This is a genomic window from Planococcus alkaliphilus (assembly GCF_057031095.1).
Genome location: NZ_CM168060.1, coordinates 2,823,885 through 3,669,538, shown reverse-complemented (window position 1 = coordinate 3,669,538; position 845,654 = coordinate 2,823,885). Strand labels below are relative to the sequence as shown.

Below are 845,654 nucleotides of genomic sequence, written 5' to 3'. Positions count from 1 at the left end.
TAGCTCTTCTCCTTTATATGTAAAATATTTTTTAAGTATATCATACACAAAATCACAGCCTGTGGATAAAGTTTGCAAACAAGCTGTGAAATAACTGTCCACATCTTATGCACAGTTTGTGGATAAGTATTTTGTGAATAAAATTGTCAACAAGTGAAAACAAGTTAATGTTAACAAAAAAAATGAGACATTACAAGAAGTTCTTGAACTTATCCACATTTCTTTTCTTGTGCACACGGAAGCTATCCACATGAGGTTCCTATGTGAAGAAGTTGTAGATAAGGGGTGTGGATAAATATTTTTGAAGAAAATTTGCTGCACATGGAATTTTTCATTTTGGGAAGCGAATGTGGATAACTTCTATAGAGGGATCGAAAGGCTAATCATCCTCTTTTTTAATAAGACATTGACATTTCATACAAGAGGGCTTTATAATAGTCAAGACTGTCTTTGAGAAAAGAGTTACTTTTATTCAGGAGGTGTCACTACATGACATTACGCACATACCAACCAAATACACGTAAACACAGCAAAGTACACGGCTTCAGAGCACGTATGAGCACAAAAAACGGACGTAGAGTAATTGCTGCACGCCGTCGCAAAGGAAGAAAAGTACTATCAGCTTAAGTCCACTGACCGCATCAGTGGTCTTTTTTTCTTTTCTGCCTATTTAAGAAAAGGATTTCAGCGTTTCTGGAGTGTTCATTGCCACTCATTGGACGATCACTCCATCTTTTTCTTAACGAATGGAGCGGAAATGAACCAAAATAAGCAGGTGAAAAGATGAACAAGCAGCAACGGATCAAGAAAAACAAAGAGTTTCAGCAAATTTTTAAAAAAGGGAAGTCTTTTGCGAATCGCCAGTTTATCGTCTATGTCTTAAAAAGTGATCAACCGGAATTTCGCTTAGGCTTATCTGTCAGCAAAAAAGTAGGAAATGCAGTTACAAGAAACCGTATTAAACGTTATATCCGGCAAACTTTCTTGGAATTGAAAGATGATTTAAAGCCGAATACCGATTATGTTATCATCGCCCGGCAACAGGCGGCCGAAATGGATTTTCACGAAAGCAAGAAGAGTTTGGAGCACGTTTTAAAAATTGCGCGCGCTTTAACCAAGAAGTAGAAAGCGTTTGCGTATCGATGTTATTATAGAAGTAATCGAAAATTAGTTTGGGGGAAGAAGGTTGAATAAGCGAATAGTCATGCTTATTTCACTGATTGCAGTTGCATTGCTGCTGGCGGGTTGTACGGAATTTGATCAGCCGATCAGTGGAGATAGCGAAGGATTTTGGAATGAATTTATCGTTTGGCCCTTAGTCTCAATTATTACGTATTTTAAAGGCTTGCTGGGGACTTACGGGCTTGGAATTATTGCTGTTACGATCATTATCCGCTTAGCATTATTGCCGTTGATGGTCAAACAGACAAAAAGTTCAAAACGGATGCAGGAAGTGCAGCCGCAACTGAAAGCTTTACAAGAAAAATACAAATCCAAAGATGCAGTAACCCAACAGAAATACCAAAAAGAAATGATGGCGCTGTTCCAGGAAAAAGGCGTCAACCCAATGGCTGGATGTTTGCCGGTATTGATTCAGATGCCGATTTTAATCGGTTTTTACCACGCAATCAGCCGGATGAACAGTACACCGTCGATCGATCTCGGGACCTTCCTAATATTCCCGCTTGCTGAACCAAGCATTATCTTGGCAGTGATCGCCGGCCTTATGCAATTTGTAGTGCTTCGCACAGGTCCAGCAATGGACAATCCGCAAATGAAAATCATGATGTATTTCATGCCGATCATGATTATCGGATTTGGTATCGTATTGCCATCTGCATTAACGCTTTACTGGGTAATCGGAAATATTATTTCTCTTATCCAAAACATGTTTATTTACCGTCCGTGGGAAAAGAAAGAAGTGCAGCAACCTGTTAAAACGAAAGCAGGAGGGGCTAAAAAGTGAAACAGATCACGCAAACGGGTACAACTGTTGAAAACGCGATCTCAGAAGCATTGAAAAAACTTCAAGCCACACGTGAAGAAGTAAACATCCGCATCATCCAAGAAGAGAAAAAAGGTTTTTTTGGCTTCGGAGCAAAGCCTGCAGAGGTGGAAGTTGAAGTTAAGGAAATAGAGGCTGCTCCAGTTGAAGAGGCAGCATTTGAACAGAAATCTCCAGTAGCCGAACCGGAAGCGATTCTGGAAGAATTGGCAGAAGAAGCGCCTGCGGCAACGAATGAGCGAGCGATTCAAGAAACAAAGGATTATCTTCAAGCGATTGCCAAAGGAATGACGATTGAAGATCTGACCATCACCCATAGCCAAAAAGGCAAACAGATCCGCTTTTATTTAGAAAGCGAGAAAGTGGCCATGCTGATCGGAAAACGAGGGAATACCTTAAATTCGCTTCAGCAGCTTGCCCAGCTTGTCGCCAATAAATACTCCAACCAGTTCATGATGGTGGAATTGGATGCGGAGAATTACCGTGAACGGCGCCAGGAAACGCTTGAGCAGCTGGCAGACCGTATGGCGGATAAAGCAATCCGGACAGGAGGGCGCGTTCAATTCGAACCGATGCCTTCCTATGAACGGAAAGTCATTCACCAAGCATTATCCCGCAGAACAGATATTGATACGTATTCTGAAGGAAAAGATCCAAATCGCTATTTAGTAATTGAACCGCTGCGCTAATAAAAACGGTATGCATAAATATGCATACCGTTTTTTTACGTATTATAGCCATGAAAAAGCTCCACAAATATTATACAAAACGATACAAACCGTTATTGCAGTTATTGGTGGCTGTTCAAGGCTGCAAAGATCTTTGCAAATAAATCATTCCAGCTTAATCGGCCTAAGCTTTACACCTTTCAGATTGAAGCAATTTGTGCTATTGTAATATGTTAGAAAGTCATGTGCATTTACTGGTTGTCCACATGTGGACAACTTTTTTTAAAGCGAGAAAATAATTTCAGTTCAAGATGAACTTGTGGATAGATTTTAAGTTAGTTCATGACAAGCTGCGACGGCTGTTCTGCTTTAGACAAACAATTTAGTTTGACTTCGCAGGGTCCGTTTCTGCTTTTCAATAGAAGGAGGTAATATCATGGAGTTCGATACAATAGCGGCGATCTCTACGCCAAGCGGAGAGGGAGCGATTGCCATCGTCCGTTTAAGCGGACCGGAAGCAATCAGCATCGCAGACAAGCTATTCCAGGCGCCAAGCGGAAAGAAATTGGCTGAACAAATTTCCCATACCATCCATTATGGACATTTAGTGGATCCGTGGACGGAAGAGACAGTAGAGGAAGTCATGCTGTCGTTTATGAAAGCACCGAAAACATTTACACGCGAAGATGTCATTGAGATCAACTGCCACGGCGGCATTGTGTCAGTGAACCGCGTATTGGCTTTGGTTTTACGGGCTGGTGCAAGACTCGCTGAGCCGGGAGAATTTACAAAACGGGCATTCTTAAACGGCCGCATCGATTTATCTCAAGCAGAAGCCGTGATGGATTTGATCCGTGCGAAGACGGACCGGGCTATGGATGTGGCACTTAACCAAATGGAAGGGCGTCTGTCGAAGCTGATCGGTACTTTGCGCCAAGCATTGCTTGAATCGATTGCCCAAATGGAAGTGAATATCGATTATCCGGAATATGACGACGTGGAGGAAATGACGCGTCCGATCATGCTTGAAAAGTCGATGTGGGTGCGCAGTGAAATTGACAAGCTGCTTCAGACTTCTTCTCAAGGGAAAATTCTGCGTGAAGGTTTGTCTACGGTGATTATCGGAAGGCCGAATGTCGGGAAATCTTCCTTACTCAACAGTTTGGTCCAGGAAAATAAAGCGATCGTCACTGAAATAGCGGGAACTACCCGTGATATAATAGAGGAATACGTGAATGTCCGCGGAGTGCCGCTTCGCCTCGTGGATACTGCAGGAATTCGGGAAACAGAAGATATCGTCGAACGGATTGGCGTTGAGCGCTCTCGAAAAGTTCTCAAAGAAGCGGATTTGATCCTTTATGTGTTAAATTATTCTGAGCTGCTAACAGCAGAAGACGAACTATTATTCGAAGCGGTCAAAGATATGAATTATATCGTCGTGATCAATAAAACCGATTTGCCGCAGAAAATTGACTTGGGAAAAGTCCAAGCTTTAGCCGGCAGCCGGTTGTTGGTCACCACTTCGTTAATTGAAGAAGAAGGCATTGACCAATTGGAAGAAGCAATTGCCGATTTGTTCTTTGAAGGGGAAATTGAGGCAGGGGATATGACTTATGTATCGAACGCCCGCCACATTTCGCTGCTCCACCAAGCGCATCAGACCATCTCAGACGCCATTGAAGCGGCTGAAATGGAAGTGCCGGTGGATATGATTCAGATAGACGTCACTCGAACTTGGGAAATACTTGGGGAAATCATCGGCGATACGGCAGATGACGGACTCCTCAACCAATTATTCTCGCAGTTCTGTTTAGGGAAATAAAACTCGAAGGGAATGAACGAACATGCCACAATACGAAGCAGGCACGTTCGATGTCATCGTCGTAGGAGCAGGGCATGCAGGAGCTGAAGCTGCACTTGCTTCTGCCCGCATGGGTGCAAAAACACTTGTGTTGACGATGAATCTGGATATGATCGCGTTCATGCCATGCAATCCGTCAATCGGCGGACCGGCAAAAGGCATCGTGGTACGCGAAATCGACGCACTTGGCGGGGCCATGGGACGCGTCATCGATAAAACACATATACAAATGAGAATGCTGAATACAGCTAAAGGGCCAGCTGTCCGCGCACTTCGCGCACAAGCTGATAAAGTGCTTTACCAACAGGAAATGAAGCGCCTAATGGAAGAAGAAAAGAATTTGACGCTCCATCAAGGAATTGCTGAAAAACTGTTAGTGGAAGACGGAAAAGTCCAAGGATTGATTACGCAAGTTGGCGGAATTTACCGTGCAAACTCAGTTGTCATCACTACTGGAACGTTCTTGCGCGGAGAAATTATCATTGGCGATCTTCGCTATTCAAGCGGACCGAATAACCAGCAGCCATCGATCAAATTGGCCGAAAACCTGGAAGAACTCGGTTTTGAAACTGTGCGTTTCAAAACAGGTACGCCTCCACGGATCAACAGCAATTCGATCGATTACAGCCAAACTGAAATCCAGCCAGGCGACGACGTGCCGCGGGCATTCAGCTACGAAACTACAGAATTTATCATGGACCAGCTTCCATGCTGGCTAACCTATACAAATGAAAAAACGCATCAGATCATCGATGCCAACCTTCATTTGTCCCCGATGTATTCAGGGATGATCAAAGGGACAGGCCCGCGCTACTGCCCATCCATCGAAGATAAAGTGGTGCGTTTCAATGACAAACCGCGCCATCAGATTTTCTTGGAGCCAGAAGGCCGAAATACGCGTGAAGTTTACGTACAAGGGCTTTCAACCAGTTTGCCTGAACATGTCCAAAGACAATTGCTCGAATCGATTCCAGGGCTTGAAAAAGCGGAAATGATGCGTGCCGGATACGCCATCGAATATGATGCCATCGTACCGACGCAATTATGGCCGACACTCGAGTCGAAACAAATCGAAAACCTTTACACAGCTGGCCAGATCAACGGAACTTCCGGCTACGAAGAAGCAGCCGGCCAAGGTCTTATGGCAGGCATCAATGCAGCTGCGAAAGTGCTGGGCAAAGAAGAAGTGATTTTGAGCCGTTCTGATGCTTATATCGGTGTATTGATCGATGATTTGGTGACTAAAGGAACTAACGAACCTTATCGTTTATTGACTTCACGGGCAGAATACCGCTTATTGCTGCGCCATGACAATGCAGATATGCGTTTAACGGAATTAGGGCATCAAATCGGTATGGTCTCAGATGAACGCTATGCGAAATTCCTAGCGAAAAAAGAGCGCATCGAAGAAGAAATCAAACGCTTGAGAAACGTCATGATCAAGCCGAACGAAGCAACGCAGCAAATGATCCGCGACGCTGGCGGCAGTGAGTTGAAAGACGGCATCCGTGGGGCAGATCTATTAAAACGCCCGGAAATGGACTATGACATGATTCAGCGATTGACGGCATCAGAAATAGAATTGGAAGATGAAGTGAAAGAACAAGTCGAAATCCAGGTTAAATACGAAGGATATATCGAAAAATCACTTCAGCAAGTGGCGAAGCTTAAAAAAATGGAAGATAAAAAAATACCAGAAAACATCGATTATCACTCGATTTCTGGAATTGCAACAGAAGCACGCATGAAATTATCGGAAGTGCGTCCGCTTTCTATTGCGCAAGCTTCCCGAATTTCAGGTGTAAACCCTGCTGACATTTCCATTCTTTTGGTGTATATTGAACAAGGTAGAATCGCAAAAGTATCCGTTTAAACAGGATAAACATAAATGGGCTGGCGCTGACCAGCCCATTTTTACATAGGAGAAACTAAATAGGCTTTATAGCCGCACATAACCCAAAAGACATTGCATAAAAAAAGAGGGAGGAAGAAAAAATGAACGAACAGCAATTTAAAGAGGCCCTCAGTGAAAAAGGGATCCAGTTAACGGATACCCAATTGCAGCAGTTTCGTGTGTATTTCGAAGAACTTGTTGAGTGGAATGAAAAAATGAATTTAACGGCAATCACGGATCAGCCGGATGTCTATTTAAAGCATTTCTACGATTCGATTACGGCAGCTTTTTATTTGGACTTCAGCAAACCGTTAAAAGTTTGTGATGTCGGGGCAGGCGCTGGCTTCCCAAGCATTCCTCTGAAGATCTGCTTCCCTGAAATCAACGTGACGATTGTGGATTCACTTAACAAACGCATTCAATTCCTCACGCATCTAAGCGAAAAACTAAATCTGTCAGGTGTAGAATTTGTGCATGCGAGAGCAGAAGACTTTGGCCAATCTGCTCAACGCGAAAGCTTTGACCTTGTGACAGCACGAGCAGTAGCCCGTTTGTCGGTACTCGCAGAGTTATGCGTTCCTCTTGTTAAAAAAGGCGGGGTGTTTGCCGCGATGAAAGCAGCGTCGGCTCCGGATGAACTAAACGATGCAGAAAACGCTTTACAAAAATTGGGAGTAAAAATTGAAGATGTCCATTCCTTCAAACTGCCAGTAGAAGAAAGCGACCGCTATATTCAAGTGTTTAAAAAGTTCAAAGATACTCCGAAAAAGTATCCGAGAAAAGCAGGCATGCCAAATAAATCCCCAATCAGCTAAATTGATTCTGATGTTTCACGTGGAACATTCATCAATAAAGGTATTTTTGTATCGTGCAGCGAATAATGAACAAGTGAGCTTTTAAAAGGTGGTGCTTGAGGATGAAGAGTCCTTTTTCCCGTTTCTTCGGAGGTGGAGATAAAGAAGAACCGGTGAAGGCAGCAAATGAAGCGACAGAGAATGTCGTGAAATTGCCGATTGAAAAAATAAGCGCAAATAAATTTCAGCCTCGAACGGTTTTTGACCAAGAAAAGATCGAAGAACTGGCAAAAACGATTCATATACATGGTGTGATCCAACCGATTGTCGTTCGCACAACAGGCGACGATGGCCATTATGAAATCATCGCTGGAGAGCGTCGCTTCCGTGCAATGAGTTCACTCGGATGGGAAGAAGTTCCGGCTATTGTCCGTGATTTGAGCGATAAAGAAACCGCTTCGATCGCTTTGATTGAAAATTTGCAGCGGGAAGAACTTACGGCGATTGAAGAAGCGAATGCGTATCAGAACCTTTTGGGGATACACGGCATTACACAAGAAGCATTGGCACAGCGGCTTGGTAAAGGGCAATCGACGGTAGCGAATAAGCTGCGTCTGTTGAAACTTCCGACTGAAATCCAGGAAGCCTTGCTGAACCGATTAGTGACGGAGCGGCATGCACGGGCTTTATTGAAGATAAAAGATCCTGAACTTCAGCAAAAACTATTTAATGAAACCCTTGAACTGGGGCTTAATGTTAGCCAGTTGGAAGCGAAAGTGGCAAAGCTGTTGTCCGATGAACCGAAAAAGCCGAAACAGCGGAGAAAAACGGTGAGCCGGGATGTCCGCATTGCGATGAACACGATCAAAGAATCGCTGAACATGGTGACGAAGACGGGAATCGAATTGACAACAGAAGAAGAAGACCACGACGATTATTATCAAATCACTGTAAAAATACCAAAGAAAAAAACGTAAAAAGCTCTTTCTGCTTACAGAAAGGGCTTTTTTAATAGGAATGTAATCATAAAAAGTACAAAGGTTTGCTACAATAGATAAAGAACTATCATTATTTCTAGGTTTCTAATGGTATTAAGCGTGTTCCCGCAGTAAAATGGAAGAAGTATGAAAGAAAGTTGGTGCAAGTGTGGGTAAAATTATTGCGATCGCCAATCAAAAAGGCGGCGTAGGAAAAACAACCTCTTCAGTGAACTTGAGTGCCTGCCTTGCTTATTTAGGCCAAAAAGTTCTCTTAATAGATATCGATCCCCAAGGAAACGCGACAAGCGGAGTAGGGGTTAATAAAGGCGACGTCGACCAGTGCATTTATGAAGTGCTGATTGATGACGTTAACATCAAAGACACGATTATGGAGACAAAAGTTGAAAATCTTCATATTGTGCCTGCTACAATATCATTGGCAGGAGCAGAAATCGAGCTTGTATCGACGATTTCAAGAGAAGTTCGGCTGAAAAACGCTATAAATGAAGTAAAAGACCAATACGATTTCATCATCATCGATTGCCCGCCGTCATTAGGATTATTGACCATTAATTCACTTACAGCCTCTGATTCAATTATCATCCCCGTGCAATGCGAGTATTATGCGCTTGAAGGGTTAAGCCAACTGCTAAGCACAATCCGCTTAGTCCAGAAACACTTGAATCACGATCTCATGATTGAAGGCGTATTGCTTACGATGCTGGATGCACGGACGAATTTAGGGATACAAGTGATTGAAGAAGTGAAAAAATACTTCCAAGACAAAGTGTACCGGACGATCATTCCCCGTAATGTGCGTTTAAGCGAGGCACCGAGCCACGGCGAACCGATCATCATTTATGATCCGAAATCTAGAGGGGCAGAAGTCTATCTGGAATTAGCGAAGGAAGTGATTCGTAATGGCTAAAGGATTAGGCAAAGGAATCAATGCATTGTTTCCGGGCGAATCAGTCAGTGAATCCGAAAAAATCAATCAAATCAGCATCAGCCAATTACGGACGAATCCGTATCAACCCCGTAAAATTTTCGATGAAGCGGCATTGCAGGAGTTGTCTGAATCGATAAAAGAACACGGCATTTTACAGCCTATAGTGGTCCGGAAAGTCGGAAACCAGTTTGAATTAGTGGTAGGGGAAAGACGGTTCCGCGCAGCAAAACTTGCGAAAATGAAGGAAGTTCCAGCGATTGTAAAAGACTTAAACGACCAGCAAATGATGGAATTAGCTATATTAGAAAACCTTCAACGGGAAGATTTAACGCCGATTGAAGAAGCGGAAGCTTACCAAAAGTTGATGGAAGCCTTAAGTTTAACTCAAGAACAACTTGCTTTCAGGCTCGGAAAAAGCCGTCCGCATATTGCAAACCATGTCCGTTTATTGGCTTTGCCGGAACCTGTGCGCCAGATGATTTCGGACAAGAAATTAACAATGGGCCATGGCCGTACTTTGCTTGGATTGAGAGCGAAAAAGCTGATTTTAGAAACGGCTGAAAAAGTTGTGAAAGAAAATATGAATGTGCGCCAACTTGAGAATTTGGTGCAGCGACTGAATGAAGATGTTCCACGTGAAACAAATGAAAAGAAAAAGGATTTATTTATAGAAGAAAAGCAGTCCGAATTGAGAGACCGTTTCGGAACGAATGTGCAAATCAAGAAATCAAAAAACAAAGGCAAGATCGAAATCGAATTTTTCTCAGAAGAAGATTTGGAACGGATACTTGAACTTTTAAACTGACAAGCACCTATTTCCTGAAAAGGGAAATAGGTTCTGTTTTGTCGGAAGAAAAGCGGAGGCTCCCGTATAGGCTCGACAAGCTTAAGGCGCATGGCGTGGAAATCTCGATTTCCTAAGCCAGGTGACTTAAGACCTCGAGAGCCTGAGAGCTGCAGCTGGACAAGAAAAGCGGAGGCTCCTGTATAGGCTCGACAAGGAAAAAGAGGAAGCGATTGAAAATTACATAGCACCGGGAAGGGGAAGTAAAGCGATGGTTCTCTTAGGAACATTGGTTAATGCGATTTTGATCGTAGTGGGAACGCTGATCGGCAGGGCGCTTCGGAATATTCCCGAGAAGATGAAAGAAACGGTCATGTATGTGATTGGCTTGGCTGTAGTGGTATTAGGGCTGCAGATGGGGTTAGAGAGCCAAAACTTCATTGTCGTCATCATCAGTTTGGTGTTTGGTGCTGTAATCGGTGAATGGATGAATTTAGATAAGAAGCTAAATGATTTTGGACGCTGGATCGAAGTGAAACTGGGAGCTAAAGAAAGCAAAGACAGCATAGCCCAAGGATTTGTAACCGCTACGTTGATATTTGTAATTGGGGCTATGGGGATTATCGGGGCGCTTGAAAGCGGCTTGAGCAACGAACATGGCGTCTTGATATCAAAAGGTTTGATAGATGGCTTCACATCGATTATACTGGCGTCTACCCTTGGAATCGGTGTGCTGTTAGCAGCAATTCCGGTATTTGTTTACCAAGGATTAATCGCTTTATTTGCTACTCAAATCAGTTTGATCGTTCCGGAAGCGGCATTGGATATGTTCATTACGGAAATGACCGCAACCGGCGGCGTTATGATTGTTGCCATCGGATTGAATTTGATGGGGCTAACGAAAATGCGCGTGGCGAATTTATTGCCGGGTGTCATAGTGGTAGGGCTGATTGTCACGGTGATGTTTAAAATGAACTTAGGATAATTGTGTGCAAGGAAGGTGAAAGCGTGACTGACGATACAAAGGCTGCAGTAGGCGCAGTAAGTACATTCACAGAAAATGTGAAAGACATTTTGACCGATGAGAAAATGTGGGTAGGAGTAGGTTTTGTGGCCCTAAAAGTGATTTTGATCATCGTTGCGGCAGTGATTGTAGTGAAACTCGCCCGTCCGTTAATCCGGAAAACTTTTTCGGTGCGGATCAAAGGGCCGCTTCATTACAATGAACGCCGCCAGCAGACGTTATCGAAATTGCTTGAAAACGTGGTCGCTTATGTTGTTTATTTTATGGCTATAATTGCGGTGTTGTCCGCTTTTACAATCGATGTCACCGGACTGATTGCCGGGGCCGGGGTACTGGGTCTCGCTATCGGTTTTGGTGCACAGAACTTAGTGCGTGATGTGATCACCGGTTTTTTCATTATTTTTGAAGACCAGTTTTCAGTAGGCGATTATGTCCGAGTGGGCCAAGCGGAAGGAACCGTTGAAGAAATCGGCCTTCGGACCACAAAAGTCAAAGGATTCACTGGGGAATTGTTCATCTTTCCGAACGGCAATGTAACGGATGTGGTCAATTTCTCTATCCATAACTCCATTGCCGTTGTGGATGTGAATATTTCCTATGAGTCCGATATTGCACGAGTGGAAAAGCTGATCCAGGAATTTCTTGTTGATCTTCCGGAAAGATACGAGCAGATTATCAAACCGCCTGAATTGCTCGGCGTCCAAAACATTACGACGACAGAAATCATTATGCGAATCACAGCAGAAACTTTGCCGATGCAGCATTTTGCCGTTTCCCGCGGCATCCGGAGAGATTTGAAAGAGTATCTGGATCGAAAAGGTGTGGAAATTCCGTATCCACGGATGGTTATGGTGCAGCGTTCACCGGAAGAATCAAATCCTTCTGTTATTGCAAAAAAATAATAAAGGAGACTCCCAACGATGGAAATGAAAGAATTTGGCTTAAATGATGTGGTGGAAATGAAAAAAGGGCATCCTTGTGGGGCCAATGCTTGGAAAATTATTCGCATGGGCGCAGATATCCGCATTAAATGCGAAGGCTGCCAACATAGCGTGATGATTCCTCGAGTCGAGTTCAATAAAAAGATGAAAAAGATTTTAGTCAAAGCGGAAGTCCCGGAATAAGCGGTTCGCTTTGCAAAAGCTTTGAGGAATGGACAGATTCGTGTTTCATTCCTATAATGGAATGGTTGCATAAAAATAATTCGTTTTATATAGAGGAAAGGTCGTGAATCCTATGGCATTAACTGCAGGGATTGTAGGATTACCAAACGTGGGGAAATCCACATTATTTAACGCTATCACAAAAGCGGGGGCTGAAGCAGCCAACTATCCGTTTTGTACAATAGACCCGAACGTCGGGATCGTAGAAGTTCCAGATGAACGGTTAGACAAACTGACTGAATTGGTCGTACCGAAAAAAACCATTCCAACAGCATTCGAATTTACCGATATTGCCGGAATCGTTAAAGGCGCCAGCAAAGGTGAAGGGCTTGGAAATAAATTCCTTTCGCATATCCGTGAAGTAGATGCCATTTGCCAAGTTGTCCGTTGCTTCGCTGACGAAAACGTGACGCACGTATCCGGAAAAGTAGATCCGATTTCAGATATCGAAGTCATCAACTTGGAATTGATCCTAGCGGATATGGAAAGCATCGAAAAGCGCATTGCGCGCGCTGCGAAACTGGTAAAGCAAAAAGACAAAGATGCTGTTGCTGAAGAGCCGGTATTGATGAAACTGCGTGAAGCATTTGAAGCAGGGCATATGGCGCGTTCAATCGACTTCACAGACGATGAATTTCAAATCGCGAAGAACTTGAACTTGTTGACATTAAAGCCGATGCTTTACGTGGCTAACGTTTCTGAAGATGAAATTGCAGATGCAGAAGATAACGAATACGTTCAAAAAGTGCGTGAATACGCAGCGGAACAAAATTCTGAAGTAATCGTCGTTTGTGCGAAAATCGAAGAAGAAATGGCCGAGCTGGAAGACGAGGAAAAAGAAATGTTCCTTGAAGAGCTGGGCATCCAAGAGTCGGGGCTTGACCAATTGATCAAAGCTTCTTATAATTTGCTTGGATTGGCTACTTACTTTACTGCTGGCGTTCAAGAAGTGCGCGCATGGACCTTTAAAAAGGGAATGAAAGCTCCGCAATGTGCGGGCATCATCCACTCTGATTTCGAACGCGGATTTATCCGTGCCGAAACAGTGGCATACGAGGATTTAGTTGAGCTGGGTTCCATGGCTTCAGCGAAAGAAGCAGGGAAAGTACGTCAAGAAGGCAAAGAGTATATCGTAAAAGACGGCGACGTTATGCTGTTCAGATTCAACGTCTAAAAGTTAATTTCGACACCAATGATGAGAATATAAGGTCGCAGCAGCGATAAAAATAATAAAAACCGGATGCCTCAACCGCATCCGGCTTTTTTTCGGGGAGGCATATCAAATTGTTATTATTTGTATACGGAACATTGAAACAAGGCGGCAAGTATCATGCGTATTTGGAAGAAGCGAATCTAGTTTCTGAGCATGCATCAGCAAAAGGATCGCTTTATGACACAGGGCTTGGCTATCCAGCTTTTAGTTTGGCTGGAAGCGACGATGTCGTGGGAGAAGTTTATGATATTCCAGACGTCTTATGGCCGGCCCTCGACTTTTTAGAAGATTGTGTGGGTGACGAAAGCGATCTTTATGAGAAAAAGACCTTAACTGTCCAAACGGAAAACGGGACGCTAGAAGCGGTCGTCTATTTGGCAAGACAACAGGAGTTATTGAAAACGAAGATTTCTTCAGGCAACTGGGAAATCGTCTATGCCTAAAAAAAGCCCCGAGTGGAATCACTCGGGGCTTTTAAATTATCGAAAAACTAGGGGATTTTAACATCGTTTTTTATAGATCGCACTTCGGTGCTCTGGACAGGATTCCCGCAATAAGCCGAGAAGACCGCTCGTCTTATTGCTCCACTCTGTCCGGAACCGCACCGGTGCTAGAGAACTCTTAAAAGATACAGAGCGAAATAGCAGAGACATTATTCTTAAGCCGCACAGCTTTTAGCATCGTGCACTTCGTTGCTGTTTTACGGAATAAGGTGTTCACGAAAACAATTTAATTTTGGTTTCACTTTTTTGAATAAACTTAAAGCCCCGAGCACATTCACTCGGGGCTTTCGTTTATCGGTTTGCTGTCGTATAGGTGAAGGCGCGGAAGTTCCGGGTCGTCAAGCACCCAGATATCTTTCTTTTCTTTTAGAAGTTCACGGTACATGATGAAATCACCGGCAGCACCGGCAGCAAGCATAGCCCCGAGCAAAACAAGAACTTGGTCCTCCATCCAAAATCCGATGAGGGTAGGAAGGACAGCCGTGGTCCAAAACGGCAGCAGCAGCGCTTTTCTCATGGCCGAACTTGGCAGAGGGGTGCTGGTCGTGGCATAGGCGATGCCCAATTTTAAATTAAGTCCGTATTTTAAAGAATCGAAAGAAACTTTTCCAAAGAGCAGGAAGCCGATTAAATGGAAAAGTTCATGCAGCACAATCAATACGGTATAGCCGATGATGAAATAGAGAATAGCAGAAAAGGAAAAGCCAAAAGATAAAGGTTCCGCGAAAAAATGATAGGCAGCGGCGAAAATAACCAACAGCAAAATATTGATCCATAAAAGCTTAGGGGCAATCTCTTCCAAATTTATATCGATGACGCGAGAAGGTTCCATTTGTTCACTTCCTTTATTATTTTCTATCTCCACTATAGCTTACGGGAATGTGAAATACACTTGCAGAGGCAATGGCATTGTGATACAATACAGTGATGTGAGTAATATTATGAATTGCTTGCTCCTTGCCCGCTGGAAACAGCAGGGCCCAAGTCCATGAGGAGGTGACAACACGATGAGAGAATACGAATTAATGTATATTATTCAGCCTGCAATTGAAGAGGAAGCGAAAAAAGCTCTAGTTGAGCGTTTTAACGAAATCCTAACTTCAAACGGTGCTGAAATCATCGAGTCGAAAGAGTGGGGTAAACGTCGTTTAGCTTATGAAATCAACGATTTACGTGAAGGTTTCTACCAAATCGTAAAAGTTAATGCTGGTTCTGAAGCTATCAACGAATACACACGTCTTGCGAACATTAACGAAGACATTATCCGTCATATCGCTATCAACAAAGAAGCGTAAGCGTATAAACCTGTAAATATTGACTAAAAGGGGGTTGAATTCTGATGATTAACCGAGTTGTTTTAGTCGGAAGACTGACAAAAGATCCTGATCTTCGTTATACGCCAAGCGGAGCGGCAGTAGCACGCTTTACACTAGCTGTAAACCGGACTTTCTCCAATGCGCAAGGTGAAAAGGAAACGGATTTTATCAATTGTACGGTTTGGCGCAAGCAAGCTGAAAACACGGCGAACTTCTTGAAAAAAGGAAGCCTCGCTGGTGTAGAAGGCCGCATTCAAACTGGCAGCTACGAGGGACAAGACGGAAAACGCGTTTACACGACTGAAGTAGTAGCAGACAGTGTTCAATTCCTTGAACCTAAAAATTCTGGTGCTGGTGCAGATCGTTCACAAGGGCAGCCATCTTATCAGCAGAACCAATCGCCAAGTCAGCAAAACCATACCCGTGTAGATCAAGACCCATTCTCAAGCGGCAGCGGCCCGATCGAAGTATCGGATGACGATTTGCCATTCTAAGACAAGCTTGAACTAACGGACACAAATTTAATACAAAGGAGGTAATTCGATATGGCACCACGTCGCGGAGGCAAAAAACGCAAAAAGGTTTGTTATTTCACTTCAAACAACATTACGTACATCGACTATAAAGATACTGACCTATTGAAGAAATTCATTTCTGAAAGAGGAAAAATCTTGCCACGTCGTGTTACAGGCACAAGCGCTAAATGGCAACGTAAGTTGACAATCGCTATCAAACGCGCTCGTATCATGGCACTTCTACCGTTTGTTGCGGAAGAAAAATAAATAAGAAAAGCGGAAGCAGCTGATCAGCCAGGTGCTGGAGTCTGGACATAAACATTCTCCTTTTAAGCTATTTTCATATTATAAGAAAGGCCGGGAAACCGGTCTTTTTTTATTTGGTTTACTTAAAGAAAGCCAATCAAAAATTTTTTTATCCGTCTCATCCAAGTAAACTCTTCTTTCAGCCTTCTTCAGCTTTGCTGAAGAGGCGTTTTTTGTTCCTGCACTTCAATCATGTTACAATTACAAGGATGAAATAAACCCGAAAGAAGGGGACAAATACTCGAATGCAGAATCAACAAACAAGACAACTTACACAGGGTGCCATGATGGCCGCAGTCTTTACGGTGCTGCTGGCGATTTCCATTTATGTGCCTCTTTTACAGATTGTCAGTTCGCTATTTCTAGCGCTGCCAATCGCTTGGTATAGTGCAAAATATGGCGGCAAAGCTTCGGCTCTTTTTACAGCAGTCTGTCTGGTTTTAACCTTTATCATCGGCGGAATATTGTCGTTGCCGCTTGCGCTTATCCACATCCCGCTCGGCTTGGTCATCGGTTTGTCTATTTATAACCGGAAAAGCAAGCTTTTTATGTTCATGGGATCAAGCATTGTCATTCTGATATCTCTAGTCGTGCAATATGTAGCTTCGATCGCATTGCTCGGCATCAATGTTTTGGAAGAATTCATGACTGAGATGAAGAATTCATTTCAACAGACAAGTGCTATAATGGAAAATTTCGGCACCTTGCCGGAGGATTACACTGAAAACATGAATCAGCTATTGCTGTCCATGGAAATCTTAATGCCGACATGGCTAGTATTGGGTGTATTTATGGCCACTTGGGTCATGCTCCTTCTCTTGCTGCCAGTGTTAAAACGATTGGGGATCGAAGTTCCGGCATTCCCTCCTTTCCGGGAGATGAAATTGCCGAAATCCGTATTATGGTATTACTTGATCGTCATCGTGGTTTCCGTGTTCACTGAATTCCAGCCGGGAACCATGCCTTATATGATTTTGATGAACGCAACCCTCATGCTCCAATTCCTATTGTTCTTGCAAGGGATTTCGTTCTACCATTACTACATCAAGCAAGAAGGCTGGCCAAAATGGGTGACGGTCATCGTGACCATCCTAGCCATACCGCTGCAATCATTTACGAGCATCGTTGGAATCGTGGACCTTGGATTTGATATCCGGGGCTGGGTGAAGCGGGCACACGAGTTTAAAGGAAAATAAGGAGCTGAAGAGAATGTCGGCTTTTTTTAGGAAAAGAAAACTTCGATATCCGCTTATAGCGCTGCTAGTGTTAGGGTTAGTGGCGGCAATTCTGATTTCACTTTGGTCGGAATGGGCAGCAGGAGGTTTTGTCCTGCTTTTTGCGGCAGCATTTGCCGCTGCCTGGATGACAGAAAAAAGAGTGTACGAAGAAACGGAAAAGCATATCGAAACGCTGTCTTACCGCGTCAAAAAAGTGGGCGAAGAAGCGCTGCTAGAAATGCCGATCGGGATTTTGCTCGTCAATGAAAATTTTGATATTGAATGGGCCAATCCGTATATGACAACTGAATTGGAGTACGATACCTTAATCGGCGAATCGATTTATAGCTTATCCGATGAATTTCATACAATGATAAAATCGGAGGAAGCGAAAGAAACGATCATCACGCTTGGTGAACGGAAATACCGGGTTTATTACAAAGCGGATGACCGGTTATTCTACTTATTTGACATCACAGAGCAAGTGGAAATCGAAACGCTTTATTATGCCGATCGGACCGTCCTTGGAATTCTCTTCATCGATAACTATGATGAATTGTCTCAAGGGATGGACGACCAGACGCGAAGCAATTTGAACAGCCTGGTCACTTCGCTGATCAATGGTTGGGGCGCCGACCACGGGATATTCGTGAAGCGGATTTCATCGGACCGGTTTATGGCTGTGTTCAATGAATCCATTCTTAAAGAGCTGGAGTTGTCGAAATTTGCAATACTGGATAATATCCGGGAAGTGACATCAAAAGACAATTTGGCATTGACCTTGAGTATCGGGGTCGGTGCAGGCTCGGCTTCCTTAGTGGAGCTTGGCAGCATGGCGCAGTCCGGACTCGACCTGGTTCTTGGGCGCGGCGGCGACCAAGTGGCGATCAAACATCCAAGCGGCAAAGTGAAATTTTACGGCGGCAAGACCAATCCTGTCGAAAAACGGACACGGGTGCGTGCGCGCGTCATTTCCCACGCATTGCGCGATTTGATGCAGGAAAGCGACCAGGTCTTTGTCATGGGCCATAAAATGCCCGATATGGACGCCATCGGAGCGGCAGTCGGCGTTGCCAAAATGGCTGCGATGAATAAAGTCAACGGCCGCATCGTTCTGGATTTCAATGAGTACGACCGCAGCGTCATGCGCTTAATGCAAGAAATCGAACAAGATCCGGATTTATTCGACCGCTTTATCACACCGGAAGAAGCGCTTGCCGATATGACGGACAATTCACTGCTCGTCATTGTCGATACGCACAAACCTTCAATGGTCATTGATGAACGGCTGCTGCAGCGCATGGAACGGATCGTCCTGATCGACCACCATCGCCGCGGCGAGGAATTCATCACCAATACGATGCTCGTTTATATGGAGCCTTACGCATCTTCAACGGCGGAACTGGTGACCGAATTGATCGAGTATCAACCGAAATATGAAAAACTGACGATGCTTGAAGCGACGGCTATGCTTGCCGGCATCATCGTCGATACGAAAAGCTTCACGCTCCGCACAGGGGCAAGAACGTTCGAAGCGGCATCGTATTTGCGCTCGAATGGCGCTGATACGGTGCTGGTGCAGCGTTTACTAAAAGAAGACCTGGATACTTACGTGGAACGTGCGAAAATCGTCCAGACCGTCGAGTTTGTCGGGGACGGCATCGCCATTGCCAGAGGCGAACCGGGCCGCATTTACAGTCCGGTGCTGATTGCCCAGACGGCAGACATCCTGCTGACGATGAAAGACGTCAATGCGTCGTTCGTCGTAGCGGAAAGAGGCGAAGGCGGCATAGGCATCTCGGCACGCTCCCTTGGAGAAGTGAACGTGCAGATCGTCATGGAAAATATGGGAGGCGGCGGACATTTAACGAATGCCGCAACGCAAATCCCCGGCTCTACGATCGATGAAGCAGTCGACCGGTTAAAAGAAGTAATTACCGAACAATTTGAAGGAGGCACAACTGAATGAAAGTGATATTCTTGAAAGACGTTAAAGGAAAAGGCAAAAAAGGCGAAATCAAAAACGTGGCGGATGGCTACGCACATAACTTTTTATTGAAAAACAACTTAGCGAAAGAAGCCGATCAGGCAGCGATCAGCCAATTGGCTGGACAGAAGAAAAAAGAAGAAAAAGAAGCTGAAAAAGAATTGCAGGAAGCACAAGAGCTGAAAGCGAAGCTAGAAAACCTGACAATCGAATTAAAAGCGAAATCAGGGGAAGGCGGCCGTTTATTCGGTTCGATTACAACCAAGCAAGTGGCAACAGAACTTGAGAAAAAACATGGCATCAAAGTGGATAAGCGCAAAATGGAATTAGATGATGCAATCCGTGCACTTGGCTATACAAACGTGCCAGTCAAATTGCATCACGACGTCACAGCTACTCTTAAAGTCCATGTAACAGAAGAAGCGTAAGGTGATGACCCGATGAACGAAACACTGGATCGTGTCCCTCCGCATAACCATGAAGCCGAGCAATCGGTTATTGGGGCCATCTTTTTAGAACCGCAATCGTTAATCACCGTAGCAGAAATCGTTATGCCGGAAGATTTTTACCGCCTCGCCCATCAAAAGATTTTCCAGACCATGCTGACGCTGTCAGACCACGGAAAAGCGATTGATGTTGTGACGGTAACGGAAGAATTGTCGGTCAAAAAGGAACTTGAAGACGTTGGCGGCTTGTCGTATTTAACGGAAATCGCCAATGCCGTTCCGACGGCTGCAAACGTTGCGCATTACGCCCATATCGTGGAAGAAAAGTCGCTATTGCGGCGCTTGATACGGGTTGCGACTTCGATTGTGGAAGACGGTTTTACGCGCGAAGATGAAGTGGAAGCTTTACTTTCGGAAGCTGAGAAGAAAATGATGGAAGTGTCGAACCGCAAGAATGCAGGCGACTTCATCCATATCAAAGATGTACTTGTAAAAACCTATGATAATATCGAATTGCTCCATACCCGAAAAGGAGACGTTACAGGCATTCCTACAGGCTTCCGTGACCTGGATAAGGTAACAGCAGGGTTTCAGCGCAACGACTTGATTATCGTCGCTGCACGGCCTTCTGTCGGTAAGACAGCTTTTGCATTGAATGTCGCCCAGAACGTGGCAACAAAAACCGACGAGAATGTCGCGATTTTCAGTCTGGAGATGGGGGCCGAGCAGTTGGTTATGCGTATGCTCTGTGCAGAAGGAAACATCGATGCGCAAATCATGCGGACCGGAGCTCTTCAGAATGAGGATTGGCGCAAACTCACCATGGCAATGGGAAGCTTGTCGAACGCCGGAATCTTTATCGATGATACGCCGGGGATCCGGGTCAACGATATCCGTGCCAAATGCCGTCGCTTAAAACAGGAATACGGCCTTGGCATGATCATGATCGATTATCTTCAGTTGATCCAGGGACCTGGCCGTTCCGGGGAAAACCGGCAGCAGGAAGTATCGGATATATCCCGCTCGCTGAAAGGCCTTGCCCGTGAACTGGAAGTTCCGGTTATCGCCTTGTCCCAGTTGTCGCGTGGCGTTGAGCAGCGGCAAGATAAACGTCCGATGATGTCCGATTTGCGGGAATCCGGAAGTATTGAGCAGGATGCTGATATTGTATCCTTCCTGTACCGTGAAGATTATTACGACAAAGAGACCGAAGATCAGAACATGATTGAAATCATCATTGCCAAGCAGCGTAACGGCCCGACCGGTACGGTGAAATTGGCATTTGTGAAGGAATACAATAAATTCGTGACCATTGACTGGAGCCAGCACGAAGGCGGTCCGGATTTCTGAAAAAAACGAACGATAGATGCAGAAATGCATTTATTGTTCGTTTTTCTTTGGGATTTTATTGACGAAAGGGCATTTCACTGCTACAATAGAGACTGTTTGAGATAGGGCGCAAGCCTAACGGAGGTGCGGACAATGACATCAGTCGTAGTAGTAGGAACGCAATGGGGAGACGAAGGAAAAGGGAAAATCACAGATTTTCTATCTGAGCACGCAGAAGTGATTGCGCGTTACCAAGGCGGAAACAATGCTGGACATACCATCATTTTCGGCGGCGAAACGTATAAATTGCACTTGATTCCATCGGGGATCTTTTATAAAGACAAAATTTCAGTAATCGGCAACGGAATGGTAGTAGACCCGAAAGCGCTAGTAAAAGAGCTGAAAGCTTTGCATGAACGCGGAGTCACTACTGAGAATCTGCGCATTTCCAACCGTGCACATGTCATTCTTCCTTACCACATCAAGCAGGACGAAGTGGAAGAAGCGCGCCGCGGGGCGAATAAAATCGGAACAACGGGCAAAGGCATCGGGCCTGCTTATATGGACAAAGCAGCGCGTGTCGGTATCCGCATGGCGGATCTTTTAGACCATGTTGTGTTCGAAGAAAAACTGCGTATGAACTTGAATGAGAAAAACCGGATGTTCGAGAAATTCTACGAAACAGAAGGATTCACAGTAGAAGAAATTATGGAAGAATATTATGGATATGGCCAAGAAATCGCCAAATACGTAACCGATACGTCGAAAGTATTGAATGATGCAATCGATGATGGCCGCCGTGTCCTTTTTGAAGGCGCTCAAGGCGTTATGCTCGATATCGACCAAGGAACTTATCCTTTCGTCACTTCTTCTAACCCGGTAGCCGGTGGTGTAACGATCGGCGCTGGTGTTGGACCGACAACGATCCAGCACGTAATTGGTGTATGTAAAGCTTATACATCACGCGTTGGAGACGGCCCGTTCCCGACTGAACTTTTTGATGAAGTCGGCCAACAGATCCGCGAAGTCGGCAAAGAATACGGTACGACTACTGGCCGTCCGCGCCGCATTGGCTGGTTCGACAGTGTAGTCGTTCGCCATGCAAGACGCGTCAGCGGGTTAACGGACTTGACGGTTAACTCAATTGACGTATTGACAGGCCTTGAGACAGTGAAAATCTGTACAGCTTACCGCTACCAAGGTGAATTGATCACGGAATATCCTGCGAACTTGCGTATGCTTGCTGAGTGCGAACCGGTATACGAAGAACTGCCAGGTTGGTCAGAAGATGTAACGAAATGCAAATCCCTTGATGAACTTCCGGATAATGCCCGCCATTACTTGGAGCGCATTGCCCAATTGACAGGGGTACAGATTTCGATTTTCTCGGTCGGCCCAGACCGCAACCAAACGAATATCGTAACAAGCGTTTGGCGTTAATGTGAAAAACGAAAGTGATCAACTAACGATCGAATAGGATAAAAGAGCTGAAATGGACCTTCATTTCAGCTCTTTTTTTATGTTTTTATGTTATTTTAACAAAATGTACACATTTATTACTGTTGAAAACTCTTTCTATGTAACAACTATGACAAAAAACAATCATTTTAACAAAAATATATTAGAAAATATTGCTATTAACGCGGGAAAAGAAAGAAAAATTACATAAAAATAACCAGTAATTAGAATTTATTGCCAAAAATGCGACAGCCTGTTTACAAAAAAGCGATTGGTGTTATTTCAAAATAAGAATGTGCTAGAGTAATGGAGGCTTAGAAAAAGAGCGAAAGCAGCAGCGAAAATGCTGTCAATAAAAGCAGGGGGAAAACAATTAAAATGAAAGAAAAAAAGAAAGCGGGCCAATCGACTAAATTGAAATTGGCGGCTGCATCCATTCTGTTAGTGACAGGCTTTGGAATTAATACCGTTTCAGCAAAACCTATTGAAGAATCAAGGCTAGAGCCCATTTACCATATATACAATAACGGCGAATACTTAGGGGCCGTCAGTAATAATGAGTCGCTAAAAGCGGCAGCAGAAGAAAAAATCGACCATCCACAATCGGCTTACGAAGAGTTGAATCTCCAGGTAGACCGTCGAGTGAATGTCATCGAAGAAAAAGTCTTCGCTTCGCCTATTTCAAGGGATGGCGAAGCATTCGACCGGGTAGCGGCAGCTTTGCCGATCAAGGCAGCTGCTTTCAGGCTGGCTGCAGGCGATGAGACGGCAGTGTATGTAAAAGACCGGGAAGCCTACAATGAAACCATCAAGCAAGTGAAGCTGGCATTTGTATCGCCCGAGGAGTTGGCGGAATGGGAAGAGCGGATGGAGACAGGGAAAGCACCTGCAGAAATCGGAGTCGGCGAAAGCCGGCTAATGGATTTAGCTATTGCCGAGAAAATTTCCGGCGCTTCCCAGCAAATCGATCCTTCGGAAGTAATGACGGTGGACCAAGCCGTGAGCTACTTGCTGAAAGGCGAACGGCTCCACCAAGCGGCAAATGGGGAATCCGCCCAAATGATCGCGGAGAAATTTAATGTGACAGTAGAAGATTTGAAGGAAATGAATCCGAATCTGAATTTGGCTGCGTTTGACGCCGGCACTTCCATAAAGATTGCTGAAGAAGGGCCGAAAGTGACCGTGCACGTTCAACGCGAAGAAAAGACGGCAAAAGCCATTCCGAATAAAACCGTCACGAAGAAAGACAAGCATGTGCTGGTCGGCGAGAAAAAAGTGAAAGAAAAAGGCGCGGCCGGAGAAAAGCAATTAACGTATGCAATCCGGGAAGAAAACGGCAAGCGGACCGGGCGTACGGTGTCAGAAGAAGCCGTGGCGAAAGATCCGGTTGACCGCATTGTCCTGGAAGGCACGAAGCCATTGCCGAGTGTCGGGACCGGAAAATTTGCTTGGCCTGCTGAAGGCGGCTATATCTCAAGCGGCAGAGGCGAACGTTGGGGACGCCTGCATAACGGCATCGACATTGCCCGGCCAGACGGACTTGCGATTAAAAGTGCCGACCACGGCGTCGTAAAAGCAGCCGGGGCGGCCGGCACTTTTGGCAACCGCGTCGTTGTAGACCATAAAAACGGTTATGAAACCATTTATGCGCACCTTTCATCCATTGATGTCAAAGTGGGCGAAAAAGTCCCGAAAGGCAAAAAACTGGGCGTCATGGGCTCTACGGGACGTTCAACCGGCCTTCATTTGCATTTTGAAATTTCCTATAAAGGCGTCACCAAAAATCCGTTAAATTATATTAAATAAACTTTTGAATCGATCCATTCACGTGGATCGATTTTTGTTATTTTATTGGCGCATCGAAATTAGCGGAAATACAGCCGGCAGTATTTCCCGGGGAATAGTGGAGAGGGAGTCAGAGATGCGAAACCTCTCCAACAATGATAAAGTAAAGGGTAGAAAAGAATGTACAGCGAAGGAAATTCCATCGAAAGCTGGAATAAAAAGGGGAGAAAAACTGATGAGTAAAACGATTTTGGTTGTAGACGACGAGAAGCCGATTGCGGATATACTGCAGTTTAATTTGAAGAAGGAAGGGTTCAATGTCGTTTGTGCCTACGACGGAGATGAAGCAGTGAAGATTGCAGAAGAAATCCAGCCGGATTTGATGCTTTTGGACATTATGCTGCCAAACCGTGATGGCATGGAAGTATGCCGGGAAATCCGCAAGAAGTTCGATTTTCCGATTATCATGCTGACGGCAAAAGACTCGGAAATCGATAAAGTGCTAGGGCTTGAACTGGGAGCGGATGATTATGTAACAAAACCATTCTCTACCCGTGAATTGATTGCGCGCGTAAAAGCGAATTTGCGCCGACAGAATGTCACGCCTGCAGATGAAGAAGGGCCAAGCTCGAATGATATTGAGGTAGGTTCTTTAACCATTCAGCCAGACGCATATTTGGTCCAGAAACGCGATGAAACAATTGAATTGACTCACCGCGAGTTTGAATTGCTTCATTACCTCGGAAAACATATTGGCCAAGTGATGACCCGCGAGCATTTATTGCAGACGGTATGGGGCTATGATTATTTTGGAGATGTCCGTACAGTCGATGTAACAATTCGGCGTCTGCGTGAAAAAATTGAAGACAACCCAAGTCACCCGGCCTGGATTGTGACCCGCAGAGGAGTAGGTTATTACTTGCGGAATCCTGAACAGGAGTAGGTTGAATGCACAAGGTAGGTTTTTTTAAATCGATTCATGTGAAATTTGTGCTGATATACATCCTGCTCATTTTACTGGCGATGCAGATTATCGGCTTGTATTTTGCACAGCAACTGGAAGATTCATTGAGTAAAAACTTCAAAGATTCGATAGAGGATCGGATGAATATTGTGGAGTTCAGTGTCCGTGAAGAATTGATCAAGGACCGGACAGATGAAGATTTAACGCTTGAACAAAGCTTGTATTCCGTCCTTTACGGATTCCAATCGGAAGATATTGACGAAATTCGGGTCATCGATTCGAGCTATCGGATCCTGGCTTCTTCAGAGATTGAAAATCAATCATTGGTAGGGCAACGGTCAACCGATGAATTGGTCATGCAGTCGGTTGTCGGGGAAACACCGCTCGACCGCACGAAGATCAATCGCCAATCCGAGCGGCGTATATGGGTCCGGACGCTGCCGATCATCACATCAGGCGGTGAAGTTCTCGGTACTTTATATATGGAAGCGGATATTGAGAATGTTTATGAACAAATGAATGAAATTAACTCCATTTTAGCAGTCGGAACCGCCATTTCCATGGCAATTACCGCTATTTTAGGAGTGCTGGTGGCACAGACCATCTCAAAACCGATTTCTGATATGAGAAGGCAAGCCCAAGCGATGGCAAAAGGAAATTTCTCACGGAAAGTCCGGGTTTACGGAGAAGATGAAATTGGCCAGCTGGCAAGGGCATTTAATAATTTGACGAACCGGTTGCAGGAATCACAGCAATCGACTGAAAGTGAACGGAGAAAATTGGCATCGGTCCTGTCGAATATGACAGATGGCGTATTATCGACCGACAGAAGAGGTCGCGTCATCCTGATCAACGATCCGGCGCTCCGCCTGCTGAATGTTTCACGTGAAACGGTCATCAACCGGCCAATCACTTCGGTTCTGAACTTGGAATCCGAATATACATTTGAAGATTTGATCCACATAAAAGAAGCGATTACGCTGGACTTCAGCAATTATGAAGAAAGTACGCTGCTCCGGACAAGCTTCTCTGTCATCCAGAAAGAAACCGGCTTTGTAAACGGCGTTATCGCCGTCTTGCATGATAACACCGAGCAGGAAAAAATCGATATGGAACGCCGCGAGTTTGTGGCGAACGTGTCGCATGAATTGCGGACGCCGCTTACAACGATGAGAAGTTACTTAGAAGCTCTCGCAGACGGTGCCTGGGAAGATCCGGATTTAGCTCCGAACTTCTTGAACGTTACCCAAACCGAAACCGAGCGCATGATACGCCTCGTCAACGATTTGTTGAAACTATCGAAAATGGATTCCAATGAAACGGAATTGAACAAAGAAATGGTCGAGTTCAATGTATTCTTTAACCGCATCATTGACCGTTTTGAAATGTCGAAATCCCAGAACGTCCATTTTGAGCGCCAGTTGCCAAAAGAACAGTATTTCGTGGAGATTGATCCCGATAAACTTACCCAAGTTATCGATAATATCATTTCAAATGCATTGAAGTATTCTCCTGAAGGCGGGAAAGTCCGTTTTGATATGATGGAACAAGACGGCTTCATCATGATTCGCATCAGCGACCAAGGAATGGGGATTCCGAAAGAAAATGTCGATAAGATTTTCGACCGTTTCTACCGCGTCGATCGGGCGCGTTCTAGGGAAATGGGCGGTACGGGCCTCGGCCTGGCGATTTCAAAAGAGATGATCAATGCTCATGGCGGCGTAATCTGGGCAGAAAGCCAATACGGCCGAGGGACGACGATTTATTTCACCTTGCCTTATGAACTTGATGATGGAGATGAGTGGGAATGAAATACATTGAACAAATCAAATCCATTGCCTTAGCATTATTGATTTTTTTGAGTTTAGCTCTGACTTTTACCATTTGGACCTTTACACCGACACTTGAAACAATTGAGACGACTTCAGCAGTGGAAGTGGAATTGGGAGAAAAGAAAGTCGTGGACCAAGTGGTACAGCCGCTTAATGTGCTGTACCAATTTAGCGATGAAAACATCACGGGGACAAGCGACCAGGAACAGATTACGCTGCTGCTTAGCGAGATGGAGCAATGGCAAATCCATGACTTGGCGATTGTCGTGGAAGAAGCACCTCTTGAAACCTTGAGAGCGTATCTTCATGATACGAACCGTGCCGTCCTTTACTATCCTGCGCCTGTTCCGTTTCCCGTCTATGACGACATGATGGATATCACGGACAAGACCATTCCGGAAGCGTCTTTTGACCGGGTCGTCATCGATTGGGGCAATATAAACGGCAATAATTTTAGTCTGTATTTTGTTAACACCAAATCGAAAAGAATTTACACAGGAAGTGTATCTGCGATTCAATTGAAGCGGTTTGACTCGGCGATTGTCCAGCGGGCTTTCGAGTACGCTACTTATGTTACGAATGAAAAAATAGGGGAATTGCCGATCTACATCCAAAAAGATGCAAAAGATGTAACGACTTACCGTTACTTGCAGGAAGACATTCCGCCGCAGCGCTTTGTCGATGGGCTTTTTGAAAATCCCGGCAGCGTGCAATCAACAGGGGCAATCACCAATAAAGAATACAGCGATGAATCAGAGGCGATAATGGGCGTAGAAGATACGAATAAGAGCATCACCTATGTCCAGCCAAAAGCGGAAACATCCGATCCCGCGATTCCATCCGATTTGATCTTTAAAACGGTGGATTTCATCAATAGCCATAGCGGCTGGACAAATGACTACCGCTATTTCAATATGGTGCCCCTGAATCAGCAAATCGAATATCGCTTGTTTGTCGATGGGGCACCGGTCTTTGGGCCGCTTGCCACGGATTTAAAGCTGAATTGGGGGATTGAGTCGGAAGTGGAGCAGATTTTCCGCTACGAACGCCCATTTTACATCCTGGAATCTTGGGGAGAAACCGGCACGACGAAAATGGAAGCCGGCGAATCCGTTTTGAAAGCTTTCAATCATCTGGATGAAAAGGATCTAGCGACCATTACAGACATTGTGCCCGGCTATGAATTAAGGCGTGATGACCGAGAGCCCGAGCGGCTATTGAGCTTGGAACCGGCTTGGTACTTTAAAGCGGACGGCAAATGGCATCACCTTTCCAAAGAAATGCTGGGAGGTGGCAAATTTGGATTGGAGTAAAACAAAATCCATCTTTATCATTGTCTTTGCCATATTGAATATCTTTTTATATTCTTTGTACTTGGAACGGTATAACGCTGGGCAGCGATTGGAAGAACTGACCATTCCATCGATTGATGAAAAGTTGGATCTTGAGAATATCACTTACGAAGAGCTTCCGGAAAATATAGGGAACCAAGCCTATTTGACCGGAAAGAAGAAATTATTTGTAGCGAATGATGTTCCGGGTGTAGACTTACAGATGAACACGACGAATGAAAATGCGTTAATCGTCACATTCGACGAACCGCTGCCACTTAGCGGAGACCCGGACGAAGAAGTTCTGACCGAATTTGTGGAAGGAACCATCTACGAAGGGGAAGATTACGTCTTCTGGAGGATGGATGAAGAAGAGCAGGAAGCGATATTCTTTCAAGAGATCAACGGAAAACCACTGTTTTACAGCGACAACGGTTTATTGACGCTGCATTTTAATGAAGATGCGAAAGTCACTCATTATGAACAGAGCTTGTTCGAAAATGTGGAAGAAGCCGAATTGCAGAAAAAAGTGATTCCGCCGCTTCAAGCCATTCATACCCTATACCAGAAACAAGTATTAAAGCCGGATACCCATATCGATTCGGCAGCGCTTGGCTACACGGAATATGTCACGGTTTCCGAAAACACAGTGATGTTTTTGCCGACATGGCGCATTCGGGCTACGCTTGCAGATGGCAGCAAAGATGAATATTTCGTCAATGCCATCAAAGACGGCGTAGTGGAAGTCAAGAAAGATGAGATTGAGCTCGAAGAATAAGGAGTTTTTATTATGCGTTTTAGTGTGCTAGCAAGCGGCTCAAGCGGCAATGCTATCTATATAGAAAACGATCAGCATTCATTTCTTGTGGATGCGGGGTTGAGCGGGCGAAAAATGGAAGAGCTTTTCGCTTCGATCGGCAAAAGCATGAGCAACCTGGACGGCATCTTGGTGACGCATGAACATAGCGACCACATCAAAGGTCTCGGCATTGTCGCAAGAAAACATAAAGTGCCGATTTATGCGAACGCCAAAACATGGGAAGCCATGGACGGATTGGTTGGTGCGATTCCGGTGGAGCAGCGTTTCCATTTTGATATGGAAACGGTAAAGACGTTTGGGTCGATTGATATCGAATCGTTTGCGGTGTCCCACGATGCGGCAGACCCGATGTTCTACGTGTTCCATGAAAACGGCCGGAAGCTTGCGCTGATTACCGATACCGGCTACGTCAGCGACCGCATGAAAGGCATCATCCAGGCATCGGATGCTTTTGTTTTCGAAAGCAACCACGATGTCGGGATGCTGCAGATGGGGCGTTACCCGTGGTCCGTTAAGCGGCGCATCCTGAGTGATGTCGGGCACGTATCGAACGAAGATGCAGCCGTGGCGATGAGTGAAGTGATGGCGGAAAAACCGACGCGCATCTACTTGTCCCACTTGAGCAAAGACAATAATATGAAAGACCTCGCACGGATGAGCGTCGAACAGACTTTGCAGACAAAAGGCATCATCGTCGGTGAATATGTCGACTTGCTTCATACCGATGCGAACATCCCCACCGAATTAGTGATTGTGTAATTGATAAAGCCGGAAGCGCAGCTGCTTCCAGCTTTTTTTTAGTTTGGAGCGTATTTTTTTGGTAACAGGGCGTATTTTAAGAGTTACTGTGCATATTTACAGCGCTATAGAGCGTATTTTGAGATCAACTGAAGCATTATTAAATCCAGTTTGCTGCGGCTTGCATTGTCCGTTTCGGATTCTTAAACTAAGGTTATATAAAGAGTAGTTGAATTGAGAGAGAGGATGAATGCGATGGGATATTATAATAGCCCACAGAAGCAGAGCCGTGCAGGGACGTTCTTGGCAGGAGTAGCGGGTGTCGCGGTTGGTGCGCTTCTTGTGTGGCTTTTGTTTTATTCGGTGCCGGGTTTAGCGCCTGGCAATGAAGAAGAATCGGCGAACACGTCAGAAGCGGTAAAAACAGACAACTCCACGGATCAATCGTCAACAGCAGTGGAAATTACGACAGATGTCACGCAAGCTGTGGAAGAAGTAGCGGATGCGGTGGTCGGAATTACGAATTTACAAGCGGGGTCTGATTTCTGGTCGCAGACCCCAGGACAGGAACAAGCCGTCGGGACCGGTTCAGGTGTCATTTATAAAAATGAAGGCGGCACAGCTTACGTGGTGACGAACCATCACGTAATTGAAGGAGCCAATGGCATCGAAGTCACGCTCGCAGATGGCTCGAAAGTGGAAGCGACCCTTGTCGGAAGTGATATCTGGACCGATTTGGCGGTTCTTGAAATGGACGGTGCCAATGTGCCGGACGTAGCTGAATTCGGGGATTCGGATGTATTGAAGCAAGGCGAAACCGTTATCGCGATCGGCAATCCGCTCGGCCTTGATTTTTCGGGATCGGTTACGACCGGCGTAGTTTCTGGAACAGATCGTGCGGTTCCCGTGGATTTGGACGGAGACGGACAGGAAGATTGGCAAGCGGAAGTTCTTCAGACAGACGCAGCGATCAACCCCGGGAACAGCGGCGGCGCGCTTGTGAATTTAGCCGGCCAGCTGATTGGCATCAACTCGATGAAGATTGCGACTTCCTCTGTGGAAGGAATCGGTTTTGCCATCCCGATCAATTCAGCGATGCCAGTGATCGAATCGCTTGAAGCGAATGGTGAGATGGTACGGCCAGCGATGGGCGTCACGCTTCTCGATCTTGCTCAAGTGCCGCAGACTTATCGTGCAGAAACCTTGAATTTGCCGGAAGATGTCACAAAAGGCGTTGTAGTGAATTCAGTCGTGGCCGATTCGGCTGCAGCAAAAGCGGGAATGGAGCAATTTGACGTCATTGTTGAAATGGACGGGGAAGCAGTCGGTGACATCATCGAACTTCGCAAACATCTATACAATGAAAAAGAAATTGGCGACACGCTGGCAGTAAAAGCTTATCGCAACGGAGAACTCATGGACTTCGAATTGGAGCTTGTGGACAACTCTGCTTTATAATTTTTGAAAGAAGCTGTTCTTGCAACAGCTTCTTTTTTATATGCGGCAGGAATCTAAACCTCCATACCGAATAAAACACCATAACACATTAAAATTTTTGGAGGGATTCCATGTTTGCAAGCATTGATGATTTTTTGCGGGAATGGCAGCCGGAAGCGGAAGGCACTCAGAAGGTCTTGGATAACTTAACAGACGCTTCACTGTCGCAGCAAGTAACAGCGGATCACCGGACATTAGGACGTCTTGCTTGGCATTTGACGACCACTTTTGATGAAATGGTTGCTGGGCACACGGGACTCCAGTTTGAGGCGGCTAAATTTGGAGAGCCGGTTCCTGAAACAGCTAAGGAAATTGCGGACGCTTACCGACGGACAAACGAATCCATGATCGGAGCCATCCGCCAGCAATGGACAGACGAAACCTTAACAGAGGAACGGGATATGTACGGAGAGATGTGGACGATTGAGACGGTCCTGAAAGTGCTCTTTACCCATCAAATCCATCACCGGGGGCAGATGACCGTATTAATGCGCCAAGCGAGTTTGAAAGTTCCAGGATTATACGGGCCATCAAAAGAGGAATGGGCGGAGTTCGGGGGACAAGCGCCGGAAATTTAATAAGGGAAGTTACGCCATCTTTCATTTTGAGAATGGAAGGTGGTTTTTTAATGGGTAAAAGTTTGTAATGTTATTGTAATCTTTGTAAAGAATTTTAAAGAAAAGCGCAGCAATGTTCGTGAAAGCATAAAAATGACATGTGGATAACTTTTTTAGAAAAGCCAATCTATTCACAATCCACAGGCATTTAAAACCCCGGCTTTCAGTAACCGTTTTCTTCTGGTAAAATAGCTTGTGGATAAACGTGAACGAATTGTGTATAACTGTGTGGAATATTCGGAAATTAAAGGAGGCGAAAAAAATGGAGATCAAATCATGCAAAACCCACGTGGAGCATGCGTTAGACATGTTTGTGGCGGAGACAAAAAGTTATCCTATTCTTACAGAATTATCAGATGGCGAAAAGTTATCCACAAAATGCGACTACTGTGAAGAGGCTGCAACGTATCTTGTGGCGAACGAATGAGCGGGCACAAGATATAGAAAATACTGTGGATATGTGTATAACTTCTGTTAGTAAGTTGTTTGTAAAGATTGCGTAAAGGGGGATAAGTTGTGAATATCTCAATTATCAGTGTAGGTAAGCTAAAAGAGAAATACTTGAAATCGGGAATTGAAGAATACACGAAACGGCTGGGAAGCTACGCTAAAGTCAACGAAGTCGAAGTGGCGGATGAAAAAGCGCCGGAGCAATTAAGTGAAGCGGACATGGAAATCGTCAAAAAGAAGGAAGGCGAACGGATCCTGGCTAAAATTGCACCGGATGCCTACGTCATCGCTTTAGCCATTGACGGCAAAATGAAAACATCCGAACAGCTCGCAAAAGACATCGAATCGCTGATGACTTACGGCCGCAGCAAAATCGTCTTCGTCATTGGCGGATCGCTCGGCCTCCACGAGGAAGTGTTGAAGCGTGCGGATGAGAAGCTGTCATTTTCGAAAATGACGTTCCCGCACCAGTTGATGAAGCTGATTTTGGTGGAGCAAGTGTATCGGGCTTTCCGGATTATGAAGGGGGAACCGTATCATAAGTAAGTAATATTTATAAGAGGAAAAATTCTTCTCAGATATGCAAAGGTCCCCGAAAGTCATAATTTTTTTGTAATGGATAGCCTGTATGTCTGCCTATGTTCTCTCGGAGAAGTATGCCAAAATGCTGGCAGGCAATCAGCGCCTGAGATTTATGGGAAAGGATGATTACATGCCGAACACAGAGGACGAAATCATTTTACGCGGTCTTAAAGTGAACAACTTGAAAGATATTGATCTCACTATCAAAAAAAAGCAAATTACCGTATTTACAGGAGTTTCCGGTTCAGGAAAGAGCTCGGTTGTTTTTGATACGCTTGCGGCGGAAAGCAGGCGGCAAATGACGATGAATTATCCGATGTACGTCAGAAATCAAATGCCCCGGTACGCTCGCCCGCCAGCCGATTTGATGAAGCATTTGAGTCCGGTCGTCGTGATTGAACAACGGCCGATCAGTGGAAATGCCCGCTCGACGGTTGGTACGTATATGGGTATTGATCCGTTGATCCGACTGCTGTTTTCCCGCATCGGCGACCCACCGATTGGATCTGCCACTGACTTTTCGAGAAGCAGTTCATTCGGACATTGTCCAACGTGCAATGGATACGGGGAAATGGTTGACCCGGACATCTATAAATTGATCGATGTTGAGAAATCGTTGAGGGATTATGCGGTACAGTTCAAACCGTTGTCCCCGTCTGGCTGGCAAGGAAGATGGATGATTACGGGAGGCTTGTTCGATCCGGACATCCCGGTGAAGGACTTTTCGGAGAAAGACTATCAATTATTCGTCTATGGTCCTCCTGAAGGTGAGCGGATCTTTGCGCCGTTCCATACGAAAAATGGTCCGCAGCCCCATGAATGGGATGGATTATTGCCGAGATTTACGCGCTTGTACATTAACCGGGACGTTTCAAAGCTTGCCCAAACCTCTCTGGCTGAGGTCCTGGCGATGACTTCCCGTACGTCATGCCCGATGTGCCAGGGCTCGGGGCTGAATCCCCAAGTACTTGCATGCAACATCAACGGCTTCAATATTGCTGATTATGATGCGTTCGAGCTGACTGAGTTATTGGCAGAGCTTGAAAAAATAAAGGATTCACTCGGGTCCGCAATTGCTGGCCAGGCCATTCCTTCGATTAGACAACTCATTGATCTGGGATTGGACTATTTAAGTTTATCGCGGAAAATGGGGACACTTTCTGGGGGAGAGGCCCAGCGTGTAAAAATTGCGCGTCACTTGGGCAGCAGTCTGAATAATATTATGTATATTTTCGATGAACCTACCGCAAGTTTACACCCTGGGGAAGTGGATTTGCTCTTGCAAATGTTGAAGCGGATCAAAGAACAGCATAATACGGTCATCGTGATTGAACATGATCGATCGGTTATGAAGATTGCTGATGAAATCATTGAAATGGGTCCAAGTGCCGGTGTGCACGGCGGGGAAGTGATCTTTCAAGGGAAGCAAAGGGATTTGGAACATTCGCGTGCTGCAACAACTCTTCAGCACACACTCAAGATCAATTCGTATCCCCGTTCATTTGACGCGTCTTTTTCTATCAGACATGTGTCGATGAATAACTTGAAAAATATTGCAGTGACTATTCCGAAAAATGTCCTCGTTTCTGTTTGCGGCGTTTCGGGATCAGGAAAAAGCTCGTTAATGCTTAAAGCGTTTCCCGAAAAATACCCTGAAGCAATTATGGTGAGCCAGTCGCCGATCGGTCTTTCCAGTCGCTCGACACTTGCAACATATATGGGCATCATGGATGATATCCGGGCGATTTTTTCCCGCGAAACAGGTCAACCTGCAGGATTATTCTCTTTCAACTCGGCAGGCGCCTGTCCGGTTTGTGACGGAAAAGGAGTGACGAAGCCCGATATGGCTTTTGCCGATCCCGTAACGGTGACTTGTGAAGCATGCGGTGGGACGAGGTATTCGGAAGAAGCTCTTTCCTATACGTACAAAGGAAGAAATATTGTGAAGGTTTTGCAGCTGACGATTGAGGAAGCCAGGGACTTTTTTGATCGCCCAAAGATCATCAACCGTGTCAATACGTTAAGAGATGTCGGGCTGGAGTATTTAACTCTCGGGCAGACGACGAGTTCATTGAGCGGCGGCGAAGTGCAGCGCTTGAAGTTGGCGAGCCATCTTCAAAAAGAAGGGCAAATCTATATCTTGGATGAGCCGTCATCCGGTTTACACGCCCAGGACAACGACAAACTATTAACTTTGTTTCAACGTCTCGTGGATCATAGAAATTCGGTCATCATTATTGAGCATAACCTCGACTTTATTGCCGCGAGTGATTGGGTGATTGAACTTGGACCGGGCGGAGGAAAACGTGGCGGAGAAGTCATTTTCGAAGGAACGCCGGAGGAAATGCTGAATGCCGCCACACCGACAGCAAAGTGGTTTGAGTGAGCGGTGGATCAAGATTTCTGCTGATTAAATTCGCTGAACATTGTTTTGAATTCCGTTATTATCTTCGAATACATCCATGGCAAGCAAACTGCGCTTATCAGGATAACCGGTCAATAAACAATTGAACCGATTTTTCTTTTTTAAAAAAAGCTTTATAATGATAAAGTATGGATTTTTATTTGAGATTTTCTCTTAAGGTGTTTTTATATACTGGATTAAGAGAAAGCTTGAAGCATAGAAGGCGGGACGGAAATTAATGAAAAACATTGGATTTGATTCGGATAAATATTTGCAGGAACAATCAGCTTACATCCTGGAACGGGTGGAGCAGTACGATAAACTTTACTTGGAATTTGGCGGGAAATTGATCGGCGACAAGCACGCGAAGCGTGTCTTGCCTGGATTTGATGAAGATGCCAAAATCAAACTATTGCATACACTGAAAGAAAATGCGGAAATCATCATCTGTGTGTACGCTGGAGACATCGAACGAAATAAAGTCCGTGAAGATTATGGCATCACGTATGACCAGGATGTCTTGCGCTTAATTGATGAATACCGGGCATATGGCATTTCTGTCAACAGTGTCTTAATCACGCGCTACCAAGGGCAGCCAACAGTCAAAGTGTTTATGACAAAGCTTGAGAGAAGCGGAATTAGCGTCTGTATTCACCGCGAAATCGAAGGGTATCCGACAAACGTGGATGCGGTTCTTGGGGAAGAAGGATTTGCGACGAATCCTTACATTGAGACGACAAAGCCAATTGTGGTCGTGACGGCTCCTGGACCGGGCAGCGGAAAGCTTGCCACTTGCCTTAACCAAATGTACCACGAGAACAAACGGGGAAAAGAAACCGGCTATGCCAAGTTTGAGACGTTTCCAGTTTGGAACTTGCCGTTAAAGCATCCGGTAAACATCGCTTATGAAGCGGCTACCGTCGATTTGAAAGACGTCAATATGATTGATAATTATCATTATGAAGCATACGGCAAAGTTGCGATCAATTACAATCGTGATATTGAGACGTTTCCGGTCATCAAACGGATTATTGAAAGGATTACCGGCAAAGAGTCTGTTTACAGCTCACCGACTGATATGGGCGTTAATCGTCTGAAATCGGGCATCACCGACGATATGGTCGTGCAGGAAGCTGCCAGGCAGGAAATCATTCGGCGCAGTTTCATCGTAGAGAACGACTATAAAAAAGGGCTTGCTGATGAAGACAGTGTAAGCCACATGCAAGTGATTCTGGAAGAGACCGGTTTAAAGAAAGAGGACCGGGCACCTGTATTGCCGGCCCGGAACTATGCGAAAGCCATCCAAGCGCAAATTGACAGCACGAATTTACAAGCCGTCATTGCGCTAGAACTGCCGAATGGCGAGATAATCACCGGCCGGACCACCACTTTAATGGATGCTTCGGCAGCCGCGATTCTGAATGGGTTGAAGAAATTGACCAATATTTCCGATGAAATTAATTTGTTGTCGCCGATGATTTTACAAACGATTCAACGGTTGAAAACCGAGGACTTGAATAGCCGCGTCCCGACATTAAGCGCCAATGAAGTGCTCATTGCACTGGCAATCAGTGCGGTCACCAATCCTACTTCTGAGCTGGCTTATAAGCAATTGCCAAATTTAAAAGACACCCAAGCCCATTCCACGGTTATATTAAATCGGGAAAACGAACAGACCTTTAAAAAGCTTGGAATCGATATCACCAACGATCCGGTATATCCGACTGAGAACTTGTATTACAATTAGATTTTAGAAAATGCCTGCCTTTTTCTTCTTACAGGGAAGCAAGAGGCAGAGACTTATCATTTATAGCGTTTATTAAAAAGGTGCGGTCTTCTTTTAATGAGAAGACCGCACCTTTTTGCTTTATTGGAGTAATCAAGCGCTGCTTATGAAACACTGTAAAAATAAGTTCACTTCACCGTGTAGTTCATTTCCTCACGGTTAATTGCCTAAATACAACTGACAATAAGCTCCCCCGTCCTCGCATCGATCCCAACAACCTGCTCTTTTGTTCCTCTCAACCCTAATTTGTATTCTAAGACATCATCCGATTCCTTTTCATCGTACGTTTTAGACCATTGCAAGAAAGGCTCGATTTTCTGCAAGGTGGATTTCACCTGTTCGAAAGGTTGGATCGTTGAAACTTCAAAAGATTGAAGTTCGGCTAAGTCCATCCGCGGAGACCAGAAGATGTCAATGAATCCTGTAGTTCTGTTGACACCGACATAAAAACGTTCACCTTCTATTTGCAAACCTTGGGCTGCGTGCAGCGGGAATGTGAAAAATGCGCAATGGACTCCGTTAAAAGAGGGCTCTTCGATTTGTAATTGCAGATAAGGCAGATACTCGTCAAAATACGTGGCAATGAATGTACAAGCAATGTCACGGCAAGCTTCAAACGAAAGATCCAGCTCACCTTTACGTTCTTTAAACCACATGAATTCCTTGAGCTTCCCGGAATGCTTATCCACTTTTGCTTTTACCGTATCTTCCATACGATCAAGAAGGAGGCTCTCCATTGTTTTATCTTTTGGTGCTTGCCAGTCCTTTCCACGCCATACGGCGACGAATGTGTTTTCATCGATTTCCACTTCCCGCAGCTTGGCCATTCCTTCCGACACGCCGATTATGTCTTCAATCGTCGCCAGTTTTTCAACTGCCGCTGTGTTTGGAAAAGGGATGAACGTCCCAGGCTCTTCCGGTTCATGCTCAAAGGCAGGCTGCCCGGTCATGGCATTGAAGGAATGGTAAACGATCGGACTTTCATAAACTGGGTACAGGCCCGGCTTTGGAACCGAATAAATGTCAGTCGTTAAATATTTCAACGATAACTTCCATGGCGCTTTAAGGAGTTGCTGTAAAATTGCTTCTTCACCAGCAAGCTGCGCTGGAAATGCCGGGGGTGTTTTCGTGTACCCCCCATATTTAAAACCAATAATTTCCCCGTATTTAGAAACAGAGATTTTGGTGGTATAGCTCGCAAGAGGGGAGCCTCCTGCATATTGTCCATAAAGGAACCGGGCTTCTTCCTCTTTTTGGCTCACCTGAGACAACGATAAATAATCAAGTGCTTCCGCGTAGTGCGAGCTTAAAAACTGTTCGGCAATCGATTGCTGCTGCTCTATCGTTGCGAGCGTTCCATTTGTTGAAGGCAGTCTGGTCAATTCGATTAATTTGCCGTTTTGATCAAGGGTTACACCAATTTCACTGTCTAATTCGTCCGTCGCCCATATGAATTTTGCCTGCTCATTTGAATAATCTTCAACAAATAATTGATAGTCCTGGGGAATCGACACAAAATTCAAGGCGGCTTGGGCCAGTTGTTCTTTTAACATGTAGATCACTTCTTTCTCCGTAACCGGTAAGTTCATCTGTTGTTCGAGCTGCTTTTTTAATTGATTGCGGCCGCGATGCAAATGCATTTTGACCGTATTGATCGGCTTATCTAACAGTGGGGCAATTTCTCGTACAGGAAAATCATAAAAATAAAATAGGACAAGGACCGTTTGATAATCTTTTCGAAGCGAAGAAAGCGCCTCATGGACAAATTCATAAGTAGCGGGCTGTTCATGCTCTGTTATTTGCTGCTGAATGAGTTCAGTTTGGATAACGAGAGTTTGCTTCTTCTGCCGCAGAAAAGCATAGCATTGCCGGATTAGAATCTTGAATAGCCATGTTGAGAAATATTTAGCTTCTTTTAGTTGATGAATTGATTTATACGCCTGCAGCAAACTTTCTTGTACGATGTCTGATGCGTCTTCTTTGTTGCCGACATAGGAATAAGCTTTTGAGAGAAGCTTAGACTTCTCGGTCTCCGCTAACTGTTCAAATGCTTCTTCCTGGCCGGCGATCGCTGCTCGAACTAATTGTTCCATTGACATACCTCCTATATAGTTAGGGGAATAAATAAGGAAAAAGGTTTCACCGCAAAATATTTTATTGAAAATAATCCGACTAAGATGAAAAGCGGGTTTAGATGATGGCAATCGATTTGTCTGAATTTTTCTATTCATTCGTGATTCCTGCTGTTTTTTTATTATATAATAAAGCCAATCAGCCATAAGGTTCTGTGAGGAGCATAGGGCAAGAGGATGGAAATGCCACTGGTAAAACATTCAATTGGAGGGAACTTCTATGGAGACAAAATTCAGCCCAGCCAATGCCGTTGTTAAACTTTGCATGAGGGGGATGGCCCTGGAAGACAGCGGAAACACAACCGAGGCAGCCGAGACTTTTCAACAAGCCTGGCACGCGGCAACGGATGACTATGAACGGTTTATCGCAGCTTATCATTTAGGCCGTGTACAAAAGAGTCCTGCAGAAAAGTTGGAATGGATGGAAAAATCCTTGCAAAGTGCACGGGAAATCGAGGATGAAAATGTCAAAAGTGCGTATCCGGCCTTATATCGAAATATTGCGGCCTGCCATAAAGAATTGGGCGATGCAGAGAACGCAAAAAGAAATGAGGAACTGGCCCAATCATTTGAGGGCCCGCCAACGGATACGGGTCCATTTTATCATGGCACAAAAGCGGACCTGGCAGTCGGTGATCTATTGACCGCTGGCGGTAATTCAAATTACAGGGACGGACTCAAGATGAACCATATCTATTTTGCAGCGGGTGCCGATGGAGCGGGACTTGCAGCCGCATTAGCAGCAGGAGAAGGGAGAGACCGCGTTTACCAAGTGGAACCGACAGGCGAATTTGAAAACGATCCCAATGTGACAGACAAAAAATTCCCGGGGAACTTAACACGATCCTATCGCTCGAAAGAACCTTTGCGAATTGTCGGGGAAGAAACGGAATGGACGGCGTTGCCCCCCGCTCAACTGCAAAAAATGCGGGAGGGTTCAGCGAAGAAGACCGGTGAAATCATCAACTGAGCGGAGTGGTTGGCATACAATACGGCAAGGGGGCTCAAGAAGTGGAGAAAGAGTTGCTATTCACCTCAGAAAGATGCTGGGTCAGGCCATTTCATGCGGACGATCTGGATGATTTCATGTCCTACCGCAATAATCCGGAATGGATGAAGCATCAATATTTTAAAGGCCGCTCAAAGGAAGAATATGAAGAAGCGCTATTGAAAGAACAGTCATTGGAAAGCGGGGCGCAATTTGCGGTTGTCCGGAAAGCCGATCAGAAGCTGCTCGGGGATATCTACGTGAAAAAGGAAGTGGACACGTTCTGGATTGGCTATACGGTGAGCCCAGCCTTTAAAAGACAAGGGATTGCATATGAAATCGTCCATTCGCTGATGGTTTGGATCAGGCAGCAAGGGAATTTCAAAATAATGGCCGGAGCAGCGCCGGAGAATATGGCTTCGGCTCGGTTACTGGAGAAATTGGGGTTTTCAAAAGTAGACGCGAACAGCGTGGAAGTGGTTTATTCATGGGATTTTGAACACTTCAGCAGTTGAGCTCCAATATCTCTGTCAAGACTAAAGGAATACAGTAAAAAGAAAAGGAGCGATTCAAATGACCAACAACGAAGTAAAAGAAACCCCGCACATCAAGCCCAACGGAGTGGAAATCGCCGAAACGATTCTTTTGCCGGGAGATCCGTACCGTGCCAAATTCATTGCTGAAACCTTTCTGGAAAACCCTGTTTTGTTTAATGAAGTCAGGGGCATGCTGGGCTATACAGGAGAATACAAGGGGAAGAAAGTTTCTGTAATGGGTACCGGCATGGGGACGCCAAGCATGGCGATCTACTCTTGGGAATTGATCAACGTATTTGGTGTTAAGAATTTAATTCGTATCGGCTCTTGCGGTGCCATGCAAAAGGAAATCAAATTGTATGATCTGATATTCGCAATGGGCGCGGCAACGGATTCGGATTATGCCCATCAATGGAATCTGCCGGGGCAATTTCCGCTGACCGCCTCTTATGATCTATTGGAAAAGGCCAAAAAAGCAGCGGATGAAAAAGAGTACAAAGTCCATATCGGAAATGTCCTATCAAGTGATATTTTCTATAATGCAGATGAAACCGCCACAGAAAAATGGGCGAAGATGGGGATCCTGGCCGCGGAAATGGAAACGACAAGCCTGTATTTGAATGCTGCCAGTGCGGGCGTCAAAGCCTTAACCATTTTGACAGTGAGCGACCACATGATTACGCACGAACAGACAACGCAGGAAGAAAGGCAGACTGCCTTCACGCAGATGATGGAAATCGCTTTGGATATGATTTGAAGAGACGGGGGAAGATGCGAAAATGGTGACTGAAACGGATTTAAAACACTTGCGGCGTTGCGTGGAACTTGCAGAAACCGCTTTAGAAAAAGGGGACGAGCCATTCGGTTCCGTTTTGGTGTCAGCTGAAGGGAAAGTGTTGTTTGAAGACCATAATCACGTGGGAGGCGGCGATTACACGCAGCACCCGGAATTTGCGATTGCGAGATGGGCAGCCAACCATATGATGCCTGAAGAAAGAAGAAAGGCAACGGTTTACACGTCCGGGGAGCATTGCCCCATGTGTTCAGCAGCCCATGGAAAAGTCGGATTAGGAAAAATCTTCTATGCGACTTCATCGAAGCAATTGGCCGGCTGGCTCAGTGAGCTGGGTGTGGAGCAGGGATCTGTCTACAACCTGGCCATAGAAGAAGTGATCAGGGATGCCCAAGTGGAAGGGCCGGTTCCTGAACTGGCAGAGCAGGTCCACGAACTTCATCGCCGGCTTCATGCGGCAAAAGGGTGAAAAAATCGTTTGCGGCGCCTCGTTTTTCATCTGGCTGTTTGTTGTGGTTGAGACGCTGATTTTACAGTTTTAGCAGCTATTCAGAGCGCATGCTTCGGAGCCACGCGTGAGACTTCAACTATTGGTATAATAAGAGAGCGCCAAAAGCCGGAATTTCACTTTGGCTGCTCTTTTTTTTGCACCACACGGATTTTATTAGCCAGGGAGTTGGATTTAAAAATGAATAACAAAGATATAGCCGATATTCGCAAACGTTTTAAGCTTGATACGGATCTACTGAAAATCGCAGAGATTTACAATGTCTACATCCAGGGAGAAGCGACGGAAATTTTCCACGAGGACAGCCGTTCTTTTTCACTGCTCGACCGGGAACAGCAAGAGCTGTTTTTAGCCAATTTTAAAAAGGTATTGGGCGGGAAGCTCGATGCCAAACTGTTTGAAGTGAAGTTTCTGCCGCAGGAAGAAGGGCAGGCAGACCATACGCAGCGCTTATTGTATGAAGGGCTTGAAACGAAAGAGGCTGCGGAATGGCAGGAAAACATGCAGCGCATCGCGTTAAAAATGATTGAAGAAAAACCGTTTGAGAAGGACATGGTCATCACATTTATCCGCGGGACGTATTTCAAGACGACGAAACGCGAAGCGGATGAAACGGAAATCAACATGCGCGACGAAGTGTACACGACGCCGTTCATCCTCGGCAGCATGAACCAGACGGAATTGCCGAAAAGCTCGCTCGTGTTTGATTTTGCCGAAAAGGAATTCAAATCGAACATCTTGCTCGACCCGGTCATCAAATTGACTTCACCGGTCGGCGGTTTCCTGTTCCCGGGCTTTACCGACAATGCCGCAGACGTCAACCACATCGTCTATTCGGCGAGCAAAGCGAATAAACCCGATTTCCAGTTTATCGAAAATGTATTGAATGGCGACGAAATCATTACGGCGGAAGAAGACAAAGCGGTGTTCGAGGAAATCGTCAAAGCGGTAATCGGCGAAGAAGTGAATTCCCGGACCTTAGCCGGCCTCTACGATGAAATCAACCTCATGCTCGAAGTGGAAAAAGAAGCGGAGAAAGAAGAGGTGGAGGTCCCGGTATTGGATACGGTGGAGGTGACGCGGGTACTGAAGGCGAGCGGCGTGAAAGAAGTGAGCGCTGAAAAAGTGGAGCGCGCTTTCCAGCAGGTGGTGGAAGACAAAAACTACGAAATGAAAGCAAGCCATGTCGTGCCAAGCTATGCATCAAAATCCATCAAAATCAACACGAAAGTCGCGGAGATCAAAATCAGCCCGCAAGACTTGCGCTACGTCAAAGGCGTCAATTACAACGGCAAGCGCTGCATCCTGATCGAAGTGGAAGAAGACACGATGATCGAGGGCTTTAAGCTGCTGGAAGAAGAACAGCTGGAATAGAGAAAAATTACAACAATACAGGCCCCAAACTTCTCATTCGAGAAGTTTGGGGCCTTTTTCTGTCTAACTATCAATCAAACGCCCATTGTCATGCCACTGGCCGTACAATTTATTTTCCCGTGTGTTTTCGATAAACTTCGCCAATCGTTTATTGAACAGTTCAGGGTCGCGTTTAACGCTTTGGATCGTGTCGATGCGAATTCGTTTGTAGGCATCCGGAAAGTCGAGGAAATGCTGCCAGACTTGTGTGTCTTCTTTCAAGCGAGCTTGGATTTCCGGATCGATGACAAAGGCTTCCGGACGCATATCCGGCAAGGCGCTCCGGCCCTGGTCTGTCATTAAGCCCAGTTTCTCTAACCTGCGGACACGTTCTTTATTCAACTCTGTGAAGTTGCTCTTTTTCTGGCGCGGCGAAAGCCTTTGGGCCACTTCGGTATCCGAGATCCTTTTTTTGGTGCTGTCAATCCAGCCGAAGCATAGAGCTTCCTCTACCGCATCTAAATAAAGAAGCGTATTCGGCCGCTCTTTGACACTGACGACCACCCAGCAGCATTTTTCAGTGGCTGCGTGCTCTTTCAGCCAAGTTCGCAGTTCCTGCCGGGTTTTAACAGGGAGTAGATTTTCCATCTCCAATTTGGACAGATCCTTTCGCTTTAGAAAATTCTGTTCAGTTCCTATTGGCTTATATACTTCCTATTAAATCGATTTGAGCCCGTTAAATCAAGAACGAAAAGGACCAGCGTTTCAAGTTCTATGCACGAGATGGCGCGCGATTTTGCCGCCTTTTCCGGATCCAGTTCGGGCCGAGCTCGTTTAAAGCAATCGCGCCCAGTATAATGCCGATGCCGAACCACTGATAGAGAGCGATGAATTCAGACAAAAAGATGCTCGCTGACAGAATGGCGATGGGCAGTTCAACGGAAGTCAGGATGTTTGCTTCACCTCCGGAAACCAACGGAGCGCCGGCCGCATAAAACAATGGTGGCAGCACGGCTCCGAATAATGACACGCCAGCTGCCGAAGCAAACAAGTCTTTTTCTAACGGCAGAACCGTTGGAATTTCACCCATGAACAAAACAAGGACCAAAATGGCCGAGCCGGTAACCATGATTGAACTGCGGGTCCAGGCATCGACTCTTACGGCGACTTTGCCGCTGCAGAAAATGAAGCCGGCATAGGTGAAGGCGGAAAGAATGCCGAAAACCAATCCTTTAATCGGCAGGCCCTGAATCTCACCGCCGATAAAATTCGAAGCAAAAAAGACAAAATCGGGGTAAAACCGAAAAATGAAGCACCTAATAAAATAAACAAAATTCCTTTATTGAATTTCATCCTATGACCTCCTACATGCTGAAGCACAATTAGATTATCTTAGCATAGATAAGCGGCAGATAGGGTTTTCCGGCGCATTTGAAGCCCAAGAAATAGAGGGCGGCGACATGGTTTGGACAAATAGCGGGACACTTTCCGAAGCGCACTTCCTGTAGGTATCATTATCGCCATGCAGGCATTTTAAAAGCTGTATGGAATTAAAGAAGAGGAGAATCACATTGCATGAATCCGGTACGAATATTCGCAGAAAACACGACTATAAGAGGGGGACCAACAATGAAACAGTTCTACATCAAACAGAAAGTCTTCAGCCTGAGCGGCAAATTCACGGTAAAAGATTCAGCAGAAAACGATGTATATTATGTGGAAGGCAGCTTTATGAAAATCCCTAAAACCTTCAGCCTCATGAACCCGGCAAGAGAGGAAGTGGCGCTGATCACGAAGAAGACATTCAGCTTCCTGCCGAAGTTTTTCGTGGAAGTGAACGGGCAGGAACGGCTGACGATCCAAAAAGAGTTTTCTTTCTTGAAAGCCCGCTATAGGATTGAAGGCACAGGCATCCAGGTTCAAGGCAATTGGTGGGATATGAATTTTCAAATCCTGCAGCACGAAGTAGTGGTAGGGCAGGTCAGCAAGGAATGGTTTACTTGGGGAGACAGCTACAAAGTAGAGATTCTGGATGAAGAAATGGAAACAGTGGTGATTGCCATTGTGGTGGCCATTGACTGCGTCAAATCGGACCAGTCTGCTGCGGCTTCCGGGGGAGCGGGGTAATGGTGCGGCAGGAAAAGCTGCAAAGCATGTTTGCCCTAGGTCAGTGGGCTTAAAAAATCCGAAGCCCGCTTGCTTCACCCGGTTTGCAGGAGCACGGGAGCTCGACGCTAGAGAAAAAAATCGGAATCCATCATTATGGGAAAAATGTGCTAATTTTTTTGGAATTTCCTTCTACTTTCTATCTACTTTTACCTGAACATGTGCTACATTATAAGAAAAAATGTAAAGTTTGAAGAAGGGAATAGGATGAGTTCTCAATTAACGACCTATATTACGCTGATCTGTACATCCGGTGTATTGAATTTATATTTAGGCGCATATGTCTTTGCGAAAAGGCAGCAATACAAGAAAATCGCTAATTTTTTTATGATCTATACAGTTTCTATCACCATCTATTGCTTCGCTTCCGCTTTTAGTTTAACCGCCGATACCATTGGGCAATTGAAGCTCTGGAACATTTTGCTCTATATCGGCATGGCAGCTTCGGCGCCTTTAGGATTGCTGTTCGTCATGCATTACTTGGGAATAAAGCTGACGAAAAAACGAATTGCAGCGATGCTTGCTATACCTGCCATCAGTGTCTTGATGGTAGCAACAAATGATGTTCATCATCTTCATTACAAAGTGTTTGAAATTGACCCTTCGCTAGGCGCCCCTTTCGTTCATCAGGAAATCGGTCTCTGGTACCTTATCCACGGAATTTATACCTTCGGCTGTATGTTGGCTGCTTTCTTACTGGTGCTTTTCCGCTGGAGAGAAACGGCGAAAGCTTACCGTCCACAAATTTTTGCTTTATCAATTGGCCAATTGATTCCCATGTCCACTGCATTTATTTACTTGATCGGCTTAACGCCTGAAGGAATTGATCCGGTGCCGATGGTCATTTGCGTTTCTTCCATTCTCTATCTCTGGGTGATCAACCGCTCGCAATTATTTGCGGTTATGCCGATTGCCAAAGATGCGATATTCAATAGCATAAGCGATGGTGTTTTTGTCTTGAACGAATCACTCAATCTCATTGAATATAACCAATCGGCTGAAAAGATGTTTCCTTCGCTCGATGCATCGCTATTCGGTGTGCATTTTGAAAATGTATGGAAAGGGTTGTCTGAAACAGCATTTCCATTTGAATTAAAAGCGGCAGAGTCGCTGCAGGAAATCGAGTTGAAGAACGGACTTTTGGAACGCGTTTACCAAGTGCGTATTTCTCCGTTGCGGCATGGCAGCGAAAATAAAGGCTTGCTGATCATTTTTACGGATATTACAGAATTAAAGAGCTTGCAGCGAAAGCTTGAGCACCAAGCCTATTACGACGAACTGACCGGGATTTTCAACCGGCGGGCATTCTTCCAAATAAGCGAGCAGCAATTTGCCAAAGCCAAACGAGTGGAAGCTCCTTTCACTGTGATGCTGATTGACATCGATCATTTCAAACAAGTAAACGACACATTTGGGCATCAAGTAGGCGATCAGCTGCTGAAACATGTGGTCGACATTTGCCGAGCAGAGTTGAAAGAGAAGATGTTGTTCGCGCGCTATGGCGGCGAGGAATTTGTATTGGCGTTAGACGGTATGAATATTGAAGAAGGGGCAGCAGTGGCAGAGCGGCTGCGCCGCCACGTAGAAACCAGCTTTTTGCAGGTGGACGAGAACCGGATCTCCGTAACCATAAGCAGCGGGGTGGCTGAAGCTTCGGCGATGCCGGAAGAAACCCTCTATCAGCTCCTGAACAAAGCGGATCTCGCTTTATATGCGGCAAAACACGAAGGGCGCAACCAGGTGAAAACCTATGCGGCTGAACAGCTCCTAAAATATTAATAAAGAAATCACGGAAAGTATAAAAGCCTTCTCCTTAAAAAAATGGGAAAAGGCTTTATTTTTATGCAAATTGAAGTCTTTTTAACGGACTTTTCTCTTTAAAAGGCTTATAATAGTAATGTTTTGAATTGTAAATAACTACGAGCCAGTATGATATAGTTAATAGTAAAGCAGAAATCAGCATTCTTCGGCGGTGTTTGACACCAAGAAAGCCATGCCTTGAGTTTTCTGCAATAATCGGTTAGAAAAGGAAGGTTAGAATGGGCAACCTACAGAAGAAAACAGACGTTATTTTAATTGGTGCTGGAGTCATGAGCGCGACTTTAGGGTCAATGCTTAAAGAGGTAGCACCTGAGATGGAAATCCAAGTGTTTGAGAAGCTTCCAAGCGCAGGGGCTGAGAGCTCTAACGAATGGAATAACGCGGGTACAGGACATGCTGCATTATGCGAGCTGAACTATACTCCTGAGAACTCTGACGGATCCATTGATATCAATAAAGCGATCAAAATCAATGAACAGTTCCAGTTGTCGCGGCAATTCTGGTCCTTCCTTGTGAAAAACGGACGGATCAGCAACCCGGAAGATTTCATCAAGTCGATTCCCCATATGAGTTTAGTAGAAGGGGAAGACAATGTGAAATTCTTGAACAACCGCTTTAAAGCATTGGCTGATATTCCGTTATTCAAAGGAATGGAATACGCAGAAGATGCAGAGACATTGAAGAAATGGATTCCACTCATCATGGAAGGCCGTACATCAACTGAGCCATTGGCAGCAACTAAAATCGATACAGGTACAGATGTAAACTTCGGCGCGTTGACAAAAATGCTTTTTGAACATTTGAAAGAGCAAAATGTCGACATCAATTACAAACACAGCGTGAAAGATATTAAACGCAACAGCGAAGGCAAATGGGAAGTGAAAGTGCATGATCTTGAAAGCGACAAAATCGAGTATCATACAGCAAGCTTCGTGTTTATCGGCGGTGGAGGCGGAAGCTTGCCATTGCTGCAGAAAACAGGCATTCCGGAGTCCAAGCATATTGGCGGATTCCCAGTAAGCGGCTTGTTCCTTGTCTGCAACAAACCCGAAATCGTTGAACAGCACCATGCGAAAGTTTACGGAAAAGCAAAAGTCGGAGCTCCTCCGATGTCTGTTCCGCATCTTGACACACGCTTTATCGACAACAAAAAATCATTGCTATTCGGTCCATTTGCCGGTTTCTCTCCAAAATTCCTGAAGACCGGTTCAAATATGGATCTAATCGGTTCTGTAAAACCGAATAACGTTTTCACAATGCTTGCAGCAGGTGCTAAAGAGCTTTCTTTGACGAAGTACCTTGTGCAGCAATTGATGCTTTCCAACGAACAGCGCATCGAAGAATTGCGTGAATTCATCCCGACGGCAAAACTTGAAGACTGGGATGTTGTGGTAGCAGGACAGCGTGTTCAAGTGATCAAAGATACCGATAAAGGCAAAGGGACGCTTCAATTCGGTACGGAAATCGTAACAGCAGCTGACGGTTCGATCGCAGCATTGCTGGGCGCTTCTCCAGGTGCATCGACAGCGGTCCATGCCATGCTTGAAATCTTTGCAAAATGCTTCCCAGAACAAATCAAAGACTGGGAGCCGAAGATCAAAGAAATGGTGCCATCTTACGGCAAATCATTAAACGAACATCCGGAACTTCTAAAAGAAGTCCACACTTCAACAGCTAAAACATTGGGATTAGTGGTTGAAGAAGAAACAAAAACAGCTGTATTGACGAAGTAATTCCAAAAGGACCATTCCTCCCGTAAAAGGGAAGAATGGTTCTTTTTTTGATGGGGCCGTTATAATAAAGGCAGCATCCAAAATCGAAAAAGGGGAATCTCTGATATGAAAAAGACAAATGCGTATATTGATGCCGTATTCAACACTCAAGATGCTCTATTAGAAGAAGTCGTAGCTTCCATCGCAGAAAATGGCATGCCAGCCATTTCAGTTTCACCGTCTTCCGGAAAATTGCTGACCATGTTAGTGGCGATTTCTGGAGCGAAGAATATCTTGGAAATAGGGGCACTTGGCGGATACAGCGGAATTTGCCTGGCTCGTGGATTCGGCAGCGAAGGAAAGTTAACGTCCTTGGAGCTGGAAGAACGTTATGCAGAAGTTGCGGAGCGAAATTTGACCAAGGCCGGTTTTGAAGAACAGATTAGCTACCTGACAGGCGCGGCGCTGGAAAGTCTGGAAAAGTTGATTGCGGACAAGAACACATTCGATTTTTTCTTTATCGATGCCGATAAAGAAAACTATGAAAATTATTTGAATGGCTGTCTGCAGCTTGCAGAATCAGGTGCATTGATTCTTTCGGATAATGTATTGGCAGCGGGAAGTGTCGTTGACGATCTAGCCGAGCCAAAACGGTATACGGATATCATGAAAAAATACAATGACTTAGTAGCTAATCATCCACGATTGGAATCATTATTAATTCCAATTGGTGATGGAGTAACTGTTTCAAGAGTCATAAATTGATTGGAATGAAAAAGAGGATGCAGCAATTTCGCATCCTCTTTTTTATGTGTTTATTTGAAAAATGGGGTTTTCTTTAATGCTGCCACGACTGGAATCGCCACAGCGAGGCCAACAATATTTTGAACAAGGTTGCCTGGGATAGAAGCCAGTGGAATAATCCAACTGCTGAAGAGCACAGCTTCGCAAACATAATAGCCAGCGAGCATAAACGGCAGCGAGACAAGAGCCGCCAAAATATTAAAGCCAATGCTTCCGCCATTCCGCCCTTTTGCCCAAGAGATTTTGCCGACAATATAACCTTGCAGGCCGCGCGTCACGAGACTGAATGGCGCCCAAAGCGTCCAGCCGGAAAACAAATCGAACAATCCCATCCCCACACCGCCGGCAATGGCTCCTTTTTTAGGGCCGAAAAGGGTGGAAATGATGAAAAGCATAGCGGTTCCTAAATGGACCAATCCGCCATTTGCAGCGATAGGAAGTCGGATATTTAATAAAAGAGTAGCCACAAATACGAGAGCGATGGCCATAGAAGTTAAAATCAGATCAAAAGTGCGTGTACTCGGGTAAGTAGTTGTTTTTTGCATGGTAACCCATCCTTATCTATTGTTTCGGTCCATTGCAATACTGTAACGGACTGTTACCATACATTATCAAAGGGATGGCCTAGTGAAAAGTATCAATTCAGAAGAAAATGTAGAGGTCAGTTATAAAAAATAGAATTGATAACTGAAAAAACTAATTTTTATTTCCTATAAACGTCAATAGATAATTAGTATGAATTTTCAAAATTGGGTATTTCTATTCTATTAATATTGATAGCACATTGGTATAAATAGGAGAAAGCCTTTATTACAAATATTACTATAATATTTAAACAACTGGGAAATAAAGGCGAGAATGAACCCATTTAAGAGGAGGAATTAGTGAATGAAAATCGATTCAAAAAAATTCAAGTATTTCGCAGTAGCAGGAGCTTCGGCTGCATTAGTAGCTACTGCAGTAGTGCCAGCGGTTGCAGCTGACGAAGTGAAAACAGCAGCTTTCACTGATGTATCCGAACGGTATGCATTGCCAATTACGTATTTGGTGACAAATAATTTATCAAACGGTTTGACGAAGACTTCATTTGGCGTCAATGAAACGATCAAACGCGGTGATGCAGCTATTATTTTGGCACAAGCATTGAACTTGAAGGATCCTAAAGCTCCGGCATCTGGATTCAACGACGTACCAACTCGCGGTACCCTTGCAATCAATTCATTGAAAGCAGCTGGAATCATTAACGGGAAGACATCAAAAACTTTCGGTTTCAACGACACGATTACACGTGGAGAAGTCGCTTTAATGATGAGCAACGCTAACGCGTATAACTTTAAAGGCGATGTATCGAACATGACGTTCACCGATGTAAACAGCCGCTATAGCCAGGCAGTAGCCGGCTTGATGGCAAATGGCATCACGCAAGGGGTTTCTGCTACTAAGTTCGCTCCCGATAATTCCATCAAACGCGGAGATTTCGCTATCTTCATTTACAGAGCAGAAATGCTTGAAGTGGAAGAGTTGAGCGAAGACTTCCGAGATGCAATGAATGGATTTGCTTCTCTGGGAGCAGAATATGGCTACGATGTAGTTGTAGACGAGTCCCGAGTGAATACATTTAATATTGAGGGTTCTGGAGATCTTCCAGCGCCTGAATCAGGTACAGGATTCTTCCAATCGTTAGCAGACCAAGGAATTGAAACAGTCCTAGTTAATAACGTTTCTTATGAAATCTCTAATGGCAATGGCACAGTTGCTGCCGGTGCCCAAGATGCAAAACAAGCCATCATGGTTTCATTGGCAAGCAAAAATACGGTAGATATTACATTCAACCTTCCGTATAATGACGAATTCCGTGGCATTACTTACACATTCAATTTCTTCCCTGAATGAAGAAAGTAAGTGAACACTTATAATTTTTCCTCTTAAAGAAAAATGCTTGCAGAAGTTAGGGTTAACCTAACATCTGCAGGCAATTTTTTTGTGCAAATTTAAAAGGAGAGTTTTGAAATCCTTGAAGAGAATTCCTATGGCTTTAGAAAACAATAAATGTTTCACATGAAACAATTTATCGGCTGTTTCATCCTCAAACAAATGTTCCCGTCGCCATATATACATATTTCCTTTATCAGCAAAAAAAGATGGATTTGTTGAATTTCAAATTAGAAGAGAGTAGAATGCGAACAAGCTTAAAAATAGTGCTTTAATTAAAGCACTATTCAATCATGAATGATTACTTTAACAGCAAAGCGGAGCATACAGCCCATTGGATTGAAGAGACGATCCAACGCATACAACAAAGAAAAATTTGACTGAAAAGCTTCAGGCATGGCACTGCAATAGTGTTCATCGCCTGAAGCTTTTTCTATAGGGCAGAAGGGCAAAGAGCAAAAAGAAAGCAGAGTCGGATAGGACGTTTGAAGCAAAAAGTTTAACTTTTTGAAAGAAAGGAATGAAGAGAAGTAAGGCCTGTATAGAAAAATTCGAAAGGCGTGGATAACTTGCTGGCTCATCAAATTTTGCTGCTCTTCTTAATCGGATACATAGTTTACACAATCGATATTAAAAAGAATTACTTTCCGGTTCCTGTGGTGCTTGTGCTGATCGGAATCGGCCTTTCGTTCGTTCCGTTTTTCTCGAACCTGCACATTACCAAAGAAATTATTTTCACTATTTTTCTTCCGGCTATTCTCTTCACATCGGCCTATCAATTTCCTGTGAAGCAGCTGAAAGAAAATGCGGGCATCATTGCGGCCCTCAGTACGCTAGGATTAATGGCGACTGCCGTTCTGCTGGGACTTGGCATTTATTGGGTTGGCGGATGGTTCATCTCCATTTCCTTGACGGCCGCATTCCTTTTGGCTGCGATTCTGATTCCGACAGATCCGGTTTCTATTACATCAATTTTAAAGCAAAGCAAAGGAGAAGAGAAAATAGCAGATGTGGTGGAAGGGGAATCCATTGTCAACGACGGAACAAGTGTCGTCATTTTCACCATATTCCTTGCTATGTTCCAGACGGGGAACGGCTTTTCTGCAGGCAAGTTCATTTCTGAATTTTTGCTGGTGTCGCTCGGAGGAGTGGCAATCGGCTGGATTCTTGGTTGGCTGTCGAGCAAAATTATCCATTATACGCAAAACAGGCATTACCATGTCATGTTGACAGTCATTGTTGCCTATGGCGGTTTTTATCTGGCTGAAGGATTAGGGGTTTCGGGCGTTTTGGCTACTGTAGTTGCGGGAATCATGCTAGCCTATGAATTTGGCAAAGACCTCAAGGACAGCAGAGTTAAGGAATCATTGGATGGTTTTTGGGATATTGTCAATCCGACGCTTTTGGGTTTGCTGTTCCTGTTAATTGGCATTCAAGGGGCCCAGTACCTGGCTTTTCCGGAATGGGGTCTGGCTGTGGTGATTTTTCTCCTCTCCATCGTGGCTAGATTTATTGTCCTGGGGGGATTCATCTATGGTGTCCCGGCGTGGAGAAAGGAATTTACAAACGATTTTTCTACGACTTCGTTGATTACATGGTCCGGCATTAAAGGGGCCATGTCCGTTGCATTGCTGCTCTGGCTGGAAAATGAAGCGGGCGAAAAAGATCAGTTGCTGGTGTCTTTGGCTTTTGCGGTTATTCTCCTTTCGCTTGTAATCCAAAGCATAGGAGTCTATCCATTAACCAAGCTCATCAATAAACAAGATAAATGAGAAGTGAAAAATATTGACACAGTTTCCGCCATGCTCTATTGTTAAAGACGCGATGAGCTCGTTTGCGTAAGACGGACAAGCATTCCTTTATGGAACACGTTGTGGAGCGTGGCTTGATACGCCGCAAACTATCGAAAACCCCCTTGCCTTTTGGCATGGGGGTTTTATTTTTGCATCCGATCACTTCAAGTATCTGCGGGCTCCCGAGTAATTCTTCAAATAGACTCCGGCATTCAAGGCCTCAATTCTCACTTTAGAAGAGGCATTCGGCGCATGCAGCATTTTGCCTGAGCCGATATAGAGCCCCACATGATAGACTTTTCCTCTTCCGCCGTTATAGGCGAAAAACACCAAATCGCCAGGCTGCAAATCTTTCTTTGCTACCGCAGTGCCTTTTGTCGCTTGATAGAACGAATCGCGCGGAATCGTGATTCCGAAGTTTTTATAAACCGCATAAATGATTCCCGAACAATCAAAGCCGTAAGCGGAAGTGCCTGCCCATAAGTAAGGAAGGTCTAAGAAACTTTTCGCTTCATTGACGATGTTTGCTTGTGATGGCTTAGGAACGGATTTGTAGTTCTTATACGATTTGGCATCCGCTTTCCGCAGAAGTTTGATGCCATTAGCCGGTGTTTGGACATGGTACCATTTATTGTCTGATTTGATGACCGGCAAGATGGTCGAATAGCTGATTTCCATGAATTGTTTTTGGTCGTTAGTGTTATATAGCGGTGCAAGTTTTGCTGTAACGATGGCAATGCCGCAATCGGAATAATCTTTTGTCACTTTCGCTATATGGGATTTTGGGACCCATCCCGGGTAGCCTTCTTTTTGATAAGGTACATATTGATCGTTTGCTGCAATCTCAACCCAATTGCTGCCGGTTGTGAGCAAGCTGACTTCTTCACCGAACACCGCTTGAGTATCGGTTTTTTCAACTAGCCATTTCTTTTCATTCAAGGTCATGCCATTGATCCATTTTTTCATGTCAACGGGCTTGGACAGGGAAGGCTTGTCGACAGTCCGGGTTTTATTTGGGTTTTTCCACATATTTGTTACGGAAACATTCACTTTATAAGTGGCTGTTTTGCTTGGCTTTTCACATGAAGCTGGCGGAACAGGAGTTGGCGCCGGCGGTTTGGGATCCGCCCGGAATGCCGGATTCAGGATCCGGGCTATAAATACGGCAAAATGCGATTTCGTTAAATACGTATAAGGCTTAAATGTGTAATCGTTGTAGCCGGCCGTAATTTTATTGGCGATCAAGATTTGGATCGCTCCGTAAGCTGCTGAACTAGGGGAAACGTCTTTGAACACGGTAGTGGTTTTTCCGGATAGTTTAAAGGCTTTCACAAGGACGGTAGCCATTTGGGCGCGCGTCAGTTTTTCATAAGGATTGAACTGGCCTTTGCCATTTCCGACCATGATTTTCTCATCGACGATGGTGGCGATGAGCGGGAAATTCGGGTCGTCAGCTTTCACATCAGTGAAAACAGGGGCCGGCCTGTTCGTGGTGTCGAGCTTTAAGGCCTGGATCAAAATGCCAACCGCTTCGATGCGGGTGATTTCTTTGTCTACACCAAAATCTACCGCTGGATCTGCAGTCAAAATCCCTTGTTTCACCAAATAATCGAATTCGGCTTTAAATTTGTATGGGTCCTGGACATCTTTATAGACGGGAGCGGCAAAGGCAGTGTGAAATGGCGTCAACAGGATGAGAAATGCCAGCAAAACCATTATCATTTTTTTGTTCATGTAGTTTCCCCTTTTGAATTGTCATTTTATGCTAACTATACCTTAGAAAAACAAGGAAAGTAAGACTAAATATTTAGAAATGTGAAATTTTATAATGCCATATACTTTATTAACAAATGAAAAAAGAAGTGCAGGGCGATTGCCTCTACACTTCTTTTTTCATGATAAAACCCATATGCCGCCCGCTTTTCTTGTCTTGGCGATAAGAAAAGCCGGAAGGGTCTTGGAACGTACATGTCCGGTCAATGGTGATTTGGCTGGCCGGAATTCCAGCCAGCTCACATTGCTTTTGAACGGTCAATTGATTGTCGATATGGTATTTTTGGGTTTCGGCGTTAAAGGAAATAAACTCATCGGCATAACCCAAGCTTTTGAATTTCAAAAATACATCCTCGTCGACTTCAAATTTCTGTTGGCTGAGTGCAGCACCGATTTGTACGTGGAAATCAGTTGGGTCGCATTGTTCCTGCTGCTTCAAGTGTTCAAAGAGTTTCAAGGAAACTTCTTTGACCGTCCCTTGCCAACCGGAATGGATTGCCCCGACAACGCCGGAAACTTCGTTGTAAAAAAGGACAGGCACGCAATCAGCGGCAAAACTGCTCAAAATAAGATTCGGTTCGAATGTGTAAAGCGCATCCGTATTTTTAATCGCAGTGTCTTTTGTTTCTGCGCCGCGGCCTCTATCTTGCGCTATGACCCGGTGGAAATTTGCGCTATGGGTTTGTTCGGCAGCGACGAAATCGGTCAAAGGCCGGTCGAGTTCAGCAGCGAGTTTTCTGCGGTTTTCTACGATTGATGCCGGATTTTCACAGACATGCAGCGCCATATTATTCTGTTCAGCTTCGGCAAAGTCTTTAAACGTCATCCCTGCAATAAACTTTTCATTGTCTACATATAATTTCTTTTTCATCTGCATCACCCGCTTACAATATAGCGGAAATCATCCTGAATGTGTAGCTACACCTTTGAACTTTGCAGGTTCGGCGGAACGATGCTGTCAGCCGCAAATTTTTTCGTTTTAAAATAGCTGAAGAAATAGCACCCGCTGATGACAATGAGGCTCCCGATAATTTGGACAGCTGTCATCTTTTCGCCAAGCAGCATAAAAGCTAAAATCGCTGTGAAGACCGGATTGAAATTCAGGAAAAGGCCGGAAGTCGTTGCGCCGAGCTTTTGAACGCCCAGATTCCATAAGACAAAACAGAGCACAGTCGAAATGACGCCGGTGTAAAGGATGGAATAGACAAATGAGGCGTTGACGTCCACTACGGCAAAATCCGTGATATTGAACGGCAGCAGGAAGGCGAGCCCGAATACGCCGGAATACAAAGTCGCCATCGCAGCACTCGTATTGGCCATCGCCCATTTGCTGCAGACGGAATAGATGCCCCAAATACCGACAGCAGCGAGCATGTACAAATCACCTTTATTGAAATGAAGCGACCAAAGCAGGTGGAGCTCGCCTTTCGTCAAGACGAGCAAAACACCGAGAAAGGAAAAGCCCATCGCAGCCATCTGAAAAGAGTTGATGCGTTCTTTTAAGAAAATCGCTGAAAATAAGGCAATGGAAATCATGTTCAAGGTGGAAATCAAGCCCACGTTAGAAGCGGAAGTCTGCTCCAAAGCCAGGAATTGAAGAATATTAAAAAAAGCGACGCCTGTAATTCCCATCAAAGCTAACGGAAGAATCGCTTTTCGCGAAGGTTTGATCCTTTTTTCTGTGGCCCATACCAAAGGCAGAAGGCAGAGAACAGCGATGAGCCAGCGAAGACTGGTTAAAGTCATCGGAGAAGCATGGCCGACCAGCCATTTTCCGACGATGAAATTTCCGGCCCATAAAAAGCTGGTCAATAGCAGCAATAAGAAGTATAAATGACGCATAAGCAGACCTTCTTTCGGTTTGATAATGAATAATTTTATCATTTAAACGATATTTTCCGTATATTATTCTGTTTATTACGCTATATTTAAAATAAAATAAGAAATATAAAATAAAAACTTTTATTTATTCTGTTTAGGGATAGTTAGAGCAAGTTATTTGGAATGATTGAAAGGGGCAAAAAAATGGAATCGATCGTCAATAAAGTGTTAGACCAAACGGATGTGCAGATTTTGGATATTTTGCAAAAGGAAGCGCAGCTCAGCAATACGGAAATTGCCAAACAAGTCAATTTGTCGCCGCCGGCTGTCCATTCCCGGATTAAGCGTTTGGAATCAGAAGGCTATATCATTGGGCACGTAGCCATTCTCAATCAGGAAAAACTCGGCTTTGATTTGCTGTGCTACATTTTTATCAGCACGGATATTCATCAAGCGGAAGAATTGAACAGGCTGGAACTTGCCCTGGTGGAGATGCCGGAAGTGCTGGAATGCCAATGCTTGACCGGAGAGTATGATTATTTGCTGAAAGTGGCCAATAAGAATCGTAAAGACCTGCAGGATTTTATCCGAAAGCTCAATAAATTGGGGATTACGAAGATCCAAACAAGCCTTGCACTCCGGGAAGTCAAATATTCCACGGTGCTGCCAATCAGAGGAGCTTGAGGCGAGAAAGTCCAAATTTCCAGGGAATGGGTGTATACTTAATAGAGGAAAAATCAACTTAATTGGTCTTAAGCCAGTAAAATCAGGGGAATTCCCCGGTACTATAAAGCGTTCAGCAAGCAGAGCCTTGTGATCATGCTTTTGGAGGAAAAAATGTTCAGCAATATCCGAGTAGAAGAGTTAATGTCCGGCAATCGAAAAAACGAAATGACGCTAATTGATGTGAGATCGCCTTCTGAATACAAAAGTTTCACGATTCCAGGAAGCATTAATATTCCTTTTTTCAATGATGCGGAACGGGCAGAAATCGGTACACTCTATAAACAGGTAAGCGTCCATGCGGCAAAAGAGCGGGGCCTTGAAATCATTTCTGCAAAACTGCCGGATTTTATCCGCCAGTTCAAAGAAGTGGAAGGCGATAAAACGGTCTTTTGCTGGCGCGGAGGCATGCGCAGCAAAACGACTGCGACGCTTCTCAGCTTGATGGATGTCCACGTCAGCCGTTTAGAAGAAGGAATCCGTTCTTATCGAAAATGGACAATTGATCAGTTGGAGCATATCGAAGCTCCTAAAAAAGCGATTGTGCTAAACGGTTTGACCGGCACCGGCAAAACCCGGATCCTAAAAGCTCTTGAAAAAGAAGGCTATCCTGTTATTGATTTTGAAGGGATGGCCAATCACAAAGGATCAATATTCGGCCAGATCGGCTTGGAGCCCCACAATCAGAAAACCTTTGATGCATTATTAAATGAACGCCTGATTGAGCTCAAGGATTCACCTTATGTTATTTTTGAAGCGGAAAGCACCCGGATTGGCCGAGTCGTCATTCCACCGTTTCTCAGTGATTTGAAAAACACCAGCCTTCATCTGATCATCGACTTGCCGATGGAAGAGCGCATCAAGGAAATCATGGAAGATTACACGCCTTCAAAATACCAGGAGGAATGCTTGGAAGCTTTTCATCGCATCCAATCGCGCATCCATGTGCCGGTTGCGAAAAAAATCGAAGAAGATCTCCAAACGGGTAATTTTGAATCCGCTATTCGCCTGCTGCTGGAGTATTATTACGATTCCCGGTACAAGCATACCGGCCTGCAATACCCGGATTCCCAAAAACTGCATTTAGACGTCAAAAATCTTGAAGAAGCCATTCAGGCAGTCAAAGAGCAATTGCCAGAAACGGAAAGCAAACCGTCGATCCAGATAAATTCATAAATGTGCCCAAAGCCAGCTCTTTAAACCGAGCTGGTTTTGTTTTCTTTTACCGCCGCCGGAAATTTTGACCCTTTGTTGAGCGGGTGGTAGGGTGAAAAGACAAGAAAGTTAGCTTGATCTGAAAAGCTAGGAAAGGATGGCTGAATGAACTTTGCATTAAGTGAACAAATGATTAAAGAACTGTGCGGAATCGCCGCTTATAAAAAAGGAAAAGCATATTTCGAAGCAAATAAAGTAATATTGCATGCGGACTCCAAAGAGGAAGCAGCGATTAAAGCTACAGTAAAAGCTGGGGAAGATTTCACTGTTTTGATTCGCCAAGGCGAGCACAATCAGCTTGTCGCGGAATGCAGCTGCCCGCCTGTCGGTTTTATCAAAACCCATTGCCAGCACATTGCAGCCGTACTGCTTGCAGCAAGAGATGTTCAGGCTGTTGGCAGTCCATTGGCTGACCAGATGCTGAGTTTGTTCAGCAATCCATCCGGGCGTCCTGCCGGAAAGCAGCTCCATTTTGATACGCGCCAAACAGTAGCTGTGGAGTTTACCTGCTTTCCTTTTTTGCTGGAAAACGCGGAATATGGAATTGGCCTTCGTTTGCAGGCAGGAATCAGCGAACGGCATCCCGTCCTAAGGGTTTTAGAGTTCTTGAAGAAAGTCGAACGGAAAGAACCGGCGGAAATCACCAGTGATTTTACCTATAATCCACAATGGCATAATTTCAACCGTGAAACCGATGCGGTCCTGCAGTTCCTTATTAAGAGCTCCCGCATTCCAAGTTTGCTGACGGACCGGGAAGGCATGATCTTAGTTTCGGTGTCGGATTGGCTGCAGCTTCTGCCGCTATTGCAGCAAGCGCCCCACGTCAGCATCCAGCAAGGAGATCAATTATATAAAGGGCTGCGGTTAGCGGAGCGGCTCCCTGTCAGTTTTGAAATTGAAGAAGGGCCGTCGGGGAGTTATGTACTGGAAGCAAAAGGCCTGAATGGCATTTTGGTATTAAGTGCTTACGGCTACGCGTTTACTGGCGGAGAGCTTGTGCCGCTGCCTGAGGAAAGCTGCAGGCAGCTGGTGGAACTGAAGAACCTACTAGAGTTGGCGGGAGAACCGCGTTTAACGATTCCGGCAAGCCAGATGGAGCATTTCATGAAAACGGCCATTCCAGGACTGATGAAGCTTGGAAATGTGAAAATGGATGATGGCGTAGCCAGAAGTTTAGGCGAAGTGCCGCTTCGGGCAAAATTATATCTGGATCGCGTCAGCAACCGGCTTTTAGCAGGCCTTGAATTTCATTATGGGCAATTGATCATCAATCCGTGTGAAGAAGAGGAAGCAGGGCTTGAACATTACCCGGGGCTTCGCCGGCATATCGCGGAAGAGCAGCGCATCATGCAGATGATGCACGACAGCCTGTTCAACCAGACAGACGGCGGCTTTTATATCCATAACGAAGAGGCAGAGTACGATTTCCTTTATCACTGGATCCCGAAATTCGAGGAAGTGGTTGATGTGTATGCCACCACTTCGGTAAAGATGCGCCTTCATAACGGCTACATTGGACCGAAAATCAAAATGGATTTTGGCGAAAGGACGGACTGGCTTGAATTCCGCTTTGATTTGCAGGGGATTCCGGAGAAAGAGATTCAAAAACTCCTGAAAGCTCTTGAACATAAACGAAAATATTACCGGATTCCGAATGGCCAGCTGTTATCGCTTGAAACGCCGGATTTTCTTGCCTTCAATGATTTTATGAATGAACTGGAACTCACAGCGCAGCAATTGGATGAGCAGGAATTCCGGATTCCGCTGCTGCAGGCGATGAAAATGCTGGATGTGGTGGAAGGCGGCGAAGTGATTGAGCCGGGCGAGAATTTTGCGCGGCTTCTCAAGAGCTTGGACCATCCGCTTGACCATGCGGCGGCTGTTCCGGAGCGTCTGGAAAGCATTATGCGGGACTATCAGAAAGCGGGCTACAGATGGCTGAAGCTGCTCGCAAAATATCAATTCGGCGGCATTTTGGCGGATGATATGGGGCTTGGGAAAACCTTGCAGAGCATTGCTTATATCGTGTCGGTGCTGTCGGAAATCCGTGCGCATAAACGGCCGGTACTCGTCGTTTCACCGGCATCCCTCACCTACAATTGGCTAAATGAAATGAAAAAATTCGCACCCGAGCTGAATGTCCGCATCATCGACGGGACAAAAGCAAAAAGAAAAGCCATCTTCGAAAGTTCGGTGGATACGGATATCTTCATCACCTCTTATCCCTCACTGCGCTCGGACGCCGCTTTTTACAGCGGAAAAATTTTTCATAGCCTGTTTTTGGACGAGGCCCAAGCATTCAAAAATCCATTAACGAAAACCGCCCGGTCGCTGAAGTCGATAGAAGCGGATTATAAATTTGCATTAACGGGAACACCAATAGAAAACTCCATCGATGAATTATGGTCGATTTTCCATGTGGTCTTTCCAGAGCTGCTGCCGGGAAGAAGGGCATTCAGTGAACTCAGACGGGAAGAAATTGCGAAAAGGGTTCGTCCTTTCATTCTCCGACGCTTGAAAAAAGAGGTATTGACCGAGCTGCCAGAGAAAATAGAAACGATGCAGTATTCTAATCTGCAGAAAGAACAGAAAAAAGTCTATGCCGCCTATTTGGCTGAACTCAAACATGATGCATTGAAGCATTTAGCGAAAGGCAGCCTGAAGAAAAACAAAATCCGGATTTTAGCCGGACTCACGAGGCTTCGCCAAATCTGCTGCCACCCTGCGCTCTTTGTAGAAGGCTACACGGGAAGTTCTGCGAAATTCGAGCAGTTGTTCGAGATTATTGAAGAAAGCCGGCTATCGGGCCGCAGAGTGCTGATTTTCTCGCAGTTTACCCAAATGCTCGGACTTATCGGCCGACAGCTTGCACGCCAAGGCCAGCCGTACTTCTATTTGGATGGACAGACGCCTGCTGCAGAACGTGTAGCGCTTTGCGACCGCTTCAATGAAGGGGAAGGCAATCTCTTCTTGATTTCATTGAAAGCGGGAGGGACGGGCTTGAATCTGACAGGGGCAGATACGGTGATTTTGTATGATCTTTGGTGGAACCCTGCAGTTGAGCAGCAGGCAACAGACCGTGCCCACCGGATGGGCCAGCAAAATACGGTCCAAGTCATTCGCATGGTAGCCAAAGGGACAATCGAAGAAAAAATCAATGAACTTCAAGAGAAAAAGAAGAACCTGATTGATGAAGTCATTCAACCTGGCAGCGAAGCGCTGACGGCAATGACCGAAGAAGACATCCGGGAAATCTTGATGATTGAATGAGGTGATGGAATGGAACCGGAAAAAATACTCGAAAAGATAAAAGCACATGACCCGGCTGTCCTGGGCAGCAAGGATTTCTCGAAGTACGCCATCTTGTTGCCGCTGTTGGAGCGGAATGGAGAAATCCACATTGTTTTTGAAGTCCGGGCCCATACATTGCGGAGGCAGCCGGGTGAAATCTGCTTCCCAGGCGGCCGGATCGATGCGGGAGATACGACCCCGCAAGCTGCGGCGCTTCGGGAAACAAGAGAAGAACTTGGCATCCGTTCAGAAGAAATTTCAGCTGTCTATCCGCTCGATTACATGGTCTCGCCGTTCGGCATGATCATTTATGCTTTTGCAGGGACAATCGACGCAGAAGCGGAATTCAAACCAAATCCTTCTGAAGTCGACAGCCTTTTTAGTGTACCGTTGTCTTTTTTCTTGGAAACCCCGCCGGAAATTTACTATATGAATTTTAATATACAGCCAGAAGAAAATTTCCCGTATGACTTGATTGAAGGCGGACAAGATTACAGTTTTCAGCCAAGGCAGATGGAAGAGTACTTTTATTTATATGAAGACAAGGTCATTTGGGGGCTGACGGCCCGTATATTGGCGCATTTTATAGAGATCATTCGCTGAATGGTCTCTTTTTTATGAAAAAATGGTTCGGGTCTTTTTTCTTAATTTTCACTAAGTGGATAAAAATAAGCTTGAAATTAATTTAAGAGAATGTATAATTATTCAAATACCTGCAATTATATTGTTTAAATGAGAGGAGTGCCTCACAATGGTGAATACATATCAATTGGAAGTTGTAGAAAGCACAAATAAGAAGGACAAGCCTTTGCATGACCAAGTGCCGTTTGGCACCATCTTCACGGATCACATGTTCACGTTGGAATATGAAGAAGGAAAAGGTTGGCATGAACCGAAAATCGTTCCTTATGGCCCGATCACATTGGATCCGGCAGCAATGATTTTCCATTATGGGCAAACCGTTTTTGAAGGCATGAAAGCTTACCGCACAGAAGATGGCCGCGTCTTATTGTTCCGTCCGGAAAAGAACTTTGAACGCTTGAATTTATCAAGTGAACGTTTAAGCATTCCGACGGTAGATGAAAAAGCGATGCTTGACTATTTGACGGAGCTGATCAAACTTGAGAAAAATTGGGTACCCGCCACACAGGGCACTTCCTTATACATCCGTCCGTTCATCATTTCGACAGAAGCGAACCTTGCAGTAGCCCCGGCAAAAGCTTACAAGCTGATGATCATCCTTTCACCGGTAGGTTCGTATTTCACAGGCGGATTGACGCCTGTCATCATCCATGTTGAAGACCAGTTTACAAGAGCGGTAAAAGGCGGCACAGGAATGGCGAAAACGGCCGGGAATTACTCTTCCGGCTACCAGGCACAAGCGAATGCGAAAAAAGCTGGGAATGCCGATGTATTATGGCTTGATGGAATTGAGAAGAAATACATCGAAGAAGTCGGGAGCATGAATATTTTCTTCAAGATTAACGGAGAAATCATAACACCGGAGCTTAACGGCAGCATCTTGAATGGCATTACCCGGACATCGATCATCGAATTGCTGGGTTCATGGGGCATTTCAGTCACGCAGCGTAAAATATCGATCAACGAAATTCATGAAGCATACGAAGCGGGACAGTTGGAGGAAGTATTCGGAACTGGAACGGCTGCTGTTATTTCGCCAGTCGGCGAATTAAACTGGCAAGGGAAGAAAATGGTCGTCAACAATCACCAAATCGGTGAATTGTCTCAAAAATTATATGACACGATCACGGGCATCCAGACAGGAAAAGTGGAAGATTCGCTTGGCTGGACTGTGGAAGTGAAATAAGAAAAGAAGGTGCGCATCTGCAATGGATGTGCGCCTTTTTTTGTAAACGTGAAAGTTGGCCGTAAATGGCTGAAATAAAGGAATTACACGCAACTTGGAGAATCAATAAACGAGTGATGGTGAAAAAGGGGGAGAAAAAACAATGAATGACGTAACGGAAGGGTTTATTTCCATCAATGGTGGGAATGTCTGGTACCGCATTACGGGCAATGGACGAGGAACACCGCTCCTTCTGCTGCACGGCGGCCCTGGAGGGAAAAGCAGTGATCGAGATCCGCTGCGCTCGCTAGGACAGGAACGTCCAATTATTCAATACGACCAATTAGGCTGCGGCAATTCAGGGCATCCTCGCAATACCGAACTTTGGACAGTCGAGCGCTATGTGGAAGAACTGGAACAGGTTCGAAAAGCGCTTGAGCTGGAAGAAGTCCATATTCTTGGCCATTCGTGGGGAACGATGCTTCTAGCAGCCTTTCTTTCGAAACAGCCGAAAGGCGTAAAAAGCGTCATTTTTTCAGGGCCGGCCCTGCAAGCGCGAAGGTGGGAGCGAGACCAGCGAAATCATCTGAAAAAAATGCCTTCGGAGATGCAGGCGGCAATTGAAGAAAATGAGCGTCAGAAGACAACCGATTCCCCTGAATACCAAACGGCCATGTATGGCTTCTATCATCGTCACCTTTGCAGGCTTGATCCGTGCCGGAAGTAAGCGAGGAATTAGAGAATATGAATCAGCAAATCTATAATTTCATGTGGGGGGCTTCAGAATTTACAGTGACGGGTACATTGCAAGATTATGATGCTGCAGAATGGCTTCGAAAATTGAAGATGCCGGCCCTTTTCACTTGTGGCCGCTACGATGAAGCGACACCGGAAGCCACTGCTTATTATGCGAGTCTAGTACGGGATTCTCAATTTCATGTATTTGAAAACAGCTCCCATATGCCAAGTGTGGAAGAACCGGAAGCATACACGAAAAAAATCCAGGAATTTTTAAATTACGAGAAAACATAAGCGGATTCCGTGCCTTCATTCTCAGAATGAAGGTTTTTTGGTTGGATAAAAAAAGTCAAATAAATTCAAGCCGGAAAATTTTTATGCTACTGTATAAAGATGTATTTCAAGTCTCGAAATAAAAAGCAAGATTTCATGTTTTTATGCAGAAAGGTTGTTGCACGAATGGAAACACTGTGGTTGGCTTTAAACGTATCCGCTTCATTCTTTTATTAGGAGCTCTTACTTCTTTGATCCCCTTTACCATCGATATGTACCTGCCGTCTTTTCCAGTCCTGGCAGAGGTATTTGAAACAAATGCTTCATCTATCCAATTAAGTTTGACGGCTTGTTTGCTTGGACTTGCCGTAGGACAGCTAGTCGCAGGGGCTTTAAGTGACGTTCATGGACGGCGCATGCCTTTGGTGATTTCGCTGTTTGTCTACGCAGCAGCTTCTGCAGCTTGTGTATTTGCTCCCAACATTTATATCTTTGTCTTGCTTCGTTTTTTGCAAGGCTTTGCGGCTTCTGCCGGCCTCGTTATTTCCCGGGCAATAGTAAGGGATGTGAGCAGCGGGGCAGAATTGACGCGGCTTTTTGCCTTGTTAATGGTGGTAAATAATCTTGTGCCTCTATTGGCTCCATCTGTAGGGAGCGGCGTGTTATTGTTTGCCGACTGGAAAGGGATTTTTCTGGCCTTAATGATTTTGGGAGTGGTTCTATTGTTGATTACCGGTTTCCGCCTTCCTGAAAGCTTGCCGGTCGAAAGAAGAGTGCCAAGCAATTTAAAAGCCACATTCTCTAATTTCGCTTCAATATTAAAGGACAAACAATTTACTGGGTATGCACTGGCACAAGGCTTTTTAATCGGCGGCGTGTTCGCCTATGTTTCCGGAACACCTTTCATTTATCAAAATATCTACGGCGTGTCTCCTCAAGTATTCAGTTTGCTTTTCGGCATGAATGGCATCGGCTTGATTGCCGGCAGTTATGCGGTAGGGCGGTTCAGCCATGTATTTTCAGAAAAGAAATTTCTTGAAACCGCTCTTTACGGGGCGACTCTTGCCGGAGCTGTGCTGCTCTCCGTAGTGATTTTACAGGGGCCATTATGGGCAGTCGTAGTGCCGATTTTCTTTTTCGTTACATCGATCGGAATTGTCAGCACGGCTTCTTTCACATTGGCGATGGAGTCACAAAGCCAAGCAGCAGGGAGTGCCTCAGCGTTATTGGGGCTTTTGCCGTTTGTCTTAGGTGCGTTAAGTGCGCCGCTCGTCGGGATTGCTGGAGAAGAAACGGCGGTGCCTATGGGCTTGACCATTTTTTCCATGTGTCTGATTGCTTTAATGGCTTATTTGTTCTTAGTTAAGAAGACGGCGAAAAAAGCCGCAAGTTTATAAATAAAGCAGGAATTAATAGGAACGAAATGCAATGAGAAATTGGCTCTTTACGGGGCCAATTTTTTATATCCATAATTATAGTTGAATTATCAGATTATTATTGTTTTATTTTTCATAATAGTGTATGATGCATAGTATAAAGGTGTACGTCGTACAGTATAGCTAGGGAGGTTTAAAAATGGACAATTCCTTATTTAATAGCTTATCCACTGAACTGCGAAGAGGAACTTTGACGTTAGCCGTGTTGAGCCAGCTCCAAACTCCGCAATACGGTTATTCGCTTGTTCAGTTATTGGAAAGCAGCGGAATTTCAATGGAACAAAGCACCTTGTATCCGCTGCTACGGAGGCTGGAAAAACAGGAACTTGTCACAAGCAGTTGGGATACGACCGAAAGCCGACCGCGGAAATATTATGTTTTGAGCGATTACGGGACAGAGATTTTTGGCATGCTGAAAGAAGAATGGGAAAAGACGTCGCGTGAGCTCTACACTTTACTTAAAGGAGCGGAGACAAATGAATCTGATTGAGCTGTACATTGGAGAAGTGACGCGCAGGCTGCCTGAGAAGAACAGGGAAGACATTGCCTTGGAATTGCGATCGACCATTGAAGACATGCTGCCAGAGGATTATACGCTGCATGATGTAAAGGAAGTGCTGGCAAAGCTCGGAAATCCCGCGATTCTCGCCAGCGGCTATAAAGAACGGCCGATGCATTTAATCGGGCCGCGATTCTATGATCTTTACATCGACTTATTGAAACTGATATTGCCGATTGCCGTCCTTGTTTCACTGATCGCAGTGGGTATTACATCGATTTTCACCGCAGATGGAGGCGCTACGATCACAGAAACCATCACAGCGATTGTCGGGAGTGCCATTTCAGCGAGCGTCAATGCAGCCATTCAAGTGTTTTTCTGGCTGACAGTTGTTTTCGCGATTATCGAAAGGGCCGATCATTCCACTTCCCATGCGCCTTTAACGTCTAAATACCAGGAATGGACGCCGGATGATTTAAAGGAAACGATCCATATTCCGAAAGAAAAAAAGATCACCAAATATCAAATTGCAGGAAGTTTGATTTGGACGGCTATTTGGTCTGTGTTCTACTTTAATGCGGATGACTGGGTAGGGGTTTACCGAAACGGTGAATTGATCACGCCGACGTTCAACCAGGAAGTTCTCTTGTCCTATTGGCTGCTCGTGGCACTTGTCATCGTATTGGAGATTGCATTATCAATCTATAAATGGCGCGAAGAGCAGTGGACAGTAAGGTTGGCCGTGTTGAATGCTGCTGTCCAAGCAATTTCGACCGTTGTTTTCGTCGTCATTTTCACAGATGCGACGTTATTCAACGAGCGCTTCCTAGTTGAAATCAACGCGATATTCGGCGCAGATTTCAATATGAACTGGATGATTGGTGGTGTTTTACTGCTTGTCATCGTGACCGCTTTAATGGATATTGTGCAAGGTTTCCAAAAAGCCCGCATCCAAGAGGCGAAAAGAAAAATTTAAAAAGTCAAGAAATCGCTGGACAGTAAAGCTTCTTCTTTAGAAAAATGACTGTGCCATAATTTAGACAAATGTGATGATTCATCATGTTTAAAGAGATGCTATACTAACCGTACAACTCAATAGACTTTGACTTTATGTCAAAGGGGAGTAGCTATAGGGAAACCTATTTCACAGTCGTCATTACATGGTTCGTAGCCATCGGTTGTGATAGCAAACAATTTTGCTTAGCGAGACCTTTGCCTTTTATTAGGCAAGGGTCTTTTTTGTTGGCAAAAATTAGGAGGAGGATGAAAGATGGAAGCAATTTTATTGGAATATTTATGGGTGCTGCTCGTACTGGTAGCACTGGAAGGCTTGTTGGCGGCCGATAATGCGGTGGTCATGGCGGTCATGGTGAAGCATTTGCCGAAAGAGCAGCAGAAAAAAGCATTATTTTACGGGTTATTAGGAGCGTTCGTGTTCCGTTTTGCCGCTTTGTTCATGATCACGTTATTGGTGGATGTTTGGCAGATTCAAGCACTTGGGGCAGCGTACTTGCTATTTATCGCCTTTAAGCATATTTACGATCAGCGAAAAGGGAAAGACCACACAATTGAGCCGGAAGCGACAAAAGGCTCCGGTTTCTGGATGACAGTATTGAAAGTCGAATTGGCGGATATCGCTTTTGCGATCGATTCCATGTTGGCAGCAGTCGCTCTGGCGATTACCTTGCCGCATTTGGATTTATTCGGCGTCCGTGAAATTGGCGGCATCAACTCCGGGCAATTTGCAGTGATGCTAGCGGGTGGATTGGTCGGACTCGTCATTATGCGATTTGCTGCCCATAAATTCGTTAAACTATTGGCGAACTATCCGCAATTAGAAACGACGGCCTTTGTTATTGTCGGGTGGGTGGGCGTCAAATTGACTATCCTCACTCTGGGACATAAAGAGCTTGAGATCATCCCTTATGAATTTGCCCATTCGACAGAATGGAAACTGATTTTCTGGGGAGTCCTACTCGGAATTGTAGCAGTCGGCGCGTTGATCAGTGTGAAAAAGAAAAAACAGGAACAAGCACAATAAATAACTGTATAACAAATAAAAAGAAGGCAAAGTCTCCTGCAGACATTGCCTTCTTTTCCGTTTAAGAAACCAATTTCAACCCGACAGCTGCACCCAATACCAACGCAATGAAGAAAATACGTTTCCAGTCTTTTGATTCGTTGTAAAAAAGCATTCCGAGAATAGCGCCGCCGGATGCCCCGATGCCGGTCCAGACGGCATAAGCGGTTCCCATCAGCAAAGTTTCCATCGCGTAGGCCAAAAAGACAAAGCTTGCCCCGAAACCCAAAACAAGTAGAACAGCGGACTGCCAATTGCGGTCCTGATGCAGTTTATTGATCATTGCGACGCCGAACATTTCACAGATGCCAGCTAGTATTAGTGCTGCCCAAGCCATTACGCATCGCCTCCTTCCGGTTTTGCATCAGGGGTGACGAGCTTCAGCCCGATGACGCCAGCCAGCAAAACGCCGACCAAAATTAATTTTTCGATTTTCAGCGGTTCATTGAATAATAGAATGTCTGAGAGAACCGTCCCAACGGTGCCAAGCCCGACAAATACCGCATAAACTGTTCCAACCGGCAGTTTTCGGCCGGCCATAATCATCACGGTAAAACTGATGATGATCGCAATGACCGTAATCGTCCATTCCAAAGAATTATCCGCATGCTTTAATCCGATGACCCAAACCACCTCAAAAACAGCTGCTAGTATGACTTTTAGCCAATTTAAATTCACGATTGCTACCTCCTTTTGGATAATAAAAATAAAAAAAGCCTGGGAGAACTGTAAAAACAGTTTCTCCCAGGCTTTTGTCCTTCCGTGGCATAGCAACAAGCTATGAGTTTTCTCTCGGACCAGGCCAGCACGCAGGCTGCGGAACCCTAGAAAACATTTCCGATATGCAGTTAATTCAAAGCTTACTTTATTTAGAGCGATGTTTCAATCCAAAAGGGTTCAGTGGGCAGAAAAAGCAGCGCTCAACGTTTCTTTTCCATCACATGCGCCATTTCCTGAGATGCAGCAGGCTTTTCTTCCTGCAATTTTTGAACGATGTTCCGGTAATCTGCTTCATTGCGATTTTGACTGAGTTTATTGGCAGCTTGGATTTCGGTCACACGGATCTTGAAACCGACAATGCCTTTCAGCTCTTTATCAAGCAATTCAGGAGACAAAGTATCCCAAAGCACAGCATGTTCGCGGTGTTTCTCGTATTTATTCAAAAGCTCCGATAAGTCGTGCTCCAATTCTTGTCCGGATAGAAGCTGCGGCGTTCCGTAAATGTGGACAGACTGATAGTTCCAGGTCGGAACATTTTCCTGTTCGTACCAGGAAGAGGAGATATAGGCGTGCGGCCCTTGGAACATGGCGAGCACTTCCTCCGAATGTTCGAATGTCCGCCACTGGGGATTCCCATAAGCCATATGCCCGGTTAAATAATAGTCTTCCTGTTCTTTTGTAAACTGGAAAGGGAGGTGGGTGGCAATGGGCCGTCCTTTTCTCGTAGTAACAAGCGTTCCAAACGCGTGCTGCCGGAGAAACTCACGGACCTCATCGAAATCGTTGACTTTAAATTGCTTTGGAATGTACATAGCGTTCCGCCTTTCACGAAAGGGTTTTGGTCATGATCAAATCGATTTGCTCGTCATCTCCCATAAAGAATGAATGCGCCCCTGTCTGGACGAATCCTTTTTTCTGATAAAAGCCGATGGCATTTTCGTTATCTTCCCAGACGCCAAGCCAAATTTTCTTTTTTCCTAATTGCAGCGCCAGGTCGATCGCTTTTTGCAGCAATTGTTTGCCGAGCCCATGTTTGTGGAATTTTGTTCTGACGTAAATCCGCTCGATTTCAAGCGCATCCTCGCCCGATTCTTCTGTCTGGGCTGATCCCGTATTGATTTTCAGATAGCCGGCAATATGCTGGCCGCTGTAGACGAAAAAGAAGTGGGAGAGCGGATTCGCCAACTCTTTTTTCAATTGCTCTAAATTATAGGCTTTTTCCAGGTAAGCCTGCAAATGTTCGGGCGAATTCTGCTCCTGAAATGTATCCGTGAAGGTTTCAATACTGATTTTCTGAAGCTCCTGCAAATCTTCTAAGGTGCATTTTTGTATTATTGCTGTCATCGGGCCGCCACTCCTTTTCCATCTTAATAAATTCGTTTACGTCCTTTTTTCACGAATTCCCAATCTTTTTCTACATTTTTTCGGATACGTTGAAGCAAGGAAAACGCCATTTCCTTCTCTTCTTCTGAAAATCCATCCATGGCCATACGATCCGAATGGATATTTTCCTTTTTGATAAAAGGATAAGCTGCTTTCCCTTTTTCGGTAGGAAACAGCTTTTTCGTTTTTTTATTCTGCGGGTCTTCGCGTTTCTCGATAAAACCGTTAGCTTCCAGCTTTTGAACGGCCCGGGCTGCGGTGGAGCGGTCAACTTTAATCAGTTCCAGCAACTTTTCCTGAATGATGCCGGGATGTTCACAAATCCGGACCAGATAGAGGTATTGCCCTTTTGTCAGGTTCAATTCCTTGAATTCGATATTGCTGATGGAATCCAATGCTCTGGAAATCATTCCAATTTCCCGAAGAATTTCTTTCATGACTATCACCTTTCTCTTTATTGCAAATGCAACAAAAAATACGCTAGATTCAATTTAATTCATTTTAAGACCATTTGCAATCGAAATCGTATTTTCTATGAATTAATAATCAAGCGGAAAATCCAGTCAGTCTTCCCAATAAAAGAAAGCATCAAGTATCAAGTAATCCTTCGGCTTGCGATAAAGGGTAGGAATCCGGCTCTTAAATGGGAGGAGTTCGCCAAGCTTTTCCGCTTCCATTTCTTCGAAGCCGAATTCTTTCAATGCTTGAACTAATTGAGAGGCAAGAGGCTTTAATTTCTCCGGTACGTTTAATCGTTCTGGTCCGTCCAGAAGGGAGCCGTACGCTCCACTGATTTCTTCGCCTGTCCTTCTGTCGATGGTTCGATAACGGACATCTCCACCTAAAATGGCTGCGGGGGCCAATCGGCATATATCAATAATCAAGCCTTCTCTTTTTTCCTCACGGATCGTTGCTTTTTCTTGAATGACAGAAACATCCTCATTTCGATAACAGAAAAACTCCACAAAAGAAGCATAGCCGCTGCCGAAATGATTCCATTCGGCTTCGCACACCACATTCGGAATTCTGCAGATCCGGTGGAACAAGCGGTTAATATGGGCGCTGACTTCCTTTTCGTCCCGAGTATCGTATGGGAATTGATCGCTGATGATTCTTCCGGCGATCAATTGTTGCAAGTCGTCGTTCGAAAACATAAACAGCCTCCTTAAAAATAAGCCTTGATCCCTCGTTGGTTGCGAAAGGATTAAGGCTTCTGATTTATCCAGTTGTTTTAGTTGTTCAGTTTTCCGTTAGCACCCATCACGGTTTTGATCGCTTGCTGAACGGTCGAGAACGTCCGAAGGGAATGCTCAGGTGCTTGCATGCTGGAGATTTCGATAGCAGTCTTTGGTGTGATGCCGGTAATATACAAAGTTCCGCCCATTAGGCGAAGGACATCCTGGATCATCAAGAGGCGGACATATAAGAAGCTTTCTTCCCAGATGACGCCGGAAATATCAATAATGATATGGCGGGTCGCATTCTTTTGGACGTATTCACTCAATTTTTCGGTCAGAACAGTAAAGCGCTCTTCATTCATTTTGCCGACTAGCGAGACAGCACCTAAATTTTCATGGATGGGTAGAATCGGCAGCAGCAGACGATTGATTTCGTCCTCTTTTTCTGCAAGCAAAAGGCGCTGATATTCTTCAGTTGAAACATCTGTCTGGGTTCCGATGAAGTATAGATGGTCTTCTATAGTTATAGGTTCAATATTCAAACGGTTCCAGAAAGCTGTACCGTCTTTACGGAAGTTCTTTATGGTCACAGTAGTTTGCTCTTTGTTGGCAATGGCATCTCTTAATTGCAGAATCGCTGCTTGATCCGTTTCCGGCCCTTGCAAAAAGCGGCAATTGTGTCCGATTGACTCTTCACGGGAGTAGCCGGTCAGTTTTTCAAAAGTTTTATTCGTATAAATAATCGGGTTATCTTGCTGCTGCGGATCTGTCACAACAGTCGCTACACGACTGCCATTCAACATTGCTTCAAAAATAGCAATTTGTGTTTCAGGGGTTAAATTTTTCATGAAGATTACTCCAGTCTATTATGGATTCGCATACTGTTTTCAACTATTTCAATTTTATAGATAAATTAAATTCTACAGAATATGAGAGGTTTCAGCAAACTGGAAACAAGGGAATGTGAATGTTCATCATAAATTCACATTTATCAACAAGAAGTACTAGTTCTTTCATAGCCTTTCTTTTAAGATGAAACTTAAGAGCAAAAATTATAAATGAGAAGAGGGACAAGCCATGCTTCCTATTGAACGGCAGCAACAAATACTAGACTGGTTAGAAAAAGAAGGGGCATTAAAAGTTTCCGCCATCAGCAGTCGATTAGGCACATCAGAAATGACAGTGTACCGGGATATACAATCACTCGTCGAAGAGCAGAAAGTGGAAAAGACGTCGAACGGGGTAGCGCTAAAAACAGCGGTTTCCACTGCGGCAGATACATGTTCTTATTGTTTTAAAAAAGCAGATACGCGCTTAGCATTCCAACTGATCAAAAAGAATCATCAGGTAGAACAAGCTTGCTGCGCTCATTGCGGGCTGCTGCGTTATCGCGACATTGCTGATGAAGTGGCCTATGTCATCGGCAAAGATTATTTAACGGATATAACCTTTAATGCGAAAACAGGAACTTTTTTAATGAACGCGGAGATTAAACTCAATTGCTGTGAACCACAATTGATCCCGTTTGCAAACAGCAGCCAGGCAGACCGCTTCCAGCTTGGGTTCAGCGGTGAGAGTTATCCATTTGAAGAAGCGGTGGAACGCTTAGCCAAAGAGATGGGCGGCGGACATTGCTGCAGCAAAAAAGAGATCTAAAACGGGATTTCTTCCGTTAGATAAAGTAAAAAATCAAACTGCAGGAATTCACCGGAAATCTGTAAGTTTCTGAAATGAGGCAAACCAAATGGAAGAAAACAAAGAACAAAAGGGTATTACTGGCACAAAAAAAAGTTCGAAAAACAATCAGCTCCATAAGACCATTTGGCGTTGGCATTTTTATGCGGGCATTATTTTTGCGCCGATTCTCGTGCTATTGGCAGTAACAGGATCCATTTATCTATTCAAGGCGGAGATTGAGAATGTACTATACGCGGATTATTACCAAGTGGAGCCTCAAGGCGATAAAGTATCTGTATCGGCGCAGCTAGAGGAAGTGCAAGCTTTGCATCCAGGGGCAATTGTCACCAAATACCGTCCCGGAGAAGATGAAGCGCGATCCAACGAAGTGACGGTCAGTTCAAATGGAGAATCGCTTACGGTATTCATGGATCCTTATACGGGCAAATCAATAGGTGAATTAAAAGATGACGACCGAATCATGGATAAAATCGAAGAAATCCATGGGGAGCTGATGGCGGGTACGCTTGGCGACCGCATTGTAGAGTTAGCTGCCTGCTGGACGATTGTGCTGATGGCGACCGGCTTTTTCCTGTGGTTTCCGAAAAAGCGGAAAGGCTTCGGCAGCGTATTATTTCCCCGCTTTGGAAAAGGCAGCAAAATCCTTCGACGCGATTTACACGCCGTCCCGGCTTTTTGGTTAACGGGCGGTCTGCTGTTTCTAGTAATGACCGGCTTGCCATGGTCCGGCTTTTGGGGAAACAATTTCCAAGCCATCATCACAAATTCCGGTGAAGGCTATCCGCCGTCAGTCTGGATCGGGGATGCCCCGTCTTCAGACATCGAGACCCAGGAAATTGCAGAAGTTCCATGGGCAGCAGAAACATTGGATGTCCCGCTTTCATCTGTGCAGGGACTGATTCCCATGCCAATAGATAAAGTAGTGGAAATTGCAGATCAGCAAGGAATCTATCCGGGATATTCGATTTTCATACCGCAGGAGCAAGACGGGGTTTACACCTTATCAGTCTTCCCGCCGAAAGCACAGGATGAAGCGACGATGCATATCGATCAATACTCAGGTGCTGTTTTGGCCGATTACCGGTATGACAATTACGGAATCATCGGAAAAATAGTGGCATGGGGAATTACACTTCATAAGGGATCGCAGTTTGGATTGGTTAACCAGTTAATCAGTTTAATTATCTGCCTAGGGGTGATTTTCACCGTTTTCACCGGCATTTATCTTTGGTGGAAGCGCAAACCGAAAAAGGGGTCAGGCGCTCCTAAAGCACCGGCCATCTTCAAAACAAAACCATTCTTGGCGCTAATGATCGTATTGGGGATTCTATTCCCATTGGTCGGATTGTCGATCCTGATTGTTTGGCTTGTGGATTGGGCAATTATCCAGCGCGTGCCTGCAGTTAAACGATGGTTGAATGCTTAGAGAAAGAGGGAGATTCAGATGAAATCAATTCGTTTACTGCTGTTGCTCTTTAGCAGTTTGTGCATTCTTTCTGCTTGTTCTGCAAGCGAGGATGCGGCAGACTTATATAAAAAAGAAAAGCCGCTCCAAGTGGAAGTCGATATGCCGGAACCGCTATCGGCAGAAACCACACAGACAGTCAAAGCTGTATTAAAACAAGATGGAAAACCGGTGGAAGGCGCCGGGTTTGTCCATTTTGAAATTTGGAAACAGGATCATTCAATCCGTTATCCAATGGAAGAAGCGGCAGAAATCGGAAATGGCGTCTACCAGATGGATATCCGATTTAAAGAAGATGGCCTGTATTACCTGGAAGTCCATGCCGGCAACGAAGGTTCGCTGGTCAGCCCGGTCCGGCAATTCATTGTTGGTGAATTGTCCGAACAGGAAATGGAAAGCTTGAAACAAGGTGCTCCAACTCAGCAGGAAGTTCCGGGACACCATCATTGAGGGTACTTGGGTGCGAATTCAACAAATAATAATTCCATTTCTACGAAAGCCTGGGAAAGTCATTTTCGGGCTTTCATTATGCATTGAAAAAGAATAAATATACATAATAGGTAAATGGAAATTGTCAAAAAGCCAGAAAATAAAAGAAAAAATTCGAAATGATTTCTAGTGTAGTGTTGACTAAAAATTCAATATAACGCATAATAATGCTATTATTCATTTTCGGAAAAGTCTCGGAATACAAATGGGTGGTGTCGGTGCGTGAAAAAGAAAAGAATCGTAGTGAAAATTGGCAGCAGCTCGCTGACGAACAAAAACGGAGGCCTGTGCCTGGAAAAATTGCAGGAACATGTCGAGGCGCTTGCCCGGTTAAAAGAATTGGGCCATGATGTAATTTTAATTTCGTCTGGGGCGGTTGCGGCTGGTTTTACCGATCTTGGCTATACAACGCGTCCGGTCAGCATTGTTGGAAAACAGGCAGCAGCTGCTGTCGGCCAAGGACAATTGCTGCACGCCTATTCTCAGGAATTCAAAAAACATGAAATCGTGTCAGCCCAATTGTTATTGACGAAGCAGAACCTGCTGGCCAAAGACCTTTACCAGAATGCGACAGCGACTTTAACCGAATTATTAAAACGTAATGTGCTGCCGATCATCAATGAGAATGATTCGGTATCCGTAGACGGCCTCACATTTGGAGACAACGATATGCTGTCGGCGCTTGTCAGTGGATTGATACAAGCACAGATGCTCATCATTCTGACGGATGTAAACGGAATTTACCGGGACGACCCGCGCATGAATCCGGAAGCCGGAAAATATGAGTTTTTGTCGGAGATTCCGGATGAGCTGATCAAAGCCACGTCCAGTGAAGGTTCACTTGTGGGAACCGGCGGCATGAAATCCAAAGTCGAAGCGGCACAAACTGCTTTGGCCCTTGGATCGCAAATTTTTATCGGCACCGGTTCTGGCAGCGAAAAACTCGTGCAGATTCTTGAAGGCAATGGCGATGGCACATACATCGGCGACGACCCGCAGGCGACGGTCAAGAATTCCAAACAATGGCTGGCGCTCCATTCGATGCCAACGGGAAAAATTGAAGTGGATGACGGAGCGGCTTTGGCAATTTCAGCGCAAGGAAGAAGTTTGCTGCCGGTAGGCATTACAAGAATTGGCGGCCGCTTTAACGCGGATGATGTTGTCGAAGTCTTAAATCCAGCCGGCGAAGTAATCGGCAGAGGGCAAGTGAATTTCTCTTCGGAAGATTTAGCGGAAATTAAAGGGTTGTGCAGCGAGGAAGCCCGAGTCATTACGAAGACGGGAAAAAGGCAAGTCGTCATCCATCGAGACCAGTGGTTCAGCGCTACCCGAAAGGAGCAGTTGTGAATGAGTGGAATTCTTCAGAAAACCAATGATCTTTTAGAAAAAGCAGCGCTTGCCAAAAAAGCGGCTGCTGAAATGGCCAAACAGTCCACTGACGCAAAAAATAAAGCTTTGTTGCTGATGGCGAATCAACTGATGGAGGAACAGGATTTCCTTCTGGCTGAAAATGAAAAAGACATCGCTGCCGGTAAACTTTCAGGAATGAGCGATTCGCTGATTGACCGGCTCCGATTGGATGCCAACCGTTTAAAAGGCATGGCGGATGCGCTGGTTTTATTAACCCAATTGGAAGACCCGGTCGGAGAAGTGCTGGAATCATGGAAGCAGCCGAACGGGCTTGAGATGACCAAAATCCGTGTGCCGCTCGGTGTCATTGGCATGATTTATGAAGCGCGCCCTAACGTAACAGTCGATGCATCGAGCCTTTGCCTGAAGACCGGGAATGCTGTGGTGCTTCGCGGCAGTTCAACTGCCATCCATTCCAATAAAGCTTTGGTTGCCGTCATTCACCGGGCGCTGAAAAAGAGCGAATTGCCGGTTGAGGCGGTTCAATTGATCGAAGATACCAGCAGGGAAACCGCATCCGATATGTTCAAGCTGAATTCTCACTTGGATGTCTTGATCCCAAGAGGCGGTGCTAAATTGATCAAGACAGTGGTGGAAAACTCTACCGTTCCCGTTCTGGAAACAGGAGCGGGCAATTGCCATGTTTATATTGATAAAACGGCGAATGTGGAGATGGCTATCGACATTGCACTGAATGCGAAAACGCAGCGTCCATCCGTCTGCAATGCGTGTGAAACGATTTTAGTGGAAAAAAATTGGGCGGCTGCCCATCTTGGAAAGCTGATTGAAGCCTTGCAGAAAAAAGAAGTCGTGATTCATGGCGATTCTTTTGTGCAGCAATGGGAGCATGTGATTCCGGCAACGGAAGAAGATTGGGGGACGGAATACCTCGGTCTTGAAGCTTCGGTGAAAGTGGTAGGTACAGTGGAAGAAGCGATCCGGCACATCAATTCATACGGCACCAAGCATTCGGAAGCCATTATCTCAGAAGCCCCTGGAAATGTTGAAAAGTTCTTTATGGAAGTAGATGCAGCAGCAGTCTACCATAATGCGTCTACGCGTTTCACAGATGGCTTTGAATTTGGTTTCGGCGCAGAAATTGGCATCAGCACGCAAAAATTGCATGCACGGGGCCCCATGGGGCTGCCAGCTTTAACATCGACGAAATACTTGATTAAAGGCAATGGCCAAACAAAATAAGTGCATGAAAAAGGAGTTGTCCCAAAAGTAATTTGGGACAACTCCTTTTTGCGACGAAGCTAGCGCAGCGATGCAGGAGCAATAGTATAATCACACGCTTTATTAGAAAAGAAGGGGCTGTCCAATAAGTCTTTATTTGACTTATTGGACAGCCCCTTTTCAATTTGCCGCTTTCGTGCGATGGTGCTTCCACATCATATAGCGGTAGCGGATGGTGCAGCCGATACAATATCCCAGGAGGGCCACACCTGCTGCGGCCACGACCATGATGCTAAAAGCATAGCCTATTATAGTAAAGCCAAAAGCGAAAAATGCCAGCGAAAAGCCAAGGCAGATTGTCGCAATCCATTGGTTGAACAATTGCTGGTCTTTGTCTTCCTGAATATAAGACATGGGGGGATTTTTCAAGAATCGTTTGCTGAATCGGATGACCGGATTGGATTTGGTAGCCAAGGTATAGACGCCGACTGCAAAAGGAAGGAGCAAAATCGCCTTATGGAAAATAAGTGCTATTATGACAGTTAAAACGATAAAAGCTTGATTGGTTTGCACAAGCGGTTTTGGAATGGTCAAGAAGAGCCCTCCTTTTTTCATTATTATACCAGGTTGTTTACTCGGGATAAAAGAATTCCATCCTATTTATCTTCTCAATAGTAAAAGATTTTGCTTTAAATAAATATTTCCTGCAAATTAGGCACAAAATACTTTCTTTAATTAGGTATTTTGAAGTAGACTCAACTTATACAAGAAAGAGGAGGCTTCCTAATTTGGAATGCAATAATTGTTCCGTTAATGAACTGAAGTTTGAGATTAAAGTTGAAGGCGAATTGAATCAGTCGATTTTGCCGCAAGTCATTGAGCATTTAATGAGAAGAGATATAGAAGTAAAAGAAAAAGAGCAGGGCATCATTATCCCGGAATCCGGTGCGAAGGAATTCATGGATTTTTGTGAGCACTTCATGGTGACGGAGCAGGTCGAATTCCGTGTCAACAAAGAAGCGTGGAAGCCATTTTCTCAAATTGAAACAGTCATGGATATGCAATGGATCGACAACGTCATCAAAAAAGAATTGATTACGTGCCATTATCAGCCGATTGTGGACGCCGAAGAGAATATCTTCGCGTATGAGATGCTGTCGCGTTTCAAAAACGAAGACGGTTCGATGATTTATCCGAATGAAATTTTCCCGGCTGCGAAAAGCCGTGGCCGCTTGTACGCGCTTGACCGGGTTTGCCGGATGACCGCTGTGAAATATGCAGCTAAACTTGAAAATAAAAAAGCATTCATCAATTTCATTCCGACATCGATTTATTCTCCTGAATTTTGCTTGCGTTCTACGACGCTTTTGGCAAATCAATTGAACGTAGATCCTAAGCAGCTAGTGTTTGAAGTCGTTGAAACGGAACAAGTCGACGATTTGGACCATTTAAAGAAAATCCTTACTTACTATAAGGAAAAAGGCTTTGATTATGCGTTGGATGATGTGGGCGAAGGATTCAGCACAGCGGAAGTACTGGCCGAGCTGAGACCGAAATACATGAAGCTTGATATGCAATATGTACAAGGCGTTGCAGAGGAAACTGGCAAGCAGAAAGTCGCTTTGTCATTCTTGAAAAAAGCGCTTGCTGTAGGTTCTGTGCCACTGGCTGAAGGGGTGGAAACCGAGGAAGACTTCAATTGGCTGAAAGAAAAAGGCTATGAATTATTTCAAGGCTATTATTTCGGCAAACCGGAAGCGGAACCGAGAACGGAACTCGCATTTGCATAAAATCAAAAAAGCACTTGGGAAGCAGCCGCTTCCCAAGTGCTTTATTTTTTTAGCAATAAATACATAAAATACGGTGCACCGATCAGAGCAGCGACAATTCCAGCTGGAATGCCCGTAGGTTCTAAAACATTCCGGCCGATCGTATCTGCCAAAAGCAGCAGCCAGCCGCCGATTAAAATAGCGAGCGGCAATGCCAATTGATTGCGCGGACCGATTAATGATTTGGCAATGTGCGGTGCCATCAGTCCGATAAAAGCAATTCCGCCCGTAACCGATACAGCAGAAGCTGCTAAAGCCACAGCGGCAAGCAGCAGCACAATCCGTTCTTTCTCGATGGAAAGGCCAAGGCCGATGGCAACAGGTTCGCTAAGGCTGAGCATATTCAGCTTATTCGCTTTGTATAAAGTGAAAGGGATCAAAATGAGCAGCCAAGGCAGTAATGCCCAGATAAACGGCCAATCCGCACCCCAAATATTGCCGGCAAGCCAGCTTGCGATAAAGTCGACTTTTTCCCGCTCGGTAGAGGATATCAGGACAATCATGACACCTGACAAAGCTAGGGAAAAACCGATCCCTGTCAATACGAGGCGAACTGGCTGCAAGCCCGACTGGCGGCTATAGGAGAACACGTAAATCAGCACAGCGGTAAGCAATGCACCGCAGAAAGCGACAGCCGGCATTAAGTAAACGAAAGAACCGGCTTCTACTGGGATGAACAAAAAGAAAACCGCAATGGCAACCCCAGCTCCCGAATTGATGCCGATGATGCCGGGATCTGCTAAGTCATTCCGCGTCACTCCTTGGAGGATGGCACCAGATAAAGCAAGAGCCATACCTGCAAGCAAAGTGATGAGAATGCGCGGCAAGCGGATAGAGAATAAGATGAAATCCTCTTTGAATGTTCCGTTTCCAAGAAAAGCCGGCAACAGACGGTCAATCGGAATGGAAGAATAGCCTAAGCTTAGTCCCAGAATGATCGTAATAAGTATCATAGCCAAGAGAATAATCATAAGTATGCGTTGTTTTCGCAATAAGGCAGGTAGCATCATGAGAAAGCTCGCCCTCCTTTACGGACAATGAATAAGAAGAACGGTAAGCCGAAAATGGAAACGATGGCAGCGACCGGCGTTTCGAAAGGCGCATTGATCGTGCGTCCAAGCAAATCTGCAAAGAGCATGAAAATTGCACCGGCAATAGCAGACATCGGAATGATGAAACGATAATCGGTTCCGACAATCGCACGGACGATATGCGGGATCATCAAACCGATGAAGGCCATATTTCCGGCAAGGGCCACTGCGGCACCGGCTAAAATTGTGATGCCGAAAAACAGAACGGCTTTGATGAAGCCTGTTTTTTGTCCAAGGCCGATAGCTGTTTCTTCGCTTAAACTTAAAATCGTCAACTGTCTTGCAAGGATCATGGCGATAATCAGCCCGACGGCGATAAACGGCACGACAATCTGCAATTGACCCCAGGAAGTGCCGATTAAACCGCCTGCAGTCCACATGGAGACATCTTTTGAAATTTTAAAGTATAGGCCGATCCCTTCCGCGATAGCGGCAAGGAAAGCCGACACAGCGGCTCCGGCAAGGACAATGCGGAAAGGCGAAAAGCCGCCGCGCTTGGATGCACCAAGGCCGAAAACGATGCCGGCGCCAGCCGCTGCTCCAATAAAGCAGGCAACCGTAATCCAGAAATAATTCGCAGCAGGGATGAAGGCCAGCGTTAACGCCAATGCGGCGTTAGCACCCGCGGTAAGTCCGAGAAGTCCAGGATCCGCTAGGGGATTCCGGGTCATACCTTGCATCATGGCACCGGAAACCGCAAGGGCGGCACCGACAACAATAGCGGCTAATTCACGCGGCAGGCGAATTTCCTGGATAATGGCAATGCTGTCATTCGAAGCATTCGAGAAGAGGGCAAGCCAAACATCTTTCAGGCTGATATCTGCTGCGCCAAAGACGATGGAAGCAACGAACATGATGATGAATACAGCGAGGCTGATTATTATTTTGATTGAAAAAGACATTTTCCCGGGCATAGTCTACCATCATTTCTGTTATAGAGTGAAAAGAGGGATTCTCATAAGCAGAATCCCTCTTTTTTGTATGGTCCAGATTCTCAAATTACTTGCCTAAAAAATTCTCTAAGAAGAACTCAAGCTGATACTCTAATGAAATGGGGTCATTAAAGTAAAATTCTTTTGCATTGGCTTCAAATACTTGGCCGTTTTTAACAGCAGGCGTATTTTTGAACAAATCGGTTTCTTCAAATGAATTATCTTGCTCGCTGTCTTTGCTGAAGATCACGTAATCACCCATGTATTCAGGAAGCACTTCCTGAGATAATGCATAGAATCCATCAGCTAATGCCATTTCTTTTACTTTTTCAGGCATTTTCAATTTCATTTCCTGATAAAGGATTTCTGTACCGCGGCCCCAGTTATCCCCGAAAACGTATAATTGCTTATCAAAATTTTCGATGACCGAAACTGTAGCATCTTCACCGATTTCAGCACGGATTTCTTCGCCAGCTTCCTGTGCGCGTTTTTGGAAATCTTCAATCCAGGTTTTCGCTTCTTCTTCTTTATTCAATAGCTTGCCAATCTCTAAATGCTGATCCAGATAGCTAAGTTTGCCGTAGGTGAATGTTACGGTTGGAGCGATTTCTTCTAGTTTATCGATATTGTTGATCGTAGACAAGCCGATAATCAAATCGGGATCCAATTCGATGATTTTCTCAAGGTTCTGGTCGGTCACTTCTTCTACGCCTTCCAGATCTTTATCGAAACGAGGGTTCATCTTTGACCAAGAATCAACGCCAACTAAAGGCACGTCAAGCGCCATAACATCACCGGCGTATGTAGACAGCACGATGACACGTTGAGGATCTGCAGGTACTTCGACAGGTCCGTTTTCAGATTCAAATGTGATGGTTCCAGAATCTTCTTCCGGTTTTGCTGCCGCATTTTCATCTTTTGCTTCATCATTTCCGCATGCTGCCAGCAGCATGACAACAATAAGTAAAAATGGAAGGATTAATTTCTTTAACATGATTCAGGCCCCTTTTATTAAGTTATAAGTAATGCACATCGGTTTTTGCGTTCTCGGATCCAGGCCGATTTCTGCGTCGATTCGGAACACTTCTTTTAACACGGGTTGTGTGATGATTTCGTGGCAATTTCCTGCTTTCACCACTTGGCCGTCTTTCATCGCAATGATATGGTCGGCGAAGCGGGCAGCCTGGTTTAAATCATGGAGCACCATAACGATAGTGCGGTGCTGTTCGCGGTTCAACTTTTCCAGAAGTTCAAGGATTTCCAGCTGATGGGCCATATCCAGATAAGTGGTCGGTTCATCGAGGAAAATCATTTCCGTTTCTTGAGCGAGTGCCATCGCAATCCAAACGCGCTGGCGCTGTCCGCCCGATAAAGCATCTACCGGGTGGTATTTAAAGAATTGTGTGCCTGTGACATCCAATGCCCAATTGATGATTTCATAGTCTTTTTTCGAAAGGCGGCCGAATCCTTTTTGGTAAGGGAAGCGTCCGTAGGAGACCAGCTCTCCAACGGTCAATCCATTGGCGCTTTCCGGCGTCTGGGGAAGAATCGCCATCTTTTTCGCCAATGCTTTGGTGCCTTCCTTGGCAATATTGCCGCCATCCAGTACAACAGAACCTGATTGATGGGAAATAATGCGCGTAATCGTTTTCAGAAGCGTCGATTTGCCGCAGCCATTCGAGCCGATAATTGTTGTGATTTTTTTATCCGGAATTTCAATGCTTAAGTCTTTTACGATTAATCGCTCACCATAACTTACATTCAAATCCTCTGTAAAGAGACGAACCATAATGAAGGCCCTCCATTTCTCAAAAATTTATTAACAAATCAATTGATAATGATTATCATTTTCGGTACAATACATACTATAAGATGAAATTTTTTCAATGTCAATTGAAAATATGTGGAACGGGAGTGATCACGTGAGGGAACAAGAGGTTTTCGACGTAACGATTATTGGTGGGGGTCCGGCTGGATTGTATTCAGCTTTCTATAGCGGGTTGAGAGAGATGAAAGCGAAACTGATTGAATATCAACCGCAATTAGGCGGAAAGATTCATGTCTATCCTGAAAAAATGATTTGGGATGTTGGCGGCCAAATGCCGATTCAAGGAGCGAGGCTCATTGACCAGCTGGTTGCCCAAGGACTGACTTTCAATCCCGAAGTCGTGCTGAATGAGAAAGTTGAAATGATCTCACGCAATGAAAAAGGGCTGTTCGAATTGACAGGCTCTTCAGGTGAAATCCATCTCTCAAAAACCGTAATCGTTGCAGTCGGCGGCGGAATCTTGAACCCTCAGAAACTCGAGATCAAAGGTGCAGAACGTTTCGAGGTATCAAACTTGAATTATACAGTAAAATCCCTTGAACGGTTTAAAGATAAGGTTGTCTTAATTTCCGGCGGCGGCAATTCCGCTGTGGATTGGGCAAACGAATTGGAGCCGATTGCTGAAAAAGTTTTCGTCACATACCGAAAAGGTGAGTTGGCTGGCCACGAAGCGCAAGTTAAACAATTGATGAACAGCTCAGCCCATTGCCTCCTGAATACGACCATCACAAAACTGATCGCATCGGACGGACGGGATGCGATTGAGTTAGTGGAACTGACGAACCAGGAAAATGGTGAGGTTTCCTTATTGCCGATTGACGAAGTAATCATCAACCATGGCTATGAACGGGATGCCACCTTATTGGAAGAAAGTGATCTGGATATTGAAATTGCTGACGGCTATTACATCTCAGGCAACGCCAACAGCGAATCATCGGTTCCAGGGCTTTACGCAGCAGGCGATATTCTGCAGCATCCAGGGAAACTGAATCTCATTGCCGGCACTTTCCAAGATGCAGCGAATGCGGTCAACAAAGCGAAGAAATACATCGAACCGGATGCAAACGGCATCGCGATGGTTTCCTCGCATAACGACGTCTTCAAGAAACGCAATAGAGAACTTGTCAAACAAATGATGTCTTAATATAAAAGAGGCTCCTCGAAATGAGGAACCTCTTTTTCCTTTATTCAAAAATGGTGGTGCGGTTGGCTCTATGTTCTTTTATGCCGTGCAGGAAGTAATACAGAACGGCAACACCGAGTGCTGCGAAAGCTAGAATGACATACATGGAACTATAGCCGATCAACGGAATGATGAAGCCTAAAACATAAGGCCCAAAACCGAGGCCGGCATCCATGAAGATGAAGAAAGTCGAAGTTGCCAGCCCCATCCGATGCGGCGGCGTCAATTTAACGGCCACGGCTTGAGTCGTAGACTGCATGTTACCGAAGCCAAGACCGATTAACGCACCCGCCAACAATAACGTAACGCTATTGCCCGCGGTGCTGAGCAATAGCAAGCCGGCGGCGAAAAGGATAAAGGCCGGATACATGACATAATTAGCTCCTTTGATATCCATCAAACGCCCAGTAAAGGGACGGGAAACCAACACCGCTAATGCATAAACCACAAAGAAAAAGCTGGCGGCGTCGACCAGGTCAATTTCAATGGCATAGAAATTGATGAACGATAGAACGCTTGAATAGCAAAGGCCGACCGCTAACGTAATGACGGCAATTGGAACCGCTTTTGGTTCCAGGAAGTTCGAAAGCTTAAAGCCTTTAGAGTCGTCTCCTTTTGGCGCTTCTTCCAAAGGCGGAACTTGCACTAATAAGGAAATCAGGAAACTGATGACGCCTAAAGCAAGGCAAAGCGCAAAGATGGTTTCAAAGCTGGTGCGCTGGCTCATGAACAGCCCGATAAATGGTCCGATGGCCGTTGCCATGGTGGCGCTCATACTGAAATAACCGATCCCTTCCCCTTTGCGCGACATCGGAATGATTTGCGCGACAATTGTTCCGGCAGCTGTGCTCGCTAAACCGAGTGTCATGCCGTGCAGCAACCGGGTGACGATGAGGAACGCAGTACCGAGATACACGAAGTACAAGAGGCTGGTGGCTGTAAATAGGATGAGCCCGATGATCAAGGTCCGTTTGCGCCCGATCTTATCGATATAGCGTCCGATAGCAAGACGCCCGATTAATGTCCCGATGATGAAGATACCGGTTACGAGGCCGGCTTCACTTGTAGTGGCACCGTATTCTTTAACTGCAAAAGTGGCAATGGTGACCATCAATAGGTAGAAGATAAGAATGAGGAAGAAATTGATTCCGGAAGCGGCGATAAAGTTTTTTGTCCATAATTTAGGTTTGTTTTCGTTCATTTCGCTGACTCCTTATTGATTAAATTCATACGGATCGCTTTCATCGATTCGATGATTAGCTGTTGAGTGTCTTCAGGAATTCCTTCAAGAATTTCCTGTTCGAACTTATCGATGGTAACCCGTACTTTCTTGTAGACTTTGGTGCCTTCAGCTGTCAGCTGCATGCGTTTTTCCCTGCGGTCTTTGCCGGGGATGTGATCGACATAGCCCAATTCTTCCAAACGGCTGACTGTGCGCGTCATGGTCGGTTTCTCGACGCGTTGGTAATGCGCAAGTTCAACAAGGGTGGATGGGCCTTCATTGACCAAGTAATAAAGAATGGTCCACTGGGCTCTATGCAAGCCATGTTTGCCAAGCTCCTGGTTCAGCTGGCTTTCGAATGGGCGGTACATTAACATGTATTGCTGAAAAAATTCCTGAAACGTTTTGATCGGACTCACTCCTTTAGTTAGTTCGGCTAATGGTTAGCTTAGGTAACTAAATAACAATAACAAATTAAAATAAAGTTGTCCAATAGACAAGACCAATAAAAAAACGATCCGCCTCTTACAAAAGCAAGAGGCGGATCGTTTTTTTCGTCTTATTCAGCTGGTGCTGCTTCAATTGATGAAGCCACTTTTGTGATGACCAATTCGCTGCCAAGCATTGGAGATTCTTTTGGAGCTTCGCTGGAATCGGCTTCTGGGCGTTTATGGGATTCTTTGAAAGCGTCGCTGTTTTTCCAAGCGTCAAAGCTTTCAAGGTCTTCCCAATACATGTTCACATTCAGCTCATCGTATTCAGTCAAGTTTTGTGTAATCGTCACTTCGACTTTTACAAAACCTTTCATTTGCTGCAAAGCTCCTGGGCGAGTGAAGTTCGGCGCCATTCTTTCGGCAAAGCCGGGTTTCATTTTAATGCGGTTCGTTACGATATACATGAGGCAGATCTCCTTTAATATGATTTGTTTTCGTTTTTCTATTCGTTTCTATTATAACGAAGCGATAAATAGGAATCTATTATTTGCATGAGGCCATATACCAATAACCGGTACGTGCCTTATAATTGTAAGAATATTGTCACGGGGAGCTGCAGATATGAGAAAAGTTGAAGAACGTATCAAGTGGACAGGCAATGAATATTCTTTCGTTGATGAGCCTGATGTAACGGAGTTTAACGATCTGGTTCTTGGGCGTTTTGGCGGCAACTCGTCGGCAGGGCAGTATAAGAACGAAGACGGCTGCCTAATATGGGCAGATGGCGACAAGCAATGGGAATTCGTTCTGCTTCTGGATGCCCATAAAACAGCGGAGAGTGCAGAACTTGTTGCAAATTGGGTCCAGCAGGGCGAAACAGATTTGCATAAACTATTGAATCAAAAAATTCATACCGCCTATTTTAAGGAGTTGGAAAACTATTTCGTCTCCCTTTTTGAAGAAGCGCGATTTTTAGATGCTTGCAGGAGCGTTCAAGGAGAGACAGCATGTTTGATTGCGGTTCGAAAAGAAAAATACCTCTGGTGGTTTTCGGTCGGTGATTGCCTGCTGTATTTATTCCACCCTGAATTGATGAAGCTTGGCCAATATGCGGTAAATCAACGCCAGTTTTTTGAGTGGATCGGAGAAGCCAATACTTTCGGAAAGGCCGTTCCTTGCTACTCCAGCGGCACGCGTGAATTGCGGCAAGGGGAAAATCATGTATTCCTTACCACAGACGGTTTGGTTGAATGTCCTGGTCTTCCTTTTGCTGACCCAAAAGCGATTGCCAAAAGCTTTGAAGGGGCAACAAACGAGCAAGGTGTTGAAAAATTATTGAAAACGATACAGGAGCATGGCGTCAGAGACAGCACAACGATTGTATCCTGGAACATTCATAGAGAAGAAACAGCTGCGATGCCGAGTGATCAATAGGAGGAGAGCGAATGGACGCTGAAAAGTTTTATGGAGAAATGCCAATTATTGAAACGGAAAGACTGATATTGAGGAGTTTAAGAGAAGAGGATGCAGAGGATTTGTTTGATTATGCTTCAGAAGCAAAAGTTTCACGTTTTATGCCTTGGGAAACCCATAGAACCATTGAAGATTCCAAAGAATTCATCGCCTTTGTGTTAAATGCGTACAAGCAAAAAAATAAATTGACATGGGCAATCGAATTGAAAACGGATGAGAAAATGATTGGCACCATCGATTTTGTAAAATGGCTGCCGAAACATTCACGGGGGGAAATCGCCTATACGTTATCGCACTGGTATTGGGGAAAAGGCTTTACAGCAGAAGCTGTAAAAGCACTGCTTGAATTCGGTTTTACAGAAATGCAGCTGAATAAAATTGAAGCACCGATTGTACCGGATAATTTCCAATCGCAGCGTGTCCTTGAAAAAGCGGGAATGAAATTTGAAGGCGTAGCGAGGCAGCATTTTCGGATAAAAGGGCAACTTGTCGACTTAGCGCAGTATTCGATTTTAAAAGAGGAATTTTGAAATGGTCTGAAGAAAGCACAAACGGACAGGAAAAACGCAAAAGATGCCGATAAGATGGAAGCAAGGGGTGAACAATATGGGGTGGGTAGAATCTTTGCAGCAGGCAATCGATTACATGGAAGCGAATATAACGGAATCGATCAGCATGGAAGATATTGCACGCGAAGCGAATAGTTCGGTGTTCCACTTTCAACGGACATTCTCGATTTTGACCGATATGTCAGTAGGCGAGTATTTGCGGGGCAGGCGCTTGACTTTAGCTGCACATGAATTGGCGAGTACAGACCATAAAATCATCGATATCGCCTCTAAATATGGCTATGACACCCCCGAGGCTTTCACGAAAGCTTTTCGGCGACAGCACGGCGTCACGCCGAGCGATGCGCGAAAGCATGTAGGAAAGCTGAAATCCTATAATCGCCTGGGAATCCAGGTGAATCTGAAAGGGGCAAGTCCGATGAAGTACCGTATTGTTGAAAGGGAAAGTTTTCAGGCAGTGGGCATCAAGGAAGAGTTTTCACTGGTAGACGGAGAAAATATGCAAGGCATCCCGAAAATGTGGGAAAGAGCCAATGCCGACGGGACAAGTGATTTGTTAGCCGGCTTGAACAATGGAGAAATCAAAGGGCTGCTCGGGGTTTGCGATGGCAATGCGGATGGCCAAAAAATGGACTATTGGATTGGTGCAGAGTCGACTGAAAAAGCACCGGCTAATCTAACGGCCATTAAAATACCCGCTGCAAAATGGGCGGTATTCGAAGTGCACGGTGCCATGCCGGAAGCCATGCCTATTGTATGGAAGCAAATTTTCTCGGAATGGTTTCCGTCAAACCAGTATGAACATGCACCGTCTCCTGAGTTGGAAGTTTATCCGGCTGGCGATGCTTATCGAGATGCCTATTACTCCGAAATTTGGATTCCATTGAAAAAATAAGAAAAGAAAAGCGGCTGGAGCTTCTCCAAGCCGCTTTTGCCATTCAATTATTTATAGACCACATATGAATTTGCAATGTAATCGTGAAGTCCGCGCTTTTTTTCATTGAAAGCGACCATAATGTAGCCGAAAAATAACAGAAAGCCGGAAGGGATATAGCCTAAATAACGGACTGCTGAACGGAGAAAGCTCATGCGCTGTCCATTAGCATCTACAACTTTAATGCCCATCGCCATTTTGCCGAACGTCGCTTGTTTTTTAGACGAGGTCAGAATTCCGTAGTATAGGATACCGGCTATAGTAGTGAAAAGGAAACTGTACCATAAATAAGACGATGGAGCGGCAGCAGTATAGAGTTCATTAAACGCATTTTGCTGTGCTTGTATGGCATAGTATTTCTCTTCAGTCATGCCGGTTACTTGCTTGAAAATAAGTTTATCTGCAATGAAAATTGGAATGCCAAGAATAATTCCGTCAATTAGATTCGCAAAAAAGCGGATCCAAAATCCAGCGTAGTTTTTATTCATAAAAATACCTCATTTCGATAGGTGTCTATTAACTTTAACATAATCTCCCATTACTGATAGGACGATTTTCATTTTTTTGTTTACTTTCCATTCTGTCAAATGCTATTATTAGCAAAATCAAATGCAATGAAGAGAAGAGTAAGTGAGGAATTTCTTCAAAGAGAGCCTTGTATGCTGAAAATGGGCAAGAACCATTCACTGAACCAAAACTCTGAGCAGCGCATCGGAACTGTTTTTCGGGGATGATGCGACAGGAGCTCCTGTTATCGGGCAAGAGTATAAGCAGTGAGAACTGCCGTACTTAATGAGCTTAATATGGCGACATATTAAAGGAACTGGAGTGGCACCGCGATTTTCGAATCCCGCCTCCAAGACAAACAGGTCTTGGAGGTGGGATTTTTTGCGTTTCATGAAAATCGAAAGGGTGGGTGCACATGGCTGAAACACGATGGAGAAATCCAGTAATTTTATTGGTGAGCATTGGGATTGCGAATATCGGTGCCTGGATCTATTTAATCGCTTTAAATCTAACGGTGCTAGAAATGGCAGAGGGCTCTGCTTTCGCCGTTGTGGCATTATATGCCATTGCCCCTGCTGCGATGTTAGTGACGAACGGCTGGAGCGGCAGCGTAGTGGATCGAATAAATAAGAAGCGGCTGATGATCGGCTTGGATATTTCCCGGGCAATACTGATCGGGCTGCTGCCGTTCATTCATTCACTTGAGATGATTTATTTATTCGTATTTTTATTGGGGATATTAAACGCCATTTTCGTACCTGCATCCATGGTGTATGTCAGCATGCTGCTGGCGCCGGAACAGCGCAAACGCTTCAATTCCTTTCGGAGTCTGGTGGATTCAGGAGCCTTTTTACTAGGTCCGGCAATTGCGGGAGTATTATTCGTCATAAGCACACCGGAAATAGCGATAGAGATAAATGCGGCCGCTTTGTTGGCATCCGGTCTGCTCGTATTGGCTTTACCGAATTTGGAAGGAAAGAAAGCAAGGGGAGAAAATGCCGAATCGATCTCTTGGACTCTATTAAGGAAAGATCTTGCGATGGTCTTTGCTTTCAGCAAGTCTAACCCTAACGTTGCGAGAGTGTATTTGATCTTTAGCGGAATGATTGTAGCTGCCACTGCTTTAGATTCAATGGAAGCGGCTTTTTCCACTGAAGTCCTGCAGTTGGAAGAGGATGAATACGGATTTTTAGTCAGCATCGCGGGAGCGGGAATCATCGCCGGCTCCATTACGACAGCGATTTTTATAAAGAAGCTCGCAGTATCATTTCTTATGCAAATCGGTGCAGCGGGTACGGCTGGCGGATATTTGATTTATGCATTTTCATCGTCTTTCTGCGGTGCTGCAGCCGGTTTCTTTGTGTCGGCATTTGCCCTCGCATTTGCCAACACGGGCTTTCAGACTTTTTATCAAGAGCAGATTCCTGTAGAAGTATTGGGGAGAGTATCCAGCATCTATGGTCTTGTAGAAGCGATGGGCATTATCGTCCTGACAATGGGATTCGGTTCGGTGTCTTATTTCTTTTCCATCCGGTTGGCTGTCATTATCGGTTGTTTTGGGATAGCAGCTATTGCACTGGTTCTTTGGCGGTTGGACTTTCCAAACAGTAGGGTGCAACAGTTGAATGCAGGAACTTCTTTGAAGGAATCATAGAAGTGGAAGGGCTTGTTATTTCAAAAATCGGCCTATAAACCGTTCGTAAACATGTGTCCGAATCGGCGGACGTTCGTAAAGTATTTTGACACGTTTACGAACGCTCTTTTCGGTCATTTTCGGCCCTTTTTAAAGCGTTCGTAAAAGTGTACTTTTACGAACGGTTTATTTGTAATAAATTATAAAAAATCTTTCATATATAACTAATAGTAAAAATGGAAATGTATAGTTGAATGAATACAATAAAATTTTATGACAAGAGAATGCCTCACCAAAAAAATAGAACGAAGTAAAACTTGGAGTTAAATTCTAATCTACTAAGGTTTTAAAAAAGTTAAGAATTATTAATAAGGTAAATTCCTAGAATCTAACCTCTTTGAAAAATTATTTTCTAAAATGAATCTAATAAGCTTTGTGTTTTGTCTAATAATATAGGGGGAGGCTAATATGTGGATCATTTTAAGAAAGAAGAACTTTTAAATGAATCAATGGCACAACATGGTGATTACATTAAACGATTGATTTTTTCCTATATAAAAGATAGCCCAAAAGCAGAAGATATTGTCCAAGACGTATTCATTAAGTTTTACAAAAACTTAGATCGTTTCGAAGGGCGTTCTTCCATTAAAACTTTTCTGTACAGAATTGCGGTAAATGAATGCCAAAACTATTTAAGGAGTTGGCACTACAGAAAACTAAAGATAACAGAGAAGATAAAAAATCTGGAATATAAAAGTTCGGTTGAAGATGACTACATACAAAAAGAACAGAATGTGAGCCTTAGCGATTTAATTGGCAAAATGCAGGTTAAGTACCGGGAGGTTATTTGGCTTCATTATTATGTGGAATTGACGGTTCCTGAAATTGCTGATGTGTTAGATTGCTCTGTAAATACAGTGAAAACGCGGTTATTAAGAGGAAGAAAGGTACTGAAATTAGCGATAGAAGAGAGTGGAGGCGCGTATGGATATCAAAAATGAGTTAGAAAAGGCTAATCGAGATATTAGATTATCGGAAAAAGAAAAGAGTTCGATTCGTTCACGTGCTTTTAGGGCCAAGAAAACCAACTTCCATTTGAAACCTGCTTTTATAACAGTTTTATTTCTGTTAACGCTGATCGTACTATCGCTACCCTATCTACCTTCAGTAAATATAGGGGAGAGTGCTGCAAGTCCAGTAAGTGTATATCCAGAAAAACCAATAAGTAAGGAACAGAAAGAATCATATTATGAAGAGTATACAAAAATTGTGGAACAAGCCATGGATTTAAAGTCTGGCATCGGAATTAGCGTGCCGCCTATGCAAGAATTTAAGGAGAGTGATTGGGTTGATCCGATGGAGTATAAGGGAAATGTTGATGAAATGGTGGAAAGCCATTTAGCAACAGAAGCCAAGCTAATAGCTAAGAGAGAATCAGAAATTTACTCAGCTAAAACCGATCGTTATGGCAAAACAACTAAAAATGCTTTTATCTATGTCCCAGATGTTTTAAAAGAGTTGGAAATAACAGCTCATTTTGATACACAATATAGTTCCAGCGAGAAGCGTCAGTTATTTGAAGGAATGACTAGTATTTCATCTGATATAAAAAGTTCAACTGGCGAATGGAATCAGACTTCTTATGAAGCGAAGATAGTCGATGGGGGACAGAGATATGTCATTGAGATTGAAGGAACTTTTACATTGAATGGTTTGTCGTTCGAGAAAGCATTTGCCATTGAATTTACGTGTGATGAATTTGGGCAAATCTCCTAATTTAAAATCGATCTCTTGCGAATTTCTTTAGTAGGAGGGGATTATTCATTAATTGATTAACACCTTTTTATTCATGCTAAAATGCATAAATTAGTTGAAGCCAGAAAATTATTTGAGTTTACATATCATGGGGTTATAGGAAGTATTACAAATTAACGTTAGTAAAGGGAATATAATATTAAAAAGGCCGCTAATTAGTAAAATAATTAGCGGCCTTTATTTTGCAGGGAAAATTACCGCAATAAGACAATAAATACTCATTGCCTTTAGTATCCTCTGAAATTGTGAAGTTCTAAGCTAAGATCTTCATTGTCTTTAATAAATTTATATAAAAATTGTTCTGTTATATATTCTTGTCTTCCATCCTTGTATTTAGTAGCTAATATTTGATTATCCTGATCATCAGAGATTCCACTGTCTACTGGAGCAGTAACTTGGAAACTATGCATAATCCTATTTCTCACATTAATGATATCGCTAAATTTAGTCATTATAACTGCATTTGAATTTTTGGTTATAGTTCTTTTAACTGGTTCTAATAAGCGCCCCGATGTAAGGTCAATTAATTGGTGCCAGTTATATTGACCAGGCATATCATTAGCCAATATATTTTCGATGATAAATGCATTGTTAGCGTTAAAAACACAAACCGCAGCCCCTAGTAACTCCCTGTATTTTTTAGAAGGTAGAGGTTGTCTACTATATTCTTCGTACATGACGTATCACACTCCTTTTTGATTCGATATATTAGTTTTTATGCATTTATAAACGAATCCAATTTTAGTATAACATTGCTATATTTTGTTCGCATTACAGCTGCTATAGAGCAGCTGTAATAGAAGATAACCCTTAAACTCAAGCATACTAAGACTATTATTGAGCATCAGCTAGTTGAAGGTTGAAGAGGGTAGGGAGCCAACTATGTATACTTATTAGCTATCTATCTTCACTTTAATTGTTCGCAAAATATTAATTTAACGAATAAAAAATGCGGTAGAATAAGTAAGAGAAGAATTCATAATAAACAAAGGTTGGTGATTTAAATGTCATGGTTTTTTGAAATTACAACTCCTGGACCAGCTTCGTTTTATGCTACTTCATCTTTTTCGGAACATCTTTACGTTTATGAAGAAGAAACTCCTTCAGGTCACTCATATTTCTATCTCGGTTCACCGCATTTTAATATGATAACTGACCCCACTAGAGCAATCTATAGAGGAAGAAGTCTAATTGCCGTATTCAACTCGGTTCAAAGATTATCGTATAGCATAATCTGGCGTTACGATGAAAGTTCTGTATTTAAAGGTAATCACCGTTATGACTTATCATTAAGAAATGAAAATATTGCTTTAGAAGAACTTACTAATCCTTTTCAAGGACAAGAATTGCAAGAGAGAGCATATAATCATCAATATCATAATTACCTAAATCTAGCAGCAACAAATGATTTGATTCATAATGTACTTCTACTATTGGATGATGCTTATAAATATGCTCAATTTTTCTATATTAATCTTTACAAGATTGTTGAAACTATCAAAAACGATTGGTCTCTGGAAACAATGACCCAATACTCATTTACTACCAAAACTGCCTATGATTTTCTAAACAGTAGTAATGTAAGAGGCTATATGAATCAATACATTGCTTCGGGATTATTTTCTCGACATGGATTTACAGGTACTAGAACTGTGGCACCTAATGTATTAAATCCTCCACCGATCAGTACTGTTAAAGAAAATTTACTTTGCCTTATTAATGGATGGATTAACTATAAAATTAATTCAAATCAAATAACGTATCAATTAAAACCATAATTATTCACTTAAATTACATTTTGCGAACAATAAAAATTCTATGTAAAAAGCCGGCTCTGATGTCTAACTTTTTTGGAGGAAGAAATAAAAAAAATTGGGTTTACATATGATCGCTTATCAGAAGTTATTGGAATACAAATGGAGAAAGGGGGCCGTTTAGAGCGCCCTTTTTCTTCGTGTTGGTTTTTATAAGTGCACTTTTACGAACAGTACAAACATTAAGTGCTTTAAACTTTGTGAAGTGGTTTCGACAGGGAACTTCACAGAAGTGGAAATCAACATTAAGCAAAACCTAGCGTAGCCATCAATCAAAGCTATTTTTTAAAAAATAAACACAGCAAAATATTTTGTGAATTCCAAAATTTATGTTATCCATTATTCTGAAATTAGAACAATTTAAAAGCAAATATTGACTTTGGGGCAAGAAATGAAAAATTTACTTTTAGCTATTTCAGAGGTAATTGTGGTATGGGTAGCACTTGGCCTCTTCACAAATAAATGGGATGGAAACAGGCGTATCGCGATGGTTTTAGGAATTATATTAGGATTTAATATTTGCAAACCGACTAAAGATGAAGCCAGTTAAATGCCTTTTAACAATAGTCAACACTACATTCTATTCCTTACATCTAAAAGGCAAGTGTATCTTATATACAGGTAAATTACAGTCAGCCTTTCTTTTAATAATTGTAGAAAACCAATATATTATTATAAATATTATGTTTTTATTAACTGAATTTTGGGTAAACTATATATACTTTAACAATTCGATTGATGGAGGAGGAAGAAAATATGGCGACGGGTAGATGTGATATTTGTGGAAAACCAGCATCAGCAAGAGTCCAAGCAAACTTGAATGGGCAGTTACGAACTATGCAGTTATGTGAAGGTCATTATCAAGAAGTTTTACAACGCAATGGATTAAATATTTCTCCTATTGAATCGTTATTTGGATTACGTGGCACTATGCTCGATAACTTTTTTTCGAGCAAACTGCCATTTTTTAATGTAGATGAAGAAGTTAGTGATGAAAGTTTTTATGATGAAACCGCGAGTGAAGTGGCAAAACGTAAACGAGGTAATGCTTTAACTAGCCGTTTGAGTGAGAATGCGGAAGAAATGCTTCAAAAAGCGGGGCAATATGCATCTGAATATAACAGACCCGAAATAGATACAGAGCACTTGTTGTTGGCGTTGACAGATAGTGAGGTTGTTCAAAGTGTATTTAAGCAATTTAAAATTAAAGTGGATGATTTGAAGAGACAAATTGAAGCTGAAGCTAAACGTGGAGAGAGGTTGAATGAAGGTGATATTGGCGTGTCACCGCGAGTAAAAGACGCTTTAAGTCGTGCTTTTGCTGCTTCAAATGATTTAGGACACGCTTATGTAGGGCCTGAACACTTTTTGATAGGTTTATCTGAAGAGGGAGAGGGGCTGGCTGCAAACCTCCTTCGCAAATATGGTTTGACGCCTCAGTCTATAAGACAGCAAGTGAGTAGGGTTGTCGGGAACGGTGAAAACGAAGGGAGTCTATCCAATGTGAGTAACACCCCTGAACTGGAAAAGTTTTCGCGAGATCTTACTAAGATGGCTAAAGAAGGGAAGTTAGATCCGGTCATCGGTCGTGCTGAAGAAGTGGAAACCACAATAGAGATATTAGCTAGACGTAGAAAAAATAACCCAGTACTGATTGGTGATCCAGGGGTTGGTAAAACTGCTATTGTAGAAGGGTTAGCACAACGAATTGTTGATGGTGAAGTACCTGAAGGTTTAAAAGATAAGCGATTAGTGGAGTTAGATATTAACGCTATGGTTGCTGGATCAAAATACAGAGGAGAGTTTGAAGAACGTACTCAAAAAGTGTTGAAGGAAATTTCTGAAAATAAAGATGATTTAATTATGTTCATTGATGAAGTCCATACGATTGTAGGAGCTGGACAAGGTGGGGGGGAAGGCGGTCTAGACATAGCTAACGTTTTCAAACCAATGCTTGCTAGAGGAGAGTTGAATCTCATTGGCGCGACTACTCTGAACGAATATCAAAAGCACATTGAAACAGATGCAGCTTTAGAAAGAAGATTTCAACCGGTTATTATTCATGAGACGACTCCAGAGCAAACGATTATGATTTTAAGAGGTTTGCGCGATACTTTTGAAGCGTATCATAAGGTGACTATAACCGAAGAAGCTATTATTTCTGCAGTAGAGTTATCGGATCGATATATTCCTTCTCGTTTTTTACCTGATAAAGCCATAGACCTTCTTGATCAAGCGGCAGCTAGAGTTAAACTGATTGCCACTTCGCGACCTTCGGAAATTCAAGAAATCGAAGCTGAATTGCAGCAACTTCGAAGAGAACGAGATTACGTTGCAAATAGAAAGCAGTACGATAAAGCGGGCGAGCTTACAAAAGTGATTGAAGGAAAAGAAAGTGAGTTAAAGAAAATAACAGAAGAATGGGAAGCTGAAAGAGGCTCAGGGAGTACAGAGGTAAAACCTGAACATATTGCTCATGTGGTTTCACGTTTGACTGGCATTCCAGTGAACGAACTAACGACAGAAGAAAAAGACAAACTATTACGATTGGAAGAACAACTACATCAGCGCTTAGTAGGTCAAGAAGAGGCAGTAAGCGCTGTTTCAGATGCAGTTCGTTTGTCTCGTTCTGGATTACGTGAAGAAAATAAGCCTGTTGCTACTTTTCTTTTCTTAGGACCAACCGGGGTAGGTAAGACGGAGCTTGCAAAGGCTTTATCGGAAGTTATTTATGGAGATGAGAATGCATTATTGCGAATTGATATGTCAGAATACGGAGAACGGCATTCGGTGGCGCGTCTTGTAGGCGCTCCTCCTGGGTATGTGGGGTACGATGAAGGCGGTCAGCTCACTGAAAAAGTACGGCGTTCACCTTACAGTGTGATATTGTTAGACGAAATTGAAAAGGCTCATCCTGACGTGTACAATATCTTACTTCAAGTTTTCGATGATGGAAGACTTACTGATGGAAAAGGAAGAGTTGTTGATTTCACCAACACGATAATTATAGCTACCTCAAATTTAGGGTCAGATATTATTCGTACTCGATTAAACAGCGAAAGTACTTCTAAACAAGATTATGAAGACGTAAAAAAAGAGGTTATGACTGTATTGGGAAGTCATTTCCGTCCTGAGTTTTTAAACAGAATTGATGAAATTATTGTATTCAGTGCTTTAAGTAAGGATGAAATAAACGAGATTGTATCACTTCAACTACAACGTGTAGCGAAGAATGTGTCGAGACAAGGTATTACAATTTCTTTCGATCAAACTTTAGCTCTTCACTTTTCAGAAGAAGGATACAAACCTGAATTTGGTGCACGAGAACTCAAACGTGTAATCCGTAGTGAATTAGAAACGAAATTAGCTCGTGAAATTCTGGGGGGGTCTATTGAAAAAGGGGACAAAATCTTAGTTAAATGGGACGAACAATCCCAACAAATTGTTTTTGAACGAACAGAAACTAATGATGATAAACCAAGTTTGGAAGTATAACCTATATTTTCGAGAAGGTATAGGGAGCGCGAACGGGTTGGATTATGCGAAAATAAAAGCGCGATATTTTTTATGAATTATACCCTGTGTAATAGACATTGAAAAAAAGTCTATTGCACGGGGTTTTTGTGTACAAGGAACCGAACCATAAAGGATATTTCTCTCCATATGAAGGGAAATCAAATAGTCGAGAGTTTTGGAGTGATTTGACAGAAGGTTTTAAGCTGATAATGAAACAGAAAAACTTAGTTTTTTTATGTTTCATTGTCACTTCTTCCGGCCATCTTCGTGTATATGTATAATCTTTGCGTCACCGTCTTCGTAAAAAGCGAATTAGGCGAGGGGGCAGATGCTTTAGGAGTAATTGAAGGTGCGTATGCAACAGGCGCTTTGATGTTGGGGATAGTAATCTCTAGGTACAATAATTGGTTGAAAAATAGTTGGGCCATTCCTGTAGCGATCTTTATCATGGCAATTCCATTTATCTTGTTTAGTTTAAGCAATACCGTTCTGTTTGCAGCCATTAGTGTTTTCTTGTTAGGGGCAGCCTTTCAAATTGGTTTTACGATGTTTAATACGCTTCTACAAATTACACCACCAAAGTCTGTTGTAGGCAGGGTAACTGGATTCGCTAAAACTTTGCAAAGTCTCCTTACTTTTATATCGCTTATTTACTTCGGTAAATGGCTTGAGACACACTCGGTTCGAATACTATTCACTGGAATTTCTGTCATGTTAATAACGTTGGGATTGATGGTTTTAACAATGGTTTTTTTCTCTCAAAAACAATTGTTGAAAAACGAAAAGCATAGTACCTAGATAACTTGTTGAAAATCGCCATATGTATCCAGGTTATTATACTAATATTTAGACGAACAATGAATCTTGTCGCGTGCATAGGATAGGAGAGTGACTAAAACCCAAGAAAGATTCAATTACTTAACCTTTCAAAACGGTTCAAAAAGAAACTAGAGAGTTGATTTTTGATTAGTTTACATATGAGGGATTATCAGAAGTAAAATAAACAGCTAGATTTATGAAAAGAACCTATTACAAAGGGTGACTATTTTTTAATCGAGTTCCATTAGAGTAAGAATCTTAAAGGAGCTATTGCTTGCTGAATGTAGATACATTGTATATACTAAGTATATAAATAGTACTCTGAGGAGTTGATTCACATGCCGCAAATCAAGCAAAAAGTTAGTCACCGAGAGGCTAAACTTCAGAATTGGGGTAACAGTAAAGCAGTTCGGCTTACAAGAGATATCCTTGAGGAAGCCGGATTCAATGCAACTGATGATGCTGTATTTGATGTTGAGATTGAACCAAATCGAATTTCGTTAGTTCGAAAAAGCAAGTTAACTCCGTTTCAAAAGTTATTTGTTGGATACAATGGCGGAAAACCTGAACCTGAAGCACTTTGGGATGAAGTAGAACCAGTCGGAAAAGAAGAATGGTAAGCAGTTAATAGGCTCGAAAATCGTTTGCCTGTACTTAATCCTCAATGGAAAAGTACAGGCACTATTTAATTGGAGGAGTAGTGATGACAAGATTTTTTAAAGTTGGGGATATTATAAAGGTCGATATGTCTCCGGCAAAAGGGCATGAACAGCAAGGTTATCGTCCAGCCATCGTAGTTTCAGAAGAAAATGTACATAAAGAGACCGACTTAATTTGGGTCTTGCCAATCACAAATACGAATAAAGGATACCCCACTCATGTACCGGTAAATGGACGAACCAAGAATAACAAGAGCAGCGCAGCAAACAATCAGACAACTGGGTATGTATTGTGTGAAAAGATAAAGGCAATTGATCCATTGGCCAGAGCTGCAAGATTAACTGACGAGGCCGATCAAGAGTTGATTGAAGAATGCAAGGCTATTATCGATGCCATTACTTTTATAGGGTAAAGAAAGTAAGACCAATCGTAATGATTGGTCTTTTTGAGTACTGAAATTCATTCTTGTTCGTAAAAGTGTACTTTTGCGAACGGTTTAGTTGTCGTTTACATTTAAAAATAAAATAAGTATTGCTACTTTCTACAAATATAAACGTCTATTATGTAAAGGGGATGAAAGATATGAAAAAAAGATCGGTGTTTATAGTTATTGGAATTCTAATTATAGCTATAATTATATTTAAACCATTTCGTTTAGAACCGCCGACACCCAAAATTTCAGCAGCAGAGACGGAAATTCCTACAACACAAGGATCATATTGCTGGGATGGATTTTTATTTCCGCAGTGTGTAGACACCATTCATACTACTCCATTCGACATGACAGAATCACATACCCCAACTAGGGTATCAAAAAATGAGGAAATCGAAATTGAATTCCCTATCGGTTATCAACCCAAAACCTTGAGATTAGAACAGTGGCTTGATGAAAACAATTCAAAAGTTATTGAAATAAATAATGAAAAAATTAAAGCGCCTAATGAAAGTGGCAGTTATGTATATCATGTAATAGCTGACTGGAATCAGGGGGATGGAAATTATGCGTTCTTGATAGAGGTAGAATAAATTTAAGTTTACATATCATGAATTTATCGGAAGAAGATTGATGAGGTCAACATCTATCGCCAGAAAAAAAGGAAGCCCAAAAGCGAAATCTATCGCCGCTTGGCCTTCCTCTTTTGAGTCGGTTATTCCTCGTTCTCCAATTCTTCTATCAATCTTTTCATCTCGGCAATTTCTTCACGCTGCGTCTTGATGATCGCATCAGCCAGCTCTCTCGCTCGCGGATCTGAAATGTCTGCCCGTTCGCTGGTCAGGATGGCGATGGAATGGTGGGGAATCATCGCTTTCATCCATCCGGTGTCTTCTATTAATACCTGGCTGCGCACAAGCCATAGCGAAAGCGCGAATACCACAGCACTGCCGGCTAAAATAAAAGAATTTGCCTTTTTGTTTTTATACATCGGCCACATGAATAACATCATGACAATGGTCATCACAGAACCCATGATCAAAGCCATGTAGATTCTTGTTTCACTGAGTGTGATATGTTCGAATTGAAAAACATTTAAAAACATCAGCCAATACATCAGGAATGTAGAAGTTGCAATCATGACTCCGAATTTCACATAGTTGTTCACAAAATCCTCTCCTTCTATCATTTTAATTAACGATATCAACGATTTTTGTCTAGTTGGAATGAATGCCTTCCTTATCTGTATACCATTTGAGGTATTGAATAAACTCCATAGAAAATGCACAAAATACTATGGGAGAAAGGGTTCAAAAAACTCCCCCGCTGCTCTTTTAAGCCGGCTTATGCTCAAAGTACGAAAAAAACCGCTAATTTATAGGGGAATTAGCGGCCTTTCTTTGAACTGCCTATTCATCGATTTTATCAATACATGGAAGAACTATGGTACTGTCATTTCAAAAATTTACTCCGCTGATAATTCATCTTCAGTCACCCACTTATGATTGGTGACTTCCTCTCCTCCAGTAGTAGGGACGAAATCAACCATATAGACGGTCGTCTGTTCGGCAGAATCAATCGTAGCCGTTGCACCGTCCATTCCTTCCATATGGTCGGCGGAAATGGTCGCTTCATCGCCTGCTTCCAGTGGTTCATCTCCCGGGTTTTCCAGTTCTTCATGAATCACCCATTTGTGGTTTTCCACCGGTTCGCCGCCAGTCTCAGGCGTGTAGGTCAAGGCATAAGCGGTTGTATCGTAAGCTCCGACAATTGTTGCTTCAGCACCTTTCATGCCTTCCATGTGATCCGTTTCAATAATGGCCTGGCTTCCGACTTCAAATGTTGGATTTTGGGCTTCTTGCAAATCATCCGGCACTTCACCTGAACCGGAATGGTCCATGTTCATGTGTCCGGAATCCCCACTCATATTTTCTTCGGTTGCGTTGTCCATGTCCATCGGTTCTTCACTCGTCCTGCTATCTGTATTGCAGGCGCTTAATGTGATGGCTGCCACAAGCGACAGCATCCCCATCATCCATCTGTTTTTCGGCATTTCAATCTCCTTCTTTCTGCATTTGTCTGTAGTTACTTTACCCCTTAACTTTGCATATTGTGTGCAGGAATCATGACATTTAAATAGCCGCCCGATTGTGGCAAGTCCGTGAACCGCCGGATAAGTTCTCATTTATATAGAAGAAACTGCACAAAAAATCGAGATTTTTTCGCTAAACTGGAGGAGTACAATGATTTTTAGAAAAAGCAATTTGGAGGAATAATCAAATGACAAAAAAGAGAATATTGACAAGTATGCTGTCGGCTTTGCTTTTAGTGGCAGGCTGCAGCAACGGTACAGCAGAATCATTCGAAGTGCCGTTTGAAGGCAAAATGGATCATGTTCATGGGATGGGTTATGCAGGAAATGAGAACGGACTGTATTTTGCCTCGCATATCGGGCTGAAAATTTACCGGGAAGAGGGCTGGTTCGAAACGACGGATAATTTTCATGATTATATGGGCTTTAATGCAACAGATGAAGGATTTATTACGTCGGGTCACCCAAGTGCAGATTCGGAGTTGCCCAATCCACTGGGAATCCAGCGCATTATCGACAGCGGTGAATCCATTGAGGAGATTGCGTTTCAGGGAGAAACGGATTTTCATGCCATGGCGGTGGGATACAGCAGTAACGACATTTTCCTGATCAATCCGGCCAAGAATTCCCTACTGGAAGCCGGCGTATATAAAAGCGGTGATGAAGGCGAATCATGGGAACCTGTGAAAGCTGAAGGAATGGAAGGGGAAGTAGCTGCACTCGCCCTTCACCCGACGGATTCGAACTTTGTCGCTGCAGCTACGGAGGCAGGGATTTATTTCTCGCGGGATGCCGGAGAAACTTTTAAAGCCATTACAAACGGAAGTGAAACAGGCACAGCGGTGCATTTCACCGAAGACCAGTTGTATTTCGGAAGCTACGGGACAGCGGCGGCTCTGGTGAAGTATACTATGGAAAATGAAGAACTCGAGCCGGTGGATACACCGGATCTTCCACAAGATGCCATCGCTTTTATTGCACATAACCCGATGGATGAAATGGAACTGGCAATCTACACATTTGAAGGCAATGGCTACTTGTCGGAAGACGGATTACAGACCTGGGAAACGCTGCTGAAAGAGGGAAAAACCAAGTAGAAACCAGCTAGCCGTTTGAAAGACGAACCAAATCCGACGGCATTCGGCAGCAGTCTTTATCTTGATTGCTGCTAGCCAATCGACTTAAAGAGGGACGCCATGTTAAATCGACTTGCATTAAAAATCGGCTTGCTGTTTTTTGTGTTTATCATCATCATTGAATCGGTTCTGTTTCTAACGCTATATGTTACATTCGTCAATGAACGGGTGGATGAAGTCATGACCAATCTGCTCGCAAGAGGGAATACCCACAGTGAAGTATTGGAAGACAGTTTTGAACCAGCAACATTGAACCATGTGGCATTGATGGAATCGGCCTCCGACTTCATCGTGATTATTACAGATGCAAATGGCAACGAGTTGACCCACTCCGATCAGATTGAATCTGAAATGAGGAAAATGCTGGCACACACCGATTTTGATGAGGTTCCGCAGGGAGGGAAGGTCGTTGAAGGGCAATGGAACAAAAAAGAGTTTATTGCAACAGACAGCCCGATCACCATCGAAGGGGAACATCGAGGCCACGTGTTTATGTTTGCGGAGACGAATCATATCAAAGGGATGGTCAGTCACTTGCGTAACCAATTCCTGATTGTTGGCCTGATTGCTGTCGGATTGACCGTCATCACAATTTTTCTGTTATCCCGATTGATTACGCTGCCATTGATTCGGATGAAAGAAGCAACAGAACAGTTAAGCGGAGGGCACAACGAGGTCAGCCTGAATATTGGCCGAAACGATGAGTTGGGGGAGCTGGCGAATGCCATCACTGCGCTATCCAATGACTTGGAACATTTGAAAAATGAGCGAAATGAATTTTTGGCGAGCATTTCGCACGAATTGCGGACGCCATTGACCTATATCAAAGGATATGCCGATATCGCGAGCCGGCCGGATGCCTCCGAGGAAGAGAAAAGGGAATACATTGGCATCATCCGGGAAGAGACAGCCCATTTGACGGAATTGATCCGACAGTTGTTTGATCTGGCTCAGATGGATCATAATCAGTTCGCCATTCAGAAAGAGAAATTTTCACTGGAGATGCTTTTTGCATCCGTCGTTGCCTTGGTCCGGCCAGCTTTTGAAGAGAAACGGATTTCATTGGCTGTCCATTGTGAGCCTGAAATTATCACTTTCATTGATCCCGAACGTTTTCAGCAGGTATTGCTGAATGTCCTGGACAACGCCCGCAAGCATTCTCCTGAAGGAACGCGGGTGGTAGTACAGGGAGTCCAAGATGAAGATACCATCACTATAAGCATCCGGGATGAAGGAGAAGGCATACCGGAAAAAGATCTTCCTTTTGTCTTTGGACGATTGTATCGGGTCGATAAATCCAGATCCAGACAGTCCGGAGGAAGCGGTCTTGGCTTGGCGATTGCGAAAGAGATCGTCGAATCACACGGTGGTCTCATGACGCTTCAAAGTGAGTACAGACACGGGACAACCGTCCGGATTGAACTGAAAAGGGGGGATTCGCTTGCAGAAAGTGCTGTTGGTTGATGATGAAAAACGAATGCTGGATTTAGTGGCGTTGTATTTGAAGCCGCATCAGTTCCTCTGTAAAAAAGCCCTGGGAGCCCATGAAGCCCTCGACTATTTGGAAGCGGAACCTTTCGATCTCGTCTTACTGGATATTATGATGCCGGAAATGGATGGCTGGGAACTGTGCCGCGAAATCCGGAAATTTTCGGATGTGCCAATCATCATGCTGACGGCGCGGGAACAGCAGGGGGATATTGTGAAGGGCTTGAACCTGGGGGCTGACGATTACATCACCAAGCCGTTTAATGAAGATGAGCTGCTGGCCCGGATGGGAGCGCTGCTTCGCAGAAGAACGCCGAAAAACATCATTGAAGTTGATGGGCTGGTTTGGGACGAAGACCGGTTTGAACTCACGTACGGCAAACAGATCATCAAATTGACGCCAAAAGAATTTCTCATGGTGGGCCATCTGATGAAAAATGCCGATAAGGTATTTACGAGAGAGCAGCTGATCCAGCTGATCTGGGGATTCAACTCAGAGACGGAAGGGCGGACCATCGATTCGCATGTGCGAAATGTCCGGGAAAAAATCCGCCAGTCCGGTTTTCCGGTCGATGAACATTTCCTCACGGTGTGGGGGATCGGCTACAAATGGATTCATGAAGCAGAATGATGCTTGATAAAAGAAAAAGGTCCGTCGGAAAATATTTCCGACGGGCCTTTTTGAGTAAGGTTATGCTGCGTTACGGCAAGCTTCTGCACATCTGCGGCAAGCTTCCGCACAGCGTCTGCAATGTTCATGATGATCGGCGTGCTTCTCACATTCCTCTGCGCAAGCTTCGCAAATGGTTGCGCAAACGGCTACCAGTTTGGAAACGAACGGCGAATTGCGGGTAATGGCATGTTCCAGAAATGCGCAAATGTCCGCGCATTCCCGGTCTAATCGAATACACTTTGCCACCATCTTCACATCGTCTTCCTGCAGACAAGCGTCAAAACAATGGTTACATTCCGCCGCGCAATCGTGCAATGCCTGAATCAATTCCTGATGTTGTTCATGAGCCATGTCAAAACCTCCATTTTTTATTTTTTGCTTCAGTTACTGAATTTCCCTCTATATTCCAGACTAAACGGAAATACCGAAACTCCATAGAAACTGCACAAATCTAGTAATACAACAGCAAAATCCTTCTGAAAAACCAGAAAGCTTATGTGTCGACAACTTATTGATTCACCCAAAGCAAAGGAGTTGGGTTAGAAGGCTTGCAGTTTACAGACGGCATAAAAACAATAACAAAGTAAAAATCGAACGAGTTACTTGATATACCCTAATGGGGTATGTTACGTTTAAGGAAATCTTACTTTAGGAGGAAAAATAATGATTGAAACATTAAAAGTGCAAGGCATGTCCTGTGGCCATTGTATAAATTCGGTTGAAAATGGCGTCGGTGAAATCGAAGGGGTATCATCTGTTACAGTTGACCTTAAACAAGGTGAAGTGGCAGTAAATTATGACACCGGCAAGACATCGTTAAACGTAATCCAGGAAGCGATTGAAGAACAGGGATATAACGTCGTATAAGAGTGCTTCCACAGCACTCTTTACTTTTAAAAGCAGTATACCCCCAAGCAGTATACTGCGGCTGTTAAGAATGTAAAAAAGCTAATTGCAAGAAAGAAACTCTATTTTGAAGGAGGCGTACTCAATGGCTAAAAATGAGAAAGACCATCATCATCATGAACCGGCAGATCACAGTAAAATGGATCATTCCGAACATGTTGGTCATGCTTACCATGAAGACCAGGTGGAAGAGGGGATTCATGACGGCATCAGCCCTTCCACAACCAATAATCACCATGCCCATCATAATCATGGCGATCATGATCACAGTGAACACGAGCATCATCACCACGGGAACTTCAAGGAAATTTTTCTGAAGTCGCTGCCCTTGGGGATTGTCATTCTATTATTGTCGCCAATGATGGATATTCGGCTGCCCTTCCAGTTTACCTTCCCGTACTCGGACATTGTGGTCGCGGTATTAGCGACCATCTTGCTGATTTATGGCGGAAAACCCTTCTATCAGGGGGCAATCGCAGAATTCAAGAAAAAAGCGCCGGGCATGATGGCCCTTATTTCGTTAGGGTTGTCCGTTTCTTATTTGTATAGCATTTATGCGGTGTTGGTCCGCTATGTGACCGGCGAACATGTTATGGACTTTTTCTTTGAATTTGCTTCGTTGCTGCTGATCATGCTTCTTGGGCACTGGATTGAAATGAAAGCGGTGGGAGAAGCAGGAGATGCGCAAAAATCGCTCGCTGAATTAGTGCCGAAAGATGCGCATGTGTTATTGGACGACGATTCGATTGAGACGCGTCCCGTAACCGAGTTGAAAGTCGGAGATCTGATACGGGTTCAGGCCGGTGAAAATGTTCCGGCAGACGGCATCATCAAGAGAGGAGCCTCCCGGATCAATGAAGCTCTTTTGACGGGGGAATCTAAACCCATTGAAAAAGGAGTCGGAGACAAAGCGATCGGCGGTTCGACGAACGGTGCAGGCATCTTGTATCTTGAAGTACAGGAAACCGGTGACCAGTCGTTCCTTTCTCAAGTGCAAACCTTGATCAGCGAGGCTCAAAAGCAGCCTTCAAGAGCCGAAAATCTGGCTCAAAAAGTGGCCGGCTGGCTATTTTATATCGCCATTGCAGCAGCTGTCATCGCGTTTGTCGTTTGGCTGTTTATAGCAGATTTTCGAACCGCAGTTCTCTTTACGGTCACGACGCTGGTCATCGCTTGTCCGCACGCTCTCGGCCTCGCGATTCCGCTGGTTATTGCACGAAGCACCAGTTTGGGTGCAAGCCGTGGGTTGCTGGTGAAAGACCGGGAAGCATTGGAACTGGCAACGAAGTCCGATGTGATGATACTGGATAAAACAGGCACCTTGACTACTGGTGAATTTAAATTACTGGGCATGGAAACGCTGGATGGCCAATATACCGAAGCTGAAATCGCGGCCCTTATGGCAGGGATTGAAGGCGGATCGAGCCATCCAATCGCCCAATCGATCGTCCATTATGCTGAAAAACAGGGGATTCAGCCTGTCCGCTTTGATTCGATTGATGTCGTGTCGGGTGCCGGCGTGGAAGGAAATGCCAATGGCCGAAAGTATGAATTGATCAGTCAAAAGGCACTTGGAAGGGATGTAGCGGTGGATGTTCCGAAAGGGGCCACATTAAGTATCCTGGTTGAAGACGGGAAACCGATCGGTACGGTTGCATTAGGTGATGAATTAAAAGAAGCGAGTAAAACGCTGATACAGGCATTGAAGTATAACGGGATACAACCAATCATGGCCACGGGTGATAATGAAACGGCTGCTCAAGGGGTGGCGGAGGAACTGGGTATTGAATACAGAGCCAATCAGTCTCCACAAGATAAATATGACTTAGTGGAATCACTGAAAAACAAAGGGCAGACGGTCATCATGGTCGGTGATGGCGTAAACGACGCCCCATCTCTTGCAATTGCAGACGTCGGCATAGCAGTCGGTGCCGGAACTCAAGTCGCCATCGATTCCGCTGATGTGATTTTGACGCAATCGGATCCGGGGGATATTGAATCCTTTATCGAATTGGCCAACAAAACAACCAGTAAAATGAAGCAGAACCTCGTATGGGGAGCCGGTTATAACTTTATTGCCATTCCCATAGCGGCGGGTGTTCTAGCTTCCATTGGGATCACATTGGCTCCTGCAGCAGGCGCAGTTCTAATGTCCGTGTCCACGATTATCGTGGCAATCAATGCGATGACATTGAAACTAAGAAATCGAGGTGTCTAACATAGGGTTTACTTGTCGTACACGAAAAGTGCTGCTTCCCAAAAGTTGAATTTCCTTTAACCTTGGGGGCACAGTTTTGTATTAGGTTAAAGTCAAACGCAGGTTTGAAGACTTTGGATAATTAAATATTGTTTTATGGTTTACATATGACACCTTATCGGAAGCAGAATCAATTACTAATGAAATCGGGCGGTTCACTGAAGCTCAAAAAGAATGAGGAACTCCGGTCTTTTCGATAACTGGCTAAAGACTATAGCTTTCATGGTTTTCGACAAAAATCGCCCAACCAGTTAGCTGGTTGGGCGTTTATATTTGGATGACAGTTGGTAAAAAGTCGCTGTCGATAATTTTTTTCAAGCTATCGATGGTTTCTTCATAAGACACATCTTCAGCCAGGAACGTTTTCGTATTGCGGTTATAGTCCTGCTTATAGAAATCGGTGCTAATGATTTCATTCAATGTCTTTATCAGTTCATAGCCAGGCTGACAGGAAGCCGTGTCCCGACCATCTCTTCGAATCTCGATCACCTCAGGAATTAGTAATTTCAATCCTGCTGCATCGACGAATCCACTTCCTTCAATCATATGCAGATCGTATAGGTGCCTTGAATAGCGAGTACTTTCTTTTTTTTCGTAATAATCGCAGATGGCAAAGATTTTATCAAGAAACGTCCGGTCGATCGTCTGCACATTCGCCGCAAATGGTCTCATCTCGTATTCATCCAAAAACCGTTCTTTTTCCGCTTCGTCGCCCTCTGCAGCCATAACGAACTTCGTGATGTAATTGCTTACTCCAAGCTGTTCGAATGGAAAGGGCTTATAGGCGACATTCGTTTCCACAAGGATGTGAGGGGACATCTCATCGTCACCTTCAAATACTTTTCGATAGGCAATTTCATACTCATTGAACTCCCGGCCTGATCGAATCTGATCCGGATTAAGCAGGGAAAATCCGAGGTCCTCAATCACAAATTCGATCGCCGCTTTCAGCTTCTTTTTTTCGCTTCTCGGCAGCTTATTGTTGTCTCCAAGCGGAACGCTGAGATCTAGGTCTTCTGAAAAACGCTTGATGACATCGTAGCACTTCGAGAGGGAGGTTCCGCCCTTAAATACAACGCCAGGGAAGACGGAAACCAGCCGCTTCAGAAGCAGGGACACATAATAATCCTTTTCAATCTGGAAATTCTGCAGTCCATACGCTGCAGCCGCTGACCGGACCAACTCATTAAACAACTCGTTCTCTTCGTGCAATCGCATCTAATAACCCCAATTCATATACTCTCAGTTTTGTTTTTATCGGGTACACATCGAGATATTCCTTCACTTCCCGTTCATTCAATGACACGCCCTCTAGATAGGACAAGATTTTCTCTTTCACCACTTCAAGCGGTTTTTCACTGTACTGCTCATAATTATTCAATAGGTCGAGCACTTGAAGAAGCTTGTAGTTGGATTTATTCACGTTTACTCTTGGTTTTCGGATGATGAACCTTTTTTTGTATACATTTACTTCCCGCTTGGCGGCGGAAGCATTATTTGTCACGATGGTCGCAACCGCTGCTGTTTGGGAAGTCAGGCCCAAAGCATTGGCGAAATTGGTACCTGACTTGTAACCGATGATACGATCCCGATCCTCTAAAAATTTTTTTCGCACAATCTGGTCTGTATCTAGCACAGCTGAGCCGAACAGCGGTTTCTTTTTTGGAATGAAGTAGATGCCGTTCTGGACTTTCGCCAGCAGACCTTTGTCAGAAAGGCGCTTGATATACTGCCTGAGGGTACTTGGATTCAGCTTGAGCTCCTCTTTTAGTTGCTCCGTGAGAATAGGTTCATCGTATCCGTATTCATCTAATAGATATTGATAAAGTTCCATCGGTACTCACCTCTTTCCTATATTGTAACATATTTAAAAAATAAAATTCAAAAAACGTTACACTCGATATGGCTGAAACCCAAAGGAGAACTTCTATTTTTTTAAGTGACGGGATAGTTCGTTAATAAAATAGAGGAGAGAGATATGGCCATTTAGAGCTACATTTTCTCCTGATATGTTCGTAAAAGTGTACTTTTACGAACGCTTTGAACCAGAAGAATCTATGAAATATAAAAGACGGTTGTATCACTATGCTTGGTTAAGGTGGAGTCTATATTTTATATACGAATCAGGGATGCATTGATATACTAAAAACTAGAAGAGAAGGAGGGAATTGGGATGAGGATCTTTTCAAAAGCTTTAATAGGAGCAACTGCTACCCATGGTATTTATTTCATGACTACTTTTGCAGTAGGATATATAAAAACGGTGAATTACAAATCAGATTGGGAAGCCGCTTGGGCAAACGTAGAAAATCTGCAAAGCGAAGTTGCTTTCGGCTATGCACCTTCTCCTTTTCTGTACGTAGGTTCGTTTTTAGTGACGGTATTAGCATGTGGAATTATTTTAAGAAGGTATGAAAAATTCTCCTCCAATTCTTCTGAAACAGGGGTATCATAAACCTTTGATTATTAGCGAATCTGAATGTAACTTAAGTGCAGTTAAGTTACATTCACTTTTTGAAATTACATTAATTAAGATTTGGGAAGTCGTTGAAAGCGGGGGAAGGAAATTGTTGCGTAGATGGAATCTTTTTTTAACAGTGGTAGTTCTTATTTTCATGATATCGTGGTTCATTATTCCAGGATTTGAAGTCCCTAATTTTCTTGTATTTTTGGTAGGATCTATTTTATTTCTATCACTTGGTATAGAACACTTAAGAAATGAAATGAAAACAGTAGGGTATCTATACATATGTGTAACATTTATAGGCTTTCTGGCTGTGATTAGCGAATTGTTTTAGTAACAAGCTATTCGATTTTTTTCTTTAGTTCTGAATGTAACTTATTGTGAATTAAGTTACATTCAGAACCAGCAATAAAAATAAATCCTGCCAGGTGGATTCCATGTTAAAACTATTAATTTTTCCTATTTTATTAGCCATTTTATTCTTTTCAAATGCTTTAATTACTTCTAATTTGGTATTTCTCATAGCAGGATTCTTGATTTTCTTTTACGCAACTGAATTTTTATTAAAAGGTGATCGGGATATTTTCAAAGTTAAAAACAAAGCATTTGCTTTGGTTATTTTTACGATATTCATTGGTTCAATTTTATTTTCAGCTTATTATGTCAGCTTTAGATAAGGGATTTTGAATGTAACTTATTAGCAATTAAGTTACATTCAGATTCAGCGTTAAGGGGATTTATATGATTTTAGGTTATACTGTTTTTTTGTATTTTCGATACTTATAAATTAGCGAAATCAACATGCCTATAGTTAAGATTATCGGCAAATAAAGTTTAACGAATGAGCCACCTTCATACATGTAAGCAGCAAAATATAAAAATCCTACTGCCAATACACCTGTCCAAAGTGACCGAATAAATTTCTCCCTATCCGACAGATTCCAGTAAAAAAATTTTATGTTCATCGTCTCCTTTAAACTTTTTAAGACTGATATTATTAATATCCTGAATTATTCATACCTTCGTCAAAAGGCATGGTTCTAGCCAAAAGTCGATTAGATTTCCGTTCTTTTGAAAGAATGGTGTTTATTTTTTTCTTGGATACAGTTTTTTCAGAATTCAGTTCTGAAAATTACCCTTTTTGGGCAGACTTCTCCCTTGGAATTAACCCTGATTTTAAAAACGTGTCAAATGAGCAGGTTATTCTATCTGTAATCTTTGAATTCGGCCAAGCACCTTCCAAAAGAAGTTTTGATAGACAAAACTTGAAGATAATTTAAAGTGTAGGGATCTCCCTGACTTTACTAACTTACTTGCCACTTTAATAAGTCGTGTTCGAATAGTTTCAATTTGCATCTTCTTTTGTTCAGGTGGTAAAGCAAGGGTTCGCAGCCAATTCGTTAAGTTATAAGCTAGAAGACTCAACATCATTCTTACCTCGTTCACTTGAAAAAAATGACTATTCATTTGATCGAATTTGAAACCATTCTTGGCCTCCTTGATATAGTTCTCCATCGTCCCTCTTTTTTGGTACGCACGGACGATATCTTTTGGAGAAAAGGCAACTTCTAAATTGGTCACAAAAAATGAATGGATAAACAACAGTTCACCTGCTGGACGTATCGATTGTATAATCACTTTTCTAGGTTTAGACCATGACTTCGCTTGATAAATCGTTTCTTCAAAATAGCATTCGGTCTTTGTGACATCTGAAGGCAAAGAGGTAGGACGGTATTCTTCCGCAATCTGTTGAAGTTGAGCATTAGACTTTAGTCGAATGACGTAATAAACCGATTCTTTTTCGCACAAATCATATAAAGCAGGGACGGCAAAACCACTATCTCCGCGAACAAATAATGAAGTTTCCGGGAATTTCTCGTTGTAATGTTCAATAAGTGGTTGTATAAATTCAATTACACCGTTAGAAGTGTACACATTTCCAGAACGCAGCTTTGCCTTCAAAAAGTCGCCGGTTACACCATCAAAAGCGACTAATGGATGGAAACCAATGGTTCCATAATGAGCATTGTAAGCCGCTGACTCTTGATGCCCGTAGGTATCTGAATGAGTTGAATCCAAATCAAAGATAAGTGCTTTAGAATCTCTGAACGTATGAACTTTATCGATCAGCTCTTGATTGGCCCGTTCTAATTGTTCGATAGATGTTTGATCAAACCGTCTAAAAAAGCGAGATAAACTAGGCTGGGAAGCTAAGGCCGGTGTTCCAATGATTTGGGTGAACACAGGATCATTCGTTAGCTGGTCAGCAGCGTCATCTTCTGAATAGCCGGCAATCATTTGATAGATCTTTTGACGAAGTAAATTTTCATTTGAATGAACAAAGTAAGTTCTGGAATCTTTCAAGTTTAAGTGTTTAGCCAACGTCTTTGAGAAACCCATTTTCTCATCGAATTCTCTAAAGATGAATTCACCTGTATCAGAGGAAAGAGAACCTCCATCATTCGCTACTTTAATTTGACGATTGAAATCAAGAGTTAATTGGGGTAAAGTAGCCATTATAAGAATCCTTTCTGATGGCTATTTTATGGTGATTTAACTTTATCAGAAGTGGATTCTTTTTTCATTTTTTTAATGCATTAAATTTGAACGAGAAAGCTGATTAGATAGGCGATATTAGCCTATTTTAGAAAATCTGTGAATAATTCAGGATATAGTATACTTTTTTATACTATGTAACAATAAAGTGTGTACTTTTAAAGATGGAATGTTATGTGATATATTAATGGATGAAGTTTCTAATTTGAGGAGGAGGTAGAAAAATGGTTAATGTAGCGCTATTGGTTCGACTTGAAGCAAAACCTGGAAAAGAAGCGGAAGTTGAAAGCTTCCTACGTGGGGCCCTACCTGTGGTTCAGGAGGAGTCAGAAACGATCGCATGGTTTGCGATCCGACTTGGACCTACGACATTCGGCATCTTTGACGCATTCCCGGACGACACAGGTCGTCAAGCACACCTTTCTGGTCAAGTGGCTGCGGCATTGATGGAGAAAGCTCCTGAACTTTTCGCAGAGCCACCAGTGATTGAAAATATTGACGTACTTGCTTCCAAGCTTCCTAAATAAAGTCATATTATCGCTGCCATCGTATCTGTCCAGAGACAGTGGATGGCAGTTTTTTGATTATTAGTTTTGGCGTGAGCTATATAAAGTGGAACACCTATAGGGAGGGGAAGCGGACAAACTGCTTCTTTTTATTTATCAATTAATCCGATTAATGGAATAAAAACTAGGAGAAATCATTTACAGCTACCTATTTTATACCGTTTCAGTTAATACCCAAAGTATAAATTAAAATGATTTGGGTAAGAAGAAGTTCTCTTAATCGCAACTTTTTATGGCCTTGTACAAGTTTAGAACGATGCACGGCCTTACCGATGGATGTATATAACACAGCGCTTACAAGAGAATCTGCACCAAATTTACTCCTTATTTTATCTACTACATATCTGAGCTCTCTTTTTTTCTAGCCACCGCTCAATATGTTAAAACGATTTTCCACTAACCTGTCACGTTCGTTGACAAAATGGATGGCTGAGCGAAATCGAAACTCATTTATGAAAGAATAAATAATAGAATAGTTCTAAAATTTTAGTAGTTCTTTTTTGAAATTTTTTAGTAAAATAGTACATTTTACTCAATTCGCTATTTATCGACAAATTTATATGTGCTAATATACCTAATGGGGCAAATTTTACGAAAGTAAAAGACGCAAAGTCACGGACTTACAGCATATTCACGCCATGGTAGCCGGGCCGCCAGGATTCTCCCTGTAATTTCCCTTTCATAATTTGCCTGAATTATAGAGAAGGGTGCTATTTAATTTGAAAACAATTCTGCTTGCAGATGATTCTGTCTTTATGAGAACATTTTTAAACCTAGATTATTCATAGCACCATAATAATCAAAGAAAATCTCCTGGATTTCAAGAAATCAGCTGTTTGTAAGGAATGTATCACGTTCTTTGCTTGGACAATAGAAGAAAAATGAGATTTTTATATATGAAACGCTTCTTTGATGGCGAGTTGACCTAAAAAAGGGCAGACTTCACCCTTGTACGTGAATGAATTTCAAAATTTCAGGGGACTTTATAATGTTTTAGGTTTGGATCAACCGCAGCGTCTTAAAGAACTCTTCCTGGTAGACGAAGGATTTCGACAGTTTCAAATGAAGATAACGGCCCGATTTCGTAAGTTTCGCTCCTATTTTGATTACCAAGCTTCTAAACGTTCCCATCCGAAACGATTTAAGCGCGGCAGTAAAGAATAGATTCTTCGCAGCGATATGTAAGTTATAGGCGATGAGGGCGATCATCATTCTTGCGCAGTTGGCCGTAAAATCATGGCTGCTTGTATATTTACAGCCAAAATCATTTTTGGCTTCCTTAATAAACAGCTCCATTTCTCCTCGTTTTTTGTAAAGCCGGAAAATCATCTTTGGTTCGGAAGTCAGGCCCGTCACAATGAAAGTATGGGTAAAGAGAAGTTCGTTTGCTTGCCTTTCATATCGAACAACTACTCTTCTTGGACGATCCCAGGAACTTGCCTGATAGTCAAATTCATCATAATGAACCTCCCCATGTTCAGAAGAAGGAGAAGGGGCAGGGCTTATTTCTTCCGCCATGGAATGAAGTTTTGCGTTTGCTTTTAGCCGAATGACATAATGAACTTGTTTCGCTTCGCATGTTTTATACAAGGAAGGGATGGCAAATCCACTATCACCACGGACGAGAATATCCATATGCGGAAGCTTGTTTAAGTATCCTTCGATAATATCTGTCACCATGTCTTCCGCCCCTTTCGATGTATATTGTTCTCCAGAGCGATTAACCGCACGGAGACACATACCTGTCATACAATCGAACGCTAACAAGGGGTGAAATCCAGTTGTTTTGTAATGCACGTTAAAGGCACTTTTTTCCTGATTTCCATAGGTTTGAAAATACGTGGAATCGACATCGATCGTGAGCTGTTGTTGATCTAAACGTTGATGAACATCGATACTTGCCTGAAGGAGGAAATCATTGCTTTGGTCTATGTTTTCGGATGTGAGAACACCATATGTTCTAGAAAGGGTTAAGGGTTGGTTGACTAGCCAAGTAGTCCTTTTCTGTAACCAGAGTAAATGTGGGATCGTCCACAAGGTGTTTCGCAGCGTGATCGCGGTGATATCCCGCTAGATGTTGAAAGACAAGTTGCTCAACAACGGACGGATAGCTATGTTCATGGAAATTCCGGTTATCTTGAATATGCAGGGTGTTATGAAGAGATTGGAAATAGCCGATCTTTTGTGCGGCCTCTTTATAAAGCATAAGCCCTCCATCCGAAGTAATTCTTTCATGGGATAGACCTATTTTCAAAGTAGGGTTGAAGTTTGTTTTCATTTCGTTTAAAGTAGCCATAAGGGAACCTCCAATGTTTGGGTTTAGACACTTTGAACATAACAGAGGCTTCCCTTTTTTTGTACTCTTTTTTCACTTTTTAGGTGAGGGATAACAATAGAGAGAATGCTTGGTACATATGTGATTAGAAGTGTTTTAAAGATTTTGGTGAATAATCTAGGAATATACTGTCTGATTTCCAATTGAGTTTCATTTTTTCAAAAAAGAGGAATTTTGACGAACCGTTTATAGAGTGTTGAATGTAACTTAATTAGCATTAAGTTACATTCAACACCTTTATTTCACCGATCTTCGAAGAGCGAGAGATAAGAATGGAGTTGCTAGAAAAAATGATACATTCAAAAGGCTATTCTGTATGGATATAAATTCGCGCTTTTGAAAGAATATAAGTTTACATATCGCAAAGTTATCGGAAGTTCTTTAAAAACAAATACAAGAAAGGAAGAGGGAAGCCAACTTATCAGCTTTTTCTCTTCCTTTCATTTAAAATCACTTATGATTCAAAGCTTGATTGATAAATTGGTATAGCTCGCCATCTATTTCATATTGCAGTTCGTTCCCCGGGTTTTCGGCGTGGAAATGTTCGGCTTGCTTGCGGAAAGTCCTATCGTCTTCGGAAAAGGTATTCACGATGTCATTCCATTTTTTCGCTAAATGCTGTACTTTTTGATCGGTAGGAGAAGCGCCTTTTTCTTTTTCCAAACGAATTTCCTTGATAAGACCGTTAAATTCTTGCTCTGCCTGCTTTAAAAGTTTTTTGTCGGCATTTTCATATCTGCTTTCCATGATATCCAATTGCTGCTTCGAAAAGTATTTTTCCTTATTCATTTTCAGCGCCTCCATTAATTTTGTAAGTTCTGAAATAGACATGGTCCGATTGCTGCGTGCAGCCGATAACGCATTTTCCAACTCCGCTACTAGTTTTTGCTGAACCTCTATCTCTTTTTTGACTCGAGAAATTTGGGTTTGCAAAATCTCCGCAACGGTTTGTTCCTCCGGATTAGACAATAGAAGTTGTATTTCTTCTAATGACATTCCCATCTGCTTTAAGGACAAAATTGGCTGAAGGCGTACCAAATCTGCTTTTGTGTAAAGCCGATGCCCTGACTCCGTATACTGAGAAGGTGAAAATAAACAGATTTGATCGTAATAGCGTAAAGTTCGAATCGTTAAACCCGCCAATTCGGCAACTTCTCCGACTTTCCAATGTTCCTTCATTCGCTTAGCCTCCATTTAACAACATTTCTATTCACCAACTAAAACCGAGAAATTCGAAGTTAGAAGAGTTGCTGCATCTCCTTTTGCTCAAACGTGTAGGTTTTCCCGCAAATATGGCAAAAAGCTTCAATGTCTTCCTTTCGTTCAATGCTCCGTTTGATTTCCTCTTCACTCAATGAATAAAGCATGCCATAGAACATTTCTTTACTGCACCCGCAGAAAAATTGACAGGAGCTATGGCCGATGATTTTTGCATCTCCAAACAACTGGGTTAACGCTTCTTCGCTGTCACTCGCTTTTTCAGCGTTTAGTTTACTGAAAATATCCGGATTTGCTTTTATAATCATTTTCACTTCTGAAAGCAGTTGTGGTGGTGCACCGGGAAGTAGTTGTGCATATAGTGCATGGCTGGAAAGAAGGGAAGCTCCATTATCCAACTGAATGTCGGAATAAAGATAGGTCGGCGTCTGATCACTCTGGATAAAATAGTTGGCGATATCATCCGTGATATTTTGATTTGGCATATCGGTAATGCTGGTGAATTGATTCATCTCAGAACCCTTTATGACACGGATCATCCCAGAAGGTCCAATCAAGTCTTGCATCGACTTTTCTTCTATTTCAGAGGATCTCAAAAGTTCCTCATTCAGGTATCCTCTGACATTTCCATTTGCTTCTGCTTCCGCAAAAATTTTATGGTGAGAGTTGCTCAACGTTATCTGGAGGCTCATTCGCTGGTTCCCTTTGAGCGTACCAGAGAGTATGCTCATCGCGGATACCGTTTTGCCCAACATCAGTTTAAGAGGTCTAGGAAGTTCCTGGTTTAAAGCAAAGATATTTTGAAGCAGCTGGGTATTATCAATAAAATATAGACGAATCTGTTCTTCATTAATTAATGCCTTAACAATGAGATTTTGCATAACGATTCCCCCCTTTGCAAAAGTAAGCTAGTTTTACTATAAAACATTACCCTACGTAAGGTTCAAGAAATAAATGAAATTTTTACGATATTTATTTTTAGTTAACATATGAGCAATTATCGGAAGCCCCTTGCTTCGAAGGGACAGAAAAAGTTATGCTGCTCAAAGAGCAGGTTCTCTCCTGCTTAAACAACTACATGAATCCTTTTAGTTTGTTATTAATAAATAAACCTCCACTTTTGAACAATTTTATTATTATGGATTACAATGGATTCCTTAAGACAAGTGGTTTGCAAAAAAATTTAAACGTATATATTGTTAGTGCGTAGAAAGATTAGGAGCAGTGGGCAGGGCTTCGCTGATTGAGGGTAGAGCATATCCCAAACCTTGAGTCTTCTGTAACAATGGGGCAGGTACAATTTTGAAAAGAAATAGACCATCTCTGTAAGGGGTAGGCCCATGAAATCCCCTCTTTTTTAAGTGGCCTGAGTTTGCCGACAGATGTAAAAGTAGAAACCCCAGTAAGCTAGAAGATAGGACAAATGCGAACATCATGAAGAGGACCGGTTCAGCAAGACTGATAAAATCGCTGCTAATAAGAATAAAGCAGCGCTGTCTCCGTCTAAAAAGACACGAAAAGCAGCCATGAAGGCTGCTTTTTAGCATTCTATAGCTATGAATAAGTTGTCGGGTCATTCATTTATATATGCTTAACAACTTCTTTAAAGAATCTCCAGAAATTTTGGACGGAAGAAATAGAGAGGTTTTCCCCTGGCATATGTAAATTTTTGGATGTCGGTCCAGCTGCAATCATATCCATCGGGCGGTTTGTTTTTTTAGCAAACACACCACATTCAAGACCGGCATGCAAAATGAAGAATTCAGGTGCTTTGCCGAACATTTCCTGGTAGACCTTGTGAAAGACTTTTTTCACCTCTGAAGATGGGTTGTATTCCCATTCCGGACAATCCGCCATTATATGGACTGTCCCGCCCACACACTCAGTCAAATAGGCAATCTGATTGTAAATCTCTTTGTAAGCACTTTCCAAAGAACTTCTTGTCATCATCTGGATGACCGCAGTCTCATTCTCTAAATGAATTGTGCCCAAGTTGACCGAACTCTCAACAGCACCAGCGATTTCCGCATCCATTCGGACAATTCCGCTGTGACTGAGATAAAGAAAGTCTAAAAGTCTTTTCTTAGATAAATCAGATAGAAAATTGTCCGGGCCGTCCAGGCATTCTTGAACTGTGATTTCCATATCGGGTTCTGTCACCCTATATTCGTTTTTATAGGTTGTTCGGTAGGACAGAACTGTCTCAATTACTTTTTGTTTCTCTTGAGCATTCACGAAAATTACCGCTTCTGTTTCCCGCGGGATTGCATTATAATGAATGCCGCCGCTTATGTCTCCAAGCATGTAGTTTACTTCATGGCTGAGTGACACCAAGGTTCTCGCCATCAGCTTGTTGGAATTGACCCGTCCTCGGTGTATGTCCTCTCCGGAATGACCACCTGTCAACCCGCGGATGCTTATATTCAATACTGTCATTCCGTTTGGAACAATGGTTGTTCTCTCTAACGGGACCTCAATTCTGACGACTGGGCCTCCTGCACAGCCAACAACAAATTTCCCTTCCTCGTTGGCATCCAAGTTAATCAGCACATCGCCTTCCATCTTTGCCATGTCAAAGTGTTCGGCGCCGACGAGTCCCCTTTCTTCATCACTAGTGCATATTAATTCCACATTCGGATGCTCTGCATCTTTATCGGCCAAGAGGGCCAATGCCAGTGCAACTCCTATTCCATCGTCTGCGCCCAGCGTTGTTTCTTTTGCGATAATTCGGTCTTCCTCGATTTCGATTTTTATCGGGTCGGTGTCAAAATCGTGCACAGTCTCTTTATCCTTTTCGCACACCATATCTGTATGAGCTTGCAAGATGATAGTTGGTCTTGATTCGTATCCTTTTGTGGCAGGTTTTTTAATGACGATGTTCAGTTTTTCGTCCTTCCACCAATCAAATCCGTGTTGCTCGGCAAAACCGATCAAGTAAGCTACCACATTTTCTTCTTTTCCAGAACAACGCGGGATTCTGGTCAAGTCTTCGAAGTACCGAAAAACTTCTTTAGGTTCTATACTTTCTAATAATCTGCTGCTCATGAAATAACTCCTCCTTCTTTTAGCCAATCAAAATGGTCACTTCAACTAAAGCTATTACAATTCCGACAAAAAAGGAAGTAGTTCCAGGCAAACTCTATCCAAATGAGTAGGAGCCTTGTCTTTATTAGTTCCCTTATAAGTATGGAAATTTTTATGATGGTTAAGGATAATAAGGCAATAGATGCCCATGGGTTGCATTTTTACATTCTTCTCTTGGTATACAAACCACTGGATCATAATTCTCATAATATAGAGACGAGATAAGAACTGAATGAGAAGAATAGAAAAATCAAATTGAAAAACTGGAAACATATTTAAGCTTGATGAAGGAATTAGTGGGGAGGATGAATTCTCCGACACAGTTTAGGCAACGCTAGTCATACACTCATTTAACTAACAAATTAAATTCGTGGGATGCAAGATTTTCTCACGTGAATCGGAGCATATGCAAAAGGGTTTCGCAAAATTGCTTTTTCAAAAATAAATCCATTGAGTCCTGTTATTTTTTCAATAAAATTTTATAAGAACCTCTGTTGATAATTATGAGAAGATGATGAAGTAATATCAGGCCAAATGTGCTAATGCAATAGGGGAGGTGGAGTACATAAAGTGTTCTATTAAAAGGAATAATTAAAGAAGTTTAGACTGATACGCAGTATACATGCCATCAGTTCTTGGAAGAAAAGGGGCCATATAAGAAGTTCTTTTCTTCTTGTTCGTATAAGTATCCATTTACGATTAATAGTATTTAATTAACAATAATCAGAATGAACTGGATATATTTCACGAGAAATGATACCCTTACTTTAGATATTCTGAGAATTGAATATAAAAACACTAGGGGAGTCTTTTTAAGACTGAGATGGAGCAATCCGGACCCTTTGAACCTGATCTAGTTGAAACTAGCGTAGGGAAGTGGTTGCTATGTATTTTATCTATTCCTAAAATATGATCAAAACCACTCCATCGCTGGAGTGGTTTTTTTTACTTGCCGGGTATTTTTTATGCACTAGGGAGGGAGTTAAGGAAAAAATACATGGAAATTAAAAAGTTGCATATTATCTCTACAGGAAGGCAAGAGCCAGAGCCAGAGCAGTTAGCAGATATCAGCGGCAGGACTCATGTTGGCATCGAATTTATCCATCTTCAGAGGAATTAAAAACTCTAGTCGAAGATAAACTTCTTTTAAGGAATAGGCTAGTCTCTTTCGATTTATGGGAAAATCAACAATCATCGCTTAACGTCGATAAATGGAAGTAATCTATTTAGCAGGTGGATGTTTATGGGGAGTTCAGGCTTTTATAAAAACTATACCTGGCGTCAAGTTCACAGAAGCAGGAAGAGCCAACATCGGACAAAGCAACAGCCATAATGGCCATAAATGGCAATAGAACACCTGTGAAAAGGAAACCGGTAATCGCTGGTCCAAAGCTGCTTCCGGATTCCAAACCGAGAAGAGGGGGGAAGATCAGATTTCTAGCCCCGAAAAATAAAGAAAAAAGCATAAATCCTGCAAATACGACATTGGTTCGATTCATCATAATTCCTCCTGAATTTTAGTTGCATATTTCTAGCTGTTACAGCCTCAAAACAACTGTGACTGCTATTTTTTTACCGCCATACTCAATTTTTTGTATAAAAAAACCCGTCCCTTAAAAAAGGGACGAGTTTAGCTCGCGATACCACCCATATTCCGCAAGTTCCATACAAAAGAAACATTCCGGCGCTTAGTCGACGTACAATCATACATCTTCCCGATAACGGAGGAAATCCGGCAAATCTTACTATTTCAGCTTTGCATCTCGGAGATGATTTTCGGATAAGATCTGTCCATCGGCTTCCACCAGGCGCCGACTCTCTGAGGAACAGTCATCTTCTCTTACTCTTTCTCGTCATAGATTCTTATTTATACAACTTAACTTATCAAATGCTAATTGGAAAAGTCAATCTATTTTATTGGTTCGAGATAGATTAGTTTCTAATTTTTGGTTCTCGTATTATACTGTTGCAACTGCTTAAGCGGGAAACAAAAAGAATAGCGTACACGTCACTCGGCCAAACCATCTTTCATTGTAATGACGCTGTCGGCATACGCCAGCATCTCCTCGTCATGCGTTACCATCAACGTGGTGATGTTCAACGTTTTCGTCAAATTGCGGATCAGTTCCATGACATCCTTTGACCGTTTTGAATCCAGGCTAGCCGTCGGTTCGTCCGCAAAAAGCATCTGAGGCTTGTGGATGATGGCCCGGGCAATCGCTACCCGTTGTCGTTCACCGCCTGATAAAGACGCGGGGTACGCCGATTTCCGATGTTCCATGCCGATCAGTTTCAGGATATCGGCAATTTCCTTTTGTTGCTGCCCTTTTTTTAACGTCGTTTCCGCTACTTCGAGCATCAGAGCCAGCTGTTCTTCTACAGTAAGAAAAGGGACGAGGTGCGCTGACTGAAAGACAAAGCCAAAGTCACGAGCCCTGATTCTTCGAATTTGCTCCTGGTTCATATCCGTCATATTCTGTCCATTGAACAGGATTTTTCCGTCTGAAGCCGGCTGGAGCCCAGCGGCGATTGTCAGCAACGTGCTTTTGCCGGATCCGGAAGCACCGACAAGTGCGGTAATTTCACCTTGCTGCAGCGTCAGGTTAATCCCTTTTAATATTTCTTCTGAGACTTCTCCGGTTGTAAACGTTTTTCTGAGTTCATTGATCGTGAAAATGGTCATATTACACCTCTCCTTGTTGAATCGCTTGCAGCGGTTCGACTTTTTTGATCTGGATGCCTGACAGGGTAGCGCCGACAAAACCGATGACGAGGAATACGATGGACAATTGGACCGTGGTCACTGCGGTTAAGCTGAACGGCATGCCGTCCGGTGCGATAAAGTTGAAACTTTGGCTGAGCGCAATCGACAACGCCAGTGCAATGACGGTGATAAAGAACATCTGCGTCCACATCATTTTAAATAACGTACTTGTCTTCACGCCGATTGCTTTCAGAATTCCATACAATCCGATTTTTTGCACATTCATCATGTAGAAGAATATGGCGAATAACAATCCACTGATCACAACGAGAAACCAGACGATCATGTTGAGGGATAGCTGTTCTGCACTATAACTGGGAATCGTATTGAGGAACTCACTGTTCGAAAACGATTGCAGCCCATCGATGACTGGGGTTTCGTCTCCATCTGGAATAAATATCAATTGCATTTCATTTACCCGGTACATCTCTTTGTAGTTCTCCATATTGATGAAAGCGACTGGAGCATGGCTGTACTTTTGCTGATCGACAAATCCCTTCACAGTAAATTCGCCGCTGAATTGATTGTTGGTCAGCGTATCTCCGACTTTTAATCCTTCATCTTCCAAAGAACGGTCCAGGATAATTTCACCTGCTTGGACGTTTTCAAACAACTCCGAGTCCGTTGAAGTGACAAACGCGACACTGCGCTGTTTGTCTGCTTCGTCATTCAAGAATCCCATTTGAATGGACAGCGCAGCAGCCCCTTCTTGTTCCTTCAAGACCGCTTCTTGGGTATTAGGGTCAATCAGCGACAGATTATACGTTTCTTCCGCGTCTTTATCCATATAGAATTGGCCATCCGGCAAATCTTTGATTAATGCGGCATTGTCCTGGGACAACCCGTTCGCAAGACCCGAAATAATGAACGTCAAAAAACTGACGAGAAATACGATTGAGCCCAGAATCATAAATTTCACTTTGCTTTTTTTAATTTCTTTCCATGCCATGTTCATCTGTAAGCCTCCAATTTCTTTATTAACCTCAGTTTAAAGGGCTTAGATGAACGGAAGATGAACGTGGTGTTACATTTCGCAAAGGAATTCGTGATGGGGCAGTTGACCAGTGAAAATAAAACAAATGAAAGACAAAAAAGCCAACAGCACATTATTTTCGCGCGGTTGGCTTCTGCTTACTGTTCCACTTTTGTTTGTATCCAGAATGTTGTAAAGAAAACTGAACAGACAGTAACTGACGTATTACAAAAGAGGGAGTTTTACCTGTACGGTCGTCCCCGTTTTCGGTATGCTTTTAATTTCAATTGTGCCTTCGTGCAATTCGACAATCTCCTTTACGATGGCCAATCCCAAACCCGATCCTTTCAGTGAACGCACCCGAGCCTGATCTGCCCGGTAAAAGCGATCAAATGCAAGGGTCGCTTCGTCCGCGGTCATGCCGATCCCTTCATCCCGAATTTCCAGCGTCATCTCCTCGAGAGCAGAACTTAAACGGATTTCAATAGCGCCGCCCGGCTCGCTGTATTTGATTGCATTGGTCAATAAATTCTCCCAGACTGTTTGAAGAAGGACGGCATTTCCCTTCACCTTTACAGATGCCAATTGGGCTGAAATTCCAAGCTCTTTTTCATCAAATGCATAGCGAAGATGGGACAGGATGTCCCGCACTTGCTGGTCGATGGAAATCACTTCAGTGAGCTCCTGCACTTCTTTATCAAAAGATGCCAACGTAAGCAATTGATTGGTCAACAGGGACAAATGCGTCGTTTCTTCCTGGATAATTTCTGCATATTTCTTCTTCTCTTCTTCTCCGCTTCCGCTCTGTTGGAGAAGGGATAAATAGCTTTGAATGGTATGAAGAGGGGATTGGATGTCATGTGACACATTGTGCACGAACTCTTTGCGTTTTAATATGGATTGTTCAACTCGCATACGCATGGTAACAAACTGATCGGCCAACCGCCCAATTTCATCTTTTCGATGGATGGAAAGGGGGACGTCAAAGGTTTCCGTACCCATCTTTTCCGTTGCTTCCGTTAATTTGGTAATCGGCTGAATCAATAATTGTGCCACCAGCAGCATGCCGATAAAACTCAAGATAATGATGCCGACTGCCAAGCCGCCAAATAAGAGATGAAGTTCCTGGAACAGAAGCTTAATATCCGGCCTCAAAAAGAGTGCACGGTTTTCCCCATTCGCTTCCAACGGGACACCGATGGAATTTTCCAGCTCGTTGGCGAAAAATCCGGTGACGAAAGTTTGCCGCGGAAATTCGCGGATGCCGTTAAAGGTATCGCCTTGGAGAACGTGCTGAATGTCCGCCTCATCAATCGTTTCGTCACGGAACTCCGCACCATAGCGATTTACAGTGTTGCCATCTGTGAGATACAGCTGGTAACCCGCATCGCCTAGCATCTGAAATGTAGCTTCGATTTGATCCACCGGTACACCTTCGACGAATTCGGCAATCGAAGACGCAATAGCCAGGTTTTTGTCGTTATTCTCTGCTTTCAAGTGCTGGTGGTAATAGGTGTTCATCGCAAAAAAGGAAATGATGCTGCTAATGAGCATCGTCGCAAAAGTGAACCAAATGAATTTGACGTAAAGGCTCATGGATTCACCTCGAGTTTATAGCCGACGCCCCGTACCGTCGTAATCTGAACATCAGATGCGAAACGTTCCAAGCGACCGCGCAACCGTTTGATGTGCACATTTACAGTCTGTTCATCGCCTTGGAAATCAATGCCCCAAATTCGTTCAATTATCAGATCCCGACTCAAAACTTGTCTGGGTTTGGAGGCGAGCAGTGTGAGCAATTCGAATTCCTTCAGGGGGACGAGGAGTATTCCTTGATCTGATCGGACTTCGTAGCTTTTAAAATCAATGGTCAACGAACCGACGATCAATACATCTTCTGCAGGATGATCGTATCTCCGCAAAATGGCTTTGACCCGGTACAGCAATTCCTTTGCTTCAAAAGGTTTAACCAAATAATCGTCAGAACCGGCTAAGAATCCGCGCTCCTTGTCTTCGATATGATGACGAGCCGTAAGCAAGATAACGGGAAGATTGTAGTCTTTCCGCAATATTTGCGTGAGTTCAAATCCGTCAATGCCCGGCATCATGACATCCACCACCGCTAAATCTACGCTCGTGGATTTTAAGCAGGATAAAGCTTGTTCTCCTGAATCGGCTTCAATTACTTCATAACCAATTTGGCGAAGTTCGGCTGAAACGAAATTCAGCATATGTAAATCGTCATCTACCGCGAGTATCCGTATCATGTAAGTCCTCCTCATGCACATTCAATAAATAGACTATAAAGCTTACCAAACAAAGAGGCAATCAATGAGTGGATAAGTAACTGCCTCACCAGCATTCCAAGAAAGAATACTTTCACTTCCTTTTAGATAATATATGAGGGATTATCGGAAGGATAGCAGCTGATAGAATTAGCTTCTATCCTTTTTTTCGTTTAAGTGTACTTTTACGAACGGTTCTATTTTCGTTGTTGTATAGTTAACTAATTCTGGATTGATTATAATTAGGAGAAACGCATTGAAATGTATATAGGAAGTTAAATGCCCCATATAAAAAAACTTTTGAAAATGCAGAAGAAATTGATAGAAACTGATTATGCGTCTTAAATGAACCACCGTATGCCGAAGGGTACGCATGGTGTTGTGAGAAGCCGAGAGTAAATCACTTTTTTCTGATTAATAAGTTTATTTAAAAAGAGGAAGGGAAAGGAGACTGTAGTAAGATAAAATGGAGGGATGAAGATGAAAGCCGTAACTTTTCAAGGCGTGAAGGACATGAAAGTGAAAAACGTGAAAGATCCTGAACTTGAAAAAAAGGACGATATCATTGTAAAAATTACTTCAACCGCGATTTGTGGATCCGATTTACATATTTATCAAGGAGCTTTACCTGCCAGAAAAGATTATGTAATCGGCCATGAACCGATGGGAATCGTAGAAGAGGTAGGACCAGAAGTCACCAAGGTGAAAAAAGGCGACCGGATTGTACTGCCGTTCAATGTCAGCTGTGGGCAATGCTTCTATTGCAACCATGATCTGGAAAGCCAGTGCGACAACTCAAACGGCAACCCTCATTTTGATACGGGTGGCTACTTCGGATTTACTGAACGCTATGGTAGTTACTCGGGTGGTCAGGCAGAGTACTTGCGGGTTCCTTATGGCAACTTCATGCCGTACGTCATTCCGGAATCCTCAGAACTTGAAGACGAGTCGTTGCTTTTCTTGTCGGATGTTCTGCCAACCGCTTGGTGGAGCGTGGAGAATGCAGGAGTAAAACAGGGCGATACGGTCGTGGTACTCGGTTGTGGACCGATTGGCTTAATGACACAGAAATTTGCCTGGATGAAAGGCGCCAAACGCGTGATTGCAGTTGACGAAGTTCCATATCGCATGAATCTGGCGAAAAAGATGAATAACGTAGAGGTATTCGATTTCAACCAGTATGACAATATGGGTGCATACATTCATGAAATTACAAGCGGCGGTGCGCGTGTCGTTATTGACTGTGTAGGGATGGACGGCAAAAAATCCACGGCTGAAGCAGTCCAGCAGAAACTGAAGCTGCAAGGCGGAACACTTAGTGCCATCGATATTGCCAAAGATGCCGTCAGCAAATTCGGCGTTATCCAGCTGACCGGTATCTACGGTCTTACGTACAATATGTTCCCACTCGGCAATATGTTCGAACGCAACGTGACGATGAAGATGGGACAGGCACCGGTTATTCATTTGATGCCGATGCTGTACGAAAAAATTGAAAACGGTGAATTTGATCCGCGTGAAATCATTTCCCATATAATGCCGCTTGAAAAAGCAAGCGATGCTTATAAGATTTTCAATGACCATACGGATGATTGCACGAAAGTCATCCTAAAACCGTAACCCCATAAAAAAGTGGAGATTTTATACGAACAAACGCCCCAAATGTTTAGGGGCGTTTGTTTTTTTGCCGAATTTACCGGTTCGCTTGCTCTTGTAGGAATGCATCGAGCGAGTGCTATCATTTTAGATCTGCGGTAGTTTATCAACTTAAAAATAATCAAAATAGCATACCCTTTAGCAGATTGGTTCTTTTAGGGATTCCGCCCCTTTTAACGGTAGAATTTTTTCATAGAGTTAAAGTTTCAAACATAAAAAGATGATTTTCCTGAAGGATCCAGATTCCGGATAATTGTTTATCGACAATTAAAATCTATCGGAGAAGGCGTCAATGAGCATGGAGGCTGCAATGTATTCAAAAAAGCCCGCTGGAAAACTTTCTTTTTCCAACAGGCCTTTCAGTCTGATTACGTGATGTTCTAACAAGCTTCTACATACTTATTGTTTCTGGTTATTTTACTTGCCACTCGGTGTGGAAGAAACCTTCTTTGTCTACACGCTGGTACGTATGAGCACCAAAATAATCCCGCTGCGCCTGGATCAAGTTAGCGGGCAATGTTTCAGAGCGGTAACTGTCGTAGTAGGCCAATGCGCTTGAAAAAGCAGGAGCCGGAATTCCTTGCTGAATGGCCAGCGTCAGCACTTTTCGCAGAGAATGCTGATACTCCCCTATAATCTCCTGGAAATATGGATCAATTAATAAGTTAGGCAGTTCGGGATTGCCGTCAAATGCTTCTTTGATCTTTTGCAGGAATTGCGCCCGGATGATGCATCCTCCACGGAAGATCATGGCAACATCCCCGTAAGGAATATTCCAGCCATACTCTTCAGATGCCGCACGCATTTGGGCAAAACCTTGGGCATACGAGCAGATTTTACTCATGTATAAGGCTTTGCGGATGGCTTCAATCATTTCTTGGGAGTCGCCTGCCAGTTTTTTCGGTTCAGGGCCTTGCAGAATTTTGCTTGCCGCGACCCGTTCTTCCTTGACCGAGGAAATAAACCTTGCGAAAACGGACTCTGTGACGATTGGAAGGGAAACACCTAAATCCAACGCGTTTTGGCTTGTCCATTTCCCAGTCCCTTTCTGTCCGGCCACATCCAAAATCTGATCAACAAGCGGCTTCCCGGTATCTTCATCCCGCTTGTTCAAAATATCGGCGGTAATTTCGACAAGGTAACTGTCAAGCTCCCCTTTGTTCCAATCCGAGAATATAGTGGACATTTCTAGGACAGAAAGGCCAAGCGCGTGTTTCATGATGAAATAGGCTTCGGATATCAATTGCATATCCCCGTATTCGATGCCGTTATGGACCATTTTGACGTAATGGCCAGCTCCATCAGGACCCATATAGGCACTGCAAGGAGTGTCATCTACTTTTGCCGAAATTGCTTCCAGAATAGGTTTGACTTGTTCATATGCTTCTTTCGGTCCACCGGGCATGATGGAAGGACCGTTGCGGGCACCTTCTTCTCCGCCGGAAATTCCGGCGCCTAGAAAGTGCAAGCCTGCTTCTTGTAATTTTGCTGTTCGCCTATTCGTGTCTTCAAAAAACGAATTTCCTCCGTCTATTAGAATGTCCCCTGATTGAAGGTGGGGAAGGAGGGATTCAATGACCGAATCCGTCGTGTCTCCAGATTTCACCATCACCAAGATTTTGCGGGGGGTTTCCAATGAAAGGACAAACTCTTCAACACTGTATGCTCCCAAAATCTTTTTTCCTTGTGCTTCTTTTTCAGCTAATTCGTCGATTCGGTCTGTCCAATAATCATAGACAGATACAGAATAACCTTTACTCTCCATGTTCAGGGCTAAGTTTTTTCCCATTACCCCTAAACCGATGACTCCAATTTGCTGCTTCATTGTATTTTCACCTCATCGTTTTGTGAGTTGCCAGACGGCCACAGCCGATTTTCCAGCTTTTCTCTTTCTTTTTCAAATCCTTCTTTGCCAAGCAATGCAAACATATTGGTTTTATATGCCTCTACCCCTGGTTGGTCAAATGGATTGACACCGAGTAAAGTGCCGCTGATCGCGCAGGCTTTTTCGAAGAAATAAATCATTTCGCCAAAGGTGAATTCATTGAGTTCGTCTAGCTCAATGACCAGATTCGGCACACCTCCATCGATATGAGCAAGGGAAGTTCCAAGTGCCGCTTTTTTGTTCACTTCATCCATCGTTTTTCCTGCTAAGAAGTTCAACCCATCCATATTGGCTGGATCTTCTTGTATGACAAGATCGAGGGAAGGTTTCTTCACTTGCAAAACTGTTTCAAAGAATAGACGGCGCCCTTCCTGCACATACTGCCCCATTGAATGTAAATCAGTGGAGAAATTGACAGAAGCGGGGAAGAGTCCTTTTTCATCTTTCCCTTCACTTTCCCCGAAAAGTTGTTTCCACCATTCTGCAGTAGAAAGCAGGCCAGGCTCGTAGCTTACAAACAGTTCAATCGATTTTCCTTTATTATAAAAAATATTCCTTACTGCAGCTAATTGTAGCTTTCGTTTGTAGCGAGTACGGGATTGTTGTATTTGTGGTAAGCAGCTTTTGCCCCCTGCATCACTTGGTCGATATTAAGCCCGGCTACAGCCATCGGAAGTAAACCGACTGGAGTCAAAACGGAGTATCGTCCTCCGATATTATCAGGAATGACAAATGTTTCGTATCCTTCTTCAACTGCAAGATTCCGAAGCGCGCCTTTGCTCCGGTCGGTTGTGACATAAATTCGGCTTCCGGCTTCTTTTTTTCCATACTTTTTTTCCAGAAAGGTGCGGAATATCCGGAATGCTAAAGCGGGTTCAGTGGTCGTGCCTGACTTGGAGATCACATTGATTGAAATGTCTTTCCCTTCCAGTATCTGAAGCAAATGTGTGATATAAGCTGGGCTAATGTTATGTCCGGCAAAATAAACTTCCGTATTTCCTTTAACTTGGTTATGGAACGTATGCGATAAGGCTTCTATTGCTGCCTTGGAACCTAGATAAGAGCCGCCGATGCCAATCACAATCAGCGCATCTGACTGTTGCTGAATTCTTTCGGCAGCCAGTTTCACCTGGAGAAACTCTTCTTTATCATAGTTAATCGGCCAGTCGATCCACCCCAAGTAGTCAGAACCCGGTCCTGTCTGCTGGTGAAGTTGGTTATGCGCTTGTTTGACAAATTCGCTAATATTTTCAAACTCGCTATTCGTCATAAACGATAATACATTGGTGAAATCAAATGAAACGGGCATGTAATCTCTCTCCTTTTGAATGAACTATTTTTTACCACCACTTCGATTGATCCGTCAGCAATAACTCATTTGCCATTTCTGGACCTGTTGAACCGGCTGGATAAGAATATAGAGGCAATAACTCCTCTTGGTAAGCTTCTAATAGTGGTTGAATCCACTTCCATGATAGTTCCACTTCTCTCCAATCGGCAAAGAATGTTGAATTGCCGCACAGTGCATCATAGAGCAGAAGTTCATAAGCTTCCGGCTGATCTTTTGAGTTTGTTGTAAAATTGATCCAAGCAGGCTTGTAGCGATTGCTAGAAGGATCTTTTAAGTTAACGCGCAGCGAAATGCTTTCGTTTGGACTGATTTCAAGAATCATCAGATTTGGAGCCGTTCCTTGCTGTGCATTGGAATCCATCAGCTTGTTTTCAAATTCAATAACAATCTGTGTCGACTTCAGTTTCATCCGTTTACCTGTTCGTATATAAAAGGGAATCCCCTGCCAGGATGGATGATTGATAGATAGACGTGCCGCAAAAAAAGTATCATTCGTTGAGGAATCATTAACCCTCGGCTCCTCTTTGTAGCCAATGACAGGGTTGCCCTGAACCTCTCCCGGACCATACTGGCCGCGGACAACGCTTTGGTATGCTTTGTCTTTCCGGATGGGTTGGAGAGAGGCCATGATGTCTGTCTTTTTCACTCGCTTCTTATTTTTCATTAAGTTATCAGATAGATAAACGGCTGTCATTGTGACCAACTGAAGAAGGTGGTTTTGAACCATATCTCGGATGGCTCCTGCCTTATCATAATAATCAGCCCGGTTTTCTACACCTACAGTCTCACTTGCTGTAATTTGGACATTTGAGATTTGTTTATGATTCAACAAAGATTCCAAGATCGGATTCGCCAAGATTAAAGTTCTTAGATTTTGTACCATAGGCTTCCCGAGGTAATGATCAATTCTGTAGATTTCCTCTTCACGGAACACGTGGCTCAAATGTTCATTTAATTTTCTAGCTGTTTCCAGGTCGTTTCCAAACGGTTTTTCAACAATGAGACGTTTCCACCCTTTGTTTTGACTGAGTCCGCTCGTATTAAGGTTGGACGTAATAATATCAATTAAACTGGGGGCCACAGACAAATAAAACAGCCGGTTTTGTGGAATGCCCAATTCTTTCTCCCTGTTTTCTATAAGTTCGCGCAACTTGTGGTAAGACTCTTTTTCTGTTGCATCAAAGCTGCAGTACCGGAATTTCTCTAAGAAATCCGGCAAAGATGAAGCGTGAATGGCTCTTCTCGAATAGCTGCGAAGTGCTTTTTCCACTTTATACTGAAAGGTTTCATCCGAACAATAGTCTCTGCCGGTACTGACAACGGAGATGGTTTCAGGTAACTTCCCGTCCAGATATAGATTGTACAGAGCGGGAAATAACTTGCGCTGTGCTAAATCTCCTGTTGCTCCGAACAAGACAAATGTCATGTTTTGCAGGGGCCGTTCTTGTTTAAATTCAAATAAATCATTTTGAAAATTAAATTCTTCAAGCAGATTCTCGGTGTGCATATGTTAAAACCTCCTACTTTTAAAATCATGTGTCTCTGGCATGACTGATAATCGCAACAGGTTTTAGTATAATGACTCAAAGTTTTTTATGTAAGTACGCACTTTATAAACATATACTTACAAAAAGTATACTGTCGCAGGGGAAAGAGGAGGAAATTCACCAGGGATCTGGTTCTTAAAAACTTATCTGATATACAAAATATCTCTATCATGAAATATTTTTTAGAAGTTAAGGAATTTAGGATTTTTTGAGGGAGAAATAACAAAGGTTAAATCCCATTATCGAAAGTAATCTATTGCAAAAAAGTTACAATATCTCATTCGGATAAGAAACAAGTAATTGATTTTCAAACTGGATAAGTCGTGTTGAGTGTTTAGTGAAAAGGAAAAAGTAATTGGATTATCTTAAAGCGGTCTTAATAGAACCTTAAAGTTAATCAGATACATTAAGAAATAAATGCATATATATAAAATTAAACAGATTACCATTGTGATAGCCGCCGACAGTATACTTTTTGTCAGTATGTGAAATTAAAGTGCGTACTTCACAACAATGCTTGTAGGTTTTACACTAAGTTAGAATCAAAAATACGACAACAAGGAGAATGACACATGAAATTACAATTAGCTTTAGACTTAGTAAACATTCCACAAGCAATCGAAGTGGTTAAAGAAGTAGAGGCGTTTATCGACATCGTTGAAATCGGAACGCCAGTCATCAATAAAGAAGGTCTTAAAGCTGTCGCAGAAATAAAAGCAGCTTTCCCTAACCTGGAAGTTCTTGCAGATGTAAAAATTATGGACGCTGCGGCTTATGAAGTATCGAATGCGTCTGCTGCAGGCGCAGACATTGTGACGATTCTTGCTCAGGCAGAAGATTCATCCATCAAGGGCGCAGTTGAAGAAGCGAAAAAACAAGGCAAGAAAATCCTGGTTGACATGATTGCTGTAAAAGATATCAAAACACGTGCTGCAGAGCTTGATGAGCTTGGCGCGGATTATATCTGTGTCCACACCGGCTACGATTTGCAAGCGGAAGGAAAAGATTCTTTCGAAGATTTGCGTACAATCAAAAGCGTCGTGAAAAATGCTAAAACCGCAATTGCTGGAGGAATCAAATTGGAGACATTGCCGGAAGTCATTAAAGCACAACCGGATTTAATCATTGTCGGCGGTGGAATTACAAGCAAAGAGAACAAGGGCGCGGAAGCGGAAAAAATTCAAAAGATGATGAAAGAAAGTGTGACGGCGTAATATGAACACGGCGGGCTATACAGACGAAATACTGGCTGAATTGAAGCGGACCACTGCTCTCATTGATGATGAGGAAGCCGAAAAGGCAGTGGACGGCATCCTGCGTGCAAAGAAAATATTTGTGGCAGGCGGGGGCCGATCCGGCTTTATGGCTAAGGCATTTGTGATGCGTATGATGCACGTAGGCCTGGATGCGTATGTGGTTGGAGAAACGGTGACACCGAACCTGGAAGTCGATGATATTTTCATTGTCGGTTCTGGTTCCGGGGAGACTCAAAGCCTCGCAGCCATGACGAAGAAAGCCAAAAGCATCGGTGCAACCATAGTGGCTATTACTACAAACCCTGAGTCTACAATAGGCAAACTGGCGGATATTCGAATTGAAATACCGGCACAAGCAAAAGGGGAGGGCACTAGTGGCAAATCGATTCAACCGATGGGATCATTGTTTGAACAGTCGCTTCTTGTGTTTTATGACGCGGTGATTTTGAGATTCATGGATAAAAAGGGACTCAAATCCGATGTCATGTATGGCAGACATGCGAATTTAGAATAGAACAACGAATAAGCTTGAGTTTAAGATTTTTTAAGCTCAAGCTTATTTTTAATTGTTTATCAAGCTTGAACTTTTTTGCACCAAAGTATTTTCATTGGACAACTGTATAAATGGCATGCGAAGGTGAAGGTATCATTGAAGACAATATTAGTAATGGAAGGTTGGATTACATGAAAATGTATGATGTAACAGGGGCGATCTATGAAGGCATGACCGTTTACAAGAACAAACCGGAAAAACAGCCGAAAATCAATCAGCTGACAAACGGCTATGTTACGGAAACACGGCTGGACATGGATGTTCATACTGGCACCCACATCGATGCGCCGCTTCATATGAATGTGGATGGAGAGACATTCGAATCGCTTTCGCTGGACAGTCTTGTAGGGCCTTGTCAAGTTCTCGATTTGACGGCAGTAAAGAACGGAATTTCAAAAACGGACTTAGAAGGATTCAAGCTTCAAAAAGGAGATTTTATTTTATTAAAAACGAAAAACTCGTTTGAGGAAAAGTTTAATTTTGATTTTGTCTATCTGGCAAAAGATGGAGCAAGCTATCTTGCTGAGTTAGGGATTCGCGGGGTTGGAATAGATGCGCTTGGAATTGAAAGAAGCCAAGAAGGGCATCCGACGCATAAAACCTTATTTGCAAATGACATCATCATCATAGAGGGCCTGAGATTGAAGGAAGTGGAGCAGGGACAATACTTTATGGTTGCCGCGCCTTTGAAATTAGTAGGTACGGAGGCTTCACCTGCGCGAGTATTGTTGTTTGAAGGATTAAGTTGAATTTTTCTGTTTCAATCATTTTTCATGAAAGATAAAACATAATTGTAAGGAGAGAGCCTATGTATAAATTGGTCGCGATCGATCTCGATGGGACATTGCTCACAGACGATTTAATGATTTCACCAAATACAGTAACCGCTATTAAAAAAGCGGTGGAAGCGGGGACAATTGTTACGATTGCTACAGGCCGCATGTTTTCCTCTGCGAAGCTCATTGCCCTGCAGTTGGGTATAAATGTACCGCTCATCACTTATCAAGGTGCATTGATCAAAGATGTTAATGAAAAAGAAGTAATATATGAGCGCACTGTTCCTCCCGATATTGCACAAAAGTTAATCGAAATTTCTCGTGAGAAAAAATTACATCTACAAATATACCAAGATGATATTCTTTACAGTGCCGTAGAAAATGACAAGCTGATTGCTTATTCTGAAGCAGTTAAAGTGCCCTATAGGATAGAGCCCAATCTCATCAAGCTTGCCCAAAAAGGCGTGACAAAACTACTTTTTATCGAAGAACCAATCGTCCTCGATCACTTACAAAATGAATTGCAAACCTTATTCGGCAAGTATGCTCACATCGCAAAATCAAAAAAACACTACCTTGAAATCACCCATCCCGAGGCAAACAAAGGTAGTGCCCTATTATGCTTAGCGAAAAAACTTGGTATAGACCGTTCAGAAATAATCGGTATTGGTGACAACTATAATGACATCGAACTTATTGAGACAGCCGGTCTCGGTATAGCAATGGGAAATGCCGTAAAGGAAGTGAAAGCTATGGCTGATTATACGACCTTTACGAACAATAAAGAAGGGGTGCTTCACGTATTAGAAAAGTTTATTTTAGAGCCAGTGAATACTTCCAATTATATAGAAGAAAAAAATTCTGATTCGCTTCCGACGGCCTGATCAATTGAAGACCGTTTACTTGGAATCACTTGGATAGGACAGGCCGATTTCTTGGCGGACTTTATCCATTACGCACATGGTGGTATAGGAGTTTTCAAACGAATTAACAAGTGACTCCGTTTTCTTTTGGCTGATTAAATCGATAAACTCTTTCACTTCATAATACATAGCAGGCTGAGGTTGTTCTACTGTCACTGATTCAACAGTGCCATCGTTGTAATGAATGTCCACTTTTTCGGCTGAATGGATTTTATCGATCACGATGCTTCCTTTTTCCCCTTGGATTTCACTTGGTAAATTTGAATTTGTGATTTTCGAATAAATGACCACCGCATCTTTGTCTTCATATTTCAATACGACACTTCCTTCGCCGTCTATACCGGAATCCAGGATAAGACCAGTGGCCTTTACTTCGCTTGGCTCGCCGAATAGTGAGATGAGCGGGTATAAACAGTATGTGCCGAGATCCATCAAAGAACCGTTTGCGAATTTTGGATTAAAAGCATTTAATACGGTCCCTTTTTTGTATGTATCATAACGCGATGAGTATTGGCAATAGCTAGCAAAGTATCTGCGGATGGGGCCGATTTTATGCAAATTATCTTGAATGGCCTTAAAGTTTGGAAGCAACGTAGATTTCATCGCTTCCATAAGCAGCACTTGATTATCTTTTGCTTCTTGAATCATTTTCTTCACTTCTGCTGCATTGGCAGCCATCGGTTTTTCACATAATACATGTTTGGAGTTTTTTAAAAACAAGATAGCTTGGTCAGCATGGAATGAGTTAGGCGTGGCAATATAAACCGCATCGATTTCATCGCTGGCTGCCATTTCTTCCAAGTCGGTAAAAATGTTGGTTATCCCATATAGACTGGCAAATTCCTCAGCTCTTTCCATCGTCCGGGAATAAACGGCCGCTAATTTGAAATTGTCGACTCCTTCTGCCGCTTCAAGCAATCTTTCTGTTATCCAGTTTGTACCTACTATGCCGATTCGTATCATTTTTATCCTCTTTTCTTTTTTTATTGCGTTGCACTACACAATTGGAGCGACTTTGTTCAAATGCAGAAAAATTTACTAGCTATACTATTTCTAGTATAATTAGTAACTTACTTTAATTATAGTACTGACTTTTTTGACGCATAGTATCGAAAAGTATACGATAGAAATATAACAAGGAAGGAAGGAAAGAAAACAGATGCCTAATTTAGGAGAGAAAGTTTTTAATTGTGAAAAGGAACTAACACTTTCTATCATTGGAGGAAAGTGGAAAATGCTGGTGCTGTGGCATTTAGGAAAAGAAGGAACGAAACGCTTTGGCGAATTAAAGAGTCTTATGCCGGGGATTACCCAGCGCATGCTTGTTAATCAGCTACGTGAACTTGAAGACCATTTGATTGTCCACCGCGAAGTTTATCCAGTGGTCCCGCCAAAAGTGGAATATTCTCTTACCGAACAGGGGAAAAGTCTTATTCCCATACTTGACTCGATGTATGAATGGGGAAAAGAATATATTGATCATAACCTGGATAAGAAAACAGAAATCAACTAAGTTAGTTGGTATATAAAAATAGCTGAATAAAATAAAGCGGATTTCATTAAAATTAAAATGAAATCCGTTTTTTTAAAATGGAGTTTCTTATATAACAATTTTTATTGACACTTCATTAAATATTGGATTGACGTGTCGAATCAATGGAAGTTTTCAAGGTAGAACTTTAGAAAATACCATGGATGCGATGAAATACTGTACTCAGTACAGGAAACCGGTTTATTTAGATATGCCACTTAGAATTAATCCAGCACTGATTTCCAGGCAGATGGAACCTTACTGATATTTGGATTTGTGATTTTGTACCGGAAAATTTATAAAGAGATTTTCTCTTCAAAATCAGTTTACATATCATGAGGTTATCAGAAGCTATTCAAATACAGAGGAGAGTAAAGATGCATTGACCATTTTGTCTTTAAAAGTGTAATTTTACGAATGGTTGTGCTTAATTCTCTAAGTATATCTTAAGAAAGAGAAAGGAATTAAGATTTTAAGATACCAAGAGAGTTATGAGAAGCAACTGAAATATGAGTTTGAATATTGGTTGAAAAAACTAAACAAAAAAGACATTCTTTGCAGAATGCCCCGGCTTGCAAAAAAAATTTTTTTATAGGTTTTTAAAATATTAACTTTTATGTTTTCTTGTTTTTGAATATGATAGGAGACTCTAAGACTCAATTATGCCATCATATCGATTCTTTTAATTTCATTTAGTTTGTGAAATTGTATTAACAAGTTGGTTTAGTGATTTTTTGACTAGCAACTTACGGCCAAGAAGTTTCTCGAAATCGTTGCTTTCCACTTCTAGTGAACCGTTGCGGATGCTTTCTTGGATTCCTACAACAATCGGAATCACAAAATCGGGTAAACCTGAGCCTTTCATGATTTCTGCATATTTTTCGTCACTTACTTGTTGTACAGGTACTTCTTTACCCAGAATTTCACCAAGAGCAGCCGCTAATTCTTCTTGGGTTAGAAGAGGGCCAGAAAGTTCATACACTGTATTTTCATGGCCGTTTCCAACCAGAACCGCTGCCGCTGCATCTGCATAATCTTGTTGCAATGCCCAGCCAACTTTTCCTTCTCCCGCAGAAGTAACCCACGGAGCTCCTGCTAGGACACCTTGAATGCTTCCGATTTCGTTTTCGAAATACCAGTTGTTGCGCAAGAAAGAGTAGGGAATACCGGTCTTGATAATGGCCGCTTCTGTGGCAACATGAGGCGGCGCCATAAGATTTTTACTTTCTGTAGCGTTAGCCAAACTTGTGTAGGCAATGAATTTTACTCCTGCACGTTCAGCTGCTTGAACAGCATTAGTATGTTGGCGGATTCTTGTTTCATTGTCGCCATCCGCGGAGATGATCAATAAGCGGTCAATTCCTTCAAATGCCTTATCCAAAGTTTCTGGGTGTTCAAAATCTGCTTGACGAACTTCCACTCCACGAGCACGAAGCCCTTCTGCTTTCTCGGCGTTCCGCACACTCACCGCCAGCTCGCTTGCAGGCAGGGTTTTCAATATTGCTTCTACAACCTTCGAACCTAATTTTCCTGTTGCCCCTGTAACTAATATTTTCATTTTCCAGTCCCCCTAATTCGCTTTTGGTGTAACAATAATGATTACATGTATTCATATTAGTTACTTGTAACTGAATTGTCAACAGGAATAGCAATATTTGTTTTTTGCCTGCTATTTGATACAATAAACTTGTAACTAAATTAATTACATGATATTAGATATTGAAATAGAAATTTATAAAGGGGTGAAGGTAAATGTCCATTAGCAGCCGATTTGCTGTCGGAATTCATATATTGACTCTAATTGAATTTAATAAAGATGGAATAACATCTTCTGAATTTTTAGCTTCGAGCGTTAACACAAATCCAGCAGTGATAAGGAAACTTATGGGCATGCTTAAAAAAGCTGGTTTGATCGAAGTACACCCAGGTATTGCAGGAGCAAAACTTACAATGAAACTATCTGATATTACCTTGTTCGATGTCTATAAAGCGGTAAATGTTGTTCAAGATAAAGAATTATTCAGTATACACGAAAATCCACAGCTTAATTGTCCCGTTGGCCGGAATATCCAAAATACTATAGAACCTATATTTGCGACCGCACAAGGGGCAATGGAGAAAGTTTTAAAAAATGTAACATTAGAAGATGTGATGAATGATATTGTTGCTGGAGAAAATATTGGATAGATATGATTTCTTAAAGAAATGTTCTATACTCGTTTATTTAAGTATATTTTCATTGAAATAATCGTTTATTTTATGATGTGTAAAATTATTAGTTAACATATAAGGGATTATCGGAATTTTATATACGAAGTAAAGAACTTGAAAAGCTAGTGACCTCTTTATTTAAGGTTATTGGTCTTTCAAATTTTATGCAGATTAAATCCTGAATTGATACAATTTTTATTTAAAAGTGACATTCATATTTATACAAGCAATTATCAAACAGCTATATAAATTTCATAGAGAAAGAAAATACTCGGTAGCCAGTCGACTGGATTACCGAGTATTTTTTAAGTTACAGCCGTTTATGGGACATCGCTTCGCGCATGCTTTGAAGGGCTTTTTTGCCTTCTTCTCCGCGTGAAATCATCAAGTTCGTATAAAGGGCATCGATCAAGGTGAGCTGAGCAATGCGGGAAGAAAGTGCCTCAGAACGGAAATCCGTTTCTTCAGACGAGGTGTATAGGGCGATATCCGCGTCTTTAGACAGCGGGGACTTGCCGAAATTGGTGATGCAAATAATGGTCACACCTTTTTCTTTTAAGATGCGCAGAACATCAAGGACGTCATTGGTTGATCCGGAATGGGAAATGACAATGGCCGCGTCTCCTTGCTGAAGCTGGGAAGCAGCCATCAGCTGCATATGGGCATCAAGGTTGATGGACACTTGGAGGCCGAGCCGGATGAACTTATGGTAGCCGTCCATGGCAATAGCCGCCGAGCCGCCGTTCCCAAAAAACTCGATTCTTCGTGCGGTTATGACTGCATCGACCGCTTGCTCCATCGCAGAAGCGTCCACGATCTGCAGCGTATCTTCTATCGTCTTGATATTGGAACGGAAAACTTTTTCCGTAACGCGCTCGACGCTGTCGCCTTCTTCGATTTTTTCATGGATGTCTTTCAGCGGCGCTACTACTTCAGCGGCTAATGAAATTTTGAATGCCTGAAAACCTTTAAAGCCGATTCGCTGGCAGAAACGGAAGATGGTGGACTCCGCTAAGCCGAGTTCATCGGAAATTTGGTTGATGGTCAAATGGATAATATTTTTAGGATCGTTCAAGACATAGTCGGCGATCTTTTTTTCTTTTTCGCTGAAGTGGCGGTAACTGCCCCGGATGGCAGCCAGCGCAAATGCCTGTTCTTTCATAAATTCGCGCCTCATTTCTTTGGTGAGTTTCCTTTAAATATAGAATAACATGTTGTGTATGGAAAAATATTTGATATAATCTTTTTAATACGGAAAAATATTCTTTTATTCATAGGAGGTTTAATTATGCAAATCGGTATAATCGGTTTAGGCAAAATGGGATTGAACTTGGCCCTTAACTTGGTGGACCACGGACATAAAGTGATTGGCTACGATAGCCATGCGGCAATCGAAGAAAGCGGTTTCAAGAAAACTTCTTCGATTTCAGAGCTTGTGGAGAAATTGGAAACACCTCGCACAGTATGGCTAATGGTGCCAGCAGGGGAAATTACGGAGTCGGTGATCGCGGAACTCACACCGCTATTGGAAAAAGGCGATTCGATTATTGACGGCGGAAATTCCAATTACAAAGACACGGTGCGCCGTGCTGAGCAATTAAAGGAACAGGGCCTTTACTTTTTTGACTGCGGAACAAGCGGTGGAACAGAAGGGGCGCGCAAAGGAATTTGTTCGATGATCGGCGGAGACGCTGAGAAGTTCAAGGAAATTGAGCCTTTGTTCAAAGACATTTCGGTAGAAGACGGCTATTTGTATACGGGAGAACCGGGAAGCGGACATTTCTTGAAAATGGTGCATAACGGAATTGAGTACGGCATGATGCAATCGATTGCCGAAGGATTTGAAATTCTGAATAAAAGCAATTTCGATTTCGACTACGAGAAAGTGGCGGGCGTTTGGAACAACGGATCTATCATCCGTTCGTACTTGATGGGCTTGACGCAAAATGCATTTTCAAAAGACGAAAAATTGGATGGCATCCGCGGCGTCATGAACTCATCAGGTGAAGGCAAATGGACAGTTGAGACAGCTTTGGACTTGAATGTTCCGGCTCCGGTTATCACATTATCGCTGATGATGCGCTACCGTTCGTTGGAAGATGACACCTTCACAGGAAAAGTCGTGGCTGCGCTGCGCAATGAATTCGGCGGGCATGCAGTAGAAAAAAAGTAAGATAATAAGGCTTTACACAACGAGGAGGGACGAAGATGTCAGGTTCAACATTGATTTTGGTGGCGGTAGCCGGTATTTTTCTTTTATTGTTTTTGGTTATGCGTACGAAATTGCATGCGTTTGTGGCATTATTGCTTGTCAGTTTATTAGTCGGCATTGCGGCGGGCATGCCGCTTGGCCAAGTAATTGAATCGGTTCAAAATGGTATGGGAGGTACGCTCGGATTCGTCGCAGTCGTCGTCGGACTTGGTGCAATGTTCGGTAAAATGCTCGAAGTATCGGGTGGCGCTGAGCGCTTGGCAGGCACGTTGATCAGTAAATTCGGAGAGGAAAAATCACCTTGGGCTCTTGGGCTTACCGGATTCATCGTTGCCATTCCCGTTTTCTTTGATGTCGGTTTTATCATTTTGGTGCCGATCGTCTATGGTCTGGCCCGCAAAACCGGAAAGTCGCTTCTTCATTATGGAATTCCGCTGCTCGCGGGTCTTGCCGTTACGCATAGCTTTATCCCACCGACTCCCGGGCCGATTGCCGTTGCGCAATTAGTCAATGCGGACATGGGCTGGGTTATTTTATTCGGCGCAATTGCAGGGGTGCCCGCAATGATTTTAGCCGGGCCGCTCTTTGGCCGTTACATAGGAAAGAAAATTCACGTCGCCATTCCGGATTACATGGAATTGGAACAGAAAGAGTACGATAAGGAACTGCCGAGTTTTGGTTTGATCACTTTCCTTATTTTGATTCCGCTTATCTTGATTTTGATGAATACGGTTTCAGGTGTTGTTTTAGAAGAAGGAAATACAGTACGGGATATTTTGACATTCCTTGGCCATCCATTTGTGGCTTTGACAATTGCTACATTATTAACTTTCTATATTCTTGGAACGAAACGCGGCTACACACGCCAGGAAGTTCAGGATATCGCGACGAAATCGCTTGAGCCAGCAGGAATCATCATTCTTGTTACTGGAGCCGGCGGTGTTTTCAAGCAAGTTCTGATCGATTCAGGTGTTGGGGAAGTACTTGGAGATATGATGGCGGGTTCACCGCTGCCGCCAATCGTTCTTGCTTTCCTAATTGCCACAGCTGTGCGGGTAGCGCAAGGATCGGCAACAGTCGCTATGGTGACTGCAGCCGGATTAATTACGCCGCTTTTGGAAATGGTCAATATGACGGGGCCGGCACTCGGCTTAGTAGTTATTGCCATCGCTTCAGGTGCGACGGTTCTATCGCATGTCAACGACTCGGGGTTCTGGCTAGTAAACCGGTATTTCGGGCTTGACGTGAAGGATACACTTAAATCATGGACCATTATGGAAACGATTATCGGGTTAACCGGATTCGTGGTCGTTTTAATCATCAGTTTCTTCATTTAAACAACTTCGAAAAAGAAAAAGGGGAGATTCCTTTTTCTTTTTCTTGTATCTAAAGGAGGGCTACCATGCCTGAACAAGCATATTACTTAGGAGTCGATATCGGCACGACGTCGACAAAATCGGTTTTATTCAATAAAAAAGGAAATGTTATCGCAAGCGACACGATTCTTTATCCGCTGGATACACCAAGCCCGATTATCGCAGAGCAGGATCCGGAAGAAATTTTCCGCGCTGTCCTGGGGACGATAAGAGAAACGATTCGAAAAAGCGGCATCGGTCCGGATCAGTTGAAGTTGGTATCGTTCAGTTCGGCGATGCACAGCTTGATCGCAATCGACAGTGAAGGGGAATTGCTGACGAAAAGCATCACGTGGGCGGATACGAGAAGTTCAAGGCATGCGAAAAAAATCAAGGAACAGCACGATGGACACGAAATTTACTTGCGCACCGGAACGCCGATCCACGCAATGTCGCCGCTTGCGAAATTGGTTTGGCTGAAAGATGAAAAGCCGGAAGTTTGTGAACGGGCGGCTAAATTTATCGGCATCAAAGAATACGTCTTCTTTAAGCTTTTCGGCGAATATGTCGTCGATCATTCCATCGCTTCTGCTACCGGCTTATTTAACCTGGAAAAGTTGGACTGGGACCGGGGAGCACTCGAACTGGCAGGTATTTCACCAAACGAGTTGTCGCGTCCTGTGCCGACAACCCACCAGATGAAGGGAGTCTTGCCGGAGTATGCCGCGTTTATGGGGATTCCTGAGCAGCTGCCGTTTGTAGTAGGTGCGAGCGACGGCGTCTTAGCGAATCTCGGCGTGAACGCAATCGAACCGGGCGTCATCGCTGTCACGATCGGCACAAGCGGGGCCATCCGCACCGTTTCACCTGTTCCGAAAACAGATCCAAAAGGGCGGACGTTCTGCTATGCTTTGACGGAAGACCACTGGATTATCGGCGGTCCCGTCAATAACGGCGGCATCGTGCTGAGGTGGCTGCGGGACGAGTTCGCATCCTCTGAAGTCGAAACGGCCAAACGCTTAGGAATCGACCCTTACGACGTGCTGACCAAAATTGCATCGACTGTCAATCCGGGATCGGACGGCCTTCTGTTCCACCCGTATATGACCGGTGAACGGGCGCCGTTATGGGATGCCAATGCACGGGGATCGTTTTTCGGCCTCAGCATTCACCACCAAAAACAGCATATGATCCGTTCGGTTTTGGAAGGCATCGTCTACAATCTGTACACGGTCCTGCTTGCGGTTGAAGAATTGACGGGTGAACCATTGCGCATCCAGGCATCCGGCGGCTTTGCCCGTTCTGAAATGTGGCGCCAGCTGATGGCGGATGTGTTTGATAAACCGGTAATCGTGCCGGAAAGCTTCGAAAGTTCTTGTCTTGGGGCTGTCGTGCTTGGCATGTACGCCCTCGGTGAAATAAAAGATTTCTCCATCGTTTCGGAAATGATCGGAGAAACCCATACCCATTATCCCGAAGCTGCAACGAGTGAAATCTACCGTGAATTATTGCCGATCTACATTCGCTTGTCGCGTTTGCTGACGGAAGAATATGAAAGCATTTCTGAATTCCAGCGAAAGCATTTGGAAGGATAGGAAAAAAGCCGAAACCGGATAAAGGTTTCGGCTTTTATTGTTGATATAAGGTGGTGGGTGGAAATATTTTCTATTATTTTATTTGAAAGCTGCATTTTCTCCATGGTCATGAATTTGAGCGCGTTCAAATGAAAATGCGCGCGCTCACTGAAGTTTGCGTGCGTTCAGACAAAAATGCGCGCGTTCAAAATCATTTACGCGCGTTCGTCGTAGATTCGACCACTTTTCTTAAAAATTTTTAAAACAATAAAATAATATTCCAATATAAACCAAATCCAAAACGAAATAAATTAATCGTCATTCCTGCCTTACTACGCAATCCGATTAATTATCAGAAAATATCTATAATTTACCAATCGTTTCTGCTACGATGAAAGAAGAAAGAATAGCGGACTGCAAAGGGGATGTCGGCGTGGAATATGATGCGATTATAGTGGGGGCAGGTTTAGCCGGATTGGTGGCAGCAGCGGAAATCGCGGATGCAGGAAAAAGGGTTTTACTATTGGATCAAGAACCTGAAGCATCTTTTGGCGGCCAGGCGTGGTGGTCATTTGGCGGATTGTTTTTGGTAGATTCACCTGAACAGAAACGCATGGGAATCAAAGATTCGAAAGAGCTGGCATGGCAGGACTGGCTTGGGGCAGCCGGTTTTGACCGCGAGCAAGACGAAGATTACTGGGGAAGAAAATGGGCGGAAGCCTACGTGGATTTTGCTGCGGGTGAAAAGCGGGCGTGGCTAGCGAGTATGGACGTAAAGTTTTTTCCTGTCATCGGCTGGGCAGAACGCGGCGGCTATTTAGCGGAAGGCCATGGCAATTCCGTTCCGCGTTTCCATATTGTTTGGGGTACTGGCCCAGGGATTGTGGCACCTTTTGAACGCCGTGTACGCGCGCATATGAAAGCAGGATTGGTCGACTATAAGCCGCGCCATCAAGTGGATGGACTGGTAAAAGAAGGCCATAACGTTACGGGAGTGTTCGGTTCGGTGCTTGAGCCAAGCGAGGCGGCAAGAGGAGAAGCGAGTTCCAGAAAAGCGGTCGGGGATTTTCTGTATCACGCAGAAGCGGTCGTAGTGACAAGCGGCGGAATTGGCGGGAACCATGAATTGATTCGGAAGAATTGGCCGGAGCGGCTAGGGCCAGCACCTGAAAACATGCTGTCGGGCGTCCCTGCACATGTGGACGGACGCATGCTCGCCATCACTGAAAAAGCAGGCGGGCGGCTTGTGAACCGGGACCGGATGTGGCATTACACGGAAGGCATTAAAAATTGGAATCCGGTCTGGCACAAGCACGGCATCCGGATTTTGCCGGGGCCGTCATCGATGTGGTTCGATGCTACAGGCAAGCGTTTTCCGGCGCCGAACTTTCCGGGATTCGATACTTTAGGGACATTGGAAACGATTCAAAAGAGCGGCTTCGATTATTCGTGGTTCATTTTGACGCAGGCGATGATCGAAAAGGAATTTGCTTTGTCCGGTTCGGAACAGAATCCCGATTTAACCGGCAAAAGCATTCCGCAAGTGCTATCACGCGTGCGAAAAGGGGCGACTGCACCGGTTCAGGCGTTCATGGACAAAGGGGAAGATTTTATTGTTGCCGATTCGTTAGAAGAGCTGGTAGCCGGAATGAACCGGTTGACCGGCGAAAATCTGGTGGATGTTAAAGAAATCGAACGCCAAATCATGGCAAGAGACCGGCAAATGGACAATGCTTTTACGAAAGACCTTCAAATTACTGCGTTGCGCGGCGCCAGAAATTACCGGGGCGACCGGCTGATACGGGTAGCAGCGCCGCATAAGATGCTCGATCCGAAAAAAGGTCCGCTCATTGCGGTCCGTTTGAATATCGTCAGCCGCAAAACGCTTGGCGGTTTGCAGACAGATTTGTCAGCCCGTGTCCTTGATGAGGCCGGCCAACCGATTCCCGGGCTTTATGCTGCAGGGGAAGTCTGTGGTTTTGGCGGCGGCGGTGTCCATGGCTATCGCTCGCTTGAAGGAACGTTCCTCGGCGGCTGCCTGTTTTCAGGAAGAGTGGCAGGCCGTGCAATAGCAAACAAACAAAAATAACGCTAGAAAGGGGAAGATTGGTTTGAGTACTTATCCGAGCGGCTTGCCGCCTGAATACACCGCCCAACATACTTCGGAATTCTGGTGGAGCATGGCATTTTTCTTGATTGGGAGTGCAGTGGTGATTTTCCTTTTGAATATGCTATTAAGAAAAATGTTAGGCGTCGAGAAAAGAAAAAGATTCTCTAATAATTATGTAAATGAAAAACATCAAAGAATCGATTGGACCATTCGGATGGTCATGGTATTTGCGGTTGTCATCACTGCCATTTTTGCGTTTTATTCCATTCAGATTTACATGATATTCATCTTTGTCATCTTTGGTGCCATCCAGGAAACGGTCCGGGCCGTCATGGAGAAAAAGTATGCTGAAAATCCGAATGATTACCTTTTCACTTTGATTCAATTTCCGCTGGCGATCATCGTCATTTTCACTTTGGCTTATGCGGCGTTTCCTGAGGTTTTTGGAGAGTTGCTAAGCGCCTAGGAAGGAATGCGGAGTGAATAAAATAGTAAAGGAAGAGAAGCATGACCATCAAACAAAGCGATTTTTCAATACGTCCATATAAAGAAACCGATTTTCCAGCCATTCACCAATTAAATCAAAAAGAAGGCTGGACCAATCTGGCAGCTAAACAAGACGAAACGAAATCAGCCTGGAATCATTTCCAAATCGCTTTTGTAGCGGAGCGAGATGGAGAAGTTATCGCCTGCGTAAGAGGGTTGACTGACGAATCGATTAGTTTGTACATATGTGAACTGCTAGTCGATGAAAAAGAACGCGGCAAAGGCATGGGCCAAGCGTTGTTGGCATATGTACATAAAATTTATCCAAAAACGCGGATGGAGCTGCTCGCGAGCACGGCTTCACAAACATTCTACGAAAAACAGAAATTCCGTTCCTTCTACGGCTTTCGAAGAACAATAGAAGAATTGGAAGAAAGCCCCATTGATTCTAATGAAGCATAGGGTAATATAATTGCGCCTACCTCTGTCTTTGCGCTAGTTTCGCCACAAAAGGAGTTGTCCTGAAATTATTTGGGGCAACTCCTTTTTGTACTTTTCTAGTGAAGTGGTAAAAAATGCGTTTACAAGGGTCCGAAAAAAGGGAGATCTAAGACATTACATGACGAACAGCTCCTTTTGAAAGCTTAAGGTTAAGAAAATGGGAATTATAGCCGATAAAAAGAGGGATGAGCATGAGCCAATTTAAAATTTATCTGTTACTGGTCGCTATTATGTTTATTTGGGGCGTTAATCTTCCAGCGGTAAAATATTTAACAGCACAAATGGGGCCGGTCACCATGACTTCACTCCGGATCTTTTTAGCGGCGTTAATGGTCTTTGGCGTCCTGTTTGCATTTGGCATGGTCCGAAAGCTTACAGCTAAGGAATGGCGCTACGTAGCGATCGGATCGCTCCTCAATGTCATTATCCACCATTACTTTATTTCGGTTGGGCTTTCTTTGACTTCTGGAACAAATGCCGGATTGATTCTCGGGACCAGTCCTATCCTGACGGCTATCTTCAGTTTGGCGCTGCTTCGCATGCGGCCGTCGAAACTGCAATGGATTGGCCTGATGCTCGGGTTTATCGGCGTATCCGCGACCGTATTGTCCGGAAATAGCGAAACGAGCCGGGTATCTATAGGGGATGTATACATATTACTCGCCATTCTTGGCCAGGTGTTGAGCTTTTTAGTCATTAGCAAAGCTTCCGAAACCTTGGATCCAAGGCTGCAGACAGGCTATATGTTTCTTGTGGGCTCGGCCGGCCTGTTTATAATCAGTTTGATCCAAGAGCCCGGGGAATGGCGGATGTTCGCTGAAATGAATGCAGCATTTTGGCTATTGGTGATTGCCTCCGGTGTGATCGCGACGGCACTTGGCCATATGCTTTATAATTATTCACTGGGCCAAGTCGGGCCGCCAAAAGCGGCAGTTTTCATTAATTTAAATACATTATTCGCGTTGCTCGGTTCTGCGGTTTTTCTTGGAGAAACAATTACAGCCGTACATTTGGCAGGATTTGTCGTCATCATGTTCGGCGTGCTTTTTGGTTCAGGCGCTGCAGAAGAACTCTGGCGGATGAAAGTCCGGAATGCGAATCGAAAAAAAGCGTTATAATTGAGCAGCACAAGTTTTTTTGAATGGAGTTTGAAGAGATGAACATTCATCGCGTGAATGGAAGTTATATAAGTGAAGCTGATCGGTTGAAGGCCCGTTTCTACAGTTTAATCGGGTATGTCATCGGTTGGGGGAATATTATCGGCGGATTGGCGTTTGGGTGGTTTTTGCTCGCCGATGAACAGGGGGCGACTTTTAGCGAATATCCGGTGCCGCTCGCTATGCTTATTTTAGGCGGATTTTCGCTATGGCTTGGGAAGACTACGATTCAAGGTAGGGTTAAAGAGCATTTATATGCCATAAATTACGTGTCGATTCCGCTCATCTTGTTTTATTTTATCGATGAAGTGGCGGTTTCAATTTGGGCCGTCGTCTTTTTATATTTGATGGTGGCTTTGATCCTGCAAAGTTTTTTGCTGGTTTCCTACGTGCTGGCGGTTTCACTCGCAGTATTAATAAGCTTGGTCGTCCTCGTGCCGGAGGAGCTAATGGTCGTGATCGGCACAGACCATCATCTTTTCCGCTTGGCTTTAATGATTTTGGCTGCAGGGCTCGCCTATTGGGGGCTGAAATCGATGAACAAACGGGAAAAGATGCTTTTTCACTATATGGATCAAGCGGAAGAGATGGCTTATCAGGATCCCTTCCTGAAAATCCCGAACCGGATGGATTTTAACTTATACATAGATTACATGCTAAAAGAAAAGCATTTCATTGTCGGCAAAATTGAAATTAATCATTTTCAATCGGTTTATGATGTGCTGGGGCATCAAAAAAGCGATGAATTGCTGAACTTAGTCAAAGTTCGCTTGGAAGATAAGCTGACCGGCCATTCCTATTTGGCAAAAGCGGAAGGCAGCACATTTTTGATTGCTGTAGAAAATAATTTTGCAAAAGAAGAAGTCGTTTCCTATTTTCAAGATATTCTCCAGGTCTTGTCAGCACCTTATGAATTGAAAAATCACAATTACATGCTGACATTCAGCATTGGGACGAGCTGCTCCAAAACAGATGGCCAGACCAGCGATGAATTGATGCGCCATGCACAATTTGCGCTGGATAAAGCGAAAGACTCGGGCATCAACCGCTGGGTATATTGTTCTGAAGAAATCAAACGCGATAGCATGAACCAAGTAAGAATTTCTGAAGCTTTATACCAAGCGGATTTGGAAAAGGAATTCTGTGTTGTCTATCAGCCTCAAGTTCAATTGGAGACAAACCGCATGGTGGGAGTCGAAGCGCTAGTGCGCTGGCAGCATCCGGAAATCGGCACCATCTCTCCAGGAGTCTTTATCGAGATTGCGGAAAAGAACGGTTTCATTGTCCCATTGGGCAATTGGATTTTAGAGCGGGCATGCCGGCAAGTACAGGAGCTTACGGGTGTTTCCGAAGAGCCGCTGAAATTGGCGGTCAATGTCTCCTTTATCCAGATCCAGCAAGAGCATTTTGTCGAAGAAACGCTAGCCATCCTGAAAAAAACGGGATTCCCGCCGGAAAATCTGGAAATTGAATTGACGGAGCGGTCGCTGTTTGAAAATCGGATGGAAGATCTTCAAAAAATCGAAGAACTGAGGTCCCATGGCATCCGCATTGCCATCGACGATTTCGGAACCGGCTATTCTTCTTTCGGCATCTTAGCTAAGGTCAAAGTCGATAAAATCAAAGTGCCGCGCGAATTCATCGACCGGGTCGACAGCAACCAAAACAGTCAGCGCATCGTAGAGACCATCACCTCGATGGCAGAGCGTTTCGAGTTGACCTGCCTTGCCGAAGGCATTGAGCGGGAAGAGGAAAGCACGTTTCTCCGTCAGCTCATCTGCCAGGAAGTCCAAGGCTATTATTACGCTAAGCCCGTTGAAATCCATCAAATCAAGCAATGGAATAAACCCAAAGAAGAATTTTCGATCGAACTTCAGTAAAAATAACCATTCAAGCCGGTCCATCAAAGGACCGGCTTTTATTTATCCGAAATGAAAGTTTCATGTGGAACATGGAAGTTGGAGAATTATGATAAAGTTGAATGACAAGATGATTCTAGCAGAAATGGGGAGAAGTATGGAGAGCGAAAAAATTGTTTTGCGAAAATTGACAGAAGCGGACTTGCCGGATATTTTAGCAGTGGAAATCAAGAACAAGGACTTATTTGAACAATTTTCAGTAACGCGGAGTGCGGATTACTACACCCTAGAAGGACAGGCAGCGAGGCTGCAAAGGCAAGAAGAAAACCGCCAAAAAGACAAAGAGTATAATTTCGGGATCATCTTAAAAGACGGGACTTTGATCGGCAGCATCAACTTGGTTCAAGTGGTTCGCGGCCCTGTTCAAAGTGCCATCATGGGCTACACCGTAGACCAGGACCATAACGGCAAAGGCTATGCCACAGAAGCCGTGAAGCTGCTCGTCAACTATGCATTTGAAGAATTATTGCTGCACCGCATCGAAGCAGGGGTCAAGCCGGATCATATCGCGTCTATCCGGGTTCTGGAGAAAGCAGGCTTCCATAAAGAAGGGATCAGCCAGAAAAACGTTCAGATCAATGGCGTCTGGGAAGACCACCAAATGCTTGCCATCATCAATCCGAACGATTAACGGAAGGCGTGCAGGTCAATTTCTTTGACAGGCTAAAGGCTGCGTGATAAATTACTCTTTGCGACTTACTAAAAGTAAGTGTAAACAGAGGAGGCATTTCCATGTCAGTAAACGTAGAATCACCCTTATATAAAGTAATGAAAGAAAGAAAATCGGTGCGTATTTACGATCCGAGCTTCAAAATCGAAAAAGAAGAACTGGAAGAAATGCTGACACTTGCAACAAGTGCTCCGTCTTCTAGCAATCTTCAAGCTTGGAACTTCATCGTGATCCAAGATCAAGACGTTAAAAAAGAATTGCGCGCTATTGCGAATAACCAAGCGCAAGTCGAGCAATCATCAGCTGTTATTGCGGTACTCGGCAATATCGACGCATACAAAAACGTTGAAAAAATCTACACGCAAAATGTAGAAGCCGGACATATGGATGAGTCCATTAAAGAGCGGACTGTCGCTAATACGTATGCAATGTACCCGAACGCACCTGTTGAAGCGAGAATGAATATCGCAGCATTCGACGCTGGGCTTGTCTCCATGCAATTGATGCTGATTGCAAAAGAGCGCGGCTACGATACAATCCCAATGGGCGGTTTCGACAAAGCGAAATTTGCTGAGAGATTCGAACTGCCGGAACACCTTTTCCCGATCGTCTTGATCGCTGTCGGAAAAGCGGCGGCTCCAGCTTTCGGAACAACGCGTCTGCCGTTAGAAGAAGTAGCAAAATTCATCTAAACCAAAACCTGAACTGCCGTCTAGCAGTTCAGGTTTTTTTATTGGATCGCGGCCAATCGGCGGAGTTGGGAGTATTTATAGAGAAGTTGGGCGTATTTCAATAAAAGTTGAGAGTATTCCAGTTAAAGTTGGGAGTAAAAGAAGGAACCGCCATTTACGGGCGGAAAAAACTGCGAACTTCCGAGCGAGGCAGGGGAAACAGCCGGCTGTGGCGAAAACAGGTAGATGGATTCGTTAACTTGAGGAGGCAACCTAATGGCATTTCCTATATTTGAAACGGAACGATTGAATTTAGTACATATTACACAGCGCTACAAAGCCGAATTTTTTGATATCATGTCACGGGATGAAGTGACAAAATACTACGGAAGCGAAAGCTTAGCCGATCCGGACGAAGCAGCCCGTATCATTGATGCCTTTCAGTTTGGATATGAAAGCGGACGGGGCATGCGCTGGGGAATCATCTGGAAAGAGAGTGGACAATTTCTGGGGACGGTAGGATTGAATAATTTGAATGTCCGTGCGAAGAAAGCGGAGGTCGGCTATGAATTGCATCCGGACTTTTGGGGGCAAGGGATTACGAAAGAGGCCGTCAGTGAAATCTTGCGGTATTGCTTTGAAGAACGCGAGTTGTACCGTATCGGAGCCGTGACTTTCCCGGAAAATGAACCATCTAGCGGGCTCTTGAAGAGACTTGGGTTCAGCGAGGAAGGGCGTTTGCGCGGCTACCTCTATCAAAAAGGGGAATCGCATGATGCATTGATTTTTTCATTGTTGAAGCCGGAATGGGAGGAAAGAACATGAAGCAAATTATCGCACTTGGTGGAGGCGGGTTTTCCATGGAGCCGGATAACCCATTATTGGATCAATACATTCTTCAGCAATCTGGAAAAGCAAAGCCCAAGATTTGTTTTATCCCGACAGCAAGTGGCGATTCGGAATCTTATACGCAGCGTTTCTATGATTTTTTTGAGCAGCAGGAATGTTCGCCTTCGCACCTTTCTTTATTCAACCCGCCTGCGGGAGATCTTGAGGAATTTGTGTTGGATCAGGACATTCTCTACGTCGGAGGCGGCAACACAAAAAACCTTTTGGCTTTATGGAAAGACTGGGGATTGGACGGCATCATTCGAAAAGCTTGGGAACAAGGAACGGTACTTGCGGGAATCAGTGCTGGGTCTCTCTGCTGGTTCGAAGTTGGCATCACGGATTCTTACGGGGAACAGTTGGAGCCGATTCACTGCCTCGGTTTTTTAGCCGGAAGCAATTGCCCGCATTACGACGGGGAAGAAAATCGACGGCCGGTATATCAGCATTCTATTGCATCGGGAGCGATAAAAGGCGGAATTGCTGCAGATGATGGAGCCGCTTTGCATTATATCGGAACGGAACTCCATCAAATCGTCAGTTCAAGGCCGACTGCAAAAGCGTACCAAGTTTCTTTTCATGGGGCTTTGCAGGAAATGGAATTGCCAGTTGTATACTTGGGCAACCGGAATGACTGAGGAGAAAAAGATGAAAAACGAAGAAGATATTTTACGCGCGATCCAAGCGGACGACTGGATGATGGCTGTACTCGAGACAGCGGGGCAACTGAATCTGCCGGATTGGTGGACTTGCGCAGGCTTTGTCCGGACCAAAATCTGGGATGAATTGCATGGCTTTAACGAACGGACGCCGCTTGGGGATATTGATGTGGTTTACTTTAATCCGGAAGCGGTGGATGAAGCGGAAGAAAAGCGCTATGAAGAAAAGCTCCGTCAGCTGTTGCCGGATTTGCCATGGTCGGTGAAGAATGAAGCCAGGATGCATCACATCAATAACCTTCCGCCATACGCATCCTCTATTGATGCCATTTCGAAATTCCCGGAAACTGCAACGGCGCTTGCCGTTAAATTGGACGAGCGAGGGCAATTGGTTTTAGCAGCCCCTTGCGGAGTAAACGATGCATTGAACTTAATCGTGAAACCGACACCGCATTTTATTGAAAATAAAGAACTAAAAGCGGTTTACGAAAAACGCTTGAAGACAAAAAACTGGCTTGTAAAATGGCCGGAATTAACGATTGACCAGATGGACAAAAACAGTTAGCGAAAGGACCTTTCACCATGAAAATACAGACAGAACGATTGGATTTCCGCTTCTATCGCGACGAGGATTTCGAATTCCTTTATTCCATGCTGGCGGACCCGGATGTCGTTCGCTATATCGGCAACGGCCAGACGCGGACTCGTGAAGGCGCAATGGAATTTTTGTACTGGATTTACCGCTCGTACCGGGAAGATCCGGATTTCGGTTTGCGCGTGCTTGTCCGGAAAAGCGACGGACAGCCCATCGGACATGCGGGGCTTGTCAGACAGACAGTCGAAGGGCAGCCGGAACTTGAAATCGGTTATTGGATTGCCAAGGAATATTGGGGGCAAGGGTATGCAAAAGAAGCGGCGAATGGCCTCCGCTATTACGGCACCCATTACCTGGCCAAAAAACGCTTCATTTCCCTCATCCAGCCCGGGAATATTGCTTCGCAAAAAGTAGCCGAATCGATCGGCATGGCGTTGGAGAAAAAAATTGTCATGAATGAAAAAGAAGTATGGGTTTATGCGTTGAAAGTTTGAGAATATTTTTCTGTGAAATTATGCTAATATTTAATTAATAATGAAAGGTGGAGATTGAAATGAAACAGGCAAGACTAGGTAAAGGACAAACAAAACGAGGACAACAGCGCACCAACTGAAGAGTGGAGAATACTCTCGGTTTGGTTCAGCTAACAGGAGGAGTATTCGATGTTAAACAAACAAGGTTTTGATTTATGGGCAGGGGAGTATGACAAAACGGTTCAACTGAGCGAAGAAAATAATCAGTACCCGTTTGCCGGTTACAAGGAAATCCTAAATACAATTTATAACGAGATTAGAGAACGGGAAAATTCAGAGGTGCTGGATATCGGTTTCGGAACAGGGATACTGGCGAGCCAATTATATGAAAACGGCCACCCAATCGACGGCATCGATTTTTCATCGGAAATGATTGCCATTGCGAAAGCGAAAATGCCGGAAGCGAATTTATTGGAATGGGACATCACGGAAGGCTTGCCACACGAGCTGGCAGGCAGAAAATACGACGCGATTGTCAGCACTTACGCTTTGCATCATCTTTCAGATGAACAAAAAGTGGATTTCCTGAAGAATCTTCAGCTGCTGCTTAAGGCAGAAGGCAAAATCTATATTGGGGATATTGCTTTCCAAACCCGTGCAGACTTGGAGAAATGCCGAAAAGACAGTGAAGGTTACTGGGATGAATCAGAGCATTATTTCGTCTATGAGGAAATAAAAAACAGTCTGGAAAATTTTTTCCAGTGTGAATTTTATCCGCTTTCGCATTGCGGCGGTGTCATTGTACTAGATCCAGAGGCGACTAGATGAAAACGGTGAAAATCGGACCGTGGACAGTGAAACTCGATACGGAAAAAACACGCGATTTTTATAAAAAACACCATCGCATCACCGAAGATTGCAGCTGCCACTACTGTGAGAATTACAGTTTGGCTGTGGACTCATTTCCGGAACGAGTATGGACTCATTTTGAACGGCTCGGCATCGATCCGCAAAAAGAAGGCGAAGTTTTTGTAGGAGAAGATGACGGGAAGGATATGCTTCTTTATATGGGGTTTTACCACGTGGTCGGCGAACTAGTCGAAGGGCCAAAACAGGCAGTGGCCGAAGAAGATGGATTGAGATTCCATTTTTCAGACCAAACGGATTTAGTGCCGGAAGGATTTCCGGAACCGGTCCTGCAATGGGAATTTGAACTGGAAGTGCCGTGGCTTCTTGAGAAAGAGAAAAGGGATGCTTATGAATAAAGCGCGAATGGACGGCTTCACATCCTTCATGGACAGCCATTTTCCGGATTTGACCTTGTTGCCTGCCTTGTTTTATTCGTGGCCAATCGGCATTCGTTTTGAGCTGGGCACTCACTGGAACAAAGGTTTAGGCTATGAAGGCAGCCCTTACCTTGAAAAAGTCTATAGCCGGGCCATTCGTTTATTTGAAGCGGGGCACGGCGAACAGGATGAATTGTACATCGTTACGCATCTCCCGGATTTTGGCGACTTGAAGCGAAACTGCAAAAAGCTGCTGATGATGCGCTATGTCAAAGAGAAATCGTTGCGTTACCGCTTGATGCATCAAGAATGGCCGTACGAGATTTCGGAAGACAACGAGAGCGGACACCGGAAAACCCATCGTTTCGTATTGCCGTGCCGGCGAAGCGAGATGGATTACCCGGGTTTATTGAAGGAATGCTGCAACGAAGACATGGGATTTAAAAAGACGGTTTATCAAGAGGTCTATGTTGTCAATAAAACCCGGAAAACCGTTTTCCATGTGTACGACGACAGAGGCTGCGACTTGATCGCCGCGTCTGCCGAAGCCATCCGGCCGATGTATGAAATGTTCAACAGCTGGATATTGGATTACGACCGCCTGCAAATCGATCAAGTTTTCAATGGAGGGAATACCATGAAGCCGGTAATGAAGAGAAGCGAACTGCAAAGCAAAGAGGACATCTGGAATGCCGTAATCTCAGCCATCAGCAATGTGGATTTTCCTTCCGGAGATCCGGCCGCCGATGAACTTTCTATCCTTTTTCAGTATTATTCCGAGAATGAAAGCGGCGGGCATGAAATTTTGCTGAATTGGGGCAGTGAATCGATTGAAGAGCAGGGCATTGATGCTTATCTCGAGAAACTCACATCAATCTTGGAGAAAATTGGAGCGGGCGAATACGCAGCAATCGAGCAGCGCTACTTGAAGGGAATCTGGCAGCTCTACAAGGAGCTGGAGCAAGACGAACAAAAAGAAGACGCTTTTCTAAAAGCGGTCGAGCAGGCCGATCGAGCCTACCAAGCCCTTGGAAAGCAGTTGGAGAACAAGATGGAAGCGTATTTTGTGGATGTTTATCCCAAGTTAATTGAAATCGTCGAATGATCGATAGGAGAAAAAGGCTGATTCTTAGATGAATCAGCCTTTTTCTATGGGTTTCTTGGGTGCGGACAGTAAAACAGCGAAAACGGACAGTATTTGGGCGCGAATGGACAGTATTTTGAGGGGAACGGACAGTATTTGGCGCTTCATGGCAAGTAAGTGAAAATAATGGACGCATGAAATAAAATAAAAGAAAATTTTTCCGCAAAAAAGTCCTGGAATAAAACACATTCCAGGACCCCATCTCCCACTCCTATTCCCGCGGGCTCTTCAATTCCACCTTCACATCGCCTTTGATGCGGTTCGGATAGGCGAATAGCTCGAGACGCAACGGATTGGTATAATCGGCCGTTCCGAATTCAACCGTCCAGTGGATTTCATTTTCCGGCGTCGACATGGATTCGGAAGAAGGATGGAATTTCTTCCCGTCGGCGTCTTCAATACCTGACGTCAATCCATAATGATGCGCTTCGTCCTGAATGCCGGAAAGTACGAAAATGGCTTCCTCTTTATCGGCCTTTTCCATTGAAAAACGCCCATCTTTCGGACCGCTGAGCAATTCCCCTTTTTCCGTATCAACGACTAGATACGCTTCTTCGACCGGCAATGCCTGGACAGCGTTAAAGCGCAGGTAGAGTCTGTCCGGCTGCTCAAAATAATTGCTTTGGAGCAGGTACGAAATGCTTCCTTCTGAGAGGCTTCCGGTAGAAGTGAAGCCGTTCATAATCGATCCCCATACATTTCCGGCTTCATCTTCCAGCCGCATGTCTTCGAACTGCAGGATCTTCATCGAATTCGAAGGGTCCAATGAAATTTTGATCTCTGCGCGAAGCGGGTGGATGATAACTTCTTCAACAATAATTTTCTGTCCTTCGATTTCCGTCACTTCATCTAAATCGAACACTAGACTTGGTTTACTATTTTCAGGGACGGTGAACGGCAAATTGAAGAGCACTTCTTCGCCGGAAACGGTTGCGGACAATTCGAAACCGAATGCCAAATCCTCAAAAACCATCTGGTCTTTAAAATAAAATTCGATATGATCGGTATACCGATTTGGCGATTTCCCGTCATGGGGCCCGCCGAGAGACATGCTATAAGGCGGAATCTCTTTTGTGTTTTTCAGCCTTGCATTATTCACTTGGATGTCTTCGAGCGATTCAGAAGACTCGATTGTGTAATAGACGTTCATGCCCGACTCATCAAGAATGACGCCGTCAATTGTCAAAGTATGGTTGCCTTGTTGCTGGGACGCGCCGATTGCTTGGTAATAGCCGTTTTCGATAATGCCCCCGAGCCCTTTGTCCTGTTCAATCAATTCCACAAATTTCTCCATGCCTGGAATAGCGGCAATGGCGCTGGCAAAAGCGGGCGATATCCGGATGCTCGTCGTGAAAGCCAAAATCAGGATAGCCGCTGCAGCGATAGTCCAGATGGTGCGTTTCTTTTTAGCCTCGCTCATGCGCTTCTCGCGTTTTGCCCGCTCCATTCCTTGAAGGATAGCGGCATCTGCACGTTCCAAAGGGAGGGTTTCTGTGTCCAATCGCTTTCTGAGCGATGCCAGTTTTTCTTCTTCTTTGTCATACATGATCCATCTCTCCTTTGCCTTCGAAATGGCGGCGCAATGTCCGGAGGGTTTTATGCAGGCGTGATTTCACAGTGCCTTCCGGGACATTTTCAAATGCTGCAATGTCTTTGATTTTAATATCCTGGAAATACTTCAAGTAAATCAATTGCTGCTCTTTTTCGCTCAAGGATGCGAGGGCTTCGGCCAATTCCACTTGTTCGAAGTTGCTGGTAGTGCTCGCTTCGTTCGCGCGTCCGTCCATGACAAGCGGTTTGCTTTTCTTTAGCTGATCTTGGCAGTAATTCATCGTGATGCGAATCAGCCAGGTTTTTAAATAGGCTGGGTTTTTTACGGTATGAATTTTTTTATATGCCCGGTAAGTCGTTTCTTGAAGCGCTTCAAGCGCGTTATGTTCGTTTTTCAAAAAAGCGAATGCCGTGCGGAGCAATGCTTCTTTATGCAGCTGCATCAACGCAAGAAATGCTTCTTCGTCTCCTGCGATGGCCCGCTTGCTAATTTCAAGGCTGTCCATCAACCCGCCTCCTTTAGGCATCTTTACTATTAGACTGTACATCAGCCAAAAAGTTCAGGGGGAAAAATAAAAAATTTTACCAGAAATAGCCGTTTGTCAGACTATTGCCATTTCTGCTATAGTACGAGTAAGGGCGGTATCATTGTTGAACTGCACCTGGCTATCCCATTTTCAACAAATGAATAGTTCTGCCTTGATCTTGATATGACAGGGACGGAGAAAACCAATTAACGTAAATTTCTGTCCGTCTGTCCATTTTTGGATTAGACGGGCTTTTTTGGCGGTTTTCCTCCCGGAAGGAGAGAAAAAAATGAAGAACACCGCATCATTCAGCAAAATGAAAGCACAGGCTGAGAAAATCGCCATGCTGACAGCGTATGATTATCCATCGGCGAAATTGGCGGAAGAAGCTGGCATCGATGTCATTTTAGTAGGAGATTCGCTCGGCATGGTCGTGCTTGGCTATGATTCCACGGTGAAAGTGACAGTCGAAGACATGATCCATCACGGCAAAGCTGCACGCCGGGGCGCACCGGACACTTTCCTTGTCGTCGACATGCCGTTCGGTTCATTCCATGGCAGCTTGGACCGCACTCTTGAAAATGCTATCCGAATCTTTCAGGAGACTGGAGCAGAGGCTTTGAAACTCGAAGGTGCCGATGAAGTGATCGACGTCATCCGTTTACTGACGCGCACCGGTATCCCGGTAGTTGGGCATCTGGGCCTGCTGCCGCAGACAGCCGGCGTTCTCGGCGGTTATAAAGTGCAAGGCAAAACGGCAGATGCAGCTCAGAAATTGATCGAAGATGCCAAAGCCTGTGAAGCGGCAGGTGCTTGCATGGTCGTACTTGAATGCATCCCGTACCAATTGGCGCGTGAAGTCACGGCGGCTGTATCAATTCCCGTTATCGGGATTGGCGCCGGCGCCGAAACAGACGGCCAAGTGCTGGTCTATCATGACACGTTAAAATACGGCTCGCACCATTTGCCGAAATTCGTCCGTTCCTATGCAGAAAGCGGAGAAATCATGAAAAACGGCTTGACGGCTTATGTAGAAGAAGTGAAATCCGGGGCATTTCCTGCTGAAGAACACCGCTTCACGATGAAAGAGGAAGAACTCCAGCAATTATATGGAGCCGGAAAATAGTAAAAAGCCCTGCTTGAACATTCAAGCAGGGCTTTTGTTTGGTTTATCTGATGTATGGAGCAGGATTTACTGCATTTGAACGTGCACCGTTCCAAGATCCGATATGGATTTCAAAGTGAAGGTGAGGACCGGTTGAACGTCCTGTACTGCCGACTTCTCCCACTTTTTGCCCTTGGGAAACAGATTGGCCGACAGAAGCGCCAATCGAGCTCATGTGTCCGTAAACTGTTGCGTAAGACCGTCCGTTAATGGAGTGGGTCATGATGACAACATTGCCGTAGCCGTTCATATAGCCGGCATAAGTGACATAGCCGCTTGCTGCAGCGACAATCGGTGTGCCTGTTACATTGGCGATATCCATTCCAAGATGCGATTCCGCGCCTGCACCGATGTCGCGTCCGCCGAAGCCGGATGTAAATCTTCCTGGAGCCGGTTGGATGAAGTTTGCGCTGCCTACAGCCGGTGCGACATAAGAAGAACCGGAGCTTGCGCTTTTAGCTGCTGCCGCTTTACGGGCAGCTGCTTCTTTTTTCTTACGCTCCGCTTCCGCTTTGCGTGCAATTTCAGCTAGACGTGCTTGTTCTTTCGCGATTTTCTTTTCCAAGCTTGCGCTTAAGTTAAGGGCTTCATCGCGCTGTTTCTCTAACGTGGATTTTTCTTTAGCCAAACGGTTTTGTTCAGCTTTTAAATCTTTCTCAAGCCCAGCTTGTTCTTTTTTCTTGGCATCAAGCGAGTTTTTCAATCCGACCAATTCGGCTTTTTGCTTTTCCTGTTCGGCTAGTTTATTTTCAACTTCCGCTTTTTGCTCAGCCAAAAGTTTTTTATCATGGGCTTGTTCTTTCATGATTTGGCGGTCAGCTTCGATTAAGGTATTCACTGCTGAAAAACGGTCGATAAAATCGATGAAGCTGTTCGCTCCAAGCAATACATCGATGTAATCCACAGAGCCGCCGCTCAATTGGATAGCGCGTGCGCGGTCTTTCAATAATTCTTCGCGTTCGGCAATTTTCCGTTCCAATTCTTCGATGGATTTTTTCAGTTCGTCGATTTCAACTTTTGTTTGATCGATTTGCGCTTGGACCCCGTCGATTTTCGCTTCGGTTTCCTGGATTTGCCGATCCAATTTCTCGATTTGGCTGATGATCTTTTCAAGTTTTGTCTGATTTTCTGAAATCTCGCTCGCTTTTTGCTGGATTCCGGAATTCAATTCGTTTTTCTTTTGTTCGGCTTGCTGTTGCTTTTTCTCTAGGTCGCTTAACGCATCCGCATTCGCTGATGGCATGATAAGCGTCAAAGATAACACTGCGGCAATGGCCGTCGCAGTCCATTTCGATAATTGCTTCATGTGTTCATTTCCCTCCTGCATAACTGGTTCTCTCTATAATATATTTTACTTAGATAATAAATTCATTTAATAGCTGGTACTGAAAAACAGCAACGAACCTATTGTAACATGATTGAAAACTGTTTTTTATTACAGTTTTGTATCAAAATTATGCTGGTATATTTTGTATGAAGAGACCTAATGCTCATAAAAGAGGAAAACCCCTTCCTTTACAGGTCATGTAAAGGAAGGGGCAGTGTAACCTGTATGAAAGTTTACTTAGAGATTACGCTTCAAGGCTTTCAGGGTCCTCGGTCCGGACGACAAGTACATCACAATGGGCAGCGCGGATGATCCGTTCGGATACGCTCCCGAGAAAGATGCGTTCTGCTGCATTCAGGCCGGTAGCACCGCAAATGATCAAATCGATATTGTACTTCTTGACCAAATCGACGGGAATCAACTTTTTAGGTGAACCGTACTCGATCACGACATGGACGTTTTCTGCTCCAGCGGAAATTGCAGCTTGTTTGTAGCCTGCCATCAATTTTTCGGAAGATGCCATCGCTTCTTTCGCGATTGCTTGGCTGTAAGCCTCAACTGAACCAAAAGATTGATTGTCGATAATGTGGACAAGATACAAGTGGGATTTATTGCGGGCAGCGATTCCGATCGATTTTTTGAAGGCAAGGTCTGCTTCATTCGAACCATCCACCGCAACTAAGATATTTTGATATTGTAAGGGCATTTGAATTCCTCCTGTCTATATTGTTCTCTTTCCACATCCGTGCTGTAAATTCCTTTTTTATTTCATTATTCTTACATTAAAGTATGTCGATAAGGTGAAGAGCTGTTGAGTTTAACCCGGGAAGGGAAGAGATTTGTTTTGAGAAGCAATGTTCTATATATTGACTATAAGAGAAACTGAAGATTTGGGTGAAGATGATGGCGATGGCGGAATGGATTTTCATTGGAATTAGTGTGGTTTGGATCGGAGAATTCATTTTCTTTCGAAATCGGGGCGTCGGAGAAGGCGATCCTTACGAAAAAAAATCTTTCTATTATATTTTAGCCGCGCTCGGAGCTACGATTGCTGCGGCATTATTGCTGCAGGAGATCGGAACAGACACAGAAATTGGCCAATTTATGCGCTGGACTGGCCTCGTGCTATTTGCTATGGGTGTATTCTTGAGGTTCTGGGGAATCCTTCATTTGAAAAGCCAATTTACCCGGCATGTCACAGTCCGAGAAGGCGATGAAATCGTCAGTTCCGGCCCTTACCGGATGCTGCGGCATCCGCTGTATACGGCCTTGCTGCTGATTGGTATTGGCATGGCTTTATTTTGTACAAGCCTGATTGCGGCAATTTTGGGCGGAGCCGTCGTCATTTGGACTTTGCTAAAGCGCATCAGCTACGAAGAAGAGCTTTTGATCGGAAAATTCGGTCCGGAATATGTTCGATGGATGAAAAAAAGAGCAAGACTGGTTCCCTTCATTTATTAATAAAACAGCTGCCGTAGTTGGCAGTTTTTTTTATGGGAAATTACATTTTTTGCTTCCGAAATATGATAATCTTTACATACAGGGAACAATATTCTGAGGAGTGAGGGTTCAATTTGGAACGGACGGCAGCAACTCAAAAATTCACGATAGAAATGGACCTGCATGCGGGCATTAAAAAAATAGAGAAGTCTTACTATAAAAATAGTTATCTTTTTCGGGAAGGCGATGATGTTGAAGGAATCTACATCATCCAGTCCGGAAAAGTCCAGATCGGGAAAGTGACGCCGGATGGCCGCGAACTTACATTGAAAATTTGCGGTCCGGAACAGATTGTCGGGGAAGTCACCGTGTTTTCCGAAGCTGCGAAATACATGCTGGATGCAAAAGCGATTGAAGACGTCGTCTGTACGAAAATCGCGATAGAAGATTTGGAAGAAGGGCTTCTGAAGAATCCTCGATTATCGGCGGCTTTCATGAAATGGATGGGCATCGATCAGCAAAAGACTCAGACGAAATTCCGCGATCTTCTCCTTCACGGCAAAAAAGGAGCGCTCTACTCTACGTTAATTCGTTTGAGCAATAGCTACGGGATCCAGCAGCCTGAAGGCATTTTGATCGATATGGTCTTGACCAATCAGGAACTTGCCAACTTCTGCGGAATGACCCGTGAAGTGGTGAACCGGATGCTCAGCGACTTGAAAAAGGAAAAGATGATTTCGATGGTGGGTGGAAAAATGCTGATCCACGACCTTTCCTATTTAAAAACCCAGATCAATTGCGAAAATTGCCCGATTTCATTTTGCAAAATCGACTAGGAAAGTTAAACCAAATTATTGAATCAAAAAGGAGCTGTCCAATAAGTCGAGTAAGGACTTATTGGACAGCTCCTTTTACTTCTAATAAATCGTAGGGGAAAAATATTGCTCCTGCATCGCTTCGCTAGCTTCGTCGCAAAGGAGTTGCCCCAAATTACTTTTGGGGCAACTCCTTTTTTGTCTAAAATTCGACAGACGCCATAAAAAGGGGGCATGTGTGAGAAATATCACAATGTTCGAAGGCAGAAAAGATTACTTTAGGAGTAAGAGATTGATAGAAGAGGTGAAGGGAAATGAGCAAAAAAAATGATCATGCGAATATAGACCTCCGCGGCACCTTGATCAGTGTATTTTTTGTGGGTGTTGTGATTGTGGCCATGTGGGTCATCGTCTATTCCATGTATGTAGCAAGGTGAAAAATGAACAAAGAAAAAGGAGTAGAGGAATATGCATCTTCATAAATTCGAAAAAATTTGGCTGACCTTTGGAATTGTTGCGTTAGCAGTGTTTCTAGGCGTCGTCGGCGTGAGCGCATTTTCACAGGACCATACCCCAGCAGGCGGGATGGACACGATCGATCCGAAAAAAGTGAACGAGACAGCGCCTTTCGATAAACCGGGAGTGACGCAATTGGATGACGACACATACCAAGTGGCAATCGTCGCTATGGCTTTCGGCTATAATGCGCCGGATCTGCGGGTGCCAGCCGGAAAAGAAATCATCTTCAAAGTGACCAGCACCGATGTGGTCCACAGTTTTACGATTGATGATACAAAAGTGAATATGATGGTCGTGCCGGGGCGCATCACGACAAAATCCTATACATTCGATAAACCCGGAAAATACTTGATTCTCTGCAATGAATATTGCGGAACAGGGCATCATATGATGTTCAATGAAATAGAGGTGTATTAAACATGATTGCTGCACAAGATCGAAAAATAGCTTTATGGAATATCGGCGTTGCGTATACGGCCTTTTTAATCGGGACCTTATGCGGGCTGCTTCAAGTTTTTATCCGGAATGATGCACTTCAATTGCCGGCTTGGCTGGATTATTATCAAATTTTAACGGCACACGGTGTGCTGCTCGCACTTATATTTACGACCTTTTTCATCTTTGGATTTTTCATTACCGGCATGAGTAAAAGTTTGGGGACGTTCGGCCCGAAAGTCCGTCTGTTTTCATGGATCGGCTTCTGGGTAACTTTGCTTGGCACGGTGATGGCGACAGTCATGATCGTTTCCGGTGAAGCTTCAGTCCTTTATACATTTTACGCACCGCTTAAAGGCAGCGGCTGGTTTTACGTCGGCTTGGCATTGGTCATTGTCGGAACATGGATTAGCAGTTTCGCTTTAGTCGGCCATTATGTGGTGTGGCGCAGAAACCATAAAGGGGAACTCAGCCCTTTATTCGCTTTTATGACGATTACGACGATCATCCTTTGGATTATTGCCTGTTTAGGGGTTGTGGCAACGGTCTTATTCCAATACATCCCGTGGGCATTCGGCTGGACAGATACCATCAATGTTGAATTGAGCCGTTCCCTGTTCTGGTATTTCGGACATCCGCTTGTCTACTTCTGGCTGCTGCCTGCTTATATGGCTTGGTATGTGATCGTACCGAAAATAATTGGCGTCAAAGTCTTCAGTGACTCCTTGGCACGCTTATCGTTTGTCTTATTCATCCTATTTTCCATTCCGGTCGGGTTCCACCACCAGTTGACGGAACCGGGGATATCGAACTTCTGGAAATTTCTTCAGGTAGTTTTGACATTCATGGTCATTATTCCGTCTTTGATGACGGCATTCTCCATGTTCGCCAACTTTGAAATAGCGGGACGCAAAAAAGGAGGAACCGGTCTATTCGGCTGGTTCACAAAACTTCCGTGGAAAGATGTCCGCTTCACTTCCATCTTTATCGCCATGGCATTCTTTATTCCCGGTGGTGCCGGGGGAATTATCAATGCAAGCTTCCAGTTGAATGAAGTTGTTCACAATACCTTATGGATTGTCGGCCACTTCCATATTACGGTCGGTACACCGGTAGCGATGACTTTTATGGGGATGACGTTCTGGCTCATTCCTTACTTGACCGGCCGTAAATTTACGAAGTCGATGCAGATTCTCGGATTCGTCCAAATCATCACATGGTCGATCGGGATGCTTCTGATGTCGACAGCCCAACACGTCCTAGGGCTTCTCGGTGCGCCGAGACGGACCGCGTATTCAGGCTATAACGGGCACGAGTCCGCTCTTGAATGGTTCGATGGCATTTTAACCAATCATGTAACGATGGCAGTCGGGGGAAGCATCCTCTTCCTCTCCGCCATGATTCTCATCTATATCGTCGTCATGACGATGTTCTTGTCGCCGAAAGCTGTAAAGCCGGAAGATGTAGTCGAATTTCCGCTGGCAGACAGCGACAAAGAAAACACACCGAAATGGCTGGAGAATTGGTGGATTTGGATTGGAATCGCTGTCTTCCTGATTGTCGCAGCTTATGCGATTCCGTTAAGCCACATGATTCACCATGCACCGCCTGGATCGGAAGGATTCAAAACTTGGTAGGAGTTGAGTGAAATGTTGATCACCGCGTTATCATTAATGATTATCTTCATCGTTTTTACCGCCATGCTGATCGAAACGAGTATTTCTGACGAAGAATAGAACGAAAACTGCCTTTCCGGACAACGGAGAGGCAGTTTTTTTCTTTCCAATAAAAAAACAGACTATTCAGCAATGAGGCTTCATGCCTATAATGAATTACTGCACTAAAAACTACTTAAGTCGGAGAACGGGAAGTGGCAAGATGAAGATTTTTTTAGAACAGGCAACAGCAGAAGATGCGGCGGCACTTCATGTAATGCAGAAATTGGCTTTTCAGCCTTTGCTGGATAAGTACCAGGATTTCGAAACCAGCCCTGCCAACGAATCCATAGAACGGCTGTTGCTGAGAATCGAACATCCGGCAGGGCGCTTTTATAAAATCATAGCAGACGGAAAGTTGGCTGGAGGTATCCGGATCCATTGGAAAGACGACCGTCAATACTGGATCGGACCGTTATTCGTCGACCCTTCGTTTCAAGGATGCGGCATTGCCCAGGAAGTGATGAAGCGAGTGGAAGAAGATTTTGCACAAGCGGCTACGTGGGAATTGGCCACCATTCTGGAAGAGCGGGGCAACTGCCATTTGTACGAAAAACTGGGGTATGAACAAACAGGAAAAACCGAAAAATTGAATGGGAAAACGACGCTCGGCTATTTCAAAAAAGAAGGGGCTGCCAGAGAATGAACTACACCATTAAACCGCTTCAAGGCTTCAGCGAAAAAATCGGAGAATTGCTGTTCCAGCTTGACCACACACGTTCTCTTACCAAAGCTGAAGTTGCGGGGCTTCAGCTATGCGAATTGGATTATGTGGAAGACGCCGCCAGCAATTCAATCGGTGCGCTTCTATACCATATGGCAGCGATTGAAAAAGTCCATCAAGTGATTGCGTTTGAGAAGCGTGATTTGACAGAAGAGGAGTTGGCAGATTGGTCGGCGGCTCTTGAGTTGGGGGAAAGCGGACGAAAAGAGATTCACGGAAAATCGGTGGACTTCTATCTTCAGCTGCTTGATGACACGCGAAAAGAAACCTTGCGCCTCTTCAAAGAAAAGGAAGACCACTGGCTTTACGAAGAAGGCGTTTGGCCGAACGGTGTTTCGTTCAATCATTATTATTTATGGTTCCATGTGATGGAAGATGAAATTAGCCACCGCGGACAAATCCGGCTGCTTAAACGGAAATTGAAAGCGGAGACGACGGCCGATGTCTGAGCCGAACGAGAAAAGAATTCAGTTGCGGGAAATGGTGGAAGAAGACTGGGCAAGTGTCCATGCTTACGCTTCTTTAGAAATAGTGTCTCGCCATCAAGCCTGGGGACCAAATTCAGAAGAAGACAGCAAGGTCTATGTGCACGAGGTGTTGAAGGATGCGAAAGCCATTCCGAGAAGGCAATTTGTTTTCGCGATTGCAGTCGGAGAAACGAAAAAGATGATAGGAGCAGTTGAATTGAATATCCGGGACGAAGTGAATCGGACTGGCGAAATCGGCTATATTTTGCATCCGGATTCCTGGGGGCGGGGCATTGCGGGAGAAGCAGCTGCCCAGGTTTTGCAATTCGCATTTAACGACCAAAAACTTCATAGGGTGTTTGCGACCTGCGACCCTTGGAATACCGCTTCCTATAGGGTCCTTGAAAAATTGGGCATGACAAAGGAAGGCCGGCTCCGGGAAAATATTCGATTGCGGGACGGTTGGCGGGATTCCTTCGTCTACAGCATCTTAGAACAGGAATGGAGAGAGTCAAGGCAATGAAGAAAATCCAATTGGTGAAACACGACTTGAAATACGCGGAAGACATCCATACATATTCCTCAGCGCCTCCTGTGAAAGATGCATTAGGATTGCCGGATGGCACGGTTGAGGATACAAAAGCTTTTATTGGAAGAGTGCAGATAGAAGAGCAGGGAAAGAAAACGGTGCCTCGCGTCATTTTAAATGAAAATGGAGAACTGATTGGACTGACCGATCTGATGTTCATCGACAGAAGCAAAAAATCCTGCCATATGGGCACCTGGATTGCCCATCCGTTCTGGGGGCAAGGATACAATGAGGCTTCCAAAATCGCCATCTTGAAAATCGCATTCGAAGAGTTGGGCTTGGAGCATGTGTTTGCCGGCGCGCGGAAAGTGAACATCCGGTCGCAAAAAGCTCAAGAGAAATTGCCGTTCATCCGCCTTAACGCAGAAGCGGCGTTTCCGGAGGAACTGGCTGCCCTTGAAAAAAAGGAAAAGCAGCCTTGTGTGTTAAATGTTTTTTACCGTGAGGATTTCTTGAATTTCGTCAAGTATCGTTAATTTCCATTAAGAAAATCAAAAAACTGCCGATAATAAAGAAAAGCCGTTTTCACAAAAATGGCTTCAAAACATCATGAAGATTTGGGAGAGACGATATGACACTAAAGATGAAGACTGCGGGAACAATTGGACTCACGATGGCAGCATTTATCATTTTACTCTTCCTTTTCATGCGGCCCGTCATATTGAACGACGCCAAGTTGATGGATGAGGAATCTTTGGAAACCGACCGGAAACGTGTGGAAAGCTACATCGAGTCGGAAAAGATGGATTTGCAGCGTTTTAACCGCGATTGGGCGGTATGGGACGATTCCTACACCTTTATGCAAAATCGTAGCGAAGCGTATATTGGTTCCAATCTAATTCCAGAAACATTTGAAAACAGTGCCATTAATTTAATGGTTTTCATCAATACAAAAGACGAGGTCATCTATGCGAATGGCTACGACTTAGCAGATGGAACAGAATTGGATTTAGCCAGCAGCTTGCAGCAGGTTCCGGAAATCATCGAAGAAGCTGAAAATGGAAACGGGCTAGTGATCATAGAAGATTCCAGTTTTGGATCGGTGATGGTTGCAGTGGATGAAATTCTGAGAAGCGAAGGCCAAGGCCCGTCGGCAGGCCATTTGGCTTCAGGTATTTTCCTGAACGAATCTTTTTTTTATACGATGCGCAATACATTGGCGCTGGATGTGCAAGTAGTCAATAAAGAAGCAGGAGATCTGAAAATTCAGGAACTGGATGAAAAGACATTGAGCAGCTTGCTTGCGGTTAGTGACGGTTTGACGCTTGAATTGAAGAAAGAGCGGAAGTATTACCAGCAGAAGTCGAGCAGCATGAATGGCCTTTTCCTGGCGTTGGTTATCGCTACCATTATTTTGGTCATCCTTGTCTACTATTTAATGGACATGCTGGTCTTATCACGGATTTCGCATCTTTCCGTGCAACTGAAAGATGTGGATTTCGATAAAGCACAATCTTTGGAAGTCGAAAATTCCAGAAATGTCGAAGATGAAATAACTGATCTGGAAAATTCGATTCAAAACATGCTGAGCAGTTTGGAAAAAGCCCATGCGGATGTATCAAAGCTGGCCTTTTTTGACCAATTGACCGGCCTTCCAAACCGATTCAGCTTGTATAAAGATTTCTTAAAGCGCATCGAAAAAGAACAGGCATCTTTTTCCGTTCTGTTTTTTGACTTGGATGGTTTCAAGCGGATCAACGATTTATATGGCCATAATAGCGGCGATGAAGTATTGAAACAGATTGGCCGGCGGCTGAATGCCAAGTCTTTGCGGAAAGGAAGCCGCTTGTACCGCATCGGCGGCGATGAATTCATTTTAATTTCAGATACTGCCGAAAAGACAAAATTGACCGGTGAAATTACAGAAGTGATGGCAGCAATTCAAAAAGTGTTCAATCTGGGCAAAGTGACCACCAGCATTTCGGCAAGCATCGGAATCAGCTTTTATCCGGCGAACGCCAGAACTTTAGACGACTTGCTGCAATACGCGGATGTCGCAATGTACGCAGCAAAAAAGAATGGCAAAAACAATTACGTTTTCTACGAAGACATCACAGACAAGCATCTCTACAAATATTTGCTGAATCTTAAAAACGACTTAGTGGATGCCGTTGAAAATAATGAGTTTTTCTTGGAGTACCAGCCGATTATGGACAATAAAGGTGAGCGCATCCAAGCTGTAGAAGCGCTCATCCGCTGGAATCACCCGAAAGAAGGATTGATTGCGCCTTTGCGTTTCATTCCGCTGGCAGAAGAAACGGGAATAATGAAAGACATCGGCGATTGGGTCATTCGCAATGCGGTAAAGGATATCCAAAAATGGAACGAAGAAAATGGACAGGCGCTTTCACTGGCGATCAACGTTTCAAAAGCTCAGCTGAGATTTAAAGGCGAATTGATTGAACTGATTGACGACGTCCTGGAAGAAAACGATTTTCCGGCGCATCAGCTGCAAATCGAAATCACGGAAAGTGATACGGTAGCAGAACATGAAGAAATCGTGGCTTTCATCAATGAGTTGAAGCTGCGAAATATCCAAGTGGCCTTGGATGATTTTGGCGTCGGGACTTCCTCGCTGTACCATCTCTTGGAACTGGATGTCGATATCGTGAAAATCGACCGCAGTTTCCTTCGGCAAGTGCCTGCCAGCGAAAAAGACACGGCTTTGCTGAAGGGAATTTACAGCACCTTATATGACTTGAATATTCAATTGGTGACGGAAGGAATCGAAACGGAAGAGCAGCGCGATTTTGTTTCCGCAAAAAATGGCTCTTACCTGCAAGGCTTCTATTTCAGTAAACCGGTTCTTCTGAAAGAATTGAAGAAGATGCAGGAGAGTTGGGAAAAGACCTTATTGTAACAGGAAGCTCGTCCATATTTTTAAGAAAGATGTGAAAATGGCAAAAACCTGTTATGATAAGAGGATTCCCAGAAAGTAACGGAGTGATAACATGACTAAAAAAGCGAAAGCCAAAAGCGGCGTAGGCCAAGGGACCGGAAAAAAAGGCTGGAACCGCTGGAAAACCGGCGCCAACAAAGCGAAAAGCTTTAAGCCGTATACGAGCAAAGCCAACAAAAAATCTGATGGATCAAAATCTGATCAATCGGCTAACAACGAGCCGCCTGAATGGATCGACGGCTAAATACAGAATGATGAAGCTGCCCTTTAAAGGCAGTTTTTTTGTGGAAAATAAAAGCGGCATGAGCAGATTTGTTTACATCGTGCGCGATGCAGTTTAATATAGATCGTGTAAGATATAAAATATTGGAGGGATGAATGATGAAAGCACTTTATGAAACAACAATCATCAACACTGGCGGAAGACAAGGGGAAGTATATTCGGAAGACAATATCTTCTTCATGGATGTAGCGAAACCGAAAGCACTTGGAGGAGAAGCGACAACTGCTACGAATCCCGAACAATTATTTGCTGCAGGCTATAGCGCTTGCTTTAACAGTGCCTTAGAATTAGTACTAGAAAAAGATAAAGTGGAAGTTGAGAAAAGCGAAGTCAAAGCTACAATTTACCTGATTGGCGATAAAGAAAAAGGCGGCGTGAAGTTAGCTGCGAAGTTAGAAGTCGACATTGCCGGCATCGACCAAGAGAAAAAACAGGAATATGTGGCAAAAGCGCATGACTACTGCCCGTATTCAAAAGCGATCAAAGATTCCATTGACGTGGAAATCGTTGTCCTGTAAACCGCTCTTAGGTGCCGGTGAAATATAAAATGGGTGTGATGGAAATGGAAAGAATGACTCAACTGGATCAGCAATTATGCTTTGAAGTCTATAAAGCTTCAAGCAATTTTACGAAAATGTATGCGAGGGTCCTCGAACCGTTCAATCTGACATTCACGCAGTACTTGGTTTTGCTTGTCCTCTGGGAAGAAGACCGGCTGCTCACAAAAGATATCGGTGAGCGGCTCGGCCTTGGAACCGGAACGTTGAATCCAATCATCAGCCGGATGATTGCACAAGGCCGGCTGAACAAGGAGCAGTCAAAAGAAGATAAGCGTGCCTACATTATTTCACTGACCGAAAAAGCGAAAGCAGAACATGAACCGATTGAACAGGCAGTTGCAGAAAAGCTGATCAGCTGCAATTTCATGGATGTGAATGCCATTACGCTGATGAAGAATTTAAAAGAATTGAATGCCTTCTTCAGTGGAATGGATTTATAAAAGCGAAACGAAGCGAAGAACGGGAGTGATGTGGGATGAGTATTTATGATATGACGGTTCCAAAAGCAGATGGGGATGCCTATTCTCTCAGCGAATACAAAGGCAAGGCCATGCTCATCGTCAATACGGCGACAAAATGCGGATTGAGCGATCAATTCGACAGTTTGGAAAACCTGTATTCAACTTACAAAGACGACGGCTTGGTGGTGCTCGGTTTTCCTTCGGACCAGTTCAAGCAGGAGCTTGGAAGCGCAGAAGAAGCGGAGGAAGCGTGCCGCATGAGCTACGGGGTCACTTTTCCGATGCATGGGATTGTTAAAGTCAATGGCAAAGAAGCGCATCCGCTTTTTAACTACTTGACGTCCAACAGCAAAGGCTTCTTGTCGAAAAGCATCAAATGGAATTTCACCAAGTTTCTAGTGGATCCTGAAGGGAATTTGATTGCGCGTTATGCACCACAGGAAAAACCGGAAGCATTTGAAAAAGACATAAAAAAAGTTTTGGGCAAATAATCACCCATCCTTGCTTGGAAAGCTGCTGCAGCTTGCCAGGCTTTTTTTATTTTCAAAGGAGTTTGCGCTTCGAAAACAGAAATAACTACAGACGATGGTATTCAGGAAAGGAAGATTCGGATGGATAAAGGAAAAACGGCATTATTGATAGTCGATGTGCAGCAAGCTTTTGATGATGAATCGTGGGGAGAGCGAAACAACCCGGAAGCGGAAGCGAAGATGGCCGAGGTCCTGGCAGCATGGAGAAACAACAATGGATTCGTCCTCCACATTCAGCACCGGTCTGACAATCCGGAATCGCTGTTCTATCCCCACAAGGAAAGCTATGAGATCAAAGAGGAGCTGCAGCCAACAGGCAAGGAAACGGTCATCACGAAGAAAGTGAACAGTGCCTTCATCGGCACCAATCTGGAAGAAATCTTGCGCATGAACGGAATCACGACAGTAGTGATTGTAGGATTGACTACACCTCACTGTATTTCCACTACTGCGAGGATGAGCGGAAACTTGGGCTTCTCGACTTATGTCGTCTCGGATGCGACGGCTGCCTATGAACTAAAAGATCCGGACGGAAACCGGATAGATCCGGAGACCATCCATTCGATTTCGCTCGCAACTTTGCACGGAGAGTTTGCGCATGTCGTGACAACTGCAGAATTGATGCATGAATTTACTTCACAGCCTTCCAGAAGTGAGGAGGAGAAATGAACGAAGAACAATTTTATGAAGCGGTCGGGACAGTGAATGGCTGGGATTTCAGCCGTCTGCGGAGCCGGACGGAAGGAGAGCTCTGAGATTTCTATAAGATTGTGGCGGAAAATGCAGAAAGGTCCACCGCGCTACTGGATCTTGGAACAGGCGGCGGTGAAAAAATGCTGGAAATCGCCTCTTCCTTTTCCTCCGTGACAGCGATTGACCGGTCAAAAGCCATGATTGAAACGGCTAAGGCCAATTTGGCTAAAACCGGTTATGCACATGTGCGTTTTCTGGAAGCATCTTCTGAAACACTGCCGTTACCGGATAGTTCTTTTGATCACCTTTCGAGCCGACATGCCCCGTTTGATGCCAAAGAAGTATGGCGAGTATTGAAAAAAGGCGGGACTTTCTATACCCAACAAGTCAGTAAGGCGGATAAAGCGAATCTGAAGGCCGCATTTGGACGCGGCCAGTCGTTTGGAGAGCAGGACGGCACATTACGGGATGCTTGCGAAAGCGAACTGGCAGATGCCGGGTTTTCGAACATAGAAATTCGTGAATACGATGCAGCGGAATACTTGGAGCGCCCGGAAGATTTGCTTTTTCTTCTCATGCATACACCCATTATTCCGGGCTTCGGGGAACAAGAAGGAGATTTCGCTCGCCTTCAGGAATTCATCGAGCAAAATCAAACTGAAGAAGGAATCAAGACGAATTCAAAGCGATTTATGTTGATTGCCAAGAAGTAAGGAGATCTGAACAGAATGGAAAGCCGCTATCTATCAATTGAACCTTTAATTGAATATAAATCAGGGTTTCATATAGTGCTCTATCATGGCTGGGGTACTTCCATAGAAAGTTTTAACTCATTGGGGCGGCGGATGGCAAAAGCAGGCCACCGGGTTATCATTCCGGAAATTCTCTACCACGATTCCAGAAATCGGCTCAAAGATCCGTTTACGAAAGAAGCCATCCACCGCCACTTTTGGGAAACCATTTTTACGAGTATAGAGGAATTCAGCGATTTAGCGACGGCTGCTGATTTGCCGGTTTCGAGAACAGTCGTAATTGGCAGTTCAATGGGTGGTTTTATTGCCAACGGAGTATTTTCAAGAATGCCAAATTTAGCCGGAGCGGCCAGTATTAATGGCTCCGGTTCCTTTTTGTTCACTGAAAAACGCTTCCGGGAAATGGATGGCCGGCCAAAGCCGAATGAAAAAGAAGAGGCCAATCTTAGAGAATTCGATCCGAAGGGAAAGGGGATAGGGGCTTCTCCTATCTTACTGCTTCATGGAAGCGAAGACCGAACCATTCCGGTAGAGGGACAAAAAGATTATTACGGTTATTTGATTGAAAGAGGAAAGTCCAATGCTGAAATGAAATTATATGAAGGTATTAACCACCAATTTTCCGAAGAGATGGTCTTGGATTTAATCGATTGGTTAGCAGATTTGGGCATAGAAGAGATTATTTCCAAGAGCCTGCATCCAGACATCCGTCAACTTCTGGCCTATGCCACATCAGAGGAGCGGATAGAAGTGGAATATGCAGCCTATCAACACGATCCAAACCGGAGATTGTACGGCTTGAAAAAAGAAGGGAATTTTATAGGCTGTATTGGAGTCGAGCAAAAAGGACTCGGGCAGCTTGAAATTATCCATTTAGCTGTTTCTCCGGTAAATCGGAAAGCTGGAGCTGGAAAGGAGCTTGTGGAGTGGGTTTTCCGGACATATTATCCGAAGGTCATGATTGCCGAGACAGATAGCGAAGCTGTCGGTTTTTACAGCAAGTTGGGATTTGAGGTTCACAGCCTAGGTGAAAAATATCCAGGGGTTGAGCGTTTTCTCTGTAAACGAAGTTCGGCCAACTCTGAAGAACAAAATAAATGATTTTAATGTCTATATACTAAGAGCCCTTACTCATGGAGTAAAGGCTCTGTCTGTTTTTGAAGAAATTCTTCTTTGAACGATTCCGCGCTTTGTTCACCTTGTTTACGAGGCGGGCTCGCAAGGAAAGCGGCGAACATGCCAAGCAGCGGAAACAGCAAGATTCCCCAAAGAATTTCCCTATAGCCGCCGAACAGATCATACGCGATGCCGAGCGGCAATGGGCCGAGTGCTGAGCCGGTCACGATCATCGCCATTGAAATGCCGCTGATGCTGCCAATGTGCTTGCGCCCGAAATAATTCGGCCAGACGACAGCCATGACAATGCGTTCAACGCCCATGCTGACTCCCCAGATAAGCCCGAACACAATGGCCATTGCTAAGGTACTGGCGTTTTGAAGCAGCAGCAGAGAAACGATTTCTCCGAAAAACAGCAAGGCCAGCATATATTGCACTTTCACTTTTTCAAGCAGCATGCCCGTCAAAAAAGTCACAGGCAAACCGATCAAAGCAGTGATACTCAAAACGCTGGCAGCTGTTTCAAGAGACAATTCTTTTTCTTGGAAAATCGAAACTAAATGAAAAGTAAGGCCGGTATTAACAATGCCCGGAATGGCTGCACAAAACAGCAAAAGCCAAAACGCTTTTGTTTTGGAGGCTTCTTTCACCGTCCAGCTGATTTCTTCCACAGTCTTCTGCATCTTTCCTTGTTTTTTGGCGTCTCCATTATCAGGCAGCAAGCCCATGTCTTCCGGTTTGTTCTGAATCAGGAAAAAGGCCAGCGGGGTAAAGCAGATAATGATGATAGCGCCGAGGATCAGCCAAGAAGCGCGCCAACCAAAAGAACCGATCAGCCACACGTTCAGCAGCGGAAATGCGGCCGAACTGACCAAACCGCCGATTGCTGCGATGCTGATGGCTCGGCCTCTTTTTTTCACAAACCATTGAGGGATCAAGGAGCTTGAAATCAGCGCCATCGATCCTTGGCCCAATAAGCGGATGAAAAAGAAACCGATAAAGAGCATGACAAGGCTGGTGACAAAACTATTGAACATACAGGCAGCTGCAAGTGCCAAGGAAACAATGACGGCCATTTTGCGGGAGCCATTGCGGTCGATCAAACGGCCGATAAAGAACAGCAGAAATCCGGAAGCCAAAGTGGCCGCTGAATAGATGCCGGAAACCGTTGAACGGCTCCATCCAAATTCGTCTATGTAATAATCAATGAAAATCGAGTTGGAATAAGTTTGTCCGGGACCAGAAAAAAACTGGGACAGCGCAGCAAGCGCGATAATCACCCAGCCATAGTGAAAGGAATATCCTGTAATTTGTTTCATCGTACATCTCCACTTTTGATAGTAAACTGCTAATCTAAGGCTATTGATATATTGAAATCACAATTAATTATCATACCACCATTATTAATTAATGAAAGTCTTTTGTTCATGAAACAAAAAGAAAAAGGATTCAGAAATTAATTATTTCGAAAAAATGTATCGAAGCTGACTGCTTATGCATTTGAAAGGATTTTAAGGATTAAATGCAACAAGAAAAGGAAAAAGGTGTATGATAAATAGAGTTTCTGCATCTTTCAATAGGAAATTACCGAAACAAGTGAGTTAAGGATTCAGAGCAGCTTGACTTTAAAGGCCAGTGTCGAGTTAAATGAAAAAGACTTCTTTTTTAGCTGCTCACGACATGGAAGAGAAATTAGATAAAATAAAACGAATCGGACGATATGAACGATTTTAAGGAGAAAGAACAGAATGGGTTTGTGGGAAATTTTTGTTGCGATTGTACTGGGAATTGTGGAAGGTTTAACAGAGTTTGCGCCAGTTTCTTCAACAGGGCATATGATCATCGTTGATGACATCTGGCTAAATTCAAAAGAGCTGTTCAGTGAGCCGGTGGCGAATACATTTAAAGTTGTCATTCAGTTGGGATCGATTTTAGCGGTAGTGATCATCTTTAGAGATCGTTTTAAAGACTTGCTTGGCATAAATCGAAGCAAAACAGCTGAGAAAAAGCAGCGTTTGAGTTTGACGAAAGTAATTGTCGGGTTAATCCCGGCCGGAGTGCTCGGTTTGGCCTTCGAAGATTACATAGATGAATACCTCTTTTCGGTTGAGACCGTTATTATCGGTTTAGTGCTGGGTGCAGTGCTTATGCTAATCGCGGATTACTTTACTAAAAAGAAACCGCATATCGATACGGTTGACCAGATGACTTACAAACAAGCGCTTGGCATGGGGCTTTTCCAATGTCTTGGTTTATGGCCAGGTTTCTCCCGTTCAGGCTCGACTATTGCCGGCGGGGTTCTTTTGAAAATGAGCCATAAATCAGCAGCGGATTTCACCTTTATTATGGCAGTGCCGATCATGCTTGGAGCAAGCGGCTTGTCGTTATTGAAAAACTGGCAGTACATTACGGTGGACGCTCTTCCATTCTTTGTGGTCGGATTCATCAGTGCTTTTGTGGTAGCTTTAGTTGTTGTTAAATTCTTCTTGAAATTGATTGATAAAATCAAATTGGTGCCATTTGCGATTTATCGAATCGTACTTGCGGCCTTGATTTTTGTGATTTACCTGTAAGGGCTTGTAAAATCCAGATAGCTGGATTATAGTAAATAAATACAATAATTAGTGTTTAGATTTATTTTTGAACACTATATATAGTGTCGCCGATAATGATGGTGCCTGAAAAGGCTTAATAGGGAATCCGTGAAAATCGGAGCTGTACCCGCAACTGTAAGTGCTGACGAACTATGGAAAACCACTGTCCAATGGATGGGAAGGCCGTAGTGTAGGTGGAAGCACAAGCCAGGAGACCTGCCTCGTTATAAGTTTATGATCTTCTCCGGGAGCTGGGAGGTATAACGAAGGTACTCTGCAAGGAACAGTGGATTTCTGCTGTTTTCCGTTGGATTATTTGCGTTTATATACCCGTCTTCTCTCAGAGAAGGCGGGTTTTTTGTCTTTAAAACAAGTAATGGAGGATTGAGCTGCATTGGAAAAACAGATTTCGGCAAGCATTTCACGGACGGTGCAAACAAGACTCGTGCTGCCGCCCGACACAAATCATATGGGAACGATATTCGGCGGAACGGTACTGGCCTATATTGATGAAATTGCGGCAATTACCGCCATGAAACATAGCGGAAAAGCAGTAGTGACCGCTTCGATCGATACGGTCAACTTTTTATCTTCCGCTACAGTCGGAAATGTCCTTCTTTTGGAAGGGGTTGTAATTTCCACAGGCCGGACTTCGATGGAGGTCTACGTAAAAGCGGAATGCCAAAACATTGAAACAACTGAAAAAACCTTGACAACAACTGCGATTTTGACGATGGTGGCTGTGGATGATAAAGGCAAACCGACGCCGGTGCCGGCAGTGGTGCCGGAGAGCGAAAAAGAAAAACAATTATTCAAAAGCGCACAAGATCGGAAGCAGCAGCGCATGAAAATCAATGAATTTGCAAAGGAGCTGGTTTGAGATGAATCCCATCGTTTATTCGGAAAAAGACACAGTTGAAAAAGCCATCCACCGGGCGGAAAAAATTTATAACTTGGATGTTGCACCTCTTCTCGCGAAACTGGAAACACTTGGACATGAAGCAAAAGCCGAACAATCGCTTATATATGCACTCAACCGGATTTCCATGGCAGAACCGGATTGGACATTTGTAGCGGCTGAACTGTATTTAGAAGAATTGTATGAAAAAGCTGCAAAGAACCGGAACTATCCGGCACAAGATAAATACGGCGACTTTTATAAGTTGGTGAAGAATTTAAGTGAAGTCGGCATCTATTCGAGCGACTTGATGGAAAGTTATTCCGAGGAAGAAATCAAGGAGCTGGGCAAGGAAATCGATGCTGAGCGGGACTTGCTGTTCAATTATATCGGCCTGTTTTTATTGGCAGACCGCTATGTGGCGAAGGATTATGAAGGAAATATCCACGAATTGCCGCAGGAGCGCTTCTTGGTCATCGCGATGACTTTGATGCAAAATGAACCACGAGAAAAACGGCTAGATCTGGTAAAAGAAGCTTATTGGGCGATGAGCAACCTTTATATGACGGTGGCAACACCGACCTTATCCAATGCCGGCAAGAGCTTCGGGCAGCTGTCTTCCTGCTTTATCGACACGGTCGACGATTCGCTCGACGGCATTTACTTAAATAACTGGGATATTGCCCGCCTAAGCAAAGACGGAGGCGGCATCGGCATTTACTACGGCAAAGTCCGCGCGCTCGGATCGGACATTAAAAAATTCAAAGGCAACTCATCCGGAGTCATTCCGTGGATCCGCCTTGTCAACGACACAGCAGTCAGTGTGGATCAGCTTGGACAGCGCCAGGGTGCGGTCGCTATTTACTTGGACGTCTTCCATAAAGATATTATGAACGGTTTCCTGGATTTGAAAACGAACAACGGCGATGAGCGTCGGAAAGCGCACGATATTTTCACGGGAGTTTCGATACCTGATTTATTTATGGAAAAGTTGAATGAAAAAGATGACAACGGCCGGAGCATTGGCGAGTGGCATACCTTCTGCCCGCATCAAATTAAAAGCGTTATGGGCTGGAAAGATGAACACGGGACGGCACTTGGACTTGAGGATTTTTATGATGAAAACGATGTAAAGCATTTTACTGAAAAATACGAGGAAGCGGCAGCGAATCCGCTATTGCCGCGAAAAACTTACCGGGCGATGGATATCATGGCGCGCATCATGGTATCGCAGCTGGAAACCGGGACACCCTATATGTTCTACCGCGACGAAGTGAACCGGCAAAATCCGAACAAACATATGCGTGGAAAAGGGCGAACGTCGATTTACTGCAGTAATTTGTGTACCGAAATTGCGCAGAACATGTCAGCGACAACTATCATGAAAGAGTACACCGACGAAGACGGCAACCTGGTCATGATCCGGAAACCGGGCGACTTCGTTGTCTGCAACTTGTCGTCGATCAATTTGCCGCGTGCGGTGAAAGCGGAAGTGCTGGAGCGTCTCATTCCGATTCAGATGCGCATGCTCGATAATGTCATCGACTTGAATACGATTTCTGTCGGGCAGGCGGATGCGACGAATAAAAAATTCCGTGCTGTTGGATTAGGAACTTTCGGATGGCACCATTTGCTCGCACTTGAAGGCATCCACTGGGAATCAGAAGAAGCCGTAACGTTCGCTGATAAGTTATATGAAGAAATTGCCTACCATACGATCCGCTCTTCCATGGAACTTGCCAAGGAAAAAGGTGCTTACCGCGAGTTCAGCGGCTCGGAATGGCAGACAGGGGAGTATTTTAAACGCAAACAATACACAAGCGGCCGCTGGACCGGTCTGCAAAAAGAAATCACTGAGAACGGCGTTCGCAACGGCTGGATGATGGCAGTCGCGCCGAACTCGTCAACAGCAAAAATCGGCGGTTCAACGGACGGCATCGATCCATTGTACGCAGTCGAGTATGCAGAGGAAAAGAAAAACTTCAAATTCAAAGTGACAGCACCTGACTTGAACCACAATACGTACGATTACTACCGCCGAGCCCGCCATGTCCTGGACCAGAAATGGAGCATCCGCCAGAACGCGGCACGCCAGCGCCATATCGACCAAGGCATCAGTTTCAATTTGTATGTTCCGCATACGATCAAAGCAAAAGATTTGCTGGAAATGCATGTCGAAGCTTGGGCACAGGGGTTAAAAACGACTTATTATGTGCGCAGCACCTCGCAGGCGGAAATTGAAGAATGCGAAGCTTGCCAAAGCTAAGGAGGAACAAATATGTCCATACATGCACCTTTATCCAAAATTAAGCTGCTCAATCCGGAACATCCAAACAAGTCGACAGGCATTTTGAACGGGCAATCTTCCGGTTTATTGAACTGGAACGACATTGCCTACCCACAAATGTATGATCTTTACCAGACACTGCTATCGAATTTCTGGAAAGCCCAGGAAATCAATATGCAGGATGACATCAAACAATGGGACAGCTTAACTGCAACCGAACAGGATGTATTCTTGCGGTTGAATACCCAATTAGCATCACTCGACAGCCTGCAGACGCCGACGATGAGCCAGGTGATGGACTACGTGACCGACTCGAGCTTCAAAGCGATATTCGCTGTTATTGCCCAACAGGAAGCAGTCCATACGGAATCCTATTCTTATATCCTCAGCTCATTGGTGGCAGTGAGCGAACAAAATGAACGCTTTAATCAAGCCAAAAGCGATCCGATTGTCCGTAAGCGCAACGAACTGATCCTGGATGCTTACGAGGAATTCCGGCAAAATCCGACTGCCCAGAACTTGTTCAAGCTAAGCGTCAACTCCATCAACTTGGAAGGGATTTATTTCTACGCCGGCTTTGCTTTCTTCTATCATTTGGCGCGCCAGCAGAAAATGCTGAAGACCAGTACGATGATCAGCTACATCCAGCGCGATGAAATGCAGCACGCTTATTTCATCGCCCAATTCATCCGGATCCTATTGACGGAAAATCCGGAATTGAACACAGATGAAAATATTGCTTATGTCTATGAAGCAATCGACAAAGCAGTTCAGCTGGAAAAGGAATGGGCTCACTATATTCTAGAAGGCATTGAAGGGCTCGACCTTCAGGAGTTCGAAGGCTACGTGGAATATTTGGCGAACAAGCGCCTGCGGCAGCTCGGGCTCGATAATCTTTACGAAGAACGCAGCAATCCGATGCCGTGGATACAAGTATTCGGTGATGACATGATGAATGACACGAAATCCGACTTTTTTGAACAAAAATCCCGGACTTACTCGAAAGTGTCGCAGTCCAATGGATTCGACGAATTATAAGCCGAAAATCGCCATCGTCTATGCGTCCATTACCGGCAATACAAAAGCAAGCGCAGAAATGCTCGCGGAAATCTGCCAGGCGAATGGTTTAGAAACGGAGCTTTGGGCCATCAACGATTTCCCTTTAACTGAACTCTTACGTTGCGATATTGTCTTAGTAGGCACCTATACTTGGGGAAACGGCGAGATTCCAAAAGAGCTGTACAGCTTGTTCCATGCCTTTGAAACCTTGGAGCGGAAGCATCTCGTAACGGCAGTTTTTGGCACCGGCGACAGTTTTTTCGCAGAATTCTGCGGAGCTGTAAACCGGTTTCGGGATATGCTATTTGTCCAGACCGCTTTAGCGGCTACCTTGAAAATCGAGTTGCAGCCGCAAGAAATAGATAAAATCCGCTGTGAAAAATTCATTGAAAGTGCATTGAAAAAGCATATAGAATTAAAAACAGAAAATACATGAGAATGTAGTATGAGAACAGATCCCTTAAATTTAAGGGGTCTGTTTTTAGTTAATCCGAGTGAAATTATCGGAAAAGTCATTGAAACTGAATTGAAAAATAATTTGAAAAAATACTACCATACAAGTATGCTAATGTGGTAACATGAAATCCAAGCAAAGGAGGGATTAAGTGCTGAACATCGATTCAACTAAGAAAATCAAAAGTTTTTCTACTAAAGACTACGTTTATGAAATATTGAGAGAAAATATCATTTCATTGGCTATCGAACCTGGCCAACAAATTTCTGAAAAAGAAATTTCGGATTTGCTGCAAGTAAGCAGGACGCCAGTTCGGGAAGCATTTGTTAAATTAGCGCAGGAAGAATTACTGGAAGTTTTCCCGCAGCGCGGCACGAAAATCGCTTTAATCGATTTATATCATGTCGAAGAAGCACGCTTTATCAGAGAACATTTGGAAAGAGCTACTGTACGAGTGGCCTGTGAAGATTTCCCGGAAGAAAAGTTGAAGGACTTGGAAGCCAATCTGCAATTGCAAAAGAAATGCGTGGCTGAAAAAAACTTTACCCGGCTTTTTGAACTGGATGAAGAATTTCATAAAATCATTGCCGAAGGAAGCGGAAAAGAGCGGATTTGGGCCTTGATCCAACAGATGAACGCCCACTTGAACCGGATTCGGATGCTGAGCTTGGCAGCCAACTATAATTGGGAATTGATCCTATCGCAGCACGAAAAGATCTTTACTGCCATTAAAGAAAAAAATGCCGACCTGGGAGAAAAAGCCATGGAGGAACATTTGAAAAAGCTTCTTTTCGAGCAGGAAAAACTGAAAAGCGAATACCAGCAATATTTTAAGCAATAAGCTTTTGGGACCAAATGTAAGCGCTTTAAATGAGCGGATTTAAAATTTTGCTATCCAATAAAACCAAGGGGGATTTACGGATGAAAAAACGCAGTATTATGTCAGCATTAATGATTTCTTCAGCTTTATTACTAGGGGCTTGCGGCGGTGAAAGCGCTGCCGAAGGGGACGACAAAGTCTATACACTGAAAGTCGGGACCGCTTTAGCTGAAACAGATCCGATTTATGAAGGATTGGTGGAGTGGAAAGACAGCGTAGCTGAAAAGACGGACGATAAAGTGAATATCGAAATTTTCGGCAACGGTTCGCTTGGGGATGACAAAGATATCCTGGAACAAGCAAAAGTGGGCACGAACGTGGCAGTTATCGTAGATGCTGGGCGTCTTGCTGAAATGGAGCCTGAAATGGGCATTTTGGCTGCTCCTTACGTAGCGGACAGCTACGATGAAGCGAGCAAAATTGTCCAATCGGATCTATTCAAAGGCTGGGAAGAAGAACTTGCACAAAACCATAACCTGAAAGTGCTTTCGTTCAACTGGTACCAAGGCGACCGCCACCTGTTGACGAATAAGAAAATTGAAAAGCCGGCCGATCTTAAAGGCTTGAAATTGCGTACACCGGGAGCGGAAATCTGGACAGAAACCATTTCTGCAATGGGAGCAAGCCCTTCAGGCATGGCCTTCTCAGAAGTTTATCCGGGGATCCAACAAGGAGTTATTGATGGAGCGGAAGCGCAGCATCCGGCCACTTACGGGGCGAATCTTCAAGAAGTCGTTAAATACATTACGAAAACGAGCCACTTCCAATTGCTGACGGGCATTGTAGCAGGGGCTGACTGGATGAATGGCCTGCCGGAAGAATATCAGGACATCGTCATTGAAGAATCGTTCAAAGCGGGAGAAGAAGCTTCAGAAAATACGATCGGCATGCTTGATGAATTCGAGCAGAAGATGATTGACGCAGGCGTAGAAGTCAATGAAGTGGACATCGAGCCATTTAAGGAAGCAACCAACACAGTTTATGAAAAATTCGACGGATACACAGAACTTCGTGAAGAAATCAATAAAATCCTAGGAAAATAAGTGAGTGATGAAAATGATAAAAAAAGTAGCTGGCGGCTATGCAAAATTCGAGAATTTTATTACTAATTTATTGATGATCGGTGTTGTAGCGTTTGTCTTTATCGCCTCAATCATGAGATGGGTGGGATTCCCCCTCTCATGGTCTGTGGAGTTTGCTCAATTCTTATTTGTTTGGGTCATTTTTTTAGGTGCCAATCGCTGTCTCCGGGAAGATCGCCACATTGGAGTGGATTTTTTCGTTAAAAAGCTGAAGCCGAAAACAAAGGCTGTGCTAGAAATCATTATTAACGTATTGATTATGGCCTTCCTGGTTTTCCTGATCAATTTTGGAATCCAGTTAAGCATCGAAAACTCAGTGCGCTTAATCAGTAACCTTCCACTAAGTTATTCCTTTATCACAATGGCTGTGCCGATTGGAAGCATCTTAATGTTGATCACCCTGATTTTTAAAGTGGCACAGAAAATCAACGTTTTAAAAACAACATCTGTATAAATTGAATAAACGTTACGGATAGTCCGCTAAACTGCTTTGAAGTTATTGGCCGAATTCAATTCGGCCGATGGCTTTTCTTCGGGAAAAGCCTAAAGCAAAGAGCGATTTCCTTCGTTCAATTTTTACAGTCATTCAGAATAAGAGGTGGAAACCATGTTACTTGTCGCTGTTATATTTTTCGTTTTGCTCTTTTTGAATATGCCTGTGGCTTTTGCCATCGGTATTGCAAGTTTGTCATTCTTTATCTTGGAACCGAATTTGCCGGTTGAAATTACAACACAGCGAATGGTAGCGGGGACGCAGTCATTTCCATTGCTGGCGGTGCCTTTCTTCATTTTAGCCGGAAACTTGATGAACTCTTCTGGAATCACAAAACGGCTGATCCGTTTTTCCAATGCGTTAACTGGACATTTAGTCGGAAGCTTGGCGCATGTTTCCATCGTACTTAGTACGATCATGGGCGGTGTTTCTGGATCTGCCAATGCGGATGCAGCCATGCAAAGCCGGATCTTAGGGCATCAAATGATTGCTAGGGGCTATTCAGGCGGCTATTCGGCTGCAGTTATTGCAATCAGCTCATTGATCACCGCAACAATCCCGCCGAGTATCGGTTTGATCCTCTACGGATACGTTGGCCAAGTGTCTATCGGCAAGCTCTTTTTAGCGGGAATCATTCCCGGTATTCTCATGATGATCGTATTGATGCTAGTTTCATACCTCGTCGCTAAAAAACGCGGATATGATCAAGATGAAAATATCAAACGAGCCACATTCAAGGAAGTGGCTGTTTCTTTCAAAGACAGTATTTGGGCGTTATTATTCCCGGTCATTTTAGTCGTGGGAATTCGTTTCGGTATTTTCACTGCTTCAGAAGCAGGCGCTTTTGCCGTAGTCTATGCACTTGTAATCGGCTTCTTCGTTTACAAAGAATTGAACTGGAAGAACTTTATCGAATCCATCGAGCAATCGGTTACCGATAATGCATCCATTCTCTTGATCATTTCAACATCATCCATTTTAGGATTCTTGATTACATACGACCGTCTTCCGCAGAACGCAGCGGACTTCCTGATCGGCATTACAAGCAATGGCACATTGATGCTGCTGTTGATCTTGCTGTTCCTGGTCATCGCAGGGATGTTCATCGAGTCCACGGTGCTGGTTTTGCTGTTGACGCCGATTTTCCTGCCGATTGTCACCCAAGTGGGTGTAGACCCTGTACATTTCGGTATATTGATGATGACAATCGTTACATTTGGAGGCATGACGCCGCCGGTCGGGGTAACGATGTATACGACAACTTCCATTATGAAAGTGCCGATTGAAGAATACATCAAAGAAGCCCTTCCATTTATCGGAGGCGTGGTCGTATTGGTTCTGATCTTGGTATTCGTACCGGAAATTGTGACATTCATCCCTGATTTATTGATGTAATGCGTAAGCTTTGAATAGAGTGGAGGAGCGTTTTATGTTTTCTTTTGAAGGAAAAGTGGTTTGGGTCACAGGCAGCAGTACAGGAATTGGAAGAGCGATTGCTGAGAAGTTTGCAGAATGCGGAGCAGCTGTCGTCGTTCACGGAAATTCCAACGCGGCAGAAGCTGAAATCACATTGAAAAATGTTCAGGATAAAGGAGCGAAAGCTCACTTGGTTATCGGCGACGTGACAGACCGCAAACAAGTGGATGAAATGGTTGAAGACATCAAAACTAAATTCGGCCGAATCGACATCCTCGTCAATAACGCCGGCACGATGGTCAAGCGTGCCAAAATTGAAGACCTTGAAATCGAAGCATTGGAAAAAATCATCAATATCAATTTCACTTCCGTCTTCCATGTGACGCAAGCGGTCTTGCCGCTTATGAAGAAGAACGGGCAAGGCAATATAATTAACATGACGTCAATTGCTGCACGAAACGGCGGAGGTGGAGGTGCTGTTGCTTATGCTGCTGCTAAAGGAGCGGTCAGTACATTTACAAGAGGGCTTGCAAAAGAACTGGCTGGAGACCGTATCCGGGTGAACGGAATAGCGCCGGGAATCATTACGACGCCGTTCCACGATCGCTACTCCACACCGGAATTGAGAGCATCGATGGCACAACAAGTGCCGCTTGGCAGAGAAGGCACGCCGGAAGAAATTGCCGGTACTGCTGTTTATCTGGCTTCTGATATCGCCGGCTACATAACGGGTGAAATCATTGAAGTCAACGGCGGACTATTGACAGACTGACCATTATTCGCCAGAGGAGGATTTGTATGAAAGCATTCATGGATGAAGATTTCCTACTGGAATCCGAAACGGCTAAAACTTTGTATCACGAATTTGCAAAAGACATGCCAATTTTTGATTACCATTGCCATCTGACGGCTAAGGAAATTGCAGAAAATAAAACATTCGCCAATTTAGCGGAGATTTGGCTGGACGGAGACCATTATAAATGGCGCGCATTGCGCAGCAATGGCGTGCCGGAAGAATGGGTGACCGGGAAGGCAGACGACCGGGAGAAGTTTCAAAAATGGGCAGAAACCGTTCCTTTTACATTAGGAAACCCGCTTTACCATTGGACGCATTTGGAATTGAAGCGGTATTTCGGCATTGCTAAACCGCTCAGTCCAAAAACAGCCGATGAAATTTGGGAAACGTGCAATGCATTGCTTCAAACAGAGGAGTTTACGGCGCAGCAGCTGATCAAGCGATCGAATGTCAAAGGCCTGTGTACGACAGATGATCCGTTGGACGACTTGGCGTATCATAAGGAAATTAAAGAAGATGAGTCGTTTGATGTCCATGTCTTGCCGACATTCCGGCCGGATGGTGCGTTGAATATCGAAAGCCCATCGTTCAAGGAATGGATTTCCAGAATGGAAGAAGTCACGGGCGTAACAGTCGAAAACTTCACCGGTTTGGTGGAAGGCTTGGAAGCACGAGTCCAGTATTTCCATGAATCAGGCTGTCGTCTGTCCGACCACGGATTGGATTCGAATTTCTATCTCGAAGCAAGTGATGAAGAACTAAATCGTATCTTTGCAAAAGCTTTGGCGCAGGAAACTTTAGAAAAAGATGAAATCGTCAAATACAAAACGGCTGTCATGAAAGCTCTAGGCAAAATGTATGCTCAGCATGGCTGGGCGATGCAATTGCATATCGGAGCCCTAAGAAGCAATAACCAAAGGAAATTGGAATCTGTCGGACCGAATACCGGATTTGATTCGATTCACGATTTTATCTATGCGGAAGATTTATCGAACTTGCTGAACGCATTGGATTACGAAGGGGTATTGCCGAAGACCATCATTTACAACCTCAATCCGCGGGACAATCATATGGTTGCATCCATGATCGGCAATTTCCAGGAAGAGATTCCAGGAAAAATCCAATTCGGTACGGCGTGGTGGTTCAATGATCAGCGCGACGGCATGGAAGAGCAGATCAAAGTGTTGGCCAATCATGGCTTGCTTGCCCGGTTTGTCGGTATGCTGACGGATTCGAGAAGCTTTTTGTCCTATACAAGACATGAATATTTCAGAAGAATTCTTTGCAATATTATCGGGAAATGGGTCGAAAACGGGGAATATCCTGCGGATTTCGACATTTTGGAGATTATCATAAAAGATATTTGCTACGGCAATATCGAAACGTATTTAGCAATAGAGTCCTAGGATGATTGGGTGATAGACATGCAAATAGTATTTAGATGGTTTGGAGAAAACGATGATCATATCCCGCTTTCAAATATTAAGCAGATACCAGGCGTGACAGGCATCGTCTGGGCACTGCATGACCAAGCGGCGGGCGACAGATGGCCGCTGGATAAAATTCAAGCGATGAAAACAGAAGCTGACAATTATGGATTCAATATAGATGTAGTGGAAAGCGTGAATATCCATGAAGATATTAAGCTTGGGCTGCCTTCGCGGGAGCAGTATATTGAAAATTACAAAGCGACGATCAGAGACTTGGCCACAGTAGGAGTCAAAGTGATCTGCTATAATTTCATGCCGGTCTTTGATTGGATCCGCACGGATTTATTCGGGGAAGTGGGAGATGGCTCGACGGCTTTGTTCTATGAAAAAGCAAAAATCGATGCAATGCAGCCGGAAGAATTGGCGGCAAGCTTCCTTTCAAACGATGAATTTTCATTGCCGGGCTGGGAACCGGAACGCCTTGGTCAATTGGCGAATTTGTTTGAAGCATATAAAGATGTTTCAGAAGAAAAGCTGTGGGACAATCTTCAATATTTCCTCGAGCAGATTATTCCGGTAGCAGAAGAGAACGGCATCCAAATGGCTATTCATCCGGATGATCCGCCGTGGCCGATTTTCGGTTTGCCGAGAATCATCACTAATCAGGACAATATTAGACGGTTCCTAAGTCTAGTGGATAGCCCGTCGAACGGCTTGACGTTTTGCAGCGGCTCACTCGGCGCCAATCCCGAAAATGATTTGATCAGCATCGTTAAAGAATTTGGCGAACGAATTCCTTTCGCGCATATCCGCAACTTGAAGCATTTCGACAACGGAGATTTTATCGAATCCTCCCATAAAGCGAGCGACGGGTCTGTAGACATTGTAGGCATTGTCAAAGCCTTTCATGAAATTGGATTTACCGGCTATACAAGACCCGACCATGGCCGCCACATTTGGGGCGAAATCTGCCGTCCAGGATACGGTTTATACGACCGGGCGCTTGGCGTCATGTATTTATGGGGAATTTGGGATAGCCTGACTCAAAGCAGGAAAGTGAACTAAAACCGATTTAGCCGAAACCACTAAGGGATTTCCCCTTAGTGGTTTTCTTTTGGAAAAATATCCTATAACGCCATAAACTTCAGCCGCTTCGTGTAATATAAAGGGTAAGGATTTGTGAAGGAGTCGATTTTAACTTTATGAAACGCTATATCATGCTTATGGCATATGTTCTTATTTTTGCTGCATCGCTCCACTATTTTACAGACCAAGCAGCCGGTCCGACTGTAGAAGACCGCAGCCGTCTATTGCCGGTGAAAATGAAGGCAGTTAAAGCGGGCGACAGCCCTTCCGCTATCCAGCAGATTGTACGGGATGCGAATGCTGCAGGTGACGAGATTGCGATTGCCGGCATGCAGCATAGCCAAGGCGGCCATACGGAATACCCGGATGGAATTCTTTTGGATATGAAACCGTATAATGAAATTTTGGATTTTGATGCTGAAAAGAAAACCATCACGGTCCAGAGTGGAACTACGTGGGCGGATATTCAAGAACGGATCAATCCATACGGACTGGCCCTGAAAGTCAGCCAGTCGCAAAATATATTCACAGTCGGCGGATCCATCAGCGTGAATGCCCACGGCCTTGATATACGAAACCACGGCCTGATCGATACGATCGAATCCATGCGCCTGCTTGATGCCACAGGAACTATCCTGGAACTCAGTGCGGACCAAAACTCAGAACTTTTCAAAGCGGCCGTCGGTGGCTACGGTTTAATGGGTGTAATTTTGGACGTGACGTTAAAACTGACGGACGATGCCCTTTACCAAATCGAGTCGGAGCAGCTTCGTTACGACGAGTATAGTGATTACTTCAAAGAAAAAATTAAAAATGACCAAGTGAAAATGCACTTGGCCCGCATCTCCATTTCCCCGGAATCTTTTCTGGAAGAAATGTATGTGATGAATTACAGCGAAGTGGCACAGCAGGACCTTTTAACAGAGTCTCAGAAACTGAAAGAAGAAACACTGATTGCTGTGCCGAAATTCTTTTTAGGTCTCGCCCGGTTGAATGATGAAGGGAAAGAGGCCTTCTGGAAAACCCAGAAAACGTATGCCGAGTCGGTTGATAGGAAAAAGATTTCACGGAATAACGTCATGCGCTCGGATTCCGAGTTTATGGAGTACAGCCATCCGAAAAACACCGAAGTGCTGCAAGAATATTTTGTCCCCGTGGACAATTTTGAAGCGTATATCGATGATTTAAGAAAAACCTTAGCCGAGGAAGAGTCGTTTAATCTATTGAACATCACGATACGGTATGTCGAAGAAAATGAGAAAGCTGTGCTGTCCTATGCAAAAGAAGATATGTTTTCCCTTGTCCTCTTGATCAATCAAGGAACAGATAGCCAAAGCATAGAAGATACCGGAAGAGTCATCCGCAATATGATTGACGTCACACTCGATCACGGGGGAAGCTACTACTTGCCGTATTATGGTTATCCGACAAAAGAACAAATGGCGGAAGCCTATCCAAGAACAAAAGAATTTTTTGAGCTGAAAAGAAAATACGATCCAAAAGAGCGATTTATGAACCTTTTCTATGAGGAGTACAAGCAATGAACTACAAACGATTTATCGTCTATCAAGGCGCAATTGGCATGGCTTCAACTATGATTTTTCCATTCTATATTTTATTGATCAATAATGTCGGCAATTCGTATTCCCAGTTTGGCTGGGCGTATGGACTTTTTGCATTGACTGCTGCTATTTGCTATCCGTTTATCGGCAAACTGGCAGACAAAGTGGGTGATAAATGGCTGCTTGGCGTTTATTCGTGGGGGATGGCGCTGACGCTCTTATTCTTTCCGCTGGCCAATGAAATCTGGCACGTTTATATTCTACAAGTGATTATGGGCGTCTTCGGGGCAGTGCAAAGAAATTCAGAGAAAACGGTGCTCGCGCGGCATGTCATCAAAGAAACGGCAGGAAAAGAAATTGGCAAATACCATATCTGGACCTCCATTGCGGCAGCTGCGGCTGTCATCGGAACCGGTTACCTTGTCGACTTTTTCACCATCTCCAGCATTTTTTATATCGCTTCCGCTGTTTTTGCCTGGAGCGGATTTATTGTCATGAAAAAAGAAAAACAATTCTCCGGTTTACCCGAATAAGCGGTTCTGGACGAATTTCTTTAGATAAGAGGAGCCGATTGCCAAGAGCAGTCGGCCTTTTTAATTAAATTTGATTGCCTTACTATGTCACGTCGTGATATAGTCGTGGTGTGACATAGTAAAAGGAGAAGGAATTTCAATGAATGCAGATAAAGTGATGAAAAAATACATTCCGATGACAGAAACGGCTTACTACATCTTGCTGTCGTTGACAGAGCCGCGGCATGGCTACGGCATTGTAAAGCATGTTGAAGAGATTTCAGGCAGCAGGCTGCGCCTAGGGTCAGGGACTGTCTACGGCACATTGACGAAAATGCAGAAAGATGGTGTCATCACAGTGTTTGCCGATGAAGAAAGAAAGACCCTATATGAAATTACGGATCTTGGCAAACAATTGATCCTTGCGGAAATTGGCAGGCTGAAGGAACTTCATCAGAATGCAGTGAAATACGAGGGGGATTTTTTATGAAAAAAGCAATGAAGCCATTTTGGAGCTATGACGTTGAACAAACAGAGAATTGGCTGAAAGGTATGGCTAGGCAAGGATACATGCTGAAGAAATTAAATAGAACATCACGGACTTTCTATTTTGAGCAAGCTACGCCGCAGAATCTTTCATACCGAATCAGCTTTGATCGAAATCAGGGACCGGTACTGGCATCCAGTTTGATGGAAAACGGCTGGGAAATTGCTGCAGCGAGCGGCAAATGGCAAATCCTTAAAAACAGCTATTCCGAAAAAGACATCAAGACAGCGCCAGTCCGCCAAGGCATCATCACCCACAACCGGAATGTTTCCTTCGTTTTCTTCGGCCTTCTTTTTTATCTGCTCGGTGTGCTGCTCGCGAATGTGTCGACGCTTGCTTCTTCCTGGTTCCAAGACGGAACAATCTCAGTGGAACCAAGTCCGTTATGGGCCATTACCTATCTTTTCCTGGCTTTAACGTTTGGAGCAATTGGTTTGGCAAGCTACTCAATTGTTAAAATTAAAAAATCCAATCAGGCGATGCTGCAAGAAAAAGCGGCTGCAGCAGCTGAAAAACAGAAAAATCATCAGCCAACACCTAAAATTCCGCAGCCCTCTGGTGATTTTGTGAAAAAGGTCAAGCTTGGCTGGATGTATGCTCCTGACCGCTTGGAAAGCTGGCTCGAAAAAATGGAGCAGCAAGGCTATCAGCTGCATCACGTCGGGACGATCGGGACGGTATTTTACTTTGTGAAAGGTGAACCCCGATGCATGAGCTATCACGCTGAATACATGAGCACGGTTGAAAGCAGTTATTTCTCGATATACGAAGACGCGGGATGGCTGAAAATTTTTGAATCCGGGTCAGCTATGGAAAAATGGGTGATTTGGAGCCGGGAATATAGAGAAGGCGAAGAAAAGCCGCGTATTTATACGGAAGGAAGCAGCCATTTAAAACGTGCGCGCCGGATGGCCAGCCTCTATACAATTCTGTTTTTGCCAATGCTTTTCATTTATGCGTTGAATGCCAATAGGGAATTTCAAGAGTTTATGCATGAAGGCACTACGCTTTCTTTATTCGGCGTGCTGCCGGCAATTGCCTTTGTCTTATTCCTTAGCTTTATTTATCGAATGTGGGCGTATTATATCCGATTGAGAAAACATTACTCCGTTCTGAACAGTTAAAGGGCAAGCTGTAAAACTCGCTCTCATCCTTGAAATGCCCGTATAATGGAGCTATCAACGATTCTTGGAAAGAGGTAAGCCATGATAATTGTCATCGATAACCATGACTCCTTTACGTATAACCTGGTCCATTACCTGGAACAATTCGATCCCGAGCTTTTGGTTTTTCAAAATGAACAAGTGACGGCAAATGAAATAAAAAAACTAGTGCCTGATTTGATCGTGCTGTCTCCAGGACCAGGGCGTCCAAAACAAACTGGAGCAACAGGCGAGATCCTATCGGGACTAAGTATGGAAGTTCCCATACTTGGCGTATGCCTTGGCCATCAAACCATCATCGAATATTTCGGGGGAAAGGTCGTAAAAGGGCAGCAGCCCATGCACGGGAAATCTTCCCTTATCAACCATAACGAAACGGGAGTGTTCGAGGGGATTGCTTCGCCGACAAACGTAGCACGTTACCACTCGCTGGTGGCTGATGCAGCGGCCTTGCCGGACTGCTTGGAAGTTACAGCTAAGACAGAAGACGGCGTTGTAATGGGGGTGCGCCATCGTTCGTTGCCGGTTACGGGCATCCAGTTCCATCCGGAATCCGTGAAGACTTTGGAAGGGTTTCAAATGCTGGAAAATTGCTATGAACAGGCAGTTGCTTGGAAAAAAGAACGACAGGGAGAATCATCGAATGAATCCATATTTGCTGTATGAATTTTGCAATAGCGAGGGAAAGATAGAACCGAAAGCTTTCAAAGAACCGGTAGAAGTTTTGCAGACGGAACGTTTGGAAGACATCCCTGCAATCATGGAAGCGATAGAAGCAGCTATCGACAAGGGATTTTATGTGGCGGGCTATTTGTCTTACGAAGCAGCACCTGCATTCAATCCAGCGATGAAAGTAAAAGGTTCAACCGAAATGCCTCTTGTCTGGTTTGGAATTTTCGATCAGGTCCATATCCAAGACGAAAGGTTCCCGGAAAAACCGTATCAAGTATCCGAATGGAGAATGGCGAGTTCGAAAAGCCTTTATAAAGAAGGCATTAGCCGGATTAAAACGGCTATTGAAGAAGGGCATACGTACCAAGTGAACTACACCGAACGGCTGCATGCCGATTTTACTGGCAGCGACCGTTCTTTTTATCGTCAATTGGCCCGCAACCAGCAGGCGGATTACGGCGCTTATTTGGACTTAGGAAAGCATCGGATCCTGTCAGCATCGCCCGAACTGTTCTTCCGTATAAAAGACGGAACAATCGAGGCAAAGCCCATGAAAGGAACGGCTAAAAGAGGACGTACACTAGCAGAAGACAAAGTGAAATCCGAGGAATTGCTGGCTTCCGAAAAAGAGCAGGCTGAAAATTTGATGATTGTTGATTTGCTGCGAAATGATATGAGCCGTTTGGCGAAAAAAGGGACCGTCCACGTGTCGGACCTGTATAAAGTGGAAACATACCCTACGGTTCACCAGCTAACTTCGACGGTTAAAGCGGAACTGCAGGATGCATTGACAGTTCTTGATTGGTTCAAAGCCTTATTTCCTTGCGGATCGATAACAGGCGCACCAAAAGTCAGTACGATGGAATACATTGCAGCGCTCGAACAAACTTCCCGTGATGTGTATTGCGGGGCTATCGGGTTTATCTCACCCGAAAAAGAGGCAATATTCAATGTGCCGATCCGGACCGTTGTCATCGACACCGAAAAACAGACCGCCCGCTACGGTGTAGGCGGCGGAATTACATGGGATTCGACTTCTGAAGGCGAATATCAGGAATTGGTTGCAAAAGCGGAAGTGCTGACAGAGAGACGCCCTGAGTTTCAACTGCTCGAGTCGTTGAAATTGGAGGACGGCAAATATCCTTTGATCGACTACCATATGGAACGAATGAAAAATTCAGCTGCGTATTTTTATTTCCCGGGAAATGAAAGGGAAATTCGCAAGCAGTTGAAAGAATGTGCGAAAACACATTCGAAAGGTGTTTATAAAGTGCGCTTATTGCTCAGCAAAACCGGGGAAATAGCAGTAGAAGCGCAGAAAATCACGCCGATAAAAGAGCCAGTCCTCTGTAAATTGGCCGTCGAACCTGTAAATAGCCAAAATCCTTTTCTTTTTCATAAGACGACGCATCGGCAAGTATATAAACAGCATGAATCTGAAGTGGAAGGCGTATTTTCAGTCCTTTTATGGAATGAACACGAACAACTGACGGAGTTTGCCATTGGCAATCTTGTTGTAGAGATGAACGGCTGCCTGTATACGCCACCGGTAGAAAATGGCTTATTGGCAGGGACGTATCGGCAATTTCTTCTCGATACTGGAAAAATTGTAGAAAAAGAGATTCACAAAAACGATTTGGAAGATTGTGAAGCAGTTTGGTTTATAAATGGCGTGCGTGGATGGCTCAAAGTGAAAATTATTTAATAATCGACCAAAAAAAGCTGCAGAAGTAAAATTCTGCAGCTTTTTTATTGTTGCAGTGAATCGAATAGCCGATTCTTCAGTTGGGCAAATTTGTTATAATTTTATTATTGAGAAAATACAAGCAAGAGAAGAGGGCATCACATGACACTGGCATTTATTGATGCAGAAAAGCATAAAAACGATGCATTGGTTTTTCCTGCGTTCAATCTATCCTTAATTGCAGGAGAAGTTTTGGCAATTTATTCGAATGTGAACATTCGATCGCAGCTGATGGACCTGCTTTTAGGGAGAAGTTCTTTATCGCAAGGCGAAATTCAGCTAGCGGGACAGGCATTAGCCCAAAAATCAGTGAAAATGGGCTTTTTATTCTTGAACGATGGCGTATACAAAAGACTCACGGTTTTAGAAGCACTGCGCTTTTACAAAAACCTTCATAATTCTCCTGGTAAAGTGGACGATATCCTTCGAAAAGTCCAATTAGAGCTAAAGAAAAATACCAAGCTTGAAAAATTAACGCCCTCCGAAAAACGGCGAATCCAATTGGCAGCCCTGTATATCCAAAACCCTGACGTATGGGTGATGGAAGAGCCGGACCAAAACCTGGACATGGAATCGAAGCGGATTTTCCTTTCGCTATTAACTGAACTCCGAGCAGTCGGCAAGACCGTTTTCATCTTGTCTGGAAATCTGGAAAACGCCGTAATCGCAGCAGACCGTGTGTATCGGCTTGATGAAAATGGACTTTATCAAATTCAGACCTTAGAGGAAGAACCGGAAGTTGAAGAAAAAGTTGAAGAATCGGCGGCCGCAGAAAGCATCCAGCCCATTCGCTTTGAAAAAATACCGACCAAAGTGAACGAAAAGATTGTCCTATTTGATCCGCCGGAAATCGATTACATCGAGAGTTCCGAAGGCCAGTCTTTTTTATACATTAAAGGCGAAGCCTTCCCGAGCTATTTTACGTTGAGTGAACTTGAACAGCGATTATTGCCTTATGGATTTTTCCGCTGCCATCGTTCCTATATCGTTAACCTTCAAAAGGTGCGGGAAGTCATCACTTGGACGCGAAACAGCTATAGCCTTGTTCTTGAGGATGCAAAAAAGTCATCGATTCCGTTGTCAAAAAGCAAAATGGCGGAGTTAAAGGGAATATTGGGCATGAAATAAGCTCCATTCACCCCAGAAATGGCTCCTTTCACCTGAAATATGATGTTTCCCCTGTCTTTTCCCGTTAATCTGTAATTAGCAACAGGCAGAAGCCGAAACAGATTCAGGAGGAATGACAAATGGAAAATATCATTGAAGTGAACGCGATGGCAAAAATCTTCGCCAACCAGCCAGCAATTGAGGATTTGAGTTTTACGGTAAAACGTGGAGAGATTTTTGGTTTCCTCGGACCAAGCGGATCTGGAAAGACCACAACGATTAAAATTCTTACCGGACAATTGGAGCCGACTGTAGGAAGCGCGACTGTCTTCGGCGAATCCATTTCTAAATTGAAGAAGCCCGAATATCGCCAACGCTTTGGTGTGCTTACCGATAACAGCGGCTTGTATAAAAGAATGACCGTTTATGAAAACCTGAAGTTATATTGTGAGCTGTATGGCATGCCCCTCAGCAAGATCGATGAGGTGCTGGAATCGGTCAATCTGCAGGAAGACCGGAAGAAAAAGGTTTCTGCCTTATCGAAAGGCATGACGCAACGTGTGCTTTTGGCACGTACCTTGCTCCATGCACCGGAGCTGCTGTTTTTGGACGAACCGACGTCGGCGCTTGACCCGGTCAATACCCGCCATATTTACAAAGGGCTTCGTGCACTGAATGAAAAAGGGACGACGATTTTCCTGACCACGCATGATATGGAAGAAGCGGATACTTTATGCGACAGGGTGGCTTTCCTGAACAAAGGGAAAATCCAGTTGATGGATACACCGGATCAACTGAAGAAGCGCTATGCAGACGGCACGATGACAGTCGAATTGAAAAACGAAGAAAAAGTGGTGCTGTCTACAGGCACTGAAGATGCACAGGTGCTATATGAGTTCATGAAAAACGGACAAGTAGCAACCATCCATTCCAACGAACCGACACTCGGCGATATTTTTGTAAAAGCGACAGGGAGGGTATTAGCATGAACGAATCAATCAAACGGGTAAATGCAATTTTCCAAAAGGATTTTAAAGATTTTTCACGGAATTTAGCGGTTTCGGTCGTCCTCTTTATGCCATTATTTGTAGCGGCACTTTATGGGCGCATGGGCGTCGATACGCTTGATGCGCATTATATGATCATTAACTTGACGTTTGCCATGGTCGCGACTTTTGTCCAGTGCTGCCTGATTGCAGAAGAAAAAGAACAGAATACGCTTCGCGGTTTGATGCTTTCACCGGCCAGTACGTTCGAGATTCTGAGCGGCAAAAGTTTGCTAACGTTTGTATTGACCATTTTGGTTATAGTAGCCGGCGCCTTATTGTCCGAATATCAGCCAGCGAACCTGCTGATTGTGTCACTTGCGATTGTCTTGTCTTCGTTTTTCTATATTGCGCTTGGGACGCTGCTCGGCTTATGGGCCAAATCTGTTATGGAAGCCTCCGTCATTATCTTGCCGGTTCTTGGGATTTTCTCGTTCGGTTCATTCTTGTTGCCTTTAGCAGAAAAGTATCCTGTTTTAAAAGTGGTGGAATACCTTCCGAGCGTGCAGCTTATTGAAATTGCATCGAAAGTGGAAAACGGCGCCGGTTTTAGTGAAACGGCTATGCAATTTGGCATCATTTTCATCTGGACGATAGCTGCAGGCGCGCTAACTGCATTGATTTACAAAAAAAGAATGGTGGATTAAAAAGGTTTAAGTGAAATACATAAGAGGAAATGATAAACTAAAGGCCCCTTAACATCAAAAAAGTAATATTTAGGAAATTAAAGTATAATTTGCTGGGACTAACGGCTTTACAAACTCTAAATTTTGTATTAGTCTGAAAGCAGCTAAAAAACATCAAGTTGTTGAGGATAAACAATTGGATAAAAGGGCAGGATGGAACAGACAATAGTGCTGTAAACAACGCCGCAAAGAATTACGTCAAATTCTTTTCGGTGTTTTTTTGCGTCTTTTATTAACTAAAAGGGGCTATGCGTATGACTTATTTCATTGATCATCGAAAAAAAAGTATCCATCTCCAGAAGTTTGCCGGTGACCGTTGCGGATTTGTCGGAACCCCAGCTGCATTGAGAGAATTTACGGATTGTGTCAATTACATCAATCAGTTGATCCAAGCGAAGCGGTACAAAAAATGCTGTTATTGTGAAACGTTTCATACGAGCTTAGAAGATTAAATAAATGAATGGAGAAAAGAATCAATAGGAGCTGATGGAAATGGATCGGTTAGAGCAAATGGGCGAAAAAGTTGGAATGGTTATGAATGCAGAGATTGAATGGTTGGGCGAAGAATGCACAGTCAAAAAACAGCGGACATTAGAAATACGGGCAAGTAAGTCTTGTTTTTATTGCACATTGGACCTGGATATTTCTTTCCGCCATTTGAGAGATGACGGTTCTGCTTTCAACAAAGCGGAGATTTATCTCTTGCCAGAAGAATACCCGGCTTTTTTAAATCGATTAAGAAAGCATCAGAATCCGTTGCCGACGAATTATCGGCAGAGACTGGTTTCAAACCCGAATATTGTGTGCGTTTATATGGAATCGAAAGAGCCCCCTGAATTTTTTGCAGAGCGGCTGGCGGCAGCTTTGGAAATTATCGATCAATTGGACGGACGAGTTTACATGAATTGACCACCAACAAGATCTACGAATCGAGGATGTGCTTATGTTAGTCAGATACAAGAAATCATGTGAAAAGATTGCGATGGGTTTACTGTCGTTCATGCCTCAGGAGAAAAATTTAACTAACTTACGCCACTCCATGCTTCGCTATGAAAAAAACCCGTCATGGCAATTGTATTTACTGAAAGTAAACGAAAGTTATGTCGGGCTGATCGGGATTGAAGTCGAAGAAGATTATTTTACTGTCCACCACGTCTCGGTTCTGCCTTCGCATAGAGGAGAAGGATACGGTCTAATGATGGTGGATAAACTTCAGTAAATGATGTTGAAAAAAGAAATGAAAACCACTGAAGAAACAGATGAATTTCTTGCTAAATGCAGAAGTAAAATAGCGCATAGCGGAATTACTGGACTTGCACATACTGGATTAAACCATTCATATAAGTAAACGAAAAGACGGGTGGCAGATTGGGCCATCCGTCTTTTTATCATTTACCAGTTTATAAAATCTAAATATTCTAAATTTTATTGTATTTTAGTAAAATTCCATTTATACTTAAAAAAATTCCATACCGAAATAACCTTTCAAAATATTTACAAAAAAACTGCATGTTTAATGAAGTGTCTGATTTTGCTGGAGACGGCTTACAAGGAAAGGGGAATGACCATGGAGCGGATTGAAAGAGAGCTACTGGAAGCAATTTCTGAAAATCAACTGCAATCATTTAAGAACCAGTTTATCAAAGAAACGAGTTTTCCTGTTGCAAAAAAGGAGCTTCGCAGTTTCCAATATGCCAAAGAAGTGCTTGAAATTCTAGGCGTAGAAGCGAAATTGAGTTTCCATGATAGCTTTATCAGTTTAGCAATCCACGCCCGTTTATCCTTTCATGGCGAAGAATTTCTTTGTTCGGCACATTCGATGTCAACTTCTACGGGGGAAATCGGATTAAACGGTAAGCTTCGCTACGTTACATGCTGGCAAGAAAACATTGCACCTTCAAAAGAGATTTTCGTAATTGAAGGAATGGTATCTCCAGAAATTGTCAAGATGGCTGAAAAGGCAGGAGCCAAAGCAATTGTTTTCATTGAAGGCGAATCGGTTCGGGAAGCCTTATCTCTAAAAAGCGAAAAGGCTAAAGTCGACTTTGCCCAAAAATACTTTGCAAGCATCCCTGTTCTGGCTATGAGCGAGAAAGAAGGAGAGAAATTGAAGAACAGCTGGTCTGCAGCTCCAGAAGAAGCGTGCTGTTGGCTAATGACCGAAGTTGAAACGGGCTGGCGGGAAATTCCAACGCTGACAGCCGGAATCAGGAGCCAAGCTTCCCAGGACTTTATCCAAGTCAGCAGCACCATCGATTCTGCAGAAAGTGCTGGAACTAATGCTGTACTATTAGAAATGGCACGTGTTTTGTCATTACAGAACCTCTTCTTGGATAAATCGGTCCGTCTGCTCTTTTTATCCAAGCACTATCAGGCTTCATGGGAAGAGCAGCAAAGTGAATGCCTGTTGCATCTTCATTTGGATGCCGGACATCACGAAGGCTTCGAGCTGAGAAAAGGGGGCCTCCCTGCAACTGTGAGGGCTTCGATTCAAGCAGACCGAAGTAACCGAAAAACGGAAGCGGAAGATTTAAGAGCAGATTGTCTGCAATATATGGCCATCCTTTTCGAAGCTTGTACAAGTCAACCACCGTTTGCGATAGAAACGGACGAAGAAGGATTTAAACAAGCGAAATAATAGGGAGAGGAAGAATTTTATCATTCTTCCTCTATTTTATTGCAGCCAAACGGGTATACACCAAGAGAGTGGGTTCTAGCCGACAGGAGGAGGGGATTTGACATGAAGACTTTAGGATTGATCGGAGGCACTGGCCCCGAGTCGACCGTTGAATATTACCAGGCGATTATTTCGAAATTCCAGAAAAAATCCGGGGATTCGGAAAGTTTGCCTGAGTTTCTGATTAATAGCATCAATATGTATAAAATTTTCGAGCTGTTGGAAAATGGCAAAACGGATGAATTGATCGATTACTTAGTAGGGGCAGTGCATCAATTAGAAAAAGCAGGTGCCGACTTTGCTGTTCTCGCAGCAAATACGCCTCATATCGTTTTTGGCCAAGTTCAGGAGAAAGTGGGCATTCCGCTGATCAGCATTGTAGAAGAAACGGCAGAAAAGGTGCGTCAGCTTAATATTAAAAAAGTAGGGCTGCTTGGAACAAAGTTCACGATGGAGAATGACTTTTTCCTTCATCCTTTTGAAAAGAGCCTCATCGAAGTGCAGATGCCGAATGAAGAAGAGCAACAGTATCTCCATGAGAAAATCGTCAAGGAATTGGAGAAAGGCATTGTTAAGCCGGATACGAAAGAGCGGTTCCTGGACATTATCTCCAAGATGGAAAAGCGCAACGGGATTGAAGGGATTATTCTCGGCTGCACCGAATTGCCGATGATCATCAAGCCGGAAGATACAAAGATGCATCAGCTGAACACCACTGACATCCACGTGGACGCAATTGTTGCCGCCATTTTAGAAATGAACAAATAAAGAGGCCTGGAACTTTGAAAAACACAAAGTTCCAGGCCTCTTCGGTTGAAGAAATCCATTAAGCATCCAATGATTTGAACGTATAGCCTTGCTCGCGTATTGCTTGGATCAATTCTGGCAGCATCTGAACGGTATGCTGAAGTTCATGGAGCAGAATAATCGCACCGTCCTCTAAATTGTCAACAACAGTGTTCACTAGATTTTCGGGATTCTTTTGTAGCTCCCAGTCCATCGAAGCCACTCGCCACATAACGGTTTTTAAATTCAATTCGCGTGCGGCCTTTAAGGTACCATCATTGAATTGACCAAAAGGAGGACGGAAATAAATAGGTTTTGCTCCAGTGATTTCACTGATTTTTGATAGGCTGTTTCGGATATCGCGGTACTGTTCCTCGTAGGAAAGAGCTGCCAGGTTTTTATGCTTGACCGTATGGGTTCCAATTAAATGGCCTTCATCCAAAACTCTTTTCCACGGACGTTCCGGGTGGAGAAGGCGTGTCTGCCAAAAGAACGCAGCGGGAACATTTTCTTGTTTTAAGATATCCAGAATTTCCGGCAGCACCCGGCTCGGGCCATCGTCAAACGTGAGGGCGACCGATTTTACAGCTGGATCAGGTTTTAGGCTAGTTACAATTTCAGGGTTGGAAGAGCCGTACACGACTCTGGTATAATCCACTGCTCAAGGGCTTTTAATCATCCAAAAAACTCCTTTTGATGTCAGATTTCGGCGCCAAAGTATGCATCTGCCGATTGGGATTCGTAAGTTTCCTGGTACTCGGCTTCCTTGAAATCTTTCGGAAGCCCATCAAAAATCACTTTTCCGTCTTTTAATGCCACAATACGTGTCGCGTAGCGCTTGGCCAGTTCAATGTCGTGGACATTAATAATGGTCAACAGTCCAAGGCGTTCATGCATTTCTTTCAATAGCGTAAAGATGCGGTCAGATGTTCCAGGATCTAGACTTGCGACCGGTTCATCGCCGAGCAAAACGCGCGGCTGCTGGACAAGTGCCCGCGCAATGCCGACGCGCTGTTTTTGGCCGCCGCTTAGATTTTCAATCCGTCGAGTGGCCATTTCAGCTAATCCGACTTCGGCAATGACGCTTCTAGCCCGCTTTAATTCTTCAGCCGTAAACATGCCGAAAAGATTTTTAAAAGAATTGCGGTAGCCGAATGTTCCCGTCATGACATTTTGCAAAACGCTGAGACGGGGAATCAAATTGAAATGCTGAAAAATCATTCCCATTTCCCGGCGTATTTTCCGCAGATCTTCTTCTTTTGCATAAGTGATCGTTTTTCCGTCCAAGAGAATTTCTCCGCCGGTCGGTTTTTGCAAACCGTTGATGCAGCGGATAAAAGTCGATTTTCCGGCACCGCTTTTTCCGAGTACGCAGATAAAATCTCCTTTTTGAAGAGAAAGATTCACATCTGAAAGCGACTCTTCGGTATTTCCGGCATAAAGCACCGATAAATTCTTTATTTCAATCATGATTCTGCCTCCTTCATATAATCCGCTTCCGGATGGAGCTGGCCAAGAAGTCGATGATAATAACCATAATCATGATGATCAGCACATCAAGTGAAACGGAAGAGTATTGGAAGGTCTTGAAATCATTGAACAGCCGCTGTCCGATTCCGCCGCCGCCGATAAATCCGAGAATCAGGGAAGTGCGGATGGCAACTTCGAAGCGATAGAAAAATTGAGACAGCACATTCGGCCAAATCTGCGGTAAAATGCTGAAAAGGTTGGCTACCCAAGTTTTCGATCCGACGGCTTTCATCGCTTCTTGCGGACCGGGATCTGCCGCTTCAATCAATTCCGAAATCAGTTTGCCGAACACGCCGATGTTGTGGAACATAATCGCGATTACGGCAGGGAAGGGTCCAAGGCCTAAAGTGGTCAGCAAGATCAGTCCGAATACAATTTCCGGAATCGAGCGCACAAAGCTCAGCGCAATCCGCGAAAATTGGAAAAGAATCGGCGAAGGCGATGTATTGCGCGCAGCCAAGAAGCTGATCGGCAAGGCAATGATCAAGCCGAAGACGCTCCCGAGAAACGCCATTGCCAAAGTTTCAAGCGTATCCTGCACCATATTTGGGAGCAAGGAGAAGTCCATTGGAAACCATTGAGACAAAAAGTCGATCATATTGCGGAAATCCTTGAATTTCGACAAATCGAACTCCGTCAGCCGCATGCTGAAGAAAATAAGTACGATCAGTATAGCCAATGTAAGGAAATTGCTTTTTTTAAACCACACCCGGATCAACTCTATTCTTTAATGATTCCCTGCTGGATTGCTGCTTGTTTGATGCTTTCATAATCTTCGTTTGAAGCCTCAGTAAACCCGCTTGCTCCGAATGCACCTAAAATTTCAGGGTCTTCGATAGCTAGGAAAGTTTCCTGTAAAGTCTTGATCGTTTCGTCGTCTGTACTTTCAAGGACTGCCCAAGGGTATTGGAATAATTCCTCAGATTGCCAAATCGTTTTAAACTGTTCGCCATCCACTTTGCCGGATTCGACCAGCTGATCATAAATGGCGCTGTCAATCGCGGCTGCATCGACTTGTTTATTCTGGACAGCTAATGCTGTAGCATCGTGTGATCCTGTAAAGCGCACTGAAGCGAAATCATGCTCATCTTCTGATTTATAGACACCCTGGTCCTGCAATTCAATCATGGGGATCAATGCACCGGATGTTGAGTTCGGGTCACCAAACGCAAAATTCGTTTCCCCTGCATTTGCCACCAAATCTTCCATGGAAGTCAACGGGCTGTCTTTATGCGTAATGATGTAAGAATGGTAATAAGGTTTGCCATCAATCAGCTGGGTAATGATCGCTTTCGCATTGCTGCTCGCTTCAGCGATAACGTAAGTAAGAGGCCCTAAATAAGCCATATCGATTTGATCGTAATTCATCGCTTCTACAACGCCGTTATAGTCTGGATAGACCTCAATAGAAACTTCGCGGTCAAGCTCTTCGCTCAAAAGCGTTTGAAGCTTTGTCATGGCCGTATCCATTTCGCCTTCAGTTTGAACGGGAATAACGCCGATCGTAAAGGCGTCTTTCGCTTCTTCTTTATTGCCGGACTCTGAACTTTCATCTTCCGAGGCATTGCCGCAGGCTGACAATATCAATGCCAAAACCAATACGAATGCCAATAAATTCAACTTTTTCAACTTGCACACCTCATTTTTAGTATGGTTCCATTAAATTGGAAAACAAGGGCTCATGTAGAGCCCTTGTGGTTTAATTGGTCTGTTCCTTATAGATCTTCGAACATCAAATGACGCGGATTCTTCCGGCATTTTCGCTGGTCACTTCTCCGACAATAGAAGATTGGACGTTACGTTCCAACAAGTCTCGCTGGAGTGCATCCGCTTCATCAGCAGGCACAGAAATCAACAGGCCGCCCGAGGTAACAGCGTCGCAAAGAATCAATTGATCGAGTTTACTGATATCGCTGCTGTAATCGATGTCGTCCGCTAGCCAACTATGATTCTTGTAAGTGCCGCCAGGAATCACGTGCTTCTCAGCAAGTTCTCTTGCTTTGGACAAGACTGGAACGTCTTTATTGGAAATCGTGACACCGACGTTTCCGCCTTTTGCGATTTCCATGGTGTGTCCAAGGAGTCCAAAACCAGTAATATCGGTACAAGCGTTGACCTGGTAATTCTCCATCGCTTCTGCCGCATCCTTGTTCAAAGCAGCCATAACATTCATGACTTCTTTCAAATCTTCTTTTTCCAAAATATCCTGTTTGATAGCCGTGGTTAAGATGCCGACACCAATCGGTTTCGTCAAAATCAAACGGTCGCCCGGTTTTGCGCCCGCATTCGAACGGATGCGCTCTGGATGGATCGTGCCTGTGACTGAAAGGCCAAACTTCGGTTCCTTATCGTCGATGGAGTGGCCGCCGACCAAAGTAGCGCCGGATTCTTTCACTTTATCGGAAGCACCGGCTAAAATATCTGCCAAGATACTTTTATCCAAGGTATTGATAGGGAAAGCAACGATATTCATGACCGTCAGCGGTTTTCCGCCCATGGCATAAACGTCGCTCAATGAATTTGCGGCACCGATTTGCCCGAACATATAAGGATCGTCGACAATCGGTGTGAAAAAGTCCAAAGTCTGCACGAGTGCGACTTCGTCGTTGATTTTGTAGACACCGGCATCATCAGCTGTATCTAAGCCGACAAGCAGATTAGGGTCTTGCACATTTCTCGGTAAATGGCGCAGAACCTGCGCCAGGTCCTCAGGACCAATTTTGCAGCCTCAGCCGCCTTTAGTTGATAAAGTTGTTAAACGTACATTTTCTTTTTCAGCCATTTGTTTTCTCTCCTTTAATAAGTCAATTTAAAATCTTTTTGTAAATTTCGAGGAACTTTTCCGCCTCGTTCTGGCCAGAATGCTGTTCAGCAATCCGCTTTTTGGCATTCATCCCGACATTTTGCCTTAGTTCGCTATTTTCCATCAATCGCCTTGCATGCGCTAGAAATTCAGATTTGTTCTTGTAAAGCAAACCTGTTTCTAAATGGGACACAATGCCATTGTTGCCTTGGACGTCGGAAACCAATACAGCGCACCCATAACCCATCGCTTCTAAAATCGCAGCAGGCTGGCCTTCAGCAAGGGAAGTGTTGAGCAGAACGTCTGCCTGTCCGTAAAGGGACCCCATAGAAGAATGGGGAAGCTGGCCAAGGTAAGAAACCCAGCCGCTGTGTTTCTGTACAAGTCCCAAAACAGTTTTGCCCTCGTCCTCTTCAAGGACCGGGCCCGCAATCCATAGCCGGATCTCCGGCTTCAATTTATGAAGTTCTGCCAGCATTTCAATCGCTGCCGGTACATTTTTCACTTTGCGGATGCCTGCCGGAAGAATGAAGAGAAAAGTACCCGGCTCTTTCAATGCAGGAGCATCCGAATCCGAAAAAACACTATTGCCTTGAGCGATGACCGAAATCTTCTCGGCGATTTCAGGTAATTCTTCTACTAGTATGCCCGCAGCCTGAGCATCAAAAACATGCACAGCCGAAGCGCCTTTTAAAGAAGAAAGGACATCATTCCGCTTATCCTTATCGAATAAGTCGAGGTTCAGATCAGTTCCGGTCAAAGTGACGACATATCTTTTGGGCGGAGCTGCTAATTTCTTCATAAACTGATAAAACTGGTAGGCATGGAATCCATGCACAAGATCAGCTTCGGGAAGCGACTGTGCAGAACGGTCATCGGTTGTAGAGATGATCACTGATTCAACCCCGAGCTTCTGCAGATTATCGGAAATTCGCTGGACGGTTACCGTATTTCCACGGGGCTGAGGAAAATTAGGTGAAGCTAAAATAATTTTCATGCTTTTCAGTCCTTCATCTACTCAAATTCGAGCATGGTTGAGGAAATACAGAATAGAAATTCCTCTTCCAATTATCATGAATTCATGCTTATTTGTCACTTTTAATGCTTTAGTACACTGAAAAGGAAAAGTTTTAAGTATGCCGAGCAGATTCAAAATAAAAAATAAAAAACCGCCCGCTGGCGGTTTCCACTAACTATGTATGGCGGGATTGTGTGGGAATCGAACCCACCGAGCCTGGCACGCAGGCCCCTCAGGGTTTTGAAGACCCAGGAAGACACCAGTCACCCATCCAACCCCATAGATGAACCTGTTTCAGTTTATAACGAAAAAACGAGGAGTGCAACAAAGCGGATTTCTACGTGAATTCCTTTCCTTGAATACACACTCGCCAAAGATTAAAGTAAAGATACGAATCACTCAAAGAAAGTGTGTGAAGGCAATGGCGGAGACTTATTATACGATTGGAATGGCAGGGCATATCGATCACGGAAAAACGGCTTTGACAAAAGCTCTGACAAACGTTGATACGGACCGGTTAAAAGAAGAAAAAGAGCGGGGCATTTCCATCGAACCGGGTTATGCACCCTTAAAGACAGAAGACGGCACCCATGTTTCAATTGTTGATGTGCCGGGACATGAAAAATTCATCCGGCAAATGATTGCAGGCGTTGCAGGCATCGACTTGGTGGTTCTTGTCGTAGCGGCAGACGAAGGCGTAATGCCGCAGACGGAAGAACACCTTGAAATTCTTCAATTCCTCGGTATCGAACGCTGCATTGTAGCGATTTCAAAAATCGACCGGGTTGATGAGGTTATGCTCGAACTTGTTGAAGAGGACATTCGGGACCGGTTAACGGACACTATTTTTGATGCAGCTTCCTATGTCTTAGTCGACAGCTTGTCGGGCAGAGGCATCGAAGAATTGAAAACAGCGATGTTCAAGGAATTGAAACAAGTGCCGATTCGCGATGCCTACGGTTCTTTCCGTTTGCCGATTGACCAGGTTTTTTCGGTTCAAGGACAAGGCACTGTGGTGAGGGGAACGATTTATGAAGGGTCCGTCCAAAAAGGGAGCCAGTTGACTGTTCTGCCGAAAGGGTTAAGTGTAAAAGCGCGCCAAATTCAAATCCATAATGAAGAACAGGAATTTGCGCGAGCCGGCCAGCGCACGGCAATCAATCTTGGCGGAATTGAAAAAGAAGAAGTTTTGCGCGGAGATGTTCTCGTAACGTCCGACCATTTCCTGGTGACGGACACCATGGATATCGCATTGAAACTTGTCGATCGCCCTTTTGTTCCTTTGAAGCAGCGGACGCCGGTCAAAATTCATATCGGAACATCAGAAGTGATGGGGAAAATCGTCTTTTTCGATCGCAACGAACTGGCACAAAGCGAAAGCGAAGTGCTGTGCCAAATCCGTCTCGATGAAGAAATAGTCGTACGCCGCGGCGATCGTTTGATCTTGCGCCGCCCCACACCCGTGGAAACGCTAGGCGGAGGTTGGGTCATTCAGCCGAAAGGCGGGAAATACCGCTTCGGTGAAGAAACCATCGCGATGCTGCAGAAGATAAAAGAAGGAACACCGGAAGACCTTTTAGTGGATATGCTCCAAAAACATATTATTCTCGATTTCAAAGAGCTGCTCCAGCAGACTTCATTGGACGAGGCAGTAATGAAAGATGCAGTGAGCGAAGCGTTAAGAAAAGGAACAGTACTTGAAATTGGCGGCCAACGATACAGTTTACTTAAAACTTTTACCAAACTGGCCGATGGAATAATAGAACGGTTACAAGAGTATCATGAGGACTACCCGATGAGACAAGGATTGGGCAAAGCTGAACTTGTTCAGTCATTCAGTGCCGTATACCCAAAGCCGTTTATCGAATACACATTGGATAAAATGGCGGAAGAAAACGAGCTGAAAAAAGCGGATCAATTTATCGCTTTTGATTCTTTTGAACCGCATCTTCCAAAACAATGGAAGACCCGGATGGAACAGCTGGTCGCTGCCCTCCAGAAAGACGGACTGCAGGCAGAGAAATGGGACAGCTATTCAACTGGAACACCTATACCGAAACAAGAGCTGCTGGATTTCACATTTCACCTTCTGCAGACAGGGAAAGCGTACCGCCTGACAGAAGATGTTTTAATCCATCATACTGCTTTGGAGCGTTCTATAGCGAAGTTGAAAGAAGCGGCAGGTACCGCATTCACTTTAAAAGAAGCAAAAGACGCCCTCGGTGTCTCCAGGAAATACTTGATCCCATTTTTGGAATTGCTGGATCAATTGAAACTGACAGTCCGAACAGACGAACAGAGAAAATGGACTGAATCATAGAAAAAAAGCAAGTGGGAAATGAGGAAATAAGATGAGAGATTACCTTCGTGAAATTCCGCCTGTCCATGAATTGCAGAAAGACGCACGATTTGCTGTGTTGCTGGACGAACAACAATTGTCTGCAGGGCAGGCGACGAAATTCATCCAACAGGAAATCCATGCACTTCGTGAAAGGCTGCTTTACGGTAAATTGCCATACGAACCGGAAAATCCAGATTTTCCGGGAATGATTTTTGCAAATGCCCAGAAAAAAGCGGCAAAGTGGAATGAAGACCGCTTAATGCGCGTCATTAACGGCACAGGCACGGTCCTTCACACAAATTTAGGACGATCGAAATTGAGTGAACGCGCAGTAGAGCACGTGGCAAGAGCAGCCAGACATTATTCGAATTTAGAGTACCGGGTGGCAGATGGAAAGCGCGGGTCCCGCCATGACTTGATTGAAGAATTGATAAAGGAAGCGACCGGGGCGGAAGCGGCGATGGTCGTAAACAATAACGCGGCGGCAGTGTTTCTGGTGCTATCTGCCTTGGCAAAGGGCCGTGAAGTCATTGTTTCCCGAGGACAATTGGTCGAAATCGGCGGTTCTTTCCGTGTATCTGCCATTATGGAAGAAAGCGGCGCGCATCTGGTAGAAGTCGGCACGACGAATAAAACCCATCTTGCCGATTACGAAACCGCCTTATCAGAAGAAACCGCCATGATCATGAAAGTCCACACAAGCAATTTCAAAATGATCGGGTTTACGGAAAGCGTAGACACACAGAACCTCGTTGAACTAAAAAACAACAACGAAGGGTTAGTGTTCTATGAAGACCTGGGAAGCGGCGCTTTGTACGACTTTAAAAAGCATGGCATCGGCGACGAGCCGCTTGTCAAAGAAGTGATCGAAACGGGGGTAGACCTCGTGTCCTTCAGCGGAGACAAACTGCTTGGAGGCCCGCAGGCAGGCATCATTGCCGGGAAAAAGGAATTGATCAATCGACTCAAAAAACACCAGTTGGCTCGCGTATTAAGAGTGGATAAAATGACTTTTGCCGCTTTGGAAGAAACCTTAAAAGCCTATCTTTCCGGAGAAGGAAAGACCTTGGAGCTTCCGACCGTACGGGACATCATGAAACCTTACGAGGAAATCCAGAAGCAAACCGAAGATTTTGCGGCTGAAATGGCGCTCCAGGCAGATACCTTCCAAATCGACATTAAAGAAAGTGCTTCGCAAATAGGCGGAGGCACGATGCCCGGCGTGGAATTGCCGACTTGCATTGCGGCAATATCGCATGAACACTACTCCGCCCAGCAGCTTTCCAAGAAACTGCGGAACTGCCATCCGCCCATCATTGCCCGGATTGAAGACGAAAAGGTCTGTTTGGATTTCCGGACAATCGATTCCAGCGAGATGCTGGAAATCGTTAGTGGATTTCAAAAACTTCAGTAAGAAGGCAAATCAAAAAAGCGCAAAGCCATCCTTGGCTTGCGCTTTTTTCATGCAAAAATGGAGCGTTGCAGCAAGAGGTTTTGTTAGAAAATGCGCGAACCGTCTGGCACCAATTCATCCGGCCTCAAAAGAACCACATCTCCTTCTTCAGGAACGCCGCCGATTACCAAAACTTCAGATTTAAAACCCGCTATTCGCCTTGGCGGCAAATTCACGACGCCGACAACCTGCCGTCCGAGAAGGCCTTCTGCTGTATAGCGACGGGTGATTTGTGCGGAAGAATGCTTAATGCCGAGTTCTTCGCCAAAATCGATTTCCAATTTGACGGCAGGTTTTCGCGCTTCTGGAAAAGGGTGGGCTGCAATGACCGTGCCTACCCGCATATCCAACCTAAGAAAGTCTTCAATGTGCATCATATAAAACAACCTTTCGCCTATTTTCGTGCACATCCCTTTTCGCCGTTGTAAAAACATCAAAAAGAATGCGTAAACCCATTCTAGAAAACTTACTTGAAGTTTTCTTTGCCGAATTTAAGCTTTTCTTATCTTTTTTGAAGGATTCTGTAATGAAGAGGAGAAATTCCTTCATGGTTTCCGAACCACCTGGTAAAAGAGGAGGAATTCTCAAATCCCAATTCTTCGCTAATTTTCGTAATCGGCCAAACGGAAACCGCGAGAAGATTTTTGGCTTCCGTTAAACGCAGATCGGAAATATAGCGGGTGAAGCTTTTCCCGGTTTGTTTTTTAAACCAGGCCGAGTAATAGACAGGATGATAATGCTCAATAACTGCCAACGTTTCCAGTCCGATTGGTTCCTTAAAGTGTTGATGGATGTAATCGATGGAAGGCGGGATGGGCTTTGGCAGTTTACTGATGATGTACCGGGTCAACTCCATTAAAGAGGAGCTGGAGAAGGGAGAATGGAGTTCCTCCAGCAATAGATGCCGGATGGCAGACCATTGGGAATCGAAGGCGATGTCCACTTTGCTGCCGAGCTCAGGCAAATACTGGAGCGGGACATCCAAAATCAAAAATTCATTTCTTTCCGTAGATCGGTAATGGTGGTCCAGTTTAGGCGGGAGGTAAAGAATCTGGGTGGAATCCACCTTTATTTCCTGCTCCTTCACTTTAATTTCCACAGACCCGTGCAAAGGGAAAAGAAATTGTCCATACTCGTGCTGGTGGGAAATCAAATCTTTTTGATACGTCCTTTTTTCGCAGATGACGTGATTGAGCATTGGCATTTTTCATTCCTCATTTTCAGATGAATTTAACGTGCTATATTTTGAGAATAAAATAGAAAATTTCGTTATTATGAGAATAACATGCAGTTTCCTTGCCGGTAATATTTTCTCTAAAGAGTTGCTAAAAATTAATGAACGGAAACGTGAAGGGGAGGAAAAATATGAGCGGAATAAAATTAATCCAGGACTTTCAAAAAGATCTTTCCAAGTATTCACCGGAACAGCTGAAATACATTTCGAAAGAAGGGGTATGGTCTCTCGGCCAGATGTACGATCATATCATTTTAGTGGCGCATGAATATTTGGATAATGTAGAAGTGTGTGCCGGTTTAAAGGAAGAACAGCCGCTCGGAAAAACAGCAGCAGGAGAACGGCTTTTTAGAGCAGGCGGATTTCCTCCGGTAAAAATCAGGCTGCCGGATGAAATGAATGCACCGCCCAACAATACTGATACGAAGGGCGAACTGGAAAGCAGACTGGACGCGTTGGCAGAAAGATTGGCAAGTTGGGAACCGAAAGTGAACTCCATTCATCCAAACCTCAAAGTGGAGCATGGCGGATTTGGCTGGCTGAATGCGAAGGAATGGTACGCCTTAGTGGAAATGCATTCCCGCCATCATCTGCGCCAGCAAAAGGAATTGGAGGGCTATCTCTGAATGAAGCATTTTTCAGGGGAAAGTTCGGAAGTTACGGAAGATGGGGAAATAAATGAGTGGGAGTTGAAATCGATTGGTTGATAAAGAAACACAAATCAAAATTTTGCTTTACGGAAATGCATTCCGCTTTGCCTGTGAGACACTCGGCGTGGAAAATATGTACGATCGCCGATATTCGGAAGTTTTTACCGTCAGCAAAGAAGAGGTATTGGCATACACCGCTATCCATGGCCTCCCGCATAGTGAGAGAACAGGCAAAGAGGATCGAAACGAAGGGTTTCACTTTTATGAAGAAAACGGCGAATGGATTACTTTCTTCAGAGAACGTGGCCAAATCTATGACAAAAAGAAGTTTGAAGATAGTGAACTTGCCCATCACTATATTGTCGAAACATGGCTGAAGCTTTGCGGGACGGGATTGTATTAGCCTTTTAAAAAAACCGCTGAAATTAATTCAAGACATCCATATTTATTCAAGGCGGTAAAAAAGTTTTTCTGCAGCAATCAGCAAATCTTCTTTTTTGGGCTCACGAAATTCTCCTTTTGGTTATAGATATAACGGTCGCTCTAAAACTAATACATTTTGAGGTTCTTCACAATGAAAAGCAGGATTCCGGCTTTACGCGGAATCCCTGCTTTTTTTAGTTTGATATTCAAGAAAGAGAAGCTAGAATCAGCCCGATAGAAGCGTAGATGATGACTGTAGAGAAAATAACCATCATATGGATAAGGGAAAATAGGAACATCTTATTTGCCCAATCTTTTACTTTCATTTTTCGTGAGCCGAATAGGCTGAGGCCCAGCCAAATCAAACCTAACAGCAAGGAAACCAGAGTCAGCCCTAAACTGAGCGGCAGAAACAGGAAGCTCGATAGCACCAGCAAAACCAAATAGATATTGCTTTGCAGGAAAGTTCGTTTTGCCCCTTTTGCGACAGGAAGCATAGGGATTTTCGCAGCAGCGTAGTCATCATGTTTCCGGATGGCAATCGCGTAAAAGTGCGGCATTTGCCAAATGACCATGATCAAAAACAATGCCCAGCATGCCGGATGCCAAATGTCGGGTGCCACTGCAGCCCAGCCGATTAAAGGCGGCATTGCTCCGGAGATGCTTCCTACTTCCGTATTCCAGATCGTATGGCGCTTTGTCCACATCGTATAAGGGACGACATAGAAAAATACCCCTAAAAAGCCAAGGAAAGCGGCTAATGGAGAAGTGAAATACAATAGCGTCAAGCCGATTACAAGCAATAGGCTAGCGACGATGGCAACTTTCTTAATGGAAATGGTGCCGGTTACAGTTGGACGCCCTTTTGTGCGGGCCATCACAGCGTCGATATCCCGGTCGTATATATTATTGAAAGAACCAGAGGCACCGATGATAAGAGCCGTTCCGATAAAGGCCAGAACAATGTCGCCGATATGATCGATAAAGCTGTACTCGTATGTGTATAAAGCGAGCATCAATCCGGCCACCATTGGAATCAGATTCGATTTGATGATTCCGGTTTTCACGACTTGAGCCCATAATGTTTTCTGTGATTGCTTTTTCATTATTTACAATATCTCCTCTTATAGCTACGAAGATTACTTTAACCTAGCCGATGATGAATTTCCATCCTTTTCGCTTTTTGTCTTATAACTTTCATTATTCAAAGACAAGTTTCTGTTCAAAAAGCCACAAACAATAAAAAAAGCCATTGTTTTCCGGCCAATCGGGTGATAAAGTAATAAAAAACTTATTAAAGAAGTTTAATAAGTAGGGGGAATGGAGCGGAAAATCGAATGGGTGACTTGATGACAACACCAAAATCCATAAAGCAGGCAATTTCGACAAGCATTCGCTCAACCCTTTTGGAACTTGGAAGCGCTACGAAAGCAGAGCTGAGCGAAGCGTTGGATATCAGTTTTCCGACTATCAGCAAATTCCTTGGGCAAATGGGGAAAGAAGGCGAAGTGTTAGAACTTGGCCAAGACGATTCAAGCGGCGGGAGAAGAGCGAAGCGCTATGCTTACAATCCTGAATATAGCTTGGGACTGGCCGTTTTCTTAGAAAAGTCTGCAACGCATTATGCCCTATTTAATTGTGCCGGAGAAGTAAAAGAGCAGGGAACAGAAGCAAGCGTTCTTACAGGGAACAGCATTGAATTATTGGAAGCTCTTATCACTGGCTGTTTGGAAAAAAATCCCAAAACCAGCTCGCTTTCGATAGGGGTTCCTGGGGCAATCAACAATGGACGGGTCATTTACATACCGGATTACGGCCAGCTGCAAGACTTTGATTTGAAAACGCATCTTGAGAAGCGCTTTTCAATGCCGACAGCAGTTGAAAATGACATGAATGCAGCTGTTCTTGGCTACCATCGCCATCAAAGAATGAGCGCTGAGCAATCGCTAGTCTATATCTATTTAGGGCAGAATGGTCCGGGTGCTGGAATTATGGTGAATGGCGATGTAGTGCGAGGAAGTACATTTTTTTCAGGCGAAATTTCGTTGATTCCGCAATATGACCAAGCAAACTTCTGGCAGGCTCTGGAGCAAAAAAACCGAAATGATGCATTAGGGCGCATGGTAGCTTCGATTTCAGCCATCCTTAATCCCCATCAAATAATTTTCAGCTATGAAGACATTTCTCAAAGTGAATTAAAAGAAATTACCCAAGCCAGTTCGCAGTTTATTCCTTCCGAACATTTGCCGGAGCTTATAAGCAGTGACTGGAAACAAGATTATTTGCACGGACTCGAAAGTCTTGGGCTTCGTTTGATGCTCAACCCAAATTGAACTGTTGATAAATGGAGGGACTGCCCGTGGCTGTATTATTTCTGATCATCATCTATTTAGCATTTATCAGCCTTGGCTTGCCGGATTCACTTCTTGGAGCTGCTTGGCCTGCTATGCAGCCTGCATACGGTGCGCCGCTTGAAACTGCCGGCTTTTTGTTTATGGTCATTGCTGGAGGCACCATTCTTTCAAGCTTAATGAGCGGCAAGCTGCTGAAACGCTTCGGCACTGGAAAAGTGGCATTCGCCAGCTGTTTGATGACAGCCGCTGCACTGCTCGGCTTTTCTTTTTCGCCGTCGCTTTTCTGGCTATTCCTTTTTGCCATTCCACTTGGCTTAGGTGCAGGATCGATTGATGCAGGCTTAAACCATTACGTAGCGGAAAACTACAAAGCCCATCACATGAGCTGGCTTCATAGTTTTTGGGGAGTCGGCGCTACACTTGGCCCGATTATTCTCGCCTTTTCATTAGCGGGCGAACGGTCCTGGAGAAACGGATATTTGATCATTGCCTGCATTCAATTCGCTTTAGTGGTGATTCTGTTTCTTGCTCTTCCTTTATGGAAGAAAAACGAAAAGTCCAAACCGGTTCCGGAAGAACAGACAAAAGAGGATGCATTGCCTGTAGAAAACAAAAAGCTTAAAGAAACAAAGCCGCTTCGGGTCAAAGGCGTGAAATTCGCTTTGGCTACCTTTTTGTTTTATTGCGGGGCTGAAGCCACGATGGGCTTATGGGGCGGCAGTTTCCTCGTTGAGATGAAAGGGCTTGAAGTCGATACGGCAGCACGATGGGTTTCGTTTTACTTTGGCGGGATCACGGTAGGCCGATTCATCACCGGATTTGTGACGTTCCGTGTCAATAACCGAACGTTAATCCGAATGGGCCAATTGATTGCGCTGACAGGTGCTTTACTGCTCGTGCTGCCTTTGCCGATTGGAATTTCACTGGCTGGATTTATCCTGGTCGGTTTAGGCCTCGCGCCGATTTTTCCGTGCATGCTGCATGAAACGCCGGCACGTTTTGGCAAAGAGCATGCCCAGTCGATTATGGGGTATCAAATGGCATTCGCTTATACAGGCAGCACGTTTATCCCGCCACTTCTCGGATCGTTGGCAGCTTATACAACACTTGGCATTTTCCCGATTTTCGTGACAGTTTTGATCGCAGCAATGTTTTTAGGAGCGGAAAGGCTGAATACATTGATGAAAAACAAAAAAGAATTGCAGGGAAAATAAACTCTTCTGTAACGTGATAGTATTAATGACGATGAAAATCTAGGGGGAAAAGGATTGGAAACAGAAAAAGACACAGTTTACGTTTCAACAGGCGAACTGGCAAAACGATTAGCAGTTTCTGTCCGCACCATCCGCTATTACGATCAGATTGGGCTTGTGCAGCCGGCAAAAAAAGAAGCGGGCGGCAAGCGGTATTATTCGGATGCGGAAATTTTGGATCTGGAAAAAATCCTGCTGCTCAAATCGCTGGACTTATCGCTTGAAGACAGTCGGAAAGTTCTTTCGGAACAATCACTGTCTGCAGTATTAACTGCCCATAAAGCGTTGCTGGCAGAAGAGATGGAACGCCTTCAGCTTTCAATGGACCATACGCAATCGCTGCTGAATGTACTGGATTTGGAAGGGGCGCTTCACTGGGAAGACTTGATTGAATTGGTAGCGAAGTCTAAAAGGGACAAGGATTGGAACCGGTATTTTTCTGAAGCGCAGCAAGGACAGTTGAAACAGATGCTGCCAAAACTTGAAAACTCGGATGTATCGACAAAGAAATGGATCAACCTCATCAAACGGATTGAGCTTTGCCTGGCGAGTGGTGTTTCTCCTGAATCCGCGGAGGCGCAGCTAATTATAGAAGACATGGATATTCTTTCAGCAGAAACGTTCGGAAACGATCTTCAGTTGGCAGATGATTTCTGGGAAGTCCGAAAATCAGCTGAAGCATCCGAACAATTAGGTTTGTATCCCATTGATTCTGCAGTCATTGAGTTTTTGGAAAAGGCGGCAAAAAAATAAACCCTTCAAGGCAAGGACCATTCTTGCTTTGAAGGGTTTTACTTTTAGGCGAATGAAGTCAGGATGACAGCCAGTCCATTGAAAGCACCATGTATGATGATGCCAGGGATGACTGAACCGGTTTTTTGGAAAGCCCAAGCAAAAATAAGTCCGGAAACAAAATTCACAGGCAAGGTATTATAGGTTGGAATGTGGACAATCGTGAAAATGGTTGAACTGATTAAGAGTCCACCAATGATGCCGAAGCGGCTGCTGAAAAAGCGGTAAAGAAACCCCCGATAGAAAATCTCTTCATAAATAGGCGAGATGATTGCAGCAGAAACAAAGGCAATCACGAAATTCAGCAGCGTCATCTGTGCTTGCAGGCTTTCCGTTTTGCTGTTAGCTGTTCCAATCCCAAGGAAAGACATGCCGATGACGATTAATATACTGGCAACAATTAAAATGACAGTCCACCAAAGGATAAACTTCCAATGCTTAATCGCGAAAGATTGCACGCCGAGCGCTTTCCAAGATTGATGATTTGGCTTCAGAACGATCAAATACAGTCCGCCCAAAAAGATGAGGGACATGGCAAATCCGGTGGCAGTGCCTGCGTATAATTCATTTTCAAAAAGGCCAAGTAAGTAATGGAAGAGTCCGTATTCAATAACAATAGGTACAGCGATTAAAGTTAGAAACAATACGTACAGCAGTTCTTTCCAACTCCAGAGATTCATTTTTACATTCATTTTCATTGGTTAATTTCCCTCCAAAATTTATCTTCTTCCTCTCAGCGTAGCAGGTGACGTAAGGTCACCTGCAAGAGTTTTTTTAAAAAAATATCTGATAATTGATCAAATCACTTTACATACTATAGGGGGGTATTGTATATTAACGGTGAAGTGACTGAAGGTTCTTTAATAGCGCGGACAGCCAAACTTTCTATCTCGTTATCAAACAGCAAAGGAGACCATCATCATGAAATTTAAAAATCTTCTCACGTATGTTCTTGTATTGGCTATTGCCGCTTTATTAGCTGCCTGTTCCGGCAGCGAAGGCGGCGATCAGGCAGCGATGGACCATGATCAGAATGGACATATGGAACATTCAAGTACAGGAGAGCTGCCGGAAGATTTGGAGAAGGCTCTACATCCGAAGTATGAAGTAGGCAGCAGCGTTCTTATGGATGCCGATCATATGGAAGGAATGCAAGGCGCCGAAGCAACTGTGGCCGGTGCTTTTGATACAATCGCCTACGCCATTTCCTACACACCTGAAAATGGAGGAGAGCGAGTCGAACACCATAAATGGATCATCCATGAAGAGATTGAAAATGCCGGAGAAGAAGCCTTTCAGGCAGGTGATGCGGTGACGATCGAAGCCAGCCATATGGAAGGAATGCAAGGTGCCGAAGCCCTAATTGAATCTGTCGAAAAAACCACAATCTACATGGTGGATTTTACTCCCGCTTCAGGCGGTGAAAAAATAGAGAATCACAAATGGCTCATTGAAGATGAACTATCAGCCCAATAAAACCGTCAATCCGCTTTTTTGACATTTTTAGGGGTCCAATATATAATACGGGTATAGGGTATTATAATTCGGGAGGTTCACTATATGGAAGAGACAATTAAATCGACAGTGCAGCCAAACAAGCAACAGCTTTTGAACCGCTTGAAGCGGATCGAAGGACAAGTCCGCGGTGTCCATCAAATGGTGGAAAATGACCGTTATTGCGTAGATATTCTTCATCAAGTAAGCGCCATTCAGTCTGCGATGAACAAAGTGTCACTTGCGTTGCTGGAAGATCATACACATCACTGCGTATCAAAAGCCATCAAAGAAAACAAAGGCGAAGAAGCGATCAATGAATTGATGGATGTTATGAAGACGATGACGAAGTAATCAAAGCAAAATCATTGTATACCCTTTAGGGGTATGGTAAGTTGAAGGAAATCAATCATTAGGAGGAATATCAAATGAATGAAACATTAAAAGTTGAAGGCATGTCTTGCGCGCATTGCGTGAATGCAGTGGAGTCAAGCGTAGGAGAATTGCAAGGCGTTTCATCTGTAAAAGTGGATCTTGAAAAAGGAGAAGTGGCAGTTGCGTTCGACAACAGCCAAACTTCATTGGATAAAATCCAGGAAACAATCGAAGATCAGGGATATGACGTCGTATAAGAGTGCTTTTCAGCACTCTTTGTTTTTAACGAAAATATACCCCCTAGCAGTATAAGGGAGGAGGACTAACGATGGCAGTAGAATCAAAGCAAGCAAATTTCCAGATTACGGGTATGACATGCGCAGCTTGTGCGACCCGTATTGAAAAAGGCATTAGCCGAATGGATGGCGTTGAGAAAGCCAATGTCAATTTAGCGCTTGAAAAATCGTCTATTCAATATGATCCGTCAAAGCTTAGTGAGGCAGATTTTGAAAAGAAAATTGATGCGCTCGGCTATGGCGTCGTGAAACAGAAAGCGGAATTTGATATTACGGGCATGACGTGCGCAGCTTGTGCCACCCGCATCGAAAAAGGCATTAGCCGACTTGACGGAGTAGCATCAGCCAACGTCAACTTAGCACTTGAAAGAGCGACGATTGAATTCAATCCATCTGAACTGGCGATTGGCGATATTATTAAAAAAGTAGAGAAGTTGGGCTACGGTGCCCATCAAAAACAGGAAGACCACGAACAAATTGATTATCGCGAAAAGGCAATCCAGGACCAGAAACGGAAATTTATCATCTCAGCTATTTTATCTTTGCCTTTACTCTGGACAATGGTCGGCCATTTTTCATTTACGTCGTTTCTCTATGTTCCGGAAATTCTGATGAATCCATGGGTGCAAATGCTGCTGGCAACTCCGGTTCAGTTTATCATCGGAAAACAATTCTACGTTGGAGCTTATAAAGCCTTGCGCAATGGCAGTGCCAATATGGACGTGCTTGTGGTGCTAGGAACATCTGCAGCCTATTTCTATTCGGTCTATCAGGCAATTGTGATGGCAGGGACGCATCACGGGGCGCAATTGTATTTTGAAACAAGTGCGGTTTTAATTACATTGATTATTCTTGGAAAGCTCTTTGAAGCAAAAGCGAAAGGCCGCTCTTCAGAAGCCATCAAAAAACTGATGGGACTCCAGGCGAAAACGGCAATGGTTTTGCGCAGCGGCGAAGAACGGGAAGTTTTGTTAGAAGAAGTTGTCATCGGCGATACGATTTTCGTGAAGCCGGGAGAAAAAATTCCGGTTGACGGAGAAGTGCTGGAAGGGTCGACAGCGGTGGATGAATCGATGCTGACTGGAGAAAGCCTGCCGGTCGATAAAACCGAAGGCGACGCTTTATACGGTTCAACGATCAACAGCAATGGATCCATTAAAATGAAAGCCACTAAAGTAGGACGGGATACTGCACTCGCGCAAATCATTAAAGTGGTAGAAGATGCGCAAGGAACCAAAGCGCCGATTCAGCGCATGGCCGATAAGATTTCGGGCATTTTCGTGCCAATCGTCGTCGGCATTGCGATTCTGACTTTCCTCGTGTGGTTTATCTGGGTGGAGCCGGGCAATTTTACGCCAGCACTTGAAGTGTTGATTGCAGTGCTTGTAATCGCTTGTCCATGTGCGCTCGGACTGGCAACACCAACATCGATCATGGCAGGGTCTGGCCGGTCAGCCGAAATGGGCATCCTTTTCAAAGGCGGCGAACATTTGGAACAGACGCAAAGCATCGATACCGTCGTGGTCGATAAAACAGGCACTGTTACGCACGGGAAACCGGTACTGACGGATGTTCTCCTTGCAGATGGACAGGAACAAGAAAAGTTTCTGGCACTCATTGGAGCAGCCGAAAAACAATCCGAGCATCCGTTAGCACAAGCCATTGTCCAAGGAATTCAGGAAAAAGGGATTGAACTTGGACAAGTTCAGTATTTTGAAGCGGTGCCGGGATATGGAATTCAATCGACGGTTTCAGGGCAAGGCGTTCTCGTCGGTACCCGGAAATTGATGGAGCAATATGGAATTGACGTGTCAGCCGTGATGCCGCAAATGGAAAGTTTGGAAAGCGTCGGCAAGACAGCGATGCTAGCAGCCATTAACGGAGAATATGCAGGGCTGGTTGCTGTAGCCGATACGATTAAAGAAACATCGGAAGAGGCCATCAAACGCCTTCAGAAAATGGGCATCCGCGTCATCATGATGACTGGCGACAACGAACGGACAGCACAGGCAATCGGCAAACAAGTCGGTGTCGACGCGGTGATTGCAGAAGTGCTGCCGGAAGGAAAAGCAGACGAAGTGAAAAAGTTGCAGCAAGAAGGCAAAAAAGTGGCGATGGTCGGCGACGGCATCAATGATGCACCGGCACTGGCCACAGCCGATATCGGGATGGCGATCGGCACCGGTACGGATGTAGCAATGGAAGCGGCAGATATCACATTGATCCGCGGCGATTTGAATAGCATTGCCGAAGCGATCCTCATGAGCCGGAAGACAATGCGCAATATCAAACAAAACCTATTTTGGGCATTTGCTTATAACACAGTAGGGATTCCGATTGCTGCGATTGGCTTGCTGGCTCCTTGGGTAGCAGGCGCCGCAATGGCTTTCAGTTCCGTATCTGTCGTTTTAAATTCATTGCGCCTGCAGCGGGTGAAATTAGGCAAAAACTAAATCTTTTACGAAAAAAAGCCGAAGGCACATAAAGTGCTTTCGGCTTTTGCTTCGGATAAAAAAGTTAGTAAACCACATGATTCGGTTCTGTAAAATGTATTTCCACAGCGGCAGCGACTTTCTTCAGGATTTCTGTCTTTGTAGCGGAGGTCTTGATCTCCAGAGGCAAAACAAAGGCTTCCGGTTCTTTCGCAGGGAGATGCTCAACCAATAGGGCTTGGCAAGACTCATTGCGCGAGCCACTTGAAGATATCAGAAAAACCGAATACAAGCTGGTATCAATGATTTTAGATCTTACATCTTGTTCCTGGCTTAGAGCAAGGGCATCAATCACGCGGCTCACTTTCGTGTCATGATTTTCATCTCGTGTCGGCATAGTTATCCAGATCCTCTCTTTGTATCTGCCTTTTCTTTTATTTATAGTTTCCCTTTTCGTTTGGATAATAATCACTAGTGCAAACTATTTTTCGAAGGTCAATTCACCTATATTTTATCAAATGAAAAATCCGTGCTGGCTTTCGGCACGGATTTTTCTGTTCTATGAGTATCGTCTAAACGAATGATTAAGCAGTTATAGAAGAATAGAGCGCTAGGTGGATAACCTCTGCTGCTTCTGTAACCGATTGGTAATGTTCAATGGCACCAGTTTGCAAGTAAGTCAGTTCAAGTACTTGAGTATGCGGCACACATTTTACGAGAATATGGTCTATGTTTTCTTTTGTAAACGTTTGAGTGATCCGTACATTATTGTATTCGCAAATCGTCTCTAAAAGAGTTCGGATGCTTTCTTTTTTCATAGGGCATTCTCCTTTCGCGTCGGAAAGTGACTAAAAAAAGTCTGGAGAATCCAAGGCTATGCATTTGTTCCAAGTATAACACGTTATTTCCTTTCGATAGGCGAAATACAAAAAAGATACAATGATGAAATAATTGTCTTTATTTATCTATTGAAGCGAAATTATTACTATAATAACTTGGATGGTTTCTTAAGATTTTCTATAGTTAAATTTTTAATGATCCGCTGCTTTTAACAGCTGACGAATAAAAACGCACACCAGGAGTCCGATATGTGAAATACAAAAAAGAAGCCGGTGAAAAATAATACCTTTTCACTGGCTTCTGTCATTTCTTTACTGTGCTGCCTCTAACAATAAAAGCGGTATTCATTCCAATTCGATTTCTTCGCTTCATACAAGGCCATGTCCGCGCGTTTAATCAATTGTTTTTCAGTTGTCGCGTGGTCCGGATAGATGGCTATGCCAATGCCGGCACCAATTTGAATATCGACGCCATTATAGCCAAGTGGAGTTTCAAAAGATCGGATGATTTGTTTGGCCATTTCTTCGGCTGTTTTCGCTGAGTCAACATTCGGGAGAATAACGCCCATTTCATCTCCGCCGAGCCTTGCAGCAGTTTGGCCGGAATCCATGCAGGATTGCAGGCGCGCAGCCATTTCTTTGATGACGGCGTCTCCTGCATCATGGCCGAAGCGGTCATTGATCTCTTTGAATTTGCGTCCATCGAGCATCAAAACCGCAACTTTTTTGCCGGATTGATCGGCATCCAGGATCGCTTTTTCTAAACGATCATCGAAAGTCCGCCGATTCGGAATAGCGGTCAGGTGGTCATAAAAGGCCATTTTTGCAATTTTATCCTGCAGTTTTCGGCGCTCTGTAATGTCGCGGGCAATCGTGAAAAATTTCTTCACTTTTCCATCTTCAATAACAGGGGTTGGCGAAACTTCCATCCAGATATATTGGCCTTCCTGATTCAGGAAACGGACCTCAATCGTTGCCGGTTTTCCGCCTTCAATGACGGAAGTGACACTTTTGCGTAGGATCGCTTGGTCCTCAGGATGCACATTTGTCGCGAATGGCTTGCCGATAAAGGAGTCGTTATCAAACCCGGTAACACGTTCATAGGCAGGGGATACATATTCAATCCGCCCTGAAAGGTCGATTAAGGTGATGATATCAAACGTGCTTTCTGTGATTAATCTGTATTTTTCCTGGCTTTTTTGAAGTGCGGTCTCCGCTTTTTTCAATTCCGTCACATTTTTATAGATGATGGTGGCTCCGACGATTTCTTTGTCGGCATTCCGTACGGGCGAATAGGAAGAGATGATGTTCAGCGGTTTGCCGGACTTCGTCATGCGGATGGTGTCATGGGAATTCACGGTTTCCCCTTGTGAAATCCTTTCCACAATGTCAAATTGATCTTTACTCATATGAGCCGGGATGATCGTGCCATTCCCGCTCAGCATCTCTTCCTCCGTATAACCGAAAGTTTCTTCGAATGCTGGATTCACTCTGACAATATCCCCATTCATATCAATAAAAAAAATGGGATCAGCCGAATTATTCCAGAAGACTTCGAGATTTTTTTTCGTCTCATTCAGCGCGTTATAGGCATGTTTGACTTCTGTGATATCCGTTGCAATTCCGTGGATTCCCACCAACTTTCCGTTGACGATAATCGGAATATTCATGGCCTGCAAATCAATGAGCTGCCCGTTTTTATGGAGGAAACTTAGTTCATAGCGCTGCGGCTGCTTCGTCTTGACGGTTTTATAGAAAAGCCGCTTCACTTTATCCATTTCTAAAGGCATGAGAGCGGTTCTAAAGTCCCCATCTTTCAACTCTTGGATCGTATATCCCGTGATATTTTCAGCACCCGCATTTATACTTTCTAAAAAACCGTGGCGGTCAAAAGTGAAGATGCCATGCGGATGATTAGCATATAAAGATTTATAGCGCTGCTCACTTTCTTGCAGAAGACCCATCATTTTTTTCTGTTCGGTAATGTCCTTTGCAATTATGTAGACCCCAATCACTTCTTTGTCGACGACAATCGGAATGGTATTTACATAACAATTAACGATGGATTGATCTTTATTGTAGATGGCTGTTTCAAAATCAATGGCATGTCCTTGAAGAGCCTGGTCAAAATGGCGGAGCGTATCTTCCAGGCAAGATTCAACAACCATCGAAACGACGGATTGGCCAATCAGCTCTTCTTCCGTCAAGCCTGTGACTTCGGTGACTTTTTGATTGATGCGGAGGAACTTTTTCTGCTCATCAAACTCGAAGACGGCATTCGCATTGTTTTCAACGATGGAATCGAGCCGTTTGCGTTCAATTTCAATCTGCTTTTGGGTCGCTTGAAGGTCTTTTTTCTTGTACTCCCGTTCTGTTACATCCCGGATGATGGATAAGATATGGCGGCACTGCCCATCTGCGGAAAATATCGGGTTAAGCACAGTTTCTCCGATGAATTCCCCGTCTTTTGTATCTACTTTTTCAAGAAATTCCACGGATTCCCCGGTAGCAATCGCTTCATAGTGATGGCTGTTAATCGTCTGGCTTTGTTCTGCATCTAATACATCTTCTATTCGTTTTCCGATGAGATCCTGCGTCGGCATAAGTGCTAAAGCGGAGGGATTTACATAGAGGTAGCGAAAAGAACCGTTATCTTCTTCCATGAGGAATACGGGGTCTTTGACAACGTCAAAAAGAGCGGTAGAAGCCAAAATGTCTTGCCCCAATTTCATTGATAAATCCTTCATATAAATTACCCCTCCCTTCATTAAAACCTTCTAGCTTCATCATCCTAAAGTCGATTTTCAAAAATAAAAGGCTTACATTCTCCAAACTTTCTTTATTTTAAATGACCGTCAAAAAAAACTCACAATTGTTTGAAATAAAAAGGATATAATTACCATTGTGACTATTCTACTGGATTGCTTCCAAAGAAGATAGTACCGAATCTGGAATTTTGAATTATTTTAATTGTACATAGAATAGAAACAATATTCTCCAATTAAGCAAACACATATACTAAAGACAGTCCCATATCTGCTAAAATAGACGTACAGAATGAATTTCTGCTGAACAGCTCAGATTCAGATTCATCAGAACGAAAAATTGAAGGGGGAGTCCTGATGTTAAATTTAAAGTATTTGGATTTGCTGGCGCAAAAATACGATAGTGAAGAAAAAGTCGTCACCGAAATCATCAATCTTGAAGCCATACTTGATTTGCCAAAAGGAACGGAACATTTCGTCAGTGACTTGCATGGCGAATATCAAGCATTCCAGCACGTATTGCGCAACGGTTCCGGCAACGTGAAAGTGAAGATCCGCGACCTTTTCAAAAACGAAATGCAGGAAAAAGAGCTGAACGAGTTTGCGACTTTGGTTTATTACCCGGAAGAAAAGCTGCAAATGATCAAGAGCGCTTTCAGCAGCAAACAGGAGTTGCGGGACTGGTACATTGAAGTTATCGAGCGAATGCTGAAACTTATTTCCTATGCTTCTTCGAAGTATACCCGTTCCAAAATCCGTAAAGCCTTGCCGAAGCAATTTGTTTACATTATTGAAGAATTATTATATAAAACCGATGAATTCAAAAATAAAAAAGATTACTACGATAAGATTTTAGAGCGCATCATCACACTCGGCCAGGCGGATAAACTCATTATCGGTCTTGCCTATACGACCCAGCGGCTGGTAGTGGATCATCTTCATGTCGTAGGCGACATTTATGACCGGGGCCCCGATCCGCATAAGATTATGGATACGCTCATCGACTACCATTCCGTCGATATCCAGTGGGGGAATCATGATGCATTATGGATCGGTGCTTTTGCCGGATCGAAAGTCTGCTTGGCGAACATCATCCGCATCTGCGCGCGCTACAACAACCTCGATATTATCGAAGATGTCTACGGCATCAATTTACGGCCGCTTTTGAATCTGGCGGAGAAGTATTACGAGGACAATCCGGTATTCCGTCCGAAGCGCATCTCCGGTGAGAACTTGACCGAACAGGAACAGCTGCAGATTACCAAAATCCATCAAGCGATTTCAATCATCCAGTTTAAATTGGAAGCGCCGATCATCAAGCGCCGCCCGTGCTTTCACATGGAAGACCGTCTTCTATTAGAAAAAGTGGATTATGAGAAAAACGAAGCGACCATCCATGGAAAAACTTATCCCCTTGAAAATACATGTTTTGCGACCATCAATCCGGAAAAACCGGATGAATTATTGGAAGAAGAGCAGCAGGTGATCGACAAATTGCTGTTTTCAATCCAGCAGTCGGAGAAATTGGCGCGCCATATGAAATTCCTCATGAAAAAAGGTAGCCTGTATTTGAAATACAACGGCAATTTGCTGATTCACGGATGTATTCCATTGGATGAAGATGGCAGCATGAAAGCGATGGAAATCGAAGGCGAGACCTATGCCGGACGCGAGCTATTGGACGTATTTGAACGCTATATGCGCCAGGCATTTGCGTATCCGGAAGAAACGGATGACTTTGCGACGGACATGATTTGGTATCTGTGGACAGGCGAAAACTCCTCGCTTTTTGGAAAACGCGAAATGACAACGTTCGAACGCTATTTCATCAAGGAAAAAGAAACGCATAAAGAACGGAAAAACCCGTACTATTACCTGCGCGAAGACGAAAATGTATGCCGCCGTATGCTTGAGGAATTTGATTTGAATCCGGATCAGGGGCGCATCATCAACGGCCATACCCCGGTAAAAGAGCGGGACGGAGAAGATCCAGTCAAAGCGAACGGCAAGATGCTGGTCATCGACGGCGGATTTTCGAAAGCCTACCAGTCCACGACGGGGATTGCAGGCTATACGCTGCTCTATAATTCCTACGGCATGCAGCTCGTCGCCCATCAATTGTTCAACTCGAAAGAAGAAGTGTTATCGAAAGAGACAGATGTCTTATCAGTAAAGCGTCTCGTGGATGAAGAACTTGAACGGAAAGTGGTCCGCGAAACGAATATCGGTGAAGGATTGCTCCAGCAAATTGAAAGCTTGAACAGTTTAAGAGAACATCGGTATATGGACTGATTTACAGTGCAGCCAACGAATGAAGTCAGGAGGAAACCTCAAATTGGTTTTTTTCTGGCTTTTTTCGTTTTATATAATTGAAATAATGAGAGCATGTTTAAAAAGTAAAAGAATGAGTGGAATTAAATGGACATCGATAAAATCATTTCCAGCTAATATGATATATTGGTTTTATCTTATATGAAGTGAGAGATGGGGGATTTATTATGCAATTGACGATTCGTGCAACGGGTGAAAATGTGAAGTCGATTTCTCATCTGTTGTCTAAAAATCCAAACAATCTATATGAAAGAAATCAAAAAGGCCACTTAGTGCGCTTTTTCTATAGCAAGTTCACAGAAGATGAACTGGAGGCAACAATTTTTGTCACGCCGGACCCGATTGGACTGATTCAAAATAAAACAAATTCGTATGACATCACCCATTATATAAACGACCGGGAATTTGCAGCGAGCAGCATCTTTTTATCCTTAATCCGTTCTGCGTTGGGGACTGCTTTAAATGGCCAGCCTAAAGAAGAACAGATGGAATGGGTGGAGCATCCCTTCGCCTTTACGCTCGAACTCGGGCCAGTAAATTCAACGCTTTCAGACCACCAACTAAGAGAATTGTTCGAACCGCTGGGCTATGGAGTGGAAATTACCCAACCGGAGCTTCACTATTCCTTTCGTTTAAAAGAAAGCAGCCAAGTACGCATGATTTCTTTGGCGGGAATCCAAACTTTACAAAATTCCTTGCGTCATTTATTTGTCCTGATTCCAGTAATCGACGACTACAAACATTATTTCATTGACGAGAAGGAGATTGAAAAGCTGGAGAGGTACGGCGAAGGATGGCTGGAAAAGCACCCCCTGAGAGAAGTGATATACCGCCGAGCCCTGCGCTTTAAGGAAGTATACAGTCTCGTTGAAAATACCACTGCAGAAGCTCCGAAAGCGGAACCTGTGAAAAAATCACGGTTAAATGAATTGCGGTATGAAAAAATTGCAGAAACTGCAGAAACGCTGCATCCCAAAACGGTCGTGGACTTTGGTTCAGGCGAAGGGAAACTGGCTGTCAAATTAGGGTTAGTCAGCGGGGTCAGAGAAGTTCTTGCAGTTGAGCCCTCTGAAGTTGAAATTATCAAAGCGAAAAAACGTTTTGAAAAAGCGAAAGGCCAAGAAGCTTTCGTTGAGCCGGAAACCTTATGGGGTTCTTTGTTCTATTACGATGAACGTTTAAAAGATAAAGATTTGATGATTCTATGCGAAGTGATTGAGCATATTGATGAAATGCGGCTTCCGAAAGTATTTGATACACTTCTTCATTTATACAGCCCGAAATCCTTGATTGTCACGACTCCTAACCGTGAATACAATGAAATCTATGATATGGCCGAGCATTTCCGCCATGATGACCATCGGTTTGAATGGACACGGGCGGAATTTCGCAGCTGGTGTGCTGAACGCAATACGAAAGGAATCTATGAACTTGAATTTACAGGAATTGGCGAAGAACACCCGGAGCAGGGAGCGCCGACGCAAATGTGCCTATTTAGAAGGAAGGTGAATGCAGGATGAGAATTGGCTTGCCGCATACAGGAATCGTTTTGCTGATTGGTCCGTCCAACAGTGGAAAATCTACGTTCCTAAAAAGACAAATTGAGGAAAAGGCTGTTCTGCCATCTGAAGTGGTCAGTTCTGATGACTTCCGTATGAGGGTTGGCGATCTGGAATTCATTGACTGGAAAAACCGGCCGCAAGATGAAGCGAATGGTTTGATGGATGAATATCAGGAGCTGTCAAAAGAGGCATTTACCTTGATGGACAACGTGATTAAAGCGAGATGCCGCTTAAATAAACTGGTTTTTGTCGATGCAACGCACCTTCGTTCTGAGGACCGTAAAAGATACATTGAACTAGCGAAAGAAAATCATGTGCCCATTCAAGCAATCGTCTTTGATGTAAATGAACGCATTCTAACTGCCCGCGATGAAGTACGCGACAACCCGCGAGGAAAGCGTCGGATTAAGCAGCAGTACCAGATCTTCAGAAATGAAAAGCGTTTTATTAAAAAAGAAGGCTTTACAGCCGTTCATACACTGAAGGAAGAAGAAGTTGAATTCTTCCGGAGAACAAACCCGATTGAACTGGATATCGATAAAGGCATCGATGTGATTGGCGATATTCACGGATGCTACGAGGAGCTAATAGAGCTGTTAACCAAACTTGGGTATGAAGAAAATTCAGAAGGGTTTTACATACACCCCGAAGGCCGCCGGTTCGTTTCCGTCGGTGATGTAATGAGTCGAGGGCCTGAGTCGCTTAAGACAATGATGTTCTTTTATCAGCATGTCCAAAAAGGACTTGCGCTGATGGTTGACAGCAATCATGGCTGGAAGATTGCCCGGTGGCTGGATGGGCGTCAGGTCGTATTGAGCCATGGGGATGAAAAAGTGGAAGAAGAATTCCGTGTATACGAACAAAAAGTGGGAATTGAAAAGCTTCAGGAAATAAAACAGCAATTAAAAGACTTTCTTTTAAATGCTCCCTCCCATTACGTCTTTCAGAAAAACGGCGTACCGGTGGTGATCGTCACACATGCAGGCATAAAAGATGAATTTATCGGCAAACAATCCCAAACCATCAGTGACTTCTGCCGTTATGGAGATTCCGATGGATCCCGAGAAAATGGGCGGCCAGTCCGGAAAGACTGGACAATCGGCCATCACAAAAGTGTATTGGTTGTCTGGGGGCATGACCCGAAACCGAAGCCGCTTTTGGTCAATCAGACGATCAATATCGACCAAGGAGTTGTTTTCGGTGGTCAATTAACGGCATATCGATACCCAGAAAGGGAATTTGCAGCAGTCGAGGCAAAGCGGGATTACTCCGGACATCCTGATAATCCGCTTATAGAATGGGAAAAGAATCGATTGAATCCTCCCGATATTGCCAAATTCCTGAAAGGTTATTCAGTTTTGACGGAAGAGTTGGGGGAAGTGCGGATTCCACCAGAACTGGTGAAACCGGCAATTGATACAGTTTCGCATTTTACGGTTCCGATCGAGCAATTGGTTTACATTCCGCCAACAATGAGTCCAACACCAAATCCTTCTGCGATGGAAAACTATTTGGAGCATCCAAAAGAAGCAATCGAGTATTTCAGAGCAAATGGAATCCATACCATGATTGCAGAAAAGAAACATATGGGCAGCCGCGCTATTCTGTTTTTATTCAAAGACGAGGAAGCTTCCGAAAAGCATACCGGTATCCGTTCTTTAGGGACAATCCATACGAGAACCGGAAAGCGCTTTTTCGACCGCGAAACGGAAGCGCAATTGTTGAGACAGGTCAACGGGGATTTAAAGCGGATGAACTATTTTGAAGAGAAGGAAACTGAGTTTGTTCTGTTGGATGCCGAAATCATGCCGTGGAATTTAAAAGCCAAAGAATTAATCAGCAGCCAGTACGCGCATGTTGCAGAGAATGCTTTATTAGACCGGACGTTTTTGAGAGACAAGCTGGCTGCAGCTGCGAAAAGCAACACAGAATTGCAGCATTGGCTGGAGGAGTACGAACAAAAACTTGGAAATGCGCAAGATTTCAATGACGTTTTTCAAAAATATTGCTGGGATGTCGATTCAGTAGAGGCCATTCAAATTGCGCCTTTCCATATCCTTGCCCACAGTAACCGGACATTCTTCGACAAGCCGCATACTTGGCATATGGAAATGAACCGGTATCTGGCCAGCCATTCTAATTTGTTTGTGGAGACGGAATACAAAATGATTTCCGATGAAGCCAGTGAAGCGGAAGTGATTGACTGGTGGAAAGAAATAACGGAAGATGGCCATGAAGGCATTATTATCAAACCGGAGTTCTATATAACCAGGCAGAAAGGGAAGCTGTTGCAGCCGGCTATTAAGGTAAGGGGCAGCCGCTATTTGAAAATCATTTACGGCATGGATTATTTAGAACCGGCTAATTTAATAAGATTGAAAAACCGAAACACCGGCAAAAAGCAGAAACTAGCCTTAAAAGAATTTACTTTGGGGATAGAGGGAATCAGTCGCTATGTAAACGGGGAAACGATTGAACGGGTCCACGAATGTGTATTAGGGGCACTTGCTTTAGAATCTGATCCTGTAGACCCGAGATTATAACAAAATGGCTTAAAGAAGTAGAAAACGTTTCAAGGTCATCAAATCAATTTATTATCTATAAGTCGAAAGGAACTTCATCTCGAGGTTCCTTTTTTTCATACACTTTAAAAAAAGCGAAAAAGTGACAAGATTGATTTATAGTTGATTGTATGGAAACATAGAAGATAAAGGCTTTGGATAAAATTCAGTGAAAGCAATTTTGACGAATGGAGGATGTATGGTGATGGATCCACGCATAATGGTGTTGATTTGTGATGATAATATTGCTGTCCATGAGAGCCTCAATGCCTACTTGCAGGCTGAAGGGATGGGAAGTGTTTCCGCATATGACGGGGAACAGGCACTCCAAATCCTGGCAGAGAACCAGTTGGTACGGCCAGATCGACTTCCTCGAGATGGATGAGCAGTTTGAAGAATCAGGAATTGCACCGAAAATAGGCGAGCGAAAAGATGCCGAATCACCTGAAAGCAAATTTTTAGGCGGCAGCATTGCCGAAAAAGCGGATGCTGTCGAAAAGGCGAATCCCGAAACGTATATCACGAAAAACGATCCGGCTTTCTTAATCCAGCATGGCTCAGCAGATCCGAATGTACCCGCTCAGCAATCCATGGATTTTGCAGAAGAACTGACGAAGACATTAGGCGAAGACAAAGTGGAGTTCAACCTGTTCGAAGATGCGGTTCATGGCGGCGAACCTTTTAACGCGAAAGAAAATCTCGACGATGTTTTCACGTTCCTCGATCGTTTTTTGAAATAAAATAAAAAGTTTTAAAAAAGCGACTCCTTTTTTAAAGTCATCCGTCTATTCGGGTAACAGCTCTTTTAAAAGAAAAGAGTGAACAAGGAGGAAGAAAGATGGAGAGAAATAAAAAGGGGCTTTTGAAGAACGTACGAAATTTGATGTTACTGGTGGCAGCCTGTTTACTGGTATTAAGCGGTTTACCGAAAGGTTTCACAGAAAATGTGCAAGCTGCGGAAGTGAAGCTCGACAACCGGGCGGCCATTCAAACCGTCATTGAAAAAGAGTTCAACGGGCCGGATAAAAAGTACCGCAAGTTATGGAATGCAGCGATGAAAGAGCTATCGAAAGATTTGACGGAAGAACAGTACCAGGAGTATTTGAAATCACCGACAAACTTGAATTTATTGGCTTATACGGAAAAAACCTATGCACCTTATTTCACTGAAAAAGGCTATGATGTGTTCACTTATACAGGAGATGCGTTCATGGCGAGCATCTATCCAGGGGACTTTAGCTTAAAAGCGTCTAATATCAAGATTAAGCAGAATATGAAAAGAACAAAATCGTATAATTTCACTTTCCAAGTGACTTACACGAATCCAAATAAGAAATCCTCCGTCTTCAATTACCGAGGAAAAGCGAGTTTGCCGCAAAAGGGGAAAATCAGTGTCATCGAATTCACAGACTTGAACGGGCTGGAGAAAGAATTGAATAAACTCAACAAAAAATAAAAGCTGCCTATGGCGGCTTTTTATTTTGGGGATTTAATGGAGGGAGTCTGTTTGTGGAGCTGTAACTTTTTCCGGTTTTCTTCGTTTCATTAAACAAGAAGAATTCCGATAAAATGAGGTGAACAAATGAAGCTATTAACCAGCAAGTGGTTTGAAAAGGCATTTATGGCCGTGTCAGGGCTGCTGCTGATCTGGTTGATTTTAGGATTTCTATTGATAGGAGGCTTTATCCTTCTGCTATTTATGGAAGAGTTTCAAAAATGAGTACACTCTGTTCAGGTCAGCTGTCTTGAACGTTTTGATCGTTTGATAAAATGAAAATAAAAGGAGAGAGAATATGGAAAACTTCAATGAAATTAAACGGGTGATTAATGAATGGGATCCGATAGGCTTGCTTGCGATGGAATGTCCTGAAGACGAATACCATCCGGAAATAGCGGATATTGCCAAACGGTTAAAAGAAATCCATTCGGTTGAGGAAGCAGCACACATGATTAAACAAGTATTTCTGGAATGGTTCGGCGAAGAAGTGAAACTGGAAGAGTGTTATGCAGCAGCCATCAAAATAACGGAGCCCACTTTTTAACGGCTGCTGTTTTCAAAGCGTTTCGAAGCGAAACCGATATAAAGAAAAACAAACCCTGCGATGGAAGTTGCGATGGCATGTACGAAACCGCCTATGCTTGCGCCAATCCCGCCGCCCATTACGCTTCCCGCAAGGTTCATAAAAAGGAACCAGACAGGAATCGGCAGTAAAAATGCCGTGAGATAGCCAGCATGAATCCACCTGTGCGATTTGTTCCCGGCAAACAGTTTTACCGCAAAGCTCAATAAAGCGATAAAGACAGCTAAAATCAAAAGCTCCATCGGAATCCCTCCTCATGCATCTAACGGCCGGATTTTTTATCACGCTCATACTCCGCTAAAAATTTCTCGTCTTTCTTTTTATCGACAAGGGTCCAGATCACATAAAGAAGAACTGAAAAAGCGAGAATCAGTAAAGACGCATTAAACACAAAATCAAAATCCATTTCTGTGATGGAATAGTTTTCTCCATTGTCATTAATCACTTCAAACGTTGGGGCGCTGTAATCCCACAAAAAGAAAGACAGCACGCCGCCTATTAAGAGCCCGCCTAAAATAGAAAGCAAAAATTTCTTCATCCGCCACCTCCTAAGCTAATTCTATCGCAACGAGAGGGAAATGCTAGAAGAAATTTAACTATTCTGGATTTATTTCCAGGATAATGAAACGCTTGCCCTTTTCAATGCGTATAAGAAAGAAAACCAAAAGAGGGAATGAGCGAAATGGAAAATTCTCTGAATCACGTTTTAAAGTTGCGAAGAGAGGGCAAGCTGTTCGAATCCCACCACATTCTTAAAGATAGGATATCCGCGGATCCGGAAAATGCAATGCTGCGCTATGAGTATGCCTGGAGCTGCGACATCCTGGCGAAAGACGAGGAAGCGATTTCTTCCTATCAACAAGCGCTTGAACTCGGGCTGCCAGAACCCCAAGCCGTGAACGCATATGGACAGATCGGTTCTCTTTACCGGTTGCAAGGCGTCTTGAGGAAGCTGAACACATTTTGATGTCAGGGATGTCTAAAGTAAAAGATGACAGCCTTCTTAAAATTCACTATGCATTTACCCAATATAATTTAGGAAACTCGGAAGAAGCGATGCGTTGGATGGTCGAGGCGCTCCTAGGCTCGACGAGAAATCCGGAAATTCTCCTGAATCAGCGGGCAATCGGTTATCTTGGCAGCAACTTGGATACCCAGGATATTATGGGAAGCCTTACTGGTTTTTTAAATGAAGAAAGCAAAGCACCGGAAAAGGAGAAATCGCTTATAGAAAAAGTGGAAGATGTCCTAAAGGTTTTTGAACCCGCTTCTTTCCATGGAGGCTGGGCATTCGAATTTCATCGCTATGATCTGCATTTTGCCGACCCGGATGACCAAACCCGGCGAGCGGCATTTGCAGCATTCGCCATGATGGTTGGCATTTGGGAGACCGAAAGTGCCACTTCTTTTATGCCACAGCATGAGCGGAAATATACGGGAGGATTTCAACCGGACGAACCTTATTTTGAACTCAATGGCTATATCGCTGCTTTTTATTCAAATTACACTGCTCTCGAGCAGGAATTCCCGGTCATGACGGTTTATGCAGTGGATGCAATTAATGCCATTGATGAAAGAAGCAAACTTGGATTGGAACAAGAATTTCCCGAGATGGACCCGGTCTTATTCCAGCAATTCAGGGAAAACATTCTTATGCCATACCGGCAAGTAAAGAAAAAGCTCCCGCCATTCGAAGATTTCCTTTATGAAATTGGATGGAATTCTTCCTACAGTCCGTGGTGAAATCTGGAGCTGGATAAAGGAAGGAAAGATGTGAGAGAGGTGTTTAAGAAAAGCCGAAAAAGAGAGGCGGGAGATCATGAAGAGGACGAAGAAGGTAGTCGGTATCGCAGTTTTGGCTTTTTTAGCTTTGGGACTTGCAGCTTGTGGAAACTACGAGGGAACTGTAGCGGAAAAAGGAGATACGAGTTTCATCGTGACGATAGATGAAGAGAAATCGGAAAAAGAGGAGATCCATCTTACCGATATTACTGAGTTCAGCGGGAAAATCAGTTCGTACGAAGAACTGGAAGAAGGAGACCGGGTCAAGGTCGTGCCTGTGGACACCACTACTGAATTCCCGTATATCCTGGCTTTGGAAGTGATTGTGGAAGAATAAAAGAAAGCTGGGAAAAAAGAGGAGGAGAAAATGGAACTTGCAATCGATTTCAACTTAGATCCAGCGCTGAGACTGGATAAAAAATTACTCCATCAAAAAAACGGAAAATTGTTGATTGATGTGGATGGAGAACTGGAAATTAATATAAAAGATGCCTGTTTCTTTCGCGAACCTTCTTTTACTTTGCTGGAACTGGGAGTCAGTTTAAAAAGATGGCGTAGAAGCCAATCGGGCGGAACGGAAAGTTTTTACTTCTACACCATGGAGTATGACGAAAGAGAAGGTCCGATGCTGGCTTTTAAAAAGAAAAGTGAAAACCAATGGCAGCTGTTTTCAATTTGGCAGAATTTTGAGCATGAAGAGACATTGACCCAAGAAGCACTGGTAAAAGGCGTAGACCGCTACTTAAACGAGTTGGAAGCGGTATTGATGGACCGCTACCGCATTCGCTATGCTGATTTTATAAGGTGAAAGAACCTCTCATATCAACTTTTTCCGGGATTTGACTACCAACAAAATCAGCCGTATCAGCCCGATGATTCCGAATAAGATAAAGAAAGTGAAAACCCAATCTCCATAATTGATGTTAGCTTCTGCAATGCTGTTCATAATCATTCATCTCCTTCTTTCTTTACTATACATATTAATCGCCAATAAAGTTTCAGTTTTTCTAAAAAAAGGAAGATGAATCATCATAAATCGAATGGTAAAGTAGAGAAGACTCTACAGTTTCCTGTTATCTTTTATTCCAAAAGTAAAACCGCTAGGGAGAGCCGAAGCCTTGCAGCTTCGCTTCTCCTTTTTTTTATGCCTTCAACTGGACGGCATAAAATAATTTCAGAAACAATGTTAACTTTTTACAAGTGAAAATGTCTTATAAGCGGAAGGAGGGGAGCAATTGAATCCTCGGGAAGAGTTGATGGCGGCATTGCATGGAAAGACAGACATCATCTTCAAGTATTTGGTGAAGATCGGTGCGAGCAAAAGCGATGCGGAAGATACCGTTCAGGAAGCGGTGTACCGGCTTATGCTGTACATCGATTCAGTGGACGGGACAAAAGCCTATAGCTGGCTGTTCCGGGTAGCCGTCAATCATTATTATGATTTGTGCCGGAAACAGAAAAAAGAAATACATACGACTTTCGAGAACCTTGAATTTGTCGATGACTCGTTTTTGCCGGAAGATTTTGTCCGGCAAGGAGAGATGAGAACTGAAATTGAGCAGGTACTCGATCAATTGCCTCCTCTCCAGAAGCAATTATTGCTCATGAAATACGAAATGGAATTAAGTTATGCAGAGATTTCCGAAATGCTGGACTTGAATTTAGGGACGCTTAAAACTTATCTGTTCCGAGCGAGAAAAGCGTTTAAGGAACAGTACGAAAAGGAGATGGCAAGACATGAAAAATTCTCATAAAGAAAAAGAATTGGAACAGCTTTTTAAGCAGGATCCTTCCAATGATTCATTTGGAAAGATCATCAACAAAGCCAAAAGAAGAACGGTTTTTCGGAATGTATTAATTTCTGTTGTAGTTCTGGGTTTATTGACCATTGCTTCCGGAATTGCTTGGCTATCGATTATGAGGTGGCACGAATCCAATGCGTTGCGGGACATTGAATTATTCAGCCAGATCACCGATCCGAATATTGAAGAGATGGGGCCTCAGCAGCAAGGCAATGGCTTGTTTGAAAGCATTTTAAGATTCGAACGCTATAAAGTGATTGAAGAGATTCCGGTTGATTGGAGTGAAGAAACGATGACCTACAGCCTTTTTGGGGGCGTCAGCGGATTTACCGGCGACCATTCCTATATCACAGTGGAAGACGAAGAAAAGGGGCTGATGAACTATTATGACCGGGAAACGAAGCAGCGCGTGCTCGGTTTTTATCATCCGGAAGTGGAATACGCCGGACTCGCAGATGGACTAGGCGAATTGGAAAGTTTCCCGGAAGAAACGTCCGCCGAAATCGCCTTGTCTTTTGACCAAGCCTATACGCCCGAGGAAATCCGGGAAAGCTTGCCGGAAGACGTCACATTAAAATGGTATTGGATTGACACGTATTCCCCGGATGATCTGGAACGGATGAATCAAAAATTCGAAGGGGAATTCGTTAATTCCCCGGAACTTTCAGATCAAGTGTATGGGATTGAAGAATTTTCTTTTGACGAAGACATCTTTACCGAAGAAGAACAGCCGACAAGCGAAGAGGGGTTTGTGGATAGAATCCAAGACGGGATGACGCTTGAAAATGGTAAATATTACAGCGAATACAAACGGATCCATGACCTATTGAAAGGGGACGATGAGCGCTTAACGACCGATGATGTGCAAGTCGTCGGTGCAGTCGTAACGGGAACGAAAGAGAACCTGCAAACTTTAGAAGACATGCCGATGGTGCGGGCATCGGCCTTAGGCGTCACAGTGAATCCTTATCAATGAAGTCCTGCATTTACAGAAATAAAAGCATTCTCTAAAAAAGAACGGCTAAAAGGATTATTCCTTAAGCCGTTCTTTTTTCATTTTCTTCTCCAGCCTTGGAATTCCGCTGCCTTGAAATTATAGAGCGGTTTTAGAATGGACTGGATTTCGATGGTTTCTTTCGTGTTTTGGATAATTTCATCCATCGGTTTATATGCGAATGGCGACTCGTCAAGGGTGTCCTGATTCACGCTTGTCGTATAGACGCCCTTCATCGTATCGGTGAAATCATCCAATTGCAGCAGCGCTTTGGCTTTCGTCCGGGACAGAATGCGGCCAGCGCCATGCGGTCCGGACTGGTTCCAGTCGTCGTTGCCTTTGCCTTTAGCAAGAAGGGAGCCATCGCGCATATTGATGGGAATCAGCACAAGTTCATCTTTTCTTGCTGAAATAGCGCCTTTTCGCAAAATCATATGGTCCAAGTCAATATAATTATGGACGGTATCGATGCGCCCGGCTTCTTCAAAATTCATCGCTTCCAACAACACCTGCATCATCGCTGCCCGGTTCCATTTGGCGTAACTCTGGGCAATCTTTAAATCGTTGAAATAATCTTCCATGAGGAAACCCTGTAGATAAGCAAGATCATTCGGAATGATCGGCTTCGCAGATTTATAAGATTTCATCGCGGCTTGAATTTCCCGCTCTCGTCCTTCAGCTTTTAGCTGGGCAATCATTTCATTTAATCCTTCTTTATCGCTTGTCAGGCTTTCAATGGCTTTTTTCTGGTGGTAATTCGCAACGCGTACACCTAAATGACGGCTGCCGCTATGGATGACCATAAACAGGCGGCCATCTTCTGTTTGGTTCATTTCAATGAAATGATTGCCTCCGCCAAGCGTGCCGAGTGAAAGAGCGGCTGCTTCTTTTGAAAAGTTGGCCAACACTTTCTCAAGGTCGATGTGGCTAATATATTCATGAGCGGTTTGTCGAATCGATTGGCCGGAAGGAACGAGCGTCTGGACAGCTGCATCCAGTTTCGCAAAATCAACATCGGCCCTTTTAATTTCCACACACAGCATTCCACAGCCAATGTCGCATCTAATCTTTAGTTTCCTAAAGGAGGGACTATACCTTCTCTATGGTCAACGGAGTATGCAGCTCCTCTCATAGGCTCGCCGTATTAATCAATCACGTGATCCATAAAGTTTTTATTAGTATGCCAATGATACAGACGATGGCAATTCGAACAAAGGATTTCACATTTTTCTGCTTCTGCTGTTACCTTTTCTTTACTGTAGCGATTAATAAAATTCAAGTTAACATTGAAAATTTTTGTGCTCGGATCTTTGTGGTGAAAATCAAAAACCGGAGTATTTTGGCCATCATGGATTAGTCCGCAATGGAAACATCTATTTCCTAATTTTTCTAGCAAAGCTATTCTTATCTGATAGGCTCTGTGCGCTCGATAAGCATGACGCTGTTCTCGATTACGATGATTCCATTCTCTTTTGTACTGATTCTTTATTTCGTACTTCCTATTGTTGTGACCGTTAACGAATTTTATATCTCTTGCATATTTATCTTTGGACTTAATTTTTTCTTTACAACCGCAAGCACATTCAATTATTGAAGCATTTTCATAAACTTTCTTAAAATATCTTTGTTTGGGTGTTAAGCCATCATCATAAGCATTTTTAAGAGACATAAAGACTCCCCCTTATATAATTATGGACATAGAATGATTCTGCGTATAAATCTGCAACTAGTACGCAAGTCTCTGAACCATTTGATTGTGTCGCCACAACCTCTGGCTGCTGATTGCCCTCGGCTTTACGTTAGGGGTTCCAGCAATTGAGCGAGTTTTTTTATGTTGGAGCCGATTTCAATTAACCCCAACCAAATTTGGAACGACACGGTCAATTACTTTCATGGTTGTACCAATAACCGCTCCTTTTCCAGCATGGCAATCCGGCATGATCCGCACATTCGCTTCCTTTGTTAGTTCTACATTCAAAAAACCTGCTATTTGAGACACCGTCACTTCATCAATATTATCTGTAAAAACTTTGGCGTCACTATAAGCGCCTTTAATAATTTTCATGTTGCTCTCCTTTCTGAATTGCGATTCCAACTAATAGAACCTCTAAACTATTATTTTAAACGAAAAGGAATTAAAATAAAGAAAATTCTGAAAAAAACTGATAATCTTCTGTTTAATAAAATATAAGGAGGAAGCAGGATGGCAAAAGTCTGTTTTGGAATGATTCATGTCGCTTCATGGTTTTGTGAACGACCGGAACGGAGGAATGGACAAACTGTATGCCAGCTTTGAACCGAACAAAGAAATCAATGACATAATGGCAAGAACGGGATCGGTCATTCTTGGTCGCCGGACATTCGATTTAGGCGAACCGGATGCCTACGCAGACAATTATGAGTTTCAAGTGCCAATCTTCGTAATGACACATCATCCACCGGTAACGCACCCGAAAGAAAACGGCCAATTAAAGTTTACCTTTGTCTCCGATGGGATTGAAAGCGCAGTCCAGCAGGCAAAAGCGGCAGCAGGAGAAAAAGATGTGCTCATTCTCGGTGCGGATGTTTTCCGGCAAGCGCTGAAAGCCGGACTTGTCGAGGAACTGCAAATCGCAATCGCGCCGATCCTTCTTGGAAAAGGGCTGCGGCTTTTTGAGCAGTTGGAAGAGCTTGAAATCAACTTAGAGAAAATCCGGACCATTGAAACCAGCCGGCAAGTGGAAATTTGGTATAAAGTGATTCAGTAATCTATGAGAAAAAGAGCAGAAAGTCAGGCTCTTTTTTCTTTTACACCATGTGGCTAAATATTTTTCGTCTCCGACTTCCCTATATCTTAGTCAAGGATGAACTAGTATTCCTCTTCGGCAATACGTATAGTTAATGAAGAAGATACATAATTTAGATAATAGAAAAATGGATGAGGAAAATCGAAATCATTCGTAAAAGGCAGGGGGAAATCCAATGTTCAATCAAAAAAGAATCCGCGATTACGGCGTGGAAATCGGCCGCCTCAAAACAGGGGCGCGAAATGCGATTACCGATGTAGAAGGCGTTACAGTCGGGCATGTGACGCTCAGCGGTGCAAATATGCAGACAGGGGTCACAGCCATTATGCCGCATCAGGGAAATCTTTTTAAAGAAAAACTGATTGCTTCAAGCCATGTGATCAACGGTTTTGGAAAAACGATGGGTACAATCCAGATGGCGGAACTTGGAACTTTGGAAACGCCGATCCTGTTGACGAACACACTGGGCATCGGGACGGCAGCGGATACACTGATCGATTACATAATGGAGCAAAATCCGGAAATTGGACGGACCACAGGAACGGTCAATCCGGTAATCGGGGAATGCAACGATATGTTCTTAAATGACATCCGGGCGAAACACGTAAAGCCGGAACATGTACGCGAAGCGCTGGAAAAGACATCAGCTGAATTTGAAGAAGGCGCCGTTGGAGCGGGAAGAGGGATGCTTTGCTATTCGCTGAAAGGCGGCATCGGTTCCGCTTCCCGCATCATGGAAATGGCAAACGGAAATTACACAATCGGTGTTTTGGTGTTGTCGAACTTCGGCATTTTAAGCGATCTGTTGGTCAAAGGCAAAGCAGTAGGCGAAGAATTGAAAAAAGCGATGCTTGATTCCCATAAGGAAGAAGACAAAGGCTCCGTTATGATTATCGTGGCGACCGATCTCCCGGTATCGGAACGGCAACTGAACCGGATTCTCAAGCGTTCAGTGGCCGGCTTGTCGCGAACCGGTTCGATCATCACGAACGGCAGCGGGGAAATCGTCCTCGGCTTTTCCACAGCGGTGAAAATCCCGCATGATAAACCTGCGCAGCTTTTGGAAATTAAACAAATCCACGAAGAAGAAATGGACATCGCTTTTCGGGCAGTAGGCGAAGCGGTGGAAGAAGCCGTCTTGAACTCACTTGTGACTGCAGAAGCGGTCGTTGGACGCGATGGAAACTCTCGCCCCGCGTTTAAAGATTTAATTGAAGAATTCGGCATATCTCTTATTTAAAAAGAAGTCCGCAAAGCAGGAGTGAAAAGATGAATAGGAAAAAGGACGAAGCAAAGAAAGGGTTAGGAAGCTATAAAGGAGGCGCACTCTTATCAGGGGGGCTTCTCATAGTGTTAATCCTTCTAAACGACCAACTCTACAGTAACGTCATGAATCTGAGTCTGCCAGTTACGCTGATTGTCTTGCACATTCTCATTTTTAAGTACCTGATACCACAAAAACGATATGTGGCGTATTCTGCTTTCCTGCTTATACTGGTTCTGGCCATTTACTTGGCGCTTCCAGCACTCACGCAACAGGAGGCTCAGCATAAGGCGGCTGGGCTCTATCAGCTGGAGCAAGTGAAGGCGACGACTGTGCCTACTCTTCTGGCTAACTCCTGGAATCCTTTTGAAGCGGATAGTGCCTACTTTTTCACGGGGCAATCGCCAGCCGGCGAACAAATTTATTTACTGGTGAACCCGGCGAATGGAAAAGTGGTTATGAGTGAACCGTATGAAGGATTTGGAAAGGATAAAAGAGATGGTGCATAACATGAGCTTTAAAAACAAAAAAGAAATCGGCTTTAAGCTGATTTCTTTTTTGTTTGGTGATGAGATCAAGCAGAATCTGCTGGTCTTCAAAAAATTCGACAACCTTTTCAGTCGGGACAAAAGAAGGGATCATGAACTTTTTTTCGCTGCCGTCGTTCAAATAGAAGCGAAGGGTTCCGGTAGCCGTTCCGACCGTATGGAAAGTGGACTTGGTCTTTAATTCAACCTTATTGATGGCCGTGAGATGAAGATCAAAATTGTTTTTTGCTGAAAGCAGGGTTTGCGGATTCTCGCTCATTTGGCGATCGACGGCAGCTTCCCGCTTCTCGATGCGTTTGGTTAAAATGAGCTTTCGAAAAGCCATAAAGGCAATGCCCGCAACGAGCGGCAGGTTGTCGTCGCTTGCTTTATCATAAAACTGGCCGCCGACTTTTGCGAAAACGAGAGAAGATTTGGTTGGATAAACTTTATAATAATGATCCAGCGCCAATGTGCTTGGTGCAAGTAAATGGATGGTCGAATTCATTGATTTTCCCCTTTAACTATTCATTTCTTTCCTAGTATGCGTGATGAAAGAAAGAAAATAAATGAGAAGCTGCCGGAGGGTGGCTTTTTTAGCATAAAAAAAAGGCGGCTGTTATACATCCGCCTGTCTTACGTTTATAATTTGTTTTCTGACAGACACCACAATCCAGCAAAAAACCAGCGAGACTGCAGGCAGTATCAGATTCCAAGGTGAATAGTAGATGCCTCCACTAAAGCCGTAGCTGCTGAAATACCAGGTTTCATAGGCCAGATTCAATAGCAGTGTCACCAATGGGCCAATAAAAATCTTTCCGGTGATAAGAGATACGGCGATGCCGATGCCAATCACGACAATGGGAAGAAGGACAAGTTGAAAGAGAAATGGGTCGATTGAGTTGGTAAATTCCATAAGTAGCCTCCGCTTCAGTTGATCGAAATCTATTGTATCAAATATTTCCTTGGGATTTAACTGTTTAATTGGTACAAAGGGGAGGGAAATTAATTGATAAGAAAACGCATTCGCGATTTTTTCTTGTGGAGTTGATGGCTGGTGGTCAGCAACTGAACTTCCGGATCAACAATGGGCAGTTTGGAATGATGAAGGACAGCCCCCGTACCCTTTTAAAATTTTTAATCGATGGGAAGAAGCGATTGCCTTTCTTTGTGAAGAATTGAAAAAGAGGAAATCGATGAAGAAAATTGGTGTCCAGAAGGATTTGCCGAAGGGAAAAATGTATTCGAAAAGAAACCGGATAGGTCCATTAAATGAAGAGGTAAAAAGACAAGCTATTATTGCTAATTGTTTTTAGAATACATTTTGGGCGCTATCAAATTAGTACGCTTTGTCACTGCCGGTGATAAAATGATTCTTCCGCAATTTTGATGAAGCCTCTTTTCGGGAATTACAGCAGTAACGATTCTTTCAGCAAGAAATATGCATTTGTTTTTTGAAGTCTTTTATTCACACCAGCGCACCGCAAGTTCAATTAGTAAAAGGTTCTCGGAGTGGTGGGAAGCAGACCTTGTAAAAAGAACCAAAATTGAAGTAGATCATTACAACCGGAAGTATTATTATAAGCTGTCCAAAAGGGGCTATTGGTTTTTGGAATAGGACAGGTACCTGACTGCAAAACAAATAGAAATTCGTTTGAAGTATCAAGCCGCCATTAAAGTACCGTACGCTCACAAATATGTATTGGCATGGATTGAGTATTTTTGAGAAAGCTAATCGGATTTTCCCATCTACTTAGTATTCTTTAATAGGTTGGGCCAGACATGGGGAAAGAATAGTTTCAATTTTTATGGATAGGAAGGAAGAGGTAGTATGCAATTTCCAACACGAATAGGCGTTGATCCGGCTGGATATATCTTAAATCAAACATCAACACAGAAAATCCATCCAGTATATCGGGAACTGCTGAATCAGATCCTTGCGATGTTAAAAAGATGCGCAGGAGCTAAGGTACATAGCGTCTATATCTACGGCAGTGTAGGAAGAGGGGAGACGGTCCAAGGAACTTCAGATATTGATTTGACGGTACTATTGACATCCCCGCTGCTCGCGCAAGAAAAGGCCCTTTTGGATCGTGAGACAGCGGCGCTTGTTCGCTTGAATCCGCTTGTACCAAAAGTAGATTATGATATGGGAGTCGTAGCCGAAGTCCTAAAACAAGAGAACCAATTTTATTGGGGATTTTGGTTGAAGCACGTCTGCAGCTGCATTTATGGAGAGGATCTATCCGTGAAATGGTCCCGAATGAAACCCGATATTCGAATCTGTCAGGCCATGAACCAAGATCTAATGGAGACACTGGCCGGCTATCGAAAGGCGATTTTGACGAAAGAGGCCGATGCGTATAAGCTGCAGTCCATTTTAAAACGGATTGTCCGAGGGGCTTATTGCTATGTAGCGGTGAGCGATGAAAGCTGGTCCACCGATATCCGGGAAAATCTCCAAATTCTCCAGCATTATTTTCCGAATGAAGCGTATTTCGAGGAAATTGAAGCAGTGTTTCTTCTCCAGAAGCCCCTCAACAGAGATGATGTCCTAAGTTGTTTGGATTACTTCATTACTTGGTTTAGCGAACACTCGATCGAAGGAAAAGAATAAGGATTGCAAGAATAGAAATCGTTTATTTTTTCTGTATTCAAGTCATTGGGGTTAGACGCATCCAGAAAGTAGGATGATTGCCATTTTTTCCCCTGGGACGAAGAAGGTCTAAGAATATGAAATAGAAAAAAGGAGACCGGTAGTGCACCCCGAAAGTTAGAGTTCTAATCTGATTTTGGGACGCACCACCTTCTCGACTGCGATCATAGAGGCTGATAAAGTCTTATACCAATTTTTACTGTTTTTCATTTCTTGCTCCTTATAGTGTTTTAAGTTGTGCGAGTCCAATAAACATTTGTTCAACTTATATAGAAAAGTAAATGTGAGTGAACAGAGCGGAGGAAAAATATGTGCAGCCAAGGCGTCCCGGCAATCCGGAATCTGAAGGATCTGGTGAAAGTATTAAAAACTGATCATGAAAGAATTATCTTTTTAGAGACGCGCCTCTCCCGAGTGGAAAGTACAGTTACATTTGCTAAGAAGCATGGCAAAGAAGCGCTAATGCCTGTCGATTTTATTACAGGGTCTTAAAATTGATGAGTTTGGTTTAGGGTACTTGCTTAATAATGTAAAAGTCGACGGAGTTATTTCCACGCGGGCAAATGTCATTGCATCTGCAAAAAAATGAAGCATTATAGGGAGTCACAGATGGTTTGCTCTGGATTGTCATGCACTCGCCCATAATATGGATATATATCGGGAAATCCAACCGGAATTTACTGAAATACTTCCAGGCATAATTCCAAGTATTATTAAAGAGATTCAAAATGGGATACCAGTAATAACCGGAGGCTTGACCGAACAAAAGGGCATATGGCTATCAAATCCGGGGCTTACGCTGTAATTGCATCTAATGTAAATTTATGCGAAAGACCGTTAGGAATAAGAAACGAATTTATAATAATTAGAAAAATCAATGCGGTTGAATTGACAACGTTTTCATAAACTATTATACTAGGTATAAGTTAACAGCTCGTGACGAGATTAAGAGACACATTGAGTACTTTGGGCAAACCCCGAAGGTATTTGATGTGTCTTTTTGTGTGTGATGAGTATGAGAATAGGAGGAGTCGAGGGAGAGTTCACATATCAAAATTACATTGATTTACAAGTAATAACTTTGTGAAACAAGGGGGATCATCATGAAAAATGTAAAAAGACCATTAATTTTATTGATTGTCGCACTATTACTTATTGGTATCGGCAGTGCAGTTGCTGCTAGCTTTAACAGTGCCGGCGGGGATGTAGATGTGTCCCGTATTTATTTTGACACTGAGCGGGGAGAGCTGTCGGGTTTGCTTTATAAGCCAGAAGGGGCAGACGAAGAGGCAAGGCCGACAATCATCGCCACGCACGGGTATTTGAACTCTGGTGAAATGCAGGATGCCCAAGCCATCGAAATATCTAAGCGGGGTTATGTAGTCCTGGCGCTGGATATGTATGATCATGGACATTCTACTGGAACGATGGAGAAACCGATTCCGTTCTTCTCCTTCTGGCCGCATGCTATGTATGATGCGGTCCAATACATGTATGAACAGGATTATGTATTGAAAGATGGCGAAGGAAATGGGATTATCGCTGTTTCCGGGCACTCCATGGGTGGCTTCTCTTCAACGCACGCAGTGATGTTGGATGAGGTTGATTTCCAGGAATCAGGTATCCGTAAAATTCAAAGTTCCTTGACGATGGGTTCTGATTATCAGTGGTTGAAAACACTTGGCTATACAGACGAACAAATCAACGCTTCCTATGGGCCGCGTCCTTCAGGGAAAATTGCTGGCGTTTACGATGAATTTTTCTTTAATGCAGAAGCAGCTGCGGCAGGTCAGCCTGTCGTTAAGAAAGACTACGTCAGTACAGCCGAAGGCCTTGGGTTTTTAGGCGGACTGGAATCAGCGCAAGCGGGTGAATTTTATGAAGTGGATGGCGGTCAACGGATTATTTACCAGCCTAACGAAACACATCCATGGAATCATTTTTCACAGCAGTCTACTGAATATGCAATCGACTTCTATGACACAGCTTTTTCGGATTACGGTAATTTAGTGGAAATCGGTGAAGATGGACAAACATGGATGTGGAAAGAGTGGTTTTCATTTATAGCTTTGATAGGTTTCTTCCTCCTTTTCATTCCAGTTATCAGCTTGTTGACGAAACTCCCATTCTTCAATTGGGTTTACACAGAGCGTCCGGCGGCGCTTTCTGCACCAAAATCAGATGGTGCGAAACTTGCTGGTTATATACTGCTTATTGTGGGAGCGCTTTATCCGGCCCTTTTCTTTACGGCATTATACAGCGCTAATGAAACAGGGATGACCTTGCTGCGTCAAATCAGCATGATCGCCATTGGATTATCTGGGCTGATATTATTGTTCAGCTTTGTAAAAAATTCGGCCAAGTCAGTAAAAATGGGCTCGGGGCTAATTCTTGGCTTAAGCATCGTACAATATATTTTCCTCCGTCAGCAGGAACGATTTTTTGCGACTACAGAATGGTTTGGCGGAGCTACTGTCAATCCAATTCTCTTCTGGGCTATCAATGTTGCGATAGTGACGCTGATGATTTTGGTTGGTTATCACTTTGTTTCGAAAAAAGCAGAAGGAGCACGTTTCGCGAATTATGGATTACGTGCTAACATCAAAACGATCGTCTCAACTTTTGTTACCGCTATACTTGCTGTCATTATCGGATATGCTGTCCTCTATTTAGTGGATGCAATTTTCCAAGTCGATTTCCGTCTATGGACCGTAGCAGTAAAAACATTTGAAGAACAGCATGTATGGGCTCTTTTACGCTATGCGCCATTATTCTTCATCTACTATTTCATCATCGGAATATCAGTCAATGTCAATACAGCCAGCAGTTTTTATGATGGATGGAAAGGTTATGGCATATCCATTCTCCACTTTATCGGTGGATTGATCCTATATTTGATCTATCATTATGGCTTGTTGTTCATTACAGGGACGGGCGGCTATCCTGCAGAGTCATTATCATCGATTATTGTAATCGGTCTTGTGCCGATCCTTTTGGTAGCAGCAGTTTACAATCGTTACTTTTTCAGAAAAACTGGAAATGTCTATGTTGGGGCATTTCTGAATACAATTCTATTAACGATGATTACTTTGGCAAACACAGTTCTTTATACAATACTCTAGTGATTTAAAGAATGAAGGAGAAGGGGGAAGGGATAAATGAACCGCACCCCAAATGGGTCACTTTTTTAAAGTGTCTACCATTTGGGGTGCGGTTCAGTCATGTTACAAGCTCATTTTTTATTAATAATAGAGGATTATTTTATTTAAACCGTTTTTATGAATAAAAAAATAGACAAATAAGGCCTTTTCTTTTATGTACTTTATAACGCTCTGTGAGAAACTGATATTGATATTTCCAAAAGGAAAAGCACCATCAATGTAGGATGGCGCTGTAAAGTGTAAGCATCAACTAAGGGGGATTGATTAGCTGATTCCACATATCAAGGCATTCCTCCTGGAGGAGAATGTCCCAATCATGCTTGACGCGTTTCGGGATTTCGAATGATTTGAAATCCTCTTGGAAAATTTCTGCTTGTTTGAAAATCTCAAGCAAAAAAACACCAATCAAAGATGTGGCTGAAAAATGAAATGTTTCCCGAGCCGCCATTTATCGTTGTTTGGAAAAACAGTAAATTGGAAAGGTTGCTGCTTATGCAGAATGTACCACTTCCTTTAACTGGCTCTTCAGAAGAACATTGTAAGAATCCGAGAAATCGATCAACTTTGTTAGACTACACTAGAAGTGGTTGAAGCTGATCGCGACAATTTAGTTATCGGTATTAAATAAACATAAAGCTATCTTCCTTAAAAAAGGAAAGATAGCTTTTATGCCAAGTAAGACTTGAACTAGGTGCAAAATAGCACTTAGAGTGCCTGAATACGCAATTGACTATTTTCCCAATAGACTGTAAAATCAATAGTCCTGCCAACTGTGTGTTGGCGTCCAGGGAACTGTGAAAAGTTCATTCTTCTATGAAAAGGATGGAGATTATGAATAAAGAACAATTGATGGAAAGCGCTCGCGGGATGAAAGAAAAAGCCTACATCCCCTATTCGAAATTTCCGGTAGGAGCCGCTTTATTGATGAAAGATGGAACCGTTATCAACGGCGTAAACGTGGAGAACGTGTCTTTAGGCGCCACAAATTGTGCTGAGAGAACCGCTATTTTCACAGCCGTAGCGCAAGGATACAAAAAAGGAGATTTCCAGGCGATTGCAGTAGCGGGGAACACGGAAGACTACCTTCCGCCTTGCAGCATTTGCAGACAGGTTATGGCGGAGTTCTTCTCGCCTGAAATGCCGGTTTATTTAACGAATGAGAAGAAAGAAATATTGGAATTAAAGCTAAAAGAGTTATTGCCATATGCTTTCTTAGATTTAGAAATGTAAGATCTGGACCATCAAATGAATTAGAGAAAAGGAGTAATCCCAAGAGTGATTTGGGATTACTCCTTTTCTTTTTGGGCTAGGGTATACAAAACATTTTTAAAACTTTATTCTAGAGAAATCGTTGAAATGATAGAAGGAAAATTAATTTTAAAATAATTGTAACGAAATAGAAGGCCAAGGTATTAATACTAAGAACAGGGAAAGTGAGGGCCGCCATGAACCAGCTTGAAAAGGAGTATGAAGAAATCCAACCGAAAATCTATGCATTCTTTTACGCCAAAACAGGCAATCGGGCAACCTCACAGGATCTCTGCCACGATACGTTTTACGAGGCGTGCAAAAATATTGCGTCATTCAATGGCGAGTCCACTTTGTCGACATGGATGTTCGCCATTGCGAACAACCTCTTGAAAAAGTTTTACCGCAAAAACAAATATCAGCAAAATTTGATGGAAAAGCTAGCAGCGATTCCGGAAGCGGACATCCACTCGGTCGAAGAGTTAACGGAAATCAATGAAGATGCAAAAATGCTGCTGCATCATATCTCGAAACTCGATGATGCGGCGAGGGAAATTTTACTTCTGCGGATATACGGAGAATTGAGCTTTGCAGAAATTAGCGTGCTGATCGGCAAATCCGAAAACTACGCACGCGTTACTTTTCACCGGTTGAAATTGAGGATTCAAAAAATGATGGAGGTGACTTTATGAACAAGGATTGTGCAATCGTACAAGATTTGCTGCCTTTATACGAAGAGGAATTGCTTCAAGAGGAAACGAAAAAATTTGTGGAAGAGCATTTGCAAAGCTGTGAAGAATGCCGCCGAATTGCGGGGCAGTCGCAAATTCCGTTGCCTGCACACGTAAAACCTGGAGCTTCTTCAAAGAAAATGATCCGGAAAATAACCATGCGTTTAACAACAATCCAAATTTTCTTCGTGGCCATCGCCTTTATACTTGCGATGAGCACGACCATCATCAATGACAACAAAACTTTTATCCTGACCTATGCCATTTTAGGAGCGGTGACTTACCTGTTTTATCGTTCGGTGCTTGTTGCCGTTTTGCTTGCAGGCGTCCCAAATTTCATTTGGAATTGCTTGCTTTACATGACGGACTGGTTCGGCGAATTTTATGTGGAAAGCTTTTCGGAAGCACTTCAATTATCGCTGTTTTCTTTAGCTGTCCATCTCGTATTTACGTTTATCGGAATCGCCATCGGCTTTTGCATTCTTAAAATAAGAGAGGAATATTGATCATGAAAAAGAAACTACTATACGGTGGAATTGCGGTTTTATTGATTGGCGCCGTGATTTTTGCTTACATTCAGATGAGCGGAAATCCCATCGAAAAAAACAAGGCGAAGGAAAGCTTGGAAGCGTATTTGGAAGAAAACTATCCGGACATGGACTATAAGATCAAGCAGTCGGGAGACTATGGTTGGAGCGATGCTACATTCCGCTTTACAGTAGTCGAGCAGGATTCCGCCGCGGTTGAAACCACTTATAAAATCTATGTTTCCGCTATGGAGCCGTACGAAATACTGGGAGATACCATTCATTTTTCCAAGATCGACAAAGAGGCATCAGAAAAGTTAAATGCACAGGCAGAGGAGCACATTCTGACGCTTCTCCAGAAAAAAGTTCCAGAAGTTGAAAGTGTATCTACAGATGTAGAAGTTTATCACGACGGAGCCGACAAATGGACACCGGAGCTCGAAACGCCAAAGCCGATGCTGATCATGCTGGAAATTGATAAAGGCGAATTGACGAAAGATCAAATGCTGCAGCAAAGCAAAACCATCCAACAAGAGCTAAACGGCGAGTCCATCAATTACCACACAGCTGAAGTAGGTTATCGCAATGTGGTGGACGGGGAAGAAATATACGAATACGTGAGCATTTCGCCAGAACAAGAACTGACGATAGAGGAAGTTAATTAAAACCGCTCAAACAAAAGACGTTTATCCCCAACCTTGCCTGGTAGGGGATAGACGTCTTTTTCACAACTTCTTCGCTTGCGAAGAACCATGCTCATTTATTATTTTCCCTTCTTTTCCAAGGGAGCGTGCTCTAAAGCGGCAAGCAGCTGCGCTTCCTGTTTCTCTTTCAACTTTAAATGAGCATTTGCATAGGCAGGATTGATTGTACCGCTGCCTAAGCCTTCATTAATCATCCGGTCCACTGCATTAAAGCGGTCTAAAGCAGCTTGATGTTGCTTTCTCATTTTATTTCCTCCTCGATTTGTCATTTATACCTAAAAGGTGTAATAAGATCCGTTCAGTTACAGGCGGCTGCCTCTTTCTTTATTATATCATAATTTCAAAATATTCTGATAAATATGGTATGATTAAGGTACTTCAAACCAAAGAAGGAGTGGATTTGTTGTGGGTGAAGGAGCGAAAACAGTCATATTCGAGATTGAACGCCGTAATGCGCCCGAAGGAAAAATCTACTGGGAGAAATTCGAATTGCCGTATCGCCTGAATATGAATGTGATTTCTGCCTTAATGGAAATTCGGCGCAACCCGGTAAATATGGAAGGGGAAAAAACCACACCAGTCGCATGGGAAATGAGCTGCCTGGAGGAAGTATGTGGAGCCTGCTCGATGGTCATCAATGGCTATGCACGCCAATCCTGTACCGCGTTAGTCGATCAGCTGGAACAACCTATTCGGCTGCAGCCAATGAAAAAATTCCCGGTCATTCGTGATTTGATAGTCAATCGGAACACGATGTTCGACACCTTAAAAAAACTGAAGGCGTGGATTCCCATTGATGGAACCTATGAGCTTGGTGAAGGTCCGCGCATGCCGGAACGCAAACGCCAATGGGCTTACGAATTATCCAAATGCATGACATGCGGGGTCTGTTTGGAGGCGTGCCCAAATGTCAACGATAAATCCGACTATATTGGGGCAGCCCCGATCTCCCAAGTACGCTTGATGAACGCGCATCCAACGGGTGCCTTGAATAAAGATGAGCGATTGAATTTACTGATGGGGCCAGGGGGTATACAGGAATGCGGCATGGCACAAAACTGTGTGGAAGTCTGTCCTAAAGGCATCCCTTTAACAACTTCCATCGCATCGATGAACCGCGATACAACCATCCAAATGTTCCGCAATTTCTTTGGAAGCGACAGTATGGTTTAAAGGGAATAAAGCAAGAATTGTTGCAGGAAAAAAGCTTATTCGAATTTTTCGAATAAGCTTTTTCTCTATGGGGTCAACTCATCTTCGCAAATGCGACAAGCTCCCCGCTGTCACATGACTGAAATCCGTTCTTTTCATAAAAATGACGGACGTCCGGTGCTTCGTCGGTTAGCAGCACCTTTTGACGGACCGCTTTAAACTTATCCAGTACCCGTGTCATCAAATGGGTGGCAATTCCTTGATTCTGATGGCTTTTGAGTACGAGGATATCCTGGATGTAGATAATTGTGAGGCCATCGCCGACCACTCTCACCAATCCTGCGAGTTCCGAGCCGTCCCAAGCGGATAATACGTAAAGTGAATGGGTCAAGGCCGCTTCCAATAGTGCTAAATCCTGCGTATAGGCAAACCATTCCGCATCCTCATAAAGCACTTTTAACTCATTTTTATCCATCCGTTTTTTTTCACTGAAGCTAATTTCCATTTTTTCTCCTCCTCAAATTTTAATTTGAAGAGATTCGGCGCAATTTTTCCACTGTCTTATGCCTCCTTTCCGACAATTTCCCAAAGCTTTTCCATAACTATATCTAAACATTCTATTTATTTCCACATATTCAAGTTAGAATAAAAGAAAGGAAAGAGAAATTTAGGCTACTGCTGATTTTTCAACAAGAAGGGGCTAAAAGAATGAAAATCGAAACACAGCGACTGGACATTATTCCATGCAAAAAGGAACACCTTCAAATGCTGGAAGAACAATATTATGAAAACGGTCCTGAAATCATGGTCTATTTGAAAGCATTGGAAGAAGATCCTGAGCTTTTGGCTTGGGGCCATTGGCTCGTTATCGATAAAATGACGGGGCAGGTGATTGGCGATGCCGGCTTTAAAGGAAAGCCGGATGCCAATCAGGAAATTGAAATCGGCTACGGTCTGCTTGAACGCTATTGGAATAAAGGCTACGCGACCGAAACGGTGAAAGGTCTTATCGAGTGGGCTTTTGAAACCGGAAAAGTAGAGAAAGTGCTCGCCGAAACAGAAAAGGATAACACCGGTTCCATCCGAGTGCTGGAAAAAGCGGGCATGCGCCAAACAAAGAAAACAGGTGAAATGATTTCCTGGGAAATAAAAAAGAGCAGCGTCGTATGAAATTCTATATCGCGTCGAGCTTTCGGAATATCGAGACTGTAAGAATGGCAGCGGAGCGGCTGATAAGCAATGGATTCGTCCTTACCTATGATTGGACCCATGGCGCTGCGACATCCATTGGAGAACTTGAAACGATCGGCAAAAGTGAAAAACAAGCAGTGATGGAAGCGGATGTGGTGATTATCATGTTGCCAGCCGGAAAAGGAAGCCATGTGGAGATGGGCATCGCTTTAGGGACGGGCAAGCAAGTTTTTCTGTACTCACCCGACGAAACGGTGAATGACTTGGCGCTCACCAGCACGTTCTATCATTTGCCGGAAGTTTTTAAAGTCATTGGAACGATTGAGGAATTGATAGCAGAGGTTTGTTCAAAAGCAGCTTTCTACTAAAAATGCTGAGTTGGAGGGCGGACATGGAAAAGTGGAAAACTTTAAAGTCGGAATACCTTTATCAAACACCATTCGGTAACTTACGGAAAGACAGTTGCCGATTGCCGAACGGATTGATTATCGATGATTATTACGTCAACGAATTTGCAGACTGGGTAAACGCTATCGTCGTAACGAAAGAACAACAGATTTTATTGATTGAACAGTACAGATATGCAGGACAAGGCGTTTATCTGGAAATTCCAGCAGAGAAAATCGAAAAGGGTGAAAGCGATGAAGACGGCATTCTCCGTGAGATTCGGGAAGAAACGGGCTATGCTTCCTTGGAAAAACCGGTTCTCTTAGGCGAATTCATGGTCAATCCGGCAACGCAAACCAATAAAATCAAAACTTTCCTTGTGAAAGAGGCGTACCAAGCGGGGGACCAGGAGTTGGATGCAACCGAAGACATTAATGTAAAACTCTATGATTTTAAGGAATTCGGGCATATGATTCAAACTCAATCCATTCAGACGCAGCTTTTCACAGTCAGTGCCTACTATATGGCAAAAGCTATTTTAGAAGAGGAATGCTAAGTGGATGAAAAGTAACCGTTCAATGATGCCATCGACCATCTGTAGAAAATCGAATGCGATCCGAGCATCCGTAAGCTAAAAAGCATGCCGCGGTTATGGTGGGGCAGTTCTTATATGCGGAACTAATCAACAAAAGGAGTTGGCCACATGGGTTTAGCACATGATTTTCTTTTAGTGCCGAAAAAAACTGCACATGATCAGTTATGGGGAAGAGGTAAAGAAAAGGAACTTATACTGGAATCGCTTGAAGTGCCGGACGATTTTATCCAGTACATTCTGGATTCGCTGCAATGGATTCCGAGCAGGAACCCGGCGAAGCGGAAGCTTATAGAACAGACAGGTTTGAATTATTATGGAATCACGCTATTTACTGGTGATTCAACTGTGAAGATGGAGAACATTTTATCTTCGTGGCATCATCTGTTTTCGAATGCTCCAGAAGCGGTGGAGTTGACGGGTTCTTTTCATTTACCTTCTGAAAAAAGCGAGTCAGCCGAACTGGAACGAATGGTTTTCGACAAGATGGAACTTCTTTCGTGGTTGGAAAAATTGATTCACATGACTAAAAGAATGAAAGAAGAAAATCTGTACCTTTATCATTTAGGCGTTTAAAAAGGGCCACAAAGGAGTTGGAAAAATGAGTAAATATTATTTTTATCATTTTTTAATTATGACGTTATTCATGGCAGGCTTTATATATGATTTGTACCAAAATGGCTATATCTTAACGGTAACTGCAGCCATTGTTTGTTCGATATTAATCATCATCAACAGCAAAAAGAACCGGAAACCGAAAACGACGGCCTGAAGGGAGGGAAAGAAATGCATTATCTGTTTCTTGGGCTTGCGATTGTCGGGGAGTTGATTGGGTCGTCCTTGTTGAAGGCGTCGGAAGGCTTTACCAAAATTTTTCCGACCATCGGCTTGCTGTTTGCTTTCGCCGCTTCATTTTTCTTTTTATCGTTGGCATTGAAAGTCATTCCCTTGAATGCGGCTTACGCCATCTGGTCGGGTCTCGGCATGGTCGCCACCACGATTATCTCCGTATTGATCTGGAAAGAAAAGATTAACGGGGCGAGTGTAGCCGGCATTCTGCTAATTCTTGCGGGAGTGGTGATTTTAAATTTGTTTGGACCTGGCCATGGAGAATCTCGGCAAAGCGATACGTCAGTTATTGAAGAAGCAGAATCGAAATAAAAGAGAAGCATCAATGAAAGGAGAATGACATGAATAAAAAAACAAAACTACTCATCATCTTCGCTTTTGGAATACTTGCGGGTTTTCTCATTTCAGCGATTTTCAGGTAAGTTCTTGCTCGGAACGAATGGCAGCAAGACCGCATTCAGCCATGTCAGGAGAGGGATTGCCAGCAATGGCATAAAGGCTTTTTCGAGGCCGACGCCGAAAGACTGCATTTCATGGTCCAAGCTATAAATGAGTGAAACAGTTCCGCCGATAATGACTGTATTGATGAGAAGCGCTGAAACGATGATTCTTATTTTTCGCAGCTGTTTGCGGATCATCAAGCCGGACACGAACATCGAACTCATAAAAGAAAAGACGATTAATAAAAGATTCAATGGGATGCTCCTTTCGTAAAAAGGTGACTACTCCTTAGACTTTATTGGACAGAAGAAGTTCCATTCAAATTAAATCGTTTTTTTGGTGTTTATTTACAATTGATGGAAACTTTTTGGCAGCTTTAACCGTATATAAAAGAACAGGCAGTTTAAGTTCAGTTATTCGGTGAAAGGAGCGGATGGTGTTTATGGGCAGGGGCAGAAAGAACGGATTCAAACCCGAGGAATTTGGAGAACGTTTTTTAGCGGAAGATTTTACTGCGATTTACCGTCAGTGCATCAAGGAGTTTAGGGAGACGATTGCCCTTCGGGATTTTATCGAATTGGCGAAGTCCTTCAATAGAGGCGTGAAAGGCTATCATTTGGCCTTTGAGACCACCATGCCCGGATTTAAGCAGCATATCTGGCTGGATGACCGAAAAGAAAAAGCGATCAATGTTTCTTTTGACGGCAACGAGATTCAAGGAATGTACATAAAGCCTTACGTAACGTATCCGAAAAGCGACAACCAAGTTACCAAGACAGAATTCATCATGCCGATTGAAGATGACTGGTTTGTGTTTTGGGGCGGGAAAAACGAGTTCATCAATTACCATTACGCGTACGAGCAGCAGCGCTACGCTTACGATTTGGTCGTCATGAAAGCTGGACAGACCTACCGAAACCAAGGGTTGCGCAATGAAGACTATTACGCTTTCGGCAAAGGAGTAGTAGCTCCTGCGGGTGGGAAAGTCATCGAAGTGGTTGATGGAATTCGGGACAATCCGCTTGGTGAGATGAATGAGTCAGATCCTGCAGGCAATTTTATCGTTCTGGAGCATGGACAGGGCGAATACAGTTTGCTGGCGCATTTTAAGAAAGGAACGATTCGAGTGAAGAGTGGGGATTCCGTAGAACAAGGCCAACTGCTTGGTCTATGCGGCAATTCCGGGAATTCGTCGGAAGCGCATATCCACTTTCAAGTGATGGATTCACCAGAAATGGAACAGAGCAGCTCGCTGAATATCCGCTTCAAAGGTGGGATTGAACCGATTCAAGGTGATACGGTCCATCCTGCTGCATTCGAAAAGAACAAACAGGAATTCGACACTTTCGATAAGGCGGAAACCGCTTTTTCCTTGGCTGGTTTTTTCCAATTCATTCCGCGCCTCATTGGATACTTTTTCAAATAGCGAAATTGCTCGGCAGCAAGGAGGATGAAAGATGATTTACCGGTACACTATGATTTTCTTTCTGTATTTCGCCTTGACATTCTTATTGGATATCGATTTTTCGAATGGGTATTGGCGCGTCTTGTTTGCTTTATTCGGAGTTGGCGTCATTTTGCTCGTGCAGGCGCCCAGGAAGAAAGAATCGGGTTAACTGTAACCGGCTTGTTGTTGGTGCGTCTAATAAGAACAGCGGAATGTGAGGGGGAAGTATGAAAAAGATCATGTTACTGATTATACTGGCCGTATGTCTTGCGGCATGCGGCGCTAACGAATCCCCATCTGCTTCTCAGGAAAAGAAACAAGAGGAAGCTGTAAATGCCAAGCCGCAAATCCAGGAAGAAGGACCGGAAGCGATTTTGGATTGGGTTGATTTCATCCAATGGGACGGGAACTATTACATAGCGTTAGACTCTGCTGTTCTGGCTGACCCGGAAAAGATTGGCGAAAAAGCAGGTGAAGTAGCATTCAGGGTAAGCGACAATATCAATTCCACCCAGTACAAAGTGAAAAACGGCGATGCGGCGTTCTGGGAGCCTGGCACTGAACTCTATTACGTGGAAGGGCTGCCGGATTTGTTAGCAGCGAAAGACCCTGCAGAAATCAATGGGTACAGCCTCTACGTGAATGAGTCAAAAAGCGGGGGCTACCCGCAGCATTTCAAAGACCTCAAATTGGAGGGGGTAGCGAAGATCGAGATTTACGATTTGTTCCTCTATGATAATTTCAGTTCGCCGGAGCTGCTCAACACGCTGGAAGACGAGCAAGATGTACAAGCGTTTTTGAAGATACTTAAAGGAAAACACAGCCCGCAAGATCCGGAGCTGATCAGAAATCCGCCAGATCCTGAAATTTATGCAGCTGTTTTACATAATGGCGAGGATATCGCAAGAAAGTTCCATATTTATAAAGAAGGCAAGCAATGGCTGTGGTATCCGTGGGACCGTGAATTCCTGCCGGCTGAAACGGGTTCTTTTATAAAGAAGTAATGGCGATTAAATAAAAACGGAAATCAAAAGGAGCTTGAATCAATTGATCCAAGCTCATTTTGGCGTCTCGGCTAAAACATGCCTTGATTGTCGCTTCGTCCCGCGTGCCGGCGGGCATCTGCTTCAGCTGCATCCTGGTTTTGCGTCTTCGCCGGTTTGCTTAATTTGTATTTTCCTTTCGTCACCACATCGACAAGAAAAGCAATTAAGAATATCGCTACAAGAGATCCCCAAAAAACCCACATCATCCAATGCATATCCAACTCCTCCTTCATTGATTTAACGTCCCACAATTTCGGTTTATAGTTAATATACGGCTAGATTTGTAAAAAGTTTCAATAATTAATTTATTCAGCGTAGTTCTGCTGAAGTATGTGGCAAAGTGGAAAAAGACAACCGGAGATGAATCTCTGGCTGTCTTTTTGTTAACGGTTTGGCAATTCGCGGCCTTCCGCAAATGCTTTGAGATTGGCAAGGCTCAGCTCAAATCCGTCCATATTAATATGCACGCGTGTACCGGACTCTTCCGGTACGAGGTCAAAGACGAACTTCAGTCCATCCATATCGGAAGAATAGGAAAAACGGCGATTCAAAATGACTTCTTCAATCGTAAAAATCATTTCGACATGTTCGCCTTCCTCCAATTGGTTGTGTTCATTCGGCATTAAGGTGAAAACGGCTTTTTCTCCGGCTTCCAGACGTGGAATTGTCCATAAGGAACCCGGTGCGTACCAAGTGGAAAAACTCCCTTCAATCGTCAGGGCTTTCCAGACGGTATCCAAATCGGCATCGATAAAGACAGAACGTTGATCAACACTCATCGGAAGGACCTCCCATTTCTTTACATCGTATCGAATCCGTCCAATTATTTCAACTTTCAGCCAAAAGCATTGTCAGTGTGCGGGGAAAGTGAAAGAATAGAGGAAATAGAAATTCAGGGGGAATGAAAGATGAAGGTGGAAGAGAAAGTGATCGGGACAGTGGAAGGCGAAGCGGTGAAGGCATTTACCGTCAGCAATTCAAATGGCATGGAAGCGACATTCCTTGAATGGGGCTGTGCTATTCAGGAAATCCGTGTGCCGAACCGTGGAGGTAAAGTGGAAAATGTGGTTCTAGGCTACGAAACCTTGGATGAGTATGTGAACGACCAAGCGTTTTTAGGGGTGGTTGTCGGCCGGGTTGCGGGGCGCATTCAACAAGCTGTGCTTACTATAGACGGGGAATCTTTGAAATTGCCGGTAAACGACGGAAATAATACGCTGCACGGAGGACCGGAAGGATTTCACCGGAAAGTGTGGAATGGGCAGGCGGAAGTGGACGACAAAGAAGTTCGCGTCCGGTTCACTTATATCAGCGAAGACGGGGAAGAAGGCTTTCCTGGACGCCTTGAAACCGAAGTCATCTACACATTGAATGAACAAAACGAACTCGCAATCAGCTACCGGGCGGTGTCTGATAAAAAGACTGTCGTCAATTTGACGAACCATTCGTATTTCAATTTAAGCGGTGAATTGAAACGCAATGCTTTAGACCATGTGCTGACAATGGAAAGTGGACAATTTGTTGAACTGGATTCTTCCCTTATCCCCACAGGCAATGCACTTAATGTGGAGGATTCAGTATTTGATTTTCGGAATGGCCGTACCATTGGAGAAGGAATTGAATCGAAACATCCACAAATTGAATTGGTCGGCGGCGGATATGACCATCCCTTTCTTTTGAACGGAGAAGGAATGTCAAAATTGAAACTTGAAGATCCGGAGAGCGGACGGATTATGGAAGTGGAAACGGACCGCCCGGCAGTAATTTTCTTTTCGGGCAATAATTTAGATGGGGATATCCAGTTGAAAGAACGCAAGTCCGAACGGCATCTTGGCATCTGTTTGGAAACGCAGGTGGCACCTGGCAATCTGGCGGCGGTCTTGCTTGATGCAGGAGAAGTATTTGAAGCGAAAACGGTATTCCGCTTTAAAAACTAAAAAAGGGAAAATTTTGAAACTATTTTTAGTTTGGATCGTAAGTAATAGTAAGAAGAATTAGAGAAAACAGGAGGGGAAAATCATGCCGACATGCCAAAACTGCGGACAGCAATGGAGTTGGAAGAAATCATTTAAGAAGTACATGAAATTCAACCATGGAATGGAATGTCCGCATTGCGGCGAAATCCAATACGTGACGTCCAAGAGCCGGAAGCAATCGAGCATCTACAGTTTTCTCCCGCTTGCCATTCTGATTTTCAGCGATTTATTTTTTGATTTGAGCATCCCGGTCTATATCTTGCTGGCTGTTGTTCTTTTTGGAATTTCGTTAATGCTCTATCCATTCAAGATGGAGCTGACAAGCAAAGACGAACCGTTGTGGTAAGAGAAATGGTGAAATGGTGGAGATAGGAGTGAAAACGAATGGAGCTGCAATCTTTTTTCAGCTTAGTCGGATTACTGGCAATTATGTGGTGGATGCTTTCGATTAAGAGAAGCTTGAGTGAACAGGTACGGCAAAATCAAGAATTAATTGCGCTATTAAAAGAGCAGCAAAATCATTCAGCCAGCAAGAAATGACTTGAAAGCAGGGAGGAATCCAAATGAAGCCAAAAGTTTTTATTGCGAGACCGGTGTCGCCTGAAGTGGAAAATTACATAGCGAAGCATTGCGACTATAAAATCTGGAAGAATCCAGAGAAGATTCCGAACCATATTCTGCTCGAGGAAGCAAAGAAGGTAGACGGATTGCTTGTGCAGAATGCAGCTGTGACGCGCGACTTTCTCTCGCAGCTGCCGAATTTGAAAATCATCAGCAATACTGCCGTCGGCTACGATTCGTTTGACCTGGAAGCCATGAGGGAGTTTGGCGTCATCGGCACCCATACGCCGTTTGTTCTGGATGAAACGGTTGCTGATCTTGTATTTGCATTGATTTTATCAGCTGCGAGAAGAGTGCCAGAGCTGAATAATTACGTAAAACAAGGGCTTTGGAGCAAAGACACAAAAGCGGAGGAGCTTTTCGGCACGGATGTGCATCATGCAACTCTTGGAATTGTCGGAATGGGGCGCATCGGTGAAAAAATTGCGCGGAGAGCAGTCTTCGGTTTTGAGATGAACGTCCGTTACTACGCAACAACGCCTAAGCCCGACCTCGACGAAAAATATGGCATGCAGTACAGCGGGCTGGACGAGCTCTTGGAGAAATCCGATTTTGTCGTTTTGATCGTTCCGCTCACCGATTCGACCCGTCACATGATGGGCATGGAACAATTCAAACGCATGAAAGCTTCCGCCTACCTGATCAACGCCGCAAGAGGGGCAGTAGTCGATGAACAGGCGTTGATCGAAGCGCTGACATCCGGTGAAATTGCGGGAGCTGCACTCGATGTCTTCGAAAAAGAACCGGTCGATCCGGATAACCCATTACTGAAGATGAAACAAGTCACTGCGCTTCCGCATATGGGCTCAGCGACAGCTAAAACCCGTGAAGCGATGGTCATGAAAGCTGCCGAGAATTTAGTGGCGGGCGTAACGGGGGAAGTTCCGGAGAATGTAATGAAAGAATTAAAGACTCAAAATTAAAGTAAAAGCCAGCTGCAGGGATCAAAATCCTCTTGCAGCTGGCTTTTTTAATGCATGTAAATAATGGCTAGACTTTCATCACCATGCCATCCAATCGTTTTTCCATCTGTTCTTCCATCCAAAGTGCGGTTTCAACCAATTTTTGAAGGTCTGTACCGGTTTCAACACCCATGCCGGCAAACATATTGACCATGTCTTCCGTACAAACGTTCCCGACCGCTTTCGGAGCGAAAGGACAGCCTCCGAGCCCCGCGATAGAGGAGTCGAAGCGGCGGATTCCAGCCTGGTAGCCTGCTAGGACATTTGCGAGCCCGAGCCCTCTTGTGTTATGGAAATGGAGGCCGAGTTTGATGTCGTCTCGGTAATGGCGTTGGAAGCGATTGACGACTTCTGCGACCTGAACGGGATTGGCAAGCCCTGTCGTATCCGCCAGAACAATTTCGGAAGCGCCAGCTTTCACGAAAGCTTCAGAAATTTCGAGTACACGGTCGACTGGCACTTCTCCTGAATAGGGGCAGCCAAATGCTGTTCCGAGAACACCGGTGACAGGCTTTTTCGCAGCGACTGATTCCTGGATCACTGTAATATGCTCGGCGACATTTTGATCGACGGTTTTCCGGGCGTTCTTCAAATTGAACGCGTCGCTCGTAGTGGTGACGATATGAAAGATGTCTACATCGGTTTTCATTGCCCGTTCCATACCGGAATAATTGAGAATCAAGCCTGCATACTTCACGCCATCTACACGAGGCACCAGTTTCATCACTTCTTCAGCATCTGCCATTTGCGGAACGACTTTCGGATTCACAAAAGACACAGCTTCGATTTTCTTGATGCCCGCGTCAACCAGGCGTGTAATCATTTCTACTTTCTGGTCGGTGCTGATGGGCTTTTTTTCATTTTGCAGACCATCTCGCGGCCCGACTTCGCAGATTTCAATCATTTATTGCTTCCCCTTCCCATAGATGGATTTGCGGTTTGTTCATTTGGATCAAAACGTCATCGCGTCCTTGGTAAATGTGTTCCTGCATCGCGATTTTCGCGCGGTCCGGCTCCTGATTTTCAATGGCTTTTAAGATCGTTTTATGGACTTCCAACGAACGCAATAATTGCCGCTCGTTATACCAGTAAAAAGAACGGAAGATGAGAGGCACGACTACAAGCTTGGCAATATGGGCTCTCAAATGTTCATTATTAGCCGCTTTGAAGATTTCTTCGTGGAAATCCTGATTCGCTTGCTGGATATTCTTAATGGTTTCAATATCGGATCGCTCGAGTTTGGCGATGGCTTGTTCATAAGCTGTATTTTTTTCGCGCATCCGTTCAAGCTCCTCGTCGGTGCGATTCATCGCAGCTTCGCTGGCCCCATGGCTTTCAAGCAAGGCACGGAGATTGTAGATTTGACGAATGTCTTTAATGGAAAATTCTTTAACGATATAGCCTCTTCGTTTATAAGGGATGATCAAGCCGTCGGATTCCAATTGTTTAATGGCGTCACGGATCGGGGTGCGGCTCACTTGAAGTGATTCGGCTAGAGCTTCTTCTGTCAACCGTGTCCCAGGCTCATATTCACCAATGATAATGGCGTTCTTGATTGCATTATATGGATTCATAATTCCTTCACCTCGAGTTTATTGTATACAATAGAATATTTTAAATCAAATAAATTATTTTAATTTTTTTAAATAAGCTGTATATTCAATGAAATAAGATGAATTTTTAATAAATATCAGAAAACATGTTGACTCAATGTATACAGTATGATATTTTTTTATCAATTGCTAATTGTTTGAAAAGTTAAACTTCTAATATTGGTGACACACAGAAGGACTAAGCAATTAAGAAATGTTCTGCTTTCCAAACCTTTGAGAAAGCGTTTCCAACTAGTGAAATAAACCTGGAGGTGCAATAGATGAAAATTGAAAATGAAAAATCAGCCTATGAAAACGCAAATTTAGGGACTGCCACTTTGGATGAGCAGCAAGAAAGGGCGCCGCTTGAAGGGATTCGTGTACTTGAACTCGGGACGCTACTAGCTGGCCCGTTTACCGGCAGGATGCTCGGGGATTTCGGCGCTGAGGTCATCAAGATTGAAGCGCCTGATAAAGCGGATCCGATGAGGCAATGGGGCCAGCAAAAAGATGGAGAAGGCCTGTGGTGGCCGATTCAATCACGTAACAAGAAATCGGTGACTTTAAACCTCCGAACCGAAGAAGGCCAGGAAATCTTCAAGGAACTGGTTAAGGAAGCGGATATCATCATTGAGAACTTTCGACCGGGAACGATGGAGAAATGGAATCTTTCTTATGAAGAACTTTCTGAGATCAATCCGCAAATTATCATGACGCGAACTTCAGGCTATGGTCAGACAGGTCCGTATCATAAGCGTGCAGGCTTCGGCAGCGTCGGCGAAGCGATGGGTGGTATCCGCCATGTGACCGGCTTCCCGGACCGCGCGCCTTCAAGAATCGGCGTTTCAATTGGCGATACTCTTGCTGCATTGTTTGCCACGATTGGAACATTGACTGCATTGAATGAACGCCACTTCTCCGGGAAAGGGCAAATGGTCGATACGGCCATTTACGAATCGGTTTTCTCAGTCATGGAAAGTACGGTGCCGGATTACCTTCTAGCGGGTTATGTGCGTGAACGCATGGGCAATATTTTACCGGGAGTTGCCCCTTCAAATATCTATTTGACGAAAGAAGGCACTTATATCGTAATCGGCGCCAATGCAGACGGCGTCTTTAAGCGGCTATGTGAAGCGATGGGGCGCCCGGAGTTATTCGAAGATCCGCGCTACCGCACGCATCATGCCCGAAGTGAACATATGACGGAACTGGATCAGTTGATTGAAGATTGGACAAAAACGCAGGAGACGGTGGAAGTGCTGGAACTGCTTGGAGAAAAAGGTGTGCCATCTGGCCGTATTTATTCCGCTAAAGACATTGTCGAAGATCCGCATTACGCAGCACGGGACATGATCATCAAGACGGAGCATCCGGTACTCGGTGAATTCCCGATGCCAGGAGTTGTGCCGAAGCTCAGCCGAACACCAGGAAAAGTCCAGCATGTCGGAGCGGAGACAATCGGCAAGGATAATGCAGCAGTCTACGGAAAGCTGCTGAATTTCGATGAAGATAAGTTGAAGGAATTAAAAGATAGCCAAATCATTTAAGTGAAAGAAGGGAGCCGTTATGGCCAAGACGCTTTATGAGAAAATCTGGGACCGCCATATCGTAGTGGAGCAGGAAGATCAGCCGGATGTCATTTACATCGATCTTCATCTGATTCATGAAGTGACATCGCCGCAGGCTTTTGATGGCTTACGGCTCGCAAACCGCAAAGTGCGCCGGCCCGACCGGACGCTTGCGACAATGGACCATGCAATTCCGACGACAGACCGCAGTCTTCCGTTCGAAGATGAAATTGCCGAGAAGCAAGTAGAAGCATTGCGGAAAAACTGCGAGGATTTCGGCATTGAGCTCTTTGACCTCTTCAGTACAAAGCAAGGAATTGTCCACATCATTGCGCCGGAGCTGGGATTGACGCAGCCAGGACAGACAATCGTCTGTGGAGACAGCCATACTGCGACCCACGGCGCATTCGGGACGCTTGCTTTTGGAATTGGGACGAGCGAAGTGGAGCATGTGCTTGCGACTCAGACCTTGAAGCAATACAAATCGAAGACGATGGCGGTCAATTTTAATGGGGAATTGCCAATCGGAGTGACAGCGAAAGATTTGATCCTCGCATTGATTGGGCAGTACGGACACGATTTTGCTACGGGTTATGTGCTGGAATACCGAGGAGAAGCGATCCGCAACTTAACGATGGAAGAACGGATGACCGTCTGCAATATGTCCATTGAAATCGGGGCCAGAGCCGGGCTGATTGCGCCGGATGACACTACTTTCAAATACTTGGAAGGAAAAGAATACGCGCCTAAAGGTAAAGAATGGCAGGCAGCCCTGGAAGACTGGCGGGAACTCAAGAGCGACGAAGACGCTCAGTTTGACCGGATAGTCGACTTCGATTGTTCGGTGATTGAGCCGCAAGTCACTTGGGGGACCAATCCTGGACTTGTAGCCAGCGTAAATGCAGCAGTTCCGGGACCGGAGGATGTACCGAAAGAAAAGCGCCAGATGGTGGAAAGCGCCCTTGCTTATATGGAGTTGACGCCAGGGACGGCGATTAAAGAGATCGAAATCAATACGGTCTTTATCGGCTCCTGCACGAACGGCCGGATTCAGGATCTCAGGGAAGCGGCGAAAGTGGTGAATGGCTATCAAGTGGCTGAAGGGGTACGCGCGCTGGTGGTTCCCGGATCCCAGTCTGTTAAACAGCAGGCAGAAGCGGAAGGGCTTGCGAAGGTCTTTACAGATGCCGGGTTTGAATGGCGCGAAGCAGGATGCAGCATGTGCCTTGGGATGAATCCGGATATTGCAAAGCCTGGCGACCGCGTCGCATCGACATCGAACCGTAATTTCGAAGGGCGGCAAGGAAGAGATTCAAAATCGCATTTGGTCAGTCCGTCCATGGCGGCAGCTGCGGCCATCGAAGGCCGCTTTGTAGATGTCCGGCAATGGCCGCTCAAAATCGGAGAGGGAGTGTAACCCATGGAAGCTTTTAAAACCCATCAAGGCATAGTGGCTCCGCTTGATCGCGCCAATATCGATACCGATGCAATCATTCCGAAGCAATTCCTGAAACGCATTGAAAGAAGCGGCTATGGAGAATTCCTGTTTTATGACTGGCGCTATACGGAAGAAGAGCAAGAAAATCCCGGATTTCTATTGAACCAGGAACCCTATCGTAACGCGAGTGTTCTGCTGACACGTGAAAACTTTGGCTGCGGCTCTTCCCGTGAACATGCCCCGTGGGCGATCGAGGATTTTGGTTTCCGGGTGATTATTGCGCCGTCATTTGCAGATATCTTCTATAACAATTGCTTTAAGAATGGGATTCTTCCGCTGCAGCTGCCAGCAGAAGAGGTAGAAGGGCTTTTCAGCAAGACAGCTGAAAATCCAGGCTATCAGCTGACCATAAATCTGGAGCAGCAGCGGATCATGGACAGCCAAGGCTATGAGAGAGAATTCGAAGTGGATGAATATAGGCGTGAAATGCTATTGAAAGGTTTGGACGAAATCTCAGCGACTATCCAATTTGAAGCCCAAATCGCTGATTTTGAACGCACTCATAAAATTTATTATTCAAGGTGACAAGCGGCCGGTCTACTGAGCAGCAAAATAACAGCATTCACAAAAAGGAGCTTTTAAATGGACAATAAATCAATCAAAGAACCGATCCGCAAAAAGTGGATATGGATTGTATTGGTCTTGATCGTGCTTGGCAATGTCCCTTGGTACATGCCGGCTGGATCGTATGAACCCTTGATTTTAGGGATTCCGTACTGGGCATGGATCATTATTGGATTTTCACTGCTTTTATGCGGCTACTTGAGCTGGGCGACACTGAAGCAGTGGAATATTGTGGAAGACGCCGAAGAGGCAGAGAAAAGGGGGGAGCTGAATGACTGATTTAACCTTTGCGGGCATAGATGGAGTTCTGATTTTATCTGCCTATGCCGTCATTATGCTGGTCATCGGGTATTTCTCCGGCCGAGGCGATAAGACGCTTCATGACAGCATGAGCAATTATTACCTGGCTGGGAAAAATCTTGGGTTCGTTGCATTGTTCTTCACTTTGTACGCAACGCAATATAGCGGAAATACAATTATCGGCTATGCGCCAACGGCTTATCGCACCGGTTTTGCCTGGCTGCAGTCCATTACGTTTATGACGATTATTATCGGTGTTTATTTATTGTTTGCACCACGGCTTTATGTCGTATCGAAAAAACTCAACTTCATCACACCGGCTGACTGGATCACTTACCGTTTCAAATCGAAAGCGGTAACGATTCTGGCAGTTCTGCTGATGCTATGGGGGCTTGGCAACTACTTGCTTGAACAGCTGGTGGCCATTGGCCAAGCGGCTTCAAGTTTAACTGGAGGCACGATTCCTTATCAAGTGGCTGTTATTGCTTTCGTCCTTGTCATGCTGATCTATGAATGGCTCGGCGGCATGAAAGCGGTTGCTTTCACAGATGTCATGCAAGGTTTGGTGCTGATGGTCGGGATTGTGGTGTTCCTCGGGGGTGCGCTCTACCTTGTCGGAGGGAATTTCACTTCCGCCACGGAATTCATAGCGAATACGGAACCGGCGAAGCTCGGAGTGCCTGAAATGATGACATCCGTCAACTGGCTGAGTATGATTCTCCTTGTCGGATTTGGTGCTGCCATCTATCCGCATGCGGTTCAACGGATTTTCGCAGCGGAAAGTGAGCGTACATTGAAGCGTTCATTCTCACGGATGGCTTGGATGCCGCCGATTACGACAGGGCTGGTATTTGTCATCGGGATTTTAGGGATTGCCTTGATTCCGAACTTGAACGAAGCAGGATCGGAACAATTGGTCGGGCTGATGGCCAATGAAATTGCGGGCATCAACGGCTTCTTCTATTGGGTAATGATTATATTCTTCGGGGCGATTGTGGCTGCAATTGTATCAACGGCAGATTCTGTGCTGCTGAGCTTTTCATCCATTGTTTCCAATGATATCTACAGTCGCTTTATCAATCCGAACGCACCGGAGCGCAAAAAGGTGATGGTCGGCAAGGTGACGGGCGTTTTGGCTGTCGGCGTGCTATTGTGGATCGCCTGGTATCCACCGGCAACTTTATACGAAATTTTCGTCCTGAAATTCGAATTGCTGGTTCAAGTATTCCCGGCATTTGTCTTAGGGCTTTACTGGAAACGCATGGCTGCTCAACCGGTATTCTGGGGAATGCTTGCAGGGGCAGTGATTGCGGGAGTTCTGACTTGGACTGGACATAAAACGGTATTTGGCATCCATGGCGGTGTCATCGGGCTTGCTGCGAACTTCCTAATTGCAGTAGTTGGATCGTATCTAGTAACTGTGGAAGTGACAGAAGAAGAAAAGGAAGACTTGAAGAAAATCGATTTGGCATAAAACAGGGCAACCCCTTGCTTTATGTCAGTAAAAGAGATGAACTTACATGGATAAAACCATTTTACAAAATAACTCAATAGTGAATATCAACCCGTGGCGTATGCTGACATGGCTGCTGATTGCCCAAATCATGGTGGCTTTCGTCGGCAGAAGCCTTGCGCCGCTCGGGGTGCTGATAGGTGAAGATCTGAATTTAACAAAGGCACAGATCGGCATGCTCCCGGCAGCATTATTTTTAGGGCAGTCTTTCGTATCGATTCCGGCCGGCTTTATCGTCGACCGAATCGGTTCAAAAAAGCTGCTCTTTCTTTTGTCCCTGTGCCTTGGCTTGTCTTTTATCCTAGTGACGGTCACGTCGCTATATGCGGTTGTGCTCTTCATGGTGGTGCTCGGCGGAATGGGCTACGGAACGATGCATCCGACGTCGAATAAAGGCATTCTTCACTGGTTTTCAGAAAAGCGGGGAACAGCAATGGGCATTAAACAGATGGGGGTCACCCTCGGCTCGGCACTGGCAGCGCTCCTGATGTTACCGGCAGCAGTTGCTTGGGGCTGGCGGCCAGTTTTGCTCATGGCCTGTGGGTTATTGATCTTCACCGGACTGCTTGCCTACCGTTTCTATCACGATCCTCCTGAAAAAGATGGGATAACTACTGAGAAGCCGGCAAGGCTATTTGCTTCAATCCTTCAAATGTTCAAAGAGAAACCCCTCCTGCTCGTCAGCATTGCAGCAATGGGATTAAGCGGCAGCCAGCTCATTTTGAACACGTATATTGTCTTGTTCGCTTATGAACATCTTGGGATTTCACTGGTCCTTGCGGGAATGCTGCTGGTCATTTCGGAAGTCAGCGGGTCGTTTGGCCGGGTTGCTTGGGGGATGATCAGTGATAATCTTTTTAAAGGGAAGCGAATCATCGTCTTGGTCATTATCGCTGCTATATCGATTCTCATGTCCATCGCTATCAGCCAGCTTCCAGTGGGCACCCCGTTTTGGGTAATGGTGCCGATTACAATTCTGTTCGGTTTCTGCATTTCGGGCTTTAATGGCATCTGGATGAATGCAGCGACAGAACTGGTGCCGATTGAGCGTGCGGGAATGGCTAGCGGCTTCAGTTTGACGCTCGGCTCATGGGGTGTCATCGTCGGACCGCCACTATTTGGCTATATCGTTGATAAAACGGGGACTTTTACATTCGGCTGGCTGTTCCTTGCGGGAATGCTGGCAGTAGTGGTAGCGTTATTAATAACCGCCATGTCACTTGTTAAAAAAGAAAATGCGGCTAGATAATTGATTGCAACGAAAGATTGGTCTGGGAGGAATTCAAATGGATGTCGACTTACGAAAAATTGATACGCAGCAAGCTTATAAATTGATGTCAGGTTCGGTCGTTCCGCGGCCGATTGCCTGGGTCTCAAGTATGGATACGGAAGGGGAGCTGAACCTCGCGCCGTTCAGTTTCTTCACAGTGGCATCAAGAAATCCGCCAATGCTGTGCATCTCTATTGGACCGGGAGTCGGCGAACGGCTTGGCACGGTCAAAGATACGCTTGAGAATATCCGGCAGCACAAGCAATATGTCATCAATATCGTCAATACGGATCTTGCCAATGAAATGCATGAAAGCGCCAAAAACTTTCCGAAGGATGTGGATGAATTTGCGGCGGCTGGCGTGACGCCGGTTGCGAGCACTTCGGTATCCGTTCCACGTGTCGGGGAAGCGCCGATTTCGTTCGAGCTTGAACTCGACCGCATCATCGAACTGGGCAGCGACCATCTCATTCTTGGAAGAGTCGTCCATTATCACATCAAGGACGAATACTACCTCGGCAACTACAAAGTCGATCTCGACAAATTGAAGCCGCTCGGCCGTATCGCGCATCAATACAGCGAAATGCATGGATTTTTCAGTTTGCCGCGGGAAAAATAGAAGCTTTTTGCTTACGTGAGACTCTCATTTTGAGAGTCTTTTTTAATGGAATCATTTTCTTTCTTTTATACAGTTGACCTATATAGTATGACTGTATATACTAGAACTATATAGTTGAACTGTATAGGAGATGGGAAAATGAAAAGGCATAAACTGCTTCCGTTAACGGAAACGATGCATTATATTTTATTGGCTTTGAAAGAGCCCTTGCACGGGTATGCCATCATGCAAAAAGTGGAAGAGATGAGCAATGGACAAGTCAGGATCGCCGCTGGCACGTTGTATGGAGCGATTGAAAACCTGTTGAAATACCAATTGATTGAACTTTTACCCGCAGAAGATTCCAGACGGAAAGTCTACCGGATTACGGATGAAGGCGTAGGAATTTTGACAATTGAACAAGAACGGCTGCAGCATATTCTTTCTCTTTATGAAGGGAGCACGCATCATGAAGAAGTTTAAATTATTCATGGATATCCAAAAAGAAGAAGACTGGTTGAACAGCATGGCGAAAAAGGGCTGGTTGTGCAAACATGTTAGCGCCTGGGGAATCTACGATTTCGAAAAAACAGCTTCTGTGGAGCAAGTCATCCGCATCGACTACCCGACTTTTCGGACTAGAGATGCAAAAAAGCGCTATATCGAATTGTATGAGGATTACGGCTGGCAGCACCTCGGCGGAAACTGGCTGCATTATTGGCTTAAACCAGCTGATGGAAGAGACGAACTGTTTTCAGACCAGGCGTCGCAAAAAGCTTATCTTCGCCGGCTGCTCGAGTATTACGGCTCGTTTGGATTTGTTTTCTTGATCATCGCTTTTTCGGTCATGGGCAACGGCTCTTATTCGAAAAGTTTAAAAGGCGCCTACCTCACACCGGGATTATGGGAGAAAGAAGGAAGCGACTTTCTGTTTGCCTTTCTTTTTGAAACCCCTTTTGCCTTGATGAGATTCGGCATGCCTTGGCTGCTCCTGGTCTGGGGAATCGCTTTTATGGTGGTGTATTCGAAATACCACAAAAAAGCGAAAGAATTGGATAAGACGACTTAAGTTCAATGTATGCGGATTCGAGGAGGAAAGCCTGGCTTTCCTCTTTTTTTATTGATGTGGAATCAATAAAATAAAAAAGGAGAATTCTGTAAAATGCTCTATAATGAAAGAAAAGGCAGGAAAAGGAGATTCCCATGATACAAAACGCAGTTTCGATTATAATGAATATCTTGCTTCTAGGGTTTTTGCTCCTTACATTTTACTGGGGCTACGAATTTTTAGTAGCGACACGCTTGCTGTTGGTCGCTTTCATGGCCATATACCTGATTGTCCAGCTGCGAAAAAATTACATATCGATAAGCAAGTCCACTTTCATGATCCTGAGCGCGCTCTTCCTCTTGGTGTTGACCGGGACAATTGTATTCGACCATTATTTGAGCCCAAGTTTCGCAAGCGATAGAGATTTCTTAATTCCGGTGTTTGGACTCAGTCTGCTGGGTTTGCTGTATCAAGATTTAAAAAAGGAAACCCAAGAGGAAGAATGATCCGGTCTGCTGAAAATATTCTTGGCCTGGTAGTTATTTGAATTGTCTAACTGTGATAAAATAGAACCATTCACAGGGGAGAAAATGGAAGAAGAGAAAATAAATTGGTGGATTTTTCTAAGTTCACTAACGCTTTAGCTGCAAATGAAAGGGGTCAAGTGTATGTTAGGGGATAAAGACGAAGAAGTTTTTGCAGAAAAACCAAGAACGCCGCGCAGGCTCGGGGAACCGACAGGCGCATTTAAAGGGGCTGCCTGGGGAGCACTACTGATCGGTGCGTCATCGTATTTGATTGGATTATATAACGCCTCCATGGAACTGAATGAAAAAGGCTATTACATTGCGCTGTTGATTCTCGGGCTCTATTCTGCAGTTTCGCTGCAGAAAGCTGTTCGGGACCGCGATGAAGGCATCCGGGTTACGAACTTGTATTACGGCATCAGCTGGTTCGCGCTGATTGCCGCAATTGCCCTTATGGCCATCGGCTTGTTCAACGCGGGAAGCATCATTTTGAGCGAAAAAGGCTTTTACGGCATTTCGTTCGTCTTGAGCTTGTTTGCAGTGGTCACGGTTCAGAAGAACGTCCGGGATACCGAAGAAGCAAATCAGGATAAATAAACAAAACGCCTAACTGTTCGATGGTTAGGCGTTTTTCATCAAAGCGGGGTGAATAAGATGGGTGAACGATTTGAAATGAGTTTCCGGAACATCGAATTTCGGGCATGGTGCTATATTATGCTGCCTTGTACCATTGCAGCTCTTTTGGTCGTCTGGTATACGGACTACCGCTACCAATATTTCGGTCCGGTAATTGTTTTGCTTGGTTGGGTGATCTATTATAGTTGGCGGTACGTACATAGGAAAAAACGCAAAGAAGAAAGGAGTCGCTCATAAGGGCCGACTCTTTTTTTGCGGATTCTTTTATTCCACCGAAATGAAGCGATTCAAAAAAAGATAAAAAAGTTGTAACACAATCCGGATTCGGGAGTTGTATAAACGAGGGGGTGAAAATGGGATGGACTTTGAGGAAATCTATCGCCGCTATTTTAAAGAAGTTTTTTTGTACATCCGATCATTCAGCCGCAATGAAAAAGTAGCGGAAGAAATGACGCAAGAGACTTTTTTTAAGGCTTTAAAGGCCATTGAACGGTTTGATGGATCCCAGGATATTCGAGCATGGCTTTTTGCTATTGCTAAAAATACATACTTTTCGCATTACAAAAACCAGAAAAGGCAGGTCGACTTAGAAGGAATCGAAGAACCAAACACAGGAATTCACCTAGTGAAGCACTTAATGGATAAGGACGACGCGTTTATCGTCCATCAATTTCTTCACACGATGGAAGAGCCGTACAAAGAAGTATTTTCCTTGCGGACGTTCGGCGAACTGCCATTTGAGAAAATCGGAATTCTATTTGGAAAAAGTGCAGGATGGGCGCGCGTGACTTTTCACAGAGCCCGAAAACAAATTAGAAAATACATGGAGGAGATGGACCGTGAAAGAAGTTAAATGCACAATCATCCAAGATATACTGCCTCTCTATGTCGATGAGGTAATCGGCCCGGATACAAAAGAAATGGTGGAAGAGCATTTGCAGCATTGCTCAAGCTGCCAAAAGGACGTTGAGTCGATGAAGCGCGACCTGATCCTGCCAGCGGAAAACAATGCCGCACCGCTCCAATCCATCCGCAGAAAATGGCGCAATAAAAAATGGATGATTTCCCTAGTTTCCGTGTTAACTACCGCCATTCTCTTAGCAGGGGTATTTTCATACGCGTTGTATTATGAAAGCGTCATTCCGTATTCAAGGGATCTCGTTCAGATCGATGGCGAAAGCGGTGAATTGGTTGCCCGTTACTACGGGAAGAGCTATGCGACAGTTTATGAAACCCACCCAATGCTCCTTGTAGTGGACGGAGAAAGCAAAAATGTCAGCTTTATCTACTATACGAAAACCATGGTGGACGGACCAAGCCGCAACTTGATCAACACCGAGAAGACGTCTAATGAAAATGGATACACTTTTAACATTGTCGAAAGCGAAAAAGTTGATGCAGTTTATTACGCTGATTACGACATAGAAGATATAACAGAAGGCGAAGATTCATGGGAGTCCGTGCTAAAGCGCGCTGACTTGATTTGGGAAAAGTAAGATCAGGCTGTATCGGGAGACAGATTTAGCGGAACTGAAAAATAGGAAGAGAAAAAGCCAAACACTGCTTTTTCTCTTCCTATTTTATTTGCCGATTTCAATTTTTATTCCACTTCTTTAAAGCCTTGGCTTTCCAGAATTTCAAGGGACTTTTCCATGCTGACGCCGTTGTCTTTCGGGTCATCGCTGAAAGACATGCCCGGCAAATTTTCGATTTCGTCAAAATCGACTGTTTCGTAATCGATCTCCATTGTTTCCACTGCCTTATCTTCCTCGTATTCCATTTGATGCGTGATGCCTTCGATGCCTTGGAATTCCCCGATCAACGGATCAAACAGCTCCTGTGACTGCTCTTTCGATTCGATTCCGGCTAAATCGTACTGAATCAGGTTTTCCGTCGATTGCTTTGTCACTTTGTCGCCTTCTGTGGTGTAGACCATCGTCGTTACGATGCCGTTATTTTCCATTTCAAATGTCCGGGTCGATTCCTCTTCTCCGCCGCATGCAGCTAAGAACAGCATTAAGGCCAGCAGCCCGATTGCCCCTTTAAACTTTTTCATCCGTACACCCCTTATTCCGTCATATTTTTTCCATTTTTAGAATATGTATTACATTTTTAACCATACCACCCTCCCCAAAAAGTTAAACGGACGGCCGCTGCCAAAAAAAAACTGCCGGGAAATTTTCCGGCAGCTTGAAAGTTCTTTATAGAAGATTTTCTTGAACGGTATTCGTTTTCGCTTTTTCTTCCTGTTCCAGTTCCTGGAGCAGTTTTTCTCCTTCAATATCCAGGTCCGGCAAAATCTTATCAAGCCATTTCGGCAGCCACCAGATTTTGTCGCCGAACATCGACATGACAGCCGGCACGAAAATCATCCGGATCAGGAAGGCATCGACCAGAATGCCGAAGGCCAAGGCGAAGCCGATCTGTTTGATCATAATGTCGTCCGTGAAAATGAAGCCGGAGAACACCGAGACCATGATCAAGGCCGCAGCCACGACCACTTTGCTTGCGGTCTTGTAGCCGTTGACGATGGCATGGTTGCCTTTTTCGCCATGGATATAAGCTTCACGCATGGAAGAGACAAGGAATACTTGATAGTCCATGGCGAGGCCGTACAGAATGCCCGTCACCATAATCGGGATAAAGCTCAAGAGCGGGCCGCCCGTATCGATTCCGAATATGGAACCGAGCCAGCCCCATTGGAACACGGCAGTCGTTGCGCCGAATGTCGCCATGATGCTGAGCAGGAAGCCTGCTGTCGCTTTGATCGGGATGAGGATCGAGCGGAAGACGACAAGCAAGATCACGAGAGACAAGACGACGATGATTGCAATATAGATCGGGAACACTTCGGCCAGTTTCTCGGAAATGTCGATATTGATGGCCGTCAATCCGGTCACGCCGATTTCCGTGTTCGTGTTTTCAATAGTCGCTGCATCTGTCCGCAGGTCTTCAACCAATTCTTTGGTTGCTTCATCCGTCGGACCGTTTTTCGGAATGATGGAGATGATGGCAATGGTGCCATCTTCGCTAAATCCGCCCGGGGAGACTTCCGCTATGGCTTCCTGCTGTGAAATGTTGGACAGCAGCTGGAAATATTCCTGCGGATCCACCGGATTTGCGTCTTTATCTTTGGCAACGACGAGGAGCGGCCCGTTAAAGCCTTCCCCGAAGCTGTCTGAGATAATATCGTAGCTTTGTCTTGCAGGCGTATCTTTGTTAGAGCTGGCGCCGGACGGCATGCCCAGGTTCATCTGTGCAACCGGAACCGCGAGCGTTCCAAGAATCGCAATGACCAGTAAAACCGCTACCCATTTAGCTTTCAGAAGGCCGGTGATCCATCCTTGCGCAAAGCTTGGTTTGGAAGAGCCTGCTGTCTGTTGTTTGTTTCTTGTTTTCTTCGAAACGATTCGCTCGCCGATCAATCCGAGCAATGCCGGAAGGAGCGTCAAAGCGACAAGTACGTCGATTAAAACGGTGAGTGCAGCGACAAGCGCCATGCTGCTCAGGAAGCCGATTCCGATGACCAATAATCCGCTGAGCGCGATGATGACCGTCAGGCCGGCAAAGAAGACTGCGCTGCCTGCTGTCCCGGTTGCCCGTGCCGCTGCTTCTTTTGCGGTTAGGTTCTTCGACATGATCAGATTGCGCTGGCGGTTAACGATGAACAAGGCATAGTCGATTCCGACGGCTAACCCGATCATAAGGGCCAGTACCGGAGTCAAACTGTTGATCTCAAACAGATTCGACAATGCGAACGTGCCGCCGACACCGACGCCGACGCCGATCAAAGCGACGACGAGCGGCAAACCGGCAGCGATCAATGAGCCGAGTGTGACAACAAGAATGATGCCGGCGATTGCCAAACCGATGATTTCGTGCGTGCCGCCGATCGGAATATCGACCCCTTGCAGCGTTCCGGTCGGGATGACCGTGATGGAAGAGCCTTCTTCAGCGATATCCGCTGCATCACCCAGCTCTTCACGTTCCGCTTCGCTTAAATCTTCCACGGTTTTCGTCAGTTGGAACTGGAATAACGCAATGGTTCCGTCCTCGGAAATCTGGACACCGGGAACCGGCATATCCTTGATGACGAGGGGACGGTGAGCGGCTTCAGGCGTCTGCAGCTGACTCAACATGCCCTGCAATTCCTGCATCTGCGCCATGGCTTCCGGGTCCTGAAGCATCTCCATCGGATTCACGACATGGTCCAATCCGTAAATTTCGTTGACCGCCATGGCCAGCGCCTGTGCGTTTGCAGGGTCGTCGATGGCCTGTCCTTCAGGCACTTCAAAAAGGTAGCTGCCCTGGCCGCCCGAGGCTGCCGGGTATTCTTCTGCGAGCTCGTCCAGCACGTCCTGTGCGGCGGTCCCGTCAATTCTAGTTTCACTGCTTGTGCTCACGCCATTCGTTACGATGGCGGTGATGATGATTCCTAAAATGAGTAGCCAGCCGGCAATGAAAAGCCAAGGCTTGCTGTAAGCTGTTTTTCCGATGCTGTAAAAAAATCTCGACACGTGTGCAACTCCGTTCTTTCTTGGTTTGGTTGGTTCAATTGAATCCTTTTCGTAAATGAGTAAAGACGGTATCCATGTAGTCATTGAACTCATTGCTGGTTTCGCTTTGTTCTTCGCCATCCGGCAGATTTACATCGAATCTCTCATCGAGAACGGGCAAGAGTGCGCCAAACACAGCGCCTATCAGGATGGGGTAATATTCCTCCGGGTAATCGCTGCCGTATTCCTCGCTGATGCCGCTGGCGGCAAAATCCTGCATTTCCTTTAATGCGCCGGTCACATAGAGCCGGAGCGCCGGATGGGTCTGTGACAGGGAAATTAGCTGATTCAACCGCTTCAGTTTGTTGATCGTGAAACTGCGCCGGATGAAAATCTCAATGGTCCCCAAGGGCGTATGGTCCTTCGGAGAAAATTCGAACTGCCCTTCCGGCTGAAAGTAATCATCCAGGCTCAAGGAATTCGCAATCGCTTCTTCTTTGCAGGAAAAGTAATTGGCGAATGTCCGGCGGGAATAGCCGGCCTTCATGACAATGTCTTCTACTACAAAACCATCGACTCCGTGTTCGATTGCGAGGGTAAAGGCTGCTTCAGCCAATGCTTTCCGCGTCGCTATTTTCTTTTTATCGCGCAAACTGCTTTCTGCCATTTCGTCACCTCTTTAGAGTTACGTTAAAGTTATATCACGAAAATGCACAAAGGGCAATTTTTCCCTTTGTGCATTTTTTGTGAACATAAAGAGGATGTTCATTCAATAAATATCTTCGTTTATGGCTGTAAGCAAGCCATCCCTATCTAGAAATTGCAGCTCCTCGATTTTTCCTTCTTCCGAAGCTATGGCTTCGCCTTCGAACGCATACGGCTGGACTTCTCCGTCTGCATTTTTGTAGTCGACTTGGAAAGTGAATTGATACATTTTCAGGTTGTTTTCGTTTTGGCTGATTTTAATATCCGACGCTGTCAGGTCATAGTCGCCCTCAAAACCGCTGTACATAAAAGCGGGAGTGGCATTTAAAAACTTATCATAGCCGTTTTCTGTGAAGTAAGAAGCATAGGTATCTGCCATGTAGTCTAAATAATTTTGCCATACCGGTGTTTCCTGCAGGGCATCGAACTCTTCTTGAGTTGAGATATTGCTTTGAGCTTCCATTGCCGCTTCCGATAATTCTTTGTACTTCTCATCTGGCCCGTCAAATTCTTTTTCAATAACAGCCTGAATGGATTCTTTGCTCGTTTCGGCATCGACCGCTTCGTTTCCTGACAAGGCAGGTTCTTCTTCTGTGTTATTTCCCGTCGTTGTTCCGCTGTCTCCTTGAAGGAGCGTTTGCGAAAGGAAAATGATCCCGGCCACTAAAAGGATGGAGCACAGCACTAAACTGGAGGTGAATTTAAAGCCATTGAAAAATCGGGTCTTGGATTCCTGCTTATCCAAATCTGATAAAATCCGGCTATGCAGCCTTGCTTTATGGTTCTTGCTCCAAACGATATCCTGATCCAATTGTTTCAACTGATTGTCTAAGGCATTCTGTGTGCCATCAGTTTTTTTCATGGATAATTCCCTCCTTATTCAACTGTTTTTCCAATGCGGAAAGGGCACGGGAAAGCGTGTTTTTCACTTTGCTCTCGGACCAATTTAAAATTTCGCCAGTCTCCTGGATACTGAACTCCCTTATTTTCCTCAAGACAATGACTTCCCGGTACGGGGCTTTCAACTGGCCTAAGGCATCATAAAGTTCGGTGGAATTCTCCTTGATCTCCACGATGCCTTCAGGTGCTGCGTTCGCGCTTTTCCCGAGCAGCACGAGTTCTTTTAAGAGCTCCAAAGGCTTTTGCTTTCGAATAAAATCAATGGTGACATTATGCGCAATCCGAAAAAGCCAGGTTTTCGGATTTGCTTTTCGTTCAAAGCTGTCATAAGACCGGAATGCTTTGATAAACGTCTCTTGTGTTAAATCTTCCGCTTGTTGATGATCGCGCACCATCAGCAAGATATACCTGAAGACCGAATCGCCATGCTGCTGATACCACTCAGTGATTTCGACTTTTCTTTCGTTGGTCAAGGAATCTCGCCCCCTAATTTAGGTTTCTACTTGTTAGACGTAATCAAAAATCAAAAGTCGTGTTTTTGGAAATTTATTTTATTTTTTTAGCATATTAGCAAATTATACAAGAACAGTAAGCCTACACGCGGATATTTCACAAGCCATATTGCTGCTTTCCAGAGTTGAATAGACGAACCCTTCAGGAAAGAGTCCTCTTTTCTGGAGGGTTTTATCGTGTCGGAAGAATTTTCAAACTATTTTATACAATCTGTTGACAGTTCCCAAAAAGATTTGATACTGTGTATATGAGTATAAACAGTATAACAGTTAAAAAGGAGTGTTGATAGATGAATGAATGGAAACAAGCTTCCCGGCTCGCAGCTTTTGAACTGAAAGCCTCCATGAAAAGCCTAATCACGATTTTTGTTTTCTATATTGCGATGAGCATGCTCGTCTTGATGACGTTTGACCTTTACCTGGAAGGCGAGTTCCGGTTTTTTGATCTCCTGTTCCTGGTGATTTTCTTTCTGTTCCCGGCATGGATGAAGAGCAAGGAATTCCAGATGCAGAAAATGGACGGGGATTTATGGACAGCGCCGTCGATTGTCATGCTGCAGCAGCTGCCGATTCCAAAAGGCGTCATTGTCAAAAGCCGCTTTGTCGTCCATGCCGTTTGTTCGTTTCCGTTTCAGCTGATCCTGCTGATCAGCTTGCCGGTCGTATCGGAGAATTTCCGCAGCCTGATGACACCGGTCACTTATATCGCTTTCGTGCTGATCTGGTTCGCGCTGTCGATTGCGGTCGGCTTCATCATGGCCGCAAGTGAAGCAGGCGGCAATTTTAAAACACGCGCAATCGTAAAGTCGTTCATTTACATGATTGCCGGCATCGCAGCTGTCTACGGACTGATTTACTGGTTCGCGGGCAACGGCTTTGTGAGCTGGACCATGACACTGGCAACGGACTGGACATGGCTATCCGTAATTGCAGCGATTGCCTTGAGTGTCGCCGGCTGGAAATACTGGCAGGCGGATATGCGGAAAATGATCAAGAAAACGGATTACCTGTGAGAGGGGGACTGGAGTTTGCTGCCGATACGTTTATCCAAAGATTCTCGTGAACCCATTTACCATCAAATTGAAAAGCAGCTGAAAGCCTTGATTGCAGGCGGCCATCTCGCAGCCGGAACGCCGCTTCCATCGATCCGGGCGCTGTCGAAAGACCTGGAAATCAGTGTCATTACGATACGCCGCGCCTATCAGGACTTGGAAGCACAGGGCTTTATCGAAACAGCCCACGGCAAAGGAACGTTTGTAAAAGAAATACAAGGCACCGTGAAACAAGATACGATGACAGCTTCGGTCCGGGCGGAATTCGAGCGGGCCATCCAAAACGCCATGGACTACGATTACACGCCCGGTGAAATCAAAGCGGTCTTTGAAGAGATTCTAGAAAAACTCAGAAAAGGGGAATGACAGATGCCAGCATGGATCGAAATAAAAGACGCCAGAAAGAAAGTGGACGATTTTCAGCTGGGTCCGGTAAACCTTGAAATCGAAGCGGGCACCATCACAGCACTCGTCGGGAACAACGGCTCCGGCAAAAGCACATTGCTGAAGCTGATGATGAACCTCGCCAGCATGGACGGAGGAGCAATCCGCATCCTCGGCAAACCGGTTGACGGCAGAGACGAAAGCTGGAAACGGCATATCACGTTTCAGCCGCAAAAACAGGTCGGCTGGAACGCCTATACCGGAAATGAACTGAAAAACCTGATTGCACCGCTGTATTTGAAATGGGACGACAAGCTTTTTGAACACATCATCCGGCTCTTTGATATCCCGCTCGATAAGCGCTTCGGCAAATTATCGCCCGGCATGCAGCAGAAGCTCAGCTTAGCACTCGCTTTGCCGCGCAAAACGGATATCTTGATCTTGGACGAGCCGACCGCATCGCTCGACATTCCGTCAAAAAAGCAGTTCATGGATTTGCTCGTCGATTGGATGGAGCCGGAAGACCGTGCCGTCGTCTTGACGACGCATCAGGCGGACGATTTGCGGAAACTCGCAGATTACCTGTTTCTCATGCAAGACGGAAAAGGCGTCGGTCTGTACGAGAAAGACCGGCTGGTTGCGAGCTACCGCCGCTACTGGCTCACGGAAATGCCGGATGGACCGGTGCCGGGAGAACTTTCCCGTGATGGCCGCCAGCTGATCAGCGAGAACCCTGATGCAACAGAACAGTTTATCGTGGCGCAAAACATACAGGTCCTCGATGACCAAGCATTGGAACTGGAAGAAATCATCAGCCTGCTGCTGAAATAACAATCCGGAAAGGATGAAGAACATGGAGACGATGCTCGCTGTAGAAGGTTTAGGCAAATCATTCAAAGACAAACAGATCATCTCGAATATTTCATTTGAAGTGAAAAAAGGGGAAATCATGGCGCTGCTCGGGCCGAACGGTGCGGGGAAATCGACAACGATCCGAAACATCATGGGCATCATGTACCCGGATGCCGGGTCAATCACATTCCACAACAGCAAAAACAAGGAAATCCCGCGCAACAAAATCGGATACCTGCCGGAAGAGCGCGGCCTTTATAAAAACGTCAACGTCATGGATATCCTGCTGTATCTCGCAGAGTTGAAAGACTATCCGAAAAACCGCGCAAAAGAACGCGCACTCGCGTATTTGAAAAAGTTCGGGCTTGAAGGAAAAGACAAAGTCGCCGTGGAAGAACTGTCAAAAGGGATGGGCCAGAAAGTGCAGTTTATCGCATCGATTCTCCATGAACCGGAGCTCTTGATCCTCGATGAGCCGTTTTCAGGGCTTGACCCGGTCAGCCAGGAGCTGTTCAAGGAAGAGATTCGCTCGCTCGCTGAAAAAGGCACAGCAATTCTCTTGTCTTCGCACCAGATGAATCTGGTCGAAGAAATGGCTGACCGCCTGTTTTTGATCCACCGTGGAACAAAAGTGATCTACGGGACGCTCAGCGAGGTGAAAAGGGAATACGCCAACTTCAAATGCACAATCAACGGCGTGAACAGCCGGAGCCTGCTTGAAGGGTTGCCGGAAGTGGAACGGGTGGAACAGAACGGGGAAATCGCGGTGCTGTATCTGTCGCGGAATGTGCAGCCGGCCGTCTGGCTGAAGAATCTGCCGGCGGAACTGGACATCCAGGAACTGTCGATCGACCGCATCTCGCTGCACGAAATCTTCATCGACATCGCCACTGACAAGAATCTTTTGAAGGAAGCGGGTGAAGCACATGCGTAACACGATGAAAGTCGCCAAATGGGAAATCAAACGCAATATGAAAAGCAAATCGTTTATCATTGGCTTGTTCCTGACACCGATTATTTTCCTGGCCTTCTTCTTGCTGCCGGACCTGTTTCGTTCAGACGACGAACCGGCCGCAACGAAAGTCTACGTCAACGACGAGCTTGGGGTCTACGAACAATTGGAAGCTGCTGCAGCCTCGACCGAATGGCAGCTGGAAGAAACGCAAATCGCCGAACAGGAAGCGGAAGCTGCGCTTGAAGTAGAAGACGCCGCATACGTCTTCATCAATGAACAGTCGGTTGAAAACGGCAAAGTCACGGTCTATACAAACGAAGAGACCGATTCGGGATTCATGGAGGAAGTCCAAGTGCTGAGCGGACCGCTGCAGATGATGCAGATCGAACAGCTTGGATTGACGCCGGAAGAAGCGGGAATGGTCGCGCAGGGCATCGTCTTTGAAGACGCTTCTGTTGAAGCGGACGAAGGCGGACTGTTCAGCGAAGGGATGCTCGAACGCATCATTCCTGGCGCTTTCGCCGCTGTTGTCATGCTGTCGATCGTCTTCACGGGAATGGCGATCTTCCAAAGCGCGTCGCAGGAGAAGAAAGATAAAATCGCCGAAATCATCCTGTCGTCTTTGACGCCGGCTGATTTGATGCAAGGCAAGATCATCGGCTATTTCGTCCTCGGCATCATCCAGCTGATCGTCTATGTCGCGATCATCCTGCCGGTGCTGCTGTGGAAAATCGATATGCCGATCATGGAATACTTGCTCGTGCCGGAACTGGCCGTCTTGCTGCTGATTGCGGTGCTCGGCTACCTCTTGTATGCGGCACTGTTCGTCGGTATCGGCGCCACAATGGCCGACATCTCGACCGCCGGAAACTTCCAGGGGCTTGTCATGATGCTGCCGTTCAGTCCGTTCCTGTTCATCGGTCCTGTATTCAGCGACCCGAGCGGATTCTGGGCACAGCTCGGAAGCTACATCCCGTTTACATCACCGGGAGTCTTGATCTTGCGCCTATCGCTTCTTGAAGAATGGCCATGGGTGGAAATCGGCATCGCTGTCGCCATTCTTGCCATCAGTGTCTGGGTCTTCATGAAGCTTGCAGGAAAAGTCTTCAAGACCGGAATTCTCATGTACGGCAAGAACGCAACACCGGGCGAAATCTGGAAATGGATTCGCGCTTAAAAAGAATTCAAAATAGATTGACTTTTCACTTGGCCGATTGTAGGATTATGGATAACTAATTGAATATAACTTTCTTATCAAGAGAGGTGGAGGGATTTGGCCCTTTGAAGCCTCAGCAACAGACTGCAAAGTACTGTGCTAATTCCAAAAGCGTTCAAGCTTGAAGATAAGAAGAGAACTTTGACCTTCATCTGCCAAACCCTCTTCTTAATCCAGGAAGAGGGTTTTTAGTTGCCCTCTATCCACAAACCCCAAGGAGGAATTTACCATGCCCATCAAAACACTCGAAACAATCGAAGCCATCAACTTACTGAAACAGAAGACTTGGGTCGACTTGACTCATGCATTCGGTCCCGACTCGCCGCATTTCTCGGCATTTGAAGATGCGAAATTCGATACTTTGTTCAACCACGACGACGGCTTCTTTGCCCAGCGCTTCACATTTCCCGGGCAATACGGAACCCATCTCGATGCACCGATCCATTTTGTCCGCGATGCCCGCTATCTTCACGAACTGGGGCTGAAGGAACTTGTTCTTCCGCTCGTTGTCATCGACAAGTCAAAAGAAGCGGAAGCAGACCCTGACTTTACGTTAGGGGTTGACGGCATTGAAGCGTTCGAAGCCGTACACGGCAAAATCGAAGCTGACACGTTCGTCGCGCTGCGCACGGATTGGAGCAAACGCTGGCCGGACAAGGAAGCCTTCGACAATAAAGACGAAGAAGGCAATAGCCATGCACCCGGCTGGTCCGTTAACGCATTGAAATTCCTTTTTGAAGAACGGGGCGTACGGGCAGTCGGCCATGAAACGTTCGACACCGATTCTGCCATCGACTACCGCAGAAACGGCGCGCTCCTCGGCGAGTATTATGTACTCGACCAAGACACCTATCAAGTCGAGCTGCTTGCAAATCTCGATCAGCTGCCGGCAAAAGGGGCCGTAATTTTCAACATCGTCCCGAAAGCGGACAAGGCTTCCGGCTTTCCAATGCGTTCGTTTGCAATCTTGCCGTAAGAAATAGAATCTTTGACAACAGACAGTGTATCCATGCTGTCTGTTTTTGAATCCAGACAAATGAAAGCGCTCTTACATCTTCTAATATTTTCAATTATAATAAGATTATGCTGAAATAGAGGAGGGGTTTCATAGATGAATCCGAGTGAGACTTGGCAGTACATTTTAACGAAGGCAAACAGCAGGTCATTTGAAATCCCTACAACGCCGCAAAATAAACGAATACCTAAATGGTTTTCTGTATCAAGAAATGATGAATATATTGTGGTTGCTAATGCTAAAACAAATTTGCCGAGCGTAAGCCTGAAAAATGAAAGACGTATTACTTTCGGTGATTTTGAATCGATCTTCGATTACTATGAAATCCGAAAAAATGGAGCGAAAGGAATCAGTAAAGAAGTAGCTGCAAAATCCATGAATTCTGCCTATATCTTTGCATTGATTGATGATGCATATAAAACAGCTGCGATTTCAGTTTGATTTTTTAGCTGGACAAAAAATGTTTCCATATTCCATAACAAACGAAAAGGGGTGACGGGATGGGAAACAAGAGCCACGGCTTAAAGCACGGCTGGACATTCATTGCACACAAATCCTATAAGATTTTTTCAAACGCCAATGCCTATGTCGTCATTGACTACGAGAACGACATCGTCCTCCAGTTTTCCGTCACAGATGCCGACCTGGAAATCGTCACCGCCAACTGGGGCCTTAACTTTAAAATTATCCTGGGATTCAAGACGATCAAGATTTTGGATTTCCCGGAAGAGTGATTCGAGTGAAAATAAAATTTGTATGAAAACGCCTGACACATTGCTGTCAGGCGTTTCTTGTTGGTGTTAGTCGTAAACCGACAGTTTCCCGGCATATTGCGCACTTCCGCGGTCAGCCAGAAGGTTGACTTCGATCAAGTAATCACCCGTTGTGCTGGGCAAAGTAAATGCCAGATCTTCGACTTCAACCGCTGTTTCTTCGCCGCCATGCCACAAACGGACACTTAAACTTTGAAAATCAAAATCTCCGTGTTCAAAGAGCAGGTCAACCATTTCGCCCGCCACAAACGCATTTCGGGCTGCTCGTCCGCAAACGCCAAAAAGTCTTCCACTTCTGTATCAATCCGTTTATTTTCCGGTCCCAGCCAATCGACATCCGCTTCTGCAAGTTCGTCCCATTCGACAGGAGCGCTCCCGGAAAGGGTGATGCCAGGCGGCGTAAAATCGTAATTTTCCCCGATGCAGCCGGACAAAGCAACCAGCAGCAGGCTTAAAATCATCCATCGTTTCATCGTGCATCTCAGTTCTTTTCTTCTATTAATAAACGGGACTGCTTTATCCACTAAAAAGTTTCCGCATGAAATGAGAGGGGAATAAAACGCTAATCAACATTTATTTATTGATTTACGATAAATAATATGCTAAGTTCAATGTAATAACAAACGAGTGAGGTGTTTTTGATGAAACGGGAAACAATCTTTTTGAAGCTGGTCATAGTCCTGATGGCGCTGCCGGCTTTGGCCATCTCTATTTTCGTCGTGCCGCCGATGACCGGTTTTGTCGGTGAGATCCTGCCGAAATGGGCGTTCCTGCAATACGTCTTTATGCTTGCTTTATACGGTTCAGCCATCGCTTATTTCGCAGCGCTCTACCAAACGCTGAAGCTTCTGGGGTATATTGATAAAGGCATCGCTTTTTCGGAACGGTCGGTAAAAGCGCTGAAGAACATCAAATACTGTGCACTGACGATTACCGTGCTGTTCATCTTGAACTTGCCGATTATCCTGTATACGGCGCAGATAGATGATGCACCGGGCCTTGGGGGCTTGGGGATGATCATCACTTTCGGAGCGATTGTCATTGCGGTTTTTGCTGCGGTGCTCCAAAAGCTGCTGCAAAATGCCATCGATATAAAATCTGAAAACGATTTAACTGTGTGAGGTGCAACTATGGCGATTATTATCAATATTGACGTGATGCTGGCCAAGCGGAAAATGAGTGTGACCGAACTGTCGGAACGGGTGGGCATCACGATGGCCAACCTGTCGATCCTGAAAAACGGCAAAGCGAAAGCGGTGCGCCTGTCCACGCTCGACGCCATCTGCAAAGCGCTGGACTGCCAGCCGGGCGATGTGCTGGAGTACCGGGAAGACGAAGACAGCAAAATTTGAGTATCAAGTGCTCTTCCCCAAAAAATTAATAATACAAATGGAACAGCCAGCAAATTCACTCGGATTTGCTGGCTGTTTTTTGGATTCCCTAAACAACGTGATTCTTTTATATCCAATAATCAGGTAAACTGCGAGTAAGGAAGATTATTGAAATTTGAATCCCGGAGGAGTGAGCTGAAATGAAAAAACTGTTCATGCTTTTGTGGACTCTTATGCTGATGGCAGGCTGCGATCAGGGAACGGGCAAAGGCTCATTTGCCCAGATTGTCGTGGTCAACGGGATTGAATACAATGGGACGGAGGAAAAGCTGGAAGATTACGAAGTGGACCGGCCCATCGGCAATGTATTGAAGGAAGTCCCTCCAAATGTCTCTCCGGATAATTTTCAATCCAATTTCTTTGAAGAAGGGGCGGTCATTTACGCTGTTAAAAAAAGCATGGATTTCATCATTGTAAAGGATGGTGAAGACAATCTTTACTTGCTCCAAAAAGCGCCTGGAAACGAACAGTAAAGACAGTTTAAACATTTCATTGGATACGGAGAGCCTGGACAAGTTCCTGGCTCTTTTTCTGTTCAATAAAAGCTTTTGTGGCCAAGCTGAATAAGCTCCTGAAAGTTTTTTATTTGGAGAACGTTGTCTGATTCAAGTATGATAGGGCTATGAGGGAGAAATCCCTGTTTTCGAAGGGATGTGATATCAGATGGCAATGAATCGATTGTCAGCGTCAGCAAAAACTCATGCAAAGCCTGGTATACGGAATGGCGAATCTTTGCGTGGGGCAAGAAGTACGGACTAATTCGCCTGCAGATGTGTCATGACCTATACACGGCTTCCTTATAGCATTTATCCAACAACCCATAAGGAGTGGCTCGAATGATACACGTAAAAGAAAACAACGATAAAATCGGAACAAACGACAACCGTCCGGAACCGTTCATCCGGAACGACCAATATAATTTCATCAAGGACCAGACGCAGATTCTCGTGAACGGACAGGCAACGGGCAACGACGCCGAAGTGCTGAACGTCCTTCGCCATCTAGCGCATGAGAAAGTCTTCAAGCTGTTTCCATCGCTTGATGCCGAACAGAAAGCGGTCCTGAATCCGCTCGCTTCGATTAAGGAAAAAGCGGAGGCGGAAGCCTTTTTGGAACAACTCTCCCCTTACGTCATCCCGTTCAAAAGCGTGACCGACCAGGGCTTGAAAAAACTGTTCCCGAAAGCGAAAAAGCTGAAAGGGCCGAAACTCGACACCGTCGATTTCAAGAAGCGCTCGTACCTCAGCTGGATCGAGAGCTCGACGCTCATGTACATGATCTATGAAAAAGACGGCCGCTTCGAGGCGATCCATGGCAGCTTCAACCGCAGCGCCAAAAAAGGCATCTGCTCGATCTGCAACCGCCACAGCGAAGTCGGCATGTTCACGGCCAAAACGAAAAGTTCCGGCCAGGACAATTTCGTCAAACGCGGCAATTACATCTGCCAAGACAACGACGTCTGCAACAGCAACATCAATACATTGGAGCGCCTGCACGAATTCGCAGAGCGCCTTCAGAAATAGAAAAATGAAAAACGGCTTTCCAGGAGAGCCGTTTTTTACATGAATTCATCAATCGCTCGGATTGCCAGCTCGAGTGAGCGGATCCGCCGTTCCAATAATGTTTTCTGCGGACTGCCATCTTTCGATTTGGCGTAAAGCGTTTTGACAGAAGGGAGCAGACCGGAAAGGACGTGCCGGGTTTCCACCAGTTCATCCCCACTGCAGTCGAAAGGCGCTCCATGCCAAACGTTTTCAAGAATCGCTAAACCAATCTTCAAAGCGTTCAGCCGCTTTTCCAGCAACATGGTATTCGATCCCTTCGCGCTCATCTGCACCAAAGCCGTTTCGCATTTGCGGATGGTGGACTCGAAAGATTGAATCGATTCGGTTTGTTGGGCAGGGGGAGTCGACTCCATCCAGTAAAACCTCCGATCATTCAGAATAGGTCTTTCTGTTATTCTACAAGGAGAAATCCAAACAGCCAAACAAGTGGCTGGAAAATGTATAATAGAAGATAATCGAAACGAAGGCAAGATGCGCCTTCTCACATAGGAGGAAATCCAGATGAATAAAAAAGAGCTGGTCCAAGCCATTTCACATAGGAGCAAAATCTCAAAAGACGAGGCAGCGAAAGTTCTTAACAAAATCACTTCCCACATCACTGAAGCATTAGCAAAAGGCGATGAAGTGAAGATCAACGACTTCGGCACGTTCCAGCTGGCCGAGAAAAAAGAGCGGAAAGGCCGCAATCCGCAGACCGGCGAACCCATCACCATCGCCGCATCCAAAGCGCCGCAATTCAAAGCAGCGAAAGTACTGAAAGACATTCTTAACGAAAAAAGCTTCATTGAAAAATTTGTCTCAACCGGAAAACTCAACGAGGAAGAGGCAAGCGTCCTCACGTATGTCTTCGAAGAAAGCCGGAAAGCGAAAGAAGCGGGCGACGATGCAAAAGAAGGCAAGCTCGTAGAAGTAAAAGCAATCGCAGAGGCGCTCGGCATGAAATATCCAGAAGCGGAAATGATTGCGAGCCGGTTGATCGGGAAGAAGATCTTGAATACGAAAGTGTTCACGAGCCAGATTGATGAAGTGTTTTTGAGAGGGAATTACCGGAAGTATTTATAAGAACTAAAAAATTCAAAGCGCTTCAGTTTATATAGCTGAAGCGCTTTTTCTTGCAACTAGATTACTTATTGATCAAATCTTGCAGCTGTTTCACTGAGAACTCTCGAACCGGATAAGGCTTGCTGCTATTTTGGTGGTTGAAAATGTAATGAGTGCCACCTGATACTTTGACGCGGAATTTCCAATGCGGCCGGCCGGAGCTGTTGATCACATATTGATCGGCAGGCATCATTTCACGAATAAAGCGGTCAAGATCGGCAACGAGCAATTTGTCGAAAAAGCAGAGAACAAGAAATCCTTTGCATGTTCTTTCTTGATAGCGATCCACGGATGATTTGCTTAAGTCAAACCAATTATGCTGATTTTGAGCAGAGGGCGAAAGTACAAAAAGCCCTTCTCATAAAAACACAGCGGTATTCGAGACTTGCCTTAAGCGAAGATCTTGCGTCAATACATGCTTGTTCACATTCATCGAACTTTGTTTATCGGTCATGTTAATTACCCCTTTCACATAGGGGTAGCTATCCCCTCTTAAAAACGTGAAGATTATAAATAGATTTAGATACAATTATAATGTAATTCCAATTAAATGTAATCAAACAGATATAATCATTATATGTGAATAAGTAGAAAATTGAGGAAGCATCCATGTACTAGGAAGAGTCATCACAGACGACAGTAAAAGTATTTGTGTATAAAGAGGATTGAAAATCTTGAAATTTACGTGAGAAATCAAATGTTTTGAAGCAAAGTAAGAAATTTGTAAGGGAAAGTAGACAGGATGCAATATAAAAAATTAATAAGAGATAACATACGGAAAATAATTAAAAGCACCGGAAAAGAATTCTCTATGTGCATGTTATCTGAAGAAGAATATCGAATTGAAGAAAAAAATTACGAAGAATTGGAAGAATACTATAATGCAAGTAAAAAGCGGCGTTGAAAAAGTTAGCAGATATTATAGAGTTAATTCAAGTTGCAGTAGAAATCATTAAGCTTCTTCTTTACAGTTGTAAAAATTTTGAATATAAGGGAGATAAAATAGAATATTTAAAAATGAGTTCTTTAATAGATGTAAAAGACTAATTTAAAAAAGCTGATAGAAAAGAGGAGAGTTGTGGCTGAAGGCTGGAAATTAAACGAAGGTAGTGTAACTTATGAAACGGTTACAGAAGATCAACTTTGGACTGTTATAGTTAAAACCCTCTCATCAAAGTCTATGAAAACTACTACATATAAGTTCGCCTTATTAAGGGCGATATTAGAGAACATATATAAAACAAACTGCAATCTCGAAATTTCCTTTACTCAAATTGCACAATCCTTTGCAAAGTTATATTGGAATTTAGTAGTTCGTAATGGCTATTCTCAAGGGAATAATGCACAAATTGAAAAAGAATTAAAGGGATCACAAATAGTTTTTAACATTCCTGAAGGATTATCTTTTGAGTCTATTAATGAGAATCAACAGCAAGGAATTATAAAAAAAGTTGAGAATAAAATAATTAACAGGTACGTTGTGGGGGCCTTGTTCGAAGATACCAATAGAATAATATATAGTTTTTCAAAAAAAGAAAAGAACATCACTTTAACACAATCAAGTTTAGAATTTCTACTTAAGCATCAAACTACTATATTTAAACTTATAAATTATGAATTAGCTAAATTTCTTCATGATAAAAACCCTTATATTTCTAGAGGAATCGTATTAGAAGAAATTGAAAATATAACTAAACGTGAATCCTTACAACAGTATCAGCATATGATATTAAAGAATGCTGGAAATAAATGTTTTTATACAGAAAAAGAACTAACTACGACAACTAGATCTATTGCGGTAGATCATTTTGTGCCATGGAGTTTTGTGCATACAGATGATCTTTGGAATTTTGTTCTTACTTCTCAATCTTTAAATTCAAAGAAAGGAAGTAAGCTACCAGCTGAAAAATACCTTGAGAAGCTTCACCAGCGCAATCAGATTTTTCTACAAACAGGAGACGTTCATGTGAAATACGAAATGGAGAAATATAATTTCCAGTTATTTAAAAAACTATACGAATATGCTGAAATAAATGGGTTTGAAAAAGGATGGACTCCTTTTTGAAAGATAAGAAGTTCTTAGAGATAAAGGAGAATGATATTGTTGATGAATGAAATGCCCCCAGATGGTTAACACTAAAGTAGTGATCTCATCTGGGGGCATTTGTAACGTTCTCATCTGTAACTTCATAACTCTTTAAAAACATCCAAATCTTCCTTAATAAGCTGAGGAGACATCGAAAATCTTACAGTAGATCTAATCTGTTCCAATGTAAGCCCTATAGCCTGCAGCACATGGGAAGGCTTACTCGAACTACAAGCCGAACCAGTCGAAGCAGCAATCACTGGTGCAAGCTGTTTAAGCAGTAGCTCATTATTAATACCTTTGAATTGAACATTTAATATACCGGGAATTTTATTAGAAACATCATTGTTAAAAACAATTACTGCTGCAAACTTTTCTTTTAATATCTTGGTAAGATAATCCTCATTTTCTTTTAATCGCTCAATATTCTCTGGCATTCTTTCTTTAGCTAATTCGGCTGCTTTTCCAATACCGACAATCCCTGGGACAGCTAAAGTTCCGCTTCGAATATTGTTTTCTTGACCGCCCCCGTGATAAAGAGGAGTCAGAGGAATTAGCATATCATACTGATCTTTTTTAATGTAAACACAGCCAACACCTTTTGGACCGTGAAATTTATGAGAAGAACAAGAAAGAAAGCTGACCCCAGGATAGTCTTCCAAATTAATATCTACTTTTCCAATTACTTGTGTAGCATCAGTATGGAAGAACACATCCTGAACTAAGCAGTAATCAGAGATTTCCTTAATATTATTCAGTGAACCCAATTCATTGTTACCCCAAATAACAGTAACTAAAATAGTGGAGTCTTTAACGGATGTCTTAAATTCTTCTAGATCAATTCTTCCATATTGATCAACAGGAAGATAAGTTACTTCAAATCCTTTGGTTTCTAAATATCGACAAGTTTCTAAAACAGAAGGATGCTCAGTTGCTGTAGTAATGATATGGTTCCCTTTATCGGAATAGTAGTCAGCTACGCCTTTGATAATCATATTGTTTCCTTCCGTTGAACCACTAGTGAAAATAATTTCTTTTGAAGAGGCGCCTAGTAAATCCGCTACTTGTTGTCGAGCTGATTCCACAGCTTTATTAGAATTGACAGCTTGCGGATAGTACTTACTGGAAGGATTACCGAATTCTTCTTTTAAAAATGGCAGCATAGCTTCAAAAACTTCGGGATCAACTTGTGTAGTAGCACTATTGTCTAAGTAAAGCATTAAATGTTTACACCTCCATATTTAAAAGATTCAAAAGGAATTTTTCGTAGTTTCCGGCATATTTATACTCATTTTCTAATAGACTTATTCCTCTTTCTAAATGAGCATTAAATAGATTCGGAAAATATTCTTCATCACTAATATTTTTCATGGCGTGTTGTCTGATCAAAGCTTTAAAAACATAATCATTTTCACCAGTCATAGCATTTCGATGAATTTCTAATCCAGTCTTATCTTCAACTGGAATAGGCAGTGAAGGGTCTTTTAAAGACAATGTTACTGCCAGTCTAGATAGAATGTTCCAAGTAAAGCCTGTAGCAGCTTGTAAAGAAAGTAGCTTTTCTTGAGCATTTGCAGATGTTTTTAATCTGAAATTCATATTTTGACCTCGCGATCTTTAAAAGGGAAGTATTTATTATGAATATTGGTAGAATTTCTTTCTACATCAAAATCCAATGTATATTCTTGAGCAATATGTTCTTTTAATATGTTGTAATGTACTTCGTCTATTTCCGTATCAGTAGACAATATGATAGCTTGTTTCCCCATATTTGGAATGAAATCTTTTAAAAGGGAAGCTTTATGAGTTTTGTCGAGTCTTCCAAGCAATGTATCGAAGATAAACGGAACTCTTCTTCCAGAACATTGGAAGATAGACCAAATAATAGAAAGTAATAAGATTTGCTTTTCTCCAGCTGAAAGAGTACTTTTTTCAAGATATTCCTTATTATGATCTAGTAATCGTACTTCATAAGTTTGGGGATCAATCACGATAGATGATACATAATTTTGCTTACGTAAAATTCTTTTAAGCATAACAGAAGCTTCGAATTGAACTTGTTGAAGTTTTTTCTGCAACTGTATTTCTCTAAAGCGGCGACTTAGAGCAATGATTTTTTGTGATTCTAAAAATGAGCTAGAGGTTTTTTCACTGTCTTTTAGCAAGTGGCGAACCTTGTCTAATCCAGTTAGAACATGATTTAAACTTGAGTTCAACTGTGACAACAAAGTTTCTTCTGCTTTTAATTCTTCATTAATAACAGCAAGATCATTTTGGATTTTTTCCATTGCGATCAACATCTCTGAAAATTCATTAGTAGTATCGTTGATTTTAAGTTTTTCTCTGAGTACTCTAAGTTCCTGAAGCTTAAGGTTATTTTGATTAATTTTCCCTATATATTCAGCACGTGAACTATTAGCTGTTTTAATATACGTATTTTCCACCAGGCTACTTTCCGAGAATGAAGCACCGTGAACTAGTGGAATGTCCTTTTGAGGTTTAATAGAAGATAATAAACCTGCTTTTAAAGTATCCATTGAAGCAATTGAAACAGGGTGACCAAGGGAATTTAAAATTTGTTCCAGTTGTTCAATGTTTAACTTTGTATCTAATACTTCAGCAAAGTGGAGAGACTCTTCACTTGCGATTTGTTTTCGTACATCGTCAAGCAAATTCAATGATAAATGGAAGGGAAGAGAAGAAGAAACAAACTCCTTTATACTTTCGGAGTTCTGTTTTCTCTCATATTCTAAAGTATTTATCTCTTTTAAAATTTCTTCTCTAGCTGTTTTAGCAAGGCCGCCATTTTTTTCGAAATCGTTTTTATACTGTTTATATTCATCGTTTAACATTATTTGTTTTGCTCGTAATTGTTCTGCTTTTTCAGTAGAAAAGAGAATCTTTTCTTTTAATGCTTTCTCCTGAGAATTAAGCTCATATAGTTCGCGTTCAGCAGACTCCATTTTCTTTAAATCAATAGATTGGTTAGAATATGTTTCTAAATCAGATTCTAACGTCTCGAATATATCTAAGTTAAAAACCACTTTTGATAGTTTCTTTAAATAGCTTGATAGTAAATCTTCATTTACAATCCTCGAAATCTCTTCTCCATCAAACAAACATAGATCCAGCAATTGAGGAGGCATAACTTCTTTCAATTTAGATTGAAAAAATTCTTTTTCTTGTTCGGAAAGATGATGACCATTAGCCACCAAATCATAAGATTCTTTTAGACTGTTATTTTTGAAACGCCAATGTCTGTATAAGATGTAATCTGTTTTTTCATAACCATCCACCAAAGTGAAGTTCAATTTAATCTTGAAATTATTTTCTCCCACTTTTTTAGCGGCATTGTTGAGTAAACTGCTCACTCTTTTAAAGTAATCATTGCTATCATTTTTATAACCAAAACCAAAAGATCCAAATAACCCCACTTTAATTGCATTTAATAAAGTAGTTTTTCCTGCTCCATTTTCTCCACCGATTAATATCACATTGTTATTAGAAGAAGTTCTAAGATCGAAAATATTGTTTCCTCTATATGCACCGATATTTGTTAAGTGTATTTCGTTTAATATCATATTTTCGCCTCAATTTTTGTTTTTAAAGATGTAAGTAATCTTGTTTTAAAGTTTTTCCAATTTCGTCCATTAACCCTCGGCGAACTTTATAGCCTGAAAAGTCTTTTTCGATAGAGACTAACTTTTTGATGGTGTTCATATCAACTTTATATTGTTCTGCTAAAAGTTCTAAATCCGAAATCTGTTCTTTATCAAATAATGGGCGGTCATCGATTTCCCAGTCTAAAGAATATCCCATAATATCTTGGAATAGCTGTGGCAGTTGATCTTCCCAGTCGCCATGGTCAAACCAAATTTTACGAATCTCTTTTAGCTCTTCAGTGCGAATTAGTTCAAAGTGAGGGTCATCCGGATGTTTTAAGTTTTTCTGAACCGTTAATAGTCTTGAAAGAATTTCTTTGCGTGCTTCTAGAGTATAAGGTCCTAAACCGAGTTGAGAATATTTTTTTACCATTTTTCCATCCAAAGCTTCTTCTTCAGAAATCACAAGAATTTGCGGAACTTCCCCTTGGCTTAAATCAATATTATTGATTGTTAGATACTCATTAAGTTCGGCTTTATTTACTTGTACAAAATTTTCAATAGGAATGTATTGTTTAGCACGATTAGATTTTTTGGGAATAAAAACAAATTGATCGCCGTCATGTTCTTCCACTTTTACATCGTTGTAATAAATTTGACCGTGTCTTCTATACTTCATTCGCATTGTACGATCATCTCGAATATCAGCAAGCCAATTTCTGAAATCTAATAAAGGTTTCATCCAATCATGTCCACTTTGAATAAATCCGTTTAATGCTTTGTCTTCATTAACTACTGTACAAACCCAGCATCCGAATCTACTATTTCCACATGAACCAGCACTTTCTTTAGTTGATTTATCAATTACAAGTGGACATTCTCCACTGTTAGAATCTTGATATAACTGGTGTAGTTCATGATTGTCATCGCCCCAAGGAGAAGGGTAATTTAAAAGATAATCCCAAACGTCATCAAGTGTAAAGTGACGAATTGGAGCATAAACAAATGCATTGGATAAAGTTGAATGTTTCATAAAAGTTTTTCCGTCTACTGTGTGGGAGCGTATAGAATTTCCTCTTGTAGCACTTTCATCTTCCCGGACACCCAATACCATAGTGACTTCTCCAAAAATGGAAACTTTATCTTTTACAAATTGGTTAGCAGGATCAATTTTCAAGCGGTCTGTACACCATCTAAATTGTTGATTTGGAGAAGGGTAACCTTTACCTATAATGCTTACCCAGAATGATTGAGACATAAGTGGTTTAACTTTATGTGTTTCGATTGGCAGGTTTCTAATTAAAGCTTCATCCTGAATTCGTCTCAAGGTTTGATTGATTGAATTTATGATTAGAGGAGTTTCTACTAATGTATCTGAAGAAATGACATATACCTTTTTGTGCAACTCATCTTTTGGTAACTCGTCTAAAGCTTCAAATACTAGTTGAACTACAACAGTAGAATCTTTTCCTCCACTATATCCAACGACCCAAGGACGATCATCTTCTTTATATGCGCTCTTAATATATTCTTTTGCATCGTTAATAAAAGATTGTTCTTTATTTAAAAAATTGCTTATTATGCCCATGCTCATTCTCAGGCACCTCCATTAAAAAATTTTTTCTCTATTTGCGCTTCAGCGTCAGTTAAGGGTAGCCCTAGTAATTGTTTAATACGGTTAGATGTTAGCTGTACAGTAGATGATGTTTTTTGTATTCTTCCATTTTGATTAAAAGACCGATCTAACCAATCTGTAGTATTGCTCCGGCTCCAATCAAGATCAGATAATTTTGTTACGTATTTTTCCCAGTCTTCTTCATGATAATTCTTTAAGTAATTACCGAGCAAACCAATTGCTTCGACAAACACACCATGTCCTAATATGTAGTTTGCTCTTAAGTCTCTTGGAGATAACTCTTTCCTTAAAACCATGTTCCATTCTACTATGGATTCACAGAGGAGTTTCCAAAATTCTTTTAAAAAACTTTCTTCTTCACTAGTAATTTCATCGCCCTTAGTTTTTCCAAGTAATTTTAAATTGGCGTTAAACAAGTGATTTAAAGCCAAAATTTTTGGTGAATTTTTGGAAAGTGAAACACGTTCTTTGTCCGTATAACGAGTTAAAAGTGGTATAGCGTTTATAATATCTTTTGTAACCATAGCGAGTTGATCACGATAATCGTAAAGAATACCGATAGATGAAGTTGTATTAACTGCATGCCTATTAAGATCTGAGAATATTTGTTGAGAGTGTTTAAGTCCAACGTCATGAAAAAAGACCACTGAAATTGTCTCATTACCTAATTCAGGTGATATTTTTAAAGCTTCTTCTATAGCAGCCCGTCTATGTTGACCATCGTTTATTAAAAATCTTGCATCTAGAGAAACTCTTAATTGTCCTAGGTCTTGAGAGGATGGGTTCTGATCAAAAGGGAAAAATTCGATTTCCCCATCGATAGAGGCAGTGATTGAAGAAAACACATAATCTTTTTGATTTTCTACTATATAATTTGTCATTTCTGGAATGCGCGATTTATTTAAAATTCTTTGGGCTCTATGTTCTGGTGGAATTTCTTCCTCATCGAATAGAAAAATTTTCGGAATAATTCTTAAAGGACACATAACTACAAAATATTCTTTATTCGCTTGAACGCCTTTAAGGGCAGGAAATGTATAACTAAAATTAGAGTCCATAGAAATTTCTCCTTTTACGTACGTAATATAAAATATTATATGCTTCTTTTAATAAATCTTCAATTATTTAATACTAAAATGCGAACATTTATTCTTTATATTAGAGCACAATAAATCTCCTAATTATGAGCAAATATATGTTAAAATTATACTAAAGATAGAAGGCATTGGAGTGATAATATTGCAGAGTTATTATAAACATGAATTTTTATTTCAGTTTTTAGAGAAATCTATTCCATATGCTAGTCAAGCAGCATTTAAAATGGAGCAATTATTTTTTACTGACTCAGCTAGCGCTATAGTGAAAGCTCGTTTGTTTGCAGAAGAGGTTTTAAAAGAAGTATTTAAAATCGAAAAGATAGATACTACTTATCTAACAACTTTTTATGATAAGGTTTTATATCTTTCAAATAATGAATATATAGTAAGAGAAATTCAGCATGCATTTGACACTATTCGTCGATCCGGCAATAAAGCTGCTCACGATGGAACGTATGAAGATATAATGGCAGCTTTTCAGTTACATAAAGAAATGTATAAGATTGCGGTTTGGTTTTATGAAATTTACACCTCAGAGCAAGAAATAATACCACCTTATAGACACCCAAAGCCAAATGCCAGTCCTGGAATTGAAGATATTAAAGATATAATAAAGAATGCATTGGAAGAAAATAATATAATATCGAACAATTCCTCAAAATATGAAGAAGCTGATACTTCTTCAAAGGATACACCTTTGAAAGAAGAAGAAAATAAAGAGCCTCACAGTAAGCGGGAAGTTGAGAATGGAGAAGGGCGTAAAGAAGGAATTAAAGATGACTCAGCGTCAAATATAAAAAAGAATAAAGTGAATATAGTAGAAGATAGTTCGTTATTGAAAGAAGTATCGCGTTTAAAAGACTCTGCAAAAGAAGCGATTGAAAATGCTAATGAATTTAGTGGATTTAAAGAATACATGCATGTTGACAGGAAAATTCAACTAGATCTTGAAGACGTTCTCCTAAAGCAAAGTCATAAGAATGTTGCAAGCCTAATTTTATTATGCGGAAGTGTCGGAGATGGGAAATCTCATTTACTCGCGTATATGAATAAGAAATATCCTGAAATTATGAGAGAGTATTTTATTCACAACGATGCTACTGAAAGTTTCTCTCCAGGTAAAGATGCTCTAGAAACTTTGGAAGAATTATTACTTCCCTTTTCTGATGAAAGGATCGACTCAGCCACTGAAAAAACTATTCTAGCTATTAATTTAGGGGTACTACATAATTTTGTAAACCTTGATCACAAAATGGCTAGTTTCAGCAAGTTAAAAGCTTTTATAGAAAGCAGTAATCTTTTTTCACAGAACATCGTAACAAATTTTGAGATGAATCAGTTTAATCTTTTTAATTTTACAGACTACCATTCTTATGAACTAACTGCAGATGGTCCAGTTTCTGAGTTCTATCAATCTTTACTAGACAAGGTATGTAAGGAAGATGAGAATAATCCCTTTTATCTTGCTTATAAGAATGATAAACAAAGAAATTATCGGACAATGCTTCATGAGAATTATGATTTTTTAAAAAATAAGTTTGTGCAAAAGCAAGTTATTTCTCTTTTAATTCAAACGATTGTTAAGAAAAAGCTAGTGATTTCGACAAGAGCATTTTTGAACTTTATGGCTGATATATTAATTTGCGAAAACTTAGATCCGATTGATGAATTAACCAATTTCGAAAAAATTCAAAATGCACTTCCTACTTTGTTATTTAATAGTGCAGATCGCTCTCTTGTATTAAAGACTATCACTTATTTCGACCCTATCCATTTCAGAACATCTACTACTGATCAGTTGATTATCGAGTTGAATACTTTAAATGATTGGAAAGCTATTAATGACGAATATATTAATGATGAAATCTCTCGTAAATGGTTAAAATACTTTGAGACAAATAATGAATTACTCCCTGAATTGTTCTCTGAGTATTTTGAAGGATTTATAAGAATTGTCTATCTAATAAACGTAAATTTTGCCAAATCTATTCGCGATGAGGCTTATGAAACTTATATGGTCTCACTTTTTCACTTCAATACAGGCGATATGAAAAAGATCAGAGATTTTTACGAAAAGTTTAAAGATATTATTTATCAATGGAAAGGCACTTTAAAAAAGAATTATGTGCTGATGAGTCACCCCTTTGATAAATATAAATTAGGACAAAGCTTTTCGGTTAAACCGGTGATAACTCATATTAATAAAAGGGAAGATTTAATCCTTTACACATTCAAAGCTGCTATAACAGTAGGCTATAAAAATGAAAATACGACAGAAGAGGCATTGTTAGATATTGATTATCCTCTGTATTCGCTTTTATCTAAGGTAGCTAATGGATATAGACCAAATAAAAGTGATGAAGATGATGCAATAAAGTTTACTGAATTTCTTGAAAATGTAATGAAGTTTGGGAATAAACATAAAGAGCTGCTAATTAATTTCCCACGGGAAAATAAGTTTTACAAAATTAAGCGTGATGATTTTGGATCATTAGTTTTTGAGAGGGAGTAGAGTATGCCAGAAATAATTGATCGAGAGTATTTAAAAAATCTACTCATTGATAAGAAAAAACATGATACTGGTCGAATTGCAGATGTATTGCCTTTTCAATCTAAAAGAACAGATAATTTAAATACTCAATTTCATAAAATGATTGGGGAATATGTGAGACATATTACGGAAATAAGAGTCGATGAAAAGGCTATTTCCAGTGATTTACGTGAATTTGAATCTGGAAAAAATATTTTAAGCGAGCACATAGCTTCAAAAATTGACTTTGAAGATGATGAAGCAAAATATGATTTTATAAGATTTATTGATGAATATTTATTTAACCAAGAGCGTATGAATACAATTCATCCTTACTTATTTAACTTTGTACCTATCGAGAAAAAGTTAACAAATGAATTTGGCAAGTACGCTCGTTTTTTACAAGATACTTTGTTAAAAGGTGATCAAGAAATCTCGGAATTCTTCAACCAAAAAGAAGCCGAAGATATTTTAACAGAATTGATTATTACTAACTTAGATATATTGACTAAAAAATCGATGACTTCAAGTCTTCAAAAAGGCAGATATCAACCGCTCTTAGGTTATATCTCGGATTTATATAAAGAAGATCTAAGATTTTTAAGCAAACATAAAGAATATTTCATTCAAGCATTCCCTCAACTAACTCATTACTATGCGTTTATGTATGCATCTCAACTCTTATGGAATTTTGAACAGTATGAAAGAGGAAGTATGAGAGAAGTTTTTCCTTTTTATTATGCGTTCGACTGGGAGTCAGTTACCAAGCGAAGAAAAGTTGCTAACTCTCTAGTCGGATATAAATTTATTCAAGAAAAAGCGGAAAATTTATTTCCTCATATTCACACATTATCTCAATTAAGCCATAACAAACTTAATGATAGGTATTTTGAAGAGGAGCCCTGGTCATTCATGTCTTATCATGAGATCTATAATAATGTAATGGAAAAAGGGGAAGAGTATTCTTCCCAGTTTTTGAAAGATATAAATAATTGGATAACAGATTACTCTGAATGGGCAAAAATACGCCAGCCTTTGGAAGCAGGAACCTTAGAAGGGGCATTCAGAAACTTGTTTGAATGCTTAAAAGAAGGAACTAGTACTACTGTAGCCATTAAATATGGTAAAAACATAGAAGATTTGGGTTCGTCCATGTTTCTCAAGAGAAGAGGAAGCATTGGCTACGTTCTAAATTTAAAACACGACTTTATATTAATGCTCGTAGCAATATCTGTTAAAGACAAAAGAATACCATTAAATTTATTATATAAAGAGTTAGAAAAAAGAGGAATTGCTTTAGATTATTACTCGCGACAAGAACTTGTAAGTCTTTTAGATTCACATAACATTCTCGACAAAAAAAGTGATAGTGGTGATGCTCAGTATGTCAAACCTATTTTATAAATATATATCTTCACTCTTAGTAGAGTATTTCAACCATACAGAACTAAATGCGGGTGATCGTTTCTTCCTACGTTTAGATCAGCCATCAGATGTAGCAAAGCTTATACAGGTTATGCAAGAACACGAGACAGCTAAAGAGTTTCTATACCAACATGACCTTGGAGAACAATATAAAACTTTTTCGCTTCCTTTCGGAAAGGTAAATTTGGTTGTGGCAAATACTTCCGATTTCGTTAAAGCTGATTTTTTGGTAACTTTACGCAATTTAGTCGGAGAGCAAAAAGGCGAATTTCAAGATACAATTTTATTAAGTATTGTTTCTGAACAGTTAGATTCTATTCAAGGGGGGAGCAGCGATCTTCAAAAAGAGGGGATGCCTCTTCATCCACGTTCTATTTTTCAAGGTCTTAAAAATGATATAGAAAAGAGTGATTTAGATAAAACTGAACAGATCATTCTTATTGAAAATTTAAATAACCTTTTAAAAGAACAAGAAGTACAAAGAATTACTTTTTTTGAATTTGAAGATATTTTTACAACTCTCCAAAAAGGAAGAATTGAAGACGAAGATTATTCTAAATTTGGTTTATTTAAAGATTCCGATCTTCAAACTTTTAAAGGAAAAGAACAGCAAAAAAGATTAAATGAAAATCGACGGTTTTTTGAGTTTGTTAAGCAGACACACGATTTCAACTACGACGAAGAGACTCTTCAAAAAATGTTTTCTCCTCAAGGAGCTAAGCAATTGAAAAGTGAAGAATGGCAAAAGACTTCCTTTGCCACAGTTAATAAATTCCATGAGGATTACCTTAGCGGTTTAAAGGATATTAAATTAGTTTATAAAAACTTTAAATTACCAAAAGGTTGCGAATTGTGGGATCGATCAATTACAGAGACAACAGCAGGAAAAAGAAAAAGAAATATAATCATTTTTAATCCTGAGGGTGTTTCAGAAGTAGATTTTAGAATTGATTTTGAATTGCAGGGGAAAATTAATAAGATGGATCCTGCTTACCTTACTGTTGATATAAAAGATTCTAGTAAGTTGAATATTAATGTAGGTAAAAATTATATTTCAGGTGTTGCCACAAACTCTGCTGTGAAGCCGTTATATTTTAAAATAAAATATCAGCATGAAAAGAAAGCTGCGTTAAGTGCCGAATTTAATGTTTTAATAGTGCCTTTTCCGTCTAGATTTCTCGACGATATTAAGTCATCATACACGATCGAAACAAAAAAAGAGTATATTTCTTTAAATTACGAAGAAGGTAAACTTAGTTTCGGTGAAGGGCCTTCTGAGAAAGAAATAAGTATTGAGAAAAATGATGAAGTAATTCAATTTACAAATGAAGAAAGGGTAATTTTATCCCCTCAGGCTGAAGCATTCAATGATGATGAGAAATTATTTCTGACATTAAATTTTGAATATATGCCTTTAAAAATAGTGTTAGAAAGTGCTCTTCAATCTTCTGTTCCTATTGCAGGCGCTAAGTTATGGGAACAGATACGAGAAAAAAATGAAGACGTAAAATGGACCAAAGAGAATAATAGGTTAGAGCTAGGCAATCGTCAATATTATATTCATCCAGAATATAAAGAGTTCATCTATTGGGAAGAACGTTGGATTGAAAATGGATTTAGACACGGAAAGATTGTTGGCGAAGAATTAATTCAGGAAGAAATACAATTAAGCGAAGAATTAAGTGAAGCATATAGTCGATATTTAAATGTCTTTAAAATAAAAAAAACTATTTCTAGTTTCTCCACAATTTCAGAGGAATTAAAAAATAGAGCTGAAGAATATATTTCTGTTTACAATAAAGAAATCGCTGATTTTCAAGAAGGGTTACCCGCTGGTAAAAAAGGTGTGGATTTATTCAAACTTGGTACTCTAGTAACCAACGAAATGATTTACTTCACGCCTTTTCATCCATTGATGATAGCATACAAGTTGAAAGTGTTTGAATTGCTCAAACAGGAAGAAGTAGATAATAGTATCTCACATCGACTAAGCGCTGAAGCATTAATTCCCTACATCAATGATTTAAACAGTAATGAATTATTTAAGTCTGATCACCAATTATCTGCACCTGAATGGTTGGTGTTTAAATCTGTAAAAAAAGTTACTGTATCAGATGCAAATCAATATTTAGCCAAGTTGGTTACTGATAAATTGGCTCAGTTTAGAGAGCATTTCGCTTATCTTTTTATTGAAAAGTCAGTTGCTCCTATCAAAATTAATATAATTAATATTGAGAATGATTTAGAAGTGTTGAAAGGGATTTTGCAATGGTTAATTGGAGAAATTTCAAGTAGACAAACTAATGTAAAACCGATGGAAGTCACTTTGTATAAAACTGGTGGAGAAGACTCTGCATTTGACGAGTTTGCATTCATCACATCAGTGGAAGAATTCGAAGAAAAATATGGAATTAAGCTAAATCGAATAGCTGCTTATGAACCGGAAGACGTCTTGCGGCTACTAAGGGAGAATATGTCATTCTACAAAACCCATAACTTTGAAAAGTTAAAGTATGCTCATATATCTTTTTATAAAATGCATGCTCAACAGGAATTTGCAATCCAGTCTGTTGCAAAAATGAATACAGGAATTTCATTAGATGGCCTATATACCAGTGTTCCTTCTATGAAAGATAAGGAACTATATAAAAGTGGATTTGGACTAAAAGGGTATAAAGTAGATGAGAACAACTTAGTAATTTCAACGGCTGCTTATCTAAATGAACTTGCTTCAAATTTAGGGAATTACGGAAGTAATAGTTATAAAAAAGGTGAAGTTCTCCTTTCAACTACTAGAACCACAGATATAGATAAACTTGAAAAAGTATTCGAATCATCCTATTGGGTTACATTTGTCGATCCGGCAGTAGATCTAGAATTTTTCAATGATTACAGTGATGATTTGGTAGTAATTCATTATAGTGATCAATATTCTTCGTCAAGCCGATTCGATGCTATAACAGTCACAAAAAAGGCAACACAGTATTATGCTGTTATAAAAGAGTTTTTAAGCCATAAAGATGTAGATGGCACAGAAGAAAATGTACTGAATACAATTAAAGCTTTTAATACTTTTAATGGTGAATGGCTCCTAAGGATTATTGGAAGTAAAGGACATTTTGATCGAGAAAAGCTAAGCATTATCTCTGCTATAAAATATGCGATTTCATATTTTGATCATTCGAATATTCTTTGGGTACCTATAAGTATGGAAGAAATTCTTCGAGTAGCAGGAGCCGTGAGTTTGAATAAAAGAGATGGTATTTTCACTGCTAAAAACTTAGGGGTCACGGGGCGTCATAGCGATGATCTTCTGCTGCTTGGGCTGGAAAGTATAGAGGATGAAGTTTATCTTCACTTTTACCCAGTTGAAGTGAAAATTGGCATTAACAGCAACGATGTAATGAAAAAAGCTCTAGAACAAGTTCACAAGACTAAAAAAGTTATTCTAGATACTTTAACTGGTGAAAAAGGAGAGAGTTTTACAGGTAAGTTTTATAAGAACTTTTTTGTCCAGTTATTAATTGCCAATGCTAGAAAGCTAGAAATAAGCAACTTATGGCCACAAAAAAATTATCATATATCTGATGACATGGTAGAAAAACTTTTGAAAGCAGAATATAAAATTGGAGAACACCTTACACCATTTATTGGAGAAGGTTCAGTTCTCTCATTTAAGAAAGAAGCACATGTAAGAAGTGTAAACAAAGAAGATAATGTATTAATTATGAACTTGCCGGAACAAGACGGTTATGAAGGTTTAGTCAAATCAATTTCGGATTTATGGAACTGGATTCAACGGGAAGAAACAGACTTCGTGAAAGAAGATATGCTATCTACTCTTTATAGACCTCAGACTGATTCTAACGCTGTATTAGTCTCTCCAGCGGGAGAGTATGGAGTTGAAAAGAGAGGTGTTTTCTTTAAGAATAATAATGTATATAAGACTAAAGAAACCGTTGGAGAGGCGGATTTAAAATCTCTAGATCATCCTGTAACTGAAGCATATTCTTCTATTAAAGAAAATACAGGACAGAAAATTGAAACCGAAGAACCTAGAATTCCGAAAGTTGAAGCGGATTCAAGGGCAGTGAGTGAACCTAAAATTATTACCGGAGAAAAGCTTGAACCAAATGTGTACAAAGAAAACGAAGAAATTTCCGAAATAAAACCTGAAATTGAAATTCAATCAGAACTTGAAGTGGAAAAATTTTTGGAAGCAGAGAGGGAGCAGTTGGAGGAGAAAGATGAAGTTCAGGCGCTAGAACTCAAAAATACTCGCATTAAAATTGGAAAAGCAGCAAATTCTAATCGAGACATTTATTGGGAATTTGGGAATCCGTCTTTAGCCAATAGACATTTATTAATCTCAGGTGGCTCAGGTCAGGGTAAAACTTACTTTATGCAATGCCTTCTTTTGGAAAAAGCTAAGTTGGGTCTTTCTAGTATTGTTATTGATTATACCGAAGGATTCTTGCCGAACCAGTTAGAGCCGGAATTTGTAGAATACTTGGGGCCTAAGTTAAAACAAAAAGTAGTAATCAGTGAAAAATTGCCGATTAATCCATTCAAACGAAATGTAAGAAACATTGGAGGTCTAGAACTTCCAGAATCTAATACGGATATTGCTGAGAGAGTAAAAAGTGTATTTGCATCTGTGTACAAGAGTCTTGGAATTCAGCAGCAAAACGCGATTTATGAAGCAGTACAAGAGGGTATGAATCTATATGGAGATGCAATGGATTTTAATAAATTGAAAAATTTATTAGATGAGGCAGGAACTAGTTATGCAAAAACGGCTCTATCTCAAATTCGCCCACTAATCGATCGTGATTTATTTGATTTTAGTGAGTCGATTGATTGGAAAAAGGTAACTGATGCAAATGGGGAAGTATTCATTATCCAATTGACACTTTTCCCAAGAGATGTTCAATTAGTAATAACAGAATTTATTTTGTGGGATATTTGGAATTATTCAGTTAGATTCGGAGATAAAAATCATCCCTTGCCTGTTTTAATGGACGAGGCTCAAAACCTAGACCATACTGAAAAGTCCCCTTCTGCACGTATTTTAACAGAGGGCAGAAAGTTTGGCTGGTCCGGCTGGTATGCTACCCAATTTTTGAAATCTCAATTAGGCGCAGATGAACTAGCGAGACTTCAAAATGCGGCAGAAAAAGTTTATTTTCTTCCGCCTGAACAAGAGTTATCAAACGTTGCAGCAAGTTTATCAAAGGATAATAGTGAGAAAAAAATATGGGAGTCTAAGCTAGCTCACTTAAAAAAGGGTCAGTGTATTGTGCACAGTCCAATCTTGAAAGAAAATGGGGAACTATCCACGCCATTACCTACAGTGGTCAATATAAGTCCATTATCTGAAAGAATATAAGTAATAAGCCCGGTATTCTCTATAGAGTACCGGGCTTATTTTTTATAAGATTAAGAGGCGAAGATCTTGCATAGAAGTTTTATTATTATTCAAACGTTGCATTATTCTCAGCCCATTTTCGATAAAAATAATCATGTATTTATGCAACTCGTCATCATTTAAAATATGATTTACTTTTTGAATGGTCAAATGCTTGAACAACAAAAAATCTCTTTCTTTAATGATGTTGTCTGGAATCGTCCATCTATTTTTAGGATCGAAATTTTCAACAGGTAATTCATCTGACGCAATCCCTTTTGCTAAGGCAATATGGATAACAGTTGGTCGATCTAATTCAAGTGCTGCAGTTAATGTATCAAGAATTTCTTTACCTTCTAACGAGAGAAGCATCCTTCTATTAGCCATTACATCATCTCCCGATAAATTCGAAATAACCTTCTCGAATAAGAGTATATTTTTTGGTTTCATTATAATCTAACATGTATTGCTTATGTGAATTATTCTTCATGACAGTTATATAATCGTCCGTAATTTCAGTGTCTGTAGACAAAATAATAACTTGTTTACTTAGGTCATTATAATAATTATTAATTAATTGGTTACGATGGTGACTGTCCAAGCGTCCGAGAGGAGTATCTATTACTACGGGAAGATCTAAATCTGAAACTTTAATTAGTGCCCAAATTAAAGCCGAAGATATCATCTGCATTTCTCCTGCTGAACGATCATTAATGCTAATCTCTTGCATCTTGTCATTAAATAAACGGATTGTGAAAGTATTAATATCAAATTCTATCTTCCCGAATTCTTCTTGCTTTCGGAAAAGCTTTAATAACATCTGTGAGAACTCTTCTTTAATAAAGTTAGCTTTTAATATAGTTACTTCGGAAATATATCTACTTATTGCGGATATAACCGCCTTAGTTTGTTCAAGCTGCTGATTAAGCTGTCCCAGATCACCAGTAGACCCTGAAGAGCGTGTCAATTTATTTGTAATGCTAGTTTTAATGTCATTTTCTTTTTGTATTTTATTATTTGTTGATCTAAGCTGAAGAGTTAACTGACCTACATGTTTAGTGAAACTATCAATCTTCTCATTTTCTATAGCAGTATCTTTAAATTCTGGAGCATTTCTCAACTCTACTTCGGTTGCCTCAAATTCTTGTTCAAGCTTTTCGATTCTATTAATTAAATTCGATATTTCATGGCTATCACGAGTTTGATAGTTTTGTAAAACTTGATAATCTTTAGAAGAGATATCATGGAGCTCTAGTATTTCGTTAGTAGGAGACACTTTAATTTCGTGCTGGTTAATCCAAATATCCTCTCCAATTTGGTTGATTTGACTAATTTGTTCGGAAGTGAGAGATGGAGTAATAGGTATATTCAATAAAGACTCCATAAATTGTCGATAAGGTTTTAGTGAAGCTTGTTTAACAAGCTTTGTATTTCGGACCTCATTCTCCAATTTTAGTCGTTTCTTTAACTCTAAAACTTTATCTTTCAAAATAATTGGGACTATACTTTCTTTTAAAAGAGAATTAAGAGCCTCTTTTTTTTGATCGATTTCGGAGCTGAGTTTCCCCTGCCTTTTTACAATTTCTTCTCTAGAACGAGAGTTCTGCGAATAAATCTTATTCCGTTTGGTTCTTAATACTTCAATTTTTTCTTCAAAATCCCGAATTTTAAAAATGTAATCTCTTTTCTTAGCTTCTAGCTCAGTAAGTTTGGATTGACTCTCTTCAAGTTGGAGTTGAAGTGTATGAGATTGGTTTCCGCGTTGGGCCTTAATAATTTTAGTTTCAATTTCCGCTTTTAAAGTGTTCAAATCCTGAATTAATTGTTGGTAAGAATTCATGCCAGTAATTTTGTGGATAGCTTCTTTCATTTCCGCTTGTTTTTGTCGTACAATTATTTCTTTTACTTCTTCTCCATCAAAAATGAAGAAGGGGGAAGCGTAGTAAGGCATAATTTTATCAATGAGACGATTATATTGTTCAATATTTTGTACAAGATTCTTTTTAGGCATATAAAGTTTAGGGGATTTGATTGTTACTTCTCTTTCATCCATAGTCATCATTTTATAAGCATTAAAGAACCATTTAACTTTTATCGTCCATTCTTCGCCAATATCTGTTTCTAAAACTAAAGAAACGGAACATTCTCTGCCACCTTCTTCATAAAATGTATTATTAATTACGTTAGAAAATATTCTTTTATACTCTTCGTTAGAAATATCTCTTTTTCCATACAATACGTCCTTAATTGCTTTTAAAATAGTGGTTTTTCCAGCGCCGTTTAAACCTCCAATTAATATAATATTCTTTCCTTCTTTTTCTCGCACTTCAGGAGGGATGTATAAATCAACTTGTTGAGTACCATAGTATGTTTTATAGTTGTCAAAAACTATTCTTTTAAAGATCATAGTTTATCACTCGTTTTTTGAGAAAAGTGATAAGTTATCAAATCTCCATATTCTTTTACACGTAAAGATGGAGATTGGATTTCGTAAGACAGAGTTTCTGCACTCTTTAATAGCTGTTCTCCCAAAGCTATAGGGATTTTTTCAGTCATACATATACTCATTAATAAAGCACGCTCTTTCTTTTTAAAGTCGGTCATTAATAAATTCCTCCTAACATTAAAATGTTTTTTTGATTTAATTATATCATATAATAAGCAGATTTTTACAATAACTAATAATTATTTGAATAGACAGAAATTTAATTAAGGCATATATTTTTTAATATTTCTTTTATGAGTAAATGAACATTAAAACTGAAAATATTTTATAAAACTGAAAATATTATTAGCTAATGAGATGATTTATTTTGAAGTTCCCTATTGCACTTAAAGCAACGAAATTTTTTAACTACAAGTTAATTAATAAATGTCTAATGTTATACTTGAATATGAATCTCTAAAGATTTTAAACAAATAAATATTGTATAAGCCATGAACTAATAAATAAAACATTTTAGGAGCGTCATAAAATGAAAAAGAATTATTTGATCTTACTTCTAATGGCAATCTTCCTGGTTGGTTGTACCGACGCAGAAGATGCAGCATCTGTTGAAGAAACAGAGACAGATGTAAAGGAAGTAAGCACGGTTGAAGAAGAAAAAAGCAGCGAAGAAGAAGTGACTCCTGAAGTCGCCGAAGAACCGGCTGCTGAAGAAGAACCAGCAGCTGAAGTTGTCGAAGAACCTGCAGTAGAAGAAACGCCGGCAGAACCCGCGAACGACCTGTTCGCTGGATACACACCGATTGAAGTGGACGGCGGCGATTTGTCCGGACATCGTGAAGCGAATGTCGTGGTCGATATTGGTTTTGGAGACCGGGAATACTGGGCATTCACCAATGAATACGGGCAGCTTGTTCGCGTTGTGGCAAGTGAAATCATTCTTCAAGACGATAATACTGAACCAGTAACTTCGGCAGGCAGATATTACCCGGACGAGGCAAAAGTTCCGGGCGTAGAAAGCGATATTTTAGATGAAGGGCATGTTATTGCAGATTCGCTTGGCGGCGTATCGAACGCTTATAATATCACGCCGCAGGAAAGTACGCTGAATCGTCATGGTGACCAGGCTTATATGGAAGATGTCATCCGTAAAGCAGGTGGCGCCGTGGATTTTGAAGCGATCATCACCTATCCGGATACGGAAACACAGATTCCTTCCCATTACCAATACACGTATACAGTCAACGGCAACAAAGTTGTAGACAACTACGACAACGTGAACCCGGATGAAGTGAACGAATCGCTCGGCTTAACGGGCAGCGATGCTCCGGAACCGGCGGAGGCTGAACCTGAAAGCGCACCTGCAGCACCGGATCCAGCGGCCGGCGGCGACGTTTCGAGCGTTGACACAGACGGCAATGGCCAAGTGACGATCAAGGAAGCGAAAGCGGCGGGCTTCAGCATGCCGATCATGAGCGACCATTGGTTGTACCCGTATATGCGGGATAATGACAATGACGGCATAGTAGGGGAATAATTTTTGAAGATTTACAATGCTTATATAGGAAATAAATTTAACCAGACTGTCTCTTAAGACATCTGGTTATTTTTTTGAGAATACCGAGAGCATAAAATATCTTGTGTAGAGGTAACTGAAATAATTATATACTTTACTAAATGTTCTAATTATAATTATAAAGCAAGGAAAGTTTAAGGAGTTGATAGCTATGCTTGACCGAATTAAAAATAAACTGGTTCCCATGCAGGAGACGGAAGAAGTAGAAAATGTTTATTCGATATTGCCGCCGCCAGGCACTATAATCGGGGAAGCTACTGAAGAGGAAATGGATCAGGCTGCTGCACTTGAAGCCAGGCATATGGCCTTCATGCGATTGCAGGATATGAACATACAATTTGATGGAATGTCCTATAAAGAACTGCTGAAAGACTTTCAGGAGTTTGAAATCGAATCCAGTAAATTCTGGAGAGCGATCTCAAGACGCTTGGTGGTTCCATATGAATGGCCGATCAGAATCGATCACGCTAATGGTCCCATATATATTGGAGAACATGAAATGTTTGAAGAAGAAATAGAAGAAGATAAAGAAATTTAAGAGGCAGTAACCTGCCAACATAAAACAGGCGGAGAAGATGAATGATTTTCTCTGCCTTTTTTGTTATTTATCTTCTGCGTGTGTATATGCATAGTCGTCTTCATGAAGGAGCACCTTTTAAGCTGGTGCAAGCGTCAAATGGATGCTTACGTGTATGCGGGATAACGACAATGACGGGATGGTAGGAGAATAACAACAACGAAAACCAGGCTGCCTTTTAAGGCGCCTGGTTTTTTGATTGAAAAATTTTAGTCATTTATTCCATCAACAACCGAACCGTCTCCCGCGAAATCGCATGCGTATTAATCGGAGACTCAATTTCCCCGTTCTCCGCGCAGCGGATGAATTCCGCAAGCTCGTAATACATCGTATCGAATTCGTGCGGGACGGACAGGTCTTCGGTCCGGCCGTCGCGGTATTTCAAGGTGATACGTTTCGGGTCGCTGATGCGGTCGATTTCGATGGTGCCGTCTTCGCCCTGGATTTCGCTCGGCAGTGAGGAATCGGAAATCTTCGAGTAGGTGACGACCGCTTCTTTGTCGCCGTAGTTCAGGATCATGCTGCCTTGGCCGTCGGCGCCTGTCGACAATCGGTAATCATTGCGGAGAAACGACTCCGGTGCGCCGGCCAGGTGGACGACGGGAGCGATGCCGTAGACGCCGAGGTCCATACGGGCACCGTTGCCGAGTTCCGGCTTGAAGGAATTTTCAATGATGCCTTCTTTGTAGTTGTCGTAGCGCGACGAATACTGGTTGTAATGGAAGAAGAAGCGGCGGACCGGTCCAATCTTGCCGAGATGTTCTTTCATGTTCAGGAACGACGGCGTCACGGTCGACTTCATCGCTTCCATGAACGTCGTCCCGTATTTTCTTGACGCTTCGATGATGCGGCCCATTTCTTCGACGGTCGTCACAGCCGGCTTCTCGCACAGGACGTGGATGCCATGCTCAATCGCCAGGATGCTTTGTTCGGCGTGCAGGGAATTGGGCGACGCGATATAGACCGCTTCGATGCCGCCGCTTGAAAACATTTCAGCCAAATCCGTGTAGACCGAATCGACGCCGTATTTTTCCGCGAACGCGCGCCCTGTTTCTTCCTTGCGGGAATAGACGGCGCCAAGCGTAAAGCCGGGGTGCTGAGATGCGGCTTTCAGGAAGCGGTCTGTGATCCAGTTCGTGCCGATGATGCCAAATTTCATAGATCCTCCTCCTCAAGTGGCTAATGGGTTTGATTCTCTCTTCTATTTTAACTTATATGGTATGGCTTATTCTTTTTTCACTACTGTCCAATGAGGGTCTTTTACATCCTTTTCATTGGGTTTGCGGACAGATTCAATCGAAGCTCTATCGCACGCACCGAATGCCGCATAGTTTCGCTGCGCTTGCCTGAGCGAAACGCCATTCGCTCCACCTTCATAATCCGGATCAGCAAATTGGACGGCATCATCTTCCCAGTAGCAAATTCCGCATATCTCATACGTTCCCGGCGGTTCTTCATCCAATGTGTTGTATCCGCAGCACGGGCAAGTGTATTTCATTTTTTCACCTTCTGTCGTTTTTCTTTATTAAACCACTGCAGCATCCATTTCTTCTATAACTAAACATAAGGTTTTCACAGCTTTTGCTCGTTTAAAGGTTTATTCTTTTTTAATTTCAAGCGTCGAATCAGGAAATGCAGACCGCCGAAAATAAGGGCCATCGCTGTGACTTTCACTAAAGACACTTGTTCGATATAGGGAGTATGTGTCGCACGGTTTGAAGAGAGAATAGACCACCAAACCACTTCTGAAAAATTGGCTGTAGAAAATAAGAACCATGCTATATAAAACAGCAGTACGGTTAGCCAGTAGAATTTCATAAAAACAGCCCCTTTCTAACTTAGACGGACATGGCGCTGGAATGTTACAGCGAGAAAACGATAGGTCGATAGAGAAGTAAGAAGTGAGGGGGTTAGCCTTTTTTTGTGGGAACTTCTGTAAAAGTTTGGCGTTATAATTAACAATAAAAGTTTTTACGGTATATGAGCAAAAGAAAACAATGGAGGAATGTCAATGTGGTTCGTATTAGGGATTATCGCTATAGCCGCAACTTTTTTAAACCTATACCTGTATGCCATAGGCAAAGAGTATAAGCTGGCGATGGCAATGGGGTTGTCCTTCACTGCACTGACTGTTGTGGCAGATTACACGATGGTGTCCGATTGGGTAAAAGCGGAAGATTGGTCTGCTTTACTCGATGTAGTGCCTATAATGTCAAAGGCTCTATGGGTCTTGACACTACTGTCAATACTGATAAATACAACACCTATCCTCTTAGAGATGAAAAACAAGAAGTAATTCCTTGCTGCAACAATGTTTATTTCACTTTTTTCTATCATAAAAGTTGAACGAATAACTTCTCCTGTCGATATTTCATCACTCTACAATTAATATAGTTCCGTTTATGTAGATTTATCGAAAGAACTTTTATCCATTGGCTATTCCTCCCGCAAAAAGGTATCATAAAAGCAACAGACAGAGGCTGGGCGGCAAGGGGTGCCGGCCGGCCCATCATTTGATCAACCGATTTTTGCGGAGGAGGAGCACGACATGCCTTATCAATTAAGAAAGAACTTTAAATTATTCACCTTGAATTCAAATCCTGAGCTGACTCAGGAGATCGCCGCCTTGCTTGGCTGCGAAATGGGCAAGAGCTCGATTAACCGTTTCAGCGACGGGGAAGTGCAAATCCACTTAGAGGAAAGTGTACGGGGGGCGGAAGTCTTTATCGTCCAGTCGACTTCACAGCCGGGCTATGAACATACGATGGAGCTCTTGATCATGATCGATGCGTTGAAGCGGGCTTCCGCCGAGACGATCAACGTGGTCATTCCGTATTACGGCTATGCGCGCCAGGACCGGAAAGCGAGTTCGCGCGAGCCGATCACGGCGAAATTAGTGGCGAATATGCTAGAGACGGCCGGTGCGACCCGCATCATTACGATGGACCTCCATGCACCGCAGATCCAAGGCTTCTTCGATATGCCGGTCGATCAGCTGCTGGGTGAAACGGTCATCGCTGAACATTTCCTGAACAAAGGGCTGGAAAATGCGATTGTCGTAGCTCCGGACAACGGCGGGCTCAGCCGTGCACGGAAACTGGCGAACGACCTTGATGTGCCGATCGGCTTTATCGACAAACGCCGTCCGCAGCCAGGCGAGCCGGAAATCGTCAACATCGTCGGCGATATCCTAGGCAAGAACGCGATCATTATCGTCGATATCGTCGATACTGCAGCGACGATTTCTTTGGCGGCCAATGTGCTGGTGGAAAACGGGGCGAAAGGCGTCTATGCCTGCTGTACGCATGCCGTATTGTCAGACGGAGCGGTTCAAAAAATTGAGGATTCCGCTTTGACGGAATTGGTCGTGACGAACACAATCCATGTCCCTGAAGAAAAACGCACACCGAAAATCACGATTCTTTCCGTTGCGCCGTTGCTCGCAGAAGCGATCGAGCACGTGCACAACGAAAAACCGGTTACGCCTTTATTTGAATAGAGCCGTATTTCGGCAGAGATAAAAAGCACGTCGATTCAAAAGGTCCTAGCGACCGGATGAATCGGCGTGCTTTTTTTAGTTTTAAGACTCTTTTTTTTCAATCACATTTGGTCATTCTTTTATGCTTTGCTGTCCTGTACCGCGATGCTCGCACAGTAGGCGACGAGCGCTCCGTTAAAGTCGCGCAGCGAAATGCCGGTGATTTCCTGGAACTTATTCAAACGGTACTGCAGCGTATTGCGGTGGATATACAGTTTTTTCGACGCGATAGTAGCATTGAATCCGTTTTCGAAAAAAGCGCGTACGGTCTGCAGGATATCCTGGTCGCAGCCGAGTGGATCGAGCACTTCTTTTACGAGGATTTCTTTCAAAGCATCCGGCATTTGTTCCATTAATTGCATGGGGAAAAGTTTCTCCATTGTGTAGAGACGTTCCGAACTTCCATTCATCAATGCCTTTTGGAACCATTCCTTTTCCATCCTGAAATGAAGTGGGAATCGAGAGTCAGCGAGCTGGAATTTGCCAATGTACATCTTCGCTTTGATATAGAAATCACTTTCCAAAGCGTTCATAAAGGAAGAAAAGCTTTCAGAATCGTATGCGGTGCAGGATTTGCTTTCAATTAGAAATGCCTGCTGCGGGGAAATGAATAGCAGCTGAATGGAATCTCCGAAAAATGCGCAGCTCGCTTCTTTGAAATCTTCTTCTCCTATTTTTTGTCCGCTAAAGAATAGCTGAACGACTCGGATTTCCGTTTGGTCAGGCACTGGAGGATTTTCTCCGTTCTCTAAATAAACAAGCCATTTTGCAGAACTAGAAGCCATTTTCTTGGCTGTTTTAATTTCCTGGAACAATGCAGTGAGCAAGGCGTAGTCCCGCTCGCTGACTTCTTTCTCCTGTATTCTGAACCAGCTGCCTTTCTCGGGATGCTGAAAAATGTAAAATCCTTTTACAGCTTTTGCCGGGTATTCTGTAAACTGCTCAAAAGAAGGGAACAAGGTGATCAATTCTTTTATCATAGCCAACACCTCTGTTATCATTTGGTTTTTGTTTTCAAAAATTGTTGAGCAAAAAGCAGAGAGATATAAAAGCTTCTCAGGATTTAAATGGCACGTGAAAACGCCTCAAAAAAATAAATAAAAATAAATAGTCAAAATACATTGACTATTTAAAATACTATAGCATATAATATTAAATAATATAACGTCATATGACGTTATAAATTATGGAGGTGTTGAAATGAAACAAGAACAAGGTACATTAATCGAAGAAACAGTAGGCGGAATCATCAATGATATACAAGGAGTGGCGATGAAACCTGAGCACGCTGTACAGATTGCAACCGTCGTAGAAGCTGTAAAGGCACGTGACATCAAGAATGTTTATTTTGTAGCATGCGGTGGTTCGATGGCTTCACTGTCTTTTGGGGAATATTTCATCAGCAAAGAGACAGAAGTTCCAAGTTTCGTTTATACAGCAAATGAATTTATCCACCGCAACCCTAAATCAGTTGGGGAAAATTCTCTTGTAATCTTACGTTCTCATTCAGGCACAACTCCTGAGACAGTGTCAGCAGCAAGCTTCGCACGTGAAAAAGGTGCACTCACTGTATCAATTTCCATGGATGAGGAATCTCCTTTATGCCAAGCAGCTGAATACATCGTCCACTACAATTATAAAGATGGTTCGGACGCCATCGATGGCGAAGTCGGTATTTTCTATACATTGGTCTTCGAAGTGCTTAATGCATTAGCTCCTAATGAAAAATACAAGCGTGTTGTCAATCAATTGCCTAAAATCGGTGAGTTGATTGAGAAAAATACGGAACAATTTGCAGATGTGGCAAATGAATTCGGCAAAAAGAACAAACGTGAAAAAATCATTTACACAATGGCAAGCGGCGCTTATATCCATCACGCATATTCATTCACGAGCTGCCTGTTGATGGAAATGCTATGGATTCACTCAAACGCTATCCATTCAGGAGAGTTCTTCCACGGACCGTTCGAAATCACCGATTACGATGTACCGTTCCTAGTGGTGAAAGGCGACGGAGCAAGCCGCCCGCTTGATGAGCGTGCACTGGATTTTGTACAGAAATTCAGCGATAAAGTAGAAGTGGTTGACATCGGAACTTTGAACTATGATGGAATTGATGAAGACTTGAAAGAATACTTCGGCCCGGCACTGACAGGATCGGTTCTTCGCCTGTATGCAGATGCACTGGCTGAGCACACTGGCCATCCATTGTCCGTCAGAAGATATATGTGGAAAATGGATTACTAAAATACAAACCCGGGTTCATAAGAAAGGGGATACGAAATGAAGAAAACACTGTTCTTTTCGATTTTGTTGCTTCTGCTTTCGATGTTATTGGCTGCGTGCGGTTCAGAAGAGGAAAAAAACGCCAGCGCTGACGGAAAAGTCGAAATCGACTTTTTCCACAGATGGCCGAACGAACCAAGAAAATCCTTCTATGATGAAAAAATCAAAGAATACATGGAACAGAATCCGGATGTCTACATTAACGTGGATTCTGTACTGAATGACTCTTACAAAGAAAAAATCCGGGTTTTGGTATCAAGTGATGACCTGCCGGATATTTTCACTGCATGGTCAGATTCTTTCGCTCAGAACCTGGTTTCTTCCGAGCGCATCATGCCATTGAATGACGTCATCAAAGAAGATGAGGAATGGTCATCGAAGATTATCGACTCCCAGTTCGGTGGCTTTACTTTCGATGACACCACTTACGGCATTCCATTTACAGTAGACGGCAAGGCTTTCTTCTATAATAAAGCGATTTTCGAGGAAAATAATATCAAAGTGCCAAAAACCTATGAGGAACTGACTGTGGCACTTGATCAGCTGCAGGATGCGGGCTATAAAGAGCCGCTCGTAGAAGGTTTGACGAATACATGGGCAATTTCGCATTATCTGGGCACTATTTTCGAACGTGTAGTGGATCCTGCTGTATTGGCTAAAGACTATAACGAGGAAACAGCTGAATTCACAGATGAAGGCTATATTGAAGGGCTTGAAATTTTCGAGGAACTGACAAGCTATATGGGCGAAGTCTCTACGGCGATCGACCATGAGGCGGCACGCAATATGTTCGCTGCCGGTGAAGTACCGGTATTGTACATGCAGTTTGCGGAAATCAAAATGGTTGAGGAAGCGGGAGATGTGGAATTCGGATTCTTTGACTTCCCGGAAGTTGAAGGAGCGAAAGGTGACCCGACAGCTCTTACTGGCGCACCTGAAGGCTGGATGGTCAGCAAAAATGCACCGGAAGAAACCCTCGACTTCCTGAAATTCCTGACTTCAGAAGAAACAGCTGCTGACTTCACGAAAACAGACGGTCAGTTGAATGCCATTGAAGGCGCAGTCACAGAAGAAAACGTCAACCCGGCAAGCCTCGAAGCATATGAATTGATCACTAATGCGACTTCGACAGCACCGTGGTTCGACAATGCTGTCAACATCAACGTAGCAGACGTCTTTATGCGTGGCGGACAAAGCTTGGCCACTGGGCAGACAACACCTGAGGACATCTTAAAAGAAGCGCAGCAAGAAGCACAGAATCAGAAATAGCAACAGTGCAGAAGTGGATAAGTCCTAATGTTCACTTGAATATTAGGACTTATTAAAATGAAAGTAGGTGCAGGTATGATTGCTAAAAGAAACCAGATTGTCCCAATCTTATTCATATTGCCCAGCCTCTTGTTTTTAGGCATCTTCATCTATATGCCACTCGTTCAAAACTTCTATAATAGTTTCTTTGACTTTAGCGTGTTTTCTCCGACAAAAGAGTTTATCGGCTTTTCTGCTTTTGAACAGTTGTTTTCAGACAAGGTTGTCATGACAGCTTTGATCAACAATATAAAATATGCAATCATCTCCGTGGTTTTCCAGGTAGCATTCGCCCTGGTTCTTGCAACAATCCTCGAGGACAAGCTGTTCCGACGGATCGCACCGATGCTGCGGGTTGTCTATTTCATACCGGTAATGATTTCGATTTCAGTTATCGCTTTACTTTTCGGTTTCATCTACAATCCTCAAATGGGACTTTTAAACAGCTTTTTGGAGCTGATTGGCTTGGAAAATCTGGCTATGCCTTGGCTGGGGAATGCAACGACTTCGATTTACGCAGTTATTGCTATGTCGCAATGGCAGAGCATCGGCTTTATCACGATGCTGTTTATCGTAGCAATCCAGAAAATCCCCAAAGAACTGTACGAGGCGGCTGAAATAGATGGTGCAGGAAAGATTCGTCAATTTTTTAATATTACGGTTCCACAGGTTAAAGAAGCGCTTTTTGTCAATATGCTCATTACCATTACAGGAGCCATGCTTGTGTTCAATGAACCTTATATCCTGACCAACGGCGGTCCAGGTACAAGCTCGATGACCTTATCGGTTTATATGTACCAGCAAGGATTCTTCAAAGACAATATGGGCTATGCATCGGCTGTCGCCACGCTGATCTTCGTCGTGACTGCGATTTTCGCTCTAGTCCAAATCAAGGTTTCAGGAACCGGAAAGGATGAGTAGGATGACAAAAACAAATGAAAATATCAAAGTTGATATGTTGGCGCCGGAACAGCAGACCAAGAAGGAACGGCCCGCTAAAAAGGCCAAGACGGCGATGAAAACCAACCTGCAAGGCAAAGTGACAAAAAATATGGTTCTTTTGGGCCTCTTGCTGTTTGCCTTTGTCATCCTATATCCTCTTTTCTGGATGGTAGTTTCTTCTTTTAAAAGTTATGATGAAATTTACGGGAACGTATGGGGGTTGCCCTCCGTCTGGCATTTTGAAAACTATGCCACTGCCTGGTCGATGGGGATTTCCGGTTACTTTTTCAATAGCCTGTTCGTGACAATCACAACGATTGTCCTCGTTGTGATAATCGGTTCAATGGCAGCGTTTACATTGTCGCGCTATAAATCTAGATGGATTGATGTGGCGCTGATTTTCACTATCGGAGGCATCATGATGAATCCGCAAGTTGCGTTGATTCCGTTGTTTGAACTGTTGACCTGGCTGGACTTGATCAACACGCATTGGGCGTTGATTTTGACTTACGTGGCTTACCGGCTGCCGCTGACAATCATCTTGATTCGGGCGTTCTTCTTGAGCATCCCAAAAGAGCTGGAAGAGTCGGCGATCATCGACGGCTGCAGCGAGTTCGGCATTTATGCCCGTATTTACCTGCCGCTGTCGATTCCGATTATCGTAACGACAATTGTCTTGACAGCATACTTTGCTTGGAATGAATTTATGTTTGCGACTGTGTTTATTGATTCGGATGTACTGAAAACCATTCCATCAGGCCTGATGAATTTCAGGGATGCACTCAGAACTGATTGGGGTGTTTTGCTTGCGGGAATGGTGATTGCGACAATCCCGATGGTGGTCCTGCTGGTGTTCCTGCAGCGGTATTTGGTCAGAGGGCTGTCGGAAGGATCTGTGAAGGGATAAGGGGGAGGAATTTGGAATGAAACTGATTGCGGTTGGAGATAATGTGGTGGATTGCTATTTGGACCAGAAGAAATATTATCCGGGAGGAAATTGTGTGAACGTTGCTGTTAATGCCCGGAAGAATGGAGCGGAAAAGGTCGCATATATTGGTATTTTTGCAACTGATGATAAGGCAGAGCATATCAAATATGCTTTGGAAAAAGAAGGAATCGATTTTGAAATGTCACGGACATCGGAAGGTATCAGTGGACAGCCGGGCGTCTCTTTAACAGAAGACGGCGACCGGGTGTTTGTGGGCGGACCGAAAAATACAGTTCAGCATAAACTGAAACTACAGATGATCGGAGAAGATCTGGATTTTATCAAAGGCTTCGATGTGTGCCATATCAGCTGTTATTCGTCTATGGAAAGTGAACTGGAAAAACTGGCGAAGACAATTGATATTTCGTATGATTTTTCCAATCATCTGGAACTGAACTATATTAAAAAAGTTTCGCCTCATATCAAATATGCTTTCTTTTCAGTAGCAGATTTGCCGGAAGAGGAGTTGAACGAGTTCATCGAACGGTTGAAAGATTTTAACTTTGAAGTAGCTGCTCTGACAAGAGGCAGTAAACCTGCTTTATTCATCAGGGAGAATAAAGTTTTCGAACAAAAATTGACAAAAATTCCCGTCGTCGACACCATGGGAGCAGGAGATAGTTTAATCAGTGGATTTTTAGTGAATTATATAGACGGAGGGGACATTGAATTTGCGGTTGAAAAAGCTACGGAGTCTGCGGCAGCGACATGTGGATTGTACGGTGGCTTTGGTTATCCAAAGGAATTCTAAAAATTGTTTTAGAAGTACTCCTCATGTACATTTGAGTAACAGCACTATCAAAAAATAAGTATAGGGGAGTCTATATGAAGAATCAGAATACCACAAACTTGGAGAGCTCAATCCTGCTTTACGAGCAAATAAAAGCGGGAATTAAGGAATTTATAAAGAATAATCAATTAAAAGCCGGAGACAGAATACCGAACGAGTCTGAGTTGTGCAAACTTTTTAATGTCAGCCGGATTACTACTCGAAGAGCGATCAAGGAACTTGGGGAAGAGGGAGTCATTGAAGTCATCCGTGGGAAAGGAACATTTGTTAAATCCTCTAAAAAAGACATTCATTTATTGAATCTGAAAGGATTCACCGAAGGATTGTCAACTGAAGATAATAATATTGAAAAAGAGATACTATACAAAAGGATTATTCAAGACGATAAAGAAATATCGAAAGCTTTTTCCTATGAACAAAATGAATTCGTAGAACTGGTTCGACTTGTGAAAGATGCAGAAGGTCCGATTAGCGTGGATTATGCTTACCTGCCGCTGAGCATTTATCCGGATATCGATGAATTCCTCGATGCTAGTGTATCTACGTTTGCGTTGATTCGCGAAAAATATAAAGTTCCATTTACAAAAGTGAAAAAAGAGATTGAATATGTTCATCCATCACCAGATCTTTGTGGGTATTTGGGAATTAGTAGAACTTCGACTGTTATTCTGGTGAAGAAAATTATATACGGTCCAAATAATGCGCCTGTTCATTATTCAAGTTACTATATGCTCGGGGACCGTGTAAAGTTTTATATCGAAGCAGATTATACGGAATGATAAAATGTTTGCAGCAATTCTTTATACACTCCTCATCAAAGAAAGGGAGATTTTCTTATGATTAAAGGAATCGTTTTTGATTTTGATGGACTGATATTTGATACAGAAACCCATCAATATCGGATTTTGCAGGAGCTGTTCGCTGAGCATGGCACTGAACTGCCGATTGAGCGTTGGCAACAGGAAATTGGGACACAAAGTGGATTTTCGCCTATTCATTACCTGGGAGAGCTGATCGAAAAGGAAATCGAACACGAATCGCTGGAGCGGCAAGTGAAGGAAAAATTCCATGCGGCATTAGCCGCGGAAAAAGCGCGGGACGGAGTGGAGGATTACTTGAAAGCGGCGAAAGAACTGGGCTTGAAAATCGGGCTCGCTTCCAGTTCGGATTATACATGGGTCTCCAAATACCTGAGAATTCTCGGGTTGGTCGATTATTTTGAATGTATTAAAACGTCTGACGATGTCGAAAAAGTAAAACCTGATCCCGCTTTATACGTTAAAGCGGCACAATGTCTCGGATTGGAACCGGAAGAATGCCTGGCATTCGAAGACTCGGCGAATGGCGCGCTTGCTGCGAAAAGGGCAGGAATGGGATGTGTCATCGTGCCGAACGAAGTGACTTATGCGATGAATTTTTGCGAAGTTGAACACCGACTGAAGTCGATGGCCGATATGCCGCTTGGTCAACTGATTGATTTTCTGAACAGCTCGAAGTTAGTAAAATGAAAAATCCGGAGCATCAGGCTTACGGATTTCTGTACATAGACCGTGGACGAAGGGTGGAATTTACCTGAAGCATTTGTCAGCGTGTGAATAAACAGAGAAAAGTAGCGGAATGACAAAGTTATCTTCCATTTGAACTTGAAATAATATACATACTTAAGAACCCGCTGAGTAAAACAGCGGGTTTTCTCATTTCTTCATATTATCATGCCGTGCTGGTCCGCCAGTTTTTCTGTTATCACTTCAAGAAAATCACTGAATTATAATTTCAAGAACAACACGAAAGTTTCATCATGTTATAAATTTAGAAAAAGACAGTATTAATAATTCTGTATATTGAACAAAAAACAGGAGGATTTAAATCCACAAAAAGCTTCTATTGGGTTTAGACTTAAAAGTAGACACGACCAATCAGTTTTCGACATACTGAAACCAACAATCAAAGGGACGTGTCAAACATGGGCAAACACAAAGATGCAGAATACAAGGGGTATATCGCCAAGCTTCATATCAAAGAAGGTCGAAAAGCCACGGACCTAGCTTATGAAATCGGTGTGAGTCCCACAACGGTGCGGCACTGGGCAAGAGACTATCGGGAAAAGCAGGAACGTTTAGCGAATCCAGCGGGTGAGCCGCGGGTCACCTTCTCGGAGCTGGAGAAGAAGTTGCGGGAGACGGAAAATGGGCTGAAAGAACGTGACGATGAAGTAGAAATCTTAAAAAAGGCCATGCATGTCTTCATGAAAAGCCGCACGTAATCTATTCGTTTATCGAGGAGCATCGGAAAGAATACGACGTGTTGATGATGTGCAATTTACTTGGCGTATCCAGAGGCGGTTACTACAAATAGCGGTCTCAACTGAACGCAGCTCACCGGACGGAACGGCAGCTTCTGCGAGAAGAGATTCTCCGAAAAATCGCTCAATCGTTTCATGAGAGCTATGGCACCTACGGTAGCCCGCTCATTCTTGAGGACCTCAAGGCGCTGGGTTGTTTCATATGCGAACGAACCGTGGGTCGTTACATGAAAGAGCTAGGACTCTTCGCAATACCGGCACAAAAATTCGTGAACACAACGGATTCCGACCATCACGAGTTTGTCTATCCGAATCTACTCGAGCGCAAGTTTAAGGTCGACGAGCCCAATACGGTCTGGATTACTGATATCACGTATGTCTGGATGCTGGAAGGCTGGCTGTACCTGGCGAGTGTGATGGATCTGTTCTCGCGCAAGATTGTTGGTTGGAGTTTGGATGTCACGACGAAGGTTGAACTGCCGTTGGGGGCGCTGCAAGAAGCACTGCTCTTGCGAAATCCGTCCGGTGAGCCGATTCATCACTCTGACCGCGGATCCCAGTACTCTTCCGAGGAATACCTCAAGTGCCTTAATAAAGGGGAATTCAAGATCAGCATGAGCCGCAAGGGAGATCCTTATGACAACGCCTGCATCGAATCATTTCAGGCCACCATCAAGAAAGAGCTGATTTACGGCCACCGGTTCCGAACGCAGGAAGATGCCTGAAAGGCCATCGGCCATTACATCGACGACTTCTACAACTTGCGGAGACGACACTCCGCGCTCGGTTACTTGTCACCCGAAAACTATGAAAAAAAGCACGCAGCTCCACTATCCGAACGAATGGTTTCGTGACAGTTTGACGGTCCTGAGAAGCGGTTCGCTTTTGAACCGTTTCTCAGGACTGTCCGATTAAGCGGAGCGCGATAGGGTTCTTGAAGAAAAAAACAGTATTTCTGTGTCCACTTTCTTTACAGAAGACCAAAGCATGGGCAGACAAAATTCGGGACAAGGCAGTCACTTATGCAGCCGTTGCGATAAACAACACATTCTGTACTTTCAATCCCGACGTTATTATTCTATCAGCCAGTCTCATAGAGAATCATCCTTTAGTCAGAGAACGCATTATCGAGAGGTACAAAAGTATGGTCTGGCCACCTGCGAAAAAAATATTCGAAGTAAGGATTACGGAGACTAAGAACTTTGGAGTCGTGATGGGAGCAGCAAAATCTGTACAGCAGCTGTTTGCAAAAAATAATGATTTCGATAAGGGAGTTTAATCGATGACCTATATAACGTTAGCAGAAGAATATAGAGCAGGGGGGTCTTTGAGAATACGCATCAGGGCTTGCTTTGTATTGTCAGTGAACACAAAAATACAGTGTACTCCAAAGGCGATGTGGGAGAACCGATTTTTTACCGGTCGGCCATGAAGCATATCCAGACAATAGCGGTTTTTAAATCGGGTATCATTCAGGAGTTAGCCTTACCTCAAAGGAAGCCGTCTTATTTACTGCTTCGAAAGAGAATCTGGAAAGCTTGCTTACCAAACTGAATTTGCCGGAAGAGGCTCTGGTCTGGGGGAAAAGCTATCCATTAAACGAAGAGCCGAAGACAAAATACATTTGCGGGAAGAAGCCTAAACGAAAACTATTGCATAACTGTGCTGGCAAGCATCTTGTATTTCTCGTGTATGCCCGAGAAAAAACTACCCGTTAGCGGATACGAGAAATTGAATCATCCTATCCAGCAGGAAATACTGCAATATGTTGCGAAGCTTTCGGAAGTTCCGATCAAGCAAATCGTTTCAGCAGTTGATGGCTGCGGCGTTCCGGTCCACGCCATTCCACTAAAAAAATATAGCGATCTCTTATTTGAAGTTCGCAAAGCAGAATTTGTTGAACAATGACCAGACAGCCAATGCAATTGCTGATATATCCAGAGTCATGAACAGCCATCCAGGGCAACCGCTTCCACCGGAAAGTCGAACTTTTGTTTCTACACCGCAGGCTGTTCTCCCGATCTGTCACACTTTGCCGGGTCATGGCTGGCTTTAGTTTTGGAGCCACGGACGCCTTTTGGGGGTTCAGTGCTTCTTTCCGTGTGCCGTCCGGTCGGCTACGACCGCTTGTTCCAGTTCGACGAGGTAGGGGACGGCCTTTTCGATTTTGGCCCGCCAGAGAAATTTGTTCTTATTGGCATTCGCTTTGACATGGGTGGAGCCCGATAGAAGAAGGCGGCCATTCACCCAACCATGTGTCTTCACCTACCGGACGGTTTAGTCAAAATTTCTTCAAAGACCGTCGTGTCTTCAAAGCGCCCCTTTTGGTTGAAGCAGATTGTGGAGTGGCCCCGAATCCGGTCGATGAGGGAATAGCCTAAAAATCAGCGATAAGCGATGTTATCCCGAATCTCTTTTTCCAGTTGACGCTCGGAGTGAACGCCATAGAAATAGCCGATGAACAATATCTTGAATAAGGTGATGGGCGGAATGGCAGGATGGCCGTTATCCAGACAGTAATAGGGCGTGGCGATGGCTTCAATAAAGGGAGAATCAATCAACGCATCTACAGCGCGGAGAAAATGATATTGCGGCACGAGTTCATCAATCGAGACGGTGACCTGTTCATGACGAAGGTTTTTAACGGGACCAATCATGAGACTTCGCTCCTTCATTTTCTTTTAGTTTACCTCAAAAAATGGCGAAATAAAAAAATGACTGCCGAGGGGTTTTTCGACAGCCTGGTGGCATGAAACCAAAAGGTTTTATGCCGCTTTTTATAAAAGTTCTTATTTTTATTTATTGCTTCACTTAAGAGTGAATACTTTTCCTTTCACTTAACAAACCACCTGCTGCTTTTGCACGGATTTTCGTTGCATTTCCAGGAAGATAGGAAAGCGGGACTTCTTCTAGATCGATTAAGACCAGCTGTTCTGGGTCGGCTCCGGCTTCGATCGCTTGCTGGAAAGCCAGCTCCTTAACTAGTTCCAGTGTCTTCTCCCGGCCGAGATCGTCGGTATTGAAAATCTTCTCGATTTCGCCGCTTACTTGCGAAATGGCAGAGCCGATTGCATTCGCAACACCAGAATTTTTCGGTTTAATGACCTCAGAAGCGCCTTTCAGTTGATCTGGGAAAAGGATGCTGCCGCCTCCAACCAGAATTACAGGGACAGGTTCCGAACTCGTCTTCATCTTATCAATCGTTTCTTCAGCCGTTTCAACCATTTTGGAGTAGATTCGTTCGACGAGTTCTTTGTCGAGATGCGCGATTAGATCCGGGTTTCCAAGTGCCGCTTTTCCGGATGCTACAGCGATGTCGGTTGTCGTTAACGTGTCGCCGCCGAAGATAAGGCCTTTCTCGATCAGCCGGTAGCCGACACTTTCAGGGCCGATCTGGAACGAACCGTCTTCTTCGACCGTGATGACGGTTCCGCCGCCAAGACCGATGGAAGCGATGTCCGGCATCCGGAAGTTTGTCCGCACGCCGCCGATTTCAACAGCCAAGGAAGACTGGCGGGGGAAAGAACCAACGAGAACACCGACGTCAGTCGTCGTCCCGCCGATATCGACAACCAGCGCATCGGGATTATCTGTCAAGTAGGCTGCGCCGCGCAAGCTATTGGTCGGTCCGCAGGCGATGGTCAGTATCGGGTATTTCACCGTATATTCAACCGACATGAGCGTACCGTCGTTCTGACCGAAAAACACATCGGCATGGATGCCTTCTTTTTCAAGTGCTTTGACGAAACCGTCTGCTGTCGAGCGGGCAACGTCTACAATCGCTGCGTTTAAAATCGTTGCATTTTCCCGCTCGAGCAAGCCGACACTACCAATTTCACTTGAAAGGGAAATGGAGATCTCTTCGCCCATGACTTCTTTGATAATAGCCGCTGCACGCAATTCGTGGTCGGCCGATACCGGAGAAAAGACGGATGTGACGGCGACCGAGTCGACTTTGTCTTTTAATTCTTCTGCGATTCCGCGAATTTCCTGTTCGTCAAGCGGCACGATTTCACGGCCGTCGAATTCATTTCCTCCGCGTACGATATAGACATGCTTGCCAAGAATCGCTTTCAGATCGTCGGGCACGCCGACAAGCGGTTTGATGGCCATTGTTGCTGGTGCGCCGATGCGGATGGCTGCAACTTTGTTAAGCCGCTTCCGCTCGACAATCGCATTTGTGCAATGGGTGGTTCCAAGCATCGCATAGCGGAATTGCTCCACAGGGACACCCGAAGCTGCAACTACCTGCTTCAGTGCTTCATAAATTCCAGAACTGACATCCTCGGTAGTGGTTGCTTTCACTTCAGAGATAACATTATATGCTTCATCTAAGACGACGGCATCTGTATGCGTTCCGCCGACATCGATTCCAATACGGTAATTTGTCATCTTAAACCTCCTCCTCCACAAGCATTAATTCTTCAATGGGCCGGTATTCAGTATCATAGCCGAAATATCCGGGACCGGCGACTTCAATGCCTTTTGGCGTGCGCCATTTCGGATCGCATGGCATACCGATGACGATGCAGCGGGCACCATAGCGGAGGCCTTCCGTCGTGATTGGCATACCGGTTTCTGCATCAAGCACTGCAATCAGGTCAGGCGTTACACATACAACTTGGCCGTCCACTTCTGCGAGCAAGTGCTCGTTTTGGAAATGGAGTTTGCAGTTCTTGCCGATATTTGAACCAATGCCTTCTATTGAAGCGGTTCCTTTTGCGAAGCCGTCCTGCGTTTTGCGGTCGATATCTGTCACTTTTCCTTGGAACAGCTGATGGCCGTCCGTCAATTCAAGGATTTCATCAATTGGATGTTCGCTGTTCTTTAATGCTGTCCGGATTCTGGAGCCGATTTGTTCTTCGAGTGTCAAGATATTGTGGATGGAAGACTTTTTCATTGTCTTTCCATCCATTTGATAGATAGCATTCATAACAGAACCACCCATTTCGATGGTCGCTTTCCGGGCAATCCGTTCTGCCCATACGCTGTCAATGGTATTGAGCAATATGCTATTGCCTTTTTCATCAGACAAGACCATCGGCGTCGCCGATACGCCTTCCAGGTGGAATGTCACCATCTGAAGTTCCGGAAACGCGCGGCCCATGCCGTCTGCGTCGACTACGGGAAGGCCCAGTCTTGCGGCAAGTGCCAACGGCAACATGGAATTTACGCCACCTGCTTCAATTGGCATCGTGGCATAAATCTTTTTTCCAAGATACTCCTCAAGTGATTGAAAAGCTGCAGCAGCTTCGTCTCCGTTTGGTATTTTTTCAACCATGACTGTTGGTGCGCCCATCATTGCAGAAGGGACAATCAACGCATCATCCGGCACTTCTTCGGGATTCAGCAAGCTGATTGGCCCGTATTCTTCTACGGCCTGTATGGCCATCAACTTTCCGATATATGGATCGCCGCCTCCGCCTGTACCGAGAAGTGCAGCGCCGATTGCGATATTCTCAATTTCTTCTTTTCCAATTAATCTCATTGGATGTTCCTCCCTTGTTTAGCTATAAAAGCTGGTTGTTTAACGTTCTGCAGTGCTTTGCTGATGATTAATTGAAGACCGAAAGCGATCAGGAATGCATCAAATCCGGAAGCGCCGGTCAGTGTAAAGAAGCCGAAGCCGGTCGGAGCAGGTGTCGTCATGAAAGCGATCAAAGCCGACAGAACCCAAATGGAAACACCGAATACGTTAATGTTTTCCTGCAAATCAACTTGATCAAATGTATATTTCTCCCGGTTCAGCAAATAATCGGCTACATAAATGCCTCCGATCGGCGGAATCAGGACACTCAAAAATGATAGAAACGGAATGAAATAATCATAGATTCCGCCTACAGCCATAGCCGTGCCGATCAATCCGGCGAAGATAGTCAAGATATACTTTGGTGTTTTCCGGAAAATAACTGAAAACCCGAGTGCAGAAGAATAGAGGTTGTTATCATTAGTCGTCCATTGTGCCAGAATCAGGATCAGCATCGCTCCTGTACCCCAGCCGAGCCCGAGCATGATGGAGACGATATCGACTTGGGAAGTGGCTTTTGCCAGCATCGCAGCAATGAGAAGGACGATGCTGAATCCACCGAAGAATCCGACGAAAGAAGAAATGACTGCATCTCTCGGACTTTTTGCGTAGCGGGCGATATCAGGTCCGATAATAGCGCCTACAGCCAAGGAACCGATGATCAAGGAGATGGAGACGCCAATCGACAAAGGTTCAGCCGTCAGTGGAGCTGCTGCCACTTCTGATAGCGAGTGCCCTTTCATCACCCGGATGAGTGATCCAATAAGGAGAAGAGCGAGCAGCGGAACCGCAATCAGGCTAAGCTTTTCAATGGCTTTAAAACCGATGAACGCTGTCGTTGTCATGAGAATACCGCCGATAACAATCAGGATTTTCTGATTGACGTCTATGTTAAAGACATCAAGAAGTATGGAGCGCAAACTGGAGCCGAACAGATCGACTTGAACTCCAAACCATCCGAAAAGCGAAATTGCAATAATGGCAGATACTGCGTAAGATCCGTAGCGGCCTAATGCGAAAATGGAAACGAATGACGTTGAAAGGCCCGTTTTTGCTCCAACCACTGAACACAGGGCACTGAGTACAGCTAGGATGAAACAGCCGACCATTGTAGCAAAGATTGCCTGCGGCATGCTGAGGCCGCCCCCAATTGCACCGCCAAGTGCTGTCGCCGAAAGGGCGACAATTGAGCCAATCCAAACAATAGATAACTTGAACCAGCCTTTCCGTTTATCGGCCGGTACGGGTTCACGCTCATAATCTTGAATTAACTTTTTGTCTTCTTTGTTCTCCAATTCAACTTCCCCCTCTACTGTTAAAAACTTTTCTTAAGCAAGCAGCAATCAGGCATAGGTTTTCGACAACTGATCAAATAAGGAATCAATCATCTGGACAGCTAATTTCACTTGTTCATCCAAATACGCTCTGTCATAAAGATTGATGCCCCAGAACAGACCGTTTCCAAGCAAGACAAATTGCTTGATGAGCCGATCGACGTCTGTTGGATCGATGGAAGGATAGTCTCTGCGCAAAGCACTTTCTAAGTTGAAGATAAGCCATTCATTGAATTCCAGCATATATTGCTGAAGATGAGCTTTAATCTCTGGAATCGGAGCCGTTACAAGTGAGATATAAGAAGATGTCTCGATAAAGTCTGTGGTATGGTGATCGATAATCCCTTGAAGCATAGCAGCGAATACTTTATCCACCGGCTCTTCTTGGTGATTTTCAAGTGTCTGTCGCATGGCTTCATGGTGATTAGACAAAATCTGCTGGAACATCTCAATAAATAAGGCTTCTTTATTTTCATAGAAAAAATAGATAGAAGCCGGTTTAATGCCAACTTCATCAGCAATCTTCTTCATTGTTGCACCTTGGTAACCATGCTTCGAATATAAAAGAAGAGCTGCTTTTAAAATTTCCTCTCGTGTCATTTTCTCACCACCTAATAAGTGTTAGGTTGAAGTATAGTACGCTGGAAAATAAAAATCAATATATTTTTTGACAAATTAGAATAATTCTATTATTTCGTCTTAAGAGAAATTGCATTTTTCAAAAAGGAACGGAGAGACGGCATAAAAAAACCCCTGATTCGCAGGTTTTGAGACCTTACTACCGAATCGGGGGTTGCTCCTATTTTGATTTCTATTTCTGATTTATCCACATGACGAGCACCGGTCCGAGAATCGGAATCCAGGCCATTGTTTTTGCTTTCGCGTCTGGAAAGAAGCGGCAGGTGGCATAAACCGACAAGCCCCACAGCACAAACCAGTCGACGGTCATGACCGACACAAGGCCGGAATCGAAAAATGCTTCCCGGTATGCCGCCAGTGAAAATCCTTGCAGCAGCGTCAGCAGATTGCCTGCCCACATGAGCATGAGGACAATCAGCCAGAAGCGGGAAGACAGGAAACGTACGAGCCAATGAGGCGTCCGGTTTTTTGTCCGCGACTTCGAGGGCTTGTCGCCGAATGCAAAATACGGCAGCAGCGAGAAAGCGCCGGTACCGAGCGACAAAAGGGCAAATGGCCAAGCGGGCCACCTGCCGCGGTCGTGCAGCAAAAGAATTGTCAAAAACACGAGCGGAAACAGGCCGAGCGAATTGAAGACCGCAAAAACAAGCGGATCGATCTCGCCCCATTCGCCGCTTAAGATTCTTGAGAATACCGGATCCGGGCTTTCGCCTTCGGGAGCCAAAAATGCGGCGTAGGCAATCAGAAGAAGCCAAATCAACAGGAAAATCACGACATCACCTCTTTTTTTCCATCATACAGGGAAGAAGCTCTATAAGTGAAGCGGTTTACTTTCGGCGGTTTTGTGGATAACTGACTTTTCTCGTCAAAAAAACTTACCCACATGTGGGTAAGTCAAAAAGGGTGACGAAACGAGACAGTTATCCCCGTATTCGTCCGATTTCATCCACATATCCCAAACCCGCCGGTTCATTCGGCGGGTTTTTTGTGGTTTATTCGCCTAACACGATGCTGCCTTCGTAAATTTTCCCGTGCAGATCCGCGATTTTCTTCGCCATTTCTTCCGGCGAATCCTGGAAGTTCTGTTTGCTCCAATAGATGAAAAAGCCGAGCATTCCGTATGTGAGGTAGTAATTCAATTCTGGAATCTCCATCTGCAGCTCGTTTTCACCTTCGAGTGCCAGTTCTGTGGCGGATACCCGCACCAGGCTTTCGCAAAATTGGTTTTGCGATCCCGGCAGCACCTCGCCTTTGATGATGAGCGAAAAAATCGGCTGATTTTGGTAGATGTATTCGAAAATCGGCTGATGCCGCTGGACATCTTTCGAAGAAAAGCGGTCCAGGTGTTGAAAGCTTTGACGGAAATAGGCGATGAGCCCTTGCAGGTAATCGTCGAAAATCGCCGACAGCAGTTCATTCAAATCTTTATAATGCGCATAGAAAGTCACGCGGTTGCATTTTGCTTTTTTAGTGACTTCCGTAACGGAAAGTTCGCGAAGTTCTTTGTCTTTCAGCAAGGCGAGCAAAGCGTCTTTCAAATTTTTCTGGGTCCGCAATACACGCCGGTCTTCAGTGGCTGCCATAGCAAGCCCTCCTCATTCGTGTCGAGAAATTGAACGACAATGGTGAATTTATTATGACATGAATCTCTGTATATGGACAAATGGAATATTTATCTGTAAATTTACAAGTGTAGTATAAAAATAAATTATCTAAGTTGGAGGAATTTTATATGGCTCGATTAGAAGGCAAAGTTGCCATTATCACAGGTGCTGCTCAAGGAATGGGTGCTGCGCACGCGAAAAAGTTCATTGAAGAAGGCGCGAAAGTTGTTTTAACGGATTTAAATGAAGAAAAAGGTCTTGCATTTGCGGGAGAACTTGGCGAAAATGCTTTATTTGTCAAACAGAATGTAACCAGCGAAGCGGACTGGGCGACAGTAGTCGAAGAAGCTGAAAAAGCATTCGGACCGGTCAATGTCCTGGTAAACAATGCCGGCATCACGATGGCCAAATCGATTTTGCAGACAACGGCTGAAGAATATCGCCGCATTGTGGAAATCAACCAAGTTTCTGTATTTCTTGGCATGAAAGCGGTTATCCCGTCCATGCAAAAAGCGGGAGGCGGTTCAATCGTCAACATTTCATCGATGAACGGACTTGTAGCTGGTGCGATCGGCTATACGGACACGAAATTTGCGGTGCGCGGCATGACGAAAGCGGCTGCAATCGAATGTGCAAATTACGGTATTCGCGTCAACTCGGTTCACCCAGGCGTCATCGCGACTCCGATGGTCGTTCAGGAAGATACAAAAGCGGCAGTGGAGGAATTCTCAAAACACATTCCATTGAAGCGCGTGGCGCAGTCTGAAGAAGTTTCAAATATGGTGGTGTTCCTTGCTTCTGATGAAGCGAGCTATTCTACCGGTTCTGAATTCATTGTAGACGGCGGATTGACAGCGCAATAACGAAAATATAAAAACCCAACTGTTACGTGACAGTTGGGTTTTTTCATCTGAATTAATTTAAAATTTTCTCAAGCGTCTTGCGGTTTTTTTCCATCAAGGTAAAGTAAGTTTCCTTGTCCGCAACATCTTCCTCAGTCAATACGCCGAGATTATGGAGCTGGACGGCTTCTGCACCGATTTCCTTCTGGATGACTTCGGTCAATTTGGAGGAGACGTTCTGTTCAAAAGCAACATAGCGGATGTCCAGTTCTTTCGCCTGGTCGACAATCTGAGTCAGTTCTTTTTGCGACGGCTCATCCTGGCTGTTCAAGCCGGCGACCGCTACTTGCTCAAGCCCGTACGTATCCGCGATGTAGCCGAAAGCGGCATGCGACACAAAAAATGTTTTGTTCGCAGCGGCATCCGCTGTTTCCTGGAAGGATTGATCAAGTTCTTTTAACTCTTCGATTAATGCTTCGTAATTTGCTTCATACGTTTTTGCATTTCCGCTGTCCTGTTTAACCAATTCGTTCTTGACCGATTCCGCTAATTGTTGGCTCAAGACTGGTGAAATCCATACATGGGGATCAACTGAACCATGGCTGTGTTCTTCATCAGCTTCGTGGTCATGATTGTGTTCTTCGTCCCCATGTTCATGGTTATGCTCGTCTGCAGCTTCATGCTCGTGAGTGTGTCCATCTTCCGCTTCACCTTCATGGTCATGGGAATGGCCTTCGCCAAGTTCCTCTTCTGGAATCGTTGCTGCAGTCGCGACAAATTCCACATTTTCGTTTTTCAATGTGGTTTTGGCTTTATCGATAAAGCCTTCCAGCCCCATCCCGATATAGAACACAAGATTCGCTTCTGCCAGTGAAATCATGTCTTGCTGTGTCGGCTCGTAAGTATGCTCGTTTGAACCGGCAGGGTAGATGGATTCGACTTCGACCAGATCGCCGCCGATCCGTTCAGTGAAATAAGTCAGGGGATAAACGGTCGTGTAAACCGATAATTTATCGTCATTAGCAGTATCGGCTCCGTTAGCAGCATCTGTAGAGGAATCGTTTGTTGAACCGCATGCACCAAGGAACAGCGCAAGCAGCAGGACTAGGAATAATAATTTCTTCATTGGTCACCTCGTTGAAATTTTTTGTGTAGTTTCTCGTTGTTTACCAGCTGGCTTTTTTGACGCCCGGAATCTGCCCTTTATGCGCGAGTTCCCGGAATGCGATTCGGGACATGCCGAATTTCCGCATATAGCCGCGTGGCCTTCCGGTTAATGCGCAGCGATTGTTCAAGCGGGTAGGTGAAGCATCTTTTGGAAGGGCCGACAAGGCCGCGTAGTCGCCTTGCTCTTTTAAGGCTTTGCGTTTTTCAGCAAAACGGGCAGCGGTTTCGCGCTGTTTTCGGTCTTTCGCGATCTTGGATTTTTTTGCCATGGGTTTATCTCCTTTATCAGTAATCATTACGATTTGAAAATAACTAAAAAATTTTTATTTGGTTTCGCGGTGCAAGGTCACTTTTCGAAGGCGGGGGCAATATTTCTTTAATTCGATGCGTTCCGGATTGGTGCGTTTGTTTTTTGTCGTACTGTAATTGCGGTCACCGGTTTCGGTGCAGGCTAATGTAATATTCACTCTCATCGTTCACTCCTCCTTAAGGGTTTGAAATGTTGGCAATGGGTCATAAAAGCTATTCCAGTCCTGCAGCATTTCATCTTCGGCAAGCAGGCATTGGTTAAGTGAGCCAGTCAGTTCTTGTTGGTCCATGGTGATGCCGATCAGCACAAGTTCGGTCATTTTCACCCCGTAATCAAGATCCCAGGCACCGGCGTATTCGATGCTGAGTGAAGGCCCGGCTTGTGAAAGCAGGACGGCTGCATCGTCACGGGAGGCAATCCATAGAAATCCTTTTGCACGGACGACTTCCACCGGCCATTCCAGCATCCAGGCCATGAGGCGCTCGGGATGGAACGGCTTCTGGCTGCGGTACACAAACGAAGTGATGCCGTATTCTTCTGTTTCCGGAATGTGTTCGCCGTTCAGTTCTTTCAGCCAACCGGCGCTGTGGCTGGATTTTTCAAAATCGAATAGCTTCGTGTTCAGCACCCGGTCCAACGGTACAGTTGAAAATGCGGTCTCGATCACTTCTGCGTCCGGATTCAAGCTGCGGATGACTTGTTTCAGTTCCAGCGTTTTTACGGGCGAAAGCAAATCGGTTTTATTCAATAAAATCACATTGGCGAACTCGATCTGATCGATCAGCAGATCTGCAATTTCCCGCTCATCTTCGTCTGTCGTCTGCTGTTTGCGGTCAAGCAAAGTGTCGCCGGAAGCGAAGTCTTTCCAGAAAGCATTGCCGTCCACCACGGTCACCATTGTATCAAGGCGGCAAAGTTCCAGGAGGCGTGAATTTAGGCTTTCATCCAAGTATGTAAAGGTCTGGGCAACGGGGATGGGTTCGCTGATGCCGGAAGATTCGATGACGATGTAATCGATATCGCCTGACTCCACCAGTTTTTCAACTTCCAGGACAAGATCTTCGCGGAGCGTGCAGCAAATGCAGCCATTCTGAAGCTCCACCAGTTTTTCCTCGGTTTTGACAAAGCCGCCTTGTTTAATGAGGGACGCATCGATGTTCACTTCGCTCATATCGTTGACTACTACCGCAACTTTCAATCCTTCACGGTTTTGCAGAATATGATTCAGCAAAGTGGTCTTGCCGGATCCGAGGTAGCCGCTGAGCACTGTAATCGGTATTTGGGCTGGCATGCGGAAATTCCTCCTTCAAAAACTAAATAGTAATCATTACGTTTTAAAGTATAGAGAAGATGAAAATAAAACACAAGCGGTTTTTAAAATTTTTATTCTTAGTCTTAATTTGGAACTTTTTTCCAACTATTACGTAAAGAAGGTAGAAGAAAAAGAAATTGGGAGAAAGGGGACGGCATTCATGGAAACGGTTCTCTTGTTTCTTGGTTTGATGGTGGTATTTTTCGGAGCCGAGTATTTAATGCGGAAACTCTTGAAAGTCGAGAAAGTCGATCTTTCGGAAACGCCTGGCGGAAAGATCAGCAACTGGGGAAGGGGAATTATTTTAGGGGTTGCTCTTATAGCCATCTTCTTATTTCTAGACGATTTTGATGATGCGATTTTATGGTTCTGGATTTTTTATTTCCTGGCTTTGGGTATACTCGAAGCGTTCTTGGAATGGAGATACTTTCCGGATTCCAAGTCGTATCTTGTATCGCTGCTGCAAATCCCTTTCGTTATTGGGTTCCTGCTCATCGCTATTTACCTGCTTAGTTAGCAAAAGCCTTCCGCTAAGGAAGGCTTTTTTAGTTGTATTCAGATTTTAGGATGAGGGAGGTTCCGGGAATTTGAGGAGGGTCGGATAAATTTACACCACCAGACCAATAAATGCGGATTCGGTCGCCGGATTGATAGCTCGATTTGAGCTTTTGGTTGATCCACGGAATCGAATAATAAGCGTTTAAAGTACCGTCTTCGCTTTCTTTCTGTTCAATTAACTGAAGGATTTCTTGCCGTGTTTTACCCTTCGTCTCCTCTTTCGTAAGTATAATCACATAAATCTGTTGATCGTTGCTTCGGGTTTCATCTGAATTTACGACATAGCCGACATCAACATTTTGACTCATCCGCCAAAAGACAATAGCCAAAACAATTACAACAACAATAACTATAGGAACCAGAATTCTTTTTCTCATCATTCCCCACCACCTAGCATTTCACTGTTTAGAAGATTTTACCATAAAAAAGGCGAAAAAACAGGCAGACCTGGAAAAGGCCTGCCTGTTTCGATAGGTAAAATCATATTTTTTCAGCTGTTTCTTTCTCCTGCAATAGCACTATGGTATGCCGCACATCTTTTTCCGTACCAAGCTGATGAGGATTAAGCCCGAAATGGCTGATGGCGTTTCCGATGTATTGGGCCCGTGTGTAAAGGTCCGGATCATACAGATCGACTGAATCAATGGAAATCTGCGAATCCGTCACTTCAATGATCCGCACGGCCTGTTCATCCAATACAGCGGCCAGCTGAACGAAATTCCACTGGCTTCTTTCTGCAATCGAGTTGAAGTGATTATGGCCGTTGACGTAAAGGCCGGAGCCCTGCTTTTTATTCAACAATTCCCATACGGGGATATCGGAAGAAATGCATAACTTGTCTTTCTCAGAATTAGCAGTGGTAGCGTGGACGGGATGATGTGCGAAAACAAGCAATGGTAAATTGGCGCTCTTCTCAATCACATTGCCGAGCCAGTCGATTTGTTCGGCATCGAGGGTACCGCCCCAATCTTCGAAGTCCTGCTCTTTTGCCGTGTCAAGAAAGGCCAATACCGCAGATTCCAAAGTGATGGAATGATAACGCTGCTGGCCGGTCAGGGAAAGTACCTTTTCCCGGGTTTGGGCATAGACATCGTGGTTGCCGAGCACATGGATGAACGGTTTACCGTGCCGATTAATCATGTCGTAAACCTGGACGAGCTCTTCCTTCAAGCCGAAGTTCGTCAAGTCGCCGATGGATACATAGAGGTCTGCGGGAATTGAGAAAAAGCGCTCAAGAAAATTCTCATAGAATATTTTGCGGTCCTCTTCGATAAATTCGTATTCCTCGTCCAAAGCCGGATAATGCAAGTCGCCGATTACTGCAATCTTCATATCTCCATCTCCTCTCAATTGCGTACACCCACAGTATTGCAGAATATTGCTAAGCTGCTTTAAAGAACTTGTAAAGCTTTGTAAATTTCCGGTTCCTGCGGTTTCTGGAAATTATAATGGGAGGTGTACATAAGATGAAAGGGGATTTGAGGAATATGAAAACCCGATGGGATCATGACGAAATGATTTGCCGCCTAAAGCAGCGTAAGAAAATCGCCGCGGTGAAATGCCCGAAATCGATTGAGAAGGCACTCGAGAGTAAAGAAGAGATTGCCGCTGTGTTTTTATTGATGGGGTCTATTATGAACGTCAAACGCTATGTCGACCTGTTCCAGGAGGAAGGAATTCCCGTTCTGATCCATGCGGAAAAAATTGGCGGACTGCTGCTGAATAATGAAGGGCTCGATTTCATTGCCAACTACGTCAAGCCGTTCGGCATTGTTACAACCAAGCCGGCGCTGATAAAAAAAGCGAAAGAACGGAATCTTTTCGTTGTTCAGCGGGTCTTCATGATTGATTCGGAAGTTTACGGCAATGTGCTTGAGAACAAGCAAAAGCCGACTCCGGATCTGATTGAAATTATGCCGGCCACTCTTTATGGCGTCATTCGCTCCTATTCCGAACTGCTCGATATCCCGATCATTACAGGCGGTCTGCTGTCTGCGCCGGAACATGTGAGAGCTTCACTTGAGGCAGGGGCACTTGCAATCAGCACCTCCAATGAAGCCCTGTGGGCGGAAAATTTTTCTGCTGTCGAAATGTTAAGGTGACTTTTACATTTTTCATACACTGGATTAACAAGCAGGCGTTACAATCAAATTGAAAAGTAGATAGATGACAGGGTGCACTAAGAGAGACCCCAAATGCCTTCGTATAAATGTATGCGAAAAGGTTATTTGGGGTCTCTTTGTTTTGCCTTGAATCTGTTTGCTAAAAAAAGAAATTGGAGGCAGGGAAATGAAAAAACTAAGCTTTTTATTGGTCTTGATGTGTGCATTGCTGGTGCTTGCGGCATGCGGCGGTTCGGAAAGTGACGGAAGCGCGGAAGCGAACTCCGCTGAAGCTTCCGACGGCAAAGTGGAATTGACTTACTGGTACGCTTGGGGCGACAAAATCGGGGAGAACAATGAAAACTTAGTAAAACAATTCAATGAATCCCAGGACAAAATTCATGTAACTGCGGAATTCCAGGGCACTTATGATGAGCTTCATGCGAAGACACAAGCAGCTTTTGCTGCAGGCAATGCACCGGAAGTGACGCAGAACGAAATCGCGTCCATCGGAGTCTTTGCAAAATCAGGCATGACACAGGATTTAACTTCTTTTGTTGAAAACGACGAAGAAATCAATATGGATGACTTTAATCCGGGGTTGATGGGGAATTCATACGTCGATGATAAATTATATGGACTGCCGTATTTGAGAAGTACGCCAATCATGTACATGAATACGACTTTGGCAGAAGAAGCGGGACTTGATCTGAAAGGTCCGAGTACGTGGGAAGAGTTCGAAGAATATGCAGCTGCATTCACAGACGGGAATGGCCGGGTCGGGATGTCCTTGCCGATCGATATCTGGTTCTATGAAGCTTTCATCGCTCAGGCTGGCGGATCAACGATGAATGAAGATGGGACGGAAGTGGCATTCAACAGTAAAGAGGGTGCAGAAGCCTTTGATTTGTTCAGAAACATGTCTAATGAAGGAACGATGAAAGTTTCGGCAGGCACGGAAGCTGGCGAAAAGGCTAGACAGGATTTCGTTAATGGTCATGCCGGCATGCATTTCTCTTCAACTGCAGACTTATCGTACCTTCTGCAGCTGGCTGAAGAAAAAGGATTTGAACTGCAAACGTATTTCATGCCAAGCGGCAAAGAAACGAAAGTGCCGACTGGCGGCGCTAACTTGGTTATGACGAGCGGTTTAGATGAAGAAAAGCAGCAGGCGGCATGGGAATTCATCAAATTCATGACAGCCACTGAACAAACGGCGTATGCTTCTGAATTCACTGGCTACCTGCCAAGCCGCTTATCAGCTGCGGAATCTGAGAAGATGCAGGCACTTTACGAAGAAAAGCCGCAATTCAAAGTGGCAGTTGACCAGCTTGAAAACGGTGTGGCGCGCCCAATGGCTGAAAATTACCCGGAAGTCGTGAAAATCATGATTGATGAAATGACCCGTGGCATCCTGGATGAGAGCATTCCGACAGAGGAAGTTTTAGACACGGCAGCTGAGAAAGCCAATGCGGTATTAAAATAACCAATCAAAAAGAAAGCACTTCGCCGTGCTTTTTTTTCAAATCAGGAGGGCACCGGCATGAACTGGATGAAAGACATCAAGGCATTGATATTTGATATGGACGGAACACTTTATCAGGATTATTCCTTTATGGGACGCTATATTTCGAAAATGATGGCGGACCGCTTTTCGGAGACGGAAATTGATGAAACCGTGGTTTGGGCCTATGATTTGCTGGAAGGCCGAAAGCCGATCAAACTCGGTTTCATGTATGACCCGGCAGAATTGCTTTTTTATAGCCATAAAGAATTGCAGCCGACAGCGGCTTATAACTGGGAAGGAATCGAGACGGAAGCACTTCAGGATGAGAGCATCCCGCTGGCGTATCTCGGCGATCCGTGGGGAATTGCTCAATTGATCGCTATCAAAAAAGGGATTTCACCTGCCATAAGAGAACAAGCTTTCACTGACGTTAGGTTAGAGATGCTCGAGAAAGCGTATTGCATCAGCAAAAGGACAGACCTTTTCGATGAAATCAGTAAATTGGAAGGAAGGCGGCTCATATTAATGACCAACTCGCCATTGCCGACTGCCCAGGAATTTGTGGATTTCATGGAGCTCAACGAGGTATTTGATGAATTTCATTTCGACGGCAATAAGCCGCACGGCATTAAAGCGCTTTTCGAGGGGCTGGTGGAGGAAGGATACGAGCCGCATGAAATCCTGTCTGTCGGCGACCATCCGTGGAACGATTTGTACCCGGTGCACCAAGCGGGCGGACAAACTTGCCTAATCAGTGAATACAAGCATGACGATGCGACAGAGTGGACGGTTTCCGTCGAGACAATCGATGAATTAGTCCAATTGGTGAAAAGGATGAATGGACAATCGGCAATGGCCAATAGAAAGGAAGAAACGTATGGCTGAAATTAGACTGGACAATATCTCAAAGACCTTTAACGGCGACCGGGTCGTCAAAAACATTTCCCTGACGATCAAAGATGGTTCGTTTACGGTGCTTGTCGGCCCTTCCGGCTGTGGGAAATCCACCATTTTGCGAATGCTCGCGGGTTTTGAGCAACAGACCGAGGGCGATATCTGGATTGATGGAAAGCGGGTCAATGATCTCGCTCCCAGCAAGCGTGACATCGCGATGGTGTTTCAGAACTATGCCCTTTATCCGACCATGACCGTTAAAGGGAATATCGAGTTTGGACTAGCCAACCGGAAAGTGCCGAAAAAGGAACGGAATCTGTTGATTGCGGAAATCGCAGAAATAGTCGGCTTGTCCGATCATTTGGACAAAAAACCCGATAAGCTGTCGGGAGGCCAGCGCCAGCGGGTAGCCCTTGCACGTGCCATGGTCAAGAAGCCGAAAGTCTTCATCTTGGATGAACCGCTATCTAACCTGGATGCTAAGCTGCGCACGCAGATGCGCACGGAATTGATTCAGCTGCACGAAAAATTAGGGACGACTTTCGTCTATGTTACCCATGACCAAGTTGAAGCGATGTCGATGGGCGATGAAATCATTATCTTAAACAAAGGAGTCGTTCAGCAAAAAGCAGCACCGATTGATGTGTATCAGAGTCCGGGTAATCTATTCGCGGCGGAATTCATCGGCCAGCCGCCAATGAACGTTTTCAAAAAAGAAGAATTTCACGAACTTCAAGATGCCCTGCCGGAAGCTGCGGCATATATCGGGTTTCGGCCGGAGCATGCGGGCCTTGCTTTGGAATCCGCTCATGTGCCGCATACCATCGAACTGGAAAGTGAGATTTTGACACTCGAAACGCTAGGGGCGGAAACGGTCTATAAAGTGAAAAACCGTGTCGGTACGATGAACATCCGTAGCTTTACGGCCCCCGTATCCAAGCGAGGCAAGTGCTTTGCCACGATTCCGATGGAAAAGCTGTATGCTTTCGGAGCCGATCAGACAGCATTGCCTGCATTGGATTTCCCGTTCCAAAAGGAGGCGGCATTGAATGGCGTTCGCTAAAGTCCAGCTTGATATGGAAGAAAAGAAAGCGGAGCGGCAAGGTTTCCTTTCCTGGGTGAAACTGCGTCCCTATGCGATGATTTTTCCGGCGATCCTCATTTTTTGTTTGTTTTTCATCTATCCTATCGGCTATATGATCTATTTAAGTTTTCATGACTGGAATTTTGTCAGTCCGGTCAAGGACTTTGTCGGAACTTCCAATTTCAGCTATTTGCTGAGTGACCGGGATTTCAGGGAAGTCATTTCCAACTCATTCATCTATACGTTTTTCACTGTGTTTTTGACGATCAGCTTATCCTTGCTTTTAGCTCTTTGGCTGAACCGAGGCGGTGCTGTCTACTCATTCATGCAGGCATCGATCTTCAGCCCGCATATTATTTCACTGGTATCGGTTTCCATGCTGTGGATGTGGATCATGGATGCCGATTACGGCTTGTTGAATTGGTTCCTTAACCTGATTGGCATGGAATCGGTCATGTGGCTGACAAGTCCCGATTATGCGCTCACTTCCTTGATCCTTGTGGCGGTATGGAAAGGAATCGGTTTCAATACCCTCGTTTTTATCGCTGGTTTGCAGAGCATTCCAAAAGACTTGTATGAAGCGGCGGAATTGGATCACACGCCGCCGTGGAGAAGGTTCTTGAAGATCACCGTGCCGATGCTGTCGCCAACTTTGTTTTTCCTGACAATCATTGGTGTCATCAACTCGTTCCAAGTGTTCGAGACCATTAACCTGATGACAGCGGGTGGACCGATCAACTCGACAAACACCTTTGTTTATTACATCTATCAATACGGGTTCCAGTTCTTTAAAATCGGCTACGCTTCAGCTGCCGGCGTGATTTTGCTGGTCATCCTAAGTGTGCTGACCGTCGTCTATTTCAAAGTGTTGAGCAAGCGAGTACATTACCGATAAGTGAGGGGAAACAGATGAATTCATCACCCATTTTCAAAATTGCCAACGGAATCGGATTGGTTCTGTTGTTCATCATTTTCGCCGTTCCATTCGTGTGGATGGCGAGCACCGCTTTTAAATCGCTGGGGGAGACCATGACGTTTCCGCCAGTCTGGATTCCGGAAGCTTTGCAATGGCAGAACTTTGTAGAAGCATGGAATTCGGGTCCATTCCTTAAATACTTTGTGAATAGCGTCGTTGTGACACTGCTGATTCTGATTCTGCAATTTGCCACCATCATTCCAGCAGCTTATGCGTTTGCGCGCTATGAATTTCCGCTGAAGAATTTTTTCTTCGCTTTGACCATGGTCTGTTTGATGATTCCGAGCCAGCTGATCTTTTTGCCGGTTTACCTGAATCTCAGTTCATGGGGCATCCTCGACACAATTTGGGGGCTAATCCTGCCGTTTGCGACCAGTGCGTTCGGAATTTTCCTGCTGCGCCAGTCGTTTATGCAAGTGCCGGAGGAATTGCTCGAAGCGGCGCGCCTGGATGATGCTTCAGAATGGCAGATCATCCGCAAAATCATGCTGCCGCTTGCCAAACCTGTTTTGATCACGCTCGCGCTATTCAGTTTCATCGCGCACTGGAATGATTATTTCTGGCCGCTTGTCATGACGACAACGGATCAAGCACGAACACTGCCGCTTGGCATCGCCATGCTGCGGCAAGTGGAAGGCGGAGCGGCCTGGAACGTGGTGATGGCCGGGAATCTATTGCTGGTGCTGCCGATTCTGGTCATTTTCTTCTTTGCACAAAAGCATATTATTCGGGCTTTCGTTTACACGGGTGTGAAATAAGGAGGAGGTATTTGCATGGGACAACTTATTGCTCATAGGGGCTGGTCAGGGAAAGCGCCGGAAAACACATTGGCTGCCATCGAATTGGCGCTTGAGGAACCGAAAATCACCAGCATTGAAATTGATGTTCATCAGTCAAAAGACGGAATTCCGGTCGTCATCCACGATCACAGGGTGGACCGGACGACAGACGGCTCCGGTTATGTGATGGATTTGACTCTAGCTGAGTTGAAGAAACTCGATGCCGGAAGCTGGTTCGATCCGGCTTTTACAGGTGAACAGATTCCAACGCTTGCAGAAGTGCTTGAACTGGTTGGAGGCAAGAAGAATTTGCTGATTGAATTAAAACAGATGGCTGGCCTTTACGAGGGGCTGGAAGCGAATGTGCTGACGCTTATCCAAAATTTCAATACAGAAGCACAGTGCAGCTTGATTTCATTTGACCATAAAAGCTTAAAGACCTGTCTGGCATTTAATCCGGAAGTCAAACGGACTCTGGTGATGCTCGGTTCGCCGCTTTTGCTGGTCGATCAAGTGAATGAAATCGGAGCTTCTGCGGTATCGATGCACCACCAGTATGTTGATGAGGAAATGATCAGCAGCTTGAAAAACAACGGCACAGATCTTGTCGTCTGGACAGTGGACCAAAAAGCGGAAGCGGATAGAGTCCTCCGTTTCGATCAGGGCATCGCGTTGACAACCAATCATCCAGAGCGGTTGTGGGTATAGAAATTTTCAGGATGAAAGGGTCTGCCATGAAGAAATCAATTCACCTTATTTTGGAAAAGCTAAAATCCGAAAAACCGGCAGAAAAAGGGAGGGACCCTTATTTCGACAATGCCCGCTTCCTTTTAGTCGCGCTGGTGGTGCTTGGGCATCTGCTGAGTCCGGTACGGGAAAGCAGCGAAGCGCTATATTTTGCAAATAACTTTCTGGCTTCATTCCGCATGCCTGCACTGATTCTGATAACCGGTTATTTCACGAAGCATGTGTGGAAGGACAAAGAGCGGTTCGTCAAGCGTCTCGTGCTCGGCATTCTGCTTCCTTATTTGGTATTTCAGAGCTTTTACTTGTGGATGCTTGGGCTGGTTCAGACTTTTCCGGAACTCGCAGCGAATCTTTTTGCACCGAGTTTCGGGATGTGGTTTTTGCTGAGCCTGCTTTTCTGGAATTTATTGCTGTTGCCGTTTTCCAAATTGAAGCATCCGATCTTGGTGTCGGCTGTTATCGCGCTCGCCATCGGCTGGTTGGATGGAGCTGGAGAATTCCTGAGCCTGTCCCGGACATTCGTTTTCTTGCCGCTGTTTCTTATAGGCCATTACGCGAAAAAAGAACAGCTCGATTGGTTCAAGACGCAAAAAGCGAAAGTTGTGTCGCTTTTCAGTGCAGCTGCAAGCCTCCTCCTGCTTTCTGCTTTTTCATTGGATCAAGCGAGGGACGCACTGTTAGCCAGGCACCCTTATGCCCAAGTAGCAGATTCCATGCTGGAAGGCACGTGGCTGAGGCTGGTTTTCTACCTCATTATGCTTTTGGGCATCATTGCTTTTCTGCCATGGGTGCCGCGGCAGAAATGGTCATTTACATATCTGGGCAGTAGGACGGCCTACGTCTATGTCCTTCATCTATTCTTCATCAATCTCTTCACGCTTCTGGAACTTTTCCCGGAGGAATTGGGCTGGTCGTTCTATCTCGGGTTGCCGGTTGTATGGTTCGCCATTGTCATGTTCGTGAGCTCGACACCGGTCATTTTTCTCGCCAAGCCAATTGTGGAAGGGAAAATTTCCGTTCCGGTATTGCGGGAATGGACTTTTGGAATGAAGTCATTGGGGCATTCCGGAAATTTAGCAGATAAGAAATAACAAGGACGGGTTTTAAGAACTCGTCCTTGTTCATTTTCAGCTCAAGTAAAAATCCCCTCATCCGAATAGGATGAGGGGATTGAAGGCTATCTGCTGTTTTGTTAGACTCTTTGTGCTTTCCGCACCGGCAGCGGAATCACATGCTTCACGTCGCTGTCCGGACCGAGAAGCTGACGGTTTAAAGAGAAATGTGGAATGGCGTGGCCAATCACCTGCGCACTTTTTTGAAGTTCAGGGTCGTAAAGGTCAATCGTCTCAATGCTGATTTCTGTATCGGACAGATCAATGATGCGCGCCGTCTGTTCATCAAGCACGGCTGCCAGCTGCATGAAATTCCACTGTTCACGAACGGCGATGGAGTTGCAGTGGTTATGGCCGTTTATATAGAGGCCGGCCCCTTGTTTTTTATTCAACACTTCCCATACCGGAATGCCGGGATGGATGCTGCGGGCTTCTTGATCCGATTGGATGGTGGTGTCATAGACGGGATGGTGCCCGAAGACGATGAGTGGGCGATTGCCGCTTTGCTCGACGACGCCTTTTAGCCAATATAGCTGAGCGGGATCAAGTGCACCGCCGCAGTCGCGGTAATCCTGCTCTTTTGCCGTATCGAGAAAAGCGAGCACTGCTTGGTCGGTTGAAATGTCGCGGTAGCGTTTCTGCTGCGTGATGGTCAGCACTTCATGGCGGGTTTGCCCGTAGAGATCGTGATTGCCAAGGACTTGAACAAACGGCTTTTGGTGCTGATCGATGATCGCATAGATCTCTTCGAGTTCCTCTTTCAAACCGTAATTCGTCAAATCGCCGATGGATACGTACAGGTCTGCCGGAATCGAGAAAAAACGTTCCATAAAATTTACATAGAACTTTTTTCGGTCCTCCTTTATGAACGCGTATTCCTCTGCAAGTGCTGGATAGTGCAAGTCGCCGATTACTGCAATTTTCATCGTCTTCATCGTCTCCTCTCTATCATTCCCTTTAAGTATCGCAGACGAATGCTAAGCCCGCTTTAAGCCCATGTTAAGATTTGTAAACTTGCAGACCATAAGTGCAAGAATGAGGACGAACCCGTCTAAACCGCTTGGTAGAATAAAACCAGGAAGACAAAGGGGGAAGCAATCATGGACAACATCAACGCTTTTTGGGAAATGCATCAAGGGGACAAGGTATTATTTCTGGGAAATGCCTGGGACGGTGCCTCGGCGAGAATGCTCGCGGCGGCCGGATTTCAAGCGATTGGCACCACCAGTTGGGGAATTGCCGATTCTTTTGGATTGCCGGATGGTGAAAAAATGGCATTTAATATGCATTTGAAGATCATTCAGGAAATTGTCGGGAGTGTGGAGATTCCTGTGTCTGCAGACATTGAATCTGGATATGCGGAAGATAACGAGACCATCGTCCGGCATGTATTGCAAGTCGCAAAAACCGAAGCGGCAGGCATCAATATTGAAGATTCGATGAAAAATGGAGATGGTCTTCGGGATTTGGCGGAACATGCAGAATGCTTGAGCGCCATTCGTTCTGCACTGGATGCTGCCGGTTATGAACGTTTCTTCATCAATGCGCGGAGCGATATCTATCTTCAGGAAACTCCGTCGCAGGAAGAGGCGGTGAAACGTGCAAAAGCCTATGAACAAGCAGGGGCAAGCGGTATTTTTCTGCCGGGGTTAACGGAAGAAAATGCCGTCCGCGAGCTGGTGGATGCACTCGAAGTGCCCCTGAATTTATTGTCGCTGCCGGGTTTGACGAATGTGGAAAAATTGAAGAGTTGGGGAGTTCGCCGCTTCAGTATCGGCAATGCGCTTTCGGATAAAATTTTCGCTATAATGAGAGAAGAAGCTAAGCAAATGGTGAATTCCGGCGGGACATCCCGTTTATATGCCAGGTAAAAGGAAGGGGTTCCGAAAATGAAAAACACGCATTTTTCATTTGAAGAAATGTGGGAGAAAATCATGGCCTGCGACCCGGGCTATGACGGCTTGTTCTATACGGCGGTAAAGACGACCGGCATTTACTGCCGTCCATCCTGCCGTTCCCGGAAACCGAAAAAAATCAATGTTGAGTTTTATTTCTCGCAGCACGAAGCGGAAGCGCACGGCTATCGCGCCTGCAAAAGATGCCAGCCGGATGCCGGACTGTCGCCGAATACGGAAGTGGTGCGGGAAGTGGCATTATTTCTGGCGGCTAATTATAGAAAGCCTTTGCTGCTGCAGGAAATTGCGGATCATGCAGGCCTCACGCCGTCTTATCTGGACCGGATTTTCAAACAAGAGACCGGGGAAACACCGCTCGCTTATTTGAAAAAGATCCGCGTCGACAAAGCGGCGCATCTTATTGAACACAGTGCCTTATCCAATCTTGATATCTGCTACGAGGCGGGATTCCAAAGTCCGTCCAATTTCTATAAAGCGTTTAAAACAATCAAACAATTATCTCCCGGCGACTACCGCAAAAACGGTGTACAAGCCGGGACAAGGAGGGCCTTATCATGAATGAAATGCATATGCTCGACTTGCCGTCACCGGTCGGCATTATTGAAATTGCCGGAAATGCAGAAAGCATCCATTCGATCCTATTTACAGACCGAACGGAGCCGCAGCATCTTCTGACCGCCGAGACACCAAAGCCACTCAAACAATGCGCGCAGCAGCTTGAAGAGTATTTCAAAGGTGAACGCACAGATTTCGATTTGCCGCTCTATTCCATCGGGACGCCTTTTCAGCAGGAAGTTTGGCAGGCGTTGATGGAAGTCGAATACGCGAAAACCGCCTCCTATAAGGAGATTGCCGTTGCGATTGGACGCGACAAAGCAGTGCGTGCGGTGGGGAGCGCCAACAGCAAGAACAAGCTGACCATCGTTGTCCCGTGCCACCGCGTGATTGGCTCAAACGGTACGCTTACAGGCTATGCCGGAACCCTCGAACGGAAAGAATGGCTGCTCGGGCACGAACGTGCCGTGAACGAACAGTCAAAACTAATTTAATAGGCTGAAATTCGCCGCGTTTGCGGCTTTTTTTATTGTCTGGAAAGTAAATTGAAGAGAAAGGGGAGTATTTGAACTCTCAAGGAAAGTATGGGAAGCGCAAGGGAAAGTATTTTCATCTTCAAGGAAAGTAAAGCCAAAAGCTGTCTGTGAAAATAAAATAAAAGAAAAATTTTCCAGGAAAAATGGGGTAAAAACAAGCAAACCCCCAGTTCGATTAAGAACCGGGGGCTTGCAAAGAGATTTCGCTTTTCTGCTTAAAACGCTGCTGTCCAGCCGCCGTCTGCTGTTACAACTGTGCCATTGACAAAGTTCGATTCGTCAGATGCCAAGAACAAAGCAACTTGTGCAATATCTTGTGGTTGGCCAACGCTTGGGATAACCGCCTGAGCTAAGCGTGAGCGGCCCATGCCGAATTCGTTGATGTTCTTCATGGAAGCGCTGATATTGGTTTCAACTGCTCCTGGGGCAATCGCGTTGCAGCGGATGCCTTCTTTTGCATACATAAAGCCTGTGTTTTTCGTCATGCCGACTACTGCGTGTTTGGATGCGCCGTAAGTAGCTCCAGCATGTGCACCATTCAAACCGCCAGTTGACGTGATGTTGATGATATTGCCTTTCTTTTTCTCCAAGAAGATCGGGATGGCTTTACGCATAGCGCGCATTACGCCTTTCGTGTTGATGTCGAAAATCAGGTCCCAGCGTTCATCTGTAATGTCGCCGACCGGCTCGAATCCGTCCATGATGCCGGCATTATTGACTAAAATATCAAGCGTGCCGTAATCGTTGACTGCTGCATCGATCATGCTTTCCACGTCTTCTTGCTTCGCTACATTGGCTTTGACTGCTTTCGCTGTGCCGCCTTTTGCCGTAATGCCTTCGACAACTGCTTCTGCACCTTCCAAGTTCAAGTCCGCTACGACGACTTTCGCGCCTTCAGCTGCATATAATTCCGCAATCGCTTTCCCCATGCCGGATGCTGCGCCTGTTACTACTGCTACTTTTCCTTCTAATTTCATCAATAAAACCTCCTGTTTTTTAATGAACAACTGTATAATAAAATTATAATCCTTTTGAGCAATCGCTTACAATAAGCAAAAAATGAATAACTGTCTATTAAAGAACACAAATTAAAAAACTGTCTAATAAGAGGTGGAAATAATGAAGCAATTGGATTTGCGCATCATCAAAACGAAAGAGTCTTTAAAAGAAGCATTGATGCTCCTCTTGAAAGAAAAGACCTTGAACTCCATTTCTGTGACGGAAATTTGCCGATTGGCGAAAGTGAACCGCGGCACTTTTTATACGCATTACGGCCAAGTGGAAAATCTTTTTGAAGAATATTTCAAGGAAATCATGCAGAATTTAAAGGATTCTTATCTGGAACCCTACAAATATGCTTGGACCATCCATACGAAAGAATTGAATCCGGCGACGATCCGGATTTTCCATCATATCGAAAAATACGAAGAATTCTACCGGATTGTATTTTCCAAAACAGCTCCTTTGAACTATTATTATTTGCTGTTCGACCATCTCCAGCAATTGCTGGAAGAAGATATGCGCCTTCATGGCAACGACAAAATCGATACGGGCATGCTGAGTGCATATCAGGCCAATGCGATCCTTGGGTTAGTTATAGAATGGCATCGCCAGGATTTCAAACAAAACGCCGAAGAGATGAATAAACTATTGGTGGAGTTATTAAAATATGTAACACAGAATTAAGTGAAACAGGACTTTCGATTTTTTATTTAATATTCTAAAAAGAGTAAATAAGACGATTGAACCATTTCATTATTTATGTAATGATTGCATTAAGGGGAAATCTTTTCCTTTTTTAGGAGGGAATTGATAGTCTCGTGTAGAAAGTCTATAATAGAATAGATTCTATTGGATGTACGATGTCTTAACCAAGCAGAAAAGCTTGGATTTCCCGCATGGGCACTAGGCCCGCCAAAGAAGGAGGAGGTTCGGTGATGACGGACTTTGAAGAAAAGCAAGCATTGATGATCCATTCCGGATTAACAAAAGGTTTGACGCATCCTGAAACCATCCGCATTTCACAAGAGCTGGATGACCTACTTAATGAATTGATGAAACAGTCTTCGAATTTGAAAAGACATAGTGAAACCAAGAATTAGAAAATACCCGTAAACAATGAACCGCAGTGAAATGGCCGATGCCTTTCACTGCGGTTTTTGCTTATCTTTTGTTTATATTCTACTCCGCTAGGAACATTTCCTCTAACGAAGGCTCATTTACTTCCACCCGGAAAATATCGACTTGGCAGCGGGTGAAGGCCCGTATGATTTCCGCAATTCTTTTTTCGCTTCCGACTGTAATTGAAGTAGAGCCCGTTTCTTTCCGCAATTCAGAACCCGCTGTCTCAAGCCAATTGTAAAGATTGTGGGATTCACCTGCTGGAACTGGACCGTGCTTCAGTTCAACCGTAATGGCGGAGCGGTAATAAGAGCGCAGCTCGTCCATCGTCCCACTTTTGACAATGCCGCCGTCTTTCATAATGGCAATCGTCGTGCAGATCTTTTCGACTTCGTCTAGGTTATGGGAAGTCATGAAAACGGTCTTGCCACGCTCTTTCAATGATCCGATCAATTTATGGATATGCAATGCCGATTCCGCATCGAGGCCGGAAGTCGGTTCATCGAGGAAAATCAGGTTCGGGTCGTGGATGATGGCTTGGGCAATGCCGAGTTTTTTCTTCATCCCAAAAGAGAACTTGCCGACTTTTTTATTGCCGGCATTTTCTAGGCCGACTTGGTTCAAGACCTGTCGGCATTCGGCAGTGGAAACCGGCTTTCCGGATAAGGAGGACAAGAACTTCAGATGCTTCATGGCATTCATCGAATTGAACAGTGTGGAGTAATCCGGCATGACGCCGATATGCTTTTTCATCCGTTCGTCCGGACCTTCCACGCCTAGAATCGTAAAGCTGCCGCTTGTCGGACGGGTGATGCCGGTCAGCATATTGATGAACGTGGATTTCCCTGCCCCGTTGCGCCCGAGGAAGCCGAAGATTTCCCCTTCTTCAACAACAAGGTTAATGCCGTTCACGACGGAGGTGGAGCCATATGTTTTGTTCAGTAACTTCGTTTCAATCGCTTTCATCAAAATTCCCTCCTGTTAAAAATCAGCGCAGCCGCTGCCAGCAGCAGCCCGGCGAGCCCAAAAATAATCAAAAACTGATACGTGTCTTCCATCAAATAATAGTAAGGGCTCGCGAATTTGAGCCATGAAAACCACGGATTGTCTGTAAAGACCAACCAAGTGCCGAGCGCCGGAAACAATAAGCCGATGACGATTCCGAGAAACATGGTAGCGGACGGTTTCGGGATGGCGACAGACAGCAAAATCGTCAAGGCGATCTGGAATGTGAGCAAAGCCATCACTTGAGAGAAGATGAAGAAATCGAACTTCAAAGCAAAAATGGCGATTACTAAAAATGAAATCACAAGGCATGTAAACCAGAACAGCCAAGCACCGGCAAATTTGCCGAGCAGGATTTGCAGCCGGGAAGTCCGGGTGACAAGAAACCGCATCGTGCGTTCATGGCTTTCTTTGTTGATGCTGTCATGCGACAAACCCATCACGAATAATTGGCCGAAGATGAACAAAAGGATCAGCAGCCCGACGGTATGGATATCGGCCATTTCCTTTTCAGTAAGCGCGATGCCGGATGCTAATAGTCCGGAGAATTTCGCTGAATAATAAGAGGTGAGGAGCAGTATGGCAATAATGATAATGGATTTAACGCTTTTGAACATGCTGAAGAATTCTCTTTTTCCAATAGCAATCATGATGATTTCCCTCCAAAGTTCTTTTGGGCGCACGGCCCGTTTGCTTGTATCTGTCTTCATTATAAAACCGGTTCCTTAAGCTGAAAGAATCGTTGCCTTAATTTTTCCTTAATTGTCCTTATTTAAATCACAGGGATGATATGATAAATAAAGGAAACAAGATGGAAGGGAATGTCTCGATGAAAGACCCTCAATTATTGATCGTAGAAGATGAACAAGCGATTTTACATATGTTGATGACTATTTTAAAAAGGGAAGATTTTCGGCATATCGATACGGCCGGCACTGCGGAAGAGGCGCTGGAATTATGCAAATCGAAATCTTATGATCTGATTTTGCTGGATGTCATGCTGCCGGGGCGGAGCGGCCTCGAAATCTGTCCGCTCATCCGGGAGATCTCGGACGCTTCGATTTTCTTTTTGACCGCCCGCTCAACCGATCTTGATAAATTGACCGGATTTGCGATGGGGGCGGACGATTACATCACGAAGCCCTTTAATCCGCTGGAAGTGGCAGCCCGCATTAAAGCGCATCTCAGAAGGCGGCTTGGCAATGTGCCAAAGCTCGAACCTGCGCTTTTTGAATACGGTGCACTTTCTGTCAACCCGAACGCAGGTGAAGTGAAAGTTCACGGGAATCCCGTTGAATTACCAGCTCAAGTATATCAATTGCTGCTGTTTTTCTGTAAGCATCCCAACCAATTATTCAGCAAAAGCCAGCTTTATGAAAATGTATGGGGCGAAGAATTTTTCGGCGAAGACAATACCGTCATGGTCCATATCCGTAAATTGCGCGAAAAAATTGAAGCCGATCCAAGCAGCCCGGCGCTTATTGTAACGGTTCGGGGGCTCGGCTATAAATTTGTTCCGGGAGACAGCCATGAATTTGCATAAGCGGTTTATGGTGCAGTTTTTTATCCAGCTCTTCCTGCTGTCATTCGTTTTTCTGCTATTGATGCTGACGCTTTGGGGAGCCATCGGCTATTTCGTCACTGAAGATGAGGCGGCCCGGGATTTAGCAGATGCAGATAGCAGTTATTTTATGAATCAATTCGAATTCGATGAAAATGGTGCTTCGATTAAAAAAGGTTTGAAAAAAACGGCGGAAGCTCAAGATGGCTGGCTGATCTTATTGGATTCCAATGGGCGGGTCCTGGATTCTTTCAATACCGATGGAAAACTGCCTGAACAGTTTGCAGTCGAAGAAATAGCAGCGCGAATTTGGAGCGATTCGGCTGACGGGCAGCATCATTATTGGGAATTGGAAAATACGGAGCGGGGAACCTTGTTTTTACTTTACGGCAAGGAGAACCTTGCTGCCCAATGGCTCGCTTCGGCTGAACCGGCAATTGACTGGGAAAAAGAGGACTTGAATTTAGCGGCGGAGTTGAAAGCAGAACTGGAGGAAGAAGCGGCTTGGATGCAATTGATTGGTCCGGATGGCAAAGTCCTTGATAGTTACGGGGATGTAAAAGAACAGGAAAACTATACTATCCGAAAAGTTGGCGAGTTGACTGCGGACCACCGTTCTACGGCGATAAAGACAGATCCTGAAACCGGAAAATCGGTGATTGCAGGAGCTGCTGCGCCACCATCCGATGCGCTGGAAACCATATTGAAAACACAGAATTTCTATATCGTGCTGGTCGTCCTGTTGATTTTGTTAATCGGCGGCACGCTCTGGTATGCGCGGAAATTCGGCATGCCGCTTCTTGTCATGATGCAATGGATTAAAAATCTCGGGGACGGACGCTACGAACAACCCGTGAACCAAAAAAACGAATCTTTAATCACTAAGCGCAATGGCAAAGTAAAAAAGAAGTATCGGCTTTATAAAGACCTTGTGGCCACGCTTGAGCAATTGACAGCTAAGCTGGAATTGCACCAGCATCAGCAAAAGCAGTTGGAACGGACGCGGGAAGACTGGATCAGTGGGTTGTCGCATGATTTGAAAACGCCTTTATCGTCGATTTCAGGCTACGCGCAAATGCTGGAATCACCGGATTATGAATGGTCTGCACAAGAGATCCGGGAGTTTGCGGCCATTATGAATGATAAATCCACTTACATGATGGATTTGTTGGAAGAATTGACCTTGACATTCCGTTTGAAAAACCAAGCCTTGCCGCTTTCGAAAGAGACGGTGAACCTTAATGAGTTCATCCGCCGGATCGTCATCCAGTTCATCAACGATCCGGCGAACGGAAATTGGAAGTTTTCCTTTCATGCCGCTTCTGACAGTGTCGAGGCTGCGATCGACCCGAAGTGGTTCCAGCGCATTATTGAGAACCTGATTGTCAATGCGATGAAATACAATCCAGCGGGAACGGAAATCAAACTTTCCATTTCAGCGATTGAACAGCATCTAGCGGTGATTGTCATCGAAGACGACGGTGTTGGCATGGAAACGAAAGTCCTGGATAAACTGTTTGACCGCTATTACCGCGGGACGAATACCCAAGATTCCAGCACGGGCACTGGACTGGGGCTTGCTATTACGAAACAGCTTGTCCAGTTGCACGGCGGTTCCGTCCAAGTAGCGAGCAAACTTGAAAAAGGTACTTCTGTCCGCATTATCGTGCCGGTTTGAAAAGAAGGAGGCAGCCGCAACGGCTCCAATATATGTAGAAACTGAAAAAGAAAGAGATTCATTGAATGCTTTTCCGAATCCAGAATGATAAAGACTCCGTTCCTTGAAAAGGGACGGAGTTTTTAATGTTTTGCATTTTGCTGAATAATTGCCTTCTACCCCAGAGTCTTCTATCATAAGGGTAAATCTATTGGAAAGTGGGGGATTTAATGTATGAATTGACGAAAAAACGCACGAAAGCAGTTATGGTTGATTCGGTCGTTTCTACAATGGTTACGGCAGCTTTAGAACCGGTTTTGCGCAAAAAGATCAAGAATGAGACGGTCCTTCAAGTGGTGCTGCCCACAGCCGTTTTCTGGGGGCTAGAATATGCGCAGCTTCGCCTGAAAGGGCAGACGCTTGGCCAAAAAGCATTCGGTATTAAAGTGGAAAGCGAAGACGGTAGCGAATTGACAGATGCCCAGATTTTGAAACGTGTTGTGCACCGAGATACGATTGGTCCGCTTGCTTATTTGCGCGACCGCCAAAAATACGCAGATTCCCAAGGCGAGAAATTCCTTCACGATGCCTATGCGAATACGATTGTAAAAGAACAATGAAAAAGCGAAGCGGCTCCGAAAAATTTTCGTGGCCGTTTTATTGTGGGTTCTTTAAGCTATAAAACTATTTCTCCGGCTGACAGCTAATTATAATGAAGGAGAAAAAGAGGGGCGGTGCAGAAAATCATGAAATTGTACAAAGAATTGGCAGAGTGGTGGCCGCTCATGTCGCCGCATACGGAATATGAAGAAGCTGCAATTTATATGGAGATCATTCAACGCCATCACCCGGGTGTGAAAAAAGCTGTGGAGTTTGGATCAGGCGGGGCAGCAATGCATTTTATCTGAAACAGCATTTCCCAATCGTCTTGACGGATCTTTCGCCCGATATGCTCGCTGTCAGCCAGCAATTGAACCCGGAATGCGAACATCTGCAAGGCGATATGCGCACTTTGGATGCAGGAGCAGATTATGATTTGGTTTTCGTCCATGACGCCATCACGTATTTTAAGGAACCGGATGATTTACTGGCCGTTTTTCGGAATGCAGGACGGCATTTGAATCCGGATGGCCTGCTGCTCATCATGACCGACCAGTTCACGGAAACTTTTTCAGGCGGCACCCATCATGGAGGAATCGATAAGGATGGCCGCGGCATGCGGTATTTGGAATGGACCTATGACAGCGATCCCGACGATCATATGACAGAGACGCATTACCTTTATATAATGAGAAATGAGGACGGAAAGGTTTTTACTGAATCGGATAGCTCGCAATCCGGTTTATTTTCCATGCCGGAATGGAAAAGCCTTTTAAAAGAGGGAGGATTTATCGCAACATTTGAACCGGTGCATTACTCGACAGGGCCTGGAGAATATTATGCGATTGTTGCAAGGCTAAGTGAAGGCGCAGTATAACGAGGGGAAATCCTAAAAAAAGCAGCATGGAACGGCTCTCGCCACCCATGCTGCTTTCGGTAATTATAAAGGCTTGCGCCCGTTTGTAGTTGAATCATTATCCTCATCAATATCCGCTACTTCACGGCGAGTCGTTTCTGTGACTTGTTCCGTATCTTGGACTTTGCGCTTCCCAACGACGATTTCTTCAGAAACGACATCCGTTTTCGAAACTTCCACACGCTCTTCAGAAACTGGAATGTGGATGTTGTCTCCGTCCTGGTAAGCGTCTTTCCCTGTCAATCCGCCAGTAGTGGTTGAATCTGCCGCTTCATTTACAGGGCGGCGTTCAATGTATACTTCTTCACGTTCTACTGGTACTTCAATTGTTTGCGTATCTTCAACGACATGCTTTCCGACATTGACTTCACCGGTTTGAACGCGTTCTTTATCCACTTTCAAATGTTCTTCATGCAAGCGAAGGCGCTCTTCGTCTGTTGTTGAAGCATCTGTTCCATTTGTAAAAGTAGAGCTCGCGCCGCCGGTATTTGCGCGTGATTCGCTGTAGCGGTCATAAGATGGACCATATTCACTGTCCACATAAAGCAGAATTTTGCCGTTTTCAACTTCGCGTTTATAAACATCGGACTCATCCGAATCGATTCCCATCGTATCGAATGCTTCATATGATGAAGATTCTCCTGCCAATGTGGAAATGAATCTTCCCATAAAGCCTTGATCTTCCTGCGTATCCAGTTTCACATCTGTTTGTCCTTTAATCATGGATAGCTGATCTTCATCTTGAGCAATTACATACATATCTTCTTCTCGATAACCTTGAGATTTCAGTTCTGTGATTTTGCTTAATACTTCTGCCTGTACATCAAAAGTTCCGATAAATGTATTTTCACGTTTAGTCATTATTAAATTCCTCCTGTGTAAAATTGGATTCCTGTAAAGTAAGGTACTGCTAGTGTACCCCTGACCTTTCAAATGCTAAACATTTTAGGGCGTAAATAGGAACTAAGGAATAGGGAATCAGCCGGATTTACGAGATGTTCAAACGGCCGCTGAGCCCATGGGAGAGTAAGCTTATGTATTTTTTGTGACTTGCGTGTTTTTCAGGTTTGAATACTAGATAAATGAGGAATGTAAAAGTACAATTATTATTAAGAGGCTGAAGAAACTTAGCCTATAATTTATTTCAAAGGAGTTGAAGGCGATGAAATTGGGAACAGTCCGAGGGTCAAGTATGATTGTCAAAACGGCACGCAGCCTGGTTGAGGAAGGCTGGTCATTCATGGTGGATGAATTCGATGTCATTATTAAAGCAGAGCACAAAGCCACCGGTGAAGCTGTGTCTTTCAACTCCATGGGCACATTAAAGCGATGGATGTACGAAAAAGCATTGAGCTACTAAAATAAATCAATAAAAAGAAGGGCCGCTGATTCTCAAGCGGCCCTTTCTTTATGCATTTTTATGCCTGCAAAAATTTAAATGATATTCAATTTATTCAATCGCATCGCTTGTGCCAGCGTATTGTGGATTTCCACGTTGTTGAAGTTGAGGCCCAGCTGGACAGCGGTTTGGGCAATATCCGGGCTGATTCCGGATAATGCGGTTTCGACGCCGATTAAATTCAGGCCGTCAATCAATTGGAAAATTTGGTGGGCCACCATGGTATCGATGATCGGTACGCCGGATAAATCGATGAATAGTTTGTTTAACCGCTGCTCAGCACATTGCGACAAGGCTTTCTCAAACATGATATGTGCCCGGTACGTATCGATTTCACCGACGAGCGGAAGGAATCCGATGTCATAGGCCAGTGAAATGACGGGCGCACTCATCTCAACGATCATTTCCCGTTGGGCATTCAAACGGTTTTTCGTGGCAAGTGAATGCTGGAGTGTATACTCCAAAATGATGCGGTTGATCGTTTCTACTACGCCGCGGTTCCAGGCTGACACTTGTCTGATTGAAAGCACATCTAAATTTGCCTCGGTGTATTCCTCGATCAAATTGAGATATTGCTGCTGGGTTCTAAAAAATTCTTCGATGATTTCTTCAAGAGGAGTAGTTAAATGGGCTTCATCTTTGGCAATGGTTTTAATCCACTCCTGGAAATCCTCTATGCATTCCGTGTCGTCTTTTTCGAACATGCCGCAAAATTGGACATGAAACGCATGGTTTTGTGCTTTGACTTGCTGAATCGTTTCCGGATCAGTTGAACCGTAGACCCCGTCTTTTGTCTTATCTAACGATTCATACCATTGTTCTGTCAGAAACTCCGTTTTGCTGCATAGAAAGGCGTGCAGTTTTTGGTCTCTCATCATTTTGTTTTCCGCCTCCGTAATTTTGTATCCGCTTAATTTGCCTGCAATCCGCAGGAGGGCCATGTCATTTGCTCGAATTGCATTCAGGAAAAATGGCTCTGTTATCCATTGTAATATAGAACAGCCGTCCAAATCAAAATAAAAAGGGGAGGGAAAATAAAAAAGTCCAGCAGGATGCTGGACTGTGGAAAGGGTAAAACCCATTTGTTAAATGGGATTGATTTCGAGAGATTCTTCGCTGATTTCCCCGACAATTTCCTCCAAAATATCTTCCATCGTCACAATGCCAGCTGTATGCCCGTCTTCTGCGGTAATAATCGCCATGTGAATGCGGCTTTGCTGCATTTTGTTCAGCACTTTTTGAATGGGTGTATTTTCGGGAAAGCTTGGCATTTTGTGGAGCAGCTCAGCAGGATCTTGAACGCGTCCGGCTGCCATTCCGGTCAACAGTTCTTTCGTATTGATGAATCCCAGAATTCGGTCTTTGTCGCCGGATTCAGTCACAGGATAGCGGGTATATTCATGCTGGTCCAGTATACCGAAAAATTCTTCGCGTGAAAGACCTTGAGTGACCGTGATGATTTTTTCGCGGGGAATCATGATATGCTTCACGATCCGCTCATCAAATTCAAAAATATTCTTTAAATAGGTTAATTCAGTTTGATTGATTTCTCCGCTTTTATAGCTTTCTGCCATAATCAATTTAAGTTCTTCCTCAGAATGCGCTTCTTCGTGGCCGGCAGGCTCTACTTTGAAGAGTTTAAGGAATAGGCGTGCTGAGCCGTTCATAAGCCAAATAAATGGGCTCATGATTTTGCCGAACCAGTAAAGAGGCGGTGCAAGAAGCAAGGTCATTCTTTCCGCAAATTGAATCGCTAAGGTTTTGGGTGCGAGTTCGCCGATGACAACGTGCAAAAACGTGACAATTCCAAGCGCAATTGCATAAGAAAGGGCTGTTGCTAAAGCTTCCGGTACGTCAAAATAATCGAATGCCGGATGCAGCATTTTTTCCACTGTCGGTTCCCCTAATGCCCCGAGAATCAAAGCCGTTACGGTGATGCCGAGTTGGCACGCCGACAGGTAGTAATCGAGATTGTTGACTACTTCTTTTGCGCGTATGGCCTTTTTATTGCCTTCTGAAATAAGTTGGTCGATCCTTGACATCCGCACTTTTAAAATAGCGAATTCAGCACCGACGAAAAATGCAGTCGCGAGAATCATCAGCGCGACGAGCAGCAGATTAATGATTATTTGTCCTTCCAATATGGCTCCCCTGTGACAGGGGATTCACCTCCATTAAATAGTCAAAAGCAGGATGGGCATTCAAATTTATTCAGGTTCTCGATGGAACAAAACTTGTTTAATTTGTTGATTGTCCATTTCGGTGACGGTCCACAATGAGTTTTCTTTCGTCAGCGTATCGCCGGTTTGAACTTCCCCGACACTCTTGTAATGGACCCAGCCGCCAATCGTATCAATATCTGCGCTTTCCTCAAAAGTCAGGCCGAAACGCTCTTCAAGATCTCTCAGTAGAACCCGTCCGTTAATCAAATACTGATGTTCACCGATCTGGTCAATTTCAGGCTGTTCATCTTCATCGAATTCATCGCGGATTTCCCCGACAATTTCTTCCAGAATATCTTCCAATGTCAGCATTCCGGCAGTTCCGCCGTATTCATCTGCGACAATGGCGATGTGGACACGCGCGTGCTGCATTCGCAGCAATGCGTTCTGCAATCCGGTCATTTCAAAAATGGTCGGAACTTCAAGGACAAAATCCTGCAATTGCCACGGGCGGCCCGCTACGATATGCGGAAGCATTTTCTTTGCGCTGACAAAACCGATGATGCTGTCTTTGTCACCGTCTTCGGTCACTGGATAGCGTGTGTAATTGTTTTCGTCCAGTATTTGGACGATTTCTTCGAGCGGCATGTCTTTGTCCAGCGTAATTAGTTCAGTACGAGGGACCATGATGTCTTTCGCTGCACGCTCATCGAATGTGAAGACGTTTTCCATATAAGACAACTCAGTTTCGTTCAATTCGCCTCCTTCATAGCTTTGCGCCATGACAATCTTTAACTCATCTTCCGAGTAGGCTTGGTCGTGTCCGGCAGGCTGAACGCCGAATGCTCTTAAAAGAATCCGGGCAGCACCGTTTAATAGCCAGATAAAAGGCTTCAATACTTTACCAAACCAGAAAAGAGGAGGGGCAAGCAATAACGACATTTTCTCTGCATATTCGATCGCTAATGTTTTCGGTGCCATTTCACCAAGCACCACGTGCAAGTAAGTGACAAGCAAAAACGCAATCGCGTAGGAAGAGGCAGATGCAACCGCATCTGAAACGGAAAGAAATTCAAATATTGGATACATCAAACGTTCAACTGTCGGCTTACCAAGGGCACCGAGTCCAAGTGCCGTCACGGTGATTCCGAGTTGGCAAGCTGAAAGGTAGTAATCCAAGTCGCTGGCGACTTTCTTTGCAGTAATCGCTTTTTTATTGCCTTCTGCAATCAGCTGATCCAGGCGTGACATGCGAATCTTAACGACCGCAAATTCCGAGCCGACAAAAAATGCCGTCAGCGCAAGTAATAGTACCAATAACCCTAAATTCAGTATCGTAATTATGTCCACTTATGTTCCCTTTTAAAAGGGAGTCACCTCCGTAATTAGTTACAGCAGAGCGAGCAGGGAGGCAATGGCCACCAATTTGCTCTCAAGTGCTTTGCTGATTTGCACTTTGACATGAGTCGGTGCGTTTTTCATTTGTTCCTCTAAGCGGATGATTTTTTTCTGCAGACAATCGAATTCTTCATATACATCTTCAGCGAGCACTTCAGTTTCCGGCAGCCGGCTCGAATCGAGCAGTTCTTTAATCTCGGCAATCGACAGCCGCTGTTTTTTCAACTGGTGAATCCGTTCGAGCGTTTGAAGGGCTGAATCGGGATAAAGCCGGTAATTCTTTTCCGAGCGCTCAACTGACAATAACCCGCGATTCGTATAATAATCGATTGTTCTGGTCGATACTCCGCTTAATTTTGCAATTTCGCCAATCTTCATTAATCCCTTCCCAATGCAAACGCCTCCTTTTTGAAATTAAAAATAGTTTAGCACGGGGGACTAAAAACCATACAGTATAACGTGCTGGTTTATTAGAGGAATTATTCCTTTTTCTTTGCAAGCCGACATTATTTCGACAATTTTCTGGAAATTACTCGCTTTTACCGGGATAAAAAATTGCTGCCATAAATCGCTTTTTTGGAAGATATTCTTAATATATTTGATTAAAATTGGAGGATTTCAGCACTTGCGCGCGCTCAGAGAAGAATGCGTGCGTTTAATCGGATTTACGCGCGTTCAAAAAGGAATGCGCGCGTTCAAGGTGAAATTCCAAAAGAAAACCATTTCCATGGCAGGAAATCGCTTCTTTCCGACAGCTTTCACTAAAATAAAATCTTTTATTCAAAAAAGTGATCTAAATCATTTCTTCCTGCGTTTTGTTGGCAGTACAAAAAATTAAACAGGAAAAAGGAGATGTTTTAGATGAAAATGAACAAACTATTAGTAGCTCTTCCATTAACCCTTTCATTATTGGTGCCGACAGCGGCATTGGCAGACGGACATGAATCACATTCAGCACCGGCTTCAGCTTCAGCAATGGAAGCGGGTACGGCAACACCAGCGGCAGAACTTCGGATCGCATTGGATACGGTATTGACGGAGCATGCTTTCCTGGCAGTTGAGGCGATGAGAAAAGGCGTGGACAGCGCTGAAGATTTTGATCAGGCTTCTGGAGCGCTTCTTGCAAACGCCGATGATTTAAAAGCGGCAGTCGCTTCTGTTTACGGTGACGAAGGTGCAGCGCAATTCGATGAAATCTGGAAATCGCATATCGGCTATTTTGTTGATTATGTAACAGCGACTGCGAAAGAGGACCAGGCTGGAAAAGACAAAGCCTTGGCAGATTTGGAAGAATACAAGAAAACACAATCCGACTTTTTCGACGCAGCGACTGAAGGTCGTTTACCGGCAGCAGCTGTTCAAGAAGGATTGGATATGCACGTGGATCAATTAGTAGAAGCTTTTGATGCTTATGTAGCTGGTGATTTTGAAACAGCGTACGCACTTGAACGCGAATCGATCCATCACATGAGCATGTTCGCAGAAACTTTGTCTGTAGCGATTGCAGACCAATTCCCGGAGAAATTCGATAACACGAATCCGGATACACCGGCTGTTGACTTGCGTGCTCAGTTGAACATGACCTTTACAGAGCATGCAGGCTTAGCGGCTATGGCGATGCAGGACGGGGCAGACGGTGCTGAAAGTTTTGACCAGGCATCTGCCGCGCTGCTTGCGAACGCTGACGATTTAACTGCAGCTGTTGCATCTGTCTACGGCGATGAAGCAGGAGCTCAATTTGAAGAAATCTGGAAATCACATATTGGCTACTTTGTTGATTACGTAGTAGCAACAGGCGAAGGCAATATGGAAGGCCAGGAAAAAGCGAAAGCTGATTTGGATCAATACATCATCGAACAAGCGGCACTTCTTGATGCAGCCACTGAAGGCCGTGTACCGGCAGATGCGTTAGAAGAAGGCTTGAAAGCACACACGGGCCAATTGTTAGCAGCTTTTGACTCTTACGTTGCAGGAGACTTCGATGCCGCTTATAACTCGATTCGTGAAGCATATGCGCATATGTCAATGCCAGCAGCCGGATTATCGGCAGCCATCGTTGACCAGTTCCCGGATCAGTTCGGTGCTGCTGCAATGCCATCTGAAATGCCGGCAACAGGTATGGGCGGAACAGCCGCTTCATCCACAACGCCGTTCCTATGGATCATGGCCGGTTTGATGTTAGCGGCTCTTGCTACAACAGTGGCGGTCCGTTACCGCAAGCAATAAAGAGCAGAAAATCTTAAAAGCAAATCCGGATTTACCGGATTTGCTTTTTTTCTTGCTTGGTATTGGCTATAAAGGGATAGAAGGGACTGTTCCTGCGAATTTAAAATACGCTCAGTTAAGGAAGAAATACGCCCAGTAGTCGAAAGAATAAGCCCAGTTAAGACGGAAATACGCCCGAATAAAACTGATAGTGAAAATAGTCTTAGAAAAGAGTTTCCGCTCGAAGAAGTCGATTCGCTGCTTCAGTCGAGGCTCTCATTACTGTTCGAATGAGAACATAACTTTATTAAAAGCGAAGAAAGTAAAAATCAGCATGAGTCGCAAAGGGGAGCCCTGCGACAATCCCTGCATCGAATCGTTTAAGAAAGAGCGAATGTAACGAACCCGCATCATTGCAAGGGTGGACGCCCGAGAGGCTGCTTCAGCATCCGTCGTATAGAAAATATTCCACACTTTTTTCACCGAATAGACTCGAAGAAAAATACCGCCTGAAAATCTTTTAACTTATCTTCAAGTTATAAAAACGAAGTGCGTCAGGCATTAACAAAAAGAATCAGTAAAACCACAATCCACTTTCTTGGCTAAAGTCCAAGAGAAACCTGATAACCAGAAAAACTTTTAAAAGCAAATAAAAACTGTGGAAGCTCTTTAGATAAGCTTCCACAGTTTTTATTTTAACGCTTCTGTTTTCTGTGATTCTTTCAAATCCACATCTACGGAGGAAACGTAGTAGCGCTTGCCTTCGCTTGGCTCGATCGTAATATTCTTGCGGTCGAACAGGGAGACGGTTTCAATTTTCTTCATTTCACCGGATGCGATGTCCTCTTCATAGACGCGGTAGCCGATAATGGCATCGTCCCGTACAGCATGCCACGAAACATTGAAATCAGTTGCAGTGACGTTCTCCGGTGCTTTGGGAGCTGCAATTTCAACTGCCGAGTCGGAGATGAGTTCAGCTGTTACCACCAATCGTTCTTCGTGCGAACCGATATCACGGTTAAAGTCGCCAGTACAAGTAATGAGGTTGATGAACCGTCCGTCTGCATTTCCAAAGATTTCTTCAATCGGTGCTGCATCGGTTTCATAGCTTGCCAGTTTTTGAACTTCAAATACCATTTCCCGGCCTGTTGCATCAAATAGTTTCACTTGATCACCAGGCTTAACGTCTTTCAGCTCGTAGAATACGGCTGGGCCGGTCAAGCTGTCGACATGGCCAGCAAGGACAGCATGTCCTTTAGCGCCAGCTTTGAAACCGGGTTCAAACCAGCCTACTTGATCGACATCTTCTGGGACGCCCATTTCGCCATTTTCAAGGATCCCGGTCGGTTCGATTGCTGCCTCAACTCCGATGGACTCGATTTCGATGCGCGTCGGCTCCATGCCTTTAATGCTTTCTTGCCGTTGTTTTTGGACCATTTCCAGTTTTTCGCGCTGTTCAGGAAAGATGGGGAATTCGGCGATTTTGTCGACAACATTTCCCGCCGTCACTTCTTTTTCACTGTTTTCTTCAAGTTGTACGCTTTCTTCTTTATCCGCCGGGCCATTCGCCAACGGCTTTAAAATGAAAAATAAGGCAGCGACCAAAAAAACGGCGATGCCCATTGTCACAATCTGCTTCATTTTCCATCCCTCCCATTAAAGTAGGAATAGAGAGGGCTAAAAAGCCCTCTCTTATTTCCTGTCATTTATGATTGTTGTTTACTTTGACGATACGTGATAGTTCCTGCGCCAACTAAGATCAATGCGCTTAAAGCTACCCAAAGCATCATCGTGCTGGATTGGCTTTCACTGCCGCCAAATCCGGTAGCGGGCATTTTTTCAGGGGCTGCATTGACAAAGTTCTCAGGGAATTGATCTACAACTGCACCACTTAAGCCTTTGCCGATATCGAACATGATGGCATAGCCAGTGCGGTAAGTCTCGTAAGAAGCTGCATAATCACCAGAAACATATTGCTGGAATGTATCTACTACTGATTTCTCGTGTGCCGCAACAGCAGCAATCGTTTCTTCAAGCGGCATGCGGTCTTCAGTCGCTGTGTTTAGGAAAGTACCTAATTCGTTTGCAAATGTATCTGTTAATGTCATGACGGCACCGTCTACAGCTTCCTGATCTTCAGAAGCGGAAGCAGCGGCTAAATTGCCTTGGATTGAAATGTGTTCGTTGTTCCAAAGAGCGGTGAATTGGTTGCTTGCTTCTTCCCCATAGACAGAAGCTAAAGCGCCGCGGAACTCTTCTGTATTCTGGTCCTGTGCCCAATCGGCAAAGTCAAAGTCTGCTGAACCGTTATAGCCTTTTACCATGCTCAATTGTGCGAGTGCAAAATGTTCTGCCGCAATTCGGTTCACTGTTGAACGGAAATCGCCGGCCGGTGTATTCGGGTCCGTGAACTGGTCAGGGAATTGAGTGGCAATTGCACCGCTGATGGCACTGCCAGCTCCGAAAATCTGCTTAAAGCCTTCGAGATAAGAAGTATAAGCCGCTTCGTATTCACCAGCTACATATAAGTCGAAAGTATCTTGTACGAAATCTTCATGCTGGCGCAACGCCTGTTTGGCTCCTTCTTCTGGAAGGTTGCCTTCCGTTGCTGTTGCGAGGAACGTGCCCATCTCGTCAACAAATGACTGGATCTGATCAAGGGATTCTTGCTTCATTTCTTCGTTTCCGTCTTTTACGGCCATTGCATAGTCATCTGTTCCAACATTATGCTTTGCGAAAATTTCTTCGAATGCCGCTCCGCCTTCTTCACCATAAACGGATGCGATGACCGGCTCCATATCGGCTGCGTTTTCATCTAATGCAGCCATGGCCGCTTCGGCTGCTTTATCGCCGTCGTAGATTTTCATCATCGAGTCGACAGCCAGAGCGTAGTGCTCAGACAGCAAACCATCAAGCGTCGCCCGCAATTCATCTCCTGTTGTATCCACGTGCGGGCCATCGTGTGCAAATGCCGTTGCTCCCATTCCTGGCAGCAGCAGCGCTGCCCCTAATACCGGCGCTAAAATTTTTCTCCATTTCATCGTCAACACTCCTCTTTTTTCATTTCTTGCTTACCTAACGGAACCTGTTGGAAAATAGATCACTCTTTTTTAAAAAACTTTTAAAAGTGAACTAAAAAACGAATCGATCCGTTAGAGGAGTAAGAAAGCAAAAAGAAGTAGCTGCGAATAAAAGAATGAAAATGCATCGTTCATTTTCACTCTTCTTATCTTCGAATTCTCGATTCCTTAACTTTATTGTGTTGGCTAACGCTGAGTTATAGTAAGCTTGAGGAATGAAATCTGAATAAAGGGGACCAGTTATGGAGAAAAGTTCAGACTTTGTTCTATATGAACGTGTACGGAACAAAGACAAAGAAGCGCTTGAACAATTATACGACCGCTATGAAAAAATTCTTTTCTCGTTTCTTGTGAAAATGACCGAAGACCGGGATTTGGCAGAAGAAGCGCTGCAGGAAGTTTTTATAAAAGTCTGGCGGGGTGTTGGAGAGTACGATGAAAGCAAAGGGAAATTCACTTCCTGGCTATTCACGATGTCACGGAATGCCGCCATCGATTTGATCCGCAAGAAGAAAAAGCCGTCAGTGGCGCTTGAAGAGGCTGGAGAATTGGTTAGTCCGGCATCGAGTGTGGAAGAAACGGCAGAATGGCAGGAAAAGAAAGAACAGATTCAATTGGCTGTAAAAGATTTATCTGCCGAGCAGCAAAAAATGGTCCAGTTGTTTTATTTTAAAGGATACACACATGAAAAAATCTCTGAGCTATGCGAGGTTCCGCTCGGGACCGTCAAAAGCAGGATACGGCTCGCTTTGAAAAAACTGAAAGGGACTTTGCATGATATGCAGGAAAGGGGGGACTCACCATGGCGAAACTGAATTGTGACCACGTCATCGATTATTTGAACGGAACGCTCAGTAAAGAAGAACAGCTTGAATTTGAACAGCATTTGAAAACCTGTACGGATTGTCAGGAAATCATCGAAATGACGGGCGATCTCCCTTACCTTGCAGATCCTGTCGATCCACCTGCCGGGATGAAAGCCAGAATCCTATCTACTGTCTTCGAAGAGGAAGAAGAGCAGAAGAAATCCGAAGAAGTGAAGCGGGAACCCGCTCCGCTTATCGCACAAAAAGCGGTGAAAAAGAAGAATAGATGGCCAGTGCTGATTGCGGCTGCCTTGTTCGTATCGCTGCTCGGCAATGGCTATGCCTTGCTGAAGCTGTCGGAACAGCCGGAAACCGGCGGGGAGATGGCCTTCCAATCCATCGATCTTCAGCCGAATAAAGTATTTGGCGGAACGGCGAAAGCCGCAATCATCCGGGAAGAGGAGTCGCTTGAATTGGTCGTGCAAGCCGAACAATTGGAAGCCCTTGAAGGTGAACAAGTCTATCAGATTTGGCTCTTGAAAGAAGACAAACCGATTCCGGCAGGAGCCTTTACTCCGAGTGCCAATGGAGAAGGAAATGCGTATTACAGTCTGGAAGACAATACCGAAGACTGGGATACGATCGCAATTACGCTCGAACCTCAGGCTGGCAATGCCTCGCCGCAGGGAGAAATCGTCTTGAGCTCCGAGATTTAAGAATAGAAGGAAGAAACGGACACTCCATTCATGGGGTGTCCGTTTTTTGGGATTTAATTCCTTGGCAGATCTACAAGACGCCCGCGTTTTCATTGCAGTGAAAGGGGTATGGCAGAAGCAACAAAACATTCTCTACCCGAGGAGGGGTTCAAATGGCAGACAAAAAATCCAGGCAAGGCCTCACCGTTGTCATCACCGGTGCTTCAAGCGGCTTTGGCAAAGGGATGGCGAAGCGGCTTGCAGCAGAAGGCGCGAATGTCGTCTTGGCGGCCCGGCGGACGGAGCTGATCGAGCAGCTGGCGGAAGAGTTGGGGCAGAATGCAGTTGCTGTTACGACGGATATCAGTATCGAAGGCGATATGGAACGGCTGATGGATACAGCGCTTGCGGATTTTGGAAAAGTGGATGTCTGGATCAATAATGCAGGGCTCGGAATTATCGGTTCATTCACGGAAATTCCACTAGCGGATCAGATGCGGCTCGTCCAAGTGAATCTCATGGGAACGATGTACGGCAGCCGCTTTGCTTTAAAGCAATTTAAGCAGCAAAGCTACGGAACATTGATCAATCTCTCTTCTTTTGTCACAAGTGTTCCGCTTCCATTCGGAGCCGCCTATACGGCGACCAAATACGGAATTTCGGGGCTCAGCAAAGGCTTATATCAGGAAATGCGGCTGGATGACTGGAAAGACATCCAAGTTTGCGTGGTCCATCCGTGGGTGACGGATACGCCTTGGACCGAACATGCCGGAAATTACAGCGGACATGCCATTGAAATTGGTCCAGCAGATGACCCGGAAGAAGTCATCGAAGAGATTCTCGGGCTGATCGATAATCCGCAAGAAAGTCTGGAAATCGGCTTTAAAGTAAAAGGCACAGCGGTCATGCACAAATTGATGCCGGACACCGTAGAGAAATTGGATGGCCATTTTCTGGACCGGATGCTGAAAAGTTCGCCGCCTGCTAAGCCGACATCCGGCAGTTTATTCGAACCGAGAATGGAAGGAAGTGAAGTCTCAGGAAATATGCGTGAACGTTTCCGCAACAAATAAGCGGCAAGGAGGAATTCGGATGGCTGAAAATGAAAAAAGGCAGGGTTTGACGGTTGTCATCACTGGTGCATCGAGTGGTTTTGGAAAAGGGGTGGCGAGGCAATTGGCAGCTGACGGAGCGAATGTGGTTCTCGCTGCCCGCCGAACAGCATTGATAGAAGAGTTGGCCAATGAACTCGGTTCGCATGCCATTGCCGTTACCACAGATGTCAGCAAGGAAAAAGATATGAAGCATCTTTTTGAGACGGCGCTATCCACTTTCGGGAAAATCGATGTCTGGATCAATAACGCAGCGGTGGGGGCGATCGGCCCTTATACGGAAGTGCCAGGGAAAGACATGGCACGCGCAGTTGAAATCAATGTCATCGGAACACTGATTGGCAGCCATTATGCACTGCGCCAGTTTAAGCTGCAAGGACATGGCACCTTGATCAATATCGGTTCGGTCGCAGGAAAAGTGCCTTTCCCGTACTATACTCCTTATAGTACGACGAAATTTGCAGTAATCGGGTTAACGGCTTCCCTTTATCAGGAAATCGAATTGGAAGGCCATCAAAATATTCATGTCTGCATGGTCCATCCATGGGCGACCGACACGCCGTGGTTTCTGCATACGGCCAACTACACAGGGCACGAAGCGGAAATGAAGCCGATGGACGACCCGGAACCGGTCATTGAAGCCATCATCAGCCTGATCGATGACCCGCAGGAATCCATTGGAGTGGGATCGAAAGTGAAAGGAACTGCGCTGTCGCGGAGCCTCATGCCGAAACTGACGGAAAAGATGAATTCGGTGCAAGTAAAGAAAGTGATAGAAGATGCACCGCCAGCGCCGCTAACTTCCGGAAGCCTGCATGAACCGCTCGATATTGGCACTGAGGTTTCAGGTGGAATCCGAAAACGCATGAAGTTGGAAGATTGACCAAGAAAAAACGGGCCATACGGGTTCGTTTTTATTTTGCGGATTAAAAATAACGGCTAGTTATAAAGGCCTTAATGGTTGTTGGAGATTTTTAGTATTTTGATTCAGTCAAAAAGAGATCGACTCTCTATTTGCCGGACTAATGGAGGGAATTGGGTATACATTCGAACAGCCAGATTCAACTGCTGTTACTTTTAGCAAGAGATGGTAGTATGGACGATAGCAGGTATTTTTAAGTAATCGGCATTGACGCAATGGGAGTGGTATAGGATGAAAGAAGCGATCATCAAAAGAAATAATGTACGGATCATAGGGGAAGGAAAGCAGACACTGGTATTTGCCCACGGATTTGGATGCGATCAATATGTATGGAATCGTATTGCGCCAGCATTTGAAGGCCAATATCGAGTGGTGCTTTTCGATTATGTAGGATCAGGAAAAAGCGATAAATCGAAATACTCGACGGAACGCTACAGTACGCTGCACGGCTATAAACAAGACCTATTCGATTTATGTGACGCCTTGGATCTTCGGAATGTGGTCTTTGTCGGCCATTCTGTCAGCAGCATGATCGGCATGCTGGCATCGAACGAACGCCCGGAATTGATCAAGAAACTGATTATGATTGCACCTTCGCCTTATTATATGAACGAGGAAGGTTATCGAGGCGGGTTTGAACCAACTGATATCGATGAATTGCTTGATATGATGGAAGTGAATTATAAGGAATGGGCGAAGTATCTGGCGCCTGTTATCATGCAAAATAGTGATCGGCCCACTTTAACGGACGATTTCGAAAGTATTCTTTGCTCGAATGACCCTGTCATTGCGCGCCAATTTGCAGAAGTCACATTCAAGTCCGATATGCGGAAAGAGCTGGGAAAAGTGAAAGTTCCGACCTTGATCCTGCAGACCCAATTTGATGCGATTGCACCGGTTGAAGTCGGGCGCTACATGAATGCTAAAATTGAAAACAGCCGACTGGTTCTTATGGAAGCCAAGGGACATAATCCGCATTTAAGTGATGCAGAAGAGACCATCGCTCACATCCAGGCGTATTTGAAGGAATAGGGGAGAACGAGATGGAGGAACGGTTGAATCAGGCGCCATTTGCTTATCTAGTGATGGACCAAGAATGCCGGATTATCGAAGTGAACGAAGAAATGAAAAAGATAATCGGAAAAGAAGAAGTTCCGGAGCATGTGCATCAACTATTGACGGTTGCTTCGATGGTTTATTTCCAAACTTATTTTTTGCCGGCTATCACCTTGCATAAAAAAGTCACTGAAATGTCCCTCACCATCAAAAGCCAGAAAGGGCCGATTCCAGTTTTGATGAATAGCGTTGAACGAAATGGCTTTTTTGAATGTGCCTTGATTGAAATGAGTATCCGGGGTGAATACGAGAAGGAGCTGCTTTTGGCGAAGCAAAAGGCCGAAAAAATCAATCAGGAATCGGCAGAAGCCTATGCAAAGCTTCAAACTCTTCTTTCAGAAGTGGAAATGAAACAGCTGGAACTCGAAAAGCTCAATGGCGGCTTGAAGCACCTCGCCAACACGGATCCTTTGACCGGCTTGAAAAATCGGCGCTATTTGGAAAAGGAAATGGATAATTTAATTGGGCGGGCACGAGAAGGGTTGCCGCTCGCTGCATTGGTGATTGACATCGATTTTTTCAAGAACGTCAATGATACGTATGGCCATCATATCGGGGATTTGGTGCTCCGTGAACTGGCTGATAAATTGCGGAGCGAAGCAGAAGCCTTCGGCATTGTGGCAAGACTTGGCGGAGAAGAGTTCATCATCGTATTGCCCGGATTTGACCACTTGCAGGCAAAAAGCTTAGCTGAAGAGATCCGAATGCGTGTAGAGCGGGATGAATGGGCTCATGCAGCGATCACTGTCAGTATCGGCCTTGCATCTTTTTCGGAGAAAGACAACGGCATCACATTATACAGCCGGGCAGATAAAGCCTTGTACGCTTCGAAAAAGGGCGGCCGCAATCGGGTGACGGCATTTTAAGAATAGCAGGTGCGGGTGGCTTGTTAAGCTTGCTTATAGGCGGTTTAATTTCTTTTGAATAAAAGTATGCCGTGAACCTGAAAGGCGGTTATAATGAATTCAAAACACTACTGAATTCAAACCATGGGGGATCAGGATGGATAAAGAAATTAAAATGCTCGGCAAACGGGTGGAAGAAGAACGCTATGTCATCGCTGAATTGATACAGGAAGAAGTTTCTAAAGACATCAGTTTTGAAGAAGCGAAAGAATATGCCGGTTTTATTGATGCAGTCACTGAATTCCGCGCGGGTTTTATCGGCTTGCTTGCCCAGTCATTTGAACATTTTTTGGATCCGCAAACAGCTTATGATGAAATTTCTGTCTGGGGAGAAAAAACCGGAAATTACTTTCTCGATCAAAATATGGCGCTTGATGCTGCTTTGGCAGAGACATCCCTTTACCGAAAGCATATCGGCAAAATCATTAAGACCGAAGCGATGCGCAATCAAATCAAACTCGAGCACCTTTTTGAAATCATGGAGTACTTTCATACACTTTTGGATCACGCTGCTTATTCCTATAGCTTTGCCTATATCAATTCATACCAGAAGAGCTTAAGGGAGGCTCGGGACGAATTCATGAAATTGTCTGCCCCGGTAGTGCCTGTAAACGATCAAATCGCTATTTTGCCATTGATTGGAGAAATTGATATCGATCGGGCTCAGTACATATTGGAAAAGACCTTACTGGAAGCCAGCCGTTTAAAAATCTCAACCTTGATTATTGATTTGTCTGGGGTCGTTAAAGTCGATGCGGTAGTTGCGGAACAGATTATCCGAGTGACCCAATCATTAAGGCTGGTCGGCGTGCACAGCATGCTGACCGGCATACGTCCGGAAATGGCCCAGACAATGATCAGCCTCGGAATTGATGTCAGCCAGCTTTTGCTTGGCGGCAGCTTGAAACAAACGTTTAAAAAACTTACTGCCAATCCTTAAAAAAACTGCTGAAGCATCAAGCCGCTTCAGCAGTTTTTCGTTGAATGAAATGGATTTAAAGTTTAGAAAGATTAGCTGGACTTTCCGAAAGCACGTGCTGAAGAGCTTGCTGTTCCTGCTCGTTCAACGGAATCATTGGCAAACGCACGCCGCCAACTTCTACGCCGCTTAAGTTCAGCGCTGTTTTTACAGGCACCGGGTTTGGCGCCGCAAATAACGCATGCATCACCGGCAAGAGTTTCCGGTGAAGAGCTGCCGCTTCTTGGACATTGCCGCCTTTGAACAGGGTAATCATTTCTTGCATATCGTTCCCGATAATATGGGCTGCGACCGAAACGATGCCTTGTCCGCCGATTGAAAGCATCGGCAAGGTCAAGCCGTCATCGCCGCTGTAAACCGCAAAGTCAGCTGGTGTATTTTCAATAATTGCCGCTGCTGCATCCAGATCGCCGCTGGCTTCTTTTATCGCCACGATATTTTTGATGGCAGACAGGCGAATGGTGGTTTCAGGAGACAGGTTCACGACACTGCGCCCTGGAATATTATAAAGCATCACAGGCAGGAACGTTGAAGCGGCGATTGCTTGGAAATGCTGGAACATGCCTTCCTGGGAAGGTTTATTGTAATATGGGGTTACGAGCATGACACCGTCCACGCCGATTTCTTCTGCTGCGCGCGTGAGCGAAATCGAAGAACGCGTATCGTTAGAGCCTGTGCCTGCAATGACCGGGATGCGTCCGTCGGTTATTTTAACCACAAACTTAAATAGCTCAATTTTTTCATCCGTTGACAGCGTAGGAGATTCACCGGTTGTGCCGGCTACGACTAGCGCGTCCGTGCCGTTCGCGATCAAATGCTCCACTAGTTTTTTGGTTGCCTGAAAATCTATATCACCTTGTGCGTCGAATGGCGTCACCATTGCCGTCACTACTTGTCCGAAATTCATCGTACCACCCTTTTCTCATTTTTTTGGTTTGCTTTTAGAGGTGAACGGGTCGGTCATTAACAAACAAAAAGCAGCAACGAGGGTCTCGTTGCTGCCATAGAAACAATGTCATGCGTTTGTTTCTTTGTGTCAGATAGCCCTCCATATAGTTTCCTATATGACAGTTCAGCATTTGTTCAATGCAGAACCAGCGATAGCCAGTATGAGCCTTTCATCGCTTCGGCAAATTCCCCTTTCAGCATACGTCAACGGATCCCATACTCCTCGGTAAGCGTACTGATGGTCTTTGCACCTCTATCCTCACCCGGAATATCCAGGCAAGAAAATATTGAATTAGCTAGACCATATCAAAAATAATGGAATATTGCAAGCCGTTCTGATTTGATTTAGTTAAAAAGAAAGGAGCTGTGTTATGGAAGAACAGTGGAGAGACAAGGAATTGGCTATCCAAACATCGGAGATCCAGCAAGGATTTCCTGAATCGATTCATCACAATCGCTATGAACCGACGCCTTATTCGCTTCTTGATCAATTGTTCGACCGGTACTCCTTATCTTCTTCGGATCGGCTCGTCGATTTTGGCAGCGGGAAAGGGCGGTTGAACTTTTACATTCATCACCGCTTTGGAGCCCAAACTGCCGGAATAGAAATGGATCCCGATTTTCATCGGCAGGCGCAAGAAAATTTACAGGCTTATGAAAAGAAACGGAAGACAGGAGGAAGCATCCGATTTATCCAGTGTTTGGCTGAAGAATACAAGGTGGAGGAAACAGATAATAAATTCTATTTCTTCAATCCCTTTTCTGTTCAGATTTTCATCGCGGTTGTCAATAACATCATGAAATCATATGAACAAAGAGCAAGGGAAATAGACTTGATCCTATTTTTTCCTTCTGATGACTTTATGGGTTATTTGGCGCAGCGGACTCCGTTCGAAGTGGCTGAAGAAATTGAATTGCCTTCTTCCGGAAAGAATCTTCGGGAACGGTTCTTGATATATCGGCTTTCGGTGTATTGATTTGAAAACTTGTAAATAGGGGTATAACGGGAGAAAGAGGTTGTTGAAGGAGTGGTTTGATGAAGTGGCGAGGCAGAAAAGCGAGTGGAAATGTAGAAGACAGGCGTGGGTCGGGAGGCGGCGGCAAGCTAGTTGCCGGCGGTGGAATTGGCGGATTGCTGATTGTTCTGCTTGTTGCATTTCTTGGCGGAGATCCAGGAGCGATATTGAATGGCCTAGATTCAGGCGGAACGCAGACAAACGAACCTTACGTGGAAACCGAGCAGGAAGCAGAGCTATCCGATTTTGTGGCAGTTGTCTTGGCGGATACGGAAACGGTATGGGCGCAGGTTTTTGAAGAGGAAGGCATGGAGTATGTGGAGCCGACCTTAGTGTTTTTCGATGGCAGTGTAAATTCTGCTTGCGGAACAGCAGGGGCTGCAGTCGGACCGTTTTATTGTCCGGGAGACCAGAAATTATACATCGACCTCAGTTTTTATGAAGAGCTTCAGAATCAGTTCCAAGCACCCGGTGATTTCGCGATGGCTTACGTAATCGCCCATGAGGTCGGGCACCATGTGCAGAACTTGCTTGGGGTCATGAAAGAAGTCCAGCCGCTCAGAAATCAATTGAGTGAAGAGGAATACAATAAGCTGCAAGTGAAGCTCGAGCTTCAAGCGGATTATTATGCCGGCGTCTGGGCCCACCATGCACAAGGGATGGACCTTCTCGAAGAAGGGGATTTGGATGAAGCGTTGACTGCTGCAAGTGCAGTCGGAGATGATACGATCCAGCAGCGCTCGCGCGGCTACGTCGTGCCTGAAAGTTTCACGCACGGCACTTCTGAACAGCGCAAGAAATGGTTCTACAAAGGCTTTGAAGCCGGTAACCTTCAAGCCGGGGATACCTTCAACGCAAATGATTTGTGACAGGGAACCCTTGAAAGTTGAAGAACTGAAGAGTCGGGCATTGATATTTTTGGCAATGTGATTCATTATTGAAATAGACAGTCTTTTCACGCAGTGCGCGAGGGGAAATTAGGTTCTATAAAGGAAGTAAATTCATGCAGGAAGAAAATATTACACGCATCCAGCTGGACGGCCGCGAGATTGTTTTAATCGGTACGGCCCACGTTTCCCGGCAAAGTGCGGAACAAGTAAAAACCGTCATTGAACAGGAACGCCCGGATTCGGTGTGCATCGAATTGGATGCACAGCGTTACCAGTCCGTTACTGAAAATAGCAAATGGAAAGAAACGGACATCTTCAAAGTCCTAAAAGAAAAGAAAGCCAGTCTGTTATTGATGAACTTGGCCATTTCTTCTTTCCAGAACCGGTTGGCTGATCAGTTCGACATCAAACCGGGGCAGGAAATGATTCAAGGCATTGAATCGGCAAAAGCGACAGGCGCTGAACTGGTGCTGGCTGACCGGAACATCCAAGTGACTTTCTCACGGATTTGGGGAAATCTTGGCGTTATGGGCAAAGCACAGCTTCTGACTTCGGTGTTTTTCAGCATCTTCAGCAAAGAAACCATTTCAGAAGAAGACCTAGAAAAGATGAAATCGCAAGATACGTTAAATGCTGTACTGGATGATTTCACGCAATCTTTTCCCAAGTTGAAAACGCCGCTTATTGATGAGCGGGACCAGTATTTGGCCCAGAAGATCAAAGAGGCTCCCGGCGAAAAAATCGTGGCGGTTCTTGGGGCGGCCCATGTACCGGGGATCACTAAAGAAATCCATAACGAACATGATTTAGCGAAACTGTCAAAAGTGCCGGCGAAGTCGAAGTGGCCGAAAATTATTGGCTGGATGATTCCGCTCGTATTGGTCGCATTAATTGCGATTACGTTTTACAACAATCCGGCAGCCGGAATCGACCAAACGATCAGCTGGGTGCTGTGGACCGCATCGCTCGGTGCCATCGGGGCAGCGGTCGCATTTGGCCACCCATTTGCCATCTTGACCGCATTTGTCGGAGGACCGATTGGTGCACTGCATCCTTTGCTGGCCGCAGGCTGGTTCTCGGGCCTTGCCCAAGCGTATGTGCGCCGGCCGAATGTCGGAGATTTTGAAACTCTTTCAAAAGACGTATTTACGATTAAAGGCTTCTGGGACAATAAAGTCACACGCGTCCTGCTGGTTGTGGTCCTTACCAATTTAGGGACAGCAGCAGGCAATATCATTGGCGGCGCTGATGTTATCCGTCTGTTCATCAAAAATCTATAGCATGCGAAAGCCGAACGGAGATCCTTGCTGTTCGGCTTTCTTACATTTCGTTGTATAAAAAAGTGGTTCTACACTAATTGTTGGGGTGTTGAAACAATTCGGCCCAAAAAAAGACACGCAATCTCCAAATTCTTTTATACTTGAAATGTCGAATAACAAGTAAAGAAGAGGAGATGCGTGCACTTGAATTTTACCATGAAATTTCCCGGATTAGAAGATGTGAAAATCATGAAGATGGAACAAGTGGAGGACCGGGTGGCCCTGCATGTGGAGTTGGAAGTGAAGGCACACCGTTGCCCGCGTTGCCAGGAGAAGACCCGGCGTGTCCACGATTACCGGATCCAAAAGATCAAACACCTGAAATGGTTTGAACGCCAGACTTACCTTTTCTATAAGAAGAGACGCTACGTATGCGGGGCGTGCGGCAAGAAATTCGCCGAACAGAATTCATTCATCGGCCGCTATCAACGGTTCTCAAAAGAGTGGAACCAAGCGGTTCATGTGCGCAGCGTCAAGGCGAAAACGTTCAAGGAAGTGGCCGGACAATACGGCGCTTCCGCTTCGACCATCGTTCGGCGTTTCGATCTGGTGGCGCTCCAGGAAGTTACTGAAACCGCAAAATTACCGCGTGTGATCGCCATCGACGAATACAAAGGCGACACCCGCGAAGGAAAGTACCAACTGATTATCGCCGATGGCGAAACGAGAGAACCGATCGATATCCTGCCCAACCGGAAAAAAGAGACGATCAAACAGTATCTCCAACAGCACGGAGCTGCGGTGGAAATCGTCGTCATGGACATGAGCCATTCCTTTAAAGCCGCGGTCAAAAAAGCACTCGGCAAACCGGTGATCATCGCCGATCGCTTCCACTTCTGCCGGTACATTTACTGGGCGCTGGACGCGGTCCGCAGACGCGTGCAGAAAAGTTGGAACGACTATGACCGCAAAAAAGGCAAACGGATGCGCTACGTCTTTTACAAAAACAGTGAGAAGTTAACCGAAAAGGACCGTTGGTACTTGAAGCGGTATCTTGAAATGGATGAGGAGCTCAAACGAGCATACGAACTGAAGGAAGCGTATTGCACGTGGTTTCAGGCAAGCAAAAAAAGAGATCCCGAGGAAATCCTCAAGACCAAAGAAGCGTTGCTGGAATTTTATCGGCTGGTGGAACAAGCGGGCATTCCCGAGTTCCAGAAAGCCATGGGCACCTTCCGAAACTGGCAGACGGAAATCTTGAACAGCTTCTCGTTCAAGTATTCCAATGGTTTCTTGGAAGGCATCAATAACCTGACAAAAGTGATTAAGCGGAACGCGTTCGGCTTTCAGAATTTCGAACGCGCCCGCGCCAAAATACTACTGACACACAAGTATAAGAATATGGGAGTTCACGTTGGTTAGAGTGAGGAAGATTTCACCTCACCCCAACATTTGACGGAGAACCAAAAAAGTAAGGAAAAGGGTATAGGGTAGAAAATCATCCGTTAGCAGGTAAGGAGGAGCAAGAAATGGGGTTTTTCCTGGTCGGCATTCTCTTATGGGCGCTGGTTATCGTCTCAATTGCTTTGTTCATCTACGGTTTATGGAAACATTCTTGGAAAACTTTGGTTTGGAGCGGAGCTTCGCTTTTAGTTCCGATGCTCTCGATTTTTCTTGGCGGCCAAGGGATTTGGTTCCGGTTGTGTATTGTTCCTCCGCTTGCTATTTTTGCAGTTGCTTACTATCTTAAGCAAAAAACGATACAGCCTCTTTAAAGATGAATTGAGGAAAACCTCCTCAATTCATCTTTTTATGTGAACTTAGAACTGAATCGTGGAAATAGTCAGTATTTAGTTATACAAAATGTGAAAGGGGTTTGAAAATGAAATACATATTGGAGCGGGGAAAACTTTTTTTATTTCTGATATTTATATTAATGCTGATTGGTGTATATGTATTCACTACATTGCCGCAGCGCGAAATTCCAGAAACTCCTCCTAGCCTGGTGTTGATTTCGACCATTTTGCCAGGGGCCGGCCCGGAAGAAATCGAGAATTCCATCACCAATCCGATTGAAAGAGAAATTCAGAAAGCAGATGGTGTGGCTTCTGTGCAATCCATTTCTTCGAATTCAGCTTCCATCATTACGCTGGAAATTGAAGATGGCTTCGATCCCGATGAGCGGGTAAATGAAATTCAGCAGCAAGTGCAGCGGGCAACGGGCCAATTCCCGGATCAGGCTCAAACACCAACCGTTGAAAAGCTGGATCTGACATTCCCATTGGTTTCTTATATGTTTTACGGAGACGAGGCAGAGCTAGCGAATATGGAAGAAGCGCTTGCTGAGTTATCCGATGAAGTGGAATCCGTGGACGGAGTTGCCGGTACGACGGTTAAAGGCTTGAACAGCCAGCAAGTATTGATTGAACTGGACACGGAACAGTTGGCGGCCAATCAGCTCCAGCCGTTTGAAGTCACTGAATCTTTGCAGCAGGCAAATCAGCCGATTTCTCTTGGAACCCATGACAATGGCAACGAACAGCTCGTATTGACGGTGCAGCAAGAAAACGGCATCGAGAAGTTGAAAGCTTTGCAAGTCGGATCTGCGGCTGTTCCATTGGAAGAAGTTGCATCGATTGAACTTGTTGACCAGGAAACGGAAGATATTGTGACTTTCGAAGGCGAGTCTGCCATTTCTTATACCGTATTCTTGAAGACGGCCCAAGATGTTCCTTCTGTTGATAAAAATGTTTCAGAAATTATTGAAGCATTTACGGACGAATTGCCTGCAGGGGTAGAGGCAGAACGTTATGAGTCGCAAGCGGAAAACGTCAATACGATTTTTGAAGGATTATATGTTTCTTTATTGATCGCCGTACTTGCTGTTTTGGTCGTTACGACAGCCGGCTTAACGATTTATGGCGCATTTACAGTAGCCTTGACGGTTCTGGCTTCTGTATTAATCGGACTAATTCCGATCCCGCTGCTCGGCGTTGACTTAAATCAAATTTCAGTCATTGGGTTGATTATTGCCATCGGGATACTGGTCGACGACAGTATTGTAGTCAATGACAATATTCAACGGCGCTATAAGCTTGGCGATTCACCGCTAAATGGTGCGATTATGGGCGTCAGGGAAGTTTATCCTTCCATTATTTCTTCCAGTCTAGCGATCGTTGTGACGTTTTCTCCATTATTACTCCTATCTGGAGGGAATGGTGCGTTTATCAAGGCGTTGCCAAGCATTTTGATTACAACCATTATTGCATCTACGGTTCTTTCCATTACATTAGTGCCGATGATGCAGTATTTGAAAACGAAGCGTAAGGTGAAGAAAATCTCCGATACTCCCGGTTTTTTAGGGAAACCGCTTGAATGGCTTGCGAAAGTCTATTCGGATAAAATCTTGCGCGGTGTTTTAAAACGGCCGCTTTTGGTCGGCCTTAGCGGCTTGTTAGTTGCTACTGGACTATTGTCGCTTGCTTTCTTTACGCCGTTCGAGTTCTTCCCGGCTGCTGACCGCAAAGAAGTGACGATGGACGTCCGCTTGGCGGAAGGCACAAGCATTGAAGAAACAGATGAATTCTTGACTGAATTAACGGAGCAATTAAGAAATGAAGATGAACATATCGATGAAATCTCTGTTTTCAGCGGAGAAGGATTGCCGAATCTATTTGCTTCGTCAATGGACAATACGGGAGCGAATACGGGACAAGTCGCCTTCCGCATCGACCGGGAGCAGACTACCGCTGCGGATTTCATTGAAAAATGGCAGCCGGAATTGCGTGAACGCTACCCGGATGCAGAAATTTTCTTGAGCACGATTGTCCAGGGGCCGCCGACAGGTGCGCCGGTAACGGCAACAATCAGTGGAGTGGACCTGGAAGAGCTGACAGCTATTCGCGACAGCTTAAAAGAAAAGATGCTTGAAAATGGAGCAGATGTCGTAACAGATGATTTGGGCGACGAAGTTCCAGCGATCGAATATGTACCGAATTCAGAAGCATTGGAAGAAAACCGGATTCCGTTAAGCACGGTAACCGGACAGCTGCAATTGCTGACGCAAGGTGTTCCTTTAGCGAGTATTTACGAAGGGCAGACACCGCATGATGTCGTCTTAAAACAAGCAGGAATCGAAGCGGGAGAGCCGATTGATTTGGCCCAATTCCAATTGCCTGCAGCAGCTGAAGAAGGGGCACCGCCAGGACCGCCGCAATTCGTCGGACTGGATGAATTGTTGACGGCTGAAGAGACCACTTCTATTGCGCAAGTTCCTCACCAAAATGCAGAACGGGCGATTACCTTAAAAGCATTTGGCGAAATCGAAGGCTTTGAAGATAAGATGCTCGAAACCGTTGATGCAGAAAAAGAGGAATTGCCAGAAGGCTACGAAATTTCAACTGGCGGAGAGAACTCGGACCAGCAAGCCTTCTTTACCGAAATCGGGGTTTTATTCCTGGTGGTTATCCTCCTTGTGTATTTAGTCATCGCTTTCCAATTCAAATCGTTCAGCTTGCCATTCCTGGTCTTGCTGGCCGTTTACCTTGGGATTTCAGGAGCGATTCTTGGCCTGTTCATCACACAGACGCCGCTTAGTTTCCTAGGTGTCATGGGAATTGTGTCACTGACCGGGATTGTTGTGCGAAACGCAGTAGTCCTGATCGATTTCGTGGAAACACGTCGCTTGTCCGGTGACTTTGAAATCAAAGAAGCCATTATGGAATCGGGATATGCTCGCATTAAACCGATCATCTTAACGTCGGTCACTTCGATTGTGGCGCTGATTCCAGTAGCGTTGACAGGAGATCCGCTGTTTGAAGCGCTGGCCATTACCATTATCGCAGGCTTGGCATTCTCGAGCTTGTTCACATTGGTCATGATTCCATCGTTATATCTTGTCTTTTACCGAATTAACCACCGCAAAAAGAAAGCGGCTTAAAACATGTTGCGCATAGCTGAAAAGCTATGCGTTTTTTTCTTTTGGCAAAGGGTAATCAGGGTATTAAGGATAACTGCTGTTTTTAGCAGGACAAGGCAGGTGAAGCTATTGGAGAATGCGAGTATTTCCGTAAAAGAAAATGACTTCCGGCGAGGCCCATTTTTAGCTGTATTGATGGCTGGCGTTTTCGTTGCGATTTTGAACCAAACTTTACTCGCGACAGCATTGCCGCATATTATGGAGGATTTGGAGATAAATGCGAACACTGCCCAGTGGCTGACAACCGTATTCATGCTGGTCAATGGGGTCATGATTCCAATAACTGCATTTTTAATCGGAAAATTTTCAACCCGGCAATTGTTTCTTACGGCAATTGGTTTATTTGCTTTAGGTACGATTATTTGTGCAGTCGCGCCTGGATTTAACTTATTGATGCTTGGCCGCATCATTCAAGCTTCTGGCGCTGGCATCATGATGCCGCTGACCCAGACAATTCTCTTTTTGGTTTTCCCAGTGGAAAAGCGCGGGCAGGCAATGGGACTGTTCGGCCTTGTCATTTCGTTTGCGCCAGCCCTCGGTCCCACTTTGTCCGGCTGGGTAGTAGGCCAATATCCATGGCGGGCGCTGTTTTACATCGTCATCCCGATTGCTATCATCGATTTGGTTCTCGCTTATTTTGTGTTGCGCAATGTGACAAAACAGACGTTTCCTGCTCTCGATATCTTATCGGTGGTGCTGTCGACGCTAGGGTTCGGCGGAATTCTATACGGCTTTTCCAGTGCCGGCAATATGGGCTGGGGCAGTGCGCCGGTCCTGATTTCTATCGCGGTCGGAATCGTTTCTTTACTCATCTTCATTCATCGGCAATCGATTTTGAAAGAACCGCTTTTGGAGTTTAAGGTTTTTTCTTATGGCATCTTTACCTTATCTACTATCTTAAGTGTCATCGTCTTCATCTCGATGATCGGCAGCGCTACAATATTGCCGATCTATATGCAGAATATGCATGGCTTCAGCGCGCTTGAATCGGGTTTGATGCTGCTGCCGGGTGCTTTGGTGATGGGATTCATGAATCCCATCACGGGGAAGATTTTCGATGCGGTTGGCGGGAAGTGGCTGGCCATCGTCGGTTTGTCGATTGTCACCGTCTCGACTTTTCAATTTACGGTATTGACGACGGCTACTTGGTTCACTTATCTAACAGTCCTGCATGCCATTCGCATGTTCGGTGTTTCTATGGTGATGATGCCGGTCACGACTGCAGGTTTAAATCAGCTGCCTGAACGCCTTGTTCCGCACGGCACGGCAATGAGCAACACCATGCGCCAAGTATCGGGGTCCATCGGCACAGCGCTGCTGGTGACGATTATGACCGGTACTGCTTTAGATCCGGAACAGTATGGAGCAGAAGGTCTCGTGCGCGGTGTCAATATCTCCTTTATAGTTGTAGGCGTCCTTAGCGGCATCGGGATTTTTCTGGCGTTCTTCTTAGGGAAAAAACCATCGCAAAAAAATAGAAAAGAAATCAAGAAAGAGTGAATTTTCATTGCATTGGAACTTTTCATGGCCAGCCATTTTGTCACACGTTAGCCATTTACATCTCTTTTAGAATTTGGTAAGATGTCTGACGACAGAGGACTAATCTGCTAGACGACCATCATGAAATGTAAGCGTTTCACGATGGAATAAATAATGAGGTGAAGTTGTGAATTTATTATGGGGCATGTTTGGGATTTTCGTAGTACTGGGAATCGCCTTTCTCTTATCAAGCGGTAAAAAATCGATCAAGCCACGGACAATTATTGGCGGTTTGGCCATCCAAATCCTTTTTGCATTTATGGTACTTGAATGGGATCTAGGAAGAAAAGCCCTGCTCGGCCTTTCTAATCTTGTACAAAACGTAATTAACTACGCAGGAGAAGGGATTTCTTTCGTATTTGGACCAGCGGCTGACACGGCAAACTTCGGTTTCGTTTTCGCCTTCCAAGTACTTACAATCATCATCTTCTTCTCTTCTCTAATTTCAGTTCTCTACTATCTTGGCATTATGCAAATCATTATCAAACTTCTTGGAGGCGCGTTATCAAAGCTTCTTGGAACAAGTAAAGCGGAATCGATTTCAGCGGCAGCGAATATTTTCGTCGGCCAAACGGAAGCACCGCTAGTTGTCCGTCCGTTTATCGCAGGGATGACGAAATCCGAATTGTTTGCTGTTATGACGGGTGGCCTTGCGTCCGTAGCCGGTTCAACGCTTGCGGGATACGCACTTCTTGGCGTACCGCTTGAATACTTATTGGCTGCAAGTTTCATGGCAGCTCCAGCCGGTTTGATCATGGCTAAAATGATGATTCCTGAAACAGAAGATGTTTCAGAAAGAGAAGACATTGTGATGGAAAAAGACAAAACATCTGTAAACGTTGTGGATGCTGCAGCACGCGGTGCATCTGACGGTTTGCAGTTGGCATTAAATGTCGGTGCTATGCTTTTGGCCTTCATTGCATTGATCGCTTTATTAAACGGTGTGCTTGGCGGAATCGGCGGCTGGTTCGGCGCTGATAACCTGACTATCCAAAGCATCCTTGGCGTCATCTTCGCACCACTTGCTTGGGCAATTGGTGTTCCTTGGGCGGAAGCTGTCCAAGCAGGTAGCTTCATCGGACAAAAATTGGTACTCAACGAATTCGTTGCTTATACTGCATTTGCCCCTGAAATTGCCGACTTATCACCAAAAACAGTAATTGTAGTCAGCTTTGCCCTCTGTGGTTTCGCTAACTTGAGTTCACTTGCTATCCTTCTTGGCGGACTTGGTGCAATGGCACCGTCACGCCGCCCTGACATCGCACGTCTAGGTATTCGTGCAGTTGCGGCAGGTATGCTCGCTTCACTTCTAAGTGCTGCAATCGCTGGTATGTTCATATAATAAGATTCAATCAACCCCTTATCTGCAGAGAGTTTCTTGCGGATGAGGGTTTTTTTTGTTTTGTCGGGGTGTTTCGCTGGCGAAACGCTCCTGGTTTTGGCGTATAGGTTGATTTTTCAGCGAGGTGATTTTGTTTGCGCGCGTTCAAATGGGGATGCGCTCGTTTGGAGAGAAATGCGCGCGTTCAAACAGATGTGCGCGCGTTCAGCAAAAAATACGCGCGCTTCTAATTTTTCAACCGATACCGCCGTGCTTTCGATTCGCCGATCGTTTGCAAATCAAATTGGCTTAATAGCCGCCCAGCCACATGGCGAGAATCGAGTCCGCAAAACTCGCGAAATCTTTCGTTCGTGATGGTTGTATCGATTAAAGAAAAGTATTCCTGCAGCGCAAATTTGTGAGCCAGCAGGTCATGATGATGACAGGTCTGACAATGCCAGCTCCGTTTCGTCCGGAACATGGTTGGCAATTGACAATTTCGGCAATATACGCCTGTCTTCAATTCACTAGGATGAATAAAATATCGTTGACACAATGGAATTTCTATAAAAGGGGTTTGACTTGATAGAAGTACATTTTTTATTTTGAGAAGTGAAAGGTTCGCAGCCGTTGGGGGGAGGGCTTCGTAAATTTTCAAAAGCATTTCAGGCATTTGATATGTTTTGCAAATAGGCGTTCGGGTGGGTTTCGTAATAAATTCGCATTTTTTCGCTGTGAATACGATAAGGCCGTGAATGGGCAATAAGATCTTATGTTTTTTGAACCAGACGGACAAAAATCGGATATTTTTGCGAAGCTGAATCTGGGGATCTTCCATAACAGTCTTTAAGCCATCATCATCAATTCGGTAAAACTCACCGGTCTGTTCGTCGAAATGGATTTGGCCGCTAATATTTTTGGATTCGATGATGATTGCGCAGCGTTTTGTCAAAAGCAATCCATCTATTTGGACCGGCCAATTCCCTAATTGTAATTGGACATTCCACATCACACGAAAATCCTCATCTAAATAAAACTCGTTGAACCGTGTTTCGATTCGCTGTTCACCTCTTGCACCGGAAGTAGTGCGGTGTAGCTCTTTCTGAAGATAACTTTGACTTTGATGCTCAGCTGGCAGCCGATTAATTAACCGCTTTAATCCCTCAGCACGGGACATCATTCCGATTGGTCTCTTTTCCATAAAACACCTCTTTCGATTGAATTAAATGAAGTATAGCATTCTCTTAATAAATTGAGGCAAGCAATTTTTACAAAAGAACTAAATGCTTATTTTTCGCTTGTGAAAAGTGAAAGAAAAAAGGACGGATGAGCCGATGTGCGCGTTTATTTGAATTTGTGCGCGCTCAGGAAAAAATACGCTCGTTCAAAACAAGATGCGTGCGTTCAGAGAGAAATGCGTGCGTTCAAACAGATTTGCGCTCGTTCAGCAAAAAATACGCGCGTTCGCAAATTCTGCCCCCTTTTAGTATCAAGCTCCATACCTTGACACACCCGGTTTTTTCGATTAAACTCCTATATTGGCTCACCTATTTTATTTATTGGGAAGAGCGGGTTGGGAGAGGGCTAATTTAATAGAAGGTCGTATAAATGAGTAATTGGATGGACCGATTTTTTGGTCTTCAAATGAACGAAACGACAGTTAAACGGGAGATGTCGGCAGGTGTTATCGGCTTTTTCACAGTGGTGTACATCATCGCCGTCAACTCATTGATTTTGTCCGAATCCGGAATGCCGCTTGAAGCCGCGATTATCGCGACGATAGCAGCGTCCGTATTTGGCTGTCTCGTCATGGGCTTCTGGGGCAATGCGCCGATTTTGCTTGTACCGGGCATGGGAATCAATGCGTTATTCTCTTATACAATGGTGCAATCGATGGGCTTGTCTTGGCCAGAAGCATTGACTGTGGTTTTCGTATCCGGCATTATTTTCGTCATTATCGCGTTTACGCGTTTGGCGAAAATGCTGAGTGCTGCAGTGCCGTATTCGCTGAAAGAAGCGATTACGGTTGGACTTGGTTTGTTCCTCATGCTGATCGGTCTTGAAAAAGGCGGCATCGTGGTGAATGGTTCCAATTCGATTTTGGCGCTGGGTTCTCTTGGCGAAGCGCATGTATTGGCGACCGTTTTGACTTTCGTCGTGGCGATTGTCTTATTCATCCGCAATGTGCCGGGGAATTTCCTGATTACGATTGTGCTGGGTACAGTGATTGCTTCGTTTTTCGGATTGATTGATCCGAGCGGTATGAACGGATCCGGCGTCGAATTGTCGGAAGCGTTTGCTGTTTTCGGTGCGATGACTTTTGATGGCATCTTGTCCATGACATTCTGGATTGCCGTATTTTCTTTGACAATGGTCATCGTCTTTGAAAACATCGGCACCGTGCAAGGGCAAGTGTCCTTCATCGAACGTCCGCAAAAATTCGGCCGTGCGTTCCAGGCAACTTCCGTATCAGCGATGGCTTCCGGAATTTTCGGGACGAGCCCGACTGTGGCAAGTGCTGAAAGTGCGTCGGCGATGGCTGCTGGGGGCCGTACAGGTTTGACGGCTGTCACAACCGGATTGCTGTTTCTCGTTTCGGTATTCTTCATCCCTGTCATCAAACTGATTCCGGATAGTGCAATTGCGCCAATCCTGATCATTGTTGGAGGCTTGATGCTCCAGAATATCCGCAACTTGGACATGAAAGACATGAGCGAAAGTTTCCCGGCGCTATTTATCATTGCGCTGATTCCGTTTACGTACAGCATTGCGGACGGTATTGCCATTGGCTTTATCTTGTATCCCGTGCTGAAAATCGCAATCGGAAAATGGCGGGAAGTCTCGATGACGCTTTACGTCATTGCAGGTCTATTCCTGATGAATTTCGTCTTCCACGTCATCAGCTAAACGCAATAAAACAAGAAAACGCATCTGCAGAAGCAGGTGCGTTTTTCGTTATTTTGAAGCTTGCCGCGGCTAGATGGTATAATGGAGGCAAGAGATCTGAAAGGAGTTGGCACGAAACATGAAATACACGAAATCAAAGATGGAGCAGCTCGTGAACGATCATCCGGAGCTGAAAAAGCGCTTGAAAGTACTGATGAAAGACATGGAACTGGAAAAAAGTTTTGCATTGAAAGCCTTGTATCATTCGGAAGTGACGGATAACGGACCTTACCAAAAAGATTATCAAGACTTGGATTTGCTATAAATAAAAAAACTAATCAAAATGGCCATCAGCTGGATGGCCATTTTTGGTTACACTGCTTTGAAAAAACTCATATTTCTTTTAGCTGCAATAGTTTTGGCTTTATCTGTCTATGTTTTGGTTACAAAAGAATCAACTGAGACAATAATCTCTTATTTGCCATTATTCCTAAACTCCAAATTTAAAATGGAGCAATGTTCTCCTTACAAATACAAAAAAACCCCTTAAGCTCTGCTTAAGGGGTTTTTTGCTTGTTGATCCAGCCATTCTTGCCATGATTCATAAGAAGTGCCAAGGAACCATCTATTTCTTTCGGCTTTCTGTTCGCTGATGCCTGCACCGCCAATTAAGAATTGCATTTCGGGCTTTTCTGCGGCAATGCTGTCGATGTATTGATTGACCACAGGCAGCATGCGCGGGGAAGAAACCGCCATACAGGTAATTTCAATGTCGTGTTCGATTGTCAGCTGCGCAATACCGTCAAGCGGCGTATTTTCACCAAAGTACATCACTTGGAAGCCATTTTCGCGCATGAACAAACTAAAGAGCAATAAACCTAATTGGTGATGCTCACCGCTCGGGCACAATGCCATGACTTTCGGAAGCTCAGGCGAAATCGGAAATACGCGGAAAAATTGGTTAAAGCGCTGCTGGACAATATTAGTGATCAAATGTTCATGCGCCACCGTCAACGAACCGTTTTCCCATTCTTCGCCAATCCGTACCATTAACGGCACAATGATGGAAAAGAATACAGTCCGGTAATGGAATAGTGAGAAGTGAAGGTCCAATAAATAATTGAAGCGTTCGGTGTCCATTTCGGAAGCTGCCAAATACAGTTCCTGGACTTGTTTATGATAAGGCTCTGAACTTACCGGTTCAGGCGTTTTCTCTTTTTCGACAGGATTTCTTTTGGAAGCATGCAATTGCTTCACGGCTTCACTTATTTTGATGCCTCGATCTTGCACTTGAATTTTAAGCCATTTTAAATCTTCGAGGTTCTGATCCGAATAAAGCCGGTGTCCGGATTCCGTACGCGCAGGCGTAATGGCGTTATAACGGGTTTCCCACGAACGGATCGTCACTTTCGGCATATCTAAAATTTTGGCAGCTGCTTTAATATTGTACATAGCATTACCTACATTTCTTTAGATTGTTTGTATAATAATTATACAACTATATAAGGAATACCGCAAAGTTTAGCCGAAATTGTATAAGCAAGAGGCAATAAAAAAAGGGCTCCTATAAAAGGAGCCCTTCGTTTTAAATTTTATTAAACGGTTGCCGTGGATTTGGCAGTTCTTGAACGTTGCCACATGACTGTGATGAACATCGTCACTAACAGCATCGCAAGGCCCAGAATGAACGGATAGATGATATTGACGTCGTAAAGGACACCGGCAAGAAGCGGTCCGATGACATTGCCGATGCTCATATAAGCATTGTTCATGCCCATCGCGAATCCAACTTCGCCTTCTGCCATTTTTGAAATCAAGGTGTTCAAAACAGGGCGCAAAATGGAAGTCGCCATGAAAATCACGAGCGATACGCCGAAGAACATAGCGTAGCTTCCGGCAAACAATGAAAAGAGGAAACCGACGGCTGTAACTCCGAGGAAGAAAACTAAAATTGCTACTTCTCCGAAGCGCCGGACAATGCGGTCCACGATAAATAATTGAACGATGACACTGACGACGCCTGTAGCGGTAATCATAAAGGCGATGTCTTTAGCCGTCGAGTTGAATTGGTTGTCTAAATACAGGCCGACCACCGATTCGTAAGCAAGCAATCCGAAACTCATGACCAATGTAATGATGAGGGGAATGAAATACGGCATTTTTACTGAACGGCCGATTTTCTTGAACATGGATTCATCGTCTGGGGCAGCTGCAGCCACTACTGGGTTTTCTTCCACAGCGTCGCTGTCTTTCAAAAGTGCCACAGAAAACAGCACCGCAACCAATGAAACAAGTGCCGAAATCAGGAATGGCAGCTTCAAGCTGTAATCAGCTAAAAATCCGCCGATTCCCGGTCCCACTACAATCCCAAGCGACATAGCAGCCGAAACAAGGCTGGTGCCTTTTGCGCGCTGATCAAAAGTTGTGATATCAGCGATATAGGCGAAGATAGCTGGAACTAACATCGCAGCTCCGATGCCGCCGATTACACGGGAGATGTAAAGGACCCAAATAAGGTCTGACGCGTAAAAGACAAACATAGAAATTGTCAGACCGAGCAAGCCGTAGATAATCATTTTCCGGCGGCCGTACTGATCCGCCCATTTGCCGGCAATCGGAGAAAACAGGAATTGCGCGGCAGCAAAAATGGCGATCATCAAACCGGCAGCCATACCGCCCTGATTGATCGACTCTAAATACGAAGGCAGAATCGGAATGACAATTCCGAAACTCGCAATGGCAATGAACATATTAATCATTAAAATAAAAATCTTTTTTCGTTGGTCTGGCGACATCGAAACATCCTCATTTCTTCTATATAATGTTGTGAATATTTTTTCTCAGCTTCCCTATATTATTTGAGTACATAGGCCGTGTCAACGGAATGAACTCATGCGTTAAATTATTTTTTTACCGAAATTTTTACAATGAAAAAGCTGAGCCTCTAAGCAAGAGGTTCAGCTTTCAATTCTTCATTATGCATGAGTGCCAAGGCCTTAGCAGCGCGTGAACTGCGCCACGCCACAGCGATTGATAAAGTGACAATCAAAAGCCCAAGCCCCAGGATAAAGGGAAGATTGATATTGAAATCGAATAGCAAACCGGCAGACAACGGTCCAAGGACATTGCCAAGGCTCATATACGAAGTATTCATGCCCATCGCAAATCCGACTTCGCCTTGCGCCATCTTCGAAATCAGGATATTGAGCACGGGGCGCAGGATCGCCATCGCCAGGAAAATGACAAGCGAAACGCCAAAGAACGTGGCGTAGCTTCCGGCAACCATGGACAGCATAAAGCCGACTGTCGCGAGAGCCAGAAATGCGATCAATACGGGCACTTCTCCGAAACGGCGAACCAGGCGGTCAACGATGAACATTTGGACAATGACACTAACGGTTCCGGTTGCCGTAATCATCAAGGCAATATCTTTTGAAGTGGAGCCATATTCCGTAGTTAAGTACATGCCGATGACCGACTCATAGGCCACCAACCCAAAACTCATGACGAAGGTGATGATGAGCGGGATGAAATACGGCATTTTGACCGAACGCCCAATCTGCTCAAGCATGGATTCATCTTTTGCAAATTCCTCTGCCTGCTTTTGGCTGTCTGCAGTCGGTGCAATTTCTTTCAGCATGACAAATGAGAACAGTACGGCTGTCAATGTGACGAATGCTGAAACCAAAAACGGCAGCTTCAAATCGAATTCCGCCAAAAATCCGCCGATTCCAGGTCCGATGACCAAGCCGAGCGACATGGAAGCCGTGACGAGCCCGGTTCCTTTAGCGCGCTGGGCGGGCGTAGTGATGCCTGCTACATACGTGAAGATTCCGGGGACGAGGAACGCGTCGCCGATCCCGCCGACGATGCGGGAAGCGTACAATATCCAGATGGAATCCGTGGCATAGAACATCAGCATAGAAATGGTCAGTAGCGATAAGCCGATGATGATGACTTTACGCGGTCCGTAGACATCCGCCCATTTTCCGCCGAGCGGTGAGAACAATAATTGAGCGCCGGCGAAAATGGCGATCATTAATCCCGCCGCCGTTCCTCCTTGATTGATGGAAACCAGGTAGGCCGGCAGGATAGGGACAATAATTCCGAAGCTTGCAATTGCGATAAACATATTCACCATCAAGATGGCGATTTTCTTTCTTTGTTCAGGTGACATTACAGGTAAATCCTCTTTTCTATAAAATGAATTCTTTTATTTATCGGCCAGGGCTGAAACAGGGAGATTAGCTTCAAGCTCAATCGTTTTCTTAAGACGGGACAGATGCCAAATGGCCGTAATGGAAATCGTGATGCCAAGCATTACCAGTCCGAGGATGAAAGGGAAGACTAAATTGATATCGTAAAGCATACCGGCAGAAATCGGGCCGATGACATTGCCGATGCCCATAAAAGAAGTGCCGAGCCCCATCGCAAATCCGACTTCGCCTTTGGCCAATTTTGAAATCAGGATATTGAGCACGGGACGAAGAATCGACATTGCCATGAGTATGATCAACGTTACCAAGAAAAACAGGCTATACGTATTGGCTACAAGAGCGAGCAGGAAACCGGGCGATGCAACAATCAGGAAAGTAAGGATGACCCGGACTTCCCCGAAGCGGCGAATCAGCCGTTCGACTGCAAAAAGCTGTGTCAGCACACTGACGCCTTGAATGGCGATGCACATGATGGCGATATCCTGGACGCTGGCATTGAATTCATCATTCAAGACCAAGCCGAAAATCGATTCATAGGCGATCAAACCGAAGCTCATAACAAAGGTAATGATTAAAGGGATGAAATAAGGCATCTTGGTCGAACGCATAAATTTCTTGGAAAGCGACTCTTCGTCTCCGAAATCCCGGATATTTGCTTGTCCGATTCTAGCAGGATCACTTTCTTTCAAGAAGACGGTTGAAAACAAGAACGCCGTCAAGGTAAAGAAAGCAGACAATAGAAACGGTGCTTTCACATTAAAATCGGACATGAACAACATGATTGCCGGCCCGGCCACAAGCCCCATGGACATGGAAGCTGCAACTAGTCCAGTGCCTTTTGCCCGCTGTTCAACACTTGTGATATCCGCTGTATAGGCATAAACTGCAGGAATCAGAAAAGCATCGCCGATTCCGCTAATGACTCGTGAAGCGTATAGAACCCATAATGTATCGGTTAGATAAAATAAAAAACCGCCGGCAGTAATCAGCATCAACCCGATGATGATCATTTTTCGGCGGCCGAATTGATCGGTCCATTTTCCGCCAAGGGGAGCGAACAGAAGCTGTGCGCCGGCAAAGATGGCTATAATCATTCCAGAAGCCATGCCGCCTTGGTTAATCGATTCCAGGTAAGCCGGAATGACCGGTCCTGTGATTCCGAAACTTGTTATTGTAATAAATAAAGTAATCATTAAAATTATCATCTTTTTTTGTTGGGGTGAAGCTATAAATGGTGCCTCGTTTCAAATAATATTATTTCATAAACATCACTAGTTTTAACAACTTTCCTATATTATGATGAAAAAAACGTAAAGTCAATGATTTTTAAACATAAAAATAGTATGTTATCAAAGTAATTTATTATTTCGTTATATAAATATTCACAAAACTTATAGACCCTGCTGGAATAGGGTTTTTAACATTAAATTATTTAAATATCATAATTTTTGCGGTCAAATAAAACGCTTACATTTAGGCGTGTAATTTTTTCCATTTGTTACAGTGCTGTGAATAACGAACTTAATATAGTAGAAACACAGCGCGGGGGTTTACGGAAGAAGGGCTGAGGTAAGGTATAATTAAGATAAATAAGAACGGCATTCAAGCCACGAAAGGTGACTGTAATGGAAAAAACCATTGAACGCATCAAAGCCATTCAATTGCAGGACCGAGTTATCGACGCCGACCTTGCAGCTTCTTGGATCCAGGACGGTATGACGCTCGGATTAAGTGGATTTACACGCGCTGGAGACGCTAAGGCGGTTCCGCTGGCACTTGTTAAACGTGCTGAAACCGAAAGCTTTAAAGTGAACATATTCACGGGTGCTTCACTAGGTTCGGATATTGACAAACTGTTTGCAGAAGCGGGTATTGTCAACAAACGCCTGCCATTTCAGGCAGATCCGGTGATGCGGAGAAAAATCAATGAAGGCGATTTGCTGTTTGTTGATCATCATTTGTCTCAGACGGCGGAGTGGATTAAAGCGGGTGTTATTGAACCCATTGATTTTGCCATCATCGAAGCGCTTGGAATTACAGAAGATGGGTTGATCATTCCAACGACTTCTGTCGGAAACTCGGCTCTTTTTGTACAGTATGCGAAAAACGTCATTGTAGAAATCAATACAGCTCAGCCAGTTCTATTCGAAGGAATCCATGATATTTATGATACCGGCAAGCAAGGGGAGCGATCTCCGATTCCATTGACGCATGTAAGCGACCGAATCGGCGTACCCGGGATACCGGTGGATTTGGAAAAAGTGCGCGGAATTATTTTTACGCATCAAAAAGATTCGCCGTCGACGATTGCAGAAGCGGATGAAGAAACTGAACTGATGGCGGAACATTTGTTGAACTTTCTGCGTTCTGAAGTCCAAGCAGGACGGCTGACTGAAAAACTTGCGCCGCTGCAATCGGGCATCGGAACGGTGGCGAACTCTGTTCTTCATGGATTAATCGATTCCGAATTTGAAGATTTGGAGGTTTATTCCGAAGTGCTGCAGGATGCGGTGTTCGAGCTGATTGATGCCGGTAAAGTCCGTTTCGCTTCCAGTTCCTCCATTACTTTGTCTGAAGAAAAAATGAAGCAGGTATTCTCGAATTTTGAAAAATATCGGGACAAACTCATATTGCGTCCTCAGGAAATTTCCAATCATCCTGAAATCATTCGCCGCCTCGGACTCATCTCCATCAACACGGCATTGGAATTCGATATTTACGGCAACGTCAACTCGACCCATGTGTCCGGCACGAAAATGATGAACGGCATCGGCGGTTCCGGAGACTTTGCCCGAAATGCGCGGCTGTCCATCTTCGTAACGAAATCGATTGCGAAAGGCGGAAGGATTTCCAGTGTGGTGCCTTTTGCCACGCACATCGACCATACGGAACATGACGTCGATATCGTCGTCACGGAACAGGGCTATGCAGACCTGCGCGGACTTGCACCGCGGGAGCGTTCGAAACTGATCATCGAAAATTGCGTGCATCCGACATACAAAGAAAAAATGCTTGAATACCATAGAGAAGCACTGGAACGAGGAGGGCAAACGCCGCATGTTTTGGAAAAAGCCTTCTCCTGGCATGCAAAATTAGCTCAGACCGGCACGATGCTTTAGAAAGAAACTCAGCAGCTGTCCTACTACGGGCAGCTGTTTTAACTTTTAGTGATAGTCAGAAAACAGAGCTGTATCATTAAGAAATAATAATCAAGAAAGGCGGGGGCCGTCTTATGGAATGGTTTACACAAAGCTCGTTGCTTGATGTGATGGGAGAATTGTTCTCCGATGAAGTATCGATTGTCGTCACCAATACGAAAGAATATGTCTACTACCGGCCGAGCAAAAGAATCGATTTGAAAATCCGTCCCGGGGATCCGATAAAAGAAGGCAGCATGGCGCATATGGCATTAACAACTAACCAAAAATCTTCTGAGTTCGTCGATCGGGATGTTTTTGGAGTGCCTTATCATGGAATGGCTGTGCCTTTCGAAAAAGAAGGCGTGCTCGAAGGCTGTGTAATTGCCATCTATCCGGCGCTCACTGAAGGGAAATCGGTGGTGATCGTCAAAACTTCCGATGGCTGGAAGCCCATTCCTTTTGCAGAAGTGGCTTACCTGGAAGTGAAAGAGCGGAAAACCCATGTCTATGCAGCTGAGCTATTCGGCACCAATAAAAACACATTGCAGGAATTTGAATTTTTATTGCCGCGGGATATGTTCATTCGGTGCCACCGTTCGTTTATCGTCAATGTTCACCATATAAAAGAAATCTATCCGGACACCCATTCAACTTTTGTGCTGGCGATGAATAACGGAGACCGAATTCCCGTCAGCCAATCCTACTCCAGTTATTTCCGGAAAATGCTCGGATTTTAGAAAATGCTGCTTGAGGCGCGAAATTTTCTGCCTCACTCGTTTTTCTCACTCTTCTAACCGGTAAAACACATTTTAGACACATTTTAAGATAAAGTTATCTAATAATTAAAAAACTAGTCCCTATTAGATTGAATGCGGGTTTTGACTGAGCGCACGCTCATGAAAACGCTTTATCTTGTGAATATATGCTGTTTTATTGACTAAATTCGGAAAGAGAGTGATCGATATGGAGAACAAACTTGGACGTATCAAGGCTGTTGAATTACAGCAGCGCATCGTGACACCGGAAGAGGCTGCTTCATGGATCCAAGACGGAATGACTTTGGGGCTTAGCGGATTTACGCGTGCTGGCGACGTGAAAGCGGTTCCTTTTGCTTTAGTAAGGCGGGCAGAAACGGAAGATTTTAAAGTGAACATCTTTACAGGCGCGTCGCTCGGATCAGACATCGACCGTGTATTTGCAGAAGCGGGCATCGTCAACAAACGCTTGCCTTTCCAGGCTGAGCCAGCGATGCGCAAAAAAATCAATGAAGGTGAAATGCTTTTTGTCGACCATCATTTATCCCACACAGCTGAATGGGTCAGATCTGGGGTTACAGAACCGATTGATTTTGCGATTGTTGAAGCCTTGTCTATTACTGAAGATGGCATGATCATTCCGACGACTTCTGTCGGAAACTCTTCTGTTTTTGCCAAGCACGCAAAAAACATCATCGTGGAAATCAACATGGCCCCGCCTGAATTATTTGAAGGGCTGCACGACATTTATGATACCGGCAAACAAGGCGAGCGTTCACCGATTCCATTGAGAACAGTCGATCAGCGCATCGGAACGATCGGCATTCCAATCGATATGGAAAAGGTCAAAGGGATTGTCTTCACAGAACAATTGGATTCACCGTCCACCATTGTTGCGCCTGATGCCGAAACCAAAATCATGGCTGACCACTTGCTTGAATTTTTCCGTGCTGAAATCCGGGCGGGGAGATTGACGGAAACTTTGGCACCGTTGCAGTCAGGCATCGGATCAGTCGCGAATGCGGTTCTCCACGGCATGCTGGATTCGGAGTTTGAGGGACTCGAAGTCTATTCGGAAGTGCTGCAGGACGCGGTCTTCGATTTGATCGATGCCGGCAAAGTGGAATTCGCTTCTTGCTGTTCCATCACCTTGTCAGAGGAAAAGATGAAACAGGTCTTCAGTGAATTTGATAACTATCGCAATAAAATCGTCATGCGTCCACAGGAAATTTCCAACCATCCGGAAGTGATCCGCCGCCTTGGATTGATTTCCATCAATACAGCGCTGGAATTTGATATTTACGGCAACGTCAATTCAACGCATGTGTGCGGAACAAAAATGATGAACGGCATCGGCGGATCAGGCGATTTTGCCCGCAATGCGCGTCTCGCAATCTTTGTAACGAAATCCATTGCCAAAGGCGGCAATATCTCAAGCATCGTGCCTTTCGCATCTCATATCGACCATACGGAACACGACGTGGATGTCGTCGTCACTGAACAAGGCTACGCCGATCTTCGCGGTCTCGCACCGCGCGAGCGCGTCGAAGTGATTATCGAAAATTGTGTGCATCCTTCTTACCGGGGAGCACTGCGTGAATATTACGAAGAGGCATTGACGCGCGGAGGGCAAACACCGCATGTTCTTGAGAAAGCTTTCTCATGGCACGCTAATTTTGCGCAGCACGGCTCCATGCTTCCTAAAAAAGAACAACTTGTCTAAACGAATAAAACCAGCTGATCGGTAATCAATCAGCTGGTTTCTTTTATTTATTGGCGTACATTTCAGAGGTGTTTCTTGTATAAAGCTCGATGATATTGCCGAAAGGGTCCTCGGTATATACCAGGAAATGCGGCTTTCCTTTCGTCGTCTGCCAGATTTTGCTGCGCTGTTTGCCACCGTGCTGGACAATGCGTTCAATCGATTCCACTAAGTTATCGACAATCAGGCAAATGTGGAAAAATCCCTTATGGAGCGGAGGGTTTTCATCGTTGAAAGCGGGTTGTTGGAATTCGAATAATTCGATGCCGATTCCGTTATGCGACATTAAGTGGGCATTGCGCATTTTTTGTACTTCGGTTCCCTGCAAATCCTGTGTCATGTTTTCTTCGTCTGCTTCAACCGCTTCAAATTCAAATGGGCCGGCTAATGTGTAAAAGCCGAATACTTTGCTGTACCAGTCGATGGCTTTGTCGAGGTCCGGAACAGCTAAGCCGATATGTGTGATTTCTCCCATAAACAGACCTCCTTTATCCGATTCTTTACCCGGAAATGCCAGAGATTAGACAATCATAAAGACAGATTTTTCTGTGTAAACAAAAATAGTTGTTGTCAAGCCGAATTTTTAGTATTATAATAAGCAATTGTGAAATTCTGAAATGAGGGTTCTAATAATGAAAAATTCCATCTATGGTATGACGATAGATCAGCTAAAAGAATGGTTTTTAGAAAATGGACAGAAGAAGTACCGTGCTGAACAAGTATGGGACTGGTTATATATTAAACGCGTGACTGAATTTTCCCAGATGAACAATCTGAGCAAAGAAGTCATTGAATTACTGGAAAATAATTTTGCCATCCGTACGCTTGAAGAAGCGGTAAAACAGGAATCGGCAGACGGCACGATCAAATTCCTTTTCCGCTTACAGGATGGCAACTTGATTGAAACCGTTTTGATGCGCTTTAAATACGGAAACTCGGTCTGCGTAACGACTCAAGTCGGATGCAACATCGGCTGCAGTTTCTGCGCCAGCGGACTTTTGAAAAAGAGCCGCGATTTAAATGCGGGCGAAATCGTTGAGCAGATCATGCAAGTCCAAGCTCACTTTGATGCTCAGCAAAAAGATGAGCGCGTGAGCCATATTGTCGTTATGGGTATCGGTGAACCGTTCGACAACTATACGAACTTGATGGGCTTCTTGAATGTGGTGAACTCCCAAAAAGGCTTGGCTATCGGAGCTCGCCACATCACAGTATCGACAAGCGGAATCGTACCGAAAATCTACGATTATGCGGATGAAGGCTTGCAAGTCAACTTGGCCATCTCCATCCATGCGCCGAACAATGAATTGCGTTCACGCATTATGAAGATCAACAAAGCGTATCCAATCGAGAAATTGATGGCTGCAATCGATTACTATTTGGAGAAATCAAATCGCCGCATCACATTCGAATATATTTTATTGCGCGACGTGAACGACCATGTCGAAGAAGCGAATCAATTGGCGAAATTGCTTGAAGACAAGCGCCATCTGTCATACGTCAACCTGATCCCGTACAACTCGGTCAGCGAACACGATCAGTATCAGCAAAGCACGCCGGAAGCCATCAGTGCATTCTACGATGCATTGAAGAAAAAAGGCATCAACTGTGGCGTTCGCCAAGAACAAGGCGCCGACATCGATGCAGCTTGCGGACAATTGCGCAGCAAGCAAATCAAAAAAGAAAAAACAGCTGCTGTTTAAGAGCAGGATAAAAGGGCATCCCGACATTCGGGATGCCCTTTTTTGGTTATTTAGATTGCTGAGCGCAAATAACAATGCTTTAAACGCAAATAAAATCCGCTGAGCGCAAATAAAAATTTCTAAGCGCAAATAAACTTCCTTTGAACGCAAATAAAAAAATTTAAACGCAAATAGCCTTCGCATTTCGTATTTGGAAGCGCATTTCACCAGCGAAACGCTCGTGTTCTAGACGGGTATCAGCGCAAACACACCGACAATTTTGATTTTCACATCACGCAACACGCTTTTCGAGCGTAAGAAGACCCTTCGCAAGATTTCGCGAAGGGTCTTTGGCAAGTGCGTTTATTTTCCGCCGGACTGTAGGTTGATGCCTTGGATAAAGTATTTCTGGAAGAAGAAAAACAATAGAATGACGGGGAGGAGCACGAGAAGCGATCCTGCCATCAAGTAATTCCATTGCGTATCCAGCTGCCCTTTAAACACGGCTAGCCCGAGCTGCAAAGTATAGAGATTTTCATCATTCAAGTAGAGAAGCGGGCCAAGAAAATCATTCCAAGCGCCGTTAAATGAGAAAATTGCTACGGTCGCGAGGGCTGGCTTCGTCAACGGAAGTCCGATTTTCCACCAAATGTAAAAATGGCTGGCCCCTTCGATTTTTGCTGCTTCGATCAGTTCTGTCGGAATGGTCATATAAAACTGGCGAAGCAGGAAAATGTAAAAGGCACTTCCGAAAAAGTGCGGAACGATGAGCGGATAATACGTATTGACCCATCCCAATTTAGAAAATAGCACGTATTGGGGAATCAGCGTAACAAATCCGGGAATCATCATGGTCGAAAGCACAATGGCGAACCAGACGTTTTTACCGCGGAACGGAATTTTTGCAAATCCGTAGGCAATAAACGAATTCGCCAATACACTTCCGATGACAACCAAGGTTGTGATGGTCAAGGTATTGATTGTGTAGGTAGTAAAAGGCGCTACTTGCCAGGTACGGATGTAATTCCCCCATTCCCACGATTTTGGGAAGAAAGAAGGGGGATAGGACATGACTTCTGCCATCGTCTTCAGAGACGTCGCAAACATCCACCAAAGCGGCGACAAGATTAGCAGGCTTCCCGCTGCTAATAAAACGAAATTGAAAAGGCGCCACATATTATTGCGGTTTCCGCGATGTTCAAAAAATCCGGTTTTTGAAATCGTCTGAAGTTTTTCCGGTTCATCGAGATAAGCTGTTTTTTCTTCCGGCTTGTCCATTTACTTGTCCTCCCCTTCATAATGCACCCAACGGGGAGCAAGTTTCAGGTTGATGACGGTCAAAATGAATACGATGACGAATAGAATCCACGACATTGCCATGGCGTAGCCCATATCGAAATTCTCGAATGCCTGGTTCCACATATACAAATTGTAGAACAAGAGGGAATTGGCGGGACCGCCTTCACCATTCCCGGACATAATGTAAGCTTCCTGGAAAATTTGGAAGCCCCCGATTAAACTGGTCACCACGTCGAAGAAAATGACGGGCGTAATCATAGGGATGGTGATATGGACGAATTGCCGCCACCGGCTTGCGCCGTCAATTTCAGCAGCTTCATACAGTGATTTGGAAACGCCTTGCATGCTTGCAAGGTAGAGGAGCATCGAACCGCCGACGCTCCACAATTTCATCAGGATTAAAGATGGCTTAGTCCAATCCGGGTCAAAGAGCCAGTTCGGCCCATCGATGCCGACCCAGCCTAATAGCAGGTTGACCATCCCGGTTCCGGGTTCCAGCAATTGCATCCATAAAAGGTAGACTCCGACGCCTGATAGAATTGCCGGCAAATAGTATAAAGTCCGGAAAAAACGGATTCCCGGTACATCCTGATTTAAAAGGGCCGAAAGGAAGATGGCACCTAATGTCGTCAACGGGACAGAAAGCAGGACGTAGTACAGCGTATTCCACAAAGAAGTCCGAAAAAGACCATCTTCCACGATAAGCGTTTGGTAGTTTTCAACTCCGATGAATTCCATCTGTGATGTTATATTGTAATCTGTGAAACTTCCCGCAAATGAAAAAAGCAATGGCCCAGCGGTAAAACCGATGAAACCGATGATGAACGGCAATATGAAAATGTAACCGTAGATGCTTTCTTTGCGCCTCATGGACAATCCTCTTTTTCCCAAAGGACCTCCTCCTAACTTATTGATTTTTTTCGATTAAGCTTTCTACATCCGTCTGGGCTTTTTCGAGTGCCTCTTCAGCCGTTTTTGATCCAAGGAAGAACTCATCGACCTGCGGATTAATGTAGTTGAAATAGCTAGGAGCTGTTACTGGTGCCGGCGTCAGCAAAGTATCTTCCATGCTGTCGACGGCCATTTGATAAACCATCTGGCCTTGTTCTGTCAGCTCATCGGATTCTGCAGCAGCCTCAGCTGCTTCAATGTTCGCTACGTTATCGAAGTTCTTAACCGCCCAGTATTCTTGCGCTTCGGCGCCAGTCAAGTATTCGATGAATTTCCATGCAGCTTCTGGATCGCTTGAGCCTTCGGGAATTTCAGCTACAAATCCGCCGCCCCAGCTCGTATGGCCGTTTCCTTCCTCGTATTCAGGCATCTGGACAACACCGAAATTCAAATCTTTCGCATAATCGCGGATTTGCGTATAAAAAGTCGGCTGTTGAACAATCATTGCCAAGTCGCCGCTGAAGAATGGGTTTCCTTGCTGGCTATCGATTTGGGCTTGGAAGGAGTTGACAACATCTTCACCGATGCGCTCTTTCCACGATTTTAGCCAGTTCAGGACTTCGACATTCTTTTCCGTATTGATATTGACGGTTTCGGTATTATGATCCGGCCCGAAATAGTTTTCGCCATTGGCGTTCAAAAGCCAGACATCGTAGCCAACTCCCCATAATGGGTAAAAGCCGAGACGGTCGTAGCTATTGCCGTTTTTGATATCCAATTTCGCTGCATATTCTTCCAGTTCAGCCCATGTTTCCGGCGGATCTTCTGGATCCAGCCCCACTTCTTCGAAGGCATCTTTATTATAGAAAAGGACGCGTGTATCAGTATTAAAAGGGATTCCGTATGAATCGCCTTCGTGAAGTGTAGCATTCCAAAGTTCTGGGTAGAATTTCTCTGAGAAACTGTTATCGTAGAATTCCGATAAGTTCATTGCTTGTTGTTCCTGTCCGCGGATTGCTGTGGCATTAATATCGTTAATGACAACATCAGGAGGATTGCCGGCAGCAATCGCCGCTAATTCCTTCGTCCAGATATCTCCCCAAGGGCTATACGTGTGCTTGACTTCGATCTCATCCTGGGATGCGTTAAAATCTTCAACGATTTTATCGACAATCGGACGGCGGATTTCAGAACCCCAGAATGTCCAAAAATCTACAACCACTTTACCGTCTTCATTAACCGCTTCTTCATCATTATTGCTGGTCTTGAAGCCGGCGCAACCACTTAACATTAAAGCAAGGCCAACAAGCGCGATGATGAATATCTTCATGTTTTTCATCCGGTTTCACTCCTTTAAGTTTATAAATACTGCTTTATTTACCGTGAAATTACTTTGATTGTCGAAGTAATTAGGGGTACTCGACAGAATTATTTATACTCGAGCCTCCTTTCAAATTGAAGAAGCATAGAAGCTCCTTCTTGTGGGTAAGTATATAACAAGTTCTTCTGCTTTTCTATGTTGTATTTGTAATAAACAGAAAACTGTATATAATTAAGAAAAAGAAATGGGGAAATTGAAAATGGCAGAGATTTCAATTAAAAATCTGGGTAAAACTTATGACAACGGCGCAACAGCGGTAACAGACTTTAATCTTGAAATCCAAAATGAGGAGTTCATCGTCTTCGTTGGTCCTTCGGGCTGTGGGAAATCGACGACTTTGCGCATGATTGCTGGCCTCGAGGAGATAACGGAAGGCGAATTCTTCATCGATGGAAAACGGATGAATGAGGTCCAGCCGAAAGAGCGGGATATTGCCATGGTTTTTCAGAACTACGCTTTATATCCCCATATGACGGTCTTCGAAAACATGGCTTTTGGACTAAAATTGCGTAAGTTTAAGAAAGCGGATATCCGAAAGCGCGTAGAAGATGCGGCGGACATTCTTGGCTTGCGGGAATACTTGGATAGAAAACCGAAAGCTTTGTCAGGCGGGCAGCGGCAGCGGGTGGCGCTCGGGCGCGCAATTGTCAGGGATGCCAAGGTCTTCCTCATGGACGAGCCTCTTTCAAACTTGGATGCAAAACTGCGCGTCCAAATGCGGGCGGAAATTGCTAAGCTGCATCATCGGCTGAAAACTACGACCATTTATGTCACGCATGACCAGACCGAAGCGATGACGATGGCAACGCGCATTGTCATTATGAAGGACGGCCATATCCAGCAAGTCGGCAGCCCGAAAGAAGTCTACGATTTTCCAGCCAACCGTTTTGTTGGAGGCTTCATCGGGTCGCCGGCAATGAACTTTTTTGATGGACGATTGGAAAAAGGGGCATTTGTGTTGGGAGATCGGACAATTAGCATCCCGCGGGAAACCTTGGATGTTCTGAATAGCCGCGGGTATGAAGGCAAGCATCTGACACTGGGAATTCGGCCGGAACATATCCACGTCAACAGCGAAGATTTATCCGGACTCCCGGTCAGTGAGTTTGATGCGACAATCACCGTTTCCGAATTGACGGGTGCAGAAACCATTCTCTATGCCACTTATGCTGAACAGGAATTTATTGCGCGCGTTGAGGCAGATACCGCAATCGAGCCGGGCCATACAGCTCGCCTGGCTTTTGATATGTCGCATGCCCACTTTTTTGATACCGAGAATGGGATGCGCATCAAAGCTGAAAACTCAGATAAATCTTTTGCAGAAGTTGAATCTGTGCTATAGTGATTTCGACAACCAAATAAAACACCCACTAGGGGAGCCGGATATCGGCTGAGACGGGCATAAGCCCGGACCCTTTGAACCTGATCTGGATCATACCAGCGTAGGGAAGTGGCGAGAAGCATGCTATTTCTCTATCTTTCAATGCATACGCACACGCCGCTTTCCTTAACTGGAGAGTGGCGTTTTTATTTGCAAAAAAGGAGATGGCGAAATGAAATTTTGTGAAGAAGTCCGGTTGGAGTGCAATGGAGTATGGGAAGCAAGTTTTGAACATCCGTTTGTCAAAGGAATCGCAGACGCGACACTGCCTTTAGACATTTTTCGCTATTACGTTATGCAGGATGCCTATTACTTAACACATTTTGCAAAAGTACAGGCAATCGGTGCGGTAAAAGCCAAAGATTTAGAAACGACCAAACGCTTCGCATTTCATGCCGAGCATACTTGTGCGGCTGAAATGGCTTTGCACGAATCATTCATGAAACTTCTTGGAGTGACCGAAGAGGATTGGGATGAATTTGAACCATCGCCGAATGCTTACGCGTATGTATCGCATATGTACCGCTCGGCTGAAGGGGATTTGGCGGACGTCCTCGCTTCAATTCTTCCTTGTTACTGGCTTTATCAGGAAATCGGCGACCGGCTTAAAGAAGCGAAGCCGGATCATCCAATCTACAGCCGCTGGATCGAAACTTATGGCGGAGAGGAATTTGCGGCACTTGTAAACGAACAGATCGAGCGGATGGACCTTCTCGCAGAAGGACTAACCGAAACACGGCGCAAAGAACTGAAGGACCGTTTCCGCAGAAGCAGCTATTACGAATGGAATTTTTGGGAACAAGCTTGGACGATGCAGACATGGACGGTAAAGCCATACACGAAGGTGGGTGTTTAAAGTGAGTGAGAAATTGCGCGCTGAAAATCCGATTGTCCACTGCATTACGAATCACGTCGTTTCAAACTTCCAGGCCAATGGATTGCTTGCCATTGGGGCTTCTCCGATCATGGGCGAAGCGCCGGAAGAAGCCGCTGAACTTGCGGCAATTGCTGGAGCCGTGTCACTCAATATTGGAACCTTGAACGTACAAACTTTGGAAAGCATGCTCATTGCCGGAAAGACAGCGAATCAATTGGGCCGCCCAGTCGTACTGGATCCTGTAGGTGTAGGAGCGACAGCTTTCAGAGCAGCTGCGGCGAAAAGAATTTTAACGGAAGTGAATATTGCCGTGTTGCGCTGCAATGCAGGCGAGCTTGCCGCGATTTGCGGAACCGAATGGCAAGGGAAAGGCGTCGATGCCGGCAGCGGTGAAGCGGATATGAAGCAGCTGGCAGTCGAAGCTGCAGGCAGGCTCGGTCTGGTTGTAGCCGTAACAGGTTCAATTGATATTCTTACGGATGGCAAAGAAATCGTGGAAATTCCTTTTGGGCATCCGCTCATGTCGGCGATTACCGGATCTGGCTGCCTGCTAAGTGCAGTGGTTGCTGCCTATCTAGCCGTTTATCCGGATAATATTTTAAGTGCTGCCGCAGAAGCCTTGCGTTTTTACGGGAAAGCAGGGGAACGAGCAAGCCACTCAGCTCCCGAGCCTGGCAGTTTTCAAATCGAATTCCTGAACCAATTGTCCCGAACTGGGAAAGGCGATAACGAATTGCCCGCCGGAAAGGAGCTGCAGCAAAAATGATTCCACAAGTATTAACCATTGCCGGATCGGATTCCGGAGGAGGCGCAGGAATTCAAGCGGACATTAAAACATTCCAGGAACTCGGAGTTTATTCGACTTCTGTTCTGACGGCCGTGACCGCTCAGAATACGCTAGGCGTTGCCGCTATTTACCCAATGTCAAGAGAAGCCGTTCGGACTCAATTGCAGGCTGTCGGAAAGGATTTTCAGCTAGCGGCATTGAAAACCGGAATGTTATTTAATGAAGAAATCATTGAAGAAACGGCCAAGTGGATTCGGCATTTCAATTGGCGGCAGCTGGTCGTCGACCCGGTCATGATTGCAAAAGGCGGAGCGAATTTATTGCGCGCAGAAGCAGGGGCTGCACTGAAAAAGGAATTGCTGCCTATAGCTGCCGTAGTGACGCCGAATATACCCGAAGCGGAAGTCTTGAGCGGTATCGACATCATTGACTCCAAGTCACGGAAACTGGCGGCGCAAAAGATTCTGTCGTATGGCTCCGAGTCGGTCATCATCAAAGGAGGCCATGGCAAGGACGAATATGTCGCAGAAGATTTCTTTCTTCATCAGGACGGGGAAGAGCTGCTGTTCCGGTCGCCTCGGATTGCGACAGTGCAAACACATGGAACCGGCTGTACCTTTTCAGCAGCGCTGACTGCGGAACTGGCAAAAGGAAAATCGCTTAAAGACGCGGTTTACACGGCTAAACAATTTATCCATGCAGCTTTGAGCAGTGAATTGAATATCGGAGCTGGGCACGGGCCAACCAATCACGCCGCCTACCGGAAATATATGAACGAAAGAAGGGAAATGAATTATGTCGAAATTCAGTGAAGGACCGGTCGTTTATTTTATTCTTGGAACGGAGAATGCGGGAGGAAAAGATCCATTAGCAGTTTTGGAAGAGGCTTTAAAAGCCGGCATCGATTATTTTCAGTTGCGTGAGAAAGGGCCCAATGCGTTAAAGGGCGCGGAGTTGCTGAAATTTGCGCTCGACTGTAAAGAGTTGTGCCAGCACTACCAAACCCCTCTCCTTGTCAATGACGATATAGAGCTAGCCTGGACAATTGGCGCAGACGGCATCCATATCGGCCAGGACGACGCACCAGCTGCAGCGGTTCGCAAAATTTTGGGTGCTGACAAACTGCTCGGCATTTCGGTGCATTCCTTGGAGGAGGCAAAACAGGCAGTAGAAAGCGGAGCGGATTATGTCGGCATGGGACCTGTATTTGCGACTTCAACAAAGGCTGATGCGAAACCACCAGCTGGAGTGGCAGGCATCCAAACGGTTAAGGAAGCTTATCCGAACCTGCCGATTGTCGGGATTGGCGGAATCAGTTCTGAAAATGCTGCCGCCGTTTGGAAGGCAGGGGCTTTGGGAGTTGCGGTCATCACCGCTATTTCACATGCCGCTGATATTGCAGCAGAAGTATCAGCCTTAAGAGATTCAGCGATGGAAGGTGCCCATAAATGAAAACGAGAAAATTGGTCATCCTTGCCATGCTTTCGGCAATAAGCGTGGCAGGTTCTGCATTTGTTTCTTTCCCAGCCGGCATTGCACGCGCCTATCCGATCCAACATGCAGTGAACGTGATCACGGCAGTTATTTTCGGACCTGCCGCTGCAGTATTAGTGGCTTTCCTGACAGCAATCGTCCGGGTTATGACAGGCACCGGCTCGCTGCTTGCTTTTCCAGGTGGCATGATCGGTGCGTTGCTTGCCGGGTTGCTTTATATGAAATTCGGCAAAGTTTGGGCGGCGGCACTCGGGGAAGTGGTCGGCACCGGCATTCTCGCCGCACTCATTGCAGTTCCTTACGCCAAATTATTGATGGGCACAGAAGCGGCAGCGCTGTTCTTCATGCCGCCATTTCTCGTCTCCAGCCTATCCGGAGCTATTCTTGGGGCAGTGATTGTTCGCCGTCTAGTTATGAGCCAAGCGAAATTACCCTTATATTAAAAATGTTTCATTCTTGCTACTGCGTTTATCCAATCGATAAAGAGGGGAAATAAAACACTATAAGCAAAATTGAGACAAATTTGAAAAGGGAGTGGACAAAAGATGGTGAAAATTGCAGTAGAAGAACCGTTTGTATCCGTAAAAAATGCATTAGAACAAAAAGGCTATAAAGCGGAAATGTTGACCGACAAGACAGATTCAATGGACTACGATTGCGTAGTCGTCCGTGATCAAGAGGATTTAGCTGATTTTCACATGAATGTCCCTCTTGTTGATGCAAGAGGCCGCACTTTGCAGGAAATCGTTGAGGAAGTGGAAGAACGCTTAGTGCGGACCGGGAAAATTGATCAACCCTTGTCGCAAACTGGGGGCAAAGGGGGCGTCGGCAGCTCTGCATTTATCAAGGGAGCGGCTACAGGCGCCATTATTGGTGCAGCAGCCGGCCTCCTATTGACACCGAAAAGCGGCAAAGAGATGCAGGCAGTGGTAAAAGATAAAACTTCCGGCTCTTCGCAAAAACTTTCCGATACCGCTGGCAAAACGAAAGAAAAATTGAGCGGCACAGTCGACCAAGTAAAAGACAAAGTCGGCCAAGTTAAAGAAAAAGCTTCCGGTGCGACAGATGCAACAAAAGGCAAAGTCGATGAGCTGAAAGCGAAGCGTACGGAGAAAAAAGAAGAAAAAGAATTGAAGAAGCAGGAAAAAGTCGTCATCAAAGAAGCGAAAGCAGAAGAAAAAGCGAAAAAAGAACACGAAAAAGCAGAGAAGCAAGTTGAAAAAGAAGTGAAGAAAGCCGAAAAAGAAGCCAACCAAGATAAAGGCAAAACACAGGTAGTGGAATTAGGCGATGCCGATATCACGCAAAACGATTCAGGCAGCGCAACCATTACACCGAAGAATAAAGATAATAAATAATATGAGAACGGCTCAAGCCCCCTTTTTGAAAAGGGGCTTGAGCTGTTTTTTTATTTTATGCAACTTCAAATTTTCGGTTCTACACTAATTGTTGGGGTGTTGAAACAATTCGGCCCAAAAAAAGACACGCAATCTCCAAATTCTTTTATACTTGAAATGTCGAATAACAAGTAAAGAAGAGGAGATGCGTGCACTTGAATTTTACCATGAAATTTCCCGGATTAGAAGATGTGAAAATAACGAAAATGGAACAAGTGGAGGACCGTGTGGCGCTACATGTGGAGTTGGAGGTGGGGGCCCAAAGCTGTCCGCGCTGCCAGGAAAAGACCCGGCGTGTCCACGATTACCGCATCCAAAAGATTAAGCACCTGAAATGGTTTGAACGGCTGACCTACCTGTTTTACAAGAAAAGACGTTATGCTTGCGGGGCGTGTGGCAAGAAATTTGCCGAGAAGAATTCATTCATCGATCGCTATCAACGGTTCTCAAAAGAGTGGAACCAAGCGGTTCATGTGCGCAGCGTCAAGGCGAAAACGTTCAAGGAAGTGGCCGGACAATACGGCGCTTCCGCTTCGACCATCGTTCGGCGTTTCGATCTGGTGGCGCTCCAGGAAGTTACTGAAACCGCAAAATTACCGCGTGTGATCGCCATCGACGAATACAAAGGCGACACCCGTGAAGGAAAGTACCAACTGATTATCGCCGATGGCGAAACGAGAGAACCGATCGATATCCTGCCCAACCGGAAAAAAGAGACGATCAAACAGTATCTCCAACAGCACGGAGCTGCGGTGGAAATCGTCGTCATGGACATGAGCCATTCCTTTAAAGCCGCGGTCAAAAAAGCACTCGGCAAACCGGTGATCATCGCCGATCGCTTCCACTTCTGCCGGTACATTTACTGGGCGCTGGACGCGGTCCGCAGACGCGTGCAGAAAAGTTGGAACGACTATGACCGCAAAAAAGGCAAACGGATGCGCTACGTCTTTTACAAAAACAGTGAGAAGTTAACCGAAAAGGACCGTTGGTACTTGAAGCGGTATCTTGAAATGGATGAGGAGCTCAAACGAGCATACGAACTGAAGGAAGCGTATTGCACGTGGTTTCAGGCAAGCAAAAAAAGAGATCCCGAGGAAATCCTCAAGACCAAAGAAGCGTTGCTGGAATTTTATCGGCTGGTGGAACAAGCGGGCATTCCCGAGTTCCAGAAAGCCATGGGCACCTTCCGAAACTGGCAGACGGAAATCTTGAACAGCTTCTCGTTCAAGTATTCCAATGGTTTCTTGGAAGGCATCAATAACCTGACAAAAGTGATTAAGCGGAACGCGTTCGGCTTTCAGAATTTCGAACGCGCCCGCGCCAAAATACTACTGACACACAAGTATAAGAATATGGGAGTTCACGTTGGTTAGAGTGAGGAAGATTTCACCTCACCCCAACATTTGACGGAGAACCAAATTTTCGAACTACGAGCGGCTTCGAATCATATACGAGCGACTTTTACCATTTTATGAGCGACTTTTATGTTATACGAGCGACTTCACACCCGATACGAGCGACGCGCTTCCAATACATAATTTGTTCCTTTAAAAGCTCCTCGTTTTTCTATTTTCATTCCTGCCATCAGTCTTTTGACTACGTGGCGATCCTCAATCTGCAAAATCTCCCTGCAGAGTTTATTTGTCAAAGGGTGGCCGGTTAAAATTTTCCAATCTTTTAATGCGCGAATATGGGCGTCTTTGCTCGAGATGCCGCAGCTTGGGCAAAACCACGTGCCATACTGCCGTTTCATGCCAAGTGAATCACAATTTTCACACCAGACGCCCCGGTGCATCACGTCAATGGGAAAAGCAGAATTGGCACAGAGTGGATCATGGGCGTATGGAGAATGCGCTGCTCTTAATTCAGCCGCAAGCTTTTGCATACCACTCAAACTAAGAATTTCCTTTGCTGGCTCCAGTTTATGTAAAAATAGCGGCAATTGACTCGAGAAAATCGAGATTTGTTCTTTTGGCAAGTTTTCCGGCATCTGTTTCGGATAAGAAAACACGAGCACTGAACTTATCGGCAAAAAATATTCCCGAGAAGAAAGCCATTCTTCAAGCAGCCATTCGTTAGTTTCAATTTGTTCAATCGGACTTTTGCGTCCAGTAACCGAACCATCATCTTTTATTTGAATTAACTGTGGGGGTGACTGTTTGAAATGCAAACGGCCCGACATATTCTTCACTTCGAATACGTACAAACACCAAGGTGTAATCAACAATGAATCCAACTGAAAAGGAAGGACGGATTTTAACGAAATATCGTGCAATATAATATGCGAAAAGTTGAGTTTACTGGCAGAAAAGTAATCGTCAAACCGACGTTCTCCGCTTATCCCGGATTCCGCATTCCACAAGTCGCTTTTCGCTAATGGGTAAGATTTATGTGTTTTCGGCAATCGTCTCAATAGAACTTCTGCACGCTCCTTGTCAACGGATTCTCCTCTCGTTTTCCATATCACAGACATCCCCCCATTTTTAAATAAAATCATATCATGCCCACTAAATTCCGCCTATGATTTTTTACATAATAAATATTTAGAGATGGATAGAGGGGCAAAAATGAGATTTGAAAAAAGGTTGCAGAAAATTAGAGGTGAGGGGAATTTTTCTTCATTCCGAAGACAGCTTTAAGTTTATGTTCAATTTTCTGCAATTCACAAGAAAGCGGGTCCAGCATCCGCCGGACCCGCTTTCTCATTATTTATTCCGGAGCGACTTCATCGACCGGCGCATGCGGTGTCGGTTCTGGAACACGCGATAGGATGACCAATCCGATAATGAACAGAACCACTAAACTGAAAACGCCCATGCTTGAATTCCCGGTTACTTGGGAAGTGACAGCAACAAGCAATGGCCCGAGAATCGCCGCGAATTTCCCGAAGATATTGTAGAAGCCGAAAAATTCGTTAGAGTTCTCTTTTGGTACAAGTTTTCCGAAATACGAGCGGCTTAGCGCCTGGATTCCGCCTTGGCTCGTTGCAACGAGCATAGCGAGAATCCAGAAATCGGTGATCGTTTCCAAGAAAAAGGCGTAAATGCAGACGACGATGTAAACGCAGATGCCGACATAGAGCATTTTCTTTCCAGTGAAACGTTCAGACAGGCGACCGTATAAAATAGCGAAAGGTGCAGCAACTACTTGAGTGACGAAGAGCACAATCAGCAAACTGGTCGAACTTAAGCCGAGATCGGTGCCGTATGCCGTCGACATGGAAATGATCGTGCCAACGCCGTCGATATAAAAGAAATACGCAATCAGAAACAAGAACAGCGCGCGGTATTGGCGGATTTCCCGAAGAGTTTTCCCAAGGCGCTTAAAGCTTTGGGCAACTGGACTCGGTTCGCGTTCAATGTAATAGCGTTGATGGACGTTTCGGAGCAGCGGGATGGAAAAAACAATCCACCAAACAGCAGTGATCAAAAAGGCGATGCGGCTGGCGTTGATGACGGAAACCGGAATGACATTATTCGTTGCAAGCAAAATGACGGCAATGGACAAGATAAACGGAATCGTCGAACCGATATAGCCTAGCCCGTATCCGAAAGCCGATACATTATTCATCCGTTTTTCTGTCGTAACGTCAACGATGAAAGCATCATAAAACAAGTTGGCCCCAGTCGCGCCTAAAGCTGCGAAAGTATAGCAAATGAGCAGCATAAGCCAATTATCGCTTGGAATAAATGCGAGCATGGCGGTTGAAACGGTGCCAAGCAGGAAAAATCCAGTGAAAAATTTCTTTTTCATGCCTTCGTAATCAGCGATGGTGCCCATGATTGGCCCGATCATGGCTAAGATAAACGTGAAAATAGCAATAGTATAGCCTAAATAAGCGGTTGAATCCGATAAACTAACCCCAGCGTCAGTGGCAGCGGACTTATAGAACAGCGGAAACACAGCAGTAGTGATGATAATGGAATAAGCTGAATTCCCCCAGTCATAGAACGCCCAACTCTTTTCTTCCTTTGTAAACTTTTTCATCTCTCTATCCCCTTTGTCTTTATCCCCCGTAATCTCTAGCTGTAGATAAATTCATTGTACAAGAACGTCCGTAAGAAAACTGCAAGTTTAGCGATATTCACTGAAATTTTACATAATTTTATTTGAACTGACAAAAAATCGCTTGTTTGAGAAGGTGCTGCCTTTTCAGTACACTAAAGGATAGAAGAGAAAAGGAAGGTGCAGTTTTGAAGTTTATTTCATGGAATGTCAATGGCTTGCGGGCCGTTATGAAAAAAGGATTCATGGATTTTTTTAAGGAAGTCGATGCAGATGTATTTTGCCTGCAAGAAATTAAATTGCAGGCAGGGCAGATTGAAATGGATCTTCCCGGTTATTACACCTATTGGAATTATGCGGAGAAAAAAGGCTATTCGGGTACGGCTATTTTCACCAAACAACAGCCGCTCTCTGTAAACTATGGGTTGGGAATAGCGGAGCATGACACAGAAGGGCGCGCCATCACCCTAGAATATGAAGATTATTTTATTGTGACCATTTACACGCCTAATTCCCAGCACAGCCTGCTTCGATTAGACTATCGTTTGCGCTGGGAAGATGCGCTTCTTTCCTATATAAAAAAGCTGGATCAGCGGAAGCCGGTTATTCTTTGCGGGGATTTAAATGTTGCGCATGAAGAAATCGATTTGAAGAACCCAAAAGCCAATCGGAAAAATTCGGGCTTTACGCCGGAAGAACGCGGCAAGATGACGGAGTTTCTGGGAAGCGGCTTTATTGATACATTCCGCTATTTTTACCCGGAGCAAAGCGGCAGCTACTCTTGGTGGTCGTACCGCTCGAATTGCCGGGAAAAGAATGTAGGCTGGCGCATTGATTATTTTATTGCTTCTGCCCGGTTGGCGTTGAAATTTAAAGGGGCCAAAATACATAAGGACGTCTGGGGATCAGATCATTGTCCGGTGGAATTAACTCTCAAAAATTTAATAGAAAAATAATCCAAATAAGTTTTAAATAAAATCTTCTGGGGAATCAGATAATCATCATATGAATTATTTGATAATTCGCGCTAAGGTGGTGAAAATTTGAAAAAGGGAATCTGTACTTTTATCATGGGTGCCTGTTTAGTAGCCTTATCGCCGTTCGCCGCACATGCGGATGAACTGGAGAAACCTGAAGAAAAGCCTGCAGGATTAATTAGCGGCACATTGAATACGGTTGGAAAAACGGTTGGAAGTGTCACAGGGCAAGCCGCTGAGTCGACGGGTTCAATCTTAAAAGAAACCGTTGGAAGCGTCGACAAAACGGTTAAAGACACGCTCGAATTTACGGGCAATACTTTGAAGAAAACCGCTGATCCAGTGGGCAATAAAATCATTTCTTCCACTTTAAAAGACACGGGGAAACTTGTAGAAAAAGTGGTCGGCAATACAACGCCGGCAGCGAAGACTACTGTGAAAGAAGTGACAAATACGACTGAAAAAACGACTTCCGAAGTATTTAAAGCAGTTGATCAGACGGTCAATAATTTGCCTGAAGTTCCAGTAGTGACGCCTGTCGTAAAAGAAGTGAATAAAACCGTAACGAAAGTGACGTCAGGTGTTCAGAAAACAGTTGAAAAGACGAATGACGCAGCCAATGGGACAGTGGAAGCGGTGGCGGATACAGCAGAAAAAACAGTCGGCAGTACGACGGAAATCATTGATAAAACAGCTGATTTGCCGTATCAGGAAGAAAAAACGCCAGCTTTGCCAGCCCCGGAAAAAGGTGAGCAAGCTGCACCAGCTCCAGTTGAAAATCCTGTGACAGCTCCGTCTCCGGAACCGTCAATTCCTGTCGTCGACACGCCTGCGGTAATTGAAAAGCCAGTTGCAGAAGAAACTGCAGAAATTCCAACTCCGGCAGTTAATGAACCAACTAAAGTTCCTATCGAGGCGATAAAGCTAATTGTTGAAGAAGCATCAGCAGTGGTGCAAGGAGAAACGCCTATTTTAGAAATTGAAAGCGGCCTTACTCCTTCAGCGGCACGCGGAGCTGATATTGACGCGACTCCAGAAGCTTTAGTTTATGTAGGTGAATTGGCAGAAGGGGAAAAAGAACTGGCGGCAAGTGAAGAAAATAAAGCAGCTGCCACCTCTAACAAGACAAAGCAGCAGGCTTATCCGGAAGACCAAGACCAGGGGCGTTCGATAGCTACTGTACCTGCATCATCAAGTTCTTCTTCGTCGGTCTTTGCTTCAAATTCTTTTGCCGCACATCATGCGGATTTAAGTTTAGGCACCTTATCGGATGCCGAAGTTTTTAAAGCATCCACCGAAAAGCTATGGTATCACAAGAACAGCTATGCGATTATTCAATGGATTCACACTCCGTTAAGGAAACCACCCATTCACACTCCTTTTTTATATGTGATTTAAATCATAATAAAAAAGGAGAGGGAATTAATGAAAAAAACATGGATAACTTATACTGGAGCGGCTTTTGGGATTTGGGCAACCTTGAATTTTGCACCTTCGCTTGTGCAAGCGGAAGGTGAAGCATCAGGACAGTTGGAATTGAATATTGATTTATTGAGCGAAGAGGAAGTCCTGAGTGTCGAAACTTCTGACCTTCCCGTCGCAGGAAGCGTGGATATCGAAATTCCTAAAACACAAGAAGCCGCAAGCAGTGAAGAAAGTATAAGCGAAGAAGCTGCAGTAAATGTCTCGTTGGAAGATTCTGTGTTGGATGATGTAGAAGTTCAACTATTGACCAGCACAGAATCTGAATCGACTGAGAAAGAGGCCGCAGTGAATCTATCCGTGGAAGATGCGATCATCGCGGACCAAGTGGAAGCCGAAGTGCTGAAAAGCGAGAGCTCGACAACAGCTGCGGAATCTTCCGAGAAAGAAGCTGTAATCGATGTATCGATTGAAGAGACAATCATTACGGAGCAAGCAGATGTCGAAGTGCTGAAAAATGAAAGCACAGCATCAGAATCAGGCACTTCCGAGAAAGAAGCTGTAGTAGATGTGAAATTGGAAGAAACGCCTGTTGACCAAGTGAACGTAGAGGTGTTGAAAGATGAGAGCACGATAACCGAAACAGACAGCTCTGAAAACCAAGCCGTCGTTGATGTCTCAATTGAAGATGCATTAGTTGCGGATGAGCTGGAAGTGGAAGTGCTTAAAAACGAAAGTGCCGCGACGGAAACAGACAGTTCCGAAAAGCAAGCCGTAATCGATGTATCAACAGAAGACACAGTTGTTACTGATGAGGTAGCAATCGATGTTTTAAAAAGCGAGAACTCTTCATCTGAAACAGAATCTTTCCAGAAAGATGCAGTGGCTGATGTTGCGATCGAGGAATTAATTGCGGTCGGGCAAACGGATCTTGAAGTCTTGAAGAATGAAAGCTCGATAACCGAAGATGAAATTTCTGAAGAGCAAGCAGCAGTTGATCTTTCTTTGGAAGATTTGATTTTAACGGGGCAAACAGGATTGGGGCTCCTGAAAAATGAAAGCACTGCCACAGAAAATGCCTTTACTGATGAACGTTCGGTGTTGGACCTTTCACTTGAAGATCTATTGGTTGCAGATAATTTAAATCTTCAAGTATTGCCGGAACGAAACTCAGCATCTGTTGATGGAGCCGCAACTGAATCTTCAGGTTTTGAAGGGATTTTGCATCTTGGATTAGACAAATTGCCTCTTTTGGGAAATCTACATGTAGGATTGCTTGAAAATCAAAACAATGCAGATGAAAGCGGGCGTTCTACAGGTTCAAGCCTTTTGACCATCAGTTTACTGGATGGAATTCTAGGTGGACTTGATGTAACCTTATTGGGCAATGAAGGATTTGCAGCGGCACCGCCAACTGCAACACCAGAAACTCCTAGTGAAGAAACACCAGGCACAAACCCAGGTGAACAGCCAGGTACAGAAACGCCAGGCACAAACCCAGGTGAAGAGCCAGGTACAGAAACACCAGGCACAGACCCAGTTGAACAACCAGGTACAGAAACACCAGGCACAATTCCAGGTGAACAGCCAGGCGCGGAAACACCGGGAACTACACCGGGAGAAGGAACGCCAGCATTGCCAGGTACTCCGGCAGGCGACGGATCTCTATCAGGTGGAGATGTGATTGGAAATGATGGGAATACCGGAAATGCCGGAACAGGTACCTCGAATGGATCAAATGGAGAAAAAAATGGAAACAATGATTCTAGCGGCCGTAGTGCATTAATCGGATTGATGGCTTCGGCAGGAACTTCTCCGCTGGACTTGATGGATTCCCAATCGGCATTTGCATCTGACGGCAAGGCGTCAAACAGCGATTCGTCAATGGCTTCTACTTTGCCGAAAACTGGCGGTCCAGTCGACAGCTTGATGGTTTTAATGGCAGCATTGCTTTTACTTGCAGGCGGAATCACAATGCGCCGCTTTGCCTAAAGGAAAATGGCTATGAAAAAATGGATGAGCAATTTCATGATTGTTGCAGGATTAGTTTTGTTGATTGTCCTCGCTTGGGGAATGAAGCAAACAAAAGAAGAACAGCTGGGATTAATTGAAGCATTCGAGTCGGTGAAAACAGAAGCAAGCACCGAACTGCCTTTGCAAAATGAAGCTTTTGGCATCAATGCTGAAGCAGCTGAACTGCCCGACGAGGTGGAAGCTGTTTTGACGATTCCTGCCATCGAGTTGAAATCGCCAGTTTTAGCAGGTGCATCGCCTGCCAATCTGGATAAAGCACTGGGTTCGATCGAAGGGTTGGATGAACCGGGGGAAATGGATGGGAGCTACGCCATAGCTGGCCATCAAGCCCATGTGTTCGGCAAGTTTTTCAATCGCTTGGACGAACTCGAATCAGGAGACCGTTTTACTCTTGAAACCATCAATGAGGAAATGGCTTTCGAAGTGTTCGATATTCAAATTGTAAAGCCAGAGCAAGTGGATGTTCTGAAACCGAAAAAAGGGATGGCGTTGGCATCGCTAATTACCTGTTATCCCGAAAATTCGAATGAATTCAGATTGATTGTCCAAGCAAAAAAAGTGGAATAACCGAAAAAGCACAACCGGAAGCTGATCACTTCTGCTTGTGCTTTTTCATTTGGCATTTTATTTTAAGCTACTCCCAGAACGCGCTGGGCCAAACGTTCACAATTTTGCTGATCAAAAAAGTCGATATATTTTGGTGCGAGCGGATACCATTCATTGGTGTTTATGCCGCCTTCAATAATCTTCGCAAGGCTATGGTAGACTTCATCCACGGTCGCAGCTTTGTAGCCATACAAATCTTTATCCAGGTCCAAATAGGAACCGCGTTTTGCCTCATATTCTTCCTGGTCGAACATATTGAAGATGATGGGTTTATTCTGATACAGGAAGTCCCAGGAAACACTGCTGATATCGGTCAGCAGCATATCGGTTTCTTGGATGCTGCGTTCGATCGAGACGCGCTGCGAATCAAGAAATTCGATGCTGCTTTCGGAATCGTCTAAATTCGTAAAGTAATTCTCGAATTTTTTCATGAAAGGATGGAGGGCGATTTGCATGACAACGCCGTTTCGGTTCAGCAATTCGCGGATGCCTTTATGCTGGATGATGCCGACCGTGTTTTTAAAATAAGCGCTGTCCAAAAATTCTTCTTCGCTCAGGCCGTAAAGCCATTCCCGCCAAGTCATCATCATCAAGATGCTCTTCACTTGTTTGGCCGGCCTATTGGTCGGGTAGCGGTCAAAACGCGGAAAGCCAGTGACAATCAGCTTGTTCTCAGGCATCTTCCATTCCGTCAACTTCAGCTCTTTTTCATATTCAGACGCGCAATTGAAATAATCCGTACGCTTCAGCAACGGTACATCTTCTTTTTGGATCAGAATTTTCTTGAATCCTTCGATGCCATGGCTAATATGGGTAATGACGGTTTTTTTATTGAGGAATAAAAACTTATCGACAGAAGGCGCAATGTCATACATTAGTGAATGTCCATGGAACGTATAATCTGCTTTGAAAAAAAGAAGATAATTCTTAAAGCTGCCAAGCGGAATCGCATTTGGAATTTTGCCGTTTAAGGCATATGTAGTCTTCGGATCATACATCCAGTACGCAGTCACTTGGTCTGAATGGTTTTTGGTGAGGTAGGTGTGAAAAACGGATGCGTTGTCTTCGTATTTTTCACCGAGGTTACCGCCGACTAAAACGATCTTTTTCTTCTCTTTGCGAGTGGAAAAGCGGGTAATTAAATAAGCAGCCGAAACTTTCAAAAAGACTTTCAATGGATCCAATTTTCCTTTTTCTTTTAATGTTACACTCATTTCCAGCCCTGCTTTCTCTCTGTTGTTATTCCTTCAGTTTTTCATATTTCTGTCAGTTTGTCTATCTGCAAGCAAGGACAAAAACTTCTTTATTAAAAAGAGGGATTCTAAGTTTAGCTTGGGCGGATAAAGGGAAGATGATAGGGTGATAGACTATTGTGGAGGAGGATTCTTTTAATGAAGGAAAACCATGAAGAGTTTAAAAACAAAATGGGCACTGGTGAAGACGAATCAACGTTAACAGACCGTCAAGGCCATCCGATACGAGACAATCAGAATATACGGACTGTCGGCAACCGTGGCCCGGCTACTTTAGAAAATTATCATTTCATCGAAAAAATCTCTCATTTCGACCGTGAAGAAATCCCAGAACGGATTGTTCATGCGCGAGGAGCGGGTGCATTCGGTTATTTCGAAACTTACGGCAAAGTCGGCGATGAGCCGGTAGAAAAATATACACGCGCTAAAGTATTTTCAGGCGCAGGCAAGCAGACACCTTTAATGGTGCGCTTCTCGACAGTGGCAGGATCTCGCCATTCTTCTGAAACGGCACGCGACCCACGCGGGTTTGCAGTTAAAATGTATACAGAAGACGGCAACTGGGACCTAGTCGGAAATAACTTAAAGATTTTCTTTATCCGTGATGCAATGAAATTCCCGGACATGATTCATGCTTTTAAAAACGACCCGGTTTCAAACGTTCCAAACCCTGAGCGCATGTTTGACTTTGTAGCACGCACTCCGGAAGCGACGCATATGATTACGTTCCTGTTCTCGCCATGGGGCATTCCGGCGACTTACCGCCATATGCAAGGTTCAGGCGTAAACACGTATAAATGGGTGAATGATAAAGGCGAAGCCGTTCTTGTTAAATACCATTGGGAGCCAAAGCAGGGCATCCGCAATTTAACGCAGGCGGAAGCCAACGAGATTCAAGCGGAAAATACAGGCCATGCAACAGAGGATTTGTTCGAATCAATTGAACGCGGAGATTATCCGGAATGGGAGTTGTTCGTTCAAATTATGAGCGACGACGAACATGCGGAACTTGATTTTGATCCACTAGATGATACGAAATTATGGCCACAGGATCAATTCCCATTCCTTCCTGTCGGAAAAATGGTCTTGAACCGCAATCCGGAAAACTACCATGCAGAAATTGAACAGGCTGCATTCGGTACAGGAGTTTTAGTTGACGGACTTGACTTCTCTGATGATAAGATGCTGCAAGGACGTACATTCTCGTATTCCGATACACAGCGCTATCGCGTTGGAGCGAACTACCTGCAATTGCCGGTTAACGCACCGAAGAAACGTGTGGCAACAAACCAATATGGCGGTGCGATGGACCGTAAAGTTGAGCATGTGCCAAATCCGCATATCAATTACGAGCCATCTGTACTTGGCGGCGTAAAAGAAGCGGAGCAGGTAACACCGGATCATGAGCCGGCGTATAATGACAAAGTGATGAAAGCGCCAATCGACCGTACGAACAATTACGGGCAAGCGGGTGAAACTTACCGTAGCTTTGAAGATTGGGAACGCGAAGAATTGATCAATAACTTGGGCGACGCATTATCTGTTTGCGATCCACGCATCCAAGAAGAGATGATCCATCATTTCACGCAGGCGGACGAAGACTACGGACGCCGTGTACGTGAAAACATGGAAGCGAAAATCCAAGCAATGAAAGAAATGAAAGACAATGGCCCGAAAGTATACGGCAAGCCTGCAGCGAGCAAAGTAGCGCAAGCGGCATCGAGCAAAGGGCATGAAGCAGACCCTTATTAAGAATTAAATAAAAAAACCGGCAAACCTTTTGAAGGTTTGCCGGTTTTTTGCTGTGAAAGATCGAGAGAAGGAACGGCTTGAAAAGAATATGCTTCACATTAATTTAGTGTTTCAAAATTTTTTTGTTTTTTTTCAAACACTTTGTCCTTCCCATCCGTTATCTTAATGAATAAGGAAATACAGCAGAAAGCGGGGAGTGGGATGGAAGCGAATACGATGTATGACAGTTTAATAAAAGACATCACCCGGTTCGCCCGCTCCATCTCCCGCCACGAGCAGGAAGCAGACGATTTGGTTCAGGACGCTTGGGAGAAGTCATTGAAAGAAAAAGAGTTAGAGCACTTACCGGTTTACAAACAGCGCGCTTGGTTTTTTCGGGTGATGAAAAATCGCTTAATCGACGATCGGCGAAAAGAAAGCCGGTTGTCTGCCTGGGAAGAAGAAATCGATTTTCCCGAAAAGCCGGCTTCATTGAATCATTTGGAAATGGTCGAATTACTGGGCCAGTTAACGCCGGAGCTAAGTGACCTCGTATTTAAGCGGTATTGGCTGGGCATGACCAGCGGCGAAATCGGAAAACAAGTGGGAGCGCCTGCTGCAACCATTCGCTACAAACTGCACCACGCAATAAAGCAATTGAGAAAACAGTTGGAGGATGATTTGTGATGGGACAAAAAATTGGCAATGTGGGACTGCTGAATTTATTGAATGCTACAGAGGAAAGCGTAAAAAAAGTCGAACGAATTGAAAATGTAGGAGCGGTGATTTATCGTTCCGGCAATGCGCATCTGCTCGGCGCATTAACGATCGGCAATTTAGGAGCAAGCCTCGAACTGCCGGAAGATTACCGTTATTATAACGGGGAACTGGCAGTCGATTCCGCCTATCTTCAATCGCTCGGCGGCGAACAGAAATTATTAGTGAACGGCACGGTCGTATTCAAAAAGGATGTTGCAGCAGAAGATCTGGAAAAGCGGCAGCTAACACTGATTGTCAATGGCGATATATATGCGCCCGAACACTTAATAGGATTAGTCAGCCGGCTGTTTCCTGAAGGCAATCGAACATTAAAACCGTACACAGGGCAAACTCCTTACTTTGAAAACAGCCATTTCAAACTCAGCAACTCTTTCTTGCATGCGGCAGAAGCGCCGATGTATTTAGTGGTTAGCGGTGTCGTCGAGTTTGCAAAAGACCTGGACATGGTTCTGTTTGACGAAAAAATCGGCCAAATCGACGTTAATGGGGTTCTTCGGATCCACGAAGAACAGGAAAGCGCACTTTACCGAAAAATGAAAACGGCAGCCAATGGCATTATTCAGGTGATTCCCGCCGGTTATGCCGTTTTGCAAAAAGCATTGCGCATCAATTCCCGCTCTATCCGAAGTTTAAAAGAGAAAAAGCTGTTTACTAAAAAGCCGTTGATTTTTGAACCTGGAATTGCACGTGAAGCATTTAATGAAGCTATCGATAATATCAATTCCAAGTCCTATATCATCTGCAGCGAAGAGCTGGAAGATTTGATGTACGAAAAATTGGATCGATTGGAAACTGAGGTCCTATCATATGGGCAGCATTATATGTGGGTGGAAGGCGAGCAAAAATGGTCGGATGCGCAATTCCAGTCACTCGAGCCGGCAACCAACCTGATTGTAGAGGGCTTACTGATTTTGGATGAAGACGTGACAGAAGTAACCTTGAACAGCAAGTTAGCAGCAATAGACAATTTTGGCGAAATCAAAGTTTCAAAAGATATTCAAAAAGGGGTTGTCCAAAACAAGTTGCGGGCCAATGAAGGGCAGATAAAAAATTCATCTGATGAATCTGCTGAACATGAACATACAGGCTTGCAGAATGTGGGCGAACTTGCTCTTTAAAGAGAGGAGGCGATTCCGAATGTTCTATACTGATGAAACGGTCAGGCAGCAAAAAATGAAAGATATGAAGGCAGAAGTGGAATATGGGCGAATGCGGAAACGGCAAAAAAAGGGAAAGCAGCAAACAAAACGCTCGTTGTGGATTGTTATTGTCAGCCTGCTGCATCTGCATAAGAAGAAATGAAAAAGCTTGGAATCGTCAGGATTCCAAGCTTTTTACTGTTTGGAGCTGTCAAATGAAGAATGGTTGACGCCAAAAACTTTTTCGACATCGATTAAAAAGGCAATTCCTTTGCCGGGAGCATACAAATCAATGGCATTCTGTATGCTTTCAATGACCGCTTCAGTATAGTCTTCAGGTATCAGGGTCAACACAACATCTTTTTCAGGATCTATCGTAAAATTCATGAATTTCTGCTGTTCATTGACACCGGTGCCGCGGCCCGTGAGGATCGTTCCGCCTTCCGCGCCTGCTTTAGCTGCCGCTTTTACTACTTTACTGGAGTCTCCGCTATTAACGATCGTCACAATCAAATTGAATTGTTCATGTGCAGCTCGCATCGATTGCCCACCTTTCTTTTTTTTGCCGTCATTTGGACGGTCGGAGAGATGAGGAACGCCTAAAAGCTGGCTTAAATGGACAGTGAATCCCAAACCGTAGCCTGGTTTTCCAAGTTTCCCGGCCTGGGTCACGGCATCAGCCACTGGATCTACCAGCGTGCCATCAATCGCGATGAAAATCACATCTTTTTCATGTGTGGCCGGCAATCCCAGAAAAGTAGGTTTTTCATTGCGTCCAATGCCTTCGCCGTAGAGAATAGTGGCCCCGTCAGCCCCTGCTTTTTTAGCAGCAGCGATTACTTCTCTCGAATGTCCGCGTTTAACAACAGCAATCATCAATCTATGATTCAGGTTCATTTTTTTTAGCCCCACCTTTACTCTTGAAAATCAGCCCCAAAATGAGAACCGCCAATATGGGTGTCAATGCGACCAAAGCAATCAGGCCGAACCCGTCTGATAGCGGATCCCGGCCTTCGGTGACAGAAGCCACACCGACGGCCATAGCCGAAATGAACGTCACAGTCATCGGTCCCGTAGAAACTCCACCAGAGTCAAAAGCGATAGCGATGAAAATTTTCTCGGAAAAGAAAATCAGGACCAAGGCCAGCAAGTAGCCCGGGATGAGAAAGTACCAAAGCGAAACGCCGGAAAGAATGCGGAACATAGAAAGAGCGACAGACAATCCAACGCCGATAGAAACGGTATATAGCATCATTTTTTGAGAGATGTATCCCCCGGTTACCCGATCGACTTCGTCATTCATGATACTAACTGCGGGTTCCGCAAAGGTTGCTACAAAACCGAGAATGAATCCTATGGGAATAAGAATCCAAGTGGCTGATTTTTCCCCAAGTGTTTTTCCCATCATTTCGCCAATTGGGAAAAAGCCCACATGAACACCTTGAAGGAAGAAAGCCAATCCGAGAAAAGTTAAGAAGAATCCGAGTAATATTTGCAATACCCGTTGTTTAGGCAGTTTAAGCATGAAAATCTGGAAGATAGCAAAGAAGATAAATAAGGGGACAAGCGCAATGCCAACTTCTTCGAGGATTTGCGAAAATCCATCAAACACATGAAGGTTCACTGAAATAGCACCCCCAAAATCATAATCGCCAGGACCGGCCCTATGGAGGCCAGACCGATAAGGCCGAAGCCTTCACTGGCAGAAGAGGAGTTCGTACGTAAAACAGACGCTACACCGACACCGAGTGCGAGGATGAAAGGAACTGCCATTGGCCCTGTTGTTACTCCGCCGGCATCGAAAGAAATTGAGACAAAAGCATCTGGGACGAACATAGACAAGATAAATACAGCGATGTATCCGCCAATCAGCAAATAATGGATAGGAATGCTGTAGATTGTCCGTACCATGGCTAATGCGACAAAAATCGCCAAGCCAAGGGCAACTGAGAGGATTAATATTCCGGCACTGATACCGCCGCCAGAAACTTGGTCAATTTGCTTGGCAAGCACCCGGACATCCGGCTCTGCAATTGTGACCGCCAAGCCGAGCAAAAAGCCGGTGCCGATGATAAGCCAGGATTTCTTCGTTTTCGGCAATCGTTTGCCGATCATTTCACCGACAGGCAGAAGACCAGCAGTAACGCCGAGCAAAAAGAGGAAAAAACCGATGCTGACAAATGCAGCGCCAATCAAAAATTGCAGCAAAGCTTCTAAAGGCAATCGGATGATTGTCAGCTGTAAAAGGATGACGACAATCGTGACGGGGAGAATAGCAGCGGCTACTTCTTTGAAAGTATCCTTCACATTTTCCATCTCAACACTCCTTCACCGCTCGTTTGTTTTGGTATTCCCTTATCAATTTTGGTGTAAACGTGATAAAGGGAAGAAATCCATAACCTTCCAAGTGTTCATGACAATAGAAAAAGCGGCGTTCCTTTTAGGATTCGCCGCTTTTATTGTCCGTATTTTGAGGTCTTGCAATCACATTCTCTAACGCATCTTCCGTGGAACTTTCGGATAATTTAACGTTCGAGCGATAAGCTGCCCGTGTAATCAAATGGCCAGCCACCGGAGCGGTTAAAAAGACAAAGGTGATACCGAGCAAAAGCCGGACGCTGATAAAATCCTCAGATGCCCAAAAGTAAATGAACGTGCCGATTAATGAAAGCAATACGGCTAAAGTAGAGCTTTTCGTTGCGGCGTGGGATCGCGTATAAACGTCAGGCAGCCGAAGGATTCCGATAGCGCTGATGACAGCCATTATCGAACCGATGAGAATCAGAAGAACGCCTGCGAATTCAATTATTTCTCTTATGCTCAACGATATCCCCCCTCTCAACAAAGCGGGCGAGTGCCAGGGTACTGATAAAAGCCAATATCCCGACAATCAAAATAACTTCCAAAAAAGCATGTGTATGGAGCACGACAGAAAAAACTGCAACACCGGAGATAAGGTTAACACCAATCATATCCAAAGCGACAACACGGTCTGGCATCGATGGCCCGACAATGATGCGGTAAAGAGCCAATAGGATCGCTAAACAGAAAAGCGATAAGGCAATAGTTAAGATTGTTTGTATCATCCGCGTGTCACCTCCATAATTGCTTTTTCAAAAACTTTGATTGATTTTAATACAGAATCCCGTGATTCTTCCACATCCATCGCGTGAATGTAAAAAGTTTTGCCATCGGGTGAAACTTCCATTACGACGGATCCAGGAGTCAAGGTCAATAAAAGTGCCAATGTGGTCAACTCATAATCGCCTTCCATGCTGTGTTCGTAAGTGAAAATGCCAGGGCTTATATTAAGCTTCGGACTCAGAATCTGCTTCATGATCAGCAAGCTTGACTGAGCGAGCTCAGATATAAAAATGAATAAAAGTTTTATCGTCGAGTAGACGCGGATCAAATAAAACTTCGTTCCGAAAAATCGGTGCATGAGAAAGAGAATTCCGATCCCTGTTAAATAACCGCCGATAAAAGTGGAGATATGAAACGCATCTTCATCCATCAATAATGTCCATAGAAACGCAATCATAATATTAATCAGGAACTGTGCAGGCATGTGCATCCACTCCTTTCATCGCAGCGGGCGAGCAGATCCATATCATGATTCGCCGCCTCCCATCACTGCATCGATGTAGATATCCGGGTTGAGAAGGGTTTCAGCTGCGTCGGTTACATAACCCGAAATCAATTCTGTACCGAGTCCAAGGCCGACAGTCATCAATACCAGCAGTAGGCAGGGGATCAAAAGCGTCTTCTTCAAAGGCACTTGATCTTCCTTGCTGACGATGGTCTCGCCCCAAAAGCTGTTTTTGAAGATTCGCAGCAATGAGTACAGGACAAAAAGGCTGGACAGCAGAGCAAGCGTCAACAATCCATAAGAGCCGCTTTCGACAGCTCCTTCTGAAACCAGCACTTTCCCGATGAATCCACTAAGCGGCGGTACTCCGGCTAATGAAAGCATCGTAATGAAGAAAGACCAGCCAAGTAACGGATAGTTTTTCATCAATCCACTCATTTTATCGAGCATGGCAGTACCGGTTAATGAAATGATCGTGCCGACTAATAAGAATAATAATGCCTTGATCACCATATCGTGAATCAGGTAGTAAATCGCTCCTTCGACCGCATTCGGAGTCGAAACGGCCAAACCGACTAAGATAAAGCCAACAGCGATGACCACATTGTAAGCGGCAATTTTGCGGATATCGTTGAAGGCGATAGCCCCGAGGCTTCCGCCAACTAAAGTTAGCGCCGCCATCGCCCCGATAATCGTATGCGTAATTTCCGGCTGATGGTAGAAAATCAATGAAAATACACGGAATAATGCATAAATCCCGACTTTCGTCAGCAAAGCTCCAAATAATGCTGAAGTGACAGCGGGAGGTGCACTATACGAACCAGGGAGCCAAAAGTAAAGAAGCAATCCGGCTTTTAAGCTGAAAACAATTAAAAAGATGATGCTGACTGTAGTGAGAAGCGGACCTTGTCCGGCCTCGGCCACTCTGACGGAAACATGTGCCATATTCAAAGTGCCGACAGCTCCGTAGAGATACGCTAAAGCCACCAAGAAGAACCAGGAAGAAACGATGTTAATGACTACATATTTGATTGCTTCACGAAGCTGCCGTTTATTGCCCCCAAGTGTAAGGAGAACATATGAAGACAAAAGCATCACTTCAAAACAGACAAATAGATTGAACAAGTCACCAGTTAAAAAAGATCCGTTGACGCCGGCTATCAAGAAAAGAATGGTCGGATAGAAATAAGTTGTCTGCAGAAATTTTCCAGCTGAAAACATGGCATACAATAGGATAATCGTAGCGACAATGGCAGTGGTCAGAACAAGAAGCAAGGAAAAAGAGTCTGCCACAAACAATATACCGAAAGGCGGCTCCCAGCCACCGAAATCCAGCCTAAGGATTCCATTCGTCTGAACTTGTTCCAATAAGTAAAAGGCAATTCCGGCACTGACCGCCATGACGCCGATACTGAACCAAGCCTGAACGCGCCCGTAAGCACGTAAGAATATTAACACCACTCCTACCAGAATCGGCAAAAGCATGGGAAGCAAGACTATATTATTCATCATTTACACCTCTCATTTCTTCCAAGTCATCCGTGCCAAGTTCTTGATAAGCACGGAAGGCCAAAACAAGAATGAAAGCTGTAACGGCAAAACTGATGACGATGGCCGTCAAAATCAAAGCTTGCGGCAAGGCATCGACATAGCTTGGCGCTTCTTCGCCGAGAAGCGGCACCGTGCCTTTTTTCAAGCCGCCCATAGATAAAATCAATAGATGGACAGCATGGGAAAAGATGGCAGTACCTAAAATGACGCGGATCAAACTTTTAGATAAAACTAGATAGATGGCGACAGCTGTAAGGACGCCGACCAATAATATGATTAAGGTTTCCATCGGCTACTCATCCTCACTTATGCTAAAGATAATATTTACGACAACACCGATAACCGTCAGTGCAACCCCAGCTTCGAAAACGGTCACGGTCGCAAGTTCTGTTTTGCCGAAGATCGGCAAGTCGAAATAGCCGAAAGACTGGCTCATGAACGGCTGTCCGAAAAACATCGGCACCGTGCTGCTTGCGAAAGCGATTAAGACCCCCAAAGCTGAAATTTTCTTGAAGTCGAGTGGGATGGCATCACTGATCGTTTCCGAATCGTGAGACAAGAATAGGAGAACAAAGGCAGAAGCAAGGACAAGCCCGCCAATAAACCCGCCGCCCGGCTCATTATGGCCGGATAGGAAAAGGTAGATGCCAAACGTGAAAATAATCAGGACGGCAGCTTTGGAGACCGTTTTTAAAATGACGTCATTTATCTTCATTTTTTTTCGGCTCCTTTCCGCTTTTAATCCGAATCAAGGTATATACCCCGATACCCGCGATGAAAAGTACAAGAGATTCGAGCATCGTATCAAAGCCGCGGAAATCGCCTAAAATTGCATTGACGATATTTTTTCCGCCAGCCAGTTCATATGAATTTTCAAAATAGCTGGAAATGGATTCAAATAGTTTTCCGCTATGCACAGAAAGAGCGATCAAAACGACAGTAGCCCCGCCAGCAACAGCAATAATGGCATTGCGTATTTTGGCGTTTCTCGGAATTATGTCTTTTTTCAGTTCCGGCAAGAAATAGAAGCATAGCAGGAAAAGAACAGTCGTAACGGTTTCAATGACCAATTGGGTCAACGCTAAATCCGGCGCGCGGAATAATACAAAGAAAATCGCAATGGAAAATCCAAGGACGCCGTTCAGCAAGATAGAAGTCAATCGTGATTTTACAAATAAGATTGCTACAGCGGCAATCATCATGACCAACACCAACAAAAATTCATAAGGGCTAACAGGCGCATCGTTGGAAAAATCGATGGATAAAGCTCCGGTAAACACTAAAGTGCCGCCTGCTACTAAAATGAAGAAGGTGAAGATATAAGCGAAATAATGCGGCAAATAACCCGTCATATAAAGGGAAGTCAACGTATTTGAGTTGTTTTCCAATCCGGCTAAGAAACGGTTGTACAGATTATTGAACGTCCAAGTATCCGGAATGAACGTATAAATTCTTTTCCAGTAGCGGAAAGTTGCAAATAAAATACTTCCGACTACGATAACGCCAAGCGTCATCCAGAGTTCCGGCTGGAAGCCGTGCCAAGCTGTAATATGAGGTGCCGCTCCTGTAATTCCCGGCAGTACGCCAGTTAGTGCCGGACGGAGCAGATGGTCTCCCAATAAATTAGGGGCAAAGAAGATGCCGACAATTAAAATCGATAGAATTGCTGGGGAAATCAGCATCCCGATCGGCGGTTCCACTGGTTTTTTATCCAGTTTTTTCAGCTGCGGCTTTCCAAGGAAAGTGCGGAATACGATAATCATACAATAGACGAAAGTCAGGACACTGGCTGTCCAAGCAATCACCGGAATCAGCCAGCCCCACGTGCCTGCTGAAAAAATCGGAAGCGCGGTCGAATTGAGAGACGCTGTAAAGAACATCTCTTTGCTTAAAAACCCATTGAAGAAAGGAAGCCCGGCCATCGAGAAGCTGCCGATCATAGCAAACGTGAAGGTAATCGGGAGAAACGAAATCAAGCCGCCTAAACGCCGGATATCCCGCGTACCAACCTGGTGATCGACAATACCGACAACCATAAAGAGCGCGCCTTTGAATGTGGAATGGTTGACTAGGTGGAAAAGAGCGGCGAAAGTCGCGAGTCCGTATAAAGCGCCATCGCTGCCATCGCCGAAATAAAGCGCCGCTGACCCCATTCCGAATAAGCTCATGATCAATCCTAATTGGCTGATAGTGGAATACGCGAGCAAAGCTTTTAAATCCGTTTGGCGTACTGCACAGAAAGAACCCCAGAACAGTGTGACCAGCCCAACCAATGTGACTGTCCAGAACCAAGCAGAAGTGCCGCCGAAGACAGGCGTAAACCGCGCGACCAAATAGATGCCGGCTTTTACCATCGTAGCGGAATGCAGATAAGCGCTGACGGGTGTAGGAGCTTCCATAGCGTCAGGGAGCCAAATGTGGAAAGGGAATTGGGCTGATTTAGTGAATGCACCGAGCAGCACAAGGAACATGGCTGGATAAAAGAGTGAATGGTCTGTGTACTGGCCGATCGTTGCAGCAATTTCACGGACACTGAAAGTGTCTGTCATCGTATGAAGCATGATAAAACCCGCTAACATCCCAAAACCGCCGAATACAGTAATCAACAAAGATTTTTGGGCACCGTAGCGTGAATTTTTGCGGTGGAACCAAAAAGCGATTAATAGAAAAGAGGATATGCTTGTCAACTCCCAGAATACATAAAGCACGAGCAAGTTGTCGGAAAGTACGACACCGAGCATGGCGCCCATGAAAAGAAGCAAATAAGCATAGAAATGCGGCAATGAGTCATATGGAGATAGATAATAGATGGAGTAGAGAATGACCAAGCTTCCCATACCCGTGATCAACAACGCGAGAATTAAGCTGAGGCCGTCCAAATAGATGGAGAAATTGATGCCCAGCGAAGGAATCCATTCCAACGTTGCGGCGATCGTATCGCCAGCGGAAATATCCGGGATCCGTAGGGCGAAAATGATGAATAATACCAGGGGTATAATGAGGACAAACCAACCGATATTTAACTTTCCGACCCGCCTATAAAGAAGAGGGATGAGGGCGGCCGCAAAGAATGGAATTAAGATTGCGAAAATCAATAGATGCATAAAGTGAACCTCCTGACACAGAATAAAAAACGGAAAAACGGGAAATGGATATGTAAAGCAAAGGATAAATGTTTTCAATAGGAATAGAAAGGCAAAAGACTCCATAAAGACACAAAGCCATATAGAATAAATTATACAGGAAATAGGGCTTGCTTTCACTTGATAACTTCGATATGGTACAGATTAAGCGATAAAAAACGGAACAAAATTAAGGTGAGACACAAAAAGTATAAACCCTTGATTTTTATTAAGATCCGCAGTATAATTTCATAGTTTTGAAATTGCGGCTTACGAATATTAATCCCTGGAGGGGTATAGATAATGAAAAAAATTAGAGGACGGATGGATGAAAGCATATTGGTGTGTGTGTTTTATGGACCAAATGGTGAACGTTTGATTAACCGTGGCCATAAACTCTCAAGCATGCTTGACTGCCCGCTGTATATTTTAACTGTAGATTCGCTTCCATTTGATGAGTTTGACGCGGAGAAATCCGAATATGTTGAACGCTGGAAAGAATTAGCTGAAGAATATGAAGCGGAAGAATTCATAATCCGGGACAATGAAAAACGCCCCTCCGCAAAAGTCATCGCGGAAGTGGCACATGATTTGAATATCACACAGATTATCGTCGGACAGACAGCTAAGAGCCGATGGGAAGAAATTACAAAAGGTTCGTTTATGAACTCGCTGCTGCGTGAAATCCCTTTTGCAGATTTCCATGTAGTTTCAGTTGACCGGAGCATTAAAGGAGAAGACCATGAAGAATTTGAAAAAGGCGTCCGCTGTTATTTAGTGAAAGATGCAGACACCTACAAAATCAGTTTCTCCCAAACAAGAGAATGCCAATACGAAGGCATCTTCTTCAAAGATATTGGAACGGATTTCAACAACGGGATTTTCAAGTTTATGCACAACAACAAATTGCATCAAGTGGAAGTGACGGATGACCGAATTGTAGAACCGACTGTCGTCAATTCATGCCTGAACCGCCAAACTGTTCCCAAATAATCAACCGTAGATAAACGGCCGCTGTGAATTGAGCGGCCGTTTATCAATTAAAGGAGAAATTCTGTGAGAAAATCGAAAAGATCTGAACCGCTTATTGCTGAGGACCTGACTGTTAAAACGTTTCAGTCAGCATTGGATGACCATTACTTAACGGATTGCAAAATTTCGCAGGAAACAATCGAATACGAAGCGGAAGAAGCGCTGCATATCGATAAAGTGATATTTGAGAACGTGAACTTTCTGGAAGTCCAATGGCCGCGAAGTGAATTTATCGACGTGCAATTCGTAAATTGTGATTTATCAAATGCAGACTTTAGCCGGTGCGTTTTTCACCGGGCAGAATTTCATAACTCAAAATTAGTCGGGACAAATTTTGCTGAAGCAGGTATCCGCCATACGTTATTTAAAGACTGCGTTTTAAATTATGCCACTTTCGGCTTTTCGCTCTGCAACACATCACGCTTTGAAAGTTCGTTGATGCGCTATGCCGATTTTTATGAAGCGGAGTTGAAACAGACAGAATTCGACGGCTGTGACATGAGTGATGTGAATTTTGTAGAAACCAGTTTAAATGGAGTAGATCTAAGCAGCAACTCGTTTGAAAACATTCAAGTGACGATTGAAAAATTGGCAGGCTGCAAAGTATCGGAACAGCAGGCCTTAGCTTTCGCAAGACAATTAGGATTGGAAATTGAATGAAATTAGTATAGTAGAATATAAAACAAAACCCCTGAAGCGTCTGCTTTAGGGGTTTTGTAATAATTTGGCAGTTTAGCGAACGCCTTTCATATAGCGCTGGATCGCAGGAGCAGCCAAGAATAGAAGAATACCTAGTGCAATAGAAGCACCGCCGATGATTCCGAAATACATCATTTCGTTTTCAACGGTATAGAATTTCACCAATTGAGCGTTGATTGCTTGAGCAGCGGCATTAGACAGGAACCATAAGCTCATTGTCTGTGCTGAGAAAGCCGATGGCGCTAATTTTGTCGTAGCGGATAAACCGACCGGCGACAAGCATAGTTCACCAAGAACAACGATCAAATAGCTGAGTACCAGCCATAGTGGGTTGACTAAAGCGTCTGTTCCGCCGAAATAAGCGGGTAAAAGAATTACTAGGAATGACAATCCGGCAAACAGAAGTCCAAGTGAGAATTTCTGCGGAATTGACGGTTGACGAGTCCCTAATCTTACCCACAACCAAGCAAATACAGGAGCTAGCGTAATGATGAATAATGGATTCAACGACTGGAACCAAGCAGGTGAAATCGTAATGCCTGCAAATTCCAGGTCAGTCCGTGTATCTGCGTAAGCAGCTAAAATTGTCGAACCTTGTTCCTGGATTGACCAGAACATAACTGCAGCGATAAACAAAGGAATATACGCAATCAGGCGTGAGCGTTCCACTTCGTTCGTCTTCTTGCTGCGGTACATGACGATAAAGTAAGCGGTGGGAATTAAAATACCCAGAACACCTACAGTTGCGATGAAACTATCGAATGTCAAGAAACCATATTGAAGCCCTAAGATGACGACTGCAGCAATTACAACAGCTGCAACAGAGAAAATCTTGATCGTTCTTGATTTTTCAGCTGGCGTTAGCGGGTTGTGGACAATTGTACCGGCTAAACCAAGGTTTTTCTTTTTTGTAACCATGAAAAGCACTAAACCTAAGAACATGCCGACGGCGGCAATACTAAAGCCAAGGTGGAAGTTGATATCCATTCCGACAGTACCGACGATCAAAGGTGCGATAAATGCCCCGAGGTTGATCCCCATATAGAAGATACTGAAACCGGCATCCCGGCGGTCATCGTTTTCTGCATACATTTCACCGACCACACTGGAAACGTTCGGCTTCAATAAGCCGGTTCCGAGTACGATTAAGACCATTGAAACGAAGAATAGAGACAAACTGCCCGGAATCGCTAAAGCGATATGTCCAAGCATAATGAGGATACCACCGTAGAAAACGGCTTTTGATGTTCCGAAAACTCTATCGGCAAGCCATCCTCCGATAATTCCCGACATATATACAAGCGAACCATATATAGACATGATGGAAAGAGCTACTGTACGGTCAAGACCAAGTCCGCCTTGAGAAAGTTCGTAATACATATAGTAAACAAGAATTGCTCTCATTCCATAGTAAGAAAAACGCTCCCAAAATTCAGTGAAAAATAGTGTGAACAGGCCTTTTGGATGGCCAAAAAATCCTTTTTGAGGAACACTGTTCACGATGTCTTCGCGACTATATTTGTCAGACATCTTACAACCCCCTTTTAATGTATGTTACTATAATACTTTTTTTAGGTCCAAAAATCAAAATAAATCTACAAATTGGGAAAAAAACCTATATTACAGATTAATAATGATATTTAAAAATGATTTTTAAAATAGATAAGCTTTATTGGAATAATTATTTGATTTTGAATAATTTGCATTATAGATTGGGAACGAAATTTAAAAAGAATAATTTTTCTTTTATTTTCCAAAAATATTGAAATTTCAATTATTTGTATAACGGTTTTGTTCACTAGTTGTACAAATTTTTTCAAATAAATTATAGAAATATATAGAAATATCTTGAAAAAAATTATAATATACATTATATTTAAAATAGTTAGAATTTAATATAAAAGGAGATAAAGTATTATGAATGATCTAGGGAAGAAAATCAGGGATTTAAGAGAAGCGAAAAAGCTGTCACCAGAAGAAATGGCGGAGAAGATCGGTTTTGCCAAAAGCACTGTTTGGGCCTATGAGAGCGGCAAAAAACAGATAACGGTCAGCCATCTTTCTCGTCTCGCTGATTTCTTCGACGTGTCTGTTGACCTCTTGCTAGACCGGTCTGAAAGAGTCATTGACTTGGATCTTCAAAATGCTGCCGCTATTGAAGAGTATAATTTAATGCTGGATAATAAGCCCTTGGATAAAACTGAAATTGCTGAAGCTGCTTCTTATATACAAGTCAAACGTCGCATGGGAAGTTATGGAGCGGCGAGCTCGTGAGCCATATGGATCAATTGCATAAAAACGTCTACCTCTATTAAGGTAGGCGTTTTTTGCTGTTCCCCAGTTTAACAGAGGAGGATGGTCGATGAATGTTTCTGTCATTCAGCGATTTAAGGCTTTTCTGATTGATTATCTGTTGATTGCCGGATATCTTCTTTCACTCATGGTGCTTACTGTTTTTATTTTCCCTTCTCTCCAAAGCTTTTTTCAAGGATCTTTAGAAGTTTCCCAATTTACTGGATTTTTTATGGTCACACTTCCAGTCACCATTTATTTCGCCGCTTTTGATAGCCTTGGCAAAGGGCAGACCTTTGGAAAAAGGAAGATGAAAATACGTGTAGTCACTTTAGATGGCCAAAAGCCTGGCTTGCTTCGGTCTGCTATCCGAAATCTCTTGAAGTTTGTCCCATGGGAACTATCGCATTTCCTTGTCTATCGTTTAATGGTTCTTGGAAATGATCCGGTTCCGGTTTTTTATATGGTGGTTGGCGGCTTCGTATATGTTCTTATGTTTAGTTATCTAACGACAGCGATTTTTTCAAAAAGAAAACAAACCCTTTACGATTGGGTTGTAAAGCCACAAGTGGTAAAGAGTTCTTCTTAATGGTGATAGCGGATAAACTATGCCGGTTGTTTCTAAAAAGCATTTACTCCATAAATAAGGACTATATTATAGAAGGAAGTCAATTGCTGCTGGCCGCATTTTTCGGAAATGGTTGTTTATCTCTTTAGCAGAAGGGAAGAAGAATGATAGAAGAAAAAATTGCTAGGAGGACGATTGTATGTCAAAGACAATATTTATTACCGGAGCAGGAAGCGGATTAGGCAAAGGGGCAGCTTTAGGACTGGCTGAAAAAGGCCATCGAGTCATAGCGCCTGTTGAAACAGCACCGCAAGTTACTGCTTTAAGAGAAGATGCTAAAGCTGCGGGAGTCGAACTTGAAGTATTCAAAATGGATATTAAAAACCCGCAGGACCTTGCTCAAATGCTTGATTACGATTTTGATATATTCGTGGCCAATGCCGCTGTGAATGAAGGCGGGCCTCTTGGCGAAGTGCCGATGAGAAATTTTCGTGAATTATTTGAAGTGAATGTGTTCAGTACGCTTGAAACAGCTCAAATTGCGGCACAGAAATTTGTAGCAAAAGGTGAAGGGAAAATTATTTTCATGTCTTCGATGGCGGGGATTATGGCAACGCCTTACGTGGGGCCGTACACGGCTACTAAACATGCAATTGAAGCGATTGCAGCGACGATGCAAAAAGAACTTGAAGGATTTGGCGTAAAAGTGGCAACCATTAATCCCGGGGCTTTCGCTACAGGGTTTAATGATCGCAGTGCGGAAGCAAAATGGAAATGGTATGACGAGAAAATCCATTTCACGAAAAAAGAAGATATGGAAGAAGCGGATAAAGCATTGGAAGACCAATACGATCCCGCTGATATGATAGCGAAAATGGTGGAAGTCATCCCGCTTGATTCTCATAAATTCCGTACAGCTTATCCAGAGGAAACCGAAAAGCAAATGAAGGAAGAAGAAGCGAAACGCTGGGAGATGGAAATCTAGAGGAGTGTCAGAGATGGAAGCGAACAGTGAGTTTTGGGCGATTCTAGCGGCGGGCGGATCAGACACGCACACCGCTTGCCGGCTCTATGATGGACTAGAAACAGTAAGCTTAGAAGAGCTGATCGGCACATGGAAAGGCAGGGAATTTCCGACTGGCCATCCGTTAGACGGCGTATTAAGCGAGTTGAATTGGTACGGCAAAGCTTTCCGTGACGCTGAAAATGTGGATCCTTTATTGTTTGAGATGCCAGACGGAGAAGTTGTGGCGATGGATCCTGTTCCGCTGATGGACAAGCGAAAGCTTCTGAAAGCAGCTGGGGGCAAAGCGCGGATCCGGATGGTGAAGCATAGAGGTGTTTTAAGTGCAGCCATGATTTACGACAACCTGCCGATTCACGATCATTTTCGTAAAGTGAATGAACAGATCCTGGTAGGAATGATGGATTGGAAAGGGGATAAGAAACCATTCTTTTTTCTGTTGGAAAAAGTGGAATGAAAGCGAAAACAACCTGAGAGCCTATGCTCTTAGGTTGTTTTTAGTTGATCACCGGGCGTGCAAAGAGGGATTCTGGCGCAAGAAAAAGGGAAGGAAATATGATAAGCTACTCATACGAGACGAGTATTAGGAGTGTTTAATTTTGTTGGAAGAAGCAAGAAAAATATTGCAGTCGTATTTTGGATACGAGTCATTTCGGCTAGGTCAGGAACAAGCGATTTCCCAGGTTTTTGAAGGGAATAATTCCATCTGTGTCATGCCGACAGGCGGCGGGAAGTCGATGTGCTATCAAATTCCTGCACTTGTTATGGAAGGGACGACAATTGTCGTATCGCCATTGATTTCCTTGATGAAAGACCAAGTGGATTCTTTGCTGGCGGCTGGAATTCCGGCTGCGTATATTAATAGCTCGCTGGATTTTGAAGAAGTTCGTGAAATTTTATATGACGTCCAACGCGGCGCTGTGAAATTATTATATATCGCACCGGAACGCCTGGATTCGGAAATGTTTTTAAACGAATTGCAAGGCGTCCATGTGCCGCTGATTGCAGTCGATGAAGCGCATTGTATTTCGCAGTGGGGGCATGATTTCCGCCCAAGCTATCGCTTGATCAGCAGAATGATGGAGTTGTTCCCGAATAATCCGACTGTGTTGGCATTGACAGCTACTGCAACGCCTCAAGTCCGTGAAGATATTTGCCGTATTTTAAATATTGAAGAACAGCATACGATCATGACCGGTTTTGAACGTGCGAATTTAACGTTTTCTGTTGTGCAAGGGCAGGACCGCGATCGGTTTGTGAAAGAGTACGTCCAAAAAAATGAAAAGGAAGCGGGCATTATATATGCCGCTACCCGAAAAACGGTCGATTCGGTTTACGAGATGCTGATCAAAAAAGGCGTCAAAGCTGCAAGGTATCATGCAGGGATGCCGGATATGGAACGGAAGAATGGACAAGAACGTTTTTTGAACGATGAAGTGACAGTGATGGTAGCCACTAATGCGTTCGGGATGGGCATTGATAAATCGAATATCCGTTATGTCATCCACTATCAGCTGCCGAAGAATATGGAAAGCTACTATCAGGAGGCGGGACGTGCTGGCCGTGACGGACTGCCGAGTGAATGCATCGTCTTATATGCTTCACAAGACGTGCAGACCCAGCGTTTTCTTATCGATCAAGCCCAAGATCCAAGCCGTATTCCAGGAGAATTGGTGAAACTTCAAGGGATGGTCGACTATTGCCATACGGAAAATTGCCTCCAACAATTTATCATCCATTACTTCGGCGATAAAACTGCTGAACCTTGCGGACATTGCAGCAGCTGCAACGATGACCGGGAGAGTATGGACGTGACAACGGATGTGCAAATGGTCTTGTCTTGTGTCATCCGGATGGGGCAGAAATTCGGAAAGATGATGACGGCTCAAGTGTTGACAGGTTCCCGGAATAAAAAAGTGATCGATTTCGGTTTTGATAAATTATCGACTTACGGCATTTTGAAGCACCATAGCGCAAAAGAAGTGGCGAATTTAATCGAGTTTATGATTTCCCAAGAATTGCTGGCTGTAGAACAAGGATCTTTCCCGACTATCTATGTGCCGGATGGCGGCCGTGATGTGTTATTAGGCAAAAGAAAAGTGCTCCGAAAAGGAGCGGTTGTCACCAAGCAGATTGCAGACAACGATCCATTGTTTGAAGAATTGCGGAAAATACGCAAAACTTTAGCCGATGAAGCAGGAGTACCTCCATTTGTTATATTCTCCGATAAAACTTTGCAGGATATGTGTTCAAGAAGACCTAAAAACAGCGAAGAATTTTTAGAAGTAAATGGAGTCGGATCCAATAAGCTTGAAAAGTACGGAGCAGCTTTTTTAGAAACGATAAAAGCATATGATATGGTCAATAATTGAATAAAATATACAAAAAAGATCCCTTTTGTTAAGGGGTCTTTTTTATTTTTATTAAATAAATATGTATAAATATTCAATTTATTACATGGTGAATTTTATTTAAATCATTAAATATGTAAACGGTTACATACATGGCCTGTATTCACGAAACAATGTGAAAAAAATATCAAGATGGAATTGTATATATATTCAGACATGTGGTATACTATCAAAACATTATGACACTTTATCGTAATGAAGGAGGCGATTTGATGAGCAAGAGAGAATATCCACAACAACAAGGACTCTATCATCCGGATCAAGAGCATGAGGCATGCGGAATCGGAATGATTGCTAATATTAATGGAGAAAAATCACATGCGATTGTTCAGAACGCAATCAACATTCTTTGCAACTTGGAACATCGGGGAGGCCAATCTTCGGATACGAGTACAGGGGACGGAGCGGGGATTTTAACACAGATTCCTCATCGTTTCTTTTTAAAGCAATGCGAAAAAGAAGGGATTATTCTGCCCGAAGCCGGAAAATACGGCATCGGGATGATTTTCATGCCGCAAGATTATGAGCTGCGCATGAAAACGAAAGAAATCATCAAGCAAATTGTAGAAGAGGAAGGCCAGGAATGCCTAGGCTGGCGGCCAGTTCCAGTAAATGATTCTTTTGTAGGGAAAGTGGCTTTGAAAACAAAGCCGGTCATACGCCAAGTGTTTATTGCGGCTTCTGAAAATCTGGGAGACCGTATGGCGCTTGAACGCAAACTCTATGTCATCCGCAAACGCATCGAAATGGTTATGGGCGGCAATGAGGATTTCAAAGATGTCTATTTCAGCAGCCTTTCAGCAGGCACGATCGTTTACAAAGGCATGCTAATTCCTGAACAACTGGATTCCTTCTATATTGACCTCAACCACCCTGAATTCAAATCAGCGTTGGCATTAGTTCACTCCCGTTTCAGTACGAATACCTTCCCGAGCTGGCAACGGTCCCACCCGAACCGTTACTCAATCCATAACGGTGAATTCAATACCCTCAGAGGAAACGTGAATTGGATGCGTGCAAGACAGACGCTTTGCAGTTCTCCTTATTTCAATGAGCAAGAACTACAAAAGGTCTTGCCCGTTATTGATGAAAGCGGAAGCGATTCTTCAATGTTCGACAACTGCTTTGAATTCCTTCACTTATCAGGCCGCTCCCTGGCGCATACCGCAATGATGATGGTTCCGGAACCATGGGTTAACGACCCGACCATTCGGAAAGAGAAAAAAGACTTTTACGAATTTCATAGTACATTAATGGAGCCTTGGGATGGACCGGCAGCACTGGTCTTTACGGATGGCCGTCAAATAGCGGCTTGCCTGGATCGAAACGGTTTGCGCCCTGCGCGTTATTACGTGACGAAAACCGGAATGATCGTTCTTGGATCTGAAGTTGGCGCATTGGACATATTTGCTGATGACATCATTTACAAAGATCGCTTGCGTCCAGGCAAAATGCTCCTAGTCGATTTAGAAGCTGGAAAAATTATTCCGGATGAAGAAATCAAAATGCAAATTGCCAAGGAACTTCCTTATAAAGACTGGATCGAGAATAATCTATTGGATTTGGAGGATCTTCCGGTCCCTTCAATTCCTGGTCAGACTGTAACTAAAGAAGAATTTGTGGAGCAGCAGCTGGCATTCGGCTATACGACAGAAGAAGTCCAAAAAATCATCAAGCCACTGGCTACGGAAGGCAAGGATCCGGTTGGTTCAATGGGCTATGATTCACCATTGGCCGTCTTATCCAAAAAACCGCAGCTTCTTTATAACTACTTCAAGCAATTATTTGCACAAGTGACGAATCCGCCGATTGACGCGATCCGTGAGCATATCATCACCGCTGCCCGCACCACAATCGGTGCCGAAGGCAATTTAGTGGATCCTCGGCCGGAAAGCAGCCGCCATATCCGTCTCGAAACGCCTGTACTGACAAACGATGACTTGGAAAAATTACGCCAGCAGAAGCTCGTGGAGTTCCAAACGATTACGCTGCCAATTCTTTTCAAAAAATCTGGGGGACCGGAAGCGATGGAGCAGGAACTGGAAGAACTGTTTATAAAAGCCGATCAAGCTTATGAAGCTGGAGCTACTCTTTTGATTCTTTCAGATCGGGGTGTGGACGAGGAGCATGTGGCCATTCCTGCATTATTGGCCGTTTCCGGTTTGCATCACCATTTTATCCGCAAAGGAACCCGGACGAAAGTCAGCATTTTGCTGGAATCTGCAGAACCGCGGGAAGTCCATCATTTTGCCGCATTGCTCGGGTATGGAGCTGAAGGAATCAATCCTTATCTGGCTTTGCGCACCATAGAAGACCTGATTGAACAAGAAGACATTGTCGGTGTTCCTTATAAAAAAGCGGAAGCGAGCTATGTGAATGCCGTAACCGACGGAATCATCAAAGTCTTGTCGAAAATGGGGATTTCAACGATCCAAAGTTACCGAGGTGCACAAATCTTTGAAGCGGTCGGAATTCATATGGATGTCATCGATCGTTACTTTACGCGTACTTCTTCGCGGCTTGGCGGGATTGGCCTTGATATTATTGCAAAAGAGGCGCTGATGCGTCATGAACAGGCATACCCGGAACGCAGAACAGGAGATCGATTCTTGGAAGCTGGAGATGAGTACCAATACCGGGCAAACGGTGAAACGCATCAATACAATCCATTAACAATCCATACGCTGCAGCAGGCTTGCCGGACGAATGATTATCGAGTTTTTAAAAAATACACAGGCCTATTAACGAAAGAAACTTCGAATGTCCAGTCCTTGCGCGGGTTAATGGAGTTCAAGAAGCGGACTCCTGTTCCAATAGAAGAAGTGGAAACGATTGAAGAAATTTGTGCGCGCTTTAAAACAGGCGCGATGTCATTCGGTTCAATCAGCCAAGAAGCGCATGAAGCATTGGCGATTGCCATGAACCGGATCGGCGGCAGAAGCAATTCGGGAGAAGGCGGAGAGCAGGTTTCCCGTTTCATCCCTGATGAGAATGGCGATAGCCGCCGAAGCGCGATCAAACAAGTGGCTTCTGGCCGATTTGGCGTAACCAGCCATTATTTGGTCAATGCAGATGAAATTCAGATCAAAGTGGCTCAAGGAGCTAAGCCGGGAGAAGGCGGACATTTGCCAGGCAAAAAAGTATATCCGTGGGTAGCGGAAGTCCGTGGTTCAACTCCTGGAGTAGAACTGATTTCTCCGCCTCCACATCACGATATTTATTCGATCGAAGATTTGGCAGAGCTGATCTATAATTTGAAAAATGCTAATCCAATGGCCCGCATCAGTGTAAAACTGGTATCGGCAGTTGGCGTGGGAACCATTGCAGCCGGCGTTGCAAAAGGCCGTGCTGATGTTGTGTTGATCAGTGGATACGACGGGGGTACTGGCGCTGCGCCGAAGACGAGTTTGAAGCATACCGGTTTGCCATGGGAAATCGGATTGGCGGAAACACACCAAACGCTTCTGCTGAACGGTTTACGTGACCGGATTGTTGTCGAAACGGACGGGAAGATGATGACAGGCCGCGATGTCGTTACCGCTGCTTTGCTCGGAGCGGAAGAATTCGGCTTTTCAACGGCTCCATTAGTCGTTCTTGGCTGCGTCATGATGCGTGTATGCCATATGGATACATGTCCGGTCGGAATTGCTACGCAAAATCCTGAACTGCGCAAGAAATACATGGGCGATCCGGAGCATGTCGCAAACTTCATGCGCTTTGTTGCACAGGAAGCACGTGAGTTAATGGCGGAACTTGGATTCCGGACAATCAACGAAATGATCGGAAGAACAGATGTAATTGAAGCGAAACAGGCAGTAGACCATTGGAAAGCTAGTGGACTCGACCTTTCCGCTTTATTGTATCAGCCGGATCTGCCTGAAAAGGTAGGGCGCTACGCGACTGTAAAACAAGATCATGAATTGAAGAATACATTGGATTATACCGAATTGCTGCCGCGTGCCAGAAAAGCGATTGAATCGGGTGAGCGGGTTGATGTCACAACAGCCATCCGAAACATTCATCGCGCAACCGGAACGATCATCGGTTATGCAGTATCCAAGAAATACGGAGCAGAAGGATTGCCGGAAGACACAATCAATTTCAATTTCCAAGGATCGGCCGGGCAAAGTTTCGGTGCGTTCATCCCTAAAGGAATGACGCTTAAGCTGATTGGAGATGCCAATGATTTTGTTGGGAAAGGTTTATCCGGAGGGAAAATCATCGTCTATCCGGCAAGCGATTCGACGTTTATTCCTGAAAATAATGTCATTATCGGGAATGTTTCATTTTACGGAGCTTCTGCCGGCGAAGCGTATATCCACGGAATTGCAGGAGAGCGTTTTGCGGTCCGTAATAGTGGGGCCAATATCGTCGTTGAAGGTGTCGGAGATCATGGCTGTGAATATATGACAGGCGGTCGCGTTGTTATTTTAGGCAAGACTGGCAAAAACTTTGCAGCCGGCATGTCGGGCGGCATCGCTTATGTATTGAATGAAGACGAGACATTTGCTGAACGCTGCAATGCCGAGCTTGTTCATATGCAGCCGCTTGTCGAACCGGGTGAAATGGAAGAATTGCGCCATATGATCGAACAGCATGTTCAGTATACAGGCAGCAAAAATGGCAAACGCCTGCTCGACAACTGGAAAATCTATTCGGCTAAATTTGTCCGGGTCATCCCGAAAGCGTATTTGAAAATCAATGAACGCATCAGCAAATTGCAGGAAAGCGGAATGGCAAAATCTGATGCCGAAATGGCAGCGTTTGAAGAAAGCAAAATGGCAACAGGAAAAGCGTAAGCGGCCATCTATGCAAGTAAAGAATTGGAGGGGTTTGATGGGAAAAGCGACTGGTTTCATGGAATACAGCCGGCAAACAGTGAAAGAACGAGATCCGGCAGTACGGAAAAAAGATTGGTCGGATTATACAATCCCTCTTTCAGATGAAGAAGTGAGAAAGCAGGGGGCACGCTGCATGGATTGCGGCGTGCCGACATGCCAATCCGGCATGGAGTTGGAAGGATCGACGACGGGTTGCCCAGTTTACCATTTAATTCCTGAATGGAATGACTTGGTGTACCGGGGGCAATGGAAGGAAGCATTGCGGCGGGAACACGTTATGAACAATTTCCCGGAATTTACAGGAATGGCTTGTCCAGCTCCTTGCGAAGGGGCTTGTGTCCTCGGAATCAATGAACCGCCAGTAGCTATCCGGACAGTTGAGCGTTCCATCATCGAAAAAGGGTTTGCGGAAGGGTGGGTCGTTCCGGAACCGCCTCTTTCAAGAACCGGCAAAAAAGTGGCGGTTATCGGCTCGGGTCCAGCTGGATTAGCGGCTGCAGCCCAATTGAATAAAGCGGGGCACCTCGTGACCGTGTTTGAAAGAAGCGACCGAGTCGGAGGTTTGCTGACTTATGGAATCCCGGAAATGAAATTATCGTATGACGTCGTGCTTCGCCGCGTCAAAATTTTGGAACAAGAAGGCATCACATTTATTACAAATACTGAAGTTGGAAAAGATTATCCGGTATCAGCGCTTCGCTCGGATTTTGATGCTGTGATTATGTGCACAGGAGCTGCTGTACATCGTGATATCGTTGTAGAAGGCCGTGATTTGAAAGGCGTCCATTACGCAATGGATTTCTTGCATGCCAATACGAAAAGTTTACTGGATTCGAATTTAGCGGATGGCAATTATATTTCCGCTGAAGGAAAAAATGTGATTGTCATTGGCGGTGGAGATACGGGAACAGACTGCCTGGCCACATCCGTTCGCCACAATTGCAAAAGCTTAGTGCAATTTGATGTCTACGATAAAAAAGGCGCATTGCGCGATGACTTAGGAAACCCATGGCCGCAATATCCACGTGTGCACCGGGTGGAATATGGACAAAAAGAAGCGGCAGCTGCTTTCGGGGAAGATCCACGAGCGTTCGCTGTTATGACAAAGAAGTTTGTAGGCGATGAAAATGGCCAGCTTAAAGAAGTTCATACGGTAAACGTCAAGTTGAAAATCGATGAATCAGGCAACCGCATCCGCGAAGAAATTCCGGGAACCGAAAAAGTCTGGAAAGCGGACCTTGTCTTGATTGCGATCGGATTTAGCGGACCTGACCAGAAATTCATTGAACAGATGGAAGTTGAAACAAGCACAAATTCTACGGTCAACGCGGAGTATGGAAAATACACAACCAATGTCGAAGGCGTTTTTGCAGCTGGAGATATGCGAAGAGGCCAGAGCCTGATTGTATGGGCGATTAATGAAGGAAGAGAAGCAGCAAGAGAATGCGACCGTTATTTGATGGGCTCAACTATATTGCCTTGATTTTTGGAAGATCAGACATTTGTCTGGTCTTTTTTAGGTGAAAAGTCTTTACAAAAATAGAATAGAAAGAAAATTTAGAAAATGTTGTGTAAAAAACATGATTCATATATACTATAATAGGTGCATCGAGATTAACTTTAATAGGTATAACTGCTAGGCTCGAAAGAATCAGGCATTACTACATAGAACAGTTAAACTTGTGTTCACCACATCATTTAATTGTCGGGAGGAAGAAGAATGTTCAAAAAAGGTTTTGTTGCATTGTTACTATCTGTACTTCTTGCTGTTATGGTTGGAACTACTGCTTTTGCTCAAGAAGCAGTGATAACTCCAGAAATCGCACAAGCGCTTAACGAAGTGGAACAAGTAAATGCTGAAATTTACGATGTAATTGCAAAAGGGCAAGCCCAGGCAGATCAATTATATGAAGACTATCTTTTAGCTGTTAGTGAAGCTGGAGACCCGGCTTTGTTGAAAGCGGATTATGAACAAAAATTGACGAAAATCATTTCTGAAGTTGACGTGAAGACTCAAGAAATTACACGCCGTGGTGTTGAAAAAGCCAGAGAATCAGGGCTAAATGTGGAAATCGAATGGATTCCTGTCCAGTTCGCAGATCGCATCGCCTTAATCGATCCAATCAAAGTAGTTGGATGGTAATTACCATTGGATAAAACCTCATAGATACAGTAAGATGAGAGTATCGGGAAACCGATACTCTCATCTTTTTCTAAAGGACGTGTAATCGTGAAAGGCTTAGACATATTGAAGAATGGATATCTCGAAAAAGTGAATAATGATTCGACAACTCTAAGCTTGCTTGGACGAGGAGAGGGTTTGGAAATGATGAAGCAGACGATTCTCAAAGATCGATTGTTTATTCTTTTTCCAAGTGAAGAGGCAGATGTTCTAGAATTTTACTACATACTAGAAGGCGAAATTGAAGCGGAAATTGATGGGGAGAAAGTTAAGTTAGGTGCCCATGACTTTTTTTCTGCAAAGAATTTAAACGGAACCATAGATTTTCTGACGAAATCTGATGTTACCTTACTTTCTGTTTCGACTGCTCCAGCTTTTCAATTTTTAAGCGAAGAAATTAAAGAGTTGCGAAAAATTGGGGAAGCTGTTGAGCAAAAAGACCGCTACACTTTTAACCATAGCTCACGCGTTGCACATTACGCAGTAAAAACAGCCACTGAAATGAAATTGCCTAAACAAAGAGTTCAAAATTTATATCTTGCTGCTATTCTCCATGACATCGGCAAGATTAATATACCTAAAATTGTATTGCAAAAACCTGATAAATTGACTGATGCTGAATTCGAGCTGGTTAAAAAACATCCTGGAGACGGAGCTGAAATGATCAGGCATACACCTTACGCAGAGCTTGCGGATATTGTTGAGCAGCATCATGAACGAGTGAATGGGCGAGGCTATCCGTTCGGTTTAGTGGATGAAGAAATTTTAATGGAAGCGAAAATCATCGGTGTCTGCGATACGTTCGATGCGATGACGGAAGACCGTGCTTACCGAAAAGCCTTTACCGCTGAGTTCGCTTTGACGGAAATTAAGCAACTTGCGGGCATCCAATACGATCCGGAAGTAGTCGAGGCCTTTGAACAAGTGATAAAAGAAGAAGGCAAAATTACGTAAAAAGCTAAAGCTTTTTCACATGGCAAAATTGAATGAGTTGTATAATTTATGTGGCACCTTTGGCTTAGAAGGTGTCTTTCTTTTTTCCTTTTTTATGTTTGAAATAGGCTAAAACAGTCAATACTATGAGCACAGTGTATTTTAAAACTGAAAAGGAGAGATGAAAATGGCTAGAAATTCAGGCGGTATGTTTGGCAAGCTTGTGTTATTAGGCGTCGGTGCAGTAATTGGTGCAGCAATGACCCAGAAAAAAGTAGATTCCAACGGCAATGAAACTTCTCAAGCCGGCAATTTGAAAGAGAATGTAAAGAAAGGGCTAGACCGCTTCAATGAACAATCAGGCGGCATGGTCGACAAAGTGAAACCAGGCGTGAGCAAAGCGATGGAAACAGTCAAAAGTGCCATTGAAGGCCAGCAAAAAATGATGGATAAAGAAAAAGACATGTTGGATAAAGCCAACCAAACTTTGCAGGATGAAGTGGGCGGCACGTCTACTAAAGATTCTTCTTCCACATCAAAAACGGCTGGGTCCAGTGCTTCAGACTCATCAAATACGAGTTCTTCAAGCAGTGTTTCTCCAGACACTTCAACCCCGAGCGGCGGAGTCTATGGCGGCAGTACGGATTACAGTGAGTCATTGAAAAAAGATTTATCAAATGATTCTTCTTCAGCCGATAAATCGACTTTCGACAAATAAAAGTGAATATCCCAACAGAAAAGCTATTGCTCGCAAGCCTATGAGCTATAGCTTTTTTTAAGCTTTAAAATTAACGGAATATTAAGAAAGGTCGAGTTGTATTATGTTTAATTCCTATCAGGTCAAGCCTTTTTTCGATGAGATGTTCAACGAGCAAAAGGTTCCGAAACCGCATTATCGGAAGTTTTACGACATACTGCAGCGGTTTACCGAAGAAGAGCTTAAAGAAAAGCATGATACAGCTCAGCTTGCATTCTTGCGGCAAGGGATTACGTTCACGGTTTACAACAACAATGTCGGGACGGAAAGGACCATGCCATTTGATTTTGTGCCGATTATCATCTCTCGGGACGAATGGCAAACAATTGAAAAAGGAATGATTCAGCGTACGGAAGCTCTTAACCGATTTCTCGATGATGTCTATCATGAACAGAAAATCCTCGAAGACGGCATCGTGCCCCGATATTTAGTTGAAGAAAATCCCTATTATTATTCAAAGCAAGTGAAAGGGATTGATATTCCTCTCAAGAATCATATTTTCCTGGCTGGCATCGATTTGATACGCGATGAATTTGGGAAATACCATGTTCTTGAAGACAATCTGCGAAATCCTTCGGGCATGTCTTATGTGTACCAGAATCGTTATGTCATGAGACAGGTCTATCCCGATTTCTTCGCTAACCATTCCGTGCATGCGCTTGAACATCAATTGTCTTATCTTCACCAAGCCATGCTCGACCATATGCCGAACACCTCGAATGAAAAACCTTTTGCGGTTTTATTGACACCAGGAATGTACAACTCAGCATATTATGACCATGTTTTTTTGGCTCAGCAAATGGGCATCGACTTAGTGGAGGGCAGGGACTTGATCGTCGAGAAGAATATCGTCTACATGAAATCGATCCGCGGGCTGCAGCGGGTGGACATCATCTACCGCCGGATCGATGACGATTTTCTTGATCCGCAAGCTTTCAGAGCGGATTCAGCACTTGGAGTGCCTGGGCTGCTTGAAGCTTACCGGAACGGGAATGTAGCCATATTAAATGGCATCGGAAACGGTGTTGCAGACGATAAGGCAATTTATGCATATGTGCCTGACATGATTCGCTACTACCTGGGCGAAGAGCCGATTATCGATAATGTCAAAACGTATTTGCTTAGCAATAAAGAAGATCGTGAATGGGTTCTTGATCATCTTGAAGAACTCGTCGTTAAAAATGTTGGATCATCAGGCGGCTACGATATGCTTGTCGGTCCCCATGCCTCGAAAGAGCTGATAGAGAAATTCCGGGAGAAAATCATCGAATCTCCTCATCAATATATTGCCCAGCCCACTATTAAGCTTTCAAGGGCCCCTGCCTATCAAGGTGAAGAGTTTTATCCGTGCCATGTAGACTTGCGGGTATTTGTCATGAGAGGCAAGGAAACGAAAGTGCTTCCGGGAGGCCTTTCGCGAGTCGCCCTGAAGCAAGGCTCTTTAGTAGTGAATTCCTCTCAAGGGGGCGGCGGTAAAGACACGTGGGTGTATAAAGAAAAAGAGGATAGGGGGCTTCTTGATGCTTAGCCGAGTAGCGAATGCCTTATATTGGATGTCGCGGAATGCGGAAAGGGCAGAGAATAATGCCCGGATACTTGATGTGCAATTGCTTCAGATGATTGAAGCTTCAGATGAAGACTTGGTCAGAGATAGCGATTGGAAGCTGATTTATGAAATTTGTGCCACTCAGCAAGAATTGGATTATTTGAAAAAACAGCAAGCGCATGGCGAAGACCACTTGATCCATTATTTAGCGATAGATGATCAGAATTTGAATTCCATTTCGAATTGCGTGCGAATGGTAAGGGAGAATGCCCGGGTAAGCAGGGATCATATTATAGATGATTACTGGAAAACTTGGAACCGCTGTTATTTGGCTCTTCAAGATATAGACCGCAGTCAATGCGGGAATAGCCGAATCGGGCTGTTTTTGGAACGCGTGAAAACGACAGCCCTGACATCGCAAGGAATCGTCGAATCGTCGATGTCGAGAGGGGTCGAATACCAAATTATTAAAATCGGCAAATGGCTTGAACGGGCCGAAAAGACGGCCCGGATTTTAAACGTCGTTTGTGAACGGACGTATGAGCAGCAATTGGATGAGCAAACTGAGGATTATTATTACTGGCTATCGGCTTTAAGAATGACCAATGCTTATGAAGCGTATTTGAAATCGCATCCCCCGAAAATGGACCCTCGCCAAGTACTGAGCTTTTTAATTTCGAATAAAGCTTTTCCGCGTTCAATCCGCTACTGCCTTGATCATGTGAGGGAAGCGATTGACGTATTGGAAGAAGGGAAAGTCTCGCATTATTCATGGGAGCTCTATGCCAAATTGGATGAGATGCGGACTGAATTCAATGAAGTGAAAATCGAAGAATTCACGACAGATGAAATGATGGATTTTTTAAATCATTTCCAGGACGGCTGCAATGAAATTTCGCAGCTTTTCTCGAAGACCTATTATTTAATCGATCCAACAATACAAGATATGGGTTTCAGCCAGTCACAATCCATGAGTGCAGAGGAGATCAGTTCTATGAAATATCAAATTGAACATACCAATATTTTTAAATATGAAACCATTGTCGACCAAAGCATGAATTCAATTCGGCTGAAACCTAGGACCGACGAATGCCAGCGTCTGCTTTCTTATCGTGCCGATATCACGCCTGCCTCTTTAACAAAAGAGCATATCGATATTTGGGGGAATCACGTGGAAACTTTCTTCATTGCGGAACACCATCAGCATCTTGAAGTGAAAGCGAAGTCAATCGTGAGTATCCAAAAAAGTCCGTTTATTCACCGGATCGACTATTCACCGGAAATGAATGCGATTTTCCATTCGCAGTTGTTCAGCGAGCATTATTTGGCTTTTTTGAGCAATACAGCATATACGTATTTGTCGCCGGAACAGATGGCCCGGGTGGACGAGGAATTAGGCGAGATGACGAACCCGGTGCAGTATTCGATTGACGTCATGGAATATATCCATAACCATTTTACCTATGACGGGGAATCGACCAATGTGTCGACGAAAGCGGAGGAGTCATTTGAACTGCAAAAAGGAGTATGCCAAGATATCACCCATGTCATGTTGGGGATTCTGCGGGCAAAACAGATACCGGCGCGCTATGTGAGCGGCTATCTGTATGTAGGCGAAAACTCGGCGCTTGTCGGAGATGCAGCGAGCCATGCGTGGGTGGAAGTGATGGTTCCCGGAATCGGCTGGGTCGGCCTGGACCCAACTAATAACGTAGAAGCTTTGGAACATCATATCCGTGTCGGAGTCGGCCGGGATTATAATGATGTCAGCCCGGTCCAGGGTGTCTACCGCGGAGGAAGCCAGTCCCTTGAAGTGAAAGTTTCCGTCAGTCTTCTGGATCAATGACAGTAGTTTCAATAATTGATTTACGGCAAAAAAATCCGTTCCGTGAGATAATGGAATAAGGTGTACGTTTTTGAACGGAAAAGGAGCAATAATAAATGAGCAATCAACAATTCAATGATTTTCAATTAAGTGAACCGATTTTACGGGCACTTGAAGGCCTTGGCTACAAGAGCCCGACCGAAGTACAGGAAAAAGTAATGCCAGCTGCGCTAAAGAAAACGGATGTAGCTGTGAAATCACAAACTGGCAGCGGGAAGACGGCGGCGTTCGGCATACCCATCTGTGAACTCGTAGATTGGGAAGAAAACAAGCCGCAAGCGGTGATTTTGACGCCAACGCGGGAATTAGCCGACCAAGTAAAAGAAGATATTACGAATATTGGACGCTTTAAACGCATAAAAGCAGCCGCAGTTTACGGCAAGCAGCCTTTCGCTTACCAGCAAGCCGAATTAAAACAGAAATGCCACGTTGTAGTGGGAACGCCAGGCCGTGTACTCGACCATATCGAACGAGAGACAATCGATTTAAGCCGCATCGCTTATTTGGTTCTGGACGAAGCGGATGAAATGTTGAACATGGGCTTCATTGAGCAAGTGGAATCCATTATCAACAAATTGCCGAAAGAGCGGACGACGATGCTGTTTTCTGCGACATTGCCGGAAAACGTTGAAAAGCTGCAGCAAAAATACATGAGGGATCCGGAACATATCGAGATTGCCTCAACGCACACATTAACGGATCAGATTGAACATTCACTTTATGTAGTAGATGAAAAAAGAAAGTTCTCTTTGCTGCGGGATGTCACCATTATAGAAAATCCAGATAGCTGCATTATCTTTTGCCGAACAAAAGACAATGTGGATTTCGTTATGGAACAACTTGAAAAACATTATTACACATGCGATAAATTGCATGGAGGAATGGTTCAAGAAGACCGTTTTGAAGTAATGAATGATTTTAAGCGCGGAGAATTCCGCTACTTGGTGGCGACGGATGTCGCAGCACGAGGCATTGATATCGACAGCATCACCCATGTCATCAATTACGATCTTCCGTTGGAAAAAGAAAGCTACGTTCACCGGGCAGGAAGAACAGGGCGTGCAGGCAAGACGGGGAAAGCGATTACGTTTGCTACACCTTACGAAGACAAGTTTTTAAATGAAATTGAGTCTTATATCGGTTTTGAATTGGAGCGGCAAGATGCGCCGTCTCAAGAAAGAGTAGCGGAGGCAGAAATAGCCTTCACTGAAAAAATGGAAAGCCGTCCAAAATTGAAGAAAAACAAAAATGAATTGGTCAATAAAGACATCATGAAATTGTATTTCAACGGCGGCAAGAAAAAGAAACTCCGTGCTTTTGATTTTGTCGGCACCTTGACGAGTATTCCGGGAATGACTGCGGAAGACATCGGAATCATTAAAATCCAAGATACGGTAACCTATATCGACATCTTAAACGGCAAAGGCCCGATGGTGCTGAAAGCCATGAAAGAGAAAACGGTCAAAGGCAAGACATTGAAGGTCCATAAAGCCAATAAATAAAGAGTATTTAGAGAGGTTCTGTCCGTACAGAATCTCTCTTTTTTTGTGGGCAAAAAGCTTCAGGCATTTTGACAACAAGGCAGTAAAAGAGAAAAGAAAATCATTGGAAACGAATTATTTAGAATATTCAGAGGTACTTTTGTCACAAAAAAGAACCCAATTGTAATAAAATGACCTACAGAATGTTACACAACTGTAATGTTTACATGCTATTTTGATTGTACTGCTAAAACAAAGAAGGAGAGAACAACTTGAAAAAACTACTTATAGTATTAAGTTTTGCACTAGTTTTGTTCCTTGGCATGTCACTTGAGAGCTCAGCAGCATCATCTACCTATACGGTTAAAAGTGGAGACACATTATATAAAATAGCAAAAACACAAAAAGTATCGGTTTCAAATTTGAAGTCATGGAATAATTTGAAGTCCAATACGATTCATCCGAAACAAAAGCTGAAACTTGTAAAGTCTACAGCAAAAACTGCATCTAAAACAAAAACGCCTTCGCGTTCTACTTCAGGTTCAGTGGTCAAAGAATTCACAGTTTCTGCATCTGCTTATACCGCATCATGCAAAGGCTGCTCAGGAATTACAAGAACCGGATTGAACTTAAAGAAAAACCCAGGCCTTAAAGTCATTGCAGTAGATCCAAAGGTGATCAAACTTGGTACAAAAGTCTATGTTGAAGGCTATGGCTATGCTGTTGCTGGAGACACTGGCGGAGCGATTAAAGGAAAGAAAATTGATGTCTTCATGCCATCGAAAAGCAATGCCCTTAAATGGGGACGGAAAAACGTAAAAATTAAAATTCTTAAGTAATTGAATATGTATAAAAAAAGCGCTGATCCAATCATTAAAATATTGGATCAGCGCTTTTTTGTATCTTTTTGGAAAGTGTATTGTTTATTTGTTTTTAAGAATGGGAAAGAGGGAAAGTTAGAATTGATTAGTGATATAGAAAGAATATAAAAATAAATTATTTTTCAGAATTTAAAAAGCTTATTTCTAGTTTTTTTTCATTATACGTCGTATAGTATTTGTATAATAAAAATATAGTTTAAACAGGACATTTGAAGCGGAATGAGGTCATATAATGAGAGAACGTATTGCAGTAGTGGGAGCCGGACCTGGCGGATTAGCAGCAGCGATGCTCCTTGCAGCCAAAGGTTACCAAGTAGACGTCTATGAAAAAAATGATAAAGTCGGTGGGCGCAATGCCGAATTGAATTTGGGGGAGTTTACTTTTGACACGGGACCGACCTTTTTGAGCATGCTGCACATCGTTGAAGAATTATTCGAGGCTTCCGGGCGCAAGTTGAGCGATTACATGAATGCAATTGAACTGGATCCGATGTATGAACTGGTGTTTGAAGACCAGAATTTAATCATGACACGGAACCATAAAGAAATGAGAGCGCAAATTGACGAAAATTTCAAAGGCAATGGAGAAGGCTACGAACGGTTTATGAAAGAAACCGGGAAAAAATTAGAGGTGTTATCACCGATCCTCCAATCGCGGATGGATAAATTCATCCATATGATGCAGCCGAAAGTGATTAAAGCGTTGCCAGAACTTGAAGTCAATAAAACGCTTTATCAAGTCCTATCACGCTATTTTAAAGATGAACGCCTAAAGATGGCTTTCGCATTCCAGTCGAAATATCTGGGCATGTCCCCATGGGAATGTCCGGGCGCTTTTTCAATTCTTTCTTATATGGAACATGCTTATGGCATCTTCCATCCAATCGGGGGCGTTAACCAGCTTTCTCAGGCGATGGCCAAAGTAGTCGAAGAATTGGGAGGAACGATTCATACAGGCCGTGGGGTCAAAAAACTATGGATCGAGAATCGGGCTGTAAAAGGGCTGGATTTTGAAGATGGGACGCGCATTGAGGCGGATGAAGTTGTCATCAACGGAGATTTTGCCCATGTCATGAACCATCTGGTAGAGCCTGGCATCCTCAAAAAATATACACCAGAAAAACTGGAGAAGAAAAAATATTCATGTTCGACATTTATGATCTATCTGGGGCTAGATAAGAAATACGATTTGTCACATCATACAATCGTCTTCTCAAAAGATTACAAGAAAAATGTAGAGGAAATAACGAATTCACGCATTCTTTCTGAAGATCCTTCAATTTATATCCAAAATGCCAGTGTGACAGATCCGACGCTTGCACCGGAAGGAAAATCGGCTTTATATATTCTAGCTCCTGTTCCGAATAATTTCAGCGATATCGGCTGGGAAAATGAGCAGGAAGCTTTCCGTGACCTTGTGCTGGATATAATAGAAGAAAAAACGCAATTCAAAGGTCTGCGCGACCATATTGAAGTGGAAAAACTCCTCACTCCTTTTGGTTGGGAACAAGACTATTCGGTTTATAAAGGTGCCACGTTCAACTTAGGACACCAATTAACTCAGATGATGGTTTTCCGCCCGCACAATAAATTCGAGGAATTGGATAATTGCTGGTTAGTCGGCGGCGGCACTCATCCCGGAAGCGGTCTTCCGACCATTCTTGAATCTGCCCGCATTTCGACCAATGGCATTTTGGAACAGCATGGAAGAAAAACACTTCCTGTTTCTCCGCTTCCTGCATTGGAGGGGTTCGCATGAACGTCGCAATTATCGGCGGAGGCGTCGGAGGATTGATGGGTGCTTTATACCTGACACAACAAGGATACGACGTCACCATCTATGAAAAAGACAGCCAATTAGGCGGACGCCTTCGCTTCGTCGAAAAAGACGGTTACCGAATTGATGAAGGGCCGACCATCGTCCTTCTTCCGGAAATGTTTCAGGAATTATTAGGCGAAGCGGGAATATCGAAACAGCGATACGAACTGCTGCTTTGCGACCCTCTCTATACCATTCGTTTCCCGGACGGAAAAGTCTACACGAAATACCCGGATATTCAAAGGCAAGCCGAAGAAGTGGAACGCACGTTTCCTGGAGAAAAAGAAGGTTTTCTGCGTTTTATGGCAGAAGGGCGAGAACGTTTTGAAATTGGCAAGTCTGCTTTCCTTGAACATTCTTTTGTGAAAAAATCGGATTTCTGGACGCCGGGCAATGTCAGAAACCTTTTAAAGCTAAAACCGCAGCAATCTGTAAAGAAACTGATGTCTAATTATTTCCGGGATGAGCGGCTTCAATTAGCTTATACGCTGCAGGCGCTTTATATTGGTGGAGATCCATTTAACGCTCCGGCTATGTATTCGCTTGTGCCGTTCAGTGAACATGAACATGGTGTGCATTATTTAAAAGGCGGTTATGGAAGCCTGATTCCGCTGTTGGAAAGTGAATTAAGGAGCCGTCCGAATCTCAAGATACATACGGACCATCCTGTGGAGAATATAGTTGTGGAACGTGATCAAGTAAAAGGAATCGAAACAAAAGAAGGATTTAAGGGCTATGATGCCGTAATCTATAATGGAGACTTCCCATCCATTGGAGAAGTATTGCCGCAAGCGAAGAAAAGGGAATTTACACCTTCCTCTGGCTGCGTCCTGCTTTATTTTGGTTTAGACCGTGTGTATGAAAATGTGAATGTCCACCAATTCTTCATTGGAAAAAGTTACAGCGACCATATGAAACACGTATTTTCAGATAAAAAATTACCTGACGATCCGGCTTTCTACACTTTCCATCCATCCATTATCGACGATTCTTTGGCGCCGGAAGGCAAAGGTGTCATGTATGTTTTGATTCCTGTCCCTGCAGGTACGGATATTCAGTGGGCAGAAGAAAAAGAGTGGATTGACGGTGTGATTGATCGCATGGAAGAATTGGCATTTCCCGATTTCAGAGAAGCTGTGGAATGGATGGAAGTGCGTACGCCTACTGAAGCTGAAGCTTTTGGGCTGTTTCAGGGAGGCAGTTTTGGAATCGGGCCGACATTGTTTCAATCTGGGGTTTTCCGTCCGCAAGTCAAGCCTTTTAAAACACAGGGGCTCTACGCAGTCGGAGCTTCAGTTCATCCAGGCGGAGGCATTCCGATTGTCATGCAAGGAGCAAAACTACTCGCTGAACAAGTCCAACGTGATTTAACGAGTGAAGGGAGCGGTTCATAATGGATTTAAAAGAAGCCTATCTTTATTGTGAAGAAGTGATTGCAGCAAACTCCAAGAGCTTTTACCGAACATTTTCTTTATTGCCTAAAGCCAAGAAGAAAGCAGTTTGGGGAGTGTATACCTTTTGCCGGACTGTCGATGATATCGTAGATGAAGGGGATAATCCGGCAGTAGAGCTGGAAAGCTTCAAGCAGGAGTTCAACGAATTCCTACAGGGCAATTTTGATTCGGAAAATCCGATGTGGGTCGCTTTAGCAGATGTATTTGACCGTTATGACATGGAAGCAGAACCATTCCATGCCTTGATCAAAGGACAGGAAATGGATTTGACCATCAAACGCTATTATTCCGTAGAAGAATTATTGACTTACAGCTATCACGTAGCCAGCACGGTCGGCTTGATGCTTTTGCCGATTCTTGCGCCTAACAAAATCCAGGTGCTTCACGAAGGGGCGATTGCTCTCGGGCATGCGATGCAAATCACAAATATTTTACGGGATATCGGAGAAGATTTGGAAATTGGTCGAATTTATCTTCCAGCCGAAGTGATGCAGAAAAACGGTTTTGCCGAAGAGGAACTGTATTCTGGGACGGTCAGCCCTGAATTTATCGCCATGTGGGAAGAAATGGCCGAACTTGCTGAACATTATTACCGCTCCGCTTTCGAAACCATTCATGAGTATCCAATGGATGCCAGAATTCCTGTAAAAGGGGCGGGACTCGTTTATAAAGAAATCCTTACCACAATCCGTGCGAAAAACTACAATGTCTTCAACGAAAAACATTTTGTGCCGGATGAATCTAAAAAAGCGATTCTGGCTTGCCTTTAATCAGTCAGTGCGATAAATGAAAAAGACGACGGGAAATGATCCATTTCCCGTCGTCTTTTTTTATCGGTATTTTTTGATGATCCGCTTGGCTAAATTCTGGCCGCTCATCGTCACCATCGGGGACCCGCCGCCAGGATGTGTGCTGCCGCCGATGAAATACAAGTCTTTGATGTCACTGCTGGCATTTGAAGGTCGCAGGAAAGCGTCTTTTTTTCGATGCGAGGACGGTCCATACAAAGCGCCTTGGTACGCCCCGAATTTTTCCTGGATAAAGGAAGAAGTAAAAACCTTGTCCTCGATCAGCGAGCTTCTGATATCAATTCCGTATCGATCCAAGTAATCGTAGATTTTTTCTTTATACTGCTCCGGCTCAATTTGAAGTTTGCCATTTTCATCAAGTGCCGGCGCGTTGACCAGGATGAATAGATTATCGCCATCAGGTGATACGGACGGGTCAGTATAGGAAGAGTTGCTGATATAGATGGTCGGCTCTTCGCTGTAGTCTTTTAGCGCAAACAATTCATGGAATTCTTTTTCGTAATCGCTTGAGAAAAAAACATTGTGATGCTTTAAGCCGTCTAAATGTTTATTCAGCGCAGCTGTGATGACAAAAGCAGAGATAGAAGGTTCGAATCGGCTGATTTTAGCATCTGTAAAGGAAGGGCGGTGTTCTTCGCTGACCAGTTTGGGGAAAGCTGATAACAGATCGCCGTTTAAAATCACAAGATCTGCATCTAGTGTTGAACCATCTGCCAATTCGACGCCTACTGCCTTTTTATCTTTTACCAGGATTTTTGAAACCTCGGTATTTTTCCGTAAAACTGCGCCTTGTTTCTCGGCAACTGCTGCAAAACCATTGGCAATTGACACGTTTCCTCCTTTTGCATAAAAAACTCCCTGCACCAATTCAAGATAAGCAATCATGGAAAAGGTAGCCGGCGCTTTAAAAGGAGAAGAACCGATATAAGTCGCATACCGATCAAGTGCTAGGATGAACTGCGGATTTGTAAAATAGCGTGAAAAGAAATGATGCATATTTTCCAATGGCCGGACTTTTAATAGGGACTTCCCTAAAGAAGGCGAAAGGTAATCGGTCCAGGATTGGAAGATGGAAGGGAAGAAATAGCGTTCAGACATATCGTATAGCCGGCTGACTTCTTTGATGAAATCAGGATAGCGGCCGGCATCTTTTTCGGAAAAAGACTGCAGCTGGCGAGCCATTTCGCTGGCATCTGAGCTGAAATCGATTTGTGTGCCGTCCGGAAAATGATTTCGTGTGTGCATTTTCACTGGCAGCAATTCGAAGTAATTTTCGGCCGGCTCGCCGGTTTGCTCGATGATGTTTTGAAAGACTTGAGGCATAGTGATGGTATTAGGGCCGAAATCGAAATGATGGCTGCCTAATTTTACAGGCATGAGTTTTCCGCCGTAATGGCTATTTTTTTCGATCAATTGAACCTTGAATCCGGCATGGGCAAGCGTGACTGCGGCAGACAAGCCACCGAGCCCGGCACCGATAATGATTACATCTTTCATGAATATTGCCTGCCTTTCCATGAATAGGTCTTCTTTCGCCAAGATTTCCACATGGCTGTGAGCAATACTGCAATCATTGCTGCGGCTTGAAAAGGCATGAGGAAGGCGAGAAGAACGCGCTGTTGTGTTTTGATAAGGACATAGCCTTGCTGCAGCACTGTCAGCAAATAAGGAAGGACGAAAAGGAATTCGCCTTTAAACAAACCGAAAACAGCTAAAAATAGAGGAGCAATGTAAAACAGCGTATAGAAAAGAGTCAAACCGCAAGCGATCAGCGGGGATCTGCCGATTCCGGTATAGCTATTTTTAAGAAAGCCTTCCCACACCTCGCTGTTCTTTTCGTACATTCGGCAACGGACCGATTTGGTGATATTCGCCAACAGCATTTTCTGGCCGGACGCTTTGATTTTTCTGGCGATATGTACGTCTTCTACAAGCGAACCGCGTACAGCAGCATGGCCGCCGATTTCGTCATAACTTTTCCTTTCGAACATCATCCACATTCCGTTTGCGGCTGTGGCTGCCGGCATTTTCGTATAATTGGCTAATGCGATCGGCAAGTGGAAAAACACCACAAAATGAAGCATCGGCACCATCAATTTACTGAGCAGCGGCGGCACATCGAATGCAGGAAAGCCGGAAAGCAAAGCTGCGTTTTTTTGTTTCATCAGGGAAAGGGTTTGCCCGACGCTGGAAGGAAGGAAGCGGATGTCGGCATCGGCAAACAGTAAATAGTCGCCGTGCGCCGCTTGCTGCAACTGATGGCAGGCATGTACTTTTCCTACCCAGCCATCCGGCAATTCTTTTCCTTGGATGATTTTAAAGCGGGTATCACCAGCGATTGCCAGCTCCAATAATTCCTGCGTCCGGTCAGTGGATTGGTCGTTCAGTACAATCATTTCCAGATGCGGATAATTCAATGCTTTCATCGAAGAAATGATCGTTTCTACATTTCGTTCTTCGTTGCGCATCGGCACCAAAACCGAAATGGCGGGTGTTTCCTTAGTGGAAAATGAAACCGGCAAGGCTGGAAGGAAAAAGCTGTTGAAGATGGTCCAAAGCAAAAAACAGGAGAGAAGCATAATATAGATGCTGAGCATCACGACTTCCTCCTTTTCCGGAGTTCCTGAAATGCATCCGTCTGTTCAGCCACAACAAATCCTTTTAATTCATCCAGGTGTTCTGTGCAGAAGGTTTCCAAAAAAGCGGTTTTCTCTTTTCTTTTCCCGCCTGGGATGTCTCGGTAGTAAAAGTCCTTCTTTTGGTCGATCCATACTTCCGGTTTCCGCTCATGCCGGAACGAATAGTAAAGGCTGATGGGGATGATTGGAATATCTGGACAGCGCTCCAGCAGATAGATGACGCCATTATGAAAAGTCAGCGGACGGCTTTCTTGGTGAAATTCATCGCCTTGCGGGAATAAGACCACCGATTTCCCATCCTTTAATAATTGTTCCGTATATTCAAGCGATGCCATAATGTCTTTCGGCTTTTTCCGGTTGATTGAAAAAGCGCCGAGAAAACGGAAATAAGGATAGCGCGTAAGTCCGCTTTCGTGCATCATCATGTGGATATCATGTTTCCAAAATTGTTTATTCAAATAAAAGAAAATCAATCCGTCCCACCAGGAACTGTGATTGGCGATGAAGATAACGGGCTTTTCGGACGGAGCTTCGATGCCCCGTCCGAAAAGATTGGAAAAAGAAGAGCGGAGCAAGGGCTTCAAATAGGAATCGAAGGCAAGCTCGAATGATTTTTTCTTTTTCGCTTTAATCATGAAATCCTCCTTCTCCAAGCTGTCATTGAGAAAATCACGGTCAATGCAGTGGTCACCCCTGCTGCAAGCCAAAGTTTTCCTAATAGGGCAAGCATCACGAACATGGCAATCATCAATACATAAAGCAAAGCCATGCGCTTTTCCGGTACTTCAGAATAGACTGCCAATGATTTGCGCTTCATCAGCCAATCGATCAGCATATGTAAGAGGAACGCTACGACAAACCAGCCGAAGAAATTGGTCCAAGGAATATCATAGTAAAAGCCGGTGTCTTCCCAAATCCAGTAGCCTTTAATGAGATATGCGACAGGGTCAATGATCAAGTCCATGATGACAGCCCCGATTCCGCCGATAATTGCATAAAGCACGCCGCCTGAAGGATAGATCCAGCGTGCCAGTACATGGGTGGTTGCCATGACCATCAGCCAAGCGAAACCGATGGCAATCGGGACGCCAAAAACATTCGGTGCAAATTTCTCCGTGTAATCATAGGAACCGAACAAAAAACCGACGCCAGCTCCCATTCCTTCGACCACAAAAGTAAAAATGAATATGACAGCACCTAAAATGCTCCCGGTAAATTTCCCGAATCTTTTCAGGAAATAAAGAAAACCTAAAGTGCCTGAAAGAATTAGAAAGAAAGCATTCGCCCACTCAAGCCAGGCAGGCAAGATATCAAACCCTAATAAGATGATGCCGATGCTGTACCAAAATAAAAACAACCGAAAAATCCAATCTTCCAAAGCCAAACTCATCACTCCGATACAATAGTTATACAACGAGTATAAGACATTTTAAGGGAAATAGCGTCCATCACACTCTATTTTCTCCATACCCTTCTTTTGTGGAAATACTTCTCCCGTCTCGACTTTCTCTTTTTCCTCATTTTTAAAAATCATTTACAGGAATTTGAAATAGCGTTTAGAAAATGAAAGACTAGGGAATGATTTTTCTAAGTCTTCGAAATCCTGCATATTTTTCTATTCCCCCTCTATTTTTTTAAAGATTTCATAGCACGATTTACATAATCTGATTTGGTCCATAATACGTAAGGAATATACCTATAACGTAGAAATAAGTTTGTATGAAACAAAAGTTTGTTAACTTTTTTAATTATTTATGATTATTTAATTAAGATGAATTTTCAGAGAATGGTTGCAGGAATTCCTGCATAATAGTATGCTTAATTTGTGGTATTGAGTAAGTTCTTGTTTTGGGGGCGTAGAATATGCAGGATTTACTGCGAATGGTTTCGGATTCTTATAAGGATTTTAGTTCCGGGCAAAAAAAGGTAGGAGATTTGTTTTTTCAAGAACCAATTTTTCTTGCATTTTCATCCGCTCTCGAAGTAGGAAGAAGAGTAAATGTCAGTGAATCGACGGTGATTCGATGGACACAAAAATTGGGATACAAAGGCTATGCGGAATTTCAGCAGATTGTTCAGCGGAAATTGGCGCAAGAGCGCATTGAGAAAGTGGAGGAAGAGCAGCCGGAACCATTGGCTGATCAATCTTTTCTGGAAAACCTGTTGGATGCGGATATTTCAAGCATCGTCAAACTGAAGAAATCGATGGATGAGGACAAACTGCTCTACGTAGTCGATCGAATCAGCCAGGCGGAGAATATTTGCATAACAGGAAATTTCTTTGATTTCGGGCTGATCCATTGGTTTGCCGAATGGCTCAATATGGCGCTCGGGAAAGCGGAAATGCTGATGCCTGACAATAGCCAGAGTTACAGCAGGCTGGCGAAGGTAGTGAAAGGCGACTTAGTTATTGCTTTTGCGTTTCCGCGCTACACGAAGCAATTGGACGGATTGCTCAGCACTGCCAAAAGCAAAGGGGCTGAAATCATCATTCTGACGGATTCCACGGAATCTCCAGCGATGAAATATGCCGATACTTCCCTGATTGTGACAGTCACTTCCAATTTGAACATCGATTCCTATACAGCCGTCCATGCCTTGCTGACGTCGATCATGCGTTTTGTTTACGTGAAGGACCATGCTAAAGTCCGGGACAATTTGACGAAGGTGGAAGCTGTATATCGGGATAACGACATTTTTTATTAGAACATACTTAATGACCGGCAATTCCCAAGCGGCTAAGCCGATTTGGACATTTATAAAAAAGGGGAGATTACTTTGAAAAAGAAATTATCATTTTTAGGGGTTATTTTATCAGCTGGAATGCTTATGGCAGCATGCGGAGGGTCCGATGATTCTTCAGATTCTTCAAGCTCATCAGGTTCTGAAGGCAGTGGAGACAGCGGATTGAATCTATTGGAAGAAGGTAAATTCACGACAGCTGCAAGTGGACTTTATAAACCATTTAACTACGAAGAAGGCGGCCAATTGACTGGCTTTGACATTGAAATTGGAGCTGCATTGGCAGAAGAGATGGGGCTGGAACATAATCCGGTAACCAACCCTTTTGAAACGATCATTCAAGGGCTGATCGGCAATAAATTTGATGCGATTATCGGATCAATGGCCATTACAGACGAACGTGCGGAAACAGTGGCGTTCTCAGACCCGTATTACCTGTCCGGCGGTAAAATTTGGGTGGCTGAAGGCAATACGGACATCAAAGAAGCAGCTGATCTAGAAGGCAAGAAAATCGGGATTGTTGCCCAAACAACATATGAACCGGCTGCAAAAGAGTACACAGATGATATCCAGTACTACAATAGTGATGTTGTCGCTTTGCAAGATTTAGTGCCAGGACGCGTAGATGCTGTCATCACAGCGGATGTTGTCGGATTCGAAGCACAGAACGCCGGTCTTGAAATCAAGGATATCGGAGAAAACCTATGGATTGAAGAAGCGGCAATTGCTGTACGCAAAGAAGACAAAGAATTATTGGATGAAGTCAACAGAGCTTTGGATGCAATCGTCGAGAATGGAACATATGCAGAGATTTCCGAAAAATGGTTCGGCACTAACCTTCTCGAAGTAGACACAGAAGGAATTGAAGTTCTGCGCTAAACTGAGAGAGGGGAATCGCCATGGAGACACTTCGTACGATATTCGATATTTTTATGACCACCTATCCAGGATTTTTAGAAGCGGTAGTCATTACGCTTGAACTCACAGCCATTTCGGTTGTGCTCGGTACGGTGCTGGGCTTGTTCTTTGCATTGATGAAAATATCGAATTCCAAAATCCTTCAAGGTATCGCAAATCTATATATCACCATTATTCGGGGAACTCCTTTACTGGTTCAGATCATGTTCCTGTATTTCGGGATCACACAGCTGATTATTTTGGATAATTTCTGGGCAGGAGCTATTGCTCTTGGCGTCCATAATGGTGCCTATATTGCCGAGATTTTCCGCGGTGCTATTCAAGGAATCGATTCGGGACAAACAGAAGCCAGTCGGGCTCTTGGAATGACGAACAACCAAGCGATGCGGAGAATTGTTTTTCCGCAAGCGCTTCGGCGTTCCATTCCGCCGCTTGGCAACCAGTTCATCATCACGCTGAAAGATTCGTCCCTCGTGTGGATGATCGGCGTAGCTGAACTGTTCTCAGTAGCCAACCGTTCCGCGGCAAGTTCGTTTAAACAGTTCGAGACCTTCATCGTTGTCGGTTTCTATTATTTAGTATTGGTCATGATTTTCACATACATTGTCAGATGGTATGAAAACAGACTGGATGTAGACAAAGCATAAAGGTGGGACAAATCATGATTATCGGAGAAAACATCCATAAATCCTTCGGAGACCTGGAAGTGTTGAAAGGCATCGATCTGCAAGTGAAGCCGCAGGAAGTAGTCGTTCTTGTCGGTGTCAGTGGATCAGGAAAAAGTACGCTTCTGCGCTGCTTCAACTTCCTGGAAGAGATGAATAGCGGAAAAATTACGATCGATGGCCACACCATTAACCCGAAAAAAGATAAACTTGCGAATATCCGTGCGGAAGTCGGCATGGTATTCCAGCATTTCAACCTTTTTCCTCATAAAACCGTATTGGAAAATGTGATTGAAGCGCCACTCATCGTCAAAAAAATGGATAAGGAAAAAGCGAAGCAGCTGGGACGCGGCCTGCTTGAAAAAGTGGGGCTTGCGGATAAAGCGGAAGTCTACCCAAGCAAACTTTCCGGTGGACAGAAGCAGCGGGTCGCTATCGCCCGTGCTTTGGCTATGGAACCGAAAGTGCTGCTGTTTGATGAACCGACTTCAGCATTGGATCCGGAACTAGTGGGCGAAGTGCTGCAAGTTATGAAACAGCTGGCTGAGGAAGGCATGACGATGGTCGTCGTCACCCATGAGATGAAGTTTGCAAAAGAAGTGGCAGACCGAGTCATCATGTTGGATAAAGGCGTCATCATTGAAGATGCAGATCCAAAGACATTCTTTGAGAATCCAAAAAATGAACGGACGCGCCAGTTTATCCAGTTGGTTGAGTAAAAAACATAAAAAAGATGAATTCCGCAACAACCGGAATTCATCTTTTTTTATTCGGCAACTTCGATAACCGATGCAGAGACAAGCGGCATGCCTTCTTCCGCATCGCCTTCAAAGATGCCTTGGATGGTGACGGAATCTCCCGCTTCCACCGTTGTCTCAGCAATGTTCCGTACGAAAATCTCTTCTTCTCCGTTGCTCATGATAAAGGCAGGGAAGGCGCCGTCATCGGTTAGTTCTTCAGCGGTTCCTGAAAGAGATACCGGGTCTCCTTCCTCAATTGTTCCGTCCATCAGCGCTGAAAATTCAGTCGGTTCTGCTTCATCGACTGCTTCAGGGGCAGTAGGATCCAACTCGCCTTCCGGGGCGGCCACTTCTGTTTGGGCACTGTCCGCCGGTTCGGGGTCTTCGTTTCCGCAGGCGCCAAGCAATAAAAGAAAAGCGAAAGGAATTATCATTTTTTTCATGCGAATCACTCCTGTATAGTAGAAAAATTGTCTTATAGGAGATATACCCGTTGTGATGGCGACCTTAAACGGAGAAACGCCTGCATTGAGTTGCCGTGGATAGGGTATGGATAATGAAAGAGGGATAGAAGAAAGGAAGAGAGAGAAATGGAATTGATCGAAACACCTTACATGCTTGGAGAAAAGCAAAAGCACATCCAAAAATTAACTTCTTTCGAAAAAACGACGATCGTGAATATCCAATTGGAAAAAGATGAGATGATCTTAGAGCATGACGCAGATGCAGACGTCGTCATCATCGTGAAAAAAGGCAAAGTGACTTTCAAGGTAGAGGGGAAGAGTATCCAGCTGACGAACGAAAACATACTCCATATGAAGCCGAAGGAAAAACATAGTTTAAAAGCAGATGAAGCAAGCGATTTGATCGTGATGCAAATCAAACCGTAAGAAAAGGAGTTGTTCCAAAAGTAATTTGGAACAACTCCTTTTTGTTTTACCAAACAATTTCTTCCGGATATTCTGCTTGAAGCCGAACTTCGTGGATTGGACGTTTTTCAGGATTGGAAGCCGCCAACACTTGGTTGCGAAAAGCCGCATAATCTTTGTCTTGGGCTGCTATCTTCATCGCAATTAACGGCAGCGTCTTCTCTTTTTGGACTTTAGGCATTTCAATGTATTTCAAATTTAAAAAATCGACGTATTGGATAGCGTAATCTTCTAAAGGCGGCGCTTCCTGGAACGTTTTCAAGATTGCTTGATATTCTTCTTCCGGCACTTGGCCGTGAAGGCAATCGAGGATAAGTGCCTGGAATCGCTGAATGACCGGCAAATGAATATCCCAATCAGTAAGCTTAGCTTGCTTCCGGTGCAAGGCAGAAAATTCTTTTAAGGCAAGAGCTGCATATAATAGTTCAGGCCAAAGGATTTCGGTGGAGAAGTAGATATTCTTATCCGGAGCGATAAAACCATGCTGTTTTTTCGTATGGTCATGGAGACCGTTGAATACGGATTCGACATTCCGGTCACCTTGGGCTGCATGCCGAATTTCATAGGCGATTCCAAGGATGCGCATACGGGAGCCGGCATAATCATAGTATTTGTTTTCATCGCCAATAACATGGTAAATGGCTTTGTTCAATTCATCCAAGTCAAAATAATCCCCGCTGATTTTAACGCCTGTATGATTCGGTGTATTCATTAATGTGAGCATCCGCAAATCTCCTATCGTTTAGGTTTGTAATCCAATTCGGTGAAGAGTTCGTTTCGTTCGCTGTCGGATAGATCCCGCCATTCACCGACCGGAAGATCTCCGAGGTGAATATTCATAATCCGCACACGCTGCAGATTCCGGACTTCATAGCCTAGAGCTTGGCACATGCGCCGGATTTGCCGGTTTAATCCTTGGCGGATTGTCAGGCGGAAAGTGAATTTCGACAGTTTCTCCGCTTTTGCAGGCAATGTAACCGTGTCTAGAATCTCTACACCTTCAGCCATTTTTTTTAGGAAAGAATCCGTCACCGGCATATCAACTTTAACGATATATTCTTTTTCATGTTCATTTTCAGCGCGCAAAATTTCATTGACGATGTCCCCGTCGTTCGTCAGCAAAATCAAACCTTCGGAATCTTTATCGAGTCTGCCGACGTGGAAAATACGCAGCGGATGATTGACGAAATCGACGATATTTCCTTGAATATGCCGTTCGGTCGTACTAGTGATGCCGACCGGCTTATTCAGTGCAATATACACGTATTGCTGTTCAGGCTGCTCGATAATCTTGCCGTCTACCCGAACGACATCCCCGTCTTCTACTTTGCTGCCAAGTTCCGCCGTCTTATCGTTTATCGTAACGCGCCCGGCTTCGATGAATTTATCGGCGCCGCGGCGGGAGGTGATGCCAGTTTCACTCAAAAATTTATTAATTCGCATATAAAAAAATCCCTTCACTTCCATATTTCTTTCTATTTTTTCATTATACCCTCTATTTAATCCAAACAAAACGATGTGCTAAAAACAGCGCACAATAAAATAAAAGCGCTCGCAGTTGCAATTTTTGAATTTTTTTGACAATATAGAAGTATCGCCGCTTCTTTTATACGTTCAAATGAAGTTAGAAATGAAAGCGTATACAAAACGGCAAAAACAGTCAAAGGGAGGAATAGGAATGGTTTACGCAATGCCTAATACAGCAGATTCTAAAGTTACATTTAAAGAGAGATATAACAATTATATCGGAGGTGAATGGAAAGCTCCCATAAATGGGCAGTACTTCGATAATGTATCGCCGGTTAACGGCAAGAAGTTCACGGAAATCGCACGGTCGACAGCGGAGGATGTGGAAGCTGCCTTGGATGCAGCTCATGCTGCAAAAGAGGCTTGGGGTAAAACATCTACAACGGAACGTTCCAATATCTTATTGAAAATTGCTGACCGCATGGAGCAGAACTTGGAAATGCTGGCCGTTGCAGAAACGTGGGATAACGGAAAAGCAGTCCGCGAAACACTGAACGCCGATTTGCCTTTAGGCATTGACCATTTCCGTTACTTCGCAGGAGCTATCCGCGCACAGGAAGGTTCACTGAGCCAAATTGACGAGGATACGGTTGCTTACCATTTCCATGAGCCGCTGGGTGTTGTCGGACAGATCATTCCTTGGAACTTCCCGCTCTTGATGGCTATCTGGAAACTGGCGCCGGCTTTAGCAGCAGGAAACTGTGTCGTGTTGAAACCGGCCGAACAGACTCCGGCAAGTATTTTAGTATGGGCAGAACTGGTTGGCGATTTGCTGCCGCCGGGTGTCTTGAATATTGTTAATGGTTTCGGTCTTGAAACAGGGAAGCCGCTTGCTTCAAGCCCACGGATTTCTAAAATAGCGTTTACAGGTGAAACTACTACTGGGCGCATGATCATGCAGTATGCTTCTCAGAATTTAATCCCTGTCACATTGGAACTCGGCGGAAAATCTCCGAATATCTTCTTCAAAGATATCATGGACCAAGACGACGCGTTCCTCGATAAAGCAATTGAGGGCTTTGTTATGTTCGCTTTGAACCAAGGGGAAGTTTGTACGTGTCCTTCGCGTGTACTGATCCAGGAAGACATTTATGACGCTTTCATGGAACGTGCGTTGAAACGGGTTGAAGCCATTAAAACAGGCAATCCGCTTGATCCGGAAACGATGATGGGTGCTCAGGCTTCAACAGAACAAATGGAAAAAATTATGTCTTACCTGGATATCGGAAAACAGGAAGGTGCTGAATTGCTGGCAGGAGGAGACCGTAATATGCTGGAAGGTGATTTAGCTGAAGGGTTCTATATCCAGCCTACCGTCTTTAAAGGAAATAACAAAATGCGTATTTTCCAGGAAGAAATTTTTGGGCCAGTCGTTTCGGTTACGACATTCAAAACAAAAGAAGAAGCATTGGAACTAGCCAATGATACGTTATACGGCCTTGGCGCCGGCATTTGGACGCGCGATACGAACACAGCGTACCGTTTCGGCCGCGGCATTCAAGCGGGACGCGTCTGGACAAATTGCTATCACCAATATCCAGCCCACGCTGCTTTTGGCGGTTACAAAATGTCCGGTTTCGGCCGCGAAAACCACTTGATGATGCTGAACCATTACCAACAGACGAAAAACATGTTAGTCAGCTACAGCGAAAACAAACAAGGATTCTTTTGATCTTAGAAAAGGAAGGGATTGCAATGGTCGAACGTGTAACGGCAACTGATGCTGCTTTGGAATTGATTGAACTGCTAAAACAGAAGCACGGGCCAGTGATGTTCCATCAATCAGGGGGCTGTTGTGACGGCAGTTCGCCGATGTGTTATCCGAAAGGCGATTTGTTTCTCGGCGATCAGGATATGCTGATGGGTGAAATCGGCGGTGCTGAATTTTATATGCATAAAAACCAATTCGACTACTGGAGCCATACGCAATTAATCATTGACGTTGTCGACGGGCGCGGCGGCATGTTTTCTCTCGAAGGAGTGGAAGGCAAGCGATTTTTGACGAGATCGAGGGCTTTCACCTCTGAAGAAACGAAAGAATTGCAAGAACAGGCATGAAAAAAGAGCCGGCATTTGCTGGCTCCTTTTTTATGCCATTTTTTAGCGAATCGTAATATCTGAAAAAAGGGCTTATCTGTTTTGTACCGGAATTTCATGAAAACATACTCGGCTTTCTATGATTTCTGACCAACTCAGCCCAGCATGATTTAGCGGTTTGCCAAGCATCGGGAAAAACCGGTTTTTCCCCGTCAAATCCAATGGCCACAATGGATTTAAGCCTTAAAAAATGGTATAATTAAAGAATGAAAGGTGGTCATGATCTTGACGAAATTAGTAAACCGGGTCTCCCATGAACAAGCCAATCAAGCAATTTCCTATGCGTCGCATTCCTTGGTTACGGAGGGATTTGAAGTGACACATGACGACAAGAATTTTGTGCGGTCGGTCTTGACGGGTGAACAGACGGAAGCTCAATTCCATCGGGCCATCAAGATGAAATTCGATGTCTAAGTATCAGCACACCTCCATGTATTGCTACCCGGATTCGGACGTATTGATTAATCTATTCGATATAACAGATGAGGAAAAGCTGAAAGAGCTGGAAAAAGTGTATACGCTTTTCCGGCTTTCCGAGCTAAAGATCAATCCGCCGAAAAATCCGGCGAATATGGATGCTTTTTTGGAAATTCATCGCTATATTCTGCAGGATGTTTATCCGTTTGCTGGAGAATTGCGAAGAGAGATGATTTCCAAAGGTTCTTCTTCTTTTGCGCATCCTCAATTTATTGAGCCTGAACTGAAGAAGATTTTTCAAGCTTTAAAAGAAGAAGATTATTTGAACAATCTGCCGCGGGAGGAATTCATTTCCCGGCTGGCTTATTATTTAGCAGAGCTGAATGCTCTTCATCCATTCCGAGAAGGCAATGGACGAACAACCCGCGAGTTTGCCCGGCAGCTTGCATTAAATGCTAGGTATCAGCTGGATTGGGAGAAGATTCCCGGCACTGCTGAAATTATCAATGCGTTTGTGGACTCCTTTAATGCCAATAACGATAAACTTGAAAGCATATTGGATGAAATCATTTCAGTTCAAGCGTAAAGCCGGTCCGCAAAATGGACCGGCTTTACGCTTGCGGCGTTTCAGGCGGAGCAGGATGTTCCCGGAGCCACTTGATGCCAAATTCGATGAGCGGCTGCATATCGGCAATTTTCACCGCTGCTTGGCCAAGTGTGCCTTCCTGAATTCGGCCAGGGTAATCTTTTACGAGCTCCGGAAAGCGATCAGAGTCCATGTCTACGCAGTCATAGCTGCGCCAGACGCGCTTTCCATTTTCTAATAAGGCAGCACCTTGAGGCGAAGTGGTGCGATTTTCTTGCATGAATTCTGCATAATGCAAAGCGGTGCAAGAATCAAAGCCTGTGCCGATCAAGAGAATCTTAACGGGTTCTTTCAGCATTTTTTCAAGCGGCGACCCAACGCCAAAAGATTCTTCCAGCGGCTGTTCACGCATCCACTCAGAGGCCTTGCTGCCCCAGGCGATAAAGGAATGCGAAGGGTGGGGGCTGCGAATCGTGCCCGGATGGCGGTGGAAGCATTCCGCAATTTTGCCCATGCCGCGCATTTCACTTAAAAAAGGATCGAATGCCGGCAAATTTTCCCGGATTGGCTGATGCCAGTTCTCAGGAACTGGGGGGTTCATCCAATAGACGGGATCTGAGTTGTCCGTAGACTGCGAAGGCATCGCTACTGTGCCGTCAGCTGTAATGGTCTCTACTAACGCTTCTACAACCGCCTGTGCGCCTCCAGCAATCCATCCCATGGATTTAAGCGAGGAATGGACCATAACATGGTCTCCTGCCCCAATCCCTAGCGTATGCAATTGTTTTTTTAATGTGTCTTTTGATTGGAATTCAGGTGTGTTTAAAATATTCAATAATTCACTCATTTTTATTCCCCCTCATTTTCACTATAGCATAATCGTGAAACTTGCTGTTTTGCTTTCAGCGCGCTAGCATTGAGAAGGGAATTCAATCAGATCTACCGATAGAATCATCGAAAGGAATGTAGAAAATGGAAGCAAAACCAATGAAAGAATCAAGAACGATCCAAACGAAGCTGGTATTGCCGCCGGATACGAATCATATGGATTCGATCTTTGGAGGAAAAGTATTAGCCTATATTGATGAAATTGCGGGAATCGCAGCGATGAAGCATTCGAGCCGCCAAGTGGTCGTTACAGCTTCAATTGACTCTGTCGACTTTTTATCTTCTGCCCATGTTGGAGATGTATTGGAATTGGAAGCCAATGTGACTTCTACTGGACGGACTTCTATGGAAGTATATGTCCGTGTTAAATCACAGAATTTGCAGACTGGCGAGGAAAAACTGACGACCGAATCGTTCCTGACTTTAGTAGCCATGGGCGATGATGGAAAACCGACTCCAGTACCGGCTGTCATTCCGGAATCTGAAGGCGAGAAGCTTTTCTTTGAAACGGCTCCTGCTCGAAGAGAATACCGGAAAATGCGTGCTAAAACACCAAAAACCCAATGAAAAAAGTGCTCCGAGTGTTCTCGGAGCACTTTTTTTTCATGTATGTGAGAAGATTTCTTCTTTCCTATGCTCACTTATCCACATGTGCATAAGTGAAAAAAATAGAGTTATTCCACAAAAAAACTGTATAACTTTTCAGAAATGTGTATAAGATCCTTTTTTTTGCCGAAATATCAGGATTTTATCCGGTTTTGTTCGATTTCCCTAAAGTTATCAACAAAGGTGAATTCTTCAATCCGTTGAAGGGTATGTAGAGAGAATTGCAAAGGAGGACGGAAAATGCAAATCGTATTGAAAATCCTAAAAGCCTTAGGTTTAATCATTTTTGCGTTGGGAATTTTAGGTTCGATGGCGACAACGTTGAATTTCCTGTTTCAGTTCACCGAGAGTTCTTGGTTGGGTATTCGTTTTTTGAGGCTGTATTTATTTTTAACGGTTATTGGCATACTTATTTATATATTGATCCGGTTTCGGAGAAAGCCTGGAGAATGAAAAAAGCAGCCGAGGCTGCTTTTTTACTGTTTATTTTTTTGCTAATAATTCTTCGAAATAAGCACCGAATTCTTTTGAACGTTTTAGGATAGTGCTTGAAGAAACACCGAATTTCTCGCTAAGGTCCTTAGGAGCAAGCATCGGTCCATCGATCAATTCGTGATCCTGAAGGAATCTCCAGTAACCGGCAACCAAGGCTTCCGGTTTTTGGACCGTCGGCTGCTGGCTAACCAAGTAGCTGTTCAAAATGCTCGTCACGTTATCGACAGTTTCTTTATCGAATTCCGCTTGAGCGATATGGCTGCGAAGTCCAGCCATAACCGATTCATGTTCTGGTGAAAGTTCAATGCTTTCTTCAACTGTCCCAGTTGAATATTTAACGATATGTTCCACTACAGTCAGGTAATTATCTGTAATGTACTGGGTTCCGTCGCTAGCATTGGCAGTGTCCATCGCTGCTTTCAATTGTTCAAAGAAAGGAGCAAATTCGCCAACGACTGTCAAATAGCCGTTAAGGAACAAGGCGCCATTTTCGCCAATGCGCGCATCTGGAAGCAAGATAGCAAGCAAGCCTTGTCCATCTTCCATATCCGTTGGAGGCTGATCAGTCATTTGATAAAGCTCTCCTGTGAACGCATCTTTAAATTGGGCAGATTGTTCATTGCCTTGAATGTATTGGCCAAGGAATACGCGGACGTCTTTCCAGTTTTGAAGAACTTCTTTCGTCGTTGGGCGTTGCGCAAGCTCAATTTGCTTCATCAAGAAATCTTCCCAAAGTTCGGGTTTCTGCATGAACAAGAAGTTCTCGATTACAAAAGCCTGAGCATCGTTTTCTGCCATCGATTCCATTAACCGGGGCTGCCATTCCTGCTGAAGCTGACGGAAAGCCGGTAATTGTTCCTGATTCGGATTTTCCGAAAAGAACTGTTGGCGTACTTTGAATAATTCTTCGTTCACCAAATCATTAATTGAAACGGATTGTTGTTTTCCGTGACATTTTTTATATTTTTTGCCGCTGCCGCATGGGCACGGGTCATTTCTTCCTACCATTCTAATCACCTACATTTTTTCTTGAGTGTAACACAAAATGGCGTTCCACTCAAAAGTCGGAAGGTTCTGACGCCAATTTGCCGTATAAATACATATCGAATCGCTTGCCGTCGCGCTGTAGAAATTCGCGGAAAACGCCTTCTTTTTGGAAGCCTAATTTCTCATAGATTGCAATCGCGGGTTTATTGTATTCAAATACAGTAAGCTGCAAGCGATGCAGATTCAATTCATTCCAAGCGTAATTCAGCAGCAGCTTCATCGCTTCGGTGCCGCAGCCGCTGCCTTGATAATCAGAACCAAGAGCGATTGACAGCCAGCCGACACGATGCGGCCATTCAATATCTTCAATTGCGCATACGCCCATGAAGTTCTCGTTTTCAAGCGGGCGGATAGCGAAGCGGAAATCCCGATTGGAATTTTCATGAAGCCATTCCTCTGCTTGTTTTTCCGGAATTTCGCGGATTGGTGAGGAATTATAATTGCGGCCGAACCCCGCTTCGCTGTTCCATTTCCTGTACTCAGGCAAATCTTCAGCCCGCATGGCGGTCAAGCGGATTTTTTCACCGATAAACATAAAAATTCTCCTTTAAGCAAATAATTTTATTTGGAATGAATCAAGAATGTGCTGCGGCACAAAGAAACGGACAGTCACAAGCGGATCAACGACTTGGCTGATTTGTGTTTCTCCAGCTGCGCTCATTAACATGGTCATTTCACTGACGCTCAAATCGGTATAAGGCAAAAGCAAGTCAATGGTTTCTTCGACGGCGATTTTCACCGCTTCGTCCAGTGTCATTGCTGATACAAGAAGTGCAAGGCCATCTTCATTTTGAAGAATTGGGTAATTGGGATGCACGCCTTTGATCAAGTCGAAAGTGACAGTCGCCCGTCCAGGCACTTCAATACCGGAAACACTGACTTCTCCGTCACCCATTGCAGCATGGAAATCCCCAAGTGCAAAAAGGGCGCCATCGGTGAAAACAGGGAAGTAAAGAGTTGCACCTTTTGTAATCAGTTTGGTATCCATATTGCCGCCGTGCGCACCAGGCGTTCCGCAAGAAACGGGTTTGCCTTCCGGTGCAACGCCGATTACGCCGATCATCGGATTCAGCGGCAATTGAACGCGGTCGTTAAATACGGCTTGTCCATTGTGGATCGGAATGATTTTAGCTTCCATTTTCTCAAAGCGATGGCCCATTACGCCGAGTTCTGGACCCGTGACCATAACGCCTTGGTCCCCAATTTCCAAATCATCGATTGTCACTTTCAGCAAGTCGCCGAATTGCGCTCCCTCAATGAAGATAGGACCGGTGGCAGGGTTGATGGCATTCCAATCAATAGCAGCCACTTCCTGGTCTTCGGATTGAATCTGATTTTTAAAGCAGTCATAAGTTTCAATCGCTACCGTTTCTCCCGGTTGAACGCGAAGCACGGGGGCGTTTAATTGAGAAAAGCTGTAAATGACATCTTGAGTCGATAAAGTTTTCATGGCAGCTACTCCTTTTTTATAATATTTACACAATTGTAGCAAGACAAAGCCTCAATAGCAAAAGCCTACAAGCTGAAGTGCATAGCGGAAAAGTCTGTAGTAAGATACAATTACATCAATTTTTAAGGAGGGATTCCAGTGGTGCCTTATTCAGTGGAGACATTGACCGCATGGATGAAAATCATTTTTTTAACGGCGCTGATTGTCCTGGTGTCCCGTGAGTTTTTGTTCGAACCGGTTTCGGTCCATGGCCATTCCATGATGCCGACATTTGAAGAAGATGATAAAGTCCTCCTGGCTAAAATAAGCGGAATCGATCATTTCGATTTGATCGTGTTTCAAGCTGCAGACGATAAAAACTTGATTAAACGTGTGATCGGATTGCCCGGTGATCGGGTGGAGATGCGCGATGATCAATTGTATTTAAATGGAGAAGCGGTGGAAGAGCCGTACTTGGAAGAAAATCGGGAATGGGCAAAGCTTCATGGATTTCCATTTCTGACGAACAATTTCGGGGAGTTCCTGGTGCCGACAGGCTGTTATTTTGTGCTTGGGGATAATCGCTTGAACAGTGTGGATTCGAGGACGATCGGCTTCATTTTAGAGGACGCTGTTATCGGTGAAGCAAAGCTCCGCATTTCGCCATTCAAACATTTCGGTTTATTAAAATAATTAAATACGAAAAAGCCCCGGATCCACTCATCCGGGGCTTTTTCGTATTTACGTATTAAAATAGGTTTAATTTTTCAATCCGTTGGATGGCTTCGACAATCCGGACTTCCGGAACCAGCAAACCGACCCGGACATAGCCTTCACCGCTTTCACCGAAGCCGCTTCCTGCCGCTACCGAAATATCGGCGTTCGCCAGTAAATAATCTGCGAATTCGACGCTGGTGAACCCATCCGGGACAGGGAGCCAGGCAAAGAAAGAACCTTTTGGCGCTTCCGTCTTCCAGCCGATGCGGGAGCATTCCCGTTCAAGTACCGATCGGCGACTTTCATAAGTTTCAAGCAGCTCCGCCACACATTGCTGGTTGCCGGTAAGGGCTTCTGCAGCAGCGAGCTGAAGTGCAGGCGATTGTCCGGCAAAGAAATGATCCTGGATCAAATTGAGTGCTTCGATGATTTTGGAATTGCCGACAGCAAATCCGATGCGCCAACCGGCCATATTATAAGTTTTTGACAAGGTATACATTTCCACCCCGATTTCTTTTGCTCCTTCTGACTGCAAGAAACTTGGCGGCTTTACACCATCGTACCCGATAGCTCCATAGGCGAAATCGTGGACGACGGCCAGCTGGTTCGCTTTTGCAAATTCCACTGTTCCATCGAAAAAGGCACGGTCTGCAACTGCTCCGGTCGGGTTATTGGGGTAATTCAAATACATGAGCTTCGCTTGTTCGATTACCGAATCAGGAATTTCCTCAAAGTCAGGCAAATACCGGTTTTCGGCTTTTAACGGCATCGTTTCAAACTGCGCATCAGCTAAAGGCACACCCGAAAGATAATCCGGGTAGCCTGGATCTGGAAGCAGCATCAAGTCATCTGCATTTAAAAAGGCGAGCGGCAATTCCACCAGGCCGATTTTTGTGCCGCCGAGAATGGCTACTTCCAAATCGGGGTCAATGTCGACATCGTATTCGCGTTTGTAGAAATCAGCAGCGGCTTGGCGCAGTTCGCGGATTCCGCGGAAGGGAGCGTATTTATGATTTTTGGGGTCCGCTACGGCTTCCTGCATCGCCTTAATAATATGGGAAGGTGTGGGCTGGTCTGGATTTCCTTGGCCTAAATTGATGACGTCGCGGCCTTCTGAAATTGCCATGCTGGTTTCGGCAGCCAATTTTGAAAAGAATTGCTGCGGCAATTGCTGCAGCCTGTTGGAAAATTCCATGGGTAGGCCCTCCTTATTTTCTAAATAATTGCACATCTACTCCAAATCTTATAGAGTTGAAGATAAATTGTCTACTGGAGGAGAAGAATATGAAGCTTGCATGTATACAGATGGATATCGCTTTTGGCGATCCTGAAGCGAACTTCCAAAAAGTCAGGGGCTATCTGGAAGAGGCAGCGGCGAATGGAGCAGATACAATAGTTTTGCCGGAAATGTGGAACACAGGCTATGCGCTGACAGAACTCGAGGCGCTGGCTGATGGCACAAAGCGTACGGAAAAATTTCTCGCAGATTTTGCAAAAAAACACAAAGTGAATATTGTAGGAGGATCTGTTTCGACTCAAAAAGGACAGGGATTTTACAACACGATGTATGTGGCTGATAAAGCAGGGGAAGTAGTGGCGGAATACGATAAAGCCCATCGCTTCGGATTGATGGACGAACATATCCATTTAGAAGAAGGAGAGGCGCTCGGTATTTTCTCTTTGGAAGAAACACAGTGCGGCGGCGTCATCTGCTACGATATCCGTTTTCCGGAATGGATCCGGGCACTCGCACTTAACGGAGCGAAAGTGATCTTCGTGCCGGCGGAATGGCCGTTGGCACGTATCGATCATTGGCGAATTTTGCTGCAGGCAAGAGCGATTGAAAACCAGTGCTTTATCGTCGCAGTTAATCGCATCGGAAAAGACCCGAAAAATGAATTCGGCGGCAGTACGATGATTATTGCTCCATGGGGGGAAATCCGTTTGGATATGGCGATGCAAGAAGGCATTGGCTATGAAGAAATCGATTTAAGCGAAGTGGAAGAGGTCAGAAAGCGCATCCCGGTCTTTGAAGACCGCCGCGAACCCCTATACGAAAAGTATAAATTATAAAACGAAGAGCCGCCTTGTGAAAAGGCGGCTCTTCGATGCTTAGATGGTTTTCACCATGTGATGGAAAGGTTCACCGATAATGGTCCAAGGTTCAGTGATGGCAAAACCGAGGCGATGGTACAAACGGATTGCGCCTTCTTTTTCAAGGTCGACGTTGAGGGCAAGTTTTCCGCCGCCATTTTCTGCGACGATCGTTTCGGCATACTCGAATAGCAGGCTGCCGATTCCTTGTCCTTGAAAAGCAGGATCGACGGATACGGTATCGATATACCATTCGTCTAAATGGGCTTCGGGCTCGATGGTGCGCGCATGTCCTTCTTGTTTAAGCTGGTCGATCAAATAGCGGTCTAATGCTTCCGCGTCTTTTCCGTGATAAAGGACCAAAATCCCGGCAATCGACTGATCCACTTCCGCTATATAAGTAAATCGATGGCTATGCCGCGTATGTTCTCCTTCAATCATGGCTTGGAGTTTCTGTAAAATTTTCTCGGGTTGGTTTTCCGCTGTCATATGATCGGCGATTTCGCCGATGGCATTAACGATGAGCGGGGCAACGGCTTGACTGTCGTCTGGCCTCGCTTGCCGAATTTGGAAATTCATAAAATCGCTCCTTTTACTTGCTATCTGGCTGCTATGCTTGAAATAATAGAGAGAGTGCATATTCGTTTATTCATGCACTTATTCTACTGGCATTTCATCCAGTATATCGGAAAAAATATTTTTATGGAAAGCGGCTGAATTGAGCCGCGATTATCAGGAGGCACAGCTACATGGGAAATACGAAGCACGTCCTTGTTTATGGGGATGCTTTTGTTGATTATATTGCACAGACGATCGAGAACAATTCTTTCAACCGGCATTTAGGAGGCGCTACCGTCAATGTAGCTGCCGGCGTCAGCCGACTCGGCATCCCTTCGGCATTTATCACCATTTCTGGGGATGATGAAACTTCTGCTTTTGTCAGAGAGGAATTGGAAAGAGAAGGCGTCAATTTAACTTACTCGGTTTTATTGCCGGAAAAGCGGGTTAGTGGGGTTTACGTGCATCTGACGCCTGAGTTTGACCGCATATTCGCCAAGTATGAAAATGACACGCCGGATCTTCAAGTGATGAAAGCCGACTTGCAGGAAGAAGCTTTTGAAAATGCCAGTGTCTTTCATATTTGCTCTGGCACAACTTTCCATCCGGATGCTTTGTCTACCACATTGCAAGCGATGAGTATGGCGAAAAAACATGGGGCGCTTTTTTCGTTCGATGTCAACATCCGGCCGCTGCGCTGGGAAAGCGAAAAGCAATGTCGAGAAACGGTAAAAGGGTTTTTGCCGTCTGTTGATGTATTGAAGCTTGCTAAAGAAGAGGCGATTTTCTTGATGGAAACGGCGACTTGGGAAGAAGGCGTTGACCGCCTTTCTGAGTTCCAGATTCCTTTGGTTTTTGTGACCGACGGGGAGAACGGAACCTATGCCGTCTTTGAAGGGGAGGTTCTTCACATCCCGGTCGTGCCGGTGAAGCCGGTCGATACAACAGGAGCGGGAGACGCATTTATGGCGGGAATTCTGCGCCATATCCATTTGAACGGCTTGCCTGTGACGCGTGAAGAAGTCATGGAATGCGCTCATTTTGGCAATAAACTCGGTGCCATCTGTACGACAAAACCGGGTGCTTTGACCGCTCTTCCGCGGCTCGAAGAGTTGGATGGGTTTTTTGATTGAGTGATTTAAGCAAAGGAGAGATGGGAATGGCAAAGCATCGTTTTCATTTAACAGCGAATTGGCCAGGATTACGGAATGATTCTGGAGAAATTGAAGCAGGCAATCTAAAGACGAAAATCTCGATTCCGCCTGAGATGGACGGCCCTGGAATCGGTACGAATCCGGATGAAATGCTCCTCGGTGCAGCTGCAACTTGCTACATCATCACTTTGGCGGCAATGATGGAGCGCAGCAAACTGGAAAAAGAATCATTGACGATGGAAGCGGAAGGGATTGTCGATGTGACGAATGGTGTATTCACGTATGAACGCATCATTCATCGTCCCCATGTCGTATTGAAACAGGACGCTTCAGAAAAAGATGTATCATTAGCTAAAAAGCTCGCCGAAAAAGCAGAGTCGTCTTGCATGATCAGCCGGGCGATCAAAGGCAATGTAGAAATCGAATTGCAGCCTACGATTGTTTTGGCAACTCAATGAAAAGGCAAAAGCCGACGGGAAGCGATGCTTTCCGTCGGCTTTTGTTGATAGAGCATGAAGTATGAAAATAGACTTGCGCTTTTCGATGTCCGGACTCCAGCGCCTATCGGGGCTAAACGGGCACTTCCGCTTTTCTATTTTTCCAAGCTTTGGTTTCTGATTTCATGGATCTGGTCAGAAGGATAAGTGAAAGGGCCGGCCAAATCGGTTTGGCCGATAACATACATGGCATAAGCTACTCTGCGGGCTCTGACTGGCTTATATCTTTTCAGTTTGCCCAGCATGAATGGACTATAAATGGGACTTAAGATGCTGGCAAGCTTTTCTCCAAGGCGGAATTCCTTGCGGTCGCCAAGCAGCAGCGATGGCTGGAATATATGGAGCGCCGGCAGCTGCAATTTCTTCAAATCCCTTTCCAATTCGCCTTTTGTGCGGCTGTAAAATACGTTAGAAGCTGCATTTGCACCAAGTGCGGAAACGACAAGGAAATTATTCACGCTATGCTGTTTTGCGAGTTCCGCCAATTTCAAAGGATATTCATAGTCCACTTTTCGAAAGGCTTCCTGCGAGCCGGCTTTTTTGATGGTAGTCCCTAGACAGCAGTAGACATCGTTTACATTCAAATGTTCTTCGTAATTTCCAAGCCGATTGAAATCGACCAGGACTTGCTCAAGTTTCGGGTGCTGAACGTCTATATATTTTCGAACTAAAATTTTCACGGATTCATAATTAGAGCTTTCAAGCAGAAAATGCAATAACTCATGTCCCACCAGACCGCTGGCTCCGGCAAGTAATGCGGACTTATTTTCCAAACGCATCCACTCCTTCAAGCTTTTTTATATTGTACAGCTTTTTTCAAAAAAACAATAGGTCGAGCACCAGCTTTTGCTTTGTTTATTTACTTGAAGGAGTACAATAAAGAGAAAGAACAACGAAGTGAAAGGACGAACTAGATGAAACCCGTTATCGTAGCCGAAAAGCCGAGTCAGGCAAAAGCATATGCTGAAGCGTTTAAGACGACAAAACGCGATGGCTATATGGAAGTGGCACCCGATCCGATTTTTCCGGAAGGAGCTTACATCACTTGGGGAATTGGCCACTTGGTGGAATTAAAAGAACCCAAAGCCTATGATCCGAAATGGAATAGATGGTCTCTTGCTGCTTTGCCCATTTTGCCGGAGCGCTATCAATTTCAGGTAGCACGAGGCAAAGCCCAGCAATTCGGTGTGATTAAAAAGCTGATCCAGCAGACCGACACCGTCATCAACGCCTGCGATGTGGACCGGGAAGGCTCTAATATCTTCTACAGTATTTATTACCATACCGGCGCTAAAGGGAAAACCATCCGGCGCTTATGGATCAATTCCCTGGAAGTCGATGAAGTGCGGAAAGGATTCCAGCAGCTTCGGGACAACCGGCAGGATCTTTTGCTGTATCAGGAAGCGAAAGCCCGGCAAATCAGCGACTGGCTGGTCGGCATGAACGGCTCCCGTTTGTATTCGCTGCTGCTCCAGGAAAAAGGAATCCGTGAAGTGTTTGCAATTGGCCGGGTCCAAACGCCGACAGTCTTCCTTATTTATCAGCGGGAAAAAGAAATTGAAGCTTTTGTGCCAGAGCCTTTCTATGAAATCGAAGGTGTTTTCAAAGCGGAAAAAGGAAAATACAAAGGCAAGGCAAAAATAAAAGCAAAAGAACGGCAAGAAGCGGAAGCGCTGCTGATGAAGCATCAAATCACCGGCTTGGAAGACGGTTTAGTAAAACAGCTGAAAACGACAGAAAAACGGATTCAGCCGCCGCTGCTCCATTCGTTGTCCACCTTGCAGGCAGCTGCAAACCGGAAATGGAAATACAGCCCTGCTAAAGTATTGTCGGTTATGCAAGGCTTGTATGAAAAAAAACTGGTCAGCTATCCGCGGACAGATGCCCTGCACATCACCCCAGCCGAGTTCAGTTATTTGGCCAATCAAGTGGAAGCCTACCAAAAACTGATCGGTGCGGAATTTCCTGTAGCTTCGCGGTCGCCGAAAAAACGCTTTGTCGACAGTGCAAAAGTGCAGGAACACTACGCCATCATCCCGACAAAGTCGATTCCGACTGCCCGGAAATTGGAAGGACTCGCCAAAGACGAGCGCAATTTATACGAAGAAGTGCTGCGGACATCGCTTGCGATGTTCCATCGTGATTACCGCTATGCAGAAACCAAAGTCACGACCGATGTTAAAGGCCTCGATTTCTTTACGACGGGAAAAACCGATTTGGAGCAGGGCTGGAAAGAATTATTTCCACCAGCGAAAGAAGCGAAAGCGGAGCCGTCTTTGCCGGAACTTCGGGAACAGGAACCGGTAAAAGCGAAAGTGGAAATTAAAGAAGGCATGACAATTCCGCCCAAACCTTATACAGAAGGCCAGTTGATCGCCATGATGAAAACATGCGGGAAACTAGTGGAAGATGCTGAAGACACCGAAATCCTGAAAGAAATCGAAGGTCTTGGAACAGAAGCTACGCGAAGCGGCATCATCGAGACTATCAAGCGGCATGAATACATTGAAGTGAAAAAGAATATTGTCTCCATTACCAATAAAGGGCGCATCCTTTGCCAATCAATTGAAGGCAATTTGCTTTCCAGTCCCTCGATGACTGCGAAATGGGAAACATATTTGAAGAAAATTGGCAAAGGGGAGGGCTCTGCCGAGGTGTTTTTGGCAACTATCGCGAAGTTTATCCAGAAATTGCTGGATGAAGTGCCGAACCAAATGAAAACCAACGGCTTGCCGGAAAAAATGCCGTCTTTGGAAGGCAAAGATGAAATTGCGGTCTGCCCGAGATGCAAAAAAGGCAAAATTGTTTTTCAAAGAGGATCCTTTAACTGTACGGAATATGAGAATGGCTGCAAACAATCATTTCCTGCCATTTTCGCGAAGAAACGGTTAACGGCCAAACAGATCGAGTATTTATGCACAAAAGGAAAAACGCCTGTCATCAAAGGCTTTGTTTCAAAAAACGGCAAGAAGTTCAGTGCTAAATTAGTGCTTGAAGAGGGAAAAATTAAAATGGAATTTTAAGGGGTTTTTCGAAATCAGGAATTCGGGTAAACATAAGAAATGATTTACTCGAAAGGATGATGGAAGATGGCGACTATGACCATTTATGTAAAAGAGGCAACAGCAGAAAATCCCATTCAAGCCCTTGAAAAGATGCTGATGGATATGGAGGAAATCGAACGGGCCCTCGTCGATACAGAAGAAGGCGAAGTGAAAATTACCTACGACGACGCACAAATCGGCGAGGACCAGATTGTTAAACGAATCCAGTTGGAAGGATTCGAAGTGAGGCAACAGTAAGTACCCAGTTTCCTTTGCCTTAAAGGAAAAGTAATGTAAACTGAACTTACTCAGAAAACAATAGAGTTTCTGATATGCCCACCTATCACTTGCATTCAGTTTACAATTCCAACTTTAAATTCATATCCATTACTATATTTTGGTACGATGTTGCAGACAATAGAGCTGTTAGCAAAGCCGAAAAGAATCTTTATGATTCTTTTCGGCTTTTTTTCGGTTTGTCTTAAAAAGGGATGGAAAAAAGCATGGTTTCATTGAATATATGCAAAAAAAATAATGGAAGAGAATGCGCGGGAGGTAAATGCAAACTTTAAAGAGTGTAGAACAGCTGAAGTAAAGAAACTTGTAGGTTTTAGTTTTTTGTTGTCGGAAAGTATGGGGCATTAACGGCTTTGCATTTTTTCTCCTTTGTTTCCATCTCATAAAAAACTATGTTAACGACTTTTCGGGGAAAAAGGAGCATATACCATGTCTACAGAAAAAATGATTCAAAAAGAAATCGGGAGCTACATTTCTACTTTGCTGCGCAATTATTTTGGCAAAGGCCCGCTTTCTGTTTATGTCACAGTGGCTGATCGCTACATCACAATTCATCTCCGTGGCTTTTTATCGCAAACAGAGAAAATCCTTTTAAAACAGCAGGAAATAAAGCGTGTTTTGGAAATCCGGAATTTATTGATGAAAGACTTGAAGCCAGAAATTAAACTGCATTTGTATAATATTGGGCAGTTTTCGGTATCTGAAATTTATACCGATTAGAATGTGGATGATCAGACTGGACTCATCTTTGTCATCTTAAAAGAAAAAACGAAACAGCCCGCGTTGCCTTGGCCGGCTAAAGTAGATGAATCAGCCGTTTACCGGGAAGTGATGGTTTCCAGTGAGATTGCCCAGAAGGTTCCGGATTCCATTAACATCAGCTGGTTGAACAAGCGGACAATCTTAATAAAGCGTTCCGGGATTTTCATGAAAATCGAGACTGAATTAATTGAAGACGGTTATATAGAGCAATTGAAACAGGCGAAAAGGCGGCTCGAAAAGAAATTGCTGAAGCAAAGCGCATTAGAGGAACTGCTTCGAAGGAAAATTGAAGAAATCTATCTTGATTGGAATTTTAAAGAAGATGAAGGATACATAATTTTGCTGCTGGAATCCTAGTAATCAAGAAAACAACTTAGGATAGGCGTGTGGGAACCGGCGTTTTGTTTGAACGGGAATCGGGTATAAGTCATCAAAAATAACTCCATGAAAAATAGATTTTTTCACTACTCTGGTCATAAGGAGGATGCTATGCCTGCCAACAGCCTAAACTCTATCGCATATGCCAATAAGAAGAATCGAGTGGTTTTCAAAGCACGCAATTTTTGGTCTGGGTTGTTATTCGGTGTTGGATTAGCAGCTTTTATCGATGAAGTGGGTTTTCACCTTCTGCTGCAATGGCATCATTTCTATGATCAGTCCACTTTGGCAGTCGGTTTATTGTCGGATGGATTGTTTCATGCTTTTGGCTGGTTTGCGACAATCAGTTCTCTCTTTTTATTCGCGGATCTTCGGCGAAGAAATGCGTTTTGGGGGAAAAGGTGGATCGGAGCTATGCTATTTGGGTTAGGGGCATTTCAATTATATGATGGATTGGTGCAGCATAAGCTTTTAAGACTTCACCAGATTCGCTATAATGTCGATATTTTTCCATATGATTTGATGTGGAATATCGCTGGAGCAAGCGTGCTTGGAATAGGCGTTTTTCTGTTGCTGCAGACCCGCAAAGCAGTGAAGAAGCCGAAAGAGGAAGAATGAGATGGCGCAACATCTAGCGGATGGTTCCGTCGTACAGTTCTTAGTCGTCGTACTTTGTCTGGCATTGATCGCAGCTTATGTCCACGCAACTTTCTTGTCGAATCGCTCTTACCGGAAATGGCCGATATATCGTACCGTTTTATGGATTTTTGCTCTATTGATGATTGCCTTTTCCGTCGGAGGATTCGGAACTGCTGGGTGGTCACATGCTTTTACAGACCATATGTGGATTCACTTAATGCTTGGGATGGCAGCTCCTTTACTCGCCGTGCTGGCCGCTCCCATGACCCTGCTCTTGCGCACGCTTCCCGTTGCGGCAGCAAGAAAAGTATCGCATTTCCTGAAGAGTCCATTGCCGGTATTCATATCCCATCCCGTTACAGCAGGGGTATTGAATACAGGCGGCATGTTCGTTTTATACCGGAGCGGGCTATACAGCTTGATGCAGGTATCTTCTTTGTTAAACGGATTAATTCATCTTCATCTTTTTATGGCAGGCTATCTGTTCACGGCAGCAATTCTTTGCATAGATCCGTCTCCGCATCGTGTCAGTTATCTCGCGCGCGCAATTTTGCTGATTCTTTCACTGGCTGCGCATGGCATTTTGTCGAAAATGATTTATGCGTTTCCGCCTGATGGTACAGCGCTTGCTGACGCACAATCTGCAGGGAAGTTGATGTACTACGGAGGAGAAATCGTCGATGCCTTTTTGATTGGCCTTTTTTGCTGGAAATGGTACAACGCTGCACGTCCTCGACAATTGTTGAAGGAAATCTGAGAAAAATAAAAAAGGCTATGGCTGCAGTTTCTAGAAGCTGCGGCCATAGCCTTTCGTTATTCGTATTTTCCCTTCAGCGGGACAAATCGAACATAATTTAAAGTAGTGGTCGTCAATTTTTCTTGTTCATTTTTTTCTACGAGTTTCAATTTCTGAACCAAGGCGCTGCCGATCGGAATCAGCATTTTCCCGCCCGGCTTTAATTGGTCGACTAACTCTTGCGGCATTTCGGAGGCGGCAGCAGTCACCATGATCCGGTCAAAAGGCGCCTTTTCTTTCCAGCCTGCACTGCCGTCATCCAATTTGAAATGGATATTTTGGAAACCGGCTTTTTGGAGGCGTTCTTTTGCTCGCGTGTGTAATTCTTCGATTCTTTCTACGGTGTAAACCGTTTTTGAAAACTCAGCGAGCAATGCCGTTTGGAATCCGGAACCGGTGCCGATTTCAAGAACCACAGAATCCTTTTGGAGATCTAATGCCAGCGTCATTTCCAACACAAGGGAAGGCTGGGAGATTGTCTGTTCATACCCAATGGGAACCGCCTCATCCAGGTAGGCTGCTTCTTTATGGATGTCCATAAAGAAACTCCTGTCCAATTCACGGAAATAAGATTGAATCTTTTCTTTACGGCCTTCTTCCATAGCGCTCACTCACTTTCCAAAAGTGGAGTCCGATCATGAAAAACAGCTAGCAGCCTGTACTTTATATCCTTATTTTAATAAAAAGCAGCAGAATTGCCTAATCCGATTACTTGGTTTTCTTCGAATTGGCGATGGTTGAGGCTAGGCGGTCAATGACCGGCACTGTGCTGGATTTGGTATTCTGGGTCAGGATGGAATAAGTCAGCCATTCGCCGTCTTTTGTTTTGACGTAGCCTGAAAGGGCGCTGACATTATTCAAACTTCCGGTTTTGGCAATAACATTGCCTTTCGCTGCGCCTGTCGTCAAACGCTGGCGCAATGTGCCGCCGACAAATCGTTCTTTCGCTCCTGCGACTGGAAGGCCTTTTAGGTAGCTATCATACCAAGGTTCAGAACGGACATGGATCAGCAATTTACTTAATTCTTTTGAAGTGGTTTTATTGGCATGGGACATTCCGGAAGCATCTTCGAATTTCCATTTGCTTGTATCCAAGCCGATGGAAGCCCCGTATTCACGCATTACTTTCAGGCCTGAATTCCAACTGCCATCTCCATAAACTTTCTTGCCCATTTCTTTCGCCAATACTTCGGCATGGGTGTTGTTGCTGAGTTTTAAAAATGGTACCATCAATTGTTTTAGGGGCATTGAATTTTTGGTCAATAAAACACGTGCATTCGATGGAGTCTTGCCTGATACCGTTTTAGAAGTGGCAACAAAACGGATCCCTTTTTCTGAAAGTGATTTTTTAAAGACATCCAATGCATAAGCGGTTGGATTTGAAACAGCTATCCATTCTTTTGTCCCGTCATTGCCAATGGGGGCATTCCCGGTAATGATTACTTTTTTTGTGCCATGTTGGCGCTCGATTTTTAAAGTATTGCGGGATCCTTTGGCAACTGTTTTGGATTTATTGATGATCTGAACGACATTTGTTGCAGGAGTTAAAGTAATTTTTGCCGGTTTTCCTTGGCTTGATGCTTTCGCGTGCACAATGACCGATCCGGTATCATAATCGGTATTTGGCGATAAGCTCAACGCAGAGATTTGGGCAGCGTAATAATAGGATTCATCTTCTTTTGAAATTCCGGGAGACAAGCGGACGGCGTCATACCAGGTGTCATCGCCGATTACATGGCCGGATAAACGTTTGACTCCGCGTTTGGAAAGTGTAGAAGCAAAGGCATCAAAATCTTTTTTCAAAAGAGTCGGATCCCCTTGTCCGCGAAGATAGAGATTGCCGTATAAAGTTCCTTTTGAAACAGAGCCATTTGTCAAAACTTGTGTAGTGAAGCGGTGATTTTCACCGAGTGTTTCCAAGGCGGCAGCGGCCGTCAAGGTTTTTAAAGTGGAAGCTGGTGTGACCAATTGATTCGGATTTTTTTCATATACGACTTCACCTGTTGCTGCATTCTGAACCGTGACGCTATGGGTAACACCCTTTAAGCGAGTGTCTTTCAAGACGAAAGCAGCAGAACTTTGAAGTGAAGAGTATGGGGAAGCTGCATCAGCGGATGGAGCCGTAAATGCGGACCCGCTCAAGAAAACAGCAAAAGCGACAATTCCGGCCATGAATTTTTGTTGGATTTTCATATTTTCCTCCTAAAATTTCTTTAAATTTATTCCATTTTATCATTAAATTATCAGATAATACTGTAATGATTAAATTTTTTTGTAAAATACATCCAAACTTTTCAATTGAGTATCAATATGTTCTAATGAAAGCAATTGAGGAGGTAGAGCAATGGCCGAAGAATTGACAATTCGAATCATTGAACAAGGATTGAGAAAGTAAAACGGCAAATGGAGCAGAAGATAGGCGAAGAAATTGAGACCGATATTGCGGCTTTCACTGATTTTACATTGGCCGAAGAACGGCATCAGAAATACTATTTAAAGCGTTATCCGAAAGCGATGGAGCAATTAGCGCCTTTATATCCAGATGTTGGACTGCTGGCCGATTCTACGTTTGCAGCCCGGCTGAACGGCTTTGTCAAAGGCTTCGGAAATCGCCAAAATCTTAAATCAGAGATTACGGGGTGGAATATTGCTCCTGAATACCAGGAAATCCTGATCAATAAATTGATGGCAATGAAATGGTGAGGAAAAGGGCTGTCTGATACGTCTCTATTTGACTTATCAGACAACCCTTTTTTCTCGCTTATTTATTATTGGGCACGCGATGTTATTTGGATTTTGCGGGTAAACAAAAGGAAAGGAGTTAGAATGAGAAGCCGAGGAGGAGGAAGATGGACTTTCTACCCCATGATTACGCAGTAATTGCAGGGCGGCTGCTGCTGGCGGCTTTACTGAGTGGAATGATTGGTGTGGAACGGGAGTCCAAACAACAGGCAGCTGGGCTGCGCACCCACCTGCTCGTTGGAACCGGATCCTGTTTAATGATGATTTTGTCCGTAACGGGTTTTGATGTATTTATCCAAAATGATGACGGGGCGATCCGCTATGATCCCTCGAGGATTCCTTCCTATGTAATCAGCGGAATCGGATTTTTAGGAGCAGGGACCATCATTGTCCAGCGGGGATCGGTTAGAGGATTGACCACTGCTGCATCTATTTGGGTTGCGGCTGGATTAGGGCTTGTCATAGGCATCGGCATGTACTATGTCGCTCTTTTAGCAACAGTTATCGTATTGATTACGTTGTATGTTCTGGAGAAATTGGAAAAAAAGTATTTTTCGTTTCACCGCCAAAAAGAGATATTAATCATTGCTGAAGATCGGGAAGACACCTTCAAGGAAATCAGTGATTTGTTTGAAGGCAGCGGGATTCCGATTCTCGATTTTCAAATTGAGTCCATCGAAGCTTATAGCGACAGAAAAGTTTCAAGCTATATCATCATTATTACCGAAGGGCAGCTTAAAAAAGAAATGGAAGTCATAAAAGCATTGCAGCGATTGGGTTTTGTTTCCCATATAAAAATTTAAGAACGGAAAGAATTTGGCTGTGAATGAAAATTCATAGCCTTTTTAGATTGATTTATTTTGAAATCTGTTCTATTATTTATATAACAACTGTTCTAATGAAAATAGAACAAAGAGGTGGAAAAATGTTTATTGAAATTGAGCCGGACTCGGCTATACCCATTTATCTTCAATTGGCCCAACAAATCATGGAAGGCATCGCGAGAGAAGAATTGGCCCCTGAAACACCGCTGCCTTCAGTACGGGCTTTTGCAGCGGACTTAAGCATGAACATGCATACGGTAAATAAGGCATATCATTATTTGGAAGAGAAAAAGATGATTGAAATTATTCCGAAGAAGGGTGTTTTCATTCACAAAGACGCAGTGCGCTCAGCTACTGCCGAAGAGAAAATTCGCATGGAGGAAGAATTGCGGCCAATTTTAGCGGAAGCTCTATGCCTTCAAATAAGCCGGGAAGAGTTGGCTGCGATGATAGAGAAGATGGTAAGGGAAATAAGGGAGGGGTCTAAATGACAATAGTTTTGATGATTTCCATTCTGGTATTGCTTACTGGGATTCAAGCGTTTATGCCTTATTTGGTGAGGGCTACGGAGGTTTTTGGCATTTATGTTCCGGAGCCTTATCATCAGCAAAAAGTTCTCAACCGGTTAAAAAAGAATTATAGCGGCTTGGTTCTGGCAGGCGGGCTGCTAGCTGCTGTTTTTTATGTATTAGCGGTGAATTTCTTGAATGTTCAAGAAGGGCAGGCAGTCATATGGGGAGTTGGGCTGCAGTTAGGCCTCTTGACATTCAGCATGGCTCTTTATTTCAAAAATCATTTGAAAGTGAAGAAAGAAAAACAGGAACAAGGATGGGTACTTGGAAAAAAAGAGAAAGTCATTGTGGACCTTCAGTTCCGCAACGATCTGGAAATGGTGTCGGGCATCGCTTTTTTGCTGCCTATGCTTATCACAATCGGATTAATCGCTTTGACTTTAACGGTCTACAGCCAATTGCCTGAACAGATACCGGTCCATTGGGGAGCGGATGGCAAAGCGGATCGTTTTTCCGATAAAACCATTTTCTCCAGTATTTCGATGCTTTTGATCCTGCTCATTATGCAAGGGCTCTTTTATTTCATCAACCAAGCAAGAAAAACAAGCGGCTCAAAAATTCGGGCCACTCAAAAGGTTCAATCCCGCAAAAGGGAGTTGGCCTCCCGGAAATACGGAAGCTGGCTCCTATTCGTCACTTCTGTGGGCGTGACGCTTTTACTCGGAAGCCTGCAGCTATCCCTTATCTATCCGGAACTTGGCAGTTCGCTCTGGGTGATGGCGATGACCATCGGATTCACGATTCTTGTTTTAGCCGTAACTGCTTTTTACACGATAAAAGTAGCCAAGTTCTCTGCAAGTCCTGCGGCCGGGGCAAGCAATCCGGATATTATAGATGCAGACAGCGACCGACACTGGAAAGCAGGCATCTTTTACGTCAATAAGGAAGATCCATCAATCATGGTGGAAAAGCGGTTCGGCATCGGCTGGACAGTCAATTTAGGAAATCCGAAAAGCTGGATGATTCTGTTTGTGCCATTAACTGCTATTTTACTCATTGCTTTTTTAATTTAATAAATGAATGTTGATGATAGAGAAAGGAAGGCGGCTTATGGATCAATCGACTATTGTATTATTGCTTTTGCCTATATTACTTATTCAAATCGGATTAATGATTTTCACATTAATCGACTTGATTAAAAATCCGAATCCAAACGGTCCGAAATGGATGTGGGCTATTCTCATCGTTGTTGTGAATATCATCGGGCCCATTTTGTACTTAGTGATCGGGAGGCGGAACTATTGACAATTTTAGAAGTGCAGAATTTGACTAAAAGATACGGGGAACAGCTTGCGGTAAGCAATCTTTCTTTTGTTTTGGAGGAAGGGACAGCAACGGCATTGATCGGCCCGAATGGTGCCGGGAAAACCACGGCTTTGTCTATGCTGGCCGGGCTGCTTCGGGAAACAAGCGGGTCGATCAAATGGAATCGGGAATCGGGTGTTGGCTTCTTGCCACAGCATCCGCATTTCTTCCCTTGGATGACGGCGCTTGAATTCATGGAAATGGCTGCGAAGCTGAGTGGAGTGGATTCGAAAAAGGCTTTAGCGCAATCGAAAAAAACACTGGAATTCGTCGGTTTGGGATCGGTTCAACACAAAAAGACCGGCACATTTTCGGGCGGGATGAAACAGCGGCTTGGCCTGGCGCAGGCGATTGTGCATGAACCGAAGCTATTATTGCTGGATGAGCCGGTATCTGCTCTAGACCCGACTGGCCGCCGGGAAGTTATGGATTTGTTGAAATCTTTGCAGCCCGATACAACGATTCTTTACTCCACCCACATTTTGAACGATGCGGAACAAATGACCGATCAACTGCTTTTTATGCAGCAAGGAAAATTAGTTGAACAAGGGTCTTTAGCGGAAGTGAAAGAGAGGTACGCGGAACCGTGCATTCGAATCCGTTTCCAGACAGCCGCACAAGCTTCAGCATTTGCTGGGTTCACTTCATTGCCGGCGAGCTTGAATGGCTCGACGTTAGAGCTGGCTACTGGAGAAAATGGTGGTGCGGCTATGAAAAAAGTGTTGGCAAAGCTCGCTGAAAACGCAGAAGGCGTAGTCGGGGTGGAACAGAAGATGGTTTCATTGGAAGAAATTTTCATAAAGGTGGCGGGCGGAAGATGAATCAATTCGGTATTTTATTTCATAAAGAATGGCGAGAAAACCTCCGCAGTTATAAGATTTTCTGGATACCGATTGTTTTCATCCTTTTTGGGATTCTCGAGCCTGTCACAAATTATTTTTTACCGCAATTACTGGATTCACTCGGCAATTTGCCAGATGGTGCAGTCATCGAATTGCCGGTGCCAAAGCCTGAAGAAATTCTGCAGGCGGTCATTGGTCAGTATCAGCTGATCGGGATGGCTATATTGATCTTAGCTTACATGGGGACGATAGCGGGCGAAAGAAGGAGCGGGACAGCCACTTTGCTTTATGTAAGGCCGCTATCTTTCCGGGATTATTTCTTGAGTAAATGGCTTATGGCAAGCATCACCGGAATTGTCAGCGTTTGGCTTGGGTTATTGGCTGCATATTACTATACTTTCCTCCTATTTAACCAAGTGGAAATCATTCCTTTCTTGCAATTTGCAGGAACTTATAGCATCTGGATTTTAGTGGTTGTGACGATAGTGCTCGCAGCAAGTGCTGCCATGCCTAATGCCGGACTCGCGGCAGCCGTTTCCTTAGCTCTTGTTTTTTTCATGCAAATCGTAGACAGCCTGGTCGGAGCTTACTGGACATTTTCGCCGATGAAAATCCCGGCTTATGCAGTGCAATGGCTGAACGGGAAACCGGATCTGAGCGATTACTGGTGGACACTTGGCATTGCTTTTGCTTTTATTCTTGCCTTACTCTTCTTCGGAACTTGGATGGCGAAAAAGAAAGCTTCAACTGCAAAAGTTTGACGGCATACGCCGCAGCAAATAGCTGCGGTTTTTTGCATCTGATCTGGAAGCCGATAAAGACTGGAATCTGCAGCTGGCCATTTCAAATTCGAAATCCGCTGCTGCTATCTGTTATGATGAAAAAAAGGGGCGAAAAAATATGCTTCATCACGTAGAAATCAATGTATCCGATTTGACAAAAGCACGGGAATTCTATGAAGTTTTTTTGCCGGATTTAGGCTACAAGCTTTATCAGGAATGGCCAGAAGGTTTTAGTTATCGAATGGGTAAGACCTATGTGGTATTTGTCCAAACTGAAGAAGCTTTTTTGCCTGGAGGCTACCACCGGAAAGCGACTGGCTTAAATCATTTGGCGTTTCACGCGGATTCAAGAGGCCATGTAGATGCATTAACGGAGAAAGCCAGGAAAATGGGCTTTCGCATTTTATATGAAGACCGCCATCCGTTTGCCGGAGGACCGGACTATTATGCCGTATTTATAGAAGCGCCGGACCTAATGAAGTTCGAAATCGTGGCGCCTGAATGAAAAAAGAGAGAAAATGACTGGTACGAAAAGGAACCTAACCATTCGGCCAACCGTGAATAGAGGTTAAAATATGAAAAAATTAGGTGCTTTATTAGTTGTGCTGCTCCTTCTATGGGGCTTTATTTGGGTTAATAATAATTGGATCCAAACGACAGAATTCACCATTGAATCGGACAAGCTGCCAGGAGCTTTTGACGGTAAAAAAATTGTTCAAATTTCCGATTTGCATAACGCCAATTTTGGCGAGGGGCAGTCGTCTTTAATTGAAAAAGTGGAAGCGGCCAAACCCGATGCCATTTTCCTGACGGGCGATTTGATCGACAGCAATCGCTATGATTTGGATACGAGCTTAACACTTGTAGATGCCTTGGTTGAAATGAGCGAGGTCTATTATGTTCTTGGAAATCATGAAGTGGCAGTGAACAAAATCGATGAAATTACGGAAGCGCTGGAACAAAGAGGCGTCCATGTATTGATGGACGAATCGATGGACTGGGAAGTGGAAGGCGAATCTGTCCAGATTGCCGGCATCAATGACCCGTTGCTCGATGTTCAGCAACCAGAACAGGACTTTACCCGAAGTGCACTGGCAGAAGCCGGCATCGATGAGCGGTTTACACTCTTATTGGCACACCGTCCGGAAATGTTCAGTATTTACGTTGAAGAAGAAATTGACTTAGTATTTGCAGGGCATGCGCATGGCGGTCAGATCCGTTTCCCAGGCCTTGGCGGCTTATTTGCACCGGGTCAAGGATGGTTCCCGACCATGACAAAAGGGATTTTCGAAGAACAGTCGACGCGACTGGTCTTAAGCCGCGGTCTAGGCAATAGCGGTTTCCCGGTACGGATTTTCAATTTGCCGGAAATTATCGTGGTCACTTTGGAGAAAGCTTAGTGCTTGCCCTATTTTGCCGGAATTCCAAACTTTACATTATTGAAAACTCCATCAAATAAAAGCGTGCTATAATCGGATTGAAAATGGAATTCCATGAGCAGCAAGGAGGCGTTTGTCATGATAAAAAAGAAAGAAGTATCGCTTCATCCTTACTCATCAAAAGTGGCTGTCACGTATGACTTGCCATCCGATCAGCTTGAATTTACCGGTCTTCCCCAAGACATCATTGAACGGGATGCGGAAAATCCGCTAAAGCATTTAATCATCATCAAAGCGCGTGATGAAGTGGCTGGATTTTTCGAGCTTGATGAATCCGATGACCGAAAAAAATACTCCAATAATCCCAGGGCTTTATTGCTTCGCGGCTATTCAGTAAACCCTAAATTCCAAGGCAGGGGAATCGCTACAGGCTCAATTTACGCCCTCCCGGAATTTATAAGAAAAGAATATCCGCAATTTGATGAAATTGTGCTCGGTGTGAATGCGCGGAATCTTGCGGCGCAGCGGGTTTATGAGAAAGCCGGATTTGAGGATACCGGCCGGCGCTTGATGCGTTCAAAAGGTGAGCAAATTGTTATGTGTCTAAGAGTTGAACAAGCCACTGAAAGTGCTTGATAAAAAGAAGGGCTGTCCACAAGTCGAATAACGACTTACCGGACAGCCCTTTTTTATGCAGCGAAGTATAAATGTTTATGCAAACTGCATCCAGGATTAAAGGAAGAATTACAAGACGGGCATTCAGAACGGCATTCCAAATACTCCGTAATACTCAATTCGTAGCCGCAGCTGCCGCAAAGAATCGCTTTTTCATGAAAAAGCTCCAAAGGCCATACTTGATGTTGGCCGCATCCGACCGCTTGATGGCATTCAAAGCAAGGGTAGTAGATTCCGCAGCAATAAAATTTAATGGCAATGCGGTCTACTTCTGAATGGTAATGCCGACAGCGGGTTTCGGGGTCTACATCCAATCCTTTTACAGTCATTTCGTGTGTCATTCTTTTCACCCCTTTTTTCAAAAAAATTTTCAATATAATCGGATTCCTCTTTTAATTATGTTACCCTTATAACGACAAATAATCGAATCAAATTCTTCGGGGCAAGGTGAAATTCCTTACCGGCGGTGAGCAGGAAACTGTAAGTCCGTGACCCGATCTTTAAGCAAATGTAAGCTGCAGGCATCCCCGCCTGAGTTTTTGCATCGCCCAGCTCCGGCATTCGCCGGTTTCGGACATGCACGTTTGCTGTCGTTGAAAAGCGGTGGAGCTGGTGAAAATCCGGCACCGACAGTGAAAGTCTGGATGGGAGAAGAATTTGAAGGCTTATTTTGTTATGCACTTTTTTTATAAATAGCTTACATTTTCATTTCGCAGCCAAGAAATGAAGCTTATTTAGTGTACGCTTTTTACGGTGCCGATTAAAAAGTGTATTTTACCCTCTCTTGTTTTTCCTTTCCTTGCCACCCGACAGCCCCTTGGTGGAAAGAATCCAATTTAGCAACATCGAAAGGGTGTCTCTGACACCAAAGAACCCAGCATATCAGAAATACAGGTGTTTTTTTGGTATGCACAAAAATAGGCCAGCGTATGGCCAAGCGTTAAAAGAGGAGCGTGATGCATTTGTTTACCGGGATTGTAGAAGAAGTCGGAAAGATCTCTTCCGTTCAGTCCAAATCGCAATCATTGGAACTGGTGATTTCCTGTTCGTTGATTTTAGAAGATATGAAGCGGGGCGACAGTATAGCGGTCAACGGAGTCTGCCTGACGGTTTCAAGTTTTGCCCATCAGTCATTTACTGCCGATGTCATTCCAGAGACTTTCAAATCTTCGGCGCTAAAAGAGCTGGCAAGCGGTTCACCCGTTAATTTAGAACGGGCGATGCCGGCAAATGGACGATTTGGCGGCCATTTCGTCAGCGGCCATATTGATGGGGTCGGCAAGATTCGAGCTGTTAGAAAAGAAGCGAATGCTTGGACAAAAGAAATTGAGATAGAGCCCGCATTGATGAAATACATGATGAATAAAGGTTCGGTTGCAATTGATGGGACTTCTTTGACTATTTTCGGATTAGGAGCTCGGTCGATTATCATCTCCTTAATTCCGACGACCCAAGAAGATTCAGTGCTTGGCAATAAAGGAATCGGTGCACAAGTAAATATCGAATGCGATTTGCTCGCGAAATATACAGAGCGAATTCAACAGACTGCGCCTAAAATGACGCGTAATTGGTTAGCTGAAAATGGATTCTAATGGAGGTGGAAGTCTTGTTCTATAAAGTTGAAGAAGCCGTGAGTGATTTGAAAGCAGGAAAAGCTGTGATTGTGATTGATGATGAAAACCGTGAGAATGAAGGTGACTTTATTGCCTTGGCTGAATTTGCTACACCTGAAATCATCAATTTAATGGCTGCCGAAGGAAGAGGCTTAATCTGTGCTCCGATTGACGAATCAATTGCGGCTCGATTAAACATGCCCTTGATGACGGATGAAAACACAGATGAGTTTGGAACTGCATTTACGATCAGCATTGACCATAAAGAAACGACAACCGGCATCAGTGCCTTTGAACGTTCCCATACGATTAAAAGTTTGGCGGATCCATCGGCGCAAGCGCGCGACTTTAACCGGCCCGGCCATGTATTCCCGTTGATTGCCAAAAGCGGCGGGGTGCTTACCCGTACCGGACATACTGAAGCGGCAGTGGATTTAGCGAAACTCGCCGGTTCTGTTCCGGCTGGCGTCATATGCGAAATCTTGAAACCAGATGGTACGATGGCGCGTGTCGATGATTTACAGGAAGTGGCCGAACGCTTAGGGCTGGGAATTTTGACGATTGAATCATTGGTTGCATATCGCAAAGAACGCGAAATGGCCATTTAAAAAATATGCTGAGTGCGATAAAAAATTTACATTAGCGATTGCTGATATTAAAAAGGAGTAGATAGAATGGCTGTACATTACGAAGGTTATTTGAATGGTGAAGGATTGCGGATCGGAATAGTGGTGGGGCGCTTTAACGAGTTCATTACAAGCAAATTGCTGAGCGGCGCAGAAGATGCGCTAAAGCGCCACGGAGTGAATGAAGATGATGTAGCGGTTGCTTGGGTACCGGGTGCTTTCGAAATTCCGCTTGCAGCGAAGAAAATGGCGCAAAGCGGAAAGTACGATGCGATTATCACGCTCGGAACGGTTATTCGCGGCGCAACGCCCCATTTTGACTATGTCTGCAGTGAAGCAGCGAAAGGAGTTTCTAGAGTTAGTGACAACGCAGGAATTCCGGTCATCTTCGGCGTCTTGACGACCGATTCGATTGAACAGGCGATTGAACGGGCTGGCACAAAAGCTGGGAATAAGGGCTGGGAATCGGCTGCAGGCGCGATTGAAATGGCTAACTTGATGAAAAAATTGTCATCTATATAAGTTGAACTAATAACTTTTCCCTGTCGATATTACGCAAAACAGCTGCGCTTGCCGCGGGCTCGCGTTCGCCTGGAGCGATTTCATCGCACTACAATTAATTTAGTTCAACCTATATAGGCTCCGGAGCTTTTGCTCCGGAGTTTTTTTGTAGTCAAGACTGGTTTTGAAATAGCTTAGGAAACTAAATAAGGGGAAAGGGGATGGTAAGAGACTATTGAATGGAGGTCAAGGCAATGGCTTATGTCGATATTGGCACAAAGTTATTTTTTGGATTGATCGCTTTATTGGTGGTTACCCGGCTGCTGGGCAAAAAGGAAATGTCCCAGCTGACGCCTTTTGATTTTATCTATTCGATTGTATTGGGCGGTATTTTAGAAGAAAGCATCTACGATGACAAAGTTTCAAGTTTGCATGTGTGGTTTGCGGTAGCGGTATGGGGTGCTATGCTTTTCACTATTGAAAAACTATCTCAGAAGTACGATCGGATTCGCGTCTTGCTAAAAGGAGAATCCTCTATTTTAATCCGCGATGGAGAATTCAATATCAAAGAATTGAATAAGAATCATTTGGAAATGGAGCAATTGCGCGTCATGCTCCGCCAACAAGGCGTCTTCTCGCTGCGGGAAGTGCGGGATTTATACCTGGAACCTGGAGGCACCGTTAGTTTAAGGAAATATCCAGAGTTCGGCGAAGTGACTCCTGCTATGATGGAGTTGAAAGTGAAAGACGAAGCATTGAATTTTTTATTTATCGATGAGGGAAAAATGAATGAAGAGATTTTAAGGTATGTTGGAAAATCACCAGAGTGGCTGTACGATGAGTTGCAGAAGCTTGGCTACTCCACTGTGAAGGATATTTTATATGCTGAATGGTCCCAAACAGACGGATTTTTCATTAAGACCTATAATGAGGATAAAGACGATGTTAAAAAAGGGAATTAGGAGTGAGGGGCATGGGGAAAGTGATTTATCTAGTCAGGCATTGCCAGGCAACAGGGCAGGCGCCTGAAGCCTTGTTAACAGGAGAAGGTGAAGGGCAAGCACGAGAATTGGCCGGTTTTTTTAAGGGAAAGAAGGTTTCGCATATCATTTCGAGCCCTTTCACGCGGGCCATTCAATCGATTGAACCGACTGCTGACACCCTGGGGATTCAAATTGAAATTGACAGCCGGCTTTCAGAGAGGGTGCTCAGCACTGAGAATTTACCCGACTGGATGGAACGTCTGGAAGAATCATTTGGCAATTTGGATCTGAAGCTCATGGGGGGAGAATCTGGAAACGAAGCCATGGCAAGAGGGCTGGAAGTGGTGGCGAATGCGCCAGATCGTGCCATTCTTGTTTCTCATGGAAATTTAATCGGCTTATTGTTAAAAAATATGGATGAAAGCTATGGGTACAAAGAATGGCAGCAATTATCTAACCCCGATGTCTATGAAGTTAATAGGAAAGCAGGCAGCATCAAGCGCATATGGAGTTGAATAATTAAAATGAAACATTTAAGGCATTCATTCGTTAAGTAAAAGGAGGTGATTTGAATGATGAAACCCCGTAATTTTTCCTATATCTTGATATTTACTTTGCTATTGCTGAAAGTAATCGCTTTTCGTGTACTGATTTTTGACACACGCTCTATTGTCCACATCATTTTCGTGGAATTTCCAATGTGGGCATTTGCATTAGCCATTTTGCTTTTGATTGTGAAAAAACGGGTTTGGTTGGCTGTTGGAATTTATAATTTTATTGTTTCCGTCATCTTTTTTGCGGTGACTCTTTACATTCGCTATTATTCTACGATTCCATCCTATTATGATCTGCAGCAGACCACTCAATCGGCTTCTGTCGGGCACACCATTGCCTTATTAGCCAATCCTTACGACTTTTTATTCTTCCTGGATTTAGTAATCGTCTTCATGCTGGCGAAACGGTGGGAAGCGCCAAAAAGAGATGCGCTGATGAAACATTCAACTATCGGGATTGCAGCTATATGCCTGATCAGCACAGCATATGCATTTAAGCAGCCCATTATCGACGTTTCTTTTTTCGCAAAAGAAAACGGCTATATCCAATCCCAGCTCGTTCAAATGTACCAACGGGCAAATGAGACAGCTCATGCATCTTCTACCGAGTTGACCGCAAAAGAATTAGAAGAGCTGAAAGGGAATGAATACGTCCCAGTCAACGCTCACGAAACGTTTGGGTTAGCAGAAGGCCGGCATCTGTTCATGATTCAAGTGGAATCTTTGCAAAATTTCATGATCGGCCAAACTTTGGATGGACAGGAAATTACGCCGAATTTAAACGGATTGATCACCGAAAGCGCTTATTTCTCGAATGTTTTTCAGCAAATCGGAGCGGGGACCACATCTGACGCCGAATGGATTGCGAATACGGGGCTTTACGCAGAGGGCATGGTTCCGACCGTTAATAGCTTAAATGGAAAAGAGGCCGTGTCGCTTTCCAGAATACTGAGAGATGAGGGGTATGGCTCAGCAACTTACCACGCTGACGATCTGGGCTTCTGGAATCGGAATGTTCTCTATCCGGTGCTCGGATACGAAGAAGTGTATTCAAGCGAAGAAATTCCCGATACGGAAGAAGTAGGATACGGCCCTTCGGACGAAGTGCTATTTGATTTTGTATTAGAAAAATTGCCCGGGCAATTAAAAAAGAATGAGCGATTCTATTCGAATATCGTCACTTTGACGAGCCACACACCGTTCGTATTGCCTGAAGAGATGAACTATTTGGATTTACCCGATGCTTATATCGATACGTATACAGGGAATTATTTACAATCGATTCGCTATGCTGATGAACAGATTGGCAATTTTATCAGCGATTTAAAGAAATCCGGACTTTATGACGAATCGCTGATTGTTGTATTTGGTGACCATTCAGGGCTGCACGGGTCTCCTGTAACAGAAGAAGATGAATTGCTGCTTGAAGAATTTATCGGCCATCCTTATACGATGAAAGACCGTTTTACGATTCCCCTCGTAATGGCTGGAGGCAATTTATTTGAAGGGCATCAAATGACACGTTTAGGCGGCCAAGTGGATATTATGCCAACGATTTTAGCGCTGCTTGGAGTTGATGCTGATACCCCGCTGATCGGCCATAACCTTTTCGAATATAAGAAAAACCTTTTAGGGATGCGCTACTATATGCCCGGCGGATCATTTATTCAGTCTGAGCAATTGTATAAAGCGGCCGGAGCAAGGCTTCCTGATACAATGTATGATATGAAGACGATGGACGAACGTGCGAAAAACAGCGCCACCAAAAAACATAAGAAAAATGCCTTGGAAATCTTGAAATACAGCGACAGTTTATTGAACCCGTATATCGAAAAGTAAATGAGTAGGCGGCAAAGAGTGAATTGTTTATAATATGGAGTAAACATGGGAAAAGGGGGACTGGACAGTGGTCAGAGAATTTGAAGAAGAAGTAAACCGCATGATGGACCAAATGTTTGAAAATGAAATGAAAAAAGTGAATGACTTATTGGATCAGGAATTGCTCATTTCGCTGATTGGAGAAGTCAACGCCGGAAAATCTTCTACGGTCAATAAAATAATCGGTGAAGATATCGCGAGCACGAATCCGATGCCAGGCGAAACGGTGAGCGTCGATCCTTATAATATTCGCGGACTGGAGAATATCAAGTTCATGGATACCCCTGGACTTAATGATCCGAACGATGAAAATCCGAAGAAAACGCTTGAGTTTGTCCAAAAATCCGATGTTGTACTGTTCTTTTTAAACGCGGCAGGCACGGTTTTCTCGGACAGCGAGAAAGAAAAATTTATGGGCATCGAAAAGCATAACAAAGACATACTAATTGTTTTGAACAAAATTGATGCGGCGGAGAACATTCCGTCAATCGTCCAATTTGTTAAAAACCATACGAACAATAAATATAAAGTCATTCCGATTTCTTCAAAGACCGGAGAAAACTTGGAAACCTTGAAGAAGGAAATTCTTTTTTTGCTCGAAAAGAAGGGTAAAGACCTGCTCTTCGCCAAAAGCATGAAAGAAAAATCAGCCGCAGCGAACCGCTGGATCATTGGATCAGGCGTTTCGGCAGGCGTAATTGGTGCTTCTCCGATTCCAGGATCCGATGTCATTCCGTTGACCTCCTTACAAGTAGGGATGATCATCAAGTTATCGAAGCTCTATGATAAGCCATTGACGAAAAAAGCGGCAAAAGACATGATTGTCATCACTGCCACTCAAACAATCGGACATACAATTTATCGGCAAGCGCTGAAATTCATTCCGGGTGCGGGTTCCGTTATTGGTGGAACTGTGGCATCCGCTATGACGCTTGCACTCGGCTACGGTGTGAAGTATGCCTATGAAAATAATATTGCCATCGACTACGACATGATCGGCGATTTGTTCCAGAAATACAAGAAACGCGAAAAAAATGCTTGATGGTTTAAACCGCTTCTCCTTGAAGCGGTTTTTCATTTGCGCAGGTTCCGTTTCACTTGCGCCTTTTCTGAATGTGATTTACTTTTATAAAAACAGGCTGCGGAGGTAAGATATGAAAATTTTGGTGGTGGAAGATAACCCGAGCGTCAGTTCGATGCTGGATTTGTTTTTCTCAAAAGAAGGAATAGAAGGCAGTTTTGCTTCAGACGGGTTTGAAGGATACCGGATGTATACCGAAAACAATTATGACTTGCTCATCCTCGACTGGATGCTTCCGGGAATGGACGGCATTACCCTTTGCCGCAAAATTCGGGAACAGGGCGATGCGGTGCCAATCATTATGCTGACAGCGAAAGACAGCGAATCGGATCAAGTGATCGGGTTTGAAATGGGGGCGGATGACTATGTGACGAAGCCGTTCAGTCCATTAACTTTAATGGCGCGCATCAAAGCGGTGACAAGGCGTTCACTGAAAAATGAACAGGTTCATGTGAATGTGATCAAAACCCGGCATTTTCAAGTGAATCAGGAGACGAGAGCTGTGCTGAAAGATGGCGAAGCAGTCCAAAGCCTTACGCCGAAGGAATTCGACCTATTGGTATTTTTCCTTCAGCATCCAAAGCAAGTGTTCAGCAGGGAGCAATTGCTTGAACAAGTATGGGGGTATCAATATTACGGAGATGAACGGACCGTGGATGTCCACATTAAAAGGCTCCGTAAAAAAATAGCGGGTGGAGAAGGGCTTTTCCATACGGTTTGGGGAGTTGGCTATAAATTTGAAGAATTTGCGGATTAAGTACTTTTATCAGCTAATTGCCAGCCACCTGAGCATTCTTCTCATCGCATTTTTGATTTTAAGCCTGTTATTTGTCCGTTATGTCGAAGACTTTGCCTATCAGGACAAAGCTGAAGAACTGGAAAGCTACGGGCAGCAAATTCTCCAGGCGCTTGATCAATCGCGGCCAGGAACGGGCATTCAATCTTTTGTTCCGATTCTCCGGTCGCAGAATATCGACTTCATCGTCTTTGATCAGCAAAGCCGGATTCTCTACCCGGTTTCCGGCGCTTTTCCGACAGTTGAACTGACAAGGGATGAGTGGAATGTGATTGAACAGGGCGAAACGCTTGTGGTTAAACGGGATGTTGAGCGCTTTGAAAGCACCGTCACGTTTGTCGCATTGCCATATGTCGATAGCGGGCAGTTGGTAGGGGGAGTGCTTCTTGCTTCACCGATCAGCGGCACAAGCGAAATGATCTCAGAACTCAATAAATCCCTTTTGACTACCATCCTGATCGCTTTAGCGATTGCATTGCTTTTGAGCTTATTGTTGTCTAAAATGCATGTCAGCCGACTTCAGCGGATGCAAAAAGCGACAGCGATGATCAGTGAAGGGCATTACGATGTAAACTTGCCTGAATCCAATTTTGATGAATTCGGTGATTTAGCGGAAGACTTCAATCAGATGGCCCAAAAGCTCCGGCAGTCCAGCGAGGAAATCGATCGGCTTGAAAACCGGCGGCGCCAGTTTATGGCAGATGTTTCGCATGAAATGCGCACGCCTTTAACGACAATAGCAGGGGTTATAGAAGGGCTTCGCAATAATATGATTGAGGAAGACCAGCGGGAAAAAGGAATCCGGCTTGTCAGCGATGAGACAAAACGCCTTATGCGCCTCGTCAATGAAAACTTGGATTATGAAAAAATCCGTTCCAATCAAGTTGAATTGGAAAAAGAGGAGATTGAAGCGGAAGAGCTGCTGGAAATTATTCAGGAACAGCTTGAGCTGCAAGCTGCCGAAAAGAACGATCGAATTGTGGTGGAAACGGAACCAGGCCAAATCATTTACGGGGATATGGACCGGTTGATCCAGATTTTGACGAATATTGTCAGGAACAGCATCCAGTTCACCGAAAATGGACAGATTGTTTTAAGGTCAATCCGGACGCCTGAATTTATGGAGATTGAAGTGGAAGACAACGGAGTTGGCATTGACGTTGCAGAAATCGATTTGATTTGGCGGCGCTTTTATAAATCCGATCTTTCAAGAGGCAGCGGGCAATTCGGCTTGGGCCTTTCTATCGTAAGGCAGCTTGTCACTTTACATGACGGAGATATTCAAGTGGAAAGCGAAAAAGGAAAAGGGACAAAGTTCAGTATTCAGCTTCCCCATAAAAAAGCATAAACCAGTTTTCTGTAAGAGCCCGCGAAGAAAAGCATTCCTTTTCTTCGCGGGCTCTTCAACTTTACATCTCTGTTAAAACTTCGGTCATAGTTTGTTCATAATTGCTTGGTAAAGTGTTGTTAACAGGAAAAGAAAGAGGGTTGAATATGAAACAAGCAGTATATATCGCAATCGGCGTCATCGCAGCATCAGCAATTTTTTTAATTGCCGGATTCATCAAGGGAGATTCTGAAGCGGTTGCCACAGTAAACGGCAAAGCAATTGAAAAGGACGCACTTTATGAAGAATTGGTAAAAACGGCGGGACCCGATGCATTGAACGCCATGATCACCGATGAAATTCTGGAGCAAGAAGTAGAAAAAGCGAATATAAAAGTAACCCAGGAAGAATTGAATCAGGAAATGGCTGTCTATGAAAAATCGTACGGCGGGGAAGAAGCATTAGCTGCAGCCGTGGAGTCGAGCGGAATGACCATTGAAGATTTAACAAACGAATTGGAAACCTATGTAAAAATCGAAAAACTCCTTGGTCCGGATATTGAAGTGACGCAAGAAGAAATTGAAAGCTATTTTAAAGAAAACAAGGAAAGCTTGGCACAGCCTGCTCAAGTGGAGGCAAGCCATATACTCACAGCATCGAAAGAAGAAGCGGATGAAGTAAAGGCTAAACTTGCGGCTGGCGGAGATTTCGCTGAATTGGCGAAAGAATATTCAACAGATACGGCAACCGCCCAAAACGGCGGAGAACTTGGGTTTTTCGGGACCGGCGAAATGGCAGCCGAATTTGAAGAGGCGGCATTTGCGATGAAAGTCGATGACATCAGCGATCCGGTAGAAACGGATTTTGGTTTTCACATCATTCAAGTGACTGACAAGAAAGAAGCCGCTGAAGCGACGCTCGAAGACAGCAAAGACCAAATCAAAGAACTGCTTTTCGATCAAAAGCTGAACGCGGAATATACAAAATGGATTGCAGAAAAACAAGAATCCTATGAAATTGAAAATACATTAAACTGAGGAGGAATCATTAATGGGATACTATAATTCAAGTGAACCGAAGAAAAAACGCAGCGGCTATTTTGCTTCAAGTTTTAGCGGGTTGATTGCCGGGGCGCTCCTTGTCGGGGTAGTGCTTCCGGGCTTTACAGACAATGAGCAAGCGACCGAATCAGCTGTAAACGGCACATCAACTACAGAAGCGTCTGATCATGTCCAGAATGTTTCCCAAATCGTTACAACTGACGTGACGGAAACAGTGGAACAGACTTCCGGAGCTGTAGTCGGAGTTTCCAATCTTCAGAAAGCGCAATTAAACCCTTTTATGCCGGCTGCAGATGCTGAAGCTAAAGAGGCTGGTGTGGGTTCGGGCGTTATTTATAAAAAAGACGGAGAATCTGCATTTATCGTGACAAACAACCACGTGGTCGAAGGGGCTGAACAGGTTGTAGTGACATTGGCAGATGAAACTGAATTGGAAGCGGAAGTATTAGGGACAGATGCCTGGACAGATTTAGCCGTATTAAAAGTGGCAGGAGACAGCATTAAGACAGTGGCCGAGTTCGGCGATTCTTCTGTGCTGAAAGCAGGGGAGCCGGTTATCGCAATCGGTAATCCACTCGGCCTTCAATTTTCAGGTTCGGTTACAACGGGCGTCATTTCCGGAACTGAGCGGCTGATCCCGATTGATATTAACCAAGACGGAAAAGAAGATTGGCAGTCTGAAGTCATCCAGACGGATGCTGCGATCAACCCAGGAAACAGCGGAGGTGCATTGATCAATAGCCACGGACAATTGATCGGGATCAACTCGATGAAAATCGCCCAAGACGCAGTCGAAGGAATTGGCTTAGCCATTCCGATCAATTCAGCCATTCCGATCATCGAAGATTTGGAATCGAAAGGCGAAGTGGAACGTCCTTCAATTGGCGTTGGCATACTGGACTTAGCTGATATTCCACAGCAATACCGGGAAAGTGAACTGAATTTGCCGGCTGATGTCAAGGGCGGCATCGTCGTTCAGTCTGTTGCGGATGGCTCTGGTGCGGCGAAAGCGGGAATCGAAGCGTACGACGTCATTGTTGAAATGGACGGGGAAGCTGTCAATTCAGTCATGGAGCTTCGCCAGCATTTATACAACGAAAGCGAAATTGGCGATACGTTAAAAGTGAAGGCCTACAGAGACGGGAAAATACAGGAATTTGAAGTTGAATTGACTGAAAGTCTATAAATAGAAAAAAGCTGCCGAAATCATTTCGGCAGCTTTTTTATGGCGTATTCACATTTTTTCTTCAACTATATAAGGGATTAATTGCTGAAAAGTCCCCACATATTGGAACTGATTCCCCAAATAATAATAGCTATCACAATGATGACAAAAATCACGATTCCGATTTGTATCGGACGATAGCCAGTCGTTCGAGGTTCTTGCAGCCCTTCTTTTTGAGCTGGAGGGCGTTGCATCGTTTCTTCATTTTCTTTCATGTACTTTTCTTCTTTAGGATCTTTTTCGCTCATCATATTACCTCCTCGAGTCTATCTCGTTAATAACCTAATACCCTAAACAAAGGTTTTTAATCAAAGAACTTCTCTTCTTCCTTTTCTTCGAGGCTGGTCAACTTCTTGGCAAGTTCCCGGCCGAATAAAGGAGAAGACTGAGGGTCGCGCCCTGTGAGGATTTGTTCGCTTCCCCAAACCACATATTCTTTTTCATCCGAGCCATCTGAATAATCCGCAATTTTTCTCATCTCATCTTCGAGGCTAAACGGAAGCAATCCGTCCACTTCTTTAGGCTCCATTTTATTTGGATAGCCGGTCACTTTCAATCCTTCTAAAATACCTTTGCCGTTTCTTAGCTTTGTATAGACAAGCGGCGCAGGCCCATGGCATACAGCGGATACAATGCCGCCCATATCATAGATGATGTTGATGACGGCTTGCAAATTTTCATCGTGTGCAAGGTCAAACATGGCACCGTGGCCGCCAACGATGAAGATCGCATCATAATCGCTCGCTTGAACGTCGACAATCGGAGTCGTTTTATCAGCAATTCCGCGTTCGTATAGTTCTTTGTATTTGCCGTCGGGATCGTACTCTTTGCTGAGGCTAAGCGGGTCGACTACAGGTTTTCCGCCTTTTGGTGAAGCCAGACCGACAATATGGCCTTCTTTTTCCAGTTCCAATACGGGAGCGAATAATTCTTCTGCCCACCATCCTGTAACGTAGTTATGTTCTTCGTTCACATGTCCATTGGAGAGGACTGCTAATACTTTTGCCATTATGTTTTCCTCCTCGGAGAATCTAATCTATTTCTTCATTTACCCTTTCGCAGAAAGCTGAAACGTTCAGCAGAGTCTTAGGCTTCCTGGATTTCTTGACAATGCATCAGAAGATCAAAATCGTTGACTCCCGGCAAAAAAACCAGTACGTTTGATGTGTTATCTAATTATTTGGAAAAATATAAACAGGAAAGAGGATGAGAAAATGTCAGCATTATTCACTACATCTGTAATTGCAACCGGAGGAAGATCAGGAAGAGTGGTATCTGAAGACAACATCATCGATATGCAGCTTGTTTCACCCAAAGAATTAGGAGGGCCAGGCGGAGAAGGGACAAACCCTGAGCAGCTTTTTGCAGCCGGATACTCGGCTTGCTTTGATGGCGCTTTGAATTTAGTGATCCGTAAGCAAAAAGCGGACGTATCGAGCACATCGGTTAAAGCGGATGTCCACTTTTTAAAAGACGAATCTGACGGCGGCTATAAAATTGCCGTGACCCTGAACGTATCGGTTCAAGGGGTGGACCAGGAGAAAGCGGAAGAACTCGTGGAAGCCGCTCATCAAGTATGTCCGTATTCAAAAGCGACAAGAGGAAATGTTGATGTCGAATTAAAAGTGAATTAAATTATAGCCGCACAAAAGCCGTTTGGAGATTTTAACAATTCCAACGGCTTTTTTATGTAAATCTCAAGCGGGTTTATGACTTTGAGATTAAAAGGTTAACAAAATACATTAAATGGTTTTAATAAGGAAGTGAGGGGTATTCACATAATGTGCATTTAAATTCAAGAAAGGAGGAAAAAGGATGGAGAAGGACCAAAGAGACCATGAAAAGAAATTAAAAGACGTGGAACATGAAAAAAGAGAATCCGGGAACAACAGATATACCTCTAGCGACGAAGAAAAATCCTCCATTACCGAGAGAAGGCAACCCGAAAGAAATTCTACAGAAAAGAACAGCAGTGGCAAAATAAGCGATGATCCATTTAATGCCGGAGGCAACGATTCGGATTATGATGGCGGACACCCAGCTGATGTTTCCTCAGATAAACGGTGAAAGCCGCTTAGACTCCAACTAAATCAACTCCAATTAAACCAAAATATACAGGAGGTTTTTATACATGTTCTTTCACACAGGCGAACTTCAATGCCATTCAAAACCGGACTCTCCAGATCCGGTATTTGCTAAAAAGGTCCAAGAACTGATCGGTGGGCAATTCGGTGAAATGTCCGTAGCGATGCAATACTTATTCCAAGGATGGAGCACGAGAGGCAACGAGAAATATCGTGACTTATTAATGGATACCGGTACACAGGAATTAGGGCATATTGAATTACTTGCTACGATGGTAGCCCGTTTACTAGAAGGTGCACCAGTTTATGAACAGGAAAAAGCGGCACAAGATCCAATTATTGGAGCGATTATGGGCGGTATGAATCCGCAGCATGCCATCGTTCACGGTTTAGGGGCATCTCCTAAAGACAGCAACGGTGTTCCATGGAATGCCGGCTATATTGTAGCAAGCGGTAACTTGTTGGCGGATTTCCGTGCCAATGTTAATGCGGAGTCGCAAGGACGCCTGCAAGTTGCAAGACTTTACAGCATGACTGATGATCGTGGTGTAAAAGATCTATTCTCATTCCTTATCGCACGCGACACCATGCACCAAAACCAATGGTTAGCAGCGATTAAGGATTTAGAAGCGAAAGAAGGTCCTATCGTTCCTTCAACTATACCGCCAGAATGGGAAGCGACAGAGTTCTCGCATATTCTTTATACAAATCCAGAAACAAGCACAGCTTCTCAATTGCCATGGGTCAGCCAACCGGCACCGGATGGCCATCCGATTACGGTGGAAAAACCCGCGCCTTTGAGTGGCCGCCCAGTATTAAAGCCAGCTCCTCCAGAAGCACATGATACACTTCCAGCTGAAGATATGAAATAATGGCAAAAAGACACAAGCCTCTTTTAAAAAGAGGCTTGTTTTATTATGGGAGATGAGTGGATGGCTAACGCACCATGGGCAATGAAACAGGAATGGCATCATGTAGTTTTTCTTCACTGGCCGGTTTCAGCAGAATCTTTGCGGGATAAAATACCAGAAGAGCTGGAAATAGATGGATTTAATGGGACATCCTGGATCAGCTTGGTTTTGTTCAAAGCGGAAAAGACCCGGGGCAGGTTTACGCCGCCGATTCCGACCGTGGAATCCTATAACGAATTGAATGTCAGGACTTATGTGAAATATAAAGGGCGGACAGGCGTCTATTTCTTCTCTTTAGATGCAGACAGTTTTTTAGCTGTCAAAGCTGCAGGAACAGGCGGGTTTCTGCCTTACCGCCATGCGGATATGGAATATGATCAACATAAAGGGCAGTGGGAATTCACCAGCAACAGAACACATAAAGGTTCTTTTCCGGAATCGCTACATTTAAAATTCCGTGTAGTTTCAAAGCCCATTCAATCGAATCCATTTGAACACTGGCTGACCGAACGCTATTGTTTATGGACAAAGCCGCAGAAAAACCTATTGCGCGTGGATATTAGCCATATACCTTGGAATTTGCATTATGTAGAAGGGGAAATTGAAGTCAATACGATGGCCAACTTTCTGGCGAAAGACCTGCACCAAGAAAAAGCGATTTCCCATTATGCAAAACCCGTAAAAGTGTTATTTTATCCGCCAGTAATTGAAAAATAAAAGCTGCCGAAGTATCTTCTTCGGCAGCTTTTATTTCATATTAAGATTGTCTCGGTTCATCATGGGTGGTGGTGTGAGAAGTTTCTTTGCGTTCCCATACACGCTTCGTTAGGTAGATATGGAAGAACCATTCGCCGATAGCAATAATGATTGCAGAAAAGATAGCTGGCATGATTAATGAAGATTCCGGATTCTCGATCCAGACCATCCCGAGCAGCCAGACGAGCAAGAATACAAGAACCAAATCGCCGCCTGTTGCAATTTTGTTCGAAGTTCTTGGGTAAATCACCAAATCCCCGATAAAGCCAACGACGGTTATCACGAGGCTGATTAAGAAAATATCGATCAATTCGATTCCGTAGACAAGGCCGAGTATCACAAATAATACGGCGAAGACCATCGCGAATTTCATAAGGATTGCTTCAATATATCTAAATTCTGTCACCTCCCTGCAGCGTTCTTACTTCGTTTTACCCGAAATGAAATCAAACAATCCTATAAATAACAAGTTTTTTCCAAAGAAAACCCAGTCTTCCAAGAAGACTGGGTTTTCGCGAAAGTTTAAGAAGAAATGAAGTCGCCTCCGTTGACATGAATGGCTTGCCCCGTAACGTAAGTTGAATCTTTTGAAGCGAAATAAACGTAAGCTGGAGCTACCTCAGATGGCTGGCCTCTCCGTTCCATTGGTGTATCGCCGCCATGCACACCTACTTTTTCAGCGTCGAAAGAAGCCGGAATCAACGGTGTCCAAATAGGTCCGGGAGCTACAGAATTTACCCGGATTCCTTTATCGCTTAAGCTTTGCGACAATGAACGGGTGAAAGTCGTAATGGCACCTTTGGTCGCCGAATAATCGATCAGTTCAGAGGAACCGCGATAAGCAGTGACCGATGATGTGTTAATAATCGAATCTCCTTTTTGCATATGCGGAATAGCTGCTTGGCTCAAGTAGAACATACTGAAAATATTCGTTGTGAACGTCTCCATCAATTGATCAGGTGAGATGTTCAAGAAATCATCTTGCGGGAATTGCTTGCCAGCATTATTAACTAAAACATTCAGTTGGCCAAATTCTGAAATGACATCCACGACCAGTTGGTTGCAGTTTTCAACGTCGGATACATCCGTCGCTGATTTAAAGGCTTTCACGCCGTAAGATTCGATTTCTTTCACCGTTTTTTCTGCATCTTCGTGTTCATCCAGATAAGCAATGGCGACATTAGCGCCTTCTTTAGCGAATGCGATTGCGACCGCCCGGCCAATTCCGCTGTCGCCTCCGGTAATTAATGCCACTTTCCCTTCCAGTTTGCCTGCCCCTTTATAATCTTTATCGTCATAAATAGGTTCCGGAGACATGTCATTTTCAAATCCAGGCTGTCTCTCTTGTTCTTGAGGGTCTACTTGTTCATCGATTTTTTCGAATTTATCTTCTGCCATGTAAAAGTCCTCCTTGAAATAATGTCTAATTTATTTATTCCCCAATTAGATGCGGATAAACGCCGATAGGCAAACAAGCAGGGGCAAATCAGTCCAACAAAAAAAGAGCGGCAAGCCGCTCCTTTAGTTTTCTCCTGTGACAACGCCGCATGCGACGCGCTCGCTGGATTCTTCGGATTCAAGGACCAATGAAGTACCGCCTTCTTGCAGTAAGGAATTTTCTTCCTCTGTTTTTAAGGTGAATCCTTCAGCTGTCAGTTCTTCTTGTACCGTCCCATCATCGCCAACATCAACTGATGGCAATTCTTCTCCATACACTTCACCGGCTGTTTGGAAGTCAGGGACTTCGCATTTTCCGGCATCCAGAAATTGCACTTTATGTGTACCCGTTTCAAGGTCTGTCAAATCAAGTACCACGGTAACGCCGTTTTCTTCATCATTAATTTCTGCCGTTCCGATCGCATCGCCGTCCGAATTCATCAAATCGACCGTCACGAACATTAAATCTTCGCTGGACCCCTCATCTGAATTGTCTTCGGCTTCCTCACCGTTCGGCGGATTTTCTTCGCCTTCATTTACGTTCTCGTCTTCGACTTCCGTGGCACCATCTGTTTCAGTGGCCGGTTCCGTTTCTGAATTATCGTTTCCGCAGGCTGCGAGAATAAGAAGAAATGCGATTGCCAGCACAAGCATGAACCAACGCTTCATCTGATCACCCCTTATTTGAAATTGGTTTATTCTCTCATTACACATTTTCATATGAAAATAAACTCTTTTCGCCTAAAGCACTTCTTTTGTAGGAGTAAATTTAAAAAGCTGCTAGATAATTAGGGGCGCCTTTTGCGGCCGAATAAAAGAAACAGGCTGGCGGCTAAAGACAGCACGGATACAATCAGTGAAGCCTTAAAGAATGGAGGGCGATAGCTAAACGAAATCTCGTTTCTTCCTTTTTCAAGAGGCACTGCCGCAAAAGCGTAATTGGCTTTTAATACATTGACTTCTTTTTCATTGACTTCAGCACGCCAACCTCTTTCAAAAGGAATGGCAGTCGTTAAATAGGGTGCTTCTTCTTGATTGTCGTATACCATTTCAACTGAACTGCCATCAATGTCGAGTTGGCTTAGACCTGATTCTTTTTCTGTTTGCTTTTTTAATAGATCGTATGGCTCTTCGTAAATCTCAATATCACTTAATGCATAGCTTCCTTTCGGAAGACGTAAAGATATTTTTTCCGCCGCTTCAGTACGGATGGTCAAATCATCCACAAAGGTCCGGTAAATGGAGTCATTTGCTTTCCGCGTAGTGTAATAATCGTTGATTTTTAATGGGAATCCGGACGAAGCTGCAAAATTTTCCAGATGGAACGAGATGTACAAGTCGCCATCCGTAAAGGCAGAATTCTTTCGGATGAAATCCAATCCGCCTTCATCCTCTGTAATTTCCAGAACGCCATCTTCATAAAGGGCATCAGCTTCGACTATTTCGAATCTATCCGCCTTGTTCTGGATTTCCAGTAATTCATCTTGCCCGCCAGTGCCATCAAGTACGACGCCAGCCAGCATGGCATGTTCACGCATTAATATTGGAGCATCTGCCAGTTGCTGCTCTTGATAAACGGCAGAAGCTGTGCGGGCGAAAGGCAGAACAAATGGGTTTTCATAAACCGTGTAATGGTCAGAAGAAAAAGCTTCAGTAAATCCATAAGGGATGTTGCTGTCGTCTTTTGGCAAGATGATGTATTTTCCTTGCAGCAGGCTGTAAAGGTTGGTGCGTTTGCCGAGTGTTGCATAGCGGCTGACACTTTCGCGGCCCATATCGATTTCCAAATCATATAGATAAAAGTACAGCAAATTTTTATTGAGGATGCTGGAATAAGCGCTCAATCCGCGGAAGTCCTGGACAATAGGCGTATTATTTCTCACACCTTCCATCCATTCGATGCGATAATTTCCGCTTGGTTCCTGATTGTTGATTTGAGCCAGAAGCTCCCTGATTTCGGCATTGTCATATTCGGATCCGGTCAATAATTCTTCATTCACTTGCCCAATTCGTCCGGTTTCAAGCAACTTCTCGACTTGATAGAGGTTTGCAAAGCCGAGGAGAAAAACCAGGAGAAAGGCGATAAAGGCATTTCGAATCCGGACAGATTTCCATTTGATGAGGGAGTAGCTGAAAAGTAAGCTTATCAAAAGGCTTATGAATACAAGGATTGTGGATAATGATTGCCATTCGAAAAGTTCGTCTGCAACACCCGTATAGACGAATAGGAATAACGTGATAAGAGAAGCGGCTAAAAATTGCCTTCCTGTAATATTAGGCAATTCACGAAGCCCCACAGCAATTGCACCACCAACCATCAGACAAAGAAAATATTCCCACCGGAATTGAGGGGCTGAAAAGCCATTGAATATACTGGCCGCTAATGGACTGAAATGAAGAAGGATACCGATTGCCGCAAGAATCGCAAACAAACGGAATGTCCGGTTTCGGTAAAGGCGCCCCATAAATAACATCAAAACAAAAATTGCCGGCAGCACAATATAGCGACTTGTAAATAGAATATTATCGGTAAAGTCCAACCGAGCGATTTCCTGTTCAAAAGCAGGGCGATGGTTATTTAAAAATGCATAAACCGCTGGTATGAAAGAAACAGCACTGATGCCAAAGCCAAGCAACCCAGCCCAAAGGAACGTCCATAAAGCGTGTAAGCGTTTTGTCTCTCCAGCTGAAAGCGGGATGAATAACCGAACTGCGATATAAATCGCAGCTAACAAAAAGTTAATATACGAAAAATAGAAATTATCAATCATGGAAATTGAAACAGCCAGCAAAAACCAGCCAGGTTTCTGTTCACGGAAAACCTTCTCGATTCCCAATATTAATAAAGGCAGCCAGAGAAAGGCATCTGCAAAAAACTCCCAATATACCGTATGGCGGAAATACATGCCCGATATGCCGTAGATAGAGGCGCCAAGCAAAGCCGAAATCCATGGGATTTTCATATACATAAACAGCCTCGTCACAATGAACAAAATAAAAGTAAGGCGGACGATGCTGATGAAGACAGCGGCATTTGCCCAAAACAGAATATCAGCGGACTGGATAAGGCCGATCGTTTCAAGCAGAAAAACAATAAAGACGCTTACCAAAAAGACAATGGATGTCGAGAAGTAATAGGAAAGCTCGCTGAACGTTCCGGCTCCTAGTCCGAAATCGAAAGAATAGAAAAATTCCCCAGAAGTGTACTGGTCATACAATAACTTTTTGAAAGGAAGCATCTGCGAACTGCCGTCATCGATGCCGACCATAAAGTGGCTGCGTGTCCATTGATAAAAAAAGACCGCATGAGCAACGAACGCTAAAAAGAAGCTGCCGGACAATAAATACAGATTGAAGAAACGACTGCGCATAGATTCACCGTCTTTTTGCGAATTTTGGTGTTGCTGTGCCTTTTAAAATTTTGCTGGAAATGACAAATGTGATGGGCACAGTAAATATGACTGCAGCAAACGGAGCAATGTTGCTGTCCAGTTGCAGCCATTCCACAAAAACAAATACTAAAAAAGTGGATACGGAAATATTCACTACTTGAGTAAGCGGAAAATACAAATACTTTTTCAACGTAGGTTTAATTTTATAGGTTACATAACAATTCAAGAAAAATGAGATGTTCAAGCTGATGAAAAAACCGATCAGATGTGCTGCCATATAAGGCAAGGAAAACAGATTATGCAAAACAAGATAAATACTGTAATACGTGAGTGTGTTGATGACACCGACAACGACGAAACGAGTGAATTCCGTATTCAGTTTATTGAAGTTCATCATATTCATCCACATTGCTGACGTCGATCAAGAAATTCGGCCGCTGCTTTGTTTCATTGTAGATGCGGCCAATGTATTCACCGATTACTCCAAGACTAATCAATTGAATGCCGCCTAAAAATAGAATAGCGGTGATCGTTGTGAAATAACCGGGAGCGCTATTGCCCTGCTGCATGATTTGGTAAAAAGTCCAGATAATATAGAGGATGGAAAGGAATAGGACGAGAAATCCGGTGTAAAAACAGACGCGGAGCGGCTTTAAGTTAAATGAAATAATCCCGTCGATGCCGTAATTGACCAAACTGCCGAAGGACCATTTTGACGATCCTTCGCTTCTCAGCACATTGTCATAGCAAATGATTTTTTTGCTTAAGCCGATCCAAGAGTAGATTCCTTTCGAGAATCGATTGCTTTCGCTAAGGGCCAAGATGGAATTGATTGCTTTTCGGCTCAATAACCGGAAATCTCCTTCACCGTCGACAAAATCAACGTCGGTGATGGAATTGACGATTTTGTAATAGGCGGAAGAAAGCAAGCTTCGCATTTTCGATTCACCGCTGCGGGAACGTTTGGCTACAACTTGATGAAATCCTTCTTCAAAACCGGCGATCATTTCCCCGATCATTTGAGGCGGATGCTGCAGGTCGCTGTCCATCAAAATAGCCGCGTCTCCTTTGATGCGGCTCAAGCCGGCAAGGATCGCGGATTCCTTTCCGAAATTTCTTGTCAGCGAAATGTATTTGACATTCGGATGTTTCTCAGCCAATTTTAAAATCTCTTGAAGGGTACCGTCTCGGCTGCCGTCATTGATGAACATAATTTCATAATGGTAAGGAAGCGGTTCGAGTTCCTCGGCCAGCCGGTTGAACATCCGTGGAATATTGGCTTCTTCATTAAATGCCGGAACTACGATGGATACCAGTTTCATATCGCATTCCCCTTTCAGTATGTATCGTATTTCTCTATGATTCTGTTTACCCTTCCTGCTTTAAAAATATGCTTGCATTTTTCTTTCCGCAAAAGCTTTACAGAATAAATTCAGAAATGAAACTTATTCCATTTACAAACGTAGTATATTCTATCAGCTATTTTTAAAGTTTTGCGCGGCTATCAGCAAGTGTTGTCAATTATAAGGCGGAAAGAATTCATCGTAGCTGTGCAATGACCCTTAATAATTGAAATTTTCCAGATTTACAAATATTATTAACTGTAAGTACATAAAGATGAATGGAGAGTGCTAAGAATGGCTATTAATCTTGTAAAAGGTCAGAAAATCGATTTGACAAAAGGGCGTTCAGGTCTTTCGAGCATCATGGTCGGCCTCGGCTGGGACCCTGTTGAAACGAAAAAAAGCGGCGGTTTCCTAAGTGGATTGCTTGGAGGCGGCGGTGGCGGAGCAGACGTTGACTGTGACGCATCTGTCATCATGCTGGACGAAAATGGCAAACTGAAAGGCAAAGAAAACCTGATTTACTTCGGCAACAAAAAAAGCAAGGACGGCAGCGTTGTCCATTCGGGCGATAACTTGACTGGAGAAGGTGAAGGGGACGATGAGACGATCAACATCGACCTTAAACAAATCTCCCCTTCTATTCACCGTCTGGTTTTCGTTGTAAATATCTACAACGCAAAACAGAAAAAGCAAGATTTCGGCATGATCCAGAATGCTTTCATCCGTTTAGTGGATAATCAGTCAAAAGAAGAATTGGTGCATTACAATTTAACAGAAAACTACGCAGGTAAAATGTCATTGATTCCTGGCGAGTTGTACCGCCAAGGCAGCGAGTGGAAATTCTCTGCAGTCGGTGAAGGCACAACAGACGCAGACATTAGTTCAATTGCAAACAAATACGCTTAAGGAGTGGACGAGTAAATGGCTATTAACTTATCAAAAGGACAAAAAGTAGACTTAACAAAATCAAATCCAGGACTATCTAAAGTGGTAGTTGGCCTTGGATGGGATACAAATAAATACGACGGCGGACAGGATTTCGATTTGGATTCATCCGTATTCTTATTAGATGCAAGCGGCAAAGCAGCTTCAGAGGCTGATTTTATTTTCTACAACAATACAATCGGCGCTGGCGGTGCTGTAGAGCATACTGGAGACAACAAAACCGGAGAAGGCGAAGGGGACGATGAAGCGGTGAACATCGATCTTTCTGCTATTCCTTCTTCTATTGAAAAAGTCTCATTCGCTATCACTATCCATGACGCAGAAGCACGCGGCCAAAACTTCGGCCAAGTCAGCAATTCATACGTACGCATTGTGAATGCTGGATCTAACGAAGAGCTGATCCGTTATGACTTAGGCGAAGATTTCTCTATCGAGACGGCAATCGTCGTAGGGGAGCTTTACCGCCACGGAGCAGAATGGAAATTTAATGCGATTGGCAGCGGTTATCAAGGTGGACTAGCATCACTTGTTAAAGACTTTGGTTTAGATAGCTGATTTTGCACAAGTAGAAAGCAAGGGGCCAGTCGTCTCCTTGCTTTTTTAGACTCGATTAAAATTTATTTGTTTAATTGTGCCGGGAGGACGGAAGATGAAACATTTCGACGTATTGACTAATTCGGATTTAAAAGCGTTTTTTAAATATTCCCCGACAGAGTTCTCCCGTGATACGGCAAGGGAAACATTGGGGCTTGCATTGGGTGCAGCTCTTTATACGCCAGGTTCCAGACGAGATATCGCTACGAAAATACTGGCTGGGAACTACAGCCGGGGAGCATTCTCAGGATTAGCCACTTTAATCATTTGTTTAGAAGATGCTGTAGCCGATTCGGAATTGCCTGAAGCTGAAAAGAATGTGGCAGACCAGTTGAAACGTCTCCATGCAGCAAATCCATACCAGCTTGCTGTGAGTCCGGCACTTTTTTTGCGGATCCGCAGTGCAGCTCAGCTGGATGCACTGATTGCGGCTGCAGGGAAAACACTCGGTGTTTTGACTGGAATCGTTTTTCCGAAATGCGACACTGAAAACCTTCGCGCTTTTTTCCAGGCGCTCGATCGGGCAAGTGAAGCAGCAGGGCGCAATTTATACGCTTTGCCGCTCCTTGAGACAAAAGAAGTCCTTTATAAGGAAACGAGACAGCAAACTTTAAAGGAAATTTATGGGATTTTGAAAGAGGAAGCGGATCGCATTCTGACAGTGCGCGTCGGAGCTACAGATTTTTCCAGCCTTTATGGCCTGCGGCGTCCAGTCGAACGCACTATATACGATGTTCATGTGGTCCGAGATTGTCTAGTGGATATCCTCAATCAGTTTGGGCGGGCAGAAGACGGGTTTACCGTTTCTGGTCCTGTATACGAGCACTTTTCGACCGTCCATTTTCCATTTGTAGCCTCAGAAGCTGAAAAAGTTTTATGGGAAGAAGTGCAACTGGACGTTTTAAACGGCTTTAAAGGAAAGACTTGCATCCATCCGTCCCAAATCATGACTGTAAATGCAGGATATATTGTTACAAAGGAAACTTACGACGACGCATCCCTGATTCTTGCAGAAAGCGGCAAATTCAATGGGATCCTGCAAAGTCCGACACGCAATAAAATGAATGAAGTAAAACCGCATTTAAGCTGGGCAAGAAAAATTGCCGCCCAGGCGGAAGTCTATGGGGTGCTGAATGAAAACTTTAAACCAATCGATGTCCTCAACCACATTCGATCAAACCAATTATCAACTCAATTATAAATTGTGGCAACATCTGGATCTGGCTGTGACAGTCCGCGAGGCCTATCAGGGCTTGCCGGCAGAAGCACTTTTTTCAATGGGCCTTCGGGTCAATAAGAAACGCCAGTTCCTTTTTATCAGCAAACTGATAGCCAAGCACCTTGCTGTGTCTCCGTCTGTTGCACTGGGGACCGGCAGCTTGTTGGCTTCTTTATTGATGGAAAAAGAAGGGCTTCCCAAAGTTCCTCAATCTTCAGAGCTTGTGCGGATTTTGAAAAGCGGGGCGCCGAATCCGGCGGCTACTAAAGACTCGCTTCGGCATATGGCAGCGTTGCCGGAGAAAACCGTATTTATCGGAATGGCAGAAACGGCTACTGGACTCGGGCATTCCGTCTTTCAGCATTTTGAGAATGCTTTTTATATCCATACGACCAGGGAAAATATTAGCGGTTTGACGGCATCATTTGTTTTTGAGGAAGAGCATTCACATGCTACATCGCATAAAGTGTATGCGCCCAAAGGGCTGTTGGAAGACGCAGAAGCGATCGTTCTAATCGATGATGAAATTTCAACCGGCAACACACTGATTAATTTAATCACGGCTTTGGACGAGCAGTTTCCAGGCAAAAAGTATACCTCCCTTTCTATTTTGGATTGGCGCAATGAGGAACAGCAGAAGAAGTTCGGCCAATTGGCTAAGGAACGAAAAATTGAACTAGCAGTGTTGTCCTTGATGGCCGGGCAGTTCGAATTGAAGCACGGTTCTTCTCCTGAGGAACCGGCAATCGAACAATTAGCAGGCGGTGTGCCCAATCAGCCACAGGAGATTGCTGAAGCAGACATGCTTCCTTATGAATCTTCTACAGGGCAGCGATACATAGGATTGACTGGAAGATTCGGACTGTCGAGCGAAGAGCAAAAGGCAATCGACAGCTGGGCATCGAATACAGTCGAGAAACTTGAGCAAAAAGCCAAAAAACCTTTAGTGGTGGGCATAGGCGAAAATATGTACTTGGCGCTCCGGTTCGGGCTTGCGCTTAGCGACGATTCGATTGTCCAAACGACCACAAGAAGCCCGATTTTCGCTTCGACTAAAGAGGGCTATCCGATTCGCGAGAAAGCGAGTTTCCAACTGCCGGATGCAGACGGAGTAAACCAGTTTATCTATAATTTGAACGGATTGGATGTTGACCGGATTTACCTGCTGGCCGAATCTGTTTCAGATCCAGCGGCATGGAGTCCGTTAATCAGTTATTTGGAGAAGAAAGCGCCAGTCGAATGGATTTCATTGACGGCAGCCAAAAGGAGGAATTCCACTCAATGATTGCTACGGGATTAGTGAGAACCAGTTATCCGAAAGAAGATATCACATTTTTATTGAAAGATGTCACAGCTGATTTCGAGGAAAGCACCTTAGAAGAACGTGAAAATGCCGTCCGCACTGGAGCGCATTACGCGGAGCGTCTGCCTATGGAATATCAGCCATCTCAGGAATATACAGAACTCTACCATGCAACTGTTGAGACAACTAAAGAGCGCCTTAGCCATCTGGTGGGAGTAGTATCTCGGCGCATCTTGCTAAATGCACAAACTGAGGATGTTGTGCTCGTATCGCTGGCGCGGGCCGGAAGTCCGATCGGCATTTTGATTCGCCGGTATGCGGAACAAATACTCGGATTGAACTGGCCGCATTACAGCGTTTCGATTCTTCGGGATAAAGGCATTGATGAAAAAGCGATCGAAACCATCCGTAAGGCGCATCCTGAAAGCCGCATTCAATTTATAGACGGATGGACTGGCAAAGGGGCCATTCAAAAAGAGTTGACGAAATCCGTTGATTTGTTGAATAGCCGGGAAGATTGGAATTTACATGATGATATGGCAGTTTTAGCCGATCCGGGCGCCTGTGCCGTGCTATTTGGAACGCGGGAAGATTTTCTGATTCCAAGTGCTTGCTTGAATTCAACGGTTTCCGGTCTTGTCAGCCGCACCATTTTAAACGAACGCTATATTGGGGAAGATGATTTTCACGGCGCTAAATTTTACGAGGAATTAGTGGCAGAAGACTTATCCAATAATTTTGTAGATGAAGTAACTGCTTGTTTCCATCTAACTTCCGAGGCGGTTGAAAAAGAAGTTTTATCCACTCCGGTGACTGCCGAAAGAACGTGGCAAGGCATGAAGGAAGTGGAAGAAATTGGCGCGAAAATGTATAGTGAAACGGATTACCACTTGATCAAGCCAGGTGTCGGCGAAACGACACGTGTACTATTGCGCAGAAGCCCTTGGAAAGTGTTAGTGAATGACTTAGAACATCCAGACGTCCAACACTTGCTGATTTTAGCTAAAGAGAAAAATGTGCCTGTTGAAGTTGTCCCTGAATTATTCTATCGTTCAATTGGATTGATCAAGTCAGGAAAAGAAATATGACGATCCTATTTGCCAGTGACTTAGACCAGACATTAATCTATTCGAAGAGGTCCATGGGAGAACAGGTGGCGGAATCCGATTTGCGGGAAGTTGAACGCTTTGAAGGCAACCCGCAGTCCTTCATGACGGAAACGAGCCAACAAACGCTTCATGAGTTAACGGAAGAACTTTTCTTCTTGCCTGTCACGACTCGGACGCAGAGTCAGTATGAACGCGTTACCGGCATCTATAAAGGAAATGAGGCGCCGAAATTCGCTGTCATTTCTAACGGTGCCGTCATTTTGGAAGACGGCGAACCGATCAAAGAATGGTCAGATCACATCCGAAAACAATGCGTCAGCAAGAAAACCATTGTCGAAGAGCTTTTGCCAAAAATTGATCAGCATTTCTCGGAAGACTGGGTTCTGCGCGTGAGGGAAGCAGATGGATGGTTCGTCTACTTGATTATTGACCGTGAAAAATTTCCAGACGATAAATTGGATTTTTATACAAAGACTTTCCGTGAAATCGGCTGGTCGATGTCGCTCCAGGGAAGAAAACTTTATTTCATGCCTGAAAGTATTACAAAAGCAGGAGCTATGCAATATGTAAAAGAGCGTCTCGGCGCTGACTATGTTGTGGCAGCTGGAGATTCACTTCTGGATCTCGATTTGCTTGAAAGTGCAGACCTTGGACTATTGGCTGCCCACGGCGAAGCAGTAAAAAGCCGGGTGCCTGTTTCAGCGCATATTGAAATTACCGAAAAACAAGGGATAAAAGCGGGAGAAGAAATACTTTTCCGCGTGAAGCAAGAAACTTTGCAGCATAAATAATGTAGGAGGGATTCCCATGGTTCAACTGCATCCGGTACGCGTGAGAACGTGGGATCCGGAAAAGATTGGGGAGTGGCTGAATAAGCCCATCATCAATCATCCAGAAACAAAAATAGAAGAGGATAGCCTGACCTATCCGCAGCTTATCGGTGAATTCGTCGGCATGTCCTTGGACGAAGACGATTATTTTGCTGGTATTTATGATGTCATGGAAGCAGCGGAAGGACGGCTGATCCGCTTATCAGGGAAACTGAATAAACAAATTTCCTCCGAAAGGCTGCGCAGCCTGCAAGATTTGTTTGAAATGAATAAGAAAGAAAATGGCCTGTCGCCAAGCCGGATTGTCGCATTTTTAGATGGCAAAGGGCTCATGCCGAAGTTGAAAGATCCCGGCTTAAATCGCCGGATGCGCCTGGTGTTGATTGATATCCTCAAAGAATTCCAAACCCACTCAGCGGCTGCCACCACGCATTCTTCTTTCCGGCGAGTAGCGACGGATTTAGTAAAATGGACATTCAATCACATTGAGCCGGAACTTGAAAAGTTAAATCTGGAAAAAGGTTTGCCTGCTTTTTTATGGTATGCCGATATGTCTGAAAGTGAAAAATGGTTCCTGAAATTTTCTGCAGCGTTCGGATTCCATATCATTGCTTATGACCCTGAAGGCAAGCATTGGCTGGCCGATGCGGTAGGAGGCCAAGATCTTCTAAGCCATAGCTTCCAGGTGACGAGTGATAAAGTGGTGCAATTTCCAGAAGAAAAGCCGGAACGCGTCGGAACAGTCGCTTTTCGCGCAACACAGGAAGTGGATCGTTTATTGCACCATGACGACTCAGGCTTATATAAGCCTTTTCAGTTCAAATCGTACTCGACTCGCTCGATTCGCTTGAAAACGACCATTGATGAAGCCTTCATGCTCGCCAAAGAACGTGCAATGGTCCGGCCGTCTTTTGGGGTCGAGCGGGGAAGCGTTATCATTCCCGTAGTATTTGCTAAAATAATGGGCATAGAAAAAGATCGAAAGCGCTTTTGGGACAATATCCACAATTTGACAGAACGTGAAGATACATTATTGATCCGAAGCTTCCCGTTCATAGAAGAACGGAAAGGGAATCAGCTATTTCATTACCGTGCTGCATTGGATAAGAACGGAAGACTGGATCCCGAAAAAATGAAAACGGCTAATTGGTGGAAATACAGCCGCTTGCCTGAAGGTGTGCAAACTGCTTTATGCGAGGCGATTGCACGGCATGTAGAAAAGCCGATGTTGACTCCGCAAACAGGAGAGTCGTTTGAAGATCTTCAGTTATACCTATTTTCACAATCGATGTCGCTTCCGGATTCGGTTATCCAATTGATCCAGTTATTTGATTATCCTCAGTTTGTGCCGACTCTTTTGTTCTATAATGAAGAGAAGGATGCGGAATTAAGCCGTGCAGATGCCAACGCCATCGCGCTTATCCATACATTCGGCCTTGACGTGATCATGATAAACCCGCAAGGCCATCAGGATATCGAACGCTGGATCGACACGGAAGCTATCGATACGCATTGGCTGGACGAAAGAAGCTTTAATGAACCTTACCGAGAACCATCGGTCGTGAAGAAAATTTTCAAAAAATGGCTATGACCTAAAAAGGAGTGAAGAAGATGAATACATTGCCGCAGCAAATTGACCAGCAGGAATCCCTTATGCAAAATGAAAACGAGTTGAAAGTGAAGTTGAAGCAAGACCCGGAAGTCGTTAAATTGGCTTCTTCCATCAACCCGAAAAATCAAATTGAGCTATTGGAATTCGGGCGCGAACCGGCAAACGAAATTTCAGCATTCACTGGAAAAGTGTTGAATTCTGTCCAAGCAAACAGCATGGAAGAATCCAGTGAACTGTTAAAGCAACTCGGAAAGATCATGGACAAATTCGATAAAAAGGACTTTGTTGAAAAGAAGGGCTTCTTGAACAAGATCTTCAACAAAGGCAATAAGATGATCGAGCAATTGTTCAGCAAGTACCAGACAATGGGAACTGAAATCGATAAAGTGTACGTAGAAATCACCAAATACGAGTCGGAAATGAAAAAATCGACGACCACTTTGGAAGAATTATACGACCAGAACTTCAACTATTTCATGGAACTGGAAAAGTATATCGCAGCAGGCGATTTGAAAGTCCAGGAATTGAAAGCCCAAGAGCCGGAAGTCCGCGCAAAAGCTGAAAGCGGCAACCAAATGGCCTTAATGGAGCTGAATTCTCTTCAAAACGCAATTGAGTTGCTGGAACAGCGAGTTTACGATTTGGAGATGGCGAAACAAGTATCGTATCAATCGGCTCCTCAAATCCGTATGCTGCAGCGCGGCAATACGAAATTGATCGGGAAAATCAATTCTGCTTTTGTAACGACGATTCCGATTTTTAAAACCGGCCTGATCAACGCAATTGCTGCGAAACGCCAAAGCTTGGTAGCGGAAGGTATGAATGAACTGGATCGCCGGACAAATGAAATGCTATTGAATAATGCGAACGATATCTCGCGCCAAAGCGTCGATATTGCCCGTATGTCTGGACAACCAAGCATCAAAATTGAGACAATTGAACAGACGTGGGAAACAATTATGCAAGGGATGAACGATACACGCGAAATCGAAGCGGAAAACCGCAAGATGCGTGAAGAAGGGCGCCTTCGCATAGCAGAGCTTCAAAAGAAATACGAAGATACACAACGCAAAGCTTAATTAATCAGCCGGAGGAGGAAATTATTATGTCATCGATCAACTTATCAAAAGGGCAAAAGATTGACTTAACAAAAACAAATCCAGGGTTAACGAAAGTTCTCGTCGGTTTAGGATGGGACACGAATAAATACAGCGGCGGTGGAGATTTTGACTTGGACGCATCGATTTTCCTTGTTGGGGAAAACGGAAAATCCCGCGGACCGGAAGATTTCATCTTCTATAACAACCTTGTTGGAGGAAATGGTTCAGTTACCCACACTGGCGACAACTTGACTGGTGAAGGGGAGGGAGACGATGAGCAAGTGATCGTCGACTTGCCGAATGTACCAGCTGACATCCATAAAGTGGTCTTTACCGTGACTATCCACGAAGCGGACAGCCGCGGACAAAACTTCGGGCAAGTATCGAATGCCTTTATCCGTATTATGAACGAAAGCACAAATGAAGAAATTCTACGCTACGACTTAGGAGAAGATTTCTCTATTGAAACAGCTCTAGTCGTGGGTGAATTATATCGCCACGGCGGTGAATGGAAATTCAACGCGATCGGCAGCGGCTACCAAGGCGGATTAGCTGCATTGGTAAATGACTTCGGTTTAGCTTAAGCTGAAAAATATCGTCTAAAAAGAAAGCCTGGAAAGCAAAATCCATTTTGCTTTCCGGGTTTTTCTGCATTAATCGATGCAAAAAAAATTATAATGTTTAAAACGGCGCGGTGTTAAGGTTTTTAGAATTTGAAAACGGTTACATATTATCTGAATATTTTATCTATATTGACAACTTGTTTTTATTTGATTATGATGGACTCAATTCAAATATAACTTAACTATGTTGATGGAGATACGGTATGGGCAGAGGAATCTGAAGAGAGCTGATGGGTGGTGAAAATCAGCGTTTCCGGCTTATGGCAGCACTCCTGAATAGATGGATTGAACTTGAGTAGGTCCATCCGGCTCGTGCCCGTTACGCATTTGAACCAATGAGACTGTCTATTAATAGACAGTGAATTAGGGTGGTACCGCGAATCAAAAGGCTCTTCGCCCCTTGCATTTATATGTGAGGGGAGGAGGGCCTTTTTTGCTTCTCAACTAAATCTGAGTTAAGTGTTTTAAAACGAAAGGGGAAATTTCATTATGCTGACTGACCAACAAATCCTGCGTATTCCAGGGCCGACGCCCATACCGCCGAGTGTAAATCGGGCCATGAGCCAACCGATGATCGGCCATAGAGGACAAAGTACTTCCGATATGATCAGCGACATCCGGCCGAAGTTAAAGCGCGTCTTTGGAACGGAACAAGAAGTGATGATTTTAACCGGTAGCGGCACATCCGGTTTGGAGACAGCTGCAGTCAATACGGTCGCTCCCGGAGAAGAAGCAGTGGTGATTGTGACGGGATCATTCGGGGAACGTTTCGCAAAAATCTGTGAAGCTTATGATATTAAGACCCATATCATCGAAGTAACTTGGGGAGAAGCTTTAAAGCCGTTGGCCGTAAAGGAATTTTTGCAAGAGCATCCTGAAGTGAAAGCCGTTTTCTCAACCTACTGTGAAACGTCAACAGGTGTATTAAATCCGATACCGGAACTCGCGGCGGCCATCAAAGAAGTATCGGATGCCCTTCTGATTGTCGACGGCGTTTCCTGCATCGGCGGGGTGGAAACGAAGATGGATGAATGGGGATTGGATGTAGTTGTAACTGGTTCCCAAAAAGCATTTATGCTGCCAGCAGGATTGGCTTTTATAGCAGCTAGTGAACGAGCATGGAAAAAGATTGAAGACAATCCGCGGCCGCGTTTTTACCTGGACTTGAAAAAACATCGCGATAATATCGTGAAAGATACGACGCCCTTTACCCCGGCAATTTCCCTCCTTTTCGGTCTTCAGCAAGTGCTTCAATTAATGGAGGAGGAAGGATTGGAAGAAGTATACGCACGGCACCGATTGATGATGGAAATGACGCGTTCCGCATTTGAAGCGTTAGATATTCCGCTTCTAACGCGTGATGAAGACGCGTCGCCAACCGTCACAGCTGTTGAACCAGCGGATTTCGAATCGCCGGTTTTCCGGAAAATCATGAAACAGGAATTCGGGATGGACATCGCAGGCGGCCAAGCGCATATGGCAAAAACGATTTTCCGCATCGGCCATATGGGATATTGTTCGCCCGCCGATATGCTTCAAGCGATTGCAGCGATGGAAATCGGCATCGTTAAAGCAGGGAAAGAGATTGAACTCGGCCAAGGTGTCCGGGCAGCACAGAAAATTTATTTGAATGAAGGGAAGAGATGACAATGGCTTTTCAAATTTTAATCAGTGATCCGCTAAGCGAAGACGGCATCTACCCTTTGCGCCAGGCAGAGGGGTTCAAAATTACTATGGAAACCAAATTGACTCCTGAACAATTAGGGGAACGGATCGGCGATTTTGATGCGCTCTTAGTCAGAAGCCAGACGCAGGTGACGCGTGCAATTATTGAAAAAGCGACGAACTTGAAAATCATTGGCCGTGCAGGAGTTGGCGTGGATAATATTGATCTGGAAGCAGCGACTGAACGCGGCATTATCGTAGTAAATGCACCAGACGGCAACACCAATTCAGCTGCCGAACATACGATAGCCATGCTGATGTCGATGGCCCGGAAAATTCCTCAAGCCTTTCATGCGCTGCGCAATAAAAATTGGGACCGCAAATCATATGTAGGCGTGGAACTTAAAAACAAGACGCTTGGCGTAGTCGGCCTCGGGCGCATTGGTGCAGAAGTAGCCGCACGGGCAAAAGGGCAGCGGATGAATGTCATTGCCTATGATCCTTTTTTGACAGCAGAAAAAGCGGAGAAGCAGGGCATTGATTTTGGAACAGTGGAAGAAGTGTTAAAAGCGGCGGACTTTATCACCGTCCACACACCTTTATTGAAAGAGACGCGGCACCTGATTAATGAAGAGGCATTTAAGCTCATGAAAGACGGCGTGCAAATCGTCAATTGCGCTCGCGGGGGCATTATTGACGAGAATGCTTTATACAATGCCATCAAATCAAAAAAAGTAGCCGGTGCGGCACTTGATGTATTCGAACAGGAGCCAATGGTCGATTTTCGTTTACTGGACTTGCCGGAAGTGGTGGCAACGCCCCATCTCGGTGCAAGTACCATTGAAGCGCAGGAAAGCGTCGCTGTTGATGTCAGTAAAGACGTTATCAGTTTCTTAACTTCAGGGACAGCGCGCAATTCAGTGAATCTGCCTTCTGTGCCAAAAGAAATCATGGCGAAGATCGAACCTTATTTCGACCTGTCAGAACGGCTGGGAATATTTTTGACCGATTTGGCTGATGGCACCGCAGAAGAAGTGAACATCCAATATTCCGGAGAACTGGCGAATATGGAAGTCGGCCCGCTGACCCGCAATACATTAAAAGGCTTATTGAAGCGCCATCTCGGTACGCATGTGAATGATGTCAATGCGATGTATCTGGCCAACCAGAAAGGGATTACGGTCAACGAAAGCAAGTCTACCACATCGAGAGGGTTCACGAATCTGATAACAGTGGAAGTGAAAACGGCAAAAGGTACTCGAAAAGCAGCTGGAACCTTACTGAACGGACAAGGCGTACGTATCGTCAAAGTTGATGATTTTATCGTCGATGTCGTGCCGAAAGGGCATTTACTGTTCATTCGGCACAATGACCGTCCTGGAGTAATCGGACGCGTCGGGACGTTGCTTGGGACAGAAGACGTTAATATTGCGACGATGCAAGTGGGCCGTTCGAATGAAGGCGGAGCCGCTATCATGATGCTGTCCATCGATAAAGCAGCCCAGCAATCAAGCCTCGAGCAATTGAAAAACTTAGCCGAAATCGAAGAAGTGACAGCGATTAATCTATAAGCAAAAAGCAGAAAGGCTCTTTAGAGCTTTTCTGCTTTTTTGATGTGTTCCAGAATCGGCAGCAATTCCTGGAGGTGTTTGATCTCGTATGTAGGTAGAATGGTTTCGTGGGGAGCTTTAGCTTCCCGGTTGATCCAGACAGAACGGATGCCGGCTTTTTCGGCGCCGATAATATCGGTCAGGAGGTTATCGCCGACCATCAAGGCGTCTTCCGGCTGCAGGCTGAATTTCGATAAAGCATGTTCAAAAATGGCTGGAGCCGGCTTGCCGCGCCCGAATGCTCCGGAAATGACAATGTGATCAAAATAGGGGGCAATTTCTGGTGTAATCTCAAGTTTTGTATTTTGCAGGGAAGGAGCGCCATTCGTCAACAGCAATAATTGATAGCGCCCTTTTAACCGCTCCAGGATTTCCAGAGATTCTTCGTAAAGAACCGGGCTTTGCTTTCTCGCTTCCGGAAAATGGGCGGCTAACTTGCAGCCAAGTTCCGGATCATCAATGCCGATTTTTTCGAGTCCGCGGGTCCAAGCTTCTCGCTGGTACTCAGGCATCACGGCTTTCATCTGCTGGAAGTCGTCGCCTTCATCATCAAATGATCCCCATAATCCTTCAAAAGGATTGATGCCGATCATTTTCGTATAGGGATAGGTAGCATAGCCGGCGTAAAGTTCAGTTGCCGCGCTTCTTACCGCTTCTTCAAGGCGGCTGCAGTCTCTTCCGCTGATTTCACCAGCGAGCTTACAAGTTTTAGCGAAAGCCAAAGCCACACTTTTTTTATCCCATAATAACGTGTCGTCCAAATCAAAGAAAATCGCTTTTACCATGGATGGAATCTCCTTAATTTATATTTTCAAACTATTTCAAGTCTACTGCATCCACGCCTAAAAACAAAGAGCTATCATTTATGATATGAGCGGTGAGGTGTTATGATGAAACTAAGGAGTGATGTACGTGAAGGCAATTGAGATAAGGGATGCTTTGCTAGAAGAAGCGGCTGATTTTCTAGTGATTTGCTACACCGAGCTTGAAAAAAACGAGCAAGAGCTGGAAGATCGACTAGAGGCTGTAACCAAGGAAATTGAAGCGACAGGAACCTATCGCCATACGTTCGAAGAATTAGAGCATGGAGCGAAGATGGCATGGCGCAACAACAACCGCTGCATCGGCCGGCTATTTTGGAATTCATTGACGGTTTTTGATGAACGTGGACAAAAAACAGCTGAAGGCGCTTTTGAAGCCTTGGTCAAACATATTGATTTTGCAACGAATAAAGGGAAAATCCGTCCAACGATTACCGTCTTCCCGGCTGCACATGACGGAGAAGATGAGATGCGCATCTGGAACCATCAATTGATCCGCTATGCCGGCTATGAAAAAGATGGAAAAGTGGTTGGAGACTCCAGTTCGATCGAATTCACCCGGCAATGTGAAAAATTGGGCTGGAAAGGTGAAGGGACTCATTTTGATATTCTTCCAATTGTCATTCAAGTAAAAGGGCAGCCGCCGCGTTTATTTGAGCTGCCAAAAGAATCCGTGATGGAAGTTGAAATCACGCATCCAAGTTTTGAAAGATTTAACGAATTGGCTGCCAAATGGTATGCAGTGCCCATTATTTCTGAAATGAAGCTTGAAATCGGCGGCATCCATTATACAATGGCACCTTTCAATGGCTGGTATATGGGAACCGAAATCGGGGCGCGGAATTTGGCTGATGAAGACCGCTATGATTTATTGCCGGCAGTAGCAGAAGCAATCGGTGCGGATACAAGCTCGAACCGGACGCTCTGGAAAGACCGGGCGCTTGTCGAATTGAATGTCGCAGTCTTAGAGTCTTTCAATGAGGCGGGCGTAACAATTGTGGATCATCACACAGCTGCTAAGCAGTTTAGCAGCTTTGAGAAAAAAGAGGCGGGAGCTGGACGCGATGTTACCGGCAATTGGGCTTGGCTCATTCCGCCGATGTCACCGGCCACAACGCATATTTTCCATAAGCCGTATAAGAACGACAAAGTGAAGCCTAATTACTTCTATCAAAAAGCGCCATACTCAACTTAAGGGGTGGTTTTTATGAAAGAATTTAAAGTCACTTACTTTTTCGATGAAAATCATTACATCCGGAGGTTTGTCCACTTGGAATCTCAGGAAGAGGCGGAGCAATTGATCCGAAGCGAACGGGATCAATACATTTCGTTCACAGACAGCCGCGGCATTTACCACAAACTTCACACAGGGAAAGTTCGGGTGATTCAACTCTCCGAATATTTCCGGACGGATAAAAAGGGAAAGACAAAGCGGGACTCTCATTAAAGGGAGTCCATTTTTTTGTTGTTCAGCTCTCAAATTTTTCTTTTCAATTTCTATAACTCGAAAAAATCCGGGTTTTTATTATATAATAGAAGAAGTGAACGTTCTTCACATTCAAAGTTGAAAGAAAGTGGGAAACCAGAATGGGACGCAAGTGGAATAACATCAAAGAAAAAAAAGCATCAAAAGATGCTAATACTAGCCGGATATATGCAAAATTCGGTCGCGAAATTTACGTAGCGGCGAAACAAGGGGAACCGGATCCTGAATCGAACCAAGCGTTGAAAGTGGTGCTTGAGCGCGCGAAAACTTACAGTGTGCCAAGAGCCATCATCGACCGGGCCATTGAAAAAGCCAAAGGCGGTTCAGAAGAAAGCTATGATGAACTTCGCTATGAAGGATTCGGGCCGAATGGTTCGATGGTAATTGTCGATACGTTGACCAACAATGTCAACCGCACCGCATCAGATGTGCGTGCAGCCTTCGGAAAGAACGGCGGAAACATGGGCGTCAGCGGCTCTGTTGCTTATATGTTCGACCACACAGCAGTCTTCGGCATTGAAGGCAAGACGGAAGAGGAAGTGCTTGAACTGCTGATGGAAGCGGATGTTGATGTACGCGACATCATCGCAGAAGAAGACTCTGTGATTGTTTACGCTGAGCCAGATCAATTCCATGTGGTTCAAGAAGCATTTAAAAATGCGGGCATTACAGAATTCACAGTAGCGGAATTAACCATGCTTGCACAAAACGAATTGGAGCTTCCAGAAGAAGCGCAAGCTCAGTTCGAAAAAATGATTGATGCCATTGAAGATTTGGAAGACGTTCAGCAGGTTTACCACAACGTCGAGTTGGCTGAATAGAATAAGCAAAGTGAAGACCCTTTCCGTTAACGCGGAAAGGGTCTTTGTTTTGTTTATCATTAAGTTTTAAAAAGAAAAAACTGGTTAATTAAATAAATATTTTAAATCGTTTGAAAATTGACTTGTAATTCAAAAAAAGAACCCTTATACTATTTTTGAAGATAGATTCTAAATTATTAATTTTTTTGCTTATAAATGTAAGGGTTTACATTTTAACAACGAAGCAGAGGAGGCAATGTATGGAGATTCATGAAATGAATCTTTTTGGGCGGGAAAATATTAAGGTTTTCAAAAATCGCCCTCAAACGATTACGGAAATTCTTTCGGAAAGCGCTCAGCGGTTTAGTGAAAAAAATGCGATTGTAACGGAACAGCATAAACTTACATACAGAGAATTGGATGAACGTTCATCTATTATAGCCGCGAATCTGCAACAAGCAGGAATTCGAAAAGGGGATCGTGTGGCAGCAATTATCGGCAATCGCCATGAGTTCCCTTTAGTAGTCTTTGCTTGTTCGAAGATTGGCGCAATCATGGTTCCAGTTAACGTGAAGTTGGCCGTTGAAGAGATTGAGTACATTCTTGGCCATTCGAAACCGAAAGTGATTATTGCTGAACAGGAATTCAGAGAGAAAGTCGAGCAAGCAGCTGAAGCAAGCGCGGGCTTGGAAGCTGGCTATCAATTATTCGAAATTGAGGGAGAAGATACTTTCAGTCCATTGCTTGAAAACAAAGCCGCTTTAACTGAAACAAACGTTGGAGAAGAAGACGGTGCATTCATCTTGTATACTTCCGGCACAACAGGAAGGCCAAAAGGGGCAGTCCTTTCCCATATCAACGTCATTCATAGCGTGATGAATTACAAACGGGTATTTGAGACGAATGACACGATGAAAACTTTGATCGCTGTTCCAATGTTCCATGTGACGGGACTCGTTGGGCAATTGCTGCATGTCCTTTATGTTGGTGGAACTGTCTACAGCATGAAACGTTATCAAAACGAAGCTTATATCGAAAGAATTCTAACCGATCAAATTAATTTTTTGTTCAACGTCCCCACCATCTTTATCATGATGTCGACAAGTGAAAAATTCCAGAATCATTCGTTCGATTTTGTGAAAAAAGTAGCGTTTGGCGGATCTCCAATTTATCAGCAAACATTCAACATGCTAAAGCAAGCTTTTCCAAATGCTCAATTGCATAATGCCTATGGTTCAACGGAAACAACTTCTCCGGCTACCTTGATGCCGGTTTCCTATCCCGAATCTAAAGTAACTTCGGTTGGGAAACCGGTAGCTGTAGCTGATATTAAAGTGATGGATAGTGAAGGCAATGAATGCATTCCCGGAGAATCCGGCGAACTTTATATTAAAGGGCCGATGGTTATTAAAGAATACTGGGATAACCCGGAAGCCAATCATTCGAGTTTTACCGATGGCTATTGGCATTCAGGAGATCTCGGGATAATGGATGATGAAGGCTATATCTACATTCGCGACCGCAAAAAAGACATGATTAACCGGGCAGGAGAAAAAATATTCTCAATTGAAGTGGAAGATGTATTAAAAAGCCACCCGGATGTAGTAGAAGCAGCTGTAATCGGCATCCCCGATCCTGTTTTCGGAGAAAAAGTAAAAGCTTTTGTTGTCGGACCGTCCTTAAATTCAGAAGACTTTTCGGATTTAAAAGAACATTGCCGAAAATCCTTAGCTAAATTTAAAGTTCCCGAAGAATTTGAAGTTATTGAAAGCCTGCCAAGAAATGCATCAGGAAAAATCTTGAAAAATACACTAAAACATGTAGGAGGAGAAAAGAATGCTTAAAGAGTTATCGCCTAAAGCCCAGGAATTACGAGTGAAATTACTAGAATTTATGGATGAGCACGTCTATCCGAATGAAAAGACGGTTGAAAAATACATCGAGGAAGCAGAAGACCGTTGGACGATTCCACCGGTCATCGAAGAATTAAAAACTAAAGCGAAAGAACAGGGCCTGTGGAATTTGTTCTTAGACCATCCTGAATATGGAGCTGGGCTATCCAATTATGATTACGCCCACCTTTGTGAAATCATGGGCCGCTCTTTAATCGCTCCAGAGATTTTTAATTGCAATGCTCCAGATACGGGGAACATGGAAGTTTTCGTCAAATATGGCACAGACGAACAGAAGAAACAATGGCTCGAACCGTTGCTAAACGGTGAAATCCGCTCGTGCTTTTCGATGACGGAACCGGATGTCGCTTCATCTGATGCGACCAATATCCAAAGCAGCATCGTCCGTGACGGGGATGAATACGTCATTAACGCAAAAAAATGGTGGACGACGGGCGCGATGGACCCGCGCTGTAAAATAGCGATCGTGATGGGCAAAACAAATCCGGATGCACCAAAACACCAGCAGCAATCGATGATCCTTGTGCCATTCGATCTTCCAGGTGTCGAAATTAAACGGCCGTTGACTGTCTTCGGCTATGATGACGCACCGCAAGGACACGCAGAAGTCCATTACAATAATGTCCGTGTACCGGCATCCAATATGCTGCTAGGTGAAGGGCGTGGATTTGAAATTGCACAAGGGCGCCTTGGACCAGGCAGAATCCATCATTGTATGCGTGCCATTGGGGCCGCAGAACGTGCACTTGAATTGCTTTGCAAACGTGCCGACAGCCGAGTCGCATTCGGTTCCACTTTAGCTGAAAAAGACGTCATTCGGGAAATCATTGCCGAAAGCCGGATTGAAATCGAACAGGCGCGTCTATTGACTCTGCATGCAGCCCATAAAATTGATGAAGAGGGTGCGAAAGCTGCCCGAAAAGAAATTGCCATGATCAAAATCGCTGCTCCACGCGTATCTTTGAATGTCATCGACCGGGCCATCCAAGTTTTCGGCGGCGCTGGATTGACGGAAGACTTCCCGCTTGCTGCTCATTACGCAAATGCACGGACGCTTCGTTTAGTAGATGGTCCCGACCAAGTCCATTTACGTGACATCGGACGCCTGGAACTTCGCGAACAATTAAAAGAAGAAGTGAAAAGCAATCAATAGGAAAAAGTGGAAGGACAAGGAGGTTAGTGAATGAAAACGTGGTCTGTGACAAAATTGGCTGATCCGCAAGAAGCGTTGGAATTGATTGAAAAGCCAAAACCCGAACCGGGACCAGACGAAGTACTGGTGAAAGTCGAAGCAGCTGCCTTAAATTTCTTCGATATTCTGCAATGCCAAGGGAAGTATCAGGAAAAACCGCCCTTGCCGTTTACTCCAGGCGCAGAAATTGGCGGGATTATTGAAGCAGTAGGAGAAGGCGCCGATTTCAAAATTGGACAACGGGTTCTTGCTACGCCGCTTCTGCCAAATGGGGGCCTGGCTGAATGGACTTGTGTAAAAAGTGAAGGCATCTTTCCCATACCTGATTCTCTTTCATTCTCAGAAGCAGCTGCAATGTTCATTACGTACCAAACTGCCTATTTTGCTCTTCACCGGACGGCACGCCTTCAAACAGGCGAGGTTTTGCTGGTTCATGCGGGTTCCGGAGGCGTCGGCTCAGCTGCAATCCAGCTTGGAAAAGCAGCGGGCGCCACAGTCATTGCAACTGCAGGAAGCGATGAAAAAACGGAAATTTGCAAGCAGCTTGGAGCGGATCAGGTCATCAATTACCGGACGGAAGATTTTGTTTCAATCGTTAAGGAAGCGACAAATGGCAAAGGAGCCAATGTGATTTTCGACCCTGTCGGCGGCGATACATTCGACCGATCGAGAAAATGCATCGCTTTTGAAGGGCGGCTTTTGGTGATTGGGTTTGCAGGCGGCCGAATTGCCGATGCTCCGACAAACCACGCTTTGATTAAAAATTATTCGATTGTAGGGGTCCATTTTGGATTATTCCGGAATCTCATGCCTAAAGAAGTGATGAAAGCGCATCTGGAATTGATGGACCTTTTTGAGCAGGGAGCCATCAAGCCGTTGATTTACGAAGAGCTGTCTTTTGAACGGGTACCGGATGCATTGGACTTACTGGGAGACCGCAAAACATACGGCAAATTAGTAGTGATTCCATAAACAAAGGGGGAAGCTGATGGGGAATTTAGTGGAGATTCGTGTCGGAAATGGAATCGGGCATTTGAAATTGAATCGCCCAGATAAGTTGAATGCTTTATCCAAGGAATTGGCTGAAGAAGTGCTTAGAGGTTTGGATTCATTAAATGCGGATGCAGAAGTTAAAGCGATCATTCTTTCCGGAGAAGGAAAAGCATTTTCTGCAGGCGGCGACATTGCTTCCATGAAGGAACTGACCAGTGCTGCGGAAGTGGCAAAGTGGATGGAATTTATCTCGGGTGTATCCAAGAAATTGATGGATTCGGAGAAGTACATCATTGCTGCGGTTCACGGATATGCTGCCGGTGCTGGATTCAGCATCGCGTTGGCTGCAGACTTCATCGTAGCGGATAAAGAGGCCAAATTTGCCTTAAGTTTTGCCAATATCGGTTTGATTCCTGATCTTGGGCTGATCAAGGCTTTATCTGAACGAGTTTCCAAACCGATTGCAAAGGAATGGATTTCGTCAGCAAAAGTCGTTTCAGCTGAAGAAGCGTATGAAAATGGCATTATCAACCGGATTTCTGAAGGGCCAGTCTTAGAAGAAGCTGAACGCTTTGCGGAATTTATCATCAAAGGCCCGGCCATCAGCAACAAATACGTGAAGTACTTAGTAAATCATGTTGGAGAGCTTCACGCTGAAACGGCTTTCACGCAGGAAAACATTATCCAGGCGATGCTCTTGCAAACGGCTGACCACAAAGAAGGCGTTTCCGCATTCTTCGGGAAACGTGAGCCGCAGTTTACAGGCAAATAGAAGCTTGAACTAAACGGTTTTACAGAAAAAAAGATAAATAGACGGATGGAGGGAAATTAATGAAAAAGTTCAAATCGCAGTTGCTGGTTGCAAGTCTTGGTATAGCGGTGTTATTGAGCGGGTGCAGCAGTGATGATTCTGGAGGATCTGCCGCAGAAGGAGAAAAAATCACGCTAAGAGCGGCAACCGGGTTAAGTGCCCAGCATGCATGGTGGGAAAATTCTATGGTGCCGTGGATGGAGCGGGTGGAAGAGCTAACGGATGGCCAGGTAGAATTTGAAACCTTTACAGGCGGGGAACTGGTAGCCGTGCCAGATGAAGCGGAAGCATTGGAAACGGGTACAGTTGACGTCGCGCTCGTATTGCCGATTTATCAGCCAGACCAATTTCCGATGGCTGAAGTAACCATGCTTCCATTAAATCATTCAGATACCTTGATCGCTTCGAATGCATGGAAAAAGCTTTTAGAAAGTGATGAAGAGTTGGCTGATGGGCAAACGTATACAGAAATGCAATTTGGAGATTTCAAAGTTTTCCCTATATCCACTACTCAGGAATATTCAATCTCGACTACTGGCCATGAATTTAATGCGGTAAGCGATGTAGAAGGTACTTCACTTCGTACGCCTTCGCGAATCCATGAAATGTACGCTGCCAAAACGGGGATCAACAGTGTAACGATGCCGGCAGTTGAAATTTACGATGCATTAAGCCGCGGAACATTCGAAGGTGCTTTCTATAGCATCGCCGACTGGACAGGGTATGGCTTCCAAGACCTCTTTACCTATACGGTAACCGGCATTAATTTTGGTCATTTCAACGCATTTATCGGAATGTCCCAAGACAAATGGGAAGAGATGCCGGAAAACGTCCAAGAAGCGATGACACAGGCAAATGAAGAGATCTTCGAGCCAGGAGCACAGGAATGGATGGACCGTGCAGAGGCAATCATTCCAGAAAATGAAGCGAATGGCGGCAAATTTGTTGATTTCAGTGAATTAGACCAAGAAGTCCAAGACCACTTTAACAAAGGGATCGAGGATACGTGGACAGATTACGCGAAGCTTTTGGAAGATAACGGCCTTCCAGGAAATGAACTTGTCATCAAATGGAGAGATCTGTTAGTTGAAGAAGGCGGCGAAGTGCCTGAAGCCATTATGAATTTGGAATAGCAGTACCATCAAAAGGGATAGCGCGTATGAAAATCGCGCTCCCTTTTCTTTTCAGACTTTTGAAGGGTGGCCTCATATGGATAATTTAATGGTAATTGGAATTATTATAGCAATGATGATTGTCTTGTTGATTGCGGGTTTATACATTCATTCCGTACTTCTTGCCAGCGGAATCATCGGCTTGATCCTATTGGAGGGCTTCGGCATTCTGCCGGGATTGCTTGGAAACGAACCATTTAACCGGGTAGCAAGCTATACGCTGACGACAATTCCCCTTTTCGTTTTAATGGCTCAATTTATTCTGCAATCCGGGCTTGTACAGGATATCTTCTATATGGTTCATAAGGTATCTAAGGGAAAAAACAGTCTTCTCGGGGTGCTCACTTTGATTATTGGAGGGATGCTTGGAGCGGTTTCGGGTTCAGGTACGGCAACAGCCGCTTCGCTTGGACAAGTGGCGATTCCCGAGCTTCGAAAACATGGCTACAGTGCACCGCTGGCTGGTGCAATCGCTTCATCAGGCGGTTCTTTATCCGGCATCATTCCGCCAAGCATCATCTTGATTTTATATGGAGTCGCGACTGAGACGCCTGTAGGCAGCTTGTTTATCGGCGCTTTTATCCCGGGCATACTCACGATGATCGTCTTTATCTTAGTAATGCTTGTGTATTTCCGTATGGAAAGAAAAAAAACGGTGCCGGTGAATGAACCCGAAATTAAAGAAACAGCAGGAACGCCTGAAAAGTTATCAGCATTTCGACTAATTACGGTTAGCGTGATCGCTCTTGTCATCGTTCTCGTTATTTTCGGAGGGATTTATTCGGGCCTTTTCACACCTACTGAAGCTGGAGCAGTCGGAGCATTTGTCGGCTTGCTGGCAGCATTAGTTCTTGGGAAAGTCAATTTCAATTTCTTTAAAGTGTCAGTTGTTGAAACGGTCAAACTGACAGGAATGGTCATGATTATCATGATTGGTGCACAGATTTTTGGGCGCTTTGTTTCGCTATCTTTATTGCCGCGGAAATTGATTGAATTTATCGAACCGATTATGGATACACCGGTTCTTGTGTTAATCGCTATTTCAGCTGCTCTTTTCATCATGTTCATGTTCATTGAAGGAGCTGCCGTCATTTTGATGTCCATCCCAGTCATCTTGCCAATTATCCAGGAGCTACAAGTTGATGTCCTTTGGTTTGGCGTCTTTATTGCTGTTATTTGTACCATTGGTTTGATCACTCCTCCGGTTGGCCTCAGCGTTTATGCGGTAGCAGGCGTCAGCGGAATCAATTCAGGCTCGATATTCAAAATCGCAATGGTATTTGCTATTGTGGCTATGATTGTGGTCTGCGGTTTGATGATTGCGTTTCCGGGACTCGCTACATGGCTTCCGAATTCGATGTGAATTAATGAAAGGAGGTAAACTTCATGAATGGTGTATGGAAAGCCTATAAAATTTTCGATTATGTAAAACTGGCAGGTATATGGATCAGCGGCATCAGCGTTTTAGTGATGATGTTCCTGATTGTCTATGATGTAGCCGTCCGCTCGCTTTTCTCCAGTTCAATCCGCGGCGGATTTGAAATTATCCAGAATTATATGATGCCGCTCGTGGTATTTCCGGGTCTTGCCTACGTGTACGCTTCTGGAGTATTGCCGAAAATGGATTTAGTGTTAGATAAAATTGGACAAAAAGCGAAAAAAGTTCTTATCATCCTGATGATTTTACTGGAACTCTTTGTGTTGGTCCTCATTGTCCAGTTTAGCTGGGAATATGCCATGAGCGGATTGGAAAGAAAGACGGCTTTTCCTGCTGCAGGAACATTGTATCCTTTGTATCCGCTGTTTTTCTTGATCCCGATCGCATTTGCCATGATTGTCATTGAGAATCTATTTATTCTGATCCGGAACATTTTGATAAAAGAGCCTTCCTTGACGATGCTTGAAGTGGAAGACAAGCCGGAAGAATTACTTTAAAACACAGTTCAATACTAATAAAAAATGAGGTAATGCCATGAGTTTACGTGAACGAAAAGCAGCTAAGAAAAAAGAGGATATCCTTCGCTCCGCAAGTTCCGTCATATCACGGCAAGGATTTCATAAAACGACTATGGAAGACATCGCTGCAGAACTGCTGATGACGAAGGGCTCGCTTTATTATTATTTTAAAAATAAAGAAGAATTGCTTTTTCATTGCCATGACCTTATCCTCACGGGTGCCATGGAGTTGATGGAAGACATCTATCAAGAAGATATTTCTTCGAAAGACAAAATGGAAAAAGCCATAAAAGTACATTTGGATATCGCGATACAGGAAAAAGAAATCTTTAATCTGATTGTAAAACCGGAACAAATTTTTTCGGAAGAGAATATTGAAGATATCGTGAAAAAACGCGATGCCTATGCCGGGCTGTTCGATAAAATCATTGCACAGGGCGTAGAAAGAGGCGAATTTAATTTAAGGCAGCAAAAAATGGCCCGAATGATCATACTTGGAGCCACAAACTGGATTCAAGTATGGTACTCGGAAAAAGGAGAATTCAGCAAAGAGGAAATCGAAGAAATCTATGCAGAATTCCTCATTAAAATGTTGCTTTGAAAATACACATGAAGGATTGGAATACATGAGAAGAATTCACGTAATTACACAGAAAGAAGCGGTCAAAGAAGAAAAGCTAATCGGCTGTTCAGCAGTTGTCATCGATGTGTTTTTGGCAACTTCCACGATTGCTTTTCTGCTGGAGCATAATTACGGGCCGATTTACGCAGTAAAAGACAGTGAAAGTGCATTGTCTCTGGCAGCAGAACAAAAAGGCGATTATCTTCTTCTCGGCGAAACAAAGGGGGAGTTAATCGAGGGATTTCAATATCCGGATCCCTGCATGATCGAACCATGCAGCACACATGAGGCAGCCATCATTTGTTCAACCAATGGCACGAGAGCGATTGAGAAAGCAGCAAAAGCGAAAACACTTTTCATTTCATCTCTAGTAAATGGCCATGTGATTGCTGACCAGCTTCATACTCAGCAAGACGATTCTTCCATCGTATTGATTTGCTCAGGAAATGATGACCGGTTCTCTATGGAGGATTTTGTCGGAGCCGGGCAGATTATTGAACATTTGACTGCAAAAGGTGATTACGTGCTTTCGGATGCAGCCAAATTAGCAAAGTCTTCTTATCAAGCATCTTTAGCTGATGGGTTCAAAGAATTATATGCAAGCGAAACAGCAGAATTGCTGAAAAAATTCGATTTCGCGGATTCCATGGAACTGATTATCCGAAATCATGAGCAGTTAACAGTCATCCCAATGGTGGAAGACGGGAAAATTAGAAATGCAGCCGCTAAAATAAATTCCAGCAATGGGTGAAGGGGTTGAGCAAAAATGAAGGAGAGCGAGTTTGTCCAGTTAGAGCGTGAGGGTCATTTAGCTATTGTGAGATTAGCAAATCCGCCAGTAAATGTGCTGACGGACCAAGTGATTTCTGAATTAGAGGCAGCAATTGGGCAAATTGCCGGATTGCCGGATATCCGCGTTATTATTTTATGTGCAGAAGGCGAAAGAGCCTTTGCAGCAGGTGCCGATATTGGCCAATTCCCTTCATTGACAGAAGAGACGGGAATCCAGCTTGTTGAAAAGGGAAAACGGGTTTTTGATAAGTTAGCAGACTCCAAGGCTCCGGTTATTTGTGCCATCCAGGGCCTAACGTTGGGAGCAGGACTTGAACTCGCAATTGCCTGCGACATCCGGATAGTCGAAGAAGATGCAAAGCTCGGGCTTCCGGAAACGGGGCTGGGAATCTTGCCGGGGTATGCAGGGACGCAGCGTCTGTCCCGTTTAGTAGGCATTGGAAAAGCAAAAGAACTCGTACTGTCAGGTATCTTGCTGTCAGGAAGAGAAGCTTATGAAGCAGGGCTTGCAGAACGGATCGTTCCAAAAGGCGAAGCTTATGATGCTGCAAAACAACTTGCAGAAAAGATAGCAGCGAAAGGACCGGTTGCTGTGCAAAATGCGAAACGGGCAATAAATGAAGGAATTGAAATGCCGCTTGCTGAAGCCCAGGAGTTGGAAACGTATTTGTTTTCGAAATTGGTGAGTACAGAAGATATGCAAGAAGGAGTGAAAGCCTTCAAAGAAAAAAGAAAACCTGTCTTTCAAGGGAAATAAAGCGAAGGAGTGATCGCCTATGAAAAAGATTGCAGTGGTTGGAGCCGGAATTATGGGCAATGGGATTGCCCAAGTGGCAGCAGAAGGAAATTATCAAGTGGTTTTATATGATGTGAACACAGCAGGGCTCGAGAAAGGCATCAAGCGAATTGAAAAAACATTGTCCCGGAATGTAGAAAAAGGAAAAATCGGACAAGCAGAAGCGGATGCGATTAGAGAAAGGATCCAGCCAACGAGCAAAATAGAAGAGCTGAAAGATGTGGATATGGTCATCGAAGCGATTATTGAACAGATTGAACCTAAGAAAGAACTATTTGCTGAGCTTGATAAAATTTGCAAGCCTTCTGCTATTTTTGCTTCCAATACTTCGGGATTAAGCATTACAGAAATGGCAGCAGCTGTAGAACGGAGCGGCCAAGTCATTGGAATGCATTTTTTCAACCCGGTTCCGGTCATGCAATTGGTTGAAATTATCCGCGGTGAACAGACAAGCGATGAAACTTTTAAGGTGGCGCACAAAGTAGCTCAGCAATTCAATAAGACCGCGATTTCGGTAAAAGAAGCTCCATTATTTGCGGTCAACCGGATTTTGACGCCCATGATCAATGAAGCCATTTTTGTATTATCAGAAGGCATCGCTTCAGCAGAAGATATCGATAAAGGCATGATGCTTGGAGCAAGCCATCCAATCGGTCCGCTTGCCTTAACGGATCTGATTGGCTTGGATACGATGCTCTTTGTAGCAGAAACGCTTTACAACGAAACGAATGATTCCAAATATCGCCCTGCGCCTTTATTGAAGAAATACGTACGGGCCGGCAAACTGGGCCGGAAATCAGGAGAAGGATTTTTCAAATACGAGTGAGCTTTTAAAGGAGAGATAGCTATGAGCGCTGCAAACCAGGAAATCGGGAAAATACAAGACGCCATTAACTGGGAAATAGTAGAACAGCATTTGCGGAAATCGATTCCGGATTTACCAAATGGAAAATTGAATGTACGCCAATTTTCGGAAGGCTATTCCAATTTAACGTATCTATTGAATATTGATGATTGGGAAGGCGTTTTGCGCCGGCCTCCATTTGGTGAAGTCCCGCCAAAAGCGCATGACATGCAGCGTGAATTTCGCATGCTTGAGAAAGTGAATCCGGTATTTCCATTAGCACCGAAGCCTTATGTGTATTGCGAAGACCCGGCAATCATGGACAAGCATTTCTACGTCATGGAGAAAAAACAAGGCGTAGTGATTGATGATGTGCTTCCGGAAAATTATGGAGGATCTGAGCAGGCAGGACCGAAAATCTCTCAAACAGTTATTCAAACACTTGCACAGCTTCAAGCGATTGACTATAAGAAAGCAGGCCTGGCTGAGATGGGGAAACCGGAAGGCTTTCTTGAGCGGCAAGTAAAAGGCTGGATTAAGCGCTATGACCATTCTAAAACGGAATCCATCCCGCAATTGAGCGAATTGGAACAATGGCTGGCAGCCAATTTGCCAAAGACCCAAGAAACGACAATTGTCCATAATGACTTTAAGTTGAACAATATGGTGCTGGATGCTCAGGATCCAGGAAAAGCGGTTGGCATCCTGGATTGGGAACTTTCTACGATTGGTGATCCAATGAGTGATTTGGGATCGACTGTAGCTTATTGGGGACAGACCGATGATCCGGATATGGGCATCAATATCGTCACTAGCCAAAAAGGATTTTACACTAGACGCGAATTTGTGGAAGCTTATGCAAAAGCAAGTGGAAGAGACGTATCGAATATTAACTATTACGTAACGTTCGGGTTCTATAAACTGGCAGTCATCCTGCAGCAAATCCACTACCGTTGGAAAATCGGTGAAATTGATGATGACCGTTTTGGTGAATTGAATATTGCCGTACGCAATCTAATTGAAATGGCCAATGAAACACGCAGGAATAATTTGCTGTAAAGCGATAAAAGGCGGGTGTATGATGACTGAATTAATCACATTCGATTATGTACCTTTCCAAGTAGAAGCGGGCAAAATAAAGGAATTCGCAAAAGCAATCGGCAGCAATAATCCTGTTTACTTCGATGAAGTCCGCGCAAAAGAAAACAGCCATCCGGCAATACCGGCTCCGCCAACTTTTGCGACGGTGATCGATTTTTGGAACACACGGGATTTTTATCAATTGTTTCAGAAAATCGGCTTAAATCCGAATTATGTGCTGCATGGTGAACAGGAATACGTATATATCCGTCCTATTTACGCAGGCGATATCATTGCTGCACAAGCTATTGTAAAAGAGTGTATACAGAAAAAATCCATGAATTTTTTTAAGCTTGAAACGGTCTATAAGAACCAGCAAGGGGAACTCGTATTGATCAATCGTTCTACTTTGATTGAAAGGACGGTTGCAAAGAAATGAAAGAATTGCCGCTGATAAAGAAACAGCCGATCAAACCGATAGATTTAGTTAAATATGCAGGAGCATCAGGTGATTTTAACGAAATACATACAGTTCCAAGTGTAGCTCGTGAAAAAGGATTGAAAGACGCCATTGTCCATGGCATGTTTTTGATGGGATGGGCTGGCGAAGCGATTTCTGAATGGTTTCCGGATAGACAGCTCAGTTTATTTAAAGTCCGGTTTCAAGCAGTCACCTATCTAGGCAGTGAGCTTTTCATCAGTGGGTCGTTTGACGGGAGCAGAGGAGAAATCACGATTAAAGGTTCCGATGACGAAATTAAACTGACGGGGTATTTTGAACTTTAACGCGTATTGAGATGACTTTAATTTTTGCAACATTCGATTAATTTTGTTTAGGAGGCATGAGCATGCAAATTTCTGCTTTTCCGAGTTTTGATCTGACAGGCAAGAAAGCCCTCGTTACGGGAGGAAGCAAAGGCATCGGCTTAGCAATAGCATCAGGGCTTGCGCATTACGGAGCAGAAGTGATGATCACGGGACGCCATGAAGATGCCTTGATAGAAGCCTCAGAAGAACTGAAAGCATTAGGCGGTAAAGTCAGTTGGAAAGTTTCCGATGTGACTTCCAAAGAAGAGGTGGCAGCTTTATTCCATTATATTGACGAAGAATTTGGCCAGCTGGATATTTTGATCAATAATGCCGGCATGAATATCCGGAAACTGTTGGTCGATGTGGAGGAAGAAGATTGGGATCGGGTGCTTGATACCAATCTGAAAGGGATTTTTCTCGTAGGACAGCAAGCTGCTAAAAGGATGATGGACCAAAAGAAAGGGCGAATCATCAATATTTCATCGATCATGGGTAAAGTCGGAAATGCTTTGCAAACGAGCTATGCAGCAAGTAAGGGCGGCATGGATCAATTGACGAAAGTCTGGGCAGCGGAACTGGCCGAATACAATATTACGGTTAATGGACTCGCTCCTGCGTATATTAAGACGCCAATGACCGCGCATTTCCTGGAAGATCCGGAACGACTTAGAAAAATTGTTGACCGTACGATGGTGAAGCGGATGGGGGAAGTAGAAGAAATGATCGGACCCACAGTCTTTTTCGCTTCGGATGCTTCCAGCTACGTGACCGGACAGACCTTATATATTGATGGAGGATGGACGGCAAATTAAAAATTGTGAGGTGGCTTCGATGAACTATCAGTCTGTTCCAGCGCTGTTGACAGAGAAAGCGGCAGAAAATCCTGATAAAGAGTTTGTTTTAGTTGAAGACAGGCACGGGGAAATAGAAACGATGACTTACCGTGAATTTAAAGAGAATGTGCAGAAGCTGGCAAATGTTCTGTCAGGATACGGCATTCAAAAAGGAGATAAAGTATTGCTTCATCTCCCGAATGGGATGGCATTCATGCTGTCATGGTTTTCGATTCTATCCATAGGGGCCGTCATGGTGCCGACAAATATTCTTTCGACAAAAGAAGAAATGAACTATCTGACTGCACATTCTGAAAGCAAATTGATTATCACAGAAAAAGAATATGAAGGGAAGTTTGCTTCATTCGATTTTCCATTGCTGTTTTCAAGGCTTGGGAACGGCCAAGAAGGGATTTGGATGGAGGAAGAAATCAGGAAAGCCAAAATGCTTCAGGAGCTTCCGTTAATTTCACCTGAAGATGAGGCAGCCATCCTCTATACATCCGGAACCACTTCCAAACCGAAAGGCGTGGTTTTGACCCACCGGAATTACTTGCATACAGGAGAAAAAATGTCTTCGCTTTTAAGCTATCAAAAGACCGACCGGCCATTGATCGTCTTGCCGATGTTTCATGGAAACGGGCAGTACTACATGGCGATGCCCGCATTATATGCCGGAGCCAGCATTGCCATTACAGAAAGTTTCAGCGCCACGAATTATATGAAGCAGGCCAAGCGGCTTGGCGCTACAATCGGTTCATTATTTTCAGCTCCAATAAAAATGATTCTGAAAAAAGACTACGATCCGCAAGACGCAGATAATAAGCTGCGCTTAATCATCTATGCCCAGGCTTTGACAGATGAGCAATATGCTTTGTTTGGAGAACGGTATCAAGTACCGCTGCGCCAATTATATGGTATGACAGAAACCGTGGCGATTCCTTTAATGCGGCCGCTGAATGATGATTCGGATCATTTAACGATAGGTAAAGAAGTTTGTGATTACCAAGTCAGTCTGCGAGATGAACAAGGAAAGGAAGTGGAGATTGGAGAAGAAGGAGAAATTACGGTCTACGGCAAGCCGGGAATAACCATTATGAAAGAATACTTTAAAAATCCGGAAGCAACAGAGGAGACTATTCAGGATAACTGGCTGTATACCGGAGATATGGCACGGAAAGATCCGGCAACCGGCCGTTTCTATTTTGTCGACCGGAAAAAAGACATGATGAAGCGGGCTGGCGAGAATATTGCAGCAGGCGAAGTGGAAGCCGTTTTAAATGAACATGAAGCCGTTTTTGAAAGTGCTGTCATATCGGTTCCGGATCCCGTTTATGAAGAAGCGATCCATGCTTTTGTCATTTTGAAAGAAGGGGCGTCTGCAGCCGGTGATGAATTGGTTGAATGGTGCCGGGAACGGATGGCGAAATTCAAAGTTCCGCAGGAAGTTCACATTACTGAAGATTTCCCCCGGACATCTGTAGGGAAGATTCAAAAACATCAAATGAAAAAATGGGTATGAGGAGGAATGAAAATGGTGGAAGTGAAGAGTGCTGAAGAATTAGAAAGAGAGAGAGTCTTAAATGCCCAGAAAAATAATCCGCTGGCGAGAGTTGCGGGGTTCTTTGCCCGAATTGCAGAAAGATGGCTGCCGGATGCATTTGTATTTGCAATCATATTAACAGCCATTGCTTTTATTGCAGGAGTTATTTTCACGGATTCGAGCCCACTCGATATGATGCGGTATTGGGGAGATGGCATGTGGGGACTATTGACTTTCACTGCCCAAATAATCACCACATTTGTTTTGAGTTATGCATTGGCTTTGACCAAGACAGTTTCCAATACGCTTGAAAAGATTGCAGCTAAATGCAAAACACCGAATTCCGCTATTCTGATGGTGACTTTCACTGCACTAGCTGCTTCTATGATCAGCTGGGCTTTCGGATTGGTCGTTGCAGGGATTATGGCGAAACTGGTTGCGAAAAAAGTTCTTGATGTCGACTACCGGGTGCTGGTCGCTGCAGGCTATTCCGGATTCTTAATCTGGGAAGGCGGGTTGTCCTCTTCACCAGCCTTATTCGTTGCGACAGCCGGACATATTTTCGAAGGAGACATTGGCGTCGTGCCAATTTCAGAAACTTTGATGTCGGGTGTGAATATTGCAATCGTCCTTATTCTATTTTTCACTTTGCCTTTTGTTATGCGCTTTATCCATCCGAAAAATCCGAAAGACCGCTACATTGTCGATCAAGCTCGTTTGGAAGATAAAATCGTAGTGGAAGAAAAGAGAGAAGAAACGAATTATCCAAATGATAAAATCGAAAAGACGCGCCTTATCCCGCTTATCGGCGGATTTTTAGGACTTAGTTATTTGATCAACCATTTCATTACAAATGGCTTCTCATTGGATTTAAATACGGTCAACTTGATTTTCCTAACAGCTGCTCTTCTCTTGTTTGCTAACGTACGCGAACTGGCTGAAGGCCTATTGAAATCGGTTAGCAGTGTGGGGCAATTTGTTTTGCAGTATCCGTTCTACGCAGGGATCATGGGGATGCTCGGGGCTTCAGGTTTGGCTGTCCTTTTATCCAACTTTTTCATTGATATTTCCAGCGCTGACACGTTGCCGCTATGGACCTTCCTTTCTGCCGGCATACTGAACGTATTTATTCCTTCCGGAGGCGGCCAATGGGCTGTTCAGGCACCGATTGTTATCCCGGCAGCGCTTGAAATGGGCGTGGATCCGGCAAAAGTGGTCATGGCAGTAGCCTGGGGCGACAGCTGGACAAATATGATCCAACCATTCTGGGCAATTCCGCTGTTGGCAATCGCTGGGCTGAAGATCCGCGACATCATGGGCTATACGATGATTGCTTTGATTTATGGAGGCTTGGTCATTGGAGCGTGTATGTTGATATTTTAATTAGTAAAGGCGGCGTTATCGAATGAAAGCTATAGTAGTGAACGAATTTGGGCCACCTGAAGTGTTGGCGCTTCAGGAAATTGGCAAGCCGCTAATTGCTTCAAACCAAGTATTGATCCGGGTTCACGCCATAAGTGTGAACTTTGCTGATATAAAAGCGCGCCAAGGCCAATATCATGGAGTTGAAGCAGGTTCAGCGTTTATTCCCGGACTCGATTGTGCGGGAGAAATCATTGAAATAGGGGAAGCGGTAACCCATTTTCAAGTGGGCCAGCGCGTCATGGCGTTTCCAAAAGAAGGCACCTATGCAGAATACGTAGCAGCGGATGAAGCCCTTACTTTCAAGGTTCCGGACGAATTGGAAATGGAAACAGCGGCCGCTGCCCTGACAATCGGGATTACTGCTTATAACGTCATTAAGAAAATGGCACATCTCATGCAGGGAGAGACGATCCTTATTCACGCGTCCGCTGGAGGCATCGGTTCGACTGCAATTCAACTGGCCAAAATTTTTGGTGCGGCCCAAATTATCGGGACAGTTGGCAGTGATGAAAAAATAGCGGCCGCAAAAAGTTTTGGCGCAGACCACGTCATCAATTATTCGACTGAAAATTTTACAGAGCGAGTAAACAACATAACGGATGGCAAAGGGGCAGATGTAATCTTAGATACGATAGCGGGACGCAATTTTGAAAAGAGCCTGGAATGCTTAGCGCCATTCGGCAGGATCGTAAGTTTTGGCCACGCCAACGAAGGTTCTATAGCGGGCATTGTCAAAACGACAGACCTCCATTCCAGCTGCCGCTCGGTACTCGGATACAGTACGGGAACTTACCGAAAAGAGCGCCCTGAATTTTTACAGGAAGGCGCTGCGGCCATTGTGGAATTATTGCTGCAAGGAGAATTGAACATCCCGATTTCGAAACGCTATCCGTTAGCTGAAGCTTCAAAAGCGCACGCCCATATTGAGAGCAGGAAAAGCATTGGGAAAGTGATGCTGTTGCCGTGAAAAATAGGTAAAATAAACGTAAAAACCGTATCCAGCTATTTTTAGCGGATACGGTTTTTTTTTCGTTTTTCTCTGGCTAAACTTTTGAATTTAAATAAGGATTTAAGAATTGGCGCCTGTTTTTGTGTAGAAATGGCCTGTTTTTTTCTGCAAATTATAAAAGTAATAAAAACAAAGCTATATTTGTATAGTTAAAATTGAATTTTAATGTATATTCATACAGATTTAGCAATAAGGATAAAAAGTTCTCTATTTAAAGATTAACTGAGATAAATCAAGGGTATTATGGAAAAGGTAACACCGTTACTATACCAGTTTTCACGAATCATTACATAAATATACGCTATTTTTATTAAAGTGTAATGATATTTTACTGTAAAATTATTTCGTTTTCGGGTAAACTAAAGCCTAATCTTAAAAAAAGGAAGATGATGAATGAAAAAAAAGAGTTTAACTGTGAAAGTGTTAACTGGATTGGTCTTAGGGGCAATTGTTGGTTTGCTTATCAATTTGTTTGCACCCGGATCATTTGAGACTTTAAATACATACGTATTTGTTCCTGTTGGACAATTATTTTTGAGCTTGATCAATATGCTCGTTGTGCCGCTTGTTTTCTTTTCTATTGTACTTGGAACAGCGGGGCTTGGAGATCCAGCAAAGCTTGGCCGGATCGGTTTGAAAACGATTACTTATTTTTTAGTGACGACGACAATCGCTATCGTGATTGGCCTTTCGCTGGCATCAGTAATTCAACCAGGGCTTGCTGGCGATTTTGATTTAGAAGGGGCGTCTTTTGAATCTGAAGAAGCACCATCAGTAGTCGATACTTTATTGAATATTATCCCATCCAATCCGTTAGCTGCGTTGACGGAAGGCAATATGCTGCAAATTATTGTTTTTGCTGTATTTGTTGGTTTGGCTTTAACGGCGTTAAAAGAAAAAACTTCTGGTTTGCTTAAATTGATGGAGCAGGGCAATGAAGTGATGATGTATTTGGTCGGACTCGTGATGAAGTTCGCTCCGTACGGTACATTTGCATTGATTGCAACTGCTGTCGGGTCGCAAGGATTTTCAGCGATGAAAGCGATGGGAGCTTACATGCTGGTTATACTGGCAGCATTAGCAATCCATGCGGCCATCACATATGGCGGGACCATCGCCTTTTTGGCTAAGAAAAATCCAATTTGGTTTTTCAAGAAGTTCGCGCCTGCTATGACAGTCGCATTCAGTACGTCAAGCAGTACAGCCACTTTGCCGGTTTCGATGGAAGTCGCCCAAAAAGAATTGGGCGTTCCAAAGTCGATCAGTTCATTCGTACAGCCGCTTGGCGCCACCATCAACATGGATGGCACCGCGATTATGCAAGGGGTGGCGACAATGTTCATCGCTCAAGCTTATGGCATTGATTTGACGGCTATTGAACTGGCAACGGTTGTTCTGACGGCGGTTCTTGCAAGTATCGGTACAGCTGGAGTTCCGGGAGTTGGCCTCATTATGCTTGCGATGGTATTGAGCAGCGTGGGTCTTCCGGTAGCGGGAATCGGCTTAGTGATCGGAATTGACCGTTTGTTGGATATGACGAGAACAGCTATCAATATTTCAGGAGATGCGGCATGTGCAGTTTATGTAGCGGAAACTGAAGGAAAAAGAGACATTAGAAAACAAGAAGCAGAAGTAGAAGCATAAGAAATGGCAGCCCGTTCTCACTTGATGGTGAAAGCGGGCTGTTTTCAGTTATCTGAACTTTTGATGGTATACTGTCTTTAAAGAATAGAAGCGGAGGCGAAGAGATGTACGATGTTTGGAAAATCCGATACAAATTGCATAATATACGGGTTGAGAAAAACTTAGGCAGCCAAAAGCTTTACGTCGATGGAGTATTGCAGGATGAATTTATTGGATTTGCATTCGGTTCACGGCTGTTCGGAAAGCTAAAAAATGAAGACGGCGAAACGGAAAATATCAAAGTTTCAATCGGCATCCATTGCCTGGAATCGAAATGTTTGATTTTTATCGGTGAGAAATTGGTTTATTCCACAAAAGTGCAATGGGAAGGCTGAAGCGAGAGATGCAGAAATGCATCTTTTTTTATTTGGCTAAATGTAACAACGGCTTATATCCAACTACGTCTCAAGTCCTGTAAAGGAAAAGTCCTGCGCCCGATGCTCCGTTTTTTCTGTGGAGCTAAACTTAAGTTAACTTATTAACCGGTGCTGCAGAAGGCAGCAGTAGAGGAGATGCGGCAATGGAAGTCTACATTCTTTTTACAGACACGAAAACATCCTTATCAAAATTGATCAAAACGTATACGCGCCATCCTTACAGTCACGTTTCGTTAGCGTTTAGTTCTGACTTGGCCGAAGTCTATAGTTTTGGACGGAAAAATGCGGAGAATGCTTTTAACGGCGGCTTTGTAAAAGAAGAAATGGGCAATCACTTATTTCAGCGAGCGCAATGCGCGGTATTCAAATGCTCGGTTGATGCTGAGGGGTTTGGAGCGATGAAAAACTTCGTTTCTGCTATGGAACAGGACCGTGACCGTTATAAGTATAATTTAACGGGATTGTTCGGAGTGGTGGTAAAACGCGGGCTTGGATGCGAAAATTCGTTTTTCTGTTCTCAATTTGTAGCGGAAGTGCTGAGGGAAGGAGGCATCAGAATTTCTGCGAAGCCTCCGCGTTTAACGATGCCAAGAGATATATTCTGTTCCCAGTCCTTGGAACTGGTTTACAGCGGACCATTAGCAGACTATCCGCGTTTAAGTTCTCCAAAGATAGATAAAAAAGAAAGTCAGTTATGGATGGAGGCGCTTTGATATGAAGAAAGTATTGATATTTCCCTTACTGAACAGTATGCCTTCGGGCCATCATCAAGTAGCAGAAGCGATGAGTGAATTCATCGGAGGCCATTCAGCGGAAGTTGAATGCAAAAAGATTGATTTGTTGAGTGAATGGAATGCAAAAATCGAATCGGCAACAGTTAAGGCGTATTTGAATTGGATCCGGAGAGCGCCTAACTCTTATGCATGGATTTATCGGCAATTTGCATACAGATCGCCAAAAGAAAAGAGCCATAGAACGTATGAATGGCTTTTTATGAAAAAAGTCAGCGAAATTTTAGAAAGGGAAAAACCTGACTTGATCATTTGTACGCATGGATTTCCTTCGCTGTTCATCAATAAGCTGAAGAAACAAGGGAAATGCAAAGTCCCTTGCCTGAATGTGTATACGGATTTTTTCGTGAATGATGTATGGGGAAGAGCGTGCATCGATTATCATTTTGCACCAAACCAAGCGATTAAAGGAACGTTATGCCATAGCGATGGAATTCCCGAAAGCCGCGTTTTTGTAACAGGCATACCGGTGAGTGAAAAGTTCAGCAATCAAAAAGATCATCGTTCCAAAAAACAATTAACTGTTTTAGTTTCAGGAGGAAGCACTGGACTAAGCGAAGTCTTGGACCAACTGGATGAAGAAATCAGTGCCGAAAAATGGAGCTTTCAAGTTCTTTGCGGAACCAACAAAAAACTCCAGCAGAAAATCATCGGTTTAAACCATCCGGCCATCCATGCGATTCCTTACATTTCTTCAAAGGAGATAATGAATAGGTTGTACAACGAAGCTGATGCTATTGTGACAAAACCGGGAGGAGTCACTATCAGCGAAGCGCTAAGAAAAGAATTGCCGATTTTCATTCCAGCGGCTCTTCCAGGGCAGGAAGAAATCAATCTGGCTTATTTACTGGAGGAAAAACTGGTGTTTGCGGTTCCTGAAGGGCGCCGGCTAATGGATTTTGTAAATGAGACCTTGGCGGATGAAGAAATCATTGAACGATTTCGAACACGCGTCAAAGCTTATAAAAGTTCTTTGAACCTGAAGAACTCGGATGAGATTTACCGGGAAATCGAAAAGATTTTAGTGGGCAATTAAGCGACTGGAGAGTGAGCGGTATGGTTGAAGGGATACTGGCTTTTCTTGAAAGTTTAGGGATGCTGGGCTTATTCAGTGTGATGTTTTTAGAAGGATCGTCTATGCCGTTTCCCGGAGTGGCCCTTGTGATTGCTTACGGCGGATTGTTGAATCATAGCCTTGCAGCCACTGCCTTGTTATCAGCCGGCTTGGCAGTGGCCTATAGTGTCGCAAGTTTAATTCCTTATTTCCTGGGCAATAAACTTCAAACCTTCTTTCAGAAAAAATTCGATAAAGGATTAAAGAAGGCTTCTATATTATTTCATCGCTACGGCATTTGGAGCATTGCCATTTCACGTCCATTTGGCATCGGAAATTACATTTCTTATCTGGCGGGCATGAGCAGGACTCCAATTGGGAAGTATGGAGCGCTGACTTTCATCGGCATTTATCCTTGGTGCTTTGCCATGCTTCGCATCGGCCATTATTTTAATGGGAATTACGACGCTTTTAAATCTTTTGTGGCAGCCAATCAAATTTCAATGTACGGCTATATTGTTGTTCTCCTTGGTGCAATTGGCATCTGGCTCTATATGAAAACGAGAAGTCAGAATAATAAATTTAATGCTTGACACTTTTAATTCCTAGCATTATGATAGGCATTAATTAAATAAACTTATCCAGAGAAGCCGAGGGACTGGCCCGTTGACGCTTCAGCAACCTCTGACTTTGTCAGAAAGGTGCTAACTCCAGCAAGAAGATTTTTTTCTTGAGAGATAAGGACAGAACCTATTAGATTTAATAGCCTTCTTTTCTTGATATCGAGAAAAGGGGGCTATTTTTTATTTTTGAAAAAAACGGTTCAACAGAAAGGGAGAATGAAATGAGTGAAATTGTGATTTTATCAGGAAGCCCTGCGAAGGAATCCAGATCTGAATTGGTGTTAAAACATTTAGGTGAATTATTAGAGAAACAAGGATTTTCAGTCGCCCACATTTCCGTGAGGGACGTTCCGCAGGAAGATTTGTTCGAAGGGCGCTTCGGCAGTCCGGCTATCGCTGAAATCAGTACATTACTCCACCAATCACGGGGAGTTATTGTCGGATCGCCTGTTTACAAAGCAGCCTATTCAGGTGTATTGAAAGCATTGATCGATCTCTTGCCGCAAGATGTTCTGCAAGCGACTCCGGTTTTGCCGTTGATGACGGGAGGAAGTTCTGCTCACTTATTGGCGCTTGAATATACGTTAAAACCATTGCTTGCGAACTTGAAAGGACAGAGTTTAAAAGGCATCTACCTAGTCGACAGCCAAATTGATAAAACGAATCCACATCAGCCAATCATTGAAGCAGAAGTTGAGCAGAGGCTGAAAAAGCAGCTGGAATACTTCTTAGAGATTATCGAAAGGCAGCCGGTGACGAGCGCATAATATAAGATTTTTTAAGGAGGAGAAGCAATTGGCAGAGAAAAGGATCTACTTGAATGCTTTTGACATGAACTGTGCAGGCCATCAGTCACCAGGCTTATGGACACATCCAGAAGATCGGTCTCATACTTATAAGACAAGCGAATATTGGATTGAGTTGGCAAAGCTTTTGGAGCGCGGCGGTTTTGATGCTATTTTCCTGGCGGATGTACTCGGAACTTACGATGTGTACAAAGGTTCACGAGATGCGGCTGTTCGGCAAGGCGCCCAATCTCCGGTTAATGATCCTGCTTTAGTGGTGCCATTGATGTCCGCAGTGACAAAACATTTGGGCTTCGGCGTTACCGCTTCGACGACTCATGAACATCCTTATACATTTGCCCGCAGAATGTCGACATTGGACCATTTGACGAATGGGCGCGTCGGATGGAACATTGTCACTTCCTATTTGAAAAGTGCGGCACTCAATATCGGTTTAGAGGACCAAGTAAAACACGATGAACGCTATAATATCGCGGCAGAATATTTGGAAGTCTGCTATAAGCTTTGGGAAGGAAGCTGGGAAGAGGATGCAGTGGTATTGGATAAAGCGAACAGCATCTATGCAGACCCTGAAAAAGTCCATGACATCAATCACGAAGGCAACTATTACAAAGTGCCGGGCGCTCATTTATCGGAACCTTCACCGCAGCGGACTCCCGTTCTCTATCAGGCAGGGGCTTCTAAAAAAGGGGTGGAATTTGCAGGGCAGAATGCTGAATGTGTCTTTATTGGGGCGCCAACCATTCAAGCGGCAAAACGTTCAGTGGATAAATTGCGCAAGCAGGCAGAACTTGCCGGGCGCTCTCGTGAAGAAGTGAAAATCTTGACGATGCTGACGCCAATTGTCGGAAAGACCGAAGAAGAGGCATGGGCAAAATACGAAGAGTACAAAAAACACATCAGCCACGAAGGGGCACTTGCTTTATTCGGCGGATGGACAGGAATTGACTTGTCGAGCTATGCGCCTGATCAGGAATTGGAATACATCGAAAATGATTCCATCCAATCGGCTTTGGAAAACTTCACCAAAATTGATGCAGAGAAAAGATGGACAGTGGAGGACATCAAGGAATTTGTCGGAATCGGCGGTATGAGCGCTTATACAGTCGGTTCAGCCGAACAAGTGGCTGATACTCTGGAGCAATGGGTGGAAGAAGCTGGAGTGGATGGCTTTAATATCGCCTATGCCATAACCCCAGGAACATTCGAAGATTTTATCGAGTTGGTGGTGCCGATTTTACGGGAGCGCGGTTTAGTGCGGACCGAATATGAGGGGAGCACATTGCGCGATAGCTTATTTGGAAAAGGCGACCGTCTGCCTGCCCATCATCACGGAAAGAAATTTGCATTGGAGAAAGCGGAAATTAGTTGAACTTCTTATACCGGGCTAAGTGAAACCATGAAGAATCTTCAATGCTTCATGGTTTTTTAACGTGTAAATAAAGAACTTCCTTGAACAGCTAGCAATTTTGCTTTTTATTCTGTATGTTTATTATATTCAGATAAAGTAAATGGGGGAAACAGAATGAGACCGATTATTGGGATTACCGCATCAAAAGAGTTAGGGCACGACCACTATTCAATTGAACAAGCAGATACTGAAGCCATTATGCAGGCAGGAGGATTGCCGATCATGCTTCCGCATTTACGGAGTGAGGGAGAAATTGAACAAATTGCCGAACACATTGACGGCTTGTTTGCAGCTGGTGGATACGATATCGATCCTACCTTGTTTGGAGAAGAACCGCATCCGAACTTAGGCGTCATTATTCCATCCCGCGATGCTTTTGAACTTCAGTTGATGAAAAAAGTATTGGAGCTCGGAAAACCGATTTTGGGGGTTTGCCGAGGCGCACAGATTCTAAATATTGCGGTCGGGGGAGACATGTATCAAGACATCACTGACCAAATAGAAGGAGATTTGCTGCAGCATAAACAAAAAGCACCAAAATTCCATGGCTCCCATTATGTGCACGTGCCGGAAGGTTCATTGTTGAACCGTTTGACTGGGAGCCGGAAATTGACGGTGAACAGCCGCCATCACCAGGCAAACCGCCGTGTTCCTGATTCGTTTTTAATCAGCGGCAAGGCAAGCGATGGCGTAATTGAAGCGATTGAAAGTACAGAACACCGTTTTGTCCTTGGTGTCCAGTGGCATCCGGAAAATATGGCGATTGCGTCAGATGAAGCTTCCATGAAGATTTTTAAAGGGTTCATCGAAGCCTGCTTGGAAGAAGGAGATGAATAAATGAAGATTATCGATACGCATTGCGATGCTTTGCTAAAACTCCAATTAGCTAAACGGGGATCTTTTTATGGCACGACACCGTTGGACTTCACGAGCTCTGATCAACTGGATACGAATTTTCAGCGCCTGCAGGCAGGAGGGGTTTGCGTCCAGTTCTTTGCCATCTTTTTGTATCCGGACTTGCCGGACAATGAAAAGTGGCAGCATGCTTTAGAACAAGTAGATTTGTTCTATACAGAAATTCTTGGGAAGAACCCGGCAATGAAGCATATCAAAAAATGGGAAGACATCGATTCGCTGAAAGACGGAGAAATTGGGGCAGTCCTGACTTTAGAAGGGGCCGATGCATTTGGCAATGACTTGATGAAACTGCGCCAATTGTATCGTTTGGGCGTGCTTTCGATTGGATTGACTTGGAACAATGCCAATTTATGCGCAGACGGGGCCGGGGAACCAAGAGGAGGCGGTTTGACGCTTCTCGGCAAAGAAGTGGTTCGTTTGAATAATGAACACCGAATTCTTACGGATGTATCCCATTTATCCGTTAAAGGGTTTTGGGATGTCATGGAACTGGCCGATTACCCAATCGCCAGCCATTCCAATGCACGGGCTTTATGCAATCATCCGCGAAATTTAGACGACGACCAAGCAAAAGCGATGTTTGCTAAAAATGGCATGATTGATGTCGTGTTCTGCCTTTCCTTCATTAAAGAAGGCGGGAAAGATGTAGAAATAGCCGATTTGGTTAAACACATCGATCATTTCAGCAGTTTAGGCGGCGTTAAAAATATCGGCATCGGTTCGGACTTTGATGGCATAGATGCCTATATGAAAAACTTAGAAAATGCTTCGGAATTCCAGAATTTGATCCATGAGTTGCAAAAGCACTTTAGTGAGAGCGAAGTGGAGGGCTTTGCCTATCGAAACTTTTTGGAGCACCGTCCGAAAGCTAGAGGATGAGGGATGGACAATGGAGAAAACAGCAAAAGAAAAAGTGAAGGAAGTCTTCGGGAAGAACGCCGATAAATACGTGACGAGCGCTATTCATGCAAAAGGCGATGATTTGGAATTACTAGTGGATTGGCTGAAGCCGAAAGAAAACTGGACGGTTCTGGACATTGCAACGGGAGGCGGACACGTATCAAAAGCACTTGCTCCTCATGCGGCTCAAATCATTTCTACCGATTTGACAGAAGCCATGCTTGAAAATACAGCAAAGCATCTGCGGACAGAGCACGGGAATATCTTTTACGTAGTGGCAGATGCAGAAAGCCTGCCATTTTTAAAAGGTGCTTTTGATGCTGCCGTTTGCCGAATAGCGCCTCATCATTTTCCGAATCCGGAAAAGTTCATTGCTGAAACTGCCCGGGTGCTGAAACCTGGCGGGAAATTCGTATTGATCGATAACGTAGCCCCGGAGAAAGAGGGATTGGCGGCATTTATGAACATGACCGAGAAGCTTCGAGACGACAGCCATGGCAGATGTCTGCCAAAAACGGAATGGCGGCAGTTATTGCAAGGCAATGGATTAGTGGAAATCCAGTCTGTGGACCGGAAGAAAACGTTCCAGTTCCCATCTTGGGTAAGGCGGACAGCAGAAACGGATGGGCAAATCGAACAAGTTCGGGAGCATCTATTATCCGCTGGAGAAGAAGAACAAGCTTATTTTCACATACGTAGAAATGAACAGGAAATTGAGAGTTTTGTCATTGATGAATGGATGGTTTTAGCCGAGAAGAAATAAAAAAAGAAAACACCGGACTCAAGCGAGTCCGGTGTTTTACGTTATTCTTCATAAACTTGTGCAGGCGCATTCTTCACATGTTTGCGCCGATGCAAAATAGCATTGATTTCGGCTCCGATGACTAAAATCAGTCCGGTAAGGAAGAACCAAAGCATTAAGACGATCAATCCTCCAAGACTTCCGTAAGTGGCAGAGTAGCTGCCGAAATTGGCAACATAAAATGAAAAGCCAAGGGAAACGACTTGCCATAAAATTGTAGCAATGACAGCTCCAATGATTACTTCCTTAAATGGAAAATGTTTGTTCGGCGCAAATTTGTATAGAAACGCTAAAACTACACTCATTACAGCAATTGAAATGACCCAGCGAAGGATTTGGAAGATGATTTCCGTTTGCGAAGGCAAGTTCAGGAAAGAACTGATCGAGTCAATGATGGCTCCACCGAAAATCGGCAGCACCAAGGCTACAATCACAGCAATAAGCATGAACAAAGTTAAAATAATAGCCATTCCTTTTAACTTGATGAAAGAGCGTGTTTCTTCTACATCATACGCTTGGTTGGTGGCTTCGATAAAAGCGGTCATGGCATTTGAAGCTGACCAAAGCGTCCCGAGAATACCAAAAGTCAATAAACCGCCCGAAGGGGTAGTCACTACGCTGACAATCGTATCCTGGAATGTATTAGCAACTTCTCCCGGGAGGATGGTGCCGATGAAATCCATTACCCGTGCAGGATCTAATTGAAGATAAGGTAGAATTGCCAGTAAAAGAATTAATAAAGGAACAATTGCAAGTAGATAGTAATAGGCCTGTGCAGCAGCAAGCGTCGTTGCATGGTCTTTCTTGAATTCGCCTGCCAGCTCTTTGGCGATTGATACAGCTTTGCTCATAGCTTTAACCTCCCGTTATAAAATTAGTTATTCATTATATGCCCTATCTTATAAGCATTTAACCCTAAATAAGCAAAGAAGCGGCATGGAAAACTTTCCATGCCGCTTTACGTGCAACTTATTCAATAGTTTTTGCGCCAATAATTTCAGTGAAGGAAATTCGTTCGGTTTGAAGCTCCGTTTCTAAAAAGAGGAGTTTAGTATTTAAGTCGATAACGGCAATGGTTCCGAGGAAACTTTCGGCCTGCTCACGCCAAACAAGGATTTCAATCGTACATTGCCGAGCTTTTGCAAGATGGATTTCATCATAAATTGCTTCCAGGTCAAAATTATCCAAATCTGGCTTTTGGCTAGAGTGATTTTCTTTTTGCCAATCCCGCAGCATTTGGATGTGTTCAGGGAGCATCATCGCTGTCCACTTGATCGACCCCCGGTCTTTAATTTGGCCATTCATCGTTAGGTGCTTGTTTATCTTCATAATTGCCCCTCCTTATAAAATGATAGAACATTTGTTCTTATCTTATAGAATAAGTGAGGAATGGTCAAACAAGAGAAGGGACCATTTAGGCATGAAGCAGCTGAAAACTTAAGTTTGCCTCTTTTTATCCATAAGAAAATCCCCTGAATGTACAGGGGATTTTCTTAGTAGCCCAAGAAAGGCGCTTTCGCTTTTCTTCTTAATCTCTTAAAATGTCTACAGCAACTTTAGAAATATGATGGTTATCCATTTCCAGAATAGACCAGCGATGCCCGGCTTTTTCAACTACATCACCGGTTTCAGCTTCAATCAATTGATGCTGAATCCATCCGGCAATCGTGTCGATGTCTTCACTGTCGTCAAATTCTAAATTAAAGCGTTCATGAAGGTCTTTCAAGAGTACGCGTCCATTTAAAATGTAACGGTCATCGCTTTCTTTTATAATTTCAGCTTCTTCTTCGTCATCAAATTCATCGCGAATCTCACCGACTATTTCTTCGAGAATGTCTTCCATCGTGATAATGCCGGAAGTCCCGCCGTATTCATCAATGACCAATGCAATATGGGTGCGGTCTTTCTGCATTTTCATAAGTGCAGTCTGCAGCGGCGTCGTTTCATGGAAATAAGGAAGATCGTGGATAAGCTCTTCCATTTTGACGTCGCCGGTCACCGCAAAATGCGTCAAAATTTCTTTGGCGTTGATGAAACCGATCAAATCGTCTTTGTCGCCATTATTGGCAATCGGGTAACGCGTATATCGGTGTTCGCGCAGTTCACCAAGCAATTCCTCACAACTCAAATCTTGCGGAAACGCTATGATTTGAGTGCGGGGAACCATGACGTCTTTTGCGCTGCGTTCATCGAATGCAAAAATATTCTGCATAAAAGATAATTCGGTTTGATTGATTTCTCCGCTTTGAAAACTTTGGGCCATGATGATTTTCAACTCTTCTTCTGAATGGGCTTGTTCTTCTTTTGCCGGCTGAACTCCGAAAATGCGCAGAAATACGCGAGCGGACCCATTCAAAATGAAAATGAATGGCGACATGATCTTGCCGAACCAGTACAGCGGAGGGCTCAAAAGCAAAGTCATGCGTTCCGCGAATTGAAGGGCCAATGATTTTGGAGCCATTTCTCCGATGACTACATGCAAGAAAGTCACAAGAGAGAAGGCCAAAACAAAAGAAATCACAATAGAAACAGAATTAGGCACACCGAGCGTTTCAAAAAGAGGGTGTAAGAGCCGTTCGATTGTCGGTTCTCCGAGCCAACCGAGTCCAAGTGCCGTAACCGTAATCCCCAGCTGGCAAGCTGAGAGATAGTAATCCAGGTCACCGACGACTTTCTTTACAAGGACAGCTTTCTTGTTGCCTTCTTCAATCAATTGATCGATGCGGGACATCCGGACTTTAACGACGGCAAATTCTGCGCCGACAAAAAAGGCGGTTAACGCAATTAATAAAACGAGTAAAGCTAAATTCAATAAAAGTATGGGGTCCAATAAATTCCCTTAAATAAGGGATTCACCTCCGAGGTTTTTTGGTATTATTATAAATTTAACATAATTTAACTCGGAAATACACAAGGAACACCCTTTAATCCTCGAGCACTTGGCGGGTGATCTCTTTAATATCAATGACGGTTTCTTCACTGATTACATCGTCAAGCATCACTTCCCGGAAATAAGTGACGCTTGCTCTTAACGGGATGGCCAATAGTTTTTTTAAGGCAATGCGGTACATGGCGACAAATTCCTTGTCCGCATTGCCTCTTTTCAATTCCGCAAACGACTCATAGAATTGATCCAGCTTATCAGCCATTTCAAGCAGGCGCCCTTCAATCGTTGCATCTTTTCCTTCCTTCATCCGATCGAAAAACACTTCCTGAAATTCTTCGGGGATTTCGCGCAAAATGAATTTTTCCATCATGCCTTCTTCGACTTTCGCAATCATTTCTTTTAATTCCGGAGATGAGTGTTTAACCGGTGTCTTGATGTCTCCGATAAAAACTTCGGCAAAGTCATGGTTGATCGTTTTTTCATACAAGGATTTCCAGTCGATGGTTTGGCCATCGCGTTCTTCGATCGTAGCGAAGAACAATGCGTATTGGCTGACTTTCCATGAATGCGCCGCTACATTGTGTTCTTCGAATTTGAATCTTCCGGGCGCGCGGATAATCCGCTCCAAATCGTTTAATGAAGTAAAAAACTTATGAATTCCCATTCCCTCGACTCCTTTATTATTTTCTATATCAACACCATACCCCATTTTGCGTATAATGAAATAGACATTCTAAAAAAAGGGGAATAATAGCGCATGACAGGGAAAACACACATCACAGGCGGCATTGCAGCAAGTCTTGCTTTTGCACAAATCGCAAATTATGATCCTGTCGTTCTGCTCATATCTGGAGTGGCAGGTGCAATTTTGCCGGATATTTGCCACGGAGGCAGTAAAATTGGAAGAACGTTTCCGCTTCTTTCAAAAGTGGTCAATAAATTATTCGGGCATCGCACTTTTACGCACAGCCTTTTGTTTTTAGTGCTGATTGCCATCTTATTTAATTCTTTTACCGCCAACGAGGCGATTACGGCGGGGCTGCTTGTCGGCATGGCGAGCCATTATGTATTGGACATGGCAACAAAGAATGGCATTAAGCTATTCTTCCCGCTGAAAGTGACGGTTCGCTTTCCGATTACTACAACCACAGGGGGTACAGTCGAGTACTTTGTTTTTGCAGCTCTTTCTGTTTTGGTCGTCTATTTCGGCTATGATATTTTCCTTTCTTATTTTTAAGGAAATCGTTGTTTTATAGAAGTTTAGACGGGAATACTCTTACAAAATGGGTAAAGGAGGAAAAATTATGGGCAAAGATGATTTTTCTAATGGCAGACATCCACGAGAAGAAGGAAACCGGAGACAGCGCGAAGAGTACGAAAGCATTGAGCAAGAATCTGCAAAAGACGGCGAAGAAATGGAAAAAAGAGGGGCTCACAGCAATGAAGGAATTGGCGATGAACAAAATCCAACCGGTGAGTTGGAAGAGAACTAAACGAGAAAGCGAAGCATCCGAAATGGATGCTTCGCTTTTTGATGGAGAAAATCGGTTAAAGCAAAAAGCTGGTTATAAAGCACTGATTCCAGTAAATAGTGGGAATTTTATTGTGCGGCTGCATTGAAACCGATACACCGAAATCGTATAAATTATTTTAATATTCTTATTTTGGAATTGGAGGAATTAGATGATTGCAACAGCATGGAATTGGTTATGGGATAAAAACGATCAAGCAAAAGAAATGCTGCGTTTTTTTGCTAAGCCCGGATCGAGCGTTCCATCGGAGCGAAACGATGGCAGAAATAGAGACCGGACAGAAGATGCCGGGTCCTACGATGAGCGCAATAAGAAACGCAGCTACAACACACCTCAATTAATCGGTTTGTTTTTGGGTCCGCTCTTATTTTTCCTTACATTGATTTTCTTTAACCCAGACGGATTGCCGCCTGAAGCGAAAGCGATTTTAGCGAGTACAATCTGGATCGCCACTTGGTGGATAACAGAAGCGATTCCGATTCCAGCGACTTCCTTATTGCCCATCATCCTTTTTCCGTTATCAGGCGGATTGGATATAGGCGCCACGACTTCTTCGTATGGCAATGATACAATTTTCCTCTTCATGGGCGGCTTCATGATCGCCTTGACGATGGAGAAATGGAATCTTCACCGGCGAATCGCTTTAACCATCATTTCATTGATTGGAACCAATACGGAGCGCATCATTCTTGGCTTCATGATTGCTACCGGTTTCTTGTCCATGTGGATTTCCAATACTGCGACAGCGATGATGATGGTGCCAATCGGTTTAGCGATCATCTATCAAGTGTCAGATGCCTTGAAAGATGATGATTCGATCGATACGTCAAAAGAGAATTTCGGATTCGGCAAAGCCTTAATGCTTGGAATCGCCTATTCGGCGTCACTCGGCGGCATCGCTACTTTGATTGGGACACCGCCGAATACTTTGCTTGCGGGAGCTGTCAATGAAATCTACGGAATTGAAATCACTTTTGCCCAGTGGATGCTATTTGGTGTCCCGCTTGCCTGGATCTTTATATTAATAGCTTGGATTTATTTAGTAAAAGTCGCTTACCCTCAGAAGCTCAAGCAATTGCCAGGAGGAAATGCTGTAATCCGTGAAGAAAAAGCGAAATTAGGAAATGCTTCTTATGAAGAAAAAGCGGTTTTCACTGTTTTCGTTTTAGTCGCATTGGCGTGGATCAGCCGGACGTTCCTGTTGGATGCTTTTGCACCGGACCTGGAATTGACAGATGCTATGGTGGGGTTGATCGCTGCCATGATTCTATTCATCATCCCGTCTAAAAATAAGCAAGGCGACCACCTTTTGGACTGGGCGACAGCTGTCAAATTGCCGTGGGGAATTTTGCTGTTGTTCGGTGGTGGATTGGCTATTGCCGCTGGCTTTACAAACTCCGGCCTGTCCGAGTGGATTGGAAGCCAGCTGACCGGCCTGCAAGGGGTAAACGTGTTAATCGTCGTGTTAGTGGTAGCGGCATTGGTGCTATTCTTGACTGAAATCACTTCCAATACGGCGACAGCATCGATGATGTTCCCAATTATGGCTTCGTTGTCCGTAGCGCTTGGCATCCATCCATATGCGTTGATGGTAACAGCTGCTGTAGCCGCTTCTTGCGCTTTCATGCTGCCGGTTGCAACTCCGCCGAATGCCGTCGTTTTCGGCTCCGGTTATTTGCGGATACCGGATATGGCAAAAGCAGGTTTTGCATTGAACATCTTCGGCATTTTCTTTGTCGGACTTGCAGTCTTTTATTTCTTGCCGCTTGTATGGGGGATAGATCTAATGTCCATTCCTGAAAGTTTTATAAAATAATAAGGAAATCCCCGGTTCACCTTGCTGAACTGGGGATTTTTCTGTAGAAACGGATTAAAAATACATAAATGAGCGGCAAAATAGTAGTGAAGAGCACAATGCCCGTCCAACCGCTTCCTGTCCAGAGAGGGCTGAGAATGGAGCTGCCGCCAGCTACGCCGATATAATAGGCCACTAGGTAAAGGCTAGAAGCACTGCCTTTATGGTGGGTAGCTTGTTGGCCAACGGAAGCGGCTGTTAGAGAATGGGCAGTGAAAAAGCCAAGGCAGGTCAAGCACAGTCCGACTACAATCATCCAAAGATACGGGCTAAGGGTGAGCAGAATACCTGCTGAAAGGATAAAGACGCCCATTCGCCGGATAAGCGACAAGCCAAATTTTTCAGCCACCCTGCCGGCCAAGGGGGATCCGATGACCCCAATGCCGTATGCAAAAAATAAATAAGAAATGGCTTGGAGAGACATGGAAAACGGAGGTGCCTCCAAATGGAAAGGGAGATAAGTCCAAATACCGGTAAATGAAATCTGCAAAACAGTTCCAAGACCGAATACAATTAACAAGGCCGGATTTTTCAAATGAAACAGAAATCCTTGGATATCTTTCGCAAAACTTAAATCACTTGCTTCAAAATGGCGGGAATGCGGCAATACAACCAAAACAGCCAGAAATAAGACAAGCCCCGTGAAGCCAAAGAACGTAAAGGAAGCCTGCCAAGAAAAGTGGTCACTGATAAAGCCGGTCAAAACCCGGCCCAGCATGCCGCCAAGTGCATTGCTTGATATGTACAAAGCTGTTGCATAAGCTACATTTTTCCGGTCAATCTCTTCGCTGATATACGCGAGGGCCGCTGCTGGGACTCCGGCTAAAGCGAAGCCTTGGATAAAGCGGAGAATCAGCAAAAGCGTAAAGGAATCCGTTAAAGGGATGAGGAAAAATGGGATGGCTGACCCTAAAAGAGAATAGAGGATGTATTTTCTTCTGCCATTTCGGTCAGAGAAAAAGCCAAGAACGACCAAACCGATAATCAATCCGATGATTGTTAATGAAAGGGCGAGGCTGGAAGCAGCAACTGAAACGCCAAAATCATCTACAAAGACAGGCAATAAGGGCTGAACTGCATACATATTTGCAAAGATGAAAAGCGAAGCCAGCAGCAAGCTGAGCACAATTTTCCAAAATGCAGAATCTTTGACTGTATATTTTTGAGTAGCCATCGTTTCACATCCAATCCATTTCCAATAGCTTTATTTTACCATTATTAGCAAAAGCTCAAACCCGGTATTTCCAGAGATAAGCTTCCGGCTATTCGCAAGAAAATATAAAAATCCCGCAATATCGTTCATTGCGGGACAGGTTTATATTTTTTTAAAGAATGAAATGATTTGCTTTTTTGAAGGCTCTTGCAGCCGGTAGCGAAGTTCTTTGTTTTGCGTATTCACCAGATGGTAAGCAGGGTTCTCAGCGACAGTGAACTTCCAATGCGGCTTCGTATTTTTCTTTTTGGTCTGCAATTCTGGAGGCATCATTTTTGTCCGGAAACTTTCAAGTTTTGCCATTAAAAAGGTATCCATATACCGTACGATCAAAAAGCCTTGCTGACGCTCAGGATCAAACTTAGCCAAGTTGAATTCACTGATATCAAATCCCTTTTCGTAACGCTGAACCGACGGCGATAATACAAAACAATCTTCGTTCGTAAAGATAGTTGAGTTTCCTTGCTGTTTCAGCCCAAGTTCTTCTACCAGAAAATCTTTATTGACCAGACTCATTTCTCGTGCAGTAGCCATGTAATTCCTCCTATTAAAACTAATGATATCTTTATTATACCACTCTTTCGTTCGGAAAGGGGCAAAGACAGCCGTTTCGTTAGGCTTTTACGTCTAATGGGCTAAAGTATTGCCAAAAGATTTGAAGTTTTTATGAAAATCAAAGATTTCGTTGCCGAAAAATAATTTCTTGATTATAAGAATTAAAAAAAGAAAGCGGCATAATAATAAAGTGGAAAATTCAAAATAAAAATCGTTCTAATTTGTAAATTAGATAGTATAATAGTCTTGGTAGTTTTGAATTAGTGAGAGGGGGCTATAAAATGATCCGGAATTTCAAAATACGCTTGACTCTAATCATTCTTGTATTTTCGATAATGGTTTCTTTTTCTATAGCCTTCCTAAACTTTCGGCAAATGGAAAAGCTTGCTGGGAGAGAACATTCTGAGAAACTGCAATTAGTGGAGGAAACAGTTGTCAATGCATTGAAATCTGTAGACGGCGCCTACGAATTGTTTGATACGGAAATTACAGACCGCATGAAATGGAATAGCGAAGAATTGCTTAAACGCTATTCAGAGAATCCGGATGTAAAGAGCTGGGATTTTGTTGTCTTAAAGCAGAAGTTCAATATGGATATTTATATAATTGATGACCAAAATAAGATGGTCCGAAGCACGGATTTATCCGTGGAAGAACGAGTGGATGAACAGTATTTTCCCATTCTCAATGAACGGCGAAATGGCTTAACTTTTGTGGAGGACGCTATGAAGCTTCAGCAAAAAGATGGGGAAATTAAGAAGTATGGCTATGTGCCTTCACCAGATCATGAATATTTATTTATTCTCGCCTATTCTTTAAGTGATAAAACCATATACCGCACGTTCAACTTTTTGGTTGCTGCAGACGAACTGGTTTCTGCCCACGATTCATTGGATGACATACAAATTTATGAAACAGACGGTTCGTTGGTTGATGGTGCCAGAACCATCGAAGACAGCGGCAATCCAGTTATTGACGATTCCAAAAAGGCGATTTTTGAAAATATCATAGCGAATGGAAAGATGGTAGAGATTGAAGGGAAATGGGCAGGCGAGAAAGCGTTCTACCGCTATATTCCTTATACGGCTTTGAATGGCCAAGGAATGCCAGTCCAGCGGATCATTGAAATGGTCCGAAATGATAAAGAACTGAAAGCGATGTCGCTGGAATACAAGCAAAACTTCATTTGGTCGCTGCTCCTCATTTTGGCAATGGCAATCATTCTTTCCTATCTAATTGCCCATTGGCTGGCGCGCCCGGTTTACTTAGCTTTCCATGATAGCTTAACGGGCCTTAAAAACCGGGCGGCATTTGATGACAGCTTGAAAACACTTTTGCAGAAAAAAGACAGCAAGCCCGTTTTGATGATGATGGATTTAGATAATTTTAAGCTCGTCAATGATTTTCTTGGCCACGACGGCGGAGACGGTTTTTTAATGCGGACAGCCGCAATCATCCAGCACCACGCCGGAAAAGAAATTGTAGCAGCAAGGCTTGGCGGGGATGAGTTTGCGGTTATTTTTCCGGAGGCGAATCAGGAAATGATCGAACGCACTGCTTCGCTTTTGATCCGTGAAATGCGGACCCTGATGCTCCAAGAGCCGGGAACAGATGCAATTGATGTTACGGTCAGTATTGGCATCGCCTTCGGCCAAGAAAATGATGATGCGGAAACTTTATATAAAAAAGCGGACCTTGCTTTATATGAATCAAAAAATTACGGCAAAAACCAGTATCGTTTTTTTACAGGGGATGCGGTCAAAGTATAAGCGGATAAGAAAGATTAAAATAACAGAAAACAGACAATTCTGTTATATTAAATGATAAGAAACAGCATTTCGCTGAAAGAAGGGGTTCAATATGTGTGGAAGATATTCGTTATATGCGGACTACAATGCCATATTGCAGCGTTTCGACATTGAAGAAGCAACTGTCCTTGAAGAGGACTACCAACCAAGCTATAATATTGCGCCAAGCCACCAAGTTCTGGCCGTCGTTAACGATGGCTCGAAAAACCGGCTGGGTTTGCTTAGATGGGGATTGATCCCGCCATGGGCCAAAGATGAAAAAGTGGGCTATAAAATGATTAATGCACGAGCGGAAACTGCAGCTGAAAAGCCGAGTTTCCGCAATGCGTTCAAGAAAAAACGTTGTCTTGTAGTAGCGGATTCTTTCTTCGAATGGCAGCGGAATGACTCCGGGAAGACGCCGATGCGCATAAAGTTGAAATCGGAAGAACCGTTTGCCTTTGCGGCTTTATGGGAATCCTGGAAGTCCCCGGATGGAAAGACGGTAAATACATGTTCGATTTTAACGACCAAACCGAATGATTTGATGGCGACCATCCATGACCGTATGCCTGTGGTGTTAACGAAAGAAGCTGAGAAAATATGGCTGGATCCAAAAGTGCAAGATCCGGAGATACTTGGAGAGTTGTTGAAACCGTTTAATGCAGAGGAAATGGAAGCTTATGAAGTTTCGGAAGCGGTAAATTCCCCGAAAAACAATGGGCCGGAATTAATCAAGAAAATAGGGTGAAAGCAGGCCGGCAAAATTTGCCGGCTTTTTTTGCACAAGAAAGGACGGTGTACCATGAAAAGCGGGTTGATTTTAGAAGGTGGGGGCATGAGAGGGGTCTATACAGGAGGGGGTTTAGAACGGTTTCTGGAGGAAGAAGTTTTTGTGGACTATATCATTGGCGTCTCTGCAGGAGCATGCAATGCCGCGTCTTATGTTTCCCGTCAAATGGGAAGAAACCGTGAAGTCACCATCGGCTATGTCCAGCATCCTGACTATATTTCGGTAAAGAATTTATTGTTGAAAAGAGAGTTGTTTGGCATGAATTTAATCTTTGATGAAATACCAAATCGGCTTGTGCCGTTCGATTATGCTGGCTTTCAAAAAGCGACGGAAGAATTTGTTGTCGGAACCACCGACTGCATGACAGGCGAAGCCGTCTATTTTGCAAAACGGGATCATCCGGAAGATGTTTTGTCCATTGTCCGGGCATCCAGTTCCTTGCCTTTTATGGCAAAGCCTGTAGAATTCGAAGGCCGCCTGTTAATGGATGGCGGCGTTGCAGATCCAATCCCTATCCGAAAAGCGCTTGAGGACGGAGTGGCAAAACCGATTATCGTGTTAACCAAAGAAAAAGGCTACCGGAAAAAAAGGAACTCTTTCGTTCGTTTAATGCCGTCTCTTTACCGCCAGTTCCCTGGCATCATCAAAAGTATGGAAAATTGGTATCTCCGCTACAACGAAACAATGGAATTTATCGAGCAGCTGGAAGAGGAAGGAAAAGCAATCGTCATCCAACCTTCAAGATTCATAAAAATGACGGGGATGGAACGGGATGTCGAAAAGCTTACAGAACTTTATGAATTAGGCTATCAAGATACAGAGCGGAAATTGGAGGAAATCAAGCATTTTATCCATTCGTGACAAAAAAAACCGCTGGGATTCAGCGGCTGAAACAGAAAGCTTATGATTTTTTTACTTCGATGCTGCCATTATCGGTTTTTAGAATGATGGAGTTTTGGCCAGCACCGTATACAGTATGGTTGCTTTTTACGCCGAAAATTTTTGCTTTTCCATAATCCTTATGGGCATAGATGGAAGCGTTCGACGGTTCTTCGGAAGTTTCAACGGTAATGCCGCCGTTATCCGTTTTCAAAGTGATGTCCCGATCAAGGTTAGACGTATACAGCCTGATTCGGCCATTGTCGCTTTCTGCTGAAATTTTTCCATCGACATTGTCCATTAAGATGCTGCCATTATCGGATTGGAGTCTGACTTGTTCCGCAGCAATATTCTCTAGTTCAATTTTGCCGTTATCCGATTTCATTTCAACTTTCTCTGTCCGACACGATTTTAATTTCAAAGCCCCATTATCAGAACGGATATTCAAATCGGCTGTTTTGGCATCTTCAAAGCAGATGCTGCCGTTATCCGATTTGGCGGATAAAATAATGCTATCCAGATAGGCGCCGTAGATTCTCCCGTTATCCGTTATTATTTTCAATGAATCGTATAGTTTAGAGGGAAGTTGAACGCGTACTTGCGGCGATTTTGTATTGATCGTAAAACTGAAAATCCCCCATTTTTTTACTTCCTCTTTTAAAGTGATGACCAATGTCCGGTCTAGGATATCAACAAATAATTGCTGGTTATAGCCTTTATCTTCAACATCCACATGCATTTCCCCGTCTTTGGATAATCCGATTTCCAATGTGCCGTTATCGATTTGTATATCGACTTTATCGAATTCGTCTTTCGATAGGTTTACTGGTTTCGGTTTTTCTTCAACTTGGCTAAAGTCAAAAGCGGCAATCAATTCTTTGGCGATTTCTGATGGCGTTCCAAGTTCAGCAGCGATTTCTTCGTCCTGTTTTCCATCACGCCGGCCATTTGAAAAGTACTCGCGAATATCCTGAGAAATGTCATTGCGTTCTTCTTTTGGCAATGGCTGCAAAGCCGCTTCTAGTTCTAAAAGAAATTGGTGTTCAGTCATTGGAAATTCCCTCCTCGATCAATTGGTTGACGCCTTCGGTAAAACTTTTCCATTCCGTTAATTGCTCTGTAAGATAAGTTCGGCCAGCTTCTGTTAAGGTGTAGTATTTTCTCGGAGGGCCTTCGGAAGATTCCTGTAAATAGGTCGTGAAATAGCCTTCTTTCGTCAATCTTCGCAATAAAGGGTATACAGCCCCTTCCGAAATGGAGATGCGGTCTGAAATTTTTTGGACCAACTCGTACCCGTATCGATCCTGCTTTTCCAGCAATACCAATACGCATAAATTTAAGACACCCTTTTTAAATTGGACATTCATGTTAAGTCCCTCCTTTCTTAGCTATTATTCATTGTGCAGTAGTGAATATAGAACAATATATCATATGGTACTGTTCAGTGCAAGGTAGTGGGTAATAAATAACAGAAAACTTTTAAAATAGGCCAATTATCTAAAGGATAATCTCGCAGAAATGCAAAAGAGGCCCCCTTTTACAGGGTGCCTCCAATTCCATCTACTGTGATTTCGGGATTTACTAGTAGAGCTTTTGATAGGTTTTCATAAATTTGCGGTCGATTCGCTGCTTTAAAATCCACGGCCACTTCCCGTGAATTGATCGTTTGCCATATAGAAGCAAAGCCTCCCGATTGCCAGTAGAAAGGATAGATAGAAAACGGGATTGGGGCACAAACGGTTTTAGCGGTTGGTTGAAAAGGAAACTTTTCAGATTTCCCCAAAGCAAGGGACCTTGCCGAACAGCATATACACCATTTTTGGCAAGAGAAGGATAAGATTTTATGCTTGCGCAATCGCCAGCACCAAAAATAGAAGGGTAGGCATCACTCTGCAAAAATTCGTTGAGCAATAAAAATCCGGAAGAGTCTATCGGCAATTTGGAATTCCGGAACAATGCAGCGCTTGCAGGCCCCGTCAGCCAAAGAATTTCTGACCGGTGATATACTCGGCCGCTGCTCGTTGTAAAGCTTTGTTCATCGATATTGTTCACGGTTTGACTGGAAAGAACCTGCAACCCTTTGCGTTTGGCGATCGCTTCGATCTTTTTTGAAATGTGCTTTCCTTGTGCAGCGAGTAAAGGGGAAGAACTGGCTAAGATGACATTTTCAAAATAGCCATGCCGTTTCCGCCATGCTAAAACAGCTAATGCCAGTTCCACCCCGGAAGCACCGCCCCCGACAACTGCCGGGAAGAGGCTTTCACGAAACGAAGTGACGGTTTCTGAAAAACGGAAGTTGGGTTTAACGGAGGAAACAAGATCTTTCCATTCATTCGGCACAGCCGTTTCAGAACCGATATCAAACGAGACCGCATCATATGTATAAACCTGGCCTTTGGCTCCGATCATTTCTTTATTGTCAGGATCGATGTGGACAATCCGGTCCTCGATAAAATCTATGCCTGCTTTTTTGCTCAACTTTTGAAGATCGATCCGGATTTCTTCCAGTTCGTAAAACGCTTCAGCAAATCCTGAAAACATTCCGGAATAGTATTGGAAGCGGGAAGGGGAGATCAAGGCTATGTGCACATCCTGCAGCCCTTCAAGAACCAATTGCCTCAAACAGTATAGATGGGCATGGCCGCCGCCGACCATCAAGAGGGTTTTCATCTCATCCACTCGCTTCCTATTTCAAAATTCGCTTAGCTTCTGCCAGCCGTTGAGAAATCGTGAAAATCTGGATTGCGAAAAAAATTAGCGTAATTGCTGTTAAATATGTTGAAAAAAGAATCATTAGGGTAAAGAGTATAAAGCCTTCTGTCCGTTCAGCCAAACCAGCTTGATAATAGAAGGATTTCATTCCTTTTTTGTCGGATAAGGCACCGACTGTCAGGAAGATGGTCATGGCGATGACAATGGAAGCACATAGGAGCAGCAATGCCCACATCGAATCGGGAAAGCGAAAAGCAAGCCCCAAAATCACTCCGATTTCCACCAAACGATCAAAACTGATATCGAGCAGAGTACCCCAAGGCGAGGGCTTCGTTTTACGTGCCATCGTGCCGTCAACAACATCCAGATATCCAGACAGCCAAAGAGCGATGACCGAGAGGATAGGCTTATCCAAGTAAATGAGGAGGCCGGATGATATCCCGATGGCAAAGGCTATTTTTGTTACGCCGTTAGCTGTAAAGCCCAGTTTTAGTAGGGCATCGGCTGTCTTCTCGACAATGGGTTGAACATGTTTTCGGGCATGGGTATCAAGCATGGATTTCACCTTTTCGTTTTTAAGATAGTTTTAGTATAGTATAGCTTTTCTTTTCAAACCTCTAATCTTGCTTCCGGCTACGGAAAAAAGGATCAGAGAAATACGAATTGTTAAGTCAATCAAATAAAAAAGGATAAGAGAAAGGAAATGATCAGAAATGGTAAAAAAATACGATATTGCAGTCATTGGAGCAGGAGCGGCAGGTTTGACAGCTTCTTTTACAGCCGCTGGATTTTCAAAAAAAGTGGTACTTATTGATAAAAATCTTCCAGGGGGAGAATGCACATGGTCTGGCTGTATCCCAAGCAAGTCTTTGATCAATATTGCAGAAGAAGTTCATCATGCGAAAAAGTATACGCCGGATCTTCAAGTGGATACGGCCAAGGTATTGCGTGATATTAAAGGAATCATCCAAAAAGTATACGACGGGGAATCGCCGGAAGTTTTACAGGAATCCGGCATTGATTTCATCAATGGCTACGCGAAATTTTTGGATTCCCACGCTGTTGAAGTAAACGGCGAGCGGGTGGAAGCGAAGAAATTCATCTTATCTACAGGCTCATCGCCAATGGTTCCGCCAATTGACGGGTTGGATCAGGTAGACTATTTAACCAATGAAACGATCTTTACGCTTGAGTCTTTCCCGAAAACGATGACCATTCTAGGCGGCGGAGCAATTGGCGTCGAATTAAGCCAAGCCTTGAACCGTTTAGGCGTGAAAGTCACTTTAGTGGAAAAATCGGAACGGATTTTGCCGAAAGACGAAGAAGAATTGGTATTAATGGTGCAGCAGCGATTGATTGATGAAGGGGTAATGATTCATACGTCGGCAACAGCTGTGAAAGCGGAACAGAATGGCGAAAATATCACATTGCATATCGACAAAGACGGCAAAGAAATGAAAGTGGAAGGCGAAGGCCTCCTCGTAGCGCTTGGCCGAAAAGCGAATGTAGAAGGCTATGGGCTCGATAAAGCGGGTGTTGAATACGATTCGAAAAGCATTCAAGTTGACGACCATTTGGAAACGACGGCTAAAGGGATCTATGCAATCGGTGATGTAGTCGGCCCTTACCAACTTTCCCATATGGCTAACACGCAAGGAATCACGGCAACGCAAAACGCCATCTTGCCTATCAATAAAAAAATGGATTACGAACATGTGACGTGGTGTACATATACGGATCCTGAATTAGGCCGGTCTGGTCTGTCAGAAGAAGAAGCCCGTGAAAAATATGGGGATTCCATCCGGATATACGAGCATGACTATGCGCATCTAGACCGTGCAAACACCAAGAAAGACAGCATCGGAAAAGTGAAAATCATTCTGGATAAAAAAGGCTTTATCCTAGGCGCAAGTGTGCTTGGGGATCGTGCCGGCGAAATCATCAGCCAAATTCAAACCATTAAAACGCTTCATATTAACTTAGGGAAATTATCCGGTGTCATTCACCCGTATCCGACTTACAGCGAAGTGCTGGTGAAAATCGGCAAGAAAGTCTACGTGGATAATTTATTAAACCAACCGGTTGTGAAGGCATTCAATAAAGCGAAAGATGGAGAAAACCCAGTGACGGCTAAAGGCTTGTTGGCGACTGCAGCAATAGCAGCAGGATCCGCTGTGGCTACAATGGCTGTGAAAAACAATGTGAAACCGAAGCTAGGGGTTGAGGGTGGACGATTGAAGGAAGTTCCTTCTACCCCGAACGCAGTTTCCTCCCAAGCGCTGGATCTTGAGAAATATGTAGCGGCTTTGCCGTACAATGGCAGCAAGAGCCAAGCGAAAAAGAATTTGATGGGGATGTTGAAAGGATTTGAAGGTGTTACGGTTCTCCAAGAAGACGACAATTACGTTTATGCAGTGGCAAGATCCAAAACGATGAAGTTCAAAGACGATATCGAATTTTATTTCAATGATGCAGCACAGCAGATTGAGTTCCGGTCCGCTTCTCGCGTAGGCTATTCAGATGCCGGCGTTAACCGCAAACGCTATAATGAAATGAGAAACCGCTATTTCAGCATTTCTACGCATACAAGAAACGCATGAACCACTTGGAATTTCCAAAGGTTTTTCTGTGGTTGGCAGCCATTTTAGCGATTGCAGCGGTTTATTGGGTAAGCCGCTCAGTCTTTCAACTTGATGTAAATGAAGTCCGCAGCTGGATTCTTTCTTTTGGAATTGCAGCGCCGCTTATTTATATAGCAGTTTACACGGTTAGGCCATTGGTGTTTTTTCCTGCTTCAATCCTGTCCATAGCCGGAGGTTTAGCCTTCGGCCCGTGGATGGGAACTTTTTATACCATAATTGGAGCTTCGCTCGGCGCGATGCTTTCCTTTATGGCAGCTAAAAAATTAGGTATAAGTTTAGGCAAAAGAGAATGGCCGGAAAATATGAAGAAAATCCAATTGCAGATGGAGCGCAATGGTTTTTTTTACGTATTGGCATTGCGCCTATTTCCAGGATTCAGCTTTGACTTGGTGAGCTATTCGGCTGCAATTGCAAAAGTACGGTTTATCCCTTTCTCAGTCGCTACAGTTGTCGGGATCATTCCGGGTACCTTTGCATTAAACTTTTTGGGCAGCAGTTTTATCAGCGGGAACCCGGCAATTATTGCAGGAGCCGTAGCGGTATTCGTTCTTTTAACAAGCGTTTCGGTCCTCCTTCGGAACCGCTGGAACAAAGCGGGAGACATGGCGGACAAAATGTAATTATCAAAGTTTAGGAAGTGGGAAGATGAGGAAGTTAGCATTGGCAGCAGCAGGGTTATTAGCGCTGGCTTTAGGGGCATGTTCAAACGAAGCAAATGATACGGCTGCAAACAAGACAGACAATTTGCTGGCTAGCGATTGGGAAACGATTGCGACAGAAGCTGGCGGGCAAGAAGTCAATATGTATATGTGGGGCGGAAACGAAAACATCAATCGTTATTTGGATGAATGGGTGGCTCCCCGTTTGCAGAAAGAATATGATGTGGAATTGCAGCGCGTACCAGTCAATGATGCCCAGGATTTTATCAACCAATTGGTGGATGAAAAATCAGCTGGAAAGAAACAAGGCAGCATCGACATCATTTGGATTAATGGAGAAAATTTCAAGGCAGCTAAAGACAATGAATTGCTGTGGGGAGATTTTGCTGGAAAATTGCCCAACTTCAATGAATACATAGATCCTGATGCACTTGAAGTGGCAGAGGATTTTGGAGAACCGGTAGAAGGTCTTGAAGCACCCTGGGGCAAAGCACAGTTTGTTTTTGTCCATGATGAAAAGAAAGCTGCCGAGCCGCCAAAATCCATGGATGAACTGGCAGAATGGGTCAAAGAGAATCCAGGCCAGTTTACATATCCAGCACTGCCAGACTTTACAGGCAGCGCATTTATTCGCCACGTGCTTTATGAAACAACTGGCGGATATGAGCAATACCAGCAGCCGGCAGCGGATATCGAAGATTTGGAACAGCGTTTAGCGCCAATGTGGCAATATTTGAATGAGATTGAACCTTATTTATGGCGGGAAGGCGAAACCTACCCCGAAAGCCTGGCGAAACTGGACCAATTGTATGCAAGCGGCGAAGTTTCGATGACCATGAGCTACGATCCGGCGCTTGCAGCAAGTGAAGTCATGAAAGGCCGATTCCCGGAATCGACCAAGACCTTCCTATTGGAAGGCGGGACTTTGGCAAACACCCATTTCCTATCGATTCCATTTAACTCTTCCGATAAAGCAGGAGCATTAGTGGCGATCAATGAAATGCTGTCTCCGGAAGCTCAGACTGCGAAACTGTCTCCAGAGAATTGGGGAGATCTGTCTGCGTTGGATTTCGAGAAGCTATCTGCCGAGCAGCAAAAGGCCATGAACGAAGTGGATTTTGGTACGGCGACTTTGCCGCTGGAAGAGTTGGAAGGGAATCGCTTGCCAGAATTATCCTCTGATTATATCGAAGTGATTGAAAAAGGGTGGATGGAAAATGTTGCGAAAGATTAAACCGTATCTTTTGCTCTTTCCCGCCATCATCACCATAGTCCTCCTGTTTTTTGGAGGGCTTTTTGACGGTTTTCTGAAAAGTTTAGGCTATTTTCCGGCGATTGGCGAAACCGAATTTTCACTGAAGGCCTATTCAAGTCTTCTTCAATCCGATGCATTTTGGGATTCCCTAATCGTCACCATTCGGATTGCCGCTCTTTCTGCTGCCATATCCGCGATTTTAGGGGCCATTGTGGCTGTGGCTCTCTTTATGATTCAGGAAACATCGAAATCAAGGGCACTTAACTTTTGGAATCGTTTGTTTCAATTGCCTTTGACCATCCCGCATCTAGTTGGGGGATACGTCATTGTCCTGTTGTTCATGCAAAGCGGTTTTTTGTCGAAAATCTTGGTGGCGATAGGTGTCATTGACCAAATCCCGGATTTTCCGGTGCTTGTCAATGATTCGTTTGGATGGGGGATCATATTGACTTATGCATGGAAAGAAGCGCCGTTTGTCGCTTTGATGGTATATCCGGTGCTAGCGAGAATTCATAAGCAATGGCGGGACGTTTCGCGCGTGTACGGGGCAAAAAATCGGGATTATATCCGTGAAATTGTTGTTCCTGCTATCCTGCCTGCTTGGACGGTAGCCGCCTTTATCGTGTTCGTCTTCACGTTTTCTGCATTTGAAGTGCCTTTTCTGTTAGGTGTCACTTATCCGAGCATGCTGCCGGTCTATTCCTATCAGCTCTATTCGAGCGGAACGTTAGCCGACCGGCCGGAAGCTTTGGCTGTTAATCTCGTTTTGGCGCTGCTCACTGTTCTATTAGGGCTCATCGCCTATTATTTCAGCAAGCGCTGGAACGTATTGAAGGGGTGGGAATGATGAAAAAAAATCACCTGCCCGCAAAAATATTCCTGTTTCTCTTCTTGCTCATGTTCATCTTTCTCCCATTTATTCCACTCGTTCTGACGAGTTTTTCCTATAATTGGATATGGCCAAACGTTTTGCCGGAATCCTTTAGTCTTAGTGCATGGGATTATGTGCTATTCGGCAATTCAAGCACTTGGCAAGCCATTGGCGTCAGTTTGCTGATCGCTTTTATCGTAACGGCGGTTAACATCATTCTCGCAGTGCCAGCGGCTAATGCGTTTGTGCGTTACCCGCTAAGAGGGAAATGGCTGTTTGAAGCGATTATTTTTGCGCCTATTGTTATCCCGCCTTTTGTAGCAGTCATGGGAATCCATTTAACATTTCTGCGTATAGGTCTGACCGAAACGATTTTTGGTGTGGTTCTTGCCCATATTTCGCCGACGCTTCCCTATGTTGTACGGGGTGCAATAACCAGCTACAGCACGTTATCAGTTGATTGGGAAAACCAAGCGAGAATGTTGGGGGCAGGCCCGTTTTCACGTTTTTATCATGTCGTGCTTCCGCATTTGATGCCAGGTATCGCTGCAGGAGCCAGTTTGAGCATTTTGATTTCCTTAAGCCAGTATTTGATCACTTTCATTATTGGCAGCGGCCAAGTGATGACTTTGCCAATCCTGCTATTTCCATTTATCAGCGGCGGGGATCCGGCGATTGCCTCTTCTTATTCCTTGCTTTTTGCAGGGATGGCCATTGTCGCCTTGCTGATCCTGGATTTGGCATTGAAAAGGTATTATAAGAAAAAACAGGCTGCTGCCGCCATTAAAGGAGTGAGGGAATGAACCAGCTGCGCATTACCCAGCTTGAAAAAAAGTTTAGAGAGAGGAAGAAAGAAGAGAACCCGGCATTTTCACTTAAACCGGTTCATTTAACGATAGAAGAAGGCGAATTCTTTTCGCTTTTAGGGCCATCCGGCTGCGGCAAAACGACGCTATTAAAATTGCTGGCAGGTTTGGAGCAGGCGGATAGCGGAGAAGTTTGGGTAGGCGAAGCAAATATAACAAATGTTCCTTCGGAAGCGCGGAACTTTGCAATGGTCTTTCAGCAGCCGCTATTGTTTCCGCATATGAATGTGGAAGACAATATTGCCTTCGGCTTGAAAATGAAAAGAGTGAAACGAGCTGAACGGATTGAACGGGCGCTTGAAATGCTCGGTCATGTCGGTTTAAAAGGCTACGGGAAACGTTTTCCGAATGAACTGAGCGGCGGCCAGCAACAAAGGGCAGCACTCGCAAGAGCTCTCGTATCGGACCCGCGCATCCTACTGATGGACGAACCATTCAGCGCCCTCGATCCGAGTCTTCGGGAAGAAATGCGGGACTTGCTCAGCCGCATCCATAAAGAATTTGGAACGACTATCATATTTGTTACGCATGACCGTGAAGAAGCTTTCCACCTTTCTGACCGAATCGGGGTGATGAGCGACGGGGAATTGCAGCAAGTAGCAGAGGCAAAGGAATTATACGAAAAACCGGCTAGCGCTCAAGTTGCAGCTTTTCTCGGCCTGAAAAACATCTTAAGAGGAAGCGTGGAAGCCGGCAATTTCATCGTGGAAAATAGCGGCTTGCAAGTGGCGATAGCGGGTCAAGGAGAATCTTCGATGATCCATTTGGTCATCCATCCTGAAAGGCTGCAACTTGCCACTGATTTAACGGTGCAGCCGACAATTGAGGAGATTTTCTTCGAAGGAACCGTAAAGCAATTGCGATTCAACCATGGATTTTATCTTTGCATCGTCCAAACAGAAAACATCGAGCTGGAATGTTCGATTTCCAGCAGGCAGGCAGAAGCAGTTTCCATTGGGGAAAAGGTGAAGCTAAGCGTCCATTTAAAAGACTTGCACTTCGTCAGCCAATAACGCTTCTGTTCTTTTTTCCTAATATTGCAATAAGTGCTTTATCCTCTTGATGCGAATGTTAAAATGAGTCATGGAGGTGGGGTTGTGATTTGTAAATTAAACCATCGCAATGAAGAAACTGCGGAAAATATCCAACGCATTCAACAGCCGGCCTACCTTGTCGAAGCCGAGCTGATGGGTTTTCACGGAATTCCGCAATTAACGGAATCAATTGAGGATATACAAAACAGCGGGGAAAGCTTTATTGGATTTAAAGAAGAGAAATTAAAAGGTTTTATATCATATGTGGATGAAGAAGATTTGATTGATATTTACCGTTTGGTCGTTCATCCCGATTCTTTCAGGCAAGGAATCGCGAAGAAACTGCTTGCAGATTTGTTGATGAGATATGGGGGGCGGAAGTTTATCGTCAGTACAGGGACAGCCAATGAGCCTGCCAAAAACCTTTACCGGTCTTTCGGTTTTATGGAACAAGACGAATTTGAAGTGTCGCCGGGCATTACGTGTACGAATTTCATGAAACAAAGCTGAAAACCATTGCATGCGAGAGGTGGAGAGATTTACATGGATTACTTACAGCATCCTTTTGATTCGAAACGAACGACCGTTTTTTCGAAAAAAGGCATGGTGGCAACTTCACAGCCGCTTGCTGCCCAAGCGGGGATTGAGATCATGCGAAATGGCGGCAATGCCATCGACGCGGCCATCGCAGCTGCCGCAGCATTAACGGTTGTCGAGCCTACATCAAACGGCATTGGCGGCGATGCATTTGCACTTGTATGGGTAAAAGATAAATTGCATGGTTTGAACAGTTCAGGGCCTGCCCCGAAGAATATTTCCATTAAAGCGGTCAAAAGCTTAGGGCACAAAGAAATGCCGGTTCATGGGATGATCCCGATTACCGTGCCAGGCGTGCCGGCAGCTTGGGCTGAACTGTCGAAAAAATTTGGCAAGCTTCCTTTTTCGGAGCTGTTTAAACCAGCGATCCGCTACGCGGAAGAAGGCTATCCGCTCACGCCAATTCTCGGCAAGTACTGGAAAGCGGCGTACGAATCTTTCAAAACTAAATTTACGGCAGAAGAATATCAGTCATGGTTTGATACATTTGCGCCTCAGGGAAAAGCTCCGGAAATTGGAGAGATGTGGTCATCTCCAGGACATGCGAAAACTTTGCGTGAAATTGCGGCAACGGAAAGCCGTTCATTTTATAGCGGCAAGCTTGCAGACCAAATAGATGCGTTCATGCAGAAGCATGGCGGTTTCTTGTCAAAAGAAGACCTTGCGGCATTTAAGCCTGAATGGGTAGCGCCTGTTTCTGCAAATTACCGGGGATATGACGTGTGGGAAATTCCACCGAATGGCCAAGGAATGGTGGCTTTGATGGCATTGAATATCTATAAAAATCTAAACAAGCCGAAATGGCAGTCAGCTGAAACGTACCATGAGCAAATTGAAGCGATGAAGCTGGCGTTTACGGACGGCAAGGAATTCATCACGGAACCGGAAGCGATGCCGGTGAGCGCGGAGCATTTATTATCAGAAGAATATGCAAAAAAACGGGCGGAAGCGATTGGGGAAACGGCGATTGATCCCGTACCTTATGAACTTCCGAAAGGCGGCACCGTTTATTTGTCTGCTGCGGATGAAGAAGGGAATATGATTTCATACATACAAAGCAATTATATGGGCTTTGGTTCAGGCATTGTCATTCCAGGAACCGGAATTGCTTTGCAGAACCGGGGGGCAGATTTTTCATTGGATGAACAGCGTCCAAATGCGCTGAAAGGCGGCAAACGGACTTTCCATACGATCATTCCCGGTTTCTTGACGAAAGATGGAAAAGCGGTCGGCCCATTCGGTGTGATGGGCGGCTACATGCAGCCGCAAGGCCATTTCCAAGTGGTGACGAATACGATAGATCATTTACTGAATCCGCAGGCGGCACTCGATATGCCGCGCTGGCAATGGTTGGGCGGAAAAACCATTTTGCTGGAACCGGCTTTCCCGAATTACTTGGCGCAAGAATTGAGCCGAAAAGGGCATGCCATCCAACTGGCTGTGGACAGCGGTTCGTTCGGGCGGGGACAGATCATCTGGCGAAATCCAGAGACGGGCGTATTGGCCGGCGGAACAGAAGCGCGGACAGATGGAGCGATAGCTGTTTGGTAAAGAAACAGAAAAATGAAAGCCGTCAAAACCAAACACCTCGTATGAAAAAAAATGCCGATATTTTCGCCGCTTTTTTCCGCGTCGGCATACTTGGCTTTGGCGGTGGGCCATCTTCCATTCCGCTTTTCCAACGGGAAGTGGTCGATAACTACCAGTGGATGGATAAGGATGAATTCGGTGATACGCTGGCTTTGTCAAATACGATGCCGGGGCCAATTGTGACAAAACTCGCAGGTTATGTCGGCTACCGGGTAAATGGATTGGTTGGCTGCCTGATCGCCATATTCGCTTCGGTCGTTCCGACTGTTTTATTGATGATTTTTTTGCTTGGGGTGCTTCAGCAATATAAAGATGTGGAATGGGTCAACAATATGTCCGCGGCAGTCGTCCCGGTTGTTGCGGTCATGCTTGGCGTCATGACTTGGGATTTCTTGAAAAAGTCCGGTGAAGCATTAGGTTGGGCGCGCGCCTTGCTGTTGGTCGTGTTCGCCGCAATCCTCATGGAAGTGCTGAATGTCCATCCGGCCATTCTCATCGTCGCTTTATTGGCCATCGTTCTGCTTCCGCGCAGCAAAGGAGGCGAGCGCAAATGATTTATTGGTCGATTTTCCTGGCTTTTTTCATTCCTGGAATCTTGGGATATGGAGGCGGTCCGTCATCCATTCCGCTTGTGGAGAAAGAAGTGGTCGATAATTACGGCTGGATGACCACTCAGGAATTCGGAGAAATGGTGGCGCTCGCCAATGCCTTGCCAGGGCCGATCGCTACAAAAATGGCCGGCTATATCGGCTATGCAGAAGGTGGAGTTCTCGGTTCTTTTGTGGCATTGTTCGCTTCCATCGCTCCTTCATTATTATTGATGATTGTGCTGATGGTTACGTTAATGAAGTACAAAGACTCGCCCAAAGTCAAAAATATTACGAAACTAATTCGGCCGGTCATTGCCGTCTTATTGGGGGCAATGACTTTACAGTTTGTGAACACTTCCATCGGGACAACAGGAGGGGTCCAAACGGTCATTTTAATTGTCATTAGCTACTGGATGCTGGAGATCCGGAAAATCCATCCGGCGTTTGTCATTCTTCTGGCGTTGGCATACGGCGCATTATCCAGTTTTATATGATTGTATGAGGACACCTGCATTTGTTGCAGGTGTTTTTTTCTATGGTTGATATAGCATTCGATAATCACACGTCTGTCTCCAAGTTCAATTGATTTACTTTCATTTTAAAATAAATTATTATGTGATAACGAGGATAATGATTGTCCGCGTTTAGAAAGCAGAGGTGATGAATGTGCATATGAAAACAGGCGTTGAGCAATCGGTTTATGCCGTTTTACTGCTGAACATGCTGCCGGATAAAGCCGTACTTCCGGGAGAAGCGATTAGTCAGCAGTTAAAAGCATCGCCCACGTATTTCCGAAAATTGCTTCGCAAACTGGTCAGTGCAGATGTCATTGCATCAGTGCCAGGCGTAAAAGGCGGATTCAAACTAAACAAACGACCGGAAGCTATCACGGTTTACGATATCTATCTTGCGATAGAAGGCCGGCAGTCGCTTTATTCATCCAGCGGCATTTTGGGTGATTTGCTGGAACTGGAAAAAGAGGAAAGCTGCTGCCTGTTGACGGATTTGATGGAAGAAGCGGAAGTGGCTTGGAAATCGGTCATGAAGCGGGAAACCATTTCGTCATTGGCGGAAAAGATGAACGAGCAGCAATTTCTGCTGAAAACAGAAGCTTTACAGCAATGGGTGCAAAGAAAAATGGTTGCCTAGAATTAGGGAAGGAGTGGATCAGGTGATTCCTCAATTGAAACGAATCAATGAATTATCAAAGAAATCCCGTGAAAGCGGGCTGACAAATGCTGAGAAAGTCGAGCAGCAAGTATTGCGGGAAGATTATCTGCGCGAAATCCGCGGGCAAGTTGAAAATACCGTAACCGGATTGACCGTGCTGGATCCGCTCGGAAACGATGTAACACCGGACAAAGTCCGCAAGGAAAAAGCAGCAAACTCCATTTAAATAAAAAAAAGAAAGTAAGTGAAAATAGATGAATGATTATTTAGTGAAAGCTTTAGCATACGATGGACAAGTGCGTGCTTATTCCGCACGTACGACCGAAACGGTAAGTGAAGCGCAGCGCCGCCATTATACGTGGCCAACCGCTTCAGCAGCACTGGGCCGTTCGATGACAGCGAGCGTCATGCTCGGTGCCATGATGAAAGGCGAAGAGAAATTGACGATCAAAATCAATGGCGGCGGCCCGCTCGGCACTATTTTAGTGGATGCAAATGCGAAAGGCGAAGTAAGAGGCTATGTTTCGAATCCGCAGACGCATTTTGATTTAAACGCGCAAGGGAAATTGGATGTCAGAAGAGCAGTCGGAACGGAAGGCACACTTTCGGTTTCCAAAGATGTCGGCTTATTGCAGCCATTCGTCGGTCAAGTGCCGATTGTTTCGGGTGAATTGGGCGAAGACTTTACGCATTATATTGTTACTTCTGAGCAGGTGCCTTCATCTGTAGGCGTAGGCGTTATCGTCAATCCTGATAACACAATCCAAGCTTCAGGCGGTTTTATCATTCAATTGATGCCGGGAACAAGTGAAACGATTATTACGGAAATCGAGAGCCGGCTCAGCAAAATTCCGACGATCTCCAACATGGTACGCCAAGGAATGACGCCTGAGGAAATCCTTTTTGAAGTATTGGGCCAAGACAATGTGAAAATCTTGGACGACATGCCTGTGAATTTCCAATGCCAATGTTCACGCGACCGGATTCATAATGCGATTATCAGCTTAGGGCCAGTTGAAATTCAGGACATGATTGAAACAGATGGCCAGGCAGAAGCGCAATGCCATTTCTGCAATGAAAACTATCTGTTCACAAAAGAAAACTTAGAAGCGATGCTCGAAACAGCCAAATAATTCTTTCAAACACCCGCAAAGCTTGCGGGTGTTTTTTCTGAACAGGAGCTTCTTATTGGGTTTATTCTTTCCTTATGATATAATTATCTCGAATTCGAGATAAGTTTAACTTAAAACAATTAGGGAAACAGACAAGTAAGGTGTCTGAAATAGGAGGATGATTTAGATGAAACATGTATTCCGTCAAGGATCCAGCACAAAAAAACCGACGTTTTTATTATTGCACGGCACCGGAGGCAACGAAAATGATTTATTGCCGCTTGCGAACCATATCGATCCAGAAGCTTCTGTACTCAGTGTACGAGGCAACGTTTCCGAAAATGGCATGCCGCGATTCTTCAAGCGTTTGGCTGAAGGCGTTTTTGATATGGAAGATTTGAAAGCGAGAACGGAAGAGCTCCACGAGTTTATCGGCAAAGCGGCCAAAGACCATGGCTTCGACCGAAAAAACGTCATCGCGATCGGCTATTCTAACGGTGCCAATATAGCGGCAAATTTGCTGTTTACTTATTCGGATGCATTAAAAGGGGCAATTCTCCATCACCCGATGGTTCCAAACCGTGAAACGGAATTACCGGATTTAACGGCTGTTCCTGTATTCATCTCAGCAGGGACCAATGATCCGATCTGCCCATCGGAAGAGTCTACCGATTTGGAACGTTTATTAAAGGATGCAGGGGCAGAAGTGCACCTGCACTGGGAAAACTACGGGCATCAACTGACGATGCCGGAAGTGGAAGCAGCGAAAGTTTGGTACGACCAATTATAGAAAAAAATCCCCTTGTGGAAACAAGGGGATTTTTAGAAGGCAAGGAGGCGTGACATGCAAAGAAACCCCCATATTCAGGAACAATTGGAAGCATGGATTGAAGAAAACAAAGGACATGCGATTTTAGGGACAACTGCGCAATACATCCCAGCGCTTGGGAAAGTTGATCCAAGCCGTCTAGGGATTTGTATGGTGGATGAAGACGGCCATTATTATTGTGCGGGGGATACGGATCAGGAGTTCACGCTGCAAAGCATTTCAAAAGCGTTATCGTTTATCGCAGTATGCTGCCATTACGGTTTGGAATTTGTACTAGAGCGGGTTGATGTTGAACCTACGGGTGAAGCATTCAATTCCATCATTCCTTTTGAAATCCACCGGCCGAATAAACCATTCAATCCATTCATCAATGCGGGTGCTATCACCGTATCTGCCTTGTTGCCAGGGCAAACCAGCCAAAAGAAATACGAATACTTACTGGAATTTCTGGAAAAGCTGGTGGGGCATCCGCTCGAAATGGACCGGGAAGTCTATGATTCCGAATGGAAGTCTTCACACCGCAATCGGGCACTCGCCTATTACTTGAAAGAGGCGAACTTCCTTGAAATCGAAGTGGAAGAAGCGCTCGATATTTATATCCGCCAATGCTCGATTAAGACAAGTACGCAAGATTTGGCCTTGATCGGGTTAATCATCGCATATGACGGATTTAATCCGATTACGAAAGAAAAGCATTTTTCAGATGAAATCGCTCAAGTGGCGAAAGTATTGATGGTGACGTGCGGCATGTACAATTCTTCCGGGAATTTTGCAGCCCATGTCGGCATTCCGGCAAAAAGCGGCGTTTCCGGAGGCATTTTGGCCGCTGTTCCGCCTAAACTCCATTCACAGACGTATGAGTTTCGCGCTGGAGCAGGCATCGGTGTTTACGGGCCAGCGATCGATGTCCAGGGAAATAGTGCCGCTGGAACAATGATGCTGCGCCAGATTTCAAAAGAGTGGGACTTGAGTATATTCTAAAAAACCCGTGAGCTGATAAAGCTCACGGGTTTTCATTTTTGGGGGCATAGGATAGCTCTTTTATCTGGAAGGCTAAGCTGCCGATATTCACGATGCCTTCGAATTTACGGGTTTTTCCCCAATCATAAAATTGAAATGTGACGGAGTGGCTGCTGACCGCTTTAATCGAAGGCGCAATGATATCGCCGCCGGTGTCTTGGTTTTCAATCACATGAGCAATCGCTTTGCTGATGCTTTGGCTGCGTTCGTCGTCATACCGGACCAAGGAAATTAAAGTGCCTTTGCCGGGCAAAATGTCCGGCGTTTCACGGTTAGCGGTCAAAGCCACCAAATCGCCTGGTTTTAACTGCTGCTGATCGAGCGGTGCTCCAGAAGTTTGTGTAAATCGGCTAGTTGGAACTACTTCAAAATAAGTGCCTTCAATCAAGATGGCTTGTTCAGCGGGGTGCTGCACAATATGTAGCGTAGAGTAATCCAGCTTCGGCGGAGTGATGCTTTCGGAAGCAACGGGTTCTGCAGAACAGCCGGAAACTAGTAGAAAACAACCAAATAATAATAGAGCCAGTCCTAAATTGCGCACACAATCCCCCCCTGCCATTATCTTTACTAATACAGACGTTTCAGAAAATGAAAAGTTACAGAAAAATGGAAAATAAATAGAAAGAATTTTGAAATTCATTATGTATTTTATTTTGAAATATTTTCTAAAGAATGATGCTTCAATGATTGTTAAAGTTTAGGCGAAATGGCTCATTCAGTTTCTTGCATGTTTGAGATGCCAAGGCACGGGTAAATCTTTTGTAAGCAAGATTTTTCAAGTTACACATACTGAAATTGGAGGAATCAAAAATGGCTAACAATAAGTTTATGGGAACTTTCGACAATGAAACAGAAGTGTTAAGAAAAATCGAGGAACTGAAAACGCAAGGCACGAGTGAAGATCACATGTACGTGATGGCACGTGACAAAGAGCAGATTTCCATGGTACGGGGCCGGACAGATGTCGATTACAAATCAACAGAAGGCAACTGGAAAGATAAATTCATGGGATTCTTATCCGGCAATGAACCTGTCCGCGAGGCATTTAACGGTTTAGGTGTGGACGGCGATGAAGCTGACCGCTATTACAACGAAGTACAGAACGGAAAAATCCTGCTATTTGTAGATAAGGAAATGGGCGATAATTATTCGCGCACATCTGAGAACTACACAGGCAGAGATGAAGGAAAGAGCACATTGGCAGGCGGATCGGTATACGGGGATCCTACTGTAGAAAACACTAGAGCTACTGGACATTCGGATTCAGGAATCGTTGCGCGTGACGGCTTGACTGTCGATACGAACGAAGCCAATGATATTGATTTTCATAGAGAACGGAATATGGTGGATTCAGACGATACTTCAGCTGCTTCAAGACTTGATGATGAGACCGCTGGTGTCGGACGGGATACCGGAACCGGATTTGGATTAGGTACGGGCAACACGGTCGACGATACGCCACGTCCAAGCCGGGATACAAATGATTTCACTGCGACTAATGAAGTGGATAGATCGGACCGATTCGACGATACGGACCGCACTGCTGGCGGTTTGACTGACCGAGACCGGACAACCGGTGGATTTACAGATACGGATCGTACGTCTAGTGGCTTAACAGACAATGATTTGAACCGCGACCATACGCATGATGAAGAAGAGCGCCTGCGTCTTCATGAAGAACGCTTGCATGTAAACAAAGACCGCGTGCAGACCGGTGAAGTGAATGTAGGGAAGCATGTAGTCGAAGATGAACAGACCATCGAAGTACCGGTTGAACGGGAGGAAGTTTACGTAGAGCGCCGTCCGGTAAATGAAGAAAGCACAGACGGCGGCTTGACTGGAGATGCTTACCAGGAAGGCGATAACATTCACATTCCAGTCACGGAAGAACGCGTCGATGTATCGAAAACTGATGTAGTGAGTGAAGAAATCGTCGTTGGAAAACGTAAAGTACAGGATACAGAGACGGTAAGCGAAACAGTTCGCCGTGAAGAAGCGGATATTGATGAAGATCATGATGTCGATGATTTAGGACGCAACCGAAAAGACCGCTTATAAGATTTTGTTGGACTGAACATGTACGGTGAGGCGGGGAACTATCCCCGTCTTTTTTATGGTTCTACACTAATTGTTGGGGTGTTGAAACAATTCGGCCCAAAAAAAGACACGCAATCTCCAAATTCTTTTATACTTGAAATGTCGAATAACAAGTAAAGAAGAGGAGATGCGTGCACTTGAATTTTACCATGAAATTTCCCGGATTAGAAGATGTGAAAATAACGAAAATGGAACAAGTGGAGGACCGTGTGGCGCTACATGTGGAGTTGGAGGTGGGGGCCCAAAGCTGTCCGCGCTGCCAGGAAAAGACCCGGCGTGTCCACGATTACCGCATCCAAAAGATTAAGCACCTGAAATGGTTTGAACGGCTGACCTACCTGTTTTACAAGAAAAGACGTTATGCTTGCGGGGCGTGTGGCAAGAAATTTGCCGAGAAGAATTCATTCATCGATCGCTATCAACGGTTCTCAAAAGAGTGGAACCAAGCGGTTCATGTGCGCAGCGTCAAGGCGAAAACGTTCAAGGAAGTGGCCGGACAATACGGCGCTTCCGCTTCGACCATCGTTCGGCGTTTCGATCTGGTGGCGCTCCAGGAAGTTACTGAAACCGCAAAATTACCGCGTGTGATCGCCATCGACGAATACAAAGGCGACACCCGTGAAGGAAAGTACCAACTGATTATCGCCGATGGCGAAACGAGAGAACCGATCGATATCCTGCCCAACCGGAAAAAAGAGACGATCAAACAGTATCTCCAACAGCACGGAGCTGCGGTGGAAATCGTCGTCATGGACATGAGCCATTCCTTTAAAGCCGCGGTCAAAAAAGCACTCGGCAAACCGGTGATCATCGCCGATCGCTTCCACTTCTGCCGGTACATTTACTGGGCGCTGGACGCGGTCCGCAGACGCGTGCAGAAAAGTTGGAACGACTATGACCGCAAAAAAGGCAAACGGATGCGCTACGTCTTTTACAAAAACAGTGAGAAGTTAACCGAAAAGGACCGTTGGTACTTGAAGCGGTATCTTGAAATGGATGAGGAGCTCAAACGAGCATACGAACTGAAGGAAGCGTATTGCACGTGGTTTCAGGCAAGCAAAAAAAGAGATCCCGAGGAAATCCTCAAGACCAAAGAAGCGTTGCTGGAATTTTATCGGCTGGTGGAACAAGCGGGCATTCCCGAGTTCCAGAAAGCCATGGGCACCTTCCGAAACTGGCAGACGGAAATCTTGAACAGCTTCTCGTTCAAGTATTCCAATGGTTTCTTGGAAGGCATCAATAACCTGACAAAAGTGATTAAGCGGAACGCGTTCGGCTTTCAGAATTTCGAACGCGCCCGCGCCAAAATACTACTGACACACAAGTATAAGAATATGGGAGTTCACGTTGGTTAGAGTGAGGAAGATTTCACCTCACCCCAACATTTGACGGAGAACCTTTTTTATTTCGCCAAAGAGCGGTATGATAGAGGAAAGTCAGGAGTGAAGACAATGGACGGCAAAAAAAGAAATGATATAAAACCAGGGATTGAAGTAAATATTGTATTGAAACAAGACCAACGATCCGGCAAGTTGACCAGAGGTATTGTAAAAGACATATTAACCAACTCGGCTACGCATCCACATGGCATTAAAGTTCGGCTTGAAGATGGCCAAGTAGGGCGAGTGGCCGAAATTCTGGAATCGAAATAAACTTCTACTTATTCTGAAAGGGGACATGAACATGTTTGCCAATAAAGAAGAGCACGGAGAACTTTTTGAAGCTGCAGAAAAAGAAAAAGCAAAACGCCAAGATGAAAAACTTTCCACAGAAGATCCACGTAAGATAGGCGAGCAATTGGATGAACAAAAAGAGGGGCTGGATGATCGGCATTATGAAAATCCAAAAACCCGTAAAGATAAACGAAATGCAGATCCCATCAGCAAACCGGATGAGAAAAATTTCATTTGAAGTTTATAGAATTACAGAAGAGGACTCATTAATTTGAGTCCTTTTGTGTGTTAAAATAAAAGGAATGAAACTGCGAAGGAGTAGCATATGAGCCATTTTTTTGAACGAAAGCAGAAAGAGCTTGGAGTGGAATTGAATAAGATCCAAAAGAAAGCTGTGGAGCGGACAGATGGCCCGCTGCTTCTTTTAGCATGTCCAGGTTCCGGAAAGACCACAACGATGATTATGAGAATCGGCTATTTGATCGAAGAAAAAGGGGTCAGTCCCCAGAAGATCAAAGCGATTACGTTCAGTAAAGCATCTGCGTCCGATATGAACGAACGCTATAAACGCTTTTTTCCGAAACTTGCCCCAGTCGATTTTTCGACGATCCACAGTTTAGCTTTTCAAATCACACGTGAATATTTTGCGGAATCCCGCTATATCATGATTGAAGGAAGCGAATCAAACGGCCTTCACAAGAAACGCCTCTTACGTGAAATGTATCAGACGGAAGTGGGGGAACCCATCACGGATGATCAGCTAGAGGAACTCACCTCTTTTATCAGTTTTGTTAAAAACAAAATGATCCCACGGGAAAAATGGTCGCAGCTGAAAGCGCCATTTGATGGTGCTAACGAGATTTTAAAAACCTATGAAGCCTTTAAAGAAAATTATGATCACCGCTTGGTGGATTTCGACGATATGTTGTCTTTAGCCAATGAAGCCTTGGAAAAAGACAGAGCATTGCTTTCAAAATATCAGAACAAATGGGAATACGTCATGACAGATGAAAGCCAGGATACATCGCTTATCCAACACGCGATTGTCGAAAAACTGGTTGCCCGCCATCACAATCTGTGTGTAGTAGCCGATGATGATCAATCGATTTATACGTGGCGGGCAGCTGAACCGACTTATCTACTGAAATTTAAGAATGTTTATCCGGATGCATATGTGATGAAAATGGAGCGTAATTACCGTTCGACTAAAAATATCGTCGATACAGCAAATGTCTTTATAAAAGCCAATAAAAAACGCCATGATAAGAATATGTTCACAAAGCAGCCTTCAGGGGAGCCGATTGTGTTAAAACGGCTTTCTTCAGAAGAAGCCCAGCTAAAATATCTCTTTAAAGAATTAAAGCAATTAACCGATTTTGGCGAAGTGGCTATTCTCTATCGCAATAATTCCTCTTCAACTTTGTTGATGAGCGAGCTGGAGCGCCATGGCATTCCTTTCTATATGAAAGATGCAGACAACCGCTTTTTCTCCCATTGGATTGTAGAAGATATGCTGAATTTCATGCGCTTTAGCCTAAAGCCGGAACGTGTAGACATTTATGCAAAAATCGCTTCGAAAACCAATGCTTACTGGTCGGGCAGCCAGTTGAAGTTTTTGAGCCGCATGAAGTCGACGCAAAACAATGCATTTGATGAAATCAACCGGACTGTAACATTAAAAGATTACCAGATCAAAATTTTGAACGAGCAAAAGAAATGGTTTGAAGCCTTGAACAGTATGCGTCCGTTAAAAGTGATTCGGACCATCCGGGCAGACCTCGGCTACGATCAGATGCTTTCCAGCCGAGCAGAAAAATTCGGTATGCGTCTGCAATACTTAGAACAGATATTGATGAAGCTGGAGCAAATCGCCGAGCCTTTGGAGTCCATGACGGAATTTGCGGTAAGGCTAAAAGAGCTGGAGCAGATTACCCAAAATGCAAAAGCGGAAAAGACGGATGACATGCTGACCTTATCGACATTCCATAGCTCCAAAGGGCTTGAATTCGACAGGGTCTATATGGTGGATCTGGTGGAAGGCGTAATTCCGACCGAAGAAGATGCAGATAATCCGGCAACGCTGGAAGAGGCGAGAAGGTTATTCTATGTAGGCATGACGCGGGCCAAAAAACATTTGGAATTGATCAGCTACGACAGCGAATCTCGTTTTATGAATGAAGTGAGGGACATCATCGTTCCGGAAAAGAGCGCGGTAAAAACAAAACAGCCGGCTGCTCGAACGCCGATTAAAGTAGATGTGCCGGATAATCCGAATGCTGTAAAAGCAGATGATGAGCTAGCTGAAGGGGTAACAGTTCGCCATCGTGTTTTTGGGACGGGGAAAATTGTTGAACGGGACCATGAGCGGCTATCGATCCAATTTGCAAAAGAGCGGAAAGATTTGATGATTGATATATGTTTAAGCTATAAATTATTGGAAGTGATTGACTGACAGCAAGTTTTATATTCAACTTAGGAACGCGGGGACAGGAAAATGAAAATCAGAGATTGGGATCGAAGTTTAAAAGTCCGCCTTGTAGGCGAATTTTTTATGAATACAAGTTATTGGATGGTATTTCCATTTTTAGCTATTTACTTTGCGGAAGAGTTCGGAAAGGGGACAGCGGGCTTATTGCTCGTCATCTCCCAAGTTTTTTCTGTCGCAGCCAATTTGATTGGAGGGTATTGCGCGGATCGGTTCGGCCGGCGGCGGATGCTCGTTATCGCTTCCATAGCGCAGGGAGCTGCATTTCTGCTTTTCGCTTTTGCCAACTCACCTTGGTTTGATTCGGCAGCCTTAGGATTTGTGGCTTTCACCATCGCTGGAATGTGCAGCTCGCTTTATTGGCCTGCCAGCCAGGCAATGGTGGCCGATGTCGTTCCTGAAAAATACAGAAGCGATGTGTTTGCCATTTTCTACACGACATTGAATATTGCGGTAGTTGTAGGACCGCTGATCGGTGCCGTTCTATTCTTCTCGTTCCGCTTTGAACTCTTATTGACCGTAGCGGTTATTTCGATGATTCTTGGCCTGGTTTTGCGCCTTTATACAAACGAAACTTTGTCGCAAAAGATGCGGGACAAATGGGCAGAAGGGGAATCTGCGGGTCTGTCAAAAGCGGTTCTTGGCCAAATCAAAGAATACGGACTGATCTTTAAAGACCGTGTTTTCCTCTTGTTCGTTATTGCCGGAGTCTTAGGGGCACAGACATTCATGCAGCTGGATCTATTGTTCCCGATTTACTTGAAAGAAACGATTGATGTACAGACGATTGCTTCTTTCGGAAGCAAAGAATGGACCGTGACAGGTGAAACGTCATTCGGCTTCCTGTTATCGGAGAATGGTCTTTTAGTGGCGTTGTTGACTGTAGTGGTGACAAGATGGATGACAAAATTCCGCGAAAAATGGGTGTTTTTCTTTTCAGCATGCTTTTACGCAATTGCCATGATTCTCTTCCCGTTAACATCGCTTTTTTGGATTTTTGTCATCGCAATGGCCATCTTCACCTTTGCCGAATTGATGGTAGTAGGCATCCAGCAGAGCTTTATTTCGAAATTGGCACCGGAAGATATGCGGGGGCAATACTTTGCAGCCGCGAGTATGCGCTACACCATCGGGCGAATGATTGCGCCGGTTTCAATTCCGATGACTGCCTGGTTCGGTTTTGGTTGGACGTTTGCTATTTTAGGCGTATTGGCATTAGCAAGCGGCCTCGTCTATCTAGTGATGTTCCGGTTATTCGACAAAAAAGCGTCCCATGTATAGGGACGCTTTTTTTATAGGCGATGATTTTTCCTATTCTTTCTTCACTAAACGCAAGAGCATGTGAGCAAGCATATGCTGCTCTTCTTTTTCTCCGACTTTCCATAATTCCTGCAAAAGATATTCTTCGCGGTTTTTTGGATCTTCGTTTTTCGCTAAATAGTTGGCAACTTTTTCAGTGATTTGAGCCAAACGTTCTTCGCTCAATCCTAATTTTTCACCCATCTCAACTTTGCTGCTTAAGTATTGCTTGAAATGTTCAAAATTTGCTAAGATGTCTTCTTTTTTCTCATCATCAAAAGATTTTAATTTATCGTCTACTTTTTTATCGATATTTTCCATTAATCACACACTCCTTTTATTTGATTGCACTATCTGTTTACCTCTATGAAGCTCTTTTAAACGTCAGAATAATAAAAAAAAGAAGGAAGTCTCTCGTTTAATGTAGAAGACTTAGGGTAATGAACTATAGAGGATGTATTTTAAGGAGGATGATGGATGAATGACATTATATGACGAAATCCAGAAACTAAAAGCATTTAATTGTGATGACCGTTGCGTATTAAGCGTCTACTTGAATACGAACCCGGCGGATTTGAACGCACAAAATGGCGCTTGGAAAATTCACCTCAAGAATGGTTTGAAACGATTGGATGAATATTTAGAAGCCTCGCAAGATGAGCAAGAAATGAAACGCTATAAAGAGCTGAGAAAAAAAGTGGAGCGTGAAATACTTGACCATAAAGACGACCTCCAAAAGGGTGTCGTTATTTTTGCATCTCCACATGAAGATTTATGGTCTGTGCATTACGTTCAAGTGCCGGTGAAGACGAGTTTCCACTGGGAAGCAAAGCCAGCACTGGATGAATTAAGATATATGTATAAGGCTTATCCATATGCCGGCGTGATTCTGCCGAGCTTTAAAGGGATAAGAGTGCTCGATACTTCGATGGGAATTATTAATGAAGAGATCTTTTATGAATTTGATTCGGGATTGGAAGTATGGACAGAGCAAAAAGGCGTCCATTCTGCATCCAGAAGCGGCGGCACGGGCAATAGCATGGGCGGCGGCGGAGCTCATTTAGGCGGAAACAGCGGAAGCCATGCAGATGACCTAGACCACCGCCTGCGGGAGAACTTGGAACGCTTCTATAAAGATATGAGCATCAAAATCGAGAAACTGAAAAAAGAACGCCATTGGGATGAAATTCATGTGGTGGGAGAAACCGAACATGCAAAATCCTTTGCCAAAGTTTTGATGAAAAAACCGAACAGTTGCGTATATAAAAACTTAATCAATAGTTCACCAGGGCAAATCCTGCATGAAGTGTTTGAAAAATAATCAAAATCCCCAGCGCTGTGCTGGGGATTTTTTACGTTTTCATTTGAATATGGGGCTGCGGACAGAACGTACAGGTTTCAAAAGCATCGAGTTCTTTATACAAGCAGCACGTTTTTCGCAAAGGTCGAGTCACAGCAGCTTCCAAAGAGGAATTGCCTAAAAGCTTAGCGAGATAAGACGTTTTGATCGGTTCCCAATTTTCAGGTTCCAGCAGCCACTCCAAATCTTCAGCTGCTCTTCGCGGTTGGCGCTTTTCAAAATTGGCATAAAACCACAATAGCGACCCTAAGATGTTTTCCCAAAGAATAATAGGCGAGATTTTTACATAGCGGCGGAATTCCTGGATGGCCTGATCGCCTTGTTCATACAGAACTTCATGCATGGCAGAAAAGCGTTGGGAATCCGTTATCAATACAAGGTTTTCAGCATCAGCATGGGTTTGAAGTAAAGGAAAGCCGTAATTGACGACACGATTAAAGCGTAAATCACTGAACGAGCCTTTAAAATAGCAGTGGTGATTGATGATCAAATCAAATTGAGCCGTGATGAATAAGGCATATTGCCGGAAAAAATAAGAAACCGCGGCGCCGTCATTTTCGCTTCCGGACCATTCTTTTAATTGAGTTATCGCTGTTTTTAAATCTAATGACAGCGGCTTTTCAGGCAGACGGCCAACTGCTACAGAATAATTAGAAAGGATGAGTTTGAGTTGGGGGGATGCTTCCATGGATTTTCACTCCTTTAACTACTCATCATGCTAAGGGAAAATAAAAGATTTGCAAAGGGATAAGCAAAACTTATCGTTGTTCATTTATACAATTGAATGTTCTTTTGTATTTTGTTTCATTAAACTAGTGGTAGTGGGAGGGGAAGCTATGAAATTTTCAATTAGCAAAATTGACCACGTACAAGTTGCTGCACCAAAAGGGAACGAAGAGCAGGCACGAAAATTCTATAGGGACTTATTGGGAATGAAAGAAGTAGAAAAGCCGGAGCCGTTGAAATCGCGTGGAGGCGTATGGTTTGAATTTGGCAGCTTTCAACTGCATGTTGGAGTAGAAGAGCCTTTTTCTCCAGCTAAAAAAGCGCATCCTGCTTTTTTAATCGATGGTTATGAAGCGCTTAGAAAACAATTGGAAAGCCAAAGCATTGAAGTGAAAAACGATGACAGCATTCCCGGAGTGGAACGATTTTTTGTTTTCGATCCATTCGGAAACCGGTTAGAGTTTTTAAAAGAGGGTTCAGTAAAATGAGATAAGAAGAAAAGAAGGATAGTCCAGAAGCGTTTGATTAGCTCTGTACTGTCCTTCTTTCTGTTTCTCTAAAATTTTATACAGCTTGCAATGCTACTGCGGGACCGAAGAACTCAAAATGGATTTGCTGTTCGTTCATTCCCATTGCGCGCAATTCACGGATCATCGCTTCCATGAAAGGAACGGGTCCGCATACATACACGTCGCCTGTGATATCCACGTATTCTTCAAGAACCGCACGAGTGATGTAGCCATCCGGAAGGTCCGAATACAAAGTTTTATATGCGGCGTTTGCCATAGTCGCTAGATGCTTTTGAATGTCTTTATCGAATGCATGCAATGATTCATTGCGTGCTGCATGAAGGAAAACAGTCGGACGTTCAGGAGTCAAAGTGGCCACTGTTTCAAACATGCTCATCATTGGCGTAATGCCAACACCGCCGCTGATGAAAGCGACCGGAGAATCTTTTTCAACATCGAGAACAAATTCACCGGCTGGTGCGCTCACTTCAATGGTATCGCCAATCGCTAATTCTTCATGAAGGTAAACCGACACGCGTCCGTTTGGATCATTGTCCGCTTCACGCTTGACTGAGATGCGGAATTGATCGGGTTTCGGAGCTTGAGATAAGCTGTACTGTCTATTGAACAAATACTCTTCCCCCGGAATGGACATGCGTACAGAAATGTACTGGCCAGCTTGATAAGCGGGAACAAGAGATCCATCTGCAGGTTTTAAATAGAACGATATGATATTATCGCTTTCTTTTACTTTGTCAGCGACGATGAAGTCTTTGAAGAACTTCCAGCCGTTTTCTTGATTTTCAGCTTTTTCATACATGCCTTGCTCAACACCGATAAAGGCGTCGGCAATCATTCCGTAAGCTTCTGCCCAGGCGTTGATGATTTCATCTGTTGCCGCATCTCCTAGCACTTCCTTGATCGCTTTCAATAAATATTCGCCGACAATCGGATAATGTTCTGGTTTGATGCCTAGGCTGACGTGTTTGTTCGCAATTTGAACAACCGCTGGCAGAATGGCTTCCAAATTATCGATATGGACAGCTGCTGCGTAAACCGTATTGGCAAGTGCAGCTTGCTGGCGCCCTTTAGCTTGATTGGCGTGATTGAAAATATTCAATAGTTCAGGGTGTGCATCGAATAAATTCTTATAAAAGACCGTCGTAATAGCTGTGCCATGCTGTTCGAGTACCGGTACTGTAGATTTGATGATGGATTTCGTTTCTTGGGATAACATCTTCGATCGCTCCTTTTATTTTCTATAATTCGACTATAAACCTATTTGGGATTTAAAGATATATTTAAAATACATCTTTGAAATTTAGACACATTTAGTTTCACAGAAAAGTCACATAAAAAAGAGTTCACGGAGCAACCCGTGAACTCTTTGGCTATGAAAGCAGGCAATCAATTGGAATCATTTAAATCTAAAGCCGGACCGAAAAATTCAAAGTGGATGCGGCTATCGTCCATTCCGATATTGCGAAGCTCCCGGATCATGCTCATCATGAACGGCGGCGGCCCACAAACATAAGCATCACCTGAGGGATCGACATATTCTTCTAAAGTTCTGCGTGTGATAAAGCCGTCTTCTTCATCATAAATTGTTTTATAGTATGCATGCTCCATCCGGTTTGTATAAGAGCGGATGTCTTCGTCAAAGGCATGCTGCAAGCGATTTCTAGCACCATGTAAAAAGGTGGTCGGGCGCTCCGGAGTCGATGTTGCCACAGTTTCGAACATGCTCATCATTGGTGTGATGCCGACGCCGCCGCTAATAAAGGCAACAGGGGTTGTTTTGGAGGAATCGAGTACAAAGACGCCAGCAGGTGCACTGACTTCCACACGGTCGCCTTCCTGGATTTTTTCATGAAGATAAATCGAGACAACGCCATTTGGATCATTGTCCGCTTCACGTTTTACTGAAATTCGGAATTCATCCGCTTTAGATGCTTGAGACAAGCTATACTGGCGGATCATAGCATATGGTTCTCCCGGAATCGACAACCGGATGGAAATATATTGTCCAGGTATATAAGCAGGAACATTCGATTGGTCTACCGGTTTTAAATAGAAGGAAGTGATGACTTGGCTTTCTTTTTCCTTCCGGGCGACCACAAAGTCTTTAAAGTAAATCCACCCATTCTCTTGCTCGGCGGTTTTTCGGTACATATTTTTTTCGACATCGATAAATGCATCTGCAATCACGCTGTAAGCTTCAGCCCATGCAGTGATGATCTCATCGGTTGCTGCATCTCCAAGTACTTCTTTCATCGCCTTTAAAAGATATTCGCCGACAACCGGATAATGCTCAGGCTTTACGCCTAAACTTACATGTTTATGGGCAATTTGGATAATTGCCGGCATGATTTCTGCCAATTCGTCAATATGGACGGCCGCAGCATAGACGGCTTTTGCAAGTGCCGTTTGCTGCCTTCCTTGTGCCTGGTTTGCATGGTTGAAAATATTCAGCAATTCCGGGTGAGCTTCAAATAGATTTCTGTAAAAGGCAGTGGTGATTGCGACACCGTGGTCTTCCAATACAGGAACGGTGGATTTGATGATGGATCGTGTTTCGTTTGATAACATGAAAACCATCTCCTTTTCCTTTATGAGTTCTTCGCAATCTCAATTGCTTTATCGGGCTTCCCTTAATCGCTATAATGAGGAGGCAGGGAAGGTGAGATTGATGAAATTAACCATGTATACCGATTATTCATTGCGTGTGCTGATTTATTTGGGTTCTAAACCGGAAGGCAAATTGACGACAATCCAGGAAATTTCGGATGCTTATCATATATCTAAGAATCATTTAATGAAAGTGACATTTGAACTCGGGAAAGCGGGCTTTATCCAAACAGTCCGCGGCCGCGGGGGAGGCATCCGTTTAGCCGATCTTCCGCAGAATATCAATGTTGGAACAGTGGTGCGCCGAATGGAAGACGACTTTCATCTGGTCGAATGTTTTGACCGGGAGCATAACCGTTGTCCCATAACGCCTGTTTGTGGATTGCGCGGCGTTCTAGGAAAAGCGCTTCATGCTTATTTGTCGATTTTGGATGAATACACACTTGAAGATCTTCTCTTCAACCGAGAAGGCCTTCGTGAAATCCTCCACACATAGAAAAAACGGCTCGAAAAATCGAGCCGTTTTTTGTTTATAATTCAAGTGTTTGCGGCTCTTGGCCTTTTTTATTGATGATGCGAACCTGGGAAGGCTTAATCGCCAAAATAACGAGATGCGGATCGTCTGGACCACTGAACCAGCCTCTTAAATGTTCGTTCCAGACTTTGTCGATGATGCTCTTATCGTCGTGGATGCCCATCGTACCTTCAATCTCAAGAAACGCATCGCCGACGCCTTCTCCTTCATAACCTAGTAAAATATGGGCATGAGGGTTTTTCTCAAGCTCGTCCACTTTTTGAGTCTGATCGCTTGTAGCTGTATACAAAGTAAATTCATCGTTAAAGAATGTCATATAGCGGGAATGCGGTTTATTGTCCTTCACCGTTGCTAAAACCCCTACATAACTCTCTTCTAAAATCTTTAAAGCTTGCTGCTTCAGTTCTTGCTGATCCATATTTTCCACTCCTTTGAATTTCAAACTTACTTCTAGTATTCCTGTTTTAGCCGGAAATAAACGTGAAGAAATTTAACCAATAAAAAAACCCGCTTAGTTAAGCGGGTTCTTCTATACGTTCGACAGGTTTGGGAGTTCGGTTGAACATGCTTGGCAACACCATGCCGGTGAGGACGACGAAGATGCCGACAATCTGGAGCACCGTCAAAGATTCACTTAAAATGATGACCGAAGCAATAACTGCGACTGGCAGTTCCATCGCACTTAAAATGGAAGCTAGCCCCGACCCCACATGAGGGACAGCGATTGAGAAAAAGTAAATGGGCATGATGATTCCGAAGAATCCAAGAAGGAGGCCGTATACCCACAATCCTTCTCCGAAGAACGTGCCATTCCACATAATTTCAGGTGTTTGGAAGACTGCGATAACAAGAGCCGCCGCCAGCGATACGTAAAACAGGCGGGTTGTAGTATCCATGCCTTCGATTTGTTTGCCGTTGACAAACATGAAAGCCGAGAAGCAGAATGCAGCTCCAATTCCCCATGCCCATCCTTGCCAAGGGATGCCGCTTAAATCAGCATCAATGACCCCAGCAGCAAGAATCGTTCCGCCAAACAATATGAGAAGCGAAATCACTTCGATGCGCTTCAACCATCTCCGGTTTGCGACACAATCCATAAGCATGCCGATCCAAGTGAATTGGAATAATAGCACGACTGCCAGCGAGGCCGGCAAATAATTAAGCGAATGGCTGTAAACCATTCCGGTCGCTGCAGTGAACGACCCGGATAAGACGAGAATCTTCCAACCGCGTAAGCGCGGCAGGCCTCTTTGCGTTACGGCAAATAAAATAGCCGCTAGCACAAAACCGGTAAAATATTGGCTTGTAACAGCTTCGGCTGTTGTAAAGCCATGGCTCATGGCGACTTTTATAATCGTAGAAAGTACTCCATAACAGCTGGCCGCAACAACGACCATTACTGGGTATATCCAGTTTTTCAAATGTATCCACTCCTGTTCCAAAGAGAATCATAACATAAAAGAACCGCAAGGCATTAGCCTTGCGGTTCTTCAGAAAAGTAGATGTATTTTGATTATTAATCTGGGTATTTTTCCTCGCTGGAAGAATCTTCTTTAGTGGCACGCGGTTTGCCTTCTTCTTCTTTTTCCTGTTTCAAATCCTCAAGAGGAAGAGAGTCCACCGTTTGCTCTTCTTTGAACATTTCATGCATGGTTTTTTTGTCCGTCTTGAATTGTTCAGGATTATCCATAGGAGCGCCGTCTCTTGTTTCACGCTCTTCTTCTTTGAAAGGTTTTTTGTCCGTCATAGAAAGCACCTCTTTCTTTGTCTGTTATTGGTTTATTCCTTTTATCAACGGTTTTAAAACATTCCTGTATCGCCTATAGTATCAAAATGCTCCAAATTCTTGCGTATTCGGGCTATTTCTAATAGCTTGTTAAACATTATGGTAAAATAGAGGGAGTGAACGAGAGGAGTTGTATCATGGAAACAAAACCTTCAATAAACGTAGGTGGACTGAGTTTTGAATGGGACCTGGAAGAAGGAAGATTCATATTTGAAGGACAGGATTCGGTACTTTTCTGGACAGCTTCTGCCATGAAAATCTTTTTTGATTCGATTGAAGAGATTTCCGGAGAAGATGCGGCAAGCGTTGTCATGGAATCGACGGGATTCCGGCAAGGGTTGCTGGTAGGGGATTATTTCTCGGAAATGGAGAATGTGTCGGTTGCTGAAGCAGCCAATCTGATTACGAATACATATGCATCTGCTGGATGGGGACTTGCGAAAATACGGGATATGGATGAAGCCAAACAAACGCTTCGTGTGCATTTGAAGAATAGCTGGGAGCATAAAATTAATGTAGCGCAAGGGAAAAAAGAAGGCGGAAGCTATTTGGCTGCCCATTACGCCGGGATTTTCAGCAATCTTTTTAATAGAAGTATTTGGTATAGCATCGTGCAACACCAAATCGAAGGGTATGAGGAAACGATTATCGAGTATTTCCCGTTAGAGCAAAACATAGAAGAGAATATTCACCGCTTTGCCCGGCTAAAAGAGGCCGAACAGATCGATCAGCTGGAGAGATTGGTCCAAGAAAAGACAGCTGAACTAAACAGTTTGATCAAAGAAATTTCATCTCCGATTATTCCGGTTCTGGAAGACATCGTTGTGGTGCCGCTTCTCGGAACCTATGATCAAGCAAGGGCAGAAGAGCTGCTGGTGAAAACATTGCAAAATCTGCCGAAACATCAAGCGAATTATTTAGTGTTGGATCTAACGGGGCTGAATGACCGCTTTACGCAGGAGGCTTCCAGTCTTATTGAAAAATTGGGATCAACGGCAGGTTTGATCGGAACCAAAACCATTCTTGTGGGAATTTCCCCTCAGATGAGCATGGTTATTACAGAATCTGGCATCGATCTATCTAAATTTAACTGCTTCCAAACTTTGCAGCACGGCATCCATTATGCGCTTGCTCAAAACGGAAGAGCGATTCTATAAAAAAAATAAGCGCCCGCGGGCGCTTATTTTTATTTCGTAATTCTCGCGATTTCAAAAATTACGCGAGTGGCTTTTTCCATATTATCAACTGAAATGAATTCGTACTGGCCATGATAGTTTTCTCCGCCTGTAAAGATATTGGGTGTTGGCAAGCCCATGTACGAAAGCTGGGAACCGTCAGTACCGCCTCTTACAGGAACAATATTCGGTTCGATGCCAACCATTTTCATAGCATTCTCAGCTAAATCGACGATTTCCATTACGGGTTCGATTTTTTCGCGCATATTGTAATATTGGTCTTCGAGCTCCAATGTGACCGCCTCTGAACCATATTCCTGCTGCAATTTTTCGGCTGTTTCTTGCATCAACCGTTTTTTTGCTTCAAATTTTTCTCTATCGAAATCTCTAATGATATAGGAAAGAACAGCTTTTTCAACATTGCCGTTGAAATTGTTCAAGTGGATAAAGCCTTCGTAGCCTTCAGTAGCTTCGGGCACCTCATTTTTCGGCATTTGCTCTTGGAAACGGATGGCGATCGTTTGTGCATTCACCATTTTGTCTTTAGCTGATCCGGGATGCACACTTTTTCCTTGGACCGTCAATTTGCCGGCAGCGGCGTTAAAGCTTTCATATTGCAATTCACCGAGAGGGCCGCCATCCATCGTATAAGCATAGTCAGCACCAAAACGTTCCACGTCGAATTTATGCGGTCCGCGGCCGATTTCCTCGTCTGGAGTGAAAGCCACACGGATCTTTCCATGTTCAATTTCCGGATGCTGGACTAAGTATTCCATTGCCGTCATGATTTCCGCTACGCCGGCTTTATTGTCAGCACCGAGGAGCGTTGTTCCATCAGTGGTCAGCAACGTATGGCCAACGTAGTTTTTCAGGTCAGGAAAATCAGCAGTGGACATGATGACAGAATCATTCAATGGAATGTCTTTTCCGTCGTAGTTATCAATGCGCTGCGGGTTCACGTTTTTGCCCGTAAAATCAGGAGCTGTGTCGACATGTGCAAGAAAACCGAATACAGGAATCTCCCTATCCGTATTCGCTGGAAGCGTACCGAATAAATAGCCATATTCATCTGTTTCGACTTCTTCGAGGCCGATTTCCTTCAATTCTTTTTCAAGTTCTTTCAGTAAATCCCATTGGCCCGGAGTGGAAGGGGTAGCTGTGCTCTCGGGATCCGATTGGGTATCGATCTTAGCATATCGCACAAGGCGTTCAATTAAAGTTTCAAACATCGTATTCCTCCTAAAATGTGTTCTATTATTATTTTAGCACGAAAATAATAAATTTTGGAAATACGAGAAGAGTAGGGGAAAACAAATAAAAAACCGGAACTCCCTTTAAAGGAAGTTCCGGTTTTATCGGGTTACAGTTGTTTGTCTTGCAACGCTTTTGCGTGAGCTTCTTTAACTTCATCCAGTAAAGTGGATTCGGTCAACAAACGGTAGCCAGTATTCGCTAATGCTTTTGCACCTTTGATCAGGGCTTCATTGCCTGCTTCAGATTTTGCTGCTTCACGGAATTCTGCGGTATGGCCGATTAAATCGTCCGGTCCAATTTTGATGTAAGGATGGGCAGTCGGCACGGCATAGCTGATATTGCCGGCATCGGTTGATCCAAGGCCCTTCGCTCGGGAAGTGGCTACGTCTTCGCCCACTGCTTCCAGTTCGCTTTGGACCACTTTATCTAAAGCCGGGGTCAAAACAAGATCCTGAACTTCGTTTTGGAAGCGCACAATTTTAACGGTTGTGCCTGTAGCTAGTGCAGCACCTTCTGCAATCGCCCGGATTTTTGTTGCCGTAGCTGAAGTTTTTTTCCATGAATCGCCGCGGATGTAAAAACGGGCCGCAGCATATTCCGGAATGATGTTCGGCGCATCGCCGCCGTGGGTGATAATGCCATGGACACGGGCATCTGACGGCAATTGCTGGCGAAGTGCATTGATGCTGTTGAAAAGCTGGAGCACAGCGTCAAGTGCGTTAATTCCTTCTTCAGGAGATCCGGCTGCATGCGCCGGTTTTCCATAAAAATGGAATTCCAATGGATCGACCGCGAGGGAAGGGCCAGTAACGGCCGTTTTTCCAGATGGATGGATCATCAGCGCTGCATCAACGCCTTCAAGGAAACCATGCTTCACAAAACTGCCTTTAGCGCTGCCATTCGGGCCGCCTTCTTCTGCGGGTGTACCAAGCACCACTACGCGGCCGCCTGTTGTTGGGAGGGTTTCAGCTAAAGCAATCGCAGCAGCGACGCTTGTTGTCCCAATAATGTTGTGTCCGCAGGCATGGCCGATTCCGGGAAGTGCATCGTATTCTGCCAGGTAAGCGATAGTTGGTCCCGGCAATGCACTTTCTTTGCTGGCAAAGAATGCCGTTTCATGGCCAGCGACGCCGGTTTCAACAGTAAATCCGGCCCCTTCAAGCAGTTGCACCAATGTGGCACTTGCGAAGAATTCTTCATTGCCGATTTCCGGTTTTGCATGGATTGCTTGGCTGGTTTCGATGTAAACCCCGCGATTCGATTCGATTGATTGGGAAATGGTTTGAGCTGCTTCTTTGATTGCTGTCATTGAAATTCCTCCTTAGTTTTTGGTTTATAGTCGGCTCTTTCCGCTTTTCTTATTGTCCAGCTGCAAGAGCCAGCTTCTCGGGTCATAAGCCAGCCTGCTGCGGCGGCAACAGCCTCCTCGCGGTCCGTCTTATGCCTGTCGAAGCTAACCGGCTCTTTCCGCTTTTCTTATTGATAATCCACTAGTTCTTCTACTGGGATGAATGTTGGGATTGATGCGCCTTTTGTATGTTCGACGATGAAGTCAGCTGTGTCGTCTTGTTGGTAAAGTTCGACGATTTTCAAGAAGTCTTCGTCTTCGGCATTTTCAGCACTTGCTGCAATCAGGTTGATGTAAGGTGTAGCTGTATCGCTTTCTGCAGCGATTGGATCTTCTGTCGGGTTCAAGCCAGCATCAACTGCGACGCCGTTATTGATGATTGAACCGGCAACATCCGGCATTGCACGCGGCGTGTGCCCTGAAACCATCGGCATGATTTCAATGTTTTTCGGGTTTTCGATAATATCGTCTGCTGTCCCAGTCAATCCTGCATCGTCGGATAATTTGATCAAACCTGCTTCTTGGAGCAATAGCAGTGCACGTCCCATATTTGTCGCTTCGTTCGGCACTGCAATTTGTGATCCGTCCGGAAGTTCATCAATGGATTCGTATTTGTCGGAGTAGAGGCCCATCGGTGCGATTACGGTTGAACCGATCGGCACGATGTCGATATTGTGTTCTGCGACAAACTCGTCGAAATAAGAAATGGTCTGGAATGCGTTTAAGTCAAGCTCGCCTTCAGCAAGTGCCAGGTTTGGCGCTACGTAATCAGAGAACGTAATGATTTCAAGGTCAATGCCTTCTTTTTCTGCTTTTTCCGCGACAAAATCCCAAATGGATGTATCGGATCCGCTAATGCCTAGCGTCACTTTTCTGTTTCCTTCTTCTCCTGAAGCATCATCGCCGCAAGCCGCAAGGACTAAAGCCAATAATGCGAATAAAACCGTCAATGTAATTTTTTTCATGATGTATTCCTCCAATAAATTATTTGTATATAAGTAGAGCTAAAGAATCCACTAACTGATATTCCGCAAAATAGCTGCGCTTTCCAGCGGGCTCCCGCCCAATCCTCCTCGTCCGCTTCGCTTCCTGCGGTGTATCGGTCGAATCGCTAAGCCGCAGGAGTCTCCGCTGTTTTGCTCCATATCAAGAACTCTCTTAGCGCCGGCGCGCCTCCGGGGTAGCGTTAGCAATAAGACTGGCGTTCTCCAGCCAGGCTTATTGTGATAGCTTCCCCAAAGCGCCGAGCGACTTTTATAAGGGATTCTTTTCTTCAACTTAATATAGTTAACTTCTTCGTACTTTCTTAGATAGCAAGTTGCCGGCAGACTGAACGCCTTGAACAAGAATAACGAGTATAGCAACGGTAATCAGCATGACGACTGTGTCGAAGCGCTGGTAGCCGTAAGTAATGGCCAAGTCTCCAAGGCCGCCGCCCCCGATAGCCCCCGCCATTGCAGATGCACCGATCAATCCGACAATCGCAATCGTTAAAGCGAGGACCAATGAACTTAAAGCTTCCGGGATGAGGAAACGGAAAATAATTTGGCCCGGCGTTGCACCCATTGCCTGTGCGGCTTCGATGACGCCTTTGTCGACTTCGAGCAATGAGTTTTCAATAAGTCTTGCAATGTATGGTCCTGCATAGAAGACAAGCGGGACGATGGCAGCGGCAGTGCCGATGGATGTACCGACAATCAACCGGGTAAGCGGAATGATAGCCACCATCAAAATGATGAAAGGGACTGAACGGAAAATATTAATGATGACGTTCAATACTTTTGAAATGGGTTCATTTGCCAGTAAATGGCCTTTTCTTGTTACGACTAGCAAGATGCCAAGCGGGAAACCGATAATGATTGAGAATAAGAACGAAGCGCCGGTCATATAAACCGTTTCCCAGAGAGCTTCTAAAATCTGTTCGTTATCAACTAGCATAATTTTTTACCTCCTCGACTTTGACCGAGTCGCTGCGGATCGCAGTCAGCGCGCGTTGAATTTCGCTTAAACTTCCTGAAAACTCAACGATCAGGTTGCCGTAAGGTTCGCCTTGCAATTCCGTGATATTTCCGAAAAGCACATTGAGGTCAAGATTGAATTCACGCGATACTCGGGACATGAGCGGCTGTCCGACCGAAGTTCCTGTAAACTGGACGCGGTAGATGGAATGGTTCTGCGTCGGATCCTGAATTTTTGTCAACAAGGATTCCGGCAGTTCATCGTTCATGACCGAACGGACAAAACGCTGAGTCGTCGGCTGCTTCGGATTTGTAAAAACTTCGTATACGGAACCTTGTTCGATGACTTTTCCAGCTTCGAGGACCGCTACTTTATCGCAAATCTCCCGGATGACGCCCATCTCATGAGTGATTAATAGGATCGTGATATTGTATTCACGATTGATGCGCCGCAATAAATCCAGAATGGACTGAGTCGTCTGGGGATCAAGTGCAGATGTTGCTTCGTCGCATAGCAGGACAGAAGGGTTAGTCGCCAGTGCCCGGGCAATCCCGATCCGCTGCTTTTGTCCGCCTGAAAGCTGGTCCGGATATTTTTCTGCCTGGTCTGCCAGGCCTACAAATTCAAGAAGGTTTTTCACCTGTTCTTTAATTTTGTTTTTCGGTGTTTTTGCCAGAATCAGCGGCATCGCGACATTATGGAATACCGTTTTCGAATTCAATAGATTGAAATGCTGGAAAATCATCCCGATGTCTTTTCGGGTATCCCGGATGTCTTTGCTAGTAAGAGTGGAAATGTCCTTGTCATGGATGAGCACCCGTCCGTTCGTGGGGCGTTCCAGTAAGTTGACCGTCCGGATCAGTGAACTCTTGCCGGCGCCGCTAAAGCCGATGACGCCATAGATTTCTCCGGTTTCAACAGTCAGATCGATGCCGTTCAAAGCGTGGATTTCCTGTTTGCCGGAATGGTAGGTTTTCGTAACCCCCTCAAATTGAATCATTCAAATAGCCTCCTCATGCTGTATGGATCGAATATGTACAAACCTGTAAAAAATAGGTTCTCCGTCAAATGTTGGGGTGAGGTGAAATCTTCCTCACTCTAACCAACGTGAACTCCCATATTCTTATACTTGTGTGTCAGTAGTATTTTGGCGCGGGCGCGTTCGAAATTCTGAAAGCCGAACGCGTTCCGCTTAATCACTTTTGTCAGGTTATTGATGCCTTCCAAGAAACCATTGGAATACTTGAACGAGAAGCTGTTCAAGATTTCCGTCTGCCAGTTTCGGAAGGTGCCCATGGCTTTCTGGAACTCGGGAATGCCCGCTTGTTCCACCAGCCGATAAAATTCCAGCAACGCTTCTTTGGTCTTGAGGATTTCCTCGGGATCTCTTTTTTTGCTTGCCTGAAACCACCTGCAATACGCTTCCTTCAGTTCGTAAGCTCGTTTGAGCTCCTCATCCATTTCAAGATACCGCTTCAAGTACCAACGGTCCTTTTCGGTTAACTTCTCACTGTTTTTGTAAAAGACGTAGCGCATCCGTTTGCCTTTTTTGCGGTCATAGTCGTTCCAACTTTTCTGCACGCGTCTGCGGACCGCGTCCAGCGCCCAGTAAATGTACCGGCAGAAGTGGAAGCGATCGGCGATGATCACCGGTTTGCCGAGTGCTTTTTTGACCGCGGCTTTAAAGGAATGGCTCATGTCCATGACGACGATTTCCACCGCAGCTCCGTGCTGTTGGAGATACTGTTTGATCGTCTCTTTTTTCCGGTTGGGCAGGATATCGATCGGTTCTCTCGTTTCGCCATCGGCGATAATCAGTTGGTACTTTCCTTCGCGGGTGTCGCCTTTGTATTCGTCGATGGCGATCACACGCGGTAATTTTGCGGTTTCAGTAACTTCCTGGAGCGCCACCAGATCGAAACGCCGAACGATGGTCGAAGCGGAAGCGCCGTATTGTCCGGCCACTTCCTTGAACGTTTTCGCCTTGACGCTGCGCACATGAACCGCTTGGTTCCACTCTTTTGAGAACCGTTGATAGCGGCCGATGAATGAATTCTGTTCGGCGAATTTCTTGCCGCACGCCCCGCATACGTAGCGTCTCTTCTTATAGAAAAGGTAAGTCTGGCGTTCAAACCATTTCAGGTGTTTGATCTTTTGGATCCGGTAATCGTGGACACGCCGGGTCTTCTCCTGGCAACGCGGGCAACGGTGTGCCTTCACTTCCAACTCCACATGCAGGGCCACCCGGTCCTCCACTTGTTCCATCTTCATGATTTTCACATCTTCTAATCCGGGAAATTTCATGGTAAAATTCAAGTGCACGCATCTCCTCTTCTTTACTTGTTATTCGACATTTCAAGTATAAAAGAATTTGGAGATTGCGTGTCTTTTTTTGGGCCGAATTGTTTCAACACCCCAACAATTAGTGTAGAACCAAAAAATAAAACAAAAAGAGCCCTCTTTTTTCTTGTCCATAAGAAAAAAGAGGGCTCCGGAATGAAACCATCTCAATTCTCATCTTCCAAATGCACATACATGCATTTGCAGGAATTAGCACAGTTTTCGCTTAAAGCGAATCCGCTGCCGAAACGTCATAGGGCCTGTCCCTCGGTTTCTCTGGATAAGAAAGTGATGTAACTATTCGATTTGTAATTTCTACTTTAGTGCGTCAATGCGGAAAAGTCAAGAAACTTTTTTAAAATAAAAAAATGGGAAATGAAAAGCCTGCTTTCACGCAGGCCCCGCTTTCTTGCGGAAGACAGAAGAAACCTTGTTTTCCGTTCCGTTTTTAATTCGTTTAATATTTTCAATGTGTTTCCAGAACGCCATTGCAAAAAGACCGAAGGCAGTGAGAAGCGGCCAACTGCCTTCCGCCGGGAAATAAGCGATGGCAAACAGCATGCCATACAGAACGAGAACGCCCACAACCAAATAATCCGTTGCTAAAGCGCAAGCGACCAGGAGCAATCCGCCGGCAAGCCCCAATTTCCAATCCAGTGCAAGCATAACGCCGATAATGGACGCTGTGCCTTTTCCGCCGTCAAAGTTCATATAGAAAGGGAAATTATGGCCGATGACGACAGCCGCACTGATCACAAAGAGCATTGTCCATTCCAATTCACTTGATAAGTTGAATTGGCCTAAAAGAATTCTTAGCCCCAAGACAGCGACAATCCCTTTGGAAATATCAATCAAAGCGACAAGTGCGCCGAATTTCCATCCAAGAACAATGGCCGCATTGGAAGCGCCTGAATTTTTCACCCCTTCTTTTTTGACATTCGTGCCTGAAATCAGTTGTGCGATGGAGGATCCGTGGAGTGAACCGAGTAAATAACCAATAATAAAAGTGCATAAAAACCAAAGAATCATGAAATCATCTCCTCTATATGTATTAAACGTTTTAGGGGAAGGGGAGGTTTCAAAATTTTTTGAATTATCCACTTGACAAATGAAAGCGATGTTTTTATACTGCTAAACAAGATGAAAAACTAAATCTGAATACTCTTATCAAGAGAGGCGGAGGGAATAGGCCCTATGATGCCCGGCAACCACCAAGCAATTGCTTGGAAAGGTGCTAAATCCTACAGATCGGCAACGATCTGGCAGATGAGAGGAGGTATTTCCGTATATGACGGCCCTCTTCTTAACGAAGAGGGCTTTTTTCTGTTCCCTCCTCGTCTTCGGTTTTCATCAATAAAAACTAGGAGGAATAAGAAATGACAAATTTTAAACCAGAAACGCTTTTATTGCACGGTGGCCAAGAGCCGGATCCAACAACAGGAGCAAGAGGAGTTGCCATTCATAAAACAACTTCTTATGTATTTAAAAGTACGGAGCATGCCCAAAACTTATTCGGATTAAAAGAGACTGGAAATATCTATTCCCGCATCATGAATCCGACGGTTGATGTTTTTGAACAGCGTGTAGCTTTGCTGGAAGGAGGCACTGCAGCTGTCGCCTTGTCTTCCGGAATGGCAGCCATTGCATTCTCTATTTTAAACGTTGCCGAGGCGGGGGATGAAATTTTGGCAGACAGCAATCTTTACGGCGGTACTGTCAGTTTGTTCTCCAACACACTTCCGCGTTACGGAATCAAGGTGAGATTTGCGGACGGAACAGATCCCGAAAACTTCCGTGCAGCCATCACGGATAAAACAAAAGCAATCTTTGGAGAAATCATCGGAAATCCAAGTTTGAATGTGTTTGATGTTGAAAAAGTAGCAGAAATTGCACACGAAAACCAAATTCCTTTATTGATCGATAATACATTTGCCTCCCCGTACGGTAGCAACCCCATCGCTTTCGGTGCAGATGTCGTCATCCATTCAGCGACGAAATGGATTGGCGGGCATGGGACGACCATTGGCGGAGTTGTGGTGGACGGAGGCAAGTTCAACTGGAACAATCCGAAATTCCCGAACTACACAGAGCCGGATGAAAGCTACCACGGCATCCGCTATGGCATAGACGCAGAAGGAGCTTCATTTGCGACTAAACTGCGTGTCCAATTGCTGCGCGATTTTGGTCCGTCGCTAAGTCCGGACAGTGCCCATGCATTCCTGCAAGGCTTAGAAACACTGCATTTGCGGATTCCACGCCACAATAGCAATGCACGGTTAGTCGCTGAATATCTTCAGCAGCATCCGCAAGTCGAATGGGTGAACTACATCGGTTTTGAAAATCACCCGTCCCATCAGCTGGCGCAAAAATACTTGAAAGACGGCTACGGATCCATCGTGAACTTTGGCGTCAAAGGCGGCCGTGAAGCTGGGCGGAAAGTAATTGATGGCGTCGGATTATGGTCGCATGTAGCAAACGTCGGCGATGCGAAATCGTTGATCATCCATCCGGCCTCTACTACCCACCAGCAATTGAACAAAGAGGAATTGGAAGGTGCAGGAGTCACGGAAGAATTGATCCGTTTATCGGTCGGCCTTGAAAATCCGGAAGACTTAATCGCAGATCTTGAGCAGGCCATCAAATCGGCAGTGCTCGAAAACGTCTAGGAGGGAAAGCGGATGACTAGTGTATCCATCGGCAATTTGGTTCTTGAATCTGGAGAAGTCTTAGAGAATGCAGTGCTTGCCTATGAATGGTCCGGCAAAAAAGGTGGTCCTGCCGTTCTTGTCTGCCATGCGTTGACTGGAGACCAGCATGCGATCGGGACCGAGGATCTTCCAGGTTGGTGGTCCGGCTTGATCGGGCCAGGCAAAGCCGTGGATACCACTATTTTTCAAGTCGTCACTTTCAACGTTCTCGGGGGCTGCAATGGCTCTACTGGGCCATTATCCACCAATCCCAAAACAGGTAAAGCGTATCGTTCGTCTTTTCCGGCGATCACGATAAAAGATATGGTCCAAGCTGAATTTCAAGCGTTGAAAGAGCTCGGAATTTCTCATTTGGCAGCTGTCATCGGCGGATCGCTTGGAGGCATGAAGACTTTAGAATGGGGAAGAGCCCACCCGGAATTTGTGGATATTATTTTCCCGCTTGCTGTAACTCCGGCTTATAGTGACTATGGCATCGCTTTTAATTACATTGGAATTCAAGCGATTGAAAACGATCCGCGTTTCAATAATGGAAATTACAGCCATTCATCTGAAATCAAGGGATTCGAGGTGGCAAGAATGGCAGGAATGGTCACTTACCGAAGCGGTGAAATGTTTAACCGGCGTTTTAACCGAAAAGCGCTTGCCAATGGCTATGACGTAGAATCTTATTTGAATTATCAAGGCCAGAAATTAGCGAACCGCTTTGATGCCAACAGTTATTTAACTCTTTTGAAAGCAATGAATACCCATGATGTAGGAAATGAAATTTTGGATGTGGAGATTTTTGCGCTATCCTTTACGCATGATCTGCTGTATCCGAGTGAATTGATGATTCTATGGTTAAAATCTCAGTCTCATGCAGAATGGGAAGTTGTTGAAACGCAATTTGGCCATGATGGATTTTTAGTGGAATTTGATAAATGGAGCAGCAGCATTAAACAAAAACTAGAAAATGCCATCGTCCCGCAGCCGTCTCTTTAAAGAAATTTAACCAGCTGCAGCAAGAAATGCAGAGTCGCCGACAGGAGGGACTTGTAATAATTCCACATAATATTAATTTTAAGAGATTTCCAACCAAATGGAATTGGAAAATTGAATGAATTTAAAGCTATTTTCATCTTTATTAAGATGAAAATAGCTTTTTTTATTGGAAAAATTAAGGGGATTAGCAACTTGTAATTACTGGGAGTCAGGGGTAGGAAAAAGAGGAAACCGTACTAGGATGTCTGTTTTAATGCATCGTATTTATACTAGTTTTAAGATAAAAGCCCTGAGTAAATATCTCTATTAAATAACTCTTGAATTCAATGTTTTATAATAATGAAAAAATTTGAAAAATGAATAAAAAGTCACGGTTAGAGAGTGAGAATAACAGGTAAAAGAGCAAGGAGAAAAGATAGAGAGGGATTTCAAGGAAAATGTGCCTAAAGAAAAGAGGGATGATAATGAATAGATGGCATTGTAATAGAAGGGGTTAAAAATACCTATATGACTTTTTATCTGTAAAAAATACCTCTAACCGAAAACGGTTTTGACAGCTTTATAAATTTAATGATAAGCATATAGAGGAAATTAAAATATAGACAAAAAGTGAAGGATAATATTGCCAATTTTATTAACTAAAGAAAATTTTAGCAAAGTGCAAAAAGTTTCCTGCTATTGACATGAAGTAGAGAAATAGATGCCTAATGCCAAGGGAGTGCCAAAATGATTGAATCCAAAAGAAAAGCAATTATCTTTTTCGTACTAGCTGCCATTCTAGCAGGAACGGCCGGTTTCCTGACATTATCAAAAGTAAAGGAATTGAACAGCGACTTGGGAACAATGGTTAAAGTTTATGCTGCAAAAGGGGATATCGCCTCTCGAAGCGTCATTACGCCAAAAGATGTGGCTGTTGAGGAAATCCCGAAAAAGTTTTTAACGGACCAGCATATTACAAGCACTGACGATCTCCAAAATAAGGTATCGGTCATTCCTTTATCCGCAGGAGACTTCATTACGAAAAACATGTTGAAGCAAGCTTCCGCAGTAATGGAAGAAAATAATCGCCTGATCACTTTAATGGCCTCAGATCGTGTCTTTTTCGATGAACAGCTTGAAGCTTTAGACCGGGTCGATATTATCGTCTCAGTACGTTTTGACAATGAGAACAAAACGCAAATTTTCATGAAAGATGTAAAAGTAGCACGTGTAGCAAATGATAATAAAAAGTTTGCGGGGGTCCAGTTAGAAGTTTCACTCGAACAAGCACCTAAGCTAATACATATGCAGAATTACGCAGACAGCGTCCGGATAATCAAAGCAAATGTCGGTGCCGGCAAAGAAGATGCACCGGAAACAGACACGGCTGCTGAAACGGAATCTTCAAAGGAAACGGAAGGAAAAGCAGAAGCAAAACCGAAAGAAGAAAAGCCAAAAGCAGAAGAGAAACCTAAAGCAGAAGAGAAAAAAGAAGCAGAAAAGAAAGAACAGGATGACGCAGCCGAGACGTCTCCGGAGAGCTGAGGGATTTGGATATGAAAGAATCGAAACTATTGATTGTCGGACAGAAAAACGAATTATTTACATTGCTCACCCGGCAATTCGAAGGTGAGTTTGACTATAGTTGGCTGGACTCTACCCATTTGCGTTCGGAGCTGAAAAACGTGGACCCGGCATTAGTTCTTCTATTGCATGAACCTGGGAAAGACTTGGAAACCCATGCTTATCTCCAACAGGAACTTGACGGAACGCCTGTCGTATTTGTCCATGAAAGCCACGATTTCCAGTTATTCCGCGATCTGGTAAGAGCGGGGGCGATTGATTATTTCGTGATTCCTGAAGATTTGAATGGCTTGGAAAACCAATTGGCGATTATGCTTGCAAGACTTGAAAAATCTCCAGAAAAAGAAAAACAACTGAGTTTTAAGCGAGGGAGCGGACAAGTCTTCGCTTTCTATAGCGGCAAGGGGGGCAGCGGGAAAACGCTGTTGAGCACCGCTTTTGCCCAGACCTTGAAATTTGAATCCACGGCTCAAGTTCTTTATATCGACTTGAATCTTCAATATGGAGGCGGAGAATCTTATCTGGGTGTGGAAACTGCGAGAAACATCCTGGATTTGGAGCCGGTTATCAAAGAAATGACTGAACAGCATTTACGCAACGTGACAGAAAAAGAACCTTTATCGAAAATGGAGCTGTTAATCAGCCCATGCGATGCGGAACTTGCTGAGTACATTACAGAAGATTTCGTCACGCGTCTTTTGCGGGTATGCCGCCGGGCCTATGATTTCATCATCGTTGATTTGCCCGTGAACATGGATGAACGTACGTATACGGCATTAGTCGAGGCCGACCGCATCTATTACACGACTTTAATGGACACGCCATCCATCCGGGTTTTCAAGCATACGGAAGAACTGTTCCAAAAACTTGGAATTCCTACAGCAGACCGGTTGGAGCTCGTGCTGAACGAAGTCGGCCGGGAAAACGAGTTAAGCAAAAAAGATATTGAACGCTTTATCGAATATCCTGTGGCAGCTGAAATCAGGCGCGATATTAAAGGAGTGCAGACCGCTATCAATAAAGGCGAGACCCTTCGAAAATTGCCGAAAGAAAAGAAACTTACTCCCGCCGCTAAAGACATGCGGAAATGGGTCGTATCCATGCTGAAATAATCATTTTTAAAAGGAAGGAGGGAAAGCGATGTCGCTCTTTCAACGGAAAAGAACCGAATCAGCAGCGGCTGTCAGTGAAAGTGTTTCAGTACAAAGCTCACAAGTGTTGAGCCCATATTTGGAAGAATTGCTCGAGCATTACAAAGCAAGGCTGTTGGCAGAAACCAATCTAGAACCGCTGATTGCAGCTGAAGAATCTGAGCGCCGCCTGTCCATTGAACGCCTGATCAGCCAGTTCATGCTCGAAGAAAAAGTAGTCATCTCGAAAACCGACCGCGAAATGCTTTTGACGCGTTTGATTGATGAAACAGTTGGCTTTGGTCCATTGGAACAATTGCTGAAAGATCCGACGATCACCGAGATTTTAGTGAACGGACCAAAAGAGATCCATGTGGAGCGGAACGGTCGGCTGGAATCTTCACATATTACCTTTAAGAACGAAGAGCATGTCCGCCATATTGTCGACCGGGTGATTGCCCCGCTTGGCCGGCGAATTGATGAAAGTTCGCCGATGGTCGATGCACGCTTGCCGGATGGCAGCCGGGTGAATGCGGTCATTCCGCCCATCAGTTTAAATGGCACATTGCTGTCGATCCGGAAATTCCGGAAAGAACCGTTTGAAATGGAAGATTTGCTCAGGCTTTCTTCATTAGATGAAAGTATGTCGAAATTCATACGTGCCATTGTGGAAGCGAAACTCAATATCCTGATATCCGGAGGAACCGGGAGCGGAAAGACGACGTTGCTGAATGCGGTGGCAAAGTCAATCCCACTCCATGAACGGGTCATTACGATCGAGGATTCAGCAGAGCTCAGGCTAAACAGAGGAAGCGTCGTTGGAATGGAAGCACGCCCGCCAAACGTAGAAGGGCAAGGGGAAGTCAGTATCCGCCAATTGGTGCGGAACTCGCTGCGAATGCGTCCAGACCGAATCATTGTCGGAGAGGTCCGGGGAGCGGAAGCTTTCGATATGCTGCAGGCAATGAATACAGGACATGAAGGGTCGCTGACTACAGTCCACTCCAACTCTCCGGTAGATGCCATTAGCCGAGTTGAAGGGATGGTCATCATGGCGGGAATGGATTTGCCGAGTGAAATCGTCCGGGAGTATATCGTAGGGGCCCTGGATTATATCATCCAGGCTGACCGTCTTGGAGATGGACAACGGAAAATCGTCAATATCTCTGAAGTCTATGTAGATGAAGACAAAGGCGTTAAAATCCGGGATGTGTTTATTTTTAAACGGACCGGCACCGGCAAAAACGGTGAAGTAATCGGCCATTTCACGCCGACCGGCTATATACCGAAATGTTTGGATCATCTAAGGGTATTCGGCATCGAGTTGGATAAATCGATGTTCCAGGTGAAGCAGGAGGTGGCCCAATGGACATAAGCATTGCCATTTTATATAGTGCAGCCGTTTTGGCGCTGTTATTCGGCGCCTATCTGTTCCTTGACTACCGCAGGGGAAAACAGGAGTGGAAGAAAAAGCTTAAAACCTGGTATCCCGAAGAAAAAAGAAAAAGTGCCATCAGTGTTTGGGGAGACCGATTCGATGAATCTCCAATGTCCGAGAAGCTGACTAAAAAGCTTAAAAGTGCCAATGTTTCTTTATTAGCTTCTGAATACATCGGCATTCATGTGCTAGGCGTTCTCATGCTTTACGTCGTGTTCAATATGATCTTCAGCATGGCGGCGTTGCCAAGCATTATATTGACTATCGGTATTTTAGTAAGCAGCCATTTTCTATTGTTCTATATCCGCAAAAACAAGTATGAAGAACGTTTGAATGAGCAGCTCAGTGAAGTTTGCCGGCTTTTGGCGAACGGGGCCAGATCGGGAATGACCATCACTCAGGGCATCGATTTGGTAGCAAGAGAAGTAAATGAACCGGCAAAAGATGAATTCAAGCGGCTCTCGAATGAATTGAAGCTGGGTGTGCCATTTGAAACAGCATTAAGAGCAGTGCAGAAAAGGAATAGCTCACGCGATTTCCAATTATTCATCGCTACATTGCTGATTCAGAAACGGACAGGCGGCAATTTGGCGGCGACGCTTGAAACAATGTCGCATACGTTGGAAGACCGGAAGCTATTGCACCAGACGATTCAAACGATGACTTCCGAGCAGCGTTATATATCGTTGATTGTTCCGGCAATGCCCATATTCATTCTCTTGTTTATGAACAATATCATCGATGGATTTACGGATCCGCTGACTACGCCAATTGGCATCATTATGATGATCGCATTCGGCTTGGGAATCATCTTGTCGTTTTTCCTGATTCGTCAAATTACAAATATAAAAGTGTAGGTGAAGGGTTTGGATGCGCTCATTATTTTTACGATTATTGTCTTCTGGTTCATGGTGATTTTAGGAATCCGCAACTGGTCCGTCTATGTAAGTGAAAAAAGGGGCGTGCTCGTGCACGTTTCAGAAACGACGCAGGTTGATGGTTTCGATAAGAAAAAGAAAAAACAGAAACAAAAAGCTAATCTGTTCAGCCGCTTAAGCGGCTATGCAGATGAATTTTCGGAACTGGGGCAGCGCATCAATTTCTTTAGTGAAAGCATTGAAGTGGCCGACTGGCTGAAAAAATCCGGCAACCCTTACGAATTGACGGTTGCCCGCTTTCAAGGATTGAAAATTTTATTGTTCATCATCGGATTTTTTGCAGCGATGCTTGCATTTATCATCGGCTTGCCCTTCTCTAAATACGGCCTGGTTTTCTTGCCGCTGATCGGCTACTTTATCCCGATTTACTTAGTGAGGTCGCAAGCGAAAAAACGCCAGGAAAAACTGAGAATGGATTTACCCGATTTTCTGGATACCATCAGTACGAGTATTCAGGCTGGGGTTAGCCTAGACCAGGCATTAAGGGAGGTGATACGCTTTTTCGACGGTCCGCTCCGAGAGGAATTTATGCGCTTCAATCAGGAAATTGACCTAGGGGTGCAACGTGAAACGGCTTATCGGAACTTGCTGGAACGCAATGACAATGAGGAATTTCAGCAATTGATCAAATCTCTTCTCCAAGGCATGAAATTAGGTGTGCCTATCGCAACAACTTTTAAGATCCAGGCGGAAGATATGCGCCAGCTAAGACAGGAGCGCGTCAAAGAACTGGCAGCCAAAGCTTCGCCGAAAGTCACTTTGGTAACAACATTTGTAGTGGCGCCGGTTTCAATCATGATGATTGCAGGCCTGATGCTGCTGAATATGATTTACGGAGAAAACAGCATTTTCAACATACTATAAAACTTTAGGAGGAATTTAACATGAAAGAAAAATTAAACGACCTTAGCTTGCAAATGGTGACATCAATGAAAACGGCAGTAGATAACGAAAGAGGATCTCAAACGTTGGAATGGATCGGGATTGCAGCAGTTATTGTCATCGTGGTAGGTGTAGTTTCCCAAGCATTCTCAGGCGGCACCTTTGGAACGACGCTTGTGGAGAAATTTAATGGATTCATCGGAAAAATCGGCGGCGGGGAGTAAGCTCCCCCTGCTTTTCTTGGTATAAGGGGTATCGCCTGAAGCCGGATATTGCAATGAATACGCATCATGAAAGGAGCATACGATGAAATTAGGCAAGATTTTAGCAGCATCGTTGCTTGTGCTAGGGTTAGCAGCCTGTCAACAAGATGAACCTGAAGAACCAAAGGCAGCAGAAACTGAAGAACAAACCAAAACGGAAGCCGACAAGGATACAGCGGCCGAATCCACAGAAAAAGCCGAAGAAGAGCCAGGTCTGGAAGAGGCTATTTCGGAAGAGGATTTAATTGCTTTGCCGGAGACCGACCAAGACCTGATCAGCCAGCCGGTCGGCAAAATCGGACATTTGGATCTATCAAGCGGAGATGAAGAAGAAATTGAGCCTGCATTCTTCGAAGCATTCGGAGAAGTGCCGCCTCTAAAAGAAGATGCAACTGAGGAAGAAATGGATTTATATTTCAATTATCTTTATTCCATCGTCGCCTATGATTTCCAGAATCCACAAGATGTGCTGGATCAATTGGAGTTTGCACTTTCCGGAACACCGGAAGCAGATGAACGTTTTGCTTTTAAGGAAAACTACAACGTGGAAGTCATTTTGGATGCCAGCGGGTCTATGGCTAATTACGTAGGCAGCAAAACCCGTATGGAACTCGCGAAAGAATCCATCCGCAATTTCATGGCACAAGTTCCGGAAGAGGCGAATGTGTCTTTGCGGATCTACGGCCATGAAGGTACAGGTTCTGAAGAAGATAAGGCGGCCTCATGTGCAGCGATCGATGAAGTATATGAGCGCGGGACCTATGATAAAGCAAAATTCGAGCAGGCTTTGAATACATTTGAACCTGCAGGCTGGACGCCGGTTGCTGGAGCATTGGAATCGGCTCAGGCAAGTTTTAAAGGGCTGGACAGCCAAACGAACACAAACTTGATTTATATGGTCAGCGACGGCATTGAAACTTGCGGAGGAGACCCGGTAGCGGTAGCGAAATCTCTAGCAGACAGCGACGTAGCGCCAATTATCAACGTCATCGGCTTTAATGCAGATGCCGAAGCCCAGCAGCAATTGAAAGACGTCGCTAAAGCAGCAGAAGGGATCTTCTCAAATGTGACAGACGGCAAGCAATTGACTGAGCAGTTTAAGCAATCTGAAGAAGTATTGAAGAACTGGAAGAGCTGGAAGCAAAACTCCGAATTGGATGTCTTGAAAGCGAGCAATGACAGCTGGCTGGCCATCCAGCAATTTGAAAATAATTGGAGTGCTTCTGCCTTGAAGCAAGAATTGGCGTTGAACAGGGGATTGCGCTATTTACGAGAAGCCGGTTATATCAACTGGGATCAAAAAAGCGTTCTCGAGAAAAAAGTGTATGACATCAGTGATGTAGCAAATTCAGCAAAAGGGCCGCTCGTTTCAGAGTTGAACGAAGTGAAAGAAAAAGGCCTGGATGAAATGCGGAAGCAAATCAGTGATAAATACCCAGATGAAGCAGAATGACAGTAAAAAGGGGACTCCCCTTTTTCCGGCTTATAGTTGCGGCCCCCTGCAAGATAAGCCGGAAAAGCGGGAGTCTATCAGTTGAGGTGGTAGCCATGAAAAGAAAAATAAAAAATGAAGAAGGATCCGCAACTATCGAGTTTTTGGGCATGGTCCCTCTCGTATTTTCAGTAATGATGATCGCGTGGCAGTTTATCGCCGGATTCCATGGTTTGATGATTGCGGAATCAGCAGCCAGCGAAGCAGCGAAAGTTTATTCTGTCACGGCGGATGTGGGAGAAGCGACTAATGCCGCACAAAATATTGTAGATGCGGGCGGCAGCTATATCAGTTTTGCAGGTGCACCAATTTCAGGATCAAATAATTTCACTGCATCGGTAAGCGTCAATATTGATTTTGTATTTCTTCCGGCTAGCATGTTTGCAGGAGGAAAACCTACTTTTTCATACACTGCCGATACGTCAGGCAAGGTGATTAAATGAAAAAGTTCAAATCTTATTTAAACAACGAACAGGGCAATATCGCGTTATTCGTCATCGGCATATTAAGTGTCATGATTATCTTATTTGTGCTCATCCTTAACTTGGCTGGAGCCTTAATCGTAAAAGAGCAGGCCATTTCCACTTCCCAGCAAGCGGCTTTAGCTGCAACTGCGGCTTTATATGAGGATCTCCCGGAATTCATTTCAGATTATGAAATGAAGCTGAAGGAAATGTTAGCGGAAGAAGCTGAAGAAGGCGGGGAAGCAGAGCCGCCGGAAGAGGCTGCGCCGAAAGAGGAAGAAGATAGCATAGCTGAACTTATCGAAAAAGAAGTGGACAATCTGTCAGGTGAAATGGCGGATTACTCATTAAATGAAATCCAAAATGAAGCGATTGACCGGGTATTGGCGAGTGAAATGGATAAAGGTTTGGGCGGTGGATTGCTTAAAAAAATGATGAATGACGAAATGGAATACCGATGGATCAATTCCATGAAAGAAAGTGCTCGAAATACAATTCTCGCAAATGGAGGAGAACTGGCAGACGCACAAATGACTGTTTTTGAAAACGGACAGGTTGTCGTTAAATCTTCTAAAGAAGCCAGTGCAATTGGCTATAACGGATTTTTTGCCGGGGCTGTTAAAAACTTAACCAAATCTTCCAAAGGGCCAGAGGTTATGTTTGTCCAGAAATTGGCGGGTTGGGAAGGCAGAACGTATTCGTTGGAATAGGAGTGGGAAAATGAAGAAAGAAAAAAAGTGGAGAAAAATTTACTTGGTATTGATGATTTTCTTTTATGCCATATTTGTTCCGGTAACTGTAGGGGAATGGCTGTTCAGTGACGGGAGCTTTCCGTTTACGGCAATAGCAGTGGGGCTCGCTCTGCCATTCATGAGAAAAAATCATTTGGCACAGCTTCAGCAATCATAAATGACAGGAGGTTTTAAAATGGAACATCCGATTCGCTCAGCATTCAGTTTTTTCGGACAAAAATATGAACGGTTGCTGCTGTTGGTCTTATTTATCCAGCTCCCGATCATCTTGCTGCAATTTTTTGCATCAAACTACATTTTAGCTATTACACCAACGAACGGTGCAATGTTTGGTTTCGGAGATATTTATTCAGCTTTTATTGTGTTTATTCTTTTCTTTTTTACGCTCGTGCCATTCGTATACTTTTGGCATTTCGAAGAAACTGGACATGATCGGCCCTTAAGGCAGGCATTTTTTCAATTCGCTTTAAAAGGCTTTCACTATTTTGTCTTTTCGGTAGCCGCCGGTTTATTGGTGACAATTGGGTTTGCGTTATTCGTCGTACCGGGCGTTATTTTATTAGCCATTCTGGTCATGGCTCCGGTCCTTGCGATTATCGATAATCAATCGGTCTGGTCATCAATACGGGAAAGCGGCCGGATTTTTAAACGGCAGCATTGGAAAATAATCTTATTGCTTGTATGTTTTGGATTTGGGGAGTTTATTATTTCAGCAATCGTCCAGGCATTGGTGTTGGATATAACCAACTCTTTCTTGGCTATTGCGATTTGCCATATATTTTTGAATACCTTATTTTTGCCTTTGTTTTATTTGATCTTGGCATCTTTTGTATTGAAGTGGAAAGAAGAGCTAAGTTTGTTCTCTATCGATCATCAAGATATGGCTATGCAAGAGTAATAAACGTTTAAAGGAGGGGAAGAAATGGAATCAACGATCAAACGCATATTTGCATTAACCGCAATTCTGCTTATTGTCGCCCAATCATTTTTCGGTTCTGTTGCATTTGCGGTTTCGCCGTGGACTGGAAATACGTGGTCAGGGGACACCTGGTCCGGCGATACTTGGGAAGGGACGCCGTGGGAAGGCAATACGTGGTCAGGAGACACCTGGTCCGGCGATACGTGGTCCGGAGACGGAACCAATGGCGAAAGCTGGCAAGGCGACGGCACAAACGGAGATGGAACCAACGGCACCGGCACGAATGGAGATGGGACTTCAGGTGATGGAACCAATGGTGACGGAACATCGGGTGACGGGACTTCCGGCGATGGGACGAACGGAGATGTCACCGGCGGCAATGGCACGAATGGAGATGGAACTTCGAGCAACGGAACGAACGGTGACGGAACATCCGGCAATGGTTCAAGCGGTGACGGGACGAATGGCAACGGAACGTCCGGCGACGGATCAAATGGCAGCGGGACGAACGGTGACGGAACGTCCGGCAACGGCTCAAATGGCAACGGCACCACTGGCAATGGAACGAACGGTGACGGATCTTCCGGAAATGGGACGGATGGCGGCACCGGCAGTTCTGATTCCAACTCACCTACACCTTGGGAAGTTACAAGCTACATCGGCAACGATGTCATTTTGGGGCAAGTAAGGTTAGCTTCGGAATCTTTTAATGCAGATGCTGCCGATACGATGGGAGGCAGCACGAGCTCCTTCCTGCGTTCATCACTGTTAAATGGGTTGAAGCTTGGAATTGATAGTCCGATTCTCGACTTTGCTTCGGATGTATCAGATGGTGTCGATGTTTATCAGGATGCAAGAGGCGCTATTTCGACGCTTACATCCGGCACGAACATTGCTACAAATACAACGGCTGCCGGTTCCATGATGAGCGGTGCAGCGCAGGCCGGATCATCGGCTATGGGCGCACTGGGGAAGCTCAACGTGGCAACGGCAGCAGTGGGCACCGTTTTTGGAGCAGTTGATACCTACAATAACACAGCTCAAGCCATTAGCGTATTTCAAGACAGCAATTCAACAGGCGCAGAACGTACAGCAGCTGTGACAGATGCAACAGCAAGCTTCGGCTCTACATTGATGAGCGCTGGCGGAGTAGCTGCAGCGATTCCGGGCGGCCAGGCGATTGGCGCTGGCCTCGTTGTAGCAGGCGCAGCCATTTGGGGCGCATCGAAACTCACTGGCTACGTAGCGAAAAACTGGGACGGCATCAAAAATACGGCTTCGAAAGTGGGCGGAGCCATCTCTAAAGGTTGGAACGCACTGTTCGGTTAATGTTATCATTTAGAAAGTGACAACCAAAGGAGATGAAGGCGACCATGGATGATCAAACGACGAAACTTTTAATGAAAAAAGTGAAAAAACATAAAAAGTGGACGGAAGGCGCATTCGTAAACCCGGTTTATTGGGAAGTGAACGGCAAACCATATTATATGGGCGGGTTCACGAAAAATAATGAAGTCGTCGGGACGGCTTATGTCAGCACAGGCGACGAGGTAAGGGAAGAAGCGATGGAAGCGCAGTCCAATCTTTCTTTATTTGCGGACTTGAGCTCAAGCATATTGAATGCCGGAAGAGAACGGCTGAATATCCCAACGGAATATTATACCAATCCTTTAAATATTCCCGTTTCTACAACTGATGCCAAAGTGCTTGAAGGGCGAAAAGCGTTCGCTGTTCTTTGGGAGCTTCAACAAAAATTCAATGAAGATACAAGAGCCTATAAAAATTATTATGATGAAGCGCTGAAAATTGGAAGAATCACTGAAGAAGACGTGCTCAGAACGCAGCAAACGGCGAACCGGATGAGTATGTATCAATACACCACTCTTCATACTTTAGTCGAAAAAAATGAAGAGATCCGTTCTTTTGCCGCTTATTTGGAGAAGCAGGACGGATGGGACCGTTTGACGAAAGAAGAACAGAAATTTGTTAAGGGCATCGCGGAAAATAAAGGCATGCTGCAAAAGAATTTACGCAATCTGGACATGGTGGAACATGCAGATTATGAAACGATGACTGCATTGAATTTCGAACGGATGGTTGAAAAAAACAAGAAGTCGATCGACAGCCAGAAACAATTTGTCCGGTATCCACTTTGAATGAAGAAGTAGCTCAAGAAACAGGTTGTGGATCCCGTAGCCTGTTTTTTTTACTAATTTGAGTAAAAGTGAGACGTTTTCCGAGCTGAAACGTCTAGTTAAGCATGAAAGTTATCCTAATAAAAGGATGTGGACGCTTTGCGTACGAAAATTTTTTCGATGGGTGCAGTTGCTTTATTGGCATTCGGTTTAGTGGCTTGTTCGGATGAACCGGAGGATCAGGCAGACGTCACAACAGAAGAGACAGTCGCAGAAAAGATGCCGGACGATACAGAAACTGCTGAAGAAGCAGAGCAGCCGGATTCGGTTGAAACTTCAGAAGATGCAGTTGCAGGTGAAACGAACGAAACAGAAGACGCAGAAGCTGCTGATGGAGAAACTGTATCAACAGAAGAAATCCCGGATGAGCAAAAACAAATGGCAATCGAGACATTGAAAGGCATTGTAAAAGATGCTGAACAAGGAACGGTTTATCGCTTCGCGAGTGGTTTTACGGTAGGGGAAAGCACCCGTGAAGAAGTGTATGCCGAAATCTCGGAACCTGAGGAGCAGGCCGGAGAATTCGATTTCTACCACGGTTCGATGGGGCAAGCTTCTTATCAAATCGCATATGATGAAAATGATGTGATGAAAGAAGCACGGTATTATGGCACGAATGTGGAAAGACAAACGAATTTAGGCGGCATTACGAAAGAAGATCTGTTGAAAGAAATTGGCGAGCCGGCAGAAGAAAGAACCATTTCTGCCACAGGAGAAACCAATGTTATCTACTATCTTGGAGATTACGAATTGCAGTTTATTCTTGGGGAGGACGGTACCACTGACCACGTCAACTTGCTAAAGAAATCCAACTAAAAAGCATCTCGCCGCTTCAGCGCTGAGATGCTTTTCTCATAGGCGAATCTTAGTCCTCGTCTTTAATATCCACATCATCCGGAATAGGCGTTGCCCGCCATTCAGCCAATTCTGCCTTGGCTAATTCCAATTGCTGAAAATGCGTTTCGAATTGGGAGGTGTTGATCAAGTACTGTTCACCGTCATGGACTGCACGAATACGGCCTTCTAATACATAGCGATTGACTTGTTCTTCAGGCATTGATAAAAACGCGGCAGTTTCCGGGACTGTCATATACATATGATCATCTCCTCTTTTTCTTCTAATTATAATAGAAGAAAGGTGGTATCTCAAATCTTAGAATTCGTGTAAGCTAGCTTATAAGAGCAAGCAATCAGGAGGGTTTTGGATGAATTTTCGGTCCTATATGTATGTATTGCTGGCCGCTATGCTGTGGGGAACTACGGGGACGGCTCAAAGTTTTATCGAAGGGGCAGCACATCCGCTGACAATCGGCGCTTTGAGGCTCGGAATCGGCGGTTTTACCCTATTGTTAGTTGTTGTTGCAGCTAAGAAAATCGTTTTTCATGAAGTTCCTTGGCAGGCAGTTTTCCTATCTGCGGCAGCTATGGCCGTGTTTCAGCCATTCTTTTTTTCGGCAGTTCAATCTACCGGAGTGGCTGTCGGCACAGTAGTAGCGATCGGGAGCGCACCGGTATTCTCGGGAATGATTGAATGGATTGTGTTAAAGCGCAGGCCGGACCGAGTGTGGGTTTTTGCAACGATTTTTGCCATTATAGGCTCTATTCTGCTGTTTATAAACGGTGAATCTTCTACGATCCGTCTATCAGGCGTCTTTTTGGCTTTAGGAGCTGGCGCCGCTTTTGCCGGCTATGCAATGGTCAGTAAAAGCGCTTTAAGGAAAATGGAAGCTGTTCCTGCCGTCGCTATTATTTTCTCGATAAGTGCGTGTTTCTTATTCCCATTTTTATTATTTTTGGATGTATCTTACATGGGTAACCCTGTAAATCTCAGCGTTATTGCCTATCTGGGAATTGGGGCAACAAGTATTTCCTATATCTTATTTTCAACTGGCTTGAAAAAAATCCCTTCTTCGTCAGCAGTTACGCTTTCTCTAGCAGAACCGCTGACTGCCGCTATTCTCGGCGTCTTCATCGTGCAGGAAGTGCTATCCAGCACAGCTTGGATAGGAGTGGCACTGCTATTAGGCGGAATTCTCATTTTAACTTTCGGGAAGCGAAAAGCGGCAGCTGCAATTTCCAACTTCTCTTAAGCTTGTCGGAGCTGAACGGGCGCTTCCACTTTTCTATTGTCCAGACTCCAGCGCCCAGCTCCTCGGGTCTTAAGTCAGTCCACTACGGAAATCAGGATTTCCTTCGTGTCCTGCCTTATGCCTTTCGGAGCTGAACGGACGCTTCCACTTTTCTTAAGAATTTCTTCATATTTTTCCTTCCTTGGGCTTAAGAATTGCCTTTTATAATAAAATCTATAAACGGAAGAGGTGAAACTGATGGCTCCTTTTACAGTATTGGTCACAGACGATGATCAGGACATTCGAGACGGCATTGAAATTTATTTAAAAAATGAAGGATATCAAGTCCTTAAAGCTGCTAATGGCCTGGAGGCGATCGAGCTTTTAGAAAGCCATGAAGTCCACGTCATCATATTGGATATCATGATGCCTAAATTAGACGGCATTTCAGCTACATTTAAAATTCGGGAACAGCGGAATATCCCGATTATTATGTTGAGCGCTAAAGCCGAAGATTCGGATAAAATCCATGGCTTGTCTGTAGGGGCGGATGATTATGTGACAAAACCGTTCCATCCGATGGAGTTGGTGGCCCGGGTTAAATCACAACTCAGACGTTACGTTAAGCTAGGGACTTACCAAGACAAAGCGCAGCGGACTGAAATTGATGGACTGATTCTGGATTCAGAATCGAAAGAAGTGACCTTGCACGGAGACTCGATAAAATTGACTCCGATTGAATTTAAAATAACCGAATTATTGATGGCGAATGCAGGACGTGTTTTTTCAATCAATGATATCTATGAGCGGGTTTGGAACGAACCGGCATACAATGCAGAAAATATTGTCGCTGTGCATATCCGGAAAATCCGGGAGAAGATTGAAACAGATCCAAAGAATCCAAGGTACTTGAAGGTGGTGTGGGGCGTTGGCTACAAAATTGAAAAATGATTTTTGGTCGATTGCTGCAGTTATCATCGCGCTATTCAGTTTGGCTTATTGTTTATCCTTCATCTTTGACTTGTTATTGAATTTTCCTGCAGCGGACTTGATGGCGTCTCTTCGTTCCTTATCGAAAGGAGATGCTTAAATTGAAAAAGTGGATATGGCTCATCACCTTGGCAATTATTTTAGTCGCTTCTTTTAGTGTATTAGAATTAGGAAAAGATTATTTTGGCAAATCCTATCTTGACACTATTGATTTTGACAACGATCTCTCCTTTTTTGAAAATAGCTTGATTGCTTTGGAATTGGATCCGCTGGATGCAGAAGACGTAGGAGCTGTTACACAAGAGCAGATTGAAGAATACCGAACGCGTTATGGTACCTTAAGTGAACAAATCCAAAGCATCCAAAATCAATATACAACAGATATCGAGGAAGCAACTGCAAATGGAAACAGCAGTGTAGAAAAGATTTTAACGGAGGAACGCGACACTAAAATAGAGGCGATCCGCAGCAATTTTGCAGATGACAATATCGTTAAAGAAAAAATAATTGCCGAACGGAAAAATGGATTGGAGAAGACCATCCAGGAATTGAACCGGCAAAAACTTTCCTTTAAGGAAGACTACGATTACTTTGTTTATAATCTAATCGATTTAGATACAGGCAAGACTTTTGAAAAAGGGGAATTGACAAACAATCCTTATTTCAAGAAAGAATACACGCCTGGCAATCCTCTTTCAATGGATTCCGATTACTTTTACGGAAGTGAAGTCCAGAGCACAGAATTTGAACTTCCTATATCAGATGCGAATTTTGAAGGGATTATACAAATCGACCGTAAGCTTTTAAGCGAGTCTTTTAATGGCAGCCTGTTTGATCATTTCATTTTCACGAAGTATATGTTGTATGTATTGGCCGGACTGGCTATGGGTGGAATTGTACTGCTATTGACCAAGTTGCCTTTCAACAGAGTCTGGTTTACAGATCTGCCGCTAAACGGAAAATGGAGCAACTTGCCGTTAGAAGCACGCCTTTTCCTATTGGTTCTGACCGTGTTTCTGGCTTTGCCGTATGGCAGCGGGAAATTTATAAATACGCTGCAGTATTCCTGGTCTGATAATATGCTCCGCTACGGCAGCAGTTTGGTATGGCAATTTATCCTGGCTATAGCCTTTATCGCTTTAGCTATTATTCAAGTTATCTGGATGTTGAATTTCTATAAAGATTGGCAGCATTTAGAGCATGATATTAAAAACAGTTCACTTTTCAATAGTTTTAAAACGGCGAGCCAAGCATTTTTGAAGAAATCCATTGGCATACAGATGCTGATTTTATTGTTCGTTGTTTTCACATGGGGAATGGGAACGATGGCAATGGTCTTTGTTCGGGAAGTCATCATTATCTGGATCCCAACGACGCTTTTCATCGGCATACCCGTTCTCTTGTTTACGATGAACCGCTTTGGGTATTTGAATATTTTGATGCGGGATACGGCTGAAATGGCAGACGGCCGTTTAAATCAAAATATTCCCGTCAGAGGCCGTTCGCCTTTAGCCGACCATGCCCGACAGCTCACTCGCCTGAAAGAAGGCGTCAGGCTATCGATGTCTGAACAAGCGAAGAGCGAAAGGCTGAAAACCGAATTAATCACGAACGTCAGCCATGATCTCCGTACGCCGCTGACTTCGATCATTACCTACACGGATTTGATGAAAACACCGAATTTATCGGAAGAAGAGCGGCTTTCCTACGCCAATATCCTGGACCGGAAATCCCAGCGTTTGAAAACCTTGATTGAAGATTTGTTTGAAGTTTCGAAAATGGCGAGCGGCAATATGGAACTTAACCGTACACGCCTCGATTTGAATCAGTTGCTTCTCCAAGCGCTGGCAGAGCATGCAGAAGATATCGAAGCATCAGGACTGGATTTCCGCGTCACTTCTCCGGAGAACCCAATTTACGTGCAAGCAGACGGACAAAAATGGTGGCGGGTACTCGATAATTTAATCCTGAACGCCATTAAATATGCGATGCCTGGAACCCGTGTCTATATCAACTTGCAGGACCGGGATGGCCAAGCGGAATTTACTATTAAAAATGTTACGCGTTATGAGCTGGGAGAAAATACAGATGAATTATTTGAACGCTTTAAACGCGGAGATACCTCGCGGCAGACGGAAGGGTCGGGGCTTGGCTTAGCGATTGCCCAATCCATTGTAGACTTGCACGGAGGGGAAATGAAAATTGAAGTGGATGGAGATTTGTTCAAAGTGATTGTGTCGATTAATAGCCTGTAAGGAAAAACGCCGCCTGGGATTCAGGCGGCGTTTCTTATTTCGGTGGTGAGACCAGCTTATGTTGAAAAGCGTAAATCACTGCTTGGGTCCGGTCATGGACCTCCAGTTTTGCGAGGAGGTTGCTGACATGGGTTTTGACAGTCTTTAAAGCGATGAATAGCTGATCGGCTATTTCTTGATTTGTGTAGCCGTTTGCCAGAAGTAGCAAAATTTCCATCTCGCGGTCTGTCAGTTCTTCATGCAATAACCGGTCATGGCGCATTTGCTTCATCATCTTGCTCATGACTTCCGGTTCAAGCACAGAAGTTCCGTTCATCGTTTCGCGGATGGAATCGGCAATGCGTGAAGCTTTCGATGTTTTTAATACATAGCTGACAGCTCCCGCTTTCAAAGCCGGATAAACTTTGTCATCATCGAGGAAACTGGTCACGATCATGATTTTCGCTTCGGGCCATTCACGGATGATGGCTTCCGTCGCTTCGGCGCCATTCATGACCGGCATAACCATATCCATTAAGATAACATCAGGCCGGAGTTCCAAGGCCATTTTGACGGCTTCCTCGCCGTTGGCAGCTTCTCCAGCAACTTCCATATCCGCTTGGGATTGAAGGTAGGCAGAGACGCCGATGCGCACCATTTCATGGTCATCAACTAATAAGATTCGGATCATTGGAAATCTTCCTTTCGATAGGGACTTTCACTTCCACAATGGTTCCTTCAGAAGGTACGGATACAATTTTGCTGATGGCCCCAATTTCAATCGCCCGCTCTTCAATATGCTTTAATCCGTAAGAAGTGGACTTCGACTGCTCGCTTTCAAAACCGACACCGTTATCCTGTATGCGTAAAATGGCAAAATCATCACGTTCAATAAATAAGATATGGACTTCGGTCGCTTTGGAGTGGCGCAGTGTATTGGATAAAGTTTCTTGGGCGATACGAAACAAATGGTCTTCCGCGCCTTTTTGCAAAGGAACTTCTTCGAGCTTATGTTCAATTTTAAAATAGACTTTCTCTTTGAGTTCAGATACGAGTTCATATAAGCCTCGCCGCAAGCTTTTATCGTGCAGGGCAGCCGGCCGCAAATGGAGGAGCAAAGCACGCATTTCAAGCTGAGCCTGTTGGACCATTTTTTCGGTCTGCAATAAGCCGGGCGAAGCATTGTCCTGTTGAGTCATCGATGACAAGAGCATGGATGCGGCGAACAATTGCTGTGATACCGAGTCATGCAATTCCCGGGCAAGGCGCTGCCGCTCCATAACGAGCCGTTCTTGGATCAGCTTGTCTTGGGTTTCAGCCCGTTCATTCGAAATCCGCGTCAAACTTCTTCGCTGCGACTCCAGCAATTTTTGCAGTTTCAAAATGGAATTTGATAGATTTGCAGGAAGCGTCTTCATATGGGCCGCTTCAATGACCGTTTGGTCTTCATTTCTCAAGAGAGCTTGGAAGATATCCTCGACTTCTTGGACTTTGGAACGAGACAACGATTCTGTCCACCAGGCAATGCCGCCGGATAAAGCCAAAATCAGGACCAAAAGCCAAATGCCAAATGGAAGGCCGGCTACAAAATCTTCCCATAGCACTGACCAGGTTTGAACAGAAGGAAGACCAAGCAAGACGATCAAAATGCTGAAGATAATCGCTGCAAATAATGCGGTGAAAAATAAACTGCGCGGCACAAGTTTTTTCATCGGCGGATCACCTCGACATCTCCCATCCAGGTGGTGATGGTGACGATCATTTCTGTGCGATTATCATCTTCTGAAAAACCGTCTTCCGCGTGTACAGTGCCGTTCCAGATACGCTGCTTGCTTCCGGTGAAAAAGCGTGCTTCCCCGAGCAATGTCGTATAGAAAATACGGACGGGAACTTCGTAGGGAAGAATGACTTTCACTTTTCCGAATCCTTGCCGCACAGAAATGACAGAAGTCTTTTTAGGCAAGACGGTTTGCGTGGCATCAATCAGCAAATCACCGACAAACCCTTGAACATGGATGTCTTTCCATTCGTAAGATTCAATCGGGGTGCTTTGAGCCGAAAAGAATTTGTTTTGGATGAGCCCTTTATCGACCATCCCTTGAATCGGAACGGTTTGCTCCCATTCTTCACCTTTCCAAAGCTTGACCAATAAGTAGATGGCTACGCCGAAAACGAGAAGGCGTAAACTCCACATGGACAAAACAGAGATGCCGATTAAGATAAAGCCAGTCCAGATATACGATTTTCTGGATTTCGTGGTTTTTTTCATTCCATAATAGAGCAGTCCGATACCAAGAAGAACCAAAAACACGCTGCCATTTTGGAAAAATGCAGCTTCCACGAATATGAGAAATAAAGCGCTTAAGATGAAAAACGCTTGTTTGTTAGTAGTTAAATTGCGCATCGCAGTTTTTGCCCCCTTCTTTGTAGCAGAAAAATGAGAAGAAGTAATCTTCTTCTCACTTTAGTTTAACCAATTTCCTTTTGTTGTGCGCTGTTTTTTTCTAATAACTCTAAGCGGCGCTCCATGGCAGAACGTTCATGGTCTTGTTCCACTTTGGCTCCCAGGTTTTTAATGTAGGAAGCCATATCGTCATAGGAGCCCAGACGCTCTGCAGCGAGTTCCGGATTTAGCACTTTATCCATTTGATGATGGGCGCGTGTTGCATTTTCTTTCCCCATCAATTGGAGCTGTTTGACTTTCATGTCTTTCACTTTATGTTTCATTTCTTCGTAGCGCTGTTCAAGAACCGTCAATTCTTCCAAGTTCTCTGAGATGCTGCGCTTCAATTCCGACACCCGGTTTGAGTAAGCTGCCACTTCCATTTCGGCGAAAACGGATAAATCATTTTCTCCGGAAGCTTGGGCCAATTCAAGCTGAGATTGGCGTTTTTGCAGCATTGTTGTTGCTTCTTCCAATTCCTTGTCCAGTTTAACATTTAATTGGGCTTGGCGTTCCACCCATTTCCCGGTATCGGTTGTCTGTTTTTCTGCTTCTAAGATGTAGCGGTTTAACACAGCTAGTGGGTTTTTTTCCTCTTTTTTTGATACTAATGCATCCATGTCAGTTGCGACTGCAAATTTAAAACGTTCCCATATTGATGTCATTTCTATTCCTCCTTATTTTGAAAGCTTATTCCATTGTTTTTCGAAATTTGTAAACGGATCATTTGTTTTAGCAACGGTTACGGGTTGTTCATTCCATTTGCGGTAAATCATCCATAGACCATATGCTGCGGCAACGCCGATCAATGCCGGTACATTCGAGATGGCAGACAAAACGCCGATTGCTCCGACAAAGCCCCACCAAACTTTTGCTGCTGTTGACGTGCTTTTCAAGTAATAATGCACGCCCATGTAAAGAATCAATCCGGAGATAGCCAATCCCACAATAGCGCCGAGATTGGAAAGTACGATAATGCCGGCGATAGCGCCGAGTGTAATCATCCAAAACTTATTCAATTTAACTCCTCCTCTCAATTTGTACCCTAATCATACCAAGGGTCTGAATTTCGCAACACGGTCCCTGACTGCATCTTTGACTAAGTCTTGAGGCTTAGCTGCTTCTCAGCAAGGCTGAATAAAGGGGAAGATGCTATAATAGCTTCTATATAAAAAGAAGAGAGGAACTTTGTATGAAAATAGCAAGTTCTATTATAGGAGCGCTCGGCATCTATTTGCTGTTAGTGATCTACTTAGGCTGGAATGTATACCTATGGGTGGAAACCATCGCCCCCTGGATGAATATCGGGCTATTTTCTGTCCTTTGGCTGCTCATCGCATTCAGCTTTTTCATCGGCAGGCTCGGACATAGATGGCTGGCATTTACCATCATCGGATCTTACTGGTTTGCATTTTTGCAATACGCGATTCTGCTTATTCCGTTGGCCAATATTATCGGCTTATTGATCAATATGGATAATGAAGTTTTCATCCTGGGTACCTCAGTAGCGATTTTGTTTGCTGCTATATTTGCCATCGGTTCTTATCTCGCTTACAGTCCGGTTCTCCGGGAATTGGAAATTGAAGTGGAAGGGCCGGAGCAGGAGCCCCTGCAGATTGTCGTGGGTTCTGATTTCCATTTAGGGGTCTTATCCGGAAAGCGGCATCTAAAACGGTTTGTAGATAGAGCCAACCGGTTAAATCCGGATTTGGTGCTCTTGGCTGGCGATTTGGTCGATGATGATCCAATTTGGTATGCCCGCTACGGAATGAAAGAGGAAATGGATAAATTGAAATCTAAACTCGGTGTCTATGGCGTTCTTGGAAATCATGAATATTATGGAAAGAAAATCCCATTGCTTGAGCGGTTGATGGAAAGTTCAGGCGTGAAAATTCTGCGGGATGAAACCATTTTAGTGGCGGATCGTTTTTATATTACGGGACGGGAAGATCGGACGAATGGCAAGCGCCGCGCGCTGGAATTATTAAAACCGGGTCAGAAATTGCCTTGGATCGTCATGGACCATACGCCTTCCGATTTAAAAACGCCGATTCCAGTGGGTGTAGATTTTCATATTTCCGGGCATACTCATAAAGGGCAGATGTGGCCAAACCATTTGATAACCCGAAAAGTTTTCGAATTGGATTACGGCTACCGGAAAATAGGCAGCACTCATTTTTTGGTCTCCTCAGGCTTTGGATTTTGGGGTCCGCCAATCCGTACCGGCAGCCGATCGGAGTTATGGTCGATCAAGATGAACTTTAAAGAAATAAAATAAAAGGGGCAAAATAATGGAGCAATGGATTACAGGCATCATGTCGGATTATGGATATATCGGGATATTCCTGCTGATCATGCTGGAAAACGTTTTTCCTCCCATTCCTTCTGAAGTGATATTGACAGTAGGCGGATTTATGACAACTACGACCGATATGACGATGTTGGGTGTTATTCTCGCTTCCACAGCAGGATCGGTAGTAGGAGCTGTCATCTTATACGGAGTAGGACTGCTGGTAGATGTGGAGCGTTTAGAAAGAGTCGTCGAAAAATACGGCAGTTGGCTAAGAGTGAAAAAATCAGATATCCACCGGGCAGATCACTGGTTTGATAAATATGGAATTTGGACCATCTTTTTCGGACGTCTGATTCCGCTCGTGCGCAGTCTGATTTCCATTCCTGCTGGAATGTCCAATATGAAGTTATGGCTGTTCCTTACCTTTACCACACTTGGAACTTTGCTTTGGAATACTGTACTCGTATTCGTCGGAGAAGCGGTTGGCGATAACCGGGAAGCGATTTTAAAACAATTGGATATCTATTCAAATGTGGTGTACGCTGCAATTGCTCTTTTCGCGATTGCAGTAGTTTGGTATTATTTCAAAAAAATAAGAACTCGTGAAATGGATTGAAGATATTGGGAAAACTGTTGGCGTTTGCCGGCAGTTTTTTTAGTTGCTATAATTGTTTGATAATAGAAAAAATGGAGGTATTGTATGAAACCGATCATTTATATTACACAAAAATTGCCGGATGAGGCAGTGGCAGAATTACAGAACTCTTATGAGGTCCGAATGTGGCACGACGATCAAACTTCCGCTCCTAAAGAAGAGATCATAAATCAGGTAAAAGAGGCGCATGCGCTATGGGCAATGTTGTCCAATCAGATTGATGAGGAAGTTTTTGAAGCCGCACCAAACTTGAAAGTCGTTGCTAATTTAGCAGTCGGCTATAATAATATCGATTTGGATGCTGCGCGGAAACACGGAGTAATGGTCACGAATACACCTGAAGTTCTAACAGAAGCGACGGCTGACTTAACATTTGCATTGCTGCTGGCGACAGCGCGCCGCATTATTGAAGCGGAAAAATCAGTCCGCTCTGGGGATTGGAAATCGTGGTCGCCTATGGGCATGGCAGGGCAGCAAGTCGGCGGTGCCACTCTCGGGATTATCGGCATGGGGCGGATCGGAGAAGCGGTGGCTAGGCGCGGTCAAGGGTTTGGCATGAATGTCCTTTATCACAATAGAACAAGAAGAAGCTTGGAAGATGTAAAATATGCTGAACTCGATGATCTTCTGCAAAACTCGGATTTCGTCGTCATTCTGACGCCGCTTACAGAAGAGACAAAAGGAATGATCAGCGAACGCGAACTTTCACTCATGAAAGATACGGCATGCCTGATCAACGTAGCACGCGGCGGCATTGTGGATGAGCAAGCCCTGTACGAGGCATTGAAGTCTGAAAAAATTTGGGGAGCGGGTCTGGACGTTTTCGAAAAGGAACCGGTGCCATTAGACCATCCGCTTCTGACTTTGCCGAATGTGACCGTCCTTCCCCATATCGGAAGTGCGGCCATTCAAACACGTTTGGCAATGATGGCATTGAATGCCGAAGCGATCCGTTCTTGCTTGGAAGGGCGTTCTGTCAAAAATAGAGTTTGCTAAATAACAAGAAGGACAGCTGCCGAGGGGCAGCTGTTTTTTCATTATCAGGGCATTCGCAAAATCTTGTAAAAGTTGAAATTTACCGGCTTATGATGTAAAATAATCTAGGTTTTTAAAGCCTAAAATGGCTAAAGGGACAAATTGAAGAATAGGGGGTATGATTCATGCAAAATCATACACACAATGTTTTACTTTACTATCTATATACGCCGATTGAAGATCCGGAAACGTTCGCAGCTGAACATTTGGTAGCGTGCAAGGAACTTGGATTAAAAGGACGCATCCTTGTTTCCGAGGAAGGAATCAACGGTACATGTTCAGGTACAATCGAACAAACAGAAGCATACATGGAAATGCTGAAGAGCGACTCGCGCTTTTCAGATATCGTTTTCAAAATAGATGCAGCTGATGGCCATGCATTCAAAAAAATGCATGTACGCCCTAAAAAGGAAATCGTCCACTTAGGATTGGAAGAAGACATCAATCCACATGAATTGACGGGAACTTATTTAGAGCCTGCAGAATTCTATAAACGCATGCAGGACCAGGATACAATCGTGCTAGATGCACGCAACGATTACGAATATGATTTAGGCCACTTCCGCGGCGCTGTGCGTCCGGATGTTGAAAACTTCCGTGATTTGCCGGAATGGGTCCGTGAAAACAAAGAGATGTTTGAAGGCAAGAAAATTTTGACTTACTGCACAGGCGGAATCCGCTGTGAAAAATTCTCTGGCTGGCTGAAAAGAGAAGGCTTTGAAGACGTGGCTCAATTGCACGGCGGCATCGCAACTTACGGAAAAGATCCAGAAGTAAAAGGACAGCTTTGGGATGGACAAATGTACGTCTTTGATGAGCGTATTGCCGTGCCGATCAACCAAGTTGAGCATGTTGTTGTAGGGAAAGACCACTTTACTGGCGAACCATGTGAACGCTATGTAAACTGTGCAAACCCGGAATGCAACAAGAAAATTTTGGCTTCTGAAGAAAACGAACACAAATATATGCGTTCTTGCTCAGACGAATGCCGCGAGCATCCACGCAACCGTTATGCGTTTGAGCACGGGTTAACCGGTGCTGAAGTGCAAGAGCGGTTAGATGCGATTAAAGAAACAGCTGAAGTATAAAAGAAAAGCGGAAACAGCCGCTTAGATTCGAATCGGGCTGTTAATATCAGGAAAATAAGAAAAACGCTGCCGAAATCCGGCAGCGTTTTTTTCTGTTTTATTGTTCTTGTTCTTCCGCACAGTCAAAGCAAATCAGTTCACCGTCAACATAAACCCCATCAAGAAATCCGTCCCGGCAATAGATGTCTTTGCCACAGCTGCTGCATGGCCCGATTAACTCACGCATCTTGCAAAATGGAAGCGTAAACGTACATCGCTTCTTTCAAATAGTTTGCCAATCCTTGTCCATGCTGATCAATATTATTAGCGAAACGGCTATCAGCTGCATAAAGGTCGGCAAGGCCACGGAACATTTTAGGCGTGCAATCATAGAAGCGGTTCAGCAAAGTGAAATAAGCATGCATTTCTTTCTGTACTTCCGCCGCTTCCGGAGAAAGGTGCATCAAACTTGCAACTGATTGATAGATACGATTTCCTTCCCGGTTGATTTCTTCCAAATCTTCTTCTTCCTTTTCGGGTTGAGGTTCTTCAATGGAATTTGTTTCTTCAATAAACTCTTCAAGTTCTACTGGCGAGTTTACAAAAGGCGTAAGCTCTTCAGCGCTAACTTCAATTATTTCATCGTCCGTTACAGTAGAATCGGCAATTGGCTTCGCATCAAGTTCAGTTGCAGCCAGTTTATATTTTTTGATGTCATCGTCTGTTTTTTTGATGGAAAAAGCTGCAAAGCGATCTGCATTAGCCAAAGGTTCGGCTCCTGCATTCTCAAGCAAAGTTTGCTCAGCGCTGCTGATCAAGCTTTCAATCCGCTCTTTTTTCTTTCTCAACAAATCAATATGTGTGGTCAATGCGTAAGTAGTGTCGAACCCTTCAGCAACGATTTCCTGGATTTTTTTTAATGAGAATCCAATTTCTTTGAAAAATAAAATATGCTGGAGCAAACGCAAATCTGCATCATTATAATAGCGGTAACGATTAGAACCAATATTCGATGGTTTCAACAATCCAATGCTGTCGTAATGGTGAAGTGTGCGAACACTGACACCAGCAATTTTTGCCACTTCCTGTACTTTGTACATATGATCACCTCTTCTTCTAGATTAGACTATGACGCACCGTTAGTGTCAATAGATTTCGAGCAATTTCATAGAAATGGCTATTTGTTCACATCAAAATGTCCAAACGCTTATGAAAAGCAGGGCTATTCACATAACAGCAAAATAAAAGAAAATTTTGAATTTTAGCTGGAAAGGGGTAGGATTCTCCTGTACCTTATGAAATAATGATAATGAAAGCGGTTACATATATTTGCAGCGGAGGGGATATGAATATGAAATTGGTTAACTTTATCAATGGAAAATGGCAAGATCCACAAAATGCGAAATTTACGCCTGTATTAAATCCAGCGACAGGTGAGGAGTTAGCGCAGGTTCAGATGTCCACAAAAGCCGAAGTAGATGAAGCGGCTAAAGCGGCAAAGCTGGCGCAAAAAACATGGGCTAAGGTTCCTGCTCCTAAAAGAGCAGATTATTTATACGAAATTGGCCGTTTGATGAAAGAAAGAAAAGAACATCTGGCGCAAGTGCTCACCAAAGAGATGGGCAAGGTAATCGAAGAAGGACGCGGAGAAGTGCAAGAAGGAATTGATATGGCCTATTATATGGCAGGTGAGGGCCGGCGGATGTTTGGTGAAACCACGCCATCAGAGCTAGCCGATAAATTCGCGATGAGTGTTCGTGCCCCAATTGGCGTTGTGGGTCTCATTACTCCTTGGAATTTCCCTGTAGCCATTGCCACATGGAAATCTTTTCCTGCCATCGTCGGAGGAAATACGTTCTTATGGAAGCCCGCTACTGAAACACCAATGATGGCTTATGAAATGGCGAAGATTTTTGAGGAAGTCGGACTTCCGGAAGGGGTTGCCAATATTGTCTTTGGCGCAGGTTCCGAGGTTGGTACGGCAATGATCGAACATCCGGATATTCGGGTTATTTCATTTACCGGGTCTACGGATACAGGGCGGCAAGTAGCAGAAATGGGCGGACGCCATCTGAAGAAAGTGTCTCTAGAAATGGGTGGAAAGAACGCCGTGATTGTTATGGAAGATGCAGACCTTGATCTGGCAGTTGAAGGGATATTGTGGAGTGCTTTCGGAACTGCTGGCCAGCGATGCACGGCCTGCAGCAGGGTGATTGTCCATAAAGATGCAAAAGAAGAACTGCAAAAACGTCTTTTGGAAAAAATGGAAACATTGACGATTGGTGATGGAATAGATGAATCCGTAAAAGTAGGGCCGGTGATCAATCAAAAAGCGTTGGAGAAAATCCATTCTTATGTAGAAATCGGGCAACAGGAAGGTGCAACGCTGCTTGTCGGAGGAGAAACGCTAAAAGGCGGGACTTACGATAAAGGGAACTATTACGCACCGACATTGTTTACAGACGTGACGCCTGAAATGCGCATCGCCCAAGAAGAAATTTTCGGACCGGTCGTTTCCATAATTGAAGTTGATGGATTCGATGAAGCGATCGAAGTGAATAACGGCGTTATTTACGGGCTGTCCAGTTCCATTTATACGGCAGATGTCAATCGGGTCTTTAAAGCGCAGCGTGACCTGGATACGGGCATCGTCTACATTAACGCAGGGACAACCGGCGCTGAAATCCACTTGCCGTTCGGAGGCACGAAAGGAACAGGCAATGGCCACCGCGATTCGGGGGTCGCAGCTCTAGACGTGTTTACGGAATGGAAGAGCATCTATGTCGACTACAGCGGGAAATTGCAGCGTGCACAAATTGATAATGATATCTGAATCCGGAAAGGGGAATGACGATGAAAATCGCAGTATTGGGTGCAGGGTTGATGGGGAAACAAGCAGCAGGAGATTTGATTGCCAATGAAAAAGTGGAAAAAGTGTATTTAGCTGATTTGAATGTAGCGCAGGCTGATTTGTTCGTTGAACATTTAGGCAGCGCGAAACTCGAAGCTATTTATCTTGATGCTAATGATGATGAGGCTCTGAAAGCTGTCATTTCGAAAGCGGATGTCGTCATCAATGCGCTGTTTTATACGTTTAATGAAAAAGTCGCGCGCTTGGCAATCGAATGTGGTGTGCATTCAGTCGATTTAGGCGGACATATTGGCGGCGCAACAGACGCAGTGCTAAGTATGCACGAAGAAGCGGAGAAAAAAGGTGTGACACTGATTCCGGATTTAGGGGTAGCTCCCGGAATGATTAATATCCTGAGTGGATACGGGGCAAGCAAACTTGACCAAGTTCAAGACATCAAGTTGTATGTAGGTGGAATACCGGTAGATCCGGAACCGCCGCTTGAATACAATCATGTTTTTTCACTGGATGGCGTATTTGACCATTATACCGATCCTTCTCACGTCATTCGCAGTGGCGAACTGCTGGAAGTGGATTCATTATCTGAAATCGAACATATCGAATTTGAAGGTTTTGGCGAACTCGAAGCATTCCATACTTCTGGCGGAACTTCGACATTGACCGAAACTTTTGAAGACGTAGAAACATTGGAATACAAGACGCTTCGCTATAAAGGGCATGCAGAAAAATTCAAACTCCTCGTCGATTTAGGATTTACGGATCGTGATAAAACCGTTACCATTGCCGGAAACCAAATCAAGTTGAGAGATGTATTAAGGGAAGTCCTCACGCCGATTACAGAGCTTGGCGATAAACAGGATGCCGTGCTTCTACGGGTTCTGGTTTCCGGGTTGAAAAATGAGGAAACATTGACGTTTGAATACACAATGATTACGGTAAGAGATCAAGAAACAGGCGTGACAGCAATGGCTCGCGCTACTGCCTATACGATTTCAGCAGTTGCCCAGATGATCGGAGAGGGGATTATCGACAGAAAAGGTTCTTATCCGCCAGAACTTATTGTTCCGGGGGCTGAATACATCGAGGAAATGGCAAAGCGCGGTGTGGAAATCAAAGAAACGGTTCATCGTTCAGCTTATCAAAGCTGACGTATGGAAGGAGATGGCTTTTGTGGATTTCGATTTTTCATCCGAACAAGTGTTATTGCGGCAAACCGTCCGAAAGTTTGTTGATGATGAAATTTTACCCCATATCGCTGAATGGGATACAGGCGGCGCATTCGATCCGGCAATTTGGAAGCGGCTTGCAAATCTTGGGCTGATGGGCGTATGCATCCCGGAAAAATACGGCGGCAGCGGAATGGATTATAATTCGCTGGCGATCGTTTGTGAAGAGCTTGAACGGGGAGATACTGCTTTCCGTACTGCAGTTTCTGTCCACACCGGCTTGAATTCCATGTCCCTTCTCCAATGGGGGACTGAAGAACAAAAAGAGCAGTTTTTGGTTCCACAGGCAAAAGGTGAAAAGATTGGGGCATTCGGTTTGACTGAGCCGGGAGCGGGGTCGGACGTTTCAGCGCTTTCGACTACTGCTAAACGCGAAGGCGATGAATATGTCTTAAATGGCCAAAAAACCTGGATTTCTTTATGTGATGTGGCCGATCATTTTATCGTTTTCGCATATACCGATAAATCATTGAAGCATAAAGGAATCAGCGCTTTTATCGTCGAGCGTTCAAGAGAAGGGTTTTCATCAAAAGCGATCAAGGGAAAATACGGTATACGCTCGGGCAATACAGGGGAACTTTTCTTTGAAGATGTGCGAATTCCTGTCGGCAACCGCCTTGGCGAAGAAGGGGAAGGTTTTAAAATTGCCATGGCTTCATTGGATAATGGCCGCTTTACCGTCGCGGCAGGAGCTTGCGGCTTATTGATGGCATGCATTGAAGAAAGCGTGAAGTATTGCCAGTCGCGTTCGACATTCGGCAAGCCGATTGGTGAACATCAATTGGTCCAGCAAATGATTGCTAAAATGGAAGCTGGTTTTCAGATGAGCCGCTTACTCGTCTACAGAGCGGGTGAAATGAAGAACAAAGGAATCCGGAATACGCGAGAGACTTCACTCGCTAAGTGGCAGGCTTGTGATTTTGCCAATCAGGCAGCTGATGATGCTGTGCAGATCCATGGCGCATACGGCTATTCGGATGAATACCCGGTTGCTCGGTTCCTGCGAAATTCAAAAGCTCCGGTAATTTATGAAGGAACGCGTGAAATCCATACCTTAATGCAAGCGGATTACGTGCTCGGAAAGCGCGAAGACCGAAAACTGAATCAGATGCTGCCAGCTTGGCCATTTGAAGATTGAAAAAACCGGCCACTCGAATGGCCGGTTTTTCTTAAAATGCTTGTTCCTGCACTTTGGGGACAAGCATTTTTATATTTTGAGGCTGAATCTTTATTTCTAAAGGAGTTTTGAGATAAATCTCCCCGTCTGTATCCACATCCATATCCGTCTCTGTTTTGAGAACAATATCTTTCCCTTTGAAATGGGTGATATGCTCCAGTTCATCTGCAGTAATATCGGGTTGAGAAAGCGAGAACCATTCACGAATTGCTGCAATGGAGGATGTTTGAATGACAAAGATATCGAGCAGTCCATCTGTTGGATCGATCTCGGCTAAAGGAAACGCATGGGTGCCGATGGATTTACCATTCATGACTAAAACGAGAACTGCATTTTCGCTGTAGTGGATACCGTCAATTTCCAAATTGACTACAAAACTTTCAGCTTGTCTCATCATTTGCAAGGCACTCATGAAATAGCTAAGTTTTCCATAGCGTTCTTTTAAATTTGGATCAATATTCGATGAAGCGTCAGTGATCAAGCCGATGCCCGCAAAATTCAAAAACGAATGATTGTTGGCTAAAGCGATATCCACGTTCTTAATTTCCCCATCAGCTAAAGCTTGCGCAGCTTCATCAAGTGCAAGTGGAATATCCAATGTGCGCGCAAAGTCATTGCATGTCCCTCCAGGCAAAATTCCCAAAATCGGCGCATTTTCGAAATAGCAGAGGGCCTGGACAGCAGAATGTACAGTGCCGTCGCCGCCTGCGACGAAAAGCACATCGGCAGAATCCGCATGCCTGATGCAGGCTTCTTCAAAATCTTCTTTTGTTTCAGTTTGGACTAAGGTCAGATTCTTGGATGCTTTAGCGAGTGGGCCGATGACCAACGGCAAAATTTCCTGGTTCGTGGACGCTCCAGCCGCCCCGTTATACAATAAAACCGAACGTTTAAATCTCGGCATTTCGTTTCCTCCTAATTGGCTTCCTGATATAGTGATGACAGAATGGAAGTTATCAGCTGATTACTAGGTAACATCCTTTAATGGAAAAGCGGATTGCCGCAATGATTACATACTGTCTTTATAGAATGTTTTCCACTAACCAGGAAATCATAAACTCAAGCCACTGTATTCAACTCAATGGAAAGAAGGAATTCAAATGACTGAAAAACTATATTATCAGGACCCGGAAATGAAAAAGGCAATTGTAAGAGTGAATAGGAATGGCCAAAACAGTGTTGGCTTTTATGCAGTTCTGGACCAGACCTGCTTTTATCCTGAAGGCGGCGGCCAGTCTGCAGACACAGGCAGAATCGGAGAAGTTCAAGTAACGGATGTCCAAACCGTAGACGGAGAAATTCTCCATTACACCGAGTCCCCAGTTCCACCCGGCCAGTACGAAGCTGAAATTGATTGGAAAAGAAGATTTGACCATATGCAGCAGCATGCTGGGCAACATGTACTGAGTGCGATTTTTGATGATTTCCATCAGATGAAAACAACCAGTTTTCATCTTGGGGAAGAGCGGGTGTCCATTGATTTGAATACGCCTTCCATTAATGCCGCGACTCTTGAGGCAGTTGAAAAGAAAGCGAATGATGTGATTCGCCGGCATCTGCCAATTGAAACCGAGTGGGTGACACAAGAGCAGTCCCAAGGAATGAACTTGCGGAAACCGCCCGCTGTGGAGGGCGATATCCGATTAGTGTCTATCGATGGAGTGGATTTAAATGCATGTGGAGGAACCCATCCGAAAAACACAGCGGATATCGGGCTGATTAAAATTATTAGCAATGAGAAAGCAAAAGGCGGAACAAGAGTTTACTTTTTATGCGGCTATCGGGCAATGGATTATTTCCGGCTATTGGCCGCTACAACGGACGAATTGGTCAAACAGATGAATGCACCGGTTGCGGAATTAGGAAAGGCAGCCTCAGAATTATTAAAAGAAAAAGCGGCAAACGAGAAAAAGATGAAGGAGCTGCAGCAACAGCTCCTTGAAAAAGAAGCCGAAAGCTTGGCTTCTGAAACCGGAACAGTTATCGAACAAATTTTTCATGGACGTCCCATCAAAGAAATTCAGCAACTGGCCCGTCTGGTTAGTGCACAAAATCCAGACGCCTATCTCTTATTCATTTCTATAGACGGAGAAGATGTCCGTTTTGTCGGTGCAAAAGGAGAGAATGCGGAAGGCAATATGAAAGAAATTTTACCTGAGTTATTGGCGTTGACGGATGGGAAAGGCGGAGGAAACGCGGGATTTGTGCAAGGCGGCGGTAAATCCGCAGAATCCCCGCAAGTGTTTATGGAGACATTCCGAAAGGCTCTCGAAATTAAATAAAGAATTTTGTAACTTTTTTACCGAACTTCTGTCTAATGGATAAAGGCGGATGAAAGGGCGGGGTTAAGATGAAGAAAAGGAGTGCGTGGTTAATCGCAGCAGCGGCAGTTGCGATTATTGGATTGGCTGTCGCTTTTATGATGGATAAAGTGACAGTCAGTGCCTCTTCGATTGCTTTGGCTGACCAAGGATGGAAGGCGAATTTTTCTTCGCCGCTGAATCCGGATGCGATTGAAAAAGGCGATTTGTACTTGACGGATTCGAGTGGAGAGCCGGTCGATGCAGAAATGACGCTTCTTAAAAATGGCAAGACGATTGAAATTCCTTTGCTGGCAACAGGAGAATACAAGCTCCATATCAAAAAAACTGCGGTTAGAGGAAGCTTATTGAAGAGTTTGGCTCTGTCAGAAATTTCTTTTGTCGTGCAGGAAGAATTGAAGAACCTTTCAAATGAAGATGAATTGAAAGCGTATTTTGCCCGGTTGCTTGAATTGCAGCAACAAAGTGATGGAAGTACTACTAGCGGTGCAACTGACTCCATGGCTACCGAAGAATCCAGCTCGTCAGATGCTGCCGGCGGCGAGAGCGGGGATTTTTCATCTACGAACAATCAAGTAGAAGGGGTAGATGAGGCAGATCTTGTGAAAACGGACGGTTCTTTCGTTTATTCAATCAGCGATTCATCAGTAGTAATATCGGATGTCAGAAATCCGGCAGAAATGAGCGTAGCAGCCAAACTCCTGTTTAAGAAGGATATGTATCCCCAGCAATTGTTTTTGTCCGAAAACACGCTTGTCGTATTGGGGAGTCAGTATTCCGTTTTGCCGACCGAAGGCAAAATCAATGATTATCAGCCACATATCGGCCTGACTTCTGTCTATCTGTATGATATTGAAAATCCCGCATCTCCGCAGTTGATCCGTGAATTCGGAACTGAAGGCAACCTGAACGGCGCGCGGTTGACAGGAGCGATGCTGTATTTTGTAACGAATGTCTATCCGGATTATTGGATCATGGAAGAGCAGAAAAATCCGGAATTGCGTCCTCACCATTACGATTCCAATAATGGTGAGGAATTGCAGCCATTGCCTTATGAAAATTTATCCATCCTTCCAGGGACGATGGAAGGCAATTATAGTCTCATAACCGCGATTGATTTAACGGACCCAACCGAAAACTCTATTTCAACCGAAGGCTATTTGGGCGGAAGTGAACAGATGTACATGAATGCCGAAAATCTCTATATTACGGCTTCCGTTTATATGCCGATCGATGAAGCAGAACAAGACGATGGCCCGGATATGTCCGTATGGCAGCCGCAATCAGCCAATACGGAAATCTTCAAATTTCATCTAGAAGGAGAAAGCGTGGAATTTGTTGCTTCCAATGAAGTTGCAGGAACGTTGCTGAATCAATTTTCAATGGATGAGTACAATGGCTATTTCCGGGTGGTCACGACGGAAGGATTTGCCTGGGATGAGGCAGCACCTTCTAAAAATCACTTATTCGTATTGGACGGAGGCATGAAGCAAATTGGATCTGTAGAGGATTTGGCACAAGGGGAACGAATCTACTCGGCCCGTTTCATGGGAGATAAAGCGTATATGGTCACATTTAAAGAAACGGATCCTTTATTCGTCATTGATGTATCAGCCCCGTCTTCACCTAAAGTGCTAGGAGAATTGAAAATTCCTGGATTTTCAAACTATCTTCACCCCTTGGATGAAAATCATTTAATTGGCTTCGGCTATGACACAAAACTCGAACCGGTCAAAGGCGAAGAGCCGAGAGTTGTAACCGGCGGCATGAAGATTTCTTTATTCGACGTCAGCGACTTCAGCAATCCGTTGGAAAAAGATACGGAAATCATTGGCGGTCCGGGAACGTATTCGCCCTTGCAATACGACCATAAAGCCTTATTTACCCATACAGCATCGAATCTTTACGGCTTCCCGGTTGCAGCGTATACAGAAGGCGAAAACGACTCTATTCGATACCAAGGTTCGGGAGCCATGCTCTTTACCATCACACCAGAAGGAATTGAAAAAGCGGCCGATTTGATAAAAGATTCTACGATGCAATATGAAGATTGGGAAACGAGCGTCCAACGACTTCTTTATGTTGATGACAGCTTGTACACAATCGCGAATAGTGAAATCACTAGCTACGGGTTGAATGATTTCAAACTGATCCAAACTTTAAGCTACAAATAAGCGGCACGGGGAAGAAAAGATCTTCCCCGTGCTTTTTTTGACGTTTTTTTTTATTCGAAATAGGGAAGAAGTGAAGTATTCTGAAAAATGGAGGGATATGGATGAAAGCAGTAACGTTTCAAGGCGTCAAGGATATGAGAGTCAAGAATGTGAAAGACCCGGAGCTTTTGAAAAAAGACGATATCATTGTGAAAATCACTTCTACAGCGATTTGCGGTTCGGATTTGCATATGTACCAAGGAGCATTGCCTGCCAGAAAAGATTATGTCATCGGACACGAACCGATGGGGATTGTTGAAGAAGTCGGACCTGAAGTCACGAAAGTGAAAAAAGGCGACCGCATTGTTCTGCCATTTAACGTAAGTTGCGGGCAGTGCCATTATTGCACCCATGACATGGAAAGCCAATGTGATAATTCTAACGGCAATCCGCATTTCGATACAGGCGGCTATTTCGGCTTTACAGAACGCTACGGGGATTATCAAGGCGGACAAGCTGAGTACTTGCGAGTTCCTTATGGAAACTTCCTGCCATTCGTCATTCCGGAATCTTCAGAGTTAGAAGATGAATCTGTCTTGTTCTTGTCGGATGTATTGCCGACAGCTTGGTGGAGTGTTGAACATTCAGGCGTTAAACCAGGCGATACAGTAGTCGTACTTGGCTGCGGACCGATTGGTTTAATGACTCAAAAATTCGCGTGGATGAAAGGCGCGAAGCGTGTTATTGCCGTGGATGAAATTCCATATCGTATGCAAAAGGCGAAAGAAATGAACAACGTAGAAGTTTTCGACTTTTCGCAGCACGATAATATGGGTGCTTATATCCATGAAATTACAAGTGGTGGAGCCCATGTCGTGATTGATTGTGTCGGAATGGATGGGAAGAAGTCACCGGCAGAAGCAGTCCAGCAGAAATTGAAATTGCAAGGCGGTACGTTAAGTGCGATTGATATCGCAAAAGATGCAGTAAGCAAATTCGGTACGATTCAATTGACTGGCGTTTATGGCTTAAATTATAATATGTTCCCGCTTGGCAATATTTTCGAGCGTAATGTTACGATGAAAATGGGACAAGCACCGGTCGTTCACTTAATGCCAATGCTTTACGAGAAAATTGAGAACGGGGAATTTGATCCTCGAGAAATCATTTCCCATATTATGCCGCTTGAAAAAGCGAGCGAAGCTTATCAGATTTTCAATGACCACACAGATGATTGCACAAAAGTTATTTTGAAACCTTAAAAGTGAATAATGGGAATACAAAGTATAAACGCCTCTGGCTTAAGAGGCGTTTATATTTTTGCGTTAATGCGTTATGATGAATTGTGAAATGTAAGGAGGGAAAGCATGTGGCTGAAATTGGAGAAACAAGGCGCGAGCTTGCCCTGGATTGTTTTTTATTGGCTGGTAAGATTTTGATGGAAAACGGTGCAGAAACTTACCGTGTGGAAGACACGATGATCCGGATGGCAATTTCGCAAAAGATGACCCATTCGCATTGTTTTGTTACACCAACGGGGATCATGTTTTCGCCAACGGAAGAAATGGCTACCCGTTTTGTCCGCATCAATGACCGGCAAACAGACTTGGAGCGGGTGGCATTAGTCAACGCTGTTTCGCGTCGGTTGGTGGCTGGAGAATATACCTTGCAAAAAGCTTATGAAGAATTGCAAGTGATCGATCAGACAAATTATAAATTTCATATATGGCTGCAAATCCTTGCGGCTGCCATGGCTAGCGGCTGTTTTCTCATATTGCTTGGCGGCAGCTGGAGCGATTTGCCATTCGCTTTTGTATTTGGAGGAACGGGTTTTATCATAGTTGAAACGATTTTAATCCAAACCCGTGTCAAGTTCTTTGCGGAATTTATCGGAGCATTGGCAATCGGAATTCTCGCGTTGCTCGCGGTTTATTCGGGCTATGGAACTGATCTCGATACCATCATTATCGGCTCAATCATGCCGCTGGTGCCAGGGCTATTGATCACGAATGCCGTCCGCGATTTGATGGCCGGCCATTTTGTTTCGGGGCTTTCAAAAGGGGCGGAAGCTTTTCTGACGGCTTTTGCGATAGGTGCCGGAATTGCTTTGGTGCTGTCATTTTAAAGGAGGGATTGGATGAATTGGCCATTAGAAGCGTTTCTTAGTTTTTTAGCAGCAGGCTCATTTGGCGTTATTTTCAATACACCTCGAAAAACTTTGCTCAGCTGTGGGCTGGTGGGTATGACCGGATGGCTGATTTACCGGAGCTATGTATTGGTGTTGGACGATACCACGCAAGCCTCTTTTGCCGGAGCTTTTGGGGTGGCGTTAGTTGCCCACTTATTGGCTAAAAAGTTCAAGATGCCGATGATCATTTTCAGTGTTGCGGGCATCATTCCGTTAGTTCCAGGAAGCAAAGCTTATAATGCGATGCGTAATATTGTAGAGAATAATTACTTGGAAGCTATCACTTACGCTTCTGAAGCTTTGATGATTTCAGGTGCGGTCGCAATGGGACTGGTATTTGCAGAAGTCTTGATGCAGCTCTTTTTCAAGCGGCAAGCAAAACGCATCCAACGAAAAATCGGCATGACCCAAAACTGATGTTTTGGACATGCCGATTTTTTATAGTTATAGGTGTTTTGGAAGTGGAATATGGCCGCTTCCGCTTTTCGATGTCCAGCTGCGGTGCCTAGCTTCTCGAGGTCTTAAGTCAGCCCACTACGGAAATCAGGATTTCCTTCGTGTTCTGCCTTAAGCTTGTCGAAGCTAAACAGGCACCTCCGCTTTTCTATGTCCAGACTCCAGCGGCCAGCCTCTCGGGATCATAAGCCAACCCGGCTGTGCGGCAAAGAACGCCGCTTCGCCGGTTCGTCTTATGCCTGTCGAGGCTACATGGCCGCTTCCGCTTTTCGATGTCCAGCTCCGCCGCCTAGCCGCTCGAGGTCGCTTCGGTCTTATCTGCAATGGCAAAAGACGCCATGGCAGGTAAGACTTCCAGCGCTTGTCGCGGCTTGCAAGGCGGCTCTGCTTTTCTACATTAATTCAACCATTTTTCCAGCTCTTTTGCTTCCATTGGGTGTCCGGTGATGAAGCCTTGGATCATGTCGCAGTTCATGGCACGTAAAAGTTCGAGTTGTTCATTGGTCTCGACGCCTTCGGCAATGACTTGGAAGTCCAGACTCTTGCCGAATTGGATCATGCCTTTAATCATTTTCTGCATTTTTTCTTGTTTCGTGATGGACTGGATAATGGTCCGGTCGATCTTCAAGCTCGAGATCGGCAACATCAGCATATAGCGGAATGATGCATAACCCGTTCCAAAATCATCAAGGGCGAACGAAATTCCTGCCTGGTTTAATTGTTTCATCTGTTTGATGATGGAACGCTCTGCTTCTGCTTCCAATGCAAATTTCTCAGTGATTTCGATGGTCAAAGCACTCGGATCACAGCTATTCAACTGGATTTGTTCCAAGAATGATTTTGCCATATCCTTATCGCGGAATTCCCGGATAGACGAGTTGATGCTGACGTTCATGTGGATGCCGCGGGAGTTCCATTCTTTTATCTGGGCGCAAACCGTTTCGAGAACGAACATTCCGATTTCATGGATCATGCCATTTTCTTCGGCAATCGGAATCAGCTCTTCCGGAGTTACGATGCCGACTTCAGAATCTTCCCAGCGCACTAAAGCTTCGACGCGCTCGACGATCCCCGTGCTCAAATTGACTTGCGGCTGGTACATTAAATGCAAGTTGTGGCGGTCTAATGCATGGATCAGGCGTTTTTCAATCAAGGACTTGCGGTTCAACCGTTCATGATCGTCGGAAGTCAATGCTGAAATCGCACTGCCGCCGCGCTCTTTTACTTTTTTGATGGTGACATGAGAAGCTTTGATCAAGTGGACAAAGGATTGCTGGTCTTCCGGATAACGGGTAATGGCACCGCTCACTGTCAACGGAATCGCAGTTCCTTGGATATAGATCGGGTGCTGCTGCAAATAATGCAGGAAGCCTTCGATAAACCAATTGCTGAGAGGCGTAATCAACGCGAATTCATGCAATCCTGCACGCGTAATGATCGAATCCGAAAAATACATGCGCAGGCGTTTTGTAAATTCAGTCAATAATTCGTTTTCGGTATCTGTATCGGAAACGTCGCGCAATGTGTAAAAACGGTCAATATCAAAGAAGACGAATGAAAAATGCTTTCCTTCTTTAATATGGTCATTGACTACTTGTTCAAGGCGATGGCGGTTTTCAAGTCCGGTAATCGGATCAATGAAGGCAATTTCTTCTAAATGGTGCTGCGCTTTTTTAGCAGCAGTGATGTCTTTTTCCAAGAAGATGTAATACGTATCGTCCCCTTTTAAATCCATCGGAATCGCTGTTAATTCCACCCAATATTCTTCGCCGTCTTTTTTCAATTTCTTGGCTTGGCCATTCCATACTTTGCCGCTTCTTAACGTGCTGATCAAGTTTTCAACGAAATTCACATCGTCGCTTTCTTCGCCGAACATTTGCCAGATGGGTTTGCCGAGAATCCGTTTCGGCGTCCATTTGCTTAATTTCAGGAATAGCGGATTGGCATAAGTAATCAAGAATTCTTCATCAAAATACAACAACATGAATGAAGCATCCAACCCATCGCGCAGGCTGTTCAATTCGCGGCTAGCCGATATTTCTTCCGTGGATTCATCCACTTCAAATATGGACATTACAAATCGCTCATCGCCGGAAGCAAAAGCTTTGGTCACAATTGTCGTATACGTACGTGTTCCATCTCCAAGGCCAACTTCCACCTCTTCGAAACGGATCGGCTCTTTGCTATGTATGATGTTTTCCCATGTTTGTTTGTAAAGAGCTGCTTTTTCGGGATTCATATAAGGATATAATGTACCTTTAATCGTTTCAGGTTCTAATTGAAATACACGCTCCGCATGACGGTTGCACCATACCACAAGTCCGTCTTTATCCATGATGATGATGGGAAAAGGGATATGGTTAAAAACCAGGTTGTCGGAAAGTATTTGTTGCAATTCGCTCATGCCATGACGCTCCTTCTCGTAAGTCTACCTTCATTATAGAGAAGAAAAGGACTATCGTCATCCTTTTCCCAATTTTTGTATCAATTATTTTACTATACATTAACTATATTTATTGTAGCAATCATGAGAGAATGGGGGAAGAAAAAATGAAAAATTTGAAAGAAGTGAGATTATTCATGAGAAAAGTTGCCATTTTGTTAATTTTATTTATTTCCCTCGTGCCATTTACTGTGATAGCGCACACCACGTTGACTGAATCCAATCCATCCGAAGGGGAAGTATTGTCTACTCAGCCAGAAAATATTGAACTGGAATTCGGAACAGTGATCGAAGAAGGCAGTTCCATGACGTTAAGCGGGCCAGAAGCTTCCATTGAGTTAGGTGAAATCACCGTATCTGATAATATTATGGCCAGTGAAGTAACGACCGAACTGCCAAATGGCCAATACATCATCGACTGGAAAATCATCGGTGAAGACGGACATCCGATTGAAGGGCAAATTCTTTTCGGTGTAGATGTTGAAGCCCCTCAAGAAGAAATTGCAGAAGAAACGCCTGAAGAAGAACCGGCAATTGAAAAAGAGTCTGATGAAACGGCAGAAAATGAAACGGCAGAAGCTGCCGAAACCGCACAAAGCGAGGAAGAAAACAGCAACGTATGGGTGACTGTATTGATTGTTGCTGCCATTATTTTAGTCGCGGCGGGAATGGTTAAGCTCATGAAGAACAAACGATGATCGCTTTTACGGCTTTGTCCGATGTTTTCGTCTACATCGCATTTTCATATCTGGCAGGTTCGGTTGTTTTGAAGTTCGTACCGATTTCGAAAAAGCCGGTTCTCCGTGAATCGAAAGTTCTTGAACTATTGAGCGTAGCTGCCATTGCCTTGTTTTCCTTGGCACCGGTCATCGAATTGACGAACTTCCTTGCAGATGACCAAAGTTGGTTTGCTGTTTTCTTTTCGGTGCTAGTGGATTACCGGACTGGCCATGGCTGGATCGTGACAGGATTATTCTGCATCATTTTAGCAGCAGCAATCTTGCTCAATTTTTCAAAACATATCACCGTGTATTTTTTAGGCGTCCTTATATTAGCGGTCGGCTACTTCAGCCATGTTTCGACCTTGAATTTATGGGGAGGATTTGCGAGCCATACGATCCATTTTCTCACGATGGCCGTTTGGACAGGAATTTTGCTGCACGTTTCGTGGTTTGCGGAAAGCAAAACGGAATGGCGAAGTTTTCTTTCGTGGTTTACGCCGTTTGCCATCGCTTGTGTCGCCGTCTTGTTTGCGAGCGGCGTTGCGATTATGTTGTTTTTCGTAGAACCTTCGCAATATGCCCGCTCCTGGGTATTGCCTTATGGCCAGCTCTTGTTGCTGAAGCATTTGAGCATCGTGCCGCTGCTCGCAGCAGCAGCGATCAATGGCTTCTTGAATAAACGAAAATATTATGAACGGGCGTGGCTCCGCGCAGAAAGCGGCCTATTGCTTCTCGTTTTTCTATTTACGGCATTCATGAGCAAGCAAGCACCGCCGCATAATATCAATAACACATTCAGATCGGAAGGGCCGGCGCCATTTGTAGAAATGTTAAAAGGTCCCCTTTACATCCCAATCGATGGAAGCTGGGATGCCTCCATTAACGGCATTTTATTTATTGTACTGGGGCTGCTGCTGCTTGCCATGATGGTCATTGGCTACAAGCGCGCATTATCGCCTTGGCTATCAATTTTATGCGGAAGCGGATTTATCATTGCATCTTATATCGGTTTAATGTTAAATATGTCTTATTGAAAAAACAGTGCAGCGCCTATCTGCGTCTATGAAAATCAGTGAAGCCGTACTGGAATTTAGTCAATGAAAACTGGAACCAATCTCCCGGGATTGGTTTTTTATATGGAAAGGAGCGATTTGATGGAACGTTTGAAAGGGATTGCCATGATTTTATCGGGAGCTATGCTGTGGGGTGCGACAGGCCCTCTAATGGAGTGGACAATGGCAGAGTTCGGCATATCAGTTTCGTTCTTACTGACCATTCGGCTGACCGTAGCGGGAGTGCTCCTATTGCTTTTCCTGAAGCTGAAAAAAGTTAGGGTAACAGCTATTTTCACGGGAAAGATCTGGATAATGCCTTTGATCATCTTTGCGTTATTCGGTATGCTCGGTGTGCAATTTAGTTTTGTTGCAGCCATAGAAGCGAGCGATGCGGTAGTTGCGACCTTGCTGCAGTTTCTGGCGCCCATTTACATTATCCTCTTCATTTCACTGCGCCAACGGAAATGGCCGCCGGTTTACCAAGTGGTTGGGATGATCGGAACTTTGGCCGGGCTGTTTCTGCTTTTGACGAACGGCAAGCCGACGCAATTGATCATTAGCGGTGAAGCTTTATTCTGGGGAATTCTTGTAGGGCTGACTTTTGCATTCTATACGCTGTATCCGGCCAGATTGATGCAGGAATGGGGAGTGCTGCTCGTAGTTGGCTGGTCGATGTTATTTGGCGGGATTTTTCTCGGCTTGGCGAATCCGATTTTTCTTTCGGACGAATGGCCGAAACTATCACAGGGGGGACTGGTTCTCGCAATCTGTACCATCATCATTATCGGCACGATTGCTTTTGTGCTGTTCTTGAGCAGCATGCGCTATATCACAGCCGTTGAGACGAGCATCCTTTCTTCGTTCGAACCGCTGACGGCAATGGTAATCTCAGTCTTTTGGTTCAATCAATTATTGGAGCCGCTCCAACTTGTCGGGGCGCTCGTCATGCTTGTTTTCGTCACTTGGCTGTCACTCGCAGGGGAGAAGAAAACAAAAAAAGCATAAAATTTTATGCATGTACGTTTACATAAGCTTAGACCAAAAGGTGATGCAAAAAATGCATCACCTTTTTCATTTTCTAATGACTTTTGCTACCTGTTGTCAGAAAACTGTGGCATAATAGTCAACAAAAGATTCGTGTTTCGAAATGTTTAGGGGGCTACACCAATGAAGACTGTATTTGCATATGCAAAACCCTATAAGATCCCCATAATTTTTGCGTTGTTTCTTATGTTGCTTGAACTCACAGTTGAGTTGATGCAGCCGCTCGTCATCGCCAAAATCATCGACGATGGGATTCTGGAAGGAGACCAGGACCGGATCGTCCAATATGGAATTGTTCTGATGGTTCTTTCATTTATTGCCTTGCTGTCAGGCATCGTGAATTCCTACTACGCTGCGCATGTTTCCCAAAGTTTTTCATTCGATCTTCGCAAAGCCGTTTATGGCAAGATCCAATCTTTTTCGCTTGCGACGTTCAATAAGTTTCCGGCTTCGGGGTTGATCACCCGGTTGACGAGTGATGTGACGCTCGTCCAACAGATTTTGTTTATGGGATTGCGCATCATGCTGCGTGCACCGCTTCTTGTTGTCGGCAGCATGATTATGGCGCTGGTGGTCAATGCGAAGCTCGCGATTTATCTGGTTCTGGTGTTTCCTTTCTTGTTGGCTTTTTTGTATTTCATGGTACTAAAAGGCGTCCGCTATTTCAGCTTTGTCCAACAGCGGCTGGATCGCCTGAACCGGATGATCCAAGAGAATCTGCAGGCTGTCCGGTTGATCAAAGCCTATCTTCGCGGCAAGTACGAATCGAACCGCTTTTCTGAAGTGGCCGATTCCTTGAAAATAGATACAGTCAAAGCATTCCGGATCATGGAAACAATTTTGCCGATTTTACTTTTTGGCATGAACGTGTCGCTGCTTGCCGTTTTATGGTTCGGTGCTTCACAAATACAGGCAAACGGCGCCCAGATTGGCGAGCTGGTGGCGATTGTCAATTACGCAATGCGCATGACCGGAGCATTTTCCATGTTCTCCTTCATCATTATGGCTTTTGCCCGTTCAAAGGCTTCATCTGAACGGATTGAAGAGATTTTATTGGCTGAAAATGTTTTGGAAAAGGACGGCCAAGGAAAGCAGGCGGCTGTCGAAGACGGAACAGTCGTTTTTGAAAATGTTTCATTCTCCTATCCGGGAACTGCCGCCCACGTGTTAAAAGACATTTCGTTTGAAATAAAACCAAACGAGAAACTGGCGATCATGGGTGCGACAGGTTCAGGGAAATCCTCGTTGCTTCAGCTTATTCCGCGTTTTTACGACGCGACTGAAGGCAGCGTGCGGATACATGGCATAGATGTCCAAGAATGGTCATTGCCCGCGCTGCGCAAAAGCATCGGGATTGTCCCGCAGCAATCGCTTCTGTTCACGGGAACGATTTCAGATAACCTTTCTTGGGGCAAAGACAAGGCTGCGCAAGATGAACTCGAAGATGCGGCCATTAAAGCACAAATCCATGATACGGTAGAACATTTCCCGAAAGCTTACGATACAAGGGTCGGACAAAAAGGCGTCAATTTATCCGGCGGCCAAAAGCAGCGGCTATCGATTGCCCGTGCGCTCGTGCGGGAACCGTCTATCCTGATTTTAGATGACAGTACAAGCGCCTTGGATGTGAAAACGGAAGCCGCTCTCTGGGAAGAACTGGACCGTGAGCGTGCGACGATGCTTGTAGTCACCCAGAAAATCCGCACGGCCATGAAAGCGGACCGGATTCTGCTGCTGGAAGAAGGCGAGATTTCAGCTTATGGGACTCATCAAGAGTTGTTGGAAAAATCCGCTTTATACAGACAGATAGCCTTGTCACAACAGGAAGAAGAGGTGGATGAATATGTTTGATGCCATCCGGCGCCCTTTTGGATATGAACCGATCATCAGAAAAGAGGATTTAAAAAAGAAAGACAATAAAAAGACGGAACGCGCAAACAATTGGAAATCAACGCTTCTGCGCATCTGGAAACTCGTGGACGAACACCGCCTCCTATTGATTGCCGTATTATCATTGGTCTTCGTGAGTTCGGCACTGGCTCTATTGGGGCCATTTCTGATCGGCCATATTATAGACCAGTATATTGTGCCGGAAGCTTTTGACGGGATGGGAATTATTATTGCCTGGCTGATAGTAGTGTACATTGGCCATTCTATTTCCTTGTATTTGCAGAATTACTGGATGGTCGGCATTGCTCAACAAGTCATTTACCGGATGCGTACCGGTTTATTCGAACATCTTCAGCGCTTGCCGGTTTCTTTTTTCGATAAACGGCAGCACGGCGAATTAATGAGCCGGATGACCAATGACATCGAAAACGTATCTTCTACTTTAAACAGCTCGTTTATCCAAGTATTTTCGAGCCTGCTGACTTTGACCGGAACAGTTGTGGTCATGTTATGGCTTAGCCCTTTGCTTACCGTGTTGACGCTCATCATCATTCCGTTGATGTATGTTTCCATGCAATGGATTACGAAACGCACAGGCCGCCTTTATAAAGAACAGCAGCATGCCATCGGCGAATTGAACGGGATGATCGAAGAAACCATCTCCGGGCAGAAAATCGTAAAAGCTTTTTCCCAGGAACCGAGAGTGATGGAGGAGTTCTTGGAAAAAAGCGAACGCTTGCGCAAGACCGGTTTCTGGGCCTGGACCTATTCCGGTTTCATTCCAAAGGTGATGAACTTTCTTAACAACGCGAGTTTTGCAATCGTAGCTGGAGTAGGCGGGATATTAGCCCTTAACGGCAGTGTTTCAATCGGTGTGATTGTCATCTTTACCGAGTATGCTCGGCAATTTACGCGTCCACTTAACGATTTGGCAAACCAGTTCAATACGGTATTGTCAGCCATTGCTGGAGCAGAACGTGTTTTTGCCGTCATGGAAGAAACGGAAGAAAAAGACGGTCAAGTGTTGAATGCCGAGAAAGAATTGCAAGGCTATGTGGAGTTCGATAAGGTTTCTTTTAAATACGAAGGGGCGGAAGAGGATTGGACCATCCGTGATGTCAGTTTTAATGTGGGGATTGGCCAAACAGCCGCTTTGGTCGGCGCTACCGGTGCCGGCAAAACGACGATCATGCAATTATTGGCAAGATTCTATGATGCCAATGAAGGCGAGATCCGTCTTGACGGTACCCCGATTGCATCAATGCCGAGAGAAACATTGCGGAAGCAAATCGCTTTTGTCCTGCAAGATCCTTTTTTATTCGAAGCCAGTGTTTATGAAAACATTCGCTACGGGCGGCTGGAAGCGACTGATGAAGAAGTAAGGGCAGCGGCAGAAAAAGCCAATGCCCATGAGTTCATCGAAAAGCTCCCAGACGGCTATGAAACGATTCTCAAAGGAGACGGCTCGATGATCAGCCAAGGACAGAAGCAATTGCTATCGATAGCCCGTGCGCTGATCGCCGATCCGGTTATCCTCCTTTTAGACGAAGCGACCAGCAGCATTGATACCGTCACCGAATTGAAAATCCAGGAAGCCCTTGAACGCTTGATGGTCGGCAGAACCAGCTTTGTCATTGCCCATCGATTGAATACGGTCCGAAAAGCCGATGTCGTATTCGTGATGGAAATGGGCCGGTTGGTTGAGTCAGGCACGCAACAGCAGCTTCTTGAAAAAGGCGGAATTTACGCGAACATGCTCGAAGATGCAAAATTATAAAATGAAAAGGGTTGTCCCAAATTGCTTTTGGGACAACCCTTTTTTAATGAGTTTGGATGGCGGATCGCGGTTTGAAACGGCCGATCAGGATTTCTCCAAGTGGGATGGTTTTGGGAATAAGGATGGACAACACAATCGGAACCATCAATCCGAAGAAAGAATACGTAAAGACATTGTATGGCAAGAAATCTTCTACCATAAAGCCGATGAAGATATGCAAGTACATAATCGAAATCGAATGCGCCTCAATTTTTTCAAACCAAGGCATCCGAATAATCGGCGTGATTTTTTGAAAGAAGCCGATGATGACAGCAGTAAAAGCTAGCGGAATGACTAAATCTAGTAAGGCATGGTCATAGCGGAGAAATTTCATGCTCAAATGATAATCGATCCACCCCATTTCATCAGCACGGAATGCCATAAAGGCGACAGCTGCAGCGGCAGCAAGTGCAAGTGTAGGAATATTCATCCAGAATTTCTTGAAATAATAGCCGATGGCAAAGTAAACGACCGCCATCAAGACGACATCCAGATTCCAAATCATCGGAATTTGCATAGAGGCGATATCGGGTTCGCCAGCTAGACCCATTGCAAAGGCCCCTTCAATTTCAGCTACTGCATAACACGTTGCAAGAATCATGAATTGGAACAGGCGCTTCATGCGCGTAATCCATAAGAACAGTATATGAGTAGCGAACATCACGGTGATAAACCAGAAGACGCCATGCTCTCCGCGTAGAAAACGACCGCCGACGGCCAGTTCAATCAGATCCTGCTTTAAGAATGCCGCTGTAAAGGTGCCTTCTCCAATCGCCATTCCATATTTTATGGATGTAAGAAGAAGCAAAAAGAATAAGTAAGGGACCATCAATTGCATCAATCTTTTATGGATTGCCGGTTTCAATTTACTGTTTTCAGTTATTGGTTTAAAGAATAATCCGCTCAAAATAAAAAATGCGGGCATGTGGAACCAATATATGTATTTAATAAATGGAAAATCAGTCATGGTCGGACCAGAATAATGTCCTACAACAACGAGGATCATTAAAAAACCTTTTGCTGCATCTACCCAAGTTAAACGTGCTTTAGCCATTTTGCCTACCTCCGGAATTTTGCTAACCAAAATAGTATAGCCGAAGAAAAGGCGATTTAAACCGATGTTACACAACGGTAAAAGTTCGTTAAATTCTGTGATCATGTGATACCATAAACTAAAGAATGTCATCATAATATGTTATGTGAAAAATTAGCAATATTTATTAAAAAGTTAAAGGAAGGATGGTGGGAAATGAATATTTCACTATCAATCGAATCATTTCCGTTGGATTCCTGCACAATCCAAGATATGAAGCATTTGCTGACAGAATTCGGAGGGAGCTACAGCACAGTTCTTCAAGAAGCTTCTTGGAATCAACCGAATATCCGAGGCTTTGCTGTTTTGGCTTATACAGAAGAGGGGCAGCTTATCGGTTTTGCGACTTCTACGGATATTGTCAACCTCCATCATTATGAATGGTCTGTATTTGTGCATCCTGAATATCGCAGAATGTCGATCGGTTCAGCACTTGCTGACGGCATTCATCATGGACATGAACAGCGGCAGGCAGAAGGAGCACTGGCTGCTTTTATCGAAAATCCAGACGCAGAGAAATTTCTGCAAAGCTTAGGGTATGGTCCTGATTTTAAAGAAATCCAAATGGCTGCCGACTCGTTAAAAGAAATCGCTTTGCCGGAGGGACTTTCAATTCTTCCTTTTGATGGTCGAATCGAAGAGCTGGAAACCCTGCTCGTATTAGCTTTCGATTCTGATATCTTGCCAGTAATCGCTTTTAATCAAGCCGAAGAGGGCCGGGAAATTTGGGTGATGAAAAAAGACGGGGAACTTGTCGCTACTGCTACACTCGTGCAAGAAGATGGCGCTTTATGGCTGACTGCTTTCGCTGTCGACCCAGCTCAGCAAGGCAAGGGATACGGCAAAGCTTTTCTCTTATGGAGCCGCTACATGGCCCATATACAAGGGATGGAGCAAATTATGCTGGATGTAGAAACGGCCAATGACGCATTGGAGATTTATCGGAAATCACAATTTGAACCTGTCCAGACAATTGCGTATTGGACAAAACGAAAAGCGTAATAGAAAAGAAGAGCGGAATTCAGGCAATGTAAAAACCGCCTGCAATGGCAAGCGGCTATTTGAAAACCAATCTTACTTATTAGTTTTGGGCTCTGAATTCTTTTTCAGTGCCATCTTCAAAGCGGACTTCGACTTCCATTGATGTATAGCCGTCTTCTAGACCGAATGCTTCGACGACTTGCTGGATCGCTTCGTCATCAGTGGAATCTTTTGTAATCTCTAATTGCTGGAAAGCAGGTTCCAATTCGTCCATTGCATCATTACCGGATAAATTCTGTTCAGAGAAACGGTTGCTGTATTCCGCTTCGACTTTGTCCTTGTCTTCTTCATAGCTGACGTCAACTGCATCATCAAGTTCAGGGTAATCCGCGTCTACGCTGAATTCAGTAAAGCCGAATGTTCCGCCGCCAATATTTTCTTCTTCAATGCCGCCGCTTGGGCTTGCATCGCTTGTATTTTCAGATTCCTGGGTTTCCTGTTCAGGGGCTACGGGTTCAGTCACTTCATCTGAATCTCCGCATGCAGCCAAAACTATGGCAGAAGATAGCATCAAGACAGTCAATAAAGGTTTTTTGGTTGAAATCATGAAAGTCATCCTTTCGATTGTCATTCGTTATAACTATGTATTCCCGGTTTTTAGCTTTTTAATCGTTATTTTAGAATAGTTAAAACAAAAGACGAGCCTAGTAGAAGAAGAGCTAGAACGGAGTTTTACAATGGATAAGTATACAAATGGTCAAAATGTAGCCGCTGCAGCTGAAAAGAACATACGCACCGATTTCAAGGAAAGCATGACTTATGGTGAGTATTTGCATTTGGATAAACTATTGGATGCGCAGGAGGGCGTTAGTGGACATCATGATGAATCCCTCTTTATTATCATCCACCAAGTATCTGAATTATGGATGAAACTCATCTTGCATGAATTGCATGCCGCCATCCGAAATATTGATGAAGACGATCTGCAGCCTGCGTTCAAGCAGATGGCTCGGGTTTCCAAAATTCAAACTCAGATTATCCAGGCCTGGGACGTATTGGCAACAATGACTCCCGCTGAATATATGGAGTTCCGCGACGACTTAGGCAATGCCAGCGGATTTCAATCCTACCAATACCGGTTAATTGAATTTGCATTAGGGTATAAAACAAAACATGTACTTAAAATCTATGAAAAAGATGCAGCTCTATCCACTACATTAACTGAAGCTTTTCAAAAGCCTGGATTATACGATGCCGCTATCCAAAAATTGGCGAGAAGCGGTTTTAAAATCGATGAAGCCATCTTAAGCCGGGATGTCACGACCGTTTACGAACCAAACGACAGTGTTAAAGCTGCATGGAAGACCGTTTATCGGGATGTAGATAAACACTGGGAACTCTATCAGCTTGCGGAAAAACTGGTGGATATCGAAGATTCCCTTCAGCAATGGCGGTTCCGCCATATGAAAACTGTAGAACGGATCATCGGCTTTAAGCAAGGGACAGGCGGGTCTTCTGGCGTGCATTATTTGAAGAAAGTGCTGGACCAATACTTTTTCCCTGAACTTTGGGAACTGCGTTCAGATATATAAGTGATTAAGCAGGGGAGAGAGAACAAAAGATGAAGATATATGCACATAGAGGCTGCTCGGGGACGCATCCCGAAAATACATTGGCTGCTTTTAAAGCAGCGGCCGAATTGCCGATTGCCGGGGTGGAAATTGATGTCCATCTTACGAAAGATGGGGAGATTGTCGTCATTCACGATGAAAAGATCAATCGCACCACAGACGGCAAAGGTTATGTAAAAGACATGACATTATCGGAATTAAAGGAATTTGATTGTGGATCGTGGTTTTCGGATAATTGGAGAGGTGAACGCATCCCGACTCTTGAAGAAGTATTAAGCGTTTTTGAAAACACATCTCATCGTATTAATATCGAAATCAAATCGGATATTTTCCCTTATGATTCCTTGGTCAATAAAGTCATCGAAAGCGCTGAAAAGTTTGGAATGGGCGAACGGATTGTCATTTCTTCTTTCAATCACGAAGACATTCAAAAAGTATGCCGCGATACCGACATAGAATCTGCCATTTTAACGTCTCAGATCTTTGTAGACGTTTACGATTATGCGCGCGTTATCGGCACGACACGCATCCATTTGTCTTTGCCTTCCGCATTCCGGAGAATGGCGACAGATGCTTTGCGTAAAGGCGCGATTGTCTATGTCTATACAGTAAACAGCGTGGAATATGCATCGGAGCTACGGAAAATAGGCGTCCATGGGATTTTCACCGATTATCCGGAACGCATGTTAAACGAATTCAAATAAAAGAGGCGCTGAGCAGCGCCTCTTTTATTTATGAAAAATGAATTAGAGCTTTTAATTATTCCTGCTTTTTCACCATTTAGCATAATGCTCTTCAATGGCCCCGAGCATTTGAAGAATTTTGACTTTTTTGCCGTCAGGATAGCGGACATAACCGTTATAATAGCCGAAAAGCTGATGAACTTCCGATTTAATCACGCGCATATCTGTTTTTGAGACCCGTTCAAAAAAAGGTGTGAAAGTCAGCTTTACATCGTCTGAGAATTTGGTGTGGATGAGCCACGGTTCTTTGTAATTCTCTTTATTGTAATGAAAAATAACATCTTCGTGAATTTTAATCATTTTGCCGTTGATGAAAAATGCATTTTCCGTCATGCCGGTTCCATCCGTCCATTTTCCGCCGAAATTCAAGCCGATCGATCTTCCAAGTGAACGCTGGGAAGCCATCGCCCAATTCCATGAAGATTCACGCGGCCACACGCCTCGTCCATAATCAAGGACAGCGAAGCTCTCTTCCGGTTCAAATTCAAAGCGTTGGCTGCCGATTTTCACTTCGCCCGAAGTCGGGAGGGAGTGGTGCTTGCCAGTGAATTGAAAAGTTTGGCGGTTCCATGGAATGACCACATTCAATGATTCATAAGATTCAGGATGCTGGATAACTAGGGATGCTTGAAGCGGCTCTCCGTCAAAGTCTTTAATCCGGACGTTGAGGAGGGTCTGGTTTTCCTTGTATTCAAAGTTGATAGCCATTTCCTCATGGCGGAAATGGCTCGTATCCAATACTTCATTGGATAGTTTAAGTTGGCGGGTAAAAGGCACCACCACGGTTTTTTCAAAAAATCGCTGAGTTTCATAATTTAAAAAATAGACAAAGCAGACAGTTGCATAGTCAAGATGGCTGATAGTGGCAGAGAACATAATGTCTTCTCCAAAAACGCACCAATAATTCCATTTCTTTTTCCGCATAAAATTGCCGCGCAAATTGCTGATGACAAGCGGCTGGCGCGCGTATCCAATCGCTCCAGGATTTAATTGGCCTTTTGCATCACAAAGCATTACATTTTCCGTAAGTTCCCGTTCAACATGTTGCATTAAATCCACCTCACTCATCATTCTACTATCTATTGTATCAGACGAGTTATCAAATAGCCGATATGACCGGTTTAGAAAAGCAAATTTTCAAATAAGGACTGGAATCATGTTCAGATGGAGAATAAATCAGATGGCGTTCTTTCTCCACATTAAAGCAATGGTACCTTCACCGGCATGGACCGCTAAAGAAGAGCTTAAGTTTCCGATCAAAATTTCTGCCTGCGGAGCAATTTTCAGCAGCTCCTGCTTTAAACTTTCAGCTTCACTGTGTACATTGGCATGCATGATTTGAAAACGTTCGATGCCATATTCCTGATGGTCCTGATTGGCATGGTCGATTAAATATTGAACAGCTTTTTTATGCGACCGCACTTTATCAATCGGCTGCAATTCACCTTCTGCACTGATCTGGACGATTGGCTTTACTTTCAGCAAACTGCCCAAATAATACTGGGCTCCGCTCATCCGTCCACCTTTGTAAAGCTGGGAAAGGTTGCCAATCAAGATATAGTTGCGGAAGTCGTGTGCTTCCTGCTCCAAGCGATGCGCGATTTCTTCAGCTGTTTTGCCTTGCTGTTCAAGAAGCATTCCGCGTTCAATCAATCCGCTTAATCCATAAGAGAGGGCAAGAGAATCCACTGCATAAACCTTGAAACCGGTCATTTCAGCTCCAGCTGTGGAAGAGGCGATGGTGCCGCTCATTTTGGCGGATGCGTGAACGGCAATGGCACATTCATATTGTTCGTTCAATTTTTCATAAAGCTCCGCAAATTTTCCGGCCGAGGGCTGAGAAGTTTTAGGGAATTCTTTAGCACTTTTAATTTTTTCATAAAGTTCGGTATTGGATAAATCAATTCCATCGTCAATGTATTCTTCAGCGTCAAAGTGGATATTCAAAGGAACGATATACACATCCGGATGGGACTTGAATTCGTCGGTTACATAGCCCGTAGTGTCCATGATCCAAGCAATTGGTTTTTTCATAAGTTTACTCATCCCGTCATTTAATAATTTTGAATAATTAAACTATAACACGAATAATATTTTCCTCATAGAGAAAACCGGAAGACAAGGTAACGGGATGGGAACACGAAAGAAAATAACTCTTTACAGAATAACTTTTAAGCTTTTGAAAAGCGTTGTTGGAATGATTCGGCAATGTCGTTCCGATGCTTTGCCAAAATGAGAAAAATCGCTGCAGCCATCGGCCACCAGTCGAGCATTTCACCAACAATAAAAATTCCGATGATGTATGCGGCCATGGCAAATAGCATGGTTAAGGTAGCACTTTTAACGAATGGGAAAAATAAGAGAAAAACAACAAACATAATGGCGAATAGCTCCGGTGTGAAATAAAGTGAAGCTCCGATAAAAGAAGCAATTCCTTTCCCGCCTTTTCCTTTTAGCCAAAAAGGAAATAGGTGGCCGCAAATGACCAATAGCCCTCCGACACCAATAACCCATTGAGCATATTCCAGATAATAGCCAAGCCAAATAACAGCTGTGGCTTTTAAGGCGTCGCCGATAAAAGTCAGCAAAAATGCCGTTTTTCCAATGACTGCGCCAGCATTTCGCGCACCTAAATTGCCGCTTCGATGCTGTTGAAGATTGACACCTTTCCATTTGCCGATCCACCAGGCAGTTAAAAAGTTTCCAATAAGGTACGCTGCCATCCAATACAAAATCATGAGTTTCCTCCCGAATGCCGTCTTTTCTTCTATTTTATACAGCTTATGCTCTAGAAGGAAGGAAGTAATGGATTCTACTTAATATGAAGGCAAAAAAAGCCCCTGCTTTAAGGAAATAAAGCAGGGGCTCAGCGTCTTATAATTTGGCAGCTTCGAAAAGGTAATCGCTAATAACACGGAGGCCCTTATCGAAATTCTCCAAATGGAAATGTTCGTTTGGCGCATGGAAGTTTTCCGAAGCGAGGCCGAAGCCCATCAACACGACAGGAAGCTCAAGAACTTCGTCGAAAACTGCGACGATCGGCACGGAACCGCCCATTCGTGTAAAGGCAGTCGGCACTTGGTAGATCTTTTCATACGAACGGCCAGCCGCTTGGATCGCAGGGTGGTCAAATGGTGTCAAGAAAGGTTTCCCTTTATCAAAATCCGTGATTTCAACAGTGACACCCGCTGGTTTATTTGCATCGATGTGTGCGCGCAATTTCGCGACAATGTCATCAGGATCTTGGTTCGGCACTAAACGGCACGTGATTTTCGCACTGGCTTCTGCTGGCAATACGGTCTTGATGCCTTCACCGGAAAAACCGCCAGTGATGCCGTTGATCTCCAAAGTCGGGCGAATCCAAGTACGTTCGACAAAGGAATAGCCTTTTTCGCCAAAATCTTCCGTGATGCCAATTTCTTTTTTCTCATGTTCCAAATCAAATTCAAGCGAAGCAAATTCGGCACGTTCTTCATCCGATACCGGCAAGACGTCTTCGTAAAATCCTTCGACTTGAATGACGCCTTCTTTATCACGGAAAGATTGCAGGATTTCCACCACGGCGTGCAGCGGGTTTTGGACAGCGCCGCCATATAAGCCGGAATGCAAATCTCCTTTTGGACCTTTGACATCAATTTGGATGCCGGCTAATCCGCGCAGGCCGTAGCATACAGCTGGACGCCCAGGCCCTTGCATGCCTGTATCTGAAATCACGATGACATCAGCTTTTAGCTGCTCTTTGTTCTGTTCAACATAGAGCGGCAAGTTCGGACTGCCGACTTCCTCTTCGCCTTCAACGATGAATTTGATGTTGACTGGAAGCTCACCGTCCAATTGAAGCAATGCTTCGACTGCTTTGACATGCATAAAAGTCTGTCCTTTATCGTCGCTGGCACCGCGTGCAAAAAGTTTGTTGTCACGGATTTGCGGGTCGAATGGAGCGGATTCCCACAGGTTAAGCGGATCGACAGGCTGGACATCGTAATGGCCGTAGACAAGCACTGTCGGTTTGCCCTCTGCATGGAGCCAGTCCGCATATACGACCGGATGTCCTTCTGTTTCAAAAACTTCAGCATTTTCAAGTCCGGCTTTCAGCATGGCCTCTTTCAGCCATTCAGCGCCTTTGCGGATGTCTTCTTTGTGCTCAGACAGTGATGAAATGGAAGGGATGCGCAAAAATGCTTTCAATTCTTCTAAATGTTCTTCACGATGGTCTTTGAAATATTGGTCAATCACTTGTGCATTCATAATATCCCTCAATCCTTCTATTTTTATTATGGGAAAATTATAACATACGAGATATGGTTTTCGACATTTGGAAAATCGCTATGGTATAATTATGGATACGGAAAGAGCTCGTAAAATCTGTGTTTAAAACACTGGAGGAACTAAATTTGTTTATCGCATTAGGATTTTTTTTAATGATGTCGTTTTTCTTATCGGGAAGCGAAACGGCTTTAACAGCAGTAAATAGGATGAAGGTCCATCTTCGCGCAGAGCAGGGCGATGAAAAATCGCAAAGGCTGCAAAAATTGATAGCGAAGCCGGACCGAATGATAACAACGATTTTAATCGGAAATAATATAGCCAATATCATGCTGCCGACTTTAGTGACGACTATTGCCATCACACGCGGATGGGAAGTGGGGATAGCTACGGCTATTCTGACAGTGGTATTGATTTTATTCGGAGAAGTTTTGCCGAAAACCATCGCGGCAACTTTTGCCGATAAAATGGCCTATATCGTAGCGCCGATCATCTCGATTTTAGTGGCGGTCCTTCGCCCGTTAACTTGGCTGATTTCGCAATTCACAAATATCTTTATCCGCATCATCTCCAAAGGGACAGTTAAGGAAGCTACTTTAACCAAAGAGGAATTGCGTTCAATGGTAGACATTGCGTCTACTGAAGGGACTTTCGAAGAAGGAGAGTCTGAACGGATTAAAGGGATTCTCGATTTCCCGAACAAAGACGTTTCAGATGTAATGTCTACTCACCGTACCGATACGGTAGGCATTTCAATCGATTCTACTTATGAAGAGGTTCGCGATTTAATCTTGGATTCTTCATACACCCGTTATCCTGTCTACGAAGAAAGCATGGACAACGTAGTAGGCTTGTTTTATTCAAAGAAACTAATTGAATGGTCAATGGATCCCAATTTAACGCTTCGAGATTTAATGGATGACAACCCACTATTTGTGGTTCAATCTGTAAGCGTCGAAAAAGTGTTTAAGATGATGCTTGCGAAGAAAAAACATATGGCGGTTATCTTGGATGAATACGGCGGGACATTGGGAATTGTAACCCATGAAGATATTATTGAAGAAATGATTGGCCAGGATATCGAAGACGAAACCGATGATGAAGACGATGAACTTGTTTTTGAAATCACGGATACGCAATTGATTTGCCATGGCCGCTTGGAAATTGAAGACGTCAATGAAATGTTCGAAGTCGAAGTGCCGGATGACCACGATACCATCGCGGGCTTTGTCATGCAGCAACTAGGCCATGTGCCCGATGAAGGCGAAGAATTTTCTTATGAAAACCTTCATGTGAAAATCAATGAAATGGATCGCAATCGGATCATGCGGTTAACAATCACAAAACAAAATGCAACAGAAGAAGTATTTGCTTAAAAGCTTTGTCTCCGGACAAAGCTTTTTTTGTTTAATGAGAGAAGATTTATATGGCCATCGGAAACTTCTATCCTCATTGGTGTTAAAAATAGCCAGTTTACATTAGCCGCTGAAAAGGTAGTAATGAATATATAGGAAATTATGCACAATAAAAAATCAGGTAAGCGGTTTTTGAAAGGAGAATGTGATGAGACGCAGTTTAAAAATAGCGAGTGCATTTATCGGAATCATTGTTGGAGCAGGTTTTGCATCCGGCCAGGAAATTTTGCAGTATTTTACGAGCTTCGGCTACTGGGGGCTCGCAGGAGTAGTCTTATCTGCCATTCTTTTTGGTTATTTAGGGAAAGTGCTGACGGGGCTTGGAAGCCGGCTCCAAACAGAATCCCATGAAGAAGCGGTCTTCCATATTGGCGGAAAGGTAATTGGGCGAATTATCGATTATACATTAATCATTACCTTATTCGGCATTTTGGTCGTCATGATAGCAGGCGCGGGGTCCATTTTTTCACAGCAATTCGGGCTTTCCCCGGTGGTTGGCAGGGTGACTATTACTCTGCTTGTTATACTGACCATTATGCTTAACGTGAAAAAAGTGATCACAATCATTGGAAGCATCACGCCTTTGTTAATCGTCATGGTGGTTGGGATTGCGATTTATAGCTTAGCCACGATGGACATCAGCTTTGGAGAGTTGGATCCTATCGCTAACGAGCAATTGTCCGCTGGCCCCAATTGGCTGATAGCGGCGATTAATTACGTTTCGCTAGCTATTGCATTAACCACTGCCATGGCGCTTGTGCTCGGAGGCGCAGAGAAAAACGAAAAAATTGCAGCGCGCGGCGGCATGATCGGCGGGATTGTTTTCGGCGTGTTAATTTTATTGAGTTATTTTGCGATTTTTTCAAAAGTTGATGTTGTAGGAACAGCTGATTTGCCGATGCTAAGACTGGCAGATAATATTTCACCCGTACTCGGCATCGTTATGGCTATCGTGATTTTCAGTATGATCTATAACACGGCTGTCAGCTTATTGCTCTCGTTTTCTGCGCGCTTTACACCAATCGGCACAAAAAAGTTTAGAGTTTTTGTGATCGTGTCGGGCATAGTAGCTTTTGGGCTCAGCTTCGCCGGCTTCACCCAATTGGTAAACTGGCTTTATCCAGCCATCGGATACCTTGGCCTATTACTGGTAGGCGCATTGATTGTGGCTGACTTCCGAAAGGTTGGAAAGCCTGCAAAAGAATGAATGAAAAAAATCACATGAATGAAAAGCACTGCTTCGGCAGTGCTTTTTGCTGTTATCCGCAAACTTTTTTATGGATTTATCCAAGCCTGGCAATTTCTTCTGTTTTTATTTCGGTAATATTACAATTTTGTAAGTGAAATGAAAGTGAGAGCGATAGAGTGAAAGCTTGGCTTGAGGCACAATAAGGGTAACAAGAAAACCGGAACGGTTCGAACGGACCGCATTAAGAAAAAATCGGATGGGGGCAATTATCATGGAAAGTTTATATATAGAGTACAATCGCTACATTTACCACTTGTGTTTAAAACTGACGCGTAACAAAGCGGAAGCAGAGGATTTGATGCAAGAGGTTTGGTTGAAGGTCGTGCGCTATGAATCATCAATTCAAGAAGTCGATCACGTAAAAGCTTGGCTGACTACGATTTGCATGAATACTTTCCGTGATCGTTACCGCAAGAATGTCCGACGCAGCAAACACATCCAGCAGCAGCCGGAAGGGCTTGACGTGTCTTTATTGGATTTGATTCCCACAGATGAAGCGGGAGCACCTGAACTTCTGGAGCAGCAAGATGTATCGGTAATGATCCGCAGCAAGATTTCTGAGCTGGATGCCATTTACCGGACAACGATTGTGTATTTCTATGTTCACCAATTGTCATTGATCGAAATAGCTGAAGCGATGAAAGTTTCAATCGGAACGGTGAAATCACGTTTGTTCCGAGGCAAACAGCGCCTGAAAGATATGCTTTTAGAAGATGCACGCACACGGGAATACGTACAAACAGCTTAAGGCTAAATTAGCTTAAGAATTTAGAAGCCAGTCGATTTATTCGGTTGGCTTTTTTTTACAATTAATTAATAAATTCCTTTTCTGTTCTTATTGCTATAATAAGACCAGAGGAGATGAATCGAGTGAAGAGAAGAGCAAGAAATTGGAGCAAGCGCCGAAGAATCGTCTATGCCACCGCAGGCGTTCTCGCGTTGGTCTACATTGGCATCATTATTTGGCATACATACAAACCACTGCCTCCAGGCGTTTCCTATACAAGTGAATTGCATGAAGTGGAACAAGTGGAGATGTTTTATGATCTTTCTTATGCGCAAGATAAAAAAGGAACCGGGATGGAACACGAATTAAGGATTTTTGATGAAATCAATGGAATGATTGACCGTGCAGAAGAATTCATCGTTTTGGACTTTTTCCTATTCGATAATTATAACGATCAAAATACGGACTTCCCGGAAGTGGCCGATAGTTTGACCGAACATCTCCTGAAGAAAAAAGAAGCATTTCCCGAGATGCCGATTTATTTTATTACGGACCCGCTGAATCAAGGATATGGATCTTATGACAGCGAATTGCTGGATGCTTTGGAAGAGGCAGGAGTAGAGGTGGTTGTGACGGATCTCGATAAGCTGCGCGATTCAACTCCGTTGTATTCCGGATTCTACCGTGCGTTTTTCCAATGGTTTGATACGGACGGTAAAGGCTGGTTGCCAAATGGCATGTCAAGCGATGCCCCGGATCTGAAATTGGCTTCTTATTTGAAGATGATGAACATCAAAGCCAATCACCGGAAAGCGATCATTACGGAAAAAGAAGCATTAATCAGTTCTGCTAATCCCCATAATGCGAGCGGCTTCCATGGCAATATGGCATTCAAGGTCAGCGGCCCTATTTTGAATGACATATTGGAATCAGAAGAGGCGGCATCGAAAATGTCAGGCGGCCCTGAACTTCCAAGAGTGGAAGCAGAAGAGCAGCAGGGAGAATACCAAGTTCAATATGTAACTGAAGGAAAAATTTTAGATGCGCTGCTCCAAGATTTTGAAAAAGCGAAAAAAGGCGACCGCATCCGATTAGCGATGTTCTATGTGGCAGAAAGTGATATTGTAGAAGCGCTGACTGAAGCAGCGAACCGGGGAGTGGAAGTCCAATTGATCTTGGACCCGAACCAGAACGCATTCGGCAATGAGAAAACGGGGCTGCCAAACCGTCCCGTAGTCAATGAAATGCTCGAAGAGTCGGATGATCAAGTACAGGTCCGCTGGTACAATACCGTGATTGGCCAGTTCCATACAAAAACCATCATGATTGAAACGGCGGAAGAAACAATTATTTCCGGCGGGGCCGCCAACTACACAGAGCGGGCTCTCGATAATTACAATCTGGAAAACAATATCCGCATCATTGCACCGAATGACAGTGAGCTGACGGACAATATGAATACTTATTTTGATCGTCTTTGGGAAAATGAAGATGCGCTTTATACGTTGGATACCGAGGAGTACCAAGATACTTTTTCATTCCTGCAGCGCGGCATTTATGGATTCCAGAAGTTGTTCAAGCTGACGACCTATTAAAAAAAGGCTTTTCGCATTTATCTGCGAAAAGCCTTTTTTAGTCTTTAAAAGAAATGATTTTTAATTTGCGAGCCGGATTTATTATAAAGTCGATTGCTTTCCAGCATTGACCCATTCTTCGACGTTCCAGACTTTTGTTGCAAGTCCTTCGTAGAATTCAGGTTCGTGGCTGACCAGTACGATCGTGCCTTTATAAGCTTGCATCGCACGTTTCAATTCAGCTTTGGCATCGATGTCCAAGTGATTCGTCGGCTCATCGAAAATCAGCCAATTGCTTTCTTCCATCATCAATTTGCATAGACGGACTTTGGCTTGTTCGCCACCGCTTAGTTGCGTCATCGATCTGGAAATGTGTTCGTTTTTCAAACCGGTGCGCGCAAGGGCTCCACGGACTTGGCCTTGATCCAAACTTGGATACGCTGCCCAGATTTCATCAAGCGGCGTATGCGTAGGCGCTTTGACTTCCTGCTCGAAATAGCTAGGCGTCAAATATTCTCCGCGCAGCACATTGCCGTCGAGCGGTTTGATCTTGCCAAGCATTGTTTTTAACAGCGTTGATTTACCGACGCCGTTCATGCCGACAAGTGCGATTTTTTCTCCGCGTTCAATCATGAAGGTAAGCGGCGGAAGAAGCGGCTTATCGTAGCCGATCGTCAAGGCTTCCGCTTCTACGACATAACGGCTCGGGCTCCGTGTTTCTTTGAACGAGAATTGCGGTTTTGCAGCAATTTCCGGTTTTTCAATCCGGTCCATCCGGTCCAATTGCTTTTGGCGCGATTTAGCACGGCCGGTAGTTGAAGCGCGGGCTTTGTTTTTCGCGATAAAAGTTTCGGTTTTCTTGATCATGTCTGCTTGTCTTTCATATGCATCCAAATGCTGCTTTTTCGCTAGTTCCGCAAGCTCGATGAATTTTTCATACGTAGCGGTATAACGTGACAGGCGCGAGAATTCCAAATGGAAAATGACGCCCGTGACACTGCTCATAAACTCGGTATCATGCGAAATCAACAAGAACGCATGCGGGTAATTCTTCAAATAATTGACGAGCCACTGGATATGCTCTTCATCCAAATAGTTGGTCGGCTCATCGAGCAAAAGAACTTTCGGTTTTTCAAGCAATAGTTTCGCAAGCAGCAATTTCGTGCGCTGGCCACCGGAAAGAGCTTCAACCGGACGTTCAAGGCCGATGGCATCCAGGCCAAGCCCGCGTGCAATCTCCTCGATTTTCACATCAAGCGTATAGAAATCGCCAGCGTCCAAGGCATCTTGGACCTCTGCCATTTCTTCTAATAATTCTTCCAAGCGATCGGGATCTGCTTCGCCCATTTGCATGGCAATATTGTTCAATTCCGCTTCTTTTTCATAAAGAGGCAAGAACGCGTCCTGCAAAGTTTCACGGATGGTGCGTCCAGGCGTCAATTGTGTGTGCTGATCCAAATAACCGTAATGCGTTTTCGGCTGCCATTCAACGCGGCCGGAATCGTACATGATCTTTCCTGTTAAAATATTCATCAAAGTCGATTTGCCGACGCCGTTTGCGCCGACAAGGCCAACATGTTCGCCTTCCACTAAACGGAACGACACATCATTGAAAAGCGTGCGGTCACCGAAAGTGTGGCTTAAATTCTCTACTGTTAATAAACTCATTTATTGTATTCCTCCATTATTTAAGAAAAGTATAAGCGCCTTGACAGCCCCGACAAGCGCTGGAAGCTCAATCGAAAATGGCGTATTTTGCCATTGGCGATTGGGCTGAAGCGACCTCGAGGGGCTAGGCGCTGGAACTGGACAAAAGAAAAGTATAAGCGCCATAGAAAAGCGGAAGCAGCCGTTTAGATTCGAAGGGCGTAAGACGATTTGGCGAAGCGGTGTATTTCCAACCGCACAGCCGAAGTGGCTTATGTCCCGAGAATCTGGCTGCTGCAGCTAGACAGCAAGTTCAGCTCCGACAAGCGCTGGAACTGGACAAAAGAAAAAGATAAAGGCCATGGAAAATCAAACAGACTGGAGCGAAACGCCAAAAAAAAATTCGCGGGCTAGAGTTCCGCGAGTTTTTTGTTTAATTCCGCAAGTCGCTGTTCCATTTTTTCCAATCGTTCTTCTGCTTGCTCGACCATCCGAGCATGGCCAGTGGTCTCTAATTTTTCAATATCCCCTTGGTGGCGGACATAATCGCTTTTCAAATCAGCAATCTCAAACTCGATTTCTTGTTTGTTCATACGATTCACCCTTAGATTTTTTTCTATTATAGCATAAATTCCATATTATTAAATCCCTGGCGGCTCGGTTCTCGCTTTTCAATCTGAGGGGAAACCCTCTATAATGGTCAAATAGTTGGCTTAAAAATAGAATCAGCCCTAAATTACAGACATGGAGGTACCTATCATCGATTCTTTATTATTCGATCTCATGCTGATTCTTTTCCTTGGCGTTCTGTCGCAGTGGATTGCGTGGCGATTGCAGCTTCCGGCGATTGTGATGATGTCCATTGCCGGCTTGATCGTAGGGCCGTTTTTCGGCATCATTTCGCCATCGGAAAGTTTCGGTGATTTATTCAACCCCATCATTTCATTGGCTGTGGCCATTATTTTATTTGAGGGGAGCCTGAATTTAAACTTCAAAGAAATAAAAACGTTTAGCAAACCGGTCCTGCGGATCGTCACGCTCGGAGCGTTTATCGCCTGGATTGCGGGATCACTCGCAGCCCATTACTTGGCAGGCCTGTCGATCGCGGTTTCTTTTGTAATCGGCGGCTTGTTCATCGTAACGGGACCCACTGTGATTTTGCCAATGCTGCGCCAGGCAAAATTAAAAGCGCGGCCAGCCGCAATCCTGAAATGGGAAGGCATCGTCGTCGATCCGTTTGGGGCGTTGCTTGCTTTGTTCGCTTTCCAATTTGTCCTGTTTGCGATGGGCGAAGAATCGGCTGCGGCATTTGGCTTGTTCTTCTTGGCTGCACTTTTTGCTGTCTTGCTCGGTTTACTCGCGGGATGGGGAATGGGGCGCATGTTCGAGAAAGGGCAAGTGCCAGAATTCTTGAAATCGCCGATGGTCTTTGCCGTGGTGCTGCTGGTGTTTGCCGTTTCAGATATGGTGATGCATGAAACAGGGTTGCTTGCTGTTACGGCGATGGGGATCATGATGGCGAATATGAACATTACGTCGATCAATGAAATGCGCCATTTTAAAGAAAATATCTCTGTTTTATTGATTTCGAGCATATTTGTCATGCTGACTGCTTCATTAAGTCTGGAAGTGCTTCTCAAGATTTTGAATTGGCAAATCATCGCCTTTGTGTTGGCCATGCTATTTGTGGTTCGCCCTTTATCGATTTGGCTTTCTACAATCGGTACCGACCTGACCAATCAGGAGAAAACTTTGATCGGCTGGATTGCACCGCGCGGAATCGTCGCATTGACGGTATCCGGATATTTTGCCAGCACTTTGCTTGAAGCGGGATTCGAAGACGCAGAACTTTTGACGGCGTTGACTTTTGCCTTGGTGTTTTCAACGGTAGTGGCGCATGGGTTCAGCATCAGCTGGCTAGGAAAGAAACTGGGCCTTGCCTCGTCTGATGAACCGGGGATTTTAATTGTCGGCAGCAGCCGCTTTAATATCAGGCTCGCGGAAATTCTGCGCACGCTCAATAAAAACGTTTTGATAATGGATCCGGCGTGGGGCAGTTTGCAGCTTGCTCGCCAATTGGGCATTCCGAATTTTGTGGGGGAAATTTTATCCGAGCATACGGAATATGAACTCGACTTGACGCCTTATGAAACGATGATTGTCGCGACGGATACCGATTCCTATAACTCGTTGGTGGTGAATAATTTCGTGCCGGAGTTAGGGCGCGTGAATTTATACCAGACGGCGATCCACATCGGCAATCCGGCTGATTTCCATTCATCGCTCAGTGGCCGTACTTTATTCGGCTCCGAGTGGAATATCCATGCACTCGAAGCGAAAATAGATGAAGGCTACGCGATGCGTAAAACACAATTGACGGAGCAATACAACTACGCTGATTTCCAGGAGAAGTCGGTTGAAGGGACAATTCCTCTCTTTATCGAACGGGCGCAAGGGAAAATTGAATTTTTTACGGATGAAAACAAGATGGAAGCGAAAATCGGCGACACGATTGTCAGCTTTTCACCGCCTGCGCACCAGGAAAATCGGATTCAAGGAAAGCTGGAAACCAATCGCTTAAAAAGCGAAACTCAGTCTAAAGAATGAAATTCGGATTTCGTAAGATTTATCGATGCGTATAACGAAACGGTCTTTGCTATGATGAAGATAACAAAGCTGCTCGGCAGATACGCATTCAAGGAGGATTTTCTTATGAAGATTTTATTAGTGGACGGCACCATTATCGGGAGAAAAACAGGAGCCATTTTAGAACAGGTGAAAACATATATCCAAGATTTCAATCCGGAAATGGAATTGGTGATTTTGAACCTGGCCGACTATGAACACCAGTTCGTCGATGGCCGGCCGCTCGGCGAATACAATAAAGACATGCAGGAAATCGTTCATCGTTTCGAAAATGCGGACGGCTACATCATTGCGACGCCGATTTTCCAAGGCTCGATTCCCGGTGTCCTGAAAAACACATTCGATATGCTGCATCCGCGGACGATGCGCTACAAGCCGGTTTCGATCGTCGCAAACGGTGGAACGTATCAGCATCACTTGGTTATTGAAAATCAGCTGAAGCCGATTCTTGATTATTTCCGCTGCCTCGTTACGCCAAACTACGTCTACACGCATACGAGCCATTTTGATGAAACCAATACCATCATCAATGAAGACGTTCATGACCGCTTGCGTGAACTGGCCCGTGTTTTCGTGGAATATGCAGAAATGAGCAAAAACCTTTCGAAAGAAACGATCGATAATCCGTAATGAGCAGAAAAAACCTCCAGTGGGAGGTTTTTTTGTTTTGATGGATTCCGAAATTTATTCCATAAAAAGGATTTACTTTCCTTGACCGCTGAAATACTTTCTCAGAGAAGATAAATACTATCCCACGTCTTTCAAATACTATCTGTCGAAGGATGAATACTTTCCAAAACGCCGATTCGCTCCGGAATAAAATAAACGCGGTCTTTATAGCTCCCCTTATAGGGCATTTTTGACGATTTCAACAGTTTTGAAGCGGTCGTTATGGAAGCGATATGCGTAAAATGGCGAAATTCCCTGTTGGAGATTGTGGGAGAGACTAGATGCCGATATTCTGCTAACGCAATCAAATGGCTTTGCGCGTTTTTAAACGAACAGATAGCACATCTCCAACTTTTTTGGATATAAGCTAAGCGTTGAGCTTCGCAGTTCGGGCAGAGTACGCCAGTTAAGAAAGCATCTGGCAAAGTAGGCAATACCAATGCTTTAGCCGCATGCAATTCCAGCAAGTTTTGCGATAGTATGAAAGTTTCAGAATCGGAAAGAAGATTATGCGGATGATTGGAAAGCAATTGTTCCATTAAATAAGGCAATCCGGAAGATTGGATCATAATCCGCTTGCCGGCTTTCGATTGGATTACCGAAGACGGATAAGTGAAGACAATCGCACCGATTACAGGAAGCTCAAATGGCTGATCAGCCAAAAACCGTTCCACCCATTTTTCGTGGCGCCGCAGCTGGTCATCAGGGTTTCGCATGCCGTCGATGCTTCCGTCTTTATTGGTCCGGGAAAATTGGCGTGTTTGCGGATCAAAATTGAGCAGTCCGGAAATGCTCTTGATTTCTAAAATCAGAATGAACCGGCTTGTCACCAAAATGGTATCGAGTTGATGGGAAGAATTCGGCTTTTGAATAAATAAATCATGGATAAAAAAGTGGGGGAAGGGCAACTCAATTTCGTGCCAGAGGGAATCGATTCGCTGCTCGCCATGGAAACCGGCAGTGATGCGTCGGAGCTGTTCAGTCCAATGGGGGGATTGGCTGTGGGTAAATGGAATTCTTTTCAGTAAACTTTGCAGCTGAAAAATGTCAGGCGGTTCTTTTCGATGTTTTAAAATCAAACCATCATCTCCTTTTTTTTATTAATCTGAATATAGACTACGGACGGTGTGAGAGCAAGCAGTTTTAAGAATTTATTTCCAGTATACGGATTTACTGTTGTTGTAGTGTGAAATACTATCTGTCCAGCTCCGAATACTATCCGTTAATAAATACTTTCCTTCCAGACTGAAATACTTTCCGCGGTATGCTCAACCCCCGCCAAAAGCCAGCAAATCCGGAAGATGTTATAATTAATCCATATAGAAATGAGGGTGACCATAAATGAAATCAGTAGTACTAGCAGAAAAGCCATCCGTGGCGCGCGATATTGCACGCGTTCTTGGATGTTCGCAAAAAGGCAACGGTTATTTGGAAGGCAAGCAATACATTGTGACGTGGGCGCTTGGCCATTTGGTGACACAGGCGCAGCCGGAGCAATATGACAACGACTTTAAGGAATGGAAGATGGAGAACTTGCCAATCATTCCGAATCCGTTTAAACTCGTGCCGATCAAGCAATCGATGAAACAATACAATGCTGTAAAAGCACAGCTGTCGAGAGGCGACGTCAACGAAGTCATCATCGCGACCGATGCCGGTCGTGAAGGGGAGCTTGTCGCGCGCTGGATTTTAGAGAAAACGAAAACGCGCAAGCCGATCAAGCGCTTGTGGATTTCGTCCGTAACGGACAAAGCGATCAAAGACGGCTTCAACAATCTGAAAGACGGCAAAGCTTACGAAAACTTATATCAAGCCGCAGTTGCCCGTTCAGAAGCGGACTGGGTCGTCGGCATTAATGCGACGCGCGCGTTGACCGTGAAATACAATGCGCAATTATCGACTGGCCGCGTGCAGACACCGACGCTTGCGATGATTGCAGAACGCGAAAAGCAGATCCGCAATTTCCAGCCGAAGCCGTATTACGGCATGCAGGCGATTACGGATAATGCCGCCTTCACTTGGACGGACGGCAACTCGACGCAATCATTCGATAAAGAAAAAATCGATAAGCTGTTCAGCAAACTTCAAAATACACATGAAGGAACAGTTACTGATGTAAAAGTCACGCCGAAGAAACAGCCGGCTCCGCCTTTATTCGACTTGACCGAACTTCAAAAAGAAGCCTACAAGCGCTATAGCTGGTCGGCGAAAGAAACGCTGAATACGCTGCAGGGATTGTACGAGCGCTTCAAAATCGTCACGTATCCGCGGACGGATTCGAAGCATTTGACGTCCGATATGAAGAATACGTTGAAAGACCGCATCAAAGCGGTGCAGGTCGGGCCGTACCGGGCGCTTGCCACGACGATTCTAAAAACACCGGTAGCTGCACAAAAAGGCGTCATCGACGATGCGAAAGTTTCCGATCACCACGCGATCATCCCGACGGAGGAAACGCCGCAGCTCCATAACCTTTCGGATAAAGAACATAAATTATATGACATGATCGTCAAGCGTTTCCTGGCTGTTTTCTATCCGGCTTATGAATACGACCAGACGACGGTGAAAATCAATGCGGGCGGCGAAACCTTCCAGACAAAAGGCAACACGATCCGCAATGAAGGATGGAAACGCATCTACAAAGACGACGAAGACGACAGCGATTCGACATTGCCGCCATTTGAAAAAGGACAGAAGCTAACCATTAAAGGCATCGCGTTAACTGACGGCAAAACGAAGCCGCCTGCGTTCTTTAATGAAGGAACGCTTCTTGGCGCCATGGAAAATCCGGCGCAGTTCATGGCGGGCGAGTCGAAGGAATTGATCCAGACACTCGGTGAAACAGGAGGTCTCGGGACTGTGGCGACGCGTGCGGATATTATCGACAAATTGTTCAATACGTTCCTGATCGAGAAAAAAGGCAAGGATTTGACCATCACATCAAAAGGCCGGCAATTGCTGGAGCTTGTTCCGGAAGATCTCAAGTCACCGAAACTCACAGCAGATTGGGAGCAGCAGCTCAATAAAATCGCCAAAGGGCAATTGAAAAAAGAGCAGTTCATGAAAGAGATGATTGCATTCGCCGAGAAATCCGTTTCGGATATCAAGAAGAGCGATAAGAAATTCAAGCATGATAACGTCACTGGCAAGATGTGCCCGGACTGCGGCAAACCGCTTCTTGAAGTCAATGGCAAACGCGGCAAAATGAATGTCTGCCAAGACCGCGAATGCGGCTACAAGAAACAAGTAGCGATGCTGACCAATGCCCGCTGCCCGAATTGCCATAAGAAATTGGAAATGCAAGGGGAAGGCGATGGCAAGATTTTCGTCTGCAAATGCGGACATCGCGAGAAATTGTCGGCATTTGAAAAACGCCGCAATAACAATCAGTCGAAAGCGAATAAGAAAGACGTCAATAAATTCTTAAAACAGCAAGAAGAGGCGCCGGCAAACACTGCGATGGCTGAAGCTCTGAAAAAATTATTAAATCAAAACGATTAGAAATCGATTGAATTTGATGATATGCTGTTGAAAATGAACAGTGAGAGGCAGAGATGATGCGAGTGGCGAAGAAAATTGCGAAAACCAATGCAGCCCGAATATTAGATAAAGAAAGCATTTCCTATGACATTCTTCAATACGAACCTGGCGACGGATTGAATGACGGCGTATCCGTTGCAGCCAAGATTGGCCAAGATGCGGAACTCGTCCATAAAACCTTGGTGACGGTCGGAAGTTCCAAGCAGCATTACGTATTTGTCATTCCGGTTGCGGAAGAGCTGGATTTAAAAGCGGCGGCTAAAGCGGCAGGCGAGAAAAGGATTGAAATGATAGCGGTCAAAGAACTCCAAGGTTTGACCGGCTATATCCGCGGCGGCTGCTCGCCGCTCGGCATGAAAAAACTATTTCCTACGTTTATTTCATCATCTGCTGAGCAGATGGCTGAAATCATTGTATCGGCTGGAAAAGTCGGAATGCAGCTAAAGCTCCAGCCCAACGATTTAGCCAAAGCAATAAACGCCAAATTTGCCGCAATCACTATGGCGGCAAATTGAAAAATCCGTCCATTCGCTTGAGTGGATGGATTTTTCATAATACATAGCAGAAAGAAGGATGAAAATGCGGCGTTCGTTGTTTTACCGCTGGCTATTTTTTATTGTCGGCTTGATTATCATGTCTTTCGGTTTCACGCTGGTCCTAAAAGCAGACAAATTAGGCATCAGCCCATGGGATGTGCTGCATGTTGGGCTGCATCTTAACTTCGGTTTGACCATTGGCAGTTGGGTAGTCATCATGGGACTCGCCATCATTTTGTTCACGATGCTCTTCACGAAAAAATTGCCGCAAATCGGCGCTTTTTTGAATATGCTGCTGGTCGGTGCATTTATCGATATCTTCAACTTCCTGATTCCGGATATCACGACGTGGACGGGGCAAGTGCTGATCTTGATTGCAGGAATCATCATATCCGGCTACGGCGTCGGGATTTACGTAGCCCCGAAAATCGGTGCCGGCCCGCGTGATGGACTCATGCTCGTCATCAACGAGAAAACCGGCATCAGCATCAGCTGGGCAAAGACCATTATCGAAGTGTTTGCAGCAGTAGCTGGCTGGCTGCTTGGCGGTCCGGTGGGAATCGGGACGATTGCGGTTGCCCTTTTAACCGGCAAAATCGTTCAGGCGGCATTGCCTTTATTTGAAAAAATGCTTAAGAAAATCATTGGAAGAAAAAGCGACGTTCCACCCGTTTTGAAGATTTAGCGACCGGTTCAGAGAGTTGAATCCGGGCTCTTTTTATGGTATAAATAAAACCTAGTAAGTCTATTGGTTTTATAGAAAAAGCCATCTAAAGGAGAATTGAAAATGGGACGAGAGTTCGTAGAAATTTTTGATGAATGGGTTCACACTTATGATGATTCTGTAAATGGAAAAGATAAAGAATACGAAGATGTCTTCGTTAAATATAATGAGATTTTGCAAGCAGTCGCAGACCGTGCGATCGAGCCGGTAATTGAGTTCGGAGTAGGTACGGGCAACTTGACGCAAAAGATGGTGGACCGCGGGCTTGAAGTGGTGGGCATTGAGCCGAATCAGGCGATGCGCGAAGCGACAGCCGAAAAGTTTCCGGCATTGAAAATCATCGACGGCGACTTTTTAGAGTTCGAGCAGCCGGTTAACGTGAAAAGTTTCACGAGTACGTATGCTTTTCATCACTTGACCGATGCCGAGAAAGCGCAGGCATTTAAACTTTATGCCGAAAAGCTTCCGGCAGGCGGAAAAGTGGTATTTGCGGATACCGTCTTTAAATCCGAAGAAGCAAAACAGCAAATGATTGAATTTGAAGAGTCGCGTGGTTATGCTAATCTAGTAGAAGATTTAAACCGAGAATATTACACGACCTTGCCAGTGATGAAAGAATTGATCGAAGCAGCAGGATTCGAAGTCGAGTTTACGCAGCTCAATAATTACGTGTATCTGATTGACGCGACAAAACAGTAAGATTGAAAAGAAATTTTTATACTAAAGGAGACGATTCACTTGAAAAAAATGAATGTTGAAAGCTTTAACCTAGACCATACAAAAGTAGTGGCGCCTTATGTACGATTAGCTGGAGAAAAAACAGGGGCGAATGGCGATACGATCAAGAAATACGATATCCGCTTTAAACAGCCGAACAAAGAGCATATGGATATGCCGGGCCTTCACTCGCTAGAACATATGATGGCGGAACATAGCCGCAACCATTCAGACCAAATCATCGACATCGGGCCAATGGGCTGCCAGACCGGCTTTTACCTGTCTGTCATCAACCACGATGATTACGAAGACATTCTCCGCATTTTGGAAAATACATTGACGGATGTGATTGCAGCTGACGAAGTGCCTGCGTGCAACGAAGTCCAATGCGGATGGGCTGCAAGCCATAGCTTAGAAGGCGCAAAAGAATTAGCGCGTGAAATGTTGGCTAAAAAAGACGAATGGCGCCAAGTGTTCGCCGAAGAAACTGTTTAAGGGGAATGGGCATGAACATTGCAACGAGTATTCAGCAATTGATCGGGAACACACCGGTACTGGAATTGACGAATATTGAAATTCCGAATGGCTGCCGGATTTTTGCCAAACTTGAATTCTTTAACCCGGGCGGCAGCGTAAAAGACCGCCTCGGCGTTTCATTAATTGAAGATGCAGAGCGGCGCGGTGTTCTAAAGCCAGGCGGAACGATGATCGAACCGACTGCCGGCAACACCGGGATCGGCCTTGCTTTGGCTGCAATCGGCAAAGGCTATCAAGTGAAATTTGTGGTTCCTGAGAAATTCAGCCAGGAAAAGCAGGCCTTGATGCGCGCACTTGGAGCTGAAGTGATCAATACACCAACGGAACTTGGGATGAAAGGCGCTATCGCAAAAGCGAATGAATTAGCCAAAGAGCTGGATGCGTTTTCCCCATCCCAATTTTCAAATCCAGCGAATCCGGAAACTTATGTCCGGACACTCGGCCCCGAATTATGGGAAGCGCTGGACGGCAAAATCGACGTGTTTGTAGCAGGTGCAGGATCCGGTGGAACATTTGCCGGGACTTCCAGGTTTTTGAAATTGAAACGGGAAACCATCAAGACGGTGATTGTGGAACCGGAAGGATCGATCATCAATGGCGGGGAATCCGGCCCTCATTTAACGGAAGGCATCGGCATGGAGTTTTTGCCTGCCTATATGGACCACTCCCATTTTGAGGCCATCCACACCATCTTGGATAAAGAAGCATTTGCTGCTGTTGGCGAATTGGCGAGAAAAGAAGGTTTATTAGTAGGAAGCTCTTCAGGTGCCGCATTTGTTGCTGCGATGAGAGAAGCCGAGACAGCTAAACCAGGAAGCCATATCGTCACGATTTTTGCAGATTCAAGCGAACGTTATATGAGCCAGAATATATATGGTAGAACATTTGAGGAGGATCATTCATGAAACCGAAAACAAGATTAATCCATGGCGGAATTTTTGGAGACGAAGCGACAGGCGCCGTATCCACACCGATTTACCAAGTAAGCACATACAAGCAGGAAGCCGTTGGGAAATTCAAAGGCTATGAATACTCACGTACAGGAAACCCGACGCGCCATGCACTCGAAGAATTGATTGCAGACGTGGAATACGGACATGCCGGATTTGCATTCGGCTCCGGAATGGCTGCCATTTCTTCTGTCATGATGCTATTTTCAGCAGGCGACCACATCATCTTAACGGATGATGTTTACGGCGGAACTTACCGTGTGGTCAATAAAGTCTTGAACCGTTTCGGCCTTGAGTTCACTTTCGTAGATACAGGCGATTTGGAAGCGATCGAAGCTGCTGTAAAAGCGAATACGAAAGCGATTTTCATCGAAACACCGACGAACCCTTTATTGAAAGTAACGGATATCGAAGCGGTTTCGGCTTATGCAAAATCGAAGAACCTCTTAACAATTGTCGACAATACATTCATGACGCCTTATTTGCAGAACCCATTGAAATTGGGCGCAGATATTGTCTTGCATAGTGCGACAAAATACATCGGCGGACACAGTGACGTCGTGGCGGGACTTGTCGTCGTCAACTCGGAGCAATTAGCGACTGACTTGCATTTCGTCCAAAATTCCGTCGGCGCCATCCTTGGGCCGCAAGATTCTTGGCTGTTGATGCGCGGGTTGAAGACGCTAGGCATCCGTATGGAAGAAGCGGTAGCAAATGCACAGAAAATCGCTGAATTCCTGGATCAGCATGAAGCAGTCAATGCAGTCATCTATCCTGGATTGCCGAATCACACGGGGCACGAATTGATGAAAAAACAGGCAACCGGTTTCGGTGCGATGATTTCATTTGATGTCGGCAGCCGTGAAAAAGCGGGCGAATTGTTGGCGAAATTGCGTTACTTCACCTTAGCGGAAAGCTTAGGTGCCGTTGAGAGCTTGATTTCAGTGCCTGCGCAAATGACGCATGCTTCGATTCCTGTTGAACGCCGCGGCGAACTTGGGATCCTAGAAGGCTTAGTGCGGATTTCCGTCGGGATTGAAGATGTGGAAGACTTAATCGAAGACCTTGAGAACGCATTAAAATAAATCATGATAAAAAACCGCCATTTGGCGGTTTTTTTGTTTGTGTAAGAATAAAACTTACTAAAAAATAAGTTTTTTAATAATTTTCCAAATTTTTATTAGCAATTAATACCTTAAATTTCGAAATCCGAAATAAACCATTTACCTCATTCGTCTGAATAGTCTGCATGCTATTATTTTATTCAGCTATAAAATTCTGACAATTCGAGAGGGGTAAAAAGAACATGGTTAAAAGCAAATGGGTTTCCATTCTTTCAGCAAGTGCTCTGGCATTGTCGCTAATGGTGCCGGCAGCAGCTGCACCAACAGAAGCGGCAACAACATCAACGACAAAAGCGGAATGGAACAGCGAGCGCTACGGAGACCGTGTCGACATCGACCAGACGTTGAATGAGATGGCGCAAGACGAAGCATTCATGAAGCAAGCGGACAAAAAAATCAAAGCACAGGCGGGTGAAGTAGCAGCTTCCGGCGCTAAAGCAACAGCTGATGGGCCATTTACATATGATGGAGGAACGAAGAAATTCCTTGACCGCAACTTGTCGTTTAAAGACTTTACTTTGCGCAGTGTCGGCGAAAATGTGGAAATCTGGGTAGCCAATGACCTGGCTTACGGTCCGAACAACCCAAAACCCGCTGATGTGGTAACGCAAGCGCAAGTTGATAAATTGAAAGATGAATTCGACAGCAATATTTATCCGAAAGCGACTGGATTCTTCGGAATGCCGGATCAGCTCGACGGTTCAAATGCGACGGTTCCAGGAATGGTCGGATTGCCGGATGATTATTACGAAGGATCGGACAAAGTCATTATGCTTGTCGACAACGTAAAGGATGAAGGCTGGAACAACCCGTCGTACCCATTCTTTGTAGCCGGCTTCTTCTGGCAGACGCTTGAAAACTATACAGACCGCAACATCATTACCATCGATACGAACTCATGGGAAACGCGTCTTGAGTCGACGTTCTTCGGAACGACAATCCACGAATTGCAGCATTTGATCCATGCGGACAACGACCCATCAGAGGAAACGTGGTTAAACGAAGGGATGTCTACTTTCTCTGAGTATCTTGGCGGTTATGGCCACGATGCAGGATCGATCAACTTCTACTTGGACCACCCGGAAAACTCACTCGTGAGCTGGGACGAACACGGCACGGCTGAAACCGGTCCGGAAACCATTGCGGATTACGGACAAGTGTATTTATTCACCCTTTACATGTATGACAAATTTGGCCAGGAATTCATTCGTGAATTGGCAGTCAACGGCGAAAAACAGGGCATGTCCAGTGTAGACCAAGTGCTGAAAGACTACGGCACGAATAAAACTTTCCTGGAAGTCTACCAGGATTTCATGACGGCATTGACGCTTGATAGCTCAGCAGTCGACAGCGACTACAACATCGACAGCATTGACCTCCGCAACCTGCCAGTTGGCACGGATGGAAAAGTGCGCGGCAAAACAATCGACTTTGAAAGCGCAAAAACGTATGAAAAAGAAGGCGTTCCGGCATGGGGCGGCGACTTTAAAGAATTTAACTTCGGCAAAGATGTACGCGGCTTGAAATTTGACGGCGTCGATTTCCTGCCGCTGCAATGGAGCACAGTTGCGGATCCTAAAGGGTCCGGCAAACAAGTGTTGCATCCGAATAACGGAGACGAGGCAGACCAGGCATTGATTTTTGGCGCAACGGTTCCGACGGCAAATCCGACATTAACATTTGACCACTACTACGATATTGAAGAACAATGGGACTTCGGCATGGTCCAAGTTTCAACAGATAACGGCGAAACATGGAAATCGCTTGAAAACCAAAATACACGCAGCGATGTTGTGGAAGAAGGCTACCCGACTATTAAAGAAAATGTTCCAGGATTCACAGGAACGAACGGCGATTGGACGACAGAAACATTTGACTTGTCCGCTTATGCCGGCAAAGACGTACTGGTTTCATTCCGCAACTTGACGGACTGGGGTTCAAACAACCCAGGCTGGTACATCAAAGACGTGAAACTGGGCAACTTCTCGAATGACGGTTCTTCAACGGATGCATTCCAGTCACTTGGACAATTGAAAGGCGACTACGTGAATTTCACAACGACGTTCATCCAGACGAAGAAAAACGGCAAAGAGCATGTATTCCATGTCAACCCATACAATGTAACGAACCAACAGGCATTGGATCTGAAGCAAGTGCTTCGTGAAGGCAATGTGAAATTGATCACGTCTTATGCAGCAGCTGAAGGCCAGAAAGAAGCGCAGGAGTTCAGTTATGAAGTGTTGTATAAAGACCAAAAAGGGAAAGACAAAAAAGACAAAAAAGACAAAAAGAACAAAGGCAAAGGCAATAACAATGGAAAAGGGAAAGGCAATCAATAAGTGAGAAGCGGACCTCGGTCCGCTTTTTCTTTTGCCTGAATTTCTTTTCAGTTTGGAGAAGATTGCCCTTATGGTAAGATGGAAAGTGAAATCGTTTGCGAAAGGAAGAGGACATTGTCAAAAAAATTAGATGCATTTTTAGATCAAAACCTTGGCGAATTAAAAGAGCAAGGCTTATATAACGAAATCGATCCAGTTGAAGGACCGAACGGCGCAATCATCAAAGTCCGCGGCAAAGACTTGATCAACTTATCATCAAATAACTATTTGGGGCTTGCGACAAACGAAGACTTGAAGCAAGTGGCAAAAGACGCAATCGACAAGTACGGCGTCGGTGCTGGTGCGGTCCGCACAATCAACGGAACATTGGACCTCCACGTGAAATTGGAAGAAAAGCTTGCTGAGTTCAAAGGAACAGAAGCGGCGATTTCCTACCAATCCGGATTTAACTGCAATATGGCAGCGATTTCTGCGGTCATGGATAAGAACGATGCGATCCTTTCCGACCAGTTGAACCACGCGTCCATCATTGATGGCTGCCGTTTGTCAAAAGCGAAAATCATCGCATTCAAGCACTCGGATATGGAAGACCTTCGCGCGAAAGCGAAAGAAGCGACAGAATCCGGTTTGTACAATAAAGTCATGGTCATTACAGACGGTGTATTCTCGATGGATGGCGATATCGCGAAGCTTCCGGAAATTGTGGAAATCGCAAAAGAATTTGACTTGATTACATACGTCGATGACGCGCATGGATCAGGCGTTACTGGAAAAGGGAAAGGGACTGTAAAGCATTTCGGCCTTGAAAAAGAGATCGATATGCAAATGGGTACTTTATCTAAAGCGGTCGGCGTTGTTGGCGGTTATGTGGCCGGCAAGAAAAACTTGATCGATTGGCTGAAAGTGCGTTCCCGCCCGTTCTTGTTCTCAACAGCCGTCACTCCTGGTGACGTGGCTGCCATCATTTCAGCATTGCAAATGATCATCGATTCGACAGAACTGCACGATAAACTTTGGGATAACGGCGATTACTTGAAAAAAGGCTTGAAAGACCTAGGATTCAATATCGGCGATTCTGAAACACCGATTACACCTTGCATCATTGGCGACGAGAAGCTCACACAAGAGTTCTCAAAGCGTTTATTTGAAGAAGGCGTCTATGCGAAATCCATCGTCTTCCCGACGGTCCCAAAAGGCACAGGACGTGTCCGCAACATGCCGACAGCGGCCCATACAAAAGAAATGCTCGACGAAGCGATCGAAGTATACGCGCGCGTCGGAAAAGAACTTGGCGTTATCCAATAACACACGAAAACACGCTCAGCCAATAGCAGCTGGGCGTGTTTTATTTTCCAGATTAAGGATTTACTTTCCTTGAAGGCTCAAATACTTTCCGTGCCAAGCGAAATACTTTCCCAAGCAAGCCATTTACTCCCTTTGAATCAAGAAATACTTTCCGTCCTCATATTTTGCTCCTCAAAATAAAGGGCCGCAAACATTTTTGCCGCAACAAGCATCGCACGCTCATCGAAATCGAATTTTTCATGATGATGCGGGTAGCTTAAACGTTCATCGGCCATTTTCGCTCCGACGAAAAAGTAAGCACCTGGACGTTCTTGCGTGAAATAAGCGAAATCTTCCACTGGCATGATGGGTTCCGTTTCGACCACCCGTTCTTCGCCAATGGCTTGGGTAGCAGCTCGGCGTACCACTTCAACCGCCTCCGGATGATTCCATAAGGAAATATAGCCGGCTTCAATCGTCACTTCCGCTTCGGCACCCATTGCCCGCGCCACATTTTCAGCAATCGCTTGGACCCGCTCGGTTGCCAGCTTCCGCAGTTCGGGATCGAATACACGAATTGTCCCTTCCAGTACCGCTTCACTTGGAATGGCATTATCGGCATCGCCTGCATGGAATTTTCCGATAGACACCACCAATTCTTTCAGCGGATCGGCGTTCCGGCTGACGATCGATTGCAGAGCGATCATGATATGGCTGGCTGCGAGAATCGGATCTACGCCAGTATGCGGTTCTGCACCATGGGTTCCGTATCCGCGAACGACGATTTTCACCGTATCCTCAGAAGCTTGCAAAAAGCCATCACGCACAAAGACTTTGCCCCTTTCCATCTTGCTTTGCAGATGGGCACCGTAAACGGAATCGACTCCCTCCAGGCAGCCGTCGGCAATCATCGCCTGAGCCCCGCCCGGCGCCACTTCTTCGCCGAATTGATGGATCAGCACAATCGTGCCAGGCAATTGGTCTTTGATTGAAACCATCGCTTTCGCAAAAGCGAGCAAAGCTGCGGTATGGCCGTCATGGCCGCAGGCGTGCATCACGCCAGGGACAGTCGATTTATAAGCAGCTTCTTTTTGGTCGGTGATCGGCAACGCATCGAAATCTGCCCGGAAAGCCACGGTTTTACCCGGCAAGCTGCCGCGGATGTAGCCGACCACACCACGGCCGCCAACACCGAGACGAACCTCTACGCCCATGCTTTCCAATTGCTGTGCAATAAACTCCGGTGTATGGACTTCTTGATGGGAAAGCTCAGGATGCATATGCAAATAGCGGCGGGTTTCCACCATTTCTGTATAAAGTGACTCGATTTTTTCATAGATTAACGGTTTCATCTTTTCGACTCTCCTTCAAAGCGGATAGATTCAGTATACAATAAAATCCTCAAAAGGAATAAAAAACGATAAAACAGAATAAAAATACAAAAAGAAAACCCGCGCCATAAATGGCTGCGGGTTTAGATGATATCTGTTTTTTGAATCAAATTCAGGAATTGCTGAGTACGGGCTTCTTTTGGATGTTCAAAAATATCCTCCGGTTTGCCGCGTTCGATAATATGTCCGCCGTCCATGAACAGGACTTCATCAGCCACGCCTTTTGCAAAACGCATTTCGTGGGTGACAACGACCATCGTCATTCCTTCTGACGCTAAATCTTTCATAACTTGCAGCACTTCACCTACAAGTTCAGGATCGAGTGCTGAAGTCGGTTCATCAAAGAGCATCACTTTTGGTTCAAGTGCGAGCGCACGGGCGATGCCGACGCGCTGCTGCTGTCCACCGGATAGTTGGAACGGGTATTCATTCACTTTATCGGCAAGGCCAACTTTTGCAAGCAATTGTTCCGCTTTCTTGCGCGCCGTTGCTTTATCCTGCCCCTGCACGGTAACCGGACCCTCCATGACATTTTCAAGCGCCGTCATATGAGGGAAGAGGTTGTAGTGCTGGAATACCATCGCGGATTGTTTCCGGAAAGCATTCACTTTTTTCTTCGGAACCGGTTTCGCAAAGTCGACCGATTGTTCATCGATGGAAATAGCGCCGGCTGAAGGTGTTTCTAAAATGTTCAAGCAGCGCAGGAAAGTCGTTTTCCCGGATCCGGAAGGGCCGATGACCACAACGGCCTGGCCCTTTTTCACTTCAAGGTCAATGCCTTTCAAAACTTCCAAGTCGCCGAACTTCTTATGCAAATTCTTTATTGTAATCATATTTCGCTCCTCACTGCAGCCAGTGCTTTATTATTCGCTTCGTAAGCATTCATCATCGTGAAACGTAACGGTCAAACCGGTTTTCCAATCGGCCCTGTCCGACAGATAGAAGGAAACAGACGACCCAATAGATAAGGGCGGCTTGGCCATACAATAGTAGGAATTCGTAGTTGGTCGCAGCGATTTGCTGGGCAATGCGGAACATTTCAGTTACGAGAATGAGTGATGCGAGCGACGTGTCTTTCACTAGACTAATAAAAGTATTGGATAAAGGTGGAACGGAAACGCGGGCCGCTTGCGGCAAAATAATGCGGCGAAGCGATTGTACATATGTCATACCGATAGTATCGGCAGCTTCCCATTGGCCTTTCGGAATCGAAAGGATGGAAGCGCGGATCACTTCAGATGCGTATGCCCCGACGTTCAATGAAAAACCGATGACCGCAGCCGGGAAAGGATCAATCGTCACACCGAGCGACGGCAGGCCATAGAATAAGATGAACAATTGAACAAGCAAAGGTGTGCCGCGAATGATGGATACATAGATCCGGGCAATCACTTGCAGGATTTTGATCGTAGAAATACGTGCCAACGCTGTCAAAACTGCTAATATCAAACCAATGATAAAAGAAATAATCGACAAAGGGACAGTAAACTGGATCAGCCCTTCCAAGAGGGGCAGCCAGGACGTCTGCGAGATGTCCATTAGCCGCTCCATCCGGACAGGGTCAGAGAAAATACTATTCAAGTACATTTTCGCCGAACCATCTTTCGGAAATTTCATCGTACGTGCCGTCTTCGATCATTTCAGCAAGGGCTTTATTTGCTTCTTCAACGATTGCGCCGCTGTCTTTACGGAACAATAGGGCACTTTGAGCTGCATCGTCTGCTTCATCGACAATTTCGATGTTTGCATCCGGACGCTGTTTCAAGAAATCAAGCACAGTCAAGTTATCGTTTACCGTCGCTTCAACGCGGCCAGAGTTCAATAGCTCGATCGCTTGGTTAAATCCTTCTACACCTTCGATTTCAGCTCCGTACGAACGGGCAGTTTCTGCGTAGTTGCTTGTCAAAGATTGTGCAGAAAGTTTGCCTTCCAAATCTTCAAAGCTTTTGATCTCCTCGTTGCCTTTAGCGACAACCAGTACCGCAGTAGAAGTGATATAAGGATCTGAGAATTCATAGCTTGCTTGGCGTTCTTCGTTGATGCCGACCTGGTTAGCTACCATATCAAAACGGCTTGCATCAAGCCCTGCGAAAATCGCATCCCATTGCGTTTCAAGGAATTCGACTTCAACGCCTAGGCGCTTCCCGACTTCACGTGCAATTTCAACATCAAATCCTGTCAGTTCACCAGTTTCGTCATGGAAAGTGAAAGGAGGGTATGTACCTTCAGTCCCTACGATCAATTTGCCTTCTTCTTGGACTTCAGCCAGCAAATCTCCTTCCGAGCTGCTAGAACCGCCAGATCCTGCTGCATCGTCTGTCGTCGGATCTTCTTCAGATGATCCTCCGCCACATGCTGCCAATACGAGCGCGGCAATCAATAATAATAGTGCAAAACTAAATTTCTTCATAAAATAAATGCCTCCATTCTATATGTTTTATTAACGGCCTTTCCAAATTCTCCACAAAAGGCATCCCAGTCTGTTTCGCATAATATACCCCTCTTCGAGAAGAGGGAAACTAACGCCATAAAACACAGTGGAATACTTGGTTTAAAACTTAAAAAAAAGCGATTAATAAGTTTTGATCAGCCTTTTGAAAGGCTTAAACAACTTTCTCATTATAGCACCGGCTATTCCAGAGACACAAGTGAACTGTTTAGCCCATTTTCGGATAAATACAGCAAAATTCATTGTATTTTTAAAGAGAACAAATTATAATGGCAAGATAGAAAAGCTTATTTAAACAATGATCTTAACGATTTAAATGTTTTTATCCAGAGGACAAATGTTTTATTTCAGAGGAGTGCATAACATGAAACGAATAATGATCACCGGAGCTCTAGGGCAAATCGGTTCAGAATTGACCACCAAGCTGCGGACGATTTACGGAGCTGACAATGTTTTGGCGACAGATATCCGTGCAACCAATGATGAAAGAGGCCCTTTTAATGTATTGGATGTAACAGATGGACAAAAGATGCACGATTTGGCTAAAGACTTTGAGGCGGATACGATTATGCATATGGCCGCATTGCTGTCAGCGACTGCTGAAGAAAAGCCATTGCTTGCTTGGAACCTGAACATGGGCGGCTTAGTGAATGCGCTTGAAGCAGCACGTGAATTGGATATGCAATTCTTCACGCCGAGTTCGATCGGCGCATTCGGACCATCGACGCCGAAAAAGAATACACCGCAAGATACGCTGCAGCGCCCGACGACAATGTACGGGGTCAATAAAGTTTCCGGAGAACTCCTATGCGATTATTATTTCCAGAAGTTCGGGCTCGATACACGCGGAGTCCGTTTCCCGGGGTTGATTTCTTATGTAGCTCCTCCAGGCGGCGGTACGACCGACTATGCAGTGGACATCTATTATAAGGCGGTTGAGCAAAAGAGCTACGAATCCTTTATTGCCAAAGGGACTTATATGGATATGATGTATATGCCGGATGCACTTCAAGCAATCGTCGATTTGATGGAAGCGGACGCTTCGAAGCTTGAACACCGCAATGCCTTCAATGTCACGGCGATGAGTTTTGAGCCGGAACAGATTGCTGCATCGATCCAAAAGCACATTCCTGATTTTAAAATGAGCTACCGGGTAGACCCGGTTCGCCAAGCGATTGCAGATAGCTGGCCGGATAACATTGATGCCTCAGCTGCGCAAAAAGAATGGGGCTTTAAAGCCCAGTATGATTTGGATGCAATGACTGTAGATATGCTGGAAAAGTTGAAAAAAAAATTAATGCACGCTTAATCGAATAAAAAGAATAGAAAAATGCCCTTCGCAGCTGCGAAGGGCATTTCGTTTTATTTAAAACAATAAGTGGGCAATTCCTGCAACGATCGGCAATGCGATAATCGTGCGCAAAAGGAAAATAACGATCAAGTCAAGAATATTGACAGGAATTTTCGATCCGAGCAGCAAGCCGCCGACTTCGGACATGTAGATCAATTGCGTCACGGACATTGTTGCGACAACAAAGCGGGTCATATCGGATTCAATGCCTTCAGCAAGAAGGGAAGGCAGGAACATATCTGCAAAACCGACGACCATCAGTTGAGCCGCTTCGGCTGCTTCAGGAATGCCGAGCAAGTTCAAATAAGGGACGAAAGGCGTGCCAAGAATAGAGAAGACAGGTGTATACTCTGCTAAAATCAACGCTACAGTACCAAATGCCATAACGACCGGCGCTACACCAATCCACATATCCAAAACGTTTTTAAAGCCATCTTTGAAAAACTCTTTGATGGATTTGTTTTCAGAGGCTTTCGTCAACGCATTTTCAATGCCGTGAGAAGCGACGCTGTATCCTTCAGGAACTTCTTCCGATTGGGATTCCTGCGGATCGCCGTTCATGAAATTGGTCGACTTTTGGGCAAGCGGATAGATGCGCGGCATGATGAGCGCAAGAACGATGCCAGCCAAAATGACAGTGCCGTAATAAGGCAAGAAGTATTGGCCCAATCCGACTTGCTGGATGACAACGATAGCGAAAGTGATGGAAACAACAGAGAAAGTTGTCCCGATAATCGCTGCTTCGCGCTGTGTATATTTGTTCTGTACATATTGGTTATTGGTCAATAAGACACCGATGGTTCCATCACCGACCCAAGATGCCAACGCATCGATGGAAGAGCGGCCAGGGAGGCGGAATAATGGGCGCATGACTTTCACCATCATCGTTCCGAAGAATTCCAAAAGACCGAAATTCATGAGAAGCGGCAAGAACAAGCCCGCAAATAGGAAAATGGTAAACAAGAAAGAGAGTAGCCCATCTCCAGCGAGCAGCAATCCACCTGTATTTTCACTCCAAACGGCTTCCGGGCCGACTTGGAAGAGAACCATGACAGCGAACACCGCTCCAAGGATGCGTACAATCGTCCAAAATAAATTCACATTAAATAGCTTATCGAAAAACGACGCGGAATGGTGTTCATTCACTTTTTTCGCAATGGCCGCAATTGAACCGATTGCTGCAATGATCAAGATCCCCATCATAATCCAAGGGACTACGGATTCAATAGCACCAGCCATCAAGTTAGCCAAAACGGCTATGGTGACCATCCAGACAGTTTCGCCTTCATCTTTTGTTGGAATTGGCACTAAGAAAAGCAAAATTCCCAACAAGGAAGGAAGTAGGAATAAAATCCAAGTTGAAGCTGAAAACTTTTTCACAAATAAATCCCCTTTTCTCTGTGCATGAAAACACAACATTGATACTAATTATACAACATTCTCCCCAATGAAACCGCTGTATAATCAATGTTTATATTATCTGAAAACATCACAGAAAAATACCCTTATTTTCAAAAAGAAAATAAGGGTATTTTTGGTTAGAACTTTTCTTCGAAATCCTGGTCCCAGCGGTAATTATAAAAACGTTCTTTCGTCAGCCAGTTTTCAGTTTCCTGATCGCCTTGTGCCAATTTGTTTTCCATTTCTTCAAGCATCCAAACCGTTTGCGAAATATGGGCCTTCATCGCACCCATCTTCTGGTCGCGGACAGCCGATACATCGTGAAGGACATCCGGAGCGCCAAGAACTTCCAACGTGTTGTTAGCAAAAGCTACACAATAGAGTTTCGGCCGGTCTTCCATCCGCCGGACAGCACGTACTACAGCGCGTGCCGTCGCTTCGTGGTCAGGATGCACGGAAAGGTTCGGATAAAACGTGATGATCAAGGAAGGATTAAGTTCGTTGATCAAGTCGGTCATCATGCCGACCATTTTCTCATCATCTTCAAATTCAACCGTCTTATCCCGCAGGCCCATCATTCGTAAATCGGTCAAGCCCATGGCATCAGCTGAAGCCTGCAATTCCTTCTTGCGGATTTCCGGCAGCGATTCGCGGGTAGCAAAAGGCGGATTACCTAAATTTCGGCCCATTTCACCGAGAGTCAAGCATGCATATGTAACCGGCGTGCCTTGTTTGATATGCGTCGAGATGGTCCCGGATACGCCGAATGCTTCATCATCCGGATGGGGGAAAACCACCAATACATGACGTTCTTGTGGAATTGTCATTTTTTTATGCCTCCTTAATAACTGAACGGTGTTTCGCTGATTTCAAGCGCTACCGCCAGTTTTCCTGATCCGTCGTGTCCAGCCAGCAATAATCTGCCGTGCTCATCTAATTCATAATGTGTAATGCCTTGGGCGTAAACCCAGCCATGCGGCAATTTCAGTCCGACCCGATGCGGGCTTTCGCCGACCACTTTGCCAAGCTCATAATTAATGACAACATTGCGGATAAAAGCTCCTGCATTGAAAAACCCTTCATTAAAATGAGTCGCATAAGAGCCATTCGTCGTTTCCAGATGAAGATAAACATCTTTATTGGCGAACGCATCCAAGTGAACCTGTAATTTTTTTACTTCAACTAATTCCATTTCTCTCACTCCTCAGACATTCCGTATTCTTTTAGTATAGGGAATAAGAAGCGAGAATGCGATTAGGATGCTTTACGGAAACCGAAATAATGCTATGATAATGAATGAAAGAATTTTCGAACAAAAGGGATGGCTAAATTGGGAATAATCTTAAGATTTGTGTTTTCACTGCTTGGCATCGTTTTAATCAGTGGCTTTCCCGTACTTATCGGGGGATTGACGGAAGGCGAACTAAGAATCAGTGAGTATATTTCATCGCTTCAACTCATACTAAAAGAAGTTTGGCCGCTGCAGGAGTTTTCTGTTATGAATATGCGGACAGGACGGGAGATTTTCTTGTTTCCAACCATTGCCGAATACATACTTTATTCACTTCAAATTTTATTTTTAGCATTTGCGGCAGCTGTGGTTTTCGCTTTAGTATTCACGGTGCTGACAATGCTATTATCTGAAAAGGCCCGAGAGCGGGTAAAGCTCTTTTTGTATTTTCTGGAATCGCTTCCGGATTTGCTCATCATCATGGCAGCTCAGCTTGGCATCATCTTCATCTATTTAAAAACGGATGTTTTGATCTCCAAGATTGCAGTCGTAGGCGGGGACAAAATCTATTGGCTCCCGGTCCTGTGTTTATCAATATTGCCGATGATCCAGCTATACCGGCTTTGTATGCTGACTTTCCAGGAAGAAGAGCGGCAAATGTATGTCGAACTTGCTCGATCACTCGGCTTTTCGAAAGTCTTTATCGTTTGGATGCATATGTTCCGGAATGCTATCATTTCAGTGTTTTTCCAATCCAAGAAAACTATTTGGTTCATGTTGTCGAATCTGTTTGTCCTGGAACTGATGTTCAATATGCCGGGGATTATGCTGTTCATGCGCGATAATATTTCACCTGAAGTGTTTCTTGTGACGATCTTCAGCTTTTTCTTGCCGATGTTTATCCTGTACAGCGTGGGCGAATGGTTTTTCCTCCGCCATTTCCGTGGAAAGGAAGTGGCTTAAATGTGGAGACAGCCTTATTTTGTGATTGGTTTCAGTATCATGGCTTTGCTGCTTTTCGGAAGCTTTGCCTTCGAATGGCTTTTCGGCAAGGTGCCGAAGCAAGTCTTTTTTATCGAAGAAAATGGCCGGGCAGTCGAAGGTCCGCCGATTTCGCCGAAATGGGAATTTCCGCTTGGAACCGACCAGTATGGCTATGACCTCTTTGGCAAAATCATGCTTGGCGGAAAATACACCATTATCGCTGCACTCGCAGTCGCCGCACTTCGAATGCTAATTGCCGTCCCGTTCGGTTATCTTCTTGGGACTTATCTGCAAAAGCATCGTGCATGGATTGGCGGACTTGCCGATTCTCTGCATTATATCCCTTTGACTTTATTTGCGGCTTACGTACTCTACCCGGTTCTTTGGATGCCGCCGGAAGGGTTTTCGAATGGGGTATGGGAACGCATCGCGATACAAATTGTCTTGATGTCGTTATTGACGATGCCGATTGTGGCGGTATTGGTAGGAAATGAAGCGGCGCTTCTATACCGCAAAGAATATGTCCTTGCTTCCCGTGTACTGGGTGCAGGGCGGTTCCGAATTATCCGGAAGCATCTGTATCCGCAAATGCGTGAAAAGCTGGCAGTTCTATACGGCCAGCAGGTGATGGAGACTTTTATCGTGATGGCCCATCTCAGTTTATTGGACTTGTTCCTTGGAGGGACGAAAGTCAGCTACGACCCGATGTTCGGAGATCCACCCATGTCCATTTCGTATGAATGGGCAGGGCTTTTCGGTTCAACGTTCCGCTATCTGCAAGGGGCACCTTGGCTGCCTTTATATCCCGTGTTTTTCATCGCCTTGGCAATTCTTTCAGTCTCATTCATGATGGAAGGATATTTACGGTCGAAAAATCCACAAGTGAAGAAACGGAAAGGCATCGCTTCACCGTCCGAGAAAATCGTCGAATGGAATAAAGAACAATTGCGGGAGAAAATGATCCGTTTAAAAAACCCTCACAATTTGTGAGGGTTTTGTTTTTTATTCTGCCAATAAAGAATGAGGACCACAACAGCCATCCCGAGGTAGAGGCCGCTTGCGCTGATAATCAGCTCTGTCGTTTCATTATATTGAAGGAATTGCAGGATAAAATCCGGCCCGAATAAAAACAGCGGAAGGATTAACGTGAACCAAGTTTTCGACCAAATGGCGCCTGCAATGAAAACCAGAGCTCCAAGTGCTGCAATGACCCACATCGTTTCGCGAGAAGGTATATAGAAAGGCTCAAAGAAAAAGATGTCCATAAAAAGCACAGCCATTAATGATAGAGTAATGATGACTTGGAGAGCGATAAAAATCGACAGCTCTTTTTTCTTCGAATAGTTAGCTACGCTCATTTTCCGGAAGAAATAAATATAAGCACCGATGCTCAAAATTGCAATGGCCGGATAAGCAATCAGCTTCAGCAAAGAAAAATTCAGATCGCCGCGGATAGCTGACCCGGTGATGAAATATGCGATAAGCAGCAAAATGAACATGGGCGCCAGTCTCACTAAACCGAAATAATCGGTTTTCATTTCATTGCTAATGTTCTCCAAATACGTTTGAGGCGATCCGCCAGTAACGCTGTCCACCGTTTTCCCGCGGTTTTCGGCGTCTTCCAGATGGCCCCGCAATTCTTCCGCGATCTCATTGATTTCGTGGTCGTTCTTTCCGGAAGTCATCAAATACATCCTCAAATTAGCAATGAATTCTTCACTTTCTCTTGATAAGACCATTAGTTTTCCTCCTTTACGAGTCGATTGACAGAATGTGATAAACTTTCCCACCGTTCTTTAAACTGTTCGTATTCCTCTTCGCCTGCCGGAGTTAAGGTGTAGTATTTCCTTTTCGGGCCGCTGGGTGATTCTTTCATGACCGAATGGACGAAACCGTCTTTCTGCAATCGCATCAACACGGGATAAATGCTGCCTTCGCTGACCATCCGAAAACCGTAGATCTCCAATTTTTCAATCATTTCGTATCCGTAAGTCTCGCCTTTATGGATAATGCCGAGCAGACACCCATCAAGTATTCCTTTTAGCATCTGGCTAGATGACATATATACCCTCCTTCCTAGTAACTTGTAAAACAAGATAGCGAAAAATAAAACTGCTACTTTGTAATACAAGATAGCATCTGAAACAATACAAGTCAACTACTTTGTTATACAAGTTAGCTAATCGTTTTGGAAAAAGGAAATTCAATTGGTTCTGTCGAAAAAATAACGAGGGGAAGTTAGCAAAATGGGGAGGTACAGCAAATGTTCGAAATAAAGAAGATGTCCGAGTGTTCAATAGAAGAAAAGGTCGAAGCTTGGAATAAAGGGTTCGAAGGCTATTATTTTAATATGGAAACGACTGCAGTAGCATTTGAAAAAAGAGGAACAATGGAAGATTTGAATGAGGAATTATCGATGATTGCATTTGATGGGAACCATCCGGTAGGCATCGTCCGTAACGGGTTTCGCGAAAGTGGCGGAAGAAAATTTTCCTGGAATGGCGGGACGGGCGTCGCTAAATCGGTTCGGGGCCAAGGCGTCGGAAAACGCATGATGGAAAAGACGATCGAGTGGCTTGGGGATTCAGGAGTACAGCTGGCTACCCTTGAAGCTGTCAGTGAAAATAACGCAGCGATCGAACTTTACCGAAAAATAGGATATGAAATAGTGGATGAAGTGGATTTCATGCAGCTTAAAGGGAAAGTCGAGAAGCTTCCAGAAGAGTTGGGGTCGGGACAAGAAATTACGTTGAAATCGGCAACTGTAGAAGAGGCCGGCAATTTGGATTTCTATCGCCATGATTTCACGTGGCAAACCCAATGGCAAAGCGTCAAAGACGGCGAGGCGCTGATTGCCCATGACGCTGAAGGAAAAGCGGCAGGCTATGCGTATTTCCGGAAATTCAAAGATGAAAACGGCAAGCATATCGGGACAACGCTTTATCAATGTGTGGCAAATCCTTTGGCCGAAGATCCCCAATCTCTTACTGCCCGCTTGATTGCAAAAGCTTTTGAAGGCTTCTCAGGAGATATCAATCGCGTAGCGGTCAATATCCCGGTGGAAATGAACAAATTCACCCATCAAGTTCTGGCAGAAGCGGGCTTTAAAGTGACGACGAAACAAGTGATGATGGCGAAGGAATTATAAATCGCAGAAAACAATAAAAGCCGAAGGAGAAAAGCGATGCTTCTCTCCTTCGGCTTCGTCTATGATTAAAGTTCAGTAACTGTCACTTCAGGTTTCGGGAATTTATTAGCGGCGCCGTGCATAACCGGCCCCACGTATTCGTTGAGTTTCCATCCGTGTTCAATTGCCGCAGAAACAAAGATCTTCGCGTTCAATACAGCATCTTTAACCGATTGGCCATTGGCTAAATTAGCGGTGATTGCGGCAGCGAATGTGCAGCCTGCACCGTGGTTGTAAGTCGTCTCAGTTTTTTCAGCTGTCAAAAGATAATGCTTTTTGCCATCGTACAAGAGGTCAGCCGCTTTTTCATGCTGCAATTGTTTGCCGCCTTTGATGACGACGAACTGGGCACCGTGTGCATGGATTTTTTCGGCTGCTGCTTGAAGGTCTTCCACTGTACGAAGAGTGCCCATGCCGGATAGTTGGCCCGCTTCAACCAAGTTTGGCGTAACGACTTTAGCATTCGGAAGCAAATGCTGGATCATAGCATCAACATTTTCAGGGAATAGCACTTCATCTTCGCCTTTGCATGCCATGACCGGGTCAATGACAACGTCTTTCAAGCCGGAGTCTTTAATGGCTTTGCCGGCCATCTCGATAATGTCGACTGTCGGCAGCATGCCGGTTTTCAATGCATCAACGCCTGTAGAAAAAGCGGTCTGCAGTTGAGCATGCAGCGTTTCAACCGGAATTGGGTGGATGCCGTGGCTCCAGCCATTATTCGGGTCCATTGTGACAATTACGGTCAATGCGTTCATGCCATATGTGCCATGCTCCTGGAAAGTTTTCAAGTCTGCTTGTATGCCAGCTCCACCGGACGTATCCGATCCAGCGATCGTTAAAGTCTTTTTCAATGACATCATCAAAACTCCTTTTAAATAGATTCGTTTATCGCTTTATTTTAACAAATGGCGAAACATTTACATAGTATTCAGCTTATGGGGAAACGCCAATACATAGGCGGTTGCAGCCGACACCAGGAAAAATAAACTGGCGATGATCGCCAAGATCCAATTGCCGTTTCTGAAAAGACCAACTGCTATGATAAATGTTAGAATGGAAACAGCTATCACCATTGCGGCGATGATCCACATCCCGATGCGCTTGGCGCTTTCCGGGGCATGGTCCCCTTTGGTGGAGGAGATTGTTTTTATTTTTTCACGCAAGTCCGCCATAATCATCGCTCCTTTCTTTAATCCTATCACGGAGCGAGGATGAAATGAATAAAAAGAAAGAGGGAGAGGAATTGGCAAAAGATCCAAAGTTAACGGAAATTGAACGCTTATTAAAAGAAGTAAAAGGGAAAGAAGATACAAAAGAATCCGGATTCTGGAAGAGCATCCGAGTGATGATGGGCGTTTGGCGCAATTTGTTTTTGGTGCTGATCGCTATCCTTCTACTATTATTGATCGCGTTGCCTCTCGGAACTTGGTGGATGATCCAAGGCAGCACAGCAACGGAAAGCAAAGGGGCTTTTTTAGAGCAGATCCAGGATCTCAATGAATTGTCGACTGCGGAAGCTTTTTCGAAAGTGATTATCGAGCGGGAAGACAATAAAGTGTTTGGACAAGATATCGGACTTGATCTGCCGGGAACAAAACGCCAGATTTTAGTCGTGATTCCAGGTTCGGTCCGTGCGGGGGTGGATTTCTCCGAACTAACGGAAAATGATATTGAACTGGATGAAGAAGCGAAAACGGCTACACTTACATTGCCGAAAGCCGACTTTCTGGGAGGTCCGGAATTGTTCATGGACAAAGCTGAAATATACACCTATGAAGGGCTGTTCAGCGGTGGTTCCGATATTTCCGAAGCCTTTGAATTAGCCGACGAAGCAAAGCAAATGATTCTGGAGGAAACTAGAGGACAAGGCGTATTGGAACTTGCAGAAGAAAATGCTGCACAATCCGTCCGCAGTATGTTCAATCTGGTGGACTATGACGTTACAGTAGAATTTGAAGAATAAGGAGTGGCCGATATGCCAAAGAAAATTTTTCGAAATGACTGGCAAGAAATTGTGGGAGAAGAATTTGAAAAGCCTTATTATTTAAAGCTGCGTGAGTTCCTTAAAAAGGAATATGAAAATGAGACGGTTTATCCGCCGAAAGAAGACATATGGAATGCTTTTGAGCACACGGCTTACCGAGATGTAAAAGTCGTTATCTTAGGGCAAGATCCTTATCATGGCCCGAACCAAGCGCATGGCCTCAGCTTTTCCGTTCAACCAGGCGTCCCGCACCCGCCTAGTCTCCGTAATATGTTCAAGGAATTGAAAGAAGATATCGGCTGTGAAAAGCCGAAAGACGGGACGCTGACAAAATGGGCAGATCAAGGGGTGATGATGCTGAACACGGTTCTCACAGTACGTGGAGGCGAAGCCAATTCTCATCGCAATCAAGGCTGGGAGATTTTCACGGACGAAGTGATCCGCAAACTATCCGAACGCGAAGAACCTGTAATTTTTGTGCTTTGGGGAAAGCCTGCCCAAAAGAAAAAACAGCTTATCGATTTGGAGCGGCATTCGGTCATCGAATCGGTGCATCCGAGCCCGTTAAGTGCGAGCCGTGGATTTTTTGGCAGCAAGCCCTATTCAAAAGTGAACGAACTGTTACAAGCGCGTGGAGAAAAACCGATAGATTTCTGTTTGGCCTGACGGCTTTTCCCTGTGCGTGATAAAATAGGATGATTAGAAGTGGAGAGGGGGAGTTCAAATGGCGATTGAAGCTGTCCGGATACTAACAGAGATTGAAAAGCATACCGTCCAGGCAAAAAATGCTGAACCGGCAAGAGTCCGTGAATCGGTTGCGGCCATTCGGGCTTTATGCGACTTATTGCTGAACGATGAACCGCTGCCTGAATCCAGCAGACCGAAAGCGATGCCGCTTGCGTCTCCGCAAGTCCAAACCGTCTCATCTATCAACAAGCTCAAAGAAGAAGATGCAAACGGCGATTCATTGTTTGAATTTTAATAGGAAAGTAGAGGACCTGATATGAAGTTTTTCTTAATTGCAGGCGCAGTCAATGCGATGCTGTCTGTTGCACTTGGAGCCTTTGGAGCGCATTTGCTCGAAGGGCGTGTTGCAGATAAATATTTGGACACATGGCAGACAGCCGTACAATATCAAATGTTCCATTCCATCGGCTTGATCGCCATTGCGATCTTAATGAGTTCATCGTTGATCGGCAGCCTGGGTTCATTAAACTGGGCCGGTTATTTGATGCTTGCCGGGATCATCATCTTCTCAGGCAGCCTATACGTCTTAAGCTTGACTGGCATTAGCATTTTAGGTGCTATTACGCCAATCGGCGGTGTGGCTTTTATTGCAGCCTGGATCCTCGTGATTGTAGCAGCTGCGAAAGCATTATAATAGTCGGACGAAAAAAAGCTGCCCGCGGGCAGCTTTTTTTATTGGTTCAGCAAATTTTTCAATTTTTCCGGATTATCCACTTTTAAGGCGATTTGCGAAACTTCTTTCGTGCGGCCATAGAATAGTGTCGCTTTTTGAGGCGTCTTGAAATCGATGACCAGTTGAGGTTCACCGGTTTCGATGTCGTTTGCGATAAATTCCAAGCTGCCTTTTTCAGGTTTTTCGCCCCACCGGATGGACTCGATGGAATCCAGGCGAAAAGTAAGCCGTTTGCTCAACCCAAGAGACAAGTGGACGGAACCGTCTTTGACCGTCAGCGGATTTAAGCGGATAGCCTGGATTTCAGCAAGGAAATAAAATACCGAGTAGATGTTCAGGACGAGCAGAATAATCGAGAGAACCGCCGATTTTTCATGCAGAAACCAATGGATGCCGATCGTTTCAATCACGATTGCGTGGATCAGCATGATATTGAAAGCGATGGCACTGGTGTTTTTATGGAGCGATACGGAATAAGGGTTTTCTGGTGCTTGTTTTTTCCAAGTAAAGAATGCGTAGTACACCATCAAAGCTTCCGAAAGCACAATCGAAACGAGCGGATTGGGTTTAACGACTGCAAATGTCGCAGGGAAAAGAGAGAAAAGCGGGCTTTCTGCCTGGCTTTTAATGGTCCGCAAGATTTTCGGGAAATGATAGAAAAGCAAGAAGATCAATGCAGCTTCTGCCGCTATGGCGATGGCTTCTAATCCGAGCGCTGCATAGACCAGGCCGGAGAATGGTTCAATGTAAGAAGAAGGAATAAGCAGGCGGGCAAGGATCAAGCCCCCGGCGACAAAGCCGATGAATTGCTTGGTTGAAAGCCTGTAAGAAGCGAGCAAAAGAAGCGGTGCCACAAGCGCTAAATCGAGAAGCGAACCGCTGACGACCCGAATTGCTTCTTCTGGAATGATGATAGTGGAAAGAGGGGAACGGTAAAGCAGGAAATTGCTGGTGAGTACGAGTGCGAGTAAAAGTAAAGCCCATTTTGCAAAGTTGGTTTGGCGCATCACAAACATCTAAACACCCCATTTTTCTTTTAGTATAACGCAGTGTTAGTGGACGGTCAGCGCTGTCCTGTGACAGAATTCTGAAAACTTGTATCAGTTAGCGAATTAAGGCATGCGGAAAATATTGCAATCACGCCGGTTTTAATTTTGAGGTGCGAGAAAATTGTTCTGAGGTGCGGAAATATCAATTTGAGGTGCGAAAAAGCAGCATTGGGGTGCGAAAATACCGATCCAGGTGCGTTCACAGCTCAAACACATAAAAAAACCGCCCGAGGGCGGTTTTAAAATTTAAACTTCCAGGAATTTAGCTGTACGTTCAGCATCTAAGCGAGTTCCCACATAGAAAGAACCGAATTCCGCATAGCGCGCGCTGACTTCATCAAAGCGCATTTCGTAGATCAATTTCTTGAATTGGAGAACGTCGTCTGCGAATAACGTAACGCCCCATTCGTAATCGTCAAAGCCGACAGATCCTGAAATGATCTGTTTAACTTTGCCGGCATAGCTGCGGCCGATTTTGCCGTGGGAAAGCATCAATTCTTTGCGTGTGTCCATTGGCAGCATGTACCAGTTGTCGTCGCCTTCGCGGCGTTTATCCATCGGATAGAAGCAGATGTACTGTGAACGTTGAAGTTCAGGATACAAACGCGCACGCACGTGAGGGTTTTGGTATGGATCTTCGTCTGATTTTCCAGCCAAATAGTTGGAAAGTTCAACAACCGATACATACGAATACGCAGGAACGGTATAAGCGATCAATGTCAGCTTATTGTATTCTGTTTCAAGCTCACGCAATTCGTCCATCGTTTCGCGAAGTAGCATCAACATCAAGTCCGCTTTTTGGCCAACGATTGAATACAATGCGTGGGCACCTGTTTTATTTTCATCGGCTTGGTTTACTTTGTCCATAAATGCCTGGAACTCGTCGATCGCGAATTGGCGTTCTTCGTCCGTCAGCATTTTCCATGATACCCAGTCCATCGAACGGAAATCGTGGAGGACGTACCAGCCGTCTAATGTAATTGCAGCTTCATTCATTCTCTAAACACTCCTTTGATCTAAATCTCTCCCATCCAGTTTATCACATCGGCCATTCAAGTTCCTATAAAACAGAAGGCTGTCACCAATTCGTCATTGCTGCACCTGCTTTTCAGCAAGGCAAGAGTCGGGTAGACTGGAGTTAAGCAAATTGCTTTTGAGGAGAATGAATATGAGCTTATTTTCACAACAAACCAATTGGCGTTTCTGGGACCAATCCTTGAGCGCAAAAAAACGTTCGGCGCTGGAATCGTTTGCGGCGGATGATACCTTATGCGAACTGGTCGGCAGCGGGAGAAGTGAGCCGACTGTCCGGACTTGGGTCCATGACGATACGGTAGTGCTTGGCATCCAAGATCACCGTTTGCCGCATGTCGGGGCGGGTATGGAATACTTGGAAGCAAACGGCTACCATCCGATTGTCCGGAATTCCGGCGGTTTGGCCGTGGTTCTCGATGCCGGTGTTTTGAATATTTCACTGGTCGTTTCGGAAAAAGACCATGCCATCGATATTTCGGCTGGCTACGATATGATGCTTGAACTGGTGCAGGCACTGTTTCCGGAAGCGGCGATTGAAGCTTACGAAATCGTCGGCTCGTATTGCCCAGGGTCTTATGACCTCAGCATCGGCGGCAAAAAGTTTGCGGGCATTTCCCAGCGCCGCATCCGAAAAGGCGTCGCCGTGCAAGTCTATCTTTGCGTGGAAGGCTCTGGTGCGGACCGCGCAGAACTGATTCGCGGCTTTTATGAAAAAGGGCTGCAAGGCGAAGACACAAAATTCGATTACCCGGCAATCAAACCGGAAGTGATGGCGTCGCTCAGCGAATTGCTGGATAAAGAAATTACGGTCCAGGAAGTTGTCATAAATTTATACGAATTGATCGGGTCGCCCGCGCCGCGCCCGCTAATGCCTGATGAGACTGAACTTTACGGATTTTATTTGAATCGTGTCGTTGAACGCAACGCGAAAATGCTTCCGGGGCCTCTTGAATGAGGTCCTTTTGCTGGTGTAGAATACCTGTTACGCAGGAAAATTTGGAGGTGGGCTTATGGATTACGCATCGCAAAAATTAGCTGAAGAAAAAGTGTTTAAAGATCCGGTTCACCGATACATACATGTGCGCGACCAAGTAATTTGGGACTTGGTGAGCACGAAGGAATTTCAGCGTCTGCGGCGCATCAAACAGCTTGGCACCTCATATTTAGTCTTCCACGGCGCTGAACATAGCCGTTTTAACCACTCCCTCGGCGTCTACGAAATCGTCCGAAGAATTTCTGACGATATTTTCCACGGCCGCCCCGAATGGGATGAAAGTGAACGGCTTGTCGTTTTATGTGCGGCGCTTCTTCATGATCTTGGACATGGTCCATTTTCACATTCGTTCGAAAAGGTTTTTCAAGTCGACCACGAAGAATTCACTCGTGAAATTTTGCTTGGCGATACTGAAGTCCATCGCGTCCTTAAGAAAGTGGGGGCGGATTTTCCTGCGAAAGTCGCTGAAGTCATTGCCAAAACCTATGGCAATAAACAAGTCGTCTCGCTGATTTCGAGCCAGATTGATGCGGACCGCATGGATTATTTGCAGCGGGATGCGTACTATACGGGAGTTTCCTACGGCCATTTCGATATGGAGCGGATCCTTCGCGTCATGCGTCCGGTGGATGATCAAGTGGTGATCAAATCGAGCGGCATGCATGCTGTTGAAGATTACATCATGAGCCGCTATCAGATGTACTGGCAAGTGTATTTCCACCCGGTTGCCCGAAGCGCCGAAGTGATTTTACGGAAAATCCTCCAACGTGCGAAAGAATTGAGCGAAGGCGGCTATAAATTTGCCCAGCCACCCACGCATTTCCTGTCATTTTTTGACCGCACGTTCACATTGAAGGATTATTTAGCGCTGGATGAAGGCGTCTTGATGACGTATTTCCAATTGTGGATGACGGAACGCGATCCGATTTTAGCGGACTTAAGCGACCGCTTTGTTAATCGGCGCTTGTTCCAATACGTCGACTTCGATCCAGGGAAAGACTACCGGAAGCTTGGGGAACTTGCACAATTGTTCCGAAAAGCCGGAATTGATCCGGATTATTATTTGATTGATGACTCTACGTCCGATTTGCCATATGACTTTTACCGTCCGGGAGAAGAGGAAGAACGCCTTCCGATTCATTTATTGATGCCGTCCGGTGAGATTAAGGAACTGTCCCGCTTGTCCCAAATCGTTGATGCGATATCCGGGAAGCGGCGCACAGACTATAAATTGTATTTTCCAGCTGAGCTATTGATCGATGGCAAGAAAAAAGCCATCAAGCAGCAAATACTGGAAATGTTAAGAGAAGGGGGAATTTAGTTGCTCCAGGAACATGCGAAAATTGTGGATTTTATTGCTGCAGCGGACGGGATTACAGGACGCAAAAAGATGCAGAAGATGATTTACATCTTAAAGAAGATGGGCGTTCCTTTTCAGGAAAAATACGAATTCCATATTTATGGGCCGTATTCAGAAGAGTTGACGGCCCGCGTAGAAGAACTTTGCGATATGGGGTTTTTGTCGGAGGAATTGGAAGACAAAGGTTCTTACGTCCAATATAAATACAGCGTCACAAAAGAAGGCGGAGATTTCCGGAATACCTTGAAAGAATCGGTGCTGGAAGATTCGGCTTATGCCGCAAAGCTTAATGAAAAGAGCGGCCGCTTTTTGGAATTGACCGCGACGCTTTTGTACTTTGACCAGCTGGAACGAAGCGAACAAATCGAAAAACTCCATGTTGTTAAAGGGAAGCTAAACTTTACAGAGGAAGAAATCGAAGAGGCGTTTGCTTTTATAGAAGAATTGAGTGCATTAAAAAAACTCCCGTAACGGGAGTTTTTTTATCCAAATGAATGGGTTTTTTATTGTCTATACTCCAGCGCCCAGCCCCTCGAGTCGCTTCAGCCTTTCCAGCAATGGCAAAGAACGCCATTACCGGCAAGGCTTCCAGCGCTTGTCGGAGGCCCGCAGGATGCGGGTCAGCTAACCGTTGCGACAGGAAGTCGCGCATTTAGGTTAGCTTCAGTTAGTGAACGCTTCCACTTTTCTAAATATCAGAAAATAATTTTCCTTTAACGCCGTAATCGGTTTTCTTCATGTCTTCGATGAAGACGACTACGTTTTCGACTGGAGCGCCAGTCGTTTCAGAGACAGCTTCAGTTACTTTTTCGACGAGTGCGCGCTTTTGGTCTTCTGTGCGGCCTTCGAGCATTTTCACAGTTACGTATGGCATAATGGACACAGCTCCTTTTTTAGGGATATTCTTATCATATCAGAACGGAGGGAATGTACACATGGCAAACGAAGAAAAACCAAAACAAAAAGTAGGATTTACCATTATAAAGAACGACCCGACGGATGGCCATAAAGGCTATGGCATCGGCTCCTTGTCACTCGAAAACGTGTCACCGCTGTTCATCGACATCGAAGAGCAGGAGGCATTTATTGATATCGGTGCTATGCACGCCCGCAGCCAAGTCGAACGCGGCATCAAGTTTACGGTCAACCGCGAAGACTCGGAAGGCGGAAAACCTTACTGGCTTGTGTGGATCACGATCGACTTCAATCCGGAAGGCCCTTATTACGCTGGCGTGACGGCTTGTGAAATGGTTGTGAACCGGGAAAAACGCCGAGGCTATAAGATATTAGCCGATCATGTGAACCTCATGGATAAATCGATGAAACGCAAGATTATCGTCGAGCAGATGGACGAAAGTTCGAAAAAAGTCTTGGCTGAATACTTGAGAAGCCACAATCCCGAAATGTGGGAGCGCAGCGAAGATCAGTTGAAACAAGATTTAAACGCATAAAAGCTAAAAATATTTGTACGATTTGTGACATTTGCAATTGCTTCCAACAGGCGGTTGAAGTTGTTTAAAAAAGGCAGTACACTATAACTACAGCTTTTAAATAGAAAGCTAGGACACCTGATTGCGGACAAGTGACGTGAGCCATTGCGAGAAAACCCAAGCCCAATGCCTCATGTCTCTTTCTTCGCGCCGTCAGGCATAAAAAGGTTTTCTGTACAGGGAAAAGTTCTCTGCGCAGAAAACCTTTTTATTTTGGGGATAATTGGATGGGATTCGGGTAAAGAAGACTGTGCAAATAATGATTGCACTTTCGTTGAAAAGATTTATACTTTTTTAAGTAGATTTTAATCTGAAAGTTAAAGGAGTTTGATTATAAATGGCAGGATTCTGGTATACAGAAAAACAGACCGAGAATTTCGGGATCACAATGAAAATCAACAAGACGCTTCATACGGAGCAAACGGATTTCCAATATTTAGAAATGGCTGAAACGGCGGAATGGGGAAATATGCTTTTCCTCGACGGCATGGTCATGACTTCTGAAAAAGATGAATTCGTCTACCATGAAATGGTGGCACATGTTCCATTGTTCACGCACCCGAACCCGGAGAACGTGTTGGTTGTAGGCGGCGGAGACGGCGGCGTTATCCGTGAAGTGCTGAAACACCCTTCTGTTAAAAAAGCGACGCTTGTCGACATTGACGGAAAAGTGATCGAGTACTCGAAAAAATTCCTGCCATCTATTGCGTCAGGCCTTGAAGATTCACGTGTAGACGTCATCGTTGGCGATGGCTTCATGCACATTGCGGAATCTGAAAATAAATACGATGTGATCATGGTGGATTCGACGGAACCGGTCGGCCCAGCTGTGAATTTATTCACAAAAGGCTTTTACGCTGGCATTTCACGCGCATTGAAAGAAGACGGCATTTTCGTCGCCCAATCAGACAACCCGTGGTTCAAAGCGGATTTGATCACGCAAGTCCAAAAAGACGTGAAGGAAATCTTCCCGATCACGAAATTGTACTTGGCGAACATCCCGACGTACCCATCAGGCCTTTGGGCGTTTACAATCGGTTCGAAGAAATACGATCCGACAGCTGTTCCAGCTGAACGCTTCCATGACATCGAAACTAAGTATTACACGAAAGAATTGCATAACGCGGCATTCGTCTTGCCGAAATTCGTGAAAGATATGGCAGGCGAATAAGATGCGCTTCGACGAGACGTATTCTGGAAAAGTATTTATCAAAAGCCATCCGAATTATGAAGAATCGAAAGCGGTCCTTTACGGAATGCCGATGGACTGGACAGTCAGCTACCGTCCCGGTTCCCGGTTTGGCCCGAACAAAATCCGTGAAGTGTCGATCGGCCTGGAAGAGTATAGCCCTTACCTGGACCGTGAACTGGATGACGTGAAATTTTTCGATGCCGGCGATATCCCATTGCCATTCGGCAACCCGGAAAAATCGCTGCTTGAAATCGAAACGTATATCCATACCTTATTGGCTGACAATAAAATCCCAATCGGCATGGGCGGCGAACATCTAGTATCGCTTCCGGTGATGAAAGCAGTGGCCAGCAAATACGATGATTTAGCGATCATCCATTTTGATGCGCACACCGATCTTCGCGAAAACTACGAAGGCGAAGAATATTCGCATTCGACGCCGATCCGCAAAATCGCAGATCATATCGGACCGAAAAACGTTTATTCGTTCGGCATCCGGTCAGGCATGAAAGAAGAATTCCAGTGGGCAAAAGAAAACGGCATGCACATTTCCATGTTCGAAGTATTGGAACCATTAAAAGAAGTGTTGCCGACACTTTCCGGACGCCCAGTTTATGTGACAATTGACATCGACGTCCTGGACCCGGCGCATGCACCGGGTACTGGAACCGTTGACGCAGGCGGCATCACTTCCCGCGAACTGCTCGCATCGATCCACGCCATCGCCGCTTCAGGCGTCAATGTCGTCGGTTTCGATTTGGTGGAAGTGTCTCCGGTTTACGACCACTCCGACCAAACAGCCAACACCGCCAGCAAATTGCTGCGCGAAATGATTTTAGGCTGGGTGAAATAAAGAAAAGCGGAAACGGCCCGTTAGCCTCGAAAGGCATAAGACGAATCAGCGAAGCGGCGTTCTTTGCCGCACAGCTGGTTTGGCTTATGACCCGAGGGGCTGGCCGTTGGAGTCTGGACAATAAGAAAAGCGTAGCCGCCTCGACAGCCGCGACAAGCGCTGGAAGTCAGAGCGGGAATGGCGTTCTTCAGCCATTGCTGATATGACTGAAGCGACCTCGAGCGGCTAGGCGGCGAAGCTGGACAATAAGAAAAGCGGAAACGGCCGTGTAGCCGTGACAAGCTTAAGGCGGATTGCCGAAGCGGCGCTTTTTGCCGCACAGGCGAGACGACTTAAGACCTCGAGGGGCTGGCCGTTGGAGCTAGACAATAAGAAAAGCGGAAACGGCCGTGTAGCCGTGACAAGCTTAAGACGGATTGCCGAAGCGGCGCTTTTTGCCGCACAGGCGAGACGACTTAAGACCTCGAGGGGCTGGCCGTTGGAGCTAGACAATAAGAAAAGTGGAAACGGCCTGGAAATCTCCAGGCCGTTTTTTATTTCGGCAACTTTTCGGACGGCGGAATGCAGATTCTTGGTGAATGATCATAAAATGGCGAAAGTCGCTCATAAAAACACAAAACTCGCTCGTAAGACCTGCAAAATAGAATCTTTCAAAAAGAAACGGTAAGATGAGAGAGAAAATATTGAAAGAGGTGCTGACGATGGAATTATATAAGTGGACTGGACCGCGCGACCAGGGGGTATCGATCCTTGCGTCCTCGCCGAATTCGCGATTGATTTATTTGGTGGACGGCGAAGAGGCAACGGTATTGTTTGAAGCGGAAGATGGCACATCGGCGCAAGGGTTTGAAGCATTTCAGATCTTGAACGCAGTCGGTGATATCAATGACGGCTTTTATGCGGTCTTCAACAACATTCCGGTAACTGAGGAAGGACGCGAGCTGTTTGAAGCGCGCTTTCAAAATCGCGCCGGCAAAGTGGAAGAAGAGCCGGGGTTTGCGGCGATCCGGGTACTTCGACCGCTAAATTCGGATACGTATATCATTTTGACTTTGTGGAAAGATGAAGAATCGTTTACAAACTGGCAGCAGTCCCAAGCCTATAGCCATGCCCACGCGAAACGCGGCACAGCAGAAGGCATTGATAAGCGCCCGAATGTTTTTCCGCGCCCTTCTTTCGTTAAAACGTATACGCGATAAATGGCTCCAAGTGGCGCGCAGCATGGCTGTGCGCCATTTTTTTATGCGGTGCCGCGAGCTATCCCAAACTTAATTGAAAAACCAGTGCAAAACAGGCTATAATATAAAGGTTATCAATCGACAGGAAGGCGGAAGCATTTTGAAGAAATTCGTGAAAATCAAACTGATAACTAAAATCCGCCAACCGGATGTTGAAGAGCAAGTGTTGGAAATGCGGTCGGAAGGCACAATGACGGTTAAAAATAACCGGCTTTATTTGCAATATGAAGAGCAGCTTGAAGAGCTCAGCATCCGAACCACAGTGAAGATCAGCGATGATGAAGCAGTAATCATGAGAAGCGGAGGCTTGCAGATGCGCCTGCCGTTTTTATTACATAAAGAGCAAACGGGGAATTTAACGAACGAACAGGGGTCTTTTATGCTGACGACGAAAGCGCACGAATTGTCAGCAAGCGATACGCGTTTCAAAGTTCGATACGATCTGGCAATGGGCTCGTCCCATGTCGGGGAATACGAAATGGAAATACAATTTACGGAGGGTAAATCATGAATGCAGTAGAAAAAGTTCAACAGGCCATCAAATTGGCCATCAGTGAAGCGGTTCAAAAAGCCGAATTAACAACCGAACCAATGGAAATCCATTTAGAATCTCCAAAAGACAAAGCGAATGGTGATTATGCAACGAATATCGCCATGCAATTGACGCGCATCGCTAAAAAAGCACCGCGTGCGATTGCGGAAGCGATTGTGGAAAACCTGGATAAAGAATCAGCGAATATTGAAAAAGTGGAAATTGCAGGACCCGGCTTTATCAATATCACGATTAAGAAAGACTATTTACTGGATGTCGTCAAAACCGTATTGGAGCAGAAGGAAGATTACGGCCGCACCAATTCCGGCGCAGGCGAACGCATTCAAGTCGAGTTCGTTTCAGCAAACCCGACTGGCGACTTGCATCTTGGCCATGCCCGCGGTTCATCTGTCGGCGATTCGCTTTGCAATGTACTGGACCTTGCAGGCTATGACGTTTCACGTGAATATTACATCAACGATGCCGGAAACCAAATCAACAATTTGGCGCTTTCGATCGAAGCCCGTTATTTTGAGGCATTAGGAAAAGGCGACAGCATGCCGGAAGACGGCTATCGCGGACAAGACATCAAAGATATCGCGGAAGATCTTGTAAAAGAACACGGCGATAAATTTGTTGCGATGACGCACGAAGAGCGTTTTGAAGCTTTCCGCAAACACGGCTTGAAAGTGGAATTGGCGAAGCTTCAGAAAGACCTTGCGGATTTCCGCGTGGAATTCGATGTGTGGTATCCGGAATCATCCCTTTATGAAAATGGCAAAATCGATAAAGCATTAGCAAAACTTCGCGAAAATGGCCATGTCTATGAAGAAGACGGTGCTACATGGTTCCGTTCAACGGCATTCGGAGACGATAAAGACCGCGTATTGATCAAGAACGACGGATCTTACACGTATTTGACTCCAGATATCGCTTACCATGAAGATAAATTGCAGCGTGGATTTGATAAATTGATCAATATTTGGGGCGCTGACCACCATGGCTATATTCCGCGTATGAAAGCGGCAATCGAAGCGCTTGGCTACGACCGCGACACGTTGGAAGTGAACATCGTGCAGATGGTCCAGCTTTACAAAGACGGCGAGAAGATGAAGATGAGCAAACGTACCGGCAAAGCGGTAACTATGCGTGAATTGGTTGAGCTGGTCGGCTTAGACGCAGTCCGTTACTTCTTCGCGATGCGCTCAGGCGATTCGCATATGGACTTCGATTTGGATTTGGCCGTTTCCCAGTCCAACGAAAATCCGGTTTACTATTCGCAATATGCACATGCCCGCATCTGTTCGATTGTGCGCCAGGCAGAAGAGCAAGGTTTCACAGCTTCAACTGACCATCTGGAATTATTGTCATCAGAAAAAGAAGTGGATGTCTTGAAGAAAATCGGCGATTTCCCGAAAGTGGTTGCCGATGCCGCAAAGCTGCGTGCACCGCACCGCATCACGACGTACATCCAAGATCTTGCTTCGAACTTCCACAGCTTCTATAATGCCAATAAAGTATTGGATGTGACGAATGAAGATTTGACGCGTGCACGTCTGGCATTAATTACAGCAGTTAGAACGACGATTGCGAATGCGTTAAAAGTGATCGGCGTTTCTGCACCGGATAAAATGTAAACTTTCTGTTTTTAAACTGAATATGTATAATGAAAATGAATCAATTGAATAGTTGAAATCATAAAGGTGCCTATGTGTAACAGCATAAGTTAAAAGGGAAGCCGGTTCGAATCCGGCGCGGTCCCGCCACTGTAAGTGTGAGCAATCTGTTGATGCCACTGGAGCAAGACTCCGGGAAGGAACAGAAAGCGCCGAGCACGAGCCAGGAGACCTGCCTTTATGAAACGCCCCATAAGCCTGCGAGGACCGGCTGGATGCATAGTTTTATTATGCCGTCCTTTCATCCCTCCGCAGTTTTATGCGGAGGGATTTTTTATTTCGAACGCAATAATACCAACAAGAGAAAAGGGGATACAGCAATGAAGAAGTTTTGGAAGTTTGGAATGAGTGCGGGTATGGCGGCTTTGCTGCTGGCAGGCTGCGGGGAAGAGGCGGCACCGGCAGAAGAACAGGACATAGAAACACCGGCAGAACCGCCCAAAGAGGTGGTAGAAGTTGAATTCCCGGTGACTTTGACGGATGCTGTCGGCGAAGAAGTGGTGATTGAAGAAGAGCCGGATGCGATTGTCTCGATGGTGCCTTCTAATACGGAAATCGCTTATGAACTGGGATTGAGTGAAAAAATGGTCGGGGTTTCCGATTTTGATAATTATCCGGAAGAAGCGGCAAGCGTTGAGAAAATTGGCGGACAGGAATTCAATGTGGAAAAAATCATCAGCCTGCAGCCCGATATCGTATTAGCGCATGAATCGAATTTAGGAATCGGAGACGCGGGGTTGCAGCAGCTTCGAGATGCTGGCCTAGATGTATTTGTAGTTGAAGAAGCGGCCACTTTCGATGAAGTTTTTGAAACGATGACCATCATCGGCCAAGCGACCGGCACCATGGAAGAAGCGGATGCGCAAATTTCAGAGATGGAAGCGCAATTGGACGAAATCGAAGAAATGTCTGCAGAAGTAAAAGAACCGAAAAAAGTATTTGTCGAAGTGGGAAGTACGCCGGAAATCTATACGACCGGAACGGACACGTTCATAGACGAAATGCTGTCAACGATCAATGCTGAAAACATCGCCGGCGATCAGGAAGGATGGGTCAGCATGGATCCGGAAGCGATCGTCAGCAGCAATCCGGACGTAATTGTTACTACTGAAGGAGCATACGTACCAAATGCGGTCGAGCTCATCATGGGACGCAATGGTTTTGCTGAAATCACGGCAGTACAAGACGAGGCGGTTTATAACCTCGACTCGGACAAATTGACACGCCAAGGCCCACGAGTGATAGAAGGATTGCTGGAGCTTGCACGAGCAGTATATCCAGAGGTATACGGTGAATAAAAACCTGATCGCCTACACGATATCCCTCATTTTATTGGCGGGAGCTGTAGTGTTGGGTGTAACGGTCGGCACGGTAACGATTTCGCCGCGGGTGCTATGGAATCCATCTTCGGATGAAACAGCAGCTAATATCCTTTGGAATATTCGGATGCCGCGTGTGGTTTTGGCAGGCCTTGTCGGAGCGGCGCTGGCCATTGCGGGGGCAGCTTTTCAAGGGCTGTTGAAAAATCCATTGGCCGATCCTTACACGTTAGGAGTGTCTTCCGGCGCCTCAGTAGGTGCCGTAACGACGCTCTTTTTCGGCATTACCATTCCTTTTTTAGGAATTTTCACCTTACCGGTCATCAGTATGGCGGGCGCGCTGGCCACGATGTTGGCTGTCATGGCATTTGCCAAATTAGTGGACCGTTCGATGAAGATGGAAACGGTGATTTTGACTGGAATCATTTTCAGCTCTTTTCTCGGCTCGGTCATTTCTCTGATGATTGCTTTGACGGGGGAAGAGCTGCGCCAGATTATCGGCTGGCTTCTTGGTTCAGTTTCCATGCGCGGTTGGCCTTATGTGCAGATGGCGCTGCCGTTTCTCTTAATCGGATCGTTTCTGTTATGGCTGAACCGCAGAGAGTTGAACGCCATGCTATTTGGGGAAGAACGGGCACAGCATCTCGGCGTCAATATCAAAAGGAGCAAAATGATGATTTTGGTCAGCGGTTCGGTTCTGACTGGTGCAGCCGTTGCCGTTTCCGGAACGATTGGATTTGTCGGGCTCGTGGTTCCGCATATGGTTCGCTTGCTGTGGGGATCGGACCATCGCCATGTGCTGCCGCTGTCCTTTATCAACGGAGCCGCATTGCTGATCGTCTGTGACTTAGTTTCACGTACGATCATTTCGCCGACGGAACTTCCGATTGGCGTGATCACAGCCTTTATCGGTGCACCGGTCTTTGCTTTTATCTTTTTCCGCCAACGCAAAGGAGTGGCATAATATGTTGAAAATAAACAACTTAAGCGGCGGATATGGGGATCGGAATATTGTCCAGAACGTCTCTTTTTCCGTAGCGAAAGGAACCATGCTCGGCATTTTAGGTCCGAACGGCAGCGGCAAATCGACCTTAATGAAGTTGATCAGCGGGGTATTGCCGGCAACTGCCGGGACAGTCGAAATCGGCGGCAAAGAAATTGGCGCATTCCAAGCAAAAGAATTAGCGAGAGAGATGGCTGTTTTGCCGCAGCTTCACGCCCATGCTTTTGCCCATACGGTCCGTGAAACGATTTCGCTTGGCCGCTACCCGCATCAAAGCGGCTGGTTTTCTTCCTGGTCAGCGGAAGATGAAAGCGAAGTGCAAGAAGCGATGCGCCTGATGAATATCGGCCAGTATGAAAAGACGCAAATTGACCAGCTGTCAGGCGGAGAACAACAGCGTGTTTTTGTGGCGCAAGCTCTAGCCCAAAATGCCCGCGTTCTATTATTAGACGAACCAACCAATCATTTGGACATTAACCACCAAAAGGAATTATTAGACACGATTAAAAAACAGGCAATCGAAAAAAATCTGACAATCGTTTCGATTTTCCATGACATCAATATTGCCTCCATGTATTGCGACCAGCTCTTGCTATTGGATCAAGGGCAGATTGTCCGCATGGGCGAACCGCACGAAGTTGTGCGGGAACAAGATATCGAAGCGGTTTACCATACACGCGTCAGCAATCATCCCCATCCAGAGCTTCCAAAGCCGCAGATTACTTTACTGCCTGGGGTGGAACGCAAAACAGCCGCTGTTAAAATAGCAGCAGCCGATTTTCTGGTTTCTCCTGAAATGGTCGTCTACCAAAGTGAAATGCCTTTGAAAACCGTTTCTTCCGCGGTGATTAATGCGGGAGCGGGCTGGTTCCGTACCTTTATCAACCGCCACGTGGATATGGATTATAATATCGACGACAGTGTCCAGGAAATGACCGGTTTCATTGAGAGCAAAGGCTATAAGCCGACAGAAACAGTCGGGATGATGACGGCTGTCCGAACAGAACATGCGGTTGTGAAAGAATATCAGGGAGATTTCGGATCGGTTGTCATTGCCGTGACTGCAGGTGTCGGAAATGCCGTCGATGTCTCAAGGGCGGTTGACCGGGAAATTGGCGTCGGCACCATCAATACGTGGATTATGGTCAATGGCCATTTATCGGATGAAGCGTTTATCCAGGCGATGATAACAGCGACAGAAGCCAAGACGAAAGCGCTTCATCAAGAAGAGGTAAAAGATCCATTGACGGGCACGATCGCTACCGGAACATCTACAGACAGCTGCCTCGTCTCTGCTACTCAGCAAGGCGAATACTTGCCTTATGCCGGGCCGATTACGGAACTGGGCAAATTGATCGGTACGGGTGTATTTGAATGTACGTTGGAAGCGCTTGAATCCTACCGGCAGGCGAAACGGCAATGACGGCGCATGTCTTAGCCATTGCCCTTGGTATTTTAATCGACCGAATCATCGGAGATCCCGAGAATTGGCCGCATCCGGTTCGCTGGATCGGATCGCTCATTATGAAGCTGACTCGAAAGTTGAACCGTGCGCCACATGCGTTTCGCAATGGTTTCTTGCTAGTCGCTTTAATGGCTGGCGGTGCTTTTGCGATTGCTTATCTGATCGTCAGCTTAGCTTATGAAGTGCACGGAATAGTGGGCTTCTTTGTTGAAGCTGTATTGATCGCGGTAGGACTCGCACAAAAAAGCTTGAAGGAGGCAGCAGAAGAAGTGCATCAGCCGCTTTTGCGGAAGGACTTTTCAAAAGCACGCGAAAAGCTATCCTGGATTGTCGGTCGGGATACCAGGCACTTGAACGAAAGCGAAATCACAAGAGGCGTAGTCGAAACCGTTTCCGAAAATACAAGCGATGGCGTCACGGCTCCTTTGTTTTGGGCGTTCTTGCTGGGTGCACCCGGGCTGTGGATGTATAAAGCGGTCAATACGTGCGACTCGATGGTCGGTTATCAAAACGAGCAGTTTAGCCGATTCGGCTATGCTTCTGCCAAATTGGACGATGTGCTGAATTTTATCCCGAGCCGGATTACGGGAGCGATTATTCTATTGTCTACGCGAAATAAAAGAGGGCTCACCTTACGTCAGCGTTTTGCTGAATGGCTGATCGATGCTCCGAAACATCCAAGTCCGAATAGTGGCTGGCTAGAAGCTGCGACTGCCATCCAGCTTGGCATCGAACTAGGCGGCATCAATACTTACAAAGGGGTCCAATCCGTTCGTGCGCGAATGGGGACGCCAATTTTTAAACTGGAAGCACATCATATTAAAGAAACAGTGGCGCATATGCATCTAGCTGTCTTTTGGTTTTACATTTTATTTGCAGGAGGAGCGATGATTTTTGAAATTGCCTGACCATGGAGCAAATCCACACCGGCTTTACCAGCAATTGAATATCGAATGTCCGGAGCGGATTTTGGATTTCAGTGAAAATGTCCATCCATTTGGTCCGCCAGAATTCATCCGGAACTCTTGGCATTCCATGCATGGATTGATTGAACGTTATCCGGATCCGGAAGGTGAACCTTTTCGGAGCGCCGCTGCCAGTTTCCATGGGGTTTCAACTGAACAAGTGATTACAGGAAACGGTGCTGCTGAAATTTTTACATGGTTAGCACGCCGGTATCAGAAAAAGAAAGTGGTGCTTATTGAACCGGCTTTTTCCGAATACCGAAAAACACTGGAAGCGGAAGAAGCCCAAATCATAAGCGTCCAATTGACGGAGGAAAATGACTGGCAGCTTGATATCGAATTATTGGCATCTTCTCTTGCTGGCTGTGCCGCTGTCTATATCTGCAACCCGCATAACCCGACAGGCCTTCTGATTAAACAGCCGCAGATGGAATCTATTGCTGAAGCATGCAAGAAGGCGGGATGTGAATTGGTGATCGATGAAGCCTTCATCGATTTTGCGGGAGAAGCTTTTTCATTTATTCCGCGCCAATCGTCTTACCCTAAAACCATCGTCGTCCGGTCGATGACAAAAATGTACGCGATTGCCGGACTCCGGCTCGGTTATGCAATTGGCACCCCGGAAATCATGCAGGCGCTAAAACAAGGAGCGGCGCATTGGAATGTCAACGCCATTTCCGCTCAAATCGGAGCCGAATGTTTTAAGGAACAGATTTACAGGGAGCGAGTAATTGCTTCGGCGAATGAAGAACGGGAGCGCATGGCAGCCTTTTTAAAAGGCGTTCAATGCAAGGTGAGTGCATCCGCAGTAAATTTCTTATCTTTCAAACTGCCGGAAGAAAAAGATTCCTGCCGGTTTTTCATCGATTTTCTTGAGCAAGGCTTTGTTCTTCGGCATACCAAATCGTTCCGGGGAATGGATGGCGAATGGTTTCGCATCGGCATGAAGACACCTGCGCAAATGGATCAATTGCAGGAGGCGATCGGCAGATGGCTAATGGACAATTGATCTTTGTGAGCGGAGGTGTCCGCAGCGGGAAAAGTGCGTGGGCTGAACGGAGAATTCAAGGGTCAGCTGGGACTCGCAAAGTTTATTTGGCGAGCGGGCAAGCGCATGACCCGGAAATGGTGCAGCGAATTCATCGCCACCAGGAGGACCGGAAAGAACAAGATTGGATCACCATCGAACAGCCTTTGCATTTGGAAAAGGCGCTTCCATTTATAGAAGACGGCGACGCGGTCTTATGGGATTGCGCCACCACCTGGCTCGCCAATGAATTATACGAAGGCTGGGAAAAAGGGGCTTCGTGTGCCGGACAGCCAGGATGTATGGAGCAAAAATGGGCCAATTTGAAGAACACGATCCACAGTTTGCAGTGCCGGACAAAACTGCTGGTTATTGTCTCGAATGAAGTGTTGGATGATTTCGTCCGGGACGATACGTATCAGCGCTGGCTCGGGAGAATCCATATTTGGATCGCTGCACAAGCAGACGAAGCTTATGAAATGGAAAATGGCATGGCCCAAAAAAGGAAGTGATGAAAAGATGCGCCATGTAGTGAATGGAATTGCACTGGCTTTTCAGTTTTTCTCTGCCATTCCGGTTAAAAAGGAATTGCCGATGGAGAGAAAAGACATCACCGCAATGTATGCGGCTCTGCCTTTTCTGGGATTGTTTTTTGGCAGTGCAGCAGCAATTACGGCGCTCGTATTCAGGGATTTCACAGAACTCAGCTCATTAATTGCCGCATTCTTCATCACGGTTCTCTTCGTTATTTTAACAGGCGGCTTGCATTTGGACGGTTTGGCGGATGTCGGAGATGCCTATTTCTCTTATCGGGACCGGAAAAAGCGGCTTGAAATCATGGCCGACCCCCGTATCGGTGCATTCGGGACGATGGTGCTGCTATTTGCAGTAATCGGGAAAATCCTTATTATTTCGGAAATTATTTACCAGGTTTCACTCATTGCAGTTTTATTCCTCCCATTCCTGTCCCGAACGGGTCTTCTGCTGCTGTTCAATACGCTTGGCAGTGCAAAAGAAGAGGGCCTTGCATTCTTTTTTCAGAATAAAGCGAATAAAAAAAGTTTGCTTGCAGCATCGGCCCTATATTTAGCAATCGCATTAAGCGGGATGGTCATCTTGCTTGGCTGGAAAATAGCTATTGCTTTATCTCTCGCCTTTGCCATTTCTTTAGGGCTTTACCGGAATTGGTGCAAGCGCCATTTCGGAGGGGCGACGGGAGACTTGTTTGGAGCTTATATAGAAGGGACGGAATGGCTATTATGGGCAATTCTTTTATTCTTCATCTGATCCGGCATGCACCGACCGCAGGAAACCAGGCGAAACAATATATCGGCTGGACTGATGAAGCGGTGTTGCCGTTTAAAGCAGAACCCAATTCTTCGCAGACATCCGTTTGGGGAAGTGATCTGAAAAGATGCAAGCAAACGGCAGCCCTTCTTTTTCCAAATGCGAGTTATCACCCGTCGCCGCTTTGGCGCGAATGCCATTTCGGCGATTGGGAGCAGAAAACCTATGCAGAACTCGAAAACGACGAATTGTATCGGAACTGGATTGACGATCCGCTAAACTTGGCACCTCCTAATGGAGAAAACTTGCAGCAGCTAGCGAAACGGATTGAAAAGGCGTTAAAATTTTTGCCGGAAGGCGATGAATTCACCATTTTGACGCACGGAGGACCCATTCGATATATATTGGCGAGAGCAATGGGACAGCCGTTCCAACAGCAAACTGCGCAGCACGGGCGCCAAATTACGTTGGAATGGAAAAACCGGAAAGCCATGGAGGAGGGGGAATTATGCACATCGTTTTCGGCGGTGCCTTTAATGGCAAACGTGAATACGTAAAAAAACGTTTTGCTGGCCAGGAAGTGGAATGGTTGGAAAGCGAACTTCCAAAAGGTTCGGTTGTATTTTCAACAATAGTGGTCGCTGGAATTGAGCACCGCATCAAAATCCAATTGGGCAATGGGATTTCCGAATTCCAAATTCGTGAAGAAATCCAACAGATGCTGTCTACGTACAAAAATTATAAGCTGATTTGGGTATTAACCGAAATGAACCGGGGAATCGTACCGATCGATCCGCTCGAACGCGAACTGCGCGATGTGCTCGGCAGGATCTATCAATTTTTATTCTCCGAAGCGACTGAAATTACACGAATCTGGTACGGCATACCACAAAACTTAAAAGGCGGGGATGAAAGATGAAAATCTACACAAAAACAGGCGACAAAGGGCAGACGGGTTTAATCGGGGCGCGGGCGGATAAAGATGCACCACGCGTTGAAGCTTATGGAACGATTGATGAAGTCAATTCGTTTATCGGCAAAGCAATGACAGAGTTGGATGCAGAAAAGTACGCCGACTTGTTGGCTGATCTGGAAGCCATCCAAAACGAATTGTTTGATTGCGGCGGGGATCTTGCAGATGTCCGGAAAGAGCCGAATTACAAAATGACCGAACAGCCGGTGGAAGTGTTGGAATCACGCATTGATGATTTGATGGAAGAGCCGCCGCTTCTCGAGCGTTTCATTTTGCCGGGCGGATCGCCGGCTGCAGCCACTTTGCACATCGCACGGACAATCACACGCCGGGCAGAAAGGCAAACAGTGACTTTGATGAAATCAGGGGAAGAATTTCCATCGGTCGTGCAGCGCTATTTGAACCGCTTGTCCGATTACTTGTTTGCAGCAGCCCGTGTGGTGAATTCGCGTGCAGGAGTGCCGGATAACGAATACGTCAGAAGTGCAAAAGTTTTCAAAAACGGCGGCCGTGCGAAAAAGCAGGATTAATATGAAGACAAAGACGCTTGCCCTCACTGCTATATTTATCAGTTTATCTGCAATCGGCGGCTTATTGAAAATTCCAGTCGGCATCGCTTCTATTGCACTCGATTCCATGCCGGCGTTAATTGCCGCCTTATTTTTGTCAGCCCCGCTTGCTGGGACAGTGGCTGCGGCCGGCCATTTACTATCTGCGATGCTCGGCGGTTTTCCGCTCGGTCCATTTCACTTTCTGATCGCGTTTGAAATGTTTGCGGTTGTTTGGCTGTTTGCGAAGATGAGTGAACATAGGTGGAATAAATTGAGATGGCCGGCGTTTGTTATAGGGAATGGAATCATCGCCGCCATCCCGTTCTATTTTTTATTGTCTCCCGCATTTTTCTATGCTTCTGTTCCAGGACTCTTGCTTGCGGCAGCGATTAACGCCGGCGTTGCCGCAGTCGTTATGCCCTTCATGTTCCGAGTTGGCGAGAAGGTGAGCTGATGCGAAACGGGATCGAACTGGATGGCTGGGTGATTACATCTGATAACTCAGCGGGAATCGGCGGCAAGGAGTTGGATGAAGTCAATGCACCGGACCAGCTAACTGCAAAATTTGCAGCCCGTGTTGCATTGCTTGAACAATGGGCGGCCGGAAGTGAACCGGAAGCTGTACTCGTCCACAATTTCAGCGGGGATGCGCAATGGGCTTCCTATAAGGCTGGCATCGAAGAAATTTTTCGAGAAGCAGATATGGACGTGCCGCAAATCGGTGGAAGTTCCGAGACGAATATGGCGACGCTGCAATCCGGCATTGCGGTGACGATGCTTGGCCGGCAGCAGCGTCACTTCGTTTCGGAAGGACTGCAATGGTATGTCTACGGGAAGCCGCTCGTCGGTGAAGCTGTACTTGCACAAAAAGAAGCGGTTGCGGATTTGAAGAAAATCCGCGCAGCCATCCAAAGCGGACTCGTCAAAAGGATTTGGCCAATTGGCTCCAAAGGCATTGAAGCAGAAGCCCGGCAGTTATTCGGTGCAACTGCAGCCGTTTCTGCAGCTGTTCAATTGGATGTATCCGCTGGTCCGGCCTGCTGCGTACTGCTCGGTTTAGAAACAGAGCGGACAAAGGAAGCCGCTCTGTTTTTCGGTAAATTTTTTGAACCATTGATTGTAGAACGGGAAGAAGGCAGCGTTTAAGACGCTGCTTTTTTCTATGGGCAATAATTCGGCCCCAAGGTTCACGTGCAGCAATTTCGAAATTTAAATATCTGGCACAATCCTGGATCCCTTGATATCAAGCCGATGAGAGCGATTCCAGAAAAAGCTTTTATTCAACTGGAGCCTGTGTATAATAAAAAGATGAAACCCCTTTCAAATAACAGTTGACTGAATGCTCATTCATATTTTAAACTAGACTTAGCATCGACATTTAAAAAGGGTTCACGTACACTTTGCTTAAGGAATTTTTGGAATTTACACATAAAAAAGGGGGATAACATCATGGAGCCATTGCTCATTGCGAACTGGGTCTTCTTCATAGCCATTTTGGGATATGCAGTTTATCTGTTTATTTATTTGCTGAAAACGCGCTACGACTTCATCAAGCTCGGAAAGAAAGTCGAGTTTGAAGAAAATTTCAAAGAGCGTTTGCGCAAAGTCATGGTCAACGTTTTTGGCCAAAAGAAATTGATGAAAGATAAGAAGAGCGGAACGATTCACGTTATGTTCTTTTACGGGTTCTTATTGGTGCAGGCAAGCGCCATCGATTTCATCATTAAAGGGCTTGTGCCTGGAGCACATTTGCCGCTAGGACCGTTATACCCAGCCTTCACATTCTTCCAGGAAATCGTGACATTGACGATTTTGGTTGCAGTGGTTTGGGCGTTCTATAGAAGATACATCGAGAAATTGGTGCGTTTGAAACGCGGATGGAAATCCGGATTAGTGCTGATCTTCATCGGTGGATTGATGGTTTCCGTACTTGTTGGGAACGGTGCCAGCATGATTTGGCTTGGACACGAAACTGCATGGACAGAGCCTGTAGCTTCTGTATTTGCCACTTTGTTCTCAGGACTTCCTGAAACAGCAGCTGCTGCGATTTTCTACGTAATGTGGTGGGCGCATTTATTGTTCCTTCTGACATTCTTAGTTTACGTACCGCAATCAAAGCACGCACATTTAATCTTCGGACCGGTCAATACTTGGTTCCACCGTGTGGACCACGTGGGCCGCTTGAAACCGATCAATTTTGAAGAGATGGAAGACGAAGAAGACGAGGAAGCGATGCCTTCATTTGGCGTCGGCAAAATCACCGACTTCAGCCAATCGCAGATGATCGACTTTTACGCTTGCGTAGAATGTGGGCGCTGTACGAATATGTGTCCAGCAACCGGAACAGGGAAAATGCTGTCTCCGATGGACTTGATTACGAAACTTCGCGACAATTTGACGAATACAGGCGCAGTTATGACACGCCAAAAACCATGGGTTCCGGCACTTGCATTCAACGGAACAAAAGGGAACCAGTTGGCAATGGCTGCCGGTGCTGAAGGGGTTAGCATCGACGAACTTTACAGCCCAAGCTTGATCGGAGACGTTATCACAGAAGAAGAAATCTGGGCATGTACAACTTGCCGTAACTGTGAAGACCAATGTCCGGTTATGAACGAGCACGTGGATAAAATTATCGACCTTCGCCGTTACCTTGTAATGACGGAAGGGAAGATGGACAAAGACGCTCAGCGCGCGATGACAAACATCGAGAAGCAAGGGAATCCTTGGGGCCTTAACCGCAAAGAAAAAGAGAACTGGAGAGATGCACGTCCAGATATCTCAATCCCGACTGTAAAAGAAATGAACAAAGCAGGCGAAGAATTCGAGTTCCTATTCTGGGTAGGTTCGATGGGATCATTCGACAGTCGCTCTCAGAAAATCGCGTTATCGTTTGCCCGTTTGATGAACGAAGCAGGCGTGAAATTCGCGATTCTCGGCAATAAAGAAAAGAACTCCGGCGATACGCCAAGACGTTTAGGAAATGAATTCCTATTCCAGGAACTTGCAACAGCGAACATCAAAGAATTCGAAAAAGCGGAGATCAAGAAAATCGTGACGATCGACCCGCACGCATACAATATCTTCAAAAACGAATATCCGGATTTCGGCTTTAAAGCGGAAGTCTACCACCACACGGAAATGCTGTTTGAACTTGTGCAAGAAGGCAGACTGAAACCGCAATTCCCGGTAAATGAAAAAATCACATTCCATGATTCTTGCTACTTGGGCCGCTATAACGACGTCTACGACGCGCCGCGTGAGATTTTGAAATCGATCGAAGGCGTCGAATTGGTCGAAATGGTCCGGAACCGCCAAGACGGCATGTGCTGTGGAGCCGGCGGCGGATTGATGTGGATGGAAGAAGATGCTGGACACCGCGTCAACGTAGCGCGTACGGAACAAGCGTTGGAAGTAAACCCAACCGTCATCTCATCTGGATGCCCGTACTGCTTGACGATGTTGTCGGATGGAACGAAAGCGAAAGAAGTAGAAGAAACCGTCAGCACTTACGACGTAGCAGAACTTCTGGAAATGGCAGTCATCGGCAGCCAGACACCAGAACTAGAACCGGCAATCGTTCAATAATTATTGCCAAAACAACAAAAATTCTATAAGATAGAATCATAAGCAACAGAAATGAAAGGGAGTCTAACCACTCCCTTTTCTTTTGAACCAAAATCCGAGCGAGCGTTCAGTCAATTTTTCCGCCGCATCACAATGCGGCGGAAAAATTTGCGACGAAGCAGCGAAGCGATGCAGGAGCAAACGGTTTGCCGAAGCTAGCGCAGCGATGCAGGAGCAAACGGTTTGCCGAAGCTAGCGCAGCGATGCAACGCACTTTCATGTTTCGAAGCAGCGAAGTGACGCAGAAACAAACCAATTATCTTCATGTATAACCCAATTTCATTTTCATAAATGAATTTTTTTATACCGCTATGAAACCGTTTACACCTACACGAAGGGGAGGAAAAGAAAATGGCAAAAACAGTGATCATCGAAGGGGCACGGACAGCATTTGGCAAGTTTGGCGGGAATTTAAGTACGCTCACAGCAAGCGAGCTTGGGGCAGCAGCGATCAAAGAAGCGATGGCGCGAGCAGGCATTGAGCCGGAACAAGTACAAGAAGTCATCATGGGCAACGTGCTTCAAGCAGGACAGGGGCAGATCCCTTCCCGCCAGGCAGCTAAAAAAGCGGGGATTCCTTATAACGTCAAATCGGAAACAATCAATAAAGTGTGTGCTTCCGGCATGCGCAGCGTGACACTTGCGGATCAAATCATTCGCTTAGGGGATGAAGAAGTCATCGTGGCAGGCGGCATGGAATCGATGTCCAATGCGCCGTACTATTTGCCGAAAGGCCGATGGGGGCTTCGCATGGGCGATGCTCAAATGATTGACGGGATGGTTCACGACGGATTGTCTTGTTCGTTCCACCCGGACCGCGTGCACATGGGAACATACGGCAACTCGACTGCGGAAGATTTCGGTTTGACGCGTGAAGCGCAAGACGAATGGTCCGTGCGTTCGCATGAACGGGCGATCAAAGCGAAAGACCTTTTTGCCGATGAAATCGCACCGATTGAAATTCCACAGCGTAAAGGCGATTCAATAACAGTTGATTTTGATGAAGCACCACGTGCCAATTCAACGATCGAAGCGCTTGCGAAATTAAAGCCGGCATTCGGAAAAGACGGCACGATTACAGCTGGGAATGCACCAGGAATCAATGACGGTGCCGCAGCATTCGTATTGATGAGCGAAGAACGCGCTCAAAAAGAAGGCAAGAATCCGTTGGCACATATTTTGGCGCATACGGAAGTGGCGATTGAGCCGCACCGTTTCCCGGAAACTCCAGGAATTGTCATCAACGAATTATTGAAGAAAACGGGCAGATCACTAGAGGAAATCGATTTATTCGAAATTAACGAAGCGTTTGCAGCAGTGGCGCTGGCAAGCTCGAAAATTGCTGGGTTGGATGCTGAAAAAGTGAATGTGAACGGCGGGTCGGTTGCGCTTGGACATCCGATCGGAGCAAGCGGAACACGCATCATCCTGACACTCGCGTATGAGTTGAAGCGCCGCGGAGGCGGAATTGGCATCGCAGCTATTTGTTCAGGCGGCGGCCAAGGCGATGCAATCATGATTGAAGTACCGAAACAGGAGGCAAACTGACAATGGCGATTCAAAACGTAATGGTAATCGGTGCCGGCCAAATGGGTTCAGGCATCGCACAGGTTTGTGCACAAGCTGGATTTAACGTGAAACTGAATGATATGAAACAAGAAGCTTATGACCGCGGAATCGGGACGATTACGAAAAACTTATCCCGCAACGTTGAAAAAGGACGCATGACGGAAGATGAGAAAGCAGCGGTTCTCGGCCGCATTACACCATCTCTTGATTTGAAAGATGCCCATGATGCAGATATCGTCATCGAAGCTGCAGTAGAAAATATGGAAATCAAGCACAGCATTTTCAAAACGCTGGATGAAGTGGCGCCGAAGCATGCGATTTTAGCATCGAACACATCGTCGCTTCCAATCACGGAAATTGCAGCAGTGACGAACCGGCCAGAGCAAGTGATCGGCATGCATTTCATGAATCCGGTACCGGTCATGAAACTGGTTGAAATTATCCGCGGGTTGGCAACTTCTGATGAAGTGTACCAAGCGGTTGAAGAAATGACGCTTAAACTTTCGAAAACGCCGGTTGAATGCAACGACTTCCCTGGATTCGTTGCAAACCGCATTTTGATGCCGATGATCAACGAAGCGATTTTCACGCTGCAAGAAGGTGTCGCAACGAAAGAAGCGATTGACGACATCATGAAACTCGGCATGAACCATCCGATGGGGCCATTGCAGCTTGCCGATTTTATCGGGCTCGATACTTGTCTCTACATCATGGAAGTTTTGCACGAAGGATTCGGCGACAGCAAATACCGTCCGAGCCCATTGCTTCGCCAGTACGTGAAAGCCGGCTGGTTAGGCAAGAAAACGGGCCGTGGATTTTATGAATACAGCTAATTTAGGGGGAACAGCAATGGATTTGCGATTTACAGAAGAACAATTGATGATGCGCAATATGGTGCGTGATTTTGCAAAAGAAGAAATAGCACCATTTATCGACCGGATGGAAGAAGGGGAATTTCCCCGCGAAATCATCAAGAAAATGGGCGGACTTGGCTTGATGGGCATCACCGCACCTGAGAAATACGGCGGTTCTGATATGGACTTTACTTCTTATATCAGCGCCATTCATGAATTGTCAAAAGTCAGTGCAGTTGTCGGTGTGATTTTGTCCGTCCATACGTCAGTCGGCACCAATCCGATTTTGAACTTCGGTACAGAAGAGCAGATCCAGCGCTATGTTCCGAAATTGGCTTCAGGCGAATATTTGGGGGCATTTTGCCTAACAGAACCGGCTGCCGGCTCTGATGCAGGCAGCTTAAAGACGAAAGCAGTGTTGGACGGCGATCATTACGTCTTAAACGGCTCAAAAGTATTTATCACAAACGGCGGAGAAGCGGATACATATATCGTTTTCGCGTCGACAAAACCGGAAGCGGGCTCGCGTGGAATTTCTGCATTTATTGTGGAAAAGGATTTTCCGGGCTTGGTCATCGGCAAAGATGAGAAGAAAATGGGGCTTCACGGTTCACGGACAGTGCAGCTGACATTCGATAATATGAAAGTGCCGGTTGAAAACTTGCTGGGCACGGAAAATAAAGGCTTTAGCATCGCCATGGCGAATTTGAACGTCGGACGCATCGGGATTGCGGCACAGGCACTTGGCATCGCAGAAGCGGCTTATGAACATGCGGTGGCTTATGCGAAAGAGCGTGTGCAGTTTGGCAAACCGATTTCACAGCAGCAAGGCGTCGGCTTTAAATTAGCGGATATGGCAACACAAGTGGAAGCGGCAAAATTGCTTGTCTACCAGGCGGCTGATCTTTATGCACAAGGCAAAGACTGCAATAAGCAAGCTTCAATGGCGAAACTATTCGCATCCAAAGCAGCAATGGACGTTTCCATTGAAGCTATCCAAGTTTTTGGCGGCTATGGCTATACGGAAGATTATCCGGTCGAGCGCTTATTCCGCGACGCAAAAGTGACGGAAATCTATGAAGGCACGAGTGAAATTCAACGCATTGTTATCAGCAAGCAACTATTAAAATAATTGGGGGAAATGAAAATGAATTTTCAATTGAGCGAAGAACATGAAATGATCCGCAAAATGGTACGCGATTTCGCAAACAAAGAAGTGGCGCCGACAGCTGAAGAGCGCGACGAAGAAGAACGTTTTGACCGCGAAATTTTCGATAAAATGGCGGAACTGGGATTGACAGGGATTCCTTGGCCGGAAGAGTACGGCGGAATCGGATCTGACTATTTGGCCTACTGCATCGCTGTGGAAGAATTGTCGCGCGTCTGCGCTTCGACTGGCGTAACGCTTTCAGCCCACACCTCACTTGCTGGCTGGCCGGTATACACATTCGGAACAGAAGAACAGAAACAGAAATACCTTCGCCCGATGGCAGAAGGCACGAAAATCGGTGCTTACGGTTTGACGGAGCCCGCTTCGGGATCGGATGCAGGCGGCATGAAAACTTCTGCTAAAGAAGACGGCGACCACTACATCTTGAATGGTTCGAAAATCTTTATTACAAACGGCGGAATCGCGGATATCTACATCGTCTTCGCGGTGACAGATCCAGAATCCAAGCATAAAGGCACGACCGCTTTCATCGTTGAAAAAGACTTTGAAGGATTCTCAGTCGGCAAAAAAGAGAAGAAACTCGGGATCCGTTCAAGCCCGACAACTGAAATCATTTTTGATAACTGCCGCGTACCGAAAGAAAACATGCTGGGCGAACTTGGCCAAGGATTTAAAATTGCGATGCAGACACTTGACGGCGGACGCAACGGAATCGCTGCACAAGCAGTCGGAATTGCACAAGGTGCGATGGACGCTGCAATCGGCTACGCAAAAGAGCGCGAGCAATTCGGCAAACCGATTGCTGCAAACCAAGGCGTGTCATTTAAATTAGCGGATATGGCGACATCGATCGAAGCTTCCCGTCTGTTGACTTACCAAGCTGCTTGGCTTGAGTCGAACAAACTTTCTTACAGCAAAGAATCGGCAATGGCGAAATTGATGGCTGGAGATACGGCGATGAAAGTCACAGTAGAAGCTGTTCAAGTATTCGGCGGCTACGGCTATACGAAAGACTATCCGGTCGAACGTTTCATGCGTGATGCGAAAATCACTCAAATTTACGAAGGCACACAGGAAATCCAGCGTTTGGTCATTTCCCGTATGGTCACTAAATAACCGGAGGGCTGCTTGATGAATAAAAAGCGTGAAATTCAGTCCTCCGTAAAAGACGAAAGCCTGATTGAAAAGCGCCGTGCACAGATGATTCGTGGCGCTGTCACGCTTTTTAAAGAAAAAGGCTTTCACCGGACGACGACAAGAGAAATTGCCAAAGCTTCAGGTTTCAGCATCGGGACTTTATACGAATACATCCGGACAAAAGAGGATGTCCTTTACTTGGTCTGTGATTCGATTTACGACGAAGTGCATGCACGGCTCGATGCGCTCGACATTGATAAAGGCTCACTTGAAGTACTGATTACGGCAATCGAACATTACTACAGCTTGATCGATGACATGCAGGACGAATACGTGGTCATGTACCAGGAATCGAAATCGCTGCCAAAAGACGCGCTTCGCTATGTGTTGGATAAAGAAATGGAAATGGTGTCTCTCTTTGAGCGTTTGCTCGCAGAATGTGCGGACAGTGGAGAAATCACCATGGCACCGAAAGAAATTAAACTGGCAGCCAATCATTTATTTGTCCAAGGCCAAATGTGGGCATTCCGCCGCTGGGCATTGCGTGATTACACAATTCAGGAATTCATCGAACTTCAAACGAAATTTCTGCTGCAGGGGATGGCAGGGGAGAAAATTACGCTACGGGGGGTTTAATAGATTATGGCGACAGTTCAAGAAGAAACGAAATACAAGCCGCAAAATCACGTTCGCTTTGTAACGGCATCCAGCCTTTTCGACGGACACGATGCATCGATTAATATCATGCGCCGCATTTTGCAGGCAAGCGGGGCTGAAGTGATCCACTTAGGCCATAACCGTTCAGTCGAAGAAGTGGTAAACGCAGCAATCCAGGAAGACGTTCAAGGAATCTGCATTTCTTCTTACCAAGGCGGCCATATGGAATACTTTAAGTATATGTACGATTTGCTTCAGGAAAAAGGCGCTGGCCATATCCGCATTTACGGAGGCGGCGGCGGTGTTATCCTGCCGCGCGAGATCAAAGAATTGGAAGCGTACGGCATTGCCGGTATCTTTTCGCCGGAAGACGGACGCAAGTTGGGCCTTGAAGGCATGATTCTGGAAATCGTCAAAGAATGCGATTTCTCAACAATCAAAGAAACACCTGCTTTTGATGTGATTTCAGCTGACAATCCGGTAGCTTTGGCAAACTTGATCACGGCAGCCGAAGAAGCGCATACACGTGAACTTGATACCGATAAATTGCTTCAGGCAGTACGTGCCCAAACGAAGAACACGCCAGTTCTCGGCATCACCGGAACAGGCGGCGCAGGGAAATCTTCTCTGACCGATGAATTGATCCGCCGTTTCTTGTCTGAACTTCCGGATCAGAAAATCGCGATTCTTTCCATTGATCCGACAAAGCAAAAAACGGGCGGCGCTTTGCTCGGTGACCGGATCCGCATGAATGCGATCTTCAACAAACGCGTCTTTATGAGAAGTTTGGCGACTCGCGGTTCAAGAACGGAAATCTCAAGCGCATTGGGCGATGTCCTTGATGTCGTTAAAGCGGCAGATTTCGATTTGATCGTAGTGGAGACAAGCGGAATCGGACAAGGGGATGCGGAAATCGCTAATTTCTCAGACGTTTCAATGTACGTCATGACAAGCGAATTCGGTGCGCCGACACAGCTTGAGAAAATCGATATGATCGATTACGCAGATTTGATTGTCATCAACAAATTCGAACGCAAAGGTTCAGAAGATGCGCTTCGCCAAGTGCAGAAGCAATTCCAGCGCAGCCATCTTTTATGGGATAAAGACTTGGACGAAATGCCGGTATTCGGCACAATCGCAAGCCAGTTCAACGACAAAGGCACGAACTCACTTTTTGCAGCGCTAGTGCATGCAGTCAATGAAAAATGCGGCACCGAGTGGACGACGGATTATGACCAATTCGTCAAAACACAAAAAGAGAACTTGATCATTCCGAATGACCGCCGCTATTATTTGCGGGAAATCACGGATACAGTCCGCAACTACCATGCGAAAACGCAAGCGCAAGCAGCATTTGCACGCCGCTTGTTCCAATTGGAAGGCGCCATCGAAGCGGTAAAAGAAAAAGCGCCGGATGATGCGCTTGTTGAATCGCTTCAATCGCTTGCTTACGGCGTCCGCGACGAATTGACGGCGGAATCCAAACGCATTCTTGAAAACTGGAAACAGCTGAAAGAGGCTTATGCTGGAGATGAATTCGTCACAACAGTCCGCGACAAGGAAATCCGCACGATTTTGCGTACGGAAAGCTTGTCAGGATTGAAAATTCCGCGAGTGGTACTGCCGAAATTCGAAGACTACGGCGAAATCTTGAAATGGGTTTATTTGGAAAATGTTCCAGGTTCATTCCCTTACACGGCTGGAGTATTCCCATTCAAACGGGAAGGCGAAGATCCAAAGCGCCAGTTTGCGGGAGAAGGAACACCTGAACGGACGAATAAACGATTCCACTACCTATCCAAAGACGATGACGCGAAACGCTTATCAACGGCTTTTGATTCCGTAACGCTTTACGGCGAAGATCCAGACCACCGTCCGGACATCTACGGAAAAGTCGGCGAGTCGGGCGTGTCGATCTGTACATTGGATGACATGAAGAAATTATATGCAGGCTTTGATTTGTGTGCACCGTCCACTTCGGTCTCGATGACGATCAACGGGCCGGCGCCGATCATTTTGGCAATGTTCATGAACACGGCGATTGATCAGCAAGTGAAAATAAACGAAGAGAAATTCGGCCGTCCATTGACGCTGGAAGAGTTCATGGAAGTCCGTGAATCGACGCTTCAAGTGGTCCGCGGAACGGTTCAAGCGGATATCCTAAAAGAAGACCAAGGCCAGAATACATGCATCTTCTCGACGGAATTCGCGCTTCGCATGATGGGCGACATCCAGCAGTATTTCATCGACCATAAAGTGCGCAACTACTATTCGGTATCGATTTCCGGCTACCACATTGCGGAAGCGGGAGCGAACCCGATTTCACAGCTGGCGTTCACGTTGTCAAACGGCTTCACGTACGTGGAATATTACTTGAGCCGCGGCATGAACATCGATGATTTTGCTCCGAACTTGTCGTTCTTCTTCTCGAACGGGCTGGATCCGGAATATACGGTGATCGGCCGCGTGGCACGCCGCATTTGGGCAGTCGTGATGCGCGACAAATATGGCGCAAACGAACGCAGCCAGAAACTGAAATACCATGTGCAGACTTCAGGGCGCAGCCTTCACGCACAGGAAATCGACTTCAACGATATCCGTACAACGCTGCAAGCATTGATGGCGCTGCAGGATAACTGCAACTCGCTTCACACCAACGCCTACGATGAAGCGATTACGACACCGACAGAAGAATCGGTGCGCCGCGCCATGGCAATCCAAATGATCATCACAAAAGAGCATGGCTTGTCGAAAAACGAAAATCCGCTGCAAGGCGCGTTCATCATCGAAGAAATGACGCAGCTGGTTGAAGAAGCGGTATTGCAGGAATTCGACCGCATCAACGACCGCGGCGGCGTTCTTGGCGCAATGGAAACGCAATACCAGCGCGGCAAGATCCAGGAAGAATCCATGCATTACGAAATGAAGAAACATACAGGCGAGTTGCCGATCATCGGTGTCAACACCTACTTGAATCCGAATCCGCAAAGCGATGACGATATCAATGCGATGGAAATTGCCCGGGCGACGACCGAAGAAAAAGAAACACAAATTGCCAACTTGCGCGCTTTCCAGGAACGCAACGCGTCTGAAGAAGCGCTTGATCGCCTGAAACACGCAGCGAAATCCGGCGGCAACATCTTCGAGGAATTGATGGAAACCGTAAAAGTCGCAAGCCTAGGCCAAATCACGACAGCTTTATACGAGGTTGGCGGACAGTATAGACGGAATATGTAGTACGAAAAGCGGATCCGCCCACGAAAGCCCCGACAAGCTTAAGGCGACTTGGCGAAGCGGCATGTTTTCAGCCGCACAGCCAAGTTGACTTAAGACCTCGAGGGGCTGGGCGGAGGAGCTGGACAATGGAAAAGCGGAATCGGCCGTTTTGCTCCGACATCCAGCTTGAATAATGACAAAAGTGGTTCGTGGAGCATCCACGAACCACTTTTTTCTTCTTCTTTTATTGAAATTAGATGGTTTAAATCCATTTGCGCGCGTTCAATGAAAAATGCGCGCGTTCAAACGGATTTGCGCTCGTTCAAAAGAAAATGCGCGCGCTCAACCAAGAATACGCGCGTTCGACCCAATGGGCACATCCACACGGATTTCTTCGCCGCCCAGGAGAACTGCAAGTCGATAAAGATGGCAATTTTCTGTATAATAGAAGAAAGTTCACTGTAGAAAACACAAAGGATGATCACCCATGTCGAAATACGCACATTATCTTATCATCCTCCTCTGCCTCGTCCTTACTTTCTTTCTCTACAACAAAGCGCTCGGATCAATCCCGTTTTTGATCTTGTCGTTTTACTTGTTTTATTTCGGCTGGACGCAGCTGAGTAGCAGAAAAAAGAAAACACGGTAGCGGAGCGCAACTACTTTGTATATAATGAATTAAGTTAAGATAGAAGAAGGGACGTGCACAGATTGAAAATCCGTGAATTATCAAAAGAAGAATTAGTGGAAGAGTCGTTTGTCGACTTAGCCTATGCACTTTTAGAAGAAACACACGAAACAAAAACTTATCCGGAGATTGTTGCAGAAATTGAACAATTGCTCGGTTTATCTAAAGAGGATATGAAAAAACGTCTGGCTCAGTTCTACACAGACATGAATATTGACGGCCGTTTCTTGATTCTTGGCGAAAACCGTTGGGGCCTTCGCGAATGGTACCCGGTTGAACAGATCGAAGAAGAATCGGCACCGACTGTTAAAGCACGCAAGAAAAAAGCGAAAGTGGCAGGCGACGATGGCTTCGACGATTTGGATCTTGATCTTGAAGATGAATTGGAATTTGACGACTTCGGCGAAGGCGACGATGAAGAAGACGACGATGACGATGACGATGATACAGATGAGCTGTTGAAAGTTCCAGAAGTGGAAGTCCTTGATTTCGACGTGGAAGATGAAGACGATGATAATGACGGCGTCTTAGTAGAAGATTTGGACGGCAACATCATTGATGATGAAGATGACGAAGAGGAAGATGATCTGAAGTAATCAGAACAATTTTTTACCTTGACTTATGCAACTAGACTGGATAAGATTTTACTGGGCTCCTTAAAATAGGAGAGATGATTCGTACAGTTTACGCGCTCCCTCTGCACTTGCAGAAGGGGCGCTTTTTATTTTTTCAAAATTGAAGGAGGAAACCGGCATGACAAAGTATATTTTTGTAACTGGCGGCGTTGTATCGTCATTAGGTAAAGGGATAACAGCTGCTTCACTTGGGCGTTTATTGAAAAACAGAGGGTTGAACGTCACAATCCAAAAATTCGATCCATATATCAATATTGATCCGGGAACGATGAGCCCATACCAACACGGAGAAGTTTTCGTAACGGATGACGGCGCGGAGACGGATTTGGATTTAGGGCATTATGAACGTTTCATCGATATCAATTTAAATAAATACTCTAACGTAACGACAGGGAAAGTATATTCCACTGTCATTCAAAAAGAGCGTCGCGGCGATTATTTGGGCGGAACTGTCCAAGTGATTCCGCACATCACAAATGAAATTAAAGACCGCCTTCTGCGCGCTGCGAAAACAGCAAAAGCAGATGTCGTCATTACCGAAATCGGCGGGACCGTTGGGGATATCGAATCGCTTCCATTCCTTGAAGCAATCCGCCAAATGCGTTCAGACCTTGGCCGCGAAGAAGTCATGTACATCCATTGTACGTTGATCCCTTACTTGGGCGCTGCGAAGGAAATGAAAACGAAGCCGACTCAACACAGCGTGAAAGAATTGCGCAGCTTAGGGATTCAGCCAAACTTGATCGTTGTCCGCACCGAGCATGAAGTGCCTCAGGACATGAAAGACAAAATCGCTTTGTTCTGCGATATCAAAGCAGAAGAAGTCATCGAATCCCGTGATGTTGACGTGATCTACGAAATGCCGCTTCGCTTGAAAGAACAGCACATGGACCAGATCGTTCTTGACCATTTCGGCATTGAAGCACCGGAAGCGGATATGGGCGAGTGGATCGAACTTGTGGATAAAGTGAAATCATTATCGAAAAGAGTCCGCATCGGCCTTGTCGGAAAATATGTGGAACTTCAAGATGCTTATATCTCTGTAGTAGAAGCATTGAAACACGCAGGATTTGCATTTGATGCAGATATCGAAGTGGATTGGATCAATGCAGAACACATCAACGCTGAAAACGTTGAAGAGAAACTCGCAAACTGTGACGGAATCTTGGTTCCTGGTGGATTTGGAGACCGTGGAGTCGAAGGGAAGATCGTGGCGACAAAATATGCACGCGAAAACAAAGTGCCATTCTTCGGGATTTGCCTGGGCATGCAATTGGCTTCAGTCGAATTTGCACGCAGCATCATGGACTTTGACGATGCGCATTCATCTGAGTTGAACCCGAAAACCTCGTATCCGGTCATCGACCTTCTTCCGGAACAAAAAGACATCGAAGACTTAGGTGGAACGCTTCGCCTTGGCCTTTACCCGGCAAAATTGGAAGTTGGTTCAAAAGCGCATGAAGCATACGGCGAAGAATTGGTATATGAACGCCACCGCCACCGCTATGAATTCAACAACGAATACCGTGAGCAATTCGAAGCAGCCGGCTTTAAATTCTCAGGAACGAGCCCGGATGGCCGCCTAGTGGAAATTATCGAGATTGCAGACCACCCATGGTTTGTCGCTTGCCAATTCCACCCGGAATTCATCTCGCGCCCGAATCGCCCACAGCCGCTATTCAGAGAATTCGTTAGAGCTTCTTTGAACAACTAATATCAAAAATCCTTCCCAGGAGCTTTCCTTGGGAAGGATTTTTTTATTCCACGAGCATTTCATCGATGATCATTTTGACAGCGTGGTAAATAAACAATGCGCCTATTGCGTAAGGAACCACCGTGCGTCCACCGTCGTCTGTAGGAACAAGGCCTTTCGAAATGCCGAGTGAAATGAATGCATCGGCTTCTACGGGATCTCTTGCGGCACCTGTCAGCATGGCGAACGGAATTCCGGCATCATTCAAGCGTCCTGCCAGTTCGTCGCCTTCATCATCGGGTGCAAGAATCCATACACGATCAGCACTTGTCAAAATGCTATCAGGTTTCCAGTCGATACTGCTTTTGAGCGGTTCAGCACCGTTTAACGCCGTTTCAACGACTGCTTTCATTTCACCAAAGGCTGCCAGAAAGATAGTTCCTTCGCCGACTGCGGCCTGAGCCAAGACTCTTGCCGTATCTTCAACGGCCTCTTCTTGCTTTGAAAGACGCTGGAGCAGCCCGGCGGTTTGAGTTGCTAACATTTTCATTTCATTCACCTCACTTTTCATTATAGCCAAATGAAAGAAAAGAATAAGCTTTCCAGTCGTTCAATTTTATATGAGTTCAAAAATAATTGGAAAGTATTGGTGGAAATGCATGCGGCGATTCAGTAGAATGAAACTAGAGTTGAGAAAGCTGGAACAGAAGGGGGCAATACGGTTGAAGACGATATTGATTGTAGATGACCAAATGGGAATCCGTCTTTTATTGAATGAAGTATTTAAAAAAGAGGGGTATGACACCTTGACGGCTGCAAATGGCAACCAAGCCCTTCAAACAGCAGGCGAAAAGCATTTGGATATCGTATTGCTCGATATGAAAATTCCAGGGATGGACGGCATCGAGATATTGAAGAATTTGAAACAGGTTCAGCCGGATGTCCAGGTAATCATGATGACAGCTTATGGCGAACTGGATTTGATCGAAGAATCGCTCATCAACGGCGCATCCTGTTATTTCACAAAACCGTTTGACGTATTCGAGATACGTGAAGCTGTAAAGCAATTGTTAACAGACTGATACACGCAGAAGTGGCGAAAGCACGGCATTTTTGGTATAGTATAAAGGATATTTGGATAAGAGTAGAGCTTAGGAGGAATTGTGAATGGCATTAGTTTCAATGAAAGATATGATGATCAAAGGGAAGCAAGAAGGTTATGCAATCGGTCAATTCAATTTGAATAACCTGGAGTTTACCCAAGCAATTTTACAAGCTGCACAAGAAGAGAACTCACCAGTTATTTTAGGGGTATCTGAAGGGGCAGCACGTTATATGGGCGGTTTCACCACTGTAGTACATATGGTGAAAGGCTTGATGCACGATTATAAAATTACAGTGCCAGTGGCGATTCACCTAGATCACGGTTCTAGCTTTGAAAAATGCAAAGAAGCGATTGATGCTGGATTTACATCTGTCATGATTGACGCTTCCCATCACCCATTTGAAGAAAATATCGAAATCACGAAACAAGTGGTAGAATACGCACATCAACACAATGTTTCAGTTGAAGCGGAACTTGGCACTGTAGGCGGCCAGGAAGACGATGTCATCGCTGACGGCGTTATTTATGCAGATCCGCAGGAATGCAAACAACTTGTTGACCAAACAGGCATCGATTGTTTAGCACCAGCTTTAGGATCCGTCCACGGACCATATAAAGGCGAGCCGAATTTAGGTTTTAAAGAAATGGAAGAAATCTCTCAACTATGTGATGTTCCGCTTGTATTGCACGGCGGCACAGGCATTCCGACAAAAGATATTCAACGTTCTGTGTCACTTGGAACAGCGAAAATCAACGTCAATACAGAAAACCAGATTGCGTCAGCGAAAGCGGTTCGTGAAGCATTGGCTAAAGATGCAGAAATGTATGATCCACGTAAATACTTGACGCCAGCTCGCGACGCGATCAAAGCAACAGTCATCGGCAAAATGCGTGAATTCGGAAGTTCGAACAAAGCATAATCGATTGTCTGGAATGGGCAAAAAAATAAACTAAAACTGTGGAAAGGGAGAAGCGTCCGAGTGGTCTCTTCTTCCTTTTCCAAATTACAGGAGGAAAACAACAATGAAATTTTTTATTGATACAGCAAACTTCGAGGAAATCAAAGAAGCACATTCATGGGGCATCCTTTCAGGCGTTACGACAAATCCGTCATTAGTGGCGAAAGAGAAAAACGTTTCTTTCCATGATCGTTTAAAAGAAATCGCGGCTTTGGTCGATGGTTCAATCAGTGGTGAAGTTATTGCATTAGATGCAGAAGGCATGATCAAAGAAGGCCGTGAACTGGCTGCACTTGCTCCAAACATTACTGTGAAATTGCCAATGACTCCAGATGGTTTGAAAGCATGTTCAACACTTGCAGCAGAAGGCATCAAAGTAAACGTTACATTGATTTTCAGTGCGAACCAAGCTCTTCTTGCAGCTCGTGCCGGCGCTTCATATGTCTCTCCTTTCCTTGGGCGTTTGGATGATATCGGACACAACGGCATGGATTTAATCGCGACAATCGCAGACATTTTCGCTATCCATGACATCAAAGCTGAAATCATTGCCGCATCAATCCGCCATCCACAGCACGTAACGGACGCTGCTTTGAACGGTGCGCATATTGGAACAATGCCGATTAAAGTTATGGAGCAAATGTTCAAGCATCCCCTAACAGACAAAGGCATCGAAGCGTTCCTGGCAGATTGGGAAAAACGTTCAATTGAAGAGGAAGCAAAATAAATCGGCACGGCAATCAAATTTCGAGATTCACCAGGCTTTCTATTTTGAAAGCCTGGCTGATTCTTGAAGTAGGGCAAAGGAGAAATTAGATCTGATGGATGTATATAAAGTAAAAGGCGGTAAACGCTTGTCGGGCACGATAAAAGTGAATGGCGCAAAAAACAGTGCAGTGGCTTTGATTCCTGCATCAATTTTAGCGAATTCGCCTGTGCAAATCGAAGGCTTACCGGAAATTTCTGATGTCTGGACACTGAAAAATATTCTTGAAGAGATCGGTGGAGAAGTTTCTTTCGAAGACGGAACCATGAACATCGATCCGACCAATATGGTTGATATCCCTCTGCCAAACGGAAATGTTAAAAAACTTCGCGCTTCCTATTATATGATGGGCGCTATGCTTGGACGATTCAAGCATGCGGCGATCGGTTTACCTGGCGGCTGCTTTTTAGGGCCTCGTCCAATCGATCAGCATATCAAAGGATTTGAAGCACTCGGAGCGAAAGTGACAAATGAACACGGTGCGATTTATCTGCGTGCAGATGAACTTCGCGGCGCGAAGATCTATCTGGATGTCGTGAGCGTTGGCGCTACGATCAACATCATGTTGGCTGCTGTTCTTGCGAAAGGGCAGACGGTCATTGAAAATGCTGCCAAAGAACCTGAAATCATTGACGTTGCTACTTTATTGACGAATATGGGCGCGAAAATCAAAGGGGCAGGCACGAATATTATCCGGATTGACGGTGTTGAAGAATTGCATGGCACGAACCATACCATCATTCCAGACCGCATTGAAGCCGGGACATTCATGATCATGGCGGCAGCAGCAGGAGACGGAATCACGATTGATAACGTTATTCCATTCCATATGGAAGCTTTGACGGCGAAACTTCGTGAAATGGGAGTCGACGTGCAAGAAGGCGAAGAATCCATTTACATTCCGAAAGCTGAGAAACTGCAAGCGATTGATGTAAAAACGCTTGTGTATCCTGGATTCGCAACGGATCTGCAGCAGCCGTTTTCTGTATTGATGACGCAGGCCACGGGGTCTTCGATGATTACGGATACCATTTATTCGGCCCGCTTCAAACATATTGATGAACTTCGCCGCATGAATGCAAGTGGGCGTGTGGAAGGCCGGGCTGCCATTATTACCGGACCGACGCCGTTGACTTCTGCTACTGTTGTAGCATCTGATTTGCGTGCCGGTGCGGCCTTGATCATCGCTGGTTTGCTTGCTGAAGGCGAAACTGAAATTCGGGAGATTTACCATATCGAACGCGGCTATTCTGCAATTGTCCAGAAACTGCAAGGGCTAGGTGCGGATATCCGCAGAGAAACAATCGATCCCGTCAGCAGTGCAAAGTCTGACCTTGGGCATAATGCGAATTGACTTCTTTTTGGCTGATTTAACTATGCTACAATTAAATTGAACTTATAGCTGAACTGGAGGAAATGCATAATGGAACGAAGTTTATCGATGGAATTGGTGCGCATTACAGAAGCGGCTGCAATTGCATCCTCGAAATGGATGGGCCGTGGACTGAAGAACGAAGCCGACGATGCAGCAACTACCGCAATGAGAAATGTATTTGATACGATCCCGATGCGCGGAATCGTGGTCATCGGTGAAGGTGAAATGGATGAAGCTCCGATGCTTTATATCGGCGAAGAACTTGGTACTGGCCAAGGGCCGGAAGTGGATGTAGCAGTCGATCCTTTAGAAGGAACGAATATTGTCGCAGCTGGCGGATGGAATGCATTGGCTGTATTGGCAATTGCCGATCGCGGAAACTTATTGAACGCACCGGATATGTACATGGAAAAAATTGCAGTGGGACCTGAATCGGTTGGCAAAATCGATATTAATGCACCTGTAATTGATAATCTCCGTGCAGTGGCGAAAGCCAAAAATAAAGATATAGAAGACGTAGTGGCGACTGTTATGAACCGTCCGCGGCATGATAAAATCATCCAGGAAATCCGCGACGCCGGAGCCCGGATCAAACTGATCAACGACGGCGACGTAGCAGGAGCCATCAATACAGCTTTTGACCAGACGGGCGTCGATATTCTGTTCGGAACTGGCGGCGCACCGGAAGGCGTGATTGCTGCAGTTGGCCTGAAATGCCTGGGCGGCGAACTGCAGGGCAAATTATTGCCGCAAAACGAAGAAGAAGCACAACGCTGCATCGATATGGGAATTGACGTCACTAAAGTCCTGAAAATGGACGATCTTGTTAAAGGCGACGATTGCATTTTCGCTGCAACGGGTGTAACGGACGGGGAATTATTGCGCGGCGTTCAACTGAAAGGCGGCTTTGCAGAAAGCCACACTTTAGTTATGCGCGCGAAATCAGGAACTGTCCGCTTTGTAGAAGGCCGTCATAGCCTGAAGAAAAAACCGAATCTTGTCATGCACGATTAATGATCCTACTTCTAAAATGAGTCCGGCTGAATGCCGGGCTCCTTCTTTAAAGATCTTCCAATCATTGCAACGACTGATCCTCAAAAAATTAACCCTAAAAAATGACTAAGAGTGGTGTCTGATACATGACAACGATAACAATTTCCGCATTGGAAAACATGACGCTAAAAGAGCTTTATAATTTAGCGAAAGAATACAAATTAACGAATTACAGCAAATTGACGAAAAAAGAATTAATCTTTGCTATCTTGAAAACACGTGCCGAACAAGAAGGTTTTTTCTTCATGGAAGGCGTTTTAGAGATCATCCAGTCAGAAGGCTTCGGTTTCTTGCGTCCAATCAATTACTCTCCAAGTTCCCAGGATATCTACATTTCCGCTTCACAAATCCGCCGATTCGATTTAAGAAATGGCGATAAAGTTTCAGGGAAAGTCCGTCCGCCAAAAGAAAATGAACGTTATTTCGGATTGCTGCAAGTCGAAGCCGTTAACGGTGAAGATCCGGAAGTGGCAAAAGAACGCGTCCATTTTCCAGGTTTGACGCCGCTTTATCCGGATCGCCATATCCGTTTGGAAACATCGCCTAAACATTTATCTACGCGGATCATGGATTTGGTAGCACCTGTCGGATTTGGGCAGCGCGGATTAATTGTCGCTCCGCCTAAAGCCGGGAAAACGATGCTTTTAAAAGAAATTGCCAATTCAATTACAACCAATCATCCAGAAGCGGAATTGATTGTTCTCTTGATTGATGAGCGTCCAGAAGAAGTAACCGATATTGAACGCTCGGTAAATGCGGATGTCGTTTCTTCGACTTTTGATGAAGTTCCTGAAAATCACGTGAAAGTGGCTGAACTTGTATTAGAGCGAGCAATGCGCTTGGTCGAACACAAGCGGGATGTTATCATATTAATGGATTCCATCACACGTCTGGCGAGAGCATATAATTTGGTCATTCCTCCAAGTGGGCGTACACTATCAGGAGGGATTGATCCAGCCGCTTTCCACCGGCCGAAACGATTCTTCGGAGCCGCGCGCAATATTGAAGAAGGCGGCAGTTTGACCATTCTTGCAACGGCTTTAGTTGATACAGGTTCACGTATGGATGAAGTCATCTACGAAGAATTTAAAGGAACGGGCAACATGGAATTGCATTTGGACCGCAGTTTAGCGGAACGCCGCATTTTCCCAGCACTTGATATTCGCCGTTCAGGAACGCGGAAAGAAGAATTGCTCATCGGAGCCGATCAGTTGGACAAGCTATGGACGATCCGTAAAACGTTCTCAGATACGCATGATTTCGGAGAGCGCTTCTTGAAAAAACTTGGCCAAACAAAAACTAATGAAGAATTTTTCGAACAGCTTAGCAGCGAACTGAAAGCTCATCGCAGCAATAAAAAGATGATCTAATTAGTTGCAAACAGACAAAAGATTTGTTATGATTATGAGAGTGAATTAAAGCAGTGCTATTGCATATATGGCCTAAAGAGCCATGTAAGGCAATAGTCAAAATAGATTATCAAACTCTGTTCCAGATGGTTCAGGGCGGGAGGAGAAACAATAATGAAAACAGGTATTCATCCAGATTACAAACAAGCAACAGTAACTTGCTCTTGCGGGAACTCTTTCACAACAGGTTCTGTAAAAGAAAACATCAACGTCGAGCTTTGCTCTGAATGTCATCCATTCTACACTGGACGTCAGAAATTCGCAGCAGCAGATGGCCGCGTAGACCGTTTCAACAAAAAATACGGCATCAAAGAAGAAATCAACGAGTAATAGTAAAGAAAATACCTGCTTTGCGCGAAAACGCGAAGCAGGTTTTTTTTCGTTTAAAAGACACATTTTGAGCGTTAATTCTTTTACATAATCGAGAAAAAAGCAGTAATTCAGCCCGATTTTGGGTATGATGAATAATGATAAAGTTGTTTGAAAGGGGCTTATTTATGTACGTTATGAAACAATCCGGTTGGGTAGAACTGATTTGCGGAAGCATGTTTTCAGGGAAATCAGAAGAGCTGATCCGCCGAGTGCGCCGCGCACAATTTGCCAAACAAAAGATTGCAGTTTTTAAACCGAAAATCGATGACCGCTATAGCAAAGAAGCGGTTGTTTCCCATAATGGCACGACCGTAATTGCTCTACCAATCCAGCATTCACAAGAAATTTGGGATTATATTTCCGATGATTTCGATGTGATTGCCATTGATGAAGCCCAGTTTTTTGATGAACAGATCATTGAGAACGTACAAAAATTAGCAAATCATGGATTCCGCGTAATAGTTGCCGGATTGGACCAGGATTTCAGAGGACGTCCGTTTGGACCGATGCCGAATTTGCTGTCGATAGCTGAGCAAGTGACAAAATTACAGGCAGTATGTACAGTTTGCGGATCTCCAGCAAGCCGGACGCAGCGCCTAATTGACGGCAAGCCTGCCGGTTCTGACGATCCTACCATTTTAGTTGGCGCTTCAGAAGCCTACGAGCCCCGTTGCCGCCATCATCATGAAGTGCCTGCTGGCGTGACAGTGACGAAATAGGTTATTTTGGAAGCTCTCTAACCAATTTGAAATATGAAGTGTCCCTGTTTTAAGAATGAATATTTTTATAGATGGTGAACTAAATTAATTGTAGTGTGAGGAAATCGCTCCAGGCGGATGCCTTCTGCTCTAGAAGTATCAAGATATGAAGCAAAAAAGCTACGACGCCTGCGGCTTAGCGAGACGGCCGAGACCCCGCAGGGAGCAAAGCGACTGAGGAGGCTTGGACGCGAGCCCGCGGCAAGCGTAGCTGTTTTGCGGAATATCGACAGGGAAAAGTTATTAGTCCAACTTATATAGTTTAACAATAAATATGTGAATTAGAGGTGATGCAGCAATGTTCGATAGATTACAAGCAGTAGAAGACAGATACGACCGTTTAAACGAATTATTGAGTGACCCGGCGATTGTCAGCGACACAAACAAATTGCGCGATTACTCGAAAGAGCAATCGGATTTGCAGGAAACGGTGGAAGCGTACCGCGAATATAAGGAAGTCACTTCCCAATTGAATGAAGCAAAAGCGATGTTCGATGAGAAGCTTGACGCCGATATGCGCGAAATGGTCAAAGAAGAAGTGAGCGAATTGGAAACGCAAGCGAAAGCGATTGAAGATCGTTTGCATGTATTATTGATTCCGAAAGATCCGAATGACGATAAAAACGTCATTATGGAAATCCGGGGAGCTGCAGGCGGAGACGAAGCGGCTTTATTTGCGGGAGACCTTTACCGCATGTACAGCCGATTCGCGGAATCGAATGGCTGGAAAGTGAGCATTATGGATTCCAATCCGACCGGGCTTGGCGGATTCAAAGAATTGGTCTTCATGGTTACCGGCAAAGGCGCTTATTCGAAATTGAAATACGAAAACGGTGCACACCGTGTGCAGCGGGTGCCAGAAACGGAATCAGGAGGCCGGATCCACACGTCGACAGCAACAGTCGCTTGCTTGCCGGAAGTGGAAGAAGTGGAAGTTGAAATCCATGACAACGATATCCGCGTCGATACCTATGCATCATCCGGTGCAGGAGGCCAATCGGTCAATACGACCATGTCAGCTGTCCGTTTGACGCATATCCCGACCAATACGGTCGTGACGTGCCAAGATGAGAAATCACAGATTAAAAACAAAGCGAGTGCGATGAAAGTACTTCGTGCACGCGTATACGATAAATTCCAGCAAGAAGCGCAAGCTGAATATGATGCAGTCCGGAAATCTGCAGTCGGAACAGGCGACCGTTCTGAGCGGATTCGTACGTATAACTTCCCGCAAAACCGCGTTACAGACCACCGCATCGGTTTGACGATTCAAAAGCTGGATCAGATTCTTCAAGGCAAAATGGACGAAGTCGTCGATGCATTGATTGTTGAAGAACAATCAGCAAGAATGGAAAGCTTAAACAATGACTAATAAAAAATACATTTTTGAGGCCCTTCAAGGGGCTTCTTCTTTTTTAAAAAGCAAAGGCCGCGAAGAAGCAGCGGCACGGATTATTCTTCAGCATGAACTGGGCCTTTCACATGCAGGATTGCTTGCTTCAATGCGCGAAGAGTTGGAAGAAGAGAAATTTCGCGAGTTTTGGTCTAAAATTGAATTGCATTCCTTAGGGACGCCAATTCAGCATATAACGGGCAGCGAAGAATTTTACGGGCGTTCATTTGGAGTAAATGAGCATGTTCTGATTCCGCGGCCGGAAACAGAAGAACTAATCGAAGAAACTTTGCAGTTGGCCGCTCGCTATTTTCCAACTGGCAATCCGTCTATCGCAGATATAGGAACTGGAAGCGGCGTTATCGCCATCACGATGAAATGCGAGTTGCCTGCTGCAGACGTGACAGCAACGGATATCTCACAAGCAGCTTTAAGTGTTGCAACAGACAATGCGAACCGGCTGCATGCAGACGTGGCGTTTAAATTAGGAGATTTGCTGGAACCGGTCAAAGACCGGAAATGGGATATCGTGTTATCCAATCCTCCTTATATCGGCTACGAGGAAGCTCCTGATTTATCGGATAGTGTCCGTGACTTCGAACCTCACTCGGCTTTATTTGCAGAAAACCAAGGTTTGGCCTTGTATGAAAAAATGGCTGAAGGGTTACCGGAAATTGTGGATAAACCAAGCATTATCGGTTTTGAAATCGGTTATACACAGGGAGAGGCTGTAAAAAATCTCTTAAAAGATGCTTTTCCAGAAGCGAATGTGTATGTCAAAAAAGATATCAACAAAAATGACCGGATGGTTTTTTGCATAAACGTGTAAGTTACTAACATATTTTGAACAGGGTAGGTGAAGTTATCCACGAAATGTGCATAACTTTATCGAAAACTAGTTATAATAGGAGATGTTTATATGGAAACGGAAACCATACTTGTGGATAGAAATGTGAATAAAGAAGAAACTTATTCACAGGCTGTGGAAAGACTGCAAAATGGAGAAGTTGTCGCTTTTCCGACAGAAACCGTTTATGGACTTGGAGCAGACGCTACAAATGTGGAGGCTGTGGCAAAAATCTTTGCTGCAAAAGGGCGTCCAGCCGACAATCCATTGATTGTCCATGTGGATTCAAAAGAAAGCGCATTGAATTATGTTCAAAATGTAAGTCCAAAAGCGATCCAATGCATGGAAGCATTTTGGCCAGGCGCATTGACGTTGATTCTACAAACGAAACCGGGAGTTTTTGCTGAAAACGTAACAGCCAGTCTATCCACAGTTGGAATTCGAGTGCCGAATCATCCGGTAGCGCTAAATTTGCTAAAACGTGTGAAATTGCCGATTGCGGCGCCAAGTGCGAATACAAGCGGCAAACCAAGTCCGACTTTAGCGGAGCACGTGTATCACGATATGGAAGGAACCATTCCATTGATTTTAGATGGTGGGGCGACAATGATCGGCATTGAATCGACCGTATTGGATATGACAAGTGAACCACCTGTTATCCTTCGTCCGGGCAAAATCACGAAAGAAGATTTAGAGGCTGTTATCGGCACAGTCCGGCTTTCTTCGGAAATTCAAGGGAATATCCCCAAATCACCGGGAATGAAATACATTCATTATGCACCAGAAGCTCCGGTCTATTTGATTGAAAAAGCAGATGGCTTGATTGAAAAAGCGATCGCACATGTGCAAAATGACGGCAAAAAAGTGGCGATTCTAAGTTCGGAAAAGCATCCGAGTGCGGATTATTGCTTCCCACTTTCAGCGGAAACGCTGTATGCCAGCTTGCGCAAATGCGACCAAACGGATGCAGACTTGATATTGGCTGCAATTTCTACAGATGCCAATAGAAGTGAAGCGATGATGAATCGCTTGGAGAAAGCGGCTGACCATAAATGGTTCAGTTAATGAAGTAGAAAGAGAGGAAATAACATGAATATCTTCTTTGTTTGTACGGGGAATACCTGCAGAAGCCCAATGGCGGAAGCAATTTTAAAAGCGAAGGAATTGCCGGATGTGAAAGTTCGTTCAGCCGGCATCTTTGCTGGAGAATCTCCCTTGTCATCCCATGCCCAAACGGTTTTAGATGATCAAGGGATCGATTTTACCCATACTTCCAAACAGTTGCTGCCTGGCGACATGGAATGGGCGACATTGATCTTGACGATGACCGAATCGCACCGGAAATTCTTGCTGCAGAATTTTCCGGAATACGCAACAAAAATCTATACATTAAAAGAATTCGCGAATGGTTCTACAGCGGACGTCAGTGATCCATACGGCGGCTCTTTAGCCGCTTATCAGTCGACGTTTAATGAATTGCACGGATTGATCAACCAGGTAGCCGAAAAATTGAATGATGAAATAGAGTGATAACATACAAGCCTATGCGGGTTTGTATGTTTTTTCATATAATGATGTTAAAATAAAGTGAACCATCGCTAAGGGCGCGTTAATCAACAAAGCCCTTAACGAAGCGAAAGTAAGTGGAATGCAATTCTGGATTTCACTTTATCCGAAAAGAAAAGAGGGTTTTTAATGAAAATTGCAATCTCATCAGATCACGGCGGAAATAATCTTCGTAAAGAAATCGTCAACTTGTTAAACGAACTTGGCATGGAATATCAAGATTTTGGACCGCATACAGATGATTCGGTCGATTATCCGGATTATGCAACACCAGTTGCGGAAAAAGTGGCTAGCGGAGAATTTGACCGCGGCATTCTAATTTGCGGAACAGGAATCGGCATGTCGATTGCCGCAAACAAAGTAAAAGGCATTCGCTGCGCGCTTGTACATGATGTGTTCAGTGCGAAAGCGACAAGAGGACATAATGATTCAAACGTTTTGGCGATGGGCGAACGTGTCATCGGCCCAGGACTTGCGCGTGAAATTGCAGAAACTTGGCTGACTGAAGAATTCGAAGGCGGACGCCATCAAAAACGCGTTCAAAAAATCTCGGATTTAGAAAAATAAAAAACTGAAGGAGTGGCTGGCATGCAACCCTTATGGCAATTACAGCTTGAAGAAGCTTTAAGTGAATTGGAGCAGGAAATTCAATTTAAAAATGGCCAAGTATTTGTCGTCGGCTGCTCAACTTCAGAAGTTGTAGGCAAACGGATCGGGACAGCTGGCGGCCTGGATATAGCCGAAAGTTTGTTTGAACCTTTGCAGAATTTTGCAGACCGCCACCGGATCTTTTTGGCTTTCCAAGGATGCGAGCATATCAATCGGGCGTTGACACTCGAGCGGGAAGCAGCGGAAAAATACGGCTGGGAGCCTGTGTCAGTCGTGCCGGTGCCAAAAGCGGGCGGTTCGATGAGCGCATTCGCTTATTCAAATTTAAAAGATCCGGTTGTTGTGGAAGAAGTGCAGGCGCATGCGGGAATTGACATCGGACAGACAATGATTGGCATGCATTTAAAAAGAGTAGCCGTTCCTGTGCGAACTTCTGTTAAACTAGTAGGAGAAGCGATTGTTTCAGCTGCAACCACTCGGCCGAAATTGATTGGCGGGGAACGCGCTAGGTACGATCGTGAGCTTGTTCAACTACAGGAGGGAATAACAGATGGAATTGATTAAGACGCAGGACCAGGCAGTTTATGAAGCAATGCAAGCGGAAAAAGAACGTCAGGAATCGAACATCGAACTTATCGCATCTGAAAACTTTGTATCACAAGCAGTGATGGACGCCCAAGGCTCAGTACTTACGAATAAGTATGCTGAAGGCTATCCAAACAAACGCTATTACGGCGGCTGCGAATATGTGGATATCGTAGAAAACATTGCTCGTGATCGCCTGAAAGAAATCTTCGGCGCGGACCATGCCAACGTACAGCCGCATTCCGGATCACAAGCCAATATGGCAGTTTATACAGCGGTCCTTGAAAAAGGCGACACGATTTTAGGGATGAACTTGAACCATGGCGGACATTTAACGCATGGCAGTAAAGTGAATTTCAGTGGAATGCAGTACAATTTCGTCGAGTACGGGGTAACAGAAGACAATCAATTGATCGATTATGAAACGGTTCGACAGGCCGCTCTTGAGCACAAACCGAAAATGATTGTTGCTGGAACAAGTGCCTATTCACGCCAACTGGACTTTGCTAAATTCCGTGAAATCGCGGATGAAGTTGGCGCGTATTTAATGGTGGATATGGCGCATATTGCGGGACTTGTTGCAGTCGGGGCCCATCCGAACCCGGTTCCTCATGCCCATTTCGTTACATCAACAACGCATAAAACCTTGCGCGGACCTCGTGGCGGATTGATTCTTTGCAAAGAGGAATTCGCAAAGAAAATCGATAAAACGATTTTCCCGGGAATCCAAGGTGGACCGTTGATGCACGTCATTGCTGCAAAAGCAGTAGCATTCGGCGAAGCGCAGCAGCCAGAATTCAAAACTTATATTGAACAAGTAGTGAAAAATGCAAATGCGTTAGCTGAAGGATTGATTGCTGAAGGCGTGGATATCGTTTCTGGCGGAACAGACAATCATTTGATGCTGATTGACCTTCGTTCGTTAGGTCTAACTGGAAAAGTAGCGGAGCACGTGTTGGATGAAGTCGGCATCACGACGAATAAAAACACGATTCCATATGATCCGGAAAGTCCGTTTGTCACGTCAGGCATCCGTTTAGGAACGCCGGCAGTCACTTCCCGCGGCTTTAAAGAACCTGAAATGAAGGAAATTGCATCCATTATTGCAACATTGCTAAAAAATCCTGAAGATGAAAATGCGAAAAAAGAAGCTGCTGAGCGCACTGCGAAACTTACAGCTAGTTTTCCATTATACAAATAAGGGAATACAGCTGCCAAAGAGGGATTAAGGCAGCTGTATTTTTTCCCCGATTTTTGAAGAATAGCAACTAGATTTTTGGTATATAACTGGTAATTTCATTAATAATGTTACTTATTTCTAATTTCTTCAGAAACCAGCAATACATAGAATACATTAACTAAGGGAAGCTAGGTGAACCGCGTATGCCGACTCACGAAATAAATGAAGAGAAACAAGTGATCATAAACTGGCTGCGGCGTTTGGGGATGGAATTCCAGACAGGTTTTATTGTGCTGAATCCAGAAGTGAAAGACCATCCGATCATCTATGCCAACCAATCTTTTTTAGAGATGAGCGGCTACGAAGAAGAGGAAGTTTTAGGGCAGAACGGCAGGTTCATGCATGGCCTTAAAACAGATAAGCAGGTTGGGCAGGAAATCAGGAAATGCATGGAATCAAAAAAAGCAGGGATTTTTGAAATCGTCAATTATCGGAAAGACGGACTTCCTTTCTGGAACGAAATCACGATCCAGCCAATTATCATGCATGAAACGGGCTTTACGTTCACGATCATGCTGCAGCGGGATATTACCGACCGCAAGCGCGCAGAAGCACTGATCAATTTGCAGCAGCAAATCCATAACGATATGGGAAAAGGCTATCTGTTGAGCTTTTTGCTTCAAAAAGCATGCGATACAGTGGAATCTTTTTTCAAAGACGATACGAAATGCACGGTGCTTTTTGTCAATGATGCCGGCTACTTTCAAGTAGGGGCCGGAAAATCGATGCCAAGTGAATTTCATGATAAAGTCGAGCAAATTCAGTCTTCTCCGGTGACGGGTACGTGCGGAGCCGCTTTCCACACCAATCAAACAGTCATAGTGGAAGACATGAAGGCGAGTCCGCTGTGGAATGGCCATCAATATCTGGTGGAGGAGCTTCACCTTACTTCCAGCTGGTCGGTGCCGATCGATGACGCAAATGACAAAGCAATCGGGACATTCGGCATCTATTTCACAGACAAGACATTGCCGACTGAAGAGGACATTGCCTTCGTGGAGCAGATTGGCTCCATTGTGTCTTTGACGGTAAGGTATTCGCAGCAGCAAGAAGAAATCTTGCGTTTAGCGTATACCGATAAAGAAACCGCTTTGCCGAACCGGAATTATTTCATCAATGAGTTAAAAGAATTGCTGGATGAAAAGAAAGAGGGCTTTGTCGCTTTCGTTTCAGCAGATGAATATATTAAAGTAGTCGACCAGTACGGCCATACTGCAGGAGATGCACTCATCCGGGAAATCGGCAAACGTTTTTTGAGAGCCGGCATGTCTGCAAATAATGTCATCGCACGCTTTTCCGATTCGACCATCGCGTTAGTCAACTTGAATCCGTTAGGCGATGTGCCTGCGTATTTAGAAAAGTTATCGCAATGTGTAATCGAACCGACCAATGTGCAAGATATGGAATTGTTTTTAACGTTAAAAATGGGCGTCGCGCTTATCACCCCAAAACAGCATGATGAGAAAGAACTGATCCGCTACGCAGACAGTGCGCTGTCGAAAGCGAAATTGCGGGCGGGAGAATCCATCTGTTATTTTGAAAATGAGCACGATGATTTCATGATGAGGGATTTGCGGATTGCCAATGAATTATCGGCAGCGTTACGACGCGAAGAAATCGATGTCCATCTCCAACCGAAAGTGGATTTGAGATCAGGCAAAATCATCAGCTTTGAAGCTTTGGCCCGCTGGAACTCTCCAGAGCTCGGCAATATTGCGCCGGATGTCTTCATTCCGGCAGCGGAGAAGAACGGGAAAATCCGACTACTGGAGCAAGTCGTTTTAAAACGCGTGCTGACATGGTTAAGGAAACGCAAAGAAATTGGACTTGAATTGCGCCAAGTCGCCATCAATGTCTCAGCTGATCATTTCTTCCACCATTCGTTCATCCCGCATCTGGTTGATAAAATGGCTGAATACGGTATTGAACATAAATGGATTCAACTCGAAATCACCGAACGCATTGGCTTCGTTGACATTGAAACCGCTCATCAAGTGTTTAAGAAATTAAACCGCTACGGATTCACAAGTTCTGTGGATGATTTCGGGACGGGCTATTCTTCGCTTAGTTATTTGCAGAAGCTTCCGGTCAATGAAATCAAGATTGACCGTTCTTTCATTTCCACTATGCACGAACAAGGGACGCTTGCAATCGTCAGAACCATCATTCAACTAGCCGAAAACTTGAATATGACGGCAGTTGCGGAAGGCATTGAAACTGAACAGCAGAGACGGATGTTAGTATCGCTCGGCTGCCGGGTAGGACAAGGGTATTTTTATTACCGTCCGATGTCGCTCGAAGAAGCCAACCTATTATAAAGAAGCCGGAGTTTTAACTTCGGTTTTTTGTTTTGTCCATTTTTCTTTTGCGGAAAACTCCAATTAACTGAAAAGTTGCAATGCTATCTACAGCCCCAAGCGGCCTAAATTTTCTGTTATACTATTTAAGATAAAGTTTGAAAAGGAGAGATGTGCCGTGGGAAAAGTACATGTATTTGATCATCCGTTGATCCAGCATAAAGTGACTTATATCCGTGATAAATCTACAGGAACGAAAGAATTCCGCGAATTGGTAGACGAAATTGCTACATTGATGGCTTTTGAAATTACGAGAGATCTGCCGTTGGAGGATATTGAAGTTGAAACGCCTGTTCAATTGACAACTTCAAAAGTGCTTTCTGGCAAGAAATTAGGCATCGTGCCGATTCTCCGCGCCGGTCTTGGCATGGTAGATGGTATTTTGAAAGTAATGCCTGCTGCTAAAGTGGGGCATATCGGTTTATACCGTGATCCGGAAACTTTGCAGCCGGTTGAATACTACTTTAAAATGCCTTCAGACGTTCAAGAACGTGAATTGATTGTCGTTGATCCGATGCTTGCTACAGGAGGATCTGCAATCGAAGCAGTGGACTCGCTTAAAAAACGTGGCGCTGTTAAAATCCGCTTCATGTGCATCATCGCAGCTCCAGAAGGTGTAGAAGCTTTGCAAAAAGCGCATCCGGATGTGGATATTTACATCGCGGCACTTGATGAAAAATTGAATGACCACGGTTACATCGTTCCAGGACTCGGAGACGCCGGAGACAGATTGTTCGGCACGAAGTAAATAGAAAAGCGGAAGCGCCTGGTCAGCTCTGACAGACATAAGATGATTCGGCGAAGCGGCGTTTTTCAGCCGCACAGCCGAAGCAGCTTATGTCCCGAAGAGCTAGGCGCTGGAGTCTGGACAATAGAAAAGCGGAAGCGCCCGTTTAGCCTTATGCAGTTGGAATTTGGACACGAAAAAGCAATAAGTCAGGTAAGCGATTGCCGGAAACAAAGGTGATCACTTTCTCACTCAAATAATATGAAAACGAGGTTGATTAGTTTGACGAAAAAGTGGAAAGTAATGACGATCTTTGGCACGCGCCCGGAAGCAATCAAGATGGCGCCTCTAGTGCTCGAGCTTCAAAAGCATCCGGAAACAATCGAACCGATTGTGACGGTAACAGCTCAGCATAGACAGATGCTCGATCAAGTGCTTGAGACATTTCAGATTACGCCGGATTACGATTTGAATATTATGAAAGACCGCCAATCATTGAGCGACGTTACGACACGTGCTCTGCTTGGCTTAGACGAAGTCATGAAAAAAGCACAGCCGGACATCGTCTTGGTCCATGGCGATACAACGACAACTTTTGTTGCCAGTTTAGCAGCGTTTTACAATCAGATTGCCATCGGCCATGTTGAGGCGGGTCTGCGTACGCACAATAAATACTCGCCGTATCCGGAAGAGATGAACCGTCAATTGACGGGCGTAATGGCTGATATCCACTTTTCGCCGACTGAAAAATCTGCGCAAAACTTGCGTGATGAAAACAAAAAAGAAGAAACGATCTACATTACGGGCAATACAGCGATCGATGCATTGAAAACGACGGTGCGCGAAACTTATAGCCATCCGATCCTTGAACAGATCGGCGATGACCGGATGATCTTATTGACAGCACACCGCCGTGAAAACCTTGGAGAGCCGATGCGCAATATGTTCCGTGCGATTAAACGGTTGATTCAAGAACACGATGACGTCCAAGTGGTTTATCCCGTGCATATGAACCCGGCTGTCCGGGAAGTGGCAGATGAAGTTTTAGGACGCGATCCACGGATCCATTTAATCGAACCGCTTGAAGTTCTGGATTTCCATAACTTCGCAGCACGTTCATTCATCATCTTGACGGATTCTGGCGGCGTCCAGGAAGAAGCTCCGTCGCTAGGCAAGCCGGTACTGGTACTTCGCGATACGACGGAACGCCCTGAAGGAATCGATGCAGGAACGTTGAAGCTTGCAGGTACAGAAGAAGAAACCATCTATTCAATGGCAAAAGAATTATTGACAGATGAAAACGCATATAAAGAAATGTCGCATGCTTCTAATCCTTACGGGGACGGGGAAGCCTCGCGCAGAATCGTTGAAGCGCTGCACACGTATTTTTCTGCGAAATAAATAGCGAAATTGTTGAGAGGACATGTTCGACACGAATTTGTCAAGAATATGTCGAAGGGTAGTTGCTTGTGAAGTTTTTCACTTCTAGTAATTGACATGATTTTACCCCTATTGTATGCTTACAAAGGGTATGCATGAGAAGGTTTTCTTACATATAGATGTTGTTCCGAAAGCCTGATGCGACTGCTCTTTTATAGGGGTAAAATGTCAAATCAAACGAAACTCGAGGGGTTTATCATGCGCCCAACAAAAAGTCCCTTACAAGCGATGGCGCTTTACAGTGCTATCCTCTCACAACTTGTCGGGTCCGTGCTCATCGGTACGTTCACAGGTATGTGGCTCGATGAACAATTCGGAACCGCCCCGCTTTTCTTAATCATCTGCTTGCTCACGGGCATGTTTGCCGGTGTGTGGGCAATGCTGCAGACCGTCCGAAAATTCGAATCAGGAGACAAATGAAAAATGGATGGACTTAGGGAGATATATACAAGACTAAAAAGAATGATTTATTTCATCCTGGCGGCTTTCGTTATTGGCTGGGGGTTTACCCCTTATCAAGAGGTGTTCGCAGGTCTGTTGATCGGAACTTTGTTCGGCATTTATAATATGTGGATTCTGGTTCGCCGGATGGAAAAATTCGACCGGGCGGTGGCAGAAGGCTCGAAGGTTCGTTCGCTTGGAACGGCATTACGGTTTGCATCGGGTGTAGCTGCTGTGGCGATGGCATTATTATTCGCAGAGCATATTCACTTGGTCAGTACAGTAATCGGGTTGATGATCCCTTATGTTCTGCTCTTGGCAGAACGGATTGTTTATCATGTGAAACACCATTAAGAAAGTGGAAAGAGAGGTGAAACTATCGTGGGTCATGAAGCTCCTATGCTTAAAGTGTTCGGGATCTGGTTTAACTTGTCGAACGTTATGATGCTCATCGTAGCCGCTGTTATCGTATTTCTAATTGCCTTCATTTCTACTCGGAATTTAAAGCTTAAGCCAACCGGCATGCAAAATTTCATGGAATGGGTTATGGATTTCGTAAAAGGGCTTATCAAGAGCAACATGGACTGGAAAGACGGCGGACGATTCCATGTTCTTGGAATTACGCTGATCATGTTCATTTTCGTTTCGAATATGTTAGGTCTTCCGTTCTCGATCATTGTCTATGGCGAACTGTGGTGGAAATCCCCGACAGCTGATCCAACAGTGACAATGACATTGGCCGCCATGGTCATCATTTTGAGCCATTACTACGGCATCAAACTCAAGGGGTTGGGAGAATACGGTGCAGGTTATTTAAAACCGATGCCATTCTTGTTCCCGTTGAAAATCATTGAGGAGTTCGCAAATACGTTGACACTTGGTCTGCGTCTTTACGGTAATATCTATGCAGGTGAAATCTTGCTTGGATTATTAGCGGGACTCGGCGGAGCTGGCGTTGTCGGCTTTGCAACGGCTATCATTCCGATGATGGCTTGGCAAGGATTCTCGATCTTTATCGGTGCAATCCAAGCATTTATTTTCGTTATGTTGACGATGGTTTATTTATCGCATAAAGTTGCCGACGACCATTGAGTATAAACTGTTCAAATTGAGCAGAAAAAAACAACTATCCTGAGGAGGACAAATTACAATGACAGGTTCATTAGGTTTATTAGCAGCAGCAATCGCAGTAGGTTTAGCAGCACTAGGCGCAGGTATTGGTAACGGTCTTATCGTTTCAAAAACAGTTGAAGGTATCGCTCGCCAGCCAGAAGCACGTGGCGTTCTTCAAACAACTATGTTCATCGGGGTTGCATTGGTTGAGGCATTGCCGATCATCGCTGTAGTTATCGCGTTCATCGTTATGAACCAATAGTAACGAAAAGCGGAAGCGCCCGTGTAGATTCGACGGGCATAAGACGGAACAGCGTTGTGGCGTGTTTGTGCCACGGGGCTGGGCCAGCTTATGACACTAGAATCTGGGCGTTGGAGTCTGGACAATGAGAAAAGCGGAAACGGCCGTTCAGCTCCGTAAGACTTAAGATGAACTTCCGAAGCGGCGCTTTTTGCCGCACAGTCTCGAAAAGCGAAGATGCCTGTTCTGCTCTGGCAGTCATAAGACAGAACAGCGAAGTGGCGCTCATTGCCACATAGCTGGGCTGGCTTATGACCGAAGAGCAAGGCAACGGAGACTGGACAAAGGGCAGCTTAAGGCCGAGGAGTTGGCCGTTGGAGTCTGGACATCGAAATCTGGACAATAACAAAGGTAAATGGCGGGAATGCTTCGGCAGGTTTTTCGCCATTTATGTTTGTATGGCCCATTTCAATTTTGAATAACCATCTTACATTAAAGATCTTATAATAGAAGAAACTGAATTTTAGGCTCTTGAAGGGAGTGAAACAATCGTGTTTTTTGATCACCTCGTACTCGGTGCATCCGGGGAGTTTTTGAACGTCGGAGATATCATCGCTACACTAGCAGTTTTCATTATTTTGATGCTGTTATTGAAAAAGTTCGCATGGGGTCCTTTGATGGGAATCATGCAGCAGCGTGAAGAATTGATTGCTAGTGAAATCGTAACGGCTGAAAACAGCCGCCAGGAATCACAAAAAATGCTTGAAGAACAGCGCACTTTGTTAAAAGAAGCGCGTACGCAAGCACAAGAAATCGTTGAGAATGCTAAAAAACAAGGCGAAGTTTCGCGTCAGGACATTATCTCGACTGCGCGTGCTGAAGCTGGCCGCATGAAAGATGCAGCTGTACAAGAAATTGCGAACGAAAGAGAAAAAGCGATTTCTGCAGTGCGCGAAGAAGTTGTGGCATTGTCATTGCTTGCAGCATCTAGAGTGTTGGAAAAAGAGATCTCTGAAGAAGACAACCGCCAGTTGATTAACGAAACGATTGCGAAGGCAGGCGAAGTGCAATGAGCCAAGTCTCAGAACGCTACGCATTAGCTTTATTCCAAATCGCTCAAAAACATGAAGTGGTTGATAAGGTAGAAATGGATTTGCGCGAAGTGAAGAAAGTCTTTGAACTGACTCCTGAGCTTTACAATCTGATTGTTTCTCCAAAATTATCAGCTGAAAAAAGAACGAACCTGATCAATGAAGTGTTCAATGGCGTAAACGTTTACGTGATAAACACACTTCAATTGATGGCTGAACGCAAACGTTTAAATGACGTCAGCGGCTTGGCTACAGAGTTCATTAACTTATCAAACGAAGCACAAGGAATCGAAGATGCAAAAGTCTATTCAATCCGTCCGTTGACGGAAGAAGAACGTGCATCGATTTCTTCCACTTTCGCTAAAAAAATCGGTAAGCAATCTTTGCGCATCGAAAACATTATTGATCCAACCCTAATCGGTGGATTGCGTCTTCAAATCGGAAACCGCATTTATGACAGCAGCATCAGTTCAAAACTGGGCCGTTTGCAGCGTCAGTTGATCGGTTAATTCAGGAAATTATGAGAGGGTGAAATACATGAGCATCAAAGCTGAAGAAATCAGTGTCTTGATCAAACAGCAGATTGAAAATTATCAATCTGAGATGAAAGTTGACGACGTCGGTACAGTAATCACGATTGGTGATGGTATCGCACGCGCTCATGGCCTCGACAACATCATGGCTGGAGAACTTGTTGAGTTCTCTACTGGTGTTCTAGGTATGGCACAAAACTTGGAAGCCAACAACGTTGGTATCATTATCCTTGGGCCTTACACAGACATCAAAGAAGGCGATGAAGTACGTCGAACTGGCCGTATTATGGAAGTACCAGTAGGACAAGAACTAATCGGACGTGTAGTAAATCCGCTTGGTCAACCGGTTGATGGTCTTGGACCGATCAACACAACTAAAACTCGTCCGATCGAAAGCCCTGCACAAGGGGTTATGGCCCGTAAATCGGTTCACGAACCACTTCAAACAGGTATCAAAGCGATTGATGCTCTAGTCCCAATCGGCCGTGGACAGCGCGAATTGATCATCGGTGACCGCCAGACAGGTAAAACTTCTGTAGCAATCGATACAATTTTGAACCAAGCTGACCAAGACATGATTTGTATCTATGTAGCAATCGGGCAAAAAGAATCTACTGTACGTAACGTAGTAGAAACTTTGCGTAAAAACGGTGCTTTGGATTACACAATCGTCGTGACTGCATCTGCATCTCAACCAGCTCCATTATTGTACTTGGCTCCTTATGCAGGTATCTCTATGGCGGAAGAGTTCATGTTCGATGGCAAACACGTTTTGATCGTATATGATGATTTGACTAAACAAGCTTCGGCTTACCGCGAATTGTCGCTATTGCTACGTCGTCCTCCAGGCCGCGAAGCATATCCAGGGGATGTTTTCTACTTGCACTCCCGTTTACTGGAACGCGCTGCAAAATTGAATGAAACATTAGGTGCTGGTTCGATTACAGCTCTTCCATTCGTTGAAACGCAAGCGGGCGATATTTCTGCTTATATTCCAACAAACGTAATTTCGATCACTGATGGACAAATCTTCCTTCAATCAGATCTATTCTTCTCGGGTGTACGTCCGGCAATCAACGCGGGTCTTTCTGTATCACGTGTTGGTGGTTCAGCTCAGATCAAAGCGATGAAGAAGGTTGCGGGTACATTGCGCCTTGACTTGGCTGCATATCGCGAGCTAGAGTCGTTCTCTCAATTCGGTTCAGACCTTGATGCAGCAACTGCAGCAAAACTTGAGCGTGGGAAACGTACAGTTGAAGTATTGAAACAAGATTTGAACAATCCAATCAAAGTTGAAAAACAAGTTGTCATCTTCTATGCATTGACTCGTGGATTCCTTGATGATATTCCAGTTCAAGATATTCAACGTTTTGAAGCTGAATTGACAAGCTGGCTGGATTCTAACCACACAGAAGTTTTAGAAACTATCCGCACTACGCAAGGTTTGCCTTCTGACGAAGCATTTGGCGCAGCAATAAACGAATTCAAACGCACATTCGCAAAATCAGAATAAGAGAAACTCCACATTCAGCAGCAACTTAGGGAGCTGCTGAATGGAAGTGCCTCAAACAGACTTTCGTTCGGACTAGAAGAAAAAATAATAAGGTGGTGAAATACCAGTGGCATCTTTACGCGATATAAAAAACCGTATTACTTCAACCAAGAAAACAAGCCAGATCACAAGAGCGATGCAGATGGTTTCTGCGTCGAAGTTGAACCGTGCTGAATTGAATGCGAAAGCATTCGTTCCATACATGGAAAAAATTCAGGATGTTGTCGCTTCAATCGCGGCCGGATCGAACGATACGAGCCATGCAATGATGACGACACGTCCAGTACAAAAAACAGCTTACCTTGTCATCACTTCGGATCGTGGGTTAGTAGGCGGATACAATAGTAATATTCTTCGTACAGTGATGAGCAAAATCCGTCAGCGCCATACCTCAAATGACGAGTTCGTTATCTTAAGTATTGGCCGTAAAGGACGGGATTTCTTTGCTAAGCAGGGAATGACGATTCTTGATAGTGCAATCGCACTTCCAGATCACCCGAGTTTCGCTGATATTAAAGAAATAACGCGCAAAGCTGTTGGTATGTTCTCAGATGGTACGTATGATGAAGTTTATATGTACTACAATCACTTTGTCTCTGCTATTCAGCAAGAAGTTACCGAAAAGAAAGTTTTGCCATTAACGGATATCGAAACGACTGGTTCAACTGCTTCTTACGAGTTTGACCCATCAGCCGAAGCGATTTTGGAAGTTCTTCTTCCCCAATATGCAGAAAGCTTGATTTTTGGTGCAGTTCTTGACGGTAAGGCAAGTGAACACGCTGCGTCCATGACCGCTATGAAGAGCGCAACCGATAATGCAAGTGAGTTGATCGATGGATTGACTCTTTCATATAACCGTGCCCGCCAAGCAGCGATCACTCAGGAAATCACTGAAATCGTCGGCGGAGCAGCCGCGTTAGAATAGAAAAGTGCAAGCGTCCATCTAGCCCCGACGGACTTAAGATCCCGAAGAGTTTGGCGCTGAAGCCTTGAATAATAAGAAAAAAAGTAAGACAGGAGGGAACAGCATGAACACAGGACACGTTCTTCAAGTTATGGGTCCGGTTGTAGACGTTAAGTTTGCGAATGGCCAACTTCCAGCAATCTACAACGCCCTAACTGTATATATTGATCGTCCAGGCCAACAACAAGTGAAATTGACACTTGAAGTGGCGCTTCACCTTGGTGATGATTCAGTACGCACAATTGCGATGGATTCCACCGATGGATTGCAACGTGGTTCAGTAGTAACCGATTTAGGCAGTGCTATCACTGTTCCAGTTGGAGAAGTGACTTTAGGCCGCGTATTTAACGTACTAGGAGAAGTAATCGACTTAGGGGAAGAAATTCCAGCAACTGAGCGCCGTAACCCGATTCACCGTTCAGCACCGACTTTCGAACACTTATCCACAGAAGTTGAAATTCTTGAAACAGGTATCAAAGTAGTTGACTTGCTTGCTCCTTATATCAAAGGTGGTAAAATCGGTCTCTTCGGTGGTGCCGGTGTAGGTAAAACAGTTCTTATCCAAGAATTGATCAACAACATCGCACAAGAACACGGTGGTTTATCCGTATTCGCTGGTGTTGGTGAACGTACACGTGAAGGAAATGACTTATTCCACGAGATGAGCGATTCTGGCGTTATCAAGAAAACATCAATGGTCTTCGGCCAAATGAACGAGCCGCCTGGTGCACGTATGCGTGTTGCCTTGACTGGTTTGACAATGGCAGAATATTTCCGTGATGAGCAAGGCGCAGACGTTCTTTTGTTTATCGATAACATTTTCCGTTTCACACAAGCAGGATCTGAAGTATCTGCCCTATTAGGACGTATGCCTTCAGCGGTTGGTTACCAGCCGACACTTGCTACTGAAATGGGTCAATTGCAAGAGCGTATTACGACTACAAGCACAGGTTCTGTAACATCTATCCAAGCGATCTATGTACCAGCCGATGACTATACGGATCCGGCTCCGGCTACAACTTTCGCTCACTTGGATGCGACAACTAACCTTGAGCGTAAACTATCGGAAATGGGTATTTACCCAGCGGTGGATCCTTTGGCTTCAACTTCACGCGCTTTGTCGCCTGAAATCGTTGGTGAAGAACACTATGCAATTTCCCGCCAAGTTCAAGAAACGCTTCAGCGTTACCGCGAACTACAAGATATCATTGCCATCCTTGGTATGGATGAGTTAAGTGATGAGGATAAGCTGACGGTTAACCGTGCACGCCGCATCCAAAACTTCCTTTCTCAGAACTTCCACGTTGCTGAACAGTTCACAGGCCAAAAAGGTTCTTATGTTCCCGTTCAAGAAACGATCAAAGGATTCAAAGAAATTCTTGCTGGTAAATACGATCACTTGCCGGAAGATGCTTTCCGTCTAGTTGGACGTATCGAAGACGTTATTGAAAAAGCTAAAAGCATGGGCGTAGAAGTCTAAAACAAGGGACCAGGAGGGGAAAAAATGAAGACCATTACAGTCAATATTGTCACTCCCGACGGCCCGGTATACGATTCAGAAGTTTCTATGGTAATAGCAGTTACAGCGACAGGCGAGATGGGTATCTTGCCTGGCCATATTCCTACAGTAGCTCCTCTTGGCATCGGTGCAGTCCGATTAAAGAAAGAGAACTCGACTGAATTAGCAGCTGTAAGCGGCGGATTCTTAGAAGTTCGTCCGGATAAAGTGACGATTCTTGCTCAGTCTGCAGAACTTGCGACAGATATTGATCTGGCGCGTGCACAAGAATCTGCAAGACGTGCAGAAGCGATGCTTCAGGCGAATAAAGAAGAAGTCGACTTTCAACGTGCTGAACTAGCATTAAGACGTGCGAAGAATCGTATCAACGTTTATGAGGGTAATATTTAATGACGGAAACGGAAGCGGCTGTTCAGTTCTGATGGATAGAAGACAGAATAGTGAAGTGGCATCTTTTGCCGCAAAGCTGAACTGGTCGATGACCTGAGGAGCTAGCTGCTAAAGTTTGGACATTAAATAAAAAGAGTAGAATTTCACGAGCGGGCAGAAGGGCAATTGACTTTTGCCCGCTTTTTTAAATAGGAGGGGATCAGTTAAATGGAGACCGCCATTGGGCAGCAAGCCCTCATTTCAATATTCAGCCATATCTTTTTTACAGGTGTCGCTTTTTACGCATTGCGTGCCGTGATGTTTGAGAAATGGATTCGCAAGCAGCATGTGCTGCAAGCTCAAATCCTTTATATCTTTCTCAGCATTGCCATTGGAACTGCGGTATCGACTTTCTTTTTGAATATCTCTTCATGGTCAAGACAATTGCCTTATCTATTCTAGGTTTGCTAGTTTGCCATGAGAGCGATTTTCGCCCATATGGCAAAACAGCAAACCTTTTATTGTTATTTCCCGGGAAATAACTAAAAGCATGTTTATCTCTTAAGAATAAGGGAAATTTAAGTTTGTAATCAAAATGTAATATATAATTTTCTAGGACGGACATAAGGACTCGGTATTGTACGAATGATATACTAACTGGATAATATAACTACTAAAATGAGCGTTAAGTTACTTGTATATTTAATAAAAAACGGGTATTATGGAAAAGGTTTTGTTTCTAAACTATGACATTGGACTTTAAAGGTACATATAGATGAATATTTAACATATGGAGGGCATATCAGTGGATCAGATTATCGTTAAAGGCGGCCAAAAATTAAAAGGGAAAGTTCGGGTAGAAGGGGCTAAGAATGCAGTTTTGCCAGTTCTTGCAGGAGCACTTCTCGCATCAACAGGAAAAAGCATTATTAAGGAAGTACCTAATCTAGCAGACGTTTATACCATTCAAGAAGTGCTTAAAAGCTTAAATGCTTCGATTGAATACTTCCCTGAAAAGAATGAAATGGTGATTGATTCATCAGAAACATTATCTAGTGAAGCGCAATTTGAATATGTGAGAAAGATGCGTGCTTCAATTTTGGTGATGGGGCCGTTGCTTGCGCGTAATGGATTCGCTAGAGTTGCTTTGCCAGGTGGGTGTGCAATCGGTTCTCGTCCGATTGATCAGCATTTAAAAGGATTTGAAGCGATGGGCGCTCAAATCACTTTTGGAAACGGTTTTGTTGAAGCGAATGTAAATGGAAGACTTCGCGGAGCAAAAATCTATCTTGATTTCCCGAGTGTCGGCGCAACAGAGAACATCATGTCAGCAGCTGCTTTGGCTGATGGTGTAACCATCATTGAAAATGCGGCAAAAGAACCGGAAATCGTAGATTTAGCGAACTACATCAATGAAATGGGCGGCCGCGTAGTAGGTGCGGGTACAGATACGATGCGCATCGAAGGAGTAGAAGAATTGCACGGTGCAGTTCATTATATTATTCCTGACCGTGTTGAAGCTGGAACGTTCATGGTGGCTGCTGCCATCACTGAAGGCGATGTTATTATCGAAAATGCAGTGCCTGAGCACATGGCTGCATTGATTTCTAAAATGGGTGAAATGGGTGTCGAAATCAAAGAGGAAGAGGAAGGATTGCGCATCCGTGCTTCTCGTCCGCTTCGCTCGATTGATATTAAGACAATGCCGCATCCAGGATTCCCGACAGATATGCAATCACAGATGATGGCGTTGATGTTGACGGCAACTGGAAATGGCATCTTGACAGAAACTGTTTTCGAAAATCGCTTCATGCACGTGGAAGAATTCCGTCGCATGAATGCAGCAGTTAAAATTGAAGGACGCTCAGTCATCATGGAAGGCCCTTCACAGCTGCAAGGAGCAGAAGTTGCAGCAACGGACCTTAGAGCTGCAGCAGCATTGATACTAGCAGGACTGGCAGCTGACGGCATCACACGCGTTAACCAGTTGCAGCATTTAGATCGTGGCTATGTGAATTTCCATTCGAAACTTGCCGCTTTGGGAGCAGATATTGAACGTGTATCGACAGTGGAAGCTGAAGTCAAAGAAAAACAAACGGTCTAATTCTCTTATCATTTATTTTTCTTCTAATAACCCGTGAGGCAACTTTGCCTCATGGGTTTTATTGTTTTTGATTTTAGAAGCGCATCGCTCCAAATCAATATCACAAAATTTTGGTTCTACACTAATTGTTGGGGTGTTGAAACAATTCGGCCCAAAAAAAGACACGCAATCTCCAAATTCTTTTATACTTGAAATGTCGAATAACAAGTAAAGAAGAGGAGATGCGTGCACTTGAATTTTACCATGAAATTTCCCGGATTAGAAGATGTGAAAATCATGAAGATGGAACAAGTGGAGGACCGGGTGGCCCTGCATGTGGAGTTGGAAGTGAAGGCACACCGTTGCCCGCGTTGCCAGGAGAAGACCCGGCGTGTCCACGATTACCGGATCCAAAAGATCAAACACCTGAAATGGTTTGAACGCCAGACTTACCTTTTCTATAAGAAGAGACGCTACGTATGCGGGGCGTGCGGCAAGAAATTCGCCGAACAGAATTCATTCATCGGCCGCTATCAACGGTTCTCAAAAGAGTGGAACCAAGCGGTTCATGTGCGCAGCGTCAAGGCGAAAACGTTCAAGGAAGTGGCCGGACAATACGGCGCTTCCGCTTCGACCATCGTTCGGCGTTTCGATCTGGTGGCGCTCCAGGAAGTTACTGAAACCGCAAAATTACCGCGTGTGATCGCCATCGACGAATACAAAGGCGACACCCGCGAAGGAAAGTACCAACTGATTATCGCCGATGGCGAAACGAGAGAACCGATCGATATCCTGCCCAACCGGAAAAAAGAGACGATCAAACAGTATCTCCAACAGCACGGAGCTGCGGTGGAAATCGTCGTCATGGACATGAGCCATTCCTTTAAAGCCGCGGTCAAAAAAGCACTCGGCAAACCGGTGATCATCGCCGATCGCTTCCACTTCTGCCGGTACATTTACTGGGCGCTGGACGCGGTCCGCAGACGCGTGCAGAAAAGTTGGAACGACTATGACCGCAAAAAAGGCAAACGGATGCGCTACGTCTTTTACAAAAACAGTGAGAAGTTAACCGAAAAGGACCGTTGGTACTTGAAGCGGTATCTTGAAATGGATGAGGAGCTCAAACGAGCATACGAACTGAAGGAAGCGTATTGCACGTGGTTTCAGGCAAGCAAAAAAAGAGATCCCGAGGAAATCCTCAAGACCAAAGAAGCGTTGCTGGAATTTTATCGGCTGGTGGAACAAGCGGGCATTCCCGAGTTCCAGAAAGCCATGGGCACCTTCCGAAACTGGCAGACGGAAATCTTGAACAGCTTCTCGTTCAAGTATTCCAATGGTTTCTTGGAAGGCATCAATAACCTGACAAAAGTGATTAAGCGGAACGCGTTCGGCTTTCAGAATTTCGAACGCGCCCGCGCCAAAATACTACTGACACACAAGTATAAGAATATGGGAGTTCACGTTGGTTAGAGTGAGGAAGATTTCACCTCACCCCAACATTTGACGGAGAACCAAAATTTTATGGTCGTTGAAATATTTTATGATGCGAATCGGGTCTTTATTCCTTGAAAATTTTTTTTCTTTTCTAATCACACTATGCTAAAATGTTCATTTAGGAGAGTCTTTTTAGATAACACATTAGGTTCAGAAAGCTGGAAGGGGAAGCGTAATAATGTTTTCAAAAGATATCGGTATTGATTTAGGAACGGCAAATGTCTTGATCCATGTAAAAGGCAAAGGAATCGTATTAAATGAGCCATCGGTTGTTGCGCTTGACCGAAAAACAAACCGCGTTTTGGCGGTTGGGGAAGAAGCCCGCAAAATGATCGGACGCACACCTGAACATATTGTGGCCGTCCGACCGCTTAAAGATGGCGTCATTGCAGATTTTGATGTGACTGAAATGATGCTAAAGTACTTCTTAAACCGTTTGAAGGTTAAAGGCTTTATGACTAAACCACGCATCTTAATTTGCTGTCCGACTAATATTACGAGTGTCGAGCAAAAAGCGATCCGTGAAGCAGCCGAAAAATCCGGCGGCAAGAAAGTCTTTTTAGAAGAAGAGCCGAAAGTGGCGGCAATTGGTGCTGGGATGGACATTTACCAGCCGAGCGGCAATATGGTCGTCGACATCGGCGGCGGAACGACGGATATTGCTGTTTTATCCATGGGCGATATCGTAACGAGTGAATCAATTAAAGTGGCTGGCGATGTTTTCGACCAAGACATTCTTCAATACGTAAAACGCCAATACAAATTATTGATTGGCGACCGTACAGCAGAAAATATCAAAATCGAGATCGGTTCAGTGTATGGCGGCAGCCGCAACGAAGAAATGGAAATTCGCGGCCGTGATATGATGACGGGACTGCCTCGGGTAGTGAAGATCCAGTCTGCTGAAATAGAAGAAGCCTTGAAGGAATCTGTTGCAATGATTGTTGCTTCTGCGAAAAGCGTGCTTGAAAAAACGCCGCCCGAACTTTCTGCGGACATTATTGACCGCGGTGTGATTTTAACGGGTGGAGGAGCTATGCTTCACGGCATTGACCAATTGCTTGCAGAAGAATTGAAAGTTCCGGTTTCCTTGTCTGAATTGCCGATGGATTGTGTGGCACTCGGAACCGGCATCCTTTTAGATAATATGCAAAAACTTTCTCGCCGTTAAATCAGTTGAACTTATTCGAATGTGGCAGTTAAGTTTTTGGTTAAGCTTTAGCATTGATCCTCTTGGGATTTTAGCCAATCCGGCATATGGCCAGATTTGAACCGTGAATTTCTTCTGTTTCTAAAGGGGTTTAATAGGCATATAAAGGCATCAGGCGACTTTTAAGCAGAATGCCTTATGGCGATGGTAAAAATCTTTAGTATAATGATAATTAATGCATATTACCGAAGTGGAAATCCGGATCTCTTAAAAGGGGATAGAGGATAGATTCACTGCCGTATAGAATTCTTGAAGATTGACTGCCTCGAAATGAGGCATGCATCAATAGAAAGGTTGACTGAGCGAATGGCTGAAACAAAAAAGAAAGTTTCCCTTCGAAAACAAGCAAAAATCGAAAAGGCCCCAGAAAAAGATGAGAAACAGACTTGGTGGGTCCAAATTCGTTTATTTCCAATTTGGCTTCGAATCATCATTGTTCTAGTATTGATTGCCCTGGCTGCAATTTTAGGGGCTATGGTCGGTTATGGCGTGATCGGGGACGGCGAAGCAAGGGATGCGCTGAAATGGGAAACGTGGCAGCATATAATAGATATTATGAGCGGAAAAAAATAATTTTTCCGCTTGTATGAGTTTCGAGCAATATACATAAATTATGGTTGAAGGAGTGGGATTATGTTAACGACCGAACAAATTCAAGCAATTTTACCGCATCGCTATCCATTTTTAATGGTGGATCGGATTTTAGAAATCGAAGCGGGTAAAAAAGCTGTCGGATTAAAGAACGTCTCAGCAAATGAACAATTTTTCAATGGCCATTTCCCAGGATATCCGGTTATGCCGGGTGTGCTGATCGTCGAGGCTTTAGCGCAAGTGGGAGCGGCCGCTGTATTGCAGCTGGAAGCCAACAAAGGCCGCTTGGCATTTTTCACCGGCATCGATAATTGCCGCTTTAAGCGCCAAGTCGTTCCGGGCGACCAATTGCGGTTGGAAGTGGAATTGACGAAATTGCGCGGATCGATGGGCAAAGGGCATGCGATTGCTACCGTCGATGGAGAAATCGCTTGTGAATGTGATATTTTATTCGCTTTAGGGCCAGTAGTTGAAAAATAAGCTCGAATTTGAATTTGAAAGTTCATTCCTGTAAAATGATTCAGGGAAATACATAGGAGGGGAATAGCGGAAAGCGATTGCTATTCTTTCTTGCGGAGTGTAGGAGGTTTACCATGTACAAAACATTGCCGACAGGCGTTAAAAGCAGCATCACACGCTCCATCTCAAAAATATTTGAAGCTTACATGGCGAATATTGAATGGGATGAAGAACGTTTTAATTTAGAAGACTTCGTAAAGGTTTGGAAAGACTACATCGAAAACGGAGCTGCTTGGTATGAGAAAGTTCCTCTCGAAGTCAAGTTAAGCCCTGAATTCCATGAAGAAGTGGCGAACAAAATGAATCAGATCATTGATAAGATTTTAAACGAGCCGCCTTCAGAAGATCAAATCGCCCGCATTGAAATCATGCAGGAATCGATGAATACGCATTTCGATTATTCATGCAGAGCAGAAGCTGCTTTCGTGGAAACGAAATTAAATGCGATGAAGAAATAAATATAAAAAAGGCTGGCCGAGATGGGGTTTGAACCGCACCCCAAATGGTAGACACTTTAAAAAAAGTGACCCATTTGGGGTTTTTTCTGTTTTCAGACCCCGGTATACTAAATTTAGCTAACTTGGACGGGAGAAGATCATATGAGTAAAATTATATTCAACGAACACCAACAACGGGTCTTGGAGGCGAATCCGAATGTCGCTTCCGTATCCGATCGGGCGATTCAGTACACACCGGAATTCAAAATCCATGCCGTGAAAGAGAACTTAGCGGGCAAAGGTCCTGCCCAAATCTTTAGTGAAAGTGGTTTTGATTTAACGGTTATCGGTTCCAAAAAAGCGACGTCTTCTTTGAACCGTTGGCGGACGACGTTTCGATCATATGGAGAAGAAGGCTTTTTTGAAGAGCGTCGTGGAAAAGGCAGTACCGGCCGCCCTTCCACCAAAGATCTCTCGGCGGAGAAGAAGCTGGAGAAAGCGGAAGCACGCATCAAATACCTGGAAGCGGAAAATGAGTTGCTAAAAAAGCTCGAGGAGCTCGAGAGGCAGGCGAAGAAACGCAGCTGACCCCAGCGGAAAAATTCGAAGCGATCAACACAGTGGTCCGGAAATTCCAACTGAAGAATTTGGTGGGAACTCTTTGCCGCACAGCGAGGGTCAGCCGGAGTGGCTATTACGCCTGGCTAGAGAAAACGGAACAGCACGCCATTCGCGAAGAACAAGACTACCAGGACTACCAGTTGCTCAAAAGCATCTACGATGCGCATCGGGGGAAAATCGGGTATCGCACCTTTTATATGGTACTCACTGAACTGTTGGAAACGCCTATGAACCACAAGAAGATCCTGCGCCTCATGCGCAAATTCAATCTCTTTGCCAAAATCCGGCGAGCGAATCCCTATAAGCAAATCGCCAAAGCCACACAAGAACACAGCGTCTGTCCGAACTTGTTAAACCGCGAGTTTGAACAAGATGAACCCGGCAAGGTATTCGTCACTGATATCACGTATCTGCCCAACCGTTCGGGGCAAATGGCGTATCTGTCCGCCGTAAAAGATGTCGCCACCCGTGAAATCGTCGCCTATGAAGTCACGACGACGCTCACGATGGAAATTGTTTACCGTACGTTGAAGAAATTGAAGGAAGCGTTGGATGGCAATGTTCACCCGGAAGCGATGATTCATTCCGATCAAGGCTTTCACTACACCCATCCCGAATACCAACAACGTGTGAAGGAACTGAAGTTGACCCAATCCATGTCCCGCCGGGGCAATTGCCTCGACAACGCCCCCATCGAATCATTTTTTGGTCACTTTAAAGATGATGTCGATTTTAAACAAGCAACCAGCCTGGATGAACTGAAAGGGCTGGTGGATGAGTACATGGAGTATTACAACGGAACGCGCAAGCAATGGAATCTAAAAAAGATGACTCCGGCACAATACCGAAGTCATCTAATCGCAGCCTAGCTGCAGGGTACCTTTTTTATAAACTGTCCATTAAATGGGGCGCGGATCAGTTCCAACTCGGCCAGCCTTTTTATTGTTCAAAGAAGAAGCCTTCCAGCGCTTGTCGCGGCTGGCGAGCTGCCTCCGCTTTTCTGATTGTCCAGACTCCGGCAGCTAGCCGCTCGAGGTCGCTTCAGCCTTAGCAGCAATGGCAAAACCCGCCATTACTGCTAAGCCTTCCAGCGCTTGTCGCGGCTGGCGAGCTGCCTCCGCTTTTCTGATTGTCCAGACTCCGGCAGCTAGCCGCTCGAGGTCGCTTCAGCCTTATCAGCAATGGCAAAACCCGCCATTACTGCTAAGCCTTCCAGCGCTTGTCACGGCTGGCGAGCTGCCTCCACTTTTCTTATTGTCCAGACTCCGGCAGCTAGCCGCTCGAGGTCGCTTCAGCCTTATCAGCAATGGCAAAACCCGCCATTACTGCTAAGCCTTCCAGCGCTTGTCGCGGCTGACGAGCTGCCTCCACTTTTCTTATTGTCCAGCTGCAAGAGGCAGCTTCTCGGGTCTTAAGTCAGCCCGCTGCGGCGGCAACAGCCTCCTCGCGTTCTGCCTTAAGCCTGTCGAAGCTAAACGGCTCTTTTCGCTTTTCTTATTGTCCAGACTTCAGCGGCCAGCCTCTCGAGGTCTTAAGGCGTCTTGCCTATGCGGCAAAAAATGCCGCTTCGGCAAGACGCCTTAAGCTTGTCGAAGCTAAGCGGCCGCCTCCGCTTTTCTTTATGCCTTTGTTTCGTCTTTTCTCAGGCCGGGTCGTGTGCGCATGTCTGATTCGAAGCGCTCAAGCAATTCTTCGCCCTCTAGCCCGTCTTCAAGCAATTCCGATAGTAGGGTTTCAGCGTATTTCCGTCTTGCGCGTTTCAAGGTTCCTTTCATTAATACCGAAACCTGATTGCCCATGACTTTGACGCCATAGATGGCTACTTCAAAGGTGGCCGGTTCGTTTCCAGGATAGGAGATGACGACTTTCACATCGTAGATACCCCCAGTTTCCATCATTCGATCGAAGCTTTCTTTGTAATCTAATTCCATCAGCATTTCAAGCACCCATGAACGGTGGCTGTTTTCTTGATTGATAATGATTCCGTCAATTAAAGGATAATCCGTCACTTCATCTTCTTTAACGACTCCGAGTGACAGCATTTTAAATGTTTTCACGTCAATTCCTCCAAACATCGCTTTTTTTCAGTATAGCATAGCCGAAAACATGCCGCTTATCGGCTGGAAAACCGTTTTATTTTTCCTGTTATTATGCCAAATTCCATTTTTCCAAAACTAAATAAGAACTTCAGAAACCATATGGCTGCAAGGATGTAGAAGAAAAACAATTTTCATCAATGATTAAAAATCAGATTTCATCAGCGTTATTGAGCCAAAAATCGAATTTGCCCTTTTGCGCAATATTCACTTTCCTTAGTATATTGTTAATAAGCCAAAAGGAGGTGAAAAAATGAATCAAGTCGGAATCGTTGGCCGCTTAACGAAAGACCCGACAATGCGTGTGATGAGCGAAGGGCGCGTACATACTTCTTTCATCGTCGCCGTGTCCCGGAATTACAAAAATCAACGAGGGGAAGTGGAAACGGATTTTGTTCTCTGCTCAACCTGGGGCAAGCCCGCCCACAATGTTTCGAAATACTGCACGAAAGGATCTTTGGTTGCAGTAACAGGCAGACTGCAATCCCGCCATTACGATAAAGAAGACGGATCCCGTGTTTATGTTACAGAAGTACTGGGTGATCAAATCCGTTTTCTTGATAAAAAGCGGCCAAAAGAAGAAGCCGCTCCTAAACCGCTGGAACCTGGGTCTGAAGCAGACTTTGATTTCCAGCCGCCAGGAACGGCTACTGTAATAAGTACTTAATTAGGATAAGGAGGCACTTAGTTATGCCAAAAGACGTTCAATTGCAATTGGAAGTGCATATGGAGCAATTAATCAAACTGACCGCCTTGCTTCATCGCCGATTGGCAGAGGCGGAGCGGGAACTAGGTGAACTGAAAGAGAGCTTCCGTTCCGTCCAACAAGGATGAAGTTTTCACTCGCCAGAAGGAAATCCGGTTGGGTGGGGGCTCAGCCGGATTATTATAGATTATAGGTAAACAGTTCCTTCAATTCGCTGTCTGACAGCTCTGTCATCCACTGGCTGGATTGGATAAATTGTTCGGACATGGTCTGCTTTTGAGTAAGCAGCGCATCGATTTTTTCTTCGATCGTGCCAATGGTCACAAATTTATGGACGTGCACGAATTGGGTTTGGCCGATTCGGTAAGCCCGGTCTGTCGCTTGGTTTTCAACTGCGGGGTTCCACCATCTGTCCGCATGCAAAACATGGGTAGCGGCTGTTAAGTTCAAACCGGTTCCCCCTGCTTTTAACGAAAGGATGAAAATTGGAAATTTGCCGTTCTGGAAAGCAGCTACGAGAGAATCGCGCTGATTTTTTGGCATGCTTCCAGTCAAGAATGGAACTTCATGGCCATATAATTCATTGATGGCTTGCTGCAATAAATGCCCCATGCCGATATATTGAGTGAAAATCAGGCATTGCTCTCCGCGCTCGGCAATTTCTCCTGCCAGAGTCACAATGCGTTCAAGTTTTTGGGACCGCGGCAATATCTCTGCAGCGGATGTATAAGGTTCTTTCAAATACAAAGAAGGATGATTGCACAATTGCTTTAATTTGCTGAGCATCTTTAAGACAAGGCCTTTTTTCTCAAATCCGGTGAGCGTCTCCATTTTCTGCACCGTATCTTGCACTAAACCTTCATATAAAGCTGCTTGTTCCGGCGTTAATGGACAGTATTCCAACTGCTCTTGCTTCTCCGGCAAATTCAATTGCAAATCAGGATCTTTTTTCGTCCGGCGCAGCAAGAATGGCTGAATGCGCTGTCGAAGCTTTTCTTTCGTTTCTTCTGAATCGTCGCGTTCAATCGGAATCATGAAATTCTCTTGGAACTGCTTGATGCGATACAAATAGCCCTTGTTGATAAAATCAAAAATCGACCAAAGTTCAGAAAGCCGGTTTTCAATCGGTGTCCCGGTCAAAGCGATGTGATGGTCGCCTTTAAATTTACGGATGGTACGGGATTGCTTCGTATACATATTCTTGATGTTCTGTGCTTCATCCAGCGTAATGCTGGTCCAGTGGATGCCTTGGATCTCTTCCGCATCCGAAGAAGCGATGCCGTACGTAGATAGCACGACATCCGGTTTTTCTTTCTGCAGGAAGGCCTGGAATTCCTCGGCTTTTGGACGGGTGCTGCCGTAATGGGTAACCACTTTCAAGTCCGGGCCAAAGCGTTCAAGCTCTTTTTGCCAGTTGCCGAGTACGGAAGTCGGGCAAATGATCAGTGAAGGCTGCTCGGGTTTCTTCGCATGGACATGCAGAAGGTAAGTGATCAATTGAACTGTTTTTCCAAGTCCCATGTCATCTGCAAGGCAAAGGCCGAAGCCTTCTTCGCGCATGAATACAAGATAATCGAATCCGGTCTTCTGATAAGGCCGAAGTTCTGTATGAAGATTTTCAGGAATCGGTGTTTCCGGTAAATCGCGTTTATCCAGCAATTTATCGAGCAATGTCCGCAATGATTTATTCAAATGGAACTCAATCAACGGATCTTCTTCGTCTACACCTTCATCCAGCATAATTTCAGGCACATTCTGGAACAGCATATCCTTGATGGTCCAATCGGCGTCATCTGCTTCTTCGATCATTTTCCGAAGCTGCATGAGCAAATTGGAGTCTACACGTACCCATTCGTTGCCGATGCGGATAAATTCTTTGTTCTCAGCGACAAGCTGCTGGAAATCCTGCATGCTGAGTTCGTGGCCGTTCAATGAGAATTGCCAGTCAAAGCGCACAATTTGATCTAGGCCGACCACAGATGCTTTTTTGACCGGAGAATGGATATTGGCTTTCACTCGGATTTTGGATTCTTGGACCGCTTTCAGCCAAGAAGGGATTGAAACTTCGACGCCAAAAGACTGAAGGATCTCCGCATCATTGCGCAAGAACTCCAACACTTCTGCATCTGTCCATTCCGCATGGTAAAGGCGGTCTTCGTCGTAATTTTCGACAGAAGGGCAGAGGCTCAGAATCAACATCTGTTTTTCTTTGATCTCCTGTTGGTGAGCACGCCATTTCTCAGGCAGCACTTTATCGAAAGGTTCATCCATCCGCCGTTTGGAAGGTGTCCAGTAGACACTTCCGCGTTTGGAGCGAAGAACCACTTTGAATGACCAGAAAGCATCGTCTTGCGGTTCGCCAAGTTGGACCGCCATGACGTAATCGTCGCTCGCAGGCAAACCGTCCCATCCGGCATGTTGAACAAAATGCTGGATAAAAGGCAGCTGTGCAGTTGCCAATCCTTTTTGATGCAATTGGTGCTTGATGGTATCACTTAGGAATGCTTGGATTTCCGGATCTCCATATGCTGGATCGATCAAAATGTCTTCTCCGTCCACTGAGATATGATCCCAAAGATTTGGATCGTTCAAGGAATCGGCTACTTTTCCAGCAAGATTCAGCCAGGTTTCGTCTTCTTCGGTCTGGCCGGAAAATGACACATAATGATGCGCCTCCCGTTGGAATAAACGCACAAAATCAGCAGGCGTCAACAATAGATCCAGTCCGTCAATCCGCGCAGTCAAGCCGAAAAAGCTTTCTTTGTCGAGGAAATACAAGTATGGTTTCCAGACTTCTGGTGGAATCCGGTTGCCGGTTTCATTTATCGCTTGTACCCGGAATTCTTCAAAGCGCCGGATTTTTAAATAATAGGTACGGTTTCCTTCCGTTTGGAACTGATTCATACAAGATGTCCTTTCTCGATCTCTTCCTGGAGTGCCCGAAGGCGTTTGTTTTGCGTACGGATCTCATTGATATACGCAGTCCAGAATTCCATTTGACCGCTTTTTTTGCAAGCGGCTTTCATTTTCTTCCACATCCGCACCGCTTGTTTATAGCTGGGGCGATTGCGTTCTTCCAGATAATCCATCGCATAGCGGTGGAACAAAGGAAGAACAAAATCCGGAGCAGCTTCTTGTACTTCTTTTAAGCCGCATTCCTCAGCAAAATAAAGCGGCGAGTTGTGAAGATGGTGAAGTTCCGCCCATTGCTTGAATAGCTTTTTCTCGATTAAATAAGTTGAATAAGCTGGGAGGCCGTAATGGCCGAACTGTTTGAACAAATCTTCCCAATCGGTTTCGCTTAGATGGATCAACGAAAACAACCTGCTCAAAACCCGCACATATTGGTGGCGGTATTGAGTGTATAGACCTTCAAAAAGGAAGGTTTTAACATTCGGTTTGATTGACATCAAAATGGCAGTCAATGCTTGTTCATGGGTTTCGCTCTCTGCGAGGATGGCAAGCTGCACCCAATCCGGGGTTTCATCCGGAGACAGTTTTTTCGCTTTTACATCTTCGCCAAGGAGAATGGCAAAAAATGCTTCAATCCGCGGTTCTGGACGGACAAATGAAGCAAGCTCTTCCTTACGGAGTTTCGCCGTTGTAAATAATGAGGTCCAGAATAATTGGTAAACCGTAAAGCGCTGTGAAAAGGATCCGTCTTTTACGGTAACAAAATCATGTACCAGGTTTCTCAAATGTTCCAAAAAAGCGTCCGCTTCAAATGTCCGGTGCTGAACGCGCAATTGCTCCAGCAAATCGCGGAGCGCATGCAATTCATCATCGAACCAAGTTTTAAAGAATGAATGGTGCACTTCCTGAGTTCCAGCTATATAGGTTTCCCATACTTCCATCAAAGAAATCAAATGGGCGTATGTGCGGTAGAATACTTTCCATTCTCTTTCAAGCGGAACGAAGGACAAGGCATTTTTCAATCTGCCGTCATATAGCTGCTCGAAATAGAAATAATTGCGTTTCGTGTAATCCGGAACCGGTTCCCGCCACGCATTGCGGATGATGTGAACCCATTGCACAGGAGACCGTTTATCGGTCAATAAATTAAGCTGTTCTGCGGGACGGGCACGCCACTTGGCTACCCATTCCGATAACGAGCCGATTTTTTGGTAGAGCGAGAAAACAACCGCAAGCTTATGGCGGCAATTCTCTTCCTGCGGACACGCACAAACTGCTGTTAATTTTTCGAAATTCAAAACGACTTTAACTGTATGAGCGTCTTTTACGATGGCTTCGAGCAGAAGCCGTTCTTCGTTGAACGACAGAATTTGAACACCATCATGGCGCACTAAAAAGACTGCTTTTCGAACCATTTCCTCATCCATTTCACGAGATGGATTGAGTGAGTCGTCGATAGCAGCCATATAATTGTGGATCGTATCATCAAAACGTTTTGCCAAATGTTGAACTGTTGCCATTTACATCGCCCCAAAATAAAACTTTCCTTCTATTATACGGCTTTACAGCTCCTCCGTAAACGATGAAGGAAAGTTAATTGCCGTCTTTGTTTAGGTATTTAGCTTTTAATCCTTTAATTCTATTTGTTATTTTCTTGATGAAACCATTAGGAATGCTGTCAGGTAGGCGGGTAGGAGAAGAAAAGAATCTCCAAACGGCATCGGCTGCAATTCGAATTTAAGTAGAAAACGAATAAAACAAATGCACTTCTTTCTTTGATTGCAATGCGAGATCGGGCAGTTTCAGAAGAAGTGTGCCAGTATGAATGAACTTTTTAAAATAAGCGCGCTTATTGAGGGGGAATGGAATTGATCAATTCTTATGTTTTGGAGATACCGGATTTTGGGTATATGTTAAAGCAAGAAGATGTGGAAAGATTTGAATTATTTCTATTGATTGCCAATGATGGGTATCGGAAAATTGCCTGGAATGCATTGCCGCTAAATGACAGTTATGTATTCATCGGGAAACACATTTCCTATAGTCCTTTGAAAGCCGTGCGGCTCGATTTTAAAAACAACTGCATCGTCTTTTACAGGGGACAGGTAAATGAACAGGAATTTGAAGATTTTATTTATTATTTCATTGATTCCTTATTTCTTCATATCAATCCTGATCAATTGCATTTTTTGGTGCTGCCTGCCTTTTTGAGAATAGAAAAATAATTTGGTTAGACTGATTCTGATGTGCTTTTTTCTATCCGAAACCTCAAATTCATGGTATGATTAATGTAGTAAGAATATTCTAATTTCTTATAAAGGGGGGAGTGTCATGTTGCACGTTAAATTGATGAAGCCTTTTTATACAAAGAAAGAAGATCATTTGGTTAAGTTCGTCTTTGCTTATCAATACTTTTCAATTATGAAAGATGATGAGCTGTTTCACTTTATTCCGGTAGAAGGAAAAGAGATTGTCGTCAATTTAAACACTTTCCAAGTGGAAAACCTTTCTGAAGTGTTTGTGTTCCAGAAAGGAAACCGTTTCATCCGTTTGCCGCTTTATCAACTGCTGCTAGTTTCAGATATCCATACGCACCTTCAAGCGATTTTGCAGGAAGAAAGAGCGGGCTTGCTGGAAGTGAACGACCAAGCGAAGCAAGAAGCTGAAGAAGCGATTCATTTTCTTGAAAAAGAAAACTTCAACCGCATGATCGACTATGCATTATCAGAGCGCAATGAAGAAATGTTCCATCATTTGCTCGAAGAACAACAAAATGGAGGTTTGTAAAGTGGATAAGGATTATGGATAAACGCCTGCCCTGGTTAATAAAAAGGAGCAGGCGTTTTTAAATGTGCGAAAACGAACAAAAGCCCATTTCCCGGATATGCGGAAAAGGGCTTTTATTCTTTGGGGTTATTCATAAGTCACCTCTCACAAAGCTGTGAAGATTGTCAGCATGATCAAAAATCCCGTCGAGCCAACTAATCCTAATGCTAGATCTCCTAATTCCAGTTCCAATACTTTTTCAAAATTCATCTGCAATCGCTCCTTTGCTGTTAGAAGATCTAGTGTGCTATAGCGGAAATCCTTTTGTGATTTCCTTGTTATTTATAGCTTGTTTTTATCATAAGGCATCTTATAAAATCCGTCATGCATCTAAATGACTAAAAATTCAAAATAATTATTTATTAGCATATAATTTGGTTAAAAGATTTGGATTTCCATACTTAGGAGGACAGATAGCGATTGTATTCAGAGCTTGCTATTGCTACATTTGTAGATAAGAAATTAATTGGAAAGGAAATCACCCGATATGAAATTCTATTTGTCGATGGATATGGAAGGCGTTACGGCGCTTCCGGATTATACATACGTTATGTCTAGTGAGCTGAATTATGAACGCGGCCGCCGCCTGATGACGCAGGACGCTAATGCCATTATCCACGGAGCATACGATCGAGGGGCTACCCGGTTTGTCATTAACGACAGCCATTCAAAAATGAATAATCTCATTGCGGAAGATTTGCATGAAGAAGCGGAATTGATCACGGGTGGAGTCAAGATGCTTTCGATGGTAGAAGGGCTGGATTCCAGTTTCGACGGCTTGTTGTTAGCTGGCTACCATGCACGTGCCGGGCAAAAAGGCGCCATGTCGCATGCCATGGTTTTTGCGGTCCGTTCCATGTGGATCAATGAAACGGAAATTGGGGAGCTCGGCTTTAACGCTTATATAGCGGGACATTTCGGGGTGCCTGTGCTTTTAGTCGCTGGCGATGATTGTGCTTGCCGGGAAGCGGAAGCACTTATCCCGAATGTCGTCACAGCAGCAGTGAAAGAAACTATAACGCGTTCTGCGGTGAAAACCCTTCATCCGAAAAAAGCCCAGCATTTATTGAAGAAAAAGACCAAAGAAGCGATTCAGAACCGAGGAAATGTGGCGCCGCTCGTACCGCCAGAGTCGCCGCTCTTGCGGATTGAATTCACCAATTACGGTGAAGCGGAGCTGGCCGCGATGATGCCGGGCTGTGAAATTGAAGAAGGCACAACGATTGTGCGGTTCCAGGCAAAAGATATATTGGAAGCTTACCGCGCAATGCTCGTTATGACAGAGCTCGCGGACCAAGCGAAATTCTGCTAAGAACGATTGGAAAAATAAATGAGAACAAGGAGTGGATGGATTTGCGCACATTGCCAAAACGATTAAAAAGAGGGGATACGGTCGGCATCATTTCACCGTCAAGCCCGCCAAATCTGGAAAACCTTCAAAAAGCTTTGCCTTTTTTAGAGGAGCTTGGCTTAAAAGTGAAGATGGGGAAATCAGTTGAAGCGAAACACGGCTATTTAGCAGGCAGTGATGAAGAAAGATTAGCGGATCTCCATGCGATGTTTGAAGACCCTGAAATTTCCGGGATTATTTGTGCCGGCGGCGGCTACGGGGCAGCCCGCTACACGGAAAATATCGATTTTCAAATGATCAAGGAGAACCCGAAAGTGTTTTGGGGCTATTCCGATATTACGTTTTTACATACGGCCATCGGCCAATATGCAGACCTTGTCACGTTCCACGGCCCGATGCTTGCTTCAGATGTGGGGAAAGAGACGTTCCATGAACGCAGTGCACGGATGTTCGGACAGCTGTTTGCGCCATTTGAATTGTTCTATTCCGAGGAAATTTCACCTTTGACTGCGTTGGCAAGCGGCGTAGCAGAAGGGGAACTTGTGGGAGGCAATTTATCTTTGATCCGTTCAGCGATCGGTACGAAATTTGATCTGGAGACGGCTGGCAAAATTCTATTGATCGAGGACATTGACGAAGAGCCTTACCAAGTCGATGAAATGTTGAACCATTTGCGTATGGCACGCAAATTCGATGACGTGGCAGGAGTGGTCATCGGCGATTTCAAGAACGCGGAACCGAAAAAGCCGGAACGATCGTTGACTCTGGATCAAGTGTTAGACGATTACTTTAAAGGATTGAAAGTCCCGGTCGTAAAAGGATTCAAAATCGGCCACTGTGAACCGCATTTCTCGATTCCGCTCGGCGTAAAGGCAAGACTTGATGCGAATGAAAAAACGTTGACCATCCTGCCGGGAGTGGAATAAAGAAAAGCGGAAGCAGCCGTGTAGATTCGCCGGGCATAAGACGAGCTGGCGAAGCGGCGTATTTCAAGCCGCACAGCCGGATTGGCTTATGACCCAAGAATCTGGTTGCTGGAGTCTGGACACAAAGAAAAGCGGAGGTGCCCGTTTAGCCCCGACAGGCTTAAGACAGAACGCGAAGGAAATCCTGATTTCCGAAGTGTACTGGCTTAAGATCCCGAGGGGCTGGGCACTGGAGTCTGGACACAAAGAAAAGCGGAGGTGCCCGTTTAGCCCCGACAGGCTTAAGACAGAGCGCGAAGGAAATCCTGATTTCCGAAGTGGACTGGCTTAAGATCCCGAGGGGCTGGGCACTGGAGTCTGGACACAAAGAAAAGCGGAGGTGCCCGTTTAGCCGCGACAGGCTTAAGACAGAACGCGAAGGAAATCCTGATTTCCGAAGTGGACTGACTTAAGATCCCGAGGGGCTGGGCACTGTAGCTGGACACAAAGAAAAGCGGAAGTGCGGCTCTAAACAAGCGCATCTTCAAACGTGAAATCTTCTTTAAAATGTGCTATAATGAATAGATATTGTTTCTATAAAGAGAGGCGAGGATAACGATGGCATTTCAACCACATGAAAAAGAAGTTTCTGAATTTGTAGCAGCTCGCAAAATTGGCGAATGGATTTCCTTCACTCGCAATGGTGTGGAAGTCAATGGAACCATTTTTAAAATCATGGACAATTCGGTAATCGTCGAGATTTCGCCGGAAGATGCAAAAGAAATTGGTGCGGCATCCAATATGACCGTAATTTCACATAAGAAATACAAAATCGTTTAAGATTTAAACCTTCCGTTTCGACGGGAGGTTTTTATTTTAGCGGAAGATCGTTGGAGTGAATGAAATTCGAAAAAACGTAAGAACCCACTGGCATTATTTTAGTTTTCTGGTGCTTATTCTATGCCTTTTGGCTCAAAGCGTTGGATATTGAAAAATGTGGCAGGTTTTGCGTTTCAAAGATTCATGTTTTTTGGTAAAGTAAAGTATGCAGAACCATCATTTGCACCGAAAGGAATCACACCGCATGATATTTGATTTTAAATTCTGGCATTATTTTACCAGACAGGGAGAACTTATACATAATTTGCACGAATCGGAGATGAGACGATTTAATCAACGGCTTGCCTGGATTTTCGTTTTAGGCTTGCTGGTTTTTGCGCTGCGCGAAATTTGGGGGATGAATACGTCATCGCTGACGCCTTTCCTAGCTGCAGGCGAATGGGATACATATACGCTGGCACGTTGGACTTCGCTTGCCGGCACCTTGATTTGGGCAGGACTTTATCTGGCATTCCATTCTTACGGAGTGGCTTATCTATTCGCTCGCATCACGAAGATGCCTTGGCGTGCCGCATTGGTCATGCAGACCTATGTGCTGGCCCTTTTATTAATTGAAAAAGCCATCACATTCGTGATTTTCGCAGTCGTCGGCTATACACTGCCGGTTTCGATGCTATCATTTGGCCCGATGGCGGCTTCGTTCCTTGATGTACCATTTTTAACATTCTTCTTTAATCAATTGACGCTTTTCACAGCGCTGATCATTGCTGTGCAATACCGTTACGTTCGCAGTTTCACGGAATACTCACCGAAAAAGGTTTTGTTTGCATTGATTCTCATTCACGTGGTCGTGGCTTTGGCAGTTGCCTCATTCAGCTTGATCCCGCTTAATGAAATCATTGCCGACTTCACGAGAGGAGGCGCTTCCGTTGAATAGATTCTTTTTCATCGGCCTCTCTATCGCCGTTACCGCATTTTTGGCAACAAACGCCTTATTGATGTTCGGCGACAAGAGCATATTGGCAAAAGACGTATATGTCAGTGAATACGAGCGGGCTTATACGAATACGTATACCGAGAAATTAGCGAAAGAGGCATTAATCGAGCCGCTTGGCACGACGCAAATTTACGTTCAAGACTCAGAAGCGATTGAACAATGGCTTGTTTCTGAAGGAGACGTGATTGAAGCGGGTTCTGAACTGGCGATGTTGAACGAAGCCGAATCCGAAGACCAGCGCGCAATTTGGGAATCTGAACGTGATGCTCTGCTGCAAGAACGTGGAGAAGTCCAAAGCACGAAATCATCGCTTGAATCGGCTCGCTCCAGCCAGCAAAGCCGCTCGGAATCAAGTGATGCTTCGGATAACTCGACTGTCACGAACGGAGAAGGCGATACCGTTGAACTAAATGTCGACCTTTCTGTCGGAGTAGATGTAGAAGTGCCGCAAGATGGCTCATATGCAGCGGGCATTGCCCAAGCAGAACAGCAGCTTGCAGCGATCGATTCCAAATTGGCCGTTGTGGAAGCACAATTGGCGCAAAGTGTTTCAAATCCAGCGCTGATCAGCCCAGTGGAAGGTGTCGTATCTTCCATCCAGCGGAATGCTGAACCGCTAAGCATTGAAATTTATTCCAATGAAAGATCGTTTGTGACGTATGTATTAGAAGACGAATGGCAAGACGTTTCCGAACAGGACCGGGTTTTCGTTCATGCTGAAGGCATGGGAAAAGCAATGCCAGCAACGGTATTGAAAAAATCACAAGTCCCTGCTGAAGAAACAAGATGGTTGGAAGCTTACCGGACACTTGACCCGAAAGAGCAGAAAAATCCGCTCGCATTCTATGCAGTGCATATCATGACCGATGAACCGATTGAAGCAAGCATGCCGTTTGGCAGCAAAGCCAACGCTTCGATTATTACAAATGAGGCGGCGGATGCTGTAGCCTTGCCGGAAACATGGATTTTCGATCGGACGGATATGAACGGCTCGGTGAACGCCTTAACAGAAAAAGGCTATGCTGCTGCAGTACCGGTCATCATCAATTTTGATTTGAACGGCAAAGCCGTATTGTCGGAAGGCGTCGTTCCAGGTGCAGTTGTTGTAACAGACGGCACCCTCGAGAATTTCACTTCGCCACCGGCAGTCTTCATGCCGTTCCCAAGCGAACAGCCGGATTTCGAGTTTGCGAAAAACACGAACTGGCGCCATTATGTAGAATATCTGCTTGCCCGATAAACACGAAAAACCCCTTGGCTGCAATTGCGGCCAAGGGGTTTTTACGTCTAATCGATAAAAGAAAGGATTGCCTGCACGGCAGAAAAACTACATAATAAAGAACTGAACGGAATTTATGCCTATTTCAAAGCTTTTAGGCGTTTAAATCCAACGAAATGCTGGTTCCAGTAAGGCGTATCTAAATTCGATACTTCGATTCCTTTGCTGCCGGCATGGATGAATGAGTTATTGCCGGCAAATATGCCCATATGTGAGATGCCTGGCTTATATGTATCTTGGAAAAAGACCAAATCCCCGATTGCGGGATTCGTGATTTCAGAAGAAAGGTTGTAAAAGCCGACGCTGTCTGTGCGGGATACTTTTAATCCAGCCTGGGAATAAACATAATAGATAAATCCGCTGCAATCAAAGCCGCCAGGGCTTGCACCGCCGAATACATAAGGTGTACGCTCTAGTGAATAGGCGATTTTCAAAGCAGCTGCATAAACGGAACTTGCCTGATTGCCGACAGGCGCTGCAATCGGTGCAGGAGCGGGAACCGGAGCAGGTTTTTCAGCGGATACCGGGATCACTTTAGAAGGCTGCTTGGCGCTGCCGATTTTCAAGCTTTGATTGACCAGCAGGTTCGTGGATGCGAGTTTGTTCCAAACAATGATCTGGTCAGCCGTAACCCCGTATTTCTTAGCGATGCTGTAAAGCGAATCGCCTTTTTTGACTATGTAAGTGGTTGTGCCGGTACTTGGCGCTGGAGCGCTTGCTTTAACAGGCACTTTCGCCTTCACCGGATTTTTTACTTTTTTCGGTGCGGCGATTAACGCATTCCCGATGTTGAGGGATTGGTTGGCATAGAGGGAGTCGCTGCTGAGCTTATTCCACGATTTTAAATCTGCGACGCTTACTTTGTGTTTTTGTGCAATTCGGTAAAGGGTATCTCCAGGTTGTACCTTATACGTTGCGGCTTCCGCCAAGGGAAGAGAGACGGTGGAGAATAGAGCGATAGCCAATACACCGGACAGTAATTGTTGCTTCATGCTTCAACCTCCAAAGGTAAGATGTTTTTTGGTGTCCAGACTCCAGCACCCAGCCTCTCGGGATCTTAAGTCAGCCCACTACGGAAATCAGGATTTCCTGCGTGTTCTGCCTTAAGCCTGTCGAGGCTAGATGGGTGCTTGTGCTTTTCTTAATATAGGTGATAAAGAATATTCAGTCAATAGATTTTTAGGATATTTTACATAAGTAATGAATGATAAGATAAGAAAAAGGTCATTTTATTAAGGTTTTGATGAAAGAAGAAGGAAATGGATTCATACTTTTAAAATCAAGAAATTGCGCCAAAAGACTAAATAGGAAGTAAGACTATAGAATGGAGTGAAAAAAATGAAAGAAACGGATTGGCGATTTAAAATTGCGAACCGGGAAGCGTTAATCGGCTTGGGACTGGCTTTATTCAATTTTGTCTGGTGGTTCGGATTCGCATATGGAATGGGAAGCCGGCCTGTTGAAGAGTACAGCTATGTTTTCGGTTTGCCGGATTGGTTTTTCTGGAGCTGCGTAGTGGGTTTCTTGGTGATTGTCGTTTTAGTGATCGTCATCGTCAAATTTTTCTTTGTGGAAGTACCTTTTGATGAGGAGGACGATGACCGATGAATTATGCAGTTATCATTCCAATGTTCGTTTTCTTATTGATCATTTTTGCAATCGGCTATTGGTCGAGCACCAAACTTTCTTCCAGTTCAAATTTCATCAATGATTATTTTCTCGGGAGCCGGGAGTTAGGCGGTTTCGTACTTGCGATGACGATGGTTGCGACTTACGGCAGTGCCTCAAGTTTCCTAGGTGGCCCCGGAACCGCCTATACGATGGGTTTCGGCTGGGTATTGCTTGCCATGACGCAAGTGGTCACTGGGTATTTTGTCTTGATGATCCTCGGCAAAAAGTTTGCAATCATGGCGCGCCGCTATCAAGCGGTGACGATGATCGATTTTCTAAAAGCTCGCTATAACAGCACATGGGTGGTCATTTTATCAGCGCTCAGCATCATCATTTTCCTATTTTCTGCGATGGCTGCGCAGTGGATCGGCGGTGCGCGTCTCGTAGAATCGCTGACGGGTCTTCCGTATAACACGGCTTTATTCATTTTCGCTGTCAGCGTGCTGGTCTACGTAACAATCGGCGGATTCCGGGCAGTTGCTGTAACAGATGCGGTCCAGGGCGCGGTCATGTTTGTAGGGACCTTGGTTCTTCTCATTGCCGTCATTATCGCAGGCGGCGGCATTCCGAACATCATGGCGGATTTGCTGAATGAAAACCCGAATCTCGTAACGCCTTACGGAGCGGATGGCAATTTAAGCGCTGCGTATGTTTCTTCTTTCTGGATTCTTGTCGGAGTCGGAGTTGTGGGCTTGCCGCAAATCACGGTGCGTGCAATGTCTTATAAAAATTCACGGTCGATGCACCGGGCATTGATCATCGGAACCGTCGTTACCGGATTTATCATGCTCAATATGCACTTGATCGGCGTTTTTGCCCGTCCGATTCTGCCTGGCATTGATATCGGGGATAAAGTCATCCCGTTGATCGCACTTGAAACTTTGCCAGCCTGGGTTGCCGGAATTGTCCTCGCAGCTCCGATGGCGGCTATCATGTCGACGGTCGATTCTTTGCTGATTCTGGTCAGTTCTTCAATTGTAAAAGACGTTTATTTGAATTACATCAAACCGGACGCCGATTTGAAATCAATCAAACGATTATCTTTCGGCGTTACAGGAGCGCTTGGCATCATCGTCTTCCTGCTCGCTTTAGATCCGCCAGACCTGTTGATTTTCCTGAATTTATTTGCATTCGGCGGTTTGGAAGCGGCGTTTATCTGGCCAGTGGTTCTCGGCCTGTACTGGAAATGGGGCAATAAATACGGAGCGATTGCGTCGATGATAACAGGGATCGGCAGCTACGTTTTCCTCCATCTCTACAATACTGCGAATGGCAATTTGTTCGGCGTCCATACTGTGACATTGCCCGTTCTGCTTTCACTCGTTGCTTTTATCGCATTCAGTTTGCTGATAGGGCGCACAGCATATGATTACAATGTGAGGGCTGCGAAATAATCCGGCAGGTGAAAGAAGGTCTTCTGATTTGAAACCATGGAAAATCTACCTCTTATTAACGCTTGTCATGTTCATGTGGGGGATCAATCTGCCGGTCGTTAAATACATGATCGAATTTGTCGATCCCATCACGCTGACAGCATTCCGGATCATGCTCGCCGGAATTGCCGTGATGGTGATACTGGCTGCAATGCGGCTGTTAAGATGGCCGAAGAGGAATGAATGGAAATACATCGGGCTCGGCGCTTTGCTGAATGTTGTCGGCCATCATTACTTTTTGTCGAGCGGGCTATCCATTACGAGCGGTTCGAATGCCGGATTGATCCTCGGGACCGGACCAATGCTGACAGCCGTGCTCGTGTCGCTCATCATGCGGAGCTACCCGTCGAAACTTCAGTGGATCGGTGTTTTTGTTGGCCTTGCCGGCGTCTCAGCAACGGTACTCGTCGGCAACGAAGCCGCTTCCGGCATGAACATCGGCGACATTTTTGTCTTCTTGTCGATTTTGGTGCAGGTCTTCAGTTATATCGTCATCGCGAAAGCAGCTGCTTCGATGGATCCGCGTGTGTTGACAGGCTATATGTTTGTTCTCGGTTCCGTCGTGCTGCTCGTCATTTCCCTGATTCAGGAACCAGGCGAAATCCAGGCATTCAAAGACATGCCTGCGATTTTCTGGCTGGGCTTTGTCTTTTCCGCAATCATCGGGACAGCGATGGGGCATATGCTATACAACTACTCGATTGGACAAGCTGGACCAACAAAAGCCGCGATCTTCATGAATTTGAACACCTTGTTTTCTCTCGTCGGAGCAGCCGTCATCCTCGGTGAAAAAATCACCAGCGGCCATATTTACGGCCTAGTGCTGATTATCATCGGCGTGCTATTCGGTTCAGGCGCTGCGGAAGACTTGCTGCGGAAAAGAAGAAAACGGGTTGAATAAAAGAGGAAATCCCATTTGCTGTCAGTTGACGGCGGATGGGATTTTTTTGATCTCAGGAAGTGCTGAATTTGTCTAGCGTCCCAAGCGGTTTGCGAAATTGTGAAAAATGACACAAGGATTCCCGGCCCGCTGCCCTTTATTTTCTCATTTATTGCAATATAATAGAGGAAAGCCAAAACGTGAAACGGAGCGCATGAATATGTCCTTACAATTAAATCCGCGCGCGGAAGCGCTGAAGATTTCAGGGATCCGCCAATTCTTCAACCAATTGGTCGATTACCCCGATGCCATCAATTTGACGATCGGCCAACCGGATTTCCCGACGCCTGAAAAAGTCAAAGAAGCGGGAAGAGCGGCGATCACGGCCGATATGACGAGCTACTCCCATAACGCCGGCCTGCTTGAACTGCGGCAGGAAATTGCGTCTTTTTTCAGCGATACTTATAAACTTACATACAATCCACAAACGGAAATCATCGCAACCAACGGTGCCAGCGAAGCACTCGATGCCACGTTCCGTACGATTCTTTGCGAAGGCGATGAAGTCATCATTCCGGCGCCTTGCTTTGCCGGATACGAACCGCTTGTTTCATTGAACGGCGGCAAAGCGGTCTTGCTGGATACTTCTACGACAGGGCTCGTGCCGACTGCAGAATCGATTAAAGCGTTGATCACCAATAAAACAAAAGCGATCTTGTTTAATTTTCCATCCAACCCGACAGGCGTAACCTTGACGAAAGAGCAGATGGAAGTGATTGTGGAAGAATTGAAGAATCAAGAGATTTTCGTGCTGACCGATGAAATTTACAGCGAAAATACATTTATCGGTTCGCATACATCTTTCGCCTGCTTTGACGCGATCAAAGACCGGACGTTCCTGATTCACGGCCTGTCGAAATCGCATTCCATGACAGGCTGGCGGATGGGCTTTCTGCTTGGACCGGAGGAATACGTGAAGCATATATTGAAAGTGCATATGTACAATACCGTATGCGCGTCGGTTCCGACGCAGTATGCAGCGATCGAAGCGCTGAAAAACAACCGTCATGTACCAGCGGAGATGAATCGAGCGTATATGGAGCGCTTGGAATTCGTCTACGGAAAATTGACCGAGATGGGGCTTGAAGTGGTGAAGCCGAACGGTGCATTTTATATTTTTCCTTCCATCGCAAAATATGGCATGAGCTCGTTCGAGTTTGCCACGCGTTTATTGAAAGAAGCGGGAGTTGCAGCAGTGCCGGGAACGGCGTTTACCGAATACGGCGAAGGCTTCCTGCGGATTTCATACGCCTACTCCATGCCGACTTTGGAACAGGCGATGGAGCGGATGGCGGCTTGGCTAAAGACTTTGGAACAATAGAAAGGGGAAAGTGAAATGGCGTTAATGTGGGGGACACCCGATAAATTGCAAGAGCTGTTATGTGAACTGGTAAGTTGGAAAAGCATGACGCTGACCGAAGGTGAAGTGGAATTTGCAGACCGCTTGAAAGAAAAGCTGGAGATGATTCCCTATTTCCAGGAACATCCGGATCATCTGTTTCTCGGCGAAGTCAACTGGGGACGCCAATATGTGACGGCGCTTTACAAACACCCGGAGGCGGTCGATACGATTGTGCTCATGAGCCATTTCGATACGGTCCATACGGATGAGTACGGGGATCTGGAGCCGCTCGCATGCCGGCCGATTGAACTCGGTGAAGCCTTGAAATTGGTTCGCGATGAACTTGATCCGGAAGCCCAGGCCGACCTCGATTCCGGTGAATATTTATTTGGCCGCGGCACAATGGACATGAAAGCGGGGCTCGCGCTCCACATGGCAATGATTGAAAAAGCGGCCGATGAAAACTGGCCGATCAATCTTGTCTTGATGACCGTGCCGGACGAAGAAGTGAACTCAGCAGGCATGCGCTACGGCGTTTCGAAATTATTGGATTTGGAACGTGAACACGGTCTCGAATACATTCTGTTCCTAAACGGCGAACCGGTTTTTGCCATGAAGCCCGGCGATACCGCGCATTATTTATATACAGGTTCCATCGGCAAAATCATGCCGTCCGCTTTATTCTACGGCAAAGAAACGCACGTCGGCGAACCGCTCTCCGGTATCACATCGAGCTACATTTCGACTTATTTGACGCATAGGATGGAATGGAATCCGAGCTTCAAAGAAACCGTCTACGGCGAAGCAACGCCGCTGCCGGTAACCTTGACGCAGCGTGACATCAAACACGAATACTCCGCTCAGACGCCGTACCGCACGAGCGCAATGTATAACGTCTTCATGATGGAGCGCAACGCGGAAGAAGTGTTCGAGATTTTCGAACAAGTGGCGAAAGACGCCGCTGCCCATTGCACGCGCGATTATTTGGCGATGTGCGAACGCGAAGGCGTGGAGCCGGTCGGCGATATCCGCGTCATGCGCTACCAGGAATTGATGGACTATGCCATCGGCAAATTCGGCATCGACTACGTCAACGAGGCCCTGTACGATACTTTGATGCATCCGGAATGGGACGTCCGCGAAAAATCCATGCACATCGTCGACATCCTGCTCATCAATTGCCAGGAACTCACACCTGCCATCGTGCTGCTCTATGCGCCGCCGTATTACCCAGCCGTCAACTCTTCGGAGGACGAGCTCGTCAAGCAATGTGTCGAACAAGTCACAACCAACGCGATGAATAAATTCGGGTTGGAAATGCAGCAAGTCCATTACTTCAATGGCATTTCAGATTTGAGCTACGTTAACTACGGCGACCAAGGCGATGGCTGGATCACCTACGAACGGAACACACCCGTCTACGGCGACACCTACAGCATCCCGTTCCAAGCCATGAAAGAACTCAAAGCACCCGTGCTAAACGTCGGCCCCTTCGGCAAAGACGCCCACAAGCGCACCGAACGCCTGCACATCAAAAACACTTTCGAAGAAATGCCGGTGCTGCTAGAAGAGATGATCCTGTCGATTCCCGTGAAAAGCAGACATTGAATGAAAGAGGGAACTTCCACTTAGTGTGGAGGTTCTTTTTTTGTGTGGGAAGGAGCTAATGTCATTGAAAGTGGAGCTAGTGTCGATAAGAAAGGTAGATAGTGTCGATAAAAAAGGAACTAGTTTCAGTAAGAGAGGAACTAGTGTCGATAGAAGGTGAACCAGTGTCGATAGATAAGCCATTCGTGTTCATAGAAAAACAGCATCTTCTCACAAATTGGTTTTTCGTTCGCTGCAAGCGAACCAAGAGCCGGCTGCGGAGCGGGCGGCTTAGACGATTAGGTTTTGTGAGAGAAACTGACACAATTGATGTAGGCAGCAGAATAGTTCATGTAGAAATGGGCATAGTTCATGTAGAACCCGACACAATTCAAGTACAGAACGACACAATTAAAGTAGAAATAAAAAATCATAAAATAGAACCCATTCAAATCTCAGTTTTGCCCCGTATATCGTGATCAAAAATGGGATTTGGATATTTATGGAATGCAATAAGGCTACCTGCTACACTTACAGAAGGAGGTGTGAAATATGATCATTAAACACAGGGAAAAGCCAATCAAAATTGAAGGATACGAAGCTCTATTGAGGCGGATGTCATTCCAACATCCAATGAGAAATACAATCTCTGACGTCCTGAAAGGAGCTCAAGCGGGAATGGGGGGAGAAGAACGATTAGACGAAATACTGGAGTTCTTCGATCCGCCCTATCCGCATCTATTCATCCACGATTTAAGTTTGCCCGAGAAAATTCAAATCGATACCTTATTGATTACACAAAGTTTCTTGATGATTTTAGAAGTGAAAAACATGTCCGGGAAGCTGCGTCTCACCACGAATCCGAGCGGTTTGCATCAAACCTTGGCAAATGGCCAAGAAAAAACGTATAAAAGTCCGGTGGTACAAGCGGAAACAGCCAAGATCAAAATGGAGAAGGTGCTGAAGCGCTTCAGTTATCCATTGAAAATTGAAACGGCCATCGTCCTCGCTTATCCGTCCCAGACAATGGAGGGTGTACCGCCCGGTGTAAATGTGTGGAAAGCCGACGAAGTGATGGTCCAGCTGCATCGATTCCAAAGTACGGAGCCCCTTATTACCCTCGAGCAAATGAATGCCATCGGACAACTCCTCCTCTCCATGCACCAACCCTATCAACCTTTTCCGCTAGCCCCCAAATTCAATATAGCTTTCCACGAGATAGAAAGCGGTGTGTTTTGCGAACAGTGTCGGGTGAAAAAGATGAATAAGATTACCCGCAGATGGCATTGCAAAACCTGTAATTATTTTAGCGGAGATGCGCATTTAAAAGCGCTAGATGAATGGTTTATGATTTTCAAATCGACCATCACTGCAAAAGAATGCATGAATTTCCTTGGATTAAGGGACCCGGATACTGCTAGGCGTATACTGAAAATTATGGAACTAGAGGAATCCGGCAGTCGATGTTTTCGCACCTATCAACCAAAAGAAAATCTTAAACGGCAATAAAACCTCTGCATGTTTTGTGGAGGTTTTTTATTTTTCGTTCGCTGCAAGCGAACCAAGGGCCGGTTGCGAAGCAGCTGGCTTAGGCATCTAAGGGTTAAAACGTGGGTATGTAAGAAGAAAATAAAATAGTGTCAGAAGAACGCGGTATAGTGTAAGAATAAATTAAAATAGTGTAAGAACAAACTGAGATAATGTAAGAACAAACCCTCCTACTTCATGAAGAAAATATTCCCAGCCTTACAAATCACCGTCTCCACCACCCTAAACCCTACTGAATCCTCATTGTTCCGAACAATTATCCTGTGTACAATTTACCTTATACATAAACCAAGGGGGCAAAAGCGTTGAAAATTACGAAAGCACATATCCACGCAGTTGAATTTCCATTAAAAGAACCATTTATCATTTCCTACGCTACGTACCCGAACATGCCGGCGATCATCGTCAAACTTGAAACGGACACGGGGCTGGTCGGCTACGGGGAAGCGGTGCCGGACGAGCATGTGACCGGTGAACAAGTAGCGGGAGCGTACGAAATTTTGCGGACGGTTTTGATTCCGCAGATTATCGGGCAAAACCCGTTCGATATTGAACACATCCATCACCTCATGAACAGTGCGATTGTCCGCAACCAGGCGGCGAAAGCGGCGATTGATATCGCTTGCTACGACTTGATGGGAAAAGCGGCGAACCAGCCGATCTACAACTTGATCGGCGGACGCGCACACGAGCAGCTTCAATACCCGAAAGTTTTAAGCATTGAAGAGCCGGCCGTCATGGCGGAAAAAGCGAAGCTTGCAGTAGATCAAGGCTTTAGCAGCTTGAAACTAAAAGTGGGCGGACCCGATTCAGCGAAAGACATCGCGCGCATCTACGCGGTACGTGAAGCGGTCGGGAAATCGATGCCGATTCGGATCGATGTCAATCAAGGGTGGAAAACAGTCGGGCACGCAGTACAAGTGATCAATCAGCTCGATGCAGCGCAGCTCACATGGATCGAGCAGCCGATCCGGATGGGCGATATCCGTGGATTAGCTGAAGTCCGCCGGAAAACGTCGACGCCGATCATGGCAGACGAAAGCGTCCAGACGATGGAAGATGTACTCGAAATCATCCAGCTCCAAGCCGCTGACTATATCAACATCAAGCTGATGAAGTCGGGTGGAATCTTCCCGGCTATCCAAATGGCAAAAGCGGCAGAAAGCGCAGGCATCATCGCGCAGATCGGATCGATGGTTGAATCTTCAGTAGGATCTGCAGCCGGCTACCATGCGGTGATGGCGCGCCGCAACATCCAAAGTTCCGAACTGACCGGGCCGCTCCTCTTCAAAGAAGAGATCGGCAATTTAAATTACCAATTGCCGAACGTTCATCTATCGGACAATCCAGGGCTTGGCATTGAAATAAACGAGGCACAATTGGAAAAGCTGACGACTGCTTCTTGCGTCGTTGAAGGAGGTGCTTGAATGACGAACCACCAAACGGAAATCCAGGAATACTTTCAACATTTCCATACACATCCGGAAGTGAGCTGGAAAGAAATCGAGACCACGAAAAAATTGGCGGAAATCATGGAAGAGTTAGATGTTCCCTACAAGACATTCAAAGACGTCACCGGATTGATTGCTGAGATTGGCGAAGGGCAAGATGTCATCGCTGTACGGGCGGACATCGATGCACTTTGGCAAGAAGTGAAGGGTACGGTCCAAGCCAACCATTCGTGTGGACATGATGCGAATATGGCAATGGTGCTCGGTGCGCTTCTGTATTTGAAAGAAGAAACGCTAACGAAACGTGTGCGTTTTATCTTCCAGCCGGCAGAAGAGCAAGGGAACGGTTCGCTTGCCATGATTGAGCGAGGCGCACTTAATGAGGTCTCCCATCTATACGGCGTCCATTTGCGCCCGATCGAAGAACTGCCATTTGGAAAAGTCGCACCGGCCATCCATCACGGTTCAGGTATTTTCCTGAAAGGGAAGATTAGCGGAAGCGATGCCCACGGTGCACGGCCGCATCAGGGCAGCAATGCCATTGACGTCATCGCGGCAATCCATCAATTTATCAAAACCATTTATTTCTCGCCATTTGAATCGTATTCGGTGAAACTGACGAATATCCAAGCGGGCGGAAACAGCTTGAATATCATCCCAGGAAATGCGATCTTCGCACTCGATGTCCGTTCCCAGTCAAATGGGTTGATGGACGAACTCCGTAGCCGGATCGATAACGGCTTTGAATCGATTAAAATGCTCCACGAGATAGACCTGGAATGGGAGTGGACGGATTATACACCGGCAGCTGAAGTGTCAGAAGAGGCAAGGGCTATCGCAGAAGAAGCAATCCGTGCCGTTATTGGGGATGAGCAGACGGCTGCCCCTATCGATACGACGGGGGCGGATGATTTCCATTTCTATACGATTAAAAAGCCGGAATTGAAAGCGGCCATGCTAGGGATCGGTGCGGACTTGAGTCCGGGGCTGCATCATCCGGATATGGAATTCAACCACGGCGCGCTCGATATCGGTGCACGCGTACTTGCAGAAACAATTAAAAGAACATAATTTATTTTTGTTAAAATAAAGGACTTTTTTAATATTTTGGTGTAAAAAGCATGTGAAAATGGGTATAGAAATAATACGCATCGAAAAACCAACTATTTCCTGGGCAATAACATCAAAGAAAGGGCGGTGTATGAATGAAAAAATACCTGTCAGCTGCCATTATCCTCTTCCTATTTCTCATGCCAATGACGGTTAGTGCACATCATTTCACCGATTTATCAAAAAAGCATTGGGCATATCATTCTGTTCATACGCTATCTGATTCAGGAATCTTAACAGGTTATTCCAATGGAAGTTTCAAGCCTAATCAAGAAATCACGCGGGCACAGGCAGCAATGATCTTGGCGAAAGCCTTGAAAATTGATGGAAAAACCAGCTTTAAAGCGAAATTCAGAGATGTTCCCACTTCACATTACGCCTACAAAGAGATCAATGCGCTAACGGAAAAAGGAGTCTTTTCAGATGCCGGCTCTTTTAATCCGGAAGCGGCATTGACGCGGGCGCAGATGGCGAAGATCCTCATCAAAGGTTTTGGCATCAAAGTGGATTCCAATCACTTGGAATCTTATCAGGACGTACCTAAAGATTTTTGGGCACATGATTACATCATCACAATTGCTGAAGTCGGCATTTCCTACGGCGTAACTCGTACGACATTCCAGCCGGGAGCTTCGGTAACACGGGCGCAGCTAGCAGCATTTACGGAACGGTCACTTAAATTCAATCAGCGCGTCAAAGAAAAATCCATTACTTATGACGCTGACTTGAAATTGTATTCCGGCATCAATTCAGTCGCTTTCGACACAATCGCCATGGTCAATAAAGAACGGGCGAAAAAAGGACTGAAGATGGTTAAGGAAGATCCGGTGTTATCGAAAATCGCCCAATTGAAAGCGGAAGATATGGTGGACAATGGCTATTTCGACCACGTTTCCCCGCTTTATGGCAAACCTTCGGTAATGGCTGTGCATTTTGGCTATCCGACCAACCAGGTAGGGGAGAATATCGCGCTTGGCTATGCATCTTCCCGCGAAACAATGGATGCCTGGATGGAATCAAAAGGACATAAAGACAATATTCTGCTTCCGGATTACACATCGATCGGAGTGGGCTACGTTGAAGACGAAGATGGCATTCCGTATTGGGTCCATCTCTTCGCGATCAACTAAAGTGGAAAATCCTCTTTTGCCAGAGGATTTTTTCACTTTTACAAATACATAAGCAATCCGTTTCTCACTGGTATATTAGGGTATAGATACATATTTACAAAACGAATAAGAGGAGATTTAATATGGATGCATTTATCGATGGCTTAAATTGGATTGTCAATGAAGGCAATGATTTATTATGGACGTACATACTGATTGCGCTCTTATTAGGGCTTGGCGTTTACTTTACCATCCGCACAAAATTTGTGCAGATTCGTTTGTTTGGTGAAATGTTCCGTGTCATCACGGAGAAAAAAGACGGAGAAAGCGGAGTTTCCGCGTTCCAGGCATTTACGATTTCTACAGCTTCCCGCGTAGGGACAGGGAATATCACGGGAGTGGCACTCGCCATTGCTATCGGTGGACCAGGTGCCGTTTTCTGGATGTGGATTGTAGCATTAATCGGGATGGCGACCGCTTTTGTGGAAAGTACATTAGCGCAAGTCTACAAGATTAAAGATGGAGACCAATTCCGTGGAGGCCCTGCCTATTATATGCAAATGGCGCTAGGCAACCGTAAACTCGGCATCATTTTTGCCATCCTTTTAACTTTGGCATTTGGATTCATCTTTAATTCTGTACAATCCAACACGATTGCCGCATCATTCGGGGATGTCTTCAACATTCCAGATTGGACAGTCGGCGTCGCTTTGGTCATTTTAGCTGCTTTGGTCATTTTCGGCGGAGTTAAACGGATTGCAAGCGTTACGCAAGTATTGGTTCCGGTTATGGCCATTCTTTATATTTTAGTGGCATTATACGTCATTATTATGAATGTCACTGAAATTCCCGCCGTCTTTTCATTAATTGTGAAAAGTGCGTTTGGGCTTGAAGAAGCTGCAGGCGGAGCAATCGGTATTGCGATCATGCAAGGGGTTCGCCGCGGTTTGTTCTCAAACGAAGCCGGTATGGGTTCAGTTCCGAATGCTGCCGCATCTGCCAATGTTTCGCATCCGGCGAAGCAAGGGCTTGTGCAAAGCCTTGGCGTCTTTTTCGATACGATTGTGATTTGTTCAGCGACAGCGTTTATCATCATTTTAGCTGGAGTCTACAAAACTGGCGAACAGGAAGGCATCCTTTTGACTCAAGCCTCACTTAACGCGCATGTTGGGGATTGGGCGCCTTATTTCTTGGCAGGTGCGATTCTATTCTTCGCTTTCAGTTCAATTATCGGAAATTATTATTATGGGGAAACGAATATCGAATTCATCAATGCCCATAAAAATTGGTTGACTGCTTACCGCGTCGGTGTATTGGCGATGGTCATGTTCGGTGCCTTGGCGAAAGTCGAATTGGTTTGGAATATGGCCGATCTGTTCATGGGGCTGATGGCTGTTCTCAACTTGGCCGTCATTGCAATTCTTGGGAAGACGGCATTCAAAGTACTGAATGATTACACGAGCCAGCGAAAAGCCGGCAAGAATCCGGAATTCTTTGCGAAAAATATCCCTGGCTTAAAGAACACCGAATGTTGGGGAGAACATAATCGAGATTAATAAAAATTTCAACAAAAGCACATCAGCAAATTGCAGATGTGCTTTTTTACGGAAAAAAATGTAAAAATACCGTGAACTGATGATACAATTTACATATGAAAAAATTATTAATTGTCCTCGCCCTATTTATTGTATTATTTATCTCCTCAAGCCAAACCTATGAACAGCAATCATTGATTCCCATGCTCGAAAAATACTTTCCTTCCATGCCGTTTTACTCCTTGTTCAGCACAGTGGAAATTACGTATTGGGGAAGTGTCATCTCCATTGAAGAAAGGGGCTATTATTTATTCATTGAATTCTTTTTAAGAAAAGGGGCACACGTAGCCATTTTTGGGCTCATCGCACTGGCCATCGCCAATATGTTGCCGAAGAAAATGGGGTGGCTCGCTTTGCCGGCAACAGCAATGATTGCTGTTTTGGATGAATGGCATCAGGCGCTAACTGGCGGCAGAAGCCCGATGGCCGCGGATGTTTTACTCGACATTTCGGGTGCAGTCATTGCGCTCAGCTGCCTACTTTTATTCCGGAAAATAAAAGCTAGGAGAAAAGAACAACATTCCATGTTGTAAGATTGTAAAAATTACGCAAATTCTATAGAACGTAAGTCACAAATTTGGTAAAGTAGAGATGCATGAGAAAACCCATTCCCTAAGGAGGAAAAGAACACATGACAAATGTCTTGAAAAGCAAAAAGTTTGTTGCTTCAGCAGTAGCGATCGCGGCAGTGGCAACAGCGGTTTCACCAGCATCAGCGGCAGAGATGAAATTTACTGATGTGCCGGACCGTTATACAGAAGCCGTTCAATTTTTGTTTGATCTCGGAATCGTAAAAGGTGAAACAGCAACTACTTATGGAACACAACACAGCGTGAAGCGCCAAGATGCGGCAGTCATGATTGCCAGCGCACTCGGCTACACTTCAAGCGGTAAGTATGCAGATTCTGGGTTTACGGATGTTGCGCCCCGAGCAAAATGGGCAGTGGATGCCTTGGCGGAAAAAGGATTCATCGATGGGAAATCGGCGAAGCGTTTTGGCGCTACCGATCTCTTGACACGCAACGAAACAGCAAAAATCCTGGCAACTGCTGCAGGACTGGATATTGACGATAAAGTGAAGAAAACGCAATTTACAGATGTTAACGAGCGTTTTGCAAAATACGTAGACGCTTTGGTGAAAAGTCAACTGACAAACGGCAAGACCGCTACACAATTTGGATCAGATGCGGCAGTAACGCGCGGTGAAGCAGCCCTTTTCCTTCACCGTACAGCGAAACTCCTTTTAGAAGATGATACATTCTCACTATCATTGATGCACCTGAACGATACGCATGCCCATTTGGATGATGCAGCGAAATTAGTGACGGCTACAAAAGAATTCCGCAAAGAAAACCCGAATTCTCTATTGCTTCATGCGGGGGATGTATTCTCTGGAACGCTTTACTTCAATGAATACAAAGGGCAAGCGGATCTTGCATTGATGAAACTGATGAATTTCGACGCAATGACGTTCGGGAACCATGAATTCGACTTGGGTTCATCTCCTGACGGCCATAAAGCATTGCAGGAATTCGTGAAAGCAGCGAACTTCCCGTTCGTTTCAGCTAACGTAGATTTCTCGAAAGATCCATTATTCGATGGTTTATTCCAAACAAAAATTTCTTCTGCACCTGAAAAAGCGAATATCTACACAGGCATCGTCAAAGAAGTAAACGGCGAAAAAGTGGGGATTTTCGGTTTGACGACGAAAGAAACGGAAGACATCGCGAGCCCGGAGCTGGTTTCGTTTGATGAGGACTACATCAAAGAAGCGCAGGACATGGTCAATGAATTCAAGAAAATGGGCGTCGACAAAGTCATCGCACTTACGCATATCGGCTATGATGACAATCCGACAATCGACAACGATTTGGAATTGGCAAAAGGGGTCCAAGGAATTGACGTAATCGTCGGCGGACACAGCCATACGAAATTGGCTGAACCGGTCGTTGCAGGGACGAAAGAAGAGCCGACTGTGATTGTCCAAACGGGCCAATACGGTGAAAACTTAGGGACATTGGACATTACATTCGACAACAAAGGCGTTGTCGTAAGCCATGAAGGTGAATTGATCGAAATCGGCAAGCTGGCTGAAGACGCAGAAGCGTTGAAAGTATTGACACCTTACAAAGAAGGCGTGAAAAAAGTTTCGGAAACTGAAACAAAAGCGATTGCAGCAGCTGCTCTTGAAACACCGCGTACAGGTGAAAACCCAGCAGCACCAAGCGTCCGTAAAAACGAAACAGCTCTTGGAAACATCATTACGGACGGGATGTTGACTAAAGCGAAAACATACAACAAAGATGTCGTAATGGCATTCCAGAACGGCGGCGGAATCCGTGCGGGAATTGATGCTGGACCGATCACTGTTGGTGAAATCATCACAGTTCTTCCATTCGGAAATACATTGGCAACGATGAAAGTCACAGGTGCAGAACTTAAAGATGCATTTGAAATAAGTGTTGGCCAGTATCCGAAAGAAAATGGCGGATTCCTGCACGTATCTGGAGCAGAAGTGAAATTCGATTCTTCTAAACCGGCAGGCGAGCGCATCGTTTCAATCTCATTGAAAAATGCTGATGGTACGTTGACAGCTATTGCAGACGAAACATCTTATATAGTGGCAACAAATGCTTTCACTGCTAAAGGCGGCGATGGCTTCGATGGTTTTGCTAAAGCTTATGAAGAAGGGCGCGTAACAGACCTAGGCCTTTCAGATTGGGAAAACTTGAGAGAAGAATTGGAAAGAATCGGTACAGTTACACCGAAAACAGAAGGCCGCATCGTGGATGTAAATCCAGCTGCAGCTAATTAATTTCTTTTCAATTAATTGTAAAAGTTAAATGGCAGAGATATGAAGAAATTATTAAAATCAAAAGCCCAACCTCATGCCGAGGTTGGGCTTTATTTCTTTTTACCTATACGAGATATCTAAAAGTCAGGGAGAAATGTCGAATTAGACCAAATGATACATAGAAATTTTCAATAAACTGGGTTAAGGTATGTGAAGAGAACTAAACCTAGGAGGAAATGAGATTTGAAGAAATGGATTATGATGCTGTGTTTTGCATTAATTGCCTCGATATTAGTCCCTTACAGCCAAGCGAATGCAAGTACGAATTTTAAAGATATTGGAACGACCCATCGTGCCTATAAGGAAATTACATACTTAGTGGATAAGAGTATTGTTAACGGTTATAAAGACGGAAACTTTAATCCTTCAAAGCAAGTGACACGCGGCGAAGCAGCAGCGATGTTAGGAAGATCATTGAATTTGGATGGCACTAAAAAAGCCACAAAGTTCAAAGATGTGGGTTCGAATAATATGGCTTCGGGCTATATTACAGAACTAGTAAACAGAAAAATTATTTCTGGCTATGCTGATGGGACTTTCCGTCCAAATAATATTTTAAATCGCGGAGAGATGGCTCTGTTATTGAATCGTGCATTCAATTTAGGAGGAACTTCAGTAGCGACTTCTGCTGCAGTTTTAATGAATCAAGGAATTGCTCAAGGCTTTCCCAATGGCTCGTTTGGAGCAGAAACAAGAATTATTCGTGCAGATTTCTCTGTATTTGTAGCGCGCAGCTTGAATGGAAGTTTCCGCGTCAAGCCGGGCGAAGTTTCATTCAGCACGACGATGTATGTAAACACAGGATCTGATACATTAAATATGCGTTCAGCGCCAAGCAATTCAGGGGCTATAATCAGCAAACTGAAAAGCGGTACGGCAGTCGGAGTCGCAACAACTTCTAATGGATGGTCCCATATCCGTGTAAATGGTGTGGTCGGCTATGTAGCGACAAGTTATCTATCAACTTCAAAACCAGGGGCTGTATTGCCAAGCCCAGCACCGATTGGCGGCAGTGACTTGACGGTCATCCTTGATCCAGGGCATGGCAAACAGGATTCAGGCGGTATCGGCAACGGCTTTATGGAGAAGAACGTAGTATTGAATATCGGGCTTCACACCAAAGCTTATTTTGATAAAACCCCAATCAATGTGAAAATGACGCGTACAAGCGATACATTCATGGAATTGAGCGACCGCGCGAAATTTGCATCGAAAAATGGCGGCGATATTTTTGTCAGCCTTCATACCAATGCATTTAACGGAACAGCGAATGGGCAGGAAACGTATTACTACGCAAAAACTGCAGCAAATAATCCGAATGTGAAACAATCTCGCGCTTTAGCTATCTACTTGCAGAACCGTATGATGGAAGCTTGGCCAACCTTGAGAGACCGAGGCGTTAACCCAAATAACCATTCAGGCAACTTCGCGGTACTTCGTCAAAATACCGTTCCAGCGGCCTTAGTGGAAATGGGCTTCATCGATAGCTCAAAAGACATCCAATACATCAAGTCAGAAGCAGAACGCAAGAAAATGGGCAGAGCCTTATTCCTTGGAACACTTGATTACTTCTATAATTATGAAGGGCGTACCGATATCCTGCCTTACTACAACACAGTGAGCGGATCTCCAGCCAAAAAACTTCATTAATCCTTAAATCCCGCCAAGCAATTGCTTAGCGGGATTTTTTGGTTCTACACTAATTGTTGGGGTGTTGAAACAATTCGGCCCAAAAAAAGACACGCAATCTCCAAATTCTTTTATACTTGAAATGTCGAATAACAAGTAAAGAAGAGGAGATGCGTGCACTTGAATTTTACCATGAAATTTCCCGGATTAGAAGATGTGAAAATAACGAAAATGGAACAAGTGGAGGACCGTGTGGCGCTACATGTGGAGTTGGAGGTGGGGGCCCAAAGCTGTCCGCGCTGCCAGGAAAAGACCCGGCGTGTCCACGATTACCGCATCCAAAAGATTAAGCACCTGAAATGGTTTGAACGGCTGACCTACCTGTTTTACAAGAAAAGACGTTATGCTTGCGGGGCGTGTGGCAAGAAATTTGCCGAGAAGAATTCATTCATCGATCGCTATCAACGGTTCTCAAAAGAGTGGAACCAAGCGGTTCATGTGCGCAGCGTCAAGGCGAAAACGTTCAAGGAAGTGGCCGGACAATACGGCGCTTCCGCTTCGACCATCGTTCGGCGTTTCGATCTGGTGGCGCTCCAGGAAGTTACTGAAACCGCAAAATTACCGCGTGTGATCGCCATCGACGAATACAAAGGCGACACCCGTGAAGGAAAGTACCAACTGATTATCGCCGATGGCGAAACGAGAGAACCGATCGATATCCTGCCCAACCGGAAAAAAGAGACGATCAAACAGTATCTCCAACAGCACGGAGCTGCGGTGGAAATCGTCGTCATGGACATGAGCCATTCCTTTAAAGCCGCGGTCAAAAAAGCACTCGGCAAACCGGTGATCATCGCCGATCGCTTCCACTTCTGCCGGTACATTTACTGGGCGCTGGACGCGGTCCGCAGACGCGTGCAGAAAAGTTGGAACGACTATGACCGCAAAAAAGGCAAACGGATGCGCTACGTCTTTTACAAAAACAGTGAGAAGTTAACCGAAAAGGACCGTTGGTACTTGAAGCGGTATCTTGAAATGGATGAGGAGCTCAAACGAGCATACGAACTGAAGGAAGCGTATTGCAGGTGGTTTCAGGCAAGCAAAAAAAGAGATCCCGAGGAAATCCTCAAGACCAAAGAAGCGTTGCTGGAATTTTATCGGCTGGTGGAACAAGCGGGCATTCCCGAGTTCCAGAAAGCCATGGGCACCTTCCGAAACTGGCAGACGGAAATCTTGAACAGCTTCTCGTTCAAGTATTCCAATGGTTTCTTGGAAGGCATCAATAACCTGACAAAAGTGATTAAGCGGAACGCGTTCGGCTTTCAGAATTTCGAACGCGCCCGCGCCAAAATACTACTGACACACAAGTATAAGAATATGGGAGTTCACGTTGGTTAGGGTGAGGAAGATTTCACCTCACCCCAACATTTGACGGAGAACCGATTTTTTTAACATTTTCACTTTTCTAGTCCTATTTAGATAAGTCAGCTGTATCAAATACCTATGAAAATAACAAAAGCAAGTTTTTTATTTTAAATTAATAATAATAATGTTAAAAAAATACGTTTTTCTATCTTTTGTCCGGTTTTTTATAATCTTGCTTAGGGTATGATGAGAAATATACTGAGAAAAGAGGGATCGTCACCATGAAACGCGTTGGCTTACTTACCTTATTATTTGCTTTCCTATTTCTGCCTTCCCATATTTTTGCCGAAGAATCGGATACATATTTGATTTATGCTGATAAAGATCAATTAGAAGAAATCAAAATAAAATACGGAGCTGTAAAAGAGGAGTTTGAAGAAATCCCCCTTGTTGAATTGAAGCTGAGCGAGTCAGAAAAGGCCGCTTTACAGGAGCAATTCTCAAGCGCTGAAATTTACCCGAACCGGAAATATGAAACTACGGCAGATGAAGTATCCCCATCCTTTTCTTTAGTAAAAGGTGCGCCTAAACAAGCTGCTCCCTATACAGGGAAAGGTGTGCGAGTAGCGGTTCTTGATACTGGAATCGACACAGAACACCCAGATATAAAAGTTGCTGGTGGCGTTTGTACTGCTGTCGTTTGTGCCGATAATATCCCTTATGATGATAATTTCGGACATGGCACGCATGTTGCAGGAATTATTGCTGCTCAAAAGAACAACAAAGGAATCATCGGTTTAGCTCCAGATGTTAAGTTGTTTGCCATTAAAGCGATGAACAATAAAGGCGGAGGCTCCACTGCCCAGATTACTAAAGGAGTAGAATGGGCAATTCAAAATAAGATTGATATCTTGAATTTGAGCCTCTCCATTTCAGTTAACGATCAACCTCTTGAAATGATGCTCAAAAAAGCATATGACCAAGGGATGGTTATTGTTTCTGCAGCTGGAAATGAAGGCGGCACTGGACAAATGGATACCATGACGTATCCCGCGAAATATTCTTCAGTAATTGCTGTCGGCGCAGTGAATAACAATTTAGCAAGAAATGAAAATTCTTCTATAGGGCCAACGATGGAATTGGCAGCGCCTGGTGTGGATATTTATAGTACGTACCCAATAGAATTAGATGATTGGGACTATGTAGTTGATGGGTATCGCCAGCTCACGGGCACATCTATGGCGGCTCCTCATGTAACTGGGGTTTTGGCATTATATAAAGAACAACATCCTGGACTCTCAAACTTGAAATTGCGTGAAATTCTCCAAACGACAGCGAAAGATTTAGGAAAAACTGGACGTGACGAAGTGTTCGGTTTTGGGTTGGTACAATATGAAAAAGAGATAAAGACTTTGCCTTTAATTGAAACGAAAATTACAAAAGGCCAAATCGAATTGAAGTTGAAAAACAAAGAGTTAGCAAAGAATTGGAAGATGGCTGAAGGAAGTACGGTACTGAAAGAAAATGCAGCAGGAACTTGGATTTTATACAGGACTAAGGGCAACTACAAATTCACTTTCACTTATACAGACGCTAAAGGAACTTTAAAGACAGAAACGATTACTGCGAATGTAAAAGAACCGGCTTTCCCAGATCTGACTATGAAACAATGGTATGCTCCTCATATCAGTTTCCTTTATACCAAAAATATTATGTCGGGCTACTTGGATGGGACTTTTAAACCGACAAAAGAAATTACGCGGGCTGAAGCGATCATCATGCTTGGAAAATCCCAAGGGCTTGATGGAAAAGGAAGGAAGACTGTGTTTAAAGACGTAGGTATCAATAATACCGCTTCCGGTTATATTCAATCAGCTTACGAAAAAGGAATGATTTCCGGTTTCCCGGATGGAAGCTTTAAACCTACTCAAAAGGTGACAAGGGCTGAAATGGCTTTATTAATCCAGAACACGTACCAGTTTGAGCTAAATCCCGATATCGCAATGCCGTTCAGTGATGTTTATCCTGAACAGGCTGCTTACGAAGCGATTAAAGCTATTACCCAACAAAAAATTACAAATGGTTTCACACCAACGAGTTTTGAACCATCGAAGTTTATGAATAGATACAGTTTCAGCGTATTTTTAGCTAGGGCTGAGAATTCAACTTTTATAGATTAAACTAAAAGAGTTTGCGCCTGATTAATCAGGCGCAAACTCTTTTTAATTACCAAATTTCCTAAATCTTAAACCTAAAAATAGTCAATGTTACACAACTGTAATAAAACCGTAACCTAATATTGTCACATTCTCTGTTAGAATCTAAACCAGGTCAAGAAAACAGAAAGATTCAGTGTCTGATCAACACTTTGAATCGCCAAACTTACTTAGAGGTGACGAATTGAAAAAACGTATTATACTAATGATGATTGCTGTCCTATTGATAACAGCTAGTCCGTTTATGACAACTAAAGCCGATGCCAGTGGAGCAACACCAGATGATATTGCAACATACGCTTTGAAATTTAAAGGCACCCCTTATAAATTTGGAGGAACAACACCTTCAGGGTTTGATTGTTCAGGCTACATCCGATATGTCTTCAATCATTTCGGAATTTCATTGCCACGAACTTCAGCAGAACAATATAACGTTGGATCATCCGTATCAAAAAGCAACCTGCAAAAAGGTGATCTTGTATTTTTCGCAAATACATATAAAAAAGGCATTTCGCATACCGGAATATACTTAGGTGACGGCAATGTAGTCTCTGCTGAAAGCGGCGGAGTCAAAGTTTCAAATATTAACACGAATCCTTATTGGGGACCTAAATATGCAGGTGCTAAACGCTTGAGCAGCGTTCAAAGCGCAGCTCCAGTAAAAGCAGAGCCAAAACCATTGCCACCAGTTACAAACGGTAACTTTGTCGATGTGAAAACTTCTCATCCTGCTTATGACGCTATTAAGAGCTTAAATGTTTCAGGCATCATAAATGGATTTGAAAAACAGGACTTCCGTCCATCCGAAGAAGTCACTCGTGGGCAAGCAGCAGCTATGATCAATCGCGTATTAAAATTGAAACCAAGTAAAGGCATTCAATTTAAGGATGTATCAGCAAGCCATAGTTTCGCTAAAGATATTGCAGCAATGAATGAAGCTGGAATTTTACAAGGATATACGAATGGTGCTTATGGAATGTATGATACGTTAACAAAAACACAATTAGCTGTAATTTTAGAAAGAGCATTTGAAATATCAAAATCTGAAGGCATTCAAGCTCAAACAGCTTCTGTAAAATACTTGGACGTAAAACCAACATACTGGGCACATAAACCAATTATTACATTAAAAGCAATTGATCAAACAAAAGTGTTCCAAACTTCTCGCTATTATGGAGATTCAGATGCTGATCGTGCAGAATTTGCAGCAGCACTTTATAGCGCCATGAACGTGAAATAATAGATCATACTAAACCATCCGCTAAAAGCGGGTGGTTTTTCTTTTGAAAAATATTTGTTGTTTCCCGCTGTAAGTTGAATGTTATTTCCCTTTTCTTCTTTTGTTAAACATGGGAATGGTTTACAATTAAAGGTGTCCACCGTCTTATAATGGGTGTAAGAAAAGACGGATTGGAAAAAATAAGAGGAGGTTTTTATGAAGAAACTCACCAAAACAATCATAATTTTTTTAGCGATTTCTGGATTTTTAAGTTTTGCTTCTCCAGGTGAAGCAGCAAGTTCTCTCGAAAAAGAGATGAATGAGATAGTCAAAAGAGGTATCCTTACAGGATATATAGATGGGACATTAGGCGGGAAAGATCAAGTAACAAGAGCGCAATTTGCGGCGTTTATCAGCCGGGCATTGGATTTGCCAAATGGCAAAAACCCTTTCAAAGATGTAGGGGCATCAAATTCTTTGAAGAGTGAAATTTCAAAGATATATTCTGCTGGTATTATGAGAGGGGTAGCGACCGATCGTTTTGCTCCGGATGATTATATTACACGTGCTCAAGTCGTTTTGACCCTCCAAGAGGTAGTGAAATACAGTGGAATGCATACACAGCAAAACATCGTAAATTTCACTGATAAAAAAGAAATTAACTCCGGTGTATTGAAAGCTCTCTACAGCATTTCAAGCTATAAAATGGTTTCAGGTTATGACGATGGCAGTTTTAAACCAAATGGTTACGCTACCCGTGAACAAGCGGCAGCATTTATCTATCGCTTCTTGCAGGCAAAAGAATCTGAGAAAGTAGATGTGAATACATATTATTTAGGTACAACAGAAAATGATAGACTGGCAGTGCAGACTTCAAAAGGGTATGCCTCTTATACAGCAGCGCTATCGGATTTCAAATCGAGTAAATCAGCTGATGCGATTTTAAAAGGCAACACCATCGTGACGATTAAAGAAGGAGTTGCATTCGGAGACAAGACTTCAATTGTAAATGGTGAAGTTAAAGGGGATATAACGCTAGTTTATCAGGACCGGGATTTCTCGAAACAGTTGACTTATATAGAACGCGGCCGGGAAATGCGTTTTATTGCGGGGACAGATCAGTATGCCGAAGTCCAGGTTGGCGGTACAATTGGCTTTGTTAAACCAGAAGAAGTGGATTTTTTGCCGGCAGAGCTGGTTAAAAGACAAAATTATTATACTAACTCCAACGGTGAATTGATGAATTACCAGTACAATTATGTAGCGGCGGGTTATGAAGCTCCTTATTCAATAGGCCCCGCTCCAAGTGGCATGGCCAATGGCGCGAAGTATTCAAGTTTAGATGGCGTTCATTTTAAACCGATAAATGGCGGGGCAGAAATCACGCATTATCCATATTTCCAATATCAGTCTATCCGTTCGAAAACGAGTTATACAGGAGACGAGTTGGAACGTTATATCGTGAAAAAGCTTGCTGAACTTGGAAAAACAAAGAATTCGAAACTTCTCGGGCAAGGAAAATTCATTATCGAAATGCAAGAGAAGTACAACATCAATGGGCTCTTTATCCTTGCTGCAGCCATGCACGAAAGCAAATATGGTACGAGTGATAAAGCCCATGAGAAAAATAATCTATTCGGAGTAGAAGTATTCGATAATACTAGCAATGATGGCACAGTGTACAGTTCCCCGGCTGAAAGCATTCAAGCGTTCGCTGGACAGCACATGGACCAGAATTACGCAGATACTTTATATGGTGGTTATTACAACGGGGCAGCACCGGGCAATAAAACGACCGGCATCAATGTGAGGTATGCATCGGATCCTGAATGGGGAGGCAAAGTAGCTGGACACATGTATCGCATCGACGCGGCTCTAGGAAAAAAAGATTTGAATAAATACAAATTGGGAATTACAAATCTTCCTGGTGTAAACGTTCGAACAGCCCCTGGCGGGAAGCTTCTTTATGAATTCGGCAGAAACTATCTTGGAATCAATGGGGCATTTGGTTATCCTGTAATCATAACAGGCAAACAATCTGGAAGTTATAAAATCGTTTCGGACTTAGCAGCCGAAGATGATAAATACAATGGCATTGGTTGGGTAGTAGAAGAGTTTATCACACCAATAAATTAACAAAGATAAAAGGGTCAGCAGATGCTGCCCCTTTTATCTTTGTTAGCTTTAAAATAATGGTTGATTGGCTGACGAAAGAACTACTTATATATAGAAGAAAATCAAATTCTTCTTTTTACTAAGTCAATCGGTTCCTTCTTGAATAACATTCCATAATAAACCTTTTTTATAGGATAAAAATGCTTTACACTGAGGATAGGCAAAAATAAGGAGGACAACATGAGGCTTATTAGTAAATTTATGGCATTTCTTCTTCTGTTAGGTGCAGTTTTCAGTTTTGCATCCACAACCGAGGCAAGTGACATAGTACCAGGAAGTGCCCTTGGAAAAGAAATGCAGGAAATGATCAATCTTGGTATTTTACAGGGCTTTGATGACGGCGTCTATAAACCAAAAGAAAATGTTACACGCGAGCAATTTGCTGCATTTATCACTCGGGCATTAAAGTTGCCAGCGGGAACCCATACATTCAAAGATATCCCGATGAGCTCCCAATTATCAGATGAAATCGGTGCAGTATATAAAGCTGGATTAATGAGAGGAACGAGCAGTACGACTTTTAATCCGAAAGATTTTATTACGCGTGAACAAATGGCGCAAACACTGAAAAACGTATTGGTTTATTCAGAGATGGAATTAAAAGAAAATCGTTTAAATTTCTCAGACTTGAACGATTTTGTATCTTCAGGTGGAGTTAAAGCAGTTTATAATATCCTCTATTACAATGTTACTTCAGGGATGCCTGATGGCAAAGGCGGATTGAAATTCGCTCCAAAAGAAAGCACGACACGCGAGCAAGCGGCAGCATTCATTTACAGATTCTTAGAAGCAAAAAAAGAAGCGGAAGAGCAACCTGCACAACCGCTTCCACCGACACCTCCAGCTGACAACAGCCTTTATTATTTAGGTTATGTAGAGAATGGCAAATTGGTCAAACAAGCTTATGGCCACAATGATTATTTGAGCGCAGCGGAATCATTCAAGAATGTTGCATCTGCTAAAGCGATTCTTCGCGGCGATGAAATCATTCGTGTAAAAAGCGGACTTGCTTTTGGGGACCGTGTACTGAACGGCGTTAAGCAAGTAACGACGATTTACTTCGATACGGCTTTCAAAAATCAAGCTACGTATGTTGAGCATGGGCGTGAAATCCGCTATATCGATTCCAACTCTGACTTTGTCAAAGTCCAAGTCGGCGGAACGATCGGCTACGCGAAGCACAGTGAAGTGGATTTCGTCCCATATGAATTGATCAAAGACCGCGATTATTACATCGTCAGCCAGTGGGGGACGCTTAGCCATTACCAATACAATTACGTGAACAAGCAAGGCTCAAGCTACTCCATCGGCCCAGCACCGTCGACGATGCAGCAAGGTGTGAAATACTATAGCCACGACGGCGTCCACTTTACAGCTGGTTCGTCGAAAGTAACGCATTACCCGTATTTCCAATACCAGTCCGTCCGCACGAAAACGAACTACTCAGCAGCGGAACTCGACAAATACATCATGAGCCGTTTGACGGCTTTGAACAGTTCATCAGGAACTTATAAAGACGCAGTCACAAAATCAAAACTGATTGGCAAAGGGAAATACTTCCTTGAAATGCAGGAGAAATACAACATCAATGCATTGTTCATGCTTTCTGCAGCGATGCACGAAAGTGCTTATGGCATGAGTGCGAACGCACAGACAAAGAATAACTTATTCGGTATCCGCGTTTATGACGGCTCACCTCACGAAGGAACGATTTACAAACAACCAGAAGGCAGCATCGACGCATTCGCGCGCGAATACATGAACCGCAACTACGTCAACCCGAACGGCTCTTACGCAAACGGAGCAGCTCCGGGGAATAAAACCACAGGCTTCAACGTCAGCTATGCTTCTGACCCGACATGGGGATCGAAAGTGGCGGGGCATATGTACCGTGCTGATTTGGAACTTGGACAAAAAGACATCAATAAATACAAACTTGGCATCACGAACACTGCTTCTGTAAACGTACGCAACGCACCAGAAGGCGCTTTGCTGTATCAATACAAACGCACGTACCTGGGCGTTGAAAATGCCTTTGGCTACCCGGTGGTCATCGTTGAAACGAAAAAACACACAGACGGCTACAACTGGTACAAAGTCATTTCCGACTTGAACCCGGAACACGATACAAACAACGGCTTTGGCTGGATACGTTCGGACCTGGTCGATGTCATCAACTGAAATTGAAAAAAGGGGCAGCTGGGGCTGTCCCTTTTTTACTGTTTTGGCTGAAATCAACCTTGTTGGGTGCGAAATCAACCCATTCGATTTTGAAATCAACTATCTTCCTCTCGAAATCAACCCACCTGTTCCAGAGGAGCTAAAACCCCAAACTAGCAGTGCAATCATCACCCATTAATCGAAATCACCCCATTCGAGTCTGAAATCACCCCTCAAGCATCCGAAATCACCCCATTCACTCTCGAAATCAACTCATCTCTTAAGTGGAATATCTTAAGCGAGTTCTCCGGCACTGGCACAAGACCTTTACACGTTCTCGCAGTGCAAAGCCTTATTCAATTAGTTTCTCAACAACTTAAAAAAGGGGCAGCCGAGGCTGCCCCTTTTTGATTACATTAAATTAGTCACTTTCTCAATCAATTCAATGCCTTCGGATTCAAGGTAATCCAGTTTGGCATCAATCATTTCATCAAAATAAGCATTCCGCTCCATGCCCATCTCTTCAAATAATTTTTGGGTCTCCAGCAAGTCTACAAGTGTGAGCTGAGGATAGTCGTCCCCGCTGAATGTTCCGTCTGGACGGGCTTGATACCATAAATCGCCTGTATCACGGATCCAGCCGCCATCAGCTGCACCGAATTGTTCAATGCCAAGAATGACTTGGTTGGCAGCCTCCAAGTATTTTTCTTGGGCTGTTTCTTGATAAGCCGTCAGCAATATTTTCAAACCGCCTAATTCATGGTTCAAGGAAGCATGAGTCAAAGGTGTTGAAGAATCTTCGTCAAAATAATCGATAATAAGAAAACCGTCTCCAGCTTCGATAATTTCGCCTTCTTCAATCCGGCTCAACAAATAGTCCGCATAAACACCAACGGCAAGTTCTTCTTGTTGAATCTCTTCATCATATAATTCTGCCGTATTGTCTAGATAGAAAGCGACATACTCATTAAAGCGGGTATCTACATAAGGCGCTGTCACGCCATAAGCGTTTTTCAACCATGTACTCGTGTATTCAGTTGGCCAACGGGTCCCGTCAAATTCTTCTAAATAAGCCAATAGATTAATACGGGAATTCAATACCATGGATTCGAAAAAGGCAGAAGGGGAGCGTTCGTTCCATTCTAGTGAAACTTCATCTTCAAAACGGCCCATCGCACGTCCATAACCCATTTTCGTATTCGGTTCAATTGAGAATGGCAGCTTCGTATACGGCCCTTCTGAAGTCAACCAGTTCAATTGCATCGTTTGGTTGTTCAAAGAAAACTCGATCCATTCTTTTTCAGTCTGTTCTTCATTAAACAAAGGTTCTTCAGCTAACAAACTCCAGGATTCTGCAATTTGATGGGGCGGCAGCCAAAACTCTTTTGAAAGAGAGTCGCCCGTTATTTCCAAATCACGGACTTCTTTATCCAACTCACGAAGGTGGCTAGTTTCTTGGTTTTCGTATTCTGCCTCAAGCTCTTTCGAAATGAAAACATTTCCTTGAAGCATTTCGCCCCCTTCATAAGTGATAGCCCCGAACGGGTTCACAGTTGGATCTACACCGAAATCATTATGGTAAGGATGTTCAATGACTTCAGGATTCCAGTTGGTAAAGTCAGGCTTAGACAGGCCTTCAATTGACGTAGTGATCGGAAGTGGCAACCACGCGTCATTCTCCATTTTTTCAAATACAAAGCGCGTGCCATTTCCAAGAGTCCGTTCTGTTATTTCGTAACTTGCGAGGGTAAGCCCCCATAAATGAAGATCCACTTGGTGAGCTATATCCACCGCATTTTCAATCTGTTTTTCAGAAACTTTAATATCGGAAAGGCCAATCAGACTAGGCTTTTCAATCTTCCAAGCTAATCCATCCTTTTCATATATAGCTGACTCGCTCTTAAAAAAGAACAAAGCGCCAGCTGCTAAACCCAAGATTATAAGCACAATTCCACTAATTACGGAGATGCGTTTAAACATCAATCCACCTCTACTTTCTGCGTTTAACTAATCCTAAAAATCTTCTGAAGCCTGCCGGATGGATTACCCGCAAAGCGATTACATAAACGGCGATGCCAAGCGGCACTAAAACAGCCAATTGGACAGCTGCATGCCAATCGCTTGCGCCGAGCAATACTTTAGCTCCCCAAACTGCAAGGCCCATTAATATAGAAGGAATAGCGATGCGCACAGCAGTCGCTAAGAAACGCTTAAATTCATTCAAGCCTAAGTCTTTGTAGACAACGGCCATCGAAACCGCGAAATAATACACAGAGACGGCAGATGCTGCAAAAGCGAGAGCAGTATAGCCGTAATCATCGACCAAGAACCAGTTTAACAAGAAATTCAAGGCGATCGTAGTAACAGAAATGCGGAAGACGATAGCCGTTTTGCCTCTAGCATACATCGACTTAGATAGGATCAATTGCATGCCTTGGAAAACGATGATAGGGAGATAGAATAACAGGGCAGAATACGTACTCGCTGTATCGGCTGCTGTAAAAGCCCCGCGCTCATAGATAAAGGCGATCGCTGCATCTCCGACCACCCATAAACCGACGGCAATCGGCACCAAGGTGATGAAAGATATTTCCATGCCGCGGAATAAAGTATCTTTGAATTTTTGTTCATCATCGGTTTGTTCAGACATCAATGTGAAAATGATAGCGGCCAAAGTGGCGGCATAAATGGCGTTCGGAATACTCACGAGCAACGAAGCGTTATTTAAATAAGTAACCGCTGCGTCAATGGTGCCAGAAGCAAAAGCTTTATTGACAAAAAGGTTGATCTGCCCGACCACAGAGTTCAGAAGGGAAGGGATGATCAAAATGATGAACGCTTTGGAAAAATCCGATTCAAGGCGAAGCGTAGGCTGCCATTTATAATCAGACCGGATTAAATAATATATCTGAATGGCGGCGCCAAGTACTGTCCCTACGACAAAGCCATAGGCAAGAGAATAGATTCCCCAAATGTCGCTAAAGAATAAAGCGAATAAGGCCGACATCAAAGTAGCTAGAAGTTTTGATACCAAAGTAGGAACGAAAATCCGGCGGGATTGCAAATAAGATTCGAGCAAGCCGGCAAGTGCGATGAACGTCATGAAGATAAAGAAGACTTCAGTGATTTCAATCGCCATTGGAGCAGCTGCTTCTGACATGTTTGGATAAATGACGGGCACAAAGTTCTCAGAAAAAGACCATCCTGCAACAGAAATTGCTGCGAAGATAAGCATCGTCCAATTCAGCAGGCCATTGGCATTGGTATCGTCCACGTCTGTGCCGTTTTTTCGGCGTTTAATATACATGGGCAGGAAAACATTATTAAAGCCGGTGGCAATCATCGCCACAACTAAGGTAATAAAAGAAAAAGCTAAAAAGTAAGCATCTGTTGCAGCAGAAGCCCCGAATTCATTCGCGACGATCGATTCGCGCAGCAGGCCGGATAACTTTAACAATAACGCAAGGCCGGTTGTCCATATGGCCGCTTTTTTTAGACTGGACATCAATTTCCCTTCTTTCTGCGTGCAAAGCACACAATTCTTACATAAGTAAAGCGGCTGACTCTTAAAGTCTCGAGTCAGCCGCTTTTTGCATTTTGCTCAATAGGAGGTAGATATTCCCGGCTTCGAGCAATCTATACCCAACGCATCATTTCTGGAGCGCTTTTTTATAAATAGCTTCGTATTTTTCAGCAGCGGCAAAATGGGAGTATTCCGCGATAATTTTCGCACGTCCTGCATTGGCAAGCTGTTTCCCATATTCAGGTTCAGCCAATAAGTGGTTCATTGCTGCAGAGAGTTCTTCAACGTTTTTCTCTTCTACTAATAATCCATCTTTGCCGTGGTCGACGATTTCTTTCAATCCGCCAACTGCGCAGGCGATCAAAGGCACCCCAGATCCCATCGCTTCGAGTGCAGAAATCGATGTGGCTTCTTCAACTCCAGCTGAGTAGATGGAGGGTACAAGCACGATATCACTCAAAGCGTAATAGCGGATCATATCTTTATGGTCGACAGCGCCAAGCATTGTCACACGTTCTTCAATGCCCAGTTCTTTGGCCTTTTTCTTCATTTCATCCATCATCTCACCAGTTCCGGCAAAGACTAGCCGAGCTTCTGGGAAACGTTCAACAACTGGTGGAAATGAAAGAATGGGGTAAATAACGCCATTTTTTTTCGTTAGCCGGCGCGGGATAAAGAAAATCTTATCATCCATTGGCAAATCGAATTGCTTTCGGAATTCTGCCCGGCGTTCCGTTTCAGGTTTGAAATCTTCGACATCGATGAAATTCTTGATCATGTGTCCGGTTACGCCGGCTTCTTCCAAGATGTAATCTTTTATGCGTGTATCAACAGTAATGACTTCGCGAGACATTTTATAGCCGTTATGCTCAAATTGTTTAATTTGATCTGCATAGACACTTCCTTCAGCTACAGAACCTTTGGAAATCCCTTCAAAAGTCATATAGCCATGAACCGTCGTTACAACAGCAAAACCCGCTTCTGTCGCTGCTTTAGCAGACATGACGTCTTGTGCACCGACAATATCGATATCTTTGAACTTAGGATCTGATAAAAGGTCTTTCATGAAATCAGACCGGCGTTTTAAGGTCCAAACGTATCCTGCACCCAGCTTTACTTTGTTCATCACCATAGAAGGTCCACGCGCGATCAAATCACGTTTCCATTTCGGCACATCCGAAAAGGACAGAACGCGGACTTCGTGGCCGCGTGATTCAAGGCCGGATTTCAATGTTGTAATATGGGTCGATAACCCACCGACATGCGGGTAATCGTAAATGCTTAATAATAGTACTTTCAACGGGTAGCCCCTCCGAACTGTTCTTTTAATAATGTAAGATTCCGTTTTGCTTCTTGACGAAGCACTTCCACATTAGGTTCCATTTCCAGTTTTAACTCTTCTGGATAATCCAATGCATAAAATGCTTTTTCCGCTAAGGATTCTTTGGTGAATTCTCCAAGCTCAAATGAATATTTCCACATGCCTGAACGTTTCAAGAAACTTTCCACTTTCCGGTCATAACTAAGCCCGATATGGGGAACATTCGACAAGGCAGAGAAAATCAATGCATGCAGGCGAAGCGCAATCGTTAAATCACAACGCGCAATGAAGTTATAAAATTGGTTCGGCGTGAAGTGCTCGCCAAGAATATGTGTCTGACCGGCATGTTTCATTTTGGCCTGGATCTTCTTTGAAACATTTGTATCATAAGGAGGTTCCATCGGCACAAATACCGGTGTTACATTCCGCTGTTCAATCAATTGATCCAAAGTCCAAGCCATTTTTTCTATATATACTTCTTCATGCTCAAACCAAGGACGGGGAGCGACAGCAACAAGTCGTTCATCGCCATTTAATGGAAGAGACTCATAAGCAGAGTGGTCAGCATCAGCCATAAACGCGAACACGATATCCGCCGTCACAACCGTTTCCGGACGCGTTACGCCGAGCTTCTTCAAATAATCTTTCGAATACTGGTCGCGCACCGTGATGAAATCAGCGCGGTTCGCAAAGACTTTCATCAAGATTTTGCCCCAAGTCGAAGTGACCGGGCCGATGCCTTGAGAAAAGAACATCACTTTCGTTCCGCAAAGTTTTGCCAGCATGACAATCAGCAAATAATACGGAAGGGGGCCGAACAGGAATTTCGTCGGGTATGTATCCTGCAGCAAACCACCGCCGCCGGAAATCAGCAGGTCGGCGCTCCGCAGCGCTTTGACTTTTTCTTTATTTTCACGGCGCCATGCGCGGTAAACTGATTTCACATTGTATTCTTTAGCCGTTTTTTCCGGTGACAATGAAAAGACGGTGATGTCCGGGTTATTCAACTCCGCACGCAAATTATCAATAATCGCTTTCAGGATGGCTTCGTCACCCGTATTGCCTAATCCATAGAAGCCAGATAGTACAATTTTCACATATTTTCCTCCTCAAACTAAAGCTCGCAAGCCTTGTCCTCGCTAAATTCTACCACTTGTCAAACAGCCTGTGCAACTCCTCTAAAAATCTGCTATACTAATAAAATTGAAAGCGACTGAATCGAGGGTTTGACTAATGAAGGAAAAATATTTAGGGGTGGACGTTTCGCCTCTGTCATATGAAGGTATAATAAATGATTTGAGGGTGCGCATAAATGGCGGCAAACAGTCGACCATCATTGCGGTGAACCCGGAAAAAGTAATGAGCGCACAGCGTGATCCGAAAGTGAAAGAGCTCATCAATGCTTCCACTTACCAGATTGCGGACGGCGTCGGCATCTTGCTTGCTGCGAAAATCAAAGGCGGCGGCATCACGTCGCGCGTCACTGGCGTCGATATGATGGCGCGTCTTCTGCAATTTGCGGAAAGCGATGGCCATTCTGTGTATTTTTACGGCGCGAAGGAAGAAGTCGTGACAAAAGCGATTGCGAACATCCAAGCGCAGCACCCGAACATCCGCGTCGCCGGCTACACAAACGGCTATGAAAAAGACGAAGCGGCGCTTGTTTCACGCATCCACCAAAGCGGAGCGAAAATCCTTTTCGTTGCGCTTGGCAGCCCGAAACAAGAACTTTGGATCAGAAGAAACTTGAAGAGCTTGCCAAACGTCCAAGTATTCCAGGGGGTTGGCGGCAGTTTTGATGTGTTCTCAGGGACTGTCAAACGCGCACCGGCACCGTTCCGGAAACTCGGAATCGAATGGCTCTACAGGCTACTGGCCAGCCCTTCCCGTTTCAAACGCCAGCTCAACTTGCCGGTTTTCTTATTTAAAGTATTGCGATCACGATAAAAGGAGATAATGTCAAAATGAAGAAATCCATCTGTGTTGTCGGACTTGGCTATATCGGCTTGCCGACAGCCGTTATGTTTGCGAACCATGGACACAAAGTCCATGGCGTAGACGTCAATGAAAAAGCGGTAACTATGATTCAAAATAAAGAGCTACATATAGAAGAAAACGGATTGCAGGAACGTCTGGATATGGCAATCGACGGAGGCATGCTGACCGCTTCGATGAAGCCGGTAGAAGCAGACGTCTTCATCATTGCGGTTCCGTCACCGATCAAAGCGGATAAAACCGCTGAACTCGAGTATGTTCGCCAAGCGACAGCTTCTGTCGTGCCTTTCCTGAAAAAAGGCAATTTGGTCATTTTGGAATCGACCGTGCCGCCAAGAACAGTTGAAGATGTCATGATGCCGGAACTGGTCCAATCCGGACTTGAAATCGGAACGGAATTATTCGTTTCCCACTCGCCAGAACGCGTCATCCCAGGCCGTGTGTTCCAGGAACTTGTCACAAACGACCGCATCATCGGTGGCATTAACGAAGAATCAGCACGCCTGACTTCTGAATTGTATGCATCGTTTGTTGAAGGGACCATGCACGAAACAGACGCAACAACAGCGGAACTGGTTAAAGTAATGGAAAATACATACCGTGACGTCAACATCGCATTCGCCAACGAACTCGCTATGATCGCTCAAGGTATTAATGTCAATATTTGGGAAGCTATTAAACTGGCCAACTACCACCCGCGCGTGAATATCCACACACCAGGACCTGGCGTCGGCGGACATTGCATCGCCGTTGATCCATGGTTCCTTGTTGAATTGGATCCGGAAAAATCGAAAATCATCCACTTGGCGCGCAAAACAAACGACGGCATGCCGTCTTACACAGCGCAGCTAACAGCGGATATCTTAAAAGCGAAAGGCATCAAAGACCCGAAAATCGCGGTTCTTGGCCTTGCATTCAAAGGCAACATCGACGACATGCGCGAAAGTCCGTCTGTAGAAGTCGTATCCGAGTTCCGCGAACGCGGCATGAAACTGACGGCACACGATCCACATATCAAAGTCAACAACTTGCCGGAACAGACACAAAGCTTCGATGAAGCGATCCAGGACGCATCGGCGCTGGTCGTATTGACGGATCACCAGGCATTCCGCGACATCGATCCGACAACATTGACCCATGTGGCGAATAAAATCATCATCGACACGAAAAACTGCATCAACCGCGAAAAATGGGAAGCTGCAGGATTTGACGTCTACTTGCTAGGCGATTCGAAAAACTAAGAGGAGGCAGCCGAATGAAAAAAGTCAGAAAAGCGATCATCCCAGCTGCAGGCCTTGGTACGCGTTTCCTTCCTGCAACGAAAGCCATGCCAAAAGAGATGCTTCCGATTGTCGACAAACCGACAATCCAGTATATCGTAGAAGAAGCGATTGCTTCCGGAATCGAAGATATTATTATCGTTACCGGTAAAGACAAACGCGCGATTGAAGACCATTTCGATTCCGCGCACTTGCTGGAATCGCGCCTTGCCGAATCCGAGAAATACGAATTATTGAACGCGGTCCAGCTTTCCAGCAAAGTGGACATCCACTACATCCGCCAGAAATCGCCGCTTGGCCTTGGCCATGCAGTATGGACGGCGCGCAAATTCATCGGCGACGAACCGTTTGCGGTTCTGCTCGGTGATGACATCATCCAAGCGGAAACGCCAGGATTGAAGCAATTGATCACCCAGTTCGACGAACAGCAATCCTCTGTCATCGGCATGATGGAAGTGCCGGAGAACGAAACGTACCGCTACGGCATCATCGATCCAGCCGAACAGATGGGCAAGCTTTACCGTGCAAAAGGCTTTGTTGAAAAGCCGAGAGCCGGCACAGCGCCGTCGAATATGGCGATCATCGGGCGCTACGTCTTCACGCCGGAAATCTTCAATTACCTTGACCAGATGAAAGTCGGCGCAGGCGGAGAAATCCAATTGACCGATGCCATCGAACAGCTGAACACAATCCAAAATGTCTACGGCTACGCTTTCAAAGGCAAGCGCTACGACGTCGGAGAAAAACTCGGCTTTGTCGAAACCACCATCGAATTCGCCTTGCAGCGTCCAGACCTGCGCGAAGACTTGATCAAGTTCATGAAAACGAAGCTTGAGGGATTGTAATATAGTAGAAAAAATTGTTATTGATATTCCGTAAAACAGCTGCGCTTTCCTGCGGGCTTGCGCCGAACTAACTTTGGCTAAACGCCAAAGTGGATTTCGGCACTTCGCTGTCCCGCGGGAGTCTCCGCTGTTTTGCTCCATATCTAAAATATTTCATAAGAGAACTTAGCGCCGCCGCGCCCATGGGCTAGACGAAGTAAGAAGACAGGCGTTCTGTGCCTGGCTTCTTACGGGAGTCATGCCCTAAGCGGCGAAGCGACTATAGAAAATTATCCTTCATACCGCACTCATAAAAACACATTCACGAACAGGAAGGGAAGGGACAATTTGAAGATTTTATTGGTATCGAATATGTATCCTTCTGAGACTGCTCCGAATTATGGTGTATTTGTCCAAAGAACCGAACAGCTGCTAATGGAGGCAGGACATGAAGTGAAGCGGGTTGTTTTGTCGAAACAAACGTCGCGTATCCGGAAACTAGCCGGATACGCGGGGTATGTAGCGAACCTTTTTAAGGAAACAGCTGCGTTCAAGCCGGATGTCTTATATGTCCATTATGCTTCCCAGAATGCAAAGCCGGTTCTATGGCTGAAAAAACGCTATCCGAATCTTCGGGTGGTTTTAAATGTCCACGGGACGGATGTCTTGCCGCAAACTGCAGCTCAGGCGAAGTATCAACCGGATGTAGCTTCAATGATGAAAGTGATCGATCACGTCGTCGTGCCTTCCAGCTTTTATGAAGATACTGTTAAAGAAAAGTATGGTTATAAAGGTGATGTGACCGTTTTTCCATCCGGCGGCATCGATACCACTGTATTTTATCCAGATAGCGAAAGCGGAAAAGCTTTCAGAAAGCAGAATAGCATAGCGGAGGAAGCCTTTGTGGTGGGGTATATCTCTCGGATTGATACAGGAAAAGGGTGGGATACGTTAATAGAAGCAATTGAAATGTCAAAAGTTCCCAATATCCATGTGGTTTTTGCGGGAACTGGAGCAGAAGAATCTGCTTTTCAGGAAAAAGCAAAAGAGTTAACAATTCCCTTCACCAAACTTCCAATGTTGACCCAACCACAGATGAATGCCGCTTTTAATGCCATGGATGTTTTTTGCTTTCCGAGCAGCCAGGAATCTCTTGGGCTTGTAGGCATTGAAGCGATGGCAACAGCCACTCCGATCATTGTATCCAATATCCCGGGCGTAAAAGATTACGCGACAACCAATAATGCATGGTTCTTTGAAGTAGGGGATAGCGGCCAACTGGCTGCGCATATCGAAACCGCAGCCAAAGAGCCTTTGGATTCTTATCAGGCAGAAGCGCTGAAAACGGCGGAAGCCTTTGACCAACACCGTGTAAAAAACATGCTTTTACAAGTATTCAATTCTAGAAATGATAAGAAAGAGGCTTCTCATATATGAATAGAAACAAAATACTCTTGGCTATCGTAGCCTTCTTAGTCCTTCAGCCAATCATCGATGTTCTTACCACAGCCTCGATTTTCTTGATCGATACAAGCTTGACTATAGGCGTCATTGCCCGCACTGCATTTATGATCGTAATGCTCGGATTATTGCTATGGCTATCGAGAACAAGCAAATTCAGCCGGATCTTGACAGTCTATTTGGTTGGTTTAGCTATTATTCTGGGGATCAATATTGCAGTAAACCTTCAAGTGAAAGATCCGTACTATCTTTTCCAGGAACTGAAGTTCTTCAACAAAATCATTTACTTCCATATTGTATTTGCAGGATTGCTAGTTGCTTATAAAGAATTAAAAGAAGCTAGCTTCGATATTGCAGAAAAAACAACGAAATATTTCTGGTTATCCGGAATGATCATCGGCATCGTCTTTATCGTTGCGCAAATTACTGGAACAAGCCTCTCTAACTATTCACACACGAAAACAGGTTTTACAGGCTGGTTCTTTGCAGGAAACGAAATTGGCGCCATCATGGCGATCGTCTTGCCAATCATGGCGTTATATGCGACGGATAAAACCAACTCATTGAAAAAGCCATGGGCATGGATTCCGTTTCTATTATTATCACTTGGAATGCTGGCATTGGGTACAAAAGTAGGCTATGGCGGAATTATAATCGTCTTATTATCTGTCGTCATTGGTAGCATCATCATGCTTTTCATTTTGAAACAAAAGACAGCACAGATTCGTTCCAATCTGGTGATTTCGATTATTTTGACCGCTATCTTAATTGCCATTACGCCAGTAACACCAGTATTCGGCAATATGTTTGCTCACATCACATCACTTGGCATTAACTTCGGGGAACCGGTAGAACGTCCTGGCGATGAAGTCTTAGTCGAAGGTGACGAAGGATTTGAAGAGCAAAAAGCTGAACAAGAAATCACGAGCGAACAAGTCCAAAACTTAGTCTTCAGCTCACGTGAAGTTTATGCAGATGTGATGAAAGAAGATTTCAATAGTTCACCGATCACCCAGCAATTGTTCGGAATGGGCTTTGCAGGAAATTATCCGGAGCCATTGCCTGGCAAAACGCCGAAGATGATTGAAATGGATTTCCACGACTGGTTCTATTCATTCGGTTGGATCGGCTTCCTTTACTTGATCGCACCGCTTGTGTGGTTTGCCGGAAGATATTTGATCCATTTTGTCCGTAATATTAAGACGCATTTCACGTATTTCTACGTGCTATACGGCGTTGCCTTCCTATTAGGTATCGGCATCGCTTACACAGCGGGCCACGTGCTGACAGCTCCTGCCGTATCGATTTACTTGGCAGCGATCCTCGCGATGTTGGTCGTGAAAGAAAACTTGATCAAGACGAAGTAACAATAACGAAAGCCGCATCGGAAAATTCTGATGCGGCTTTTTTGTATTTAGTTACAACGTTTAAATAGGGGGTAAAGGAGAGCTCCTTTCATTTTGTTTCATCTCTAAGAGAAGACAAAACTTTTACATAGGAATGTAAAAAAGTTCATCTAATAGAAATCTCTATTATAGAAATGACCTAGTACTATGCAAATGATAAAAATAATGAAGAAAAATTCTATTTAAAGTACTAGTTTTAAGAAGGAGGAGGAAAAAATTAAAAAAAATCTAGAAAAGCTCCACAGTTTTCCAACTTTTAAGACAAGCCTTTAGTCGTATTTGTAAATTTTTGTAAAATCCTGAATACGATGAAAGACTAGATTCATTGGCCTATGAGAAATAATAAAAAAGAAATAATAAATCAATAATTTATCTGAATGATAAATTAATTTCGTAAATTTCTGATATGCGATATCTAGCCTATATTTCAGTATAAAATAGAAGAAGATTGTTTGTAAAAATAAATGAATGAAGTTTATATTTTAACGTATAAATAACCGTGGAAAACTAGTTATCACATAAGAGAGATAGGCGAAAAACCCCCTAAATCACATGAATTCTTTTGAGATATTGTATTTTTTGTAATACTATAGACTCTTTTTTACAAAAAAGTGTAATTTTTAGCATACATTTTTAATTTATCAGTTGAATTCTTTAATATCTTTGTTAAACTAAGTAGGAGTTTAATTTTCTGATAATCTCTTGCTAACTGCCTACTTATCCGGCATACCACATTTTAGACTTTAGTCATATTATTTTAGGAGATAGTGGCAGGAATAAGTTTTTATCAGTATAATTAAATTGGGTTAACCAATACTCAACATTTAACACATTAACACCTAAAACAGGGAGGAATTACACACATGGCTTACCAACCAAAGTCTTACAAAAAATTCGTTGCAACTGCAGCAACAGCTACTCTAGTAGCAACAGCAGTAGTACCAGCAGCATTCGCTAACGAAGCAGAAACAGCAGCATTCACGGATGTACCAAAATCTTACGAAGCTGCAATCGAATTCGTTGTTTCTAACAACATCTCTAACGGTCTTACTGAAACAGAATACGGAATTAGCAAACAGATCAAACGTGGGGATGCTGCCATTATCATCGCTAACGCTGCTGGCCTTAACGATAAAGATGCTCCTGCTGCTGGATTTAAAGATGTTCCAACTCGTGGAGCGCTACAAATCAACTCTTTGAAAGCTGCTGGCGTAGTTAACGGTAAATCAACTACTAACTTCGGTTTTGAAGAATCAATCACACGTGGCGAAGCTGCAATTATGCTACAACGCGCATTCAAATTAACTGGTGACGTTAAAGACGTGAAATTCACGGACGTTAGCGACCGTTATGACGATGCAGTAGCTGCATTGTTAGCTTATGGAGTTACTCAAGGTACCTCTACTACTAAATTCGGTACAGAAAACCCAATTAAACGTGGAGATTTCGCTAAATTCATCTACGCACTTAAAGATTTAGTTAAAGTTGAAGTTCCAGTACCAGGAACTCCTGCAGTAACTTCAGTTAGCTCAATTAACGCTAAACAAGTAGAAGTTAAGTTCGCAACTCCAGTTGACAAATCAACTGTATTGAACTCTTCTGATGTTGTTCAAAATATCACTTTTACTAATGTTGCTGGTACAATTACTAGTCCTGGAACTTTGTCTGGGGAACTTTCTGAAGATGGTAAAACATTGACTGTAACTGCATCAAACATTTTTGATGGAGAATACGCTTTTAAATCTACTGATTCGATCAAAACAGTTTCTGGTGAAAAAGTTCCAGCATTCTCTGCTATCGTTAAAGCTGACGATACTGCTGCACCAAGTTTACTTTCAGCTTCAGCGTCAGCTAAGACATCTACAAATTCAATTGCGTTAGTATTCGATGAGCCAGTCGATGCTAGAGGAGCAATTGTATACGTTAATGGTGCTGCAGCAACTATCACTAACAATGCTGAAAATCCAAATCGTTTAGATGTTACTACTAGCTCACAACTTGCAGCAGGATCTACTGCTACTGTGAGCCTAACAAATGTTAAAGATTTCAATGGCAACTTCATTTCTCCAAATCCATTAACTACTTCAGTTAGTATCGTTGCTGACACTGTAGCTCCTACTGTTACAGCTGTTTCTGTAGTTGGAGAAAATAAAGTAGAAGTTACTTATAGCAAACCAATGAATGTTTCTTCATTCGCAGGAAAAGCTCGTCTAGTTACTTCAACTGGAGTAGTAACTAACTTAACTGCTGCTGCAGGAGATGCTACTAATAAAGTTGTTTTCACTGCTTCAGGTCTTACTTATACTGATACTTATAACGGCTTATTATTTATCGATGCTGATGTTAAAGATACAGCTGGTAACAGTGCAGCTGCTTATTCTTCTTCAGTTACTTTGAATAAAGACGTAACTGCTCCAGCTTTGGCATCTGCTACATTTGAAGATGGGAAAATCTCAGCTAAATTCACTGAAGATATTGCACGTGGCTCAAACGCAACTGTAACTGCTATTAACGAAGCAACAGGCGTAGCTACGACAATTACTCTTAATTACACTCCTAACACAGGAAATGCTGTTATTAAAGATGATACTCTAACAATTACTCAGGCGTTGGCAGATGGTACTTATCAGTTACGTTTACCTGCATCTACTGTAGTTGATACTGCTGGTACGCCTAACGGTAACGCTATTACTACTACTAACTTTGTAGTTAAAAATTCTGCAGCTACAGATACTACTAAGCCAGTTGTTTCTTCTATCACTGGACCAACAGGATCAACAGGTGTAGCGCCTGGTACTGAGCAAGTTGTTACTTACAATGCAACTGATGCTAGCGGAATTGACTTGGCAACTGTACGCAATGTCAACAACTATACTTTTGATGGTAAAGCTTTACCTGCTGGAACTTACGTTACGACGGAATTAACAACTGGTACTGCTGACAAAGCGACTGCAGTTAAAGTATCCGTAAACATTCCATCTGCAGCAATTACAGCTACTAAAGCAGCTCCATTTACAGTTAGCAATGTAAAAGACAACACTGGCAATTCTATTGAAGCTGTAGCTACTCAAACTGTTACATTACGTGACGGTGTTAAACCAGAATTTACATCTGCAACAATTGCAGCTAATGGTACTTCTTTAGTACTTGGCTTCAGTGAAGCTACACAAAATGTTGGAGCTGGAGACTTCCAGGTTACTCTTAATGGTACACTAGTAAGCTCAGCAAACTTGACAACTGTTAGCCCTTCTAACACTGAAGTTAACAAATATGTAACTGGAATCACTGCTAATTGGGCAAATAATGAAACAGTAGATGGCGAAACGAAAGACGTACTGTACATTGAAAACAATGCTACGCCAGGTTATAGCGCAGGAGATTTAGTAATCCTAGTTGCTGATGCTGCTACTGTAGCAGCAGATACTGCTGTAACACTAGATCTTTCTTCTAATTTAGTTAATAGCTTGAAAGTTAAATTAGTTTCTGAAACTAACAGTGTAGTAACTGACTCACAAGGTAACCAAGCTACATTTAATAAAGAAATCACTGTAAAATAAATTAAAAATTAATTTCCTATGCGAAAAATGATTTAATTTATTTATTATCAGTGCTTGGCTAATAAAGCCACACTTAGAAACCTTTACGGTTTCAAGTGTGGCTTTTTCATGTTTATGGAGTATGGGAAGTATTCATAACCCAACGGAATATAAGGCATAAAAGGGAGCTGTTGCTAAAAAGGACAATATTAGAATTGAAGATTTATAGATATGTATTCTAATAAGAAAATCCTTATGAATAATATTTTTTAATATTATTTAATAATACAAAAAAGAAGACCCTGCTGAGAAAAATTAACAAAATCGCCTCCCAGGGAAAGGAACAATTCCGACAATTCACTACAATAATAAATCGTGCCCCTGTGTGGGAAAAGATTTAGTTTATTCATTACAAATGCATGATAACAAAGCCACACCCAGGAACTTCAATGGTTTCAGGGTTTGGCTTTTGTATGTTTATGGAGGAGGGAAAGTATTCATAATTGAGCGGAGGACAGGGAGAAAATGGGAAGTGCTGGTAAAGTAGATACTTCTGGAAGAAATCCTAATTTGCGCTAACCGGCAATTCCATAGGAACACAAAAAGAAGATTCCGCCGAGAAAAAATCACTCGATGGAATCTTCTTTCTTCTTTTATTTCCCAAACAGTTTTTCTCTCGAATACTGGTCGCCGAACAATAAGTCGTATTGGATCAGCTGGTAGTCCCGTTTTTCGGGTTCGACTTCGTCAGGAGTGACTTTGTACAGTTTGCCTTCTGCGTCGATTTTGACATCGGATGTAAAGCCAGGCATTTCGTTCTTGAAATTTTCCAGTACAGAATAGTACAGCGGCTTTTCGATGCCGGCAAGGTCGAATACGGTCGGCCCGAGGAATGATGGGCTGACTGTGCCGAGATCTGGCACTTCGGCGCCGTAGTTGTTCCAGATGGCTAACGGCGTCGTACGCATTTTCACGTAATCTTCAAGTTCCCAATTTTCTTCGCCGGGTCCGCGGGGGACAAAGTCGGCTTGCTTGAATAATTTGTAGTCATTGCCGATTGCCGGGAGATGGTCTCCGAAAAAGACGACGATTGTCGGTTCGTCGGAAGTCTCGTAGTAATCGAGCAATTGCTTGTAAGCGGAATCCGCATCTGAAACGCCTTGTGTATAAGAGCGCAGCAGTAAATTGAAAACGGGATCGACGCTCGGCGGTGCCTGTGTGGTGACGTCATATTCCTTGTATTTGTCTTGGTTGTAGCCGGTGTGGTTTTGCATTGAGATTGCATACGTAAAGACAGGTTTTTCGCTTTGTTCGGTTTGTTCGATAATCGTTTTGGTCACTTGCTCATCACTGACGAACGGCCCCTTGTATAAAGGATCATCAAAGCCGTCAATGTCGATGAATTTATCGAACCCTATGTGTTTATAAACTTCTTCGCGATTCCAGAACCATTTCGGATACGGATGAATCGCCGTTGTTTGATAGCCTTGTTCCGCTAAATAGCGGGGCATGGCCGGCAATTCATTCCGGATGTACTGCTGGTAGGGCACAGAACCCGGGGGCAGGAACATATTGCTGAAACCAGTCAAGGCTTCAAATTCCACGTTGCTGGTGCCGCCTCCGAAAGTCGATGTCAGGATTTTGCCATTTTGATGTTCACGTACTGTCGGCATTGGATCGGTGCCAAATTCCACATTTTCCATGGACGTCGGATCCCAAAAACTTTCGCTCATGATAAAAATGATGTTCGGTTGCTTGTCGAGGCCGGGCTGAACTTTTGGTTCTGCCGGCTCCAGCTCATCGATGATTTTCGAAATGTTCTTCTCACTATAGCCGTTTGGCGGCAAGACAATCGCACTTTGCATATTCAATAGGAAAGTGACGAAAAAACCGTTCGTCTTGTAATTTCGATTTTGGTCAAACGTCAGATTGGTTACGCCCGCAAGCTCAAGTGATGTTTTCACTTCCGGTATCGAACGATAAAAAATGAACAGGCTGAGGTAGCCAACAGCCATCCCGACGAACAGAAGGCGAACCCACGGCTTCAAACGGATCAAACGCTTTGGTTTCTTGATGACGATAAACGCCACAATCGCAGAGATAGCTGCGATGATTAACCCAGCAACCAATAAAACTTGATTGATATTCACTTCTTTATAGAGGTTTGGCAACAGATTCAACACATTATTGTACAGCAGCATGTCCCACGGGTAGAGAAATTCACCAAGGAAACTGAATTTGTAATAACTCATGGTTGCCAGGAAAAGCGCGACAATATTAGTTAAGATGAAACTTAAAATGAAGCGGTTGAAAATGCCTAAGAACAAGATGAAGATACTGAAGACGATCATGATATTAAAAAAGAAAGCCTCCGAATGTTCGCTTCTCCATGTGGCCCGTTCTTCGGGATTGTCATTTAAAAAAGTATCAATACCTCTTACAAGAAAATAAAAGTAAAGCAAGGTCAATAAGATTGTGATGACCCCTTTATAATTAAAACGAAACTTCAAGAAACATCACCTCTGACAGAATTGTAAAATTTATATTAAGAATATTATCTTTTAGTATACAGAAATAATAGAGTGAAAGCCATTTTGCTAGTAAATGCGTAAAGAATAGTGGCTTAGTTGGACTTGGTATATTCTTCTAATAAGATAAAAATTGTTTAAGGATATAGTAGAGTGTGATCATGCCTGCTATAATATGGAAGCTAGCAATATTTAGGGGGGAAATGTAAAGCTTAAATATGGTGAGTGAAAAGTACAAAGGGAAAGATAACGGGAGGAAGGAGACATTTAATGAAGAAACTTAGTTTTGCAATCTTATCCTTGATGATGGCGCTTAGCTTCACATTTAGCGCAGCACCGATGGAAGCAGATGCTGCAGGGACAAAAGTGAAGACGTTCGCGAACTGCAAAGAGATCAATAAAGTCTATACAGGCGGCATTGCCCGTTCTTCAAAAGCAGTGAACAAAGGCGGGAAAACGAAATACAAGCCGTTCGTTTCTCAAGCTTTATATGATGCTAATAAGAAAAGCGATCGTGATGGAGATAAAATCGCTTGCGAGCGGTAATGAATCTGTTAGGTAATTGGAAGAATTATAGAAAAGTCCTTGACTGGTTAACATCAGTTAAGGGCTTTTCTGCTTTTAGTATAGATAATTGAGATTCTGAAAGTATAAGTGATTTTTAAATAATGAAGGAAAGTATTGTTTAATTTCTATATTTTGTTAAAATAATAGTATAACAAGCACGAGTGAATAATTTTATTTACAAACTTTAAGCCTATTAAATATAGACTTAGTGATTTATTAAGACTAGTCATTTGTTTTGTTAAATACATAGAAGACAGGGGAACTCTCATGAACTATTTATCATCATCCCATAAAAAATTTGCAACAGTTGCAATTGCTGCAGCTTTGGTGACAACGGCCGCAATTCCTGCTTCCGCAGCGTCCTTTTCAGATGTATCGGACCGATACGAAGAGGCAGTGGAATTTTTAGTAGAAAAACAAATCGCTGAAGGTTTATCAGCTTCGTCTTTTGGCACAAGCAAGTCAATAAAGCGAGTGGATACGGCTATCATGTTAGCGAAAGCGTTGGAGCTGGACACAACAAAAGTACCGAACTCTGGCTTCACTGATGTTCCCGCACGTGCAAAATCATATGTAGATGCTTTAAAAGCGGCGAAGATTATTGATGGAAAAACGGCGACATCTTTTGCGGTAAACCAAGAACTTACACGCGGTGAAGCAGCGCTCATGTTGGTAAAAGCATATGGCCTTCCAGCCGCTAAGACAAAAGTGACGCTAACGGATGTAGGCTCTCGTTATGAAGCAGCTGTTGCAGCGTTATTGGAAAACAAGATCACAAGCGGCAAAACGGCTACAACCTTCGGTACCCAGCAACCGATTACGCGCGGAGAATTTGCAGTATTTATCCATCGCTTAGAAAATCTTCAAAAAGAAGCAGCTCCATCTTCTGTCACAGTGAAAAACGAAACAGAGTTAAAAGCGGCAATCGCATCAAAATCCATTAACAAAATTACACTATCAGAAAACGTTGCGGTTAAAGAATTGCCAACGATCACTCATTACCTTCAATTGGATTTGAACGGCAAAACGCTTACAGCAGATTTGAAATACGAAATGGCTGAGGAACAGAAAGAAATTTCCCTTGTTTCTTCAAAAGCAGACGGAAAGCTACAAGGGAACTTGACGGTTAATGTTCCGAAAGCAGATTTCGTAGTAGGTGAAGGTGTAGAAGTCGCAGGTAGTGCGGTTATCATAAATGTTAAAGAAAATACCTTCCACAATAAAGGTACGTTAAATGCCGTAGATATTCAGGACTCAGACGGGACAAGCTTTGAAAATCATGGACAAGGCGCCATCAAAGGCGATGTTTCCATTAACACAGTCGGTGACGTGAAGCTGATCGGAAAAGTGGATTCGGTTGAAGTCAATCAGGCAGCGAAAATCACAGTGGACGCTGCAGCAACGATTGCAAAATTGAATGTAAAAGTTGAAAACGTGGTATTGAATGCGCCTAAAGGTTCTGTTGGAAAAGTAGAGGCTTCGGCTGGGGTGGTTGTGAAGGATTCGTCTGGCCAGGCAGTTGTTACGACGCCAGAGATTCCAAACGTTCCTGTTCCTAATCCAGGACCAAGTCGCGAAGAAATTGCAAAGGTTAAAAGTTCTTTAAATGCTATTTTAAAAGTCCAAATGCCTACGATGCAAAATTTTGTATTTGAAAACGTTTCTTATAATACATTAACTACTCTCGATGAAAAATTATCAGCAAATGAATTTGACTTGAAAGAATTATTTTCAAAAGCAGATTGGGATAGAGATGGCGAAATAACTGAAGAAGAATTCAATTCATACATTGGGGGACTATCTCTAGATGTTATTAAAGAGGACGGAATAGAGAAAGAAGTCCTTAAAGCGCTACAGACTATTTATGGAACTAGAGAAGAAATGGATAAAGTCATTGAATCGATAAATAAAAAGATTCAAGGGTATCCTTCAACAGTAGAAATAGAAAAATTAAGCCTAAATGGGATTACTTTAGAAAAACTTAAAAATCTTGATAAGGCATTGCCAGAAGTTGGCTTAGATATAAATGTTTTGTTTAAAGATACAGATGGAAACGGAAAAATTGAAGAACATGAAGTAGCGTCTTATATTGGCAATTTGCCTTCTACTACTCTAGAAGGAAATTCGAAAGAAGCGGAAGTTTTTAGAGCATTCCAAGCGTTTTACGGAGATGCGCTCATTAATACGATTTGGACAATTAATGCCAAAATTGAAATGCAACAACTACCGATTGATCGATTTAAGTTTACAAATATTTCTTTCGGGAGACTAAAGGTATTGAATGAAGCAATGCCTTTTGGAGATTTGAATCTTGAAGCGTTCCTTAATATTTCTGAAGCAGATACTGATAAAAATGGTCGATTAAGTGAAGCTGAATTCGAAACTTTTATATATAATCTTCCGGTGGATACGGTAATTGAAGATGAAAAAGCTGCAAAGGTTTTCTCAGCATGGAAGACCATTTATACAAGAAGATAAGAAGCGGCATAGTAAATGATATAAATAATTTTTAAGTTCTATGAAAGCCTCCTAACCAGATATTTGGATAGGAGGCTTTCAAATTAGAAAATCGCGCCCCTGTCCTGGAGACAATTTTTAAAAAACCACACCCTTGAAATTCAACATTTTCAGGGTGTGGCTTTTGTATTTTTATGGGGAGTGCTGGGATATTTGATATTTAAGCCAATCCTTATGCTAAGAGATGACCTCCTTATTTAGACTTCTAGCATTCTTTATTAGGCTGCCAAAGATCCGGCTGGAATACGAAGCGAGACTGATGGAACCACTTAAGGAGTTAGGAATTATGTCGGCATTTGACCCAGGAGCCGATTTTCCGAAGAGCGTTGAAAGCAGTGAGCCGATTCAACTTAGTGAAATCAAGCAAAAAACATATCTGAATGTAAATGAAAAAGGAACAGAAGCGGCTGCTGTAACTTCAGTAGAGATGGCAGAAACTTCAGGATCCTCTGAAATGCCTTTCGAAATGAAATGGACCGCCCATTTTTCATCACGATTGAAGATATGAAAACGGGATTGATCTTATTCATGGGAGCGATTGAAGAGCCGATGGCAGAAGAATAAAAGATGAAGCGCTGTAAGGATAATTCCCTTTGCAGCGCTTTTTGCTTTTATTAAGTTCATGTAATAGTTTCCAAATAGCGTTGACGTAGGAAAAGGAGTTGGTTAAAGTCGTAAGTAGAGAATAGTTAAAATTGTAAATTTACTTTATTTAAAGTAAATAATTTACAATATTTATTGGTGGGATGAGGGGAAAATAGGAACACGAAGAACAGAGGAGGAACAGCACAAATGGCCAAAAGAAAATGGAGCAAGCCTGTGAAAGTCCTATTGTCGATCGGGTTGGCGGCAGGATTCTGGATGCCAACATCGCAATCACCGGTTCAAGCGGCGACAACAGCAAGCGATCTTTTTATATCGGAGTACGTTGAAGGCAGCAGCATGAACAAAGCAATTGAAATTTACAATGGCACAGGAAATGCTATCGATTTAAGCAGTTACTCGTTAGCTTTGTATGCAAATGGCAGCACAACGGTGCAAAGCGA

The 845,654-nt window shown here is 44.5% G+C and carries 850 protein-coding genes, 1 tRNA gene, 11 pseudogenes, 12 riboswitches and 3 other annotated features (1 of these 877 only partly in view); of the genes and pseudogenes, 617 read left to right on the top strand and 245 right to left on the bottom strand.

Annotated elements, in window-relative coordinates:
* Positions 1–489 precede the first annotated feature (489 nt).
* The 15 genes from rpmH to AC2EXB_RS19065 all read left to right on the top strand — a co-directional run bounded on the left by rpmH (position 490) and on the right by AC2EXB_RS19065 (position 13,778).
* Positions 490–627, top strand: coding sequence for a 50S ribosomal protein L34 (rpmH, locus tag AC2EXB_RS19135; RefSeq protein ID WP_006830546.1), 138 nt, complete (start codon positions 490–492; stop codon positions 625–627).
* A gap of 156 nt (positions 628–783) precedes the next feature.
* Complete coding sequence (gene rnpA, locus AC2EXB_RS19130) at positions 784–1,125, top strand: ribonuclease P protein component (RefSeq protein WP_235197739.1); 342 nt, start codon at positions 784–786, stop codon at positions 1,123–1,125.
* Between the two features lie 61 nt (positions 1,126–1,186).
* On the top strand, positions 1,187–1,966 hold the full coding sequence (gene yidC / locus AC2EXB_RS19125; RefSeq protein WP_251476994.1) for a membrane protein insertase YidC: 780 nt from the start codon (positions 1,187–1,189) through the stop codon (positions 1,964–1,966).
* The gene (gene jag / locus AC2EXB_RS19120) at positions 1,963–2,694 is read left to right on the top strand and encodes an RNA-binding cell elongation regulator Jag/EloR (protein ID WP_251476993.1); all 732 of its coding nucleotides are present in this window, start codon (positions 1,963–1,965) and stop codon (positions 2,692–2,694) included. The genes yidC and jag overlap by 4 nt, the downstream gene beginning before the upstream one ends.
* 415 nt (positions 2,695–3,109) lie before the next feature.
* Positions 3,110–4,495 carry a tRNA uridine-5-carboxymethylaminomethyl(34) synthesis GTPase MnmE gene (mnmE, locus tag AC2EXB_RS19115; protein ID WP_483602886.1) on the top strand — a complete coding sequence of 462 codons (1,386 nt, stop codon included), beginning with the start codon at positions 3,110–3,112 and terminating at the stop codon, positions 4,493–4,495.
* Between the two features lie 22 nt (positions 4,496–4,517).
* A complete protein-coding gene (gene mnmG / locus AC2EXB_RS19110; RefSeq protein WP_235197735.1) occupies positions 4,518–6,407 on the top strand; it encodes a tRNA uridine-5-carboxymethylaminomethyl(34) synthesis enzyme MnmG in 1,890 nt (629 codons plus the stop codon).
* Between the two features lie 122 nt (positions 6,408–6,529).
* On the top strand, positions 6,530–7,243 hold the full coding sequence (rsmG, locus tag AC2EXB_RS19105) for a 16S rRNA (guanine(527)-N(7))-methyltransferase RsmG (protein ID WP_235197734.1): 714 nt from the start codon (positions 6,530–6,532) through the stop codon (positions 7,241–7,243).
* Between the two features lie 101 nt (positions 7,244–7,344).
* Positions 7,345–8,199 (top strand): nucleoid occlusion protein, encoded by an 855-nt coding sequence (noc, locus tag AC2EXB_RS19100; protein WP_483602884.1) that lies wholly within the window; start codon positions 7,345–7,347, stop codon positions 8,197–8,199.
* A gap of 169 nt (positions 8,200–8,368) precedes the next feature.
* A complete protein-coding gene (locus AC2EXB_RS19095) occupies positions 8,369–9,130 on the top strand; it encodes a ParA family protein (RefSeq protein WP_483602883.1) in 762 nt (253 codons plus the stop codon).
* Complete coding sequence (locus tag AC2EXB_RS19090; RefSeq protein ID WP_235197731.1) at positions 9,123–9,956, top strand: ParB/RepB/Spo0J family partition protein; 834 nt, start codon at positions 9,123–9,125, stop codon at positions 9,954–9,956. The genes AC2EXB_RS19095 and AC2EXB_RS19090 overlap by 8 nt, the downstream gene beginning before the upstream one ends.
* Positions 9,957–10,206: 250 nt before the next feature.
* Positions 10,207–10,920 carry a DUF554 domain-containing protein gene (locus AC2EXB_RS19085; protein ID WP_235197730.1) on the top strand — a complete coding sequence of 238 codons (714 nt, stop codon included), beginning with the start codon at positions 10,207–10,209 and terminating at the stop codon, positions 10,918–10,920.
* 104 nt (positions 10,921–11,024) lie between these two features.
* Positions 11,025–11,861, top strand: a complete 837-nt coding sequence (locus AC2EXB_RS19080; protein ID WP_483604793.1) for a mechanosensitive ion channel family protein — start codon at positions 11,025–11,027, stop codon at positions 11,859–11,861.
* A gap of 18 nt (positions 11,862–11,879) precedes the next feature.
* Entirely contained in the window at positions 11,880–12,083 is a 204-nt protein-coding gene (locus AC2EXB_RS19075; RefSeq protein ID WP_251476978.1) for a DUF951 domain-containing protein, read from the top strand.
* Positions 12,084–12,195: 112 nt separating this feature from the next.
* On the top strand, positions 12,196–13,296 hold the full coding sequence (gene ychF, locus AC2EXB_RS19070; RefSeq protein WP_235199345.1) for a redox-regulated ATPase YchF: 1,101 nt from the start codon (positions 12,196–12,198) through the stop codon (positions 13,294–13,296).
* A 110-nt stretch (positions 13,297–13,406) separates the two neighbouring features.
* On the top strand, positions 13,407–13,778 hold the full coding sequence (locus AC2EXB_RS19065) for a gamma-glutamylcyclotransferase family protein (protein WP_483602881.1): 372 nt from the start codon (positions 13,407–13,409) through the stop codon (positions 13,776–13,778).
* A gap of 334 nt (positions 13,779–14,112) precedes the next feature.
* Here AC2EXB_RS19065 and AC2EXB_RS19060 read toward each other — a convergent pair whose 3' ends face one another.
* Positions 14,113–14,670 carry a DUF3267 domain-containing protein gene (locus tag AC2EXB_RS19060; protein WP_483602879.1) on the bottom strand — a complete coding sequence of 186 codons (558 nt, stop codon included), beginning with the start codon at positions 14,668–14,670 and terminating at the stop codon, positions 14,113–14,115.
* Positions 14,671–14,845: 175 nt separating this feature from the next.
* Here AC2EXB_RS19060 and rpsF point away from each other — a divergent pair, with 175 nt between their 5' ends.
* From rpsF to AC2EXB_RS18960, 20 genes are all read left to right on the top strand, one after another.
* Positions 14,846–15,133: a 30S ribosomal protein S6 gene (gene rpsF, locus AC2EXB_RS19055; protein WP_235197727.1), complete on the top strand. Its 288-nt coding sequence runs from the start codon at positions 14,846–14,848 to the stop codon at positions 15,131–15,133.
* Between the two features lie 44 nt (positions 15,134–15,177).
* Positions 15,178–15,648, top strand: coding sequence for a single-stranded DNA-binding protein (gene ssb / locus AC2EXB_RS19050; protein WP_052649571.1), 471 nt, complete (start codon positions 15,178–15,180; stop codon positions 15,646–15,648).
* A gap of 51 nt (positions 15,649–15,699) precedes the next feature.
* Positions 15,700–15,936 (top strand): 30S ribosomal protein S18, encoded by a 237-nt coding sequence (gene rpsR, locus AC2EXB_RS19045; RefSeq protein ID WP_052649572.1) that lies wholly within the window; start codon positions 15,700–15,702, stop codon positions 15,934–15,936.
* A 284-nt stretch (positions 15,937–16,220) separates the two neighbouring features.
* Complete coding sequence (locus AC2EXB_RS19040; protein ID WP_235197726.1) at positions 16,221–17,171, top strand: YybS family protein; 951 nt, start codon at positions 16,221–16,223, stop codon at positions 17,169–17,171.
* A 13-nt stretch (positions 17,172–17,184) separates the two neighbouring features.
* Positions 17,185–19,161 carry a DHH family phosphoesterase gene (locus AC2EXB_RS19035; RefSeq protein ID WP_235197725.1) on the top strand — a complete coding sequence of 659 codons (1,977 nt, stop codon included), beginning with the start codon at positions 17,185–17,187 and terminating at the stop codon, positions 19,159–19,161.
* Positions 19,158–19,607, top strand: a complete 450-nt coding sequence (gene rplI, locus AC2EXB_RS19030) for a 50S ribosomal protein L9 (protein ID WP_235197724.1) — start codon at positions 19,158–19,160, stop codon at positions 19,605–19,607. Before AC2EXB_RS19035 ends, rplI begins: the two co-directional genes overlap by 4 nt.
* 12 nt (positions 19,608–19,619) lie before the next feature.
* The gene (gene dnaB / locus AC2EXB_RS19025; RefSeq protein WP_235197723.1) at positions 19,620–20,975 is read left to right on the top strand and encodes a replicative DNA helicase; all 1,356 of its coding nucleotides are present in this window, start codon (positions 19,620–19,622) and stop codon (positions 20,973–20,975) included.
* Between the two features lie 132 nt (positions 20,976–21,107).
* Positions 21,108–22,394 carry an adenylosuccinate synthase gene (locus AC2EXB_RS19020; RefSeq protein WP_251476966.1) on the top strand — a complete coding sequence of 429 codons (1,287 nt, stop codon included), beginning with the start codon at positions 21,108–21,110 and terminating at the stop codon, positions 22,392–22,394.
* Positions 22,395–22,790: 396 nt separating this feature from the next.
* Entirely contained in the window at positions 22,791–24,218 is a 1,428-nt protein-coding gene (locus AC2EXB_RS19015) for a LysM peptidoglycan-binding domain-containing M23 family metallopeptidase (RefSeq protein WP_483602876.1), read from the top strand.
* Positions 24,219–24,432: 214 nt separating this feature from the next.
* Positions 24,433–25,140, top strand: coding sequence for a response regulator YycF (gene yycF, locus AC2EXB_RS19010; protein WP_052649579.1), 708 nt, complete (start codon positions 24,433–24,435; stop codon positions 25,138–25,140).
* Positions 25,141–25,145: 5 nt separating this feature from the next.
* Positions 25,146–26,972 carry a cell wall metabolism sensor histidine kinase WalK gene (gene walK, locus AC2EXB_RS19005; RefSeq protein ID WP_251476962.1) on the top strand — a complete coding sequence of 609 codons (1,827 nt, stop codon included), beginning with the start codon at positions 25,146–25,148 and terminating at the stop codon, positions 26,970–26,972.
* Positions 26,969–28,306, top strand: coding sequence for a YycH family regulatory protein (locus tag AC2EXB_RS19000; RefSeq protein WP_483602874.1), 1,338 nt, complete (start codon positions 26,969–26,971; stop codon positions 28,304–28,306). Before walK ends, AC2EXB_RS19000 begins: the two co-directional genes overlap by 4 nt.
* Entirely contained in the window at positions 28,293–29,102 is an 810-nt protein-coding gene (locus AC2EXB_RS18995) for a two-component system regulatory protein YycI (protein ID WP_483602872.1), read from the top strand. The genes AC2EXB_RS19000 and AC2EXB_RS18995 overlap by 14 nt, the downstream gene beginning before the upstream one ends.
* Positions 29,103–29,114: 12 nt before the next feature.
* Positions 29,115–29,903, top strand: a complete 789-nt coding sequence (locus AC2EXB_RS18990; RefSeq protein ID WP_235197718.1) for an MBL fold metallo-hydrolase — start codon at positions 29,115–29,117, stop codon at positions 29,901–29,903.
* Between the two features lie 234 nt (positions 29,904–30,137).
* Positions 30,138–31,340, top strand: a complete 1,203-nt coding sequence (locus AC2EXB_RS18985; RefSeq protein WP_483602870.1) for a S1C family serine protease — start codon at positions 30,138–30,140, stop codon at positions 31,338–31,340.
* Positions 31,341–31,450: 110 nt separating this feature from the next.
* Positions 31,451–31,957, top strand: a complete 507-nt coding sequence (locus AC2EXB_RS18980) for a DinB family protein (RefSeq protein WP_483602868.1) — start codon at positions 31,451–31,453, stop codon at positions 31,955–31,957.
* Positions 31,958–32,258: 301 nt separating this feature from the next.
* The gene (locus AC2EXB_RS18975; protein WP_235197715.1) at positions 32,259–32,423 is read left to right on the top strand and encodes a CxxH/CxxC protein; all 165 of its coding nucleotides are present in this window, start codon (positions 32,259–32,261) and stop codon (positions 32,421–32,423) included.
* Between the two features lie 89 nt (positions 32,424–32,512).
* Positions 32,513–32,992: a 23S rRNA (pseudouridine(1915)-N(3))-methyltransferase RlmH gene (rlmH, locus tag AC2EXB_RS18970; RefSeq protein ID WP_251476946.1), complete on the top strand. Its 480-nt coding sequence runs from the start codon at positions 32,513–32,515 to the stop codon at positions 32,990–32,992.
* Between the two features lie 166 nt (positions 32,993–33,158).
* On the top strand, positions 33,159–35,414 hold the full coding sequence (locus AC2EXB_RS18965; protein WP_483602866.1) for an ATP-binding cassette domain-containing protein: 2,256 nt from the start codon (positions 33,159–33,161) through the stop codon (positions 35,412–35,414).
* 256 nt (positions 35,415–35,670) lie between these two features.
* A complete protein-coding gene (locus AC2EXB_RS18960; protein WP_483602864.1) occupies positions 35,671–37,179 on the top strand; it encodes a DUF1846 domain-containing protein in 1,509 nt (502 codons plus the stop codon).
* 206 nt (positions 37,180–37,385) lie between these two features.
* Here AC2EXB_RS18960 and AC2EXB_RS18955 read toward each other — a convergent pair whose 3' ends face one another.
* Positions 37,386–39,311: a sigma-70 family RNA polymerase sigma factor gene (locus AC2EXB_RS18955; protein ID WP_483602862.1), complete on the bottom strand. Its 1,926-nt coding sequence runs from the start codon at positions 39,309–39,311 to the stop codon at positions 37,386–37,388.
* 595 nt (positions 39,312–39,906) lie between these two features.
* On the opposite strand from AC2EXB_RS18955, the gene arr reads away from it, so the two are divergent.
* The 5 genes from arr to AC2EXB_RS18930 all read left to right on the top strand — a co-directional run bounded on the left by arr (position 39,907) and on the right by AC2EXB_RS18930 (position 43,549).
* A complete protein-coding gene (arr, locus tag AC2EXB_RS18950) occupies positions 39,907–40,320 on the top strand; it encodes an NAD(+)--rifampin ADP-ribosyltransferase (protein WP_483604792.1) in 414 nt (137 codons plus the stop codon).
* 41 nt (positions 40,321–40,361) lie between these two features.
* Positions 40,362–40,853, top strand: coding sequence for a GNAT family N-acetyltransferase (locus AC2EXB_RS18945; protein ID WP_483602860.1), 492 nt, complete (start codon positions 40,362–40,364; stop codon positions 40,851–40,853).
* 58 nt (positions 40,854–40,911) lie between these two features.
* On the top strand, positions 40,912–41,631 hold the full coding sequence (deoD, locus tag AC2EXB_RS18940; protein ID WP_235197710.1) for a purine-nucleoside phosphorylase: 720 nt from the start codon (positions 40,912–40,914) through the stop codon (positions 41,629–41,631).
* Between the two features lie 22 nt (positions 41,632–41,653).
* On the top strand, positions 41,654–42,136 hold the full coding sequence (locus tag AC2EXB_RS18935; protein ID WP_483602858.1) for a nucleoside deaminase: 483 nt from the start codon (positions 41,654–41,656) through the stop codon (positions 42,134–42,136).
* A gap of 219 nt (positions 42,137–42,355) precedes the next feature.
* Positions 42,356–43,549, top strand: coding sequence for a DUF4317 domain-containing protein (locus AC2EXB_RS18930; RefSeq protein WP_483602856.1), 1,194 nt, complete (start codon positions 42,356–42,358; stop codon positions 43,547–43,549).
* A 63-nt stretch (positions 43,550–43,612) separates the two neighbouring features.
* Here the strand turns inward: AC2EXB_RS18930 and AC2EXB_RS18925 are convergent, their stop codons facing one another.
* Positions 43,613–44,182, bottom strand: a complete 570-nt coding sequence (locus AC2EXB_RS18925) for a YdeI/OmpD-associated family protein (RefSeq protein ID WP_483602854.1) — start codon at positions 44,180–44,182, stop codon at positions 43,613–43,615.
* 118 nt (positions 44,183–44,300) lie between these two features.
* A complete protein-coding gene (locus AC2EXB_RS18920; RefSeq protein WP_483602852.1) occupies positions 44,301–44,756 on the bottom strand; it encodes an EamA family transporter in 456 nt (151 codons plus the stop codon).
* Positions 44,757–45,157: 401 nt separating this feature from the next.
* Between AC2EXB_RS18920 and AC2EXB_RS18915 the strand changes: the two genes are divergently transcribed.
* The 4 genes from AC2EXB_RS18915 to AC2EXB_RS18900 all read left to right on the top strand — a co-directional run bounded on the left by AC2EXB_RS18915 (position 45,158) and on the right by AC2EXB_RS18900 (position 49,992).
* Entirely contained in the window at positions 45,158–45,655 is a 498-nt protein-coding gene (locus AC2EXB_RS18915; protein ID WP_483602850.1) for an LURP-one-related/scramblase family protein, read from the top strand.
* A gap of 246 nt (positions 45,656–45,901) precedes the next feature.
* Positions 45,902–47,473 carry a histidine kinase N-terminal 7TM domain-containing diguanylate cyclase gene (locus AC2EXB_RS18910; RefSeq protein ID WP_483602849.1) on the top strand — a complete coding sequence of 524 codons (1,572 nt, stop codon included), beginning with the start codon at positions 45,902–45,904 and terminating at the stop codon, positions 47,471–47,473.
* 260 nt (positions 47,474–47,733) lie between these two features.
* Positions 47,734–49,248: a malate:quinone oxidoreductase gene (locus tag AC2EXB_RS18905; protein ID WP_483602848.1), complete on the top strand. Its 1,515-nt coding sequence runs from the start codon at positions 47,734–47,736 to the stop codon at positions 49,246–49,248.
* A gap of 105 nt (positions 49,249–49,353) precedes the next feature.
* Positions 49,354–49,992 (top strand): O-methyltransferase, encoded by a 639-nt coding sequence (locus tag AC2EXB_RS18900; RefSeq protein ID WP_483602847.1) that lies wholly within the window; start codon positions 49,354–49,356, stop codon positions 49,990–49,992.
* Between the two features lie 50 nt (positions 49,993–50,042).
* On the opposite strand, the gene AC2EXB_RS18895 is transcribed toward AC2EXB_RS18900, so the two are convergent.
* Positions 50,043–50,576: an ECF transporter S component gene (locus AC2EXB_RS18895; RefSeq protein ID WP_235197691.1), complete on the bottom strand. Its 534-nt coding sequence runs from the start codon at positions 50,574–50,576 to the stop codon at positions 50,043–50,045.
* Between the two features lie 343 nt (positions 50,577–50,919).
* Here AC2EXB_RS18895 and AC2EXB_RS18890 point away from each other — a divergent pair, with 343 nt between their 5' ends.
* On the top strand, positions 50,920–51,924 hold the full coding sequence (locus AC2EXB_RS18890) for an S-layer homology domain-containing protein (protein WP_251476895.1): 1,005 nt from the start codon (positions 50,920–50,922) through the stop codon (positions 51,922–51,924).
* Between the two features lie 326 nt (positions 51,925–52,250).
* On the opposite strand, the gene AC2EXB_RS18885 is transcribed toward AC2EXB_RS18890, so the two are convergent.
* Positions 52,251–52,544 carry a hypothetical protein gene (locus AC2EXB_RS18885; protein ID WP_483602845.1) on the bottom strand — a complete coding sequence of 98 codons (294 nt, stop codon included), beginning with the start codon at positions 52,542–52,544 and terminating at the stop codon, positions 52,251–52,253.
* Between AC2EXB_RS18885 and AC2EXB_RS18880 the strand changes: the two genes are divergently transcribed.
* The gene (locus AC2EXB_RS18880; protein WP_483602843.1) at positions 52,533–53,735 is read left to right on the top strand and encodes a cation:proton antiporter; all 1,203 of its coding nucleotides are present in this window, start codon (positions 52,533–52,535) and stop codon (positions 53,733–53,735) included. The two genes, AC2EXB_RS18885 and AC2EXB_RS18880, sit on opposite strands and share 12 nt — an antisense overlap.
* A 180-nt stretch (positions 53,736–53,915) precedes the next feature.
* On the opposite strand, the gene AC2EXB_RS18875 is transcribed toward AC2EXB_RS18880, so the two are convergent.
* The 3 genes from AC2EXB_RS18875 to AC2EXB_RS18865 form a co-directional block, all read right to left on the bottom strand.
* Positions 53,916–55,490, bottom strand: coding sequence for an NlpC/P60 family protein (locus tag AC2EXB_RS18875; protein WP_483602841.1), 1,575 nt, complete (start codon positions 55,488–55,490; stop codon positions 53,916–53,918).
* Positions 55,491–55,635: 145 nt separating this feature from the next.
* A complete protein-coding gene (gene pgeF, locus AC2EXB_RS18870) occupies positions 55,636–56,400 on the bottom strand; it encodes a peptidoglycan editing factor PgeF (protein ID WP_483602840.1) in 765 nt (254 codons plus the stop codon).
* A gap of 47 nt (positions 56,401–56,447) precedes the next feature.
* On the bottom strand, positions 56,448–57,413 hold the full coding sequence (locus AC2EXB_RS18865; RefSeq protein ID WP_483602838.1) for a DMT family transporter: 966 nt from the start codon (positions 57,411–57,413) through the stop codon (positions 56,448–56,450).
* A 141-nt stretch (positions 57,414–57,554) separates the two neighbouring features.
* Between AC2EXB_RS18865 and AC2EXB_RS18860 the strand changes: the two genes are divergently transcribed.
* From AC2EXB_RS18860 to AC2EXB_RS18810, 11 genes are all read left to right on the top strand, one after another.
* Complete coding sequence (locus AC2EXB_RS18860) at positions 57,555–58,034, top strand: Lrp/AsnC family transcriptional regulator (RefSeq protein WP_235197683.1); 480 nt, start codon at positions 57,555–57,557, stop codon at positions 58,032–58,034.
* Positions 58,035–58,187: 153 nt separating this feature from the next.
* Positions 58,188–59,249, top strand: a complete 1,062-nt coding sequence (gene mnmH, locus AC2EXB_RS18855) for a tRNA 2-selenouridine(34) synthase MnmH (RefSeq protein ID WP_483602836.1) — start codon at positions 58,188–58,190, stop codon at positions 59,247–59,249.
* Between the two features lie 144 nt (positions 59,250–59,393).
* Positions 59,394–62,558, top strand: coding sequence for a DEAD/DEAH box helicase (locus AC2EXB_RS18850; protein ID WP_483602834.1), 3,165 nt, complete (start codon positions 59,394–59,396; stop codon positions 62,556–62,558).
* A gap of 9 nt (positions 62,559–62,567) precedes the next feature.
* Positions 62,568–63,182: an NUDIX hydrolase gene (locus tag AC2EXB_RS18845; protein WP_483602832.1), complete on the top strand. Its 615-nt coding sequence runs from the start codon at positions 62,568–62,570 to the stop codon at positions 63,180–63,182.
* Positions 63,183–63,333: 151 nt separating this feature from the next.
* Positions 63,334–64,407, top strand: a complete 1,074-nt coding sequence (locus AC2EXB_RS18840; protein WP_483604790.1) for a branched-chain amino acid aminotransferase — start codon at positions 63,334–63,336, stop codon at positions 64,405–64,407.
* Positions 64,408–64,549: 142 nt separating this feature from the next.
* The gene (locus AC2EXB_RS18835) at positions 64,550–65,113 is read left to right on the top strand and encodes a proline iminopeptidase-family hydrolase (RefSeq protein ID WP_483602831.1); all 564 of its coding nucleotides are present in this window, start codon (positions 64,550–64,552) and stop codon (positions 65,111–65,113) included.
* A 17-nt stretch (positions 65,114–65,130) separates the two neighbouring features.
* Positions 65,131–65,418 (top strand): hypothetical protein, encoded by a 288-nt coding sequence (locus tag AC2EXB_RS18830; RefSeq protein ID WP_483602829.1) that lies wholly within the window; start codon positions 65,131–65,133, stop codon positions 65,416–65,418.
* Positions 65,419–65,561: 143 nt separating this feature from the next.
* Positions 65,562–66,794 carry a multidrug effflux MFS transporter gene (locus AC2EXB_RS18825; RefSeq protein ID WP_483602827.1) on the top strand — a complete coding sequence of 411 codons (1,233 nt, stop codon included), beginning with the start codon at positions 65,562–65,564 and terminating at the stop codon, positions 66,792–66,794.
* A 178-nt stretch (positions 66,795–66,972) separates the two neighbouring features.
* Positions 66,973–67,323 (top strand): PadR family transcriptional regulator, encoded by a 351-nt coding sequence (locus AC2EXB_RS18820; RefSeq protein ID WP_483602825.1) that lies wholly within the window; start codon positions 66,973–66,975, stop codon positions 67,321–67,323.
* Positions 67,310–68,308 (top strand): HAAS signaling domain-containing protein, encoded by a 999-nt coding sequence (locus AC2EXB_RS18815; protein WP_483602823.1) that lies wholly within the window; start codon positions 67,310–67,312, stop codon positions 68,306–68,308. The genes AC2EXB_RS18820 and AC2EXB_RS18815 overlap by 14 nt, the downstream gene beginning before the upstream one ends.
* 294 nt (positions 68,309–68,602) lie before the next feature.
* On the top strand, positions 68,603–69,373 hold the full coding sequence (locus tag AC2EXB_RS18810) for a TerC family protein (RefSeq protein ID WP_483602822.1): 771 nt from the start codon (positions 68,603–68,605) through the stop codon (positions 69,371–69,373).
* Positions 69,374–69,434: 61 nt separating this feature from the next.
* Here the strand turns inward: AC2EXB_RS18810 and AC2EXB_RS18805 are convergent, their stop codons facing one another.
* The 7 genes from AC2EXB_RS18805 to ytvA all read right to left on the bottom strand — a co-directional run bounded on the left by AC2EXB_RS18805 (position 69,435) and on the right by ytvA (position 73,541).
* The gene (locus tag AC2EXB_RS18805; RefSeq protein WP_483602820.1) at positions 69,435–69,749 is read right to left on the bottom strand and encodes a DMT family transporter; all 315 of its coding nucleotides are present in this window, start codon (positions 69,747–69,749) and stop codon (positions 69,435–69,437) included.
* Complete coding sequence (locus AC2EXB_RS18800; RefSeq protein WP_483602818.1) at positions 69,749–70,090, bottom strand: DMT family transporter; 342 nt, start codon at positions 70,088–70,090, stop codon at positions 69,749–69,751. Before AC2EXB_RS18800 ends, AC2EXB_RS18805 begins: the two co-directional genes overlap by 1 nt.
* A 61-nt stretch (positions 70,091–70,151) precedes the next feature.
* Positions 70,152–70,251, bottom strand: a riboswitch (guanidine-I (ykkC/yxkD leader).
* An 81-nt stretch (positions 70,252–70,332) separates the two neighbouring features.
* A complete protein-coding gene (locus AC2EXB_RS18795; RefSeq protein ID WP_483602817.1) occupies positions 70,333–70,944 on the bottom strand; it encodes an FMN-binding negative transcriptional regulator in 612 nt (203 codons plus the stop codon).
* Between the two features lie 13 nt (positions 70,945–70,957).
* The gene (paiA, locus tag AC2EXB_RS18790) at positions 70,958–71,476 is read right to left on the bottom strand and encodes a spermidine/spermine N(1)-acetyltransferase (RefSeq protein ID WP_483602815.1); all 519 of its coding nucleotides are present in this window, start codon (positions 71,474–71,476) and stop codon (positions 70,958–70,960) included.
* Between the two features lie 23 nt (positions 71,477–71,499).
* Positions 71,500–71,952 (bottom strand): MarR family winged helix-turn-helix transcriptional regulator, encoded by a 453-nt coding sequence (locus tag AC2EXB_RS18785; protein ID WP_483602813.1) that lies wholly within the window; start codon positions 71,950–71,952, stop codon positions 71,500–71,502.
* 126 nt (positions 71,953–72,078) lie between these two features.
* Positions 72,079–72,669: a hypothetical protein gene (locus tag AC2EXB_RS18780; protein ID WP_483602811.1), complete on the bottom strand. Its 591-nt coding sequence runs from the start codon at positions 72,667–72,669 to the stop codon at positions 72,079–72,081.
* Between the two features lie 77 nt (positions 72,670–72,746).
* Entirely contained in the window at positions 72,747–73,541 is a 795-nt protein-coding gene (gene ytvA, locus AC2EXB_RS18775; RefSeq protein ID WP_483602809.1) for a YtvA family blue-light photoreceptor, read from the bottom strand.
* A gap of 229 nt (positions 73,542–73,770) precedes the next feature.
* Between ytvA and AC2EXB_RS18770 the strand changes: the two genes are divergently transcribed.
* The 5 genes from AC2EXB_RS18770 (at position 73,771) to AC2EXB_RS18750 (ending at position 78,955) form a co-directional block, all read left to right on the top strand.
* A complete protein-coding gene (locus AC2EXB_RS18770; RefSeq protein WP_483602807.1) occupies positions 73,771–74,349 on the top strand; it encodes a DeoR family transcriptional regulator in 579 nt (192 codons plus the stop codon).
* Between the two features lie 88 nt (positions 74,350–74,437).
* On the top strand, positions 74,438–75,817 hold the full coding sequence (locus AC2EXB_RS18765) for a PepSY-associated TM helix domain-containing protein (RefSeq protein ID WP_483602805.1): 1,380 nt from the start codon (positions 74,438–74,440) through the stop codon (positions 75,815–75,817).
* Between the two features lie 18 nt (positions 75,818–75,835).
* Positions 75,836–76,306 (top strand): FixH family protein, encoded by a 471-nt coding sequence (locus AC2EXB_RS18760; protein WP_483602803.1) that lies wholly within the window; start codon positions 75,836–75,838, stop codon positions 76,304–76,306.
* Between the two features lie 261 nt (positions 76,307–76,567).
* Positions 76,568–77,692, top strand: a complete 1,125-nt coding sequence (proB, locus tag AC2EXB_RS18755; protein WP_483602801.1) for a glutamate 5-kinase — start codon at positions 76,568–76,570, stop codon at positions 77,690–77,692.
* On the top strand, positions 77,693–78,955 hold the full coding sequence (locus AC2EXB_RS18750; protein ID WP_483602799.1) for a glutamate-5-semialdehyde dehydrogenase: 1,263 nt from the start codon (positions 77,693–77,695) through the stop codon (positions 78,953–78,955). It abuts the gene before it with no gap.
* 159 nt (positions 78,956–79,114) lie between these two features.
* Here the strand turns inward: AC2EXB_RS18750 and AC2EXB_RS18745 are convergent, their stop codons facing one another.
* Positions 79,115–79,528 carry a DUF4395 domain-containing protein gene (locus AC2EXB_RS18745; RefSeq protein WP_483602797.1) on the bottom strand — a complete coding sequence of 138 codons (414 nt, stop codon included), beginning with the start codon at positions 79,526–79,528 and terminating at the stop codon, positions 79,115–79,117.
* 194 nt (positions 79,529–79,722) lie between these two features.
* On the opposite strand from AC2EXB_RS18745, the gene AC2EXB_RS18740 reads away from it, so the two are divergent.
* The gene (locus AC2EXB_RS18740; RefSeq protein ID WP_483602795.1) at positions 79,723–80,724 is read left to right on the top strand and encodes an EAL domain-containing protein; all 1,002 of its coding nucleotides are present in this window, start codon (positions 79,723–79,725) and stop codon (positions 80,722–80,724) included.
* 41 nt (positions 80,725–80,765) lie between these two features.
* On the opposite strand, the gene AC2EXB_RS18735 is transcribed toward AC2EXB_RS18740, so the two are convergent.
* The 4 genes from AC2EXB_RS18735 to AC2EXB_RS18720 form a co-directional block, all read right to left on the bottom strand.
* Positions 80,766–81,773: a FecCD family ABC transporter permease gene (locus AC2EXB_RS18735; protein WP_483602793.1), complete on the bottom strand. Its 1,008-nt coding sequence runs from the start codon at positions 81,771–81,773 to the stop codon at positions 80,766–80,768.
* Positions 81,770–82,768 (bottom strand): FecCD family ABC transporter permease, encoded by a 999-nt coding sequence (locus tag AC2EXB_RS18730; protein ID WP_483602791.1) that lies wholly within the window; start codon positions 82,766–82,768, stop codon positions 81,770–81,772. The genes AC2EXB_RS18735 and AC2EXB_RS18730 overlap by 4 nt, the downstream gene beginning before the upstream one ends.
* Before the next feature lie 85 nt (positions 82,769–82,853).
* Entirely contained in the window at positions 82,854–83,780 is a 927-nt protein-coding gene (locus tag AC2EXB_RS18725) for an iron-hydroxamate ABC transporter substrate-binding protein (RefSeq protein ID WP_483602790.1), read from the bottom strand.
* A 3-nt stretch (positions 83,781–83,783) separates the two neighbouring features.
* Positions 83,784–84,575 carry an ABC transporter ATP-binding protein gene (locus AC2EXB_RS18720; protein WP_052649651.1) on the bottom strand — a complete coding sequence of 264 codons (792 nt, stop codon included), beginning with the start codon at positions 84,573–84,575 and terminating at the stop codon, positions 83,784–83,786.
* A 133-nt stretch (positions 84,576–84,708) separates the two neighbouring features.
* On the opposite strand from AC2EXB_RS18720, the gene AC2EXB_RS18715 reads away from it, so the two are divergent.
* Complete coding sequence (locus tag AC2EXB_RS18715; protein ID WP_483602789.1) at positions 84,709–85,758, top strand: NAD(P)/FAD-dependent oxidoreductase; 1,050 nt, start codon at positions 84,709–84,711, stop codon at positions 85,756–85,758.
* Positions 85,759–85,798: 40 nt separating this feature from the next.
* Here AC2EXB_RS18715 and AC2EXB_RS18710 read toward each other — a convergent pair whose 3' ends face one another.
* From AC2EXB_RS18710 to AC2EXB_RS18700, 3 genes are all read right to left on the bottom strand, one after another.
* Positions 85,799–86,998, bottom strand: coding sequence for an MFS transporter (locus AC2EXB_RS18710; RefSeq protein ID WP_483602788.1), 1,200 nt, complete (start codon positions 86,996–86,998; stop codon positions 85,799–85,801).
* Entirely contained in the window at positions 86,995–87,438 is a 444-nt protein-coding gene (locus AC2EXB_RS18705; protein ID WP_483602787.1) for a MarR family winged helix-turn-helix transcriptional regulator, read from the bottom strand. The genes AC2EXB_RS18710 and AC2EXB_RS18705 overlap by 4 nt, the downstream gene beginning before the upstream one ends.
* Before the next feature lie 140 nt (positions 87,439–87,578).
* Entirely contained in the window at positions 87,579–87,917 is a 339-nt protein-coding gene (locus tag AC2EXB_RS18700; RefSeq protein ID WP_235197658.1) for a heme oxygenase, read from the bottom strand.
* 157 nt (positions 87,918–88,074) lie between these two features.
* Between AC2EXB_RS18700 and AC2EXB_RS18695 the strand changes: the two genes are divergently transcribed.
* The 3 genes from AC2EXB_RS18695 (at position 88,075) to AC2EXB_RS18685 (ending at position 90,390) form a co-directional block, all read left to right on the top strand.
* Positions 88,075–88,887: a PP2C family serine/threonine-protein phosphatase gene (locus AC2EXB_RS18695; protein ID WP_483602785.1), complete on the top strand. Its 813-nt coding sequence runs from the start codon at positions 88,075–88,077 to the stop codon at positions 88,885–88,887.
* An 11-nt stretch (positions 88,888–88,898) separates the two neighbouring features.
* A complete protein-coding gene (locus AC2EXB_RS18690; RefSeq protein WP_483602783.1) occupies positions 88,899–89,456 on the top strand; it encodes a GNAT family N-acetyltransferase in 558 nt (185 codons plus the stop codon).
* Positions 89,457–89,532: 76 nt separating this feature from the next.
* Positions 89,533–90,390, top strand: coding sequence for a GyrI-like domain-containing protein (locus tag AC2EXB_RS18685; protein ID WP_483602781.1), 858 nt, complete (start codon positions 89,533–89,535; stop codon positions 90,388–90,390).
* 47 nt (positions 90,391–90,437) lie between these two features.
* Here the strand turns inward: AC2EXB_RS18685 and AC2EXB_RS18680 are convergent, their stop codons facing one another.
* The gene (locus AC2EXB_RS18680) at positions 90,438–90,917 is read right to left on the bottom strand and encodes an RDD family protein (RefSeq protein WP_483602779.1); all 480 of its coding nucleotides are present in this window, start codon (positions 90,915–90,917) and stop codon (positions 90,438–90,440) included.
* Positions 90,918–91,034: 117 nt separating this feature from the next.
* Positions 91,035–91,290, top strand: a binding site (T-box leader).
* 61 nt (positions 91,291–91,351) lie between these two features.
* Here AC2EXB_RS18680 and AC2EXB_RS18675 point away from each other — a divergent pair.
* From AC2EXB_RS18675 to AC2EXB_RS18665, 3 genes are all read left to right on the top strand, one after another.
* Positions 91,352–92,590, top strand: coding sequence for an MFS transporter (locus tag AC2EXB_RS18675; RefSeq protein ID WP_483602777.1), 1,239 nt, complete (start codon positions 91,352–91,354; stop codon positions 92,588–92,590).
* Between the two features lie 449 nt (positions 92,591–93,039).
* Positions 93,040–93,570 carry a sigma-70 family RNA polymerase sigma factor gene (locus AC2EXB_RS18670; RefSeq protein WP_483602775.1) on the top strand — a complete coding sequence of 177 codons (531 nt, stop codon included), beginning with the start codon at positions 93,040–93,042 and terminating at the stop codon, positions 93,568–93,570.
* Positions 93,554–94,345, top strand: a complete 792-nt coding sequence (locus AC2EXB_RS18665) for a hypothetical protein (protein WP_483602774.1) — start codon at positions 93,554–93,556, stop codon at positions 94,343–94,345. Before AC2EXB_RS18670 ends, AC2EXB_RS18665 begins: the two co-directional genes overlap by 17 nt.
* Before the next feature lie 266 nt (positions 94,346–94,611).
* On the opposite strand, the gene AC2EXB_RS18660 is transcribed toward AC2EXB_RS18665, so the two are convergent.
* The gene (locus tag AC2EXB_RS18660; protein ID WP_483602772.1) at positions 94,612–95,061 is read right to left on the bottom strand and encodes a selenium binding protein; all 450 of its coding nucleotides are present in this window, start codon (positions 95,059–95,061) and stop codon (positions 94,612–94,614) included.
* Between the two features lie 327 nt (positions 95,062–95,388).
* On the opposite strand from AC2EXB_RS18660, the gene AC2EXB_RS18655 reads away from it, so the two are divergent.
* The 7 genes from AC2EXB_RS18655 (at position 95,389) to AC2EXB_RS18625 (ending at position 102,219) form a co-directional block, all read left to right on the top strand.
* Positions 95,389–96,162: a hypothetical protein gene (locus AC2EXB_RS18655; protein ID WP_483602771.1), complete on the top strand. Its 774-nt coding sequence runs from the start codon at positions 95,389–95,391 to the stop codon at positions 96,160–96,162.
* Positions 96,163–96,589: 427 nt separating this feature from the next.
* Entirely contained in the window at positions 96,590–96,748 is a 159-nt protein-coding gene (locus tag AC2EXB_RS18650; protein WP_483602769.1) for a hypothetical protein, read from the top strand.
* A 206-nt stretch (positions 96,749–96,954) separates the two neighbouring features.
* Positions 96,955–99,693: an ATP-dependent Clp protease ATP-binding subunit gene (locus AC2EXB_RS18645; protein WP_483602767.1), complete on the top strand. Its 2,739-nt coding sequence runs from the start codon at positions 96,955–96,957 to the stop codon at positions 99,691–99,693.
* Between the two features lie 294 nt (positions 99,694–99,987).
* Complete coding sequence (locus tag AC2EXB_RS18640) at positions 99,988–100,512, top strand: MFS transporter (RefSeq protein WP_483604789.1); 525 nt, start codon at positions 99,988–99,990, stop codon at positions 100,510–100,512.
* A gap of 359 nt (positions 100,513–100,871) precedes the next feature.
* Complete coding sequence (locus AC2EXB_RS18635; protein WP_483602765.1) at positions 100,872–101,153, top strand: AbrB/MazE/SpoVT family DNA-binding domain-containing protein; 282 nt, start codon at positions 100,872–100,874, stop codon at positions 101,151–101,153.
* Between the two features lie 83 nt (positions 101,154–101,236).
* On the top strand, positions 101,237–101,605 hold the full coding sequence (locus AC2EXB_RS18630; RefSeq protein ID WP_483602763.1) for a type II toxin-antitoxin system PemK/MazF family toxin: 369 nt from the start codon (positions 101,237–101,239) through the stop codon (positions 101,603–101,605).
* A gap of 170 nt (positions 101,606–101,775) precedes the next feature.
* Positions 101,776–102,219 (top strand): hypothetical protein, encoded by a 444-nt coding sequence (locus AC2EXB_RS18625; RefSeq protein WP_483602761.1) that lies wholly within the window; start codon positions 101,776–101,778, stop codon positions 102,217–102,219.
* A gap of 122 nt (positions 102,220–102,341) precedes the next feature.
* Here AC2EXB_RS18625 and AC2EXB_RS18620 read toward each other — a convergent pair whose 3' ends face one another.
* Positions 102,342–102,794: a DUF305 domain-containing protein gene (locus AC2EXB_RS18620; RefSeq protein WP_483602759.1), complete on the bottom strand. Its 453-nt coding sequence runs from the start codon at positions 102,792–102,794 to the stop codon at positions 102,342–102,344.
* Between the two features lie 297 nt (positions 102,795–103,091).
* Positions 103,092–103,679 (bottom strand): YdhK family protein, encoded by a 588-nt coding sequence (locus tag AC2EXB_RS18615; RefSeq protein WP_483602757.1) that lies wholly within the window; start codon positions 103,677–103,679, stop codon positions 103,092–103,094.
* Between the two features lie 227 nt (positions 103,680–103,906).
* Here AC2EXB_RS18615 and AC2EXB_RS18610 point away from each other — a divergent pair, with 227 nt between their 5' ends.
* The 3 genes from AC2EXB_RS18610 (at position 103,907) to AC2EXB_RS18600 (ending at position 106,973) form a co-directional block, all read left to right on the top strand.
* Entirely contained in the window at positions 103,907–104,815 is a 909-nt protein-coding gene (locus tag AC2EXB_RS18610) for a F510_1955 family glycosylhydrolase (RefSeq protein WP_483602755.1), read from the top strand.
* Positions 104,816–104,914: 99 nt separating this feature from the next.
* Positions 104,915–106,318: a sensor histidine kinase gene (locus AC2EXB_RS18605; RefSeq protein ID WP_483602753.1), complete on the top strand. Its 1,404-nt coding sequence runs from the start codon at positions 104,915–104,917 to the stop codon at positions 106,316–106,318.
* On the top strand, positions 106,296–106,973 hold the full coding sequence (locus AC2EXB_RS18600; protein ID WP_483602751.1) for a response regulator transcription factor: 678 nt from the start codon (positions 106,296–106,298) through the stop codon (positions 106,971–106,973). Before AC2EXB_RS18605 ends, AC2EXB_RS18600 begins: the two co-directional genes overlap by 23 nt.
* Before the next feature lie 60 nt (positions 106,974–107,033).
* Here the strand turns inward: AC2EXB_RS18600 and AC2EXB_RS18595 are convergent, their stop codons facing one another.
* A complete protein-coding gene (locus AC2EXB_RS18595; protein WP_483602749.1) occupies positions 107,034–107,366 on the bottom strand; it encodes a four-helix bundle copper-binding protein in 333 nt (110 codons plus the stop codon).
* Between the two features lie 312 nt (positions 107,367–107,678).
* Between AC2EXB_RS18595 and copZ (AC2EXB_RS18590) the strand changes: the two genes are divergently transcribed.
* Together copZ (AC2EXB_RS18590) and AC2EXB_RS18585 are read left to right on the top strand one after the other, a co-directional pair.
* The gene (copZ, locus tag AC2EXB_RS18590) at positions 107,679–107,882 is read left to right on the top strand and encodes a copper chaperone CopZ (protein WP_483602747.1); all 204 of its coding nucleotides are present in this window, start codon (positions 107,679–107,681) and stop codon (positions 107,880–107,882) included.
* 124 nt (positions 107,883–108,006) lie between these two features.
* Positions 108,007–110,139, top strand: a complete 2,133-nt coding sequence (locus AC2EXB_RS18585) for a heavy metal translocating P-type ATPase (RefSeq protein ID WP_483602745.1) — start codon at positions 108,007–108,009, stop codon at positions 110,137–110,139.
* A gap of 306 nt (positions 110,140–110,445) precedes the next feature.
* Here the strand turns inward: AC2EXB_RS18585 and AC2EXB_RS18580 are convergent, their stop codons facing one another.
* Both AC2EXB_RS18580 and AC2EXB_RS18575 read right to left on the bottom strand, forming a co-directional pair.
* Positions 110,446–111,396, bottom strand: coding sequence for a nucleotidyl transferase AbiEii/AbiGii toxin family protein (locus AC2EXB_RS18580; protein WP_246807673.1), 951 nt, complete (start codon positions 111,394–111,396; stop codon positions 110,446–110,448).
* A complete protein-coding gene (locus AC2EXB_RS18575; RefSeq protein WP_246807674.1) occupies positions 111,365–112,012 on the bottom strand; it encodes a DUF6088 family protein in 648 nt (215 codons plus the stop codon). The genes AC2EXB_RS18580 and AC2EXB_RS18575 overlap by 32 nt, the downstream gene beginning before the upstream one ends.
* A 339-nt stretch (positions 112,013–112,351) precedes the next feature.
* Here AC2EXB_RS18575 and AC2EXB_RS18570 point away from each other — a divergent pair, with 339 nt between their 5' ends.
* Positions 112,352–112,633 carry a hypothetical protein gene (locus tag AC2EXB_RS18570; RefSeq protein ID WP_483602743.1) on the top strand — a complete coding sequence of 94 codons (282 nt, stop codon included), beginning with the start codon at positions 112,352–112,354 and terminating at the stop codon, positions 112,631–112,633.
* 446 nt (positions 112,634–113,079) lie between these two features.
* On the top strand, positions 113,080–113,319 hold the full coding sequence (locus AC2EXB_RS18565) for a hypothetical protein (protein ID WP_483602741.1): 240 nt from the start codon (positions 113,080–113,082) through the stop codon (positions 113,317–113,319).
* 523 nt (positions 113,320–113,842) lie between these two features.
* Here the strand turns inward: AC2EXB_RS18565 and AC2EXB_RS18560 are convergent.
* A complete protein-coding gene (locus AC2EXB_RS18560; protein WP_483602740.1) occupies positions 113,843–115,159 on the bottom strand; it encodes an IS1380 family transposase in 1,317 nt (438 codons plus the stop codon).
* Between the two features lie 263 nt (positions 115,160–115,422).
* Here AC2EXB_RS18560 and AC2EXB_RS18555 point away from each other — a divergent pair, with 263 nt between their 5' ends.
* A complete protein-coding gene (locus AC2EXB_RS18555; protein ID WP_204591910.1) occupies positions 115,423–115,725 on the top strand; it encodes a putative quinol monooxygenase in 303 nt (100 codons plus the stop codon).
* Positions 115,726–116,335: 610 nt separating this feature from the next.
* Positions 116,336–116,422, top strand: a riboswitch (cyclic di-GMP riboswitch).
* A gap of 335 nt (positions 116,423–116,757) precedes the next feature.
* On the opposite strand, the gene AC2EXB_RS18550 is transcribed toward AC2EXB_RS18555, so the two are convergent.
* The 6 genes and pseudogenes from AC2EXB_RS18550 to pepD form a co-directional block, all read right to left on the bottom strand.
* Positions 116,758–117,801, bottom strand: a complete 1,044-nt coding sequence (locus AC2EXB_RS18550; protein WP_483602738.1) for an IS1380 family transposase — start codon at positions 117,799–117,801, stop codon at positions 116,758–116,760.
* Complete coding sequence (locus AC2EXB_RS18545) at positions 117,725–118,060, bottom strand: transposase (RefSeq protein WP_483602736.1); 336 nt, start codon at positions 118,058–118,060, stop codon at positions 117,725–117,727. Before AC2EXB_RS18545 ends, AC2EXB_RS18550 begins: the two co-directional genes overlap by 77 nt.
* Before the next feature lie 489 nt (positions 118,061–118,549).
* Positions 118,550–119,095 carry a TipAS antibiotic-recognition domain-containing protein gene (locus AC2EXB_RS18540; protein ID WP_483604788.1) on the bottom strand — a complete coding sequence of 182 codons (546 nt, stop codon included), beginning with the start codon at positions 119,093–119,095 and terminating at the stop codon, positions 118,550–118,552.
* A 27-nt stretch (positions 119,096–119,122) separates the two neighbouring features.
* Positions 119,123–119,278, bottom strand: a pseudogene (locus AC2EXB_RS18535) (MerR family DNA-binding transcriptional regulator); the annotation flags it as partial.
* A 59-nt stretch (positions 119,279–119,337) separates the two neighbouring features.
* A complete protein-coding gene (locus AC2EXB_RS18530; protein WP_483602734.1) occupies positions 119,338–120,198 on the bottom strand; it encodes an Hsp33 family molecular chaperone HslO in 861 nt (286 codons plus the stop codon).
* 700 nt (positions 120,199–120,898) lie between these two features.
* Positions 120,899–122,362 carry a beta-Ala-His dipeptidase gene (gene pepD, locus AC2EXB_RS18525; RefSeq protein WP_483602732.1) on the bottom strand — a complete coding sequence of 488 codons (1,464 nt, stop codon included), beginning with the start codon at positions 122,360–122,362 and terminating at the stop codon, positions 120,899–120,901.
* Positions 122,363–123,191: 829 nt separating this feature from the next.
* Positions 123,192–123,293, top strand: a riboswitch (TPP riboswitch).
* 319 nt (positions 123,294–123,612) lie between these two features.
* Between pepD and AC2EXB_RS18520 the strand changes: the two are divergent.
* Positions 123,613–123,738 (top strand): annotated as a pseudogene (locus AC2EXB_RS18520) (peptide-methionine (S)-S-oxide reductase); the annotation flags it as partial.
* 30 nt (positions 123,739–123,768) lie between these two features.
* Here the strand turns inward: AC2EXB_RS18520 and AC2EXB_RS18515 are convergent.
* The 5 genes and pseudogenes from AC2EXB_RS18515 to AC2EXB_RS18495 all read right to left on the bottom strand — a co-directional run.
* Positions 123,769–123,867: pseudogene (locus AC2EXB_RS18515) on the bottom strand (branched-chain amino acid transport system II carrier protein); the annotation flags it as partial.
* A 151-nt stretch (positions 123,868–124,018) separates the two neighbouring features.
* Positions 124,019–124,267, bottom strand: a binding site (T-box leader).
* Between the two features lie 142 nt (positions 124,268–124,409).
* Positions 124,410–125,084: an ABC transporter ATP-binding protein gene (locus AC2EXB_RS18510; protein WP_483602730.1), complete on the bottom strand. Its 675-nt coding sequence runs from the start codon at positions 125,082–125,084 to the stop codon at positions 124,410–124,412.
* A 1-nt stretch (position 125,085) separates the two neighbouring features.
* Positions 125,086–126,120 carry an ABC transporter permease gene (locus AC2EXB_RS18505; protein ID WP_483602728.1) on the bottom strand — a complete coding sequence of 345 codons (1,035 nt, stop codon included), beginning with the start codon at positions 126,118–126,120 and terminating at the stop codon, positions 125,086–125,088.
* A 243-nt stretch (positions 126,121–126,363) separates the two neighbouring features.
* Complete coding sequence (locus AC2EXB_RS18500) at positions 126,364–127,734, bottom strand: sensor histidine kinase (protein ID WP_483602726.1); 1,371 nt, start codon at positions 127,732–127,734, stop codon at positions 126,364–126,366.
* A complete protein-coding gene (locus AC2EXB_RS18495) occupies positions 127,731–128,405 on the bottom strand; it encodes a response regulator (protein ID WP_483602725.1) in 675 nt (224 codons plus the stop codon). The genes AC2EXB_RS18500 and AC2EXB_RS18495 overlap by 4 nt, the downstream gene beginning before the upstream one ends.
* A gap of 498 nt (positions 128,406–128,903) precedes the next feature.
* Between AC2EXB_RS18495 and AC2EXB_RS18490 the strand changes: the two genes are divergently transcribed.
* Positions 128,904–130,043 carry a zinc-dependent alcohol dehydrogenase gene (locus tag AC2EXB_RS18490; RefSeq protein ID WP_101801550.1) on the top strand — a complete coding sequence of 380 codons (1,140 nt, stop codon included), beginning with the start codon at positions 128,904–128,906 and terminating at the stop codon, positions 130,041–130,043.
* Between the two features lie 448 nt (positions 130,044–130,491).
* Here AC2EXB_RS18490 and gndA read toward each other — a convergent pair whose 3' ends face one another.
* The 3 genes and pseudogenes from gndA to zwf all read right to left on the bottom strand — a co-directional run bounded on the left by gndA (position 130,492) and on the right by zwf (position 134,822).
* Complete coding sequence (gene gndA / locus AC2EXB_RS18485; protein ID WP_483602723.1) at positions 130,492–131,904, bottom strand: NADP-dependent phosphogluconate dehydrogenase; 1,413 nt, start codon at positions 131,902–131,904, stop codon at positions 130,492–130,494.
* Positions 131,901–133,273: pseudogene (locus tag AC2EXB_RS18480) on the bottom strand (glucose-6-phosphate isomerase). Before AC2EXB_RS18480 ends, gndA begins: the two are co-directional and overlap by 4 nt.
* A gap of 31 nt (positions 133,274–133,304) precedes the next feature.
* Positions 133,305–134,822 carry a glucose-6-phosphate dehydrogenase gene (zwf, locus tag AC2EXB_RS18475; RefSeq protein WP_483602721.1) on the bottom strand — a complete coding sequence of 506 codons (1,518 nt, stop codon included), beginning with the start codon at positions 134,820–134,822 and terminating at the stop codon, positions 133,305–133,307.
* 612 nt (positions 134,823–135,434) lie between these two features.
* Here zwf and hxlA point away from each other — a divergent pair.
* From hxlA to AC2EXB_RS18455, 4 genes are all read left to right on the top strand, one after another.
* Positions 135,435–136,076, top strand: a complete 642-nt coding sequence (gene hxlA / locus AC2EXB_RS18470) for a 3-hexulose-6-phosphate synthase (protein WP_472484468.1) — start codon at positions 135,435–135,437, stop codon at positions 136,074–136,076.
* 1 nt (position 136,077) lies between these two features.
* A complete protein-coding gene (gene hxlB, locus AC2EXB_RS18465; RefSeq protein ID WP_483602719.1) occupies positions 136,078–136,632 on the top strand; it encodes a 6-phospho-3-hexuloisomerase in 555 nt (184 codons plus the stop codon).
* Between the two features lie 170 nt (positions 136,633–136,802).
* Entirely contained in the window at positions 136,803–137,420 is a 618-nt protein-coding gene (locus tag AC2EXB_RS18460) for a cyclase family protein (protein WP_483602718.1), read from the top strand.
* Between the two features lie 59 nt (positions 137,421–137,479).
* Entirely contained in the window at positions 137,480–138,331 is an 852-nt protein-coding gene (locus tag AC2EXB_RS18455; protein ID WP_483602717.1) for a Cof-type HAD-IIB family hydrolase, read from the top strand.
* A 15-nt stretch (positions 138,332–138,346) separates the two neighbouring features.
* Here AC2EXB_RS18455 and AC2EXB_RS18450 read toward each other — a convergent pair whose 3' ends face one another.
* Entirely contained in the window at positions 138,347–139,333 is a 987-nt protein-coding gene (locus AC2EXB_RS18450; RefSeq protein WP_483602716.1) for a Gfo/Idh/MocA family protein, read from the bottom strand.
* 196 nt (positions 139,334–139,529) lie between these two features.
* On the opposite strand from AC2EXB_RS18450, the gene hxlR reads away from it, so the two are divergent.
* Positions 139,530–139,883: a transcriptional activator HxlR gene (hxlR, locus tag AC2EXB_RS18445; protein ID WP_483602715.1), complete on the top strand. Its 354-nt coding sequence runs from the start codon at positions 139,530–139,532 to the stop codon at positions 139,881–139,883.
* A 706-nt stretch (positions 139,884–140,589) separates the two neighbouring features.
* Here hxlR and AC2EXB_RS18440 read toward each other — a convergent pair.
* A complete protein-coding gene (locus tag AC2EXB_RS18440; protein WP_483602714.1) occupies positions 140,590–141,459 on the bottom strand; it encodes an SDR family oxidoreductase in 870 nt (289 codons plus the stop codon).
* Positions 141,460–141,653: 194 nt separating this feature from the next.
* On the opposite strand from AC2EXB_RS18440, the gene AC2EXB_RS18435 reads away from it, so the two are divergent.
* Positions 141,654–142,088, top strand: coding sequence for an Rrf2 family transcriptional regulator (locus AC2EXB_RS18435; protein WP_101802319.1), 435 nt, complete (start codon positions 141,654–141,656; stop codon positions 142,086–142,088).
* A gap of 334 nt (positions 142,089–142,422) precedes the next feature.
* Here AC2EXB_RS18435 and AC2EXB_RS18430 read toward each other — a convergent pair whose 3' ends face one another.
* Positions 142,423–143,274, bottom strand: coding sequence for a MurR/RpiR family transcriptional regulator (locus AC2EXB_RS18430; protein WP_483602712.1), 852 nt, complete (start codon positions 143,272–143,274; stop codon positions 142,423–142,425).
* 126 nt (positions 143,275–143,400) lie between these two features.
* Between AC2EXB_RS18430 and gnd the strand changes: the two genes are divergently transcribed.
* From gnd to AC2EXB_RS18345, 17 genes are all read left to right on the top strand, one after another.
* The gene (gnd, locus tag AC2EXB_RS18425; protein WP_483602711.1) at positions 143,401–144,285 is read left to right on the top strand and encodes a phosphogluconate dehydrogenase (NAD(+)-dependent, decarboxylating); all 885 of its coding nucleotides are present in this window, start codon (positions 143,401–143,403) and stop codon (positions 144,283–144,285) included.
* Positions 144,286–144,320: 35 nt separating this feature from the next.
* Positions 144,321–145,661, top strand: coding sequence for a GntT/GntP/DsdX family permease (locus AC2EXB_RS18420; RefSeq protein ID WP_251476786.1), 1,341 nt, complete (start codon positions 144,321–144,323; stop codon positions 145,659–145,661).
* Positions 145,662–145,726: 65 nt separating this feature from the next.
* Complete coding sequence (gene gntK / locus AC2EXB_RS18415; RefSeq protein ID WP_251476784.1) at positions 145,727–147,274, top strand: gluconokinase; 1,548 nt, start codon at positions 145,727–145,729, stop codon at positions 147,272–147,274.
* Positions 147,275–147,686: 412 nt separating this feature from the next.
* The gene (locus tag AC2EXB_RS18410) at positions 147,687–149,342 is read left to right on the top strand and encodes an FAD-binding dehydrogenase (protein ID WP_483602709.1); all 1,656 of its coding nucleotides are present in this window, start codon (positions 147,687–147,689) and stop codon (positions 149,340–149,342) included.
* A gap of 22 nt (positions 149,343–149,364) precedes the next feature.
* Positions 149,365–149,829, top strand: a complete 465-nt coding sequence (locus tag AC2EXB_RS18405) for a DUF4181 domain-containing protein (protein WP_483602707.1) — start codon at positions 149,365–149,367, stop codon at positions 149,827–149,829.
* Between the two features lie 41 nt (positions 149,830–149,870).
* A complete protein-coding gene (locus tag AC2EXB_RS18400; protein WP_483602706.1) occupies positions 149,871–150,311 on the top strand; it encodes a GNAT family N-acetyltransferase in 441 nt (146 codons plus the stop codon).
* 230 nt (positions 150,312–150,541) lie between these two features.
* Positions 150,542–151,468 (top strand): DMT family transporter, encoded by a 927-nt coding sequence (locus tag AC2EXB_RS18395; RefSeq protein ID WP_483602704.1) that lies wholly within the window; start codon positions 150,542–150,544, stop codon positions 151,466–151,468.
* 38 nt (positions 151,469–151,506) lie between these two features.
* Entirely contained in the window at positions 151,507–153,387 is a 1,881-nt protein-coding gene (locus tag AC2EXB_RS18390; protein WP_483602702.1) for an EAL domain-containing protein, read from the top strand.
* Positions 153,388–153,523: 136 nt separating this feature from the next.
* Entirely contained in the window at positions 153,524–154,057 is a 534-nt protein-coding gene (locus tag AC2EXB_RS18385; protein WP_235197639.1) for a GNAT family N-acetyltransferase, read from the top strand.
* Positions 154,058–154,158: 101 nt separating this feature from the next.
* A complete protein-coding gene (locus tag AC2EXB_RS18380) occupies positions 154,159–154,788 on the top strand; it encodes a nitroreductase family protein (protein WP_483602700.1) in 630 nt (209 codons plus the stop codon).
* Between the two features lie 255 nt (positions 154,789–155,043).
* A complete protein-coding gene (locus tag AC2EXB_RS18375; RefSeq protein WP_483602698.1) occupies positions 155,044–155,592 on the top strand; it encodes a GNAT family N-acetyltransferase in 549 nt (182 codons plus the stop codon).
* Entirely contained in the window at positions 155,589–156,293 is a 705-nt protein-coding gene (locus AC2EXB_RS18370; protein ID WP_483602696.1) for a Type 1 glutamine amidotransferase-like domain-containing protein, read from the top strand. Before AC2EXB_RS18375 ends, AC2EXB_RS18370 begins: the two co-directional genes overlap by 4 nt.
* Before the next feature lie 10 nt (positions 156,294–156,303).
* Positions 156,304–156,879 (top strand): nucleotidyltransferase family protein, encoded by a 576-nt coding sequence (locus AC2EXB_RS18365; protein WP_483602694.1) that lies wholly within the window; start codon positions 156,304–156,306, stop codon positions 156,877–156,879.
* A 17-nt stretch (positions 156,880–156,896) separates the two neighbouring features.
* A complete protein-coding gene (locus AC2EXB_RS18360) occupies positions 156,897–157,403 on the top strand; it encodes a GNAT family N-acetyltransferase (RefSeq protein ID WP_251476761.1) in 507 nt (168 codons plus the stop codon).
* 168 nt (positions 157,404–157,571) lie between these two features.
* On the top strand, positions 157,572–158,210 hold the full coding sequence (locus AC2EXB_RS18355; RefSeq protein ID WP_483602692.1) for a class I SAM-dependent methyltransferase: 639 nt from the start codon (positions 157,572–157,574) through the stop codon (positions 158,208–158,210).
* On the top strand, positions 158,207–158,647 hold the full coding sequence (locus tag AC2EXB_RS18350; RefSeq protein WP_483602690.1) for a hypothetical protein: 441 nt from the start codon (positions 158,207–158,209) through the stop codon (positions 158,645–158,647). The genes AC2EXB_RS18355 and AC2EXB_RS18350 overlap by 4 nt, the downstream gene beginning before the upstream one ends.
* The gene (locus tag AC2EXB_RS18345; RefSeq protein WP_483602688.1) at positions 158,640–159,773 is read left to right on the top strand and encodes a DUF3885 domain-containing protein; all 1,134 of its coding nucleotides are present in this window, start codon (positions 158,640–158,642) and stop codon (positions 159,771–159,773) included. Before AC2EXB_RS18350 ends, AC2EXB_RS18345 begins: the two co-directional genes overlap by 8 nt.
* Before the next feature lie 250 nt (positions 159,774–160,023).
* Here the strand turns inward: AC2EXB_RS18345 and AC2EXB_RS18340 are convergent, their stop codons facing one another.
* Both AC2EXB_RS18340 and AC2EXB_RS18335 read right to left on the bottom strand, forming a co-directional pair.
* Positions 160,024–161,358 carry a DUF4179 domain-containing protein gene (locus tag AC2EXB_RS18340; RefSeq protein ID WP_483602687.1) on the bottom strand — a complete coding sequence of 445 codons (1,335 nt, stop codon included), beginning with the start codon at positions 161,356–161,358 and terminating at the stop codon, positions 160,024–160,026.
* Positions 161,351–161,869: a sigma-70 family RNA polymerase sigma factor gene (locus AC2EXB_RS18335; RefSeq protein ID WP_483602685.1), complete on the bottom strand. Its 519-nt coding sequence runs from the start codon at positions 161,867–161,869 to the stop codon at positions 161,351–161,353. Before AC2EXB_RS18335 ends, AC2EXB_RS18340 begins: the two co-directional genes overlap by 8 nt.
* A gap of 310 nt (positions 161,870–162,179) precedes the next feature.
* On the opposite strand from AC2EXB_RS18335, the gene panB reads away from it, so the two are divergent.
* Complete coding sequence (gene panB / locus AC2EXB_RS18330; protein ID WP_483602683.1) at positions 162,180–163,016, top strand: 3-methyl-2-oxobutanoate hydroxymethyltransferase; 837 nt, start codon at positions 162,180–162,182, stop codon at positions 163,014–163,016.
* Positions 163,017–163,059: 43 nt separating this feature from the next.
* On the opposite strand, the gene AC2EXB_RS18325 is transcribed toward panB, so the two are convergent.
* Both AC2EXB_RS18325 and AC2EXB_RS18320 read right to left on the bottom strand, forming a co-directional pair.
* Positions 163,060–164,361 (bottom strand): murein hydrolase activator EnvC family protein, encoded by a 1,302-nt coding sequence (locus AC2EXB_RS18325; RefSeq protein ID WP_483602681.1) that lies wholly within the window; start codon positions 164,359–164,361, stop codon positions 163,060–163,062.
* 265 nt (positions 164,362–164,626) lie between these two features.
* Entirely contained in the window at positions 164,627–165,088 is a 462-nt protein-coding gene (locus AC2EXB_RS18320) for a universal stress protein (RefSeq protein ID WP_483602679.1), read from the bottom strand.
* A 203-nt stretch (positions 165,089–165,291) separates the two neighbouring features.
* On the opposite strand from AC2EXB_RS18320, the gene AC2EXB_RS18315 reads away from it, so the two are divergent.
* From AC2EXB_RS18315 to AC2EXB_RS18235, 17 genes and pseudogenes are all read left to right on the top strand, one after another.
* Complete coding sequence (locus tag AC2EXB_RS18315; RefSeq protein WP_483602677.1) at positions 165,292–165,843, top strand: methyltransferase family protein; 552 nt, start codon at positions 165,292–165,294, stop codon at positions 165,841–165,843.
* Between the two features lie 152 nt (positions 165,844–165,995).
* Positions 165,996–166,658, top strand: a complete 663-nt coding sequence (locus tag AC2EXB_RS18310; RefSeq protein WP_251477165.1) for a Crp/Fnr family transcriptional regulator — start codon at positions 165,996–165,998, stop codon at positions 166,656–166,658.
* 293 nt (positions 166,659–166,951) lie between these two features.
* Entirely contained in the window at positions 166,952–167,074 is a 123-nt protein-coding gene (locus tag AC2EXB_RS18305) for a cytochrome C oxidase subunit II (RefSeq protein ID WP_235197627.1), read from the top strand.
* Positions 167,075–167,105: 31 nt separating this feature from the next.
* Positions 167,106–167,573 (top strand): cytochrome c oxidase subunit II, encoded by a 468-nt coding sequence (locus AC2EXB_RS18300; RefSeq protein ID WP_235197626.1) that lies wholly within the window; start codon positions 167,106–167,108, stop codon positions 167,571–167,573.
* Between the two features lie 2 nt (positions 167,574–167,575).
* A complete protein-coding gene (locus AC2EXB_RS18295) occupies positions 167,576–169,228 on the top strand; it encodes a b(o/a)3-type cytochrome-c oxidase subunit 1 (protein WP_251476745.1) in 1,653 nt (550 codons plus the stop codon).
* Between the two features lie 241 nt (positions 169,229–169,469).
* The gene (locus tag AC2EXB_RS18290) at positions 169,470–169,952 is read left to right on the top strand and encodes a GNAT family N-acetyltransferase (protein WP_483602675.1); all 483 of its coding nucleotides are present in this window, start codon (positions 169,470–169,472) and stop codon (positions 169,950–169,952) included.
* Positions 169,949–170,479 carry a mycothiol transferase gene (locus AC2EXB_RS18285; protein WP_483602673.1) on the top strand — a complete coding sequence of 177 codons (531 nt, stop codon included), beginning with the start codon at positions 169,949–169,951 and terminating at the stop codon, positions 170,477–170,479. Before AC2EXB_RS18290 ends, AC2EXB_RS18285 begins: the two co-directional genes overlap by 4 nt.
* Positions 170,472–171,020 carry a GNAT family N-acetyltransferase gene (locus AC2EXB_RS18280; RefSeq protein WP_483602672.1) on the top strand — a complete coding sequence of 183 codons (549 nt, stop codon included), beginning with the start codon at positions 170,472–170,474 and terminating at the stop codon, positions 171,018–171,020. The genes AC2EXB_RS18285 and AC2EXB_RS18280 overlap by 8 nt, the downstream gene beginning before the upstream one ends.
* Positions 171,017–171,562: a GNAT family N-acetyltransferase gene (locus AC2EXB_RS18275; protein WP_483602670.1), complete on the top strand. Its 546-nt coding sequence runs from the start codon at positions 171,017–171,019 to the stop codon at positions 171,560–171,562. The genes AC2EXB_RS18280 and AC2EXB_RS18275 overlap by 4 nt, the downstream gene beginning before the upstream one ends.
* Before the next feature lie 95 nt (positions 171,563–171,657).
* Positions 171,658–173,946: a bifunctional diguanylate cyclase/phosphodiesterase gene (locus AC2EXB_RS18270; protein WP_483602669.1), complete on the top strand. Its 2,289-nt coding sequence runs from the start codon at positions 171,658–171,660 to the stop codon at positions 173,944–173,946.
* A 91-nt stretch (positions 173,947–174,037) separates the two neighbouring features.
* A complete protein-coding gene (locus tag AC2EXB_RS18265) occupies positions 174,038–174,229 on the top strand; it encodes a DUF3934 domain-containing protein (protein ID WP_235197619.1) in 192 nt (63 codons plus the stop codon).
* A gap of 134 nt (positions 174,230–174,363) precedes the next feature.
* On the top strand, positions 174,364–174,786 hold the full coding sequence (locus AC2EXB_RS18260; RefSeq protein ID WP_483602667.1) for an organic hydroperoxide resistance protein: 423 nt from the start codon (positions 174,364–174,366) through the stop codon (positions 174,784–174,786).
* Between the two features lie 44 nt (positions 174,787–174,830).
* Positions 174,831–175,268 (top strand): MarR family winged helix-turn-helix transcriptional regulator, encoded by a 438-nt coding sequence (locus tag AC2EXB_RS18255; RefSeq protein WP_483602666.1) that lies wholly within the window; start codon positions 174,831–174,833, stop codon positions 175,266–175,268.
* 35 nt (positions 175,269–175,303) lie between these two features.
* Positions 175,304–175,780, top strand: coding sequence for a glutathione peroxidase (locus tag AC2EXB_RS18250; RefSeq protein ID WP_483602664.1), 477 nt, complete (start codon positions 175,304–175,306; stop codon positions 175,778–175,780).
* A gap of 120 nt (positions 175,781–175,900) precedes the next feature.
* Positions 175,901–176,488, top strand: coding sequence for a cysteine hydrolase family protein (locus AC2EXB_RS18245; protein ID WP_483602662.1), 588 nt, complete (start codon positions 175,901–175,903; stop codon positions 176,486–176,488).
* A pseudogene (locus AC2EXB_RS18240) lies at positions 176,485–177,225 on the top strand (class I SAM-dependent methyltransferase). The gene AC2EXB_RS18245 and the pseudogene AC2EXB_RS18240 overlap by 4 nt, the downstream one beginning before the upstream one ends.
* Positions 177,226–177,240: 15 nt before the next feature.
* Entirely contained in the window at positions 177,241–178,365 is a 1,125-nt protein-coding gene (locus AC2EXB_RS18235) for a GNAT family N-acetyltransferase (RefSeq protein WP_483602660.1), read from the top strand.
* Positions 178,366–178,391: 26 nt separating this feature from the next.
* Here the strand turns inward: AC2EXB_RS18235 and AC2EXB_RS18230 are convergent, their stop codons facing one another.
* A complete protein-coding gene (locus tag AC2EXB_RS18230) occupies positions 178,392–179,699 on the bottom strand; it encodes an MFS transporter (RefSeq protein ID WP_483602658.1) in 1,308 nt (435 codons plus the stop codon).
* Positions 179,700–180,128: 429 nt separating this feature from the next.
* On the opposite strand from AC2EXB_RS18230, the gene AC2EXB_RS18225 reads away from it, so the two are divergent.
* The 26 genes from AC2EXB_RS18225 to AC2EXB_RS18100 all read left to right on the top strand — a co-directional run bounded on the left by AC2EXB_RS18225 (position 180,129) and on the right by AC2EXB_RS18100 (position 205,339).
* Positions 180,129–180,953, top strand: a complete 825-nt coding sequence (locus AC2EXB_RS18225) for an undecaprenyl-diphosphate phosphatase (RefSeq protein WP_483602656.1) — start codon at positions 180,129–180,131, stop codon at positions 180,951–180,953.
* A gap of 81 nt (positions 180,954–181,034) precedes the next feature.
* Positions 181,035–181,212: riboswitch (cobalamin riboswitch) on the top strand.
* 156 nt (positions 181,213–181,368) lie between these two features.
* Positions 181,369–181,854, top strand: coding sequence for an acyl-CoA thioesterase (locus AC2EXB_RS18220; protein ID WP_246807736.1), 486 nt, complete (start codon positions 181,369–181,371; stop codon positions 181,852–181,854).
* 1 nt (position 181,855) lies between these two features.
* Positions 181,856–184,138, top strand: a complete 2,283-nt coding sequence (locus tag AC2EXB_RS18215) for a ribonucleoside-diphosphate reductase subunit alpha (RefSeq protein WP_483602654.1) — start codon at positions 181,856–181,858, stop codon at positions 184,136–184,138.
* Between the two features lie 12 nt (positions 184,139–184,150).
* A complete protein-coding gene (locus tag AC2EXB_RS18210) occupies positions 184,151–185,197 on the top strand; it encodes a ribonucleotide-diphosphate reductase subunit beta (RefSeq protein ID WP_235197610.1) in 1,047 nt (348 codons plus the stop codon).
* The gene (locus AC2EXB_RS18205) at positions 185,178–185,654 is read left to right on the top strand and encodes a flavodoxin domain-containing protein (RefSeq protein ID WP_235197609.1); all 477 of its coding nucleotides are present in this window, start codon (positions 185,178–185,180) and stop codon (positions 185,652–185,654) included. The genes AC2EXB_RS18210 and AC2EXB_RS18205 overlap by 20 nt, the downstream gene beginning before the upstream one ends.
* A gap of 169 nt (positions 185,655–185,823) precedes the next feature.
* Positions 185,824–186,513 (top strand): GntR family transcriptional regulator, encoded by a 690-nt coding sequence (locus AC2EXB_RS18200; RefSeq protein ID WP_309296769.1) that lies wholly within the window; start codon positions 185,824–185,826, stop codon positions 186,511–186,513.
* Positions 186,514–186,593: 80 nt separating this feature from the next.
* Positions 186,594–187,595, top strand: coding sequence for a C4-dicarboxylate TRAP transporter substrate-binding protein (locus tag AC2EXB_RS18195; protein ID WP_052649796.1), 1,002 nt, complete (start codon positions 186,594–186,596; stop codon positions 187,593–187,595).
* A gap of 7 nt (positions 187,596–187,602) precedes the next feature.
* Positions 187,603–188,088 carry a TRAP transporter small permease gene (locus AC2EXB_RS18190; protein WP_483604786.1) on the top strand — a complete coding sequence of 162 codons (486 nt, stop codon included), beginning with the start codon at positions 187,603–187,605 and terminating at the stop codon, positions 188,086–188,088.
* Positions 188,089–188,241: 153 nt separating this feature from the next.
* Positions 188,242–189,522: a TRAP transporter large permease gene (locus AC2EXB_RS18185; protein ID WP_235197608.1), complete on the top strand. Its 1,281-nt coding sequence runs from the start codon at positions 188,242–188,244 to the stop codon at positions 189,520–189,522.
* A gap of 34 nt (positions 189,523–189,556) precedes the next feature.
* A complete protein-coding gene (locus AC2EXB_RS18180; protein ID WP_483602651.1) occupies positions 189,557–190,315 on the top strand; it encodes an SDR family NAD(P)-dependent oxidoreductase in 759 nt (252 codons plus the stop codon).
* Between the two features lie 26 nt (positions 190,316–190,341).
* The gene (uxaC, locus tag AC2EXB_RS18175; protein WP_483602649.1) at positions 190,342–191,745 is read left to right on the top strand and encodes a glucuronate isomerase; all 1,404 of its coding nucleotides are present in this window, start codon (positions 190,342–190,344) and stop codon (positions 191,743–191,745) included.
* An 18-nt stretch (positions 191,746–191,763) separates the two neighbouring features.
* Positions 191,764–192,834, top strand: coding sequence for a mannonate dehydratase (gene uxuA, locus AC2EXB_RS18170; RefSeq protein WP_483602647.1), 1,071 nt, complete (start codon positions 191,764–191,766; stop codon positions 192,832–192,834).
* Positions 192,835–192,971: 137 nt separating this feature from the next.
* Positions 192,972–194,399 carry an FAD-binding oxidoreductase gene (locus tag AC2EXB_RS18165; RefSeq protein ID WP_483602645.1) on the top strand — a complete coding sequence of 476 codons (1,428 nt, stop codon included), beginning with the start codon at positions 192,972–192,974 and terminating at the stop codon, positions 194,397–194,399.
* Entirely contained in the window at positions 194,396–194,950 is a 555-nt protein-coding gene (locus AC2EXB_RS18160; protein ID WP_235197604.1) for an MFS transporter, read from the top strand. Before AC2EXB_RS18165 ends, AC2EXB_RS18160 begins: the two co-directional genes overlap by 4 nt.
* A gap of 139 nt (positions 194,951–195,089) precedes the next feature.
* Positions 195,090–195,419 carry a PadR family transcriptional regulator gene (locus AC2EXB_RS18155; RefSeq protein WP_483602643.1) on the top strand — a complete coding sequence of 110 codons (330 nt, stop codon included), beginning with the start codon at positions 195,090–195,092 and terminating at the stop codon, positions 195,417–195,419.
* Positions 195,416–196,600, top strand: coding sequence for a DUF2812 domain-containing protein (locus AC2EXB_RS18150; RefSeq protein WP_483602642.1), 1,185 nt, complete (start codon positions 195,416–195,418; stop codon positions 196,598–196,600). The genes AC2EXB_RS18155 and AC2EXB_RS18150 overlap by 4 nt, the downstream gene beginning before the upstream one ends.
* Positions 196,601–196,681: 81 nt before the next feature.
* The gene (locus AC2EXB_RS18145) at positions 196,682–197,305 is read left to right on the top strand and encodes an anthranilate synthase component II (protein ID WP_483602641.1); all 624 of its coding nucleotides are present in this window, start codon (positions 196,682–196,684) and stop codon (positions 197,303–197,305) included.
* Positions 197,283–199,016 carry an aminodeoxychorismate synthase component I gene (gene pabB, locus AC2EXB_RS18140; protein WP_483602640.1) on the top strand — a complete coding sequence of 578 codons (1,734 nt, stop codon included), beginning with the start codon at positions 197,283–197,285 and terminating at the stop codon, positions 199,014–199,016. The genes AC2EXB_RS18145 and pabB overlap by 23 nt, the downstream gene beginning before the upstream one ends.
* 141 nt (positions 199,017–199,157) lie before the next feature.
* Positions 199,158–200,183 (top strand): LytTR family transcriptional regulator DNA-binding domain-containing protein, encoded by a 1,026-nt coding sequence (locus tag AC2EXB_RS18135; protein ID WP_483602639.1) that lies wholly within the window; start codon positions 199,158–199,160, stop codon positions 200,181–200,183.
* Between the two features lie 119 nt (positions 200,184–200,302).
* A complete protein-coding gene (locus AC2EXB_RS18130) occupies positions 200,303–201,151 on the top strand; it encodes an ABC transporter ATP-binding protein (RefSeq protein WP_483602638.1) in 849 nt (282 codons plus the stop codon).
* Positions 201,148–201,855, top strand: a complete 708-nt coding sequence (locus tag AC2EXB_RS18125) for an ABC transporter permease (protein ID WP_483602637.1) — start codon at positions 201,148–201,150, stop codon at positions 201,853–201,855. Before AC2EXB_RS18130 ends, AC2EXB_RS18125 begins: the two co-directional genes overlap by 4 nt.
* Positions 201,856–202,148: 293 nt before the next feature.
* Positions 202,149–202,346 carry a hypothetical protein gene (locus AC2EXB_RS18120; RefSeq protein ID WP_483602636.1) on the top strand — a complete coding sequence of 66 codons (198 nt, stop codon included), beginning with the start codon at positions 202,149–202,151 and terminating at the stop codon, positions 202,344–202,346.
* 40 nt (positions 202,347–202,386) lie between these two features.
* Positions 202,387–202,803: a hypothetical protein gene (locus AC2EXB_RS18115; protein ID WP_483602635.1), complete on the top strand. Its 417-nt coding sequence runs from the start codon at positions 202,387–202,389 to the stop codon at positions 202,801–202,803.
* Positions 202,804–202,837: 34 nt separating this feature from the next.
* Entirely contained in the window at positions 202,838–203,113 is a 276-nt protein-coding gene (locus AC2EXB_RS18110) for a GNAT family N-acetyltransferase (RefSeq protein WP_483602634.1), read from the top strand.
* A 348-nt stretch (positions 203,114–203,461) separates the two neighbouring features.
* Positions 203,462–204,532, top strand: coding sequence for a protease-associated domain-containing protein (locus AC2EXB_RS18105; RefSeq protein ID WP_483602633.1), 1,071 nt, complete (start codon positions 203,462–203,464; stop codon positions 204,530–204,532).
* A gap of 102 nt (positions 204,533–204,634) precedes the next feature.
* Complete coding sequence (locus AC2EXB_RS18100) at positions 204,635–205,339, top strand: aspartate/glutamate racemase family protein (RefSeq protein WP_483602632.1); 705 nt, start codon at positions 204,635–204,637, stop codon at positions 205,337–205,339.
* A 58-nt stretch (positions 205,340–205,397) separates the two neighbouring features.
* On the opposite strand, the gene AC2EXB_RS18095 is transcribed toward AC2EXB_RS18100, so the two are convergent.
* From AC2EXB_RS18095 to AC2EXB_RS18065, 7 genes are all read right to left on the bottom strand, one after another.
* On the bottom strand, positions 205,398–206,015 hold the full coding sequence (locus tag AC2EXB_RS18095; protein WP_483602631.1) for a polysaccharide deacetylase family protein: 618 nt from the start codon (positions 206,013–206,015) through the stop codon (positions 205,398–205,400).
* A 41-nt stretch (positions 206,016–206,056) separates the two neighbouring features.
* A complete protein-coding gene (gene phnC, locus AC2EXB_RS18090) occupies positions 206,057–206,827 on the bottom strand; it encodes a phosphonate ABC transporter ATP-binding protein (RefSeq protein WP_235197591.1) in 771 nt (256 codons plus the stop codon).
* A gap of 13 nt (positions 206,828–206,840) precedes the next feature.
* The gene (phnE, locus tag AC2EXB_RS18085; RefSeq protein WP_483602630.1) at positions 206,841–207,596 is read right to left on the bottom strand and encodes a phosphonate ABC transporter, permease protein PhnE; all 756 of its coding nucleotides are present in this window, start codon (positions 207,594–207,596) and stop codon (positions 206,841–206,843) included.
* A gap of 11 nt (positions 207,597–207,607) precedes the next feature.
* Positions 207,608–208,516 carry a phosphate/phosphite/phosphonate ABC transporter substrate-binding protein gene (gene phnD, locus AC2EXB_RS18080; RefSeq protein WP_483602629.1) on the bottom strand — a complete coding sequence of 303 codons (909 nt, stop codon included), beginning with the start codon at positions 208,514–208,516 and terminating at the stop codon, positions 207,608–207,610.
* 103 nt (positions 208,517–208,619) lie between these two features.
* Positions 208,620–209,669 carry a selenide, water dikinase SelD gene (gene selD, locus AC2EXB_RS18075; RefSeq protein ID WP_483602628.1) on the bottom strand — a complete coding sequence of 350 codons (1,050 nt, stop codon included), beginning with the start codon at positions 209,667–209,669 and terminating at the stop codon, positions 208,620–208,622.
* 22 nt (positions 209,670–209,691) lie between these two features.
* Positions 209,692–210,687, bottom strand: coding sequence for a glycosyltransferase family 4 protein (locus AC2EXB_RS18070; protein WP_483602627.1), 996 nt, complete (start codon positions 210,685–210,687; stop codon positions 209,692–209,694).
* A 203-nt stretch (positions 210,688–210,890) separates the two neighbouring features.
* Positions 210,891–210,987: transfer RNA gene (locus tag AC2EXB_RS18065), tRNA-Sec, on the bottom strand.
* A 142-nt stretch (positions 210,988–211,129) separates the two neighbouring features.
* Between AC2EXB_RS18065 and selB the strand changes: the two genes are divergently transcribed.
* A complete protein-coding gene (selB, locus tag AC2EXB_RS18060; protein WP_483602626.1) occupies positions 211,130–213,028 on the top strand; it encodes a selenocysteine-specific translation elongation factor in 1,899 nt (632 codons plus the stop codon).
* 31 nt (positions 213,029–213,059) lie between these two features.
* On the top strand, positions 213,060–214,463 hold the full coding sequence (gene selA / locus AC2EXB_RS18055; protein WP_483602625.1) for an L-seryl-tRNA(Sec) selenium transferase: 1,404 nt from the start codon (positions 213,060–213,062) through the stop codon (positions 214,461–214,463).
* Between the two features lie 83 nt (positions 214,464–214,546).
* On the opposite strand, the gene csaA is transcribed toward selA, so the two are convergent.
* On the bottom strand, positions 214,547–214,879 hold the full coding sequence (csaA, locus tag AC2EXB_RS18050) for a chaperone CsaA (protein WP_483602624.1): 333 nt from the start codon (positions 214,877–214,879) through the stop codon (positions 214,547–214,549).
* Between the two features lie 125 nt (positions 214,880–215,004).
* A complete protein-coding gene (locus AC2EXB_RS18045; RefSeq protein WP_483602623.1) occupies positions 215,005–215,706 on the bottom strand; it encodes a helix-turn-helix transcriptional regulator in 702 nt (233 codons plus the stop codon).
* A 161-nt stretch (positions 215,707–215,867) separates the two neighbouring features.
* On the opposite strand from AC2EXB_RS18045, the gene AC2EXB_RS18040 reads away from it, so the two are divergent.
* Together AC2EXB_RS18040 and AC2EXB_RS18035 are read left to right on the top strand one after the other, a co-directional pair.
* Entirely contained in the window at positions 215,868–216,362 is a 495-nt protein-coding gene (locus AC2EXB_RS18040; RefSeq protein ID WP_483602622.1) for a DinB family protein, read from the top strand.
* A gap of 73 nt (positions 216,363–216,435) precedes the next feature.
* Positions 216,436–216,789 (top strand): hypothetical protein, encoded by a 354-nt coding sequence (locus tag AC2EXB_RS18035; protein WP_483602621.1) that lies wholly within the window; start codon positions 216,436–216,438, stop codon positions 216,787–216,789.
* 226 nt (positions 216,790–217,015) lie between these two features.
* Here AC2EXB_RS18035 and cyoE read toward each other — a convergent pair whose 3' ends face one another.
* Entirely contained in the window at positions 217,016–217,915 is a 900-nt protein-coding gene (gene cyoE / locus AC2EXB_RS18030) for a heme o synthase (RefSeq protein ID WP_483602620.1), read from the bottom strand.
* A 231-nt stretch (positions 217,916–218,146) separates the two neighbouring features.
* Between cyoE and AC2EXB_RS18025 the strand changes: the two genes are divergently transcribed.
* Genes AC2EXB_RS18025 through AC2EXB_RS18015 form a run of 3 tightly spaced genes read left to right on the top strand, consistent with a single transcriptional unit; the run spans position 218,147 to position 221,169 of the window.
* Complete coding sequence (locus AC2EXB_RS18025; RefSeq protein WP_483602619.1) at positions 218,147–219,142, top strand: ROK family transcriptional regulator; 996 nt, start codon at positions 218,147–218,149, stop codon at positions 219,140–219,142.
* Between the two features lie 26 nt (positions 219,143–219,168).
* Complete coding sequence (locus tag AC2EXB_RS18020) at positions 219,169–220,377, top strand: MFS transporter (RefSeq protein WP_483602618.1); 1,209 nt, start codon at positions 219,169–219,171, stop codon at positions 220,375–220,377.
* 54 nt (positions 220,378–220,431) lie between these two features.
* On the top strand, positions 220,432–221,169 hold the full coding sequence (locus AC2EXB_RS18015; protein ID WP_483602617.1) for a MerR family transcriptional regulator: 738 nt from the start codon (positions 220,432–220,434) through the stop codon (positions 221,167–221,169).
* Positions 221,170–221,213: 44 nt separating this feature from the next.
* Here the strand turns inward: AC2EXB_RS18015 and AC2EXB_RS18010 are convergent, their stop codons facing one another.
* On the bottom strand, positions 221,214–221,906 hold the full coding sequence (locus tag AC2EXB_RS18010) for a lysostaphin resistance A-like protein (protein WP_483602616.1): 693 nt from the start codon (positions 221,904–221,906) through the stop codon (positions 221,214–221,216).
* Between the two features lie 223 nt (positions 221,907–222,129).
* Between AC2EXB_RS18010 and AC2EXB_RS18005 the strand changes: the two genes are divergently transcribed.
* From AC2EXB_RS18005 to AC2EXB_RS17990, 4 genes are all read left to right on the top strand, one after another.
* Positions 222,130–222,684 (top strand): YdhK family protein, encoded by a 555-nt coding sequence (locus tag AC2EXB_RS18005; RefSeq protein WP_483602615.1) that lies wholly within the window; start codon positions 222,130–222,132, stop codon positions 222,682–222,684.
* 84 nt (positions 222,685–222,768) lie between these two features.
* Positions 222,769–223,056: a metal-sensitive transcriptional regulator gene (locus tag AC2EXB_RS18000; RefSeq protein WP_052649850.1), complete on the top strand. Its 288-nt coding sequence runs from the start codon at positions 222,769–222,771 to the stop codon at positions 223,054–223,056.
* Between the two features lie 74 nt (positions 223,057–223,130).
* Positions 223,131–223,334: a copper chaperone CopZ gene (gene copZ, locus AC2EXB_RS17995; protein ID WP_052649851.1), complete on the top strand. Its 204-nt coding sequence runs from the start codon at positions 223,131–223,133 to the stop codon at positions 223,332–223,334.
* Positions 223,335–223,405: 71 nt separating this feature from the next.
* Positions 223,406–225,826 (top strand): heavy metal translocating P-type ATPase, encoded by a 2,421-nt coding sequence (locus tag AC2EXB_RS17990; RefSeq protein ID WP_483602614.1) that lies wholly within the window; start codon positions 223,406–223,408, stop codon positions 225,824–225,826.
* Between the two features lie 64 nt (positions 225,827–225,890).
* Here the strand turns inward: AC2EXB_RS17990 and AC2EXB_RS17985 are convergent, their stop codons facing one another.
* From AC2EXB_RS17985 to AC2EXB_RS17975, 3 genes are all read right to left on the bottom strand, one after another.
* Entirely contained in the window at positions 225,891–226,202 is a 312-nt protein-coding gene (locus AC2EXB_RS17985) for a hypothetical protein (RefSeq protein ID WP_483602613.1), read from the bottom strand.
* 187 nt (positions 226,203–226,389) lie between these two features.
* Positions 226,390–226,623 carry a hypothetical protein gene (locus AC2EXB_RS17980; protein WP_483602612.1) on the bottom strand — a complete coding sequence of 78 codons (234 nt, stop codon included), beginning with the start codon at positions 226,621–226,623 and terminating at the stop codon, positions 226,390–226,392.
* A gap of 347 nt (positions 226,624–226,970) precedes the next feature.
* The gene (locus AC2EXB_RS17975; protein ID WP_483602611.1) at positions 226,971–229,391 is read right to left on the bottom strand and encodes a sensor domain-containing protein; all 2,421 of its coding nucleotides are present in this window, start codon (positions 229,389–229,391) and stop codon (positions 226,971–226,973) included.
* A 375-nt stretch (positions 229,392–229,766) separates the two neighbouring features.
* Between AC2EXB_RS17975 and AC2EXB_RS17970 the strand changes: the two genes are divergently transcribed.
* The 8 genes from AC2EXB_RS17970 to AC2EXB_RS17935 all read left to right on the top strand — a co-directional run bounded on the left by AC2EXB_RS17970 (position 229,767) and on the right by AC2EXB_RS17935 (position 237,905).
* Positions 229,767–231,701 (top strand): fructose-1,6-bisphosphatase, encoded by a 1,935-nt coding sequence (locus tag AC2EXB_RS17970; RefSeq protein ID WP_483602610.1) that lies wholly within the window; start codon positions 229,767–229,769, stop codon positions 231,699–231,701.
* A gap of 206 nt (positions 231,702–231,907) precedes the next feature.
* Entirely contained in the window at positions 231,908–233,260 is a 1,353-nt protein-coding gene (locus AC2EXB_RS17965; RefSeq protein ID WP_483602609.1) for a 3' terminal RNA ribose 2'-O-methyltransferase Hen1, read from the top strand.
* Positions 233,257–235,845, top strand: coding sequence for a polynucleotide kinase-phosphatase (locus tag AC2EXB_RS17960; RefSeq protein WP_483602608.1), 2,589 nt, complete (start codon positions 233,257–233,259; stop codon positions 235,843–235,845). Before AC2EXB_RS17965 ends, AC2EXB_RS17960 begins: the two co-directional genes overlap by 4 nt.
* A 223-nt stretch (positions 235,846–236,068) precedes the next feature.
* Positions 236,069–236,248, top strand: a complete 180-nt coding sequence (locus AC2EXB_RS17955; protein WP_483602607.1) for a response regulator — start codon at positions 236,069–236,071, stop codon at positions 236,246–236,248.
* Entirely contained in the window at positions 236,241–236,603 is a 363-nt protein-coding gene (locus AC2EXB_RS17950) for a prolyl oligopeptidase family serine peptidase (protein WP_483602606.1), read from the top strand. Before AC2EXB_RS17955 ends, AC2EXB_RS17950 begins: the two co-directional genes overlap by 8 nt.
* 98 nt (positions 236,604–236,701) lie before the next feature.
* A complete protein-coding gene (locus AC2EXB_RS17945; protein WP_483602605.1) occupies positions 236,702–237,319 on the top strand; it encodes a hypothetical protein in 618 nt (205 codons plus the stop codon).
* A gap of 126 nt (positions 237,320–237,445) precedes the next feature.
* Positions 237,446–237,583 carry a hypothetical protein gene (locus tag AC2EXB_RS17940; protein ID WP_483602604.1) on the top strand — a complete coding sequence of 46 codons (138 nt, stop codon included), beginning with the start codon at positions 237,446–237,448 and terminating at the stop codon, positions 237,581–237,583.
* A 73-nt stretch (positions 237,584–237,656) separates the two neighbouring features.
* Positions 237,657–237,905, top strand: a complete 249-nt coding sequence (locus AC2EXB_RS17935) for a DUF1871 family protein (RefSeq protein WP_483602603.1) — start codon at positions 237,657–237,659, stop codon at positions 237,903–237,905.
* Here the strand turns inward: AC2EXB_RS17935 and AC2EXB_RS17930 are convergent.
* Positions 237,902–238,186, bottom strand: a complete 285-nt coding sequence (locus AC2EXB_RS17930; protein WP_483602602.1) for a hypothetical protein — start codon at positions 238,184–238,186, stop codon at positions 237,902–237,904. The two genes, AC2EXB_RS17935 and AC2EXB_RS17930, sit on opposite strands and share 4 nt — an antisense overlap.
* 20 nt (positions 238,187–238,206) lie before the next feature.
* On the bottom strand, positions 238,207–238,482 hold the full coding sequence (locus tag AC2EXB_RS17925) for a hypothetical protein (protein WP_235197564.1): 276 nt from the start codon (positions 238,480–238,482) through the stop codon (positions 238,207–238,209).
* A 144-nt stretch (positions 238,483–238,626) separates the two neighbouring features.
* Here AC2EXB_RS17925 and AC2EXB_RS17920 point away from each other — a divergent pair, with 144 nt between their 5' ends.
* The 4 genes from AC2EXB_RS17920 (at position 238,627) to AC2EXB_RS17905 (ending at position 240,534) form a co-directional block, all read left to right on the top strand.
* Positions 238,627–238,911 carry a hypothetical protein gene (locus AC2EXB_RS17920; protein ID WP_483602601.1) on the top strand — a complete coding sequence of 95 codons (285 nt, stop codon included), beginning with the start codon at positions 238,627–238,629 and terminating at the stop codon, positions 238,909–238,911.
* A gap of 8 nt (positions 238,912–238,919) precedes the next feature.
* The gene (locus AC2EXB_RS17915) at positions 238,920–239,687 is read left to right on the top strand and encodes a hypothetical protein (protein WP_483602600.1); all 768 of its coding nucleotides are present in this window, start codon (positions 238,920–238,922) and stop codon (positions 239,685–239,687) included.
* Between the two features lie 76 nt (positions 239,688–239,763).
* Positions 239,764–240,063, top strand: a complete 300-nt coding sequence (locus AC2EXB_RS17910; RefSeq protein WP_483602599.1) for a hypothetical protein — start codon at positions 239,764–239,766, stop codon at positions 240,061–240,063.
* Positions 240,064–240,093: 30 nt separating this feature from the next.
* Positions 240,094–240,534 (top strand): DUF7878 domain-containing protein, encoded by a 441-nt coding sequence (locus AC2EXB_RS17905; protein WP_483602598.1) that lies wholly within the window; start codon positions 240,094–240,096, stop codon positions 240,532–240,534.
* 9 nt (positions 240,535–240,543) lie between these two features.
* Here the strand turns inward: AC2EXB_RS17905 and AC2EXB_RS17900 are convergent, their stop codons facing one another.
* Positions 240,544–240,672: a hypothetical protein gene (locus tag AC2EXB_RS17900; protein WP_483602597.1), complete on the bottom strand. Its 129-nt coding sequence runs from the start codon at positions 240,670–240,672 to the stop codon at positions 240,544–240,546.
* 289 nt (positions 240,673–240,961) lie between these two features.
* On the opposite strand from AC2EXB_RS17900, the gene AC2EXB_RS17895 reads away from it, so the two are divergent.
* Positions 240,962–241,480, top strand: a complete 519-nt coding sequence (locus AC2EXB_RS17895; RefSeq protein WP_483602596.1) for an RNA polymerase sigma factor — start codon at positions 240,962–240,964, stop codon at positions 241,478–241,480.
* On the top strand, positions 241,464–242,504 hold the full coding sequence (locus AC2EXB_RS17890) for an anti sigma factor C-terminal domain-containing protein (protein ID WP_483602595.1): 1,041 nt from the start codon (positions 241,464–241,466) through the stop codon (positions 242,502–242,504). The genes AC2EXB_RS17895 and AC2EXB_RS17890 overlap by 17 nt, the downstream gene beginning before the upstream one ends.
* Before the next feature lie 77 nt (positions 242,505–242,581).
* On the opposite strand, the gene AC2EXB_RS17885 is transcribed toward AC2EXB_RS17890, so the two are convergent.
* The 3 genes from AC2EXB_RS17885 to AC2EXB_RS17875 all read right to left on the bottom strand — a co-directional run bounded on the left by AC2EXB_RS17885 (position 242,582) and on the right by AC2EXB_RS17875 (position 244,587).
* Entirely contained in the window at positions 242,582–243,565 is a 984-nt protein-coding gene (locus AC2EXB_RS17885) for an RtcB family protein (RefSeq protein WP_483602594.1), read from the bottom strand.
* Between the two features lie 101 nt (positions 243,566–243,666).
* Entirely contained in the window at positions 243,667–244,191 is a 525-nt protein-coding gene (locus AC2EXB_RS17880) for a hypothetical protein (RefSeq protein ID WP_483602593.1), read from the bottom strand.
* Between the two features lie 177 nt (positions 244,192–244,368).
* Positions 244,369–244,587, bottom strand: a complete 219-nt coding sequence (locus AC2EXB_RS17875; RefSeq protein WP_483602592.1) for a hypothetical protein — start codon at positions 244,585–244,587, stop codon at positions 244,369–244,371.
* Between the two features lie 166 nt (positions 244,588–244,753).
* Here AC2EXB_RS17875 and AC2EXB_RS17870 point away from each other — a divergent pair, with 166 nt between their 5' ends.
* From AC2EXB_RS17870 to AC2EXB_RS17860, 3 genes are all read left to right on the top strand, one after another.
* Entirely contained in the window at positions 244,754–245,269 is a 516-nt protein-coding gene (locus AC2EXB_RS17870; RefSeq protein WP_483602591.1) for a dihydrofolate reductase family protein, read from the top strand.
* A gap of 214 nt (positions 245,270–245,483) precedes the next feature.
* A complete protein-coding gene (locus AC2EXB_RS17865) occupies positions 245,484–246,548 on the top strand; it encodes a DmpA family aminopeptidase (RefSeq protein ID WP_483602590.1) in 1,065 nt (354 codons plus the stop codon).
* A 29-nt stretch (positions 246,549–246,577) separates the two neighbouring features.
* Entirely contained in the window at positions 246,578–247,081 is a 504-nt protein-coding gene (locus tag AC2EXB_RS17860) for a hypothetical protein (RefSeq protein ID WP_483602589.1), read from the top strand.
* Here the strand turns inward: AC2EXB_RS17860 and AC2EXB_RS17855 are convergent.
* Positions 247,029–247,607, bottom strand: a complete 579-nt coding sequence (locus tag AC2EXB_RS17855) for a hypothetical protein (RefSeq protein ID WP_483602588.1) — start codon at positions 247,605–247,607, stop codon at positions 247,029–247,031. The two genes, AC2EXB_RS17860 and AC2EXB_RS17855, sit on opposite strands and share 53 nt — an antisense overlap.
* Before the next feature lie 111 nt (positions 247,608–247,718).
* A complete protein-coding gene (locus tag AC2EXB_RS17850) occupies positions 247,719–248,015 on the bottom strand; it encodes a hypothetical protein (protein ID WP_246807800.1) in 297 nt (98 codons plus the stop codon).
* A 915-nt stretch (positions 248,016–248,930) separates the two neighbouring features.
* Here AC2EXB_RS17850 and AC2EXB_RS17845 point away from each other — a divergent pair.
* The 8 genes and pseudogenes from AC2EXB_RS17845 (at position 248,931) to AC2EXB_RS17810 (ending at position 256,087) form a co-directional block, all read left to right on the top strand.
* Positions 248,931–249,716, top strand: a complete 786-nt coding sequence (locus AC2EXB_RS17845; RefSeq protein ID WP_483602587.1) for a nucleotidyltransferase domain-containing protein — start codon at positions 248,931–248,933, stop codon at positions 249,714–249,716.
* Positions 249,717–250,064: 348 nt separating this feature from the next.
* Positions 250,065–250,247 (top strand): glycerol-3-phosphate responsive antiterminator, encoded by a 183-nt coding sequence (locus tag AC2EXB_RS17840; protein WP_483602586.1) that lies wholly within the window; start codon positions 250,065–250,067, stop codon positions 250,245–250,247.
* Between the two features lie 25 nt (positions 250,248–250,272).
* Positions 250,273–250,560 (top strand): annotated as a pseudogene (locus AC2EXB_RS17835) (glycerol-3-phosphate responsive antiterminator).
* Positions 250,561–250,858: 298 nt separating this feature from the next.
* Positions 250,859–252,877 carry an alpha/beta fold hydrolase gene (locus AC2EXB_RS17830; RefSeq protein WP_483602585.1) on the top strand — a complete coding sequence of 673 codons (2,019 nt, stop codon included), beginning with the start codon at positions 250,859–250,861 and terminating at the stop codon, positions 252,875–252,877.
* A gap of 852 nt (positions 252,878–253,729) precedes the next feature.
* Positions 253,730–254,146 (top strand): cytidine deaminase, encoded by a 417-nt coding sequence (locus tag AC2EXB_RS17825; RefSeq protein WP_483602584.1) that lies wholly within the window; start codon positions 253,730–253,732, stop codon positions 254,144–254,146.
* Positions 254,147–254,361: 215 nt separating this feature from the next.
* Positions 254,362–254,856 carry an RNA polymerase sigma factor gene (locus tag AC2EXB_RS17820; RefSeq protein ID WP_235197537.1) on the top strand — a complete coding sequence of 165 codons (495 nt, stop codon included), beginning with the start codon at positions 254,362–254,364 and terminating at the stop codon, positions 254,854–254,856.
* Entirely contained in the window at positions 254,853–255,401 is a 549-nt protein-coding gene (locus tag AC2EXB_RS17815; RefSeq protein WP_483602583.1) for a zf-HC2 domain-containing protein, read from the top strand. The genes AC2EXB_RS17820 and AC2EXB_RS17815 overlap by 4 nt, the downstream gene beginning before the upstream one ends.
* Positions 255,402–255,403: 2 nt before the next feature.
* Positions 255,404–256,087: a YfjL-like protein gene (locus tag AC2EXB_RS17810; protein ID WP_483602582.1), complete on the top strand. Its 684-nt coding sequence runs from the start codon at positions 255,404–255,406 to the stop codon at positions 256,085–256,087.
* A gap of 98 nt (positions 256,088–256,185) precedes the next feature.
* Here AC2EXB_RS17810 and AC2EXB_RS17805 read toward each other — a convergent pair whose 3' ends face one another.
* Entirely contained in the window at positions 256,186–256,371 is a 186-nt protein-coding gene (locus tag AC2EXB_RS17805) for a hypothetical protein (RefSeq protein WP_483602581.1), read from the bottom strand.
* Between the two features lie 160 nt (positions 256,372–256,531).
* Between AC2EXB_RS17805 and sdhB the strand changes: the two genes are divergently transcribed.
* The gene (gene sdhB / locus AC2EXB_RS17800; RefSeq protein WP_483602580.1) at positions 256,532–257,299 is read left to right on the top strand and encodes a succinate dehydrogenase iron-sulfur subunit; all 768 of its coding nucleotides are present in this window, start codon (positions 256,532–256,534) and stop codon (positions 257,297–257,299) included.
* 73 nt (positions 257,300–257,372) lie between these two features.
* Here sdhB and AC2EXB_RS17795 read toward each other — a convergent pair whose 3' ends face one another.
* A complete protein-coding gene (locus AC2EXB_RS17795) occupies positions 257,373–257,783 on the bottom strand; it encodes a GNAT family N-acetyltransferase (protein WP_483602579.1) in 411 nt (136 codons plus the stop codon).
* A 203-nt stretch (positions 257,784–257,986) separates the two neighbouring features.
* Here AC2EXB_RS17795 and AC2EXB_RS17790 point away from each other — a divergent pair, with 203 nt between their 5' ends.
* The 6 genes from AC2EXB_RS17790 (at position 257,987) to AC2EXB_RS17765 (ending at position 260,609) form a co-directional block, all read left to right on the top strand.
* The gene (locus AC2EXB_RS17790) at positions 257,987–258,448 is read left to right on the top strand and encodes a GNAT family N-acetyltransferase (protein WP_483602578.1); all 462 of its coding nucleotides are present in this window, start codon (positions 257,987–257,989) and stop codon (positions 258,446–258,448) included.
* A complete protein-coding gene (locus tag AC2EXB_RS17785; protein WP_483602577.1) occupies positions 258,445–258,837 on the top strand; it encodes a nucleoside 2-deoxyribosyltransferase in 393 nt (130 codons plus the stop codon). The genes AC2EXB_RS17790 and AC2EXB_RS17785 overlap by 4 nt, the downstream gene beginning before the upstream one ends.
* A gap of 23 nt (positions 258,838–258,860) precedes the next feature.
* Positions 258,861–259,412: an NUDIX hydrolase gene (locus AC2EXB_RS17780; RefSeq protein WP_483602576.1), complete on the top strand. Its 552-nt coding sequence runs from the start codon at positions 258,861–258,863 to the stop codon at positions 259,410–259,412.
* 147 nt (positions 259,413–259,559) lie between these two features.
* On the top strand, positions 259,560–260,024 hold the full coding sequence (locus AC2EXB_RS17775) for a hypothetical protein (protein ID WP_483602575.1): 465 nt from the start codon (positions 259,560–259,562) through the stop codon (positions 260,022–260,024).
* A 25-nt stretch (positions 260,025–260,049) separates the two neighbouring features.
* Entirely contained in the window at positions 260,050–260,220 is a 171-nt protein-coding gene (locus AC2EXB_RS17770) for a hypothetical protein (RefSeq protein ID WP_483602574.1), read from the top strand.
* A gap of 14 nt (positions 260,221–260,234) precedes the next feature.
* Positions 260,235–260,609: a DMT family transporter gene (locus AC2EXB_RS17765; protein ID WP_483602573.1), complete on the top strand. Its 375-nt coding sequence runs from the start codon at positions 260,235–260,237 to the stop codon at positions 260,607–260,609.
* A 92-nt stretch (positions 260,610–260,701) separates the two neighbouring features.
* Here AC2EXB_RS17765 and AC2EXB_RS17760 read toward each other — a convergent pair whose 3' ends face one another.
* Positions 260,702–260,992 carry a hypothetical protein gene (locus AC2EXB_RS17760; RefSeq protein ID WP_483602572.1) on the bottom strand — a complete coding sequence of 97 codons (291 nt, stop codon included), beginning with the start codon at positions 260,990–260,992 and terminating at the stop codon, positions 260,702–260,704.
* A gap of 188 nt (positions 260,993–261,180) precedes the next feature.
* Here AC2EXB_RS17760 and AC2EXB_RS17755 point away from each other — a divergent pair, with 188 nt between their 5' ends.
* From AC2EXB_RS17755 to AC2EXB_RS17745, 3 genes are read left to right on the top strand one after another with little or no spacing between them, the layout of a single operon-like run.
* The gene (locus AC2EXB_RS17755; RefSeq protein WP_483602571.1) at positions 261,181–262,164 is read left to right on the top strand and encodes a M23 family metallopeptidase; all 984 of its coding nucleotides are present in this window, start codon (positions 261,181–261,183) and stop codon (positions 262,162–262,164) included.
* A 31-nt stretch (positions 262,165–262,195) separates the two neighbouring features.
* Positions 262,196–262,354 (top strand): hypothetical protein, encoded by a 159-nt coding sequence (locus tag AC2EXB_RS17750; RefSeq protein WP_483602570.1) that lies wholly within the window; start codon positions 262,196–262,198, stop codon positions 262,352–262,354.
* A 58-nt stretch (positions 262,355–262,412) separates the two neighbouring features.
* Positions 262,413–263,189 carry a hypothetical protein gene (locus AC2EXB_RS17745; protein ID WP_483602569.1) on the top strand — a complete coding sequence of 259 codons (777 nt, stop codon included), beginning with the start codon at positions 262,413–262,415 and terminating at the stop codon, positions 263,187–263,189.
* Positions 263,190–263,260: 71 nt separating this feature from the next.
* Here the strand turns inward: AC2EXB_RS17745 and AC2EXB_RS17740 are convergent, their stop codons facing one another.
* The gene (locus AC2EXB_RS17740) at positions 263,261–263,446 is read right to left on the bottom strand and encodes a hypothetical protein (protein ID WP_251476530.1); all 186 of its coding nucleotides are present in this window, start codon (positions 263,444–263,446) and stop codon (positions 263,261–263,263) included.
* 168 nt (positions 263,447–263,614) lie between these two features.
* Positions 263,615–264,010, bottom strand: coding sequence for an SRPBCC family protein (locus AC2EXB_RS17735; protein ID WP_251476528.1), 396 nt, complete (start codon positions 264,008–264,010; stop codon positions 263,615–263,617).
* A 129-nt stretch (positions 264,011–264,139) separates the two neighbouring features.
* On the opposite strand from AC2EXB_RS17735, the gene AC2EXB_RS17730 reads away from it, so the two are divergent.
* From AC2EXB_RS17730 to AC2EXB_RS17715, 4 genes are all read left to right on the top strand, one after another.
* Complete coding sequence (locus AC2EXB_RS17730; protein WP_483602568.1) at positions 264,140–265,168, top strand: aldose epimerase family protein; 1,029 nt, start codon at positions 264,140–264,142, stop codon at positions 265,166–265,168.
* Between the two features lie 82 nt (positions 265,169–265,250).
* Positions 265,251–265,553, top strand: coding sequence for a TIGR04104 family putative zinc finger protein (locus AC2EXB_RS17725; RefSeq protein ID WP_483602567.1), 303 nt, complete (start codon positions 265,251–265,253; stop codon positions 265,551–265,553).
* Between the two features lie 38 nt (positions 265,554–265,591).
* Positions 265,592–265,747: a hypothetical protein gene (locus AC2EXB_RS17720; protein WP_235197518.1), complete on the top strand. Its 156-nt coding sequence runs from the start codon at positions 265,592–265,594 to the stop codon at positions 265,745–265,747.
* Positions 265,748–265,770: 23 nt separating this feature from the next.
* Positions 265,771–266,751: a 2-hydroxyacid dehydrogenase gene (locus tag AC2EXB_RS17715; RefSeq protein ID WP_483602566.1), complete on the top strand. Its 981-nt coding sequence runs from the start codon at positions 265,771–265,773 to the stop codon at positions 266,749–266,751.
* Between the two features lie 67 nt (positions 266,752–266,818).
* Here the strand turns inward: AC2EXB_RS17715 and AC2EXB_RS17710 are convergent, their stop codons facing one another.
* Positions 266,819–267,694 carry a hydroxymethylglutaryl-CoA lyase gene (locus tag AC2EXB_RS17710; RefSeq protein ID WP_483602565.1) on the bottom strand — a complete coding sequence of 292 codons (876 nt, stop codon included), beginning with the start codon at positions 267,692–267,694 and terminating at the stop codon, positions 266,819–266,821.
* A complete protein-coding gene (locus AC2EXB_RS17705) occupies positions 267,687–268,364 on the bottom strand; it encodes a GntR family transcriptional regulator (protein ID WP_483602564.1) in 678 nt (225 codons plus the stop codon). The genes AC2EXB_RS17710 and AC2EXB_RS17705 overlap by 8 nt, the downstream gene beginning before the upstream one ends.
* Positions 268,365–268,663: 299 nt before the next feature.
* Here AC2EXB_RS17705 and AC2EXB_RS17700 point away from each other — a divergent pair, with 299 nt between their 5' ends.
* The 14 genes from AC2EXB_RS17700 (at position 268,664) to AC2EXB_RS17635 (ending at position 279,400) form a co-directional block, all read left to right on the top strand.
* On the top strand, positions 268,664–269,929 hold the full coding sequence (locus AC2EXB_RS17700; protein WP_483602563.1) for a CaiB/BaiF CoA transferase family protein: 1,266 nt from the start codon (positions 268,664–268,666) through the stop codon (positions 269,927–269,929).
* A gap of 19 nt (positions 269,930–269,948) precedes the next feature.
* Positions 269,949–271,367 (top strand): 3-isopropylmalate dehydratase large subunit, encoded by a 1,419-nt coding sequence (gene leuC, locus AC2EXB_RS17695; RefSeq protein WP_483602562.1) that lies wholly within the window; start codon positions 269,949–269,951, stop codon positions 271,365–271,367.
* A 3-nt stretch (positions 271,368–271,370) separates the two neighbouring features.
* Positions 271,371–271,973 (top strand): 3-isopropylmalate dehydratase small subunit, encoded by a 603-nt coding sequence (leuD, locus tag AC2EXB_RS17690; protein WP_483602561.1) that lies wholly within the window; start codon positions 271,371–271,373, stop codon positions 271,971–271,973.
* Positions 271,974–272,030: 57 nt separating this feature from the next.
* Entirely contained in the window at positions 272,031–272,291 is a 261-nt protein-coding gene (locus tag AC2EXB_RS17685; RefSeq protein WP_246807827.1) for a hypothetical protein, read from the top strand.
* Positions 272,284–273,786 carry a sodium:solute symporter family protein gene (locus tag AC2EXB_RS17680; protein ID WP_483602560.1) on the top strand — a complete coding sequence of 501 codons (1,503 nt, stop codon included), beginning with the start codon at positions 272,284–272,286 and terminating at the stop codon, positions 273,784–273,786. Before AC2EXB_RS17685 ends, AC2EXB_RS17680 begins: the two co-directional genes overlap by 8 nt.
* A 46-nt stretch (positions 273,787–273,832) precedes the next feature.
* The gene (locus AC2EXB_RS17675) at positions 273,833–275,074 is read left to right on the top strand and encodes an MFS transporter (RefSeq protein WP_483602559.1); all 1,242 of its coding nucleotides are present in this window, start codon (positions 273,833–273,835) and stop codon (positions 275,072–275,074) included.
* Between the two features lie 37 nt (positions 275,075–275,111).
* A complete protein-coding gene (locus AC2EXB_RS17670) occupies positions 275,112–275,714 on the top strand; it encodes a flavin reductase family protein (protein ID WP_483602558.1) in 603 nt (200 codons plus the stop codon).
* A gap of 138 nt (positions 275,715–275,852) precedes the next feature.
* On the top strand, positions 275,853–276,176 hold the full coding sequence (locus AC2EXB_RS17665; RefSeq protein ID WP_483602557.1) for a PadR family transcriptional regulator: 324 nt from the start codon (positions 275,853–275,855) through the stop codon (positions 276,174–276,176).
* The gene (locus AC2EXB_RS17660; protein ID WP_235197506.1) at positions 276,163–276,762 is read left to right on the top strand and encodes a DUF2812 domain-containing protein; all 600 of its coding nucleotides are present in this window, start codon (positions 276,163–276,165) and stop codon (positions 276,760–276,762) included. The genes AC2EXB_RS17665 and AC2EXB_RS17660 overlap by 14 nt, the downstream gene beginning before the upstream one ends.
* A gap of 134 nt (positions 276,763–276,896) precedes the next feature.
* Entirely contained in the window at positions 276,897–277,247 is a 351-nt protein-coding gene (locus AC2EXB_RS17655; protein WP_483602556.1) for a hypothetical protein, read from the top strand.
* 162 nt (positions 277,248–277,409) lie between these two features.
* On the top strand, positions 277,410–277,865 hold the full coding sequence (yiaA, locus tag AC2EXB_RS17650; protein ID WP_246807833.1) for an inner membrane protein YiaA: 456 nt from the start codon (positions 277,410–277,412) through the stop codon (positions 277,863–277,865).
* A 57-nt stretch (positions 277,866–277,922) separates the two neighbouring features.
* Positions 277,923–278,141, top strand: a complete 219-nt coding sequence (locus AC2EXB_RS17645) for a hypothetical protein (protein ID WP_483602555.1) — start codon at positions 277,923–277,925, stop codon at positions 278,139–278,141.
* 121 nt (positions 278,142–278,262) lie between these two features.
* Entirely contained in the window at positions 278,263–278,757 is a 495-nt protein-coding gene (locus AC2EXB_RS17640; RefSeq protein ID WP_483602554.1) for an RNA polymerase sigma factor, read from the top strand.
* Positions 278,744–279,400 carry a zf-HC2 domain-containing protein gene (locus AC2EXB_RS17635; protein ID WP_483602553.1) on the top strand — a complete coding sequence of 219 codons (657 nt, stop codon included), beginning with the start codon at positions 278,744–278,746 and terminating at the stop codon, positions 279,398–279,400. Before AC2EXB_RS17640 ends, AC2EXB_RS17635 begins: the two co-directional genes overlap by 14 nt.
* Before the next feature lie 104 nt (positions 279,401–279,504).
* Here AC2EXB_RS17635 and AC2EXB_RS17630 read toward each other — a convergent pair whose 3' ends face one another.
* The 5 genes from AC2EXB_RS17630 to AC2EXB_RS17610 form a co-directional block, all read right to left on the bottom strand.
* Complete coding sequence (locus AC2EXB_RS17630; protein WP_483602552.1) at positions 279,505–279,960, bottom strand: YehR family lipoprotein; 456 nt, start codon at positions 279,958–279,960, stop codon at positions 279,505–279,507.
* Between the two features lie 145 nt (positions 279,961–280,105).
* Positions 280,106–282,421 carry an MMPL family transporter gene (locus tag AC2EXB_RS17625; RefSeq protein ID WP_483602551.1) on the bottom strand — a complete coding sequence of 772 codons (2,316 nt, stop codon included), beginning with the start codon at positions 282,419–282,421 and terminating at the stop codon, positions 280,106–280,108.
* 34 nt (positions 282,422–282,455) lie between these two features.
* Positions 282,456–283,067 (bottom strand): TetR/AcrR family transcriptional regulator, encoded by a 612-nt coding sequence (locus AC2EXB_RS17620; protein WP_483602550.1) that lies wholly within the window; start codon positions 283,065–283,067, stop codon positions 282,456–282,458.
* Positions 283,068–283,169: 102 nt separating this feature from the next.
* Positions 283,170–283,967: a hypothetical protein gene (locus tag AC2EXB_RS17615; RefSeq protein ID WP_483602549.1), complete on the bottom strand. Its 798-nt coding sequence runs from the start codon at positions 283,965–283,967 to the stop codon at positions 283,170–283,172.
* Entirely contained in the window at positions 283,954–284,478 is a 525-nt protein-coding gene (locus AC2EXB_RS17610; protein WP_483602548.1) for an RNA polymerase sigma factor, read from the bottom strand. Before AC2EXB_RS17610 ends, AC2EXB_RS17615 begins: the two co-directional genes overlap by 14 nt.
* Positions 284,479–284,807: 329 nt before the next feature.
* Between AC2EXB_RS17610 and AC2EXB_RS17605 the strand changes: the two genes are divergently transcribed.
* From AC2EXB_RS17605 to AC2EXB_RS17570, 8 genes are all read left to right on the top strand, one after another.
* Positions 284,808–285,530 carry a hypothetical protein gene (locus tag AC2EXB_RS17605; protein WP_483602547.1) on the top strand — a complete coding sequence of 241 codons (723 nt, stop codon included), beginning with the start codon at positions 284,808–284,810 and terminating at the stop codon, positions 285,528–285,530.
* Positions 285,531–285,545: 15 nt separating this feature from the next.
* Complete coding sequence (locus AC2EXB_RS17600) at positions 285,546–285,935, top strand: GntR family transcriptional regulator (protein ID WP_483602546.1); 390 nt, start codon at positions 285,546–285,548, stop codon at positions 285,933–285,935.
* A 3-nt stretch (positions 285,936–285,938) separates the two neighbouring features.
* Positions 285,939–286,784 (top strand): ABC transporter ATP-binding protein, encoded by an 846-nt coding sequence (locus tag AC2EXB_RS17595; protein WP_483602545.1) that lies wholly within the window; start codon positions 285,939–285,941, stop codon positions 286,782–286,784.
* A 22-nt stretch (positions 286,785–286,806) separates the two neighbouring features.
* Complete coding sequence (locus AC2EXB_RS17590) at positions 286,807–287,739, top strand: ABC transporter ATP-binding protein (RefSeq protein WP_483602544.1); 933 nt, start codon at positions 286,807–286,809, stop codon at positions 287,737–287,739.
* The gene (locus AC2EXB_RS17585; RefSeq protein WP_483602543.1) at positions 287,732–288,937 is read left to right on the top strand and encodes an ABC transporter permease; all 1,206 of its coding nucleotides are present in this window, start codon (positions 287,732–287,734) and stop codon (positions 288,935–288,937) included. The genes AC2EXB_RS17590 and AC2EXB_RS17585 overlap by 8 nt, the downstream gene beginning before the upstream one ends.
* Before the next feature lie 71 nt (positions 288,938–289,008).
* Positions 289,009–289,110: riboswitch (SAM riboswitch) on the top strand.
* A gap of 95 nt (positions 289,111–289,205) precedes the next feature.
* Positions 289,206–289,952, top strand: coding sequence for a cyclase family protein (locus tag AC2EXB_RS17580; RefSeq protein ID WP_483602542.1), 747 nt, complete (start codon positions 289,206–289,208; stop codon positions 289,950–289,952).
* Positions 289,953–290,087: 135 nt separating this feature from the next.
* Positions 290,088–290,432 carry a hypothetical protein gene (locus AC2EXB_RS17575; RefSeq protein WP_483602541.1) on the top strand — a complete coding sequence of 115 codons (345 nt, stop codon included), beginning with the start codon at positions 290,088–290,090 and terminating at the stop codon, positions 290,430–290,432.
* 59 nt (positions 290,433–290,491) lie between these two features.
* Positions 290,492–290,725, top strand: coding sequence for a hypothetical protein (locus AC2EXB_RS17570; protein WP_483602540.1), 234 nt, complete (start codon positions 290,492–290,494; stop codon positions 290,723–290,725).
* A 66-nt stretch (positions 290,726–290,791) separates the two neighbouring features.
* On the opposite strand, the gene AC2EXB_RS17565 is transcribed toward AC2EXB_RS17570, so the two are convergent.
* On the bottom strand, positions 290,792–290,998 hold the full coding sequence (locus AC2EXB_RS17565) for a hypothetical protein (RefSeq protein WP_483602539.1): 207 nt from the start codon (positions 290,996–290,998) through the stop codon (positions 290,792–290,794).
* Positions 290,950–291,288, bottom strand: a complete 339-nt coding sequence (locus AC2EXB_RS17560) for a hypothetical protein (RefSeq protein WP_483602538.1) — start codon at positions 291,286–291,288, stop codon at positions 290,950–290,952. Before AC2EXB_RS17560 ends, AC2EXB_RS17565 begins: the two co-directional genes overlap by 49 nt.
* A 114-nt stretch (positions 291,289–291,402) precedes the next feature.
* Here AC2EXB_RS17560 and AC2EXB_RS17555 point away from each other — a divergent pair, with 114 nt between their 5' ends.
* The 4 genes from AC2EXB_RS17555 (at position 291,403) to AC2EXB_RS17540 (ending at position 293,678) form a co-directional block, all read left to right on the top strand.
* The gene (locus AC2EXB_RS17555) at positions 291,403–291,885 is read left to right on the top strand and encodes a DUF2975 domain-containing protein (protein WP_483602537.1); all 483 of its coding nucleotides are present in this window, start codon (positions 291,403–291,405) and stop codon (positions 291,883–291,885) included.
* 9 nt (positions 291,886–291,894) lie between these two features.
* Positions 291,895–292,116 (top strand): helix-turn-helix domain-containing protein, encoded by a 222-nt coding sequence (locus AC2EXB_RS17550; RefSeq protein WP_483602536.1) that lies wholly within the window; start codon positions 291,895–291,897, stop codon positions 292,114–292,116.
* A gap of 179 nt (positions 292,117–292,295) precedes the next feature.
* Positions 292,296–292,628, top strand: coding sequence for a hypothetical protein (locus AC2EXB_RS17545; protein WP_483602535.1), 333 nt, complete (start codon positions 292,296–292,298; stop codon positions 292,626–292,628).
* A gap of 363 nt (positions 292,629–292,991) precedes the next feature.
* A complete protein-coding gene (locus tag AC2EXB_RS17540; protein ID WP_483602534.1) occupies positions 292,992–293,678 on the top strand; it encodes a FusB/FusC family EF-G-binding protein in 687 nt (228 codons plus the stop codon).
* Positions 293,679–293,713: 35 nt separating this feature from the next.
* Here AC2EXB_RS17540 and AC2EXB_RS17535 read toward each other — a convergent pair whose 3' ends face one another.
* Positions 293,714–294,073 (bottom strand): hypothetical protein, encoded by a 360-nt coding sequence (locus AC2EXB_RS17535; RefSeq protein WP_483602533.1) that lies wholly within the window; start codon positions 294,071–294,073, stop codon positions 293,714–293,716.
* Between the two features lie 148 nt (positions 294,074–294,221).
* On the opposite strand from AC2EXB_RS17535, the gene AC2EXB_RS17530 reads away from it, so the two are divergent.
* Positions 294,222–294,782, top strand: coding sequence for an HU family DNA-binding protein (locus tag AC2EXB_RS17530; RefSeq protein WP_483602532.1), 561 nt, complete (start codon positions 294,222–294,224; stop codon positions 294,780–294,782).
* 61 nt (positions 294,783–294,843) lie between these two features.
* Here AC2EXB_RS17530 and AC2EXB_RS17525 read toward each other — a convergent pair whose 3' ends face one another.
* On the bottom strand, positions 294,844–295,110 hold the full coding sequence (locus AC2EXB_RS17525; protein WP_483602531.1) for a hypothetical protein: 267 nt from the start codon (positions 295,108–295,110) through the stop codon (positions 294,844–294,846).
* Positions 295,111–295,899: 789 nt separating this feature from the next.
* On the opposite strand from AC2EXB_RS17525, the gene AC2EXB_RS17520 reads away from it, so the two are divergent.
* Positions 295,900–296,886 (top strand): HNH endonuclease domain-containing protein, encoded by a 987-nt coding sequence (locus AC2EXB_RS17520; RefSeq protein WP_483602530.1) that lies wholly within the window; start codon positions 295,900–295,902, stop codon positions 296,884–296,886.
* Positions 296,887–297,008: 122 nt separating this feature from the next.
* Here the strand turns inward: AC2EXB_RS17520 and AC2EXB_RS17515 are convergent, their stop codons facing one another.
* The 5 genes from AC2EXB_RS17515 to dndB are packed head-to-tail and all read right to left on the bottom strand — an operon-like array spanning position 297,009 to position 303,203.
* On the bottom strand, positions 297,009–298,127 hold the full coding sequence (locus AC2EXB_RS17515) for a cysteine desulfurase family protein (protein WP_483602529.1): 1,119 nt from the start codon (positions 298,125–298,127) through the stop codon (positions 297,009–297,011).
* Positions 298,128–298,134: 7 nt separating this feature from the next.
* Positions 298,135–298,506: a DNA sulfur modification protein DndE gene (gene dndE, locus AC2EXB_RS17510; RefSeq protein ID WP_483602528.1), complete on the bottom strand. Its 372-nt coding sequence runs from the start codon at positions 298,504–298,506 to the stop codon at positions 298,135–298,137.
* Positions 298,503–300,488: a DNA sulfur modification protein DndD gene (gene dndD, locus AC2EXB_RS17505; protein WP_483602527.1), complete on the bottom strand. Its 1,986-nt coding sequence runs from the start codon at positions 300,486–300,488 to the stop codon at positions 298,503–298,505. The genes dndE and dndD (AC2EXB_RS17505) overlap by 4 nt, the downstream gene beginning before the upstream one ends.
* A 22-nt stretch (positions 300,489–300,510) precedes the next feature.
* Positions 300,511–302,103, bottom strand: coding sequence for a DNA phosphorothioation system sulfurtransferase DndC (gene dndC / locus AC2EXB_RS17500; protein WP_483602526.1), 1,593 nt, complete (start codon positions 302,101–302,103; stop codon positions 300,511–300,513).
* Between the two features lie 2 nt (positions 302,104–302,105).
* Positions 302,106–303,203: a DNA sulfur modification protein DndB gene (gene dndB, locus AC2EXB_RS17495; protein WP_483602525.1), complete on the bottom strand. Its 1,098-nt coding sequence runs from the start codon at positions 303,201–303,203 to the stop codon at positions 302,106–302,108.
* A gap of 172 nt (positions 303,204–303,375) precedes the next feature.
* Here dndB and dptF point away from each other — a divergent pair, with 172 nt between their 5' ends.
* The 3 genes from dptF to dptH are packed head-to-tail and all read left to right on the top strand — an operon-like array spanning position 303,376 to position 312,586.
* Positions 303,376–305,754, top strand: a complete 2,379-nt coding sequence (dptF, locus tag AC2EXB_RS17490; RefSeq protein WP_483602524.1) for a DNA phosphorothioation-dependent restriction protein DptF — start codon at positions 303,376–303,378, stop codon at positions 305,752–305,754.
* A 3-nt stretch (positions 305,755–305,757) separates the two neighbouring features.
* Positions 305,758–307,176 (top strand): DNA phosphorothioation-dependent restriction protein DptG, encoded by a 1,419-nt coding sequence (dptG, locus tag AC2EXB_RS17485; protein WP_483602523.1) that lies wholly within the window; start codon positions 305,758–305,760, stop codon positions 307,174–307,176.
* Positions 307,157–312,586: a DNA phosphorothioation-dependent restriction protein DptH gene (dptH, locus tag AC2EXB_RS17480; protein ID WP_483602522.1), complete on the top strand. Its 5,430-nt coding sequence runs from the start codon at positions 307,157–307,159 to the stop codon at positions 312,584–312,586. Before dptG ends, dptH begins: the two co-directional genes overlap by 20 nt.
* A gap of 42 nt (positions 312,587–312,628) precedes the next feature.
* Here the strand turns inward: dptH and AC2EXB_RS17475 are convergent, their stop codons facing one another.
* The 3 genes from AC2EXB_RS17475 to AC2EXB_RS17465 are packed head-to-tail and all read right to left on the bottom strand — an operon-like array spanning position 312,629 to position 315,208.
* The gene (locus tag AC2EXB_RS17475) at positions 312,629–312,991 is read right to left on the bottom strand and encodes a hypothetical protein (protein ID WP_483602521.1); all 363 of its coding nucleotides are present in this window, start codon (positions 312,989–312,991) and stop codon (positions 312,629–312,631) included.
* A 4-nt stretch (positions 312,992–312,995) separates the two neighbouring features.
* Complete coding sequence (gene dndD, locus AC2EXB_RS17470; protein ID WP_483602520.1) at positions 312,996–315,011, bottom strand: DNA sulfur modification protein DndD; 2,016 nt, start codon at positions 315,009–315,011, stop codon at positions 312,996–312,998.
* Positions 315,008–315,208, bottom strand: coding sequence for a hypothetical protein (locus AC2EXB_RS17465; RefSeq protein WP_483602519.1), 201 nt, complete (start codon positions 315,206–315,208; stop codon positions 315,008–315,010). The genes dndD (AC2EXB_RS17470) and AC2EXB_RS17465 overlap by 4 nt, the downstream gene beginning before the upstream one ends.
* Positions 315,209–315,579: 371 nt before the next feature.
* On the opposite strand from AC2EXB_RS17465, the gene AC2EXB_RS17460 reads away from it, so the two are divergent.
* Positions 315,580–316,587, top strand: coding sequence for a DNA/RNA non-specific endonuclease (locus AC2EXB_RS17460; RefSeq protein ID WP_483602518.1), 1,008 nt, complete (start codon positions 315,580–315,582; stop codon positions 316,585–316,587).
* Positions 316,588–316,777: 190 nt separating this feature from the next.
* The gene (locus AC2EXB_RS17455; protein WP_483602517.1) at positions 316,778–317,164 is read left to right on the top strand and encodes a hypothetical protein; all 387 of its coding nucleotides are present in this window, start codon (positions 316,778–316,780) and stop codon (positions 317,162–317,164) included.
* A gap of 256 nt (positions 317,165–317,420) precedes the next feature.
* Here the strand turns inward: AC2EXB_RS17455 and AC2EXB_RS17450 are convergent, their stop codons facing one another.
* From AC2EXB_RS17450 to AC2EXB_RS17440, 3 genes are all read right to left on the bottom strand, one after another.
* Entirely contained in the window at positions 317,421–318,362 is a 942-nt protein-coding gene (locus tag AC2EXB_RS17450; RefSeq protein WP_483602516.1) for a Gfo/Idh/MocA family protein, read from the bottom strand.
* A 66-nt stretch (positions 318,363–318,428) separates the two neighbouring features.
* Positions 318,429–318,701 (bottom strand): CPCC family cysteine-rich protein, encoded by a 273-nt coding sequence (locus tag AC2EXB_RS17445; protein WP_483602515.1) that lies wholly within the window; start codon positions 318,699–318,701, stop codon positions 318,429–318,431.
* A 74-nt stretch (positions 318,702–318,775) separates the two neighbouring features.
* Complete coding sequence (locus AC2EXB_RS17440; protein WP_483602514.1) at positions 318,776–319,021, bottom strand: hypothetical protein; 246 nt, start codon at positions 319,019–319,021, stop codon at positions 318,776–318,778.
* Between the two features lie 193 nt (positions 319,022–319,214).
* Between AC2EXB_RS17440 and AC2EXB_RS17435 the strand changes: the two genes are divergently transcribed.
* Positions 319,215–319,499: a hypothetical protein gene (locus AC2EXB_RS17435; RefSeq protein WP_483602513.1), complete on the top strand. Its 285-nt coding sequence runs from the start codon at positions 319,215–319,217 to the stop codon at positions 319,497–319,499.
* 252 nt (positions 319,500–319,751) lie between these two features.
* Positions 319,752–320,702, top strand: coding sequence for a ribose-phosphate diphosphokinase (locus tag AC2EXB_RS17430; RefSeq protein ID WP_483602512.1), 951 nt, complete (start codon positions 319,752–319,754; stop codon positions 320,700–320,702).
* A 119-nt stretch (positions 320,703–320,821) separates the two neighbouring features.
* Here AC2EXB_RS17430 and AC2EXB_RS17425 read toward each other — a convergent pair whose 3' ends face one another.
* The gene (locus tag AC2EXB_RS17425) at positions 320,822–321,721 is read right to left on the bottom strand and encodes a PucR family transcriptional regulator (protein WP_483602511.1); all 900 of its coding nucleotides are present in this window, start codon (positions 321,719–321,721) and stop codon (positions 320,822–320,824) included.
* 220 nt (positions 321,722–321,941) lie between these two features.
* Here AC2EXB_RS17425 and AC2EXB_RS17420 point away from each other — a divergent pair, with 220 nt between their 5' ends.
* The 12 genes and pseudogenes from AC2EXB_RS17420 to AC2EXB_RS17365 all read left to right on the top strand — a co-directional run bounded on the left by AC2EXB_RS17420 (position 321,942) and on the right by AC2EXB_RS17365 (position 331,265).
* The gene (locus tag AC2EXB_RS17420) at positions 321,942–322,988 is read left to right on the top strand and encodes an SIS domain-containing protein (protein WP_483602510.1); all 1,047 of its coding nucleotides are present in this window, start codon (positions 321,942–321,944) and stop codon (positions 322,986–322,988) included.
* 36 nt (positions 322,989–323,024) lie between these two features.
* Positions 323,025–324,296: an ABC transporter substrate-binding protein gene (locus tag AC2EXB_RS17415; protein WP_483602509.1), complete on the top strand. Its 1,272-nt coding sequence runs from the start codon at positions 323,025–323,027 to the stop codon at positions 324,294–324,296.
* 78 nt (positions 324,297–324,374) lie between these two features.
* Positions 324,375–325,256 (top strand): carbohydrate ABC transporter permease, encoded by an 882-nt coding sequence (locus AC2EXB_RS17410; protein WP_483604785.1) that lies wholly within the window; start codon positions 324,375–324,377, stop codon positions 325,254–325,256.
* Between the two features lie 37 nt (positions 325,257–325,293).
* Positions 325,294–326,184 carry a carbohydrate ABC transporter permease gene (locus tag AC2EXB_RS17405; protein ID WP_483604784.1) on the top strand — a complete coding sequence of 297 codons (891 nt, stop codon included), beginning with the start codon at positions 325,294–325,296 and terminating at the stop codon, positions 326,182–326,184.
* Between the two features lie 16 nt (positions 326,185–326,200).
* Complete coding sequence (locus AC2EXB_RS17400; RefSeq protein ID WP_483602508.1) at positions 326,201–327,016, top strand: PfkB family carbohydrate kinase; 816 nt, start codon at positions 326,201–326,203, stop codon at positions 327,014–327,016.
* Positions 327,017–327,090: 74 nt separating this feature from the next.
* Entirely contained in the window at positions 327,091–327,834 is a 744-nt protein-coding gene (locus tag AC2EXB_RS17395; protein ID WP_483602507.1) for a GntR family transcriptional regulator, read from the top strand.
* Between the two features lie 57 nt (positions 327,835–327,891).
* The gene (locus tag AC2EXB_RS17390) at positions 327,892–328,563 is read left to right on the top strand and encodes an HAD family hydrolase (RefSeq protein WP_483602506.1); all 672 of its coding nucleotides are present in this window, start codon (positions 327,892–327,894) and stop codon (positions 328,561–328,563) included.
* Positions 328,564–329,018: 455 nt separating this feature from the next.
* Positions 329,019–329,318, top strand: a complete 300-nt coding sequence (locus AC2EXB_RS17385) for a transposase (protein ID WP_483602505.1) — start codon at positions 329,019–329,021, stop codon at positions 329,316–329,318.
* 101 nt (positions 329,319–329,419) lie between these two features.
* The gene (locus tag AC2EXB_RS17380) at positions 329,420–330,082 is read left to right on the top strand and encodes an IS3 family transposase (RefSeq protein WP_483604783.1); all 663 of its coding nucleotides are present in this window, start codon (positions 329,420–329,422) and stop codon (positions 330,080–330,082) included.
* Positions 330,083–330,291: 209 nt separating this feature from the next.
* Positions 330,292–330,636 carry an ROK family protein gene (locus AC2EXB_RS17375; RefSeq protein ID WP_483602504.1) on the top strand — a complete coding sequence of 115 codons (345 nt, stop codon included), beginning with the start codon at positions 330,292–330,294 and terminating at the stop codon, positions 330,634–330,636.
* 53 nt (positions 330,637–330,689) lie between these two features.
* A pseudogene (locus AC2EXB_RS17370) lies at positions 330,690–330,911 on the top strand (asparaginase); the annotation flags it as partial.
* A pseudogene (locus AC2EXB_RS17365) lies at positions 330,896–331,265 on the top strand (asparaginase). The pseudogenes AC2EXB_RS17370 and AC2EXB_RS17365, both read left to right, overlap by 16 nt.
* Positions 331,266–331,741: 476 nt before the next feature.
* Here the strand turns inward: AC2EXB_RS17365 and AC2EXB_RS17360 are convergent.
* The 7 genes from AC2EXB_RS17360 to AC2EXB_RS17330 form a co-directional block, all read right to left on the bottom strand.
* Positions 331,742–332,014: a transposase gene (locus AC2EXB_RS17360; RefSeq protein ID WP_483602503.1), complete on the bottom strand. Its 273-nt coding sequence runs from the start codon at positions 332,012–332,014 to the stop codon at positions 331,742–331,744.
* Positions 332,015–332,168: 154 nt separating this feature from the next.
* Entirely contained in the window at positions 332,169–333,749 is a 1,581-nt protein-coding gene (locus tag AC2EXB_RS17355; RefSeq protein WP_483602502.1) for a hydantoinase/oxoprolinase N-terminal domain-containing protein, read from the bottom strand.
* Position 333,750: 1 nt separating this feature from the next.
* Positions 333,751–334,845, bottom strand: a complete 1,095-nt coding sequence (locus AC2EXB_RS17350) for a DUF917 domain-containing protein (RefSeq protein WP_483602501.1) — start codon at positions 334,843–334,845, stop codon at positions 333,751–333,753.
* Complete coding sequence (locus AC2EXB_RS17345; protein WP_483602500.1) at positions 334,842–336,179, bottom strand: purine-cytosine permease family protein; 1,338 nt, start codon at positions 336,177–336,179, stop codon at positions 334,842–334,844. Before AC2EXB_RS17345 ends, AC2EXB_RS17350 begins: the two co-directional genes overlap by 4 nt.
* A gap of 48 nt (positions 336,180–336,227) precedes the next feature.
* Entirely contained in the window at positions 336,228–336,818 is a 591-nt protein-coding gene (locus AC2EXB_RS17340) for a TetR/AcrR family transcriptional regulator (RefSeq protein ID WP_483602499.1), read from the bottom strand.
* A gap of 211 nt (positions 336,819–337,029) precedes the next feature.
* Positions 337,030–337,629 carry a hypothetical protein gene (locus tag AC2EXB_RS17335; protein WP_483602498.1) on the bottom strand — a complete coding sequence of 200 codons (600 nt, stop codon included), beginning with the start codon at positions 337,627–337,629 and terminating at the stop codon, positions 337,030–337,032.
* Between the two features lie 220 nt (positions 337,630–337,849).
* Complete coding sequence (locus tag AC2EXB_RS17330) at positions 337,850–338,440, bottom strand: TetR/AcrR family transcriptional regulator (RefSeq protein WP_483602497.1); 591 nt, start codon at positions 338,438–338,440, stop codon at positions 337,850–337,852.
* A gap of 149 nt (positions 338,441–338,589) precedes the next feature.
* On the opposite strand from AC2EXB_RS17330, the gene AC2EXB_RS17325 reads away from it, so the two are divergent.
* Positions 338,590–339,324: a glucose 1-dehydrogenase gene (locus AC2EXB_RS17325; protein WP_483602496.1), complete on the top strand. Its 735-nt coding sequence runs from the start codon at positions 338,590–338,592 to the stop codon at positions 339,322–339,324.
* Between the two features lie 52 nt (positions 339,325–339,376).
* On the opposite strand, the gene AC2EXB_RS17320 is transcribed toward AC2EXB_RS17325, so the two are convergent.
* From AC2EXB_RS17320 to AC2EXB_RS17305, 4 genes are read right to left on the bottom strand one after another with little or no spacing between them, the layout of a single operon-like run.
* Entirely contained in the window at positions 339,377–340,429 is a 1,053-nt protein-coding gene (locus AC2EXB_RS17320; protein ID WP_483602495.1) for a metal ABC transporter solute-binding protein, Zn/Mn family, read from the bottom strand.
* Between the two features lie 40 nt (positions 340,430–340,469).
* Entirely contained in the window at positions 340,470–340,739 is a 270-nt protein-coding gene (gene rpsN, locus AC2EXB_RS17315; RefSeq protein WP_235197444.1) for a 30S ribosomal protein S14, read from the bottom strand.
* 54 nt (positions 340,740–340,793) lie between these two features.
* Positions 340,794–340,943 (bottom strand): 50S ribosomal protein L33, encoded by a 150-nt coding sequence (gene rpmG, locus AC2EXB_RS17310; protein WP_052650078.1) that lies wholly within the window; start codon positions 340,941–340,943, stop codon positions 340,794–340,796.
* Positions 340,944–340,946: 3 nt separating this feature from the next.
* Positions 340,947–342,071 (bottom strand): GTP-binding protein, encoded by a 1,125-nt coding sequence (locus AC2EXB_RS17305; protein WP_483602494.1) that lies wholly within the window; start codon positions 342,069–342,071, stop codon positions 340,947–340,949.
* 181 nt (positions 342,072–342,252) lie between these two features.
* Between AC2EXB_RS17305 and AC2EXB_RS17300 the strand changes: the two genes are divergently transcribed.
* Entirely contained in the window at positions 342,253–342,609 is a 357-nt protein-coding gene (locus AC2EXB_RS17300; RefSeq protein WP_246807907.1) for a DUF4181 domain-containing protein, read from the top strand.
* Between the two features lie 28 nt (positions 342,610–342,637).
* Here AC2EXB_RS17300 and AC2EXB_RS17295 read toward each other — a convergent pair whose 3' ends face one another.
* Together AC2EXB_RS17295 and AC2EXB_RS17290 are read right to left on the bottom strand one after the other, a co-directional pair.
* The gene (locus tag AC2EXB_RS17295; RefSeq protein ID WP_246807908.1) at positions 342,638–343,027 is read right to left on the bottom strand and encodes a hypothetical protein; all 390 of its coding nucleotides are present in this window, start codon (positions 343,025–343,027) and stop codon (positions 342,638–342,640) included.
* A 103-nt stretch (positions 343,028–343,130) separates the two neighbouring features.
* Positions 343,131–343,982: a metallophosphoesterase family protein gene (locus tag AC2EXB_RS17290; RefSeq protein ID WP_483602493.1), complete on the bottom strand. Its 852-nt coding sequence runs from the start codon at positions 343,980–343,982 to the stop codon at positions 343,131–343,133.
* Positions 343,983–344,137: 155 nt separating this feature from the next.
* Between AC2EXB_RS17290 and AC2EXB_RS17285 the strand changes: the two genes are divergently transcribed.
* The 8 genes from AC2EXB_RS17285 to AC2EXB_RS17250 all read left to right on the top strand — a co-directional run bounded on the left by AC2EXB_RS17285 (position 344,138) and on the right by AC2EXB_RS17250 (position 351,830).
* A complete protein-coding gene (locus AC2EXB_RS17285) occupies positions 344,138–344,752 on the top strand; it encodes a glycerol-3-phosphate responsive antiterminator (protein ID WP_483602492.1) in 615 nt (204 codons plus the stop codon).
* Between the two features lie 187 nt (positions 344,753–344,939).
* Positions 344,940–346,238, top strand: a complete 1,299-nt coding sequence (locus AC2EXB_RS17280; RefSeq protein WP_246807911.1) for an ABC transporter substrate-binding protein — start codon at positions 344,940–344,942, stop codon at positions 346,236–346,238.
* 57 nt (positions 346,239–346,295) lie between these two features.
* Positions 346,296–347,144, top strand: coding sequence for an HAD family hydrolase (locus AC2EXB_RS17275; RefSeq protein ID WP_483602491.1), 849 nt, complete (start codon positions 346,296–346,298; stop codon positions 347,142–347,144).
* Positions 347,137–348,216, top strand: coding sequence for an ABC transporter ATP-binding protein (locus AC2EXB_RS17270; protein WP_483602490.1), 1,080 nt, complete (start codon positions 347,137–347,139; stop codon positions 348,214–348,216). The genes AC2EXB_RS17275 and AC2EXB_RS17270 overlap by 8 nt, the downstream gene beginning before the upstream one ends.
* The gene (locus AC2EXB_RS17265; RefSeq protein WP_234398911.1) at positions 348,203–349,132 is read left to right on the top strand and encodes a carbohydrate ABC transporter permease; all 930 of its coding nucleotides are present in this window, start codon (positions 348,203–348,205) and stop codon (positions 349,130–349,132) included. Before AC2EXB_RS17270 ends, AC2EXB_RS17265 begins: the two co-directional genes overlap by 14 nt.
* A 14-nt stretch (positions 349,133–349,146) precedes the next feature.
* Positions 349,147–349,971: a carbohydrate ABC transporter permease gene (locus AC2EXB_RS17260; protein WP_483602489.1), complete on the top strand. Its 825-nt coding sequence runs from the start codon at positions 349,147–349,149 to the stop codon at positions 349,969–349,971.
* A 15-nt stretch (positions 349,972–349,986) separates the two neighbouring features.
* Positions 349,987–350,700 (top strand): glycerophosphodiester phosphodiesterase, encoded by a 714-nt coding sequence (locus AC2EXB_RS17255; RefSeq protein ID WP_483602488.1) that lies wholly within the window; start codon positions 349,987–349,989, stop codon positions 350,698–350,700.
* A gap of 26 nt (positions 350,701–350,726) precedes the next feature.
* Positions 350,727–351,830, top strand: a complete 1,104-nt coding sequence (locus tag AC2EXB_RS17250) for an acyltransferase family protein (protein WP_483602487.1) — start codon at positions 350,727–350,729, stop codon at positions 351,828–351,830.
* Between the two features lie 101 nt (positions 351,831–351,931).
* Here the strand turns inward: AC2EXB_RS17250 and AC2EXB_RS17245 are convergent, their stop codons facing one another.
* Positions 351,932–352,786 (bottom strand): metallophosphoesterase family protein, encoded by an 855-nt coding sequence (locus AC2EXB_RS17245; protein WP_483602486.1) that lies wholly within the window; start codon positions 352,784–352,786, stop codon positions 351,932–351,934.
* A 165-nt stretch (positions 352,787–352,951) separates the two neighbouring features.
* Here AC2EXB_RS17245 and AC2EXB_RS17240 point away from each other — a divergent pair, with 165 nt between their 5' ends.
* The 3 genes from AC2EXB_RS17240 to AC2EXB_RS17230 are packed head-to-tail and all read left to right on the top strand — an operon-like array spanning position 352,952 to position 354,816.
* On the top strand, positions 352,952–353,722 hold the full coding sequence (locus tag AC2EXB_RS17240) for an isocitrate lyase/PEP mutase family protein (protein ID WP_483602485.1): 771 nt from the start codon (positions 352,952–352,954) through the stop codon (positions 353,720–353,722).
* An 18-nt stretch (positions 353,723–353,740) separates the two neighbouring features.
* The gene (locus AC2EXB_RS17235; RefSeq protein ID WP_483602484.1) at positions 353,741–354,325 is read left to right on the top strand and encodes a bifunctional transcriptional activator/DNA repair enzyme AdaA; all 585 of its coding nucleotides are present in this window, start codon (positions 353,741–353,743) and stop codon (positions 354,323–354,325) included.
* Positions 354,322–354,816, top strand: coding sequence for a methylated-DNA--[protein]-cysteine S-methyltransferase (locus AC2EXB_RS17230; protein ID WP_483602483.1), 495 nt, complete (start codon positions 354,322–354,324; stop codon positions 354,814–354,816). The genes AC2EXB_RS17235 and AC2EXB_RS17230 overlap by 4 nt, the downstream gene beginning before the upstream one ends.
* 257 nt (positions 354,817–355,073) lie before the next feature.
* Here AC2EXB_RS17230 and AC2EXB_RS17225 read toward each other — a convergent pair whose 3' ends face one another.
* Positions 355,074–355,835: an SDR family oxidoreductase gene (locus AC2EXB_RS17225; protein ID WP_483602482.1), complete on the bottom strand. Its 762-nt coding sequence runs from the start codon at positions 355,833–355,835 to the stop codon at positions 355,074–355,076.
* Positions 355,836–355,977: 142 nt separating this feature from the next.
* Between AC2EXB_RS17225 and AC2EXB_RS17220 the strand changes: the two genes are divergently transcribed.
* The gene (locus AC2EXB_RS17220) at positions 355,978–356,544 is read left to right on the top strand and encodes a TetR/AcrR family transcriptional regulator (protein WP_483602481.1); all 567 of its coding nucleotides are present in this window, start codon (positions 355,978–355,980) and stop codon (positions 356,542–356,544) included.
* 251 nt (positions 356,545–356,795) lie between these two features.
* The gene (locus AC2EXB_RS17215) at positions 356,796–356,960 is read left to right on the top strand and encodes an aspartyl-phosphate phosphatase Spo0E family protein (RefSeq protein ID WP_235197434.1); all 165 of its coding nucleotides are present in this window, start codon (positions 356,796–356,798) and stop codon (positions 356,958–356,960) included.
* Positions 356,961–357,039: 79 nt separating this feature from the next.
* Here AC2EXB_RS17215 and AC2EXB_RS17210 read toward each other — a convergent pair whose 3' ends face one another.
* Together AC2EXB_RS17210 and AC2EXB_RS17205 are read right to left on the bottom strand one after the other, a co-directional pair.
* Positions 357,040–357,945 (bottom strand): ABC transporter ATP-binding protein, encoded by a 906-nt coding sequence (locus tag AC2EXB_RS17210; RefSeq protein WP_251476356.1) that lies wholly within the window; start codon positions 357,943–357,945, stop codon positions 357,040–357,042.
* The gene (locus AC2EXB_RS17205) at positions 357,945–358,694 is read right to left on the bottom strand and encodes an ABC transporter permease (protein ID WP_483602480.1); all 750 of its coding nucleotides are present in this window, start codon (positions 358,692–358,694) and stop codon (positions 357,945–357,947) included. The genes AC2EXB_RS17210 and AC2EXB_RS17205 overlap by 1 nt, the downstream gene beginning before the upstream one ends.
* A 119-nt stretch (positions 358,695–358,813) precedes the next feature.
* On the opposite strand from AC2EXB_RS17205, the gene AC2EXB_RS17200 reads away from it, so the two are divergent.
* From AC2EXB_RS17200 to AC2EXB_RS17180, 5 genes are all read left to right on the top strand, one after another.
* Positions 358,814–359,527 (top strand): response regulator transcription factor, encoded by a 714-nt coding sequence (locus tag AC2EXB_RS17200; RefSeq protein ID WP_483604781.1) that lies wholly within the window; start codon positions 358,814–358,816, stop codon positions 359,525–359,527.
* Positions 359,514–361,223: a sensor histidine kinase gene (locus tag AC2EXB_RS17195; protein ID WP_483602479.1), complete on the top strand. Its 1,710-nt coding sequence runs from the start codon at positions 359,514–359,516 to the stop codon at positions 361,221–361,223. Before AC2EXB_RS17200 ends, AC2EXB_RS17195 begins: the two co-directional genes overlap by 14 nt.
* A gap of 209 nt (positions 361,224–361,432) precedes the next feature.
* Positions 361,433–361,822, top strand: a complete 390-nt coding sequence (locus AC2EXB_RS17190; protein WP_483602478.1) for an RDD family protein — start codon at positions 361,433–361,435, stop codon at positions 361,820–361,822.
* Positions 361,823–361,936: 114 nt separating this feature from the next.
* A complete protein-coding gene (locus AC2EXB_RS17185) occupies positions 361,937–362,110 on the top strand; it encodes a hypothetical protein (protein WP_483602477.1) in 174 nt (57 codons plus the stop codon).
* A gap of 20 nt (positions 362,111–362,130) precedes the next feature.
* Positions 362,131–362,679: a class I SAM-dependent methyltransferase gene (locus AC2EXB_RS17180; protein WP_483602476.1), complete on the top strand. Its 549-nt coding sequence runs from the start codon at positions 362,131–362,133 to the stop codon at positions 362,677–362,679.
* Positions 362,680–362,742: 63 nt separating this feature from the next.
* On the opposite strand, the gene AC2EXB_RS17175 is transcribed toward AC2EXB_RS17180, so the two are convergent.
* Entirely contained in the window at positions 362,743–363,579 is an 837-nt protein-coding gene (locus AC2EXB_RS17175; protein ID WP_483602475.1) for a YsnF/AvaK domain-containing protein, read from the bottom strand.
* A 301-nt stretch (positions 363,580–363,880) separates the two neighbouring features.
* On the opposite strand from AC2EXB_RS17175, the gene AC2EXB_RS17170 reads away from it, so the two are divergent.
* Positions 363,881–364,078, top strand: coding sequence for a hypothetical protein (locus tag AC2EXB_RS17170; protein WP_052650118.1), 198 nt, complete (start codon positions 363,881–363,883; stop codon positions 364,076–364,078).
* A 74-nt stretch (positions 364,079–364,152) separates the two neighbouring features.
* On the opposite strand, the gene AC2EXB_RS17165 is transcribed toward AC2EXB_RS17170, so the two are convergent.
* The 4 genes from AC2EXB_RS17165 to AC2EXB_RS17150 all read right to left on the bottom strand — a co-directional run bounded on the left by AC2EXB_RS17165 (position 364,153) and on the right by AC2EXB_RS17150 (position 368,055).
* Entirely contained in the window at positions 364,153–364,995 is an 843-nt protein-coding gene (locus AC2EXB_RS17165; protein ID WP_483602474.1) for an STAS domain-containing protein, read from the bottom strand.
* Between the two features lie 207 nt (positions 364,996–365,202).
* Positions 365,203–366,258, bottom strand: coding sequence for a hemolysin family protein (locus AC2EXB_RS17160; RefSeq protein ID WP_483602473.1), 1,056 nt, complete (start codon positions 366,256–366,258; stop codon positions 365,203–365,205).
* A gap of 66 nt (positions 366,259–366,324) precedes the next feature.
* A complete protein-coding gene (locus tag AC2EXB_RS17155; RefSeq protein ID WP_483602472.1) occupies positions 366,325–367,629 on the bottom strand; it encodes a hemolysin family protein in 1,305 nt (434 codons plus the stop codon).
* 39 nt (positions 367,630–367,668) lie between these two features.
* Positions 367,669–368,055 (bottom strand): MerR family transcriptional regulator, encoded by a 387-nt coding sequence (locus AC2EXB_RS17150; protein ID WP_483602471.1) that lies wholly within the window; start codon positions 368,053–368,055, stop codon positions 367,669–367,671.
* 483 nt (positions 368,056–368,538) lie between these two features.
* Here AC2EXB_RS17150 and AC2EXB_RS17145 point away from each other — a divergent pair, with 483 nt between their 5' ends.
* Positions 368,539–369,903, top strand: coding sequence for a copper amine oxidase (locus AC2EXB_RS17145; protein ID WP_483602470.1), 1,365 nt, complete (start codon positions 368,539–368,541; stop codon positions 369,901–369,903).
* Between the two features lie 669 nt (positions 369,904–370,572).
* On the opposite strand, the gene AC2EXB_RS17140 is transcribed toward AC2EXB_RS17145, so the two are convergent.
* Both AC2EXB_RS17140 and AC2EXB_RS17135 read right to left on the bottom strand, forming a co-directional pair.
* A complete protein-coding gene (locus AC2EXB_RS17140; protein WP_235197412.1) occupies positions 370,573–371,523 on the bottom strand; it encodes a class F sortase in 951 nt (316 codons plus the stop codon).
* Positions 371,524–371,588: 65 nt separating this feature from the next.
* On the bottom strand, positions 371,589–372,923 hold the full coding sequence (locus tag AC2EXB_RS17135; protein ID WP_483602469.1) for a hypothetical protein: 1,335 nt from the start codon (positions 372,921–372,923) through the stop codon (positions 371,589–371,591).
* A gap of 281 nt (positions 372,924–373,204) precedes the next feature.
* Between AC2EXB_RS17135 and AC2EXB_RS17130 the strand changes: the two genes are divergently transcribed.
* The 7 genes from AC2EXB_RS17130 (at position 373,205) to AC2EXB_RS17100 (ending at position 379,458) form a co-directional block, all read left to right on the top strand.
* Entirely contained in the window at positions 373,205–373,777 is a 573-nt protein-coding gene (locus tag AC2EXB_RS17130) for an RNA polymerase sigma factor (protein WP_246807951.1), read from the top strand.
* Complete coding sequence (locus tag AC2EXB_RS17125) at positions 373,765–374,484, top strand: anti-sigma factor (RefSeq protein WP_483602468.1); 720 nt, start codon at positions 373,765–373,767, stop codon at positions 374,482–374,484. The genes AC2EXB_RS17130 and AC2EXB_RS17125 overlap by 13 nt, the downstream gene beginning before the upstream one ends.
* Before the next feature lie 152 nt (positions 374,485–374,636).
* Entirely contained in the window at positions 374,637–375,536 is a 900-nt protein-coding gene (locus tag AC2EXB_RS17120; RefSeq protein WP_483602467.1) for an SDR family NAD(P)-dependent oxidoreductase, read from the top strand.
* Between the two features lie 19 nt (positions 375,537–375,555).
* Positions 375,556–376,458, top strand: a complete 903-nt coding sequence (locus tag AC2EXB_RS17115; protein ID WP_246807956.1) for an SDR family NAD(P)-dependent oxidoreductase — start codon at positions 375,556–375,558, stop codon at positions 376,456–376,458.
* 270 nt (positions 376,459–376,728) lie between these two features.
* Complete coding sequence (locus tag AC2EXB_RS17110; RefSeq protein ID WP_246807957.1) at positions 376,729–377,529, top strand: alpha/beta fold hydrolase; 801 nt, start codon at positions 376,729–376,731, stop codon at positions 377,527–377,529.
* 11 nt (positions 377,530–377,540) lie between these two features.
* Positions 377,541–378,479 (top strand): GGDEF domain-containing protein, encoded by a 939-nt coding sequence (locus tag AC2EXB_RS17105; protein ID WP_246807958.1) that lies wholly within the window; start codon positions 377,541–377,543, stop codon positions 378,477–378,479.
* A 136-nt stretch (positions 378,480–378,615) separates the two neighbouring features.
* Complete coding sequence (locus AC2EXB_RS17100) at positions 378,616–379,458, top strand: STAS domain-containing protein (protein ID WP_246807959.1); 843 nt, start codon at positions 378,616–378,618, stop codon at positions 379,456–379,458.
* A gap of 55 nt (positions 379,459–379,513) precedes the next feature.
* On the opposite strand, the gene dapA is transcribed toward AC2EXB_RS17100, so the two are convergent.
* On the bottom strand, positions 379,514–380,404 hold the full coding sequence (gene dapA, locus AC2EXB_RS17095; RefSeq protein ID WP_246807960.1) for a 4-hydroxy-tetrahydrodipicolinate synthase: 891 nt from the start codon (positions 380,402–380,404) through the stop codon (positions 379,514–379,516).
* Positions 380,405–380,530: 126 nt separating this feature from the next.
* Positions 380,531–380,709, bottom strand: a riboswitch (Lysine riboswitch).
* A 107-nt stretch (positions 380,710–380,816) separates the two neighbouring features.
* Here dapA and AC2EXB_RS17090 point away from each other — a divergent pair.
* The 8 genes from AC2EXB_RS17090 (at position 380,817) to AC2EXB_RS17055 (ending at position 391,469) form a co-directional block, all read left to right on the top strand.
* Positions 380,817–381,422, top strand: coding sequence for an SAM-dependent methyltransferase (locus AC2EXB_RS17090; protein ID WP_483602466.1), 606 nt, complete (start codon positions 380,817–380,819; stop codon positions 381,420–381,422).
* A 59-nt stretch (positions 381,423–381,481) separates the two neighbouring features.
* A complete protein-coding gene (gene ypfJ, locus AC2EXB_RS17085; protein WP_483602465.1) occupies positions 381,482–382,330 on the top strand; it encodes a KPN_02809 family neutral zinc metallopeptidase in 849 nt (282 codons plus the stop codon).
* A gap of 134 nt (positions 382,331–382,464) precedes the next feature.
* Positions 382,465–383,631 (top strand): TraB/GumN family protein, encoded by a 1,167-nt coding sequence (locus tag AC2EXB_RS17080; RefSeq protein WP_483602464.1) that lies wholly within the window; start codon positions 382,465–382,467, stop codon positions 383,629–383,631.
* Between the two features lie 177 nt (positions 383,632–383,808).
* Positions 383,809–385,032 carry an ISL3 family transposase gene (locus tag AC2EXB_RS17075; protein WP_483601356.1) on the top strand — a complete coding sequence of 408 codons (1,224 nt, stop codon included), beginning with the start codon at positions 383,809–383,811 and terminating at the stop codon, positions 385,030–385,032.
* A gap of 107 nt (positions 385,033–385,139) precedes the next feature.
* Complete coding sequence (locus AC2EXB_RS17070; RefSeq protein ID WP_483602463.1) at positions 385,140–385,385, top strand: hypothetical protein; 246 nt, start codon at positions 385,140–385,142, stop codon at positions 385,383–385,385.
* Positions 385,386–385,492: 107 nt separating this feature from the next.
* Complete coding sequence (locus tag AC2EXB_RS17065; RefSeq protein WP_483602462.1) at positions 385,493–388,549, top strand: efflux RND transporter permease subunit; 3,057 nt, start codon at positions 385,493–385,495, stop codon at positions 388,547–388,549.
* A 174-nt stretch (positions 388,550–388,723) separates the two neighbouring features.
* Entirely contained in the window at positions 388,724–390,088 is a 1,365-nt protein-coding gene (locus AC2EXB_RS17060; protein ID WP_483604780.1) for an MDR family MFS transporter, read from the top strand.
* A gap of 166 nt (positions 390,089–390,254) precedes the next feature.
* Positions 390,255–391,469 carry a NupC/NupG family nucleoside CNT transporter gene (locus AC2EXB_RS17055; RefSeq protein WP_483602461.1) on the top strand — a complete coding sequence of 405 codons (1,215 nt, stop codon included), beginning with the start codon at positions 390,255–390,257 and terminating at the stop codon, positions 391,467–391,469.
* Positions 391,470–391,695: 226 nt separating this feature from the next.
* On the opposite strand, the gene AC2EXB_RS17050 is transcribed toward AC2EXB_RS17055, so the two are convergent.
* The gene (locus AC2EXB_RS17050) at positions 391,696–392,649 is read right to left on the bottom strand and encodes a nuclease-related domain-containing protein (RefSeq protein ID WP_483602460.1); all 954 of its coding nucleotides are present in this window, start codon (positions 392,647–392,649) and stop codon (positions 391,696–391,698) included.
* Between the two features lie 407 nt (positions 392,650–393,056).
* On the opposite strand from AC2EXB_RS17050, the gene AC2EXB_RS17045 reads away from it, so the two are divergent.
* Entirely contained in the window at positions 393,057–394,355 is a 1,299-nt protein-coding gene (locus AC2EXB_RS17045) for an NCS2 family permease (RefSeq protein WP_483602459.1), read from the top strand.
* Positions 394,356–394,473: 118 nt separating this feature from the next.
* On the top strand, positions 394,474–394,659 hold the full coding sequence (locus tag AC2EXB_RS17040; protein ID WP_251476298.1) for a hypothetical protein: 186 nt from the start codon (positions 394,474–394,476) through the stop codon (positions 394,657–394,659).
* 221 nt (positions 394,660–394,880) lie between these two features.
* Here AC2EXB_RS17040 and AC2EXB_RS17035 read toward each other — a convergent pair whose 3' ends face one another.
* From AC2EXB_RS17035 to AC2EXB_RS17020, 4 genes are all read right to left on the bottom strand, one after another.
* Positions 394,881–395,786, bottom strand: coding sequence for a MerR family transcriptional regulator (locus AC2EXB_RS17035; protein WP_483602458.1), 906 nt, complete (start codon positions 395,784–395,786; stop codon positions 394,881–394,883).
* Positions 395,787–395,929: 143 nt separating this feature from the next.
* On the bottom strand, positions 395,930–397,129 hold the full coding sequence (locus AC2EXB_RS17030) for an MFS transporter (protein WP_235197391.1): 1,200 nt from the start codon (positions 397,127–397,129) through the stop codon (positions 395,930–395,932).
* 149 nt (positions 397,130–397,278) lie between these two features.
* Positions 397,279–398,511 carry an MFS transporter gene (locus AC2EXB_RS17025; RefSeq protein WP_483602457.1) on the bottom strand — a complete coding sequence of 411 codons (1,233 nt, stop codon included), beginning with the start codon at positions 398,509–398,511 and terminating at the stop codon, positions 397,279–397,281.
* Between the two features lie 36 nt (positions 398,512–398,547).
* Complete coding sequence (locus AC2EXB_RS17020) at positions 398,548–399,780, bottom strand: MFS transporter (protein WP_483604779.1); 1,233 nt, start codon at positions 399,778–399,780, stop codon at positions 398,548–398,550.
* 396 nt (positions 399,781–400,176) lie between these two features.
* Here AC2EXB_RS17020 and scpC (AC2EXB_RS17015) point away from each other — a divergent pair, with 396 nt between their 5' ends.
* The 3 genes from scpC (AC2EXB_RS17015) to scpC (AC2EXB_RS17005) all read left to right on the top strand — a co-directional run bounded on the left by scpC (AC2EXB_RS17015) (position 400,177) and on the right by scpC (AC2EXB_RS17005) (position 404,169).
* Entirely contained in the window at positions 400,177–401,670 is a 1,494-nt protein-coding gene (scpC, locus tag AC2EXB_RS17015; protein ID WP_483602456.1) for a succinyl-CoA:acetate CoA-transferase ScpC, read from the top strand.
* A gap of 113 nt (positions 401,671–401,783) precedes the next feature.
* Entirely contained in the window at positions 401,784–402,428 is a 645-nt protein-coding gene (locus AC2EXB_RS17010; protein WP_483602455.1) for a LytTR family DNA-binding domain-containing protein, read from the top strand.
* Positions 402,429–402,654: 226 nt separating this feature from the next.
* Complete coding sequence (gene scpC, locus AC2EXB_RS17005) at positions 402,655–404,169, top strand: succinyl-CoA:acetate CoA-transferase ScpC (RefSeq protein ID WP_483602454.1); 1,515 nt, start codon at positions 402,655–402,657, stop codon at positions 404,167–404,169.
* 43 nt (positions 404,170–404,212) lie between these two features.
* On the opposite strand, the gene AC2EXB_RS17000 is transcribed toward scpC (AC2EXB_RS17005), so the two are convergent.
* Positions 404,213–404,683, bottom strand: coding sequence for a VOC family protein (locus tag AC2EXB_RS17000; protein WP_483602453.1), 471 nt, complete (start codon positions 404,681–404,683; stop codon positions 404,213–404,215).
* A 157-nt stretch (positions 404,684–404,840) separates the two neighbouring features.
* On the opposite strand from AC2EXB_RS17000, the gene rlmN reads away from it, so the two are divergent.
* A complete protein-coding gene (gene rlmN, locus AC2EXB_RS16995) occupies positions 404,841–405,911 on the top strand; it encodes a dual-specificity RNA methyltransferase RlmN (protein WP_251476273.1) in 1,071 nt (356 codons plus the stop codon).
* 342 nt (positions 405,912–406,253) lie between these two features.
* On the opposite strand, the gene AC2EXB_RS16990 is transcribed toward rlmN, so the two are convergent.
* Genes AC2EXB_RS16990 through AC2EXB_RS16980 form a run of 3 tightly spaced genes read right to left on the bottom strand, consistent with a single transcriptional unit; the run spans position 406,254 to position 409,419 of the window.
* Positions 406,254–407,168: a carbohydrate ABC transporter permease gene (locus AC2EXB_RS16990; protein WP_309296768.1), complete on the bottom strand. Its 915-nt coding sequence runs from the start codon at positions 407,166–407,168 to the stop codon at positions 406,254–406,256.
* Positions 407,169–408,080, bottom strand: coding sequence for a carbohydrate ABC transporter permease (locus tag AC2EXB_RS16985; RefSeq protein WP_251476270.1), 912 nt, complete (start codon positions 408,078–408,080; stop codon positions 407,169–407,171).
* Positions 408,081–408,096: 16 nt separating this feature from the next.
* A complete protein-coding gene (locus tag AC2EXB_RS16980) occupies positions 408,097–409,419 on the bottom strand; it encodes an ABC transporter substrate-binding protein (RefSeq protein ID WP_483602452.1) in 1,323 nt (440 codons plus the stop codon).
* Positions 409,420–409,660: 241 nt separating this feature from the next.
* Here AC2EXB_RS16980 and AC2EXB_RS16975 point away from each other — a divergent pair, with 241 nt between their 5' ends.
* The 8 genes from AC2EXB_RS16975 (at position 409,661) to AC2EXB_RS16940 (ending at position 416,770) form a co-directional block, all read left to right on the top strand.
* A complete protein-coding gene (locus AC2EXB_RS16975) occupies positions 409,661–410,803 on the top strand; it encodes an ABC transporter ATP-binding protein (RefSeq protein ID WP_251476266.1) in 1,143 nt (380 codons plus the stop codon).
* Positions 410,804–410,823: 20 nt separating this feature from the next.
* Positions 410,824–410,927: riboswitch (TPP riboswitch) on the top strand.
* Positions 410,928–411,014: 87 nt separating this feature from the next.
* On the top strand, positions 411,015–411,698 hold the full coding sequence (gene tenA, locus AC2EXB_RS16970) for a thiaminase II (RefSeq protein WP_483602451.1): 684 nt from the start codon (positions 411,015–411,017) through the stop codon (positions 411,696–411,698).
* 1 nt (position 411,699) lies between these two features.
* Entirely contained in the window at positions 411,700–412,485 is a 786-nt protein-coding gene (thiM, locus tag AC2EXB_RS16965) for a hydroxyethylthiazole kinase (RefSeq protein ID WP_483602450.1), read from the top strand.
* A complete protein-coding gene (gene thiD, locus AC2EXB_RS16960; protein ID WP_483602449.1) occupies positions 412,482–413,318 on the top strand; it encodes a bifunctional hydroxymethylpyrimidine kinase/phosphomethylpyrimidine kinase in 837 nt (278 codons plus the stop codon). The genes thiM and thiD overlap by 4 nt, the downstream gene beginning before the upstream one ends.
* Complete coding sequence (gene thiE, locus AC2EXB_RS16955; RefSeq protein ID WP_483602448.1) at positions 413,302–413,958, top strand: thiamine phosphate synthase; 657 nt, start codon at positions 413,302–413,304, stop codon at positions 413,956–413,958. Before thiD ends, thiE begins: the two co-directional genes overlap by 17 nt.
* Positions 413,955–414,443, top strand: a complete 489-nt coding sequence (thiW, locus tag AC2EXB_RS16950; RefSeq protein ID WP_483602447.1) for an energy coupling factor transporter S component ThiW — start codon at positions 413,955–413,957, stop codon at positions 414,441–414,443. Before thiE ends, thiW begins: the two co-directional genes overlap by 4 nt.
* A gap of 102 nt (positions 414,444–414,545) precedes the next feature.
* Complete coding sequence (locus AC2EXB_RS16945; protein ID WP_483602446.1) at positions 414,546–415,358, top strand: YkuS family protein; 813 nt, start codon at positions 414,546–414,548, stop codon at positions 415,356–415,358.
* 188 nt (positions 415,359–415,546) lie between these two features.
* Positions 415,547–416,770, top strand: a complete 1,224-nt coding sequence (locus tag AC2EXB_RS16940; protein WP_483601885.1) for an ISL3 family transposase — start codon at positions 415,547–415,549, stop codon at positions 416,768–416,770.
* A gap of 128 nt (positions 416,771–416,898) precedes the next feature.
* Here the strand turns inward: AC2EXB_RS16940 and AC2EXB_RS16935 are convergent, their stop codons facing one another.
* Positions 416,899–417,864 (bottom strand): nuclease-related domain-containing protein, encoded by a 966-nt coding sequence (locus tag AC2EXB_RS16935; protein ID WP_483602445.1) that lies wholly within the window; start codon positions 417,862–417,864, stop codon positions 416,899–416,901.
* Positions 417,865–418,106: 242 nt separating this feature from the next.
* Positions 418,107–419,384, bottom strand: coding sequence for an MFS transporter (locus AC2EXB_RS16930; RefSeq protein ID WP_235197375.1), 1,278 nt, complete (start codon positions 419,382–419,384; stop codon positions 418,107–418,109).
* Positions 419,385–419,590: 206 nt separating this feature from the next.
* On the opposite strand from AC2EXB_RS16930, the gene AC2EXB_RS16925 reads away from it, so the two are divergent.
* The 4 genes from AC2EXB_RS16925 (at position 419,591) to AC2EXB_RS16910 (ending at position 424,402) form a co-directional block, all read left to right on the top strand.
* Entirely contained in the window at positions 419,591–420,358 is a 768-nt protein-coding gene (locus AC2EXB_RS16925; protein ID WP_483602444.1) for an exodeoxyribonuclease III, read from the top strand.
* 87 nt (positions 420,359–420,445) lie between these two features.
* Positions 420,446–421,777 carry a hypothetical protein gene (locus AC2EXB_RS16920; RefSeq protein ID WP_483602443.1) on the top strand — a complete coding sequence of 444 codons (1,332 nt, stop codon included), beginning with the start codon at positions 420,446–420,448 and terminating at the stop codon, positions 421,775–421,777.
* 27 nt (positions 421,778–421,804) lie between these two features.
* Positions 421,805–423,793: a hypothetical protein gene (locus AC2EXB_RS16915; protein ID WP_483602442.1), complete on the top strand. Its 1,989-nt coding sequence runs from the start codon at positions 421,805–421,807 to the stop codon at positions 423,791–423,793.
* A 12-nt stretch (positions 423,794–423,805) separates the two neighbouring features.
* The gene (locus tag AC2EXB_RS16910) at positions 423,806–424,402 is read left to right on the top strand and encodes a class D sortase (RefSeq protein ID WP_483602441.1); all 597 of its coding nucleotides are present in this window, start codon (positions 423,806–423,808) and stop codon (positions 424,400–424,402) included.
* Between the two features lie 62 nt (positions 424,403–424,464).
* Here the strand turns inward: AC2EXB_RS16910 and AC2EXB_RS16905 are convergent, their stop codons facing one another.
* On the bottom strand, positions 424,465–425,655 hold the full coding sequence (locus tag AC2EXB_RS16905; RefSeq protein ID WP_483602440.1) for a CDP-glycerol glycerophosphotransferase family protein: 1,191 nt from the start codon (positions 425,653–425,655) through the stop codon (positions 424,465–424,467).
* Between the two features lie 177 nt (positions 425,656–425,832).
* On the opposite strand from AC2EXB_RS16905, the gene AC2EXB_RS16900 reads away from it, so the two are divergent.
* From AC2EXB_RS16900 to AC2EXB_RS16885, 4 genes are all read left to right on the top strand, one after another.
* Positions 425,833–427,446: a catalase gene (locus AC2EXB_RS16900; protein ID WP_483602439.1), complete on the top strand. Its 1,614-nt coding sequence runs from the start codon at positions 425,833–425,835 to the stop codon at positions 427,444–427,446.
* A 201-nt stretch (positions 427,447–427,647) separates the two neighbouring features.
* The gene (locus AC2EXB_RS16895; RefSeq protein WP_483602438.1) at positions 427,648–428,112 is read left to right on the top strand and encodes an RNA polymerase sigma factor; all 465 of its coding nucleotides are present in this window, start codon (positions 427,648–427,650) and stop codon (positions 428,110–428,112) included.
* Complete coding sequence (locus tag AC2EXB_RS16890; protein WP_483602437.1) at positions 428,112–429,323, top strand: hypothetical protein; 1,212 nt, start codon at positions 428,112–428,114, stop codon at positions 429,321–429,323. Before AC2EXB_RS16895 ends, AC2EXB_RS16890 begins: the two co-directional genes overlap by 1 nt.
* A gap of 19 nt (positions 429,324–429,342) precedes the next feature.
* Positions 429,343–429,507: a hypothetical protein gene (locus AC2EXB_RS16885; RefSeq protein WP_483602436.1), complete on the top strand. Its 165-nt coding sequence runs from the start codon at positions 429,343–429,345 to the stop codon at positions 429,505–429,507.
* A 32-nt stretch (positions 429,508–429,539) separates the two neighbouring features.
* Here the strand turns inward: AC2EXB_RS16885 and AC2EXB_RS16880 are convergent, their stop codons facing one another.
* The 10 genes from AC2EXB_RS16880 to AC2EXB_RS16835 all read right to left on the bottom strand — a co-directional run bounded on the left by AC2EXB_RS16880 (position 429,540) and on the right by AC2EXB_RS16835 (position 437,588).
* A complete protein-coding gene (locus AC2EXB_RS16880; RefSeq protein WP_483602435.1) occupies positions 429,540–430,241 on the bottom strand; it encodes a P-II family nitrogen regulator in 702 nt (233 codons plus the stop codon).
* The gene (locus AC2EXB_RS16875) at positions 430,225–430,968 is read right to left on the bottom strand and encodes a DUF1538 domain-containing protein (protein ID WP_483602434.1); all 744 of its coding nucleotides are present in this window, start codon (positions 430,966–430,968) and stop codon (positions 430,225–430,227) included. Before AC2EXB_RS16875 ends, AC2EXB_RS16880 begins: the two co-directional genes overlap by 17 nt.
* Positions 430,965–431,660 (bottom strand): DUF1538 domain-containing protein, encoded by a 696-nt coding sequence (locus tag AC2EXB_RS16870; protein WP_483602433.1) that lies wholly within the window; start codon positions 431,658–431,660, stop codon positions 430,965–430,967. The genes AC2EXB_RS16875 and AC2EXB_RS16870 overlap by 4 nt, the downstream gene beginning before the upstream one ends.
* Positions 431,661–431,784: 124 nt before the next feature.
* Positions 431,785–432,168 carry a Na+/H+ antiporter subunit G gene (locus tag AC2EXB_RS16865; RefSeq protein ID WP_260107654.1) on the bottom strand — a complete coding sequence of 128 codons (384 nt, stop codon included), beginning with the start codon at positions 432,166–432,168 and terminating at the stop codon, positions 431,785–431,787.
* A complete protein-coding gene (locus AC2EXB_RS16860; RefSeq protein WP_235197363.1) occupies positions 432,146–432,430 on the bottom strand; it encodes a Na(+)/H(+) antiporter subunit F1 in 285 nt (94 codons plus the stop codon). The genes AC2EXB_RS16865 and AC2EXB_RS16860 overlap by 23 nt, the downstream gene beginning before the upstream one ends.
* Positions 432,427–432,912 (bottom strand): Na+/H+ antiporter subunit E, encoded by a 486-nt coding sequence (locus AC2EXB_RS16855; protein ID WP_251476227.1) that lies wholly within the window; start codon positions 432,910–432,912, stop codon positions 432,427–432,429. The genes AC2EXB_RS16860 and AC2EXB_RS16855 overlap by 4 nt, the downstream gene beginning before the upstream one ends.
* A gap of 42 nt (positions 432,913–432,954) precedes the next feature.
* Complete coding sequence (locus AC2EXB_RS16850; RefSeq protein ID WP_483602432.1) at positions 432,955–434,442, bottom strand: Na+/H+ antiporter subunit D; 1,488 nt, start codon at positions 434,440–434,442, stop codon at positions 432,955–432,957.
* The gene (locus tag AC2EXB_RS16845; protein WP_235197360.1) at positions 434,435–434,773 is read right to left on the bottom strand and encodes a Na(+)/H(+) antiporter subunit C; all 339 of its coding nucleotides are present in this window, start codon (positions 434,771–434,773) and stop codon (positions 434,435–434,437) included. The genes AC2EXB_RS16850 and AC2EXB_RS16845 overlap by 8 nt, the downstream gene beginning before the upstream one ends.
* 3 nt (positions 434,774–434,776) lie before the next feature.
* Positions 434,777–435,199: a Na(+)/H(+) antiporter subunit B gene (locus AC2EXB_RS16840; RefSeq protein ID WP_052650260.1), complete on the bottom strand. Its 423-nt coding sequence runs from the start codon at positions 435,197–435,199 to the stop codon at positions 434,777–434,779.
* The gene (locus AC2EXB_RS16835) at positions 435,186–437,588 is read right to left on the bottom strand and encodes a Na+/H+ antiporter subunit A (RefSeq protein WP_483602431.1); all 2,403 of its coding nucleotides are present in this window, start codon (positions 437,586–437,588) and stop codon (positions 435,186–435,188) included. The genes AC2EXB_RS16840 and AC2EXB_RS16835 overlap by 14 nt, the downstream gene beginning before the upstream one ends.
* A 321-nt stretch (positions 437,589–437,909) precedes the next feature.
* Here AC2EXB_RS16835 and AC2EXB_RS16830 point away from each other — a divergent pair, with 321 nt between their 5' ends.
* Positions 437,910–438,599, top strand: coding sequence for a universal stress protein (locus AC2EXB_RS16830; RefSeq protein ID WP_235197359.1), 690 nt, complete (start codon positions 437,910–437,912; stop codon positions 438,597–438,599).
* A 63-nt stretch (positions 438,600–438,662) separates the two neighbouring features.
* Entirely contained in the window at positions 438,663–439,298 is a 636-nt protein-coding gene (locus AC2EXB_RS16825) for a pentapeptide repeat-containing protein (protein WP_483602430.1), read from the top strand.
* A gap of 72 nt (positions 439,299–439,370) precedes the next feature.
* Here AC2EXB_RS16825 and AC2EXB_RS16820 read toward each other — a convergent pair whose 3' ends face one another.
* Positions 439,371–440,867, bottom strand: a complete 1,497-nt coding sequence (locus tag AC2EXB_RS16820; protein ID WP_483602429.1) for a peptide MFS transporter — start codon at positions 440,865–440,867, stop codon at positions 439,371–439,373.
* 387 nt (positions 440,868–441,254) lie between these two features.
* On the opposite strand from AC2EXB_RS16820, the gene AC2EXB_RS16815 reads away from it, so the two are divergent.
* The 18 genes and pseudogenes from AC2EXB_RS16815 (at position 441,255) to AC2EXB_RS16730 (ending at position 464,181) form a co-directional block, all read left to right on the top strand.
* Positions 441,255–441,611, top strand: coding sequence for a helix-turn-helix domain-containing protein (locus AC2EXB_RS16815; RefSeq protein WP_235197356.1), 357 nt, complete (start codon positions 441,255–441,257; stop codon positions 441,609–441,611).
* Between the two features lie 88 nt (positions 441,612–441,699).
* Complete coding sequence (locus tag AC2EXB_RS16810) at positions 441,700–442,218, top strand: RDD family protein (protein ID WP_483602428.1); 519 nt, start codon at positions 441,700–441,702, stop codon at positions 442,216–442,218.
* A gap of 178 nt (positions 442,219–442,396) precedes the next feature.
* The gene (locus AC2EXB_RS16805) at positions 442,397–443,182 is read left to right on the top strand and encodes an SDR family oxidoreductase (RefSeq protein ID WP_483602427.1); all 786 of its coding nucleotides are present in this window, start codon (positions 442,397–442,399) and stop codon (positions 443,180–443,182) included.
* A 13-nt stretch (positions 443,183–443,195) separates the two neighbouring features.
* Positions 443,196–443,678, top strand: coding sequence for a DUF4334 domain-containing protein (locus tag AC2EXB_RS16800; protein WP_483602426.1), 483 nt, complete (start codon positions 443,196–443,198; stop codon positions 443,676–443,678).
* Positions 443,679–443,820: 142 nt separating this feature from the next.
* Positions 443,821–445,593 (top strand): DNA helicase RecQ, encoded by a 1,773-nt coding sequence (gene recQ, locus AC2EXB_RS16795; protein ID WP_483602425.1) that lies wholly within the window; start codon positions 443,821–443,823, stop codon positions 445,591–445,593.
* A 251-nt stretch (positions 445,594–445,844) separates the two neighbouring features.
* The gene (gene gltB / locus AC2EXB_RS16790; RefSeq protein ID WP_483602424.1) at positions 445,845–450,431 is read left to right on the top strand and encodes a glutamate synthase large subunit; all 4,587 of its coding nucleotides are present in this window, start codon (positions 445,845–445,847) and stop codon (positions 450,429–450,431) included.
* A 37-nt stretch (positions 450,432–450,468) separates the two neighbouring features.
* Complete coding sequence (locus AC2EXB_RS16785; RefSeq protein ID WP_483602423.1) at positions 450,469–451,956, top strand: glutamate synthase subunit beta; 1,488 nt, start codon at positions 450,469–450,471, stop codon at positions 451,954–451,956.
* Positions 451,957–452,193: 237 nt separating this feature from the next.
* The gene (locus AC2EXB_RS16780) at positions 452,194–452,616 is read left to right on the top strand and encodes a hypothetical protein (RefSeq protein ID WP_483602422.1); all 423 of its coding nucleotides are present in this window, start codon (positions 452,194–452,196) and stop codon (positions 452,614–452,616) included.
* Positions 452,617–452,703: 87 nt separating this feature from the next.
* Positions 452,704–453,609 (top strand): HD-GYP domain-containing protein, encoded by a 906-nt coding sequence (locus AC2EXB_RS16775; protein WP_483602421.1) that lies wholly within the window; start codon positions 452,704–452,706, stop codon positions 453,607–453,609.
* A 166-nt stretch (positions 453,610–453,775) separates the two neighbouring features.
* Positions 453,776–454,306, top strand: coding sequence for a hypothetical protein (locus tag AC2EXB_RS16770; protein ID WP_483602420.1), 531 nt, complete (start codon positions 453,776–453,778; stop codon positions 454,304–454,306).
* A 103-nt stretch (positions 454,307–454,409) separates the two neighbouring features.
* Positions 454,410–455,873 (top strand): circularly permuted type 2 ATP-grasp protein, encoded by a 1,464-nt coding sequence (locus tag AC2EXB_RS16765; RefSeq protein WP_483602419.1) that lies wholly within the window; start codon positions 454,410–454,412, stop codon positions 455,871–455,873.
* Positions 455,866–456,750 (top strand): annotated as a pseudogene (locus AC2EXB_RS16760) (alpha-E domain-containing protein); the annotation flags it as partial. The gene AC2EXB_RS16765 and the pseudogene AC2EXB_RS16760, both read left to right, overlap by 8 nt.
* Before the next feature lie 135 nt (positions 456,751–456,885).
* On the top strand, positions 456,886–457,737 hold the full coding sequence (locus AC2EXB_RS16755; protein ID WP_483604778.1) for a transglutaminase family protein: 852 nt from the start codon (positions 456,886–456,888) through the stop codon (positions 457,735–457,737).
* Between the two features lie 95 nt (positions 457,738–457,832).
* Positions 457,833–459,278, top strand: coding sequence for a DEAD/DEAH box helicase (locus AC2EXB_RS16750; protein ID WP_483602418.1), 1,446 nt, complete (start codon positions 457,833–457,835; stop codon positions 459,276–459,278).
* A 251-nt stretch (positions 459,279–459,529) separates the two neighbouring features.
* A complete protein-coding gene (locus tag AC2EXB_RS16745) occupies positions 459,530–460,096 on the top strand; it encodes a 3D domain-containing protein (protein WP_235197344.1) in 567 nt (188 codons plus the stop codon).
* Positions 460,097–460,370: 274 nt separating this feature from the next.
* Positions 460,371–461,897 (top strand): phytoene desaturase family protein, encoded by a 1,527-nt coding sequence (locus AC2EXB_RS16740; protein WP_483602417.1) that lies wholly within the window; start codon positions 460,371–460,373, stop codon positions 461,895–461,897.
* Positions 461,894–463,351, top strand: coding sequence for a phytoene desaturase family protein (locus AC2EXB_RS16735; protein WP_483602416.1), 1,458 nt, complete (start codon positions 461,894–461,896; stop codon positions 463,349–463,351). Before AC2EXB_RS16740 ends, AC2EXB_RS16735 begins: the two co-directional genes overlap by 4 nt.
* Positions 463,351–464,181, top strand: a complete 831-nt coding sequence (locus AC2EXB_RS16730) for a phytoene/squalene synthase family protein (RefSeq protein WP_483602415.1) — start codon at positions 463,351–463,353, stop codon at positions 464,179–464,181. Before AC2EXB_RS16735 ends, AC2EXB_RS16730 begins: the two co-directional genes overlap by 1 nt.
* Before the next feature lie 60 nt (positions 464,182–464,241).
* Here AC2EXB_RS16730 and AC2EXB_RS16725 read toward each other — a convergent pair whose 3' ends face one another.
* From AC2EXB_RS16725 to AC2EXB_RS16710, 4 genes are read right to left on the bottom strand one after another with little or no spacing between them, the layout of a single operon-like run.
* On the bottom strand, positions 464,242–465,717 hold the full coding sequence (locus AC2EXB_RS16725) for a phytoene desaturase family protein (RefSeq protein WP_483602414.1): 1,476 nt from the start codon (positions 465,715–465,717) through the stop codon (positions 464,242–464,244).
* Positions 465,714–466,817: a glycosyltransferase family 2 protein gene (locus AC2EXB_RS16720; protein ID WP_483602413.1), complete on the bottom strand. Its 1,104-nt coding sequence runs from the start codon at positions 466,815–466,817 to the stop codon at positions 465,714–465,716. The genes AC2EXB_RS16725 and AC2EXB_RS16720 overlap by 4 nt, the downstream gene beginning before the upstream one ends.
* Positions 466,817–467,494 carry a lysophospholipid acyltransferase family protein gene (locus AC2EXB_RS16715; protein WP_235197339.1) on the bottom strand — a complete coding sequence of 226 codons (678 nt, stop codon included), beginning with the start codon at positions 467,492–467,494 and terminating at the stop codon, positions 466,817–466,819. Before AC2EXB_RS16715 ends, AC2EXB_RS16720 begins: the two co-directional genes overlap by 1 nt.
* A complete protein-coding gene (locus AC2EXB_RS16710) occupies positions 467,491–468,249 on the bottom strand; it encodes a carotenoid biosynthesis protein (RefSeq protein ID WP_483602412.1) in 759 nt (252 codons plus the stop codon). Before AC2EXB_RS16710 ends, AC2EXB_RS16715 begins: the two co-directional genes overlap by 4 nt.
* A 473-nt stretch (positions 468,250–468,722) precedes the next feature.
* On the opposite strand from AC2EXB_RS16710, the gene AC2EXB_RS16705 reads away from it, so the two are divergent.
* The 4 genes from AC2EXB_RS16705 (at position 468,723) to AC2EXB_RS16690 (ending at position 471,903) form a co-directional block, all read left to right on the top strand.
* Positions 468,723–469,565 carry a MurR/RpiR family transcriptional regulator gene (locus tag AC2EXB_RS16705; protein ID WP_235197337.1) on the top strand — a complete coding sequence of 281 codons (843 nt, stop codon included), beginning with the start codon at positions 468,723–468,725 and terminating at the stop codon, positions 469,563–469,565.
* Positions 469,566–469,637: 72 nt separating this feature from the next.
* Positions 469,638–470,480 (top strand): transporter substrate-binding domain-containing protein, encoded by an 843-nt coding sequence (locus AC2EXB_RS16700; protein ID WP_483602411.1) that lies wholly within the window; start codon positions 469,638–469,640, stop codon positions 470,478–470,480.
* A 20-nt stretch (positions 470,481–470,500) separates the two neighbouring features.
* Positions 470,501–471,166 carry an amino acid ABC transporter permease gene (locus AC2EXB_RS16695; protein ID WP_235197335.1) on the top strand — a complete coding sequence of 222 codons (666 nt, stop codon included), beginning with the start codon at positions 470,501–470,503 and terminating at the stop codon, positions 471,164–471,166.
* Between the two features lie 14 nt (positions 471,167–471,180).
* Entirely contained in the window at positions 471,181–471,903 is a 723-nt protein-coding gene (locus tag AC2EXB_RS16690; RefSeq protein WP_235197334.1) for an amino acid ABC transporter ATP-binding protein, read from the top strand.
* Between the two features lie 47 nt (positions 471,904–471,950).
* Here the strand turns inward: AC2EXB_RS16690 and AC2EXB_RS16685 are convergent, their stop codons facing one another.
* Positions 471,951–472,367: a hypothetical protein gene (locus tag AC2EXB_RS16685; RefSeq protein ID WP_483602410.1), complete on the bottom strand. Its 417-nt coding sequence runs from the start codon at positions 472,365–472,367 to the stop codon at positions 471,951–471,953.
* 147 nt (positions 472,368–472,514) lie between these two features.
* Here AC2EXB_RS16685 and AC2EXB_RS16680 point away from each other — a divergent pair, with 147 nt between their 5' ends.
* Positions 472,515–472,814, top strand: coding sequence for a cupin domain-containing protein (locus AC2EXB_RS16680; protein WP_483602409.1), 300 nt, complete (start codon positions 472,515–472,517; stop codon positions 472,812–472,814).
* A 46-nt stretch (positions 472,815–472,860) separates the two neighbouring features.
* Here AC2EXB_RS16680 and AC2EXB_RS16675 read toward each other — a convergent pair whose 3' ends face one another.
* Complete coding sequence (locus AC2EXB_RS16675; protein ID WP_483602408.1) at positions 472,861–473,577, bottom strand: DUF6904 family protein; 717 nt, start codon at positions 473,575–473,577, stop codon at positions 472,861–472,863.
* An 11-nt stretch (positions 473,578–473,588) separates the two neighbouring features.
* Complete coding sequence (gene rluF, locus AC2EXB_RS16670; RefSeq protein ID WP_483602407.1) at positions 473,589–474,296, bottom strand: 23S rRNA pseudouridine(2604) synthase RluF; 708 nt, start codon at positions 474,294–474,296, stop codon at positions 473,589–473,591.
* A gap of 235 nt (positions 474,297–474,531) precedes the next feature.
* Between rluF and adh the strand changes: the two genes are divergently transcribed.
* The 4 genes from adh (at position 474,532) to AC2EXB_RS16650 (ending at position 477,480) form a co-directional block, all read left to right on the top strand.
* Entirely contained in the window at positions 474,532–476,052 is a 1,521-nt protein-coding gene (gene adh, locus AC2EXB_RS16665) for an aldehyde dehydrogenase (protein ID WP_235197330.1), read from the top strand.
* 23 nt (positions 476,053–476,075) lie between these two features.
* Positions 476,076–476,438: a DUF779 domain-containing protein gene (locus AC2EXB_RS16660; protein WP_235197329.1), complete on the top strand. Its 363-nt coding sequence runs from the start codon at positions 476,076–476,078 to the stop codon at positions 476,436–476,438.
* A 258-nt stretch (positions 476,439–476,696) separates the two neighbouring features.
* The gene (locus AC2EXB_RS16655; RefSeq protein WP_235197328.1) at positions 476,697–476,891 is read left to right on the top strand and encodes a hypothetical protein; all 195 of its coding nucleotides are present in this window, start codon (positions 476,697–476,699) and stop codon (positions 476,889–476,891) included.
* Complete coding sequence (locus AC2EXB_RS16650; protein ID WP_235197327.1) at positions 476,884–477,480, top strand: Fic/DOC family protein; 597 nt, start codon at positions 476,884–476,886, stop codon at positions 477,478–477,480. Before AC2EXB_RS16655 ends, AC2EXB_RS16650 begins: the two co-directional genes overlap by 8 nt.
* Positions 477,481–477,505: 25 nt before the next feature.
* Here AC2EXB_RS16650 and AC2EXB_RS16645 read toward each other — a convergent pair whose 3' ends face one another.
* The gene (locus AC2EXB_RS16645) at positions 477,506–478,327 is read right to left on the bottom strand and encodes an AAC(3) family N-acetyltransferase (protein ID WP_483602406.1); all 822 of its coding nucleotides are present in this window, start codon (positions 478,325–478,327) and stop codon (positions 477,506–477,508) included.
* A 125-nt stretch (positions 478,328–478,452) separates the two neighbouring features.
* Here AC2EXB_RS16645 and AC2EXB_RS16640 point away from each other — a divergent pair, with 125 nt between their 5' ends.
* Together AC2EXB_RS16640 and AC2EXB_RS16635 are read left to right on the top strand one after the other, a co-directional pair.
* Positions 478,453–478,935 carry an acyl-CoA thioesterase gene (locus AC2EXB_RS16640; RefSeq protein WP_235197325.1) on the top strand — a complete coding sequence of 161 codons (483 nt, stop codon included), beginning with the start codon at positions 478,453–478,455 and terminating at the stop codon, positions 478,933–478,935.
* 279 nt (positions 478,936–479,214) lie between these two features.
* On the top strand, positions 479,215–479,427 hold the full coding sequence (locus AC2EXB_RS16635) for a hypothetical protein (protein WP_483602405.1): 213 nt from the start codon (positions 479,215–479,217) through the stop codon (positions 479,425–479,427).
* A 30-nt stretch (positions 479,428–479,457) separates the two neighbouring features.
* On the opposite strand, the gene AC2EXB_RS16630 is transcribed toward AC2EXB_RS16635, so the two are convergent.
* From AC2EXB_RS16630 to AC2EXB_RS16620, 3 genes are read right to left on the bottom strand one after another with little or no spacing between them, the layout of a single operon-like run.
* Positions 479,458–480,477 carry a YecA family protein gene (locus AC2EXB_RS16630; RefSeq protein ID WP_483602404.1) on the bottom strand — a complete coding sequence of 340 codons (1,020 nt, stop codon included), beginning with the start codon at positions 480,475–480,477 and terminating at the stop codon, positions 479,458–479,460.
* Positions 480,478–480,526: 49 nt separating this feature from the next.
* Entirely contained in the window at positions 480,527–481,051 is a 525-nt protein-coding gene (locus tag AC2EXB_RS16625) for a GNAT family N-acetyltransferase (RefSeq protein WP_235197323.1), read from the bottom strand.
* 12 nt (positions 481,052–481,063) lie between these two features.
* Positions 481,064–481,966, bottom strand: a complete 903-nt coding sequence (locus AC2EXB_RS16620; protein ID WP_483602403.1) for an acetamidase/formamidase family protein — start codon at positions 481,964–481,966, stop codon at positions 481,064–481,066.
* A 138-nt stretch (positions 481,967–482,104) separates the two neighbouring features.
* Between AC2EXB_RS16620 and lepB the strand changes: the two genes are divergently transcribed.
* Positions 482,105–482,638 carry a signal peptidase I gene (gene lepB / locus AC2EXB_RS16615; protein ID WP_483602402.1) on the top strand — a complete coding sequence of 178 codons (534 nt, stop codon included), beginning with the start codon at positions 482,105–482,107 and terminating at the stop codon, positions 482,636–482,638.
* 55 nt (positions 482,639–482,693) lie between these two features.
* Here the strand turns inward: lepB and AC2EXB_RS16610 are convergent, their stop codons facing one another.
* Positions 482,694–483,857 (bottom strand): aminotransferase class I/II-fold pyridoxal phosphate-dependent enzyme, encoded by a 1,164-nt coding sequence (locus AC2EXB_RS16610; RefSeq protein ID WP_483602401.1) that lies wholly within the window; start codon positions 483,855–483,857, stop codon positions 482,694–482,696.
* Between the two features lie 89 nt (positions 483,858–483,946).
* On the opposite strand from AC2EXB_RS16610, the gene AC2EXB_RS16605 reads away from it, so the two are divergent.
* Complete coding sequence (locus AC2EXB_RS16605) at positions 483,947–484,735, top strand: carbon-nitrogen family hydrolase (protein ID WP_483602400.1); 789 nt, start codon at positions 483,947–483,949, stop codon at positions 484,733–484,735.
* A 39-nt stretch (positions 484,736–484,774) separates the two neighbouring features.
* Here the strand turns inward: AC2EXB_RS16605 and AC2EXB_RS16600 are convergent, their stop codons facing one another.
* Entirely contained in the window at positions 484,775–485,335 is a 561-nt protein-coding gene (locus AC2EXB_RS16600) for an N-acetyltransferase family protein (RefSeq protein WP_483602399.1), read from the bottom strand.
* A 170-nt stretch (positions 485,336–485,505) separates the two neighbouring features.
* On the opposite strand from AC2EXB_RS16600, the gene AC2EXB_RS16595 reads away from it, so the two are divergent.
* Complete coding sequence (locus tag AC2EXB_RS16595; RefSeq protein WP_483602398.1) at positions 485,506–486,447, top strand: carbohydrate kinase family protein; 942 nt, start codon at positions 485,506–485,508, stop codon at positions 486,445–486,447.
* A gap of 26 nt (positions 486,448–486,473) precedes the next feature.
* Complete coding sequence (locus AC2EXB_RS16590; protein ID WP_235197317.1) at positions 486,474–486,926, top strand: OsmC family protein; 453 nt, start codon at positions 486,474–486,476, stop codon at positions 486,924–486,926.
* A 134-nt stretch (positions 486,927–487,060) separates the two neighbouring features.
* On the opposite strand, the gene AC2EXB_RS16585 is transcribed toward AC2EXB_RS16590, so the two are convergent.
* Positions 487,061–487,744 carry an oxidoreductase gene (locus AC2EXB_RS16585; RefSeq protein ID WP_483602397.1) on the bottom strand — a complete coding sequence of 228 codons (684 nt, stop codon included), beginning with the start codon at positions 487,742–487,744 and terminating at the stop codon, positions 487,061–487,063.
* Between the two features lie 135 nt (positions 487,745–487,879).
* Here AC2EXB_RS16585 and AC2EXB_RS16580 point away from each other — a divergent pair, with 135 nt between their 5' ends.
* From AC2EXB_RS16580 to AC2EXB_RS16555, 6 genes are all read left to right on the top strand, one after another.
* Positions 487,880–489,988, top strand: coding sequence for a type IA DNA topoisomerase (locus AC2EXB_RS16580; protein ID WP_483602396.1), 2,109 nt, complete (start codon positions 487,880–487,882; stop codon positions 489,986–489,988).
* 66 nt (positions 489,989–490,054) lie between these two features.
* Positions 490,055–490,267, top strand: coding sequence for a heavy-metal-associated domain-containing protein (locus tag AC2EXB_RS16575; protein ID WP_235197313.1), 213 nt, complete (start codon positions 490,055–490,057; stop codon positions 490,265–490,267).
* A gap of 468 nt (positions 490,268–490,735) precedes the next feature.
* On the top strand, positions 490,736–491,026 hold the full coding sequence (locus AC2EXB_RS16570) for a Na-translocating system protein MpsC family protein (RefSeq protein ID WP_483602395.1): 291 nt from the start codon (positions 490,736–490,738) through the stop codon (positions 491,024–491,026).
* Positions 491,027–491,029: 3 nt separating this feature from the next.
* Positions 491,030–491,425, top strand: a complete 396-nt coding sequence (locus AC2EXB_RS16565; RefSeq protein ID WP_483602394.1) for a Na-translocating system protein MpsC family protein — start codon at positions 491,030–491,032, stop codon at positions 491,423–491,425.
* Positions 491,426–491,557: 132 nt separating this feature from the next.
* Complete coding sequence (locus AC2EXB_RS16560; RefSeq protein WP_483602393.1) at positions 491,558–492,064, top strand: DUF2243 domain-containing protein; 507 nt, start codon at positions 491,558–491,560, stop codon at positions 492,062–492,064.
* A 1-nt stretch (position 492,065) separates the two neighbouring features.
* Positions 492,066–492,842 carry a cytochrome c oxidase assembly protein gene (locus tag AC2EXB_RS16555; protein ID WP_483602392.1) on the top strand — a complete coding sequence of 259 codons (777 nt, stop codon included), beginning with the start codon at positions 492,066–492,068 and terminating at the stop codon, positions 492,840–492,842.
* 56 nt (positions 492,843–492,898) lie between these two features.
* On the opposite strand, the gene AC2EXB_RS16550 is transcribed toward AC2EXB_RS16555, so the two are convergent.
* Entirely contained in the window at positions 492,899–493,483 is a 585-nt protein-coding gene (locus AC2EXB_RS16550) for a protein-L-isoaspartate(D-aspartate) O-methyltransferase (protein WP_483602391.1), read from the bottom strand.
* Positions 493,484–493,589: 106 nt separating this feature from the next.
* Positions 493,590–495,074, bottom strand: a complete 1,485-nt coding sequence (gene dacB / locus AC2EXB_RS16545; RefSeq protein WP_483602390.1) for a D-alanyl-D-alanine carboxypeptidase/D-alanyl-D-alanine endopeptidase — start codon at positions 495,072–495,074, stop codon at positions 493,590–493,592.
* A gap of 189 nt (positions 495,075–495,263) precedes the next feature.
* On the opposite strand from dacB, the gene AC2EXB_RS16540 reads away from it, so the two are divergent.
* The 10 genes from AC2EXB_RS16540 to AC2EXB_RS16495 all read left to right on the top strand — a co-directional run bounded on the left by AC2EXB_RS16540 (position 495,264) and on the right by AC2EXB_RS16495 (position 501,963).
* Positions 495,264–495,584 (top strand): peptide-methionine (S)-S-oxide reductase, encoded by a 321-nt coding sequence (locus AC2EXB_RS16540; protein WP_483604777.1) that lies wholly within the window; start codon positions 495,264–495,266, stop codon positions 495,582–495,584.
* 146 nt (positions 495,585–495,730) lie between these two features.
* Positions 495,731–496,426 carry an MgtC/SapB family protein gene (locus tag AC2EXB_RS16535; RefSeq protein ID WP_483602389.1) on the top strand — a complete coding sequence of 232 codons (696 nt, stop codon included), beginning with the start codon at positions 495,731–495,733 and terminating at the stop codon, positions 496,424–496,426.
* 122 nt (positions 496,427–496,548) lie between these two features.
* Entirely contained in the window at positions 496,549–496,938 is a 390-nt protein-coding gene (locus AC2EXB_RS16530; protein ID WP_235197305.1) for a GntR family transcriptional regulator, read from the top strand.
* Complete coding sequence (locus AC2EXB_RS16525; protein ID WP_483602388.1) at positions 496,935–498,032, top strand: DUF1648 domain-containing protein; 1,098 nt, start codon at positions 496,935–496,937, stop codon at positions 498,030–498,032. Before AC2EXB_RS16530 ends, AC2EXB_RS16525 begins: the two co-directional genes overlap by 4 nt.
* Positions 498,033–498,069: 37 nt before the next feature.
* The gene (locus AC2EXB_RS16520; protein ID WP_483602387.1) at positions 498,070–498,264 is read left to right on the top strand and encodes a PLD nuclease N-terminal domain-containing protein; all 195 of its coding nucleotides are present in this window, start codon (positions 498,070–498,072) and stop codon (positions 498,262–498,264) included.
* The gene (locus AC2EXB_RS16515; RefSeq protein WP_483602386.1) at positions 498,261–499,145 is read left to right on the top strand and encodes an ABC transporter ATP-binding protein; all 885 of its coding nucleotides are present in this window, start codon (positions 498,261–498,263) and stop codon (positions 499,143–499,145) included. Before AC2EXB_RS16520 ends, AC2EXB_RS16515 begins: the two co-directional genes overlap by 4 nt.
* Entirely contained in the window at positions 499,142–499,927 is a 786-nt protein-coding gene (locus tag AC2EXB_RS16510) for an ABC transporter permease (protein ID WP_483602385.1), read from the top strand. The genes AC2EXB_RS16515 and AC2EXB_RS16510 overlap by 4 nt, the downstream gene beginning before the upstream one ends.
* A gap of 139 nt (positions 499,928–500,066) precedes the next feature.
* On the top strand, positions 500,067–500,453 hold the full coding sequence (locus AC2EXB_RS16505) for a VOC family protein (RefSeq protein ID WP_235197300.1): 387 nt from the start codon (positions 500,067–500,069) through the stop codon (positions 500,451–500,453).
* A gap of 70 nt (positions 500,454–500,523) precedes the next feature.
* Positions 500,524–501,348, top strand: a complete 825-nt coding sequence (locus AC2EXB_RS16500; RefSeq protein ID WP_483602384.1) for a metallophosphoesterase — start codon at positions 500,524–500,526, stop codon at positions 501,346–501,348.
* Between the two features lie 117 nt (positions 501,349–501,465).
* Positions 501,466–501,963, top strand: coding sequence for a GNAT family N-acetyltransferase (locus AC2EXB_RS16495; RefSeq protein WP_483602383.1), 498 nt, complete (start codon positions 501,466–501,468; stop codon positions 501,961–501,963).
* 53 nt (positions 501,964–502,016) lie between these two features.
* On the opposite strand, the gene AC2EXB_RS16490 is transcribed toward AC2EXB_RS16495, so the two are convergent.
* Positions 502,017–502,343 (bottom strand): CHY zinc finger protein, encoded by a 327-nt coding sequence (locus AC2EXB_RS16490; protein ID WP_483602382.1) that lies wholly within the window; start codon positions 502,341–502,343, stop codon positions 502,017–502,019.
* A gap of 88 nt (positions 502,344–502,431) precedes the next feature.
* A riboswitch (FMN riboswitch) is annotated at positions 502,432–502,662 on the top strand.
* Positions 502,663–502,964: 302 nt separating this feature from the next.
* Here AC2EXB_RS16490 and ribE point away from each other — a divergent pair.
* The 11 genes and pseudogenes from ribE (at position 502,965) to AC2EXB_RS16435 (ending at position 513,608) form a co-directional block, all read left to right on the top strand.
* Positions 502,965–503,594 (top strand): riboflavin synthase, encoded by a 630-nt coding sequence (gene ribE / locus AC2EXB_RS16485; RefSeq protein ID WP_483604775.1) that lies wholly within the window; start codon positions 502,965–502,967, stop codon positions 503,592–503,594.
* 14 nt (positions 503,595–503,608) lie between these two features.
* Positions 503,609–504,220 (top strand): annotated as a pseudogene (gene ribB / locus AC2EXB_RS16480) (3,4-dihydroxy-2-butanone-4-phosphate synthase); the annotation flags it as partial.
* 69 nt (positions 504,221–504,289) lie between these two features.
* Entirely contained in the window at positions 504,290–504,763 is a 474-nt protein-coding gene (gene ribH, locus AC2EXB_RS16475) for a 6,7-dimethyl-8-ribityllumazine synthase (RefSeq protein WP_235197296.1), read from the top strand.
* A gap of 233 nt (positions 504,764–504,996) precedes the next feature.
* Complete coding sequence (locus tag AC2EXB_RS16470; RefSeq protein ID WP_483602381.1) at positions 504,997–505,704, top strand: DUF421 domain-containing protein; 708 nt, start codon at positions 504,997–504,999, stop codon at positions 505,702–505,704.
* Between the two features lie 11 nt (positions 505,705–505,715).
* Complete coding sequence (locus AC2EXB_RS16465) at positions 505,716–506,240, top strand: histidine phosphatase family protein (protein WP_483602380.1); 525 nt, start codon at positions 505,716–505,718, stop codon at positions 506,238–506,240.
* A 57-nt stretch (positions 506,241–506,297) separates the two neighbouring features.
* Complete coding sequence (locus tag AC2EXB_RS16460; protein WP_483602379.1) at positions 506,298–508,118, top strand: LTA synthase family protein; 1,821 nt, start codon at positions 506,298–506,300, stop codon at positions 508,116–508,118.
* A gap of 67 nt (positions 508,119–508,185) precedes the next feature.
* Positions 508,186–509,199: a GTPase gene (locus AC2EXB_RS16455; RefSeq protein ID WP_199876580.1), complete on the top strand. Its 1,014-nt coding sequence runs from the start codon at positions 508,186–508,188 to the stop codon at positions 509,197–509,199.
* 112 nt (positions 509,200–509,311) lie between these two features.
* The gene (locus AC2EXB_RS16450) at positions 509,312–509,995 is read left to right on the top strand and encodes a response regulator transcription factor (RefSeq protein ID WP_483602378.1); all 684 of its coding nucleotides are present in this window, start codon (positions 509,312–509,314) and stop codon (positions 509,993–509,995) included.
* Positions 509,976–511,382: a sensor histidine kinase gene (locus tag AC2EXB_RS16445; RefSeq protein WP_235197290.1), complete on the top strand. Its 1,407-nt coding sequence runs from the start codon at positions 509,976–509,978 to the stop codon at positions 511,380–511,382. The genes AC2EXB_RS16450 and AC2EXB_RS16445 overlap by 20 nt, the downstream gene beginning before the upstream one ends.
* Positions 511,383–511,528: 146 nt before the next feature.
* Positions 511,529–512,398 carry a peptidylprolyl isomerase gene (locus tag AC2EXB_RS16440; protein WP_483602377.1) on the top strand — a complete coding sequence of 290 codons (870 nt, stop codon included), beginning with the start codon at positions 511,529–511,531 and terminating at the stop codon, positions 512,396–512,398.
* Positions 512,399–512,411: 13 nt separating this feature from the next.
* A complete protein-coding gene (locus tag AC2EXB_RS16435) occupies positions 512,412–513,608 on the top strand; it encodes a S1C family serine protease (protein WP_483602376.1) in 1,197 nt (398 codons plus the stop codon).
* Between the two features lie 77 nt (positions 513,609–513,685).
* On the opposite strand, the gene AC2EXB_RS16430 is transcribed toward AC2EXB_RS16435, so the two are convergent.
* Both AC2EXB_RS16430 and AC2EXB_RS16425 read right to left on the bottom strand, forming a co-directional pair.
* Positions 513,686–513,895 carry a hypothetical protein gene (locus tag AC2EXB_RS16430; RefSeq protein WP_235197287.1) on the bottom strand — a complete coding sequence of 70 codons (210 nt, stop codon included), beginning with the start codon at positions 513,893–513,895 and terminating at the stop codon, positions 513,686–513,688.
* 56 nt (positions 513,896–513,951) lie between these two features.
* Positions 513,952–514,656 carry a type 1 glutamine amidotransferase domain-containing protein gene (locus AC2EXB_RS16425; protein ID WP_483602375.1) on the bottom strand — a complete coding sequence of 235 codons (705 nt, stop codon included), beginning with the start codon at positions 514,654–514,656 and terminating at the stop codon, positions 513,952–513,954.
* Between the two features lie 205 nt (positions 514,657–514,861).
* Between AC2EXB_RS16425 and AC2EXB_RS16420 the strand changes: the two genes are divergently transcribed.
* From AC2EXB_RS16420 to AC2EXB_RS16405, 4 genes are all read left to right on the top strand, one after another.
* On the top strand, positions 514,862–515,281 hold the full coding sequence (locus AC2EXB_RS16420; protein ID WP_483602374.1) for an organic hydroperoxide resistance protein: 420 nt from the start codon (positions 514,862–514,864) through the stop codon (positions 515,279–515,281).
* Positions 515,282–515,462: 181 nt separating this feature from the next.
* Positions 515,463–515,714 (top strand): hypothetical protein, encoded by a 252-nt coding sequence (locus tag AC2EXB_RS16415; RefSeq protein ID WP_483602373.1) that lies wholly within the window; start codon positions 515,463–515,465, stop codon positions 515,712–515,714.
* 64 nt (positions 515,715–515,778) lie between these two features.
* A complete protein-coding gene (locus AC2EXB_RS16410) occupies positions 515,779–516,603 on the top strand; it encodes a manganese catalase (RefSeq protein WP_483602372.1) in 825 nt (274 codons plus the stop codon).
* A gap of 60 nt (positions 516,604–516,663) precedes the next feature.
* Complete coding sequence (locus tag AC2EXB_RS16405) at positions 516,664–517,359, top strand: YqjF family protein (protein WP_483602371.1); 696 nt, start codon at positions 516,664–516,666, stop codon at positions 517,357–517,359.
* Positions 517,360–517,399: 40 nt separating this feature from the next.
* On the opposite strand, the gene AC2EXB_RS16400 is transcribed toward AC2EXB_RS16405, so the two are convergent.
* The 6 genes from AC2EXB_RS16400 to AC2EXB_RS16375 all read right to left on the bottom strand — a co-directional run bounded on the left by AC2EXB_RS16400 (position 517,400) and on the right by AC2EXB_RS16375 (position 523,549).
* Positions 517,400–517,804 (bottom strand): DUF2512 family protein, encoded by a 405-nt coding sequence (locus AC2EXB_RS16400; RefSeq protein WP_483602370.1) that lies wholly within the window; start codon positions 517,802–517,804, stop codon positions 517,400–517,402.
* A 116-nt stretch (positions 517,805–517,920) separates the two neighbouring features.
* A complete protein-coding gene (locus tag AC2EXB_RS16395) occupies positions 517,921–518,796 on the bottom strand; it encodes an SDR family oxidoreductase (RefSeq protein ID WP_235197280.1) in 876 nt (291 codons plus the stop codon).
* Positions 518,797–518,919: 123 nt separating this feature from the next.
* Complete coding sequence (locus AC2EXB_RS16390) at positions 518,920–519,504, bottom strand: superoxide dismutase family protein (protein WP_251476069.1); 585 nt, start codon at positions 519,502–519,504, stop codon at positions 518,920–518,922.
* Positions 519,505–519,623: 119 nt separating this feature from the next.
* Entirely contained in the window at positions 519,624–522,206 is a 2,583-nt protein-coding gene (locus AC2EXB_RS16385; protein WP_483602369.1) for a YfhO family protein, read from the bottom strand.
* A 4-nt stretch (positions 522,207–522,210) separates the two neighbouring features.
* Positions 522,211–522,621 (bottom strand): GtrA family protein, encoded by a 411-nt coding sequence (locus AC2EXB_RS16380; RefSeq protein ID WP_251476066.1) that lies wholly within the window; start codon positions 522,619–522,621, stop codon positions 522,211–522,213.
* Positions 522,608–523,549, bottom strand: coding sequence for a glycosyltransferase family 2 protein (locus AC2EXB_RS16375; RefSeq protein ID WP_483602368.1), 942 nt, complete (start codon positions 523,547–523,549; stop codon positions 522,608–522,610). Before AC2EXB_RS16375 ends, AC2EXB_RS16380 begins: the two co-directional genes overlap by 14 nt.
* A gap of 315 nt (positions 523,550–523,864) precedes the next feature.
* Here AC2EXB_RS16375 and AC2EXB_RS16370 point away from each other — a divergent pair, with 315 nt between their 5' ends.
* The 11 genes from AC2EXB_RS16370 (at position 523,865) to serA (ending at position 536,144) form a co-directional block, all read left to right on the top strand.
* The gene (locus AC2EXB_RS16370) at positions 523,865–524,479 is read left to right on the top strand and encodes a TerD family protein (protein WP_251476062.1); all 615 of its coding nucleotides are present in this window, start codon (positions 523,865–523,867) and stop codon (positions 524,477–524,479) included.
* Between the two features lie 15 nt (positions 524,480–524,494).
* Complete coding sequence (locus AC2EXB_RS16365; protein ID WP_235197275.1) at positions 524,495–525,073, top strand: TerD family protein; 579 nt, start codon at positions 524,495–524,497, stop codon at positions 525,071–525,073.
* A 94-nt stretch (positions 525,074–525,167) separates the two neighbouring features.
* Positions 525,168–526,313: an HpcH/HpaI aldolase/citrate lyase family protein gene (locus AC2EXB_RS16360; protein ID WP_483602367.1), complete on the top strand. Its 1,146-nt coding sequence runs from the start codon at positions 525,168–525,170 to the stop codon at positions 526,311–526,313.
* Positions 526,246–527,616, top strand: coding sequence for a phosphoribosyltransferase family protein (locus tag AC2EXB_RS16355; protein WP_483602366.1), 1,371 nt, complete (start codon positions 526,246–526,248; stop codon positions 527,614–527,616). Before AC2EXB_RS16360 ends, AC2EXB_RS16355 begins: the two co-directional genes overlap by 68 nt.
* Positions 527,613–528,722 carry a cysteine protease StiP family protein gene (locus AC2EXB_RS16350; RefSeq protein WP_235197272.1) on the top strand — a complete coding sequence of 370 codons (1,110 nt, stop codon included), beginning with the start codon at positions 527,613–527,615 and terminating at the stop codon, positions 528,720–528,722. The genes AC2EXB_RS16355 and AC2EXB_RS16350 overlap by 4 nt, the downstream gene beginning before the upstream one ends.
* Complete coding sequence (locus AC2EXB_RS16345) at positions 528,719–529,534, top strand: HAD family hydrolase (protein ID WP_251476053.1); 816 nt, start codon at positions 528,719–528,721, stop codon at positions 529,532–529,534. The genes AC2EXB_RS16350 and AC2EXB_RS16345 overlap by 4 nt, the downstream gene beginning before the upstream one ends.
* Positions 529,535–529,550: 16 nt before the next feature.
* The gene (locus AC2EXB_RS16340; protein WP_483602365.1) at positions 529,551–531,164 is read left to right on the top strand and encodes a YceG family protein; all 1,614 of its coding nucleotides are present in this window, start codon (positions 529,551–529,553) and stop codon (positions 531,162–531,164) included.
* Between the two features lie 20 nt (positions 531,165–531,184).
* A complete protein-coding gene (locus AC2EXB_RS16335) occupies positions 531,185–532,264 on the top strand; it encodes a toxic anion resistance protein (RefSeq protein WP_235197269.1) in 1,080 nt (359 codons plus the stop codon).
* A 26-nt stretch (positions 532,265–532,290) separates the two neighbouring features.
* Complete coding sequence (locus AC2EXB_RS16330; protein WP_251476047.1) at positions 532,291–532,869, top strand: TerD family protein; 579 nt, start codon at positions 532,291–532,293, stop codon at positions 532,867–532,869.
* Between the two features lie 217 nt (positions 532,870–533,086).
* Positions 533,087–533,312, top strand: a binding site (T-box leader).
* Positions 533,313–533,397: 85 nt separating this feature from the next.
* Positions 533,398–534,555 carry a pyridoxal-phosphate-dependent aminotransferase family protein gene (locus AC2EXB_RS16325; RefSeq protein WP_483602364.1) on the top strand — a complete coding sequence of 386 codons (1,158 nt, stop codon included), beginning with the start codon at positions 533,398–533,400 and terminating at the stop codon, positions 534,553–534,555.
* A gap of 2 nt (positions 534,556–534,557) precedes the next feature.
* Positions 534,558–536,144 carry a phosphoglycerate dehydrogenase gene (serA, locus tag AC2EXB_RS16320; protein ID WP_483602363.1) on the top strand — a complete coding sequence of 529 codons (1,587 nt, stop codon included), beginning with the start codon at positions 534,558–534,560 and terminating at the stop codon, positions 536,142–536,144.
* Positions 536,145–536,164: 20 nt separating this feature from the next.
* Here the strand turns inward: serA and AC2EXB_RS16315 are convergent, their stop codons facing one another.
* A complete protein-coding gene (locus tag AC2EXB_RS16315; RefSeq protein WP_483602362.1) occupies positions 536,165–536,968 on the bottom strand; it encodes an HAD family hydrolase in 804 nt (267 codons plus the stop codon).
* Positions 536,969–537,104: 136 nt separating this feature from the next.
* On the opposite strand from AC2EXB_RS16315, the gene AC2EXB_RS16310 reads away from it, so the two are divergent.
* The 31 genes from AC2EXB_RS16310 (at position 537,105) to AC2EXB_RS16160 (ending at position 566,407) form a co-directional block, all read left to right on the top strand.
* Positions 537,105–538,199, top strand: coding sequence for a nitric oxide synthase oxygenase (locus tag AC2EXB_RS16310; RefSeq protein ID WP_483604774.1), 1,095 nt, complete (start codon positions 537,105–537,107; stop codon positions 538,197–538,199).
* 12 nt (positions 538,200–538,211) lie between these two features.
* Positions 538,212–538,451, top strand: a complete 240-nt coding sequence (locus tag AC2EXB_RS16305; protein ID WP_483602361.1) for a hypothetical protein — start codon at positions 538,212–538,214, stop codon at positions 538,449–538,451.
* A 140-nt stretch (positions 538,452–538,591) separates the two neighbouring features.
* Complete coding sequence (locus AC2EXB_RS16300) at positions 538,592–539,311, top strand: YebC/PmpR family DNA-binding transcriptional regulator (protein WP_483602360.1); 720 nt, start codon at positions 538,592–538,594, stop codon at positions 539,309–539,311.
* 239 nt (positions 539,312–539,550) lie between these two features.
* Positions 539,551–541,134 (top strand): class I adenylate-forming enzyme family protein, encoded by a 1,584-nt coding sequence (locus tag AC2EXB_RS16295; protein WP_483602359.1) that lies wholly within the window; start codon positions 539,551–539,553, stop codon positions 541,132–541,134.
* Entirely contained in the window at positions 541,127–542,356 is a 1,230-nt protein-coding gene (locus AC2EXB_RS16290) for an acyl-CoA dehydrogenase (RefSeq protein WP_483602358.1), read from the top strand. The genes AC2EXB_RS16295 and AC2EXB_RS16290 overlap by 8 nt, the downstream gene beginning before the upstream one ends.
* 30 nt (positions 542,357–542,386) lie before the next feature.
* Positions 542,387–543,367: an NADPH:quinone oxidoreductase family protein gene (locus tag AC2EXB_RS16285; protein WP_483602357.1), complete on the top strand. Its 981-nt coding sequence runs from the start codon at positions 542,387–542,389 to the stop codon at positions 543,365–543,367.
* 16 nt (positions 543,368–543,383) lie between these two features.
* On the top strand, positions 543,384–544,160 hold the full coding sequence (locus AC2EXB_RS16280) for an enoyl-CoA hydratase/isomerase family protein (protein WP_483602356.1): 777 nt from the start codon (positions 543,384–543,386) through the stop codon (positions 544,158–544,160).
* Between the two features lie 59 nt (positions 544,161–544,219).
* A complete protein-coding gene (gene dctP, locus AC2EXB_RS16275) occupies positions 544,220–545,332 on the top strand; it encodes a TRAP transporter substrate-binding protein DctP (protein WP_483602355.1) in 1,113 nt (370 codons plus the stop codon).
* Positions 545,333–545,408: 76 nt separating this feature from the next.
* The gene (locus tag AC2EXB_RS16270) at positions 545,409–546,734 is read left to right on the top strand and encodes a TRAP transporter large permease (protein WP_483602354.1); all 1,326 of its coding nucleotides are present in this window, start codon (positions 545,409–545,411) and stop codon (positions 546,732–546,734) included.
* Between the two features lie 23 nt (positions 546,735–546,757).
* Positions 546,758–547,306 (top strand): TRAP transporter small permease, encoded by a 549-nt coding sequence (locus tag AC2EXB_RS16265; protein WP_483602353.1) that lies wholly within the window; start codon positions 546,758–546,760, stop codon positions 547,304–547,306.
* A 37-nt stretch (positions 547,307–547,343) separates the two neighbouring features.
* Entirely contained in the window at positions 547,344–547,928 is a 585-nt protein-coding gene (locus AC2EXB_RS16260; protein WP_251476017.1) for a TetR/AcrR family transcriptional regulator, read from the top strand.
* Between the two features lie 25 nt (positions 547,929–547,953).
* Positions 547,954–548,700: a 2-phosphosulfolactate phosphatase gene (locus AC2EXB_RS16255; protein WP_483602352.1), complete on the top strand. Its 747-nt coding sequence runs from the start codon at positions 547,954–547,956 to the stop codon at positions 548,698–548,700.
* Positions 548,701–548,715: 15 nt separating this feature from the next.
* A complete protein-coding gene (locus AC2EXB_RS16250; protein ID WP_483602351.1) occupies positions 548,716–549,498 on the top strand; it encodes an enoyl-CoA hydratase/isomerase family protein in 783 nt (260 codons plus the stop codon).
* Between the two features lie 19 nt (positions 549,499–549,517).
* Positions 549,518–550,363: a 3-hydroxybutyryl-CoA dehydrogenase gene (locus AC2EXB_RS16245; protein ID WP_483602350.1), complete on the top strand. Its 846-nt coding sequence runs from the start codon at positions 549,518–549,520 to the stop codon at positions 550,361–550,363.
* A 21-nt stretch (positions 550,364–550,384) separates the two neighbouring features.
* The gene (locus AC2EXB_RS16240; protein WP_483602349.1) at positions 550,385–551,440 is read left to right on the top strand and encodes a phosphotransferase family protein; all 1,056 of its coding nucleotides are present in this window, start codon (positions 550,385–550,387) and stop codon (positions 551,438–551,440) included.
* A 22-nt stretch (positions 551,441–551,462) separates the two neighbouring features.
* Positions 551,463–551,900, top strand: coding sequence for an FAS1-like dehydratase domain-containing protein (locus tag AC2EXB_RS16235; protein WP_483602348.1), 438 nt, complete (start codon positions 551,463–551,465; stop codon positions 551,898–551,900).
* Positions 551,897–552,247 carry a MaoC/PaaZ C-terminal domain-containing protein gene (locus tag AC2EXB_RS16230; protein ID WP_483602347.1) on the top strand — a complete coding sequence of 117 codons (351 nt, stop codon included), beginning with the start codon at positions 551,897–551,899 and terminating at the stop codon, positions 552,245–552,247. Before AC2EXB_RS16235 ends, AC2EXB_RS16230 begins: the two co-directional genes overlap by 4 nt.
* A gap of 62 nt (positions 552,248–552,309) precedes the next feature.
* Complete coding sequence (locus AC2EXB_RS16225; protein WP_483602346.1) at positions 552,310–553,083, top strand: SDR family NAD(P)-dependent oxidoreductase; 774 nt, start codon at positions 552,310–552,312, stop codon at positions 553,081–553,083.
* A gap of 19 nt (positions 553,084–553,102) precedes the next feature.
* Positions 553,103–554,626 carry a class I adenylate-forming enzyme family protein gene (locus AC2EXB_RS16220; protein ID WP_483602345.1) on the top strand — a complete coding sequence of 508 codons (1,524 nt, stop codon included), beginning with the start codon at positions 553,103–553,105 and terminating at the stop codon, positions 554,624–554,626.
* Positions 554,627–554,638: 12 nt separating this feature from the next.
* Positions 554,639–556,030, top strand: a complete 1,392-nt coding sequence (locus tag AC2EXB_RS16215; RefSeq protein WP_483602344.1) for a short-chain fatty acid transporter — start codon at positions 554,639–554,641, stop codon at positions 556,028–556,030.
* A gap of 22 nt (positions 556,031–556,052) precedes the next feature.
* Entirely contained in the window at positions 556,053–557,039 is a 987-nt protein-coding gene (locus tag AC2EXB_RS16210) for a quinone oxidoreductase family protein (RefSeq protein WP_483602343.1), read from the top strand.
* A gap of 435 nt (positions 557,040–557,474) precedes the next feature.
* Positions 557,475–558,725, top strand: a complete 1,251-nt coding sequence (locus AC2EXB_RS16205) for a dicarboxylate/amino acid:cation symporter (protein ID WP_483602342.1) — start codon at positions 557,475–557,477, stop codon at positions 558,723–558,725.
* A 104-nt stretch (positions 558,726–558,829) separates the two neighbouring features.
* Positions 558,830–559,099, top strand: coding sequence for a hypothetical protein (locus AC2EXB_RS16200; protein WP_251475990.1), 270 nt, complete (start codon positions 558,830–558,832; stop codon positions 559,097–559,099).
* 185 nt (positions 559,100–559,284) lie between these two features.
* A complete protein-coding gene (locus tag AC2EXB_RS16195) occupies positions 559,285–559,854 on the top strand; it encodes a hypothetical protein (protein ID WP_483602341.1) in 570 nt (189 codons plus the stop codon).
* 1 nt (position 559,855) lies between these two features.
* Positions 559,856–560,968, top strand: coding sequence for an MGDG synthase family glycosyltransferase (locus tag AC2EXB_RS16190; RefSeq protein ID WP_483602340.1), 1,113 nt, complete (start codon positions 559,856–559,858; stop codon positions 560,966–560,968).
* A 20-nt stretch (positions 560,969–560,988) separates the two neighbouring features.
* A complete protein-coding gene (locus AC2EXB_RS16185) occupies positions 560,989–561,579 on the top strand; it encodes a DedA family protein (RefSeq protein ID WP_483602339.1) in 591 nt (196 codons plus the stop codon).
* Between the two features lie 41 nt (positions 561,580–561,620).
* Positions 561,621–561,730: riboswitch (SAM riboswitch) on the top strand.
* Positions 561,731–561,830: 100 nt separating this feature from the next.
* Positions 561,831–562,376, top strand: a complete 546-nt coding sequence (gene ssuE / locus AC2EXB_RS16180; RefSeq protein ID WP_251475982.1) for an NADPH-dependent FMN reductase — start codon at positions 561,831–561,833, stop codon at positions 562,374–562,376.
* Positions 562,377–562,404: 28 nt separating this feature from the next.
* Positions 562,405–563,787, top strand: a complete 1,383-nt coding sequence (locus tag AC2EXB_RS16175; RefSeq protein ID WP_483602338.1) for an LLM class flavin-dependent oxidoreductase — start codon at positions 562,405–562,407, stop codon at positions 563,785–563,787.
* Between the two features lie 153 nt (positions 563,788–563,940).
* Complete coding sequence (locus tag AC2EXB_RS16170; RefSeq protein WP_235197256.1) at positions 563,941–564,663, top strand: gamma-glutamyl-gamma-aminobutyrate hydrolase family protein; 723 nt, start codon at positions 563,941–563,943, stop codon at positions 564,661–564,663.
* Positions 564,664–565,623, top strand: coding sequence for a dipeptidase (locus AC2EXB_RS16165; protein WP_483602337.1), 960 nt, complete (start codon positions 564,664–564,666; stop codon positions 565,621–565,623).
* 10 nt (positions 565,624–565,633) lie between these two features.
* The gene (locus AC2EXB_RS16160) at positions 565,634–566,407 is read left to right on the top strand and encodes a class I SAM-dependent methyltransferase (RefSeq protein ID WP_483602336.1); all 774 of its coding nucleotides are present in this window, start codon (positions 565,634–565,636) and stop codon (positions 566,405–566,407) included.
* A 41-nt stretch (positions 566,408–566,448) separates the two neighbouring features.
* Here the strand turns inward: AC2EXB_RS16160 and AC2EXB_RS16155 are convergent, their stop codons facing one another.
* The 4 genes from AC2EXB_RS16155 to AC2EXB_RS16140 form a co-directional block, all read right to left on the bottom strand.
* A complete protein-coding gene (locus AC2EXB_RS16155; RefSeq protein ID WP_483602335.1) occupies positions 566,449–567,297 on the bottom strand; it encodes a YihY/virulence factor BrkB family protein in 849 nt (282 codons plus the stop codon).
* 118 nt (positions 567,298–567,415) lie between these two features.
* Entirely contained in the window at positions 567,416–567,775 is a 360-nt protein-coding gene (locus AC2EXB_RS16150) for a YolD-like family protein (protein WP_483602334.1), read from the bottom strand.
* A 199-nt stretch (positions 567,776–567,974) separates the two neighbouring features.
* A complete protein-coding gene (locus tag AC2EXB_RS16145) occupies positions 567,975–569,276 on the bottom strand; it encodes a hemolysin family protein (RefSeq protein WP_483602333.1) in 1,302 nt (433 codons plus the stop codon).
* Positions 569,277–569,370: 94 nt separating this feature from the next.
* A complete protein-coding gene (locus AC2EXB_RS16140) occupies positions 569,371–569,997 on the bottom strand; it encodes a YfbR-like 5'-deoxynucleotidase (RefSeq protein ID WP_235197252.1) in 627 nt (208 codons plus the stop codon).
* 93 nt (positions 569,998–570,090) lie between these two features.
* Here AC2EXB_RS16140 and AC2EXB_RS16135 point away from each other — a divergent pair, with 93 nt between their 5' ends.
* The 3 genes from AC2EXB_RS16135 to AC2EXB_RS16125 all read left to right on the top strand — a co-directional run bounded on the left by AC2EXB_RS16135 (position 570,091) and on the right by AC2EXB_RS16125 (position 572,681).
* The gene (locus AC2EXB_RS16135; RefSeq protein WP_483602332.1) at positions 570,091–570,570 is read left to right on the top strand and encodes a metal-dependent hydrolase; all 480 of its coding nucleotides are present in this window, start codon (positions 570,091–570,093) and stop codon (positions 570,568–570,570) included.
* 67 nt (positions 570,571–570,637) lie between these two features.
* Positions 570,638–570,826 (top strand): hypothetical protein, encoded by a 189-nt coding sequence (locus AC2EXB_RS16130; RefSeq protein WP_483602331.1) that lies wholly within the window; start codon positions 570,638–570,640, stop codon positions 570,824–570,826.
* A 190-nt stretch (positions 570,827–571,016) separates the two neighbouring features.
* Positions 571,017–572,681, top strand: a complete 1,665-nt coding sequence (locus AC2EXB_RS16125; RefSeq protein ID WP_483602330.1) for an SLC13 family permease — start codon at positions 571,017–571,019, stop codon at positions 572,679–572,681.
* Between the two features lie 16 nt (positions 572,682–572,697).
* On the opposite strand, the gene AC2EXB_RS16120 is transcribed toward AC2EXB_RS16125, so the two are convergent.
* Positions 572,698–573,894: an MFS transporter gene (locus tag AC2EXB_RS16120; protein WP_483602329.1), complete on the bottom strand. Its 1,197-nt coding sequence runs from the start codon at positions 573,892–573,894 to the stop codon at positions 572,698–572,700.
* Between the two features lie 141 nt (positions 573,895–574,035).
* Entirely contained in the window at positions 574,036–574,467 is a 432-nt protein-coding gene (locus AC2EXB_RS16115; RefSeq protein WP_483602328.1) for a hypothetical protein, read from the bottom strand.
* Positions 574,468–574,769: 302 nt separating this feature from the next.
* On the opposite strand from AC2EXB_RS16115, the gene AC2EXB_RS16110 reads away from it, so the two are divergent.
* The 3 genes from AC2EXB_RS16110 to AC2EXB_RS16100 all read left to right on the top strand — a co-directional run bounded on the left by AC2EXB_RS16110 (position 574,770) and on the right by AC2EXB_RS16100 (position 577,929).
* The gene (locus tag AC2EXB_RS16110; protein WP_483602327.1) at positions 574,770–576,257 is read left to right on the top strand and encodes a sensor domain-containing diguanylate cyclase; all 1,488 of its coding nucleotides are present in this window, start codon (positions 574,770–574,772) and stop codon (positions 576,255–576,257) included.
* Between the two features lie 91 nt (positions 576,258–576,348).
* On the top strand, positions 576,349–577,026 hold the full coding sequence (locus AC2EXB_RS16105; RefSeq protein WP_483602326.1) for an SOS response-associated peptidase: 678 nt from the start codon (positions 576,349–576,351) through the stop codon (positions 577,024–577,026).
* Positions 577,027–577,080: 54 nt separating this feature from the next.
* The gene (locus tag AC2EXB_RS16100; protein ID WP_483602325.1) at positions 577,081–577,929 is read left to right on the top strand and encodes a patatin-like phospholipase family protein; all 849 of its coding nucleotides are present in this window, start codon (positions 577,081–577,083) and stop codon (positions 577,927–577,929) included.
* A 40-nt stretch (positions 577,930–577,969) separates the two neighbouring features.
* On the opposite strand, the gene AC2EXB_RS16095 is transcribed toward AC2EXB_RS16100, so the two are convergent.
* The 4 genes from AC2EXB_RS16095 to AC2EXB_RS16080 form a co-directional block, all read right to left on the bottom strand.
* Entirely contained in the window at positions 577,970–578,998 is a 1,029-nt protein-coding gene (locus AC2EXB_RS16095) for a DUF4097 family beta strand repeat-containing protein (protein ID WP_483602324.1), read from the bottom strand.
* A complete protein-coding gene (locus tag AC2EXB_RS16090) occupies positions 578,991–579,314 on the bottom strand; it encodes a PadR family transcriptional regulator (protein ID WP_235197244.1) in 324 nt (107 codons plus the stop codon). Before AC2EXB_RS16090 ends, AC2EXB_RS16095 begins: the two co-directional genes overlap by 8 nt.
* A 214-nt stretch (positions 579,315–579,528) precedes the next feature.
* Complete coding sequence (locus AC2EXB_RS16085; protein WP_483604773.1) at positions 579,529–580,617, bottom strand: FAD-dependent oxidoreductase; 1,089 nt, start codon at positions 580,615–580,617, stop codon at positions 579,529–579,531.
* 16 nt (positions 580,618–580,633) lie between these two features.
* Positions 580,634–581,215: a CDP-alcohol phosphatidyltransferase family protein gene (locus tag AC2EXB_RS16080; RefSeq protein ID WP_483602323.1), complete on the bottom strand. Its 582-nt coding sequence runs from the start codon at positions 581,213–581,215 to the stop codon at positions 580,634–580,636.
* Between the two features lie 157 nt (positions 581,216–581,372).
* Here AC2EXB_RS16080 and AC2EXB_RS16075 point away from each other — a divergent pair, with 157 nt between their 5' ends.
* The 15 genes from AC2EXB_RS16075 (at position 581,373) to AC2EXB_RS16005 (ending at position 594,855) form a co-directional block, all read left to right on the top strand.
* Complete coding sequence (locus AC2EXB_RS16075; protein WP_483602322.1) at positions 581,373–583,259, top strand: FAD-dependent oxidoreductase; 1,887 nt, start codon at positions 581,373–581,375, stop codon at positions 583,257–583,259.
* A gap of 32 nt (positions 583,260–583,291) precedes the next feature.
* Entirely contained in the window at positions 583,292–583,921 is a 630-nt protein-coding gene (locus AC2EXB_RS16070; protein WP_483602321.1) for a TVP38/TMEM64 family protein, read from the top strand.
* Positions 583,922–583,946: 25 nt separating this feature from the next.
* Positions 583,947–585,194 carry an ABC transporter substrate-binding protein gene (locus tag AC2EXB_RS16065; RefSeq protein WP_483602320.1) on the top strand — a complete coding sequence of 416 codons (1,248 nt, stop codon included), beginning with the start codon at positions 583,947–583,949 and terminating at the stop codon, positions 585,192–585,194.
* The gene (locus AC2EXB_RS16060; protein WP_483602319.1) at positions 585,178–586,062 is read left to right on the top strand and encodes an ABC transporter permease; all 885 of its coding nucleotides are present in this window, start codon (positions 585,178–585,180) and stop codon (positions 586,060–586,062) included. The genes AC2EXB_RS16065 and AC2EXB_RS16060 overlap by 17 nt, the downstream gene beginning before the upstream one ends.
* The gene (locus AC2EXB_RS16055) at positions 586,062–586,889 is read left to right on the top strand and encodes an ABC transporter permease (protein WP_483602318.1); all 828 of its coding nucleotides are present in this window, start codon (positions 586,062–586,064) and stop codon (positions 586,887–586,889) included. The genes AC2EXB_RS16060 and AC2EXB_RS16055 overlap by 1 nt, the downstream gene beginning before the upstream one ends.
* Complete coding sequence (locus AC2EXB_RS16050; RefSeq protein WP_483602317.1) at positions 586,886–587,965, top strand: ABC transporter ATP-binding protein; 1,080 nt, start codon at positions 586,886–586,888, stop codon at positions 587,963–587,965. Before AC2EXB_RS16055 ends, AC2EXB_RS16050 begins: the two co-directional genes overlap by 4 nt.
* Before the next feature lie 84 nt (positions 587,966–588,049).
* On the top strand, positions 588,050–588,496 hold the full coding sequence (locus AC2EXB_RS16045) for a GNAT family N-acetyltransferase (protein WP_483602316.1): 447 nt from the start codon (positions 588,050–588,052) through the stop codon (positions 588,494–588,496).
* Between the two features lie 33 nt (positions 588,497–588,529).
* Positions 588,530–590,134 carry a gamma-glutamyltransferase family protein gene (locus tag AC2EXB_RS16040; protein WP_483602315.1) on the top strand — a complete coding sequence of 535 codons (1,605 nt, stop codon included), beginning with the start codon at positions 588,530–588,532 and terminating at the stop codon, positions 590,132–590,134.
* 41 nt (positions 590,135–590,175) lie between these two features.
* Complete coding sequence (locus AC2EXB_RS16035) at positions 590,176–590,727, top strand: chromate transporter (RefSeq protein WP_483604772.1); 552 nt, start codon at positions 590,176–590,178, stop codon at positions 590,725–590,727.
* Positions 590,724–591,257, top strand: coding sequence for a chromate transporter (locus tag AC2EXB_RS16030; RefSeq protein WP_483602314.1), 534 nt, complete (start codon positions 590,724–590,726; stop codon positions 591,255–591,257). Before AC2EXB_RS16035 ends, AC2EXB_RS16030 begins: the two co-directional genes overlap by 4 nt.
* A 172-nt stretch (positions 591,258–591,429) precedes the next feature.
* Positions 591,430–591,912, top strand: a complete 483-nt coding sequence (locus AC2EXB_RS16025; RefSeq protein ID WP_235199330.1) for an RrF2 family transcriptional regulator — start codon at positions 591,430–591,432, stop codon at positions 591,910–591,912.
* A 22-nt stretch (positions 591,913–591,934) separates the two neighbouring features.
* Positions 591,935–592,159 carry a DUF896 domain-containing protein gene (locus AC2EXB_RS16020; protein WP_235197232.1) on the top strand — a complete coding sequence of 75 codons (225 nt, stop codon included), beginning with the start codon at positions 591,935–591,937 and terminating at the stop codon, positions 592,157–592,159.
* 28 nt (positions 592,160–592,187) lie between these two features.
* Positions 592,188–593,066, top strand: a complete 879-nt coding sequence (gene hslO, locus AC2EXB_RS16015; protein WP_483602313.1) for an Hsp33 family molecular chaperone HslO — start codon at positions 592,188–592,190, stop codon at positions 593,064–593,066.
* 166 nt (positions 593,067–593,232) lie between these two features.
* Positions 593,233–593,835 (top strand): alpha/beta hydrolase, encoded by a 603-nt coding sequence (locus AC2EXB_RS16010; RefSeq protein ID WP_483602312.1) that lies wholly within the window; start codon positions 593,233–593,235, stop codon positions 593,833–593,835.
* A 54-nt stretch (positions 593,836–593,889) separates the two neighbouring features.
* The gene (locus tag AC2EXB_RS16005; RefSeq protein WP_483602311.1) at positions 593,890–594,855 is read left to right on the top strand and encodes a glutaminase; all 966 of its coding nucleotides are present in this window, start codon (positions 593,890–593,892) and stop codon (positions 594,853–594,855) included.
* A gap of 22 nt (positions 594,856–594,877) precedes the next feature.
* On the opposite strand, the gene AC2EXB_RS16000 is transcribed toward AC2EXB_RS16005, so the two are convergent.
* A complete protein-coding gene (locus AC2EXB_RS16000; protein WP_483602310.1) occupies positions 594,878–595,435 on the bottom strand; it encodes a hypothetical protein in 558 nt (185 codons plus the stop codon).
* Positions 595,436–595,704: 269 nt separating this feature from the next.
* Here AC2EXB_RS16000 and AC2EXB_RS15995 point away from each other — a divergent pair, with 269 nt between their 5' ends.
* The 6 genes from AC2EXB_RS15995 to AC2EXB_RS15970 all read left to right on the top strand — a co-directional run bounded on the left by AC2EXB_RS15995 (position 595,705) and on the right by AC2EXB_RS15970 (position 602,430).
* The gene (locus AC2EXB_RS15995) at positions 595,705–596,952 is read left to right on the top strand and encodes a DUF2382 domain-containing protein (RefSeq protein ID WP_483602309.1); all 1,248 of its coding nucleotides are present in this window, start codon (positions 595,705–595,707) and stop codon (positions 596,950–596,952) included.
* A gap of 170 nt (positions 596,953–597,122) precedes the next feature.
* Complete coding sequence (locus tag AC2EXB_RS15990; protein WP_483601885.1) at positions 597,123–598,346, top strand: ISL3 family transposase; 1,224 nt, start codon at positions 597,123–597,125, stop codon at positions 598,344–598,346.
* A 96-nt stretch (positions 598,347–598,442) separates the two neighbouring features.
* A complete protein-coding gene (locus AC2EXB_RS15985) occupies positions 598,443–598,643 on the top strand; it encodes a YwbE family protein (protein ID WP_483604771.1) in 201 nt (66 codons plus the stop codon).
* Positions 598,644–598,674: 31 nt separating this feature from the next.
* A complete protein-coding gene (locus tag AC2EXB_RS15980; RefSeq protein WP_235197225.1) occupies positions 598,675–598,902 on the top strand; it encodes a hypothetical protein in 228 nt (75 codons plus the stop codon).
* Positions 598,903–598,989: 87 nt separating this feature from the next.
* The gene (locus AC2EXB_RS15975) at positions 598,990–601,116 is read left to right on the top strand and encodes an ATP-dependent helicase (protein ID WP_483602308.1); all 2,127 of its coding nucleotides are present in this window, start codon (positions 598,990–598,992) and stop codon (positions 601,114–601,116) included.
* 42 nt (positions 601,117–601,158) lie between these two features.
* The gene (locus AC2EXB_RS15970; protein WP_483602307.1) at positions 601,159–602,430 is read left to right on the top strand and encodes an MDR family MFS transporter; all 1,272 of its coding nucleotides are present in this window, start codon (positions 601,159–601,161) and stop codon (positions 602,428–602,430) included.
* Positions 602,431–602,460: 30 nt separating this feature from the next.
* Here the strand turns inward: AC2EXB_RS15970 and AC2EXB_RS15965 are convergent, their stop codons facing one another.
* Positions 602,461–602,769: a DUF3243 domain-containing protein gene (locus tag AC2EXB_RS15965; RefSeq protein ID WP_052650535.1), complete on the bottom strand. Its 309-nt coding sequence runs from the start codon at positions 602,767–602,769 to the stop codon at positions 602,461–602,463.
* A 160-nt stretch (positions 602,770–602,929) separates the two neighbouring features.
* Between AC2EXB_RS15965 and AC2EXB_RS15960 the strand changes: the two genes are divergently transcribed.
* Positions 602,930–603,769 (top strand): VLRF1 family aeRF1-type release factor, encoded by an 840-nt coding sequence (locus AC2EXB_RS15960; protein ID WP_251475912.1) that lies wholly within the window; start codon positions 602,930–602,932, stop codon positions 603,767–603,769.
* Between the two features lie 31 nt (positions 603,770–603,800).
* Here the strand turns inward: AC2EXB_RS15960 and AC2EXB_RS15955 are convergent, their stop codons facing one another.
* Positions 603,801–604,496 carry a hypothetical protein gene (locus tag AC2EXB_RS15955; RefSeq protein WP_483602306.1) on the bottom strand — a complete coding sequence of 232 codons (696 nt, stop codon included), beginning with the start codon at positions 604,494–604,496 and terminating at the stop codon, positions 603,801–603,803.
* A 148-nt stretch (positions 604,497–604,644) separates the two neighbouring features.
* On the opposite strand from AC2EXB_RS15955, the gene AC2EXB_RS15950 reads away from it, so the two are divergent.
* Positions 604,645–605,022, top strand: a complete 378-nt coding sequence (locus AC2EXB_RS15950) for a VOC family protein (protein ID WP_483602305.1) — start codon at positions 604,645–604,647, stop codon at positions 605,020–605,022.
* A gap of 76 nt (positions 605,023–605,098) precedes the next feature.
* Here the strand turns inward: AC2EXB_RS15950 and hmpA (AC2EXB_RS15945) are convergent, their stop codons facing one another.
* Positions 605,099–606,280: an NO-inducible flavohemoprotein gene (gene hmpA / locus AC2EXB_RS15945; protein WP_483602304.1), complete on the bottom strand. Its 1,182-nt coding sequence runs from the start codon at positions 606,278–606,280 to the stop codon at positions 605,099–605,101.
* Between the two features lie 170 nt (positions 606,281–606,450).
* Positions 606,451–607,656, bottom strand: a complete 1,206-nt coding sequence (gene hmpA / locus AC2EXB_RS15940; protein WP_483604769.1) for an NO-inducible flavohemoprotein — start codon at positions 607,654–607,656, stop codon at positions 606,451–606,453.
* A 76-nt stretch (positions 607,657–607,732) separates the two neighbouring features.
* Here hmpA (AC2EXB_RS15940) and AC2EXB_RS15935 point away from each other — a divergent pair, with 76 nt between their 5' ends.
* Positions 607,733–608,167 carry an Rrf2 family transcriptional regulator gene (locus AC2EXB_RS15935; RefSeq protein WP_235197218.1) on the top strand — a complete coding sequence of 145 codons (435 nt, stop codon included), beginning with the start codon at positions 607,733–607,735 and terminating at the stop codon, positions 608,165–608,167.
* Between the two features lie 34 nt (positions 608,168–608,201).
* Here the strand turns inward: AC2EXB_RS15935 and AC2EXB_RS15930 are convergent, their stop codons facing one another.
* The 3 genes from AC2EXB_RS15930 to AC2EXB_RS15920 all read right to left on the bottom strand — a co-directional run bounded on the left by AC2EXB_RS15930 (position 608,202) and on the right by AC2EXB_RS15920 (position 609,953).
* Positions 608,202–608,624: a pyridoxamine 5'-phosphate oxidase family protein gene (locus AC2EXB_RS15930; RefSeq protein ID WP_483602303.1), complete on the bottom strand. Its 423-nt coding sequence runs from the start codon at positions 608,622–608,624 to the stop codon at positions 608,202–608,204.
* Positions 608,625–608,721: 97 nt separating this feature from the next.
* Positions 608,722–609,627 (bottom strand): EamA family transporter, encoded by a 906-nt coding sequence (locus AC2EXB_RS15925; protein WP_483602302.1) that lies wholly within the window; start codon positions 609,625–609,627, stop codon positions 608,722–608,724.
* 95 nt (positions 609,628–609,722) lie between these two features.
* Entirely contained in the window at positions 609,723–609,953 is a 231-nt protein-coding gene (locus AC2EXB_RS15920; RefSeq protein ID WP_235197217.1) for a hypothetical protein, read from the bottom strand.
* A 176-nt stretch (positions 609,954–610,129) separates the two neighbouring features.
* On the opposite strand from AC2EXB_RS15920, the gene AC2EXB_RS15915 reads away from it, so the two are divergent.
* The gene (locus AC2EXB_RS15915) at positions 610,130–611,149 is read left to right on the top strand and encodes an STAS domain-containing protein (RefSeq protein WP_483602301.1); all 1,020 of its coding nucleotides are present in this window, start codon (positions 610,130–610,132) and stop codon (positions 611,147–611,149) included.
* A 29-nt stretch (positions 611,150–611,178) separates the two neighbouring features.
* Here the strand turns inward: AC2EXB_RS15915 and pepT are convergent, their stop codons facing one another.
* The 7 genes from pepT to AC2EXB_RS15880 form a co-directional block, all read right to left on the bottom strand.
* Entirely contained in the window at positions 611,179–612,396 is a 1,218-nt protein-coding gene (gene pepT, locus AC2EXB_RS15910; protein WP_483602300.1) for a peptidase T, read from the bottom strand.
* 131 nt (positions 612,397–612,527) lie between these two features.
* The gene (locus AC2EXB_RS15905; protein ID WP_483602299.1) at positions 612,528–613,730 is read right to left on the bottom strand and encodes a M20 family metallopeptidase; all 1,203 of its coding nucleotides are present in this window, start codon (positions 613,728–613,730) and stop codon (positions 612,528–612,530) included.
* A 167-nt stretch (positions 613,731–613,897) separates the two neighbouring features.
* Positions 613,898–614,734 (bottom strand): MetQ/NlpA family ABC transporter substrate-binding protein, encoded by an 837-nt coding sequence (locus AC2EXB_RS15900; protein ID WP_235197213.1) that lies wholly within the window; start codon positions 614,732–614,734, stop codon positions 613,898–613,900.
* 322 nt (positions 614,735–615,056) lie between these two features.
* Complete coding sequence (locus tag AC2EXB_RS15895; RefSeq protein ID WP_483602298.1) at positions 615,057–615,707, bottom strand: methionine ABC transporter permease; 651 nt, start codon at positions 615,705–615,707, stop codon at positions 615,057–615,059.
* Complete coding sequence (locus AC2EXB_RS15890; protein WP_483602297.1) at positions 615,697–616,728, bottom strand: methionine ABC transporter ATP-binding protein; 1,032 nt, start codon at positions 616,726–616,728, stop codon at positions 615,697–615,699. The genes AC2EXB_RS15895 and AC2EXB_RS15890 overlap by 11 nt, the downstream gene beginning before the upstream one ends.
* Before the next feature lie 98 nt (positions 616,729–616,826).
* Positions 616,827–618,050, bottom strand: a complete 1,224-nt coding sequence (locus tag AC2EXB_RS15885; protein WP_483602296.1) for an ISL3 family transposase — start codon at positions 618,048–618,050, stop codon at positions 616,827–616,829.
* 189 nt (positions 618,051–618,239) lie between these two features.
* Positions 618,240–618,355, bottom strand: a riboswitch (SAM riboswitch).
* Positions 618,356–618,458: 103 nt separating this feature from the next.
* A complete protein-coding gene (locus AC2EXB_RS15880) occupies positions 618,459–619,097 on the bottom strand; it encodes a glycerol-3-phosphate acyltransferase (protein WP_483602295.1) in 639 nt (212 codons plus the stop codon).
* A 132-nt stretch (positions 619,098–619,229) separates the two neighbouring features.
* Positions 619,230–619,341: riboswitch (SAM riboswitch) on the top strand.
* A 103-nt stretch (positions 619,342–619,444) separates the two neighbouring features.
* On the opposite strand from AC2EXB_RS15880, the gene AC2EXB_RS15875 reads away from it, so the two are divergent.
* The 16 genes from AC2EXB_RS15875 (at position 619,445) to AC2EXB_RS15800 (ending at position 634,612) form a co-directional block, all read left to right on the top strand.
* Entirely contained in the window at positions 619,445–620,734 is a 1,290-nt protein-coding gene (locus AC2EXB_RS15875) for an O-acetylhomoserine aminocarboxypropyltransferase/cysteine synthase family protein (protein WP_235197209.1), read from the top strand.
* A gap of 12 nt (positions 620,735–620,746) precedes the next feature.
* Positions 620,747–621,760 carry a homoserine O-acetyltransferase MetX gene (gene metX, locus AC2EXB_RS15870; protein WP_483602294.1) on the top strand — a complete coding sequence of 338 codons (1,014 nt, stop codon included), beginning with the start codon at positions 620,747–620,749 and terminating at the stop codon, positions 621,758–621,760.
* A 726-nt stretch (positions 621,761–622,486) separates the two neighbouring features.
* Positions 622,487–623,284: a Flp pilus assembly protein CpaB gene (cpaB, locus tag AC2EXB_RS15865; RefSeq protein WP_483602293.1), complete on the top strand. Its 798-nt coding sequence runs from the start codon at positions 622,487–622,489 to the stop codon at positions 623,282–623,284.
* Between the two features lie 11 nt (positions 623,285–623,295).
* The gene (locus tag AC2EXB_RS15860) at positions 623,296–624,435 is read left to right on the top strand and encodes a CpaE/TadZ family protein (RefSeq protein ID WP_483602292.1); all 1,140 of its coding nucleotides are present in this window, start codon (positions 623,296–623,298) and stop codon (positions 624,433–624,435) included.
* Between the two features lie 28 nt (positions 624,436–624,463).
* The gene (locus tag AC2EXB_RS15855) at positions 624,464–625,828 is read left to right on the top strand and encodes a TadA family conjugal transfer-associated ATPase (RefSeq protein ID WP_483602291.1); all 1,365 of its coding nucleotides are present in this window, start codon (positions 624,464–624,466) and stop codon (positions 625,826–625,828) included.
* A complete protein-coding gene (locus AC2EXB_RS15850; RefSeq protein WP_483602290.1) occupies positions 625,819–626,748 on the top strand; it encodes a type II secretion system F family protein in 930 nt (309 codons plus the stop codon). The genes AC2EXB_RS15855 and AC2EXB_RS15850 overlap by 10 nt, the downstream gene beginning before the upstream one ends.
* A gap of 9 nt (positions 626,749–626,757) precedes the next feature.
* Positions 626,758–627,693: a type II secretion system F family protein gene (locus tag AC2EXB_RS15845; protein WP_483602289.1), complete on the top strand. Its 936-nt coding sequence runs from the start codon at positions 626,758–626,760 to the stop codon at positions 627,691–627,693.
* A 20-nt stretch (positions 627,694–627,713) separates the two neighbouring features.
* The gene (locus tag AC2EXB_RS15840) at positions 627,714–627,935 is read left to right on the top strand and encodes a hypothetical protein (protein WP_483602288.1); all 222 of its coding nucleotides are present in this window, start codon (positions 627,714–627,716) and stop codon (positions 627,933–627,935) included.
* A gap of 82 nt (positions 627,936–628,017) precedes the next feature.
* Positions 628,018–629,427: a vWA domain-containing protein gene (locus AC2EXB_RS15835; protein WP_483602287.1), complete on the top strand. Its 1,410-nt coding sequence runs from the start codon at positions 628,018–628,020 to the stop codon at positions 629,425–629,427.
* Between the two features lie 95 nt (positions 629,428–629,522).
* Positions 629,523–629,909 carry a TadE/TadG family type IV pilus assembly protein gene (locus AC2EXB_RS15830; RefSeq protein WP_483602286.1) on the top strand — a complete coding sequence of 129 codons (387 nt, stop codon included), beginning with the start codon at positions 629,523–629,525 and terminating at the stop codon, positions 629,907–629,909.
* Positions 629,906–630,640: a hypothetical protein gene (locus AC2EXB_RS15825; RefSeq protein WP_483602285.1), complete on the top strand. Its 735-nt coding sequence runs from the start codon at positions 629,906–629,908 to the stop codon at positions 630,638–630,640. Before AC2EXB_RS15830 ends, AC2EXB_RS15825 begins: the two co-directional genes overlap by 4 nt.
* 10 nt (positions 630,641–630,650) lie before the next feature.
* Positions 630,651–630,839, top strand: a complete 189-nt coding sequence (locus tag AC2EXB_RS15820) for a hypothetical protein (RefSeq protein WP_483602284.1) — start codon at positions 630,651–630,653, stop codon at positions 630,837–630,839.
* Positions 630,840–630,857: 18 nt separating this feature from the next.
* Positions 630,858–631,580 (top strand): hypothetical protein, encoded by a 723-nt coding sequence (locus AC2EXB_RS15815; protein ID WP_483602283.1) that lies wholly within the window; start codon positions 630,858–630,860, stop codon positions 631,578–631,580.
* Positions 631,581–631,604: 24 nt separating this feature from the next.
* On the top strand, positions 631,605–632,930 hold the full coding sequence (locus tag AC2EXB_RS15810; RefSeq protein WP_483602282.1) for a hypothetical protein: 1,326 nt from the start codon (positions 631,605–631,607) through the stop codon (positions 632,928–632,930).
* A 44-nt stretch (positions 632,931–632,974) separates the two neighbouring features.
* Positions 632,975–633,757, top strand: coding sequence for a hypothetical protein (locus AC2EXB_RS15805; RefSeq protein ID WP_483602281.1), 783 nt, complete (start codon positions 632,975–632,977; stop codon positions 633,755–633,757).
* A 138-nt stretch (positions 633,758–633,895) separates the two neighbouring features.
* Complete coding sequence (locus AC2EXB_RS15800) at positions 633,896–634,612, top strand: DUF4309 domain-containing protein (RefSeq protein WP_483602280.1); 717 nt, start codon at positions 633,896–633,898, stop codon at positions 634,610–634,612.
* A gap of 49 nt (positions 634,613–634,661) precedes the next feature.
* Here AC2EXB_RS15800 and AC2EXB_RS15795 read toward each other — a convergent pair whose 3' ends face one another.
* Positions 634,662–634,892 carry a helix-turn-helix domain-containing protein gene (locus AC2EXB_RS15795; RefSeq protein WP_052650566.1) on the bottom strand — a complete coding sequence of 77 codons (231 nt, stop codon included), beginning with the start codon at positions 634,890–634,892 and terminating at the stop codon, positions 634,662–634,664.
* Positions 634,893–635,001: 109 nt separating this feature from the next.
* Here AC2EXB_RS15795 and AC2EXB_RS15790 point away from each other — a divergent pair, with 109 nt between their 5' ends.
* From AC2EXB_RS15790 to AC2EXB_RS15775, 4 genes are all read left to right on the top strand, one after another.
* Positions 635,002–635,886: an EamA family transporter gene (locus AC2EXB_RS15790; RefSeq protein ID WP_483602279.1), complete on the top strand. Its 885-nt coding sequence runs from the start codon at positions 635,002–635,004 to the stop codon at positions 635,884–635,886.
* 237 nt (positions 635,887–636,123) lie between these two features.
* A complete protein-coding gene (locus AC2EXB_RS15785) occupies positions 636,124–636,816 on the top strand; it encodes a response regulator transcription factor (RefSeq protein WP_483602278.1) in 693 nt (230 codons plus the stop codon).
* A complete protein-coding gene (locus AC2EXB_RS15780; RefSeq protein WP_235197191.1) occupies positions 636,794–636,955 on the top strand; it encodes a hypothetical protein in 162 nt (53 codons plus the stop codon). Before AC2EXB_RS15785 ends, AC2EXB_RS15780 begins: the two co-directional genes overlap by 23 nt.
* A gap of 1 nt (position 636,956) precedes the next feature.
* Entirely contained in the window at positions 636,957–639,110 is a 2,154-nt protein-coding gene (locus tag AC2EXB_RS15775; RefSeq protein WP_483602277.1) for a sensor histidine kinase, read from the top strand.
* A 34-nt stretch (positions 639,111–639,144) separates the two neighbouring features.
* Here AC2EXB_RS15775 and AC2EXB_RS15770 read toward each other — a convergent pair whose 3' ends face one another.
* From AC2EXB_RS15770 to AC2EXB_RS15750, 5 genes are all read right to left on the bottom strand, one after another.
* The gene (locus AC2EXB_RS15770) at positions 639,145–639,780 is read right to left on the bottom strand and encodes a response regulator transcription factor (RefSeq protein WP_483602276.1); all 636 of its coding nucleotides are present in this window, start codon (positions 639,778–639,780) and stop codon (positions 639,145–639,147) included.
* Positions 639,758–640,801 carry a sensor histidine kinase gene (locus tag AC2EXB_RS15765; protein ID WP_483602275.1) on the bottom strand — a complete coding sequence of 348 codons (1,044 nt, stop codon included), beginning with the start codon at positions 640,799–640,801 and terminating at the stop codon, positions 639,758–639,760. The genes AC2EXB_RS15770 and AC2EXB_RS15765 overlap by 23 nt, the downstream gene beginning before the upstream one ends.
* Positions 640,798–641,493, bottom strand: a complete 696-nt coding sequence (gene liaF, locus AC2EXB_RS15760) for a cell wall-active antibiotics response protein LiaF (protein WP_235197186.1) — start codon at positions 641,491–641,493, stop codon at positions 640,798–640,800. The genes AC2EXB_RS15765 and liaF overlap by 4 nt, the downstream gene beginning before the upstream one ends.
* 65 nt (positions 641,494–641,558) lie before the next feature.
* The gene (locus AC2EXB_RS15755) at positions 641,559–642,197 is read right to left on the bottom strand and encodes a PspA/IM30 family protein (protein ID WP_235197185.1); all 639 of its coding nucleotides are present in this window, start codon (positions 642,195–642,197) and stop codon (positions 641,559–641,561) included.
* Positions 642,198–642,209: 12 nt separating this feature from the next.
* Complete coding sequence (locus tag AC2EXB_RS15750) at positions 642,210–642,551, bottom strand: lmo0954 family membrane protein (RefSeq protein WP_235197184.1); 342 nt, start codon at positions 642,549–642,551, stop codon at positions 642,210–642,212.
* Positions 642,552–642,724: 173 nt separating this feature from the next.
* Here AC2EXB_RS15750 and AC2EXB_RS15745 point away from each other — a divergent pair, with 173 nt between their 5' ends.
* The 4 genes from AC2EXB_RS15745 to trhO all read left to right on the top strand — a co-directional run bounded on the left by AC2EXB_RS15745 (position 642,725) and on the right by trhO (position 646,603).
* Positions 642,725–643,810 carry a metallophosphoesterase gene (locus tag AC2EXB_RS15745; RefSeq protein WP_483602274.1) on the top strand — a complete coding sequence of 362 codons (1,086 nt, stop codon included), beginning with the start codon at positions 642,725–642,727 and terminating at the stop codon, positions 643,808–643,810.
* Between the two features lie 13 nt (positions 643,811–643,823).
* Positions 643,824–644,441, top strand: a complete 618-nt coding sequence (locus AC2EXB_RS15740) for a DedA family protein (RefSeq protein WP_235197182.1) — start codon at positions 643,824–643,826, stop codon at positions 644,439–644,441.
* Positions 644,442–644,525: 84 nt separating this feature from the next.
* Positions 644,526–645,476 (top strand): 2-hydroxyacid dehydrogenase, encoded by a 951-nt coding sequence (locus AC2EXB_RS15735; protein WP_251475844.1) that lies wholly within the window; start codon positions 644,526–644,528, stop codon positions 645,474–645,476.
* Between the two features lie 164 nt (positions 645,477–645,640).
* Positions 645,641–646,603, top strand: a complete 963-nt coding sequence (gene trhO, locus AC2EXB_RS15730; protein ID WP_483602273.1) for an oxygen-dependent tRNA uridine(34) hydroxylase TrhO — start codon at positions 645,641–645,643, stop codon at positions 646,601–646,603.
* 218 nt (positions 646,604–646,821) lie between these two features.
* Here trhO and AC2EXB_RS15725 read toward each other — a convergent pair whose 3' ends face one another.
* Entirely contained in the window at positions 646,822–647,682 is an 861-nt protein-coding gene (locus AC2EXB_RS15725; protein ID WP_483602272.1) for a MerR family transcriptional regulator, read from the bottom strand.
* 251 nt (positions 647,683–647,933) lie between these two features.
* Here AC2EXB_RS15725 and AC2EXB_RS15720 point away from each other — a divergent pair, with 251 nt between their 5' ends.
* The 3 genes from AC2EXB_RS15720 to AC2EXB_RS15710 are packed head-to-tail and all read left to right on the top strand — an operon-like array spanning position 647,934 to position 651,818.
* A complete protein-coding gene (locus AC2EXB_RS15720) occupies positions 647,934–649,415 on the top strand; it encodes an aldehyde dehydrogenase family protein (RefSeq protein WP_251475840.1) in 1,482 nt (493 codons plus the stop codon).
* Positions 649,416–649,435: 20 nt separating this feature from the next.
* Complete coding sequence (locus AC2EXB_RS15715) at positions 649,436–650,602, top strand: saccharopine dehydrogenase family protein (protein ID WP_483602271.1); 1,167 nt, start codon at positions 649,436–649,438, stop codon at positions 650,600–650,602.
* 22 nt (positions 650,603–650,624) lie between these two features.
* A complete protein-coding gene (locus tag AC2EXB_RS15710; protein WP_483602270.1) occupies positions 650,625–651,818 on the top strand; it encodes an acyl-CoA dehydrogenase family protein in 1,194 nt (397 codons plus the stop codon).
* 31 nt (positions 651,819–651,849) lie between these two features.
* On the opposite strand, the gene AC2EXB_RS15705 is transcribed toward AC2EXB_RS15710, so the two are convergent.
* Positions 651,850–652,761 (bottom strand): diacylglycerol/lipid kinase family protein, encoded by a 912-nt coding sequence (locus AC2EXB_RS15705; RefSeq protein WP_483602269.1) that lies wholly within the window; start codon positions 652,759–652,761, stop codon positions 651,850–651,852.
* A gap of 196 nt (positions 652,762–652,957) precedes the next feature.
* Here AC2EXB_RS15705 and AC2EXB_RS15700 point away from each other — a divergent pair, with 196 nt between their 5' ends.
* The 5 genes from AC2EXB_RS15700 (at position 652,958) to AC2EXB_RS15680 (ending at position 658,936) form a co-directional block, all read left to right on the top strand.
* Complete coding sequence (locus AC2EXB_RS15700; RefSeq protein WP_483602268.1) at positions 652,958–654,139, top strand: alanyl-tRNA editing protein; 1,182 nt, start codon at positions 652,958–652,960, stop codon at positions 654,137–654,139.
* A gap of 68 nt (positions 654,140–654,207) precedes the next feature.
* Positions 654,208–656,352 carry a beta-propeller domain-containing protein gene (locus tag AC2EXB_RS15695; RefSeq protein WP_483602267.1) on the top strand — a complete coding sequence of 715 codons (2,145 nt, stop codon included), beginning with the start codon at positions 654,208–654,210 and terminating at the stop codon, positions 656,350–656,352.
* A 101-nt stretch (positions 656,353–656,453) separates the two neighbouring features.
* Positions 656,454–657,593 carry a zinc-dependent alcohol dehydrogenase gene (locus AC2EXB_RS15690; RefSeq protein WP_235197174.1) on the top strand — a complete coding sequence of 380 codons (1,140 nt, stop codon included), beginning with the start codon at positions 656,454–656,456 and terminating at the stop codon, positions 657,591–657,593.
* 107 nt (positions 657,594–657,700) lie between these two features.
* Positions 657,701–658,456 carry a threonine/serine exporter family protein gene (locus AC2EXB_RS15685; protein WP_235197173.1) on the top strand — a complete coding sequence of 252 codons (756 nt, stop codon included), beginning with the start codon at positions 657,701–657,703 and terminating at the stop codon, positions 658,454–658,456.
* A 12-nt stretch (positions 658,457–658,468) separates the two neighbouring features.
* On the top strand, positions 658,469–658,936 hold the full coding sequence (locus tag AC2EXB_RS15680; RefSeq protein ID WP_235197172.1) for a threonine/serine exporter family protein: 468 nt from the start codon (positions 658,469–658,471) through the stop codon (positions 658,934–658,936).
* Positions 658,937–659,372: 436 nt separating this feature from the next.
* Here the strand turns inward: AC2EXB_RS15680 and AC2EXB_RS15675 are convergent, their stop codons facing one another.
* Positions 659,373–661,379, bottom strand: a complete 2,007-nt coding sequence (locus AC2EXB_RS15675; protein ID WP_483602266.1) for a sensor domain-containing protein — start codon at positions 661,377–661,379, stop codon at positions 659,373–659,375.
* Positions 661,380–661,525: 146 nt separating this feature from the next.
* On the opposite strand from AC2EXB_RS15675, the gene AC2EXB_RS15670 reads away from it, so the two are divergent.
* From AC2EXB_RS15670 to AC2EXB_RS15650, 5 genes are all read left to right on the top strand, one after another.
* Entirely contained in the window at positions 661,526–662,116 is a 591-nt protein-coding gene (locus tag AC2EXB_RS15670; protein WP_483602265.1) for a copper resistance CopC family protein, read from the top strand.
* Entirely contained in the window at positions 662,113–663,174 is a 1,062-nt protein-coding gene (locus AC2EXB_RS15665; protein ID WP_483602264.1) for a copper resistance D family protein, read from the top strand. Before AC2EXB_RS15670 ends, AC2EXB_RS15665 begins: the two co-directional genes overlap by 4 nt.
* Before the next feature lie 120 nt (positions 663,175–663,294).
* Complete coding sequence (locus tag AC2EXB_RS15660; protein WP_483602263.1) at positions 663,295–664,200, top strand: DMT family transporter; 906 nt, start codon at positions 663,295–663,297, stop codon at positions 664,198–664,200.
* 162 nt (positions 664,201–664,362) lie between these two features.
* Complete coding sequence (locus AC2EXB_RS15655) at positions 664,363–666,090, top strand: ABC transporter ATP-binding protein (RefSeq protein ID WP_483602262.1); 1,728 nt, start codon at positions 664,363–664,365, stop codon at positions 666,088–666,090.
* Positions 666,083–667,906 carry an ABC transporter ATP-binding protein gene (locus AC2EXB_RS15650; RefSeq protein ID WP_483604767.1) on the top strand — a complete coding sequence of 608 codons (1,824 nt, stop codon included), beginning with the start codon at positions 666,083–666,085 and terminating at the stop codon, positions 667,904–667,906. Before AC2EXB_RS15655 ends, AC2EXB_RS15650 begins: the two co-directional genes overlap by 8 nt.
* A 43-nt stretch (positions 667,907–667,949) precedes the next feature.
* Here AC2EXB_RS15650 and AC2EXB_RS15645 read toward each other — a convergent pair whose 3' ends face one another.
* Positions 667,950–668,999, bottom strand: a complete 1,050-nt coding sequence (locus AC2EXB_RS15645; RefSeq protein ID WP_483602261.1) for an acyltransferase family protein — start codon at positions 668,997–668,999, stop codon at positions 667,950–667,952.
* 195 nt (positions 669,000–669,194) lie between these two features.
* Between AC2EXB_RS15645 and AC2EXB_RS15640 the strand changes: the two genes are divergently transcribed.
* Entirely contained in the window at positions 669,195–670,040 is an 846-nt protein-coding gene (locus AC2EXB_RS15640) for a GNAT family N-acetyltransferase (protein ID WP_483602260.1), read from the top strand.
* A 79-nt stretch (positions 670,041–670,119) separates the two neighbouring features.
* On the opposite strand, the gene AC2EXB_RS15635 is transcribed toward AC2EXB_RS15640, so the two are convergent.
* Entirely contained in the window at positions 670,120–670,626 is a 507-nt protein-coding gene (locus tag AC2EXB_RS15635; RefSeq protein WP_483602259.1) for a YusW family protein, read from the bottom strand.
* Between the two features lie 130 nt (positions 670,627–670,756).
* On the opposite strand from AC2EXB_RS15635, the gene kynA reads away from it, so the two are divergent.
* Positions 670,757–671,611 carry a tryptophan 2,3-dioxygenase gene (gene kynA / locus AC2EXB_RS15630; RefSeq protein ID WP_235197164.1) on the top strand — a complete coding sequence of 285 codons (855 nt, stop codon included), beginning with the start codon at positions 670,757–670,759 and terminating at the stop codon, positions 671,609–671,611.
* A gap of 29 nt (positions 671,612–671,640) precedes the next feature.
* Positions 671,641–672,354 (top strand): glycerophosphodiester phosphodiesterase, encoded by a 714-nt coding sequence (locus tag AC2EXB_RS15625; RefSeq protein WP_483602258.1) that lies wholly within the window; start codon positions 671,641–671,643, stop codon positions 672,352–672,354.
* Between the two features lie 69 nt (positions 672,355–672,423).
* On the opposite strand, the gene AC2EXB_RS15620 is transcribed toward AC2EXB_RS15625, so the two are convergent.
* The 4 genes from AC2EXB_RS15620 to AC2EXB_RS15605 all read right to left on the bottom strand — a co-directional run bounded on the left by AC2EXB_RS15620 (position 672,424) and on the right by AC2EXB_RS15605 (position 676,641).
* Positions 672,424–673,443 (bottom strand): DUF2804 domain-containing protein, encoded by a 1,020-nt coding sequence (locus AC2EXB_RS15620; RefSeq protein ID WP_483602257.1) that lies wholly within the window; start codon positions 673,441–673,443, stop codon positions 672,424–672,426.
* Positions 673,444–673,569: 126 nt separating this feature from the next.
* Entirely contained in the window at positions 673,570–674,427 is an 858-nt protein-coding gene (locus AC2EXB_RS15615; RefSeq protein ID WP_483602256.1) for a DegV family protein, read from the bottom strand.
* 137 nt (positions 674,428–674,564) lie between these two features.
* A complete protein-coding gene (locus AC2EXB_RS15610) occupies positions 674,565–675,131 on the bottom strand; it encodes a glycerol-3-phosphate acyltransferase (RefSeq protein WP_483602255.1) in 567 nt (188 codons plus the stop codon).
* 136 nt (positions 675,132–675,267) lie between these two features.
* On the bottom strand, positions 675,268–676,641 hold the full coding sequence (locus AC2EXB_RS15605; RefSeq protein WP_397443491.1) for a dipeptidase: 1,374 nt from the start codon (positions 676,639–676,641) through the stop codon (positions 675,268–675,270).
* Between the two features lie 146 nt (positions 676,642–676,787).
* Between AC2EXB_RS15605 and AC2EXB_RS15600 the strand changes: the two genes are divergently transcribed.
* The 4 genes from AC2EXB_RS15600 to AC2EXB_RS15585 all read left to right on the top strand — a co-directional run bounded on the left by AC2EXB_RS15600 (position 676,788) and on the right by AC2EXB_RS15585 (position 681,645).
* Entirely contained in the window at positions 676,788–678,035 is a 1,248-nt protein-coding gene (locus tag AC2EXB_RS15600; protein WP_251475797.1) for a CNNM domain-containing protein, read from the top strand.
* 187 nt (positions 678,036–678,222) lie between these two features.
* Positions 678,223–679,281 carry a YkvI family membrane protein gene (locus AC2EXB_RS15595; RefSeq protein WP_235197158.1) on the top strand — a complete coding sequence of 353 codons (1,059 nt, stop codon included), beginning with the start codon at positions 678,223–678,225 and terminating at the stop codon, positions 679,279–679,281.
* A 253-nt stretch (positions 679,282–679,534) separates the two neighbouring features.
* Positions 679,535–680,071 carry an RNA polymerase sigma factor gene (locus AC2EXB_RS15590; RefSeq protein ID WP_052650605.1) on the top strand — a complete coding sequence of 179 codons (537 nt, stop codon included), beginning with the start codon at positions 679,535–679,537 and terminating at the stop codon, positions 680,069–680,071.
* Between the two features lie 113 nt (positions 680,072–680,184).
* The gene (locus AC2EXB_RS15585; RefSeq protein WP_483602254.1) at positions 680,185–681,645 is read left to right on the top strand and encodes a phospholipase D family protein; all 1,461 of its coding nucleotides are present in this window, start codon (positions 680,185–680,187) and stop codon (positions 681,643–681,645) included.
* Positions 681,646–681,726: 81 nt separating this feature from the next.
* Here the strand turns inward: AC2EXB_RS15585 and abc-f are convergent, their stop codons facing one another.
* Positions 681,727–683,292, bottom strand: coding sequence for a ribosomal protection-like ABC-F family protein (gene abc-f, locus AC2EXB_RS15580; RefSeq protein WP_251475792.1), 1,566 nt, complete (start codon positions 683,290–683,292; stop codon positions 681,727–681,729).
* Between the two features lie 389 nt (positions 683,293–683,681).
* Entirely contained in the window at positions 683,682–683,864 is a 183-nt protein-coding gene (locus AC2EXB_RS15575) for an SE1832 family protein (RefSeq protein ID WP_052650608.1), read from the bottom strand.
* A gap of 151 nt (positions 683,865–684,015) precedes the next feature.
* Here AC2EXB_RS15575 and AC2EXB_RS15570 point away from each other — a divergent pair, with 151 nt between their 5' ends.
* Together AC2EXB_RS15570 and AC2EXB_RS15565 are read left to right on the top strand one after the other, a co-directional pair.
* Positions 684,016–685,878 (top strand): cation:proton antiporter, encoded by a 1,863-nt coding sequence (locus AC2EXB_RS15570; protein ID WP_483602253.1) that lies wholly within the window; start codon positions 684,016–684,018, stop codon positions 685,876–685,878.
* A gap of 105 nt (positions 685,879–685,983) precedes the next feature.
* Entirely contained in the window at positions 685,984–686,547 is a 564-nt protein-coding gene (locus tag AC2EXB_RS15565; RefSeq protein ID WP_483602252.1) for an NADPH-dependent FMN reductase, read from the top strand.
* Between the two features lie 131 nt (positions 686,548–686,678).
* Here the strand turns inward: AC2EXB_RS15565 and AC2EXB_RS15560 are convergent, their stop codons facing one another.
* A complete protein-coding gene (locus tag AC2EXB_RS15560) occupies positions 686,679–687,665 on the bottom strand; it encodes a nuclease-related domain-containing protein (RefSeq protein ID WP_483602251.1) in 987 nt (328 codons plus the stop codon).
* A gap of 262 nt (positions 687,666–687,927) precedes the next feature.
* On the opposite strand from AC2EXB_RS15560, the gene AC2EXB_RS15555 reads away from it, so the two are divergent.
* The 9 genes from AC2EXB_RS15555 (at position 687,928) to AC2EXB_RS15515 (ending at position 698,358) form a co-directional block, all read left to right on the top strand.
* Positions 687,928–690,087: a DNA topoisomerase III gene (locus tag AC2EXB_RS15555; protein WP_483602250.1), complete on the top strand. Its 2,160-nt coding sequence runs from the start codon at positions 687,928–687,930 to the stop codon at positions 690,085–690,087.
* 62 nt (positions 690,088–690,149) lie between these two features.
* Positions 690,150–690,641 (top strand): Cys-tRNA(Pro) deacylase, encoded by a 492-nt coding sequence (gene ybaK / locus AC2EXB_RS15550; protein WP_483604766.1) that lies wholly within the window; start codon positions 690,150–690,152, stop codon positions 690,639–690,641.
* Positions 690,642–690,699: 58 nt separating this feature from the next.
* Positions 690,700–691,347, top strand: a complete 648-nt coding sequence (locus AC2EXB_RS15545) for a YczE/YyaS/YitT family protein (protein WP_235197151.1) — start codon at positions 690,700–690,702, stop codon at positions 691,345–691,347.
* Positions 691,348–691,449: 102 nt separating this feature from the next.
* Positions 691,450–692,085 carry a class I SAM-dependent DNA methyltransferase gene (locus AC2EXB_RS15540; protein WP_483602249.1) on the top strand — a complete coding sequence of 212 codons (636 nt, stop codon included), beginning with the start codon at positions 691,450–691,452 and terminating at the stop codon, positions 692,083–692,085.
* 39 nt (positions 692,086–692,124) lie between these two features.
* On the top strand, positions 692,125–692,598 hold the full coding sequence (locus tag AC2EXB_RS15535) for an S-ribosylhomocysteine lyase (RefSeq protein WP_052650615.1): 474 nt from the start codon (positions 692,125–692,127) through the stop codon (positions 692,596–692,598).
* Between the two features lie 11 nt (positions 692,599–692,609).
* Positions 692,610–693,545, top strand: coding sequence for a PLP-dependent cysteine synthase family protein (locus tag AC2EXB_RS15530; RefSeq protein ID WP_235197149.1), 936 nt, complete (start codon positions 692,610–692,612; stop codon positions 693,543–693,545).
* On the top strand, positions 693,542–694,675 hold the full coding sequence (locus AC2EXB_RS15525) for a bifunctional cystathionine gamma-lyase/homocysteine desulfhydrase (RefSeq protein WP_483602248.1): 1,134 nt from the start codon (positions 693,542–693,544) through the stop codon (positions 694,673–694,675). The genes AC2EXB_RS15530 and AC2EXB_RS15525 overlap by 4 nt, the downstream gene beginning before the upstream one ends.
* 221 nt (positions 694,676–694,896) lie before the next feature.
* A complete protein-coding gene (locus AC2EXB_RS15520) occupies positions 694,897–697,053 on the top strand; it encodes a peptidase M6 (protein WP_483602247.1) in 2,157 nt (718 codons plus the stop codon).
* 114 nt (positions 697,054–697,167) lie between these two features.
* Positions 697,168–698,358 (top strand): glycine C-acetyltransferase, encoded by a 1,191-nt coding sequence (locus AC2EXB_RS15515; RefSeq protein ID WP_483602246.1) that lies wholly within the window; start codon positions 697,168–697,170, stop codon positions 698,356–698,358.
* A gap of 137 nt (positions 698,359–698,495) precedes the next feature.
* On the opposite strand, the gene AC2EXB_RS15510 is transcribed toward AC2EXB_RS15515, so the two are convergent.
* The 4 genes from AC2EXB_RS15510 to AC2EXB_RS15495 form a co-directional block, all read right to left on the bottom strand.
* Positions 698,496–699,689: a M20 metallopeptidase family protein gene (locus tag AC2EXB_RS15510; RefSeq protein WP_483602245.1), complete on the bottom strand. Its 1,194-nt coding sequence runs from the start codon at positions 699,687–699,689 to the stop codon at positions 698,496–698,498.
* A gap of 122 nt (positions 699,690–699,811) precedes the next feature.
* The gene (locus AC2EXB_RS15505) at positions 699,812–700,561 is read right to left on the bottom strand and encodes an amino acid ABC transporter ATP-binding protein (RefSeq protein WP_235197144.1); all 750 of its coding nucleotides are present in this window, start codon (positions 700,559–700,561) and stop codon (positions 699,812–699,814) included.
* 52 nt (positions 700,562–700,613) lie between these two features.
* Positions 700,614–701,315: an amino acid ABC transporter permease gene (locus AC2EXB_RS15500; protein WP_251477125.1), complete on the bottom strand. Its 702-nt coding sequence runs from the start codon at positions 701,313–701,315 to the stop codon at positions 700,614–700,616.
* Positions 701,302–702,138, bottom strand: a complete 837-nt coding sequence (locus tag AC2EXB_RS15495) for an amino acid ABC transporter substrate-binding protein (RefSeq protein WP_483602244.1) — start codon at positions 702,136–702,138, stop codon at positions 701,302–701,304. The genes AC2EXB_RS15500 and AC2EXB_RS15495 overlap by 14 nt, the downstream gene beginning before the upstream one ends.
* A 403-nt stretch (positions 702,139–702,541) precedes the next feature.
* On the opposite strand from AC2EXB_RS15495, the gene AC2EXB_RS15490 reads away from it, so the two are divergent.
* A complete protein-coding gene (locus AC2EXB_RS15490) occupies positions 702,542–703,486 on the top strand; it encodes an L-threonine 3-dehydrogenase (protein WP_483602243.1) in 945 nt (314 codons plus the stop codon).
* A gap of 57 nt (positions 703,487–703,543) precedes the next feature.
* On the opposite strand, the gene AC2EXB_RS15485 is transcribed toward AC2EXB_RS15490, so the two are convergent.
* The 3 genes from AC2EXB_RS15485 to AC2EXB_RS15475 all read right to left on the bottom strand — a co-directional run bounded on the left by AC2EXB_RS15485 (position 703,544) and on the right by AC2EXB_RS15475 (position 706,121).
* The gene (locus AC2EXB_RS15485; RefSeq protein WP_483602242.1) at positions 703,544–704,908 is read right to left on the bottom strand and encodes a YjiH family protein; all 1,365 of its coding nucleotides are present in this window, start codon (positions 704,906–704,908) and stop codon (positions 703,544–703,546) included.
* Between the two features lie 158 nt (positions 704,909–705,066).
* Positions 705,067–705,756, bottom strand: coding sequence for a bacillithiol biosynthesis deacetylase BshB2 (gene bshB2 / locus AC2EXB_RS15480; RefSeq protein ID WP_235197140.1), 690 nt, complete (start codon positions 705,754–705,756; stop codon positions 705,067–705,069).
* A 14-nt stretch (positions 705,757–705,770) separates the two neighbouring features.
* Positions 705,771–706,121, bottom strand: coding sequence for a YojF family protein (locus AC2EXB_RS15475; RefSeq protein WP_251475758.1), 351 nt, complete (start codon positions 706,119–706,121; stop codon positions 705,771–705,773).
* Between the two features lie 129 nt (positions 706,122–706,250).
* Here AC2EXB_RS15475 and AC2EXB_RS15470 point away from each other — a divergent pair, with 129 nt between their 5' ends.
* Together AC2EXB_RS15470 and AC2EXB_RS15465 are read left to right on the top strand one after the other, a co-directional pair.
* Entirely contained in the window at positions 706,251–707,123 is an 873-nt protein-coding gene (locus AC2EXB_RS15470) for an ABC transporter permease subunit (RefSeq protein ID WP_483602241.1), read from the top strand.
* Complete coding sequence (locus AC2EXB_RS15465) at positions 707,124–708,134, top strand: ABC transporter permease (RefSeq protein WP_235197136.1); 1,011 nt, start codon at positions 707,124–707,126, stop codon at positions 708,132–708,134.
* On the opposite strand, the gene AC2EXB_RS15460 is transcribed toward AC2EXB_RS15465, so the two are convergent.
* Together AC2EXB_RS15460 and AC2EXB_RS15455 are read right to left on the bottom strand one after the other, a co-directional pair.
* Entirely contained in the window at positions 708,122–708,883 is a 762-nt protein-coding gene (locus tag AC2EXB_RS15460; protein WP_483602240.1) for an HAAS domain-containing protein, read from the bottom strand. The genes AC2EXB_RS15465 and AC2EXB_RS15460 overlap by 13 nt on opposite strands.
* A complete protein-coding gene (locus tag AC2EXB_RS15455; RefSeq protein WP_235197134.1) occupies positions 708,883–709,206 on the bottom strand; it encodes a PadR family transcriptional regulator in 324 nt (107 codons plus the stop codon). Before AC2EXB_RS15455 ends, AC2EXB_RS15460 begins: the two co-directional genes overlap by 1 nt.
* A 201-nt stretch (positions 709,207–709,407) precedes the next feature.
* On the opposite strand from AC2EXB_RS15455, the gene AC2EXB_RS15450 reads away from it, so the two are divergent.
* Positions 709,408–710,292: a GNAT family N-acetyltransferase gene (locus AC2EXB_RS15450; protein ID WP_483602239.1), complete on the top strand. Its 885-nt coding sequence runs from the start codon at positions 709,408–709,410 to the stop codon at positions 710,290–710,292.
* Positions 710,293–710,357: 65 nt separating this feature from the next.
* Here the strand turns inward: AC2EXB_RS15450 and pdxK are convergent, their stop codons facing one another.
* Both pdxK and AC2EXB_RS15440 read right to left on the bottom strand, forming a co-directional pair.
* The gene (pdxK, locus tag AC2EXB_RS15445; RefSeq protein ID WP_235197132.1) at positions 710,358–711,191 is read right to left on the bottom strand and encodes a pyridoxine/pyridoxal/pyridoxamine kinase; all 834 of its coding nucleotides are present in this window, start codon (positions 711,189–711,191) and stop codon (positions 710,358–710,360) included.
* 60 nt (positions 711,192–711,251) lie between these two features.
* Positions 711,252–711,506, bottom strand: a complete 255-nt coding sequence (locus tag AC2EXB_RS15440; protein WP_483602238.1) for a hypothetical protein — start codon at positions 711,504–711,506, stop codon at positions 711,252–711,254.
* A gap of 44 nt (positions 711,507–711,550) precedes the next feature.
* On the opposite strand from AC2EXB_RS15440, the gene AC2EXB_RS15435 reads away from it, so the two are divergent.
* From AC2EXB_RS15435 to AC2EXB_RS15420, 4 genes are read left to right on the top strand one after another with little or no spacing between them, the layout of a single operon-like run.
* Entirely contained in the window at positions 711,551–712,297 is a 747-nt protein-coding gene (locus AC2EXB_RS15435; RefSeq protein ID WP_483602237.1) for a DUF4230 domain-containing protein, read from the top strand.
* Positions 712,298–712,309: 12 nt separating this feature from the next.
* On the top strand, positions 712,310–712,984 hold the full coding sequence (locus AC2EXB_RS15430; protein WP_483602236.1) for a uracil-DNA glycosylase: 675 nt from the start codon (positions 712,310–712,312) through the stop codon (positions 712,982–712,984).
* Between the two features lie 58 nt (positions 712,985–713,042).
* Positions 713,043–713,300 (top strand): YwdI family protein, encoded by a 258-nt coding sequence (locus AC2EXB_RS15425; RefSeq protein ID WP_235197128.1) that lies wholly within the window; start codon positions 713,043–713,045, stop codon positions 713,298–713,300.
* A 21-nt stretch (positions 713,301–713,321) separates the two neighbouring features.
* The gene (locus AC2EXB_RS15420; protein WP_483602235.1) at positions 713,322–713,699 is read left to right on the top strand and encodes a DUF423 domain-containing protein; all 378 of its coding nucleotides are present in this window, start codon (positions 713,322–713,324) and stop codon (positions 713,697–713,699) included.
* Between the two features lie 38 nt (positions 713,700–713,737).
* On the opposite strand, the gene AC2EXB_RS15415 is transcribed toward AC2EXB_RS15420, so the two are convergent.
* Together AC2EXB_RS15415 and hemQ are read right to left on the bottom strand one after the other, a co-directional pair.
* The gene (locus AC2EXB_RS15415; protein ID WP_483602234.1) at positions 713,738–714,754 is read right to left on the bottom strand and encodes a beta-carotene 15,15'-monooxygenase; all 1,017 of its coding nucleotides are present in this window, start codon (positions 714,752–714,754) and stop codon (positions 713,738–713,740) included.
* A 279-nt stretch (positions 714,755–715,033) separates the two neighbouring features.
* A complete protein-coding gene (gene hemQ / locus AC2EXB_RS15410; protein ID WP_483602233.1) occupies positions 715,034–715,783 on the bottom strand; it encodes a hydrogen peroxide-dependent heme synthase in 750 nt (249 codons plus the stop codon).
* 172 nt (positions 715,784–715,955) lie between these two features.
* Here hemQ and lipL point away from each other — a divergent pair, with 172 nt between their 5' ends.
* From lipL to AC2EXB_RS15395, 3 genes are read left to right on the top strand one after another with little or no spacing between them, the layout of a single operon-like run.
* Positions 715,956–716,777: an octanoyl-[GcvH]:protein N-octanoyltransferase gene (gene lipL / locus AC2EXB_RS15405; protein ID WP_483602232.1), complete on the top strand. Its 822-nt coding sequence runs from the start codon at positions 715,956–715,958 to the stop codon at positions 716,775–716,777.
* Positions 716,778–716,832: 55 nt separating this feature from the next.
* Entirely contained in the window at positions 716,833–718,137 is a 1,305-nt protein-coding gene (locus AC2EXB_RS15400) for an HD domain-containing protein (protein ID WP_235197123.1), read from the top strand.
* Positions 718,138–718,647 (top strand): YwgA family protein, encoded by a 510-nt coding sequence (locus AC2EXB_RS15395; protein ID WP_235197122.1) that lies wholly within the window; start codon positions 718,138–718,140, stop codon positions 718,645–718,647.
* Between the two features lie 217 nt (positions 718,648–718,864).
* On the opposite strand, the gene AC2EXB_RS15390 is transcribed toward AC2EXB_RS15395, so the two are convergent.
* On the bottom strand, positions 718,865–719,050 hold the full coding sequence (locus tag AC2EXB_RS15390) for a 2-hydroxymuconate tautomerase (RefSeq protein ID WP_052650641.1): 186 nt from the start codon (positions 719,048–719,050) through the stop codon (positions 718,865–718,867).
* Between the two features lie 61 nt (positions 719,051–719,111).
* Between AC2EXB_RS15390 and AC2EXB_RS15385 the strand changes: the two genes are divergently transcribed.
* From AC2EXB_RS15385 to AC2EXB_RS15250, 28 genes are all read left to right on the top strand, one after another.
* A complete protein-coding gene (locus tag AC2EXB_RS15385) occupies positions 719,112–719,627 on the top strand; it encodes a YwhD family protein (RefSeq protein WP_483602231.1) in 516 nt (171 codons plus the stop codon).
* Between the two features lie 376 nt (positions 719,628–720,003).
* Positions 720,004–720,837 (top strand): spermidine synthase, encoded by an 834-nt coding sequence (gene speE / locus AC2EXB_RS15380; RefSeq protein WP_235197119.1) that lies wholly within the window; start codon positions 720,004–720,006, stop codon positions 720,835–720,837.
* 1 nt (position 720,838) lies between these two features.
* Entirely contained in the window at positions 720,839–721,711 is an 873-nt protein-coding gene (gene speB / locus AC2EXB_RS15375) for an agmatinase (RefSeq protein ID WP_483602230.1), read from the top strand.
* Positions 721,712–722,066: 355 nt separating this feature from the next.
* Complete coding sequence (locus tag AC2EXB_RS15370; protein ID WP_483602229.1) at positions 722,067–722,378, top strand: hypothetical protein; 312 nt, start codon at positions 722,067–722,069, stop codon at positions 722,376–722,378.
* 34 nt (positions 722,379–722,412) lie between these two features.
* Positions 722,413–722,910: an antibiotic biosynthesis monooxygenase family protein gene (locus AC2EXB_RS15365; protein WP_235197117.1), complete on the top strand. Its 498-nt coding sequence runs from the start codon at positions 722,413–722,415 to the stop codon at positions 722,908–722,910.
* A gap of 139 nt (positions 722,911–723,049) precedes the next feature.
* Positions 723,050–723,460: a YwiB family protein gene (locus AC2EXB_RS15360; protein WP_483602228.1), complete on the top strand. Its 411-nt coding sequence runs from the start codon at positions 723,050–723,052 to the stop codon at positions 723,458–723,460.
* Positions 723,457–725,118, top strand: coding sequence for an arginine--tRNA ligase (argS, locus tag AC2EXB_RS15355; protein WP_483602227.1), 1,662 nt, complete (start codon positions 723,457–723,459; stop codon positions 725,116–725,118). Before AC2EXB_RS15360 ends, argS begins: the two co-directional genes overlap by 4 nt.
* Positions 725,119–725,165: 47 nt before the next feature.
* Positions 725,166–725,351: riboswitch (cobalamin riboswitch) on the top strand.
* A 126-nt stretch (positions 725,352–725,477) separates the two neighbouring features.
* Positions 725,478–726,455: an ABC transporter substrate-binding protein gene (locus AC2EXB_RS15350; RefSeq protein WP_483602226.1), complete on the top strand. Its 978-nt coding sequence runs from the start codon at positions 725,478–725,480 to the stop codon at positions 726,453–726,455.
* Positions 726,456–726,462: 7 nt separating this feature from the next.
* Positions 726,463–727,440, top strand: a complete 978-nt coding sequence (locus AC2EXB_RS15345; RefSeq protein WP_425023880.1) for a FecCD family ABC transporter permease — start codon at positions 726,463–726,465, stop codon at positions 727,438–727,440.
* Position 727,441: 1 nt separating this feature from the next.
* A complete protein-coding gene (locus AC2EXB_RS15340) occupies positions 727,442–728,902 on the top strand; it encodes an adenosylcobinamide amidohydrolase (protein ID WP_483602225.1) in 1,461 nt (486 codons plus the stop codon).
* On the top strand, positions 728,899–729,852 hold the full coding sequence (cbiB, locus tag AC2EXB_RS15335) for an adenosylcobinamide-phosphate synthase CbiB (RefSeq protein ID WP_483602224.1): 954 nt from the start codon (positions 728,899–728,901) through the stop codon (positions 729,850–729,852). Before AC2EXB_RS15340 ends, cbiB begins: the two co-directional genes overlap by 4 nt.
* Positions 729,839–730,918: a threonine-phosphate decarboxylase CobD gene (gene cobD, locus AC2EXB_RS15330; protein ID WP_483602223.1), complete on the top strand. Its 1,080-nt coding sequence runs from the start codon at positions 729,839–729,841 to the stop codon at positions 730,916–730,918. The genes cbiB and cobD overlap by 14 nt, the downstream gene beginning before the upstream one ends.
* Positions 730,900–731,448, top strand: a complete 549-nt coding sequence (locus AC2EXB_RS15325; RefSeq protein WP_235197111.1) for a bifunctional adenosylcobinamide kinase/adenosylcobinamide-phosphate guanylyltransferase — start codon at positions 730,900–730,902, stop codon at positions 731,446–731,448. The genes cobD and AC2EXB_RS15325 overlap by 19 nt, the downstream gene beginning before the upstream one ends.
* Positions 731,411–732,223, top strand: a complete 813-nt coding sequence (cobS, locus tag AC2EXB_RS15320) for an adenosylcobinamide-GDP ribazoletransferase (RefSeq protein ID WP_483602222.1) — start codon at positions 731,411–731,413, stop codon at positions 732,221–732,223. The genes AC2EXB_RS15325 and cobS overlap by 38 nt, the downstream gene beginning before the upstream one ends.
* Complete coding sequence (locus tag AC2EXB_RS15315; protein WP_483602221.1) at positions 732,187–732,780, top strand: histidine phosphatase family protein; 594 nt, start codon at positions 732,187–732,189, stop codon at positions 732,778–732,780. Before cobS ends, AC2EXB_RS15315 begins: the two co-directional genes overlap by 37 nt.
* Positions 732,732–733,142 (top strand): bifunctional adenosylcobinamide kinase/adenosylcobinamide-phosphate guanylyltransferase, encoded by a 411-nt coding sequence (locus tag AC2EXB_RS15310; protein ID WP_483602220.1) that lies wholly within the window; start codon positions 732,732–732,734, stop codon positions 733,140–733,142. The genes AC2EXB_RS15315 and AC2EXB_RS15310 overlap by 49 nt, the downstream gene beginning before the upstream one ends.
* Complete coding sequence (locus tag AC2EXB_RS15305; RefSeq protein ID WP_483602219.1) at positions 733,139–733,726, top strand: cob(I)yrinic acid a,c-diamide adenosyltransferase; 588 nt, start codon at positions 733,139–733,141, stop codon at positions 733,724–733,726. Before AC2EXB_RS15310 ends, AC2EXB_RS15305 begins: the two co-directional genes overlap by 4 nt.
* A gap of 1 nt (position 733,727) precedes the next feature.
* A complete protein-coding gene (locus tag AC2EXB_RS15300; protein ID WP_483602218.1) occupies positions 733,728–734,201 on the top strand; it encodes an ECF transporter S component in 474 nt (157 codons plus the stop codon).
* Positions 734,201–734,893: an alpha-ribazole-5-phosphate synthase gene (locus tag AC2EXB_RS15295; protein WP_483602217.1), complete on the top strand. Its 693-nt coding sequence runs from the start codon at positions 734,201–734,203 to the stop codon at positions 734,891–734,893. The genes AC2EXB_RS15300 and AC2EXB_RS15295 overlap by 1 nt, the downstream gene beginning before the upstream one ends.
* Positions 734,894–735,196: 303 nt before the next feature.
* Positions 735,197–737,335: a (Fe-S)-binding protein gene (locus tag AC2EXB_RS15290; RefSeq protein ID WP_235197105.1), complete on the top strand. Its 2,139-nt coding sequence runs from the start codon at positions 735,197–735,199 to the stop codon at positions 737,333–737,335.
* 390 nt (positions 737,336–737,725) lie between these two features.
* Positions 737,726–738,922, top strand: a complete 1,197-nt coding sequence (locus tag AC2EXB_RS15285) for an acetyl-CoA C-acetyltransferase (protein WP_483602216.1) — start codon at positions 737,726–737,728, stop codon at positions 738,920–738,922.
* A gap of 2 nt (positions 738,923–738,924) precedes the next feature.
* The gene (locus AC2EXB_RS15280; protein ID WP_052650662.1) at positions 738,925–739,776 is read left to right on the top strand and encodes a 3-hydroxybutyryl-CoA dehydrogenase; all 852 of its coding nucleotides are present in this window, start codon (positions 738,925–738,927) and stop codon (positions 739,774–739,776) included.
* Between the two features lie 16 nt (positions 739,777–739,792).
* Positions 739,793–740,929, top strand: coding sequence for an acyl-CoA dehydrogenase (locus AC2EXB_RS15275; protein WP_483602215.1), 1,137 nt, complete (start codon positions 739,793–739,795; stop codon positions 740,927–740,929).
* 15 nt (positions 740,930–740,944) lie between these two features.
* Positions 740,945–742,084 (top strand): acyl-CoA dehydrogenase, encoded by a 1,140-nt coding sequence (locus AC2EXB_RS15270; protein WP_251475680.1) that lies wholly within the window; start codon positions 740,945–740,947, stop codon positions 742,082–742,084.
* 15 nt (positions 742,085–742,099) lie between these two features.
* Entirely contained in the window at positions 742,100–742,741 is a 642-nt protein-coding gene (locus AC2EXB_RS15265; RefSeq protein ID WP_251475679.1) for a TetR/AcrR family transcriptional regulator, read from the top strand.
* Positions 742,742–742,747: 6 nt separating this feature from the next.
* Positions 742,748–745,999: a fused isobutyryl-CoA mutase/GTPase IcmF gene (gene icmF / locus AC2EXB_RS15260; protein WP_483602214.1), complete on the top strand. Its 3,252-nt coding sequence runs from the start codon at positions 742,748–742,750 to the stop codon at positions 745,997–745,999.
* Positions 746,000–746,689: 690 nt separating this feature from the next.
* Positions 746,690–747,262: a DNA-directed RNA polymerase subunit delta gene (rpoE, locus tag AC2EXB_RS15255; RefSeq protein ID WP_483604763.1), complete on the top strand. Its 573-nt coding sequence runs from the start codon at positions 746,690–746,692 to the stop codon at positions 747,260–747,262.
* Positions 747,263–747,419: 157 nt separating this feature from the next.
* Positions 747,420–749,015 carry a CTP synthase gene (locus AC2EXB_RS15250; protein ID WP_483602213.1) on the top strand — a complete coding sequence of 532 codons (1,596 nt, stop codon included), beginning with the start codon at positions 747,420–747,422 and terminating at the stop codon, positions 749,013–749,015.
* Positions 749,016–749,058: 43 nt separating this feature from the next.
* Here AC2EXB_RS15250 and AC2EXB_RS15245 read toward each other — a convergent pair whose 3' ends face one another.
* A complete protein-coding gene (locus AC2EXB_RS15245) occupies positions 749,059–749,544 on the bottom strand; it encodes a DUF2529 family protein (RefSeq protein ID WP_483602212.1) in 486 nt (161 codons plus the stop codon).
* 172 nt (positions 749,545–749,716) lie between these two features.
* Between AC2EXB_RS15245 and AC2EXB_RS15240 the strand changes: the two genes are divergently transcribed.
* The 36 genes from AC2EXB_RS15240 (at position 749,717) to AC2EXB_RS15065 (ending at position 783,202) form a co-directional block, all read left to right on the top strand.
* Positions 749,717–750,076, top strand: a complete 360-nt coding sequence (locus AC2EXB_RS15240; protein ID WP_311195575.1) for a response regulator — start codon at positions 749,717–749,719, stop codon at positions 750,074–750,076.
* Positions 750,077–750,161: 85 nt separating this feature from the next.
* Complete coding sequence (locus AC2EXB_RS15235; protein WP_235197096.1) at positions 750,162–751,019, top strand: class II fructose-bisphosphate aldolase; 858 nt, start codon at positions 750,162–750,164, stop codon at positions 751,017–751,019.
* A 103-nt stretch (positions 751,020–751,122) separates the two neighbouring features.
* Entirely contained in the window at positions 751,123–751,785 is a 663-nt protein-coding gene (gene fsa / locus AC2EXB_RS15230) for a fructose-6-phosphate aldolase (RefSeq protein ID WP_235197095.1), read from the top strand.
* A gap of 94 nt (positions 751,786–751,879) precedes the next feature.
* A complete protein-coding gene (locus tag AC2EXB_RS15225; RefSeq protein WP_235197094.1) occupies positions 751,880–753,178 on the top strand; it encodes a UDP-N-acetylglucosamine 1-carboxyvinyltransferase in 1,299 nt (432 codons plus the stop codon).
* A 69-nt stretch (positions 753,179–753,247) separates the two neighbouring features.
* Positions 753,248–754,213 carry a class II fructose-bisphosphatase gene (gene glpX, locus AC2EXB_RS15220; RefSeq protein WP_251477120.1) on the top strand — a complete coding sequence of 322 codons (966 nt, stop codon included), beginning with the start codon at positions 753,248–753,250 and terminating at the stop codon, positions 754,211–754,213.
* Between the two features lie 125 nt (positions 754,214–754,338).
* The gene (gene rho / locus AC2EXB_RS15215; RefSeq protein ID WP_251475662.1) at positions 754,339–755,622 is read left to right on the top strand and encodes a transcription termination factor Rho; all 1,284 of its coding nucleotides are present in this window, start codon (positions 754,339–754,341) and stop codon (positions 755,620–755,622) included.
* 153 nt (positions 755,623–755,775) lie between these two features.
* Positions 755,776–755,991, top strand: a complete 216-nt coding sequence (rpmE, locus tag AC2EXB_RS15210; protein WP_074510520.1) for a 50S ribosomal protein L31 — start codon at positions 755,776–755,778, stop codon at positions 755,989–755,991.
* A 167-nt stretch (positions 755,992–756,158) separates the two neighbouring features.
* Entirely contained in the window at positions 756,159–756,752 is a 594-nt protein-coding gene (locus AC2EXB_RS15205) for a thymidine kinase (RefSeq protein WP_483602211.1), read from the top strand.
* Positions 756,753–757,089: 337 nt separating this feature from the next.
* Positions 757,090–758,163, top strand: a complete 1,074-nt coding sequence (prfA, locus tag AC2EXB_RS15200) for a peptide chain release factor 1 (protein WP_483602210.1) — start codon at positions 757,090–757,092, stop codon at positions 758,161–758,163.
* Complete coding sequence (gene prmC, locus AC2EXB_RS15195; protein WP_483602209.1) at positions 758,156–759,013, top strand: peptide chain release factor N(5)-glutamine methyltransferase; 858 nt, start codon at positions 758,156–758,158, stop codon at positions 759,011–759,013. Before prfA ends, prmC begins: the two co-directional genes overlap by 8 nt.
* A gap of 90 nt (positions 759,014–759,103) precedes the next feature.
* Entirely contained in the window at positions 759,104–760,096 is a 993-nt protein-coding gene (locus tag AC2EXB_RS15190; RefSeq protein ID WP_483602208.1) for an L-threonylcarbamoyladenylate synthase, read from the top strand.
* 24 nt (positions 760,097–760,120) lie between these two features.
* Positions 760,121–760,561, top strand: coding sequence for a low molecular weight protein arginine phosphatase (locus AC2EXB_RS15185; protein WP_483602207.1), 441 nt, complete (start codon positions 760,121–760,123; stop codon positions 760,559–760,561).
* A 165-nt stretch (positions 760,562–760,726) separates the two neighbouring features.
* Positions 760,727–761,164, top strand: a complete 438-nt coding sequence (gene rpiB, locus AC2EXB_RS15180) for a ribose 5-phosphate isomerase B (RefSeq protein WP_235197087.1) — start codon at positions 760,727–760,729, stop codon at positions 761,162–761,164.
* 21 nt (positions 761,165–761,185) lie between these two features.
* A complete protein-coding gene (locus AC2EXB_RS15175) occupies positions 761,186–761,770 on the top strand; it encodes a TIGR01440 family protein (protein WP_052650681.1) in 585 nt (194 codons plus the stop codon).
* Positions 761,757–762,992: a serine hydroxymethyltransferase gene (locus AC2EXB_RS15170; protein WP_483602206.1), complete on the top strand. Its 1,236-nt coding sequence runs from the start codon at positions 761,757–761,759 to the stop codon at positions 762,990–762,992. The genes AC2EXB_RS15175 and AC2EXB_RS15170 overlap by 14 nt, the downstream gene beginning before the upstream one ends.
* A 182-nt stretch (positions 762,993–763,174) precedes the next feature.
* A complete protein-coding gene (locus tag AC2EXB_RS15165) occupies positions 763,175–765,349 on the top strand; it encodes a bifunctional diguanylate cyclase/phosphodiesterase (protein ID WP_483602205.1) in 2,175 nt (724 codons plus the stop codon).
* A 157-nt stretch (positions 765,350–765,506) separates the two neighbouring features.
* The gene (gene upp / locus AC2EXB_RS15160) at positions 765,507–766,136 is read left to right on the top strand and encodes a uracil phosphoribosyltransferase (protein ID WP_235197082.1); all 630 of its coding nucleotides are present in this window, start codon (positions 765,507–765,509) and stop codon (positions 766,134–766,136) included.
* A 261-nt stretch (positions 766,137–766,397) separates the two neighbouring features.
* Positions 766,398–767,516, top strand: coding sequence for a non-hydrolyzing UDP-N-acetylglucosamine 2-epimerase (gene wecB, locus AC2EXB_RS15155; RefSeq protein WP_483602204.1), 1,119 nt, complete (start codon positions 766,398–766,400; stop codon positions 767,514–767,516).
* Positions 767,517–767,753: 237 nt separating this feature from the next.
* Entirely contained in the window at positions 767,754–767,975 is a 222-nt protein-coding gene (locus AC2EXB_RS15150) for an AtpZ/AtpI family protein (protein WP_052654389.1), read from the top strand.
* Positions 767,976–767,978: 3 nt separating this feature from the next.
* Positions 767,979–768,350, top strand: a complete 372-nt coding sequence (locus AC2EXB_RS15145) for an ATP synthase subunit I (protein ID WP_235197080.1) — start codon at positions 767,979–767,981, stop codon at positions 768,348–768,350.
* Positions 768,351–768,377: 27 nt separating this feature from the next.
* A complete protein-coding gene (atpB, locus tag AC2EXB_RS15140; RefSeq protein WP_483602203.1) occupies positions 768,378–769,088 on the top strand; it encodes a F0F1 ATP synthase subunit A in 711 nt (236 codons plus the stop codon).
* 58 nt (positions 769,089–769,146) lie between these two features.
* Positions 769,147–769,371, top strand: coding sequence for a F0F1 ATP synthase subunit C (gene atpE, locus AC2EXB_RS15135; RefSeq protein WP_006829234.1), 225 nt, complete (start codon positions 769,147–769,149; stop codon positions 769,369–769,371).
* A 530-nt stretch (positions 769,372–769,901) separates the two neighbouring features.
* Positions 769,902–770,423, top strand: coding sequence for a F0F1 ATP synthase subunit B (gene atpF, locus AC2EXB_RS15130; RefSeq protein ID WP_052650688.1), 522 nt, complete (start codon positions 769,902–769,904; stop codon positions 770,421–770,423).
* A complete protein-coding gene (locus AC2EXB_RS15125) occupies positions 770,420–770,950 on the top strand; it encodes a F0F1 ATP synthase subunit delta (protein WP_483602202.1) in 531 nt (176 codons plus the stop codon). The genes atpF and AC2EXB_RS15125 overlap by 4 nt, the downstream gene beginning before the upstream one ends.
* Before the next feature lie 28 nt (positions 770,951–770,978).
* Entirely contained in the window at positions 770,979–772,487 is a 1,509-nt protein-coding gene (gene atpA / locus AC2EXB_RS15120) for a F0F1 ATP synthase subunit alpha (protein WP_052650690.1), read from the top strand.
* Between the two features lie 106 nt (positions 772,488–772,593).
* Positions 772,594–773,451 carry an ATP synthase F1 subunit gamma gene (atpG, locus tag AC2EXB_RS15115; protein WP_235197076.1) on the top strand — a complete coding sequence of 286 codons (858 nt, stop codon included), beginning with the start codon at positions 772,594–772,596 and terminating at the stop codon, positions 773,449–773,451.
* Between the two features lie 103 nt (positions 773,452–773,554).
* A complete protein-coding gene (gene atpD / locus AC2EXB_RS15110; protein WP_251475640.1) occupies positions 773,555–774,970 on the top strand; it encodes a F0F1 ATP synthase subunit beta in 1,416 nt (471 codons plus the stop codon).
* A gap of 24 nt (positions 774,971–774,994) precedes the next feature.
* On the top strand, positions 774,995–775,399 hold the full coding sequence (locus AC2EXB_RS15105) for a F0F1 ATP synthase subunit epsilon (protein ID WP_235197075.1): 405 nt from the start codon (positions 774,995–774,997) through the stop codon (positions 775,397–775,399).
* 207 nt (positions 775,400–775,606) lie between these two features.
* Positions 775,607–775,840, top strand: coding sequence for a DUF1146 family protein (locus AC2EXB_RS15100; protein WP_235197074.1), 234 nt, complete (start codon positions 775,607–775,609; stop codon positions 775,838–775,840).
* A 343-nt stretch (positions 775,841–776,183) separates the two neighbouring features.
* Positions 776,184–777,482, top strand: a complete 1,299-nt coding sequence (murA, locus tag AC2EXB_RS15095) for a UDP-N-acetylglucosamine 1-carboxyvinyltransferase (RefSeq protein ID WP_483602201.1) — start codon at positions 776,184–776,186, stop codon at positions 777,480–777,482.
* A 225-nt stretch (positions 777,483–777,707) separates the two neighbouring features.
* Positions 777,708–778,931: an ISL3 family transposase gene (locus AC2EXB_RS15090; RefSeq protein WP_483601356.1), complete on the top strand. Its 1,224-nt coding sequence runs from the start codon at positions 777,708–777,710 to the stop codon at positions 778,929–778,931.
* 202 nt (positions 778,932–779,133) lie between these two features.
* Complete coding sequence (gene mreB / locus AC2EXB_RS15085) at positions 779,134–780,126, top strand: rod shape-determining protein (protein ID WP_251475636.1); 993 nt, start codon at positions 779,134–779,136, stop codon at positions 780,124–780,126.
* A gap of 345 nt (positions 780,127–780,471) precedes the next feature.
* Positions 780,472–780,738 (top strand): DNA-directed RNA polymerase subunit beta, encoded by a 267-nt coding sequence (locus AC2EXB_RS15080; protein ID WP_251475634.1) that lies wholly within the window; start codon positions 780,472–780,474, stop codon positions 780,736–780,738.
* Positions 780,739–780,798: 60 nt separating this feature from the next.
* The gene (fabZ, locus tag AC2EXB_RS15075) at positions 780,799–781,236 is read left to right on the top strand and encodes a 3-hydroxyacyl-ACP dehydratase FabZ (RefSeq protein WP_052650698.1); all 438 of its coding nucleotides are present in this window, start codon (positions 780,799–780,801) and stop codon (positions 781,234–781,236) included.
* 113 nt (positions 781,237–781,349) lie between these two features.
* On the top strand, positions 781,350–781,733 hold the full coding sequence (locus AC2EXB_RS15070; protein WP_251475632.1) for a hypothetical protein: 384 nt from the start codon (positions 781,350–781,352) through the stop codon (positions 781,731–781,733).
* Between the two features lie 141 nt (positions 781,734–781,874).
* A protein-coding gene (locus tag AC2EXB_RS15065; RefSeq protein ID WP_483602200.1) for an IS3 family transposase occupies positions 781,875–783,202 on the top strand; the annotation gives its coding sequence in 2 pieces (ribosomal slippage) (positions 781,875–782,253 and positions 782,253–783,202; 1,329 coding nt in all).
* Between the two features lie 750 nt (positions 783,203–783,952).
* Here the strand turns inward: AC2EXB_RS15065 and AC2EXB_RS15060 are convergent.
* Positions 783,953–784,390 carry a YwpF-like family protein gene (locus AC2EXB_RS15060; RefSeq protein ID WP_235197069.1) on the bottom strand — a complete coding sequence of 146 codons (438 nt, stop codon included), beginning with the start codon at positions 784,388–784,390 and terminating at the stop codon, positions 783,953–783,955.
* 292 nt (positions 784,391–784,682) lie between these two features.
* On the opposite strand from AC2EXB_RS15060, the gene AC2EXB_RS15055 reads away from it, so the two are divergent.
* Positions 784,683–785,096 (top strand): single-stranded DNA-binding protein, encoded by a 414-nt coding sequence (locus AC2EXB_RS15055; protein WP_110925567.1) that lies wholly within the window; start codon positions 784,683–784,685, stop codon positions 785,094–785,096.
* A 23-nt stretch (positions 785,097–785,119) separates the two neighbouring features.
* Positions 785,120–785,263: a hypothetical protein gene (locus tag AC2EXB_RS15050; protein ID WP_235197068.1), complete on the top strand. Its 144-nt coding sequence runs from the start codon at positions 785,120–785,122 to the stop codon at positions 785,261–785,263.
* A 52-nt stretch (positions 785,264–785,315) separates the two neighbouring features.
* Here AC2EXB_RS15050 and AC2EXB_RS15045 read toward each other — a convergent pair whose 3' ends face one another.
* The gene (locus tag AC2EXB_RS15045) at positions 785,316–788,039 is read right to left on the bottom strand and encodes a DEAD/DEAH box helicase (protein WP_483602199.1); all 2,724 of its coding nucleotides are present in this window, start codon (positions 788,037–788,039) and stop codon (positions 785,316–785,318) included.
* Positions 788,036–789,568 carry a hypothetical protein gene (locus AC2EXB_RS15040; protein WP_483602198.1) on the bottom strand — a complete coding sequence of 511 codons (1,533 nt, stop codon included), beginning with the start codon at positions 789,566–789,568 and terminating at the stop codon, positions 788,036–788,038. Before AC2EXB_RS15040 ends, AC2EXB_RS15045 begins: the two co-directional genes overlap by 4 nt.
* A gap of 348 nt (positions 789,569–789,916) precedes the next feature.
* Here AC2EXB_RS15040 and AC2EXB_RS15035 point away from each other — a divergent pair, with 348 nt between their 5' ends.
* The 7 genes from AC2EXB_RS15035 to AC2EXB_RS15005 all read left to right on the top strand — a co-directional run bounded on the left by AC2EXB_RS15035 (position 789,917) and on the right by AC2EXB_RS15005 (position 796,207).
* Positions 789,917–790,273, top strand: coding sequence for a hypothetical protein (locus tag AC2EXB_RS15035; protein ID WP_483602197.1), 357 nt, complete (start codon positions 789,917–789,919; stop codon positions 790,271–790,273).
* Between the two features lie 106 nt (positions 790,274–790,379).
* Positions 790,380–790,835: a transcriptional regulator gene (locus AC2EXB_RS15030; protein WP_251475620.1), complete on the top strand. Its 456-nt coding sequence runs from the start codon at positions 790,380–790,382 to the stop codon at positions 790,833–790,835.
* Positions 790,836–791,361: 526 nt separating this feature from the next.
* Positions 791,362–792,186: a M55 family metallopeptidase gene (locus tag AC2EXB_RS15025; protein ID WP_483602196.1), complete on the top strand. Its 825-nt coding sequence runs from the start codon at positions 791,362–791,364 to the stop codon at positions 792,184–792,186.
* A 41-nt stretch (positions 792,187–792,227) separates the two neighbouring features.
* On the top strand, positions 792,228–793,151 hold the full coding sequence (locus AC2EXB_RS15020; RefSeq protein ID WP_483602195.1) for a S66 peptidase family protein: 924 nt from the start codon (positions 792,228–792,230) through the stop codon (positions 793,149–793,151).
* Between the two features lie 597 nt (positions 793,152–793,748).
* The gene (locus tag AC2EXB_RS15015; protein WP_052650706.1) at positions 793,749–793,970 is read left to right on the top strand and encodes a DUF2187 family protein; all 222 of its coding nucleotides are present in this window, start codon (positions 793,749–793,751) and stop codon (positions 793,968–793,970) included.
* Positions 793,971–794,289: 319 nt separating this feature from the next.
* Positions 794,290–794,907: a hypothetical protein gene (locus tag AC2EXB_RS15010; RefSeq protein ID WP_483602194.1), complete on the top strand. Its 618-nt coding sequence runs from the start codon at positions 794,290–794,292 to the stop codon at positions 794,905–794,907.
* Positions 794,900–796,207 carry an efflux RND transporter periplasmic adaptor subunit gene (locus tag AC2EXB_RS15005; RefSeq protein ID WP_483602193.1) on the top strand — a complete coding sequence of 436 codons (1,308 nt, stop codon included), beginning with the start codon at positions 794,900–794,902 and terminating at the stop codon, positions 796,205–796,207. Before AC2EXB_RS15010 ends, AC2EXB_RS15005 begins: the two co-directional genes overlap by 8 nt.
* Before the next feature lie 119 nt (positions 796,208–796,326).
* Here AC2EXB_RS15005 and AC2EXB_RS15000 read toward each other — a convergent pair whose 3' ends face one another.
* Positions 796,327–797,238, bottom strand: a complete 912-nt coding sequence (locus AC2EXB_RS15000) for a C40 family peptidase (RefSeq protein ID WP_483602192.1) — start codon at positions 797,236–797,238, stop codon at positions 796,327–796,329.
* Between the two features lie 346 nt (positions 797,239–797,584).
* Here AC2EXB_RS15000 and AC2EXB_RS14995 point away from each other — a divergent pair, with 346 nt between their 5' ends.
* The 19 genes from AC2EXB_RS14995 to AC2EXB_RS14905 all read left to right on the top strand — a co-directional run bounded on the left by AC2EXB_RS14995 (position 797,585) and on the right by AC2EXB_RS14905 (position 823,849).
* Positions 797,585–797,854, top strand: coding sequence for a YhdT family protein (locus tag AC2EXB_RS14995; RefSeq protein ID WP_235197057.1), 270 nt, complete (start codon positions 797,585–797,587; stop codon positions 797,852–797,854).
* Positions 797,851–799,311, top strand: coding sequence for a sodium/pantothenate symporter (panF, locus tag AC2EXB_RS14990; RefSeq protein WP_483602191.1), 1,461 nt, complete (start codon positions 797,851–797,853; stop codon positions 799,309–799,311). Before AC2EXB_RS14995 ends, panF begins: the two co-directional genes overlap by 4 nt.
* A 28-nt stretch (positions 799,312–799,339) precedes the next feature.
* Positions 799,340–800,251 (top strand): DMT family transporter, encoded by a 912-nt coding sequence (locus AC2EXB_RS14985; RefSeq protein WP_483602190.1) that lies wholly within the window; start codon positions 799,340–799,342, stop codon positions 800,249–800,251.
* A gap of 199 nt (positions 800,252–800,450) precedes the next feature.
* A complete protein-coding gene (locus tag AC2EXB_RS14980) occupies positions 800,451–801,611 on the top strand; it encodes an aminotransferase class I/II-fold pyridoxal phosphate-dependent enzyme (protein ID WP_483602189.1) in 1,161 nt (386 codons plus the stop codon).
* A 15-nt stretch (positions 801,612–801,626) separates the two neighbouring features.
* Entirely contained in the window at positions 801,627–803,240 is a 1,614-nt protein-coding gene (locus tag AC2EXB_RS14975) for a M20/M25/M40 family metallo-hydrolase (protein ID WP_483602188.1), read from the top strand.
* A gap of 531 nt (positions 803,241–803,771) precedes the next feature.
* Positions 803,772–804,728: a nuclease-related domain-containing protein gene (locus AC2EXB_RS14970; RefSeq protein ID WP_483602187.1), complete on the top strand. Its 957-nt coding sequence runs from the start codon at positions 803,772–803,774 to the stop codon at positions 804,726–804,728.
* Positions 804,729–805,072: 344 nt separating this feature from the next.
* Complete coding sequence (locus AC2EXB_RS14965; protein ID WP_483602186.1) at positions 805,073–806,194, top strand: mandelate racemase/muconate lactonizing enzyme family protein; 1,122 nt, start codon at positions 805,073–805,075, stop codon at positions 806,192–806,194.
* Entirely contained in the window at positions 806,195–807,289 is a 1,095-nt protein-coding gene (locus AC2EXB_RS14960) for an amidohydrolase (RefSeq protein ID WP_483602185.1), read from the top strand.
* Positions 807,290–807,423: 134 nt separating this feature from the next.
* Positions 807,424–808,458 carry a CAP and S-layer homology domain-containing protein gene (locus AC2EXB_RS14955; RefSeq protein WP_483602184.1) on the top strand — a complete coding sequence of 345 codons (1,035 nt, stop codon included), beginning with the start codon at positions 807,424–807,426 and terminating at the stop codon, positions 808,456–808,458.
* A gap of 122 nt (positions 808,459–808,580) precedes the next feature.
* Positions 808,581–809,993 (top strand): alanine/glycine:cation symporter family protein, encoded by a 1,413-nt coding sequence (locus AC2EXB_RS14950; protein WP_483602183.1) that lies wholly within the window; start codon positions 808,581–808,583, stop codon positions 809,991–809,993.
* Positions 809,994–810,088: 95 nt separating this feature from the next.
* On the top strand, positions 810,089–810,565 hold the full coding sequence (locus AC2EXB_RS14945; protein ID WP_483602182.1) for a VanZ family protein: 477 nt from the start codon (positions 810,089–810,091) through the stop codon (positions 810,563–810,565).
* A 98-nt stretch (positions 810,566–810,663) separates the two neighbouring features.
* Positions 810,664–812,847 carry a 5'-nucleotidase C-terminal domain-containing protein gene (locus AC2EXB_RS14940; RefSeq protein WP_483602181.1) on the top strand — a complete coding sequence of 728 codons (2,184 nt, stop codon included), beginning with the start codon at positions 810,664–810,666 and terminating at the stop codon, positions 812,845–812,847.
* A 222-nt stretch (positions 812,848–813,069) separates the two neighbouring features.
* Positions 813,070–814,536, top strand: a complete 1,467-nt coding sequence (locus AC2EXB_RS14935) for an N-acetylmuramoyl-L-alanine amidase (protein WP_483602180.1) — start codon at positions 813,070–813,072, stop codon at positions 814,534–814,536.
* Between the two features lie 153 nt (positions 814,537–814,689).
* Positions 814,690–815,913: an ISL3 family transposase gene (locus AC2EXB_RS14930; protein WP_483601566.1), complete on the top strand. Its 1,224-nt coding sequence runs from the start codon at positions 814,690–814,692 to the stop codon at positions 815,911–815,913.
* Between the two features lie 248 nt (positions 815,914–816,161).
* Positions 816,162–818,060 (top strand): S8 family peptidase, encoded by a 1,899-nt coding sequence (locus AC2EXB_RS14925; RefSeq protein ID WP_483602179.1) that lies wholly within the window; start codon positions 816,162–816,164, stop codon positions 818,058–818,060.
* 220 nt (positions 818,061–818,280) lie between these two features.
* On the top strand, positions 818,281–819,336 hold the full coding sequence (locus AC2EXB_RS14920; protein ID WP_483602178.1) for a C40 family peptidase: 1,056 nt from the start codon (positions 818,281–818,283) through the stop codon (positions 819,334–819,336).
* A 195-nt stretch (positions 819,337–819,531) separates the two neighbouring features.
* Positions 819,532–821,451, top strand: a complete 1,920-nt coding sequence (locus tag AC2EXB_RS14915) for an S-layer homology domain-containing protein (RefSeq protein WP_483602177.1) — start codon at positions 819,532–819,534, stop codon at positions 821,449–821,451.
* Between the two features lie 219 nt (positions 821,452–821,670).
* Entirely contained in the window at positions 821,671–823,671 is a 2,001-nt protein-coding gene (locus AC2EXB_RS14910) for an S-layer homology domain-containing protein (protein WP_483602176.1), read from the top strand.
* On the top strand, positions 823,658–823,849 hold the full coding sequence (locus AC2EXB_RS14905) for a hypothetical protein (protein ID WP_483602175.1): 192 nt from the start codon (positions 823,658–823,660) through the stop codon (positions 823,847–823,849). The genes AC2EXB_RS14910 and AC2EXB_RS14905 overlap by 14 nt, the downstream gene beginning before the upstream one ends.
* Positions 823,850–824,061: 212 nt before the next feature.
* Here the strand turns inward: AC2EXB_RS14905 and AC2EXB_RS14900 are convergent, their stop codons facing one another.
* From AC2EXB_RS14900 to csaB, 4 genes are all read right to left on the bottom strand, one after another.
* Positions 824,062–825,630, bottom strand: a complete 1,569-nt coding sequence (locus AC2EXB_RS14900; RefSeq protein WP_483602174.1) for a hypothetical protein — start codon at positions 825,628–825,630, stop codon at positions 824,062–824,064.
* Between the two features lie 10 nt (positions 825,631–825,640).
* The gene (murJ, locus tag AC2EXB_RS14895) at positions 825,641–827,155 is read right to left on the bottom strand and encodes a murein biosynthesis integral membrane protein MurJ (RefSeq protein WP_483602173.1); all 1,515 of its coding nucleotides are present in this window, start codon (positions 827,153–827,155) and stop codon (positions 825,641–825,643) included.
* Positions 827,156–827,300: 145 nt separating this feature from the next.
* Positions 827,301–828,473 (bottom strand): glycosyltransferase family 4 protein, encoded by a 1,173-nt coding sequence (locus AC2EXB_RS14890; protein WP_483602172.1) that lies wholly within the window; start codon positions 828,471–828,473, stop codon positions 827,301–827,303.
* A complete protein-coding gene (csaB, locus tag AC2EXB_RS14885; RefSeq protein ID WP_483602171.1) occupies positions 828,470–829,591 on the bottom strand; it encodes a polysaccharide pyruvyl transferase CsaB in 1,122 nt (373 codons plus the stop codon). Before csaB ends, AC2EXB_RS14890 begins: the two co-directional genes overlap by 4 nt.
* Before the next feature lie 136 nt (positions 829,592–829,727).
* On the opposite strand from csaB, the gene AC2EXB_RS14880 reads away from it, so the two are divergent.
* The 6 genes from AC2EXB_RS14880 (at position 829,728) to AC2EXB_RS14855 (ending at position 839,017) form a co-directional block, all read left to right on the top strand.
* The gene (locus AC2EXB_RS14880) at positions 829,728–830,441 is read left to right on the top strand and encodes a WecB/TagA/CpsF family glycosyltransferase (RefSeq protein WP_483602170.1); all 714 of its coding nucleotides are present in this window, start codon (positions 829,728–829,730) and stop codon (positions 830,439–830,441) included.
* Positions 830,442–830,458: 17 nt separating this feature from the next.
* Positions 830,459–831,730 (top strand): nucleotide sugar dehydrogenase, encoded by a 1,272-nt coding sequence (locus AC2EXB_RS14875; protein ID WP_483602169.1) that lies wholly within the window; start codon positions 830,459–830,461, stop codon positions 831,728–831,730.
* Between the two features lie 14 nt (positions 831,731–831,744).
* Positions 831,745–832,614: a UTP--glucose-1-phosphate uridylyltransferase GalU gene (galU, locus tag AC2EXB_RS14870; RefSeq protein ID WP_483602168.1), complete on the top strand. Its 870-nt coding sequence runs from the start codon at positions 831,745–831,747 to the stop codon at positions 832,612–832,614.
* A 327-nt stretch (positions 832,615–832,941) separates the two neighbouring features.
* Positions 832,942–834,030 (top strand): glycosyltransferase family 4 protein, encoded by a 1,089-nt coding sequence (locus AC2EXB_RS14865; protein ID WP_483602167.1) that lies wholly within the window; start codon positions 832,942–832,944, stop codon positions 834,028–834,030.
* The gene (locus AC2EXB_RS14860) at positions 834,027–835,421 is read left to right on the top strand and encodes an O-antigen ligase family protein (RefSeq protein WP_483602166.1); all 1,395 of its coding nucleotides are present in this window, start codon (positions 834,027–834,029) and stop codon (positions 835,419–835,421) included. Before AC2EXB_RS14865 ends, AC2EXB_RS14860 begins: the two co-directional genes overlap by 4 nt.
* 902 nt (positions 835,422–836,323) lie before the next feature.
* On the top strand, positions 836,324–839,017 hold the full coding sequence (locus AC2EXB_RS14855) for an S-layer homology domain-containing protein (protein WP_483602165.1): 2,694 nt from the start codon (positions 836,324–836,326) through the stop codon (positions 839,015–839,017).
* Positions 839,018–839,649: 632 nt separating this feature from the next.
* On the opposite strand, the gene AC2EXB_RS14850 is transcribed toward AC2EXB_RS14855, so the two are convergent.
* Positions 839,650–841,506, bottom strand: coding sequence for an LTA synthase family protein (locus tag AC2EXB_RS14850; protein WP_483602164.1), 1,857 nt, complete (start codon positions 841,504–841,506; stop codon positions 839,650–839,652).
* Positions 841,507–841,794: 288 nt separating this feature from the next.
* Here AC2EXB_RS14850 and AC2EXB_RS14845 point away from each other — a divergent pair, with 288 nt between their 5' ends.
* The 4 genes and pseudogenes from AC2EXB_RS14845 to AC2EXB_RS14830 all read left to right on the top strand — a co-directional run.
* Positions 841,795–842,070 (top strand): excalibur calcium-binding domain-containing protein, encoded by a 276-nt coding sequence (locus AC2EXB_RS14845; protein WP_483602163.1) that lies wholly within the window; start codon positions 841,795–841,797, stop codon positions 842,068–842,070.
* Positions 842,071–842,358: 288 nt separating this feature from the next.
* Positions 842,359–844,569: an S-layer homology domain-containing protein gene (locus AC2EXB_RS14840; RefSeq protein WP_483602162.1), complete on the top strand. Its 2,211-nt coding sequence runs from the start codon at positions 842,359–842,361 to the stop codon at positions 844,567–844,569.
* A gap of 223 nt (positions 844,570–844,792) precedes the next feature.
* Positions 844,793–845,116: a serpin family protein gene (locus AC2EXB_RS14835; protein WP_483602161.1), complete on the top strand. Its 324-nt coding sequence runs from the start codon at positions 844,793–844,795 to the stop codon at positions 845,114–845,116.
* Positions 845,117–845,400: 284 nt separating this feature from the next.
* Positions 845,401–845,654: pseudogene (locus AC2EXB_RS14830) on the top strand (lamin tail domain-containing protein) (its annotated part continues 166 nt past the right edge of the window); the annotation flags it as partial.

What these genes read in the sequence shown, in the direction of transcription:
- rpmH (WP_006830546.1), top strand. Translation starts at nt 490, where the DNA reads ATGACATTACGCACATACCAACCAAATACACGTAAACACAGCAAAGTA.
- rnpA (WP_235197739.1), top strand. Translation starts at nt 784, where the DNA reads ATGAACAAGCAGCAACGGATCAAGAAAAACAAAGAGTTTCAGCAAATT.
- mnmE (WP_483602886.1), top strand. Translation starts at nt 3,110, where the DNA reads ATGGAGTTCGATACAATAGCGGCGATCTCTACGCCAAGCGGAGAGGGA.
- mnmG (WP_235197735.1), top strand. Translation starts at nt 4,518, where the DNA reads ATGCCACAATACGAAGCAGGCACGTTCGATGTCATCGTCGTAGGAGCA.
- rsmG (WP_235197734.1), top strand. Translation starts at nt 6,530, where the DNA reads ATGAACGAACAGCAATTTAAAGAGGCCCTCAGTGAAAAAGGGATCCAG.
- noc (WP_483602884.1), top strand. Translation starts at nt 7,345, where the DNA reads ATGAAGAGTCCTTTTTCCCGTTTCTTCGGAGGTGGAGATAAAGAAGAA.
- AC2EXB_RS19090 (WP_235197731.1), top strand. Translation starts at nt 9,123, where the DNA reads ATGGCTAAAGGATTAGGCAAAGGAATCAATGCATTGTTTCCGGGCGAA.
- AC2EXB_RS19085 (WP_235197730.1), top strand. Translation starts at nt 10,207, where the DNA reads ATGGTTCTCTTAGGAACATTGGTTAATGCGATTTTGATCGTAGTGGGA.
- AC2EXB_RS19080 (WP_483604793.1), top strand. Translation starts at nt 11,025, where the DNA reads ATGTGGGTAGGAGTAGGTTTTGTGGCCCTAAAAGTGATTTTGATCATC.
- AC2EXB_RS19075 (WP_251476978.1), top strand. Translation starts at nt 11,880, where the DNA reads ATGGAAATGAAAGAATTTGGCTTAAATGATGTGGTGGAAATGAAAAAA.
- ychF (WP_235199345.1), top strand. Translation starts at nt 12,196, where the DNA reads ATGGCATTAACTGCAGGGATTGTAGGATTACCAAACGTGGGGAAATCC.
- AC2EXB_RS19060 (WP_483602879.1), bottom strand. Translation starts at nt 14,670, where the DNA reads ATGGAACCTTCTCGCGTCATCGATATAAATTTGGAAGAGATTGCCCCT.
- rpsF (WP_235197727.1), top strand. Translation starts at nt 14,846, where the DNA reads ATGAGAGAATACGAATTAATGTATATTATTCAGCCTGCAATTGAAGAG.
- ssb (WP_052649571.1), top strand. Translation starts at nt 15,178, where the DNA reads ATGATTAACCGAGTTGTTTTAGTCGGAAGACTGACAAAAGATCCTGAT.
- rpsR (WP_052649572.1), top strand. Translation starts at nt 15,700, where the DNA reads ATGGCACCACGTCGCGGAGGCAAAAAACGCAAAAAGGTTTGTTATTTC.
- AC2EXB_RS19040 (WP_235197726.1), top strand. Translation starts at nt 16,221, where the DNA reads ATGCAGAATCAACAAACAAGACAACTTACACAGGGTGCCATGATGGCC.
- AC2EXB_RS19035 (WP_235197725.1), top strand. Translation starts at nt 17,185, where the DNA reads ATGTCGGCTTTTTTTAGGAAAAGAAAACTTCGATATCCGCTTATAGCG.
- rplI (WP_235197724.1), top strand. Translation starts at nt 19,158, where the DNA reads ATGAAAGTGATATTCTTGAAAGACGTTAAAGGAAAAGGCAAAAAAGGC.
- dnaB (WP_235197723.1), top strand. Translation starts at nt 19,620, where the DNA reads ATGAACGAAACACTGGATCGTGTCCCTCCGCATAACCATGAAGCCGAG.
- AC2EXB_RS19020 (WP_251476966.1), top strand. Translation starts at nt 21,108, where the DNA reads ATGACATCAGTCGTAGTAGTAGGAACGCAATGGGGAGACGAAGGAAAA.
- AC2EXB_RS19015 (WP_483602876.1), top strand. Translation starts at nt 22,791, where the DNA reads ATGAAAGAAAAAAAGAAAGCGGGCCAATCGACTAAATTGAAATTGGCG.
- yycF (WP_052649579.1), top strand. Translation starts at nt 24,433, where the DNA reads ATGAGTAAAACGATTTTGGTTGTAGACGACGAGAAGCCGATTGCGGAT.
- walK (WP_251476962.1), top strand. Translation starts at nt 25,146, where the DNA reads ATGCACAAGGTAGGTTTTTTTAAATCGATTCATGTGAAATTTGTGCTG.
- AC2EXB_RS19000 (WP_483602874.1), top strand. Translation starts at nt 26,969, where the DNA reads ATGAAATACATTGAACAAATCAAATCCATTGCCTTAGCATTATTGATT.
- AC2EXB_RS18990 (WP_235197718.1), top strand. Translation starts at nt 29,115, where the DNA reads ATGCGTTTTAGTGTGCTAGCAAGCGGCTCAAGCGGCAATGCTATCTAT.
- AC2EXB_RS18985 (WP_483602870.1), top strand. Translation starts at nt 30,138, where the DNA reads ATGGGATATTATAATAGCCCACAGAAGCAGAGCCGTGCAGGGACGTTC.
- AC2EXB_RS18980 (WP_483602868.1), top strand. Translation starts at nt 31,451, where the DNA reads ATGTTTGCAAGCATTGATGATTTTTTGCGGGAATGGCAGCCGGAAGCG.
- AC2EXB_RS18975 (WP_235197715.1), top strand. Translation starts at nt 32,259, where the DNA reads ATGGAGATCAAATCATGCAAAACCCACGTGGAGCATGCGTTAGACATG.
- AC2EXB_RS18965 (WP_483602866.1), top strand. Translation starts at nt 33,159, where the DNA reads ATGCCGAACACAGAGGACGAAATCATTTTACGCGGTCTTAAAGTGAAC.
- AC2EXB_RS18960 (WP_483602864.1), top strand. Translation starts at nt 35,671, where the DNA reads ATGAAAAACATTGGATTTGATTCGGATAAATATTTGCAGGAACAATCA.
- AC2EXB_RS18955 (WP_483602862.1), bottom strand. Translation starts at nt 39,311, where the DNA reads ATGGAACAATTAGTTCGAGCAGCGATCGCCGGCCAGGAAGAAGCATTT.
- deoD (WP_235197710.1), top strand. Translation starts at nt 40,912, where the DNA reads ATGACCAACAACGAAGTAAAAGAAACCCCGCACATCAAGCCCAACGGA.
- AC2EXB_RS18935 (WP_483602858.1), top strand. Translation starts at nt 41,654, where the DNA reads ATGGTGACTGAAACGGATTTAAAACACTTGCGGCGTTGCGTGGAACTT.
- AC2EXB_RS18930 (WP_483602856.1), top strand. Translation starts at nt 42,356, where the DNA reads ATGAATAACAAAGATATAGCCGATATTCGCAAACGTTTTAAGCTTGAT.
- AC2EXB_RS18915 (WP_483602850.1), top strand. Translation starts at nt 45,158, where the DNA reads ATGAAACAGTTCTACATCAAACAGAAAGTCTTCAGCCTGAGCGGCAAA.
- AC2EXB_RS18910 (WP_483602849.1), top strand. Translation starts at nt 45,902, where the DNA reads ATGAGTTCTCAATTAACGACCTATATTACGCTGATCTGTACATCCGGT.
- AC2EXB_RS18905 (WP_483602848.1), top strand. Translation starts at nt 47,734, where the DNA reads ATGGGCAACCTACAGAAGAAAACAGACGTTATTTTAATTGGTGCTGGA.
- AC2EXB_RS18900 (WP_483602847.1), top strand. Translation starts at nt 49,354, where the DNA reads ATGAAAAAGACAAATGCGTATATTGATGCCGTATTCAACACTCAAGAT.
- AC2EXB_RS18895 (WP_235197691.1), bottom strand. Translation starts at nt 50,576, where the DNA reads ATGCAAAAAACAACTACTTACCCGAGTACACGCACTTTTGATCTGATT.
- AC2EXB_RS18890 (WP_251476895.1), top strand. Translation starts at nt 50,920, where the DNA reads ATGAAAATCGATTCAAAAAAATTCAAGTATTTCGCAGTAGCAGGAGCT.
- AC2EXB_RS18885 (WP_483602845.1), bottom strand. Translation starts at nt 52,544, where the DNA reads ATGAGCCAGCAAGTTATCCACGCCTTTCGAATTTTTCTATACAGGCCT.
- AC2EXB_RS18875 (WP_483602841.1), bottom strand. Translation starts at nt 55,490, where the DNA reads ATGAACAAAAAAATGATAATGGTTTTGCTGGCATTTCTCATCCTGTTG.
- pgeF (WP_483602840.1), bottom strand. Translation starts at nt 56,400, where the DNA reads ATGAAAAAGAAATTATATGTAGACAATGAAAAGTTTATTGCAGGGATG.
- AC2EXB_RS18865 (WP_483602838.1), bottom strand. Translation starts at nt 57,413, where the DNA reads ATGATAAAATTATTCATTATCAAACCGAAAGAAGGTCTGCTTATGCGT.
- AC2EXB_RS18860 (WP_235197683.1), top strand. Translation starts at nt 57,555, where the DNA reads ATGGAATCGATCGTCAATAAAGTGTTAGACCAAACGGATGTGCAGATT.
- mnmH (WP_483602836.1), top strand. Translation starts at nt 58,188, where the DNA reads ATGTTCAGCAATATCCGAGTAGAAGAGTTAATGTCCGGCAATCGAAAA.
- AC2EXB_RS18850 (WP_483602834.1), top strand. Translation starts at nt 59,394, where the DNA reads ATGAACTTTGCATTAAGTGAACAAATGATTAAAGAACTGTGCGGAATC.
- AC2EXB_RS18845 (WP_483602832.1), top strand. Translation starts at nt 62,568, where the DNA reads ATGGAACCGGAAAAAATACTCGAAAAGATAAAAGCACATGACCCGGCT.
- AC2EXB_RS18835 (WP_483602831.1), top strand. Translation starts at nt 64,550, where the DNA reads ATGAATGACGTAACGGAAGGGTTTATTTCCATCAATGGTGGGAATGTC.
- AC2EXB_RS18830 (WP_483602829.1), top strand. Translation starts at nt 65,131, where the DNA reads ATGAATCAGCAAATCTATAATTTCATGTGGGGGGCTTCAGAATTTACA.
- AC2EXB_RS18825 (WP_483602827.1), top strand. Translation starts at nt 65,562, where the DNA reads ATGCAGAAAGGTTGTTGCACGAATGGAAACACTGTGGTTGGCTTTAAA.
- AC2EXB_RS18820 (WP_483602825.1), top strand. Translation starts at nt 66,973, where the DNA reads ATGGACAATTCCTTATTTAATAGCTTATCCACTGAACTGCGAAGAGGA.
- AC2EXB_RS18815 (WP_483602823.1), top strand. Translation starts at nt 67,310, where the DNA reads ATGAATCTGATTGAGCTGTACATTGGAGAAGTGACGCGCAGGCTGCCT.
- AC2EXB_RS18810 (WP_483602822.1), top strand. Translation starts at nt 68,603, where the DNA reads ATGGAAGCAATTTTATTGGAATATTTATGGGTGCTGCTCGTACTGGTA.
- AC2EXB_RS18805 (WP_483602820.1), bottom strand. Translation starts at nt 69,749, where the DNA reads ATGGCTTGGGCAGCACTAATACTAGCTGGCATCTGTGAAATGTTCGGC.
- AC2EXB_RS18795 (WP_483602817.1), bottom strand. Translation starts at nt 70,944, where the DNA reads ATGTACATTCCAAAGCAATTTAAAGTCAACGATTTCGATGAGGTCCGT.
- paiA (WP_483602815.1), bottom strand. Translation starts at nt 71,476, where the DNA reads ATGACAGCAATAATACAAAAATGCACCTTAGAAGATTTGCAGGAGCTT.
- AC2EXB_RS18785 (WP_483602813.1), bottom strand. Translation starts at nt 71,952, where the DNA reads ATGAAAGAAATTCTTCGGGAAATTGGAATGATTTCCAGAGCATTGGAT.
- AC2EXB_RS18780 (WP_483602811.1), bottom strand. Translation starts at nt 72,669, where the DNA reads ATGTTTTCGAACGACGACTTGCAACAATTGATCGCCGGAAGAATCATC.
- ytvA (WP_483602809.1), bottom strand. Translation starts at nt 73,541, where the DNA reads ATGAAAAATTTAACCCCTGAAACACAAATTGCTATTTTTGAAGCAATG.
- AC2EXB_RS18770 (WP_483602807.1), top strand. Translation starts at nt 73,771, where the DNA reads ATGCTTCCTATTGAACGGCAGCAACAAATACTAGACTGGTTAGAAAAA.
- AC2EXB_RS18765 (WP_483602805.1), top strand. Translation starts at nt 74,438, where the DNA reads ATGGAAGAAAACAAAGAACAAAAGGGTATTACTGGCACAAAAAAAAGT.
- AC2EXB_RS18760 (WP_483602803.1), top strand. Translation starts at nt 75,836, where the DNA reads ATGAAATCAATTCGTTTACTGCTGTTGCTCTTTAGCAGTTTGTGCATT.
- AC2EXB_RS18750 (WP_483602799.1), top strand. Translation starts at nt 77,693, where the DNA reads ATGAGTGGAATTCTTCAGAAAACCAATGATCTTTTAGAAAAAGCAGCG.
- AC2EXB_RS18735 (WP_483602793.1), bottom strand. Translation starts at nt 81,773, where the DNA reads ATGATGCTACCTGCCTTATTGCGAAAACAACGCATACTTATGATTATT.
- AC2EXB_RS18730 (WP_483602791.1), bottom strand. Translation starts at nt 82,768, where the DNA reads ATGCCCGGGAAAATGTCTTTTTCAATCAAAATAATAATCAGCCTCGCT.
- AC2EXB_RS18725 (WP_483602790.1), bottom strand. Translation starts at nt 83,780, where the DNA reads ATGTTAAAGAAATTAATCCTTCCATTTTTACTTATTGTTGTCATGCTG.
- AC2EXB_RS18720 (WP_052649651.1), bottom strand. Translation starts at nt 84,575, where the DNA reads ATGGTTCGTCTCTTTACAGAGGATTTGAATGTAAGTTATGGTGAGCGA.
- AC2EXB_RS18710 (WP_483602788.1), bottom strand. Translation starts at nt 86,998, where the DNA reads ATGAACGAAAACAAACCTAAATTATGGACAAAAAACTTTATCGCCGCT.
- AC2EXB_RS18700 (WP_235197658.1), bottom strand. Translation starts at nt 87,917, where the DNA reads ATGTATATCGTAACGAACCGCATTAAAATGAAACCCGGCTTTGCCGAA.
- AC2EXB_RS18695 (WP_483602785.1), top strand. Translation starts at nt 88,075, where the DNA reads ATGAGAAAAGTTGAAGAACGTATCAAGTGGACAGGCAATGAATATTCT.
- AC2EXB_RS18690 (WP_483602783.1), top strand. Translation starts at nt 88,899, where the DNA reads ATGGACGCTGAAAAGTTTTATGGAGAAATGCCAATTATTGAAACGGAA.
- AC2EXB_RS18685 (WP_483602781.1), top strand. Translation starts at nt 89,533, where the DNA reads ATGGGGTGGGTAGAATCTTTGCAGCAGGCAATCGATTACATGGAAGCG.
- AC2EXB_RS18680 (WP_483602779.1), bottom strand. Translation starts at nt 90,917, where the DNA reads ATGAATAAAAACTACGCTGGATTTTGGATCCGCTTTTTTGCGAATCTA.
- AC2EXB_RS18675 (WP_483602777.1), top strand. Translation starts at nt 91,352, where the DNA reads ATGGCTGAAACACGATGGAGAAATCCAGTAATTTTATTGGTGAGCATT.
- AC2EXB_RS18665 (WP_483602774.1), top strand. Translation starts at nt 93,554, where the DNA reads ATGGATATCAAAAATGAGTTAGAAAAGGCTAATCGAGATATTAGATTA.
- AC2EXB_RS18660 (WP_483602772.1), bottom strand. Translation starts at nt 95,061, where the DNA reads ATGTACGAAGAATATAGTAGACAACCTCTACCTTCTAAAAAATACAGG.
- AC2EXB_RS18655 (WP_483602771.1), top strand. Translation starts at nt 95,389, where the DNA reads ATGTCATGGTTTTTTGAAATTACAACTCCTGGACCAGCTTCGTTTTAT.
- AC2EXB_RS18650 (WP_483602769.1), top strand. Translation starts at nt 96,590, where the DNA reads ATGAAAAATTTACTTTTAGCTATTTCAGAGGTAATTGTGGTATGGGTA.
- AC2EXB_RS18645 (WP_483602767.1), top strand. Translation starts at nt 96,955, where the DNA reads ATGGCGACGGGTAGATGTGATATTTGTGGAAAACCAGCATCAGCAAGA.
- AC2EXB_RS18640 (WP_483604789.1), top strand. Translation starts at nt 99,988, where the DNA reads ATGTATAATCTTTGCGTCACCGTCTTCGTAAAAAGCGAATTAGGCGAG.
- AC2EXB_RS18635 (WP_483602765.1), top strand. Translation starts at nt 100,872, where the DNA reads ATGCCGCAAATCAAGCAAAAAGTTAGTCACCGAGAGGCTAAACTTCAG.
- AC2EXB_RS18630 (WP_483602763.1), top strand. Translation starts at nt 101,237, where the DNA reads ATGACAAGATTTTTTAAAGTTGGGGATATTATAAAGGTCGATATGTCT.
- AC2EXB_RS18625 (WP_483602761.1), top strand. Translation starts at nt 101,776, where the DNA reads ATGAAAAAAAGATCGGTGTTTATAGTTATTGGAATTCTAATTATAGCT.
- AC2EXB_RS18615 (WP_483602757.1), bottom strand. Translation starts at nt 103,679, where the DNA reads ATGCCGAAAAACAGATGGATGATGGGGATGCTGTCGCTTGTGGCAGCC.
- AC2EXB_RS18610 (WP_483602755.1), top strand. Translation starts at nt 103,907, where the DNA reads ATGACAAAAAAGAGAATATTGACAAGTATGCTGTCGGCTTTGCTTTTA.
- AC2EXB_RS18605 (WP_483602753.1), top strand. Translation starts at nt 104,915, where the DNA reads ATGTTAAATCGACTTGCATTAAAAATCGGCTTGCTGTTTTTTGTGTTT.
- AC2EXB_RS18595 (WP_483602749.1), bottom strand. Translation starts at nt 107,366, where the DNA reads ATGGCTCATGAACAACATCAGGAATTGATTCAGGCATTGCACGATTGC.
- copZ (WP_483602747.1), top strand. Translation starts at nt 107,679, where the DNA reads ATGATTGAAACATTAAAAGTGCAAGGCATGTCCTGTGGCCATTGTATA.
- AC2EXB_RS18585 (WP_483602745.1), top strand. Translation starts at nt 108,007, where the DNA reads ATGGCTAAAAATGAGAAAGACCATCATCATCATGAACCGGCAGATCAC.
- AC2EXB_RS18580 (WP_246807673.1), bottom strand. Translation starts at nt 111,396, where the DNA reads ATGCGATTGCACGAAGAGAACGAGTTGTTTAATGAGTTGGTCCGGTCA.
- AC2EXB_RS18575 (WP_246807674.1), bottom strand. Translation starts at nt 112,012, where the DNA reads ATGGAACTTTATCAATATCTATTAGATGAATACGGATACGATGAACCT.
- AC2EXB_RS18570 (WP_483602743.1), top strand. Translation starts at nt 112,352, where the DNA reads ATGAGGATCTTTTCAAAAGCTTTAATAGGAGCAACTGCTACCCATGGT.
- AC2EXB_RS18565 (WP_483602741.1), top strand. Translation starts at nt 113,080, where the DNA reads ATGTTAAAACTATTAATTTTTCCTATTTTATTAGCCATTTTATTCTTT.
- AC2EXB_RS18560 (WP_483602740.1), bottom strand. Translation starts at nt 115,159, where the DNA reads ATGGCTACTTTACCCCAATTAACTCTTGATTTCAATCGTCAAATTAAA.
- AC2EXB_RS18555 (WP_204591910.1), top strand. Translation starts at nt 115,423, where the DNA reads ATGGTTAATGTAGCGCTATTGGTTCGACTTGAAGCAAAACCTGGAAAA.
- AC2EXB_RS18545 (WP_483602736.1), bottom strand. Translation starts at nt 118,060, where the DNA reads ATGGCTACTTTAAACGAAATGAAAACAAACTTCAACCCTACTTTGAAA.
- AC2EXB_RS18540 (WP_483604788.1), bottom strand. Translation starts at nt 119,095, where the DNA reads ATGTCATTAGAAGAAATACAACTTCTATTGTCTAATCCGGAGGAACAA.
- AC2EXB_RS18530 (WP_483602734.1), bottom strand. Translation starts at nt 120,198, where the DNA reads ATGCAAAATCTCATTGTTAAGGCATTAATTAATGAAGAACAGATTCGT.
- pepD (WP_483602732.1), bottom strand. Translation starts at nt 122,362, where the DNA reads ATGAGCAGCAGATTATTAGAAAGTATAGAACCTAAAGAAGTTTTTCGG.
- AC2EXB_RS18510 (WP_483602730.1), bottom strand. Translation starts at nt 125,084, where the DNA reads ATGACCATTTTCACGATCAATGAACTCAGAAAAACGTTTACAACCGGA.
- AC2EXB_RS18505 (WP_483602728.1), bottom strand. Translation starts at nt 126,120, where the DNA reads ATGAACATGGCATGGAAAGAAATTAAAAAAAGCAAAGTGAAATTTATG.
- AC2EXB_RS18500 (WP_483602726.1), bottom strand. Translation starts at nt 127,734, where the DNA reads ATGAGCCTTTACGTCAAATTCATTTGGTTCACTTTTGCGACGATGCTC.
- AC2EXB_RS18495 (WP_483602725.1), bottom strand. Translation starts at nt 128,405, where the DNA reads ATGATACGGATACTCGCGGTAGATGACGATTTACATATGCTGAATTTC.
- AC2EXB_RS18490 (WP_101801550.1), top strand. Translation starts at nt 128,904, where the DNA reads ATGAAAGCCGTAACTTTTCAAGGCGTGAAGGACATGAAAGTGAAAAAC.
- gndA (WP_483602723.1), bottom strand. Translation starts at nt 131,904, where the DNA reads ATGAAGCAGCAAATTGGAGTCATCGGTTTAGGGGTAATGGGAAAAAAC.
- zwf (WP_483602721.1), bottom strand. Translation starts at nt 134,822, where the DNA reads ATGCACACCGAGAATCTGCTTGAAGAATTTAATTTTCAAAATGATTTA.
- hxlA (WP_472484468.1), top strand. Translation starts at nt 135,435, where the DNA reads ATGAAATTACAATTAGCTTTAGACTTAGTAAACATTCCACAAGCAATC.
- hxlB (WP_483602719.1), top strand. Translation starts at nt 136,078, where the DNA reads ATGAACACGGCGGGCTATACAGACGAAATACTGGCTGAATTGAAGCGG.
- AC2EXB_RS18460 (WP_483602718.1), top strand. Translation starts at nt 136,803, where the DNA reads ATGAAAATGTATGATGTAACAGGGGCGATCTATGAAGGCATGACCGTT.
- AC2EXB_RS18455 (WP_483602717.1), top strand. Translation starts at nt 137,480, where the DNA reads ATGTATAAATTGGTCGCGATCGATCTCGATGGGACATTGCTCACAGAC.
- AC2EXB_RS18450 (WP_483602716.1), bottom strand. Translation starts at nt 139,333, where the DNA reads ATGATACGAATCGGCATAGTAGGTACAAACTGGATAACAGAAAGATTG.
- hxlR (WP_483602715.1), top strand. Translation starts at nt 139,530, where the DNA reads ATGCCTAATTTAGGAGAGAAAGTTTTTAATTGTGAAAAGGAACTAACA.
- AC2EXB_RS18440 (WP_483602714.1), bottom strand. Translation starts at nt 141,459, where the DNA reads ATGAAAATATTAGTTACAGGGGCAACAGGAAAATTAGGTTCGAAGGTT.
- AC2EXB_RS18435 (WP_101802319.1), top strand. Translation starts at nt 141,654, where the DNA reads ATGTCCATTAGCAGCCGATTTGCTGTCGGAATTCATATATTGACTCTA.
- AC2EXB_RS18430 (WP_483602712.1), bottom strand. Translation starts at nt 143,274, where the DNA reads ATGAAAGAACAGGCATTTGCGCTGGCTGCCATCCGGGGCAGTTACCGC.
- gnd (WP_483602711.1), top strand. Translation starts at nt 143,401, where the DNA reads ATGCAAATCGGTATAATCGGTTTAGGCAAAATGGGATTGAACTTGGCC.
- AC2EXB_RS18420 (WP_251476786.1), top strand. Translation starts at nt 144,321, where the DNA reads ATGTCAGGTTCAACATTGATTTTGGTGGCGGTAGCCGGTATTTTTCTT.
- gntK (WP_251476784.1), top strand. Translation starts at nt 145,727, where the DNA reads ATGCCTGAACAAGCATATTACTTAGGAGTCGATATCGGCACGACGTCG.
- AC2EXB_RS18400 (WP_483602706.1), top strand. Translation starts at nt 149,871, where the DNA reads ATGACCATCAAACAAAGCGATTTTTCAATACGTCCATATAAAGAAACC.
- AC2EXB_RS18395 (WP_483602704.1), top strand. Translation starts at nt 150,542, where the DNA reads ATGAGCCAATTTAAAATTTATCTGTTACTGGTCGCTATTATGTTTATT.
- AC2EXB_RS18390 (WP_483602702.1), top strand. Translation starts at nt 151,507, where the DNA reads ATGAACATTCATCGCGTGAATGGAAGTTATATAAGTGAAGCTGATCGG.
- AC2EXB_RS18385 (WP_235197639.1), top strand. Translation starts at nt 153,524, where the DNA reads ATGGAGAGCGAAAAAATTGTTTTGCGAAAATTGACAGAAGCGGACTTG.
- AC2EXB_RS18380 (WP_483602700.1), top strand. Translation starts at nt 154,159, where the DNA reads ATGTCAGTAAACGTAGAATCACCCTTATATAAAGTAATGAAAGAAAGA.
- AC2EXB_RS18375 (WP_483602698.1), top strand. Translation starts at nt 155,044, where the DNA reads ATGGCATTTCCTATATTTGAAACGGAACGATTGAATTTAGTACATATT.
- AC2EXB_RS18370 (WP_483602696.1), top strand. Translation starts at nt 155,589, where the DNA reads ATGAAGCAAATTATCGCACTTGGTGGAGGCGGGTTTTCCATGGAGCCG.
- AC2EXB_RS18365 (WP_483602694.1), top strand. Translation starts at nt 156,304, where the DNA reads ATGAAAAACGAAGAAGATATTTTACGCGCGATCCAAGCGGACGACTGG.
- AC2EXB_RS18360 (WP_251476761.1), top strand. Translation starts at nt 156,897, where the DNA reads ATGAAAATACAGACAGAACGATTGGATTTCCGCTTCTATCGCGACGAG.
- AC2EXB_RS18355 (WP_483602692.1), top strand. Translation starts at nt 157,572, where the DNA reads ATGTTAAACAAACAAGGTTTTGATTTATGGGCAGGGGAGTATGACAAA.
- AC2EXB_RS18350 (WP_483602690.1), top strand. Translation starts at nt 158,207, where the DNA reads ATGAAAACGGTGAAAATCGGACCGTGGACAGTGAAACTCGATACGGAA.
- AC2EXB_RS18345 (WP_483602688.1), top strand. Translation starts at nt 158,640, where the DNA reads ATGAATAAAGCGCGAATGGACGGCTTCACATCCTTCATGGACAGCCAT.
- AC2EXB_RS18340 (WP_483602687.1), bottom strand. Translation starts at nt 161,358, where the DNA reads ATGTATGACAAAGAAGAAGAAAAACTGGCATCGCTCAGAAAGCGATTG.
- AC2EXB_RS18335 (WP_483602685.1), bottom strand. Translation starts at nt 161,869, where the DNA reads ATGGACAGCCTTGAAATTAGCAAGCGGGCCATCGCAGGAGACGAAGAA.
- panB (WP_483602683.1), top strand. Translation starts at nt 162,180, where the DNA reads ATGAAGAACACCGCATCATTCAGCAAAATGAAAGCACAGGCTGAGAAA.
- AC2EXB_RS18325 (WP_483602681.1), bottom strand. Translation starts at nt 164,361, where the DNA reads ATGAAGCAATTATCGAAATGGACTGCGACGGCCATTGCCGCAGTGTTA.
- AC2EXB_RS18320 (WP_483602679.1), bottom strand. Translation starts at nt 165,088, where the DNA reads ATGCCCTTACAATATCAAAATATCTTAGTTGCGGTGGATGGTTCGAAT.
- AC2EXB_RS18315 (WP_483602677.1), top strand. Translation starts at nt 165,292, where the DNA reads ATGGCGGAATGGATTTTCATTGGAATTAGTGTGGTTTGGATCGGAGAA.
- AC2EXB_RS18310 (WP_251477165.1), top strand. Translation starts at nt 165,996, where the DNA reads ATGGACCTGCATGCGGGCATTAAAAAAATAGAGAAGTCTTACTATAAA.
- AC2EXB_RS18305 (WP_235197627.1), top strand. Translation starts at nt 166,952, where the DNA reads ATGAGCAAAAAAAATGATCATGCGAATATAGACCTCCGCGGCACCTTG.
- AC2EXB_RS18300 (WP_235197626.1), top strand. Translation starts at nt 167,106, where the DNA reads ATGCATCTTCATAAATTCGAAAAAATTTGGCTGACCTTTGGAATTGTT.
- AC2EXB_RS18295 (WP_251476745.1), top strand. Translation starts at nt 167,576, where the DNA reads ATGATTGCTGCACAAGATCGAAAAATAGCTTTATGGAATATCGGCGTT.
- AC2EXB_RS18290 (WP_483602675.1), top strand. Translation starts at nt 169,470, where the DNA reads ATGAAGATTTTTTTAGAACAGGCAACAGCAGAAGATGCGGCGGCACTT.
- AC2EXB_RS18285 (WP_483602673.1), top strand. Translation starts at nt 169,949, where the DNA reads ATGAACTACACCATTAAACCGCTTCAAGGCTTCAGCGAAAAAATCGGA.
- AC2EXB_RS18280 (WP_483602672.1), top strand. Translation starts at nt 170,472, where the DNA reads ATGTCTGAGCCGAACGAGAAAAGAATTCAGTTGCGGGAAATGGTGGAA.
- AC2EXB_RS18275 (WP_483602670.1), top strand. Translation starts at nt 171,017, where the DNA reads ATGAAGAAAATCCAATTGGTGAAACACGACTTGAAATACGCGGAAGAC.
- AC2EXB_RS18270 (WP_483602669.1), top strand. Translation starts at nt 171,658, where the DNA reads ATGACACTAAAGATGAAGACTGCGGGAACAATTGGACTCACGATGGCA.
- AC2EXB_RS18265 (WP_235197619.1), top strand. Translation starts at nt 174,038, where the DNA reads ATGACTAAAAAAGCGAAAGCCAAAAGCGGCGTAGGCCAAGGGACCGGA.
- AC2EXB_RS18260 (WP_483602667.1), top strand. Translation starts at nt 174,364, where the DNA reads ATGATGAAAGCACTTTATGAAACAACAATCATCAACACTGGCGGAAGA.
- AC2EXB_RS18255 (WP_483602666.1), top strand. Translation starts at nt 174,831, where the DNA reads ATGGAAAGAATGACTCAACTGGATCAGCAATTATGCTTTGAAGTCTAT.
- AC2EXB_RS18250 (WP_483602664.1), top strand. Translation starts at nt 175,304, where the DNA reads ATGAGTATTTATGATATGACGGTTCCAAAAGCAGATGGGGATGCCTAT.
- AC2EXB_RS18245 (WP_483602662.1), top strand. Translation starts at nt 175,901, where the DNA reads ATGGATAAAGGAAAAACGGCATTATTGATAGTCGATGTGCAGCAAGCT.
- AC2EXB_RS18235 (WP_483602660.1), top strand. Translation starts at nt 177,241, where the DNA reads ATGGAAAGCCGCTATCTATCAATTGAACCTTTAATTGAATATAAATCA.
- AC2EXB_RS18230 (WP_483602658.1), bottom strand. Translation starts at nt 179,699, where the DNA reads ATGAAACAAATTACAGGATATTCCTTTCACTATGGCTGGGTGATTATC.
- AC2EXB_RS18225 (WP_483602656.1), top strand. Translation starts at nt 180,129, where the DNA reads ATGGGTTTGTGGGAAATTTTTGTTGCGATTGTACTGGGAATTGTGGAA.
- AC2EXB_RS18215 (WP_483602654.1), top strand. Translation starts at nt 181,856, where the DNA reads ATGAATCCCATCGTTTATTCGGAAAAAGACACAGTTGAAAAAGCCATC.
- AC2EXB_RS18210 (WP_235197610.1), top strand. Translation starts at nt 184,151, where the DNA reads ATGTCCATACATGCACCTTTATCCAAAATTAAGCTGCTCAATCCGGAA.
- AC2EXB_RS18205 (WP_235197609.1), top strand. Translation starts at nt 185,178, where the DNA reads ATGGATTCGACGAATTATAAGCCGAAAATCGCCATCGTCTATGCGTCC.
- AC2EXB_RS18195 (WP_052649796.1), top strand. Translation starts at nt 186,594, where the DNA reads ATGAAAAAACGCAGTATTATGTCAGCATTAATGATTTCTTCAGCTTTA.
- AC2EXB_RS18190 (WP_483604786.1), top strand. Translation starts at nt 187,603, where the DNA reads ATGAAAATGATAAAAAAAGTAGCTGGCGGCTATGCAAAATTCGAGAAT.
- AC2EXB_RS18185 (WP_235197608.1), top strand. Translation starts at nt 188,242, where the DNA reads ATGTTACTTGTCGCTGTTATATTTTTCGTTTTGCTCTTTTTGAATATG.
- AC2EXB_RS18180 (WP_483602651.1), top strand. Translation starts at nt 189,557, where the DNA reads ATGTTTTCTTTTGAAGGAAAAGTGGTTTGGGTCACAGGCAGCAGTACA.
- uxaC (WP_483602649.1), top strand. Translation starts at nt 190,342, where the DNA reads ATGAAAGCATTCATGGATGAAGATTTCCTACTGGAATCCGAAACGGCT.
- uxuA (WP_483602647.1), top strand. Translation starts at nt 191,764, where the DNA reads ATGCAAATAGTATTTAGATGGTTTGGAGAAAACGATGATCATATCCCG.
- AC2EXB_RS18165 (WP_483602645.1), top strand. Translation starts at nt 192,972, where the DNA reads ATGAAACGCTATATCATGCTTATGGCATATGTTCTTATTTTTGCTGCA.
- AC2EXB_RS18160 (WP_235197604.1), top strand. Translation starts at nt 194,396, where the DNA reads ATGAACTACAAACGATTTATCGTCTATCAAGGCGCAATTGGCATGGCT.
- AC2EXB_RS18155 (WP_483602643.1), top strand. Translation starts at nt 195,090, where the DNA reads ATGAATGCAGATAAAGTGATGAAAAAATACATTCCGATGACAGAAACG.
- AC2EXB_RS18150 (WP_483602642.1), top strand. Translation starts at nt 195,416, where the DNA reads ATGAAAAAAGCAATGAAGCCATTTTGGAGCTATGACGTTGAACAAACA.
- AC2EXB_RS18145 (WP_483602641.1), top strand. Translation starts at nt 196,682, where the DNA reads ATGATAATTGTCATCGATAACCATGACTCCTTTACGTATAACCTGGTC.
- pabB (WP_483602640.1), top strand. Translation starts at nt 197,283, where the DNA reads ATGAATCCATATTTGCTGTATGAATTTTGCAATAGCGAGGGAAAGATA.
- AC2EXB_RS18135 (WP_483602639.1), top strand. Translation starts at nt 199,158, where the DNA reads ATGACACTGGCATTTATTGATGCAGAAAAGCATAAAAACGATGCATTG.
- AC2EXB_RS18130 (WP_483602638.1), top strand. Translation starts at nt 200,303, where the DNA reads ATGGAAAATATCATTGAAGTGAACGCGATGGCAAAAATCTTCGCCAAC.
- AC2EXB_RS18125 (WP_483602637.1), top strand. Translation starts at nt 201,148, where the DNA reads ATGAACGAATCAATCAAACGGGTAAATGCAATTTTCCAAAAGGATTTT.
- AC2EXB_RS18120 (WP_483602636.1), top strand. Translation starts at nt 202,149, where the DNA reads ATGACTTATTTCATTGATCATCGAAAAAAAAGTATCCATCTCCAGAAG.
- AC2EXB_RS18115 (WP_483602635.1), top strand. Translation starts at nt 202,387, where the DNA reads ATGGATCGGTTAGAGCAAATGGGCGAAAAAGTTGGAATGGTTATGAAT.
- AC2EXB_RS18110 (WP_483602634.1), top strand. Translation starts at nt 202,838, where the DNA reads ATGTTAGTCAGATACAAGAAATCATGTGAAAAGATTGCGATGGGTTTA.
- AC2EXB_RS18105 (WP_483602633.1), top strand. Translation starts at nt 203,462, where the DNA reads ATGGAGCGGATTGAAAGAGAGCTACTGGAAGCAATTTCTGAAAATCAA.
- AC2EXB_RS18100 (WP_483602632.1), top strand. Translation starts at nt 204,635, where the DNA reads ATGAAGACTTTAGGATTGATCGGAGGCACTGGCCCCGAGTCGACCGTT.
- phnC (WP_235197591.1), bottom strand. Translation starts at nt 206,827, where the DNA reads ATGATTGAAATAAAGAATTTATCGGTGCTTTATGCCGGAAATACCGAA.
- AC2EXB_RS18070 (WP_483602627.1), bottom strand. Translation starts at nt 210,687, where the DNA reads ATGAAAATTATTTTAGCTTCACCTAATTTTCCTCAGCCCCGTGGAAAT.
- selB (WP_483602626.1), top strand. Translation starts at nt 211,130, where the DNA reads ATGGCGGAGACTTATTATACGATTGGAATGGCAGGGCATATCGATCAC.
- selA (WP_483602625.1), top strand. Translation starts at nt 213,060, where the DNA reads ATGAGAGATTACCTTCGTGAAATTCCGCCTGTCCATGAATTGCAGAAA.
- csaA (WP_483602624.1), bottom strand. Translation starts at nt 214,879, where the DNA reads ATGATGCACATTGAAGACTTTCTTAGGTTGGATATGCGGGTAGGCACG.
- AC2EXB_RS18045 (WP_483602623.1), bottom strand. Translation starts at nt 215,706, where the DNA reads ATGCCAATGCTCAATCACGTCATCTGCGAAAAAAGGACGTATCAAAAA.
- AC2EXB_RS18040 (WP_483602622.1), top strand. Translation starts at nt 215,868, where the DNA reads ATGAGCGGAATAAAATTAATCCAGGACTTTCAAAAAGATCTTTCCAAG.
- cyoE (WP_483602620.1), bottom strand. Translation starts at nt 217,915, where the DNA reads ATGAAAAAGCAATCACAGAAAACATTATGGGCTCAAGTCGTGAAAACC.
- AC2EXB_RS18025 (WP_483602619.1), top strand. Translation starts at nt 218,147, where the DNA reads ATGGGTGACTTGATGACAACACCAAAATCCATAAAGCAGGCAATTTCG.
- AC2EXB_RS18010 (WP_483602616.1), bottom strand. Translation starts at nt 221,906, where the DNA reads ATGAAAATGAATGTAAAAATGAATCTCTGGAGTTGGAAAGAACTGCTG.
- AC2EXB_RS18005 (WP_483602615.1), top strand. Translation starts at nt 222,130, where the DNA reads ATGAAATTTAAAAATCTTCTCACGTATGTTCTTGTATTGGCTATTGCC.
- AC2EXB_RS18000 (WP_052649850.1), top strand. Translation starts at nt 222,769, where the DNA reads ATGGAAGAGACAATTAAATCGACAGTGCAGCCAAACAAGCAACAGCTT.
- copZ (WP_052649851.1), top strand. Translation starts at nt 223,131, where the DNA reads ATGAATGAAACATTAAAAGTTGAAGGCATGTCTTGCGCGCATTGCGTG.
- AC2EXB_RS17990 (WP_483602614.1), top strand. Translation starts at nt 223,406, where the DNA reads ATGGCAGTAGAATCAAAGCAAGCAAATTTCCAGATTACGGGTATGACA.
- AC2EXB_RS17985 (WP_483602613.1), bottom strand. Translation starts at nt 226,202, where the DNA reads ATGCCGACACGAGATGAAAATCATGACACGAAAGTGAGCCGCGTGATT.
- AC2EXB_RS17980 (WP_483602612.1), bottom strand. Translation starts at nt 226,623, where the DNA reads ATGAAAAAAGAAAGCATCCGAACTCTTTTAGAGACGATTTGCGAATAC.
- AC2EXB_RS17975 (WP_483602611.1), bottom strand. Translation starts at nt 229,391, where the DNA reads ATGAAGGATTTATCAATGAAATTGGGGCAAGACATTTTGGCTTCTACC.
- AC2EXB_RS17970 (WP_483602610.1), top strand. Translation starts at nt 229,767, where the DNA reads ATGTTAAATTTAAAGTATTTGGATTTGCTGGCGCAAAAATACGATAGT.
- AC2EXB_RS17965 (WP_483602609.1), top strand. Translation starts at nt 231,908, where the DNA reads ATGCAATTGACGATTCGTGCAACGGGTGAAAATGTGAAGTCGATTTCT.
- AC2EXB_RS17960 (WP_483602608.1), top strand. Translation starts at nt 233,257, where the DNA reads ATGAGAATTGGCTTGCCGCATACAGGAATCGTTTTGCTGATTGGTCCG.
- AC2EXB_RS17955 (WP_483602607.1), top strand. Translation starts at nt 236,069, where the DNA reads ATGGATCCACGCATAATGGTGTTGATTTGTGATGATAATATTGCTGTC.
- AC2EXB_RS17950 (WP_483602606.1), top strand. Translation starts at nt 236,241, where the DNA reads ATGGATGAGCAGTTTGAAGAATCAGGAATTGCACCGAAAATAGGCGAG.
- AC2EXB_RS17945 (WP_483602605.1), top strand. Translation starts at nt 236,702, where the DNA reads ATGGAGAGAAATAAAAAGGGGCTTTTGAAGAACGTACGAAATTTGATG.
- AC2EXB_RS17940 (WP_483602604.1), top strand. Translation starts at nt 237,446, where the DNA reads ATGAAGCTATTAACCAGCAAGTGGTTTGAAAAGGCATTTATGGCCGTG.
- AC2EXB_RS17935 (WP_483602603.1), top strand. Translation starts at nt 237,657, where the DNA reads ATGGAAAACTTCAATGAAATTAAACGGGTGATTAATGAATGGGATCCG.
- AC2EXB_RS17930 (WP_483602602.1), bottom strand. Translation starts at nt 238,186, where the DNA reads ATGGAGCTTTTGATTTTAGCTGTCTTTATCGCTTTATTGAGCTTTGCG.
- AC2EXB_RS17925 (WP_235197564.1), bottom strand. Translation starts at nt 238,482, where the DNA reads ATGAAGAAATTTTTGCTTTCTATTTTAGGCGGGCTCTTAATAGGCGGC.
- AC2EXB_RS17920 (WP_483602601.1), top strand. Translation starts at nt 238,627, where the DNA reads ATGGAAAATTCTCTGAATCACGTTTTAAAGTTGCGAAGAGAGGGCAAG.
- AC2EXB_RS17915 (WP_483602600.1), top strand. Translation starts at nt 238,920, where the DNA reads ATGTCTAAAGTAAAAGATGACAGCCTTCTTAAAATTCACTATGCATTT.
- AC2EXB_RS17910 (WP_483602599.1), top strand. Translation starts at nt 239,764, where the DNA reads ATGAAGAGGACGAAGAAGGTAGTCGGTATCGCAGTTTTGGCTTTTTTA.
- AC2EXB_RS17905 (WP_483602598.1), top strand. Translation starts at nt 240,094, where the DNA reads ATGGAACTTGCAATCGATTTCAACTTAGATCCAGCGCTGAGACTGGAT.
- AC2EXB_RS17900 (WP_483602597.1), bottom strand. Translation starts at nt 240,672, where the DNA reads ATGAACAGCATTGCAGAAGCTAACATCAATTATGGAGATTGGGTTTTC.
- AC2EXB_RS17890 (WP_483602595.1), top strand. Translation starts at nt 241,464, where the DNA reads ATGAAAAATTCTCATAAAGAAAAAGAATTGGAACAGCTTTTTAAGCAG.
- AC2EXB_RS17885 (WP_483602594.1), bottom strand. Translation starts at nt 243,565, where the DNA reads ATGCTGTGTGTGGAAATTAAAAGGGCCGATGTTGATTTTGCGAAACTG.
- AC2EXB_RS17880 (WP_483602593.1), bottom strand. Translation starts at nt 244,191, where the DNA reads ATGTCTCTTAAAAATGCTTATGATGATGGCTTAACACCCAAACAAAGA.
- AC2EXB_RS17875 (WP_483602592.1), bottom strand. Translation starts at nt 244,587, where the DNA reads ATGAAAATTATTAAAGGCGCTTATAGTGACGCCAAAGTTTTTACAGAT.
- AC2EXB_RS17870 (WP_483602591.1), top strand. Translation starts at nt 244,754, where the DNA reads ATGTCGCTTCATGGTTTTGTGAACGACCGGAACGGAGGAATGGACAAA.
- AC2EXB_RS17865 (WP_483602590.1), top strand. Translation starts at nt 245,484, where the DNA reads ATGTTCAATCAAAAAAGAATCCGCGATTACGGCGTGGAAATCGGCCGC.
- AC2EXB_RS17860 (WP_483602589.1), top strand. Translation starts at nt 246,578, where the DNA reads ATGAATAGGAAAAAGGACGAAGCAAAGAAAGGGTTAGGAAGCTATAAA.
- AC2EXB_RS17855 (WP_483602588.1), bottom strand. Translation starts at nt 247,607, where the DNA reads ATGAATTCGACCATCCATTTACTTGCACCAAGCACATTGGCGCTGGAT.
- AC2EXB_RS17850 (WP_246807800.1), bottom strand. Translation starts at nt 248,015, where the DNA reads ATGGAATTTACCAACTCAATCGACCCATTTCTCTTTCAACTTGTCCTT.
- AC2EXB_RS17845 (WP_483602587.1), top strand. Translation starts at nt 248,931, where the DNA reads ATGCAATTTCCAACACGAATAGGCGTTGATCCGGCTGGATATATCTTA.
- AC2EXB_RS17840 (WP_483602586.1), top strand. Translation starts at nt 250,065, where the DNA reads ATGTGCAGCCAAGGCGTCCCGGCAATCCGGAATCTGAAGGATCTGGTG.
- AC2EXB_RS17830 (WP_483602585.1), top strand. Translation starts at nt 250,859, where the DNA reads ATGAAAAATGTAAAAAGACCATTAATTTTATTGATTGTCGCACTATTA.
- AC2EXB_RS17825 (WP_483602584.1), top strand. Translation starts at nt 253,730, where the DNA reads ATGAAAAGGATGGAGATTATGAATAAAGAACAATTGATGGAAAGCGCT.
- AC2EXB_RS17820 (WP_235197537.1), top strand. Translation starts at nt 254,362, where the DNA reads ATGAACCAGCTTGAAAAGGAGTATGAAGAAATCCAACCGAAAATCTAT.
- AC2EXB_RS17815 (WP_483602583.1), top strand. Translation starts at nt 254,853, where the DNA reads ATGAACAAGGATTGTGCAATCGTACAAGATTTGCTGCCTTTATACGAA.
- AC2EXB_RS17810 (WP_483602582.1), top strand. Translation starts at nt 255,404, where the DNA reads ATGAAAAAGAAACTACTATACGGTGGAATTGCGGTTTTATTGATTGGC.
- AC2EXB_RS17805 (WP_483602581.1), bottom strand. Translation starts at nt 256,371, where the DNA reads ATGAGAAAGCAACATCAAGCTGCTTTAGACCGCTTTAATGCAGTGGAC.
- AC2EXB_RS17795 (WP_483602579.1), bottom strand. Translation starts at nt 257,783, where the DNA reads ATGGAAATTAGCTTCAGTGAAAAAAAACGGATGGATAAAAATGAGTTA.
- AC2EXB_RS17790 (WP_483602578.1), top strand. Translation starts at nt 257,987, where the DNA reads ATGAAAATCGAAACACAGCGACTGGACATTATTCCATGCAAAAAGGAA.
- AC2EXB_RS17785 (WP_483602577.1), top strand. Translation starts at nt 258,445, where the DNA reads ATGAAATTCTATATCGCGTCGAGCTTTCGGAATATCGAGACTGTAAGA.
- AC2EXB_RS17780 (WP_483602576.1), top strand. Translation starts at nt 258,861, where the DNA reads ATGGAAAAGTGGAAAACTTTAAAGTCGGAATACCTTTATCAAACACCA.
- AC2EXB_RS17775 (WP_483602575.1), top strand. Translation starts at nt 259,560, where the DNA reads ATGGGTTTAGCACATGATTTTCTTTTAGTGCCGAAAAAAACTGCACAT.
- AC2EXB_RS17770 (WP_483602574.1), top strand. Translation starts at nt 260,050, where the DNA reads ATGAGTAAATATTATTTTTATCATTTTTTAATTATGACGTTATTCATG.
- AC2EXB_RS17765 (WP_483602573.1), top strand. Translation starts at nt 260,235, where the DNA reads ATGCATTATCTGTTTCTTGGGCTTGCGATTGTCGGGGAGTTGATTGGG.
- AC2EXB_RS17755 (WP_483602571.1), top strand. Translation starts at nt 261,181, where the DNA reads ATGGGCAGGGGCAGAAAGAACGGATTCAAACCCGAGGAATTTGGAGAA.
- AC2EXB_RS17750 (WP_483602570.1), top strand. Translation starts at nt 262,196, where the DNA reads ATGATTTACCGGTACACTATGATTTTCTTTCTGTATTTCGCCTTGACA.
- AC2EXB_RS17745 (WP_483602569.1), top strand. Translation starts at nt 262,413, where the DNA reads ATGAAAAAGATCATGTTACTGATTATACTGGCCGTATGTCTTGCGGCA.
- AC2EXB_RS17740 (WP_251476530.1), bottom strand. Translation starts at nt 263,446, where the DNA reads ATGCATTGGATGATGTGGGTTTTTTGGGGATCTCTTGTAGCGATATTC.
- AC2EXB_RS17735 (WP_251476528.1), bottom strand. Translation starts at nt 264,010, where the DNA reads ATGAGTGTTGATCAACGTTCTGTCTTTATCGATGCCGATTTGGATACC.
- AC2EXB_RS17730 (WP_483602568.1), top strand. Translation starts at nt 264,140, where the DNA reads ATGAAGGTGGAAGAGAAAGTGATCGGGACAGTGGAAGGCGAAGCGGTG.
- AC2EXB_RS17725 (WP_483602567.1), top strand. Translation starts at nt 265,251, where the DNA reads ATGCCGACATGCCAAAACTGCGGACAGCAATGGAGTTGGAAGAAATCA.
- AC2EXB_RS17720 (WP_235197518.1), top strand. Translation starts at nt 265,592, where the DNA reads ATGGAGCTGCAATCTTTTTTCAGCTTAGTCGGATTACTGGCAATTATG.
- AC2EXB_RS17715 (WP_483602566.1), top strand. Translation starts at nt 265,771, where the DNA reads ATGAAGCCAAAAGTTTTTATTGCGAGACCGGTGTCGCCTGAAGTGGAA.
- AC2EXB_RS17710 (WP_483602565.1), bottom strand. Translation starts at nt 267,694, where the DNA reads ATGATTGAAATCTGCGAAGTCGGGCCGCGAGATGGTCTGCAAAATGAA.
- AC2EXB_RS17705 (WP_483602564.1), bottom strand. Translation starts at nt 268,364, where the DNA reads ATGAATCCATATAATGCAATCAAGAACGCCATTATCATTGGTGAATAT.
- AC2EXB_RS17700 (WP_483602563.1), top strand. Translation starts at nt 268,664, where the DNA reads ATGAAAATTGAAAATGAAAAATCAGCCTATGAAAACGCAAATTTAGGG.
- leuC (WP_483602562.1), top strand. Translation starts at nt 269,949, where the DNA reads ATGGCCAAGACGCTTTATGAGAAAATCTGGGACCGCCATATCGTAGTG.
- leuD (WP_483602561.1), top strand. Translation starts at nt 271,371, where the DNA reads ATGGAAGCTTTTAAAACCCATCAAGGCATAGTGGCTCCGCTTGATCGC.
- AC2EXB_RS17685 (WP_246807827.1), top strand. Translation starts at nt 272,031, where the DNA reads ATGGACAATAAATCAATCAAAGAACCGATCCGCAAAAAGTGGATATGG.
- AC2EXB_RS17680 (WP_483602560.1), top strand. Translation starts at nt 272,284, where the DNA reads ATGACTGATTTAACCTTTGCGGGCATAGATGGAGTTCTGATTTTATCT.
- AC2EXB_RS17675 (WP_483602559.1), top strand. Translation starts at nt 273,833, where the DNA reads ATGGATAAAACCATTTTACAAAATAACTCAATAGTGAATATCAACCCG.
- AC2EXB_RS17670 (WP_483602558.1), top strand. Translation starts at nt 275,112, where the DNA reads ATGGATGTCGACTTACGAAAAATTGATACGCAGCAAGCTTATAAATTG.
- AC2EXB_RS17665 (WP_483602557.1), top strand. Translation starts at nt 275,853, where the DNA reads ATGAAAAGGCATAAACTGCTTCCGTTAACGGAAACGATGCATTATATT.
- AC2EXB_RS17660 (WP_235197506.1), top strand. Translation starts at nt 276,163, where the DNA reads ATGAAGAAGTTTAAATTATTCATGGATATCCAAAAAGAAGAAGACTGG.
- AC2EXB_RS17655 (WP_483602556.1), top strand. Translation starts at nt 276,897, where the DNA reads ATGATACAAAACGCAGTTTCGATTATAATGAATATCTTGCTTCTAGGG.
- yiaA (WP_246807833.1), top strand. Translation starts at nt 277,410, where the DNA reads ATGTTAGGGGATAAAGACGAAGAAGTTTTTGCAGAAAAACCAAGAACG.
- AC2EXB_RS17645 (WP_483602555.1), top strand. Translation starts at nt 277,923, where the DNA reads ATGGGTGAACGATTTGAAATGAGTTTCCGGAACATCGAATTTCGGGCA.
- AC2EXB_RS17640 (WP_483602554.1), top strand. Translation starts at nt 278,263, where the DNA reads ATGGACTTTGAGGAAATCTATCGCCGCTATTTTAAAGAAGTTTTTTTG.
- AC2EXB_RS17630 (WP_483602552.1), bottom strand. Translation starts at nt 279,960, where the DNA reads ATGAAAAAGTTTAAAGGGGCAATCGGGCTGCTGGCCTTAATGCTGTTC.
- AC2EXB_RS17620 (WP_483602550.1), bottom strand. Translation starts at nt 283,067, where the DNA reads ATGGCAGAAAGCAGTTTGCGCGATAAAAAGAAAATAGCGACGCGGAAA.
- AC2EXB_RS17615 (WP_483602549.1), bottom strand. Translation starts at nt 283,967, where the DNA reads ATGAAAAAAACTGATGGCACACAGAATGCCTTAGACAATCAGTTGAAA.
- AC2EXB_RS17605 (WP_483602547.1), top strand. Translation starts at nt 284,808, where the DNA reads ATGAATGAATGGAAACAAGCTTCCCGGCTCGCAGCTTTTGAACTGAAA.
- AC2EXB_RS17595 (WP_483602545.1), top strand. Translation starts at nt 285,939, where the DNA reads ATGCCAGCATGGATCGAAATAAAAGACGCCAGAAAGAAAGTGGACGAT.
- AC2EXB_RS17590 (WP_483602544.1), top strand. Translation starts at nt 286,807, where the DNA reads ATGGAGACGATGCTCGCTGTAGAAGGTTTAGGCAAATCATTCAAAGAC.
- AC2EXB_RS17585 (WP_483602543.1), top strand. Translation starts at nt 287,732, where the DNA reads ATGCGTAACACGATGAAAGTCGCCAAATGGGAAATCAAACGCAATATG.
- AC2EXB_RS17580 (WP_483602542.1), top strand. Translation starts at nt 289,206, where the DNA reads ATGCCCATCAAAACACTCGAAACAATCGAAGCCATCAACTTACTGAAA.
- AC2EXB_RS17575 (WP_483602541.1), top strand. Translation starts at nt 290,088, where the DNA reads ATGAATCCGAGTGAGACTTGGCAGTACATTTTAACGAAGGCAAACAGC.
- AC2EXB_RS17570 (WP_483602540.1), top strand. Translation starts at nt 290,492, where the DNA reads ATGGGAAACAAGAGCCACGGCTTAAAGCACGGCTGGACATTCATTGCA.
- AC2EXB_RS17565 (WP_483602539.1), bottom strand. Translation starts at nt 290,998, where the DNA reads ATGGTTGACCTGCTCTTTGAACACGGAGATTTTGATTTTCAAAGTTTA.
- AC2EXB_RS17550 (WP_483602536.1), top strand. Translation starts at nt 291,895, where the DNA reads ATGGCGATTATTATCAATATTGACGTGATGCTGGCCAAGCGGAAAATG.
- AC2EXB_RS17545 (WP_483602535.1), top strand. Translation starts at nt 292,296, where the DNA reads ATGAAAAAACTGTTCATGCTTTTGTGGACTCTTATGCTGATGGCAGGC.
- AC2EXB_RS17540 (WP_483602534.1), top strand. Translation starts at nt 292,992, where the DNA reads ATGATACACGTAAAAGAAAACAACGATAAAATCGGAACAAACGACAAC.
- AC2EXB_RS17535 (WP_483602533.1), bottom strand. Translation starts at nt 294,073, where the DNA reads ATGGAGTCGACTCCCCCTGCCCAACAAACCGAATCGATTCAATCTTTC.
- AC2EXB_RS17530 (WP_483602532.1), top strand. Translation starts at nt 294,222, where the DNA reads ATGAATAAAAAAGAGCTGGTCCAAGCCATTTCACATAGGAGCAAAATC.
- AC2EXB_RS17515 (WP_483602529.1), bottom strand. Translation starts at nt 298,127, where the DNA reads ATGCTTTACTTAGACAATAGTGCTACTACACAAGTTGATCCCGAAGTT.
- dndE (WP_483602528.1), bottom strand. Translation starts at nt 298,506, where the DNA reads ATGAATTTCAGATTAAAAACATCTGCAAATGCTCAAGAAAAGCTACTT.
- dndD (WP_483602527.1), bottom strand. Translation starts at nt 300,488, where the DNA reads ATGATATTAAACGAAATACACTTAACAAATATCGGTGCATATAGAGGA.
- dndC (WP_483602526.1), bottom strand. Translation starts at nt 302,103, where the DNA reads ATGAGCATGGGCATAATAAGCAATTTTTTAAATAAAGAACAATCTTTT.
- dndB (WP_483602525.1), bottom strand. Translation starts at nt 303,203, where the DNA reads ATGGACTCTAATTTTAGTTATACATTTCCTGCCCTTAAAGGCGTTCAA.
- dptG (WP_483602523.1), top strand. Translation starts at nt 305,758, where the DNA reads ATGCCAGAAATAATTGATCGAGAGTATTTAAAAAATCTACTCATTGAT.
- dptH (WP_483602522.1), top strand. Translation starts at nt 307,157, where the DNA reads ATGTCAAACCTATTTTATAAATATATATCTTCACTCTTAGTAGAGTAT.
- AC2EXB_RS17475 (WP_483602521.1), bottom strand. Translation starts at nt 312,991, where the DNA reads ATGGCTAATAGAAGGATGCTTCTCTCGTTAGAAGGTAAAGAAATTCTT.
- dndD (WP_483602520.1), bottom strand. Translation starts at nt 315,011, where the DNA reads ATGATCTTTAAAAGAATAGTTTTTGACAACTATAAAACATACTATGGT.
- AC2EXB_RS17465 (WP_483602519.1), bottom strand. Translation starts at nt 315,208, where the DNA reads ATGACCGACTTTAAAAAGAAAGAGCGTGCTTTATTAATGAGTATATGT.
- AC2EXB_RS17460 (WP_483602518.1), top strand. Translation starts at nt 315,580, where the DNA reads ATGAAAAAGAATTATTTGATCTTACTTCTAATGGCAATCTTCCTGGTT.
- AC2EXB_RS17455 (WP_483602517.1), top strand. Translation starts at nt 316,778, where the DNA reads ATGCTTGACCGAATTAAAAATAAACTGGTTCCCATGCAGGAGACGGAA.
- AC2EXB_RS17450 (WP_483602516.1), bottom strand. Translation starts at nt 318,362, where the DNA reads ATGAAATTTGGCATCATCGGCACGAACTGGATCACAGACCGCTTCCTG.
- AC2EXB_RS17445 (WP_483602515.1), bottom strand. Translation starts at nt 318,701, where the DNA reads ATGAAATACACTTGCCCGTGCTGCGGATACAACACATTGGATGAAGAA.
- AC2EXB_RS17440 (WP_483602514.1), bottom strand. Translation starts at nt 319,021, where the DNA reads ATGAAATTCTACTGGCTAACCGTACTGCTGTTTTATATAGCATGGTTC.
- AC2EXB_RS17435 (WP_483602513.1), top strand. Translation starts at nt 319,215, where the DNA reads ATGTGGTTCGTATTAGGGATTATCGCTATAGCCGCAACTTTTTTAAAC.
- AC2EXB_RS17430 (WP_483602512.1), top strand. Translation starts at nt 319,752, where the DNA reads ATGCCTTATCAATTAAGAAAGAACTTTAAATTATTCACCTTGAATTCA.
- AC2EXB_RS17425 (WP_483602511.1), bottom strand. Translation starts at nt 321,721, where the DNA reads ATGATAAAAGAATTGATCACCTTGTTCCCTTCTTTTGAGCAGTTTACA.
- AC2EXB_RS17420 (WP_483602510.1), top strand. Translation starts at nt 321,942, where the DNA reads ATGAAACAAGAACAAGGTACATTAATCGAAGAAACAGTAGGCGGAATC.
- AC2EXB_RS17415 (WP_483602509.1), top strand. Translation starts at nt 323,025, where the DNA reads ATGAAGAAAACACTGTTCTTTTCGATTTTGTTGCTTCTGCTTTCGATG.
- AC2EXB_RS17400 (WP_483602508.1), top strand. Translation starts at nt 326,201, where the DNA reads ATGAAACTGATTGCGGTTGGAGATAATGTGGTGGATTGCTATTTGGAC.
- AC2EXB_RS17395 (WP_483602507.1), top strand. Translation starts at nt 327,091, where the DNA reads ATGAAGAATCAGAATACCACAAACTTGGAGAGCTCAATCCTGCTTTAC.
- AC2EXB_RS17390 (WP_483602506.1), top strand. Translation starts at nt 327,892, where the DNA reads ATGATTAAAGGAATCGTTTTTGATTTTGATGGACTGATATTTGATACA.
- AC2EXB_RS17385 (WP_483602505.1), top strand. Translation starts at nt 329,019, where the DNA reads ATGGGCAAACACAAAGATGCAGAATACAAGGGGTATATCGCCAAGCTT.
- AC2EXB_RS17360 (WP_483602503.1), bottom strand. Translation starts at nt 332,014, where the DNA reads ATGATTGGTCCCGTTAAAAACCTTCGTCATGAACAGGTCACCGTCTCG.
- AC2EXB_RS17355 (WP_483602502.1), bottom strand. Translation starts at nt 333,749, where the DNA reads ATGACAAATTACCGTATTGGAATCGATGTCGGCGGAACGCATACAGAT.
- AC2EXB_RS17350 (WP_483602501.1), bottom strand. Translation starts at nt 334,845, where the DNA reads ATGAGATTAATTGGAAAAGAAGAAATTGAGAATATCGCAATCGGCGCT.
- AC2EXB_RS17340 (WP_483602499.1), bottom strand. Translation starts at nt 336,818, where the DNA reads ATGACACGAGAGGAAATTTTAAAAGCAGCTCTTCTTTTATATTCGAAG.
- AC2EXB_RS17330 (WP_483602497.1), bottom strand. Translation starts at nt 338,440, where the DNA reads ATGGCAGCCACTGAAGACCGGCGTGTATTGCGGACCCAGAAAAATTTG.
- AC2EXB_RS17325 (WP_483602496.1), top strand. Translation starts at nt 338,590, where the DNA reads ATGGCTCGATTAGAAGGCAAAGTTGCCATTATCACAGGTGCTGCTCAA.
- AC2EXB_RS17320 (WP_483602495.1), bottom strand. Translation starts at nt 340,429, where the DNA reads ATGAAGAAATTATTATTCCTAGTCCTGCTGCTTGCGCTGTTCCTTGGT.
- rpsN (WP_235197444.1), bottom strand. Translation starts at nt 340,739, where the DNA reads ATGGCAAAAAAATCCAAGATCGCGAAAGACCGAAAACAGCGCGAAACC.
- rpmG (WP_052650078.1), bottom strand. Translation starts at nt 340,943, where the DNA reads ATGAGAGTGAATATTACATTAGCCTGCACCGAAACCGGTGACCGCAAT.
- AC2EXB_RS17305 (WP_483602494.1), bottom strand. Translation starts at nt 342,071, where the DNA reads ATGCCAGCCCAAATACCGATTACAGTGCTCAGCGGCTACCTCGGATCC.
- AC2EXB_RS17300 (WP_246807907.1), top strand. Translation starts at nt 342,253, where the DNA reads ATGGAAACGGTTCTCTTGTTTCTTGGTTTGATGGTGGTATTTTTCGGA.
- AC2EXB_RS17295 (WP_246807908.1), bottom strand. Translation starts at nt 343,027, where the DNA reads ATGAGAAAAAGAATTCTGGTTCCTATAGTTATTGTTGTTGTAATTGTT.
- AC2EXB_RS17290 (WP_483602493.1), bottom strand. Translation starts at nt 343,982, where the DNA reads ATGAAGATTGCAGTAATCGGCGACTTGCATTATCCGGCTTTGGACGAG.
- AC2EXB_RS17285 (WP_483602492.1), top strand. Translation starts at nt 344,138, where the DNA reads ATGAAAACCCGATGGGATCATGACGAAATGATTTGCCGCCTAAAGCAG.
- AC2EXB_RS17280 (WP_246807911.1), top strand. Translation starts at nt 344,940, where the DNA reads ATGAAAAAACTAAGCTTTTTATTGGTCTTGATGTGTGCATTGCTGGTG.
- AC2EXB_RS17275 (WP_483602491.1), top strand. Translation starts at nt 346,296, where the DNA reads ATGAACTGGATGAAAGACATCAAGGCATTGATATTTGATATGGACGGA.
- AC2EXB_RS17270 (WP_483602490.1), top strand. Translation starts at nt 347,137, where the DNA reads ATGGCTGAAATTAGACTGGACAATATCTCAAAGACCTTTAACGGCGAC.
- AC2EXB_RS17265 (WP_234398911.1), top strand. Translation starts at nt 348,203, where the DNA reads ATGGCGTTCGCTAAAGTCCAGCTTGATATGGAAGAAAAGAAAGCGGAG.
- AC2EXB_RS17260 (WP_483602489.1), top strand. Translation starts at nt 349,147, where the DNA reads ATGAATTCATCACCCATTTTCAAAATTGCCAACGGAATCGGATTGGTT.
- AC2EXB_RS17255 (WP_483602488.1), top strand. Translation starts at nt 349,987, where the DNA reads ATGGGACAACTTATTGCTCATAGGGGCTGGTCAGGGAAAGCGCCGGAA.
- AC2EXB_RS17250 (WP_483602487.1), top strand. Translation starts at nt 350,727, where the DNA reads ATGAAGAAATCAATTCACCTTATTTTGGAAAAGCTAAAATCCGAAAAA.
- AC2EXB_RS17245 (WP_483602486.1), bottom strand. Translation starts at nt 352,786, where the DNA reads ATGAAGACGATGAAAATTGCAGTAATCGGCGACTTGCACTATCCAGCA.
- AC2EXB_RS17240 (WP_483602485.1), top strand. Translation starts at nt 352,952, where the DNA reads ATGGACAACATCAACGCTTTTTGGGAAATGCATCAAGGGGACAAGGTA.
- AC2EXB_RS17235 (WP_483602484.1), top strand. Translation starts at nt 353,741, where the DNA reads ATGAAAAACACGCATTTTTCATTTGAAGAAATGTGGGAGAAAATCATG.
- AC2EXB_RS17230 (WP_483602483.1), top strand. Translation starts at nt 354,322, where the DNA reads ATGAATGAAATGCATATGCTCGACTTGCCGTCACCGGTCGGCATTATT.
- AC2EXB_RS17225 (WP_483602482.1), bottom strand. Translation starts at nt 355,835, where the DNA reads ATGAAATTAGAAGGAAAAGTAGCAGTAGTAACAGGCGCAGCATCCGGC.
- AC2EXB_RS17220 (WP_483602481.1), top strand. Translation starts at nt 355,978, where the DNA reads ATGAAGCAATTGGATTTGCGCATCATCAAAACGAAAGAGTCTTTAAAA.
- AC2EXB_RS17215 (WP_235197434.1), top strand. Translation starts at nt 356,796, where the DNA reads ATGACGGACTTTGAAGAAAAGCAAGCATTGATGATCCATTCCGGATTA.
- AC2EXB_RS17210 (WP_251476356.1), bottom strand. Translation starts at nt 357,945, where the DNA reads ATGAAAGCGATTGAAACGAAGTTACTGAACAAAACATATGGCTCCACC.
- AC2EXB_RS17205 (WP_483602480.1), bottom strand. Translation starts at nt 358,694, where the DNA reads ATGAAGACAGATACAAGCAAACGGGCCGTGCGCCCAAAAGAACTTTGG.
- AC2EXB_RS17200 (WP_483604781.1), top strand. Translation starts at nt 358,814, where the DNA reads ATGAAAGACCCTCAATTATTGATCGTAGAAGATGAACAAGCGATTTTA.
- AC2EXB_RS17195 (WP_483602479.1), top strand. Translation starts at nt 359,514, where the DNA reads ATGAATTTGCATAAGCGGTTTATGGTGCAGTTTTTTATCCAGCTCTTC.
- AC2EXB_RS17190 (WP_483602478.1), top strand. Translation starts at nt 361,433, where the DNA reads ATGTATGAATTGACGAAAAAACGCACGAAAGCAGTTATGGTTGATTCG.
- AC2EXB_RS17175 (WP_483602475.1), bottom strand. Translation starts at nt 363,579, where the DNA reads ATGACTAAACGTGAAAATACATTTATCGGAACTTTTGATGTACAGGCA.
- AC2EXB_RS17170 (WP_052650118.1), top strand. Translation starts at nt 363,881, where the DNA reads ATGAAATTGGGAACAGTCCGAGGGTCAAGTATGATTGTCAAAACGGCA.
- AC2EXB_RS17165 (WP_483602474.1), bottom strand. Translation starts at nt 364,995, where the DNA reads ATGATGAGAGACCAAAAACTGCACGCCTTTCTATGCAGCAAAACGGAG.
- AC2EXB_RS17150 (WP_483602471.1), bottom strand. Translation starts at nt 368,055, where the DNA reads ATGAAGATTGGCGAAATTGCAAAATTAAGCGGAGTATCGACCAGAACA.
- AC2EXB_RS17145 (WP_483602470.1), top strand. Translation starts at nt 368,539, where the DNA reads ATGAAAATGAACAAACTATTAGTAGCTCTTCCATTAACCCTTTCATTA.
- AC2EXB_RS17140 (WP_235197412.1), bottom strand. Translation starts at nt 371,523, where the DNA reads ATGAAGCAGATTGTGACAATGGGCATCGCCGTTTTTTTGGTCGCTGCC.
- AC2EXB_RS17135 (WP_483602469.1), bottom strand. Translation starts at nt 372,923, where the DNA reads ATGAAATGGAGAAAAATTTTAGCGCCGGTATTAGGGGCAGCGCTGCTG.
- AC2EXB_RS17130 (WP_246807951.1), top strand. Translation starts at nt 373,205, where the DNA reads ATGGAGAAAAGTTCAGACTTTGTTCTATATGAACGTGTACGGAACAAA.
- AC2EXB_RS17125 (WP_483602468.1), top strand. Translation starts at nt 373,765, where the DNA reads ATGGCGAAACTGAATTGTGACCACGTCATCGATTATTTGAACGGAACG.
- AC2EXB_RS17120 (WP_483602467.1), top strand. Translation starts at nt 374,637, where the DNA reads ATGGCAGACAAAAAATCCAGGCAAGGCCTCACCGTTGTCATCACCGGT.
- AC2EXB_RS17115 (WP_246807956.1), top strand. Translation starts at nt 375,556, where the DNA reads ATGGCTGAAAATGAAAAAAGGCAGGGTTTGACGGTTGTCATCACTGGT.
- AC2EXB_RS17110 (WP_246807957.1), top strand. Translation starts at nt 376,729, where the DNA reads ATGAAAGAAGCGATCATCAAAAGAAATAATGTACGGATCATAGGGGAA.
- AC2EXB_RS17105 (WP_246807958.1), top strand. Translation starts at nt 377,541, where the DNA reads ATGGAGGAACGGTTGAATCAGGCGCCATTTGCTTATCTAGTGATGGAC.
- AC2EXB_RS17100 (WP_246807959.1), top strand. Translation starts at nt 378,616, where the DNA reads ATGGATAAAGAAATTAAAATGCTCGGCAAACGGGTGGAAGAAGAACGC.
- dapA (WP_246807960.1), bottom strand. Translation starts at nt 380,404, where the DNA reads ATGAATTTCGGACAAGTAGTGACGGCAATGGTGACGCCATTCGACGCA.
- AC2EXB_RS17090 (WP_483602466.1), top strand. Translation starts at nt 380,817, where the DNA reads ATGGAAGAACAGTGGAGAGACAAGGAATTGGCTATCCAAACATCGGAG.
- ypfJ (WP_483602465.1), top strand. Translation starts at nt 381,482, where the DNA reads ATGAAGTGGCGAGGCAGAAAAGCGAGTGGAAATGTAGAAGACAGGCGT.
- AC2EXB_RS17080 (WP_483602464.1), top strand. Translation starts at nt 382,465, where the DNA reads ATGCAGGAAGAAAATATTACACGCATCCAGCTGGACGGCCGCGAGATT.
- AC2EXB_RS17070 (WP_483602463.1), top strand. Translation starts at nt 385,140, where the DNA reads ATGGGGTTTTTCCTGGTCGGCATTCTCTTATGGGCGCTGGTTATCGTC.
- AC2EXB_RS17065 (WP_483602462.1), top strand. Translation starts at nt 385,493, where the DNA reads ATGAAATACATATTGGAGCGGGGAAAACTTTTTTTATTTCTGATATTT.
- AC2EXB_RS17060 (WP_483604780.1), top strand. Translation starts at nt 388,724, where the DNA reads ATGGCTGGCGTTTTCGTTGCGATTTTGAACCAAACTTTACTCGCGACA.
- AC2EXB_RS17050 (WP_483602460.1), bottom strand. Translation starts at nt 392,649, where the DNA reads ATGGAAAAGAGACCAATCGGAATGATGTCCCGTGCTGAGGGATTAAAG.
- AC2EXB_RS17045 (WP_483602459.1), top strand. Translation starts at nt 393,057, where the DNA reads ATGAGTAATTGGATGGACCGATTTTTTGGTCTTCAAATGAACGAAACG.
- AC2EXB_RS17040 (WP_251476298.1), top strand. Translation starts at nt 394,474, where the DNA reads ATGAAATACACGAAATCAAAGATGGAGCAGCTCGTGAACGATCATCCG.
- AC2EXB_RS17035 (WP_483602458.1), bottom strand. Translation starts at nt 395,786, where the DNA reads ATGTACAATATTAAAGCAGCTGCCAAAATTTTAGATATGCCGAAAGTG.
- AC2EXB_RS17030 (WP_235197391.1), bottom strand. Translation starts at nt 397,129, where the DNA reads ATGTCGCCAGACCAACGAAAAAAGATTTTTATTTTAATGATTAATATG.
- AC2EXB_RS17025 (WP_483602457.1), bottom strand. Translation starts at nt 398,511, where the DNA reads ATGTCACCTGAACAAAGAAAGAAAATCGCCATCTTGATGGTGAATATG.
- scpC (WP_483602456.1), top strand. Translation starts at nt 400,177, where the DNA reads ATGGAAAAAACCATTGAACGCATCAAAGCCATTCAATTGCAGGACCGA.
- AC2EXB_RS17010 (WP_483602455.1), top strand. Translation starts at nt 401,784, where the DNA reads ATGGAATGGTTTACACAAAGCTCGTTGCTTGATGTGATGGGAGAATTG.
- scpC (WP_483602454.1), top strand. Translation starts at nt 402,655, where the DNA reads ATGGAGAACAAACTTGGACGTATCAAGGCTGTTGAATTACAGCAGCGC.
- AC2EXB_RS17000 (WP_483602453.1), bottom strand. Translation starts at nt 404,683, where the DNA reads ATGGGAGAAATCACACATATCGGCTTAGCTGTTCCGGACCTCGACAAA.
- rlmN (WP_251476273.1), top strand. Translation starts at nt 404,841, where the DNA reads ATGAAAAATTCCATCTATGGTATGACGATAGATCAGCTAAAAGAATGG.
- AC2EXB_RS16990 (WP_309296768.1), bottom strand. Translation starts at nt 407,168, where the DNA reads ATGGACAAGCCGGAAGAAAAAACAGCTTATCTCGATGAACCGGAAAAA.
- AC2EXB_RS16980 (WP_483602452.1), bottom strand. Translation starts at nt 409,419, where the DNA reads ATGAAAAACATGAAGATATTCATCATCGCGCTTGTTGGCCTTGCTTTA.
- AC2EXB_RS16975 (WP_251476266.1), top strand. Translation starts at nt 409,661, where the DNA reads ATGGCAGAGATTTCAATTAAAAATCTGGGTAAAACTTATGACAACGGC.
- tenA (WP_483602451.1), top strand. Translation starts at nt 411,015, where the DNA reads ATGAAATTTTGTGAAGAAGTCCGGTTGGAGTGCAATGGAGTATGGGAA.
- thiD (WP_483602449.1), top strand. Translation starts at nt 412,482, where the DNA reads ATGATTCCACAAGTATTAACCATTGCCGGATCGGATTCCGGAGGAGGC.
- thiE (WP_483602448.1), top strand. Translation starts at nt 413,302, where the DNA reads ATGTCGAAATTCAGTGAAGGACCGGTCGTTTATTTTATTCTTGGAACG.
- thiW (WP_483602447.1), top strand. Translation starts at nt 413,955, where the DNA reads ATGAAAACGAGAAAATTGGTCATCCTTGCCATGCTTTCGGCAATAAGC.
- AC2EXB_RS16945 (WP_483602446.1), top strand. Translation starts at nt 414,546, where the DNA reads ATGGTGAAAATTGCAGTAGAAGAACCGTTTGTATCCGTAAAAAATGCA.
- AC2EXB_RS16930 (WP_235197375.1), bottom strand. Translation starts at nt 419,384, where the DNA reads ATGAAAAAGTTTACAAAGGAAGAAAAGAGTTGGGCGTTCTATGACTGG.
- AC2EXB_RS16915 (WP_483602442.1), top strand. Translation starts at nt 421,805, where the DNA reads ATGAAAAAAACATGGATAACTTATACTGGAGCGGCTTTTGGGATTTGG.
- AC2EXB_RS16910 (WP_483602441.1), top strand. Translation starts at nt 423,806, where the DNA reads ATGAAAAAATGGATGAGCAATTTCATGATTGTTGCAGGATTAGTTTTG.
- AC2EXB_RS16905 (WP_483602440.1), bottom strand. Translation starts at nt 425,655, where the DNA reads ATGAGTGTAACATTAAAAGAAAAAGGAAAATTGGATCCATTGAAAGTC.
- AC2EXB_RS16900 (WP_483602439.1), top strand. Translation starts at nt 425,833, where the DNA reads ATGAAGGAAAACCATGAAGAGTTTAAAAACAAAATGGGCACTGGTGAA.
- AC2EXB_RS16895 (WP_483602438.1), top strand. Translation starts at nt 427,648, where the DNA reads ATGGAAGCGAATACGATGTATGACAGTTTAATAAAAGACATCACCCGG.
- AC2EXB_RS16890 (WP_483602437.1), top strand. Translation starts at nt 428,112, where the DNA reads ATGGGACAAAAAATTGGCAATGTGGGACTGCTGAATTTATTGAATGCT.
- AC2EXB_RS16885 (WP_483602436.1), top strand. Translation starts at nt 429,343, where the DNA reads ATGTTCTATACTGATGAAACGGTCAGGCAGCAAAAAATGAAAGATATG.
- AC2EXB_RS16880 (WP_483602435.1), bottom strand. Translation starts at nt 430,241, where the DNA reads ATGAACCTGAATCATAGATTGATGATTGCTGTTGTTAAACGCGGACAT.
- AC2EXB_RS16870 (WP_483602433.1), bottom strand. Translation starts at nt 431,660, where the DNA reads ATGGAAAATGTGAAGGATACTTTCAAAGAAGTAGCCGCTGCTATTCTC.
- AC2EXB_RS16860 (WP_235197363.1), bottom strand. Translation starts at nt 432,430, where the DNA reads ATGATACAAACAATCTTAACTATTGCCTTATCGCTTTTCTGTTTAGCG.
- AC2EXB_RS16855 (WP_251476227.1), bottom strand. Translation starts at nt 432,912, where the DNA reads ATGCCTGCACAGTTCCTGATTAATATTATGATTGCGTTTCTATGGACA.
- AC2EXB_RS16850 (WP_483602432.1), bottom strand. Translation starts at nt 434,442, where the DNA reads ATGAATAATATAGTCTTGCTTCCCATGCTTTTGCCGATTCTGGTAGGA.
- AC2EXB_RS16845 (WP_235197360.1), bottom strand. Translation starts at nt 434,773, where the DNA reads ATGGAAACCTTAATCATATTATTGGTCGGCGTCCTTACAGCTGTCGCC.
- AC2EXB_RS16840 (WP_052650260.1), bottom strand. Translation starts at nt 435,199, where the DNA reads ATGAAGATAAATGACGTCATTTTAAAAACGGTCTCCAAAGCTGCCGTC.
- AC2EXB_RS16835 (WP_483602431.1), bottom strand. Translation starts at nt 437,588, where the DNA reads ATGCATCTATTGATTTTCGCAATCTTAATTCCATTCTTTGCGGCCGCC.
- AC2EXB_RS16830 (WP_235197359.1), top strand. Translation starts at nt 437,910, where the DNA reads ATGAAAAAAATTAGAGGACGGATGGATGAAAGCATATTGGTGTGTGTG.
- AC2EXB_RS16820 (WP_483602429.1), bottom strand. Translation starts at nt 440,867, where the DNA reads ATGTCTGACAAATATAGTCGCGAAGACATCGTGAACAGTGTTCCTCAA.
- AC2EXB_RS16815 (WP_235197356.1), top strand. Translation starts at nt 441,255, where the DNA reads ATGAATGATCTAGGGAAGAAAATCAGGGATTTAAGAGAAGCGAAAAAG.
- AC2EXB_RS16810 (WP_483602428.1), top strand. Translation starts at nt 441,700, where the DNA reads ATGAATGTTTCTGTCATTCAGCGATTTAAGGCTTTTCTGATTGATTAT.
- AC2EXB_RS16805 (WP_483602427.1), top strand. Translation starts at nt 442,397, where the DNA reads ATGTCAAAGACAATATTTATTACCGGAGCAGGAAGCGGATTAGGCAAA.
- AC2EXB_RS16800 (WP_483602426.1), top strand. Translation starts at nt 443,196, where the DNA reads ATGGAAGCGAACAGTGAGTTTTGGGCGATTCTAGCGGCGGGCGGATCA.
- gltB (WP_483602424.1), top strand. Translation starts at nt 445,845, where the DNA reads ATGAGCAAGAGAGAATATCCACAACAACAAGGACTCTATCATCCGGAT.
- AC2EXB_RS16785 (WP_483602423.1), top strand. Translation starts at nt 450,469, where the DNA reads ATGGGAAAAGCGACTGGTTTCATGGAATACAGCCGGCAAACAGTGAAA.
- AC2EXB_RS16780 (WP_483602422.1), top strand. Translation starts at nt 452,194, where the DNA reads ATGTTCAAAAAAGGTTTTGTTGCATTGTTACTATCTGTACTTCTTGCT.
- AC2EXB_RS16770 (WP_483602420.1), top strand. Translation starts at nt 453,776, where the DNA reads ATGGCTAGAAATTCAGGCGGTATGTTTGGCAAGCTTGTGTTATTAGGC.
- AC2EXB_RS16765 (WP_483602419.1), top strand. Translation starts at nt 454,410, where the DNA reads ATGTTTAATTCCTATCAGGTCAAGCCTTTTTTCGATGAGATGTTCAAC.
- AC2EXB_RS16755 (WP_483604778.1), top strand. Translation starts at nt 456,886, where the DNA reads ATGAAATATCAAATTGAACATACCAATATTTTTAAATATGAAACCATT.
- AC2EXB_RS16750 (WP_483602418.1), top strand. Translation starts at nt 457,833, where the DNA reads ATGAGCAATCAACAATTCAATGATTTTCAATTAAGTGAACCGATTTTA.
- AC2EXB_RS16740 (WP_483602417.1), top strand. Translation starts at nt 460,371, where the DNA reads ATGAGAGAACGTATTGCAGTAGTGGGAGCCGGACCTGGCGGATTAGCA.
- AC2EXB_RS16735 (WP_483602416.1), top strand. Translation starts at nt 461,894, where the DNA reads ATGAACGTCGCAATTATCGGCGGAGGCGTCGGAGGATTGATGGGTGCT.
- AC2EXB_RS16730 (WP_483602415.1), top strand. Translation starts at nt 463,351, where the DNA reads ATGGATTTAAAAGAAGCCTATCTTTATTGTGAAGAAGTGATTGCAGCA.
- AC2EXB_RS16725 (WP_483602414.1), bottom strand. Translation starts at nt 465,717, where the DNA reads ATGAAAGATGTAATCATTATCGGTGCCGGGCTCGGTGGCTTGTCTGCC.
- AC2EXB_RS16720 (WP_483602413.1), bottom strand. Translation starts at nt 466,817, where the DNA reads ATGCTCAGCATCTATATTATGCTTCTCTCCTGTTTTTTGCTTTGGACC.
- AC2EXB_RS16715 (WP_235197339.1), bottom strand. Translation starts at nt 467,494, where the DNA reads ATGATTAAAGCGAAAAAGAAAAAATCATTCGAGCTTGCCTTCGATTCC.
- AC2EXB_RS16710 (WP_483602412.1), bottom strand. Translation starts at nt 468,249, where the DNA reads ATGAGTTTGGCTTTGGAAGATTGGATTTTTCGGTTGTTTTTATTTTGG.
- AC2EXB_RS16705 (WP_235197337.1), top strand. Translation starts at nt 468,723, where the DNA reads ATGCAGGATTTACTGCGAATGGTTTCGGATTCTTATAAGGATTTTAGT.
- AC2EXB_RS16695 (WP_235197335.1), top strand. Translation starts at nt 470,501, where the DNA reads ATGGAGACACTTCGTACGATATTCGATATTTTTATGACCACCTATCCA.
- AC2EXB_RS16690 (WP_235197334.1), top strand. Translation starts at nt 471,181, where the DNA reads ATGATTATCGGAGAAAACATCCATAAATCCTTCGGAGACCTGGAAGTG.
- AC2EXB_RS16685 (WP_483602410.1), bottom strand. Translation starts at nt 472,367, where the DNA reads ATGAAAAAAATGATAATTCCTTTCGCTTTTCTTTTATTGCTTGGCGCC.
- AC2EXB_RS16680 (WP_483602409.1), top strand. Translation starts at nt 472,515, where the DNA reads ATGGAATTGATCGAAACACCTTACATGCTTGGAGAAAAGCAAAAGCAC.
- AC2EXB_RS16675 (WP_483602408.1), bottom strand. Translation starts at nt 473,577, where the DNA reads ATGCTCACATTAATGAATACACCGAATCATACAGGCGTTAAAATCAGC.
- rluF (WP_483602407.1), bottom strand. Translation starts at nt 474,296, where the DNA reads ATGCGAATTAATAAATTTTTGAGTGAAACTGGCATCACCTCCCGCCGC.
- adh (WP_235197330.1), top strand. Translation starts at nt 474,532, where the DNA reads ATGGTTTACGCAATGCCTAATACAGCAGATTCTAAAGTTACATTTAAA.
- AC2EXB_RS16660 (WP_235197329.1), top strand. Translation starts at nt 476,076, where the DNA reads ATGGTCGAACGTGTAACGGCAACTGATGCTGCTTTGGAATTGATTGAA.
- AC2EXB_RS16655 (WP_235197328.1), top strand. Translation starts at nt 476,697, where the DNA reads ATGATCTTGACGAAATTAGTAAACCGGGTCTCCCATGAACAAGCCAAT.
- AC2EXB_RS16650 (WP_235197327.1), top strand. Translation starts at nt 476,884, where the DNA reads ATGTCTAAGTATCAGCACACCTCCATGTATTGCTACCCGGATTCGGAC.
- AC2EXB_RS16645 (WP_483602406.1), bottom strand. Translation starts at nt 478,327, where the DNA reads ATGAGTGAATTATTGAATATTTTAAACACACCTGAATTCCAATCAAAA.
- AC2EXB_RS16640 (WP_235197325.1), top strand. Translation starts at nt 478,453, where the DNA reads ATGGAAGCAAAACCAATGAAAGAATCAAGAACGATCCAAACGAAGCTG.
- AC2EXB_RS16635 (WP_483602405.1), top strand. Translation starts at nt 479,215, where the DNA reads ATGCAAATCGTATTGAAAATCCTAAAAGCCTTAGGTTTAATCATTTTT.
- AC2EXB_RS16630 (WP_483602404.1), bottom strand. Translation starts at nt 480,477, where the DNA reads ATGGTAGGAAGAAATGACCCGTGCCCATGCGGCAGCGGCAAAAAATAT.
- AC2EXB_RS16625 (WP_235197323.1), bottom strand. Translation starts at nt 481,051, where the DNA reads ATGTTTATCGGTGAAAAAATCCGCTTGACCGCCATGCGGGCTGAAGAT.
- AC2EXB_RS16620 (WP_483602403.1), bottom strand. Translation starts at nt 481,966, where the DNA reads ATGAAAACTTTATCGACTCAAGATGTCATTTACAGCTTTTCTCAATTA.
- AC2EXB_RS16610 (WP_483602401.1), bottom strand. Translation starts at nt 483,857, where the DNA reads ATGGAATTTTCCAACAGGCTGCAGCAATTGCCGCAGCAATTCTTTTCA.
- AC2EXB_RS16605 (WP_483602400.1), top strand. Translation starts at nt 483,947, where the DNA reads ATGAAGCTTGCATGTATACAGATGGATATCGCTTTTGGCGATCCTGAA.
- AC2EXB_RS16600 (WP_483602399.1), bottom strand. Translation starts at nt 485,335, where the DNA reads ATGAATTTCCAAATTCGGCAAGCGAGGCCAGACGACAGTCAAGCCGTT.
- AC2EXB_RS16595 (WP_483602398.1), top strand. Translation starts at nt 485,506, where the DNA reads ATGGGAAATACGAAGCACGTCCTTGTTTATGGGGATGCTTTTGTTGAT.
- AC2EXB_RS16590 (WP_235197317.1), top strand. Translation starts at nt 486,474, where the DNA reads ATGGCAAAGCATCGTTTTCATTTAACAGCGAATTGGCCAGGATTACGG.
- AC2EXB_RS16585 (WP_483602397.1), bottom strand. Translation starts at nt 487,744, where the DNA reads ATGCGTTTGGAAAATAAGTCCGCATTACTTGCCGGAGCCAGCGGTCTG.
- AC2EXB_RS16580 (WP_483602396.1), top strand. Translation starts at nt 487,880, where the DNA reads ATGAAACCCGTTATCGTAGCCGAAAAGCCGAGTCAGGCAAAAGCATAT.
- AC2EXB_RS16575 (WP_235197313.1), top strand. Translation starts at nt 490,055, where the DNA reads ATGGCGACTATGACCATTTATGTAAAAGAGGCAACAGCAGAAAATCCC.
- AC2EXB_RS16570 (WP_483602395.1), top strand. Translation starts at nt 490,736, where the DNA reads ATGTCTACAGAAAAAATGATTCAAAAAGAAATCGGGAGCTACATTTCT.
- AC2EXB_RS16560 (WP_483602393.1), top strand. Translation starts at nt 491,558, where the DNA reads ATGCCTGCCAACAGCCTAAACTCTATCGCATATGCCAATAAGAAGAAT.
- AC2EXB_RS16555 (WP_483602392.1), top strand. Translation starts at nt 492,066, where the DNA reads ATGGCGCAACATCTAGCGGATGGTTCCGTCGTACAGTTCTTAGTCGTC.
- AC2EXB_RS16550 (WP_483602391.1), bottom strand. Translation starts at nt 493,483, where the DNA reads ATGGAAGAAGGCCGTAAAGAAAAGATTCAATCTTATTTCCGTGAATTG.
- dacB (WP_483602390.1), bottom strand. Translation starts at nt 495,074, where the DNA reads ATGAAAATCCAACAAAAATTCATGGCCGGAATTGTCGCTTTTGCTGTT.
- AC2EXB_RS16535 (WP_483602389.1), top strand. Translation starts at nt 495,731, where the DNA reads ATGGACTTTCTACCCCATGATTACGCAGTAATTGCAGGGCGGCTGCTG.
- AC2EXB_RS16530 (WP_235197305.1), top strand. Translation starts at nt 496,549, where the DNA reads ATGTTTATTGAAATTGAGCCGGACTCGGCTATACCCATTTATCTTCAA.
- AC2EXB_RS16525 (WP_483602388.1), top strand. Translation starts at nt 496,935, where the DNA reads ATGACAATAGTTTTGATGATTTCCATTCTGGTATTGCTTACTGGGATT.
- AC2EXB_RS16520 (WP_483602387.1), top strand. Translation starts at nt 498,070, where the DNA reads ATGGATCAATCGACTATTGTATTATTGCTTTTGCCTATATTACTTATT.
- AC2EXB_RS16510 (WP_483602385.1), top strand. Translation starts at nt 499,142, where the DNA reads ATGAATCAATTCGGTATTTTATTTCATAAAGAATGGCGAGAAAACCTC.
- AC2EXB_RS16505 (WP_235197300.1), top strand. Translation starts at nt 500,067, where the DNA reads ATGCTTCATCACGTAGAAATCAATGTATCCGATTTGACAAAAGCACGG.
- AC2EXB_RS16500 (WP_483602384.1), top strand. Translation starts at nt 500,524, where the DNA reads ATGAAAAAATTAGGTGCTTTATTAGTTGTGCTGCTCCTTCTATGGGGC.
- AC2EXB_RS16495 (WP_483602383.1), top strand. Translation starts at nt 501,466, where the DNA reads ATGATAAAAAAGAAAGAAGTATCGCTTCATCCTTACTCATCAAAAGTG.
- AC2EXB_RS16490 (WP_483602382.1), bottom strand. Translation starts at nt 502,343, where the DNA reads ATGACACACGAAATGACTGTAAAAGGATTGGATGTAGACCCCGAAACC.
- ribH (WP_235197296.1), top strand. Translation starts at nt 504,290, where the DNA reads ATGGCTGTACATTACGAAGGTTATTTGAATGGTGAAGGATTGCGGATC.
- AC2EXB_RS16470 (WP_483602381.1), top strand. Translation starts at nt 504,997, where the DNA reads ATGGCTTATGTCGATATTGGCACAAAGTTATTTTTTGGATTGATCGCT.
- AC2EXB_RS16465 (WP_483602380.1), top strand. Translation starts at nt 505,716, where the DNA reads ATGGGGAAAGTGATTTATCTAGTCAGGCATTGCCAGGCAACAGGGCAG.
- AC2EXB_RS16460 (WP_483602379.1), top strand. Translation starts at nt 506,298, where the DNA reads ATGATGAAACCCCGTAATTTTTCCTATATCTTGATATTTACTTTGCTA.
- AC2EXB_RS16450 (WP_483602378.1), top strand. Translation starts at nt 509,312, where the DNA reads ATGAAAATTTTGGTGGTGGAAGATAACCCGAGCGTCAGTTCGATGCTG.
- AC2EXB_RS16440 (WP_483602377.1), top strand. Translation starts at nt 511,529, where the DNA reads ATGAAACAAGCAGTATATATCGCAATCGGCGTCATCGCAGCATCAGCA.
- AC2EXB_RS16435 (WP_483602376.1), top strand. Translation starts at nt 512,412, where the DNA reads ATGGGATACTATAATTCAAGTGAACCGAAGAAAAAACGCAGCGGCTAT.
- AC2EXB_RS16430 (WP_235197287.1), bottom strand. Translation starts at nt 513,895, where the DNA reads ATGAGCGAAAAAGATCCTAAAGAAGAAAAGTACATGAAAGAAAATGAA.
- AC2EXB_RS16425 (WP_483602375.1), bottom strand. Translation starts at nt 514,656, where the DNA reads ATGGCAAAAGTATTAGCAGTCCTCTCCAATGGACATGTGAACGAAGAA.
- AC2EXB_RS16420 (WP_483602374.1), top strand. Translation starts at nt 514,862, where the DNA reads ATGTCAGCATTATTCACTACATCTGTAATTGCAACCGGAGGAAGATCA.
- AC2EXB_RS16415 (WP_483602373.1), top strand. Translation starts at nt 515,463, where the DNA reads ATGGAGAAGGACCAAAGAGACCATGAAAAGAAATTAAAAGACGTGGAA.
- AC2EXB_RS16410 (WP_483602372.1), top strand. Translation starts at nt 515,779, where the DNA reads ATGTTCTTTCACACAGGCGAACTTCAATGCCATTCAAAACCGGACTCT.
- AC2EXB_RS16405 (WP_483602371.1), top strand. Translation starts at nt 516,664, where the DNA reads ATGGCTAACGCACCATGGGCAATGAAACAGGAATGGCATCATGTAGTT.
- AC2EXB_RS16395 (WP_235197280.1), bottom strand. Translation starts at nt 518,796, where the DNA reads ATGGCAGAAGATAAATTCGAAAAAATCGATGAACAAGTAGACCCTCAA.
- AC2EXB_RS16390 (WP_251476069.1), bottom strand. Translation starts at nt 519,504, where the DNA reads ATGAAGCGTTGGTTCATGCTTGTGCTGGCAATCGCATTTCTTCTTATT.
- AC2EXB_RS16385 (WP_483602369.1), bottom strand. Translation starts at nt 522,206, where the DNA reads ATGCGCAGTCGTTTCTTCAATCTGTATTTATTGTCCGGCAGCTTCTTT.
- AC2EXB_RS16380 (WP_251476066.1), bottom strand. Translation starts at nt 522,621, where the DNA reads ATGAACTTCAATAAACTGAATACGGAATTCACTCGTTTCGTCGTTGTC.
- AC2EXB_RS16375 (WP_483602368.1), bottom strand. Translation starts at nt 523,549, where the DNA reads ATGAAACTGGTATCCATCGTAGTTCCGGCATTTAATGAAGAAGCCAAT.
- AC2EXB_RS16370 (WP_251476062.1), top strand. Translation starts at nt 523,865, where the DNA reads ATGGCTATTAATCTTGTAAAAGGTCAGAAAATCGATTTGACAAAAGGG.
- AC2EXB_RS16365 (WP_235197275.1), top strand. Translation starts at nt 524,495, where the DNA reads ATGGCTATTAACTTATCAAAAGGACAAAAAGTAGACTTAACAAAATCA.
- AC2EXB_RS16360 (WP_483602367.1), top strand. Translation starts at nt 525,168, where the DNA reads ATGAAACATTTCGACGTATTGACTAATTCGGATTTAAAAGCGTTTTTT.
- AC2EXB_RS16355 (WP_483602366.1), top strand. Translation starts at nt 526,246, where the DNA reads ATGAAAACTTTAAACCAATCGATGTCCTCAACCACATTCGATCAAACC.
- AC2EXB_RS16350 (WP_235197272.1), top strand. Translation starts at nt 527,613, where the DNA reads ATGATTGCTACGGGATTAGTGAGAACCAGTTATCCGAAAGAAGATATC.
- AC2EXB_RS16345 (WP_251476053.1), top strand. Translation starts at nt 528,719, where the DNA reads ATGACGATCCTATTTGCCAGTGACTTAGACCAGACATTAATCTATTCG.
- AC2EXB_RS16340 (WP_483602365.1), top strand. Translation starts at nt 529,551, where the DNA reads ATGGTTCAACTGCATCCGGTACGCGTGAGAACGTGGGATCCGGAAAAG.
- AC2EXB_RS16335 (WP_235197269.1), top strand. Translation starts at nt 531,185, where the DNA reads ATGAATACATTGCCGCAGCAAATTGACCAGCAGGAATCCCTTATGCAA.
- AC2EXB_RS16330 (WP_251476047.1), top strand. Translation starts at nt 532,291, where the DNA reads ATGTCATCGATCAACTTATCAAAAGGGCAAAAGATTGACTTAACAAAA.
- AC2EXB_RS16325 (WP_483602364.1), top strand. Translation starts at nt 533,398, where the DNA reads ATGCTGACTGACCAACAAATCCTGCGTATTCCAGGGCCGACGCCCATA.
- serA (WP_483602363.1), top strand. Translation starts at nt 534,558, where the DNA reads ATGGCTTTTCAAATTTTAATCAGTGATCCGCTAAGCGAAGACGGCATC.
- AC2EXB_RS16315 (WP_483602362.1), bottom strand. Translation starts at nt 536,968, where the DNA reads ATGGTAAAAGCGATTTTCTTTGATTTGGACGACACGTTATTATGGGAT.
- AC2EXB_RS16305 (WP_483602361.1), top strand. Translation starts at nt 538,212, where the DNA reads ATGAAAGAATTTAAAGTCACTTACTTTTTCGATGAAAATCATTACATC.
- AC2EXB_RS16300 (WP_483602360.1), top strand. Translation starts at nt 538,592, where the DNA reads ATGGGACGCAAGTGGAATAACATCAAAGAAAAAAAAGCATCAAAAGAT.
- AC2EXB_RS16295 (WP_483602359.1), top strand. Translation starts at nt 539,551, where the DNA reads ATGGAGATTCATGAAATGAATCTTTTTGGGCGGGAAAATATTAAGGTT.
- AC2EXB_RS16290 (WP_483602358.1), top strand. Translation starts at nt 541,127, where the DNA reads ATGCTTAAAGAGTTATCGCCTAAAGCCCAGGAATTACGAGTGAAATTA.
- AC2EXB_RS16285 (WP_483602357.1), top strand. Translation starts at nt 542,387, where the DNA reads ATGAAAACGTGGTCTGTGACAAAATTGGCTGATCCGCAAGAAGCGTTG.
- AC2EXB_RS16280 (WP_483602356.1), top strand. Translation starts at nt 543,384, where the DNA reads ATGGGGAATTTAGTGGAGATTCGTGTCGGAAATGGAATCGGGCATTTG.
- dctP (WP_483602355.1), top strand. Translation starts at nt 544,220, where the DNA reads ATGAAAAAGTTCAAATCGCAGTTGCTGGTTGCAAGTCTTGGTATAGCG.
- AC2EXB_RS16270 (WP_483602354.1), top strand. Translation starts at nt 545,409, where the DNA reads ATGGATAATTTAATGGTAATTGGAATTATTATAGCAATGATGATTGTC.
- AC2EXB_RS16265 (WP_483602353.1), top strand. Translation starts at nt 546,758, where the DNA reads ATGAATGGTGTATGGAAAGCCTATAAAATTTTCGATTATGTAAAACTG.
- AC2EXB_RS16260 (WP_251476017.1), top strand. Translation starts at nt 547,344, where the DNA reads ATGAGTTTACGTGAACGAAAAGCAGCTAAGAAAAAAGAGGATATCCTT.
- AC2EXB_RS16255 (WP_483602352.1), top strand. Translation starts at nt 547,954, where the DNA reads ATGAGAAGAATTCACGTAATTACACAGAAAGAAGCGGTCAAAGAAGAA.
- AC2EXB_RS16250 (WP_483602351.1), top strand. Translation starts at nt 548,716, where the DNA reads ATGAAGGAGAGCGAGTTTGTCCAGTTAGAGCGTGAGGGTCATTTAGCT.
- AC2EXB_RS16245 (WP_483602350.1), top strand. Translation starts at nt 549,518, where the DNA reads ATGAAAAAGATTGCAGTGGTTGGAGCCGGAATTATGGGCAATGGGATT.
- AC2EXB_RS16240 (WP_483602349.1), top strand. Translation starts at nt 550,385, where the DNA reads ATGAGCGCTGCAAACCAGGAAATCGGGAAAATACAAGACGCCATTAAC.
- AC2EXB_RS16235 (WP_483602348.1), top strand. Translation starts at nt 551,463, where the DNA reads ATGACTGAATTAATCACATTCGATTATGTACCTTTCCAAGTAGAAGCG.
- AC2EXB_RS16230 (WP_483602347.1), top strand. Translation starts at nt 551,897, where the DNA reads ATGAAAGAATTGCCGCTGATAAAGAAACAGCCGATCAAACCGATAGAT.
- AC2EXB_RS16225 (WP_483602346.1), top strand. Translation starts at nt 552,310, where the DNA reads ATGCAAATTTCTGCTTTTCCGAGTTTTGATCTGACAGGCAAGAAAGCC.
- AC2EXB_RS16220 (WP_483602345.1), top strand. Translation starts at nt 553,103, where the DNA reads ATGAACTATCAGTCTGTTCCAGCGCTGTTGACAGAGAAAGCGGCAGAA.
- AC2EXB_RS16215 (WP_483602344.1), top strand. Translation starts at nt 554,639, where the DNA reads ATGGTGGAAGTGAAGAGTGCTGAAGAATTAGAAAGAGAGAGAGTCTTA.
- AC2EXB_RS16210 (WP_483602343.1), top strand. Translation starts at nt 556,053, where the DNA reads ATGAAAGCTATAGTAGTGAACGAATTTGGGCCACCTGAAGTGTTGGCG.
- AC2EXB_RS16205 (WP_483602342.1), top strand. Translation starts at nt 557,475, where the DNA reads ATGAAAAAAAAGAGTTTAACTGTGAAAGTGTTAACTGGATTGGTCTTA.
- AC2EXB_RS16200 (WP_251475990.1), top strand. Translation starts at nt 558,830, where the DNA reads ATGTACGATGTTTGGAAAATCCGATACAAATTGCATAATATACGGGTT.
- AC2EXB_RS16195 (WP_483602341.1), top strand. Translation starts at nt 559,285, where the DNA reads ATGGAAGTCTACATTCTTTTTACAGACACGAAAACATCCTTATCAAAA.
- AC2EXB_RS16190 (WP_483602340.1), top strand. Translation starts at nt 559,856, where the DNA reads ATGAAGAAAGTATTGATATTTCCCTTACTGAACAGTATGCCTTCGGGC.
- AC2EXB_RS16185 (WP_483602339.1), top strand. Translation starts at nt 560,989, where the DNA reads ATGGTTGAAGGGATACTGGCTTTTCTTGAAAGTTTAGGGATGCTGGGC.
- ssuE (WP_251475982.1), top strand. Translation starts at nt 561,831, where the DNA reads ATGAGTGAAATTGTGATTTTATCAGGAAGCCCTGCGAAGGAATCCAGA.
- AC2EXB_RS16170 (WP_235197256.1), top strand. Translation starts at nt 563,941, where the DNA reads ATGAGACCGATTATTGGGATTACCGCATCAAAAGAGTTAGGGCACGAC.
- AC2EXB_RS16165 (WP_483602337.1), top strand. Translation starts at nt 564,664, where the DNA reads ATGAAGATTATCGATACGCATTGCGATGCTTTGCTAAAACTCCAATTA.
- AC2EXB_RS16160 (WP_483602336.1), top strand. Translation starts at nt 565,634, where the DNA reads ATGGAGAAAACAGCAAAAGAAAAAGTGAAGGAAGTCTTCGGGAAGAAC.
- AC2EXB_RS16155 (WP_483602335.1), bottom strand. Translation starts at nt 567,297, where the DNA reads ATGAGCAAAGCTGTATCAATCGCCAAAGAGCTGGCAGGCGAATTCAAG.
- AC2EXB_RS16150 (WP_483602334.1), bottom strand. Translation starts at nt 567,775, where the DNA reads ATGAAGATAAACAAGCACCTAACGATGAATGGCCAAATTAAAGACCGG.
- AC2EXB_RS16140 (WP_235197252.1), bottom strand. Translation starts at nt 569,997, where the DNA reads ATGGGAATTCATAAGTTTTTTACTTCATTAAACGATTTGGAGCGGATT.
- AC2EXB_RS16135 (WP_483602332.1), top strand. Translation starts at nt 570,091, where the DNA reads ATGACAGGGAAAACACACATCACAGGCGGCATTGCAGCAAGTCTTGCT.
- AC2EXB_RS16130 (WP_483602331.1), top strand. Translation starts at nt 570,638, where the DNA reads ATGGGCAAAGATGATTTTTCTAATGGCAGACATCCACGAGAAGAAGGA.
- AC2EXB_RS16125 (WP_483602330.1), top strand. Translation starts at nt 571,017, where the DNA reads ATGATTGCAACAGCATGGAATTGGTTATGGGATAAAAACGATCAAGCA.
- AC2EXB_RS16120 (WP_483602329.1), bottom strand. Translation starts at nt 573,894, where the DNA reads ATGGCTACTCAAAAATATACAGTCAAAGATTCTGCATTTTGGAAAATT.
- AC2EXB_RS16115 (WP_483602328.1), bottom strand. Translation starts at nt 574,467, where the DNA reads ATGGCTACTGCACGAGAAATGAGTCTGGTCAATAAAGATTTTCTGGTA.
- AC2EXB_RS16110 (WP_483602327.1), top strand. Translation starts at nt 574,770, where the DNA reads ATGATCCGGAATTTCAAAATACGCTTGACTCTAATCATTCTTGTATTT.
- AC2EXB_RS16105 (WP_483602326.1), top strand. Translation starts at nt 576,349, where the DNA reads ATGTGTGGAAGATATTCGTTATATGCGGACTACAATGCCATATTGCAG.
- AC2EXB_RS16100 (WP_483602325.1), top strand. Translation starts at nt 577,081, where the DNA reads ATGAAAAGCGGGTTGATTTTAGAAGGTGGGGGCATGAGAGGGGTCTAT.
- AC2EXB_RS16095 (WP_483602324.1), bottom strand. Translation starts at nt 578,998, where the DNA reads ATGACTGAACACCAATTTCTTTTAGAACTAGAAGCGGCTTTGCAGCCA.
- AC2EXB_RS16090 (WP_235197244.1), bottom strand. Translation starts at nt 579,314, where the DNA reads ATGAATGTCCAATTTAAAAAGGGTGTCTTAAATTTATGCGTATTGGTA.
- AC2EXB_RS16085 (WP_483604773.1), bottom strand. Translation starts at nt 580,617, where the DNA reads ATGAAAACCCTCTTGATGGTCGGCGGCGGCCATGCCCATCTATACTGT.
- AC2EXB_RS16080 (WP_483602323.1), bottom strand. Translation starts at nt 581,215, where the DNA reads ATGCTTGATACCCATGCCCGAAAACATGTTCAACCCATTGTCGAGAAG.
- AC2EXB_RS16075 (WP_483602322.1), top strand. Translation starts at nt 581,373, where the DNA reads ATGGTAAAAAAATACGATATTGCAGTCATTGGAGCAGGAGCGGCAGGT.
- AC2EXB_RS16065 (WP_483602320.1), top strand. Translation starts at nt 583,947, where the DNA reads ATGAGGAAGTTAGCATTGGCAGCAGCAGGGTTATTAGCGCTGGCTTTA.
- AC2EXB_RS16060 (WP_483602319.1), top strand. Translation starts at nt 585,178, where the DNA reads ATGTTGCGAAAGATTAAACCGTATCTTTTGCTCTTTCCCGCCATCATC.
- AC2EXB_RS16055 (WP_483602318.1), top strand. Translation starts at nt 586,062, where the DNA reads ATGAAAAAAAATCACCTGCCCGCAAAAATATTCCTGTTTCTCTTCTTG.
- AC2EXB_RS16050 (WP_483602317.1), top strand. Translation starts at nt 586,886, where the DNA reads ATGAACCAGCTGCGCATTACCCAGCTTGAAAAAAAGTTTAGAGAGAGG.
- AC2EXB_RS16040 (WP_483602315.1), top strand. Translation starts at nt 588,530, where the DNA reads ATGGATTACTTACAGCATCCTTTTGATTCGAAACGAACGACCGTTTTT.
- AC2EXB_RS16035 (WP_483604772.1), top strand. Translation starts at nt 590,176, where the DNA reads ATGAAAAAAAATGCCGATATTTTCGCCGCTTTTTTCCGCGTCGGCATA.
- AC2EXB_RS16030 (WP_483602314.1), top strand. Translation starts at nt 590,724, where the DNA reads ATGATTTATTGGTCGATTTTCCTGGCTTTTTTCATTCCTGGAATCTTG.
- hslO (WP_483602313.1), top strand. Translation starts at nt 592,188, where the DNA reads ATGAATGATTATTTAGTGAAAGCTTTAGCATACGATGGACAAGTGCGT.
- AC2EXB_RS16010 (WP_483602312.1), top strand. Translation starts at nt 593,233, where the DNA reads ATGAAACATGTATTCCGTCAAGGATCCAGCACAAAAAAACCGACGTTT.
- AC2EXB_RS16005 (WP_483602311.1), top strand. Translation starts at nt 593,890, where the DNA reads ATGCAAAGAAACCCCCATATTCAGGAACAATTGGAAGCATGGATTGAA.
- AC2EXB_RS15995 (WP_483602309.1), top strand. Translation starts at nt 595,705, where the DNA reads ATGGCTAACAATAAGTTTATGGGAACTTTCGACAATGAAACAGAAGTG.
- AC2EXB_RS15985 (WP_483604771.1), top strand. Translation starts at nt 598,443, where the DNA reads ATGGACGGCAAAAAAAGAAATGATATAAAACCAGGGATTGAAGTAAAT.
- AC2EXB_RS15980 (WP_235197225.1), top strand. Translation starts at nt 598,675, where the DNA reads ATGTTTGCCAATAAAGAAGAGCACGGAGAACTTTTTGAAGCTGCAGAA.
- AC2EXB_RS15975 (WP_483602308.1), top strand. Translation starts at nt 598,990, where the DNA reads ATGAGCCATTTTTTTGAACGAAAGCAGAAAGAGCTTGGAGTGGAATTG.
- AC2EXB_RS15970 (WP_483602307.1), top strand. Translation starts at nt 601,159, where the DNA reads ATGAAAATCAGAGATTGGGATCGAAGTTTAAAAGTCCGCCTTGTAGGC.
- AC2EXB_RS15965 (WP_052650535.1), bottom strand. Translation starts at nt 602,769, where the DNA reads ATGGAAAATATCGATAAAAAAGTAGACGATAAATTAAAATCTTTTGAT.
- AC2EXB_RS15960 (WP_251475912.1), top strand. Translation starts at nt 602,930, where the DNA reads ATGACATTATATGACGAAATCCAGAAACTAAAAGCATTTAATTGTGAT.
- AC2EXB_RS15955 (WP_483602306.1), bottom strand. Translation starts at nt 604,496, where the DNA reads ATGGAAGCATCCCCCCAACTCAAACTCATCCTTTCTAATTATTCTGTA.
- AC2EXB_RS15950 (WP_483602305.1), top strand. Translation starts at nt 604,645, where the DNA reads ATGAAATTTTCAATTAGCAAAATTGACCACGTACAAGTTGCTGCACCA.
- hmpA (WP_483602304.1), bottom strand. Translation starts at nt 606,280, where the DNA reads ATGTTATCCCAAGAAACGAAATCCATCATCAAATCTACAGTACCGGTA.
- AC2EXB_RS15935 (WP_235197218.1), top strand. Translation starts at nt 607,733, where the DNA reads ATGAAATTAACCATGTATACCGATTATTCATTGCGTGTGCTGATTTAT.
- AC2EXB_RS15930 (WP_483602303.1), bottom strand. Translation starts at nt 608,624, where the DNA reads ATGGATCAGCAAGAACTGAAGCAGCAAGCTTTAAAGATTTTAGAAGAG.
- AC2EXB_RS15920 (WP_235197217.1), bottom strand. Translation starts at nt 609,953, where the DNA reads ATGACGGACAAAAAACCTTTCAAAGAAGAAGAGCGTGAAACAAGAGAC.
- AC2EXB_RS15915 (WP_483602301.1), top strand. Translation starts at nt 610,130, where the DNA reads ATGGAAACAAAACCTTCAATAAACGTAGGTGGACTGAGTTTTGAATGG.
- pepT (WP_483602300.1), bottom strand. Translation starts at nt 612,396, where the DNA reads ATGTTTGAAACTTTAATTGAACGCCTTGTGCGATATGCTAAGATCGAT.
- AC2EXB_RS15905 (WP_483602299.1), bottom strand. Translation starts at nt 613,730, where the DNA reads ATGACAGCAATCAAAGAAGCAGCTCAAACCATTTCCCAATCAATCGAA.
- AC2EXB_RS15900 (WP_235197213.1), bottom strand. Translation starts at nt 614,734, where the DNA reads ATGAAAAAAATTACATTGACGGTTTTATTCGCATTATTGGCTTTAGTC.
- AC2EXB_RS15895 (WP_483602298.1), bottom strand. Translation starts at nt 615,707, where the DNA reads ATGCTAGTTGATAACGAACAGATTTTAGAAGCTCTCTGGGAAACGGTT.
- AC2EXB_RS15890 (WP_483602297.1), bottom strand. Translation starts at nt 616,728, where the DNA reads ATGATTCAATTTGAGGGGGTTACGAAAACCTACCATTCCGGCAAACAG.
- AC2EXB_RS15880 (WP_483602295.1), bottom strand. Translation starts at nt 619,097, where the DNA reads ATGATTCTTTGGTTTTTATGCACTTTTATTATTGGTTATTTACTCGGT.
- AC2EXB_RS15875 (WP_235197209.1), top strand. Translation starts at nt 619,445, where the DNA reads ATGACAAATTTTAAACCAGAAACGCTTTTATTGCACGGTGGCCAAGAG.
- metX (WP_483602294.1), top strand. Translation starts at nt 620,747, where the DNA reads ATGACTAGTGTATCCATCGGCAATTTGGTTCTTGAATCTGGAGAAGTC.
- cpaB (WP_483602293.1), top strand. Translation starts at nt 622,487, where the DNA reads ATGATTGAATCCAAAAGAAAAGCAATTATCTTTTTCGTACTAGCTGCC.
- AC2EXB_RS15860 (WP_483602292.1), top strand. Translation starts at nt 623,296, where the DNA reads ATGAAAGAATCGAAACTATTGATTGTCGGACAGAAAAACGAATTATTT.
- AC2EXB_RS15855 (WP_483602291.1), top strand. Translation starts at nt 624,464, where the DNA reads ATGTCGCTCTTTCAACGGAAAAGAACCGAATCAGCAGCGGCTGTCAGT.
- AC2EXB_RS15850 (WP_483602290.1), top strand. Translation starts at nt 625,819, where the DNA reads ATGGACATAAGCATTGCCATTTTATATAGTGCAGCCGTTTTGGCGCTG.
- AC2EXB_RS15840 (WP_483602288.1), top strand. Translation starts at nt 627,714, where the DNA reads ATGAAAGAAAAATTAAACGACCTTAGCTTGCAAATGGTGACATCAATG.
- AC2EXB_RS15835 (WP_483602287.1), top strand. Translation starts at nt 628,018, where the DNA reads ATGAAATTAGGCAAGATTTTAGCAGCATCGTTGCTTGTGCTAGGGTTA.
- AC2EXB_RS15830 (WP_483602286.1), top strand. Translation starts at nt 629,523, where the DNA reads ATGAAAAGAAAAATAAAAAATGAAGAAGGATCCGCAACTATCGAGTTT.
- AC2EXB_RS15825 (WP_483602285.1), top strand. Translation starts at nt 629,906, where the DNA reads ATGAAAAAGTTCAAATCTTATTTAAACAACGAACAGGGCAATATCGCG.
- AC2EXB_RS15820 (WP_483602284.1), top strand. Translation starts at nt 630,651, where the DNA reads ATGAAGAAAGAAAAAAAGTGGAGAAAAATTTACTTGGTATTGATGATT.
- AC2EXB_RS15815 (WP_483602283.1), top strand. Translation starts at nt 630,858, where the DNA reads ATGGAACATCCGATTCGCTCAGCATTCAGTTTTTTCGGACAAAAATAT.
- AC2EXB_RS15810 (WP_483602282.1), top strand. Translation starts at nt 631,605, where the DNA reads ATGGAATCAACGATCAAACGCATATTTGCATTAACCGCAATTCTGCTT.
- AC2EXB_RS15805 (WP_483602281.1), top strand. Translation starts at nt 632,975, where the DNA reads ATGGATGATCAAACGACGAAACTTTTAATGAAAAAAGTGAAAAAACAT.
- AC2EXB_RS15795 (WP_052650566.1), bottom strand. Translation starts at nt 634,892, where the DNA reads ATGTATATGACAGTCCCGGAAACTGCCGCGTTTTTATCAATGCCTGAA.
- AC2EXB_RS15790 (WP_483602279.1), top strand. Translation starts at nt 635,002, where the DNA reads ATGAATTTTCGGTCCTATATGTATGTATTGCTGGCCGCTATGCTGTGG.
- AC2EXB_RS15785 (WP_483602278.1), top strand. Translation starts at nt 636,124, where the DNA reads ATGGCTCCTTTTACAGTATTGGTCACAGACGATGATCAGGACATTCGA.
- AC2EXB_RS15770 (WP_483602276.1), bottom strand. Translation starts at nt 639,780, where the DNA reads ATGATCCGAATCTTATTAGTTGATGACCATGAAATGGTGCGCATCGGC.
- AC2EXB_RS15765 (WP_483602275.1), bottom strand. Translation starts at nt 640,801, where the DNA reads ATGAAAAAACTTGTGCCGCGCAGTTTATTTTTCACCGCATTATTTGCA.
- liaF (WP_235197186.1), bottom strand. Translation starts at nt 641,493, where the DNA reads ATGCGCAATTTAACTACTAACAAACAAGCGTTTTTCATCTTAAGCGCT.
- AC2EXB_RS15755 (WP_235197185.1), bottom strand. Translation starts at nt 642,197, where the DNA reads ATGACATCAATATGGGAACGTTTTAAATTTGCAGTCGCAACTGACATG.
- AC2EXB_RS15745 (WP_483602274.1), top strand. Translation starts at nt 642,725, where the DNA reads ATGAAAATAGCAAGTTCTATTATAGGAGCGCTCGGCATCTATTTGCTG.
- AC2EXB_RS15740 (WP_235197182.1), top strand. Translation starts at nt 643,824, where the DNA reads ATGGAGCAATGGATTACAGGCATCATGTCGGATTATGGATATATCGGG.
- AC2EXB_RS15735 (WP_251475844.1), top strand. Translation starts at nt 644,526, where the DNA reads ATGAAACCGATCATTTATATTACACAAAAATTGCCGGATGAGGCAGTG.
- trhO (WP_483602273.1), top strand. Translation starts at nt 645,641, where the DNA reads ATGCAAAATCATACACACAATGTTTTACTTTACTATCTATATACGCCG.
- AC2EXB_RS15725 (WP_483602272.1), bottom strand. Translation starts at nt 647,682, where the DNA reads ATGTACAAAGTACAGGAAGTGGCAAAAATTGCTGGTGTCAGTGTTCGC.
- AC2EXB_RS15720 (WP_251475840.1), top strand. Translation starts at nt 647,934, where the DNA reads ATGAAATTGGTTAACTTTATCAATGGAAAATGGCAAGATCCACAAAAT.
- AC2EXB_RS15715 (WP_483602271.1), top strand. Translation starts at nt 649,436, where the DNA reads ATGAAAATCGCAGTATTGGGTGCAGGGTTGATGGGGAAACAAGCAGCA.
- AC2EXB_RS15705 (WP_483602269.1), bottom strand. Translation starts at nt 652,761, where the DNA reads ATGCCGAGATTTAAACGTTCGGTTTTATTGTATAACGGGGCGGCTGGA.
- AC2EXB_RS15700 (WP_483602268.1), top strand. Translation starts at nt 652,958, where the DNA reads ATGACTGAAAAACTATATTATCAGGACCCGGAAATGAAAAAGGCAATT.
- AC2EXB_RS15695 (WP_483602267.1), top strand. Translation starts at nt 654,208, where the DNA reads ATGAAGAAAAGGAGTGCGTGGTTAATCGCAGCAGCGGCAGTTGCGATT.
- AC2EXB_RS15690 (WP_235197174.1), top strand. Translation starts at nt 656,454, where the DNA reads ATGAAAGCAGTAACGTTTCAAGGCGTCAAGGATATGAGAGTCAAGAAT.
- AC2EXB_RS15680 (WP_235197172.1), top strand. Translation starts at nt 658,469, where the DNA reads ATGAATTGGCCATTAGAAGCGTTTCTTAGTTTTTTAGCAGCAGGCTCA.
- AC2EXB_RS15675 (WP_483602266.1), bottom strand. Translation starts at nt 661,379, where the DNA reads ATGAGCGAATTGCAACAAATACTTTCCGACAACCTGGTTTTTAACCAT.
- AC2EXB_RS15670 (WP_483602265.1), top strand. Translation starts at nt 661,526, where the DNA reads ATGAAAAATTTGAAAGAAGTGAGATTATTCATGAGAAAAGTTGCCATT.
- AC2EXB_RS15665 (WP_483602264.1), top strand. Translation starts at nt 662,113, where the DNA reads ATGATCGCTTTTACGGCTTTGTCCGATGTTTTCGTCTACATCGCATTT.
- AC2EXB_RS15660 (WP_483602263.1), top strand. Translation starts at nt 663,295, where the DNA reads ATGGAACGTTTGAAAGGGATTGCCATGATTTTATCGGGAGCTATGCTG.
- AC2EXB_RS15655 (WP_483602262.1), top strand. Translation starts at nt 664,363, where the DNA reads ATGAAGACTGTATTTGCATATGCAAAACCCTATAAGATCCCCATAATT.
- AC2EXB_RS15650 (WP_483604767.1), top strand. Translation starts at nt 666,083, where the DNA reads ATGTTTGATGCCATCCGGCGCCCTTTTGGATATGAACCGATCATCAGA.
- AC2EXB_RS15645 (WP_483602261.1), bottom strand. Translation starts at nt 668,999, where the DNA reads ATGGCTAAAGCACGTTTAACTTGGGTAGATGCAGCAAAAGGTTTTTTA.
- AC2EXB_RS15640 (WP_483602260.1), top strand. Translation starts at nt 669,195, where the DNA reads ATGAATATTTCACTATCAATCGAATCATTTCCGTTGGATTCCTGCACA.
- AC2EXB_RS15635 (WP_483602259.1), bottom strand. Translation starts at nt 670,626, where the DNA reads ATGATTTCAACCAAAAAACCTTTATTGACTGTCTTGATGCTATCTTCT.
- kynA (WP_235197164.1), top strand. Translation starts at nt 670,757, where the DNA reads ATGGATAAGTATACAAATGGTCAAAATGTAGCCGCTGCAGCTGAAAAG.
- AC2EXB_RS15625 (WP_483602258.1), top strand. Translation starts at nt 671,641, where the DNA reads ATGAAGATATATGCACATAGAGGCTGCTCGGGGACGCATCCCGAAAAT.
- AC2EXB_RS15620 (WP_483602257.1), bottom strand. Translation starts at nt 673,443, where the DNA reads ATGCAACATGTTGAACGGGAACTTACGGAAAATGTAATGCTTTGTGAT.
- AC2EXB_RS15615 (WP_483602256.1), bottom strand. Translation starts at nt 674,427, where the DNA reads ATGAAAAAACCAATTGCTTGGATCATGGACACTACGGGCTATGTAACC.
- AC2EXB_RS15610 (WP_483602255.1), bottom strand. Translation starts at nt 675,131, where the DNA reads ATGATTTTGTATTGGATGGCAGCGTACCTTATTGGAAACTTTTTAACT.
- AC2EXB_RS15605 (WP_397443491.1), bottom strand. Translation starts at nt 676,641, where the DNA reads ATGAATGCACAAGTGATTGACCAATATTTCAAAGACCATCGTGAAGAA.
- AC2EXB_RS15595 (WP_235197158.1), top strand. Translation starts at nt 678,223, where the DNA reads ATGAGACGCAGTTTAAAAATAGCGAGTGCATTTATCGGAATCATTGTT.
- AC2EXB_RS15590 (WP_052650605.1), top strand. Translation starts at nt 679,535, where the DNA reads ATGGAAAGTTTATATATAGAGTACAATCGCTACATTTACCACTTGTGT.
- AC2EXB_RS15585 (WP_483602254.1), top strand. Translation starts at nt 680,185, where the DNA reads ATGAATCGAGTGAAGAGAAGAGCAAGAAATTGGAGCAAGCGCCGAAGA.
- abc-f (WP_251475792.1), bottom strand. Translation starts at nt 683,292, where the DNA reads ATGAGTTTATTAACAGTAGAGAATTTAAGCCACACTTTCGGTGACCGC.
- AC2EXB_RS15575 (WP_052650608.1), bottom strand. Translation starts at nt 683,864, where the DNA reads ATGAACAAACAAGAAATCGAGTTTGAGATTGCTGATTTGAAAAGCGAT.
- AC2EXB_RS15570 (WP_483602253.1), top strand. Translation starts at nt 684,016, where the DNA reads ATGGAGGTACCTATCATCGATTCTTTATTATTCGATCTCATGCTGATT.
- AC2EXB_RS15565 (WP_483602252.1), top strand. Translation starts at nt 685,984, where the DNA reads ATGAAGATTTTATTAGTGGACGGCACCATTATCGGGAGAAAAACAGGA.
- AC2EXB_RS15555 (WP_483602250.1), top strand. Translation starts at nt 687,928, where the DNA reads ATGAAATCAGTAGTACTAGCAGAAAAGCCATCCGTGGCGCGCGATATT.
- AC2EXB_RS15545 (WP_235197151.1), top strand. Translation starts at nt 690,700, where the DNA reads ATGAAAATGCGGCGTTCGTTGTTTTACCGCTGGCTATTTTTTATTGTC.
- AC2EXB_RS15540 (WP_483602249.1), top strand. Translation starts at nt 691,450, where the DNA reads ATGGGACGAGAGTTCGTAGAAATTTTTGATGAATGGGTTCACACTTAT.
- AC2EXB_RS15530 (WP_235197149.1), top strand. Translation starts at nt 692,610, where the DNA reads ATGAACATTGCAACGAGTATTCAGCAATTGATCGGGAACACACCGGTA.
- AC2EXB_RS15525 (WP_483602248.1), top strand. Translation starts at nt 693,542, where the DNA reads ATGAAACCGAAAACAAGATTAATCCATGGCGGAATTTTTGGAGACGAA.
- AC2EXB_RS15520 (WP_483602247.1), top strand. Translation starts at nt 694,897, where the DNA reads ATGGTTAAAAGCAAATGGGTTTCCATTCTTTCAGCAAGTGCTCTGGCA.
- AC2EXB_RS15510 (WP_483602245.1), bottom strand. Translation starts at nt 699,689, where the DNA reads ATGAAACCGTTAATCTATGAAAAAATCGAGTCACTTTATACAGAAATG.
- AC2EXB_RS15505 (WP_235197144.1), bottom strand. Translation starts at nt 700,561, where the DNA reads ATGATTACAATAAAGAATTTGCATAAGAAGTTCGGCGACTTGGAAGTT.
- AC2EXB_RS15500 (WP_251477125.1), bottom strand. Translation starts at nt 701,315, where the DNA reads ATGTACTTGAATAGTATTTTCTCTGACCCTGTCCGGATGGAGCGGCTA.
- AC2EXB_RS15495 (WP_483602244.1), bottom strand. Translation starts at nt 702,138, where the DNA reads ATGAAGAAATTTAGTTTTGCACTATTATTATTGATTGCCGCGCTCGTA.
- AC2EXB_RS15490 (WP_483602243.1), top strand. Translation starts at nt 702,542, where the DNA reads ATGAAACGAATAATGATCACCGGAGCTCTAGGGCAAATCGGTTCAGAA.
- bshB2 (WP_235197140.1), bottom strand. Translation starts at nt 705,756, where the DNA reads ATGACAATTCCACAAGAACGTCATGTATTGGTGGTTTTCCCCCATCCG.
- AC2EXB_RS15475 (WP_251475758.1), bottom strand. Translation starts at nt 706,121, where the DNA reads ATGGAATTAGTTGAAGTAAAAAAATTACAGGTTCACTTGGATGCGTTC.
- AC2EXB_RS15470 (WP_483602241.1), top strand. Translation starts at nt 706,251, where the DNA reads ATGGCTAAATTGGGAATAATCTTAAGATTTGTGTTTTCACTGCTTGGC.
- AC2EXB_RS15465 (WP_235197136.1), top strand. Translation starts at nt 707,124, where the DNA reads ATGTGGAGACAGCCTTATTTTGTGATTGGTTTCAGTATCATGGCTTTG.
- AC2EXB_RS15460 (WP_483602240.1), bottom strand. Translation starts at nt 708,883, where the DNA reads ATGGTCTTATCAAGAGAAAGTGAAGAATTCATTGCTAATTTGAGGATG.
- AC2EXB_RS15455 (WP_235197134.1), bottom strand. Translation starts at nt 709,206, where the DNA reads ATGTCATCTAGCCAGATGCTAAAAGGAATACTTGATGGGTGTCTGCTC.
- AC2EXB_RS15450 (WP_483602239.1), top strand. Translation starts at nt 709,408, where the DNA reads ATGTTCGAAATAAAGAAGATGTCCGAGTGTTCAATAGAAGAAAAGGTC.
- pdxK (WP_235197132.1), bottom strand. Translation starts at nt 711,191, where the DNA reads ATGTCATTGAAAAAGACTTTAACGATCGCTGGATCGGATACGTCCGGT.
- AC2EXB_RS15440 (WP_483602238.1), bottom strand. Translation starts at nt 711,506, where the DNA reads ATGGCGGACTTGCGTGAAAAAATAAAAACAATCTCCTCCACCAAAGGG.
- AC2EXB_RS15435 (WP_483602237.1), top strand. Translation starts at nt 711,551, where the DNA reads ATGAATAAAAAGAAAGAGGGAGAGGAATTGGCAAAAGATCCAAAGTTA.
- AC2EXB_RS15430 (WP_483602236.1), top strand. Translation starts at nt 712,310, where the DNA reads ATGCCAAAGAAAATTTTTCGAAATGACTGGCAAGAAATTGTGGGAGAA.
- AC2EXB_RS15425 (WP_235197128.1), top strand. Translation starts at nt 713,043, where the DNA reads ATGGCGATTGAAGCTGTCCGGATACTAACAGAGATTGAAAAGCATACC.
- AC2EXB_RS15420 (WP_483602235.1), top strand. Translation starts at nt 713,322, where the DNA reads ATGAAGTTTTTCTTAATTGCAGGCGCAGTCAATGCGATGCTGTCTGTT.
- AC2EXB_RS15415 (WP_483602234.1), bottom strand. Translation starts at nt 714,754, where the DNA reads ATGTTTGTGATGCGCCAAACCAACTTTGCAAAATGGGCTTTACTTTTA.
- hemQ (WP_483602233.1), bottom strand. Translation starts at nt 715,783, where the DNA reads ATGAATGAAGCTGCAATTACATTAGACGGCTGGTACGTCCTCCACGAT.
- lipL (WP_483602232.1), top strand. Translation starts at nt 715,956, where the DNA reads ATGAGCTTATTTTCACAACAAACCAATTGGCGTTTCTGGGACCAATCC.
- AC2EXB_RS15400 (WP_235197123.1), top strand. Translation starts at nt 716,833, where the DNA reads ATGGATTACGCATCGCAAAAATTAGCTGAAGAAAAAGTGTTTAAAGAT.
- AC2EXB_RS15390 (WP_052650641.1), bottom strand. Translation starts at nt 719,050, where the DNA reads ATGCCATACGTAACTGTGAAAATGCTCGAAGGCCGCACAGAAGACCAA.
- AC2EXB_RS15385 (WP_483602231.1), top strand. Translation starts at nt 719,112, where the DNA reads ATGGCAAACGAAGAAAAACCAAAACAAAAAGTAGGATTTACCATTATA.
- speE (WP_235197119.1), top strand. Translation starts at nt 720,004, where the DNA reads ATGGCAGGATTCTGGTATACAGAAAAACAGACCGAGAATTTCGGGATC.
- speB (WP_483602230.1), top strand. Translation starts at nt 720,839, where the DNA reads ATGCGCTTCGACGAGACGTATTCTGGAAAAGTATTTATCAAAAGCCAT.
- AC2EXB_RS15365 (WP_235197117.1), top strand. Translation starts at nt 722,413, where the DNA reads ATGGAATTATATAAGTGGACTGGACCGCGCGACCAGGGGGTATCGATC.
- argS (WP_483602227.1), top strand. Translation starts at nt 723,457, where the DNA reads ATGAATGCAGTAGAAAAAGTTCAACAGGCCATCAAATTGGCCATCAGT.
- AC2EXB_RS15350 (WP_483602226.1), top strand. Translation starts at nt 725,478, where the DNA reads ATGAAGAAGTTTTGGAAGTTTGGAATGAGTGCGGGTATGGCGGCTTTG.
- AC2EXB_RS15340 (WP_483602225.1), top strand. Translation starts at nt 727,442, where the DNA reads ATGTTGAAAATAAACAACTTAAGCGGCGGATATGGGGATCGGAATATT.
- cbiB (WP_483602224.1), top strand. Translation starts at nt 728,899, where the DNA reads ATGACGGCGCATGTCTTAGCCATTGCCCTTGGTATTTTAATCGACCGA.
- AC2EXB_RS15325 (WP_235197111.1), top strand. Translation starts at nt 730,900, where the DNA reads ATGGCTAATGGACAATTGATCTTTGTGAGCGGAGGTGTCCGCAGCGGG.
- cobS (WP_483602222.1), top strand. Translation starts at nt 731,411, where the DNA reads ATGAAATGGAAAATGGCATGGCCCAAAAAAGGAAGTGATGAAAAGATG.
- AC2EXB_RS15315 (WP_483602221.1), top strand. Translation starts at nt 732,187, where the DNA reads ATGGCTATTATGGGCAATTCTTTTATTCTTCATCTGATCCGGCATGCA.
- AC2EXB_RS15310 (WP_483602220.1), top strand. Translation starts at nt 732,732, where the DNA reads ATGCACATCGTTTTCGGCGGTGCCTTTAATGGCAAACGTGAATACGTA.
- AC2EXB_RS15305 (WP_483602219.1), top strand. Translation starts at nt 733,139, where the DNA reads ATGAAAATCTACACAAAAACAGGCGACAAAGGGCAGACGGGTTTAATC.
- AC2EXB_RS15300 (WP_483602218.1), top strand. Translation starts at nt 733,728, where the DNA reads ATGAAGACAAAGACGCTTGCCCTCACTGCTATATTTATCAGTTTATCT.
- AC2EXB_RS15295 (WP_483602217.1), top strand. Translation starts at nt 734,201, where the DNA reads ATGCGAAACGGGATCGAACTGGATGGCTGGGTGATTACATCTGATAAC.
- AC2EXB_RS15290 (WP_235197105.1), top strand. Translation starts at nt 735,197, where the DNA reads ATGGAGCCATTGCTCATTGCGAACTGGGTCTTCTTCATAGCCATTTTG.
- AC2EXB_RS15285 (WP_483602216.1), top strand. Translation starts at nt 737,726, where the DNA reads ATGGCAAAAACAGTGATCATCGAAGGGGCACGGACAGCATTTGGCAAG.
- AC2EXB_RS15280 (WP_052650662.1), top strand. Translation starts at nt 738,925, where the DNA reads ATGGCGATTCAAAACGTAATGGTAATCGGTGCCGGCCAAATGGGTTCA.
- AC2EXB_RS15275 (WP_483602215.1), top strand. Translation starts at nt 739,793, where the DNA reads ATGGATTTGCGATTTACAGAAGAACAATTGATGATGCGCAATATGGTG.
- AC2EXB_RS15270 (WP_251475680.1), top strand. Translation starts at nt 740,945, where the DNA reads ATGAATTTTCAATTGAGCGAAGAACATGAAATGATCCGCAAAATGGTA.
- AC2EXB_RS15265 (WP_251475679.1), top strand. Translation starts at nt 742,100, where the DNA reads ATGAATAAAAAGCGTGAAATTCAGTCCTCCGTAAAAGACGAAAGCCTG.
- icmF (WP_483602214.1), top strand. Translation starts at nt 742,748, where the DNA reads ATGGCGACAGTTCAAGAAGAAACGAAATACAAGCCGCAAAATCACGTT.
- AC2EXB_RS15250 (WP_483602213.1), top strand. Translation starts at nt 747,420, where the DNA reads ATGACAAAGTATATTTTTGTAACTGGCGGCGTTGTATCGTCATTAGGT.
- AC2EXB_RS15245 (WP_483602212.1), bottom strand. Translation starts at nt 749,544, where the DNA reads ATGAAAATGTTAGCAACTCAAACCGCCGGGCTGCTCCAGCGTCTTTCA.
- AC2EXB_RS15235 (WP_235197096.1), top strand. Translation starts at nt 750,162, where the DNA reads ATGGCATTAGTTTCAATGAAAGATATGATGATCAAAGGGAAGCAAGAA.
- fsa (WP_235197095.1), top strand. Translation starts at nt 751,123, where the DNA reads ATGAAATTTTTTATTGATACAGCAAACTTCGAGGAAATCAAAGAAGCA.
- AC2EXB_RS15225 (WP_235197094.1), top strand. Translation starts at nt 751,880, where the DNA reads ATGGATGTATATAAAGTAAAAGGCGGTAAACGCTTGTCGGGCACGATA.
- glpX (WP_251477120.1), top strand. Translation starts at nt 753,248, where the DNA reads ATGGAACGAAGTTTATCGATGGAATTGGTGCGCATTACAGAAGCGGCT.
- rho (WP_251475662.1), top strand. Translation starts at nt 754,339, where the DNA reads ATGACAACGATAACAATTTCCGCATTGGAAAACATGACGCTAAAAGAG.
- rpmE (WP_074510520.1), top strand. Translation starts at nt 755,776, where the DNA reads ATGAAAACAGGTATTCATCCAGATTACAAACAAGCAACAGTAACTTGC.
- AC2EXB_RS15205 (WP_483602211.1), top strand. Translation starts at nt 756,159, where the DNA reads ATGTACGTTATGAAACAATCCGGTTGGGTAGAACTGATTTGCGGAAGC.
- prfA (WP_483602210.1), top strand. Translation starts at nt 757,090, where the DNA reads ATGTTCGATAGATTACAAGCAGTAGAAGACAGATACGACCGTTTAAAC.
- prmC (WP_483602209.1), top strand. Translation starts at nt 758,156, where the DNA reads ATGACTAATAAAAAATACATTTTTGAGGCCCTTCAAGGGGCTTCTTCT.
- AC2EXB_RS15190 (WP_483602208.1), top strand. Translation starts at nt 759,104, where the DNA reads ATGGAAACGGAAACCATACTTGTGGATAGAAATGTGAATAAAGAAGAA.
- AC2EXB_RS15185 (WP_483602207.1), top strand. Translation starts at nt 760,121, where the DNA reads ATGAATATCTTCTTTGTTTGTACGGGGAATACCTGCAGAAGCCCAATG.
- rpiB (WP_235197087.1), top strand. Translation starts at nt 760,727, where the DNA reads ATGAAAATTGCAATCTCATCAGATCACGGCGGAAATAATCTTCGTAAA.
- AC2EXB_RS15175 (WP_052650681.1), top strand. Translation starts at nt 761,186, where the DNA reads ATGCAACCCTTATGGCAATTACAGCTTGAAGAAGCTTTAAGTGAATTG.
- AC2EXB_RS15170 (WP_483602206.1), top strand. Translation starts at nt 761,757, where the DNA reads ATGGAATTGATTAAGACGCAGGACCAGGCAGTTTATGAAGCAATGCAA.
- AC2EXB_RS15165 (WP_483602205.1), top strand. Translation starts at nt 763,175, where the DNA reads ATGCCGACTCACGAAATAAATGAAGAGAAACAAGTGATCATAAACTGG.
- AC2EXB_RS15150 (WP_052654389.1), top strand. Translation starts at nt 767,754, where the DNA reads ATGCGCCCAACAAAAAGTCCCTTACAAGCGATGGCGCTTTACAGTGCT.
- AC2EXB_RS15145 (WP_235197080.1), top strand. Translation starts at nt 767,979, where the DNA reads ATGGATGGACTTAGGGAGATATATACAAGACTAAAAAGAATGATTTAT.
- atpE (WP_006829234.1), top strand. Translation starts at nt 769,147, where the DNA reads ATGACAGGTTCATTAGGTTTATTAGCAGCAGCAATCGCAGTAGGTTTA.
- AC2EXB_RS15125 (WP_483602202.1), top strand. Translation starts at nt 770,420, where the DNA reads ATGAGCCAAGTCTCAGAACGCTACGCATTAGCTTTATTCCAAATCGCT.
- atpA (WP_052650690.1), top strand. Translation starts at nt 770,979, where the DNA reads ATGAGCATCAAAGCTGAAGAAATCAGTGTCTTGATCAAACAGCAGATT.
- atpD (WP_251475640.1), top strand. Translation starts at nt 773,555, where the DNA reads ATGAACACAGGACACGTTCTTCAAGTTATGGGTCCGGTTGTAGACGTT.
- AC2EXB_RS15105 (WP_235197075.1), top strand. Translation starts at nt 774,995, where the DNA reads ATGAAGACCATTACAGTCAATATTGTCACTCCCGACGGCCCGGTATAC.
- AC2EXB_RS15100 (WP_235197074.1), top strand. Translation starts at nt 775,607, where the DNA reads ATGGAGACCGCCATTGGGCAGCAAGCCCTCATTTCAATATTCAGCCAT.
- mreB (WP_251475636.1), top strand. Translation starts at nt 779,134, where the DNA reads ATGTTTTCAAAAGATATCGGTATTGATTTAGGAACGGCAAATGTCTTG.
- AC2EXB_RS15080 (WP_251475634.1), top strand. Translation starts at nt 780,472, where the DNA reads ATGGCTGAAACAAAAAAGAAAGTTTCCCTTCGAAAACAAGCAAAAATC.
- fabZ (WP_052650698.1), top strand. Translation starts at nt 780,799, where the DNA reads ATGTTAACGACCGAACAAATTCAAGCAATTTTACCGCATCGCTATCCA.
- AC2EXB_RS15070 (WP_251475632.1), top strand. Translation starts at nt 781,350, where the DNA reads ATGTACAAAACATTGCCGACAGGCGTTAAAAGCAGCATCACACGCTCC.
- AC2EXB_RS15055 (WP_110925567.1), top strand. Translation starts at nt 784,683, where the DNA reads ATGAATCAAGTCGGAATCGTTGGCCGCTTAACGAAAGACCCGACAATG.
- AC2EXB_RS15050 (WP_235197068.1), top strand. Translation starts at nt 785,120, where the DNA reads ATGCCAAAAGACGTTCAATTGCAATTGGAAGTGCATATGGAGCAATTA.
- AC2EXB_RS15045 (WP_483602199.1), bottom strand. Translation starts at nt 788,039, where the DNA reads ATGAATCAGTTCCAAACGGAAGGAAACCGTACCTATTATTTAAAAATC.
- AC2EXB_RS15040 (WP_483602198.1), bottom strand. Translation starts at nt 789,568, where the DNA reads ATGGCAACAGTTCAACATTTGGCAAAACGTTTTGATGATACGATCCAC.
- AC2EXB_RS15030 (WP_251475620.1), top strand. Translation starts at nt 790,380, where the DNA reads ATGTTGCACGTTAAATTGATGAAGCCTTTTTATACAAAGAAAGAAGAT.
- AC2EXB_RS15025 (WP_483602196.1), top strand. Translation starts at nt 791,362, where the DNA reads ATGAAATTCTATTTGTCGATGGATATGGAAGGCGTTACGGCGCTTCCG.
- AC2EXB_RS15015 (WP_052650706.1), top strand. Translation starts at nt 793,749, where the DNA reads ATGGCATTTCAACCACATGAAAAAGAAGTTTCTGAATTTGTAGCAGCT.
- AC2EXB_RS15010 (WP_483602194.1), top strand. Translation starts at nt 794,290, where the DNA reads ATGAGACGATTTAATCAACGGCTTGCCTGGATTTTCGTTTTAGGCTTG.
- AC2EXB_RS15000 (WP_483602192.1), bottom strand. Translation starts at nt 797,238, where the DNA reads ATGAAGCAACAATTACTGTCCGGTGTATTGGCTATCGCTCTATTCTCC.
- AC2EXB_RS14995 (WP_235197057.1), top strand. Translation starts at nt 797,585, where the DNA reads ATGAAAGAAACGGATTGGCGATTTAAAATTGCGAACCGGGAAGCGTTA.
- panF (WP_483602191.1), top strand. Translation starts at nt 797,851, where the DNA reads ATGAATTATGCAGTTATCATTCCAATGTTCGTTTTCTTATTGATCATT.
- AC2EXB_RS14980 (WP_483602189.1), top strand. Translation starts at nt 800,451, where the DNA reads ATGTCCTTACAATTAAATCCGCGCGCGGAAGCGCTGAAGATTTCAGGG.
- AC2EXB_RS14975 (WP_483602188.1), top strand. Translation starts at nt 801,627, where the DNA reads ATGGCGTTAATGTGGGGGACACCCGATAAATTGCAAGAGCTGTTATGT.
- AC2EXB_RS14970 (WP_483602187.1), top strand. Translation starts at nt 803,772, where the DNA reads ATGATCATTAAACACAGGGAAAAGCCAATCAAAATTGAAGGATACGAA.
- AC2EXB_RS14960 (WP_483602185.1), top strand. Translation starts at nt 806,195, where the DNA reads ATGACGAACCACCAAACGGAAATCCAGGAATACTTTCAACATTTCCAT.
- AC2EXB_RS14955 (WP_483602184.1), top strand. Translation starts at nt 807,424, where the DNA reads ATGAAAAAATACCTGTCAGCTGCCATTATCCTCTTCCTATTTCTCATG.
- AC2EXB_RS14950 (WP_483602183.1), top strand. Translation starts at nt 808,581, where the DNA reads ATGGATGCATTTATCGATGGCTTAAATTGGATTGTCAATGAAGGCAAT.
- AC2EXB_RS14945 (WP_483602182.1), top strand. Translation starts at nt 810,089, where the DNA reads ATGAAAAAATTATTAATTGTCCTCGCCCTATTTATTGTATTATTTATC.
- AC2EXB_RS14940 (WP_483602181.1), top strand. Translation starts at nt 810,664, where the DNA reads ATGACAAATGTCTTGAAAAGCAAAAAGTTTGTTGCTTCAGCAGTAGCG.
- AC2EXB_RS14925 (WP_483602179.1), top strand. Translation starts at nt 816,162, where the DNA reads ATGAAACGCGTTGGCTTACTTACCTTATTATTTGCTTTCCTATTTCTG.
- AC2EXB_RS14915 (WP_483602177.1), top strand. Translation starts at nt 819,532, where the DNA reads ATGAAGAAACTCACCAAAACAATCATAATTTTTTTAGCGATTTCTGGA.
- AC2EXB_RS14910 (WP_483602176.1), top strand. Translation starts at nt 821,671, where the DNA reads ATGAGGCTTATTAGTAAATTTATGGCATTTCTTCTTCTGTTAGGTGCA.
- AC2EXB_RS14905 (WP_483602175.1), top strand. Translation starts at nt 823,658, where the DNA reads ATGTCATCAACTGAAATTGAAAAAAGGGGCAGCTGGGGCTGTCCCTTT.
- AC2EXB_RS14900 (WP_483602174.1), bottom strand. Translation starts at nt 825,630, where the DNA reads ATGTTTAAACGCATCTCCGTAATTAGTGGAATTGTGCTTATAATCTTG.
- murJ (WP_483602173.1), bottom strand. Translation starts at nt 827,155, where the DNA reads ATGTCCAGTCTAAAAAAAGCGGCCATATGGACAACCGGCCTTGCGTTA.
- AC2EXB_RS14880 (WP_483602170.1), top strand. Translation starts at nt 829,728, where the DNA reads ATGAAGGAAAAATATTTAGGGGTGGACGTTTCGCCTCTGTCATATGAA.
- AC2EXB_RS14875 (WP_483602169.1), top strand. Translation starts at nt 830,459, where the DNA reads ATGAAGAAATCCATCTGTGTTGTCGGACTTGGCTATATCGGCTTGCCG.
- galU (WP_483602168.1), top strand. Translation starts at nt 831,745, where the DNA reads ATGAAAAAAGTCAGAAAAGCGATCATCCCAGCTGCAGGCCTTGGTACG.
- AC2EXB_RS14860 (WP_483602166.1), top strand. Translation starts at nt 834,027, where the DNA reads ATGAATAGAAACAAAATACTCTTGGCTATCGTAGCCTTCTTAGTCCTT.
- AC2EXB_RS14855 (WP_483602165.1), top strand. Translation starts at nt 836,324, where the DNA reads ATGGCTTACCAACCAAAGTCTTACAAAAAATTCGTTGCAACTGCAGCA.
- AC2EXB_RS14845 (WP_483602163.1), top strand. Translation starts at nt 841,795, where the DNA reads ATGAAGAAACTTAGTTTTGCAATCTTATCCTTGATGATGGCGCTTAGC.
- AC2EXB_RS14840 (WP_483602162.1), top strand. Translation starts at nt 842,359, where the DNA reads ATGAACTATTTATCATCATCCCATAAAAAATTTGCAACAGTTGCAATT.
- AC2EXB_RS14835 (WP_483602161.1), top strand. Translation starts at nt 844,793, where the DNA reads ATGACCTCCTTATTTAGACTTCTAGCATTCTTTATTAGGCTGCCAAAG.